This is a genomic window from Yoonia sp. MH D7, assembly GCF_054439475.1.
This window is the reverse complement of record NZ_JBTJCF010000001.1, coordinates 1,604,911-2,506,774: the sequence shown is the minus strand read 5'-3', so window position 1 is coordinate 2,506,774 and position 901,864 is coordinate 1,604,911. Positions and strand designations below refer to the sequence as shown.

Below are 901,864 nucleotides of genomic sequence, written 5' to 3'. Positions count from 1 at the left end.
GGGGCGGCCGCCGCTTGATATTGCAGTGCAGCGCGTCGACTTAATAAAGCAATTTCCGCTGTTTGCTGACTTGGACGCTAAGGCTGTGCGACAACTGGGGCGTGCCCTCAAGACCCGTTATGTCAATGCAGGCACGATCGTTCTGCGCAAGGGCGGTCCCTTGAGCCATGTATTTTTTATTGCTTCAGGTGCGGTCGAGCTGGAAACTGCGGGGCAGGTATCGCGGTTGGGGCGGGCTGAGATGTTCGGGCAAGTCGCTTTTTTAATGAAAAGCTCGCCGCGTGCCGAAGTCCGTGCAATTGCCCCGACAACGTTGCTTGTTTTGGATGTTGAGCGGTTCCGGTCTCTGTTGGACAAAAGTGCTGCGTTGCGTAACGCCGTTCGTGCGAGCGCGCAGCAGCGTGGTATTGATCCGGATTTGATTTTGAAAGAAAACGTAAAAGCCCCTTAACTGTCGCTACCGCTTTTCGGGTCGCCAATCCAGTAAGTTGGCTGGTCGTCGTACCAAGTGTGTCCGCCGTATTTTACCCATGCGAGCAATAAGCTGCGGCGCAGCATAAACTCGCCCTGCGATTCAAAGCCGACACGGTTTAAATAGTTTTTGATACGATCTGGTAAAACCGGTCGTGCCGGAATTTCGTTTGTCGGGGCCACGCCGATGCTTTCTAACGTATCAAGCATATCGTTTATGCCGCCGCGCAACTGGCGCAGGACGGTTCCTGACGGTCTTTTATCTGACGGGGCGCAGCGTTTGAGGATGCTCAGAGCGTCATCCAACACCGAAATTGCAAAGGGCAGACCGCACGGCGTTTCATGAAGTGTGGGAGACGCATTGTGTAAGTGCGCCAAAGACCGGATTCTGGCGTTCCAGTTTTTTAGCTTTGCGTCCAGACCGGTGTAGTCCGATCCGGTCCATGCCGCGTCGATAATTGCGCAGGGTGTATCCCCAAATCGCACGATATCTTTGGCAAGCGCGGTTTTGCGTGAGAGAACTCCGCGGGTGTTGAAAAATCGTATCGCTATGAAGATAGCGAGGAGCAAAACTAGCCCGGAAATTCCGATGTTCTCAATCAATTTTTTGCTCCCAAACAGATGGAAGAGGCAAGCACGACCGTGCGCCCCAATCGACGGTGAACTGAAGTCGGGCCATAACGGCGCCCTGAAGCGTGTCTTTTGAATTGATGATATTACTCCACAATGGTGCCGTGCTCTGCTTGGATATCAACCTCGCGCAGCAAATGCGTGTCGACTTTACCACCGGGTTTCACGCGCGTGGTGTCGGACACCGCGTTGTTTGGAAAATCATTCTCGTTAATCTCGGCGATTGTTGGTCCCGTGTCCTGCGCAACGGCAGCATTTGTGACACCCACCGAAATAATGGGAGCAAGAGCCATTATCTGCATCGGTTTTCCTTCTGAAGTTTGCTGCCAGAAACAAAGGCAACGCGAAAATCTCTTATTTACACTTAGTCTGCCTTATCCTTGCCGATTATGCAGCTACCAATTTCCCATTGTAAAATGCAATTTTGGAGTACCTTCAATCACCTCAATCAGATTGCCTTTTGATTAACCCTCTTGGTTAATTCGGCGGCGCTCTCCTTGCGTTCGCTATAACGGTCGAGCAGGTAGCTCGTGTTGTCTCGTGTGAGCAATGTGAACTTCATCAGCTCCTCCATGACATCAACCATCCTGTCATAGAACGGTGACGGCTTCATCCGGCCCGCGTCGTCAAACTCCAAAAACGCTTTTGGGGTAGAGGACTGGTTCGGGATGGTCAACAAGCGCATCCAGCGTCCAAGAATACGAAGCTGGTTGACCGCGTTAAAGCTCTGCGAGCCGCCGCTGACCTGCATGACTGCCAGAGTCTTGCCCTGCGTCGGGCGCACTGCACCGAGCGACAACGGTATCCAGTCAATCTGGGTTTTCATGATGCCGGTCATGGCCCCGTGGCGTTCGGGCGAACACCAGACCATGCCTTCGGACCACGTGACCAGATCACGCAGTTCCTGCACCTTTGGGTGATCCGCGCCGGCATCGTCCGGTAAGGGCAGTCCAGAGGGGTTAAAGGTCCGCGTTTCTGCCCCGAGCTGCGAAAGGATAAGGGCTGCTTCTTCCGTCATCAGCCGACTGAACGAGCGATCCCTGAGCGAGCCGTACAGCAACAAGATACGTGGAGCATGTTTTGCCCTTTCAGGCATCAACAACAGGTTCGCGTCGATTGGGTGAAAGTGGGCCTCGTCGAGGTTTGGGGTATTAGCCAATGCGGTTTCCTTCCTTGTCGATCAAGGGCGTGCCGTCTTCTTTCGTCATTGGTCCGGTTGGTAAGCGGTCAAGAAGATCCAGCACAGCCTCGCTCGGGCGGCAAAGGCGGACGCCTTTTGGTGAGCAGACGATGGGCCGGTTGACCAGAATAGGGTGTTCGAGCATTGCGGCGAGCAGCATTTCATCGCTGACAGATGGATCGAGCAATCCTAGGTCTTTTGCCGGTGATTTTGACGTGCGCAAGGCTGTGCGAGGTCTCAAACCTGCGGCCGCGAATAGTCCCAAAAGCTGTGGCCGGGTCCAGCCGGTTTGCAAATAGTCGATGACAATCGGTGTTTCGCCGGACGCGGTGATGATCGCAAACACGTTGCGTGACGTGCCGCAGTCGGGGTTGTGGTGGATAACGATGGTCATGTTTTGTCTTCTTCGGATGGAAACCAGTGCTGGGTTCGATTGGCGAAGGCAACGAGTGAAAGCATCACTGGCACTTCAACCAAAACGCCGACCACCGTGGCCAGAGCGGCGCCAGAGCCCAGTCCGAACAGGCTGATCGCGACGGCTACCGCCAATTCGAAGAAATTTGATGTGCCTATCATCGCACAGGGGGCTGCGACGTTGAAAGGGATCTTCCATGCGCGCGCCGCAAGGTATGCTATGAAGAAAATACCGTAGGACTGGATCAAAAGAGGCACCGCAATGAGCGCGATGACGAGCGGGCGGTTAAAGATGACTTCGCCCTGAAATCCGAACAGCAGCACCACAGTCACCAGAAGCCCGAAAATAGAGAATGGTTGCACGCGGGACTTGAAAATGGCTACGGCTGCTTCGCCACCTTTTGCAACAAGGTATTTGCGGGTCAAATAGCCCGCAAACAATGGCAAAATCACATACAGGCCGACCGACAACAGCAATGTGTCCCACGGCACGACGATGTCCGTGACACCCAACAAGAAGGCTACGATTGGGGCGAAGGCAAAAACCATAATGACGTCGTTCACGCTGACCTGCACAAGCGTATAGGTTGCGTCGCCGCGCGTGAGGTTGGACCAGACGAACACCATTGCTGTGCAGGGGGCTGCGCCGAGCAGGATGACACCGGCTAAATACGCCTGCGCATCATCGGGCGGGATCAGCCCCGCAAAAACGTATTCAAAGAACAAGACGCCAAGCGCTGCCATCGTGAATGGCTTGATCAGCCAGTTGACGATGAGCGTCACCACCAGCCCTTTAGGTTTGTCGCCGACCTGTCGCAACGCGCCGAAATCGACACCGACCATCATCGGGAAAACCATCGCCCAGATCAGAACCGCGACCGGCAGGTTGACTGACGCGACTTCTAACGAGGCCAAAGTTGAAAAGAGGGCTGGAAACAGGTTGCCGAGTAACAGCCCTGTACCGATCGCAAGGGCGACCCAAACGGATAGCCAGCGCTCGAAAGTGCCAAGGCCGGAGGCCGCGACCTGTGATGTATCAGTCATATTTTATTCCTAACATGCGCAAGCAAGCTCATCGATGACGGGTTGGCACAAATCAGGGCGACCGCCGCAGCAATCCTCCATGAGAAAGGCTAGCAGGCCGCGTATTCCATCCATATTTGCAGAGTAACGGATGGTGCGGCCTTGTCTTTCACTGAGGATCAAACCCGCGCGGGCGAGAACGCCGAGGTTAGCCGACATGGTGTTCTGGCGCACGTCAAGCGCGCTGCTGATGTCGCCAGCCAACATGCCTGCATGCCCCGCCTTTATCAGCAGGCGAAACACGTCAAGGCGTGTGGATTGGCCAAGGGCCGCGAAGGCATCAAGTGCGTGTATCTTTTCCATACATCGAGAATTATTGATATTTTGTCAAAAAGTCAAGCGGTTGACGCGGTGCTCCGGTGGCGTGAGGCCGCGATACCGGCGAGATGAGTGGTTTCTTATTTATGATGCACGGATGGCGCCGCTGCTTTCAACTGTGATCGGCGCCGTCATGGGTGTCCTGAGCGGAATTTTTCAAAATACGGATGGCCATGATTGACCGAGCACGATCTTGATGTGTCTAGGGATGGTAGGCCTTACGCTAAGGGGATAAGCCTATTGTTTCCATTCATGTGTGCGCTTTTCAATGAATGCGGCCATACCTTCTGCTGTGTCGCCGTCCATGATGTTCTGCACCATCACATCGCCTGCATAGGCATAGGCCTGCTCCAGCGGCATTTCGATTTGGTTGTAAAACGCCTCTTTGCCAATTTTCACAGCGCTTCCCAATTTTGATACAAGTTTCTCGGCAAGGGCCATTGTTTGCTGTTCCAGTTCGCCGTGAGGCACGGCGCGGTTGATCAGGCCAAGAGAAGCGGCGCGTTCCGCAGTGATAAAGTGGCCGGTGGTCAACATTTCAAACGCCTGCTTGCGTGGAATGTTGCGCGATAAGGCGACCATCGGGGTCGAGCAAAACAAACCGATGTTGACACCGTTGACGCCAAATCGCGTATCATCTGCCGCAATGGCCAGGTCGCAGGATGCAACCAACTGGCAACCCGCGGCGGTCGCTATGCCATGCACCTGCGCAATTACGGGTTGCGGCAATGTGCGAATACGCATCATCATTTGAGCACAACGATCAAACAGATCAGCAAAATAAGCCTTGCCGCCATCTTGTGACTGTCGCCCTGCGGTCATTTCTTTTAGATCATGGCCCGCACAAAACGCTTTGCCAGCGCCAGAAATGATGACCGCGCGTATGTTAGGTTGAGTTTCTAGCGCGTCAAACTGTGTCATGATTGCTGCCAACATCTCGTCAGACAATGCGTTCAGACGATCAGGCGCGTTCATGTGCAAATGTGCCACCGCACCCGTATCGTTACGTTCCAGAATTGCCATCGTTTTGCTCCTTAGGTTTCAATACCATGGTAGCAGTCAGGGGGATTTTGGAAAGGATCGAGATGGCGGTTTTACGGCAGATCCGATCGTCGCTGGGGCAGGAAAAATGTACGTGCCGCTTTGGTCTGGCCTGCAATAAAAACGGCACGGTGTGATCTAAGGGTAATTGTTGCATTTCTGAGGGGCTAATCATCCAGAATATTCGCGTTATTGGTACGTCCTGCGGCAAGACGCTAACCAGATCTTTTCGTTGGTTTGTAAAAGCGCAGTGAAAAATACATGCACCTGCAGTGGTCTAATCAGCGGAGTTCAACCGCCATTGCCGTGGCCTCCCCGCCGCCGCGCACGTTATCTGGTTGTTCAGCGTGGTTTTGTTTTTTGGACGGTTCAGCCTGACCATGACAACGCGCCCGCGATGTTCGATGGTGATAGGTCGCACCCTCGTAAAGTGAGTTGATTATTTGCGACCTGCATCCAGAAATTTGGTGATCAGTTCGCCAACTTCTTCGCGCTTGGAGTACATCAGCAAATGGCCTGCTTGGAAAACGGTCAGGTGGGCTTGTTGCATCAGGTTGGACAGCAGGATCTGATTGCCAATCGGTATTAGCGTATCAAGCGAGCCTGCGATGATTTGCGTCGGTTGTTTTAGACAACCAATCCACGGCAGGCTGCTCCATGAACACATGGCCTTGACCTGTGCGGAGTAGCCCTCATAGGTTGGCCGGATCGCATGCTGTGAATATTCCCTGAACAGTTCGGGATGCAGAATCGCCTCGCCGCCATACATCCACGGGCCGATGAAATCACCATAGGCCTTGTTGAAAAAACGCCACGGGAACATGATTTCAAACAGTGCGATGGGCGACCCCCACCAACTGCTGATTCCGCCCGCAGAAGTAATCGCAAGCACCAACCGGCGACAGGTATCGGGGCAGTCATGGGCAAGTTGTTGTGCGAGCGCGCCGCCCCAGGAAATGCCAAGGACGTCAAATTTTGTGACCTTCAGTTCTTTTAGTATCGCCTGAACCATACGGGAATGGTCCTCGATCGTCGTTCCTGTCTGGGGCAAATCCGAGCGACCGACACCCGCCGCATCAAAACTGATAATAGGGCGGTCCTGAATTTCAGCCATTAAAGGTACCAGCATTTCAACGGCTTGCCCTAGGCCGTTGCAAATTAGCAAAGGAACCTCGGAACGATCGAGATCACGGGTAAACACGCGTAGTTTTAATCCGTCAACGGTAATGAACCGGAACTGGTTCTCGGGGATGACGATCTTTTCGTGCTTCATACCATTTACCATTTTCTAGAACATTCGTTTGCTGCAAGTAGCCTACAAGCGGGTCTTATATCAGCCATTTTGTGCGACGACTTCAGAGACATATGTGCCGGGTGCTGGTGCAAGTGCTGGAAAGGTGCTGTTGCCGACTTTACGAGGCGCTTCGCGCTGGGCCTCACCGCTGTTGGCGTCTAGCCAAGTTAGCCAATGTGGCCACCAGCTTCCGTCGGTCCGTGTTGCCGATGCTTGCCAATCTTCGGCCTGATCAGTTGTTTTCCCATCAGATAGAAAATACCTGCGGCTTTTGGCAGGGTGATTGATGATAGTGCCAGAAACATGCCCGCCAGACGTCAGGATAAATTCTGACGGTCCCGATACCAGATGCGTCGCGTCAAATGATGTTTTCCAAGGCACAATATGATCGCCTGTTGCGGCAACAAAATAGCAGGGAATATCGATATTGCGGGTATCAACCGGTGTTCCAAGCAAGGTCAGCGCACCGGGTTCTTTCAGTTTGTTGGCCATATACATTTCTTCGGTGTAATAAGAATACCAGTTGGTCGGCAGGTTTGACGTATCTGCATTCCAGAAGAGAATATCAAACGGGGCGGGAGATTTCCCCTTGAGGTAATTGTTGATCACAAATCCCCAGATCGACTCGTTGACGTGCAGCATTGCCATGGCTTGAGCGATGTCGCGACCGTGGGCGACTTTCGTGGTTTTCAGGCGTTCGTTATAAGCCGCAATCTGAGGTCCGTCGATAAACACTTCAATCTCGCCCGGATCGCTAAAGTCGATCATCGACGACAGGAAAGTAGTCGTGCCGATGAGTGATTTCTGCTTTTCTGACATAACAGCCAGCGCGGCCAATGCCATCGTGCCGCCGTTACACCACGACAAAAGATCAACCTTTTTGCCTGTCGAGATTTTGGTGGTTGCGTCCAGTGCCGCGATAATTCCGGTCTCGATGTAATCATTCCAGTCAAGCTCTGCCATCTCGGGGCCCGGATTACGCCAGGACATCATGAACACCTCGCGGCCTTCTTCAAGAAGGTAGCGAACCATTGATTTCTTTTCATTGATGTCAAAGATGTAGAATTTGTTCACGCACGGCGGCACAATCAAAATCGGGTTTGCGCTCACCTTTGGTGTCATCGGCTGGTACTGGATCAGCTCGATCAAGTCGTTGCGAAATACAACGGAGCCAGGCGTGGTGGCAAGGTTTTCACCGACCTTGAATGCTGTCTCGTCAGTTGTGGACAGATAACCCTTTTCAAGGTCTGCCAGCAGGTTCTTGAACCCGTCAACGAGGCTTTGTCCGTTGGTTTCGGATGCGAGCTTCAGGACTTCAGGGTTTGTTAGTGCGTAGTTCGACGGTGAGAGCCCATCAGCCATGACGCGCGTGTAAAAGTTGAGTTTACGTTGCTCATGGTCGGGCAGGCCGATTTTTTCGGCCATATCGACCATCGCCTTGGCCGTCAAAGCGTATGATTGATGCAGAAGTGGAAAAATCCCCTCGTTCCATTCGTCGGCGCCAAAGCGACGATCCTGGCTAGGCTCGGGCGTTGGATGAGCAGCATTGGCAAAGTTGCTCATCCATAGTTTTGTCATTTCAGTCTGGTAAGTGGTCCATTGTTCGGTCCAACCTCGCAAAGCGTCGCCATCCGGTGAAAACATGGCTTGCATCGATTTCACGATACTGTCGCTCATCTCTTTAGATTTCTCGGCGTCCAGAGCAAGGAAAAGCGGATGGTTTTTTGTGGCGTTTTCCATGATCTTGGAAATTGCGTCGGTTGCTTTTTCAGTCATAGTTTTTTCCTTGGTTCACCGGAAGTTTGCGATTAGCTGCGGGACCGTTTTTCAAAACGTGGCAACATGGCCGAGAAATCGGTGCCTTTGCCTGCCTCGTCTTCGACAAACGTGCGGTAAATTTCCATTGCCTGCGCGCCCATTGGTGTATCTGCGTCAACGGCCTCTGCAGCCTGCTGGCTTAAGCGCAGGTCTTTCAGCATCAATTCAGAAGCGAATCCGGGCAGATAATTGTTGTCTGCGGGAGATTTTGGTCCGACCCCGGGTGCGGGGCAGTAGGCGTTCATTACCCAAGAGTAACCCGACGAAGTTGACACGACATCGAACATTTTCTGGCGATCAAGGTCCAGTTTGTCGGCTAATGCAAAAGCTTCGCAAGTGGCGATCATCGTTGCGCCCAAGATCATGTTGTTACAAATTTTTGCGGATTGCCCCGCACCTGCTGCACCACAATGCACGGCCTTTTGGCCCATGATGTCAAACAGCGGTGATACTGTTGCGAACGCAGCTTCGTCCCCGCCAACCATAAACGTCAAGGTGCCACCAGAAGCGCCACCAACACCGCCAGAGACCGGAGCATCAAGTGCGCCCAATCCGGCAGACTGCGCCTGTGCCGCGACCGTGCGCGCACTCTCTACATCAACGGTGGAACAGTCGCAGAAAACGGCCCCCTTGGTCATCGCGGGCAAGACATCGCTTGCCACTGCCCGTAAGATATCGCCGTTGGGCAACATCGAAATGACGACATCAGCGCCTGCCACAGCAGCCTTGGCGGTATTTGCAGCAGTGACGCCATTGGGCATCGGGGCTTGTAGGTCGAACCCCTGCACGTCATGTCCGGCAGCCGCCAGATTGGCCGCCATTGGGCCACCCATATTTCCTAAGCCGATAAAACCGATCTTCATTTTGTAATCCTGTCTTTAGAGTGTGCCATTAACATTTAGCGTTGTCCGCGATCTGCAATCATCTGCCGCGAGACAATAAGATGCATGATTTCGTTGGTGCCTTCGAGGATCTGGTGCACCCGTAAATCGCGCACAATCTTCTCGATGCCGTAATCTGAAAGATAGCCATATCCGCCGTGCAATTGTAAGGCGTCGTTGGCGACCTCAAAGGCGACATCTGTGACAAATGACTTGGCCATCGCGCAGTATTTCGCTGCATCATATGCCTTGTTATCCAGTTTCCATGCCGCCTGACGCAAAAATACCCGCGCGGCTTGTAGTTTGATTTCCATCGCGGCCAAGCGGAATTGCAGTGCCTGAAACTGGTCGATAGTTTTGCCAAATGCCTTGCGCTCGCCCGTGTAGGTCAGGGCCGCGTTCAAAGCCATCTGCGCGCCGCCCAAAGCAGAGGCGGCGATGTTCAAACGGCCACCGTCAAGACCCGCCATCGCATAGGTGAATCCGCGGCCTTCTTCGCCCATAAGATTTTCGGCAGGGATTTCGCAATCGTCGAATTGTACCTGTGCTGTCGGCTGTGACCGCCAACCCATCTTTTTCTCCAACGCACCAAACGACAGCCCCTTGGTACCGTCTTCGATCAGAACCGCAGAGATACCGCGTGGGCCCACGTCTCCGGTGCGCACCATTGTCAGATAGACATCAGAATAGCTGCCACCCGAGATGAACGCCTTGGTGCCGTTGAGTTTATAACCCTTGTCGGTCCTGTCGGCGCGGGTGCGCAATGCCGCCGCGTCAGAACCGGAACCAGGTTCGGTCAGGCAATAGGAAAAAATCTTTTCCATACTGCAAAGTTTCGGCAACCAGGCCTGTTTGGTTTCTTCCGATCCGAATTTGTCGATCATGCCGCCGCACATATTGTGGATTGAAAGGAATGACGCGACTGAAGGGCAGGCCATGGAAAGTGCCTCGAAGACCATTGTCGCATCCAGCCGGGACAGGCCCGACCCGCCGTAATCTTCACTGACATAGACACCGCCCAATCCCAGCTCTGCAACTCTTGCCCACAGCTCTTTAGGAATGGTCTCGGCTTCTTCCCATTTGGCAGCGAATGGGGCGATGTGTTCTTGGCCAAACTCATACGCCATTTCGAAAATTGCGGTCTGTTCTTCTGTTGGTGCAAAATCCATTATTTCAGCCTTTCTGTAAATTCGGGCAGTGCTGTAAACAGGTCTGCCACCAGCCCAAAGCCAGAGGCTTGGAAACTAGGGGCCTTTGCCGTCGCAGCAAGTGACAGTTCACCATTTGTGACCTCGGCGAGACGTAAAACAGCCATCACACAGTCCTCGTTTCTTTGAGCTTCGCAACGCGTTCACCTACAGATCCGGCGATAATACCAGTTTTGAGCGTGACTGGTTCTACAGTTTTAACAATGTCTAAACGCATGGATACGTCAATACCGTAGTCTTCAGCTTTTGCGTGGGTATTCCCTTTCAAGTCTGATTTTGCGGATCAACGTCTTTAAGCAAAACGCGTAAGAGCATTCGTATTGAATAAGAATAGTAGGTTGATGGTGACCCATCTAGGCACATCGCGCCAGTCGGAACCTTAGCAAAATAGTACTTCGAAACGAAATTGCCGGCAGATCTTTGTGTAGATCTGCCGGCAACCAGTACGTCATTGCACGTTAATTGCGCAGATCATTCCATCACAGGAATTGAGAACTCGCCACCCTCTTTGATGCCCGACGGCCAGCGTGCGGTCACTGTCTTTGTGCGTGTGTAGAACTTGAACGCATCAGGGCCGTGCTGGTTCAGGTCACCAAAGACCGATTTCTTCCAGCCGCCAAAGGTGTGATAGGCCAAGGGTACGGGGATTGGCACGTTGATGCCGACCATACCCACGTTGACCCGGTTTGCAAAATCACGTGCCGCATCGCCGTCGCGGGTATAGATCGCGGTGCCGTTGCCGTATTCGTGGTCCATCGCCAGTTGCAGTGCTTCTTCATATGTTTGCGCACGCACGCAGGTCAGAACCGGACCAAAAATTTCGTACTTGTAGATGTCCATATCTTTGGTCGCATGGTCAAACAGGTGCGGCCCGACAAAGAAACCGTCTTCATAGCCCTGCAATTTAAAATCACGACCATCAACAACCAGCTTTGCGCCTTGGTCGATACCCGTCTGGACCAGACGTTCGATATTTGCTTTGGCGGCAGCTGTCACAACAGGGCCGTAATCGACGTCTTTGCCCGCAGTATAAGGACCGACTTTCAGGCTTTCGATGCGCGGAATTAGCTTTTCGATCAAGCGGTCTGCGGTTTCGTCACCGACCGGCACAGCGACCGAAATCGCCATACAACGTTCGCCTGCTGCACCGTATCCGGCACCAATCAGCGCGTCAGCGGCCTGATCCATGTCGGCATCCGGCATGATGATCATGTGGTTTTTCGCGCCACCAAAACACTGCACGCGCTTGCCATTTGCACAGCCAGTTGCATAGATATATTCAGCAATCGCAGTCGAGCCAACAAAGCCTACGGACTGGATGATGTCATTGTGCAAGATTGCGTCAACTGCTTCCTTGTCGCCGTTCACAACTTGCAAAATACCCTTGGGCAGACCTGCCTGTTCCAGCAATTCAGCCAACATCAACGGCACAGAGGGATCACGCTCGGAAGGCTTGAGAATAAATGCGTTGCCGCAAGCGATCGCGGGTGCAAACATCCACATCGGTATCATCGCAGGAAAGTTGAACGGTGTAATGCCAGCAGTGACACCAAGCGCCTGACGCATGGAATACATGTCGATGCCTGGACCTGCAGAATCAGTAAAATCACCTTTCAGCAGTTCCGGTGCGCCAACGCAGTATTCGACCACTTCAAGGCCGCGCTGCACGTCGCCAGCCGCATCGGGCAGGGTCTTGCCGTGTTCACGGCTTAATGCCTCGGCAAGCTTGTCCATGTTATCGTTCAGCAGAGCTACAAATTTCATCATGACGCGGGCGCGGCGCTGCGGGTTAGTCGCGGCCCAAGCGGGTTGTGCTGCCTGCGCGTATTTAACGGCGAGATCCATCTCTTCCACATTGGCCAGAGGGCATTTTGCCTGCACTTCGCCTGTCGCGGGATTGAAAACATCGGCAAACCGGCCGGATGTGCCTTTGACGTGAGCGCCGTTAATATAGTGTGTTAATTCTTTCATCGTGATGCTCCTTATTGAGGTTGAGGGAATGTTAGGCTTGCAAAAACGCAAGTAACAGAGGAAATTTGCAAGAATAGTTTTGCATTTTTGCAAAATGCTAACCGTTCAAATGTAATCATGGTAGATCGGATGCACAGAGATGGATGTTAATTGGGACGATTTTCGCCTGTTTCTGGCGGTCGCGAGAGAGCAAAGCCTGTCGGGTGCTGGCAAGGTTTTGCGTCTGGATCCTGCAACTTTGGGTCGACGTGTGGCGCGTTTGGAGAAATCTCTACAAGTCGCGTTATTCAATAAATCACCGCAAGGGTACACCGTGACAGAAGCTGGGGCGCAACTTTTGGAGCGCGCAAAAGCGGCAGAGCGCGCTATACTTTTGATGGCAACGGCCGGAGTTGTGGAGGAAAGCGATCAGTTGCGCGGGCAGATCAGGGTAGGGGCGCCGGATGGCTGCGCAAATTATGTCTTGCCGCAGGTCTGCGCAAAAATTTCTGCGGAAAACCCCGATCTGGATATTCAGATCGTTGCCTTGCCAAGGCTGTTTAACCTCTCAAAGCGTGAAGCCGACATGGCAATTGGGGTCAGCGCGCCAAAAACGGGACAACTAACGGTTCAGAAAATCGCGCAATATCACCTGCATCTGGCGGCATCAGGCGATTACCTTGATAAACATTCTGATATCTTGGGGATCAAAGACCTGAAAGATCATCCTATCGTGGGCTATATCCCAGACATGATTTTCGACAAAGAATTGGATTATCTGACTGATCTTGGTGTGGCGCGTGTGCCGCTGGCCTCGAATTCGGTATCTGTGCAAGTGCAGATGATCCGGCAGGGCGGTGGGGTTGGTGTGGTGCATGATTTCTCGCTGCCTTTCGCGCCCGAGTTGCGCCGTTTGTTAACCGATGAGTTCAGTCTCACGCGGGCCTTCTATCTGGTCCGGCACGCGGACGACCGGCGCAATATGCGATTGGCCCGCTTTGCCGATGCGCTGACATCGGGGTTGCGGGACGAGCTGGCGCGACTTGAACTTTTGGCTGCGTCCAGAACTGGCGCCTGAAGGGTCCTTGAATTTTAGCCCTAGTGTCTTGGCTGGCGCTGCGTTTTATCTCTATGCGAATTTATGCACCGCCGGCTCGACATATTGCGCGTAGACGAGTGAATTGTTCACCTTAATCTATTTGTGATGAAACCCTACGTCCGCACGCAAGAGACCTGTGAAAGCAACGACAGTCAGTTTGCCCGCGCCCTGAGGTCGTTTCAACAGAACTTGACCAACTCTGATCTTTCTTTAGCATGACTTTAGCGCAGGCTCGGCATGTCTAACTGGCAGTTGCAGCGTATATTTGAGGTCGAGAATAAAAGTTTCAGTAGCGGGGTGCGTGATCGTAAGCTGTATGCCGCTGCTGCGCGATTGCGTTGGGGGAGAAACGGCGCGACGCATTCAAATTTCGAAAATGGCTTACTTTCAGGATTTTGCGATCTTTCTAACGTCAATCGCGGTTTAAAATTCCGTTTCGCAATGGCCCCGCGTGATACATCCAAACGCTTACCTGAACACAAACAGGACGTTCCAAACCGGCCAGAAATATAAAAGTTGAATGGCAAAGGCGAATTATTCAAGCTTTGTCAAAATAGGGAGTGAGACATGTACGAATTTATGAACGGTCCAAGAACATATCCGGAGGCTCGCAAGGCATATAAATTTGAATGTCCGGAAAATTTCAACTTTGCCTTCGATGTGATCGACAGGCGTGGGCGCGAGGCCGACAAGACGGCGGTGATTGCTGTGGATAAATCCGGCGAACACATCCAGAAACTAAGTTATTCCGACCTTTCGCGACGATCTGCGCGCTTTGCTAATGGCCTACGGGAGTTGGGGCTGAAGCAAGGTGATTTTGCGTTGTTGATCGCGGGCCGTATTCCTGAATGGTATGATGCACTGTTTGGCTGCATGAAGCTGGGCGTTGTCGCGATCCCTGGCACCAACCTGTTGACCACCCATGACATCGAATATCGCGTCAATAGCGTGAAAGCCCGCGCGATTATTGTGACACCTGAGCATTGTGAAAAAGTGGAATCCATGCGGGCCGAATGTCCGACACTGGAACATCTGATTGTGATTGGTGGCCCGCGTGAAGGCTGGATATCAACGCAAGAGCTATGCACCGGCAGGTCCGACGAGATCGCCCCCGAGCATAAGCCTAACACGCGTTCCGACGATATGATGATGGGTTTTTTCACGTCCGGCACAACGGGTATGCCCAAAATGGTGCCACGCGCGTTTGAATATGGCCTTGCCCATGCTTCAACGGCGTTGTTCTGGATGGACCTGCAACCTGACGATGTTCATTGGACCCTGACCGATACCGGCTGGGCAAAAGCGGCGTGGGGGATGTTATTCCCACAGTTCTTGATGGGCGTGACCGTTGTTCTGTATGATCCGGACGGTTTTGATGTTGATCAGCACCTGAAGCTGATTGGCAAGCTGGGCGTTACCACTTTCTGCGGCCCGCCAACCGCCTACCGCTTGTTCGCGCAAACCGATGTGTCGGCATACGATTTCACATCGCTGCGCCGCTCGATGGGGGCTGGCGAACCATTGAATCCCGAGGTCATCCACTTCTGGAAGAAAGCGACAGGTACGACGGTTGCGGATGGATATGGGCAAAGTGAAACCGTGAATATCGTCGCAAACTTCCCCGACCAGCCGGTAAAAATTGGCTCGATGGGACAACCTGTCCCTGGTTTCGACGTTGATGTTGTCGACGAAGAAGGCAACCGTATGCCCGTGGACGAGATCGGTAATATCGCTGTCTGTCTCGAAAACGGGACGCCACCGGGCTTGTTTACCGGTTATTTCACTGGCGGCGAGCCGAACAAAAAAGACTTCCGCAACGGTTGGTATTTCACGGGTGACACCGCCAGACGGGATGCCGATGGATATCTTTGGTTTATTGGTCGTGCTGACGATTTGATCGGATCTGGCGGTTACCGGATTAGTCCGTTCGAGGTGGAAAGCACACTTCTTGAGCATCCTTTGATCGCCGAAAGCGCAGTGATCGGCAAACCTGATGCAACGCGCGGTCAGATTGTGTCGGCCTATATTATTCTTATCAAAGGCCAAGAGCCCTCTGAAGCTTTGGCAAAAGAGATTCAGGACTTTTGTAAAAAGTATACGGCCCCTTACAAATACCCGCGCGAGATCAATTTTGTGACAGAGTTACCGAAAACGATCTCTGGCAAAATACGGCGGGTTGAACTGCGGGCCACGCAAAAAGCCGAGTAATAAAACGATTTGGGATCACGGACCGAGATTGGCCGTGATCCCAGTCATGCTTACCTCAGCATTTTCGTCGCAATGGAGGTCCGACAAACCGACGGTGTTGCAATATTTCTGACCGGGACACGTTTCGTCCTAACGAAATAGGTGGTCTTGGCAGGCCGGTGAAGTACGCAAGCGCGACCGACATCATCCTTCTAATAGTCAATACAGCCATCATTCATCGCCAAGCGCCCGTTTGCACGGCGCGCCTTTGCTGCGTAAACATATTTTAAAACTAATCTTCAGGTTCGGCTGTTCAGCCAAAGGAGTTATGCGGCGATCCGCGATTTTGCGCTTTCTAGATTTGCAATGGGTGCCAATGGCACAATCCGCAGTTCACGGTCGTCGAACGCGTCGACTAAACAGTTAATTTCATAGCGTGCGATGCCAATGTCTTTTAGCAAATGGTTATCCATTGCATGTAGCGCTGCAATCATTTTTCGCCGCTTCCAGTTCTTGCTCACTGCCCGCACCCAGCGCTGCAATCGACTGCTTTGCGCAGGTTTTGCGTTTGTGTTCACTGGCAATAGATCGGTGCGTTTTGTGAAGTGGTTCTGGTGTGTTACGTTGGGATACATGTTATTTTCCTAGCATAGATGGTCATTGTCGAGCCGCTGGGCTGCACAGTCATAGCCATGTTCATACGCAGCTAAGGGGCTGCGAAAACATGACATATTAAATGTCCGCGGCGTCTCGTTTAGATCAAAGTTTTCTGAATACCCCCGAAGCGTGAAGTAGCACTATCGGCCCTCCGCTCGGGGTTACCGGCGGTTCAGTCGTTGTCCTGCAAACAGCAGAACCCTCTTATGAACACTGAACATTATCATTCATCACACATGGGCCGCACCGCATGGGCTTTCAACCGGACGGCAAGCCTGTCCGATTTTTTGGCATTAATGCGCTTGTACGTGGGCCTAAAAGGTCACGGAATACATATCCATTACAACTGGATTGACTAATGAGCGGTCGTTACCTAACTCTGGTAACATGATTGTTTATGCAGATCATTTCCGATTTCGTTTGCTAAACCGCCCGCGTCCCCGGGTGGTCTAGACGCGTCCGCGTCCGTCGTACTTCCCGGGGTCTAATCATTTACCTACAACGTAATTGTGGCGCTTTTCGCCCGAGGAGAAATCATGACGACCACACAGCCCGCCGTTAAAAAAACGAGCAAACGCAACCCGAAGATCGTGATCAATGCCGACGACCTTGCCCACCTTGAAGGGCTGGCTGATGGTATGATGCGTAGGCATCCTGTGCTCGCCGACCGGTTGTTTGATGAAATCGGGCGCGCGCGTATCGTCAAATCTGAAAAAATGCCGGCAAATGTTGTGGCGATGGGAAGCTCGGTGACATACCGCGACGAAGCGACCGGATACGATAAAACCGTGACCCTTGTTTATCCGGAAGAGGCGGACATCGCGCAATTGCGGGTTTCTGTCATGACCCCGATTGGCGTCGCGCTTCTTGGCTTGGCCGAAGGCGCCAGTTTTTATTGGGATACGCGGGACAACCAACGCCGTGTTCTGACCATTCTTGCCGTCGCGCAAAATACTTAAACCCGAACTATCACTGCAATCCCGTAGCCAGCTTTGATTGGCTGAACGAGAATAAATGACCGGATTTCCTTTGTCCGGGCGTACTAGGTGCTAAGGTTATGGGGGTATTATGACGCTAGGGCATGTGAAGTTTTTCACAGGTTTTGCGGATGGCGCTAGAATGGGAAAAAAACGTGATGACGACAGTGATGCCCTCGTATGGCGTAGATCTGCTAAAACTGGACAATTTACAGGACGCATGGCAGCGAAAAGCGATCAATATCTTGCGCGGTGACGCGCGGCGGTCTGCGGATACACATTTGATTAAGCCCAATTTTCCGGCGCTTAAAGGCATTTCAATCTACCTGAAAGACGAAAGCACGCATCCGACCGGAAGCCTGAAACACCGGCTCGCGCGCTCTTTGGTGCTATACGGTATTTGTAACGGTCATATTCACCAAGGGACAACTCTTGTAGAGGCCTCGTCGGGGTCCACTGCCGTTTCCGAAGCATATTTTGCGGAATTACTTGGGTTGCCATTCATTGCTGTGATGCCGCATTCAACCTCGCGCCAAAAAATTGCCGAAATCCAGCAATGTGGCGGCAAATGCCATTTTGTGGACGCCGGGTCGATGGTCTATGCCGTTGCTCAACAGATCGCGGATGAAACCGGAGGGCATTACCTCGACCAGTTTACCAATGCTGAACGGGCGACAGATTGGCGTGGCAATAACAACATCGCCGAAAGCATATTCGAGCAGATGGAAGGCGAAGATGATCCTGTGCCAGAGTGGGTTGTCATGAGCGCAGGAACCGGCGGCACCTCTGCCACCATCGGGCGCTATATCCGTTACCGTAACCTGCCAACACGCCTGTGTGTCGTTGATGCAGAACGCTCGGCGTTTTATGACTGTTATTGTAGCGGTGACAGAAGCGTGACCTGCGCGCAGGGGTCGCGGATTGAGGGTATCGGGCGGCCACGGGTCGAGCCCTCATTCCTGCCGGAGGTGATTGATCATATGTTTCGTATCCCCGATGCTGCATCAATTGCTGCTATGCGGATCCTGTCTGACAGGATTTTCCGCCGTGTTGGCGGGTCCACAGGCACCAATTTCTTTGGGCTTTGTTTGATTGCGTCTCAGATGATCGAAAATCAGAAATCCGGCGCACTGGTATCAATCATATGCGACAGCGGCGCACGCTATAACGATACTTACTACAACGAGGATTGGATCGCCAAAGAGGGTCTCGACATCGCCCCGTGGACTGACGCGCTAGAGCAGTTTTTACAGACAGGTGCGCTTGTTCTCCCTCAGGGCAGCCGCATATAATCGGTGTCCTAACCGCGGCGAAGTAGCATTACGGCATGACAGCCCACACGCGGGGCTGTCATTGTTTAATCCGTCAAATCTACCTACTCGCCACCGTTCACAGTCAGACCAAGCAAGCGCCAAATCTGCATACCACCTCTGTAATAGAATATACGGTCGGCTGGGTATCCTTCGGAGATCATATTGCGGATCGCGGTCGGCGACTGGCCGCACCAAACGCCATTGCAAAATAGGGCAACCGGCTTTGCATCTGCGCAGTCCCAACCGTCAAAATCAGGCGCACATCCCAACTGCGCTAACTCATCAACGACATAGGTATACGGGATATTGATCGCACCGGGGATCGTGCCGCCCGCAAACCAGTCAGGTGTGCGGCTATCTACAACGACAGTATCTGGGTCCTGCAACATCTCGATCAGCTCCAACTCTCCGATCGTGGTAACGCCTTCCGCAACACTATGAGGTTGGATGCAAAATTCAGGGCAGGGGCGCGATGTGTAGGCCCACTCGCCGCTTAGCTCATTGGTTGTATCTTGAATCCGGTCAATCACGACGGGGCCGTTGCGCGTTTCCACCGTGACCGAGGATATCGCGTTTGTTATACCGACTTCTCCTTCTGCAAGCGCAGTGCTGGCGAGTAATGTCAAAGCAATTGTTAAGGCTATTTTCTTCATGGGGTTTCCTCTCTTTGCACCAAAAGCACATGTTGTTGGTACACAGCAAAGCGCTGGGCTTTGAAATTGTCAATACATTCCACTGTTGGAATTTGATACGTCAGTATTAGGGGGCAATTTACGCACCTCAATGACTATGTGCATGGATGCCATCTGACTGCGGGAACAGTCGTGAAACGCTGTCATGTGCCCCAAACTCACCGAGATCGCTGGCATGCGTAAATCGCTTTTTCTTGACCTGACGCGCAAATAAGATCACGATTTACCTTAAAGATATAGCAGATTGGAATCGTTATGCGTGTTTTATCCGCCTTGCTCCTTTGCTTCTTGCTGCTCCCCAACTTAGCCTTCGCGCAAGATCGGCCAAATACGATCTTGGTTCTTGATGGATCAGGATCGATGTGGGGCCAAATTGACGGCGTGAACAAAATCGTCATCGCGCGCGACGTTGTCGGACAAATTCTGGCGGATTTCCCTTCGGATGAAAATCTTGGCTTGACGGTTTATGGACACCGCGAGCGCGGAAATTGCGCTGATATCGAAACCATTGTGGCCCCTGGTCCCGGTACTGCCGCTGCGATCCTGGCTGCGGTGAATGCGATTAACCCACGCGGCAAAACCCCGATGACCGATGCGATTATCGCGGCCGCCGAGGCGCTGCGCTACACAGAAGAGGCGGCAACTGTCATTCTTGTCTCTGACGGGATCGAGACCTGTAACCCCGACCCTTGCGCCGCTGCGCGGTTGCTTGAAGGCGCTGGTATCGATTTTACCGCGCATGTTGTCGGGTTTGACGTGACAGAACCGGACGCCTTGGCGCAGATGCAATGCCTTGCCGATGAAACGGGCGGACAGTTTCTCACTGCCTCCAATGCAGAGGAATTATCTGCGGCACTGACCACCGTTGCCGCCGTTCGTCAGCCTGACCCTGAACCTATGCTAAGCCTTATCAACTTTCGCGCAACGCGCGGCGAAGGTGGGCCGGATGCGTCCACGCAAGTTGTTTGGGATATACGTGGCGTTGAAGGGCTGTTGATCGAAGGGGCAAGCGCTACTGCGAGCAAGACCTATTCAGTGGAACTCGGCGCCGGAAATTATACGGCAATTGCCCATGATACCGTTCAAGAGCTAGAAGTCATGGTCGATTTTGTCGTCACCAGTGACGCCCAAACGGTGACTGTTGTGCTACCACTGCCGCAACCTGAAGCCACGATCGCGGCGCAAGATACAGCGCCTGTTGGATCGACGATTATGGTGGATTGGATGGGCCCCGGTGCCGCGCGAGATTTTTTATCCGTGGCCTCTACGGACCAAAGCGCAACGTCGTATATCAACTACACCTATATTCCCAATCTCGCTCAAAACGGGCTTTTAATGCCACCGATAGCGGGGAATTACGAGTTGCGCTATATTACGCAAGACGGTGTCATTGCGGCCAAGCGCGCTATCACCGTGACCCGGATCAAGGCGGCACTTATTGTGCCTGATGTTGCCGATGTGGGGGCATCTGTTACAATTGGCTGGGACGGGCCTGATTATCGCCGCGACTATATTTCAATTGCAACGGTCGAGAGCAACGGTAGCAGCTACGTCAATTATACGTATACGGCCGACGGCAATCCTCTGAACCTGCTGATGCCTTCCGAACCAGGAGAATACGAGGTGCGCTATATCATGGCGCAGAACAACACGATCATGGCGCGTGCGCAGATCAGCGTTGCTGAAACTGGCGCGGTGCTAATGGCACCTGATGTGGCGGCCGTTAGCGAGACGATTGTGGTCGAATGGACTGGTCCCGACTATGCCCGCGATTACATCTCGGTTGCCGCGACGGGCGATAACGGTGGGCAGTATGAAAACTATACTTATGTGACTGAAGGCTCGCCTCTTGATCTGGTGATGCCATCGGCGGCCGGAAGCTATGAAATCCGGTACATCCTTGCGCAAGACAACGTGATCCTGTCAAGCCGCGCGATCACGGTGAACGAAGTGACCGCTACCGTCACCGCGCCTGCAACTGCGCCCATGGGATCTTCGGTTGCTGTGCAGTGGACCGGCCCTGCCTATCCCCGCGATTATATTTCTGTAGCGCAGATTGGCGACAGCGGCGGGCAATACGTCAACTATACATACGTCGAGGACAGCTCTCCGCTGCAACTTCTCATGCCACCGGCGGCCGGGAGCTATGAAATCCGCTACATTCTTGGGCAGGACAATGTGGTCCTGTACCAGCAAGTGGTATCGGTGACGCAGGTTAAAGCACAGATCATAGCAAGCCCGCGTATTGCGTTGACGGACGGGGAAATTGTTGTGGGTTGGGACGGACCCAACTACCCGCGTGATTTCATCGGCATCTCGGAACCCGGCGAGAGCGGTTATAAATCATATGCTTACACAAGCGCGGGCAATCCAGTGACCATTTCGCTGCCTGACGCGGCTGGAGACTATCAAATCCGTTATTTTATGGGGCAGGATAATGTTGTTCTGGGCGTGATCCCGTTGACGATTACCGCAGGCAAATAGCATTTGGTGAGAGTGTTTTACTAGATAATATTTGAAGTATAGGGCCGCACAGACGAACTGCCAGTAGGCGGTACTAAACCGTGACAGGTCCAGTTTGACTTTTTTGACCGACGCGGCATCATCTGACTATTTACCTCTGACGTGCTTGCAATGCTTTTAAAAGTGACCCAAACAACATGACCACGTCAGATTTGAAGCGCTGTTGCACAGGACGTCAAGACGGTCAGTTTTTGTGGGGCTAGGCATTGGCCCACGCGATGTGTGAGCCTGTGTTGAAGGCGTTGGATCTGTCGGCGGGGAATTTTCCTAAATTGTGGGGAAATACGTCAAGTTTTTATGAGGGGTTAAAATCTTTTATGACGGACTGCTCGTGATCATAAAATTGTCAAAAAATGATATGGGTGTTGCCCGCTGCGGCTTGGATCATGTGGCTGGGCTGCGTACTCAATTTCCCGATACGCAAGTATTTGGGGCGGAGGGGATATCGGCCTTGATTTCCCTTGTGGCACCACATGGGGCGCGACGTTAATGACCGCGCTGTGGCAACTTGCCCGTGTAATCTGGTCAGCGGAATTGGATCTGAGCGTGGATAATCCGTTTATTGAAACGAGTACGTTAAACACCGTGATCGCATCATGATCGCGGCAGGTGTTGATCTGGGCGGTACCAAGATCGAAACGCAGATATTTGACGCACAGTGGCAGTGTGTCGAACGGCGGCGGGTGTCTACCCCTACGAATTATCCTGCTTTGGTTTCAGTGCTGGCTGAAGAGGTGATTTGGGCAAAACAACATGCAGATATGGCGGTCGGGATTGGGGCGGCGGGTCTTGTGAATCCATCCACGGGTGCAGTGTTGACGGCAAATTTATGCGCGAATGGTATGCCGTTGCCTGCTGATGTGGCGCGTGCTGCGGGCGTTGAAATTGTCTATATGAACGACTGCCGTGCGCTTGTTCTGTCAGAGGCGGTGTTTGGTGCAGGGCGCGGATACCGTGTTGTGGCGGGGTTGATTTTAGGCACAGGCGTGGGTGGCGGCTTGGCTGTGGATGGTATTTTGCAGTCCAGCGGTCGTGGCGTTGGTAGTGAATTTGGTCATATGGCAGCTCCCGCGCATCTTGTGGCGAAACATAATTTACCGATTTTGCGCTGCGGCTGCGGTCAGATGGGGTGCATAGAGACCCTGATTGCTGGACCTGGATTGACGGGAATTGCGCAAGTAAAACTTGGCCGCACAATGACCCCGAAAGAGATAGCGCAAAACCGCATCTATGATCCCGCCGTGCAAATTGTTTGGGACATTTGGGTGAGTCTTGTCGCGGAGTTACTGAATACGATTTCGCGGGTGAGTGACCCGGATATTTTTGTTGTGGGCGGTGGGCTATCAAAGATGCCGCAGGTCGCTGACGCGTTGCACGAGGGATTGCGTGATGCGCAGTTTGCCGGCTTTGATGTGGCGAAAGTTGTTGTGGCGCAGGGCGGTGAGACCAGTGGTGCGCGTGGTGCTGCTTATAACGCGTTGCAGTGCAAACTGATAAAGGATCATGGTTAATGACGTCTCGATTGATTTTGCCCGATGCAGTTTTTGATGGGGAAAGGCTGCACCGAGGGATGGGCGTGGGGGTTGAAGGCAACCGTGTTCTTGCGCTGGTCTCTGACATCAATGATGATGCCAAGGTGACGCGTGTGGCAGGTATTATCTCGCCCGGGTTCGTTGATTTGCAAGTAAACGGTGGTGGCGGAGTTCTTCTTAACCTGACCCCAACCGTGGCGGGGATGCAGGCAATTGCCGCGGCGCACCGTAAATTTGGGACCGTCTCAATTTTGCCCACAGTTATCACCGATGCGCCGGAAGTTTTGGCAAAAGTAGTTGACGCGGCGATTTTGGCTCAGGGTGTCGAGGGTATCTCAGGGCTGCACATCGAAGGACCGCATATATCACAAGCGCGCCGTGGGACCCATTCCGCAAGATTTGTCCGTGCGATGGACGAGGGCACGATTGCGCAGGTGTCGCGGTTGCGCGAGGCGGGGATCGCTGTGATGATTACGGTCGCACCAGAGGCCGTAACTGATGTGCAAATTACCCGATTGGCAACGCTTGGTGCGATTGTCTCGATTGGTCATTCTGATTGTGATGCGAAGGCCGCGCAGGCAGCACTCGCTGCGGGTGCCACCTGTTTTACGCATTTGTTTAATGCGATGTCGCAGATGGTTAGCCGTGCGCCAGGTGTCGTTGGGACTGCGATCAATTCGGATGCTTATGCCGGATTGATTTGTGACGGGATTCATGTCGCTGATGAAATGCTGGGCCTTGCGCTGCGTGCACGGCCTGTACCGGACAGGATGTTTCTGGTTTCGGATGCGATGTCGACCGTGGGAGGCCCAGATCATTTTGATATTTATGGTGAGACGATCTCATTACGTGACGGCAGATTAGTGAACCAGGAGGGGAATCTTGCAGGTGCGCATTTCACGCAGATTGAAGGTGTTGCGCGTTTAATTGCGACGCTGGGTGTGACCCCAGAGGAGGCGTTGCGCATGGCAATCACGATTCCCGCGCAGGTGATCGGTCAGGATCACCTTGCGACAATACAGGGTCGTTTGCTGCGCGATGTTATTCTAATTGATCCGAGCTACCGAACGGTTCAGTCGCTGGCTGAAATGTCGCGTTAGTCTAGCGGAACGGCTTCAAAGCTTTCGGCATTTGCGCGGTTCCACCGGTTTCGATAGTTAAAATCGCCGCCGTTTTCATCAAGCAGGAAGCCTTTTGGCAGATAGGGGTTTGCCTCTTGCCCTTCGGTCATCGTGCCGTCGCTTTTGCGGGTCATGAAGTGATATGGGAGGAAGTCGCGCGGATCATGCAGACCGGCAGCGCCCGCCATTTCACCCAATGCTTTAAGCGTATTGGCATGAAAACGGGCAACGCGTTGGCTTTTGTCAGAGACGTTCAACGCTTTTTGGCGTCGCGGGTCTTGCGTCGCAACGCCAACCGGACAGTGATTTGTATGACAGGCTTGCGCCTGAATGCAGCCGATCGAGAACATGTAGCCGCGTGCAGAGTTGCACCAGTCGGCCCCCAAAGACATAGCATGGGCGATGTCAAATGCACTGATCAATTTGCCTGCCGCGCCAATCTTTACTTGGTCGCGCAGACCCGCTCCGCGCAGGGTGTTGTGTACAAATGTTAGCCCTTCGACCATTGGCATGCCAACGTGATTTGCAAACTCTAGAGGGGCCGCACCGGTGCCGCCTTCGGTGCCGTCGACGACGATGAAATCAGGCACAATACCGGTTTTGAGCATGGCCTTCACAAGGCACATAAATTCCCGCCGGTGGCCAATGCAGAGTTTGAAACCGACGGGTTTACCACCCGACAATGTGCGCAACTGGCCGATAAATTCCATCATTTCCAAAGGCGTTGAAAATACCGAATGGGCCGCAGGCGAGACGCAGTCTTGACCCATAGGCACACCGCGCGCTTCTGCGATTTCAGGAGTGATCTTTGACGCCGGAAGTAGGCCGCCGTGGCCGGGTTTAGCGCCTTGGCTTAGCTTCAATTCGATCATTTTGACTTGGGGATCGTCGGCTTGAATAGCAAATTTTTCTGGCGAAAATGAGCCGCCATCGTTGCGGCATCCAAAATATCCGGACCCGACTTCATAAATCAAGTCGCCGCCGCCTTCACGGTGATAGCGGCTGATCCCACCTTCGCCGGTGTCTTGCGCAAAGCCGCCAATTTTTGCGCCTTTGTTCAATGCCGAAATCGCATTGGCCGAGAGCGCGCCAAACGACATCGCTGAAATATTGTAGAGCGATGCACTATAAGGTTTCTTGCAATCTGGGCCACCAATCGCCACGCGGAAATCATAATTGTCAAAATGCACGGGCGAGATGGAATGGGTTAACCAAGTGTATCCTGCAGTATAGACGTTTTCCTGGGTTCCGAACGGCCGCTTGTCCTCGGCCCCTTTGGACCGCTGATAGACCAATGATCGGGCCTCGCGGCTGAATGGCATCTCATCCTTGTCGCCCTCAATCAGGTACTGCCGAATTTCGGGGCGGATCGTTTCGAACAGGAACCGAAGGTGACCGATGATCGGATAGTTGCGGGTGATCGCATGCCGATCTTGGTTAATGTCGTGCAGGCCAAGTGCGGAGAGTGCTGCGAACATCACAAATGGGACAAATAGCCAGCCGACCCAAAACGACGCGATCAGGCAGATCGCGGTCAACAAAATGGCCGCCAGCAATGCCGTATACCGTTGCAAAGTTAAGATTTCTTTCACCGTAGTCCCCTAATTCAAACGTGGTTAATATCTCATGTTAGGATGGTTAACCACATAACAAAAGCAAGGTGACAGAATAGTGTGAACGGCGGTTTAAAAAGTGACCGTTACATTTGGCAAATTCAACGATTTGATCAAATCGCGCAGTTCTTGACGAGCGGCGACGTTGGAGATGTTCATGCCCTTCACGCCAAGATCTTTCAGGTCTAGCAGGGTCAGGCCGCGAGGGAACAACTCGCGGAAAATGACGCGTTCGTTGAAACCGGTTGAGGTGCGAAATCCGATCCGCTTGGACAGTTTTTCGATCACTCGTTCCATTTTTTCTTTATTCACCATGGCCTGCGCGCCCATGCGGTTTCGCACCACGATCCAGTCAATCGGTGCGAGCCCTGCTTGCGCACGCAATTGTCGCGCGTTCCACACCATTTCGGAATAAACCGATGGCCCAGTGATGTCTTCGCCTTCGGTGTCGACGTGGGCCAGCAAATCAAAATCGACAAAGCTGTCGTTGAGCGGCGTGATTAACGTATCTGCAAGGCTATGCGCGACTTGGCTTAGACGTGTGTGCGAGCCCGGGCAGTCTATCAGGATGAAATCGCTTTCAGGTTCCAGCCCCGCTACCGCAAGAGAAAGCCGGTGGTCGTTGACATTTACATCGGGCGCAAGCGTGCTCTGATCAATTTCCGGCAGGTCGTGATAGCTCGGTGTTGGTAGCTCCAAGCCCGCCTTTTCAAGATATGTGTGCCGATTTTGGATGTACCGCCCTAGCGTTTTTTGGCGCAGATCGAGATCAAGGCAGCCGACTTTATGGCCCATACGCGACAACGCAGTTGCCACATGCATCGATACGGTGGACTTTCCCGCGCCGCCTTTTTCATTGCCTACGACGATAATATGCGCCACTGATCTGCCCTCTTCACGTTAGTTCTCTTGTCTATATGGCGGACAAACGGGAAGGGAAAGCAATGCTGATCAGTTGGTCGCATTTTAAACCGGATTGTCAGAAACGAGACACATTGGCGGGGGTTATGCGGTAGACTTCCTTTGCGAGGTTATAGTTTTCCAAGAAGCGGCTGACCGATCCGAAGGTGGCGGTGCCTATAGTCGGCCCGTGATCGTCGGTGTTCATCGCAGGTGATGCCATTGAGGCAAGCGCCCGTTTCAGGCCGCCGACGTCGACAGTTTGCGGTTCAAAGTAGGCGGTGATGTTGGCCTTGATTTGGGGGATGTCGTTGATTCCGTAGATGCTGGCGATCAACACGTCGAGCGTGTGTTCGGTGCAGTTCTGGTATTGGCTGGTGCGCGGGTTGGCGAGGACCGAGTAGCGCGGATTGTGTAGGGCGGCGTAGGTCGGGCTGTTGATGGTTGCGATGATTTTACGTTGAAGCGCGGGGGTAGGAATGATGACGCCTGCGTCCAGCCTTTGCGCACCTGCAAAAAAGTCAGCGGGGCTGTCTTGCACCAGATCGCTGCGCGTGCGGTCGTTTTCGCGTTGGTAGAGGTTATAGACACGGTAGCCTTGGCCGCGATTGCCCTGTGCATCTGTGATCGTTGAATAGACCCAAATTCCGAGGTGAGTATAAAGAATGCCGTCCGGCATTTGGGCCGGATCACGTCCCATACGCGAGACAATGGCGACATTTGCCCCCCTTGCGGCGAGGTCGTTTTGCACGCGGTTGGCGAAGGTGGCAACCTCGCCTTGGGGCAAAACCGAATTGCCCGCTGCACTGCTGCCTGCCTGTGACAGGGTTGGCAATGCTGCGATAAGGGTGGCGGCGATAAGTTTGAGAAAGCGTTTCATGTGATATCCGATCTGGGGTTAGCGCAGGGCAGGTGGGCCGTTTGGTGCGACCGTTGGGACAGGTGTGTGTTGGATTTCTGCGACTGCGGCACCCGATACGACCATCGCCGACCCTGCGACGAGTAAAGGGACAGCAACCACGGCCACGGCGGAATCGACCGCGGCCGCAGAGCCGTGGCTGGCGGCGGCTGCGCTATGGTCGGCGGATGCTGCGACATGGGTGCTAGCGGCGTTGGTGCAGGCGGTTGTTGTGAGGGCGAGCAAGATCAGGAGTGGGGTTTTCATTTCGGCATTCCATTTTGTGAACATTGTTCATCTATGGCGATGATTCTCGGGGGTGTCAATAAAAATGAACTACGTTCATAGCTCGAACGAAATCACGGCCCTTGACTCGCGCTGCAAAATCCCGCATCTCCACCTCACCGACAGCATCCTGCCGCGTGTGCAGAGCGAGACCAGTGGTCCGCAAGGCGTCGATTAAATTTCCGGTTCCCACATCACGCAGGGGGTCCAGCGCCTGATCGGCGTCGGGGCATGTGGCCTTGGCCGTCAGCATATGGGCGCAACCTGCATTGGCTTGTCCGTATTTCACGGTGGGCCAGATTTATACGCGGGCTTTCGTCCGCAAGAAAGAAAATTATGGATTTTGATATGCTGGGCCTTGCGCCCCGATTGGTGACTATTCTCAAAGAGCAGGGCATCACTGACCCGACCCCAATACAAACCCAAGCGATCCCGCACGCCATGAATGGCCGCGATGTTATGGGCTTGGCGCAGACAGGCACCGGCAAAACCGCAGCCTTTGGCCTGCCGATGATTGATGCGCTTTTGAAAACCGGCGTAAAGCCGAACCCGAAAACCGCGCGTGGCTTGATCCTCGCACCGACACGTGAGTTGGCAAAGCAGATTGCTGACAACTTGACTGCCTACACCAAAGGCAGCCATCTGAAAGTGGCGCTTGTGGTGGGTGGCGCGGGTATCGCGTCGCAAATGAAGCGTTTGCAGAACGGCGTTGACCTGCTTGTTGCGACACCGGGTCGTCTGATTGATCTCATCGACCGTCGTGCTATCCGCTTGGACGAGACGATTTATCTGGTGCTGGATGAAGCCGACCAGATGCTCGACATGGGCTTTATTCATGCGCTGCGCCGCATTGCGCCACTTTTGGCCACACCGCGTCAGACAATGATGTTCTCGGCGACGATGCCGAAGCTGATGGCGGAATTGGCGGATTCGTTCTTGAACGATCCTGTGCGTGTGCAAGTGAACCCGCCGGGCATGGCTGTGAAAAAGATCAACCAGTCACTGCACTATGTGGCGCAGGCGGCGAAATCCGATCTGTTGGTTGAACTGCTTGATGCACACCGCGACGAATTGGCGCTGGTGTTTGGTCGCACAAAACATGGCTGTGAAAAACTGTACAAATACCTTGAATCCAAGGGCTTTGGCGCGGCATCGATTCACGGCAACAAGTCCCAAGGTCAGCGCGAGCGGGCGATTGAGGCGTTTAAATCCGGTAAGATTCGTGTGCTTGTTGCAACCGATGTTGCTGCCCGCGGCATCGACATTCCGGGCGTGCGCCACGTCTATAATTACGACCTGCCAAACGTCGCTGAAAACTATGTACACCGCATCGGTCGGACGGCGCGTGCGGGTGCTGAGGGCTCTGCAATTGCATTCTGCGCCCCTGACGAGATGATCGACTTGAAGGATATTGAAAAGGCGATGAAGGAAGAAATTCCCGTCGCATCCGGTAGTGCGTGGGATATTTTGCCTGGCCAGAAAAAACGCCCGAATGGTGGCGGTGGCGGTGGTCGTGGACGCGGTGCACCGCGTAATAGCGGCAACGGTGGCGGCGGTGGTCGCGCAGCAGCGGGTGCAGGCAAGCACGGCGGCGCAGGCAAGCCCGCAGGCGCTAACCGCAAACGTAGCAGCGGCGGCGGTGGTCGCGGTCGCAGTTCAAGCGCTGCATAATTTAAATCACGGCGTCCAAAGTGGGCGCCGTTTTTTATTCGAAAAATGCGACGGAAAATTTACGATCTAACGTATAATTCCTATAGATATTTATTAAGGTGCCGCTGATGCGTTATTCTCCCCTCTGTAGCGCGATAACATATGGCCTGCTTTGCGTTGCTAATGTCGGAGGCGCGCATGAAGCGGATCTGACCCTCGAGACAGCAACGGAATTATTGTCGACGGCTAATATCGTCGTGGCGCCGCAGATTGTTGATTGCACCTTGTCAGAGGGCGCAGAGACCCAATGCATCCAGTTTACTGTGAAACCGGAGCCTACCAACTATGCGGCGGGACCGTGGTGCGCACGAAATATCAGTGACGGGGCTGATGCGGGCGGGATCTGGCTCAAGGACGGGGCTGTGCACGAGGCTGACGGAGCGTTTTTTACGATGTTGGCCGATCTGTATAACGACGAAGAATGGCAGGTTTATGACGAGGCAACGGGCGCGATTAATGTGACGCCTAGCGCCGAAGCCTGTGCCGCCGCCGCTCGTCCGGACGTTGACCCGCAATACAACAATTTTTGTGTGCAGTGCGAACCGGACTATGTGGCGTCGGATCTGACCGTGACCTATACAATTCCACTTACGCCGGTGGCCGCGTCGCAACCATCACAAATCAATTTTGGCGGTGCGGGTGTCGCGACCAATGGCATTAAATTTGACGGACCTGCGCCCTTGGACGCAATTTTGGATGCGCATACGATTGCACCGTTTGATGATTGTGGCGGGCATGTAAACTTGAACGTGGGCTATCATTTCCATGTCGCTGGCGACTGTTTAGAGACAACTGAAGCGGCACTTGATGCGCCCATTATCGGCATTGCGATGGACGGGTATTTGATCACCGAAAACGCGCTGGGGCTCTATGATCTGGATCAGTGTAATGGTCATGTCGGCGATACAGGCCCGTATCACTATCACGCAGGTGCGGCTGGTTCTAACCAGATTTTGGGATGCCTGACCGCGCAGACGGGATGTGCATCGACACAAGAAGGTACCGTGTGTGATGCCTCGCAACAGCAGCGTCCACCGCGTCGCTAAACGTATTTGCGAATGGCTTCCATCTCGATAGGGACCTTTGCTTGACGTTGAGCAACGTAGATCATTTGCGTGTGCAGCTGACATGACCCACAGCAGCACGGCTCTTGCCTATTGGCACCAAAACCCGGCGGTTTGCTCGCGCCGCGCAACTTTTTAAAGCCACTATTCAGCTATTTTCGACCGCTCGCCAGCAGACCCGCAAGCGCGGTTTTTTGCGCGGTTACATCGGCGAGGGTGTAGCGATCAAGGGCCTTAAAGAAGGCTTCTTGGGCTTCGGCCAGTGGGGTGCGCAAACCACAGGTTGGCAGGATCAGGCACGATTTATCGGCACCAAAACACGACACCACGGGTTTGTCGATTTGCAGGTGACGCACCACTTCGCCCAGATTTATTTCGTCCGCCGCGCGCGCCAGAGTAAGGCCGCCACCGCGCCCGCGTTCTGACGTTACAAAGCCGCCGCGCACCAGCTCTGACGCTACCTTGGAAAGGTGATGCTCGGACAGCGCAAATATTTGCGCAATCGCAGAGGTCGCGATGCGCGTCGGGCGTTTGGTTTCGAGCGTGACCAGGATGCGCAGACCGTAGTCGGTGAATTTATCAAGTTGCATAAAATTAAAGTAGCATTTGAAATGCGTATTTAAAAGTGCTAATATCCATCATTGAAATCTATTTAAAGGTGGAGTTGCGATGACAAAAATTTTCTTATGGCCGGGCACAAAGGCCTGCGAATGGTTTGGTATTGATCCCACACGCGATGCGGGGTTGATCCGTTGGATGTTCAACACGATATTCTATCTTAGCGCCGCGCTTGTGGTGCTGTGGGTGGTTCTTGGATGAGCATTCCGCCGCGATTCGAGATTAGCGCCGACGAGATCGGCAAGGTGGTGGCGGTGTTTTATGCGCGTATTCGCGCGCACGCGGTCCTCGGCGAAGTTTTTGCCGCGCATGTGACTGACTGGCCCGAACATGAGGCCAAGATTGCCAACTTTTGGCGCAATGCAATTCTGTTAGAAAGATCTTATTCGGGCAATCCGATGCGTAAGCATATGGCGGCCGGCAACGTACATGGCGAACACTTCCCGCAATGGTTGGCCATTTTCGACGAGGTGTTGGGTGACACGGTATCCGAAGATCAAGCGGCTGCGTGGTCCGCGCTAGCACACCGCATCGGGCAGGGGCTTCGCTTTGGGTTGGAAACCTATGTGCGCGTGCCAAACGGTGATCAAGTTCCACGGTTTTAACGCAAAACGCCGCCCCAAAATGGAGCGGCGTTTCGGTTGGAATAACAATGGGTTGGCTTAGAAGCCAAGACCAGCATATTTGTTCTTGAACTTGGAAACACGACCGCCAGCATCCATTAGACGCGTGCCGCCACCAGTCCATGCAGGGTGCACAGATGGGTCAACGTCGAGCGACATTGTATCGCCTTCTTTGCCCCAAGTGGACCGCATCTTCACGATTGTGCCATCCGTCATTTTGACGTCGATATCGTGGTAATCTGGGTGAATATCTTTTTTCATGACAGGTCCCCTTACGCCTTCGGCGCTTTGTAATTTGTAACTTCAGTAATACGCGCGGACTTACCACGACGCTCACGCAAGTAGTACAGCTTGGCGCGACGGACTTTACCGCGGCGGATGACTGTGATTTCGTCGATGTTGGTGGAGTGCAATGGGAATACGCGCTCTACGCCTTCGCCGAAGGAAATTTTACGCACTGTGAACGAGCCGGCGATGCCTTTGCCGTTCTTGCGAGCGATGCAGACGCCTTCGTAGTTTTGCACACGGCTGCGTGTGCCTTCGGTTACTTTGTAACCTACGCGGATGGTGTCACCCGCTTTGAAATCGGGGATTGTTTTCCCCAGCGCAGCAACTTGCTCCGCATCGATTTGTGCAATCAGGTTCATCTGATGGCTCCTTGATATAGCACGGGTTTTCCCGAGACTTGTTTGCGTGAGTGCAGAGCTCTTTGTCGTTTTCGGCACCATTTTGGCCCGCAAGAGATACCGTCATCATTCATTTTTTGTGATTGTCCGGCCTGCTGGTGCGGATGCCCCAACGAAAGGGCGCGCTAATTCCAGAGGGTCCATAAACCAACGCCCCGAATCCATTACTGGTCGAGGTTGTTTGCGTATAGGCGGAAGGGACGGGTCAAGCAAGAGGCTGATTGCCCTTGAAACGCTGTCTTTCTTACGTCTTTTTCACGTCTTGCACGCGTATGGCTGAATTTGGAAAATCGACTGGCTGTTCAGATGACACGCAGGCCCAATTGGGCGAGCAGGTCGGCGGCTTGGTTTTTCGAGATGATCGCGCCTTTGAGTTTTCTTGCGTCGCCTAATTTGACGCCGCCAAGATCCGCACCGCGCAGGTCGGCGTTTTCAAAGCGGCAGTCTGCAAGATGTGCATCGCACAATGAGCAGTCGTCAAACACTGTGTCTCTAAAGTCGCAAGAGCGCATATCCGCGTCTTTGAAATCAACGCGGGTCAGGGTTGTTTTGCGAAATGAGAGGTTAGGCAGAATCGCGAGGATCAGCAGGACGTCTTCAAGCATGAGATTGTTGGTTTTTGCTTCGGTCAGGTCGGCGCCGGTCATTTTGCAGTTTTTGATGCTGACATCGGTGAATAGCGCGCCGCGAAAGCTGGTGTTGCTGAAGTCGCCGCCGTTGATTTGGGTGTCTTGCAAGGTGGTGTTAAAGAGACGTGCGCCGGCTGCGCGGCAATTTTTAAACTGCGTGCCGTCAAGGCGTGCATTGTTGAACTTGGTATTTTTGAATGTGCAGTTTTCAAATTTCCACAGAGTAAAATCGAGATCTGACAGGTCCGTGTCGTCCAGATCGCAGTTCACAAGTGTTGCTGGCGCGTCATTTTTGCAGTTTTTCGCAAGGTCAGTGCGCGAGAGCTTGAGGCCGTTAAAGAGAGTGGTGTCATCAGTCATTTTTTTTGCGCGCCAGATGTGCGTCCCAAAGGTCGGGGCGGCGGTCTTTCGTGATTTTTTCGGACATGGTGTTGCGCCATGCGGCGATTTTTCCGTGGTTGCCGGATTGTAGCACGTCGGGGATGGGGCGGTCGTTCCAGAGGCTGGGTTTTGTATACTGGGGGTGTTCGAGCAGGCCGTTGGAGAAGGATTCCTCGACGGCGGAGTCGGCGTTTCCAAGGACGCCGGGGAGCAGCCGTACGGTAGCGTCGATCAGTGCTTGCGCGGCCAGTTCGCCGCCGGTCATGACAAAATCGCCAAGCGAGACTTCTTGAATGCCGAAGTGGTCGAGGATGCGTTCGTCGACGCCCTCGAACCTGCCGCAGAGTAGGGTGACGCCGTTGGTGTTGGCCGCCAAACCGCGCATCATCGCTTGATCCATCGGTTTGCCGCGGGGGCTAAGGTAGAGGATGGGCATGACGCCGCGGGCGCGGGTGCGGGCGTCTTTGATTGCTGCTTCGAGCACGTCGGCCCGCAGCACCATGCCAGCGCCGCCGCCGGCCGGTGTGTCGTCGACGTTTTTATGTTTGCCGATGCCGTAGTCACGCAGGTCGTAGGTTTGTAATTGCCATAGCCCGTCTTTCAAAGCGCGGCCCATCAGGCTTTCGCCCAAGACACCGGGGAAGGCTTGCGGGAAGAGCGTAATGATTTGCGCGGTCCACGCTGTCGCCAGATCGGGTTCCTCGGTCATAAGATCGCGCGGGATCAGGGTCGGGCGGATCGATTTGCGACCTAGAGATTTTGGGGTTGGTTCATCTGTCATGGTGCGGGGGTATCCGGATTTTGCGGCGCTGTGTTGTCGTTTTCGCGGTCATAGGGGTTTCCAGCCGCCGAGGGCTGCCGCCTCTGCGAGGGCTTTCTTTTGGTCTTGGACGGTTTGGTCGGGCAGGTTTGATTGGTTGAGCGTGAGGAATTGTGCCCAGAGCGCGTCGTCTGGTCCCTCGTTGCCTTTGCCCACCGGGGTCAGTGTGTCGCGCACCGATTGCGGGACGTTCATTTGATCGACAAGTGCAGCGCCGGGGCCAAGCGGGTGTTGTAGCGCGTCAGACATCGGCATGACGCTGACGGAGAGCGGCGCGAGGGCTTGGGTCACGTCGTTGATGATCGCAGCGAGGTCGGAGGTGTCGCCAAATGTCTGCTGGAATTGCGCGAAGGTCATTGTCAGCCTTTGCCCTTTGAGGTGGTGGCGGTAGGCGCTGTAGAGCCAGTCGTGGCTGTTGCGGGTGGTGAACAGGATTTTGACCTCTGCATCTGCGAACCGCTCTGCGAGGTAGCCTGCGAGATAGGTCATCAGGGTTGGCACCGCGCCGTAGTCGGTTACGTTTGGCCAGCCGGGTAGATGCCCTGCAAGCCCTTCGCAGCTGATGAGTAGGTCGCGGTCGGAACGGACGGGAAATTCGTTGAAAACATCATCGAGCAGCCCGGCCATATCAACCAATGCTAGCGGGTTTTTATTGCGCGAGTAGATTGCGGCGAGTTTCACGACGGGTTTGAGGTGACGCAGCATCCGCAGGTCGAAGTACGGCTCTAATATCTCGCGGTTGACCCACAAGAAGTGTTGCATCGAGCTGGTTCCGGTCTTGTGGAACCCCGGGTGCAAGAGGATTTGGCGCATGGGGCAAGCCGTCCGATCGGGATAAGAGTTGCGCCCATTCAACCCGTTTTAGCGGGTCAGGTAAAGCGGTCAGGCGTCCGTGAAGATGCCTTCGGGCGGGTCGGCGATGACGCGGCCTGCACCCAGATCTACGGTCGGCACATTGATGACGGTGAAGGGCAGCAGCACGGTTTCGGACATGCCAGTGGGCAGGATTTCGAGCAGATCGCCGGCGCCGTGGTTCACAACGGATTTCACTGTGCCAAGGGTTTTGTTGCCAGTGTCTAGCACAGTCAGGCCGGTCAGGTCGGCATAATAGTATTCGTCGTCGGGCAGGTTTGGCAGTTTGCTGCGCTCGGCGTAGAGTTCGACGTTGCGCAGGGCGTCGGCCTGTTCTTTGGTCGTGACGCCGTCGACGCGGGCGGTAAAGCCGCCTTTGACTTGGCCTGTCAGGACCAGTTGCGGAAAGGATTTTCCGTCTTCGGTTGTGAGCGGCGCGTAGTCTGCGATTGCAGCAGGGTCTGCGCAGAATGATTTCAGGCGCACTTCACCAGTGACGCCAAATGCACCGCCAAGGGTGCCAACGATAATGCGGTCAGTCATGGGAAAAACGCCTTGGAATATAATGGGGGCATAATTCTGCGGTATGCAGCGTTATGTAAGGGGATGCCCGAGCGCAGGACGCTCGGGCAAAGGTTGATTATTCTGCTGCGGCTTCTTCAGCTGCTGGCGCTGGTGCGGCGGCGGCTTCTGCTGCGTCGGCAGCTTTCTTTGCTTTCTCTTCAACGCGTGCTTTTGCGGCTTTGCCCGGCTCGCCTTTTTTCAGGTTTGCGCGGTCTTTCTTAGGCAATGTGCCGGCAGCTTCCAGAAGGCGGGAAACGCGGTCTGTTGGCTGTGCGCCTTGGCTCAACCAGTATTCAATGCGCTCCATGTTCATTTTCACGCGCTCTTCGGCGTCTTTTGGCAGCATTGGTGCATATGTGCCAAGTTTTTCGATGTAGCGGCCATCGCGTGGCATACGGCTGTCTGCCGCAACGATTGCATAGTGAGGGCGCTTCTTAGAGCCACCGCGGGCGAGACGAATTTTCATAGCCATGATAGATAGTCCTTTGTTTTGTTTAGTAGGATGCGTTTTAACGCATCAAGATTTGTGTTGTTTGTGGTGTTGGATAACTTCCTGAATAATGAAATTCAGAAATTTCTTGGCAAAATCAGGATCGAGATCGGCCTGATCTGCAAGCTCGGTCAACCGTGCAATCTGCGCCGCTTCGCGGGTCGGATCGGACGGTGGAAGGTCGTGTTCTGCTTTCAGCGCGCCCACGGCTTGGGTGTGTTTGAACCGCTCGCCTAACGTATAGACGAGGATCGCATCAAGCCTGTCGATGCTTTCGCGGTGCCCTGCAAGTAGGTTTGCGGCGCGCATTATGTCGTTTGATACGGTCATAGATGCGACACTTCCGGGCGCGGGTGGCGGTAGCAATGTGTGCCGTCATGGTCGCCATTTTCATCACGCACAGCGCCCAAGCGCAGCGCAAGTTTGATGCCGCGGTCGTTTTCGGGGTCGATGTAGCTGACCAGATTGTCGAAGCTGAGGGCGTTCCACGCGTTGTTGCGTGCTTTCTCGGCTGCTTCAAAAGCAAGGCCTTTGCCTTCTGCCTCTTCGGTGAACAGGAACCCGAGTTCTGGTTCGGGGTCGCCGGTTTCGTGGCCCAAGAGCACAAAACCGAGGACAGATTTATCTTCTTGGTCTTCGACGGTCCAGAGCCCGCAGCCGCGCAAGATCCAGCTGGCGGTCAGTTGGATGAAGTCGTCCCATGCCCCTTCGCGGGTCAGGGGGCCGCTGACGTAGCGGCCGCGTTCTGATGTGAACAGGTCTGCGAAGACGTCGAAATCTTCCATGTAGGGGCCGCGCATAACGGTCCGGTCGGTGAATATACGCGGCAGCGCTTGCCCGATGCGTTCAACTGCGACGGCGGCTTGTTGTTGTGGCAGGGTTTCCCACGGCAGGCGTTTTGCGTTTGGGTCAATCATAAGGATACACCTTTTGGCACAGGGTGACGGTAAACGAGCGTTTCAGGGCTTGGTGCTTTGGCGTTCACGTCGAGTTTTGCGCCAAGTTTTTCGGCCAGTTTGATCGAGCGGACGTTGGTGTGCCCGATGTAGCTGACGACAGTTTGCCAGCCAAGCACATCGTAAGCGTGTGTGACAGCGGCACTTGCGGCCTCGGTCGCGATGCCTGTGCCTTCGATTTTAGGGTCAAACATCATCCAGCCGATTTCGGTCTCTGGCCAGTCGGGTGGTGTCCATGGTCCCACAAGCCCGACACAGTCATTGTCACCTCGCAGGGTGATCGCCCACATGCCGTAGCCATAGATGCTCCAGTGGCCGAGTTCGGAAGCGAAGGCGCGCCAGATTTTACCCAAGTCGCCGTTGCTGCCGAATGCGCCGGCGCGGTCGGACATCATGAAGTCGTGGAACGCCATCCAGTCGCCCGGTTCAGGTGGTCGCATGACGAGACGCGGGGTTTCAAGGGTGACGTTCATGGCGTGACCTCGTCGAGCTGCGCAAGCGCGTCGGGGTGGTCGTGTGCGAGATGGCGCATGACGATTGTGGGTTCATGTTCGTGGGTCATGCGTGATTTTTCAATTGCACCGAGCCGTTTTGCGAGGGCAAGCGAGCGGGTATTTGTGGCGGCAATCATTGAGATCAGTGGTGAGAGGCCGAGACTGCCTGCCCATGCGCGCACGGCGATTGCGGCCTCAAAGCAGAGCGATTTTCCTTCAAAGCCGTCAAACATGTGCCACGCCAGTTCCGGCTCGGGCCAGTCGACATGATTAAGGATGCCGACGCGCCCGATGGCTTGGCTCGTTGCGTTATCTTCAAGCGTGAAGAAGCCGTAGCCGTGCCAATGCCAGTGGCCGACGCTGCCAATGAACCCGCGCCATGCGTCATTTTCGGAGCCGTTGTCGCCGATAGTTTCCATGCGGTTCGAGTTGGTGACAAAGTCGGTGAAGGCTGCGAGGTCGGATTTTTGTGGCCCACGGATGGTGAGGTGGTTTGTGATGAGGGTCGGGGCGTTGGTCAGGGTCATGCGGATGCTCCTGATAGGGCGTGCAGCCTCCGGCGGGAGTTTGATTGGACACAGAAAATCGGGGCGAGAAGCGCCTTAGCCTGCGTCAAATATGCCAGAGGGGTTTGCATCACTTCTTTTTCCCGAAACCGGAGAGGCCGGGGGGCAGGGCGGAGCCGCCACCCATGCCGGGGAAGCCTTGGGGCAATTTGCCTTTGAGGGCTTTTGCCGCCTCTGCCATGGCTTTCGGGTCGTTCATATCAGGCATGGCGTCATTGCTGCCTTTGCCACTGAACATGCCTTTCATGGCTTGTTTCAGCATGCCGCCTTTGCCCATTTTCTTCATCATGTCGCCCATTTGGCGCTGTTGTTTGATGAGTTTGTTGAGTTCGGAGACTTCTAGCCCTGCGCCTTTTGCGATCCGCTTTTTACGCGAGGCGGCCAGCAGGTCGGGGTTGGCGCGTTCTTTTTTGGTCATCGAGTTGATGAGCGCGATCTGGCGGGTCAGGATTTTGTCGTCGAGCCCTGCCTTGTCCATCTGCGATTTCATTTTGCCCATGCCGGGCATCATCCCCATCATGCCTTCCATGCCGCCCATTTTGATCATCTGTTCAAGCTGCATGCGCAGGTCGTTGAAGTTGAAGCGACCTTTTTGGAAGCGGCGCATCATGCGTTCGGCTTGTTCAGCCTCGATGGTTTCCTGGGCTTTTTCAACGAGGGCAACGATGTCGCCCATGCCGAGGATGCGGCCTGCGATGCGTTCTGGCTCGAAGGTTTCGATGGCGTCCATTTTTTCGCCGAGGCCGACGAAGCGGATGGGTTTGCCGGTGATTGCGCGCATCGAGAGTGCAGCACCACCGCGTCCGTCGCCGTCCATACGGGTCAGGACAACGCCAGTGACGCCGATTTTGTCGTCGAATTCTTGTGCCACGTTGACGGCGTCCTGGCCTGTGAGGCCATCGACGACGAGAAGGGTTTCGCGTGGGTTGACCGCGTCGCGCACTGCGGCAGCTTGTGCAATCAGGTCTGCGTCGATGTGCAAGCGGCCTGCGGTGTCGAGCATGTAGACGTCGTAGCCGCCGAGCGAGGCTTGGGTTTTGGCGCGCTTAGCGATTTGGACGGGTGTTTCGCCTTTGACGATTGGCAGTGTGTCGACGCCGATTTGCACGCCGAGGATCGCGAGTTGTTCCATCGCGGCCGGCCGGTTGGTGTCGAGCGATGCCATCAGGACGCGTTTGCCCTCGCGTTCTTTGAGGCGTTTCGCGAGTTTGGCTGTGGTTGTGGTTTTACCGGAGCCTTGCAGGCCGACCATCAGGATCGGTGCAGGTGCGTTGTCGATTTTCAGTTTGCCCGGATCGCTGTCGCCCGTCAGGATGTGACGCAATTCGTCGTGCACGATTTTGACGACTTGTTGGCCCGGGGTGATGGATTTGGTGACGGACTGGCCGGTTGTTTTGGCTTCGACTGCCGCGATGAAGTCGCGTGCCACTGGCAGGGACACGTCGGCCTCTAGCAGGGCGACGCGTACTTCGCGTAGGGCGGTTTTGACGTCGTCTTCTGAGAGCGCACCTTGTTTGGTGAGTTTGTCGAAGACGCCGGATAGCCGGTCTGATAGGTTCTCGAACATTGGCGTAAGCCCTCTTGAATGCGATTTCGCCCCCGTGGGCGCGACGCGCTGACGGAGGGCGATCCCTATGACTAGGGACCGGAAAGCTGGTGCTGTCCGGAGTTAGGGTTTGTTTACTTGGGTGGAGGAGCGGAGTCAACTGGTTATGAAGGACAGGAATGTCTTGTGTTACTGAACGTAAATGCTGCATTTGGGGGTAACGGTTTTTAAGCGCACAGGTGCAGTATGGATAATTGGGACGAGATCAGGACCGCCTATCAGGTGGCGCGCAACGGTACGGTGTCGGGGGCGGCTGAGGTTTTGGGCGTGCATCATGCCACGGTTATTCGTCATATTGATGCGCTGGAGGTCCGCTTGGGCGCCAGATTGTTTCAGCGGCACGCGCGCGGGTATACCCCGACCGAAGCGGGCACGGATTTGCTGCAAGTGGCGCAAGCGACGGATGATCAGTTTGCCCAGTTGCAAGGGCGGATCAAGGGGCGCGGTGAGGGTGTCAGCGGGGAATTGGTGGTAACGTCACTGACGGCTTTGTCGTATGTGTTGACCCCTGCGTTGGTCAGTTTTCAAGCATTGCATCCTGACCTGAAGGTCAGGTTTATGACAGGTGACCGGCTATTCCGTCTGGAATACGGCGAGGCCCATGTCGCGGTGCGCGCCGGTGTGATGCCCGACCAGCCGGATAATGTTGTGCAGCCTTTTATACGCCTTGGGATCAAGTTGATGGCATCCAAGGCATATGTTGCGCAGCATGGTTTGCCTGCGTCGGAGGATGATTTTGCGGGTCATCGTTTTGTGGGGCAGGATAGTGCAGCAAATCGTGCGCCATTCAATCAATGGCTGCGTAGTAAGGTGTCGGACGATCAGATCTCTTATGTGGCCACAGATGACCGTTTGCGTGCTGCTGCGATTATGCAGGGGGCGGGGATCGGGTTTTTATTGGAGCATGAAGCGCTGGAGAGCAACGGGTTGGTTGAGGTTATTCCGGCGCGCGAGGATTGGGCCGCAGCGACGTGGTTGGTGACCCATGTTGATTTGCATCGCACGTCCAAAGTGCAGGCATTTCTGGCCCATTTAAAAGAATTTGTTAAGGGTGACCTCGTATGACATTGCTTTCTCGGCAGGGCCATTTGGCGATGTTGTTGTTCTCGGTTTTAGTCGCGGGATCTTTTGCGCTAGGGGCAATGGCTGCCAATGAGATCACGCCGATGGCGTTGAATGCGGTGCGTTTCTGGATCGCGACCGTGGTGATTGGCGTGGTTGTTGTGGCCCGCGGTGGGGTGCCTAGGGAAGCGTTTGCAGCCTCTTGGCGCTATCTGATTTTGGCGGCCATTTTTGCGATTTACTTTGTGCTGATGTTCGAGGGGTTAAAAACCGCGCCTGCGGTCAGCGCAGCGGCAGTGTATACGCTGACACCGATATTGGCTGCGGGGTTTGGTTGGCTGATTTTGCGTCAAACGTTGACGGGGCGCATGGCGAGTGCGTTGCTGATTGGCGGGATCGGCGCGTTGTGGGTGATTTTTCGCGCGGATATAAACGCGCTGATGCGGTTTGAGCTGGGGCGTGGCGAGGCGGTCTATTTTCTGGGGTGCGTTTGCCATGCGCTATATACGCCATTGGTACGCAAGTTGAACCGCGGCGAGACGGCGTTGATTTTTGCCTTTGGCACGGTTTTGGGTGCGGCGGTCTTGTTGACGATTGCGGGGTGGTCGGACTTGATGGCGACGCAGTGGACGGGTCTGCCGGCTGTGGTTTGGGTGACGATACTTTATACAGCCGTGTTTGCCACGGCGGCCACGTCGATATTATTGCAGTTTTCGGCGATGCGCCTGCCGGCGTCCAAGGCTATGGCGTATACCTATCTCGTGCCTGCCTGGGTGATCATTTGGGATATCGCGCTGGGCGGTGCAGCGCCGCCTGTTGCAGTGATTGCGGGCATTGGGTTGACCGCCGTGGCGTTGGTTTTGTTGTTGCGAGATTAAGCGAGGTTCTGTGCGAGGAAGGCCTCGAAGGCGTCGAGATCAATGGGGTCCATTTGTCCGAACCCCTGCATCCAGATTGACGCCTCGCGCATCGCATCAGGGTCGAGTTTGCACCATTTCACGCGGCCGCGTTTTTCTTGGGTGATGAGTTTGGCTGCGGTCAGGACACCGAGGTGTTTCGAGATTGCGGCCAGTGACATTGCGAAGGGGTAGGCCACATCGGTGACAGCCATGTCGTCTTCGAGCAGCATCCCGAGGATGGCGCGGCGGGTGGGGTCGGCGAGGGCCGCGAAGGTGGCGTCGAGTGAATTGGTCATAAGGTGATTAAGCGCGACGGGATTGAAACGTCAACCATTTGGTTGAATATCAAAAGCGGTGCTTTGGGTGTCATTCGGGAAATACTACGCTCTCGTATTTTTAAGAATAACCATACTTTACAATGACTTGTATGCGTACCAACCCTGCTTGACACATTGCGTGCCGCGACCTAAACCCTGCCTAACTCTTTGTGGGACTTGAAATTGATGTCTGACCCCCGCGATCCACTTGATGATGATGCCCGATTAAAGGCATTGGAAGCGAAGCTGGCGCAGGCGAGGCAGGTTGAATACGTCAAGGAACACGGAGAAGAACACTATAGTCAGGCGCAACAAGCCTGGCGCATGGTGATCGAATTAGTCGCCGGTCTAGGGATCGGATTTGGCATTGGGTATAGTCTGGATTTGTTCTTTGGGACGCTTCCGATTTTCCTGGTGGTGTTTATATTTTTGGGCTTCGCGGCGGGTGTCAAAACCATGATGCGGTCGGCCCAAGAGATGCAAAGAAAACAGTCGGCGTCTGCTGACGAAAATGAGGGTGAAAACCGTGGCAACTGAGACAACCGCTGCTGAAGATACTGGGCTGGTTTTCCACCCGCTGGATCAATTCATGGTTAAGCCGTTGTTCGGCGACGGTGTGATCCATTGGTACACACCAACAAATGTGACGCTTTGGATGGCCGTTGCTGTTCTGTGCATCGTTGGTTTGTTTGTGTTTGGCAGCCGTGGTCGTGCGATTGTGCCGACGCGTGTGCAGTCAATCGGCGAGCTGATGTACGGTTTCGTTTACAAGATGGTCGAAGATGTAACGGGTAAGGATGGCGTGAAGTATTTTCCTTACATCATGACCCTGTTCGTTTTCATTCTGTTCGCAAACTTCCTTGGGTTGATCCCGATGTCGTTCACAACAACCAGCCATATCGCGGTTACTGCGGTATTGGGGTTTGGTGTGTTCTTTGCGGTCACTATTCTTGGTTTTGTTTTGAACGGTCCCAAGTTTCTAGGTCTGTTCTGGATGTCTGAAGCGCCGCTGATCTTGCGTCCCGTTATCGCGATCATCGAGCTTATCTCTTACTTCGTGCGCCCTGTGAGCCACTCTATCCGTCTTGCGGGTAACGTGATGGCCGGCCACGCAGTTATCAAAGTTTTCGCAGGTTTTGCTGCCATTGCGGTTATCAGCCCCGTGTCTGTTCTGGCGATCACCGCCATTTACGGACTTGAGGTTCTGGTGGCCGGTATTCAGGCCTACGTCTTTACCATTCTGACCTGTGTGTATTTGAAAGATGCGTTGCATCCGTCGCACTAAGTTAGTCACGTCACTACAACTTTATTCCATCGTAAGGAGAATCTCATGGAACTCGTAGCAGCAGCCGCACTCGGCAAATTCATCGGCGCAGGCTTGGCCGCAATCGGTTCCGGCGCAGCCGCAATCGGTGTTGGTCACGTCGCTGGTAACTTCTTGGCAGGCGCATTGCGCAACCCATCCGCAGCTGCATCGCAGACTGCAACACTGTTCATCGGCCTCGCATTCGCAGAAGCTTTGGGGATCTTCTCGTTCCTCGTCGCACTTCTGTTGATGTTCGCTGTATAAATAAAACCGTTATCCTTACGGCTGACCTGCGCGCCTGAACCGGTGCGCAGGTTGGTATAACCAAAGGTATTCGGGGGCCACCATGGCAACAGAGACTGTCGAACACGGGGCGGAAACATCTGCGGGTATGCCGCAGCTAGATTTCTCGACCTTTCCGAACCAGATTTTCTGGCTCATTGTCACCTTAGTGGTGATTTATCTCGTGCTTTCGCGCGTTGCATTGCCGCGCATTGGTTCGGTTCTTGCAGAGCGGTCTGGCACGATTACGAATGATGTTGCCGCAGCTGAAGAGCTGAAGCAAAAAGCTGTTGAAGCAGAAGCTGCATATCAGCAGGCTTTGGCTGATGCACGCGCACAGGCCAGCACGATTATTGCCGAAGCGAAAGCGGTGGCGCAATCGGATCTTGAGAAAGAGATCAAAAGGGCCGATGCGAAGATCTTTGCCAAAGCGGCCGAGAGCGAAAAGGTGATTGCAGAGATCCGTGATGGCGCGGTGAAAAGCGTTACGCAGGTTGCTAAAGACACTGCCAAGGAATTGGTTGCGTTGTTTGGCGGCACGGTTGATGCAAAAACGATTACGGCGGCTGTAACCGCCCGCATGAAGGGTTCAAGGACATGAAAAATCTGACCGCGACCCTGTTTGTTATGATGGCATCGCCTGCGTTTGCAGCTGACGGCCCGTTTGTATCGTTGCGCAACACGGATTTCGTCGTGCTGCTTGCGTTCATCTTGTTCATCGGCATTTTGGTTTATTTCAAGGTGCCGTCCAAGATTGGCGAGATGCTTGATGGCCGGTCCGCTGCAATCAAAGCGGATCTGGACGATGCACGCGCCCTGCGTGATGAAGCACAATCGCTGCTGGCCTCGTATGAGCGCAAGCAGAAGGATGTGCAGGAGCAGGCGGCGCGTATCGTTGAGATGGCACGCGAAGAGGCGGCAAGTTCTGCTGTGACTGCGAAAGCCGAGATCGAGGCCTCTATTGTGCGTCGTCTAGCTGCCGCAGAGGACCAGATGAACAGTGCCCGCGATTCTGCGGTAAAGGCTGTGAAGGATCAGGCTGTTGTGGTGGCTGTTGCTGCTACGAAAGATGTGATTGCTGCACAGATGGACACTAAGGCTGCTGACCAGTTGATTACGGACGCGATTGCGACTGTACAAGCGAAGCTGCACTAAGGTTTCGATTATTGTAGGATGGGTTTTAACCCATTTTGAAAAAGGCCCTTCGCGTATGCGGAGGGCTTTTTTTTATGAGATAGCTACCGGTGTCAATTTGCGTTTCGCTCGACCTGTTTTTCTGGTCGGTTTGTAGGGCGTTATGAGCAGGTGCAGGTGTCCGCAACGAAAAAGGGGCCACCTGATGGTGACCCCTTTTATCGATATGTTATGCGCTCTTAGTTTGGCGTGATGATGACATCGACGCGACGGTTTTGCTGGCGCCCCTGTGCCGTTGCGTTTGTGGCGATTGGTGCATCTTCGCCCCGTCCAATGGAGCGGATCCGCTGTGGAGACACGCCTGCGTTCATCAAGACGGATGTGACAGCCTGTGCGCGGCGCTGGGACAGGTCGAAGTTGTAGGCAGCGTCGCCGACGTTATCTGTATGTCCAACCACGTTCACGGTTGTGTTCGGGTAGCTGTTGATCGAGTTGGCCAAGGTCGCGAGTGACGACTGCGAAGCGCCAGACACTGTGGTCGAGTTTGTTGCGAACAGGATGTCTTGTGGCAGGCTCACTGTCAGATTGTTACCGTTATTGGTGATCCCGACGTTGCTGCCTAGCTGCGCGCGCAATTCCTCTTCCTGGCGGTCGAGTGCGTTGCCGATACCTGCCCCGATCAGGCCGCCAAGAATCGCGCCTTTGGCTGCGTTTTCGCGCCGCCCGCTGGCACTATCTCCGGAAGCAATGCCTGCAAGTGCGCCAAGGCCAGCGCCGATGGCCGCGCTTTGCCGCGTTTTTACGCCGTCATTAGGGGCGACGTCGGTACAGGCAGACACAAAGGTCATGGTTGCCGTTGCAAGTACGATAGGGAGTTTAAAAAATGTCATAGGTTTTGTCCGTTCAATAACATGCGCCGTGGCGCTGGGATGATGGGGCTAGATATGGCTTATTAACCGTTGTTATCCAATATCGTTCCGGATTTTCGTTGTTTTATGCGGTGTTTCGCTTAGGCGGCGCTGTCGTTGCGGGCTGCTTCCCATGCGAGTAGGGCGCGTTTGACAGGAAGTCCCCAGTGATAGCCGCCCAGTGCGCCTGATTTGCGCAGGGCGCGGTGGCAGGGAATCAGCAGGCTGACGGGGTTGCGACCGACGGCTGTGCCGACGGCGCGCACGGCTTTTGGCTTGCCGATGGACTGCGCGATTTCGGAATAGGTGGTGACGTGGCCCGAGGGGATGCGCAGCAGGGCTTCCCAAACTTGCAGTTGAAACGGTGCGCCGATCATATGTAGCGCGGTGTTTCCGGTGAGCCCAAGGGCGGCGGTGGTCCATGCGGCGATGGCGTCGGGGTTTTCAATGTAGCGGGCGTTGGGCCAGCGGGCGCGCAGGTCGGCCATCGCGATGTCGGGGCCAAATTCGGCGGCGAACGCGAGACCGCAAATGCCGCGATCTGTGCCCATGGAAAGTGCTGTGCCAAAGGGGCTATCGAACCAACCGTAGTTGATGGTGAGGCCTGTGCCTGCCTGTGCAAACTCGCCGGGGCTCATGGCTTCCCATTTCACAAAGAGGTCGTGTAGGCGTCCTGAGCCTGAGAGGCCGATGGAAGCGGCGGTTTCGAGTGTGGTGAAGTTGGAGGCGAGCAGGGACTTGGCGTGGTCTAATGCGAGATATTGTTGGTAGCGTTTGGGTGAGACGCCGACCCATTGCGAGAACAGGCGCTGGAAATGTGCGGGGCTCATGTTCATTTTTGTGGCGAGGTCAGCAAGGGAAAGTGGTCCGTCGGTTGCGCCATCTATCAGGTCGATAGCGCGGCGCATGGTTTGATAGTGGTATGAGTTTTGCTGTTCCATGAGGGTAGTCTATGCCATGGCGGTGCTTGATCGCGACCCGAAAAATGCGCATAGGTTTTGGTATGGTAAAACAACTAGATTATAAAACGATCCGCGAGATGTTTGAGCGGTTTCGCGAAGCCGAAGCCGAGCCGAAGGGTGAACTGGAGCATGTGAATGTTTACACGCTTGTGGTCGCTGTCGCGCTATCGGCACAGGCGACGGACAAGGGTGTGAACAAGGCGACGCGCGAATTATTTAAGATTGCTGATACACCGCAGAAGATGTTGGATTTGGGTCTTGAGGGTGTGACCGAGCATATCAAGACGATTGGGCTGTTTCGCCAGAAGGCGAAGAACGTCATCAAGATGTCGCAGCTATTGGTTGATGAGTTTGATGGTGAAGTGCCAAATTCGCGTGCGGCGCTTCAGTCGTTGCCGGGGGTGGGGCGCAAGACTGCTAATGTGGTTTTGAACATGTGGTGGGGTCAGCCGGCGCAGGCTGTGGACACCCATATTTTCCGTGTGGGGAATCGCAGCGGCATTGCTGTTGGCAAGGACGTCGATGCGGTTGAACGCGCGGTTGAGGATCATGTGCCTGCGGATTTTCAATTGCATGCGCATCACTGGCTAATTTTGCACGGCCGCTATACATGCGTGGCGAGAAAACCGAAATGCGCGGCTTGTTTGATCCGCGATCTGTGTATGTTTGAGGATAAGAACCTATGAAGAAGTTTCAGGTCGTTGGTATTGGCAATGCGATGGTGGACGTGCTTGCGCGCGCTGACGATAGATTTTTGGCGGATGCCGGGATCGAGAAAGGCATTATGCAGCTGATCGATATGGAGCGTGCGGTTGAGCTATACGGGATGATTGGTCCTGCGCGCGAAGTGTCTGGTGGCTCTGCTGCGAATACGATTGCGGGGATTGCCCATTTGGGTGGCCGCACGGCCTATGTGGGCAAAGTGAAGGACGATCAGCTGGGTGCAATTTTTGCCCATGATTTACGTGCGCAGGGGGCGGTGTATGAGACGGCGTTTGCGCCCAAGGACGCCGCTGATGAGACGGGTCGTTGTTTGATTATTGTGACCCCCGATGGTGAGCGGTCGATGAACACTTATTTGGGTGTGACCGAGTTTTTGACAGTAGATGACATTGATGAAGCCCAGATGGCGCAGGCAGAATGGATTTATCTGGAAGGATACCGTTTTGATGGTCCCGAGAGCCATGCGGCGTTTGCAAAAGCCAACGCAGCATGTCGTGCCGCGGGTGGTCGGGTATCGTTAACGTTATCGGACCCGTTTTGTGTGTCCCGACATCGTGACGCATTTCGCACCATGATTAAAGATGATGTGGATCTGTTGTTTTGTAATCGCGCAGAGATGTTGTCGATGTATGAGACTGATGATTTTGATGCGGCTCTGGCGCAGGCGGCGTCAGAGGTTGCAATTGTTGTTTGCACGCATAGTGAGCATGGCGCGCATGTTTTGGCGGATGGTGAGCGCTGGCATTTGCCTGCGGTTCCGACGCAAATTGTCGATGCCACAGGTGCCGGTGATTTGTTTGCGGGCGCATTTTTGTGGGCATTGACGACGGGCTATAGTTTGCCTGATTGCGGAAAAATCGGGAATATTGCCGCGTCTGAAGTGATTAGCCACATTGGGGCGCGTCCCGAGGCCGATCTTAAGGTGTTGGTTGCGCAGGCGGGGCTAACGCCAACCACATAGCATCAAGCGCGTCGATTTTGGCGGGATCAAAGCGGGACTCTTCTTTCCAGTATTTTCCGGATGGCACGTAATACCCGAGGGCGGATTCGGTTTGCAGGGCGGCCACGACTGCGGTGGTGTCGTGTTGCACGGGTTTATGCGCGGCTGCGGATGAGGGCTGCGTGCGTGGGAAGGTGAGTTGACTGGGGCCGCGCGAGAGGTTGACCATTGCGCAGTCGTTTTGTGCCGCAATCGCCATGAGCCGTGCTGATTTTGCTTTGAGGTTTCGGAGCGAAATGTCGGTGCGCAGTGGGTCGGGTTTGCCCGTGCCGTAGAAATGGGTATTGCCTGTTTTAGGGTAGACCATGTCGCAGCCGATCATCGCGATGACCGATGGCTTGAGTGCGCCGAGGGCCCAGTACGCGGCGGTGAAAGCCATGGTTCCGCCCGCGTAGACAAAGCCGCCATAGGTGTTTTGCACAGGAACGTAGTCGGTTGAGCGGATGATGCGTTGGGTCGCGTTGATGTTTGTAGGTTGGCGCTGATCGGGGAAGTCGTCGGGGAAGATCAGGTTGTTCCAGTCGGGTCGAACTTGCCATGCATTATTTATCGCGAGGATGTGGTCGAACTGGGACGCGTCCCACGTTTGCGCGTTAATGGCCGCAGGGCCGGAGCCGATGATCAGAATGGTCTTCATATGATGTTCTCGGTTTCTTGGATCAGAGTTAACCCGAATGGTTTGCGTTTCGAGAACAAAATGCAGGTTGTGCAAGAAAGAAAGTGCGCCGCCAGCCGTTAGTCGCGTGGCGCAGCGGGCGTGGCAGCGGCTTCTTCGTCGACGGTCATCGGCATGTCTGCCTGTACCGCAGGTTAAACTTGCTAGACGTAGGTTAACATTTGGTTTCTTCAGAGTGAAAATATGTTCGGGGGTGAGGCCGTAGGCCGAGGGGGGCTAGCCCCCTGACCCGCTCGCCGCAGGCGCTATTCGCCCAACTTTGCGTGCACTTCGTTCAGGTCGATTTCGCCGATCGGCATTTTGTTACCTGGATTTTCGAAGTCGTATTTGAACAGTTGGAAATCTTTTTTGTAGATTTCCCACATTAGGTGTTTGGACATGTCGTCAAAGTAGTCCTCAACCGGATGCAAGCGTTTTGGTCCGTGTCCTTCGCTTTCGTTGAAGCGCGGGATTGCCGAGAGGTCGACATTGTGTGGTGTGTTCATGTTGTCGAGCACTTGCTGCATGCCTTCATTGAACTGTTCGGTCCAGAAGATTTTGTCGTAGCGTCCGCCGTTCACGATGAACGTCGAGATATGCCCTGACATGCCTGACCAGTGGATGTCGGGTTCCATTGGTTTGCGCCAGCGGATGGTGTCGCGCGCGAACAGAAGGAAGCGCCGAAAGGATTTGATTTGGTCGAATTCGAAGCCTGTGTCCGGATCGCCGACTTCGATGCCGTATTTCTGGATTAAGAGCGGGACAAGGTTGCCGCGATACCGTTTGCCATTGCGCTGGATGCCGCAGATCTTATCGAAGAATGACGACAGAATACGCGTGTAGGGGTTGCGCACGCAGGTGAACGCGTAGCTGTTGTGTGCTTTGACGTTTGCGGTAATGAGCGGTTGGCTTTCGTCCATTGCCCATTTGTGCATGCCGTCTTTTGAATCGTGGATGTCCCCGTCGAAAAATTTGCCGTGGTCCGAGTAATACATAATCTGGCCGATGGTCGAGCAGGCGCATTTCGGTACGACCCGATACACAACGCTTTCGCTTTCGGTCATCCAGGTGCCGGGAAAACCCATAATAATTGTCTCCATCTGACCGCGGTAATTGCGATCTTTTTGTGCGTAACGTCATAGTTGACCGAGAAATACAAAGAAACCCTGTATATTCAACGTCTGTTCACGTTATGACATGTAAGCAATACATAGGCAGTGAGTATACTTTTTTACCATGGCAAAAATCGCGTTTATCCTTCTGTGTCATAAAGACCCCGATGCAATCATTCAGCAGGCTGAACAGCTGACAGCTGCGGGTGATTTCATTGCTATACACTTTGACGCCCGCGCTCCTGCGGAGGCATTTGTCCGTATTCAGGCGGCGTTGCGCGATAATCCCAATGTCACCTATCCCAAAAAGCGTATTAAATGTGGCTGGGGCGAATGGTCGTTGGTGCAAGCTACGCTTTCTGCTGTGGAGGCGGCTGTGGATGCGTTTCCGCGCGCCACGCATTTTTACATGGTGTCGGGCGATTGTATGGCGATCAAGTCGGCCAAGTTTGCCCATCAGTTTCTGGATGATAATGACGTCGATTATGTCGAGAGTTTTGACTATTTCGAGAGTGATTGGATCAAGACCGGATTTAAGGAAGAGCGGCTGATATACCGCCACTATTTTAATGAGCGCACGCAAAAGCGTAGGTTCTATTGGTCATTCTGGTTTCAGCGCAAGTTTGGTATGACCCGCGAGGTGCCTGCTGATTTGCAGGTGATGATTGGGTCGCAGTGGTGGGTGCTGCGTCGTCGCACGATTGAGTGGATTTTGGATTTCACCAAGACCCGTAAGGATGTGATGCGGTTTTTCCGCACGACCTGGATTCCTGACGAGACGTTTTTTCAGACGTTGGTGCGCCATTTGGTGCCCGGGAATGAGATCCATACGCGGTCTATGACGTTTTTGATGTTCACGGAATATGGCATGCCAGTGACATTTTATAATGATCATTACGATTTGCTGTTGTCGCAGGATAGCCTGTTCGCCCGCAAGATTTCGCCCGAGGCGAAGGAGTTGAAAGAGCGTTTGGGGGTGCTTTATGCTTCGGAGCGGGACGATTTCAAGATCTCGAACGAGGGGCGTAGCCTGTTCAAGTTTTTGTCGGGCCGTGGGCGTATCGGTCGCCGTTTTGCGACGCGGTTTTGGGAGACCGAGACGTCATTGGGCCGTGAGCGGGAGTTGCTGATTGTTGCCTGTAAGAAATGGCACGTGGCCAAGCGGCTGACGCAATCTATTCGTCAGTACACCGATCTGCCTGTCATTGATTATATCTTTAACGAGGAAAATACCGAGTTGCCCGATTTGGGCGGGATTCAGTCAACGATTGGCAAGCGCACCCGTCATCGCCGCGCCTTGATGCGGATGTTGTTTGATTATTACGAGACCAATAAATTGGTGATTTGTCTGGATACAGCCAGTCTTGATCTGATGCAGGATTTCTTTTCGGATCGTTCAACGACCAGATTGTTGGAGATCGAGTGTAGTTTGACGGACGCGTTTTTGGCCGGTCATGCCCGTCGTGTCGGGTTGGCGGGCGAACAAACGTCGCAGGATACATTGTCGCGGCTGTTGCCGACCATTCGTTATGATATGCTGTTTGAGAGTGACCGGATGCGCGACGAAGATTTTGTCCATCATACGGTCATCAAAGAGCATTTAAGCCCGCAAGAGAACGCCGGTGCTATTGCGCAATTTTTGGGCGTGGATGATGATACCGCACGCCAGCTGGCTGAAACCCCCTATCTGTTTGTTGACTAAGGTGACCCAATGAAATTTGACTATGATGACCAGAATATTTTTGCGAAAATCCTGCGCGGGGAGATCCCCAACAGCACTGTTTTTGAGAATGATCATGCGCTTGCGTTTCAGGATATTCACGCGCAGGCCCCTGTGCATGTGCTGATTATCCCCAAAGGTGCCTATGTCAGCATTGACGATTTTGCGGCCAATGCCAGTGCGGAAGAACAGGTTGGTTTCTTTGCTGCGGTGGCTGCTGTTTGCGCGATGGGCAATATTGAAGCGGGGTTCCGTGCGATCGCGAATACGCGCGCGCACGGCTTGCAGGAAGTTCCGCATTTCCACATGCACATTGTCGGTGGCAAGCAGCTAGGGCTGATGTTGCCTGCTTAACTTTTGGTGAGCGCGAGGAAGACGTCTTCGAGGTCGGACTGTTCCGTGGTGATATCGCTGATTTCGATTTTCGCGTTGCGGATGATGTCGAGCACGGCGTCGGCGCTGGTTTTGCTGGATTGATAGGTGAAGGCGAGTTTACCGTCGCGCCGTTTGGCCCCTGTGATGGTGTCGGGCAGGGGCGGTAGCTCTGCTTCGCGTGCTGGTTTGATCACGAGCGTTTTGTGGTCAAGCCGTCCGAGCAGGTTTGCGGTGCTGTCGCGCACGATTTGGCGGCCGTGGTTGATGATCGCGATCTCGTCGCACATGGCCTCGGCTTCTTCCAAGTAATGCGTGGTCAGGATGATGGTCACGCCTTGTTCGTTCAGCTTGCGCACGTTGGCCCAGAGCATGTTGCGCAGTTCGATGTCGACGCCTGCGGTGGGCTCGTCAAGGACGAGGATTTGTGGTGAGTGAACGAGGGCTTTGCCTAGCAGAAGACGCCTACGCATGCCGCCTGAGAGCGAGCGGGCGTGGGCGTGGGCTTTGTCGGTGAGACCGATGATTTTCAGAATTTCGTCGGTTTTGCGCTGTGACTTTGGCACGCCGTAGAGCCCTGCTTGCACGTCGAGCGAGCCTGCGGGGGTGAAGAACGGATCGAGGTGCGGTTCTTGCGGCATGATCCCGATGGAGGCGCGGGACTGGCGCGGGTTTTCGTCTTGGTCAAAGCCCCAGATTTTCACGCTGCCCGACGTTTTATTGACCAGACCCGCGAGGATATTGATCAGCGTGGATTTGCCAGCGCCGTTTGGCCCCAGCAGACCAAAAACGGTTCCGCGCGGGATGTTAAGATCAATACCATGCAAGGCGGTTTTCGCCTCTGTGCGCCCTGTGGCGGCATAGGTTTTGGTCAGGCCTGAAATTTCAATCGCATTGAGTGTCATGTGCGTCTTTCCACGGTGCGTGTCATTTGTTAGTTATGATCTATGACGGGCCATGACCCGTGGCAACCAGACAGGACGAGATATGACAACACCGGCTCCAGAAACCCGCATTGTGAACGAGTACCGTGTGGCATGTGATGGCGGCGGTGCGTCGGGGCATCCGCGTGTTTGGTTGCAGATTCCAGGTGAGCATGGCTGGGTTGAGTGCCCGTATTGCGATGCAAAGCTGGTGCATAAAGATTTTGAAGGAAAGGTCTGAGCGATGACAAACAAGCGTGTTGTGCTGTCGAGTGATCATTCGGCGTTAGAATTGCGTGCGGCGGTTGCGGCACATGTGGCGAGTTTGGGCTGGGAGGTCGTGGATATCGGGCCGACGACCACCGAGAGCACGCATTATCCTGTGCATGGTCAGGCGGCTGCACAGCGTGTTGTGTCGGGTGATTGTGCCTTGGGCATTATTATCTGTGGCACGGGCCAGGGTATTATGATGGCGGCCAATAAGGTGGCTGGCGTGCGTTGTGGTGTGTGTTCGGATGTGTTTTCGGCGCGGATGATCCGTCAGCACAATGATGCGAATATGTTGTCGATGGGCGCGCGTGTTTTGGGCGAGGGTGTTGCGCTGGATATTGTGACGGCGTTTTTGGCTGCTGAGTTCGAGGGTGGCCGTCATGCCACTCGCGTTGCGATGATTGAGCCGTCTTAAGGCTGGCAGCGCGGCGCTGTTTCTGGCAAAACGGGTCCTGACGCAACGCAGGGGAACGGTTTTATGGCACAGAAATTTGGGAACGGGCATCATCTGCATTTGATTGACGGCTCTGCGTTTATTTTTCGTGCGTATCACGCGTTGCCGCCGTTGACCCGCAAGTCGGATGGATTGCCTGTCGGGGCTGTCAGTGGCTTTGTGAATATGATGCAAAAGTATGTCGAGAATAATTCGGGGCCTGATTCTGCGACCCATGTTGCGGTGATTTTCGACAAGGGCAGTCATACGTTCCGGAATGATATGTATGATCAATACAAGGCCAACCGCGATGCTATGCCTGAGGATTTGCGTCCACAGATGCCGTTAACCCGCGAGGCGACGCGGGCATTTAACATTGCGTGTGAAGAGATCGAAGGTTTCGAGGCTGACGATATTATTGCGACGCTTGCCCATCAGGCGCGCAATGCGGGTGGTCGCGTGACCATTGTGTCGTCCGATAAGGATTTGATGCAGCTGGTGGGTGACGGCGTCGAGATGCTGGACCCGATGAAGAACAAGCGCATTGACCGTGATGGCGTGTTTGAGAAATTTGGTGTGCAGCCGGAGCGTGTTGTTGATGTGCAGGCGCTTGCCGGGGATAGTGTTGATAACGTGCCCGGTGCGCCGGGAATCGGGATCAAGACGGCGGCGTTGTTGATCAATGAATATGGTGATCTGGAGACATTGCTGGACCGTGCAGGTGAAATTAAGCAGCCCAAGCGACGCGAGAGCCTGATCGACAACCGTGCGCAGATCGAGTTGTCCAAGCGGTTGGTCAGCCTCGATTGCGAGATGGATTTGCCGTTTGATTTAGACAGTCTTGAGATCAGGGATCCTGTGGCGGATGATCTGTTGGCGTTTCTGGCAAAGATGGAGTTTCGCACGATTGTGAAGCGGGTCGCGGATCGTTTGGGGGCGAAGGCGCCCGAGATTGAAGCGCCTGTTGTTGCTGATGTTGAGGCAGTTCCGTTTGATCAGACGAAGTATGAGAAGGTTTCTGATGCTGCCGCGTTGCAGGTTTGGCTGGACCGGATTTATGCGCGTGGCTATGTGGCGGTGGATACCGAGACCACGGCATTGAACGAGATGCGCGCCGAGTTGGTGGGGGTTTCGTTGTGTGTTGAGGCGGGGCAGGCGTGTTATATTCCGCTGATCCATAAGGCAGCGGCGCAGGATGATCTGTTTGGCTCGGATGCCTGTGCGGATGGTCAGATGAATTTTGCTGAGTGTCTCGCGATGTTGAAGCCGATGTTGTGTGATCCGCAGATCATCAAGATTGGCCAGAACATGAAGTATGATGCCAAGATTTTTGCGCGCCAAGGTCTGGTGGTTGATCCGATTGATGACACGATGCTGATGTCTTATGCGATGCATGGCGGCTTGCATAATCATGGCATGGACCTGTTGTCCGAGCGTTATTTGGGTCATACGCCGATCCCGATCAAGACGCTTTTGGGAACTGGCAAGTCGATGATTACCTTTGACCGTGTGCCGGTTGACGAGGCGGTGAAGTATGCCGCTGAGGACGCTGATATTACGTTGCGTTTGTGGCAGATGTTTAAGCCGAAGCTGCATAAATCTGCGGTGACGACGGTTTATGAGACGTTGGAGCGACCGTTGGTGCCGGTGTTGGCGCAGATGGAAATGTATGGGATTAAGGTGGATCGTGATGCGTTAAGCCGTATGTCGAACGGGTTTGCGCAGAAAATGGCGGGCTTGGAGGATGAGATCCAGGAGCTGGCGGGGCGCAAGTTTAACGTGGCTTCGCCCAAGCAGTTGGGGGAGATCCTGTTTGACGAGATGGGTCTTGAGATGCCTGACGGCAAGAAGCCTTCGACCGGCAAAACGGGCGCCTATTCGACCGGTGTGGATGTGCTGGAAGATTTGGCGACATTGCACGATTTGCCGCGTCGTATTTTGGATTGGCGGCAGCTGGCGAAGCTGAAGTCGACTTATACCGATGCGCTACAGGAGCATATAAATAAGGATACGGGGCGTGTGCATACGTCGTATTCGATCGCGGGGGCGAACACGGGGCGTTTGGCAAGTACGGACCCGAATTTGCAGAACATTCCTGTGCGGTCTGAGGAAGGCCGGCGTATTCGTGAGGCGTTTATTGCGGATGACGGCAAGGTGCTTGTGTCGCTTGATTATAGCCAGATTGAGCTGCGGATTTTGGCGCATGTCGCGGGGATTGATGCGTTGAAGCAGGCGTTCAAGGATGGTGTGGATATTCACGCACAGACCGCGTCAGAGATGTTTGATGTACCGCTGGATCAGATGACACCGGAAATTCGTAGTCAGGCCAAGGCGATTAACTTTGGTGTGATTTACGGGATTTCCGGGTTTGGTTTGGCGCGTAATTTACGCATTCCGCGGGCCGAGGCGCAGGGATTTATTGACCGTTATTTCGAGCGGTTTCCAGGTATTCGCGACTATATGGACGCGACTGTGCAGTTTGCCAAAGACAATAATTTTGTGGAAACTTTGTTTGGTCGTCGCATCAATACGCCAGAAATTAATGCCAAAGGGCCGCAAGCGGGCTTTGCCAAGCGCGCAGCGATTAACGCACCAATTCAGGGCACGGCGGCGGATGTTATTCGCCGTGCGATGATCCGGATGCCTGCGGCGATTGTGGGCATAAACGCCAAGATGCTATTGCAGGTCCATGATGAATTGATTTTTGAAGTGGCCGAAGATGAGGCGAGCGCATTGATTGATGCGGCGCGTGATGTGATGGAAAACGCGGCTGATCCCGCGGTGAAGTTGGATGTGAAGTTGTCGGTTGATGCAGGGCAGGGCAAGAATTGGGCACAGGCGCATTGATGTGAAAAAGGGCAGGAAATGATCCTGCCCTTTGACGTTTAGTTGACCGGTTTTTCGATCAGGTTCGCATCGGATTTGCGCGATTGTTTGATTTCGATGCGGCGCGGTTTCAGGGCTTCGGGTACTTCGCGGGTCAGGTCGATGTGAAGCATTCCGTGTTCGTGGGTTGCACCTGTAACGCGCACATGGTCAGCCAGATGGAAGCGTCGCTCGAACGCTCGCGTGGCGATGCCACGGTGCAGGTAGGTTTTGCTGCTCTCGTCTTCGTCGGCTTTGCGCGCAGTGACGTGCAAGTTGCGATCCTTTACCTCGATGGCGAGGTCGTTATCTACGAAACCTGCGACGGCTAAAGAGATGCGCCAAGCGTCGTCATCCGTCTTTTCGATATTGTAAGGCGGGTAGGTGGCAGTGCCTGCGTCAGCGGCAAGTGTCCGGTCCAGCATGTCGGCAATTTGGTCAAAGCCAACGGTGGCGCGGTAGAGCGGTGTTAAGTCAAAGTTACGCATAGTGGTCATCCTTTATCAAGCGATAACAAGTGTTTGACGCGCCGAGATTGGCCGCGCCGTCAATTGCGGACCCGTATTTGGCGTCCGTATCAATGATGTGGGGATGGTATGTTTTGGTTTCAAGACCTGTCAGGGCCTGACGAATTTCGCTCCGGTTTCGGTGCGCTGTCCGCCGGTGACGATTTTGCGTCCTGTGCCTGTGCTGGCGGTTTTGAACATGGCGAGCAGTGCGGCGAGCGGTTCTTGTAGCGAGGTGCCGATCGAGATCTGCTGTCCGTCCACATCGGCCATCGCTGAAACCACGGAGACGATTTTTGGAGCGCCATCTTGCATGATGAAAACCGGCGCGCCAGAGGAGCCAAAGGCGATGTCGCAGCTCATGAGGATCACGCCTGATTGCCGTCCTGTAACTTCGCAGACTTCTTGCAGGCTGGCGGCATTTGCACGGTCGCGTCCGTAGGAAACCACGCCGATTTGGTCGCCCGTTTGCGGTTTTGCTGCGATGGCATAGGGGAGGATGCGGCCATTGCGGATGGGTTGGTCGAGTTCCAGAATTGCAATGTCGTGGGCGACTTCGGAGGTGTCTGTTGACGGGCCCGAGTGGTCGTAGTCGGGGTGAGCAAGAATGCGCGTGATGCCGCGCGAGGCTTCTGCGCGCCCGTCGCGCAAGCCCGCTTCAAAGATGAACCGGTCGGGGCTAATGGCGGTGCCGTCTGTTTCGAACAGGCAGTGGGCCGCGGTGAGAATCAGTTTGCTTTGGATCAGGGAGGCCGTGCAGAACCCTTTGCCAGTGATATCGAGCCTGCCGACGCCTTCCCAGCCACGGCTGTCGTTGCGTGTTTCCAGCGTCACAAGCGCGCTGTTTTGGGCGCAAAGCTGTGTGCCAAGCAGGGCAAGGAGAATGGCCAGAAAACGCATGTGTTACCTCAAGGTTGCGGTGCTTATAGTGCATCGCTTGCGGCGACATTATGGCATTAACGCAGGATTGGCACCTGTGGTTTTGAATTTTTTATTGGGCGAAGTGCGGGTGGTTTGGGGCCGCCAGTTGCCCAGTCGAGAAGTTCGACAGTGTGGACGATGGGCGTGTCTGTGCCAGAGCCGATTTGCATCATGCAGCCGATGTTGCCTGCCGCGATGATGTCGGGGGTGAGGGCGTTGAGGGTTTGGAGTTTGCGGGTTTTGAGCTGCTTGGAAATTTCGGGCTGCATGAGGTTGTAGGTGCCTGCCGAGCCACAGCATAGGTGGCTGTCTGCGGGTTCAAGGACGGTGAAGCCTGCGCGGCGCAGCAGGTCTTTGGGGAAGGTTTTGATTTTCTGGCCGTGTTGTAGCGAACAGGCGGCATGGTAGGCGACGCGGATGTTTTTTTCGTCGCCTTCGGGCAGGTCGAGTTTCATCAGGACTTCGGAGACGTCCATGGCGATGGCGCTGACCCGTGCTGCGTCGGCGGCGAGGTCAGTGTTGGCGAACATGTGCCCGTAGTCTTTGACTGTTGTCCCGCAGCCGGATGTGTTGATCACGATGGCGTCCAGCCCTGCGTCCATTTCAGTGGTCCAAGCGCGGATGTTTTTCGCGGCGGTGGCATGGCTCTCAGTGTCTTTGCCCATGTGGTGGGTCAGTGCGCCGCAGCAGCCTTGGCCTTTTGGGATCACGACTTCGGCGCCGAGGCGGGTCAGCAGCCGGATTGTGGCGTCGTTGATGTCGGTGTTCAGGGCGCGTTGCGCGCAGCCTGTCATCAGGGCGACGCGCATCTTTTTATCGGCGACATGGAAGGTTTGCGGGTCGTCGTTGCGCGAGACTGGCGGGATGGTTTTCGGGGCCATTTCCAGCATGGCGCGCAGGCGTGGGTCGGGGATAAAGCGTGCGAAGGGGCGGGTTATTTTTGCGCCAAGTAGCGCTATGCGGAAGCGCGTGGGATAGGGCAGGATGCGGGCGAGAACCCAACGCAGGGCGCGGTCAGAGAGCGGGCGTTTGTAGTTTTTCTCGATATAGGAGCGCGCGTGATCGACGAGGTGCATATAGTGCACGCCTGACGGGCAGGTGGTCATGCACGCGAGGCAGGACAGGCACCGGTCGATGTGAAGCACGGTTTTGGCGTCGGGTGTGCGCTGGTTTTCGAGCATATCTTTGATCAGGTAGATGCGCCCGCGTGGGCTGTCGAGTTCATCGCCGAGCACTTGGTAGGTCGGGCAGGTGGCCGTGCAAAAACCGCAGTGCACGCAGGCGCGTAGGATGTCGTTGGCGCCTTTTGTTGCGGGGTCTGTCAGTTGCGCGGGCGTGAAATTGGTTTGCATTAGGACATGATCCCCGTGTTCAGGATATTTCTCGGGTCGAATTTGGCGCGCAGCCCTGCGGTGATGGCGGCGATTGGTGCGGGTTCGGGGTGGAAGGTTTGGCCTGTACCACGGATCAGGGTGGCGTGGCCTTGCGTGGTTTGCATCTGTGCGCGCAGGTCGTGGCCTTTGGGGGTGAGTGCCCAGATGAGCCCGCCGCCCCAGTCGTATTGCAGGGCAGTTGCGCCCAAGGATGCGCCAAGTGTGGCCGCAATAGAGGGCTTCACGGAGATGCGCCATACGTCGCCGGCTTGGTTGGCGAAAGCGGTCACGTCGCGGATGTCGGTCCAGGTGTCGTCTGATTTGGAGAGGGTGCCGAAAGGCGCGAGCCGTTTTGTGAGTTCTGCGGCGCGGTAATCGACGGAGGCGGCGAACCCTTCGAGGCGCAGGGATGTCGTGGCGGTTGCGGGGTCGTGGGCGGCACCTGTGACCTCGAAGGGGGATCCGAGTGCGGCGGAGAGTGCTTTGATGGCTGTCTCGTCGTCGAGGTTTTTGAGCGTGTAGGTGGCGGTGGTTTCGACGTTTGGGAGGACTTTGAGCGAGACTTCGGTGAGGACGCCCAATGTGCCGTAAGCGCCGGACATGAGTTTTACGAGGTCGTAGCCTGTGACGTTTTTCATCACGCGCCCGCCGTTTTTAATGATGTTGCCTGACCCGTCGACAAAGCGCACGCCGAGCATGAAATCACGCGCTGCACCAACGGCGATGCGGCGGGGGCCAGAGGTGTTGGTTGCGATGACGCCGCCGATTGTGGGGGTGCCTGTGGTGCCGAGCAGCGCGCGGTGGTCCATCGGCTCGAATGCCAACCGTTGATTTTGGGCGGCGAGGGTGGTTTCGATTTCCGAGATCGGCGTGCCGGATTTTGCGACGAGGGTGAGAGCACCCGGTTCATAGAGCGTGATGCCTGTGAGTTTTGCGGTGCTCAGTGGTGTGCCGGTGATCTGGCCGATGGGCCGTGTGCCGCCGCCTGTGATGTGCATCGGGCCGGTTGCGTCGCGGATGATTTGGGCCAGTTCGGGCTCGGATTGTGGTGTCACTGGGCGTTCTCTCTGCGGGATTTCGAGCTGTCGAGCGGGAAAACTTTGGCGGGGTTGAGCAGCCATTTGGGATCAAAGACGTCTTTGACGGACATTTGCGCGTGGAGGTCCGGCCCTGTGTATTGCACATGCATCAGGTCGCGTTTTTCGATGCCGACGCCGTGTTCGCCTGTGAGGCAGCCGCCGACTTCAACGCAGAGTTTCAGGATGTCGGCGCCCATGGCTTCGCATTTTTGTAAGTCGCCTTCTTTGTTGGCGTTGAACAGGATCAGCGGGTGCATGTTGCCATCGCCCGCGTGGAAGACGTTGCCCACATCAAGCCCGTATTCTTTGGAGAGTTCACCGATGCGTTTGAGAACAAAGGGAAGTTCCGAGACGGGGATGGTGCCGTCAAGGCACATATAGTCGTTGATTTGTCCCATCGCGCCGAAGGCAGATTTGCGGCCTAGCCAGATGCGCGCAGCTTCGTCGGCGGATTTGGCTTCGCGCAGTTCCACGGGGTTATGTTTGCGTGCGATGTCCATGATGAGGGCGAGTTGGGCGTCGATTTCGGCGTCTGACCCTTCGACTTCGACGATCAGCAGTGCTTCGCACATGGGGTAGCCTGCGTGGGCGAAGGCTTCTGTGGCTTCAATGCAGGGGCGGTCCATGAATTCGATGGCGACGGGCAACACGCCTGCTTTGATGATGTCGGTGACAACTTGGCCTGCGGTGACGGAATTGTCATAGCCCATGAGGACGGGGCGCGCGCCTTCGGGTTTGTGCAGGATGCGCAGGGTGGCCTCTGTGACGATGCCGAGTTGTCCTTCGGAGCCGCAGATCACGCCGAGCAGGTCAAGGCCGCCAGCGTCGAGATGTGCGCCGCCGATCTCGACGATGGTGCCATCCATCATGACCATTTTCACGCCCATCAGGTTGTTGGTGGTCACGCCATATTTCAGGCAATGCGCGCCGCCGGAGTTCATCGCGATGTTGCCTGCGATGGCGCAAGCGAGTTGGCTGGAGGGGTCGGGAGCGTAGAAGAAGTTGTTTTGTTCTACGGCGCCTGTGACCGAGAGGTTGGTGCGGCCTGTTTGCACGCGGATGTAGCGATCGGTGTAGTTGGTTTCCAGCACGTCGTTCATTTTGGCGACGCCGAGGATAACGCTATCGGCGGTGGGTAATGCGCCGCCTGCAAGTGATGTGCCAGCGCCGCGTGGCACGACCGGCACGTTCAGATCAAAGCAGATTTTGAGGACGGCGGCGACTTGTGCGGTGGTTGAGGGCAAGACGACGCACAGTGGCTGGCAGCGGTAGGCGGTTAATCCGTCACATTCGTAGACGCGGGTTTCTATGGGGTCCGAGATCACGGCGTTTGCGGGCAGCACGGTCAGGAGTTCTGTCACAAGTTGTGCTTTGCGCGAGATCACGGTGGCGTTGGGGTGCGGCATATCCATCGATGATCTCCGTTCGGTTTATTTGTGATGAGGTACAACCGGTTTATATGTATGCGGGTTTTCGTTAGAGGTAGAGGTCATGAAATTTGATGGAGTTGAAAGATATATTTATCGTGAAAGTTATCATGCAGCTATGGGTAGGATGGGTTTTTAACCCGTCTTTCGTCCTTCGCGGAGCCATGCCGCGAGTGTGAGAAGGCCTGCAAGCAGCAAGAATGCCCAAGCGGGGAGGAGTGCTTTGATGCTGATGTCTGCCGTTTCAAAGCCTCCGCGTGGTGTTATCCCGATCCAGCCGCGTCCTGCCGCGGGTCTGCCTGCCCGCACTGTGCGCAGGCTAAAGTCGCCATCGTCGATGGTTAATATGCCGTTGCTGATGGGCGCGAGAGTGTCGCCGGTTGCGATCGTTTGTTCAAATTCACGCGGTGCTGCAGGGCCGAGTGCAAGTACGGTTTCGACGTCCCCTTCGCGCAATCGGTAAAGCCCCACGTCTGGGGCGTTCCAGAGGGCCTCGAACCGTCCCGGCGAGGTTTCTTCGAGGGTCAAAACAGTCTCGGTGCCGTCGGGGTGGATCACGGTTACGTCGCCGATGTCGTCTTCTAAGGTCCGCCTGATGATGCGCATGGTTTGGCCTGTGGCCTCGCCCCACAGCGCTTCTTCTTCGAGTTCGGGTTCTTTCATCATCCAGTGCGCAAGCCGGCGCAGCAGTTCGAGTTGCGGGCCGCCCCCTTCAAAGCCGCGATCCCAGAGCCATGATTGGTCGGACGTCATGAGGGCTACGCGGCCTTCGCCGATGCGGTCAAGGATAAGCAGCGGAAGGTCGTTGAGGCCCGACATCACGACCTTGGCTGTATCTGGCACAGTGACGCCGACCAAGCGGAACCAGCGGCCCCAAGCGGGGCCGTCCCCGTCCGCGTTTGGAGCGAAGTCTTGCAGTCCTGCGGTGACGGGGTGGCGTGCGCCAAGGTCGGTGATTTGCGGTGTGTAGCCTTCCTCGAACACCCGTGCGGTGGGGGCGCCGGGGAGGATTTCGCCAAGTGGTGAGCGGTAGATGCTTTCCGCGCCTCCGTATTCAGAGCCGGAAGAGATCAGCACTGCGCCGCCGTCCAGCACGTAGTCGCGGATGCTTTCAAAGTAGGCGGTGGGCAGGATGCCGCGTCGGCTGTAGCGGTCAAAAATGATCAGATCGAAGTCGTCTATTTTCTCTAGAAACAGTTCGCGTGTCGGGAAGGCGATGAGTGAGAGTTCATCTACAGGCACGCCGTCTTGTTTCTCGGGGGGGCGCAGGATGGTGAAGTGGACAAGGTCAACGCCTGCATCGGATTTCAGAAGGTTGCGCCATGTGCGTTCGCCTGCGTGGGGTTCGCCTGAAACGAGCAGAACCCGCAAGCGGTCGCGTACGCCGTTGATTTGCACAACGGCGGCGTTGTTACGGTCTGTCAGTTCGCCGTCCGCCATGGGCGTGTTGAATTGCACCACGTTCATGTCGCCGTGGGGCAGGTCGAGCGGGAGTTCGATGTCTTGGCCTGTGGGGACTTCAAAGCTTAACGGGGTGTCGCCGTCGATGGCGATGGACAGCGGGACCAAGGTGCCTGCATCCGGGCCTGCCCCTTGGTCGTCGATCCGCAGGGTGAGGGTCACGGTTTCGCCCAAGATCGCGAAGGCGGGAGCGTTGGAGACGATCAGGCGGCGGTCCCAGTCGGTGGGTTTGCCTGTCAGGAGTGTGTGGAAGGGGGCGGGCAGGTTGGGCGCGCGATCCATATCGTGGATGCGCCCGTCGGTAATGGCTATGATGCCTGCGATGCGCGCTTGTGGTTCTTCCGACAGAGCGGCGGTGAGGGCGGTCATCAGTTCGGTGCCGCTGTCACCTTCGCCATCGGGCACGGGGATGATGCGCAGGTCGGTGTTTGGGGTGCGTGCGATTTCGCGGCGTAGGTTTTCGAGGGCAGTGCTGGATTGCGTGGTGCGGTCGCTGAGGGATTGGCTGGCGCTTTCGTCCACCAGTGCGATCACGATGTCGCTTAGCGGTGCGCGGTCTTCGCGTTGCAGGGACGGGTTTGCGATAGCGGCGAGGATGGCGAGGGCAGAGAGGGCGCGCAGCCACCAGCCTGCGAGGCGTCGATATATGGCGAGTGCCACGCCGAGCGCCGCCAATGCTGCGACGAGATAAAGGCCGATCATGGGGATGGCCGGGTCGAAGATCAGGGTGTCGGTCATGGTTATTGTCCCAATCGGTCAAGCAGGGCAGGTACGTGCACTTGGTCGGATTTGTAGTTGCCTGTGAGCACGTGCATGATCAGGTTCACGCCAAAGCGTAAGGCGATTTCGCGTTGCCGTTCGCCTGCTGTGCCGCGCCCGACGGGGAACATGCTGTTGCCGTTGTCGTCGATGGCCCATGCGCGTGCCCAGTCGTTGCCGCCGATGACCACGGGGGTGACGCCGTCGTTGAGGTTGCGAAATGGCATACCCTCGGAAAGGTCGGAATTGATGGGGGCCGCTTCGACCCAGATGTCGCGGCTGGCGTAACGACCGGGGAAGTCTTGTAACAGGTAGAATGTGCGCGTCAGGACGTGATCGTCGGGAATTGGTTCAATTGCAGGAATGTCGAGGCCGCGTGCGATGGCTTGAAGTTTGCGCCCCTCCGGACTGCCCGAGCCAAAGCTGGCGGTGTCGGCGTCGCGGGTGTCGAACATGATCATACCGCCAGCGCGCAGGTAGCGGTTCAGTTTGCTGTATGCGTCGCGTGAAGGGAGTGCTTGGTCAGGGGTGACAGGCCAGTAGATGAACGGGAAGAAAGCCAATTCGTCAGTTTCGATGTTGACGCTTACGGGGTCGGCGGGTTCGATTGACGTGCGTTGGAACAGGGTGCGAGAGACGCCGCGCAGGCCAGCCTGTGCAATGTCGTCGGTGGTTTTGTCGCCTGTAAGGACGTGCGCGAGGACGACTTGCGAGGTGGCGGCGATGGCTTTTGCGTCATCACTTTGGGCCTGTGCGTCGGGGGTGAAGAGCATGAGCGCGATGAGAGCCGCGGCGATGTTGCCACGCGGACCGCGCAGGCGCCCGCCGACAAGCAGAGAGGCGATAATGTCGAGGGCGAGAAGGGTGAGGGCAGCGGTGAGGAGCCAGCCTTTGAGGGCGGTCTCACGGGTGGTTGTCAGCCCTTCGACGGGGATGCGGGCGGGCCATACGGCGGGTGAGAGGCTGGTGTCGGCGTCTATGACGTTGACGGCGATTTGTGCGTCGGGACCTGTGTAAAGGCCGGGGCGCAGGGTGGGGCTGGCGGTGCGCGTTGTGAGGAGTGCGCCGTCAATCCCTGCGAGGGCTTTGCCGTCTTGCAGCCGCCCGAAACCGTCGAGAACCGTGGCGGGAAGCCATGTCGTGCCTGCCAGATCGGTGGGGGCGGAGGTCGCGGCGCGGGTAGAGATCGCGAGGCGTTCTAGCATTTGAACGAAGAGGCCCGAGAGCGGCAAGGTGGACCATTCGGCGTTGGCGGTGACGTGGAACAGCACGACTTGCCCGAGGCCGAGCGTTTTGCGGGTGACCAGTGGTGTGCCGTCGGTCAGATCGGCGATGACGCGGTCAGCCAGATTGGGGTCGGGTTGTGCCATGACCTGTGCGGAGACGGTCACGTCGGTGGGGATTTGCAGGCCTGCGAAGGGAGAGGTTGCGTTGAAATCTGCGAGGGCTTTGGGTTCGCCCCAGCTCATTGCGCCGCCGACTGTGCGTCCGCCATCGCGCAGGCGCACGGGAAGGAGCGGGGCTTCGGATGAGCGGCCCAGATCGGATGCGGCGAGGCGTGGTCCTGCGAAACGCACCAGTAAACCGCCGTCTTCGACCCATTTTTGCACCGCCTCGGAGTCCCGGCCGCCGAGGGTTGCGACGTCGGCCAAAATAATCACGTCGGGATTGGCGAGGATGAGGTCGTTGATGGTGCCGTTGATCAGGTCGGCGGAGGGGGCCAAAGCTTCGCGCAGGTAGTGTAGGGGCGAGAGCAGGTCGAGAGCTTCGCGATTATCTGCGCCTGCGATCAGGGCGACCTTGCGGCGTTTCAGGCTGTCGTCGGTGAGGCTGACGGCGGCGGCAGAGCGTTGGCCTGTCAGTTCGAAACGTGTGACGCGGTTGCGCAGTTCGGGTGGCAGGACAAGGGCGGTTTGAGCGATGGGCGCGCCTGCATCGAACGTCAGGTCGATAGTTTGCAAGGGCCGTTCCACGCCTGCAGGGTCGAGGCCGATAGCCGTGAGGGGTATTGTGGCGCTGTTGCCCATGGGCGTGCGGATGGCCGAGACGATGATTTCGCCCTCTTCGTATGTGGGGGGGCGCAGGCCGTATGTCGTGCGCGGTGACTGGAAAACGCTGACGGGGCCGTGGGTCTCGAACGCGGTGAGCAGGTCGTCGCGCCCTGTCCAGTCGATGCCGTCAGAGAGCCAAAAGGTTTCAAAATCGCCGGTTTGGCTGGTGAGCCAGTCGGTGGCGGCGGTTGTGGGTTGCCAAGGTTGCGGCTGTAGGTTTGCCAGCCTGTCTTGCCATGTGGATGCGGCGGCAAAGGGGATTTCGCCTGTTGGCAGGTCCGCGAGGTTGACGATCGCGGTACGGCGATTGTTGCGGGATGCGTCGGAAAGGAGAGCGTCGATGCGGTCGGTTTTCGCGGACCATGTGGGTGCCCCTGCCCATGAGCCGTCGACGGCGATCACGAGATCACCGCTGCCTGATTTGACTTGGGATGGGTTGAGGACGGGGCCTGCGAAGCCGATGATCAGGGCGGCGATTGCGGTCAATCGCAAGAGGAGCAGCCACCAAGGGGTGCGGTCCGATTGGCTTTCTTTATCGGTCAGTCCGAGCAATAGCGCGACGCCCGGGAAGCGGCGTTTGATGGGCGCGGGGGGCACGGCGCGGAGGAGCAGCCAGAGGATTGGCAGGGTGATGAGCGCTGTCAGCAGCAGAGGTGCGGTGAAGCCGAGGGGGCCGAGTGTCCACATTATGCGCGCCTCGCGAGGGATTGGTAGAGCCACAGCAGCGCCGAGGTTGCTGGTGTGTTTGTGTGGTGTGTGTGGAATTGCCAGCCGGTTGTGCGGGCCAGATTTGCGAGAGCGTCTTTGCGTTCGGCGAGGCGGTCAAGGTAGCGGCTGCGCAGGTCGCCAGCTTGTAGAGTTTCGAAGTGCAAGTCGCCGCCCATAGATTGAAAAATGGTGCGGCCATGAAAGGGGAAGGCTTCTTCTTGCGCGTCGAGGACTTGGAGGAGTGCGCCGCGCACGCCGTTGTCGGCGGCTTTGTGCAGGGCGGTTTCGGTGCCTTTGATGTCGCCAAGAAAGTCGCTGATGAACACAGCGCGGGAGTAGGCGGGCATGGTGTTAGCACTGGGGGAGGCGTAATCCGCGCTGTCGTCCTCAGTGAGGATTTGCGCCATTTGGCGGATTTGTCCTGCGCCGCGTTTTGCGGGGAGGCGGGCGTCGGTGAGGCCGATCCGTTCACCGCCGCGGTCTAACAGGATAGCAGTTGCGAGTGCGAGTGTGCGTGCGCAGGCGGATTTGGTTTGGGTGTCGTCGTCGGAGGTGAAGGACATTGATGCGCTTTGGTCGACCCAAAGCAGGACGGTTTGGGCGGTTTGCCATTCTTTGTCGGCGACGAAATTCGTGTCTGCGCGGGCCGAGCGGCGCCAGTCGATTTGGCGCAGGTCGTCGCCCGATTGTGCAGCGCGGTATTGCCAGAATGTGTCGCCTGTGCCTGCGCGCCTGCGTCCGTGATCGCCCAAGATGATGGAGGACGCCAAGTGGTCCGCTTGTGCCAGAAGGGCGGGCAGCGGGTCGGAGAGGGTTTGGGCGTTGGCGCGAAGATTTGCGGCAGTTGTCACGCGGCGGCACCTTTGACGCGGGTGATGCTGGCCGCGATCGAGGTGATCAAGTCGGTCACGGTTTCGCCGCGTGCGCGGGCCGCGAAGGTGAGGGCCATGCGGTGTTCAAGAACGGGAACTGCCATGGCCATGACGTCTTCGGCCGATGGTGCGAGACGTCCGTCGAGGAGGGCGGCGGCGCGCACGGTCAGCATGAGCGCTTGGGCAGCGCGCGGGCCTGGGCCCCAGCTGACGGATTGGCGCACGGCTTCGGGGGCTTGCGCGTCAGGACGGCAGGCGCGGACCAGATCGAGGATCATTTCAACAATATTTTCGCCGACGGGCATTTGACGAAGGACCTGTTGTGCAGCGAGCAATTCATCGGCGGTGAAGACGGCGGTGGCTTTTTCTTCGACGGTGCCGGTGGTGGCGATCAGGATGTCACGCTCTGTTGCGCGGTCGGGGTATGGCACGTCGATTTGCACGAGGAAGCGGTCGAGTTGGGCTTCTGGTAGTGGGTAGGTGCCTTCTTGCTCGATCGGGTTTTGGGTCGCGAGAACGTGGAAGGGGTGGCCGAGGGGACGGTGTTGCCCTGCGATAGTCACTTCTTTTTCTTGCATGGCTTGTAAGAGCGCGGACTGCGTGCGGGGCGAGGCGCGGTTGATCTCGTCGGCCATCAGCAGTTGGCAAAATACAGGCCCTTCGACAAAGCGGAAGGCGCGGGAGCCGTCAGCATTGGTGTCGAGGATTTCGGAGCCGAGGATATCGGCGGGCATCAGGTCGGGCGTGAACTGGATACGGTTGCCATCTAGGCCCATCACGGTGGAAAGGGTGTCAACAAGACGCGTTTTGCCAAGGCCCGGCAGGCCGATCAAAACCGCATGTCCGCCGCAGATCAAAGCGGTCAATGTCAGGTCGACCACGCGAGGTTGTCCGATGAACCGTTTGCCAATGCTCTCGCGCGCTTGGCCCAATTTGGTGCCTAAAATTTCGATATCAGCCACCAGTTGATCGGGGTTTACCATGACAATGCTCCTGTTTCGCCTATATGCTTATAACAACAGATAATGCAGGTGACCCCAATGGCAAAACCAACGAGTGGACAAAAGATCGTGACACCGAGTGCGGAAAGCCTCGCAGCATCCGCGAGGGCCGTGAAAAAAGGCGGTTTGCCGCCTGTGCATTTATGGAATCCGCCGTTTTGCGGGGATTTGGATATGCGGATTGCACGGGATGGCACGTGGTTTTATCTCGGCACGCCGATTGGCAGGCCCGAGTTGGTAAAGTTGTTTTCGACGATTCTGCGTAAAGATGGCGACGATTATTTTCTGGTGACCCCTGTAGAGAAGGTCGGAATCACCGTGGATGATGCGCCGTTTGTGGCTGTGGATTTCAATTTGCGCGATGGGGTATTGGTGTTTGAGACTAATGTTGGCGATTTTGTTGAGGCGGGGCCTGACTGTCCGATCCGTGTTATGCGGGACGCGGAGACGGGCGAGCCTGCGCCTTATGTTTTGGTACGTGCAAATTTGGAGGCATTGATTGATCGTAAATCTTTTTACCGTTTGGTGGAGATTGGCGAGCGCGAAGAGGTGGATGGTGTGATGTGGTTTGGTGTGCGATCCAAGGGCGCGTTTTTTGGGATTATTCCAGCGGCGGAATTGGACGTATGAAGGCCTGTGCGAACCTGACGATGTTGTTCACCGAACTGCCGTTTTTAGAGCGGTTCGGCGCGGCGCGGAGTGCAGGGTTTGAGGCGGTCGAGGTGTTGTTTCCTTATGATGTCGCGGTGCCTGACATGTTGGATATGTTGGGGCGCAATGAGTTGCCACTGGCGTTGATCAACTGTCCGCCGCCGAATTATACGGGCGGCGAGCGTGGCTTTGCTGCGGTGGTTGGGTCGCGGTTTCAGCAGGATTTCAGACGTGCGGCGCGATACGCCAAGGCGCTGGGCGCGCAGCATTTGCATATTATGGCGGGGATTGCTGAAGGGGCCGAGGCGCGGGCGTGTTTTGTCGAGAATTTAAAGTGGGCGGCGGCGTTTGCGCCAGAGCAGAGCCTGACGATTGAGCCGATAAATCACGACGATATGCCGGGTTATTTTCTGTGTGACTTTGATGAGGCGAAGGCGATTATTTTAGAGGTTGGTGCGCCAAATGTGCGTCTGCAATTTGATGCCTATCATGCGCAGAAAATTTCGGGTGACGTGATGGCGGCGTGGAAGCTTGTGCGTGATGTTGTGGTGCATGTGCAGGTGGCCCAGACGCCTGATCGGAGTGCGCCTGATCAGGGTGACATTGATTATGCGGCGTTCTTTAAGCTGTTGAAAAGGGACGGTTACAAAGGTTGGATCAGCGGAGAATATACCCCCGCTGGCCGCACTGAAAAGTCGCTTGCGTGGATCAAGTGATTATTGATTGGCGAGGCTTTGGGCCAGGCGCATAAGTTGTACAGCCTCGGAGCGGTAGCCGAAATTGTCTGGGCCACGGTTGGCGTTGGCAAGGTCGATGGCGGCGGCGTAGTTCCAATCGCCCAAGTAGTCAGAGCCGCGCAGGAGTTGGCCAAACCCTGCGATTGAGGCCGCGAATTTAGCATCGAAGTTTGCGGGCTCTGTGCCAGTGATTGGCAATTCGATCAGTTTGCTGATGTTTTCGGATGGGTTTTTGTAGCGCAATTTGAGGAATCCGAATTCGTCATTTTCTGCGCTGGTTTCAGGACTGCCATAGCGCAACGGGTCGCTGAGTTGGGCGGGGCTGCCGTTCGGGGTGATTTCGTAAATTGCGGTGACGGTGTGGCCGGCGCCGAGTTCGCCTGCGTCGATAGCGTCGTTGTTGAAATCTTCGCGGCGTAAGGCGCGGGTTTCATAGCCGATGAGGCGGTATTCTGCGACCACCGCTGGATTGAATTCGACTTGCACCTTCACGTCGCCTGCAATGGGGAACAGCGCGCCGGAAAGTTGATCGACAAGCACTTTTTGTGCCTCGGAGAGCGTGTCGAAGTAGGCCGCGATGCCGTTGCCGTTTTGGGCGAGTGATTGCATGGTCGCGTCATTGAGGTTGCCGCGCCCGAACCCAAGCACGCTAAGGTAGGTGCCGCTGTCGCGCTTGGTCTCGATAAAGGTTTTGAGTGCATCGGCGTCGTTGATGCCGACATTAAAATCGCCGTCTGTGGCGAGGATGACGCGGTTGACTTCGCCGTCTTGCGCCATGGTTTGTGCTGTGGCGTAGGCTTGTTCCAGTCCGCCTTGGCCGTTAGTAGACCCGCCTGCGCCCAAGGACGAGATCGCTTGCAAGATTGTGGTCCGGTCGGAAGCCGAAGTTGGCGCAAGGACTTGGCCCGCCGAGCCTGCGTATTCCACGATTGCGATTTGATCTTCGGCGCGGAGTTGGTCGAGCATGAGCCGGAAGGATTGTTTCAGCAGGGGCAGTTTATTGATGTCTGACATCGAGCCGGAGGTGTCGATCAGAAACACGAGGTTCAGCGGCGGGCGATTTGCGGTCTCGGGCATTTGCCCCTGAATGGCGATGTGCAGAAGTTGCGTGTCGGGGTTCCACGGGGTTTGCATCATGGAAACGGTGGGGCGGAAGGGGGCTTCGCCTGCCTCCGGACCTGCATAATCGTAGGGAAAGTAGTTGATCAGTTCTTCGATCCGCACGGCATCGGGGGACGGCATGACGCCACGGTTCAGGTCCGAGCGAATGAGGCTATAGCTGGCGGTGTCTACGTCGATGGAAAAGGTCGAGACCGGTTCTTCGGACGTGATTTTCACAGGGTTCGCTGCGACATTGGCAAATTCTTCTGAGGAGTCGAGTGCTGGTTGTGCTGTGTCTTCTGCAGCCGGTTCTCTGAACGTTTGAGCTGGTTGCATGATCTCATCCATCGCGACACCTTCATTCGCAATCGGGGCTACTGCGTTTTGGGTGCGTTGCAAGGTGTTGGCTGGCGCAGCAGGCATCGCGTTTGGAGCCACAGCTACGGGTTCGATGATCCGCCCCATCGGGATTGGCGGGGGTTGCATCAGGTCGCCACCAGATGCCATGTCGACAACGTCTTCGCGTGGTGCGGCGAGTTCGTTTTGCAACGCGTTGGATTTTTCGCTGGCGTCCTGAAAGGGCATCGGTCTTCGCAGCAGATCTTGTCCGGCTGGTGTCATAAACATAAAGCCGCAGGCAACAAGCGCAGTTGTCGCGGTCAGGCCGCCTTTTGTGGTGAGAGTTTTCAGCATGGTTTTAGCTCCTGTCCAAAGGGCGTTTTGCCCGTTTGCAGAAGTTTGACGCGCGTGATTTGCGGTTCCTTGGAGGGCGGCAAAGTTTTTTTGTGCGAGCGCCAGATTGTCCGCGCGCCGTGTTTCGTTGGCTTTGGGTGTTGCGGCGTTCATGGCTGATTTGAGATCATTCAGGTCATCTGTCATGATGCGTCCTCGCTGGCTTTGAAGTCTTTGAGACGTTTTTTGGCCTCGGATATGCGCCACGAAATTGTGCCTTCGGAGACATTGAGAATATCGGCGGCTTGCGCGTGGGTCATGTCATCGAGGATCAGCGCGAGTGTGTCGCGCAGGTCGTTGTTGAGGGTGCCCATAGCGGTTGTGAGCCAGTCATGTTTTTCGGTGTCTTCTGCGGCGGAGGCGGTGCGGTTCAATTCCCAATCGCCCCAGCCTGTGGTGGCTTTCACATAGGTGGCGCGTTTGCGGCGGCGGTCGTGGGCGGCGTTCACGGCGACGCGGTAGAGCCATGTGGTGACTTTTGCGCGGCGTTGGTAGGATTTGAGTTTTGCAGGCAGGGCGGCGCAGATGTCTTGGGTCAAATCCTCTGCCTCGGAGCGCGTGCCTGTCATCCGGAAACAGAAAGCGAATAACCGGTCGTAGTGCCGGTCAAGCAGGCATGCAAAAGCGGCCCCGTCACCAGAGGCTGCCGCAAATGCCAAGTCTTCGTCTGTGGTTGTCATACGCATGATAGTGGTTTGACGTCGTGGCCGCGCCGATCCTTGGCGCGGCCACCAAATAAATTAAACAGAGGTGCAGATGTACTTCATTTCCATGTAGTCATCCATGCCGTGGCGGCTGCCTTCGCGCCCCAGACCGGACTGTTTCACGCCACCGAAGGGTGCGACTTCGGTAGAGATGATGCCCGTGTTCACGCCAACGATGCCATATTCAAGGGCTTCGGCGACTTTAGTGACGCGCGACAGGTCTTTGGCGTAGAAGTAGGATGCGAGGCCAAAGATGGTGTCGTTGGCGAGCGCAATCACATCGTCTTCGTCTTCGAATTTGAAGAGCGGCGCGAACGGGCCAAAGGTTTCGTCGACGCTGACCATCATGTCTTTGGTCGCACCTGTGACGATTGTTGGCTCATAGAACAAGCCGCCAAGCGCGTGAGGTTTGCCGCCTGTCAGGACAGTGCCGCCCTTGGACAGCGCGTCGGCGAGGTGTTCTTTTACCTTTTCGACGGCTGCGGGTTCAACAAGCGGGCCGAGGGTGATGCCGTCTGACAGGCCGTCACCCACCCGTAGGGCCTCGACCGCGACTTTTAGTTTTTCGGCGAAGGCATCGTAAACGCCAGCTTGCACGTAGATCCGGTTGGCACAGACGCAGGTTTGGCCGTTGTTGCGGAATTTGCAGGCGATTGCGCCAATGACGGCCTCATCCAGGTCCGCGTCGTCGAATACGATGAAGGGCGCGTTGCCGCCGAGTTCCATCGAGCATTTCATCACTTGGTCAGCGGCTTGTTTCAGCAGGATGCGGCCGACTTCGGTGGAGCCTGTGAACGAGAGTTTGCGCACGATCGGGTTTTCGCAGAATTCTTTGCCGACGTCGGATGATTTGGTGGAGGTGACGACGGAGAGCACGCCTTTTGGAAGGCCCGCTTGTTCGGCGAGTTTCGCCATAGCGAGGGCTGAAAGTGGTGTGAGTGAAGCGGGGCGCACCACGAAGGAGCAGCCAGCGGCCAGCGCCGGGGCCACTTTGCGTGCGATCATGGCGTTGGGGAAGTTCCATGGTGTGATCGCGGCGGCGACGCCGATTGGTTGGCTGATCACGGTGATGCGTTTGTCCGCCATGTGGCCGGGGATGGTTTCGCCGTAGTTGCGTTTTGCCTCTTCGCCGAACCATTCGATGAAGGATGCGCCATAGGCGACTTCTCCACGGGATTCGACCAAAGGTTTGCCCTGTTCGGCAGTCATGATGATGGCGAGGTCTTCTTGGTTTTCCATCAAAAGGTCGAACCATTTGCGCAGCACTTTGGAGCGTTCTTTGGCGGCGAGTGCGGCCCATGCTTTTTGGCTGCCGGCTGCGGCGTCGATGGCCGTCGCGATTTCAGAGCGGTCCAGATCGGCGACGACCGCGATCACGTCACCGCGTGCAGGGTTGGTGACTTCAAAGGTTTTGCCGCTTTTGGCGTTAACCCAATTGCCGCCGACGAAAGCCTGCGTACAAAGCAGATCGGGGTTCTTGAGCAGCGACTTGAGGTCTGTTGTTTTGTCTAACATCTGGTGTCTCCTATGGGTTGCGCGCATCTGAACAGCCTAGCATGATATGGTAAAGGGTGGAATTCAGCGGAGGCGTATAAATGGACATGGATGACCGGTTTTCGAACGGGGCATATATTGCGGATGGTGATGCGTATCCTGACAAATGGGCGGGCTTGGCTGCTGCGTTTCGCAAGCGGGTAAAATGCGATCTGGATCTGTCATACGGCGAGAGCGCGCGACAGGTTTTGGACATTTTTCACCCTACGCTGACTGCGACCCAAGAACCGAAAGGTTTGGTCATGTTTGTGCATGGCGGGTATTGGCTGGCGTTTGACAAGTCGTACTGGTCGCATCTGGCAGCGGGGGCGTTGGCGCGTGGCTATGCGGTTGTGATTCCGTCGTATGATTTGTGTCCTAGTGTGGGGATTCCGGACATAACAACGCAAATTATCAAGGCAGCACAGTTTTCGGCAGATCTTGTGCAGGGACCTTTGCGTTTTACGGGGCATTCAGCGGGCGGGCATTTGGTGGCGCGATTGGCGGGGATGGACTGGAGGGGGCGGTTAAAGCGCGTGCTGCCGATTTCGCCTGTCACGGATTTGAAGCCGCTGTTGCAGACCAAAATGAACGCCACTTTGCAGTTGGATCTGGCGACGGCGCGGGCGCACAGTCCTATTCATATGGCAAGGCCAGATGTACCTGTCACGGTTTGGGTTGGCGCAGACGAACGGCCTGTTTTTATCGAGCAAGCGGGTGAATTGGCAAGAGCCTGGGGGTGTGATGTGGTGCAGGCGAACGGTGCGCACCATTTTAATGTCATTGAGCCGCTGGCCGACCCCGACAGCGCGATTTGTAAAGCGTTGTTTAGCTGAAGCGGCGGGCGTAGCAGGGAGGGTCCTCGAACGGGGTTGAGCGGGCAGCGAAGACACCGCGTGCAATGGCACGGGCCATGCAGGTTGCGGCGGCATGACCAAGGTAGATCAGATCGTCACATGTTTTATCACCGTTTGAGGCGGCAAATATCAAGTCACCGTCCATTGGCGTATGGCTGGGCACGAGCGCGCGAGCAAATCCATCGTGGGCTGAGGTGGCTAATCGGGTGCATTGGGCTTGGGTCAGATGCGCATTTGTGGCGATGATGCCGATGGTGGTGTTGCGCCCGTGTCCCTTTGTGATGGGGCGGCCGCGTGGATAGCCAAGGGCAGGGCCGAGGTTGCCGAATTCGCCAGCAAATTCGAAGGGTGCGGCCCAGAAGTGCGGGCTGTCGCCGACGGTGGCGGAGCCGAGCGCGTTGACTGCGACGAGTGCGCCGACGATCACGCCATTGGGCAGGGTCATTGAGGCCGAACCTAATCCGCCTTTGAGATTTGCGGTAGTTGCACCAAATCCTGCGCCAGATGTGCCAATGTCGAAACCGGTTGCCGCGTTGGCATAGGCGTCGCGTCCGAGGGCATTGTAGGGGTTTTGGGTCCAGTCTTTGTCGCCGCCGTTGAGCAGATCGAACAAGATTGCGGCGGGGACGATGGGGACGGTCACTGGGCCGACTGCGAAGCCGCGACCGTCAGCGCGTAGGGCGTCGGTGACGCCAGAGGCGGCGTCGAGCCCGAATGCGCTGCCGCCTGACAGCACAAGTGCGTCGACGGCTTCGACGGTTTTGTCTGGCGCGAGGAGATCGGTTTCACGGGTGCCCGGTGCGCCGCCCATGACATGCACTCCGCAGGTGAATGGCGCGTTGGCGGTCAGCACTGTGACGCCAGATTTTAGGGTTGCGTCATGGGCGTTTCCCACCCGAAATCCGGTGACATCGGTGATCAGGTTTTGCATTAGACGTCGACCACATAGGGGCCGAGGTAGGTGAGCGTGTCGGTGTGGCCCAGTACGTAGGGGAAGCCGCCGAATGCGTCTTCGGTGATGATGATCAGCGTGTTGGCGCCGTGCATTTTTGAGACTGTGTGGCTGACGTCTTCTGGGGAGAGGAAGTCGCTGAGGCGGGCTTGGGCGTTTTTGAAAGCGACTTCGACGAAGCCCGTGTCGATAAATGCGCCCGGTTGGTCGATGGTGATTTGTTCGGGGTTTTCGCCGTCGGTGTGGAAACAGTAGGCTATAGCGGCATCGTGGTCGATGAAATCGCCGCATAGCAGATGCAGGCGCAGTTTATTGTCGGGTAACGCATGGGGCAGCTCTGGTTCGGGTATGCGTTTGAAGTAACTTATGAATTTTCTAAGAACCGACATTGGTGTCCTGTGGGATTTGATGCGTTTGGCGCTAGGGTGCACCCGATGTGGGGCGCTGTCACGCTGAAATCGCTTGTTTGGATTTTGAATTGGGCCTAACGCTGTGGGTGAGCACGTGACGATGGCGTCGTCGCAGATGGGAAGCATCGCTTGGCAGAGATGCCTTCGTCCTGAACGCCGGGACCTTTCGGGGTCTGCACATCAGCCCCATTTTGCGTGAGGTCTGATCTATGACTACCCGTCCACAGTTTTACCGTTTCCATCAAGGCGCCGAAGTGTTGCCGTTTGCGCCGTCTGAATACGAGGCGCGCCTGACCGGCTTGCGCAAGATTATGGCAGATCAGGGCGTGACGGCTGCCGTTTTCACGTCGATGCATAACATCGCGTATTATTCCGGTTTTCTGTATTGTGCGTTTGGTAGGCCTTATGCGCTGGTCGTGACGCCGACCGAGAGTGTCACGATTTCAGCGGGCATTGATGCAGCGCAGCCGTGGCGTCGCAGTTATGGTGATAATATCACTTATACCGATTGGGAGCGTGACAATTATTGGCGTGCGATTGTGTCGGTTGCTGGCGTGGCTGCGGTTGTTGGTATGGAGGGCGATCATCTGACGCTGGTGCAGAGCCAGAAGTTGGAAGCGTTCATGCAGCCTAATCGGGTTGTCGATATTGCGCCTGCGACGATGGTGCAGCGTATGATGAAAAGCCAAGCAGAGTTGGATTTGATTCGCCATGGGGCGGCTGTGGCGGATGTGGGTGGCTTTGCTATTCATGATGCGGCCCGTGCTGGTGTGCGCGAAATTGATGTCGCGATGGCGGGGCGCGACGCGATGGAGTTGGAGATTGCCAAGCGTTTTCCCGATGCCGAGTACCGCGATACGTGGGTTTGGTTCCAGTCGGGGATCAACACGGATGGTGCGCATAATCCAGTGACCAGCCGTGTGTTGCAGCGCGGCGATATCCTGTCGCTGAATACGTTTCCGATGATTAGCGGCTATTACACTGCACTTGAGCGCACGATGTTTGTCGAGGAAGTTGACGATGCCAGCCTGAAGGTCTGGGAGGCCAATGTTGCGGCGCATGAATATGGCATGAGTTTGCTGGTGCCGGGGGCTGTGTGTTCCGAGGTGACCGCAAAGATCAACACGTTCTTTGAAGAGCGCGATTTGTTGCAGTATCGCACGTTCGGGTATGGCCATTCATTTGGTGTGCTGTCGCATTATTACGGGCGCGAGGCAGGGCTAGAGTTGCGCGAGGATATCGACACGGTGTTGGAGGAGGGGATGGTGATCTCGATGGAGCCGATGTTGACGATCCCCGAGGGGCAGGCCGGTGCTGGCGGATATCGCGAGCATGATATTTTGTTCATCACTGAGGATGGCAATGAAGATATTACCAAATATCCTTATGGTCCGGCGTATAATATCATATCGTGATCACAAAAATGTGGGGGCGTGTATGTCACGTCCCTGTAATTTTCGTCTCTGGGTAAGCGGGTTTCTTTGCAACTGGCGCTGTGACTGCTATTGAGGGTGAAATTTACCAATTAAGTGGCTATCTGATATGATGAATTCGACACCTTTTTCGCGGCGTGCTTTCGTCGTTATGTTGTTGGGCACAACGGCTGCCTGTGCGGCGACCGTACCCGACGTCGACATGCCTGCGCCGGTAACCTTTGATGACGGTTATGGCCCTATTTTCGATTCCGGTTACAATTTGCCCGGAATTCCATCCAACTTCACTCAAGGCATCAATCGCCGCATGACAGGCACTTATCTGGGCGAGCAACCGGCCAATACGCTTGACGTCGATCCCTATGCAAAGTTCCTATATCATGTGAAAGAGGGCGGCATTGCGGTTCGCTATCCGGTTGGCGTGGGGCGCGCGGGCAAGGCGTTTGCAGGCAACGGTGTGATCCAGATGAAGCGTAGATGGCCGGGCTGGACTCCAACTGCAAATATGTTGCGCACCGAGCCTGATATTTACGGCCCGTTCCGTCGCGGGATTCCGGGTGGACTTCGTAGCCCGCTTGGCGCTGCGGCGTTGTATCTTTATCGGAACGGTCGCGATACCTATTACCGGGTTCATGGCACGAACGATCTGGATTCGGTCGGTAACTCGGGCAGCGCTGGCTGTATCCGTCTGTTTAATCAGGATATGATTCATCTTTATAACGCTGTCGAGACAGGTATCAAGATTCACGTGCGGTCTGAGGCAGAGAGCCTGCGGGTTGATCCGGAGAATTACCTGCGCGGCGTGGAGTTGCCTGCGACCCGTGTCGATCCCGAAAAAATCTACGGCGAAGCTGCCTTGGCAAACGACAGACCGCCAGATTTTGATGCGGTTGACCCGAATGCGCCAATGGATGTTTCCGAAGTGCCACTATAAATCGCAAAAATTCACCCGCAACCAATTGGTTGCGGGTTTTTTGTTGTGTCGCCTTGGCTATGCCGTTTTTCGACAAGAAAACCGGTTGAAAAAGTTTCAATGGTATTTGAAAATAAGATCAAACGTACCTAAATGTAATACCGCATAACATTAATGAGGAACCATTTCATAATGGCCGATTTCGACGCGCAAATTAAAGAGAGCCAAACGCAAGTTGCCGAGGCTCAATCCAAAATTTCCGAACTGACGTCCCGTATTGAGACGGCCCGACAGAAGATGGCAACTGGCACCGATATTTCTGTCGATATCGCGAATGCGTCGCTGGAAGATGTGCACGCCCATACCGAATTGATGAACGCGAATATCGCGGAATTGATTATGGGGCTGGACGATGTGACCTCTGCATTCTCGAAGGATTTTGACGAGATGCGGTCCAAGACGACGATGGAAAGCATTGTGGGTTGGTTTTCTGGTGGCAAGTCCGATTCGATGCGCGAAGAGCGGATGCGGTCGGCGAGTGTTGATGACAAATTGCAGGATTTAATTTCGAAATCCGATGTCATCACCAGGCTGTTGCAGGGCCAGCTGGCGACGCTCAATGATCAAAAAACCAAGGTTGGGACGAACCTGACGTCAACGCTTGATGAGCGCGAGATGACTGTGGGCGAGTTGGAGCAGGTCCGTGCCGATATTCTGGCCCTTGATCCCACGATTATCACGCTTGAAGGCAAAATTTCCGTGGAGCAGGATGCCGCTGTCCGCACGAAGCTGGAATCCGAGTTGGCCGGACTAAACGCGCAATATAACGAGATGGTGCAGATGGAGCAGGTCAAGCTTGCAAAATCTCAAACGCTAGAGCGCTATATCGAGAAGGGTAAAACCTGGGTTGATAGTTTGCAGAATCAAGCGGCAACACAAATGGTGCTGATCAATAAGCTTGAGACAGATACCAAGCAACGTGTTGTTTTGTATGGTGCTTTGTCGAAGTCGTTGAAAACAGCGCAGCAACAGGATGTGGCGCATAAGATCAACGAAATTGGCGTGAAGACCGACCAAGAGGCGCAGACAGCGATGGCCGCGATTGGGGCCGCGACTAACGCCCGCATGGCCGATATGTTGGAAGCCCACGAAGACCATATGGTGTTCGCACGCGAGATTTTGGAGCAGAAAGCCAAGGCCGACGAACGGTTTGTGCGCCGGTTTGCCAAGATCGTGGAGAAGCATGATAGCAACCAGTACGGGGCAGAGTGACGTTTCGGGCGCAAATTCGTCTGACGTTGATTATAGGCGGAACCGTCCTGCTGACGGGGCTTGGTTTCATGCTGGTGCGGCTTGATCCCTATGCAGGCATTTTTGCGGCTGCGGGCACGGCAATTTTGTTTCTCGGCGTCGCTGTCCGCTGTCTACATCGGCGGCAGTGGCGTTTTGCCGTAGAGACGGATGATATGTTGTCGGGGCTTGCCGCAGCGCGTTATTTACGCGGTCCGATGGCGCCGTTCTGGCGCAAATGGTTGGCATTAGACGAATTTGACCGGAACAAAGCTAATGATTGAAGCACCTTCCCTTGACCACTTTAAACTCGAAGACACCCGCATTACGCGGCGCTATTTTGGCAAGTTCGCGCGCATTACGCAGCATATGACCAAGGTTGCGGCCACGATGGAGGCAGAAGGGTGGTTGGCGCGGCGCGATACGGATGTATTGGCGCGGTATTTACTGGCTCTTAATCTGACGTTTAGGGCGCTGTCGCACAAGTATCATTTCTCAGGCCGTTTTGCCTATGCAGGTCAGTTGACGTTTGACCGCGTGGAAAGTGGCTTTCCTGTGTATCAGGAGTTGCTGGAGATGGCGAATGATGCGCTTCAGGCGGGGTCGCATCTGGCGTCGATGCCGTCTGTGGATACGTTTAAAGATCAGATGGTGCGCATGATTGTTGGTGAGCAGGAGATCCCGACCAAGCTGCAATATGCGCTTTCGCAACGGCTTTATTATGAAGAGCTGTCGAAGGGCGGTATGTTCTGGGCGCGCAATGATCCGCAGGCAATGTGGATCAAAAACGACGATGATCGCCGTCATTTTCAGGTGCATTGGGCGGTTTATGACAGTCAGGTGAACTTGCCCGTGATTTATATCATGGACCTTGAGGATACGGGCAAAGTGGGCTTGCCGAAAGACCAGAGCCGTTGGCCCGAAGTGCAGGCACATTTGATGGCGCAGTCTTTGGGTGGTTTGAAGTTATTGACGATTGCCAAAGGCTTTGACGAGGATTTTAACGATCTGCATCCGGTGCGGTTGCGCCGTTTCCATATTGGTCCAATGTATTCCAGTGCATTTACGATGCAGTCCGGACCTTTGCGCGAGGTGCTTGAGGCCGCGAATAGTCCTGTTGGTGATGATTGGGCCATGGTTTGGTCTGAGGAAGAGCTGACCACTGAGCGTGTTGAGCATGTAAAATCAGGTTGGTTTGGCACGGTCGAAAGGCAAATTTTTGCGATTGACCCGTTTGCTGTCGGGGGCGCCGATATGGGGGCCACACGCATGGATCGGTCGTTAATTATGCCAGAGCGCCCTTATCAAGCCTTGGCCGAGCGTAATCCACCGGGCTTTAACGACGTGCGCAAGTTCATTGTTTCAGACCGTGGGCGCGTGTTGAGTTATCGGTAGTTTAAGAAGTTTTAAGGAACAGTGATGAGCCAGAATAGTGATCAAATGGAGCTGCGCGAGGACGATATCCGCAGCCATTACGCCGCCGCATTGGGCTTGTTGGACGGGTTTGATCATTCGCCGCGGATTGCATCGGGGGGTGCTACGCCTGTGGCCGAGAAATCACCGGGGATCGGGGCTGCGCGGCGGTTTCGCTCGACTACGCCCGGTCTATCGACCCGCCGTGTTGTGCGTGCCGAGGGGATACAGCTGACAACGCGCGTGGAGGGGATTGGCGGCGATGGGTTGCCGTCGCCCATTCAGGCGCATGTGTTGCAGGGGCTACGCCGTGCGATTGCGATTGCGCTGGCGGTAAGCGAGCAGTTTTCCGAGCGGACTGCGTTGAAAGATTTGAAACGTGCGAATTTTGAAGGCGGTTTGGCGGACGCGTCAAAGACCGAGTTCTCTGAATTGCTGACCGCAGAGGCGTTGATTACGCTGTATGTGTTTGGATCCGCGACGGCGTTTTTGCTATCGTCCCATGCGCGTGAGGGATCGGTCGAGATCGGCGAAGTTGAAGAGGTTTTGACCGACAATGGTCAGCTGGCATTACACGGCGCACTCTGGGAATTGGACCGCGATATTGCGGCGCTTGGCACGGACGAGCACAAGGTCGTGGCCGTGGTTTTGGCCTTTGCGGAGGCGTTGATGGTTAAGGTGGCGGCGCGTGCCAGCACTGCGTCGAAGGTTGATGCGTTTACGCAAGCGGCGTGGCGCGTGGAGGCGGATGATTTTGCGGTGCGCGGGTTTAGCCCTGCGACTAAGGGGAAGTCGTCGACGTTGACCATGACGTTCAAGAAGCCGAATGAGGTCGTGGGCAACCATATTGCCAAGTATCAGTCGATGAAACTGGCTAAGATGGTGATGGCATATGATTTTGAGCGGCGGTTGAATCCGTTTGCTGAATTGGGCGGATTTATTTTCACATTTATGGGCGATGGTAAGCCGGGGACGGGCAAGACGACCTTGATCCAGATGATGGCTGGGCTGGTGAATGAGTATTGTCAGACGGCGGGTTATCTGTTCAAATATCAGAACTTGAGCACTGATAATATTGATAGTTATCAGGGGAAATCAGGGCAGAACGCTAAAGCGTTTATCAACAATATTCTGGACCCAAGCGTGATTGGCTTTGGTACGATTGACGATATCGATCAGTTGGCGGGCAAGCGCGGGGATCGTCAGTCGAGCGCGGGGCAGTTGGAGATTACCGCTGTGCTGATGGAGAGTTTTGCGGGTGCGAATACGGTTGTGCGCGGGAATTGCACGTTCGGGATGTTCTCGAATTATCCTGAGAATGTGGACGATGCGCTGCGCCAGCGGGCGGGTGCGCGGTTCTTGGTGGATGGTCCGCAGACGCGCGATGATTACATTGATATTTTGTATCTTTTGATGGGAAAAAACCATGATATTCCTGTCGGCCAGCACGAGGTGTTTAGCGCGCAGGAGATTAAAAAGGCGGTTGCCCAGAGTTTTGCGGGCCATGCGCGGCCGCATGAAGAGGGGCTTATTCGTGTGTTTGACCGCGTGGAGTCGGACATTGGTGATCTGGATACGATTGCCAAGATGGGGACGTATTTGAAGGCGATTCAGGAGGCCGACGAGCGCTTTACCGGTCGTGCGATCAAGAACATTACCGATGCGGTAAAGGTTCGTGCGATGGATTTTGAGCTGCCTGACGCGTGGATGGAAGAGCCCGATCTGTTTATGTTCAAGGATTACGACACCAAGAAGGGCATGATTGAGGAGCTGCGTCAGCCGATCACGACCGACATGGTTATTCAGGAAATCAACCGTTACGCCGATAGTGAATTCCGCTATGCGGATAAGTCGGATGAGGTCGCGATTGAGAATATGGTCCGCGATTTTGGTCGGTCTGAAGAGGCGAAGAAGCGGTATTTGGCGGCGAATAAGTGACCCTGTTGTCCGACGGCCTATTTATTCCCGCCGTCACGCTGGCGATGCTGGCGTGGTTCGTGCCGAAGCTGTTGTCGTTTGTGATGCCTGAGGGGGTGAAGCCGTTGATGGTGATAGCACTTTTGTCGACGGTGTTTTTGTTTGTGCTGAGTGCGGGGTTCTTTGTGGCGCTGTATATCTGGCAGGGCATGACATGGGCGCAGTTTGCGCATTTTGGACTGGCCGCGAATGTTGTGTTTTACGGGAAGCTGGGGCTGGTGTCCGCGATTATCTGGGCGCCTATTATGGTGCTGTCGGTGGCGAATTTGCCGAGGGGCTGGGTGAGTAAGGTATGGTGAGTGTAATCGACGCGATAGATTGTTGGCAGGTGCTAAATCTTTCCGAAGCGATAGTATAGAAGGACAATAAAATGTGGGATTTGCATGGTGCTCCTGATGTCATGATCGCTTTCGCCAGCTTACTTGCGGGAACGGCAGCTTTTTGGGGAGCGGTGACTGCGGCGAGGGCGTTAGATAGCTGGAAAAGTGAAGCTAAATGGTCGCGAGAAAGGGATTTAGCGCGGTCAATCTTAGTTCTTCTTTACATGAATCGCGAAGCGGTTGCTAAAGTTAGAAATCCTGACATTTTATCAACTGAGGTTAGCCGAGCTACAGGTAAAGCAAATGAACCGCCAGTGAATGGAGATAGTTCGTTTTTAGACCTCGAAAAAGTATATCAAGCACGTTGGAGCAAGGTCGAGGAAACGCGAGAAAAGTTATACCCACTTCTGATCGAATCTAAGGTAATTTGGGGTGACGTGATTTCTAAGTCTTTTTCGGATCTTTGGAGGTACCAATCTGAACTCGCGGTGGAAGTAGAGAAGTATCTGAGAACAAAAGATCCGCGCTACGCATCTGACGATTTGTCAAATAATGGAGACAGTAGCTTCGACAAGTATCTTGTTTTTTATCAATCATCATCGTGTGATGTGGAGGATGACTTTACTAGAAATTGCAGAGACATTTTCAAAGAAGTGAAGAAGTTTCTTGATAAGAAAAGCGCAGGAGATTTTTGATGAAACGTCTCATTGAAAAAGGCATGATGTTTGGCAATCTTGTGCGTGTTGATAGCTCTGTTTTGGTGGAGCGGTATAATCGTGCGTTGAGGTCGTTGACGGGGAAGCAGACCGCGTTGGCCGAGTTTCATGTGGATATTTCGGGGTATTCGCCTGAGGTGGGGGCGGAGCTGGGGGATGAGTTGTATCTCAACCATCGCGGTGTGAACCGTCAGTTTATTTTGTTGACCACGGAGCAGGCTACGGCGCCTTTGTTGGGGGCCAAGTTCTCTACTTCGCGTGGGATTTTGAAGCAGTTTATCGAGCGGAACCGTGCGCAATTGTTTGCGCTGACCGCGCGGGATGCTGTGGCGGGGGAGTTGGTGAATTCGGTTTATAGTGTCGATACGCCCGCGCGTTTGTTTGATATTCGCCGCATTACGATTGAGGCGGATACCACGTCGGGGACTTTGGCGACGGGTAAGAAGCTCGGCAAAATGATCGACCAGTTCAAGACCGAGGACGGCGCGTGGTTTGATGATGTGTTGATCGCCAAGATGATCGGGTTGGCCAAAGAAACGGGCGACGTGACGCGTAATCCGATCCAGTTGGCGACCATGGAATTTGCGCAGGAAAATTTCTGGACCTCACATTTCGGCGGCATGTATGTGTTTCGTGGCGTGCCGCATCCTGCCGTGATTGCGGCGTCTGATACGGATTTGGACGATTTGCCTGTGGAGCATGTGTTCGGGTTGGAGGATCGCGGTGCGATTGCCAAGTTCCTCAAATTGAACGATCTGGTTGAGCCGATTGTTGAGGCGCGAGGCCTCGATGCGGCGGCGATTTTGCACCAGAAGATGGATTTTATCGTGGCCTCGGTTGCGGCTGATATGGGGGAGGATTTGGCGGGGGCGACGCGCCGTGATCTGCGTATTTTAGGACGTCGTTACGCTAAAAAACTGCCAGAGGCTTGGCAGGGCTTAGCCGCACTGGCGCGCTGGGCTGAGGAGGACGGCGACTGGCCGCGTATCACTTCGGACCATGATGCGTATTTTTACACGCTGCGCGCCAAGGATCATGCAGATGCGGATTTGGTGAATATGTTGCTGGCCGAGCTGACGCCATTGGATGTCCGCCAGTTGTTTATTTGCCATAAGGAGGCATTTTACGGCGCCTACGCCACTTGGCCGGACGAAAAGCGCGCCTATGTCGTGGACTTTTTGGACCGCGAATATCAAGTGGATAAGGCAGGCACGCGCGAAGCGCTGTTTGGGCATGATGCGCCTTTGGAAGAGCCAAAACCGGTAAAGCGTGATATGATTGACGCTGTTGGCCCCTGGGGTGCGGTGCGAAGGAGGTAGGAATGGGTTTTATACGACTGGTGCTATTTGGGTTCTTGGGCCTAAGCGTGATTTACCTGTCGATTTCGGTCTACTCGCGCTCTGTGCGCCGTGAAAAGCTGGAGGATGCCTGGGGTGAGGAAAACGTAGGCAGCACCGATATGGATGCCCGCGACGCCTATGTTGCCCAAGGGATCACCGCCTATAACGCGTCTTTTCGTCCCAAGCTGATTGGCTTGGTCTACATTATTCCGACGATAATCGTGGTCGCGATTGTCTTTGTCACAAATATGAGCTGAGGGCTGTTATGCACCGTATCAAAGTAATTTTCCGTGTTGCACTGTTCGTGATTGCGGGTCTGTTTTTGCACTATGTTTTGCCGCAGCACGATGTGGTTCAGATCAGTCAAGCAGAGCCGCGCCGCACCGATTTTGGGTCGTTTAACCGCTGGTTTTATGCGCAAGCCGACGGTGGCAGTGTCGAGATGGAAAATCGCGATGTTTTCTATATCTTCGCTGAGAAGAAGAAGACAATGTTGTTAGGGTTTGTGCCGCGTGATGCGATGGAAACGATGGTTTATCGTAACGAGGATACTGGCTGGATTTGGCCGCCGTATTTCAAGTTTGATAGCTCGAATTTGCATGGGCAAGCCACGGTGCAGGCACGCAAGAGCGAAACGTCTGTCGGCGGAAACTGGGTGGTGATCACGCATTATGGCTGGCGGATACCGTTCATGTCGATTTTCCCCAATGCTGTGAGCCTGGAGCCTGTGGAAGGTCCTGATGTGCGGATTATTCCGTGGTTCAATATTTTCTTCTTTGGGTTTTTGATTGTAGGAATCGCGTTCGTTCGCGCAATGTGGAACCAGTTTCGCGAGCGTGCTGTTGATCCGTTGTTGGACCGTGCCGAGCATCGCTACGATGAAGCGAGCGCCGACATTGCCGAGAAAAGGGGCCGTGTGAGCCGTTGGTTCGGCACATGGAAAAGAAGACCTAGGGGGCGAACCCCCTAGGTATTGGTTCTACTCGCCGTAAGGGATCCAGATGTTTTTCACCTCTGTTGCGGCTGCAAGGTAATCTTTTGCGGATGGTGTGCCGAGGGGGCACCACGTCCGTTTCAGATTGCCTGCGGCCGCTGCCTCAAGTTGGGCGTTGAGTGAGGTGTCTGCGAGGTTCCAAAGGCTGTCGAGGTCGTAGTGATCTGACAGTGTTTTACCCAGTTCCGCGTGATTGCCCGTGACGATGTTCACGACGCCTGCGGGCACGTCTGATGTTTCTAAGACTTGGACCAGGTCGGTCGCGGCCAGTGGATAGGCGGCTGATGGGACCAGTGTGGTGCGGTTACCCATCGCGATGGCGGCGGCCATGGGGGTGATCACGTCTAAGAGGGGTGCGTCACCGCAGAGGATGCCGATATTGCCGACGGGTTCTTTCATCGCGAGTGCTACGCCGCGGATCGGTACGCCGTGCACTTGGCCGTCGTATTTGTCGGCCCAAGCAGCATAGGTGAACAGTGCTTTTATGCTGTTTTGGACCTCGGTTGCGCCTGATTTTCCTGTAAGTGCGGCGATGCGTTTGCCAAATTCATCCGCGCGTGCCGAGAGGTTTTCGGCCATGTAGTAGAGGATTTGTGCGCGCAGGTGGCCGGTGGATTTGGACCAGCCTTTTGCGGCATTCATCGCTTCGACCGCGTTGCGGATATCTTTGCGTGAGCCTGTGGAGACGTGGCCTAAGAATGCGCCTTTCGGGCCGAACACTGCGGTGGAATAACCGCTGTCGGGACGGGCTTGTTTGCCGCCAATGTAGAGTTTTGCAGTGCGATCCAGCTGGTCGGAGGCTGCGTCTTTGCCTGTGTGTGGCGTGGCTGATACGCGTGGTTTGCCCGCTACTTTTGGTTTGGTGTAGCCGTTTAGGCCTTCCCATCCGCCTTCGCGACCAAAGCCGCTTTCGCGCACGCCGCCAAAACCTGCGGCGGCGTCCATCATGTTGGTGCCGTTGACCCAGACAATGCCGCAGGCGAGTTTTGGTGCAATGTCGAGAGCCAGATTGATGTTCTCGGACCAGACCGATGCTGCGAGGCCGTAGCGTGTATTGTTCGCGATTTCCACCGCTTCGGATGGTGTGCGGAAGGTGGTAGAGACGAGCACGGGGCCGAAGATTTCAGTTTGCATCAGGTGCGATGCCGCGTGCAGCCCTGTGATCAGTGTTGGCGGGTAAAAGCAGCCTTCTGGGGCTGACGTTTGGAAGGTGTCGCCTTCGGTATTGTCCGCGACCAGTTTGGCGATCATGTCCCGTTGGCTTGGGTCGACGATGGCGCCGATGTCGATGCATTTGTCGAGTGGGTCGCCGATGCGTAGGCCGCTCATGCGGGATTTGAGTTTGGCGTAGAAGCGGTCTGCAATGCCTTCTTGCACGAGCAGACGCGAGCCAGCGCAGCAAACTTGACCTTGGTTGAACCAGATTGCGTCAACGAGGCCTTCGACGGCAGAGTCGATGTCGGCGTCGTCGAACACGATGTAGGGCGATTTGCCGCCCAGTTCGAGCGAGAGTGCTTTGCCTGATCCTGCGGTCGCTTTGCGGATGATGCGCCCGACCTCGGTGGACCCAGTGAAGGCGATTTTATCAACGTCGGAGGCTACGAGGGCTGCACCTGTTTCGCCGTCGCCTGTGATGATGTTCACGACGCCCGCAGGCACGCCCGCTTGGTCGCAAATTTCTGCAAAGACCATCGCGGTCATTGGGGTGAATTCGGCGGGTTTAAGAACGACGGTGTTGCCCATCGCCAGTGCGGGCGCGATTTTCCACGCGAGCATGAGGAGCGGGAAGTTCCATGGGATGATCTGACCGCAGACGCCAAGCGCCTGAGCGTCGGGCAGTTCTTCGTCCATGAGTTGCGCCATGCCAGCGTGATAGTAAAAGTGTCGGGTGGCCAAGGGCACGTCGATGTCGCGGCTCTCGCGGATCGGTTTTCCGTTGTCGAGTGTTTCCATCACGGCCAAGAGGCGGCTGTGTTTTTGCATCAGTCGCGCAATGGCGTAGAGGGTGCGGGCGCGGGCGTGGCTGTCTTTGGCCCATGCGACCTGTGCCTTGCGGGCGGCTTTCACGGCAAGGGCCACTTCGTCAGCGGTGCCTTTGGTGACGCCTGCGAGTTTGACGCCCGTTGCGGGGTTGGCCGTCGCGAAGTCGTCGCGCAGGTGGCTGAACTTACCGTTGATGTAGTGGCCAGCAATGCCGCCACGATCCGCGATCCACGCGAGCGCTTCTTTGCTGCTTTCAGGGGCAGGGCCGTAGTCCATGGTGTCGAAAATCTCTTTAACTGTCATGTTAGTCTCCACGTCTTTGAAAGCTTTTTGAGTTTTCCAACTTTCTGAAGGTTTTGTGCGGCCCATCGCATATCATACTGCCACGTGTAAAAGAGATCGCCCGACGCGCGGAGGTCCGCTTCATGATTGTCCCAAATATACTTGGCAACTTTGCTAAGATGAACCTCTCCACCGTTTGCTTTCAGGCCGTCGATTACCCATTCTTGAAGATCTGATTTGTCAGCCATTGTCTTATCCAATCGCGTGCCGCCACTGGGCAGAGTAGCTGCCTGTGACGTGGTGTTCGAGTTGCCGTTCAATGTCGCCCAAGAGGGAGCTAGCGCCGAAGCGGAAAAGGTCGGGTTGCAGCCAGCGGTCGCCGAGTTCGTCTTTCATCATCGCGAGGTAGACAATGGCGTCTTTGGCTTTGGAAATGCCGCCAGCGGGTTTGTAGCCAACTTTGATACCTGTGCGCGCTTGAAAGTCGCGGATCGCGCGGATCATGGTCAGAGTGACGGGCAGGGTGGCGTTGACCGGTTCTTTGCCGGTCGAGGTTTTGATGAAGTCCGCGCCAGCCATCATGCAGACAAGCGAGGCACGCGCGACGTTGCGCAGGGTGCCGAGTTCGCCAGTTGCAAGGATCGCTTTCACGTGAGCATCGCCACAGGCGTTCCGCATCTCGACCATTTCGTCATAAAGCGCTTGCCAGTTCCCTGTCAGAGCATGGCGGCGCGAGATGACGATGTCGATTTCGGATGCCCCCGCTGCCACGCTTTCGCGGATTTCTTGGATGCGCAGATGGAACGGAGAGAGGCCTGCGGGGAAGCCTGTGGAGACAGCAGCGACGGGGATATTTGTGCCGCGCAGCGCATCGACCGCTGTTTCAACCATGTCGTGATAAACGCAGACCGCACCTGTGGTCAGGCCCTCCATGCCCAGTTTTTCGAGAATGTCTTGCGATACGGGCTGGCGTGCTTTGGCGCACAAGCGCCGCACGCGCCCTTCGCTATCGTCGCCCGAGAGGGTTGTCAGGTCGATCAGGCTGACGGCTTTGCACAGCCACGCGGCTTGATATTCTTTTTTCACGCTGCGCCGTCCGGGAAGGGACGCGGCACGGCGTTCAATCGCAGAGGTATTGGCCTGCACGCTTGCAACCCAATCAAGGTCCAGCGGCATCACCGCGTTGCGCGGTTCATGGACTTGCGGCAATTGCGCGGGGCGGATGGTGTCGGTTTTTGTGGTTTGCAAAGCGGTCTCCTGCACTGGCGGGAAGCGTGTCATGATGGTTTTGTATTCGCAAGTTTTGACCAACTGGTCAATGTTAGTCTGGTTGAACGACGTCACGTTGATATTTGCGGCGAAACTGGTGTGGGGTCAGCCCGTGGGCTTTGCTGAAAACTTTGTGGAAATGCGACAGGTTCGGGATGCCGCAGTTGGTGGCGATATCGTTCAGCGTTTCGGAGGTGCCTGTCAATTTCCGCGCAGCAAATGTCATGCGGTGGTGGTTGATCAGGTCAGAGGGGCTGATGCCCATCACGCGTTTGAGTGTGCGGCTGACGTGTGGGTGGGATTGCCCCGTTTGCATGACAAAGCCCGCAGCGCCAGCGCGAAACACCGCGGGATCGGCGGCCGCAGTGATCGCGTTGGTCAGCCATGTTGGCGCATCGTGAGACGTGTTCTGGGTCAACATTTCTGCGCAAAGCGGTAGCAGAAATGCCTCGACCGAGAATGGGTCAAGGGTGGTGCGCTCTAAGCACATCGTTGCTTTATTCAATGCAATCAGCGCCGTGGTGTCGCGGTGCAGGATTTCGATGCCGTCGGCCCAAAACAGTTGCCCTGACAATGCGGTGTGCCGTTCGCCAAGTACTGTGATCAGATCGGGGTGTAGAGCAAGCGAGACCACAAGCGTATCATCGCCGCGGCCTTGCATAGCATGCAGATCATTGGGGCGTATGAAGACAACCGCGCCTTCGGTCAGCGTTTTGACGCCGCCCTGATGATGGTGGCGCAATGTGCCGTTTTGCACCCAGAACATTTGATAAAAATCTTGGCTGTGCAACGCTTTAGGGCGCGTTGGTGTGACCTGAGCGCGGGTGATATGCGCGGCGGTTCCGTCGCGCAAGACATCCTGAGACTGAAGAAACGTTCTTGTCATAATGTTAAAATAGCACAAGATTTTGAGTTGCGCTGCAACTATTGTGAATGGATGCGTGACGCGGGGCGACGTAGACGTTAAACCCGTGTTAAATATCCAGTTTTGAGGACCAAACAGATGACTTTTGATCGTTCCATCAAGATCGCACCTTCCATTCTTGCCGCCGACTTTGCCAATTTTGGCGTAGAGATTCAGGCGGTTGAGGCGCAAGGCGCGGATTGGATTCATGTCGATGTAATGGATGGGCATTTTGTGCCTGCGATCACTTTTGGAGCACAGACCTGCAAGGCGATCCGTCCGCATATCAAAACGGTGATGGACGTGCATTTGATGATCTCGCCAGTGGACGCCTACCTCGAAGGGTTTGCCGAAGCGGGGGCCGATTTTATCACAGCGCATGTCGAGGCTGGCCCGCACATTCACCGCACGTTGCAGAACATTCGCAGCCTCGGGTGTAAAGCTGGTGTCGCACTCAACCCCGGCACGCCCGCGAGTGCGGTGGCCGATTTGATGGATATGGTTGATCTGGTTTGCGTGATGACTGTGAACCCCGGATTTGGTGGGCAGAAGTTCATCGACATGACGGCGAAGGTGGCCGAGTTGCGCAAGATGATTGGCGATCGCGAAATCCATATCGAGATTGATGGCGGTGTTGACCCAACGACCGCGCCTTTGGTCGCGGCGGCGGGGGCTGACGTTTTGGTCGCGGGTTCTGCGGTGTTCCGTGGTGGGTCTGTGGCTGATCCTGCGCCATATGGTGTGAACCTTGCCGCGATCCGTGCTGCGGCAAACGCGGTGCTTTAAACTGCGCAAAAACTGCACAAGCGCGATGGTGTCTTTGCACCAGTGACGTCTAGGTCTGCTCTAAATAATATTAAAAGGGACAGACAGATGACACCGATGACAGTGCGCGGTTTACCGCGATCGTTGCAGACAGATGCGTGGTGGATTGCTGCTGATAGCCAGACGGGCGTAGGCAGCGGCAAGGTGGTTGTCGCGCGGCCGTGGTGGATTTTTGTGCTGCTTATTGTCATGATCGATATCTTGGCTTTGCGGACGTCGCTGGGCCTTGGCTTTGTGATGGCGGTAATTTTGGTGGCGGCGGCGGCGCAGTGGGTGATGCGTGCGCAAGTGGATCGTAAGCATGCCGCAATCGCGTGGTTTGTGTTAATCGTCAGCGTGATCCCTGCGATTGATGTGGTGCAGTTTCTGTCGTTTGTGATGGCCTGTACGGGGCTACTGATCTTTGCTGCGATTATCAGTGGTCCACATGTTTTGCGCGCTGCGGTGCGGTTGCCGTTTTGGGGCGTTGGGCAGACCTATCGCGATTTGCAAGCTGCTGAACTGCGCGGGCCGTCCAAGTCGCTGGTGTTGGATTGGCTGCTGCCTGTTGTTGTCGGCGGCGTTTTTTTGACCTTGATGATTGTTGCAAACCCGTTGGTTGAAAACTGGATTTCTGCGATTGATTTCAAAAATGCACCTTCAATCGAGCGTATTTTGGCGTGGGTTTTTGTTGCGGTGCTTGTCTGGCCGATGCTGCGCGTGACGCAGATGAATTTGCATATCGTCGATGTCGCCAAACCGCGTAAAACGACCTCTGCGGTTTATATGAATGCGCGCTCAGTCTTACGCGCGCTTGTGGTATTCAACCTGATTTTTGCGATGCAAAGCGTTCTGGATCTCGGGTATTTGTGGGGTGGTGTACGCCTGCCTGACGGGATGAGTTATGCTACTTACGCACATCGCGGGGCGTATCCCTTGATGGCGACTGCGCTGCTTGCGGGTGGGTTTGCGCTGGTGGCACAGCCGTGGTTGGATGGGCGTGTGATGCGGGTGTTGTTGCTGGTTTGGGTCGCGCAAACGCTGCTTTTGGTGATCTCGTCGATCTTGCGGTTGGACCTGTATGTTGATGTGTATGGCATGACGCATCTGCGTTTTGCGGCTTTTGTCTGGATGGCTGTTGTGGCTTTAGGCCTGGTTGTTTTGGTCATGCAAATTGTGCAGCACCAAAGCACGTATTGGATGTTAACCCGCGCATTTTGTATCGGGTTTGTTGCGATTTACATGTGTAGTTTAGTGAATGTCTCGGGGTATGTCGCGCGCCATCAATTGACTGTTGGTCCGCTAGATCAACACTATGTTTGCAGCTTGGAGCCAGAAGCCGCAGTCGCCGTGGAGCGGTATGGCAGCGGTATGTGCGCGGGATATTCGCAACGGCTTTCGACCCCGCACGATATCCGCGATTGGGGGTTTCGCAATGCCCGCCTGCGCCGTAACTTGATAGCACTTAACGCGGAGCAAGGGGCATGAGCCAGCATATTTTAATTGCCGATGACGACGCGGGTATTCGCGATGTTTTGCGCATGGCGCTCGAGCAGGCAGGTATGACCGTCGCGGTGGCGGCGGACGGTCAGCAGGCGCTGCAAATGGCGCATAGTTTGAGCCCTGATTTGCTGGTGCTTGATATCGGGATGCCTGAAATGGACGGGCTGACTGTCTGTCGAGAATTGCGCAAAACCAGTGATGTGCCGATCCTGTTTCTGACCGCGCAGGGCGACGAAATTGACCGTATTGTCGGGCTGGAAATGGGGGCGGATGACTATGTGTCCAAACCGTTTTCGCCGCGTGAAGTGGTCGCCCGTATTCGTGCGGTTTTGAAACGTGCCCTGCCTGCGTCGGTGCCATCTGCGGTGCTGCGACGCGGGGTGTTGAGTGTTGATCCAGAGCGACATGCCTGCCATATCGGAGAGGCTTCTGTTGTGCTGACCAGTCGTGAAATGGACCTGTTGGTGCAGTTGATGCGCAGGCCCGATAACGTGATGCCGCGCCCTGCAATTGTTGATGCGGTTTATGGGACGAATATTCATGTTAGCGACCGCACAATGGATAGTCATCTGCGGAATTTACGCGCGAAATTGAAAGCGTACGGCTGTATTGATGCGATCGAAACGGTGCATGGCATTGGTATTCGGATGGGTCCATGTCGCGCCGCTTGATCGCCAAATGGCGTCCGCCCTTGGTGCTGGTTTTAGCGGGGACGTTGTTGGCCGTTTTCTCGCTGCCACTGTTAGGGATCGGGTATTTTCGGGTCGCGGGTGGCGTGCTTGGGTGGGCCGAGACCAGTTGGATTATTGGCTGGCTCGCCTTTGCCGCGACAGTTCTTTTAGGCTTTTTGCTTTGGCGGCTCGTGTTGCGTCCCGTGCAGACGTTGACCGCCTATGCGCGCGAGGTCGCGAAGGGCGGCACAGATGTGCAAACCCCGACGCATTTTGGCACGCCAGAATTCTCGGAATTGGGTCAGGCCGTGCGCCAAATGAACACGACATTGCAGGCGCGCACTGATGTCTTGCGTTCTTATGCGGATCACGTGACCCACGAGTTGAAATCGCCCTTGACCGTGATTTCGGGTGCAGCAGAATTACTGTCTGACACGAGCTTATCTCAAAAAGACCACGCCGCATTGATCGCGCGCGTGCAAGGCGCAACGCAGCGCATGACGGCCTTGTTAGAGGCGCAACGTGACTTGGCAAAAGCGCAAGAGCCGATGCCCGCTGGCGTCTGTTTATTGTCTGACGTGGCGATGGGCGCGCGAGTTTTGACGGACGGCGAGATACCGATCAATGCAGACGTGATGCGTATTGTTTTAGGGCATTTGGTGAGCAACGCAAAAACGCATGGCGCGACACGCGTTACCTTGAATTATGTTGACGACAGCCTGGCGGTTTCCGACGATGGGCCCGGTATTTCGGAGGGCAACCGCGCGCGTGTTTTTGATCCGTTTTTCACCACGCGCAGAGACGCAGGTGGTACGGGCATGGGCTTGCCGATTGTGCGCAGGTTACTGGCCGCACAGGGGGCCAGTATTGCGATTGGAGAAGGAGCCGGCGCGACGTTTCTAATTCGCTTTTAGGGTAAGGTCATGCTCGTGCGTCAAGAATACAAACCCGTTTGCAGGCAGCGAAAGTACTCCGTTCGCAAGCGCTGCAGTGTGGTGACCTGTGATCTCTGCGGTGCCTTTGACCGTAAGTGTGGCCGGGCGTTTTGACAGGTTGTAAACGCATGTAATTAGTTGATTTCCTGCCGTGCGGGTGAAGCCCAAAATGGGTTCGGGCAGGTCGTGGAAAGCTGTCTTTCCTGACCGCAGCGCTGGTGTATTTTTGCGAAACGCGATCATGTCTTTGTAGAATGCCAAGACGCTATTCGCGCCTTGGTGATCGACTGCTTTGGCCGCTTGCGGTGGCTTTACTGGCAGCCAAGGCGTGCCTGTCGAGAATCCCGCGTTTGGTGCGTCTTTTTCCCAGACCATCGGCGTGCGGCATCCGTCGCGTCCCTTGACCGCGGGCCAATAGCGGATCGCGGGTGGGTCGGTCAGTTCTTCGAACAGCAGCTCGGTTTCTGTCTGTCCCAACTCTTCGCCCTGATAGATCCCGATGGTACCCTCAAAACCCATCAGCATCGCACAGGCCTGGCGTGCAATTGCGTCCTCGGACACGGCGTGCGGTAACCAACGGGTCACGTGCCGTGGCACATCGTGGTTCGAGAACGACCATTTCGGATGGCCTTCTGGCGCACCTTTTTGGAACCCTTTGATACAATTGCGAAAGTGTTCAGCGTTGAAATCCGGCCCTAACATCGCAAAGCTATAGGCCATATGCAGGCGGTCTTTTCCTTCTGTATATTCGCCCATGATCTCGATGGAGCGTTGCCCCATTTCACCCACTTCGCCGACCATCATGATGTCGTCGTATTGGTCGGTGAGCTTGCGTAGCCGTTTTATAAACGCGATATTTTCGGGGCGGGTTTTGTTGTAGATGTTGCTTTGCATCCCGTATAAATCGGTCGCCATGACTTGCGGGGCGGCTAGGGCTGCGGGGTTTGAGCGCAGTTCTTTGTCGTGGAAAAAGTAGTTGACCGTATCAAGACGGAACCCGTCGAGGCCACGGTCAAGCCAGAATTTGCAGGTGTCCAAGATCGCCTCGATCACGTCGGGGCAGTGGTAGTTGAGGTCGGGCTGTGAGCCCAAGAAGTTGTGCAAGTAATACTGACCGCGCTGCGGATCGAACTCCCAAGCAGGCCCGCCAAAGTGGCTGTGCCAGTTTGTCGGCGGGCTGCCGTCAGGCAATGGGTCAGCCCAGACGTACCAATCGGCTTTGGGATTGTCGCGGCTTTTGCGGCTTTCCTTGAACCACGGATGTTGGTCAGACGTGTGCGACAACACTTGGTCGGTGATCACTTTCAGACCCAATTGATGCGCGCGTAAAATCATCACATCAAAGTCGTCGAGAGTGCCAAACAACGGGTCGATGTTGGTGTAGTTTGATACATCATATCCCATGTCTTTTTGCGGCGAGGTGAAGATTGGTGAGAGCCAGATGCAGTCGGCTCCAAGGTCAGCGACGTGATCCAATCGCTTTGTGATCCCCGCAAGGTCACCCACGCCGTTACCAGTTGTGTCCTGAAAAGACCGTGGGTAGATCTGATAGATTACTGCGTCGCGCCACCATTCCCGCATTTTCTGTCCCTTTGCGATTCGAGTTATCTATTCCTGTTAGCGCAAACAGGTAGATTTTGCATTGTATTCGTGGGTGCCCTGCGTCCTTTATTGTGAGAAAGATTACAAGGAGCGGTAGGCGAAGGTTATTTTTGGTTGCGCTTGGATGAACTCAGGTCGAACTGAAAATTGCATAGGACAACTTTACAATGCGCTCTGTGCCTGCTGACGAGTTGCCAGTGGTCGACTGGATTGACAGGGTTTATTCGGCAATGATGCGTTCGGGGACCAGGCTGTCCCGGCTTATCGAGCAATTGGCCGCTGCGGAGATCATGGGCGCACCGCGAGCACGCCTTCTGCTTACCGGCCTGATCGGATGGAAAATCCTGTTTGACGGTGTTTCGTGTTTTTTTTGAAACAGAAAGTGATTTACTTGTTCTAACGTGAGGCAAATGGAGCTTTCAATGAACCGATATCCGCGCGACATGTATGGCCACGGGCCAACACCACCTGCTGCGAATTGGCCCAATGCGGCCAAAATTGCGGTGCAAATTGTGCTAAACTATGAGGAAGGCGGCGAGAATAACGTCCTTCATGGCGACGCTGCATCAGAGGCATTTTTGTCCGAAATCGTTGGGGCTGCGGCGTGGCCCGGCCAGCGTCATTGGAACATGGAAAGCATTTATGAATACGGTGCGCGTGCCGGTTTCTGGCGGTTGCACCGCTTGCTGGCAGACCTGCCCATCACCGTTTACGGGGTGGCCACAGCGCTTGCCCGCAATCCTGCGCAGGTTAATGCGATGAAAACGGCGGGTTGGGAAATTGCCAGCCACGGGTTGAAGTGGGTCGAGTATAAAGACGCCTCCGAAGAGAAAGAGCGCGCTGATATGATAGAGGCCATTCGGTTGCATACCGAAGTTGTGGGCGAGCCGCCGCGTGGCTGGTATACAGGGCGTTGTTCGGACAACACTGTGCGCTTTGCTGCTGAAACGGGGCAGTTTGCCTATGTTGCCGACACCTATGCCGATGATGTGCCGTATTGGATGGAATTTGGCGATATCGATCAGATGATCGTGCCTTACACGCTGGACGCCAACGACATGCGCTTTGCGACGCCGCAAGGGTTTAACTCTGGGCAGCAGTTTTATGATTATCTGAAAGCCAGCTTTGACGCGTTGTATCGTGAAGGCGGACGGATGATGTCGATTGGTTTGCATTGTCGTTTGATCGGCCGTCCGGGCCGTGTTGAGGCGCTGCGCCAGTTTATCGAGTATGCGCAAGGCCATGACGGCGTTTGGTTTGCCACCCGTGAGCAGATCGCAGATCATTGGGCTACGACGCATCCGCATGTGCGCTATGAGCGTCCAAGCCAGATGGATCAAGCGCGGTTTGTTGCGCTTTATGGCAGCATCTTCGAGCATTCCCCGTGGATTGCCGAGCGCGCGCATGGGTTGGAGTTAGGCCCTGCGCATGACACGGCTGTCGGCCTGCACAATGCGCTTGCCCGCATGTTCCGCTCTGCCAGCGAAGACGAGCGTTTGGGCGTTTTGCTAGCACACCCTGATCTGGCGGGGAAGCTAGCCGCAGCCAAGCGTTTGACGGCAGAAAGCACTGCCGAGCAAGCGGGCGCAGGCCTTGATGCGCTTACTGATGATGAACGTGCAGGTTTTGTCGCGATGAATGATCAATACACCGAAAAATTCGGGTTTCCGTTCATCATCGCCGTGCGTGATCATACCAAAGCCGGCATTATGGCGGCATTCGCGCAACGCATTTCGCATGACCGTGCCGCTGAATTTGCCATTGCCTGCAAACAAGTTGAGAGGATTGCGGAGTTTCGTTTGATGGATTTGCTGCCGTAGACCCGATTAAGATGGGATATTTTAAGACTAACCAAATCAGGGCGTCCCAAGTGGGCGCCTTTTTTGCATGAGGTGAGCCGCTTGGAAACTTGGCCAAACCTATATCAATCGGGTTTCATTTGAACGGCAAGGTTCGGTATCTGGGCAAAGTGCCGACCGATGAAGATTGGCAAAAGCTGGGCCACTACATCCTGCAGTTGGTGAACCTGCGGTGGTGGGCGAGTTGTCCTGTGCGGGGTTGGGTGTTTGTATTGCACGGTTTTGCGGGGGGCGTTCATTTAGCTGCCTCGCGAGTGCGCTGAGTTTTACTTGCGAATGAATGGATGAACCAGTTCCGCGCGGCAAGTATTGCCTCAGTAGTCGGTTGTGTTCTTGTTTGATCCGGGTTGCCACGGTGATTTCGCGGCGCAACGGTAGACATCAACGTCAGGTGCCATCGTCAGGCGAGTTCGAATATAATGCTTCGAAAGATGGTTCCCACTTTGGAAATTACTACGCAATACCCTTCCTGTTAGTGCGTATGCCGCTCCTGTGAACGTGCGTTTGAGCCAGCAAACTTGCATAACTTAGGACGAAGAGCACAGTTCTCTGAAGCCGTCGTGCGATAACTCTCAATGCCATAATTGCGTCGGACCTCGCGGCTAATCGCCGAAGGTGCGCTAAAGGGCGTGTCTTTGACGGGAAGGGCGGGACCAATCCCGCGTTCTTTATAGCTTTGTGCGACGCGGGGTGCGATGTCGGTTAACCGGCTTTTTGCCTCGCTTATCGGCGGCCGGCTGTTCAATCGGGTTCGGGTGTGTCATTGTTTGCCTGAAACACAGGCCGTTGAGTAGCATATCAAGTGATTGGTGGATGAAGCGGATTAATCAAAAGTAAACTGTTTTGTGAAAGCTTGTCCTCGTATTGATGCGAAGTTCGAGGAGCAACTTATGAAATATCTTTTGGCGCTGTTTAGTCTTGGATGGCTTGCCGCATGTGGCGGAACATCTATTGGTAGCATGGCATATGAGCCACCCGTGACATCGCCTCGCGACCAATCGTTTGGAAATATCCTGAACAAAGTGCGTATTGGGAATGGCGCAAATGCCGTAACCTATGACAGCAGACTTGATGCTGCCGCACAGGGGCACGCGGACGATATGGTAAAGCGCGACTACTTTAATCACATTTCACCCGAAGGCGGCGATGTCGAGGACCGTATCATCGCGCAGGGTTACACTCCTCGGGCATGGGGTGAGAACCTTTCGGGTGGTCAGCAATCAGAGGCGGACACCCTTCGGGCATGGCAAGACTCGCCAGCGCATGATGCAATGCTGAACGCGCAAAGCCTGGAAGACTTCGGGCTTGGCGTTTCTGGCACCGGCCGCGATACGCGCTGGGTTCTTGTCATGGCAACAGAGGATTAAACCGCCCAGAAATACTTCGTTAGATGGTAGAAAATCGGGGCCGCAAAAACCACGCTGTCTAACTGGTCGACGAACCCGCCTTGTCCCGGAATAAGGTGGGACCAATCTTTGACGCCGCGGTCACGCTTGATAGCGGCGAAAACGATATTGCCAAACATACCAACAATCGAAGCAATTCCGGCCATCGCCATTGCCCCCAATACACCAAACGGTGTGATCCAGCTTAAAAGCCCGCCAATCAATATCGCAGAGCCTACTCCACAGGCCACACCTTCCCATGTCTTTGGCGAGAGGCCCGCGGCAATTTTTGTACGTCCGATGCGGCGACCAAAAAAATATTCCAGTAAATCGCCCAATTGTACGACCATCACAAGGAACGTCACCAGCAAAATAGACCGCCCGCCGCTACCTTCGAAATCTAGATTTATTAATGCGGGCACGTGGCTCACACAGAATACGGCGATCATCAAGGCCCATTGGGTCTCGGCAACGCGGATCAAAAACTTGTTGGCATTGCCGCGCAGCGCCGAGACAATTGGTAGCAACAAAAAAGCGTAAACGGGAATGAAAATTGCGTATAATCCCTGCCAGTTCAGCGCGACGAAAATATATTGCAGCGGCAGCACGACAAAGAATGCAAGTGCGAGCGACATGTGATCCGCCTGAGCTTTGGCCGTCAGCGTCAGAAATTCGCGCAGAGCGGCAAAGGACGCAAAAGCAAATAGCACAATCACGCCGACCTTGCCCAAAAGCATCGCAATTCCGACCAGTGCAACCATGCCCCACCAGCTTTGCACACGGGTCATATAGGTTTCTAATACAGGGTTTTGCGTATCCGGTTCTTGGCGCGCGCGCAGCACTTCACCCAAAAACGTCAGGGCAACCAAAATGAAAAACGCACCCAATGTCAGCCAGATAATATCGCTTGTGGTTCCAGTCATGATGACACCTGCGGTTTGAGGTCGGACAGCGCACGGGCAGCACGCGCGAGAAACGCATCTTTGCTCTCGCCCTCTTGCACATGCACCGGCGCACCAAATGTCACGGTGCAAATCAACGGAAGCGGAATGATCTCGCCCTTGGGCATAATTGTATTCAGGTTCGCAACCCATGTCGGTACCAGATCGACATCAGGCCGCGCCAAGCCCATATTATAAAGCCCCGCTTTGAACGGTAGCAAATCGTCTTCGCCCATATTGCGATTGCCCTCTGGGAAAATGATCAGTGACGAACCCTCGTCCAGCGCCGCAAGGATCTTATCCATTGGATTGTCATTCACTTCGGGCCTGCGATCAATCAACACACAGTTAAAAACCTCAGGCCCAATAAATGCCCGCAGTTTATTTTTCAGCCAGTAATCAGCCGCTGCTACAGGACGCACTTCGCGGCGCAGGGCAGGGGGCAACACCGACCAAATCATTGGCATATCGCCATTGGATGTATGATTTGAATAATAAACCCGCTGACGCGGGATCGGTTCAATTCCTTGCCAATCGGCGCGCACTGCGGTGATCGCGCGGGCAAATAACCGAATGCAATGGCCTGTGACGCGGGCGGCGAAGGGGCGAAGGATATTCATAATCGAACCTTAACGGGGATTTGCGGATATGAAAGCAGGAAGGATAGGTTTTACCCCGCCCTTCCCCTCAGCTTATTTTTGGTCGCTGTCGCTCACATAGTCCGACAGCAATTTCTCGTTGCGGGCCTCTTCTAGGCGCTGAATGCGATCCTCGGAGAGGCGGTCATCAAAGCGGTATTTTACAAAATTGACCAAAGCAAGCGTCAGTAAGAGAATACCAATCCCCCAGAAGCCCTTGGTCGAAAGCGGCACTTCGGGCGACATATATAGCGAAAGCGCGAGCATTCCGTAGGCCACTAAAACGGAAAAGCCGTTAAAGAACATGATAAGTGAGTTGTCTGATTTATTGGACTTCATGAGCCTTACTCCTGGGAAAAGTTATTTTGTTGATTTTAAACGATCGAGAACAGATTGACCTGTGGCGCGGCTGGCATCGCCAAACCCTGCGTCAGAAAGGCGATCTGTAATCGTGCCGTGCGAGAGGCCTTTGTTGATGTCAGACAGAATCTCGCTGTGTTCAAACGGATCATCGCGGCCCAAAACACGGGCAATCAATTCTTCGGCTTCTTCGACACTGCTGCCTTGTGAAACAGGACCCATGCGCACTTGAATATCTTGTTCGCGGCGCACCGCGCGTGCTTGGATTGCACCTTGTTTCAGGTCGATAACGCGACGATGGCCCGCCTCGATACTAGAGCGTAAACGCAGAACTTTTTGGTCCAAACGTGTCAGGGTTGTGTTGCGGATGGTCAGCTCGTTTTCCATCTGTGCAATGGCCGTCGCAGCCTCGGCTGCCAGTGCTTCGTTATCGGCGTGAAGCGCTGCTGTGGCGCGTTTGGTCAGATCGGCAATGCGGTTTTGCAAGGCATGGCGCTGTTGATCCTCAGAGCGTTGACGCTGGATCAAGCTGGCGAGAGTGGCTTTTGCGGCTTTTAACGTTTGGTCTGCTTCGCGGATTTTTTGATCGATCAGCTCGATTGCAAAGGCGTCACGAACGCGATCTTCAGCTCTTGCATTTGCGCCTGTAATCAGGGTGCTTAACGTTTTGAACATGTCTAACTCCAGTTTCCCAATCAGTGCGTGAACACTGTTCATAAAATGGTTTTAGTATTAATCATATTGTATAGCAAGAATAAAATGAACGTCGTTCACCAGAGTGGTTTGGCGCCAGTCATTTGCTTTAAAATAAGGGAAATCATGGCGTCTATATTATCTGTGCGCACGCCTGCATTAGCTTCGTCCAGCCCTAATAACACGATTCCATGCACGGATGAAAACAACGCTTTGGTCAAAAGCATCAGTTCATCGGGGGCCATTTTTGGATTCAGCGCCGCAAGAGGATCGTGGATATAGGTGAATAGCTGCCCCATTTCGGTCAGATACCAGTCAGGGGCTTCAACGCCCTCTGCGCGATCCAAGTCAAACAGCGCGCGCCACAGGTTATGATGCTGCGCGGCAAATTCGTGATAGGCGTGACCCATGATGATCAATCGTTCGGTCGGGTCTTGCGGCGCGTGCGCCAATGAGGCCGCAACCTGTGCGCCCAAAGCACGAAACGTGCGCGCGTTGACTGCGAGCACCAGATCGTTCAAATCGCCAAAGACGTTATAGATTGCGCCCAATGCACAGCCCGCCTGCGTCGCCAAATCCCGCGCGCGCAGCCCTATCAGCCCGTCGCGCGCGATCGCCGCCTCTGCGATATTCACCAAATCGTCGCGCAAAACCTTGCGCCGCTCTGCCACTTTACCCGCCATGTTGTACCTCATATTGAACGCAGTTCACCATAGGTCAGGTTTGCGTGGCAGGGAAGGGGCCACTCTTACACAGGTGCACCGCACGCAAAATTATTAGCCGCATGATAGCCAATCGGATCTTCTTGCATCTGCAAAAGTAACCCATCCCCATCAAACGGATGCGCGCGCAAGCGATTCATCGACTTCAACACTTAACCCCGTAGCAAATGGCACAGGAATATATCCATCCTCCACCGATGACCCGTTTTTAGCGCCGCCGCAAACTCTGTGAGTGTCGTCAACCGCCCACCCGTCGCCACGGGAATGCGCACGGCACTGGTTACGGCCCGCATATCCATATCTCGCGGCGTGAGGTCTTCATACCAAAGCGGTGACAACGGATCGAAGGCTTGACTCAAACGAATAGCGCCGGCAGCTTAAAATACCTATGGGTGCCAAATAACAGCTCGGCGCATGATTCTTTAAGTACTTTAGAAAAAACCAGAACTTAGTCGAAAACGATGACGTTGCGCTTGGCCTATAGCGTTTTTGTGTCTGCTATCGCTTCGATAATCTGCTCTAACGTCCATGTGCCAGAGACCATTTCATCTAGTTTCAAGCGAGCCTGCTGAGACAAATCAACCATTCTAAGGAACGTCGCGCGCAATCACGGTGTTGCCTGTTTTTGATCCGACCATACCTTGGCCAACAGCGGTCATGCCGTCCGGATCATAGGTGGCCGCATCACCGATATGCGGCATGCCAACCATTACAACCTTGCCACCCGCGGCCAGATATTTTGGCGCATGATTGTAAACGGGCACGATTTCGACAGTCACAGAAACTGCATCCGCGCTGCATCTTAAGGAGCGTCATCGGAGGCAAGCACGCCGTCCTTCGCAGCAAATTTATGGTAAACGGTGGTTTTGATTTTGGCCATCGCAACGTTCTTTTGAGGGCAATCTGAAACTGCTACTCTCACAGCCAAACGCTAGGCCAATCCCGAATTTATCTGTGATCTAGATCTCTCGGCGGGATCGCGCGACGAGCGGGGACAAATATCGCCATCGCGCCCAGCACCACAATCGCGGAAAACAGAAACGGCGCGCCGGGCAGATAAAGCGGCGCATCCTCGTGCGTAAAGAAAAAGAACAGCTGCGTCATAAGCAAAGGTGCAATAATCGTGGCCACTGCGTTGATCGAGGTCAGCGTGCCCTGTAACTCGCCTTGCTGATTGTCAGAAGCGGTGCGCGACATGATGCCTTGCAATGCAGGCCCTGCAATCGAACCCAATGCAGTGAACGGTGTCAGCGCAAGGGCAATCCACCCGTTGGTCACAAAACCCAGCATCACAAACGCCAGAACGTCGATGCCAAGACCAAGCATCACTGCATTGCGCTCACCAATCCGTTTCAAAACCGGGCGGATCAAGAAGCCTTGTACCACAGCCATGCCAATCCCGAATGACGCAAGCGATAGTCCGATCATCCCTGGTCCCCAGCCAAACTGCAACTTGCCAAAGTAGGCCCACACACTGGGATAGACAAAAAATGCAATGGAATAAACAAAACTGATGATCATCAAACGACCTAATCCGGGCAATTTATTGATGTTTCTGAATGCGCCCAACGGGTTCGCCCGCCGCCAGTCAAACGGCCTGCGAATACGGTCGGTGACTGTTTCGGGCAAAGCAAAATAACCAAACACCGCATTCATACCCGCCAAAATCGCCGCCGCCCAAAACGGGGCACGCGTTCCGTATTCTGCTAATAAGCCACCCATTAAGGGACCAAGCACAAAACCGACGCCAAAGGCCGCACCTATCAGGCCAAAGTTCGCGGCCTTGTCTTCGGGTCCGGAAATATCCGCCATATAGGCACTCGCTGTTGAATGGGTCGCGGCAGTAATGCCACCAATCACACGCCCCACAACCAGCAGCCAAATCGTGCCGGCAAGTGCCATCAGGACATAGTCAAATGCCATCACCACAAGTGCTATCAATAAAACCGGACGTCGCCCGAAACGATCCGAAAGTGAACCCACCGTAGGACCGAACAGAAACTGCATCGCGGCAAATATCGTCGCCAAAATTCCGCCCCAAAGCGCAGCTTGCCCCAGATCACCGCCCTCAAGACCTTGGATCAGGTCGGGCATAACCGGCATAATCAGGCCAATGCCCATGCTGTCGATCACAACCGTCAGTAGAATAAAAATCACGGGCAAGCGATTTGACATGGATGATCCCCAGATACACACTTTACGATCTATCCCGTTTTGCGTCATGTGCAATAGCCGATAAAGTCCGGATGGCCTCTCAGGACCAGCCGAAAGCGGTAAATGTGACGCCTGCGTATCTCTTACTAGCCGCGGCAGGTTGAGGGGCAACTGGCTTCACTTCACGGTCTATATTCACGCGATGCTGCAAGAGCCGCGGGTTCAAGAAACCTCAAACATGGCCAATACTTCTTATGAAATCCGACAGGATCTCGGCGTAAGCAATCGGATCCTCAGCGCAGGGCAGGTGCCCACATTTTTGCATCACCTTAAACTGTGACCCAGGGATCAAATCAACGGTTTCCCGCACTAGGTCAGCAGGAGTCGCCCCGTCATGGCCGCCTGCAATTCCCAACGTGGGGATGCGCAAACCAGAGGTTGGTGTGTAAAAATCCGTGCCAGAAATCGCGGCACAGACACCCATATATCCGGTGGGATCGGCAGCACTGAGCATCGCCTGCCATGGCTCCATGTCGCGTGTCCCATAAAATTCGCGGCCAAACCAACGCTGCATAATGCCCTCGGAGAGCGCAGGTAAACCTTGGGTCCTGATCGTATCAATGCGATCTTGCCACAGCGCCGGACTACCAATCTTGGCAGCCGTATTCGACAGCACTAATGCGTGGATCAAATCGGGTCGCTTCACAGCCAACCCCTGCGCAATCATACCGCCCACTGACAGACCGACAAACAGCGCATCTTTCACTTCAAATGCATCACACACCGCTTCTGCGTCACTGACCAATTGCCCCATGCTATAGGGGGCAGCCGGCACATCAGATTGACCGTGGCCGCGCAAATCATAGCGAATAATCCTCAGGCCCTCAGGCAACAAAGGGATCACCTTCTGCCATAGGTGCAACGTCGTGCCTAAAGAATTGGCAAACACTACCGTGGGTGCCACTTTATGGTCCACGCCATCAACCCGCGCATGAATTTTCACACCGTTCTGATCAATCGTTATTTCACGCATCGTTAAATTCTCCTATGCTCTGAAAAAGATCAAGCCGCGCTGAAGGTTTCCCTTGCGCGGCTTTCACTTGTTGTCCGGTCCGTCGCTTGCGCGGGACGCTGAACAACCCTCCCTTAGGGTAAAGAATGAGATTTCAAGTCCAGAGTCAACAAAAACTATCACGCTCGTAGATATCGGCCTATCCTGCATATGCATAGCAATAGGTTGACGGTCGATAATATGTCGCACTTGTCACATTTTCAGTGTCCACTGCGGATCATTAGCGATGAAACCCGCAGTTGAATTCCGCTTCAGAGTGTCGCCAGGGCACGCTGAAACAAGGCCGTGTCGACATTGCCGCCGGTGGCAACAGCAACCACAGTGTCGTCTTTAAACTGATCAGGGTGGAACAAAGCCGCGGCTAATGCCACAGCCCCACCGGGTTCGAGCACGATCTTTAGCCGTTCATACGCCAACCCCATTGCGCGTAAACATTCCTCATCGGTGACAACTAGCCCTGCTCCGCAGTGCGCCTGCATGATCGGAAACGTTAAATCGCCGGGTTGTGCCGTAACGATAGCATCACAAATCGAACCACTTAATTTTGCATTGGTAAGGATTTCATCCGCCGCCAGCGACCGCGCCACGTCGTCAAACCCCGCAGGCTCCGCAGGGCGCACCCGCATCTTTGGTGCATCCGCCGCCAGCGCCAGTGCAATTCCAGATGTCAGCCCGCCACCACCGCAACACACCACAACCTCGGCCTGTGTCACCCCGATTGCCGCCGCTTGCGTCGCAATTTCCAAGCCAACCGTGCCTTGCCCCGAAATGACATCCGCATTGTCGTATGGCTTGATCAAGGTCAGTCCACGCTCGCGCGCAATGCGGGTGCCAATCGCATCACGATCCTCGGTGGCACGGTCATATAAAACCACTTCAGCGCCCAAGGCCCGCGTATTATTGATCTTAATTCTTGGCGCATCAGAGGGCATCAAAATCACCGCTGGCGTGTTAAACTCTTTTGCCGCTAAGGCAACGCCCTGCGCATGGTTTCCGCTAGAATAGGCAATGACGCCATTCATCAACTGGGCGTCCGACAGCATCGACACCGCTGCCCAACCACCACGAAATTTAAACGATCCGGTGTGCTGCAAACATTCCGCTTTCACCAACACTTGACGCCCCGCGAGCTTATCCAAAAACGGCGATGACAGCAGGGGCGTGACCTGCGCGTGGCCAGCAATCCGCTGTGCCGCAGCACGGATCATTTCAATGTTCATCAAGGTCCTCCAACCATTCAGCCAACGCATCGCGGGCATCTTTCTCATCCAGAAACGGCACATGTCCTCGATTTTTGATATCCGCACGGATCATATCGGGACGGCGGCGTAGCATCTCGTCGGCACAGGCCTCGCTTAACAGATCCGAATTCGCACCGCGGATCAACGCCAAAGGCAAGCCACCCAACGCATCATAAAGCGGCCATAAGTCTACACTCGGTTGCTCTAATCCCTCTAGCACCGCATCGCGTAACTTCGGATCATAACGCACCACCAACCCTTCTGTCGTCTGGGCATAATGCGCACGGACTTCGGCCAGCCATCGGGCATGTGGAACACCTTTGAATTGCACCCAATTGCGCGCACGCGCACGGGCCGCGTCCTCGTGATTATCCTCCACAGGGTTTTTGCCGATGTAATTGGCAATCACCTTCATACCTTTGGGGTCGATCTCGGGGCCAATATCGTTCAACACAACGCCCAGCAGGCGGTCCTTGGCCGTTGCCGCGAGTAACATTGCAATCAAGCCTCCACGCGAGGTCCCCAAAATTGCTGACTGCTTTAACCCCAAGTGATCCATCAAAGCCAGCGCATCCGCGGCCTCTTGCGGGACAGTATACGTCTTGTAATCGGCCCAATCCGACTGCCCGCGACCACGATAATCCATACGGATTAGCCGGACAGGAAGGTGTGGCGCCACATGATCGAAATCCGCCGTATTGCGGGTCAGCCCTGTCAAAGCCAGCACAGGAATACCCGCACCGCTTTCCTCGTAATATAACTTGGTGCCATCAGCGGCGTTAAAAAACGGCATGATTACGGTCCTTTCGATTTGTCTGTAGGACAGATTGTCACGCATCGGGACGGGCCGAAAGGGGCAAAGCGGTTTGCATGTCCGTCCATCAACGCATAGCGTGGGTCGTTCAAGCCAACTAAGCAGAAAGAGACGAATGATGACTCAAGCAAAATCCGGCGACACAATCCGTATCCACTACACCGGCACCTTGAAAACCGGCGAAGTTTTTGACAGCTCCGAAGGGCGCGATCCGCTCGAATTCAAACTCGGCTCCGGCATGATTATCGCAGGCCTTGATGCCGCGATCCAAGGCATGGCCGCTGGCGAAAAGAAAGTCGCAGAAATCCCCTCCGCGGAAGCCTACGGCGAAATTAATCCTTCCGCACGCCAAGGTGTGCCACGTACCGAATTTCCCGACGATATCCCGACCGAAGTCGGCACACAGTTGCAGATGCAAAGCCCTGAAGGCCAGGTAATTCCTGTGACGATCGTCGAAGTCTCCGAGACCGAAGTGACGCTCGACGCTAACCACCCGCTGGCTGGCAAGGACCTAACGTTTGATTTTGAAGTGGTAGGTATCGACGCCGCCTAAGCGTCCGGGGGCTTCATCCAGAACGGCTCGAATACATGGTCGCCAAGGTCGCAAAAAAATGCGGCCATACGTGTGGCCTTCTATATCTTGCACTTTCTCGTTGTCGTGGCCGCCATTGGCCGCGGCAGCGGCAACAATCTCATCCACTTCCGTCGGTGTTTCGCACGTCAACGCGATCAAGCAGCCCGTAGACCTGCGGCTATCAGCCAACGGCTTGGCGTGTCCCCCTCAAATTAGGGCTTGGTCAACACCCTCAAATTTAAGGTGTCCTACAGGATGATACAGATTGAAATATCTCAGTTAAACTGCGGGTTAATCCCAAAGCCCAGCGCCTCGTAAAATGCTCGGCTTTTCGCAAGATCAGCAGTGGCAATGTTCAGAAATACTTTATGTGTCATAGAGGTAATTTCTTAAAGATTTTCCGCCTGCGGCATGCCCAACACATGATAGCCACCATCTACGCGAATAATCTCGCCCGTCGTGCAAGCGCCTGCATCCGATGCCAGATAGACAGCCGTGCCACCCACTGCTTCCAAGGTCGCGTTCGCCCGCATCGGGGCATTCTCGCCGGTATGTTTGTACGTTTTGCGCGCACCACCAATCGCTGCCCCTGCCAGCGTCTTCATCGGACCCGGCGAAATCGCATTCACTCGAATTTGGTCGGGGCCCAGATCATTTGCGAGATAGCGCACAGCACTCTCCAGCGCCGCCTTTGCCACACCCATCACATTGTAATTCGGTGTGACTTGGTTTGATCCCTGATACGTCAACGTCAAGATGGTGCCGCCATTCGGCATCAAGGGCATCACGCGCTTGGACACATCAATCAATGAATAACAAGAAATCGCCATCGAGTTTTTAAAGTTCTCAAGGCTGGTATCCGAAATACGCCCCGTCAATTCGTTCTTGTCGGAATAGGCAATCGCATGAACCACAAAATCAATCGTCTCCCAACGCTCCGCCAATGCGGCAAACGCAGCATCCATCGACACCTTATCCGTCACATCCACATCAACCATGAAATCAGATCCAACGCTGGCCGCCAACGGTTGCAACCGCTTGCCAAACGCCTCGCCCTGATAGGTGAACGCGAGCTCTGCCCCAGCCTCGGCCATCGCTTTCGCGATCCCCCAAGCAATAGAGCGCTCATTCGCAACCCCCATGATCAACCCGCGTTTGCCGTGCATAGAAATGGTCATGTGGTGTCCCTCACTCGTTTTAATCTAGGTGAACGGTTTGGGACACGGCGTCAAGTTTTTGTAGGTTTTCTGGATTTAAGTTTGGCATCCCGTTGTTTCCTAACGACATATACGGTAACCCAAAATGAGAGGCCTAGACCTAGAAGTAAGGAATTTGGGAGGAACAATCGTGAGCTTAGCTGACATTTTCACCGTTCCGATATTTTATGGTGGTACGGCTTTGGCTTGGTTGATTGCTGCGGTATTTACTAGGATGCTGGCAATCCCGAAGTGGACATACGCCGCTCTCATACTTTTCTTGGTGTCTTGCTGTCTCCACGCGGTTATATGGTTTGGCAATACATCGCCATTTCTGGCAGGTGTTGGTATTATTATACTTGCTTACGGTGCGCTATTGTCGATCGCCCTGACGTTGATCTTTAGGATATCTATAAGCTTTCTCGCAATTGTAAGGCGTAAGCGGTGAGGCTACGCATCCTTTGTCACTGCGCATTCGAGGTTAATAGCGTTGTCCGTATACGGGACAAAGCTATTAACCGTTCACTCCAAACTACCCCGTAAACTTACTCAACAACATCGACCCATTCGTTCCGCCAAACCCGAACGAGTTTGTCATGATCGTGTCCAGCCCTGCGTTATCGACGCGGGTTGTGGCGATCTCGGCGGGGTCTAGGTTTGGATCAAGGGTTTCGACGTTGATCGACGGCGCGATGAAATCATCCTGCAACATCAACATGCAGTAAATCGCCTCGGACGCGCCAGTGGCCCCCTGAGAATGCCCTGTCATCGATTTGGTCGAAGACACAGGTGGCGTAGAGCCCTTGCCAAACACACGGCGCACTGCTTCGATCTCGCCGACATCACCCACTGGCGTTGATGTGCCATGCGCGTTGATATAACTGACCTTGCGGCCTTCGGGCAAAGTCTCCAGTGCCAAACGCATTGCGCGCTCGCCGCCTTCACCAGATGGGGCCACCATGTCGTGACCGTCGGAGGTTGCCGCATACCCAGTCACTTCCGCATAAATCTTTGCGCCACGCGCCTGTGCATGCTCAAGGGATTCGAGAACCAACATGGCACCACCACCCGCAATCACAAATCCATCACGGTCCGCATCAAACGCGCGCGACGCCTTCTCTGGCGTGTCGTTATACTTGGACGACATCGCGCCCATCGCATCAAACAAACACGACAACGTCCAATCCAATTCTTCCGCACCACCCGCAAACATCACATCCTGCTTGCCCATCATGATCTGCTCGGAAGCAGCTCCGATGCAATGCAACGATGTAGAGCACGCCGAAGTAATAGAATAGTTAATGCCCTTAATCTTGTATTGGGTCGAAAGATTCGCGGAAATCGTCGACGACATGCATTTTGGCACGGCAAACGGCCCAATGCGCTTGGTCGCACCCGTAGTTTTCACAACCTCATGCGCGGTCAACATGGCGGAGGTGGACGGCCCACCAGACCCCGCAATCAACCCCGTGCGCACATTCGAAACAGTCGCCTCATCTAGCCCCGCATCGGCAATCGCCTGACCCATCGCAATATAGGCATAAGCCGCACCCGGCCCCATGAACCGCAGCGCACGTTTTTCAACATGTTCGGTAATATCCAGCTTGACCGTGCCAGCAATGCGCGACCGAAACCCGTGCTCGGCCATCTCCGCACTTGCGACAATCCCCGACTTGCCAGCCTTTAGGCTCTCGGCAACCTCAGCGGTATTATTCCCAATAGGGGACACAATCCCCAAACCCGTGACAACAACGCGACGCATGAGCGCACTCCTATATTAGTGTTGCTTCTTTGTAGAATGGGGAGGGGCGGAGGTGCAAGTGGGTAGGGGGCTTTGTCGCAGCCGAGGGCGATGCGCATCATAAAATGGTGAGCTTTGGTCTGTAGGAGCGTTGTTTGCGGGGGCTAGCCCCCGCGAATTTTAGCTCTCGCTCAACGCGACCTTCATATCCTTAACCTCATAAATCACCTCACCATCGGCCTCTACTATCCCGTCAGCCACACCCATCGTCAGTCTGCGAGTCTGGATCGCCTTGGTGAAATCAATCTTATAAGTCAGCATTTTGCGGTCAGGGCGCACCATGCCTTTCAGCTTTACTTCGCCAACGCCAAGCGCATAGCCACGACCCAGCCAGCCGCGCCAGCCAAGGTTAAAGCCGGTCAACTGCCACAGGCCATCAAGGCCAAGACAGCCGGGCATGATCGGGTTGCCGGGGAAGTGGCAGTCAAAGAACCAAAGGTCAGGCGTAATATCGAACTCGGCCAGAATATGACCCTTGCCGTGCGCGCCACCATCGGCGGACACTTCGGTAATACGGTCCATCATCAACATGGGCGGAGCAGGCAGTTGGGCATTACCCTCACCAAACAACTCACCACGGGCACAGGCCAACAGGCCTTCTTTGTCAAAACTGCTTGGGTATTGGGACATGGACGACGCCTTCTTATTGCTTGAATTCAAGTGCTTCACGCATGTTTAACACTGGGGGCCGCTTTTGGGCAAGTGTAGTGCATTTGCGTTTTTAATTGATATCAGACCCATTCGCACCATATGATTAGGTGAAAGTAAGAGGTTTCATGACTGACACGGCAACATCACGTAGCACGGCATGGCTTGCAGGGGTCGGATTACGGCCCACGCGGCAACGTATGACGCTTGCATCGTTGCTGGTGGGCGACGGGCAAGATAGGCATGTGACGGCGGAAGGGCTGTTCGATGCGGCATCCAAAGCGGGCGAGAAAGTGTCACTGGCAACCGTTTACAATACACTGAGCGCGTTCTGCGACGCAGGTCTGATGCGCGAGATTACGGTTGACGGGTCCAAAAGCTATTTTGATACCAACATGACGGACCACCCGCATTTCTATTGGGAGGATACGGCAGAATTGACCGACGCGCCGCTGCACCAACTGGAAATCTGTCGTCTGCCCGACTTGCCCGCAGGTGCCGAGATTTCATCCGTGGATGTGGTAATCAGGCTACGCCGTATCTGAGATGGGTTAAAACCCGTCTTACCCCGCCTTAAAGTTCAGTATTTGTTTACCCGAATCCGCATAGCTTGGATCTATGACAAATTACCGACGCCCCTTTGTGCCAGGCGGCACCTATTATTTCAACGCATGCCTCGCGGATGCAAGTAGCACGCTATTGGTCGATCATGTGGACCTGATACGCAACGCTGTTAGCCTATGCCAAAAACAACGCCCATTCACGATCAATTCTGCCGTGGTCCTACCCGCACAGATCCAAATGATCTGGACCCTACCCGAGGGTGATGCCGATTTCCTGACCCGCTGGCGTATGCTTAAATCTACTTTTTCGCGTCATGTCCCGATGCCGGAAGCCCGCAGCTCCAGCATGATCAAGCGTGGTGAAAAAGGGATCTGGAAACGCAAGTTCACGGAACACCTGATCAGGGACCAAGACGACTACGCATTGCACGACCACCTGATAGCAACAGCGCCATTACGCGCTGGTCTCACAAGAGATGCCTCAAGCTGGCCACTCTGCTCTGCGTATAAACGTAGGATGCGTTTCAACGCATCGGATATCATCTGCCATACAAACTTGCCGCAATGAAAAATCGGCACCTAATATTACTATTTATTATCAAGTGCTTACATAGGCGTCTCGAAATTCGTTTCACGAAAGCTTCCGCGTTTGCCATAGAAAGCGTCCGCAAAATTCACCCATTGAATCAGCGTTTTAAGGCGCTAACCAACTGGCAAAAAACGAAAAACCCGACCTGAATGGCCGGGTTTTTAAGATTCTGATAGCTGAAGTTTGATATTGATAGGTCGTGCCCTAATCAGCGTTTGCGGCCAACCCTCGGGCTGCGCATGGGCGCTTCATCATGCCCTTCGTCCTCCTTAGTAGCCCAAAGCTTAGACGCGTCGATATCTTGCCAATCTTCAGCAATGAACGGGTTCATTGCAATTTCGCAGTCCGAGATATGGGTGAACGCCCGTGTAAAATGTTTCTGATCAAGGGCGGTATCGCCGACGAGGACCGCCTGTTGAATAGCCCCGATGATGATTTTGACAGCGATCCCCAGACGATTGCAGCATGCAACAAAAAAACGGTCGATGAACTTTGGATCGGTTTCCGTGAAGCCGGAAAGACCTGATTCAGCGACATAGCTGGTGATCACACTGCGGACTGTCTTTGCATCTGTGGCCTTTGCGATGGGCGTAATTTCAGTTGGTTTAATGCGACGCCCGAGTTGCTGATCTACATTGAGCATTTCTTTCATCTCTTCGGTGCCTGATAGCACCAAGATCACCGGCCACTCCTTGTTTTGGCTCAAGGATTTCAGCGTGTTGATGACTGCTTTGCGCTGCGGCTTGTTTGCTTGCCCCCAGATATCCTGCGCCTCATCAAGATGAAGGATTGTGACATTCTTTGCCTTGAGCTGAAAATGGACTTTTTCCCACAGTGTCGGAAGCGCCGCTTCTGCGATGTAGCGAACAGCAACAGGATAGCCAATCTCTTTCATTACGGCCTCGGCTGCCGTTCGCAGATTGGCTGGCGTGCGGACGCGGACAGAAATGATTTTGTGGTCGGCCTCGCCGTCAATGCCAGTTGCATTGAGCTTTTGGACTTCAGAAAAAACCCAGTCCAATGTCCGCGTTTTACCCGAGCCGGTGGGGGCGACTATGGCCATCCCGTCAATGGTTTCCAGCGATCCCATAGATGCCAGGCAATTGCGCTCTTCATTCAGAAGAAGCAGCTTGTTCAGGATGATGGTTTGTTGATTTGTTTTGACAAACCGCTGGCTGAGGGTGGCGGCAATGCGACCTGCCGCTTTGATCTGATCGATAGTGACTTTTGGTTCGCGTGCCATTACAGGATCTCCGGCTCTTCGCCGCCGTCTTCGTCGGCGTCATGTTGGGTGGGCGTCACTGGCGTAGCCACGATTTGGATTTGGGGATGATCAAGCAACTGGTTTGTGCGCTCGTCAGAGAGTATGTCCACAGCTGCTGTAACGAGATCGCACTCGATATCGGCACTCTGATTGACGATGGGTATGCCAATGAACAACCTGTCGCGGCTACGTTGAATTTCAACCTCCGGCATGCAGGTCGGCCCGAGATCGAGGCGTGCAGCCGCTACCGCCACAGTAGCGCGGATGTCGGTCAACGCTGTCCGCACGTGGGCACGGTCAAGCTCAGCTTCGTCACGGAAACGTTCGCGCATAGCCTTCTCAGTCGCAATCCATTCGACCAAATGGACCTTGTCCAAGAAGTCGAGCTTGGCCTTCACCGGGTATGACACACCTTCCCAACGCATAACGATCCACCCCAGGTCCTTGGGGTCAACCCGCACTTCAACGTTGGTTTTACCCTTTTCCAGGAAGATGTGTTGCACCATTGGGCTTGTATATTCGATCCCAAACAGTGTGATTCCGTGGTTGCCAATGCGACGTTGGCCGGGGAGACCAAAGGCCGCACGGCGCGTAAAGCCATCGGGGCCCAGATCTACCCCATAAGTTGACGTCAGCCGATCCCATGCCCGTGCCGGAGTTTCGCCGCCAAGGCCTTCGTGGGGCAGGTTGTGGTATACATCTACCACAAACCGCATCAGAATTCCGGTGATTTCATCTGTGGTCAAGCAAGCGTTGGCTTCGGCATTATAGTCGCCCTTCACCACGGAATTCCGGAAGGTGCGCCCCGGAAGCTCCTCCATGAGGGTGTTGCTCCACGTGCCAAAGACCCTTTCGACATGCGCACGCAGTTGCGCGACACCAGCCACTGTATTTGCAACACCGATGCCTACATCTGTCACAGGGGCCTGAAACGCATTGGCGATGAACCACTCCCCGTTGTCTGACGCCAAGGAGCGGGCAAGCCCGTGCTGGTTCCATTTGCCGGTTGCACCGTGGAAGGCCGCATATTCGGTTTTGTCCATTGTGGTCAACTCGACCGTGCGCAATGCGGCCTCAACGCTGGGATTTTGCGTGACAGTCAAGCCAACGATGCACCGCGTTGCACAATCGATTACGACAACGGCCCAGAGGCGCAGTTTTTTAAGTGCTTTCAACTGCTCTGCCGTCAATTCTTTTGCTCGGCCGCTGGAAATTGCCAAGGCAAAAACGTCGAGTTTCCATTCGTCAATCTCAAGCCGCTCCATGGGAAAGCGGACCTGAAGACCAGACATGTTAATTGCGAACTTGCGGTTGGCCGCGCCGACGCCATCACGTTGACACGTAACGGTATAGGCATCGAGAGCCTCCATTTGGCGATAGACCGTCCGGTCGCTTGGCGTCACAAGCGGTTCGAGGCCCTCTGTCACCCTACGTTCATTGCAGGCGGCAATTGCATCACCTACGTTTTTGACGATCTTGCTTTTCGTGGGGCGAAGATTGCTGGCATATTTGACGACTTGCTCCTGCATGATGATCATGGCCTCTAAAACAAGACGGCTCTGGACCTTGCGGCCTTTGCCCTTGTGACATGGCACAAAAGCGCGCGCATCAAAGCCGCAATGGATGCCGATTTTGATCTTCTGGCGCCACGTCTTTACAGACGGCAGCTGAAACTGCGTCACCGTTTGGCGCGAATCTTTCCGCTTTTGCGGCTTATCTTTGTGCATAACAGAGACGTTGCGCGTTTTGTCTTGTGCTTTTTCTTCGATTTGCTGTTGCGCCGCCCAAGGGGCCATGTGGCCAGCAAGTGTCGGTTTTGCGGCTTCCATGCTTGAATCAGATAACGTCATTTCGCCGCTTCGGATCAAAATCTGACCAAAACGTGCCAATTCGCAGTCGGAAAGTGCTTTTGTGCGCTTTTTAGGTGCGAGATCAGCAAGAAATTCGGCATCAGATTTCTGCCGCACGGCAGCACGCGAGCGTCCGAAATGACCGCGCTCGATACGAACATCCGGGCTATCCAGCAGGCCAAACAGTTTCTCGTGCCGAAGCGTGATGACCCGTTCAAGTTCATCATCGCTGGCAAAGCGAAAACCTTGATCGTTTTGGTCCAGCAAGCGGTAGGACTGGTTTTTGTAGACCAAAAGGTCTTTTTTGTCGAAATTATAGTGAAAAGACATCAGAGTCCTCCTTTGCTCGTTGGGTCTTGCAGGTTGCTTGCGTCGCGAAGGCGCGTTTCTGCGCCCTCGTCATCCATTTCGTAGATCCACTCAGGGTTGCGAGTGTCTGCAAATTGATGGTGTATTCGTCGATTTCGATGCGCTCGCCCGGAAAGACACGCTTGTCTTTGGAAAATTTTGTGAAGTGGTAGGACATCAGAAGCCCCCTTTTCGCACGAGGGAGTGCAAATCGATCAAACCGGGGCGGGCAGTTTGCAAAACCCCTATGCCAATGGCGCGGACAGCGGCTCGAAAGCCGCGGTCACGCAGTGAGGTGGCCGCGATAAGACGATCAATCTGCACATCACCAAAGAGATCGCTCGCGAACTCTTGGACAACGCTATCCGCCTGCGGGTCAGGTGATATCCTCGACAAATGAATCAATTCCGCGTTCCGCACCTGAACGGGTGTGAAATCTGCATCTGTGATCACGACAAAGCGGTCGGCATGCCGAGGCACAGCATATGTCCGGAGTGCCTTCACCTGAGCTTTCAACAGTTCGGTTTGCGCGTATTTCCATGGCTTAACCAATACCCCGACCCGGGTGCCATCCAACTTGTGGGCTACCAGATCGATGGTGTGCGGCGTTTCACCATCACCTTTTGGCAACATGATCCGTTGCTGTTCGATGATGTCGACGACATCGCGCCGGGCAAGCAGAAGATAGATCACCTTCTGTTCAAGGCGGCTTTCGAAATGCATGCGCTTTCGCTGCCCCGGCCGGTTGGGCACGGGCACAATGACAAAGCCGCGGTTGCTGATCGACGAGCGCGGATGGATTTTGCGCATTGATGCCTCAACGTGCGTCAGCACGACCGGTGGCGGAAAATCTTCAGTGAATTCGTTCATGGTATCTCCGGCCAAGGAGGGTTTCCTCCTAAGGGCTATTCAAAGGGTTTCCGGGGATCGGCCGCATGAATTGACGTGCAAGAATTGCGTCAATTCAGTCGCGGTGTTCTAAGCGCGGCCGAAATTGATTTTATGCCGCAGTGCATACGTGGGTTTCCCGGAACATCCGGTGAAGCTCCTCAAAATTGGCAGCAGGTATTAATTCCAAAACTGAACCCCAAGCACTAATCTGCGACTGTTAAGGTCTTTCTGGGAATTAGCTCCAGTTGCCGGGTTTTGTGTATGGTGCGGTATGAGCGGGGAACCCCTTGCATTATCGAAGAAAATCGAGTAACGCTCATGGTGTTAGATGATGTGGGCTCTGCTCATGTCCTTACGAATGGCGGGTCTCGTTGGCGCGAGACGTGCTCTTCGTTTCCTATGCTCGTTCAGGTCATCCCATTCTCCTCTCATCAGTTTTTTCTTTGAACTTACCGCATGGCGGTCTGGTCAAATTTACTTGTTGTTATGACGCAATTTCAAGTCAGAAAATGTGCCTTAAGATATTGGTATTTCACCATTTTTCTAGCGCCCAGATTAGCGAAGCCAACTGGCATTTTCGCATCCGGTATCCTTGCACCAGGTGGAAATCTTGGGTTCGTTAATTCAAGCCACACAAGATGAGGCGGGACCCCATAGCGCAAAAGCCCGTGTGATTGTGGAAAAGCGAAATGTCCTTGATTTCTCACTGCTTTTTTCCATAGGGGACGATCGAAGGCTCCATTTTTCAAAGTGACAGGGATTTGGCAAATAGTCATGGCTGCGAACCTTTTTGAATGATGCATATGACGGATATCGAGAGCCGATTCGCATCCTCAGAAGCGTCAGGATTAAGGATGGCCCCCCCGTTTTACTGGCTCTTTACTGAGATCCTGATCGCGGAAAGCCGATTATTAGTCTTTAGAACGGCTTGTTTATAACCACCGAAGCTCATCCGTTATTCTCCACTTCTCGATTAATTGTCGAATTCTTACATCAGGATAAGGCGAATGACGTCCACTTGCGAGTTCAGAATACAGTTCAGGAGTAGATCTATCAGGTGCTGATAGATATTTTATCGATTAAATCGTAGCATGAACTTTCAAATTTCATTGACATAAGACATGCCTGTAAGGGCACATGCCAACGGAGTTCATACAGCCAATGGAAATTCCTTCGGAGATCGATACCAGCAGCTTTGAAGGTCTTACACGGCTATTTCGCTTCGCTGTAGGGCTAAGAAAGAACGACTCCGACGATGCTTCTCTCGCACTGCTTGAGAGCCGATTTGACCTAACACCTTATGTTCCAACTTTCCGCGGAGCCCTCGAAGACTTCGCTCGACAGCTGAACGCGCTTGAGCCCAGCCAACGTTTTACGGTAGTTTGCGACCTAGTCTCCGCCGCGGTTCCCGATGCTGAAAAGCTTGACGATGAACTTGTTCCTGAACTTCTTCAGATATGTGGTGATGCAAGAATTGCGCGCTTCTCTTTCGTGCCGGCCATCCTGCCCTGCCTCCTGCATGCGCAGAAAACTCAGCAGACTCAAAAAAGCAGCCTTGCCGGTTGCCAGATCAGATACGCGGGTGTCGGGTCGGACAGAGATCTCGTAGCATTCGCATCTCTGTTTTTAGATCTAGCGATATATGCGGAAACCAACCCTCCTTGGGACCCGGATGCGGTCTTCGACAATGGTGAGCCAAACTTTGAGCCGCCCGACGTTGAGATTGCGTTTCCACCCGCAGATTTTCGATCAAATACTGTGCCCCACCTTGAGGCAAGCGTTCGGGCATCAAAGCTTCCCCGCGCTGTTGATCGCGGAAAATACGATCTTGAAAGTGTTATGCTGGCATATCTTTGTGAGGCTGAAGGGGCGGCCCTTGTTTTCACCTCGGCGAACTTCCTTTCATCTACAAAGCAATCACGACTTTTGACTCGCCAACAGCTTCTTGATCTTTCACGGATCTCCCAAGTGACAGAGTTAACGATATACCAGCCTCATGTGTTCGCGATTGAACTAAGCAGGGCCGGGCGTCCGAATGAGACCATTCGGATGGTGGTGACAAAAATGGTGCACGATCTGACTAGGCCACCGCTTGGCCGAAGCCCATTGCGGCCCAAACTTGCGATGGTTTCAGTTGATGATGTTCGGACTGCTGGAGATTCCCTAAAACCGTCGCGCTACCTCGGAACAGGACCTTCTGGCGGGCGAGATTTTACGGAAATGATGAGTAACATTTCAGGACGCCCAAAATATGTGTTGGCTGATTTTTTTGAAATCATTCGTCCCAAAACAACAAGAAACGATCTGGTTGGAACATTTCCTTTACAAGAAGCCCGTGCCGGCAATATCTCGGAAAACGGAGAATTCCGTGGTTCATTTCGCAAAATAAATGTTCGTTCAACATTAGCAGTAGGACTGGACGAGCAGGTCATCAAAACAGGTGACATCTTGTTTGCACACCGGGGACCCGTGGGTAAGGTTGCATATGTGACCGACCCAATCATTCGAGAAGCCAAAGTGTGGGCGGGTCAAACTCTTATGATTTTTCGTGCGCGCAAGAAGAGTTCAACCGACCGGACTACCTTGTATTGTGATCCCAGAGTGCTTTTCATGTATCTGCTCACACCAGATGTCCAAGCCAGCTGGACCAGGGCCGCGACAGGTGATCGCAGTCCGGCTATACCGATAGGGATAATTGAGAGTTTTGGCCTGCCGGACAACCTCTTGCTTCCTCAAAAGCCAAACCAGAATTTTTCGAATTATAGTCAGGCTTCATCATCCAGCTATACAGATGTTATAATTACTGAATTTCAACAGAGGCAAAATGAGTTGAAAAGGTTACGTGAAATTGAAGCAGAAATGAATGATGGATTGATCCGAGTTTGGGGAGCGGCTTGGGCAAGGCCGACCGACCACGGTGAACTGTGATGTGAATTAGGTGTTCAGTCCCGGCAACTCAGTCGCGCCACAAAAATGCAACACTCTCTATTCTTCCTGGGTTGCGGGGCCATGCTGCCAGAAAGTGTTTGAAAATGAGGTCCCGGCGGTAGATCGGCCCATACTGCCTATTCGCGCCGCCGATCGAGTGGACTTTTACCGCATTCAGGGTTCTCAATGCTGCGACAGTGCTGCCCCCTAAGTCCAATGCAATATTCTTCAGACCAACATAATCATTGTTAAATTCGGCAAAATCGGCGTCAGTCACATAGAGCTGTGGAACTTTCTTGATGGGGTTCCGTCCAAGCACGGCCGTCAGCAGGCCCGCGTCGACCAGAGCGCGGACCTGCGGCAGGCGAATACCTACTTCTTCCCCGACCTGCGCAAGAGTGCGTCCGATCACGTTGTCTTTCTGGATTAGCGGTCGCAATTCCTTTAGGTCCACTATGATACCAAGATAACCGGGTCGCTCCGAATGCAGGCCTATCCGTTTCAATTGTCCAGCGTGCAGAAGGCGCACGATGTCGCGTGACGAGCAATTCAAGCGGCGAGACGCGGAAGGAATGTCACAGCAACCCTGTGGTGCCTGCCGCATTCGAACGGCGCGGGTCAGTAGGATGTTGAGAAAGTCTTGGATGTCTTTTGGATTATAGGCCGGGTAGGTATTTTCGCCCGTAGCAATTGGGGAAAAATATCCTTCGTCTTGCATGATCTCAAATTGGTCCCGAGGGAAATTGAAGTGTTCGTGGGCTTCGCTTGCGCCCATCGAAGAGGTCATTTGTGCTAAAATCGGTGCAGCAATGGCGGCGTCGAAAACATCCCATGCGTCCGAAGTATTTTTATCCGCCGGAGCTACCAAGCCTGCTGCCGCGAGGGCTTTCCTCAGGCGGACAGTGCCCATGCCTGTCTCGTTTGATGCTGTGCGCACGGAGTGGAGGCGACGTATTCCCACTGGCACACCAAGCACTTGGTCGCCGGGGCCAAGCGGCCATGTGTTTAGAATATGCTCGCGCAGGATAGTGCGAAATGGCTCGAACTCCGGCCCATTCATATCACGTGAAAAGCGGTCGTGAAGTGGACCGAAACGTGCATTGGGCCCGTCTTGTGGGCTTCCGCCTCGCCTTTGGATCGCGTCGAGCATGCCGCGCACAAACTCTTCGCCACGTTGACAGACGTCGAACCCTATTTTGCCAGCCTCATGCCAGTTGTCTTCAGTCATGCGCGCAGATTTTTGCAGCCAATCCAGCATGACGGCCCTGCCCAGTAATTCACAAAAGCTGGCAGCGGCATAGAAATCGTGTTGGTCGAACCAGTATTGGTGGTTTCCTGCGTTGATACGGCGCACAACCCAATCTTCGAACTCGGAATACTGTCGCGGCTCGGGATCAAGTTGGCCTGTCGTGATAGGGCAAAGCTTTAAGCCGACGAGCGTTGTAAAGTCATGTCGGGTGGTTGCGTTGCGATTTGCCCAGAGAGTGATTAGAGGCAGATTATGAATTGAGCAGGTCCTTAGAAAAGGGAGCTGCCAGTCAGCCCGCATCGCCATCCCAATTTGCGTCAACTTTCCAGCACGCCGTGCGTCCTCCCGCAAACACGCAACGCATGCGCGAACCTCTGGGGATTTTACTGCTTGCCGGGGAAGGGGGAGGCCATTTCTGACATAGTCGCGAATATCGAGCTTGCGATAGCTGGCAGCGGCAAGAGCATCCGGACTGACGTTCCCATACAGCGCAAGCTGTTCGATTGCGTCTGGATCACCGTCGACGACTGACTTAATGGAGATTTCCAAATCCGCAGCCAGTTCCGCCGCATTTACGCCATTGCGCATTGCCAACCGCGACAGGAATGACGCGGGAGTTTCGCCAGCGATATGATCAACTAGAAGTGGGAGCGGCATTTACAAGATTTTGATAAGGATTTTGTTCCTACAGCTATCACTATGATCGATGCTCTGCGCAAGCACGGAATTTGCGTTTCTCGAAGATTTTATTTTATTACAACAGGATAAAGTGAATCTGTGCGAAAACAAGATTGACAAGTTGCGTGAATCTTATACCGCGCAGTGCGATGGCTGACTCACAGGGATTCCCAAAGCGGTAAAGTCTGAATCTATGGCGGTAGGTCTGGGAGGACATTGCCATGGGTGTAGCGATAGCGTTGCGGGTGGACTTTGACGGGGCGATATTGAGGCGCCTGGCACGGAAGACGAAGAACGCAAACCAGAGCCGAAGGCTGCTGGCGCTTGCGGAGATCTACGATGGCGGAAGTCGGGGCGATGCTGCGCGGATCGGTGGCGGCGTGGGTCTGCAGATAGTGCGCGATTGGGTTGTGAGGTTCAATGCGCGCGGGCCGGATGCGCTGATTGATGGTAAAGCACGCGGCAATCAGCCTTAGCTCAATGATGCCCAACGCGAGGCGCTTGTAGCGATCGTCGAAAGCGGACCGAGCCCTGCTGCGATCCATGGCGTAGTGCGCTGGCGACTGATCGACCTTGCTCAGTGGCTCTATAAGGAATTTACGGTCTCGATTGACAAAACGACCGTGAGCCGGGAATTGAAGAAGCTCGGCTACGTCAAGCTCACGGCGGGTCCGCAAATCTCAAGATCACGCTATACAATGGTTGTGGACTTATAACGACGAGCGCGCCAACATGGGCATAGGCGGCATAACACCCGTCATGAAATTGAAAATGGCCGTGTAAGTTCTACGAATGCGCCCCGTTAAAAACGGCGATTACCGAATGACTTTTAGAATGGCGGCGCGCCCTGCTGGCGTTCGAAGGAAATTGGTATGCTCGATCTCACGGATGAGGTTCTCCATAGCCGCTTTGCGGGCCTGTTGTTAATCAATGAGCGTCTCTACAAGACGGCCGATGATGCCGAGCGGCTGGCGGCATCCGAGCCGGATCTTGCAGCCGTGCGCCTGCGCGGCCTGTGTGAGGGGATGGTCCAGGAGATATTCGACTATATCGGCTTGCCCTTGACCGAGACCGCAACACAATTTGAGCGGCTGCGGGTCTTGAAGGAGGATGACTACGCCCCGCCGGCCATTCTTGCGCGCTTTCACGCGATTAGGCTTCTAGGCAACAAGGCCGCCCATAACGCAAATGTCTCCGAGCAGCAGGCAATGGATCTTCTCGAGGATGCGGCGGCGCTCTCTCCTTGGCTGTGCCGCTTCCTTCGTCCTGAACTCGACTGGACGAAGCCGCTAGAACTTCTCGTGCGCGCTGAGGTGAGCCTTCAGTCCCGCCCCGATGGCGAAAATATCGTCGAGTTTCCGACGGAGCGCGTGCTGCGCATCTCGGACCAGGCTGCAAAGCTATCTGAAGAGATCGCCCCCCATATTCCGCCGATGCGCAGCAAGCTCGCGCTGGCAGACGCATTCGACCGGCCGCTGAACCAAGATCAGACCCGCGCCATCGCCGCGCTGGCCGCGTTTCTGCAAGACGACAAGTCCAATGTATTTCTGCTATGCGGCTATGCGGGAACTGGAAAAACATTTCTCGCATCGGGACTGACCCAGTATTTTATGGCTCAAGGGAGGCAATTCAGCCTCGCGGCTCCTACCGGGCGGGCCGCCAAGGTGATTGCAGAAAAGACCGGTCTAGAGGCCAGCACGCTCCACCGCCTGATCTATAATTACAGCGCCACCGAATTCGACGGGGATGAGACCGACCAGACTTACAAGATCGTCGCCAAAGTGGCCGAGAACGGGACTCCCATCAACTCAATCACTCTCGTTGATGAGGCCTCGCTGATCTCTGACGTATACACCGAGAGTGAGTTCTTCCGGTCTGGCAGTGGTTTTTTGTTGCGAGATCTGGTGCGATTTGTGGGCCCCAACACCCCGGGAACAGGTCGAAAGCTCATCTTTCTTGGCGATCCGGCGCAGTTGCCGCCTGTCGGCATGAACAACTCGCCCGCACTCGACGCGGCATATTTGCGCGAACATTTCCAAGTGGAAGTCGCGGGATATATGTTGACCGAGATCGTTCGGCAAAAGGCTGACAGCAGCATTCTGAAGAATATCCAGCCGCTGCGCGAAAGCCTTGAATGTGGGCAGTTCAATCGACTGTCATTCGGTTATGATGATGATGTCGTGCGTCTTGGAACCGATCAGGTGGTAGGGCACTATCTCAAGATTCGCGAACGTCGCGGTATTGACGCCCCGATGATCGTCACATGGTCGAACGCGGAAGCTGCCCTGTTCAACAAGACAATTCGCGCGCGTCTCTTTCCGGGTCAAGAAACCGTCTGCGCCGGCGATCAGGTCATTGCGGCATCGAACACTCTCAGCGACGGTCATCTGGTCGCAAATGGAGAGTTTTTCCGAATCCATTCGGCCGAGCTGGTGATCGAACGCAGGTCGGTTCTCCTGAAACGCAGGAACAGCGATAGCGGAGAGGTCGAAACCATCGATGTCGCGCTGAGTTTTCGCACTGTGAGCCTTTCGCCCGTCAATGCGGCCCGCGAAGACGGCGCCTTCAGCGTCAAGATCCTTGATGGTTTCCTGCACGGACCCGATGGCACGCCCGACTCGGATACGCTGCGCGCCCTCTATGTGGATTTTGCCACGCGCCACAAGGATATTGATCGGCGCCGAAATCCGGACGAATACCTGCAGGTTTTGAAATCTGATCCTTATTTCAACGCCTTGCGCTTGAAATTTGGCTACTCTGTGACCTGCCACAAAGCTCAGGGCGGCGAGTGGAGCCATGTGTTCGTGAAAGCCCCACGGAGAGGAGATCCACGCAATCGTGACAATTTCCGTTGGCTATACACGGCAATGACGCGGGCCAGCGGCAAGCTTTACATGGTCGATCCGCCTGAAGTGGTCATCATCGGTGACCCTTGGCCAAATGATCGCCCGGATGGCGAACCGGGGGAGACATCCAACCTGGATGACGGGTCAAAAAGCAAGCCCCCCAAAGGGGCCGTGACTCTGCCCACGCCGGAAAGCGCCTTCAGGACCTCGCTTCAGGATCGTATCATTACCTGCCTTCAAGCAAGCGATATCACCATCGAGGATATCGCCTATTACCCCTATCGGGCGGCGTTCTATTTTAGATGTGGTGCAGAGGCTGAGCGCGTCGATATTTCCTGGAAAGGAAGTTTCACGATCTCGGCTCTAACACCCACGCGACCCGGCCATCTGTGGGAACTGCTCCAGCCCCTGCTTGCGCCCATGATCGGTAAGAAACCTACTGCGAGAGCATCAGACCCGGTCCAGATTCAGCCTCCAGGACGGCCTTTCCTGCGCAGCCTTCACGACAGCTTCATTGACGCACTTGCAAAGCGGGGCATCTCGGTGACCGGTCTAAAGGAATATGACTGGAACTTGCGTTACAATCTGGCCCGGGAGGAGGATGATGTCACAGTCGACATCTGGTTCGACGGCAAGAACCGGATCAAGCGGTTCACCCCAGTGCAGCCAGCCCGCAACCCCTCGGCCAGCCTGATCGCCTTGCAACAGGATGTGCAGACGATCCTAGGTAGCGAGGTTCAGCTATGACCACATCGAAAGAGGTTAATGCCATTCGCAAGGCTGGTGATCTGGATCTTGCCTACAAACTCGCCGTGGATCTGATCGCAAACCCGGAAGCTGATGACTGGGATCGCGCTGCTTGGGCCTGGTGCGTGATCTCGCTTGCGAAACGGGCGGCGGAAACAGCTGACGTCCGAGCGTTGAAGACACATCTGGACAAGCTTCAGGCATTTGAGGTGCCGCAGGAAAACGCCCTGCTTGCTGAACATCGGGATAAAACCCTCATCCTTTCGCAACCAGGGGCCCAGGACCTTCGCCGTGCGAAAAAACTTAGCCGCCAGGGCGGGCACGCAGATGCTGTTGCGGTTTACGAAGGCCTAGCTCGGCATCAGAATCTTTCTCTGGCCGACCGTCAATCTTGGGGTTGGGACATCTTCCGCCTGATCCTTGCGGATCTGCGCACAGAGGGCGAAGAAAAGCCCTCTCCCCCTGCAGTGCAACGCGTTCGCCGGCGACTGAAAGACTACCTCGATCTTGGCCTGAAAGGTCCTGACCGGCTGCACAGTGCAATGCTGCAACAGGCCCTGCGTCTCTCCAAGGGCGACAATCTGAAAATTCTGCCCTTCCTGCGGCTTTGGGGCCTTGACCAGTTCGCGCCTGAGGATTTCGATGCGCAGCCTGACCAGACAGGCAAATCCTGGCCCGCTCTGTTCGCAGCGGCCATTCTAGCAGGATCCTCCGAGGCGGCCAAAGCCGGACAGCATCCGGACATGCGGTTCATTCTGCCGGCGGTCGAAGACGCGCGCAGGCGCTTTCCCGAAAACATCTGGCTTGAACACAGCTATGTGAAACTGCTGCGCGGTCTTGGCCATCTGGCCGAGGCGCGCGAGCATGCGATCAAGACCACCCGCGCTAAGGCCGGAGAATATTGGGCATGGGAGTTGCTCGGCGACCTGGAAAGCGAGAGCCCGGATTTGCAGACCGCCTGCTACGCCAAGGCGCTTTGCTGCTCACAAGATGATGACTTTGTCGGTAAGCTGCGACTGAAGTTCGCAAGCTCCATTGCTGAGCTACACGCTCCCGAGGCGCGCGCCGAAGTGGAGCGCGTCCAGAGCCATCGCGCCGCCAAGGGCTACAAGCCTTTGCGCGAGCTTGAGGCCATGCAGAACTCCGACTGGTATCTCGGCGTCACGGCCAAAGTCACTGACCGTGCGTTCTATCAATCTTTCACCGAACTCGCCGAGGCTTTGCTCTTTTCGCATCTCCCTTGGGTGATCGCTTCGGTTGGGGACACATTCGAAATCCCGGCAAAAGATGGGCAAAAGCCGCGCAAGCGCCGACGTATCTACATTCGCCAGGAGGCATTCGCGCTGGAAAGCAGTCTTACGGCCACGCATCCCGACCTTCGAAACCTGAAGGACGGTGCGCCGATTTCCGTGCAATATGAACCAGCGGGTCCCGGGCGGAACCGCTTGACAATCCACCGGGTCAGTCCACGCCCAGAAGGAACGCCGATGGACGCCGCGCCAGAGATCATCGGTGTGATCGACAATGTGAACTACGAAAAATCTGTCATCCATGCGATTGCGTCTCGGGAGATCGATGGCACGGCGCCCCTTGCCGGTTTCCCGGGTAGCCCAGAGGTTGGCATGCCGGTCACTCTGCGCCTAGCCGTGCATCACGGCCTCAAGGGGTCCCGAAAACGCATTCTATCAATCATGCCGACGAACCAACCGCTCCCCGCCGGATTGTGCAAAGTCTTCATGGATGAGGTTGAAGTCACGGACAGAGGCTTTGGTTTCACAACGGGTGGGGTGTTCATCCCGCCGAACCTTATATCTGCCCAAGGCATTGAAACCGGTGACTTCGTCCGTGGCAAGGCCATTTTGAACCAAAACAAGCAAGGCAAATGGGGTATGAAGGCGATAGACGTGCAGCCAGACTCAGCCATTTGAGAGCACTTGTAGGTCAGCACGGTCGGGCGACCTAGATCAAGGCAAATGTCATCAAGTCTCGTATACTGAGTATGATAAAGCACAAAGCGCCTGGGAATTCTGTCTTAGGCGTTGAGCACTAGGATTTGCAAAGTTGTGCTCGACATATAGCTAACGCGTGCCAAAGCGCATGTTGGGCATCGGGTCATTCTGACAGTTTCCCACTTCGTGGTAACCGTCGAACCCTATTTTGCCAGCCTCATGCCAGTTGTCTTCAGTCATGCGCGCAGATTTTTGCAGCCAATCCAGCATGACGGCCCTGCCCAGTAATTCACAAAAGCTGGCAGCGGCATAGAAATCGTGTTGGTCGAACCAGTATTGGTGGTCTCCTGCGTTGATACGGCGCACAACCCAATCTTCGAACTCGGAATACTGTCGCGGCTCGGGATCAAGTTGGCCTGTCGTGATAGGGCAAAGCTTTAAGCCGACGAGCGTTGTAAAGTCATGTCGGGTGATTGCGTTGCGATCTGCCCAGAGCGTAATTAGAGGCAGATTATGAATAGAACAGGTTCTTAGAAAAGGGAGCTGCCAGTCAGCCCGCATCGCCATCCCAATTTGCGTCAACTTTCCATGACGCCGCGCGTCCTCCCGCAAACACGCAACGCATGCGCGAACCTCTGAGAATTTTACTGCTTGCCGGGGAAGGGGGAGGCCATTTTGCAGATGCTTTGCGAAAGCACAGAATTTGCGTTTCTCGAAGATTGTAGAAACCATGGTGTGGAAAAAAGATCGCCATTTTTTTTATTTTATTACAGCAGGATAAAGTGAATCTGTGCGAAAACAAGATTGACAAGTTGTGTGAATCTTAGGTGTCAATTGGCCACCATGAAACACAGTATCCGGCATAATCTGCGCATTAAACGCGCCATTTGAACCCCAATTCCGGGGCCGGTCACGACTGTCATCAATCCAGCAGCACTGACGCCATCATGGCCGGGTCATATGCCCGCGGACCTCCCGGTTTTTTCAACCTCAGGAGACAACCATGACCAGTATCCATCGTCGCCTTTATCGCCCCCCGTTCAAGCACGCAATTTGTGCTGGTGACAGATCAGGAGCGAAATCGCCATGGCTGACGTCACAAAAGATCGCATGGCCGTAGTGACGCATATGCTTGATGTGCCTCGGCTTGAAGTAATGGAAGCTCAGTTTCTGGCATTTTGGATAACAATGCGGCGCAATATCCACGGGCATGGCCGAACGGCAAAGCTCGACTTCAGTATGGAGCGCAAAGCAAAGAACCTCGCTGATGACGCCCATAAGCGCCGCCTGCGTGAGGCTGGCCTGTCTTCGGTCAAGGTAGAGGCGCGCCCTGCCGTTCTCTCACTTGCGCAAAGGGGCGGCAAACTGGCTGGCCCTGCAACGGCTGATGATGTGCATCAACTGGTTGCCACTCTACATGCTGAAAGCGGCTGGATGCGCAACGTCTCAACTTGGGTCATGAAGCAGATGCTTTCTCACGTTGCGGGTGGCGGGTATGGCTTCGCGCTACCCCCATTTATTCTCGCGGGTCCTCCGGGCATTGGCAAATCCCACTACGCGCGGCGATTGACGGAACTCGCAGGCGTGCCTGTCCGAATGATCGATGTCGGCGGTGGCTCTGCTGGGTTCCGCATTTCGGGCACTGAAAAAGGGTGGGGCACTGAACAGCCCGGCATCCCAGTCGAGACGATCCTTGCCACCAAGGTCGCAAACCCGCTGATGATTGTCGATGAGGTCGAAAAAGCTGGCACGACATATAGCACACGCGGCTCTTCCAGCAGCCTGACGACTTCGCTTTTGCAAATGTTGGAGCCCGGAACTGCGCGGCATTTCGAATGCCCATTCTACCGGATCCCTTTCAACATGAGACGCGTAAACTGGGTCATGACGGCAAATGACGTGGACCGCATCCCTGCGCCGTTGCGCGACCGCTCGCGCCTGTTTATTTTGCCGAAGTTGTCGGCCGCAGATGCAATAAAGCAATTTGACATGCTCACATTAGACTGTGCAGACGAGGAAGGACGTGACAGTTGCCGCGTCTTCATTAAGCGCATGTCCGCTCGGTCAGAAGGCATAAGCTTGCGTCAAGTTGGGCAACTGGCGGATGTGATGAGAGTGGAAGCCACTCGGCATTTGCATTGACAGTTGACCGGTCCCAAAAATGGGGCCGGTGCTGCCCATTCGCACATTTTTTTGGCATGCCTCAACAACAACGTCGCCAAACATGGTTGCGAAAGAAACAAAACAGCACTTCAAAAGGCACCGAATGACATCTTTCGCACTGGCGACAAATAGATGCACGGGCTATCCTGAACTCAAGACGGCAATGGATGAAGCGCGTTCAAACTGCTGGCACAATTGTATTTTGGGGCACTTTACACAACATGGCAGTCAAGAAATCCGACCTCTATTCATCGCTTTGGGCCTCATGCGATGAGCTTCGCGGCAGCATGGATGCAACCCAGTATAAAGACTACGTCTTATTTATGTTGTTCATCAAATATGTCTCGGACAAATACGGCAACAGCAAGGATTTCGCCCCGCCGATCGTTATCCCCGCTGGCGCAGGCTTTCCGGATATGGTTGCGCTTAAAGGCAACCCCGAAATCGGTGATCTGATCAACACTCAGATCATTCAGCCATTGGTCGATGCCAACAATCAGCAACTTGCCCGCACTGACTTTCCCGATTTCAACGACCCCAACAAACTTGGCGAGGGCGATGAAAAGGTCAAACGCCTTGAAAACCTAATTGCCATCTTTGAATCTCCTGACCTGGACTTCTCAAACAACCGAGCCGAACATGACGATATTCTGGGGGATGCCTATGAATACCTCATGCGCCATTTCGCGACGCAAAGCGGCAAGAGCAAAGGGCAGTTCTACACCCCATCCGAAGTCAGTAGGATCATTGCGTCGGTTATCGGTATTTCCCCCGAAAACGCCATCGGCCGCACCTCGGTTTACGATCCAACCTGCGGCTCTGGCTCGCTACTTCTGAAGGTAGCGGCGCAGGCCGGTAAGCAAATTACGCTGGAAGGCCAGGAAAAAGACGTCACCACCGCCGGTCTTGCGCGGATGAACATGATCCTGCACGACTTCCCCGGCGCGAAAATTTTGGCAGGCAATACCCTATCCACGCCCAAGTTCCTCGATGGCCAATCCTTGCGCACCTATGATTATGTCGTAGCCAACCCTCCATTTTCCGACAAGACATGGTCTGCAGGCGTCAAGCTGAAGGGCGAAGGTAACGGCGACCCGCACAGCCGCTGGGATTGGGGAAACCCGCCGCGCAAGCAAGGCGATTACGCCTACCTTCTGCACATTATCCGCGCGATGAAAAGCAACGGCAAGGGTGCCTGCATCCTGCCGCATGGCGTGCTGTTTCGCGGCAATGCCGAGGCCGATATTCGCACCGCGCTTGTTAAATCCGGCTATCTCAAAGGCATCATCGGGCTGCCGCCGAACCTGTTCTTTGGCACCGGCATCCCCGCTTGTATCCTTGTGCTGGATAAGGAAAACGCCGCGTCCCGCAAGGGCATCTTTATGATAGACGCCTCAAAGGGGTTCATAAAGGACGGCCCCAAAAACCGGCTGCGCGAGCAAGATCTGCACCGCATCACCGACACCTTTACCCGTGGCCAAGATATCCACGGCTATGCCCGTATGGTGCCCTATGATGAAATCGCCGATGACAAAAACGCCTTCAACCTGAACCTGCCGCGCTATTTGCCCTCGGCCGAGGCCGAAGATTTGCAAGACATCTCGGCGCATTTGCACGGAGGCCTGCCGCAGCGCGATATTGACGCGCTTGGCGCCTATTGGCAGGTTATGCCTGCCCTGCGCGCGGCCATGTTTACCGATCTGCGCCCCGGCTATCAGCAACTTGGCCAGCCACAGGACGCGATCAAACCCTTGGTGCTAACCCATCCGGAATTCACCGCCTTCACCACCACCGCCGCCGCCGTCTTTGCCGATTGGCGCAACCGCACCACGCCGCAACTGCGCGCCTTTACCACCGGCCACCTGCCCAAATCCCTGATCCACACCATTTCCGAGGATCTGCTGAACGCTTACCGCGCCACGCCGCTGGTCAACCCCTATGACATCTTCCAACACCTGATGGAGTATTGGGCCGACCCGCTGCAAGATGACCTATACCTGATTTCCGATCATGGCTGGGTTGCCGCCGCCACCCCGCGCGAGATTGTGAAAATCAAGAACAAAGAGGGCAAGCTGGTCTGGCCAGAGCCGGGCGATATTTTGATCGGCAAGCGGCGCTTTACGTCCGATCTGATCCCCGCAGCGCTGATCGTTGCGCGGTATTTTGCTCCCCAACAGGCGGCGATAGACGCGCAAGATGCCCGCATCGCCGAGTTGGAGGCCGCATTGGCCGAGGCGATGGAGGATGGCGCGGGTGAGGATGGCCTGCTGGCCGAAGTGATTATCGGTGACGGTGATGCGCAGAAAATTACCACCAAGGCTGTGAAAGACCGCATCAAGGCGCTGGCAGATGATCTGGATGCACGCGAAGAGATTGCTGCGCTGAAACATTGGCTGGGGCTGGATGCCAAGCTGTCCACCGTCAAAGCCGCCCGCAAAGCTGCCGAGATTGCGCTGCACAAGTTGGTTTATGACCGCTTTGCCGCGCTGACGGAGGCCGAGGTGCAGGCGCTGGCGATTGACGACAAATGGATGGCGCATCTGGGCCTCGCAGTGGAAGGCGAGCTTGACCGCGTGTCGCAAACCCTGACCGGCCGCGTGCGGCAACTGGCCGACCGCTATGCAACGCCGCTGCCGGAGCTGGAGGCAGACGCTGCCCGCCTTGCTACCCGCGTCGCGGGGCATCTGGCCCGCATGGGGATAGCAGGATGAAGGCGGGGTATAAACAGACCGATGTGGGGATTATTCCAGAGGATTGGGAGGTTAAGCGCTTAGGGGCTTTGCTTCGCGTTCGGCATGGCAAAAGCCAACGGGAGGTTGCTGTGCCGGATGGCGCTTTTCCTATTTTGGCTACGGGTGGTCAAATCGGAACCGCATCGCGGCCATTATATGACAAACCCTCTTTACTAATTGGGCGGAAGGGCACGATTGACGCGCCGCAATATATGGACACACCTTTTTGGACAGTGGACACACTCTTCTACACAGAAATGTTAAACGCCAGCGACGCGAAGTTCCTCTTCTATTGTGCGCAGACTATTGAATGGCGCAAGCACAACGAGGCCTCGGGTGTTCCAAGCCTCAATGCAAGGACCATCGAGGCAATCGAGATTCCAGCACCGATGCCTTCCGAACAACGCGCGATTGCAGGGGTGCTTTCGGATGTGGATGCTTGCCTTGCGGGGTTGGGTCGGTTGATCGCCAAGAAACAAGACCTGAAGCAAGCCGCCATGCAGCAACTCCTCTCCGGACAAACTCGACTTCCCGGCTTCTCAGGCGCATGGGAGGTGAAGCCTTTGGGAGATTTGCTGCGCATCAGGCATGGAAAAAGCCAGCATGCAGTTGCCGTGGTGGATGGGCCGTTTCCAATTTTGGCGACAGGGGGCCAAATCGGCACTGCATCACGCCCACTTTATGACAAGCCGTCTGTCTTGATTGGTCGAAAAGGCACAATCGACGATCCGCAATACATGGACACACCGTTCTGGACAGTGGACACGCTATTTTACAGTGAAATGCTGAACAATAGTGACGCCAAGTTTCTGTTCTACTGTGCGCAAATGATTGAATGGCGCAAACATAACGAGGCTTCTGGCGTTCCGAGCCTAAATGCCCGAACGATTGAAGCTATCGAAATATTTGCACCAATCCCCGAAGAACAAAACGCCATCGCTGCCGTGCTGTCGGATTTGGATGCCGAACTCGCCACCCTGAACACCCAGCTCGAAAAAACCAAGCTGCTGAAACAGGCGATGATGCAAGAGTTGTTGACAGGCCGGATCCGCTTGCCGCCCAATACCCCCGATGACCCAGAGGTATAACATGCGCGCCCGCTCTGAACGCCAAAGCCAAGACCGGCTTGCCGCCTTTCTGACCCGCGCCACGGCACAGGGCGGGCTTGGCTATCGCCACCTTGGCGATTGGTCCAAAGGCACGCGGTCGAAGGGGATAGAGGTGGACATACTGCGCGCCAACCTTGCCACGCGCGGCTATTCCCCCGCCCAAATCGCGGCGGCGCAGCTAAAGCTGGAAACGGCCTGTGAGGTGACGGGCACCACGCTGTATAACGCGGGGCTGCGGGCGTATGGCCTGCTGCGCTATGGCGTTGATGTGCAAACCGAGGTGGGTCAGCCGCACCAAACCGTGCATCTGGTCGATTGGGCCAACCCTGCCGCCAATGATTTCGCGCTGGCCGAAGAGGTAACACTTAAGGGCGGGTATGAGCGCCGCCCCGATGTGGTGCTGTATCTGAACGGCATCGCCATCTCGGTGATCGAATTGAAACGCGCGGCGGTGGAGGTGGGCGATGGCATCCGCCAGCTGATCACCAACCAAGAGCCGATTTTCAACGCGGCGTTTTTTCCCACCGTGCAACTGGCTCTGGCGGGCAGCGATGCCCAAGGCCTGCGCTATGGCACCGTCGGCACGCCCGAGACCCATTTCATGACGTGGAAGGATGAGGTCCCGCCGGAAACCCTCGCCCCCGGTGATTTGCTGGACCGACCCGTGGGGCAGATGTTGGAACCTACGCGACTGCTCGACCTGATCCGCAATTTCGTGATCTTTGACGCGGGGCAGAAAAAGGTGCCACGTCAACATCAATTTATCGGTGTGAAAAAGGCGCAAGATCGGATTGCCAAGCGCGAAGGTGGGGTGATCTGGCACACCCAAGGGTCGGGCAAAAGCATTTTGATGGTGCTGATCGCCAAGTGGCTGATGGAGCACGACCCCGCCGCGCGTATCCTGATCGTCACCGACCGCGATGAGCTGGACAAACAAATCGCGGGCGTGATGCGCAACGCGGGCGTCATTGCCGCCGATGCGCCTTCGCCGCGCGTGATCAACCGCGATCAGTTTGTGGCTTGGCTAACCGCCCCCGCGCCGCGCCTCATGTGCGCCTTGCTACATAAATTCGACAGCACTGATCTTTCCGGCCCGGCACCCAAGGTGCATGGGCGGTTCTACGTTTTTGTAGATGAATGCCACCGGACCCAAGGCGGCGATATGAACAAGCAGATGAAGCGCTGGCTGGAAGGCGCGATTTTCATCGGCTTCACTGGCACGCCTTTGCTACGCAAAGACCGCCAGATGACCCGCGATGTGTTTGGCACCTATATCCACACCTATAAATTCCAAGAGGCCGTAGCTGACAAGGTCGTGCTGGATTTGAAATATGAGGCCCGCGATGTGCCGCAACGCCTTACCAACCAGGCCGTCATCGATGCCTGGTTTGATCAAAAAACCAAGGGGTTGAACAATTTTCAAAAGGCGGTTTTGCGTAAGCGCTGGGCCACTATGGAAGATTTGATGAGCGCAGAAGAGCGCAAGGCCCGCATTGTCGCCGAGATCATTCAGGATTTCAGCCTGAAGCCTCGTCTGAATAACAACCGAGGCACGGCGATTCTGGTGGCCGCGTCGATTTATGACGCCTGCCATTACATGCGGTTGTTTAGAAATAAGAGTTTCGGCGATCATGTCGGTTTGATCACGTCCTATGAGCCAAACCATAACGCGATTTCGCGCGAACCGGCCAACAGCGATGAACGGTTTAAATACGACACCTATACAAGGCATGTCTTGGTGGGAGGTCAAACAACCAAGGATTATGAGGACGAGGCCAAACGGCAATTCATTGACGAACCCGCTCGCATGAAACTGCTGATCGTGGTCAGCAAGCTTTTGACGGGATTTGATGCGCCAAGCTGCTCCTATATCTATCTCGACAATGAACAGCTGCATGATCACAATCTCTTTCAAGCAATTTGCCGCACGAACCGGCTGGACGGCGATGATAAAGATTATGGATATATCGTTGACTTCAAAGAATTGTTCGGTGATGTTCAGCAAGCAATAGCTGTTTATAGCTCTGACGAGTTGGACATCGATGCAGGCGGATCTGACGACGATAACCCAACGATCAAAAACTGGCTGGAGGAAGGCCGCAAGCAACTTGACCAGGCTTATGAGGCGCTGGCGTATTTGTGTGAGCCGGTTGTCGCACCAAAAGGCTTGGAAGAATTCCTGACCTATTTCTGTGGCAGCGCTCCCACGGCGGAAACGCTGGAAGAGACCGAGGCGCTACGGATTACCTTCTATAAATGCGTAGCAACTTTTGTGCGCGCATTTTCGGCCGTAGCCCAGCATCTGGATGACGCTGGTTATAGCAGTGCCCAGCAAGCGCAGCTGCAACAGGACGTCGCCTTTTATGGCGATGCGCGCGCCGCGATTAAAAAACATTCGGGCGAAGAACTGGATATCAAACCCTTTGAGGCCGATATGCGGCATCTGTTGAATACATATGTTCAGGCCGACCCTGCCCAGAACATCGGCAACTTGGGTCAAATGTCACTGACAGAAGCAATTATTGAAACGGGAATTCATGACGCCATCGCGCAAAAACTGAATGACAAGGGCAAGCTTTCCAAGAAGTCGATCGCAGAAGGCATTATCAATAACCTTCGCAGGACCATTATTCGCGATCAGCTGACCGACCCACGCTTTTATGATCAGATGTCAAAATTGCTGGAGGATCTTATCCGGCAAAGCCGCGATGATGCGGCTGCTTACGAGCAGTTTCTTCTCGATGCCCAAAAGCTTGCGCAGCAACTTGGCAATGCGGGTGCCTCTTCGGCTGTGCCTGCGGACCTTAAGGGAAATCGTGAAGCAATCGTGCTGTTCAACAATTTAGATGGGTTGGGCGGAAACATTTTTGCCTGTCCTGCCGACGAGGAAGGTAAAACTGCGCTTGCGATGGCCATTGATCAAGCAATCCGAGGCTCCGCGCAGTCTGGGTGGAAAGGTGACTATACCAGAGAGCGCCAAGTGAAAAGTCTGATCTATCCAATGCTGAACAGCGACCCGATAGCGACACTCGCCCTTTTCGAGATAGTTAAGAGCCAGCAGGGCTACTGATGGACGAGGTTATTGAAATCTCGGGCATCTCGATCCACCTTACCCGCAAGGCGGTTAAAAATGTGCATCTTTCAGTCCACCCGCCGCACGGTCGCGTGACTTTGGTCGCGCCGACCCAGACAAGGCTGGATGTCGCTCGGGCCTATGCCATAACCAAGCTTGGATGGATAAGGGATCAGCAAGAAAAATTATGCAGTCAACCCCGCGTATCCTCTCGGCAATTCGTCGGGCGGGAAACCCATTTCCTTTGGGGCCGACGCTACTTGATGACCGTTTCTGAGCGTGATGAGAAGCCAAGCATTAAGATTGACCATCGGACAATCAGGTTAGGCGTTAGGCCGAATACGTCGACAGAAAAGAAAGCACAAATCGTCCATGACTGGCACAAACGTCTCATGCATGCCGTCATTCCTGATGTGCTAACGGTTTGGGAAACCAAGCTGGGCGTATCAGCATCCGATTATTTTCTTCAGCGTATGAAAACGAAATGGGGCAGCTGCAACCCTAAGACAAAAACAATCCGCCTGAACACGGAACTGGTCAAAAAGCCAAAAGATCTGTTGGAATATGTAATTGTCCATGAGCTCATGCACCTACATGAACCAACCCACAGCCCCCGTTTTTTTGATCTGATGAACCAATACTACCCGTCTTGGACCGAAGCGAGAAGAGAGCTGAATGATCTGCCGCTTTCTGATGAAGCTTGGGGTTCGATATATCTCAATGCCGACCACTGCTAAGGCAACTTTACGCTGCTCGTTTTAGTTCTGTTGTGGTGTCGGCACACCGGACCTACGCCGCGAGTGTGAACTTACCTATGATCGTAAAGTATACACTGGTGAAATTGTTTCCGGTGAGATCGCAATTTCTGGTATGAATGAAGCTTTCGCAAAGTTCTCGGGTGCATCTAAAGCGATCACGAAAACAAGCCGCAATGGTTCGAACGACTGGTATCTTGAATTTCATGATGGGAAAAAAGTGCTGGCAAACGCGTGGCGAAAAAGCACAGCAGGCGAATCCTGAAATGGTTAGGCCAGAAATCATCGAGCAGTGTTGCGCGCGGGATGTGAGTAGGGCAAGGTTAGTCTGCAGTTGAAAGAGTAGTTTTGGCACTGGCGGTCTTTAAGGCCGTCTATAGGGCAGCCTAAGGGCTCTACCGAGCCCCCCCCGATTGCGGACGCGTTCTATGGCAATTGCGGACGAAAACCTGTCAATTGCGGAAAGTTTGCCCGCACGTGATATCGGAAATGCACAGTCACTCAAAACCACTGGCCCGGTTCCATCAAGCCTAGGTCCAAAAGCTGCTGTGAATGCCAGTCAAAAGGCACAGAGTTATGCCATCGGAACGTGTTGATTTGGGATGCACTGACGGGATTACGCTTTAGCGCCTTGGCCGTCCTAAACGAACACAAGGCCGCTGTAATGCTGTGATGCCACGGGCAAGCATAGGTATTATACTCTTGATCGTTAAACGTATGATCGCCCAGCAACCGCAAACCTGGTTTGGCGCGGAAAATCGAAATACGGTCAATCCTGCGGCGCGGCACCGGCACATGCTCTTCAAACCGCCAGCGCAACCCGCCAAAGAAATCCAGCTGTCGCTCGGCGAAATTATTATCCTTGTCCTTGCGAGCCAGTGAATAATAACCCGACTTGTCCATATAGGCATCATCCAGGGACACCGCATTTGGATCCGCCGCCGAATCCCCAGCATACAAATCCACAACATAGGTCAGCATCGCATCGCGACGCTCCTCAGTATGAAACGCCAGCATTTCCCCAATCGTGCGGGTCTCGCAAAACGGGAAAAACAAATACTCTGTGTTATAGCCGTAATAAATCCACTGCGACGGGGCTTTTTCAATCACAGCGTTCACCACATGGAGCACTATTTCGAGACGCGACACATCAAATGCAACACGGTGGATGCTGTCGGGCAAGTCGGCAGGCAACACAATGTCGGACACTCCGATTGCCAAAATCGCGCGGAACCCCATCGCCATGCATTGACGGACCGTGCTCGTCGCCTCTACATCGTCCTCCAGAAACACCAAAGCAATCGGCCCCTTGGCCAAAACGCTTGCGCCCTCTGATAAGAAGGCTTCAAATGTCGGATAATGCTTCATGCCTGACATGTTCTCCAAATTTGCCCCAAAATGCGTGAAGCGCGACTGCATTGCAAGCAGGCAACAACAGCGTTAAACCCCCAACTTGTCCGAATTCCTGCCCAAAGGCTGCTCTCATGTCCGATCCTAAAAAGCTGTATATCAAGACCTTCGGCTGTCAGATGAACGTCTATGACAGCGAGCGCATGGCCGAGGCGCTGGGCGGCAAGGGATATGTCGCGACCGAAACCGCCGAAGACGCCGATATGATTTTGCTTAACACCTGCCACATTCGCGAAAAAGCGGCCGAAAAAGTCTACTCGGACTTGGGCCGGTTGAAATCGCTGAAAGACGCAAAGCCAAACCTGAAAATAGGGGTCACTGGCTGCGTAGCTCAGGCCGAAGGTAAAGAAATCATGCGCCGCTCGCCGCTTGTTGATCTGGTCGTTGGTCCGCAATCCTATCACCGCCTGCCTGAAATGGACGACGTGATCCAGACAGGAGCCAAGGCGCTCGATACCGACTTCCCCGAGGACGATAAATTCGACACGCTGAAATCGCGCAGCAAAATCAAGCGCGGCCCAACGGCATTTCTGACCGTACAAGAAGGCTGTGACAAATTCTGCGCCTTCTGCGTCGTCCCCTACACCCGCGGCGCAGAGGTCAGCCGCCCTGCTGAGCGTGTTGTGCGTGAAGCCCAAGAGCTGGTCGAATCCGGCGTGCGCGAAATCACTCTGCTTGGGCAAAACGTGAACGCCTACCACGGGCACGAAGGCGGGCTCGCGGGCCTGATCTGGGCGCTCGACAAAGTCGACGGGCTGGAACGCATCCGCTTCACCACCTCGCATCCCAATGACATGGACGAGGCCCTGATAGACGCCCACTCAACCTGCCCGAAACTGATGCCTTACCTGCACCTGCCCGTGCAATCCGGCTCTGATAAAATCCTCAAGGCAATGAACCGCAAGCACACGTCTGCGGGCTACATCAAACTGATCGCGCGCATCCGTCAAGCACGTCCCGACATCCTGCTTTCGGGTGATTTTATTGTTGGCTTCCCGGGTGAAACCGAGGCCGATTTTGAAGCAACAATGGACCTGATCCGCGCCGTGGAATACGGTCAGGCCTATTCGTTCAAATACTCGACACGCCCCGGCACGCCTGCCGCCGAGAAACCACAACTGCCCGAGGATGTGATGAACGACCGCCTGCAACGATTGCAAGGGCTGCTGACAACCCAGCAACGCGCGATCCAGGAAAGTATGGTCGGCCGCGAAGTCCGCGTCTTGTTCGAGAAATCAGGGCGTACCGACGGGCAAATGATCGGCAAATCCGAGTACCTCCACGCAACCTACGCCGACGCGCCAGCAAGCGTTTTGGGCACTGTGCAGCGGGTAAGAATCACGCAGTCCGGTACGAATTCTCTCGGTGGCACACTCGTCACCTCGTGAGCGATGCAATTAGCCAGGGCGGTTCCATCAAAAACTCATACCGACCCTGTCACCAATTAGACATAGTTTTGTCGTACTGTTTCTAAACTTGGCACAATATGTAGTGTTTTATCCTTTCTTTGTCGGCTTAATTTGCTAGACTCTGCGCAATTGGTAAACAAAGACCGAAGCATTTGGGTTCGGTTTGAAAGTAAAGGATAGGGAAGTGGCAACATCATTTAAGGATACGCTACGGGTTTTGACCGCGGGTGCAATTTCACTTGCGCTGGTCGCAGGGGCGGCACAGGCACAAACACGGACAGTGGTCGGCGAAGAATACACGCCGACAATCTGGATTGACCCCGACGGCTGCGAGCACTGGGTCATGGATGACGGCGCTGAGGGCTACATGTCGCCACACCGCACGCGCGATGGGCGTCCGGTCTGCCACCGGTCCGAAATCTGCGGCGTGATCCCGTCCGATCAACTGTTCCAGACTGACAAACACGCCATTAACGCAAATGGCCGCGCCCAGTTGACCAACTTCTTCCGCACCGCCAACGCATTTGGCTTTCTGATTTACGGCCATACAGATGCACGCGCCTCCGATGAATATAACATGGGTCTCTCGAACCGCCGTGCAAACGCGGTTGCCGAGGTCGCGCAAGCTGCGGGTGCCCGCATTGTTGACGTAAAAGGTTATGGCGAACGCCAGCCACGCGCCGCTGGTAATTCCGCTGAAGTATTGCAGCAGAACCGCCGTGTTGAAATTTACTGTGTTCGCTAAGGAGCAGACGATATGAAAACGATCTCAATCACTACGTTGCTTGTAGCGGGTCTTGGCCTCACGGCATGTACCGGCCTGGAAGGCGGAGAACGCACCGGCGCCGAACGTTCTTTCGACGGAAGCACAGATAACAAACACCTCAGCCAGTTGGTTGCGGGTGTGTGGGTCGATCCGAATGGCTGCGACCATTGGATCATCGACGATGGCGTCGAGGGCTACCTGTCCGAACGCATGCAGCCAGATGGTCGCCCTGTTTGTTCGGGGGTTGCCCCGCCAAACACTGCTGTCGGACCGTTCCGCGAAGGCTCCAACATTCCTGACGTGCTCTAAGCGTGCGAGACTTAAGGGTGTTAAACGCATATTAATACGTAAGGCCGCAGCGAAATCTGCGGCCTTTGTGCTTTTTTCGGCCGTGTGTCCTTGTCAGCGCGTCCGCGCCGCGCCACTTTGATACCGAACTCATGCCAAAGGAGAAATGATTGGCCGTTGATCTTACCAATGTTTCGGAATCCACCTTGGAATTCCCCGATAACTTCCTGCTGATTGACCTTTGCGGAGAATATGACCGTAATTTGGCGGTGCTCGAACAATCCTACGGCGTGCAGATCCTGCGCCGCGGTAACCAGATTTCGGTCGCCGGCGAAGAAGGGCCGCGTCAGGAAGCGCTCTCGACCCTCAAGGCACTCTACCAGCGTCTAGAGGCGGGCCGCTCTTTGGAACCGGGCGATATCGACCGCGAATTGCGTATGGGCGGACCAACTGTCGCCACGCCTCCGGGTCCTTCTGACCAAAAAGAGCTCATCGGTGGCGGGCTGACTAAACGGGTCGAAATCAAAACCCGTAAGAAACTAGTCGAGCCGCGCACTGCCGCACAAAAAGCCTATGTTGAAGCCCTTTTTGACAAGGAGCTTTGTTTTGGCATTGGCCCCGCAGGTACCGGCAAAACCTATCTGGCCGTAGCCGTTGGTGTAAATATGTTGATCAGCGGCAAGGTTGATAAAATCATCCTCTCGCGCCCCGCCGTGGAAGCTGGCGAAAAATTAGGCTACTTGCCCGGCGACATGAAAGACAAGGTCGACCCCTACATGCAGCCGCTCTATGACGCTCTGAACGACTTTTTACCGGGTAAACAGGCGGCTAAAATGATGGAAGAAAAAATCATCGAAATCGCACCCTTGGCCTTCATGCGCGGGCGCACGCTGTCAAATGCCTTTGTCGTGCTGGACGAGGCGCAGAACGCCACAACCATGCAAATGAAGATGTTTCTGACTCGTCTGGGCCAAGGCTCGCGTATGGTGATCACAGGCGACCGCACCCAAATCGATCTGCCGCGCGGCGTAAATTCCGGCCTGCGTGACGCCGAACATCTGCTTAAACATATCTCGAAAATCAGTTTTAATTACTTCACTTCAAAAGATGTGGTGCGCCACCCGCTGGTCGCCGCTATTATCGAAGCCTATGAGGCAGAGGACGCCAAAAACGCATGATAATTGATTGCATGATTGAAGATAAACGCTGGGCTACAGCAAACTTGGAGGCCCTCGCAGAGGCAGCCGCCGTTGCCACCTTTAGGCATCTTAAACTGAAAGGCTATGAGGTCAGCCTTCTGGCCTGTAACGACAAACGTATCGCAGAGCTGAACGCCGATTTTCGCGGCAAACCCACGCCCACAAACGTGTTAAGCTGGCCGTCAGACGAACGAGGGGCTGCTATCGACGGCGGACAACCGCTACCGCCCACATCCCACGACCCAGCGCTGGGTGACATCGCAATCGCTTATGATACATGCGCAGCAGAGGCGCTCTCGGCAGGCAAATCATTGCCCGACCACGCGACCCACTTGATCATTCACGGCATTTTGCATTTGTTGGGCTATGATCACGAACGTGACCATGACGCCACCCTCATGGAGGGCTTGGAAACGACGATACTTGGCAGTATGGGACAAGCTGACCCATATAGGGCTTAGGCGCACAGATTTTGAACGCGCAAAATGAATTTAGGTAAGGACACAATGAGCGATACGAACGACGGATCTGATATTGCAGCGCAAAGCGCGCAAGACGATCCCACTGACCAACCGACGCGCGGCTTTATGGGTCGTATTTTTGATGCACTCAGTCCCGGCGATACGTCTGACGAAGAGGTTGCTGAACTGCAAGGCCCCAAGATGCCGTCCCATATGCAAGGCGTTTTAAACCTTCGCAACATGCGTGTCGAAGATGTCTCGATCCCGAAAACCGATATCGTTGCGGCCCCCGTGACCATTACAAAACAAGAACTGGTTAAACTGTTTCGCGCCCAAGGTCTGACGCGTATCCCCATTTATGACGGCACGCTGGATACACCTATCGGGACTGCCAACCTCAAGGATTTTGCCCTGAAATACGGGTTCAACAGCAAGGCAACCTTTGCCCTGCGCGAGATGCTACGCCCGCTTCTTTATGTGCCACCCTCAATGCCGCTTGGCGTTTTACTGCAAAAGATGCAGGCCGAACGCATCCACATGGCGCTGGTGATCGACGAATACGGCGGCACCGATGGCCTAGTCACCATTGAAGACCTGATCGAACAGGTGGTCGGCGCGATCGAAGACGAGCACGACATCGACGAAGCCAAAAGTTTTACTGACGAAGGTAACGGCGTTTACATCGCCCTTGCACGGACCTCTCTGGAAGATTTCGAGGCTGAAATCGGTCAGGACCTTACTGCCCCCGACGAGATCGACGAGGAAGAGGTAGACACCCTTGGCGGCCTTGTCTTCATGCTGGCAGGCTCGATCCCCGCGCGCGGAGAAATTATCCTGCACCCCAACGGGACCGAGTTTGAAGTACTTGATGCGGACCCACGTCGGATCAAACGGCTACGCGTGCGTATGCCTGGGTTTAACGTTGATTAGATCACCCCTTTTGGCGGCATTTGTGCTGGGCGCATTTGCCGCTTTGGGGCAGGCACCACAAGGGCTTTGGTGGCTCACACTCGCTGCCTTGGCGCTTTGGTTCCTGATCCCCGTCACATCAGCAAAATCTGCCATGCGAACTGGTCAGCTCTTTGGGGTTGGCTACTTTGGCGTCAGTCTACGCTGGATTATATCACCGTTTCTGGTGGAGCCCGCCAGCACAGGCTGGATGGCCCCATTCGCCCTGATCTTGATGGCTGTCGGGGCAGGGTTGTTCTGGGGGGCTGCGCGCTGGTGCGCCTACAAAATCGCCCCGAACAGCAGTCTTTTCAGCGCCCTCATGCTGATCCTCGCAGAACTGTTGCGGAGCTATATCTTCACGGGGTTCCCATGGGCATTACTCGGCCACATCTGGATTGACACCGCCATTGCACAACTTGCGGCATACGGCGGACCACATCTGCTGACAGCAATCACAGTAGGCTTGGCTTACGCTATCTCATTGCTGTTAAACCGCACTTGGTGGGCGCTCCTGAGCCCCGCGGCACTTTTGTTGGCGCTGCAACCGCTGCAACTCGCCGAGGCACCGCAAGCGGATGGTCCCACAGTGCGGCTGGTGCAACCCAACGCCAAACAGTCCGAAAAATGGGATCCCGAGAAAAGCCAACTCTTTTTTGACCGCATGCTCGGTTTTACAGGGCAGGGGGACGTGCCGGATCTGGTGGTCTGGCCCGAAACCGCAATTTCCTATTTGCTGGATTATGCAGGCCCCGAACTGGAACAAATCGCCGATGCCGCACGCGGTGCACCCACCGTGCTGGGCATTAACCGAAGCGCAGGATTGCGCTATTACAACGCCTTCATCGTCGTCGAGCGAGGCGGTATCGTTTCTTCAATCTATGACAAAGCGCATATCGTGCCATTTGGCGAATTTGTCCCAGGCGGCGAGTTACTCCGCAAAGTCGGCATTGACGCATTTGCGGCATCAACAGGGGGGGCGTTTACAGCAGGGCAGGGCGCGCAAACCGTCGGCATTACAGGGATCGGACAGGCGCGACCACTGATCTGCTACGAAGGGATATTTGCAGAAGAAATGAACACTGCGACGCGGCCGCGGCTGATGATCCTGATCACCAACGACGCATGGTTTGGCCCTGACGCAGGGCCAGAGCAACACTTGGCACAGGCACGCCTCAGGGCAATTGAGCAAGGGCTGCCCATGGTGCGGGTTGCCAACACCGGGATCAGCGCGATGATCGACGCAAAAGGGCGGATCACGGCACAAATTGGCATGAACGAAAGTAATTATATCGATGCGGCCTTGCCGCCCGCATTAAACGCCACAGTTTACAACCGAACAGGCGACTGGCCTATCGTACTTGCCCTGATGTTCTCAATTTTGGGTTGTGTGCTGCGTAGTCGACGAAATTTGAATTGACCATCTACCCATGACTCCCTAAGCGGGGTGAAACGCTGCCACAACGGCTTCCTGACGTGGCGGATTGATACAACGGAGCACTATCATGACACGCAGAGATTATATTTTCACGTCGGAATCGGTTTCCGAGGGACATCCCGATAAATTGTGCGACCGGATTTCCGACGCAATCCTCGACGCCTTTCTCGCGGAAGAACCAGAGGCGCGGGTAGCCTGCGAAACCTTCGCCACAACCAACCAGGTTGTGATCGGCGGCGAAGTGGGCCTGTCGGATCAGGAAAAGCTGGCTGACTATATGGGGCGGATCGATGGTATCGTGCGCGGTTGTATCAAAGATATCGGCTACGAGCAGGAAAAATTCCATCATGCGACCTGCCGTATCGCAAACTTCCTGCACGAACAATCGGCGCATATCGCACAGGGCGTGAATGCAAAAGAAGGCAAGGACGAGGGTGCTGGCGACCAAGGCATCATGTTCGGTTACGCGACGCGCGAGACCGCACAACTGATGCCCGCGCCAATCCTCTATTCTCACGCGATCCTGAAACGCTTGGCTGAAGTGCGTAAAGACGGCACCGAGCCGACCCTGCGACCAGATGCCAAAAGCCAGCTTTCGTTCCGCTATGTCGACGGAAAACCAGTTGAAGTGACCTCTATCGTTCTGTCAACACAACACGCGCTCGAAACTCAAACCAGCAGCGATATCCGCGACATTGTAGAACCCTACATCCGTGAAGTGCTGCCCGAAGGTATGATCACACCTGACACAAAATGGTGGGTGAACCCGACGGGGACATTTGTGATCGGCGGACCAGACGGTGATGCGGGTCTGACAGGACGTAAAATTATCGTGGACACTTACGGCGGTGCAGCCCCGCACGGCGGCGGCGCATTTTCTGGCAAAGACCCGACAAAAGTGGACCGCTCTGCGGCTTACGCGGCACGCTATTTGGCGAAAAACGTAGTGGCTGCAGGCATCGCCGAACGCTGCACTATCCAACTTTCCTACGCTATCGGCGTAGCTGAACCACTGTCGATCTACGCCAATTTGCACGACACAGGTGAAGTTGACGAAGCAGCAGTCGAGCGGGCGATGAAAACCGTCATGGATCTGACTCCGCGCGGCATCCGTCAACACCTCGCGTTGAACAAACCGATCTACGAGCGCACAGCGGCCTACGGGCACTTCGGGCGTGAACCTGATGCAGACGGCGGATTTAGCTGGGAACGCACAGACCTGATCAATGCACTGAAGGCGGCAGTCTAACAAGGATGGGTTAAAACCCATCCTACACACCCCATATTGCCTTGCGCACAGGGCTTTGCTACAGGCCCATCATGACTGAAAAAAAACACCCCTCGGGCGCCCCTTGGCGTAATTTCTATGGCCGCTTTCGCGGCAAAACAATTCGTCCTGCGCAAAATGATTACCTTGATAACGACCTCGCAGGGCTGTCACCGGGCGCCATCGACTGGGAAACAAATCCCGACCGCGAACAGATCAACCTTGAAGACTATTTCGGTAAACGCGAAATCTGGCTCGAAATCGGTTTTGGCGGCGGCGAACACCTTGTGCATATGGCCAAAACCTACCCCGAGGTGGGCATCATCGGCTGCGAGCCTTTTGTGAACGGCGTCGCAATGCTCTTGGGCAAAGTCCGCAAAGCCGGCGTCACCAACCTCGGCGTGCACCCCGGCGATGCACGTGACTTGTTTGACGTGCTGCCTGCCGGCACATTGACCAAAGTGTTCCTGAACTACCCCGATCCATGGCCGAAAAAACGCCACCATCGCCGCCGCTTTGTTACCCAAGAACACTTGCTGCCTCTGTTCGCCTGCATGGCCCCAAATGCTGAATTGCGCGTTGCTACCGACATCAAAGATTATGTGCGCCAAACCTTGGAAGAAGCCCCTAAAGCAGGTTTCGAATGGCTGGCTGAAGGCCCCGAAGATTGGCGCGACCCATGGTCCGACTGGCTCTCCACGCGCTACGAGCAGAAAGCCCTGCGCGAAGGACGCACGCCGCATTACCTGACATTCAGCCGCCCTTAGGTTGCGGCAATGGCGCGGCGCACTCACAGATATCGAAACCCGCACGCGACCCCGCCCATCGGCCATATTGTTGCTTAGGTTTGCCATCTGGCTCGGCTAGCAAGGATTTGAAGAGCGAAACCAAGTGTGTGGTTGGCGACTGACCACCGAGATGAATCCTGATACGCCTTTGCACAACTGTCGCGATCCTGCGGCGCTACACCGCCTCTTTGCCGCCAAAGCCCGAACTGGGAAAGCATGCGTTGCAGCAGTCAGTGCTTCAGTCTGATTAAATTCCGAGGGTCGGGCCAAAGCAGTCTCGATTTTGATTATTATTTCAAAACGATTGTTTTGAAACTCTCGTCGATCCCCTTCAGAGGCTGATACTTTCGAACTATTTGAGAAAAAGCGAGGCGGGCAGCGATGGACCCTGCTTTGCTGTTGGTTTATCACAGCATTAACTTGATCAAAAAGTGAGATGCGCATGTCCGGCCACGGCACCCCAATCCCCATGACCTCCCGCCCTTGTGGCCCGCTGAAAGGCACCGCAAACGTGCCGGGCGACAAATCGATCTCACACCGTTCACTCATTTTGGGCGCAATGGCAGTCGGCGAAACCCGCATCACAGGACTGTTAGAGGGCGAAGACGTGCTCGACACCGCCAAGGCAATGCGGGCATTTGGTGCGACCATCACCAACCACGGCGGCGGCGAATGGTCGGTGCATGGCGTGGGCGTCGGTGGCTTTGCCGAGCCTGAGAACGTGATCGATTGCGGCAATTCCGGCACCGGCGTGCGCTTGATTATGGGCGCCATTGCGACCACGCCAATCACCGTCACCTTCACCGGCGACGCATCTCTGAACAGTCGCCCGATGGGCCGTGTCACCGATCCACTTGCACTCTTCGGCACGCGGACCGTCGGGCGCAAAGGCGGGCGTTTACCCATGACGTTGGTCGGCGCCACTGATCCGACCAACGTGCGTTACACCACGCCTGTCCCATCGGCACAGGTGAAATCGGCCGTACTGCTTGCAGGTCTCAACGCACCAGGGCAAACTATCGTGATCGAGAAAGAAGCAACCCGCGACCACACCGAGCGTATGCTGGCAGGCTTCGGCGCGACAATTACAGTCGAAGACACTGATGAGGGGCGCGTCATTACGCTCACAGGACAGCCCGAACTCAAACCACAAAATATCGTCGTGCCGCGCGATCCATCCTCCGCGGCGTTCCCCGTCTGCGCCGCGATCATCACGCCTGGTTCTGATGTTCTCGTCCCCAATATCGGCCTAAACCCAACCCGCGCTGGGCTGTTCACTACCCTGCAAGAAATGGGCGCGGACCTTGTCTATGAAAACCTGAGGACCGAAGGTGGCGAACCCGTCGCTGACCTGCGGGCGAAATTCTCGCCAAATCTAAAAGGCATCATGGTGCCGCCCGCCCGCGCCGCTAGCATGATCGACGAATACCCCATGCTCGCCGTCGTGGCTGCATTCGCGCAGGGCGAAACCGATATGCAGGGCGTGAAGGAACTGCGCGTGAAAGAGTCCGACCGAATCGACGCGATGGCCAAAGGGCTACGCGCCGCTGGTGTGACCGTGATTGAGGGCGACGATTGGTGGAAAGTCACCGGCCTTGAGCATGGCCGCGTCAAAGGCGGCGTGACCGTTGCCTCGGTCCTCGATCACCGGATCGCAATGGCGTTTATGGTCATGGGCATGGCAACGCAGGACCCCATGACCATTGATGACGGCAACCCAATCGCCACATCTTTCCCAATCTTTGAAACCCTGATGGGCGATCTTGGCGCGCAGATTGTGCGCGAAAACACATGATTTTCACTGTCGCCATTGATGGGCCGGCCGCCGCGGGCAAAGGCACAATTTCCAAGGCTGTCGCAGCACATTTTGGTTTCGCCCACCTCGACACTGGGCTGCTCTACCGCGCAGTCGCGGCCAAAGCCCTGACTGGCGCTGACCCTGTTGCGGCGGCAAAAACTCTCGACCCAAGCGACTTAGAAGACGATGCCCTGCGCACGTCAGAAGTAGCACAAGCCGCCAGTCAGGTTGCAGTAAACGCCGATGTGCGGGCTGCACTCACCGACTTCCAACGCAGCTTTGCCACACGAAATGGCGGCGCGGTCCTCGATGGGCGCGACATCGGCACCGTGATTTGTCCCGACGCCCCGGCCAAACTTTTCATCACCGCGTCACCCGCTTGCCGCGCCGAGCGCAGGTTCAAAGAACTGAAAGGTAAGGGAATGGACATCGGCGTCAACGATGTCCTTGCCGACGTGATTGCACGCGATAAACGCGATACGGAACGGGCGACTGCACCACTGGTCGCGGCCGCAGACGCCTTTGAAATTGACACTTCGGATCTCAGCATCGACCAAGCCGTAGCCGCCGCAATCGCCTTTGTGCAATCGCGGCGTGTTGAGCTACTGTAAGCGCGCCCTTGTGGATTGGTTCAGCCTGATCGACGAATAACGGTACTCAATAGCGCTTATCGGCTTATGCCCCTCTGTGGGCGCAAACACGGCGGGTGGTAAAATCCAATGTGCAAAGGTCGACGGCGAAGTATGGGGATAAGTGTACCATGCACGCAAGGCAGCGCAATCAAACCTGCCACGCCAGTCCGCACGACGACATAACACAGCATGGACAATATCGAGGATCGCAATAAATACCTGATCCTCTTCGTCCTCGTAACTGTCCAGCGTTTTTCCTTTTAACATTTCCGCCTCGTAGTAATGCGGATTGCAGGCATCAAAAATCTGCAACGCAGTGGCCCGATCACATTCGGGATGGTTCAGGATCGCATCAAATACTTCAACCTCTCCGGCAATGCCGTGAATATTGGTCAGACAATGCAAATCATCCCCCGTGCAATGGGCAATAAACGCAATAATATCCGTTGGATCATCGGATAGCATGTTGAGTAGCTCGGCAGGGGTATCCTGCACGGCTTTGGTAGGAATCAGATTCTTCATAGTCGCCTCAAACAGTTTGATAGAACCATCATCGCAACCAATCCTGCCCAAAATTTGACAGGAATGTGCCGTTTGCTAGACGAACGCAAATGATGTGGAACAAGTTTGAAACGGTGCGCGAACCCCTTGCAGCTTTGGGGTTTTAGGCCTATGAGGGCGATGTTGAAGTGTCGAAACAGACGCGAACATGAGATAAGAGCGGGGTTGGTGTATATCAGCCCTGTTATTTTATGTTTGCACTCGGGACTTTAGCCAATGGAAACCCAAAAGACCGGCGGAGACAACCGCGCGGCCCGTATATAAACAAACGATTAGGAAATAGACGCCACATGGTAAATACAATGGAAGAGTTTGAAGCACTCTTGAACGAAAGCTTCGAGATGGACACACCCGCAGAGGGTTCCGTCGTCAAAGGCAAGGTCATCGCTATCGAAGCGGGCCAGGCAATCATCGATGTTGGCTACAAGATGGAAGGCCGCATTGATCTTAAAGAATTTGCAAATCCCGGCGAAGAGCCAGAGTTGAACGTCGGCGATACCGTCGAAGTGTTCCTCCGTCAGGTTGAAAACTCACGCGGCGAAGCTGTTATCTCGCGCGAGATGGCACGTCGTGAGGAAGCATGGGATCGTCTTGAAAAAGCCTACGCTGATGAAGAGCGCGTCGATGGCGCAATCTTTGGTCGCGTCAAAGGCGGCTTTACAGTTGATCTGGGCGGCGCAGTTGCGTTCCTTCCAGGCTCACAAGTTGATGTTCGTCCGGTTCGCGATGCTGGCCCATTGATGGGTCTCAAGCAGCCGTTCCAGATCCTGAAAATGGACCGTCGCCGTGGCAACATCGTTGTGTCCCGTCGCGCAATCCTCGAAGAATCACGTGCAGAACAGCGCGCTGAAGTCATCGGCAACCTGACTGAAGGTCAGGAAGTTGACGGCGTCGTCAAGAACATCACCGAATACGGTGCGTTTGTTGACCTCGGCGGCGTAGACGGCTTGCTGCACGTCACAGACATGGCATGGCGCCGCGTGAACCACCCATCCGAGATCCTCACAATCGGTGAGACAATCAAGGTTCAGGTGATCAAGATCAACAAAGAAACCCACCGTATCTCCCTCGGCATGAAGCAGTTGCAGGACGATCCATGGGATGCTGTTGAAGCGAAATTCGCGCTTGAAACAGTCCACACAGGTCGCGTGACCAACATCACCGACTACGGCGCATTCGTTGAGCTGGAAGCTGGCGTTGAAGGCCTCGTGCACGTCTCCGAGATGTCTTGGACAAAGAAAAACGTACACCCAGGCAAAATCGTTTCCACTTCCCAGGAAGTTGAAGTGATGGTTCTGGAAATCGACAGCACAAAGCGTCGCGTTTCCCTTGGCCTCAAGCAGACACAGCGCAACCCATGGGAAGTCTTTGCTGAGACACACCCAGAAGGTACCGAAGTTGAAGGTGAAGTTAAGAACATCACTGAATTCGGTCTGTTCATCGGTCTCGAAGGCGACATCGACGGCATGGTTCACTTGTCCGACCTGACATGGGAAGGCCGCGGCGAAGACGTCATCGGCGATTTCCGCAAGGGCGACATCGTGAAAGCTAAAGTTGCTGAAGTTGACGTTGAAAAAGAACGTATCTCGCTCTCGATCAAAGCGTTGGACGGTGATCCGTTCGCAGACGCAATCGGTGGCGTGAAGCGCGGATCGATCATCACTGTTGAAGTGACAAAGATCGAAGATGGCGGCATCGAAGTTATCTACGAAGGCATGACATCGTTCATCCGTCGTTCCGACTTGTCGCGTGACCGTGCAGAGCAGCGTCCAGAGCGTTTCGGCGCTGGCGACAAGGTCGACGTGCGCGTCACCAACATCGACAGCAAAACACGCAAACTTGGCCTGTCCATCAAGGCACGTGAAATCGCGGAAGAAAAAGAAGCAGTCGAACAATTCGGATCTTCCGATAGCGGCGCATCTTTGGGCGACATCTTGGGTAAAGCACTCAAGGGCGACGAATAAGCCTTTCCCTTTTTAGGGGGAAATAAGAACCGGCGCAGACAACTGCACCGGTTTTTTTATGACGAATCGGTTTAATGTTCCTTGGATCGATAAAGGTGTCAGATCCCCACAAAGGTGTGAAATCATCCAATCCTCTCGCTTTAGGCCACCGATAGGTTGATATTTCTCTAAATCCAGCTGTTGAAATTGTTTCCCGATGCGCGCAATGTGCCTATAGTCTACCTAAAGGTGGGGCCAACCCGCTGCGATACTTACACAATTACCAATAGGGACCACTGCCATGATCCGCTCGGAACTAATCCAAAAGATCGCTGACGAAAATCCACATCTCTACCAACGCGACGTGGAAAATATCGTAAACACAATTTTTGAAGAAATCACCGGTGCGATGTCTGACGGTAACCGCGTTGAATTACGCGGCTTCGGCGCCTTTTCAGTCAAAAAACGCGACGCACGCATGGGCCGCAATCCGCGTACAGGCGAAAGTGTCGAGGTTGAACAAAAGCACGTTCCGTTCTTTAAGACAGGCAAGCTTTTGCGCGACCGGCTTAACGGGAATTAAAGGGAACTATGATGAAAACGCTACGCTATGCTTTCTGGGCAATCGTTGCCCTATGTCTGGTCCTTGTCGGCTTGGCAAACCGTGGCGTCGTGACGGTGCAAGCGATGCCCGTGGCGTTCAGCGACCTGCTAGGCATCTCGCCAAACGTGAACCTACCATTGTTTATCGTGATCTTCCTTAGCGTCGGCGTCGGTCTGCTTATAGGTTTTGTTTGGGAATGGATCCGCGAATACAAACAGCGCGCCGAGGCAAAAGCTACAGCACGCGAACTGGCCGCGCTACGCCGTGAACTGGCCACGTATAAAAAGAACGAAGCAAAAGGCGACGACGTGCTCGCACTGCTTGAAGCCTGATGCCAAAAGATACTCGCGTTAAAATCTGCGGGCTTTCCGACGCGGCGGGCCTGAAAACCGCCATCGACGCAGGCGCGGCCTATGTAGGTTTTGTCTTCTTCGAAAAATCTCCGCGCAATGTCAGCATCGCAACCGCAAAAACCCTCGCCCTGACCGTGCCCGTCGGCGTGGCCAAAGTGGCGCTGGTGGTCAATGCTGATAACGCAACTCTCGACGCAATCACCAACGCTGTGCCGCTGGATATCCTGCAATTGCACGGCTCCGAACCCCCCGAACGCGTGCTGGAAATTAAAGCGCGCTACGGCCTTCCAGTGATGAAAGCAGTCGGTGTTGCTGATGCCTCCGATATCGCCACCTTAGAAACCTATATGCAGGTCGCCGACCAAATCCTCGTCGACGCAAAGCCGCCTCAAAACGCCGATCTTCCGGGCGGCAACGGGTTGGCCTTCGATTGGAAACTCATCGCAAAGCGGCGCTGGCCAATCCCTATGATGCTTGCCGGCGGGCTGACACCAGGCAACGTGGCCGAAGCGATCCGCCTGACGGGTGCCACACAAGTTGATGTGTCATCAGGCGTTGAATCCGCGCCCGGTATAAAAGCGCCCGCATTGGTCAAAGCCTTCATCAACGCAGCACAAAACTAAAAATATTCTAGAAGATTTTGCGCAAGCCGCGTAGGAAACGCTGACGTATACAAGGGGACGAAAAATGGCAGACGATCTTTTTAACAGCTTCATGAATGGCCCCGATGAAAACGGGCGCTTTGGCGATTTTGGCGGACGGTTCGTTTCGGAAACCCTGATGCCGCTGATCTTGGAACTTGAAGAGCAATATAACTTCGCCAAAACAGACGACGCGTTCTGGGCAGAAATGAACGACCTTTGGACCAACTACGTGGGTCGCCCGTCACCACTTTACTACGCCGAACGCCTGACCGAACACCTTGGTGGAGCGAAAATTTACCTAAAACGCGACGAGTTGAACCACACAGGTGCCCATAAAATCAACAACGTGCTGGGTCAGATTATCCTCGCTCGGCGCATGGGCAAAACCCGTATCATTGCTGAAACAGGGGCAGGGCAGCACGGCGTGGCTACCGCCACAGTTTGCGCCAAATTCGGCCTGAAATGCGTGGTCTACATGGGCGCACACGACGTTGAGCGCCAGGCGCCAAACGTCTTCCGCATGCGACTGTTGGGCGCAGAGGTCATCCCCGTCACCTCAGGCCGCGGCACTCTCAAAGACGCAATGAACGACGCGCTGCGCGACTGGGTCACCAACGTGCGCGACACCTTCTACTGCATCGGGACCGTCGCAGGACCACACCCATACCCCGCCATGGTGCGCGATTTCCAAGCGATCATCGGCAAAGAAACCCGTGAGCAAATGCAAGCCGCCGAAGGCCGTCTGCCCGACACACTTATCGCGGCAATCGGAGGCGGCTCTAACGCCATGGGCCTTTTTTTCCCGTTCCTTGACGATAAATCCGTGAATATCATCGGTGTAGAAGCAGGCGGCAAAGGCGTGAACGCAAAAATGGAACACTGCGCCTCGCTCACAGGCGGTCGCCCCGGCGTGCTACATGGCAACCGCACTTACCTGCTACAAGATGACGACGGCCAAATACTCGAAGGTTTCTCGATCTCCGCAGGGCTCGACTATCCGGGTATCGGACCAGAACATGCATGGCTGCATGAAATTGGCCGCGCCCAATATGTCTCGATCACCGACGTCGAAGCACTGGAAGCCTTCCAGCTTTCCTGCCAACTGGAAGGGATCATCCCCGCCTTGGAACCATCCCACGCCCTTGCCCACGTCATGAAAATCGCGCCAACCTTACCAAAGGACCACCTACTGGTTATGAACATGTGCGGTCGCGGCGACAAAGACATCTTCACCGTAGCAAAAGCGCTTGGCTTTGACATGAAAATCTAAAGTTTAAAGTTACCGCCATAACTGAACTTTCACTGGAGGGCCGCGACAATACCGCGGCCCTCAGCTTATTCCGCCGCGGCTTTGCGGGTCAGATACAACACATCAAACAGGCTCTCGGTCACAGGTGCGGGAAACATAATCCGCGCCGTGTTCGGGCCTGTTTGCTCGACCAAACCAACCTGCGGCTGATAAGTACCATCACCAAAATCAGCGGCTGGCAAGTCTGCGTAAGCCATCGGCTCAGCCTCCGCAACATAGCCCACCCCCAGATAAATCATCACACGATCCTGCAAAACAACCCGTCCAACTGTGCGCTGTGATCCGGTGGTTTTCTCAAAAGTAAACGTCTGACCATCAGGAGCAAAAACACACTCAAACGGCGCATAAACCACCAACGGCACATCGCCACCCAACTTCAAAGTGCGACAATCCCACTCGCCCTCAAATGTGGTCGAAAATGCAGGTAACGGCTCCCCCGACAACACCTCTTGCAACAGGTCCACATCACCCAGATTACCCGCCGACAAGGCCCGCAAAATCGCGCGGCCCGCAGTTGTATGATAGGCATCCAGCCGGACCTGTTCTTGACCACGCATCACACGATCATCCGTAACAACAGGCGTCGCCAAAATCGCCGACATGATCACCGCGGTAATCATAGCGGTTCGATATCATACAGACGCATCACATCAATCGGTACAATTTGCAGCGCACGCACATGGGTGGCGTGTAAATTGATGTGTGGCGCACAGCCCTCATCATGGGCCTGCAAGAAACGCGCAGCACAAAGACACCATCGATCCCCCGACTTCAATCCCGGAAATCCATAGGCTGGATTGGGCGTTGATAAATCATTACCCAAGTATTTCGAAAACGCCAGAAACTCGTCTGTCATTATCGCACAGACCGTATGACTGCCGGTATCACCGGCACATGTGTCACACGCGCCATTGCGAAAATAACCGGTCATCGGCGCGATGGAACACTGCTGCAACGCACTGCCCAAAACATTAAACGAAGGATCTTTTTCCATCTCTAGTCCAAACTCTCTGCAATCGCACGAAACGCCGCAATATTTTGCTCAAACGCACCCGCTGCGCGAAAATCGCGATCCGCAGCATGGGTGGAAATCACGACATTCCGCCCCTGATCAATGTAGATATACTGTCCATAGATACCACGCGCCATGAACTGCCCGTCGGCCGCTCCCGCAGGTACCCACCACTGATACCCATAGCCAATTTCACCTGCTACGGTGTTTGCACTCGGCGCGGTGCTCTCGTCGATCCACGCGGTCGGCACAATCTGCTGACCTTCCCATAATCCGCCCTGCGCCACCATCTGGCCAAAACGTGCGTTATCACGGGTCGTGGTGTTCAAACCTCCCAGCACAAACGCCACACCAAAACCGTCGGTCAGATAATAGGGATCAGCCTCAAGCCCCATAGGCCCGATCACCTTTTCAACCATCAAATCTGCGATATCGCGCCCCGTGGCACCACGGATAACCATACCAATTACATGGGTATCAATCGACACATACTGCCAGCGCGCGCCCGGTTCGGCATCTGTTTCCACCAGCGCGGCAGCAAATTCGTCCATTGAGCCACCGAGCGCCAGAACACGACCCATCTTGTTGATATCCGACGACGGGTCTAGATAATCTTCGTCAAAAACCACACCAGACGACATTTGCAAAACATTCTTGATGCTGACCGCCTCGTAGGCCGAACCAACCAGACCGGGCGCATATTTGACCACAGGATCATCAATGCTTGCAATCACACCTTCATCCAGCAAAATACCAAACAAAATAGACAGATAGGACTTGGATACCGACCAGTTAATGCGCAAATCACGGGGCTGCGTTCCAAGGAAATAATCCTCAAAAACGATCGCACCATCCTTCAAGATCACAAGCGACGTCACACTGCGATCCACAACCCACGCAGGGACCTGCGGCGGCATCGCCGCTGGGAAACCTGACAATAACGGCGCGGGATCATCCACTGCACGGGGGAGGGGGGCGGTCAAAAACGCCTCATTCATATGGGAGAAGTTATGCACAATCTTGGTCTCTGAAAACAAAGAGTTGACCGCCAGTAACCGCATGATCTCTTCGCGCTTCCACAGCCCGACGCAAACCGCCACAACCGCAATGCCCGCCAAAGCTCGTGCAACCCACTTCAACATCAAACACCCTTCCATTTGACCCAACCGCTTTGAAAGTCGACACGTCCCAAATCTATTGTCACGTCCGTGGGGACCATCGCGGGCCGGCCCTCCGCCCATAACGCAATACACTGCGCCGCTTTTCAACCACTTGCCGCAGATGGGCACGGGTCACCTGAAACGGTCCGCGAGTTTTTGCATTGCCGTGCGGGTATCGGGGGCAGGTTCAATCGGCGCGACAACATGCGCCACAGGCTTTTTGGGTGTGGTCGTGCTGGAACGGGCAGGGGTCAGCCGCAACCCGATTGCATTCAAAAACTTGGCACTGTCACCATCTACTAGATAGGCGATCCCGTCAGAAATGCCGCGCAACGCGTCATCCAGCCAATTAGCGTCCGCCTTGGAAAAGTCGTGCAGTACAAATCCCGGCACGGCATCTTTATGGCCCGGGTGACCGACCCCCATCCGCACACGGTGATAGTCGGCCCCGATATGGGCATGGAGCGAGCGCAAGCCGTTATGGCCCGCATGACCGCCACCTACCTTGCAACGTAACTTGGCAGGGCCCAAGTCAATTTCGTCATGAAACACAATCACATCATCAGGGGTTAATTTATGAAACCGCATCGCTTCGCCCACGGCTTGCCCTGACAAGTTCATAAACGTCTCGGGCTTAAGCAAAATCACCTTTTCAGCACCAAGCCGCCCTTCGGACACCTGCCCCTGAAATTTCGCACGCCACGGGGAAAACCCGTGCGCACCTGCAATTTCATCCACAGCCATAAAGCCGATGTTATGTCGATTACGCGCGTATTTCGCGCCCGGATTGCCAAGGCCAACGATGAGTTTCATGCACTCGGTTTAAGCGGAAACCAACAGCACTGCCACCAAAAAAAAGGCGCCCCTTAACGGGACGCCTTTAAACTCTTTTGTGGCCGGCAGATTACTCTGCGTCAGCCCCGTCGCTTGTCGTTGGCACTTCGTCTGCGGCAACATCATCGCCGTCGTCTTCGGCAAGTAATGCACGCGGCGCGGAGACGTTTGCGATGATGAAATCACGGTCAGTGATTGTCGGCTTCGCACCCTCAGGCAATGTTACAGAGCTGATCGACAAAGTATCGCCGATAGCAACAGTCGCCAGATCAACAATAATGCTGTCCGGAATATCGCCAGCAAGAACTTCCATCTCGACTTCGTTACGCACAACAGTCAAAACACCACCCTTTTTGAGACCAACGCAGATATCTTCGTTGATGAACTCGACAGGGATGTTCAGCTTAACACGGCTTGTGCGCTTGAGGCGCATCAGGTCGATATGTGTTGGCAGGTCTTTGACAACATGACGGTCAACTTTGCGGCAGATAACGCGCACGTCATCTTGGCCTTCAATCTTGAGGTTCTGCAAGGTGGACATGAAATGGCCCCGGCGCAGCTTTGTCAAAAGATAGTTGAACGGAATGTTGATCGCGATAGGGTCTTGACCACCACCGTAAACCACACCCGGTACCATACCATCACGGCGTGCTTGACGGGCGGCCCCCTTGCCTGTCCCCGCGCGAACCGTGGCTTCTAAGTCAGGAATTTTCCCAGCCATTTGTATTCTCCAATAAAATAAGAGACCGTCCTCCAAGGGTGAGCGGTCCAGTTAGACTTTGCGCTATAGGGGGGAATCACTCGTTTGAAAAGAGCGAACTGCATTCATGCGTTTTGACCTACAACAGACGCCAGAAAAACACGGCGCTCATGCTAAACCCGACGACAGCAATCAATGCCCGCACCGCCGCTTTGGGCAAGACACGAGCAAGGGGCGCACCTGCATACCCACCCAGCGTTGACGCCACCATCATACCTAGTGCGTATTGCCAGGCCACTAATCCGCCAATCACAAACACGGCAACACTCACCCCGGAAATCGCAAACGACAGACCCGTCTTTAACCCGTTCATCTCGTGGATATTGACCATGCCCCATAGCGAAAACAGCGCAAGCAACACGATCCCCAAACCGCCATTGAAATAGCCGCCATAAATGCTGACGACTAACAATCCCACTGTGCCAAACGGCGTCACCGAGCTACTCCGAAGGGTAGCCCATGCGCGCACAAGATCCCCAAACAAAAACACCAAAGTCGCAGCCAGTAGCAAAAACGGCACCACAACCGAAAAGGCCGCGTTCGACGACACCAACAACAGCAGCGCCCCAATCACCCCGCCGACAAAGGTCACGGCAATAAACCTGCGCATTTGCATCGGGTCAAAACGGGCTAATTCGCCGCGGAACCCCAACGCGCCGCCTAGATATCCCGGAAAAACCGCAACAGCACTAGTGGCATTGGCAATCACAGGCGGAACACCAATGAAAACCAGCGCCGGAAACGTCAAAAACGACCCGCCGCCCGCAACCGTATTCAGCACACCCGCAAAAAATGCAGCGAGCAAAACAAGAACAATTTCCAAAACAACACTCCCGCGCGCCGCGTCAGCGCCATTTACTCGTCTGCTCCACTAACAAGACATTGACGCAATTTGCAATCACCTCTCCCAACCTGCACTTTGAAACTTGATTCGGGTAAAAATATCGACCAGCACTGCGAACATGTCAGTGATATCCGCCCTCTCCGTTTCGCGCAGGCCTGCCGCAGCTTTTGTTGTGGTCGGCCTTTTCTGGGGTTGTTTTGCAGCCTATGTGCCTGTCATAAAAACACAACTCGGGGCCAGTGACGCGCTCTTTGGCACGCTTTTGCTTGGATCAGCGACGGGGCTGGTCTCGTCAATGTGGCTCGCGCCCAAAGCATGCGTAATTGGGCTACCCTCTGTTCTGAGGTCGAGCTCCCGATAAGATCACAGGATGACTGTGAACAAGGGAGAAAGAAGATGGAATATTTTGCCGGAATAGACGTATCGCTTCGATCCTGTGCGCTTTGCATTGTTGATGGCAGAGGAAAAGTGCTTCTTGAACGAGAGCTGCCCTGCGAGATCAGCGATATCACTAAGTACCTTGCTGAGTTCGCACATCCGATTGAACGGGTGGGCTTTGAAGCGGGCACGATGAGCCAGCACCTGTACTTCGGTTTGACAGCAGAAGGCTTCGATGTGGTTTGCATGGAGGCGCGACAGGTCAATGCGGCGCTATCAGCAATGCGGAATAAAACTGACAAGAATGATGCTCGCGGGATAGCTCAAGTGCTACGCACGGGCTGGTTCAGCCCGGTACATATGAAGAGCCGAGAGGCCCATGGCGTCCGTGCCTTGCTTAGCACGCGCAAGGCATTGCTAAAGAAGACAATGGATCTAGCCAATGAAGTGCGCGGTTTATTAAAGATATTTGGCATTCGTCTGCCCAAGACTGTGCAGCACGGCAGTTTCGATGGTGTTGTCCGACCGATGATCGAGATGGATGACGTTCTGGCCCATGCCTTGGTGCCACTATTAGATGCACGTGTTGTGTTGTATCAGCACTTTCTGGAACTGGATCGGCGTGTCAAACGCGCCGCCAGCCAGGATGAGGTTTGTATGCGAATGATGACCGTTCCGGGTGTTGGACCGATTGCATCATTGACCTTCAAAGCCGCTGTGGACGATCCTACGCGCTTCAAACGGTCACGAACTGTAGGCGCGCATTTTGGGCTAACACCGCGACGATATCAGTCAGGTGAGCACGACAATCCTGGTCGTATATCGAAAGCGGGGGACAGAGACGTTCGCGCAACTTTGTATGCAGCTGCAAACGCTTTGCTGATGCGGACGATGGCCGGATCGCAGATCAAATCTTGGGGTATGCGGCTAATGCGCACCAAGGGTCGTCGTCGCGCCGTTGTAGCTGTCGCACGTAAACTCGCCGTCTTGCTCCACCGGATGTGGATAGATGGCACAGAATTCCGTCAGGACCAAGTGGGGGGCAAGGCATGACCTAAAGCCCAAACACCAATCCTAACGGGGTCGTCCCTCACCGGACGAGGTTCGTGGAAGAAGCCGAAAATGTCTGCTGCGCAACGTGAAGCGCGTCCCAAAGCAAGGCTCTCCACGTCCGATCCGACATATGCGTGCAGCGGTGCCATCACGGCATCAACCAGACTGCGAAGAGAAGCGTGACCCGGATGAGTGACAAAGACCCGGAAGAAAGAAAGAAGGAAAATGAGCTTGACCCAAACGCCCAATTAGAGAAGCCGACAAAATTCTCGGCCCGCGCGCTATGCAGGTGGCCGTGGTGCTACTCGCACTGGTCTGGCTGCTTCCCGCACAAGTTAGCGTGCCAGTGATTTTTGCGGTCACGATGGGGTTGGTTGGCATGGCGTCAGGGCTGCTTGACGTGGTCATGAATACGCGGGTCTCCGAGCTGGAGGCAAAACACAGCCGCCCCCTGATGAACGCAAACCATGCGATGTTTTCTGTGGCCTACGCTGTAGCTGCCACCATCACAGGGGTGGCGCGTGAAGCAGATCTAACCCCTGTCATGGTCTTTGCGGGGTTCGGCGCTGTCTCGATCCTGCTCGCACCATTCTTGCGCATGGAAGTGACCACTGTGCCGCCCAATGACGAAGCCGTCGGGCGCTATCCGCTCTGGCCGATCCTGATGGCCGGTTTTATCGTGCTTGTGGCTTTCATGTCCGAAGCAACGGTCGAAACCTGGTCGGCCTTACACATCGAGCGCACATTAGGCGGCGGCGCAGCAGAGGGCGCGCTGGGACCTGCGATGCTCGGGCTGATGATGGCGTTAGGGCGGTTTTCGGGACAGGCAATCTCGGAGCGGGTACGCGACGTGACGGTCCTGATTGGCGCGGCCTGCATTGCCTGCATCGGCGCAATGATCGCGGCAACTGCCACCTCGCCAATAATGGCTTATGTTGGCTTTGGTACACTCGGATTAGGTGTCTCGGTGATCGGGCCGCTTGGACTGGCTCTTGTCGGACGGATCGTTAAACCGCACCTGCGTACAGAAGCGATCAGCAAAGTTGCCGTTCTCGGGTTTTCAGGCTTCTTTTTCGCGCCCGTGCTGATGGGACTGGTCTCTGAAGCCTACGGTCTGCGCATCGCTTTCGGCTGCGTCGGCGCACTCGTTGTGATGGTCGTGCCACTGGCCATTATCGTCAGCAGAATGCCACGCGCCGACGGGAAATCCTAGAGCCAGTCACCCGTAAAATCCTTGGGAATTAGCAGATTGTCACGGTTTAAATCCTTGATATCACGACGACCACATAGGGCCATTGTGGTATCCAGTTCCTTATGAATGACCTCCAGGGCCTTGGTCACACCAGCCTCGCCCATGGCCCCCAGACCATTGATGTAGGCGCGCCCTATGTAGGTGCCTTTCGCGCCCATAGCCAAGGCCTTCAACACATCCTGACCGGACCTTATACCGCTGTCCATATGGACTTCGATCTTGTCGCCGACAGCATCGAGAATACTGGGTAAAACGCGGATCGACGACAGTGCGCCATCCAATTGACGGCCGCCATGATTGGACACGATAATCGCATCGGCCCCCACCTTTGCCGCCATCTTGGCATCTTCGGCGTCCAGAATGCCCTTCAAAATCACCTTGCCGCCCCACATCTTTATCAGTTCGGCAACGCGGGCCCAATCCAGCGCCTGATCAAACGCCTCTGCCGTCCACGTCGCCAATGAAGCAGGGTCTTCAACACCCTTGGCATGGCCCACAATATTGCCAAAAAATCGACGCTTGGTCTGCAACATCTGTAGACCCCACGACCATTTTGTCGCCATATCCGCCACGCTCGCCACGGTGAACTTGGGTGGCGCCGACAGGCCGTTTTTCAAGTCCTTGTGACGCTGACCCAAAATTTGCAAATCCAGCGTAATCACTATCGCGGAACACCCTGCCGCACGAGCGCGATCAAATAAACGGCGCATGAAATCATCGTCTTTTACGGTATATACCTGAAACCAGAACGGTTTGGTTGTGTGCTCGGCGACATCCTCGATTGAACAGATCGACATCGTCGACAGGGTGAACGGTACGCCGAATTTTTCCGCAGCACGCGCGGCTTTAATCTCTCCATCCGCCGATTGCATTCCGGTCAATCCTACCGGGGCCAATGCGACAGGCATCGCCACATCCTCGCCGATCATCTGCGATTTGGTGGAGCGATTGGTCATGTCAACGGCCACCCGCTGCCGCAGCCTGATCTGGTCAAAGTCAGAGGTATTCTCGCGAAAGGTCTGCTCGGTCCAACTGCCGCTTTCGGCATAATCATAAAACATCTTGGGCGTGCGGCGCTTATGCAAACGCTTGAGATCGGCGATCGTTGTAATGACGGGCATTTTTGACCTTTCGCTCATAAATTAGATTTTTCCGAATCCTCGGAGGTAGAGCCTCCGGCGGGAGTTTGAAGAGACACAGAAAATGGAGGCGATTAAGCGCTATGTGTGCCGTCCGCCAAGGTTCTTACAAATGCCAGAACGTCTGCCGCACTGTCACCCGCGCCGATCCGTTCCACGATCGCAGACCCTACCACAGCGCCGTCTGCAATCCGCGCGATATCTTCCGCTGCTTGCGGTGTTTTGATCCCAAATCCGACAATCACGGGCAAGTCAGTGTGCGATTTTATGCGCGCAACCTCTGGCGCGACATCATTCGCCTGCGCCGACGCGGTCCCCGTTATTCCGGTCACCGAAACATAATAAACAAAGCCTGAGGTATTGGTCAGCACTTTTGGCAAGCGCTTGTCATCGGTGGTCGGGGTCGCGAGGCGGATAAAGTTGATGCCCGCGGCCTGCGCCGGGATGCATAACTCGGCATCTTCTTCAGGGGGCAAATCCACAATAATCAACCCGTCAATGCCCGCCGCAACAGCGTCCACCAAAAATTTATCTACGCCACGCGTATAAATCGGGTTGTAATACCCCATTAGCACAATCGGTGTCGTGTCATCACTTTTGCGCAATTCGCGTGCATATTGCAGCGTCTTTTCCAATGTCTGACCACCAGCAAGTGAGCGCTGCCCCGCCAGTTGGATCGTTGTCCCATCCGCCATCGGGTCGGTAAATGGTACCCCAAGCTCAATAATATCAACACCCGCCGCAGGTAGGCCTTTCACGATCTCAAGGCCCTTATCGTAATCTGGATCTCCCGCCATCACATACGCTACAAACGCTTTCTTTCCGGCAGCATTCAATTCAGCAAATTTGGCGTCGATACGGCCCATGGTCGTCCCCTCTTTTATATCCAAAACGGTGTGCGCTAAGATCCGCGATAAATCAATGCCCCATTGCGTCAAACGCCCATGCCGCCTAATAGTGCCGCCAACCAAATAGGAGAGTGCGTCATGGGTTTCAAAATGGGTATCGTAGGTCTGCCAAATGTCGGCAAATCAACACTGTTCAACGCGCTGACCAAAACAGCCGCAGCTCAGGCCGCAAACTTTCCTTTCTGCACCATTGAACCCAACGTGGGCGACGTCGCTGTGCCTGACGTACGCCTCGATAAACTTGCCCAAATTGCAGGCTCGAAGAACATCATTCCCACACGCATGACCTTCGTCGACATCGCAGGTCTCGTCAAAGGCGCGTCCAAAGGCGAAGGATTGGGTAACCAGTTCCTCGCCAATATCCGCGAATGCGACGCGATTGCCCATGTTGTGCGCTGCTTTGAAGACGACGACATCACCCATGTCGAGGGCCGCGTGGACCCCGTGCAAGACGCCGAAGTCATCGAGACCGAACTTATGCTCGCCGATATGGAATCCATCGAGAAACGCCTCGCGGGCTTAGGCCGCAAAGTGCGCAGCGGCGACAAAGACGCAGCCGACCAAGAACGTCTGCTTAAGGCAGCACTCGCCGCCCTGAATGAAGGCCAGCCGGCCCGTACAATCGCCGTTGATGCAGACGATACAAAACAGTGGAAAATGCTGCAATTGCTGACCTCCAAGCCCGTGCTTTATGTCTGTAACGTCGAAGAAGACAGCGCAGGAAAAGGCAATAAACAATCCGAACTGGTCGGCGAAATGGCCGCTAAACAAGGCAACTCTCACGTTGTAATCTCGGCGCGCATCGAGGAAGAAATCAGCCAGCTTGATACTGAGGAAGCCGAGATGTTCCTCGGCGAAATGGGTTTGGAAGAACCCGGCCTCGACCGCCTGATCCGCGCAGGCTACGAATTGCTTCACTTGCAAACCTACTTCACCGTAGGGCCAAAAGAAGCCCGCGCCTGGACGATCAAAGCAGGCACATCAGCCCCTCAGGCCGCAGGCGTGATCCACGGCGATTTCGAGCGTGGCTTCATCCGCGCAGAAACTATCGGTTACAACGATTTTGTGACCCTTGGTGGCGAGCAAGGCGCGAAAGAAGCGGGCAAAATGAAAGCCGAAGGTAAAACCTACATCGTCAAAGACGGCGATGTGATGCATTTCTTGTTTAATACCTAAGTGTGGTGCGCATAAACGCGCACCCTACAGTCTCTATACTAGATATTTTCGGAAATGGGCCAAGGCCCGTTCCCACAACAACTCCGCCATCGCTTCATCGTATCGTGGCGTGCTGTCATTATGAAACCCGTGATGCGCGCCGTCTTAAGTATACGATTCGTAAGTCTTGTTGTTTGTTTTTAGTGCAGCCTCGTAATCAGGCCACCCCTTGTTCACGCGGGTATCCAATGCGCCATAATGCAACAAAAGCAGCGCTTGGATTTTTGGCGCATCGGCAGTATCCGCCTGACGCCCGTAGTACGGCACCGCCGATTTCACTTCTAGATAAGCAACCGCCGCCGCATTTTCTACGCCACCACCATAACAGAGCCCTTTGATACTAAAGTTACCGGTGGTGTGCCCACAAGCTATGAGTGAGGCGCCACGCGCCCTATGCCGTCCAATCTATTCGAGAAAACCGCCATGCCTGCACCTTGCGGCCGTACCAATCCACATCGGTCCGAGATACAGAAAGTTGTGTTGCATGGGGGTGTCGGTATTACTTACTACACCAGTAGTTGGTTTCTACGGCCAACCGCCACCTTTCTCGAAGTCCCAATTCGGGCCATGAAAGTTGGCGAATGGGCATTTAGTTGCTTAACTTCAGATTGTTTATCTCACCATGGGATTAACCTTAGCAACGTGTCAGAATTTACGCGAGCACAGCAACTCTTTATAGGTCACTATTTCTTGACATTTGGGTAAGAATTGCTTGATGCGAAAGGAGCTTGGATTCAAGGAACGGGTTTCCATTGGGTCAAAAGTAGCCGACCTTCCACTCCATGTGCAACTGACAAGGGATTAAGCTAATGAAAACTATTTCCGAGAACCGTAGTTTTGGCGGCACGCAGGGCGTGTATGCGCATACTTCAAGCGCCTGTAATTGCGATATGACGTTTGCGGTGTTTATGCCCGAGGAGGCGCAGCACGGCCCTGTGCCGGTGTTGTGGTTTTTGTCGGGTCTGACTTGCACCCACGAGAACGCGATGGTCAAGGCAGGCGCGCAGGCGTGGGCTTCCGAACAGGGCATCGCACTGGTGTTTCCCGATACCTCGCCGCGCGGTCACGATGTGCCAAATGATGATGACTTTGACATGGGGCAGGGTGCTGGATTTTACGTTGATGCGGTGCAGGCCCCTTGGGATAAACATTTTAAAATGTGGACCTATATATCCGAGGAGCTGCCTGCGCTCTTGGCCGAAAATTTTCCGGTCGATATGGACCGCCAGGCGATCACAGGTCATTCGATGGGCGGGCATGGCGCCTTGACACTTGCAATGTCATTGCCAGACCGGTTCCGGTCTGTGTCAGCCTTTGCGCCGATTTGTAATCCGACGCAATCTGATTGGGGCCAGAAACAATTTACCGCGTATCTGGGTGATAAGGCCGGTTGGGATGCACATGACGCGACGCTATTGATGCAGGGAGGCGGATTTGACGGGCCGGTTCTGATTGATACCGGCACCGACGATCAGTTTGCGGAATTGTTAGGCACTTCGGCCTTTGCAGCGGCGTTCACCGAAGTTTGCCAAGAGGGCACGATCCGCATGCAAAAAGGTTATGATCACTCGTACTTCTTTATCGCGACCTTCATCGAGGATCACATCGCGTTCCATGCAGAGGCGCTCTATTCGTGATCTATGTGGATGCAGATGCTTGCCCTGTAAAGGACGAGGTGGAGCGGGTTGGCACGCGCCATAAGCTCCGCATGTTTGTAGTGTCGAATGGCGGGATCAGGCCCTCGCAGAACCCGTTGGTCGAAACGGTTGTGGTATCTGACGGGCCTGATGTAGCGGATATGTGGATTGCCGAGCGGGTCGGCCCTGCGGATGTGGTGATCACGGGAGATATTCCGCTCGCAGCCAAATGCATAGAGGCAGGAGCGCAGGTACTTAAACATAATGGCGAGCCGCTGACGACAACCAACATTGGCAACGTGCTGGCAACGCGTGATTTGATGACGGATATGCGTGCGGCTGATCCGTTTCGGCAGGGCGGTGGTAAGCCGTTTTCCAAGGCGGACAGGTCGCGGTTTTTGGATGCGTTAGAGCGGGCGGTCAGGGCTGCGGTGCAAAGGGGCTAGGTAATGTTTAAGGGTATGAGTGCCACCCGTTTGGGCGCGATTTCGGCGTTAGTGGCAGTGATGTTGTTTTCAGGAAATGACGCTGCGATCAAGTTTCTGAGCGGGGGTTATGCGTTGCACGAAGTGGTGCTCATCCGCTCGTTGCTAGGGCTGTTGATTGTAGTTGCGATCATCGCTCCGCTGACCGATGGTCTAGCGATTATTCGCACAAGGCGATTGCCTATGCACATGCTGCGCGGGTTGCTTGTGGTCATGGCAAACATGACGTTTTTCCTTGGATTGGCGGCGATGCCACTAGCCGAAGCCGTTGCAATATTCTTTATCAGCCCGATATTGATCACGATGTTTTCGATGATTTTCTTAGGGGAAAAGGTCGGGCCGCGCAGGTGGATTGCGATCTTTGTCGGGTTTGTCGGCGTGATTATTATGATGCGACCGGGTACAGAGACATTTCGTGTGGCGTCGTTTCTGCCCTTGATTGCCGCCGTTTGCTATGCGGGTTTGCATATGATGACTCGACTGATCGGGCGCACGGAAAGCGCCGCGACAATGGCGTTTTACATTCAGATCACGTTTATTGTGGTCAGTGCTGCGATGGGTCTGATGTTTGGCGCAGGGCAGTTTGCCGATCAGAGTGATCCGTCACTGGAATTTCTGTTTCGCGCTTGGGTTTGGCCTGCACCGACCGATACGCTTTTGTTGATATTGCTGGGGATAGGGTCGGGGGTCGGCGGGTTTTTAATTAGCCAGGCGTACCGGGTGGCTCCTGCCGCCGTGATTGCGCCATTGGAATATATCGCCTTGCCGCTATCGGTATTGTTGGGTGTCTTGATCTTTGATGAATGGCCCGATGCGGTGGCGTTTGTTGGTATTCTCTTTATCCTCGGGTCGGGGCTGTTTACACTTTGGCGCGAGGCGCAGCCAGAGACTGCTAGCCCCGTGCAGACCCCGCGTGTGCGGAGATAAAAAGGAACGGATATGACAGTTCAAGCAGTGGTTTTTGATATCGGGAATGTGTTGTTCGAGTGGCAACCTGAGCGGTTTTATGATGCGCGGATTGGCGAGGTGCAACGTCGCGAGATGTTTGCGGCGATTGATTTGCATGGCATCAATGACGAAGTGGATCGTGGCGGTAATTTCCGTGATTTGATTTATGCCGCAGCGGAGGCGCACCCCGATTGGCGGGCCGAGGTAATGATGTGGCATGATAACTGGATCGAGATCGCCGCCCCTGTTATCCTGCAGTCTGTGCGGATTTTGCGCAATTTGCGCGCGGCGGGTGTGCCGGTCTTTGCGCTGTCGAATTTCGGGATCCAGACGTTTGAGATTGCCGAAAAGGTTTATCCGTTTTTGAGTGATTTCGATCAACGGTATATTTCGGGGCATATGGGGCTGATCAAGCCGGATGCGGCGATTTATGCGGCATTGGAGGCTGGATGCGGTGTCGACCCAGCGGGACTATTGTTTGCGGATGACCGGATTGATAATATCAATGCGGCGCTTGCACGTGGCTGGCAAACGCATTTATTTGAGGGGCCAGAGGGCTGGGCCGCATGTCTGGTTGGGCATGGGTTATTGAGCGAGGAGGCCGCCGCATGACTGTGATGATTACGTTTGAAGAAGGCGAGCGGGGGCTTGACTGGCTTGCGTTGACCGATGCGTTGGCGGCTGGGCATTTGTTGCCGAAGGCGCAAGTTGAGGACGTGTTTTTATATCGCGACGATAATACGCTGTTGAACCGGTCTGCGTGGATCAAGGGGATGGGCTTGTTGGTAAAATGCGCCACGATCTTTCCAGCCAATCGTGTGGCTGCCAAGCCGATGGTGAATGGTGCGGTTAACCTGTTTTCCGATAAGGACGGGTCTTTGGCAGCCATCTTGGATTTCCATTTGGTGACCAAGTGGAAGACGGCTGGCGACAGTCTGCTTGCGGCGCGGCGGTTGGCGCGGCCCGACAGTCGGAACATTTTGATTGTGGGGGCTGGAACGGTTGGGCGGTCGTTATACGCGGCTTACGGCGCTGCGTTTCCTGAGGCGACATTTACGGTTTGGAATCGCTCGCCAGAGGGGGCGCGTGCGTTTGTGGATGATCTGCCTGATGTGCAGATAGCGGATGATCTGGAGACCGCTGTCCGCGCTGCCGACATTATCACCAGTGCCACCATGTCGACCGAGCCAGTGATTAAGGGTGCGTGGTTGCAACCCGGTCAACACGTTGATTTAATTGGGGCCTACCGGCCCGACATGCGGGAGGTTGATGATGAAGCGTTGTTGCGTGCACGGGTTTTTGTAGACAACATGCACACCACTGTTGGCCATATTGGCGAACTGAAAATTCCGATAGCGCAGGGGGTGTTTGACGCATCGCACGTGCTCGCGGATTATTACGCTCTGGCCGCGTTTTCGCGGAAATCCGATGATGACATCACCCTTTTTAAGAATGGCGGCGGCGCGCATCTGGATCTGATGACGAGCCGTTATATTCTGGATGCATGGCGTGCGGCATGTTGATTGCTGCAATTGTGATGGCGCTGGTTTTTGCTGTCGGAGTGGCGGTTTTGCCGAGGGTGATCGAGCAGCGGCGCCATGAGATAACGCCGGAATTGCTTAAACAGGCGGAGGGGCAGTTTGCGCAATTATCGCAGGGAAAAACGCATTTTCGGTGGGCGGGAGGCGTGCGCGGGCCGGTTATCGTAATGATACATGGGCTGACCACGCCGCAGATTGTGTGGGATGGTATTACACCTGAGCTAACGGCGCTCGGGTTTCGGGTCTTGCGATATGATCTGTATGGACGCGGGTTTTCTGATGCGCCGGTTGGGGCGCAGAGCATTGCTTTTTTCAACCAACAGCTGAGCGATCTTTTGTCGGATCAAAAGGTAACCGAGAATATCACGTTAATGGGATATTCGATGGGGGGCAGTATTGCGGCCGCTTACAGTGCGGCACACCCTGACCGTGTAGCGCGGGTAATTTTAGTCGCACCGGCAGGTATTGAGGAACATGTGTCACGGTTTGATCGCCTGTGTCGCCGTTTGCCTGCTGTGGGCGATTGGATGCATGGGATGTTTGCCGCTGGACGGATGCGGCGCGGGTCGCAAAAGCCTGCGGGTATTGCCGGAATGCAGGACTTTCAGCTATCGCGGCGCGGGTTTTTACCTGCTGTTTTGTCGAGCCGGAGGCATGCATTAACACAGACCCAGGAGGCTGCGCATCGTAGTCTGGGCCGCGATGACATCCCAGTGTGGGCGATTTGGGGCCGCGAAGATACAACCATACCGCTCGCGGCGATGGGAACACTGACGCGCTGGAACCGCGCGGTGCAGCATGATGATATCGCAGGCGCGGGGCATGGCTTGCCCTACACCCATGCGGCGGAATTGGCGGCGTCGGTCGGCGCCATGTTGCGCACCCGATAGGCGGTGTCTCGTTTCGGATCGCGAACGACCAAGGACGAGCAGTCGCGACCCATTGATTTGGCGAGATAGAGCGTTTTCGCAGACATTCTGAGATGCGTCAGGCGATACAGACCAGCATATGGTCGTCCGCAAGATGACCGTAAACATAGTTGATTTGTTTGAAGTGGTCGATGTCGATGTACGCCATCGCAAGGCCGTTTTGCGGCGCCTTACCTTTGATCTCGCGGATGGATCAGCGTTCATTGCGACACGGCTGTGTCTTTTGGTTGTGGCAGGTTCTCCTGTGATCGCCACGGGCACTCACTCCGAAAACAAGCGGGCGAATGCGATCTATAACAAAATCGGATGCGAAATTGTGGAGGCGCCGCAGGGCGCTGCGTGGGGGGATTGATTTTGGCTATGCATATAACGGGTCGGTTTTAATGGAATTGAATGGCGACTTCTAAGCCGGTTGCGCGGTGCGGCGGGTTTCTTTGATGGGCAGATGCACGAGGGCACTGAAGGCGCCGACGCCGATTCCGATCCACCAGACGTGGGTGTATGTGCCGTAGGCGTCGTAAAGTGCGCCACCAAGCCAGACGCCCAGGGACGAGCCAAGTTGATGTGAGAAAAACACGATACCATAGAGGGTTCCCATGTACCGCACGCCGTAAAGATGGGCGACGAGGCCTGATGTAAGTGGCACTGTGGCGAGCCAGAGGCTGCCCATTCCTATCGAGAAGAGCACGACTGTGAGCGGTGTCATTGGGGTTAGGATAAAGGCGGTCGCGATGATGGTCCGTCCTGTGTAAATGCCTGCGAGTAAGTATTTTTTCGAATACCGATTGCCGAGGTAGCCAGCCAGAAGGGTGCCACCGATGTTGGCCAGCCCAATGAGCGAGATGGCGATGGCACCGAGTGCGCTTGTGCTGGTGATGCCGATATTTGCCAGTAGCGAGCCGGTCAGGATTGGCCCGCACATTTCGGTAACGAATGCGGGGAAGTGAGCGGTCACGAATGCCAGTTGGTAGCCACACGAGAAGAAGCCGAGGAAAATTAGGGTGTAGGACGGATCGCGGAACGCCCGTTTCAAGGTTTCGCCCATGGTTTCGGCGAGTTCGGTTTTGGACGCGGTGACGGGACTGCGCATCATCGGCAGGACCATGAGGACGGCAAGGATCATAGCGGCGAAGGTAGTGAAAGTTTGCTGCCAGGTCATGAATGTTAGCAGGTATTCAGCGAGCGGTGCGCCGAAGACTTGGCCTGCGGAGCCCGCGGCGGTGGCGATGGCGAGGGACATGGAGCGGTTGCTGTCTGAGGAGGCGCGTCCGACTACCGCGAGGATCACGCCGAAGCCTGTGCCTGCGATGCCGAAGCCGACGAGTATTTCATAGAACTGGTGTGCTTCGGGAGTGGTGGCCCCTGCGGAGAGGAGGAGGCCCGCAGCGTAGAACAGTGCGCCTGCGATGATTGCTTTGCGGTCGCCAATGCGGTCTGCGATGGCCCCGAATATCGGTTGGCCAACCCCCCATGCGAGGTTCTGGATCGCGATGGCGAGGCTGAACTCGGAGCGCATCCAGCCGTATTCTGTGGCGATGGGGATTTGGAATACGCCAAATGACGCGCGGATCGAAAACCCTGTCATGATGATCAGGCAACCTGCGATGAGGACGGGATTCATGAGGGGTGTTTGGCTTTTCATTGCAGCAGTTGCGGTGAAATTTGCGAAGCTGTCAACGGGTGCTGGTGTGAGGTGGGCATCACACTTTGCGATGGTTGCGCGGGCGATAGCGTCGCGGTATCGGTGGCGCATGATGATGCAAGAGATATATGCGCAAGCTGTGGCGACAGGCCGCTTGCATGAGGATGCAGCGCAGGTGGCTGTGATGCCTGAACTCGAGCGTGTGCGGTCCGAACTAGCTGTGCCTGTGAAGCGCGGTTTGTTTCGCAAAGCGCCGCCGCCGATCAAAGGTCTTTATATGTGGGGCGGGGTCGGGCGCGGAAAATCCATGTTGATGGACCTGCTGTTTGAGGCCGTGGACGTGCCCAAGCAGCGCCGCCATTTTCATGCGTTTATGCAATGGGTGCATAGCGAGATGAAAGCCGCCCGTAAGCTGGGTGTGGATGATGCGATTGCGCCGGTTGCGGCAAAGCTGGCGGATGACGTGCGGTTTCTGGCGTTTGACGAGATGCAGATTACCGATATTACCGATGCGATGATCGTGGGGCGATTGTTTGAGGCGTTGTTTGCTGCGGGTGTGGTGATTGTGACCACGTCGAACCGGCATCCGGATGCGTTGTATAAGGACGGATTAAACCGTGCGTTGTTTGTGCCGTTTATTGAGCTGATCAAGGACCGTTTGGTGGTGCATGAGTTGGTGAGTGCCACGGATTACCGTCAGGGTCGCTTGGCGGGAACGCCAACGTATTTCGCCCCGATCGGCGCAGACGCGCGCGCGGCAATTAACCGTGTTTGGGTGGAGCTGACGGGCGGGGAATCTGCGCCGCTCACCTTGCATGTGAAAGGGCGCAAGGTGGTAATCCCGCGCTATCATAATGGGGTCGGGCGCGTCGGGTTCTTTGATTTATGCGGCACGCCGTTGGGAGCTGCGGATTATCTGGCGCTGGCGGATGCCGTGCGGGTGTTGATTATCGAGGATGTACCGCAGCTTTCGCGCCAGAACTTCAATGAAGCCAAGCGGTTTGTGACGCTGATTGATGCGCTATACGAGGGGAAGGTGCGGTTGATTTGCTCGGCTGCGGCGCTGCCCGAGATGCTATATGTCGAGGGCGAGGGCACGTTTGAATTTGAACGAACCGCCAGCCGCTTGCGTGAAATGCAAGCCGATGATTGGGCTATAGCGCCGGAATAACCAGTTGCTGGCCGACCTGAATTGCGTTCGGGTTGGCAAGGGCGGCGCGGTTCATGTCATAGATCAGGCCGGATTTATCGACATTGCCGTAGAATTTAATCGCGATCGAGCCAAGGCTGTCGCCGCGTCCCACGGTGTAGATCCGTTCTTCCGTGGGGCCTGTTGCGTTTTGAATGGTACGGATCACGACGCTGGTGCCTTCGCCGGATACTACTTCTGGCACAGCGGGTGCTGCACCACCCACTGCGATTTGGGCCTGAGTGATGATTGAGTGTAGCAACACGCTTGTGTCGACTCTGCCGTCGGAGGTAGCTAGTCCTTGCGGCACGTTGATGGTGCCTGCCTCGGCGGCCTCGTTCACGATGGAATCGATGTAAATATCGCTTTGGCCTGCTTGCAGGGCTTTCAAAACCAGCAGTTCCAGCGCGCTTTGCGGGGAGGCAGGTTTTGCGCCTGTGGTGATGGTTTTACCTGTGATCGCGCCGATGCTCGACAGCACGCCAGCGGTCATTTCAAACATCGGATCAGTGTTTTCTGGTGCTGCAGGGGCCGCCACGGTCACGCCCAAGCCTGCCAGCACATTGGCGGTGGTTTGCGACATTTCAGTGATGTCGACGGGTGTGTAGGTTGGTGGCGCGGCGGGTAGCGTGGCCAAAGACGTCCCAAGCGCGTCAGGCAGGGGACCAAGGTTGCTGTCGGTTTGCGCGCGGGTCACGGCGGCTGTTTCCATACGGTTCGGTCGGGAGTTGTCGTTTTGCCGCAACACAATGTAGCCGCATAAGAACACGGCAAATACAAATAAGGCAACAACAGAGCGGATCATACCAAACGGCTTTCTTAAGGGAGGAGGGTGGAGAGGCCGAGGTGCAGCCAGTCTTCCATGCCGCCGCGATAATTCAGAATCTTGGATGTGGGGTAGCCCGCAGTAATCAAGTCGGTGATCGTCCGTGTCGCCTGATCGTCCCATGCGCCGTTATCATAAATAACAAGGATGCTGGCTTCCGGGAAATCAAGCCCTGCATCGGTTTTTAACGCGCCCAGCGCTTCGAGAATGTCGGCTTGATATGGGTTTTGTGCATCAAGAGCAGCGAAAGGCACGTTAACGGCGCCCGGCACATGTCCATTTGCATACCAATCGGGCAGGCGTGCATCAAGAAGCAGCCCCGCGCCGGACGCCACTTCCGTCTCAAGGAAATTAAGTAGCTCAAGTTCGGCAATCGGGGTCACTCCCACGCTGGCGATCATGGGTTGGATGCAAAACTCGGGGCAGGGGCGACTGGTTCGGGCAAATTCACCAATGAGCGTGGCGCTGGTATCTTGGGAACGGGTGATCACAAAGTCGCGACCATTCACGGAAAACTCGACCTGCGCGCGTCCGTCCAAGATTTGCACATCTTGCGCTGCTATGGGCAGCGGTGTGGTCGCGGTGATCAGACTTGTGAATGCCAACGCCAAGCGCATGATGATGTCTTTCTCAAGTTCTGGTACCGCTGGGTATCGTGCCGACCGCAGTATAACGATGCTGTTTTGCCTATTTTTAGTAGATTTAGTGCAATTTTAGATAGTAAGTCAAAGACTGATACCCACCGGATTTCAATGTGACGGCCAGTTCCGGCTAAAACAAGAAGACAGGCTTTGCGCCTGTCCCCTCGCCCTGCCAAGGGCGTAGCGATGAGCCTGTTTTTTATGGCTTTGCGCGTTAGCAGCGAATTTGCGCTATAAGTGATTCGCCGTCAATGATTTTGATCGGTTTGTTGGTAATATTTTCATTTTTTGTGTTGTTGGCGGTTTTCTCAGCTTGGGCAACGTCTGCTATTCGTTATCGCGCAGGACGTGGCCTGCGAGATAGAGCGATCCGCAGATCAGGATGCGCGCGTTTGGTGTATGTGTTTTGATTGTAATTATCGCGTCGCGCACTGTGTCTGCTGTGCTGGCGGAGAGGCCAACGGCGCGCGCTGCCTGGGCGGTTTGTACGGCTGGGAGTGTGTTGGCCTCGTTCGGGATCGACACGGCGATGAGGCTTTCTGCGACCTCCGCGAGGGGGGCGAGGTATCCATTGATGTCTTTGGTATTGAGCATGCCGCAGATCAAGTGTGTTGGACGTGGTGGTTGCTGGCGCAGGGTCGCGGCGAGAGCACGACCAGCTGCAGGATTGTGTCCGCCGTCAAGCCAGAGGTCGGCGGGGGCGGCAAGGTCAGCGAGCTTTCCGGTTCTGAGATGTTGCATGCGGGCGGGCCAGTAGGCGCTGGTGACTGCGGCTTCGCAAGCGGCCTCATTGCGGTTCAGCAGGCGCAGGGTCGCGATGGCCGCACCTGCGTTCATGATCTGGTGGGGGCCGGGCAGGGATGGAAGTGGTAGGTCGAGCAGGCCGGTTTCGTCTTGATAGACTAGTCGTCCACGTTCGTCAGAAACCTGCCATTGCTGCCCGTAGGCATGTAGCGGTGCGCCGAGGCGGGCGGCGGTGGCTTCGATCACCTCCATGCTTTCCGCGTGTTGCGGGCCGACCACGCAGGGGACGCCGCGTTTGATGATGCCCGCCTTTTCGCCGGCGATAGCAGAGAGCGTGTCGCCGAGAAATTGTTGGTGGTCGAGGTCGACTGGGGTGATTACCGTGACGGCAGGTTTGTCGACCACGTTGGTGGCATCCAAGCGCCCGCCAAGCCCGACTTCGAGCAGGGTGAAATCGGCGGGAGTTTCGGCGAAGGCGAGGATACCTGCGATGGTTGTGATCTCGAAATAAGTCATCGGGTCGCTGCCGTTGGTGGTGTAGCAGCGATCGAGGATTTCGGTCAGGGCGGCTTCGGAAATGAGCGTGCCTGCCAGCCTGATCCGTTCGTGGAACCGTGCGAGGTGCGGCGAGGTATAAGCGTGAACAGAGGCGCCTGAGGCTTCTAGTCCTGCGCGGATCATTGCTTGTGTAGAGCCTTTGCCGTTGGTGCCAGCGATGTGGATCACGGGTGGTAACTTGCGCTCTGGATGGTCGAGTTTTGCCAAAAGGGTTTGGGTGCGACCTAGGGTCAGGTCGATCATTTTGGGGTGCAGCGCCATCATGCGCGCAAGGATCGCGTCAGAGCCGGTTGTCATTGGGGAATCTTTCCGATTTGGATCAGGCGCAGGATCAGTATGCCTGTGGTGAAGTCGAGGCCTGCGCAGAAAGCGGGCCACCAGACGGGGCCGGTGATATGCACAACGCCGATAATGATGTCAAAAATGCTGTGTGCGATCAGCCCGCCCGCGATCAGGTGCAGCCCAAGGTGGAACGCCCGCGTGGCCAGAAAGGCAAAGCCCGCGAAGACAGTGCTGTGCAGCAAGATCGCCATCGGATCAGCGACCGCAAAGGCAAAGACAGGGTAGAAAATGGCGATGGCAACGAGCAAAACGGCAGCGCCCGAGCGTTCCGAGAGCATGCCGTTTTGGTGCATTATAAAGACAATGGCGATCCCGCAGACGACGCCACTCAGGGCAGCGACTGCGATCATGCGGGCGTGTCGCTTGGTGCCTCGACATCCAGTGTTGATGCGGGCAGGTCGCCTTTGATCGGCGGGGATTGCTTAGTCAAGAGCCGCACGATCGTCACGAGTTCGTCTTTGAGGTCGGTTCGTTTTGTGACGCGGTCCAGCATACCGTGGTCGAGCAGGTATTCTGCGCGCTGGAATCCCTCGGGTAGTTTTTCGCCGATGGTTTGCTCGATGACCCGCGCCCCTGCAAAACCGATCAGCGCGTTGGGTTCAGCGATTTGCACATCGCCAAGCATTGCGTAGGACGCCGTGACGCCGCCGGTGGTCGGGTGGGTCAGGACCACGATATAGGGCAGCCCTGCTTCCTTCAGCATCTGCACGGCGATTGTAGTGCGGGGCATCTGCATAAGGCCAAGAATGCCTTCTTGCATACGCGCACCACCAGCGGCAGAGAACAAGATCAGCGGGCGGCCAAGTTCAATAGCACGTTCAGCAGCTGCAATAATTGCGTTGCCGACATACATCGACATTGATCCGCCCATGAACGAGAAATCCTGCACCGCTATCACAACGCCAGTGCGGCCCATCTCGCCTTCGGCGACGAGCATTGCGTCGCGCTCGCCGGTCTTTTTGCGCGCGTCTTTGATCCGGTCGCTGTATTTCTTTTGGTCGCGGAATTGTAATGGGTCGGCCACGGGTTCCTGCACTTTCACGTCTTTGGAAATGCCGCCGTCAAACAGCGAGGCCAGCCGTGCGCGCGCGCCGATGGCCATGTGGTGATCGCAGTTCGAGCAGACATTCAGATTGTCGGCCAGTTCGCGGTGAAACAGCATGGTGCCGCATTCGTCGCATTTGGTCCACAGATTATCAGGGGTTTCACGCCGTGAAAACAAGGAGTTAATGGTGGGGCGGACGTAGTTGCTAATCCAGTTCATGGGCGACCTCTGATGTTACTTGACCTGAGATATGACGCTACGCCCCAAAATGCAATCAGGCCCGCAAAATCTGGCGGAGGATAAGCCATGTAACGATAGTAAAGCCGATATCGCCAAATATTTCAAATCCGCCCATGTCACGGATATCGAGCGCTGACGTCCGCCATGCAAAGCCGTTCATGTTGTCTTTGAGGGACAGGAAATTGAACAACAGAAAGTTGTTCATGAAGTGCCAGCCCCAGGCCGCGCCTAAGTTACCTGTCACCCGTGTCAGGTCAGCCCACGCCAGCCCTGTGAGCGTGATCCCTATGACCACGCCCCAAGCGATGCCGCCATACATGGTCGTGTTGTAGTGCAGCAGCCCGAATGCGACGGGAGGCAGTACGAACCAAATCAGCGGATTTTTGAAGCGTGCGGCAAGTTGTTGCATGAGGTAGCCGCGAAACACGAATTCTTCGGCACCGGTTTGCAAGAGCACCAGACATGCGGCGAGTGGTAGGAAGGCGAGGACCGTACCTAACGGTTGGTTCGGGCTTGATCCGTGGAAGAGCGCGCCAAGCAACATCCATGTTGATTGTAGGATCAGGATCACTATGGCGGCGCTGATGAAGTTGTGGCGCACCGCGTCGAGTGGCCCGAGTAACGTGCCAAATGCGCGTTTGTGCAGTAGTTTGACTGCGGCCCAGACGCCGACAGCAGCACCCCCGAAGGTGAGGAACAGCACGACCATGCCAACGCGTGTGTCGATTGCAAAGTCATTGCCGATGACACCGGAACTCACGGCTGGCAACAGCATCGCGAGCATCGTCGCATAATAGATTGCTGCCATCATAGTGAAGCCCACGATCAGTCGCCAGACCTCTGGATAAGCGCGGGCGGGGGCTATGAAGGTTTCAAGAGCGGGGTGCCTCATAGGAGGGGTATCCTTAGCGTTTGATCGCGACGCGTGCGGCCAGCCAGAGCACGCCTACCGAGAGGATCACGATGAGGGCTTCGATCGCGATCCAAGGGTCGAGAAGCGTGTGCAGTGCGTAGTCGAATTGCGATCTGTCTTCGTAAGGATAAAGGAGCAGCGCAAGCCCTGTTGACGGCCAGTCGGTCACGCCGACCAGTATAAAAGCAAACAGATTATTGGACAGGTGCAGTCCGACGGCCGCGCCGATGTTGCCCGTGCGTGCGGTCAGATCGGCGCAGGCCAGTCCCAGAAGTGTCGCCCAGAAGGCATAGACGATTCCGTCTGCGGGACCGTAGCCGCTCATGTAATGTCCTGCTCCGAACAACAGCGACGGCAGCCCCATCCAGACCCATGGTTTGGTCGAGATCGCGTTTAATTGTTGTTGCAGGTAGCCACGGAAATAGAGTTCTTCCATGCCGGTCTGGATCACGAGTGCGCCGATTGTAACGGGGATCCATGCCAGCCACGGGATTATCGGCCGCACCGTCTCGATTTCGGCGAGATTGATCCAGGGTGGTAGAAACGTTTGCAAGAGCAGCACGAGGCCTACGCCGATTGCGGCTGTTTTGAAATGCGTAATGGTCGGAGTGACAGGGCCGACCATCGACCAGAACCCGCGCCCGTGCCATTTGCGCACCATGACCACCAAGGCGGCAATGAACAGTGCGAATATTAAAAGCTGTGCAATAACGGCGGCGGGTGTGGTGCCTGCTTCAAAGGCGCGCACTGCGTCGGGCGGCAGCAATGCCATCAGCAAGACTGGTCCCAACACTATCGTGATTTCCATCAAGACAACGATCGTCATGACTGACCCAAGGGCGGGATTTGTCAGTGCCGGTCGCATAAAATCGCGCATTGGGGCGTAGGGATCATTCATCGCGCGTTTTTGGACCGAGTTGCACGAGCTTGCAACCGCGTTTCGACTTGTGCGCGCGGCTTGCGTTATTTACACCAGAGCCAACTGTTTTAAGAGGGATCGCACCATGTCTAATGCCAAGATTGACAAGTCAAATTTGCCTAGCCGCCATGTTACCGAAGGTGCCAGCCGCGCGCCGCACCGGTCGTATTTCTATGCGATGGGGTTGGATCAAGAGGCGATTGATCAGCCGTGGGTTGGTGTTGCGACTTGCTGGAACGAAGCTGCCCCTTGCAATATTTCGCTGAACCGTCAGGCGCAGGCCGTGAAGATGGGCGTGAAGAAGGGGATGGGGACGCCGCGCGAGTTTACCACCATCACCGTTACTGACGGGATTGCGATGGGCCACGAGGGCATGCGGTCGTCTTTGGCGTCGCGTGAGGCGATTGCTGATACGGTTGAATTGACGATGCGCGGTCACTGCTATGATGCGCTTGTGGGTCTGGCTGGCTGCGACAAATCCTTGCCGGGTATGATGATGGCGATGGTTCGTTTGAACACACCGTCAGTATTTATCTATGGGGGTTCGATTTTGCCTGGCCGTGTGCATGCGGGCGCGGATGTGCCTGCTGAATACTTGGGCCGTGATTTGACTGTGCAGGATATGTTTGAGGCGGTTGGTCGTCACCAGAATGGTGACTTGTCGGATGCAGCACTTGAGATTTTGGAGCGTGTTGCCTGTCCATCTGCGGGTGCTTGTGGCGGTCAGTTTACGGCCAACACGATGGCTTGTGTCTCTGAAGCGATTGGCCTTGCGTTGATGAATTCATCGGGTGCGCCTGCGCCGTATGAGAGCCGTGATCAGTATGGTATGGCGTCAGGTGAGGCTGTAATGAACCTGATCGCCAAGAATATTCGTGCCCGAGATGTTGTGACACGCAAATCGCTGGAAAATGCGGCGCGTGTGGTTGCTTGTACGGGGGGATCGACCAATGCGGGTCTGCACTTGCCTGCGATTGCCCATGAAGCAGGGATCGATTTTGATCTGTCGGATGTTTGCGATATTTTCAAAGACACGCCGTACTTTGTCGACTTGAAGCCGGGTGGTCAGTATGTCGCCAAGGATCTTTATGAAGCGGGCGGCGTGCCTGTTGTGATGAAAGAACTGCGCAAAGCTGGTCTGATGCACGAAGATTGTATGACTGCGTCTGGTCGGGAAATGGGCGAAGAGCTGGACATGATCAAAGGCGAGGCTGATGGCCGCGTGATCTACCCTGTGTCGACCCCGATCACCAAAACGGGCGGCGTTGTTGGCCTGAAGGGCAACTTGGCCCCGGATGGCGCGATTGTTAAAGTCGCGGGTATGAAGCCGGAAGAGCAAGTGTTCAGCGGTCCTGCCCGTGTGTTCGAATGTGAAGAAGATGCGTTCGAAGCGGTGAAGGCGCGTAAATATGAAGAGGGCGAAGTGCTTGTGATCCGCAATGAGGGTCCCGCCGGTGGTCCGGGTATGCGCGAAATGCTTTCCACGACTGCTGCACTGTCCGGTCAGGGCATGGGCAAGAAAGTGGCCTTGATCACGGATGGTCGTTTTTCAGGCGCAACACGTGGATTCTGTGTGGGTCACGTTGGCCCAGAGGCTGCACATGGTGGTCCGATTGCGCTGTTGAAAGATGGCGATATGATCACGCTGAATGCAATCACGGGTGAGTTGTCGGTTGATCTGACAGATGCCGAACTCGCGACACGCAAAACCGAGTGGAAAGGCCCGCGCGAGACGATCTATGCATCGGGTGCGCTATGGAAATATAGCCAGTTGGTTGGTGGTGCGCGTCTGGGTGCAACGACACATCCAGGTGCGAAGTTGGAACGGCACATCTATATGGACCTGTAATCGCTATGCTGTGGCGTATGAGTGTTGCAGCGGCGGTCCTCGCCGTTGCAGGATGTGAGGGCGGGTTGAACCTAACCGCGGGCAAGCCGACCATGGCTATGTTCGCGGGTGCGTTTACGGCGGCCGGTCCTGACGGATATTGCGTTGACACCAACGCCAGCAATGCAAAAACCGGCTTTGCCTTGATGGCACCCTGTGCAGTGATGGGGGTTGCTGGGCAAGCGCCGCGCGTGCAAGCGATTGCCACCTTGCAGGTAGGGGTGGCGGGCAGTGCGATTGTTTCGCAGGACCCTGCCGCCTTTGCCGCGTATCTCGACGGCCCTGATGGCGCAAATGTTTTAAGCCGTATTGGTGACCCTGCTACAATCCGCTCGCGTAGCGTGTCACGTGATGGCGATCAGGTGATGGTTTATTTAATCGATCAGGCTCCTGCCTTGACGGACGGAATGCAGGAAGCAGAATGGCGCGCCTTTGTCGATGTGGCGGGGCGGCTGGTGACAATCGCAGTGCGCGGCCTTGAGGTAGCGCCACTTTCGGAGGCTGCGGGGTCGGCATTGCTAAGACAGGCCGTAAATGCGGTGATGCGCGCGAATGCAGCGATATAAGCAACAGATTTTTACAGATGTTTCCTTTTGAGAAACAATTTGGCAGGTAGAACGGTGTGGCGGGGTTGCCCGCCGGTTTGAAAGGTAACACTGCGCAATGGCGAGCAAGCTAAACACTTTGATCGGGCGTTGGGTGCAAAAGGGCGCGCTTGTGCGCTGGGGAATTGCCGCGCGCAATGCACCGCATGCGCCGCTTGACGTATTGCGCAAGCAACGCCATCGTGCCCGTCGTTTGCGCGCTTTAGTTGATGAGTTGACCTATATTGCAGACAGCCGCCTCGCCTTGCCGCGTATAGGAGCAAACGCATTCTCGCGCCCGGGTGGCACCGAATGGTCGTGGCGTCCACAGCTGTGGCGTGGGCCGTTGGGGCAAAAGGGTATGTCAGCGGTCCCGAGCAAAGCGGTGCTAGGCGACGAGGTAACGTTGTTTCACGACTGTAAGATCAGCGAATTGACCTTGCGGCAGGTGCGCAATACGCGCGAGCAGGACTTGGCTCCGTTCGGTTTGCGCATGGATGTATTCCAGTTTGACGGTAGTTTTCTGTCGCTGGTGCTGGATGCGCCGAGCGAGGCCAGTGTCGGGTTGCAGCGCCGCCATATTATCCGGCTGAATGCGATTATCGAAGTTGAAAAACCGCTAGAGGTCTTTGCTCGCCTGAACATTAAACACGGCCCGAACACTGAGAAACTGGTGTTGGAGTTGCCTTTGGGGCAGGATGAAGTGATGGTCGAGTTTGACCTTGGCTATTCTGAGATTAACGAAAAACGCATTGAACGTGTCTGGCTTGATCTGATTTTTGAAAGCCCCGAGATGAACCAAATCACTGTCCGCGACCTGACATTTTGCCGCTACCCGCGTGCAGAAATCTAAGCCTTAATTCAAGCCATACCGAGGAGCCGTTCATGTCGACGTTGAAATTGATCAAGACCCGTCTGTTTGCAGGCATTTGGGAAGGCGTATTGATGGGGCATCAAGGCGAGACCGCACCATCGCTGCGCGTCACGCATCTGGGGGTTGAGGTGGACGGTGTGAGCGTGAAGGTCGCCACTGACCGGAACGGATGGTTGGTGCATGTTCCTGTCCCTGCGCATTTGATGTCGGACGGTGTGCAGACATTTTTGATTACTGATGTTGAAACCGGCGCTGTTCTAAACAGTTTTACACTGCTGTTTGGCGAGGTGCTGTCCGAAGATATTCGTGCGGAAATGGCGTTGTTGCGTGACGAACTGGACCTGTTGAAAAGCGCGTTTCGCCGCCATTGTGTGCAGACCACGTAAATGTGGGTGACGCTGGGTTTCAGGTGACGCCCGCGTTAGCCTGGCGCAAGGTGTCCGAAATTTCAGGGAGACAGACATGACCGCATATCCACATTTACTCGCACCGCTTGATCTTGGGTTTACCACGTTAAAAAACCGCGTGTTGATGGGATCGATGCATACGGGATTGGAAGAAACAAAAGACTGGAACCGCGTTGCCGAATTTTACGCGGCCCGTGCGCGGGGCGGTGTTGGCTTGATGGTCACGGGCGGTATGGCCCCAAATCGCGAAGGTGGCGTATTCCCAGGCGCCGCGGGTTTGTTTTCGGATGAGGATATTGCCAACCATAAAATTGTGACCAACCGTGTGCATGACGCTGGCGGCAAGATTGCGATGCAGATTTTGCATGCGGGGCGCTATGCATATTCACCCGAATGCGTGTCGTCCTCGGCTGTAAAATCGCCAATTTCTCCGTTCGCCCCGAAGGCGCTGGATACCAAGGGCATCGAGACGCAGATTTCTGATATTGTGACCGCTGCAGCCCGCGCGCAGCAAGCGGGGTATGATGGGGTCGAGGTCATGGGGTCTGAAGGGTATTTTCTGAACCAGTTCCTTGTGACCCATGTGAACAAGCGTGAAGACGATTGGGGTGGCAGTTACGAGAACCGTATGCGTTTGCCGGTTGAAGTCGTGCGCCGCGTCCGTGAGGCGGTCGGCGCCGAGTTTATCCTGATCTATCGTTTGTCGATGATTGATCTAATTCCGAACGGCTCGACCTGGGCAGAAGTTGTGCAATTGGCGAAAGCGATTGAAGCGGCTGGGGCGACGATTTTGAACACGGGCATTGGCTGGCATGAGGCTCGTATTCCGACGATTGCGACCTCGGTGCCGCGCGCTGCGTTCTCGTGGGTGACCAAGAAATTGATGGGAGAGGTGACTATCCCTGTGATCACTTCGAACCGGATTAACACGCCGCAGGTCGCCGAGGATGTGTTGGCGGACGGGTGTGCGGATATGGTTTCGATGGCCCGTCCGTTCCTTGCTGATCCCGATTTCGTAACCAAGGCTGCGGCGGGGCAGACGGGGATGATTGCGCCCTGTATTGCGTGCAATCAGGCGTGCTTGGATCACACCTTTAGCGGCAAATTGTCATCGTGTCTGGTCAACCCGCGTGCCTGCCATGAGACGGAGTTGGTTCTAACAAAAACGCCGACGCCTAAAGCTATTGCCGTTGTCGGTGCGGGACCGGCGGGATTATCGACGGCGTTGGCTTTGGCCGAGCGTGGACATAAAGTGAGTATTTTTGAAAAAGCGGACACTTTGGGTGGTCAGTTGAATATGGCCAAGCAGGTTCCGGGCAAGGAAGAGTTTTGGGGGCTTGTGGACTATTATACCACGCAGGTGGCAGCGGCCGGCATTGATGTGCGGTTGGGTGTGACCGCAGATGTGGGTGCGCTGACCACGTTTGATGAGGTGGTGATAGCTACGGGTGTTGTACCGCGTGACCCTGAGATTTCAGGTCAGGACGGGCCGAATGTTTTGTCCTATATAGACGTGCTGCGCGGCAAGGCCGAGGTTGGCAAACGAGTGGCCGTGATCGGCGCGGGTGGTATTGGATTTGACGTGGCCGAGTATCTGGTCACTGGTGAAAGTACGACTGAGGATCTGGCTGCATGGTTGGAAGAGTGGGGCGTTGCCGACCCAAGTGCTGCGCGTGGCGGTGTGCGCCCGGAAGGGCCAAAGCCCGATGCGCCCGTACGCGAGGTGACATTGTTGCAGCGCAAGGCGCAGAAGCTGGGCAAAAAACTAGGCAAGACGACAGGTTGGATTCACCGCGCGACCTTGCAGATGAAGAACGTGACGATGATTGGCGGCGTGAATTACGAGCGCATTGATTGCGATGGCTTGCATGTGAGTTATGGCGATGCGCGTGAGACCCCAACGTTAATTGAGGTCGATACCATTGTGATGTGCGCGGGGCAGGTTCCTGAGCGGTCGTTGGCGGATGGACTGATTGCGGCGGGGCGTCTGCCACATGTGATTGGTGGTGCGGACGTCGCTGCCGAATTGGATGCTAAGCGGGCGATTGATCAAGGCACGCGATTGGCGGCCGTCCTGTAGATGGTGTTTCTCACGATCCTGCTTGGCCTGTTGCCCAGTTTTCTCATGGTGGGTCTGGGCGGGATGGTGCGCAACCGATTGTCCGTGAATGCGTGGCAAGGGCTGGATAAGCTGAATTTTGAAATCCTGTTTCCCGCGCTCTTGTTTGTCTCTGCTGCCAGCCGCCCGATTGAAGTCGCGCACCTGCTGCGCATGGCCCCTGCGGTTTGGGGGATATTGGCGTTGGGACTGGTGTTGGGGTTATTGACCCGCAGGTTCGGCCCAGTGTCGTTTCTGGATTTTGCAGGCGCATGGCAAACGGCGTGGCGGTTCAATTCAGCGATTGGGTTGGTTGCGGTTGGCACATTAAGCCGCGCTAATGACGCGCAGATGGCGGTAGCAATCGGTCTGGCGGTGCCTGTGGCGAATATTTTTGCGGTCTCTGCTTTGTCGCGCGGATCCGCCTTGGGGCTTGGCGCAAGTGTAAAGCGGGTGGCGCTGAACCCGTTTTTGCTAGCCTCGGTTGCGGGGGTGATCGTCGGGCTGATGGGGGTGAAGTTTCCTGCGCCTATACTGGCACCTATGCAGATGTTAGCTGCTGCTGCGATTCCGATTGCATTGATTTCCGTGGGGGCCACTATGAACTGGGGGGCTTTGCTGCTGCTCGACCGCTTCAACGGTGCGATTTGCGTGATCAAGCTTGTTTTGCTGCCTGCAATCACGCTTGGAGCGTGTTTAATGATGCATGTTCCGCCCGCGATTGCATCGGTGCTGGTAGTGTTCGCGGCCCTGCCCACGGCGTCGGCTGCGCATGTCTTGGCTGCGGGATTCGGGGCGAGCCGCGAATTGGTCGCCACATTAGTCGCGCAGTCTACATTGCTGGGTGCTTTGACATTGCCAATCTGGATCACTTTGGCCGAATTGTTGCTTTAACACTGTAAACACCCTCTTCGTGCGTTTCTTTGCTGCGAACAATGTGCCGACAAACCCCCGTATTGTCGCGGCAGCGTCCCATTCTCGCCTGATTTGACAGGCAAAACTCTGCTTAACGAAGAACAAGTTGTAGAGGAGCGGACATGGATCGACTCACGGAAATGGAAGCCTTTGCCACGGTTGTGGATCAAGGTGGTTTTACAGACGCGGCCAAGAAAATGGGGATTTCCAAATCCGCAGTGTCCAAACATGTGTCCTCTCTTGAGGCACGCCTTGGGGCGCGGTTACTGAACCGGACGACACGCAGGGTCAGCCCGACGGAAATCGGCTTGGCGTATTACGACCGTGCGCGACGTGTTTTGAATGACGCTGGCGAAGCGGATGCACTTGTCACCTCGATGCAATCGGCGCCGTCGGGGTTACTACGTATTTCGGTGGCGACGGATTTCGGGGTCAATCATTTGTCTCCGGTTTTAGGCGATTTTCTCGCCGAGTTTGAGGATATCACCGTCAACATGGTGCTGAATAACCGCTACGTTGAGTTGATTTCCGAAGGGTTTGACATGGCGGTGCGGATTGGAGAGCTTGAAGACAGCACGCTGAAGGCGCGCAAACTGACCGAAACCACCAAGCGCATGATCGCTAGCCCTGCTTATTTTGAAAAACACGGGCGACCTGAAAAGATTGACGATTTAAACAGTCACAAGTTGCTGCACTATTCCAACCAATCCAATTCGGCCGTCTGGAAACTGACCGCGCCGTCGGGTGAAAAACGCCAGGTTCGCACGGCTGGATGGTTGACCGTGAATGATGGGCAATCTCTTTTAAACGCCTGTATTGGCGGCCTTGGCATCGCGTATCTGCCGAGCTTTCTTTATGCAGACGCACTGGACAAAGGGTTGGTTGAGGTGGCGATCCCAGATTTGCCTATTGAAACCCAAGGCATCTACGCGGTCTATCCGCCGGGTCGTTTTACACAGCCAAAAGTGCGTGCTTTCATCGATTTTCTTGTGCATTCTTTGGCGGATAAAGGTCCCGACGTCTGGTAGCACGGGCCAAATTTCCCAACGGTGTGCCTACCTATTTTGCGCGGCCTTCGGGTCGCGCTTTTGTGTGCTGACGTAAGTTAGTTTTAGCAAATCTTGCCTACGGTTTTGTAATAAGGGCGCTAAATGAATCAACTTTTTACTCTCATAACACCCAAAAATTTCAAGGGCGGCTTTGTGAACGTGCTTTTGTTCATATTTTGCATTCTGTCTTTGTCGGGGACTCATTTATCGCGCTTTTTATAACGGGATAGGGCATCAGTTGTGGTTGATCAGACGGGTGTCGGTGTTGGCGCAAAAGCAGCTGGATTTGATGGACAATTACGCTCTCGATGGGCGCGGTGTTGATCGATCCAAAGCAATCACTTGATGTGCATATGATTCGTGCTGATGAGGCATTATATCGCGCGAAAAATACGGGATGTGCGCGCATGGTGGTCTGGTCAGAAGAAGTGCGGTCTCGATCCCCAGTCCACACGTCGACGGTCAAGGCTGTAAATTGGGGTGCAGCATAGTTATTGTGTCGAGGTAATAATGGCTTCTACGCGGCGGTTGGCAACGCGTCCGCTTTCAGTCAAATTTGACGCGATCGGTGCGAGATAACCCATGCCTTGCGCGTCCATTTGTCTACGCGGAACACCGTAGTCGACAGCCAGCCGCTCTAGCACTGAACCAGCGCGTCTTTTGGAGAGCGCGATGTTGCCCTCCAGTGACCCTGACGAATCTGTATGTCCAACGAGTCCAATTTGAATGCTCGGGTTGGAAATTAGAAAATCCGCAAGGCTTTGCAACAAGTCGAATGGACGATTTGAAAGTTGTGCGGACCCTGTCTCGAACGTCAGGCCCTGCAAGACAATATGCCCTGCGGTGGTGAGTTCTGTCGCCAGATCGGTTGTCGTAAGGGTTTGGTCCGAACCGCGGACCGCTGGCCCGTCGGCAGTGATAATCTGCGATTGCGCCGTGCCGACCCGCGTCACCTGAACGTAACCCGCGCGCGCGGATTTGCTGGCGATCACGGAGATTACCTCGAGAGCGTCGTCCGTTGTTTTTGTAGCTGCCATGTAGCGGAAGTCGCCGAGGTTAATTTGCATGTCAGGTGGCGGCATCACCCCTGTTCCGAAGCGGAAATCAAATCCGCCGCAGTCTTGATCGCGACATTCAAATACGATCTCGAAGCCGTCATTACGTAATTGGTCGCGCAACGGGCGAATCAGTTGCAGCGAGGTAAGCCCTGTGGCCAAGATGCGCCACGCTTGTTGGCTCAACTGCCCTTCCGCGATTTGGGCCGGTATGATGCCATTCGCCCACGGCCCAACCGGCATTGCATAGCTGTCTAAATCGCGGGTGACTTCGCGGGTCAGCGAGGCGTTGCTGGGAAAGCTGATCGTTTGCGCGGCCAGCCCTGATCCAAGGCCAAGCATAGAGATTATGAGCGTTGTTCGGATCATCGCGCGTGGCTGTGATAGGCATCGTTGGGGCGCATATCAGTAGCAGATGCCATGCGATTTGTCATGTTGTACAGGCTCGCTGTTGCTGAAATGTCCCAGATATCGCGGTCGGAAAATCCGACTTGTCTTAACGCATCGCGGTGGGATTCTTCGACGCTGGCGCTATCGATGGTGAGGATTTCTGCGAATTTCAGCATCGCGTTTTGACGCGCGTTTAGCGTCGCGGCGCGCCAGTTCATCACCAGCATTTCGCCCAAAACCGGATTGCCGGAGAGTTCCCGAACAGCCGCGCCATGCGCCGTTAAGCAGTAGTAGCATTTGTTGATTGACGACACGGTCACGGCAATCATTTCGCGTTCGAGTTTCGTCAGTCCCGAGTTCGCTAACATAATATCGTTATAAAGCCCCGCAAAGGCGTTGAGTTTGTCGATATCAAACGCATAGGCTTGCAACACATTCGGGATCATTCCGAGTTTTTCTGTGCAGAGGTCGAAGTATTTTTGCGTGTCTGCGGGCAGCGGGTCGATCATGGGCAGGTCAAGGGCGGTTGGTTTTTCGGTCACGGGCTTACTCCGGCAAGATGCGATAATGATAATGTCCCACAACAGTCATGCCGAGGGAAGTGTAGAGGGCATTTGCGCTTTTATTTTCGGAGCCGGTCAAGAGTGTTAGGAAGTCCGCGTTGTGATCGCGGGCCCAAAACGCGGCGGCATGCATCATGTGACGCGCCAAGCCTTGCCGTCTGAAGTGTGACTGGACCTCAAGCGCGTGAACCATCGCGCAACCCTGCGACAGCCCGACATAGCAGGTTCCAGCAGGCCGGTCATTCACCCGCCCGAGAAGTGTGGTTTTTGGCATCTCTGCCCGTTCCATAGCGGCGATCCGGCCGGCGCCAATGTCGCCGCTTGTCCAAATTTCCACCTGTGTCGCCAGCGGTGGCCATGCGGTGAAGACGCTTTTATGCGGCGGGCGTGTTGCTGTCGTATCGCTGACCCGAGCCGCGTAAAGTGTAACGGGATCCTTGATCGCGTAGCCCAGGTCATGGAGCATTTCATCAAGCGGTGCGTCGTCTTCGCGGATCATGAATAGCGGAGCTTGGTTCATGTTGCGCATCGCGCTGGCAGAGGTTTGAATGTCGGAGGTCTTGAACGGCCCATTGGCGGTGGCTGCACTCACCCGACTGCCGCCATTCATCCCTTTACGCAGTGTGAACGGCCCGCAGATGTGTTTTTCCACGGGTGGCCACGTGTGGTCGGTCACGGCGTAAAGCGTCTGGGCACCGGGCAGCTTAACCATGAAAGATGGTCGTGAGTTCGGCCATTGCCGTGTCGAGGAGGGCGGGATCTTGGCTGCGCACAACAATGTTTGCGCCGTAAACGCCATTGTCCTGAAACGGATACGATCCAATCGACGCGGTGGGATAGCGTGTTGCGAATTCGCCGAGTGGTCCTGCGATATCGCCTTCGCCGCGTTGGACCCGCAAGGACTGTGACAAGAGCGGTGCGCCGCCTGTCAGTGTTGGTAAAACAGTGGCGACCATGGCCGTAAACACGGACGGAACTCCTGCCATGACATGGACGTTATGCAGGGTAAAGCCGGGAGCTGTGCTGACAGGATTATCGATGAGCGTGGCACCGTCAGGAATACGTGCCATGCGCAGGCGGGCGGCGTTCAGTTCGCGGCCTGTGCTTTCGTAAAACGCCGCGAGCAGCGCGCGGGCGTCATCGCGAATGTCGATATGTGTATTAAACGCGGCGGCGATGCTATCGGCGGTAATGTCATCATGGGTTGGTCCGATACCGCCGCTGGTGAACACATGGGTGTAGGCCGTACTAAGCGCGCGGGTTGCTGCCACGATCGCGGGGGCATCATCGGAGACGACACGCACCTCTTTAAGGTCAATACCGATGGCGGTCAGTTGGGTGGCTAGGTGATGTGTGTTTGTGTCGCGGGTGCGCCCTGAAAGGATTTCGTCACCGATGACGAGCATGGCGGCAGTTGGGTTAGTCATCGGGTTCTCCTGATTGATTAGGTTTGTTATAGAACGGCGTATGGAATTTGCCACGCCTCTTATCCCCGCCCGCCTGATCCGCCGCTATAAACGGTTTTTGGCCGATGTGATTTTACCTGATGGAACGCAGGTGGTGGCGCATTGTCCGAACCCCGGATCGATGATGGGGCTGGCGGAAGAGGGCATGAAGATTTGGTTGGAGCCGAATGACGACCCGAAGAAAAAGCTGAAATACGGCTGGCGGTTGGTCGATCATGAAGATGGAAACTTTACGGGCATTGATACATCTGTGCCAAACCGTGCATTGAAAGCGGCGTTGATCTCACATGAGGTTGCGGGGCTGCCTGCATATGACGAGGTACGCCCAGAGGTGAAATATGCGCAGAACAGTCGCATTGATTTTCTGCTGATGGGGCGGGGGGCGGATACCTATGTCGAGGTCAAAAGCGTGACGTTATCGCGGCAAGCGGGCCTGGCGGAGTTTCCTGATAGCGTGACGAAACGTGGTGCGAAGCATCTAGCAGCTTTGGCGCAGATGGTGGATGAGGGGCATCGCGCAGTGATGTTATACTTGGTGCAGCGGACTGATTGCGCGGCACTTAGCTTGGCCGCGGACATCGACGCCGCCTATCATCAGGCGTTTTTGCAGGCGCGCGAGGCCGGTGTGCAAGTGCTGGTGTTTGACTGTGCGATTGACCCGAATGGGGTGACTTTGCGCAGCGCGTTGCCGTTTTGTGATGGTGTACCAAATACGCATATTTAGGTTTGGAAAAAACCAACGTCTGCATCTGGTTTTTCAGCCAAATTAGGCATATGTCGCGGGTAAGTTGATAAAGGACGAGCATCGTGAACACGCAGACAGGCCGAGTGACCAAAGACGGAATTCGCATTTACGAGCAGAGTGACTTTGCTGGTATGGCAGGCGCTGGAAGGTTGGCCGCGCAGATTTTGGATGATATCGCCGCGCATGTTTTTGTGGGGCAGACCACGGGCGAGCTTGATCGTTTGATCACCCAGATGGTGAACGATGCGGGTGCTGTTTCGGCCACTATTGGCTATAAGGGTTATCAGCACGCCAGCTGTATTTCGATCAACCATGTGGTTTGTCACGGGATTCCCGGTGATAAAAAGTTGAAAGACGGCGATATTCTGAACATAGATGTGACCGTGATAGTGGACGGTTGGTTTGGTGATACTTCGCGCATGTATGTCGCGGGCAAGTTGGGGCGCAAAGCAGAGCGCTTGATCCAAGTGACTCATGACGCTCTAATGATGGGTATCGAGGTTGCAAAACCGGGAAATACCTTTGGTGACATTGGTCACGCGATTCAGGTTTTTGCCGAGGGCCACGGCATGTCGGTCGTACGCGATTTTTGCGGACACGGATTGGGGCGCGTGTTTCATGCGCCGCCAAATGTTTTGCATTATGGCCGTGCGGGCAGCGGTGCTGTTTTGGAAGAGGGCATGATTTTTACCATCGAGCCGATGGTCAACCTTGGCCGTCCTGATACCAAAGTTTTAGGCGATGACTGGACCGCTGTAACCCGCGACAAGTCGCTGTCAGCGCAGTTCGAGCATTCGATTGGCATCACCGCGACGGGTTGCGAGACTTTCACCCTTTCCCCGTCTGGCAAGTTTCATCCGACCTATAGCTAAAGCCTCAGCGCTTTTGTGATTTCATCAACGTGGCGGACGGGTATCGCGCCGACTGCTGCCAGATGTGCGCCATCCCCGTGCTCGTCTAATCCGAAACAACGCATCGGCGCGGCCTGTGCTGATTGGCAGCCTGCCGCGCTGTCGTCGATCATCACCGCGTCATGCATGCCAACCCCTGCTTGCGCGCAGGCCTTGAGCAACATGTCGGGCGAGGGTTTGCCGATGTGGTCGTGGGCCGAATAGATCCGTCCCGCAAACCTATCCCATAACCCTGAAGGCGGCAGGGTGATCGCCATTTTCTCCATCGGGCCGTTGGATGCGATAGCGATGGCGATTCCCGCCGCGTCGAGTTTTTCTAGTAGGGGCAAAACTCCGTCGATCACCCGCACCCCATTGCGCAACGCGTCAAAAATTGTGTCATAAGTCGCCTCTATCCAGTCGGGGGGCAAATTAGCGCCCATCGCTTTGGCGCGCCTGCTCACATCATGCATCGTTTCGCCCATGAACATCTGCGGAATGTCTGTGGGGGCAACGGGTAATCCGTGTTTGATCAGGCTGTCTGCAATGACGCGCAGCGTAATAGATTCGCTGTCGACCAAGACCCCGTCGCAGTCAAAAATCACCAGTTTTGTCATGCGGATACCTCGAATAATGTGATCCATGTGTCGCCGTAGCGGCGGCTGTCGCGGGATGTAAATCCGCGCGGGGCCGGTTGTGCGCTGTTTTCTTCCAGTACGATCAGCGCGTCTTTAGCGACCCATCCAGCTTTGAGTGCGGCGGTCATCGCCTTGATGCCCAGACCCATGCCATAGGGCGGGTCGACGAAGATAAGCGAGCAGGGCGTGGTGACGGGCGGCAGTTTGAGTGCATCTGCTTTGATCAGTTTGCAGTCAGCCTCGCGGCGTAGCTTTGTGATATTGGCGGCGAGAAGCCTCGCCGCCACTTTGCCATCATCAACAAATGTTGCGTGAACTGCGCCGCGTGATAGCGCCTCTAGCCCCAGTGCGCCGGTGCCTGCGAACAGGTCTAGCACCCGCGTCCCACGCACCCTTTCGCCAAAGCGGCCGCCTTGTAACACGTTAAAAAGGCTCTCTCGGACACGGTCACCAGTGGGGCGTAGATGTGCGGCGGTGTCGCCCGTGCCTACGTCGGTTAGGGTCGTTCCGCGATGCGTGCCGCCGATGATCCTCATGGTTTGAGCAGGCCTTTCATATCGGTGGCGGGGTCGGTGATCACGCTAGGGGCGGGGCTGCGGCCTGCCTCGATCAAGCGCTTGCCGATCATATAGTTGCGCGGGTCGTTCATCGCGTCGACCGCCAAGAGCGTGTCTCCCTTGTAATACCAGTTTGATTGCACGCCAGCCGCGTCCCCGCGTCGGATATGCACGGAAGTATAGCCAATGTTCAGCCCCGCGATTTGCAACTTGCAGTCGTATTGATCTGACCAGAACCACGGTTTTGGCTCATAGGCTAATGCAGCGCCCATCATGTTCTTGGCGACAATTTCGGCTTGATCAATTGCGTTGCCGACGCTTTCCAAACGGATCACCTCGCCCTTGAATAGCGATGCGGCACAATCACCTGCTGCCCAGATATGCGGATCGGATGTCTGGCCTAAGGTATTGGTTGCGATGCCGTTGCTGATATCCAGGCGCGCGCCTTCGGCCAGAATGCTGGCAGGCATAATGCCAACGCCGACTATCGCAAAATCGATGTCCAGTTCGGTCCCATCGGTCAGTTTTGCGCCGTTCACATGGTCGTCGCCGAGCAGGCGTTCTAACCCGACACCTTCGCGAATATCAACGCCGTGAGAGACGTGTAATGCGCGGAAGTAATCGGAGGTCTCGGGTGCCGCAACACGTTGCAAAATGCGGTCTGCCATTTCAACCAATGTGACGTGCAGGCCAAGTTTAGAGGCCACTGCCGCCGCCTCTAACCCGATATAGCCGCCACCGATAATCAGTATTTTCTTGCCCGCTGTGAATGCAGGGGCCATGGTGTCTGCGTCATTTAAATCGCGTACGCAGAACACACCGTCCAACATGCCACCGGCCGCTGCTGGTAGGGTGCGCGGATACGATCCGGTGGTGAGCGCCAGTTCGTCGTAAGACAACACACTTTGATCAGAAAGCGTCACAGTTTTCGCCGCAGGGTTAATCGATACGGCGCGGGTATTCAGGCGCAGGTCAATATCATGCTCGACGTAAAATGCAGTTGGGCGCAGATACAACCGCTCTTTGGTCATCTCGCCCAGCAGATAGGCTTTGGACAGCGGCGGGCGCTGATAGGGCGGTACATCCTCAGCTCCGACGAGCGTGATCTGTCCGTCAAAGCCATCACTGCGCAACTTCGCTACAAGCGACAATCCAGCCTGTCCGGCACCGATAACGACGATATGGGGCATGTTTTAATCCTGACTGCTGGTTCTATGCTGAGGCAGACCCTATATGGGTCGGACTAAGAGACGCAATTCCAAACGGGGAGAAATGATATGACACTTACGACCGGGACCACGTTGCCCAATGTTAATCTGCTGCAAATGGGGTCCGCCGGACCTGAAAGCATTAGCCTTTCTGAGAAACTCACGGACCGTAAAGTTGTGATTTTCGGCCTGCCGGGTGCCTATACCGGCACCTGTTCTACAGCGCATGTACCATCGTTTATGCGCTGCATGGACGGGTTCAAAGCCAAGGGCGTCGACGAAGTAATCTGCCTGTCGGTGAACGATCCGTTTGTAATGGGTGCATGGGGTGAGGCGACGGGGGCAACTGCCGCTGGCATTACAATGCTGGGCGACGCAGAGGCCGCGTTCACATTGGCCGTCGGCATGGAGTTTTCGGCTCCACCCGCCGGACTGGTCAACCGGTCCAAGCGTTACGCCATGTTGGTCGACAACGGCGTTGTGACGATCCTCAATGAGGAAGCCTCGCCGGGAGAATGTGAAATTTCCGCAGGCGAGACCTTGCTAGACGCAATGTAGTATTCGGATGGCGGGGGCTTTTGCTCCCGCTATTCTGCGGCTTGGAAAAACGTGCGTGTCGGGAACGGAATATCAATGCCACCTGCATCAAATGCTTCTTTTACATTCCGCTTCATGTCCGCCTGATAGGCAAAATATTCTTGGCGGTCGCACCAGACCCGCACCAGAAAATCGACCGAACTGTCGTTGAGCGCGTTCACCTGAATAAATGGTTCCGGATCTGTGTGGCTGCGCGGGTCGGCCATGATCGTATCGCGGATAATGCGCTCGGCATCTGCCAGATTGGCACCATAGCCCACACCAAATACCCACTCGGCACGGCGTGTTGTATAGACCGAATAGTTGCTGATCGTGTTGCCCCAGACCTGCGCATTCGGGATGATAATCTGCACGTTATCAACTGACGCGAGTTCGGTGCAATTCAGTGTAATGTCTTTGACCGTGCCGCTTTGATCGTTGATTTCGACAAAATCGCCTAGTTTGAACGGGCGGAAAAAAATGATCATCACGCCTGCGGCTACATTTGACAATGTGCCTTGCAGCGCCAGACCAATCGCCAGACCTGCGGCACCGATAACGGCCACGACCGAGGTCGTTTGTACGCCAAATGTGTTCAGCACAAACAGGAACGCAAAGCCGATAATTACATAGCTTGCGATATTGGCGAGAAAGTTAAACAGTGTGTCGTCAAAATGTGGGCTTGCCGCGCCAAGGCGCATTATCCGCCGCCGTGCCCAACCGCCAATTACAAAGCCCGCAATGATAATCGCGACCGCGCCCAAAATGCTGCTCGCCAGTGATGCCAGTAATTCCAGCGTCAAAAGGTCTGCCAGTGAATTTCCGTTCCAGATTGGCGTGTTCAGCAGTTCAGTCATCTTATTCTCCCGCGAGCACATCCATTTTGGTACCCAGCTTTATGTCCAAAGCAGACAATCCGTCTGCGTCGTGGGTGGTTAACGCGACTTGCACCGTTTTGTAAACATTCGACCACTCCGGATGGTGGTTCCATTTCTCGGCCCACATCGCGGATCGCGTCATGAATCCAAAAGCTTCGATGAAATTTTTGAACTTAAACTGCTTTTCAATTGCTTTGCCATCGGCTCGCAGGGTCCAACCGCTTGCTAAAAGCGGGGCCAGTGTCGGATCATCAGGTGTCATTGCTGTTCCTCTGTGTGGGATTTCCGGAACGGACCGTAACTGGTCAGCACCTCTATTTCGTGGTCCACCGCATCGCGCTCTGCCGCAAGATAGCGCCCAACAGCATCACGGAAACCCGCATCGCCAAACCAGTGCAGCGAATGGGTTTCGTGGGGTAAATATCCGCGCGCAAGCTTGTGTCCGCCTTGCGCGCCGGCCTCAACGCGGGACAACCCATGTTCAATCGCAAAATCAATTGCGGTATAGTAACACAGCTCGAAATGCAGGCAATCGTGATGCTCTACACACCCCCAATAGCGCCCGTAAAGCGTATCGCGCCCGATGAAATTCAATGCTCCCGCAATCGGCACTCCATCGCGCACCGCAAAAACCAACAAAATATCATCGCGAAGCTGGGTTTGCGCCAGATCAAAGAATGCGCGGGTCAAATAAGGTGATCCCCATTTGCGCGCGCCCGTGTCTTGGTAAAACTGCCAGAACGCATCCCAGTGTGCAGGCTGTATTTCATCCCCCGTCAGCATCACGATCTCGCCGCCAAAATCCTGCGCAGAGGCACGCTCTTTACGGATATTTTTTCGCTTGCGGCTCGACAGGTTATTCAGAAAATCATCAAAGGTTTTATAGCCGTCATTGAGCCAGTGAAACTGTTGACTGACCCGCGCCATCAAGCCCATTTCTGCACCAGCCACGGCTTCTTCTTTCGTGCAGAACGTCGCATGAATCGACGACAGTTGGTTATCGACAGCGATCTGAACCGCGCCTTGCACCAAGGCTGACATACCCACAGCATCATACCCTGCACGGGTCAAAAACCGCCGTCCTGTGGCTGGTGTGAACGGCACAGCAACTTGTAATTTCGGGTAGTAATGCCCCCCCGAATTTTCAAAAGCCTGCGCCCAGTTATGGTCGAACATATATTCGCCCTGACTATGGTTCTTGGCGTAAAGTGGTGCGACCGCGATTACCTGTCCATCCTGCGTTGCGCATAAATAATGCGGCTGCCAACCCGACCGACCGCGGACCGATCCGCTTTCTTCGATGGCCTGCAAAAACCGGTAGGTCGTGAACGGATCAACGGGGCGGCCTTGCGTGTCTTCGGGGCAGGCACAGGCATCCCAATCAGCTTGCCCGATATCGGCAATAGCAGAATGCGTGCTGATCTGGATCGTACTTTCGGTCAAGCGAGATAGCCCTCGAACGTAATGTTATCAGCGATCACGCGCGCTTCGATTTCAGCTTCTGGTGATTTTACCGTCCAGCACAAAACCGGTATGCCTTGCGATTTTAATTCAGTGATGCGTGGCATTGTCAGGTGCGTACTGCGGTGGCTGACAAAGCAGGCACCAACGCGCGTGAAGTCAGGGATGTCGCGTAGCCGGTCCAGTACATCCAGAGGAATCGTTGGCCAATTTTTGGGGCGAAATGCACCAGTTGTAAGCCCGCGTGGCACATTTGGTAAAAGGTCGCGCATTTCAGCCACGGCATGCGGGTTGAACGACATGAGTGCCAGTGGGCCTGTGTACCCAGCCAAAGCTGCTGCGGTCGCCGCACCTAACGAGCCGATGTTTTCTCCAAGTTGGCCATCTTGATCCTTGAGTTCAATCAGCAATGGCACACGGCCCGCGACCAGCGCCAGAACCTGCGCAAGGGTCGGAATGCCATCGCCGTCATGGCGCAAAGAAAGCGCGCACAAGTCCTGCGCACTGCGCATTGCGAGTGGTCCAGCCTGGTCGGTCAGGCGCCCCAGATCATAGTCGTGGAACACCATCGGCACACCGTCGGCCGAGAGCTGCAAGTCAATCTCGATGCCGTAACCCGCATCAATCGCCGCCTGTATCGCCTTGATGCTGTTTTCAGCGCGCCCTGCTGACACGTCGTGCAGGGCGCGATGGGTGATAGGGCGGTTTAGAAATGCGGGGTCGAGCGTCATTTTATTTCAAAGATCGCTTCGATTTCGACCGCGACGCCCAACGGGAGGCTTGCCGCACTGACGGCCGCGCGGGCATGTTTGCCGGCATCGCCCAGAGCCGCCACAAAGAAATCGGACGCGCCGTTGATGACCTTTGGCTGATCGGTAAAGTCAGGGGTCGAATTTACAAATCCGGTTAGTTTTACCACGCGCACCAAACGGTCCATATCGCCGTTCAAGGCAACCTTGAGCTGGGTCAAAAGCGAAATTGCGCAGGCCTTTGCAGCAATAGCACCCTGTTCCACCGACACATCCGCACCCAGTTTTCCGGTGATCAGTCCGTCTTCGTTCTGGCTAATCTGCCCCGACACATAGACCATATTTTCGACTGTCACAAACGGCAGGTAGTTGCCTGCTGCTTTCGGCGCATCCCCGAGCGAAGGTAGGGTGATGCCCAAAAGGGCGAGTTTGGCTTCGATTTCCGACATGTTCTGCTCCATCAGTTGTTTGACCTGACGCTAGCGCTGCAACGCGTCAGGTGCAATCAAGACTCGCGAAATGCTTTGGCAAAATAATCGGCCAGCGGCTTAAGCAGGTATTCCATCGGGGTCCGGTCCTCGGTGCGCACAAATGCCTCGACTGGCATCCCGGGGATCAAGATCATGCCTGCGGGCAACTTTTCGATCTCGCCTTCGTTGATCTGCACTTCTGTTTGATAATAGGTAATGCCTGTCGCGTCATCCTGGAAAATATCGGCAGAGACCAAGGTGACCCTGCCCAGAAGCTCGGGTGTGCGCCGTTGATCAAACGCGGAAAAGCGCAGTGTCACCTCTTGGTTAAGGTGGATTTGATCAATGTCGGTGGGCATCACTTTCGTTGCTATGACCAGCGGCCGGTCTTGCGGCACAAGGAACATCACCGGATCAGCGGCGCGAATAACCGAGCGTGGGGCAAAAAATTGTAAACCGTACACGATGCCGGAGACAGGCGCGCGAATGTCCAGCCGGTCCAGTTGTTGGGTCAATGTCCGACGACGTTCTGACAGTTCCAGTTCGTTATATTGCAGATCGCGCAGGCGGGTAATTGCTTCTTCGCGGCGGGTCGTGGTCAGGGTTAAAACCTTGATATCAATCTCGGTCACGCGCTGGGCCGCTTGTGCCGCAGAGGCGGTCAATTCTCCGATACTGCCCATCAAGTCGGCCTCCTCGCGCCGCAATTGCGACACGCCGCGGGCCTGCACCAAACGCTGCTCTAGCAGCTTTTGCTGGTCAGCCAGCTCTTGTTGGATCAATCTACCCTGAATTTCAAGCGCTGCACGTTGTGCTTCGATGCCACCAATCTGGCTTTGAATTTGGCCGCGCTGCTGGTTCAATTGTTCTGTTGCAGTCTTTAAACTTTCAAGACGGGCTACAAACAGGCGTGTTTGGCCGGCGATCAACTCGGTGCTTTTCGGATTGTCGCGCAGGACCGGATCAAACGTCAGCGCGTCCGTTCCGTCGCGCTCGGCTTCAAACCTGCCACGGCGTGCCATTAGTTCGAATAACTGCCCTTCGACAACGGCGAGTTCGGATTGCAAATTTGTGGCATCCAAACGAATCAATAGATCGTTTTCAGCAACCAGATCGCCTTCATCAACCAGAATTTGTGCCACGACACCGCCATCAGGATGTTGGATTACTTGACGGTTTCTATGCACTTCAATCTGGCCCGAAGCGATGACAGCGCCGGTAATTTCGGCCATAACCGCCCAGACGCCAAATCCGCCGACCAGCACCAGTAGCGCAAGCAGCCCCATAGTCATAGGCGTGCGTGTAGACCAACGATTGTTCGAATCTTTTGATGTCTGGGTCATGATACGCCTGCGCCTTTGCCCGCTGCTTTTGCAATTTCGTCGCGGTTTTTCGTCACTTGTCGCAGCACGTCATCTTTGAGCCCATAGGCGCGTTTTGCGCCGCTTTCCAATACCAGCAACGTGTCACAGTGGAAAATCGCATCGGGGCGATGGGCCATAACAAAAACGATGCCGCCCGCCGCCTTTTGTTGCTCCACAGCACTATTGAGTGCGGCTGAACCAGAGTTATCAAGGTTCGAATTCGGCTCGTCCAGAACTAGCAGCACAGGGTCACCATACAGCGCGCGGGCAAGGCCAACACGCTGGATTTGCCCACCCGAAAGCTGCCCGCCTGTAGAGGTCACCCGCGTGTCATATCCATCAGGCATTCGCAAAATCATCTCATGCGCGTCGGCCTTTTTCGCCGCAATAATCACCATCGCATCATCAGGCTTCAGTGACATCCTCGCGATGTTTTCTTTGATTGTGCCGTTAAATAATTGCACGCGCTGCGGCAGATATCCGATGTGTTGGCCAAGCACGTCGGCGTCATATTGATCCAGTGCTGCCCCATCAAGTCTGATTTTGCCGCCAGCAGGCTGCCAAACACCTGTGAGCGCGCGCGCCAGTGTCGATTTTCCCGAGCCAGACGTGCCTATAACGCCAACCGCTTGACCTGGCTCAACGGCAAAACTTATCGTGCGCAAGGTCGCTTGATGACCACCCGGCGGGACAACCGTGACGTTTTTCGCGGTCAACCGGGCCATAGGTTTTGGCAGATTTGTGCGCGGCTGATCGACGGGGATGTTGCCCAAAAGTACCGCAAGGTTGCGCCATCCCTCGCGCCCTTTTTGGAACACGGCCCATTGGCCTACAATCTGTTCAATCGGTGCTAAGCCACGCCCAAGAAGGATCGACCCCGCAATCATCGCCCCCGGTGTCAACTCGTCCTGCAACACCAGATAAGCCCCGAGACCCAGCATAGCGGATTGCAAAAACAATCGAAACGCCTTGGTTATTGAGGTAAAGGTGCCAGCGCGATCGGCCGCAGATATCGTGGCATCCAGCGACGCACCGCGGGCGATTTGCCAGCGGTCAAACGATGCCCCGCGCATGCCCAAGGAGTGAACCATTTCGCTTTCGCTGCGGATCTGTAAGCCTAAGGCGTCCGATGCAAACGAGGTCGCATTGGCGCGCTCTAGCGGCCCTTTTGTGCTGGCTTGGTTGGCGAACGCCACAAGGATCAACACAAATGCACCCGCCAATGCCAATACGCCCATCAATGGATGAAAGATGAAAATCCCCAAGAAAAACAGTGGCGACCATGGTAAATCAAATAGTGCCATAAGGGCAGGGGATGTGATCAAGCGCTGCACGGCCTCAAGATCGCGCAACCCCGTTGCCGCCTCGCGAGGTGCGCGGTTTAACGTGGTGGCTTTCAGCACGGCAGAGAACACGCGGCGGTCCATTCTAGCCTGGAAGCGCGCGCCAACCCGGCCCATCACGCGGCCACGCACGAAATCCAGAATTCCCATGCAGCCATATAAGAACCCTACTAGAACCGAGAGAGCGATCAGGGTTTCCAATGACCTTGACCCCAAAACACGGTCATAGACGTTCAACATATACAACGGTCCCGTCAACATCAGCATGTTCACGAAAAAACTGAACACCGCGACCATCCAATACAGGGACCTGCTTTGGCTGCGTGCTTTCAGGAGTTCGACCCTGCCACGGGCGTTGAGTTCGTCGGACATACGCGTAATTTCGCCTTTGTTGGTGTTGCAAAGTTCATTACAGACAATTGTGGTAAAGTTAATGCGGTATTAATCAAACCTGAGAATTCTTAGCAGACCGTCACATTGCATGGTGTAATAACGCTTAAACAACTAACAAGAATTAATGTACGTTTGGTAAAAGAAAATATATCACGCGATTTTAGTTTGCGAAGGTGAGGGGGGTCAAGGAAATGACACAGGTTTTCTATCGGACATTGGCGGCGGTATTTTGTGTTTTTGCAGTGCCTGTGATTGCAGTTTCCGGACCCTATGACGGCGTGTTTAAACAGGTGGCAAATGCCGATTGCGGACTCGTTGGTGTCGATGGTGGATCGGTCGAGATCAAGAACGAAACCTTTCGCGGGGTCGAAGTTGATTGCGACATGACCAATCCTGTGAACGTGGTGAACATGGACGCCACACTTTATACCATGAACTGCTCTGGCGGCGATCAGGTTTGGTCAGAGCGGGCGATGTTGATGCGCAACAAGGAAACGGATGGCTTGATTATGGTCTGGAACGGCTATGCGTTTGCCTATGACGCCTGCACCGTGCCCGACAGTGAGCCCGACCCTCAAGTGGACGGGGACGCTGATTAATTCCCACCCAAGATGTTTTCGAGTACATCCATCAACACCTTGTCTTCGACGGTGTTACTGGTGCCACCTTCCATAATGGCGCTGCTGGTCATTGCAGTAGGCGCGTCCATCGGTAGTGGCACAGCAGGCATGCCTGCCAGCACGCGGGTCATGGTTTCGCGCCAGATATCTGCAGGCAACCCGCCACCGGTGACTCCATTGAGGGGGCGGTTATCATCGTAGCCCATCCAGACACCCGTGACGTAATCGCCAGTGAAGGCAATAAACCATGCATCGCGCGCCGCAGACGTGGTGCCTGACTTGCCCGCAATCTGCCAGCCGTCAATTCTGGCGCGGCCTCCCGTGCCATTCTCTACCACTTGGTTCATCATCCAAGTCAACTGCCGCGCGGCACTTTGCTGGATCACGCGTTCGCCGATGCCTGTGCCCATGTTGTCCATCAGCGGCTCGGTATCGCCTTGAAACCGCAGTTCTATCAATCCGTATGGAGTCACCGCAGAGCCACCATTCAATATTCCGGCGAAGGCCCCGGTCATTTCCAGCAGGGTGCTCTCGGACGCACCAAGTGCTAGCGCGGGACCATCAGCCAATGCGTTATCAATGCCAAAATCTGTGGCCACCTGACGGACCATTTCACGGCCCATCTGCTCGGAAAGGACCACGGCGGGCACATTGCGGCTTTCTTTCAGCGCCTGTGTCAGGGTCATTGGGCCCTTGAACCTGCGGTCGTAGTTTTCGGGGCACCAGTTGCCTGATCCGCGCACGTTCCAACAGGTTGCCACATCGTTCACCATGTCATTGGGGGACATGCCCAACTCCAAGGCAGTAGCGTAAATAAACGGCTTGAACGCTGATCCTGTCTGACGCTTTGCCATGGTCGCACGGTTAAATGCCCCCGTAACCGTCGCTTCGCGCCCGCCGACCATGGCGCGCACGGCACCATCTGCGGACATGACCACGATCGCGGCCTCGGCTTCTGATCCCTCTTTGACCTTCTCTTCAAAGATATAGGTCAGCGCATCTTCGGCTGCTGTCTGGATACGTTGATCCAAGGTCGTTTTTATTACTACATCTTCCGTGGTGTTTCGGGTGAAAAACTCGGGACCGCTCGACATCACCCAATCGGCAAAATATCCGCCTGCGCGGCGCTCGGCGGCGGCAGAGAGTGTCGCAGGATTGGCGCGGGCCTCGGCGGCAGCGGAAGACGAAAGATATCCCTGCTCCTCCATCAAGCCGACAACGATATTGGCATAGTCCTGCGCGCGTTGCAGGTTGCGGGTCGGCGCGCGACTGGTTGGGGCGGGCAGCAGGCTCGACAGCATGGCGCTCTCGGCTGGGGTCACTTCGGCGGCGGATTTGCCGAAATAACGCTGCGCTGCGGCCTCGAACCCACGGCTACCCGCGCCCAGATACGCACGGTTCAAATAAATCGTAAGGATTTCGTCCTTGCTGTAAGCTGCCTCCATTCCCATGGCATAGACGGCTTCTTTTACCTTGCGCCATAGGGTCGTGCGACGGCAATCCTCTTCGTAGGCGGCTTCCGATTCCCATGTTTGCGGGTCGAATGGCACACCAAGGCAGAGCAATTTGCCAACCTGCTGGGTGATGGTCGAGCCGCCGTTGCCCGATAACGGGCCACGGCCTTCGCGCAGGTTGATGCGCACAGCAGAGGCAATACCGCGTGGAGAAACCCCAAAGTGGCCGTAAAACCGCTTGTCCTCTGATGCGACAACCGCGTTTTTCAGATGCACGGACACAGTATTGGTCGTGATCATGCCGCCAAACTGGTCGCCACGCCATGCAAACACCGAACCGTTCGCATCGGTCATCGTAACCGAGCCACGCGCACGCCCATCAATCAAGGCTTCAACCGCAGGCATCTGGCTTGCAAAGTAGTAAATGCCGATGCCAAGAATAAGCGACATCACCAAGGCGCCGCGCCATATCAATTTCCAGATTAGCCCGAAGACAAAGCCAAAGACACTCAAAATCAAGCCAATCACGAAACCTATCGGACCACGCGGCGTCGCTTTGGGCTTGGCAGGCTTGCGCTTTGAAGGTTTTGCAGGCGGCTTTGGCGCGGCCCGCGATTTGCTGTAGCGTTTTTCGGCCACCAAAGGCTGATTGCGATTATCGTTATTGCTCATACTCTGCCCACTGACATTTACGTCTGTTTTTTGCCACCCTAACGGGTTTGATTCCGATTGTTTAGCGAGAGATTGCTGATTGGTGCATTTAGATCGTGCCTAAAAAGAAGGCATATAACTCCGTTTGTGCAAGAATTGTGCAAGTGTTTCGTATTTTGCAATATAATCACACTAAAATTCATTGCTGCACCTGCACGGTAAGCCTTTTCTAATCCCAAGCTACCTGAGCCAACACAGGGTTAGTGGGGAAAAAGATAAGGGGAAGATCGTGAAACTGATCATTGCAACAATCAAGCCGTTCAAGTTGGAAGAGGTCCGCGAAGCGCTGACCACTATCGGCGTGCGCGGCATGATGGTGTCGGAAGTCAAAGGCTTCGGCACACAGTCAGGCCATACCGAAATTTACCGCGGCGCGGAATACGCCGTGAATTTCGTACCCAAGGTGAAACTAGAGATCGTGGTGGCCGATAACATGGCCGATCAGGTCGCCAGCACCATCGCAAAAACCGCACAAACCGGCAAAATCGGGGACGGCAAAATCTTCATACTCGACGTTGAAGGCGCAATACGCGTGCGGACCGGCGAGACAAACGATGACGCGATCTAAGCGACACGAGGATAGAAAAATGAAACTTACAAAGACACTTCTTTTTGGCGGGGCGATCTCGTTCCTTCCGACACTGGTGCTGGCGCAAGACGCCGCGCCTACATTTGACGAAATCGGCCACTATATCATGACAACGATGTTGTTCCTGATCGGTGGTTTCTTGGTGTTCTGGATGGCGGCAGGGTTCGCCATGCTGGAAGCAGGGTTGGTCCGCTCCAAAAACGTGACGACGCAGTTGACCAAAAACATTGCGCTCTTTTCGCTGGCCTCGCTGATGTATTGGCTGGTCGGTTTTAACCTGATGTACCCAGGCGACGCATGGATCATTCCGGGTCTCCTTGGCAGTTTTTCACCAACCGTTCTTGAACCAGTCGGGCTAAGTGCAGCAGAGGCATCACTTGATTACGCGTCTGTAGCATCCGACTTCTTCTTTCAGTTGATGTTCTGCGCAACAACCGCATCGATCGTGTCAGGCACATTGGCCGAGCGCATTAAACTATGGCCTTTCCTGATCTTTGTTGTCGTGCTGACAGGGTTGATCTACCCGATTGAGGCATCTTGGAAATGGGGCGGCGGCTGGTTGGACGAGATGGGTTTCTCTGACTTCGCAGGCTCCACTCTCGTTCATGCCGCTGGTGGTTTTGCAGCGCTTGCAGGTGTTCTGGTTCTGGGCGCACGGATCGGCAAATACAAAGATGGCCGCGTGATCCCGATGCCGGGTTCCAACCTTGCGCTTGCCACCTTGGGGACATTCATTCTGTGGCTTGGCTGGTTCGGCTTTAACGGTGGGTCGCAACTTGCTGCCGGGACTGTTGGCGATATCACTGACGTTGGTCGCATCTTTGCAAACACTAACATGGCCGCCGCCGCAGGTGCGATCGCCGCGATGGTCACCACACAGTTGCTTTATAAAAAGGTTGACCTGACAATGGTACTGAACGGCGCACTCGCCGGTCTGGTCTCCATCACTGCAGGCCCGCTTGATCCGTCGATCTTTGGTGCTGTTTGGATCGGTGCAGTGGGCGGTATCATCGTTGTATTTGCTGTACCATTCCTTGATCGTCTGAAGATTGATGATGTGGTCGGGGCGATCCCTGTTCACCTGATGGCAGGGTTCTGGGGCACAATGGTTGTTCCCGTCTACGCGAGTGGCACCAGCTTTGTAACGCAGTTCATCGGCTTTGCATCTATCGGCATCTTTGTCTTCATCGCTTCTTTGATCGGCTTTATGATCTTGAAAGCGGTGATGGGAATCCGTGTGTCCGAAGAAGCAGAGATCAGAGGTTTGGATCAATCTGAAATGGGCATGGAAGCCTATCCAGAGTTCTCCAAAGGCTAAAACGACCCTCCCAAGTCGTCGAGGAACCCGGGCGTTTACGTTCGGGTTTTTCATTTTCGCAATGAGTTCTGACTCATCGAGTAAAAACCAAGCAATAAAATTCGATAAAATACCATAGATATAGAATAATCTTCTATTTAATTGCTTCCGGAACGTGGAAATAGCGAAGACATTGCATAGCTGACGCGCGATCCTCCTGCTTAATTCATAATCTCAATCGGAGCTGCCAAATGATCCAGACCCCTTACCTTTTGTTTCTCGGCGACGCGCCGGACCAACTTGCCGCCAAAGTGGCGCAAGGGATCAAAGACTGGCGTCCTGAAAATGCCGTAGGTCAGTTTCGCATGGAAAATTGTGGTGCGGATGTCGGACTGAGTGACATGACGTTACAAGAGGCAAAAGACGCCGGCGCAAAAACGCTTGTGATCGGTGTTGCAAACCGTGGCGGCGTGATTTCTGCGGCTTGGAAAGAAATCCTCGTCGATGCGTTGAAGATGGGTTTTGATATCGCCTCTGGCCTGCACAACTTGTTACGCGACGAAAACGATCTGATGGCGGCAGCCCGCGTCAACGGGCGGACGTTGTTTGATGTGCGCATCCCGTCGGTAGCCTACCCGATTGCGAATGGCGTCAAACGCACGGGCAAGCGGTGCCTTGCTGTCGGCACCGATTGTTCGGTCGGCAAAATGTATACTGGCCTTGCGATGGATTACGAGATGCAAGCGCGCGATATGAAATCTACATTCCGCCCCACGGGCCAAACCGGCATCCTGATCACAGGCGGGGGCGTGCCGCTTGATGCGGTGATCGCCGACTTCATGTCGGGCGCGGTCGAATACCTGACACCTGACAATGACACAGATCATTGGGATCACATCGAAGGGCAGGGAAGCCTGTTTCATGCATCCTACTCGGGTGTGACCCTCGCGCTGATCCACGGCGGCCAACCCGATGCGCTTGTGTTGTGCCACGAGCCTACACGTAAACACATGCGAGGGTTGCCCGACTATACATTGCCAACCCTTGAGGCGTTGCGAGATCTCTCGCTGCAAATGGCCCGAATGGTGAATGTAAACGCCAAAGTTATCGGTATTTCGATCAACACACAGCACATTCCAGCTGAAAGGTTCGAGGCCTACCTTGCAGAGGTCGAGACACAAATGGGCCTACCCGCTATTGATCCGTTCCGCCAAGGCGCGGGGCGTCTTGTAGATGCGCTCGCAGAAATCTAAGTTGCGCGTAACCAAGGGATAGACATATGAAAATCGACGTCACGGCTGATAGTTTTCAGCTCGCACAGGTGTTCAGGATCAGCCGTGGCTCGCGTACGCAGGCCGATGTGCTGACCGTGAGAATCACCGACGGCACACATCAGGGATGGGGCGAATGTGTGCCTTATGCGCGGTATAACGAGACGCTGGAAAGTGTCACGGCAGAGATCAACAGCTTACCCGCCGACATCACACGCGAGGCGCTACAAAACCTTTTGCCCGCAGGGGCGGCGCGCAACGCCGTCGACTGTGCGCTGTGGGACTTGGCCGCGAAACAAGCGGGATGCCGCGTTTGGGATCTGATAAACCTGCCAGCTCCGCGCCCTGAAATCACCGCTTTTACGCTTTCACTCGACACACCCGAAGCGATGCAAGCCCAAGCCGCCAAAAACGCATCCCGCCCATTGCTCAAAATCAAGCTTGGGACCCCCGACGACATGGCCCGCCTTGAGGCGGTGCGCAGAGGTGCTACAAAATCTGACATCATCGTGGACGCAAACGAGGGCTGGACCGCAGATATCTACGCCGACCTCGCGCCACATTTGATCCGGCTCGGCGTGAAGATGGTCGAACAACCCTTGCCCGCTGGCAGTGATGATATGCTGTCCGAAATTGCACGACCACTGCCCGTTTGCGCCGATGAATCTTGCCACGACCGCAGCTCCTTGCCCAAGCTCAAAGGCAAATACGACATGGTCAACATCAAGCTCGACAAGACCGGCGGGCTAACCGAGGCACTCTTGCTCAAAGACGCGGCCATTGCGAAAGACTACGCCGTCATGGTCGGCTGCATGGTCGGATCGTCGCTTGCTATGGCTCCTGCGACAATTCTTGCGCAGGGTGTGGCGTTCACAGACCTTGACGGGCCGCTGCTTCTGGCACAAGACCGCGAAGCACCACTGATTTTTGATGACGCTGGCGTCCACGCACCGACCCCGGCCCTATGGGGATAATCCTATGCGCACTGTCTACCTAAACGGCGACTACCTGCCCGAGAATGAAGCCAAAGTTTCGATCTTTGATCGGGGTTTTCTGATGGCCGACGGCGTCTACGAAGTGACCACGGTTCTTGACGGTAAACTGATCGACTTTGACGGGCACGCGGTTCGCCTTGCACGGTCCTTGTCCGAACTCGGCATGGGCAACCCGATCAGCAAGGACGACCTGCTGGAAGTGCACCGCGAACTGATCCGCGCTAACGAGATCGACCAAGGCATGATCTATTTGCAAATCACCCGCGGCGCGCCCGATGACCGCGATTTTGCCTACCCGCCTGCGGACACGCCACAAACCATCGTGCTTTTCACCCAAAATAAACCAAATCTAGCCGACAACCCTGTGGCTAAAAAAGGGATCAAAGTGATCTCAATCGAAGACCAGCGCTGGGCACGTCGCGACATTAAAACCGTGCAACTGCTCTACCCGTCGATGGGCAAGATGATGGCGAAAGCCGCAGGCTGCGATGACGCATGGATGGTCGAGGATGGCGCCGTAACCGAAGGCACATCCAACAACGCCTATATTGTGAAAGGCAACGCAATCATCACGCGCCACCTGGGCAATGAGATCCTGCACGGCATCACGCGCGCCGCGGTTCTTCGCTTTGCTCGCGAGGCGCAAATGACCGTGGAAGAACGTAGTTTCACCATCGCAGAGGCGAAAGAGGCGAATGAGGCGTTTATCACCTCGGCCTCTACTTTTGTGATGCCCGTGGTCGAAATTGACGGGGCGGCAATTGGCACAGGCGCAGTCGGCCCTATCGCCACACGCCTGCGTGAAATCTATCTGGAAGAAAGCCGTAAAGTCGCCATCTAATAACAACCCAGACAACAAAAAAGGGCCGCTAGAGTGATCTAGTGGCCCTTTTTCGTATCTGTAAATCTGGTTTAGCTTGGCACTAGCGTAATATCTGCTGCCTGCGCCTGTGCGGCTGTAACTCCGACAAGGTACATAATCGGTACGCCTTCTAGCTCGATATGCGAACCACTGCCTGCGGCTACGTCATCTTCCGTGGCAAACTGCAAATAGTTGTTGCCGCCCTCAGGTGTTGGGTTCTCGTCACCTTCTTCGCTATCGGTCTCATCATCGTCGCCAAAATCGACTGAAAACACTTAACCCAACAGCGCCAAAATAGTCACCGCGTGATTCGCCGCTGCAGATGGGATTAATTATTCGTTACGGTCATAAAAATGTCAAAAAAACCTAACGATTAACAAGAATTCCGACTCTAAAAAATGCACAAGCGGGCCATTGCTTCCAATTCATCGACAGTCTGTTTGTAATAAACTGTTAACTTTGGGTTAAATTATGGCTTCGGGTGGGTTTCATCAAAAGCGGCCTGCGTTTGCGCACTCGCTTCGACCTGATATTTGGCCTTCCAGTCAGCAAACGGCATCCCGTAAAATGCCGCGCGGCCCTGTTCCTTGTCCATTTCGATACCGCGCTCGTTTGCGGCCTCTTGATACCAACGCGACAGGCAGTTCCGGCAAAATCCGGTCAGATTCATCATGTCGATATTTTGTACATCGGTGCGGTCCTCTTGCAGGTGCTTTTGCAAGCGACGAAAGGCAGCAGCTTCAATTTCGATTTGTGTTTGGGCGTCCATAGTATTTCTCCTTTACAGGCCTGATCGGGCAAGTGTTTCTGCCAAGATGGGGGCAAGCCGCTCTGCCCACAAGGCCTGACCTGCTGCGTCGGCAATCAAGTCGTTGCGTAGCTCGATCAATACGTTCGGGCGTCCCGCACGCAATGCATGGCGGTCAACACTATCGCCAGGCAAATGGCCTTTGTATGGTTCGTTATCGCCGACACACCAGCCTTGGGCCGCACAGAGCGCAATAAAAACCTGCGCCAGACGATCGTCATGCGCATATAGCACACCAACCTCCCAAGGTCGCAAACCGCGCCCCTTCAATTGCGGTGTGAAACTGTGGACGGCACAGATCACCACATCACTCCGGCGGTCAGCCAATCCCGCATATGCATCGTGATAGGGACGATACAGCAGGTTTAACCGCTTCTCGCGCTCTGCATCACCTGCGTGGCGATTGGCTGGAATAATCGTGCCGTCATAGAGCTGCATTAACAGGGTCGGGTCCGCTTCGCCGCGATTGGGATCAATCACCAAACGTGAAAAGTTCGATAATACCGCGGGGCTATGCAGGTGCTGCGCTAGAATACGCGTCAGGCCGGCTGCTCCAACATCATAGGCAATGTGGCGCTGCATGTCCGCAGGGTCCAATCCCAGATCGCCACCATTCACCCATTCAGGTACGCGGTTCGTCGCATGGTCGCAGGTCAACAACCAGCGACCCGCACGTTCTGCGCCCTCGATTTCGAAACTGCTCTTAGTCATGATATCCTGCCATTTTGTTTGCACCCTCACTAGAATAGTTGTGATGCGATTGGAATTGCGCAATAAGACCCCAAAGGCCTGCGTTACCGCTAACGCTCGCACATTTGTCCGCTTGAAAGGGAATATTCATGAGACGCCACCGCAATGTAAAGATCGTCGCCACTCTTGGTCCGGCATCCAATGACTACGCAATGATCCGCGCACTGCACGAGGCAGGGGCCGATGTGTTTCGTCTGAATATGAGTCACGGTGATCACGAAGAAATCCGCATCCGCCATGCTATCATCCGTCAGGTCGAAGAAGATCTCGACAGCCCTATTGGAATTCTCGCCGATCTTCAGGGGCCAAAACTGCGCGTTGGCGTTTTTGCAAAAGATGAGGGCGAAGATCTGGTCGTTGGCGCGTCCTTCCGGCTCGACCTCGATAAGGCCAAGGGTGATGTGAACCGCGTGCAACTACCGCATAAAGAAATTTTCGACGCGCTGGAACCGGGCGCGCATCTGCTGGTCAATGACGGTAAAATCAAACTGCGGGTCAAAGATTGCGGCGCCGACTTTGCCGATTGTGAAGTGCTGGTGGGCGGCACGATCTCCAACCGCAAAGGCGTAAACGTGCCAGACGTGATCCTGCCGCTTGCGGCTCTGTCTGAAAAAGACCGTAAAGATCTGGATTTTGTCTGCGATCTTGGCGTTGACTGGCTGGCGCTCTCCTTTGTGCAACGTGCCGCTGACGTGAACGAGGCGCGCGCATTGGCAAAAGGCCGCGCCGCGATCCTGTCTAAGATCGAAAAGCCAAGTGCGGTCACGTTCTTTGACGAAATCCTTGCCGTATCCGACGGCATCATGGTGGCGCGCGGCGACCTTGGCGTGGAGCTACCTGTGCAGAATGTGCCGCCGATCCAGAAACAGTTGATCCGCAAATGCCGCTCGGCTGCGAAACCTGTGATCGTCGCGACACAGATGCTTGAATCCATGATCGACAGCCCGATGCCAACGCGCGCCGAAGTTTCCGACGTGGCGACCGCAATCTACGAGGGCGCAGATGCGATTATGTTGTCCGCCGAATCCGCGGCAGGTTCGTTCCCGATTGAAGCGGTCACCACAATGAACAACGTAGCAGGCGAAGTTGAAGCCGACCCTACCTACACCGAAATCATCGAGGCCTCGCGCAAGGTCAATCGCACAACCGTGGCAGACGGCATCGTCTCTGCTGCCCGTGAAATCGCAGAAACCGCTGATGTGAAGGCAATTTGCTGCTTTTCACAATCAGGCACAACGGCCCTGCTGGTTGCGCGCGAACGGCCACGGGTGCCGATCATTGCGTTGACCAGCTACATGACGACTGCGCGTAGGCTTTGCCTGACGTGGGGAACCAATTGCGTGGTCGTAGGGCCTGTTGATCGATTTAAAACAGCTGTGATCGCGGCGGTTCGTGCCTCGTTGAAACTGGAAGTGGCCAATGAGACCGACATGATCGTCGTGACCGCAGGTGTACCGTTCAATACACCTGGCTCTACAAACATTTTGCGCGTCGCACCCTGCGCGGAAAATTTGATTTATGCCGCTGATCCAGAGTAAGGTTCCCAAAACGTGACTTGAGGGCCAGTATTATGGATTTAGACCTGTTGTTTGTATTAGGCTGTGTCATCACAGTCTTTTCCATCCCTGCAATTGTTAGCGCGTTTTCTGACGGACGCACGCCACGCTATCCTGCTTTGATTCTTATGATCGGGTTCGCCATGGCGGCATACGCGATTAACGAGCGACCCAATGCTTATACGTTCGAAACTGTCCCTGACGTATTTGCTAAGGTTGTGGGGCGTTATCTGGGCTAATACCCCTTGCACCTCAAAATGATTCCGCTTAGATGACACATTCAACCCGCGCGTCCGGCCATCTGGCATGCCGAGTCGCGCGTACGACCGAAACTCAAAAGAGGAGACGGAAATGCCTAAGATGAAGACAAAATCGAGCTGCAAAAAGCGGTTCAAAATGACAGCCTCCGGCAAAGTCAAAGCGGGTCAAGCGGGCAAACAGCACGGCATGATCAAACGCTCTAACAAATTCATACGTGACGCACGCGGCACGACAATTCTTTCAGCTCCTGATGCGAAAATCATCAAGGGCATGATGCCATACGCACGATAAGGAGAATTTGATATGCGCGTTAAAGGTGGTACAGTCACTCATCGTCGTCACAAGAAAGTTCTCGACGCTGCAAAAGGTTATTACGATCGCCGCTCCAAGACCTTCAAGGTCGCGAAGCAGGCTGTCGAAAAAGCAAATCAATACGCAACACGCGACCGTCACAACCGCAAGCGGAACTTCCGTGCGTTGTGGATCCAACGGATCAACGCGGGTGTTCGTGCGATTGACGAAACACTGAACTATTCCAAGTTCATCAACGGCTTGATGCTTGCGGGCATCGAAGTAGACCGTAAAGTTCTGGCCGATCTGGCCGTGAACGAGCCAGAAGCCTTTGCGACAATCGTCGGCAAAGCCAAGGCAGCTCTGGCGTAAGCCGCAGCACATTTAGATTTGAAAGGCCGCTCTGGAAACAGGGCGGCCTTTTTGTTTGAAGCGCGACATCTTCGTCTTACTGCGTCAGCCGCAACAACTGCGCATCTGCGCCATCCTCCAGAACATAGATATTCCCCTGCGCATCCGCGACCACGTCCCTGATTCTCGCACCCATGTTCCAACGTGCGACCTCGCGTGCGGTATCACCGTCAACTGCCACCTGCACCAAGGCTTGCGACGCCAACCCCCCAATCAAAAACGATCCCTGCCAGTCTGCAAAAACATCGCCTGTATAGTAAATCATACCCGCAGGCGCGATCACTGGCGTCCATTCCAGTAGCGGTGCTTTGAATTCGGGACGGGTGACATGATCAGGAATCGCCATGCCGTTATACTGCGTCCCGTCAGAAACCACAGGCCAACCATAATTCTCGCCTACAACAATACTATTGAATTCATCGCCACCGCGCGGCCCCATCTCGTGTGACCAAAGCGCACCGCTTGCATCAAACACCATACCGTAAGCATTGCGATGTCCATAACTCCACACTTCTGGCGCGTCAGGGAAGGGATTGCCGGACGCCGCTATGCCATCTCGCGTCAATCGTAACACCTTGCCACGGCTATCCGCCAAATCCTGCGCAGGATCACCCAACTGACGCTCTCCCGTGGTCAAAAACAAATGCCCGTCAGGTGAAAACGCAATAATGCCGCCCGGATGCCCGCTGCCACCCGACGGTTGCGCGCGCCATAGTGTCTCGAACCCAGTTAGGCTTAATCCGGCCACGTCCAGCTTGCCCCGCCCCAAATGCAGTGCGCCGCCATTATCTCCCGCAACCCATGTCAAATACACCTCACCCGATTGCGCAAAGTCGGGGGCCAAAGCCACATCATGTAGCCCGACCTGGCCAGAGGCATCAACATCAGGCACACCTGCAATCCCCTCGACACGTCCATCTGGCGTAATCAACCGCAATGCGCCCGCTTTTTCCGTGACTAGGAAACCACCCTGCGGCAGGGCGGCCACCGCCCAAGGCTGCTGTAACACCGCGACACTTTGGGTCGCCAGTTCGGCTTGCGCCACATCACTGCAACCGGTCACGGCCACAACCGACAGCGCTGTCAGTAAATTTTTCATCGTCATCCTCCGTTTGCACTTTTCAAATGTAATGCGCGTAAAGCAAAGGGAAACCGCAGCAAACCTTGCAACCACAGCGCCATTTCGCTAACTCCACATTAACATAAGTGTGAGGCGCGACATGACCGATCTGAAATCAAAATATCTTGAGCTGATTGCAAACTCAGGCGACGAGGCGGGTCTTGAAGATCTGCGCGTTCAGGCGCTTGGCAAAAAAGGTGAAATCTCGCTGCAAATGCGCGAGCTGGGCAAGATGACACCAGAGCAACGCCAGACCGCTGGGCCTGCTTTGAACGCGTTGAAAGACGAGATCAACGCCGCGTTGATCGCCAAGAAATCCGCCCTCTCGGATGCCGCTCTCGACGCACGCCTGCGCACCGAATGGCTCGACGTCACACTTCCTGCGCGCGACCGCCCCGCAGGCACAATCCACCCGATTTCCCAAGTCACCGAAGAAGTCACCGCAATCTTCGCCGACATGGGGTTCTCGGTCGCCGAGGGTCCACAGATCGAGAGCGACTGGTATAACTTCGACGCCCTCAACATTCCCGGTCACCACCCCGCACGCGCCGAGATGGACACCTTCTACACACACCGCGGGGAAGGCGACGACCGTCCGCCGCACGTGTTGCGCACCCACACATCGCCCGTGCAAATCCGTAGCCTTGAGGCCAACGGCGCCCCAATCCGCATCATCTGCCCGGGCCGCGTCTACCGCGCCGACTACGACCAAACCCACACACCGATGTTCCACCAAGTCGAAGGCTTAGCCATCGACAAAGACATCTCTATGGCTAATCTGAAATGGGTGCTCGAAGAATTCGTCAAAGCCTTCTTTGAAGTCGACGACGTCGAACTACGCTTTCGCGCCTCCCACTTCCCCTTCACCGAACCCTCAGCAGAGGTCGACATCCGGTGCTCATGGGAAGGTGGCACACTCAAAGTGGGCGAAGGCGACGACTGGTTAGAGATCCTCGGCTCCGGCATGGTGCACCCGAAAGTGCTGCAAGCCGCAGGCGTCGATCCGTCCATCTACCAAGGCTTCGCCTTCGGCGTCGGCATCGACCGCATCGCTATGCTCAAATACGGCATCCCCGACCTGCGCGCCTTCTTCGAGAGCGACGTACGCTGGCTACGCCACTATGGCTTCCGCTCGCTCGACGTACCAACACTGCACGGGGGACTCTCCAAATGAAATTTACTCTCTCTTGGCTCAAGGCCCACCTCGACACCACGGCCTCCGTTGACGAAATCACGGACGCGCTCACTGATCTTGGCCTAGAGGTCGAAGGTGTCGAGAACCCTGCGGAAAAACTCAAAGAGTTCACACTCGGCTACGTCAAACACGCCGAAAAGCATCCCGATGCGGACAAGCTGAAAGTCTGCAAAGTCGACACTGATGAGGGCGAGTTGCAGATCATCTGCGGCGCACCAAACGCGCGCGAAGGTATCACCGTTGTTGTCGCTAAGCCGGGCGTCTATGTGCCGGGCATCGACACAACAATCGGCGTCGGCAAAATCCGTGGCATCGATAGCTACGGCATGATGGCCTCCGAACGCGAGTTGGAACTCTCCGAGGAACACGACGGCATCATTGAACTGCCCAGCGGCGAGGTGGGTGAGCGTTTCATCGACTGGCTGGCCAAGAATGATCCGTCAAAAGTCGACACCATGATCGAAATCGCAATCACGCCTAACCGCCCTGACGCGCTTGGCGTCCGCGGCATTGCGCGCGATCTGGCGGCACGCGGCCTTGGTAAAATGAAGCCCCGCGACGTGGACCCAATCGAGGCAACATTCCGCTCCGACCTCAAAGTCAGCATTGATGACGACACGCTCGACGGCGCACCCGTCTTCTTCGGTCGCCTGATCAAAGACGTGAAAAACGGACCATCGCCCGCATGGCTGCAAGATCTGTTGCGCGCCATCGGGTTGCGCCCGATCTCCTTCCTTGTCGACGTCACCAACTTCTTCACCTACGACCAAAACCGCCCACTACACGTCTTTGATGCAGATAAAGTCGCTGGAAACCTGCGCGTTCACCGTGCAACCGGCGGCGAAACGCTGCTCGCCCTCGATGACAAAACCTACACGCTACAAGCGGGCCAAATGGTCATTTCTGATGACAACGGCGTGCAAAGCATCGCAGGCATCATGGGCGGGCTGGCGACAGGCTGCACCGCAGACACTACAAATGTCTTTGTGGAAAGTGCTTATTGGGACCCCGTGCAAATCGCCTATGCAGGCCGCGCGCTAAAAATTAACTCCGACGCGCGCTACCGTTTCGAGCGCGGAATCGATCCCGTATTCACCGCCGAAGGGTTGGAACACGCCGTACGCATGATCGTCGACAACGCAGGCGGCGAAGCCTCCCAAGTCATCAGCGCGGGCAAAGTGCCAAACGTCGCCCGCGCCTATAAACTCGACGCAAAACGCGTGATTTCTCTGGTCGGCATGGACATCCCCGAAGCGACGCAGCGCCAAACCCTGACCGCACTCGGTTTCCGCTTAGAGGGTGACATGGCCCACGTGCCAAGCTGGCGACCAGACGTGCAAGGCGAAGCGGACCTCGTTGAAGAAGTCGCACGCATCGCGTCACTGACCAAACTCGTGGGCGTACCACTGCCGCGAATTGCAGGCGTGCCAAAACCAATCCTGACCGCTATGCAATTGCGCCAAAGCACCGCCAAACGCACCGCAGCGGCACTCGGCTATAACGAGTGTGTCACTTACAGCTTCATCGACCGTGAGGCGGCAACGCTTTTCGGCGGTGGCGACGACGCAACGATGCTGCAAAACCCGATCTCGGCGGACTTGTCGCACATGCGCCCGGGCCTGCTTCCGGGTCTCCTGCGCGCCGCTGCCCGAAACCAAGCACGCGGCTTTGCCGACATGGCGCTGTTCGAGGTCGGCCACGCCTTCCAAGGCGGCGAACCTAATGAGCAGCACATTCAGATCGCTGGAATCCTGATCGGCAAAACCGGCCCCAAAGACGTGCACGGCACCTCGCGCAACGTCGACGTTTATGACGCAAAAGCCGACGCCGAAGCAATCCTCGCTGCCATCGGTGCGCCCGCAAAAGTGCAAATTTTGCGCGGCGCTGAAGGCTGGTGGCACCCCGGCCGCCACGGCAAAATCTGCCTTGGTCCGAAAAAAGTCATGGGCGTCTTTGGCGAATTGCACCCCAAAGTGCTGCGCGAAATGGACATCAAAGGCCCCGCCGTCGGCTTTGTGCTATATCCCGAAGATATCCCGCTACCGAAAAACAAAGTCATCGCACGTCCCGCTTTGACCGCGACCGATCTGCAAGCTGTTGAACGCGATTTCGCCTTTGTCGTCGACGCCGATATCGAAGCGCTGACACTGATCAACGCGGCGGCAGGAGCGGATAAAGCCCTGATCACAGATGTGCGCGTCTTTGACGAATTCATCGGTGGCAGCCTCGGCGATGGCAAGAAATCCCTCGCCATCACAGTGCGCCTACAACCCACAGAGGCCACGCTGAAAGACAAAGACATCGAAGCCGTCGGCGCTAAAATCGTCGAAAAAGTGAATAAAGCGACAGGCGGCGTATTACGCGGATGATACGGCCCGCAACTCTTGCTGATGCGGGCGGTCTCAAGGCGGCGATCACAGCCGCTTACGCGCCCTATGCCGAACTGGGTTTGGGTTTACCACCCGTCGCGGAAGGCTTGGATGACGATATCAAAAACCACCACGTTTGGGTGGCCGAAGATCGGGGCTTTATTCTCGGGGGCATCGTATTGTGCCTGACTAAAGGCGACGCATTTATTGCCAACCTTGCGGTGCATCCGATCGGTGAAGGGCAGGGGTTAGGGCGACACCTGATCGACACTGCAACCACAGCGGCACAGGCAGCTGGCTGCAAACAAGCTACGCTGACCACACACAAAGACATGACTGACTCGCAAGCATTCTATGCGCGGCTTGGCTGGATAGAAACGGGGCAGGACGGGGACAAAGTCACCTTCGAGCTCGATTTGGATTAAGGACATACCATGACACTTAGTATCTATCTCTCAGGCGAAATCCATACCGACTGGCGCGATGAAATCATCTCGGGGGCCACTGGTCTGGATGTTGAATTTGAAGGGCCTGTGACGGATCACGCTGCCTCTGACGATTGCGGCGTGACAATTATGGGCGCAGAGCCAAACAAGTTCTGGCACGACAACAAAGGCGCGAAACTCAATGCAATCCGCACACGGCATGGCATTGAAATGGCAGATATCGTGGTCGTGCGCTTCGGCGATAAATACAAGCAGTGGAACGCCGCGTTTGACGCTGGCATGGCCGCTGCCTTGGGGAAAACATTGATCGTCATGCACGGGCCTGACCACCAGCATCCACTCAAGGAAATTGATGCAGCAGCGCTTGCTGTGGTGGAAACACCTGCGCAGGTCGTTGAAATCCTGGATTACGTATTGAATGGCGTTCTTCCTGCGTGAAATCCGTCTCATTGACAAATTATTCGCAATGCGGGGAACAATCGCCCAAAAAAACCCGCTTGTTTCCCTAAACGATACGTTAATACTCGTGCATATGCGTATCCGGCGATAGATCGGGCGCGAATTTCAAGCTTAGGGGCTAAATATGTTAAACGAATTCAAAGAATTTATCGCCAAAGGCAATGTCATGGACATGGCCGTTGGTATCATCGTCGGCGCAGCATTTACGGCCATCGTGGGCTCGCTGGTTGCGGATCTGATTAATCCGATTATTGGTTTGTTCACTGGCGGCGTCGACTTTAGCGGCATGTATACCGTTTTGGGCAATGTTGAATATCCGTCTATCACAGCCGCAGAAGAAGCAGGCGCCGTTGTCTTTGCCTACGGGCGCTTTATGATGGCGGTCATCAACTTCCTGATCATCGCCTTTGTTGTGTTCATGCTGGTGAAAGGTGTGAACCGCCTGAAGAAAAAAGAAGAAGCCAAACCAGAAGCGCCAAAAGGTCCAACCCAAGAAGAACTGCTTGCGGAAATTTTGGTCGCGCTAAAGAAATAGCCTTCAACGAAATTTATAAAAGGCCCGCAGAAAATTGCGGGCCTTTTTAAGTCGCTACATTTCTAATGCCAATGCAGGGGCCAAAGCATCAATGCCAAGCGCCTTGCCGACAGCATCGTAGGTCAAGTGTCCGGCATGCACATTCAACCCGTTCAATAGATGCGGGTCATCCTTGCAGGCCTGCCGCCAGCCCTTGTTTGCCAGCGCCATAACAAAAGGCATTGTGGCATTGCCCAGGGCGATCGTTGACGTGCGGGCCACAGCGCCTGGCATATTAGCGACACAATAGTGAATGATCCCGTCCACCTCATAAATCGGATCTTGGTGCGTTGTGGCGCGCGAGGTCTCGAAACAGCCGCCCTGATCAATCGCCACGTCAACCAGAACCGATCCGGGCTTCATCAGCGCCAGTTGCGCACGGCTAATCAACTTTGGCGCCGCAGCCCCCGGCACCAGCACCGCACCGATCACCATATCCATGCGCGGCAACAGCTCTTCGACGGCCCCTTTATCGGAAAACTGTGTCGTCAAGCGGCCCATAAATACGTCGTCCAGATACGACAGACGCGGCACAGAGCGGTCAAGAACCGTCACATTTGCACCCATGCCCACGGCCACACGCGCCGCCGCCGCTCCTACAACACCGCCACCGATAATGGCGATATTCGCAGGGCGCACACCGGGCACACCGCCCAGTAAAACACCGCTGCCCCCATTGGCCTTTTGCAACGCCCAAGCACCGCTTTGCGGCGCAAGACGCCCCGCCACTTCGGACATAGGTGCAAGCAACGGCAAGCCGCGATTCGTGTCTGTGACCGTCTCATAGGCAATACATGTCGCGCCAGACGCGATCAAATCGGCCGTCTGTTCGGGATCAGGCGCTAGGTGCAGATAGGTGAACAAAATCTGCCCCGCGCGCAGCATCTTCCGCTCGTCGGGTTGGGGTTCTTTCACTTTCACAATCATATCGGCGCTGGCGAAAATCTCTGCGGCATCGCGCGCAATGTCGGCCCCGGCGTTAACATAATCCTCATCCGTGAAACCTGCGCCGATACCCGCCTGCGTCTCGACGGTGACGACATGACCCGCGCGCACTGCCTCTAGGGCCGCATTGGGCGTCATACCAACACGAAATTCTTGCGGTTTAATCTCTTTTGGGCATCCGATATGCATAATGTCTCCTCCCAGATGTTTCATTACCAAAAACTATCTGCGCACAGCGCTGCAATTACACCTACAAACTGTTGGGTCATCAGACAATATGTGGCAATAATCTGCATCAGACCCGTATTTCATCGAAGGATCCTGCGCAAAGTGGAACCCGACAGCATAGACTACAGAATCCTTGAGGTTCTGCAAAACTCTGGACGCATGTCCAACGCCGACCTCTCAGACTTGATTAACCTGTCACCCTCTGCGTGCCACAGACGGGTGCAACGATTGGAAAAAGACGGATTTATCCGAGGCTATGTGGCCCTTTTAGACCCGCGCAAAGTGGGCCGCCCGACCACGGTGTTTGTCGAAATCACCCTCTCGGGTCAAGCCGACGAAGTGCTGGACGCCTTCGAGAAAGCTGTCGCAAAAGTGCCCGATGTATTAGAATGCCACTTGATGGCAGGCACGGCCGATTACCTGCTCAAAGTCGTTGCTGGCGACACCGAAGATTTCGCGCGTATCCACCGCCGCTATCTCGCCACACTGCCCGGCGTTGCACAGATGCAATCGTCCTTTGCCCTGCGCACAGTGCGCCAAACAACCGCGCTGCCTGTCAGGTGATACGTTTGGCCAGACATTAATTGTGGATGCATAAAAGACCTTTGAAGGAGCTTATATATTCGACTGGCCTAGATAGCTTTGACGCCGCCTCCGTGTAATGCGTTCATCTTGCGCTAGGGCAAATATTTCTAGGATTATCACGTCGGTCAATGCGCCTGCACGGGGCAAAATCTCTGCTGCGCCGTTCTCTATTGCGGACCACGCATCTGCGTGGCACGACTTTGTCACATGATCGACTGGAGGCTTAGATGAGGACCGGATTAGTGGCGCTGCTTGGTGCCTATGTGCTGTCGCAGTTTTACCGCGCATTTTTGCCTGTGCTTGCTCCGATTTTAGAAATTGATATCGGTGCATCTGCTGATGATCTGGCGCGCGCATCGGGCATCTGGTTTTTGACCTTTGCTGCGATGCAGATCCCTGTGGGCATGGCATTGGACAGTGTCGGGCCGCGCAAAACGGCATCGGTGTTGTTCTTGCTCGGTGGTGCAGGGGGCGCGATTGCGTTTGGTTTTGCTCAGACCCCGCTGCATGTGATGATCGCGATGGGGCTGATTGGCGTGGGCTGTTCGCCTGTGCTGATGGCGTCTTATTACATCCTTGCGCGGACCTATTCAGCGGCGGTGTTTGGCAGTGTCGCGGGTGCAATGATTGGCGTTGGCACATTGGGCAATCTGGCGGGATCTGCGCCGCTTGCGTGGACAGTCGAAACATTCGGCTGGCGTGAGAGCATTTTAGGTTTGGCGGCAGCGTCGGTGTTGATTGGCGTGTTGATGATTGCTTTGGTGCGTGACCCTACGCGGCTGAACAGTACGGAGCGTGGGTCGGTCCGTGACCTGCTAAAGATGCCAATTATGTGGCCGATCATGGCCTTGATGCTGGTCAACTATGCGCCTGCCGCAGGGTTGCGTGGCCTTTGGGCTGGTCCTTATATGGCAGATGTTTTTGGTGCTGACGTGATTACAATCGGGCGCGTGACTTTTGTGATGGGCGTCGCGATGATTTTCGGCAGCTTTTTATTCGGTCCGTTAGAGCGGCTGTTCGGAACACGCAAATGGGTGATTGTGGCGGGTAATGGTGTAGGTGTTTTGGCCCTGATCGCGCTCATGTTCATGCCTGATTATTCAGTTTGGTTCGGCACACTGATGCTGGCGATTATCGGTATTTCGGGGTCAACATTTGCAGTGATTATTGCTCATGCCAAGGCTTCTTTTCCTCCGCATTTGACAGGGCGCGGTGTGACTTTGATGAACTTGTTTGGCGTCGGCGGGGCTGGAGTCATGCAATTTGCGTCTGGTCCGATTTATGCAAACGCCAAAACAGATGTGCCTTCCGATGCTTACGTGGTTTTGTTCGGGGTGTTTGCTGCAATGGTCGCGGTTGGGTTGCTGGCCTATCTGTGGTCTGAGGATCGCACCGACTAAACCCTTTTCCTTGACGCCGAAGCGCGGTAAGAGGCGGCACACTTAAAAGGAAGCAACACATGGGTTATAATATCGTCGTTGTTGGTGCCACAGGCAATGTGGGCCACGAAATGCTGAACATCCTCGCAGAGCGTCAGTTCCCGATCGACAAGATCGAAGCACTTGCCAGCCGTAAATCAATGGGCACGGAAGTCAGCTTTGGCGATAAAACCCTCAAGACGAAAGACCTTGATACCTTTGATTTCACTGGTTGGGATATTGCATTGTTTGCCGTTGGTTCCGAAGCGACCAAGAAATATGCGCCCCTTGCTGCCAAAGCTGGTTGCGTTGTCATCGATAACTCGTCGCTGTATCGCTATGATCCGGACGTTCCATTGATTGTGCCAGAAGTGAACCCTGACGCGATCCATGGCTATAAGAAAAAGATGATTATCGCGAACCCGAACTGCTCGACCGCGCAGATGGTTGTGGCGCTCAAGCCATTGCACGACCGCGCTACGATCAAGCGCGTTGTTGTCAGTACCTACCAAGCCGTCTCTGGCGCGGGAAAGGCTGCGATGGACGAGTTGTGGGATCAAACCAAGTCAATGTATAACCCGACCGACAACAAGCCCAAGCAGGTTTTCACCAAGCAGATCGCCTTTAACGTGATCCCGCATATTGATGCGTTTATGGATAGTGGCGATACTAAAGAAGAGTGGAAGATGGTCGTCGAGACCAAGAAAATTTTGGATAAGTCGGTCAAGGTCACGGCTACTTGTGTGCGCGTGCCGGTATTTGTGGGTCACTCAGAATCAATCAACATCGAGTTCGAAGAGTTTTTGGACGAAGACGAGGCCCGCGATATTCTGCGTGAAGCGCCGGGCATCATGGTGATCGATAAGCGCGAAGATGGCGGATATGTGACACCGGTTGAATGTGCCGGTGATTTTGCCACGTTTATAAGCCGTATCCGTCAGGACGTGACGGTCGAGAACGGTTTAAACCTGTGGTGCGTATCAGACAACCTGCGCAAAGGCGCAGCCTTAAACGCGGTGCAGATCGCTGAGTTGCTGGGGCGTGAGTGCTTGAAAAAAGGCTAGATGCCTGCATGAGATTTTCAAAAGCCCCGCCCGATAGGCGAGGCTTTTTCGTTTTACGACTTCCTGTTAACGCAAGCTAATCCGCGCCAGGGCAACCATCAGGTCGGTGCGTGTGACGATTCCGACGATCGCGTCGCCGACCAGCACAGGCACCGCATCAACCTCGCCGTCGGCCATGAGTGGCAATAAGGCTGCAACTGGCGTTTCTGGTGTGACGCGTGGCCCGTTACTGCTCATGATGTCAGCGGCGAGTAGAGTGTTGCTGCTGTTGCCGGCACACGTGATCAAATGTATTTGGAAAATTACCCCGACAAACCGCCCATCGTCTTGCACAACAGGCAGTGACGTAAAACGATGTATGCTAAATAGATCGGAAATTTCGGTCAATGATGTGTCTGGTCGAATTGTCACGAGGTCATGTGACATGATGTCAGCTGTCGTCATCGCGCCAGCGTTATTTGACGCAGCCTGCATTTCGGCGGCCCCGATCAGTCGGGCAAGATCTTCGACACCGAGGTTGAAGGATTGTCGGTAGCGATCCAAAATGTTGGTTAGTTCAACTTCCGAGAGCCCAAGCCGTTCGACAGGTAATGGGTCGCTAGTTCCATGGGTGTTCGGGTCGTCAAATTGCCTGAACGGGTAGTGTCGGTGCGTCAGACGCCCGTAGATGATCGCTATTGCAACCAGAATGAGTGTGCCAAGCGCGATGGGTGTCAAGGCGAACATAAACCCAAGCTCATTGATGGTGTCCGGACTCATCGCGGCTGTCATGGCGACGGCTCCCGCAGGTGGGTGCAGCGCGCGCAGCAGCATTGTGACCGCAATCGCCAGACCTACTGCCAAGGCGATCCGAAGTGTGGGGTCGGGGATGACCAGACACACGGCAACCGCCACCACTGCGCCGGACGTATTGCCTACGATCGCCGACCAAGGTTGTGCGAGCGGGCTATTGGGGACGGCGAATAGTAGAACAGAGGTCGCGCCAAACGGAGCCACGAGGTAAAGTCCAAGATCGAGATCAACCGTCGCCGAGAACACAAACAGGCCTGCGACTAACAGACCAATGCATGCACCAATACCCGCGCGCATGGCTTCAACAGGTGAGGTCCGTGCAATCGCAGGACCAAATGAGCGGAGCTTGAGCAGAGGACGCTTCCTTAAATTTACCGCATGTCGCGGTTAGATTTTCACAAATGTCTCGTTCGCGGCGTCGTAGGCTTCAAGTTCGCCTTCGCCGATTTCATTCCAGACGCCGTGCAGCGTAAGCGTTTCGGACTCGACTGCGGATTTCACAAAGGGAAATGTCATCAGGTTTTCAAGCGAAACCAAGATGGCTTCTTTTTCAAGCTGCTGTTTGCGTGCATCGTCGTCGCCTTCGGCGAGCCGTTCAAATCCGGGGCGCAGGATGTCCATCCAACGGCCTACGAAACTGGATTTTTCTTCCAGTTCTGGCGCATGTCCCGAGCACATGTTGTAGCAGCCCTCAACGCCGCCGCAGCCAGAGTGACCCAGCACAATGATGTGGCTGACCTTTAGCGCGGAAACCGCGTATTCGATTGTTGCGGATGTGCCGTGCTGTGCTCCGTCGGGTGAGTAGGGTGGCACAAGATTGGCGATGTTGCGGTGAATGAAAAATTCGCCTTGGTCGGCCCCAAAAATCGCGGTCACATGCACGCGGCTATCGCAGCAGGAAATCACCATCGCACGCGGGCGCTGCCCGTCTTCGGCAAGGCGCTTATACCAGCCCTTATTCTCGTCGTATGTTGTTGCTTTCCAGCCATGATAGCGTTGAACCAGATACGCGGGCAGGGGGCGTGCGAATTTCATAAATGCAACTCCATTGCAATTTAGCAAAAGCTTACACCGTATTTTCACGAATTTTGATTAATTTCAATTGGCTGTTTCATCTTCTGAAAACCATCGTGGATTAGAAAAATTCCATGGAACATAATTACACACAGTTTGCGGTCTTGAACGCTCCCGCCCGTCCCCGTGCATCTGTCACCCACCTGCGGTGCCGCGAAATGATACGCCTGGATCCTGAACCTATGGATATTATATTCGCCGCTAAGGGCGCGCATGAGGCCGAAGAAATGGTTTGCCGTGCGCTAGAAGATATCGCCTTCAAACTGGACGCACTGCAATGTGCCAAACGCGCTCATTCGTTCGAGGCGATGGCACGACCTGCGCGCCAGATCACTACTGTCGGGGCGCAAATTGGTCTGACAGACGTGATCGAAGCCGCAAAATTCGTCGCCGACAGTGCGCGTCAGGAAGACGGTGTTGCGCTCAGTGCGACACTTGCGCGGTTAGAGCGGGCGTTTGATGTGGCCGTGACGCAGGTATGGCGGTTTCGCGAGCGTCATTAGGTCCATTGCACTTTGTCTTTGTGATGGCCATCTTTAGGGTGAAACAACCACTAAGGATAAACCATGTCGCTCGCCTTTGCCGCCGCTGATACACCCGCTGTCGATCTTTATGTTCTGGGGCCGGATGATCTGCACCAGTTGCCAGACGCGGCCCAGAATTGGGCTGCGACCTGCGGGTTTGTCGGCAAGTTAGGGCAGACTTTGGCTGTTCCTAACGCGCAGGGCGGGATTAGCTGCGCTGCAGTTGGCTATGGCACCGCTGCGACCCGTGTGCGCGGGCGATTTTTTGTCGGGTCTGCAGCGCGCAAATTGCCGGTGGCAACCTACCGCATCGTGACGGATTTGCCTACGCCCGCGTTGGAAGAGGCGGCCTTGGGCTGGTTGCTAGAAAGTTACCGGTTTGACCGTTATGTGAAACCCGGTGCGGCGCCTGCGATGTTGGTCGCCCCAAATAATATTGATGCGGCGCGTATTCAGATCATCGCTGAGGGCGAGGCTTTAACCCGCGATCTGATCAATACGCCTGCCTCTGATATGGGGCCAGCGGAGTTGGAAGAGGCATTTCGCGCGCTCGCCAAACAGCATAACGCGCCTGTAACTGTCATTGCAGGCGACGATTTGGTCCCTGCAAATTTCCCTATGATCCATGCGGTTGGCCGCGCCTCGACCCGCGCGCCACGCCTGCTTGATATGCGCTGGGGGGATGGGGGGCCGACGCTGACGCTGGTGGGCAAAGGCGTCTGTTTTGACACCGGTGGTTTGAATATCAAGCCGGGATCAAGCATGGGCTTGATGAAAAAGGATATGGGCGGGGCGGCCACAGTATTGGGCCTTGCGCATATGATTATGGCGTTGGGACTAAAGCTGCGGTTGCGCGTTCTTGTGCCGGCGGTCGAGAACGGGATTGATGGCAATGCGTTCCGCCCGCAGGATATTTTGACCAGCCGCAAAGGGTTGACCGTCGAGATCAATAATACTGATGCCGAGGGACGTTTGGTTCTGGCTGACGCGCTGGCTTTGGCCGACGAGGAAACCCCTGATTTGGTGATCTCGATGGCGACGCTTACGGGGGCTGCGCGGGTTGCCGTTGGCCCTGATCTGTCACCGTTTTTTACCGATAACGATGCCCATGCCAGCGCGCTTGCGATGGCAGCGGCTCAGGTCGCAGACCCTGTTTGGCGCCTACCGTTCCATGACCCCTATGAGGCGATGATCGAGCCCGGAATTGCGGATTTGGACAACGCGCCCAAGGGTGGTTTCGCGGGCTGCATAACGGCCGCCTTGTTCCTGCGCCGATTTGTGCAAAGCCCCTATATGCACTTCGATATCTATGGATGGAACCCGATGGCCGCGCCTGCGCGTCCCATGGGTGGAGTTGGTGCGGGCGCGCGCGCAGTGCTTGCAGCGTTACCAGAACTGCTAGACCTATGACCGATCGCAGACTGTTGGCGGCAAACGGGCGGGTCGCGGCTGCGTGGTTGAAAGGGCAAGTCGAGGCGGCCACTTACGTCGACGGCACAGCGCAATCCGTTGTCGCGCCTGTGGCAGATTTATACACCGCACCTGACGGCAAACGTGATCGACAAGTGTTGCTGGGCGCGGCTGTGACTGTTTTCGAGGTCCGTGACGGCTGGGCGTTTGTGCAGGCAAGTGACGGCTATGTTGGCTATCTGCGCGTGCAGGATTTGGGCGCGCCTGTTTGGCCGACGTTTTTCGTAGCGACGCCTGCGACCCATGCCTATGCGCAGGAATCGTTCAAAGCGCCCGACGTCATGGCGTTGCCGTTTGGCGCGCGCGTGGTGGTCATTGACGAGCGGCAGAAGTTCTATGAAACTCCGCAAGGCTTTATCTCAAAGAAACATTTGCGCCCCATTGCCGAACCATTCAGCGATCCCGCCACGATTGCGCAGATGCATTACGGAGTGCCGTATCTTTGGGGAGGGAATTCCACACGCGGGATTGATTGCTCGGGGCTTGTCGCTGCAGCGTTGAACGCCTGTGGTATCGCCTGTGCGGCCGATAGTGATTTGCAGGAAATTGCATTTGGCGGCGATCTTGCCCCTGACGCGCCTTTGCAGCGGGGTGATCTGTTTTTCTGGAAAGGCCATGTGGGGATGATGGTTGACGAGACAACGTTAATTCACGCCAACGCGCATCATATGGCGACGGCCTATGAGCCGATTGAGAACGCGATTTTACGTATCAAGGCGCAGGGCGACGGCGATGTGACCTCTCGCAAAAGGTTTTAATCAACTGCGCGGATCAATTTGCGCTCTAAGGCTTGCAACACCGTTCGCAATTCATTGCCACGTTTCAAAACCTGCCCATCGACCCCGATCAACGCAAATTGGCCCTGTTTAAGTCGCATCCCGGGTCGCTTTTCCACGCGATAGATCGGGTTCTCGGCGGTGCGTTTGAAAACAGAAAAAATCGCGACTTCGCGCAGAAACGACAACCCGTAATCGCGCCATTCTCCCGCCGCGACCATACGCCCGTATAGGCCCTTCAGCGTGTTCAACTCGGTGCGGTGAAACACCACCTGATCGGGTGCCGGTTGGTGAAGCGGGATTGGTTGGTTCGTGGACATTGTACGAACATCGGGCTGAATGTTTCTAATATCAAGGCATGGCCCTGATATTGCCTGAAAACAACCTCCGATGTGCCACGCCATATCCCTGATCCGACCACCATCAAAGATCACTAAGGATTTATAACGAAGGTTCTTGCGGCAGCGTTTTATAGCCCCACCCAGTACGGTGTCTCAGGGCCTTCGTTTGATTTCCCATCATCAACCGCAGGCGATTTGCGTGATTGTCCCGTTTTCACCCACATGAAAATTCATCCGCGTCGGGCGATAATCCTGGGTCGAGATTGTGCCGGGCCGTAGCACCCGCACTTCACCCAAGATTAAAATGCGCTCGAGTGCTGTCGCATCTTGATTTAGCAACGTGTGGTATCGCGCCGCCTTGCAGGTGTCGTCCATACCTGTGGGCAAGCGGTTACCGATTGCGCTAGGTGTTGCGTTAGGGGGCGTGGTGGCGGTGCAGGCCGCGAGTGCCATAAGAACAATCAGTTTTTTCATATAGCCAGAGTGCGCCCGACGCGGATGCTTTGGCAAGGCTGTAACGCGACGAAATTTCCCCTTTTTACGAGGCCCGCGCTTGATTGTTGCGCGCGTTTGGCCGACCTTGGCGCAAATTGGAATAGGATGACACAAATGATGCGAACACGCGCTGCGGTGGCTGTGGCTGCCGGACAACCACTAGAGATTATGGAAGTGAACCTTGAAGGACCGCGAAAAGGCGAGGTTCTTGTCGAGATCAAGGCAACAGGCCTGTGCCACACCGATGAGTTTACCCGTTCAGGCGACGATCCAGAGGGCATTTTCCCTGCAATTCTCGGCCATGAGGGTGCGGGTATCGTAATTGAGATTGGCGAAGGTGTGACCAGCCTTGAGGTGGGCGATCATGTGATCCCGCTTTACACGCCAGAATGTCGCGAGTGCGAATATTGCCTGAACCCGAAAACCAACCTGTGCCAGTCGATCCGCAGCACGCAGGGGCAGGGCTTGTTGCCAGATGGCTCCACCCGTTTTTCGATGCTGGATGGTACGCCAATCCATCATTACATGGGCTGTTCTACTTTTGCGAACCACACGGTTGTTCCTGAAATCGCGCTGGCGAAGGTGCGCAAAGATGCGCCGTTTGACAAGATTTGCTATATTGGTTGTGGTGTCACGACGGGTATCGGCGCTGTGATCAACACTGCTAAGGTCGAGATCGGCTCAAAGGCGATTGTCTTTGGGTTGGGCGGCATTGGTCTGAACGTATTGCAGGGCTTGCGCCTCGCCGGAGCTGACCAGATTGTCGGCGTTGACCTCAACGACGACCGGATCGAGATGGGCAAACGCTTTGGCATGACCCACTTTGTGAACCCGTCCAAGGTCGAGGGCGATCTGGTGGCCCATCTGGTCGAGCTGACAGGCGGCGGCGCAGATTATACCTTTGATGCGACTGGCAATGTCGATGTCATGCGCACTGCACTCGAGGCGTCGCATAAGGGCTGGGGCGAAAGCATCATTATCGGCGTGGCCCCTGCGGGTGCCGAGATTTCGACCCGTCCGTTCCAACTTGTCACTGGTCGAAGCTGGCGCGGCACCGCTTTCGGCGGGGCCTCCGGACGCACCGATGTGCCAAAAATTGTTGACTGGTATATGAATGGCAAGATTGAAATCGACCCGATGATTACCCACAAACTTAAACTGGAAGACATCAATCACGGCTTTGAGTTGATGCATCAAGGAAAGTCTATTCGGGCAGTCATCGAGTTTTAAGCGGTACTAAACAATCTGAAAGGTCCGGCCAATGCGCCGGGCCTTCTTGTTTGTAGGGGCTTGCATTGGTCGAAAATTGGCGTAAATTAGAACCATTCTAATAATGAGGTCCCCGCATGATCCCTGGATTTGCAAACCGTCGTCGTTTTCGTGATCTGTCAGAACAGGAAATTCTCGCCCTTGCGATTTCAAGCGAGGAAGATGACGCTCGCATTTATCGCAGCTACGCAGAAATGCTGCGCAAGGATTTTGCGGCAAGTGCTGCGGTATTCGACGGTATGGCTGCAGAAGAGGACGGCCATCGGCGGTTGCTGATCGACCTGCACGTGTCCCGCTTTGGCGAGGTTATTCCTCTGATCCGCCGTGAACATGTGTCTGGCTTTTACGCGCGACGACCTATTTGGTTGGTCGAAAACCTTGGCATCGAACGTATCCGCGACGAGGCCGCGCAGATGGAACGCGACGCAGAGCGGTTTTATCGCGCGGCAGCGGCCAACACGGGTGACGCTGCGACGCGCAAATTGCTGGGTGATCTGGCCGCAGCAGAGGCGGGCCATTCGGAAACGGCCACGCAGTTGGAGAATACGCACCTTGATGAAAGCGAGCGTAGTGCTGAGGAAACCGCAGCACATCGCCAATTCATTCTGACATGGGTGCAGCCCGGGTTAGCTGGCCTGATGGACGGGTCTGTCTCGACACTCGCGCCTATTTTCGCTGTGGCCTTTGCGACCCAAGATACATGGACAACATTCCTCGTGGGCCTTGCGGCGTCGGTTGGCGCAGGCATCTCGATGGGCTTTACCGAGGCCGCGTCGGATGACGGGCAAATTTCTGGTCGTGGGTCACCAATCAAGCGCGGAATCGCGGCGGGTATCATGACGACGGTGGGCGGATTGGGCCATGCTTTGCCGTATCTGATCACCGATTTCTGGACCGCCACAACCATCGCACTGATCGTTGTATTTGTTGAGTTGTGGGCGATCGCATGGATCCAGAACCGCTACATGCAGACCCCGTTTTGGAAGGCTGCGTTCCAAGTGGTTTTGGGCGGTGCATTGGTCTTTGCAGCTGGTGCGCTCATCGGCTCTGGCTAAACCTCGCGCACCATCGTGGTGGCGGCGCTAAATCCAAACAGGTGGCGCAAAGGGCCGAGTGAATGTGTATCTTTGGCGACAAACCCCATCCGTTCATATAACGCGCGGGCGCGGGGATTGGTATCTATCACATCCAGTCGAACCTCGGCGTAGCCGCGCCTGCGCCCCTCTGCGATAATCGCGCGAAGCAGCGCACTTCCGACCCCTTTGCCACGTGCGGCTTCATCCACAAAAATTCCGTCCATCAGGAACCTTTTATTCTCTGTGTCGCGCTCTAATAACGATAAAAGCGCGATCCGCCATGTGGCACCGACCCAGCCATAATGCTGCGCCAGCTCGCGCAACGTGCCATCAACAAGCGCGCCTTCATAAGTTTTGAAACCCGCCACGCCCAAAAGAGTGCCATGGGTATCATGTGCGCAAATCGCGTGATCCGTGTCCAGCACTTGTTCGATAAACGCGCGTGCTTTCCATTCTGGACGCATGACACGGCCCAATTTCGTGCCAAACGCCTCCCAGTAAAGCGCGGCGACTTTTGCCCGATCTTCTGGCGCAATCCCGTTGGTCAGGATCATAATCCATACTCTGTGAAGGGAATGAAACGCACAAGGTCACCTTGGCTAATATTCTGCGCCGCGTCGCTTAACTCGACCAAGCCCGTTGCCCATGACAGCCCCGAAACGCGGCCCGATCCTTCGGATGCAAATGCCACAACTTTGCCGTCCTCAATGCGTGCGCGGATATATTCGCGCCGTCCCGCTTTCTTGGATTTGGCAAAGCCTGCAGGCATAGGATAGCCTTGTGGTTCGTTCCAGTCGCCGCCCGCCAAAACGCTAAGCGCAGGGCGTGCGAAAACAAGCGCGCAGACCATCGCCGCGACGGGATTTCCGGGCAAGCCTAACACCGGCGTATCGTGCCATAACCCTAGGGCCAAAGGGCGTCCCGGTTTCATCGCGATCCGCCAAAGTGCGAGCGATCCCGTGCCTTGCAAGAGTGCCGACATGTGGTCTTCGTCGCCTGCTGACGCGCCGCCTGACGTCAGGATGACGTCGCATTTTTTGGCCGCTTGATCCAAAGTTTTGCGCAGCTTTTTGCGGTGATCAGGTGCGCAACCAAGGTCGATGACCTTGTGCCCCCACGCCGCAACAGTGGCGCATAACATTGGGCGATTGGCGTCGTAAATTTGATCAGAGCGCGCAGCTTGTCCCGCTTGTGCCAACTCGTCGCCAGTAGACAACACTCCAACACGCAAACGACGGCTCACACAAACGCGCCCGACACCAGCAGCGGTGATCGTGGCCAGATCAGCAGGGGTCAGGATGCGCCCCGCAGCCATGATCGTCTGACCTTGGACCATATCTTCGCCCGCTTTACGCGCATTGGCGCCAAGGCGTAGCGGCCCGTTAAACAGCAGCTGCGTGTCTTGGGTCGCGACGTCTTCTTGCAGCACGACGGTGTCAACGCCCGACGGCAAAGCGGCCCCGGTCAGGATGCGAATGGCGTGACCGGCAGGGACCGTGCCCGCGTATGGCGCACCCGCTGCCGCGCGTCCGTTCAGCAGGGTATATTGCCGCTCACCAGCTTCGGCAGGCCCCGCAAAACCATAGCCATCAACGGCAGAATTCGGGGTCGGTGGGTGCGCGCGTTTAGCCGTGATATCTGTGGCAAGAATACGGCCAGCCGCCTTTTGAATGCGGATTTCTTTGTGCCCGACGACACACGCAAGGTGGTTGCGTAGATGCGCATGGGCATCATCCACAGGCGTCCAATACGCGCCTTGCGGCATGGCAAAGCAATCGTTGCGCAGTGGCGGCGGTCGGTTCTGCATGACGCCCAAAATCCACCCCTCCAGCGGGGCGACGACGTCCATGGTCCGCTTCAAAGCTTGTGGGGCCATCTGTGCAAAGTGATTGGCGGTGACCTGCACCTGAAAAGCGTCTTTGATCATGTCATCAGGCCCGGCGTCCGTAAACATACTCGGCCAGATTTCGGCAATGACGATAGGTGTATCTGGCGTTTCAAACGGCCAAACGGAAAGGTCGGTCTTGAAGGTTTCGCGCAGGCGATAAAGCACGGGCAACCCCATGATCACTTGCGACCCGACGGCGCCTGCGCCAGATAACTGCCAGCATGTAAAGCTGCCTCTGGCGCGAGCTTCGACCTGTCGTTTCTCGGCAAAGGGGTTTGCTGTGCGCGCCAACCCTTTGCGTGGCAGGTCCACAATATTGCGTTTTAACCCGTTGCCCCAAAACGGGCCAATGCCGTCAAACATGCCATTCAACTTGCCCGCCACATCAAAACGATTGTTGGTGTCTGGGGTGTCCGTCACATGATCAGAAAACCAGCGCCAAAGTGCAAAAGGGTCGTCAGATCCGGTGACCGCCTTGCCAAATCCAGCCGGATAGCCAAAAGGAAAATCAAAGCCCGCGAGCACGCGACGCCCTGCGGCAATCTCATTATGAAAAAGCTCGTTCAGCCAAATTTCGACCAACTGCCTGTTACGAAAATAAATCGGATCTTGTCCTGCAATACAGGTCCAAATCGCATCCTTGACAGGTTTAGGCCCGCGATCATTACCGCCTGACCAATCGACCATAACATATGTATCAAACCTCATAACCCAACCTGCATAAGGATGAAATCAGCGATGGCTTTGGTGTCATCAAGGTCGAATTGCGGCTGCGTTGCGATGACAGGGCAGTCGGCGGCAAGCGCTATGATAGTTGGGTCGTTAGGGGCCAGCAACGTGCCGTGTGTGGCAGCGCGATAGGTCTCTATCTTAGGATGGCTGTCGCGCTTATACCCTTCAATCAGGATCAAATCGACGGGATCCAACTTGGTCAAAAGCGTGTCTAATGCGGGTTCCTCTGCACCGCGCAATTCCGACATCAGCGCCCAACGTGCGCCAGATGAAAGCAGCACTTGCGACGCGCCCGCTGTGCGGTGCCGGTAGCTGTCTTTGCCTTCGTGATCGACGTCAAAACTGTGATGGGCATGTTTGATCGTAGAGACTGAAAACCCGCGCTGCGTGATCTCGGTGACCAGCCGTTCCATCAGGCCGGTTTTGCCAGTGTTCTTATAGCCGACGACGCCAAATATTCTCATAGCATGGCCTGTGCCGTGACCAAGTCGTCAGGCGTGTTCACGTTGAAAAACGCGGCGCTGTCGGGGAATATGGCGGTTGCTGCATTGTGCTGGCTGGTCCACATCATAACCTTGCGCAAACCGTCATTCAGGGCCGCGCGCAGATCATCACGCAAGCGCACGGGCCAAAGACCAAAGGTTGGCTGCCGTCCATCGGCGGTTGCCGCGAGCGCAAGATCAACACCTGCAAGTTCGGCTGCAAGCTGTAATTGCGGGACCACATCACAGGGCAGAAATGGCGTATCGGCGGCGGCGGTTACAATTTGATCAAACCCTTTTTCAGCCGCCCAATCCAAACCCGCAAGAACCCCCGAAAGCGGCCCCGCAAACCCTGCGATACTGTCGGCGATCACAGGCAGACCAAGGCTGGAAAACCGTGCGCCGTCGCCGTTAGCATTTAACGCAAGGCCTGCAACTTGCGGCTCGAACCGCGCAATCACATGGGTGATGATCGGTTGACTGCCAAGCTGCAAAAGCCCCTTGTCGCCGCCGCCCATGCGGGTCGCTTGTCCGCCCGCGAGGATTACACCAAGTGGTTGTTTCAAGTGTCCGCCCCTTTACGTCCAGACTTGCGTGGTTCGTCGGCGACTTGATCGGGGTCTGCATCGCGGATCAACCGCTCTTCGCCCGCCAGACACACAAACCGTTTGCCGCGCATACGTCCGATCAGGGTCAGGCCAACTTGTTGTGCAATCTCGACGCCCCAAGCGGTAAAGCCCGACCGCGATGCCAGCGCGGGAATACCCATCAGTGCACATTTGATCACCATTTCAGAGGTCAAGCGACCCGTGGTATAAAGCATTTTGTCAGACGGATCGACGCCCTCTGACAACATCCAACCTGCGATTTTATCAACGGCGTTATGGCGGCCCACGTCTTCCATATAGACAAGCGTGCGATCACCTTGGCACAGTACCGTCCCGTGAATAGCGCCCGCAGTCAGGTAGAGCGACTGGGTCGTATTGATCTTGGCCGCAAGCGCGTAGAGGTGCGATGTGCGCAGCGGTGTCGCGGGCAGAGTGACCCCCTCAAGACCCTCCATCATGTCGCCAAAAACGGTGCCAACTGCGCAGCCGCTGGTGCGGGTTTTCTTGGCCAGCTTGTCCTCGAACGTGGTGGTTGAGGCGGTGCGCACGACGGCGACTTCCAACTCTGCGTCGTAATCCACACCTAATAAATCATCTGCATCGCGCAGCATGCCTTGATTGCGCAAAAAACCAAGCGCCAGATATTCAGGATAGTCACCGATTGTCATCGCGGTCACGATCTCACGCGAATTAAGGTAGATCGTCAGTGGTTTTTCTTCGACCACATTCAGGTCAACACGGGCGCCGGTGTGATCAGTGCCCTGCACCTGCCGCGTCAGTGTTTGCCCTGATGATAACGGTGCAATTATATAGGCATCAGAGGACTCATGAACTGTCATTTGTATTTCCTGCAAGCTGCGCGTAGGTCTGGCGTGTATTCCATCCAAGCTAGGCGAAACCGATGACTGCTGCCACCACCAAATCTGTCTTTCGGGCGGGTATCCGCGACGGACTACCGTTCATTTTTATCGTTATCCCCTTTGCTACACTTTTTGGTGTTGTGGCGATTGAGGCGGGCCTATCGCTGGCGCAGACTATGGGCTTTACGGTGCTGGTGATCGCAGGGGCGGCGCAGTTTGCAGCCGTGCAATTGATGCTTGATAACGCCGCAATCGGGTTTGTTTTATTGGCGGCGCTGGCCGTGAACCTGCGCATGGCGATGTATTCGGCCTCGCTTGCAACCTATATCGGTGACGCGCCGTTGTGGCAGCGGGCATTGGTCAGTTATCTGAATTTTGACCAATCCTATATGATGGCAATGAGCAAATACGAAGACTCCCCCGACATGAGCGTGTCTGATCGTGTGTATTATTTCCTTGGCATATCAACGGTGATTGCGCCGATCTGGACGCTGACAACATTGATCGGTGCGCTGATCGGCTCCGCAATCCCCGATGCAATGGCGTTGGATTTCATCTTGCCCATCGCCTTTTTGTCGATGGTGGCCCCGATGGTACGCACTTTGGCGCATTTGGCGGCGGCGTTGATGTCGATCTTGGTGGCGCTGTTGCTGATCGGATTGCCGTCAGGTAGCGGACTATTGATCGCCGCAGTCTGTGCAATGGCTGCGGGCGTGGCGGTTGAAAGCTGGATGGAAAGGGCGCGCGCATGACTTATTCTACCATCGAGATCTGGTTCATCATCGGGACTTTGGCGGTCGGCACTTTCCTGATCCGGTTTTCATTTCTGGGGCTGATTGGCGGAAAAAACATGCCGCCGTTGGTGCTGCGGATGTTGCGTTATACGCCTGTGGCCGTTTTGCCAGGTATGGTAGCACCGTTAGTGTTCTGGCCCGAGGCGACGGGCGGGCAACCCGATCTGGTGCGCTTGCTTGCGGCCTTGGCTGCCGTTGGTGTCGCCTATTGGACAAAGAAAGTTGTCTGGGGCATGGCCGCAGGTGCCGTCACGTTTTACGCTGGCTTGGCGCTTACTGGTCTGCTGTAAGGGCTGCGTTGATTTCGGCAGCAGCAGCGGCGTTATTATCCGCATCGTTCTCGCGGAATTCGCGCATCGTGACGCCGGGCAATGCAGCAAATCGGTCACGCAGTTTGTCAGGAAAGTAGGTGGTCCGCAGCGTCTCGAAACCCGCCAATTGACGCAGGATCAAAGATGTCGCACGGGTGCAAGCCATCTGCGCCACGGGACCGTTCGCCAAGACCAATTGCAAGGCTTTCTCAGCAACCTCTGGCGAAACCTCTATCTTGTGGGCTTGTACATAATAGGAGGCACGGGCGTGGTAGCTGATGTAATACTGCTCAATATTTGGCGATATGCCGAATAGGACATCATTGCGTTCCGGGATTGTCGGGCTTTGAAAACTGCCTGCAGGATCAAACAAAACACGCTGGCTGGCGTCAACCAGCAGCGCGGAATGCGCGCCATTGTCGCTACCGACATTCAACATAGTCAGTAGCGTCAGCGATTTGGGACCAGTGCCACGGTAAATCGCCGCATCAACAGCATCTTGTTGCGCCCAAACTTGCGTACCACTAGCAGCACCACAAGCAGTCAGCGCCAAAGGCGCACCAAGAATAAAGCTGCGACGTTGCATGAATTAGCCGTTAACCAGCGCCATAAAAATCAAAACGCCGATGGAAAAAAGTGCAACTTTTGTGCTCATGCTTATAAAGCCTTGAAACGTCTTTTGCTGTACGGAAATATCCATTTCGCCATGCTTGTGGTCGGCCATATCAGGTATCCTTTTTAAACGAAGTCTCTGTCGCAAATCGCATAGACGATTATTGTGGGTATGTCACGCAGTCTCGTCGCTGCGATCCAACTCGCGCGCAAGCTGAAATCCGATCCGGTTTGGTTCGACTTGATCGATTTGTTTAGGGCTCGCCATTAACATCACATTTAGCTGGCTAACATGCTGGATTAACTGGGTCTTTGCGCCGCTTTCATTGGTGCCATAATAGGTTACAATATCGGGGTCATAGTATCCCAATCCGTCGATTTTGATCATGCCCGCACCACCACCTGCAAACCCCAAACCGACCTCATGGTCGTTATCCAGCTGCTTTTCAAAGTGCTGGATATACAAGATAATCCGCTCGTAAGCCCATTGCGCAGGACTTTTTTTAGCGTTTGATTCCTTTAACGCCTTGGGAAGGTTGGCAGCATCAGGGCAGGGGGTGTCGGCGTTTACATGCACTTCGCGCAGACCCGGCAGGTGCAGATTTTCCATCGCATCAGCAGAGGTTTCAATGGTCGCTTGGGCTTTAGTATCAGTCATAAGGGTACCGCCGTTGTATCTTTGATCTCTTCCATAACAAAACTAGCGGAAATATCCGAAACCGAAATACGCGAAGTTAATTTTTTGTAAAATGCATCATAGGCAGGCACGTCGGCCACGCGCACGCGTAGCACATAATCCAGATCTCCGGTCATGCGGTAGGCGCCCACAACTTCGGGCATGGCGGCGAGGGCGATCTGGAATTTTTGCATCCAATCCGCGGCATGTGCATTGGTGCGGATCATCACCATCGCTGTCAGCGGACAGCCGACAGCGGCGGGATTGACCAGAGCGACGCGGCCCTTGATCACCCCTGCGGCCTCCATCTGCTTGATCCGCCGCCAGCAAGCATTGCGCGACAGCACGACCACCTCACTAATGGCATCTACAGAAGCATTTGCATCGCGTTGAAGGATTTTTAAAATATTTCGATCGATAGTATCAACAATGTGGGCCATATTGGGATTATATCCCAATACTATTTGCTACTGCAACAATAATTGGGATGAAATATGTCATGGATTTGGATAAGTTAACACAACATCTCCGTCGTAAGGAAAACCATATGTCAGATGCGACCCATTCACTAACCCGCCATAAGCTCATGCACCTGCGCACCCATATCGAGGCGCGACGTTAAGTATGTGTCGGATCGCGGCATATACCGGACCTGCCATCCCGCTAGAAAACATCATCGTGCGTCCCGCACATTCGCTACTGGATCAAAGCCAACACGCGACCGAGGCCAAGCTTGCTGTGAATGGTGACGGCTTTGGCATCGTGTGGTACGGAGAAGCCCGTTTCCCCGGTCTTTACCGCGATGTTCTGCCCGCTTGGGCCGATGATAACCTGACGAACCTGTGCCGCATGGTGCGCTCGCACCATTTCATTGCGCATGTGCGGGCTAGCACGATGGGCGAAACCAGCCGTGCAAATTGTCATCCTTTTGCTTTTGAGAATTGGTCGTTTTGCCATAACGGTCAAATCCCGCATTTTCCTGCCATCAGACGCCAGATGGAAGCCGCCTTGCCTGATGATCTGTTTGCCGCCAAGCGTGGTAGCACCGATAGCGAAATGGTGTTTCTGACGCTTTTGGCCAACGGTCTGCGCGATGATCCTGCGGCGGCGATGCGTGCCACTTTGGCCGCAATTGGTCCCGCAACCGATGCTGGCCCGATCCGCCTGACCTGCGTGTTCTCGGACGGCGAAACGCTTTACGCTTTCCGCCACGCCTCCGATGGCAAATGTCCAACGCTGTACCGCTCTGGCGTATTGGACAATGGCGGCTTTGCGTTGGCCTCCGAGCCGCTGTGTGGCACGGCGGCAAAGTGGATCGAAATTCCGCCCGACACCATATGCCGCGTCACGGCAAGTGGCGCTGTTTCAATCGCCGCTTAATGCCTGATAATAATACGCGCCGTCGTCGCCTAATGTGCGCGACGCGCGTCCCGCTTTGTGCAGGTGGTTGACGTGGGCCAGCGCTTCGACCAGCGCAAGCCCGTATTCGCTGCGCCCGATACTCCGTTTGAACAACGACGCAAAGCACTGCCCTGCGCTTTTAGGCTCATCCAAGTATTTTTCCAATCGTATCAACGCACTATGGTGGTTCTCGACCATCTGATGCAGGCGCAGCGGCAGCCCCGTGAACGGTAATTTATGCCCGCCCAAAACCAGTTGATCGTCACGCGCGAACGGCATGAAACGCACGCAGGCCTCCAACCACTCAGCAACAGGATCAGCCTCCGGCTCGGTCGCATAGATTCCCAGATTAGCGCTGATCGAAGGTAGCAATTGATCCCCGCCAATCACCAAATTGTCGTCGCGGCTCCAGAATGTTGCGTGTTCGGGGGCATGGCCATTGCCCATGCGAATGTCCCAAATGCGGCCGCCGATCGTGATCGTGTCGCCCTCGGAAATGCGGGTAAAGCCCAGAGGCATCGGCGCGACACAATCGGCAAAATTGAACGGGCGTTCGACCTCGCGCAGCGCGTATTCCTCCTCCGACATGCCTGCTCGCCGATAAAACGTCAGCGTTTCCGGCGTCGGAACATCATGTGGATCTAGCGTTAGCATGCGCGCCATCAACCACGGCACGCGCGGCATAACCAGCTCCGCGCCATTCTTCACAAACCAACCCGCAAGCCCGACATGATCAGGGTGATGATGAGTCACGATCACCCGCCCCACAGGTTTGCCCGCAAGTGGCCCCGCGAGTAATTCCGCCCAAATGGCGCGGGACTTTTTCGACGAAAACCCAGTGTCGACCACAGTCCAGCTATCACCACAATCCAGCGCGTAGACATTCACATGGTCCAGCGCCATGGGCAGCGGCATACGCATCCACAACACGCCCTCAGCCACTTCTATCGCCTCGCCGGTTTTAGGCGGGTCAGCAAACGGATAGCGGATACTGCGAGTGTCGTTATTCATCAACATACCAAATCGTCGGCGGTAATCGCCATCAGGTCCGCTGCACCCTCGCGGGTATGGGCCAACAGGGCCACATGCTCTGGCAATAAACGGTTGATATAAAACGTCGCAATCCGCACGCGCCCCGCGTCACCTGCCATCGCCGCCGCCAAATGCGCATGCCCGCCCAAAACCCGCGCAAAAGCACGTAAGTAAGGCACAGCCCCCGCAAAACGGTCGGTCAGATCTTGCTCGACCAACCACTCGGTCGTCTCACGCAGTGTTTCTGCGGCATTCCAAACCGATTTGGCGAGCGCAGGATGGGCTGCTTTTGCAGCATCCGCTTGCGCTTCAATCTCGTCCAAAATCAAAAATGCCGCCTCGCCGTTATCCATCAATTTGCGTGCGACAAGGTCCATCGCTTGAATGCCGTTGGTGCCCTCGTAAATAGCACTCACGCGCACATCGCGGCTATACTGTGCCGCACCTGTTTCCTCAATATAGCCCATGCCGCCATGAACCTGAACACCTGTGTTCGCAACTTCGATACCAACGTCGGTGCCAAATGCCTTGCCGATAGGGGTCAGAAACGCGGCGCGTGCTTTCCATGTCGCCTCACCCGTGGCGGCAGTCATATCGATCGCCACAGCATTCATCAGCGCAATCGCGCGCGCAGCAAAAATATCGGCCTTCATACTGACAAGCATACGGCGCACATCGGCGTGTTCGATAATCGTGCCTTTTCCGCCCTGCTTTCGTTCCAGCGCATAAGCCAGCGCATGTTGATACGCACCCTCAGCCGCGCCTATCCCCTGCACGCCCACGCCAAGGCGCGCATTATTCATCATCGTGAACATGGCAGCCATGCCAGCATGGGCCTCGCCAATCAGCCAGCCCGTAGCACCCGAATATTCCATCACCGCAGTGGGTGATCCGTGTAGGCCCATCTTGTGCTCCAAACTCACGACACGCAGATCGTTTTTCGCGCCCAATGTGCCGTCCTCACTCGGGATCACCTTTGGCACGAGAAACAGGCTAATACCCTTGGTTCCCGCAACGCCATCGGGCAAGCGCGCCAACACAAGGTGACAGATATTGTCGGTAAAATCATTGTCGGCCCAGCTGATGTAAATCTTTTGACCCGTGATCGCATAGGTCCCGTCGCCATTTGGTTCGGCCTTGGAACGCAACGCACCCACATCCGATCCGGCCTGCGGCTCTGTCAGGTTCATCGTTCCGCACCATTCGCCCGAAATCAGCTTTGGCAGGTACAACGCCTTGATCGCATCGGACGCATGATGCTCTAGCGCCTCAATCTGGCCTTGGGTCATCAGCGGGTTCAATTGCAGCGACAGGCACGCGCTCGACATCATCTCGTTCACAGCCGTGGTTAGGGTCATTGGCAAGCCCATTCCGCCAACCTCTGGACTGGCCGACATGCCGATCCAGCCACCTTCTGCAATCGCCTTGTAGCCGCCATCAAATCCCGGCGAAGTACGCACGATACCGTTTTCAAGACGGGCAGGGTGCAGATCACCGCTCCGGTTTAGCGGGTATAGCACCGCTTCGCACATCTTTGCCGCTTCGGTCAGGATCGCGTCGGTCATATCCGGCGTGGCCTCTGAAAACCGGTCAGTCGCTACAACTTGGGAAAACCCTACCACATTTTCCAACAAAAAACGGTAGTCACCGACGGGGGCACGATATGGCATGGAAGTCTCCGGTATCTGGGCGACTTGGCAAAACCACGCGCCGCAAGTATGCATCTGTTAAATTCAGGGTATCGTAGCACGCCCGCCCATCAACAGAAACGCCACGTCATGACGATACTAGAAACAACAATTCTTGCAAGTAATGGCACCGGAGTGCAGGCGGCGGGCGATATTTTGCAGGCTGGCGGCTTGGTCGCGTTCCCAACAGAGACGGTTTACGGGCTGGGTGCCGATGCGCGTAATGACAGGGCCGTCGCTGCGATCTATGCGGCAAAGGGACGACCCAGTTTCAATCCCCTGATTGTGCATTTACCTGACGCGGTGCATGTGGCGCAGTATTGCCACATGCCGCAGGTCGCGAAAGACCTTGCTGCCGCGTTCTGGCCCGGTGCGTTGACGTTGGTGCTGCCTTTGCAGGCAGGTGCGGGGATATCGGCGCTGGTCACGGCGGGCTTGCAAACGCTTGCCGTACGGGTGCCGGATCACGCATTGGCACGGGACTTGCTGATAGCATTTGGTGGCCCCGTGGCTGCTCCTTCGGCCAACCCGTCAGGGCGTATCAGCCCGACAAGCGCCGACCATGTGATTGATGGGCTCTCAGGAAAAATAGACGCGATTGTGGATGGCGGATCCTGTGTGGTTGGGCTGGAATCAACAATAGTGGATTGCACTGGTAAGCCAGCATTGCTGCGGGCAGGGGGCATTTCCGCAGAAGAAATAGAGGCATGTCTGGGCTACGCGTTGCTTTACCCAAGCGACCTCGCAATGCCAAATTCCCCAGGACAACTGCTATCGCATTATGCACCACAAGGTAGCTTGCGTTTGAACGCAGTGCACGCTGAGGCGCATGAAACATGGCTGGGCTTTGGTGCGGTGAAGGCTGATCTGAACTTGTCAGTTCATGCTGATTTGCATGAAGCAGCAGCAAATTTGTTTAAGATGCTGCACCAGCTTGACGCAATGGGAGCCAAACATATCGCAGTGTCGCCGATCCCTGAAACGGGGCTTGGACACGCAATCAACGACCGCCTGAAACGTGCTGCCGCACCAAGGGATTAACCTTGGTTGTTGCGCTCGATGTAGTTGCGCATCTCTTCGGTTTCTTGACGGGCCTCACGCAAACCATCCATCGCGGCACGTAATTCGGCTTCGGTCTGGGACAGTTGATTGGTGATTTCTGCTTCGCGCTGCTGCAAATATGTGATCGCCTGATCGCGGGTTTCTTCGGCCTCGTGCAGGGCTTGCGCCATCTTATCCAACTCGCCGATCTCAGCCTTGGTCACGCGGGTAAAGCGATGCACAAGCCAGTTGGCAAACCAACCCAAACTAAAAGCCACAAACAAAATAATTGCGGTAGCGATGATAAATTCAGTTCTGTTCAACGTGTTGGTCCTGTCGTTATTCGCTTGCCGGCTCTTCAGCGGCGGCTTCAATTTCTTCTAAGGCAGTTGGCTCTTCGGGGGTCGTCTCGGGCTGGATCAGCGAGAATTCGATGCGGCGGTTCGCTTCGCGGCCGTCTTCGGTATCGTTGGACGCAATCGGGTCTTCTTCGCCAAAGCCGATGGCTTCAAACGTATTTACCGGCACACGGCGCATACGCAGGGCGTCCAAAACCGCCGTAGCGCGTGTCTGACTTAATTGCTGGTTCATTTCGACGCCACCTTGGCTATCGGTAAAACCGGCGATCTGAATGCGCAGATCATGACATTTTTTCAAGATCTCGGCAATGTCATCGACCACGTTCTGCGTCTCGGAGGTGATCGACGCCGAACCCGGATCAAACAGAATTTTGCGGTCCTCGGTAATGACGCCGATCTGCGCAATGCATTCTTCAGGTGTGGGCAGTCCGGCAATCGGGTCAAGCTGTTTGACATAAGTAACATCAAGCGAGAATTCTGCAGTCTGTCCTAATTTGTCGATTAGCAGGCGGGTGATATCGCCCTGCGCACTGGTATTGCCTGTGTTGCCCTTGATCGTGACCATGTCAGGTTCAACCGTGACAGAGCCGTTGGCCAAAGACGCCAAGGCTTCGATTCCGGCAAGCACACGCACCGCCCATCCAATCGGCAAATCATCAACGACCCGCGTGCCCATAGTGACATTCGCGCGGCCAAATTTCGCCATTGCATAGTTTTCAGCGGTCATATTGACCAGATCATCTGGCACTCTGCCACGTAACTGCACAGCACCTTCAGGGCTGCGCGTCGCGGTGAACTGTGGCGGTCCAGGGGCACCCGGCGTTGGTGCCGCGGGCAAACTCGCGTCCAGCGCAAAAACCTCTGGCAGCGCATTTTCCAACTCGCCGATCACACGGTCAAATTGGCCTTGATCCGTGCCAACAAGGGCGACCATTGAAATATCGGTGTCAGACAAGGTAACCGTGCCGCCGCCGAGGCTCTCGATTGCGTTGATGGATTGGACCACTGCCTTGGACCAAGTGCGCGAGGGCACGCCAAGCGCCTGCACGCAAGGGCCTCTGCCTACGAAGCCGGCCGCATTTGCCGCCGCCATAATCGCCGCTTCTGCCTCGGGGCTATCGGCGGCGCAGGCGTCAAAACTGACAGCGTCCTGATCTTTGGCAAACCTGACGGTAAACGGCGAAATCACCGGACGCGGCGCGGTGATCTGGATGCTCAGGCGCACGCCCTGCGGCGTGTTGCGAGCCAACGCAGATTGCAAACGGGCCTTCTCGGCGGGACTGTCCGAAATGGCGTTGATCGACACGCGCGTGGGCGACACGGAAATCTTGGAACGCGGCAACATTTCCAGCGCCCGCAACGCATAGTTCACCGCGTCGCGCCAGGTCTCCGGCACAGGGTAGTCCCCCGATTCCAGCAGGTCCGTTACCGTTTGCCCGTCCGCGATATCCGTGATCCGCTCGGCCAATTGTTCGCGATCGGTTTCAGTAGGGATCAAGCCGATTAACGACACGCCGCTATCATTTCTCAGAATTTCAATTGCAAAATCAGGCGCTGCAATGTTGAGTGATTCGGCTACACTCATGTTATCAATCACACGGCTTGCGTCCACGATCCGCCCTGCAGCAGATATCGCGCGGAACCGCACGGCTTCTGTCGGTGCCTCGCCTTCCAAAATCACCTGAAGCCCGTCACCCAGCACTGCAGTCCAGTCATAACCCCGATCTATAAGGGTTTCGCGCACCGATACCACTGACGTGTCCTCGACCACAGCCACAGTCGCACGGGCCGCAAAAACCGAAATGAGGGCGGCCAAGACAAAGACGCCAAGGCGGAGAAATAGAGAGGAAATGCGCATCTGCACCCGTTCAGCTGTAATTTGTTAATTTATTGCATATGCGGTGCGGCGCTTGGGTTCAATCACACGAACCACGCTACGGCGAAAAATGGCAAAGGGATCAGTCCAGCGTCGCGGTTCGAGCGGAACAGTTGCAGCAACTTCGCGCCGTCCTTGGGATCAAACCGCTGCAATTGCCACGACAAATGCCAACCCATCGCCAGTGGCCCGCCTAGTGCCACCACCAACGACAGAACCGAACGGTCACGACAAACCAAAACCACAGCAAAGCCCAGTAGAAATACTGTTCCCGCAAAGAACCCGCGCAGCCAGACCGGTGAGTTATCACCAAACAGCCGCGCCGTGGATTTCACGCCGATCAACGCGTCATCTTCGGCGTCCTGATGTGCGTAGATGGTGTCGTAAAACAGCGTCCAGCTGATTCCCGCCAAATAAATCACGACAGGCGTCCAGCTTACCGATCCTGCATGTGCCGCCCAAATCATCAACGCGCCCCAGTTGAACGCGATGCCTAAAAACACCTGCGGCCACCATGTAAAGCGCTTTGCAAACGGGTAAATCATCACAGGCACAATCGATAAAAATCCCAGCGCAATCGCGGCATTTGGCAGTGTCAGCAAAAACAGCAGTGACACCAATGACTGCACCAGCATCCAGCCTAATGCTGCGCGCACGCCCACTTGCCCCGATGGAATTGGACGCGAACGGGTCCGTGCCACCTGCACGTCAATATCGCGGTCAGTGATATCATTCCACGTACAGCCTGCACCGCGCATCAAAAACGCGCCAACACCCGCGCCAACCGCGATCCACAAATCAAACCAACCAGCTTGACCGTCCGCCAACATCGCCAGCGACAAGCCCCACAAACACGGCAAATACAGCAACCACGTCCCGATCGGCCGGTCCGCCCGCGACAGCCGCAAATAGGGCCGCGTCACCACAGGCGCATAGCGATCCACCCAATTTCCTGCACTGTCAGCAACAACACCCTCTGGCGTCTGGTCGTTCGGGGTCATATATTTGGCCTCATGGTAAATAAAGTTAGACTTTTTGTAGAGCACCCGCTGGGAGAAGGGGAAACCTGTTCCGCTATCGCGCGACCAGGCCCACTACCTATTTGGCGTGATGCGGATGATAGACGGCACTGTTTTATCCCTGATTAACGGGAAAGACGGCGAATGGGATGCACAGGTGGCGCAGTCCAGCAAAAAGGGCGGCATTTTAGAATGTGTGACCCAAACCAAGCCACTGCAAATGCCGCCTGATGTCTGGCTGCTGTTCGCGCCGATCCGCAAGGAACGCACCACGTTTATCGTGGAAAAAGCTACCGAGTTGGGGGCAGCCAAAATCATGCCCGTGCAAACCACCTACACCAACAACGCCGACCGCATCCGCGTGGATAAACTGCGTGCCAATGCATTGGAAGCAACAGAGCAATGCGGCGGAACATATGTGCCTGAAGTGACGGACCTCGAAAAACTGTCCAAAGTTCTTGCCGCGTGGGATCCATCCCGCAAATTAATGTTCTGCGACGAAACAATGATCGGCCAAGCCTCGGCCTTGACCGCCGACAAAGGCGGCCCTTGGGCGATCCTGATCGGCCCTGAAGGCGGCTTTTCGGACAAAGAACGCGACCACCTCCGTACACTTCCCTTCGCTCACCCCGTCAGCCTCGGACCGCGAATCCTCCGCGCCGACACCGCCGCCGTCGCCGCTCTTACCCTTTGGCAACAAGCCTTCGGCGACTGGTCGTGATTCTCGCAACGATTGCCGACACAGCTCGTATCATGGCGTATAAACCGCCGCAGGAACGCACGGCCCTTGCGCTTCATCTCGCCGATACACATGTGAAAGGTGTAACGCAGGTGGACCTGTTCGCGGCGATTTTCTGTGCTGCAAGGACCCACGAGGCCATCGGGTTTGGCCAAGTCAGAGGATTTACGATCGTGAACTATAACACGCCAAAGATAGCGAATGACTGAGTTCATGCGCCCCGCCGCCCGCGCCGCTCTTTGGCGTTGGCGCGAAGTGCTTGGCGCAATTGCCGTGGGCCTGATCGGGGTCTGGTGGACGATTGGCTCTATTGGAATTGTGCGCTGGCTGGGGATCATCCTCATCTTACTCGCTGTCATCGCCGGTCTCGCAGGCATCCAGCGCGCACGATTTCGCCAAACGGGGGCAGGACCGGGAATCGTCCAAGTTGCCGAACGCAGGCTTGCCTATTTTGGACCTCTTAACGGTGGTCAAATGGACATCGCTGACCTGACACGCTTAGAGCTTGACCCAACCAGCCACCCCGCACCAAGCTGGATACTGACCGGCATGGGTGGCCAATTCCTCGCAATCCCCATAAACGCCACTGGCGCGGAAGAGTTGTTTGATCTCTTTGGCAGCCTGCAAGGCATAAAAACCGAAGCCATGCTTGATGTGTTAGCACGCACTCCCTCTGCGCGGGTTGACGTTTGGACAAAGACCACACCACTCCTGCATTGACACCAGCGTGCTTTGGCTGCACCGATAAACCCCTAACCCAATTTGAAACGGAGCCTCCTTTCATGTCCATACCACAGTCCGGCGGCGGCCCGATCGAGCGGCACGAACAACTTGCAGAACTGCTCGCCAAAGGGTGCAAACCCAAAGAAGATTGGCGTATCGGCACCGAGCACGAGAAATTCGGCTACTGCCAAGACACGCTGAAACCGCTGCCCTACGAGGGCGAACGGTCGATCCACGCAGTGCTATCTGGCCTGCGGGACCGGTTCGACTGGACCCCCGTGGAAGAGGGCGGCAAGCTGATCGGCCTGAACAAGGGCCTCGCCAACGTCAGCTTGGAGCCAGGCGGCGCGTTGGAATTGTCTGGCGCACCTGTGGAAACAATCCACCAGACCTGCGACGAAGTGAACGACCACCTGCGCGAAGTGAAAGCAGTCTCTGACGAGATCGGCGTGAAATTCATCGGTCTTGGCGCAGCACCGCAATGGTCCCACGAAGAGATGCCGTTGATGCCCAAAGGGCGTTACGAGCTGATGAACAGCTACATGGAAAAAGTCGGCACCATGGGCACCGCGATGATGCGCCGGACCTGCACCGTGCAAGTGAACCTCGATTTCGGATCAGAGGCCGACATGGTGCAAAAACTGCGCGTGTCTTTGGCCCTGCAGCCCGTGGCGACAGCGCTTTTCGCCAACTCGCCGTTCTTTGAAGGCAAGGTCAATGGTCACAAATCATGGCGCGCAAAAATCTGGCGGCACCTCGACGCGGACCGCACAGGCATGTTGCCGTGGGTGTTCGAGGACGGCATGGGCTTCGAACGTTGGGCCGAGTGGGTGCTCGACGTGCCGATGTATTTTGTCTACCGCGATGGCAAATATATTAACGCGCTGGGCATGTCATTCCGCGACTTCCTGAAGGGCGAATTGCCTGCCTTGCCAGGTGAAAAACCAACGCTGTCTGACTGGGCTGACCACCTGACGACTGTTTTCCCCGAAGCGCGCATCAAACAATTCATCGAGATGCGCGGCGCGGACGGCGGTCCTTGGCGACGTTTGTGCGCTTTGCCTGCGTTCTGGGTCGGGCTGACCTACGACCAAACAGCGCTCGACGCCGCGTGGGACCTTTGCAAAGACTGGACCGCCGAGCAGCGCGACGCATTGCGCGTTGCAGCCTCTATCGACGGACTTCAGGCCAAGGTTGACGGCATCAACATGCACGATCTCGCCCGCGAAGTTGTGGCGATTTCAGAAGCAGGCCTGAAAGCCCGCGCGCGCCCCGGTGCTGGTGGCTTGGTCCCTGACGAAACCCACTTCCTCAACGCTCTGAAAGAAACCATCGAGACTGGCAAAACCCCTGCGGACGAGCTTTTGGATCACTACAACGGCGACTGGAACGGTGATCTGAACCGGATCTACGCAGAATATAGCTACTAAAATACGGCCATAATTCCGCCTCTATTGTTTCCTAAATTGGAACAATAGAGGGGTCTTTATGCCGTTTTTCCTAAACCCGCGCTTTGCGATGTTTCTGCTGATTGCTATGCCGTTGGCCGGCGGCGCTGTCGTGCATCCGCATGGCGCCAGCGCATTTATCATGGGTGCATGGGCAGGTACCTTGCTCGTCGCACCACCGTTGATGATCCTGCTGTGGATACTTGGCCTGCGCTCCATAGGCGACCTTTTGCGGCCCTTGGCGCGACTGCCTATACTTATAGGTCTGACCGCACTGATGTTTTACATGACGGGCACCGATATCGGGCTCGGCGGGCAATTGCTCGGCGGTGGCGCGCTGCTGCTGTGGCTGCGCCAAGGGCGCGGCGCACGTTTTATCTGACCACTACTTCTTGCCGATCCGCGTCTCTGTGCCTGCGCGCAACCGGCGAATATTTTCGGTATGACGAATATAAATCAATACCGCCAAAGTCACCGAAATCGCTGTTAACTGGCCGGTGGTAAACAGTGTCAACAGCACAGGCGTCCAGCCCGCAGCCATCAAAGCCGCCAGCGACGAGTAGCGGCTTACGGCTGCAACGGCCAACCAGATCACGCCCGCCATTAACCCGAAAGCAGGCGAAAGCGCGATCATGACGCCAAAATAGGTGGCCACCCCTTTACCGCCTTTGAACCGTAGCCATATCGGAAAACAATGGCCTAAAAACGCAGCCAAACCAGCAACCTGAGCTGCATCTTCACCCACAAAATGACGCGCGAGCAGAACAATCACCGCCCCTTTTCCCGCATCAAACAGCAGCGTCAGCGCTGCCGCTTTTTTGTTGCCTGTGCGCAAAACATTGGTCGCCCCGATATTTCCCGACCCGATTTCACGCAGGTTACCAAGGCCCATCAGCTTGGCTAAGATCATACCAAACGGGATTGACCCCAAGATATATCCGGCCAGCGCCCAAACTATCAGCAACTGCACAGATGTTTCAATTATCGGCATCAGGTGTCTCCTGTGACTAAAGTACCGCCAACCCAAGTGCCAAGCACAACACCCTGCATCCGAGCGCCGTCAAAGGGCGTGTTCTTGGATTTGGAATGCAGCTTGAAACGGTCCAGAATAAACGGCGCGTCAGGGTCAAACCAAACCAGATCGGCAGGCGCGCCCGCGTGCAAACGTCCTGTTGCCAAGCCTAGCAAATGCGACGGATTAAGTGACAAGGCGGCAAAGAGTTTGGGTAAGCTGATCATTTCGGCATGATAGAGACGCAGGGCTGCGGGCAGCAAGGTTTCAAGCCCCACCGCGCCACTCGCGGCCTCTTCAAACGGCAACCGCTTGCTTTCTTCATCCTGCGGCGTGTGCATTGAACAGATAATATCAATCAACCCTTCGGCCACAGCCTGCACAACAGCGACACGGTCTTCTTCCGAGCGTAGCGGTGGCTTCAGCTTAAAGAAGGTGCGATAATCCGCGACATCCAGCTCGTTCAGCGTCAGATGATGCACGCAAACGCCCGCGGTGATTTTCAGCCCGTTCCGCTTGGCGCGCTCCAATGCGGGCAGGGCGCGGGCGGTCGTAATCTGGTCAACATGATACCGCGCGCCCGTCATTTCGAGCAATGCAATATCGCGGTCCAAGCCCATACGCTCGGCCAGCGGGGACACAGACGGTAAACCGCGCAGGCTGGCGAACTTGCCCGAGGTGACAGCCGCACCATCAGAAAGGATAGGTTCCTGAACATGGCCAATCACCAATGCGTCTAGGGATCTGGCATAAGTCAGCGCGCGGCTGAACACTTTGGTGTTGGTCACAACGCGGTCGCAGTCGGTAAAGGCGACAGCGCCCGCGTCCTGCAAGAAACCGATCTCGGTCATCACTGCGCCATTGCGGCCTTTGGTCAATGCAGCCATCGGCAATACCCGCACAGGGGCATCAAGGGCTGCGCGACGGGCGGCAAACTCCAGCGTTTCCGGCGTATCAATCGCGGGCAAGGTATCAGGGCGGGTTACGATCGTCGTCACGCCCCCAGCCGCCGCGGCACGGCCAGCAGAGCGAAAACTCTCTTTGTGGCGCTCGCCGGGCTCCGACACTTTTACACCGACATCCACGATGCCGGGGGCCAGACATTTTCCTGCGCAATTTACGATCACCGCACCCTTGACCACAGGATCCGGATTTTCAAATACCTGCGCGATGATACCGTCAGACACCAGCAACGCGCCCATTAGATCGGTTTGTGCCACCGGATCGATCAGTCGGGCATTGATAAATAGCGTATCGGTCATGTCTTTGCCTTTTGTTGCAGGTTGCGCAGAAGCTTGTAAACTGCGGCACCATCTTCGATATTCAAAAACCCGATCTTGCCGTTATAGGTTTTACCGTCATTCCCGCGCCTGCTCGTTTTGGTAAAATAGACGGTGTCCGTTTTACCTTCACGCAATTCAACAGTGTTGCTTGCATCAATTGCATGGCTTTCCATTTTGTGGGTCCACCATGACTTTGCGATATAGGCGCGTTTGTCGGTAACCGCATAGCGCACAAAATGTGGTGCCAGCAAGGGCATCACCCATGTGCCGACGGTTAGCCCAAGCCCGACCGAGATAAATGGCAGGCTAAAGATCATCATGAAAACGCCGGTTCCCAAAACCAACGTGCCAGATCCTTCGAAAAGCGACGCGATACCAATGAAAAAAGTGGCGAGGCCCGCGAGCAGAAACGGCACACCAAAGATCGACAATCCGATCATGCCCCAAGTCCAGTTCAACACACCGGCAGGAGACGCCGACCACAACAATTCTTCGCGCTCCTGAAAGTAGTCCTCCCAGCGCGACGATTTTGGCATCGGCTGCAAGCGCTTGATAAGACTAACAATTTCTAACATGCTATCCGGCGATCCAGATCATGATGGCGACGATTAAGAACATCACGAGCAATGCAATCGTGGCAACCCGCCCCGACATGGCGGCCTGCGAGGGGGGCTTTTTACCTGATGGCGGCACAATCCCCTTGGCGCTGTCAGTGTGAATGGGCTGCGGCGCGGACATACTGGCTGATGCGCGCAACGTTGTGACAAGACGCACATCGGTCGGCAGATCAATCTTCATCGCATTGCCGCCAAACGCCGCCGACGTGACCAGAACCACCGTCCCAAACAACCCGCGCAGGGTCTCTGCATCGCGCGCCGATACCGGCATATCATAGCCTTTTTCAACGAGGTCGGCCAAACTCATATCCGTCAACATGCCCGGCGTAATCGCATCGACGTAATCCGTATTCAGCACGACGTTGCCAAATACTGCCATCAATGCCGCATCCGATTTTTCAACCAAGCCGTCAGGGGCGGGGCGGTTAAGCTCCAACACATAAATCGCGCCGTGGTCATTTGCGGGAATGCTTAGCATGCGATATCCTCGCGTCTGGCCCGCAGGTTGCGCGCAAGCAAATCCATTGCGGCCATCCGCACCGCCACACCCATTTCAACTTGGGTTTGAATGACCGAGCGGTTGATGTCATCCGCGATATTACCGTCGATCTCGACGCCGCGGTTCATCGGACCCGGATGCATGACAATCGCGTCGGGTTTTGCATGGGCGAGTTTGGCCGCATCCAGCCCGTAACGGTGGAAATATTCGCGCTCCGAGGGAATAAATCCTCCGTCCATACGCTCTTTTTGCAGACGCAGCATCATAACAACATCCACGTCGCGCAATCCTTCTTCCATGTCATCGAACACCTCGCAGCCCAACTCGGCCATACCCGTCGGCATCAAAGTCGGCGGGGCGATCAAGCGGATGCGGTTTTCCATTTTTCCAAGCAGCATAATGTTGGAACGGGCCACGCGGGAATGCGCGATATCACCACAAATCGCAATCGACAGCCGGTGCAATCGGCCCTTGGCACGGCGAATGGTCAGCGCGTCCAACAGGGCTTGGGTGGGGTGTTCATGACGCCCGTCACCGGCATTCAAAACCGCGCAATTGACCTTTTGCGCCAGCAGATCAACCGCGCCCGAATGGGGATGACGCACCACCAGCAAATCAGGGTGCATCGCGTTCAACGTCAAAGCAGTATCAATCAGGGTTTCGCCCTTGGTGATAGAGCTGGCCTGCATCGCCATGCTCATCACATCGGCACCCAACCGCTTGCCCGCCAACTCGAAACTCGCTTGCGTGCGTGTCGAATTTTCAAAGAACATGTTGATCTGGGTCAGCCCTGCAAGCACGTCTTTATGTCGTACACCACGGCGCGTTTGCTCGGCATATTGATCCGCCAAATCCAATAAAGTAGTGATCTCGACAGGGTTCAGGTGCTCGATCCCCAAAAGATGCTGCGCATTAAAAGTCATCACTCATCCTGTCTTTGTTTGCGTCGGTTATAGAAAACGCGCCGCGAGGTCGCAAGCGCGACCTTACACAACGCGCAAATCAAAGGTATGTGTTGGGTAATGGATTCTGTTGATACATATTGGTCCGACCGCGCATCGCTAGAATGGCAGGTCGAGATGGGGGCGACCGAGGCAATCTTGGACGCGCCCCTGAACCGCTATGAAGTCCCTGAAAAATTGGCGAAACCTGCTGTGGTCGAAGTGCCCAAAGGTCCGCCACCGATCCCTGTGCCCGTCAAAGTGGACTGCGTCGCCGAGGCCAAAATCGCCGCCGCTGGCGCGTTGGATTTGGAAGGGCTGCTCGCAAGTTTAAACGGGTTTACCCATTGCGATCTGCAAAAAGGTGCCCGCAATCTGGTATTCGCCGAAGGTGACCCTGCGGCGCGTGTGATGATTATTGGCGAGGCGCCGGAACGCGAGGAAGACCGCGCAGGGCTGGCCTTTGTCGGTGATGCGCGCAAGCTGCTGGAAAATATGTTTTCCGCAATTGATCTGGGGATTGAATCCACCCATGCAGGTTCTAAGGTTTACCTGACGGCGGCGATGCCTTGGGCCGCAGACAGCGTTGGCCCGCAACCCGCAGACATGCAAATGTTGACCCCGTTTCTGGAGCGTCATATCGCCTTGGCAAACCCTGATATATTGGTTCTGATGGGCAACACGGCTTGTCAAATGCTGCTTGGAAAAAAAGGCGTCAGCCGCCTGCGCGGGACATGGGCCGAGGTGATGGGGCGCCCAGCAATGCCAATGGCGCACCCCAAACAATTGCTGCAAAACCCCAGCGCAAAACGTGACGCCTGGGCGGACCTGTTAGCGATCAAATCAAAGCTGGAAAGCATGACATGAGCAAAGAATTTATCGCCGTCCGTATCGCGGTTTTGACGGTCAGTGACACGCGGACACCGCAGGACGATAGGTCCGGCGATGTGCTGGTAGAGCGTATCTCGCAGGCGGGTCATATGCTGGCAGAGCGCAAAATTATACGCGATGAGCGTGCTGAAATTGCGGATCAATTGCGGGCATGGTGCGCTGATCCTGCGGTCGATGTTGTGATCTCGACAGGTGGCACAGGGCTGACAGGGCGGGACGTGACCGTAGAGGCGCACCGCGACGTCTATGAGAAAGAAATCGACGCTTTTGGCACGGTTTTTACAATTGTGAGCATGAATAAAATAGGCACATCCGCGGTGCAAAGCCGTGCTACAGGTGGCGTGTCCAATGGCACATATCTGTTTGCGCTGCCGGGCAGTCCGGGCGCGTGCAAGGATGCGTGGGACGAGATTCTAGTCAAGCAGCTGGATTACCGGCACGCGCCGTGCAACTTTGTGGAAATCATGCCACGTCTGGACGAGCATTTGCGGCGCTAACCCGCGGCGCAGCCGACAATATCAATGGCGCGTGCGGCGCCCAAAACGGTCATGCGAATGCCAGACCGGTCCACCGCAAAACTGGTGCCATCAACGTGGATGAGCTCCGATGTGGCGGTAATTTCGGTGGCGGTACGTGTAACCTCTGGCTCTGATACCCAAACGTAAGGGTTTGAAGTCTCGATGATAATCGCCTCTGGTCCGTTTTGGGTCAGAGCGGTGGTTGTGGTGATTTTCATGCCGCCGTTGATAGGCTCGATTGCGCAAATCATCGTATCAATTCCCGCCTCTGTTGCGGTTTTCGGGCGGTTCAGCAGGGATGCTGCGATTGCTGCGTCGCGCTTTCCGCCGGTAGGCAGGACCGCATCAAAATCCAACGTCACAGGCACGCAAATTTGATCACAAACCCCGATCTCGATCTGTCCGGCCAGCCGCATTTCGCCCGCTGCGTTGGGGAATAGTTCAATCGGAATCGTCACGCTGTCGTGGTAGCCAATCGAGCGCATACCGTCTTGGTCGAAGACAACTGGCACAGGCCAGTGGAAGGCGGCAGAGGCAATGTTTGTTGAGCCACCCCAAGTAATTTGCGGCGGAATGCCCGCATCACCCGGCGCGCGCCAATAAGTTTTCCAGCCGTCCGCAAGGTCAATCCGCAGGCCTGCCATATGGCTACCAGACTTTGTTTGCCAACCCGTTAACACAGTGAGCGTTGTGGCGTGGTCGTTTGGTCCTGCGGACAGGGTGCTTGCGAAGGCGCAGAGTAATGCGGTGATGGACAGGGTGTGTTTCATGCAAGTGTTCATACCAAAATCGGGACCAATGGGAAGTCACATGCGCGCGACGACACTGTCATAAATCCACTTGCACCCCGCTGGTTGCCGACCCATCATGAGGCATGGAAGCAGATGATTTTAGCCTTGTCGGGAAACTGTTGATTGCGATGCCTGACATGGGTGATCCGCGATTTGACCGCAGTGTGATCTATGTGATTTCGCATTCCGCCGAGGGCGCGATGGGGTTGATTATCAATAAGCCGCAGCCGAAATTAGGCTTTGTTAAGTTGCTGGAACAGCTGGATATTAAGGTTGAGGGCATGGTTCGCGAGACCGCTGTTTACTACGGCGGGCCCGTGGAAACGGTGCGCGGATTTGTGTTGCATACGGATGATTATCAAACAGAAAATGGTACGGTAATAGTCGCGGATAATATTGCGATGACCGCCACAATTGATGTTCTGCACGATATTGCAAAGGGCGTCGGGCCGGAAATTTCGCTGTTGGCGCTGGGCTATGCCGGGTGGTCGGCGGGGCAGTTGGAGGCGGAGATTGCAGGTAATAGCTGGTTGAGTTGTGACGCGGATCAGGCGTTGGTTTTCGCGGCTGAGCACGACCTCAAATGGACGCAGGCGCTGGCGAAGCTTGGGGTTTCGCCGTTGCTATTGTCGTCCACGGCGGGCCGTGCGTAGCGGTCTTTTTTGCGTCTTCTTTACGTCTTGCACACGTCTTGCATTATTCGGGTTGGGTAAGTGCCGTTAAAACCGCAATTGCACTGTCAGACGCCCAGTCTGCGTCGCCTTGCAAGCGGCCAACCTCAAAGCCTTCGGGATCGAGGATCAAGGTGACGGGCAGGCCAAGCACGCCCATTGAGCGCGCAAGCGTTTGGCGCGCGTCCGTGTGCAGCGGCAGGTTGTCGACGCCGATGTCGTCGAAGAATGCCTCCATTGCGGGGCGTGGGTTGCGGCCTGTGGCGATGGTGACGACCTCGAAGTTGTCGCCTTGCAGTCGGGTTTGCAGGTCCGAGAGCTGCGGCATTTCCTTGCGGCACGGCGCGCACCATGTGGCCCAGAAATTCACCAACACATATTTGCCGTTAAAGTCGGCAAGCGTCATGTCACTGCCGTCTGCACTGGTGAAAACCACGTCCGAACTTTCGATGGGTGCGCTGTGCAGGTTCAGCTTGCGCATGTCTCCCTCCAACAGATCGGCCAGATTGCCCGTTTCGGCAGTCGCAGCGTTTGCAAGCAGCCCAAGGGCCGTATAAAGCAGAATAGATTTTAACTTGCGCATGAAAGCACCCTTTTACCATGACCAAGACTGCAAACTCGATGTGGGGTGGCCGTTTTGCCGCCGGACCTGATGCCATTATGGAAGCGATTAACGCGTCCATTGGTTTTGACCGTCGTATGGCGTCCCAAGATATTGCAGGCTCTCGCGCGCACGCTGCCATGTTGGCAGCCTGCGGTATCATTACTGATAAAGATGCCGACGCGATTGGGGAAGGCCTGCTCACGGTTTTGTCAGAAATTGAAGCAGGTGATTTCCCGTTTTCTGCCGCCTTGGAAGATATTCATATGAATGTCGAAGCGCGGCTGAAGGATTTGATCGGCGAACCTGCGGGTCGTTTGCACACCGCGCGGTCGCGTAACGATCAGGTTGCAGTCGATTTCCGGCTTTGGGTGCGTGAGCAGTGTGATGCGGTTGATGGCGCGCTTGAGGCTTTGATGAAGTCGCTGTTGGGCCAAGCTGAGGCCGGTGCTGATTGGGTGATGCCCGGTTTCACGCATTTGCAGGTGGCGCAGCCGGTGACTTGGGGACATCATATGATGGCCTATGTCGAGATGTTCGGGCGGGACCGCTCGCGGTTTGCGGATGCGCGTAAGCGTATGAATACCTCGCCGCTGGGGGCTGCGGCCTTGGCGGGTACGTCGTTTCCGATTGATCGCCACATGACTGCAGAGGCCTTGGGGTTTGATCGTCCGATGGCGAATTCGTTGGATGCGGTTGCGGATCGTGATTTTGCGTTGGAGTTTTTGGCCAGTGCCAGCATTTGTGCGATGCATTTGAGCCGTTTGGCAGAAGAGTTGGTGATTTGGTCGTCGGCACAGTTCCGGTTTGTGAAGATGTCGGACAAGTGGTCGACGGGATCGAGCATCATGCCGCAGAAGCGTAATCCTGATGCGGCTGAACTGATCCGCGCCAAGATTGGCCGGATTTTTGGCGCGAATGTTGCCTTGATGACCGTGATGAAGGGGTTGCCGCTGACCTATTCCAAGGACATGCAAGAAGACAAAGAGCAGACGTTTGATGCGGCAGATAACCTGATGCTGGCGCTGGCGGCGATGTCGGGCATGGTTGGCGATATGCAGGCGAATGTCGCCTCGCTTGAGGCGGCCGCCGCGACCGGATTTTCGACGGCGACGGATTTGGCCGATTGGTTGGTGCGTGAATTGGGGCTGCCGTTCCGCGATGCACACCATGTGACCGGAACGCTCGTGGCGATGGCCGAGGCGAAAGGGGCTGATTTGCCTGACTTGACGCTGGGCGAGATGCAGTCGGTGCATGATGCGATTAACGAGAGTGTGTTCGACGTTTTGGGCGTGCAGAATTCTGTGGCGTCTCGTGTCAGTTTTGGTGGTACGGCACCCGCTCAAGTGCGGTTGCGCATTGCGGAATGGAAGGAAGTCCTGGGATGAAAAATATATATGTGATTGCGGCATTGGCGTTGATGGCGGGATGTGGTGCGCAGGGTGATCCGTTGCGTCCGACGGCCAATATTGGTCTGGGGTTTGGGACCGGCGGTGTATCGCAGTCGGTTGAGGTTGGTGCCGGCAATTCCAACGTCAATTTTTCGGTCGGCGCTGGCAGTTAGGCGCGCATCAAGGGTTGGGCTTTGCGTCTGATCTGATATGCCGTGCCTAGATAGGCTTTTGAAGGACAGACGCGTGGATCATTTTCTTTATCGTGACGGGCAGTTGTTTGCCGAGGACGTGTCTGTGGCTCAGATTGCGGCAGAGGTTGGCACGCCGTTTTACCTGTATTCAACCGCGACGCTGACGCGCCATTTCAAGCTGTTTGACGAAGCTTTGGACGGTATCCCGCATCTGGTCTGTTTTGCGATGAAGTCGTTGAGCAATCAGGCGGTTTTAAAGACGCTGGCGCAGGCTGGTGCTGGTATGGATGTTGTGTCGGGTGGCGAGTATTTTCGTGCCAAGGCGGCGGGTGTTTCTGGCGATAAAATTGTGTTTTCGGGTGTTGGTAAAACGGTTGAAGAGATGCGCATGGCGTTAACCGGCGGGATTCGTCAGTTTAACGTCGAGAGTGAACCGGAGATGGTTGTGCTGTCGGCGGTGGCGCTTGAGTTGGGGATGGTCGCACCGGTGACCATTCGCGTGAACCCTGATGTGGATGCCAAGACCCATGCCAAAATTGCGACGGGCAAGTCCGAGAATAAGTTCGGGATTCCGATTAGTCGTGCGCGTGAGGTCTATGCGATGGCGGCTGGTCTGAAAGGCCTGAAGGTTATTGGCATTGATGTGCATATCGGAAGTCAGTTGACGGATTTGGCACCGTTTGAGGCGGCATATCTGAAGGTGGCCGATCTGGTGGGCGAGTTGCGTGCCGATGGTCATGCGATTGAGCGGTTGGATTTGGGTGGCGGTTTGGGGATTCCTTATGCCCGCAACAATGATGCGCCGCCTGTGCCGATGGAATATGGTGCGATGATCAAGCGCACCTTGGGGCATCTGGGGTGCGAAATCGAGATTGAGCCGGGTCGTTTGATTTCGGGCAATGCCGGTTTGATGGTGTCGCAGGTCATTTATGTGAAGGACGGCGAGGATCGTCAGTTCTTGATTGTGGACGCTGCGATGAACGATTTAATCCGTCCTGCGATGTATGACGCGCATCATGATATTGTGCCTGTTGTCGCGCCTGATGTTGCGCATATGCCTGCAAAATATGACGTTGTAGGACCGGTTTGCGAGAGTGGTGATACCTTTGCTAAGGGCCGTGAGATGCCAGAGGCGAAAGCGGGTGATTTGATCGCATTCCGCTCTGCGGGGGCGTATGGGGCGGTGATGAGTTCGGAATATAACTCGCGCCCGATGATCCCTGAGGTGTTAGTGCATGGTGATCAATTTGCAGTTATCCGCGCGCGCCCTACCTATGAAGAAATGATCGCGCGCGATACGATACCTGAGTGGCTTTAACGCTGCATTATAGGGAGAGGCAGACTGGCGACCCCGACTGATCCGATGCGCCATCTAAAATGGCCGATTTTTGCCACCCGTGTCGGGATGGTTGCCGAATCGGCTGTGCGCAGTTTCTGGCCGTTGTGGTCGGTGGTATTTGTTTGCCTTGCGGCGCTGATGTTTGGCTGGCAGGACATTTTGCCGCTGGAAGCGTTCTGGATTTTTGTAGTGTTGGCGGCTGGCGCGGTGCTGGCTGCGATCGTGTTTGCGGTCCGCAGATTTCGGGTGCCAAGCGTTGCGGAGGCTGTGGCGCGGGTTGATGCCTCGCTGAAGGGGCGCCCGCTGGCCGCACTAAGCGATGCGCAGGCGATTGGCCGTGGCGATGCCGCATCCGAGGCCGTCTGGACCGCGCATTTGCGCCGCATGGAAACCCGCAGCCATGACGCGAAACCTGTCGAGCCTGATCTCAGGATTTCGGACCGCGATCCTTTTGGGCTTCGGTTTGTTGCGTTATTGTTTTTTGTCGTGGCGTTGATGTTCGGATCGTTTTTGCGCGTCGGGACAGTGGGCGGGCAGGGGCTTGGCGGGGATGTGATTGCGACCGGTCCCGTCTGGGAAGGCTGGGTCGCGCCACCAGCGTATACTGGCAAACCCGCGCTTTACCTGAACGACATTCCCGAAGGCTTGTTGATGGTGCCTGAGGGCAGCAAAGTAACGCTACGCCTTTATGGTGAAGTTGGTGCGCTGACCGTAGCTGAGACGATTTCGGGGCGCACGCAGGATTTAGGTGCGGCATCGCAAGACCAGCAGAGTTTTGTGGCGCAGACCTCTGGTCGTTTGGCGATTGAGGGCGAGAATGGTGCTGGGTGGGACGTGCAGGTTGTTGCTGACGCGCCCCCGCTGGTCGAATTGACCGGCCCTGTTCATGCGGACGCGATGGGCGAGATGTCGCAGCCGTTTGTTGGGTTTGATGATTATGGTATCGAAAGTGGCACCGCGACAATTGCGCTGGATCTAGAGGCTGTTGACCGTCGTTACGGGTTGGCCGTAGCACCTGACGACATCGCGCCGTTGGTGTTGGACCTGCCGATGCCGTTTAACGGCGACCGTGCCGATTTCGAGGCGTTTTTGGTTGAGAATTTGTCAGAACACCCGCTGGCGAACCTGCCGGTGACGCTAACGATGCAGGTTGTTGATGCGACGGGGCAAGTGGGCGAAAGCCCTGCAGAGCCGATGGTGCTGCCTGGTCGCCGGTTTTTCCAACCTTTTGCCAAGGCGGTGATTGAGCAGCGGCGTGATGTGATATGGTCGCGAAGCAACTATGTGCGGGCAGCGCAGATCTTGCGCGCGATATCGCATAGGCCCGAAGGTTTGTTTTCCAATGAGACGACGTATTTGCGCATGCGGGCGATTATTCGCAGGCTGGAAGGGTTTGCCGGCGTTGGTGGTGTGGTCCAGACCGCGCAGGACGATGGTGTGCAGGACGAGATTGTGCAGGCGTTGTGGGATTTGGCGATCCAGTTGGAGGATGGCACATTGGCTGATGCGCGTGAGCGCCTGCGCCGTGCGCAAGAGCGTCTGGCCGAGGCGATGCGCGATGGGGCCACGAAAGCCGAGATTGCGGAATTGATGCAAGAGTTGCGCGATGCCACCGATGACTACATGCAAATGTTGGCTGATCAGATGGAGCCAGAGGACGGCACCGACCAGCCGGATACGTCGGAAGATAGCACCACGATCCAGCAAGATGAGTTGCAAGCGTTGATGGACCGGATTCAAGAGCTGATGGAAGAGGGGCGCATGGCCGAGGCTGCGGACCTGATGGAGCAGCTCAACGAGTTGATGGAGAATATGCGCATCACGCAAGGCGAGGGTGGTGAAGGTGGTCCACGGACGCCCGGCCAGCAATCGATGCAGGATTTGAGCGAGACGTTGCAGGATCAAGAGCAGTTGTCTGATGATGCGTTTCGCGATTTGCAGGACCGTGCCAATCAGCAAAGCCAGCAGGGCCAGCCCCAAGGTGAACCGCAGGGCGAGGGCCAAGAGGGTGACCCGTCTGAGGGTGGTCAGCAAGGGCAGGGCCAAGGTGTGGGCAATGAGCCAACAGACGGTCAGACGGGCGATGGCGGCACGGGCGGCGAAGGGTCATTGGCAGAGCGCCAGCAGGCCTTGCGCGATGAATTGCAGCGCCAGCAGAACGCATTGCCCAGTTTAAAGGGCGAGGCGGGCGAGGCAGCCCGTGGGGCGCTTGATCGGGCCGAGGGTGCGATGGATCAGGCCGAAGGCGCGTTGCGCGACGGAGACTTGGCGGGTGCGATTGATAGCCAAGCCGAGGCGATGGATGCGTTGCGTGGCGGTATGCGTGCCTTGAGCGAGGCACTGGCGCAGGGCGATCAAGCAGAGCCGGGTCAAGTCGAAGAGGGCGGCGAGGCGACGGGCCGTGTGGAACCTGCCCGCCGTGATCCGCTGGGGCGCGAGTTGGGTAATACCGGACAGTTTGGCACTGATGACAACATGTTGCAGGGCGGTGATGTGTATCGCCGCGCGGAGGAACTGCTGGACGAGATCCGCAGACGGCAGGCCGAGCAGGCCCGTCCAGAGGCCGAGCGCGATTATCTGCGGCGCCTCCTGGATCAGTTTTAGAGTTATTCGGTGATGGCAGGTGTGTCCGGTGTCGCCATTTCCGGGGCATCTGTGCTGACGGTTGGTGCAATTTGAGGTGCTGGTTCTGCTTGTGGGGCTGACGCCGCGTCCTCGCTAACCATTGCGTCTACGGCGCTGCGTAGTTTTTCGTCAAGCCAGAGCCGTCCGTTATCTACGGTGTCCACATAGGTTGTGAGCGGGCCGTCAACAGCGGGTACCATTTCGCGAATTTCAGACGAAAAGATGTAGATCGCTGCAAGGATGCCCAAGATCAACAACATGCCGAAAAAGCCGCGTCTTGCACCGCGTTTGCGCATTTTTGGTTCGGGCAGTGGATCGGGAAATGTCATCCCGCGCTCGGTTGCCGATCGCAGACTGGAATTGATTTCTTCGATGTCGGGTAACAAATCGCCCCGTGAGGCGGCGGCGATTGCGGCGCGGCTTGGGACTGGTGGCGCAGGCTCGCCTTTCAATGCGGCCATGCGTTCTTGTGCCTCGGCAGAGCGCTGGTCGGGGGCTGCGTTTGCGCTATCGAGGCCAAGGTCGGGTTGGTTTTCCATCGCTTCGGCTTCGGCGCGCCTTGTGGCAGCTTCGCGGGCCGCTTCTTCGCGCAGGATGTCTGCAATGGCGGGATTGAGTTCCTGACGTTGCGGGGCGGGTTTCGGCGCAGGCCTTACCGGTGCGGCAGGTTGGGCGGCGTAAACTTCTGCGCCCCATGGTTCGACGTCGCCGTCGAGATCGTCAGAGTCGTCGTCGTCGACGTCATTTTCATCATCGATATCTGCGATGGGGGCTGCGATGTCATCGGAAAAGTCATCGTCGTCATCAGATGTGCCATAGGTTTTAAACCAGGTATGTGCGCAGTTTGAGCATTGCACATCACGACCGTTTGGCGGGATAACGCCGTCGGCTACTTCGTATTGCGCTCCGCAGTTTGGACAGATCAGCCGCATTTCAAGTTCCCTTTGTGCCCGTCATGTCGCATCTTTGTGCAACTTACTTAACTATTATTTACCCAAAGGCAAAAGAAAGGCCAATGAATGCGACGGTTTCGTGTGTGATAACATTGATAACTGTTGCAAATTTGGGCAGAACAGGCGCAACAGGCTAAAGGATGGTGCCGTGATTGACCTTGATAACGTGGCTTATAGCTATGGTGGCGCGGAATTGTTTAGTGAAGTTTCGCTAAATCTTGCTCCTGGATCGTTCCATTTTCTAACTGGCGCTTCGGGTGCGGGTAAAACAACGCTGTTAAAGTTGTGTTATGGTGATTTGTTGGCGACGGGCGGGCAGGTGCGTTTATTCGGCGAGGATGCCGCGTTGATGGACCGTGATGCGGTGGCGTTGGCGCGTAGGCGGATTGGTGTCGTGCATCAGGATTGCCAGTTTTTGGATCATTTGCCGCTCTCGGACAACATTGCGCTGCCATTGACGGTTTCGGGGCGCGAGGGTGAAGCGGCGGCGAACTTGACGGATTTGGTGGGCTGGGTCGGGTTGCAGAACCAGATCAACCAGTTGCCGCCGCAATTGTCGGGTGGCGAGCGGCAGAGGGCCGCATTGGCGCGGGCCGTGATCATGTCGCCTGATGTGATTATTGCCGACGAGCCGACGGGCAATATTGATTGGGAGATGTCGCAGCGGTTGCTGACGCTGTTGATCGAGTTGAATCGGATGGGCAAAACCGTGCTGATTGCGACCCATGATATGAATATTATTCGCGCGGCGAAGTCGCAGGTGACGACCCGTGTGCTGCGCCTGAAAAATCGCCGTTTGGTGCAGGCAGGGGTTGAGTTATGAAGGTGAAAATGTCGCGTATGTTTGCGCTGGTTGCGGGTGATCCACAAGCGGACCGTGCAGTGCCGCCGACCGGATTTACCGCACGTCTGACCTTGTTTACCGCAGGCGCGATGGCGTTTCTGGCGGTGTTTGCGCTGGCGTTGTCTTTGGCTACGGACCGGTTGGCTGATCGGTGGTCGGCAGAGTTGGCGCGCACCTCGACCTTGCGGATTTCGGCGCCCGTGGATCAGGCAGATGCCCAGTTGTTGGCCGCTGTCGAGGTGTTGCAAACCACACCCGGTGTCGCGCAGGCCCGTCCGCTGACCGCTGACGAACAACGCAAACTGCTGGAGCCATGGTTTGGTCCCGAATTGCCGATTGAGGACCTGCCTATTCCGCAACTGATCGAGATCATTGAAGAAGGTGACGGCTATGATGCCATTGGGCTGCGCGCCCGATTGCAGGCCGAGGTTCCCGGTGCAGTGTTGGATGATCATACCCGTTGGCGTGAACCGCTGGTGGCGGCGGCGACGCGACTGCGCAGTTTGGGCTGGATGGCGCTGATATTGATCGGGGCGTCTACGGCGGCGATGATTACCTTGGCGGCTCAGGCTGCGCTAGCTGCGAATGCGCAGGTGATCCGCGTGCTGCGTTTGGTGGGTGCGCGTGATATTTATATTGCGCGTGCGTTTGTGCGCAGGTTCACGTTGCGTGCCCTAGGGGGGGCGGCGATTGGAACGGCGGCGGGAATTTTGGCGGTGTTGATGTTGCCCTCGACCGATGTGGCGGGCGGATTTTTGACCGGTCTCGGGTTTCAGGGCATGCATTGGTTCTGGCCATTGATTGTTCCGCCTCTGGCCGCAATTGTTGCGTTTTTTGCAACCCGTGCGGCTGCGTTGAAAACCTTGAGAGAGCAGTCATGAGATATGCTATTCAGATGATCCGGTCGGTGATTTTTAATCTGCAAATGTACGTGGCGATGTTGGTGGTGGGGATTTTGTGGGCGCCGTGGGCGATTTACTCGACGCATGGTGCGATTTCGGCCTGTCATGCCTATTGCCGCTATGTGTTCTGGTCCGCCAAGTGGATGATCGGTCTGCGCGTTGAGGTGCGAGGCGAGCCGCCGACCTACGAAGCTTTGGTCGCGGCCAAGCATCAGTCGTTTCTTGACGTTTTGATGATTTATAACGCGATGCCACTTGGGAAGTTTATCTTTAAGGATATTCTCAAATATGCTCCTGTATTGGGTCAATTCGCGCTGCGCATCGGATGTATTCCGGTCAAGCGCGGCCAGCGCGGGATGGCGATCAAGAACATGTTGGCGAGTGTGAAATCGGGCAAGTCGTTGCCGGGTCAGTTGATTATTTACTCGCAGGGCACCCGTATCGCACCAGGTGTAAAGGCGCCCTATAAGATTGGCGCTGGCGCGTTATACCGCGACATGGGCCAGCCTTGTGTGCCTGTGGCGACCAATGCGGGGGTGTTCTGGCCCAAGCGCGGGTTTTTCCGTCATCCTGGTGTTGCCGTGGTTGAATTCTTGCCTGTGATTGCGCCGGGAATACCATTGCCTGAGTTTATGAAAAAGCTGGAGGCGGATGTCGAGGCGCGCTCTGATGCGTTGTTGGTGGAGGCCGGATTTCATGGCTAAGGTTACGGATATTGCTCAGTTACAGGCGATTTACGGTCCCTCTACGCCTGCGTCGATCAAAAAAGTTACCGACCATCTGACGCCGCTTTATGCCAAATGGATCGGTATGTCGCGTTTTTGTGTTTTGACCACTGTTGGGCCTGATGGCACCGATGGTAGCCCGCGTGGTGACGATGGCCCTGTGGTGGAGATCGCGGATCCCAAGACCCTGTTGATGCCGGATTGGCGCGGTAATAACCGCATTGATTGTTTGCGAAATATCGTCGCCGACGGGCGTGTCAGCCTGATGTTTATGGTGCGCGGGTCGAACAATGTGATGCGCGTGAATGGAACCGCAGAGGTGCATGCTGATGCGGACCTGCTGGACCGTTTTACGGATCAAGGGCGCAGGCCGCGCTGTGTGATTGTGGTGAATGTGGGTGAAGTTTACATCCAGTGCGCCCGCGCGTTGATGCGTGCGCAGACGTGGAATGGTGGCGACGATAGTGACGGTCTGCCGACGCTGGGCGAAATTTTGACCGAGATCGAAGCCGGGTTTGATGGCGCGACTTATGATGCCACTTGGGCCAGCCGCGCCCGCGATACGATGTGGTAAGAGGTTGGGGGCTTAGGCCGCCAACTCTTTTGAACCGAGAGCCAGATATTTGCTGCGTCGCGCTCTGCGGATCGCATCGGGGGTATTCGTTTCCATCTCGACGAGGATTTTTGTAATCGCAGCACCGACCGATTTTATTGAAGCTGCTTTGTCACGGTGTGCGCCGCCCATTGGTTCGGGGATCACAACGTCGCAGACGCCCAGTTCGCTGAGGTTTTGTGCGGTCAGTTTCAGTGCGTCAGCAGCTTCGCGCATTTTGCCGCCGTCTTTCCACAGGATCGATGCGCAGCCCTCGGGGCTGATGACCGAGTAGATCGAGTGTTCGAGCATCACAACGCGGTTGGCGGTGGCGAACGCGACAGCGCCGCCAGAGCCACCTTCGCCGATCACAACCGAGATCAGTGGCACGCTGAGGTCGAGGCATTTCTCGGTCGAGCGTGCGATGGCTTCGGATTGGCCGCGTTCTTCCGCGCCTTTGCCGGGGTAGGCGCCGGGGGTGTCTACGAGGGTGATGACGGGCAGGCCGAATTTGTCGGCAAGTGACATGAGACGGATCGCTTTGCGATACCCTTCGGGGCGGGCCATGCCGAAATTATGCTCGATCCGCGATTTGGTGTCGTTACCTTTCTCATGGCCGATCACCATCAAGGGGCGTCCGTCAAGCCGTGCGATGCCGCCCATGACCGCGTGGTCGTCAGCGAAGTTACGGTCGCCTGCCAGCGGTGTGTATTCGGTGAACAGGGCGTTAATGTAGTCGGTGCAATGGGGACGCTCTGGGTGGCGCGCCACCTGGCATTTGCGCCATGGCGTCAGGTCTTTGTAAAGTTTCGTCAGAAGGTCCGTCGCTTTTTTATCAAGCGCGGCGGCCTCTTTTTCGATGTCCATGTCTTCGTTGCCACGGGCCATTGCGCGCAGCTCTTCGGCTTTGCCTTCGATTTCGGCCAGTGGTTTTTCGAATTCAAGATATTGGATCATCGGGCGCCCCTGTAGTTGTTAACAGCAGATATAAGGGGCGTGGGGCCGCTGCGCAACGTCTAAGGGACGCGCGCAGCGTGCGGATTAGCCTGCGATCAGTTCGGATTGTTTTACGATGACCTGAGCCTGCTTGATTGAGGCGATGTCGACAAGCCGTCCTTTGTAGACGGTGGCCCCTTCGCCTTTGGCTGTGGCTTCGGCCATAGCGGCAAGGATTTCGCGCGCTTCTGCAACGGCTTCGGCGGAGGGGGTGAAGACCTCGTTGGCGAGGGCGATTTGTTTGGGGTGGATCGCCCATTTACCGACCATGCCGAGGGTGGCAGAGCGGCGGGCTTGGGCGCGGTAGCCTTCGTCGTCGGAAAAATCGCCAAAGGGTCCGTCGACGGGCAGGATGCCGTGGGTGCGACAGGCGGCGACAATGGCGGTTTGTGCCCAGTGCCAAGGGTCGGAATAGTGGCGGGTATCTGCGTGCAGCATGTAATAGTTGTCTTGGGTGCCGCCGATGCCGGTGGTTTGCATGCCCATCGAGGCGGCAAAATCAGCAGCGCCAAGCGACATGGCGACCATGCGCGGTGAGGATGCGGCGATCTCAACGACATTCACGAGGCCTGCGGCGGATTCGATGATGACCTCGAAGTTGATCTTTTTGGTGCGGTTTTTTGCGGTCTCGATGGCCGTGACGAGGGCGTCAACGGCGTAGATGTCAGCGGCGCAACCGACTTTGGGGATCATGATCTGGTCAAGGCGCTCGCCTGCCTGTTCCAAAAGGTCCACCACATCGCGATACCAGTAAGGCGTGTCGAGCGAGTTGATGCGCACGGACAGGGTTTTGGTGCCCCAGTCGATGGTGTTGATCGCCTCGATGATATTGATGCGGGCGGTGTCTTTGTCGGAGGGTGAGACACTGTCTTCGAGATCGAGGTTAATCACGTCGGCGTCGCTGGCGGCCATTTTCGGGAAAAGTTTGGTGTTTGATCCGGGTCCAAAAAGTTGGCAGCGATTTGGACGGGCAGGGGGTGTTGGTTGCAAGCGGAATGACATGGTGGCGCACCTTTGTATCAAAATTATTGATGCAAGGGTTAGATTGTTGCGCGCCTGATCGCAAGGATCATTTGCAAGTGCAGCATTTTGGCGCGGAGTTATCCCCGCGCCACTCGTTTAGATGACAGTCGTTTAGATGCCTGCGGCGACGATGGCGCGCGCAAGGATCGGCACGGTTTTCTCGTTAAGCCCTGCGATGTTCATGCGGCTGTCGCTGACCATGTAGATACCGTGGTCGGCGCGCAGTTTTTCAACCAGTTCGGGCGTGGTGCCAAGCTGGCTGAACATGCCGCGATGATCCGCGAGAAAATCAAAACGGTCCGAGTTTGTCAGGCGGCGCAGCTCGTCGGCGAGCATTTTGCGCAACGACAGCATGGTGTTGCGGGTTTCTTCAAGCTCTGCTTCCCAATCGGCACGCAGTTTCGGGTCGTTCAGGATCGTGGTCACAACCCGTGCGCCGTGGTCGGGAGGGAAAGAATAGTTTTGCCGGTTCAAAAACGAGAGGTTTTGTTGAGTCACCGGCTGTTGGTCTGCGTCTTTGCAAACGGCCATCAGGATGCCCGTCCGTTCACGGTAAATGCCGAAGTTTTTCGAGCAAGACGCGGCAATCAGCACGTTGTCAAACGCGGCGGCAACTTTGCGGGTTGCGCGTGCGTCGTCGTCCAGCCCGTCGCCGAAGCCTTGATAGGCGATGTCGACAAAGGGAACGGCCGATTTCTCTTGCAGCAATTTGATGACGCCGTCCCATTGCGGCATGGTCAGGTTTGCGCCCGTCGGGTTGTGGCAGCAGCCGTGCAGCAAGACCACATCGCCCGGCAGGACCGCGCCGAGGTCGGTCAGCATGCCGACGTAATCGACGTTGCGGGTTTTGGCGTCAAAGTACCGGTAGGTTTTGGATTTCATACCGAGGTAATTGATGATCGACGGGTGGTTTGGCCATGTGGGGTCCGACAGCCAGACTGTCGCATTTGGTTCGGCGAGTTTGATCAGTTCCAGTGCTTGGCGGATCGCGCCTGTGCCGCCGGGCGTGGCCACTGCGGCGATGCGGTTACGAGCAAGCGTATCGCCCAAGATAAGGCTGATCATCGCGTCAGAGAAGGCCGGATCACCAGCCAAGCCGACATAGGCTTTTGTGGTTTGTTCTTTTTGCAGCCGCTTTTCGGCCTCTTTCACGGCGCGCATAACGGGGGTGTTGCCGGTTGCGTCTTTGTAGACGCCGACGCCAAGATCGACCTTGGTGTCGCGCGGATCTTCGCGGTAGGCGGCCATAAGGGCCAGGATTTTATCGGTGGGTTGGGCGTTTAGATTTTCTAGCATTATGCGGCTCCGGTAGCTATTGGAAGGTCGTCGTACATGCCCCATTCGGACCATGACCCATCGTAGAGTGCGTGATCTGTTTTGCCGATCCGTTCAAGGGCAAGGCATATAATTGCGGCAGTCACGCCTGATCCACAGGTGGTAATGACGGGTTTGGCAAGGTCAACGCCTGCCGCGTCCATGATTTCGCGGATTTCGGCGACGGTTTTCAGGGTACCGCCCTGATTGATCAGATCGCCAAAGAACACGTTGCGCGATGAGGGGATATGGCCTGCGCGCAGTCCTTCGCGTGGTTCTGGTGCTTCGCCTTTGAAGCGAGAGGCGCTGCGGGCGTCGATGATGGTGTGGTCGCCGAGTTTGGCGGCGCGTGCAATTTGGGTCACGTCGCGGACCATCTGGTTTTGCCGGCTGACGGTCATGTGTCGGTCGCGCACAACAGGCGGCATATCAGAGAGCGCGCGCCCTTCGGATTTCCATTTCGGAAGACCGCCGTCGAGTACGGCCACGTCGGTTTTGCCCATCAGCCGGAAAAGCCACCACACGCGGGCGGCAGAAAACAGGCCGGAGCCGTCGTAGATCACCACTTGATGTCCGTCGCCCACGCCCATCGCGCGCATCCGCGACATGAATTTTTCAACCGGCGGCACCATATGTGGCAGCTCGGAGCGGTGGTCGGAGATGTCGTCGATGTCAAAGAACCGTGCGCCCGGGATGTGTTCGGCGGCGTATTCGGCAGCGCCGTCGCGACCTGTGTCGGGCATATACCATGAGGCGTCGATGATCCGCAGGTCGGGGTCTTTGAGGTGGGCGGCCAGCCAATCGGTGCTGACCAGTGTTTTGGGGTCATCTTGTTTGGCGTTTGACATGGGTGGCCTCCGTTGAGAAATACCCCGTCTGACTACCCCGAGTGGTCCGGTCTGACAAGGACTACACCGCTGCCTATCTTAGTCACCGTGACGCAAGAGCCGCTGTTTTTGGCGACCCCAGTCGCGCGCCGCGTCGGTTGCGCGTTTATCGTGGTTTTTCTTGCCTTTACCGGTGGCGATCTTGAGTTTGACCAGCCCTTTATCGTTGAAATACATCACCAGCGGCACGATGGTCATGCCCTCGCGTTTCGTAGCGTTCCACATGCGCACAAGTTCTTTGCGTTTGCACAGAAGTTTGCGTTTGCGCCGTTCCTCGTGGCCGAACATCGCGCGGTCGTAGGGTGCGATGTAGGAATTGGTAAGCCAGAGTTCACCGTCGTCGACCGAGGCATAGCTTTCGGCGATGTTGGATTGTCCGAGCCGCAGGGATTTGACCTCGGAGCCGAGCAGGATAATGCCGACTTCGATATCTTCCTCGATCGCGTAATCGTAGCGTGCGCGCCGATTTTCCGCGAGGACTTTGTAGTTTGTTTTTTCAGGTTTCTTGGCCATGTTCATCAGATAGGCGATGGTGCGGCGTTGCACAAGAGAGTGACTGTGTTGGTAATGTCGCTTGCGGGCGGTATGGTGGGCTATGTGACGCCGCGCAAAGGGCCCCGTGATGACGATACCTGTGATCGATAATACCCGCGCGCGCCGCATTTTCCTGAGCCGTCATGGTTTGAGTGCTGCCCCGAGCGGTGCAGCGAAGAGTGCGGATATGGCAGGTGTGATTGCGGGTCTGGGTTTTGTGCAGTTGGACAGTGTGAACACCTTTGCCCGTGCGCATGATCTGATTCTATGGAGCAGGCGGCAGCAGTATCGCCCCGATGCTTTGGGGCATGCCTTGGCGCGGGACCGTCATGTATTCGAGCATTGGACCCATGATGCCGCCGCAATTGATATGGGGTTGTTTGTTCATTGGCGGCACAAGTTTGCCCGTGATGCTGCTGTGTTGGAGGGCCGTTGGCGTAGCGACCGTCGTGATGATTTCACTAAGAAGATTGATGAGGTTTTGCGTCATGTGTCCGATCACGGGGAATGTGGGTCGGGTGATGTGGGCAAGGGTGAGAGCCGTGGGTCGGGGGGCTGGTGGGACTGGCATCCGTCCAAAACCGCGCTGGAGTATTTGTGGCGCTCTGGCCAACTGTCGGTGGTGCGCCGTGACAAGTTTCGCAAAGTTTACGATTTGACCGAGCGGGTTATTCCTGCCGAGCGGTTGAATGCCCGTGTGTCTGAAAGTGACACAGTTGATTGGGCGTGTGGGGCGGCGCTGGATCGTTTGGGTTTTGCTACCAGTGGCGAATTGGCGGCGTTTTGGGCATTGGCGACGCCGCAGGAGGCGAAGGCGTGGGGGATTGCAGCGCTGGCTGAGGGTCACGCGATTGAGGTGGATGTCGAGGGGGCGGACGGCAAGGTGCGCCGGTCTTTGGCGCGGCCCGATGTGATGGATGAGGTTGTGGGCGTGCCGCAAACCCGTGTGCGGATTTTGTCGCCGTTTGATCCTGCGCTGCGGGATCGCAAGCGGGCGGAGCGGTTGTTTGGCTTTCATTATCGTATCGAGATTTTTGTGCCTGCGCCGAAGCGTCGTTACGGCTATTACGTGTTTCCTGTGATGGAGGGCGATCGTTTGATTGGTCGGATTGATATGAAACGCGACGGTGATGTATTGGCGGTGGCTGCATTCTGGCCGGAGATCGGTGTGCAGGTGAGTGGTGCGCGGTTGGTGCGGTTGCAGGCGGAGTTGGGGCGGGCGGCGCAGTTTGGCGGCTGTGGCGAGGTGATTTACGGCGACGGGTGGTTGCGCTCGAATTAGCTTGAACGATGTTCATGTTTGGGCTATCTGTGCGGAAATGATGCGCAGGAGTGAGCGATGTATTATGTAGCACAGACCGATATTTTGGTTGCGGACGGGATTTTGGGGTCGGATCAGGCGCGTGAGATCGAGCGCCGTGCGCGGGCGGCGATGGTGGCGCTGGCGGTGAATGCATTGCTGATTGGCGGGATCATCGCGGCGGCGTTTGGCATGGTGATGTGGTTAAACGATGCGCTGAGTGTGGCGGTTGTTGGTTGTTTGTCGGCGGTTGCGGGGGTTGTGATTTTGCGCTGGGGTGCTGCGTTGTACCGCATGTTTGGCAATGCCGCCGCTATGATTGGTGCGGGCATGTTGGCGTCTGGCGCGGGCATGGAGTTGGTCAAGAGTTATCCTGATAGTGCGACGGCGATGATGTTGGGGCTGGGCGCTGTGATTGCGGGTGCGGGTCTGTTTGGTGTGTGGCGTGGTGGTGTGACGCTGCGGTTTGCCAGTGGTGCGATTTTGTTAATGGGGCTGGGGCTGCATTTTGCGGGGCTGGTTTATGGTGTGCAGGAAGGTGACTTGACCGGTTTGCCTGTGCCGTTGTTGCATTTGTATTCGGCGGGTGTGTTGATTGCGGCGGGCTGCATTCTAGATCTGCGCATTGTGACTGCGCTGGCGATTGTGCCGCTTGCGCAGATGTTCGAGACTGGTACGTTTTATAGCCACGCGATGTATGCGTTTTATTCGCCCGAGCCGAGTTTGAGTATTTTGCAGATGGGCGCGGTGATTGGGGCTTGTGTTTGGGGCGCCACGAAGGCGGGGCCTATGGTGCAGCGTCAGGCGGGGGTTTTGGCGGTGATGGCGTTTATCGTAATGAACCTGTGTTTTCTGGTGGGCAGCCTGTGGGGCGATGTTGTGGGCCAGCATGTCTGGGGGCCGACCGTTTATGACCATAATGGCGCGCAGGATTATGACACTTACCGCGCGGCGTTGGACAGGTTTTATATGACGGCGTGGTCTATCAGCGAGACTGCCTTTGCGATTATATGGGCGCTTTTGCTGGTTGCTGTGGTGATTTGGGCGGCGCGTGGCAATCGTCGCGGGTTATTCAACGCGGGTATGACGTTTGGGGCGATTCACGCCTATACGCAGATGTTCGAGAATTTCGGGGATCAGCCGCTGGCACTGGTCGTTGGCGGGGTGGCTGCGGTGCCATTGGCGTGGGGGCTTTGGCGGGTGAACGCGACGTTATGGGGCGGGGATGATCCCGCGCCCCAAGAGGTTTAATTGATCAGGCCAGCAAATTGCATCGCTGATTTGATCGCGGCTTTGGTCTCGTCGGTCAGTGGTGTGAGAGGCGAGCGGACGTCTTCGGAGCACAGGCCCAAAAGCGACATGCCGTATTTTGCGCCGACAACGCCCGGTTCGATAAAGATGGCTTCGTGCAGGGGCATCAGCCGGTCGAGTTGGGTCAGCGCGGTGGCATAGTCGCCGTTCAGTGTGGTTTCTTGGAATTCCGCACAAAGCCTAGCTGCGATGTTCGCGGTCACCGAGATGCAACCCGTGCCGCCGTGTGCGTTATAGCCCAAGGCGGTCGCATCTTCGCCGGAAAGTTGCACAAAGTCGGGGCCGCAGTGCATCCGTTGCTTTGGCACGCGGGACAGGTCGCCGGTCGCGTCTTTTACGCCAACGATTGCGGGCAGTTTCGCCAAGGTTGCCATTGTTTCGGGTGTCATATCGACCACGGAACGGCCTGGAATGTTATAGATGATGATCGGTAAGCCGACGTTTGCCGCAGCGGTGAAATGCGCGATCAGGCCGCGTTGGGTCGGCTTGTTATAATAAGGCGTCACAACCAATGCCGCATCTGCGCCAGCGGCTTTTGCGGCCTCGACCAAGCGTACGGTCTCGACGGTGTTGTTTGACCCCGCACCGGCAATCACGGGGATTCGCCCTGCTGCCGCGTTAACGACGGTTTGCACCACCAGATCATGCTCTGCATGTGTCAGCGTCGGGCTTTCGCCTGTGGTGCCGACTGGCACAAGACCGTGGCTGCCCTGTTCAATATGCCATTCCACAAGTTTTTTCAGTGCATCAACGTCCACTTTGCCGTTCGTAAATGGCGTGACAAGTGCAGGCATAGACCCTTTAAACATGATGCAAATCCTTATGGGGTGGCCCGTTTGCGGGCCGTTGAAATCGCGCGGACATTAGACGCCTTTCCGCCGACGGGCAAGTTTTCACATTGAAGCTATGCGCGCAAAGATTAGATTGGTGTTTACCTAACTCACCTGGAGCATGTGATGCGATTGATGGCCCTTGCGATTGCAATGTTTTGTGCCCCTGTTGCTGGTGTGGCGCAAGAGGTTGATCCGCGCGCAATCGAGGCCATTGAGGCAGCGCAAGATTGGGATCTGGCCTATTCGATTGCGGGCGACGCGGACCCTGTGACCACGGATCTGATTTCGTGGATGCGGTTGCGCGCTGGTGACGGGGTGTTTGCCGATTATGTAAAGTTCACCGCAGCGCGCCCCGATTGGCCGGGCATGGACCGTTTGCGTGCCAAAGGCGAAGAGGCGATCCCTGACGGGGTTGATCCTGCGGCGGTTATCGCGTGGTTTGGCCAGATCAAACCAGAGACCGGCGAGGGTGCTGTGCGTCTGGCGGATGCGTTGATCGCAACCGGTCGCAAGGCGGAAGCTCATGCGATGCTGATTGATACGTGGCTCGCGTCGATCTTGTCGCAGACGGGGCATGACGCGATGATGACCCATTACGCCGAGGTTCTGGCACCCCATCATGTGACCCGCGCTGACGCGTTGTTGTGGCGTTGGCGCAGTGCCGAGGCCGAGCGCATGGTGCCGCATCTGGATGCGGGGCAGGCGGCGTTGGTGTTGGCGCGTGTGGGATATATCAAGAAATTGAGCGATGCGGCGGTGCGTCTGGTGATGGTGCCAGAGGTACTCAAAGATGATGCAGGGCTTGCTTATGACCGTTTTAACTGGCTGGCGGATCGTGGTGAAAACACGGATGCGATTGCGATTTTGCGCGCGAGGTCCGCGTCTGTGCAGGCTATGGGCCAACCGTTCCGCTGGGCAAGCTGGCGCAGGATGCTGGCGCGGTGGGAAATGCGCGAGGGTCGTGCGCAATCGGCGTATGATCTGGCGGCAAACCATTTCCTGACCGAAGGGTCCGATTATGCCGATTTGGAGTGGATCTCGGGGTATGTTGCCCTGACTTATCTTAATCAGCCTGAAGTGGCTCTGGTGCATTTTCAACGTGCGGATGCCACCGTGGGCAGTCCGATTTCCGAAGGCCGGATGCAGTATTGGATTGGCCGCAGTTATGATGTTTTGGGCGATGAGGTGAAAGCGAAGGCCGCATATACCGTCGCAGCGCAGCATCAAACGGGTTTTTACGGGTTGTTGGCCGCGGAAAAGCTTGGCTTGGCGTTGGACCCTGCCTTGACGGGGGCGTCTGACCCGAAGGATTGGGTCGAGGCATCATTTTTGCAGGACGATCTGGTGCGGGCGGCGCTGACGGCGTTGCAGGCAGACGAGCGCGGCACGGCGGCGATGTTTTTCGCCGAAGTGGGTAAGCGTCTGGACGCGACGGCGTTGTCGCAATTGGGCGCGCTATTGGCCGAGATGGGTGAGCCGTATTTTGAGGTTTTGCTGGGCAAGACCGCTGCGGCGCGCGGCATTGTGATTCCGTCGATTTATTTCCCGTTGCACCCGCTGGCCGAAATGGACCTGCCTATTGATGCTTCGCTCGCATTGTCGATTGCGCGCCGCGAAAGCGAATTTAACGCAGTGGTGGGCAGTCCTGTGGGCGCGCTGGGCTTGATGCAGCTGATGCCCGCCACCGCCGAAGAGGTGTCGGGCATGATTGGCGAGCCTTATGCCAAAAGTAAATTGACGGCTGATCCCGGGTATAATGCGCGGCTTGGGTCCAAGTATTTGAGCATGTTGCAAGAGCAATTTGGCAATTCGCCTGTGATGATGGCGGCGGGTTATAATGCGGGGCCAAGCCGTCCGCGTGCGTGGATGGCCGAGCGCGGTGATCCGCGTGTGGGTGAAATGGATGTGATCGACTGGATCGAGCATATTCCGTTCCGCGAGACCCGCAATTATGTGATGCGGGTGACGGAATCGATCCCTGTTTACGAGGCGCGTCTGACGGGTGAGACGGGGGCGATCGATTTTATGGCGTTATTGATTGGCGACAAGCCTTTGGTGCGTCCGCGCATCCGGCCTGATGTTGTGATCCCTGTGCCTGTTCCCGTGGTGCCGGTTGTGGCTGGTTCCGCAACGCCAAGCGGCCCTGCGCCCGCGCAGAGTTTACGCCCGATCAGTCGGCCTGGAGGTTGATTTTTCGCGCACGTATCAAGGTGAACAGTCCCGCGCTGACCACGATCAATGCGCCAAGGCCGACATGTGGCGTGATGGTTTCGCCAAAGATAATCATCCCGACCGCGACGGCAAACAGCAGTTGAAAATAAGCAAAGGGCTGCACGGCAGAGGCTTCTGCGACCTCGTAGGTTTTGATCAATAGGAAATGTCCGGTGACGCCTGTGATGCAAAGCGTGCCCATCCAGATCCAGTTGGACCCTGACATTGGTTGCCAGAACCAGACGCCGATAAGGGTCGTGGCGAGGGCTCCGGTTACGCCGGTCCAGAAAAACGATGTTGCCGCGCTGTCGCGTCGTGCGGCATAGCGGGTCAGTAATCCGTAGAGCGCAAAGAGTGCGGCGGCGGTCAGCGGGATGAAGGCGTAGGGGGAAAACACGCCGATGCCCGGCTGCAAAATAACAATGACCCCGACAAAGCCCACAGCAATCGCGGCCCATCGGCGCCAGCCAACGCTTTCGCCCAACACCGGACCCGAGAGAGCCGCGATCAGCAGTGGGTAGCTGGCGAAGATGGCATGGCTTTCGATCAGTCCTAATTTGGTGAAGGCCGCCACCATGACGCAGATTTCTGCCGCGAGCAGTAGTCCGCGAAAGATTTGCAGTTTGGGTTGTGTGGTGGCTGCGGCTTTGCGGATTGATCCTTTTTGGCGTCTGGCTATGGCGATCACAAGGGCTGCAAAAAACCAGTAGCGGATCATCACGATCATCATCACGTTGTATTCGCTCGCCAGATGCCGCGATATGCCGTCTTGCACAGCAAAGATGAAGGACGTGCAGATCATCAACCAAATGCCGAGGCGGGTGTTAGTTTGCATGGGTTTTGATCGCTGTGGTCATGTGCCGCTTGGTCCCGAACCCTTGCACACGGCTGACGGTGAAGCCTGCCGCGCCGAGCGATTGGCGCACATGACCCGCCGCAGAGTAGGTCGCCGCAGTGCCGTTTGGTGCGGTGTGATCGCCGACGGATTTCAGCAGGGCGGGTTCCCAGAGTTGCGGGTTTTTCGCGGGCGAGAAACCGTCGAGGAACCATGCATCGGCGAGGCCGGTCCATGCAGGCACCGTTTCGCGCGCGTCACCGAGGATCACATTCAGGGTTAATCCGTCGGCAAGTTCGACGGAGCCACCGTTTGGCGACCACAGGGTGAGAAGGTGCTGTGCGAGGGGGGCAATTTCCGGGAAGGCAGCAAGAGCTGCTTTCATGTCGGACTTTGCCATCGGATATGCTTCGAACGAGGTGAAATGCAGCGGCGCGCGGTCCTGTGTGGCGGCCCATGCGGCCCATGTGACCAGCAGGTTCAGGCCTGTGCCAAAGCCCAACTCGGCAATTTGCAACGGCGTCGTAAAGCGTGCAGGAAGGTTGTTGCCTTGGATAAACACGTGGCGGGTTTCATCCAGACCACCGACCAGCGAATAATAGGGGTCGTCGAACTGATCAGACACAGGGACGCGCCCTGCATCTGTGTCGCGCCAAGTAAGCGATGCTGTCTGGTCGGTCATCGGTGTTTGCCTTATGGGTCGGTTATCAATGGACGGTAAGGTGGTTTATGGCAACGGTAGATGTGACAGTATTCGGGGCAGGCATTTTTGGGCTGACGGTGGCTTATGCCTGTGGGCTGCGCGGGGCAAAGGTGCGGGTGATTGATCCGAATGGTGTGGCATCAGGGGCCAGTGGCGGTGTCGTGGGCGCGTTGGCCCCACATGTGCCTGAACAGTGGAATGTGAAAAAGCAGTTCCAGCTGGAGAGCCTTTTGATGCAAGCGGATTTTTGGGACGAGGTCAGCGCGCGCACGGGGTTGCCGACGGGTTATTGCAGGTCGGGTCGGTTACAGCCCTTGGCGGATAATGCTGCGATTGCTTTGGCGCGGGCGCGGGCGGTTTCGGCGCAGGAGTTGTGGGGTGATGCGGCGGTGTGGGAGGTCATGCAGGCGGCTGATGTGCCGTGGACGCCACCGAGTGCCAGCGGCTTGGTCGTGCGCGATACCCTGACCGCATCCATTCATCCACAGGCTGCAACGCGGGCCTTGGCTATGGCGTTCGAGGCTATTGGCGGCGAGATTGTCACGCAGGGGGCGCAAGAGGGCGCTGTGGTTTGGGCGACGGGCTGGCGTGGATTGGACGAGATGACCGCCCGACATACGCGCCTTGTTGGTGCGGGTGTGAAAGGGCAGGGCGCATTGCTGCGTTTTGATGCTGTGGGGTTGCCGCAGCTCTTTGCAGAGACCCTGCATATCGTGCCGCATTTTGATGGCACCGTGGCGATTGGGTCAACAACAGAGCGTGATTTTGCCGACGGATCGGTGACGGATAATTTGCTGGAGGCGGTGATTTTAAAAGCGCGTGCCGTGTTTCCCGTGCTGGCGGATGCACCGGTCGTTGCGCGCTGGGCGGGGGTGCGCCCGCGCAGTCGCAGCAGAGCGCCCATGTTGGGAGCGCATCCGTTTCAACGCGGAGCTTTTGTGGTGAATGGCGGGTTCAAGATCGGTTTTGGCATGGCCCCCAAGATCGGCCAGGTGATGGCCGACCTTGTGCTTGAAGGGCGTGATGATGTGCCTGATGAATTTCGGGCAGAGCGCAGCCTTTAGAGGTGCGTGCGCAGGTCATCCATCAATACCGTCAGGAATTTCACCGCAACCTCATCTTTCAATTTGCCACCATCATCAAACGCGGAGAAGCTGGCAGAGATCAAAACTTCGGGTGATTGCAACAGGTTGGCATCAAATGGCACCATGCAAAGACGCAAGGCTGATTGCGCCCGCTCGCCGCCTGCACGCCCTGCGGTTGCCGACAGGATCGCCACCGGCTTGTTTTTCCAGACGTTGCCTTCGGTGCGGCTGACCCAATCCAGCGCGTTTTTCAGCACGCCAGAGATGGATTTATTGTATTCGGGGGTTGAGATAATGACCGCGTCTGCCTCACCAATCTGGTCGGCTAGGGTTTGCGCAGCCGCTGGAATGCCGTGTTTGTCCTCGTCGTCGCCATTATAAAGCGGCAGATTGAGATCACCCAGTGTAAAGCTGTCAGCGCCAAAAATATCCGCAGCATGGCGCAGCAATGTCGTATTGGTTGAAGCCGCGCGTAGTGATCCGGAAATACCCAGAAGTTTTGTCATAGTATCGTTCCTTTTATATGCTGAAGTTCGATATAAACTAATCTGCCTGTCTTGCTACTGCGCAAGGGCTGACACATGCTGTGCGCAAACGCGTAAGGGAGATTTGGAATGTTGCGGCATGGTGGGAAGATTTTAAGTGACCAGTTGGAAAAACTGGGCGTGCAGCGGGTGTTCTCGGTGCCGGGCGAGAGTTTTCTGGCGGCGTTGGACGGGCTATATGATAGCGGCATCCAGAATGTCGTGTGCCGCCATGAAGGTGGTGCCGCGATGATGGCCGAGGCGCATGGCAAGATGACGGGCGAGGTTGGTGTTTGTTTCGTGACCCGCGGGCCAGGGGCCTGCAATGCCAGTGCGGGGGTGCATATCGCGCAACAGGATAGCACGCCGATGGTGTTGTTTGTTGGCCAGATTGATAACCGTATGACGGATCGCGAGACGTTTCAGGAGGTCGATTACCGTGCGATGTTTGGCGGGTTGGCCAAGTGGGTCGCACAGGTGGATGATACCGCGCGTTTGCCCGAGTATATTGCCCGTGCGTTTCGGGTAGCGAAGTCGGGCAGACCGGGGCCAGTGGTGTTGGCGCTGCCTGAGAATATGTTGAGTGCGCAGGCAGATGTGCCTGATTTTGTCGGGCAGGTGACGCAGGGTGCGGGACGTGTTGGGCCAGATATTTTGATGGCGTTGATGGCTGCAGAGGCGCCTTTGATTGTGGTTGGTGGCTCGCAGTGGGATGCGCAAGCGAGTGCGGCTATTGCGCGGTTGTGTGAACTGACGGGTGCGCCTGTTGTCACAAGTTTCCGCCGTCAGGATTATATCGATAACAGGCATTCGCATTTCGCGGGTGATTTGAATGTTGGGGTGAACCCGAAGTTGGCTGCCCGTGTTCGCGAGGCGGATTGCTTGCTGCTGATCGGCACCCGTTTTGGCGATATCGAGACGCAGGGGTATACATTGGTGGACCCAAGCGATCCTGCGAAAACGATTCTGCATATTCATTGTGATGCGGATGAGATTGGCCGCGTTTATGGCGCGGATATTGCCTATGTTTGTGATGGTGCGTCTGCGGTGAAGCAGTTGGCGATTACGGCGGCGACGATGGAGTTACAGCCACGTTGGGACCAGTGGCGGGTTGCTGCGCGGGCGGATTACGAGGGCTGGATTGTGCCGTTTGAAAGCCCCGGTGCGGTGAAACAGGAGCAGGTGATTTCGTGGTTGTCCGCGAATTTGTCAGATGATGCGGTTTTGACCAATGGCGCGGGGAATTATGCGGCGTGGTTGCATCGTTATTTCGTTTATAAGCAGCATGGCACGCAACTGGCGCCGACGTCTGGCTCTATGGGGTATGGGTTTCCTGCGGCGATTTCGGCGTCTTTGCAGTATCCTGACCGCGATGTGGTTTGTCTGGCGGGGGATGGCTGTTTCCAGATGACCTGTAATGAGTTGTCGACTGCTGTGCAGCATGGGGCCAAGCCGATTGTGATTGTGATGGATAATGGCCGCTACGGCACGATCCGTATGCATCAGGAAAAGCATTATCCGGGCCGTGTATCCGGTACGATGTTGACCAATCCTGATTTTGTGGCACTCGCAAAAGCATATGGCGGTCACGGTGAATTGGTGACGGATGGCGCGCAGTTTGCCGGAGCCTTCGCCCGCGCCAAGGCAAGTGGCACGGTCGCGATTATTGCCTGCAAGATCGACGAAGAGGCGTTGTCGACGGGGGCGACGCTATCTGCGGTGCGGGCTGCTGCGGGAAAGTAATGCGCGACGCGGGTTTGGTCTGTCGTGACGATTGGGAGCAATGTTGGCGGCGCAGGCTGGTGCCGATGGGACAGGTTTATTTAACAGAGTTAACGGGAAAGCTGACGTGTGGTTTTATCCCACGTCAGCCCTGTGTTGCGGGCAAGCCGGCTGGCGCTGTCATCCAGACCCATTCTGTTTGACCACTTTGCCATTGACCGCACAGGCACCGCGTGGATATCGCCAAAACCGTCAACCAGCACACATTCTTTTGGACCTATGCCGCCGCCGGTATCGCGCCGCCCGATAACAAAATTATTTGGGTTCATGTCGCTAGCGCGGATATTGTAGCGGTATATCCGGCCAATGGCGTCGTTGAGCAGCGCGAGATCTTCGTCCGTCAGTGTACCTGCCTTGGCCTTGGCGCCCACCGTTTGCCCCAGTGATCCGTCGCTGTTTTCGACGCGATCCGTGATGCAACCTAATCCAAGGTTTGTGATCGCAAAGCCGTACATATGGCTGATCGGCGGGTGAAAGTCAGGGTCAGGGTTCGCCAGCATAATATGCAGGTATTCCTGATATTCTTTACGGATTTGGCGGGTGCGCAGGCTAGGAAATAGCTTGTCCATACGCCCGTTAAAGTTGCTGCGTGGCGGCATGTCTTCTGCGCGTTTCAGCACTTTGATCAGCTTTGTTCGAGCAACGGGATGCGGAAAAACCGCCCGTTGCACGCCGCTTGCAATTTGGTCTGCTATGGTGAGGGTCAGCAGTGGGGGGGCGGATTTGCGCATCTGGCGGTCCTTTTAGAGATCATGTCAGAGTGCGGGAAGCTAAAAGCAGACGCAAGGGGGCCCGCGCGTCTGTTAAATTCATTGTTTGCCGATTATTAATCTGTGCCCGCCACGGCTTGTGCCTGTCCAAAGTGCCAACAGCGCAAGACACGGTATCAGTTTTGTCGTGAAGTGATTCCTTTGAATGAAGCTGAGGCGACTTTATGTGCAAAGCCTTTACCTCACCTTTCTGTGACCGCTTTGCATCTGCTTTTGTATTCTGGTGCCAGATATCGATTTTTGCCCTATCCGGTCTTGTTCTAACCGCTGTAAGGCTAAAAAAAAACTTAGGTGACAGTGATGATGAAAATGTTTTGTTTGGCGATTATGGTCGCATATTTTGGTGTGGCATTTGTGGCGACCGGTATCTGATTTTACCCGCTGCTTTCGAGTGCATAAGGTTTTGTGCCGTGGTAAAGACGCGGCAAATCAAAAGGACCGATCATGGACTACAAAGCATCTGGAGCGCCGAAGTTGAGCAAAAAAGCACCAAAGCACCTTGAGCATAACGCGCACGGCTCTAAGAAGAAGCCGTTTGGCGAGCGTGAGAGCAAGGAAGAACTGCTTGCACGTATGAAAGCTGCGCAAGCCGCCAAAAAAGACGATTAAAGCGTCTTTTCCATGAAAATGGAGGAGGGCGCATCGGCATAATCGCCGAAGCGTTCGCACGGGATAAAGCCGTGTCTTGCGTAGAGCCTGTGGGCCGCATGCAGCACATTTCCGGTCTCCAGTTTCAGGATGCGCAGGAATTCGATTTTAGCTTGGTCTTCGATTTGACGCAGCAGTGCGTCACCGACCCCTTTGCCACGTGCATCCTCGGATACAAACATTGATTTGATTTCGCCGTAGCCGTCTTTGACAGCCAGCGCGCCGGTGCCTAAAACGGTTTCGTTTTCGCGTGCTGTGAAGAAACAGATGTTGTCGGCACATAGATCGTCGATAGACATGTAGAAGTTGTCTTCGGGCGGAAACAGGCTTTGCATCAAGGCATGACTGGACTGCAAAAGCGCCGTGGCTTGCGGGTCATGCGGGTCGGTGCGGGCGACGATGATCATGCAGGGTCTCCGAAGTTGCGTATGTTCGGTGACGCTAGGCCAAGATCGAGACGCTGACAATCACGATATCTTGGGGATAAGTCGGCGGTTATCGCCAGATAATGGGTGTGATCATTGACTTTTACGGGGCTGGCGGGCCATTTTCAGGGTCCGTTCAGGAATCGGAAGGCTACCCGCGTGCGCTTTAGCAGATTACGTCTTAATGGCTTTAAAAGCTTTGTTGATCCGACCGATTTGATTATCGCGGATGGGCTGACCGGCGTTGTGGGCCCTAATGGCTGCGGCAAGTCGAATCTGTTGGAGGCTTTGCGCTGGGTAATGGGTGAGAACCGTTATACCGCGATGCGTGGCGGGTCGATGGAAGATGTGATTTTTGCGGGGGCCTCGACGCGGCCTGCGCGGAATTTTGCGGAGGTGTCGTTGGTCATTGATAACAGCGAACGCCTCGCCCCTGCGGCGTTTAATGACAGTGATAATCTGGAAATTACGCGGCGCATTACACGTGATGCGGGGTCGGCATATAAAGTCAGTTCCAAGGATGTGCGCGCGCGTGATGTGCAGATGTTGTTTGCCGATGCCTCGACAGGTGCACATTCGCCCGCACTGGTGCGGCAGGGGCAAATTGCCGAGTTAATCAATGCCAAACCCAAGGCGCGTCGGCGTATTCTGGAAGAGGCGGCGGGAATTTCGGGGCTTTATCAGCGGCGTCATGAGGCCGAGTTGAAGCTACGTGGCGCCGAGACCAATTTGACGCGGGTCGATGATGTGGTGGAGCAGTTGGCGTCGCAGTTGGCGACACTGGCACGCCAAGCCCGCCAAGCGGCGCGCTACCGCGAGATTGGTGAGAATCTACGCCGCGCTGAGGGCATGTTGTTATTTCGCCGTTGGAAGGAAGCGGACGATGCGATGCTTGCCGCTGGTGCACAATTACGCGAACGCACCACTGCCGCCGCCACCGCAGAAACCGCCGCACGACAAGCGGCAAAATTGCGCACGCAAACCGAAAGCGCGCTGCCATCTTTGCGCGAGGAAGAGGCGATTGCCGCCGCCGTCCTGCAGCGCCTGCAAGTTCAGCGCGACACTCTCAAAGACCAAGAAATTCGCGCCCTTGAGACCATAGAAACCCTAAGATCACGCATCGACCAACTTGCCCGCGATATCGAGCGCGAAAGCGGTTTGAACAAGGATGCAGGCGAAACGATCGAACGCTTGGAATGGGAAGGCCGCGAAATTGCCAAGGCGAGCGCAGGCCATGAAGACCGGTTGGAGGCGGCCAAAGCAGGTGCGCAAGAAGGTGGTGGCGTTTTGCAAGAACGCGAGGCCGATCTGTCGCAACTGACCGAAGACGTTGCCCGCTTGGCAGCGCGCCATCAATCCGCACAGCGCCTGATTGATGACAGCCGCAAAACGCTTGAAAAGTCCGAGGCAGAGGCGGAACAGGCCAAGGCTGCGATGGCTGTGGCTGATGTCGCATTAAAGCAAGCCGAGGCAGATTTTGAGGCCGCAGGTGTGGCCGAAACGCAAGCTGTTGCTACAGCCGAAAAAGCGGATTTGACCTTGGCGGAAGCCGAGGAAGCCCGTGCCGAGACCCAAATTCGCGAAAGTGATGCGCGCGCGCAGCGTTCCGAGGCGGAAGGCGAGGCAAACGCTCTGCGCGCCGAAGTGGCCGCATTGGCCCGATTGGTGCAGCGTGATACAGCTGAAGGCGGGCAGGTTCTTGACCTTTTAACGGTGCAAAGCGGCTATGAAAAAGCGCTGGGTGCCGCCTTGGCCGACGACCTGCGCGCCCCCGCGATTGGTCCAGAAGCGGCGTCGGGTTGGGCAACGCTCAGCCCCTATTTGAACGCACAGGCCTTGCCTGAAGGTGTCCCGCCCCTGACGCAATTTGTCGAAATCCCCGAGGTCTTGGGGCGGCGCATGAATCAGGTCGGCTTGGTGCGCCAGGAGGAAGGCGCGCAGCTGCAAGCGGTTCTGAAACCCGGCCAACGCTTGGTCTCGCTTGAGGGCGATGTCTGGCGCTGGGACGGATTTCGTGCCGCCTCTGAAGACGCGCCCTCGGCTGCCGCGTTACGGTTGCAGCAGCTTAACCGTTTGGTTGAACTCAAGCGCGATCTGGAAGAGGTCAGCGCCACCGCGATGGGCGCGACCCAAGCTCATGAGATGTTAACCAAACGCTTGGCTGCCTTGACCGAGGCCGACCAACTGGCCCGCCAAGCGCGCCGCGACGCCGACCGTTTGGTTGCAGAAGCGAACCGCGCTGCCAGCCGCGCCGAAGCAGACCGCAACCTGTCAGAGGGCAAGTTAGAAAGCCTCGGCTTGGCCGTGACCCGTCATGCTGATGACGCGCAATCGGCCCGCCGTGCCTTGAGTGAAGCGCAGACAGCTGCGGCTGATTTGGGCAATCTGGACGAAGCGCGCGGTCAAGTCGAAGACATCAAAATGACCGTGGAAGCTGCGCGGATCACGATGATGTCGCGCCGCTCTGTCTATGAGGAGGTGCGGCGCGAAGGCGATGCGCGGCTGCGGCGCTCGCAAGAAATCACCAAAGAAATCTCTGGTTGGAAACACCGTCTGGAAACCGCCAACAAGCGCAGCGCAGAACTGGCCGAGCGTAAGGAAGCATCGGTTTTTGAGCTGGAAGACGCCAATGCCGCCCCCGAAGAGATTTCGGCCAAACGCGCCGATCTCGCTGATGCAATTGACGAAGCAGAGGAGCGCCGCTGCGAAGCATCCGATAAATTATCGCACGCGGATACGGCACTGCGTGATGCAGCGGACGGCGAGCGCGACGCCGAACGCGCCGCATCCGAGGCCCGCGAAGCAAGAGCGCGCTCGGAGGCCCGCGCGGACGCCGCGCGCGAAACGGTTGCTTATGCGCATGAACGGATTGCGGAAGCGCAGGACGTGACCCCTGCGCAATTGCTAGAAAATTTGGCAACAGATCTGGATCAGATGCCAGCCTTGGACGTCGTCGAAGGCCAAGTTAACGCGCTGAAGCGGCAGCGTGACAGTCTCGGCGCGGTCAACCTGCGTGCCGAGGAAGACAGTAAAGAAGTTCGAACCGAGCATGACACCTTGGTCACTGAAAAGGCTGATTTGGAAGCCGCGATTGCCGCACTGCGCCATGGCATTGCCAGCCTCAACAAGGAAGGCCGCGAGCGTTTGCTGACGGCATTTGAACAGGTCAACGAAAGTTTTGGGCTGTTGTTTACGCATTTGTTTGGCGGTGGTGAAGCGAAGCTGGTTCTGGTTGAAAGCGATGATCCGCTTGAGGCTGGTTTGGAGATCATGTGTCAGCCGCCCGGCAAAAAACTGTCGACGCTATCCCTGCTATCAGGTGGTGAGCAGACGCTGACCGCTATGGCGCTAATCTTTGCGGTTTTCCTCGCGAACCCCGCGCCGATTTGTGTGCTCGACGAGGTTGATGCGCCGCTGGACGATGCCAACGTGACGCGGTTCTGCGATCTGCTAGATGAAATGACGCGCCGCACCAACACGCGGTTCCTGATCATCACGCACCATGCCGTTACGATGAGCCGAATGGACCGCCTTTTTGGCGTGACCATGGGCGAACAAGGCGTGTCGCAACTGGTGTCCGTGGACCTAAAGAAAGCGGCGGCGATGGTGGCCTGACCCCTAGAGTTTTATCAGAAGGTCTGAGGTCGGCCACGCGTCTGCAGGCAGGCCGAGCCGCTGTTGTTCGATCTGCACTGCCTCGCGGGTTTTCGCGCCCAAAATACCATCGATTCCGCCGACATCGTGCCCCTGCGCAGTCAGTTTCTTTTGCAGCGCTTGCATCTGTGGCCCTGTCAACGGCGGCGTTGGGTTGCCTGCGCTATAGCGTGGCGCGCCTGTCAGTCGTGTCGCGAAATAGGCGGCAGTGGTCACATAGACGAAACTTTGGTTCCAGTCGAAGTAGACGTCAAAGTTGGGGTAGGCGAGGAAGGCGGGACCAAAGCGGCCCATGGGCAGTAAGATTGCTGCGTCAAGCGAGGTATCAATGTCGCCGTCTTTGGCGGTGACGCCGAGCGATGCCCATTCGGAGGCCGGTTTGCGGTGGGTCAGGCCGGTTTCGAACCAGTTGAGATCAGATGGCACGGTGATTTCTTGCAGCCATGGTTGGTTGGGTTGCCAGCCGAGCGCGGCCAGCACGTTTGCGCCCGACATAAGCGCATCAGCCGCAGAGTTTTTTAGGACGATGCGTCCGTCACCGTCGCCGTCTATGCCGTGCGCGATGATGTCTTTTGGCAGCATTTGCACCTGACCGATTTCACCGGCCCATGCGCCTGTTGTTGTGGCGGGATTAAAACCACCACTTGCGTAAAGTTCAATCGCGGCGAGCAGTTGCGGGCGGAACAGGTCGGGGCGGCGGCAATCGTGAGCGAGGGTGATCAATGCATTGCGCGTGTTGAAGTCGCCCTGTACTTGGCCAAAGTCCGTCTCAAAGGCCCAGAACGCAAGAATGACGCCGCGTGGGATGCCGAAAGTGGAGTCTATGGTGTTGAAGGTATCGTTGTGGCGTTGCCCGTATGTGCGGCCATTGTCGAGCCTGCTTTGGCTGATCAGCATCCGCGAAAAGGTAAGGAAATCTTTTTGGAAAACGCCTTGGCTGCGGTCGGCCGCGATCACGGATTGATCGATTTGTGCGCCGTTTAGCACCGCTTCGGTGGCGGCAGGATCAAGCCCCAGTGTGGCCGCCTCCGCCCTGATCCCATCGAGGAACGCGGGCAGCGGGCCGCCGCAATCCTGTGCAATTGCAGATGTTGCCATAAGCGAGAGGGCAAGGGCAAGGCGCATGGGCGTGGCTTTCTGTTGGTGCGTTTGCATGGTTGTAGCAGGGTGCAGGCGGCCAGACAAACTGGTGTTAAAATGCCCCTTCGACGTGTGCCCAGCGGTCAGGGGCAGGCAGCGAGATCATCAGCCAGTCGGGGGTGTGGTCAAAGGTGCGGGTCCAGACCTTGTGCTGCGCAAGGTGGGTTTGCGCGGCCTTTGCGTCACCAACTTCGTAAAGCCGGAACAGGTCGGTGCCACCAATGACCGGTGCGCCCTGATTTTCCATGATCGCATCAAGCCGTTGCGCGTCTTTGCCAAGTCGGATGCGGGTGTCGTCGGCCCATGCGGGATCTGCCAGTGCTTCGCAGCCGATGGCCAGGGCGGGTCCAGAGACGTTGTAGGGGCCTAGGATGTCACCGAGTTTGCGGATCAAGCTGGGGTCGCCGATTGCGAAGCCAAGCCGCAGCCCTGCCAGCCCCCAGAATCTGCTAAAACTTTTGACGATAAGAGTGTTGGGCATCGCGGTGCGCGCGATAAATGAGGCTGCGGGGGCGACATCGCAGAACCCCTCGTCGATGAGGGTCGTGGGCGCGGTGAATTGATCCACGTTCCATGCTTGCCCATCAGGGAAACTGGGGTGAACAGCCAAGGTCGCGTCGTCGTTGGGGAAAATCTGCGCAAGGGCCGCGATGATTGCGGCGCTGCCAGAGGCGGGCAGGATTGCTGCCCCGTCCGGTACATTCCAAAAGCTGCGCGCGTAGCCCGAGAGGCGTTTGAATGCGGCCTTATCGGGCAGGGCGGTCCATACGTCGGCGGGCAGGCGCGGTGCGGGGTATGGCACCGGATTGATGCCTGTGGACAGGTCAAGCCATTGCGCCCGTGTGCCGCCGAACTGCGCGATCGCGGCGTCTAGCCCTGCGGTCGCGTCAAAAGGTGTGATTTTCATGCGGCCCTGCTTTTTCTTTGCACGCGGTGGTCGCGGGTCTGGCGGCGATTCGTGCCGCCAGTCGTCTTTTCTGTCATTCTGCGCCTATCGTTTTTGTTTCGTTAAGCGGTTAAACGCTTAGGTTGCGGTGCCACTTGGCGGCAACTTGCCGCTCAGAATTGTTAAGCGTAAAGCATTAATACTTCGTTAGTATTTGACGCACAAACGGAGTATATTGAATTCACACGGCCGAGGATTTTTCCGACGGTTGGCAGCCAAGGAGTTTAAATGCGCACTCTCATCGTGCAAAGCAATTACGAATTGGGTCAGCTTTGGTCCCGCCATTTGGTGCGTCTTGGTGCGGATGTTGAACATGTCACAACCGGTCGCGCAGCGCTTGCTGCTATTCAAGACGAGAAGTTTGATGTGATTGTGCTGGATCTGTTTCTGTCAGAGGGCAGTGCGCTGACCATTGCTGATTTTGCCAATTATTCCAGTCCGAATTCCAACGTTGTTTTTGTCACCGACACCACGTTTTTCTCTGACGGGTCGATTTTTGCCCATAGTAGCAACGCCCGCGCCTTTATGGTCAAAACAACGCCGCCAAACGATCTGGCGGCGATTGTGATGCATTACGGTCAGGATGCTAGCCGCGCAAATGCGGCGCAGCGTAATCAAGTTGTGAGGTAATCGGGACAATCCGGTGCGGATTAATTGTGTTTTGGCTGTAGTAGTAGTGCCGCACGATATGCTGGAAATTCACCGTCTCGGCGATTCCGTCCCATTGATATAGCTCGCGTGTAAACCCCCACAGGTTCTTGTAATCCGCGATCCGTTTGCGGCTACATTTGAAGTGGGTGTGGTAGACTGGATCGAATCGGATCAACGTGGTCCAGAGCCGCCAGTCGGCCTCTGTGATCAGATCACCCATCAGGTAGCGCGAATGTGATAGGCGGTCTTCCAGCCAGTCGAGGGTGTCAAACAGCGGATAGACTGCCGCATCATAGGCGGACTGTGTGGTCGCAAACCCTGCCTTGTAGACCCCGTTGTTTACGGTGTCATAGATTCGTGCGTTCACCGCATCAATCTCGTCGCGCATCTGTGCGGGCCAGTAGTCGTCGTGGTTTTTGGTAATCCCGTTGAAGGCTTGATTGAACATACGGATGATCTCAGAGGATTCGTTGGACACGATTGTGCCACGTTGTTTGTCCCACAAGATCGGCACAGTGACCCGACCTGTCATGGTCGGATTGGCCCGCAGGTAGATGTCGCGGGCAAAGGGCAGGTCAAATAGCGTGTCCCCCGTGGCGCCGTGATCGTCTGTCTCGAACGTCCAGCCGTCTGATAACATGTCAGGATGCACCACGGAGGTGGTGATATGGTCGGTCAACCCTTTTAGCGCGCGAAAGACTAAAGTCCGGTGCGCCCAAGGACAGGCGTCAGACACATAAAGGTGGTAGCGGTTTGAGCACGCTGCAAAGCCTGCTTCACCCGTTGGGCCTGCTGATCCGTCGGCTGTGATCCAGTGCCGGAAAGATGCGGTCTCGCGCTGGAATTTGCCACCCGATTTCTTGGTGTCATACCATGTGTCGTGCCAGGTACCGTCGATCAGTTGTCCCATAAGGTTCGTCCTTTTGTGTCTTGTGATCTGGACGTAGTGTAATTGTTACAAGAGGCAAATAGCGATTTCCGCGCGGTTGTCCTGCACAGATGCACAGCGTTGCCGTTTTGTGCATGTGCTGCGTTGCGGCGCATTTTGTGACTTGATCTTAACCCTGATGTGGTCAAATTGGAAATGCAGGAGGAGCCCCGATGAATGATATTTTGCCAGAAGCTGTCCGTCTGGGACTAGAGCAGGCGCGCAAGGCATCGCTGCGCCGCAAGGACCGTTTGTGCGTGCACGATGGTGATCAGGTTTACGCTGTGCGCCGGTTCTGGGAGACCGGATTTTCGCTAGATGCGGAGGTCGCGGAAAAACTGCGTGGCCGTGTCGAAATTTATGATGGGTCGCGGCATTTGTATCAGTGTTTGATTGTCGGATCGGCGATTGAAGGCGATGAGCGGGTGTTTGATTTCAAGTGGCTGCATCCTGTCACAGACGCAGCCCCTGTTGATTACGAACGCCCCGCGTTTGTGCCGGCGGGGCTAATCGCAGGCTGATTATTGCAGATCGGCGAAAGCGGATTGCAGGCGGGCAACGGCCTCTTCGATCTGTGCGCGCGTTGTGCCAAGGTTGAACCGTAGAAAGCTGTCGCCGCCTTGCCCAAACGATGCACCTGCGTTGGGGGCGATTTTCGCGTCTTTCTGCACCCGCCGCTCGATTTCCGACACAGACATTCCAGTGCCAGCAAAGTCGACCCATGCCAAATACGTGGATTGCAGCGGCATCGACTGTACCCCCGGAATGGCATTGACCCCTGCGTCAAATATTTTGCGATTCTCGTTGAGATAGGCGCGCAGTTCATCGACCCATTTGGCCCCTTCAGGCGAATAGGCGGCAGTGGCCATGAACAGGCCAAAGCTATTGGGCGAGATGCCCAGAGCGTTCATGCGGCCCTCAAAGCGCGCGCGCAGGTCGGGATCTTCGATGATCACGTTGCCGGCATGGCTGCCCGCGATGTTAAAGGTCTTTGTCACAGCGGTCATGGTGATCAAGCGTTCGGTTATGCCGTCAATTTTTGCCATTGGAGTGTGGGTATGTCCCGGCATGGTCAGGTCGTGATGGATTTCGTCCGAGACCAAAATAAGGTCGTGGCGTTTGGCAAAAGCTGCGACCGCTTGCAGTTCAACCTTGCTCCAGACACGTCCGCCCGGGTTATGCGGCGAACACAGAATTATCATGCGCTCGTTGCCGGTCATCTGTTTGTCGTAGGCGTCGAAATCAAATTCATAAAGCCCATTGTTATTGACCAATTCGCACGAGACCACTTTGCGGTCGGCGGCATTAATCACGCGTGCGAAGGCGTGGTAAACGGGTGTGAATAGCACAACGCCATCACCCGGCGATGTATATGCGTCGACGCAAAGTGCTGTGCCGTTGACCAGACCGTGGGTGGTGAAAATCCATGACGGGTCAATGGTCCAGCCATGCCGCTCAGCCATCCACCACTTGATTGCAGCGCGATACGCATCTTCGTCGCCGTAATAGCCGTAAACACCATGATCGTGCATCGCCTTCACCGCGTCCTGCACGCAGGCGGGCGGCTGGAATTCCATATCCGCGACCCACATGGCGATCCCGTCATCGGGGGAAACCCCATAGATGGGTTCCATGCTGTCCCATTTGGCGCTGTGGGTGCCGCGGCGATCGGGGGTGTTGTCGAAATTCATATGCATTCTCCGGCGTTATAAATTGCACGCAGGGTGCGACTTGCGCGAAACGGATGCAAGGGCTAGATCGGGTGTCATGAGTATTCGTAATATCCTGATCCATCCCGATCCCCGCCTCAAGAAAATCGTAGCCCCCGTGACTACGATTGACGATGATTTGCGCCGTTTGGCCGACGATATGTTGGAAACAATGTATGACGCCCCCGGCATCGGCCTTGCCGCGCCGCAAGTGGCTGCGATGACCCGCTTGTTGGTGATGGATTGTGAAAAAGAAGAGGGGGTTTCCCCGCGCCCGATGGTGCTGATCAACCCGCAGGTGATCTGGTCGTCCGACGATACGTCGATATATGACGAGGGCTGCCTGTCGATCCCCGAACAATACGCCGAAGTCGAACGCCCCGCATCGGTCAAGGTGTCGTGGATGGATCTGGACGGTAAAGAGGTGCAAGAGACATTCGATGGCCTCTGGTCCACATGCGTGCAACACGAGATCGACCACTTGGACGGCAAGCTATTCATCGACTATCTCAAGCCGCTCAAGCGCCAGATGATCACGCGCAAAATGCAAAAACTGAAACGCGAAATGGCGCGCGGCTGATGGAAATTCGCCTGCTCCCCGATCCGATTTTGCGCAAGGTTTGCGAACCCGTCACGCTATTCGACGCCGAATTAGATGACTTTGTGGCTGAAATGCTGGCTGTGATGTATGCAGCACCAGGACGTGGCTTGGCCGCGCCGCAAGTCGGCGTTGACGCGCGTATCTTTGTGATGGACGCCACATGGAAATCGGGCGACCCCGACCCGATCGTGTTCATCAATCCGGAAATTATCGCAGTCTCTGAAAACTTGGCCGTGAACGACGAAGGCTGCCTGTCGATCCCCGACCGCAGCTGCCGCATCGCCCGCCCCGCTGTCGTGACCGTGCGGTGGCAAGCATTGGACGGCGAAGTGCAGGAACGGGAATTTACCGACTTTGCTGCCGTCTGCGTGCAACACGAAAATGATCATCTTAACGGTGTGCTTTGCATCGATTATCCGGAGGTGACATGACCCGCCCGTTTGTGATGTATCCGCACAAAGCGCTGCGCACCCCCGCCGCCGCCGTCGACAAAATCACCGACGAAATTCGTGCGATTTGGGATGAGATGATTGTCGCAATGGACACCATGCCCGGCGTTGGTCTGGCTGCGCCGCAGCTTGGCATTGGTCTGGCCTTGGCTGTTGTTGATGCCAGCGAGGCGCGCGGCAAAGCCGTGCGTATGGCAAACCCCGAAATCCTGCACAGCAGCATTGCGCCGCGCGAGCATGAAGAAGGCTCGCCAAACCTGCCGCATGTCAGCGCAAAAATTACGCGGCCCCGCGCCGTGACCGTGCGCTTTCTAAACGCGGATGGCATTTCGGAGGATCGCGATTTTGTCGGCCTCTGGGCCACATCTGTGCAACATCAAATCGACCACCTTGCAGGCAAAATGTTCATCGACCACCTAAGCCGCACCAAGCGCGAGATGCTGGTCAAAAAATCTGCAAAGCTGCGCGCGTCGCTGGCCTGAGCCTCCGGCGGACATATTTTCACTCTGAAGAAGCATGAGGAACATCATATGCGGATCGTGTTTATGGGAACCCCTGATTTTTCGGTCATGGTGCTGGATGCGTTGCACGACGCAGGCCACGAAATTGTCGCGGTCTACTCGCAGCCCCCGCGTCCTGCGGGGCGTGGTAAAAAAGATCGCCCAAGCCCCGTGCAAGCGCGCGCCGAGGTGCTGGGCTTGGCTGTCCGCCATCCCGTATCGCTCAAAACCGCAGAGGCACAGGCCGAATTCGCGGCCCTCGGCGCCGATATCGCCGTTGTCGTCGCTTATGGTCTGATCCTGCCGCAAGCGATTCTCGACGCGTCAAAGCATGGCTGCCTGAACATCCATGCCTCGCTTTTGCCCCGTTGGCGCGGCGCCGCCCCGATCCATCGCGCGATCATGGCAGGCGATGTCCAAACCGGTGTTTGCATCATGCAGATGGATGCGGGGCTGGATACCGGACCCGTGCTGCTGCGCGAGGCGTTTGATATCGCGCCCGAAGAAACCACAGGCCAGCTGCATGACCGTTTGGCCGTGCTTGGCGCGCGTATGATCGTGCAAGCCGTGGCGGAGTATCCACATCTTAACCCGCAACCACAGCCCGAGGATGGCGTTACCTACGCCTCAAAAATTGACAAATCCGAAGCGCAGATCGACTGGACGCAGTCCGCCACAGACATCGACCGTAAGATCCGAGGCCTTTCGCCGTCCCCTGGTGCGTGGATCATGGTCGGTGATGAACGGGTCAAACTGCTTGGCAGTCGTGTGGCAAGTGGCGCGGGCGTTGCGGGTCAGGTGTTATCAGGTTTCACCATCGCTTGCGGAAGCGGCGCGGTCGAGGTCACAATGGCGCAACGCGCAGGCAAGCGTGCAATGCCCGCCGAGCAGACATTGCAGGGGCTTGATCTAGGTGTCAGCCTAAGCTGATCACCCGCTCCATGAACAAATCAACCGCCCATTCGCCCGCAACATTGATCGCCACCTCAACAGGGCGGCGCGTGGGATCAGCAACAGTTTTTCCCATATCGGCACCCTTTAAGATCACGCGCAAACCTGATTCCTCAAACGTAAACTTTTCCGGATGCGTGCACGCCAGTACCGCTGTCGCATCATGCATCGGACAGCCATTGGTGATCCCGACAGAGCGGTAAAACTCTAGATAGAAATCCGAGATATGGGCAATGAAGCCGCCAATTTTCGGAGCCTTCTTACGCAAGACATCAAAATCTTCGGGTGACAGCAGCGTCAACAACGTCGCATCCAGCCCGATCATTTTGATCGGCATGGTGGATGCAAATACCGCATCCGCCGCTTTGGCATCGTGGTAAATATTCGCTTCGGCATGGGGTGTGATATTACCCGCCACATGAAATGCGCCGCCCATAATCACCAGCTCTTTGATGTTGGTCGCAAATTCCGGATCAAGCTTTAACGCGTCCGCAATATTGGTTAGCGGGGCTACGGCGCAAACAACCAACTCGCCTTTGTGTTTACGCGCCATATCAACCAGAAATTGCGCTGCGTTCTCGGGCGTATTCTCGCCAATCTCTGGCACAACGCTCAAATCGCCCAACCCTTCAGGGCCATGCACATTCGCGGACGGTGTATAATGCGTCTCGTCGTAGGGCAGTGCGGCCCCTTGCGCGACAGGCACGGCGAAGCCCATCAAATCGCACAGGTAGCGCGCGTTACGGCTCGATTGCGCGACAAACGTATTGCCGAAACAAGCGGTTAGCCCAATTAGTTCGACTTCTGGCATAGCGTGGGCCAAGGCGATCGCCATTGCGTCGTCGATGCCGGGGTCTGTGTCGATGATCATTTTCATAAATTCGGTCCTATCGGATGGGGTCAAATTGAGCAGAGGGTAGGGTGCAGTCGCGGATCACATCCGCGCCGCATGTGCGAAAGTCGAGATCACGCGTCAGACAAATACGCGCTTCTTGGATATAACCGGATTTGCATGTCACAGTTAGTCCGTCGCGCGGCAAATCAGGGTTGTCGCGCACAAAAGCGTCCTCGATCAACGAGGCAGGCAAGGTCACGGTTTTGTCGAGGTCGCGGAAAACGGCGGGGCGGGTGACCTTTTCGTAGGCAAGTCTTGCCAGTGCGAAGTATTCGTCGCTCTCAAGCCCTGCACATACGCCATGTTTGTTCCACTGATACCATGCAAGGCCGGACGTGCCCATAATATCGGCCATGGCTGCGGTTTGCTGGCGGGTTGGGGCGCGCTTGGATGTGTGGCAGTCGGCAGGAAAGCCGCGTTCATATTGCGGCCAAAGCCCGTGCATGACCCAGCCGAAATCGGTCGTTTCGTCGCATTGTGGCGAGTTGCGCGCATCGCCCGTCAGCGCGCACCAATTCGGCGACCACGACAAGGACAAGACGTAATAATCAAACTCACCTGCGCGATCAGCTGACCATGCGGGTGTGGCGAAAACTGCTAAAGCTGCGAAAAGGCGTAACATTTTTGTTCTTTCCTAACGGATGATCCCCCCTTATATAGGGTTCAAGTTCCCCGACAATGCGAACCGGCCCGAAATCGGGTCAGCCCAGATTAAGGGCGCAGGAAAGCTATGTCTGTTGATAAGGAGACAACGATGTCCGATCTACCAATTATGGCGAAAGCCACCGCAGTTTGGCTGTGTGACAATACAACAATCACGTTTAAACAAATCGCTAATTTCTGTGGTTTGCACGAGCTGGAAGTGCAGGGCATTGCGGATGGTGATGTGGCTGTTGGTGTCAAAGGGTTTGATCCCGTGTCCAACAAGCAGTTGTTGCAAAGCGAAATTGATGCGGCTGAGAAGAACGAAAAGCACGTTCTCAAATTGCTTTTCAACCCTGCATCGGTAGGCGAAGAAAAGCGTCGCGGCCCGCGTTATACACCGCTGTCCAAGCGTCAGGATCGCCCTGCATCGATCTATTGGTTGGTGAAATTCCACCCTGAATTGTCCGACGGTCAGGTTGCGAAACTTATCGGCACAACCAAGCCGACCATTCAGGCGATCCGCGAGCGCACGCACTGGAACATCAACAACATCAATCCGATCGATCCGGTTGCGTTGGGCCTGTGTAAGCAGGTCGAGTTGGACGCCGCTGTGCAGAAGGCCAACATCAAGAAAGCCAAAGAAGGCGGCGTAATGTCGGACGACGAGCGGCGCAAGCTGGTCAGCACCGAGCAGTCGCTTGGCATGTCCACAGAGCCGAAGATGCCAAGTTCGATGGCTGGCCTTGAGGCGTTCTCGATGAGCGATCCGCGTGATGAAGAAGAAGATGCAGAAGAAAAAGCGCGTAATCTTGACGTGTCTGACGCGGATAGCTTCTTTAAAATCCCCGACAATAAAGATGACGAAGACGACGACGCGTAAATCTGCGTTCACGGTATAAAAACGCCGCCCCGGTTTCCCGTGGGCGGCGTTTTTCGTTTATTCTGCGGGTATCGCGCTGCCTTTAGTTCTACTGGCTTTAATCGCACGTTTTTCGTCGCGTTTTGCTCTGCGCGCGGCCCTGTTGGTCGAGATATTTGCGCCAAAGATCAGCATGGCAGGCGTCACGACCAGTGTCAGTACGGTCGCAACCGTTAATCCGCCAGCAATCGCGCTGGACAGTTCGGTCCACCACTGCGTTGACGGTGCGCCATAGATGATTTCACGGCTGAAAAAGTTGATATTCACCCCGATGACCATTGGCATTAGCCCAAGCGCGGTTGTGATCGAGGTCAGCATAACCGGGCGCAAACGCTGCGCGCCGGTGCGCAAAGCGGCCTCATGGGGGGCCATACCCTCACGGCGCAGATCGTTGTAAGTGTCGATCAAAACGATGTTGTTGTTTACCACAATCCCTGCCAGCGCAATGACCCCGATACCGCCCATAACAATCCCGAAGGGCCGACCAGTGACCATTAGTCCCAAGAGCACACCTGCAATCGAGAAAATGATCGCCGACATCACCACAAACGATTGGTAGAAGTTATTGAACTGCGTCAGCAGGATCACGAACATCAGAACAATCGCTGCTACAAAGGCGCTCATCAGAAAGATCATCGAATCCTGCTGGTCTTGGGCTTCGCCGCCAAATTCCCACGTCACGTTGTCAGGCAGGTCCATGTTTTCGATAGCCAGGCGCAATTTCACGATCTGGTCGTTAACCAGAACATCAGGGGCCACGTTGGAATCGATCGTCACCACGCGGTTTTGGTCAACGCGGTTAATCGTGCCTGTGCGCGGCGAGGGGTCAAACGAGACAAAGTTTGCAATCGGCACCAGTCCCGACGTTGTTGGCACGCGCAGCGTTTCCAGCGAGACCAGCGTCCGATCTGAGTAGGGAAAACGGACCCTGATATCCACCGAGCCGTCCGCATCTTCAGGGCGGTAATCGGCAATCGTGATCCCTTGCGTCAGCAGTTGCACTGCTTGACCAAGCAGCGAAACATCAGCGCCAAATCGGGCCGCTTCGGTGCGGTTGACGCGCAGTCGCCATTCAACGCCGGGCAGGGGACGGGTATCGGTCACGTCGGTAAAGCCGCCGATCCTGTCCATTTCCTCAAGCACCTGATTTGTAATTTCCACCTGCGCGATACGGTCATCCGAAATAATTTTCAGGTTCACAGGTTTGCCAGAAGTAGGGCCCCCTGCCTCCGCTTCGACCTGAATGTCGATGCCCGCGATATCAGACATTTTCGCGCGAATATCAGTGCCAATCTGGGCGGCGGTACGCCGTGTGTCCCACTCTTGCAGCTCTAACTGGATGGTGCCGATAACCTCTGCGTCTTCGTTATTGGCAACGGTGGTCTGGGCATAAACACTGCGAATATCGCCGTCGTCCAGCAATCGATCCTCGACCAATCGCACCAGAGCGTCGCGCTCGAAGATCGAGAAATTATCACGCGCGCGTACTTGCACTTGCATGAAATCGGGCTCTTGATCGGGAAAGAATGTAACCCCGTTGCCGAATTGGCCGTAGAGGCCAAAGCTGCCTAGCAACATGGCGATAGCAAACAGGATCGTTGCACCCGGTCGCAGAATTGCCCAGTTCAACAGCCGTACATAAAACCCTGCGCCGCCGCGTAATTTACGCGGATCACCGATTTCGGTCTCGTAAAACGTGGTCTTGTCGACCTGTGACAGAGGCCGCCGCTTGCCCATAATACCGCCAGTGACAGGGATAAAGATCAGCGCCATAAACAAAGATGCGGTCAGCGTCAGGATCACTGTGATCGGCATGAATTTCATAAATTCGCCAACCATGCCCTGCCAGAACAGCAGTGGGAAAAACACCGAAAGTGTGGTCAAGGTCGAGGCAATAATCGGCCATGCCATGCGATTGGCGGCGTCGGCAAATGCGGTCTTGGGATCGGCGCCTTCTTGCAAGCGCCTGTCAGCCAGTTCCACAGTCACAATAGCGCCGTCGACCAACATCCCCACCACAAGGATCAGCGAAAACAACACGATGATATTCATCGTATAGCCCATGAACCATAATGCCGCGACACCCGTCAAAAACGCACCCGGAATAGCAAGGCCAACCAAAAACGCAGACCGCAGGCCCAAGGCCCAGACGATCACAATCATAACCAGAAGGATCGCGGCGATGACATTCGCCTCCAGGTCGGAAAGCAGTGATTTAACCGCCTTACTTTCGTCTTGCATATAGTTGATCGCGACGTTCTCGGGCCAGCTGGCCTGCGTCGCGGCAATCACGCCTTTGGCCGCAGCGACCGTATCGATCACATTGGCGCCCGAGCGTTTTTTGATCTCCAGCGCCAGCGCAGGTTGGCCGTTGATGCGGGCAAAGCTTGTCGGATCCTCAAACGTGCGCCGGATCGTGGCCACTTCGGCAAAGGTTACAACAGTATCGCCGCGTACTTTTACAGGCATGTTCATCACATCATCGATCGACTCGATCAGGCCCGGAACCTTCAGCACCAAACGTCCTGCGCTGCTCTCGATGGCACCTGCGGCAATCAACATGTTGTTCCGGCTGACTTGCCCGATCAATTCGTCAAACGAGATATTGTAGGTCTCGAACACCGTGGGGTCGATCAGGATTTCCAAAAGCTCGGTGCGCTCGCCGCCGATGCCGACCTCCAGCACGCCTGGAAGGCCCTCTAGCTTGTCTTGCAACTCGGTCGCCAGCGCGTTGAGCGTACGTTCAGGCACAGGGCCGGACAGGATCACGTTCAAGATCGGAAACAGCGCTGTGTTGATCTCGGTCACTGTCGGGTCGCGGGCATCGTCGGGCAGGTTCGGCTTGGCGCGGTCGACTGCTTCACGCACTTTGTCGATCGCCTCTGCTACGTCACCGCCTGCTTCAAATTCCAGCTGCACATTGGCAAAACCTTCACCCGCGTGCGAGGTCATGGTTTTTAGTCCCGTCAGCGACGACAGTTCGGTTTCCAGCGGCTCGATAAGCAGGCGTTCGCTGTCTTCGGGCGAAATGCCGTCGATTCCTGTAGACACATAGGCAAACGGAATAGAGATTTCAGGCGAGCTTTCTTTGGGGATGTTGACATAGGCAATTGCGCCCACAATCAAAATTCCAAAGAATATTAACGCTACAACCCGCGTGCGAGAAAATGCCGCGTCAATCAGTCCGTTCATTTGCCTGCCTCTGCGAGTTCGGTTTCCGATTGCGGGTTCACAACATCACCGTCATTTACATAGCCTTGGCCAACGGTGATGATCGCGGCGCTATCGGGCAGGCCACTGATCCAGATACCATCGGTTTTAGCTGTCTCGATCACGACCGGCGCAAAAACCACCTTATTGTCGGCATCCACAGTTTTGATCCCTAATGTACCGTCCGTGTCGAGCGACAGGATCGCAGGCGAGATGAAATGCGCAGTGATTTCGCCAATCGGAATGCTGACTTCGGCACTGACGCCAGCAGGCACGGCACCGTCCGTATTCTCGACGGTGATTTCGGCAAGAAACGTGCGCGTGTCACTATTTGCATTGCTGCCGACAAAGGCGACTGTCCCTTTGGACTGTTCACCTGTGATAAAGCTGACGTCAGCGATCTGTCCTGCTTTGATATCGCGTAGGGACTGTTGTGGCACCTGTATCGTAACAGTCAGCGGCGTGTTGTCGACGACCATCCCGACGCTGGATCCGGCCGAAACGAATTCGCCTGCGTTCAGGTCAAGCGTTTCTATGCGGCCGCCAAACGGCGCGGTGATCTCGCTATATTGCAGGGCGGTTTGCGCGGCTGTCACACCCGCCTGCGCAGAGGCCAATGTGGCGCGGGCCTGCGCCAAGCGGTCATTTGTCGCCACACCGCGAACGACAAGCGCTTCGGAGTTGTCGAATTCACGCTGTGCGCGGCTCAATTCTTCTTGGGCGCGGTTCAGGTCGGCCTCGTTTTGCGCCACATCAAACCGCCCGATGATATCGCCAGCGGCAACCAGATCGCCTTTGTTCACCAAGACCTCAAGAATACGCCCCGTCGCTTCGGCGCGCAGATCAGTGGTGCGGTCAGGCAAGGCTTGCCCTTCGGCAATAAAGTTGCGGGTCACAGTCTCGGATCGCGAGGGGGCAACAGCAACGGCAGTCACTTTTTCAATTGTATCGCGCGCGTCGTCTTCTTCGATCTGAGCTGACGGTAAAATATAGCCGCTGCCCATCCACCCTACGATTGCCAGAACAAGGGCCGTCGCCACCCATTTGGAACGGGACGCGCCGCGCTCGGTGTCAAAATCAAGCTTTTGCGGTTGAACGGGGTCTGTCATATATGATGCTCCGGAGGGCAGGCGTAAAAACTGCGTAAGGTGTGCGCGAGTAGTTAGGGTATTCGTCGGTCAATAAAAGGGGAAATGCCGAGGAAGTGAGAGTTTACGCTGTTGCGTTGCGTCAAAGTGCCTTTCGGGCATTGAGCGCGGCCGTAATTGTTCCATCGTCGAGGTAGTCAAGCTCACCGCCAACCGGAACCCCCTGTGCCAGAGACGTCACGGTGATGCCCGGCATCTGATCCGCAATGTAATGCGCCGTTGTATGCCCGTCGATGGTGGCCCCAAGTGCGAGGATGACCTCGTGGATATTCTCGGAGGTAATCCTGTCGAACAGTTTCGGGATGCGCAACGTATCAGGCCCGACAGCATCCAGCGCCGATAACGTGCCCCCAAGCACATGATAGCGGCCTTTGAATACGCCAGACCGTTCCATTGCCCAAAGGTCGGCCACGTCCTCAACCACACAAATCTGTCCGATATTGCGTTTTTCTGACGTGCAGATGTCGCAGATGTCAGTGGTGCCGACATTGCCGCAGTTCAGACATTCGCGCGCAGTGGCACCCACACGGTGCATCGCTTCTGCGAGAGGGATCAGCACAAGGCTGCGTTTTTTGATCAGATGCAAAACCGCGCGGCGGGCCGAACGTGGACCCAACCCCGGCAATTTTGCCAGCAGTGAAATCAGATGATCAAGATCATCGGTGCCTTTGTTCATACCGGCACACCAAATTTTCTAAAATATTTGCAGGCTAACGAATTTTCCAGAAAATCCGGTGTGATCAAAGGCAATGATAACATTTAGAACGGAAGGTTCATGCCAGCCGGCAGACCCATTGCTTCTGCCATTTTCTGCATCTCGGCTTGCGACCGCTCTGCTGCTTTTTGCTGCGCGTCTTTGATGGCTGCCAAAATAAGATCTTCGACAACTTCTTTCTCGTCGCCGTTGAAAATAGACGGATCAATGTCCAGCGCTTTCAGGTCGCCTTTGGCGGTTGCTGTTGCCTTTACAAGCCCCGCACCAGACACGCCCTCGACCATGATATTGCTCATCTCTTCTTGCATCTGGGCCATTTTGCCCTGCATTTCTTGTGCTTGTTTCATCATTTTGGCCATATCGCCAAGTCCGCCCAAACCTTTTAGCATTGTGAAATCCTTTTCCAGTGTCGCCTATTAGCCAGTGTTGCCTGTTAGATAGGGGGTTGAACGGGCGTGAACAAGATGTGCTTAATCTTCGTCAAACGGATCCCATTCGTCCTCAACCTCTTGCAGCGCGCCTTCAAAGGCATCGTGCTGTTTTTCGGCTTCTGTACTGATCTTGGTGATTTTGGCCTTTGGAAACGCGTGAATCACCGCTTTGACCAAAGGATGGCTTTCGGCAGCGCTGCGCAGTGCATTCTCGGTCTCGTCGCGCACCTGTGCAATTGTGGGCGCGCCACCCTCGTTTACAACCGTGATTGCCCAGCGATTGCCGGTCCATGCTTGCAACCGCGAGCCAAGCCGCCCCACCAGATCCGCCGCCGCATCTGCCGTCGGGTTCACTTCAATCCGCCCAGGCTGATAATTAACCAGCTGAAGGCCCGTCTCGACTTCTACCAACAGCTTTACATCGCGGTGTTGGCGGATCAACGTGACGACATCTTCAAACCTTGCGTAATGCGCCAATGCATCCGTCGCCAGTGCCACCGCAACCTGTGCCGATCCGGATGGTCCCGATGGGCCACTATGCGTCGGCGTTTGTGACGTTCCCATCGCATTTGTCGTGCCTCCGGATGCTGGGGCAGGCCTGCCACCAGAAGGGCCACCGGCAGGCGGCGTTGCATGCTCCAGCTTCTTGACCAACTCCTCGGGCGAGGGCAAATCCGCCACATGGGTTAGCCGGATCACGGCCATTTCTGCCGCCATCATCGCATTGGGGGCTATTGCCACCTCTTCGAGCGATTTCAACAACATTTGCCACATACGGCTTAACACACGCATCGGTAAATCAGCGGCCATTGCTTGCCCGCGCGTGCGCTCGTCAGGGCTAATCGTCGGGTCCTCTGATGCCTCAGGGGTAATCTTGGTCACACTGATCCAATGGGTGATCTCGGCCAAATCGCGTAACACTGCCATCGGGTCGGCCCCATCCGCATACTGCCCCGATAACTCGGTCAACGCCCCTGCGGCCTCACCCTTCAAGATCATATCAAACAGATCAAGCACACGCCCACGATCCGCCAATCCCAACATCGCGCGCACCTGATCCGCAGTGGTCTCGCCCGCACCATGGCTAATCGCCTGATCCAGCAAAGACTGCGCATCACGTGCCGATCCTTCCGCCGCGCGGGTGATCAACGCCAGCGCATCATCCGAAATCTCGGCACCCTCGGCATTGGAAATCTTGCGCAACAAGGCAATCATCACCTCGGGCTCAATCCGGCGCAAATCAAACCGCTGACAGCGCGATAGCACCGTCACAGGCACCTGCCTGATCTCGGTCGTCGCGAAAATGAACTTCACATGCGCAGGCGGTTCTTCTAGCGTTTTCAACAAGGCGTTAAACGCGCCTTTCGACAGCATGTGAACCTCATCGATGATATAGATCTTATAGCGGGCCGACGCTGCGCGATAATGCACCGAATCAATAATCTCGCGGATGTTCGCGACGCCGGTATTGGATGCCGCATCCATCTCCATCACATCAACATGACGACCTTCCATGATCGCCACACAATGCTCGCACTTGCCGCACGGGTCGGTCGTCGGTTTGCCTTGCCCGTCAGGCCCGATGCAATTCATCCCTTTGGCAATGATCCTTGCCGTGGTGGTTTTACCGGTCCCGCGAATACCCGTCATCATAAACGCCTGTGCAATCCGGTCCGCCGCAAAAGCGTTTCGCAGCGTGCGGACCATCGCATCCTGCCCCACAAGATCAACAAAGGTCTCGGGGCGGTATTTGCGGGCAAGGACTTGATAGACGGGGGTGTCGGTCATGGGCACTTTCATCTGTATTAAAGGCGGCACAGTGCAAGGTAAGGTGTGCAAGGCGGCGCGTCCACCCGTCTTGGGCGGGCTTAACTGGATGCAGCGCGCGCAGAGAGGTTTTGGAAAATAGCGTCGATGTCGGGCAGGGCGGTTTGCACGAGTTTTGCAGCCGCTGCATCACTCAGAATACGGTCGCCCCAGCCGCGTCGTATTGACCCCAGTCCCGCTACATTCGCAGCGGTCGAGGTCGTTGCATAAACATAACCGCTGCGCACATCCATCATCAGTATCCCGGCGCGTCCTGTGGCGTTGAACCCGTTCCCTTCGCGGCCGCCGCGATATCGTGCGCTTGCGTACCTTGCCCGCGTCGGTTCCCGTGCCGATCAATCCTTTGTCGCGGCTGGTTTCCGTCTGGGTGACGGATTTTGATGGCGCGCCTCTAGACCGCAATGGGGCGGATTCGTTTGCCTCCCTTGCCGCGACGATTCGCAAAGACGTGCACCCGCGCACACTCATCGAGCACCTGCTGGCCGCTGGCACAGTGGAGTTGCGCGACGAGAAAGTTCATTTGCTGGCGAGATCATATCAACCCCTGTCAGGCGCGCAGGACCAGCTTGATTATCTGGCCGCAAATGGGGGTGACTATCTGTCCGCGGGGGTCGCCAATGCCGTGCAATCGCCCGCACCATTTTTTGAACGCGCCGCACATTTTAACCAATTATCACCCGCCGCTGTGGCCGAATTAGACGCGCTCTACCGTGAAAAGCAGATGGCAGTTTTGCAAGACATTGCAGCGCGGGCTACGCGTTTGCAGGACACTTCGGCAGGTACTATGCGGTTTCGGGCAGGCGGCTATTTTTACAGCGAGGACGAGACATGATGCGCAAAATTATACGTTTGGCGGCGTTTCTTGCGCTGACCGCTTGCGCCGCGCCGCATCACATCTGTGACGGTCCGCGCGACGGCGGCATTGGCGGTACTGGAACCTGTGTGCAAGCACCCGCCGCAATGTAAAACTACTTGTTTTTCTTCTTCATCGCGGCTTTCACAACCTTGCCAAACTTGCGCGAACGCGCGTGCGCTTGTGCAATGGTTTCAGTCGCTTGCGTGTCCTCGCGAACCAGTTTTTGATACCGCTTTAATCGCTCGGAATCAATCACACCCGACCCAATCGCCGCCTGCACCGCACATCCCGGTTCGGTCTCGTGCTTGCAATTGCGAAACCGGCAATCGCCCTCAATCTCTGAAATCTCGGGAAATGTCGCAGCAATCCCTGCTGACACATCCGCAACTCCAAGTCCGCGCATACCGGGCGTATCAATCAACCAGCCCCCCGTCGGCAATCTGTGCAACGACCGCCCCGTCGTCGTATGCCGCCCGCGTGCATCATCCTCGCGAATACCCTGCGTCAGAAAATTCTCGCCCGTCAGCGCATTGGCCAAGGTGGTTTTCCCAACCCCCGAAGACCCCGCCATTGCAACGGTCTGCCCCTTGCCAATCCACGGTGCCAACGCCGTCGCGACGTCGCCGTGTAACGCATCAAGCGCGATAACTTCCAGATTGCGTCCCAAGGCTCTCGCTTGGTCAATATACCCGTCAGGGTCGCCCGATTGATCGGCTTTGGTCAGTAAAATAACAGGGGTAATATCGGCGTCATGGGCCAGCGCCAGATACCTTTCCAGCCTTGCGACATTAAAATCGGCATTGCAGGACGTGGTAATAAACAGCGTGTCGATGTTGGCCGCAATCAATTGCCTGTCGCCAAACACATAATCGGACCCGCGCTGCAACGTGCTGATACGGTCCAGACGGCGGATCATTTTTGCGGCCTCTGGATCGCATAACACCCAATCACCAACGGCAATGCCTGCCGTCGACAGACCGGTATCAAGCGCCAGATCAAACGGTCCTTTTTCTGTCAAAACTGCAATCCGCGTGCGATGCACACCATTCACGCGGGCAGGGGTCACCGTGCCAATTTCGTCAATGTCCAGCTGAGCGTTGTAAAACGCAGTCCAGCCAAGGTCAGCGTTCGTCAAAGGTGTCATGTCAGCGCTTTCGAAAATCGCCGCGACAGGCCTGCGAGCAGCATGACCATGATGCGGGGAAAAATCAGCGCGACCCTACCGAGGATGTTACAAAATCAACCATTTTGATCCTCCATGACAGTCTGCGCGCTACCCCATATGCGAGGGGTGTTAGGTGAGAGGCTGGACATCGACCCAAGTGGGGCTCGTTGTGGCTGCTTCCTTCCGGATCTGACCAGGTTGGCGAGGCACTCGCCCGCGCCAACCTCTCACGTTTTATATAGAGTGCTAAACCGGAACACGCAAGATGGTCACAGGGTCAAAGTGAAAATGCCAAAACCATCACGCGCCCAGATCCAGCGTGTTAAAATACTGCGCGGGTTTCCTTGCAGGAAATCGCACATGTCAAACAGCAAGGTGCTGACGGTGGGGCCATTGCGATGCGCTTCGATCAAATCGGCAATTGCATATGAAGATCTGTGGTTTCTAGTATCCGGAACCGTGCCGTTAGCGCAGCGCTGTTCGGGGGCAGGGGCGAAGATGAAATAGTGGCAGACTTCACGAATGTAGCTCAGACGCGTTAAATTTAATTAACCATGCGGTAGGCGACGAACCGTTTGAAATCATGTTCTGAACATGTCATTTGCGTGCCATGTTGATTGCAGAAACAGTGACTTTTGGCGGGTCTGGTCTGGACCGCGCGGCGCATTTGCGCCCTGATGCAGACCGTCTTGCAGATTCGAGCGCGGCCCGCGTGGTCGTATTCTGGCGTGGCAAGGTTTTAGTGACCCCGCGCGATGATCTGGCGCGACTTGCAATGGAACACCCGATCTTGAAATCCGCGCGTGCCGAGTTGATTTATCTCGGGCAAGAGGGCGATCAACCGCTGTTTGCAGCCGACATTTCAACGTGGGTTCCGGATGGTTTTGATGCTGATGCGCCTCGGGGCTTTGTGGATGATTCGCGGCAGGTCCACCCGACAGCTCCCGATGCGGGCTTTGCCGAGATCCGGACGATCATGACACAGCTGACCCCGCGCGATGCAGAGGTGGCAGCCACCGGTAAAGCGATTCTTGAATGGCACCGCAGCCACAGATTTTGCGCCAAATGCGGCGCGCCGAGCCAGATCGCAATGGCCGGCTGGCAACGCGACTGCGCAACATGCGGCGGGCACCATTTCCCGCGCACCGATCCTGTTGTCATTATGTTAATCACATTGGGTAATTCTGTGCTGATGGGACGCTCGCCGGGTTGGCCCGATGGCATGTATTCCCTGCTAGCGGGTTTTGTCGAGCCGGGTGAAACGATCGAAGCGGCAGTGCGCCGCGAGGTATTTGAAGAGGCCGGTGTGCATGTAGGACAAGTGTCATATCTCGCTAGTCAGCCGTGGCCTTTTCCCGCGTCTCTGATGCTAGGCTGTGCGGGCGTAGCCACCAGTAAGGACATCAACGTGGACCCGCTAGAGATTGAAGATGCGCTATGGGTCACGCGCGAGGACATGGCGTCTGTTTTCGCGGGGCAACACCCGTTGATAAAACCTGCCCGAAAAGGGGCCATCGCGCATTTTCTTCTGGAAAACTGGCTCGCGGACAGGTTGGACTAACTTAGGTCGTAAAGCGGCGGCGCTTAGACGCAAACTTAAGGCAAGATCACGATGAAATTCAGCACACGCGAAGATATTGAAGCCCCGATTGACTATGTTTTTTCGCGGATTACGGATTTTAACGGCTTCGAGCGTCAAGCATTGCGCCGTGGGGCTGACGTGCAGCGCGTTGATCCGTCGGCGGTGATCCAGCAGGGCTCCGCTTGGGATATCGGCTTTAAATTTCGCGGCAAGGACCGCAAAATGAAAGCCACGATTGCGCGTCTGGACCAGCCAACAGTGTTAACGATACAGACGAGCGCCAACGGGATCGAAGGTGAAACGCTGATCGAACTTGTTGCATTGTCGCGCAACCGTACCCGCCTGTCCGTGATCATTGACCTGACGCCCAAGGGCCTGTCGGCGCGTTTGTTATTGCAATCGCTCAAGCTGGCAAAAACCAATCTGACCCGCAAATTCAAGCTGCGCGTGTCCGACTTTGCGACGGATATCGAAGACAGCCACGGAAAACGGGTTTAGCGCTCTAACCTGCGCGGATCTGCGGGATATACCCCCATCAATTGTAGATGGTCGGTGAAATACCCCAATTCCTCTAGCGCCAGTTGCACGTTCCTATCGTCAGGATGCCCTTCGATTTCCGCGTAGAATTGCGTTGCCGTGAAATGCCCGTCAACCATATAGCTTTCCAGTTTGGTCATGTTCACACTGTTGGTCGCAAATCCGCCCATCGCCTTATATAGTGCCGCAGGAATGTTGCGTACACGGAACACAAAACTGGTCATCATGCCGTATTCGCCACGCCGCGCGTGATCGGGATCGCGGGCCATGACCAAAAATCGCGTGGTGTTCCGGTCACTGTCCTCGATGTGGCGGGCCAATACATCCAGCCCGTAAATCTCGGCAGCCAATTCGGACGCCAGCGCCGCCGCACTCATATCATCACCCTGTGCAACTTCTCGCGCCGCACGCGCATTGTCAGAGGTCGCATGTGGGGTAATCGTGTGTTTGCGCAAAAACTTCCCGCATTGGGGCAAAATAACCGGATGTCCAAAGGCGTGCCGGATACCTGTCAACGTGGATCCCGATTTGCCCAAAAGGTTCACGTGCACCCGCACAAAACTCTCATCCACAATATGTAAACCGCTTTGTGGCAACAGCGAATGTACATCCGCCACGCGCCCGTAAGTAGAGTTCTCAACCGCAATCATCCCCAGATCGGCGGCACCGCTACGCACAGAATCAATGGCGTCATCAAAGGTTTCACAGGGCAAAGGTTCAAAATCGGGGCGGGCATCAACACAAGCTTGATGTCCATAGGCACCTAATTCACCTTGAAATGCGATTTTTTGCGGCATTGTGCGTCCAGTTCCGTTAGATGATGTAAGAATGGGCAATTCGTCGCGGGACTATACCTTGCAACCAAGGGTGTGAAGCGGATAGATAGCTACAAAACTGCGAACGGAATGGAACGCGACATGTTCGACACTATGACGATGACAAAAATTATGGGCGGCCTTTGTGGTGCCTTCTTGATATTCTTGCTGGGTGGCTGGGCCTCCGAGACGATTTATCACGGTGGCGGTGGCCATGGTGACGATCACGCGCAAGGTTATATGATTGCCGTGGCTGATGGCGATGCGCCAGAGGCCGAAGCCGAGCCAGAGGTCGACTTTGCGGTCGTGATGGCATCTGCGGATGCCGCAGCTGGCGAAGGTGTGTGGCGGAACTGCCGCGCATGCCACTCTACCGAAGAAGGCAAGAACAGCACCGGTCCTTCACTTTACGGCGTTGTCGGACGTCCGGTCGATTCTATCAGCGACTTTAACTATTCCGGCGCACTGGAACTTGTTGCTGATGTCTGGACACCAGAAAACATGAACGGGTTCCTTACCAGCCCATCTAATTTTGCACCTGGCACAACAATGTCCTTTAAAGGTCTTTCAAAAGTTGAAGACCGTGCAAACCTGATCGCGTATCTGGATAGCATTGACGGCTAATTCGCCTCAGATTGAATAGACGGGGCCGCGCACGCAAGTGACGCGGCCTTTTTCTTGTGCAATTGCCCCGATCACAGGCTGATCACGCAATCTCAACTTGAATGTTACGCCCTTGCCCCTTTAGCGTGACAATAGGTTAAACAGGGGTCAGATATGCGAAACCAAAAGCCACAACAAACCGCCGCGACAACAGCGCAAGCACCGGTGCGGCTATGGCTCGGCGCATCCGCCTTGGTGGTTGGCGGCGCAATCTGGGCAGATCAGGCATTTGCCGATAATCACGATGCGGTCACGGTCACACATCGCTATTCCAACTTCGACGACACCAAATATCCTGTCGATTTCGCACATCTGGACTACGTGAACCCTGATGCGCCCAAAGGCGGCGAAATCTCGCAATGGGCGCAAGGCACCTTTGACAGCTTTAACCTGTCTACCCGCAAAGGCACCCCCGCAGCCCTTGCGACAATCGGCTACGAAAGCATTCTGGTCGGCACCGCTGACGACGCTTACGGCGCATACTGCTATCTGTGCACAACAATGGAATACCCCGAAAGCCGCGATTGGGTGATCTTCAACCTGCGCGACGATGTGACGTTTTCCGACGGCACAGGCATGACCGCCGAGGATCTGGCCTTCACTTTCCAAGCCTACCTTGAGCAGGGAATCACCGAATACCGCGAAGTCTATTCGCAGTTCATTCAAAGCGTCGAAGTGCTCGACCCCTACAAAATCAAATTCACTTTCACCGAGGACGCGCCGCGCCGTGATGTGGTTACTTGGGTCGGCGGCACCAGCGCATTTTCAAAAGCGTGGTTTGAAGAGACCAGCGCGCGTCTGGACGAATCAACCAACGAGCCGTTTATGGGGACAGGTCCCTATTTACTGGATAGCGTCGATATCGGTCGGCAAATCATCTACCGCAAAGACCCGAACTGGTGGGGCACAGACCAGCCAATGAACATCGGGCGCAACAATTTCGAGACGATCCGTGTCGAGTATTTCGCCGACAGCTCTGCCGCCTTCGAGGCTTTCAAATCAGGCGCCTATACCTTCCGCACCGAGAGCAGCTCAAAGGAATGGGCAACCGGCTACAATTTCCCGGCACTTGAAAAAGGCTGGGTCAAAAAAGAAGAGCTGGCCGACGGGTCAATCGGATCGGCGCAAGCCTTTGTTTTCAACCTCGACCGCCCACAATGGCAAGATGCGCGTGTGCGCGAAGCCATTGGCCTGATGTTCAATTTTGAATGGTCCAACGAGACCCTGTTTTACGGGCTTTACGCGCGGGTCAATTCGTTCTGGCAAAACTCCGACCTTGAGGCAAAAGGCATGCCATCCGAAGGCGAAATCGCGATCCTGCAACCCTTGGTCGATGAAGGATTGCTGCCCGAAACCATCCTGACCGACGAGGCCGTCACAGCACCAACCTCATCCACCACAAACCGTCCACTGGACCGCGCCAACCTGCGCGCGGCCTCTGCCTTGCTTGATGACGCAGGCTGGATCGCTGGCAGCGACGGAGTGCGCCGCAAGGACGGCCAGACCCTCGACGCTGTTTTCCTGAACTTCTCGCCGCAATTTGACCGCATCGTGAACCCGATGATCGAGAACCTGACGCGGCTAGGCGTGAACGCAAAACTCGACCGCGTAGACACCTCGCAATATATCGAACGCCGCCGCACCGGCGATTTTGATCTGGTGAACCATACAATGACCCAAAGCTTTGAGCCCGGCCAACAGCTTCGCCAATGGTTCGGATCAGAGGCGGCGGACGATAGCTCGCGCAATATCATGCGCCTGCGCAGTCCCGCTGTGGACCGGATGATTGACGCCGTGGTCACTGCCGAAGGGTTGACCGATATCCAGACTGCATCACGCGCTATGGACCGCGTTTTGCGCGCCCAAGGTTTCTGGATTCCCCAATGGTTCAACGACAAACACACCATCGCTTATTTTGACCAATACCGTTATCCTGAAAATCTGCCACCCTTTGCGCTGGGGGAACTGGATTTCTGGTGGTATGACGCCGATGCCGCAGCCGCGTTGAAAAGCGCGGGCGCGTTCCAGTAAGCAAGATCAGGTAACGACAGACAAGGACCCCTCATGGCCGCATATATCCTGCGCAGGCTGCTGCTTGTGATCCCCACGTTGTTGGGCATCATGATCATTAACTTTGTGCTGACACAATTTGTCCCCGGTGGCCCGATCGAGCAAATCATTGCCAAAATGGAAGGCGGCGGTGACGTGTTTGAAGGTATCGCAGGCGGCGGTAGCGAAATCATGGAAGGGGCCAGCGATGACTACATCGGCGCGCGTGGCTTGCCGGCTGACTTTATCGCAGAATTAGAACGCGAATTTGGTTTCGACAAACCCCCGTTAGAGCGGTTTCTGACAATGATGTGGAACTACATGCGCTTTGATTTTGGCGACAGTTATTTTCGCTCGATCTCTGTGGTTGATCTGATTCTCGAAAAGATGCCCGTCTCAATCACGCTTGGCCTCTGGTCGACCTTGATCGCCTATATGATCTCGATCCCGCTCGGCATCAAAAAAGCGGTGCGCGACGGCTCGAAATTCGACACATGGACATCGGGTGCTATCATCGTCGGCTACGCGATCCCGGGGTTCCTGTTTGCAATCTTGCTGATCGTCCTGTTCGCAGGCGGCTCGTTCTGGCGGTTCTTTCCCCTGCGCGGCCTCACCTCGGACAACTTCGCCGACCTGACACTCGCAGGCAAGGTTCTCGACTACCTCTGGCACATCACTTTGCCGGTGCTGGCCTCAACCATCTCTGCCTTCGCAACACTTACTTTGCTTACCAAAAACAGTTTCCTCGACGAGATCAAAAAACAATATGTCATGACCGCGAAAGCCAAAGGCCTGACCGAGCGCCGCGTCCTTTATGGTCACGTCTTCCGTAACGCGATGCTGATCGTGATCTCAGGCTTCCCTGCTCTGTTTATCGGGGTCTTCTTCGGCGGCTCGCTGATTATCGAAACTTTGTTCAGCCTCGACGGCTTGGGCCGCCTTGGTTTCGAGGCCGCAGTCGCCCGCGATTACCCCGTTGTTTTCGGAACACTTTTTGCATTCTCTCTCATGGGTCTCGTCATCGGCATCATCACCGATCTGACCTATGTTTTCATCGACCCCCGTATTGATTTCGAGGCACGCGGCTAATGCGCTTATCCCCCCTTAACCAACGCCGCTGGCGCAATTTTCAACGCAACAGGCGGGCTGTCTGGTCGCTCTGGATTTTCGGAATTCTGTTTGGTCTGTCCCTCTTCGCTGAGTTTATTGCCAACGATAAACCCATCTTGGTGTCCTACCGGGGCGAGTTACGCATGCCTGTCATCTCGTTTTACGCGGAAACCGACTTTGGCGGCGACTTCCCGACAGAGGCAGGATATTCCGACCCCGAAGTGCAATGCCTGATCGTGACAGGGGGCCTTACCGATTGCTTTGACACCCCCGACGATCTGATCGCAGCGGTCGCAAACGGTGATACCATCGATATCGAAGGTTTTCAGGCCGGCTGGATGCTCTGGCCCGTCATCCCCTACGCCTACGACACAATCGTCGACGTTGCTGGCGTCGCCCCCGCACCACCCTCGGAAACAAACTGGCTCGGCACTGATGACACCAAACGTGATGTTGTCGCCCGCATCATCTATGGCTTCAGGCTCTCCATCGTCTTTGCACTGATCGTGACCACTGGCGCCTCTCTCATCGGCGTCGTCGCTGGCGCAATCCAAGGGTACTTCGGCGGCTGGACCGATCTTGTCTTCCAACGCTTCATCGAGATCTGGACAGGCATGCCCTCGCTTTATGTGATCATCATCGTGTTCGCGATTGTCGGGCGAAGTTTCTGGCTGCTAGTTTTCCTCACCATCTTGTTCGGCTGGCCATCCCTCGTGGGCGTGGTGCGGGCCGAATTCCTGCGCGCGCGCAACCTCGAATACGTCCGCGCCGCAAAGGCGCTCGGCGTTTCGGACCGCGTGATCATGTTCCGCCACATGCTGCCAAACGCGATGGTTGCAACCGTCACCATGCTGCCGTTCCTGATCACAGGGGCCATCGGCGGCTTGGCCTCGCTCGATTTCTTGGGCTTTGGCCTGCCATCCTCGGCCCCGTCCTTGGGCGAACTCACCCTACAAGCCAAACAAAACCTGCAAGCGCCATGGCTCGCCTTCACCGCCTTCTTCACATTCGCGATCATGCTCTCGCTGCTGGTGTTTGTCTTTGAAGGTGTGCGCGACGCGTTTGACCCCAGAAAGACGTTCTCATGACCCGCATCCTGAATGTTGAAAATCTCAACGTCAGCTTCCGCCAAGACGGTGAAACAACCCACGCTGTGCGCGGCGTCACCTTCCACGTCGACAAAGGCGAGACCGTGGCCTTGGTCGGCGAAAGCGGCTCTGGCAAATCCGTCACAGCCCTCTCGACTGTGCAACTTCTGACCGATAGCGCCAATGCCACAGGCTCGATCACCTACGCAGGCACAGAAATGATCGGCGCATCCGAGCGTGATTTGCGCGCCGTGCGCGGCAACGATATCAGTTTCATTTTCCAGGAACCGATGACGTCATTAAACCCGCTACACACAATTGAGCGGCAACTGCGCGAGAGTATTGAGCTGCATCAAGGTTTGCGCGGCCCCGCCGTCGCCGACAAAATTATCGAACTGCTGAACCAGGTCGGCATCCGCGACGCCGCCTCTCGCCTCGGCGCCTACCCGCACCAACTGTCTGGCGGGCAACGCCAGCGCGTCATGATCGCCATGGCCCTCGCAAACGGCCCCGAACTGTTGATCGCGGATGAGCCGACAACCGCCCTCGACGTGACCATCCAAGCGCAAATCCTCGATCTGCTGAGTGATCTCAAACGTGACGTCGGCATGTCGATGCTGTTCATCACCCACGATCTGACCATCGTGCGCAAAATCGCCGACCGTGTCTGCGTGATGAAAGACGGCGAGATCGTCGAACAGGGGCCGACCGCCGAAATTTTCGCCAACCCCCAGCACCCCTACACCCAAACCCTGCTCGCCGCCGAATCCACGGGCGTCCCCGCGATTGTGCCTGATGACGCCGCAACTATCGTGGAAACCAAAAACCTGAAAATCTGGTTCCCGATCCACGCTGGCTTTCTCAAACGCACCGTCGGCCATGTGAAAGCCGTCAACGATGCAACCCTGCACGTCAGGGCAGGGGAGACATTAGGCATCGTCGGCGAAAGTGGCTCTGGCAAAACCACTCTGGCACTGGCCATCATGCGGTTGATCCGCTCCGAAGGACACATCGCCTTCATCGGCGCCGACATCCACGCGCTCACCCCCAGCCAAATGCGGCCCCTGCGCGGCGACATGCAAATCGTGTTCCAAGACCCCTACGGCTCACTTTCCCCGCGCATGACCGTGGCTGAAATCATTGCCGAAGGACTGGCAATCCACGGACTTGCGCCCGGTAAAAACCGCCGTGACATGGTCGGTGAAATCATGCTGGAAGTCGGCCTTGAGCCGTCCTTGATGGACCGCTACCCACACGAATTTTCGGGCGGCCAACGGCAACGCATCGCCATAGCGCGCGCCATGATCCTGCGTCCAAAACTACTGGTCCTCGACGAGCCTACATCTGCTCTCGACATGACCGTGCAAGTGCAAATTGTGCAACTTTTGCGTGACCTACAGGTCAAATACGGACTTGCCTACCTGTTCATCAGCCACGACCTGAAAGTTGTGCGCGCACTGTCCCACAAGGTGATGGTGATGAAACAGGGCGACGTGGTCGAGGCTGGAAGCGCTGCCGATATTTTCGACGCGCCCAAAACCACGTACACCCGCGCCCTCATGGCCGCAGCCTTTGAAGGGCGGACGCTTTAGCCCTCAGAGCCGATCATGAAACAAGGCGTGCCACGCGCGGTCAAACGACGGCAGGCAAGATCGGCTGTTTCACGGCTTAACCCCATGAAATTCGCATCAAATCCACGCGCATTGCTCACCACTTTACGCAGCGATCCGTCCAGCGTGCTCATCTCGTTCAGGGCAACGCGCAACAATACGCGCTCTGCCTCGTAACGAGAGCCGTAGCGGCCAACATTAACGCCCCATTGCCGCCCGCCAGAGGTGGAAATGCGGGTGACAATTTCAGGCTCCGGCTCTGCCACAACAGGGATATCAGCCGAGGCTGTCACAAGGTTTGTCGGGCGCGACTGCGGCGCAAGATCCGCGGTCGCAAGCGCCAAAGCAACGGCATCCTGGGCCTCTGTCGGTGCCGGTGCACTGGCGACTACCGCCGAGCCGACGGCCTCGGCCAAGGCGGAATTAATCACATCGGTATTCACAGCCAACAACACTTCGGGTTCGGGCGTTGGTCGCTGCTGCGGACGCGGACTTTGCGAAATACTGCCTGTGACGCGCACGGTTTTGCCCGCTCCGCCATTGGTTGCGGGGCGCGAATTGCCTTGCACAATCTCGGGATCAGCGGAGGCAATCAAATCAGGGCGGTCAATCGTCGCGCGTGATGGTGCGCGGTTAAATCCTAAATCCATCAATTCGGTGATTTGCGCATTACGCGCAGCCGTCGAAGTGCCGCCGAAAACGGTGGCAATAATCCGCTCGTTGCCGCGCTGTGCAGAGGCCACAAGGTTAAATCCTGCCGCGTTGGTAAACCCTGTCTTGATCCCGTCTCCACCTTCGTAGCTGTCCAGCCAACGACGATTCGTGTGACGTACTTCGGCAATGCCCGCATCCGCAGTGCGGCGCGAAAACAGGTTATAATACTGCGGGTAATCATAAATCACGTGGCGGCCAAGCACCGACATATCCCGAGCAGTCGACAAATGCCCGCTCTGCGTCAGGCCATTCGCATTAAGAAATGTGGTGTCGTTCATGCCCATCGCCTTAGCGGTGCGGTTCATGCGGACTGCAAATTCTTCCTCTGACCCCGAAATCGCCTCGCCAATGGCTGTCGCTGCATCATTGGCCGATTTCACCGCAGCAGCGCGCAATAAATAACGCATTTTGATGGTTTGCCCGCTGCGCAGCCCCAATTTAGAAGGCGGTTCTGACGCGGCATTCGCTGTGACTCGCACCTCGGTATCTAGCGTGATTTCCCCGCGCTGGATGGCCTGAAACGCAATATAGAGCGTCATCATTTTGGTCAGTGATGCAGGATGCAACCGTGTATCGGCATTACGCGCATGTAAAACCTCGCCGGTGCGTGCGTCCATCACAAGTGCTGCATAGGGTGCCGCATGGCTCTTTGATCCCGCAAAGGATACGCCTGCCAAACAAATGCACAAAAATACCCACCTGAGGGCCATTGGTCCTGAACGTTTTTTCACGTCGATTGCCTCGATTTTTACTGCCTCTGACCCCGAATTTGTTTCAGGTGCCTTTGAATTGCCATCAAGGTAGCACAAAGCTTATTCTCGGAAAATACCCTAATTTCAAAGACTTTCAATGTGACGTTCACATGTGTCATGGGCAGATGTGGGGCTTGATGCGCGACAGGACCCTATATCGGCGATTGTGGCAGGAATGTGGCGAAATTTGCACGTCAGAATCGCAATTTACCGAAGCCTCCCCCGAGGGGTTTTAACTCGCGCTGTGTGGTCTATATATAGGCAAATCCAATTGGGATACGGTGATGCTAGCTTACTTTTACATGATGGCGGACAAAACGGATGACGACGACGGTGACGTTGGCGTTGCTCTGTCGACGAAACCCAAGACGAAACGACCGCCGATGTATAAGGTGTTGATCCTGAATGACGATTTCACACCGATGGAATTTGTTGTGATGGTGCTGGAAAAGTTCTTTGGCATGTCACACGCCCAATCATTCGAATTGATGCTGGAAGTTCACAAAAAAGGCCTCGCCGTTGTGGGTGTCTACAGCCACGAAATCGCGGAAACCAAAGTCGCGCAGGTCCTCGACTACGCGCAACGTCACCAGCATCCGCTGCAATGCACGATGGAAAAGGAATAGCGCGAGCTATTCGTTACGGAAAAAGAATAGCCAAAGGCTATCCGGTTAGGACCCCATGTCAAATTCACGTCTCACCACTGCCATCATTGATGGCGCTTTGATCTTGCCCGCAGGCAAAATCACGCTGATCCGCCCACCTGCCGATTACGATGTTGCCGCGTTGAACCGCGACGATGTGATGATCAGCCAGGGCTTCTATCCTGATTTCGCCAGCTGGAACGACGCGGGCTATGTCGTGACCGGGCGTCCCGAACCAGCAACTGTCGCCATTGTCGTTGTGCCGCGCTCCAAAACGCTGGCACGGTCGCTTGTCGCTCAAGCCGCATCTTGGGCGCAGATTGTGATCGTTGACGGGCAAAAAACCGACGGCGTCGACGGTCTGTTCAAGGATTGCCGCAAACGCATCGGGACAATCCCGTCGATCACCAAAGGGCACGGGCGGATTTTCTGGTTTTCCGGCACCAATGCCTTTGCCGACTGGATCGCACCGCCGCCCGCTAAAGGCGCGCATGGCTACTACACGACCGCAGGCGTGTTCTCTGACGGGGCAGTGGACAAAGGTTCGCTGCTCTTGGCCGATAACCTACCCGAAAAACTACCCGCGCGCATGGCCGACCTCGGGGCTGGCTGGGGCTATCTTGCCGCACCGGTTCTGGCGCGGTCCGGCGTGCAATCGCTTGATTTGATCGAGGCAGAAGCACTCTCGATTGATTGCGCCCGCCTGAACGTCGACGATACACGGGTCACTTTCCACTGGGGCGACGCGACAGCCTTCAAGCCAAAAACCGGTTACGACGGGGTCGTCATGAACCCGCCATTCCACACAGGTCGCGCAGCCGAGCCGCAGGTTGGCCGCGCCTTCATTGCAGCAGCCTCACGTGTCCTTGCGTCACACGGCAAACTTTGGATGGTCGCAAACCGGCACTTGCCTTATGAACAAGCTTTGCGGGATCACTTCCGTAACGTCGATGAAATTGCAGGCTCTGCTGCGTTCAAAGTGTTCCACGCCACCCGTCCGACCCGTTAGGAGAAGAACAATGTCATTTTCGATTTCTGGCAAGACCACGATTGTTACAGGGGCCGCAAACGGTGTCGGGCTCGCTATCGGACGGCACTTTCTTGCTCAGGGGGCAAAGGTCGTCTTTGCGGATATGGATGAAGAGGCGCTGCAACGTGAATTGGGCGACCTCGCCGAAAATGAAGAAAACGTGCTGATTTTTGCCGGTGATTTGCGCAAAAAACTGACAATTGCAAACCTGCTCTCGGCCACAGTGGACGCCTTTGACCGTGTCGATATTCTGGTCAACGCGGCGCGGCAGATCCTGCCAACCGATGCGTTATCTGCCAATGACAATTCGCTCGAAGAACTTTTGCAGCAGAACCTGATTGCGGGCCTGCGCCTTAGTCAGGCGGTCGCGCGGCGCATGATCAAACAAGCAGGCAAACCTAGCGAAGATGAACCCGCCGGACCCATCGGCTCGATCGTCAACATCTCGTCAATTGCAGCACGGCGCACGCACCCCGACCTATTGGCCTATTCGGTCAGCTGCGCCGCATTGGATCAAATGACCCGCTCGCTGGCTGTGGCCTTGGCATCAAAGCGGATTCGCGTGAACTCGGTGGCCTTTGGCTCTGTGATGAGCGCAAGCCTGAAAGGGTCGATGCAAGCCGACGACGATCTGCGCGATTGCATTATTGACAGCACACCATTGCACCGGATCGCGAGCGCGAGCGAGGTCTCGGACGCCGTGCAATATCTGGCAAGTGACGCTGCGGGATTTGTTACAGGACAGATCATCACTGTCGACGGCGGCCGCACCTTGATTGATCCCGCCGCCGTGTCAGCGCATTAATTATTCAGGATAGGTGGCAATGCACTGCGCGCGCGCGGAGTTCGCGTTGGATAGCATCTGCTGCTGACGCTCCTCCAACGACACCAGCTTGGCGCGCTCTGCATTCAGGTCAACCGCGACAGGAACAGTCACGTCGCGCACCACGACATCCGAACACCGGATCCGTACAACGGTCCCGTCAGGCAGTTTGGAACTGCACCGCGACGGTACCTTTCGGACCCTTTGCTCGGTCTCGACCGCGTAGCCGCGCGCAAGGTTCCCGCGTGTCTCGACGATCAGGGCCTGTACCACACGTTGTTCATTAGAAACGGAGGCTAGACAGGCCTCGCGCGGCGTGGCGCAGGCAGCGAGAATCGGCAGCAAGGCAAGTGTGACAAATCGCATAATCCGGACTCCAGTATTGATCTTCGTGTTCAGCTATGGTGCTAAGTTAATCATGATCCAACGGACCATGTTATACAATATCAAAGGAAGAGGCACAGATGTCGGACGCAATGGAACAGCAAAAAGATGTAGCCTCGTCATGGTTCAAAACTCTGCGCGACGAAATCGTTGGTGCGTTTGAAGCGTTAGAAGACCGCCAAACCGCCGGCCCGACTGCAGACCTTCCCGCAGGGCGGTTCGAAGTGACAAAAACCTCTCGCACGTCCGACGACGGTTCCGACGCAGGTGGTGGCTTGATGTCGGTCATGCGCGGCGGACGTGTCTTTGAAAAAGTCGGCGTGAACATCTCAACCGTCTATGGACAGCTCGGCGATGCCGCGCAAAAAGCAATGGCCGCGCGCGGTGTGCCTGGCATGCAAAGCGATCCGCGCTTTTGGGCCTCGGGCATTTCTCTGGTCGCTCATATGCAAAACCCGCACGCCCCCGCCGTTCACATGAACACGCGGATGTTCTGGACCCCCCATGCATGGTGGTTCGGCGGCGGCTCTGATTTGAACCCTTGCATCGAATACAGCGACGACACCACCGCCTTCCACAATACCCAAAAGGTCCACCTCGACCCACACGGCGCCGACCTTTACCCACGGCTGAAAGACTGGGCCGACGAATACTTTTACATCCCGCACCGTAACCGCGCACGCGGCGTTGGCGGTATTTTTATGGACGACCACTGCACAGGCGATTGGGACGCAGATTTTGCCCTGACCCAAGACATCGGCCGCGCGTTTCTGCCTGCCTACGTTCCACTTGTGGATAAACGCCGCAACACCATCTGGAGCGAGGCCGACAAGGACGCACAGCTGATCCACCGCGGCCTCTACGCCGAATACAACCTCGTGTATGATCGCGGTACAAAATTCGGCCTCACCACAGGCCACGACGCAAACGCCGTGCTGATGTCGCTTCCGCCAATGGCCAAATGGGTTTGAGCGAGGGGGAAGGGGGGCTAGCCCCCCAACATCGTCTTACCCAGAAAACTAAGCGCCGCGCACCGTATCAATCATCAACTGCACATTGTCAGGGTTGGCATCCGGTGTGATCCCATGCCCGAGATTGAAAATATGCGGCCCGTTTGAAAACGCTTTGCAAATCGCTTTTGTCTCGCGCACCAAATCTTCACCACCCGTCACCATATGGCGCGATGCCAGGTTACCTTGCACGCAGCCACCATTTTGCACATTCTGCGCGGCCCAATCCGCCTCGACACCATCATCCAACGCGATGCAATCCGCACCCGTCGCCGCATGCATCCCGACATAGCGTGCACCAGCTCCACGCGGAAACGCGATGATCGGTGTGGTCGGATGCTTGGCCTTCAACGCCGCAATAATCCGCTGCTGCGGCTTAATGGAATAGTTCAGGAAATCATCACCCTGTAACGATCCAGCCCAACTATCAAACAGCTTCACCACTTCGGCACCCGCTTCGATCTGGCGCGACAAATACGCAATGGTGCCCTCGGTAATCTGGTGGATCAATCCATCAAACACCGGATGGTTTTCGTCCTTCAGCTTATGCGCAGGTCCCTGATCCGGCGTGCCTTTGCCCGCAATCATATACGTTGCAACCGTCCAAGGCGCGCCCGCAAACCCGATCAACGTGGTCTCCTTTGGCAGCTCGGTCTTCAAAATTTTCAAGGTCTCGTAAATCGGGCTCAAGGTCTCATCAATATCATCCAGCGGCTTCAACGCCGCCAATTCATCCGCCGTCGTAATCGTTGACAACCGTGGCCCTTCACCCGTCACAAACCATAAATCTGCACCCATCGCCTGCGGCAATAGCAAGATATCGGCAAACATAATCGCCGCGTCAAATCCGTAACGGCGGATCGGTTGCAACGTCACCTCGGCGGCCAGCTCGGGGTTATAGCACAGCGACAGAAAATCCCCCGCCTGCGCACGGGTCGCCTTATATTCGGGCAAATAACGTCCCGCTTGGCGCATCATCCAGATGGGCGGGGTGGGCAGCGTTTCGCCGGCAAGCGCGCGAAGGATAAGTTTATCTTGGGTCATAATGCGTTTCCTTTTGTCGCATCTGTCGTCCCAAGTCGCAGCGCCGTTGTCAATGGTGCGCCCCGCGTTTAGAAGTCGCAGCATGACACAGATTTTCCCAACCCCCGCCAAACCGCTGAACATCGGCACCCGTGGATCGCCTTTGGCCTTGGCCCAAGCCTACGAGACCCGCGCCCGTCTGGCAGCGGCCTTTGATCTGCCTTTTGAAGCCTTCGCGATTGTCGTGATCAAGGTCACAGGGGACATTATCCAAGACCGCGCCTTGAAAGACATCGGCGGCAAAGGCCTGTTTACCCGCGAAATCGAAGAGGCGTTGCTCGACGGCTCCATCCACATCGCCGTGCACTCGATGAAAGACATGCCCGTCTTGCAGCCGCAGGGCCTGATTCTGAACACCTACCTGCCGCGCGAAGATGTGCGCGACGCATTCGTATCCCTGACCCACAACCGGATCAGCGACCTTGATCAAGGCGTTACTGTCGGCACCTCGTCGTTGCGTCGCCGCGCCCAACTCCTCGCGCGCCGCCCCGATCTGAACGTGGTCGAATTTCGCGGCAACGTGCAGACCCGCCTGCAAAAACTTAGCGATGGCGTGGCCCAAGCCACCTTCCTCGCGATGGCTGGCCTCAACCGTTTGGGCCGCGACGACGTGAAACGCACCGCCATCGACGTCGAAGACATGCTGCCCGCCATCGCCCAAGGTGCCATCGGCATCGAACGGCGTTTGGACGACACGCGCATCGCCGACATGCTCGCCGCGATCCACGACACCCCGACAGGACAACGCCTAGCGGCAGAGCGCGCTTTCCTCAAAGCCCTCGACGGCTCCTGCGAAACCCCCATCGGCGGCTTGGCTGACCTTGACGGCTCCACCCTGCGCCTGCGCGGCGAGATCCTGCGCCCCGACGGATCAGAGGTGCACACCGACGACGCGACCGCCCCCATCGAGGACGGGTCCGAGCTAGGCCGCGAAATGGCATTGAGAATGCTGGAAATCGCAGGGCCAAACTTCTTGCACGGCTAACTGAAAGCGCGCGGGGCAGGGGCCGTTTAGAGCCGAAGTGATAGCCGAACCATCACAAATTGCGCGAAACCTGCACCCCGCCACAACACACTCCGTAAGCCTTCGCAGCAGGGCTTATCCACGCCAGTGCGCCGGGCCTCAAACGCCTGCACCGGCGCGCAGGCAATACCGCCCACTGCTGAAGCATTTGCAGACGTCACAGTGACAACTTCGATCGCAACGGCCGCCTTCCGCACAACCGGTCCCATCGCGATCTGCAAAAACCCAAGCATCGCGCCTCGCACAATAGCGGACCAATGCGGAGCAAAAGAGGAAAGGTGGTGGCGTGAGGGAGACTTGAACTCCCGACCTATCGATTATGAGTCGATCGCTCTAACCAACTGAGCTACCGCGCCAACGTGTGACCGATTACGTCGTGAGGGCGGGGGTGTCAAACCGTTTCTTGGTTTCTTGCGTCGATTTAACGCGATAAACTCGAACTTAATAAAAAGAAGGAACGTGACCGGGCAAAAAACACCGAAATACCGGACGGATGACGGCGTTGTTTTTACCTCCTTGCCCATTTTTATGGCGATGGCTCTGTTCACTTTGCGTTTCAGGGAATCGATTAACCTGCTGCGGAAGGTGGATTAAAACCACACCCTACCCACCAGACAAGCCGTCGCTCACACAAAACGTCCAAGACGTCGTCTGCGCATAGCTCTGGCCTGCGCGGAGCTTAATGGACGGAAACCCGCGATGATTGGGCGCGTCAGGCCAACCCTGCGCCTCCAGTGCAAGCGCCTGAAAGCCGCTGCTCTGTCCATCATAGACCTGCAATCCCGCTTCCGTTGTTGCCAAGATCATCTGCACGCCACTTGCGCCCGTCAACCACGCCACATCTCGCAATGTCTGTGCGCCGCCCGCCAAACAATAATTGTGATCAAACGCATGGGTCGCCGACGCAATCACAGGCCCTTCCTGTAAATCAAGCGTACCTTCAACGTTAACAATCTCGCCAGTTGGCACCCCGTCATCATCGGTCGGCAAATAACACCGCGCATCAACGCGCAAATGATGCCCCGTCCAATCGGTACTGCCGTCCAAATTCCAATAACCGTGCTGCGTAAAGTTCATCACCGTATCGCCGTCCGTCGTGCCGCCAATCTCTAGCGTCAAACGCGCTGGCGCACTGACACTATATGTCGCAGTAATCTCTCGATGCCCCGGCAACCCACACATCCCATCAGGCAACGTCAGCGCCAGCGTCACACTGGCACTATCGCGCGCCAAAACACGCCACACCTGTGCGTGGGTCGCATCCTTGCCAGAGTGCAAATGGACACGTCCGTCCTGATTGCGTTCCAGCTCATGCATCATGCCGCCCACATTGATACGCGCATTGCCAATTCGATTGGCAATCGGGCCAATAATCCCGCCGTGATATCGCCAATCGCCTGCATAAGCGGCCAAATTATCCGCGCCGCGCGTCAGGTTATACTCAACACCCTTCAGGCGCACCTCATGCAACGTCGCCCCAAACGTCAGTATACCAACGCTCAAATCCCCAGCCAAAATGGTGATTTTCTCAACGTCTTTACCGTCAGAAGTCGTATCAAAATGCATCACAACACCTCCCAATGCACACCCGTTGCAGGCACAACCACATCACCCAAGCGCTGGACCTTGGGCGCATAATCGAACTCAAACCGGTGCGTCTCCGTATTTCTGATCCGCAAGCTGTCGGGCAATGCGAATGTTTCGATCCTCATGGTATCACACAGCCCGCGCATAATCTCGTCAAAGGTGTCATTATCAGGCGAGCCTGCCATATATTGGTTATGATCCTCACCCATAATCGCAGGCTGCCCATGCTTGGTCGAAAAATGCACCGTCGCATTTGTTATAACCGGTTTTGATGTGAAAAGTCTTAACGTCAGCCCGCGCAGAATCGCAATCGATGGCAATTGTGACGTGAGCTACCCTATCAAACGACGATAAGCCGCCGTTAGCCCCGCCAATGTAATCGCGTCACCCTTGACCTGCATCGCATGCACCGACAACGACGCAAGCGCGCGCACATAGAGTGCCGCCAATCCACCCGCGCCAATCACGGCAACCTGCTGGCCCAACCAATACGGCTTTGCCCCGGCCAGTTCCGCCCCGATCAAAAGCCCCGACAGACGCGCGCGCGCCGTAGCATTCGACATGCCGTTCAACAGCCCCTCGGCACGCAATGAAAACAGCCGCGCCGCCAACCTCTCAGGCCGCGCCATCGCATCGGCAACTCCTGCGTCAAACGCGACGTCATCCCAACCATCACCACTCACCGCATCGCAGAGCACCGTATGCGCGCCAAGGGCCGCAAACATCTCGCCGGTCATATAGGTCTGAAAGCTAACGATCTCATCGGCGCTTACATGCACCCACTTCGTATGCGTTGCGGGCAGGCAAATCACGCCGTCCCACCGCTTGTTTTGCGCCAAAAAACCGGCAATCCGGGTTTCTTCACCGCGCATCACGTCCGCAGGATCCGCCTGTTTTACACCGGCAATAATATGCACATCCAGATCACCTGCATCGGGCTGGGTAAATCCCTCAGACGTTGCGGCACAAGGCACAGTGGCAAAAGGCGCTTCGACCCAGCCTTGCCTTGCTCCCACCATACCACAGGCAATAATCGGCACGCCCGCATGATCCCACGAAGCAATCACCTCGCGCAAAGCAGGCTCGAACTGTTCAGGCTTTAGCCCGTCTGTCCCCTTGTCCGAACGCCCATCCGCAAGCACAGTCCCACCCGCCGACATCGCCCAAGCACGCATATTGTTCGTGCCCCAATCGACCGCAATCCAATCCGGTTTTTGCATCATCATCTACCCTAGCATCGCCAGGCCGCCATCAACGGCAGTCATCTGACCTGTTATCATCGCAGCAAGTACCCGACGCTAGCAGCAGTGTGCCACCAGCCGCGTCCTCGGGCGTCATAAACGACTTGAGCGCCTGTTTGTCCAGACGCGCAACCGAGGCCTCGGGCGAGGCCCATTCACGTTCCTGCCGCGCGCACTTACCTTTTTGACGGTGACATCGAAAACCGTATCCGCGGATAAGGTTTAAGTGGAAAAAACTGCCGGCAAATCATCGTTTCCCGTAGTATAGCCCCACCACGTGCTCGGCCTGCGCAAAAAATAACCAGCGTAGCGCCAATATGCCAAGAACATGACTGACGACCGCCAGCAGTCCCATCCAGTGATTGAACGACAACAATAAAAACACCACAGGCACTATAAATCCCAGCCCCAAGGCAATCATCCGCACCTGCATCGCATGCTTGCGCCCAACTTCGTGAATGAATTCTTTCATCAGGTAGTTCGTGCCGGTGTGCGGCGGCTCAAAGGCGCGGACCTTGCCGATATGCCCCAAGCCTGTCGCACTCGCCATCGTGGTCCCCGACGCCATAAACCGTCCGTCACCGTGAAACCACGCAAATGCCTGCAACGCGCCCGCCGTGATCAACAGTGGCACGGCAATCTTAACATTACCTGACAGTAACGCACCGCCCGCCAGCGACAGGTTCAAAAACAGCGCAATTGTGGTCCAATGGTTCCAGCGCGGGACGGTTTTCATTTGCGCATAAATCATCGAGGTGGTGAACACCGTCACAAGCGCGCCCGCGGCACCAAGCCATCCCAATACCTTGATCTCGGTGCTGAAAAATACCAATCCTGCGCCGTAAACCGCCATAATCACCAAGGTGAAAACCGCACAAATTCCCTCGCGCGACAACCAGCTTGTTTTCCACTGGCTAAACGCCTTCATCGCACGCTCTGGCCGCCCAAGGTGAAACATTGACGCCAACAATCCGCCCACAGCCAGCACATAGGCGATGACGAAAAATACAAATCCGATCAATCCCGTGGCGGCAGGCATCCCGATCCCCATCCAGAACAACAGGCCAAAGCCCAAGCCTGAAAATGTCGTGAACGCGATAACTGAGGGTGCTGGATGCATTATTTCGCGCCTCCGGGTAGGGCCGACAGCGCCTTGTCCAGCCAATGCACAAACCCTTTGCCGTCACTGGCAACGGGGGCCAGATAGGGCGCCAAAATATCATATTCAGGCTCCACATCTTTGGGGCGTGGTGGCAAGTATTTGTTGACGGGTTTCGTGCCTTGCTCTGGCATCAAGTCAAACCCGCCACGTTCCGCGACCAGTATCGACACATCACTTTCGGGGTCCGCCAAATCGCCAAAGTGGCGCGCATTGGACGGGCAGGTGCGCACGCAGGCAGGCTGGCGGTCTTCTTCGGGCAAGTTCTCGTTATAAATCCGGTCTACGCAAAGGGTGCATTTTTTCATCACCCCTTCCTTGGCATCCAACTCGCGCGCGCCATACGGACAGGCCCATGCGCACAAACCACAGCCAATGCAGTCCTGCTCATTCACCAGAACAATCCCGTCTTCCTCGCGTTTATAACTCGCCCCTGTCGGGCACACCGTCACGCAAGGCGCGTCTTCACAATGCAGGCAGGACTTGGGGAAATGGATCAGTTGCGCCGCCCCTTCTTCGGGCTGAACCTCGTAACTATGCACACGGTTCAAAAACGTGCCCGACGCGGCACCAGAATAGGCATTTTGATCCGACAACGGCGCGCCGTAATTTTCGGTATTCCAGCCCTTGCAAGAAATCACGCAAGCATGGCAGCCGACGCAGGTATCAAGGTCGATCACAAGGCCAAGTTTCTTTTTGGTGCTTGTTGGAAGTTGGGTCATACGCGCGCCTCCCGTGAAATTTCAGATGGAAAACCAAGGGTGATCGACGTCTCGGTGCCTTTGTCCCAGGTCACAATCATCCAGATGAACGATCCGAATGTCAGCACAACAAACACAAGGATCATCAACAAAATCTGCGTCTTGCTCATTTGCCGACCTTCCATGCGATATCTTTTGGCCCTGTGCCGACCGGCGATTTGATCGCTGGCAGAATAGGTTGCGCCTCGTTCGGGGTGCCCGATTTTTCGATTTTCACACGCAGGTCAAACCACGCCGCTTGCCCCGTGATCGGGTCGGAATTGGCCCAGCGTAGCCCATCCCCTTTTGGCGGCAATAACTCGTGGATCAGGTGGTTTAACAAGAACCCTTTTGTTGCCTCCGAGGCATCGGTCTCTAGCGCCCACGCGCCCTTGCGTTTGCCAATTGCGTTCCACGTCCAGACCGTATGCGGGTTCAGCGAGGCCTGATGTGCGACAGGCACAGTGATCGAGCCATGCGCAGAGCTGACCCGCGCCCACTCGCCGTCTTTGAAATTATTGGCTTCCCAAATCTTTGTCGGGACATAAAGCGGATTGTGCCCGTGGATTTGGCGCAGCCATGCGTTTTGCGAGCCCCACGCATGATACATCGCCATCGGGCGCTGCGTCAGCGCATGGATCGGGTATTCTTCGGGGTCGACATGACCGTCCTCAAACGGCGGATACCAGATTGGCAGCGGGTCCATCGTGACCTTGATTTGCCCGCGCAGATGGTCGGGTGGTTGGCGTGTGCCAATGCCTTCGGCGGCTGCCTGAAACTTGCGCAGTGGTTCGACGTAAAGCTGGAAAATGTAGGGTTGCACCACATCGTAGAAACCCATTTTCACGGCCCAGTTTTGGTAATCCATCGAGAAAGGTTTGTAGTACGCGCAGTTTTCCGGAACGTGTTCCTGCCAGAAGCCGCCATTTTTGATGTAGTTGTCGATCTGCCCCGCATTGGCATCACCGCGCCCGCCTTGCAGACCTTTTTCACCCGTGCGGAAGCCGGCCAGAGGTCCAATCCCTGGGCGGCGAATATGGTTGGTGATATAGTCGGCGTAGTCTTTGTATTTCTGGCTACCGTCGTCGTTCACAAAACCGGGCAGGTTAAGGCGCGCCCCCAATTCGCACAGCACCGACTGGAACCCGCGCACATCGCGGTCGGGTTCCACGACAGGCCAGCGGATTGCATCGGCCACACCGTCAGCTTCGCAGATCGGGCGGTCCAGCAGCGAGATGCAGTCGTGCCGTTCGAGATAGGTGGTGTCAGGCAGCACCAGATCGGCGTAGGCCACCATTTCAGAGCTATAGGCGTCCGAGTAAATGATGTTCGGGATCACATAAGACCCGTCCTCGTTCTGGTCAGTCAGCATCGCCATAACGCCGCCGGTGTTCATCGACGAGTTCCACGCCATATTCGCCATATACATGAACAGCGTGTCGATTTTATACGGGTCGCCCGCGTGGGCGTTCGAGATCACCATATGCATCAAACCATGCGCCGACATCGGGTTTTCCCATGTGAAGGCTTTGTCGATGCGGGTTGCGGACCCGTCTGGCTGCAGCAGCAGGTCTTCGGGGCCTTGCACATAACCGAGGTGCGGTCCGTCGAGTGCCGCGCCTGCCGTGACCTTGCCATGTGGCTTAGGGTGGGCTGTCGCAGGTTTGGGGTAGGGCGGTTTGAACCGCATTCCGCCGGGTGTTTCGACACTGCCGAGGATGATTTGTAGCACATGCAACGCACGGCAGGTCTGGAAGCCGTTGGAATGCGCCGAAATCCCGCGCATCGCGTGGAATGACACGGGACGGCCAATCATTTTGGTATGTTTCACGCCACGGAAATCGGTCCACTCGCGGTCCAGCTCAATCGCTTCGTCAAAGGCTACGCGGGCCAGATCGGCGGCAATCGCGCGGATGCGTTTGGCGGGGATGCCGCAGCTTTCCGCGATGGCTTCGGGGGCGTAGGCATCCGACAAATAACGGTCGGCCATCAGGTGAAATACAGGGCGGTGCGTGATGCCTTTGGCGCGGTGGGTAGCGGCGAGATCGGGCTCAACCCCTTCGCCGTTCCACGGGGCCAACTTTCCTGTGCGGCGGTCAATCACTTGCGGTTGGCCGTTTTCATCGCGCAGGAACAACCCGAATTGGTCGGATTTTTCATCTTCGTTGATCAGTACCGAGGCATTGGTGAAACGCCCCAGATAGTCGAGGTCGATCTTGCCCGCTTTCATCAAGCAGTGGATCAGCGCGAGGATAAACTGCCCGTCTGTGCCCGGCGTGATGCCGACCCAATCATCGGCCACCGCGTTATAGCCTGTGCGGATCGGGTTCACGCCGATCATGCGCGCGCCGCGTTCCTTGATCTTGCCGATGCCCATTTTTATCGGGTTGCTGTCGTGGTCTTCAGCGACACCAAACAGCATGAATAGTTTGGTATGGTCCCAATCGGGTTGGCCGAATTCCCAGAATGCGCCGCCCATCGTATAGATGCCCGCCGCCGCCATGTTGACCGAACAGAACCCGCCGTGGGCTGCGTAGTTGGGCGTGCCAAAGCCCTGCGCCCAGAAGGATGTGAACGACTGCGACTGGTCGCGGCCTGTGAAAAACGCCAGTTTTTCAGGCGCGTTTGCGCGGATTGGCGCGAGGGTTTCGGTCGCGATTGTCAGCGCCTCTTCCCATGTGATTTCCTCGAATTCGCCAGACCCTCGCGGCCCGACACGCTTTAACGGCGCGCGCAGTCGTGCCGGCGAATTGTGCTGCATGATGCCCGCAGATCCCTTGGCACACAGCACACCTTTGTTCACAGGGTGGTCCTTGTTACCCTCGATATAGGCGACTTTTCCGTCCTTCATATGCACGTCGATGCCGCACCGGCAGGCGCACATGTAGCAGGTAGTTTTACGCACCTCGTCGCTGACAGCGGGCGAAAGGTCCAAATGGGGTTGCGTGTGCGACATGGTAGGAGCCTTTCGAGTCAAGAGGTTGCGCGTAGCAAGCCTAGCGCATCGCGGGCGATTTGTCTTTCCTCATCGGCGGCAATGACATGTACGGGGATATCGCCGAAACACGACAGATGGTCCATGATGGTACGGCGGATTTGCGGCGCGTTTTCGCCGATGCCTCCGGTGAAAGCGACCGCATCGATACCGCCCATTGCAACGATTGCGGATCCTGCGTGGCGCGCCGCCCAATAGCAGAAATGATCGACAGCAAATTTGGCCGCTGTGTCATTGCGGGCCAGTAGTGCGCGCATGTCGTTGTCGCCTGCAAGCGCTGTCAGGCCGCTTTGTGTGTTGAGCAGATCGTCTGCGCCAGCGATGTCCGCTTCGCTGGCAATGCGCAGGACTGCTGCAGCGTCGATATCGCCTGACCGCGTCCCCATCGTCAGGCCTGATACCGGCGAGTATCCCATCGATGTGGCGACCGATTTGCCGTCTTTGATTGCGCAAAGGCTGGCCCCGTTGCCAAGGTGGAAAGCAAGCAAGCGGGGCGGCAGGTCGCTGTCGAATGACCCCACGATATGTGCATAACTGGAGCCATGGAAGCCGTAGCGGCGTAGTCCCACGTCGTGCAACTGCTGCGGGATCGCGTAGCGGGTGGCGACAGGCGGATTGGACGCGTGGAAGGATGTGTCAAAACTCGCAAATTGCGGCAGGTTTGGCGCCAATGTGCCAAGCGCGTGGATCGCTGACAGGTTCGCAGGGTTGTGCAGGGGCGCGAGCGGGATGCAGTCGGTGATTATATCGATCACCTCTGGCGTCAACCTTGCGGCCGTGGTCATGTGCGCGCCACCGTGCACCACGCGGTGGCCGCAAGCGGTCAAGCCAGAAAGCGGATAGCCCGCAAGATCCAGTTCTGACAACACCAGTGCGACGGCGGCCGCGTGGTCGGGAATGGCGACGTCGCGACCTGTGTCGCCCAGCGTGAACCTGCCGTCGCTGCCGATTTCGGTGATGCTGCCCGCCGTCAGTTTCTCGAGGTCGCGATTGTAAAGTGCGACTTTCAGCGAAGACGAGCCAGCATTCACAACAAGGATCATTTAGGCAGTCCGCAGGTGATATTCGCGATTGCAATCGACGCGATACGCGCCGCAATCGGGTCGGCGCGCGAGGTCAGCAGGATCGGCACTTTTGCGCCTGACACGATGCCCGCAGCGCAGCCGCCCGACAGGTAGACAAAGGCTTTGAACAGCGCGTTGCCAGAGATCACATCGGGAACGATGATTGCGTCGGCAAAGCCTGCAACGGGGTCGTTGGTCATGCCTTTGGTTGCGGCGGATGCAGAGGACAGTATCAGGTCGAGCGCGAGGGGGCCTGAGACGTCCGCATCGGGCATATGGGTTTTGGCCCAGTCGGCGAGTTCGCGGGCTTCCATGGACGAGGGAAACGCTTCGGTCGGGGTTTCGGTGCCTGACAGGATTGCGATTTTTGGCCGATTGGTGCCAAGGATCTGCAACAGGTCCGCAACCCGCCGCATGGCGATTTTACGCACGTTGATATTGGGCCGGATGTTCACCGCAGCATCCGAAATCAGGATCGGTTTCCCGCCTTCTGCCGGGCTGATGTGGAAGATGTGGATCAGCCGTTCCTCGGTGCGCAGCCCCGCATCCCGCGCCAGCGCGCCCGCAAGGAAGTGGTGGGTTTTAATATCGCCCTTCATCAGCACATCCGCATCGCCTGCGCCGCAAAGCGTGGCAGCGATCAGGCCCGCATCTTCTTCGGTCATGGCCGTGTGCAGCGGATAGGCCGAGATATCCCAGTTCAGGGCTGCGGCCTCTTTGCGGATCAGGTCGGGCTTGCCGACAAAAACGGGGGTCATCAGATCAAGCGCTGTTGCTTCTTTCGCGGCTTGCATCGGAAGCGGTCCGCCTGCACAGGCAATAGCCACCCGCGGGCCGCCAAAATGGTGTGCCATATCAAGCAGGTTTTGTGGTACAATGGCGGTTTTGGACGATACGAAAGGGGATGTCATCGGGACCTCATAGAAATGCGTGGATCAGTCCCGCAAGTGAAAGTGTCAGCAGCAACATGACTGCAAACCGGCGGAATGTCTTGGGTGTTGCCGATAAAAATTGTCTGCTGCCAAGCTGGACGCCGAGCGCGAGGATCGGCAGGGCAAAGGCTGCGCCGATCGCTGTGTCCCATGTCACCATGCCGCCCGCCCACATCAAAGGGAGGGTCATCAGATCAAGCCCCGTCAGGTAGACGATCATGGTGGCGCGGAACACATTTGCGGGGATGGATTGAGCTGTCATAAACGCCGCGACAGGCAATCCGCCGACCCCTGCCGCGTTGCACAGTCCCGAGATGACGCCGATGCCCAGATGCCCTTTGGTGCGCAGGGCAGAGTGCAACGACCAGCCTGAAAGCAGGATCAGCGCCATGATAAAGATGATCGCAGAGATGCTGAAGCGCGCGGTGTCTTCGCCGACCCGCAGCATGACCCAGACCGAGAACGGCAGCGCAAGTGCCGCCCCTGCGAGGAGCGTCAGGACACGCCGCCAGTCGATGTGCGGGCGGATGTTGCGGGCTTGCAGGGCGGTCATTGCGATTTCGCAGGTGAAAACCACGGGGATTAGCGGGATGGGGTTGGTCAGGAGCGAGGCGAAGGCGATGAAAATAGCCGAGAAGCCGAAGCCTGAATAGCCGCGCACAAAAGCCGCCCCAAGCAATGCGATGCTGAGAGCGGCGAGTGTGATGGGGGCAAGGTCGAGCAGCAAGGACTAGACAGATTGCCGGCGCATGTCGGCTTTTGAAATTCCCGCGACTTTCACCGGTTTTTTCATGGCGTCGCGGCGGAAGGGATCACCGAGTTCTTGGTTGATCATCGCCTCAATCAGGGTGGTGATGCCGTTTTCCATTTGGTCTTTGATCGCTTGCGAGAGGGCGGCTGTCAGCTCGGCTTGGGTGCGCGCGACCACACCTTTCAGCCCGCAAGCCTTGGCTATCCCTGCATAAGAGACCTGCTCGTCGAGCTCTGTGCCAACGAAGTTATCGTCGAACCAGAGGGTCGAGTTGCGCTTTTCTGCGCCCCATTGGTAGTTGCGGAACACGACTTGGGTAATCGCGGGCCATTCGCTGCGCCCGATGGCGGTCAGCTCATTGACCGAGATGCCAAATGCGCCGTCGCCAGCAAAGCCCACAACAGGTACATCTGGCTGGCCGATTTTTGCGCCAACGATGGAGGGAAGGCCGTAACCGCAAGGACCAAACAGGCCCGGCGCGAGATATTTGCGACTGTCGTTAAACGACGGATAGGCATTGCCGATGGCGCAGTTGTTGCCGATGTCCGAGCTAATGATTGCGTCGGCGGGCAGGGCGGATTGGATCGCGCGCCATGCCATGCGGGGCGACATCCAGTCGGGCTTGTCGGCGCGGGCGCGCACGTTCCAGTCGGTGCCCGGATCATCCTGTTCGTCGGTCATGGAGGTCAGTTCTTGCGCCCATGCGGATTTGGTTTGCGCGATGGTCGCCTTACGCGCCTCGCGGCCTGCATCGCCTGCAGTGTCTGAGAGTTTAGCGTGGATAGATGTGGCGACTTTGGCGGCGTCACCGACAATGCCAACGGTGACTTTTTTCGTCAGGCCAATACGGTCGGGGTTCAGGTCAACTTGGATGATTTTTGCATCCGTTGGCCAGTAATCAATGCCGTAGCCCGGAAGGGTCGAGAACGGGTTGAGGCGGGTGCCGAGGCACAGCACGACGTCGGCTTTTGCGATCAATTCCATGCCTGCTTTTGAGCCGTTGTAACCTAGCGGCCCTGCGTAAAGCGGGTGATTTCCCGGGAAGGCGTCGTTGTGCTGGTAGCCGACGCAAACAGGGGCGCCGAGCGTTTCGGCGAGGATGCGCGAGGCTTCAATGCCGCCTTTTGACAGGATCGCGCCAGCGCCGTTCAGGATAACTGGGAATTTGGCGGACGACAAAAGGGACGCTGCTTCGGTCACCGCGACCTCGCCGCCCTGTGGCAATTCAAAGTCCACGATTGTTGGCAGCTCGATGTCGATCACTTGGGTCCAGAAATCGCGCGGCACGTTGATCTGTGCGGGGGCCGAGGCGCGTTTGGCTTGCATGATCACGCGGTTCAGCGTTTCGGCAATACGGGTCGGGTCGCGGACTTCTTCTTGATACGCGACGCAGTCTTTGAACAGGTTCATCTGCTCCATTTCCTGAAAACCGCCTTGGCCGATGGTCTTATTCGCCGCTTGTGGCGTGACCAGCAAGACTGGCGTGTGGTTCCAGTAGGCGGTTTTCACGGCGGTGACGAAGTTGGTGATGCCTGGCCCGTTTTGCGCGATCATCATCGACATTTTGCCCGTCGCCCGCGTGAACCCGTCGGCCATCATGCCGCCATTGGTTTCATGTGCGCAGTCCCAGAACGTGATGCCAGCATCGGGGAAAATGTCGGAGATCGGCATCATCGCAGAGCCGATGATCCCAAAAGCGTTATCGATTCCATGCATTTGCAAGGTTTTGACGAAAGCTTCTTCGGTGGTCATTTTCATGGGGGTGCGGTCCTTTGAACGGTGAAGCGGCGGCAGAAATGCCTTGGCTTGTTGCTGGCAACATTATGGGCGCGCGTAGTTCTGCGTTAGGGCCAGTTGTATGCGTAGATTATAGCCAGTCAAGCGGCGTCGCGGATGGCTTGTGCGATTAGGGCGATGCCCGCAGGAATGCGTTCGGCGGGGATCGAGGAATAGGCGAGGCGGAAAAATTCGGTGGGTGGGGTTTGTGCGGCAAAGAATGGAGCCCCCGGTTCGATCAGCACGCCAGAGGCGCGCAATGTGAGGGCAAGTGCTGTGGTGTCGATGCCAGTCGGGGCGCGCAACCAGACAGAAGATCCACCATAGGTATCTTGGGGGGCGGCGTTCAGACCTTCGGCTTTGAGGGCGGCGTCCAGCACGTTGCGCCGGTGGTGGTAGGCGCGGGCAGTGCGCCGCATTTGGGCGTCAAAGTGGCCGAGCGAAAGGTAGTAGCTGACGGTGCGCTGGATATGTCCTGGGGGGTGGCGCAGAACCGAAGCGCGCAGTGCGCGTGCTTCACGGATGAAGGGTTCAGGACCGACAAGATAGCCCAAACGCAGGCCCGGAAACAGGGACTTCGAGAACGAGCCGACGTAGATAACCCGCCCTGTTTTATCCAAGGACTTGAGCGAGGGGGAGGGCGGATTGAGAAACGACATTTCACATTCATAGTCGTCTTCAACCACGAGGAAATCGTCGGCTTCGGCTTTGGCAAGCAGGGCTTTGCGTCGCGAAAGGGGCATGGTGGCGGCAGTGGGGCAATGGTGGCTTGGGGTGGTGAAAACCACGTCGGTATCGTGTGGGATTGCATCAGGGGGAATACCGCCCGCGTCGATGGCAAGCGAGGTGAGGTGGCAGCGCGATTGGTCGAGGATTTGGCGCATGGCGGGATAGCAGGGGTCCTCAACGACAGCGCGGCGGCGGGCGTTAAGCAGGACCTGCGTCGTGAGCCAGAGCGCGTTTTGCGCGCCCATCGTGACAAGGATTTCTTCTGGTTTGGCGAGAATGCCGCGCCGCGGCAGGGTTTGGCGTGCGATGAAGTCGATCAGTTGTGGGTCGTCTTTGTCGAAATAGTCGGCGGTGAGGGCGGAAAAGTCGCGTTTGCCCAAGGCTTTGAGCGCGCAGAGCCGCCAGTTGGCGGTATCAAACAGGCTGACGTCGGCTTGACCGTAGATGAACGGGTAGCGGTAGTTCGCCCAGTCGGCGGGTTTGTCCATGCCAAGGGCGGGCGCGTAGGGGTGTGCGATGGCGCGGGTCCAGTCCACGGTGCTGGGGTCGGCTTGCAGGGGCGAAAAGGCGGGCGGTTCAGGGGCGTTGTCCGAGACAAAATAGCCGGAGCGGCCGCGAGAGGTCAGATAATCGTCGGCCACCAGTTCGGTATAGGCGAGGGTGACGGTGATCCGGCTGACGCCGAGATGCAGCGCCATTTTGCGCGATGACGGCAGCCGTTCGCCAGCCCGAAAGCGACCCGAGAGGATGCCTTGCGCAACCATCTGCTGGATGCGGGCTTGCAGGGTACCCTCAGTCGTGGGGGCTAGAAAGAAAGTCTCAACGGATATGGGCATTGACTGGCCTTATTTGTGGGCCAGATTGGACTTATCAAAAGCGGGGTGCAAGGGGGTGGTGTGAGGTCTTTCAAAAACGGTCCAGACTGTGTGGAAACGCACTTTCTGCTCGCACTGATTACACCCTCAGAGATACCTATGAGATTTTGGCACCGTTTCAGCAATTGGGCCTCCATCCACTGGCAAAACGGCGTTTTTGCGGATTTATGGAACTGTTTCAGCCGGAATTAGCCGGCCAAAGCCCCATTAGGCGCTGATGGCGCTCATGAGGCCGGCCACGCCGACGAGGGTCAAGGCGCGGCGGATATTGTAGGCCAGCGCTGTCAGACTGAACTCACCTCTGACATTCTCAATGCGGCGCGTGAGGAAGTTCCTGTGGCCCATCCACTGCTTGATCGAGCCAAAGGGATGTTCGACGCTCTCGCGGCGATGATCCATGACCTCAGGCCTTGCAGCTAGCCGTTCCGCCATCCGATCTAGAATGGCCTCGTTTGCGTAGCGCGTAACCTTTCGGGCAGCTGCATTGGTGCATTGCGCCCGTAGATCGCAGCCCTTGCAGGCTTTCGTATTTACATAGGTCATGGCGTCATTGTCGCGGATCTTACGCTTGTACTTTGGCGCAAGTTTGTGGCCACCCAGACAGATCAAAACGTCAGCTTCAGCATCATCGCGGAACTGCTCTTTTGTGAAAAACCCGTTCTTGACGGCAGAGCCGCGCAGCGGCTTGGGAACATAGGGCGTGACGCCAACGGCTTCGCAATCTTCGATGTCTTCAATCTTGTAGTAGCCCCGATCAGCAACGACATCGATATGATCAACGCCCAGATTTTCCCGGGCAGCATTGGCTGTCTCGCTCAATAGCCCCAAGTCGCTGACTTTATTGTGGACTTGTTGCTCCACAATCAGTTTATGCTTGGTATCAACAGCGATCTGGATGTTGTAGCCAACCCCAATGCGGCTTGAGGAATGCATCGCACGCGCATCCGGGTCCGTCAGCGATATCTGATCCTCGCCGCTGGCGTCCAGTTCTACGCGGTGCTGCTCCAGTTGGGCGCGTCGCTCTTTGATGGCTGCGATCTTCTCTTCCAGATTGTCCACTCGCTCCGGGAGCGTCGTGTCGTCTTTGTCCGCCTCATCTAACTGTTTGAGATAGCGGGCCAACCGTTCATCACTCTCAGCCATGGCTTTGGCCAGTTTGCCCTTGGTAAAGTTGCGCTGGCCGCTGTTTACCGCCTTCAGCCGTGTACCATCGACGGCAATCAGCTCACGGCCAAACAAATTAAGGCTACGGCACAGGACCACAAACTCACGGAAGACTTTCCGGAAAGACGTTTTGTTCTCGCGCCGGAAGTCAGCAATGGTCTTAAAATCAGGCCGCAACTGACGCATCAGCCAGATAACTTCCAGATTGCGGTGCGTCTCTGCCTCCAGACGACGGCTTGAGCGCACCCGGTTCAGATAGCCGTAAATGTAAAGCTTCAGCAAATCGCTTGGATCATACCCCGGCCTGCCGGTGGCTTTGGGCCGCGCCCGCTCAAAGCCTGCCGCCGCAAGATCTAGGCTTTCGACAAAGGCCTCAATGAACCGGACCACGTTGTCGGAACCAACATAATCATCCACGCAGGCAGGCAACAAAAGCGTCTGTGCGCGGGAACTTCCTTGGATGTGTGTCATGCAAAAATATACCATTTCCTCACCCCACAGGGAATCCTCAATCAGGCAAAATTAGCGATAAACACCTACTTCCATAAAGCGATGAGTTTCCACACAGTCTGGGTCGTTTTAGGTCGGCAGTGTCACTGCAGAGACTAACCCGTTCTGCTAGCTTCTTTATCATGATGCGGCACGCCATTTCTGAAGGACATGGCGCGTATTATGCCACGTCCTTCAGGTATTGATTGACCTATTCGCTGATCGTCAAGCGGCACAGCAACGTGTTGTCTTGCTTCAGGCTTTCACCCCAGACCAGCTCTGCGCTGTCGTCCCATTTAACCTCGTCATAGCCGTCCTTCGGGCCGACGCTGGCTGCGGAATGGACGATTGCGGCGGGCCAATCGCTGTCATCAAAATCGGGCGTGGTCCAGTCGGCAGGTATGTCAGTGGCGACAAAACCGCAGACCCCTTCGCCTGCGACGGGATTCGCTTCTTCTGCGCAAGACGGCTCAACCGGAGCAAAGTGCACAACTAAACATCTCATATCCCCATCGGTCACGGCCAACGTTTCACCCGACACCGCATCCCTGAACTGGGCAATCATACCGCCGTCGCCCATTTGCTGGCGATCTGTGCCAATATATTCCAGACCGGTGTCGTTTTCCTTGAAATCCTTTGCTTTGATCGCGATCACTGCTGGCAGATCGACTGAAAAGGTCGCAGTTTCTTTGTTAAATGACCGCTCTGTCGTAATCGGGACGGAGTCTTCTATGACCATTTCGCCGTTGGCCGACAGAGAGAACCAGTTGTCGACCCAGACATCGGCGGTGATGTCGCGGGTTTCGGCCTGAGCGGCACAGGCTGTCAGGGCCGCCACTGTTGCAAGAATAAAGCGCATATCGTGTCCAATCGTGTAAAAGTTGTTGTGATTTAGTTCAGGAAAGAGATGGCATCGCCTGCAAGGATATGACCCTTCAGCGCAGCCATCACGTCAGTCCAACCGATGCCGATGTCGTCTTGTTCCGGCAGATGAACCAGCGGCGCATCTAGGGCATAAACCCAGATCGTGTATTCATGGGTGCCCGCACCGGCTGGCGAACAGGGCGGCGTATAACCGGTGGCACGCAGGTCCTTGTCGCTGCCCTCTACGCCCAATGAGGTCGGATTGCCGCGCGCCACGCCATCTGCATCGGCCGGAATATTCCAGACCAGCCAATAATGGCTCGGCTCGTTTACGCCCGGATAAGTGCCATTGGGATAATGCTGCATGACGATGGCATAGGCCTGCGTGCCCGCGGGCTCGTTTTCCCATGACAACGGCGGCGACATTCCATCTCCGCCGCTGCGGGTGCAGCGCAGATCATCAGGCAAGGCCGCACCGTCCACCAGCGCGGAACTCGTGACGGTGAACTTTGGCCCCGCTGCGTGGGCGGCGGCCTCTTCACCGGGCTTTGGCGGCGGCGTTTGTTGCGCAACGGCCGGTAATGCGGTTGTGCAGCACAGCAGTGCAAGGGTTAGGGCGGGGAAACGGGTCATTCTCGGCACAGCTCCTGCTCGAACAATTCGCCGTCGTTGGTCACGGTGCGGGTCTCGAAGTTATAGCAATTTTCGGTCTCGGACGGGGCGTATTTGATGTAGTAGTCACCCCCCTGATAACTGTAGGTCATGGTCCGGCTGCCGTCCTCGTCCTGCACGAACACCAGATCATCAACCCCGCCGCGCGGTGGCTGTCCTGCCTCTGGCCCGCGACCGCCGTCTGCTGCACCCAAGGGACGCACCCGCGGCAAGGCGTCGATGTCGGGCACTTCACCCATCAGGCATTGAATGATGTAGGGCGCGCCTTCGGACGTGTGGTAGCGATAGCCAAAGACATCGTCGGACTGCCCGTTACACACATCCAGAACGCCTTCTACGATAACGGTGCCGTCAGGATTGGCATCCGAGTAGATCGGAAAACCGTCAAACGCCCAGCCAATAATTGCATCGGGGCCTTTGTTCGCCATCTGGTCAATCATGCAGGTCGGTGCGGCATGATAATGGTAGTCGTCGCCACGCCCGGAATGGCCGCCGCAGGCATCAAGCTGACCCGTCGCGACGGTGTCCAGATTGGCCTGATAAGTCGCCAGATCGTCTTGCGACATCTCTCCGCCAGCGGTGTAGTCATAGATAGGCACGCCGTTCACTGCGACGCCAAGGGCCGCATCGCGGGTATGCGGCTCTGTCCCGCTGACCGGGGCCAATGTGATGGGCGAGGCGTAATTCACCGCAGGCACTGGCACCTGTTCATTCGTGCCGATGATACCTGTCATCATCTCGTGGTCCGGATAGGTATCGCCTGCGATCAGGGCTTGGTTATCCGTGCAGGTCACCGTGACCACATCGTCAAACCCCGCCTCCGCGACCGATTCCGTCACCGCCTCGCAGTGAAAAGACTCTTCATGGGCTTGGCCTATCGTAGCGTAAAGGCAGGAAACGGCGGCTAAGGCGGGCGGAAGGAACAAATGACGCATGTGGATACCTTTGATGGGATGAATGGCGATATTAATGGTTATACGTTGCGTTTGGATTTTTCCGTCGATTGTGAATGCGCGGCGCCAATCAGAACTGCTTCATCGTCTTTTGAAATGTGTTCACTGTCTTAAACCCTGCGCAGTAAAACAGGCATCTTGCAATGCAACCTAAGGTAGAGCTATGCATACAAGACTACCAAAGCGTAGTTGTAATGTTTTTAATAGATTGGACTGGTTATGAGTGATTTAAATACGGCGCTAGATACGTTCGCTTCCGACGAAGATTGGAAGATGATGGCAGAACATGCTGGTATTCCAGCGCCCGAGTTGAAGGCCAAGGTTATGGGAGCGATTGCAAACCTGACCGGCGATGCGTCAAACGGCTTGACCTCTCAAGAAGGGGCGCCGATTTCCGATTTGGCGCTAACGACTGCCCAGACGAATGATGACTGCATCAGTCAAGATTTCTCAGTGTCGCTCTTCGAAATCGTAGGAATAAAGGGGACGTTAAAGGTCTGCGGTAAAAATGCTTCGAATTGGTCCGCTAAACTGGAGGTTTGCTTGACCGTGGCCGGTGCTTCGGTTTGGTGCACCAGTTACGCCTTCGGCACACATAACCTTAGCGTATGCTTCTCGCCATCCGTGGGCATCGCGAAGGCGAACCTATGCTTTGATATCGAGAGGCACAGCAACAAGATCTGCCTGAATATTTCGGGTAACGCATGTTATTGGAGGTTTGGTTATAAGTGCGCAAACTTTGACGAAGCGATTTTTTGCATTCCTACCTAAAATAGCGATCTTTCGAGCAATAATCCTACAATAAAAACACGAAACTTCCTTCAGAAATATCTAAGGCGCCCTTGTTGGGGGTGATAGGCCCTCGCGGATGCGGGGGCCTTACATTCGTCTACCTAGCAGCCCGTAAGAATAGCATCAAAATAGTCTTTGGCGCGGCTTTCCCGCCTTATGCTCCCTTGGGCAAAGGAAAGGCTTGATCGTAAACCCAGTTATACACAAAGGCATAGATCAGGTAGAAAACGATAAAGGCCACATCCATAACAAACGCTTGCCACAGCCCGATCCCTAAATAGTAAGCAATTAGGGGAAGTGTTGCCAATAACAGGCCGAGCTCAAAAAGAACTGCGTGCAGAACCCGCGAAGCGATTGTCTTATGAACACTGCCCCTCCAGCGTTTCATGGCGCGGTCAAAAAGCAGGTTGTAAAGATAGTTCCAGAGCGTGGCGATAGTCGCCGCAGCAATGGCGATAACGCCAATATCATGCATGTCCATGCCGAAGCCCATTGACCCCAGTGGCACGATAAGCAGAAGCCCAATAATTTCAAAACAGAGTGCGTGACGAATACGGTCGCGAGTGGTTCGCATTTTATTTCCCCAACTGATAGTCGGGTCGTCCCGATAAAATGTCCAATGCGGAGGTCGTCCTCCAAGAGCCACCATACACGATTTCAAACAGCGTTATCAATACCCTCAGGCTATCACCACAATCGCTCTATTCAGGCTTACCGTGAAAACACTTCGGTTTCCCCCGCCAAAAACCTTGGTGGTTTTTGCAAAGGCCCGTGATGTTGCACGGGCCTTTGATAGTTTTAGCCGACCACCTTGGTGATGGCGCGGCTGACGGCGTCGGTGACCTCATCCATGTTATCGGTGGTAGCGATCAGCGGTGGCGCGAACAGAAGGGTGTTGTTGTAGCCGGGCAGAGATCGGTTGGTTGCGCCGATGATGATCCCTTGGGCCATGCAGTCGCCGGTGATCTGCTGCACCATTTTCTCGGGCATCGGTTCTTTGGTTTTGCGGTCCATGACCAGTTCGGCGCCTGCGAACAGGCCCACGCCGCGCACGTCACCGATACAGGCGTGTTTTTCCATCAGGCCGTGCAGGTTGTTTTTCAGGTGCGCGCCGACGCGAGTGGAGTTGCCCAAGAGGTCTTCTTCGATCAGGATTTTCATGTTCTCGATAGAGGCGGCGGGACCGCCTGTGCAACCGCCGAACGTCGAGATGTCGCGGAAGTAGTTCATATGGCTGCTGTCGTCGGTGAACTGGTCGAATACGGCGTTTGTGGTGACGCAGCACGAAATCGCGGCGTAGCCGGATGCCACACCTTTGGCCATTGTCACGATGTCGGGTTTGATGCCGAATTGCTGGTAGCCGAACCATGTGCCGGTGCGGCCCAATCCGCAGACCACTTCGTCAATGTGCAGCAGGATTTCGTATTTTTTGCACAGCGCCTGCACGCCGTCCCAATAACCGATGGGCGGTGTGATTATGCCGCCACCTGCCGTAATCGGCTCCAGGCAGAGCGACCCGATGGTGTCAGCGCCTTCGCGCAGGATCACGTCCTCAATCGCTTTGAGCGATGCGGCTGTATAGGCCTCGCCCGACGAGCCGTCTTGGGCGCGGTATTCCGAGCAATGCGGAATCGCGATGAAGCCCGGCGTGAAGGGACCATATTGCGCGTTGCGTTCCTCTTGGCCGCCCGCAGACAGGCAGGCAATTGTGGTGCCGTGGTAGTCGCGGTCGCGGAACAGGATTTTGGATTTCTTGCCGCCGTGGTGCAGGTGGCTGATCTGGCGCACCATTTTAAAGCCCTTTTCGTTGGCTTCTGATCCTGAGCTTGCATAGTAGACGCGGTCCAACCCCGGCATCTTGTCGATCAGCATTTCGGAAAACGTCGAGGTCGGGATGTTACCCGCCAAGCCGCCGTAAAAACACATTTTGGTCAGTTGTTCGGCCACCGCGTCAGCGATCCGTTTGCGCCCGTAGCCAACGTTGACTGTCCACACGCCGCCAGAAACCGAATCGAGGTATTTCTTGCCGGTAATGTCCCAGATATGCAGCCCTTTGCCTTCGACCATGATGCGCGGATCAACACCGTTTGCATAGGGTTTGTGCTGCGACAGGTGGTGCCAGACGTGTGCGCGGTCGGCCTCGATGATCCCTGCGGGATCGTTGGTCAAAGTGTGAATATCCATCTTGAATGCTCCGCGGTCATAGGGGGTTTGCTGCGTGACCCGAATCCAAAGGTCACGCAGTGTAATCTGACTTCACTTTGAGTATGGAATGCCGCCGACGGATAGGGCCAGATCTAGGGTATGCGTATAGCCAGATATACGTTTCGCCGTTGTTATTGGTTTTGCAGGTAACATTACATTAATTTGTCACCGGAAATTGCAGGCCAATTACAGGGCAGGGGCGTGTCGCGTGCGTGTGAAAAGAAAAGGAATAGCACTTATTTTGAAATTATGCTCATCTAGGATGTGAAAAGGCAGAGACGACTTTGTACGTGAAACGACCTGACGCGGGTCACCAACATTGGAGAGAACAACATGACTTTGAAAACAAGTTTGATGGGGGCCGCTGCGACAGTTGCCATGATGACAGGTGTAACGCAGGCCACGGCGGAAGTCGAAAATCTGACGGTTGCGTATTTTCTAGAGTGGCCGATGCCGTTCCAGTTTGCCAAGGTGCAAGGGACCTACGAAGAGGCGCTGGGCGTGCCGGTCACGTGGGTTTCGTTTGATACCGGCACCGCAATGTCGGCGGCGATGGCATCTGGTGATGTGCAGATTTCGATCAGTCAGGGCATTCCGCCTTTTGTCGTGGCAGCCTCTGCGGGTCAGGACATTCAGGTGATTGATGTGGCCGTGTCTTATGCAGAGAATGACAACTGTGTGGTCGCGGCGGCATTGGAGATCGACAAAGAGTCAGTAAGTGAACTTGAGGGCAAGAAAGTGGCGGTGCCGCTTGGCACGGCCGCGCATTACGGGTTCTTGCGTCAGATGGCTCATTTTGGCGTTGATATATCCACGCTAGAGATTGTGGATATGGCGCCTGCTGACGGTGCGGCGGCGATTGCGCAAGGTCAAGTTGATATGGCCTGTGGTTACGGCGGCGGTTTGAGCCGGATGAAAGAACATGGCAACGTGTTGCTGACCGGCGCCGAAAAAGAAGCGCTGGGCATTCTGGTGTTTGATGCGACAACCGCGCCCGCGAACTTTGTGGCGGAAAACCCGGATCTGGTCGCCAAATTCCTCGCGGTGACTGCAAAAGCAAATGCCGGTTGGAACGACGGGTCGATGACCGCAGAAATGCTGCCCGTGATCGCAAATGATGCGGGCATGGATGAGGATGCCACGGCCGAAACTATGGCGACGTTTGTGTTCCCGTCGGTTGAAGACCAATTGTCGCCTGCGTGGCTGGGCGGCAATGCGGCGCTCTTTATGAAGGGTGTGGCAGAGGTGTTTGTGGAGGCCGGATCAATCCCGTCCTCAAATGACAGCTATGAAAACAGCGTCAATGTTGGTCCGCTGACCGCTGCTGCCGATATGTAATCCGGCATTTGGTTTGGCGTAGGAAAACCCTGCGCCACGCCAAAAATTCTCTAGAAAATTTGGGGGCGCTCGGTGCGGGACGTGGCTAATTTTCTAGAAAATTATTGGGGTACAATATGTCCGGACTACAGATAGACAGGCTTTCCATGCGCTTTGATCTGCCCGATGGCGGCACAGTGCAGGCGTTGAAAGATGTATCAATCGATTTGAAAGCGGGCGAGTTATTATCGGTTCTTGGTCCTTCGGGGTGTGGCAAGACCACGTTGCTGAATATCGTGGCGGGGTTTTTGGCCCCAACCTCTGGTGCGATCACCTTGAATGGCAAACGCGTTTATGGCCCTGGTCCCGAGCGCGGCATGGTCTTTCAGCAAGGTGCGTTGTTTGAATGGATGTCGGTGCGTGAAAACGTCGGCTTTGGTCCCAAAATGAAGGGCATGACAGCAGGCCCCAAGCGCGAGATTGTTGATCACTTACTGGATGTTGTCGGCTTGCAGGACTTCAAGGAAAAGGCGGTTTACGAGTTGTCGGGTGGTATGCAGCAGCGTGTCGCATTGGCCCGTTGTCTGGCGAATGAACCTGACGTGATCTTGATGGACGAACCGCTGGGGGCGCTCGATGCCCTGACCCGCGAAAAGATGCAGGGGCTGGTTTTGAAGCTATGGAAAGAGACTGGCAAGACGATTGTTCTGATCACCCACTCGGTTGAGGAGGCGCTATTGCTGGGCGAGCGCTTGATCGTGATGGCGCCCCGTCCGGGACGTATTCACCGCGAGTACAACCTGCCGTTTGCCGAGATGGGGGTGGGGCAGGACCTGCGTGAAGTGAAGAAGCACCCTGAGTTTGCCACCACCCGCGAGGAGATCCTGTCGATGATTTGGGACATGGAAGAAGAGATCATGGGCGGAGCAAGCGCGTGAGTTTGCTCGCTGATCTGGGCGGGGAACTGGTCGCGGTTGTCACCACGATTTTGGCCGCATTACCGTTTATTGCCGGTTATATTCTGTTGATTTTGGCGACCATGTTTGTGTGGTCGTTCATTAAACGAATGTTGACACCCAAGCATGACTATCGGTCGTTAAAGACGGTGACGTTTGGTGACGAGAGCGCGGTGACGTCCAATACTGTGGCCTCGGTTGTGTCGATTGTGTTGATCTTTGTGTTTTGGGGGGCGTTTACCGGATCAAAACTACTGCCGGAATTCATGCATATGCCCGGTGCATATGTGGGTGAGAGCGGTTTTACCTATACTTCCACGGCTGGTGATCTGTCGGATGATGCGACGGTAACGGTTGTGGTTTATCCGGTAGGCGCGGATGTCGCCAATCCTGTAGTACCGCCGGGTGACGGGTTTGCCAAAGATGATGCGGTCTCGATTGCCAGCTTTCGCAATCAGTTGTTGCGCGTCGATCAGAATGACGAACTGGGCCGTGATGATGGTGCCGAGATTACGGCAGTGAATGGCAAACCGATTTCGGCTGATAACCCGGTGAAGACCGATTTCGGCACAGTGTCGATGTCGCCGAAAGGCACGTTGAACATCATGCCTGACAAAGGAATGCAGATGGAGCCGATCTGGCTGCCAGCACCCGAGGCCGTATGGGCGCGGTTTCGCGAGATTGCCACCGGCGGCTATCGGAATTCGACGTTGATGGAGCATCTCGGATTTTCGCTGTTTCGCGTGATTGTGGGCTTTTTGCTGGGCGCGTTGGTGGGAATTCCGTTGGGTTATGCCATGGGGTTGTCGAACTGGTTTCGCGGTTGGTTCGATCCGATTGTTGAACTTATGCGCCCTGTGCCGCCGCTTGCCTTGATCCCGCTGGTGATTATCTGGGCGGGGATCGGCGAAGTTGGCAAGATCATTCTGCTGTTCCTTGCCGCGTTGTGGATTATGGCGATTGCGGCGCGGTCTGGTGTGTCTGGTGTGCGGATTTCCAAGGTGCATGCCGCGTATAGCTTGGGGGCCAGCAGGTGGCAGATCATGCGCTATGTGATTATTCCCAATTCTCTGCCCGAGATTTTCACCGGTGCGCGGGTGGCGATGGGCGTTTGCTGGGGCACGGTTGTGGCCGCAGAACTAGTGGCCGCCGAGAAGGGGGCTGGCATGATGATCATGGTCGCGTCCAAGTTCCAGTCGACGGATATTGTGCTGATGGGGATTATTCTGATCGGAATTATCGGGTTCAGTATCGATATGCTGATGCGCTGGATCGAGCGGATTTTGGTCCCGTGGAAGGGTAAGGGGTAAATTTCGCCTATCGCATTACCGTGATGGAACCATTTATGACCTGTTGAGTTAATGAGCTAGACCGCACAAAAGCGGTCAATATAAATATAAAGGGATTACAAATGGGCATTGAGAGCATTCTTGTTATTATTCTAATTGGTGCGGTTGCAGGCTGGTTGGCCGGTCTGATCGTCAAGGGCTTTGGCTTTGGCTTGCTAGGCAACATCGTTGTCGGCATCGTCGGTGCATTTGTTGCGGGACTGATTTTCCCTGCGATCGGCCTTGGTTTTGGCGGCGGTATTGTGGGATCAATCATCCACGCCACGCTGGGTGCGGTGATTTTGCTATTCCTGATCAAGCTGGTCAGACGTGCATAAATAAGCCACGCGAGGTTTTTGAAAGGGGTTGGCATCACGCCAGCCCCTTTTGCGTTGCGCATGTAACTTGCTCTGGCTACGACTTTGCTTATGAGTGAATTATCTGATCTGGCCCTGCTGGGCATCGGTGCTTTTGCGCTGCTGGTTATTTATCTGTTGCGGGTGCTTTGGGGCCGCAAAGCGTCGCCGTCCAAGCCCGCGAACACCATCGTTGTGGATGGTTCCAATGTGCTGTTTTGGGGCGGTGATCCGTCGCCCGTCGTGCTGACCCGCGTGGTGGATGATTTGCGCGCCAAAGGGTTCACGCCTTATGTCATCTTTGATGCCAATATCGGATATAAATTGCAGGGGCAGTATATGACTGATGTGCAGATGGCGCGGCTTTTGGCGCTGCCTGTCAAGGCTGTCCATGTCGTGGATAAGGGTGTCGTGGCGGACGAAAGTATTCTGAAGGTTGCGACGTCGCGCGGGTTGCGTGTGGTCAGCAACGACCGGTTTCGTGACTGGAAAGTGCGGTATCCGATTGTGGGTAAAAAAGGCCGTATCGTGCGCGGAACCGTAAAGGGTGGCGGAGTGCAGTGGCAGTCGCTTTAGCGGTCAGTGCTGGTTGTGGCGGCGGTGTGCTGTTGTGCACAGACAGGCGGCGTTTAGCGACTTCGATCCAGCGGGGGCAGAAGGTTACGGATCTTGCGGCAAATGCGTTCGCGTTTCAGTAGATTGAAGGCGCTTGTAGGCCGTCCAGTTTCCACGTCGGCTCAGCTTCGCAATAGGTCGCGAATACACGTCGATCGCGACCGCCAGATAAGAGAACTTTGATCTAGGTGAAATCTGTTACCCAGACCATGTTGGGTGCCTCGACATCGAATTTATTATCAACAACGACGGATGGCTTGCCGCCATATTTACATGGATGGCGTTTAGAGTTGATCCAAGCACATATCCCCCAGAACCCCGTTTAAATATGCGTCAAAGCGCGCGTCCGGTTGGCGCAGGGGGAAGACGTCGCCAAAAGGGTCAGGGGCCGCGATCTGGCTGCCCGACATCTCTTGCAGCACCGCGTGACCGCAAAACGGCACATAGGTTTCAGAATAACCGCCCTCATGCACCATGACGATTTTTGTGGTGGTATCCATCACACGGCGGGTCATCGCGCGAAATGTCTCTGCGGTCGCCAACATGCGGCCCAGCGGGTCATTCGCGGCGGCATCATAACCGCAGGCAACAATCAAAACATCCGGCGCAAAGTCACGGATCGCGGGCAGGGCAAGCCTGTCCATTGCCGCGAGATACCCCGTATGCCCGACACCGGGTGGCAGCGGAATGTTCAGGTTATACCCCAGACCCGCACCGCGACCACGGTCGGCAAAGGCACCGGTATCCATCGGGTAATTGCGGTCTTGGTGAATGGAAACCGTCAACACATCATCGCGGTCATAAAACACCGCCTCGGTGCCATTGCCGTGATGCACATCCCAATCCAGCACGGCAAACTTTTTCGCAAGCCCTGCCGCTTTTGCGGCCTCGATCGCGACGCCAATGTTATTGAGCAAGCAAAACCCGTTCGGGTAGTCGGGCAGACAATGATGACCGGGAGGGCGCGACAGCGCGTAGGCATTGCTCAAGCGGCCCTCTAGCACGGCAATCAGCGCCGCTTTTGCCAGTCCCGCCGAAAGTGCCGCGATCTCGAACCCGCCTGGACCGAACGGTGTGCGCGCGCCCATTTCGCCACCGCCAGTATCGGATAATGCCTGAAACGCATCCAGATAATGCGCCGGATGCACGCGCAACAGATCATCGTATGTTGCAGGAGCGGCCCCTTGCATCATCAATTCGCCCGATAGGCCCGTCACATCCATCAGGTTTTTGAGGCGGCGCTTTGTTTCGGGGCTTTCAGGCAAGCCGCCATTCATCGGCTGGACCAACCCGCCTACCGGCAACATGCCTGCGTAATTCCCGCCACCGTGCCAAAAACACTGCTCGTCCCAGAAAAACCCCGTGCTCATTGTCGTATCCTTATCTAACTACGCAGCAATCCGGGGCAAATTAATCCGCCTCTGGACGTATCCTGTAGATTCCTTCGGGCAAATCCAGTGCCGCCTTCAAATCCCGCGCCTGACTTAGTGAAAACGTTACCGTCATCATCTGATCGGTGCGTGGGTCCCATTGCGATACAGTCACCTGATCCTCAAAGGTGTTGATCACAACATCCTCTAGAAGTGGGTTTTTGTCCTCATCCACAAGGGTGATAACGGTGGCGTCATAGTCGTGCTCTATTGTAAACATATGTCTAACTTAATGATGTTGACTGAGAATTCAATCGCGCGATTGTGCGCCTGATAGGGCTGGCCCGCGCAGGGAATGATGCTAGACTAGGGCGACAAATAATAATCGATTGGCGCGATGCGGTTCCTGACTTTTACTTTTTTCCTTGGCATGGCGGCTTGCGCACGCACGCCGGTGTTTGCGCCCGTCGACGCGGGCGACCCTTTGCCTGCGCGCACCGCGATCCGCAATCTGGTCGCCGTGGTCGAAGCCGTGGAGCCGGTGGCAGAGGCGCTGTGCGTGCAACGCGCACCCACACTCAACTGCGACTTTTTGATTGTGGTTGACGAGACCCGCGGCGCGCCGGCAAACGCGTTCCAAACCCAAGACGACACAGGTCGTCCGGTGATCGCTTTTACCGTGCCTTTAATCGCAGAGGCGCGCAACCGCGACGAGTTGGCGTTCATTATGTCCCACGAGGTCGCGCATCATATTATGGGCCACATCACGCGACAAAACCAAAGCGCACTTGCCGGGGCGCAAATCCTTGGCGGGCTGGCGTATGTGCTGTCAGGCGGCAGCGAAGAATCGATCCGTCGGGGGGCAGAAATCGGGGCGGAAATTGGTGCGCGGACCTATTCGAAAAACTTTGAGTTGGAAGCTGACGCGATGGGCGCAGTTATCGCCAAGCAAGCGGGCTATGATCCGTTAAAAGGTGCGGAATTCTTTCTGCGTATTCCTGATCCTGGACATAAATTCCTTGGCTCACACCCCGCCAATGGCGACCGCCTTGCAACCGTGCAGCGTGCTGTATCGCGAATGTAGTAATTGCGCTTGTCTCGGCTTTCTCAATCATGCATCACCGCTATGTTCTCAGGGCGGGGTGCAATTCCCCACCGGCGGTATAGCCCGCGAGCGCTTGGTGGTTTCCAAGGTCAGCAGATCAGGTTTAATTCCTGAGCCGACGGTCATAGTCCGGATGAGAGAGAACGCGTGTGCGCCCTTTTGGGGCGTCGCGTGTGATCGCGCCTTCGAGTGACGTGTCGCAGTTAAGGAGACCCTAAATGACACTCACCAGATACGCCTTCATCAAAGCCGCGTGGCATTCACAAATCGTGGATCGCGCGTTGGATGGATTTTGCGAAATAATACCTGCCGCGCAAGTGGATGTGTTCGATGTGCCGGGCGCATTCGAGATGCCGTTGATGGCGCAAACCCTTGCGAAGACGGGGAAATACGGCGCGGTGGCTTGTGCCGCTTTGGTCGTGGATGGCGGCATTTATCGCCATGATTTTGTCGCAAGCGCGGTAGTTGACGGGCTGATGCGTGTGGGGCTTGATACAGGTGTGCCGATCTTGTCGGTTTCGCTGACGCCGCACCATTTCCAAGACACAGATCATCACATTAAGATCTATGCGGAACACTTTGTCGAAAAAGGCCGCGAGGCGGCAAAGGCCGCGTTAATCGTCACGAAAGACTGCTGACGCCAATCGCGATAGCAACCAGAAAACAGCCAGAGGCGATGACAACAATGCCGTGCCATAGTGCGGTGGAAAATGGCATCGCCTTGGCCAGACAGAACGGCATGCCAAGGGGGTAGATCAGGCCACCTGCGGCGATCAGCCGGATCATCATGGCGGGCGCTTTGCCGGACAGTGGCCAGATCAGGAACGGGCTGAGCCAGTGTAACGCCGTAGACGGCTGTGGCGCCGGGGAAGGTGCCAATGCTCAATAGATAAATCGTCCCAATCAACGCGCCTGAAACGCCGATAAAATGCATAAATCCGTCGGCAATTCGTTCGGGAACGGTGGCGGTTGGATACAGGGGCGATCTCCTTTAAGTCTTGGTAACAATGGCGCGGGTGGCGTCAATTTGAACCTTGGGTCGTTGTGTAATGCAAATTATTGAAAATGTGGTTAAGGATCGCGGGTCAAAATACGCGGTTTCGGGCGGGCCTTGCGGGTCGTCCGACGACGCGGGCGCGTTCATTAAAGAGCTGTGCCGCATCAAGAAGTTCGCCAAGGCGACGCATAATACATGGGGGGTGATCTTGCCCGACGGGACGCCGCTAAAGGCCGATGACGGGGAAAGCGGGGCTGGGATGGTGATTTTGCGGATGTTGGAGCGTGCGGAGGTTGTGGGCCAGATTGTCGTGGTGACGCGGTGGTATGGCGGCAAGCATCTGGGCGGGGATCGGTTTCGGCATGTGCAGGAGTGTGTGCGGGTTTGGTTGGAAAGGTAAAACCTTATCTGCGGATAAGGTAAGTATTTGTTAATGTTTGGATTTACGACGAAGATGCCAGCGGTAGATCATAGGGGCCAGTATGTAGTCATACGCGAGGTCACTGATCTGATGTATGACAGGCAGGCCCACAATCTTTGCTAACCAGTGATAGCGCGGCATCTGACGCCATAGGACCAAGAACCCTGCTATGCCTGAGAATAATTCGCCTTCATGCACGACGTAGAGTCTGCGGGCGGCTTGATCGGGTGTTAAATCCCAGTTGGCCAAGGCGTTGGAGTTAAGGTCGTCAAAGCGGATCGGCAAGCCGTTCTTTGCTGCATAGTCCGCGTAATGCGTGACCTCGAAATTGCAGACGGGACATTCGGCGTTGAAGAGGACGGCGGTGGTTGCTGGTTTTTCCATGTTTTTGAGGTAGTATGGTGGGGGGTGGTTTCAATGGGGTTAAGGATGCGTGCGTAGCACAGGGGGGGGGCGATAGACGCGAAGTTTACCCTCTCTATCAGCCAGCGCGTGGACCGAGGGGGGGAACTGCGTCTTGCAAACTGTCGAGGACAGTTTGAGCAGTGAACGCGCGCAGCGCAGGGGGTGTGAAGCGTTTCGTTTGATTAATGCGCGGCGCTTGGACCTCGGGGCGGGTGCGAAGCGCCCTCCCCACGGGGGAGGTCCGGGCGCTGCCCAGCGAAGCTGGGCAAGAGAAGAACGAATAGGCTTCGTTTCAATACAAGCTAAATTTACCTGATAGAAAACCATTCAGACCGTTGCCTTAGTCAGATTGGCGTTGGCGAAGTCGATCCGTCAATTCAGTAAATCGTTTGGAACGATCATTGAAAACGTCCTCAAGGAAAATCTCGAGTGCTTCATAGATGTCAAGAATTGTCTCTGTTTCAATTTTGTCTCCATGGCTTCCTGAATTTATTATGGGTCTTAGGAGGCTAAAGAAATCGGTGTGTGTGCTATTTTGTTCGGCATACGAGCGTAGGCGATTTCCAAAAGAAACCCACTTTCCGTCAACTTCGTCGGGCACTCCGAAATGGGTCAGTAATGCTTCAAGACTATTTCGGATGGCGTTTGCTGCTAGTTTCTTATTGAACCAAAATACCTCAAAAGAATTAGTAAGTTCATCCTATACAGGCTGCGGCAGGCTTTTAGGCAGTTCAATGAGGTAAGGTGAAGGAGAAATGCATGTTACAAAGAAATACTCATCAAGCGTGCCATTGGGTCCTTGTTCGTAGTCTGGTTCGACTCCGCCAACACCACGAAGTATCGCTTCTTCGCCGCAAACATCGTTTGAACATCGCAATTTTGCAGTTAATGAAAGTTCGATATCTTCCCAACCACCGCCATCAGACTGCCAGTTGGAAGAGTAAGGAGGATGATATCCTTTGAGCTCTTCTGTAGGTTCTAAACGTCCAGATGAGCATCGGGAACAGGTAAAGTTAGCTAGGTTATTTCTTGAGTTTCCCCATTGCAGCAATTTACGATCAATCATAGTAAAGCCCCCCACAAATCATACTCACTCGCTTCCTCAACAACCACCTTCACAACATCCCCAACCTTCAACACATCCGTCCCCTCATCAATAAACAAGTTCCCGTCGATCTCTGGCGCGTCGGCCCATGTCCGGCACGTCGCGATGCCGTCTTCGTCGATGTCGTCCACGATGACTTGGAGGGTTTTGCCTACTTTGGCTTCGAGTTTGGCGGCCGAGATGGCTTGGGCTTTTTCCATGAAGCGGTCCCAGCGGTCTTGTTTGACTTCGGGGCTGACGTGATCGGGCAGGGCGTTGGAGCGTGCGCCTGCGACATTTTCGTATTGAAAGCAGCCGACGCGGTCGAGTTGCGCCTCGTCCAGCCAGTCGAGCAGGTGTTGGAATTCTTCTTCCGTTTCACCCGGGTAGCCGACGATGAAGGTCGAGCGCAGGGTGATGTCGGGGCAGATTTCGCGCCATGCACGGATTTCGTCCAGCGTTTTGGCACCTGCGGCGGGGCGGGCCATGCGCCGCAGGACGTCTGGGTGTGAGTGTTGGAACGGGATATCGAGGTAAGGCAAGATGCCGTTGGACGGGTCGGCCATGAGCGGGATCAGGTCGCGCACGTGTGGGTAGGGGTAGACGTAGTGCAGGCGTACCCATGCGCCGAGTTTGCCGAGTTCGCGTGAGAGGTCGAGGATATGCGAGCGGACCTCGCCGTCGCCCCACGGGTTCACGTCGTATTTGCGATCGAGCCCGTAGGCGGAGGTGTCTTGGGAGATGACCAGCAGTTCTTTGACGCCTGCTTGCACCAGCTTTTCGGCTTCGCGCAGGACGGCGTGGGCGGGACGGGATGCCAGTTTGCCGCGCATGTCAGGGATGATGCAGAATTTGCACTTGTGGTTACAGCCCTCGGAAATTTTGAGGTAGCTGTAGTGGCGCGGCGTGAGCGTGACGCCTGTGGCTGGCAAAAGGTCGATGAAGGGGTCGGGAGATGGCGGCACGGCGAGGTGGACCGCGTCGAGGACCTGTTCGTACTGGTGTGGTCCTGTAACCGCCAGAATTTGGGGGTGATGTTCGCGGATGTAGTCGGGTTCGGCCCCTAAGCAGCCTGTGACAATGACTTTGCCATTCTCTTTGAGGGCTTCGCCGATGGCGTCGAGGGATTCGGCCTTGGCTGAGTCGAGGAAGCCGCAGGTATTGACGATGACGGCGTCTGCGCCCGCGTAATCGGGCGAGATTGCGTAGCCTTCGGCGCGCAGGCGGGTGAGGATGCGTTCGCTATCGACCAGTGCTTTGGGGCAGCCAAGCGAGACCATTCCGATGGTGGGCTGGCCGTCACGTTTTGGCTCGCTGAAGCGGGCGGTCGGGGCGAGGTCGGGGCGCAGGGATGGCGGGTTTTGTGTCATGGGGTGCGTTGTATATCGGGGGCGAAGGATTGGGAAGATGTTGCGGGGCGGGTGTGGGGCCTCGCGGTTGCGAATATTTTCACTCTGATTCAGGGCAGATTTAGCAATTAAATGCGTTTTTGCAGATGATGGGCGCGGTACAAATCGGCCTTGCGCGCTCGCGTCTCTTTTTTCTGGGGCCTGGTTTTTGGAACCGGTTCAGGCTTTGTTAGGGTTTTGCGTCTAAGGTGGCGATAAGGCGGGTGACTTTGCGAATACCGATGACGTTGCCGACGCGGGCGTAGATGCGTCCTGAGCGGGTTAATCTGGCGAGGATGGCGCGTTCGGAGGGCGGAGTGTTTGTGTGGCGGGCTTCAGCAAGGCGGAGGTTGGCGATTGTATAGAAAAAGAATGCGACATCTGCGGGGTTGCGTTCGCCGGACATGATTTTTACCGCGCGGTGGATTGTGGTTAGGGCTTTGGAGAAATTTGTGGCTTCGATATGGAATTGTGCCAGTAGCAATTCGGCCTGCACGCTGTCGCCGCCAACGTTGAGTTTTGTGCAGAACCAGAAGCAAAGTTCTGCGCCTTCGACTTTTACGGCGGCGGGCACTGTGTCGCTAAATTCCAGACAGGCGAGGATGTTAAACAGGCTTGCTTGGGCAAGATCGGGGTCGTTTGCAGTCACAGAAAGGGCGCTGGCAAGTTGAAAATCTGCGATGCCCGCCGTGTCCATCATCGCCCGTCTACGCATTAATCCACGCGAATTCAGCGCACGACATAATCCGGCCACATCGATGCCCGCAGTCAGGTAGTTTGCCACGGACACGTCAAGTTTTTGGCATTGCACCAGCGGGTCCACGTCATCGAGAAAGGCGAACGAGACCTGAATGCGCGGCGCGAAAATCTGGGCCATCACGCCCGTCATTACGCCGCTTTGTGCAAATGACATGGCCTGATCGCGCAGATCAAGTGCAAGGTCACTATCGGCGCGATATGTTATGCGCGCGATCTCGGCGTAGGTCACCGCGATCAAAAACGGATCGTCTACCATGCCAAGCGCCTGCTTTTGCAGGGTAAGTGCATGTTGGGCGCGGCCTTGTGCAAATTCTACTTTGCTGCGCATGAGCGTAAAAAGCCATTTCAGATGGAGTATGAGCGGCGCCGCAATCCAGTCGCCCAAAGTGTCGGTGCTGCCGCGTAACATGTTCAGTCGATTTGAAAATGCGGCGGCGGTATCCACCGTGCAGCGGGTGAGATCCAAGGTATATGCGAGTGCTGCGCCGTGGCGCTGTTTGACGATCACCAACCCGAATTTATCCATCGAACGGCGGAAGTTGTCGATTTCGATTTCGACTGTGCGCGTGGATTTATGCCCTTTGCGGCCCTGCGAAAAACTGGCTTGCTGGTAGATGTGGTTGAAGGCCAAGGGGGGGCCACCAATCTGTTCGCGTGATGCCAGAAGACACAAGAACATGGCCCATTTACGGGCGTTGACGCGGTGTATTAGGTGCCCGTCCTTTTGCAGGTCGACGCCTGCTTGGGTGAGAGTCAGCGTAATCAGTGGTAAACACCTTTATGTCACTTTATGTTTTTTCAGTTTGAGAGAGTAATGACATCGGTGCAAGTCTTCATTTCGCACTGCCGATTTTGGTAAAGCGTTTTGGCCGTGGGTGCATTTTCACCTGCGTAGAACGTAGAGCTTCTGCCCATTTACCACTATCGGATTTTTAAAGTCGGAGATTCTAAATCTCCATTTTTGGTGCGTCACCAGCAGTGAGTGGTTGGTGGCGCACTAATGAGCTTAGCACAATTTGATGAGTTCCGAGATTTGCGTAGCGCTGTTGATGTCGGGCGCACTGTTGATTGTGTCGGCCATCAGCCGGGAAATTTTGGTGTATTGGAAGGCAGAAGGTCGCGGGTGCCGCGCCAGTCCTACAGTGGTCCCTGTGCGTCAAAAGAAAAGGGCCGCCACGTAAAGTGACAGCCCTGTGGTGTGTAGGATGGGGGCTAACCCATGCGCTGCGCTTAGCGGCGTCTGTCGCGCCGTGATGACATTGGCTGGAATGCCACGCCGACGTGAGCTTCGCAGTAGGGTTTGCCGGTTTGCACGTTCAATCCGCAGAACCAGAAATCCTCGGTCGCCGGATCGCCAACGGGCCATTTGCATGTCTTTTCGGTCAATTCCATCAGGCCGATCCGTTTGGAGCCTTTTTCGACCTCGGAGACTTTTGCCAAGGCTTCGGGCGAAATTTCGTTCGCTGACGGCTGTGGCGGCAGAGGTTGACCTGCCGGAATAATCGCACGGCGGGCTGCAGAGATGGGGATCCCGTTCTCGTCAAGTTCGAGGACTTCTTCCTCTACTTTCTTGTCGCTGGCCTCGATGACCGTTTTCGCGGCTGGCACCGGTTTTGGCTTGGCGGGGGCTTTGGTCGCGGTTTTCACCGCTGGCTTTTCTTTGGCAGCTTTGGCCGGCGCGGCCGCAGTGGTGCCTGCACGGTTCGAGAGCCCCAAACGGTGCACTTTCCCGATGACGGCGTTGCGTGTCACGCCGCCTAGTTCTTTTGCGATCTGGCTGGCCGACTGGCCTTCGCCCCACATCTTTTTAAGCGTCTCGACGCGATCATCTGTCCAGGACATTCAAATTCCTTTGAGTTCTTGGCGGGATGTAACAGCGCACATCGGGCCTTGCCTATTTCTTCAATCACCTATTGTAAGCATTGTGACGGCGGATGTGAAGCGTATCTGCCTAAATGAAGTGAGGTGAAGCAATGGATCAACACTCTGACATGGGCGTGCGGCGTTTCGGGCGCGTCAATTGGCTGGGAACTTGGACGCTTATGCGCCGTGAAGTGAAGCGATTTATGAACGTTTGGTCACAGACGGTGATGGCGCCGCTGATCAATGCGGGTTTGTTTTTGATGATTTTCACCATTGCGATTGGACCACAGCGTGGCGATGTGATGGGCGTGCCGTTTATGACGTTCCTAGCACCCGGAATTTTGACGATGACGGTTATTCAGAATGCGTTTGCCAATACGTCGTCGAGTTTGGCCTCTGCCAAGGTGCAGGGTAACATTGTGGATACGTTGATGCCGCCGTTGTCGGCCGCCGAGTTGGTGGCGGGGTATATTAGTGGTGCGGTGGCGCGTGGCGCGTTGGTTGCTGTGGTGATTGCGCTTGGGTGCTGGGTGTTTTTGGGCGTTGGCATGCAAAACCCTGTGTGGGTGATTGTGTTTGTGTTGTTAGGGTCGATCCTGATGGGGGGGCTTGGGATGATTGCGGGAATTTATGCCAATAAATTTGACCAGCTGTCAGCGATTTCAAACTTTTTGATTACACCGCTCGCGTTTTTGTCGGGCACGTTTTATTCGATTGATGCGTTGCCCAGCTGGTTGCAAGCCATGTCGCATGCCAATCCGTTTTTCTATATTATCGACGGGGTTCGTCGTGGCATGATTGGTGTGTCTGATAGTAGTCCGTGGGTCGGGTTGATCGTTGTTGGCGCGGCGTGTGCTGTGGTGATTGGTGTTTGCTGGACTTGGATGGATCGTGGATATCGCCTGAAGGCATAAACCACTTGCGCGCATGGGGCGGCTTTCGTAGGGTCGCCTCATGATGATACAAACGACATATGTGGTCCGACGCCGACGCTAACCGCGTCCGTCTAACTGTGTCCTCTAAATCCCCCATTTTCCATTGACATGACGCCCTGCCATTGGCACCAATCGGGCTTCTTTTATCCAGCAAAGGCTGATCCGCTATGATCCCATCTATTTTGCCCACCTATTCACGCGCCCCGTTGACGTTTGTTAAGGGTGAGGGCTCTTGGTTGATTGAGGCTGACGGCCGACGCTTTTTGGATTTGGGTGCGGGAATTGCGGTGAACGCGTTGGGTCATGCGGCCCCTGCTTTGGTCGAGGCACTCACGCAGCAGGCGCAAAACCTGTGGCATGTTTCGAACTTGTATAACATTCCGGCCCAGCAAAAGCTGGCGGATGCGCTGGTGGATAAGACATTTGCCGATACGGTGTTTTTCACGAATTCGGGGACTGAGGCCTGTGAGTTGGCAGTGAAGATGGCCCGTAAATATTGGTATGATAAAGGCCAGCCTGAGCGCCACGAGATTATCACGTTTTCGGGGTCGTTCCATGGGCGGTCAAGTGCAGGGATTTCGGCAGCGGGGTCCGAGAAGATGACCAAGGGGTTTGGGCCGTTGTTGCCCGGCTTTGTGCATCTGGAGTTTGGCGATCACGAGGCGCTGACCGAAGCGGCCAAATCCCCGACAGTTGCGGGTATCCTGGTTGAACCGGTGCAAGGTGAAGGCGGCATTCGGCCATTGCCAGACGCCTGCCTGAAGGGGCTGCGCGACCTCTGCGATGAACACGGCATCCTGATGATGCTCGACGAAGTGCAATGTGGCATGGGGCGTACGGGCAAGTTGTTTGCGCATGAATGGGCCGGAGTGACGCCTGATATTATGATGGTTGCCAAGGGGATTGGCGGCGGGTTTCCTTTGGGGGCGGTTCTGGCGAGCGAGAACGCGGCGTCGGGCATGGGGGCTGGTACGCATGGCTCGACTTACGGTGGCAATCCGCTGGCCTGTGCGGTTGGTGGCAAGGTGATGGAAATTATCGCAGATGATGCGTTTCTAGCGGAGGTAAACCGCAAGAGCGGATTGCTGCGTCAGAAGCTGGAAGGGCTGGTCGCCGCGCACCCTCAAGTATTTGAGAGCGTGCGGGGTATGGGGTTAATGCTGGGTCTCAAGTGCAAAGCGGTGAATACCGATGTTGTGAGCGCGGGGTATGATGCAGGGGTTTTGACCGTTCCTGCGGCGGATAACGTGATCCGTTTATTGCCGCCTTTGAACATTTCCGATGACGATATCTCTACGGCTGTGGAGCTGCTTGACGCCGCTGCCACGTCCGTTTCTTCCAAGTAAAAATATGTTGGGGGTTTGGGGGCGAGCCCCCAGCCTTGCCAGCCAAAAGCGAAAAGATTTATGACACATTTTTTAGATATCCATACGACACCGCAATCCGACCTGTTTGACATCATCGCCAACGCACGGCGCATCAAAGACGCGCGCGCGGGGCTATCCAAAGGCGCGTTGGACGCTGATCTGCCGCTTGACGGTAAAATGATCGCGCTGATTTTCGAAAAACCATCTACGCGTACACGCGTGAGTTTTGACGTGGGTGTGCGCCAGATGGGCGGGCAGACGCTGGTGCTATCGGGGACGGATATGCAGTTGGGCCACGGAGAAACCATTGCCGATACCGCCCAGGTTTTATCGCGCTACGTTGATTTGATTATGATCCGCACTTTTGAGGAACAGACCCTGATGGACATGGCTGAACATGCATCTGTGCCTGTGATCAACGGGCTGACCAACCGCACGCATCCTTGTCAGATCATGGCGGATATTATGACTTTTGAAGAGCATAACGGGCCGATCAAGGGCCGTAAGGTTGTTTGGTCGGGAGATGGTAATAACGTGTTTGCCAGTTTTGCACATGCTGCCAAGCAGTTTGATTTCGAGTTGGTGTTCACCGGGCCGCCGACGCTTGACCCTGAGCCTGCCTTGGACGGGTTGTATACCGTCGAGCGCGATCCGCATGTGGCGGTGCAGGGGGCGGATCTGGTGGTGACGGATACTTGGGTGTCGATGCATGATCCGCAATCTGCCCGCGAGCGGCGTCATAACCAGCTGCGTGGTTATCAGGTCAATGATGCGTTGATGGCCAAGGCAAATCCGGATGCGTTGTTCATGCATTGTCTGCCTGCCCACCGTGACGATGAGGCCACATCATCGGTGATGGACGGCAAGCACTCGGTTATTTTTGATGAGGCAGAGAACAGGTTGCATGTGCAAAAGGCGATTATGCGCCACTGTTTGGGTGTTTGAGTTTGTCATCTGAAAGCCTCTGGCGAGAGTTTGAGGCGACATAGAAAAACGGGAGATCCCGCCGCATTTGGTTTGCGGCGGGATTTTTTGTCAGACGAATAATGTGTGCAGGATCAGGAAGATGACGCCGGACATGAAGGCCGCCGCGGGTACGGTGATGACCCATGCTGCGATGATTGTCATAAAGTGGGAGCGGCGCACGAGTTTGCGGCGACGGCGTTCTTCGGGGGCGATATGTGAGGTTTCGGGGCGGGTCTGTTTTGAGATCCGCAGGCGGCGCTCGGCGTGGTATTCGCGGAAGAAGCCGACCCCGAAGATACCGCCAACCGCGATATGTGTGGAGGATACGGGCAGGCCCAGCCAGCTTGCTATAATCACCGTAATCGCGGCCGAAAGTGCCACACAATAGGCCCGCATCGGGTTCAGTTTTGTGATCTGGCTGCCGACCATGCGGATCAGTTTCGGGCCAAACAGGATTAGGCCGAACGAGATGCCGAATGCACCAATGACCATGACCCAGAGTGGGATGTTCACTTCGCCTGCAAAGGTGCCGTATTGGTCGGCGTGCACAATTGCTGCCAGTGGGCCGACGGCGTTTGCCACGTCGTTGGCGCCATGTGCAAATGAGAGCAAGGCAGCTGACAGCACCAGAGGCACGGAAAAGAGCACTTTGAGAGATTTATTACGGTTTTCCAAGCCTTCGGATTGGCGGCGGATCAGTGGGCGAGAAACGAGATAGACGGCGACGGCGATGGCAAAACCGATGAGCAGGGCGGTGCTTAAGTCAACGCTGATGAGTTTTTGAAAGCCTTTCATGGTCAGATAGGTCGCGAAAACCCCTGCCATAATGCCGATCAGTACAGGGACCCAGCGACGTGCCGCTGCGATTTTATCGTCCTGATAGATGATTGTTGTTTTGATGAACCATAAAAACAGGGCCGCCACTGCGCCCCCAAGCACGGGCGATATGATCCAGCTCGCGGCGATTGCACCCATTGTGGGCCAGTTCACCGCGGCAAATCCTGCCGCAGCAATGCCCGCGCCCATCACGCCGCCCACGACAGAGTGAGTGGTCGAAACCGGTGCGCCGACCCATGTGGCCATATTGACCCAGATCGCAGATGAAAGCAGGGCGGCCATCATGGCCCAGATGAATACATCGTGTCCGGCGACACTTTGCGGGTCGATGATTCCTTTTGAGATGGTCGAAACCACGTCGCCGCCTGCCAGTAATGCGCCTGCGGTTTCGAAGATCGCGGCAATCGCAATTGCCACGCCCATTGTCATCGCATTGGCGCCAACTGCGGGGCCCATGTTGTTGGCCACGTCGTTTGCGCCGATGTTTACGGCCATATATGCGCCGATGGCGGCGGCGGCGACGACGACGTAAGAGGTTGATGTACCATTGAAAAATATAGCAACGAACAAAGCTGCGATAATGATGAAACCAAGCGCTATACCAATACCAACCAACGGTCGGGCCACGATCTGCCCTGCGTATTCGACGCTGGCGATACGTCCCAAGTCGCGGTCAAGCGTATGCCAATGGCGGTCGGTTTTCTCTTCGGTCATTGCAAGCCCCTTCGACGGCAATCAATTGTCTAGATTGCGGGGGTAACGCTGACGGGCGCGCAGATCAACTGCGCATAGTCATGATTGTCTAATAGTTAGCCAAAAGCGATTTGAGCCCATCGTTGTCAACCATGCTGGCAGCCTGTGCAGGAGAGACCCAGACCCGTTCGCGTTTATGTACTTCAGGGTAGTCGTTGGCGACCGCGTCTACGTCGAGTTCGAACACTTTAGTTTCGCAAGGCACCCAAAAGCCGCTGTCGTAGGTTTTACGCGACAGGAACGAGCCCATGGCGCGATTGCTGGCGACGGTGGATTTTACGCCGCCTTCTTCCCATGCTTCCTGTTGTGCGGCTTGCGCGGCGGAGAGCCCGTCGATTGGCCAACCTTTTGGCAAGATCCAGCGCCCTGAGGACGAGCTGACCAATAACACCTCTTTGCCGTTTTTAGTCGTGCGTTGGCAAAGCGCCGCCAGTTGCAAAACGGGCGGACGTTGAAAGAGGGGACGAACCGCGTTCGTCCAAATGGTATGGATCAAAGAACTCATGGTAACCTGCTATTATTCTTATTTTATTAAGTAACAGTTAACATGTGCGTGGCCGAATTACAACTGTCTGGTTATGTCCCGCGCGGTTTTGCGCGCAGGGTCGGGTCGGCTTGGGTCGGATCTTCGGGCCAAGGGTGGCGCGGATACCGTCCGCGCATGTCGCGCCGCACGTCTGCGTAGGATGTGGCCCAGAAGCCGACGATGTCTTGAGTGGTTTGTACGGGTTTTTGGCCCGGTGAGAGCAGGACGACGCGTAGGGGGGTTTTGCCCACAGTCGGATGCGTGGTTTGGCCGAACATTTCTTGCAGGCGCAGGGTGATTTCGGGGGCGTCGCCTGCATAGTCGATGGGGATTTTGCGTCCCAAGGGGGTGGTGAAATGTGCGGGGGCTTTTGCGTCGAGGCGTTGGTTTTGGTCCCAGTCGAGCATGGCGCGCAGGGCGGGCAGCAGATCGAATGCTTTCCAGTCGGCGGTGGAGCGCACGCCATTGAGATGGGGGAGCAGCCAGATGTCGAGAGTTTGTAGGAGGGTGGTGTCGTCCAGGGCGGGCAGATCGTCGATGAGCGCAACTCTGGCGCGAAAGCGGTCAGCGGCGGGTGATGATTTGAGGCCGAGCTGGCGCACGCCCTCAAGCATGGCGACGGCCACGTCCTCGGCGGGGGCCTCTGTCCAGTTCCGGTCGTCGAGGGCAAGTGCGCCGAATTGTTCTTGGGACCGTGTCAGGACTTTGCCGTCGCGCCGTGACCATGTGCAGATATCGACCCATGCGATTTGGTCGGGGAAGAGGGCGCGCAGTTCGGAGTCCGAGATCATTGCCGCCTGTCTGATCGGTGCTTCGCGGGTGTCGCCGTCAAGGTCGGTGGCCACGATCAGGCGTTGTCCTGCGAGTGGATCAGTTGCGTCGAGGATCGCCCCCTTGCCGCCGGAGAGGACATAGCGGGGCGCGTCGCCTTTGCGCCGTAACCCGATCCGGTCAGGGTAGGCGAGGGCGGCCATGGCGGCGAGGGACATGGGGGCCGGATTTGGTAGGCCTTTTGAGAGGCGCGGGATTTCGGATTTGATGGTGGCGAGCGCGGCGTGGTTGATTTGGCCCGGACCGGTGTAGCGACCGCGCAGGGCGTTGATGCGTAAGGTCAGGTCGACGGGTGCGCCGCGCAGGGGGTCGCGGGCAGCGAGGAGGGCGGCGAGGGGGGCGGCTTGTTTGCCTGCGACAAGGAGCATGTGGGCCAAACGCGGTTGCAGCGGGAGGTTTGCGAGAGCGCGGCCGTGGGGAGTGATTTTGTCGTGTGTGTCGAGTGCGCCGAGTGATTGCAGCAGGCGGCGGGCCTCTGTGAGTGTGCCGATGGGTGGCGGGGTGAGGAAGGCCAGATCGTCGCTGCCCCATGTGGCGAGTTCGAGTGCGAGCGGAGCCAGATCAGCGGCTTCGATTTCAGCGGGTGGGAAGGCGGGCAGAGCGCCATCTTCGCCTTTTGTCCATAACTTATAGCAGACACCTTCAGCGACGCGGCCTGCGCGGCCTGCGCGCTGCGTGGCTTCTGCGCGGCTGACTTTTTCGGTCACAAGCCGCGACATGCCGGAGGCGGGATCAAAGCGGGCGCGGCGTGAGCGGCCTGCGTCGATGACGACGCGGATGTCTTCGATGGTCAGTGAGGTTTCCGCGATGGAGGTGGAGAGCACGATTTTGCGCCCTTGGGTCACGGGGGCGATGGCAGCACGTTGGGCGGCAAAGGGGAGCGCGCCGTAAAGTGGGCGCACGGAGCAGTTGGGGGGCAGGCGACCAGAGAGGGCTGCTTCAACGCGGCGGATTTCACCTTCGCCGGGGAGAAAGACGAGGACGCCGCCTGCGGTCTCGGAGACGGCGTGAACGATCAGATCGGCGGTGGCGTGTTCGAGGCGGGTGCCTTTGCCAAGGGCTTTGGCGAGGTGCTCTGTGGTGACGGGGAAGGCGCGTCCCTGTGATGTGAGGATGGGGGCGTTGTCGAGCATTTCGGCCACGGGGCCTGCGTCGAGGGTGGCGGACATCACGAGGATTTGAAGGTCGGGGCGCAGGACGCTGCGGATTTCCCAAGCCAGAGCGAGGGCCAGATCGGCGTTAAGGGCGCGTTCATGAAATTCGTCGAAGATGATTGCGCCGATGCCTTTCAGTTCGGGGTCCGATTGCAACATGCGGGTGAGGATGCCGTCGGTGACGACTTCGATGCGGGTGGCGTTGCTGATTTTCACTTCGCCGCGCATTTTGTAACCGACGGTTTGGCCGACGGGTTCGTTTAGCGTCTCGGACAAGCGTTCGGCTGCGGCGCGGGTGGCGAGGCGGCGCGGTTCGATCATGATGATGCGGCCTTGCACGTCGTTTGCGGCGAGCATGGCGAGGGGGACGCGGGTGGTTTTACCAGCACCGGGCGGGGCTTGCAAAACGGCGCGGCCGTGACTGCGCAGGGCCGTGATGAGGTCGGGGAGGATGGCGTCGATGGGAAGTGTGGTCATGCGGTTGGTCTTAAGGGAATGAGGCGATGGGTCAAGTGCGACTGCAGAAGCGGTAAGAGTACTCAGCAACGGGATGTCGTAAAAGATAATCGGTTGGGCACCACGAGCAACTGCTGATGCGCCAAAGTGGACTTGTCGCGGTTGAGTTCCTTTTTTCTATCGAGCCATGTTTGTTAGGACGAAGATAAGGACTGGGAATGAGAGATTCAGACGAGCGCATAGTGACGCGCTGCGCATTGCCATGCGCAGTGGTTTATCGTGACCGCAGGTTTCAAGTGGTTTGGGTGTCCGTTATGGACGGGTCGGTGGCCGCGCAGATTTAACGCGCGGATATTCATCCACAGAAGAGGTTATGTACTGCTGGTTCTTTGTGAAGTTTGAGCTGAAGCGGATTAACGAGGTCGCCGTGTCATGAGGTGGGATCTTTTTCATCGCTGGGGTAGTCGGCGCGGGTTCGGACTTTGCGGATGGTTTCGCCGTGTGGGTCGAACCCTTGGGTGACGATTTCAGAGGCGCGGCAGTCTTCGCACATGGTCAGCACTTTCAGGCGTTGTGCCCCGTCGTCGCCGGTGAACATCCAGTGATCGGCGAGCCGCGATTGCACCCGCTCAATCCCTGATTTTGTGGCGAACGCGGTGCCGCAGCTTGTGCAACAGAACGGGGCTTCTTCGTGCAGGATTTTACGCGGGGTGTCCCATGCGACAAAGTCGATTTGCGGCGTCAGGGTGATCGCGGTTTCGGGGCAGGTGGCGGCGCATAAGCCGCATTGCACGCAGGCGGATTCCGTGAAGCGCAGCATCGGTGTTTCGGGGTTATCCAGCAGTGCGCCTGTCGGGCAAACGCCTGTGCAGGCTTGGCAAAGTGTGCAGGCGTTGGCGTCGATGGTGATGCTGCCGAAGGGAGCGTTTTCGGGCAATGGCAGGACCTGTGCGGGGGAAGGCGCTGTGCGGTTCATTTCGCTAAACGCCATGACCAGCAGCCCGCGCTTGTCGGCAGGCGGCAGGAAGCTTGAGGGGGTCAGTGTAGGGGTCGCGCGGGTTATGTTGCCCAGTGCCGTCTCTAGCAGGTCGGGATCGTCGGTTTCGATCAGGGTAACTGAGCCGTAGCCGAGGGCGTCACTGACGCTAGTGACCAGCGCAATGCTGTCGTGCAGACCTGCTAGGTCATGCAGCGGTTTTGCGCGTCCCAGAATGGCCACGCCACCCGCGCCGTAAGCAAATGCGGCGGCGAGGATTTCGGGACCGGTTTGAGTGATTTCATTAAGGGCAATAGGGATCACATTGGCGGGCAAGCCTTGCCCGTAGCGCCCTGCCGCGTCGATCAGCGGCGTGCCGTGGTCGTCGTCGTGAAACAGGATCACGGGGGCGGTTTTGCCACCTGCCGCGCGCCATGCTTTGAGGGCTGCGCGCAGACGCAGGGCGACGGTTGTCACATCGGGCAAGGCGTAGGATGCGGCTCCTGTCGGGCACGCGGCGGCGCATTGTCCGCAGCCCGCGCAGATGGCGGGGTCGATTTGCACGCTATCGCCGTTGGGCGTGATCGCCCCTGTCGGGCAAAGGGAAAGGCAGCGGGTGCAGCCCGTGATCCCGTTGCGCGAATGGGCGCATAGATCAGCGAGGAAATCGATGTAGACGGGCTTGTCGAATGTGCCGACCATTTGACCTGCTTTGGCGATGATGTTTGCCACGGCACGGGGGTCTTTGGGGTCGGCGCGTAGGTATCCGGGGCGCAGATCAGAGGCGGGGAATAACGGCGTATCGCCTGTCAGGTCAACAATCAGATCGGCGCGCGAAATTGCCCCGTCGCGGGCTGTGCCGAAAGAAAGGGTCTCGCGCGAGGAGGGTGCTGCTGCGGCAAAGGCGTCAACGGTCAATTCGAACGCGCCAAGGTGGCCTGTCGCGTTGCGGATGCGTCCTTGCAGCACCGGGAATCGTGTTTGGCGCGGCGGGATGATTTGCGCGGCAGGCTGGATCAGGACTGTGATGTCCAAGTGATCGGACAATGTGGTGGCCGCCTCGATTGCCACATCATCGCGGCCTAGAATGAGAGCGATGCCGTTGCTTTCCAAAGTTGTGACGCCAAACGGCGCAGGTGTGACGGCGGCGGCGGCAATCATGGCGGCCATTTTTGGCCCGCTTTGATCGGCTTGCGCGGTCCAGCCTGCGGTTTCGCGGATATTGACGAAAGAGAGCGCCACATCGGGGGCCTCATTGGCGGCGATTTCGGTGAAAAGCGGTGCTTCTTGTGTGCAGGTGACGGTGACAGGTCCGCCCTTGCCGAGGGCTGTGCGAAAGCGGTCCAGATTGGCGCGGCAGAGTGCATTGACTGACCCGCTGCATCCCACTGTATCGAGTGCCGCCTCGTCCAAGGTCATAGTGTTTTCGCAGGTGCATGTCAGGAGTGTCATGGTCATAAGGGTTCAGGTCCGATCAAGAGGCCAGTGTTTACGGGCGACCGCCCTTGCAGAGCGCAGTGAGTGCGTTACAATCCTACGAAACCAGACTTCTTGCAAGGATAAGCTGACGTGTTTGACGATCTCTCCGCGCCGCGCGCGCTCGTATTGCCGCCGCCCTATACGGCGCATTGGCTGAAAAAGGGCGATGTTTTGGCCCATGCTTGCGGGCTTGCGCCCGATCATGGGGCAGGGACGCTTGTGTGGCATGCACGTGCATCTGACGGCGATGCGGGGCGGTTTGATTTTGCGGTTGTGTTAGAGCCTGAAACGCCGCTGGTTGAGGCGCGCCGCGCGTTTATCGTGGCGATGCTGGCCTTGGGGGACGCGGTTGCGGCGCATTGCCCACCAGAGCGCGCGGTTGGATTTGGCTGGGCGGGAGAGGTGTTGTTGGATGCCAGTCGGCTTGGTGGGATGCGCTTGCGCGTGGCCCCCGAGACGGGCGAGCAAGATGTGCCAGACTGGATCGTGATTGGTGTCGAGTTGATTGCGGACCGCGACCATTTGTCCGCGCCTGGCAGTTGTCCCGGATCGATATCGTTGTTTGAGGAAGAGTTCGAGGATCCTGCTGCTGTGCTGGAGAGTTTCGCGGCGCATTTGATGTTGAATTTTGACCGCATGACCCATGAGGGGTTTGAGAGTGTGGCTGCGCGGTATGCTGCGCGTCTGATGACTGGTGGGACGCTGACAAAGGACGGAGATTTGGACGGTGGATCGTCGCTGAAAGAGGCCGTTGATCTGACCCCTTGGCGCGGTGCAAACGGGCCTGATCTGTGATCCGCCTGCCGCGCACGATCCAGTTGGACCGCTCTGATACTATCGTGTTTGCGCCTGCTGCCGACCCCGGTGAATGGGCGGTGACTGGCGCGTTTTTATTTGCGGGGCGCGACCCTGACAGCCTGAGCCGCAAAGAGCAGATCGCGTTTCGTTCAGGGTTTTTGGGGGTGGCGAGTTTCGGCTGGTCCACGTTGGTCACGGTCACATTGGTGCGGCCGCAAGATTTTGACGATGCGGTCGAGATGCTGGCGGGTCAACTGGTGAAAGTGCTAGGCGCGCCTGATCTGGAGACTGCGCGGCCTGCCGCAATTGAGGAGCTGACGCTTGCGCAGGATCTGTGTCGTGGTCATAGCGAGGGGACGTTGATCGGGTTGCACCGCACGCAGGGGAATGATGGTATCCACGAGCAGTTTCGCACGCTGAAACCCCGTGATACCACCGCGTTTTCCGCCAGTTATTTGGGCGGCCATGACAAAGCGTTTCATATGGTGGAAACCGACGAGGACGACGGCGGCTTTGATTTGAGCGCGTTTATTGCAGAAAAGGACGCATCATGAGGGAATTTTGGGTCGCATCGGGTCACCATCTGACGCAGCTGGACGCCACAGGGCGGATGCAGGTGACGGATGCCTTGATCCTTGCGTGGCTGGCGCGGCCTGAAATCATGCCGCCGCCCGAGGCTTGTGCCGCTGAGGTTGCTTTGCATACGCGGCTCATGGCCAGCCCGCGCGCCAAAGTGTCGCAGATCGAGCGCGACGGGCTACAAGACCCTGACGCGCGTGAAAATTGGGATTTCCTGCTGACGCTGCGCGATACACTGCTGGCGGAAGGATCAATTGAGGCGGGGTATCTGGCGCTAGTGCGGGGCCGTGTCCGCTTGCCGCATTTGTTTTATGACCAGTTGGTGCAGCTGATTTTACGCAATGCGCTGAATGGCTGTGATGATGTGCATATGCTGCGCGCCGCAGAGATGTTTTTTCGCCCGCAGCGCGCGTATTTGCAAGATGATGCGCTGATGTTGGCCGATGACGAGTTGGTTGCTGAGTTGGAGCAGGGGATTCACAGCAATCCGCTATTTGCGATGTTGAACGGCGGGGTCGAGAACCTTGACGTGCTGAACGAGGCCAATAGCTGGACATATTGGAGCCGCTCTGACGCGCATACGATGGTGTTTCCGTTTGGTGCGGATCCATTGGCACGGGCCGGTTTTGCCAATGCGGTGGCGCGGTTCGTCCATCATTTGCTGGGGCAGCCTGTGACCGTGACGCCGATCATGGCTGCCGAGGATGTGGATTTGCAATGGTATGTCGGGCTAGATCCCGCAGGCACGGCGGTGGGCAATGCGCTATGGGACGGCACGGCGCTGCCTGCCGCATTGGTGGGGTTGTTTGCGCTGACCTTTGATAGCCCGCACGGGGTGTTGCCGCAGATTGGCGCGCAGCCGGTGTATCTGTTGGTCGGGTTGGACAAAAGTAATGTGATCCATTTCAAGCCGCAGAACCTTGTGATGGGGTTGCCGTTGGTCGGTGACGGTCAGGCGGGCGCGTTGCCTGCTGCCGTGGGAACCGCCTGATGCCGCGCGAGGTGATCCGCGTGGCGGTGGTGGGTGTGTCGCATCCGCCAGCGAATGTTTGGGCCACGCGTAGGGTGCGGCCCGCGTCGTTGATGGCGGATCTGCCTGCCTTGGCGCCGGGGTCGTTGATGTCGCAGCGCGGTGAGGTGCACACCTATTACATGGGCGATCATGCGGTGGTGCTGCATTCGGGCGAGACCGCGCATTATATCGATAACCTGCGTGCAGCCCAACCGTCGCTTTGGGTGTCTTGCGAGGGGGAGAATGTGCAACTGGTCACGGCTGATCCATATGAGGGGGAAGCGATGGCAAGCGATCCCGAACGTCTGGTAGAAGCGCTGCCGATGCCGCGCGCGGTGTTCGAGGCGATTGACGCCTTTATTGAGGCGCATCATGTTGGTGAGGTGTTTCATAAGCGCAAACGTGTGCCAGCCACATCGCCACAGGATCCGCGTGCGCCAAGGGTGCTGACAGAGACTGAAAAGTGGGTCACGTCACGCGGCAAAGCGGGACTGCCGCCAAAGGGATCAACATGAGTAACGCGGACAATGACGGCGGTTTTTTGAGCGGCTGGTCGCGGCGCAAGCTGGCGGTGAAGCGCGAGAAACCTGTGGTGGTCGAAGATGAGGTGATTGAGCCGATCGAAGAGGCCGAGTCGGGCGATTATGCCGAACTGATTGCCGCACTGCCTGCGCTTGAGGACATTACCGAAGGGACGGATATCAAACCGTTTCTCGTCAAAGGTATACCTGCATCGCTGAAAAACGCGGCGCTGCGCAAGCTGTGGTCGGCGACCCCGTCGGTGCGTGATTATGCCGATCCTGCGGTGGATTATGCTTGGGACTGGAATGCGCCGGGGGGCGTGCCGGGGGGAGGTGGTATCTTGTCGGAATCAAGTGTGGCCAAAATGGTGAAGGACCTGATTGGCACGCGCAAAGAGGCCGAAGAGCAGGACGTTTCAGTAGACGAGGCGGATATTCTGGCGGCCGAGGATCTGGCTATTGAAGTAGAAGCCGAGCCACCTTTGGAGGCTGTGCGCCGCAGCGGGCCGCGCGAACCAGCCGCCCTGCCTGCCGCACAGGCACCTGATGACGCTCCACGCGACCAAAGTCGGACCTTGACTGATCCGCCGCGACGCCATGGCAGTGCTATGCCGCAATAATATGAAAGTTACCGGTGGCTTAGGGTCGCACGACAGGTTGCGAGATGTAAAAGATTATGCAATGATTAAGGATTATAGTGGTAAACATCCCATATCTTCAGATCACGGCCATGAGGTAAACCTATGACCATAGCCAGCTCGACAAACGTCGCGCCAGCCATGCCAGAATATGAGGCGCTTCGGGCCCAGCAATGGGCGCTGATCGGGTCATTGTTGGCGGCGGCACCTGATCGTGACACGTTGCAAGCCTTGGCGGGTTTAACGGGCGACGACACGGCCCTTGGGCAAGCCTACCGCGTTCTGGCGCAAACGGCGGCTCGCGCTGATGTGGACGCCGTTGCGCGCGAATTCTTTGAGCTGTTTGTTGGTGTCGGACGCGGCGAATTGTTGCCCTATGCGTCATTCTATTTGACGGGGTTTCTAAATGAGCGCCCGTTGGCCGATCTGCGCCGCGATCTGGGGTTGATGGGCGTAGAGCGTGCTGCTGGACGTTTTGAGCCGGAAGATCATATCGCAAGCATAGCCGAGGTTATGGCGGGGCTGGCGGCGGGTGACTTTGACGCAGGCGTGCTTGGCTGTGGCGCTGCGGGTGAGGCGGGGTTTTTCGCGCGCCATTTGCAGCCTTGGGCCGCCCAGTTTTTTGACGATCTTGCCGTGGCACCGAGCGCAAATTTTTACCGCGCCGTTGCCGAAGTTGGCCGGATTTTTGTGGATATCGAGATTCGCGCCTTTGCCTTAGAGGCGAAAGCGCACCGCATCCCTGACGCACAAGCGCAGCGGCTTTAACACATCACCCGCAGGCGCAATGCCCGGGACCCCACATGACAAGGAGCAGGACATGACTGATAGCGAAAAGAAGACCAACAATATCGGGCGGCGCGGCTTTTTTGGCGCGGTTGCGGCAGCGGCAACGACCACTGTTGTTGCAGGCGGGGCTACGCCTGCTTTTGCTGACGAGTTGGGTGAAGAGCGCACCAAGTCGCGCTATCAGGAGACCGATCACGTCAAGGCTTACTACCGCACAAACCGTTATTATAAGGGGGCATAACCCATGCTGGTCAAACGTAGATCTACAGATGCAAATCGCAGTGGCCTTGCCGCTTTTGCGCAGAATGTTTCGGCTAAGCCCGTTGATCGCCGCAGTTTTCTGCGGACGTCCGGACTTGCTGTGGGTGGTCTTGCTGCCTTTGGGGCGATTAGTGGCACAACCGTGCGCCGCGCCGAGGCCGGGCCGACCGATCACGGTCAGCCGATCGAGGTCAAAACCAGCATTTGCACGCACTGCTCCGTGGGCTGTACCGTCAAGGCCGAGGTGCAAAACGGCGTTTGGGTCGGGCAAGAACCCGCATGGGAAAGTCCGATCAACCGCGGCACGCATTGCGCCAAAGGGGCATCGGTCCGCGAGATTGTGCACGGCGACCGCCGCCTGAAATATCCGATGAAAAAAGAAGCGGGCAAATGGGTCCGCGTGTCTTGGGAGCAGGCGATCGACGAGATCGGTGACAAGCTGCTGGATATTCGTGAAAAGAACGGTGCGGATAGTGTCTATTTGCTGGGCTCGGCCAAGTTCTCGAACGAGGGTGCCTATCTGTTCCGTAAGTTTGCGGCGTTCTGGGGTACCAATAACGTCGACCATCAGGCGCGTATTTGTCATTCGACGACTGTTGCCGGCGTGGCTAATACATGGGGCTACGGCGCCATGACCAACAGTTATAACGATATTCGTAACTCGAAAACCATCATCTTTATGGGATCGAATGCTGCCGAAGCGCACCCTGTGTCCTTGCAGCATATTCTGACGGGCAAAGAAACCAACCGCGCCAATGTCATCGTGATTGACCCGCGTTTTACCCGCACGGCAGCGCACGCGACCGATTATATTCGCATGCGTCCCGGCACAGATATTGCGATTATCTGGGGTATCTTGTGGCATGTTTTTGAGAACAACTGGCAGGATCAGGAGTATATCGACCAGCGCGTCTGGGGTATGGAGCAGATCCGCGAAGAGGTGAAAAATTATCCGCCAGAGGTTGTCGAGCGGATCAGTGGCATTGCAGGCGACGAGTTGAAGCGTGTTGCTGAAACCTTTGCCACCAAAGGACCATCCACCTTTATCTGGTGCATGGGCGGCACGCAGCACACGGTCGGTACCGCCAACGTGCGCAGCTATTGCAACCTGCTATTGGCAACAGGCAACGTCGGGTCCGAAGGATCGGGCGCAAACATTTTCCGTGGTCACTGTAACGTGCAGGGGGCGACAGATTTCGGCCTCGATATCGGGTCTTTGCCTTGTTATTATGGCTTGTCCGAGGGCGGCTGGAAGCATTGGGCGCGCGTCTGGGATGTGCCTTACGACTATTTGCAGTCGCGTTTTGACGAGGTCCCTGCAAAAGGCGGTCGTGATCCGCGTGACCGCAAGGGCAACATGGAAATGCCGGGAATTCCGTCGACTCGCTGGTTTGATGCAACGACGCTTGATGCCGAAGATGTTGATCAGCGCGACAATATCAAAGCGATGGTTGTTGTGGGCCACGGCGGGAACACAGTGCCGCGGATGGGTGATGCCTTGAAGGGGATGAATGCGCTGGATCTGTTGGTCGTCGCTGACCCGCATCCGACCACATTTGCCGCCTTGCATGATCGTCCCGACAACACTTATCTGCTGCCGATTTCGACGCAGTTTGAATGTGATGGCAGCCGCACCGCATCAAACCGGTCGTTGCAGTGGTCTGAAAAAGTTGTCGAGCCGATTTTCGAGAGCGACAATGATTACGCCTTTATTTACCGCCTTTCAGCCAAGCTTGGCTTTGCGGAGGACATGTTCAAGCCCTACGACATGGTGCAGGGTAAATTCTCGCTAGAGCCAACGGCGGAATCGATCCTGCGCGAGATCAACCGTGGTGGCTGGTCAACAGGTTATACGGGTCAAAGCCCCGAGCGCCTAAAGGCCCATATGGCCAATCAGGACAAATTTGATCTGGTCACACTGCGCGCGCCTGCAGACGCAGAGGGTGTTGGTGGCGATTATTATGGTTTGCCTTGGCCTTGCTGGGGCACGCCGGAGTTCAACCATCCTGGCACGCATATTCTGTATAATCCGAATATCGCGGTGAAAGATGGCGGCGGCGCGTTCCGTCCCCGCTTTGGTGTTGAACGTGACGGTGAAACGCTGTTGGCAGAGGGGAGCTATCCGGTTGGTTCGGAAATCACCGACGGTTATCCGCAGTTTACCTATGGTATTTTGCAGACCCTTGGCTGGGATGCCGATTTGACCGCCGCTGAACTGGCGGTGATCACCGAGCTTGGTGACAATGACGCCGCTTTGATGGCCGAAGTCAGCTGGTCGATTGACCTGTCGGGCGGCATCCAGCGTGTTGCAATCGAGCACGGCTGTATTCCGTTTGGCAACGGCAAGGCCCGCGCGGTGGCGTGGAACCTGCCTGATCCGATCCCTGTTCACCGCGAGCCTATTTATTCGCCGCGCCCTGATCTGGTGGCCGGATATCCTACACTGGAAGATGGTCGCCAGTTCCGCGTGCCAAACATCGGTCACACGATGCAGGCATCTGCGGTAGAACGTAAATTGTCGGAATCCTTCCCGATTGTGATGACCTCTGGTCGTATTGTCGAATACGAAGGCGGTGGCGAAGAGACCCGTTCGAACCCGTGGCTTGCCGAATTGCAGCAAGATATGTTTGTCGAGATCAACCCAGTCGATGCGGATGCGCGCGGAATTGTTGATGGTGGTTGGGTCTGGGTCAACGGCCCCGAAAACGACAGCAAGGCGCGTATGAAGGCGTTGGTGACAGAGCGTGTTGCCGCAGGTGTGGCGTTTATGCCGTTCCACTTTGCAGGCTGGTATGAGGGTGTGGATCAACGGGGCAGCTACCCCGAAGGCACAGACCCCATTGTTTTGGGCGAAAGTGTAAATACGGTTATGACTTATGGTTATGATCCGGTGACAGGCATGCATGAAGGCAAAGTATCGCTTTGCCAGATTTCAGCGGCTTAAGGGAGACAGATAGATGGCACGTATGAAATTCCTTTGCGACGCTGATCGTTGTATTGAATGTAACGCTTGCGTCACGGCGTGTAAGAACGAACACGAGGTGCCGTGGGGCATCAACCGGCGGCGGGTTGTGACGATTAACGACGGTTCGCCTGGCGAGCGGTCTGTTTCGATGGCTTGCATGCATTGTAACGATCCGCCCTGTGCTGCGGTCTGTCCGGTGAATTGTTTTTACATCACCGACGACGCGGTTGTTCTGCACTCCAAAGATACCTGTATCGGTTGCGGTTACTGTTTTTACGCCTGCCCGTTTGGCGCGCCGCAATATCCGAAAGTCGGCAACTTTGGTACACGTGGCAAGATGGATAAGTGCACCTATTGCGCAGGCGGACCAGAAGAAGACCTGACCGAAGCGGAATACGTCAAATACGGCGCGAACCGTCTGGCAGAAGGCAAGTTGCCACTTTGCGCCGAGATGTGTTCGACCAAAGCATTGCTCGCGGGTGATGGTGATATCATCGCCGAGATTTACAAAGAACGGGTTGTGACACGGGGCTATGGCTCTGGTGCATGGGGCTGGCGTACCGCTTACGGCGATGCGGTCGCGGTTTGAGGGAGGTAGGATTATGATGATGAAAAATCTCGCAGGGCGCATCGCCGCCGTTCTTGGCATGATGGCGCTACTCGGGCTGGGCGATGTGGTACAGGCCCAGCAAGTGAACCCGACGGCACAATCGGTTACCGCTGACGGGTTGCTGGACGCATTGGAAGACGATCAGATGATTGCGGGGCGTATTACAATCCCTGATGATCGGGCCGCTGGTCTGGTAAAACCGGGCAACAGAGACTGGGCTAACACGCATACGGGGCTGGTACGCACCGTCACTATTTCTGCCATCGTTGGCGCGGTTGTTATTTTGGCGTTGTTCTACCTGATCCGTGGCCGGATTATGATCGACGGTAAAATGTCGGGTATTCGTATCCTGCGGTTCACTGCATTCGAACGGTTCGCCCATTGGTTGATGGCCGGTTCCTTCATCGTGCTGGCGCTGACGGGTCTGAATTTGGTGCTGGGACGGACGATCATTTTGCCATGGCTTGGCGCCGATGCATTTTCCACGATGACCGCGTGGGGCAAAGTATCGCATAACTATGTTGGCTGGGCCTTTATGCTGGGTTTGATCCTGTCGTTTATCTTTTGGGTTTCGCACAATATCCCTAACAAGGTGGACGCAGAATGGATCGCGCAGGGTGGCGGAATTTTGAAAAAAGGGATGCACCCGCCTGCCAAGAAATTCAATGCGGGCCAGAAGGGTATCTTCTGGGCTGTTATGCTCGGCGGTGCCGCGCTTTCGGTTTCCGGTTTTATGTTGTTGTTCCCGATGATTGCTGGCACGCAACCTGATTGGCAGTTTATTCAAGTGGTTCACGGCCTCGTCGCCGCGGGTCTGTCGGTTGTCATTATTGGGCACATCTATATCGGCACTGTCGGCATGGAAGGGGCGTTTGACGCCATGGCAAAGGGTGATGTTGATCTGAACTGGGCCAAAGAACACCACTCGCTTTGGGTCGAAGAGGTTCAGGCTGAGACCGGTACTACCGATGACGCTCCAAAAGTGGTGCATCCTGCTGAATAAATTGTGCGGGTCTGGCGTTTGATCGCGCCAGCCCCGCATTTTCTCTGAGCAGAGGCATCAGGTGAGAAAGACACATGTCCATGGGTGATGACCAAATTTTGCGCATTGCACGCGAGGCGTTATCGGGTTTCGTTATGCCTGATGGCACACCGTTTTTGAGTGCGCCGCAGGTCAGCGGACCGATCATGTCGAACGGGCGTATTGCAGTCACGATTGTGACCTCTGCCGCGGCGGCTGCGTCATTGGCGGCGCTGCGCGACAGCACCGAGACCGCGTTACGTCAGATTTCTTGCGGCGAAACTGCGGTTGTGGTTTTGACGGGTGAAAAACCGGCCGCGCCGCGCCAGCCCCCAGTGAAAGATGCCCAGCCGAAGGTGCTGGCTGACGTGCGTTATGTCGTCGCCGTGGCCTCGGGCAAGGGCGGGGTTGGCAAATCAACCACGGCGGTGAACCTTGCTTTGGGGCTGCGTGCAAACGGTTTGCGGGTTGGAATTTTGGACGCCGACATCCACGGCCCGTCGATCCCGACATTGCTAGCGCTGCACGGTCAACCACGCATGGGCCGTGACCGTCGCTTACTCCCCATGAAATCCAATGGCATCACCGCAATGTCGATGGGCATGATGGTTGACGCGGAAACCGCGATGGTCTGGCGCGGCCCAATGGTCATGTCGGCGATCACGCAAATGCTGTCCGATGTGGATTGGGGCGTCTTGGATGTGCTGATCGTAGACATGCCACCGGGCACCGGCGATGCACAGCTAGCGATCGCACAAGGCACAACTTTGGCGGGCGCTGTCATTGTTTCGACACCGCAGGATCTGGCCTTGATCGACGCGCGGCGCGGGATCGCGATGTTTCGCAAAGTTGACGTGCCGATCCTTGGCGTGATCGAAAACATGGCCCACTTTACCTGCACCAGCTGCGGTCAGGATCATGCGATTTTCGGCCAAGGCGGGGCTGAGGCAGAGGCGCGTCGTCTGGATGTGCCGTTCCTTGGCGCAGTGCCGCTGACGATGGACTTGCGCGCGGCCTCTGATAGCGGCACGCCCGTGGTGTCGCGCGATCCTGATGGGCCGCTCGGCCAACTTTATATCACTATGGCGCGCGTGCTGTGGGATCGTTTGACGTCCGCACAGCCGCATGTTCACCCTGACAAACACCTTGAAGGAGTCTAACAGATGAAAGTCTTTCTTATTGCCTGCGTTGCCATTGTGGCTATCGCGTTTCTTGCCGGAAATGTGCTGAATGGTGTTTTCCAGCAGGACAGCGCCACCGCCTTTGCGACTGAGGGCGCGCGTGTTCCGGACGCCAAGCAGGACACGATCCGCAACTAAGCGCGCCACAGTTCCATTTCAGCGCTTTTCCAAAGCGTCGCCGACGCCTATAGTCTGTGCTGCAACGCACGGGCCGCAAAGATGCTGCGCGCAATTTATCGGAGACAAAACTATGAGCGAAGATTTCAACATGTCGATGCGTAAATTTCTTAAGCAGGTTGGCGTGACGTCACAGCAAGCCATCGAGGAAGCGTTCCGCGCGGCAGGTGATGATGCGACCGAAGGCAAAAGCTTTAAGGCGACGGTGGTTTTGACGATTGACGGCCTCGACGTCGAGCACCGCGTCGAAGGCACGATCAGTAATCCTGCTGAATAAGGAGTGGCGTGGCCTCGCGGTCATGCCCGAAATAGATGAAAACTGATCCTAGCTACCTGACAACCAAAGAAGTCGCAGAAATTTTGCGCGTCAAGGAGCGTAAGGTTTATGACCTTGCTGCTGCGGATGAAATTCCGCACCGGCGGATCACTGGCAAGCTGCTTTTCCCCAAATCCGAAGTGCTGGACTGGATCGAGATGGGCTGTGGTCCTGTCGACACTCATCCGCCAATGGTGCTGACGGGCTCGCATGATCCGCTGCTGGATTGGGCGGTGCGCGAGTCCGGATCTGGTCTGGCGACACTGTTCAACGGAAGTGGTGAGGGGTTATCGCAATTCGCGGACAGGCGCGCGGTGATGGCGGGGTTGCACATTCCTGACGCCGCCGGGTGGAATGTTGATGCTGTAAGCCACGCCGGTCTGAAAAATTGCGTTCTGATTGCATGGGCGTCGCGCGCGCGCGGAATGGTTTTGTCGCGAGATATGCAAGATACGATTACTTGCTTCAACGACCTGAAAGGCAAGCGCATTGTGCAACGCCAACCGGGCGCAGGTGGGGCGACATTCTTCAATGACCAGTTGCAGCGCGAAGGGTTAAGCCTCGCCGATATTGAGTTGGTCAGTGGCTTCGCTCGCACGGAATATGATGCCGCCGTGGCTATTGCTGCAGGGCAAGCCGATGCCGCGCCGGGGATCAAAGCGATGGCACAGCAATTTAATCTTGGCTTTTTGCCCTTGGTGCAGGAGCGATTTGATCTTGTGATCACGCAGCGCGCATATTTCTCGCCAGAGGTGCAAAAGCTTTTTCACTTTGCGCGTACAGTCTATTTTCAAGCCAAGGCAGACGCCTTGGATGGCTATAATATTAATGAGTTAGGCACAGTGCGCTGGCTCTCGCAGTAGGCGCGCCGTTTGGTGGCGCGCCGTTGCACATGTTACCCTGCGTTCGGGAAAAACAGTTGCTGACCGTCAATTTTGTAATCGGCGATCGCAGCCTGTCCTGCTTCAGATAATACCCAATCGATAAATGTCTGACCCTCAGTGGCCTTCACATTCGTGTGCGTTTCAGGGTTCACGAGAATGATGCCGTATTGGTTGAACATCTTTTCATCGCCCTCGACTGCGATTGTGTAATCGCCTTTGTTGCCAAAGCTGATCCACGTCGCGCGGTCGGTCATTATATAGGCGCCCATGCCCGTGCCCGTGTTGAGTGTTGCGCCCATCCCAGACCCGGTTTCGCGATACCACTCACCAGACACGGTGGTGACATCAACGCCCGCTTCATTCCACAGGGCAAGCTCGGCTATATGCGTGCCACTGTCATCGCCGCGCGATGCAAAGGGCGCCTCTGCTTGTGCGATTTGGGTGAGGGCGGCGGTGACATCGGACATGCCTGCAACACCCGCAGGATCGGCAGGCGGGCCAACAACGATAAAATCGTTATACATCACGTCACTTCGGCTGACGCCGTGACCGTCGGCCACAAATTTTTCCTCGGCGGCCTTGGCATGCACGAACAAAACATCGCCGTCGCCATTGGCAGCATTGTTGATCGCCTGACCTGTGCCGACGGCTACAACGCGCACTTCAATGCCCGACTCTTGTGTAAAGATCGGCAATATATGCTCAAATAAACCTGAATTCTGGGTCGAGGTTGTGGATTGCACGACGATAAAATTTTCCTGTGCAATAGCAGGACCAGATAGGCCAAGGGCCAGAAAGCCCGCTGTGGCCAACCCGATGAAGTTACGTTTCAACATGATCATACTCCTATTATGATGACTTTTTTTCGTTTGGAACAAATAGGCGTCCACCAAGCCATGCCTGCGCGGCACGCGATTGTGGTGCGTTTAGAACTTGGTTGACATGGCCGGTTTCCACGACTGTCCCGCCGTGCAAAAACACCAGATCATCACCCAATCTGCGCGCTTGACCTGCATCATGGGTGACAAGAATAATTGTTGTGCCACTTTCGCGCGCCTCTGCAATCAGGTGCTCGATGGCAAGGGTTGAGGCGGGATCAAGGCTTGCTGTTGGTTCGTCCAGAAATAAGACATGGGGCGCACAGATCATGGCGCGCGCCATCGCAAGCCGCTGCTGTTCGCCACCAGACAACACGCGGGCGGGCTTGTCTTTCAAGTGTTCCAGTCGTGCCAGCGCCAGCGTTTCTGCCTCGCGTGCTTTGCGATCTGCCCGTTTAACACCGCGCACAGACAAGGCAAATCGTAGGTTCGCGCCAACAGATCGGCGCAGCATCACGGGGCGCTGAAACACCATCGCCTGCTCGTGACGTCCTGCGCGATCCAGCGGTTTACCGCGCCAGTTCACCGTTCCCGAACTCGGGGCAAGCAACCCGTGCATCAGTCGCAACAGCAGGCTTTTCCCGCTGCCGTTGGCCCCCATAATCACGGTGCAGCGCCCCGGTGATATGGCAAGGTTCACCCCGTCAATCAGCCGCTGACCACCCACATCAAAGCACGCGTCATGGGTCGCTAAAAGGGGGGGCGGCAATTGGAGTGATCCCGCACGCCGCGTCGCGGTTGCATGAAATATATTTTGAGTGGCGTCAGACATAGGCTGCCCTCGCTGCTGTGCCGCGAATGGCCATTAACAACCCGTTCACAATCACCGCAATCGTCAGCAGGATAATGCCGAGTGCGAGCGCCAGCTGCAAGTTCCCCTTAGACGTCTCAAGCGCGATGGTCGTCGTCATCACCCGCGTCACATGATTAATATTGCCGCCAACAATAATGACCGCGCCGACCTCTGCCACGGCACGCCCAAACCCTGCTAAGGCGACGGTTAGTAAACTATAGCGCGCATCCCACAGCAGGGCCAAAACGCGATCCACCGGACCTACACCAAGCGATGCAAACTGTTCGGCGTATTCACTGTTCAGATCTTCAATCACCTGACGGGTCAGTGCGGCAATGATTGGCAGCACCAAAATCGTTTGCGCAATGATCATGGCTGTGGGGGTATACAACAGGCCCAAAACGCCCATTGGTCCAGATGCGGAGAGTACAAGATAGACAATCAACCCAACCACAACGGGAGGCAATCCCATCAATGTGTTCATCGTGACGACAGCAAGATTGCGAAACGGAAAACGGAATGCACCTATAACCGCGCCCAACGGCAACCCGATCAAACAGGCCACGGCAACGGCCGTCAGCGTCACCTGCAAGGACAAGACGATGATTTCAATCACGTCAGAGTCCCATGCCAGTATTAGCGCGACCGCTTCACTTAATATTGCAGAAAAGCTGTTCAATGTGCGGTCTCTCCCTGTGTGGGGAAATAATACATAAAAAAACGTAAGTATCCATAAGAATAGCCGATATATTTTGTGCAATTAATCAAGGCGCGGTCGTGACTGTGTTTTAACGCGCGCGAAGCAAAGCGGGCAATATAAGCCGTAGCTCACCGGAACCTATTTGTGCGCGGTTGGTTTAGTCTAAAACATGAAAGGATTAATCTCATGCGAGAACCAATTAGACCTAATAACACCACCGTAGAAGTCAGTAACAATCGTCCGTGGCTTTGGGTGATTTTGCTTGTTGTCATCGTCGGCGCTGGAGCGCTTTGGATCAACAGAGCGCCGGATGCAACGGTCGTTAATAACGTTGATACAGCGGCCCCTGTCGCGGACGAGCAGAGCAACGAAGTAGACGAAATCACTGATACCACAGATGTTCCCGTCGAAGATGCGGATCCGGACCCTGTGCCGCCGCAAGACGCACTTATTCCTCCTGCACCAATCCCCGCTGCGCCATCGGAGTAGAGGGCGCGCGTAAAGCTTTTTGTCCAGTATCGCGTCATAAGTGAAGTGGCCGGTATTGGACAAATTGGCGTTTTTTTCAGAAGGGCTTTTAATTTTTATAGTCCTATAAAAAGTCGTAAATATCAGTCCAGAAAACGTGCAAACAACACGTTAGCGGTTAGTGGGATTGTGATCATCTGTTCCTGCTTTTGATACGATGTTTCGGTCGGCAGGTGACTGAGCATCATGCTACTTTTGAAGTGATCAGAAGTTCAGATTTTGTGACACAGCCAGCGGGGCGGTGGGCCAGATGGCGCATAAGTCCCGTAACATTTCCCTCAGCCAGCTCATCATTCTTTGAGCTCAGCTGGTGCTTTGACGCGGTCTGTCGATAAGCAGCGCTTCAAGGGCCACAGAAGTTTTAGCTTACCTGAGAAGTGCGGTCACTTCGTCATTCGCCTATCGAATCATCAGACGTGGCTACATCTTAGCAGTGTGTTCTAATTTGCCGGACTTTTCATTCATCGCCTGATGGTACGTTCTCGTGCAAAAGTTACCTTTGAAACTGCTTCTGAGCAGCACAGAGGAGAATTCGGATGCTATGAACGGCCAAGGTTGGCAAAATACATATGGTTAGCCTACGCGCTCAGTTTGTGGCTGGTGGACGCGTGTTGTCGCACTAATTGTGCGGTTATTGAAAAAAGAATTTTCTTGCTCGGGTGTCCGCCGCAAATAGTTAATCAATGTCTCAAATCATAGAATTCCACGCAGAAAACCCGACTGCTTGCGCAATCGGGTTGTTATATTCTGAAAGAAAAGTGCTGGTTAAGCAGCAGTTGCCTTGGCAATTTCTTTTTTCAGTTTCAGCGCGTCGGATGACAGTTCTGCATCCTTGGACTTTGCAAAGAAAGCGTCCAAACCACCACGGTGGTCAACGGTGCGCAGGGCAGCGTTGGAGATTTTAAACTTGAACGAACGGCCGAGGCTCTCGGACATCAGTGTCACGTCCTGCAAGTTTGGCAGGAACCGACGACGGGTACGGTTTTTGGCGTGGCTGACGTTGTTGCCAGACATCGGGCCTTTTCCAGTAAATTCGCAACGGCGCGACATGTTGTAATCCTTGTCTTACGGGCGCTCGCGTGGATCAGCCACTTTGCGCACCTTTTCTCGGGCTTGGACCCAGCAAAATGCGGGGCCATGAATACGGTCTTCGCGATTTAGGAGAATTCCTTGGCCGCGTCAACCCGCATCACCATTGGTTGGGGCGAATCCCGCGCGATTGGTGGTGTTATCTGCATCTTAGTGGGTTTCTTTGGCAGTTCACATGTTAAAATGGTCATGCTTATGCGATTTCCTGTCGGTCGTGCGCTTTTCCAGCCGCGCCAGCAGGTCGCGGATGTAGCTGGCGTCATCCAGCCGCATGGCGCGGTGCGTTGCGACAATCGGAGCGGGGCGGGGTGGTGCATCCAGTGCCACCTGCTGCACGATTCCGGATTTTCGGGTACGGCGCAGCAGGCTGGTCGCGGGGTGGCCGCCAAATCCGAGCCGCGCAAGGCGCACGCGCGGGAACACTTCACCGATCATCTGCGCATTTGCCATATCCAGCCGGCGGAACGGATCGACGAGGATCACACCTTGCAGTGCAGGTTGGGCATGACCCACCAGATCACCCGCTTCTTTGTCAAAACCGGCGGCGTCGCTGCGGTAGCGCGAATCAAAGGGCATTACGTCAGGATGGATCGAGAACTGCGGGGAAATTGCTGTCGCGTATGTGGCGTTGACCGCATGAGCAAAACGGAATGCGCCGTAACCGCCCATGGAGAACCCCAGCATATGGACGGCCTCATACTGTGCCCCCAATATCCTGAGCGTAGCCTCTAGTGCAGCGGTGTCGTCGTTAATGAACCAATCGTTGCGGCGCGTGGCAATACAAAGTTGCGCAAACCCGCGCGTGGCGGCGCCATGGCTCATCTGGGCTACATTAAAATCAGCGCGGGCTTTTTCGCGGAAACTGAAGGTCACAAGCAAGCGCTGCGCGTCGCTGTTGAATAATGTGGCGCGCAGATGGGTGCCTGCAAAAATCACATCTCCGGTATCGCTCATGTGCTCGCGATCACTTGTGCGGCGGCGGCGGCGGGGGTGATCCGGCCTGCAGCTACGTCGTTCTCTAAGGCCGACATGTGGCGGCGCAGCGCGGGGTCAGATGTCAATCGCGCGAGCAATTGCAGGCGCACTTCCTCAGTGAACCAGTAGCGGGCTTGGTCTGCGCGGGTGCTTTGCCAGATATCGTTGTCGCGCCGCCATGAGATAAGGGCTTTCATCTCGTGCCATGCTGCTTCCAGCCCTATTGTCTCCAATGCGGAGACAGTCATGGCCTTGGGGAAGCCGTCAGGGTCTTGCACGCGTTTGCGCATTAGCCGTAATGCGCCGGCGTAATCGGCACAGGTGCGCATGGCTTGTGGTTTCAGGTCGCCATCGGCTTTGTTCACCAAAATCAAATCGGCGATTTCCATTATCCCGCGTTTCACGCCCTGTAATTCGTCGCCGCCAGCAGGGGCCAGTAGCAGCACAAACAGGTCGGCCATTTGCGCGACCACGGTTTCTGATTGGCCCACGCCCACGGTTTCGATCAGCACAATATCGTAGCCCGCAGCCTCGCATAGCGCCACAGCCTCGCGAGTGCGCCGCGCCACGCCGCCGAGTTGCGTCTGGCTGGGGGAGGGGCGGATGAAGGCATTCGGGTTGCGGGCCAGCAGGTCCATGCGGGTTTTATCGCCCAAGATGGAGCCACCAGAGCGGGTGGAGCTGGGGTCAACGGCCAAGACTGCAACCCGCAATCCTTGCTCTGTCAGCATCATCCCAAAGCTTTCGATAAAGGTGGATTTGCCAACACCAGGTGTGCCCGAGAGGCCGATGCGCAGCGCTTGCGGCTGCGTGCCCAGCATGTCGAGCAGGGCCATCGCCTGCACGCGGTGGTCGCTGCGCACGCTTTCGACCAAGGTAATTGCCCGCGCCAGCGCACGTCTGTCACGCGCCACAACACCCGCGGCCAGCGCCGCAATATCAACTGTTTTTGTCATTCTGGTATTTTAAGCAGCAGATCGGTTGGACGCAATCCTGCATACCACTGGCTTTTGCCGAAGGGACGCGGTGGCCGCGTTAACCACACATGCGCGACGCTGTGGTCGAGAAGTTTTTATAGCGCAGCCAGAACCGTTCGTCGGATGAGTTGTCGGACTGGCGGGTTTCCTGGGCTTGATGCGGATCTTCAAAAAACTTGGCTGCGCGGCGTTGCTCGGCACCGCTAAGCGTGCTGTTCGCCGCTTGCTGCACGCATGAACACAGACGCGGTGTCGCTGCTGTGCGATCCGCGCCCATACACGCTTTGCTGATGTCGCCTGACACACGGTTACCGCCGCAAGCCGCTAAAACTACAAATGTCGAGAGAATGAAAATCTTAGCCATGCCTGCCACCATATTTAATCGCCGCCCCGCTTTGGCGAGTGTCAGGCGTGAACTGCTTTGGGAAAGATTAGCAGGGGCTGCGGGCGGGATCAAATCAAATGGGCGTGCGCTGGGGAAAAGTCACGATACCAGACGCAAAATGCTTTGCGCGGTCCCTTTTTTCGTCTTGTGTCGATCGCAAATGCATTATGTTCATGTGCGACGAATGGCGCTTATTTTACCCCATGAAACGATTGCGCAGTGATCTGCGTTTAGGGAGTTTTGTCGCGAGGTGCGGTGTCTGGTTCGTGGGGCCATGGCTGGGACCATCAACATTTGCCGGCATTGATGGAAAAGCGCGCCCGAGGACGCGCTTCCCTTCACCAAAATTCAGGGGTTTGCAGATCCATTGCTGAAATAAGGATCGCAGAACGCACGGCTATCAGGGCAGGACAGCGGCGGCAATTCATTGCGCAATGCCATCGTTTGGTATACAGAACCACTACTCATCTGAGGCACCTTGAGTGTGCTCTTATAGTAGTTCCGCAAAGCAGTGGTTAATGTAATGGTGCGGCTTTGATTATTTGAAGTCCATGGAAAGACATCGACCCAGTTATTGTTAGAATAATACCGGAGCCGCGCACTTTTCCCACTAATATTGTGGAACGTGATAGTGTCGTCGACGCCGGTGAAATTGGTGCTGACGTAGATTGCTTCGGGAAAATAGCCCTTCTTAGTGATAAAGACTTCATGCTCAAGGGCGTGTGCGGAATGCGCAGTTATACCAAAGCAAAGCGCAATCGAGAGTTTACCAAGCAATTTCATCGGGCCAATTCCAATAGGGTCAAGTTTTAAGTTGAACTTTTGATAAATGATGAATCGGGCAAAGTTATGGCGAAAACTCTGAGGATAATCTTGAATACCCTCTTGCATCACGGCACTGCCTCGCCATATAGATCAAGCGCACGCGGGCGTTGTGTAATGGTAAGACCTCAGTTTTCCAAACTGAAGACACGGGTTCGATTCCCGTCGCCCGCTCCACACATCCGTCCAATTGATTTGGGTCTGCGCAGGCCGTTCGGGACGAAACCCGAAGGACCAACGCGATGGCCAAACCTCCACGTATTAATGCCGAAGACCGAGCAACCTCCAAGAAAATCGGGGCTGTTGGTCAGTTGTGGCCGTTTGTGCGCCCTTATAAAAAACTCGTTACGATGGCGCTGGTTGCTTTGACGTTCACGGCAATGATTTCGTTGATCATGCCCTTGGCCGTGCGCCGTGTCATTGATAATTTTGATGTGTCGGACGGATCATTGCTGGACAGCTATTTCGGGTTTGCCTTTGTGATTGCAGGGCTTTTGGCCGTGGGCACAGCGCTGCGGTACTATCTCGTGACGCGGTTGGGCGAGCGTATTGTCGCGGATATTCGTGTGGCGGTATTTGACCGGATGATCGGTATGTCACCTGCGTTTTTTGAAAAGGTGATGACGGGCGAAGTGTTGAGCCGGATCACGACCGATACCACGTTGATATTGTCGGTGATCGGGTCGTCTGTGTCCGTGGCTCTGCGCAATGTATTGATTCTGTTCGGCGGTATCGGGTTGATGTTATGGACGTCAGTGAAGATGACGGGGTTGGTTTTGTGGCCGATCCCAGTTGTGCTAATTCCGATTATTCTGTTGGGCCGTCGGGTTCGTAAGTTAAGCCGCGAAAATCAGGACTGGATTGCGGCCTCTTCCGGCGATGCATCTGAGCAGTTGTTATCTGCCCAAACTGTGCAGGCATTTACCCACGAAGCATTGTCGCGCAAGAAGTTTCACGGTGTGACTGAGAAGAGTTTCGAAGTCGCAAAACGCCGGATCGAAACCCGTGCAGTGATGACAGCGATTGTTATTTTCATCGCATTTTCGGCTGTGGTCGGCTTTCTCTGGATGGGGGCGGCGGATGTGCGCGCGGGTGTGATTAGTGTCGGCGAACTGGTGCAGTTCATGATTTATACGATCATGGTTGCAGGCGCGCTGGGCGCGTTGACTGAAATTTGGGGTGAATTGCAGCGTGCGGCGGGGGCGACCGAGCGGTTGGTAGAGTTGTTGCAGGCGGATGATGCGGTCAAAGATCCTGTCAATCCTGTGGCTGTACCTGATACACATGCCGCTGAAATCACGTTTGAAAACGTCACTTTTGCTTACCCCGGACGTCCGGGGGTTTCGGCGCTGGCCGAGGTGTCATTGACCGTAAAGGCGGGGGAAAGCGTGGCGCTGGTTGGGCCGTCGGGTGCGGGTAAATCGACGGTTATTCAACTGCTGCAACGATTCTACGATCCGCAGCAGGGCGCGGTTAAAATTGACGGCATTGATTTGCGCGATATGGCGCGGGTCGATTTCCGCAAACATGTAGCACTTGTGCCGCAAGACCCTGTTATCTTTGGTGATACGGCCCGCGAGAACATCCGGTTTGGCCGTCCTGACGCGACCGACGCCGAAGTAGAGGACGCTGCAAAAGCGGCCGCGGCTCATGATTTCTTAACAGCTTTACCTGAAGGATATGACAGTCAGGTTGGAGAGCGCGGGGTGATGTTATCAGGGGGGCAAAAGCAGCGTATTGCGATTGCTCGGGCGATATTACGTGATGCGCCGATTTTGCTTTTGGACGAGGCAACAAGTGCGTTGGACGCGGAAAGTGAACAGTTGGTGCAAACGGCGGTAGAAGATCTAGCGCGAACCCGCACCACGTTGATTGTAGCGCACCGTTTGGCGACGGTGAAAAAGGCCGACCGCATTGTGGTATTTGATGGGGGGCGCATTGTCGCGACGGGCACCCATGACAATCTAGTGGCCGCAGGCGGACTATATGCGCGACTGGCACGTTTGCAATTCACTGCGGGTCTGGAAGATGACGTATAATTTCGTAGCGTAACGGTTGCCAAAACACGAATTTCTTCACACTCTGGAGGTGGAGAACAACGCGACATCTAAGGTCGCGGACAACAATGCGGGGAGGGGACTTAGCAATGACTTATGCGACAACAGAAGATCGTGATGCGATTCAAAACGAGGCGGAGTGGGACGCGCGGGATATGCCGCAAACGACCTATCAAATGTTGACGCAAACAACGGAAAAATTTCCTGATCGCAATGCGGTGACGTTTCAGCTTTTTTCGGACCCCAAGGCGCCTTGCGAAACATTGAGCTGGAAACAATTCCACGCGCAATCGACCCAAACTGCCAATATGTTCCGCGAGCTTGGTGTGGGGGAAACGGACGTTGTTGCTTATCTTTTACCAAATGCAACCGAGACGATCCTGACTTATATGGGTGGGCAGATTGCGGGTATTGTGAACCCTATCAACCCGTTGCTGGATGCTGAGCAGATTGCCGCGATTCTGCGTGAAACCAACGCCAAGGTGCTGGTGACAATGCGCGCATTCCCGAAATCAGATGTGGCGCAAAAAGCGGCGGCAGCTGTGGCTTTGGCCCCCAATGTCCAGACCGTGGTTGAGGTTGATTTGCACCGCTACCTGACGGGTTTGAAAAAGCTGATTGTGCCACTGATCCGGCCTAAGAATCCGGTGACCCACAACGCCAGAATTGTGAATTTCAACAGCGAGATGAACAAGCAGCCAACAACGCTATCGTTTGCGGATAGTGCGGGTGACCGCGTGGCGGTTTATTTCCACACCGGCGGCACCACGGGAATGCCCAAGGTTGTGCAGCAACGTTATTCGGGCATTATCTATAACGCCTGGTTGGGTTCACGGCTCCTGTTTACCGAGCAGGACGTTCAGATGTGTCCACTGCCGTTATTCCACGTTTTTGCCGCAATTGTGTCGCTTGGGGCGTCGCTTGGATCGGGCGCGCATGTGGTTTTTCCGACACCGCAAGGCTACCGTGGTGACGGGGTGTTCGACAACTTCTGGAAGCTGATCGAGCGTCACAAGGTGACGTTTGTTATTTCGGTGCCGACCGCCATGTCGGCCTTGATGCAACGAAAGGTGGATGCGGATATTTCCTCGTTGCGTCTGGTTTTCTGCGGCTCGGCGCCATTGCCGTTAGAGTTATATCGCCGCTTTGAAGAGGCTGCCGGCGTCACTATTTGTGAAGGATACGGGCTGACAGAGGCTACGTGTCTGGTGTCTATCAACCCGCCTGAAGGCGAAAAACGTGTGGGTTCGATCGGGATTCCGTTCCCGCATACGGATGTGCGGATTGTGAATGTAGCGACGCAAGTGGATTGCGGCGTCGATGAGATTGGCGAAATTTGCGTTGCAAGTCCGGGGGTTTATGACGGCAAAACTTATACGGAGAAAGAAAAGAACGCGGATATCTTTTACCCCGGCGAAGGCTCTCCACTGGGTGATACCGTGCAATATCTGCGCACCGGTGATTTGGGCCGGTTTGACGCAGATGGTTATCTGTGGATTACAGGCCGCGCCAAGGATTTGATCATTCGTGGAGGTCACAACATTGATCCCGCTGAGATTGAAGAGGCGCTGGCCGGTCATGATGCCGTGGCATTCGCGGGTGCGATTGGACAGCCAGATGCCCATGCCGGCGAGGTGCCTTGCGCCTATGTCGAACTGGTCGACGGTGCAAATGTGACGGTGGCGGATTTGATGGAATACGCCACGGGCAAGATCCGCGAACGCGCTGCGTATCCGAAGTATCTGGAAATTTTGCCAGAGTTGCCAAAGACGGCGGTTGGTAAAATCTTTAAGCCTGACCTACGAAAACGTGCGATTACCCGCGTCTATAACAGTGTTTTGGACAAAGCAGGTGTTGCAGCGCAGGTGACGTCGGTATCCGAGGATAAAAAGCTCGGATTGGTCGCGCATTTGACCAAAACAGGTGACGCCGATGATGCGGCGGTGACCAAGGCGTTGGGGGCGTTTACCTCACCTTGGGATTGGACCGTGTAGGATTGGACCAAACAGGGGGCAGTGATTGGTTTGCCCCCTCGATATAGGGTGAAGATGGATGACAAAGTGAAAGCTCTGTTAGCCAAGCCCGACTGGCACGCAGAGCCTTCCGTGACATTTTGCTGGATTGTGATTTGGAATAAGTGATCAAATGGGGGTAATCTTTGTTACACCCATGATGCTGACAGTATCGCGATCATCTATGCGCTGAAAGATTATTTCGGTGTAAGTTTCTTTAAAGGGGCATTGACGAATGACCCTGACGGGCTGTTGTATCAGCGCTTTGCGCAGATGCAGTCGGCGCGGTTATTTCGGTTTTCGGAAATGGCGCAATTACAAGTGAGTGCATCGCAGAGCAAGGCATTTGTTGCGGATGCAATCGAGATTGAAAAAGCGAGCATTAAGGCAGATATGACTGCCAAGAATGCGCTTGTTTATCCGCCGGAATTGCAGGACAGAATAGATGAGGATGGCGTCTTTGCTTCTGCATTTGACGCGTTAACCCAACGCCGCAAACGAGGATATGTTTTATAAATCGAGGGTGCGAAACAGGCTAAGACCCGCTACGCTCGCATAGGCAAATATGTCGAGCGCATTCTTGATGGCAAGGGCATACACAGCTGGAAAACTAGAGGTCCTTGACCAGCCGTAGCGCATCGTAAATTGCGGCGTGGGTGTTGCGCGCTGATACCGCGTCTCCGATCCGGAACAGTTGAAAGCCGTTGCTCACAGGTTGTGGCGTTCCTGCGAGCAGCGCGTCGTAATCCATGGCCCCGTTGTTGGCGCTGCGCGGTTTGAGAGTGAAATACAGATCCGCCAAAGGCAGGGTGCCGTAGTTTACAATGATTTGGTCGTAGTCCTTGGTATAGCTATGCTCGCTATAGTCGGTGCCGATTTTTGCCATCAGTTTGTTACCTTTTCGCTGCACGGCCAACAAGCGGCGGGTGACGGTGAAAGTCACGTCTTTGTCTTGCAGCGCCCGCATGTAAGGCACCAAATTCATCGCCATAATGTCGGGCGCAAAAGTGCGGTCGGGGGTCATGATTTCAACTTTTGCGCCGGTGTTTGCTGCAAGTTCGGCGGCTTGCAGGGCGGGATGGTCGCCACACTCGTCGTAGATCAGAATGTTTTGGGCGGGTTTTATGTCGCCCGCAATTATGTCCCAGCACGTGACAACATTGCTGGTGTCGCGACCTGCCTCGAATAATTCGGTGTTGGGCAGCCCGCCCGTGGCCACGATTACTACATCGGGTTTTAACGCCATGACGTCATCCACGTCGGCCCAAGTGTTGAAGTGGAACGTCACATCGCGGGCCGCGCATTGCGCCATGCGCCAGTCGATAATGCCAATCATTTCGTTGCGGCGCGGGCTTTGGGCGGTCAGGCGGACCTGACCGCCAGCGTCTGGTTGCGCCTCGAAAACAGTCACTTCATGGCCACGTTCGGCACCGACGCGAGCGGCTTCCAATCCTGCGGGACCAGCGCCGATGATCACGATTTTGCGTTTTACATCTGCCAGCGGAATGTCGTGCGGCATTGATATCTCGCGTCCTGTCGCCGCGTTATGAATACATAGCGCGTCGCCTGCCTGGTAAATCCGGTCAAGGCAATAAGTCGCGCCGACGCAAGGGCGGATGTCGTCTTCGCGCCCCGCGATGATTTTGCGCACGATGTGCGGGTCGGCCATATGGGCGCGGGTCATGCCGACCATATCGAGGAGCCCTGCCGCGATTGCGTGGCGTGCTGTGGCCACGTCAGGGATGCGTGAGGCATGGAAGGTGGGCATGCCGGTGGCTTTCTTGACCTCGCCTGCGAAATCGAGATGCGGTGCGGATGGCATGCCTTGCACCGGAATCACGTCGGTCATGGCTGGATCGGTATGAATGCGTCCACGGATCACGTTCAGAAAATCAAGTTGGCCCGTGGCGGCAAGTTTTTTGGAAATCACAAGCCCTTCCTCAGGGGTGATGCCGCCTTTCTGCGCCTCGTCAGCGGTGTAGCGAAAGCCGATTATGAAATCGCTGCCGACCCGTTTGCGGACAGCCCCCAGCACATCAAGCGGGAATCGCATCCGGTTCTCCAGCGTGTCGGCTCCGTAGGGGCCGCTCAGATCGTTAGTGAGCGGTGACCAGAACTGATCAAGCAGATGGCCGTAAACTTGCAGTTCTATGCCGTCCATTCCACCCGCTTTCATCCGCTCGGCGGCATCGGCAAAGTCGTTGATGATCCGCACGATATCCCAGTCTTCGATCAGTTTTGGAAAAGCGCGGTGTGCCGGTTCGCGGTGTTTAGACGGCGAGACCGAGGGCAACCAGTCGCCCTTGTTCCAAGTGGTGCGCCGCCCCAAATGCGTGAGTTGGATCATCACAGCACAGTCGTGTTCGTGGCAGCTATCGGTGAGGTTTTGGATCCACGGCACAACCTCGTCCTTATAGGCCAGCACATTGTTGAAAACCGGTGGACTATCTTTTGAGACCGCGGCGGAGCCCGCTGTCATGGCTAGTGCAACGCCGGCCTTGGCGCGTTCCGCGTGATAGGCGCGGTAGCGGTCTTTTGGCATGCCGTCTTCGGGGTAGGCGGGTTCGTGGCTGGTGGTCATGATCCGGTTTTTAAGGGTTAGATGTTTGAGTTGATAAGGTTGTAGCAACGGATCTTTTGACATTTGATCATCTCCTGGCTTTTGGAGTGATGATGCGGATTTTGAGCGACCTGTCAAAGAAGATCACGATGAGACACGTTTTGTCCGCGCGTGGGCACCTCAATGTGACGGTGTTCAGCAGGCTTCAGTGGCCTGTGAACGCGCCAGATCTACCGTATTCATGGATTGCGTCCCCCTGAAGTCGGGGCGTTTCTCTGACAGGATATAGCCCGCGACATTTGAGAAACAGGCGCAATTCACGTCATCCATGTCTGATTGGCAATATGCGTATTCTCGTATCACCATTTCATTGGTGGTCTCTTGGGGATCGACCCACGTGGTTCTAGAAATGACGGGAGTGAAGGTTGATCCTGCCACAAGCGTCACCACGACCCCGATGACCAGATATATAGGGAGCGCGTTTTCACCAAACATTGCATTCTCCAACGCAGAAATAACCTGCTGTAGGTTAGCAACGGAGAGTCTTTGTGCAAGAATTTGATAGATCAAAGTTTATGCAATTGTCTGAAAAGCGAATGAGATGTGCGGGCTTGTGATAGGCGAGTCTGCAATTGCTGCAGGTAAACCTAAGGGGTCAGGTGATGCTAACGCCGGTGGCGCCCGAGGGTTTTTAGGAGTTGTGCGATGTATGATCCAGTTTTAATGTTAATGCATGTCGACCTCTGATCTATCGGCATCATGCTTTCTGGTGAGCGGACGGTAGGTAGCGCAGAGGCTGTGGGGCCTGACTGTGTCGCTGTTGTATCTCCATCGCTCGATCTGGATCTAAGCGTCGCGCAACGTACAGAATACCTCGCCGTTGAGCAGTTCATCTTTGAGTTTGGAGTTGAAGATCTCACAATGCCGTTTTCCCACGGTGATCCTGGCGCAATAAAGGCTGTTTTAGCCCCGGCCGTTGCCCGGCAGGCGAATTGCAGGGCAATTCTGCCGAGAGCATGCCCCTATCCAAGCCTTCACCTTCTTGGCAATAAGTTCGGCACCGTTGTCAGGTCTTATGAACTCGGGCGGAACGCTAGGGATGAAGCGATAGGGCAAAGCATTGATCACATCCGTTGAATTGGGCCTGCGTTTAACCCTGATCATCCCGTTGATCGGCAGGCGATGCCTCCCTCGTGAACTCATCAATGATATTCAGCGTGCGAAAGACACGCCCGTCATGAGTGCGACCCTGAACGAAGTCATAGGACCAAACATGGTTTGGACGCTCGGCCCGCAATCGCACGCAGGCGCCGTCCAATGCCAGGTAGGCATTGCTTAGCGATGTCCCGAGAGGGTTCAGCCAAAGCCGGCCTTATTTGGCTGTTTTTAAGCTGCTTTAAGCCGCTCCCGTCGCCAAGTTCTCTCTACGCGCTTACGATTTGCGTGCCAGCCGCTGTTATTCAGCATGTCCGTGATCATACGAAAGCCGTATTGTCCGAACTCTTTCATCAGCGCGATAATATCCTCGTTAAGCCGTTCTTCATCAGGCAAGCCACATGGCACCTTGTGCTGGGTCGAACGATGTTGGCCGAGTGTTCGGCAGGCCTTACGCTCAGATACGTTGCCGAACATGGTCGATACATAAACGGCGTCTCGAAGGACTTAGACGTTTCCCCGTGCTGCCTCGGAAACTGCCTTTCCTTGCCCTTGCAAAACGTCAACCTGCCGCATCTAGCACGATATCCGTGATCTTCTCTCGCTTTCCTGTCATCGTTTAGTCCTCCTGAAAACGGGATAATCATATCGCCAAACTGGCGACCGGTTCTGCGGGAGCGTTATGACGGAGGGATTTCATTGTCACTGCTCTACAAAAAGGACAGTGCACAAAAGTTTCTTCGATGGGGTGGCGATTTCGGTATCGGACTCTTCACCGTAATCCTCTACATGACACGGCACAGCGTTGAATGCACCGACGGCACGCCCCTTTTCGCCGTCAAATTCTAACGTCGTAAAGGTAATGTAAAGCGGCGTTGGTGCGCCATCAGAGGTCTAGTGCTGCGCATTGCCCGTCGGTGCGTATCCGCCATCAGAGTTTTTGCCACCAATGGCGGCTTAAACTCCGAGAGAGTTCGGTTCATCTGGTTGATTGCAGTATACGGCGCGCGTGCTGTGACGCAATCGGCCCGTTTCGAGTGTCTTCCGCTTGGTCCTTTCGAACGACTTTGTCGCGTCAGAAGCAACCGTGAGACGAAGTGGAACTGTCGCGGTTTGATGTCGCTCCTTAGATAGCGTTCACTGCAACAAAGGGGATGGGCGATGGGATTGAAACGGACGGACGAATTCCGGAGGGATGAGGTGCGTATCGCACTGACCATTAGACTTACACGCAAGCAAGTGGCGGATGATCTTGGCGTCGGGATGTCGACGCTGAACAAATGGATCACAGCGCACCGATACACGGATGTGGTGTCGAACGAGGATTTAGGCCTCGCCCAAGAGAATGACCGGCTTCGGCGTGAGAACCGCATCCTCAAGGAGGAAGGGGAAATCCTGAAAAAGGCCCCGGTGCGTCGACCGGCAGGGCATTGCATAGCAATGTCCCGAGAGGGATCTTCGCGAGCCAAAAGCCGTGAGGTTTAGATTCATCGAAGAGCATCGGTTCATATTTTCTCTTGGGCGGATGCGTCGTGTCATGAACGTCAGTTCGCGTGGTTTGCGGGCTTTCCGCAGTCGACCTGCCAGTCGCAGGCAGCGATCTTATCTGGTCACGTTGGCGCACATTAAGGAACAATCGCGCCTCAGTCTGGGCAGCTATGGCAGGCTACGGGAGACTGAAGAGCTGAAAAAGATTGGTCTGAACATTGGCCATCCCACTGCCCGGCAGTGGAAGAGTGGAAAGGGAAATTGCTATGACTGTGAGTATGGTATTGCGGCTTGATGGCCTGACCCATGCTACGATTGACTGCGTGTCATTGCGTTGACGTGTCGACCGTCAAGTCGCCCCGGCAACGGGCGAGATGTGACTTTATAGGAGCCTGACGGTCAGCGTACCATCACAGTCCTGTCCCCTCGGGTCGGTGCCTGGGCATTCTTAGCAATGAGGGCATCATGAAGACTACACATCCAATCATTATTGGCATCGACACACACAAAGCAACACATGTTGCCGTCGCAATCGATACGCAAGGCACCCGTTTGGCCGCATTATCTATACCCACCAATCCCAAAGGGTATTTGGAGCTGGAACGCTGGTCACAGTCTTTTGGGGGCGTTCTAGCATTCGGAATCGAAGGGACTGGTTCGTATGGTGCGGGCCTATCCCGGTCTTTGTTGGCTCAAGGCCACAATGTCATTGAGGTCACACGACCAAACCGACAGCTGCGATACACGCAAGGTAAAACAGACAGTTTGGACGCAGAGGGCGCTGCACGATCCGTTCTTTCTGGGCAGGCAACAGCGCGACCCAAGACACAAACAGGGTCATCCGAAATGATCAGACATTTGAAGATTGCACGCGATACTGGCGTTAAATCACGCTCACAGGCGATGGTAACGCTGAAGACGTTGATCATTAATGCACCTGCTGATCTTCGGGAGGCACTGGATCCAATTCGAGGGAAAGTCGCGTTGATCCGGCATATTGCGGCCTTTCGGCCTGGCGATATCGACACGCCATTGGCCTCAGCAAAAGCCGCCATGCGGGCATTGGTGCGCCGGTGGCTGTGGCTGCATGAAGAAATTATTGCCCACGACAAGGAACTGGAACGCCTTGTCACCGAACGCACACCAGACCTGATGGCATCTCATGGGATAGCAACACTGACAATCGCAGAGATGCTAATCCTCGTTGGCGACGACCCAACGCGCATCCGTTCGGAAGCAGCATTGGCAAAGCTCTGCGGTGTTTGCCCAATCCCAGCTTCCAGCGGCAAAACACACCGCTTCCGGTTAAACAGAGGCGGCAATCGACAGGCCAACGCAGCACTCTATCGTGTTGCTATCGTTAGAATGCGAAGCCACCAACCGACACTTGCATATGTCAAGAAACGCACGAAAGACGGGAAGAACAAAAGCGAGATAATTCGATGCCTGAAACGCTACATCGTCCGCGAAATCTACAGCCAGCTCTGTGTATCGAAAACAGATCAAATCGCAACTTGACGAATATAGGAGCTTCAATGCGGTTGTCGAAACGTTCTTCAAAACCACCAAGGCAGAACTGATCTGGCGGGACACATGGAACTGAGGTGGTCCCCGAAAACTGGACACTGACGTAAGCTCCGATTTGCTGTCTGCTGATCTTCACACGAAGGAGATCGAAAATGTCGAAACGGAAGCAACATGCCTCTGAGTTCAAAGCGAAGGTGGCGCTTGAGGCGCTAAAAGGCGAGGAGACCGTGTCTGAGCTGGCGAGCAGGTTCGGCGTGCATCCGACGATGATCGATCAATGGAAGCGTGCGCTGCTGGATGGCGCATCCGGTGTGTTTGAACGCGGTAGCCGCAAGGTGCCGGTCATCGATGAAGACCAGGTTAGGGACCTACACGCCAAGATCTGAGAGCTGGCGGTGGCCAACTTTTTTTGGAAAGAAAGCTCAAACCCTGGGGCGGGAAGTGAGGCGCGGGATGATTGAGCGCGATCATCCGGACCTGTCGGTTGGTGAGCAGTGCGCACTGCTGTCGATCCCTCGGTCGTCGTTTTACTACACGCCGCAGAGTGAGACGGAGCAGAACCTTGCGCTGATGCAATTGATCGATGTTCAGTTGTTGGAGACACTTTTCTTTGGCGTCCGTCAGATGATCTGGCACCTGCGCAACGAAAGCCACGAGGAAAACGAAAAGCGCATCCGTAGGCTTATGCGCCTGATGGGGTTGATACCGATCTATCACAAGCCCAACACCAGTTGCCCGGCAACACATGCTTGCATGTGTGAGAGGGGGCAAGCCAGCGAAGAGGCATAAGACCGACCCCTATCTGCTACGAGGGCTGCGAGTGGACCGGCCAAACCAAGTCTGGTGTGTGGACATTACATACCTGCCGATGCGTCGCAGGTTCCTTTATCTGGTGGCGATCATGGACAGGCATACTCGCATGGTTCTGTCGTGGCGGATCTCGAACACGCTGGACGCCGACTTCTGCGTCGAGGCGCTGAACGAGGCAATCCATCGGTTCGGGCCGCCGGAGATCATGAATAGCGATCAAGGATCTCAGTTCACGTCGTTTGTCTGGACAGATAGCTTGCGCCGGTCAGGCGTCCGCCTCTCAATGGACGGCAAGGGTCGTTACTTGGACAACATCTTCATTGAACGCCTGTGACGCACCTTGAAATACGAGTGCGTCTATCTGCATGCTTGGAAGACCGGTTCTCAGGCTCGCGCGGGTGTCCAGAAATGGATGGAGTTCTACAATCACCGCCGCCCACACAAGGCTCTTGGCGGCCGACCGCCAGCGGTGGTTTACTCACTGAGATTCGAAGCAACGCAACCCGATCTCTGGAGCAGATCAGGGCTTAAAAAACGCCAGATCCTGTCCAGGGAATGGGGAGCACCTCAATAGTCACCTTCTGCATTTCGTTTGATCAATTCAAGCGACTGTATGTCGGTAGTATGTATTTTGCGTAGCAATTTTTCGCGGATCGGAGTATCTACCTGTATGCCGTGCGCTTTTAAGATCTGATCTGCGGTGCGACCAAAGAGGTGGTCCTAGATTTTAGACCAGTTTACATCCTTGTTAAGGTGGATCTGGGTTTTATTTAGGCTGCTAATCTCATTGGTTCTGTTTTGCTGACATAGGCCTCATCTGGGGTCAATATGCCGTGAGTTGAATGCGGGCGCTCAGAGTTGTAATACGTCAGCCATTTGCCGATCCCAGCCCGCATTTCCGAGCCTGTCTCAAAGGCATTCAAATAGACGCATTCATACTTCAACGATCGCCAGAGCCTTTCGATCATGCGATTGTCGCGCCATGCGCCTTTTCCGTCCATGCTGATCTTGATGTCTGCGTCGACCAGCACGTCGATCCAAGCGCCGCTGGTAAATTGGCTGCCCTGATCGGTGTTGAAGATTTCCGGCGTGCCGTGCTTGGCGAGCGCCTCTTTCAAAGCCTCGACGCAAAAGTCTGCATCCATACTGTTGGACAGCCGCCACGAAAGCACTTTGCGGCTGTGCCAATCCATGATCGCCACGAGATACAGGAAGCCGCGTCGCATCGGTATGTAGGTAATATCTGCGCACCAAACCTGATTTGGGCGGTCAATTGCCGCATTCCTCAGCAAGTAAGGCCAGATCTTGTGATGCGGATGCTTTTTACTTGTGTTGGGCTCCTGATAGATCGGAACCAGACGCATAAGCCGCATCAAGCGCCGGATCCGGTGGCGGCCACATTGGTGATTGTTGCGCTTCATGTACCGGGCCATCTGACGCGATCCATACCAAGGCGTTTCCAGGAACTGTTTGTCGATGATTTCCATGAACCGCAGGTTCTCAGCGCTCTCGCCGACGGGCTGGTAGTAAAGCCGCGAACGCGACAACTGCAATAGTTCGCACTGTTTACGCATGCTTAACTTATGATCTCGGCTCACCATTTTTTGCCTCGCATCCCGAGCAACTGCTGCGAGGCATCCGCCAAAAAATCTCGCTCCACAACAAGCTGACCTATCTTGGAATGCAGCTTGTCGACGTCAACGGCACTTACCCCATCGGGCGCTGAACCTTTGCGCGTAAATGCCGTCGCCATATTCTCTATCGCCGCCCGTTTCCAAGTCCCTATCTGGGTCGGATGAACGCCATATTTTTTGGACAGTTCCGCCATCGACATCTCCTCGCGGATTGCTTCAAGCGCAACCTTGGCTTTGAAATCGGGCGAATGGTTCTTTCGTTTTGTCATTTGGGATCACTTCTTTCGTCATGCGATCCACCTTAACAACTGGTCCGAAAATCCGCGACCACCTCTCAAACCGGTCTTCAAGACTAGTAATGTCCTGATCGACACCCATGTGCATTTCTAACTCGTTTTGAGTCGAGGCAGCACTTGGAGGGTTATCCCCGAGGCGATCCAAAAAGAAATCGTAGCGTTGATTGGTTAAGGCAACCACTTGCTTGTGCGACAATTTTTGAACCTCGGAGCGGTGGTCTGCCCATTCGCCCTTTAGTTCTTAAAGCTTCTTTGCCTGACGAACTTTAGCCTCTGTAGAGTCTTTCGTGCGTAATGATACCTTAATCACTTTAAATCCAACTTTTTGCAACACATCTAAAGGAACCCGCTTTGCGAGGTAATAAACGCCGCCTGTAAGTTTCTGTGGTCGGGACATTGGGAGAGCCATGTTTACTGCCTCTGTATACCACCGACGGAGCTTCAAACCCTTGTAGCGCAGATGTCCCTGATAACAATGAGAAAAGGATGGTGCTGCGAGGGAGAATAGAACTCCCGACCTCGTCATTACCAATGACGCGCTCTACCACTGAGCTACCGCAGCATCCTGTGGGGGGAATTAGCCGCAATCGACATTTGGTGCAAGCCCTCACTGGACGGTTTTTGCGTAGCTTGTTAACAGGGTCACAATGGAACACAAAAGCCCACTTAAAAAACAACGCACCGAGGCCGAAATCCGTGAGGATCGGCTGAAAGCATCGTTGAAGGCGAACATGGCAAAACGCAAGGCGCAGAGCCGTGCGAGGATTGTCGGCAAAGATAAAGAAAAGAAAGAGTAGGCAGGTATGGATTCGATTGTTGTTAAGGGTGGCCGTGAATTAAACGGCAAAATCCGGATTGCTGGTGCAAAGAATGCTGCATTGGCGCTGATGCCTGCCACGCTTTTGTCCGAAGAGCCGCTGACGCTGACCAATGCGCCGCGCTTGTCGGATATGAAAACGATGGCGGAATTGTTGCGATCCTTGGGGTCCGAGATTACCGCGCTACAAGATGGCAAGGTGCAGGTCATGTCGACGCATGGTGCGATCAATACGACTGCGGATTATGATATTGTGCGCAAGATGCGGGCGTCCAATCTGGTGTTGGGGCCGCTACTAGCCCGTGAGGGTCATGCGATTGTGTCCTTACCCGGTGGCTGTGCGATCGGTGCGCGGCCGATGGATATTCATACTGACGGTCTGGAAAAGATGGGCGCGTCGATTGAATTGAAAGACGGTTATTTGCACGCGAAGGCGGCGGGCGGTAAATTGCGCGGTGCGGTGATTGATTTTCCGTTCGCCTCTGTTGGCGCGACCGAGAACTTGATGATGGCCGCAACACTGGCCAAGGGCACCACTGTTATTAACAACGCAGCGCGCGAGCCCGAGATTGTGGATCTGGCGAAATGTTTGCGTGCCATGGGTGCGCAGATTGAAGGCGAAGGCACGTCGCGCATCGAGATACAGGGCGTTGACCGGCTTGGCGGCGCGACCCATGCGGTTGTGACCGACCGGATTGAGCTTGGCACCTATATGCTGGCCCCAGTGTTCACCGGTGGCGAGATCGAGTGCATTGGGGGGCGGATGCATCTGGTGGAAGCGTTTGCCGAGAAGTTGGATGCTGCTGGAGTTGAAGTAACCGAGACCGAGCTTGGCCTGAAGGTAAAACGCCGTGGTGACCGGCCGCGCGCTGTTGATGTGACAACTGAGCCGTTTCCGGGGTTTCCGACCGATTTGCAGGCGCAAATGATGGCGATGCTGTGCTTTGCCGATGGAAAGTCCGTGCTGAAAGAGACGATTTTCGAGAACCGTTTCATGCATGCCCCTGAATTGATTCGCATGGGGGCAAAGATCGAGGTTCATGGCAATACTGCGACCGTGACTGGTGTGGACAAGATGAAGGGTGCGCCGGTGATGGCCACCGATTTGCGTGCTTCGGTGTCATTGATTCTGGCGGGGCTTGCGTCGGAGGGCGAAACGATTGTGAACCGAGTCTACCACCTTGATCGTGGTTACGAGCATGTTGAAGAAAAACTGAGTGCTGTTGGCGCGCAGATCGAGAGGATTTCAAGCAAGTGAGCGACGCAAGGTTTGAAGATGGTGGCGACAAGCCGCTGCGGTTGAAGGCGCTGGATGTAGAGGACCTGACGGTGCTGTCATCACTGGCTCAGGATGCGGTGTTTCCTGCGTCGGAGATGAAATGGGACCGCAAAGCCCGCCGGTTTGCGTTGTTGATTAACAGATTTCGCTGGGAAGATGCGCCAATGGCTGGAACCCGTAAGCGCCCCGTCGAGCGGGTTCAGGCGGTGTTGTCGATTGAAGATGTGGTATCGGTGCAAACGCAGGGTGTGCATCCGGGGGATGCGGATACAATCCATTCGCTGTTGGCGGTGACGTTTGAGCCGGGCGCGGATGGCACGGGGCGTGTGGTGTTAACGCTGTCGGGTGACGGTGCGATTGGTCTCGATGTCGAGGCCTTGGAAATTATGTTACGCGATGTGACGCGCCCCTATATCGCGCCCTCGCGGAAAACTCCCGTTCACGACTAATCTTGGAAAGTTCAGATGCCACAGTTTTTGACCACCACCGACGCTGATTTTGAGGCCCGTTTTGTGGCCCTTTTAGGGGCCAAGCGCGAAGATAGTCCTGATGTTGATGCTGTGGTGGCAGAGATTATCGCCGATGTGCGCGCGCGCGGCGATGCGGCAGTAATTGAGTTGACCGCCAAGTTTGACCGTCTGGAGTTGACGCCCGAGACGATGCGGTTTTCGCCGGAAGAAATCGAGGCGGAATGTGCCTTGGTGTCGGATGAGGACCGTGCCGCGCTTGAGTTGGCAGCGGTTCGTATCCGTGATTATCACGCGCGACAGATGCCGGACGATGCCATATGGACCGACGAGGTTGGCGCCACATTGGGGTGGCGCTGGACACCTGTGTCTGCGGCGGGGCTCTATGTGCCGGGTGGTTTGGCGTCTTACCCTAGTTCGGTGTTGATGAATGCCGTCCCCGCAAAGGTGGCGGGTGTGGCCCGTTTGGCGATTGCGGTGCCGACCCCTAATGGCGTGTCGAATCCTCTAGTCGTGATGGCTGCACGGATTGCCGGTGTGGACGAGATCTACCGGATTGGCGGGGCGCAGGCGATTGCGGCGATGGCTTACGGGACACAGACGATTGCGCCTGTTGATAAAATCACGGGACCGGGCAATGCGTTTGTTGCGGCCGCCAAGCGCCGTGTGTTTGGCAAGGTCGGCATTGATATGATTGCAGGCCCATCGGAGATTCTGGTGATTGCGGATCGCAACAATGATCCTGATTGGATTGCACTGGATCTATTGTCGCAGGCCGAGCATGACGAAAGCGCGCAGTCGTTGCTGATTACTGATGATAGAGAATTTGGTCGCTCTGTGGCGGCTGCGGTGGATAAGCGGTTGGAAACATTGCAGCGCCGCGCGATCGCAGGAAAAAGTTGGGCTGATTTTGGCGCGGTGATCACGGTGCGTGATATGGACGAGGCGGTGATACTTTCGGACCGGATCGCGCCAGAGCATCTGGAAATTTGTGTCGCGGACGCGGATGGATTGGCTAGCCGTGTCACCCATGCTGGCGCTATTTTCATTGGCAGCTTTACCCCCGAAGCCATTGGTGATTACATCGGCGGACCCAATCATGTACTGCCCACGGCACGGTCGGCGCGGTTTTCTAGCGGTTTGTCGGTCATGGATTTCATCAAACGCACCACAATATCACGTATGACACCCGAAGCTCTGGCTACCATCGGACCTGCAGCGGAACGGCTGGCGCAATCGGAAAGTCTGGAGGCGCATGGATTATCGGTGCGCGCGCGACTAGATCGGATTAACCAAAAATGAGCCATATTATTCACATTGATTTGGACGATGAAGGTTTGCCAGTCCCAACCGCCGAGATCGAGCAAGAGCGCAAGGTGGCGATGTTTGATTTACTCGAAGATAACAGATTTACGCTACCAGCCCGTGATGATCGCCATGTGCCTGCCGGCCCATTCCGCTTGGGGTTGTCAATCAAGGAACGCCGTTTGGTGTTTGATTTGCAAAGCGAAGATGAAACACCAGCGGGCGAATTTCACCTTTCCTTGGGGCCGTTCCGTCAGGTGGTTAAAGACTATTTCCAGATTTGCGAAAGCTATTTTGACGCGGTCAAAAACATGCCGCCGAGCCAAATCGAGACGATTGATATGGCGCGGCGCGGCATTCACAACGAGGGCGCGCGGGTGCTGCAAGAGCGACTTGAGGGCAAGGCCGATGTGGACACCGACACCGCGCGGCGCTTGTTTACGTTGATTTGTGTTTTGCATTTCGGGGGCTAGGCATGGCGGCAGATCAAACTTTACTCGCGCTTCCGCAGTCGGTTTTGTTCTGTTGTGACCATAATGCCGTGCGATCTCCCATGGCCGAAGGGATCATGAAAAAGCTATATGGCACAGAATGTTACATACAATCTGTCGGAGTGAAGAACGACCTTGAGATTGATGGTTTTGCTGTGGCCGTGTGCAACGAAATCGGGGTGGAAGTCTGTCGGCATCGCTCGCGCAGCTTCGACGAGATGGAAGAATGGGGCGATGATCTGTCTTCGTTTGATCTGGTGCTTGCGTTGTCACCCGCCAGCCAGCGCCGCGCCTTGGATCTGACCCGATTTTACCACCTAGAAGTGGAGTACTGGCCGATTATGGACCCGACGGGCCTAGGTGACGGGCGTGAAACCCGTCTTGCCAGCTACCGCCAAACGCGCGATCAAATCGTCGAGAAGCTGATCGAGCGGTTTGGCCCTGCGCGTCAGATTAACGACTGATTGGGCTTAACTGCTCTTTAGCCCTTGAAACGCGGCGCATTCAGGCGCATTTAGCACCCGTCCACATCAATTCGTGGATGGATCAAAATAGGAGATCACATGGCCAAGGAAGAACTGCTCGAATTCCCAGGTGTCGTGAAAGAACTTCTGCCCAATGCGACGTTTCTGGTCGAGCTTGAAAATGGCCATACGATCATCGCGCACACGGCAGGAAAGATGCGCAAGAACCGCATCCGCGTTCTGGCTGGCGACAAGGTGCAAGTCGAAATGACACCGTACGATCTGACCAAGGGTCGGATTAACTATCGCTTTAAATAGGGCGAAGCAACGCTTCGCCCCGTGCGGAGGAACGTTTTGCTATTGGCGAAATGTGGCCGCACACCGTTATTGACTGGGCGCACCAATGACAGCTGTTGCAAAAAATCATAGCATTAAGCTAATTCTCGGCTCTGGCTCGCCTCGGCGGTTGGAGCTATTGGCGCAGATGGGGGTGACCCCGTTTGCCGTTCGCCCCCCTGACATTGATGAAGAGCCTAAGCGCGCAGAGTTGCCGCGCGATTACGTCAAACGTATCGCGTCTGAAAAGGTGGCTGCGGTTGACTGTGCTGCCGATGAAGTTGTGCTTTGCGCGGACACCTCCGTGGCGTTGGGCCGGCGCATTCTGGGCAAACCTGAAAATGCGGGGCAGGCGGCGGAATTTCTGCACGCTTTGTCTGGCCGACGACACAAGGTAATTACGGCTGTTGCGGTAAAGCGTGGCGAGCGAACCTGGCTACGCGACGTGCAGACGACGGTCGCGTTCAAGCGTCTAAGTAATTTGGAAATTAATTGGTATCTGTCTACGGGCGATTGGCAGGGCAAGGCAGGAGCCTATGGCATCCAAGGCCCCGCCAGCGTATTTTGCCCGTGGATTAACGGATCGTTTCACGCGGTCATGGGCCTGCCATTACCCGAAACTGCGGCGCTATTGACCGCCGCAGGTTACCCCTTATTTGGAGAAACATCATGAAGGGTCGCACGATTGTTCTGGACCATGTGAACGGGCTGGAAGCGGCCGCTTATCTGGTCGATGGTGTTTTGGATGATCTACTGATTGACGACAGCGATGCACCGCGTCCCGGTGCGATTTTTCGCGCGATCTGTGATCGGCCCATCAAAGGGCAGGGCGGCATGATGATGCGTTTGCCGGATGGTGACACCGCGTTTCTACGTCAAGGCAAAGGGCTTAGCCCAGGGCAGGCGATGCTGGTGCAGGTCACGGGCTACTCTGAGGACGGCAAGGCCGTGCCTGTCACCGACCGTGTGCTGTTCAAAAGCCGCTTTGCGATTGTGACCCCCGGCAAACCCGGTTTGAATATTTCGCGTCAAATAGAAGATGAAGATACACGCGACGCGCTGCTTGCCGTGGCGCACGAAGTTTACGACGATTCGTTTGGATTGATCTTGCGTTCGTCCTGCGAAGGCGCTGACGCCGACGAAATCGCCGATGATATTGTAGCGATGCAAGACATGGCGCATGCTGTAATGGGCGATGCAGAGGGCCGAGAGCCTGAAGCTCTGACCGATGGAGATGGCCCGCACGGGCTAGCGTGGCGTGAATGGACCGGGGCTTCTGACGTCGTGACAGAGACGGGTTCTTTTGCGCATCTGGGTGTGCTTGATCAGATTGACGGCTTGTCAGACGCACGAATCGTGATGGGCGAGGGCACGATGTATGTCGAACCCACCCGCGCGATGATCGCGGTGGACGTGAACACAGGCAATGACACCTCGCCGGGAGCCGCGCTCAAGGCCAACCTTGCCGCATGTCGTGCCTTGCCGCGCGCGTTGCGTCTGCGCGGGCTGGGCGGTCAAATTTCGGTCGATTTTGTATCGATGTCCAAGGCACACCGCAAACAAGTTGAACAATCACTGCGGGCATCATTCCGCAATGACCCGATTGAAACCTCGCTGGTCGGCTGGACGCCGATGGGCTTGTTCGAGTTGCAACGTAAACGGGAACGTCTGCCATTGGCGCGGACGCTGCAGGGGATTTGATATGGCCTGTCCAATCTGCGACCGTAAAACAGATCTAAAATTACGCCCGTTCTGTTCCAAACGCTGCGCGGACATCGATTTAGGTAAATGGTTGTCCGGCTCTTACGCTATTCCGGCCAACGATCCCGACGATGCTGAAGAGCTTTATGAAGAGTTAAAACAGGCCGAAGACAAGCCGCATTGAAATTAGCTAAAAAAGCCTATGGACACCCCCGCACCACTCGCCTAGAACGCCGCTACCCGATGATGAAAATCATCCCGGTGCCCGGGTAGCTCAGGGGTAGAGCAGTGGATTGAAAATCCTCGTGTCGGTGGTTCGATTCCGCCCCTGGGCACCATTATAAACACTTGTTTTATTCTTTTATACACGTCGCGCATCGCATCAAGTCTGGTGACCAATTCGTCTGCCAACTGGCTAAGTCCATCCACGTTGGCTGGCGGCAGTAACGTCACTTCGGGGGACGATACCTTCGCCTCGCAACGTGTCCTCCATCTGTGCGCCAACGCTAAGGGCCCGAACCCTTTGATCCGGAGAGATATGGCGCAGAGATCATAGAAATAATTTATTTCACGGACATTTAGGATGTAGGCCGTTCTGACAGATGATCTTGCCTACACTGCGCAGATTAGTGGCAATCCTGACTGTCACGTCATCAAGGGTGATGGCGTCGTCCATTGCCCACGCCATCATGGCTTCGGTCAGCGCTCGCGTCGATAACTCTGCCAGCAGTCGCGACTCGATCGTTAGATCAGACCCTAACCGGGCTTCCAAAAGGCCCAAAATAGAGCCCGATGTTTCGTCGATGCGCGCCCTAAACATATCCAGAAGGGCGGGGTTTGCATCGATGACCGCTATAATTTTCAGCAGCAAGCCTCGGTCAAGCGGGACTTCGCGCAGCCCCCGACACAGCAGTTCCGCCAGATCATCCACGATGGGCTTGCTCGATTCGACGAACCAACGTGCATCCGTGACATCCAGCCTGATTGCTTCACCCAGAATCGCGACCTGTTTATTGCTGTAATAATTGAAGAATGTCCTCGTGCTGATGCCCGCTTCGATTGCGATGGCTTCAGTCGTGGTCTGTTCCAGTCCGTCGCGCAGGGCGACTGTGACGGCGGCCATCTGGATATCTCGAGTCGTTTGTAAACGACGCCTCTCACGTAGACTCATTCCCATAATATACCTAACTCAATTTTTCACACTAAGTAAATATTGCACACTCTGCAATATTGTGCAATCAGCCTCAAACACGCGACAACGCAGCGGACCAGAACTGGATTATATGACCATGTACAAGTTTCCCTTTTTCACCGGCGCGGCGATGGCTGCTATGATCACGCTGGCCAGCTCTGTCGCCGCACAGATGCCGCCCAAGCAGGTCGGCGTCGTCGAAGTATTGATTCAGGATGTGCCGAGGATTGTCACACTGCCCGGCCGTGCTGTGGCTGCGTCGTCCACGGCGATTCGTCCACGGGTTACCGGCATCGTCACTGAAATCCTGTATAAACCTGGTCGCCTCATAGAGGCAGGCTCACCTATGTTCCGCATCGACGACACCACTTATCAGGCTAACGTCGCCGCCGCTGCCGCCCAAATCGCCAGTGCACAGGCCCAAGTGACCGAGGCGCAGGCCGGCTTTACCCGCACCGAACGGCTGGTTGGGTCGGGGAGCACGCAAGCGCAGGTCGAAACTGCCCGCGCTGCGCTGGATCAGGCTCGTGCAGGTTTGGATTCCGCCAAAGCCAGTTTGACACTCGCCGAAGCACAACTGGACTGGACCACGGTCACCAGTCCGCTGTCGGGTGTCGCCAGCGTTTCGGCGGCCTCGATCGGGGATTTGGTCACCGAAGGGCAGGCCGTGGCGATGGCCACGGTTACTCAGTTGGACCCAATAGAGGTGGACATGTACGAGCCCTCTTCGCGGTTTCTCAGCGTTATCGACGACATCACCGAAGGTACCCTGCGTCTAAACGACGATTTGAAGGCCACGCTGACGCTGGAAAACGGTCACACCTATCAGGGCAAGGGCGCGCTTGTCGCGCCGGGCGTGACGGTGTCGACCTCTACAGGGTCCATCGACACGCGGTTCCGATTCGACAACCCCGACAATATGATCCTGCCGGGCATGTTCCTGCGCGGACAGATCGAACTAGGCATCACTCAGGCGATTCTTGTGTCGCAATCCGCAACCAGCCGCGACAAGCTGGGCAAGCTTTCGGCGTGGGTTGTTGTTGACGGTAAGGTTAGCCAACGCGACCTGACCGAAGACGGCACATATCAGCAGCAGTGGATTGTCACCGAAGGGCTTGAAAGCGGCGATATGGTTGTCGTTGACGGGCTCGCGGGGTTGATCGAAGGAACCGAAGTTGTGCCTCTTCTGGTCAGCTTTGACGCAAATGGCGTGGTGCGTGACCCCGCGCCTGCGGCAGCAGAGCCCGACACCATAACCTCGGCAGAGATGCCGACTGCGGCGCCTTCCGACGCGTCCGCGACGGAGTAAAGTATACCATGGCTCGTTTTTTCATTCACCGCCCGGTTTTCGCTTGGGTGATCGCTTTGGTCGTTATGATGGTCGGCGCGCTCGGCCTGAACTCGCTTGCGATCGAACAGTATCCGCAGATCGCGCCCACCACGGTGCGCATCTCGGCCAGCTATGCCGGCGCTTCGGCTGAAATAGTCGAATCCTCAGTGACCACTGTCATCGAAGACGCGATGACCGCGCTTGACGGTCTAATCTACATGACCTCCAGCTCGACCCCTGGATCGGCATCGGTTTCGCTGACCTTTGACGACAGCGTGGATGCAGACATTGCGCAGGTGCAGGTGCAAAACAAGTTGCAGCTGGTCAACTCGCAACTGCCCGACGTAGTGCAGCAACGGGGTGTGAGCGTTTCAAGGTCGACCAGTTCGATCCTACTGGTTGGCGCTCTGACTACCACCGAAGGGCAAATGAATACCGTCGAGCTGGGCGATCTTATCTCGCAACTGATTGAGGATCCGGTGAAACGTGCGCCGGGCGTGGGGTCGATCAGCATATTCGGGTCTGGTTATGCCATGCGGGTCTGGATGGATCCGATGAAAATGGTTAAATATCAGGTCACCCCCGCTGACATCACGGCAGCAGTTGCCGCACAGAATACCAATGTTACCGTGGGTGATCTGGGCGCACAACCAAGCGTCCGCGGCCAGCGCATGACGGTGCCGATTTCGGCGCAATCGCAATTGTCCTCTGTTACCGAATTCGAAAACATCCTGCTGCGTGTCGATCCCGACGGGTCGACCGTGTTTCTGGGTGACGTGGCCAAGATCGAAATTGGGCAGGAAAGCTATGGCGGTGGGGCGCGTTATGACGGCAATCCAGCGGCAGGCTTTGCGGTGAACCTTGCGACGGGGGCCAATGCGGTCGATACCGCCGCTGGGGTGCGCGAGACAATCGACGCTGTGGCCGATGCGTTGCCTGCTGGGGTCGAGGTGGTCTATGCGTACGACACCTCGCCTTTTGTCGAGGAATCCATCTCGCAGGTCTATCACACGCTGATCGAAGCGGTGGTACTGGTGTTTCTGGTCATCCTTGTTTTCCTGCAAAGCTGGCGCGCCACGCTTATTCCCGTCATCGCGATCCCCGTGGTTTTGCTCGGAACCTTTGCCGTGCTAGCCGTAGCCGGATTTACCATCAACACGCTGACTATGTTCGCACTGGTGCTGGCCATCGGTCTGCTGGTGGATGACGCTATTGTTGTGGTCGAAAACGTTGAGCGGCTGATGGAAGAAGAGGGCATGGGCCCCGTCGAAGCCACCGAAAAAAGCATGGACGAGATCACATCGGCGCTGGTCGGCATCGTTCTGGTTCTGTCGGCTGTGTTCCTGCCAATGGCGTTCATGGGCGGGGCGACAGGCGTGATTTATCGCCAGTTCTCGGTCACCATCATCACCGCGATGGTGCTATCGCTTGGGGTCGCAGTCATCCTAACGCCCGCGATGTGTGCCAGCTTGCTGAAGCCGCGCAAACATGACGACGGCATCGCGCCCGCGCGCTGGTTCAACCGCAATCTGGACCGCGCTACCAACGGCTATGTCGCTGTGGTAACGCGCTATGTCAAACGCCCCCTGCGGACGTTGATGGTACTGGTTGCAGTGGTATTCGGCATGGTGGTGATGTTTGACCGCTTGCCGGGATCGTTCCTGCCGGACGAAGATCAGGGCGTGGCGCTTGTGATCGTTCAAGGGCCCGATGGGTCCACCACCGAGCAGACTCTCGCTTTGGTAGAAAAAGTCGAAACCTATCTGCTGAACGCCGAAAGCGACACGGTCGAATCCGTCTTTTCTGTGCTTGGTTTTAGCTTTGGCGGCAGCGGCCAGAACAACGCGATGGTTTTTGTGAAACTGCGCGACTACGATGCCCGCGAAGGCTTTGACATCGGCGGGCTGGTGAACCGTGCCAACGGCTATTTCTACACGACCAACCGTCAGGGCAATATCTTTGTGCTGCAGCCACCCGCCATTCAAGGTCTGGGCAGTTCGTCGGGCTTTACCATGTATCTGACCGATCAAGGCGGGCAGGGGCAGCGGGCGCTGGCCGCAGCCGCCAACCAACTGGTTGCCAATGCCCAAGCTGACGGGCGCGTCACATCGCTGCGCGGCAACGAAGCCGCCACCCAGACCGCGCTGCGGCTGGACATCGACCAGCAAAAGGCAGCGGCCTTTGGCCTTTCAATCACCGAGGTGAATGCGATGCTGTCCGTCATCTTTGCAGGCCGGGAGGTTAACGATTTTGCCCTTGGAAACGATCTGCGCCCCGTGATCGTGCAGGGTCAGGTCGAACAACGATCACAGCCCGAAGACATCAATAGCTGGTATGCGCGCAATAACGCAGGCGAAATGGTGTCCTTTGCCGCCTTCTCGGAGCAAAGCTGGACGCAGGAACCACAGGCGGTCTCGCGCTACGGCGGTACGCGTGGCTTGGAAATCAGCGGCGCGGCAGCGGCGGGTCTGTCGTCCAGTGACGGCATGAACGCGATGGAAGAACTGGTCGCGGACCTTGACGGCAACTACGGCACGGCATGGACAGGCCTGTCCTATCAGGAACGGCTGTCGGGTAATCAGGCGCCGTTACTGTTCGCGCTGTCGGCGGCTGTGGTGTTTCTGGCGCTGGCTGCCCTCTACGAAAGTTGGGCGGTGCCGTTAGCCGTGATGCTGACTGTTCCAGTGGGTATTTTGGGCGCGCTCGCGGCGGCTTACTTTCTGGATCAGTCGAACGACGTCTACTTCAAGGTGGGCCTGTTGACGACTATCGGTCTGGCCGCACGCAACGCTATCCTGATCGTGGAATTTGCCCAGTCACAAGTGCATGAGGGTAAAACCGTGATCGAAGCGGCGATAATTGCGGCGCGCCAACGTCTGCGCCCGATCCTGATGACGACGTTTGCTTTTATGCTGGGGGTGTTGCCGCTGGCCATGGCCTCAGGGGCGGGGGCTGGGGCGCAAAACTCGATCGGTATCGGTGTGCTAGGCGGCATGACATCTTCGGCGGTGCTGGGGATCTTCCTTGTGCCGGTGTTCTATGTCGCGGTTATGAAACTGCGCCAAATAATGTCGCAAAAGGAAAAAACAGCGTGACCAAACATAACAAATCCATCGTGGCCCTGTCCCTGACCGCACTTTTACTAACCTCTGCCTGTGAGGCTGTGGGGCCGGACCCGTCGGCGGTGCAGACACCTGCGCTGCAGGCATCCTTTGCCGAAGGGTCCTCTACTCCGGCAGCTCAGGTTGGCGTGCAGACGTTTTGGCGCAGTTATAACGATACGACGCTAACGCGCCTAATCGAGGCGGGGCTGCACACGAACCTTGATATCCTTGCTGCGAACGAACGTATCCGCGCGGCACAGTCCGATGTGGCCGCAACACAACCGCTGGCGGCGCAACTGGGGGGCGAGAGCGCCTCGGCAAGCCGCACGCGCACAGGCGGTAGTGGCCAGTCGACCGCGACAACGACCAGTGCGAGCCTGTCGGCGGGCTTTGTGTTCGATCTCTTCGGCGGTGCACGCCGCGCGCGCGAAGGGGCCGAAGCGGCAGAGGCTTCTGCACAGGCCCAAGCGGAAGTGACACGGCTGGCATGGCTGGCCGAAGTGATCAGCACCTATTCCGACGCGCGCTATTACCAGCAGGCGCTGGCTCTGACCCGCGACACAATTTCTGCCCGGGAAGTGACGCTGTCGGTGAATCAGACTATGCGGGGGCTGGGCAGTGCGACCGATCTTGACATCGCCCAGACCAGAGCGTTGTTACAGACCGCTCGAGCAGATCTGCCGAGCTTCGAGGCGTTGTTCAACGCACAGGTTTATCGTTTGTCGACTTTGTTGAACCTGCAGGCGGCACCGTTGATGGCGGAGATGCAACAGGGCGCGCCCGCCTTGCGCATTCCCGCTGGCCCAGGCGTAGGCGTGCCCGCTGATCTGTTGCAAAACCGCCCTGACGTGCGCGCCGCGCAGTTCGATCTAATGCAGGCGCTGGCCGGAGTAGGAGTGGCTACCGCTGATACCTTGCCATCGTTGTCGTTGACCGGCACGGTTAGCGACACGGGCGGCACTGGAAGTTGGGGCTTTGGTCCGCGCCTGTCGCTGCCGGTGGCCAATCAGGGTCTGTTGCAGGCCGCCCGCGTCCGCAGCCTGTCCGAGGCGCAGCAGGCGGATCTGGTGTGGCGTTCGCAGATCATTGCGGCGGTCGAGGACGTGCAGATCGGCCAGTCCAACCTGCGCCGGTATCGTCAACGTGTGTCTGCGCTGGATCAAGCGGCTGCGTCCTATCAACAGGCCTATGCGCTTGCCCAAACGAATTTTCAGGCCGGAGCCACCGCGTTGGTCGATTTGCTGGACACCGACCGCCAGCGCGGGTCGGCGCGGCTGCAGGCCGCATCGGCACGCAATGACGCTGCCAAGGCTTGGGCTGCCCTACAAATTGCGACAGGTGCCGGGGCTGCCGTGACCGGCAGCGCAGGGGTCCGAACCGCGAGTGGATCGTAACATCCGCTAGCGGCACGCGACGCCAAAGCTATCAAATTAGGGCGGTTTACCGTTTGCATACTCTGCTATCCAAATATTAGCTTATACGGCATGATCATCCTTACAGATATGTGATGATCATGCCGACATGTCCGAGATGCATAATCACCGAATAAACGATGAACTTTCGCCAAATATGACTCTCATCTGCAAAGAGTTTTATACTGCGATATAAAAAATTCAAAAAATCAAGTAAATTCAGTGAGATAAAGCAATGAGTAATAAAACTAAAACACGCGATGTTCAAAAGTTGAAGACGCAGTTCGCATCGCTGTAATATAACGCGCCTGAGGACGTTTCAGCAAAAGCTGCGATGGCTGACGCGATAAAGGAAATAATTGTCGCGCTTAAAAACGGGCGTGCGCTCGCGGATGTTTGCGCTATGTTTAATGAGGGTGCGAAAACCACTTTAAGTACAGCAACATTTCGCACGTACTTAAAGGCGGCAAGCAACCAAAAACCAAAGCGAAAGACATCGAACAAGACAGCGATCACCACACAATCCACGGTAAGCGTTGAGACTATCGAAACGAAGAATGAAACAAGCGAGCCCACCAACACAGCACAGATGTCAGACGAGACTGTAGTGGCATCCATAACGCCAACGATAATGCGAGACTATGAACCGCGAACTTCAAGCACGCAAAGTACCGTCGCGGAGCCTCCGGCAATTTCGCCTGCTCAAGTACCAACGCCAACCAGACAGGTTGAAGCCAGCTCATATAATACTGATAACAAACATCGCCAGTTAAACGGCAACCATGAGAATAAAGAAGACGATGGATAGGCAAGAAGCTCTGGTTGTGGCGTTCGATTGATGAGAACGGCGTTGTTTTGGATGAAATTCTTCAACATAGGCGCGATAAGAAAGCCGCAAAACGTTTGCTGTATCAAGTGATGAAGAAGCAAGGGAGAACGCCAAAGCGTTTCATCACGGACAAGCTCCGATCCTACGGCGCGGCCAAATGCGAGATTGTTCTAGGCGTCGAACACCGGCCTCACAAAGGCCTCAACAATAGAGCCGAAAAACAGCCATCTGTCATTTCGAAAACGGGAAAGAGCTATGCAGGGATATCGCTCGCCTGGAAATCTGCAGCGGTTCATATCAATCCACTCTGCCATCCGAAACCGGTTCTCCGTTCCAGCTCGTCGTCGTTCAGCCTTAACAATTCGATACCATCGACTCGAGGCTTTCGATGCGTGGGATGTCGCAACACGAGCAGCATGAAATGCGGACATCAGGATTTCGCCATGGTCACACAGTTAAGGTGACAACACCGATCAAACCGTAAATCGCAAATTTGCTTCGTTGCCGACGTAAATATGACGATCATGCGACGCGATCGCCTTTACACCAAACACCACGGATCAAGGGGATCTGTTTATGCAACGCAACTCGCACAAGATCGCCGCGTAATCCGTGCGCCAATGCGCCTCGATCAGTTAGGCCCGCTGCCGCCGCAGGGCTTGCCGTGACGCAGGCGATGGCTTTTGGAATATCATTCCAGATGTCCGCAAGCTGGAATGCTGACAGGACAAGCGCGGCAGGAATGTAGTCTGACGATAGCATGTCGAGCAGATCAGCATCGGCCAGCTCACGCGCCGAGACATTGCCTGAATGAGATCCGCCTCGCACAATATTTGGAGCGCCCATCATCACGCCAATCCCGTTTTCACGGCATGCTTGAGCGGCCTCTATTGTGGTCGGGAATTCAGCGAATTTGACGCCGTTCACTTTTGATTTTTCAACATGGGCTGCTGTAGTGTCGTCATGGCTGGCAATGACCGCGCCGTAGCGTTTAGCCGTTTGCACCGCACCGGCTTCGTGTTTTGCGCCATTGCGCGCCTGAAGGCCCATCAGATTTTGCACATGTTCTTCAAATTCGCACTCGCTCATGCCGCGCTTTTTAGCGACATAGGCCCTAAGTGCCGAGACGTCGCGGAACTGACGTTGACCGGGTGTGTGGTCCATAAGGCTCACGATACCAACGCGATCATCCGGTCCAAAATCAGCCATCTCTTCTAACAAGGTTTCGGAACATATTTCTGCTCTCAGGTGCAGGAAGTGACTGATTTTGAACAAATTTTGTTCCCGCGCCATCCGCAATTCATTGGCGAGATTGCGCGCATAAGGCAGATAGCCGCCTTTGCCTGTGTGGATCGAACCGACCCGCAGCGCATCAAACACCGTTGTGATCCCGGTCGAGGCCAGTTCTGCATCATGGGCGATGAGCGCAGGAAGATGCGGCCAGTCGACCTCGGGGCGTGGCTCCATGTGACGTTCCAGATTGTCGGTATGCAGTTCGATCATGCCGGGCATTATGAAATCGCCGCCACAATCCAGCGCATCGCGCGGTATATCGCGACCTTCGACAATAGCGGTGATTACGCCGCCGGTCACAGTAATCTGCCCGTGCAAAACCTGATCCGGTAGGACAAGTTGCGCATTGGCAAGGCAAAGCGTGCCTGACACATGAGTGTCATTAACGGGTGTTACATTGGTCGCAACAAATGGAGAATTCATGTCATATACTCGCTTTGGACTGTATTTTGTGCCACCCGAAGGTGAATTGGCAGCGTTCGGCGCTGCGTGGTTAGGGTGGGACGTCATTGAGGGCGCAGATGCGGTTCAGTTCTCTATTCACGATCTTGGTGACACTACTGTGACACCGCGCAAATACGGGTTTCACGGCACACTTAAGCCGCCATTTCGTTTGGCGGAGGGGTGCGACCAAATCGATTTGGAGCGCGCGCTGACTGACATCGCGAAAACCATCGCGCCAGCAACCTGTGGTGGGCTGCGTCTGTCCCGTTTGGGACGGTTCTTGGCGTTGACACCAAGCGGCGATATGAACGGTCTTGCCAGACTTGCGGGCCAATTGGTGCAGGGGCTGGATGACTTTCGTGCACCTGCTGGTGCCGTTGAAATTGCCAAGCGCCGTGATGCAGCTTTGACACCGAGACAGGACAAAAACCTGCTGGCGTGGGGATACCCCTATGTATTCGACGAGTTTCAGTTCCACCTGACGCTGACGGGTAGGTTGGAGACTGACAAGATCACCCACTGGGAACAGATAGTGGCCGATACTTTGCCTCCATTGCCCGCCACGTTTAATGTGGCGTCCGTTGCCTTGGTAGGCGAGCGCGTTGATGGGTTTTTCGAGGTGATCCAACGCTACGGCCTAACTGGCTGAAGTGCTGCGAGAGCCGCTTGAACGGCTTCGTCTAAAGTGCCCTCGTTTTTTATTGTGACGATGTTTAGAGTGCGGGGCAGAGGCTTGGTCGCTTGTGACAGGCGTTTGGTGATTTCGGCACCCGTTTCGCGCCCGCGCCCTTTCAGCCGTTCCGCCAGAATTTCTGGCCGGGTGGTGATGTTGAGAACGATCAGCGCCGGAAAGACAACGGCAACCTGCATCAAAGCCCCGCGCGAAAAGTTCGCAAGGCAGGTGGCACCATTATTCACGTCATCCAGCACGCTGCGCGGGATACCGTAGTGCAGATCATGCGCGTCCCAGTTTGCGCAAAACTGTCCGTCTTCAACGGCCTGCTTGAAAGCCATCTGCGTCACTGCATCATAGTTTTCACCGCCCAAGTCAGGGGCGCGTGTGATAGTGCGGCGCACCAGTTTGATCGCTGGTTGTGCCGCGATAATGCCAGCCATAACGCTGTCCTTGCCCACACCAGAGGGGCCGACAACCGCGATCAATCGCCCCGGCGTCATGCTGCAACCTGTGGAGAAAACCCGGTCACATCGATTTCGCGATCACAGACACGTGCGCGCGCCTCTTCGTCATGGAAGATACCGATAATTGACGCGCCGCGTGCTTTAGCATCTTCGATCAACTCTAACACAATACCGCGGTTTTTCGCGTCAAGACTGGCGGTAGGCTCGTCTAGCAAAAGCGCGGGAAATTCATGCACAAAGCCGCGTGCAATGTTGACCCTTTGCTGTTCACCACCAGAAAAAGTAGTGGGCGACAGTGACCATAGCGGGCGGGGAATATTAAGCTGCACAAGTAATTCAGACGCACGCGCGCGGGCTAATTGCGGATCCACACCAAGCGCAAGCAACGGTTCGGCTACCACGTCTAGCGTCGGTACGCGCGGCACAACGCGCAAGAACTGGCTGACATAACCCAATGTTTCGCGGCGCAGACGGATAATGTCGCGGGGCGCTGCCTTCACAAGGTTGACATCACCAACCTGAATGACACCGCCCTGTGCACTATAATTTCCGTAAAGCATCCGCATCAGCGTGGATTTCCCCGCGCCTGACGCCCCCGTGAGGGCGATACATTCCCCTGCTTTTACCGACAGGTTTGCGCCGAGTATTACTTCGATCACCGTGCCGCCTTGATTGTGCAGCGTGAAGGTTTTCGAGACATTTTCAAGATTAAACATTAGGCGTCCTCACACTTGCAAGATTGAGCTGACAAGCAGCTGGGTGTAGGCGTGTTGGGGGTCGTCAAGCACTTGATCGGTTAGCCCTGCTTCGACCACATGACCGGATTTCATTACCATCAAACGATCCGCCAAAAGCCGCACGACGGCGAGATCGTGGGTAACAATAATTGCGGACAACTCCATGTCGCGCACAAGGCTGCGGATCATATCGAGAAGACGCGCTTGCACGCTAACGTCCAGCCCGCCGGTGGGTTCGTCCATGAACACCAATCGCGGCCCCGTCACCAGATTCCGCGCAATTTGCAAACGTTGCTGCATACCCCCTGAAAAGGTGGTGGGCCGATCATCAATGCGGCTTTCGTCGATTTCCACGCGGTCGAGCCAGTCAATCGCGGTGCTGCGAATGTCGCCGTAATTGCGCGCGCCCACGGCCATCAGACGTTCGCCGACATTGCCGCCCGCGCTCACACCCATGCGCAGCCCGTCGCGGGCGTGTTGGTGCACAAACGCCCAATCGGTGCGCGACAGCATCCGCCGTTCTGGCTCCGACATTTGCAATGTATCGCGTAGGCCGTCGGTGCGCGTCTCAAAGAGAACCTCGCCGGCGTCGGGGGCCAAATGTCCAGCCATGCAATTCAGCAAAGTTGACTTACCTGATCCAGACTCCCCGACGATTCCCATGACTTCTCCGGGAAAAAGATCAAATGAAACATCCGTGCAACCGATTTGTGCGCCATAATGTTTTGCCAATCTGCGCACTGACAATAGGGGGTTGTTAGTCATCCTGCGTCCTTTCCTTTGTGGCCGTCGGCTTGCCGCATCGTGCAAAAATCGGTGTCCGAGCACACGAACATCCGTCCGCCTGCATCATCGATAATGATCTCGTCGAGATAGCTGTTTTGCGCATCACACAACCCGCAGGGATGATTCGCCTTAGAGGCCTCAAACGGGTGATCCTCGAAATCGAGACTCACGGCATTGGTGTAGGGTGGCAGTGCATAAATGCGTTGCTCGCGACCGGCGCCAAATAACTGAACCGCCGCACAATTGCCGAGTTTCAGGTTATCAAATTTCGGGATCGGGGACGGGTCCATCACATAGCGCCCCTCGACCTTGACCGGATAGGAATAAGCGGTCGCAATATGGCCGTGACGGCTGATGTCCTCGTAAAGCTTGACGTGCATCAGACCGTATTCTTCCAGACTGTGCATCTTGCGGGTTTCGCTTTCGCGGGGTTCCAAAAACCGCAAAGGTTCTGGAATAGGCACCTGATAAACGAGGGTTTGACCTTCGATCAAGTCCTGCTCTGGTATCCTGTGGCGCGTTTGGATGATCGTCGCTTCGGCTGTGCGCGTTGTGGTGGCGACCCCTGCGACGCGCTGGAAAAAGCTGCGGATCGATACTGCGTTTGTGGTATCATCCGCGCCCTGATCAATAACTTTGAACCTGTCATTGCGGGTCATCACTGCGGCCGAAACCTGCACGCCGCCCGTGCCCCAACCATATGGCATCGGCATTTCGCGGCTCGCGAATGGCACTTGGTAACCCGGAATGGCAAGCCCCTTAAGGATCGCGCGACGGATCATGCGTTTGGTCTGCTCGTCAAGGTATGCAAAGTTGTAATCCTGATCCATTGCAACTGGTTCTTGTTGTTTCACGCTCATTCTGCGGCCTCTTGAGATTGGGACGCATGCACGTCACGGCGCAGTTTGCGCACTAGTTCCAGCTCGGACTGAAAATCGACATAATGCGGTAGTTTGATGTGTTCGAGGAACCCTGTCGCTTGGATGTTGTCAGCGTGATACAGTACAAATTCAGTGTCTTGCACGGGCGCACCCACGTTATCCTCGCCCAGTTCCTCCCACCGCATGGCACGATCCACCAATGCCATTGAAATCGCCTTGCGCTCGGTTTGGCCAAACACCAGACCATAGCCGCGCGTGAATTGCGGTGGTTCAGTCTTGGAGCCTGTGAACTGGTTAACGCTTTCACATTCGGTCACAATAATTTCACCGATATCAACGGCAAACCCCAGCTCTGGAATGTCCATTTGCACATCCACTGTACCGATCCGCAATTCGCCGACAAACGCATGGTTGCGCGCGTAACCGCGTTGGGTCGAATAAGCGAGCGACAGCGTGAACCCTTCGTCAGCCCGCGCCAATGCCTGCAATCGCAAGGCCCGATCGGCTGGCATTTCTAGTGGCTCGCGGGTCAGGTCGCGCGGCTCGGTGTCATCGCGCGGCGCCTCTTCGATCAGACCCTCGCGGTTGAGAAAATCCGCAACGCGGGGTTTGGGCATTTGATCTGCTGGCCGTTCAGGCGCAGCGCTCACTTCGCCATCTGCGGCAAGTTTGAAGTCCAGCAATCGGTGCGTATAATCAAACGTCGGGCCTAGGATTTGCCCACCGGGGACATCCTTGAATGTCGCGGAAATACGGCGATCACAAGCCATGGTTTCTGTGTCAATCGGCGCAGACACGCCAAAACGCGGCAGGGTGGTGCGGTAGGCGCGGATCAGGAAAATCGCCTCGATCAGATCACCGCGCGATTGTTTGATTGCAAGTGCGGCAAGATCGGGATCAAACAGCGATCCTTCTGCCATCACGCGATTGACAGCCAGTGCAAATTGTTCGCGAATTTGCGCAACCGAAAGCTCAGGAACCGCAACATTGCCGCGCCGTTCTTCGGCCAGCCATGCGTGCGCATTTTCGATCGCCCGCTCGCCGCCTTTAACAGCTACATACATCAGAAAACCTCCGTTGTGCGGGGAAGTGCGGCAAGCGTATCGCCGCAAGTGAAAATGAAATCTAAACCCAGCGGAAACTGCGCTGCGTTGTCTTGGAATGGCGTGATGCAAGGTAATGAAAGGGTCGCTTGGGTTTTGATCCCTGGCCCTTTGAGGGTTGCGCCGCTTTGCGCCAATTCGGACATTTCAATGATCAATGTGGTGGACCTGTCGGGGTATTCCGAAGTGCCTTTGGGATAGTTCGAGAGCGGCATCAGGTCATCCCAGTGCCCAAGCGCGAATTGGCAATGGGACGGACCGACAATGGGTGCGCCAATGTGAAAGGCGATCCAGTGACGCAGGGCGGGCGTATCGATCTCTTGCGCCAGATGCAGCGGCGTTTCTGTATCGCAAAGCGTCAACAAAACCGCACCAGCCGCCGCAGACAGCGGAGCAGGGGGCGTGGCACCTTGCACGCATTGTAGCGTGCCGGGCCTTGCCATTGCTTCCATTACACCGCGAAAGGCTGCAGCGGATTGCAGCGCAGGGTTGGAAAATCCGCCTTCTAAGGTTTTAATCTGCATCAGTTGCTCCCACCAACAAGAGTGAAAAAATCGACTTTGGTGGCAGCGGCTTTTGCCGCGCGGCGGGCCTTTGCACTGCTACGCGTCTGTTCAAGTGGGGTCAGTACATGCTGGCGCACGGCATTTGCTTGGTCTGTTTGCATAAGCGCGTCAGTGATTGCGGCCGCTTCGGCATCCGCCTTGTTGCGCCCTTGGATATATGCGTGACCTACGGAGCCGCACTCCAGCCGCAAGGCGCAGCGCGTGACCGTCATTTCGCCCAAGTTAAAGGGCGCGCCTGTGCCGCTTGCACGACCCCGCACCATGACGCTGCCCAGTTCGGGGGCGCGCAACCATGTAAACGCAGGGCGCGTAACGACAGCATCAAGAAGCTGTGCCGCTTGGCCCTGCCCAGCCTTCGCCAGCAGGCCCATCCATGCTTGACGGTCTTGGAGAGTGGCGGTTTGATATTCCATCTCGACAACTTTCTGGTTTACTATACAACTAGACATATATTAACAGATTCGGTCTCGGACCCCAGAGGAGTTTTGTGAATTTTGTATGACACATCGTCCAAGCCGCGCCGCACACCTGTCTGGCAATCCATCGCGTCGGAGTTGCGCAGCGACATATCCGAAGGGCGCTATGGCGTGGGTGATAAGCTGCAGACAGAGGCCGCATTGGCAGTTCGTTTTGGGGTCAATCGCCATACGGTGCGCCACGCGCTGACGCAGTTGGTTTCAGAGGGATTGGTGCATACCAGACGCGGGGCGGGTGCGTTTGTTGCAGCGCGCCCGACTGATTATGCCATCGGTAAACGTGTGCGGTTCCACGAAAATCTGCGGGCCGTCGGGCGCGAACCCGCCAAGAAAATCCTGACCTTAGAACGCCGTGCCCCAACCAAACCCGAGGCCACCACACTTGCGATAAATAGCGAAACGCAAGTGTTGATTTGTTACGGGTTGTCATTGGCGGATAATGTGCCCGTGGCCATATTCGAGGCCCTCTATCCGCTGGAAAGGCTGCAGGGGATCGAGGAAGCTCTGCGCGAAGGATTGGGCGTGACAGCAGCCCTCAAAAGCATCGGGGTTGATGACTATTCGCGCACCTCAACACGAATTGATGCAGTACTCGCAGCGGCCACCCAAGCCTTGCATTTGCAAATCCACGAAGGCAGTCCCTTGCTTCGCATATCCAGCCTTAGCGTCGATGGCGACGGCAATCCTGTAGAGCTGGGGCGGACTTGGTTCGCAGGGGATCGGGTGACATTGACGTTTGACGATTAATCTTTACGCCCGATCAGACGGCCACGTAGCCAGCCAGACAGCCAATCCATGAACATCACCAAGATGATGATCAACGTGATGTAATACCCGACTTCTTCCCAATCCTTTTGGGTTTGGATCGCTTGGGTCAGCATCAGTCCAATCCCGCCGCCAGTGATCGCGCCGATGATTGTCGCCGAGCGCGTGTTGGATTCGAGGAAGTATAGGACTTGCGCCAAAAGCACTGGTGCCACTTGCGGGATCACGCCAAAGCGGTAGCGCTGCAATGGCTTTGCGCCAGTGGACGATATGCCGTCGATCTGTTTCTGGTCCACGTTTTCCAATGCCTCGGAAAAGGTTTTACCGAATGTACCAGTGTCCGTGACAAGAATTGCCAAAGCGCCTGTCAAAGGGCCTGGGCCAAATGCACGCGCCAGCACAACCGTCCAGATCAAAGCATCGACACCGCGCACAAAGTCAAAAATGCGGCGCATGGACGCGCGGACCAGCATGAACGGCGAAAACCGTTTTGCAGCAATGAACGCGAGCGGCAGGGCAATCATCGCGGCGCCAAATGTGCCCAAGAATGCCATCAAGATCGTTTCGCCCATCGCCCATGCCACGTCTTTGTGCCGCCACATTGCGTTGTTCCAAAAGTCGGAAATCGCGCCAGAAATGTTGTTACGGGCGGGGTCAATGCGGTCACCTGCGACGATCTGGGCGACGCTATGCCCGTAATAAGGGCTGTCGAGTGTGAACCAGAACAGTTCCCAGCCGCTGAAATAGCGGAACACTTCGGTCCGCGTGCGAGTCATGGCCATACGCCCTGCATCGGTAGTGATTGTAATGCGCTGGTCGGATTTATTGATCCAATCGGGGATGGGGTCTTGCAGGTTTGTACGGATCGAGCCGTCAAGCAACTGCATTTCGATTGTGCCAAAGTCGGGGATATCGAAGGTCGCGGCATCGTCGGGCAAGAGCCGCACAAGATACCCGTTTTCAAGATCGATCGTTGTGTCGTCTGCGCCGTCCATGCTGACCCAACCAGGGCTGGTTCCGTCGACATAGGTGCCCTTGCGTTCGCCTTCAATTGCGATGGTGGTGCCGCCGCGTCGGTTGTCTCGGGTCACATGGACTTTATGTGACCAAACGTCAGATGCCAGAATGGCCGCGTTTTCCAAGCTGGCCCGCTTTGCCAATCCAACCACGTCGAATGAGATGGCGATATACAGTAGATACGCCAGAATGATCGCAGGAACGGTAAATGCGGCCTTCCGTTTACGGCGGAACAGGGCAGTGGCAGAAGCTCTTGCCGGTGCAAGTGTCATAGTTGTTTCGGTCAATTTTATAACCCTTCTGTCAATTTATTGCGATAGCGGCTGGACACTTGGTCAAAAAATACGATTGTGCCGAATAAAAGCAAAAAGATTGCCGCTGCTTCATCAAATCGTCCTGGCCCCCACGCCATAGCGCGGCTTAATTCTGCGCCGATACCGCCTGCACCGACAAAGCCTAGAATGGCCGAGGCGCGGATATTGATTTCAAAACGCAGTAAAGCATAGCTAAGAAAGTTGGGGGCGACTTGAGGCAGTACGCCGAGCATCATGGATTGCGCCCATGTCGCACCTGTGGATTGCAAACCATCAACGGGCTTTAGGTCGGCATTTTCGGCAACTTCGGAAAACATTTTTCCAAGCGCGCCGGCGGTGTGAAGTGCAATAGCAATCATCGCTGGAATGGGTCCGCCTCCGAGCACAAAAATCAGAACTAGCGCAATGACGATCTCAGGGATCGCGCGCAGGATATCCATCCAACGACGAAACAGCGGGATCGCTCTGGGCCAGCGTGCCAGCCCGCGTGTAGACAGCAAAGACAAGACCAGCCCGAACATGGCCCCGATCAACGTCGAAGCCGCCGCAATGTTAATGGTTTCGATTAAAGAGGGGAAATACTTGGCCAGCGACGCGGGTAATTCCGCGCGCTTCTCCCATGTTTCTGTAAAGACATCGCGCGGAAAATCTAGCACTTGATGCCATCCAAACCAAAACCCGCCAGCATTGCGGTCGTCTGCGATCATGAAACCTGACACCATAAGCAACACAAAGATTGACAGCGTAAGGCCACCATAGGTTCGACGGCGGCGTACCAACGTCAGATAGTTTTCCTGAATGATCGCAGTGCTGTTCGATCCAATATGCGTGGCGTCGGTCATAGGGTGCTCCAAATGAAGAGGGGGGCAGCGTCAAACGCTGCCCCGATCCGTCGTGGACGATTTAGTCGGCCTGAACAGCTTCGCGCACGGCGATGATGTTTTTGTAGGCGTCATGGGTGATTGGAAAGAAACCTGCAGTTTCGCCAGCAGCCATGTTGTATGCACATTCTGCGTCTTGGGTGTGCAAGTTGCCGAGGAAATCAACAACTTGGGCTTTCACGTCTTCGGGCAAGGCGCGGCGCAGAACAATTGGGCCTTCAGGAATGATGTCCGAGCGCCAAATTTCGACCAGATCATTCATGTCAACAAGACCGGAGTCGGACGCTTTGCGCAGCGCGCCAGAGTTGTAACCGTCCAACCAATCGCCTTGACCGTCAGCCCAAGTCACACCTGCATCAACGTCTCCGTTAGCAACCGCAACGATGGTCTGCTCGTGCCCGCCAACAAAGCGCACCTCACCAAAGTAGTCGCCAGAGTCCATAGTTGCGCCAACCGCAGCAGGGATTTCGACAGACGGGATCAAGAAGCCGGATGTCGAGTTCGGATCACCGAAAGCAAACACTTTGCCTTCCATATCTGCTAGCGATGTGATGCCACTGTCAGTGCGCGCAAATCCGACAGAGTAATAACCGTAACTCTCGTCAAGGTTGGTTTTGACCATAACAACGTCAACCGCTTCAGGGTCTGTCATGAACGTTTTGGCGTAGGCCGACGCGCCCAACCATGCCATGTCGATTGTGCCACCAAGCAAGCCTTGGATCACACCGTCATAGTCAGCAGGCGTAAAGATTTTTGTTTCTACACCCAGCAGGTCTTCGACGTATGCGCGCACACATTCGTTCGAAGTCATACGGTCTTGTGCATTTTCGCCGCCCAAAATGCCGATGCGGAATTCTGAGATTGCAGCGTCTTGTGCGACTACAACCGACGTCAAGGATGTGCTTGCGACAAGGGCAAGTGCGATGGTCGTTTTCATGGGTTTCTCCATTGAGATTTTAGCAGGATGATTTCTAAGCAGTTAGCAATTGATGGCGTTCTGCCCGTTCGAGAGTTTCGATCTGCGTCGACGTAGCTGCTTCGGAAAAGTCAGCCCCCGCCCCGTAGATCTCGCGTGCAGCGTTCGTTGTTAGCTGCTCTGGCGTGCCGTCAAAAACGACCCGACCGTCACGCATTCCGATCACGCGGTCACAATAGCGCCGCGCCGTGTCGAGTGTGTGTAGGTTGGCAATAACCATGCGTCCGTCTTCGTCGTGAATGCGGCGCAGCGCGTCCATTACGACCTGTGCGTTCATAGGATCAAGCGATGCGATTGGTTCATCGGCAAGGATGATTTCAGGGTTTTGCATTAACGCACGTGCAATCGCCACGCGCTGTTGTTGGCCACCCGAAAGTGCGTCCGCACGTTTTGGTGCGTGTTCTGCAATGCCGAGGCGATCCAGAATTTCGATAGCTTTGTAGATGTCTTTTTGCGGATACAAGTTGAACATCGTCGCAAGTGTTGAGTGGCGGTTTAATGTGCCGTGCAGGACGTTGGAAACCACATCCATACGCGGAACGAGGTTGAACTGTTGGAATATCATTGCGCAACGCGATTGCCATGCACGTTTTGCAGATCCGGTTGCGCCTGTCACGTTCACGTCACCACATGTAATCGAGCCACTGGTCGCATTGTCCATCCGGTTCATGATCCGTAGTAGCGTAGATTTACCCGCGCCAGAACGCCCGATGATGCCAATCATCATTGACCGATCAACCTCGAAGGTCACATTATCAACAGCAGTTTTTTGACCAAATTTCTTAGTCAGTGTATCGATCTTAAGCATTTTGACCCCTTCAGTTCGAGAAGAGACCTACGTCGGATTAGTGACACTTACGTGTCACTAACATATCAGTTTTATGAAATATTGAATCATAACTCATAGATTGACTTACCGTTCTCCGTTACCCTAAACGCTTGGCCATGTTTCACTTGCCCATTCGGCGTTGCCCTGACAAATCGCAGCAGATGAAATCCCCCACGCGTTAGAACTCAGGGCAAGCACAGTATTGGTTTACCTATCAGCCCTGACAAAAGTGGACCGGACCGTACAACGTCGTTGTATTCGTCGTCATTTTAATTTGGACATCAGAGCGGCTTGAGCATTCGAGGCTCTGGATCGTTTGTGTGATGATTACGCTGCTTGTTTTTGATGTTGTAAGCGGCGTTGCTTGATTGTCCGTTTCTTGATCCTCTCCCTTCCTCTGAGAATTGCTGTATCGCGTCCGAAGTAGACGTCTGCGGGGGGGGGGGACGTTGTTCAGGCTCTCGTGATAACGCTGATTTTTGTACTACTCGACGAATGCGCCAATCTGGCGCTCCAGGTCGCCGGGCAGTCTGATGTTTCACCGATTCGCCGCTTGCGGTCTTGGGCAGGGCGAAGGGAGAGTATGTGATCACGGGTGGCGCGGATTACTCCGATCAAGGCCGCGCAAAGGTCGAGGCGCGCGCAGTGGGCTGTTCGGCTCTATGATGCCAAACCGAGCAGGCGGCTGAGAGGGGCAGAACTGTTCTGCCCTCGGGCACAACACATGGCACATCTGTTGGCTTTGGCGATCAATCGCGACGAAACTGCCGCAAGCCTTTTGGTGATGCCATTTTATCACCCGACCTTGGAGGAGGGGTCGAAACCGGCCTTGCGGGCCATCTGCAAAACAAGCACGAAGGCGCTTCAAAATGAGCAGGATACCGGCGATCCGTTCGGTGCGTGATGATATACAACGCCCCAAGGGAAGGTTTATTTCAGTGTCTAGTTTGCTCGCGGCTATGCGAAAATCACTATCCACTGAACCAATCTATCGATCCTCGGAGAAGTGAGTGTTTAGGTAGTAGATTGTGCCACATCACAGTGTTACAAAGGCAATCCATCCGGCACAAAATGGACATCCCAAGCGGCTCGCCAAAAACGGCCTGACGGTATTGCGCGATGTCGATATTAGGAGGTGTGCCAAGAGGCGGTCACGCCTCAGATGTCACTTCTGCAACAATGCCGTGTGAGGCCTGTTTTTGCGCGCATCTTTCCATTTCCCAGCTATCAGTGTGGCTTCGTGCCGATCAGATTCACCTGTAGTCTTGGTCACGTGTTTGTCACTTCGCCTGTCGCATAGGCGTGCTTGCCAAAATTTACTTCGATCGGTCTTGTAGCTCGAAAGCCCTTATTCGACGAATTTTTTGTGGGTGTGGCCGCTAAGACTTTTCATCATAAATGGATTTTACCTTAATGAAAGTATTGTGTCTAGGTTGTGTATAGGTATTTGAGGGCTGCGCCTGAGTGCGTCGATTTTATCTAAGTCTTTGATTTTAAGGGGTGGTTGGAGGCGAGTACCGGAATCGAACCGGTCTACACGGATTTGCAATCCGCTGCATAACCTACCTGCCCACTCGCCACCTTTGTGCGGGATATACCAAGGGTTTGTGGTGTGCAAGGTGCCAATCAGCTCAAAGTTTCGTTGCTGATCAAGCGGAGATATGACATTAAAGGCACAAGGATTCTGACCCAAGCGAAAGTTTAGCGCGTGACCGATTACACAGCCCGCCGCACCATGATGGTCGATACACAAGTTCGACCGTCTGACGTGACCAAATTTCCGATCATTGAAGCCATGCTATCGATCCCGCGCGAGGACTATATTCCTGTAGCTATGCGTGAGACGGCTTATGTAGGTGAGAGTATCGATTTGGGTGGTGGCCGTGTTGTTCTGGAGCCGCGCACATTTGCCAAGATGTTGGATGCCTTGGCAATTGAGCCCAAGCACGTTGTGCTCGATATCGGGTGCGGGTTGGGGTATTCGACGGCTGTTCTAGCGCGGATGTCGGAATTTGTTGTTGCGGTGGAAGACGACGCGGATCGTGCTGCGGCCGCGCAGACCACATTGTCCGAGCATGGCATTGATAATGCTGCTGTTCTGCAAGGTCCGTTGGAAGAAGGAGCCGCAAAATCAGGCCCTTATGACATCATTATAGTGCAGGGCGCGGTTGAATTTGTACCTGATGGTTTGTTGGCGCAATTGCGTGATGGTGGCCGCATTGCTTGCGTGTTTGCCGAGGGCGCATTAGGTGTTGTGCGTATAGGCCATAAAATTGACGGTATTGTGAACTGGCGGTTCTCGTTTAACGCTGGTGCGCCAGTGCTGAGTGGTTTTAAAGCTAAGGCGTTATTCGCGCTCTGATTTTTATGGTGCGGGCGTTGCGTTTTGCAGATGGTCCTATGCCGTTAACGAGGAATTGACTATGAATATTCGCACATCGGTTGTGGCGATTGTCGCTATCGCAACGCTTGGTTTTTCAAGTGCTGCTCGTGCAGAGACGCTCGCGGATGCGTTGACGGCAGCCTATAATAATTCCGGTCTGTTAGATCAGAACCGTGCGCTTTTGCGCGCTGCTGACGAGGGTGTGGCCCAAGCGGTTGCGGCCACCTTGCCTGTGATTTCGTGGACTGCTTCGGCAAGCACTTCGGCGCCGCGTGCGGCAAATGTTGATTTGATCGCTGCGACGGCTCAGATTTCTGCGAATTTAACACTTTATGACAGCGGCTCGAACCAATTGGCGATTGAAGCTCAGAAAGAGCTGGTTTTAGGCACCCGTGAAGGGTTGCGTGCTCTTGAACAGGACGTTTTGCTGGGGGCCGTCTCTGCGTATATGCAGGTCCGTAGTGACACCGAATTTGTAACACTGCGCCAAAGTAACGTGCGTGTGCTGACCCAAGAATTCCGCGCTGCACAGGACCGGTTTGATGTGGGCGAAGTGACCCGCACCGATGTTGCATTGGCCGAAGCCCGACTGGCAGCGTCGCGCAGCCTGTTGACTGCTGCAGAAGGAAGTTTGTCGCGGTCTGCGGAAGCTTATGTGACCGCCGTTGGGCACCGCCCGATATCATTGAGCCCCGTAACACCAGCACCCGTTTCACGATCATTGGCTGATGCAAAGGCCTTTGCGCTACGTAATCACCCTGATTTGTTAGGTGCGCAGCATAGTGTAAGTGCGGCGGAGCTGAATATTCGCCGCGCTGAAGCTGCTATGGGCCCGACAGTGACTTTGAATGGCCAGATTGGATTCGATCAGGATTTGAACGTTGGACGTCAGGTTGGTGTGACTGCATCAGGTCCGATTTATGCAGGCGGACGTTTGTCGAGCCAGCTACGTCAGTTTATGGCGCAACGTGATGCGCAACGTGCGTCGCTGCATGTGACCGCTATGGGGATAGAGCAGGCCGTTGGCAATGCGTATAGTTTTCTGGAGGTGGCAGGGGCCTCGGCCCAGTCGTCGAACAATCAGATCTCTGCGGCGCGCGTCGCATTTAGCGGTGTCCGTGAAGAGGCGACTCTTGGTGCGCGCACCACGCTTGATGTATTGAACGCTGAGCAAGAGTTGTTGAGTGCGCAGGCCAACCTGATTGCTGCGCAAGCCGACGAGGTTGTTGCGAGTTATCAGGTGCTATCGGCGATGGGCTTGCTGACTGCGACGCATCTGCGCCTGCCAGTGCAGCAATATGACCCCTCGGCCTATTATAATCTGGTAAAAGACTCCCCGACGATCAAGTCGGATCAAGGTAAGGCGTTGGACCGTGTTTTGCGTTCGATTGGACAATAATTCAAATTCGTATGGATTGGTTGTTTGAAGGAATAAGTCAGGTTACACTAATCTTGAGGTATAACAGGATCCTAGAATGTCCGAAGCGGTCACAAACGTAGAAATCGAAGATGTCTTGTCGTCTATTCGTCGTCTTGTTGCGCAAGGCGATAAGCTGCGTTCCCCTGTTGAAACAAAGGAAAATGACGTGGCAGCGGTGGTTCAACCTAGCAGATTTGTACTGACGCCTGCGTTGCGCGTTGCCGAGGATCCGGACACTACAAAAGCGGCCGCAGCCGAATCAGAGGCGTATGTGACTGAACCTGATGCGCTACAGTTGAAGCCATTGATCTTAACTCCTGCGGACGTCATGCAAGAGCAGCTATTGCATGACAGGATGTCAGAGACAGAGCGTGCGAGCCTAGAGGCGACGATTGCAGAATTGGAAGCTGCGGTGACGTCACAAGCTGATGAGTGGGAGCCTGATGGCAGCGAGACTGTTGCAACCACAGATTTTGCTGATGTCTTTGCCGCAATGCGCAACGACGTCGTTGAGCACGCTGAGGTATTGCCGTCTGACCCTGTTGTGAAGTTGCATCCACACCGCGACGAACCGATTTTCCGCCATGCGGTCGTCGAGAATAATGCCGATGACGTAGATACCGATTATGGCGATGAACTGCGCCAAAGCGATGATGACGGTACACCGATTCCGGACGATTTGGACGAGACACTGGCAGCGTATATTGCTGGAGGGTCAAGGATGGAACATGAAGAGATACGCCAGATGGTTGTCGAGGTGGTGCGTCAAGAGTTGCAGGGCGATCTGGGCGAACGGATTACACGCAACATTCGTAAACTGGTGCGCGCGGAAATCCACCGTGCGATGTCTTCAAACCTGACCGACTAAAAAAATCCTGCGAAAATGTATAATGAACGGCGCGCACATTGATGAGCCGCTACGTTTTTCTTTTGCCCCCGTTAGGTGTAAAACAAAAAAACGCGGCCTGAATAGGGCCGCGTTTTTAAGAACCGCACCTGGCAGGGTGGGTTAACTCGGTTTGCTTATGCTGCGCGCGCTTCAAGTTCAGCTGCGTTGCGGCGTTCGCTTTCTTCACGGGACAGTGCCACAGAGGTGCGTACACCCTTGCCAACAAAATCCATCAAACCTGTTACAACCCGTTCGTTTGGGTCGATACCGGCGCAAGACAATACCTCACGACCGTCACGCGACCGCGCCCAACGCGCAATCTGTTCCGGGCCGTTACCGTATTTTTTGTCATCAGCGATGGCATCATCCAGCGCGGCAAGCACAACAGCCGCAAACAATTTGCGAGCGCGGTTGCCCTGTTCATTGTTGAAGGCCGTGCCGTCGACGAAATCTCTCATCTTGCTTCCTTTATTATTGCTCTTGTCATTCGAGCGTGACCTGCAATATGCAACATCTAAACCGATTCGGGGGTTCTGTTTTGGAATGCCAGCTATGCACTCAATGCATGACTGGAGGTTCGTTAACCCTTATTTAGTTGCCTTGCTACTATGACACCACCAATATATAGGCTGTGTCATCATTCGATCAACCGTTTGCCACAATTTTGACACGAAGTGAAACATGCCCAAAATCCACGGAAATGAGATCAGACCCGGAAACGTCCTTGAACACGAGGGCGGCCTCTGGGGTGCTGTGAAAGTCGACCACGTCAAGCCCGGTAAGGGCGGCGCATTTGCGCAAGTGGAATTGAAAAACCTGCGCGATGGTCGCAAGTTAAACGAACGCTTCCGGTCTGCCGATAAGGTTGAGCGCGTCCGTTTGGAAAATAAGGATCAGCAGTTTTTGTATGAAGCTGATGATATGTTGACGTTCATGGATACAGAAACCTACGAGCAGATCGCATTGCCTGCGGATATTCTGGGTGACCGTCGTCCCTTCTTGCAAGACGGCATGACTGTCAAAATCGAGTATTTTGGCGAGGAAGCACTAAATGTGACGCTGCCTTTGCGCGTGACATGTATTGTTGCCGAGACCGAGCCTGTTGTGAAGGGCCAGACGGCTGCCAATAGCTTTAAGCCAGCGACGTTGGACAACGGTGTGCGCGTCATGATCCCGCCGTTTGTTGGTACGGATGAGGCTATTGTGGTGAATACCGAATTGTTTGAGTATATCGAACGCGCGTAAGCTGCCCGCGTTCTGAAATCGAAAGGTCAGTCTGCTAATCGCAGGCTGGCCTTTTGCGTTTTCATGTCCTTTGCGCGGTCAAAGCGCAAATAGGCGATGCCATTGTTGCCGCTAACGGAGTACAATGTGCCAACCGGTTTTTCGCCTGAGGTGATGGTGTCGCCCGACTGTGCCTCGCCGTCGATCTGTACCCGCACAAGCCCTTTCTTGAGTTCGGTTTTGTGCTTCATCCGTGCGACGATTTCTTGACCGACAAAGCAGCCCTTTTTAAAATCAACACCATGAAGTGCTTCAAAATTTGCCTCTAAAATGTAGGTTTCAGGCGTGAGTTCGATCCCGGTTTGTGGGATCAGGTAGGTAACGCGCAATGCCCCCCAATCGGTTTGTTCACTGATGTCAGTGTCGCCATAGTGCCGCCATCCCAATGCATCATGTCGTGGGTCGAGGAGTGCGTTGTCTGGCATGGGGCCCGTGCCGCGTGATACGATGATATCGGTCTGGGCGATAGTGACGTCGGCGCGTAGGCGGTACATGCCGAGCCGCTGGAAAAGCTGTGGTGCGATCGCGGTGTCCACATCGATCAGCAAGCTGTTGTTTTGGTCCAGCACAAAAAAGTCGGCGATATATTTGCCTTGCGGGGTGAGCAAGGCAGCATAGATGATCCCGTCTTTTGCGCGCGTTACGTCGTTGGTAATCAGCCCTTGCAGAAAGTCGTGTCGATCGCTGCCTGTTACGGCGAGAACGGTGCGGGTATTCATATTGTTTGCGCCTTTTCCTGGCTGAACTGAAGTTTGTGCAGGTCGGCGTAGATGCCGCCGCGGGCGAGCAATTCGTCGTGTGTGCCTTGGTCGACGACGCGCCCATGGTCCATGACGACGATGGAATGGGCATTGCGTACAGTGGATAGACGGTGGGCGATCACAAGGGTTGTGCGCCCGTCTGACAGGGCTTCAAGCGCCGATTGTACAATGGCCTCGGATTTGGTGTCGAGCGCGCTGGTCGCCTCATCGAGGAGCAAAATAGGTGTGTCACGGAGGAGGGCACGGGCGATCGCGACCCGCTGGCGTTGGCCGCCAGACAGGTTTGATCCGCGGGGGCCAGCAGGACTGTCGAGACCGCCGGGCATTTGGTCGATGAAGTCTGCGACATGGGCCGCTTTAAGTACTTTTTTAAGGTCCGTATCGCTCACGTCAGTGCGACCCAACAGTATGTTGTCACGGAGTGTTTCATCGAAGAGTGCCGCATCCTGGGATACGACCGAGAACAGCCCGCGCAGGTCTTGCAACGACATGTCAGTGTTGGCGACGCCGTTGATTGTGACGGTGCCGGATGCGGGGTCTACCAACCGTGTCAGCACGTTAAAGATCGTGGATTTGCCTGCGCCCGACGCGCCCACCAACGCGGTGGTTTTGCCCGCTGCGGCAGTGAAGCTGGTACCACGTAGTACGGGCAGCTCGCCGTAGTTCAGCGCAACATCGTTAAGTGTAATAATTGGGGCAGTTTGTGGTGCCGGTTTGGGGTTTGCCGGGGACAACAGAGTTGGTTTTTCGTTAAGGATATCTTGCAAGCGCTCGATCGAGGCGGCGGCTGTTTGCCATTGGCCTGACATCAAACCAAGGCGGCGTAGTGGTTCAAACGCCAGCGACATGGCGGTGAAAAAGGACATGAATTGCCCCACGGTTTTTTCGCCTTCGATGATTTCGGCGCCGCCAAATATCAAAACACCCAAAAATCCGACACCTGTCATAAGGTCGATCAGGGCGGGGACGGCGGCTTGGCCGGTGACAGCGCGCACTTCTGCGTGCACGCGTGCGTCCCCAAGGGCGTCGTAACGCGCGGATTGGTAGCGTTCCAGTGCATTGAGCTTGATGGCGTTGATACCGTGGAAAACTTCGTCGAGGCGAGTCGCCATCCGCCCTGCAAGGTCGCGCGCATTTCCGGCACGGCGGCGCACATAGGCCTGAGCCAGTAAGGATGGTAGCACCAAAAACGGAATTCCGACAAGTGCCACAGCGGTCCAGCGCCAGTCGACCGAAAGCGCCACCGAAAATAGTACGGTCACGGCGATCAGGTCGCGGCCGATCCCTGTCAGCAGCGACGCCCAAATTTGGTTCACCACGGTAACATCACTTTGCACCCGCTCGATGAGTTGGCCGGGCGGATTAATTTGATGGTAGCCGCCGTCGAGCGTCATTAGATGGCGCAACAGATGGCTGCGCATTCCGGCCGAAGAAAGTTGGCTTACTTTAGTCATCAGGATTCTCTGCGCCGCCGAGCTGACCGCGCGCACGCTGAAAACCCCTAGGATGCCGAACCCCACCCAATATAGAGCATCGACCTGACCTTGCACAAACACGTTGTCGAACATCGGTTGTATCATGTAGCTGAGGAAACCGAGCATCGAACCTTCGATGACCATAAACATAACTGCGAGCGCCAGCGTGCCTTGATGCGGTCGCAGGTAGTCGCGCCAGAGCCATCGGAACAGCGGAAATGCGGATTGTTTGATCACGAAGTTTGCCATTTGACGCCTTGTTTGCTCAGTCTTGGTAGTGGTCTACTGGTAAATGGGGGGGCGGGGCAAGTTGGGCAAGCTTGACGCTGCGCGCGGCCTTGTTAATGTCCTCTCAAATCAACTCCTGAAAGCATAATTTATGTCGCTCGCAAATGGTCGTTCCTATCTCGCAATTCCTGGGCCGTCGGTCATCCCCGAAGCAGTTTTACGCGAGATGCACCGTGCGTCGCCAAACATTTACGAGGGTGAGCTGCATGAGCTGACCAATAGCCTGATCCCTGATCTAAAAAAGTTGGCCATGACGGATCAGAACGTCGCGATTTACATTGGCAATGGTCATGCTGCTTGGGAGGCTGCGTTGGCAAACACGGTTCAGGCGGGCGACACTGTGCTGGTGCTGGCAACGGGCCGGTTTTGCATTGGTTGGGGCGAGATGGCCGAGGGCCTCGGTGTAACAGTGCAAACGATTGATTATGGCAATCAGGCCTGTATTGATTTGGTCCAAGTTGAAGATGCGTTGCGCGCGGATAAGGCTGGCAAAATCAAAGCGATTTTGGCGGTTCATGTTGATACCTCGACAAGTGTAAAAAACGATATTGCGGGGCTGCGCACTGTTCTGGATGCTGTGGGCCACGATGCGCTTTTGATGGCAGATTGCATCGCGTCTTTAGGCTGTGACCGATTCGAAATGGATGCTTGGGGCGTCGATGTGATGGTAGCGGCTTGTCAAAAAGGGTTGATGACGCCGGCAGGGATTTCTTTTGTCTGGTATAACGCCAAAGCGGATGCGGCGCGCGCGGGTGGCGCTAGTCGCTACTGGGACTGGCGAACCCGTACCGATCCAGAGCATTTTTTCCAGTATTTTGATGGGACCGCGCCAACCCATCACCTTTATGGGCTGCGCAAGGCGCTGGATATGATTAAGGCCGAGGGGTTGGACACGGTGTTTGCCCGTCATGAAAAACTCGCGAAAACGGTTTGGTCGGCGTTTGACTGTTGGTCGCAAGAAGGTCCGTTGCAGCTGAACATTGCTGATCCCAAAATGCGCTCTCATGCAGTCACTGCGATTTCGGCAGGATCACCAAACGGCGATTTGTTGCGTCGCTGGTGCGAAGAGAAGGCGGGGCTAACCTTGGGCATCGGCTTGGGCCGTGCTCCTGCTGATGCGTATTTCCGGATTGGCCACATGGGGCATGTAAATGCGCATATGATCATGGGCGTTTTGGGCACTGTCGAGGCAGGTCTTACCGCGTTGAACATCCCGCATGGCGCGGGCGCATTACAGGCTGCCGCCGAGGTAATCGCAACCGCTTAAGCTTTGGCGAGTGCCTGTGGCAGGGCCTTTGCGAAAAGGTCCATTTCCCGTTTGGGGCCACAACTGACGCGTATACAGCGGTTTTGCGGGGCAACAAATGGCATGCGCACAAAGATGCCAAGTTTACCAAGTTCCGTAACAACGCGTTTGGCAAATGCGCCATCTTTACCGCAGTCGATAGCGACAAAATTGGTTGCAGACGGTAACGGTGACAGACCGTGTTCAAGCGCGATAGATCCGATGCGCGCGCGGGATTTTTCGACCTCTTTGATAATATAAGTGGTGTGGGCGTCGTCGTTTAATGCCGCCAATGCGCCAGCCAACGAAATGCGGCTCATGCCGAAATGGTTGCGTACTTTATGGAAGGCGCCGATTACACTTGGCGCACCTATGGCATAACCAACCCTTGCACCTGCAAGACCATAAGCCTTTGAAAACGTACGCATCCGTATGACACGCGGATCATGTGGCGACGGTGCTGCCACGCAGTTTAACGGGGCAAATTCCACGTAGGCTTCATCAAGGATCAGCAGGCAGTTTTTGGGCAGGGCTGCGATCATTTGTTCAATCTCATGACCATCGTGAACAGAGCCCATCGGGTTGTCGGGATTGGCGATATAGATCAGTTTTGCGCCGACTTCGGTGCCTTTGGCGATCAGGCGTGCAGGATCTTCATAGTCGCCCGTATATGGCACCGTGTGAATCGTACCGCCGAAACCTGCAACGTGATAATTGAAGGTCGGATAGGCCCCCGCAGAAGTTACAACATGATCGCCAGCGGTGATGAACAGTCGTACAAGATTACCCAAAAGCGCGTCGATACCTTCACCGATCATGATGCAGTCGGCGGAAATGTTGTGGAGGTTTGCGAGGGCTTCGCGTAGGTCATGCGCCTCTGGATCGGCGTACATCCACGCCTCGTGCGCCGCATTTTGCATAGCTTTTATCGCAAGTGGTGACGGCCCGAAACCGAGTTCATTTGCACCTAAGCGCGCGGCAAACTCAACGTGATTTGCGCGTTCTTGTGCCTCTGGCCCGACGAATGGGACCGAAGCAGGCAGTGATGCGGCGAGGGGCGTGAGGCGGTGATCATTGGTCATGAGGGCAGCATCTCTTTGAGCGGCACATCTTGCAATTGCGACTTTTGCAGTTGCTTAGGACTGGGGCGCTGTGGAAATTCGTTTATGATGCGGGGATCGAAAATGGGTGGATAAGGCGGCACCGAAGTGCCGCCAGATATGTTAACCGAGTTCAGCAAGACGAGCGATTGCGGCTTTCAACTGGGCGTCTTCCTCTTCGCGAAGTGCGAGGTTTTCGCGCGCTTCTATGATGACGTCCTCTGGGGCCGATTCCACAAATTTGGGATTGTTGAGGCGGCCGCGTAGCCCACCCAACTCTTTGCCCAGCTTTGTGACAGATTTTTCTAGCCGTGCGATTTCCGCTGGAACGTCGATCAGCCCTGCGAGGGGAAGCCCAAAAGTGCCACCCTCCATTGGGATTGTGACGCAGCCTTTCGGGAATACGTCGACATGATCAAGGGTTTCGATTCGTGCTATCCGTTGGATCAGGGCGCTATTGTTGTTCCACGCGGACCCGCCTTTCGCATCCAAACCCATGACAACAAGCGGCACTTTTGCGCCTGCGGGGACGTGGGATTGGGCGCGCGCAGAACGCACAGAATCAATCAGGTTAATGACCCAGTTCATTTCGCGGTCAGCCTCTGCATCGACTAGATCAGCGGCTGTGTAGGTCGGCCAATCTGCCGTGACGAGAAGTGTTTCGCGAGTTTCAGCAAGGCCCCACAATTCTTCCGTGATGAAGGGCATGATTGGATGCAACATGATTAGGGCTTGGTCAAGCACCCAGCGCAACGTGGCCTCTGTCTCGGCCTTTGCCGCGACATCGGTACCTTGCAGGATTGGCTTGGAAAACTCCAGATACCAGTCGCATACTTTTCCCCAAGTGAAGGCATAAAGTGCGTTGGCGGCGTCATTGAAGCGGTATGTCTCTAATGCTGCGTCGACGACTTCACGGGTTTTCGCGGTCTCGCCAATGATCCATTTATTGAGTGTTTGCGAGGGCTTTGGTTGGGCATGAACACCTGAGTTCGGTATCTCGTAGTGTTCAGCAAAGCTAAACGCGTTCCAGAGTTTGGTGCCGAAATTGCGGTAGCCTTTGATTCGGTCCTCGGAAATTTTGAGCACGCCACCAAGGGCCGCCATTTGTCCCATGGTGAAGCGCAGCGCATCAGCGCCGTATGCGTCGACCATGACCAGCGGGTCGATGACGTTGCCACGGGTTTTGGACATTTTCTCGCCCGCAGCATCCCGCATCAATTGGTGCAGATAAACGGTGTGGAATGGGTCCTCGTTCTTGACGGCGCGGCTCATCATCATCATGCGGGCGACCCAGAAGAACAGAATGTCCTGGCCCGTGATCAGCACATCACCAGGGAAGTATTTTGCCAGTTCAGGCGTATCGTTAGGCCAGCCGAGCGTTCCGAATGGCCAGAGACCGGAGGAGAACCATGTGTCCAGCACGTCGGGGTCACGCCACACGGGGAACTCGAGCACAGTCGGGTCTTGGGTGACGTTGTATTGTGCAAGACTTGCTGTGAAGCGATGGACGGCCTCGGCGCGGCTTTCAACCTCGACAATCGCTGCGTGGCTCAGCGGACTTGGGATATCTGCGTTATCAAACGTAAAATCTGACTTGATGCTTTCGAAATCAGGACCGCAGTGCATAATGTCATCGCGGTGCAACATGCCATCGCTTAAAAGCAAGCCAAGCAGTTCGACTTCATCCAGATCGCCAGACGGGTTGTGTTCGTCAGGCACGCCAAGATCAAGACCATACCAAACCGGAATCTGATGACCCCACCAAAGCTGACGCGAGATGCACCATGGTTCGATGTTCTCTAGCCAGTGGAAGTATACTTTTTCGCCTGATTCAGGCATGATTTTGGTGCGGCCAGAGCGGACGGCGTCGAGCGCGGGTTCCACGATTTGGGCGGTGTCGACGTACCATTGGTCGGTCAGCATCGGTTCAATGACGACCTTAGAGCGGTCACCAAAGGGCTGCATGATCTTTTTGGATTCTACGTATGGTACGGTCTCGGTGATCTCGACCTTGTTGCCGTCTTCGTCTTTTTCTGTGCGGGTCACGTCATGCATGACGGCGAGGCCTTCGGCGGTGATAGCGTCGATCACGGCCTTGCGAGCTTCAAAACGGTCCATGCCACGGTACTCTTCGGGGACCATGTTCATGCTCGCGATCATCGCCTCGTCGAACTTCATGTCGCCGTTTGCGATGGCTTGGGCCGTGGCGGCTTCATCCTCGTAGGGTCGCCCATCGGCGCGCATCGCGGCCTTTGTGTCCATGAGGTTATACATCGGGATGCCCGAACGTTTCGCGACCTGATAATCGTTGAAATCATGCGCACCGGTGATTTTAACCGCCCCAGATCCGAATGTCTTGTCGGGGTACTCATCGGTGATAATCGGTATCAGACGGCGCTGCGCCTTAGGTCCAACGGGAATTTCACAAAGTTGGCCGACGATGGAGGCGTAGCGCTCGTCTGTGGGGTGCACGGCAACTGCACCGTCACCAAGCATGGTTTCAGGACGGGTTGTGGCGATGGCAATGTAGTCGCGCATCTCACTCAGGGTGACGTTTCCGTCCTCGTCTTTTTCGACGTATTCGTATTTGGCCCCACCCGCGAGCGGATATTTGAAGTGCCACATGTGACCATCGGTTTCGATATTCTCGACTTCAAGATCAGAAATCGCGGTCTCAAAATGCGGGTCCCAGTTCACGAGACGTTTGCCGCGATAGATGTAACCTTTTTTATACATATCGACGAACACTTTGATCACGGCGTCATGAAAATTGTCGTCCATCGTAAAGGCAGAGCGGTCCCAATCCATGCCTGCGCCGATGCGTTTGTCTTGTTCTTGGATGGTGCCGCCAGAGATGGCTTTCCATTCCCAGATTTTCGCGATGAACTCTTCGCGGGAATAATCCGTGCGCTTTTCGCCTAGCTCGGCGAGTTGTTTTTCAACAACCAGCTGGGTGGCAATGCCTGCATGATCAAGACCAGGTTGCCAAAGGGTGTCAAACCCCTGCATCCGTTTCCAGCGCATCAAGATATCCATCAGCGTGTGATTAAAGGCGTGACCGACATGTAAAAAACCGGTGACATTGGGCGGCGGCAGCATGATGGTGAACGTTTTTGCGTCATGTTTGGCGTTCGCGCCCGCTTTAAATGCGCCCGCTGCTTCCCATTTCGCGTAGATTCGCGGCTCTGCTGTTGCCGCATCAAATGTTTTGTCCATCGCCATGTTTTGCCATCCTCATAGATTTACATGAGGTTTACCCAATGCGGACGCGAGGGAAAAGGCCAATGTGCCAATGCAGACTAGACAGTCGTGCGTGGCGGTTTAGGGTTAATGCACGAGGGTAGGGGGTTTGGTAACGATATTGCCCCTATGCTGGCCAGACGGTTCGTTTTGATAGGATTACCTTGCAACTACGTGATTGGATTTTTGGGCTTTTCGGGCGCGCCGCCCGATCCGAAGAAGGCGCGCACCGCAAACGCGGCATTGCCACGCATGTTGTGATTCTTGATGGGACAATGTCGTCACTTGATGCCGGTGCTGAAACAAATGCCGGCATGACGTTTCGTTTACTGCAAGAGGTGGGCCGTAAGGCAAATTTGACGGTTTATTACGAGGCAGGAATCCAGTGGCGTGACTGGTCGGGTACTTGGGGTGTGATGACCGGCAAGGGGATCAACCGGCAGATCGAGCGGGCGTACGGTGTTTTGGCATCGCGTTATCGTGAGGGCGATAAGATTATCTTAATCGGGTACTCGCGGGGGGCCTATGCCGTGCGGTCGTTAGCGGGGGTGATCGATATGGTTGGATTGGTTACGTCGCATCAGGCGTCGGTGCGCAACATAACACAAGCCTACCGCCATTATAAAACGGGCGCGACATCTGACGCTGCCAAACGGTTTCGCGAAATTTATTGCCACCCCTATGTTGAGGTAGAAGCTGTTGCCGTTTGGGATACGGTCAAGGCGTTGGGTTTGCGTCTGCCTGTGGTCTGGCGCTGGGCGCAAGCGCAGCACTCCTATCACAATCATAGATTGGGTAATCATGTTCGCAACGGGTTTCACGCCTTGGCGTTAAACGAAACCCGCGAGGCATATGCTCCCGTGATGTGGGAGTGTCCGCCGGAATGGACCGGGCATATCGAGCAGGTTTGGTTTCGCGGGTGCCACGGTGACGTTGGCGGGCAGGTCGGTGCGCTTCCTGCGGCGCGGCCCTTGGCGAATATCCCGCTGGTCTGGATGCTGGAACACCTCGAAGGCTGCGGATTGTCTTTGCCCGACGACTGGCGAGCGCGCTTTCCGCAGGATGCGACAGCGCCTTCGGTTGGGTCATGGAAGGCGTGGGGCAAGTTATTCTTGTCCCGCCGCCGACGCATTATTCTAAGTTGCCCGAACGAAAGCGTTCATATGACAGCCAAGCCAGATTAAGCGACGTTTTGCAGCTTCGCTGAAGGTGTAAAGCCAAGCGCGTGGCACACATCACGCGACAATTCTGCGCGGTTCAGAGTATAGAAATGCAAATGATCGACGCCACCTTGCAGCAGATTATCGCACAGCTCGGACGCCACTGCTGTCGCAAGAAGCTTTTCAGTGCCATCGCGCAGCGCGTTGTTGAAGCCGTCTGCGATGACCTGCGGAATATATGTGCCGCATTGTTTGGCAAACCGTTGGATTCCCGCCCAGTTTTCGACCGGCAAGATCCCTGGAATGATCGGCGCCGTAATACCTGCAGCCGCGCAATTATCGCGAAAGCGGAAAAATGTGTCTGCGTCAAAGAAGAATTGAGTGATAGCACCAGTTGCACCAGCATCAAATTTGCGTTTTAGATAAGCGATATCAGCAGCTTGGCTTGCAGCCTCCGGATGCTTTTCAGGGTATGCGCCGACGTGAATGTTAAATATCTCTTTTGCGGCAAGCGCCTCAATCAACTCGATCGAGTTCTGGAAGCCGTCGGATTTTGGCGCAAAGCCATCGCTGCCTTTTGGGGCATCACCGCGTAAAGCCACGATATCGCGAACGCCAGCGGCGGCGTAATTGTCGGCGATTTGCAAGGTGTCAGCGCGGGTTGCATCGACGCAAGTCAAGTGACCTGCGACCCTTAAACCTGTTTGGTTATGAAGCGCTTCAACAGCTTCATGGGTCAGTTTGCGGGTTGTACCGCCTGCGCCATATGTCACTGAAACAAAACTGGGGTTGAGTGTTGCCAGACCTGTCACAGCATCCCAAAGCCGAAATGAACCAGCGAGGTCTTTTGGCGGGAAAAATTCAAAGGACAGTGCAGGGCGGGTCATATCGAAATCCTCGTTTCAGGGTTTCTTTCTTGTTTCACGTCTGGAATTGTGAAACAAATTCATTAAATTCAGAATAGTTATGCAGGGAATTCATAATGCGGATTGAATTCAGACATCTACGCACGATTAAGGCGATCCACGAAACCGGTGGATTGGCGCGGGCCGCTGATCAACTGAACATGACGCAGTCAGCATTAAGCCATCAAATTAAGGGGATAGAGGATCAGGTAGGTGTTGCGTTATTCGCGCGACGCACCAAACCGCTGCGGTTATCGCCTGCAGGATTTAAACTCTTGGCAGCAGCAGACAGTATTTTGCCACAAGTCGATGCGCTTGAAGCGGAGTTTGCCGGACTGGTCTCGGGGCAATCGGGCCGTATGCATATCGCGATCGAATGCCACGCATGTTTTGAATGGTTGTTGCCCGTTTTGGAGCAATTTCGAAAAGCCTGGCCGGAAGTGGATGTGGATATCCGACCCGGACTTGCGTTTGACGCATTGCCGGCGTTACGGCGCGAAGAGGTTGATCTGGTGATATCCTCTGATCCGGAAAGTTTGGATGAAACCGATTTCACGCCAATTTTCGACTATGAGCCGGTTTTTGTTGCGTCCGTGCAAAACCCTTTGGCAGAAAGAGACGTGATAGAAGCGGTGGATTTTCGGGACCAAACATTGATCACCTACCCGGTTGACCGCGCTCGTCTGGATGTGTTTTCGCAACTTTTGACACCCGCAAAAGTTGAACCACTGGCGGTGCGACAGGTGGAGTTAACGGCAGTTATATTATTGCTGGTTGCCTCAAATCGTGGCGTTGCAGTTCTGCCCGATTGGGTGGTTCGTCAGGTTAAATACAACGCTGACTATGTGACCAAGCCACTGACAAAGGCAGGTATGACGCGCAGACTATTTGCCGCTACGCGGTCAGAGGATACACACCGGCCTTTTGTCGCGCATTTGCTGCGGCTGGCCCGACAGGAAGCTGTGCGAATGCAGCGCGCCTAAGCAGCGTTCACATCGCGTCGTGCGTTACAGCCTATTGGACAGACCCGGCCATTTTTCAAAAGCGCGATAGCCTCGTGTAATGGCATCGCCGCGCCAAAGAGATGACCCTGCACCACTTCGCAGCCCATTTTTTGTAAAAGTGACAACTGCTCGGGCGATTCAACACCCTCTGCGACGACCTGAACGCCCAAGCCTTTGCCGATTGAAAGGAAGCTGTCGACGAGAACTCCAGCTGCGGGATCAACACCTAACCCCTGCACAAAGCTGGTGTCGAGTTTCAGTTCATCGAATTCTAACACGCGCAGATGTTGAAAGGACGCAAAGCCGGTGCCGAAATCGTCTAAAGACACACGAATTCCGGATTCGCGGAAAAACGTGATCGAGCGTTGGATCATATCTCCTGCGCGGGCGATAAAAACATCTTCTGTAATTTCAAAGGTTAAGTGTTTTCGCAAGTGCGGGTAAGCGTCGATTTGGGATGCTAGTTCTAATCGCCCCGAAAGTGTCGCCAGCGTAACCTCTGGTACATTTATCGAGATTTGTCCGCAGTCTAGGCCGGCTTTCAGGATCTGATCCATATCGGCTAGGACTTGTTGGGCCATATGTCCCAAAAGATCGCCGTGCAGGCCAAATTCGGCGATCATTGGTAGAAAATCTTTTGGCCCGATAATGCCACGGTCTGGATGGTTCCAACGTGCTAATGCCTCGAAACCGACGATTTTACCGAATTTCGGTGAAACCTTGGGTTGATAGTAGGGTATAATCTGGTTTTTTTGTATAGCCTGCGAAAGTGTATTTCTGTCTTCAAGTGTCAGGCGCGGCGCAAAGTCATCTCTGCAGTAAAGCACAACGGACGCTTCCGGATCAGATTTTGCCCGATACATCGCCTGATCCGCCCCCGCACATAGTTCACCTGGCGTGAACATTTTATGCCCGGACCGCGCAATTCCAAGGCTCGCGCCCACGCGCAACATTTTCTGATCGTAAAAAATAGGCGCCTCTAAGGCGCGCAAAATGTAGTTTCCTAGCCGAATCGCCACTTGGTCAGAAGTGATATGAGGCACTGCAACTGCAAATTCGTCGCCACCAAGGCGCGATACAATTGCACCTTTCCCGGCAACACGTATAAGATTTTCTGCAACGGCGACCAGCACCGTATCTCCCGCCAAGTGGCTATAACTGTCGTTGATTGGTTTAAAATCATCAAGATCGATCAAAAACACTGTCACGCTATTTGATCGTGTCTGCTCTGCCAGCATTGCTGTCAGCTCTTCATCAAAGGCATGACGGTTTTTCAAACCTGTCAGTTTGTCGTGGCGGGTTAAATACTCCAGCTCGATAAGGCGTGAATCGGCGTCTTCACGCGCCCGCGACAATGCCTTTTCAGTGTCGGTATGTTTAAGCATCGTCTCAACCGTATTGACAATATAGGCAACCATCATCGCCGAAACGAGCAGCCAGTCAGAAGCTGAGCTAGGTGTTATTTCTTGGTTCGCGGAGTTTTGGAACATTAAGAATGCAGTCACGAAACCGGGCGCAATAAGGCTCCAATTATAGTAGGATAGTAGGCCAAATGTATTGGAAATTTGAACGTAACTTGCGAACAGCCAAATATAGCCGCCCAACACAAACGCGATGCCATTATGATTGGATAAAAGCACTGCAAACGCAAGATAAGGAAATCCAGACAGCAGGCAGTTAATCCAATACAAAAACGCGAGTAATACGTTTTTGTTCTTTTTGCCGGCGGGAACTCTGCTCAGCAAGATATGGTGCAGGATTTCGAAAAAAGTAATTGTTGCACCGATCAAAACGCCCCTTTGTATTTCGCCCATAAAAAACGTGACGCCAACCATGAAACCGGTTGCCAGCATGCGTTTTAGAAAATCACGCTCCGAAACATGCATTGCAATGCGTGTTTGATGCATAAATTTTATGAGCTGTTGCGGGGCCATATGTTTTCCAAATGCGGACTTAATACCGTGATTATTGCGCACAAACAGAAAACAGCAGGTTAAGATTTGACATTTTCCATGTACTTTGCCGCGCATCCCTCTTGTTTGCAGTGCCGCTTGGGCCTATACGCCCCCTCTAATCAAGACATTCCGGAGACCCAGATGGCTGGCAGCGCAAATCTTAACGTGATGATGAAGGTGGCCCGTAAGGCGGGGCGCGCGTTGCTCAAGGACTTTACCGAAGTCGAGAATCTTCAGGTGTCGACCAAAGGCCCCGGTGACTTTGTAAGCCGCGCTGACAAGCAGGCCGAGGCCACGATCAAAGAAGACTTGCTATATGCCCGCCCGACTTACGGTTTTTTGGGTGAAGAAGGCAAAGAGGTCGAGGGCGATGACCCGACCCGTCGCTGGATTGTGGATCCGCTTGATGGAACCACAAATTTCCTGCACGGCCTGCCGCATTGGGCTGTTTCGATTGCGTTAGAGCACAAAGGACAGATTGTTGCGGGGGTTATTTATGACCCCGTGAAGGACGAAATGTTCTGGGCCGAAAAGGGCGGCGGTGCGTGGTTAAACGAAAGCCGTATGCGCGTGTCTGGTCGTCACCGGATGATCGAAAGTATTTTTGCGACAGGAATTCCGTTTGCGGGTCGTGCCGACTTGCCAGAAACACTGCAAGATTTGGCGCGTATTATGCCGTCTTGCGCCGGTGTACGCCGTTTCGGGGCTGCCTCCCTCGATCTCGCCTATGTGGCAGCTGGCCGTTACGAAGGCTTCTGGGAACGCAAGTTGCATATCTGGGATATGGCGGCTGGGCTGATTATCGTGCGCGAAGCCGGCGGCATTGTCGAGCCGCTGAAAGCGGGCGGTGACATACTTGCGGACGGCGAAGTGATCTGTTCGAATGCGCCTATTTTTGAATCATTTGCCAAAATTATCCGCAAACCTAGCGCCGCCGCCTGACGACAGGAATAGTGGTTGGGTAACGTGCGTCCGGATGGGGCGGATGAAAATCTGTAACTTTCCACCATCTCGATGCGCCAAGCCTGACCCATAGCGGCACCATTATGAATAGTCCGATGACAAAGCCGCCCGCGTGCGCCCAATAAGCGACACCGCCTGCGGTAACGTCCGAGCCTAGCCCGTTGAAAACCTGCATGCCAAACCATACTGCCAGCACGATCCATGCAGGGACTGGCACGATGCGCATAAACACGACAAGAAAGATAAAGATATCAACCTTCGCCTTGGGGAATAACAGCAGGTAGCCCCCCATGATCCCCGCGATTGCACCTGATGCGCCAACGATCGCAATAGGTGAATAAGCGTCGACCGAAAATTGTGCCAGATCGGCCCCGACACCACAAATAAGGTAAAAGATCAAGAAAGGGACGTGCCCCATCTTATCTTCGACATTGTCACCGAAGATCCATAAAAACAACATGTTACCTGCGAGATGCAGGAAGCCGGCATGTAAGAATAGGGATGTGACGAGTGACGTGTAATTCTCGCCATTCGACACGCGTGCGGGGATCATCGCGTAGTCATAATAGAACTGAGACATGGCCATGTCGGTGGTCAGCACCGTTAAACCATAAAGGTATACCGTCACGTTCAACGTGATCAACGCAAGCGTCACATAAGGCAGGCGGGTGGATGGGTTGTGGTCGCGAATTGGTATCATGTGCGCAGGTTCTGTGATTGCAATGGCGGCGTCAAGGCGGGCTGTTGCAGCCGGCCTTGTGCTTTATCCACTGCCAACTTCGGCCAATAGCGCCGCGTTTCCACCTGCCGCTGTGGTGTCGACGCAGACGTGTCGTTCGTGTAGCACATGGGCCGCGTCGGGCTGGCCGGTGATTAATGCGGTGATTGGCCCTGTGCGCTTTGACAGGGCGGTTTCCAGCGCGCGGCCAGTGTCTGCATCTCCCCACCAAACAGCGCCAGCAAGATTGGGCAATGTGCGCAACGTGTCGGGTGCAACTGTGCCGGCTGCACTTATCGCAATACCACCCAAGGCTTGTACGGCCGCGACCTGTGCGTTCGCTGTTTCCTCGCTTGGTCCCATGCACAAGATAGGGCCACGAGGACGGGTGCTGTGGCGGTTGCTTTCGCCCGTCGGACCGGGCAGATCGCGCGGTGTATTCGAGTGGTGGGTTAAAGGCTTTGAAAACAATTTAGTCAAAGCTTGGGGGTCAGCGTCGATGGGCCAGTTACCATTCGTAATTTGCACAGGCGACGCGGTAAAGCGCGCAAGATAGTGCGGTCCACCTGCCTTGGGCCCCGTACCGGAAAGCCCTTCGCCACCAAAGGGTTGCGATCCCACAATCGCGCCAATTTGGTCGCGGTTGACATAAATATTGCCAGCTTCGACCTTTTCGACAATCGTCTGCACGCGGTCATCAATGCGCGTATGTAACCCAAAGGTTAACCCGTAACCTGTGGCGTTGATGTCGTTGATGACTTCGTCCAGTTGATGAGATTTGAAAGTTGCCACATGCAATATAGGCCCGAAAATTTCGCGGGTCATGTCTGCGATCCCGTCTACGCGAATAATGGCGGGTGCGATGAATGTGCCATGTGTCGGGGCTTGCAGCGTGTGAAGCAAGCGGCCCTCGCCCTCGGCGGATGCAACATGATCTGCGATGGTCTTTTGGGCGGCAACGTCGATCACCGGCCCCACATCCGTCGACAGGTGCCAAGGATCGCCAACATATAATTCGTTCATAGCTCCTTTCAGCATTTTCAACAGGTCATCCGCGATATCCTCTTGCACGTATAGACATCGCAGCGCCGAGCAGCGTTGTCCGGCAGAGCGGAACGCGCCGTTTAGAATGTCACGCACGGCATGCTCTGGCAGGGCGGTGCTATCGACAATCATCGCGTTCAGCCCGCCCGTTTCCGCGATCAACGGCGTGCCGGGTGCGCAGTTTGCAGCCATGGTTTGACGGATTTTCAACGCGGTGGCGGTGGAGCCTGTAAAGGCCACGCCGCCAATGCGCGGATCAGAGGTTAGCGCCGCCCCGACGTCTCCGGCACCTGGCAACAGTTGCAAGGCGGATTGTGGCACCCCTGCGGCATGGAGCATTGCAACCGCACGGTGCGCAATGATCGGTGTCTGTTCGGCGGGTTTTGCCAGCACAGCATTGCCTGTGGCAAGGGCTGCCGCGATCTGGCCAGAAAAAATCGCCAGCGGGAAATTCCACGGGCTGATGCAGGTCCAGATGCCGCGCGGCGGTGTGTCATCTCGGGCTTGGGCGGCGTAATAGCGCAAGAAATCAACTGCCTCGCGCAATTCGGCCACCGCATCTGGCAGGCCTTTGCCAGCTTCGCGGGTCAAAATTGCGAATAATTCGCCTGCGTTGGCCTCATAGGCATCAGCTGCTGCATTCAGGGCCGCGGCCCGTGTCTCACAGTCGGCTGCCCAAGGAGACGCTGCATCAATTGCCGCGCCAATCTGCGCAGGTGTCGCAGGATGGACGTGACCCACGATGTCAGCCGGTTTCGCGGGATTGGCCACTGCTATGGCTTTGTCGTTTTTGCCTACGTTAACAGTGATTGGCGCCGCCGTGAACGCGGTGTTCTGGAACTTGTCCCGCGCCATATCAATCTGTCGTATTGTCGGGACATGCGTCAGATCAAAGCCATTTGAATTGACCCGTTCCGGTTGAAACAGATCAGGCCCCGTGGAAAGAGGAAATGAACCTAGTTCGGCTGTAAACGGGTCAGAGGCGACCTCTTCTGGTGTCACACTTTCATCTACAATCTGGTTCACAAAACTGGAATTCGCGCCATTCTCTAACAATCGGCGCACAAGGTAGGCAAGCAAATCTTCATGCGCCCCAACAGGCGCGTAAATGCGGCAGCGGGTTCCTTCGGCCTTAAGAACAATTTTATGGAGCGCTTCGCCCATGCCGTGCAAACGTTGGAATTCATAATCCACTGCGGTGCGGCCCATTTGATTCGCCATGTCCAGCACGGCGGCCACAGTATGTGCGTTATGCGTGGCGAATTGTGGATAGATGCGGTCCGTCAGTCCCAATAGCTTGCGGGCATTGCTGATATAGCTGATGTCGGTATGCACTTTGTGGGTGAAAACAGGGAAACCGTCGATGCCCATGACTTGGGCGCGTTTGATCTCTGCATCCCAGTAGGCACCTTTCACTAGTCGGATCATGATCTTGCGATCAAGCCGCGTAGCCATGTCATGCAGACTATCAATCACCAATGCTGCACGTTGCCCGTAGGCTTGTACAACGATGCCAAAACCGTCCCAGCCGCGCAGGGCAGGCTCTGTCAGGACTGCATCGATCACATCAAGGGATAGCGATAGGCGGTCGGCCTCTTCGGCGTCGATGTTGAACCCCATGCCTGCGGATTTGGCAAGCATGGCGAGCGCTCGCACGCGGGGCACCAGTTCTTCCATGACGCGGTCCTGCTGCGCCACTTCATAGCGCGGGTGCAGCGCCGAGAGTTTGACCGAGATGCCAGGGTTTTCTGCGACGGTATCGTAGGTGCAATACTCCGCAATGGTTGAGATCGCACGGCTATACGACAGGTGGTAGTTACGGGCATCTGCCTCTGTGCGAGCCGCTTCACCAAGCATGTCATAAGAATAGGTAAATCCCTGCGCACGCATACCATCGGCGCGTTTCATCGCCTTATCGATATTCTCGCCCAGCACAAATTGGCGGCCCATTTCGCGCATAGCACGTCCAACAGCGGTCCGGATCAAAGGTTCGCCCAAGCGTTTTACCGCGCCGCGCAGATGCCGTGTGATCCCAGGCTTTTCGTCGTCAAGCACACGTCCTGTCAGCATCAAGGCCCAAGTGGACGCGTTTACGAGTGAGGAGGCAGATTGCCCAAGGTGTTTGCCCCAGTCAGACGGTGCGATTTTATCCTCGATCAGCGCGTCGATGGTTTCGGCATCGGGCACGCGTAGCAGGGCTTCGGCCAGACACATCAGCGCAATACCCTCATCAGTTGAAAGCCCGTATTCAGCGAGGAAAACTTCCATGATGCCCGGATCGGCACTGCCGCGAATTTGGCGAACTAAATCGGCGCCCTTGGCACATATTCGCGCGCGGTCAGAATCGGACAGGGCGGCGGTTTGGCGCAATTGGGCAATCGCATCCGTTTCATCGGCATACATGGTCGCATCAATTTGCGCACGCAAGTTAGTGGCAGTACCAAGTGACATGGCTGTTCCCTTTGATATATCAAAGACTACGATATACCGTTGCGAGAAGTCGTTTCGACCGCTATTGGTCAATTTGACAACGACCTGGACTAAAGAATGAGAAATTCAATGTCTGAACACACTTCTTCGATAGATAGTTTCGACCGCAAGATTCTTGACGTTCTTGCCGTTGACGGGCGGGTAAGCGTCACAGAGCTTGCGCGGCGCATCGGATTATCAAAGTCTCCGACACAAGCGCGCCTGAAACGTCTAGAAGATCGCGGCGTTATTCGCGGATACCGTGCGCTATACGACCCTATCCGTCTTGATCGTGATCATGTGGCATTCGTAGAAGTCAAACTGTCAGACACACGCGAGGCGGCACTGGCTGCATTCAACACAGGCGTCATGAAAATACCCGAGGTCGAGCAGTGCCATTTGATCGCCGGAGCATTTGATTATTTGCTCAAGGTCCGGACTGCTGGCATGATCGGGTATCGCGCGGTTTTGGCCGAGAAAATATCGACGCTGCCACATGTGGCCAGCACATCAACGTATGTTGCCATGCAAGCGGTGAAAGAAGAGGGACTTTCCCCTGTTGCACCTGCGACGCGCGGATAAAAGACGTCTTGCACAGTTTCGCTGCCCCGCTTAGGAAGTAGCCGTGCCCGCGTGGTGGAATGGTAGACATCGGAGACTTAAAATCTCTTGACCTTACGGTCGTGCCGGTTCGAGTCCGGCCGCGGGCACCACATTCAGAAAAAACTCGAGATACGATTCAGTCTAGTGAATGCCTTGGATTTTGGCGGCCGAATGCATAGGTCTGGTCAAAGGATACTATCATGAAAAAATTCTCGCTCCTCGATTTATCACCAGTACCAGAAGGACAGACGGCGGCTGACGCGCTGCGCAATACCACTGACCTCGCCATCGCGGCAGAGCAAGCAGGGTATCACCGGCTTTGGCTGGCCGAACACCACAATATGCCAGGTATCGCAAGTGCGGCGACTGCCGTAGTGATCGGGCATGTGGCAAATGCAACCAAAACCATGCGCGTCGGGTCTGGTGGAATCATGCTGCCTAACCACGCGCCCTTGGTTGTGGCAGAACAGTTCGGAACGCTGGCGACACTTTATCCTGACCGGATTGACCTTGGGGTAGGGCGCGCACCTGGCACGGATATGCCGACGGCCCGTGCATTGCGGCGGCACTTGGCACCAGAGGACAGTTTTCCAAATGACGTTCAGGAGCTGATAGGTTATTTTAACGATGTACCAGACAGCACTGCCGTGCGCGCTATTCCGGGTGAAGGGACCAAGGTTCCCGTCTGGATTCTTGGGTCCAGTCTTTATGGCGCGCAACTCGCGGCCTATCTCGGGTTGCCTTACGCGTTTGCATCGCATTTTGCGCCTGACATGTTGGAGCAAGCGATATCTGTCTACCGCTCGTCGTTTCAACCGTCTACGGCCCTCCCGAAGCCTTATGTCATGATGGCTGCTGGCGTCTGCGCTGCAGAAACTACGGACGAGGCAAATTACTTGCGGTCGTCGCAGTACCTTGCCTTTGCCAACCTGCGCACCGGAAAGCCGGGGAAATTGCCACATCCTGTGCACGACGTTGCATCACAAATTCCGCCTGCGGTATTGACGCAGGTCCAACATGCGCTCTCATGCTCTGCAACGGGGACCGCCGATATGGTCTACGACCAGTTTGAAAGCTTGATCGCAAAGTATCAGCCTGACGAGTTGATAGTCACTGGCATGGTGCATGATCACGCGGCGCGCTTGCGCTCGTTTGATATTGCGGCTGGGGTTCTGGGCGCGCTGCGCCAAGCCTGATCACACAGCTTGGCGCAAGCAGGTTATCCCGCGATACGGCCTGCCATAATGGCAATGGCTTTTTGATAAACGCCCGCTGCATTCCATTCTTGGATGACTGCAAAATTCTGCTGGCCCTCTTGATAGCCTGCGCCCGCTGCCCAGCCTTTTTGACGTAAGAAATTGGCTGTCGAGGCCAGGCTGTCGGTCAGGTTTGTCAGGTCGACCACGCCGTTGCCATCACCGTCCACGCCGTATTGCAACACGTTGCCGGGCAGGAATTGTGTGTGGCCGATCTCGCCGTGCATCGCACCCACGGTATTTGCAGAAAGGCTGCCGTTATCCACCAGTTTTAACGCGGCCATGGCATGTGGGCTAAAGAAATCCGAGCGGCGGCAATCATAGGCAAGGGTCGAAATCGCCGAGACTACGTTTGCGTCGCCCATGAAGGTGCCAAAGCCGGTTTCCATCCCATGGATTGCCACAATCACCGAGGCAGGCACCCCGTAAGCCATTTCTAGCGAAGCGTAAAACGTAGGGTTTCCTGCAATCTTGCGTTTGCCTTGTGCCACAATGGTGTCGGCGCCGCGAATTCGCATAAACTCTTCAAGGCTATAGCGGAACGACCGTTGGTTGCGGTCCGCGCTGATTGTGCGGGTTGCATAAGACGTGCCGGCAAGCGCTTGTAAACCCCGTTGGCCAACGCCCGCTGCGGCAGCTTCACCCGCAAATTGCTGTTTCCACGTGTTAAAGCCATTGGCGTCATTGCCGCAGGTGGCCGCATTTGCAGCCCCCGATACGGCGAGGATGGACAGGGTTGCGGCGACGACTAGATTTTTCATTCGGCTCACTCGATCTAAGGGTCTAATTTTCTTCATCACCTTAGCACAAGGCCGTTGATATCCAATAACAGATCCGTGTGCCGTTAGTCGCGGGTCCCCGCAAATCGCGCGGCCCAGTCCGACCGTTCATCGTCAGTTATTTTTCTGAAAGTGATTTCAGGCACTTGGAAAGCATGACCGATTTGTAATTGGCTGACAGTGGTGGCGATGTCGTCGGGCCACTGCGCATCGGTTGCATTCATGGCGGTCAGGATCTCGGCGCTGGCATCAGGGATAAACGGCGCAGATATCACCCCATAAAGGCGGCACAGGTTTAGACCCATACGCACTTGCATCGCGGCCTGATCAGGGTCCGTCTTAAACACGGTCCACGGGGCCACCGATTGCAAATACTCGTTGCCCAGCGCCCAAATCGCGCGCAAGTCCGCGGCAGATTTGCGGACTTCCATCGTATCCATATGGGTTTCGTATTCGGCCAATTTTACGGTCAGATCCGCGATTAATGTCTGTTCAGCAGGACCGTAGGCCGGACCCTCCGGAACAGCTTCCGAGAATTTCGAGCGGCAGAATTTTGTGATGCGGCTGACAAAGTTACCTAGCACATCAGCTAAGTCTTTGTTCACGTCAGTTTGGAAATTCTCCCACGTGAACTCCGCATCTTGCGATTCAGGGGCGTGCGATAGCAGCCACCAGCGCCAGTAATCGGACGGCAATATCGCTAACGCTTGATCCATGAATACACCACGCCCGCGTGATGTGCTGAACTGGCCACCGTCATAATTGAGGTAGTTGAATGACTTGATGTAATCGACCAGTTTCCAGTCTTCCTGCATGCCCATGATTGTCGCTGGAAAGCTAAGTGTGTGGAATGGCACGTTATCTTTTCCCATGAACTGGGTGTAAGTCACATCGGCTGCACCTTTGTCGGTGCGCCACCAGCGTTCCCAATCGGTGCCTTTCCCCGCATCAACCCACTCTTGCGCGCAAGCGATATATTCAATCGGCGCATCGAACCAGACATAGAAAACCTTGCCTTCCATGCCGGGCCAGTTCTTGGTGCCGTTTTTCACAGGGATACCCCAATGCAGGTCGCGCGTGATACCGCGGTCTTGCAATCCGTCGCCGTCAGTCAGCCATTTTTTAGCAATAGATGTGGTCAGGATCGGCCAATCAACTTTACTGTCAATCCAAGCTGCAATTTGATCCTTTACCGCTGTCTGGCGCAGATAGAGATGCTTGGTCTCGCGGACTTCCAAATCAGTCGAACCTGAAATAGTCGATCGCGCATCAATTAAATCAGTCGGATCCAGTTGTTTGGTGCAATTGTCACACTGGTCGCCGCGCGCGCTCTCGAACCCGCAGTTAGGGCAGGTGCCCTCGATATAACGGTCAGGCAAGAAACGCCCATCAGCGTTGGAATAAACCTGTTCTTCTACAACTTCGCGGATCAGGCCCATATCGTTCAAACGCCCTGCAAAACTTTGGGTCAGCGCATGGTTCTGCGGGCTGGACGATCGCCCAAAGTGATCAAACGACAGCTTGAAACCATCTGCAATTTTCGCCTGAACATCATGCATCTCGGCACAATACTCATCAACAGGTTTGCCTGCCTTTGCCGCCGCAAGCTCCGCAGGTGTGCCATGCTCGTCAGTCGCACAGAGAAACAAAACCTCATGACCACGTGCCCGCATGTAGCGTGCGTAAAGATCAGCAGGAAGCTGGCTCCCGACAAGGTTCCCGAGGTGCTTGATCCCATTGATATAGGGAATTGCGGAGGTAATCAGGTGACGGGCCATTTGTTGCTTCCTTTACAAAAGTTAAACCGTTCTAGCGGGGGTTTCCGCTGGTTGCCAGATGCGCGCGCGCAGACAGACTAGAAAAACGTGACGACCGTAGGTAACATGAGGCATAAATCGAGCAAAAAAAACGAGGCACATCATGAAATTCACGACTTTGTTAGCGGCATTGGTCTGCGCAGGAACATCTGCATCCGCCCAAGACATCTATGCAGGTGTCGCACTTGACTACGGGCTGCCGCATTCTGGCGACGCGCAAACTGCAGCGTCTTTGCTGGTCGGTGGCAGCTACAGTTTGGGCACAATGGCCATCGCAGGCGAGGCCGAATACGGGGCAGCAGCGACATTTGGCGGCGATTACGATACCGCACGTCTGCGCTTGATCGGGTCCTACGACTTTGGCTCCGTCACCGCACTCGCGTCACTGGGCGGAACCTACTACGACGCTGGCGCAGATACCTTCACGGGGTATAACTTCGGGGTTGGGGCACAAATGCCGATCACAGGCGCGCTTGATATACGCGGTGAAATCATGCGCGATATGATGGATGATTACGGCACAAATGTCACAACCACACGGCTTGCGGCGATCTATACATTTTAATGTTTGTCGCGGCTGCGACCTAGCAGCCGCCCCACGACGAAACTAGTGCGCGGCGCGTAGATATACCGCGTCCGGTTGGCCGGAGTTCTGCGCACGCGCATCCGGCCCAGACCGAAAATGACCAACAGAAAATGCCCCACCGAAATAAAGGTGAACAACGCTGTTGGACCGAACCAAGTAATGAGGGACGACGCGCTATAGGGCGCTGCAATCGCGCCCACCGCATAGAAAAACATCAAAGCGGCCGAAAGCTCGACGCGGTCGTCGGATGTCACAAAATCATGCGCATGTGCAGTCGCAACCGAATACACAGGAAAGGTCGTAAGCCCGAACAGGCTAGCTGCGGCCAAAACTGCAAAGGTGCCCATCCCCGCCGAGGCGACGGTGATCATACAGGCAACAATGGCGGCTACCGACAACCCGATCAGAACCCAGCGACGGTCGTATTTATCGGCGATCCAGCCCACAGGGTATTGTGCCACCGCACCGCCCGCAACAAATGCCGCCAGAAAATACCCGATTTGACTAGCCGCTAACCCAACCTCTTGCCCATAGATCGGCCCGACCATACGAAACGCGGCACTCGATTGTGCCGCGACCAGCACACCCGCAACGGCCAAAGGCGAGGCACGCCATGCAACCATCGGACGCAAGCGTGTCGTCGTCGGTGTGACAGGCTGTTCTGCTTTGGTCAGTGTCAGCGGGAATAAAGCTGCACAGCACAGAATCGTCAGCAGGTTATACGCAATATAGGTCGGCATATCGGCTAGCGCACCAATCATGAACTGGGCGACAAATGACGCGCTCATGTCCACGACCCTGTAGCTGCCCATGGCCCGCCCACGGGTCTCGTTGGTGACTTTATCTTGCAGCCATGCCTCGATCACAGTGTAGCAGCCCGCCACGCAAATTCCTGATGCGATGCGGAAAATTGCCCAATATAACGGGTCGGTGACCAACACATGTGCCGCAAGCCCAATGGCTCCCATAGCAGTAAACGACGCGTAAGCACGGCTATGACCGACACTGCCCATCAGGCGCGGGGCCCACCAGCAGCCGATGAAAAATCCGAAAAAATGCGCAGAGCCCAAAAAGCCGACTTCGCTAGAGCTGAACCCGAACGCCAACCCCGTAAGTGCATCCAGCGGCCCGACGCCACCGGACGATAATTGCAACAAAGCAACCGACATAAAAAGCGCACTAAATGTGATCATCATCCGCATATGCTGACCCTGCGTGTGCTTGAGAGCTGTTGCAATACCAAATGCATCTGATGCCACGCCTTGCACTCAGGTTTTTGCAGACTAGGTTGCAGCCAACAGATTTGAGAAAGCAAAATACATGAAAAAGATCACCCTCGGGCGCACCGATATTGAGGTTTCCGATTGGTGCCTGGGCACGATGACCTACAGCAACCAAACGCCGCAAGCTGACGCGCATCGCCAGATCGATATGGCGCTGGATGCCGGTATCAACTTTCTGGATACCGCTGAAATGTATCCGGTCAACCCGATTACCAAAGAAACAGTGGGCAATTCCGAACGGGTAATTGGCGCATGGCTGGCTGCAAACGGACGGCGCGACGAGCTTGTCATCGCCACCAAAGTATCGGGCGATAATCCGGGTTGGGTGCGTGACGGGGGCGGCTATGACGGTGCGGCGATCACCGAAGGCATTGAGGCATCGCTGACGCGCCTTCAGACCGATGTCATCGACCTTTACCAAATGCACTGGCCCATGCGCGGCTCTTATATGTTCCGCCAAAACTGGACCTTTGACCCCTCCGGCCAGAACCGCCAGCAAACGATGGATCACATGATGGACGTGCTGGGTGCATTGGATAAGGCCGTAAATGCAGGCAAAATCCGCGCCATCGGCATGTCAAACGAAAGCGCGTGGGGCATGACGCAATGGACGCGACTAGCCGAGGAAAATAACCTGCCACGGATGGCCACGGTGCAAAACGAATACTCGTTGCTTTGCCGTTTATACGACACCGACATGGCGGAAATGGCGGCGAATGAGGACATCACATTGCTCTCTTTCTCGCCACTGGCCTGCGGGTTGCTAACGGGTAAATACCAAAACGATGTCATCCCCGCAGGGAGCCGCCGCTCAATTGGGCCTGATTTGGGCGGGCGCATGACGCCGCGCACCTTGCCCGTGACGCAAGCATATCTGGACGTGGCGGCCAAACACGGGCTCGATCCCGCCCATATGGCGCTCGCTTGGCAAAGCACGCGGCCTTTCCCCGTCAGCGCAATTTTTGGCGCGACCACGACGGATCAGCTTGCGCATCTTCTCAAAGCGCGTGACTTACAGCTTTCTGACGATGTTCTGGCAGATATCGACGTGACCCATCGCGCCAACCCGATGCCGTATTAACCTGCCACGCGTCTTGCGCTTGGCCACTAAATCGCACAACGTCCCCTAAACGCATTGGGGGACGATATGCCATTAGAAATGAACCGCGAGGTTTTCATCACCGCAGCCGTAACCGGATCGGGCAGTACCCAAGATCGTAGCCCATATGTGCCACGCTCCCCGAAACAAATCGCTGAAAGCGCAATTGATGCTGCCAAAGCGGGCGCTGCGATCGTGCATTGCCATGTGCGCGACCCCGAAACCGGTGCTCCATCTCGCGATATCACACTTTACCGCGAATTGACTGACCGTATCCGTGCGTCTGAGATTGATGTGGTCCTGAACCTAACGGCGGGAATGGGCGGCGATATCGTGTTCGGCGGTGTAGAAACGCCATTCCCGACCATCGCAGGCACCGATATGGTCGGTGCTACCGAACGCGTGGCTCACATCGCCGAATGTCTACCCGAAATTTGTACGCTGGACTGCGGAACAATGAATTTCGCGGAAGCCGATTATGTCATGACCAACACGCCCGGTATGCTGACCGCGATGGGCGCAATGATGACGAAACTTGGCGTGAAGCCCGAGATAGAAGCCTTTGACACAGGCCACCTTTGGTATGCAAAGCAACTGGTAAAAGACGGCGTTCTCGAAAAAGGCGCATTGGTGCAGCTGTGCATGGGGGTGCCGTGGGGCGCACCTGACGACCTCAATACGTTTATGGCGATGGTCAACAATGTTCCTGATGACTGGACCTTCAGCGCGTTCGGATTGGGGCGTTCGCAAATGCCAATGGTCGCGGCGTCAGTGCTTGCAGGTGGTAACGTGCGGGTTGGTTTAGAGGATAACCTGATGCTAGAGCGCGGCGTTTTTGCGACCAATGCACAGCTGGTCGAAAAAGCCGCAAATATCGTTGAAAACCTTGGCGCGCGGATCATCACGGCCGCCGAAGTGCGCGCAAAACTGGGCCTGACCAAACGCGCACCGGTCGCAAAATGAGATCAATCCTCGCATTCATGGCTCTCGCTGCTTGCACTGCTTCACAATCGGGCGATCAGGTCGGCGGCTGGCTTGACGTATACCGCGATACATCGGTGCCAATCGCCTCCAAAGCCGTCTTTGAACCGGCACGCTACTTAGGGACGTGGTATGAGGTTGCCCGTTATCCCGTGCCATTCGAGCGTGGCTGCGTAAAGGTCACGGCAACATACGGCATGCAAAATGACGGCAATATCTCGGTGATCAACACCTGCCGAAACCCCGACGGATCAGTGAAATCGCAAATCACGGGCACGGCCGAAATTGTCGGGCCTGGCCGCCTGAAAGTCAGTTTTCCATCCGTGCCATTTGGGGCGGCGGATTACTGGGTGCTTTGGGTTGACGAAGGTTACCGCACCGCCGTTGTGGGCGCACCAAACGGAAAATCCGGCTGGATCTTGAACCGCGATCCGCAAATTCCACAAGATAGATTGAACGCAGCGCGTGAGGTTCTCGACTTTAACGGCTATGATCTGTCCAGATTGATGCAGGTGCCACAATGACGCGACGCGTTTTGGTAGGTAGTATTGTTCTAGCAGATTTTGATGTGATTGTGATGAAAACGGCGTCAACGGGCGGCGTCCCGTTCTGCCGCTCGACCAATCCGCCGCACTGTCACGCAAAACCGACGACGCACCACCAACAGACACTTGGTAACTGACTTTAAGGATGTAAAAAGATGGGAAAATCGGCAGCCGTTATCGGTGGTGGGGTTATTGGCGGCGGTTGGGCTGCGCGGTTCTTGTTGATGGGATGGGACGTGCGGGTCTTTGATCCAGATCCTGACGCAAAACGAAAAATTAACGAAGTTATTGATAACGCACGCAGATCTTTGCCGGGCCTGTCAGATGTTGCCCTGCCCGACGAGGGCGCATTGACGTTTCATGATACGATCCCTGACGCGGTCAGGGGCGTCGCATGGATACAGGAAAGCGTGCCAGAGCGATTGGACCTCAAACTTAAGGTCTATCAAACGCTGCAAGAGCACTGCCCGCATGATGCAATCATCGGCTCGTCCACAAGCGGGTTCAAGCCTTCCGAATTACAAGACAATGCGATCCGCCCCGAACAGATTATGGTGACGCATCCGTTTAACCCCGTCTACTTGCTACCCTTGATCGAGTTAGTGCCGACAGGCGCAAACAGCCCCGAGATCATCGATAAGGCCAAGACGATCCTGACCGAAATCGGCATGTTTCCTTTACATGTGCGCGCCGAAATCGACGCCCATATTGCCGACCGTTTCTTAGAGGCTGTATGGCGCGAGGCCCTTTGGTTGATCAAGGACGGCATCGCCACCACCGAAGAAATTGACAACGCGATCCGCTACGGGTTCGGCCTGCGCTGGGCGCAAATGGGCCTGTTTGAGACCTACCGCATCGCGGGTGGCGAAGCAGGAATGCGCCATTTCATCGAACAATTCGGACCGTGCCTGTCATGGCCGTGGACCAAACTGATGGACGTGCCAGAGCTGACACAAGAGCTGATCGACCAAGTTGCCGATCAGTCCGACGCGCAATCCGGACATATGACGATCCGCGAACTCGAACGCGCGCGCGACAACAACCTTGTGACGATTTTGCGCGGCCTAAAAGCACAGAATTTTGGGGCAGGCGCGTTATTAAACGCCCAAGATCAGCGCATCGGCGAACCCGTCACGATGCCCGCCGATCCGTCACAACCAGTTATGACCGTGTGCCGCGCGGTTCCACTGGATTGGACCGATTACAACGGGCACATGAATGAAGCGCGGTATTTGGAAGCTTTCGGCGACGCCACCGACCGCTTTATGGAAATTGTCGGCTGTGATGCCGACTACATTGCTAGCGGCGGCAGCTATTTCACCGTTGAGACCCATATCCGCCACCTCGGCGAGGTCCACGCAGGTGCAAAAATCCACATCCAGACGCAGCTGATGGCAGCTGCAGGCAAAAAAATGCATCTGTTTCATCGGATGATGCAAGGTGAGCGCGAAATTGCAACCGGCGAGCATATGTTGATCCACGTCAGCCTTAAGACCCGCAAAGCCTGCGAACCAGCCACCCAAATCGCAACCGCGCTTGCCATTCTGGCAGACGCACACGCGGCTTTACCGATACCAGACGGGGCGGGCAAAGCCATCGGAAGCAGATAAGCGTTCTTGTTAAGGCCGCGCACCTAAGATTTTCGTGCATCACGTCGCGTAGCTTTCCTCTTAGAACAGGCTATCGCGCCACGCATTGCACACTCATTTTGAGCATGTGGAAATTTTTTAGTTAATGATCATGATGACATGCAGTCTGAAAACTCCACTGCACATCCGGTCTGGCAAAAGCAACAGTCAGCGGCCATAGATGCAGAATGGAGCTATGGATCCCGATCACAATAGGCGCAGCGTTGGCGCAGACTGTCCGCTTTATGTTGCAAAAGCAGCTAAAAGCGACACAGCTATCCACAGCTGGCGCTACTTTCGCGCGGTTCATCTATTCTACGCCACTCGTGGCAATTGCGGCGCTCGTCTATGTCGTGGCTAGCGGGCAGGGTGCGCCCGAAATTCCCGCCGCGTTTTGGGGCTATGCAGCCTTGGGAGGAACCTCTCAAATCATCGGAACGGCTTGCGTTGTCGCGCTCTTTGCGCACCGAAATTTCGCGGTAGGCATCACGTTCAAAAAGACAGAAGTCTTGCTAAGCGCCTTGATCGGTTTTGTCATTCTGGGAGATGTCATTAGCTTAAAGGGGCTGGCTGCCATTTTGTTGGGCCTCTTTGGCGTGTTGCTGCTCTCGGATGTGCCAGCGGCCAAGGGACGATTGCACAGACGTATCTGGAACAAGGGCACCGCGCTTGGGCTTATGTCGGGCTTTATGTTCGGGTTCTCTGGCAACGGATATCGCGGTGCGTCCCTGTCGCTGGAAAGTGGCGATGTGTTGTACCGCGCAATTGTGACGCTCGCATTTGTGACGGCGTTTCAAACTGCGATAATGGCCATCTGGTTGGTCTGGCGCGAGCGCGGCGAGATCACCCGCGTTTTGCGCGCTTGGCGCATTGGATCGCTCGTGGGGCTTAGCTCAATGGCTGGATCGCTGTGCTGGTATACCGCTTTTACCTTACAAACCGTTGCCTATGTGAACGCATTAGGGCAAATTGAGCTGCTGTTTTCGATCATGGTCGGCGCACTGGTTTTCGGAGAAAAAACCAGTAGGCGAGAATGGCAGGGGTTACTGATTTTGACAGCCAGCATCATTGTGTTGATTGCTGTGATCTAAAGCAGACTCGCGCCGCCAAGCCTATGTACCAAATGCCGTTCGTCATCATTGGCAAAAAACGGCACAGTCTTTGGCGGACCGCTGTGTTGAATATGCGCAATCAATTCGGCAAGGACCACTTGCGTGATAAACGGCAGATCAAAATCACGCGCATCCTTCAACGGGACCCATTGCAGATGGGACAACTCGTCTTCGGCACCGGAAAAGTCGTCAGGGTCCGTGATCAAATCACCCGCATCCGCCAGCAAAAATCGTGCATCAAACCGGCGGGATAACCCTGTTGGCGTGATCGCGCGAAAAAAGAACTGAAGCGCTGCCGCATTTGGCACATGGCCGGTCGCTGCAAAACCGCGCCAGCCATGCGGCGGTGACTGCCAATCTGCGGCATGGCCCAAAATCTGGCCGGTTTCCTCCCACAACTCTCTGATTGCGGCCGCAGCGATTGCCGCGGGGCTCACGGTGGAGCGATCCGACAACCGATCCGTGCAGAGCGCCGCAAGCGGACTGCACGGCACAAATGCGTCATTTGGATCAACTGCGCCACCTGGAAACACAAACTTCCCCGGCATAAACTCCGCCGTTTTCCCGCGCTGGCCCATCAAGACCGATGGTGCGCTTGCACGGTTACGCAAGACGATCATTGTTGCAGCATCGCGGATCGGGATATCTGTCATCGGTTACACGGTTTTGCCAAATCCGTGCATCCGGCGCGACCACTGAATTCCGACGACAAATCCTTTCATGCGCGGCAATAAAAACAGCGACAATCCCACACAAAACACTGTGAAAATCGTGATCATAACCAACGGTTCAGGGCGAAAGTTGACCCAAGTGAAATGGATCAAGGGTGCAAGCAAATGGCCCACAATCAAAATCGTCAAATAAGCAGGACCGTCATCCGCGCGATGATGAAACAGCTCTTCACCGCAAACATCACATTTGTCTGTGACCTTCAAAAACCCGCTGAACAAATTGCCTTCACCACAATTGGGGCATTTGCGGCGAAACCCGCGCATCTTTGCAGGAATAGCCGCGCGGTCGTCGAGTGTGAGTGCAGTCATGAGAAGGCTCCGTTCAATTCTGTCTCTCAGACATGAGGCTTTTTGCGGCTTTTGGAAAGCACAAGCTGCGGGTTGCGGCTGCATGTCGCAAGAAGCTCATTGCCAATAAAGTTTAGTAAATCGCGACGGAAACTTTTTCGGGATGCGTTGAAGAGGGGTCAACGGCGCAAACGGCGCCTTTGTTTAAACCGTAAAAGGAATACAAAATGAAATCGACAGTATTGATTGCAGCAATGATCGCAGGCTTTTCTTTGGTCGCACTTGACGCAACCGCAGCAGGGCGTGGCGAACAGCGCGCAATGCCGGATTTCGCGACATTGGATGCTGATGGGAACGGGTCATTGACCGTGGCCGAGATGGAAGCTGCACATGGTGCCCGCTTTACCGCTATGGATACCGACGGAAATGGTGACGTGTCACTGGAAGAGCTGACCGAGGCCGGTGCAAAGCAGATGGCAGAACGCGCCGAGCACATGTTGTCACAAATGGACACCAATAAAGACGGCATGCTTCAGGCCGACGAGATGAAACCACGCGGTGCAAACGCCGAACGGATGATCTCGCATGCCGATCAGAACGACGATGGCGAAATTAGTCAGGAAGAGTTCGAGCAGATGATCGAAAAACGCGGTGAACACGGCGAACGTGGTGGACGGGGCGAACGTGATGGTCACGGGCGCAAAGGCTAAGGCAGTCGCGGCTAAATGCGACAGGGTGAGGGCGCAACGGCGGTCTCACCCGTTGTGCAAATAAACAGATGCGGATATGACTTTAAGCAATGAAACTCTCACTTGGATCTTGGCGTGACGCGCCCGATGGCGCTGTTTTGCTTGCCTATGCAAATGGGGATGACGAGGCTGCGCGGGTTCTGTCGATGCGCCTTTTGCCGCGCGTTCTGGCGCAGGCCACGCGGATGTTAGGCGATCAAACCGAGGCCGAAGACGTGGCGCAAGAGGCGATGATGCGTCTTTGGAAAATCGCGCCTGAATGGCGCGAGGGCGAGGCGCAGGTTTCAACGTGGCTTTACCGTGTCGTCGCCAATCTCTGCACGGATCGCTTGCGGCAGCGTCGCGGCATCTCGCTTGACCAAATCGCCGAACCGGTTGATCCGCAGATCAGTGCGGCGGGGCAGATGCAAGAAAACGCTAGACTTTCGGCGTTGTCGGATGCCTTGGCGGAATTGCCTGAACGGCAAGCACAGGCAGTTTCGTTGCGGCACCTGGAGGGGCTCTCGAACCCGCAGATCGCAAAAATTATGGATGCGAGCGTACGAACAGTGGAAAGCTTAACAGCACGCGGCAAACGCGCGTTGGCTGATATTCTGAGCCACCGTAAATTAGCTTTGGGGTATGAAGATGACTAAACCTAACGATGAATTTCTTGATGACCTGTTCGCAGTTGCACAGACTCGATCGCCAAAGGTCTCGGATGACCTGTTGGCGCGGGTCCTTGCTGATGCTGCGTCCGCGCAACACGTTCCGGTTCTGGCACCCAAGCAGTCATTCATTGCGGGCTTCCTCGATCTCATCGGAGGGTGGCCATCAGTGGGCGGTCTAGCGATGGCGGGTGTTGCGGGGCTTTGGTTCGGGGTGTCTCCGCCAGCTGCGGTCTCGACATGGACGGCGGATTTGTTCGGAACTGCTGTGACCGTTGATCTATTGGGCGACACAAGTGAATACTTTGCGGAGGCATTGATAAATGGTTAACATAACTAAAAGACTTGGCCGGATGACGCGCATCGTTCTGGTGGCATCTCTCGCATTGAATGTCGCTGTCGTTGGCGGCGCGATTGGTATGCTCGCCTCCGGGCGGGGGCATGACGGACCACCGCAGCGGGTGATGTTCGACTTTGGCCCATTAGGCAGTGTCCTAGATGCAGATGATCGCCGCGCAATTGGGCAAGCCATGCGAAAAGGTGGCTCGCGACCGCTTAACCGTCAAGAGTTGGATAGTAAGATCGATGTGCTTGCGACCACGTTGCGGACGATGCCGTTTGACGTGAATGCCGTACAAGAGATCATGGCTCCGTTTCGCGTGCGGTCCGAGCAGATCCAAATGGAAGCGCAAGAAGCGTTCCTGTCCCGCCTGACAACAATGTCACCGCAAGCGAGGGCCGCATTGGCGGACCGCTTGCAGCATAAACCCCCTAAGCGTAACTAGGCCGCACTGCTCATCGCAACCTTGTCACGACCCGCATTTTTGGCGGCATATAGCGCTGCGTCTGCATTGTTGCACATCGCCTTGATTTGACTGCTATTCAGACGCGTCAACCCGCCAATTGCCACACCCACCGACATCGTTACCGTAAGAATTGGCAGATCGGGCCCTAGGGTGAAGGGCTTTGATGACACCATACGACGCAATCTGTCGGCAGCAACTTCCGCAGGAACCCGACCCGTCAATGGCATCGCGATCATAAATTCTTCACCACCAATACGCGCGACGAGATCAATAGATCGCAAGTTCTCGCGAAGCCTGCGTGAAATTTCGACCAATACCTTGTCACCAGCCGCATGACCGTAACGGTCATTGATTGATTTGAAGTGATCAATGTCGAGCATCATCACAGCAAATTCACGCTGCGTTGCAAGCGCCTGATTTGCAATTCGCGCTAGATGCGGTTCTACATAGCGACGATTAAATAACCCGGTTAACGGGTCGGTGACAGCGGCATGTAACCCGTCGCGTACCGTGTCGCGCAGTTTGTCATTCAGCAACTTTTGGTGGATCAAAGCCCTCGCGCGAAGCTTGATTTCATCGCTCGAAACACTGACATGGATCGCATCATCGGCGCCGAGGTCCAAAACCAGTGCCGTAATATCTGGCTGGCCGTTTGGCAGCACAACAAGCAGCGACGTCAAACGGGTTTCAGAGCGTGACCGCAAGTCCGAGATAAGCCGGAAAATACCGCGTCCACCGTCCAGATCCTGTGTGCCATCAATTACAAACAAATCTGGCACGGGGATCTTTGTCGACTGGGTCAGCACATGATCAATATCCAGACGCAAAATTGGCGGCTCAAGATGATCGGCAAGTTTGGCAGCAATTGCTTCGCCTGAGATCAATGAGCTGGATAATAATGCAACTTTTGCGGTCGCCGCAAAATCGGCGCGCACCTCTTCAAAACCGAGCGCCCGACTGGTGCTATCGCGCAAGATAAGCTCCTGCCGCGCATTTCTTACACGCAAAAGCGAGCGAATACGTGCGAGTAGCAAAGAATCGTTAATGGGGCGCGGCAGCACATCGTCAGCGCCCGCATCCAGGGCTGCAAATCTGGTCCGTGCCGTATCAGCAACGCCAACCGAAATGATCGCAATTGATGCCGTTTCGGGGTCGTCTTTTAACTTGCGGCAAAATGCGTGGCGGTCTTCAATGGGATCAGACAGATTGATCAGGATCAAATCAGGCCGCTCTCTGGCAATAATCAATTCCGCCTCTTGTTGGCTACCGCATGCGTCAACGCCAAACTGGGCAGCTAACATCTTTACTTTCAATACGATCCTGTTTGTGGGAACTGTATCGATAATGAGAATGCGACCGGTCATATCTATATTCCTTTGAGTGGTTTCACCACAGCGACACCACAACCTTGACCGCTAATGGTTAAAAAACAGTTTCAACTTTTATAGGATCTGAAATGAGCCCCGAAAATGCGCAAACAATCGCCTTACAAGCCCTTGGTTGGCTGGTTGGCAACGACGATCTATGCCCTGTTTTTCTGGGCTCGACCGGCGGCGATATCGAAGATCTGCGCACCCAAGCTTCGGAGCCCGCGTTCCAGTCTTCGGTCTTGGAATTTCTGACGATGGATGACGCATGGGTGATCGCGTTTTGCGATGCGCACGACCTGAAATACGACGCCCCCTTGCGCGCGCGCTATGCCTTGCCGGGGGCGGAAAACGTAAACTGGACCTAAAGGTCGATGACGATTTCCGCGTCAGCCTCTGCTGCGCGGCTCTGGCACAGGATCATTTCATGGGCTTGCTGACGCTTGGATAGCACATAGTCGCGGTGCTCCACGGCACCAGACACAACTCCGCATTTACACACGCCGCATAGCCCGTCAGCGCATTTCACGTCCACATGCACACCTGCCGCCAAAATCGCGTCTGACGCGCTCTGGCTTGCGCTGACTGAAATGCGGCGTCCATCCTTCAGCCGAAGTGTGAACGCATGATTGACATAGTCAGGAGTTTCCGGAACCGCGAAATACTCCATGTGGCGGGCGTCCTCGGGAAACCCGTTTGCGGCCGCAGCCTTCATCACAGCGGTCATATACGGCTCTGCGCCGCAAGTGTAGATATGCGCACCATTGCGGTGGGCAGTGATTTTTTCGATCTCTGCGCGGCTACCTTCGTCCGAGATATGTAAGGTCACGCGATCTGCCCAAGGCTGCATGGCCAGAATGTCCGCAAAAGCAGCATCAGCGCGGGTCGACACACTATAATGTAGCTCAAAACTGCGCGCTTGCGCGTGCAGACGGTGCGCCATCGCGATCATTGGGGTCACGCCAATTCCGCCACCCATCAACAGGCTATGTGGCGCATCAAACAGCGGGAAATGGTTAATCGGCTTCGACACAATGACCCGCCGCCCGGGCATAAAAATACGGTGCATCAACTTTGAACCACCACGCCCCAAATCCTCGCGTAGAACGGCGATCTGATAGAATTTGCGTTCCACCGGATCACCCGAAAGCGAATATTGACGAAAGAATTCCGGCGCCACAATCACATCAATATGCGCACCCGCGTCAAACGGCGGCAGATCCGCGCCCTCTGGGTCTGCAAATTCATAAAGCATAGTCGTAGCGCTTAGCTTTTGCGCACGGCTGACAACCAGATTAAGCACCGGAATTTCTGCTGTCCCTTGCAGATAAACATGCTCTGGCGGCTGTCCTGATGCTCGGCGTCTTTGATGCTCCTCGGCGGAAATCATACCCTCATAGGCGCGAATGCCCGCCTCGCGATCCATCGGAAACGGCCACGGATAGGGCGGCGGCGCAAGCGGCGCAGGATAGACCGCAAGCGTTTGGTCGGCATAACGCAACTGCAAATCACGCGACAACTCGCGCCTGTTCACGGGGTCGCGGGCAGGGCGGTACGCGCCGTCATCTACCATTTCCAAATCCCACCACCACTTTTTGACAGGATTAATCGACCCGTTTCCCAGCTTATCATCCAACACTGCGAGCGCCTTTGCCGCCTGCGGCACAGCCATCGCCAATTTACGAAACGGTGCCTCGGCAAATAACCCCTCAAGGTTCCACGGACAGGTTTTCATACACCGCCCACACATTGCGCCATTCTTTTGACTGACGCGGTAAGTCGTGCATTTCTGGCTATCGGACTTCCAAATCTCGTAGCCATTGAACATCAACTTAGGTCCCGCAGTGATCGCGCCGCTGGGACACTCACGCGCACATTTATTGCAGGCCTCGCAAAACTTTTGCAAACCAAAGTCAATTGGTTTGTCGTGGGTCATCGGCATATTGGTGGTCACAATCCCCGATTTTAGCCGCGGTCCGAGGAACGGGTTTAAGATCACCTCACCAATGCGACTGACCTCACCCAGACCCGCCAATAGTAACAACGGTGGATGCAACACCTCGTCGTCCATCACTGAATGCACCCGCGCCGTATATCCCAGATTACGCAGATGCTGCGCCAGTACCCCACCCAAAAGCGAGAACCGAAGGTAAGCTCGCATCGATTGCGCACAGGCGATCCAATCATCACCAGACGCCCCCTCCATCGTTTCATGCCCTTGATCGATAATCATGGAAATCGCATTGCTGTGGTAGGGCGTGATTGGCTGACCAGCAGCATCATGGCTGTAATAGGTCCAGTCAGGACAGGCACTTAGCCCCACGGCATCCACACCCAGAAAATACAGCGCGGCCTTGATATTGGCCGCATTGGTATCGGGATCATCAGTGCCATCCTGTACCGCTTGGGCCTCGCCATCTTGCAACAGCACAAATGCACCAAGGCTAGGTCGAAACGCAAAAGCACTGGCCGACTTGCGCACATAATTGCCGTTTTTAGTGGCCTCCTGCACTTGCTTGCCCATGTCGCCAAACAAGGCGCGCGCGAATAGATTGGCACGCTTTGGAACACGCGTGACATTTGGCGTATCAATATAAGTCGTGGGATTATCTACCCGCTTGAGCGTTTCAAACGGATACGGCCCCTTGGCAAAGTCACGCTGCATATAAGGATCGCGATTGCGGGCAGATTTCGCGTGCGTGCCAAAACCCGCCTTATAAGACAGCGGCGGCTCCTGATGCGGCGCAATTGGTAAATCAGCGGCCATGTTTAACGTCGTTGTGACCGCAGCCAAACCATAGCGATCTCCGGTGAACGGATTGACCAGCACGCCATCCTCTAGCGCAACCAGCCCCGCGCTCACCGCCAAAACCCCCAGATCGATATCACATGCCGCCATTGAATGTGCGCGCGCATCATAGCCTAACGTGCGAATATAACTGGCCAATGTCACAGCCGTTTCCATGCCGCGCAAACAGGCACGCTGCGGCAAAGCATCAACGATCCAGTCCGCCCCGACCTCATTGTCCATCGGATCACGTGGATAGTCATATAACATCACAATTGCATGGCTATGCTGCCTGCAATCGGTCGGCGGTAACGCCATGCTTTCGCGTAATCCAGCCATGATGACATCGATGCCCGCCGCCAGCGATTTGGGCTGCATAACTCTTAGCTTATCTGCTAACCTTTCGACATCAGGGTTATGAACAGGTGCATCCAACCATGCCTCGTCCACAATCCTACAGGTGCCAACCATGCTGGCATCACAATAATAGGCAAATGACTTTAAATGATTGGCACGCTCTTCCAACCCGTCAGGTATCTCGGCGACCTCTTTCTTGATCATACCGTCGCGGGTTGCATCCAGCATCGCCTGATAATCCTGCATCGCGTTAACAACACTCTTGGGGTCATCTGGCCGGCGATACGACACAGACGGCATCGCAGGCAAACCGGACAGATCCACAGCAGGCACACGCTTCAGCTTTTCCAGCGGAAACGGGCCAAAATGCATTGGGCGAGAGCGGTATGAGCGGAGTTTGAGCATGTTGGTTGACACCGTCAATTGTGCGGTCTTGAGTGTCAAGTGATCGCAACAGGAGACGACATGATTAAGGGCATAATCTTTGACAAGGACGGCACCCTCTTTGATTTTAACGCAACTTGGGGTGCATGGACGCGAACCATGATCGCGGCGGAAAGCGGGGACAACGCCGCCTTGAACACTGCGCTGGCCCATACTTTAGGCTACGATCTGGATCGAGGGGTGTTCTTTCCCGGCAGCATCGTAATCGCAGAAACCTCTGATATTGTGGCTGAGGCCATGCTGACCCATCTGCCGTTCGAGACAAAAGACGCGCTGATCTCACGCATGAATGTCGCCGCAAAACAGGTGCCCCAAGTGCAAGCGACCCCGCTCACGTCACTGCTCGCCCAATTCAAGACCATGGGGCTTGCGCTTGGGGTTGCCACCAACGACTCAGAAGATCCCGCGCGGTCCCACTTGTGCAAGGCGCAGGTGCTGGACCTGTTCGATTTTGTGGCAGGCTGGGATAGCGGATTCGGTGGCAAACCTGCGGCTGGCCAACTTATGGCGTTTTGCGCAGCAACGGGTTTGGCTGCGGACAACTGCATTATGGTCGGCGATAGCACACATGACCTGCTTGCGGGCCGTACCGCAGGAATGCGCACTGTTGGCGTCCTAACAGGTCCTGCGCTGACGGACGAACTGGCCCCGCTGTCGGATGTCGTGCTGCGCTCAATCGCAGATTTACCTGCATGGGTCACTGCACAAAACAATCCTGCCTCATAAAGCCATAAATCGTGCCCAAGCGAAGAAATTTAAAAAATGTAAATTATTTTGTCAGGCGGTGAAACTCTTTGAACAGCCGCTCCGTGGTTTAGGAGAACGCAGGGCACTGGGCCTTGCGCCAAACCAACAGGACTTCAAAATGAAAACCACTTTTGTAACAGCACTCACCGCAGCAGCCTTCACAATGACAGCGGGCATGGCCTTCGCTGAAAGCCATGCAATGGCAAACCCGATGGTCGGCGGCGCAGAAATGTTCGCAGATAAAAACATCGTTGAAAATGCAGTGAACTCTGCTGACCACACAACACTTGTCGCCGCAGTGACTGCTGCCGGCCTTGTCGACACACTGGCAGGCGAAGGCCCGTTCACCGTATTTGCACCAACAAACAGCGCGTTTGCCAAGATTGACGAAGCACAGCTCGCTGATCTTCTGAAGCCGGAAAACAAAGCGGCGCTGACACAGATCCTGACCTGCCACGTTGTTGGCGCAGGCGTTATGTCTGACGCGCTTGGCGGCATGATTAACGACGATGGTGGCGAACATGCTGTCCCAACTTTGGGCGGTTGCACATTGATGGCGAAATACGACGGCGACATGATCACATTAACCGACGAGCGCGGCCAAGTGGCAAACATCACTATCGCAGATGTAGCCCAGTCCAACGGCGTAATCCACGTGATCGATACTGTAATGTTGCCTGCTGAATAAGCTGTAGCATTCCCCAATCCACTTCCCAGTGGTGCCCGCGAGCTTTTACAGGCTCGCGGGCATTTTTTTATGGCGCAAGGCAGTCCGCAATGCTCAGACTAAGCGCCGTCATCATCGCTTGATATTGTCCAAGGCCGGTCGGAATATCCGCGCCAATCGGGTCAATCACACCCACCTTAACATCCGTACCTTCACCCAACACATCGTTCCAACGCGTGCTGACTTCGGGGTCAGAGAAAACGCAGACCGCTGCACCTTCGACAACCAGTTTGCGCAGTGCCGCAATATGTTGCGGACCGGCAGGGGCAGCATCCGTTTCGGAAATCGCACCCACAGCGGTAAGACCGTAAGCATCTTGAAAATACCCATAGGCCGCATGTGACCAGATTAGCGGGCGATCCCCCAGGCCCTCCATCTGCGCCCCAATCGTCGCATCGAGATCTGCGAGCACGCCCTGCATTGCCTGCGCATTAGCGGCATAGGTCGTGGCATTTTCGGGGTCCACATCCGAAAGGGTTTGCGCAATATGGCCAACCCAAACCGACGCGACTTTCGGATCAAGCCACGCATGCGGATCAACGTCACCATGATCGTGCGCGTCGTCACCATGCTCATCATGATCATGCGCGTCGTCCTCGTGATCCCCGTGATCATCATGATCTGCGTGGTCGTCATGATCCTCGTGACCATCATGTTTCATATCAGAGGCGCGCAACGTCCAGCCATCCATATCAAGCAACGCAAGATAAGACGCATTTGCCGCTAATGTTTGCACAGGATCCGCAAGCCAGGGGGTCAACCCTTCCCCAACCCAAATCACGACTTCAGCCTCACTTAAGGTCTGCGCATCCGAGGGGCGCATCGCATAAGAATGGGCGTTGGATCCGGGCGGTAAAAGCAGGGCAGGGGCAGCAACACCCGCCATGACCTCGGACACCAACCCGTGCAAAGGGGCGATATCGACAACAACATTGGGGGCAGCCTGCGCTTGGCTGGCAAGGGTCGCAAAGGCGAAGAAGGCAGATTTACGCATGTGGACTTGTCCTATAATTAAGAATCCGATAAGATGCGTATGTTATAACATAACAGAAAGCGCAAGATGTCTTTGACGCCCCTCGGCTTTGCGGCCCACGATCATACCACCTGCGTGAGTTCCGCGCTAAAAGTGGCGTTAGAAGCCTGCGCTGCGCGGGGCGTGCAAATGACGCCCGTGCGCAAACGGGCGCTTGAAATCCTGCTGGAATCCCACACCGCGATGGGGGCCTATGATATGTTGGCAAGGCTTAGCGCAGAAGGGCTGGGCTCCAAGCCACCCGTCGCCTACCGCGCGCTTGCGTTTCTGGTCGAGCAAGGCTTCGTGCACCGCATCGAACGGCTCAATGCCTTCATCGCCTGTGCGCATCCGGGCGACAAACACGATCCCGCCTTCATGATCTGTCGGACATGCGGCACCGTCGCCGAGGCGCAAATCTCCAACACAAAACTCGACGCATCCGCTGCACAAAGCGGCTTCCAGATCGAGCAAACGGTTATAGAGGCGCAAGGCATCTGCCCTGCGTGCCAACCATGAGCGTTCTGCTCGCGGCCAAAGCAATCACTGCCAAACACGGTGGCAACGTTGTTCTGCGTAACGTAGACCTGACCTTGAGTGCAGGCGAAATTGTCACCATCGTCGGGCCAAACGGGTCGGGCAAATCCACCCTTCTACGGGTGCTGATCGGCGCACATAAACCGCAATCGGGGCAGGTCACACGCCAGGCAGGGCTGCGTATCGGCTATGTTCCGCAAAAACTGCACATCGACCCCACCATGCCAATGACCGTGCGCCGTTTCCTTGATCTACCCAAACGGGTCAGCGACGATGCTGCCACTAAATCCCTATTCGCAGCAGGCGCCCAAGCGGTAACCCACAGTCAGATGACACAGCTGTCAGGCGGCCAATTCCAACGGGTTCTACTCGCGCGCGCCATCTTGGAAAAACCCCACGTCTTGATGCTCGACGAGGCAACGCAAGGGCTGGATCAACCCGGCTCTGCACGGTTCTACCAACAAATCGACACCGTGCGACGCGACCTGAATTGCGCCGTACTGATGGTCAGCCACGAACTGCACGTCGTCATGAGCGCCTCTGACCGCGTAATCTGCCTGAACGGGCACGTCTGCTGCGAAGGAACGCCCGAGGTCGTCTCTGCCGCCCCCGCATACCGCGAGCTATTCGGCACCGGCACAGGCGGGGCCTTGGCGCTGTATCGCCATGAACACGACCACAATCACCATGATCACGACCATGAGGCCTGCGAATAATGCTTGATGATTTTATGATCCGCGCCGCGCTCGCGGCCCTCGGTACCGCAATGGCCACAGGGCATTTGGGCTGTTTTGTGGTCTGGCGGCGGATGGCCTATTTCGGCGACGCCACTGCTCATGCTGCCATCCTTGGGGTGGCCATGGCGCTGATGTTCGGCTGGTCCATTTTCGCAGGCGTCGGCCTCGTCGCCGTCACAATGGCGCTGTTGATCTCGGCGCTCTCGGGACGCGCACAAGGCGTTGATACGATTCTTGGGGTACTGGCTCATGGCGCATTGGCGCTGGGGCTGGTCGCGGTCACACTGATCCCGGGCCAACGCATTGATCTGGATGCCTATCTTTTTGGCGATGTGCTGACGGTCAGCCGCTTTGATCTCGGGATAATCTGGGGTGGTGCTGCAATCGTCTCACTGGTGCTTTGGCGCCACTGGAGCGCACTTTTGACCTCCACAATCAGTCCCGATCTGGCCTATGCTGCGGGGCTAAACCCGCGTCGCGAACAACTGGTGCTGACGCTGCTCCTCGCCGCTGTGGTCGCAGTCGCCATCAAGGTAGTGGGCGCGCTACTCATCACAGCATTGCTGATCATCCCCGCCGCAGCCGCACGCGGTTTCGCGCGCACGCCTGAACAAATGGCAGGTATGGCTATGGTCATCGGCGGCCTGTCAGCGCTGGGCGGATTGCAGGTCTCAATCGCGCTCAATACGCCAGTGGGGCCAACTATCGTCTGCGTGGCCGCAGGTCTTTTCGCAATAGGGACAATTGGTTCTAAACTGCGCAGCCTGATCGGTTAATCGCTAAACGTCGAGCCAGATCGTATTGGGGCCGCTATTGGTCAGGCTGACAGCCATTTCCGCACCAAACCGACCGGTCTGCGTAGGGATGCCAAGGACTGCGATATCCGCTATAAACTGGGCGTATAACTCACGGCCAACATCCGGTGCTGCCGCCTTGGAACACCCCGGCCTGTTGCCGCGCGATGTATCAGCGGCCAGCGTAAACTGGCTGACGATCAAAGCCGCACCACCGGTATACATCAGCGACAGGTTCATTTTACCCATCGCATCGCTGAAAATGCGCAACTTGGCAATCTTGGCAGCCAGTTGTGCCGTTTTGGCAGGATCATCACCATCCATCGCGCAGAAAAAGATCAATAAACCTTCGCCAATTTCGCCCGTAACCTCGCCCTCAACACTAACGCGGGCGTCAGTGACGCGCTGCAATACCGCCCTCAAATCTCATGCGCCCACGGCGGATTAGCCCCTGCGCGAGACACTGTGATCGCCGCAACCGATGCCCCAAACGCTGCCGCTGCTGTCAAATCTGCGATCCTGACCACACCAAACGCCCCTTTGTTCAACAAACCCGCCCCGTGCAAATGCGCCAGAAACCCCGCACTAAACGTATCACCCGCACCGACAGTATCCACAACCTTGGCCTTGACCGCTGGCACATCGGCCTGACCGTCGCGGGTTAAAATCGTGACACCATCTGCGCCGCGCGTCAGCAAAATCACCTGCACTTTGGTGTTTTCAAAAAGCGCCGCCGCATCTGTTCCGCCGGTGATCCATTCCAGATCTTCATCCGAGGTCTTGATAATATCCGCCACTGCAAACATCGCCGTCAAACGGGCGCGATACACCGCCTCGTCACTGATAAAACTCGGGCGAATATTCGGGTCAATCATGGTCAAGGTGTCTGCCGCTTCACGCAGCATCAAAGCCTGATAAGCATCGGCACAAGGTTCCACGACCAAACTGATCCCACCAAAGAAAATCGCATCCGCTTTGACTACAGGCAGATCAGCGGGCGTAATCATCCGACCTGCCGTGTTCTCATCGTAAAATGCATAGGACGCATGGCCATCACGCAGGGTCACAAACGCCAATGTTGTTGGACGATCCGAAATATGCGCAGGGCTGCTATCAACCTGCGACGCGGCCAACTCACTGCGCAAAATATCGCCAAACAAATCCGATGAAATTCCCGAATAGAACTGAACCGGTACGCCCAATCGCCCCAAGGCAATCGACGTGTTAAATACCGATCCCCCCGCCAAAGGCGCGTAGCCATGTCCTCCGTCCGGCAGTGGCCGAGGAATCATATCAATTAGGGCTTCACCCGCACAAAGGATCATCGTGCACTCCATCTCTATTGAGTGTTAGCGATAACATACCCTGCAATAATCGCAACAATCAGTCCAACAATGACTGCAAAAGTTATCTTCCAAGCCGAATATGGCCGCTCACCCTGCACCCGCCCCGTGCGCCCATTCACAACGAAGCGAAATGTGCGCCCGCGATATTTATAGGCCGCCAGCCAAACGGGCAAAAGAATATGCTTGAACGTGACATCGCCCACTTGAGTCTGCACGTCATTCACGCGCTGATCGTCGCCGCCAATGTCGTATTTGGCGTCGCGTAAAATCATACGGTCCATATAGGCGCGCGCCTCGGTGAAACCTAATTCCAGTTCAACCTGATAACCCTCGGCGCGAAATCCGGCCAAATATTCGGGATTATAAGGTTCTAGCGCCGATAGATCCCAAGGTTCCAACCCATCGGTATATTTCTTGGGCAGGCTTTTTGACGCCAGCACCAGTATATCATCGAAAAACCGCGCCACGCGTCCCGAAACAGGACGCCAGCGGGTCTTGCGGACCTGCACCTGCTGGCGCTTCCCGTCACGCACAACGGTCTGGGTCTCATAATAATGTGTCCCGCGTTGGCCCTGATACTGACTTTTGGTATCGGCATCGAAGGTCCAGTACGGAACGTAAATACCGTTCATTTTACGCCCCTTACGGGCATACTCCTGCAACCCATTTGGTGCAAACCAAAGGCTGCCTAACCAATCTGACAACGCCGCACGCGAGGCAGGCTCGTCCAGCGCAAAGGGCAATAACCCACGCGGCTTAATATGACGATGCACGCCCGTATCAGTCACCACAGGGGTCGCACAAAACGGACATTCTGCGGCATGGTCGGGACCTTGATACTCGGTGCTTGCACCGCAATTGGGACATGTCACAACGCGGGTTTCTTCGATCTCTTCCTCGGACAGTTGATTGGCTACGGCGCTACGGAAATCCAGCTCCTTGATGCCACCCGCAGTTTGCTGCGCGCCTGCAATCGGCTGCACATTCCCGCAATGGTCGCAGGTCAATTGGCGCGCACCGGGATCAAACCTCAGGTCTGATCCACATGTATCGCAGGGAAAATGGTGTTCAATTTGCGTCTCACTCATCGGACTTCACGCCATCAAGAAACAGGCGGCGGCGGCGGCATCACAGTGAATAACTGCGCCAGTTCCTGCACAGCCTCTGCTGTCTTCCAACCATCCTGGCCTTGGGTCCACACCATGCTGTCACGGTTCAATTTGCCCTCGGTGACCATGCGGCCCATTGATGCTTTTGAAAACGGGCCCGTCACTGCACCGTCCAAGGCGATATGCCAAACATGCTCGACCGGCGGAGGAGGCGGTGCGGCGGCTGGCGCTGCACCCCATGGGCCGCTTTGCATCTGGTTGGCCATCGCCATACCCATCCCCATCCCAAGTCCGGCTCCCATACCGCCACCACCATTGGGATTAGCGGCCGCAGACGTCATCGCCTCAGCTGCGGAATACTGGGTAAACTTACCCAGATCACCGGCAATCCCAACCGAAGTACGCTTATCAAGTGCCGCTTCAACTGCCGGCGGCAGGCTGATGTTTTCAATATATAACTCAGGAATTTCCAAGCCATACTGGGTCATCGTAGCCGAAATTGTAGTCGCAACCAGCTTGCCCAGATCGGCAGTATTTGCCGCCATATCCAACACGGGAATTCCGCTTGATGAAACCACGCGACTGAATTCTTGCACAATGATATTGCGCACCTGAAAACTGATCTCGTTCATGGTGAATTCGCCATCGGTGCCAACAATCTCGCGCATGAACACGGAAGGGTCAGACACTTTAACCGTATAGGTGCCAAAGGCGCGAATGCGGGTTGGGCCAAATTCAGGATCGCGTAACATAATCGGATTTTTAGTGCCCCATTTCAGATCAGAAAAACGGGTCGTGTTGACGAAATATATCTCGGATTTGAACGGGCTTTTGAACCCGTGATCCCAATGGTTCAACGTAGTCATTATCGGCATATTGTTGGTTTCCAACATATATAGCCCGGGCGTGAACACATCCGCCAGCTGACCTTCATGAACGAAAACAGCGGCCTGGCCTTCGCGAACCGTCAGCTTGGCACCATATTTGATCTCATGGGCTTCACGCTCGAACCGCCAAACCATCGTATCGCGGGTGTCGTCAGTCCAGTGAATGACGTCAATAAACTCGCCGCTTAGAAAATCGAAAATGCCCATTTGTCAGGTTCCTTTGGTCAAAGTCACAGGTGCTAGCTTGCGCCCGCTGCGGTTAATTCGGTGGCAATCACGCGCGCAATCGGTGCCGCCTCTTCGGGTGTCATACCCGGTCTTAGCCTACGGTCGTATAACATGCGCAGCAGTAATTCGTCATGGGTGGTCAACAGGCCAAACTCTTCGTCGTCATTGAAAATCGAAGGGCGTGCTGCGGGGCTATCATTCGCCAAGCCCAAGCCCTGCGCCAATTCTTCGTGGATGCACGATTTGCGCAATAGTGGTGGATGCTCGGCACGAATGACTGAAATCGCTTTTAGATAGTCCGATTTTCCGGGTTCTGAAAATGCAACAACGATACATAGCTGGTCGCGGGGCAAGGTAAGGATCGCGCGGATCGAGCTTGGTGAAATCCCCGGCACCAATCTACGCAGTCGGTTTTCAGCACCCAACCGGTCGTTCTCATTCATAAACAAAACATGATAATTTGCGTTTGCGTCGTTATCTGTCATCGAGATCGGCAATCCGGTAACCCGTGATAAACGCGCGGCGTAATTGCGCACCTCTGCTGTGTCGACCGCCTGCTGTGCGGGAGGCACACTTGCGCCAAATCCAATCGACATGCGAACCGGCTTTTCCCAACGGCGCAGACGCGACGCGGTGGCTTGCGCTTTCAACGTATCACCATCTGAGACATATTCGTCAAACAGTGCAATCCGCACAAAATTTCGCGCAAGCTGCGTGTCTGTGAACGGCGTATCCGGACCGCCACCATCAATGCGCAGCATGCCGCGCGTCGTTAGATAGGTCTCGGCATTCTGATAATACCTGCGCAGTTCCTCGGATGTCGCGTCTGACACAATCCCGACAGGTGCCGTTGAAACCGGGGCAGGCAACACCCGCTCTTGCGGGCGCGTAGGCGTAATCGTCGGTTGCTGGGACGCAGGTGCTGTCGCACATGCCGTCAGGGCAAAAAGCCCCAAGGTCGACGCAAATTTTACGCCCCAGCGGTTCATTCTAGGCTCCCGTCGCAGTGCCAACATTCACGCCAGTTCCGGTTTTGCGGGCCGTTGCAGAGGCCAAAGTATCCTTCAACTCGGCCTCCATCCGCTTCAACTCGATCTCTGCTTCCGCACGCTTGCGCTTGCCTTCGTCAGCAATCTCAAGGCTCTCGTTGATCGTCGCGATCAAGTTGGCATTGGCATCTTTCACCGCGTTGATATCGAAAACACCGCGCTCCATTTCCGTGCGGATCACCTTGTTGGCGTCACGCAGATTCTTTGCGTTGGCAGTCAGCAAATCATTGGTCAAATCATTGGCACCGCGCACGGCCTCAGCGGCCTCCGCAGAGCGTTGGATCGTGACGGCTTGAGCCAATTGCGTTTCCCAAAGAGGGACGGTGTTCACCAGTGTAGAATTGATCTTGGTCACCAGCGACTTGTCATTTTCCTGCACGAGGCGGATCGAAGGCAAAGATTGCATCGTCACCTGACGGGTCAGTTTCAAATCATGCACACGGCGTTCCAGATCATCGCGTGCCGAGCGGATATCGCGCAACTCCTGCGCCATCATCACCGCTTTATCCTCGGGTGCTTTCGACACCTGAAGCTCTTTTTTCGGGATCACTTTGCTATCCAGCTCGGCAATCTTCGCCTCACCCGCAGCGATATATAGTGCCAGTTCATCATAGAATTGAAGCGTCTTGTCATAGAGCATATCCAGGCTCTCGATGTCTTTCAGCAGCACATGTTCGTGCTTCAAAAGATCATCGGTGATCATGTCAATCTGACCCTGAACATCTTCAAAACGTGCAACAAATTTTGCCATCGGTGCGGCGCGACCCAGTAGCTTTTCCCACCACGATTGCTTGCGGCGCACATCCAGTTCGGAAATCGAAAACCCGCGAATGGTGCTGACAATATTGCGCAAACTGTCACCCGCAGGGCCGACATCCTTATTGCGCACACCCGCGAGCATCGACTGGCTGATGACCTGCAATTCGGCCTGCGCGGCAGAGCCAAACGAGACAATCGACTGGGTGTTGTCCATGTCAATCTCATCCATGCGTCGTTTGATTTCAGCACTTGTCGGCTTGTCAGCATCGGCCATTGTGATCAACTCGCCTTTGGGCTCTGCCAAAACAACGGCTGTAACTTTTTCAACTTCGACCAATGTGGCCTCTGCTTTTTGACGTGTGGTTTCAGACATGATGTACCTCTCGTTAAATCAGGCTTGCGCCCGCGTTATTTACTTTATGCTCACGCCTTCGCGGTGCAAGCGGTCGCGCAGCACTTTAATTTCGATATCCATATCACTCCGGTCGTCGAGTAACATTTTCTGTGTGCGCAACGCAAAGTTTTGCTCCAGATCGCCCAGTAATTCTTCATAACTTGCACGCGCAGTTGCATCGCGGGACCGGCGATAGAGATCAACAAATTTGATCGTCGCATCCTTGGCACCCATCAGATAAACGCCCAGAAATTTACGCGCACCTGTGAGGTCACGCGGGTCCTCTTCCACCGTACGGATCATCTTGCGCGCAGCGGTCTGAAACGCAGTCACCCGCACCAGTAGCGCACGATCTCCCAAGGCTTCGATCTGCCCCGTCATCACCGCCAGATGCGCCTCGGCTTCGTCCACTACACGGGCAACGCGGTCTTGCTGAAACGTATCAATCCCCTCCATGCGCTTGTCGCGCATGGGGTCGATGCCAAAGGCCGCAACATGAACAGCAAGCCCGGCAAGGCCATATAGCAGGGTCGTGGTAATGTCGGCACCATGCGCAGCACAGGCCAACGCTACACCGATCCCGGTTAGCGCAGACGCAAATATTTTACGCGGAAACGCCGGTTTGCGCGCTACTTTGCGCAAGTCGTACGCTGCCTCTGCGCGCAACCCTTCACGCAGCAACATCGCCGCAAACGTCAATGCCGCAGCCCCCGCAAGGCCAGTGACTAGCGCCCCAGCTCCGTCTGAGAACGTCGTCGCAACCAAAACTATCGCGGGGATAAACAACACGTTGGAACGCCCGCCTGCGGCGTCTACCTGACGGTCGTCAATGACCTCTAACGAACCAGATGCATCACCATTGGGGCTATACTCTCCACCAAACCGCTTCGCCATTACAGTGACCCCAACCAGCCTGAGGTGACCCCGAACAACAAGACGACAAGAACGACATAAGCGCCGCGTTGAAATGGTTTAGGCATCGGATCTCCTTACTGGTCCCTGTAGCATACCCCATAAATATAGGGGGTATGTCACTGATTTACGAATGTTTTTGCAACACCTTGCGTTCGGCGTTCAATTTGCGTTTGTAGCGTGTCTGCAAAATCTCGACCGCGAACAAGACGACCACGGAAAAATAGAACGTCGCTTTCGACATTGGCGTGATTTCTTTGCCAAACACCTTGATATAAAGCGTTTCGTCATGAACCGCAGCACCAGCCGCATGGCCAGATTCACCCAGCAAAACAACACCAACAATCAACAAGATAAATAGGCCTAGCACTTCATACATCCGGTTCTTTTCCAAGAACCGCGTCACACCGTCGGCCAACAAAAGCATCGCCAGACCCGACAGCAAAATAGCTGCGGCCAATACTGGAAATACATCCGTAATCGCAAGCGCTGACAGCACTGAATCGAAAGAGAAAATCAAGTTCATCATGACAATGAGAACGACAACGCGCGTCGCTGATTTGGACGACTTTTGCGTGACCCCATGGCCCAGCTGTTCGATCGACAACATGTGACCGATCTCTTTCACGGCCGTATACATGATAAACACGCCGCCGATGATAAATACACAGGTCGCAAAGTTGACGCCGCCTTCCAGAACTCCGGGCCAGTCAAAAACATAAAATGGCGCAGACAGGGTTGCGATCAATTTGATCATCACAAATAGCAAAATAACGCGCAGCGCTACGGCGATGATAATCCCCCAAGTGCGCACGGACTTTTGCTGTGCGACTGGCGCGCGCTGGCTCTCGATAGAGATATAAAGCAGGTTATCGAACCCTAATACCGCTTGCAAAAAGCAAAGCATCACCAGGTTTGTTGCGTTTTCAAATGTCAGTAAGTCAGCCACAGATTTGTCCCCATTTATAATCGTTCAACATTTGCATGAACTCGCAGGGGGCGACAAGGGTTCAACGAGAAGGCTTTTTCCCCGTGACAGGTTTTTTCATCGGACGGTTTGTTACCTTGCGGGTGCGGGTTACAGGGGCGGGTGCCGCAAGACCTAGTTGGTCCCGGACCACACGGGCCTTGAGTTCTTCGACATCGCCCTGCGCCAGATTGCCCAATTGGAACGGGCCATAACTTACGCGGATCAGGCGGTTCACGACCACACCGATTGCTTCCATTGTGCGACGGATTTCGCGGTTTTTACCTTCGCGAATGGACACGGTCAGCCATGCATTGGCCCCTTGCTGGCGGTCAAATGTCACAACCATCGGCTGGTAATGCACCCCGTCCACGGTGATGCCCGCGCGCAGTTCGTCCAGCCGTGCCTCTGACACCGATCCGTTGATGCGCACACGGTATCGGCGCAGCCAGCCCGTCGAGGGTAATTCCAGTTTTCTCTTTATTTCCCCGTCGTTTGTAAGGACAAGCAAGCCTTCCGAATTGATATCCAAACGACCAACCGACATGACACGCGGCATCCTCTCGGGCAAGGCGCCAAACACGGTCGGGCGGTCCTTTTCGTCGCGCTCCGAGGTGACCAAACCGGCGGGTTTATTATAAAGCCAGATGCGCGGTGCGTCGGGCTCGCCTACGCGTTTTCCGTCGACGACAATCTTGTCGTCAGGGGTCACGTTCAGGGCAGGGCTGGTGATCGTTTTGCCGTTCACCGACACGCGGCCTTCATCGACCATGCGCTCTGCGGCGCGGCGCGACGCGATGCCGGCGCGAGATAGAACTTTGGCGATGCGGTCGCCTGCGGGGGTGTCATTATTACTCATATCACTGCCATAGCGGCTTTGTTCGCCCCTTGCCAGAGGTCGCGTGAAGACGGCATACACAGATATGAGTTTCAAAAGCCATATGGACGCGGCCATGGACGCAGCGATTGCAGCGGGCGCGCGTGGCGAAGTGCCTGTAGGTGCTGTGGTTGTTGGTCCTCAAGGTGTTGTTTCCATTGCTGGAAATCGCACAAGAGAACTGCACGACCCCACCGCTCATGCCGAGGTTTTGGCGATCAGGTCTGCCTGTGCGACCTTGGGTCAGGAACGGTTAACCGGATACGATATTTACGTCACGCTAGAGCCATGTCCGATGTGTGCTGCAGCGATTTCCAACGCGCGGATTGGCCGTCTTTACTACGGTGCGGCCGACCCGAAATCAGGTGGTGTGGCGCAGGGGCCGCGGGTTTTTGAACATGCCACATGTCATCACAAGCCGGAAATCTATGACGGGATCGGGTCAATTGAATCCGAGGCCTTGCTGCGCGATTTTTTTGCAAAAAGACGCAAATAGGCTGTCTTTTTCGCGTCTTGCATGCGTCTTGCCGACGTCTTGCCAAAATGAGCCTTGGGATTCAAAAATCGATTGGTTGGCATAGCGGGGTTTTTCGCGATGTTCATGCTGTGGGCCTGCCGCCGCTAAGTGGTGGTCGCGGCCTTATACAGGTGCCATGTCGCGTGACCCAAAATTGGCATCGCAATGAACAACCCCAAGAATGCAGGAATCATCGCGATGATGGTCACGATCCCGATGAAGGCGCCCCATGCCAGATAAATGATCGGGTTTGCGCGCACCGCTTGGAACGAGGTGATCATCGCCGTGACAAAATCGACGTCGCGGTCCAGAAACATCGGCATGCCCAATACAGAGAGTGCGTAGGTAAGCCCTGCGAAACCTGCGCCGACTGCCGTGCCAAAACCGAACATTTTCAGACCGTTGGTGGAAAAATAAACTTCGGTGGAATTTGACACGTTGGTCATTGGCGACAGACCCAGAAACAACGCAAAAATCATATGGCCCAGAAAAAACCAGAACAGGAATAGAATAACGAGAATCACCGCAAGCCACGGCAGTTGCCCGACTTTATGTGCCCACACGACACCTGCTATCTCTCGCAACTTGAGCGGCTCGCCATTGCTGCGTCTGCGGCTGGTTTCGTAAAGGCCGAGGGCCGCAAAAGCACCAATCAGCGGAAACCCCAAGACGGCCAGCACAAGCCAGAATGTTGTGCCAGTCGCATAGGTGATCCACGCCATGATCAGTCCGACAAAAACGTAGAAACTGGCGAAAAACAGGCCGGGCAAAGGGGCGTTTACAAAGTCTTTCACGCCAGCGCGCAGGCTATGTATAATGTCACTGGTTGTGATGGGACGCACTTTGGGTGCCCCGTTTGGTCTGTCGTGCATTGCTGTCCTCCCGACGCGCGTTTGGGGGATTTGACCTGTTGAGGTATCGGGATGCAATGACCTGCATCAAGTCCGGATATAAAAACGGGCAGCGTTATAGCCGCTGGTTTTGGGATTCTGTTGAAATCCGCAGGACCTGAGCGGGTTAAATCTTTGTGCAGCACTTTCGCCCTCAACCTTGATGTCGACGTCTTTGCAACAAGCCCTAAATCGGTCAGTTTTTCCACGACGTCACTGCCGATTGATGTCAATTCTGACCATGATTTTTTAGCATTGCCAGATAATGGTGGTCGAAATAGTGGATTTTTGTGCGTGATCAGGCAGATGCGATGTGGCTTGCCCTTGCAGGGTAGGGGGCTGGGGGGTAAACGAAAGTCCAGAGTTTACCCCCCGTATGCTGGAGGCCTATGCATGTCGATTGATACCGAAACTGCCCGCCGCGTGGCCAAATTGGCCCGCATCAAGGTCGAAGACGAAGCGCTGCCCGCGTTGGCGCAAGAGTTTTCCGCGATTTTGGGGTTCATCGAGCAGCTGAATGAAGTTGATGTCGAGGGTATTGAGCCGATGACGTCGGTGACCCCGCAGCGGCTGAAACGCCGTGCGGATGTTGTGAATGATGGTGGTCAGCAAATCGCTGTTTTGAAGAATGCGCCTGATGCCCGTGAAGGGTTTTTTGCAGTGCCGAAGGTGGTGGAATAATGACTGATCTCTCAAAACTTACGATTGCCACAGCCCGCGATGCGATGCGAAAGGGTGAGGTTTCATCCGTTGAATTGACCGAGGCATATCTGGGTGCGATTGAAGGCTCAAACAAGCTTAATGCGTTTGTGCATCACACCCCCGAGATTGCGCGCGCACAGGCTGCTGCGGCGGATGTCCGTATTCAATCGGGTGATGCGCCTGATATGTGCGGGATCCCGTTGGGGATTAAGGATTTGTTTTGCACCAAGGGTGTAGCGTCGCAGGCGGCGTCGGGGATTCTTGAAGGGTTCAAGCCCGAGTATGAAAGCACGGTTACGAGCCAGTTGTTTGCCGCCGGATCGGTGATGCTGGGCAAGTTGAACATGGACGAGTTTGCTATGGGGTCGTCTAACGAGACGTCTGTGTATGGCGATGTTGTGAACCCTTGGAAGGTTGACGACCGTGATTTGACGCCCGGCGGGTCATCTGGCGGATCTGCGGCGGCGGTTGCTGCGGATCTGTGTTTGGGTGCGACGGGGACTGATACTGGCGGCTCTATTCGCCAACCCGCTGCGTTCACTGGCATTACAGGCATTAAGCCGACTTACGGCCGTGTGTCGCGTTGGGGTGTTGTGGCGTTTGCGTCATCTTTGGATCAAGCGGGCCCAATGACCAAAGACGTACGTGACGCGGCGATTATGCTGGAGGCCATGTGCGGACATGACCCCAAGGATAGCACCAGCATGGATATGGCTGTGCCGAATTTTGAAGCCGCGTTGACGGGTGATATTAAGGGCAAAGTCATTGGTATTCCGAAAGAATATCACATGGACGGGATGCCTGCCGAGATCGAGAAACTGTGGGCTGATGGCACGGCAATGTTAAAGGATGCGGGCGCTGAAGTGCGTGACATTTCGCTGCCGCATACCAAATACGCTTTGCCTGCCTATTACGTGATTGCGCCTGCCGAAGCATCGTCGAACCTTGCGCGTTACGATGGTGTGCGTTTTGGCCATCGTGCGAAACTGGCGGCGGGTGATGGCATCACCGAGATGTATGAAAAGACCCGTGCCGAAGGTTTTGGTGCCGAGGTGCAACGCCGTGTGATGGTCGGGACTTATGTGTTGTCGGCAGGTTTTTATGATGCTTATTATAACCGCGCACGAAAAGTCCGTGCTTTGATCAAGCGCGATTTTGATCAGGTGTTTGCGGCTGGTGTTGATGCGATCCTGACGCCGGCGACGCCGTCTGCCGCCTTTGGGTTGGGCGAAATGGCCGACGCCGATCCGATCAAAATGTATCTTAACGATGTGTTTACTGTTACAGTGAACCTTGCTGGTCTACCCGGGATTACCGTGCCAACAGGTTTGGATGCGTCCGGTTTGCCGCTTGGATTGCAGTTGATTGGTCGTCCGTGGGAAGAGGGTGATTTGCTAAATGTCGCCTATGCGCTGGAACAGGCTGCTGGTTTTGTAGCCAAGCCGCAAAAGTGGTGGTAAGGCCTGCCTGATCTATAGGATTTTGAGGTGATAGACGTGAAAACTGCTGGTATTGCTCTGATTGGAATGATGGCGTTGCAAGCCTGCTCGCCGCCCGTGCCCGCAAGCAATGCCGGTCCGGGGTTCAACGACTACGCCGAATACGAGTTGCAGCGCGCGCGTCGCGAGGCGGCTGTAACCGGCGCGGGCACGAGTGGCACGTTCACCGCACCCGCGGCGGTTCAGACGTCGCCGGTGCAAACCTCGCCAGCACAAGCGTCCACGACATTTAGCGCCCCTGCACCGGTGCAAACCGGTGGGATTGGCGCGGCTGATCTGGCCGCTGCCGGCATCGGCGCATCCTCACTTTCAGCTGCCCCGCAAGACACCGCATCCGGTGCGCCAATGACTGCAATGACGAACGTGGTGTCCCCTGCTGCTGACGGGTTTCGCGAGGGTATTCAAGCCACACCAGGCAATGCCGCGCCCGCACTGCAAAGCAATGTGGGCATTTCCGACGAGCAGGATTTTAAAGCTGTTGCCAGCCGTGAAACGATCGAATCCGATGCACAGCGTCGTGCTGCACAAGCGGCAAACCGCGAGCAGGTACAGGTCATTGCAGTGCCGGAACGCAGTGGAACCACGGGTCCAAATATCGTGGAATATGCCTTGAATGCGCCCAATGTGAAGGGGCAGGAATATTATTCCCGTTCCGTGTTTTCGGGCTCTGGCCGGTTCGAGCGCAACTGCGTGAAATATGGCTCGCCCGATGCAGCGCAGCGTGATTTTCTGGCCTCGGGCGGTCCGGAACGTGACCGCAAGGGTATCGATCCCGATGGTGACGGTTTTGCCTGCGGTTGGGACCCTGCACCGTTCAAGCAGGTTGCAGGCAACTGACTTCGCTTACCCATCCATCTTTGAATTTCGGGCCGCGACGGGGCGACGCGGTCCCTGATCTGATTGTCCTTCATTATACCGCGATGGTGTCGGCTGACGCGGCCTGTCGAACGTTGTGTAATCCCGAAGCCCAAGTATCAGCGCATTATCTGATTGCCGAGGACGGCGCGCTTATGTCGCTGGTCGCTGAGGATCAGCGTGCGTGGCATGCGGGGGCTGGCCGTTGGGGCGATGTGGTGGACGTCAATTCCCGCTCTATCGGCATTGAGTTGGCGAACGACGGCTATTCGCCGTTTTCCGCCCCGCTGATGGATAGTTTGTCTGATTTGTTGCAGAGTATCATGTCCCGTTGGAACATTCCTGCCCACCGTGTGATTGGTCATTCGGATATGTCACCAATGCGCAAAATTGATCCCGGTGCTCGCTTTGACTGGCAACGGTTGGCCCGTGAGGGGCTAAGTGTGTGGCCAAACCGGGGGCAGGGTGCTCTGCTAGAGCAATTTGTCGGCTTGATGCACCGCTTTGGGTATACCGCCTCTGATGACCCTGACGTGTTGCTGCAATGTTTTCGGTTGCGGTTTCGCCCAGCCGTGCATGGTCCGTTGGACGCCACCGATCTCGCGTTGATTGCCGACCTCGCGAACCGATTCCCCGTTGACCAAAGCCCTCTGAGCACTTAACGCAACCTTGCGCGGGTGGTTGGATGATCGCGGGGGGGTAACTCTTCGAGGAAAGTCCGGACTCCATGAAAAGCACGGTGCCGGGTAATGCCCGGCGGGGGTAACCCTAGGGATAGCGCCACAGAGAACAGACCGCCTTCTATATGGAGGTAAGGGTGAAACGGTGGGGTAAGAGCCCACCGCGGATGTGGCAACACAGACGGCACGGCAAGCCCCACCGGGAGCAATGCCAAATAGGGGCTTCGTGTGGGCAACCACAGGGACGCTTGAACCCGAGAAGCCCGGGTTGGCAGCTAGAGGCCGGTTGGTAACAATCGGTCCAGATGAATGATCATCTCGGGGTCTTCGGACCCTAGACAAGATCCGGCTTACAGGCCGCCCGCGCATTTTTGGGCCTGTTTTCGCGCTTTGCAGTTGACTCGCGGGGTGGTAGCGGTAAAAGGCACGATATATGAATTATGCGTTGTGCCGATGATGGCCCGCAAGCAGGAGATATGAGTTATGGCGAAGCCAACCACAATCAAGATCCGCCTGAACTCCACTGCGGGTACTGGCCATTTTTACGTCACTAAGAAGAACGCACGTACGATGACTGAGAAGATGACAGTCAACAAGTATGACCCAGTTGTACGCAAGCATGTTGAGTACAAGGAAGGCAAAATCAAGTAATTGATTGCCACTTGGAAGAGTTAGGGGGTTGTGCAGAAATGCGCAGCCCTTTTTCGTTTGAGTGGACTGCGAGGCGGGGTTCACATTATTTTAATGCCTTGCGCAGACAATGGCAGGTATGTTGCGGTGGATCGGTGTTACGACATGCGGCAGCTATTTTGATAAGACAACGTCCAGTATAAGTTTTTTGTCGGGGATGACGTTATCTGGCGTGTTGCAGGTATTCTGCGTCCAAATATGTGCGAGCAGACTGTTGTGGGTTGATTTGGTGTCGACCGCGTCACTGCTGTTGCGCGTGGTCTGTTGATGAACTGGTAAGAACGAGGTGGTTGCAGCAAAGCTGTGGCCTCGCGAGATTGGTCGACGAAGATGAGTGTGGCCTGTGTCATGCACTGCGTTATTCCGTGTCATACTAGCGCGTGTGGGGCGCACGAGCGGGGCTGGTCGGGTAAGGTGACAGTGTGGGTGTTGCATCGCGCGGGGTGGGCGGCACAAGAGGCGTGGTGGCAGTCCCGCAAACAAAGGCCTCTGATTTTTTAGCGTCGCGCGCAATCAAGCGTGCGATGAGAGGTTTTTTTCGCAGCCGAATCGCGCTGTTGTCGGGTGGGCATGGGTCCTGTTCTCTACACGCATCTGCGCTATCTGTGCGCGTGCCATGTGTCCTGTCATCATATGGGTCTGTGTCCCGAGATGGGGGCTTTGGCTGACCGCTCCATTCACGAGGATCGCCTCGTGATTGTCGAGCAATAGGGGGTAGCGGAGGCCGGCGGGGCGAATGAACGCGCCGATGTCGCGGGTTACGGTGAGTTTTTTCAGCAATGAGTATCTATGCGGTGTCAAAGGTGCGCGCCACGATGGGGGATCTTGTGGGGCTGGGTCACATATGAATCCTGCGATGACACGTCAGCGCTGGATGCACCCTGTTAGGTGCGGAAATGACGTAGGCTATAACCAACGTTGGCTTTTTCAAAAAGCGAAGTGTTTTCATTTTAGCTACAAGATATTGAACCGATCTCAGATTATTTGATCGTCTTGAGCAAAGGCGCTCTGCCATAGAAAAAGCCTACCAAGACAGTGTCTTGGCAGGCTTCGTTGCCGTTTCGATTAAGGGTAGAGTGTTTACTCTCTGTTGCCGAATAAGGACAGCAACATCATGAACATGTTGATGAAGTTCAGGTAGAGGTTAAGCGCGCCCATAATTGCCGCCTTACCCAGCCATTCGCTGTCGTTTTGTGCTGCGTGGGCAACGTATTCGGTTTTGATCCGCTGTGTGTCGTAGGCAGTCAGGCCTGCAAAGATCAGCACACCAATTGCGGAAACCGCAAACATCAAGGCGGGCGATGCCAGCCAGATATTCACAACGCTTGCCACGATAAGGCCGATAACACCCATGATCAGGAACGAGCCCCAACCGGAGATGTCTTTCTTGGTGGTGTAGCCATAGAGCGACAGGCCAGCAAAAGAAATCGAGGTGATCAGGAAGATTTGGGCAATCGACATGCCGGTATAGACCGCGAAGATATAAGAAATCGACACGCCCATCACCGCAGAGAAGGCGTAGAAGAACAGTTGCGCGGCAGCGGCGGACAGCTTGTTAATCATCGCGCCAAACGCGAAGACCATGATCAGCGGTGCAAACATCACGATATAGCGGGTAAATCCGGTGAACAATGTGTTCATCATCGCGGCGTTGTTGCCTACGGCCCAAGCCGCAGCAAATGTCAGCAACAGGCCTACGGACATCGTGCCGTAGACTTTGTTCATGTGGGCGCGCAGGCCTTCGTCGATCGCCGCGGTGCGAACGGAGCCCGCAGTGCGGATCGTTTCGTATTGTTGAGCCATTACAGACCTCCATTGATACAGGTTGGCGCCGGTTGTGGCACCCTCGGGTATTACATTGGCATAATGGGGCGGGAATTCAAGGCTTTCCCGAGCCAAGTGGCGCGAATTTATGGTGAATGCGCTAAGTTATTCGGTCCAGCTATCGGGCACATCCCAGACCGGCTTGTTGGCCTCGAATTGCGCCTGTGCGCGGCTGATACCGATGTCGTTGCGGAGGGCGGGCGAGAGTTTGCGCAGGGCGTGTCGTTGCTGGCCCAATGCATACCAGATTTTTAATGTTGATAAAAGTGAGCGGCGATTGGTTGGTGCGCTGCATCTTTCAGTGCTGATATACGACATGGCATGTGCTTTCGTGATGTAAGGTGTGATTTGTATTTCAATTCTTGATATATGCCTGACTTGCGATCATAAAGAAAATGAATGGTTGTTCGGCAATGCATAAGGAATTGTGATATGGCGCGAAATCTTGATTTAACCGCTCTGCGTTCTTTTGTGGCTGTGGCGGATGCGGGCGGGGTGACTCGTGCGGCGGGGTTTTTGAACCTGACGCAATCGGCAGTGTCGATGCAGTTGAAGCGGTTGGAACAAAGTTTGGGTATTTCGTTGATGGACAGGTCCGCGCGGACCATCGCCTTGACCCCGATGGGCGAGCAAATGCTGAGTTATGCGCGCCGTATGTTAGAGCTGAATGATGAAGTTTACGGCAAGCTGACCGCAAACGCCTATGAGGGCGAGATTACGTTGGGGGTGCCGCATGACATTATCTACCCCGCTATTCCACAGGTTCTACAGCGCTTTGCGGCGGCTTATCCACGGCTGCGGGTAAAACTGGTGGCGTCCAGTACCAATCTGCTTAAGGCGCAGTTTGCGCGTGGCGAGGTTGATCTGATTTTGACCACGGAACCTGAAGGCACCGCAGGTCATACGACCCTGACCACCCGCAAACTGGTGTGGATCGGTGCGCCAAACGGCACTGCGGGGCGCGCGCGCCCATTGCGGCTGGCATTTTCAAATGTCTGCCTGTTTCGCACGATTGCCCAGCGCACGCTGGATAGCGCGGGCATCGGGTGGGAAATGGCGATGGAGGGCGATGGCGATACCGCGATTATGGCCACGGTCAGTGCCGACCTTGCGGTACATGCCAGTTTGGAAGGCACCGAGCCTGCGGACCTGACCGTGATCCCTGCAAGTGCCGGTCTGCCGAAACTGGGAGAGCTAAATATCAACATGTATCGCGGCGATCCGGGGGCGGGTCCGGCAATGGCGGATCTGGTTGACATGGTTACTGCCGCTTACCGTGTCCGGCATCCTGTGTTGGCAGAGGTGAAATCGGCTTAGGTCATTGTGACCACAACCTTGCCTGTGGATTTGCGGGTGCGCAGCAGATCAAGTGCGTGAGCCGCCTGTGCCAGTGGCAAGATGTGGCTGATGTGGGGGTGGAGCGAGCCGCTGTTATAAATGTCGATCAGTGACTGCATGCTTTGTGCCACCAGATCAGGCCGGAATTTAAGATAGCCGCCCCAGTAAAACCCCAGCACGTCGATATTTTTGACCAAGAGTATATTGGCGGGGATAGGCGGCACATCGCCGCTGGCGAAGCCGATTACGATAATCCGGCCTTTGGGATTGGTGGCACGCATCGCCGCCTTGAACATGTCGCCGCCCACGGGATCATACACCACATCCGCGCCGCCCAATGCTTTTACCGCTACTGTGATGTCATGGGTGTCGCTGTCGATCACGTGATCTGCGCCTGCTGTTTTTACAATCGCGCATTTATCCGCGCCACGCGCCACACCGATCACGGTAGCCCCCATCGCCTTGCCGATTTCCACCGCTGTCAGCCCGACACCACCCGCAGCGCCTAACACCAATAGTGTTTCGCCCGCCTGCAACCTTGCGCGGTCGGTCAGCGCCAGATGAGAGGTGCCGTAGGCGACATAAAACCCCGCCGCGATTTCTGAGGACATGCTGTCAGGCACCGGCAGGGTCGTGTTGGCGGGAAAACAACCGCGCTGCGCCAATCCGCCGGACCCGCCAAAGCTTGCGATACGGGTGCCGATGGCAGGATGCGTGACACCTTCGCCATGGGCGATGACCGTGCCGCAAACCTCCATGCCCAGCACAAAGGGCAGTTCGGGCATGTCTTGGTAGCTACCTTTTGCCATCAGGAGATCGGCGAAATTCAACCCGCAGGCGTGAATCGCGACCAAGATTTCACCGGCTTTTGGCACGGGATCACTGACGTCGCAAAGCTGTGGTTCGGCGTCAAAACCCGTAACTTGAAACCCTAACATTGGAGAATCCCCCTCTTTCGCGGACCATATTGATGCCGCTGATGTTGCGAAATTTGCGCTAAAACGCAAACCATGAAGCAGTATTTTGCTCGACGGGTGCGATTTTCAGCCCCTTGACCTGTCTTTAAGGGCAGGTCTGCCTGTGCAACCGTTGCGTGTTAATTCTTTGTGATGGAAAACATCAATATAGCCCAAACACCTGACGTGAGTCGCGTGCACTTTGTGAATGTATAAACAAGTAGTAAGGATTAACCATGAAACATCCCGTCGACGTCCATGTGGGACAACGTATTCGCCAACGCCGCTGGATGAATGGCACGACGCAACAACATCTTGCAGAGGCCGTGGGCATCAAGTTTCAACAAATCCAGAAATATGAAACAGGCATGAACCGAGTAAGCGCCTCTCGTCTTTGGGACATTGCGCATGTGCTGTCAGTGCCTGTGTCGTTCTTTTTTGAAGGCCTGGATCTGGAGAATGATACCTATACTTCGGGTGAGGTTCCTGGTGATGTGCTTTCTAATAAAGAAGCGTTGGATCTACTGCGCTCTTACTACGCGATCCCCGAAAACCAGCGCCGGCGCCTGTTTGATTTGGCGCGGGTGTTGAGCGAAGCGGCCTAACACCGCCTTGACCCCGCTACCGGCTTCGCGATACCGAGATGGTATAACGACAGTCAGAGGGGCGAAATTGTGGTTGATGCGGAATTAAAATCCGACCTTGTCAGGGTCGCGCATTTGCTTGCTGACGCGGCGCGCGTCGAGACATTGAAAATGTTCCGCGTGGCGGGTCTGGTAGCGGATGATAAAGCTGCCCCTTCGTTGTTATTCGATCCCGTGACAGAGGCTGATCGTGCAGCGGAGCAGGCGATGCGGGCGATTTTGCGCTCCGCGCGCCCGGACGACGGCATCATCGGCGAAGAGTTCGGTAGCACTGCTGGCAGCTCTGGTCTGACCTGGGTATTAGACCCGATTGACGGCACGCGCGGCTATATTAGCGGCACGCCGACATGGGGTGTTTTGATCGCAATCTCGGATACTATGGGTCCACTGTTCGGGATCATTGACCAGCCCTATATCGGCGAGCGATTTGTCGGTGGGTTCGGTATCGCCGAGATGAGCGGACCACATGGCAAAGTCTCTCTCGCGACGCGCAAAGATTGCGTGTTGGCTGATGCGATCTTGTTGTCCACCTTCCCCGAAGTGGGCACGCCCGAGGATCGCCGCGCCTTTGAAGCGGTTACGAAAGCTGTAAAGCTGACCCGCTTTGGCATGGATTGCTATGCCTACGCGTTGCTTGCGGCGGGGCACGTTGATCTGGTGATCGAGGCCGGATTGCAGCCCTACGATATTCAAGCGCCGATCGCTGTGATCACGGCTGCGGGGGGCGTTGTGACCGACTGGAAGGGCGGTCCGGCGCATCACGGTGGGCGTGTTCTGGCCGCAGCAAATGCGGAGATTCACGCTGCTGCTTTGGCAATTCTCAGCGAGGCAGGTGATGACTGATCTGCTTTTGCGCGGGGCGCAAACCGTCCTGACGATGGATGACGACCGCACACGTTTAACGTGTATTGATATCCATATCAAAGCCGGTGTGATCGCAGCAATTGGTCCTGAAATTACGGCTGAAGGTGCCACGGTTGTGGATGTTACCGGCTGCGTTGTGACCCCCGGTCTGGTGAACACGCACCACCATCTTTATCAAACCCTGACCCGCGCTGTGCCTGGCGGGCAGGACGCGCTTTTGTTCGGCTGGTTGAAAACGCTTTATCCGATCTGGCAACGGTTTGGCCCAGAAGAGATGTTTGTTTCGGCGCAGGTCGGTTTGGCCGAGCTGGCGCTGTCGGGCTGCACGCTGACGTCGGATCATTTGTATCTATACCCCAATGGATCGCGGCTGGATGACACGATTGCCGCGGCGGGCGAGGTGGGGTTGCGGTTCCATCCAACCCGTGGCGCAATGAGCATCGGCCAGAGCGACGGCGGATTGCCGCCCGACAGTCTGGTCGAAAAAGAAGCCTCAATTCTAGACGATTGCATCCGCGTGATTGATGCGTTTCATGATGCGTCCGAGGGTGCGATGGTCCGCGTTGGTGTGGCCCCTTGTTCGCCATTCTCGGTGAGCCGCGATTTGATGCGCGACGCGGCGATTCTGGCGCGCGACAAGGGTGTGATGATGCACACCCATCTGGCCGAGAACGACGAGGACGTTGCATATAGTCTTGAGAAGTTCGGCTGCCGTCCGGGGCAATATGCACAAGATTTGGGTTGGACCGGCGATGATGTCTGGCACGCGCATTGTGTCAAATTGGACGGGCAAGAGATTGATTTATTTGCAAAGTCCGGCACTGGCGTGGCCCATTGCCCTTGCTCGAATTGCAGGCTGGGGTCGGGTGTCGCACCTGTGCGCCAGATGCGCGATGCAGGGGTCAAGGTGGGCTTGGGCGTTGACGGCTCGGCCAGTAATGACATTGGTAACCTGATCGGTGAAGCGCGACAAACAATGTTACTACAACGGGTTGTTAACGGTGCTGATGCTATGTCAGCGGATGAGGCGTTGTTTATGGCCACGCGTGGTGGTGCGCAGGTTTTGGGGCGCAGTGATGTGGGGCAGATTGCCGTAGGTCAACGTGCCGATATTGCGGTCTGGGACGTGGGCGGGGTGGAAAGTGCGGGCTCGTGGGATCCGGCCGCGCTGGTTCTCGCTGGACCCAACAAAGTGCGCGATTTGTTTGTTGAGGGTCGCCAGATTGTGTCACATGGTTTGATAACCACGATTGATTTACCCCGCGTGATTGCCCGCCAGAACGGCTTGGCACGCGCATTGATGGAAAGCTGATAATTTGCGCGCAATTGCTTTGTTTTTAGGTCTCTCGGCCTGTGTTATCGTCCCGATTCCGGTTCCAACATCTGTCGGGGAACAATCACAGGTGCGTAGCCTGCGAGCCTCAACCGCGCCTGACGCCGGATTTCATGCACGATTAAACGGCGCGCGCACCACGCCGATTGCATTTAACGCGCAGCTGGCGGCAGTCGCGCGGGCCCATGCCCAAGACACGCAAGCACGCGGTTATTTCGATCATAAATCCCCCGAGGGTTTGCGGGCCGGTGACCGTGCGGCCGCCGTGGGGATCCCTGCTTGTGGGATTGGCGAGAACATTGCGAAGGGTCAAAAGGATTCGGCAGAGGTATTCGAAGCCTGGATGAGCTCTGGCGGGCATCGCCGCAACATGGAAAACCCGCGCATGGCAAGCTACGGTCTGGGCCAGTCAGGCGATGCCTGGGTGCTGATGCTTTACACGCCCTGCTGACGGTTCCCCGCGACCCAGACATCCGCAATCGCGCGGTCGTCACCCATCATGATTGTTGGAAATAACGCGTCCCAGATATCGCTCGCGCGTGCATGGCGCTGTGCGATGGCAGGGGTCGAGGCAAGGTCCAGCACCGTGATGTCAGCGGCTGCCCCCTTGCCCAAGTGGCCGATTTTGCCAGACATATGCAGCGCGTCGGCGGATCCTTCGGTGGCCATCCACATCAACTGCGCGGGGTGCAGAACGGTGCCGCGCAGCTGTCCGATCTCGTAGGCGGCGGCCATGGTATGCAGCATCGAGAACGAAGAGCCGCCGCCTGTATCCGTCGCCAACCCCATGCGAATGCCGCGTGCCGCAAGGCCAAGCGTGTCAAACAACCCCGAGCCGATGAAGGCGTTTGACGTTGGGCAATGCGCAACGGCGGCGCCGATCTCTGACAGGCGGTCGATTTCGCGTGGCTCAAGATGGATGGCATGACCGTAAATCCCGCGCGCGCCAAGCAGACCGGCAGCTTCGTAAGTATCCAGATAGTCACGGGCCTGCGGGTGCAGATCTCGCACCCATGCGATTTCATCGTGCTGCTCGCTCAGGTGGGTTTGCATCAGGCAATCGGGGAATTCGGCCCATAACGCCCCCAAGGCATGCAGCTGTGCGCTGGTCGAGGTCGGCGTAAAGCGCGGGGTAATGGCATAGGTTGCGCGGTCTTTCGCGTGCCATTTGCCAATCAGCGCCTTGCTGTCATCATAGGCTGACTGCGCGGTGTCGCGCAGGTCGTCGGGCGCATTGCGGTCCATGCAGGTTTTGCCGCCAACCACCGCCATGTTGCGTGCGGCGGCAGCGGTGAAATAGGCATCAACGCTGGTCGGGTGGATCGTGCAAAAGCTGGTCAGCGTGGTGGTGCCATGCGCCAGTGCCAGATCCATCGTGCGACCCGCAATCATGGATGCATATGCGGGGTCCCCAAATCGCGCCTCTTCGGGGAATGTGTAGGTGTTGAGCCAGTCAATCAGCCGCTTGCCCCAGCTCGCGATCATCGCCGTCTGGGGGTAATGCATATGCGCGTCAACAAAGCCTGCGGTAATGAGTTTATCGCCGTAGGCTGTGACTTCGGCATCAGGGTGTAGCGCGATCAGGGCATAACCGTCTGCGACGTCGCTGATTTTGCCATTTTCGATCAACACGCCGCCGGCGCTATTGACCTGTGCTGCATCCTGCCAAGGGCCGGTAAGCGCGTTTCCAGTAAATGACAGGGTCTGCCCTGTGAGAATTTGTTTTGTCATAATTCCACGCTATTGTGTGCGGCATGTGGTTGTAAATCGCCAAAAAATTCCGCGCCTGCGCTTGTGCCGCACTTGCGACGCGTTATGTTGCAAACACCCGACCGGAGGATGCCATGACAGATCAGATCGACGAGATTGACGACGAGGCATTTGGCATCACCGACCGCGTGATTGCGGAAGTTATGGCGGCTGTCGAGGCGGAAGACAGTGCGCGGATTACCGAAATCCTAGACCCGCTGCATGCGGCTGACATTGCCCACCTGATCGAACTGATTGACACGCGCGACCGGCGCGCATTGCTGGCGGTCTGGAAGGGGGGCATGGACGGTGACATCCTGTCCGAGCTGACCGAGAGCCTGCGTGAAGAGGTGATCGAAAGCCTTGATGCGGGGGAGTTCGCGGAGGCGGTGCGCGAGCTGGAAACCGACGACGTTGTTGATCTGGTCGAGTACCTAGACGATGCACAGCAAGAGGCGGCTTTGGGCGCGCTGGATGCAGGCGACCGTGTGGCGGTTGAGCAGGCGCTGTCCTACCCCGAGGAATCGGCGGGCCGTCACATGCAGTCCGAGCTGGTCCGCGCGCCAGAGCATTGGAACGTTGGCGACGCGATTGATTATTTGCGTTCGGATGTGGTGCTGCCCGACCAGTTTTACCACGTCATTCTGGTAGAGCCGTCAATGAAGGCGGTGGGCTACGTCACACTGGGCCGAATTTTGTCGTCGCGCCGTGATGTACCGCTGCGCGATCTGCTGGAAGACACATTTCGCACCTTCCATGTTGCGCAAGACGTGGAAGAGGTCGCGCAAGCGATCAACCACTATCACATGATCACAGCCCCTGTGGTCGACGACGACGGTCGGATTGTGGGGGTGATTACCATTGATGATGCGATGGCGTTTCTGGAAGAAGAGCACGAGGAAGATATTCTGCGTCTTGCGGGGGTTGGCGAAGGCTCGATCTCGGACCGCGTTTTTGAGACGACCCGTCAGCGGATCCCTTGGCTGGCAGTGAATTTGGTGACCGCAAATCTGGTTGCCGCGACGATTTCGTTATTTGAGGATACGCTGCAAAGTATTGTTGTGCTTGCCGTGTTGATGCCGATTGTGGCCTCGATGGGCGGCAATGCTGGCACGCAGTCGTTGACAGTTGCCGTGCGCGCGCTTGCGACCCGCGATTTGACCAGCGCGAACCTTTGGCGCGTGATCCGGCGTGAGGTGACGGTTGGTTTCGTGAATGGCACCATTTTTGCCGTTGTTATGGCGATGATTGGCATTTTCTGGTTCGGCTCGCCGATGTTGGGCGCCGTTCTGGCGGCGGCGATGGTGATCAATTTGGTGGTGGCGGGTTTTGCAGGCACCGTTGTGCCGATCTTGCTGGAAAAAGCGGGCATTGATCCTGCACTGGCGTCAGGCGCGTTTGTGATGACCCTGACCGATGTTGTCGGGTTCTGCACCTTTCTTGGATTGGCGACGCTATGGTTACTTTGACCCAGCAAAAGGCGACAGCGCGTCAGGCGGCGTTTGCCCGTCGCGAAATGGCTCATGGCATGGGGCAGGGCACGGCGGCACATCTGAGTTCCGTTCTGGCGGGGTACCGCGGGGTGCCGCTTGCGGGTTACATGGCAATGCGCACCGAGATTGATCCACGCGCCGCGATGGAAGAAGCCTGCGCCCACGGCCCCGTTGCAGTGCCGGTGATTATCGGCAAAGGACAGGCTTTGCGTTTTCGCATTTGGGAGCCGGATAGTGCGATGGTCGAGGGGGCGTTCGGGGCATTGATTCCCGAAGCTGGTGCTTGGATCGAGCCTGAAATTTTGATCGTGCCGCTGGTGGCGTTTGACCGTCATGGGGGGCGATTGGGCTATGGCGGCGGATTTTATGACCGGACGTTAGAAATGCTGCGCACCAAACGACAGACGCTTGCCGTGGGCTTTGCATATGCTGACCAAGAGGCGCATGATTTGCCATTAGAGCGGACCGACCAGCCGCTGGATATGATCGTGACCGAAAGCGGGATCATCACCCTTTGAGGCCGTCTGAATTTTGTAGAAAATTCACAAATGAAAATTCTTCTAGAAGAATTTTGCGCCAACCCGTAACAGGGGCGGTATGAAAATACTTTTCCTTGGTGATGTGATGGGCCGCGCAGGCCGTCAGGCAGTGATCGACAATCTGCCTCGTTTGCGCAAAGAGTGGCGTTTGGATTTTGTTGTGGTCAATGGCGAGAACGCCACGGGCGGCATGGGACTGTCTGGCGCGCATGCAAAGGTGCTGCTGGATGCGGGCGCTGATGCGTTGACCTTGGGGGATCATGCGTTCGACCAAAAAGATATGCTGTCGTTTGCCGCGCAAGAGCCGCGAATCATTCGCCCGCTAAATTTCTCGAAATCGGCCCCCGGTGTCGGCGCACGCGTGTTTCCTGCCACCAACGGGCGCAAGGTCCTTGTGACCCAAGCGCTGGGCCAGGTGTTTATGAAACGTCCGTTTGACGATCCGTTTTCCGCACTTGATGCCGTGATGCGCCAGTATCCGATGGGCGGCGTTGTGCAGGCCAGTCTGGTCGATATTCATTGTGAAGCGACGTCGGAAAAAATGGCGGTTGGGCATTTCTGTGACGGGCGTGCCAGCATCGTCGTCGGTACTCATACCCACGTGCCGACCGCCGACGCAATGATCCTGCCCGCAGGCACTGCCTACCAATCCGACGCAGGCATGACGGGCGATTATAACTCTGTGATCGGCATGGATAAGGTTGAACCACTGCGCCGTTTTATCACCGGTATGCCTAAAGAACGGTTCACGCCAGCTGCTTCCGAGGCCACGCTATCGGGGCTTTATGTGGAAACAGATGATCGCACGGGCAAGGCCACCCGCGTTGAAATGGTCCGTCAGGGGGGGCGTCTTTCGCCCGCCGGCCCCGTTGAAAGTTGATTTGGATGCCCGATGAGTGACCTGTTTGACTTCACCCAGACCCAAGAGGCTGTCATCGCCTTGCTGGTACTGGCTGCGATGTTTGCTCTGTTTTTGCGCGAAACCTTTCCGACAGAAGTCGTCGCAATGGGCGGCGCTGCGTTTTTGCTGTTTACCGGCATTTTGACATATGACGACGCGATTTCGGTGCTGTCGAATGCGGCACCATGGACGATTGCGATGATGTTTATCGTGATGGGAGCCTTGGTGCGCACAGGGGCATTGAACTATGTCACGGTGCTTGCGGAAAAAGCGGCAAAGCGCAATCCAAAGCAGGCGGTTGGCGGCTCGATGGCGTTTGTGATCGCGTCCTCGGCGTTTGTGAACAATACGCCTGTGGTTGTTGTGATGCTGCCGGTTTTTGTGCAAATGGCGCGCACGCTAAAAGTTACGGTCTCCAAGTTATTGATTCCATTGTCATATGCGTCAATTGTGGGCGGCACGCTGACCTTGATCGGCACCTCGACCAACCTTGTGGTTGACGGGGTGGCGCGTCACGCGGGCATGGAACCTTTCACCATTTTTGAAGTCACGCCGATTGGATTGATCATTGCGATATGGTCGATGCTTTATCTGTATTTGTTCGGAAACCGCCTGTTGCCCGACCGTGATAGCCTTGCGATGATGTTGTCTGACCGCACCAAAATGAAGTTTTTCACAGAGGCCGTCATTCCGAGCGATAGCAACCTGATTGGCCGTGAAGTGCTGTCAGTGCAGTTGTTCAAGCGGGAAGGTGTGCGCCTGATTGACGTGGTCCGTGGCGACGAGTCACTGCGCCGCTATCTGGAAACGGTGGTGCTGCAACAGGGCGACCGCGTCGTTTTACGCTCTGCGATTACCGAGCTGTTGTCCTTGCAAGCCACCAAAGATTTGCGCCGCGTCGACCAGGTGTCTGCGGTTGAAACCAATACTGTCGAGGTGCTGATTGCCCCCGACTGCAAGATGGTGGGCCGTATGCTTGGCTCTTTGCGTCTGCGCCGTCGCTACGGTGTTTATACGCTGGCCGCGCACCGGCGCGACAAGAACATTGGCCGCAAACTCGATGATTTGATTGTGAAAGTCGGAGATACCTTGCTGTTGGAAGGCACGCCTGAAGATATTCAGCGCCTCGCAGTTGATATGAATATGACCGATGTGACCAAGCCCACCGCACGCGCCTATCGCCGCACCCATGCGCCGATTGCGATCGCGGCGATGTTGGGGGTTGTTGTGTTGGCTGCGATGAATGCAGCCCCGATTTTGGCGCTGGCGTTTATGGCTGTGGCGATTGTTTTGCTGACAGGATGCATCGATGCCGAAGAGGCGATGGAGGCGATTGACGGCTCGCTGCTTGCGTTGATCTTCGCGATGTTGGCGGTTGGTGCTGCGCTTGAATCCTCGGGTGCGGTCGAGATTATTGCAGGCACATTATCGCCGTATATGCAGGTTATGCCGTCGTGGCTGGTGGTGTTTGTGGTCTACGTTCTGTCGATGGTTCTGACCGAACTGGTGTCCAATAATGCCGTGGCCGTGGTGATGACGCCGATTGCAATCGGTTTGGCTTCGGCACTTGGCGTTGACGCCCGCCCGCTGGTGATTGCCGTGATGATGGCCGCATCCGCCAGTTTCTCTACTCCGATCGGCTACCAGACCAACACGCTGGTCTACGGTCCCGGCGGCTATAAATTCACCGATTTTTTACGCATTGGTGTGCCATTGAATCTGTCGCTGGCGGTGGTTTGTTCCATCGCAATCCCGATGATTTGGCCGCTTTGACACGCACCCCCGAATTGGCGTAAGAAACGCCAAACGATTATTTATAGGATTCAGACATGGCTGGCCACTCAAAATGGGCGAATATTCAGCACCGCAAGGGGCGTCAGGACAAACTGCGATCCAAGCTGTTTTCCAAATTGGCAAAAGAAATCACCGTGGCGGCGAAAATGGGCGACCCCGACGTTGATAAGAATCCGCGTCTTCGCATGGCGGTGAAAGAGGCAAAATCGGTTTCTGTGCCCAAGGACGTCATCGACCGCGCGATCAAGAAATCCCAAGGCGGCGATGCGGAAAACTACGACGAAATGCGCTACGAAGGCTATGGCCCCAACGGCGTGGCAGTGATCGTCGAGGCGATGACCGATAACAAAAATCGCACCGCGTCCAATGTACGCTCTACGTTTTCCAAAAATGGCGGCAATCTGGGCGAGACAGGCTCGGTGGGCTTTATGTTCGACCGCATGGGCGAGGTGACTTATCCCGCATCCGTGGGCGACGCGGACACCGTGATGATGGCCGCACTTGAAGCGGGCGCCGAGGACGTGCAATCGGACGAAGATGGCCATGTGATCTATTGCGTCGACAGCGATCTCAATGAGGTATCCACAGCGCTGGAGGCAACGCTGGGCGAAAGCGAAACGACCAAACTGGTGTGGAAACCGAACCTGCACACCGAGCTGGATCTCGACGGGCTGACCAAGCTGATGAAGCTATTGGACCTGTTGGAAGACGACGACGACGTGCAACGCGTGACGACCAATTTCGAGGCATCTGACGCGGTCATGGACGCGTATGCCAACAGCTAGATTGCGGTGATATCCGGCCACAACGGGCGTGCCAAACGGCGCGCCGAGTTGGGTCCTCTGCGGATCACGTAAATAGCGCGCTCTGCACATAATTTCGCAAGACTTTCTTGTCTTTGCCGCAAAGGTCTGCAAGCCGTTGTGCATGGAAAAACGCAATGCTGATCGCCCCGTGGCAGGGATCTTGTGGATGGCTCTCTCGGGGCTGATGTTTGTCGGTGTGACCGCACTGGTGAAACATGTGGGTGAAGCCCTGCCAGCAGCGCAAAGCGCGTTTTTACGCTACCTTCTGGGCCTCGTGTTTCTGATCCCGATGATTCGTCCGATCATAAACGCGCATCTTACGCGCCGACAGATCAAGCTTTTTGCACTGCGCGGCATTGTTCATACTGGTGCCGTCATTTTGTGGTTTTTTGCAATGACCCGCATCCCGCTCGCCGAAGTCACCGCGATGAATTATCTCACCCCCGTATACGTCACATTGGGCGCGGCGGTTTTCCTGCGGGAACCGCTGCCACCGCGCCGCATGGCCGCCGTTGTGGCAGCGCTTGTCGGCGCAGTGATCATCCTACGTCCGGGTGCGCGCGAGATTGATCCCGCCCATGTCGCAATGCTAGTCGCAGCCCTGTTTTTTGCCACCGGCTACCTGACGGCAAAACAATTATCGGGCGAATTGGCGCCCGCTGTCGTCGTCGGTATGTTGTCGATTGCCGTCACAATCGGCTTGGCACCCTTAGCCTTTGCCGTCTGGGTTACACCGACGCTGGACCAATTGGGCTGGTTGTTTCTGGTCGCCTGCTTTGCCACCGCAGGCCATTACACAATGACGCTGGCTTTTGCGGCCGCCCCCTTGACGGTCACCCAACCGGTCACATTTTTACAACTGGTTTGGGCGGTCTTGCTCGGCGCGTTGGTGTTTGGCGAAGGCTTCGACGGATGGGTGATTTTCGGCGGTGCTGTCATCATGGCATCGGTCAGTTTTATCACATGGCGCGAGGCGGTTTCGCGCCGCCAGATCTGAAAAGTCAGGCAATTCAGAGCCAATTTTAAAGACGGAGTGTTGATTTAATTGGATAAAATATTTGAGCGGCCGCACTAACTTCCACTGAGCCTACTATAATTTTTCCACTAAAAATTGTTGAAACGAAAACAAAAAAGCCGCCCAAAAGGCGGCATTTTATGGTAATTTAGCTGAAAATTAGTTCAAACAGGCAAAGATTCAATGTCAGATTTCCTATAGACATACCGTAACAGAATGGATTTTGGTGCGATTGGTTTTGTCCCCAATCTCCTTAAACGACAACGCGCTTTGTAAATGCCGCCCGAAAGTGATGCATATTCGTTTAGTGTTAGGTGGGCTTCATTAAATGCGTGGATTTCTGCGATATCCAAAAGTGGTGCACGCTCTTCATATGCACTGTCACCATAGTGTTGTGTGAAATACGGATCGTCAGTCTGGTCGTTCATCTCCATCAGTTTTGTTAGCGCTCTGACCTCTAAATCCATGACTTTGGCAGCGTCTTTTTTCCATAAGAAGGCATGACAATCTGAATGTTTCCATAAACCAAGCAGAAATATTGAGCCGGACACCCAACCGAAAATAACGGCAATCACAATCACGATAATTTTCTTCAGCATAGAAGTCAGGTTTTCACTTTCACGGGGCGTTTGCAGCCGTCAGTTTAACGTCATTGGTGACGAGCGTAGCATCAGCTAAAGAGGGTTCTCTGCCGCCATTAGATCGATCGCAGCATTTTGCCCATCCGGTGCCGCAGCCCCAAGTAAGGACAGCCCGAAGGCGTCGGGTATTTCCAGATTACAGTAGGTGGCGCTTGGGGAACCGGGCATTTCTAGCTGTTTTTTGAAGAATGCCAACATTGATTACCAAACGGAAAGCAACGCTATGGAACCAAATTCCCATATCGCGGGTTAGGTCAGTAGTCGCTTCCATCGCGGCATGCAGAGCGACAGGGAGTAAGTTCATGATCCGACGAAATAGGATGACCGCGCCAAAACTCACGCGCCGAGGGCTGCTTTCCGCAGTTTCGGCAATATCGGTCTTAGCGCTGACCCAAACGCCAAGTCGCGCATACGCTGCGAATTTGGATATCGACACCTTTCTTACTTTGTCAAAAAAACTGGTTGGGCACGACGACCTATATGAAGACATAGCGGCCGATATGCTTAGGGCATTTACCGTCGCTGGTCGGGAAGATGCTATTTCCGCGTTGGCCGATGGCACTGGTGACGATGCGATTGCTTCGGCGATTGTGGATGCTTGGTATACAGGCGTGTCGCCAAATTCCGACGATCTGGGCGTCCTGACCTATACCGATGCGTTGGTTTGGCAGGCGATGGATTACAGCAAACCAATGGCCTATTGCGGCGGCGCAATGGGGTATTGGGCCGAACCGCCCGAGGTCTAAGCCGCGGCGTTTCGTTCAAATATCTACGAGCTAAGGGAATTCGGTAATGGCAAACGACATCACGACAGACGTATTGATCATCGGCACAGGTATCGCTGGCGCAATCGCAGGGGCGAAGCTGGCACAAAAGGGGCTACAGGTCGCTTTTTTGGAGAGCGGCAAGCGGATTGACCGGTTTGATGCAGTCGACAAGTTCTGGAACGCCAAAATTAAAGTTCCTGAATCTGCTTACCCGAATGATCCAACAGCATCACATCCCGTCAGTCACAAGATCGAAGATTTTTATCAACAGATGGGTCCGGAAAATTTCAAGTCCACTTATATCAAGGTGGTTGGCGGGACGACATGGCATTGGCTTGGCACAACTTTGCGGAACGTGCCTGCCGATTTCAAAATGAAGTCGCTTTATGGCCACGCGATGGACTGGCCGTTTGACTACGATGCGTTAGAGCCGTTTTATCTGGCTGCCGAACAGGAGATCGGCGTTGCGGGGGACAGTACCGAGGATCTAGGTTCGCCGAGGTCTGGCGACTTCCCAATGCCGATGATCCCGATGACATATTTGGACAAGCAGTTTTTCAAGGCTCTGGAAGGCTCGAAGTATCAGGTACGCAGCACACCACAGGGGCGTAATTCGACCTATCACGCTGATCGTCCCGAATGCTGCGGCAATGCGTCGTGTATTCCGGTTTGTCCGATTCAGGCAAAGTATGATGCCACAGTTCATGTCGTACAGGCCGAGAATGCTGGTGCCATTGTCTATGATCAAACCACCGCGACACGTCTGAACCTCGGCGCAGATGGGCAGATCGCATCGGTGGATTTCCGACGTGCGGACGGCAGCACCGGAACAGCTTCCGGTAAGGTGGTCGTTGTCGCGGCTCACGCGATCGAGACTCCACGTCTGTTGCTGAATTCTGCGCAGGACGGGGCGGCAAACGGAATTTCCAATAGCTCGGATCAGGTCGGGCGCAATTTGATGGATCACCCCACCAAGCTGAGCTGGGCTGAAGCACCCGAGCCAGTATGGCCTTATCGCGGTCCACTCTCCACTTCGGGGATCGAAAATGTGCGTGACGGCGAGTTCCGCAAAGATCGGGCGGCGTTCCGGATAGAAATTGGTAACGATGGTCATAGTTGGCCAACAGGTGCACCATTTTCCACAGCATCTGATCTTGTGCAATCAGGCTTACGTGGGGATGCGCTTGACGCGGCGATAAAGGACAAGACATCCCGCCATGTCCGCCTCGCTTCGCTGGTCGAGCAATCTCCCGATGCAGAGAACCGTGTGACATTGGATCCTGACAAGAAAGACGCAAATGGTATGCCTTTGCCCCGCATCCACTTCGATTACTCTGATTACACGCGCGGCGGATTGGACGCAGCGCAAGAAGCTCACGAAGAGGTGTTTGCAGCCCTTGGCGCGACTAATGTAAACCATTCATCGGAAATTCAGGGCGCAGGGCATGTTATCGGCACCGTACGTATGGGCAAAGATGCGGCGAGCGCTGTTGTAGACGCCGATCTTCGCAGCTTTGACCATCGTAATCTATTCATATTGGGGTCGGGGACGTTCCCGACATCGGCGACAGCGAACCCAAGTCTTACCATCGCTGCATTATCGCTGCGTGCCATAGACGCGATTGCTGCAAGTGTCTCTTAAGGCAGGGCTCGCTTAAGGTTTCAGGTTTCGACGTTGACCTTAACATCATGTTGCCCGGTCTATGGTTGTTCAGAGAGATGAACCATTTATTGGGCAGCAGTAGAGGTTCCCGTCCCAGAAAATGGGCGGGTTACAACCTTTTCCGTGATCGTTGGTCCCGCATGGGGACGGCGATCACGGAAAAATTCGGCACTGGTGAAACAGGACTTGCGTCAAGTCAGCGCCATCGTGGGTACCGATGATGACGCCAGTGATCTGGTGAGATTGGCGATAAAACATGATCGTAAGCGGGTGGTGCTAAAGTGGCCTGCTAAAGCTGATCCGATTTAAGGTGTTCAAAAGCGCACACACCAAATCCGCGGTTAATCGAAACGACATGATGTTTTTATGACTGGTTAACAAACATCTCCTCTCCTTATGACCCCGTGCCACACCGGCCCTCATCGGCCCATTGCTGCCTTTCATCACCACCTCAAGATGCCGCGATGCGGCCTTATGCGCGCGCGGTTAATGCTCACGCAGCATTTTCTCGCATGTGCAGCGACCCACATTTTGCAGCGCAGCTAATTTCATCAGAGCGGCCATTGAGAGGGTCAAAATTGGGTATTCCCAAACCACCTTTTCGCTGCGCACAATTCCAACACTCTGGTCGCAGACTTTCCAGACCTCCGGTGGATATACGTCAATGTCCGGTTTAGCGATCCGTTCAACAAACGGTAATTTTTGGCACGACCGAGGTTATGGAACGAAAGCTATTCACTCGGGTTCTTCAATGTCGCACAGTAAGCGGGACCATCATCCATATGACGAAGTTTTATAGGCAGTTCGAATAACATCATGGCAAAGCACAGCAGTCGTACATTTGGCGTCATTGGTCTTGGAAACTTCGGAAGCACCGTGGCGAATGAATTGCAGCGTTTCGGCAACCATGTGATCGGTATCGATATCGACGAATCGAGAGTTGCTAAGCATGCGGAGAGCCTGTCGCAGGCCATGATCGTGGATGCTCGCGATGATATTGCGTTGCGTGAAGCTGGGCTGGCCGATTGCGCCATCGGTCTGGTCGCGATGGGTTCTGACCTCGAAGCGAGCATTCTTGCCACGATGAACCTCAAGCTGATTGGAGTGCCAATAGTCTGGGCGAAAGCGACAACCAAAACGCACCATCGTATCCTCAGCAAGCTGGGCGTAGACCGGATTGTTCATCCCGAAGTCGAGGTGGGGCAGCATATTGCACAGGTTTTGCATAACCCACTCGTGCGAGATTATGTCAGTCTGGGCAATGGCTTCCATGTTGTGAATTTCCGGATTCCCGAGAGCCTCGAAGGCAAGTCCTTACCAGACCTTAAACACAAATCCGGCTTTGATCTGCGCTGCATCGGAGTGATGCGGGGAACGGAGTTTCTAGGTCAGGACGGCAGTGATTGCACGCTCGAGCGTGATGATCTTCTATTACTTTTGGGCCAACGCAAAAACCTGCGCGATTTTGCTGGCAGCCTTTGACCATGTGGCGGCGCGTCATGGGCAAGTTGCGCTCGGGTAAATCCATAAACCTGTCGCCACCAGCAATTTTGGTTTTGGTTTACACCGTCTTTATCGTCATTGGCGGTCTTGTCTTGTGGCTGCCCGTCTCGCACACGGGCGGCATTGGCTTCAGCGAAGCGATTTTCACCTCGACCTCTGCCGTGACGGTGACGGGGCTGGTGCTTGTCGATACGGGCTCTGCCTTTACCGGCTTCGGCCAATCGGTCATCGCTATCCTTATCCAGCTTGGCGGGCTTGGTTTGATGACGACCGCCGTTCTGGTTCTGGGCGCGCTTGGTATTAAGGTCGGTATGCCGCAACGCATGATTTTACGCGAGGAAGTGAACCAGACTTCCCTGTCCAACCTCACTGTTCTCGTGCGAATTATTCTTGTCATCGCGGTGGTGTGCCAGACCGTAGGCGCACTTCTCCTCGCGTTCGTGTTTGTCCCGCAATACGGCTGGAATGGCCTATGGCAGGCGGTATTTCACGCGATTTCAGCTTTTAACAATGCGGGTTTTGCGCTGCACCCTGACAGCCTCTCGCAGTGGGTCGGCAACCCCGTCATCAATATTGTGATTCCGCTTCTGTTCATTTTTGGTGGTATCGGATTTATCGTGCTGGGGGATATTTACCAGAAACGAAACTGGACGCGGCTTACCTTGCACACAAAGCTGATGCTGGTCGGTACGCTTGTCTTGATCCTATGGGGTAGTATCGCGTTCGGTCTGTTAGAATGGTCCAATCCCAACACGCTCGGCACGCTCACAACTGGTGAAAAACTATGGGCCAGTTGGTTTCAGGGCGTGACACCCCGCACTGCCGGTTTCAACACCATCAACACCGGCGGCATGCACGACAGCTCTACCTTGCTGACTATGACCCTGATGGTTGTGGGTGGCGGAAGCACGTCCACTGCGGGCGGCATCAAGGTGACCACTTTGGCAGTTCTCCTACTGGCAACAGTAGCCTTCTTCCGCAGGCGGACGGTTCTTCATGCATTCGGCCGCTCAATCGGCCTGGAGGAGGTCATGAAAGTCATGGCACTAACCACAATCTCCATGTTGCTTATTCTTACAGGCATTTTTATTGTCTCGATCAGCCATGACGGAGACTTCATGGATCTGGCGTTCGAAGTGACATCGGCCTTTGGCACTGTCGGCCTTTCGCGGGGTGCTACTGGTGAGTTAGACGGGTGCGGTCGTGCAGTCATTATTTTTGTGATGTTTCTTGGCCGTGTCGGTCCGCTCGCCATCGGCTTTTTTCTGGCAACCCGCAGCGTCCCACGTGTAAAATACCCATCCGGCCAGATCTATCTGGGGTAAGGGGCCACCAATATCAGTAAAGATAGTGGGCCTTAATTTGGCCAAGGATGTTTTTCAGGTTCACGGTATTTCGGAGAGCGGTCGCGTGATCTTCAACAAGGCAATTAAGCGCGCAAAGCTGCTCGCGTTCTTCGAGACTTTGCCCCCTTGTATAGTTGGTATGGAAGCCTGCGGGTCGTCCCATCACTGGGGCGTACTTTGCGCAAGCTCGGCCATGATGTAAGGTTGATGCCTGCGAACTATGTGAAGCCTTATGTCAAACGCGGCAAGACAGATGCGGTTGATGCAGAAGCGATTTGCGAAGCGCTCAGACGGCCAACAATGCTGTTTGTCGAAATCAAAACACAGGACCAGCAAGCCGTTCTCTCGATCCATCGCACCCGCGACCTCACCTTAAGGCAACGCTCGAAGCCATCGCCAACGGCCATCCAGCCGCCCGCATTGACGAACTGATGCCGTGGAACTTTGACGAGCAACCTTGACACCGCTTACCCTTGGCTTTTGGATGATGTTGCTTCCGTTTCGACATTCCTAATCTCCTTCGTTTTGAAGACCAGCAGACCACAAATTGCAGCTTACGTCAGTGTCCGAATTTTTCGGAATAGCGCGGATAATGCTGCGATAGAGCTGGTTTCGGGAGGATGCAACCACCGTTGCCTACCTCTGCTTTGATGCAGGATTTGACCATGTAGCAACAAAGAAGACAACAAACGGATCTTCGCCATGCTCCGCATCAACAGCCGCCATGTGGACAAGGAAACTCTCAAGGAAAATACTTGCAGCGCCACATCATTGAGACGACGCGACAGATCTCACCGCCAAGTGAGGCACCGCAATATTCTCCTGCCAGCCTCCCATGATGCCACACTTTCTGGGGACTGTGCCAATCGAGTCCACAACTGTACGACAAACCTTATAAATTTAAAATATTTGCCTCATCCCCTGCAAACAGACGGGGCGTAGCCAGCCCGACTTTGCCACCCTTTGGTCGAATCATCGGTACGAGGTCGACAGTGCTTTCAAACAACTTATCTGATGCGGTTTAACAGCCAGGCCTTGTGTGTGCAGGGGGGAGTGCACCCTTGCTGAAGCAGCCCTGCAAAGTGGTATTGGCGGCGATGAACGCTGGCACGTCCGACCGGCGCGCAACCTTCCGCCTGCGTGCCGACAGTTTGCGCCGGTTCGCATTTTCCCTTTTACCATGACAATTGGAGCTTCCCTGTATGACCTACATCAAGACGACGATACGTGGGATTGGCGCACTCGCACTGAGCGTCTCGATTGCGACAGCAGAGCCGCTTCCCTGTCAAGGGCGGTATCAGGCAATATCCGGTGACGTGATCATGTCAGCCAGCGGCATCGTTCAGGTCGATCCACGCAACCGCAACGAAGGCACGGTCGATCTAACCTATGACGGCTGCGACCGGATTTTGATTGAAGGCCAAGGCATGCGGATGCCCATTATCCGCTCGGCCACATCAGGCTGGAGCGGCACGCTGACCGGTGGCGGTGCAACGCGCATTTTCAAGTTCAACGCCCTCACCTCGCGCCAAATCGACAGCTGGATGGATGCCTTTGGCGGCGGCATGACCGTGCAGCGCGGTATGAAGTTGGCCCTAGTCGAAGCGACTGAACATCAGCCCGTCGATTGCATCTTTGATGGCGAACGGCAGGATTTCACGCGCGAGAATACCGCGGCGCAAACATTTCTAGCGGCGCGCGGCCTGACCCCGCCAACGCCTGATTTCACGCCCAGCGACTATTTCCGCGCCACCACCTTGACGACCGATTTAATCGACGAGACGCGCAATACCAGCTCGTTGCATCTTCGTTTTCTGTTGGGCAACAGCAACGCGATCCTGCCCGCCAGCCGCGTCGCTACGCTGTTCCGCGAGGTCTGCCAGGCAGAGGAAGGCACCCTCGATCCACCCCGCCGCATGCTCGATTTTAAGATCAATGAGTTGACGAACCCGGCGCGGATCGAGGTATTCGCACAGGTCGTCGATATCGAAACCGGTAAGATCATCGCCAAACGTCGCGCTGAAATCGCAGGAACCGATGATGCAGCACTTGCAGCGGCCATGCAGGACGGCGCAGCACAACTGGCTGAAGACGGCGTGACGGTCGGCCCGCTGAGCGACGGCAAAATACGCTGAACCCAGTCACACATAGTGGAAGAAGAAATAGCAAAATCAGGAGATATCATAACATGAATTTTACAAAACCAGACGCCAAGGCCCGCTTTGCACAACTGGGCTTTCTCTTCCGGCACACTTTCACCATTGTTGGTCGAAATCGCGCGTTGCTGTGGCCGCTGATTGTTATGTGGATCTATGCTGCGGTGATGATCGGCCTGTTTTTTTTGGGGCTTGTTCTGGCCGTCTACGGGAATGGGAACAGCACTTGGTTCCTGCTCGGAGCGGCGTTAATGTTTATCTACAAATTCTTTTTCTACAACCGTGCCGAACTAACGCTCAGTCGCCTGACATATGGCACGGCCACCGGTGGGACGCCGACCCGACGTGAGGCACGACGCGAAATTGCCGGTCTCCGCTCCCAGGTCCGCACGCTTGGTCTGCTGGACATGGCGGCCGTCTGGGTGGCCAGCCGCAAAAAAAAATGGAAGGCGGCCTGATGGCAATGTTGCTGGGCGCCATCGTCGAGGTCTGGGATCTGGTAAACCATTTCCTGCTTCCGGCCTTCGCAATCGACCGACTGAGCCTGAGCGATGGTATCGCCAAAATGAAACGGTTGGAAGATCATGTGCCTGAAGCGCTGTCCGGTGTGTTCGGCATCGACATCATGGGTGGCGTGATCGGCTCGCTGATGAAGCCGCTCTATTTCTTCGGCGGCCTTGCGGGGGTCGCATTCGGTCTTCTCTTTGGGCGCGGTATGCCGGATGCCTTTTCGGCCGGGGCGCTTTCAGAGATTGCCCGCGACATACCGCAACTGGGTCCGATTGGTCCGGACACCGTCTTTAACTGCCTGCCGGTCTTTGTCGTAGTCTTCGTCAGTGTCCTGTTTCACGCATTGTTCGCGCGCGCAGTGACCGCGATCAAGGTCGTTTATTTCACATTGTTCTATACTCGCATCATGCATCCCGAAGATCTGGCGCCCGAAATGCGCGCGGACCTTGAAGGATACCTTGATCTGCATGCAGACGAGATGCCAACTGCCTCGGTGTCGGCATGAGGATATGTGCCAGATCAACCTTGCCAGGATGGTCACAGTTACCATCAATGGCCGGATGTTCGGATCAGATAGTAAAGGGGCGAAAGTGACAGGAAGTTTCGCCATGACAAGAGCCCTCTTCGCGTTACTCGCGCTACTGACCTTTGGCGGTGGTGCGGCCTCTGCGCAAGAGATTGGCAGCTATTCCCATGTTCAGGCCGGCGCGCTGAATCTGCGAACGGCGCCGGATACGGGATCTTCCGTACTGCGCGCCCTGCCTTATGGCACGTCTGTCAGCATCCTTGACCGTCGCGGCGACTGGGCTAAAGTTTTTGTTCAGGGCGCTGAAGGGAACGCTGCGGAAGGTTGGGTCGCGGCACGATTTCTTGGGCAAGATGTGAGGACTGGCTCCGAAAGAAGCCGCCCGATATTTCGGGGTGACGAAGCGATCAGACCTCGACAGCCCCATCGGCCCACTGCACCGCTGCGGGTCAGCAACCTGGATTTCGACTGCCGCCCGCCGCTGTTCGGCAACAGCGGCATAAGAAATTGTGTCGCAAGCGTTCGCGTGCAACTGTCACAGCAGGAATTTGATCCGGACCGCAATGACCACGTATTCATCGTATGCCGTGGCACGGTTTCCTACCGCACAGACCAGGGACGTGGTTCACAACGCCTTATCGCGTTTGAAAGGAATAGTATTGCGCACAACGACCGACTAGGACAATCGGTGCATGTGAACTTTCCGGTGCGGTCGGAAAGAGACAAAATCGTCTCCGCCCGTCTTGTGTCATTTTCTTGCGAGCGAGATTAAAGAATCCTGCATTGGAACACGCAGAGATTCTACCCGCCACCATAGCCACCATAGCCACCGCGACAATCGCGCCGGGCGCTTCGTTTACGCAACCGATGTTCCTCCGGGTCGGGATTGTTGGCGTGTATTCAATTTGGCAGCGATTTCGAGTATCGGTGCAAACGGGAAACGATCCCTTCAACCAGATATTTTTGCCACCGGAGATGATTTCCAAATCAACCCGACCGGCGACCATCGAGCCCGATCCGCTATAGGTTTGCGTTAGTATCACCCGGAACAGCGCTTGAATGGCGTGCTGTTGCCGGACGGAATGCTTCAGATTGCGGACGTCTCGAATACCATCTTACCGTGCGCGACCGCCTGCACATACGGTCTTTACGCACTTCATTACGGGAAGCTCCAGTCGCCATGCTCGACATGGAAAATCCGGAACGGGGCGCCCGGTTGGGATGTATCCGCGCGCAAGCTAAAAACCGCACGGTCTTGCTGTCCGAAATTGATGAAATCGACATTGATCGTGATCGTACCTCGAAACATCGGCTGGTCGTCATCGGGGGCAATGTGCGTGACCTGTCCCTGAAAATCCTGCGCATCATAGAGCACGTCGCTGCCGTGGCCTGCCAGATCCGGCACCATATTGGCAAAGAAATACCGCGCAGCTGTCGGCGGAGAAAACGGGTTGTCCCCCGGCTCACCGCCCATTTCAAAAACGATATACAACTCGCGCACCAGTGCCTGTGCTTGATCAAGAAGCGGATCGCCCGTCATTTCCTTAAAATTTTGCGATGGGATCGTCGCGTCGTCGTCGTCAGGTCTAATAAAACGTCCCGCCACCCAACCTGCGCGAGTCATGCCAGAATCGCGCATCAGGCACCAGTGCGGTGGTAACTCGCTGATCTGTGCCTCACTCATCTCGCCGTAATGGCGCAGTGTATAATAAGGCACACATGTAATCTGCTCCAATCCGCGCATGTCCGGCGCGAATGTCTCGATCACCGGATACGCGGTTCCCGGTCCCATGCGGGCATTCAACACGTCATTTGCCGCTACGCCGGTTACCCTCCAACTGTCTGGACCGTGGCCGTCGATCTGCGCAAATGCAGCAGTGCCAACGAAACTCAGCGCGAGTGTGGCGCCCCTCAAAATCTTGCAGGACATCATTTTACCTCCACTACTGATCGGCCCAGAAGTGCGCCACCGGCGACATCCAGAAAGCGGATTTCATACAGTCCGGTTTCCTCCGGCATCGTGACCTGTAGGGCGCTGTCAGCCCCGACAGATTGCACGGAAACCCAACTGAAATCCGGCTGTTCCTTGCGTGCAAGTGCGATCCGCTGGCCGGCACTGTGCTTTGCAGGGTCCATGTCACCGTGATTGTTTCACCCGGCGCGGCAGTCGCTGGCACGCTCAGTCCGGCACCATCGTCCAGCGGTGCGTCGGCCCCCACGACTTCCAGCGGCGCGCTTGCCAGCGTGCGCTTGCCCACCTCCAGCACATAACGCATCTCGTAAAGGCCGGTTTCGTCCGGGGCGGTCAAGCGTCCCTGCGTCACGTCAGCCACGCGAATATAGCCCGCCGAGGTGCCCTCGTCCGCGCCCATCGGCACAATCGTGATGTAATCCCTCGGGTTGACGTTGCTCGACCATGTGATGTCTATCGCCGTTCCCGCGCGGACAGTGCCCGGTCCGGAAATCCCTATTTCGGCTTCCACCACCTCGATCATCGCAGTTGCCAACGTCACGCGCCCTGTTTCAAGCACATAACGCAGCTCATACAGGCCCGGCTCCGCCGGTGCGGTGAGTCTGCCCTCGGTGTCCGCATTGGCACGGATATAACCCGCAGAAGTGCCCTCATCCGCCCCCATCGGAACAATGGTGATCAAATCGCGCGGGTTGATCGTTTTGCTCCACGCGACGTTGAATATCGCTCCGGTCGCGACCTGCGCGGGGCCGCTCACGGTGGCTTCCGCTTCGACCACTTCGATGGTTGCACGAGCCAACGTCACGCGCCCTGTTTCAAGCACATAACGCAGCTCATATAGGCCCGGCTCCGCCGGTGCGGTGAGTCTGCCCTCGGTGTCCGCATTGGCACGGATATAACCCGCAGAAGTGCCCTCATCCGCCCCCATCGGAACAATGGTGATGAAATCGCGCGGGTTGATCGTTTTGCTCCACGCAACATCAAAAACCGCCCCCATCGTGACCTGTTCCGGACCGAAAATACCGACCTCTGCCTCGACCACTTCTATAGGTGCGCTGGCCAGTGTGACCGCCCCAGTGTCGAGAACGTAGCGCAGCTCGTAAAGGCCAGTCTCCGCCGGTGCGGTGAGTCTGCCCTCGGAGTCCGCATTGGCACGGATATAACCCGCAGAAGTGCCCTCATCCGCCCCCATCGGAACAATGGTGATGAAATCGCGCGGGTTGATCGTTTTGCTCCACGCAACGTCAAAAACCGCTCCGATTGTGACCTGTTCCGGACCGGTTACAGTGACTTCAGGCCGCGCGGGTTCCTCTGCAACGGGTTCTGGTTCGGGCGTCACCGGCTTCAGGTCCATTGCGCTTTGGACTTGCGCCAAGGCTTCGGTCAATTCAAGCGCATTACTGGCGGGTACAAAAACGCCGCCGGTATTTTCGGCAATGCAGGATAGGCTGGCGTTGGCCGCATCATCCAGATCAAAACCCACCACATGAACGGTAAACGCGACACCTTGCTTTGCAAGCTGCGCGGACAATGCGCAGGGATCGGCGTTGCAGGTTTCGACCCCGTCGGAAATTAGGACCACCGTCGCCGGGTTGTCACGGTAGGACAACAGATCGGCGGCATGTTTGACCGAGGCGGAAATCGGAGTTTTGCCCACGGGGCTGATCGCATTAACCTTGGCGATAAAGGCCGCGCGGTCCAGTGGGCCGGGGTCGATCATCGTTTCGATATCGGTGCAATCACCTTCGGTGCGATGACCATAAGCGACAAGACCCAGATTGGTTTTGTCGTCCCAATTTGTCACCAGATCGCCCAGTACCTCGCGCGCGATCTCGACCTTGCTGGTGCCATCAATCTGACCCCACATGGACCCCGACCCGTCATAGACGATCACCACGTCGTCCTGCGCCATCGCAGGGGAGGCGCCAGAAATGCACGCCGTCATCGCCAAAGCTGCAATTCTCGATACGATATTTTTCATGGCCTTATTCCTTGCTGAACGTGTTCTTCTATTTGTGGTCGCTGGTATTTCAGTTGAAACCCACGCGTTTAATGTACCCCTGTCACCGGCGCACCGACGCCTTGATATGCCTCGTTTGCCGCTTTAATAAGTTGCTGACGACCTGAGTTGTCGCCGTCGGCGTAATGCGCTCGCGTCGCAATATCGGTCTCCGCGTCCATCAGCATTGCCTGCACGTCGTTGATACCGTCCTCCTCGATCGCGAAAAACGTCATACGAAGACGTTGCGCGGCGGGCGGTAAGGTTTCTTCGGGGGCGCAAATATCCGCGAGGCCGGGGTCATCGACCCGGATTCGGTTGGTGACGGATCCTTTCGTCGTGACCGGTAGCAACTTGCCGTCGTCGTCCAGCAGTACATTGGTTTCAACAATGGTGGTCGTGTCAGGGGGATACACGCGGCAGGTTTTCACGCCCTCAAATATAATGGGGCAGCCCGGCTCGCCAGGCAGAATTTCGGTTACGCCCGTGTCCGACATCCGGGTCTTGGCGACAGTGTGCGCGGACGAGATATAACGCTCCGCCCTATCAACCGGAATGCCCAGCTTTTCCGCCACGATAGCGATCGCTTCACGGCGCAAGGCAGGATCGACGGTCAATCGGTCTTCACCCACGGTATCCTCCATCGGGGTCGGGTCATCGCTGCAACCCTCCATGTCAGGCATGGAGACATCGCGCGCCTCCATTGCGACGGGGTAATCGAACGTGAAACCATGGGTTTCGCCCGCAATCGTGCCAACCATGCTGTTATGATTAAGAACACGAAGCGTCAACTCGGCCTCGCTGGTGCCTATATCCTGCGCGACGTAAAGCGTTTCGTCCATAATGGATTGCAGGAAAAGCATCTGGTTGGATCCCTGCGTCAGGGTAAACTGGCGACCGCACTGGCTCACTTCGACCTCGTGCAATCCCTCGCTTTGAGGCTTGCGGATGAGCTGGCCAGCCACACCCACACGATTATTATAGTGTTCCGCGACCTCCCCTTGGCCGATCGGGGCCTTAAGAATTACGTTTTTGCCGCTGAAGAACTCATAGGTGCCTTCGCAGACGATGTCTGCACTGGCTGTCTGGCCCAAGGCTCCCGAAACTGCGAGCGCGAGGGAAACCCTATGCGGTATCATTTTCAACAAATCAATTCTCCCGTTTGGTTCGTCACGCTTAGGGCTCCGCATCATTTCTGATCCGCTACGTCGGGCGTTGTGGGGGTTTGCTCGCCGGCCCCAAATGCGCGCTCCTTTAGCTTGCGAAACTTGCCTGACATTTGCTCTAGTTTGGCGTCCCATTCAGGATTGGGTTGCTGACCCTCGATAGTCTTGAAGTAGACCTGCATCATGCAGGCAATCGCAAAGGGTTCCAGCAGTGCAGCCTTAACGCTCCACGCGAACAGCAGTGCAAAGACAACTCCACCCGCCGCCCATGCGCCGGGCATAAGGTAAACCACTAATGCTGCCGGCGCGAGCATGATAAGAAAGACCACAAAACTAAGGCCATAAACGATAATCGCTAACCACGCAGCATTCTTCAGCATCGGCTTGTAGTTCTGCGCATAAAGCACAAGCGCCTCTTTTGCAGAACCCCAAGCATTCGTCGAATTCGTGCGGATAGCGTAGGCGAGGATCACTTCGTCAACAAAGCCAACGGCGACACGCAAAAAGGCGGCTATGATCCCACCCAATTGTTGCGCACCGGGGATCGGCAGTATCGTCAGTATGCCGCGCACCAATCCCGAAATTGCGCGCACGACACCTTTGATCAGTTGGTCGACCGCGAATAAAACACTGGCCTGCGGAAACCGTTCTTTGACCACCGCAGTTGCATGATTGATCTGGCTGCGGCCCTGTGGCATCGGCTTGCCGTCGATCAATTCGATCAATACTGCAATATGTCCGGCCTTGACGATGTAAAGGATGTATTCGCGCATCCAATACATGATGGCGCCAAAAATACCGAACCCCGCAAAGCCGCCCCACATGGTGGCACCGGCGCGAAATTCGTCGTCGCCAAATCCCCCGACGCCGTATCCGACACCGGCCCCGACACCGGTGACCAGAATATAGCCCAGCGAAATCCCGAAATAGACGGCCATACGCAACAGGATGAACGGCAGCGTGCGCATCATCAGTCCAAGCGCACCACCGATGCTAAAATCCCACATTCTTCTCTCCTGTATGAAATGCCGTTGCCCATTTAAAAAGATAATTGCCGCGAAACATCATGCTTCACAGGCGCTGTTGCCGTATCTCGCGGCGCACGCGCGTGCGGTGCAGGACGCGATCTGCGGGTTGCGTTGCGCTTTCCTGATGTCGACGGTTTCCACCGCCGTGTAGGGAACCGAAACAGTTTTCTTGACAGGCTTGCAGATAGTCGTTGAACCCGTCGTCTCGCAGATCGTTTCGCCCGTCAGTTGGTCTTCGTTGCGGTATTTGGTGACGATCTCTTGTCGATAAACCGGAGGGATCTTAAGCATCCACTCTGCTTCACAATGACTTTTTTCGGTTCGGTACTCAGGTGTTCCGCAACTTGAAAGCAAAACAAACCCGACAACACCAAAAAGCGCAGAGTGTGGGGAGATGTTCAGCATAGTTACTCCGATGACGTTTTGCGCACGCGCAAATTGCGAGCTTTGACATTGATCTTGCACGGCTTGTCCGGGTCGCGCCCCCTTCGTTCAGAGGGGGACGCAAAATAAATTCTGTCGTAAAGTGTTTGCACTGGCACGCGAAGGCTGCTGATCTACCAACTAGACAAAGGGAGAATGGAATAATGTTCATCAAAGCAGCTGCTTTGGCGTGCGGACTGATCCTGGCAGGGCAACCGGTGATCGCGGATCAACCCGACATCTTTTTGCAGGTGAGCGGGCAAACCCTCGACGCGCCTGTCACCTTGGACCGCACAACGCTGGAGGCCCTTCCAGTGACTATGATCAAGACCTCAACCGTTGTCACCGATGGTACGCACAGCTTTACAGGATTTCTGATGCGCGACTTGCTGGACCACCTAGGTGCTACCGGCGATAGCGTTACCGCAACCGCGCTCAACGACTACGCCGTGGAAATCCCGATGACTGATTTCTACGACTATGACGTGATCGTCGCCACGCATATGGACGGTCGAGCACTAAGCCGCGTCGATAAAGGTCCAATCTGGATCGTCTATCCACGCGACGATCACCGCGCTTTGCAGGATATCCGCTATGATTATCGCTGGGTCTGGCAGCTTTACCAGATCGACGTACAATGACGCGCTTTCAAAACTCCACACTCAGACTGATCCTGCCGCTCGCGGCGGTCGTAGTCTTTGCGACGCTGTTGACGTTTTCTCTAATCCGGATGTTCGAGATCGAGAACGCCATGCGCGTTGAGGCGGAACAGAACATGCTATGGGTGCTGCACCAAAGCGAGGTCGCGGCCCTTCGCCTGACCCAGACTGCAGCACTGGCTGACCTTGGAGAGGCCACGCCAGACGATCTTTCACTACGTTTTGACATTCTGGCCAGCAGGTTTGCTTTACTGAATGACGGGCCGCAGCGCCGGTTTCTTGAAAAGATTGGCTTTAGCGATGATCTGGATCAGCTGTCCAACGTACTCGATGAAATTGCGCCGCTGATCGCCGGGTTCACACTCGGTGATGGCGGGCCGCTGCGCGCTTCGCTGGTGCCGTTTCCGCGCATTTTCGGGCAAGCGGCAAATGCTGCGATGATCGCTGAATGGGATGAGCTGGGCGGGCGGCTGGAGATCTACCGCGAGCAGTTGGGCCAGATCATCGCGTCACTCATCGGCATTATGGTCGCAGGGGGAATTTTGGCAGTGACGATTGTTCTGGCGCTACGCCAAATGCGTAAGCGCAACCGGATGTTGCGGCGCGAAAGGGACTTTTCGGCGCTTCTTGTGTCGTCCAGCGGCGAAGGCATCCTTGCTGTGGATCGATCAACGCGGTGCACCATGTGGAATGGCGCAATGACAAAGATTATGGGCACAACAGATGAAGAGGCCATCCATCGTCCTTTAGACAGGATATCGGGCTTTTTCGATACGACCATGGTGCGTCAGGGCATTGAGCGCGCGCTGCATGGTGAAACCTCGCGCCAGATGCTTCAACTGCTTTTTCGCCAGGATGCGGATGAGCCGCTCTATGTGGATTTGCGGTTTTTTCCACTGCGCAATGACGACAAAATCCTCGGCGCGATCCTGTTTATAAATGACGCCTCGGATCGACATGCCGTCCAACAGAAAAACACGCAGGACCGCGACCGTCTAGAAGAGCTGGTAGCCGAGCGCACCCGTGAGTTGGACGATGCATTGCTTCGGGAACGATCAGCTGGCGAAATTTACCGGAACTTTGCCGCTATGATCTCGCATCAGTTCCGGACACCTCTTGCCGTGGCGGATTCCGCCCTGCAACGCCTTGTCCGGAGGGGGCCACATGCGAAACCGGATGAGGTTGTCGAGCGGGCGGACCGCGCCAGAGGCGCCATTGCCGGTCTCACGCGGCTGGTAGAAAGCACGCTGGACGCTGCACGTCTGGACGCAGGCCAAATCGGTGCGCGAAGGGTGGAATGTGATCTCGGCGAGATCGTCCGAACGGTCTGCGCCCGGCAGCGCGCAGCGGAGCCAGATCGCCGGATCGAGATCAGGAATGAGGTGACCGGACCAAGTGCAGCGTTCTGTGATCCAGCGCATGCCGAGCAAATTTTGGAAATCCTGTTGTCTAATGGAATGAAATACGCAGGCCCCAAAACGTCTGTATCTGCCGTCCTGCTTGACGACGCACAGTGGCTGTTCTGCGACGTATATAATGTTGGAACTCCTGTTCCGGAAAAAGAGCAGGCACAAATTTTTGACCGCAATTATCGTGGGGCAAACAGCACCGGCATAATAGGGACCGGTATCGGCCTGTTTATGGCGCGGGCATTGGCGCGCATGCAAGGCGGGGATGTCACATTGCAGACGGAGGGCGAAGGCGTGACTTTTCGTCTGACGTTGCCACGATTCAAAGGAGGTCACACATGAGCCGCACAACAAATCAAGCCTTGATTCTGGTGGTTGAGGACGAAAAGGCGTTACGAGACGACCTCGTCGAGGAATTGCAGGAAGCCGGATATCGCACCATGGCGGCAAAAGATGGGGATGAGGCGCTGGACGTGCTGACGCATCACCGGCCCGATCTGCTGCTCTGCGATATCACGATGCCCGGCCTCGACGGCTATGGCGTGCTTCGTACGTTGCGTATGCAGCGACCTGAACTCGCCACAACTCCCTTTGTCTTTCTGACTGCGCTCTGTGAATCCCAGGAAATCATTAACGGCAAACTTGTGGGCGCCGACGACTATCTCGTTAAGCCGGTAGATTACGATCTGATGCTGGCAACCGTCAGCGCGCGCTTGCGACAGGTCAATCGCATCCGCAACCGTCACGACGACGAAATGGTGGCTTTGCGTCACACGCTGGCAGGATTGTCCGGCTGTGGCGCTGAAGCCGCGCTGGACCTCATCACGCTGGGAATTGTGTTGCTCGATGGGCACGGAAAACCAGTGTATATGAATTTTGCAGCTCAGGAGATGGCCGCTGCCGGTTTCGTCCACGCCGAAACCACGAGGCTGCGATCACCTGACCCGCTATCTGAGCGGGCATTGATTGACGCTGTGTCCCAATGCTTAAAGGCGGCAAGATCCGGGCAGGAAAACAACGTCGGCGTCATGCTGCATCGGGCGCAGGACGCGAATACTCTCTCGATGCTAGCCTGTACACTTGCGCAATCCTACGGCAACGATCAACCAGATCGACCCCATGTTGCGCTGTTCCTTTCAGCTGCGGACAGCCGCACGCGCGTTTCTGAAGCACTATTGATTGATCTTTTTGACCTGACTCCGACCGAGGCAAGGGTCGCCGGTTCTTTGGCCCGCGGAAACCGCGCTGCCGACGTAGCGAAGGAAATGCAGGTATCGCAGACGACCATGTCGTTCCATCTTCGCAACTTGTTTCAAAAAACCGGCACAAATCGCCAAGCCGACCTGATTGCGTTGATCCTCGCTAGTCCGATGACGATAAGGTCGGAGTAGTGGCAATAAATACATGTTAAAATCGTGTGGAAAATCTACAAAGGCAAATGGAGACATCCATATTTGATCGGCCCTTCGATGCATTGTTTGACGGTTCGATGACGCCAATTTCAGGGTCGGCGTCGTAAGTTTGGCAGTCAGAATGGCCGACCTCACTGACCGATGATTTCAGCCCGGCGGTTTGTACTCCGGCCTTCGCCGGCCGCATTGTCTGCAATCGACACTGCCTCTCCTCGCCCATTAGCTGTGATCATTACGGCAGTCACGGCGGCTAGCTAATTTCGCACCGCCAAAGCGCGGACCCGCGACAGGGCAAGGTTGTAGTCATCACCGCCGGTGGAAACGGTATGCTCCACGACGCGAAATTCGCTAAGGCCCGTATCTGCGATATCTTGTGCAAGCGTGTCGAGGGTATCCTGTGGATCGGTGCGCGATTCGGTGCTGTCCACCTCGAACAGAACGGCACCGTCCAGCACGCAACGCAGCATGGACCCGATTACTGCAACCGTAACGACCTCCGCTCCATCGTCCGTCAGGCGGACGAGACGGTAACCTGTATCTGACTGCCAGATCGACATTGGTGCGCCCGCCGTTGATCTCACCAAGATCAATCCAGGTCATTCATCCTTCGAAACCGAAAGGGTCACGCCGTCACCCCTTGGTCCCACTTTAAAGAGATCAAGATCCGGGCCGTCGATGTCTATCAGGGCGTTGTCGGTGAACTGCAAGTTGACTGATCCGTCACAGCCCAGCGACAAGAAGCTGCCGTCATCTAAATTGCCCGAAAAATCCGGCGGTCTCAGAGATGTCTGAGTGTGGTGCGCAAGGTGTCCTCGATCGTGCCTTCTCCTGCAGTGTAATCGACTATAGCGTCCAGAAATGACTTATCGGCATGTGGCGATTGCGGTCACGACGCCTATAGGCTTTTTTTGCGCCAAATCTGAGCCATGCAGGTAATGACCAAACACTTGGTTAAGAAAGAACGATGCACGAATAACCTCCTGTAAATCATTGCAAAATTATTTATTATCGCCGGTTGATTTCAAGTTTTTGCCATGCTGCGTAAAATCGCGAGCCTTTGAGCGGAAGACACATTTCACGAATTCTATTTCAAAAAAACTTCTACGGCCCCGTTCAAACGAACGGGGCGTTCTGGTTGTCCGGCATGCAACCAATAAGCCCAAGACCAGCGCAACGAGAGAGCGAAATTGTGAACTGGTGGGGACGCAGGTCAGAAACAGCGGACGGGAGAAACAAGTGATTTTGATGATGCGTATCTGGCTTACTTTGGCGTCGGACCCCGCGTTGATCGGCGCGTCTCGCCGACTGAACCCGCCGGACTGAAAGGAGAATCGATACCATGCGAAATCTTGCACCCATCGTCATGGCTGCGTTTCTGACTGGGGCGGCTCCTTACGCATCGGCGCAGTCGACCGGAAGTAACCCACTGTCAGAGTTGTCCAACCGATTTATGGAAGGGTATGAAACGCACGACACCGTGCAAGTTCTGGACCAAATCCTTGCCACGCTGAAATCGGTGAACCCGCAATCGTCGCCGTTTTTGCCAAGCGCGCAGATCAGACCCTTGACGATGGCGATACTGGCATTTGAAACGAGTGAGGGCGAGCGTGATCGGGTCCGCTGTCGTATCAGCTATGGTATAGAACAGCTTACGGATCAGCCGAACAACTTTCCCTACCCTGTGAGCTTTATTCAGGTAGACCGTTTCAGCCTGGGGTCGGCCATACATCAGGGGCTAATCGAGTCGTTCGAGGGTGAACACATAGCGCCCCCCGAAGCATTCGACGTCGGGCCGCATGTGTCCTGGCGCCTGATCACCAGGCCGGTGCAGGGAACGAAGTCAGATATCGTCGCTGCGGGCCGAACCGAGCTATCCGAAACGCAAGCGCAGGGCATGACCTGTCTGGGCAACCGCTGCCTTTCGCCCGTCGCGGACCTTGAAAACGCCGCCCCCTTGAGCGTGGAGGAAGAAACGCCGCATGCGGACCCTGTTCCCTTTCAGCGCGCGCGCGCGGGCCTTCTGGCCCCCACAGCCGCTATCGACCAGCTGACGCGCGAAAGCGATTTTGGCGAGGTAGGACGATTTCGCGCGCCGTCCGATTTGCCCGATCCATTCCTTGAGGCGGTGATCGAGATCAATCTTGCGCAGTATTCCGCCCTTGATGCGGGTATGCGCCAGGCTGGGCTGATGGACGACTCCGTCGCCGCAATCTGGCAGCGGCTTATTGTCATCCCGATGGGAAAGAACGCTCGAATGCCCACGGCATACCGTGCAGACGCTTACGAATGCCGGCGCGGTCCACAATTCCCACCCGGTGGCGGCTTCTGCCCGTGACCCCCATTGCTAGAAAACGCGCTTTGTTATGATTGGCAGTATTGACAGCGGTCATCCGTTAGAACGCATCACCAAAGATATTTAGGAGCACGCCATGAGACTGAACCATTTCAAACCAATTCTGAAACGCATGATTGCATTTGAGAGGCCCCCACTGCTTGCCGCACTCGCTCTGTCGTGCATGCCGGCTCTAGCGCAAGCGCAAGATGATGACGGATCACTAATCAACGCCGCAATTGCCCAAGACGCCGTCATGGGGTTTTTGCCCGATATCCCCGGTGACTTGGGACTGTCGCCGGAAGACTACATTTCCGGGAATGATCACACTGCGGACACGCGCCGCGTGACGGTCAGGATCGGGCCGGACGGGCACATGATGCCCAGTGCGGACTGGCAGACATACCACCCTGCGCAATGCAGAAAACAGGCGCGTGAAACAAATGAGGCAGCGCAACTCCTCACGTTTGAAATACGACGCATCACCGAAACCCTCGATGGCTTGACGCGCCATCAGTATTTCGCGTCCGCGGGCGTGATTGACGCTGAAACCGGTATTTTAAAGATGAAGGCGGACGGTGATTCCACCGTTGGGCAGGCGTCGCCGGGTAGCGACGGCCTGATGGGAAACCCTGATACAGAGGGCGTTCCCTTGGCATTCAGCGATGCGATGCGCAAACTCGGCGTGACAATAGGTACGCCGAACGATGGGTGTGGTGACATCCGGCTGGTTCATCAATTTGGAAGTGTCGCTGACGACACGTTCGGATTTGTCGCCGGATTTCAAAATGAATCTTCACCAAATGTGATGTATGAATGGGACTTTGGCGATGGGTCCGCGTCCGGATCGGGTGAACAAGTGGGGCAGCATATCTATACGGAAAAAGGCACCTACACCGTGACAGTTCATGTGAGCGGTGAAGGTATCCGGGACGGCACCGCGAGCGTTGCCGTGGTCGTTGGCGAAAAGGAGGAAGATGATCCCATACAACCGCGCGATGGCACTTGGACAATCACACTCACCGGCAATGACGTGGGGGGCTGCGGGACCACTCTCGCTCCTGCGCTGCGGGCAGCGATGTCCAATATGATGGGGACGACCAACACGCAAGCACTCAGCTTTATGTCGCCGTTCCACCCGGAGCCATTGATGAAATATGCGGAACCGTTGACGTGGGAACAGACTGGGGCGAACACGTGGCGAACCGTGCTTTCGGGTCAAGGAAACCAAGTTATTTCTATCAGTGCCATTCTAACAGTTAAGGTCGTGTCACCGACTATGATCGAGGAGGTTCTCGATTTGAACGTCGACTACCAAAATCGCCGTTGCATTGCGACCAGTGACTTCGATGTGGTTTTGAACCAATAGCCCGAAAGGTTTAGCATCCAAATGCGACGCCCTTACAAGTCGCGCGTCGTTTTCAGCGTGGATAAAAAAACCAGATGGCGCCATGTCCGGCAGGAGGATCTGAATATTCTTTTCAACAAAAAGAGCTTGGACGTATGTTTGGCACTGGAGAATACTCAATCAGCCGAAGTGTTCTCAGTTTCAAGACCAACGGTAATCCCCCATTAAAAATGGGGGGGATTACCGTTTCGCCAGATGGCCTCAGAGCACGCGCACTTGCAGCGAATAACTGATTTCCGCCACTGTCGCGTTTCGTTGAACAGGCAGCATTGGTGAAGCAGCCATTAGGTGAAAAACCTTGAAGGTCGGTTTTTTGTCCGCAGTCTGTGAATTCGACCTCTGATCCCTGCTGCACTCTGCACGAATGGCTGGTTCTCCCGCCGCGCGGCAGCAGCGAATTTTACTCTGATGCAGCATTTTCCACGCTGCGAGCGCATGCAGCGAGAAAACCAAATTCACACAATGGGCTCTCCTTGTCACCTTCGCCGCGATCTGCATCAACGTCTGGTCTAAGATAACGTGACTTTCGTTGCGCTGCTCATGAACTGGTAAGATACGGACAAAGCAGGCTTATGCAGATGCAGGTATTGCTCACGCAGCATTTGCTCGCAGTCGCGGCGGGGAGTATTTGGTAGCGCAGCATTTTCGCCAAAGCAGCCGTTCAAGCCGACCAAGTGCGCAGGATCTCTTACTGACCATTCGCTGCACGGTGCATGAATTCACATGACTGCTTCTGCCAAATGCACAAATCGGATCAAAAATGTCTTGCTATGCAGGAGCCATCCACACATGCCGTTCGCGGCACATACATCAATTTCCGGCTCGGCGAACCGTTCAACAAACGATGGTTTTTGGAAGGCTTGCAAATGGTTAATTGAATATGTTTAGTTTTCGGTTGCAATTTGCGCCATGAACGCTTCGCGCAGCATGTTTCTAGGGGTTTCACCGACTATACGCCGTGATAGGTTGCCGTCTCCGTCAAATAATAACAGTGTCGTATACGATGCGCCGTATTCTGAAGCGAATGCAAGACCGTCTCGCGATGATAAATACGCTACGCGGTAGTTGATGTCACCGTCATCCAACATGGCCAAGGCAGCGCGTGTTTCGCGTTGAAGATTAACACAGGCGGCACACCCGACTTCGTGGATTTGAACAACTGTGGGCGTTCCTTGGCCGACTACGCTTGTGTCCTGCTCAGCCAAATCTGCCTGTAAAGATTTTACGCCCCAGAATACAATACCACCTGCTAGTATCACGCCACCAATAATATAAGGTGCAAGCCCTATGATAGACCGACGGGTGGCTTTCGCGGGACCTTTGGTGGCTTGCTGAGATTTACGTCTATTAGGTGATTTTTTGACTTTTGCCATGTTGTTCATCCCTATTTCTTTCACCCTAGATGAAGGGTATGCGGAGAGCGTCTAAAATATCCTGAAGTTGGAGGCTGTTCAAGAAACGCTCCATTGCGAGCGCGCTTAAACAGTCGTTTTTGGAAAAATTACCTAAGCTTTGAAATGCCCCCAAAGTCATTAAGAATCCTTCCCCTGACGCACCTTCCAATTTTCTCGAAATTTCTGATCTTGAAATAGAACAGCTTGGTAGCCGCTTCTTGTTTTGGAAACCGAGCATTCGCATACTTGATGTAGAGGCCCAGCTTTTCATACATTACAGATTCCGATGCTAAGCGGCTTGCGTCAAATAAATGTCAAACCAATTGCAATGATTAGGCCCGATAGGATCAGGTGGACAACGCAAAAACCCATGATGTCTTTAGCCCGCAGGCCCGCTATCCCGAGGATAGGAAGGGCCCAGAAAGGCTGCACCATATTTGTCCACGCATCACCCCAAGCTATAGCCATTGTTGTGCGGGCAAGATCGGCCCCTAGAGCTTCTGCGGCAGGTAGAATGACAGGAGCCTGAACCGCCCATTGGCCACCACCGGAGGGGACAAAAAAATTGACGATGCCCGCCGACAGAAATGACCAGAACGGCAGTGACGTGGCCGTTGCAAGGCTGACCAGTCCGTCAGAGATGTTGGCGGCCAATCCTGATTGCACCATGATCGCCATGATCCCTGCATAGAACGGGAACTGGATCACAATGCCCGCGCCGCCTTTGACTGCATCTGTGAGGGAATCCAGCAGGTTGCGCGGGGTGCCATGCAGGAGGATTGCCAATGTAAGGAACAAAAAGTTGATGACATTAAGCGACAGGCCATTTCCTGCGGCAAAATACTGTATCAACCAAGCGGCACCCGCGGCACCGACAAGCATGGACAAGACGCAGCTATTTTCCAACCGCTCGGCAGGTGTATTACTTTCGCTTTTGATCTTATCATCTTCGGCTAGAAGGGCTGGATCAACATAGACTGCGTCTTCTTCATGCGGCATCATTGCGCGGTTCACAAAAGGCACAATGATAAACAGTGATGCTACAATGACGAGGTTGAAGGTCGAAAAAATGGTCTCGGACGTTGGAATGATACCTGTGATATCCGCGAAAGGGTGGCCTTCTGTGGCAACTGATAGGGGGATGGAACCAGCTAGTCCGCCGTGCCACACGATAAAACCCGAATAGGCCGACGCTACCAGCAGGCGATAATCTACACGAACTGTACGCGCTAGTTCGCGCGCAAAGAGCGCGCCGACGACAAGCCCGAAACCCCAGTTGATCCATGATGCCGCAAGCGAAACGAAACTGACCAATAAAATGGCGCCACCCGGACTGTTTGCTAGCCCTGCAAGTGCAGAAAGACCACGACGGACGAGTGGCGTTGATGCCATCATATACCCAGTAACCAATACCAGCAGCATTTGCATAGAAAAGGTCAGAAGCGTCCAAAAACCGTCGCCCCACATAGTGACGACCTCAAGTGGCCCCGTTCCTTGCGTCAACACCGCCGCGAGGCCTGCAATAAGCGTTAGGATCAAAACAAAGACAAACGGATCGGGCAAGTAGCGGTCAACCAAGCGGACCATTGGCCGCGATATGAAGTTAAGCATAGAAGGCTCCTGATTTACATGATGCTGAGCGAAGCCATATTGTAACAATCTAAACGAGGGGTAAAAGGCTTTACTGCTAACACACCTAAAAATTCTTCGTTTAATCTTTCGAACATACTCGTTTTTGGCTGTATCACATGCGGCAATGAGCGCTCTCTTTAGAGCGAGCGGGTGCGAAACCTCTATGGGTAAAAGTACGAAACTACCTCGTGTGTGCGTAAAGATACGAAGCACCCTCGCTGCCAGCGTTGATATCCACCAGCAGCCCTTCACAAACCTTGTTTGAGGGCGTTGGTCCGTGATTGCGTTCTCCGTTACCTCAATACAAGGGGAGGCATGTTATTGCATAACAACCGAATAAAATAAGAGTTTACCACATACGATGATTTTAAAAATTAGGATTCAATAATATGAAAATGCCGTCTAAATCAATATATTCATCCCTAACCTTGGTTTTTACTTTTGCGCTGGCCGTCCCTGCAAACGCGAGAGATGGACAAGCGTGGGGCGGACAATGCATCACTAATACCGCCAAGGGTATTATCGCCGTCGCTTGTGGGGATGGCGCGTCCTGTAGCGGCAACGGCAGGGGGGGCAGTGACTGCACATTCAGCATCAAAGCTGAGCCTGCTCATAAAACTGAAGGCAGAGAAACGGTGACCCAAAGAACGGTTATTCCTAAAGCCAACGGAGGCTTGGCTCCAGTTATACCAGTAGCCCCAGTGAGGTGAGGTGCCGTTGGGAGTATTGAAGTAACTACTCCCAACCCCCATTTTCCGCCTGTTCACTGGTCATTTTAAGTAATGATGTTTTATCGGTTAGACACACAATGTCGTCATTTAGCCTATGCTTTAGTGAACAATCGGTAAGTCGTTTGGAACCTCGGGCGGTCTAAAGAGTTGATAACTGATTTGCTTTACACGCATAATAACGGCATCGCACTAAAGTGCATGTCGGGAGTACTTCGAATTGAACGGGATCTACTGCGGACCACCGCCGTTGCCGCAAAACCTTTGGGTAAGCTGGAATTTTGCACAATACATCTCATCAGCATTCGTTACAGCTCTGTAAGGCATGCCATACCCTGCAACGTCATCAGCCTCAAATACTGTAACCTGAAGCTGAACCTCGCTGGCGATCAGGTGGCGCAGGGAATAGCCTGCCATTGGGCCTGAACCGACAATACCAATTCGCCGCATACCCAACTCTGAATAGCCCCTAGTTTGTTAGACGCCTTGCAGCTTCCGTTGTCGCTGTCTTTCAAAGTCAGCTGGCGACAACATGCCATTTCTGACGTGCTTGCGCTTTGGATTATAGAACATCTCGATGTAATCGAACACGTCGGATCTCGCGTCTTCTCTGGTTTTGTATGTCCTGCGACGGATACGTTCGCGTTTAAGCAGGTTGAAGAAGCTCTCGGCCACGGCACTCGACCATTGTTCTTGAACCAATGGCGAACAAGGTCTCGTTCATGACAATTTCCACGTCGGCTCATGCTGTGTTCCAGATTGTGGTGTTTGGGAAACGATGTCCAATCAATGCGTCTAAACTGTGAACCTTGGTCCGCTGCCCGGCAGGGTATTGCGCAGCAATGTCCCGAGAGGGGGAGTGTACCAGGACTTTGCTCGTTGGTTTGCGTCGCCAGACGGCCATAAGTAACGCCTGCAACACCAAATCCGTTGGCTGCCGGTTCTGCATTGACCAACCCACGACGCGGCGAGAAAACAGATCGATCACAACCGCCAAATACGAGAACCCTTCGTGCGTTTTGATGTAGGTGATATCTGTCACCCAGACGGTGTTGGGGGCCGCGACATCGAATTGACGGTCCAGCGTATTGTCAACGACGACTGATGGCTTGCCACCATATTTACCTGGGCGGCGTTTATATCCGATTTGCGCGTATATCCCAGCCAATCTGGCCAGTCGGGCCACACGGTTTGGACAACAGGTCTCACCCAAATCGCAGAGGTTGTCGTGCAGCTTACGATAACCGTAAATGTTGCCGCTCTCTTCCCAAGCCTCTTTGAGTAGCTTGGTCTGACGAACATCTTCCTGCGCACGATGGCTTAACGGGTTTTTAATCCATGCATAGAAACCGCTTGGATGCAGGCGCAGGCAGCGACACATAGCGCGAACCGAAAAGACCGACCGATGCTCTGCCATAAATGCGTACCTCACTTTGCATCCCTGGCGAAGTACGCGGTGGCCTTTTTTAAGATGTCGCGTTCCTCGGAAACGCGAGCGAGTTCCTTCTTTAAGTGCCTGATCTCTGCCGCTTGCTCCGTGGTCTCGATGATCTGCTTGCGCGGCTTCGAAAACTGGGCCTTCCACGTGTAAAGTGACTTGGTGCTGATCCCTAATCGCTCCTAAACTTCTGCGGCCGAATACCCTCGATCCACAACCTGTGCGACCGCGTCACGCTTGAACTCATCTGTAAATCTAATCCCTGACATTATCGTCTCCTTGCTTCCAAAATTACCAAGCAAGGCGTCTACAAATCTAGGGGCTATTCAGTCCGTCCTTTTGTTGGGCGGACGCTACACAAATCTGGAGGAGTGTTAGGGGCGCAGGTCAGGGGAAATAAGACGCCTGTCGTTGGAGATGCGCGGCATTCACAAAATGCCGCTGCAAAAAGCTCGACCGCTAAGGCTCCAGAAACAAACTGTTCGGGATGGTGGTTGCACCGCCATCCCGTTATCGAGGTGCAAAGTGTATTATTCAAAAGACAAAGAGTTGAACAAGGTGATTGCAAAGGAAGTGAGATCCGGGACGCGTTTCGTCTCTGGGAAGAAACACGCAAAGTTATTCTTGGCAGGTGATGGCTTATTGGTATTCTCACGCACGCCGAGTGATCGACGGGCGTTTAGGAACGTGAAGGCAGACTTGTCTAGGCTCCACCGACAACAGGCCGAGGTGTGAACGTACCTGAACCTAAACCGGTAGCTCAACTTCCGACTTAATACTCCGCACTCTTATACGCCATGTCTCTATTTTGCCATCCCGAATGGCAGCCCTCAGAACGCCGCGGCCAACAGTCCGCCTTCAGATTGACCGCCAGACGTGACGCAAAGGCTGCAAGCCGTTCTGAACAATCTGATCGCGTATGATCATGCTGCCGCGAAGCGGCTGTTTGGCTACCGACAAATTTTCCGACCTTTGCAAACTGCTATGGCGGTATCGGATTTGTCCATGGGTTGGCGGGAAGGTCTGCCAAGACTGGTTCACTAGCGGCGCCCAAACCAGTTAACGCAACAGCCCCATCCCACCTGATACAGCATCCGCATTCCGGCGGCTTTGGCCCGCTCTATGGCCCTTGGAGGTTCGCTCTCTAATGGCCTCTATTTCTCGTCTGGCTCAAATGATCTCCAGCAGCAGTTTTGTTGTATTTTCCTGCGTCATTTTAACCGGGTTTCCGCCTGTGCTCGGGTCCATCAATGCGCCTGCAACGATCCGGTCGATATCGGGGTTTTCGATCCCGAGGCCTGCGAGCGTTTTGGGGATGCCCATTGATGCGTTGAGATCATCGACAAAAGCGCAAAAGCCGCCAAAGCCGCCAGAAATTCCGAGGTAATTCGCCGCCTGTCCCATCAGATCCGTGATTGCGGGGCGGTTGAATTGCAAGACCGCAGGCATGCAGACCGCGTTGGTTGTGCCGTGGTGGGTGTGGTAAATTGCTCCGATCGGATGCGATAGGGCATGGATCGCGCCGAGCCCTTTTTGGAAGGCCGTGGCCCCCATCGCGGCGGCGGACATCATATGCGCGCGCGCCTCGATATCGGTGCCGTCGGCATAGGCGCGGGGCAGGTATTGCTGGACCAAACGCATGCCTTCGAGTGCAATGCCCTGCGACATCGGGTGGTAATGCGGCGAGCAAAATGCCTCGACGCAATGCGCAAAGGCATCAAGGCCGGTGCCAGCGGTGATGAAGTTCGGCATGCCCACGGTCAGTTCAGGGTCGCAAATCACCACTGTTGGCAAGAATTTCGGGTGGAAAATAATCTTTTTCTGCTGGGTCTCGGAGTTGGTGATCACTGAGGCGCGCCCGACTTCTGATCCCGTGCCCGCGGTTGTGGGCACAGCCACAATCGGGGCGATTGCATCCGCGTCGGCCCGCGTCCACCAGTCCCCGATGTCCTCAAAGTCCCACAGCGGTCGGGTTTGGCCCGCCAAGAAGGCCACCAGTTTGCCCAGATCAAGGCCGGAGCCGCCGCCAAAGGCGATTACCCCGTCGTGACCGCCATCGTTATAGGCTTTCACGCCCGCTGCTGCGTTTTTTTCATTCGGGTTCGGGTCGACGTCGGAGAACATTGCGCGGCCCAGACCTGCGGCCTCTAACAAATCCAGTGTTTTGGTCGTGATCGCCATCGTGGCAAGGCCACGGTCGGTGACCAAAAGCGGTTTTTTGATGCCGGCCGTGGCACAGGCGTCAGCGATTTCGGAAATGCGCCCTGCGCCGAAACGAATGGAGGTCGGATAGGACCAATTTGCAGTGTTACTCATCGTCATTAGACCTTTTTCATGTGGTAAGATTTCGGACGTGTCAGGTTGTGGTAGCCGATCACGGAGAGACCGCCGCCGCGCCCGGTGTCTTTGCAGCCCGTCCAGCATAGGCCGGGATCAAGGTAGTCGGCGCGGTTCATGAACACGGTGCCGGTCTCAATTTGATCTGCGATTGCCTCTGCGCGGGCGGTGTTTTGCGTCCAGAGCGAGGCGGTGAGGCCAAAATCGCTATCGTTCATCAGCGCGATTGCCTCGGCGTCGTCTTTCACCGACATAATGCCGACAACAGGCCCAAAACTTTCTTCGCGCATCACACGCATGTCGTGGGTCACGTTGGTTAGGATTTGAGGCATCAGGTAGGCGCCGCCATCTTCGGGGAAATGCGCGGGGTCGATGTGCGCGGTTGCGCCCTCGGCAATGGCCTCGGCGGTTTGCGCGCGGACTTCATCGGCGAAACGGACGTGGGCCATGGGGCCAAGTGTAGTTTCAGGATCAAGCGGGTTGCCGAGTTTGTAGCCGTTCACGATGGCGACTGCTTTGGCGACGAAACTGTCGAACAGGCTTTCGTGCACGTAAATCCGCTCTATGCCGCAGCAACATTGCCCCGCGTTGAACATCGCGCCGTCGATCAATGTATCCACTGCCGCGTCAAGGTTGGCGTCGTCCATGACGTAACCGGGGTCTTTGCCGCCAAGCTCTAGTCCCATGCCTGTGAATGTGCCTGCGGCGGCGGCTTCCATGGCTTTGCCGCCGCCGACCGAGCCTGTGAAGTTCACAAATCCGAAAGCGCGATCCGCAATCAGTGCCGCGGTGGTGACGTGATCGAGAAACACGTTTTGAAACACGTCCCGAGGGATGCCTGCGCCGTGGAAGGCGGCGGCCATACGCTCGCCGACCAACGGGGTTTGCGAGGCGTGTTTCAGCATCACGGCGTTTCCTGCGATCAAGGCAGGGGCCACCGTGTTGATGGCGGTCATAAAAGGGTAATTCCACGGCGCCACGACCAGAACGAGGCCATGCGGCACCCGTTTGATCACGCGGCGGAAGGCGTTGCTGTCCTCGACCACAATCGGGTCGAGCGCGTCTTGGGCTATATCGGCCATGTAGCTGGCGCGTTCGTTAAAGCCGCCAAACTCGCCGCCATAGCGGATCGGGCGGCCCATCTGGTGCGCAAGCTCAAGCACGATTTCGTCGTTCATTGCGCCCACGGCTGCGACGCCGGCTTGCACAAGTGCGATACGCTCGGACAAGGGGCGCGCGGCCCACGCTACTTGCGCTGATTTTGCGCGTGTCGCGGCGGCGTCGGCATCTGATCGCGTGAGCGTTTCGCGTTCTGCGTAAAGTGATCCGTCGATCGGAGAGATACATTGAATAGTCATGCGTTAGGCCCTTTCAAATCCGCGTGCGATTTCCCAATCGGTCACGACGCGGTCAAATTCTTCTTGTTCCCATTCTGCGGCGCGCGCGTAGTGATCAACTACGTCGTCGCCGAATGCCTCGCGTAAAAAGGCTGAGTTCCGCAGGGTTTCGGTGGCGGCGCGCAGCGTTTGCGGGATGGCGGCGGCTTTCGCGTCTTCATAGATATCGCCTGTCGTGGCGGGGGCAACGGCCAGTCCTTCTTCGATCCCTTTGATCCCTGCAGCGAGCATGACGGCCTGCGCTAAATAGGGGTTCAGGTCGGAGCCGCCGATGCGACATTCGACGCGCACGCCTTTGGTGTTTTCGCCGCACAACCGGAAGCCTGCGGTGCGGTTATCGACGGACCAGACGGATTTGGTTGGCGCGAATGTGCCTTTGGCGAACCGTTTGTAGCTGTTCACATAGGGGGCCAGAAAGTAGACGTAATCGGGCGCGTATTTGATCAGGCCCGCCATGTAGTGGCTCATGAGGTCGGACATGCCGTGCGGTTTTGATTTGTCGTAAAATGCAGCTTCGCCATCTTTCCAAAGCGACTGGTGGATGTGGCTGGATGAGCCTGCGCGGTCCTTGTTCCATTTGGGCAGAAAGGTCGCGGCACGTCCGTTTTGCCAAGCGATTTCTTTGATCGCGTGTTTGGCGATGGAGTGGTAATCGGCGCAATCGAGGGCAGGGGAGTAGCGGATGTTCAGCTCTTCCTGACCTGCGTCGGCCTCGCCTTTGGTGTTCTCGATGGGCAGACCTGCCGCATAGAGATGGTTGCGGATCGGCCGCATGATGCTCTCTTCTTTGGTGGTTTGGAAGATGTGGTAATCCTCGTTATACCCGCTGATCGGGGCGAGGTCGCGGAAGCCGCTTTTGCGAATGTCATCAAGGCTTTTCTCGAACAGGAAGAATTCCAGTTCGGTCGCCATTTTGGCCTCTAGTCCCATTTCATCAAGCCGCGCGATTTGTTTTTTCAAAATGGCGCGTGGCGAATGGGGGACGGGCGCGTGTGTGTGGTGGTCGAGCACGTCGCAGAGCACCATTGCGGTGCCTTCCAGCCAAGGGACCGGACGTATCGTTGAGAGATCGGGTGCCATGACGTAATCGCCATAACCACTTTGCCAACTGGTCGCGGCATAGCCACTTGGCGTTGCCATTTCCAGATCGGTGGCCAGCAGATAGTTGCAGCAATGAGTTTCCTGAAACGAGGTTTCAACAAAATTCACCGCATGGAACCGCTTGCCCATAAGCCGTCCTTGCATGTCGACAAAGCACACCAGCACGGTGTCAATTTCGCCGGTGTCGACCATGGTTTTGAGGGTTTCGAAATCGCGTGGTTTTGTCATGGGGGTGCTCCGACAAGTGATGGCCAGCACGACATCTGCGTGCTGGCCTGAGAGAGTGTTAACCAAATGTGTAGGGTGGTCCAGCCTTGCCGATGACATCGTTATAGTCACGGAAGATTTTGACGATTTTGGCATTGATTTCGCTTTCTGCGGCGATCTCGTCCCAGAATACTTTGGCGGCATCTTCGACCACGACCCATTCGTCTTGCGGGATCGAGCGCAGTTGCAATTTGTCGCCCTGTGCGCGCAGGCGTGCCTCGCCGCCCCAATACCATTGGTTGCGGTAGGTCGCACCAGCCTCGATGCCCGCCATAACGACGGCCTTAAGGTGTTCGGGCAGATCGGCCCAAACCTGCTGGTTGACAAAGAACGACCCGATCCATGCACCCGAGATGTTGTTGGTCAGGAAGTAGTCGGTCACGTCGGCCCAGCCGACAGTGTAATCCTCGGTGATGCCCGACCATGCCATACCGTCCAACTCGCCGGTTTGCACGGCGACTTCGGCATCTTCGTAGGGGATCGATACGGGCACAACCCCGAACTGCGTCAGAAAGCGGCCCGCTGTCGGGAAGGTGTAGAGTTTGAGCCCATCCAGATCGGCAAGCGAGGTGATTTCTTTTTTGGTGTTGAAGTTGCACGGATCTTGCCCTGCAGCAGACAGCCACGCCACGCCGACCTTGGCGTATTCTTCGCGCCAGATATCGGCCAATCCGTATTGCGCAAACAGCACGGGCACATCAAGCGAATGCTTGGTGGCAAGCGGGAAGTAGCCGCCAAATTGTTGCAACGGTGTCGGCGATGCCATCGAGTCGTCGTCGGAATGCACGCCGTCGATTGTGCCGCGCTGGAGCGCTTGGAACAGCTCGCCTGTGGGCACGATCTGGTCGGCGTAAAACAGCTCGATCTCAAGCTCGCCGTTTGCTGCGGCGTTGATGTAATCGATCACTGGCTTGGTCACATGTTCGCCAAGCGCGGCCCCTGCATAGGTTTGAAACCGCCATTTGATAGCTGTTTGCGCGCGTGCCACCGAAGGGGCGGCAAGGGCTGCGGTGCCGCCAATGGCGGCGGTGCGTAGGAATGAACGTCTCGTGGTCATGATCGTCTCCTTGGTTGAATTTTTACTTTGTTCACGAAGTCTCTTGGATTATTTTGCGTAAACATAATTTGGCAGCCAGAGCGCCAATTGTGGAAAGATCATCACCAGTGCCAGTGCGCCGACCATGACCAGCACAAACGGCGCGATGGAACGGTAGATATCCTGAATGGTGATCTCGGGCGGTGCCATGGCCCGCATCAAAAAGAGGTTATAGCCAAAGGGCGGCGTCATATAGGCGATCTGGCATGTGATCGTATAAAGGATACCATACCACACCAGATCAAAGCCAAGTGCGCCAACCAGAGGGACGTAGAGCGGTGCGACGATGACCAACATGGCCGTATCATCCAGAAACGTGCCCATCAGGATAAATGACAGTTGCATCAGGATCAGGATGACCCAAGGCGACAGGCCCAAGCGTTCGGTAAAGAGGTTCTCGATGGCTTTAACCGCGCCCAACCCATCAAACACCGCACCAAAAGCAAGGGCGGCGAGGATGATCCACATGAACATGCAGGTGATCGCCAATGTGTTGCGCACCGAGTTCTCGAAGACTTCGCGTGTCATACGCCCCTTGAGCACGGCGGCCATAAAGGCGGCCATTGCCCCGATTGCCGAGCTTTCCACCAGCGAGGTCCAGCCGTTGACAAAGGGCACCATCATCACCGCGAAAATGCCAAGCGGCAGCAGACCTGCGGTGAGCAGGCGCAGTTTTTCGGCGCGTGGCATGGCGCGGTCTTCGGCGGGCAGGATCGGGCCAAGCGACGGGTTTTTCCAGCAGCGCACTGCAATATAGATAATGAACATTGCGGCCATCATCAGGCCGGGGACCACGCCCGCGAGCCAAAGCTGCCCCACCGGTTGGCGTGCAATCATCGCATAAAGCACCAGCACGACCGAGGGTGGCACGAGGATGCCAAGGCTTGATCCCGCTTGGATCACACCCGTTACCATGCGTTTGTCATAGCCGCGTTTGAGCAGTTCGGGCAGGGCGATGGTGGCCCCAATGGCCATGCCTGCTACGCTTAATCCGTTCATCGCGGAAATCAGCACCATCAGCCCGATCGTCCCGATTGCAAGCCCGCCTTGCAGTCCGCCCATCCAGACGTGGAACATCTTATAAAGGTCATCGGCGATTTTGCTTTCTGACAGCACATAGCCCATGAAAATGAACATCGGCAGGGTCAGAAGCGGATACCATTTCATTAGCTTCATCGCGGCGGCAAAGCCGAGATCAAACCCGCCTTTATCGCCCCAAAGCAACAAGGCAGCGACCACGGCAACAAAGCCGATGGCCCCAAAGACCCGCTGCCCTGTGAGCAGCATCAGCATCATGGTCGAAAACATCAGCGTGGCGATTAATTCATACGACATTAGAGAGTTTCACCTTTGAGCCGCAGCACATCTTTGAGTAATTCGGAAATACATTGCAGTAGCATGAGGAATATTCCGACGATCATCACGGTTTTGACCGGCCACATGTAAGGGCGCCACGCACTCGACGAGCGCTCGACGTGGCCAATTTCTTCGGTGCCGATCAGCAGGCCGCCAAAGAACGAAAACGGCTCTGTGCCCCAGTAGCCCAAGGAATAGGCGGTGGAGCTGATCGCGCCGTAGATCAGCACGCAGAGGTAGAAAATGAGGAACAGCACGGTGAACAGATCAACCCACGCTTTTTTGCGCGGCGACCATTCGCCGTAGAGCAAATCCATCCGCACGTTCGAGCCAAGCTGGATCGAATAAGGCCCGCCAAGCACATAATAGGCGACCATCGCGAACTGCGCCATTTCAAGTGTCCAGAGCGAGGGCAGAAAGAAAGCCTTGTTGATTGAGGACCAGAGCAAAATCGCAATGATCGCAAAGATGCCATACATCATCACACGTCCGATGCGGTAATTTAAGGCATCAACGGTGCGGATATACCGGTGCATGAAGCCTGTCATGGCGCGTCCTTTGCGGGGCCCAGTTTTGCGAGGCTTTCCGCGAGCCAGTTTGCCACGGTATTTGCCATGGCGTCTTGTTGTTCAGACGTCTGGATAAGGTCGTTGCGGATTTCGATCATCACGTTGAGAAGTCCCGCCGCGATGGCGTGTTCTTTTAAGGTGTGGGTCACGCCGTGCTCTGGTCCGTAGGGCGCGTTGCGCTGCACGTTGGCATCGGTGAAGGTGGGGGCAAGGTGCAGCATAGCGTCGGCCAATCGCGTATCTGTGTCGTGCAAAATGCCGATTTCAACGGCGCGTGGCGAGCCGTGATACAGCGGCGTAAAGCTATGGATGGTGGCGATCACGCGGGCAGGGGTGGCGGCGATTGTGTCCGACAGGCAGGTGCGGAACGGATCGTAGTAGCGGGTCACGCGGGCGTGGCGTTGCGCGGGCGTCAACCCTTCGTTGCCAGGGATTTTGATGGCCTCGCTTTGCGTGGGCATTGCATCTGGGGCGTGGGGCGGGCGGTTGCAGTCATACACCAAGCGCGAGACGGCGGCAGCGATAAGCGTTGCGTCAAGGCGGGTCGACAGGCCGCGCGCGACGGCCAGTGCGCCGGGGTCCCACGCGGCGTGGCTGTGCAGTGCACCGTCTGCCAGTCCAAGGTCGTGAAATGTGGCGGGAATAAAATGGCTTGCATGCTCGCACACGATGACAATGCGCGATTGGCCGTCCGCATTCTCGACGGTCACAATCTGGTCGGGTGAGGTGTGGTGAGCGTGATTCATGTGAAGCTCCTTGTCGTTCAAGTTGGTTGCCAGATGTGATGTTTGTCAACAAATTTTTAGAAAAATATTTCACAGGACCGAATCTCTTGTTATAAAAGTAAACAAACCGGAGGGCTGAATGACTGTTGAGCGGCAAACAATATCTGATCGTATCCAACAAAAGCTGGATGATCTGACGCGCGCCGAGCGGCAATTGGCGTTGTCGATTCTTGAGAATTACCCTGCATCTGGCCTTGGTCCGCTGTCAGCGCTGGCCAAAGATGCCAATGTTTCGGTGCCAACAGTTGCCCGCATGGTGCAAAAACTTGGCTACAAGGGCTATCCCGATTTTCAGTCTGAATTGCGCGAGGAGTTGCGCGCCAAGGCCCAAAGCCCGATTGCCAAATACGATAACTGGGCCGAAACGGTGCCGTCAGAGCATTTGCTAAACAGGTTTACCGAGGCGGTTATCGACAATATCCGTCTGACCCTTGGACAAATTGACCCTGTGGCGTTTGACAAGGCTTGCGCGCTGGTGGCCGATCAATCGCACCATTTATTTATTGTCGGCGGTCGTATTACTCACACGCTGGCGGAATATTTCTTTTTGCACATGCAGGTAATTCGACCGAATTTGACCCATGTGCAATCAACGTCGAATACATGGCCGCATTATTTGTTGAACGCGAAAAAAGGCGATGTCTTTGTCATTTTTGATGTGCGCCGGTATGAAAATAATACGCTTAAACTGGCAGAGATGGCGCATGCACGCGGCGCGAAAATCATTTTGTTCACTGATCAGTGGCGCTCTCCGGTGCACCGGCTGGCCCATATCAGCCTGAGTTGCCGCATCATTGTGCCCTCTGCATGGGACTCTGCAGCGACGCCGATGCTGTTGTTGGAGACGATGATTTCTTCGGTTCAAAGCCTGAGATGGGGCGAGACAAAAGCGCGGATGGAAGCGTTGGAGGAAATGTTTGACCAAACAAAGCTGTTTCGAAAATTTACCTGAGAACGGCGTGGGGTTGCCCTGTGTCAAAATGAAACTGATTGCGCCACAAGGAGATAGATGTACTAATAATCGACGGCACCCGTAGAGTGATCGCTGTTATTTAAGTGTCATACACGCCGCCTATAGGCTGGACTAGCCAGTGGGGAGAGACGGGAAATTCACCTTTTGGCTGACAAACATTGGAGAGCATCATGAAAACGAAACTAATTCTAACAACGACTGTGGCAATGGCATTGTCGACGGTTGCGGCACATGCAGAAACGCTACGGCTTTTGACATGGGGCGGCTATGCGCCCGACGATGTTGTAGCGCTATTTGAAGAGCAGACCGGCCACACCGTTGAAGTGACCAAGTCAAATAATGAGGAGATGATCGCGAAACTGCGCGCCACCAATGGCGGCGGGTTTGACCTTGCGCAACCAAGCCAAGACCGGATCGCGGGTCCGCAAGCCGAATTTGGTATCTACAAACCGCTGGATATGGCGCTGATCGATACCAGCCTTTTCATTCCGTCTATGTTGGAGGCGACCAAAGGCAACACGACGGTTGATGGCGAGGTTTACGCCGTTCCCCATATCTGGGGCACCAGTGGTCTGGTTGTGAATACTGCGACCGCTGGCGACGTTCTGGACTATACCGACCTATGCAATGCGTCTGTTGCGGGCAAGGTGTCGTACCGCCTCAAACGTCCGACTTTAATCGGGTTTGCCTTTGCGATGGGGTTAGATCCTTTTGCGGCTTACAGTGATGAAGCGGCATACAAAGACATACTTGATCAGGTCGAGGCCAAGCTCGTCGCATGCAAACCCAATGTGAAAACCTATTGGGATGGTGGTGATGAGTTAAAGAACTTGATCCGCTCCGGTGAAGTTGTGGCGGCGATGGCGTGGGATACCGGCGGCTGGCAGCTGAACGATGATAACGCCGACATTACGTTCGTGGCACCTGCGTCGGGTGCGCTTGGTTGGATCGATACCTTTGCAATGCCCGCACGAGGTCGCGCAGACGAGGCCGCTTATGCGTGGATCAACTTTGTCATGCAGCCCGATATTGCGGCGATGATCACGACGTCTGCGGGTAACTTTACCGCGTCGCTCGGTGGCGATGCTGGCGTCGATGATGCGCTGAAAGCGAAGTATCAGGCCAGCTTCTCGCAAGAGGCGATTGACAATATCAAGTGGTATCCGTCCGTGCCTGCGGGTCTGGAAGTTCTTGAAGGTGCCGCATTGGACCGGATCGCTGCGGCGAATTAATACTCATTTAGAGTAACAAAGGGGGGCGCGATAATCGCGCTTTCCACTTTTTATTTGAAGGCGCGAAACGAATGACTGAAACTCCCGACCTCGAATGCCGCGCTATCTCGAAAAGTTTCGACGATTTTGTTGCAGTAAACAACGTTTCATTCAGCGTCCCGCAGGGTACATTTTTTTCGATCTTAGGGCCGTCTGGCTGTGGCAAAACCACATTACTGCGGATGATTGCCGGCTTTCAAAAGCCGTCTAGCGGTGATTTATTGATCAAAGGGAATTCTGTGCTTGAGGTGCCGCCAAACAAGCGGCCTGTGTCAATGGTGTTTCAACACCTCGCATTGTTTCCAATGATGAACATCGGCGCGAACGTTGGTTTCGGATTGCGCCAGCGCGGCGTGAACCAGACCGATATCAAGAAGCAGGTTGAGGAGGTGCTGGTGCGCGTCGGCCTTGGTGGTGTGGCGGATCGCCCTGTCAGTTCGTTGTCGGGCGGGCAAAAACAACGGGTGGCGATCGCGCGCTGCATGGTTTTGGAACCTGATGTGTTGCTGTTGGATGAGCCGTTGGGTGCGCTGGATCTCAAGTTGCGCGAACACATGAAGATCGAATTGAAACAGCTTCAATCAGAGTTCAACACTACCTTCGTTTACATCACCCACGACCAGTCGGAGGCGCTGGTGATGAGTGACCAGATAGCCGTCATGAACAAGGGTGAGTTCGAGCAGATCGGCACGGCGAAAGAGTTATATTACGCGCCCTCGACCGCATTTGTTGCCGGGTTTGTCGGTGAGGCGAACCGGTTCGCCGCCACTCTGCAAAGCCGCGCAGATGGTGTGTTGCAGATGGTGACGGCGCAGGGACAGATGTTGCGCGGTATGGACGCGGGCAGCGGGATTTCGGTTGGTGACAAGGTTGAGGTCTTTGTGCGGCCCGAAGCCGTACGCGTCGCTTTGAAGCAAGTGGATATCGCCAGCTTTGGCAATGTCGGGCAGGGCGTTGTCGAGAATGTGTTATTCAATGGGGCCAACAGCCAGCTTATTTTGCGCGATCAACAGGCGGGTGGTGAAATGAATGTGACGCTGCCGCAGACTGGCGAATTTCGCGATTTGGCACGTGGCGATGTGGTTAACTTTGGCTGGGAACATCAGCAGACGCGGGTTTATCCTGCGACGGGCGGGCAAAATGGTCACTGATCGCGCCAAGCTGACATTCTGGTTATTGATGGCACCGCTATTGATTTGGCTGGTAACACTGATCGTCTTGCCGCACCTCGGTATGTTCTGGGTATCGCTGCAAGAAAAGACAGGCATTCGGGAATACCAAACCAGCTTTGCCAACTATGCAGTTTTTTTCAACGAGCCGCTGTATTGGAATACATTCGCCCGCACCGCGTATATGTCGATTGCGTCAACGGTGCTGACCCTGCTTATTGGATTTCCCATCGCGTATTATATCGCCAAACTGACGCGCGGCCGCACGAAAACCACGCTGTTCATGATGTGTCTCATCCCGTTCTGGGTCAGCGAATTGGTCCGCACATTTGGCTGGATGATCCTGCTACGCGAAACCGGTGTGTTCTCGAATGTGTTGCAGTATCTTGGGCTCATCGATGGCCCTGTTGAAATGCTGTATAACGATGCGGCGATCATGACAGGGCTGGTTTATACCTCGATGCTGTTCATGGTTGTGCCATTGGTCACAACACTCGATAGCCTTGACGACAGTTTGATTGAAGCGGGGTATGATCTTGGGGCTAGTGGCTTTGCTATTCTGCGCGAGATTGTTATCCCCCATGCGATGCCCGGCATCGTATCGGGCTGCATTGTTGTGTTCATGCTAAGCCTAGGTAATTATCTGACGCCGATCCTGTTGGGCGGCAAGGATAGCTTATGGTTCACCGGCCTGATCTATAGCCAGTTTATTACGCGGTTTAATTGGGAGTTGGGGTCTGCCTTTGGGTTCTTGCTGCTTGGGCTGTCGTCGCTAATCGTCTTTGTGGGGCTAAAGCTATCACGACAGTCGCTGGGTAAAACGATGGCGCAACCATGATTACCGGTATCCCGCAAAGCGGCAGATTCAAATGGATCTATCGGGCCTACGTTACGCTATTCTTCATTTTTCTGGCACTGCCTTTGGCGACTGTCTGTGTGTTTGCCTTTAACGACAGCGTGTTTCCGTCGTTGCCGTGGGAGGGGTTCACATGGGCGTGGTTTTTTGGCACTGACGCGCCCTACATCGGAGTTTTTCATGAGCGGCCCATCTTGCGCTCGCTTGTTACCTCGGGCGTTGTGGCGTTCTGGGTCTCGTTGCTCGCGGTTTTGGTCGGCACCTGTAACGCATTTTTATTCGTGCGCTACGAGTTTCGCGGCAAGAGGTTTCTATATATCTTGATGCTGCTGCCGCTGATTATTCCGGGCATCATCCTTGGCATCTCCATCCTCGTTTTCTCATCCTCGGTTGCCAACTATCTTGAAGATGCGACGGGCTTGTGGTTTGACGGATTGCGCCCCGGCCTGATCCTTGTTGTCTTGGGGCAGTTTTCGTTTATCACCACCTTTGCAACGCTGGTTATTTCTGCGCGCTTGCAGAAATTTGATCCCAGTCTTGAAGAGGCCGCGTTGAACTTGGGCGCCACGCATTGGGGGGCTATCCGCGCTGTCACCTTGCCCTTTTTGTTTCCCGCCATGGCTGCGGCAGGCGTGGTTGCGGTGTTGATGAGTTTCGAGAATTTTAACACCACATTGATGCTGGTGGGATCAGATGCGCCGTTGACGATCACAATGTTCGACAGGCTCAAACTCGGCTCGACCCCTGTGTTGAATGCCGTGTCGTTGTTGTTGATCGTGATTTCGGCGCTGCTTGGGCTTGCATCCTTGCTGCTACAAAAACGGCAGGATTGACGTTTTACCGCTTAAAGCTGATTTCGCGATCTTCGTTCACGCACCAGCCCGCTCTGATCAGGCGCGGCGCGAGCGAGATTTGCGCAATGGCCTGTTCAACTTTGAGGGAAGCGTTATCCGTGCCGCTGACCTGTGCCACAATCTCTACGGTTTTTTTGTCCGAGCGGCTGGCGATCTGAAAAAGCTCTAACCCCTGTTCTGTCAGACTGTTGATTAGCGTGGCGCGCATTGCAATTTCGTCGTCGTGCAAGCACACAAGCGACAGATCAAAGAGATGTTCAGTGTCGCCGTTTTCTGCGGCGGCGATTTTCAGTTTTCTGACGAACGGCCGCAAGCCGACGTTTGAAAAAACGATCAGCGCGGTTAAGGCCCCTGCAAACAGGATGTGACCAGAACCCGAGATCAATCCGACAGCCGCCGAACACCACAGGGTCGCCGCCGTGTTGATGCCTTGGATGTTAAACCCATCGCGAAAAATGATGCCCGCGCCGAGAAAGCCGATGCCTGACACAACCTGTGCTGCGACCCGCGTAGGATTGATGTCATCGGGAAAAAGTGCCGCGAAGGTGACAAAGCCCGCAGCCCCAAGTGACACAAGTGCGTTTGTGCGCAATCCTGCCATACGGCCACGATACTGCCGCTCTGATCCGACAATGGCGCCCAGTATCAATGCGACCGACATGTTGATTGTTGCAAATAACAACAGAAAATTGATGTCAGAAAAAAATGAACCACGGGTTAGTTTTCCTTGATGTGCCTTGGAGAAGCTTAACATCATGCCCGTGCGAGGCACCACCCAAAACGCCGATTGAGATACGTTCACAACATCTGCAGTGGTGGATCGGAGTTACGGCTGTAGTTAGGATTGGACATACGCTATGGCAGGGGGCAAGCAGCTTTGAGCGCATACGCGCAGTATGGCTCAACCATACAAAATCGAGCCTGATCTTGCTCAACGCGACAACGCCCACCCGGATGTGATGCGCGGAGAAGAGACACAGCTTTTGGGGCTTGCCCACCAAGCCATTGAAGGTCTTGTCTGCATGCCCGGAACACATTGCAAATGGGCCACATTGCGGGGCGGCGCGCTGACGGGCTTTGCCAGCTACATTACCGGCGAATTGTTTGACCTGCTGTCACAACACAGCATCTTGCAGTACTCCATGCCCGAAACCCGCAGCATCGCGCCCGATGATCCCGATTTTCTGACCGCCGCCGATCAAACGATGGCCGATCCAAGTTTCCTGATCGAAGCGCTATTCCCGCTACGTGCGGGCGATCTTCTCAACTATCGCAAACAAAAGGCAACGCAAGCGCGGCTTTCCGGTCTTTTGATCGGAGCAGAGGTAGGTCGCCAGATCGCGAACGATAATGTTAAAAGCGTCACCCTTGTCGGGCAGGAAGGTTTAGGCGCGCTTTACGCCGCCGCGCTCACCCGTGCTGGAGTCTCGTTACAATGTGTTGATGCGGAAAATGCCTCACGGCAAGGGCTTCTAGCCGCCGCTACTGAAATCTGGAGATTCAAATGACAAGCAATGTGCAATGGCCGAAACAGAAACGCGGACTGTCTCCTATCTGACCTTGATGTCGGAGGGTTTTCAAAATCGTGGAACTTGCGCGTTTGCAGCGAAATGTCGCTTTGTCCGCGACTTGACTTTTGTCCGTCCTTTCTTCGCTGCAAGTTGCACGAACCGCTGGTTTTCAATCTACGTTGCGATACCAAATTCTTAGCAGTTGCAGCAAATTTTGTGCTGCGCGCGCATGCACCGAAGATTGGACACTTCTGCTATGGGCTCCAAGCAGACCTCGGATGCAGCGCGGCATCCTGTGATACGTTGCATACGTCAACGTCTGGTTGTCGTTGTGGGAGGGAATGACGGATCGGAGGATCAGTCATGGAAACACCAAACTTACCTGCCATTCGCGCGCTTCGCCCCGCTTGGAATAAGGGCCGCATCGTCGGACAGAAACGCCCATTAAAGCCAAAGCATGTCTGGGCGATCAGGGTCCGACTTGAGCTCGCCGAGAACCATCGTGATCTTGCACTCTTCAACATGGCGATTGATAGCAAGCTGCGCGGCTGTGACCTTTGTCGCATGCAAGTTGTAGATGTGATGGCATCAGGCCAGATCAAGGAGCGTGCATCTGTGCTGCAAAGCAAGACACAAAAGCCCGTGCGGTTTGAGATTTCGGAAGGCACCCGAGCATCGGTCGCAAAATGGATGGAAGATCCGCTGATGGTCGGGTCGCAATATCTTTGGCCTGGCCGCTTCCACGAACGTCTACACATCTCAACCCGCCAATACGCGCGGATCGTTCGGGATTGGGTCACCTCAATTGGCTTGGAAGCAACCGCCTATGGCACGCATTCCATGCGCCGGACCAAGGTGACCCAGATATACAAAAAGACGGGCAACCTGCGCGCTGTCCAGCAATTATTGGGCCACACAAAAATGGATAGCACTGTCCGGTATCTAGGTGTCGAACTTGAAGATGCACTGGCAATCTCTGAAGCGATTGAAATTTAGAAATTTGGGCCGCTGTTGCAGGCGGCCCAAAGCATGCGTAATTGGGCTACCCTCTGTTCTGAGGTCGAGCTCCCGATAAGATCACAGGATGACTGTGAACAAGGGAGAAAGAAGATGGAATATTTTGCCGGAATAGACGTATCGCTTCGATCCTGTGCGCTTTGCATTGTTGATGGCAGAGGAAAAGTGCTTCTTGAACGAGAGCTGCCCTGCGAGATCAGCGATATCACTAAGTACCTTGCTGAGTTCGCACATCCGATTGAACGGGTGGGCTTTGAAGCGGGCACGATGAGCCAGCACCTGTACTTCGGTTTGACAGCAGAAGGCTTCGATGTGGTTTGCATGGAGGCGCGACAGGTCAATGCGGCGCTATCAGCAATGCGGAATAAAACTGACAAGAATGATGCTCGCGGGATAGCTCAAGTGCTACGCACGGGCTGGTTCAGCCCGGTACATATGAAGAGCCGAGAGGCCCATGGCGTCCGTGCCTTGCTTAGCACGCGCAAGGCATTGCTAAAGAAGACAATGGATCTAGCCAATGAAGTGCGCGGTTTATTAAAGATATTTGGCATTCGTCTGCCCAAGACTGTGCAGCACGGCAGTTTCGATGGTGTTGTCCGACCGATGATCGAGATGGATGACGTTCTGGCCCATGCCTTGGTGCCACTATTAGATGCACGTGTTGTGTTGTATCAGCACTTTCTGGAACTGGATCGGCGTGTCAAACGCGCCGCCAGCCAGGATGAGGTTTGTATGCGAATGATGACCGTTCCGGGTGTTGGACCGATTGCATCATTGACCTTCAAAGCCGCTGTGGACGATCCTACGCGCTTCAAACGGTCACGAACTGTAGGCGCGCATTTTGGGCTAACACCGCGACGATATCAGTCAGGTGAGCACGACAATCCTGGTCGTATATCGAAAGCGGGGGACAGAGACGTTCGCGCAACTTTGTATGCAGCTGCAAACGCTTTGCTGATGCGGACGATGGCCGGATCGCAGATCAAATCTTGGGGTATGCGGCTAATGCGCACCAAGGGTCGTCGTCGCGCCGTTGTAGCTGTCGCACGTAAACTCGCCGTCTTGCTCCACCGGATGTGGATAGATGGCACAGAATTCCGTCAGGACCAAGTGGGGGGCAAGGCATGACCTAAAGCCCAAACACCAATCCTAACGGGGTCGTCCCTCACCGGACGAGGTTCGTGGAAGAAGCCGAAAATGTCTGCTGCGCAACGTGAAGCGCGTCCCAAAGCAAGGCTCTCCACGTCCGATCCGACATATGCGTGCAGCGGTGCCATCACGGCATCAACCAGACTGCGAAGAGAAGCGTGACCCGGATGAGTGACAAAGACCCGGAAGAAAGAAAGAAGGAAAATGAGCTTGACCCAAACGCCCAATTAGAGAAGCGGTCGTTTAGCTCTCCATCCAAATGCTGCGTTGCGGCGAACGGCCCTTAGCTGCCGTTCGTGGCCGACGCAGCGAATGACCACTGTCAGCGGTGAGCCCAGATCAAGCGATCCGTTAGCCGACCGGTCACACACGGGGCGGGTCGAAACCTGACCCTCATTGCACCGTATTATTCTAGCACTTTACGCCACAGCTTTGATGAGGCATACGATACGCTCAGCCGGTTGCATCAATTTATCAGCTTTAGTGATGAATAGCAGAGATTTATTGAGCGCGAATACGCCTCAGGATCCTAAATATGTAAGCTCGTGTTTGTGCGATCAAAAATGATTGCGAAAGCACATTAGCGACTGAAATCGATTGCTGGCACATAAAATGATGCTTTTGGCATCGTTTTGTTGCGCCTTTTACCGCTCTTTCTCACGAAAGGGAGGCGAAGTCGCGTGCGTTTGTATTAAGCGCCTGGCTGAAGAAAAACTAATCCAGTGACCCAGACTGGGAAACTAGAATTGCTCTGAAAGCAGGGCAGATAGATAGGACATGACAATGAAAACGATGACTACAGCGTTAACCGCAGGTGTTTTGGCACTTGCGCCGTTAGCCGCATTTGCGGACTCTCACGCCGACAGCAGCGATCCGATCGTCATTCCAATTCACAACTGGTCCAGCCAAATTGTAATGTCCAACGTTGTTGGTCAAATTCTTGAAACTCAGGGCGCAAATGTTGAGTACGTCACAACAGACAGCCAAGCGGTGTATGAATCCGTGCGCCTGGGTGATGTCACCATGGAGCTTGAGGTTTGGGAAGGTGCGTTCGGCGCGTCCTTCCGTACGGCAGTGGAAAAAGGCGGCATCGTTGATGCGGGCGACCATAATGCTGTGACACGCGAGGACTGGTGGTACCCGATGTGGACCAAAGACGCATGCCCGGGCCTGCCATCATGGGAAGCGTTGAACGAATGCGCAGCCCAGTTCGCGACCCCCGAAACCGGCGACAAAGGTCGCTACCTTGATGGTCCGGTTGACTGGCTCAAGCACGGTCAGGAACGCGTTGAATCACTTGATATGGACTTTGTTGTTGTAAACGCTGGCTCCGCTGCTGCGTTGTGGGCAGAAATTGGCGCTGCTGAAGCCGACAAAAAGCCAATCGTTGTGTTCAACTGGACACCCAACTTTGCCGAAGCCGTTTGGCCCGGTGAATTTGTTGAGTTTCCAGCTTGGGAAGATGGCTGCGACACGGATCCATCCGTGGGTCCAAACCCCGACGCGCTGTTTGATTGCGGTAACCCAGCAACGGGTTACCTGAAAAAAGCAGCTTGGGAAGGCATGGAAGACAAGTGGCCAGCAGCCTTTGCAACACTGCAAGCCGTTTCTTTCACCAACCCACAAATCGCTGAAATGGCGAAACTCGTCGATATTGATGAGCTGGAACCAGAAGAGGCCGCCGAAGTATGGCTGGAAGCAAACCCTGACGTTTGGGAATCTTGGGTTAAATAGACCCCTTTATTTTTCGCATGAATTTTTCCTCGTCCGGTCAGGTGCCGGGCGGGGTTGTTGTATATCTGAGGAATAACATGTCGTCTGAACGCCCCGTCATATCGTGCAAAAATATTTGGAAAATCTTTGGGGACGACCCCGAAGGATACCTTGCGAAAATGCCGCCAGATATGAGCTTCGATGACATGCGTGAAGATGGATACATCGCGGGCGTCAAAGGCGTATCGCTTGATGTTCACAAAGGCGAGATGCTGGTGATTATGGGTCTTTCCGGCTCTGGAAAATCCACGCTGGTGCGCTGTTTTTCTCGCTTGCATGAAATTACAAGCGGCACGATTGAGGTTGCTGGGCAGGACATAATGTCCCTGTCCGAAAAAGACCTAATTGAATTGCGCCGCTCGAAAATGGGGATGGTGTTTCAATCTTTTGGATTGCTGCCGCACCGTTCAGTGCTCGACAATGTGGCCTTTCCGCTGGAAATGCGTGGGCAAGACAAACATACCCGCCGTGAACGCGCGCTAGAGGTGATTAAGCTGGTTGGCTTAGAGGGCCGCGAGGATTTCTTCCCGCGTGAGCTATCTGGCGGGCAGCAGCAACGCGTAGGCATCGCCCGGTCCTTGGCGATTGAGCCAGATATCTGGTTTTTGGACGAGCCGTTTTCGGCGCTTGATCCCCTGATCCGCAAAGAAATGCAGGACGAATTTCTACGCCTGCAACAGTTGCTCAATAAAACCATCGTGTTTATCACCCATGATTTCGACGAGGCTCTGCGCCTTGCCGACCGTATTGCCATCATGAAGGATGGCGCGATTGAACAATGCGACACCCCCGATAAGATCGTTTTAAAGCCCGCCACTGAATACGTGCGCAAATTCACCGAAGACGTCGATAAGGCCCGTGTGGTGCGTGCTGGCGGCTTGGCCGAGGCCGATCAAACGGGCACCGGCGATCCTGTGGATGCGTCCCAAAGCGTGCGTAAAATGGCCCGCATGCTGGTCGATGATGACCGTGATTTCATTCCCGTTACCCGTGCGGGCACCCCGATTGGTGCGCTGTCACGTGCCGAAGCACTGGATATCTTACTGGGAGATCAGTGATGGTAGCCCTGTCCAAAAAGACCACCAAGCCAATTAGTTGCAACCAAGCTGCGATATTGCTTCTTGCCGTTGCTGTAATCCTGACGACTTTGCAGTATGTCGCCGTTTTACCCGCATGGCTGCACCGTATTCCCGATGCGATGGTCCCGCCATTCGCGGCATGGCTCGATGTGGTGTTCAACTTTGTTAAAGACGATCTTGGGCTGCTCAAGCTGACACGCTTCCTGACCGAAGGCTTAGAGAATGTGCTCGACACCACGGGTAATATTTTCTTTGGCAAGCGCCGCTGGCCTCACTTAGGCCCGATGCCTTGGACCGCGGTTGCGGGTGTTGCCGCAGTCATTGGTTATTCCCTCGGTGGCTGGCGTTTAGCGTTGTTAGGCGGCGGTACATTCGTGTGGACAGCTTTGATTGGCCAGTGGAAAATCGCGATGGAGACCATGTCGGTTTTGGTCGTGGCTGCCCCTTTGGCCTTCGCCGTGGGCCTGTCAGTCGGCATTGCTGCCTGGAAATATGAGTGGGTCAACAAGGCGATAAGGCCGGTCTTGTCTGTCCTGCAAACGTTGCCGTTTTTCACGTACCTCCTGCCGGCCGTGATCTTCTTTAAGGTCGGACCAACAGCGGGCGCTATGGCCACAATCGTTTATGCTATTCCACCAATGATCCTGATGACGACACTGGGACTGCAAAAGGTCCCTCTCGGCGTCGTCGAGGCTGGCAAAATGGCTGGCTGCAGCAAGTTCCAAATGCTGCGCCACGTCTATATCCCGTCAGCGCGGGGCGATATTCTGGTCGGCGTCAATCAAGTCATTATGCTGTGTCTGGCGATGGTTGTGTTGACCGCCTTCATCGGGATGCCCGGCCTTGGTGCAAAACTTCTTGCGATGATGGGGAGCTTCAAGCTCGGACGCTCGTTTGAAATTGGCATCACAATCGTATTGCTTGCTGTAACGCTGGATCGGATGTCCAAAGCTTGGGCCATTAAGCAGCCTGTGCATTTCGAAAAAGGGACGTCATGGATTTACCGTCATAAAACGCTTGTTTCGGCTTTGTGCGTGTTTGTCGGCTTTACTTTGCTTGCTAAGGTTCTGCCCATTGCCGGTACCATCGGGCGAGGCGAAGATTTCAGCCAAGGCAAAGAGCTGGATAGCTTGATCAAAGGGTTCCTTGCTGTCGATGGTGTGCAAAGCGTCACCTATAGTATTCGCTATGTCTTGAATGTGTGGGTTCTGAACCCGTTCCGCGACTTCATGCTGTCGATCCCCACACCGGCAATGATCTTGATTGTCGTGTCATTCGCGATCTGGTTGGGCGGCCCCCGTCAGGGCATGATTGCCGCCGTCTTCTTTAGTCTGGTGGCCCTCTCAGGCTGGTGGGACCGATCCATCATCACTTTGTATTCGGTATTGGCAGCCGTTTCGATTGCGATGTTTATCGGTATCCCGCTTGGGATCTGGGCATCGCAATCTGATAAGTGGTCACGCCGGGTTTTGATTGCGTGCGACACAGCGCAAACTTTTCCAAGCTTCATTTACCTAATTCCCGCGATCATGTTGTTCGGGATTACGGCGACTGCAGTAGTCGGATCTATCCTGATTTTCGCGATGGTTCCGTTGACCCGCTATACCATCGAGGGCCTGCGCACTGTTCCCCCCGAAATGACCGAAGCAGCCGACATGTCAGGCGCAACCCGCATGCAGAAGCTGGTGAATGTCCAATTGCCTTTGGCGCTGCCAACAATGGCTATCGGGTTCAACCAAGCGATCATGTTTGCTTTCTTTATGGTGATCATAGCGGCATTTATTGGCACTCAGGATTTGGGCCAGGAATTGCAGCGGACCTTGGCAGGAACTGACTTAGGCAAGAACTTTGTTCTTGGTATTTGCGTGTCGCTTATGGCTCTTACATTTGATGTGGTTATCATGAAGTGGGCAACGGACAAGAAACACGCCCTCGGCATCCCTTAGATGCTTTAGCACATTAACAATTTGTCGGAATGAAGCCTGTGCCCCCTCCGTATTGGGGCACGGCAGACCCGACTAACTATCGTTAAAATTCTACGATGCGGCACGCATGGAAAACACTGTGAATTTCAGTTTCAAGCCGTCCCTGTCGTCAACTGCGTGATGGACGCCAGGACGTTGCAAAGATAGCCATCTGCGCATAGCAGACCTCGGCGCAAACTGCAGCGAACGGCCGCTTTCCGCCCGTGTTGTGTTTTGCTGCAAGTGCAGCATAGAATAAGCGGCCATTGGTTCTAAGGACGTAAAGGTCGGCTCGGTCTGCAGTCTGTGAATTCGACCTTTGATCCCTGCTGCATCATGCGAGAAGGTCCGGTTTTCCTTTTAGGTCAGTTTACGACTTAAAGGTCGAAGTCATCTTACGTCCAACATAGTGGCGAAACAGACCATAGACGGCACACCACCCTCAACCTGTTTCAAACTGCCATGATATGTATGTCGTCAAACGTTCCATTCTTCATCGATTCTCAATTCAGATATCTTGCCGGGAAAATTCTACTTTTGCACACCACCGATTTTAGATGGATTAACACCCAATTATCAGAACTCGATAATAAGGTGAGACAACTTTCGCTCGCTATTGTAATCTCGGCCATCCTTCCAACATTTCTGCCCGCTCCAGCATCCGAACGACATCTCTCAAACTCAGGCAACGCCCAGTAACGATCGGCGCTTGATTGATCGCCATAACCACCGCCTCCAAAGAACTGTCGGACAAACCAATTTTCGGCCCCCTTCTTCGAGCAAACGAGTGTAATTTCTCTGCATTTAAATCTGTAGTTTCAATCACTTGGCAACGGTTTCGAACAGGATCAGGCACGTTTTTTATGTTATTTGAGGTCAACACCCATGAAATGTGGGACGTGTCGAAACTGATGCGGAAAAACGGGCACTCCCATTTTGAGGCCGTGGCAGGCTCAAGCAATGACAGAAGCGCGTCGGCAAATGCGTGTGAGGCGCCTTGCGTGGACGTCACAGTGAGCGCTTTGCATATCTCGTCCACGATGATTAAAGGGTTCGCAATCCGTTGCGACAGCAGAGGTTCAACAGGACGCCCTTGAAGTGCAGTTCCCCACCCCCGCTCGACGCCAACCAGAGCCATGCCAGCCCCGCCCTTACTTGCGTCAACGTCAACGTATGGTAGGGACAGTGCAGTGGCGAGAGACCGCGCCCAGACGCTCTTACCTATGTCAGGCGGTCCATTAAGGATCACTGGCCGCAATGTGACTGGGTCGTTTCGCTTTGCAGAGCGTCGTAGCGAATGCCAAACGTATTCAGTTGCCCGCCCCATCCATGGCATCTCATCATGAAGTTGCGCAACAACTTCATCTACCAAATCTTCCTTCTTCGACATTACAATATGCATGCCTCCTAAAGCAGGTTTCAATCTGTCGGCTTCTTCACGCTTTAAATGGGAAAGACCCGAAGCCGCCAATCGAGCTTTCGCAAGTTTGTTGGCGCGACCATTTATCCGACCTCTATCTTTATAGCTCAATTCAGTCTCTTCTTCGAGCTCGGCGTCTGAACCATTAAGATCAACTTTTGTAGTTTTACGTCTAAATTTTTGATTTTTGCCTAAACCAGCAACCTGCTTGTTCTTCCTAATGCTTATTAGGAAGGCGCGAAGCTGACCAGCAGTCTTGTCGGGCGAAGTTTCCAGAATAGACGCATCAATGATTTTGATCAGTGTCATAGTGAGTTCCCATATTCTTAAGTCAGATCAGGAACAGTCAATGCCCAGCAGATACTTGGGTCGATGAGCAATTTCCAAAGATGATACCAAAACACTGCCTCGCGCTTAAAAGTATTGCAACTCATTGTTTTACAAGCTTTTTGTGAAAAATAACCGACTTTCTTTTTCACAAATAAAACGACGTTTAGTTGCTCGTCTTTGGGGAAATATTCTTCTGCTGTGACGGCGCCAATTTGTATGCGATTCAATAGGTCAAGTGATGACCTAATATTGAACTGCGATTACAGCTTTGAAACTAAAAGTTTCGCTGCCCGATCCCTAATGCGGGAGTGATCACGCGACGTAAGTTCTACGCCAGCCGAAAGCTCGTCGGCAAATGCATCAAAGTCTTCGACGTCAAAATCTTTAGATCTCTCATCGTCACCAATGAGATCGTTTGCCAGTTTCTTCTTTCGGATGCTCTTCAACAATTCAATCAGGTGTTCAGTGATCTCGCGCAACTCATTTTGCATACGAGGAGCATCGTTGGTTCTAACTGGTTTCATGGACAGTTTCCAAATTCAAAAAAAGAGGGTGGAAAACAGCGACATGCGAAAAATGTGAAGGAAGTAGAAAAACGCGCATGCCTTTTGCCGTTCCTGCTGGAAAGGCAGATCATGTTTCTTGCATGAGACTAATAAAAAAATGCGTTGTCATACACAAGACAAACACTGTTTTTTGCAGTGCGGTCAAGGCCGGTTGCCCTATTTCGACGAGTTCCTTATCCCAAAAAGTAGCGCCGTCCCTATCGGAACGGCGCTTTATGAAACTCAATATTTTCAGATACTTAGGTGTTAGCGGAAGAAATAGAGCCAACAAGTGGCAAACAATTCGGTCAAAGTGGCCCTGAATTGCCCGTCGCTTCAAGATCACTCCTGCGGTGGCGCAAACCAAGTGAAAGTTTTTATTGATTGACCAGTCAATAAAGAAAAAGCTATCAAATCCCCGAACACCTTGGGGGTCAGTATGCCAAAAATCGGAATGGAACCTATTCGGCGCGCCGCCCTTGTGCGTGCTACAATCGCCGAAATCGGAGCCGCAGGATCGCTTGATGTGACGGTCAGCCGTATTGCAAAACGTGCGGGCATGTCCTCGGCACTCGCCCACCACTATTTCGGCGGCAAAGACCAGATATTCGAGGCGGCGATGCGCCAAATCCTGCGCGATTATAGCGGTGAAGTCCGCCTTGCGCTGGTAGGTGCCACAGACCCCGCAACCCGCGCCCGCGCGATCATTCACGCCAATTTTGCACAATCATTCTTTGATCCAGCCACCGTCTCTGCATGGATGACCTTCTATGTGCAGGCCCAAACCAACCCCGTCGCATTGCGCCTGTTGCACACCTACCAACGGCGCCTGCGGTCTAACCTCACCCACGCATTACGCCCGCTCTGCGATGATCCAATCGGCGTCGCTGATACCTTGGCCGCCCTGATTGACGGGCTTTATATCCGCGCCGCATTAACCGCCCCCGACGCCGACCTGCAAGGCACGGCACTGGCCGCGTTAACGATTCTGACCAAAGGTGCGGCATGACCAAACCGAACATCCTGATCATCATGGTCGACCAACTTAGCGGTACCTTCTTTCCCGACGGTCCTGCCGATTGGCTGCACGCGCCACATCTCAAAAAACTCGCGGCCCGCTCCACCCGCTTTGCAAACGCCTACACTGCCTCACCGCTCTGCGCCCCGGCACGCGCCTCTTTCATGACGGGCCAATTGCCTAGCCGCACCGGCGTCTACGACAACGCCGCCGAGTTCACATCCTCCATCCCGACCTACGCCCACCACCTGCGGCGCGCAGGCTACCAAACCACGCTTTCTGGCAAAATGCACTTTGTCGGCCCTGACCAGATGCATGGTTTTGAAGAACGCCTGACCACCGACATCTACCCCGCTGATTTCGGCTGGACCCCCGATTACCGCAAACCCGGCGAGCGCATCGCGTGGTGGTATCACAATATGGGGTCCGTCACGGGGGCAGGGGTGGCCGAAATCACCAACCAGATGGAATACGACGACGAAGTTGCGCACCACGCGAAAATGAAACTCTACGACCTGTCGCGCGGCGGCGATGCGCGGCCATGGTGCCTGACCGTCAGCTTTACTCACCCACACGACCCCTATGTCGCGCGCAAAAAACATTGGGACCTCTACAACGACTGCGACCATTTGATGCCCGAAATTGGCCCGATCCCTTACGCCGACCAAGACGCGCACTCTAAGCGCATCCTCGATGCCAACGACCGCGACAATTTCACCATCACAGACGACAATATCAAACGCTCCCGCCAAGCCTATTTCGCCAATATCTCCTACATCGACGACAAGGTCGGCGAAATTCTGCAAACCCTAGAAGACACCCGCCAAGACGCAACAATCATCTTTGTCTCCGACCACGGCGACATGCTAGGCGAGCGCGGCCTCTGGTTCAAAATGTCCTTCTACGAGGGCTCATCTCGCGTCCCTTTGATGATCTGCGCTCCGCAAATGGACGTAGGCCTCAACACGACCCCCGTCAGCAGCATCGACATCCTGCCAACCCTCTGCGACCTCGCAGGCGTCGATATGTCGGAAGTAGCACCTTGGACTGACGGCCAATCCATCGTGTCGTTAGGCCAAGGCGGCGTGCGCTCTGATCCTGTCGCGATGGAATACGCCGCCGAAGGCTCTTACGCGCCACTGGTCTCTCTGCGCTACGGCAAGTGGAAATTCAATCGCTGCACTCTCGACCCCGACCAGCTGTTCGACCTCGACGCGGATCCACACGAATTAACCAATCTGGCCGAAGCTCCCGCGCACCAAGGCACCCGTAGCCAACTTCGCGCCAAGTCCGAGGCGCGATGGAACCTCGACGATTACGCCGCCGCCGTGCGCCACTCGCAGGCAGGCCGCTGGGTCGTCTACGAAGCTCTGCGCAACGGCGCATACTACCCATGGGATTACGAACCTCTGCAAAAGGCGTCCGAGCGCTACATGCGCAACCACATGGACCTCAACGTCTTAGAGGAAAACAAACGCTTCCCCAGAAACGAATAACTTAGCGAATGAACCCATTTTCTATGTCCCCAATAACTCCCGCCGGAGGCTCCAACATGCCCTATAACACCCAACCCACCGCCAGCCACTTTATCAACGGCAAATACGTCGAAGACACCGCCGGAGACCCGATCCCCGTCATTTACCCCGCCACAGGCGAAACCATCGCGACCGTCTATTCCGCGACCCCCGCGATCATCGACATGGCCCTCGCGTCCGCCAAAACCGCAGGTGCCGCATGGGCCGCCATGACAGGCACACAGAGGGGCCGCATCCTGCGCCGCGCCGCCGACATCATGCGGGACCGCAACCACGACCTCTCGGTGCTCGAAACATTCGACACAGGTAAACCTTATCAGGAAACCTCCGTCGCTGACGCCACATCAGGGGCTGACGCACTTGAATATTTCGGTGGATTAGCCGCCACAATCACTGGCGAGCACATCCAGCTCGGCGCCGATTTCGTCTACACCCGCCGCGAACCCTTGGGCGTCTGTGTTGGCATTGGCGCGTGGAACTACCCGACCCAAATCGCCAGCTGGAAAGCCGCGCCAGCGCTGGCTTGCGGTAATACAATGATCTTTAAACCTTCCGAGACGACTCCGCTCTGCGCCCTCAAAGTCGCCGAAATCTTGCATGAAGCAGGCGCACCCGCAGGTGTCTACAACGTCATCCAAGGTTACGGCGCAGTCGGTGCTGCCCTGATTACAGACACCCGCACAGCAAAAGTATCCCTCACAGGATCCGTCGCCACAGGGCGGAAAGTCTACGCCGCTGCTGCCGAAGGGATCAGGTCTGTCACAATGGAACTTGGTGGCAAATCCCCGCTCGTCATTTTCGACGACGCCAACTTAGAGAACGCAGTCTCGGGCGCAATCCTAGGCAACTTTTACTCATCCGGCCAAGTCTGTTCCAACGGCACGCGGGTCTTTGTGCAAAAAGGCATCAAAGACGCCTTCCTCAGCCGCCTGTCTGAACGCCTACAAGGCGTCAAAATGGGTGATCCCCAAGACCCCGCCACAAACTTTGGCCCGATGGTCTCGGCCAACCAGCGCGACATTGTGGAAGGCTTTATCGCGAAAGGCATCGCAGAGGGCGCTCGCCTTGTCACGGGCGGCAAACGGGTAGACGGGCAGGGCTACTTCATTGAGCCGACCGTCTTTGCCGACGTCACCGACGACATGACCATCGCGCGTGAAGAAATATTCGGCCCTGTGCTTTCAGTGCTCGATTTCGACACCGAAGAAGAAGCCCTCGCGCGTGCCAACGACACCATCTACGGCCTCGCCGCTGGCGTCTTTACCGCCGATCTGACCCGCGCGCACCGCATGGCCGCAGGGTTTGAAGCGGGCACATGCTACATCAACACCTACAATCTAGCCCCCGTCGAGGCCCCCTTCGGCGGCTCGAAACTCTCTGGCGTAGGTCGGGAAAATTCCAAAGCCGCAATCGATCACTATTCTCAAATCAAAGGCGTCTATGTCGCCATGACCGACGTCGAGGCTCCATTTTGAACGCAGATTACATCATCATCGGCGCCGGCTCCGCAGGCTGCGCCATCGCTTACCGTCTGGCGGAAGCAGGCAAGCAAGTGCTGGTTATTGAACACGGCGGTTCCGACGCGGGGCCGTTCATCCAAATGCCTGCCGCACTGTCCTACCCGATGAACATGAAAATGTACGACTGGGGCCTGAAATCCGACCCCGAACCACACTTGGGCGGGCGTGAAATGGTCACGCCACGGGGTAAAGTCATCGGCGGATCATCGTCAATCAATGGCATGATCTACGTGCGCGGCCACGCGCAAGACTTCGATCATTGGGCCGAAACTGGCGCACAGGGCTGGGGGTATGCCGATGTGCTGCCTTACTTCAAACGTATGGAAAACTGGCATTCTAGCGGTCATGGCGGCGATAAAGCGTGGCGTGGCGATAATGGCCCGCTGCACATCACACGCGGCCCGCGCACAAACCCGCTCACGCAGGCGTTCGTGAAAGCAGGCGCGCAAGCAGGATACCCCGTCACCGACGACTATAACGGCGCGCAACAAGAAGGCTTCGGCCCATTTGATGCGACGATCTGGAAGGGACGCCGTTGGTCCGCCGCCAACGCCTACCTGCGCCCTGCATTAAAACGCGAGAACTGCACCATCACCCGCGCCTTAGCCCGTAAAATCATCATCGAAAATGGTCGCGCAACCGGCGTCGAAGTCACCCGCAACGGCAAAATCGAGGTGATCACTGCGAACGTCGAAGTCATCATCGCCGCTTCATCGCTCAACTCGCCAAAACTCCTGATGCTCTCGGGCATCGGTCCCGCTGCGCACCTGCGCGAACACGGCATCGACGTCATTGCCGACCGCGCAGGGGTGGGCCAAAACCTGCAAGACCACTTAGAACTCTATATCCAGCAAGCCGCCACAAAACCCGTGTCCCTGTTCAAGCACTGGAACCTCTGGGGCAAAGCTAAAATTGGCGCGCAATGGCTGTTCACCAAAACCGGCCTTGGCGCATCAAACCAGTTCGAAAGCGCAGGCTTCATCCGTTCAAAAGCGGGCGTGAAATACCCCGACATTCAATACCATTTCCTGCCCATAGCGGTGCGCTACGACGGTCAAGTCGCCGCCGAGGGCCACGGCTATCAAGCCCACGTCGGCCCGATGCGGTCTGTCTCGCGCGGTCAAGTCACCCTGAAATCGAGCGACCCCGCCGACAACCCGCGCATCCAATTCAACTATATGTCAGACCCTTCCGACTGGGCCGACTTCCGGCAATGTATCCGCCTGACGCGCGAAATATTCGGGCAGGACGCGTTTGCAGATTACCGCGGCCTCGAGATCCAACCGGGCGCCGATGTGCAGTCGGACGCGGCGCTCGACGCCTTCATTCGCGACCATGTGGAAAGTGCTTACCACCCCTGTGGTACCTGCAAAATGGGCGCAACTGATGACCCCATGGCAGTGGTGGATCCCGAATGTCGCGTTATCGGTGTGTCAAACCTGCGCGTTGCCGACAGTTCGATTTTCCCAAGAATAACAAACGGTAACCTCAACGGCCCTTCCATCATGGTCGGTGAAAAAGCTGCCGATCACATCCTTGGCAAACACCCGCTTGCCCCGCAAAACGACGAGCCATGGATCAACCCGAACTGGCAAACATCCCAGCGCTAATCCACCTGATACGGCAACACACCGCGCAAATCGGGATCGACCCGCAAGCGGCGCTCAATGGGGGGCACCGACCGCTGGTGGCAATTCTTGCGCTCGCAAATGCGGCACGAAATCCCGATCGGCGCATAGGCGCTGGTCGCCGCTTTATCCATGTGATCGGCGTAAACCAATGCGTCCGCGTGGCGCACTTCGCAGCCCAAGCCGATCGCATAACGGCGCATCGGCGCATGATACGACCCGCCAGACCGCGACACGTCTCGCGCCAGACAAAAATACCGCGCACCGTCTGGTGTCTCGGCCAATTGGCGCAAAAACTGCCCCGGCGTTTCAAATGCCGCATGCACATTCCACAACGGACAGGCGCCGCCATAACGGGCAAATTGCAAGGTCGTCGCAGAGTGCCGCTTGGTAATTGTCCCCGCCTGATCCACGCGCACAAAAAAGAACGGAATCCCTTTTTCAGCTGGGCGCTGTAACGTCGACAACCGATGCGCCACCTGCTCTAGCGACGCACCAAACTGCGTGCACAAGACTTCCAAATCATGCCGCGTTTCCTGCGCAGCCTTCAAAAACGCAATGTAAGGCATCAACGCAGCCCCGGCAAAATAATTGGCCAACCCGACTTTCGCGATGCTGCGCGCCTCTTTCGAGCCAAACCGCGCAAGGTCCAACGTGGCTTCTAACAGCAGTTCCTGCGTCACAAGCGCGAGTTGTAACAGCACTTGAAATGTCTGCGTCGACTTTTGCGCGCGGGTAGAAATCGTCAAGGATTTGCTTGCGGGATCAAAGTGGCGCAATGGCTCGGTCGCAGCGAATATCGTGCGAATACCATGCGTCGCCAACACCCGTATGGCCGCATCCATGATGGTTTCACCCGCACCACACCCTGCCGCAAACCGCTCGGCCGCGCGATCCACCGCATCAATGTAATTGTCGCAATAGTGAAAGAAGTCACGCACCTCTTCCCACGGACTTGGCGCAAGGCGGGCATCCTCGCGACCCAAGGCTTCGTCCAAGCTGGCAAGGCGTTCGTGGGTCTGGCGGTACGCCGCATGCAGGTCCAGAAACGCCCGAGCAAGGGTAGGGGCATTTGCCGCCGCAAGTCGCAAATCTGCAAGTGCAGGACTATCCCCCGTAAACACCGGATCGGCCAATGCCTCGCGCATATCACCAACCAATCGCGCCTCGTCGCCCGATTGCAACTCGGTCACATCAAACCCGAATTCATGCGCCAAACCCAACACTACCGCTGTGCTGACAGGCCGGTTATTATTTTCCATTTGGTTCAGATAAGGCAGCGACACACCAAGTTTCTGCGCAAATGATTTTTGCGTTAGCGAGAGACGCCCGCGCAATTCGCGCAGCTTTGCGCCTGCGTAGATTTTCTGCATTGCCATGACATGCCTTTGCAAAGTTTGCCTGTTAGCATGTGTAGCGGTTGCAAAGGTTGCAAAGCAAGCGCTAGCTGAGACGTCCCTTCCACAGGCGAAGAATATATCCATTGTATGGGTTTTGTCCGCTTTACCATGATGTAATTTTCCAATGCGCTTTGCCTCTGAATTCTCAATGCGAATGCAATGTAATACGCAAACTTGCCCTGCCGCACGGCCGCAAAATTTGTTGCCAGACGACTGCACGTTACATGACCATGAAGGTCATTATGACGGTGTGCCCTGCCTGAAGCATACCTTTCCTGTCGCTGTCTGGCACGGTGACGGCGCAGCTCGACCCGTCGAAAAATCGGGGCCGCGCGACTGACCTGTCTGCCGCGCAAGAGCTTGAAAAACTCAGCTTCTGAAGCGGCATATCACGAAGGCGTTTGCGCAAAGCGCATTTCAATTTCTGCCTTGGCAGTGTCCGCAATGCTGTAAACCGCCTGCGGCGACCGATGAGGCGGCTACGGCCCAACGCGGTTTGTCGGGAGAGTGGGGCGAACCTCTTGGGGATTCGCCGCTCGCCTATGCTGGACTAGGTCCAGAGTTTCAGCTGACCGACCTTGCGGTTGAAATGGCTAACGATTTCACTGACGAAGACAATCCGCGGTTCAAGTGCCAAGCCACCAACATCATTCTGGATTATCGTTTTGGCAAAATGGTAAACAAGATTGAAGAAACCGCTGACACGGTAACCATCACCTACGGGTTTATGGACGTCGTGCGCACGATCCATATCGATGGCTCATTCCCTGATACCATCGAGCCGAGCCTCGAGGGTTATTCGGTTGGTGTTTGGAATGGCGACCGCCTAGAGGTGACGACCAGAGGTTTCGCAGCTGGATTTCTGAATGTGACTGGCGGGCGTTCGACCACATCGCTGCCGCATAGCGAAGAGATGGAAATCGTGGAAGTCTTCTACGTTGATGACGCAGGTGAACTAGTCCGTGAATACACAATCACAGATCCGGTCTATCTGGCCCAGCCGTATTCTTACCTTGATCGGTCGGTACGAATGGATGGCAGTTATTTGCCGTTTGCCTGTGATGATTTGACTGAGGAAGCGGAATATCAGTCTGGTAACTGATCTTTTAATTAGCCTAATCGCTAAGTGACGTTCACCGACCCAAAGAGAGTGAAATTGCTTTGGGCCGGTGTGTGCATCATTGAACTGCTCGGCTACGACATTTACGTTCAACATTCAGAACATTCGCCCCGCCCGTGGCAATCGATCAGGCACAGGCACCTCACGCTATCCTTCTGCCGCCTTAGGGTTCCGCACACTGTCGGGCGTAACCTTCACGAACCGCCCCAGATTGCCCGTCTCGCGCCGCGTTCAACGATGGCTTCCTCGGCCTGCATCAACCGGTATTCACGCATTCTGGGGGATGTCGTAGCATTCTTTCGTTTTAGGCGTAATACAGATTTGAAAGTGACAGTGGTTCAAGACGAAAACCTGTGCAATGTTGCGCAGATGGAAGAACTGCATCGAACAATCAGGTTACTCTACACTGGTCAAAGCCAGCGCGCCCGACGGTTTCGCTATGGGCTGATTGTTTTCGATGCGTTGACCATCGTCTATTTCATTGCGACCGCGGCGCTCTCCGCGACGCCGGTTTTGACCGCGCTGAACACGGGTCTTGGCCTGCTTATCGTTGTGGATCTCGCGGCCCGATTCTGGATTTCAGACAACCGGCGCAAGGAACTGACGCGCATCTATACCATTGCGGATCTGATTGTCGTGGCGTCCCTGTTATTGGCACCGCTTATCATCGAAAACTTCGCATTCCTTCGCGTCTTGCGGGGGCTACGATTGATTCACGCCTTCCATCTGCTGCGTGACCTGCGGCGCGAGAGCATGTTTTTTCGCCGCCACGAAGACGCGATCCTCGCCGCGGTCAACCTGTTGGTCTTCATCTTTGTGACCACGTCGTTCGTCTTCGTGCTGGCTTTTGATGAAGAGACTGGCATCGTCGGCTATGTTGACGCGCTATATTTTACGGTGGCGACGCTGACGACGACCGGCTTTGGCGACATCACCATGACGACACCCGGCGGCAAGTTATTGTCGGTTTTCATCATGGTTGTGGGCGTTGCGCTTTTTGTGCAATTGGCGCGCGCCATTTTCCAGCCTTCCAAGATCAAACATAAATGCCCTGAATGTGGCCTGAACCGGCACGAACCTGATGCCATTCACTGCAAGCATTGTGGCGAGCCATTGAAGATCGAGACGGAGGGCGACACAGGGGCATGAACGGGGCAATCGTCGTGATTGATAGCGAGCGATCGAAGTCAAGGGAAGGTCCCCGAGGGTGCAGCCATTGCGCGTTTCTGGACGATCTCTCGGCAGTCTGAGCCATATGCTGATGGCATCAGACCTTTCTATGAAACAACTCGAAATCTGACGGTAACTTCAGATAAACTTAGCAAACGGCATCGTGTATTGTGGAGCAGCATGATAAATTATAGATATTTGCTATACTTCTGCGAATGGACTCTATGACACGTTACTTGTTCTCTCTTTTGTTGCTGATTGCTGTCGCATTGTCCGGCACCATGCCGCATGCGGCAATGGCTGGGCAAACGCAAACAATGTCGATGCCATGTCACACCGAACAAACCGTCATGAGCGGGCACTCTGAAAAAATGCATTGCGGCGCTTCGGATCATGCGATGACCGACGGCTGTGCAAGTGCCTGTATCGGATCAATGGCGGCTGTGTTTCCCTCTTCGGACGTGGCCCCAATGGCATTTCGCCCCCTTCCGCGCCAAATAACTATTTCCTTGGTGCTCCCCGGACGTCTGATCGAAACCGCAGATCGCCCGCCCAAATCCATCTAAAGCGTTGATAGGCGGAACCCGTAGGGGGTTCCAAACCGATGCACTCCCATTCGGGGGTATAATGGATTTTTAAAATGAAATATGAAATGACACGTCGCGGCTTTGTAGCCGCATCCGCAGCTATGGCTGCAACCACCGCCTTACCGCGCCTCGCCTTTGCGCAAGATAATCCGCTTTCTTTGACCGCTGCGACGCGGGTGATCGAGGTTGATGGTCGCGCCGCCACCGTCATGGGATTGGTCAATGGATCAGGCAAGCAGGGGCTGGTCCTTGATCCCGATCAACGGTTCCGCGTGGACCTGACCAATGCGCTGGATGAGCAAACCATCATTCACTGGCATGGGCAGATCCCACCCAATGTGCAGGACGGCGTGCCGAACTTGCCAATGCCGCTTTTGCAGCCAGGCGAGACGCGCAGCTATGATTATGCGGCGATGCCGGGCACATTCTGGATGCACAGCCATGTGCCGGTGCAAGAGATGAACCTGCTTGCCGCGCCGCTGATTGTGCGGCGGCCCGAGGATATGACTGCCGACCGTCAAGAGGTCGTGATGTTCTTGCATGATTTCTCCTTTCGGCCAGCGGCCGAGGTGCTCGCCGAGATATCGGAAGGGGGCGCGCATCACGACATGAACGCCATGAATACGCCCGCGCAAAAACCGGGTGCAATGTCAGGCATGGATCATTCAGGGATGGCGATGGGCGGCATGATGTCGGGCGAAACCGGCCAGATGAATATGGATGGCATGAATATGGGCGGCATGACCATGGGCGGGATGGGCGCCGGTGGGATGGAAATGGACCTGAACGACTTTGACTTCGACGCATATCTTGCCAACGATCGCACGCTTGCCGATCCGGAGGTGATCACGGTTGAACGGCGGGGCCGCGTTTTACTGCGGGTGATCAACGCTGCGGCGGCGACAACGTTCTGGATCGATACCGGCGGGATACCGGCACGTCTGGTCGCCGTGGACGGGCATGCGGTTGAACCGATGGCAGGCACACGCTTTGGTCTTGCTATGGCGCAACGCCTTGATCTGGAAATCGATCTACCGGAAACGGGTGCCTTTCCGATCCTCGCGCTGCGCGAAGGCGCACGAGAGCGCACGGGTCTCATCCTCGCCACCACAGGTGCACAGATACGCCGGATCGATGATCTGGGCGAAACTGAAAGCAGCCCGTTTGACATCGATATGGCCCAAGAGGCATCGCTGCGGGCCGCAAGGCCGCAAGGCGTGCCCGCTCTTGCGCCGCGCCCGGTGGACCGGTCGCACCAAATCATGTTGGGTGGCGCAATGCAGCCTTACCTTTGGACGATTAATGGCGAAACATGGGGCAACCACACACCGATTACCGCCAAAAGCGGGGAACGTGTGCATCTGACATTCCACAATATGTCGATGATGGGACACCCGATGCACCTGCACGGCCATGTGTTCCAAGTGATAAAGATCAACGGACGCGCAGTCGACGGTGCGATCCGCGATACGGTCTATGTGCCGCCAATGACGATGGTGACGATTGCGCTGGATGCAGGTGAGGCCGCACGCTGGATGCTGCATTGCCATCACATGCCGCACCTGTCCTCAGGCATGATGACCGAGTTCGCCGTCACCGCCTGATACCCTGCCACCGGAGAGGAACGTCCTCATCGGTGGCAGATCACATGCAAAGGGGGCTATTAGCTAGAGCACCACGCCAAAGCCGCAGAGTAGGAAAAGACACATTTGAGATTTCATCATGAACAAAGGACTTACAGGCATTCTGGTCTTAACACGGTTTGATACCGCTCCTTTGAGAGCATTTACTGCAACAAATGGGATGAAGTATGGGATTGAAACGAACAGATGAATTTAGGCAGGAGGCGGTGCGTGTCGCACTGACCAGCGGACTTACACGCAAGCAAGTGGCGGATGATCTTGGCCTCGCCCTGTTGATTTTCACCGAGAGCTGATCCGTTATTTTCATCAAGATATGACCCGCCCTTGTTTATGTCTGAGCGTCTATTTTTGGTTAATGCGGTCGTCTCCTTTCGTGTTTTCATCGCGACCTCGGAGCTGGCTTTGAAGCGGTAGCTGAGTGACTTGCTTCGTGTGAGGTGCCCCTAACTTCCTAGACGCCTGCCTCGTTCATTTTCTGCTGTTTCATTTCATAGTCAACCGGTGACAGCATGCCGTTGTTCGTGTGCTTGCGTGTAGGGTTGTAGAACATCTCGATGTAATCGAACACATCCTGCCTTGCGGCGTCGCGTGTGAGGTATGTTCGCCGCCTAATGCGCTCCCGCTTCAAAAGCTGGAAGAAGCTTTCTGCGACCGCGTTGTCATGACAATTCCCACGTCTGCTCATGCTGGCAACCAGATTGTGTTTGCTAAGGAACGACTGCCACTCTTTGCCAGTGAACTGTGAACCTTGGTCTGAATGGATCATGACTTTTTGCTTTGGTTTGCGCCGCCAAACAGCAGCCAACAAGGCTTGCAAGGCCAGGTCAGTTGTCATGCGAGATTGCATCGACCAACCGCCGCCACTGCCTGTCACAAATGACGTGGCGGGCAGTGGCCCCATTATAAAGCAGGAGCCAAGTTCATTATAAGACAAGCCATTGTGTGGCGAAGTCTTGCGCCTCCTCGATGTTTTCAATGATGTGTTGGTCCAACCATTCATGCCTGACCGTGCGATTGTAGCGCTCGATGTAAGCGTTCTGCTGCGGCTTTCCGGGTTGGATATGCTGGATGCTAATACCTTGTTTTTCAGCCCATTCTAACAGCTTGCCACTGATATATTCTGGGCCATTATCAACCCGAATAGTTTCTGGTTTGCCGCGCCATTCGATGATCCGGTTGAGGCTGCGAATAACCCGTTCGGCTGGCAAAGAAAAATCAACCTCGATGCCCAAACCCTCGCGGTTAAAATCATCCAGCACGTTCAAAAGCCGAAACGCCCGGCCATCCCCGAGGCGATCCGCCATGAAGTCCATCGACCAGGTCACGTTTGGTGCGTCCGGCACTGCCAGCGCATCGGGTTTGTCCCGCTTTAACCGTTTCCGAGGTTTGATCCGCAAGTTCAGTTCCAGTTCGCAGTAGATGCGGTAAACGCGTTTGTGGTTCCACGGATGGCCCTGCACATTGCGTAGATTCAGGAAACATAGCCCAAACCCCCACGTCTTCCGGGCGGTCGTTAGCCCAACCAGCAGATCGGCGACCTCTTCGTTCTCGTCGCTCAAGAGCGGGCTGTAACGATAGCAGGTCTCACTCACGCCAAAGGTGCGGCAGGCCAGCGCAATGCTGACACCGTGTCGCGCCACAGCTTTCTCGGCCAGACCCCGACGCAGGGCTGGCCGGATCACTTTTTTCCAAGGGCTTCCTTCAGTAACTCAGCTTGCATGCTCATCTCGGCATACATCTTCTTGAGACGCCGGTTCTCGTCTTCAAGGGCCTTCATCTGGCTAATCATCGATGCGTCCATCCCGCCATACTTCGACCTCCATTTGTAGAATGACGCGTTGCTCATGCCGTGCTCGCGGCACAGCTCAGAGACAGGCACACCGCCTTCGGCTTGGCGCAGGATCGCAAGGATTTGGGGTTCGCTATATCTCGTCATCTTCATCAAAATCTCCTCAGATATCTTGCCGAGAAAATTCTACTTCCGCATCCCCTTAGTTTTGGGGAGGATTACCGTCTGATCTCAGCAGCCTGCTCCGCAACCTCCGATCTGACACGTGGCGACTTCGCAAATTGCGCCTTCCAAGTGTACAGCGACTTGGTGCTTATCCCTAGCCGCTCGGCGACTTCGCTGACCGCATATCCACGCTCAACAACCTGCGCCACAGCGTCCTGTTTGAACTCGTCTGTAAACCGTATTCCTTTGGTCATATCCGTCTCTCCTTGGTTCCAAAATTACCAAGCAAAGCGTCTACAAATCTAGGGGCACCTCAATTGCCACTGATAAGAGATTGTCGATCCCAGAAAGCATTGCTGCGCGGGCACGAAGTCCGGGTGATTGCTCGTGGCGCTGTTCGTCTTGCAGCAGGTATGCAAAAACGATTGTCGTTTCGCCGTGTTTCGCCCAGCCGACAAACCAGCCCCAGCCCTTCGCATAATCAAAACTACCGCTTTCCATACGGGGATAGGCCGCGCCTGTTTTCCCCCATATTCGCCATCCGTTAGCGGTGTCAGTGAATTCAATAATCTCGATTGTCCGGTCAACTGCGACTTCCGAGATCGGTAAACCATGCCTTATCATCCGTGACAGAAAATTGACCTGCTCACGCGGAGAGATTTGGAGCGATGAGGTCATCCAAGCGCGTTCAAGGCCATTGGCTTGTCCAAAATCGCCACTAAAATCGGCGTTTCCATAGTCAAACGACGATGCGTATTGCGTCAGGCGCGGTATGCCCAACATCGGAGTAATCTGCCGAGAGAACCAGACCACGGAATACTTCATCCACTTCTGTGGATCAGTTGTTTGACGCCAGTTGTCGCCACCCCAGTCTGCATAGCCTTCATGGAAGGGTAGAGCGGGCGTATGTGCGTCCTGCAAAACCCCCGCATCAAATCCCATGAGGGCGAGGGCAATTTTGAAGGTAGACGCTGGGGTAACACGACTGTTGCAATCGCCAACTTGGTGCAACACTTCAACAGCCGCTTCGTCTACTACAATGGTGCAAACTGTTTTGGCCTCGACTTGGGTCGTGACGACCAAATTGGCTAAAAGGGCCAATAAGATAGTGAAATTTCTCATGATTACGACTCTCAAATCAACACTTGTAGTGCCTTTTACTTCGTGTTTATTCTGATTTTCAAGAACAACAAAGGTCAGCATCATCTACGCATCGGCCAACCCTGATCGTCCCCAAAACCCTCCTCTTTGGCACATGCCCAAATCACCTTGATTGACGCTACCAAAAGCCCAGTTCAGTGCCTAAGTAGTTATTGAAGATTTTTTGCTTTCTCGTGATAGCAGAAGTTCGCTGCGGCACAGCAATTCGGTAATTAAGGCTCTCAACCGCCGTTAGATCGATCGCAGCATTTTGCCCATCAGGTGCCTCAGCCCCCCAGTAAGGACGGCCCAGAGCATGCGTAATTGGGCTACCCTCTGTTCTGAGGTCGAGCTCCCGATAAGATCACAGGATGACTGTGAACAAGGGAGAAGGAAGATGGAATATTTTGCCGGAATAGACGTATCGCTTCGATCCTGTGCGCTTTGCATTGTTGATGGCAGAGGAAAAGTGCTTCTTGAACGAGAGCTGCCCTGCGAGATCAGCGATATCACTAAGTACCTTGCTGAGTTCGCACATCCGATTGAACGGGTGGGCTTTGAAGCGGGCACGATGAGCCAGCACCTGTACTTCGGTTTGACAGCAGAAGGCTTCGATGTGGTTTGCATGGAGGCGCGACAGGTCAATGCGGCGCTATCAGCAATGCGGAATAAAACTGACAAGAATGATGCTCGCGGGATAGCTCAAGTGCTACGCACGGGCTGGTTCAGCCCGGTACATATGAAGAGCCGAGAGGCCCATGGCGTCCGTGCCTTGCTTAGCACGCGCAAGGCATTGCTAAAGAAGACAATGGATCTAGCCAATGAAGTGCGCGGTTTATTAAAGATATTTGGCATTCGTCTGCCCAAGACTGTGCAGCACGGCAGTTTCGATGGTGTTGTCCGACCGATGATCGAGATGGATGACGTTCTGGCCCATGCCTTGGTGCCACTATTAGATGCACGTGTTGTGTTGTATCAGCACTTTCTGGAACTGGATCGGCGTGTCAAACGCGCCGCCAGCCAGGATGAGGTTTGTATGCGAATGATGACCGTTCCGGGTGTTGGACCGATTGCATCATTGACCTTCAAAGCCGCTGTGGACGATCCTACGCGCTTCAAACGGTCACGAACTGTAGGCGCGCATTTTGGGCTAACACCGCGACGATATCAGTCAGGTGAGCACGACAATCCTGGTCGTATATCGAAAGCGGGGGACAGAGACGTTCGCGCAACTTTGTATGCAGCTGCAAACGCTTTGCTGATGCGGACGATGGCCGGATCGCAGATCAAATCTTGGGGTATGCGGCTAATGCGCACCAAGGGTCGTCGTCGCGCCGTTGTAGCTGTCGCACGTAAACTCGCCGTCTTGCTCCACCGGATGTGGATAGATGGCACAGAATTCCGTCAGGACCAAGTGGGGGGCAAGGCATGACCTAAAGCCCAAACACCAATCCTAACGGGGTCGTCCCTCACCGGACGAGGTTCGTGGAAGAAGCCGAAAATGTCTGCTGCGCAACGTGAAGCGCGTCCCAAAGCAAGGCTCTCCACGTCCGATCCGACATATGCGTGCAGCGGTGCCATCACGGCATCAACCAGACTGCGAAGAGAAGCGTGACCCGGATGAGTGACAAAGACCCGGAAGAAAGAAAGAAGGAAAATGAGCTTGACCCAAACGCCCAATTAGAGAAGCCGACATTGGCACACTTTGAACGCCGCAGCGCAGCATCACTAAAGCAAGACGCCACATTGCCTTCCCGCATTGAGGGGCGATAAAGTTGTGAGAGGAATTAAGATAGAGGAATAGAAATGGCTTTCGTCGCGAAGATCGCTCCTATCGAAATGGTAGTTGGACAGAATATCCGTATCGATGAACGAACGATGTATGGTGGCAGCCAAATATTGGTTGGCGAACGGATATTCATCTGGACCTCCGAGCGCCAAGGTGGCCAAGGGCTCGCCGCTGCTGGAAGCGTCATTAGCCTCCAAATTACAGGTACACGTGTGACCGCTGATATCCTCGTAGAGTCAAGCGCTCTGCGCCCGCTTGGCCTTACAGAAATTGCACCCTTTAGAGATATAGCGGATGGCTCACCAGTATCAGAATTGGCACGGATGCTGTTCCGACATGCCCACAACAAGGTAGCGATGCTCAATCAAAAGACAACGACTCTTTTGGAAACGCATTTCGACTGACGAGTTCGGCCCATTGCTGCCATTGACCACTGCCGCTCGATGCTGCGGTGCGGCCCGTCATTCCGGACATTCGCTGCAGCTGCAAAATTTACGAAGTTCGAATTCACACACCGCGGACTTTTCCGACCTTCGCTGCGGCTGCACCAGTGACCGCTTCGACGAACCGTTCAACAAACGGTGGTTTTTGGCAGGCCTTTATATTTCTGCTATAAGGGAATTGGGTTGACCTCGACCCCCGGTGCATGACGGCCAGCGGGCGATAGCGTAAATATCTCATACCCAGTTGCCGTCACGGCGATCGAATGCTCGAATTGCGCTGATAGCGATCGATCACGGGTGACGACGGTCCAGTCATCGGCAAGCAACTTCACGTCTCCGCGCCCCAGATTGACCATCGGCTCGACCGTGAAAATCATACCCTCGCGCAACTCTGGGCCGGCACCTGGTTTGCCAAAATTGAGGATGTCGGGGAAGTCATGAAAAACTTGCCCGATCCCGTGACCGCAAAAGTCACGCACCACGCCCGTCCGTTCTGACTGTGCGTAGGCCTGAATTGCATGCCCGATGTCGCCAAGGTGCGCGCCGGGACGGACAGCTTCAATTCCACGCCTCATCGCTTCATGCGCGATCTGGATCAGCCGCTCGGCTGCCCGTGTTGGCTTGCCCACGGTATACATGCGACTTGAATCGCCAAACCAGCCATCAAGGATCAACGTCACGTCGACGTTGACGATGTCGCCGTTGCGCAAGGTTTTCTCGTTTGGAAAGCCATGACACACAACGTGATTGACTGATGTGCAACACGCATAGGCATACCCTTTGTAGCCGAGCGTCGCCGGCACTGCGTCGTGTGAAACAGCAAAGTCGAGGACATAGGTATTGATCTCAGCTAAGGGCATGCCGTCTTTGATGATGTCGGCCACCCCGTCCAGACACCTCGCCGTCAGGTGGCCAGCGCGGCGCATACCCTCAAAGGCATCCGGGCCATAGAGTTTAATACTCTCGGTCCGCCGTGCCTGCTGGGCAGGCGGCGCTATCGGCACATCGATGTAGCTGTCCATAAGGCGTCCCTCGCGTTACCTGCACCTCTTCGAACGGATCGCGTCAGACCTGAGAGGGCATTGCATTAATATACGAATCGTATATGTTTCGTATGCAGGCAAAGAAAAGGCATATCAATGGGTATCGTGAAAATAGATGAGGGTTTGCATGAGGAACTGCGCAAGGCGAGCTCTGTCATGTGTCGTTCAATCAATGCGCAGGCGGAGTTCTGGATCAGGATTGGCATGTTGGCCGAGTCTCACCCGACCATGACGTTCACTGAGCTCATCGCACAGCAACTCAAGGACGCTGACGTGTGTCCGTCGTCAGGGTTTTTGGCACCAAAGGCGGCCTAGACTAAGAGAGAGTTCGGCTCATCTGGTTGGTTGCATTATGCGGCGTGTTGTCTGTGATGCAAGCGTCGCGTTTCGAGCGTCTTACGTTTGATCCTTTCCCGTTGCTGTAGAATGGCTTTGTCGCGTCCGAAGTATACGTCGGCGGGTGTAACGTTGTTCAGGCTCTCGTGGTAACGCTGGTGATTGTAGTGGTCTACGAAGGCTTCGATCTGAGCCTCAAGATCGCCGGGTAGGAAGTAGTTTTCCAGCAGGATGCGGTTCTTCAAGGTCTGATGCCACCGCTCGATCTTGCCCTGCGTTTGAGGATGATAGGGCGCGCCACGGCTGTGCTTCATATCCTTGTCTTTCAACCATTCCGCCAGCTCCCCCGAGACGTAGCTGGAGCCGTTATCACTCAGCAGGCGAGGTTTGTGGACGACATGAACTTGGTCACATCCCGACGCTGCCAAAGCCAAGTCCAATGTGTCCGTCACGTCTTGGGTTCTCATGTTGGTGCAAAGTTTCCACGAGATTATATATCGGCTGTAGTCATCGAGGATCGTGCTGAGATAAAACCAGCCCCATCCGATGATCTTCAGATATGTGAAGTCCGTCTGCCACAACTGATTGATGCCCGTGGTTTTGTCTTTGAACTCGCTCGCCGCCTTTATAACGATAAACGCTGGGCTGGTGATCAGATCGTGCGCCTTCAAAATCCGATACGTCGAAGCCTCTGATACGAAATAGCTTTCTCGATCCGTGAACGTCACGGCCAGTTCACGTGGCGACAACTCGGTTTCTTTCAGCGCCAACTTCACGACCTTGCGCCGCACCTCGTCAGGAATGCGGTTCCAGACGTGTTTGGGCTTCGGCGATTGATCCTGCAGTCCAACTTCGCCACGCCGCAAATATCGATCATACCAACGGTAGAATGTGGTGCGGGGAATGCCCAGCTTTGCCAACGTGAGCCGTGCTGACAGGTGGCTTTCCTCGACCAGCCGGATGATCTCCAGTTTCTCAGATGCAGGATATCTCATTCGTGGTTGCCCCCATCGCCCAGCATGCTTTTTTTAAGCAAACGGAGTTCGAGCGTTTGTTCCGCCACAACTTCCTTGAGATCATGGGCCTCACGGCGCAGATCCTTCACCTCGTCAGTGTTCGCCGCACGTGCCGTATCGCCCGCAAGGCGCCGCTTTCCGGCTTCCATGAAGTCCTTGGACCATTTGTAGTAAATGCCCTGAGAGATACCCTCACGGCGGCACAGCTCTGCAATGCTGTCTTCACCACGCAGACCATCCAGAACGATCCTGATCTTCTCTTCGGATGAGTAATGCTTGCGCGTGGCGCGTTTGATGTCTTTGACGATCTTCTCGCCAGGGCTCGTCGTTGTTTGTCTCATCTTCCACTCCTCAGTGGTGACGATGAGCCAGAAACACTCTCTTATCAAATAACGCTATTTGGTCCCATAGGCGCTGACGTCAGACAGGATTTTCGAGTTCATATCAAACGAAGAAAATTATCGCGGGAGTTATTCGGCAGTTCGTGATTATGTTTCGCTGCTACAAGATGGTCCGGTACCTGCCAAAATATCAGAAGACACATGGAAGTATTCCAGCGACGTCCTTTTTTCAATTGGCCATCAAAAGGCCGCGCTTTTTCTCAAAGCAATGTCTCATGGCCGTCAGCCGGTTTTGTCGGAAGCGAAAGTAAAGAGTTTCGCGCAAAAAACGATGGGTTACAGGAAAAAAAATCAGGCAACTCTGGACAAGCATTTATCCTATGATCGAGCCAAAGATTGGCTGCATTCGATCGCTGCTGGGACGATGACCGCCGATGCAATCGCGCTGTCCGTTGGCGAAACTGAAGACCTGGAAGAACTCCTGCAGATTGCAGGATGTGGTAACCGCATAAAACGAAACCGTGCGCTTACGATACTGGGGTCGAAGGCGGGCTTTTCTATAAGAAGTATTGCGGCCGCTCTAAAAATAGCTCGTGGATCGTGTGCTAAATATGTTGTTCTTTACCGAGAGTTTGGACCCGAGGGTTTGCTGCAGAGGAAGCGATCCGCAAATCGTAAATATGACAGCCCTGCCCTTAAAGATGCAGTTTTTGCATTGTTCCACGAGCCGCCTTCAAACTACGATATCAATCGAACGACCTGGAGGATGGAAGATTTCAGGTTTGTGTTGGCAAAATGTGGGCATTCTGCGTGCCCGGAAGTACTTCGAAAAATCCTCAAAGACGCAGGATATCGATGGCGCAAAGCAAAGGTAGTTCTTACATCGCAAGATCCGGAATACAGTGAAAAATTAGCCAGTATCCAAAAAATTCTCTCAAATCTTACAAAAAATGATGCGTTCTTTTCAATAGACGAATTCGGTCCCTTTGCGGTCAAAATGAATGGAGGGCGTTCTTTAGTTGCCCCAGGTGTCGAGCCGGTTGTGCCTCAATGGCAGAAGTCAAAGGGATGCTTAATTATGACCGCCGCATTGGAACTATCTACAAATCAAGTCACACATTTTTACAGCAAGAAAAAGAACACTGCTGAGATGATCAAACTGATGGACATTCTCGTTAATCAATATTCTAACCGGAAGCAGATCTTTCTGTCTTGGGATGCAGCATCATGGCACATATCTAAGGATCTGAATTTGCATATCGAGCATCACAACAGCAAGCACGTGTCAAATGGATTGCCAAAGGTTTTAATTGCGCCGCTACCAAGTGGAGCCCAGTTTTTGAACGTGATTGAATCGGTTTTCAGCGGCATGGCACGAGCGATCATTCACAATAGCAATTACGGCTCCGCCGATGATGCAAAAACTGCGATCGATCGATATTTTTCAGAGCGCAATGCTAAGTTCATGCAGTCACCTAGCCGCGCGGGGAAGAAAATTTGGGGACTCGAACGGGAGCTGCCAGTGTTTTCTCCTTCCAGCAATTTTAAAGACCCACTTTATCGATAACCATCAAAGATGAGCATAGGGGGAGCCATAGTGCCGAGCTTTCGCAGTTGCAGCGAATGTCTCCTTCAATGGGCCACACCGCAGCATCACGATCTTGCGGCCAATGACCGCAAAGGGCCGATCACTACGATACCCTTCACCAAGGCCTTAACCTCAGGATGGTCTGACCACCGATGGACGTCTATGGGGCGGGAATACTTAGGATCATCAATTCTGCTCATGGCCGCTAACTTAGCCATAATACTGGGTAAGAAAAGGAGAGATGACTAAGCAGGGATTAGATAGCTGGTTGTGGGTCTGGGCTAGGGTTATCTGGTTAAGGTTATCTGGCTAGGGGATCCTACTATTATTCCCTTCTCTTCCTTCTTCTTCTTTCTTCTTATCCATTACTTATACCTATTACCTAGGTATCTAATAAATAAGGATGATCTCTATAAGGGAATGGCAGAGAAACCTGCTCTGATCCTGCCCGAGCACTGACTCGGTGGCTTGCTTGAGACCCACCCTAAGACCTGACCAGACCCCCGCAGAGACCAGCTGAGACGCCCACACAGCAGCCACAGGTGATCACCTTACCAGCACCCTAAGTGGGGGCACTTACTGGGGCATTCTGGGCCCTACAGGAGGGCTGAACACATCACAGTATTGTAGTGGGATCGCTGGCTGGGGTGGTAGGATTCGAACCTACGGTACACGCTACCAAAAAGCGTTGCCTTACCGCTTGGCTACACCCCATCAGCGAGGCAGTGGATACGATGAAGGTGGCGGGGGATCAAGCCCCGAAATGGGAAAAACTGCAATTCATTTTGCTTTTATCGGTCAGAGCAAACGTAGTGGTTTAAACTCGCAGCGGGTCAGCCTTTGCAAGCGCGTCAAACGCCATCAAGCTTTTGACCAGAGCTGCCATTTGATCCAAGGGAATCATGTTCGGACCGTCAGAAGGAGCGGTGTCGGGCGCTTCGTGCGTTTCGATGAACACTGCAGCGATACCCAGCGATACTGCTGCGCGCGCCATGACGGGTGCGAATTCGCGTTGTCCGCCGGACGAGCCTCCTTGGCCGCCCGGTTGTTGCACGGAATGGGTCGCATCCATAACAACGGGGTATCCGGTCTTGGCCATTGTTGGCAGCCCGCGCATGTCCGCGACCAAGGTATTGTAACCAAACGACGTGCCGCGTTCGGTCAGCATGATGCGTTTGTTACCTGTGCTTTCGATCTTGGACACGACATTGGGCATGTCCCACGGCGCCAGAAACTGGCCTTTCTTGACGTTAATCACCGCACCCGTCTCACCGGCGGCAATCAACAAATCTGTTTGGCGGCACAAGAATGCGGGAATTTGCATAATGTCGCACACGGCGGCCACATCTGCGCACTGATCTGCATTATGAATATCAGTCAGGACAGGACAACCAATCGCTTCTTTCACAGCCTGCATTACCTTCAGGCCGGCATCGATACCCAACCCGCGTTTGCCCGTCAGCGATGTGCGGTTGGCCTTGTCAAAACTGCCTTTGAACACAAACTGTGCGCCCGCCGCTTTGCAATTTTCGGCCATTTGACCCGCAATCATCTGCGCGTGATCAAGGCTCTCCAACTGGCAGGGCCCTGCGATCACCAACAAGGGGCGGTCGTTGCTGACGACCAAATCGCCAATATTTACGTCTATCATTATGCAGTCACCTGTTCGCGAAGGATGGAAGATGTAAGCGAGATCATTAGATAAATGCCCGCAAAGATAAGAAATGCCAGCACGGTGTTTTCAAAAACGCGCGGGTAGGTAGCCTCGTCGGGGGCAACAGGCTCGACGCCTAGCGAAAGATAACGCACCTGACGGTTGGCCTCGGCCTGCGCCGCTTCTGTCGCAGCGAGTGCCTGCTGGACCATAAGTGTCTGAAAATTATAATTTTCCTCGGCCAAACGCAGCTTTGTATTTGTGGCCGCAATCGAACTACCGTCTGATGTGGCGGTCGTCATCTGCCCGCGAAGCCCCGCAATAAGCGTATCAAGGCTCTCAATCTGCGCGCGTAAATCGTTGACTTGCGCCTCATTCGGACGTGAAACGCTAAGCCTGCTTGAAAGGCTGAGTTGCAGTTGCTGCCGCTGGCTTTCCAATGCAGAGACCTGCGAGATGATCGCGCCGGATTCCTGAATCGGATCGAGTGTCGCGGTATCTTGTTGAATTTGTAGCCACTCCGCCAAAGCCTCTGACCGGCGGGATTCTGCATTCTCATAAGCTTCGCGCGCGCCACCCATCTGGTCCTCACGCATACGGCGGGTCAATTGATCGACCTGTTCTTCGGCATAGCCGATCAAGGCCTGCGAAAATTCCTGGCTGGCCTCGGGCGACGCCGCAATCACCTCCATGCGCAAAATACCCTCTGTAGGATCATAGCTGATCTTCACGCGCTTTTTATAGATGTCAAATACGGCTTCGTTGCTGGCGTCAGGGGCGAGGCGCTGAATGCTGTCCATAGCAGGGTTACTAAAGTGTTCCCGGAACCCGTGATCGTCATTCAGGCGCGCCAGCGCGGCCCGCGACGCGAGATAGGATTGCACGGTAATGCTGTCTTGTTGTGTCGCCATCGAGGTGCCTGCGAACATACCGCCCAATCCGCCTGCCGCACTTGCGGGTTCGGCCTGCTGGATCACAAACTCGGAATTGGTGGCAAACATCGGGGTCGCCATCACAGCAAAATAATAGCCCGCCAAAACTGTCGGCAAAAATACAAAGAAACTCAAACGGGTAAACAAAAGCACGAGCTTGCGACGACGACGCTTGGCGATGTCGCGCTGGATTTTCATAATCGACAGGTTGCGGTCGGTCGCCGGATCAACCCGCTCGGTCGAGGGCAGGTTTGTACCTTTTTCAGGCACAGTCTGCGGCAGTTGAATACGGCCCAATTCTTGTGTCGGCGCACCGGTGGGACCGGCGTTACCTGCTGGATTACGCGCACCGCTTTCAGGGGCGACAAGATCAAGAATTGTATTACGCTGAAACGGATCAATTCCTGCGGCACGCAATTGCGCAACAGCATCAAAATCCGAGGTTACGGCAAAGCCCTGCTTTTGCGCAACACGCCGCGCCATGCGAAGCTGACGACCCGTTAGACCCTCGCGGCGGATCTCGTCGAGTGCCGTCTCGGCAGCACTCGCAACCTGACCTTGGTCTGCGCGTTGTGTGGGTGGCGGTGCGGCATTCTGCGGACCTTCGCCGTGGCCCATCGGGCTGTCACGGCGAATGCGGAATTTCTTAGCCTTGGGTTTCGTAGTCATACAACTGTTTCGCTTCTTCCAAGGTTTCAAACATATGGATGTGACCATCCTTTAACACAGCCGCCGATTTTGCGAACCGCTCTAACGTCGCGGCTTGGTGCGACACAATAATAACGGTGGTTTTTTCCAGCCGCTCGCGCAGAATTTCACCGGCTTTTCTGTTAAATTCGGCGTCAGTGGTAGATGGCATACCTTCATCAATCAGGTAAATATCAAAATCCAATGCGAGCAATAACGAAAACGTAAATCGCGCACGCATACCAGAGGAATAAGTCCCGATCGGCATGTCAAAATACTCGTTGATCCCGCATAGCCAACGACAAAATGCCTCGACATAATCAGGATCCAGACCGTAAAGTCGCGCAATATAACGAGAATTTTCCTTAGCTGTATGGCGGTTCACAACCCCGCCCATAAAGCCTAGCGGAAATGAAATACGACACCCACGGTGGATTGTTCCCTCGTCAGGTTTCTCAAGTCCCGCCATCATATTGATCAGCGTGGTTTTCCCCGTGCCATTGGGGGCCAGAATGCCCAGCGAATTTCCCAATTCCACACGAAATGACGCGCGATCAAGGATGACCTTGCGCTGCGTACCTGTCCAAAAGGACTTGCTGACATTTGTGAACTCTAACATGCTCTACCTGCTCTTGCCCTTTATACATGGGCACCGTCATTGATGACGACAATAGGTTAACAGCCCGCCACGCGAACCTCCCTTTGATGCGTTTATGACGCAAGAATGCGGCAAAAAACAGGCGGAAATGAAACACAGACAGGAATCCCCCTCGGATCTGGTTTTTGCGCAGGCGGTTGCACGCATCGCCACGCTTTTAGGACTTCACGCCGCTATAAACATGTCTAAACTTGCACCCATGACTTTGCGTGACGCGATCACTTCATGCCGGATTTGCGCCGACCGGTTTGCCAAAACCGCAACCGCCCACGCGCCGCGCCCGATTGTCTGGTTCAACGCCTCACCGCGCATCGTCATTGCAGGCCAAGCCCCTGGCGCGCGCGTCCACAAAAGCGGCGAGCCGTTTACCGACCCGTCAGGCGACCGATTGCGTAACTGGATGGGCGTTGACGCGGCAACCTTTTACGACCGCTCCAAAATCGCAATTGTACCAATGGCTTTTTGCTTTCCGGGTTACAACGCAGCCGGCCACGACCTTGCCCCACCAAAAATCTGCGCAGAAACATGGCGCAAACCCGTGATGGCGTATCTCGATGACCCACCCCTGACACTTCTGGTCGGAGCTTATGCGCAAAAATGGCACTTGGGTGGCACAATACCCGTCAACACACGCGTCGCAGCATGGCGCGACCACGCACCACGCGTCTTTCCCTTGCCACATCCGTCTTGGCGCAATACCGCTTGGCTTAACAAAAACCCTTGGTTTGCCAGCGATCTGTTGCCCGCGCTGCAATCCGCCGTAAAGGACGCCCTTGATGACTGATCTCGACACCGCCCACGCAGCGATGGACATAGCCCCAGACGATGACGCAAAGCGACTGCAATTCTACGAACGGCTGGCCGACACCGAACTGTTTATGTTGCTTGGGTCCGAGGCCGCAGACGACAAAGTTACCCCCGAACTGTTCGAGATCGAAGACCAGTCCTACATCCTGATCTTTGACCGCGAAGAACGCCTTGCACAGTTTGTGGGCCGCGAAGCGCCCTATGCAGGACTGTCAGGACGGGTGCTGTCGGGGATGGTCGCAGGGCAGGGGATCGGCTTTGCCCTGAACCTCGATGTAGCGCCCTCTGCCATGCTGATCCCGTCCGAGGCCGTCGACTGGCTGCACGCCACACTGGAACACGCACCCCAAGAATCCGAGGCGCGCTTGACAGAAGTGTCCGTCCCCAAAGGGCTCCCCGAAGCCGTCATCACAGGTCTCGACCGCAAACTCGCCATTGCCGCGGGACTAGCAAACATGGCCTACCTCGCCGCCGCGACCTACGACGACAACTCGCGCGGGCATGTGCTTGTGTTCATTGACGCCGTTCCCGGTTCCGAGGCGTCTCTGGCGCGCGCCGCTGGCGAAGCGCTGACCTTTTCGGGCATCGACGCAGGCACGATGGACGTGCTGTTTGCACGGGTATCTGACCCGCTTGCGGCACATCTGGCCAAGGTTGGATTGCGCTTTGATTTGCCCGCACTGCATGACCCGCAAACGCCATCTGCGCCCGGCATGGACCCGAACCGCCCGCCAAAACTGAAATAGGGCGGGCCTAATAACCCGCCTTGCGGTCCACTAGATGCAAGAACGGCAAGCCCGCTTCGCCGCGCACAATGTTCTGGACAATAACCTGCGACGATGTGTCGGGGCGGGTGGTCGATGCAATATGCGGCGTGACCGTCACCTGAGGATGCGCCCAAAACGCATGATCAACCGGCAGAGGCTCAACGCGGAATACATCTAAAGTGGCATGGGCCACGTGGCCACGCTCCAATGCCTCCAGCAACGCATCATCATCAATCAACGGACCACGGCCTGGATTGACAATAAACGCGCCGCGCGCCAGCAACGCCAACCGATCCGCGTTCAACACATTTTGCGTCGCAGGCGTAGCAGGCAGCAAAAGAACGACAATTTGCGCGCCCGTCAGCGCGGCATCAAGCCCCGCATCTCCATGCAAACAGCGCACGCCCTGCACGTCTTTGCTGGACCGCGACCAACCTGTCACAGGAAACCCCAAAGCCGTCAGCGCATCGGCACAGGCAATGCCCAACGCACCAAGCCCCAATATCGTGACAGGGCGGTCGGCGGCAAGCGGCGGATAATCACTGCTCCAGGTCCCGTCTTGCCTTAAAATATGCGCGTCCATCCCTAGGTGATGGCGCATCACATGCCCCACAACCCATTCGACCATGCCGCGCGTCAAACCGTCGTCAACCATACGGGCCAAAGGCTGGCTAAGCGTCTGGTTCCCCACGATATTCTCGACACCCGCCCAAAGGTTTAGCACGGCCTTGGTGTTCACATAAGGGGTGAAGTCCGACACCGGACCGTTGGGGGCCAGCACAATGTAATCCACATCAGCCGGCGTATGATCGCACGACAAATTTGCCTCTAGTCCGGCATCGTCTAACGCACGGGTCAACGGCGCTTGATACTCCGCCCAAGCGGCAGGTTTTGCGGCAAAAAGAATATTAATCATCAACGGGGCCTATGCACATGGGCGCTTTGGACAAGGCCAAAGGCAATTAACAAAACAAGCATGGCTGATCCGCCATAACTCACCAACGGTAACGGCACACCAACAACAGGGGCAAGACCCGTCACCATCGCCATATTGACCGCAAAGAATAAAAAGAACGTCATCGCAATGCCAAGGGTCAGCAGTGACGCAAAACGGTCCTTGTTGGACATCGCAGAGGCCACGCAAAACACAACAATCAGCACATAAAGCAACAGCAATGTCGACGCCCCGACAAAGCCGAATTCTTCTGCCAAAGTGGTAAAGATAAAGTCGGTGTGCTTTTCGGGCAGAAAATTCAAACGCGACTGGGTGCCTTGCATGAACCCGCGACCGGTCCAGCCGCCAGAGCCAAAGGCGATTTTGGCCTGTGTGATGTGATACCCCGCACCCAGCGGATCGTTGGACGGATCAATAAACGTATCAATGCGGCGGTATTGATAGTCCTGCAACAACTGCCAAGTGGTGCCGCGACTTTGAAACACCGCCACAATCGTGCCGATGCCAGCCGCAATCACCGTGGCAAAATACGCCCAATGCACACCTGCCAGAAACATGATCGTGCCGCCGCCAAGCAGCAACAACAGCGCGGTCCCCAAGTCAGGTTGGCGCAGCACCAGCAACGTCGGAAGCGCGATCAACACCAGCGGCAACGTCACCCAGACGGGATGCGACGTCTTGTTCGTCGGCAACCAGTCGTAATAGGCGGCCAAGGCCATCACCATCGTAATTTTTGTCAGCTCGGAGGGTTGCAGGCGCATGAACCCAAGATCAATCCAGCGCTGCGCACCCATACCAATAGAGCCGAAAAACTCGACCCCAATCAGCAACATCAACGATATGCCAAATGCCAGCGCTGAAATATTGCGCCAGAACCAGATCGGCACCATCGCAACACCAATCATCAGCGCCATACCAACGCCAAACCGCTTGACCTGTGGCGACATCCAAGGCTCGACCGAACCGCCCGCCACGGAATAAAGCATGATGAAACCCGTGCCTGCCACCGCCGACAACAAGACAACCACAGGCCAGTTCAAATGCAGCAGCTTTCGAAATCCGGTCGGCACATATTTGGCGTTATGTTCAAGATAACTCATAGCTACGCCCGTTCCTTACCAACCGTGCCGGGTGGCACGCGGTCGCGAATTTTGCGTTGCATCTCATCGACTTTACCACGCGCCGCTGATGGATACGCGCTGAGCGGCGGCTCGCCGTCATAAAGCGCTTGCGCTAAAATATCGCGCGCGATCGGCGCCGCAACCGAAGATCCACCACCCCCGTGCTCGACAATAACGGCTATAGCAAAACGAGGGTTATCAACCGGCGCGTAGCCCACAAATAACGCATGATCGCGGCGCTCCCACGGCAAGTCGGCGTTGTTAATCACACCACGCGCGCGTTCTTCGGCGGTGATCCTGCGGACCTGCGATGTGCCGGTCTTACCCGCCATCTGCATACCCGCCTCGACAATGCGTGACCCATAGGCCGTGCCGCGTGAACTGTTCATAACGTCAGACATCGCAGCACGGATACGGCGCAGATAATTCTCGTTCAGCCCCTGATCCGTGCCCGCACCACTTGGCTGCTCGACACCGTCAATGGCGCGCACGAGGCGTGGGGTCACATCGCGACCAGTCGCAATACGCGCGGTCATAATCGCCAGTTGCAGCGGTGACGACAACACATAACCCTGCCCGATAGAGGCGTTCACCGTATCCCCGATGCGCCAATCCTCGCCGCGCACTTCTGTTTTCCACGCCTTGTCAGGGGACAGCCCGGACGCCACCGCAGAAAGCGGCAAATCGTGCCGGATACCCATGCCCATCTTGCGGGCCATTTCTGCGATTTTGTCGATACCGACACGCTGGCCAATCTCGTAATAATAACAGTCGCAAGACTGCTTGAGGCTGTCGTGCAAATTTATATTGCCGTGGCCCGCACGTTTCCAACAGTGAAACCGTGTGCCAAAAACCTCGGTATAGCCGCGACAGCGGATTGTTTCCTCGGGTGTCACTTTGCCATCTTCCAGCGCAGCCAGCGCCGTGACCATCTTGAATGTTGATCCGGGCGGGTAGGTGCCTTGCACAGCCTTGGCCGCCAGCGGGCGGTAAGGGTTGTCATTCAAATCACGCCAGTTTTTGACCGAAATCCCGCGCACAAACAGGTTGGGGTCAAATGTCGGCGCAGAGGCAACCGCACGCAGATCGCCATTCTCCAGATCAATCACAACCGCACCCGCCGATTCGCCGTCCAAGCGGGCCTGCGCGTAAGACTGCAAACGGGCATCAATCGTCAGCTGGACATCCGCGCCAGAACTCCCTTCCTTGCGGTCCAGCTCGCGCATCACACGGCCAATCGCATTCACCTCGATGCGCTTGGTCCCCGCAGAGCCGCGCAAGGCGTGCTCGAGTTTGTTCTCGGCACCGGTCTTGCCAATCTGGAATTTGGGGATCTGTAACAACGGGTCCTGATCGTCAATCCGGCTAAGATCATAATCACTGACCGGACCAACATAGCCCACAACATGGCCTAAATCAGCACCCCAAGGATACATCCGCGACAGACCCACCTCGGCGGTAATACCGGGCAGCGCAGGGGCGTTCACATTCACGCGGGCCACATCATCCCACGACAAACGGTCGGCAATCGTGACAGGCACAAAAGGCGACCGCCTGCGCATCTCTTCCATCGCATTAGCAAGGCTTTCAGGATCAAGCGGCACAAGCTGCGTCAATCGCGCCAGCACCTCACCCACGTCACCCGCATCCTCGCGCACCATCACAATGCGGTAATTTTGCTCGTTAGCTGCAATCGGATTGCCGTTCAGATCAAAAATCAAACCGCGGGCAGGGGGCAGCAGGCGAATGTTAATCCGGTTTTCCTCGGCCAGCAGACGAAACTGATCGGCCTGTTCGACCTGCATGGACTGCATCCGCAGACCCAGCGCGCCGACAATCCCCAACTGCGCCGCACCCACAACCAGAGTGCGCCTGCTGATGCGGCGGGCGCTTTCGTCGATATCTTTGGCGTTGCGCTTCATAGATGTTGACCTCGACTGTCGGTTTGACCGGGTAACGGGCGGCTGACACCAAATACATAATGCGCAACCAACACCACCACTGGATAGAATATGATGGTCGTGACCATCTGGATCAAGGTTAACCCAAGCGGCGCCTGCGTGGTCATCACAACCAAGAGAACAGCACGATTAAGTAACGTGATCGCCACAATCCCAACCGCAACAGTGCCCCATTCAAACGCAAAGGGCATATTACGCAACCGTTTCGCACGTTTACGCAACATTTCTGTCAGGATCACAACCAGTCCGGCCCATAGACCGGGCGGGCTCATCGACAGCAGGTCAATCAGGAAAAACAACGCGGCAATTACTATTATCGGGGCAAAATCGGGGCGGCGTGCCACATAAGCCAACGTTATCGCCAGCCCCCAATTCGGAGCCGCCCAGATTATCGGGCGAGAGCTCAGCGGTAAGATCTGGACGAACAATACCCCAAGCACAATCAGGATGAAAACCAGACGCCCGAACCATACGCGTGACGGGGCCGGCTCAGCCATCTGTGGGCTCGGAAAGGTCCAGCGCGCTGGGCAGCAAAACATTTGGCGTCAACAAACCACCGGGATCGCTGATATCTTCGTGCGGGCGGGCGCGCAAAACACGCAAAAACTCCAACCGTTCGTAATCAGCCGCCAGGCGCACCCGCAGGCGTCTATCATTGCCCAATGCCACCTGACCGACCAATAAATCCGCAGGGAAAACACCCCCGTCGCCCGAACTGACAACACGGTCACCGGGACGCACCACATCGGGGTTCTCCAAAAACTCGATCGGCGGGTTCAACGTATTATCTCCCGCCAAAATAGCCTTCTGCCCCGAGGGCTGAATGGTCACAGGAATACGGCTCGACGTATCCGTCAGCAAAATCACCCGCGCCGTTCTATCACCCACACCCGAAATGCGGCCAACCAGACCAATACCGTCCATCGTCGGCCAGCCGTCAATGATCCCGTCACGCTTGCCGACATTCAACAGCACTGACTGGCGAAATGGACTGCCGCTATCGGCCATGACAACGCCTGTCACATAGGTCAGCTGCGGATCGAGGCGCACATTGTTTAACCCCAATAGCTTGGCGTTTTCCTGCTCCAGCTGCAACGCGGCCTCTTTCCACGCTTTCATCTGCTGCAATTCGCGGCGCAAATCACCGTTTTGCGCGGAAAGTTGAGTGTAAGACTGAAAATCGCTCACCAGATTGACCAGCCCCGTGACCGGTGCCATCGCCCAATCAAACGATGGCACAACGCGGTCCACGACTGCCGTGCGAAACCGCTCTACACGGGGGCTATCGATGCGCCAGACAAAAAATGTCCCCAATAGCGCAAAGACGAGCAGCCCGACCAGCAATCTGCGGATCGGGCCGAAATAGTCCTCGGAATTGCGGTCATTGGCCAAGGTGTGACCCTCGCTAATCAGCTATCGTAATCAATAACGTGACGAAGTTGTTTTTCATACTCAAGCGCCTTGCCGGTTCCCAGAGCCACACAGTTCAGGCTCTCATCGGCAACTGACACCGCAAGCCCCGTCTGCTCGCGCAGCGCCAGATCCAACTGCCCCAGCAATGCACCACCACCGGTCAGCATCACGCCACGGTCAACAATATCCGCCGCCAGATCCGGCGGGGTCGCTTCCAGCGCGGTCATCACCGCTTCACAAATCTGCTGCACAGGCTCGGCGAGCGCTTCAGCAACCTGCGCTTGGGTAATCTCGGTTTCTTTGGGCACGCCATTCAACAAATCACGGCCACGAATATGCATCGACTGACCACGGCCATCATCGGGCATACGCGCTGTGCCGATAGCGGTTTTGATCCGCTCGGCGGTCGATTCACCCACCAGCAGGTTATGCTGGCGGCGCAAATAATTAATGATCGCCTCGTCCATCCGGTCGCCGCCCACACGCACAGAGCGCGCATAAACAATATCGCCCAGCGACAACACCGCGACCTCGGTCGTGCCACCACCTATATCAACAACCATGTTGCCAGTCGGATCCGTGATCGGCATGCCCGCACCAATCGCAGCCGCAATCGGCTCGGCAATCAGTCCCGCACGGCGCGCACCAGCAGACAAAACCGACTGCCGGATCGCACGTTTCTCAACAGGGGTCGCACCATGTGGAACGCAAACAATAATCTTGGGCTTGGAAAACGTGGACCGCTTGGCGACCTTGCGAATGAAATGCTTGATCATCTCTTCAGCGGTATCGAAATCGGCAATCACACCATCACGCATCGGACGGATCGCCTGAATAGATCCAGGCGTGCGCCCCAGCATCAATTTCGCGTCCTCGCCAACGGCCAGAACCTTCTTCACACCGTCCTTGATATGATAGGCCACAACCGACGGCTCGGACAAAACGATACCCTTACCACGGACGTAGATCAGCGTGTTCGCCGTCCCAAGGTCAATCGCCATATCCGACGAAAACAAACTTCCGAAAATGCCCATAGTGCAGCTAATCCTAGCGAAAAATACAATTTATGCCCGCGACTCCCCAGACGCAAAGCAACTGCGTTATACGAACAGGGATGCTGCGGGGAAAGGGGCAAAAACCGGCGCAAGCAGTAGCCCGCCGGCAAATGACAAATTTTGCCTCTTCCCGAAATGCTGTTTTAGTTCGAAATGTACTAGCTTATTTACAACGCGACATTCTAAATCGAAAATAATGTTCGAAAAGTGAAAGGGCGGCGCATTCACGCCACCCCTCAAAACAATGCGAATTCCTTACGCATCTTTATAAGAAACACCCTTGGTATCATAGCCAACTTCAATTTGCGCACGGCGCACAATCAAGCGGTTCAGCGCGTTAATATAGGCCCGCACAGAGGCAACAACCGTATCGGTATCGGCCGATTGACCGGTGGCAATACGCCCGTCTTCTTCCATACGTACCGACACTGTGGCCTGCGCATCGGTGCCTTCGGTGACGGCACTCACCTGATACAACTGCAAACGCGCTTCATGCGACACCAGCGCTTTCACAGCGTTAAACGCCGCGTCCACAGGACCATCACCGGTGGATGTTGTGCTCACTTCCACCCCGTCAACACTCAGCGTCATTTCCGCCGTCTGCGGACCCTCGGTGCCACAAACAACACGCAAAGACTTCAGCTTTACACTGTCCTCTTCACCCTCGTTGTTGTCGACCAAGGCAATCAGGTCATCGTCGTAAACTTCCTTTTTACGGTCAGCCAATTCCTTGAAACGCACAAACACGTCTTTCAACTGGTTGTCGGCCAAATTATATCCCAACTCGGCCAGCTTAGACCGCAACGCGGCACGGCCAGAATGCTTGCCCAGTGGTAAAGACGTGCCGCTCATGCCAACATCTTCGGGGCGCATAATCTCGAACGTCTCCTTGTTCTTAAGCATGCCATCTTGATGAATACCGCTCTCGTGGGCAAAGGCGTTCTTGCCAACAATTGCCTTGTTGAACTGCACCGCGAACCCTGAAACTGCGGAAACGCGACGCGAGATATTCATGATCCTCGTGGTATCAATTTTCGTGGTATAAGGCATGATATCGTGGCGAACCTTCAGGGCCATCACGACCTCTTCCAGCGCAGTATTACCCGCACGTTCGCCCAATCCGTTGATCGTGCATTCGACTTGGCGCGCACCACCTTGAACAGCGGCCAGCGAATTTGCCGTCGCCAGACCAAGGTCGTTATGACAATGGGTCGCAAAAATAACCTCGTCAGCGCCCGGCACCGTGTTGATCAAACGGCGGATCAGATCAGCACTCTCTACCGGCGCAGTATAGCCAACGGTGTCGGGAATATTGATCGTTGTCGCACCGGCCTTGATCGCAATCTCGACCACACGGCACAGATAATCCCATTCGGTGCGGGTGGCATCCATCGGCGACCATTGCACATTATCGCACAGGTTGCGGGCATGGGTGACCGTATCATGAATACGCACGGCCATCTCGTCCATCGTCAGGTTCGGAATGGCGCGGTGCAACTCGGACGTGCCGATAAACGTATGGATGCGCGGTGATTTGGCGTGCTTGACCGCCTCCCAACAGCGGTCGATATCCTTGTAATTGGCACGGGCCAATCCACAAATCGTGGCACTCTTTGCGCGGGTAGAAATCTCGGACACCGCCTTGAAATCGCCCTCAGAGGCAATCGGGAAACCAGCCTCGATAATATCGACGCCCATCTCGTCAAGCAATTCCGCGATCTCCAGCTTTTCCGCATGGGTCATAGTCGCACCGGGGGATTGTTCACCATCGCGCAGCGTGGTGTCAAAAATCAACACGTGATCAGTCATTTTAGGTATTCCTTGTTATCTCTTAGCTTTACCGGTGCGTGTCCCCCTCTGAGCGGTCGCACCAACTTGGCACGCTCAGAGGCAGCTAAGGAGTAGCAACGCACGCAGGTTTAGACCCAATTGGCCACCCGAAATAATATGTGCGTTTATATTCATGACGCGGACTATAACCAGCTTTCGCGCGAAGAAAACCCCGTTTTTAGCAGCTGGGCCCTATTTTGGCGATATGCGCCAAACCGCCAACACCCGCACATATGACCCGCGCCGTGTTCACCGATAACCGGCGCATACAAAATAAGGTGCTCAACGCCGCAGCACAGACCGCCGCGCCGATCGCAGCAGGCTAGGACACCTCGTTAAATAATAATCGCAGGACCGGCGATTTCACGACCCGCCTGATTTGCGCATGAATTCGGCCCCAACTATTCACCCAATAGACGCCTTGGGCTGGTCGTGCGGGCGTGGCGAGCTATCATCTGGAAATGAGTAAAATTTTAATCATTGGTGCGTCTGGTGGGATCGGGGCTGCTTTTGTGCAGGCCTTGGCAGATCATGATGTGACAACCCTGTCGCGCAGCAAAGACGGTTTTGATGTAACCAACCCGTCTTCGGTAGCTAGGCATCTGGATAATATGACGGGCGTTTTTGACCTGATCCTCGTGACGGTCGGCGTTTTAGGTGTGCCGGAAAAATCGCTCGGTGCGATCACCGCCAAGGCCATGGCAGATGTTTTTGCCGTGAATGCCATTGGTCCCGCCCTTATCCTGCGTCACGTTCCGCGTATATTAGCACCGCAGGGCAAAGTGGCGATCCTTTCGGCGCGTGTCGGATCAATCGGAGACAACAAGATCGGCGGTTGGCATAGCTACCGCGCGTCCAAAGCGGCGCTTAACCAAATCGTGCGCGGGGCAGCGATCGAGCTTGCGCGCACCCACAAAGGCTCTGTTTGCGTGGCGTTGCATCCTGGCACAGTCGCCACAGCTTTCACCGCAAAATATGCTGGCAGACATGCCACCGTCCCGGCAACGAAAACCGCCATTGATCTGCTGAGCGTCATCGAAAACCTCGACGCCGCACAAACCGGAAACTTCTTTGATTATGCAGGCAAATCCGTTCCGTGGTAAATCACTGATCCGGGGCAGGGGCCGCTTCGGTTTCGGCGGGTAACGTGGCATCATCAGGCGCAGGGATCTCTGCCTTCGGAAGCGTGCCATCAACCCAATCGCCCGCAGCCTCTTCGCCCGTCGCATAGCGCATCGTGCCAGCCCCCTGACGGCGACCCCGCACAAACATTCCCTCGTAGACATCGCCATTTGCATAGGTCGCGACGCCAAGCCCGCTAATCTCGCCGCCCGCCCACAGCCCTTCATACTTGAACCCGTCCGGCAAAGTGATCGCACCGGTCCCGTCTCGCTGCCCGTCCTTGAATTCACCAATATACACAGTGCCGTCCGCATAGGTGGCCGTGCCCATCCCGCTACGCTGACCATCTGCCCAAGCACCCACATAGGTATAGCCGTCCGCATAACGCATCGTGCCTTGACCATGATTTTTCGCGTTCAAAAATTCACCATCATAAACCAGACCGTTGGCATAAGTCGCGACACCACGACCGTTGATGACGCCGTTCGCCCACTCACCCTCATAGCTGGACCCGTCGGCATAAGTGATCTTCCCCATACCATCCGCCAAATCCGCAACAAACGTGCCAACATATACCGACCCGTCAGGATACGTCACCTCACCAGACCCCTCGATCTGACCGGCCTTCCAGTCACCACTATACTTATAGCCGTCCGTGCCCGTGAACGTACCTAGACCGTCGCGCTGGTCATCCACAAAACCACCGTCATACGAATCGCCATTGGCATATGTCACCTTGCCCGCACCCTGCCTGCGACCGGCCACCAGATCACCCTCGAATATATCACCATTCGGCTGGACCAAACGGCCTTTGCCTTCAATCTGGCCAGCCACCCAAGTGCCCTCGTAAATCAAACCATCCGCCATCGTCAGGATGCCAACACCGTCACGCTCGCCAGCCTTCAACGCACCGCTGTAAACTGCACCATCAGGGTAGGTAATCACACCTTCACCTTCCTTGACGCCGTTAATCCACGGACCTGCGTAAACATAACCGCCCGGAGACCGCATCGTGCCAACACCGTGGTGCATGGCATTGCGCAACTCACCCTCGTAGACAACACCGTTGGCGTAATTCGCAATCCCGCGACCGGTGATATTACCCTCAAGCCAGTCCCCCTCAAACGTGCCGCCATCTGCAAAGGTAATCTTGCCCGTGCCAGACGGCTTGCCCGCAACAAACGTACCCTCGTAAATCGAACCGTTGGGGAACTGCGCAACACCCGTGCCCTTGATCTCGCCCTCAACCCAGTCGCCGGTGTATTCATAGCCGTTAGGCAGACGGTAGGTGCCGGTGCCGTGCTGTTTGCCGTTCAGAAATGCGCCCTCATAGACGCCGCCGTCATCATATTGCTTGGTCTGGATCGTCTGTGCGCCAGCCCCGCTTGCCACTGCGAAAAACGCCGCACCAACCACTGCTTGCCATCCAAAACCTGCCATAATGACCCCCTGTCACATCATTGTTAGCGTAACCTAATCTACACGGGCAATGCTGACAACGGGGGTATCGGGGCAATCGGCTTTCCCTTGCGCATGAATATGCTACATCTGGCCGCGACCATAAGGATAAGACCATGAGTGATCATTTCAGGCTGACCATCGCGCAACTTAACCCGACCGTTGGCGACCTTGCAGGCAACGCGGCCTTGGCAAAGGACGCGTGGCAGCAAGCAAAAGCCGCAAACGCCGATATGATTGCCCTGCCTGAAATGTTCATCACGGGATACTCGACCCAGGATCTGATTAACAAACCGGCCTTTTACACCGCCGCAATGCAGGCCATCGAGCAACTTGCAATGGACTGCGCTGATGGGCCGACCCTCGCAATCGGCGGGCCATATGCGCAAAACGGCAAGCTGCACAACGCCTACCACATCTGTCGGAACGGCAAAATTGTAGCCCGCCAGCTCAAACATTTCCTGCCCAATTACAACGTGTTCGACGAAGTGCGGCAATTCAATCGGGGCGACATCCAAGGGCCATATGCCATCCCGGACGGTCCGCGCATCGGCAGCCCGATCTGCGAAGACGCCTGGCATGTCGACGTGGCCGAAGCGATGGTGGAATCAGGCGCAGAAATCCTGGTTGTCCCCAACGGCTCGCCTTACTTTCGCGGCAAATTCGACGTGCGCATGAACAATATGGTGGCGCGGGTCGTGGAAAACGACGTGCCGCTGGTCTACCTGAACATGGTCGGCGGCCAAGACGATCTTGCCTATGATGGCGGCTCTTTTGTGCTCAATCGCGGCGGCAAACTCGCGGTGCAACTGCCGCTCTTTGATACGGCGATCGCCCACGTCGATTTTACCCGCACGGCAGATGGCTGGACCGCGATCGAAGGCGAAAAAGCCACCCTGCCTTCAGAGGCCGGCCAAGACTACCGCGCCATGGTCATAACGCTACGCGACTATTTCGCCAAAACCGGTTTCACCAAATGCCTGCTGGGGCTGTCAGGCGGCATCGATAGCGCCATCGTCGCCACTATCGCCGCCGATGCACTTGGGCCACAAAACGTGCGTTGCGTGATGCTGCCTTCTGAATACACGTCGCAATCCTCACTTGATGACGCCCAAGCCGTGGTGGACGCGCTCGGTTGCAAATACGACACCGTCAACATCGCAGGCACGCGGGCGGCTGTCACGGACGCCCTTGCACCGCTCTTTGCAGGCCTTGACGAGGGGCTGACCGAAGAAAACATCCAAAGCCGGATACGCGGGTTGCTCCTCATGGCGCAATCCAACAAATTCGGTGAAATGCTCCTGACCACTGGCAATAAATCAGAAGTCGCCGTGGGCTATGCGACAATCTACGGCGACATGGCGGGCGGCTATAATCCAATAAAAGACATGTATAAAAGCCGCGTCTTTGACACCTGCCGCTGGCGCAACGCAAACCACGCGCCTTGGATGCTGGCGCCCGCAGGGACCATGATCCCTGTCGCGATCATCGACAAGCCACCCAGCGCGGAACTGCGCCCCGACCAAAAAGACAGCGACAGCCTGCCGCCCTACGATGTTCTTGACGGGATACTCGAAATGCTGGTCGACGGTGACGCCTCTGTCAGCGATTGCGTTGCCGCAGGATACGCGCGCGACACCGTGAAAAAGATCGAACACCTGCTCTACATCTCTGAATACAAACGCTACCAATCCGCCCCCGGAACACGGTTATCGCAGCACGCATTCTGGCTCGACCGGCGCTATCCGATTGTGAACCGCTGGCGCGACGCCACCTGACCCGAAATGTTCGCTCAACCGGTCAGGGGCGCGGTCACTGGCCGGATCAAAACCGCCCGTTTTGGCCTGAACAGATGCCCTACGCGTGCAAGACGTAAAGAAGACGTAATAAAGACCGCGTTTTTTGCTGTAACTGGACAATTTCGCTCTGGTCTGACACATCCTTGAACAACAGGAGATTAGCTCATGACCACAACACGTTTCGCCCCGTCACCTACGGGTTACATCCACATCGGCAACCTGCGCGCCGCACTGTTTAATTACGCGATCGCGCGCCAAAACGGCGGAAGCTTTGTGCTGCGCATCGACGACACCGACCCCATCCGGTCCAAGGATGAATATGTGCAAGGCATCAAAGATGACCTGACATGGTTGGGCATCAAATGGGACCGTGTAGAGCATCAATCAAAGCGTATGGATAAGTACCTGATTGCAAAGCAGGAACTGATAGATATGGGGCGTCTTTACGAGTGTTTCGAGACACCTGTAGAGCTGGATCTCAAGCGTAAAAAACAGCTCAATATGGGCAAGCCACCGGTCTATGATCGCGCTGCTTTGGCACTTTCAGAGGCCGAAAAAGACGCGCTGCGCGCAGAGCGTGGCTCGCATTGGCGGTTCAAATTGAACCTCAACCGCATTGAATGGGACGACGGCATTATCGGCAAAATTTCGATTGATGCGGCCTCCGTCTCTGACCCTGTACTGTTCAAAAACGACGGCCAGATTCTCTACACACTGGCTTCGGTCGTCGACGACATTGAGATGGGCATGACCTACATCGTCCGCGGCTCCGACCACGTCACCAACACCGCCACCCAGATCCAGATAATGGAGGCTTTGGGCGGCACTGTTCCTCGTTTTGCGCACCATTCGTTGTTGACGGGTCCGCAAGGTGAGGCGCTATCTAAGCGGTTGGGAACATTAGCTTTAAGGGACCTACGCAAAGAGGGCGTCGCCCCGCAGGCGGTGTTGTCTTTGATGGCACGTTTGGGCTCGTCGGAACCTGTCGAGTTGCGCGCAAACATCGATGAAATCATCGCGAACTTTGACGTGACCAAGTTTGGATCGGCCCCGACCAAGTTCGATTTTGAAGATCTCTGGCCATTGACTGCGCGTTATTTGGCAACGCTTTCCGCCGAGGATGTGGCAGAGGCGTTGACCGATGTGCCTGCCGCCAAAAAGGTGGCGTTCTGGGATGCAATCAAAGGCAATATCTCCAAACTGGATGATATTGCGGATTGGTGGGCGTTCTTTGAGAATGGGGCGGCACCTTTGGTCGATGACGAAGACCGCGAATTCATCGCGCAAGCCTTTGATATGCTTGGCGATCCACCTTACGCAGACGACACATGGTCAACATGGACAACTGCCGTAAAAGAGGCCACTGGCCGCAAAGGTAAAGGCTTGTTTATGCCATTGCGTAAGGCTGTGACCGGCCGCGCGCGCGGGCCGGAGATGGCAGATGTGATGCCATTGCTGGCTCATAAACCGAAGTTGTAAGATTACTCCCGCGCGCGTAATACGCGCGCGGGTTTTGCCGCCAAGGGTCTGATTGCAAACGCAAGTCCCGCCAGCAACGACGCCACAGCACCGCCACCGATGATCAAAATTGCGTTGCTCCAGATTACGACATAATCGCCTTCCATCACGAATGTCGTCACCGCCCACCCCCCCAATATGCCCGCAGCCAGTGCAACGACACCTGCGGTAAATCCAAGTAGGGCGGCGCGCAGTGTGAAGCTCCACAAAATCCGCGCGCGCGATGCGCCAAGCACTTTCAGCACAGCCGCTTCATAGGTGCGGGTTTTTTCGCCTGCGGCGGCTGCACCAATCAGCACAAGAAACCCCGTGATCAGCGTTGCAAGGGCCGCGTAACGGGTCGCGGCGGCGATGCCGCTGACCAGCGTGACAAGTTGGTCAATCGCGTCACGGATGCGAATTGCGGTGATGTTGGGGTATTGGCTGGCAAGGTCGCGCAGGATCGCGGCCTCGGATTCGGGTGTCGCATAGACCGTCGAAATCCAGCTATGTGGCGCACCCGCCAAGGCCGCGGGGTTCATTGTCATGACAAAACCGATCCCTGCGTTTTCCCAGCTCACGGTGCGGAAACTTGCGATGGTGGCGGTGATGTCGCGGCCCAAGATATTCACGGTGATGGTGTCGCCCAAGGCCAGCCCGATTTCCTCGGCCTCCTTTGCGGCAAAGCTGATCAGGGGCGGTCCTGCATAGTCTTCGGACCACCATTCGCCTGCTGTCAGCTCGCTTGGATCATCAAGCGTGGCCGCGTAGGTGACGCCCCGATCGCCGCGCACGACCCAGTGACCGTTTGCAAAGTCTTCGGCAGGTTGCCCGTTAATTTTAGTAATGATCCCACGCAGCATAGGAGCGCTGTCAACTTTGCGCACGGCAGGGTCATTTGCCAACCGCTCGCGAAAGCCGTCGATTTGATCAGGTTGGATATCTACAAAGAAATAGCTGGGCGCAACGTCGGGCAACTCGTCGGCGAAAGAGGCGCGTAGGTTGCCGTCGATTTGCCCGACGGCAGAAAGGACGGCGAGGCCAAGTCCTAACGACACGACAACGGAGGTGGTTTCGCCGCCGCGCGCGCCGATGGCATTCAGCGCCAAGCGTAAGACCGGCCAACCGCGTGTGCGTTTGCCTAATGCACGTGCGGTGATCCTTGCAAGGAAGGCCGCAAAGACGAGGATCAAGAGTGCGCCTGCGATGCCGCCTGCGGTCCATAGCGTCAGGAAGACGGTGCCTGAGAACCAGACAGCGGCCCCGAGAAGTGCGGCGATCAGCAGGGCTGTGGCGATGAGATAGCGAAGGGCAGGTAATCCGCTCGTTGTCCCAAACGCATCGCGAAACAGCGTGGCGGGGCGGACCTGTTCTGTTTTTGCCAGTGGCCAGAGGGTGAAAATCAGCGCTGCGAGAATGCCGTAGAGGGCGGCTTCAAAAAGAGGTGCGGCGTTGAAGGTGAAGTCGGCGGGGATCGGTAGCTGCGCCTCGATGATGGGGGCAAGGAGTACGGGGAGTGCGCCGCCGATGAGCAAGCCGAGCGCGACACCAAGCAAGGTGAGGGTGCCGATTTGGATAAAGTAGGTCAGAAAAATGGTGCGGCGTGTCGCACCAAGCGTTTTGAGTGTGGCGATGACGCTGGTTTTACCTGCGAGGTATGAGCGCACAGCCGCAGAGACACCAACGCCGCCGACGGCAAGGCCTGACAGGCCCATGAGGATCAAAAACGCCCCGATCCGTTCTACAAAACGTGCAGTTCCGCCTGCGCCTTGGCGGCTGTCACGCCAGTTGAGCCCTGTATCGCGGTAGCGGGTTTCAGCCTCGGATTTGAGCGCGTCGAGGTTGGGGGCGGGTGGCAAGTCGAGGCGGTAATAGGTTGAAAACAGGGTGCCTTCCGACAAAAGCCCCGAGCCGTCGAGGTCGGCGGTGCGCACGATGGTGCGGGGACCAAGACCAAACCCAGCTGATGAATTGTCGGGATAGCGTTCAAGGATCGCACGTAGGGTAAAGGTCTGTTCACCAAGTTGGAATAGGTCGCCAGCGGTGAGCCCGAGGCGGTCGGCAAGGACGCGTTCCATGACGCCGCCGTGGTCCGCGAGGGCGGTATCAATGGCGATGTCGTGGGAGAGGGTGACCTGCCCGATCAGGGGGTAGGCGCTATCGACGGCGCGCACCTGGGTCAGGCTGCGTTCGGCTGCGTCACCCGATCCGACGACGATCATAGAGCGGAAATCAACGGTTTCCGAGACTTGCTCTGCGATGGAATTAAGCCAGTCGCGTTCATCGTCGCGCGCAAAACGGTAAGTGAATTTGACTTCGGCGTCGCCACCAAGCAAGGCAGCGCCTTCTTTTTCTAGCCCCGCCTCGATACCCGAACGTACTGTGCCAACGGCGGCGATGGCGGCAACTCCAAGAGCGAGACAGGCGAGAAATACGCGAAAGCCGCGCAGGCCACCGCGCATTTCACGCCATGCTATCCGTGATGCGATTTTCAGGCTCATGCGATGCGTCCGTCGTTCAGGGTGATAATGCGGTCGCAGCGGGCGGCGAGTTCAGGGGAATGAGTGACCATGATGAGGGTCGCACCGTGTTTGTCGCGCAGATCAAACAACATATCCATGATTGCCGCGCCGTTTGTCGCGTCGAGGTTGCCTGTGGGTTCATCCGCAAGCAGGATTTGCGGACGGGGTGCCGAGGCGCGCGCAAGGGCCACGCGCTGTTGTTCGCCGCCCGACATCTGGCTGGGATAGTGGTCTTTTCGCGCGCCAAGGCCGACAGCGTCAAGTTCGGCTGCGGCGCGGCTAAAGGCATCGTGAACGCCCGCGAGCTCTAACGGGGTTGCGACATTTTCGAGCGCGGTCATTGTGGGGATGAGGTGGAAAGATTGGAACACGACCCCCATATGATCTCTACGGAAGTGGGCCAGTTGGTCTTCGTTCATTGTGCTAAGGGTTTGGCCTAAGGCGGTGATCGTACCAGACGTGACCTGTTCCAAACCACCCATCAACATAAGGAGCGACGATTTGCCTGATCCACTTGGCCCGATAAGCCCCAAAGTTTCGCCTGTCATGACATCGAGTGAAATTTCGTGCAAGATATCGACTTGGCCCGCGTTTCCATCAAGGGTGAGGGATGCGTTTGACAGTGACAGGACGGGATTTGACATGAGGCGGGCCTTTGGTTTGATGCGCTTTGATGGATATGGGGCATTGCGTGGTGTGCGCAACCTATGCGTGGCGATTGGTTTGTTTTCAGGGGCGGCTTATGCAGAACCTGTGAAGATTGCAGCGTTGGGGGATAGTTTGACGGCAGGATATGGATTGCCGCTTGCCGACGGGTTTGTCCCACAATTGCAGGCGTGGCTAGATGCGCAGGGCGCTGATGTCGAGATTTTGAACGCGGGTGTGTCCGGGGATACTACGGCTGGCGGGTTATCGCGCACCGATTGGACGCTGACACCTGATGTGGATGCGATGATTGTGGCGCTGGGCGGGAATGATTATTTGCGCGGGCTTGATCCGGCGTTAAGTCGTGAAAATTTGAGTGGTATTTTAACGAAGGCGCAGGATGCCGGGGTAGAGACCCTTTTGGTGGGGCTGACTGCGGGTGGAAATTATGGCCCTGTGTATCAGGCGCAATTTAATGGGATGTATCCGGATCTGGCTGGTGACTTTGATGTGCAACTCTACCCGAATATCTTTGCGGGTATGTTGTCAGACGCACAAACACAGGCGCAACTTGCTGATTATTTGCAGGCGGATGGAATTCATCCGAATGCAAAGGGTGTTGCCGTAAATGTTGCTGCGATTGGTCCCGCGATACTGGCGCTCGTCGAGAGCGTGCAGCCATAGCGATCGTCAAAATGTAAGGGGAGGCCCGAAGGCAAATGGGGTAGGGACGCCCGAAAGGGCGCCCCTCGGGTAAGTTAGGCCAGAGCCAGGTTTACCGCAGATTCGCGACCGTCACGGCCAGCTTCGATGTCGAAAGTAACCTTCTGGTCGTCTTTCAAGCCTGTGAGGCCGGAACGCTCAACAGCGGAGATGTGAACGAAAACGTCCTTGGAGCCGCCGTCTGGAGCGATAAAGCCGAAGCCTTTAGTTGCGTTGAACCATTTTACTGTACCAGTAGCCATGGGAGTAATCCTTTATTTTCAGTCTGTCCGCGGAGTGCGACAGCGCGGCTTAGTCAGTGCAATATCGAAGACTGTAGCCGAAAAGGAGAACAGTGGGTCGAGATAGAATAACGTTTGCCCCCTATAGTTGGATGTTTTTTTGAAAAATTGCAAGGGGGTTTCCGTGGGAGTTGTAAAACAAGCAAAAAATTGCGGCTTTTGTGACATGTCTTGCGGGTGAAAATACATTGATTTTGTGATCCAGGTCAACAAGATGGATGTGCGACAAAAAAGCATTTTCCTATGCCGCCCATTGGTCAATCGTCAGCATGGATCATGGCCACTGCTAGGGCCACGATCCGTGACGACGAGTGTTATAAAAAGCGAGTGACCTCATCCCTCACGTTTTTCAATCTCTGGCAGTTAGACTCACCATTTGGCAGAGATACGACAAGTTTGTGCAGAAAATCGTGGACGAGTCGGATTTACAACATCTTGACCTTTGGTGTGATGGGGCGCATCCCGATCTGCATTACCATCAAAGTGCAGGAGAAAACGATGAATATTGATGAATTACTGACCCGATCAGGTGGTGTTTGTGAAATTTGTGGTGACGTGACGGGGCTGGCGCGGGTTGAAGTAACACCAAGCGATGACGCGGTTTTTTGTGAGGTTTGTGCGGGCGAAGCCCCTGCGGAGGGCGGGCATTGGCGCGCGCTTGAGGGGGCCGCGTGGTCGGTTGAACCTGCTGTTCAGATCGCAGTTTGGCGCAAGCTGGGCGAGATTGGCGAGGCTTGGGCAACGGATGCGCAGGTTGGCATGATGTTGGATCCGGATGTCATGGGCCGTGCGCGCGACGTGGCTTTGGTACACCGCGATGCGCATGGCGCGGTTTTGGCATCGGGCGACACAGTTGTTTTGATCAAGGATTTGCCGGTCAAAGGTGCGGGTTTTACGGCCAAGCGCGGAACTGCGGTGCGCAGTATTTCACTGGTGAGCGATAATGCCGGCCATATCGAGGGCCGTGTAGAGGGGCAGCGCATTGTGATTCTTACCGAGTTTGTGAAACGTAAATAGCCTAGCTTGGGAATACTTTTGCCATTTCCGTGTTGAATTGTGTCCAAGTCATTGTCGCACGATTGCCTGCGTGTCCGTGATAATGTGAGCGTCCCGTCGAATTGGGTAATCCCGCCCAGATTTTAGCAAGATTATTCATAAATGCGGTTCTGCTCAATTCTCCGCGGGTGGCCGCAGCGAATCCTGCCTCGGCCAGAAGCACGTCCGCCAACCGGTCCTGTGTCAGGCTATTAAACTGTTCGTTTGGTGACAGGCCGAGTTTTTGCACCAACCTGCGCAGGGTGGGTGGGATGAATTGGTAACGGCCAATGGCGTGCGGCTGTCCGGGCGTCGCGTCGATCCATTGGTAGACTTCTGCGATGGTCATCTGGGTTGGTGGCTTTGTCGGTCGGATGCGCGCACCGTGCTGCACGGCATCATAGCCTTGCCGACCGGCCTCTGCCTTACTGATGATATTTCTGATGTGGCCGGCGGGCGAATTTGGCTGCGGCATGGCGGCGGGGGTGAACTGTTCCATCCATTGCGGTGTGCGGCGTGTTCGTGCGGGATGGGGTGCAAAGAGTCCTAAGCCACCTTTGCCGGCGAACAGGCTACCCTTGTGAATGGTCGCATCAGGGGCGGTCGCAGTTGTAGGTTTTTGCATGATTGATGACCGGGTGCCGCGCAGCGCGTCGCCACCAAGAAGCGACGCAAGTTCGGCCTGCAGTGGCAATGGGTTAAACGTACAGATGACGGATAGAAAAATAACGATATACCGCAACTGAACCTCGGATTTTATGAGTGTTGCTGCGACATTCCACGATAATTGTTGATAAATTGTTTCTGTTGTCGCAATTTCTTTGCGGTCCTGCCGGAATGAGAGTGGCATGCAAGAATAACCACCTATTTCCCCACATCATTGCTATGATCGCTGTAGCATCGGGCCAGACCAAAAAAGGGGAATGTAATGTTCAAATTTTTAAAATCACGCTTTGCGGGCGTGACTGCCACAGTTGAGACGCATCGCCAGACCGTTGAACGTGCTTTAGCAGAAGTGAATACGGTCGTTGGGTTGATGGATGAAAAACCAAAGGTCACGATTGATCCTGCGACGGGTTCGGTGACGATGGAGTTGCCGGATCAAATGCCGGACGAGGCGCTTGCCTTGCCCGCGCCGGAGGCTGTTGCTGATGCGGCGGCTGTTGACGAGGCGGCTGAGATTGCTGAGCCGGAAGTTGGTGAAAAGGAATCTTAGATTCATAATATGGGAGAGCCATTCCCGATTGAATTCTCGGTCATTCGCGGGACGTTTGAGTTTCCCGTGAGGTTGTACCCTAGAAGTTAAGATTTTATTGGGATTCGGGTGTAAAAGCAAAAACCTGCCAGCTTTTGAGCCAGCAGGTTTCATAGATGTAGATCGCACAGATCGGTATGGATCCGAACCGGACGCTGTCCGTTTGTTACGGGTTAGCGTACGAATTTCTTGTGCTTCATCCGCTTTGGTTCCATTGCGTCGGCCCCTAGACGGCGTTTCTTGTCTTCTTCGTAGTCTTCAAAGTTGCCTTCGAACCATTCTACGTGTGCGTCGCCCTCAAACGCGAGGATGTGTGTACAGATCCGGTCGAGGAAGAAGCGGTCGTGCGAGATGACCACGGCGCAGCCTGCAAAGGACATCAGCGCGTCTTCGAGGGCGCGCAGGGTTTCCACGTCGAGATCGTTTGTTGGTTCGTCGAGGAGCAGCACGTTGCCGCCAGATTTCAGCAGTTTTGCCATGTGCACGCGGTTACGTTCACCGCCAGAGAGTAGGCCAACCTTTTTCTGCTGGTCGCCGCCTTTAAAGTTGAACGCCGAGCAATAGGCGCGGGAGTTCATGGAGGCATCGCCCAGCATGATGACTTCTGCACCGCCAGTGATTTCTTCCCAGACGGTCGCGTCAGAGGTCAATGCGTCACGTGACTGGTCAACATAGGACAGTTTCACGGTATCACCAAAGGACACGGTGCCTTCATCAGGTTCAGCCTGGCCTGTCAGCATCGAGAAGAGTGTCGATTTACCCGCGCCGTTTGGCCCGATCACGCCAACAATGCCGCCCGGCGGCAGATCAAACGAAAGACCTTCAACCAGAAGCTTGTCGCCCATGGCTTTCTTGAGATCGGTGACTTCGATGACTTTATTGCCAAGGCGTGGACCGTTTGGAATAATGATCTGGGCGCGGCCCATTTTCTCGCGTTCGGACTGGTTAGCGAGGTCATTATAGGCGCTGATACGGGCTTTGGATTTGGCTTGGCGGGCTTTGGCACCTTGGCGCATCCATTCAAGTTCGCGCTCGAGAGTGCGCTGCTTGGATTTGTCTTCGCGGGCTTCTTTCTCAAGGCGCTTGGCTTTGGCTTCCAGCCAGCTGGAATAGTTGCCCTCGTGAGGGATGCCCGCACCGCGGTCGAGTTCCAAAATCCAGCCTGTGATCGCGTCAAGGAAGTAACGGTCGTGGGTCACGATCAGGATTGTGCCTTTGTAATCAACAAGGTGCTGTTGCAGCCATGCGATTGTTTCGGCGTCAAGGTGGTTGGTTGGTTCGTCAAGCAGCAACATGTCTGGTGCTTCGAGCAGCAGTTTGCACAGGGCCACGCGACGTTTTTCACCGCCCGAAAGCGTTGTCACATCGGCGTCGTCGGCGGGGCAGCGCAGGGCTTCCATAGACACATCGATCTGGCTGTCGAGATCCCAGAGGTTGGCTGCGTCGATTTCATCTTGCAGCGCTGCCATCTCTTCGGCGGTTTCTTCCGAGTAGTTCATCGCAAGTTCATTGTAACGGTCAAGGATCGCTTTTTTGTCGGCCACGCCGAGCATCACGTTTTCACGGACGGTAAGTGTCTCGTCGAGGTGCGGTTCTTGTGGCAGGTAGCCCACGCGCGCGCCTTCGGCGGCCCATGCTTCGCCAACGAAGTCTTTGTCCTGGCCCGCCATGATGCGCATCAGGGTCGATTTACCGGTGCCGTTTACACCGACCACACCGATTTTCACACCGGGCAAGAAGTTCAGGCGGATGTTTTCAAACACCTTTTTGCCGCCGGGGTAGGTTTTGGATACACCATCCATGAAATAGACGAATTGATTGCTGGCCATGTTGTGACGCTCCGCTGGTATTAGGAATTTGCCCCTAGATAGCTGGGGAAGGCGGCTGGGGCAATCACCGAACGGTTTTGGTTTGACAGGGTCGTGATGCTCTGATTGGCTTTGCTCAAATTATCAGGAGAACGCCATGACTTATGTGCCTGCCGCCGACCGCTATGAGGAAATGATCTATCGCCGTTGCGGCAAGTCGGGGGTTAAATTGCCTGCGGTGTCTTTGGGGCTATGGCATAACTTTGGCCATGATACGCCGCATGACACCAAGGTCGATATCTGCCGCACGGCGTTTGATCACGGCATCACGCATTTTGATCTGGCCAATAACTACGGGCCGCCTCCGGGGGCGGCGGAACATGCGTTCGGGTCGATTTTGGCGAGCGATTTCAAGGATCACCGAGACGAGTTGATTATCAGCTCTAAGGCCGGCTACGAGATGTGGGATGGGCCTTATGGTGAGTGGGGCAGTCGCAAATATATGGTGTCGTCGTGTGATCAGTCGCTCAAGCGGATGGGCCTTGATTACGTCGATGTTTTCTATTCGCATCGTTTTGATCCTGACACGCCATTAGAGGAAACCATGGGTGCGCTGGATTATATTGTGCGGTCCGGTCGTGCGCTTTATGCGGGGATTTCGTCGTATAATACTGCGCGGACCCGCGAAGCTGTGGCGATTTTAAACGATCTTGGCACGCCCTGTCTAATCCATCAGCCAAGTTATAATATGCTGAACCGCTGGGTTGAACGCGATGGGTTGAAAGAGACTTTGACCGATTTGGGTGTCGGGTCGATTGCGTTCACGCCGTTGGCACAGGGGATGCTGACCACGAAATATCTGGGTGGTATTCCCGAGGGGTCGCGGGCTTCGCAGGGCAAGTCATTGGCGCCAAAGATGATTTCCGACCATGCAATTGCGAATATCAAAAAGCTGAACGAAATTGCAGAAGCCCGTGGTCAGACCTTGGCGCAGATGGCGATTGCGTGGGTATTGCGCGATGGTGGCATTACAACCGCGCTGATTGGCGCATCCAAGCCGTCGCAGGTTGTCGATTGCGCGGGGGCTGTCGGCAATCTGGAATTCAGCGCCGATGAGTTGGCGTTGATTGATACCTATGCCAATGAAGAAGAGATCAACCTGTGGGCAACTTCGTCGGAGACGGTGAAGTAGCTTTGCCTTTATCCAAAATGCGGCGTAAGTCTGTCGCGGTTGGTAGCATGAGGCTAGGTGGTGCAAGGTGATCCGGTAGCAGGGGCGGGGCAGATTGTTGGCCTTTTGGGGGGATCGTTCGATCCGGCCCACAGTGGACATGTGCATATCACCAAGGCTGCGCTGACGCGGTTCGGTTTGGACCGCGTCTGGTGGCTGGTCAGCCCTGGTAATCCGCTGAAGCAAAAAGGCCCTGCACCGTTGTCGCAACGTCTGACGCATGCCCGCCAGATCATGCAGGATGCACGTGTTGACGTAACCGGTATCGAGGCACGTCTGGGAACACGGTACACCGCGCAGACGCTTGCAAAGTTGAAGCGCCGCTATCCTGATGTGCGGTTTGTCTGGCTGATGGGGGCGGACAATCTGGCGCAATTTCACCTTTGGCAAGACTGGCGCTGGATTATGGAGACGGTGCCTGTCGGGATTTTCGCCCGCCCCGAGGACCGGATTGCGGCGCGTTTATCAAAGGCCGCTTATGTGTATCGCCGCGCCATGCTGCCAGACCACGCATCACATATTTTAGGGGCGCAATCCGCACCTGCATGGTGCTTTGTTAACTTGCCAATGTCGAACCAGTCATCCAGTGCTATTCGCGCCCGTGGTGATTGGAGTGTCGATCTAACCACGAGGTTTCTATGAGTTTACGGTTTTCGCGTCGCGCCATTTTAGCGGCACTTTTCAGCAGCGCGGCTACCGCGGCCCTGAGTGATGCACCTCTGACGTCGCTGCGACCTGTTGAGAGACCGCTGAATGCGGGCAAAATCACGCCAGAGATGCGCCAGAAATTAGCGCAGGTTGTCGCTGCATCGGGTATCTCAGGCGAGGTAGGCATTGTCGTTGCGGATGCAAAAACCGGGATTGTTCTTGATCAGCACAATGCGCAGATGGGCCGGCCCCCAGCAAGTGTCACCAAAGCTGTAACAGCACTTTATGCGCTAGAGGGGTTGGGCGCACAGTTTCAATGGAAAACGAAAGTTCTTGCGGATGGGACTATAAAGGACGGTATTTTAGACGGTAATTTGATTTTGTCGGGTGGCGGTGATCCAAACTTACTGACTGACGAGCTAGCTGCGCTTGCGAAGTTACTTGCAGATACGGGTCTGAAAGAGGTGCGCGGCGCGTTTCAAGTTTATGATAATGCGCTGCCGAACATCGACGAGATTGACGACACTCAGTTGGACCATTTAAGTTATAATCCTTCGCTTTCCGGCCTGAACCTGAATTTCAACCGTGTGCATTTTGAGTGGAAACGGCAAGGTGGTAATTACGCGATCAACATGGACGCGCGCAGCGATCACTATCGACCTGATGTAACTGTGGCGCGGATGCAGGTCATCGACCGTTCTGCGCCGCTTTATACCTACCGTGACGGTGGCGATTATGATCAGTGGACGGTGGCTCGTGGGGCGTTGGGCAATGGCGGGTCACGTTGGTTGCCGGTGCGTTATCCCGCGCTTTATGCGGGCGAGGTTTTTGCGATTTTCATGCGCAGCAATGGGGTTGTTTTAAACGCGCCGGTCGAGGTGGCTGCGCTGCCAGACACTACTATCACCCTCGCGGAGCATAAGAGCGCTGATCTGCGCGAAGTGATGCGGGATATGTTGATGTATTCGACAAACCTGACGGCTGAGGCGGCTGGTTTGGCCGCGACACAGGAACGCGCAGGCCCGTCGCGTAGTTTGCAGGCCTCGGCGCTGGGTATGACGCAGTGGGTTGCGTCGCGCGCAGGGATATCGCCGTCGTTTACGGATCATTCTGGCTTGGGGGATCAGTCGCGTATTTCGGCGGCTGAAATGGTGTCGTTTTTGACAGCACCGGGCGCACAGGCGCAGCTGAATCCGATCATGAAAACCATAGTGATGACCGATGAGGATAAAGCCCGTATTGCGGATCATCCTGCATTGGTTCAGGCCAAAACCGGCACGTTGAATTTTGTTTCGGCGTTGGCAGGGTATATGCGCACAGAAAGCGGGCGCGAGTTGGCATTTGCGATTTTTGCTGCGGATCTAGAGGCGCGCGAACGTGGCAAAGTCGCGGGCGACGAGCAACCCGTGGGGTCGGTCACCTTCAACACCCAAGCAAAACGCTTGCAGCAGGTTCTTTTGCAGCGCTGGGCTGCGCTAAATGATGTCGCTGACTAGAATGTCATATGCCGTGCGCGTGCGCCGCGCTCGATAGCGGCTGCGTAAAGGCGGTCAATGTGAAGTTCGTCGCGAATCTCTTCGAGCATACGCGCTTCTGCGCCTTCGATCGCGCCATCGGCTGCCGCGACGTCGCATGAAAGGGCGTAGGCGGTCTCGAAAAGGCGGGCGTCAAGGGCGTCGCGGATCAGGCCAAAAAGCGCTTCTAACCCGTCCTCTAGTTCAAGAAGATCAAAAACCATTTTGGACACGCGCGGCATACGGTCAGCGTCATAATTTGCAAAGACTGGCAGGTGATTGATTATATTGGATATTTTCACAAGTTCAGCGGTGCGGATGTTTTCGTCAGATGCGGAAACAGCGACCATTAAGGCCACAAGCGCGTCTTGTCCAGTCATCGGGGCGTCTGGCGTCATATCAACATTCCTTTTCATTCTTTTACCGATTTATTGACGCCTAGGCCACTGCACAATAGGGAGGGCGAGGATGGTTGTCATTGGGGCGCCATTTTAACTGTTGAGAGATATCATGACCAATTTGCGTGACGCTGCGATGAATTCCAAGGCCTGGCCCTTTGAAGAAGCCCGCCGTCTGCTCAAACGGTATGAAAAAAAGGCGCCCGAGAAGGGGTATGTCTTGTTTGAAACAGGCTACGGTCCGTCGGGTTTACCACATATCGGCACGTTTGGCGAGGTCAGCCGCACCACGATGGTGCGCCGTGCGTTTGAAATTATTTCCGACATTCCGACAAAATTGCTGTGTTTTTCCGATGACATGGACGGGATGCGTAAAATTCCGGGCAATGTGCCTGATCCCGAGGCGCTTAAGCCCTTTATGCAGCAACCGTTGACGGCAGTGCCTGATCCGTTTGGCACCCACGCCAGCTTTGGCGATCATATGAATGCCAAGTTAAATTCGTTCTTGGATACCTTCGGGTTCGAGTATGAATTTGCGAGTTCAACTGCTTATTACAAAGCGGGCAAGATGGACGATATTTTGCTGCGCTGTGCCGAGCGTTACGATGATATTATGGCGATTATGTTGAAGTCGTTGCGTGAAGAGCGTGCCGAGACCTATTCTATCTTTTTGCCGCTGAGCCCGACAACTGGTCAGGTGCTTTATGTGCCGATGAAGTCGGTGACCAAAGACGGCATGATTACGTTTGATGATGTGGACGGCACCGAGGTGACTCTGTCTGTGACGGGCGGCAATTGCAAGTTGCAGTGGAAGCCGGATTTTGGCGCGCGCTGGGCTGCTTTGGATGTTGATTTCGAGATGTATGGCAAGGACCATGCGACCAACACGCCTATTTACGATGGCATTTGCCGTGTTTTGGGTGGCCGCGCGCCAGAGCATTTCACCTATGAGTTGTTCTTGGATGCCGAAGGCCGCAAGATTTCCAAAACATCGGGCAATGGTTTGACGATTGATGAATGGCTGACCTATGCCTCGACTGAATCGCTGTCTTACTTCATGTATTTGAAGCCGAAGACCGCCAAGCGGATGCATTTTGATGTGATCCCGAAGGCGGTGGACGAGTATCATCAGCAGTTGCGCGCCTATCCGACCCAAGACGATGCAGGCAAGTTGAACAACCCTGTGTTTCATATTCACGGCGCAGATGTACCTGCGTCAGATATGGTTGTGCCTTTTGCGATGCTGTTGAATTTGGCGTCTGTATCAGGGGCCGAGGACAAGGATACGCTTTGGGGCTTTATCCAGCGCTATGCGCCAGAGGCGTCAGCGGCGACGAACCCGCAGATGGATCAGGCTGCCGAATTTGCGGTGCGCTATTACAATGACTTTGTGAAGCCGACCAAAGTGTTCCGTGCGCCAAATGATCAAGAACGTGCGGCGATGGTTGATTTGGTGGCCCGTTTGAAGGTTTGGGACGGCGGGTTGGACGCAGAAGCGTTGCAGTCGATGGTATTCGCGGTTGGCAAAGAGCATGGGTTCGAGCCGCTGCGTGACTGGTTCACAGCGCTTTACGAGGTGTTGTTAGGCGCCAGCCAAGGTCCCCGTTTTGGCGGTTTCATCGCACTTTACGGCGTTGACGAGTCTGTTGCCCTGATCGAGGCGCAACTGGCTTCTGCGTAATTATCGAAACTATTCGGTGTCTTTGACCGTATCTATTATAATGTAGATCAGGTTGGAGGCACCAATGACGCGGATTTTTGCTATTATTCTGGCCGTCGGATTAACGACGGGAGCCGCAGATGCCGACCCGTTGGAAGACGTGATAACCAGCCAATTGGACGCATTTAACGCGCGTGACGCGGACAAGGCGTTTTCTTTTGCCAGTCCGATGATCCAGCAACTATTTGGTACATCCGAAAATTTTGGCGCTATGGTTGCGCGTGGCTATCCGATGGTGTGGGACAACGATTTTGTGCAGTTTCTTGACCGGCGTACGGTCGAGGGTAGCATTTATCAGCGCATGTTAATGCGTGACGCGCAGGGCATTCCTTATATTTTGGAGTATAGGATGATCCCAGAGGGTGCGGGCTGGCAGATTGACGGCGTCGCTATATTGCCCGCCCCGCAGGCAGGTGCATAACATCGTTGCGGTCCCACCGTGACGGTGGGGTCAGAACAGATTTACGCTTGAAGGATACCCCTAGCTCAGAGGCTCCGGCAGATTTCCGGACCACTTTGCACAGATTTCTGGAAAGGGTTATTCATGAATAAAGCGATTACTGACGGGGTCGTCTTTGCGCCACTGCCATTCTCATCGGGCTTGGGGATTTGGTCCAGCGGTGATGGCACGCCGGGGTCTGACACTTATGCGGTCAGCGGGAATGGCGTTTATGTCTCGGCAGATCAGGATTTTGCAGGGTGTCTGGAGGTGTTGAAATCCGCGACCGTGGCCAAAGTCCGCTATATGGGCGAGACCCCGATACTGAAGGGCTGTTACCTACAGGTGCGCGCCAAGGTCAAGGCGGTGGCGGGCCCGATGCCATCTGTGCGTATCGCAGGTTGGGCCGGCTTGCCCGGCGGGTCACATGCGACAGGTGTGGTCGAGGTTGGAGCTAGCACGCAATTGACCACTTACGGCGAGGCTGTTGAAATTACGGCGATTATTGCGACAGCCGACCGCACTGGCGTGGATATGGTCTGGAACGGCATATCTTACGGCCATTTTGGTATCGACCTGACAGGCCCAAGCGGTGGTTTGGTGCGGGTTGATGATATCGTTATCGAAGACGTGACCAACGTGTTTGTGCGCGACATGATGTCGATGGTTGATGTGCGCGACTACGGCGCCAAAGGCAACGGCGCGACAGATGATAGCGCTGCGTTTGAAGCGGCTGATGCGGCGGCGAACGGGCGCGTTGTGCTTGTGTCGGGTGGTGTTTTTAAGCTGGCCCAAGATGTGACCATGGAGAGCAAGGTCCAGTTCGAAGGCACGATCACGCAATCTGCTGACAAACGGTTTATCCTGCAAAAAGGGTTCAATTTTGAAAGTTATTTGAATGCGTTTGGTGACGAAACAACCGCGTTCAAAAAGGCGTTTCAGGCGCTGTTGAATTTTGCAGATCACGAGTCGCTGGATCTGTGCGGACGGCGGATTTCGCTGTCGGGGCCGGTTGATATGCAAGCCGCTGATCCGAGCCGGACCAGTTATGCGACGCGGCGTGTCATTCGCAATGGTCAGTTTCAGGCGGAAACCTCGGCGAATTGGGACACAACGACCGTGACGTCGTTGGGCACTTATGCAACCTCGAACCCGACGCGGCTGACAAATGTGGTTAACGTGGCAAATGTGCCTGTCGGGGCTTTGGTCACGGGGGCAGGTGTCGGGCGCGAAATCTATGTCAGCGGTCGCAATATTGGTGCAAAGATCGTCTATCTGAGCGCGCCGCTTTACGATGCGGCTGGCACACAGAATTTCACGTTTAAGCGGTTCAAATATCTGTTGGACTTTAGCGGCTTCGAGAGTTTGAGCCAGTTTGTTTTGGACGATATCGAGTTCCAAGGTAACGGTTTTGCCAGCGGCGTGATGCTGGCGTCGAGCGGGATCACCTTTCAGGTCCGCGACTGTTTTTTCACCAAACCCAAGGACCGCGGGCTGACGTCTATCGGGACCGGGTGTCAGGGGATGATGGTTGATCGCTGCCAGTTCAATTCCAATGAAACAGCACTTAACGTACAATCGCGCACCTCGATTGCAATGAACACCAATGCAAACGATGTGAAAATTCGTGACAACCGCGTCATGATGTTCCGACACTTTGCGGTCATCGCCGGTGGGCAGTCGCTGATCACTGGTAACCATTGGTTCCAAGGGGATACGCAGCAAAATGGTGTGCGGACGGGTGGCATTGTGATCACCTCTCCGAACCCTGCGACATCGATTAACGGTAACTATATCGACAACAACTTTCTTGAATGGACCAATGAACATAGTGCGGAGCCTGCTTTGGGCGCGCAATTTTCATTTGGCGGGATGACGATTGCTAACAACATTTTCTTTGCCTCCAATGTTGCGAGTTCGTTTAAATTTATCGTGATAAAACGCCTATGGCGTTGGGCATTTCATTCACGGACTTTCGGTTATTGGGAACGTATTTCGCGCGATCAACGGCTTTATTGATCGCGTGGAAAAGGTTGATACGACTTTTTCAGATTTGGAGTTTTCACGCATGCGTGTCGTGAATTTCAGCGGGAATTTGTTCCATGGTGTTTCGGAGGCTGTGTTAAACCCTGCGTCGCTAGAGCATGAACAGCTCACTGCTGCATCGACGTGGACGGCGAATACATCGCCACATCTGCCGTTTGAGGGGCGCGCGCGATATGTGGAATCGGTTACGGTTGATGGTGATCTGCGCAATACAGGCAACGGTCAGGAATATCTGGCGCCGTCTGTGACAACCGGCCAAGGCACCGGACTGCGTTACCTGAAGTTTAACTGGGCGACTGCCGTGAAAGGCAAGGTGCGCTACATTGTGCGCATGGATAACCCGCTATAGCATGTAACGTTACTGAATAAGAAAAGGGGCGCAGTGACGCCCCTTTTTGTTTGCGCGGTTCCGTCTATGCTGGGGTATGGCGATTCTGGTGAACATATTGGTGACGATTCTTGCGATCGTTTCCGCGCTTCATGCGCTTTGGGGGGCGGGATTCTGGTTTCCGATCCGCAACGAAGAACGTCTTGTCCGCTGTGTTGTCGGCGCAGCTGATGCGACACGTATGCCCGGACCGATCCCCTGTGCGCTGGTGTCTGCGGCACTTATCGTGGTGATCTTTGCGCTGAAAGCATCACCAAATGCAGTGCGTGACCTTGTTTTATGGAGCAGTGCGCTGGTTTTCATCGGGCGCGGTCTGCTTGCATGGATGCCGGTCTGGCGCAGGATGACACCGCAACAACCTTTTGCATCACTGGACAGGTGGATCTATGGCCCCACATGTCTGGCCTTGGGGTTTGGCATCGGGATTGTCGTCGCAGGCTAGAATCTCATCCATGTTTCCAGCTTTAGCGCGGACCCACGGTCGCCGGTTAACGCATGCACAGCGCCAAGATGTAGTTTCACGCGGTCGTTGAAACTATAAATAACCGAAGGCGCAAGCTTGGCATAATAGTCATTTGTGAACCCCTGACCGGTTTGAAGTTGCACTGTTGTCGTCCATTGTGCACCCCACTGATGCCCCCACGTCAGATCTATCTTGGGGCGAAACGTGCGTTCACCGGTCCCGTAAGTTGCTGTTGCATCAACAGACAACCAACCCGTATCCAGCCCACGCCCCCATGACAGCCCGCCGCGTAGCAGGGTATCGGTGGGATTGATCGCATCGGCGCGCGTGCCAAACGCGAGGCTTGCTGCGAGTTTGTCGCGCGTCTCGATGTCACCAATCGGAAAGCTTGCGAACAGGAACATTGTACCAATCCGCCCCGCGTCGGCCGTGTGTAAATCTAGTCCCAATGTGACGCGCTCAGACATGCCATATTCGGCATAAAGGGTCGGGTCGTAATGCACCGGTAGCTTTGCGCCATCGGACAGTAAAAAGTTACCGCCTGCTGCGATGAAAATTTCGCCCTTTTCACGCGGCCAGGCACCAGCAACTGTTTCAGACGCCCAGCAAAGAGATAAGATCAGTGTCAGTTTGACTAACATGCGGCACCATGAAGTTATTGCTACTCTTTGCTGGCAGAATTTGGTTAATGCTCAGTTAATACTGATTAACACCCTTTGCGGTGTTAATAATTTTACAAAACCGCATCTGGTGACGTGATATATTTACAAAATTCACCGATCAACATGCTGCATAGGCTTGGAAATCACGCGCAAACCTCACATGATGCGCGCAAGGGGCTGCTTTTGGAGGTAAGAGTAGCGTGATATAGGGGCATCACAGCCCTATAAAACAGCATTGTTATCGGGGGGACCGACATGTCAGATACCACAAAACTATACCCGCCATCCGCAGATATGGCAGCAAACGCACATGTCGATAAGGCGGCTTATGATGCGATGTATGCGGCGTCTATTGCTCACCCGAATACGTTCTGGGCCGAGCATGGCAAACGAATTGACTGGATCAAGCCGTTTACCAAGGTTAAATCGGCTGACTTTACGCTGGGGCAAGTCGCCATTAAATGGTTCGAGGATGGCACGTTAAACGTCGCGGCCAATTGCATTGATCGACACCTCGCGACACGCGGCGACCAGACCGCAATCATCTGGGAACCCGACAGCCCTGACGACGATGCACTGCACATCAGCTACAAAGAGTTGCACGACAAAACCAGTCGCATGGCCAACGTCCTCAAAGATATGGGCGTGACCAAAGGCGACCGCGTGATCCTGTATCTCCCGATGATTCCAGAAGCCGCTTATGCGATGCTTGCCTGCGCGCGTCTTGGTGCGATTCATTCGATTGTTTTTGCAGGGTTTAGCCCCGATGCGCTGGGCGCGCGGATCAACGGCTGCGGCGCAAAAGTTCTGATTACCGCAGACCACGCTCCACGCGGTGGACGTGCCACGCCTTTGAAATCAAACGCTGATACCGCACTACTACACTGCGACGACCGCGTGAAATGTCTGGTGGTCAAACGCACAGGCGCACAAACCACATGGACCGAAGGTCGTGATTTTGACTACAACGCGCTCTCTGCTGCGGCGTCAAACGACTGCCCGCCGACCGAAGTCAACGCAGAAGACCCGCTCTTTATTCTCTATACATCCGGTTCCACCGGTCAACCTAAAGGCGTGGTTCATACCTCTGGCGGCTATCTCGTTTACGCGGCAATGACCCACGAATACACGTTCGACTACAAGCAGGGCGACATCTACTGGTGCACGGCTGACGTGGGCTGGGTCACGGGCCACAGCTATATCGTCTACGGTCCGCTGGCCAACGGCGGCACCACATTGATGTTCGAAGGCGTGCCAACCTACCCCGACGCAGGTCGTTTTTGGGAAGTCTGCGCCAAACATAAGGTCAACCAGTTCTACACGGCGCCCACGGCTTTGCGGGCTTTGATGGGGCAGGGGAACAGCTTTGTTGAAAAACATGATCTGTCCGATTTGCGCATCCTTGGCACCGTCGGCGAGCCGATCAATCCCGAAGCATGGAACTGGTATAATGAGGTCGTGGGCGGAGGCAAATGTCCGATTGTTGACACATGGTGGCAAACGGAAACCGGCGGTCATCTGCTGACCCCGCTGCCCGGTGCTACCGCGACCAAACCGGGATCCGCCACGCTCCCGTTCTTTGGGGTTGAACCTGTTGTGCTGGAACCCACAACTGGCGAAGAGTTACATGAGGACGGCATCGAAGGGGTGCTTTGCATCAAGTCAAGCTGGCCGGGACAAATGCGCACCGTCTGGGGCGATCACGAGCGGTTCGAGAAGACGTATTTCTCGGATTACAAAGGCTACTATTTTACCGGCGACGGATGCCGGCGCGATGCGGACGGCTATTACTGGATCACAGGTCGCGTGGACGATGTGATCAACGTTTCTGGCCACCGCATGGGCACGGCGGAAGTCGAAAGCGCGCTTGTGGCGCATGTCGCCGTCGCCGAGGCTGCCGTTGTGGGTTATCCGCATACCTTGAAAGGGCAGGGCATCTACGCCTATGTCACCTTGATGAACAATCAGGAACCGACAGAAGAGCTGCGCAAAGAGCTTGAAAATTGGGTGCGGAGCGAGATTGGGCCGATTGCTAAGCCCGATCTGATCCAATGGGCGCCTGGCTTGCCAAAAACCCGTTCTGGCAAAATCATGCGCCGCATTCTGCGCAAAATTGCGGAAAATGATTTTGACGCAATGGGTGATATCTCGACGCTTGCCGATCCATCTGTGGTTGAAGAGCTGATCGAAAACCGGATGAACCGCATCTAGGCAGATGTCTACTCGGGCGGACCAAACTTTAAAATGACGGGGACGATCAACTCTTCCTCGTCATTTAAATGACGGTCTAGCAACCGCTCTAATCCGCCCAGTTCCGTTTCAAAAATACCGGCTGCATCCCGCATCGCAGGCCGGTTGTCGCGGGTATTCAGCACGTCATTGGCACTGCCTACAAAATCGTTCAGCCGGGCATCGATGTCATGATGGTCACGGTCCAGAATTGCAAAACCACCTTCAATGCGCGGGTCCAAACTCGCCAGCTTGGGGAAGTAATGGGTGTCCTCAATCGTATGATGCTCGTGCAGGCCCGACACAAACATGTCACCAAAGCGCGATAATCGCTGTGCATATTGACCGGTATCAAACTCGCCATCGATAAAGGTTTGCGCATCTTTCTGCATCTCGTCCACCAGCCTGCGAAACATCAAATGCCGGTCCAGCCAAAACCGGATCAATCCGTCAAATCCCGGATCACGGTCCCACTGCGCGCGCGGATATTCGGCCAATAACACACGCAGTGCATCAGGCAGGCCGTGACGGTCATGCAGGGAGGTCGATGTCATTTTAAGGTCCCGTTTTTAGCATGCTACACCATTTTATCACACTCGCATAAAACAATACCTCGGCGTTTCGCGAAATTCCGTTAGGTCAACTAGAAATTGAGCTTGCCATTTTCTCGTATCGGTCAAACTATGAGACATCAGCGCCTCGATTGCGCATGAGACAAAAGAAACGAGAGCCGTAAACGGCACTCAGAAACGGGAGTTATTCATGACACTGAAATCAACTTTGAAAGCATCAACCGCAGCCATTCTGCTTTTGGGCGCCACCGCAGCTTTTGCCGATAGCCATGCAACCCACCCTGAAACCGGTGAAGCGCTTGCGACCGATCAGACCTTCACCTACCGCGATCTGGACGAAAGCCCGTCCATTGATCCAGGCGTCGCCGAAGATGTGGCTGGCGGCGATATCCTGCGCGACCTGTTTGAGGGCCTGATGAACCAGGACGGCGAAGGTAACCTCGTTCCGGGCGTGGCTACAGGCTACACCGTGTCCGACGACAAGCTGACCTACACATTCACCCTGCGCGACAACGCAAAATGGTCCAACGGAGAACCTGTGACTGCGGGCGACTTTGAATATGCATGGAAACGCGCTGCCTCACCTGAACTCGCATCGCCCTATAGCTGGTATATCGAGTTGATGAGCCTTGAGAATGCCGCAGCCGTCATCGCGGGCGATATGGACACCTCAGAACTGGGCGTGACCGCAACCGACGACCTGACGCTTGTCGTGACACTTAGCAAACCGCTGCCATATTTTCCGCAGATGGTCGTTCACTACACCACATTCCCCGTGCCACAGGCAGTGATCGAAGAATTCGGCTCTGACTGGACCAAGCCGGGCAATATGGTCTCTAACGGCGCCTACGTCCTGTCCGAACACGTCCCGCAAGAACGTTTGGTGCGGACGCGCAACGCGCAATATTGGGACAACGAAAACACCATCATCGAAAAAACCACGTCGCTGATTATCAACGATGAAAACGTGGCACTGACACGCTTCCTTGCGGGTGAACTCGACCGCACCCATGTGCCTGTGGGGCAATTCCCTGCGTTGGAAGCCGCGAACCCCGACGATATCATGTCGGTGCCGGAAGCCTGTTCCTACTATTACACGGTCAACATGACCGATACAGGCAACCCTGCGCTGCAAGATCCGAACGTGCGCAAGGCTTTGTCTTTGGCGGTTGACCGTGATGTGATCGTGGACAACGTGCTGGCTGGCGGCCAAAAAGCGGCCTACACATTTACGCATTGGGCAACTGCCGGCTTTGAAACGCCAGACATCCCAATGGCGTCAATGGAGCAATCCGCACGCAACGAAGAGGCGGCGCAATTGATGGAGGCCGCGGGCTACGGCTCTGACAACCCATTGTCCGTTAAACTGATCTTCAACACATCCGACAGCCACAAAAACATCGCGATTGCGGTCAGCCAGATGTGGAAACAAACCTTGGGTGTGAGCACCGAACTTGGCAACGAAGAATGGCAAGTGTTCCTGGAAACACGCGGCAATCAGGACTATGAGCTTGCACGCGGCGCATGGTGTGCGGACTATAACGAGGCGTCCACCTTCCTTGATCTGATGCAATCCGCATCGGGCTACAACGATGCCAAATATAACAACCCCGACGTTGACGCGCTTCTGGCCGCTGCTAAAACCGCGGACGATCCGCAGGCAGACTACACAAAAGTAGAAGAGTTTATCGCACGCGATACGCCAATCATCCCGATCTACCACTATTCGGCTGATTATATGCTGCGCGGCACCGTCAAAGGTTGGGCCTACGAGAACTTCCAGCAAAACTGGTACTCAAAAGACCTCTACCGCGTAGCCGGTGAATAAGCTTTAAGCGACCTTCGCCGCGCGCCATATCCTTGGCGCGCGGCACCATTTGCTGACAGCCTGGACCCTAATATGTATAGCTTTGTAGCACGGCGGCTTTTGATTGCCGTCCCGACGTTGCTGATCCTCGTCATAATTTCGTTTATTCTGATGTATGCAGCTCCCGGCGGCCCGTTCAATTCCGAGCGCCCCTTGCCCCCCGAAGTACTCGCCAATATCGAGGCAAAATACGGGCTGGACCAACCGTTCTGGAAACGGATTTACGACTACATCGTGGGTGTTGTGTTCCATTTCGACTTTGGCCCCTCGTTCAAATACAAAGATCGCTCGGTCAACGATATTATCGCTCAAGGCTTCCCCGTGACACTCACCTACGGGTCGATTGCCTTTGTCGTGGCCATTGTTGCAGGCGTTAGCCTTGGCGTTGCCGCAGCGATCAAACAAAACTCGTGGCTCGATTATCTGGCCGTTGGTATCTCGGTCGGCGCGCAGGTCTTGCCGAACTTTGTCATGGCCCCGATCCTGCTGTTGACCTTCACCCTCTGGCTTGGATGGTTGCCCGGCGGTGGCTGGAACGGCGGGCAATGGCCCTACCTCGTCATGCCGGTGATTGCACTTTCGACGTCATATATGGCCTCCATCGCGCGCATCACCCGATCGTCAATGTTAGAGGTCCTCAACACCAACTTCATTCGCACAGCCCAAGCCAAGGGCCTGCCCATGCGCCGTGTTATCTGGAAACACGCAATGAAGCCCGCGATGCTGCCTGTCCTGTCTTATCTCGGACCTGCCTTCGTCGGTATGATCACAGGCTCGGTCGTCATCGACAGTTTTTTCTCGACGGGCGGTATCGGCACGTTTTTTGTGAACTCTGCTTTCACCCGCGACTATTCGGTCATGATGGGGATCACCATTCTGGTGGGTGCATTGACCATTTTCTTCAACCTTCTGGTGGATGTGCTTTACGCATGGATCGACCCGAAAATCCGCTATTAGTGAAAGGAAGATCCCCATGCTTCCCACCTCCAAATCCATGGAAGGCGTTGCCCACGCCATCGACGCCTCAGCGATCAGAGGCCGTTCATTATGGGCCGATGCACGCTCGCGGTTCATGCGCAACAAGGCTGCCGTTGTCTCGCTGGTCGTGCTTTTACTGATCGGCGCATTTGCCCTGCTTGGCGGATTTTTGGCGCAGCACGAACGCGATTTCGTTGACTTCTCGTTGATGGGGCGCAATGCGCATATGGGCGTGCCATCGGTCGAGACCGGCCACTATTTCGGCACTGATAACTCTGGCCGTGACCTTTATGCGCGGGTCGTTCAAGGCACAGGTATCTCGTTGATGGTTGGTATCGTGGGCGCGATGGTGGCCGTGGTCGTCGGCACACTATACGGGGCCACCGCCGGGTATTTTGGCGGACGGGTTGACGGGATCATGATGCGTATCGTCGATGTGCTGATGTCGATCCCGTTTATGTTTGTGCTGATCCTGATGCTGGTAATTTTCGGACGCTCGATATTCATGCTGTTCCTCGGCATCGGCCTGATCTCATGGCTCGACATGGCACGTATCGCACGCGGCCAGACCCTCACCATCAAGAACAAGGAATTTGTCGAAGTTGCGGTTGCAACAGGTGTCCACCCGATTAAAATCATCCTGCGCCATATCGTGCCAAACCTGCTGGGCATCGTGATCGTCTACGCAACCTTGCTCGTACCAAACATGATCATCTTTGAAAGCTTCATCAGTTTTCTCGGTCTGGGCGTACAAGAACCCAACACCTCGCTTGGCGCGCTGATCAACGAAGGGGCAGGGACCATGCAATACGGCACCCTTTGGCAAATCGCCTTCCCGCTTTTCTTCTTTGTCGTGACCATCTTCGCATTCTTTTTTGTAGGCGACGGCTTGCGCGATGCCCTCGACCCAAAGGACCGCTGATATGAGCCTTCTCGAAATCGACAACCTGAAAGTCACTTTCAAAACCGGCGACGGCGACGTGAATGCCGTCAACGGATTATCCTTGAATATCGACGCCGGTGAAACACTTGCGATTGTCGGCGAAAGCGGCTCTGGCAAAAGCCAAACTGCCTTTGCCACAATGGGCCTTTTGGCGCGCAATGGCGCGGCCACAGGCTCGGTCAAATTCGATGGCAAGGAACTCTTGGGCCTCTCACCCAAACAACTCAACAAAGTCCGTAGCCAACAAATCGGCATGATCTTCCAAGATCCGATGACCTCTCTGAACCCCTATTTGCGCATCAGCGACCAAATGGCCGAAGTCCTGACCCTGCATAAAGGCATGTCGAAAAAACAGGCCGTGGCCGAGTCCGTGCGTATGCTAGACGCCGTGCGTATTCCCGACGCCGCCAACCGCATCCGCTCGTTTCCGCATGAATTTTCAGGGGGCATGCGCCAACGGATCATGATCGCAATGTCACTGCTCTGCCGTCCCAAACTTCTGATTGCTGACGAGCCGACAACAGCCCTAGACGTGACCGTACAAGCCCAAATCATGCAGGTACTGTCCGACATCCGCACCGATTTTGGCACCGCCATCATCCTGATCACCCACGATCTCGGCGTTGTTGCGGGTTTCTGCGACCGGACCCTTGTGATGTACGGCGGCCAGATCATGGAAGAAGGCACCACCGAGGAAGTTTTCGATACCCCGACCCACCCCTACACCCGTGGCCTGTTGCGCGCCGTGCCGCGCCTTGACCGCGACGATACATCACTCGCCACCATCGCAGGCGAGCCGCCCGACATGTCCAATCTGCCCGTCGGCTGCCCGTTCTCGCCGCGCTGCGCCCAAGTGATCCTTGATCGCTGCCCGTCCGTGCGCCCCCCCTTGGAAACCACTCCGGATGGCCGCCGCCGCGCCTGCCATCTGCCGATCTCGGAGGTCGCATAATGTCCACCATCCTGTCTGTGCGCGACCTCTCCGTCACTTTTGATGTGCGCAAACAAGGCGCTTGGCCTTGGACCCCCGCACAAAAACTGCACGCCGTGTCCAAAATGTCGTTCGACATTAATGCAGGCGAATGCCTCGGTGTTGTGGGCGAAAGCGGCTCGGGTAAATCCACCCTCGCGCGCGCCATCGTAGGCACCGTGCCATCGTCCAACGGGCAAATCCTGTTCGAGGGCGCGGACCTCGCCAATATGGACACCCGCGCGCGCCGCGTGCACCGCCGCGACGTGCAAATGATCTTCCAAGATCCGCTCGCCGCACTCAATCCCCGCATGACAGTAGGCGATATCATCGCCGAACCCTTGGTCACACATGAACCAAACACCCCGCGTAAAGAAGTCAAAGAACGGACAGCGGCCCTGATGGAACGGGTCGGGCTATTGCCCAATCTGGTTAACCGCTACCCGCACGAATTCTCGGGCGGTCAATGCCAACGCATAGGCATCGCGCGCGCCCTGATCCTCAAACCCAAACTACTGATCTGCGACGAACCGGTGTCCGCACTCGATGTCTCTGTGCAAGCCCAAGTCGTGAACCTGCTGATGGAACTGCAACGCGATCTTGGTCTCTCGATGATCTTCATCGCGCATGACCTCTCTGTCGTGAAACACATCAGTGACCGCATCATCGTGATGTATCTTGGCCGCCAGATGGAAGTCGCAAGTGCCGCCAAACTGACCACAGCCCCCGAACATCCCTACACTCAAGCGTTGATTTCATCCGTGCCGATCCCCGATCCGCAGCTTGAAAAAGCGCGCATCAGGCCAATCCTCGAAGGGGAACTGCCATCCCCCCTCGCACCACCGTCAGGGTGTGTTTTCCGCACCCGTTGCCCCAAGGTTCAGCCATCCTGTGCAGTGGAACGCCCGCCGATGATCGACCTCGGCGACCGCCATTTTGTCGCTTGCCCCTACCACGAGCCCGCACAGGTCATCCGCACAAAAGCAGGTTAATAATCACGCTCGAAGAAAATCCCGATACTGGTTTCGCCGTCCGCACCGACCGTGCCTTTGGCGGTAACTTCTTCGGTTACATCAAGGTTCAGGTTGATCTCGGTCGATCCGTCACTCGAGACGGTCACATCGGTATAGACGTTTTCCGACAGGTACTTACCGGCACTCACGGCGGCATTGCCCTCGTCATCCGTGGTGACGTCAAAATCATCAAGCCCGATGCCTGCGCGGAAATTATCGATCAACCCGCCGCCGCCACGACCTGCCAAGGTCCCAACCGCTGCGGCGAGTTGCACGGCCTGCAACGGGCTGATGCTTTCCAGATCCCGACCGAAAATCAATTGCGACAGCACCTCGTCTTGCGGCAATGACGGCACAGAAACAAAGCTCACCTCCGGCTCTGTCGCAGGGCCTTCAACAATGATGTCGATCTTGGTGCCTGTGCGCGCCTCGGTTGTCGCCACCAGCCGGATATAAGGCACAAAATCGCCCTGCATCGTGGCACTGCCTTCGGTTAACTCGAACCGCTGCTGCAAAATACTCAAACGGCCACGGACCAGTTCAAACAGCCCCGTTGGCACGATGTTTTGCGACGTGCCACCAATGCGCAAACTGCCGCCCAATTCAACATCCAAGCCACGTCCGCGAATGAAAATCCGCGATGGCGCATTGATCACAATATCCAACGGATAGGGGCGGGCGGTTGTGGTAGCGTTTGTCGACTGCGCGCCTGACACCGAAATTCCCGCGTTATTCAGCGTCTGTTGAACGGCATTCGGCGCACCGATATGGGTCACATTTGGCAAATCACCCAAAGATCCGACACCAGAAGATGGTACCGAAATATCGGTTTGCCCAAGGTCGATCGTTCCCGCCACTATAGCGCCACCCGTCAAAGGACCACGCATCGTAATCCCCCCCGACAGCGTGGTTTTGTAAAGCTCTGGATCCTTGATCACAACATCATTCAGCGCCAAAGACAGATCCGCTACATACTGCCCGCTCAACGAAACCGGTCCGGAAACTGCAATCCCACCGCCTGATTTTACGTCACCCATAATGTCCAGATTGGCATTGCCATCGCGCAGTGTGATGCCACCGGCAATGTTCTCTAAACCTTGGGCCAAGGTGGGTGCGGTCAATATAGCATTGCGCAAATCAACCCGCCCCGAGACAGAACTCAATGCCGCAGGCCCGTTGATTGAAAGGTCATAGGCCGCTGTCCCCGAAAGGCGGCGCGGCTCGATCAAGGTATTGGCAAGGCCAAGCGGCGCACTGCCCGATGTAGTTATATCCAGTTGCCCACCAGCCCCGATCCGGCCCGCCGCTTGCGCAGTAATACCACCCGGTCCTGTTGCACGCGCGTCAAGCCCCCAGCTCCCGTCGGCCGCCAGAGAGGCGGTGCCGGTCGCAGTCACAGGACCGGATAGTTGGTCCGTCAAAACGCCCACATCGCGCAACCGTGCTTCAAACGCACCACGGCCTGCACCCGCTTGCCCGCCCAAATCACCAGACAGGTTTAAATTGGCAGTCGACACCTCTAGCCCGTCAATGCGCAACGATCCCGCATCTAAAACCGCAGTACCGTTCAACCGACCATTCCCCGTAAGCAAGATATCAGCAATAGGATTGCCAACCGCGAGGTTCGTGGTCTGGGCCGAAATCTCTGCATCAAACGCCGATAAATCAGGTACGACACTGCCGGCAATCCGCGCAGAGATACCGCCCGACACCGGTTGTCCGATCAGGCTTTGATAGGTCGCGAGATTAGCCACACTTGCATTCAACGCACCTGTAAACTTCAATGCTGGATCGAATTTTCCCAATAACGACACATCGGTTTCCGGACCAGTCAACCGCATCGAGACATCACCGTTTTCGGTCTCGTCACGCGCGACGTTTACCACCGCTGTCACCGGACCGCGCAATCCCTGACCCAAGACTGCGGCATCGGTAATTTGCGCCGTCAGATCCAGCGCAGCCGCTCCCGATACACCGCCACGTCCGCTCGCTGTAATCGTGGTGGTATCTGTGCGCACATCTAGCGCATTCAAAATGAACTGGTCCAAACCGCTTCGCGTGATCTCTAAGGCAAGCACCCCGTCGCTGCGTAACAACGGATCAACCTGCTGCACACCGATCGCCAGATTGCGGGTCGTGCCATTCACTTTGGCTGTGAACCGTTGCGCATCACCAAGGATGACAGCCTCGACATCCAGCGCCACAGCTCCCGCCAGATCACGCGCCGCAAGAGTGGCATAGTTGCGAAGATCCGCAATCTGCGCATTGGCATCCAAACTGACCGTCTGCCCGTCGTCCGTCGGCGTGATCTCGGCCAAAATCGCCAGCACCGTATCCTTGGCGGTGCCGTCGACGTCAATGGTCGTGCTACCCGTCGCATCACGTGCTGCATTGCCACGCAGCGTTGCAGGACCGCTTAGCTTTGGATCAATCAGCGACAGTTCCGAGACGTTAAAATCAAACTGCGCCGAACTGTCCAGGCTGGTTAGATCGGCAGTCGCCGTCAGATCGGCAGTTCCGGTCGTGATATTAAACGCTTCCAACCTTGTGCCGTCAGTGTCGCGCACTGCCGCTGCCGAAATCGTCCCACGTCCGGTAAAAACTGCGTCCAGTTGAGGTACGCCAATCGCCAGATCATCCGTGGTGCCAGTCAAAATCACGTCAAATAAACCGTCCAACGGTGTGATCGCACTGGCAATCGCCAAAACACCCGAACCTGCAAGTTCACGTCCCGCAAGACTGGAAAACCGTTGCAACGCGTCAACGGTTAACAAGATATTACTTTGGGTGCGCAGTCCCTCTTTCGGACCTTCAATCGTCGCATCTGCAACAACCTCTAATCCCGGACCATTCAGCGTAAAGCTGGTAAGCTGCGTGGCGCTGCCCTCGGACCGCGCAGCCTGCACGACACCCGAAATACGATCCCCGAACGCCTGCGCCGCACCCGCATCGTCCAGCTCCAACCCGTTAACCTGATAGGTCAGATCCGCAGTCACTTCGCCGCGCGCATCACCCTCGCCCTGCACCAGAATACCGCCGCCAGACAACGCGATCTCGCTCATAAACAGACCAGGGCGGTCAAAGCCGTTGATCTCGAATGCAGTCGTCCAGTCGGTGGACACCGCCGCATCGTATTGCAAATCAATCGTCACATCATCGACATAGGTTTTTGGCCCCGAAAGCGGCAGCAATACCACCTCACCATCGCCGGATTTAATCTCGCCCGTCAGGTTCAAACGGGCAGGCCAGCCCTTTGAACCGATCTCGGCACTGCCCTGCAAATTCAAGGATTTCGCTTGCAGATTAAAGGTTTCCAACTGGATCTGCGCATCCGGAGACGTCAGCGCATCGACATTCAACTGCACCGCATCCCCAAAGAAATCCTGATATTCAGGCGCAAACAACGGCGTCACATCACCGCCAATATCCAGTTTGACACGCTGTCCGTCGGCTTCGGTGCGCAGCACAAATTCGCCCGTGATACGGTCCTGCCCATCTGTCGCTAGGGCGATGTTCGCGGCGTAATCAGACAGCGGCGCCGCACCTTCAATCAACAGCTTTGTCGAGGGACGACCGGGTAAATCCAGCAATGTCGCAGCAACCCCGCCAGGACCTTCTTCCAGACCCAACTTTAGCGACAGCGCACGGTCGGCATTGGTGAACGCGCCGTCAATTTCAAATAGACCCGTCTTGTCGCCCAGCCGCGTGGCCACAATATTCGCCACACCCTCGCCACCCGACAGCGCGGCACTGCCCGTCAGGCTCACGCGCAGTTCTTCGCCCAGAAATGTCTCGCCAAGGATGATTTCTTCGATATTCAACGCGTCCAGCGTGATACCAACAGGCAGCTCTGGCAGGCTAAACGGTTTTGCCTCCGCCGTGGGCAGCGCCGTTGCATCACCAATCGGCGCACGCGCAACGATAATTCGCGCGGCACTCAATTCACTTACATCGATCTGCCCGCGCAATAGCGCCGACCTGTTCCAGTCCAGAACCACATCTTCCAGCGTCAACCAGATACCATCCGCATCAGACACCGTCAGTGACTTGATCGACGCCGCAGAACTCAGCGCACCCTCGAACCCCACAATATTCACCGCGCGCGTATCGCCCGATAAATTGTCCTCGATCAGGGTCGTCAAATACCCCTTATCAACGTCCTCTTGGGACTGGGCCACAACGGACACCGGTGCAAGAACAAGTGCGGCTGAAAGAATATAATGCTTCAAAATGATTGCCCGATCCCGACATAGACTTCGACCTTTTCAGCGATGTCATCGCCACTCGCAGGGGTGCCGATATCCAACCGGATCGGCCCGATGCCCGTGTTATAGCGCGCACCGATCCCCGCACCCGCATGCCATTGCGCAGATCCGGCAAAGCCTGCATCAGCACCGATTTGTCCAAAGTCGTAAAACCCGACCACGCCGATTTTGTCGGTCACCGCATAACGGGCCTCTAGCTGCGCACCCGCATAGGACAGGCCACCGGTCTCGACAGTCACGCCGCCAACCGTGCGGGTAATGCCTAGCGAGTTATACGCCTGACCGCGCACCGAACCGCCGCCACCCGAATAAAACAGGTAGTCGGCAGGCGTCAAATCCAGATCGCCACCCAAAACCGTCCCCAAACGCCCCCGCGCAGCAATCGTGATTTTATCGTCTTCACCAAAACTGCGATACGCCCGGGCATCGGCATAAACACGGCCACCATAATCACCCGTTTCGATGTCGATATAAGGGGTCAGCTGCGCGTTGATATAATAACCGCTTTTCGCGTCGGTCGGTTCGTCACGGCGTTCCAATGTGGTCGAGAATGGCAGGGTAAATAGGGTATACTCGCGCGACCCCAGCGGTGTTTTCTCACGCGCGGCCAAAATCCCGATCCCCTGCGTGGCCGTCAAATCACGGCCGATCGGACGGGTCAGACCCACCTCAAAGGCGACTTTGTCTTGCAAATAATCAGGCTCGTCCTGACGGCTTAGCTCGGCACTTGCAAAGAAATCCGTCAGCGCCCCATAAACCGCAGGACGCTCGAAACGCGCACCCAGCCGGTAATCAACGCCACCAGTTTCACCGCCAATTCCGGAAATCTCGCTATCAACCCGAAACCGCTCCGCACCACTCATAAAGTTGCGATGCATCCAATATGATGACACTTTCAAGCCCTCAATCGACGACAGCTCTAACCCGAAACCAAAACGACGCGGCTTGCTTTCAACAACCTGCAATTCAATGGGCAACGTATCATTGGGTCCAATCGTATCGGACTCGACAGCGGCGACACTGTCAAATGCACCGGTCGCGCGCAAACGACGCTCGGCATCTTCTAGCGCTTGCGGATCATAAACTTCGCCCTCTGGAAGCCCTGCAATCTTACGAATGCGCGCCTCACGCACATCCACTTCGCCCGAAATTGTCAAAGTACCAAAGGTCAGACGCGGGCCGGGGGCAATGGCGACTGCCACATCCAAACGGCGTTCCGGATGCACCGCCGTGATCTGCTGGTCGCCCGCTGTGGCCTTGGCGTGACCGGTCTCGCGCCAGGCATCAACAGCGCGCGACACCGCTTGGGTAATCACTTGCGATTTGGCGGGCTGGCCCGTCGCAAAACGCTCTTCCAGTTCCGCCGTAGGCGGTACAGGCGCAAGCTCGGCACGCCCAAACGTAAACGCAGGTCCTGGATCAACACGCATCGCAACCGAATTGATACTGGCAGGTGCGTCAAGCGGCGCAATCTGCGAGGCCTCGCGCCCGTCAACCAGAATTGAAACCGTGCCGGAATAATGCCCCTGCGCATAAAGCGCGGTGATTAACCTGCGATAATCCGCACGCGCCGCCGCAACATAATCCTGCGTATCGGGCTCGTCTTCGGGTAGTAGTGACAGCGATAATGATGCACTTCGCAACGCATCTGTTATGGCTTCATCTTCGCCGATAACATCCAAGGTGACATCCTGTGTCAAACCCGCCGTCGGCAAGGCAATCAGCATCGCCAACAAGCTCATAGAATTGCGCACAGATGGCCCCCTTCATCGCGACTACAAGATACATACCTTTATATAGCGAAGATGGTTGCATATCTAGTGCCGACCGGATGACGTTTTTGTCGGCAGGTTACAGGTTTCCGCTTATATGACAGTTGAAACGCCTGAGGCCAAACGCGGTGTGGCCTGTGCCTCGGTCGTGCAAAACATGAAACACAGACCTCAGCCACGGACAGAACTCCGGCGGATAAAATAGATCTTCAGCCGTTCAACCTAAAACGGCGGCGCAGGATAGGTCACACCCGCCAGATACAGCCCCTGCGGCGGCGCAACAGGACCGCAGGCCGCGCGATTTTTCGCGGCCAACGCACGGGTCACATCGTCAGGCGACCACGCACCCGCACCAACCCGCTCCAAGGTGCCTACGAAACTGCGGACTTGATTGTGCAAAAACGACCGCGCCCGCACATGAAACCGATATTCGATCCCGCCATTCACAGTGGCCTGTGTAATATCAAGCGCATCCAGTGTTTTCACCGGCGTCAATGCCTGACACATGGTTGACCGGAACGTGGTGAAATCATGCAGCCCCAACAACCTGTCGGCACCCGCCTGCATCATCGCCAGATCAAGCGGATATTTGACCTGCCACATCTGCCCCCGCTCGAACGTCAACGGCGCGCGCCTGCTGAATACACGAAACACATAGCGGCGCTCCAAGGCATCAAACCGCGCATGCCACGCCTCATCGACCCGCACGCAGTTCACAATCGCCACCGGCGCAGGCTTCAAATGGAAATTCAGCGCCTCCGATAGCCGGAACGGATCCCAAGCCTGCACCAAATCACAATGGGCCACCTGACCGTAAGAATGCACCCCCGCATCCGTGCGACCGGCTGCCGCAATGGAATGCGGACCAGGCTCTAGTTTTGCCAGCGCAGCCTCAATCGCGCCCTGCACAGAGGGCTGATCAGGTTGACGCTGCCACCCCGCAAACGGACCACCGTCATATTCAACTAATAAGGCATATCTCGGCATAACCTCCGCTTAGGCGCAGGTGGGCGATAAATCAATCCCTACACAACCGCGCGCCTAACGCCTATCTTAATAAAAACCTCTCACATAAGGGTCGACCCATTGGTTATCTCCGCGATTGCAAATCAGATTTCACGCAGCGTTGATGCGGTCGCCGACACGATAACGGCCCCCTTTACGGACCCCGTGATCCGGCTCGGCGTCACTGGACTTAGCCGCGCAGGCAAAACCGTTTTCATCACCGCACTGGTCGCAAACCTGATGGATCGCGGCCGTATGCCACAATTTGCAGCCGCGCGCACTGGCGCCATTCGCACCGCCTACCTGCAACCGCAACCCGACGACACATTGCCGCGTTTCGACTACGAGACCTACCTTGGTAAACTGACAGGCCCCACCCCCAGCTGGCCCGAAGGCACCCGCCAAATCAGCGAGCTGCGCGTCTCGTTACGCGTGCAACCCACAGGTATGCTCGCAGGTCTGCAAAGAACACGCACCATCCATATCGACATCGTCGACTATCCCGGCGAATGGCTGCTCGACCTCGGCCTGCTCGACCTCAGATTCGAGGATTGGTCCGCCGCCGCGATCAAACGCGCCAAAGGCCGCCCCCTCGGCGACACCTTCCTTGCGGACCTGAACGCCATTGACCCAAACGCACCTCTAGACGAAGCCGCCGCAAAAAAACTAAGCGCCTCCTTTACCGCACACCTCAACGCATCGCGCGAAGCAGGCTTCTCCGATTGCACACCCGGACGGTTCCTGCTGCCCGGCGATCTCGCTGGCTCCCCTGTTCTGACCTTTGCTCCCTTGGGCGCGCACACCCGCGCACGCGGCACCTTAGGGCGCGAATTTTCCCGCCGCTTTGACAGCTACAAGCAAAAGGTTATCAAACCCTTCTTCCGCGACCACTTTTCCAAAATCGACCGTCAAGTGGTCCTCGTCGACGTGCTTAGCGCCATTCACGCAGGCCCGCCCGCGATTGAAGACCTGCGCAGCGCCATGGCCGCGATCCTCGGCGCCTTTCGCCCTGGCCGCAACGCCTTCCTCAAACGGATCTTCCAAGGACGGCGCGTCGAGAAAATCCTCTTCGCCGCCACCAAAGCCGATCACCTGCACCATAGCCAACACGCGCAACTCACCGCCATCACCGAAGCCCTGCTGCGCGACGCCAAAGACCGCGCCGATTTCGCAGGCGCACAGACCGCCGCGATGTCCATTGCCTCGCTACGCACCACGGTTGAACAAACCATCGACCACCGCGATGGTCCGCTTGACGTTGTGCGGGGCAGGCTGCTCGATACAGGCAAACAGGCGGCGTTCTACCCCGGAAAGCTACCCAATGATCCCGCACATCTGCTCGGCCCCGCACGGGCAGGCGACACCAAATGGCTCGATGCCGACTATAGCGTCATGCATTTCGCCCCCGCACCGCTCGACCTCAAACCGGGCGACGGCCCGCCCCACATCCGGCTCGACAAAGCCGCTGAGTTCCTGATCGGAGACCGGCTATGAAAACCCCAAATCGCGGTCCGGTCCTGATCGACCTCGACGATGACACCTTCATCAGCCCCGCCTCGGCCCCCGCCGTTCCCGACAGCCCGACCGCGATGCAACAGGTCGCCCAAATCGCCGCACGAAAACCCTCTCGCCTCGGCCGCTGGTTCTGGTCGCTACTTCTTGCACTCACCGGCTTTATCGTGTCGCTGGCCGCATGGGATTACGTCAATACACTGCTCGCACGGTCCCCGATATTGGGGGGGATCGCCACCGCGCTTATGGTCCTCTTCTGCATCGTCCTCGCCGTCATCGCGCTGCGCGAAATCGCGGCTTTTGCACGGTTACGCAGGCTCGACGATGTGCACAGTGCCGCCGCGCGCGCACTTATCGACAATGACCTGACCCAAGCCCGCAAGGTGATCCACAAGCTCGAAAAACTTTATGCAAAACGCGACGATACATCATGGGGACGCGCTCGGCTGGCCGAACAAATGGACGATATGCTCGACGCAGACGGGCTACTCGGCGTGGCCGAAACCACACTTCTGGCCCCCCTTGATGCGCGTGCCCTGCGCGAAGTCGAAGCCGCGACCAGACAAGTCGCCATGGTCACAGCGCTCGTGCCACTCGCCTTGGCAGACGTCTTTGCCGCCCTCACATCCAACCTGCGCATGATCCGGCGCATCGCCGAAATCTACGGTGGACGCTCTGGCACATTCGGAAGCTGGCGGCTCACGCGCACGGTCCTCACACACCTCGTGGCCACCGGCGCAGTCGCAGTTGGCGACGACCTGATCGGCTCGATTGCAGGCGGCGGGCTGATGTCAAAAGTCTCGCGGCGCTTTGGCGAAGGGGTGATCAATGGCGCACTCACCGCGCGGGTTGGCGTCGCCGCCCTTGAGGTATGCCGCCCGCTCCCGTTCCGCGCGATAAAACGCCCCTCCGTCACCGCGCTCGTGCAACGCTCCCTGACGGGGATGTTTTCAAAAAGTTAACGAAACCGCGGGGCAGGGCCGGCAGGGACAGGCCCGAGCAACATCATGCCATTCTGAAAACTCACCGGCAGCGAAATACTGTTGGATCCGCCTGCCAATATCGCACCCATGCTCATCAAGGTGCGCGACACACCCTGTTCGATCAGACCCGCATTAACCGCCATCTGCATCATCTCGCGCCAGTTTTGCACCTCCAGCTTAACCTCACCCGATGGCACACCGGCACTGTCGATGGTGATCGCGCCGCTGCCGCGCAACTGCAACGGCCCCCATGCAAGGGTCATCCCGTTCAACTTGATCATATCCAACAGGGGCAGCTGCATCGCCGCTAACGCATGACGGTCCAACGCGCGGTCTGTGACCACACTGGCATCAACGGTCATCTGGCTTAAAATTGCAGGATAATTCCCCGCAGGATCCAGCATATTTCGCAACGGCAACGGCAAAGCCAAATCAGCAATATCCGCAAAAACATCATAAGACCGCTCTGCCTCGGTCGGGCGTAGCGCCACCAATGCCTCTGACAGCGACAACACCGTGCCAGTCGCCCCCTCGATCGCCATATTTCCAACCTCGGCCGTAAAGCGGGTCAGGTTTAAATCGGTATTGGGGGCCACAGCCGCACTCGCGCGCAACCCTTCCGACGTCACCGATAATGGCACTCCATTTACCGTCACATCCTGACGGTCGGGCAGGGCGAGGATCACCTCGTTTGGCTTATACGACAGCGATAACGCCTGCACAAAAGGGGTCTGCCACGCCAACCCGCCACGCGGCGTTTTCACATCCAATGCCGTCACAGTGGTATCAAATCGCGACGGAAACCCCTGCGTGGACAGATCATCATAGTCAATCGTCCAGCCATTCACGCGCATCTGTGCGACCTGCGCATTCGCAGTGCGCTCAACCGCTGTGGCCCCGATGAACCAGTAGCCTCCGTAAATTGCGGCCAATGCCAGCACAAGAATGGTTAATCGGCGCATGGTTCCCCCTTGGCGTCACGTCTTAGCTAGTGTTTACAGGGCGCAGCAACAAAGGACCAGCATCATGGCACTATGGGTATTCGGATATGGATCACTTTTGTGGAATCCAGAGTTCGAGGCAGAAACGCAAACACGCGCGGTCCTGCACGATTACCACCGCAGCTTTTGCATGCTCTCGATCCACCACCGCGGAACCCAAGAAGAACCGGGCCTTGTTCTCGCCCTCGACGCAGTCAAAGGCGCCCAATGCACAGGGATCGCCTTCCAAGTAAAACCTGACGAGGAAACCGAGGTCCTGCAAGCCCTACGCGACCGCGAACTTATCTCTTCCGCTTACATCGAACACCATGTCCCGCTGGCCTTGGACGACGGCACAACCGTGCAAGCCTTGGCCTACGTCATTGACCCTGCCCATGTCCAATACTGCGCCTTCGATCTGGAAACCCAAGCCCAGATGATCGCACGTGCTGTCGGCGGGCGCGGTCCAAACCCCGAATACCTCTATAATACCGCCAGCCACCTCGACATGATGCAAATTCGCGACGACGACATGACATGGCTCGTGACCCGCGTTCAACAAATCACAGGGGAGAATTGATTTGGGATTTCCGCCCGTCTTCCCTATGCTCACACCAACAACAATGACGAGGACCCCTTTGTGGTAAAGTTAACAAAGGAAACCGAGGCAGAGCCGCAGTTTTCCCAACCCGTGCGCCAGATCATTTCGATGCTGGTCGTGCTTGGCATCGTGGGCGCTGTGTTCTACATCGGCTTTGCACAAATCGCCGCTATCTTCTGGTCGAATGCTTACCTGAACGGGTTGATCATGGGGGTGTTCATCCTCGGGATCCTGTCGTGCTTTGGCCAGGTTGCCCAGCTGATGCGCTCGGTGCAATGGATCGAAGGCTTCGCCAAACAACGTCTCGGCCATGAGATGACCCAAGCCCCGGGCCTGCTCGCCCCTCTTGCCACACTCCTGCGGTCGCGCGGTGCGAAAATGCAGCTGTCTTCATCGGCCGGACGCTCGATCCTCGACTCGGTCGCACAGCGCATCGACGAAGACCGCGAAATCACCCGCTATATCGGCAACACCCTGATTTTCCTTGGGCTTTTGGGCACATTCTACGGCCTCGCGACCACCGTGCCTGCCTTGGTTGAAACCATCCGCTCCCTCAACCCCGCTGACGGTGAAGACGGCGCCGATATTTTCAGCCGCCTCCAGCAAGGGCTCGAAAGCCAGCTTGGCGGCATGGGCACCGCTTTTTCATCCTCGCTTTTAGGCCTAGCAGGGTCGCTGGTCGTGGGCCTGCTCGAACTCTTCGCGTCGCACGGCCAAAATCGCTTCTACCGCGAACTCGAAGAATGGCTCTCGACCATCACGCGCCTCGGCTTTTCATCGGGCGAAGAACATACCGGTGAATCAGGGCTCATGGTCGAATTCATGGACCAAATGGCGCAGCAATTAGAGGCACAACAAACCCTCATCATGCGCTCGGAAGAAGAACGCAGCAACCTCGACGCCCGCCTCGCGACCCTTACCGCTGTGATGGAAAGATCGAGCGCCAGCAGCGCCAGTAGCGACACCAACGACCTGCTGATCCGCGTCGCCCAAGGACAGGAAAGACTGATCGAGAAACTCCGCGATAGCGGTGTCGACGGCATCGACGCAGAAAGCCGCATGCGGCTGCGCTCCATCGACGTGCAAATGCTGCGTATCCTCGAAGAAATGTCAGCTGGCCGTCAAGACACCATCGCCGATATCCGCGCCGGTATGGCGGAGCTTACCCGCGCCATGCGCACAGGGCGGGGTCGTCAGGCGGACACTGATGGCACTTAATCGACGATCTTCAGGGCGGTTCCAAAACGCCATCTGGCCCGGCTTCGTGGACGCGATGACGGGACTTTTGCTCGTTTTGATGTTCGTGCTGACGATCTTTATGGTGATCCAGTTTGTGCTGCGCGAAACAATCACAGGCCAAGCCTCCGAACTCGACGACCTCGCGACAGAAATCTCCAGCCTCGCCGCCGCCTTGGGCCTGCAAGAAGACGCGACAGCCACACTCGCGCAGAATCTCGCCAGCGCATCGGACGCCGCCGTACAACAACGCGACCTGATCGCATCCCTCACAATTGAACGTGATGCGACCGTTGCCGCCCTCGTCACCGCCGAAAACCAAATCACAGGGTTCGAGGCCCAAGTCGCAGGTTTGCTCGCGCAACGCACCGCGGCCACAGCGACAATCGCGACCCTAGAAGCGGATCAAACGCGCCTGATCTCCGAGCAAGAGGCGCTCAATCTCGCCCTCGCATCCGCCCGCTCGGAAATCGACGCCGGCGTTGAACAGGCGCGCCTCGCCGCCGCCCGCCGCGAAGCGTTAGAGGCCTTAGTCGCAGACGGCGAAACCAAAATATCAGAACTTGAAGCTACTAAACTGGTCGATGCCGCTGCCGCGCAAGCCCTGCGCGAGCGCTTAGAAAACGCAGATACCGAACTGACCGCAATGACGCTGACACTGGAAGAAAAACGCCGAGAAGCCGAAGACACCCTGACCCTGCTTGCCGCAGCCGAGGCCGCAAACGACGGGCTCGATATGCGATTGGCCGCCGCATTGCTTGCTCAACAGGACGCTCAAAACGACCTGACAACCGCGCTGACCCAAGGCTCCGATCTCGACGCACGCCTGCTTGCTGCGCTCAGCCTGCAAGAAACAACCGCATCCGAACTGGGTGACGCCCGCGCGCAACTCGACGCAGCAAACGCCAATATGGCCGATCTGACCACACAGTTAGCCGCAGCGCTAAGTGATGGCGCGCAAAGCGACGACGCCTTGCAAGCGGCCCGCACCGCCGTTGCCGAAGCATTGGAAAACAGCGCGATCACCGAACGCGAAATCCAGGCGCAACTTGCCGCAGCGCTACTCGCCAAACAGGCGCTAGAGGTCGAAGTGGCCGCAATCACGGCCTCAAACGACACTAGCCAAGACGCACAGCGCAGCTTGGAAGATCGCTTGGCAGCCGCCTTACTGGCCAATCAAGACCTGCAAGCACGGGTCAGCTCGCTCTCTGATGGTCAATCCGAGACCGCAAACGACCGCGCCGAATTGCGCGCGCAACTTGCGTCAGCACTGGCCGCAATGGCGGCCGCACAGGCCGAAACCGCCACTCAAATGACCGCACAAGAACGCGATGCCGCGCTGCTTGCCACCGCCAACGCGGCCCTGTCGCAAGAAAAAGCACTCTCCGCCGAAAGCCAGCGCCAAGCCGCACTTCTCAACCAACAAGTTGCGGAACTACGCAATCAGGTCGGCACCTTGCAAGCCTTACTCAATCTGGCCGAAGATGCAGACGTAGAGGCAGACGTGCAAATTCAAGCCCTCGGCGCACAACTCAATACAGCGCTCGCAAGGGTTGCTGCCGAAGAACGGCGCAGGCTGGCACTTGAACAAGCCGAACGCGCACGGTTGGAAATCGAAGCGCAAAATCTGGAGCGCTTCAAATCCGACTTTTTCGGGCAATTGCGCGATGTCCTCGAAGGACAAGACGGCGTGCGCATCGAGGGCGACCGCTTTGTCTTCTCGTCCGAAGTGCTGTTCGAAGCAGGCCGCGCCGAACTCTCTGAACTGGGGCGCGGTGAAATCGCAAACGTCGCGGGTATCCTGCGCAGCATCGCCGATGACATCCCGGCGGGCATCGACTGGGTTATTCGGGTCGACGGACACACCGACAACATTCCGCTATCCGGCACGGGCATCTACCGCAACAACTGGGAGCTCTCACAGGCGCGCGCTCTTTCGGTGGTGCTTTATATGATAGGCTCTCTGGGCATTTCCCCAGACCGCTTGGCGGCCAACGGCTTTGGGGAATACCAGCCACTTAACGACGCCAACACAGCCGATGCCCGCGCCCAAAACCGGCGCATCGAGCTTAAACTGACCGAGCGTTAATTAACCGTAAATGTCTTAGTGGCGCTATCCAACAGCAGTCCATCGCGCAAATGGTTCACAACAAGTGAATACGCACCGATGTTCCAACCACCCGCAGGCGTTTTCTTCCCGACAGCGCGGTAGGCCCGCGCCTGATTGCGGGTCATGGTTTGTGTGTTTTCGAACACCAACCCCTGCGGTCCCGTCATAACAATTTGTAAAACATCACCGTCGCGCGGCCCGAATAAATACGCCCAAGCAACCATCGCAGGCGCGTCCGCGCGCGCGCCGGTGTTGGCGGTGCCCGCGAGAACACTGTCAAATTCAGGCACCGCATCAGACAGCCCAACTGTGACAATCCCACCGGTCGGAGCAAGCATATCCGTGTCCCAAAGGGACGGGGTGCTGGTGTCAGGGCAGGCTTGCTGTCCGTCTGCGTCAAACGGATCAATGACGTTTCCGTTTTTACGGACCGCGATGTGCAGGTGCGGAAACTGCGTGTTTCCCGACAGACCAACCAATCCCAAAGCAGTCCCAGCAGTCACACTGTCGCCGGACGATACCAGAATAGTCCCCTGCGCCATATGACAATATTGGGTTTCGAACCCGTCTTCATGCTGGATGACGAGGCCGTTGCCGCATTCGCGGTCGGCAACATCGGGCGCGTCAGGAGCAACTTGCAAAAAGTCCAGCATGTCATCGCGAATGCCCGTCACTATCCCATCTGCTGCGGCGAGAACAGTCACACCTGCGGCTTGATCGGCGAGGGATAGTAAGGCAAAGTCGGTGCCTTTGTGACCATCATAGGTCAACATGCCACAAGTGGCGTCAGAGGTGCCACTGCTTGGGTCGTGGTCAACAAGGTTCTGAATAAAGCAACTGTCGCCGAGAGCGCAATCAAGTGGCAGGGTCAAAGAAAAATCCCCCGCCGCAGGTGATGCGGCGAGGGATAATAGAATAACTGCGTGACCGCGCATTACTCGGCTGTCAAAAGCGGCGGCTTGTTGCCGGATCCGCTGATGCGGGCCTGCTGGGGCTCCTCGAATTTGATGTCGAGTTTCCCGTTTTTCACGCCGACCTTTACCAAGCCGCCTTTGGTTAATTTGCCAAACAGCAACTCTTCTGCGAGCGGTTTTTTAATGTATTCCTGAATCACGCGGCCCAGAGGTCGTGCGCCCATTTTCGCGTCATAGCCTTTATCCGCTAGCCATTCGGTGGCCTTTGGTGTCAGCTCGATATGCACGTTGCGATCCAGCAATTGTGCTTCGAGTTGCAGCACAAATTTGTCGACTACCTGCATGATCACAGGTTTTGGCAAGGCGCCAAAACTGATGACGGCGTCCAGACGGTTGCGGAATTCCGGCGTGAATGTCTTTTCAATCGCGGCGGTGTCTTCACCTTCGCGGCCGTCGCGTCCAAAGCCCAAGGCGTTTTTCGACATTTCCGTGGCGCCCGCGTTGGTCGTCATGATCAGGATCACATTGCGGAAATCGGTGGTGCGCCCGTTGTGGTCGGTCAGTTTGCCGTGGTCCATGACCTGCAACAGAATGTTGTAGACGTCGGGGTGGGCTTTTTCCATTTCATCAAGCAGCAGAACACAGTGCGGGTTCTGGTCGACGCCGTCGGTCAGCATGCCGCCCTGATCAAAACCGACATACCCCGGAGGCGCGCCGATCAGCCGCGAAATCGCGTGCTTTTCCATATATTCGGACATGTCGAATCGTAAGAGTTCGACGCCAAGCGTGTCAGCCAATTGCTTGGCCACTTCGGTTTTACCCACACCTGTCGGCCCTGCGAACAGGTAGTTGCCGATCGGTTTTTCTGGCTCGCGCAGACCCGCGCGCGCCAGTTTGATCGCTGAAGCCAGAGTTTCGATGGCGGTATTCTGGCCGAAAACCACACGTTTGAGCGACTTTTCGAGGTCTTTGAGAACCTCGGTGTCGTCTTTGGTGACATTCTTGGCAGGGATACGCGCGATTTTTGCGACGACCGCTTCGATTTCTTTGACGCCGATGGTTTTGCGACGTTTGGATTCGGGCAGCAAATGTTGTGCAGCACCCGCCTCATCGATCACGTCGATTGCTTTGTCGGGCAATTTGCGGTCGTTGATATAGCGTGCGGCCAGTTCCACTGCCGTACGGATCGCGTCGGCGGTGTATTTGATGCCGTGGTGTTCTTCAAAGTGCGGTTTGAGGCCGCGCAGAATTTTGACCGCATCTTCAACCGAGGGTTCTTTCACGTCGATTTTTTGGAAACGGCGCGCCAAGGCGCGGTCTTTTTCAAAGTGTTGGCGGAACTCTTTATAAGTTGTAGAGCCCATGCAGCGCAGTTTGCCGCCCTGCAACGCAGGTTTCAGCAGGTTGGAGGCGTCCATGGCGCCGCCGGATGTAGCGCCTGCGCCGATGATGGTGTGGATTTCGTCGATGAACAGCACCGCGTCGGGGTGTACTTCCATTTCGGTCATCACGGCTTTCAGGCGTTCTTCAAAATCGCCACGGTAGCGGGTGCCAGCCAGAAGCGCGCCCATGTCGAGGCTGTAGATGGTGGCCTCGGACAGCACTTCGGGTGTTTCGCCGTTGATGATTTTGAAAGCAAGACCCTCGGCAATGGCGGTCTTGCCCACACCGGGATCACCCACCAAAAGCGGGTTGTTTTTGCGGCGGCGGCACAGCACTTGAATGCAGCGTTCTACTTCATGGGCGCGGCCAATGAGCGGATCAACGTCGCCTTTGGCGGCTTTTGCGTTCAGATCGACGCAGTATTTCGCAAGTGCGCTTTCTTTGACGTCGCCGTCAGTGTCACTAGCAGAATCGTCGTTCGGCACGCCGGTAACGGGCCGGTCTTCGCCAAATGCGGGGTCTTTTGCGACGCCGTGTGCGATGAAATTAACCGCGTCATAACGGGTCATTTCCTGTTCTTGCAGGAAGTAGGCGGCGTTGCTTTCGCGCTCTGCAAAGATGGCGACCAGCACGTTTGCGCCTGTCACTTCGGTGCGGCCCGAAGATTGCACATGGATGGCGGCGCGTTGGATCACCCGCTGGAACGCGGCTGTTGGCACGGCTTCGGAGCCTTCGATATCGGTGATCAGGGTCGACAGATCATCGTCGATGAAGTCAACGAGGTCTTTGCGCAGGTCGTCGAGATTGACAGCGCAGGCCTGCATGACGCGGGCTGCATCGGGTTCGTCGATCAGCGACAGCAGCAGATGCTCTAGCGTTGCGAGTTCATGCTTGCGCGCATTGGCAAGGGCCAAGGCACCGTGAATGGATTGTTCGAGTGTTGTCGAAAAAGATGGCACAGGCGTGCTCCTTCATAGTTCTGGGTCGGTGCAAACGCACAGCGTTTTTATCAACCGTGGCCTCTTAACCTTAAGGTTTGGTTTTCTTGCGTAACCTTCAAGGACTTTTTTGTGATTTGCGGTCACATTTTTCGTGAAGTGGTCAGAAATTGTCTTTGCGCTTGCGAATTTCGGTAAATACCTCGGCTGGGGTAGCGTCACTCATGCCGATATACGCCATAAGCTCGGGGTCGTCTGCACGCAAAAACGGGTTCGTGCGCAGTTCCAGGTCGAGGGCTGAGGGCACGGTCGGCAGATCTGCCGCGCGTGCCTTTTGAATGTCTGCGATACGAGAGATAAGGTCCGCGTTGTGTGGATCAAGGGTTTGCGCGAATTTTGCGTTGCTTTGGGTGTATTCGTGTCCCGAACAAATAATCGTATCCGCGGATAAGGTTTTGAGCTTTTGCAGGCTGGTCCACATTTGCGCGGGGGTGCCTTCGAACAGGCGACCGCAGCCAAGTGCCATCAGGCTGTCGCCGGTGAAGGCATATTTTGATTTGGTAAAGTTAAAGGCGATATGGCCGATGGTATGTCCCGAGACGTCGATGATTGTCAGGTCTTCGCCCAAGATGTTGACAGTGTCGCCTTCGGTGACTGCGTGGTCGAGCGGAGGCAGGCGGTGGGCGTCGGCCTGTGCGCCGATGATTTTGAGCTCTTCCCTGCGGTCCAGCCCGTCCAGCCCGTCGATATGATCCCAATGGTGGTGGGTCAGTAGCACGGTTGTGAGGGTCCAGCCGCCTTCCATTAACGCTATGTTAATCGGAGGAGCCTCTGGCACGTCGATGACGCAGGCCTCATGTGTGTCAGGGTTGCCCAGGATGAAGGCGTAGTTGTCTTTCAGGCAGGGCACGGTCGTAAGGATCAGAGGCATGACTTTTGCGTTCCTGTTTGTTATGTCTCGTCTAACCTTTCCCAAACGGGGCCTGACTGCAATGCACTTAGACGTACTTGATCTGCGCAATTTTTATTATCGTAGCGCCTTGGGGCGTGCTGCGCAGAAGGTTATTCGTGACGAGCTGACGCTGATCTGGCCCGAGGCCAAGGGACAGACGGTGGCGGGATTCGGGTTTGCTGTGCCTTTGTTGCGTCCGTATCTGAAAGATGCGCGGCGGGTGATCGGCTTGATGCCTGGACCGCAAGGTGTGATGCCATGGCCAGCCGGTCAGCCTAATATTAGCGTGCTGTGCGAAGAGAATTTCTGGCCGGTGCAGACGGGGCAGGTGGACAAGCTGGTTGTGATGCATGGGCTGGAGACATCCGAGAACCCCAATGCGGTGCTGGAAGAGTGCTGGCGGGTGTTGGGGCCGGGTGGCAAGGCGGTGTTTGTTGTACCCAACCGTGCGGGTCTTTGGTCGCGATCCGACAAGACGCCGTTCGGATTCGGGCGGCCTTATTCGCTGGGGCAGTTAGATACGCAGTTGCGTAGGCACGAGTTTGTGACCGAGCGGTCGCTATCGGTGTTGTTTCAGCCGCCCTCGCATCGCCGGATCTGGCGCAGGTCCGCGGGGATTCTGGAGCGGGTCGGGCACCATCTGCCGATTGTGGCGGCAGGCGGGGTGTTGATGGTCGAGGTCAGCAAGCAAGTGGCCGCGCCGACGCGCAGAGGCTTGACCGAGGCGGTCAGGCGGCCGTTGCGGGCGTTTGAGGGCATGACTGCGCCTGCGCCCGGACCTGCGCGGGACGAAGGGTAGCCTTGTGACGCGACGGTGATTGCGGTGGGGCCGCTTGTGGACAGATCGTCGCTCTCATTATTAGAATCGGGGTCTGGCGCGAGGTGCAAATCGTCCGTTTCGGTGGCATTTTGTTTTTCGGTCTGGAGCGCGCGCTAGACACTGGGCGTAAGGTGGCAGTGCCTATAATCGCTTTATCAAGGCGCTGAATCCTGAAGGCGTGAAATGTAGAATCGAGATGTTTAAAGGCAGAATTTTTGCTTGGTAGATTAAAAAACTGGGCATAACCTATTGTAAACCATTGTATCGGGACAGTTCTGTGACGAAACGCGAGGTTTCAAACCTCGGGCAGAAAGCGGCGCGGTGGCGCTCTGATTAAAAATAACTGCCAAAAGTCTGAGTGAGGGCGACAATTTGCCCCTTCAAGGCGGTTGCGAGGTGTCGAACGCTCTGCTACATCGACCTAGATTTTGCCGCCCTCGCGTAATTGTGAGGGCTTGCGTAAGCTGCCCGTCTTTGTGCCCGTTGGGGCATGGTTGGGCCCAAGACATCGGAAGGGTGGACGTGTCCGAACCAATAGGAATTTCCACAGGCATCGCCGCGCGCTATGCGACGGCTGTGTTTGATCTGGCGATCGACGGCAAAGCGCTACCTGCGCTTGAGAAGGATGTAGATGCACTCGAGGCCGCAATGGTCGAAAGCGCGGATCTGCAAACTTTGCTATCATCGCCACTCTATACTCGCGAACAGCAGGCCGCGGCGATTGCTGCGATTGCAAAAGCGATGAAACTGTCAAAATCAACAAGCAACGTGCTGGCGCTTATGGCGTCCAAGCGGCGTTTGTTTGTCTTGCCGCAGCTTTTGACGCAGCTTCGTGCGCGTATTGCGGACCATAAAGGCGAAGTGACCGCAGACGTGATCTCGGCCAAGGCGTTAAGCAAAGCCCAGACTGATAGCCTGGCAAAAACACTGAAGGCGCAAATTGGCGCTGATGTGAAAATTAATGCGACCGTTGATGAAAGCCTCATCGGCGGTTTAATCGTTAAAGTGGGCTCGAAGATGATCGATACGTCGATCAAATCCAAGCTCGATGCACTCCAGAACACAATGAAAGAGGTCGGATAACATGGCGATCCAAGCGTCTGAAATCTCTGCGATCCTGAAGGACCAGATCAAAAACTTCGGTAAAGAAGCCGAAGTCGCCGAGGTAGGCCGTGTGCTTTCCGTTGGTGACGGTATTGCGCGCGTTTACGGTTTGGACAATGTCCAAGCGGGTGAAATGGTTGAATTCCCAGGCGGCATCCGCGGCATGGCATTGAACCTAGAAGCGGATAACGTAGGTATCGTTATTTTCGGTTCCGACCGTGACATTAAAGAAGGTGACGTTGTTAAGCGCACCAACTCGATCGTGGACGTTCCTGTTGGGGATGAGCTGCTGGGTCGTGTTGTTGACGGTCTTGGCAATCCACTGGATGGCAAAGGTCCGATTGGCGCGACAAAGCGTGCCATTGCTGATAGTAAGGCTCCAGGCATTATTCCACGCAAGTCGGTTCACGAGCCAATGGCGACTGGTCTGAAATCTGTGGACAGCATGATCCCGGTTGGCCGTGGCCAGCGCGAATTGATCATTGGTGACCGTCAGACAGGTAAAACAGCGATCGCGCTTGATACGATCCTGAACCAGAAATCTTACAATGATGCAGCCACAACAGAGGGCGAAAAGCTTTACTGTGTGTATGTAGCTATTGGCCAAAAGCGTTCTACTGTTGCGCAGTTGGTTAAGAAACTCGAAGAGTCCGGCGCGATTGAGTATTCAATCGTTGTTGCTGCGACCGCGTCCGATCCAGCACCGATGCAGTTCCTTGCACCATATGCTGCGACTGCGATGGCCGAGCATTTCCGTGACAATGGCCGCCATGCGCTGATCATCTATGATGACCTTTCCAAGCAGGCTGTGTCCTACCGTCAGATGTCGCTTTTGCTCCGTCGTCCACCAGGGCGTGAAGCTTACCCAGGTGACGTTTTCTATCTTCACTCGCGCCTGCTAGAGCGCTCTGCGAAGTTGAACGAAGACAATGGTTCCGGTTCTTTGACAGCGCTGCCAATCATTGAAACACAGGGCGGCGACGTTTCTGCGTTTATTCCGACAAACGTGATTTCGATCACTGATGGTCAGATCTTCTTGGAAACTGAATTGTTCTTCCAAGGTATCCGTCCTGCTGTGAACACAGGTCTGTCCGTTTCGCGTGTTGGCTCTGCCGCACAAACAAACGCGATGAAATCTGTGGCTGGTCCGGTTAAACTCGAGCTTGCTCAGTACCGCGAAATGGCTGCATTTGCGCAATTCGGGTCTGATCTTGATGCCTCCACACAGCAGTTGCTGAACCGTGGTGCGCGTTTGACAGAGCTGATGAAGCAACCACAGTATTCGCCACTGTCGAACGCCGAGATCGTTTGCGTCATCTATGCAGGCACCAAAGGGTATCTGGACAAGATCGCTGTGAAAGACGTTGGTCGTTTTGAAGCTGGTTTGCTCAAGCACCTGCGTACCAATGGTAAAGACGTGCTTGATATGATCACCAAGGAAGATCCAAAGATCAAAGGTGAGGCAGAAGACAAGATCAAGGCCGCTATCGACGCGTTCGCCAAAGATTTCGCCTGAACCCCTTGCCTTAGAGAAGGAGACTTAGCTTATGCCTAGTCTTAAGGACCTTAAAACACGGATCGCGTCGGTCAAATCGACCCGCAAGATCACCAAGGCGATGCAGATGGTCGCGGCCGCAAAATTGCGCCGCGCCCAAGAGGCAGCCGAGGCGTCACGTCCCTACACCGAGCGCTTTAATGCGGTCATGGGGGGGCTTGCGTCCGGTGCTGCTGGATCTGCGTCTGCGCCCAAGTTGTTGTCAGGCACGGGCAGCGATCAGACCCACCTTTTGGTGGTGATGACGGCTGAACGGGGTCTGTGCGGCGGCTTTAACGGCAATATCGCAAAGCTGGCGCGCACCCATGCGCAAAAATTGCTGGCCCGAGGCAAGACTGTGAAAATCATCACTGTCGGCAAAAAAGGCCGCGACGTGATCAAGCGTGATCTTAGCACGCATTTTGTCGGTCATGTAGACTTGTCCGCCGCCAAGCGGATCAGCTACGCGAACGCACAGGGGATCGCCAAAGACGTACTGGCAAAGTTTGACGCAGGCGATTTCGACGTCGCCACAATATTCTTTGCCCGCTTTGAAAACGTCGTGACCCAGCACCCGACCGCCTTGCAGATCATTCCTGCAAAGTTCGAAGCTGTCGAGGGCGCAGAAGCGTCTTTGTATGACTACGAACCGTCAGAAGAGGCCGTTTTGGCTGATCTTTTGCCGCGCGGTGTGGCGACGCAGATCTTTGCGGCATTGCTGGAAAACGCGGCGTCCGAGCAGGGCGCACGGATGTCGGCAATGGACAACGCAACACGCAACGCTGGTGACATGATCGATCAGCTGACAATCGAGTTTAACCGCTCGCGTCAGGCGAAGATCACCAACGAGCTGATTGAAATTATTTCGGGTGCGGAAGCGCTCTAAACGGAGAAAACACTTATGGCAAACGCTAAAGGCAAGATCATTCAGGTCATCGGCGCCGTTGTTGACGTGCAGTTCGGGAACGACCTGCCACAGATTTTGAACGCGCTGACAACCGACAATAACGGCAAGATGCTGACGCTCGAAGTCGCGCAGCACCTTGGTGAAAACACTGTACGTTGCATCGCGATGGACGCAACCGAAGGTCTGGTACGCGGTCAGGATGTGACAGACACGGGCCTGACAATTCAGGTCCCCGTTGGTGACGCGACCCTTGGTCGTATCATGAACGTTGTTGGTGATCCGGTTGACGAAAAAGGCCCGATCAACACAACAGAGCGTCGCTCTATTCACGCCGAAGCCCCACCATTCGAAGAGCAGTCGACTGCCTCCGTGGTGCTGGTCACAGGCATCAAGGTTATCGACCTTTTGGCGCCATACGCCAAGGGTGGTAAAATTGGTCTGTTTGGTGGTGCGGGTGTTGGTAAAACAGTTCTTATTCAAGAGCTTATCAACAACATCGCGAAAGTTCACTCTGGTTACTCCGTATTTGCGGGCGTAGGCGAGCGGACACGTGAAGGGAACGACCTTTACTACGAATTCATCGAATCCGGCGTTATCAACGCAGAAGACCTGACCAAGTCCAAAGTTGCGCTGGTTTACGGTCAGATGAACGAGCCTCCAGGTGCGCGTATGCGTGTTGCTTTGTCCGGTTTGACAATGGCGGAATCGTTCCGTGACCAGTCCGGTACAGACGTTTTGTTCTTTGTGGACAACATCTTCCGCTTTACACAGGCTGGTTCCGAGGTGTCCGCACTTTTGGGTCGTATCCCGTCTGCTGTGGGCTACCAGCCAACATTGGCGACAGACATGGGCCAGATGCAGGAACGCATTACATCGACTAAGAACGGCTCGATTACATCCGTTCAGGCGATTTATGTGCCTGCCGATGACTTGACCGACCCTGCGCCTGCAACGTCGTTTGCTCACTTGGATGCGACCACGGTTCTGAACCGTGCGATCTCCGAGAAGGGTATTTACCCTGCGGTTGACCCGCTCGATTCCACATCGCGTCTGCTTGACCCAGCGATTGTTGGCGAAGAGCACTATGCGGTTGCAAACGATGTTCAGCAGACGTTGCAGCGCTACAAATCGCTTCAGGATATCATCGCGATTTTGGGCATGGACGAATTGTCGGAAGACGACAAATTGACTGTGACACGCGCACGTAAAATTGAAAAGTTCTTGTCGCAGCCGTTTGACGTGGCGCAGGTCTTCACGGGCTCTCCTGGTGTTCAGGTTGCTTTGGAAGACACAATCGCGTCGTTCAAAGCGGTTGTTGCTGGCGAATACGATCACCTGCCAGAAAACGCCTTCTACATGGTTGGCGGTATCGACCAAGTGATTGCCAAGGCAGAAAAAATGGCGGCAGCTGCCGCGTAAGGAGCCTAAAACATGGCAAACATACAATTCGATCTTGTCTCTCCAGAGCGCCGCTTGGCCTCTGTTGAGGCGACCGAAGTGCATATCCCCGGCGCGGCTGGCGACATGACGGCGATGGCTGGCCATGCGCCAACCATCACCACATTGCGCCCTGGCGTTCTGCGGGTCTTGCATGCAGGCGGAAGTGATGAATATATCGTTTCCGGTGGCTTTGCTGAGATCACTGCGACGGGCGTTTCTGTTCTGGCTGAACAGGCGCTACCGCATGGCGAGATGACGCAGGCGGTGTTTGACGCAATGCTGGCAGAGGCGAAGGCGACCCATATTGCGGCGCAGGAGACGTTTAAAAACGAGCCTGGCCCGGTAGATGATGCGGCCAAGCTACTGTCTGATATGGTTGCCATCGGCGGCCACATCGGTCTGACCGCAAACACATAAATCACACACAATGTGACGAGAGGGCTCCACTCTGTGGGGCCCTTTTGCGTGTTTACCTTTTTTTTGTCTCATTCGTTTAGTAGGTTCACTACAATTAGTGAAAAACGGGACGCAGATGCAAAAATTAGACAGTAACGTCATCGGAATTGATCAAGGCGACGTTATCTTGTTTTCCGATTTCGAACATGACGGGCAAATGTGGACCGGTGAAGGTCCGCGCAACACGCGCTTTGCTGTGCTGTTTTCGGAAAGCTACCGCAATAGCCCGAGTGTCTATGTATCAATTTCCATGCTGGACGCCGCCAACAGCGCAAATTCACGCTATGATGTGCAGGCGGAAGAGATCAGCAAAGCCGGTTTTGACATCGTGTTCCGGACGTGGGGCGACACACAGGTCGCCCGTTGTCGCGTGGCATGGCAGGCCATCGGCAGCCTGCGTGACGATGAGGACTGGGATCTTTAGGCTCTGTAGAGGCCCTCGTAAATCGGACCCAAAGTCTTGTGATCAAAGAGCGACGATACCGACGTGCCGTTCCACGTATTCAAAACCGCTTGGGCGAACATCGGCGCGGTCGGCACGATGCGGATATTGGGGCAGTTTGCCACCGCGGCTGACGCCTGAATTGTGTCGGTAATCACCAGATTTTTCATCACGGATTTACCCACACGCTCGATCGCCGGGCCGGACAAGACGCCGTGCGTGATATAGGAATGAACTTCCTTGGCGCCGTGCTCCATCAGCACCTCAGCTGCTTTACAAAGGGTGCCGGCGGTATCAACAATATCGTCTACGATCAGGCATGTGCGGTCTTTTACGTCGCCAATGACGGTCATTTCAGCCACTTCACCGGGTTTGCCGCGTCGTTTATCGACGATCGACAAGGGGGCGCCGATGCGTTGCGCCAGATCACGCGCGCGGGCCACGCCGCCAACATCTGGTGAAACAACCATCACGTCGTCCATGTTCCCCTTGAAATTATGCATCACGTCCAGCGCAAAGACGGGGGAGGCGTAGAGGTTGTCGACAGGGATATCAAAGAAGCCCTGAATCTGGGTGGCGTGTAGGTCAAGGGTCAGAATCCGCTCGATCCCTGCCTCAACCATCATATTGGCGACAAGTTTGGCGGTGATCGGTGTGCGCGCCTTAGAGCGGCGATCCTGGCGGGCATAGCCGAAATAGGGGATCACTGCCGTGATACGCCCGGCAGACGACCGGCGTAGCGCATCCGCAATAATCAACAATTCCATCAGGTTATCGTTGGCGGGGTTCGAGGTTGGCTGGATAATATACATATCCTCGCCGCGCACATTTTCGTAAACTTCGACAAAAATTTCACCGTCGTTAAAGCGCTCTACACGCGCATCAACCAGATTGACGTCGCGGCCCCGATGCATCGAAATACGGTTCGCGACTGATTGGGCGAGGGGGCGGTTTGCATTGCCTGAAATCAGCTTTGGCTCGTTCATTTTTGACATGGAGGTCGGTCCCTTTGGCGATCGGCTATGATGTGAGTGACAGAATCGTGGCGTTGACACGGGTTAACACAGGGTTACGGTCAGGCAAAGAAATCACGCAAGTCCGGAGCATAAAATGCCGCATATCGACTACTTTTTCACCACCATGTCACCTTTTACCTATCTCAACGGAAACCGCGTCGAAGAAATCGCGGCGAAACATGGGGCGACGATCACCTATAAGCCACTAGATATCATGTCCTTGTTTTCGCGCACTGGTGGGTTACCGCCAAAGGACCGCCATCCGAACCGTCAGGACTATCGCCTGCAAGATATGCGCAGGCGTGCATTGCGTGCTAAGCTGCCGCTGAATCTGAAACCAGCGTTTTGGCCTACAAACGCAGCTCCGTCAGGCTATGCGATTATCGCAGCGCAATCTGCGGGGGGCGGTGATTTGGGCCGATTGGTGCATTCATTTGCGGCCGCGTGTTGGGCGCAGGACCGTAATATTGCCGATGATGATGTAATCCGTGAGTGTCTGGAAACGGCCGGATTTGATCCGGCGCTGGCCGATAGCGGGTTGTTGACGGGGGCTGACACGTTTGGTCGTAATCTTGACGAGGCCGTGCGGCGCGGTGTTTTTGGTGCGCCTTTTTTCATCACGGATCAAGACGAGCGGTTTTGGGGTCAAGACCGTTTGGACGATCTTGACGCTGTTCTTGGCGGGACGCTTTAGGACCGCAGGATCTGCAGGAACTGGTCGACGCTTTGGTGTGTCATTGACCAGTCAGTAACAAAGCGGGCGGTCAGCATTTCATCTGGATCGCCCACTTCCGCGTCTCCGTCCCAGACATTGTAAACGGCACCTGCTGCTAGTAGTTTTTGGTGATCGCTGCGGGGCAGGCGGCAGAAAATGATATTGGCATCAACGGGATAACTTAGTTCAGCACGGTTATGGCCGCGCAGCCCGTCAGCCAAGCGCGCGCAGGATGCGTTGGCGGCCGTCGCCATCTCGCGCCACAAGTCGTCGGTCAGATAGGCTTTCATTTGTGCCGACAGGTAGCGGTGTTTGGAGAAAAGATGTGCGCCCCGTTTACGGCGCAGTTCGAATTCCCACGCAAGTTTCGGGTCGAATATCACGCAGGCTTCTACGCCCATCAAACCGTTTTTAGTGCCGCCAAAACTAACCACATCGACGCCCGCTTTCCACGTCATTTCAGCGGCTGTGCAACCAAGGGCGACAAGTGCGTTGCAGAAACGTGCGCCGTCTAGGTGGACCTTCGAGCCAAAGCCATGTGCCACGTCGGTCAGGGCGCGGATCTCGTCCAGACTATGCACGGTACCTTTTTCAGTGACTTGGGTGATAGAGACAGGGCCACGTTGCGGGCCGTGCACACCGCGGGTTTCCTCATTGGCGATCGCGGAATGTAGTGCGTCAGGCATCATTTTTGCGTCGACAGCGGGCACGAGCGTGAGTTTGGCATTCGAGTAGAATTCGGGCGCGTTGCATTCGTCTTCATTGATATGCGCCATCGGCGCACAAAAGATGGTGTCCCACGGATTTGCCAATGTTGCCAAAAGGATAGAATTCGCAGCTGTGCCTGTTGCGACCAGATAAACCGCCGCTTCAGGGGCTTCAAACATGTCGCGCACCATTTGGCGCACATCTGTCATAATCGGATCGCTGCCATAGCTTTCGGTATAGTTGGTATTGGCGTCGATGAGCGCTTGCAAAACCTTTGGGTGCGCGGGGCCGGAGTTGTCGGATGCAAAATACATTTAAGTCGGTTCCTCGATGATATAGTCGTCCCAGTCGTCTTCGTTCACGTCACCTTCGGCGATTGTGATATCCTTGATCGACACGCCAGCGCGGTGCACTGACTGCGGATCACCAGAGATCAGGGGGTGCCATGGATAAAGGTCGCGGCCCTCGGCAACCAAGCGGTAGCCGCAAGTTTTTGGCAGCCAGTACATGTTATCTTCCAAGGTTTTAGGCGTCAAAACGATGCATTCTGGTACATATTGGTGGCGCATCACGTATTTACTGCACAGGCATGTTGCGCCGTCTAAAAGGCGGCAGGCCACGCGCGTCAGATCGACTTGGCCTGTGTCTTCGTCTTCGAGTTTGTTAAGGCAGCATTTGCCACAACCGTCGCAGATGGCTTCCCATTCCGGGCGGGACAATTCGTCCATCGGGACGGTTTTCCAGAATTCAGGCCGCAGGCCGTCGCGGTTGATGCTGTCAGACATTTGCAAGTAATTCCCGTGCGCGGACGCAATCGGCGTCCATTTGTGTGATCAAATCGTCAAGCCCGTCGAATTTCATCTCGGGCCGCAGGTATTCGACGAGGGCGACAGAGATATGAGTGCCGTATAGATCGCCTGAAAAATCAAAGATATAGGTTTCGCAGTTGGCGGTATTTTCGCCAAACATCGGACGGACACCGATCGAGGCTGCACCGTTATAGCAGCCTTTATGCGGTCCGTCGCGCACGGTGATTTTTACCGCATATACGCCAAATTTGGGGGGGTGCAGACCGTCGATGGACATATTCGCGGTGGGGTAGCCTAACTCGCGGCCGCGTTTTTCGCCGTGAAGAACGGTGTTTTCCAAGCGATGCCAATGACCTAGCATATCTGCGGCAGCGCGGGGGCGACCTTCTGATAAGGCGGTGCGGATTGCCGTCGACGAGACTTCGGATGTGCCGAGCGACAGCATCGGCACGATTGTGACGCCGAATCCCATGTCGTCGCCGAACGCGACAAGTGATTTTGCGTTGCCGGTGCGTCCTTGGCCAAAGCAGAAATCATAGCCCACGATCACATGCGCGAGGCCGAGTTGATCGGCGATAATGGTCTGCGCAAAGTCGCGGGCGGACAGATTTGCAAGCGCCGCGTTGAACTGGATTTCATAAAGCTTTTCGACGCCTATTTTCTGCAAACGATTGGCTTTTGCCTCGGCATTCATGAGCCGGAAAGGGTTGTTATCATTGGAAAAGTAGCTGCGAGGGTGTGGCTCGAATGTCATGACGCCCAAGGGTGCCTGAGACGCTATTGCGGCCTGTCGGGCGATGTCGATGACTGCTTGATGGCCGAGGTGAACGCCGTCGAAATTTCCGATTGCCGCAGCTGCGCCGCGGTCGGTCGGGTCGATGAAATGTGTGTCTCTAATGATGCGCATAAGCGTGGGTAGCGCGGGTTTATGGCAGGCGCAAGTATCAGTCGAATTTACGGGACGGGGCGAGGACTGTTGCATCGCCGACGAGGACTTTTTTGCCGTTGACGAGGCAGCGGGTGTTCATGGTGACGCGTCGTTTCGGGTGATCTATATCGGTTACCTCAACTTCCGTGAGGACCATGTCGCCGGGGCGGACGGGGGCGAGGAATTTTAAGGTTTGTCCAAGGTAAACAGTACCATGGCCTGGTAATTGCTCGCCAATAACGGCAGAAATCAGCCCTGCGGTTAACATTCCATGCGCGATGCGCCCGCCGAAGATTGTGTCTTGGGCATAGTCTTCGTCAAGGTGAACCGGATTATGGTCGGTTGAAATTTCTGCAAACATTTCGATGTCTTGATCGGTCACAATTTTGCGCAGGCTGCGGGTCATGCCGATTTCGATATCTTCGATGCAAATGGTACCGCGCGTTGCGTTGTCCAACATTTCAGCCTCCAAGTAATAAAACGTCTATCAAGCGATTGCGATTGAAACTTTATTACTTTGCAGATGCAGAAAGATCAAGTCCTTTTTGAGTTAGCGCAAATGTCCGATGGTATATGTGGGCGTTAGCATTTCCGTTTTAAGATAAGCACTTAGCGCGTCTGCATTTGGTTGTTCGACGGTTTTTGTCTCGGCAGCGGCCAATCCACCAGAGATAAACAGCGTGTCGTAATCTTCTTGCAGGCCGCCAAGGACGTCGGTGCTGATCCCGTCGCCGATACAGATAATGCGCGGATCAGAGGGGGCATTGGTTAATGCCGCCAAACGACGGCGGGCGAGGTCATAGATTGGTGGATGAGGCTTGCCAAAATACGAGCTTTCGCCGCCCATTTCAGTGTAGAGGGCGGCCAAGGCGCCGGCGCACCATTCGCGGGTTTCACCGCGATCAACGATGATGTCGGGGTTTGCACAGAGCAGCTTCATGCCGCGCTCGCGGGCATAAAGAAAGTCAGTGCGGTTGACCTCTGGATCGGCCAGTGCGTCGAAAGGCCCGCAGCACACAATGCCTTCGGCTTGCATCAATGGGACACGGTCTATTTTTACGGGATTGTCGATGATATCCAACGGCTTAAAGAAGTCCGCGTCGCGGTCGGGGTCACCCATAAAGTAGACCTTTTCACCAACGACCCCTTGGAACATTGCCGCGCGCGCAGAATCGCCGGAGGTCGCGATTGTGTCGTAGGCGTCCGTGGGCAGGCCCATGCCCGCGATCTGTTCGGCCACGGAAAATCGCGGTCGCGGCGAGTTGGTCACAAGCACCACAATGCCGCCCTTTTGCCGGAAGGATTTCATTGCTGCCACGGCGGAAGGCATGGCAGCGATGCCGTTGTGCATGCAGCCCCACAGGTCGACAAAAGCCACGTCATATTGCGCTGAAACTTCGGCGAAAGTCTTAATGATCTGGGACATGATTAACCTTGTTTGCTAAGGGCGTCTGGTGCGTCTTGCATGCGTCTTGCATGCGTCTTTTTCGCGTATGGCCTTTAAATGGGGCGCGTGATGCGCCCCATTTATTAACTTTTGTAGATTACGCTGTTTTGAGGTGCGGTATGATCTGCTTTTTACGGCTCATGATGCCGGGAAGGACAACCATGTCGCCGGTGACCGTGGCGCCAAAGGAGGCTTCGGCGATTGTTTTAGACAACGCGTTCGGAATCATCATCGTGGCTTCTTCGCGTAGAATGTCCACAACGAAGAGAAGGACTTGATCAACGCCGTCCTCGGACGCAACAGTTGTCATGGTTTGCATGATGCTATCTTTGCGGTCGAGGATGATTTTCGGGGCTGTGGTTTCCAGAACGGAGACGCGGAATTTTGTGTCACCAACAGCGTATTCCTTGCTATCCATGCGCAGCAGTTCGGCGTCGGAGAACGAGGAGACGTCGGATTTTGCTTCGAACATTTCGGTGGCATAGGCGCTGATGTCGATGTTCAGGTCCGCGGCGAGGACTTCGGCGAGTGCCTTGTCGGTTGGCGTGATCGTTGGCGAGCGGAATTCCAGCGTGTCGGAGATGATGCACGACAGCGCCAAGCCTTTGATCGCGTCGGGCAGGTGTTCGGCGTGTTCGCCCATGAGGCCCAGCATGATTGTCGCGGTGCAAGCCAGCGGGCGGATTGTGATGTCGATTGGCCCTGCTGTTTCCAAGCCGCCGACCAGCTTGTGGTGATCGATGATCGCGGTGACGTTTGCGCCGTTGATGTTTGCGGGCAATTCAGCGGGGTTATTGGTGTCGACGATCACGCAGTCCTGGCCGTCTGCCACGTCTGTGATGATTTCGGGAAGATCGAAGCCCCAGCGCGTTGCGACAAAGGCCGCTTCTGTGTTGGGTGTGCCCAAGAGTTTCGCCTGCGAGGGGGTGCCAGTGTGGTTCATGAACCACTCCCAGATCAGCGCAGAGCCAAGGGAATCGGTGTCGGGGGCTTTGTGCCCGAAAATCAGAGTTGTCATTGTCAATTTGCCTTAAATCAGGGAGGATTTGGGCGGCTTATACGAAGGAAACCCGTGTTTGTCACTGTGCAGATTATACAAGGCGGCTTTGACGCATGACGAAACCACGCGAGGCGGATTTATATGGTCCTGTTAAGAGATTCTTAGAGGCGCAGGGGTATGATGTGAAGGGTGAGGTTGGTGCGGTTGATGTGATGGCGGTGCGTGGGGGGGATCCTGCGGTGTTGGTAGAATTGAAGTTAGGGTTCACGCTGGCGTTGTTTCATCAGGGAATAGACCGGCTGTCGGTTTCGGATTTGGTGTATGTGGCGGTGCCCGATAAGGCGGGGAAGGCGGCGCAAAGGTCGTTGAAGGATAATGTGAAGCTGGCCCGCCGTGTGGGGTTGGGTGTATTGACCGTGCGGTTGCGCGATGGACATGTCACGCCGATGGCTGATCCGGGCGGGTATGTACCGCGCAAGCAGCCGAAGTCTGCGAAGAGATTGTTGAAGGCATTTGAGCGCCTGAAGGGGGATCCCAATGAAGGCGGTGCGACACGGCATGGTTTGGTGACGGGGTATCGGCAGGATGCATTATTATGTGCGCGGTTTTTGGCGGTGCATGGGCCGAGTGCTGGGAAAAAAGTGAAGGATTGGGCGGAGGTGCCTGCCGCGACCCAGATTATGGCCACAGATCATTATGGGTGGTTTGAGCGTGTGTCGAGGGGGGTCTACGGGTTGACGGAAGCTGGCCGTAAGGGGCTGGCGGATTGGGCGGATGTTTAGGGATAGCTGGTCCTTGCGGTAAGGAGATCGAGCCGAGGTTGATTTGGATGGGGGGGCGTTGGGAATTTTTAACGCGACGTGTTTCCAGTCGGATCAGATCGGCGGTTTCTATGCCGAGTTAATCAATTGCGACTTTTGTAGCGCATGTGTCAGCGTAGTGTAGGCATGACCACGGTTTATTCTTGTTGGACCTTGGCGCGAATTGTCTCATGTATGGTGTGAACGAAGCGGAGTGCGTGATGTTAAACCCTGTGACCCCTGAATTTGAAACGCAATTGCGCGCGATTTTGCCGGAGGCGGCTTTTAGGGATCCGAGTGCGTATTTGTCAGAGCCGCGTGGGCGCTGGACGGGGCAGGGGCTTGTGGTTGCTCCTTCTGACACGGCGGAGGTGGCGCATGTGGTGGCGGCCTGTGCGCAGGCGCGGATTGGCATTGTGCCCTATAGTGGTGGCACGGGGTTAGTTGGTGGCCAGGTGTCGGGTGATGGGGTGAAGCCGGTTATATTGTCGCTTGACCGGATGACGCGGCTAAGGGCGGTATATCCGTTGGAAAATGTGCTGATTTGTGACGCCGGGATGATCTTGGCGGATGTGCATCGGGCGGCTGCGGATGTGGATCGGTTGTTTCCGCTGTCGCTGGCGTCGGAAGGATCAGCGCGTATTGGCGGGGTGTTGTCGACCAACGCGGGCGGCGTTAATGTGTTGCGCTATGGAAATGCGCGCGCGCAGTGTTTGGGGTTGGAAGTGGTGCGAGCGGATGGGACTGTTTGGAATGGGTTATCGCGGTTGCGCAAGGATAACACAGGATACGATTTGCGCGATTTGTTTATCGGTGCAGAGGGGACGTTGGGGGTAATTACAGGGGCTGCATTAAAGTTGATGCCCCGCCCTCCCATGCAAGGGACCGCGATGATGCAGGTTGCATCGCCTGAGGCTGCTTTGGAATTACTGGCACTTGCGGGGCGTATTATCGGTGATGGGGTGAGCGCATTTGAGTTGATCCATCAGCAAGGGTTTGCGTTTTTGAACGAGGTTGGCCCTAAGGTGAAGGTGCCATTTGACGTGGTGCCCGAATGGTGCGTTTTGATTGATGTGGGACTGGCTGCGGGGCAGTCACCCGGGGCTCTTCTGGAGGCACTATTCGAGGCTGCCGTTGAGGTCGGATTGGTGTCAAATGGTGTGATCGCGCAGTCGGAAGTGCAGCGGAAAGCGTTGTGGGATATCCGCGAAGGAATTCCCGAGGCGAACCGTCGCATAGGATCAATCAGCAGCCACGACATCTCGGTGCCGATCAGTTTGATCCCGCAATTCATTGAGCGGGCGGGAGCGGCATTGGCAAAGATCGGCCATTTTCGCATCAATTGCTTTGGTCATCTGGGCGATGGGAACCTGCATTATAATGTGTTCCCCTTGCAAGGGAGAACCCGTGCTGACTATGAAGAACAGCGGTTTTTGATTAAAGGCGCAGTGTATGAATTGACAAATGAAATGGGCGGTTCTGTGAGCGCGGAACATGGCATCGGCCGTTTAAAAGTCGATGATTTACAACGCTTTGGTGATCCTGTGAAGCTCGCGATGATGCGCGCGATCAAGGACGCATTTGATCCCGTTGGAATTATGAACCCCGGAGCGGTGCTGCCTCCGGCGGGAGTTTGATGGGACATAAAAATGCAATCCGTTCATAAAGCTTAAAGAGATTTGAGATAGCTTAGCGTAGCGGTACAGGCGGGAGCGTTGATGACCGTGACATGGAAAGTCGCCTCTTCGGTGACCTAAAACAGGTCCGTCCCTTTGGTGGGCAGCCGGATGAGGCGCGCTTTTACGCTAGGATTTTCTGTGTCCTGTCAAACTCTGGGGTGAGGCCGTAGGCCGAGGGGCAACGCCCCTAGTCGCCCTCAAATGAACACAGAGCGTGCACATCCATCCCCAACTTTTCCAGCCGTGCACGACCGCCCAGATCGGGAAGGTCAATCACAAATGCGCATCCAGTGACTTGTGCCCCCATACGTTCGATCAGCTTTATGCCTGCTTCGGCTGTACCGCCTGTTGCGAGTAAGTCATCCACCATCAGTACTTTTTCACCTGCGTGAAGCGCGTCTTCGTGTATTTCCATGACCGCTTCGCCGTATTCTAGGGTGTATGTCTGTTCAAACGTTTTGCCGGGTAGTTTGCCTTTTTTCCGAATGGGAATGAAACCCTTGCCGAGTTGGTGTGCTATGGCACCGCCCAAGATAAAACCGCGTGCTTCGAGGCCCACAACCTTGTCGATGGGTTGGCCGGCGTAAGGAGCAAGCAGTTGGTCGATGGCGATCCGGAAGCCGCGCGGATCGGAGAATAGTGTGGTGACATCGCGGAACATGATTCCTTTGTGCGGGAAGTCGGGGATCGTGCGAATGTAATCTTTGACAGTTTTCATAAGAGTTCCTTAAAGGACGCGGCCAGCGATGGCGTCGAGTTTAGCGAGAAGATCGGGGTCTCTTTTGTCGGGGGCGGTCATAATGGCGTGGGTAAGGGCCGTGTCGCAGCCTGCGTCGCAGAGTTGACGGCTTTGTGCCATGTTCTTTGCAAGGTTGACCACCAAGTCGCGTGCTTTGGTTCCGTTGCCGTGTAGGGTTTTGAGCACGTCGCTGACGTCGACTGCGCCGTGGTCGGGGTGCCAACTGTCGAAGTCGGTGATCATCGCAATGCTTGCATAGTGCATTTCGGCTTCGCGCGCGAGTTTTGCTTCGGGCATGTTGGTCATCCCAATCACGTCGCAGCCCCATGCGCGATACATGTGGCTTTCGGCCTTGCAAGAGAATTGCGGCCCTTCCATTGCGAGGTAGGTGCCGCCGTTATGCATGGTGACGCCTGCGCTTTGCCCCGCGCGCAAGCAAGATGCAGAGAGGGATGCGCAGGTCGGATGCGCAACGCTGACATGTGCGACGCAACCGGTTCCGAAAAAGGATTTTTCGCGTGCGAATGTCCGGTCGATGAATTGGTCAACGATCACAAAATCGCCGGGGGTAAGGTGTTCGCGGAACGAGCCGCAGGCCGATACGCTGACCGTGTGGGTCACGCCAAGCCGTTTGAGCGCGTCGATGTTTGCGCGGTAAGGCACGGTTGTCGGGCTGTGAATGTGCCCGCGTCCGTGGCGTGGTAGGAATGCGATGGGGAGGCCGTGCAGCGTGCCTGTCAAAATCGCGTCCGAGGGCGGCCCCCAAGGTGTGTCCACCACCGTCCAGATAGGGTTATCCAACCCCGGGATTTCATAAAGACCAGAGCCGCCGATGATGCCGAGGTAAGTGTTCATATTAACCCAATCGTCACGTTTCGATGTCAATGTGAGGCAAGTAAGGCGTGCGTGCAACTGGATTGCGGGGGTGACAAACGAGAGGCTGCTTGGTAGTGGCGGGACGAAAAGTTATTTGAAAGTTAGGGCTCCCTATGCCGAGAAAGCTATTGGCGCGTTTTGCGGACAATTTGCAATTGCGTGATTCTAATGCGCCGATGGATATTGCGCGCGTCCGAATCGAGGTCTTGTCGGGGTTAACGGTTGCTTTGGCGTTGGTGCCAGAGGCGGTGGCGTTCGCGTTTGTAGCGGGGGTACATCCGTTGGTTGGCCTGTATGCCGCGTTCATTGTTGGTTTGATTACGGCATTGATCGGTGGGCGTCCTGGGATGATTTCTGGGGCGACGGGTGCCTTGGCTGTGGTCATCGTTTCACTCGTGGCGCTGCACGGCGTCGAGTATTTGTTCGCCACCGTTGTTTTGATGGGTTTGATACAGATATTTGTGGGGTTCATGCACTGGGGCAAGTTTATTCGGCTTGTGCCACATCCTGTGATGCTTGGCTTTGTTAACGGTCTCGCGATTGTAATTTTTCTGGCGCAACTAGGGCAGTTTCAGGTGCCCGGGACGGCGCAAAGTGCAGGACATGGCATGGCCAACGGCGAATGGCTGTCAGGTATGCCATTGGTTTTGATGTTGGTTCTGGTGGCATTGACCATGGCAATTATCTGGGTGATGCCGCGCATTACGACTGCGATCCCTTCGCCTTTGGCAGGGATTGGGATTGTTGCTTTGATCGTGATCGGTTTCGGGATTGATGTTCCGCGGGTTGGTGATCTTGCATCTATCCAAGGGGGGCTGCCGACCTTCCATATTCCAGCGGTACCATTCACATGGGAAACGCTGATGATTATTTTACCTTTTTCACTGATTTTGGCTGCAATTGGTTTGATTGAAAGCCTTTTGACGTTGAACCTTGTAAGTGAAATGACGGGCAAGCGCGGCGGCGCGTCGCAGGAATGCGTTGCACAGGGCATAGCCAATACGGTCACTGGCGTCTTTGGCGGCATGGGCGGATGTGCCATGATTGGTCAGTCGATGATCAACGTAAAATCTGGTGGCCGCACGCGGCTGGCCGGTATTGTCGCATCGCTATTCTTGTTGTGCTTCATCCTGTTTGCATCGGGCCTGATCGAACAGATCCCGCTGGCCGCTTTGGTTGGCGTGATGTTTATGGTGGTGATCGGGACCTTCGCATGGAATTCGTTGACGATACTGCGCAAAGTGCCACCAATGGATGCGTTTGTGACGATTTTGGTGACGATTGTCACAGTACTGACCGATCTCGCGACGGCTGTGGTTATTGGTGTGATTGTGTCCGCGCTGGCTTATTCGTGGAACAACGCCAAACGTATCTATGCCAGCACGGATGAAACGCCGGATGGAACCAAGGTTTACAAGATTAACGGGCCGCTGTTTTTTGGATCGAGCGAAGGCTTTTCGGAGCTGTTCAAGATCGACACTGATCCGGATCTGGTGATTATTGACTTTGAGGGAAGCCGTGTGGTGGACCAATCTGCGCTACAAGCGATTGAAGCTGTCGCTGGCAAATATGAGGCGGCGGGTAAGCGAATTCAGCTGCGTCACTTATCGCGCGATTGTCATACGCTTTTGGCGAAAGCGGGTCACTTGATCGTCGATAGTGATGATGATCCTGACTATGAAATTGCAGTTGATTATGGCGTGCGAACTGGAATTTTGGGCAGTCATTGATTTGGTTCACATTGGCGTTGACTGGGTCCTATGCGGTTTTACGTTGGACGTTTGAGGCTGAATGTCTCGGTGACACAGGTGTAATCGTGATACCCAAGCCGCGCTAGCAGGCTGAATTTGGTGACATCGAACAGGCCGTTTGTCATGCAGTCGTCGCGCATGTGAACGCCGGTGACTTCGCCGAAAATCGCGAAATTCGAGGTCCCTTCAAGGGGAATAATTTGTGTTGCCTTACATTCTAAGGTGGCTGGTGCCTCTGCAACCCGGGCACAATCGATTGTGTCGCACTGTGCTTTCGCCAAGTGAGCGAGGTCGAATTCGTCAGTATCTTTGTCCCAAGCGCCCGACGTCTGGTTCATTGCGTCGCGCAACAAAAACGAGACGATGTTAACGGAAAAGACACCTGTCTCACGGATATTGGCGAGGCTGTCCTTGGTGTCTGCGCGATCCGGTTTTGTAGCAGTTGAGGCGAACATGACTTGTGGTGGTGTGTAGGCCACTGCGTTGAAGAAAGAGTAAGGTGCGAGGTTATCGCGTCCGTTTGCACCGCGTGTCCCGATCCAGCCGATGGGGCGCGGTGTGACAATTGCATTGAAGGGGTTGTGAGGTAGACCGTGCCCGTCTTTTGGTTGATAAAACATGTTTTCGTGCCTTTTCGTTAGCTTTCACTACGGTTAGCTTTGGGTAAACAGAATGACCAGAGTTGAGTGCATATGACGGCAGAAGCGATAACTTTGACCCCCGAGATCAAGGATGATTGGTGGGAGGTTGAGGCAATTTACGATTTGTGTTTTGCACCGGGTCGCGGGGCACTTTCGTCTTATCGGTTGCGCGATGATGTGCCGCCGATTGCGCCGCTGTGTTTCACGGCGCGTGACGGTCTAGGGGTCCTGGCTGGTGCAATCAGATATTGGCCTGTGCGTGTCGGCGGGCATGATGTGGCGTTATTGGGTCCCGTCGCTGTGCACCCGACGCGGCAAGGTGAAGGATTGGCGGCGCTGTTGATGTATCGCAGTCTCGCGGCCGCGCGAAAGCAGGGGTGGGGCCGTGTGATGCTTGTGGGTGACCGCGCGTATTACAATCGCTACGGGTTTACCTGTTTGCAGGGTGTTGTGATGCCGCCTCCGACCAACCCGGACCGTGTGTTAGGCATTGCGTTGCGCGATGGGGCCTGGGACGGCGTTATGGGTGATGTTTGCAAGTGGGATACGTGACGCGTGGAGAAGGCTTTTTGCATTGTAATACCGCGTGTACGTGGACATCAGGTTTGGCCTGAGGGGCGATGACCGTTTGATGTCGTGAATTATGGTGTAAGTGGTGACATTCGATGGGCTTGCGTTGATTGCCGCCGAGTGCGCAAGTTTTTTAAGTATGGATTGAAAATGCGTTTGAGATTGCCCATGTTGCGTAAATGAGCTTTGAAATCATACCCACCGAGGAACTAACGGACGATGCCCGCGCGCAGATTACGGCGCTGGTTTTGCGTCAGCGTCGCGCCAATGGTGTGATGATGAAGGCGATCAATTTTGTTGGTGGGCAGGTTGAAGACGGGTTGAAGTTGCTGCCGGCTGGGACCCGCGATCAGATCGATAAGGTTGCAAGACGGGCGCTGACCGCCAGTTATACGGCCGCTGCGAAATCGCGGTCGCGCTATGTCGGGTCCGATAATACGCATCGTGCGATGAGTGTTTTGACGGGCGCGCTGGGCGGATTGGGCGGGTTGCCCACGGCGCTTGCAGAATTGCCATTTGCTACCACGGTAATTTTTCGCGCGGTGCAGGGCGTGGCAGAGCAGCATGGCGAGGACCCGAATGACGAGGCTGTGCGTTTGGAGTGTTTGGCGGTATTTGGCGCAGGTGGTCCGGGTTCGGACGATGACGGGGTGAATACGTCGTTTTTTGGTGCGCGCATTGGGCTAACCGGCGCGGCGGTGCATGGATTGTTGGGCAAGGTCGCGCCTCGATTCGCTGCTGTTTTGTCGCAAAAGCTGGCGTCGCAGGCCGTGCCGATATTGGGTGCGGCGGCGGGGGCTGGCACGAATTATGCCTTTACCGACTATTATGTGTCGATGGCACATGTGCATTTCGGGCTGCGAAAACTTGCTCGCGAACATGGTGAAACGCGTGTGTTGGACGTGTTTCATGCCGAGTTGGCGGCGAAAGCGTTGCCCAAGGCCAGTGCATAGGGCGAAACGCGCTATTTTCGCAGGGTGCTGCATATACCAATCGCAAGCAAGCGTCTTGAAATGAAAAAGCTTCCGATGCGGGCAAAGGACAAATCGGTCCTTTCATCAGCGCGAGACTGCCAGTTTAGAGCACCGTAACGCCGTTTTTGGTTAAACTTGATAGACCAGCCAGTCAGCGACGGCGCGTCTAACGGAGGCGTCGCCGTTGGCGATGGATTTGTCGATGATGTTGCGTACTTCGTTCAGATCAACGCGTCGTAGCAGGTGTTTGACAGGGCCAACCGAGGCGGGGCGCATGGAAAGTGTGCGAAAGCCGATGGCGGCAAAGCAGAGCGCCTCGATCGGGCGTCCTGCGTCTTCGCCGCAGAATGACAGCGGTGTGTCGAAGCGTTTGCAGCGTTCGACGATGCCTTGCAGGAACAGCAGGAAGGCGGGGTTGAGGGTGTCGTAGCGTTTGCGCACCCGTTCGTTTTCGCGGTCGGCGGCAAAGAAGAATTGTTTGAGATCGTTGCCGCCAACCGAGAGAAAGTCGACTTCGCTATAGAATGCGTCAGGCGCAAAGGCGAGCGACGGGGTTTCCAGCATTGCGCCGATGCGCAGGTCTGAGGGCAGCGGATTTTTCAGTTTGACCTCGCGTGCCAGTGCCTTGTCTATCTCGGCCTTGGCTTGGGTGAATTCGCCGTATTGTGCGATGAACGGGAACATGATCGAGAGCGGTCCGCCGTTGGCCGCACGCACCAGTGCTTGTAACTGCATCCGCAAAACGCCCGGTTTATCGAGACCCACGCGGATTGCGCGCCAGCCCATTGCGGGGTTAGGCTCGTCGTTCGCTTTCATATAGGGCAGCACTTTGTCAGAGCCGATGTCGAGCGTGCGGAAGGCCACGGGCTTGCCGTTTGCCGCATCCAGAACCCGCGTATAGAGCGCCGAAAGCTCGCCGCGCCGTGGCATTTTATTGCGCACGAGGAATTGTAATTCGGTCCGGAACAACCCCACGCCTTGCGCGCCAGAGCCCGCCAGTGACGGGAGGTCCGCCATGAGGCCGGCATTCATTTGCATCGAAATGGTTGTGCCGTCTTTGGTCATGGCGGGTAGGTCGCGGATCGATGCATAGCGTGCTTGCGCCGCGGTTTGCATAGCGATTTTGTCTTTAAACGCTTTTTGCACGTCGTCGTCGGGCCGCAGATGTGCAAAGCCTTGTTCGCCGTCGACCAGAATGGTGTCACCGTTGAGGGCTTCGCGGGTGATGCCTTTGGCGTTAATGACCAGCGGAATTGCCCAAGCGCGCGCGACGATGGTGGCGTGGCTGCCCACGGAGCCTTCTTCGAGCACGATGCCTTTGAGCGCTTTGCCGTATTCCAGCAGTTCGCCGGGGCCGATGTTGCGCGCTACTAGGATCGGGTTGTCGGGCATGTCGGCGGTATTTGCGCCTTGGCCTGTGAGGATGCGCAGAAGCCGGTTCGAGAGGTCGTCGAGGTCGGACAGGCGTTCACGCATATAGGCGTCGCCTGCTGCCGAGAGCCTTGTGCGCGCCAGAGATTGTTCTTTCTCAACAGCGGCTTCGGCGGAGAGGCCGTTTTCGACATCGTCCTCCATGCGTTTGAGCCATGAGCGCGAGTTGGCGAACATGCGGTAGGATTCAAAGACTTTTTTCTGTTCGGCGTCGGTGCTTGCGTTACCGGACAGCAGGTCGTCGAGCCCGACGCGCAGGGTCTCGACGCCCTCGCGCAGCCGCGCAAGTTCAACGTCGGGATCGTCGGAAATCGGGTTGGTGACAACGACGCGGGGCTCGTGCAGGAATACATTTCCCTCTGATGCACCCTCTTGCCCTATAGAGCCGCGGAACAGAACCGGCTGTGTGTGTCGCGCCATGAGCGCAGCCCCTTCGCCGACAAAGGCCCCCAGTTCGGTCATTTCGGCGATCACCATGGCGACCACCTCGAGGGCGTAGACCTCGTCGGCAGAGAATGTAAGCGCCGCTTTGGATTGCACCACAAGCACGCCGAGCGCGTCGCCCAAGCGTTGGATCGGGACGCCGCAGAACGACGAGTACCGTTCTTCGCCAGTTTCGGCCATATAGCGAAAACCGCGCGCATTAGGGGCGTCTGCGGTGTTGATCACGCGGCGCAAACGCGCGGTGCGCCCGACAAGTCCTTCGGAAAGGCGAAGCCGTGTTTGGTGTACCGCTTCGGGGTCGAGCCCTTGGGTAGCGCAGAGTTCAAGCGTGTCTGCGTCACGAAACAGGTAGATTGAGCAAACGTCGGCGCGCATCGAATCTGCGATAATTTCGACGACTTTGTTCAGCCGCGCTTGTCCTTCGCCGCTGACCGCAAGCGCGGTGCGCAGGCGGCCTAATAGTTTTCGGCTTTCTGAATCGACCCGTTCTGGCATGGCGCCCCCTATATAATGTTGTTTACGCCGCGCCGCCCCATAGGGGAAGGGCAATTTACAACTTTCAGGTGTCTGGCGTGGCCTAAGTCGACGTGGCGGCCACGCCAAGGGCGTCAGTTTTTGTCGAGATCAAAAGCGTCGTGCAGCGCTTGCACAGCGAGTTCCATGTATTTGCGGTCGATCAGCACGGAAACTTTGATTTCGGATGTGGTGATGATTTTGATGTTAATGTTTTCGTCGCGAAGTACGGCGAACATTTTCGCGGCGACCCCTGCGTGGCTGCGCATGCCGATGCCGACAATCGAGATTTTTGCGACGCCTTCGTCGGTGATCAGTTCGGCGTAGTTGATGTTATTGGCGGCTTTTGCGGCTTCCATCGCTTTTTGGGCACGCAGCACTTGGTCGACAGGGCAGGAAAATGTCATATCCGTGCGCCCGTCTTCCGAGATGTTCTGCACGATCATGTCGACGTTCACGCCTGAATCCGCCAGTGGGCCAAAGATCGCGGCAGCGATCCCAGGGCGGTCGGCCACGGACAGCAGTGTCATTTTTGCCTCGTCGCGGGAATAGGCCACACCGGCCACGGCTTTGGATTCCATGATTTCCTCCTCATAGCAGACCAGCGTGCCTGCTGTGTCCGATGGTTCTTCAAATGATGATAACACGCGCAGGCGTACTTTGAACCGCATCGCGAGTTCAACAGAGCGGGTTTGCAGAACTTTTGCGCCTAAGGACGCCAGTTCCAGCATTTCCTCATACGAAATTCTATCGAGCTTGCGTGCTTTGGATGTGATGCGCGGGTCGGTTGTGTAGACCCCGTCGACGTCTGTGTAGATGTCGCAACGCTCTGCTCCGAAGGCTGCGGCGAAAGCCACGGCAGTGGTGTCGGATCCGCCACGCCCGAGTGTCGTGATCCGCCCTTCTTCGCTAATGCCTTGGAATCCTGCGACGACAGCGACGCGCATTCCCTCGCCGAATTTGGAAATGATGTTAGCGCACGGGATCTCTTTGATACGCGCGGAGGAATGTGCAGATGTGGTTTTTACCGGCACTTGCCAGCCTTGCCAGCTGCGCGCGGGAATATCCATTTCTTGCAAGCGCAGCGCCATGAGGCCCGCCGTGACGTTTTCGCCAGAGGACACAACCGCGTCGTATTCGCGCGCATCGTAGAGCGGTGAGGTTTCCGAAACCCAGCCGACCATTTCATTGGTTTTGCCCGACATGGCAGAGACGATGACGATGACGTCATAGCCTTGGGCCACCTCATAAGCCACGCGTTTGGCGGCCCGTGCGATCCGGTCGAGATTGGCGACGGAGGTTCCGCCGAATTTCATCACAAGTATTGGCATGTCCGCGCCTTGTTGATTATTTCGCGGGTTTGTTATGATGGACAGTGCACATCTGCAAGGGCGGAAGGTGTTAATGCAGTTTTTTGGTTGGGATAAATGGCAAGGGCAGCACAGGAATGCCGTCTTTGATTAACGCGCGGGCCTCGGCGGCGGTCGCTTCGCCGTAGATCGGCTTTTGCGGCGTTGTGCCGCTATTCATTTCGCGCGCGCGAAGTGCGAATTTTGTGCCGACATATTCGGATTTGGTTTCGATTTCGTTTTTGAGTTTCTCAATCTCTGTCGGGCCGGATTTTGTCGCGACCGAGGGCGTCATCAGGGTTTTGCGGATCGTGTTTGATCCGCAGGTTGTGCATTCAACCATGCCTTTGGACAGCAGTGTGTCGCAGGCATCGTTGGATTTGAACCACGATGTAAAGCTATGGGTTTTGTCGCAGGAGAGGGTGAATTTAATCATATCTAGATAATTAGCGGGTTATGACGGTTGTGCAACATGCAAGCGTGTCGGGTCAAAGGTGGCCACGATTTGTCGCAGGCCTAATTCGTCCAGCAAGCTGGCCGCTTTCTTGGGGGACATCCACTTGCGGTCGCGTTGTTTTTTCTCGGGCCAGTCTTTGGCCGCGTTTGTGACATGAAGGGCGTAGACCATGACCATAACGGGGGTGACCCCATCGTCGAGCGGTTTGTCGTAGCTATAGGCGCCGATGCTATTGGGGTGCACGGTTCCGGTAAGCCCTGCTTCTTCTTGGGCTTCGACGGCGGCGGCGTCAGAGGGGGTGAGTTTGTGCATGGGCCAGCCGCGCGGCACGATCCAACGCCCTGATCCACGTGTTGTGACAAGACAGATTTGAAGCTTGTCGTCCTTGTAGCGGTAGCAAAGAGCGGCGAGTTGGGCGCGCACATCGGTTTTGCCACCGCTGCGCAGCTTTAGAGGGACTGGTTTTTTTGGTAGTTTAGGCATGGTAATTATCCGCAGGCGGGATAAATCCCTTTTATGTCCCTAAGCTTCCACGCCCCAGCCGCGCAGGCAACCCCGCGAATGATCGCATCCGAGATTTATCGTCATTCGCATTATGGCGATTGGCATCCTTTGCGGGTGCCGCGTGTGTCGACGGTGTTGGATTTGACCCGTGCTCTGGGGTGGTTGCCCCGTGCGCAATATGTAAATGCGCCGATGGCCAAGCCTGCGGCGCTAACGGGGTTTCATACAGCGGAGTATATTGCCGCGTTGGTGGCCGCAGAGCGCGCGCAGCAGGTTTCCGAAGCGGTGCGCCAGCGCCATGCCTTAGGCACGCCGTCAAATCCGGTGTTTTCCGAGATGTACCGCAGGCCCGCCACATCTGCGGGGGCTGCGTTGCTGGCGGGGGAATTGTTGTGCCGTGGCGGTGTGATCTATGCACCGGGGTGTGGCACACATCATGCCATGCCTGATCGCGCCAACGGGTTTTGTTTTCTGAATGATCCGGTGTTGGCGATCCAGTCGTTGCGTCGCAATGGTGCAGTGCGGATTGCCTATGTGGATATTGACGCACATCATTGTGACGGTGTGGCAGAAGGTTTTGCGCAAGATCCCGATACTTTGCTCGTGTCGGTTCATGAAAAAGATCGTTGGCCGCGCACAGGTGCGGTGACAGATGTGGGGGTCGGCAATATGTTGAATGTGCCGATGCCGCGCGGCTGTAATGATGACGAGTTTGCACTGGTGCGGGACGCTGTGATTTTGCCGGCGGTGCAGAGATTTAAGCCGGATGCGATTGTTTTGCAGTGTGGTGCCGACGCTGTTTAGAGGACCCCCAGTCGCGTATGGCCTTGTCGAATAACGCGCATTGGGCGGTTGTCGCGGCGTTGCGGACAATGTCGCCACGATATTTGGTGACGGGTGGCGGTGGTTACAATCCTTGGTCGGTGGGCCGTTTATGGGCGGGCGTTTGGGCCACGTTGAACGGCTGTGAAATACCTGACGTTTTGCCTGACGCGGCGCAGGATATTTTGCGGGCCTTGCGCTGGCAGGGGCCAATGGGTGAAAAGTTTGCAAAACCTCATTGGATCACGACTTTGCGTGACGCCCCGCGTAGGGGTGTGATATCGGATGAGGTCAGGGCCATAGTTGTGCAGGCGCGGGCGGTTTTAACAGAAGGTTAAATCATGAGATATGTATTTTCTGTGTGCTTGGCACTTGGTGCGGGCGCGGTTCAGGCCGAGCCTGTCGTTGTGTTCGCGGCGGCAAGTCTGAAAGAACCTGTTGACGCCTTGGCTGCCACGCTGGGCGATGTTGTTGTGTCATATGGGGGGAGTGGCGCGCTTGCTCGGCAGATCCAGAATGGTGCGCCAGCGGATGTCGTTTTGTTGGCAAATGCGGAATGGATGGACGTTTTGCCGATGGTGCAGGATGTCGCGGATTTCGCAAGTAACGCGCTGGTGTTGATCGGGCCTGCGGGGGCTGCGGATGTGGATTTTGCGGATTTACCAGCGGCGTTAGGCGCCGGGCGTTTGGCGATCGGGGCGACGGCGTCAGTACCTGCGGGAATTTACGGGCGTGAAGGATTCGAGAGTTTAGGTCTATGGGATGATCTGAGCGGACGCTTGGCCGAGGTGGATAATGTGCGCGCGGCGCTTGTGTTGGTGGCGCGCGGAGAGACGCCGTTTGGGGTGGTTTATGCAACGGATGCAGAGGCGTCAGAAAACGTGCGTGTTGTTGCCAGATTTCCCGCGCAGAGCCATGCGCCGATACGGTATATCGGAGGTGTTGTGACGCAAAACACTGGCGGACAAGCCTTTTGGGATGCGTTGCGCGGGCCACAGGGGCAGGCGATTTTGGCCGATTTCGGGTATTTGCCGGTGGGCAATTGATGTGGGACGCGGTTTTCTTGAGTTTGCGCGTGTCGGCGGTGGCGACGGTTTGTGCCTTGCCGTTGGCGATTTGGGTCGCGCATATTCTGGCACGGAAATCGTTTTACGGTCATGCGGTGTTGAACGGTTTGGTGCATTTGCCTCTCGTTTTGCCGCCTGTGGTCACCGGATATTTACTATTGGTGGTGTTTGGTAAGTCAGGTGTCGTCGGTGCGGCGTTGTTTGAGTGGTTCGGGATCACATTGGCGTTTCGCTGGACCGGGGCGGCGCTGGCTGCGGCAATTATGGGATTTCCGTTGATGGTGCGGGCGATCCGGTTGGGTTTCGAGGCGGTGGACGCAGGGTTGGAAGATGCGGCGCGCACACTGGGCGCGTCAGAGGTGCGGGTGCTACGCACCGTCACATTGCCCTTGGTCGCACCTGCGATTGTAGCGGGGGCCGTTCTTGGCTTTGCCAAGGCGCTTGGCGAGTTCGGGGCGACGATCACGTTTGTGGCCGCCATCCCCGGGCAGACCCAGACGATCCCGTCGGCGATTTACGGTTTGCTGCAGGTACCCGGACAGGAACGCGCGGTTGTGGTTTTGGTGGTGATTTCGGTTGCTTTGGCGATGGGGGCCTTGGTCGCGTCGGAATGGTTGGCGCGCAGGATGGCCGTGCGATGATTGCGGTGCGGGTTAAAAAGGTTTTGGCGGACTTCAGGCTCGACGTCGAGTTTGATGCGCCGGGTGGCGTGACTGCGGTTTTCGGCCGGTCAGGGTCAGGGAAGACGACGTTGATCAACGCGATTGCGGGGCTGGTTCAGCCGGACGCAGGCAGTATTGTGGTTAACGGCCGTGAGTTAATTGATGTGCCCGTCCATCAAAGGCGGCTGGGCTATGTTTTTCAGGAGGCACGGTTATTTCCGCACATGACGGTCGCGCAAAACCTTGTTTACGGCGGCGCGCATGATCGTGCGCGGTTGATTGATATGTTGGGACTAGGAGCATTGTTGGCGCGCTATCCTGCGGCGCTATCTGGCGGGGAAAAGCAGCGGGTCGCCTTGGGACGTGCTTTGATGAGCAATCCCGCGATGTTGTTGTTGGACGAACCGTTGGCCGCGCTCGATGCGCCGAGAAAGGCAGAGATCTTGCCGTATCTCGAGCGATTGCGTGACGAGGTCGAAGTGCCGATGATTTATGTCAGTCATGATATGTCCGAGGTCGCACGGCTGGCAAATACGATTGTGGTGTTGGATCAGGGCCGTGTTGTGCGTGCGGGTGCATTGGGTGATGTGCTGTCGCATCCGGCGTCGGTGCCGTTATTGGGCGCGCGCGATGCGGGCGCGGTTTTGCTAGCCACGGTTGTCGCACATGAAGACGAGGATGGATTGACGGTGCTGGAATTTGAAGGCGGGCGGTTGGTTTTGTCGGGACTGGTCGGGCGCGTGGGGCAGAATATTCGTGTGCGTATTCCGACCCAGGATGTGATTTTGGCGCGTGTTGCGCCGCAGCAGATTTCGGCGCGCAATGTGTTGCCCGTGACAGTGAGTGCTTTAGAAATTGGCGATGGATCGGGGGTTGCCGTCGGGTTGATGGCGGGCGAGACGCCGTTACTGGCGCGGATTACCAAGGCCAGTTTTCGAGAAATGGAGCTGGTCGTGGGCGCGCAAATTTTTGCGATTATCAAGGCGACAGTGGTGGCCCCTGAAATCGTGGCGCATTAATGTGGGTGCAGTGCGTCGATTGCCGCGAGTGTGCGCGCGACGCTGCCTGCATGTTCAGCATAGAATTGTGAGATTTGAGCGTCCGTGATCGCTGGCGGATTGATCACGGCTTGCCGCAGGTCGTCCGGCGTGGGTGTCATGGTGCAAACGCCGGCGGCTATCGCCTCGACGACGGGGTAGGTGATCGTCCAGATATGCGGGCCGACGATGACCGGTTTGCGCAATGCAAGCGGCTCGATGATGTTATGCGCGCCCTTAGGCACAAAGCCACCACCGACAATCGCGCGGTCGCATAGCCCGAGATAAAAGTACATTTCGCCCATACTATCACCGAGAAGCACATCGCAGTCGATTGCATCTCTGAGCGTCAGGTCGGAGGCGAGCGCGATTGAGCGGCGGGCGGTTTTCAACCCTGCTGCGTCAAGCATGTCCGAGACTTCGTCGAAGCGTTCGGGGGCGCGGGGAACATAGATGTAGAGTGGTTTTGGGGCAGATTTTATTAGGTTGATGTAGATCTCGTCTTCGCCTTCTACCACGCTTGTGAGGGTGATGACCTCGCGTCCGTTGCTTAGGGTCGGGCGTGCGATTCCGGCCGCGTCGAGGTGGGATTGCGGGATCGGTTGGTCAAAACGCAATTCGCCGGTGACGTGGATGTTTTGCAGCCCCGCCTCTGCAAGCCGCGATTTTTGGTCATATGATTTGACAAAGCCACCGGCAAAGCCTGCAAAAAGACGGGCGCGTAATTTGAGGCCGCGTTTGTCTTTTATAAAGCTTTTTACTGGATATTGGGCGTTACACATATACAGAGGGGTGCCGGATTTACGGGCCATTGTGATCATCATTGGCCAGACTTCTATTTCCATGACCAAACCCAGCCGTGGTCGGAACGCGCGTATGAAGCGGCGATAAGCAGCGCGGGTTTCAAACGGCACCCAGAGGGCTTGCAGGTGGCCCGCTGCGATTTCAGGGCCGAATTCGCGTAAGGCTTCGCGCCGCCCTGCGGGGGTAAAGTGTGTTGTGATGACGGTATCTCCGCGCGCGAGAAGGGCGCGGACGAGAGGCGTGGCGGAGCGCATTTCGCCAAGGCTGACAGCGTGGACCCAGACCGCGCCTTTGAGTGACGATGCGTAGTGGCCGAACCTTTCGCCGATATGTTCGGCGTAGAGCGGGTCGCGTTTGCCGCGTTTGCGCAGGTAAAGGTAGATGAGGGGGATGAGGATGATCCAGAGTGCTTCGTAGAGCCAAAGGGCCACGCGGAGGATTGGATCGGGCCAACGGATCATGGCAAGGCTTTCAATTGGAGCAGAGATTTCGCGAGCACAATGATCTCGGTGCGGGATTGGGCCGCAAGGTCGTTTGCGTTTTTTGTCAGTGCACCGCGATTTGCATGAAGCAGGGCGTCGGAGATGTCGGTCGAGGTGGCGACAAGAAGCGCGGCCCGATTGCGATCGAGCGCGCCGTAAGCCTCTGCAAAGTTGGCGGTGTTCGGGCCGTGCAGGATCGCGCAGCCGAGGCTGGCCGCTTCCCAAGGTGAGTGCCCTTGAGTGTCGTTGAAGGTGCCGCCAATCAGCGCCGTGTCGGCAAGCCGGTAGAATAAGCCCATTTCGCCGAGTGTATCAGCGATCCAAATGGGGCCGTCGGGGTGTTGGCCTGCGCTGCGTCGTGGCAGATTTTCGGGCAGCGGGGTATCGAGGTTGCGCGGCGCGATGATCAACAGTGCGGTCGGGTCTTGGGCGTGTAGTGATTTATGCGCGTCTATTGCGAGTGCAATTTCGGGTGCGTGTGCCGGTGCACAGATCCAGACGCGTCGGTTTTTGGTCGCGCGTTGAAGGGTTTTGAGGTCGCAAGGATCGCAGTCGAGCGGTGGGGCTGCTGACTTTAGGGCGTTATTCAGCGTGATTGGCGCAGAAGCACCGAGTTTTTTAAGATGTATTGCTGTTTCGTGGTCTTGGGCGCTTATCAAAGCCATGCGTTGAAACGCGGATGCATAGAGGGACTGCGCTTTGACGTGTCTGCCGTAGGAGGCTTTATTCATGCGCGCGTTGATGAGGGCTTGCGGGATGGCGCGCTGGTGAATGTCGTGGATAAGGCCCGGCCAGATATCTTGTTCCGCCCAGATCACCAGGTCAGGTTTCCAGTGATCAAGGAAGGCGGCAAAATAGGTGGGACTGTCAAGCGGCAGGAATTGATGTTGTGTGCGCGGCGGCATTTGCGACGCGATGCCACTGGCGGATGAGAGTGCGGTCGAGGTGATCAGGAAGTTTGCGGTGGGGTCGAGGTCGCTCATTGCGAGAACAAGACTGCGTAGCGAAAGTACTTCGCCCAAGCCTACGGCATGCAACCAGATCAACGGGCCGTCGGGACGCGCCGCCGAGGCACGGCCCAGTTTTTCGGTCCAACGGGTGGGGTGCTCCTTGCCCCTTGCAAGCCGTTTTTTCAAGAGCGGTTTGGCTACGAGCGGGATGACATGACGGGCGCAGAGGTAGAGCCGCAGCAACGCGGGTTTAGCCAGCGTCATGGAACGTCTTTTGCAGGCTGCCGGCCCAGAAGGCGGTGTCGCTGATGACATCTGCGAAGCGTTGCGCAGCACTGCCGCCGCCGAACCCGTCGTCGCGCGGATAGGACTTACCCCATTGGATGTCGAGAAAATCGCGAATTTTGGCAGTCTCTTTTGCATCGGCGAAAAAGACGGAAGGTGATTTTGCGCGGTTGGTTTGGCGAGACCCGATGTCGAGGGAGGGGAGGCCGATGAATGGGGCTTCGCGGACACCAGCCGACGAGTTACCTATCATGGCAGCGGCATTTTTCATCAGTTCCGAGAAATGTGCAAATCGCATGGAAGGCAGCACTCGAAAGCGGTCTTTTGGCAGAGCGTCTATAGCGGCAAAAATGTCTGTCGAGCCGGGGTCATTGTTGGGGGCGATGAGAACAAAGTTGCGTCCCGATGCCGTCATGGCGTCAAAAAGGGCGCGGGCTTGCGCACCCATTGTGTCGGATTCTGATGTGACGGGGTGGAAAATACAGATGCCAAATTCGCCGTCGGGCAGTGCGTAGCGTTGGCGCACCTCTGCGATGCTGACCCCGGAATTCTGGCTGTGAAAGTCGAGCTCGGGCGAGCCGATAGCGTGAATTTTAGCGGCGTCTTCACCCAGTGCCATGACCCGATTGGCGGCGTCTTGTGAAGAAACAAAATGGTGGCTGGCCAGTTTCGAATTACAATGACGGTAGATTTCATCAATGGTGCCAGACACTTCGCCGCCTTCGACATGGGCGCAGCGAATATAGTTTGTCGCGCAGACGAGCGCGCAGGCGAGGGCTTCGACGCGGTCGCCGTGAATCACAACCAGGTCTGGTTTGTGTTCAAAGACGAAATCCGAAAAGCCGGTCACGGTTTTGGCAAGGATCATGTCTTGTGGATCACCGGCGCGCTGGTTCAGGAATTCGTGCACAGTGACGCCTGCCGTCCGGTGGACTTCGAGTTTTGTCAGCCCGTAGCGGTCCAGCATGTGCATACCCGTCACGAAGAACAAAACGCTGAACCCCGCATCACGCGCAGCGATGGCGAGTGGTTCCATTTTGCCAAAGTCAGCACGGGTGCCGGTAACGAAGAGGATGGATTTACTCATGATTTACTCGCAGCCCTTACCGCCTTTTCTAAGTTCATATGCTATGGTAACGAAATACAAAACCCTTTGAGGTATATTGTGGAAATTTCTATCGTCGCGCAAAGCCGCTCTGCCCTGCACCGTAAGTCGGTCGTGTTATGTTGCGATGCGAAATACTTGCCCTATGCGGCACTGACTATTGATACATTGTTGCGCAGTAACCCGCGCCCTGACTTTGATATTTGTGTGGTTTCGTTGGATCCGCTGGTTCTGCCAGAGGTGCTACGTCGTGATGAGGTCCGGTTTTGCCAGATTGCGGTTGGCGATGTGTTTGACGGGCTGCGCACCACAGATCGGTTTTCGCTGGCGGCGTATGTACGGCTGGCGCTGCCTGCCGCGTTTGTCGAAGACTACGACCGGATTTTGTATCTGGATTGCGATATTATGGTTGTCGGCACGGCGATCTCTGAGGTTTTCGACATTGATTTGGGTGATGCGCCCATCGGTGCGGTGTCGGATAACATGAAGTGGAAATACCCGGGTAAGCCTACGCCAGATCAAGCAGGGCTGGGCGTGAACGGGCCCTATTTCAACTCTGGTGTGTTGTTGATCGATTGTCAGGCATTTCTGGCGCAGGGCGTTTTGGACGCGTGTTTGCGGGTCGCCGCTGAAAATAATCCCGAGAAAATTCATTTTGATCAAACGCTATTAAACTTGGCGTTAGTTGGAAACTGGGCTGGGTTACATCCCGTGTGGAATTGGCAATGGGCGGCCGTGCGCCCGATGTTGGAAGTCTACGTTGATGTTCAGATCTTGCATTTTGTAGGCATTGCAAAGCCGTGGTCTGCGCATGCGAAGGGGATGCCTTTGCGTTATCGCGCCTTGGCGTACAGATTTTTGAAGGCCCATTTTCCCGCGTTGGATGTGCCTTTGCCGACCCGCCAGTTTGACAAGTGGTCAGTGATTGCGACACTGGTGCATCACATCGGCAAGGTGCCTGTTTTTGCGCAGCTGATGGCGCATTATGGCAGTGATATTATGAGCGTGAAGCGGCCTAAGTAAGCGCCTGTTTCGTGTCTTAAGAGTTTTTTCGGTTTGCCCAGAAATGCCCGTTGCGCAGCAGCCATGCGCCGCGCCGAAAGTAGTTTGCTGCTTTGAGGCGGTAGTGCGGCAGGCGTTTTGTCCAATGCGCTTTTTTCACGTCGGCAAAGTTTGCGCCGGTGATAGAGCTTAGGTTGCCATCGTCGACGTGGCTAGAGAACGGTTCGAGACCAAACTGGCGGAAGTTGTGTTTGAAGAAACGATTGAGTTCGTGATCAAGTGCGCGCGTTTGTGGCCAGAGGTTGGGCAGAATGCGGCGTGCAACGTCTTTTTTGATAAGATAGGCGGCGTTTCCTGTGAAGGGACCGAGGTAGGCGTTGAGCGTGTAAGCCCCGAGTTTTTCTTGGGCAATTGGGATTTTTGCGCGAATGCAATTGAACCGGATCGTGTCCCACATGTCGCTTGCACCGAGTGCGATGTCCAAACTGGTAAGGAAGTCGTCGTGGAAAACCACGTCGTCTTCCAAGATCAGCGCGACGGTGTGATCAGAGGCGATGAATTGTTCCCAAACTGCAGTATGACTGGCAAAGACGCCCAGTTTCCCGGGGAGCAGGTTTGAGCCCATGTTGCGCTCATAAGCGGCTTTATCGGCGCGTTTCATCAGGTCGTCAGCGCAATCCTTGCCGTAGATCGCGTCAAAGCGCTGGAACGGTAGATCTAGTTTGGAAAGCTGTGTTTCCATCGCCGCGCGCCGTTCTTTGTCGCGGTCGAGGTTGATCATCCAAATGCCCAAATCTTTGCGCGACAGGCTCATGCGAGGTCGCTCCATTTGAGTTGTGTGTTGCGCGGCATATCGCGGTTCAGGGTTTTGCCTACGACCTTGTCGAATTCAAAGCCTGCGATTTCGCCGGAGCCGGGGCGGCGGGCCCAGATGTCGGCTTCTGTGATGACCGTGCCTGCAGTCAGGTCGCGGTCGGCGACGACGGATGAGCGTGCGAAGGCGTAGACACTGTCCTCGGATGGCGTGCGTTGTTTTGGATTATGCAGCGCTGTGTGGATTTCACGAGAGCGGTCGATGATGTGGCGCAATTCGGCCGGATCCATCGAATTGATGATGTCGGGGCCAATGCGGTAGCGCGTGTCGGTGTAGTGCCGTTCGAGAATGCAAGCGCCTAGCGCCACTGAGGCTAGCGCCATGTCGGGGCCGATGGAGTGGTCAGAAAAACCGACGACGGCATTCGGGAAGGCCGCTTTGAGATCAGTGACCCCTTGTAGGGATACGATTTCGGGCGGTGAGGGGTAGAGGTTGGTGCATTCCAGCAGCGCGTAGTCGATGCCTGCGTCGTCGAGGATTTTGACAGAGGCGCGGATGCTTTCGATGGTTTGCATGCCTGTGGACATGATGACCGGTTTACCCTTGCGCGCGATGTGGCGGATCAGGGGCAGGTTGTCGACTTCGCCCGAGCCGATTTTATAGGCGGCAACGTCGAGTGTTTCGAGAAAGTCGGCGGCGGCGCGCGAGAACGGGGTCGAGATCCAGATCATGCCGAGCGATTCAGTGTAGCGCTTGAGTTCGGTTTCGTCGTCGGCCCCGAGTGCGCAGCGCTGCATAACATCCCAGATCGATACGTCGGCGTTGGGCGGGAAAATTTGCTTGGCTTCCTCGGTCATCTCGTCTTCGATGATATGGGTTTGGTGTTTGATCATTTCGCAGCCGGACAGGGCGGCGAGACGCACCATTTCCTTGGCCACGTTCAGGTCGCCCCCGTGGTTGATCCCGATTTCTGCGATGACGAGAGGCGGATACGATGGTCCGATTTTGCGGCCTGCGATTTCCATGGGTGGCTCCTGTTTTGGCGTTGATTTGTTGTAGGCTGCACATGAGATAGTTGCAATGTGGGACCGCATCAGCCAAATGAATGTCATGACAAAACGTGATTACGATATTCAAACGCCAGATGGGCGAAGACGTGCGATGCGCCAGTTCGAATGGGCGGATCACGGGATTTTGCGGCATCGCTGGCATAACTTTGCGCAGTTTGCGGATGGGGCGTTTCGTTCCAACCACCCCACGACAGCGCGGTTCGAGGCCTATGCCGCGATGGGCATCAAGACGGTTCTGACGTTGCGCGGCGGTCAAAACCAGCCGCAGTATTTGTTTGAAGCCGAGACCTGTGCGCGATTGGGGCTGACATTGGAATGTGTGCAGATGGCTGCGCGCAAGGCCCCTGTGGCGGCAAGATTAGGCCAATTGTATGCGATGTTTGACCGGATCGAGCGCCCGTTTTTGATGCATTGCAAATCGGGCGCGGATCGCACGGGGCTGGCTGCGGCGTTGTATTTATTGGAATACGAGGGCGCGGATATTGCCACGGCCAAGGCGCAGTTGAGCTTTGATTTTATCCATATTCGACGCACGGCGACGGGAGTTCTGGACCATTTCTTAGATACTTACGAGGCGCGCTTCAACCAGACGGGTATTGGTGCGCGCGCGTGGATTGCGACGGAATATGACGCGGAGGCGTTAAAAGTCAGCTTTGCGGCAAAGCAAAAAGCGCTGCAACCTTGGCAGGGCTGGCGTTAGCGCAGCCCTGTTTCCAATTGTCGTCCCAGCAGGAATTCGATGATCTCCCAGTCGAGTGGGCTGTCGATGTCGAGACTGCGCGATTCAGGCACGAGGTAGGGGATGACGCGGCCCTCGAACAGGCTTTTCGCGGCGCGCAGGTAGTCGGGTTTAACCACATAGACGAGGCCGACGTGATCATAAACGATGGGCGCAGCCTGCCGTGATAGCACGTGGCCGGGCAGGGGTTTGGACACTTTCAGCGCGCCAGTCTCGTTGGTTTCTAACATGTTGAAATAGGGGTTTTTGCGCGAGATGCAGCAGGACATGACCATGTCGGGGCTTTGATCGTGGTAGAGGTCGAGTGCGCCTGTGATGTCTTGTGGCAGTCGCAGTGGCGAGGTGCAGTCGAGGTCGACAAAGCCGGTAGCAGGGCCGGTTTGTTTTTCGACCTGCGCCAAGGCATGTTGCCAAACCGCGAATTTGCCGGCGGTGTCTGTCGCGAGTTCCGCAGGACGCAGTCCGATATCAAGGCCCCCGCGTTTTAGCCCGTGTTCATACATTTCAGGGCTGTCGGTCGAGACCACGACCGCATCTATCTGCGCATGGTCCAGCAGTTGATCCAGTGACCAGTCAATCACATGTTTGCCGTGCATCATGCGAAAGTTTTTGTTTGGCACGCCTTTGCTGCCTGCGCGTGCGCCGATGTGTCCGATGATCATGGGAAGGGTCCTGTCGTTGGGTGAGGTCGGCGAAATCTATTGCCGACCTCGATATTTGATCTAGCGCACGACGTAAACAGAGCAGGTGGCGTGGCGCACAATACGCGCTGCATTCGGCCCCAAGAGATAGTCTTTGAAGTCGGCTTTATGGGCGCCGACAACGATCAGTCGCGCGCTTGATTTTTTCGCAACTTTCAACACTTCCTCGTAGGCGCGGCCAGACGAGATCAGGTGCCGCACTTTGAGGTTTTGTTCAGCGCCAAGTGCCGTTGTGACGATTTTGTTGAGCTGCACCTTCGCCTCTTTTAGCATTTGATCGTGGTGCGCTTTGTTAAAGAAGGTGCCGACCTGCGCCATGCCGTAGTCGGGCACAACGCCGATCACATCCAGCTGCGCGCCTTCCAGTTCCGCTAGTTTTGCGGCGGTTTGCAGGGTTTTGATGTCTTCGTTTCCGTTGCTCACGTCAACGGCACATAAAACGGCGTGGGTCATGCTGGCACTCCTGTCCGTGACATACGGCTGCGTTGTAGAAAGACGATGAACATTAAAAAGATCAGCGTCGGGATAAAGATCAGTTCTTTTGGTAACTGGTCCGCTGGTGCGCGCACGGTTGTGATTTGCACAGGCTCGTCGCCGTAGAAATCAAAGCCGCTGAGGGTTTCAGCGAAGGGCGAGCTGAACGATGGCTCGTCAAGTTGCCCTGCGTTGTCGCCGCCCATCAAGATCAGCCCCGTCGCGTCGAGCCGTGTGGTGGCGTCGCCTTCAACGACAGGTAGCACCAGCGAGGTCTCTTTGATGTCGCCCGTGTCGAAGTCGGGGCCAGAGACGCGGATCCGCAGGTCCTGACCAGGTTGCGCGTCGCCCAAGGCCTGGGTGAAGGCTGCGGGTTCCATGTCTTGGAACGGTGGCTGGATCCGGTCCATCACGAAATCGGGCCGGAACAGTGCAAAGGCGATCAGCACAAGTGCGACGCTTTCGTAGAGGCGGCTTTTGGTCAGAAACCAGCCCATTGTGCCTGCGGTGAACACAAGGATCGCGATGGAGGCGGTGATGAACACCAGTATCCCTTGCATCCATGTCACGTCGATCAGCAGCAGGTCAGTGTTGAAGATGAACACAAACGGCAGTGCGATTGTGCGCAAAGAGTAGAAGAACGCGATGAACCCTGTGCGGATGGCGTCGCCGCCAGAGACCGCAGCGGCGGCAAAGCTCGCAAGGCCCACAGGGGGTGTTACGTCGGCCATGATGCCAAAGTAGAACACAAACAAGTGGACCGCGATCAGTGGCACGATGAGGCCGGATTGCGCACCAAGTTCGACGACAACCCCTGCCATAAGTGACGAGACCACAATGTAATTGGCTGTTGTTGGCAGCCCCATGCCAAGCACAAGAGACAACAACCCGACAAGGACCAGCATAAGGATCAAGTTGCCGCCTGAGAGGAATTCGACCAGATCGGCCATAACCTGACCGACACCGGTGAGTGTCACGGTGCCCACGATCACGCCAGCGGTGGCCGTTGCCAAGCCGATGCCAATCATATTGCGCGCGCCGTCGATCAGCCCTTGGTTCAGGTCGCGTGCGCCTGCTTTAAAGGCATTGACCGTGTCGCTTTGTCCGCGAAAAAAGGCTTTGAGTGGTTTTTGGGTCAGCAAAATCACAAAGAGCAGGGTGGTGGCCCAGAACGCCGACAGGCCCGGCGATTTCTGTTCGATCATCAAGAAATAGACCAAAACCACAATCGGCAGCAGAAAATACAGGCCAGATTTGTAGATCTCACCCACGACCGGCAATTCGATTTCTTCGGCGTTGGGGTCGTCAGGTTCCAGATCAGGGACGCTGGACGCGAGCCACAGCAGGGCTGCGTAGGCGGCGAAGATCACAACCGACATGACGAGCGCGGAAGCATTCGGCACCAGTGACGTAATAAAGCGCACGGGGAATTGCACACCGTAGCACAGCCCCGCGAAGCCCGCAAAGAACAGCGCCATGCCGCCGATGGTTTTCCCCATCGAGACAACGCGGTTACCAAGGGTTGGCATATTGGACTTCACCGCTTCGAGGTGCACAATATAGACCAGCGCGATGTAGGATATTGTGGCGGGCAGGAAGGCGTGGGTGATGACCTCGACATAGGAAATGCCGACATATTCGACCATCAAGAAGGCCGCAGCCCCCATCACGGGCGGCATGATTTGACCGTTCACGGAAGACGCCACCTCGACGGCGCCCGCTTTTTCGGACGAGAACCCGACACGTTTCATCAGCGGAATAGTGAATGTACCGGTGGTAACCACGTTTGCGATTGACGAGCCCGATATCAGGCCTGTGGCCGCAGAGCCTACAACCGCAGCTTTTGCAGGGCCGCCTTTGAGGTGACCAAGTGCGCCGAAGGCCATTTTAATGAAATAGTTACCTGCGCCTGCTTTATCGAGCAGCGCGCCGAAAAGCACAAAGAGAAACACGAATTTTGTCGAAACACCCAACGCGATACCGAACACACCCTCGGACGTGATCCACATGTGGCTCATCGCTTTTTGCAGAGAAGCGCCTTTCCAGCGGATGACGTCGGGCACAATTTGAGAGGCGCCAAAGAACACGTAGCCAAGGAAAATGGTTGCGATAATCGCCATAGCCGGGCCAAGCGCACGGCGTGCGCCTTCGAACAGGATCACCAGACCGGCGAGCGCGAACCATTTGTCCACATTATCGGCAAGGCCACCGGCGGCGACGATTTTTTCGTAGAAAAAGTAACCGTACATGGCGACGAACGCGCCAAACAGGCCCAGTATCCAGTCGGCCATCGGGATATAACCGCGCGGGCTGGCCTTAAAGGCGGGGTAAGCCATAAAGGCAAGAAACACGGCAAACGCCAGATGGATCTGGCGCGAGTTATTGATCAGGTCGCTGGGCAGGATGTAATTTGACCACGGCGACGCTAGGATGACTTGAAACAGGGACCACACGACGGCCACCACGGCCAACATTGTTCCCACCACACCGTCGGGTGCGCGCGCACCAGCATCGGACGAGGCCACAAGATCTTGGAGTTCCTCCTCGGTCAGCGGGCGATTCTTTGACGAATTCTCGACCATGTGTTCCATCCCTGATTGTTTTTTATAGGTGGGGTGTCGGGGCCAAATACTGGCCCCGACGTTATGTTCGATAGCGGCTTATTCGATCAGGCCAGCTTCGCGGAAATACTTTGCCGCGCCATCGTGCAAAGGTGCAGACAGACCAGCGGTTGCCATTTCGGCAGGGTCAAGATCTGCAAAAGCGGGGTGCAATTTGCGGAAGTCTTCGATGTTTTCCATCACTGCCGACACAACCGCATACACCGCTTCGTCAGACACAGCAGCCGAGGCAACAAATGTTGCACCCACACCAAACGTCAAAACATCTTCGTCGTTGCCACGGTACATGCCGCCCGGGATTGTCGCCGTGCGGTAGAACGCATTGTCGGCAATCAGACCATCAACCACGTCACCGGACACTTCAACTAGCACGGAATCGCAGGCTGTTGTTGCTTCCTGAATGGAACCGGACGGGTGACCAACGGTGTAGACCATCGCATCGATCTGGTTGTCGCAAAGGGCTGCGGATTGCTCTGCGGCCTTGAGCTCTGTTGCCAGTGCAAAGTCGTCAGTTGTCCAGCCTTTAGCTTCCAATAGGACTTCCATCGTGCCGCGCTGACCGGAACCGGGGTTGCCGATATTGACGCGCTTTCCCTTTAGATCGTCGAATGTTGTGATGCCTGCGTCTGCACGGGCGACAACTGTGAAGGGTTCAGGGTGAACCGAAAATACGGCGCGCAGGTCTTCAAACGGGCCTGCTTCTTCGAACTGGGATGTGCCGTTGTAGGCGTGATACTGCCAGTCGGACTGGGCGACGCCAAACTCAAGCTCGCCCGCGCGAATTGTGTTAATGTTATAGACCGAGCCGCCTGTGGATTCGACCGAGCAGCGAATGCCATGCTCGGAACGGCCGCGGTTGACCAAACGGCAGATCGCGCCGCCGGTTGGGTAGTAAACGCCAGTGACGCCGCCTGTCCCGATTGTAATGAACTCTTCGGCCATTGCGGCAGGTGCGAGCATCGCGCCGAACGCGAATGCCGCGAAGGATAGTTTCATTTGCTTAGACATCAGTATCTCCTTTTTCGATGTGTTGTGCATGCGTTCCAGAGGCGCTCTGGAACGATGGCTCTATGCGCCAGGTGCTTGATTTTGCGTGACTTAGACGGTCGCATTCAAACCTCCCAGCCAACCAATTACCTTGTAAGGGTTCCACTCGATAGAATTCTTGTCAACATATGAATCAGATGTTTTAAGATCTGACATGTGCTGACCTGGAGTAAATTAGATGTCTCATATCTTTCCGCGCCATACCAAATCGCGTCCACCTGTCGTGAAAAGCGGGCAGGGTGTTTACCTTTATGATACTGATGGAAAACAGTATTTTGACGGTTCAGGCGGGGCTGCGGTGTCGTGTCTAGGACACGCAGACGCGGACGTCACGGCGGCGATCAAGGCGCAGTTGGATAAAGTCGCCTTTGCCCACACCAGTTTTTTCACGTCGGAACCGGCAGAGGCTTTGGCGGACAAATTGATTGCAAATGCGCCTGCCGGACTGGACCGCGTGTATCTGGTGTCGGGTGGATCAGAGGCGATGGAGGCCAGTTTGAAGCTGGCGCGCCAGTATTTTGTCGAGATTGGCCAACCGCAGCGCCGTCATGTGATTGCCCGCAAGCAAAGTTACCACGGCAATACATTGGGCGTGCTGGCGACAGGTGGTAATGCATGGCGTCGTGCGCCGTTTGCGCCGCTTTTGGTGGAAACCACCCATATTTCGCCGTGCTTTGAATTTCGCGGTAAGGTCGCGGAAGAGACCACAGTGGATTACGGATTGCGCGTTGCCAACGAGTTGGAAACCGAGATTTTGCGTCTGGGCGAAGATGCGGTCATTGCATTTGTGGCGGAGCCGGTTGTGGGGGCAACGGCGGGCGCTGTGCCTGCCGTCGAAGGCTATTTCAAACGCATCCGCGAGATTTGTGACCAATACGGTGTGCTGCTGATTCTGGACGAGGTGATGTGTGGTATGGGCCGCACGGGCACCTTGTTTGCCAGTGAACAGGAAGGTATTTCACCCGATATTGCCGCAGTCGCCAAAGGGCTAGGGGCGGGATACCAACCCGTTGGCGCGATGTTATGCACGGCGCAGATTTACGCGGCGATTGAAAACGGCAGCGGATTTTTCCAACACGGTCACACCTATGTCGGGCATCCCACAGCGAGTGCGGCGGCACTGGCAGTGCTGACGAAACTGACGGATGGTGGCTTGGTTGATCGCTGCGCGGTGTTGGGCGCGCAGTTGCAAGAGGCATTGGTCGCGGCATTCGGGCAGCATCCCCATGTTGGCGATATTCGCGGGCGCGGGCTGTTTCGCGGCATCGAGATTGTGCAGGACCGCGCAACAAATGCGCCGTTCGATCCTGGTCGCGGCATTCATAAGCAGTTGAAAGCCAGGACGTTTGAGGCCGGGCTGATTTGTTACCCGATGGGCGGCACGATTGACGGGGTGAATGGCGATCATATTCTGCTGGCCCCGCCGTTTATTATGGACGAGAGCCATATCGACGAGATTGTCGGCAAGCTTGATATCGCGATGCGAGCGGTATTTTGACGATGTTGCCGCGCCTGATGGTCGCCCCGAATGGCGCGCGTAAAAGCAAGGCGGACCATCCAAACTTTCCGATGTCTCTGGATGAAATAGTCGCAGAGGCTAAGGCGTGTTTTGCGGCGGGTGCCGACGGTCTGCATTTGCATGTACGCGATAACGAAGGGCGGCACAGTCTGGATGCGGGGCGTTACCGCGCGGCATTGGATGCGTTGCGCGACGTGGTGCCGGAAATGACGTTGCAAATCACCACAGAGGCGGTGGGCATGTATCGCCCTGACGCGCAGCGTAGCGTTGTGCGTGATGTCAGCCCTGATGCCGTGTCAATTTCTCTGTCCGAGATTTGTGCGGACGGGGCAGAGCAAGAGGCGCTGCGCTTGTTTGACGAATGTGCAGAGCGGGGCACTGCCGTGCAGCATATTTTATATGGCGCCGAAGATTTAGCATTGATGGACGGGTTTTTGCAGGCGCGGCAGATCAAGCCAGAGGGGCTGCAACTGTTGTTTGTATTGGGCCGCTATGCGCAGGACCAGCAAAGTGTGCCTGCGGATCTGGACCCGTTTGTGGCGTGGCAGGCGGCAAAGTGTCCGCAAGCGGATTGGGCTATCTGTGCTTTTGGATTGGCCGAAACGACCTGCTTGCGCGCCGCACATGCGCTGGGCGGAAAGATCCGCGTCGGGTTTGAAAATTCGTTCTGGAATGAAGATGGCAGTCTTGCGCAGTCCAATGCTGAACGCTGTGCCGGGGTGCGCCGATTTTGGGCCTGAAGTCATCTATGATCTGACAATGAACTGGCTGACTTTACGCAGGTTTTTGTGCATAAGTGTGGTGATCCCGCCAAGGTTATTGCTGCGCAATGCGCGGTAATCTTCGCGGCTTTTTTGCACGAGGCGCCCAAGCGAGCGGTTGCTTTCGCCGCCAGTGCGCATTTTGACCATGACTTGAGGGATATATGCGAGGTTGATTTGCCCTACGTGTAGCCAGCGCAGCATGGCGTCATAGTCGGCGGCAATTTGAAATCCTGTGTCGTAGCCGCCAGATTTCTCAAAAACCGCGCGCCGCAAATTTAGCGTGGGATGCGGCGGCATCCAGCCTCGTTTAAGGGCCGCGCGAGACATTTCCCCCGCGTGCCAATGCCTGACTACGCGGCGGATGTCGGTTGCTGCAACGTAATCAAGATCACCGTAAACGCCGTCGATATCAGGGTCGGTGAACGCAGACGCAACTTGGGCCAGCACTGTGTCATGTGCAAAGAAATCGTCGGAATGCATCAGGCCGATAATATCGCCCGTCGCCCGTGCAATGCCCTTGTTGATCGCGTCGTAGATACCTGTGTCCGGGCCACTGTCTAGGTGGGTGTTCGGTTTTGCTACCGCGGCGATGATCGTAAGGGTGCCATCAGTCGAGCCGCCATCTTGGATGATATGTTCAACGGGTGAATGGGTCTGGGCCTGCACGCTTTGGACCGCGTGTTTGATCGTGGCCTGCCGGTTATAAACGGCGGTGATGACGCTAATTTTCATGGGTTTTAGCCAGTATGCGTGTTTTGATCGCCCGCAGTGGCGTACCTGCATAGATCGTCCAAGAGTCCAGTTTGCCGCGTGCAAGGCCGCCCATCTGGATGACTGTCCCCGCGCCAATCGTGGTGTCGGGCGCGATTTTGACCTGTGCGCCGATCCATGCGCTGTCACCGATCGTGACCGGTTTCACGATCAGATTGAATGTCGGGCTGGTCCAATCGTGGCTGCCTGTGCACAAATATGCGCCTTGCGAGATACAACAATGCGCGCCGATGGTGACGGGGGCAAGGTTGTCGATCCAAACCGCTTCGCCGATCCACGCATGGTCGCCGATGATCTGCTTCCAAGGAAATTTGATGATCACGCGGGGCTTGATCACCACCCCTTTGCCAATTTGTGCGCCAAATATGCGCAGCAGTGCGATCCGCCATGCGCTGCCCGGAACCCAGCTTGCCACCGCCATGCCGCCAAGAATGATCCACGCCAGCTCTGTCAACTTTGATGCGCCGCGCGAAAATTCGGGGTTGGTGTAGCTATCAAGTTTCATCCGCGGCCCTTTGTGTTGATAAAATGCACAAAATCAGGGGCGTGTGTGTGACCTGCAACCCAAGCGTAAAGCTGTTTGTGCATGGCGGCGACAGTTTCCCATGTAAAGTCGCGCTGCACGATGGACCGTCCCTTGGCGCCCAGCTTTGCAAGGTCGGGGCGCTTTAGGCCACCTCGATGTCGTGGGCCAGGTGTGCGGGGTCGGTCGATATCTCGATGGCGGCACGGGACGCAAATGCAAACGACAGGTTGCAGTGGTCGGTCATGAGGACGGGCAAGGCGTAAGACCACGCCTCTAGGACGGACATTGGGTGACCTTCCGAGAATGAGGGCAGGATAAAAGCGTCAGCATGGGCAAACAGCGCGGTTTTGTCTGCGGCGTAGACGGGACCCGCGAAAATGACGTCGCCCATAAGCATATAGTTTTGGACGCGTTTTTTCAGGGATGCGAGGTGGTCACCATCGTCCCAGCCTGCAATGACAACGCGCCATTTAGCTGCGAGAGTGGGGGATTTGGCTTTGAATATGGCCCAAGCCGCAAGCAATTCTGCGATACCCTTTTTAGGATGTATGCGCCCAAGAAAAAGCAAAACCTTGCGTCCGTCATCGGGTAGCCAGCTTGGACGCTTTGCTGATGATATTTCAGCGCAGCGAGGTAGGTCCGCGCCGTTTGGGGTGATGGCAATCGGATTTTGAAGGCCGAAATCGCGGATCGAGGCGGCTTCGCGACTGTTCAGGGCATGCAGGCAGGCGGCGCGCTTTAAATTGGCGGTCTCGAATAGCGCTGCGGCGATGCGTTTGCGGTTGCGCGAATTGTCCAACGCCCAACGGTCAAGCATACCGTGCGGCGAGATCACAACACCACGTTTATGGCGCAAACTGATGGTCGACGCATAAGTCCAGAGCCCGTGCTGGTGGATGACGTCAGGATTTAGAACTTTGATTGCACTGCGTAATTTAGGGCTGTAGCCGAATTTAGACGGACCGATGCACGGGAATGCGGTCGCGGCGACGGGGTGCCATGTGGGCAGGTCTACTGGTGTGAACGGGTCGGTTGGCGCTAGGACATTTACATGCACGCCTTGCTTGTCGAGTGAGACCATGTTGCGGCGCACCGCATCGAAAATACCGCCTGCGTTGCGCGACAGGCTGGGGGTCAGGACCGCGACAGTGATGGCCGGATTATGCGACATGTGGCTCGGTCCTGACGAGATATTTTGCGGTTTTGGGCAGGTCTTTCACGGGCAGTGCCGGCACGCCTGAATAGAGCGTAAAATCGGGTTGATCTCGTTTGGAATAGACAGAGCCCGCAGCAAGCACCGATGCGGCGGGAAATACCGACCCTTTCAGCAGGATCGTGCCTGTTCCGATAAAGCTATGTTCGCCAATCGTGATCGGCGCGCAGGATTGCCGATTGTGGGTAATGTCGATGGAATGGGTCAGAAATTGACTACGGTAACCCGCCACTGTCGCAAAACGCCCGATGTCGATTGTGTCGGTGCAATCCAGAATATGCCGCGATGTGACGCTGGACCCTTGGCGTAAAAATAGCGCGCTTTTGCGGCTTTTTTCCTGCTGGAAATGTGGCGTACCGTTTGCACCAAACACCCAATTAAAGGTGCCCAGAATTGCGTCGTCTTCAAGCACGAGGTGTTCAATATTTCGGATGATATTGAAGTGGCCCAACCGGCTGCGCGGTCCCATGTGCAGGGTTTTGGTATCGATGAAACATATGCCAAGGTTGGCTGTCGGATCGATTTTCGCGCCGAGTAGCCAACGCGCAAGCACCCGTCTGCCTGTGCCACCGATGAGGAAGGAAAGGATGAAAAAGAGGATTGATTTTAATGATTTTTTCACGGGCTATCCTTTAGAAATGGCCGAGCAAAGCCGGTCGCCATATTTCGCCAAGGTGAAGTCGGCGGCGCGTGTCAGGGCGGATTTGCCCATTTCTGCACATAGGGCGGGGTCGCTAGCGAGGTGATGCAATCTGGATGTCAGGGCGTTGATATCGCCGGAGGGGACAATAAAGCCGTCGATGCCATCGCGAATAACAGAGCCCGTCTCGTAAGTGACAATGCAGGGCAGCCCATAGCTCATGGCCTCATAGACAACTGTCGCAGAGCCTTCGAGGTAAGACGGTAACACAAAGACGTCGGCGTTATGGTAGGCCTGTGCGATGCGCGGAAATGGTTGTTTGCCATGCAGGGTGATGTGTGGCGACGTGAGTTTTTGAGGGTTGGCATTGCTAAGATTACCAAACACATCAAGATGCACGGCCCCGTCAAGCGCATTGACGGCCTGCACCAGGTCTTGCGGGCCTTTGCGGGGCTCGACCGAGCCCACAAATACCGCGCGCAGGGCGCTCTTCGGGGCGCGTGGTACTCTGGTGACGCGCAGTTGGTCAGTGGGGGTAAAGCCGTAAGGGACAACCGTGATTTTTCAGCCGCAACGCCGTACCGAATGAGTTCAGTTTTAACATACGCAGACGGACAAATAATCAGATCGGCCAGCTTCCATTCAGCTTCTTCGCGCTGGGCGAGAATTTCTAACTGGGTGATCTGATAGGCATCTTGGACCGCGGTGTCCGGATCTGCCATGCGCGCCATGAGATCCATCAAAGTACGGCGCGGTGCGACGCATTGTTCTAGCACAAGCCGCTTTCCGAGACCGCTGAATGCGCGGAATGTTTCGAGGGCTTGAATGTCGAACGCGTAGATTGTCGAGACGTTCAGGTGCCGCGCCACCTTTTGTGCCTGTTTCGCCAGTTTTTGCGAGGCAGTGATATGCGGTTGTGCGCTATAGGTCGCGAGATTTTTGATGTCGCGCCGGTATTTTAGTCCAACAAATGGATTGCCGCGCACCTTGTTGTCGGGCAGGTCAATGCAATAGTGACGCAATGTCAGATTGAAACCTGCGGGAAATTTTAACAGGGGCGGGACCCTGAAATCGGTTAAAAGGGCGGCCAAGCGTCCGTTTTCTTGCATGCCGCGTGCCGCGCCAAAGTGCATGCGCCCGGTCAATTGCACGACTAGAATATCGTCTCGCGATGGGGCGTTTTGGGGCCGGTGCATGGTGTGAAGTCCTTTGTTATGCATGCGAATGACCGGTTTTGAGGCGGCCAAGCGGGCGGGTGAGCACCCAGAATGTAAGCAGGCTTGCGGGGACTGATCCGATATCGTTTGTCGCGGCCAAGCATAAAAGCGGGATCGCTATCATCACAAATATCCGGTTCGAAAGACGCTGTGATCTGCGTTCGCAAAATGCGATGAGCACGGCAAAAGCCGCGAAAATCAGCCCGCCAAAAATATCAAATTGCGCGTAGGCTTGCGAGAACCCCATAGGGGCGACGTAGGCATATGACTAGGTGTCAAAATCGCCGCTTGTTTGTTGCCACGGCTCGCCAATTTCGATCAAGAGCGCGTTTTTTGCGGCGGGGCCAAATAGCGAGCTAGGGATGAACTGGCGCACCATCGAGTTCCACACAAAACTGCCGAATTGGAGGTTCCCGCTGTTGTGTGTTTGCGCAATGATGGAGGCGGCGCGTAGGACTTCGTCCGAGCTTTTGATGGCAAAGGTTTCGGTGATGCGTTCCACCGTTGTGACATCCGAGGTTCCGTAGTCAAAACCGGTGACATCCGTGATCGATGCTTGGCGCAAATAGGGAAAGCTGATGATCGCAAGGGCTGCGACAAGGCTTGCAAGTAACACGGTGGGACGTTTGGGGCGGTGCCCCAGAATAACGACCCAACCGTAGATTGCGATGAAGCCCAAGATCAACCGGTCGGTACGGCGGAACAAAAGCGTGATGCTTAAAATCGGGCCAATGCAAAGAAATGCCAGCAGGCAAATTCGAAAAAGGGTGGGGCGTGTGAATGTCGCGATCATTGCGCTTGCGATCGCGATATAGATAAAGCGTGACACAAATAGCAGCCAGACGTTGACCCCTAAAAATCCCATTTGGTAGAACCCTGCACCCAGATAGTAGGACGCAGGTCCGCCAGTGATTACGGTCAGGTATAATAGTGCGCCGCTTGCGGTCAGGCCGATTATCACGGCGTATTGCACGAGGACCCGTTGCGCGCGGATCGATATTTCGGGCCGCCGTTGCGTACAAATGGGCGGAGCAAGCCAACGGTATGTGAGCGTTGCACATAGAAATGATGAAAGCGCCATAAAACTGGCGAGGGTGGTTGTGCCCTGTGCCTGAAAAGACGTGGCCATGTCGTGATCTGATGCGGCGAGCGACAAAAGCTTTGGAAATATGTAGATAGCATGCACCGCCGAAAACAGGAAAAGGTAGCTTGCGATCTTTGTTCCCCGCATCAGGTGCAGTGTCATGACCAGTGATATAACGAGGCCAACGCCCGCAAGAATGCTATCCATTTTGCGGGGCCGATCCATCGGAAATTTCTTGCAAAACGGGGCAAATATCGTGGGCTAAGCTGTGCCTGTATTGCTGCATCGAGAACGCCGTGCGGCGTTGACGTGCGGCACGACTGGCCGCGTTCCAGATGCATTGGTCATCCATAAACACAGTAATGTCGTCTGCTAAGTATTTGAAATCGCGTGCTAAGTGAAAGCGTCCCGCAGTTGCAACGACCTCTTGCAATGCCGGATCGGTGCTTGTGCAAACGGGCGTGCCGCTTCCAAGCGCTTCGGCGGCGACCATGCCCATGCCTTCGCGCGCCAGCGACGGGATGGCGATGACCTTGGCATTGGCATAAACGTATTTTAAGTCTTTGCCCGATAAATTCCCGCGAAAATCGACCGTTATGCAGGGCGTGTCGAGCATCTGCTGCAACGCCGGAACGGCGGGGCCCGTCCCCACGATGACAACATGTAAGTCGCGGGTTTGTGCGATGTGTTTAAGGGCCTCGCCGAGTATAAGCGCGCCTTTTGACTCTGCGATCCGCCCGATGAAGGCCACGTCGATGTTGCGGTCTTTGAAAGCGGGCGGGTTTTCGGTCCATAGCGTGTTTGAAATGGGATTATAGAGACGTAAAGAGCGGGTGCCGTGTGCCAGCGTAGATTGCAGCGTCGACGAGACGCAGACGTGAAGGGCGTCCAGACGTTGGCTTTTTGCTTTTACCCGCGCTAGTAAATTCTGCCGAAATGTGGGGGCTTGGCTTGGCATCTGTTCGGCCATCTCATGAAATACGACCAGCGGTGTGCGCGTGATCAGGCGCGCCAGTAAGGCGCGCAGAGACATCCCGCCGCGACTAAGGATCACGTCATGTGTCTGTGCTGCGCGCAGTAGTTTGGACAGGCTGTGCGCGCGGATGATTTGGTATCCTTCATCAAGTTCGGGACTGGCGTCGGCACGCTCGCTTGCCGTGTAGACCGTGACGTCGTGTCCAAGTGCAGCCAGTTCTTGGGCCATGATCCGGCCTGATGCCTCGGTGCCACCAACGCTTGGATAAAAGTATTGATTATAGATAAGGATTTTCATTGTCGCATGTCCTGCGCACCAGCGCCGCGCGACATAACGGCGTGAAAATCAGTATGCCAATGGGACAGGTCAAGGTTGGTGAGTGCTTCAATCTTTTCGACGTCTTTTGCATACAAGGTTGCAAGTCGCAGGCGCTCGTCTTGGGTCGTGCCGCAAGACACGCGCGATTTGAACACCACACGGTCAGCGATCAACAGACTGTATTTGCGAAAGCGGGCAGGCAGCAGGGCGCGCCATAGGCTGCGCAGTTTCGCGTTTGGATGTTTAATGAAACGCCACAGGCCATTGTTGCGCACGACGAGGCCCTTATTGTGCCGTTCAAATGTCGGTTCAAAGGGCGGCAAACCGAGGAATAAAGCCACTTTCGTCACTATCGCACGCGGATCTTTCGCAAAATCGGCATAGTCGATCACACAGATACTCTCCGCGCCAAAGACCTTGATATAACGTGCGATTTGTTCGCTGTAGCGGGCCACATCGCTATAATAAAGCTGCTGCATGACGCCCGGATTGGTCGCCGCCATGTCGATTTGACCTTGCCTGCGCACAGCCTCGACGTTCATAGCCTCGGTCAATGTCAGTCGGGTTTCGTCGCCTGTCCGGATGCTTTGATGAAAAAGCGACGGGATCATCGAGAGCGGGTTTCTGATCATGATGATGATGCGCGCGTCCGGATTATGCGCGTGGATTTCTTGGGCGGCTTTAGCCGAATAAAGATAGAAAACGGACGCTTCGCCGCATTTTTTACCTGCTGGTGCGCATCGGTATTCTTTTAGTGCTTGTTCGCGGGTGACAACGCGTGTGCGCCAAATGAGGTCACTGCCGAAATAATGCAGCTCCTTGAAGGCCGGAAAATGAACATCTGCGTGCTGGCTGAGGTATTCAAACAGGGATGTGGTGCCGCATTTCGGCGCACCGACAATAAAGAAATCGGGCCATTTTTGCGGCTGAAAATCAACGATTTCTTTATCTTCTAGGGTCATCATCGGTATGCAGACATTGTTTGTTGCGGCGCATTTTTCCAAACGGTGAGGCTGATTGCGATGACAGATAGGACGTTCCAGACTACGATGCTTAGCGCTGTGCCGATCGCAGCGCCCAGCATGCCATGTTTGGGAATAAGTATGGCGTTTGCTGCGATATTGGTGGCTGTGCCTGCGAACATGCAGGCGGCGGCGATCCGTTCGCGACCGGCCATGACAAGAATGTGTTGCATCGGCCCAACCAGCACATTGACCAGTTGTGCGAGCACAAGGATGATCATTGCCGTGCGCGCGATTAGAAATTCGTTTCCGAACAGCGACAGAAATGCATTTGCGTTAACGAGCAGAGCGGCGGCCACAGCCAAGGACGATCCAAACGCCAGCAGGGTCCATTTGAACACAATCGAAAACATCAGACGCGGATCGGATTTATGCAGCTTGCTGATGGTTGGGGACAGCGGAATGATGAGTATTGAAAGCGAAAGGATAACCAGTCCCGCGCCACGCGTGGCGGCATGATAGGGGCCGGCGGCGCCATTGTCATATAACGCGCCAATCATCAGGATGTCTGCATTTGCGTTGACGATGCTTGCACCCGCAATGAGCATAATAGGCAGACCGGCTTGAAGCCATTGTCGCGGCCGGTAGCAGGGCCGCGACGCTGTCAAAAAAGGCAGGTTATGTCTGGAATGCCTCAGCCAGATGAACATCACAAAAGCCAAGCCAAGCAGCGTTGCCAACAGGCGGATTGCGAGGACATTTTCAGCAGAGATGATGGCGTTCATTTGCACGATAAGCAGGCCGGCTAGGGTTAATGCCAGCAGCAGGTTTGCAACAAAATCGCCAAATCCGCTTTGTGCAAAAAGCGCCTGACCAGCGAGAAGCGACTGGTATATGGCGCGTTGTTGCTGGACGACAATGAGCAAAAGACCGATGAATAACATGCCGAATTGGTCGAAACGATTGAGATGTAAAAGGCTTGATAAACCAATGATCCCAAACGCGAAAACAGCCAGAGCGGATACAGACAATGCGAACCTGAGCAACCCCTTCAGGTCGCTCCAGTTCTTCGCGGATGACGCTTCGCCTGATTTGCGCAGGACAACGGTAGCCAAGCCGACCCCGCATACAACAGACCCAATGTTGATCCATCCAATGACCAGTTGCAATGTGCTGTAGTCATTGACGCCAAGGATGCGCGCGGACGCGATCGCGATCGCGAAACCCAACAACATGGATGAAATCTGCATCAACGCGGTCCAACTGACACCGCGAAAAACTGATGGTAGGGCGGGTTTTGCAAAATCCATCTATCGCGCTCTTTTATCCGAAATGATGGAAGGCACGCGCGATATTACGGCGACGATGTTTGCTGCCCTAAATGCCAACGCCCCAACGCTTGCCAAGAGCGAGCATAACAACGGTTCTGCGAACACTGGCCTGTCATCGGTTTCACGCATTTTTATAAAATGCCCCTGCACGCGGCATGCAAACCATGTCACCTAAGAAAATCGCTTGGATGCTAAAAAATGTCATAGGTGCGCGCCCCAAGGTGTGGTCGTGTGCGGGCCAACTTCTTGCGATTTACGCCGTGATTGTGGCGGCCTCGCCAGAATTATGGTTGGCCCGCGCAGATGAACGCCTGCGCCAGCAGTGAAGCCGGTTTTGCGCTTGAAGCTGACAAGCGGGGGCAACAGTGCCACTTTGCGATAAAAGGCCGCGTATAGGACTGCAATTGCGCCGAGGCTGGCGGCAATCCCGAGACTGTTGTTATAAAATAAAACCATCAATCCGCCCGACATCAGTGGCATCGCCATAAGCAACAGCCCTGCGACTGGATTGCGCAAATGTGGCGCGCCGAAAGCAGTTGCAATGCGTTTTGCCTGACTGCGGTACACCAAACTGTGCAGGTGCAAACGGTCCGGTTGCCCGGGTTGGGTGCCTTCGCGCAGGGTCCGGCGCAGGATGGAAGTTCCGGTTTCTATCACAGGATACGCGAGTGCTAGCAGGCCGATAAGCGGTGACACCTCAGGGTTGCGAAACGGCAGGGCCACGGCAATTGCAGCAAGGAAAAAACCGATGGAATAGGCACCCGCATCGCCAAGAAAAATGTTTCCTTTTGGAAAGTTCAACAGAAAAACACCCGCCAAAGTGCCGACGCCGACCACGCAAATTCCGACAATATCGCTATCGCCAATCTGTGCGCCCACAGTCGCAAAACTGGCCAGCGTAATGATCGCCGTGCCCAAGGCAAGGCCGTTAACACCGTCAATTATATTGACCGCATTTGCGACCCCGCCAATCGCGACTGCGGTAAACAGCAGTGCCAAGGGGCCAAACGAGAGCATCCAGTTGATGCCGGAAATGTCGACGGCATTGATTTGGTATCCGGTCCAGATGGAAAAAATAAGCCCCGAACAAATTGTTGCAAATAGTCGCGATTTTATCCCGACACGTTTTGTGATGTCTTCAGTCAGGCCGAAAACAAATGCCGGGATCACCGAGATGCACATCGTGAACCACAAAGATTGCGCATCTTCTGGTAACCAAACGCCGCCAAAACCAGCCCCGAAAAGCAACGCAATGCCGCCTACTCTGGGGACGGGATTTTTGTGTAGTTTCTGCACACCGGCGTGGCTGTCCAGCGAGAGGTGACCGTGAAGGTGTTGGGTCGAAACGATCAGGATTGCGGTCAAAAGGTTAGCGAACAATGCAACCAGAAAGGGTGTCGTGAAAAGCATGGGCGACCTCGATTACCTTTAAAACAACGACGACACAGGCTCCATCGGGCGGGGCAGATATACGTAAGGTTGAATAAAATTTGTCTAAGTGTTGACGTGTTTTTCACTTTTTCCATAACAATCTTAACTATTCGTTAACGACGCTGCGCCATTAGGAATTGGTTAACGCTCGGCAGTTTCTCACTTGAAACACCGGTGTTTTTCGGCGCCTGCGGTGGGTGTCGTGCATTTGTGGCACGTGTTTCCTGCGTGCTTCAGTTGCATTAACCATTTGTTATGAGGTGCATATGCGGATCTTGGCTTTACTCCTTTTTGTGGTCAGTCTCGCGTCGTGCGATGTGACGAAAACGGATTTCCCAGTCCGCACTGAGGCCGTGCAAACTCAGGTCGGGGAAATGGCCTCGAATGTTGCCGTGGTGCGGTTGAGTGCCGATAATATCGCTGCCTTTAATACACCGCGTGACCTGCACGGATCGCGCACCACTGTGCCGCCTGCGGGGGGCACATATAAAATCGGCGTTGGCGATATTCTTGATATTGTGATTTGGGACCATCCCGAGTTGACGCAGCCCACAGGTGCCCCCCGAAGCCCGCAGGACGCGGGAATGCGTGTGCAGGCGGATGGCACGTTCTTTTATCCCTATGTCGGTCAAGTGACTGCCCGCGGCCGCACGCCCGTTTCGGTACGTGAAGATTTGACCCGCCGTCTGGCAGAGTTCATTCCTGACCCGCAGATCGAAGTCCGCGTTGTCGGGTTCAAATCGCAGGCAGTGTCGGTGACCGGACAGGTGGGGGCGGCGCGTCGCCAGCCATTGACCGACACGCCGCTGACACTTTTGGATGCAATTGACGCGGCGGGGGGGCTGACCACGGACGCTGATCCGCGCAAGGTCATTTTACGCCGAGGTGGCCACGGCTATAACGTCGACATGCAGGCGTTTCTGGAACAGGGCATCGCCGAGAATAATCCGGTTTTGCAAAACGGCGACGTTGTCAGTGTTCCAAAACTGGAACCGCAAGAAGCCTATATTTTGGGACAAATTGCAAAGCCCTCGACGGTGGATTTGACCCGTGAAAATGTCACGCTGACCCAAGCTCTGACGCGCGTTTGGGGCCTGCATGAAGATCAGGCCGATGCACGCGGGATATTTGTTTTCCGCGACACACCAATGGGGATCAACGTGTATCAACTGGACGCCTCGAACCCGATGGCATTCCTGATTGGAACCCGTTTTGTAATCCTACCCAAAGACGTGATTTATGTAACGACCGCACCACTTTATCGCTGGAACCGGTTGATTTCGAGCTTGTTGCCATCCGTGACCTCGGCGCGCCTGCTTGATGTGGCAGCAGCAGGGTAAGGGCGGTGTTCAGGTCGGTTTTGGTGGTCTGCGTGGGCAATATTTGCCGGTCGCCGCTTGGCGCGCGTATCTTGCAGGATGCCCTGCCGGAAATGCAGATAACGTCGGCGGGGCTGGCAGCGGTGATCGGCGCCCCTGCGGATAAGATGGCGGCTCAAATTGCAGCCGAAATTGGCGTAGATATGGGGGGACATATTGCGCGGCAACTGACCAACGAGATCGGCGCTGCACATGATTTGATCCTTGTCATGGAACAAGAGCACCGCGCCGAAATTGGCCGCAGGTTCGCGCAACTTTCTGGTCGCACGATGCTGTTTGATCATTGGGGCGGCGCCCACGGGATCGCCGATCCCTACCGCAAACCAGCAGCGGCGCACCGCATAGCGCGGAATTCGATTTCAGACGCGGCAGCGGCATGGGTGCTCAAACTGGGCGGGCCAAGGTCATGAGACAACCTGCCTGCGATGCGGCTTGGTCAAAAGAGATTTGGTCAAAAGATTGGACGCGATAATGAACAGCATGACCCCACATTTTGATGCGGCAGACGATGACCAGATTGAATTTGGACAATTGCTGGCGGACATTTGGGCAGGGAAGTTTCTGATCGCCGCAGCCGTGTTCGTGGCGGCGCTTCTGGCCGCGTTTACGGTTCTGAAAACCGAACCTGTCTATCAGGCACAAGCGGTGTTGCAATTAGAGACGCGGTCCGGCGCCATGGCGCTACCTTCGGGCATGTTAGAGCTGTTTGGCGGCAACGCGGCCGATAGCGGCGCAGAGGCCGAAATGGAGATTATGAAGTCGCGCACCGTCATGGCACAGGCGGTTCAGGCGCTGAATTTACAGGCCTATGCCGCTGCGCGCCCGTTGCCGTATCTCGGGTTGATCCCCGCGCATCTTGGATTGCCGGACCCCGAAATTGCAGCGTTACAACCCTACCAATGGGGCAACGAGACGATACGATTAGGCGAGATCGTCGTGCCGCAGGCGTGGCTGGGACTGATGATGCCATTGACGATCACCGGCCCTGCGTCCTACGACGTGTCCCTGCCTGACGGCACCGTTGCCACAGGGGTATTGCGCGCGCGGCTGGCCTTACCGGCACAGGGGTTTTCGCTGATTGTTGACGAGCTTGACGGGCCGGTGGGCCGCGTGTTTGACATTGGCCGCGAAACCTTGCCAGAGGCCGTTGACCAGCTGTTAGCGGCGTTTTCCGTGGCAGAAGCACCAAACAGGTCATCCGTGCTAAGGATCCGGTTTGCGGGTCCTGACCCAAGACAGGCCGAGGTCATCCTCGATGCGATTGCGCGCTCTTATGTTGATCAGAACATTGCCCGTGGTGCTGCCGAAGTGCAGAACAGTCTGACATTTATCGAACAGCAATTGCCACTTGCCGAGGTGGAAGTGTCCAAAGCGCAGGACGCGCTGAATGCCTACCGCCAGCAGCAGCAGTCGGTTGATGTGGATTTCGAAACACGAACGCTCTTGGTGCAAGCCACTGAAATCGAAGCGCAATTAACGGCGATTTCGTTGCAGGAGGAAGATCTGAAAAAACGGTATACGGTTAATCACCCCGTTTATCAGGCATTACTTCAGACAAAGACCTCGCTGGAAATGCAACTAGAGGGTGTGCGGTCTTTGACCTCGGGCCTGCCTGAAACGCAAAAAGAGATTTTCAACCTTACCCGTAATTTGCAGGTGTCGCAGGATGTTTATGTTCAGTTGCTAAGCCGCGAGCAAGAGCTGCGGGTTGTGCGTGCCTCGTCGGTAGGCTCGGTGCGGGTGATTGATACGGCGTATTCCAATGGCAAACGGGTCGCGCCGCAGATCAAGCGTACGGTGGTGCTATATATATTGATCGGGTTCGCGGTGGGGATTGCGCTGGTTTTGTTGCGCCGCCTGCGCCGTTTGGGTATCTGCACTGCGCAAGACATCGAGGCCGCCGGTTTGCCGGTTTTTGCGACTATCAATTATGCACCGGATGCTGCGACAGCGCATAAACGTCGCGGCAAGCTGCCGATTTTCGCCGTAACCGATCCGGATAGTCTGGTTGTAGAAGCCTTGCGATCGCTGCGCACCTCACTGCATTTCGGCATGCTTGATGCCAACACGAACACGGTCCTTTTGACTTCTGCCGATCCCGAGGTCGGGAAAAGTTTTACCGCCGTGAACTTGGCAACCGTGGCCGCGCAAGCGGGCCAAAAGGTTTGCTTGATCGATGCAGACCTGCGCAAAGGATATTTGCGCCGTTATTTTGATGTGGAAAAAAGCACGTCAGGACTTGCGGACTATTTGGCCGGGGAAACGCCCTTGGACGAGGTTTTGATCAAGACCCCGATAGAGGGGCTATCGGTGATCACAACAGGCCATTACCCACCCAATCCGTCCGAGCTCTTGATGCGTGCCACATTCGAGACACTGCTACAGACATTAAATGCGCAGTTTGATCTGATCATTGTTGATAGCCCGCCCGCACTTGCGGTGACTGATCCGGTTGTTATCGGGCGATTTACCGGCACGACACTGCTGGTTACCCGCCATGTGACGACCATGATGGGCGAGGTCGAGGCCGTAAAGCGCATGTTCGAGATTGCGGGTGTTAAAATTTCGGGCGCGATTCTGAACGGCTATAAGGTTTCGGAAGGCGGCGGGTATGGCAGCCGGAATTACAATTATCGCTATAGTTACAAAAGCGACAGAACGTGAGGTCCGCGCATAGCCTTTGGTTGTCGTGCCGCGCGAGTTTTATCGATGATGAAAAACCGAACACGACCGTAAAAAGGCGATTACCTGCGATCGGAATTTTGCCCGCCAACCTTTGGCTAGGTCACTGCGGTTTTGCTGCGATGATGGTTTTGAGCAGTTTCGCCGCACCAGCAAGCGCACAAGAGCGCAGCTTTGCATGGGGCTATAACAGTTTTGGTGTGCCGGGCATGATCGATATGCCAACCGCATTTGGCCGCGAGGATGCAGAGTTTGCCTTCACCAGCAGCCATGTCCAAAACCAGACCCGCAATACGCTTACCTTCCAAGCGTCCGAACGGTTGTCGGCGGCACTGCGCTATGCGTTGCTATATGACGTGCGTTATGCGCCTGACAGTGACCCGTTCCCGTTTCTTTTTGACCGTAGTTTTTCGCTACAATATCGTGTGCTGGACGAGCAGCGGTATCTGCCAGCGGTGGCGATCGGGATCAACGATATCATCGGCACCGGAATTTATAGCGGTGAATATCTGGTCGCGTCCAAAACGATCTCACCGCGATTGCGCGCGACGGCTGGACTTGGCTGGGGCCGTCTGGGTAGCAAGGGCGGTTTTTCAAATCCGTTAACCGGCGTTTTCGGCGACGCATTCGGATCCCGCCCCAGTTTGTTATTCGGCGCTGGCGGCAAGTTTGATCCTGAACAATGGTTCAAGGGTGATGCCGCGATTTTTGGCGGGGTAGAGTGGCAAGCCACAGACGCTTTGCGTATGACGGCAGAATATTCCTCGGACGATTATGGCCGCGAAGACGGGGCCGCTTTTCACTATCGATCGCCCGTTAACTTTGGCGTCGCGTACCAGTTCAATGATCGCATCAGCGTTGACGCCCGCTATCTTTACGGTTCCGAAATCGGCGTGCAGTTTACTTATGCGGTGAATCCAATGTCGCCAAGGTTCGGCTCTGGAATCGAACCCGCTCCGCCACCGGTTTTGCGCCGTGACGACGCACCGCCGGCACAAAACGAGGCGAGTTTTGCAATCTCCGCCAGTCGCGCCCTGACACAAGAGGGGATCACGCTTGCAGGTGTGCAACTCGACGCAAATGTGCTGAGCATACAGGTCGAAAATACGCGCTATGGCACATCCGCCCAAGCACTCGGGCGCGCGGCGCGCGTGCTGACCCGCCTTGCACCTGTGCAAATCGACACATTTGATATCCGGCTTGCATCAATGGGTGTTCCCGTGACGTCGATTGTGATGCAACGCAGTGATATAGAGGGCTTGGAATTTCATCCGGTGGCCCCTGACCTGTTGCGATCAAAGACGCGTATCGTGGATGTGACGTCGGGCTTACCTGCAGTGGACGGGCGATATCCCGCTTTAAATTATGGCCTTCAGCCTTATATCGCGACCAGCCTGTTTGACCCTGACAAACCCGTTCTGGCAGATTTTGGTCTAGCTTTAGATGTGCAATACGCGCCGCGGCCAGGCATTGTTTTGTCAGGGATCCTACACCAGAAAATTGCAGGTAATCTGGACAGTAGCACCCGCACTTCGACCTCGGTTCTGCCGCGCGTGCGCAGCGAAGCCTATCTTTTTTACAAGGGCAGCGACACAACGGCGCTGGAACTGACCGCTGCATATTATTTCCGTCCGGGTCAGGATTTGTTCGCCCGCGCCACTGTTGGCTATTTAGAACGCATGTTTGGTGGCGTCTCGGCCGAGGTGCTATGGAAACCACAAAACAGTCGTTTGGCTCTCGGGGCCGAGATGAATTATGTAAAGCAGCGTGATTTTGACCAAATGTTAGGGTTTGCAACGTATGAAACCTTCACCGGTCATCTTTCGGCCTATTACGATATCGGACGTGGTTATCAGGCGCAGGTAGATGTCGGACAGTATCTCGCAGGCGATCTGGGGGCCACTTTTTCGGTGGCTCGGACTTTTAATAACGGCTGGCGTATCGGCGCCTTTGCGACATTGACGGATACCCCCTTCGAGGATTTTGGCGAGGGATCGTTTGATAAAGGGATAGAAATTACGATCCCGCTTGATTGGGTGACGGGGCAGGCCAGCAAAACCAGACTTAGCTCCGTGCTGCGCCCGGTGCTGCGCGATGGTGGTGCGCGCCTGAACGTGTCGGGCCGATTGTACGATCCGGTGAGGACCTTGCAGGCAACCGAACTGGATGCGACGTGGGGGCGGTTTTGGCGATGAAATTGATAGTGTGTTTGGCCGCGCTTGCTTTGGCAGTCGCCTGCCAACCGATCGCTGCGCCGTTAAATGCTCCCAATGATCCGCCGCGCGAGGGCGGGATGCACGTCGCGATCCCGTCACGCGGGGCGAACGCCATCTTGTCGCGCGTTGCGACGAACGGGGATATCGACACATGGATGGCCGTTGACGGTGTTTCGCTGTCATTCCGACAAGGCGTTCTGGTAGGTAGCCGCGGGCTTGGCTTTGATCTGATGGGCGCCGACGCGACGGGGACGTTGAACGCAATCGCGGGGCAGCACCAAGAGGTTTACCCTCGCCAGATGCGGTATCTGACAGGCGACAACCATGCGGCTTATCTTTTGGCTGGGTGCCATATGAAAACTGTCGGCACGGACATCATTGACGGGCAACGACTGCGGCTATTGCAAGAGACATGCACGGCACATCCTTATGATTTTGTGAACGATTTCTGGGTAAACGAGCACGACAATATCGTAAATTTCAGGCAGTGGGTGTCGCCTGAAATTGGCGATATTCTAGGCCGTATAAAGTGAAACCACATCGAGAACCTTTTAACCGATTAGTAATAGGCACACGGTAATCTACGCACTAAATCGGGCTGGAATTATATTTCTGTGTTGTTCATTCCAGCTGGGCCAAAGCATTGGAAACCACTATGAAAACGTTTATTTTATTTCTGTTCGCAGCTGTGCTGGTCTCGCCAGTCAATGCGGAAACTGGGGCGCGGCATTCTGAAGATACGCTAATTGCTATGGCGAATGATCGCGCTTTTTGCGGTTCAAAACAGACCGCAATTGCTGCGGAATACATAAACGAAACAGAAAATGCGACCTACGTAACGTGCAGTCTTGATGCAGAAGGATTTGTGCCTCTCGCATTTGCAGGTCTTGGATTGGGAAGTACGGCTTTCAGCGCTGCCGCCGCGGGCTTAGGTGTTGCTGCCATAGCCGCCGGTGGGGCAGGTGGCGCAACACCTGATACCCAGTGACCCGCCTCCCATAGCCCTCCAATTTTCTGCGGCATCCGAAATGTTTGAAAATCTGTCATGTTACCCCATTGGTGCGAGCAACACTGCCGATTAGCGTTCAAACATCCCTCCGATAAACCTCCCGTTGACGGTGGGGCTGCACGAAAACGGAACAGCTCCAACGTGTGGGGTAAATCCGAATGTCGCGTGGATCGCATAAACGCAATGCCAACGCGACCATCGAAGCAACGACAAGTTCGCAAAAAGGGCGGGGTAAAACTTTCAGTCCCGTCTCTATTTCCTGCTCTTAAAATATAATCACCGGATAGAATTACAAAATATCTGGACACTCTGACCAATAACTCTTGGCGGCATAATACACGCTTTGTGCCGGACCTGCGCAGTTGCGCAAGAAACAAGTGGAATCTGGGTAATCCTCCCCAAAACTAAGGGGATGCGGAAGTAGAATTTTCTCGGCAAGATATCTGAGGAGATTTTGATGAAGATGACGAGATATAGCGAACCCCAAATCCTTGCGATCCTGCGCCAAGCCGAAGGCGGTGTGCCTGTCTCTGAGCTGTGCCGCGAGCACGGCATGAGCAACGCGTCATTCTACAAATGGAGGTCGAAGTATGGCGGGATGGACGCATCGATGATTAGCCAGATGAAGGCCCTTGAAGACGAGAACCGGCGTCTCAAGAAGATGTATGCCGAGATGAGCATGCAAGCTGAGTTACTGAAGGAAGCCCTTGGAAAAAAGTGATCCGGCCAGCCCTGCGTCGGGGTCTGGCCGAGAAAGCTGTGGCGCGACACGGTGTCAGCATTGCGCTGGCCTGCCGCACCTTTGGCGTGAGTGAGACCTGCTATCGTTACAGCCCGCTCTTGAGCGACGAGAACGAAGAGGTCGCCGATCTGCTGGTTGGGCTAACGACCGCCCGGAAGACGTGGGGGTTTGGGCTATGTTTCCTGCATCTACGCAATGTGCAGGGCCATCCGTGGAACCACAAACGCGTTTACCGCATCTACTGCGAACTGGAACTGAACTTGCGGATCAAACCTCGGAAACGGTTAAAGCGGGACAAACCCGATGCGCTGGCAGTGCCAGACGCACCGAACGTGACCTGGTCGATGGACTTCATGGCGGATCGCCTCGGGGACGGTCGGGCGTTTCGGCTGTTGAACGTGCTGGACGACTTTAACCGCGAGGGTTTGGGCATTGAAGTTGATTTTTCTTTGCCCGCCGAACGGGTCATTCGCAGCCTCAATCGGATCATCGAATGGCGTGGAAAACCAGAAACTATTCGGGTTGAATAATGGCCCAGAATATATCAGTGGCAAGCTGTTAGAATGGGCTGAAAAACAAGGTATTAGCATCCAGCATATCCAACCCGGAAAGCCGCAGCAGAACGCTTACATCGAGCGCTACAATCGCACGGTCAGGCATGAATGGTTGGACCAACACATCATTGAAAACATCGAGGAGGCGCAAGACTTCGCCACACAATGGCTTGTCTTATAATGAACTTGGCTCCTGCTTTATAATGGGGCCACTGCCCGCCACGTCATTTGTGACAGGCAGTGGCGGCGGTTGGATCGTAAATGGCTGGGTCATGATGGACCGCTCCAGAGTTTGATCAACCGCCGTCTTCCCCAAAGGCCTGAACGGATACGCGTGCAACAAGTCACGTATGACAAGCATAGGATATGGAGAATATGACAGATCATAACATTGGCGTGGACATTTCTAAATCCCATCTGGACGTGTTTCGATTGGAAGACGACATGGCTAAACGCTTCGATAATTCAATCACAGGCTTCCGTGCTCTTATCAGATGGTTGGGCAAGGCGACCCGTGTAGCGAGGGTCGTTTACGAGCCGACAGGATCGTATCACAAAGCCTTTGAAGCGACACTTGGGAAGGTGTTACCATTGGTCAAGGTAAATCCTTTGCAGGCGCGCCGTTTTGCGCAGGCCCATGGTACGAGAGCTAAGACTGATGCAGTCGATGCTCGAATGTTGGCGCTTATGGGCGCGGCATTTAATCTTGAACCACAAGTGCCTCTCCCGAAAGAAGCAATTGACCTCAAAGACTTGCATGTTGCGCGGGCTGGGTTGGTCAAGGATCGCACCAGATTGCGCAACCGTGCTCAAATTCAGGGGTTATCTCTCCTGAAACGCCAAACCAAAGCGCGTCTCACGCTAGTGGAACGCCAGATCGTTGAGTTGGACGCCGAGATAGCAGCGCTGATCCAGGCGCGGGAGAGCACCGCACGTACGCATGATATTTTGCGTTCCATGCCCGGTGTCGGCGCTGTTTCTGCTGCCGCAATATTGACCCTGATGCCCGAACTCGGCACGCTAGATCGCAAACAAGTGGCCAGCCTGGCTGGTCTCGCCCCCATCACACGCCAGTCTGGATTATGGCAGGGCAAAGCGTCCATCGGAAGCGGGCGCAAGCCCTTGCGCGATGCCCTTTACATGCCCGCATTAGTCGCCATGCGCTGGAACCCAGACCTCAAAGCAAAATACGAACACCTACGAGACGTGGGAAAACCCGCCAAGGTCGCAATTGTCGCTATAATGCGGAAGCTAATCGAAATCGCAAATGCACTTGTCAAAGCTAATCGCAAATGGACACCAAAAACCGCTTGATCAAGACGGATACTCTCGACTTACAACAATGACCGCCCGAATATGGGCATCGGCGGCATCACACCCGCACAGAAACTAAAAATGGCCGCGTAAGTTCTACAGCCGCACCCCGTTAAAAATGGGGGGATTACCTCTGGACCTTGTATTTACGTCATAGCGACGCGGCATTTCACTTGCAAAACCTCCGTCTTCACGCCATTGACAATCAACCCGAATTCCATAGGCGCGCCCCGATGACTGACCTCGCACATATCCGCAATTTCTCGATTGTAGCCCACATTGACCACGGCAAGTCCACGCTTGCCGACCGTTTGATCCAAGAGACCAACACCGTGGCCCTGCGCGATATGAAAGCCCAGATGCTCGACAGCATGGATATCGAGCGCGAGCGCGGCATCACCATCAAGGCCAACACCGTGCGCATCGAATACACCGCGCTGAACGGCGAAACCTATATCCTCAACCTGATCGACACCCCCGGTCACGTCGATTTCGCCTACGAAGTCTCGCGCTCCATGCGGGCCGTCGAAGGGTCGCTGCTAGTCGTCGACAGCACCCAAGGCGTCGAGGCGCAGACCCTCGCAAACGTCTATCACGCGCTGGACGCCGACCACGAAATCGTGCCTGTCCTGAACAAAATCGACCTGCCTGCGACCGATTGTGACGCGGTGGCCAAACAAATCGAAGACGTGATCGGCCTTGACGCCTCCGAGGCAATCCGCGTTTCCGCCAAAACCGGCGTCGGCATCATCGAAACCCTCGAAGCCGTGGTGCACCGCCTACCAGCCCCCAAAGGCAACCCCGACGCACCACTGAAAGCAATGCTCGTCGACAGTTGGTACGATAGCTACCTCGGCGTCATCGTGCTTGTGCGGATCATCGACGGCTCTATGAAACGCAACGATCGCCTACGCTTCATGTCCAACGACACCATCCACCAAATCGACAAAATCGGCGTCTTCACCCCGAAAATGAAAGACGTCACCACCCTCGGCCCCGGCGAAATCGGCTTCATCACCGCATCGATCAAACAGGTGCGCGACACACGGGTCGGCGACACGATCACCTCGGAAAAAAAGGGCTGCGAAACCGCACTCCCCGGCTTTAAACCCGCACAACCCGTTGTTTTCTGTGGCCTGTTCCCCGTCGACTCCTCCCTCTTCGAGGACCTGCGCGACGCCATCGACAAACTGGCCCTCAACGACGCCTCCTTCTCCCACGAAATGGAAACCTCCGCCGCCCTCGGCTTCGGCTTCCGCTGCGGCTTTCTCGGCCTGCTGCACCTCGAGGTCATCCGCGACAGGATCGAGCGCGAATATGACATCGACCTGATCACCACCGCCCCCTCGGTCGTCTACCACATCCACATGCGCGACGGGACCATGCAAGAACTGCACAACCCCGCAGACATGCCAGACATGACCCACGTGGACCACATCGAAGAACCGCGGATCAAAGCCACAATTCTCGTCCCCGACGACTACCTCGGCGACGTTCTCAAACTCTGCCAAGACCGGCGCGGCGTGCAACTCGACCTGACCTACGCAGGCGCGCGGGCCATGGTCGTCTACGACCTGCCACTCAACGAAGTGGTCTTCGACTTCTATGATCGCCTGAAATCCGTAACAAAAGGTTACGCCTCGTTCGATTATGTCCTGCAAGGCTACCAAACCGACCAACTTGTCAAAATGACCGTCCTCGTCAACGACGACCCCGTCGACGCGCTCTCGATGATGGTGCACCGCGACCGCGCCGAAGCACGGGGCCGCGCCATGGTCGAAAAACTAAAAGACCTGATTCCGCGCCACATGTTCAAAATCCCGATCCAAGCGGCGATTGGCGGCAAGGTGATTGCCCGCGAAACCCTGTCGGCAATGCGCAAAGACGTGACGGCAAAGTGCTACGGCGGCGACGCCACGCGCAAACGCAAACTGCTGGACAAGCAGAAGGCGGGTAAGAAGAAGATGCGTCAGTTTGGGTCCGTGAATATTCCGCAGGAAGCGTTTATTTCGGCGCTGAAGATGGATAGTTGACCTGCACGTATGGGTTTAGTTAAGTGAAAGCTGTTCCATTTCTAACGGCTTTTCATTTTACAGGATTCCCATGAAAATTTTTCATCAAAATACCATTGCGATTGTCTATGATTTTGACAAAACGCTGTCGCCCAAAGATATGCAAGAGTTTGGTATTTTTGATCATATTGGGGCTGACCCCGCGACCTTTTGGTCTGAAGTTAAGACCGCGCGCCAAGATACTGGCGCGGAAGAGTTGTTGGTATATATGCGTAAGATGATCGATATGGCGCAACACACGGGATCAGGATTTACACAGGGAAAATTGCTCAGTCTTGGGAAAGACATCAAGTTCTTTGACGGTGTGGAGACTTGGTTCGATAGAGTGAATGACTACGTTCATGATTTGACCGGCGACAACTCTGTAAAGGTCGAACACTATATAGTTTCTTCTGGTTTGAAAGACATGATCATGGGTAGTAGGATCGCTGAGAAATTCAAAAGAATTTATGCATGTGAATTTATGTACGAAGGTGGCATTCCAGTTTGGCCTGCTAGAATTGTAACTGATGCAGCTAAGACGCAATACATCTTCCGCATTAACAAAGGTGTTTTAGATCCAGTCGACGGAAAAATTAATGACCATATGCCAGAAGCTGAGCGAGCAGCACCATTTTCAAATATGATGTACATTGGGGATAGTGATACAGACATTCCTAGCATGGCCGTCGTTATGAAGAACGGGGGGCATTCGGTTGCGGTCTATAACCCTGATAAAAAGTGCGATGATAAGCACATGCGAAAAATGGCAAAATTAAAAGATGCGGGCCGAATAGATTTTTATTGTGAAGCTGATTACTCAGAAGGTTCGAAGTTAGAGGCAATGATCTTTAAAACCTTGCAAGTCATTGCCAGTAGAATTCAGCTTCGTAAAGATATTTACGACTTGTAATAGTGCGGAGTGATTGCCGATTTTCCACTTTGGCCGCGCCGAAACCGAGGGGATCGCTTGTGGCTATCGTTCCCCCTGCGCTTCGCGCGCTCGGCCCTAGAAACTGTCCTCGACAGTTTCTTACACGGGCCTCTCCCCACAAAAAAAACGTTTACTCTAAACCCAACTTCCGCCGGCGATACCATTCCCGCGAACTCATCACACTCGCTTCGATGCATGCAGGCCTTCGTCCTCTTCGCTAACCGCGTCGATCTCGGCCTCTTCGCGCGGGCCTAGAACCTCGGCCAGTCTTGCCAGCATAAACGACCGCAGCACTCCGTTCATTTCCGCCTGATATCCGTTCCCGACCTTGCGGTAAAATCGGATTACGTCAGCGTCGATTCGCAGCGATACCTTCTCCTTCTTCGGCACCTCTTTGCGGGCCAGATCGCGCCACTCGATGGGCATCAATGACCCGACCAACGCCGGACTGCGGAACACTAAAATTGTCTCGCGCATCTGATCGACGTAATTGGTGTAATTCGCTTTTTGCTTTGCAGTCATTTTGGCGGACATCTCGGGCTCCTCGGCTGTGAAACCTCACTCTAGCCCCGCAAAATCACCAGGCCGTAACCCCACCGCGCGCAAGACGTCGGCAAGACGCAAAGAAGACGCAAAAAATACCGGCTTTGACCCAAATCAAAGACGGAGTAGATCGTCACGCTAATCTGTCCCGAAACCTTACAGGAGAGACCCATGTTCCAGTTCACAATGTTGCTTTATTCGATCATCGGCACCAGCCTCGCAGGCACCTTTATGATCGGCGCTCTGGTCTCTGGAAACGATACTTTAAAGCCAATCCTGATCGCACTCGTATTGGGTGCTTTACTAGCGATTCCAGTGTCTTACCTGATCGCAAAAGCCATTATGACCAATAAGAAATAGCCGGTTTTACATCGCCAGAAATGCAGTGACAGCCGCCTCGAATTCGCGGGGCTTTTCTGCATGTAACCAATGGCCCGCATCAGGAATTTTGGCAAAACGGGCATTGGGAAACAACTCTTTTGCACGCGGACGGGCGTCCGGCGTCACATAGGTCGATTTCGCCCCCGACAAAAACAAAACCTCCCCCAAAAACGCCCCCGAAATCTCAGGAAATCCAATGATTTTTGGCATCTCTGCGGCCAGAACATCTAAATTCAGCTTCCACTTTTTCTCTTTAATATCAAGCGACTGCAATAAAAACGTATCGACCCCTGCATCCAAACCTACCATCTGCGCCGCGACATCCGCACGGCTCGTCACACCGCTTAAATCCGCCCCGCGCATCGCATCAATCGGCCCCATTTGGCTATGCGCATAAGCCACCGGCGCAATATCCGCGACGATCAGCTTATTCACCTTCTCAGAATGGTTCAGCGCCAAAACCATCGTCGCTTTCCCCCCCATCGAATGCCCCATAACGTCCATGGGTTCCGACATTACTTCAGCCAGATCATCTGCAAGATCGGCGTAAGAATGCGTATCAAACCAAGGGCTTGCGCCGTGGTTTCGCATGTCTACCACCACGACTGGGCGGGTTTCCGACAGGCGTTTGGCAATCACATTCCAATTGCGCGCTGATCCGAACAGACCGTGAGCGATTAATAAAGGGGTGCCCTTGGGGCCATCATAATGAACCGTGTTTAACATGCATCTAACTTACCGCGATGCGTGCAGGAATTGCCAGAGGGATTGAGGGTGACGATTTGGCGTGATTAATGTCCACTATGTCCGGGGATTTATTGCAAAAACAAGTGAATGAGATTCGCTCTCTCATGGAAATGCGCCTGCGTGTGCGCGGTAAAACGCTTGATGCTCAGGTGCGCAAAGCTGGGCGATTGTTGCCACGCAGTATGCGCCGCGATGCGACCTATCTGGCGCAAGCCGCGACGGTGATGAACCATCCGAAACTTGTGCGAATGGTGGACAAAACCAAGGCTAAGCAAGCTCATGGGCGGCTTTTGCGTTTCTTGTTGGCGACTGACCCCAAGGACCGTGCCAAAGGTATGCTTTTAAATCTACTTGGCTCAATGGCATTCATCGCCATTGTTGTTTTTATCGCCGTGGTCTTTGTGATGGTGCAGCGCGAGATCATATAGCGCGATACAAAAAGGCCGCCATAGTTTCCTACAGCGGCCAGTAGTGTAGGACGGGTTTTAACCGATCATCCTAAAGGTTTGGATACATAGGGAAGTTTGCGCACATAGCTTCGACTTCGCTGCGCACTTTTGCTTCTACATCTGCGTTGCCGTCTTCGCCGTTGGCGGCTAGGCCGTCCGTCACTTGCACGATCCAGTCGGCGATCTGGCGGAACTCCGCTTCGCCAAAGCCACGCGTTGTGCCCGCGGGAGAGCCGAGGCGGATGCCGGATGTCACTGTCGGGCTTTCTGGGTCAAACGGGATGCCGTTTTTGTTGCACGTGATATGCGCACGACCCAAAGATTTTTCGGTCGCGTTGCCTTTCACACCCTTAGGGCGCAAATCGACCAGCATCAGGTGGGTATCTGTTCCGCCTGATACGATGTCCAATCCGCCTTTGATCAACTGATCGGCCAAGGCTTGTGCGTTTTTCACAACCTGCTCTTGGTAGGTCTTGAACTCGGGGCGCAGGGCTTCGGCAAAGGCCACGGCCTTGCCTGCGATGACATGCATCAACGGGCCGCCTTGAATACCCGGAAAGATTGCGGAGTTCACTTTCTTGGCGATGACGTCGTTATTTGTCAGGATCATGCCACCGCGCGGCCCGCGCAAGGTTTTATGGGTGGTTGTGGTGGCGACATGGGCGTGCGGGAACGGCGAAGGGTAGAGGCCGGCTGCCACAAGACCTGCAAAATGTGCCATGTCGACAAACAGGTATGCGCCTACGGTATCCGCAATGGCGCGCATGCGTTCAAAGTCGATGATGCGCGGAATGGCCGAACCGCCAGCGATGATCATTTTAGGATTATGTTCTGTCGCCAAAGCTTGCACTTGGTCGTAGTCGAGCAGGTTGTCTTCTTGGCGCACACCGTATTGCACCGCGTTAAACCATTTACCCGATTGATTTGGTTTGGCCCCGTGCGTCAGGTGTCCGCCTGCGTCGAGGGACATGCCAAGGATCGTATCACCTGGCTGAAGCAGGGCTTGGAAGACGCCTTGGTTTGCTTGGGAGCCGGAGTTCGGCTGCACGTTCACAAATTCGCAGCCGAACAATTCTTTGCCGCGCGAGATAGCGAGGTTTTCGGCGACGTCCACATGTTCGCAGCCGCCATAATAGCGCCGGCCTGGGTAGCCTTCGGCGTATTTGTTGGTCATCACGCTGCCTTGGGCTTCCATGACCGCCGCTGAGACGATGTTTTCGGAAGCGATCAGTTCGATCTCGTTTCGCTGGCGGCCGAGTTCGGCACGCATGGCTGCGTGGATCTCAGGGTCGCGGGTTTCGAGTGTTTCGGTGAAAAAGCCTGCATCGCGCACGGTAGCTGTCATAGGAGTGTTCCCTTTAGTCTCAGAATTGCGTTGCGCTTTCATACCTTATGGTTGCCCTGTCCTAAAGCACCAAAACGACTGAGGCGTAGATATGCCCGCCATTGACTGCCGGATTTGTTTCCGATCCGCGCCTTGCGTTTCACGCGTGATCTTGTGACACATGGGGAACCGATAAAGGAATTCTGTTTATGCCGCGCCCCAAGATTGCCTTTACCGCCAGCCCTGTGCCGCTTGCACAGGCAGCTTACGCCGACCTGTCTGCCAAGCACGGCAATGTTGCGATGGACGAGGCGAATGTCATCGTGGCCTTGGGGGGGGACGGGTTTATGCTAGACACGCTGCATGCGACCCGAAATCTGGGAATTCCTGTGTATGGGATGAACCGTGGCACAGTCGGGTTCTTAATGAACGAGTTTCACGCGGAGGATCTGGCCGCGCGTCTGGACGAGGCGGTTGAAGAGGTGTTGAACCCGCTCGCGATGACCGCGTTATGTGTCGATGGTACGATGCATGATACACTGGCGATTAACGAGGTCAGCCTGCTGCGCCAAGGTCCGCAAGCCGCTAAGCTGCGCATAACGGTAGATGGCAAGCAGCGGATGCGCGAGCTGGTCTGTGACGGTGCATTGGTTGCTACGCCAGCGGGCTCTACTGCCTATAATTATTCCGCGCATGGTCCGATTTTACCGATCGGGTCGGATGTTTTGGCGCTGACAGCGGTGGCTGCGTTTCGCCCGCGCCGTTGGCGTGGTGCCTTGTTGCCCAAGGGGGCTGTTGTCCGTTTCGACGTGATTGATCCGGCCAAGCGCCCGGTCATGGCAGACGCTGATGGCAAATCGGTACGCAATGTGTCGAGTGTCGAGATCAGGTCAGAGCCGAACGTGCAGCACCGGATTCTGTTTGATCCGGGCCACGGGTTGGAAGAGCGGTTGATCAGCGAACAGTTTACTTGAGTTTATCGTGCGAAAGCACGTGTTACTTAAATGTATAGTGCGAACGCGCGTGCAAGTAGGGATTTTGTGTCTTTGTCCACGATATCGCTTAGGCTACGAAATTTCAGGTGGCGGCGATGTTTTCCCGTGCCTTCAAGGTGTCCTGACGGATCTTTAAGCGAGGCGCCTTCGGAAAATTCCAGCGAAACATGTGCTTTGTTCTCGAAGATTCCGCCGACAAAGACCTTGTCGTTATCAGGTTCGGTGCAAAAGACCTCACCGCCATATTTGCGTACGAACCGCACGGATGGTGCAATATCACGCACGATATTTTTAACGGTGGTGACGATGTCGGCGGCGTTATCCACGATTAATCCTTTGCGTAGCCCATTGGTTGAAGTGCGGCTTTGATCTCGTCCAGAATTGCGGGATCATCGATGGTCGCGGGCATTTTGAAGGCTTCGCAATCGGCGATTTTGACCATTGTCGCACGCAGGATTTTGCCAGAGCGGGTTTTGGGTAGTCGGTCCACAACTGTGACCAATTTGAAGGCGGCGACGGGGCCGATTTGGTCGCGTACCAGTTTGATGCATTCGGCTTTGATGTCGTCGTCGGATTTTGTCGTGCCTTTGTTGGTGCAGACAAAGCCGAGCGGCAATTGTCCTTTCAGTTCGTCGGTCACGCCAATGACCGCACATTCGGCGACGTCAGGGTGGGCGGCGAGGACTTCTTCCATGCCGCCTGTGGACAGGCGGTGGCCTGCCACGTTGATCACGTCGTCGGTGCGCGCCATGATATAGAGATAGCCGTCGTCGTCGATCATCCCTGCGTCGCCTGTTTCGTAGTAGCCCGGAAAGTGGGACAGGTAGGATTTGATAAACCTGTCTTCGGCGTTCCAGAGCGTTGGCAAGGTGCCGGGGGGCAAGGGCAGTTTGATTGCGATGGCGCCAAGTGTGTTGGCGGGGACTTCGTGGCCTGCTTCATCGAGGATGTGGATGTCATAGCCCGGCATAGCTACGGTGGGGCTGCCGATTTTGACGGGCAGGGCTTCGATGCCTGTAGGGTTTGCCACCATTGGATAGCCGGATTCTGTTTGCCACCAATGGTCGTAGACTGGGACACCCATGATGTTTTGCGCCCATTTAATTGTATCGGGGTCGGCGCGTTCGCCAGCGAGGTAAAGCGCGCGCAGGCAGGAAATGTCGTATTTTTTGATCTCTTCGCCCTTAGGATCTTCGCGCTTGATCGCGCGGAAGGCGGTGGGGGCGGTGAGGAAAGAGCGCACGTTGTGTTCTTCGATGACGCGCCAGAAGGTGCCTGCGTCGGGGGGGCCGATGGGCTTGCCTTCAAATACGATTGTTGTGGCTCCTGCGATGAGGGGGCCGTAGCAGATGTAGGAATGACCCACGACCCAGCCCACATCGGAGGCGGCCCAGAAGACATCGCCTTGGTCGATATTATAGACCGCTTTCATGCTCCAGTTCAGCGCGACAAGGTGGCCTGCGGTGGCGCGAACGACGCCTTTTGGTGCGCCTGTGGTGCCTGAGGTGTACAAAATATAGGCGGGGTGGTCGCCGGAAACAGGGACGCAATCGGCGGGTTTGACTTCTTTTTGGGAGGTGTGCCAATCGAAATCATAGCCGTCTTTCATATCGGCGGCACAACCCTCGCGTTGCAGGATTACCGTGAAATCAGGCTTATGGATGGATTGTGAAATTGCGTCATCAAGCAGCGGTTTGTAGGCGACGATGCGGTTGGGTTCTAGCCCGCAAGAGGCTGCCAATATTGCCTTGGGGGTAAAGTCGTCGATCCGCACAGCGAGTTCATGCGCTGCAAATCCACCAAAGACTACGGAGTGGATCGCGCCTATTCTTGCGCAGGCAAGCATGGCCACCAGCGCCTCTGCAACCATTGGCATATAGATAACGACGCGGTCCCCAGATGTGATGCCTTTGTCGCGCAATACGCCTGCGAGTGAGGCGACCTGCACCAAAAGTTCGGCGTAGCTGGTTTTGGATTTGCGCCCTGTGATTGGACTGTCGTAGATGATGGCCGTTTGGTCGCCGCGCCCCGCTGCGACGTGCCGGTCCACAGCGTTATAGCACGTGTTGACCTGCGCATCCTTGTACCATTCAAAGAGCGGGGCGTTGTCGTCGAATAGAGCTTTGGAGGGGGCTTTATCCCATGCGATTGCTTGCGCTTGCGCCATCCAGAACCCCTCGGGGTTATCTTGCCAGCTTTTATAAACGTCTGAATAGCGCATCGTTATCCTCCCAGAGACTATTTAGGCGAAGGATAGGGAGCGGGATCTGCACGGACAAGCGTGGTTGCGGCGCTAACGGGAATCTTTTGTAAATTAATCAACAGAATGTCGGCTTGATAATAATATTATGCTCGTTCGCACATTTTTATAATATTCGGAAATTTAGATTGCAACCGACAGGATTGCGGGTAGTCTCGAATTTACAGGACGACATCATGCCGCCTCTGCTCATTTGGAGTACATTATCTTGGATAAAAACGGTAAACCGCTCAAAAAGAAACGCCAGCCTGCGCCATTGGCAGCGATGCCCGCGACGCTTGTAAAGGCACCTGTCAAAAAATAGAAATTGCGTCGAAATTGTCGGATTTCAACGTATAAAAGGGACGGGACGGTCCCCATAGACCATCCCGTTTTTTTAAGTGTCTGTGTCGCGTGCGTGGGTTTGCCAGTAGGATTTGACCCATTTTATCGGAAAGAAACCGAATTTTTCAGGCGTGCCCCAGCGTTTGAAATTTGCACCGATCACGTCTTGCGGGTTTGGTGTCCCGTGGAAAATCACGATGTAGCCAGTCGGACGCGGCACGCCGCGGATCAGGTTTACGGGGAAGTGAAACACCAGACTTTTCTTGAAGCTTTCGACCCAGCCTGTGGGCCAGTGGTGCATGTCGGTGGCGTTGCGGTGGATGAGGTTTTGATCGTTGCCGATGCTACGGATCTCGTCGTAAGATTTATGCGCGGCCATTTCGTAGAGGTGGCTCTGGGTACCAGCGACAAAGCCCACGACGGACGAATTGGACAAGAGCGGCTTGCCGAAAAGTTTGGGTAGCAGGCGCGGCAGGGTGTCGGGGATTTCGCGCATGATATGCAGGCCGCCGTCGCGCGCGAGAGTGTCGAAGAACGGCTGGATGTCTTTCACAATCACCACGTCGACGTCCATCATCAGAACGGGCGTGCCTGTCTCGAACAGACCCGGCGCAAAGGCGCAGACCTTAGGCCACATGCCTTTGTGCCAGTCGCTTTTGGCCATGGCGAAAGGCGGAAACCCGATGGTTTCTATTCCCTCTGCCAGCCCTGTTGCGTCGTCTGTCATGCAGACAAAGCGGAACGGGCCGGACATGGTGGCGGTGAGTGCGCGAAACAGGATATTCGTGTATTTGCACGAATATCCTGTGCCCCATTTGAAGCAGAGAATGACGGGCGTGATCATCCGTAATGCGCCACAGGTGTGCCTGCGAGGGCGCACATGTTCAGCAGCCCGCGCGCGGTGATTGACGGTGTGACGATATGGGCGCGGTTGCCCATGCCCATCAGGATTGGCCCGACTTCCAACCCGCCGCCTTTCATTTTCAGGATGTTGCGCACGCCAGACGCTGCGTCGGTATTGGCAAAGATCAAGACGTTTGCGGGGCCGGGCAGGTGGGCATTGGGAAATATCCGTCTGCGCAGTTCGACGTCGAGGGCTGCGTCGACGTGCATTTCGCCCTCGTAGTCGAAATCACGCGGTTGGCTGTCGAGGATTTGCATCGCGCTGCGCATCCGGCGGCCTGTGTCGCAGTCGAGGTTGCCAAACTGGCTATGCGAACAGAGCGCGATTTTCGGGCTGAGGCCAAAGCGGCGCACGTGACGCGCAGCCCCGATGACAGTCTCGGCGATTTGCGCAGGCGTCGGTTCGGGGTTTACTTGGGTATCGGCGATGAACAGCGGGCCGTCTTCGAGAATCATCAACGAAAGGGCGGCGGTAGGGCGTAGGGTTTCGGTGCCGAGAATCTGGCTGACGTAGTTCAGGTGCCACAGAAATTGGCCGAATGTGCCGCAGATCAGACTGTCGGCCTCGCCGCGTTGCACCATTACCGCGCCGATTGCAGTGGTGTTGGTGCGCATGATTGCCTTGGCCAGATCGGGGGTCACGCCTTTGCGGGCCATGATGTCGTGGTAGGTGTTCCAGTAGTCGAAATAGCGCGGATCGTTTTCGGGGTTCACGATTTGGAAATCGATATTGGGACGGATTTTCAGACCCGCGCGCTCGCAGCGCCGCTCAATGACGTCGGGACGGCCAATCAGGATCGGTTGGTCGGTGGTTTCTTCGATGATCGCTTGGGCGGCGCGCAAGACGCGCTCGTCCTCGCCTTCGGAGAACACGATATTGCGTTCGGCTTTGCGTGCGGCCTCAAAGACGGGGCGCATGATCATAGCGGATTTAAAGACCGAGCCGTCGAGCTTTGTCTTATAGGCTTCGAGGTCGGCGATGGGGCGGGTGGCGACGCCTGTCTCGATTGCGGCTTTTGCAACGGCGCCTGCGACGACGCCCATCAGGCGTGGATCAAAGGGTTTCGGGATCAGGTAGTCGACACCAAATGTGAGTTTTTCGCCAGAGTAGGCGGCGGCGGCTTCGGCGCTGGTCGTCATGCGCGCGAGTTCGGCGATGCCTTCGACGCAGGCAATTTTCATCTCGTCGTTGATATCGGTAGCACCGACGTCGAGCGCGCCCCGGAAGATGAACGGGAAGCACAGCACGTTGTTGACTTGGTTTGGAAAATCCGAACGGCCGGTGGCGATGATCGCGCGCGGGTTCACGGCGCGCGCGGCCTCCGGATCGATCTCGGGGCTCGGGTTGGCAAGGGCAAAGATGATCGGGATGTCGGTCATTTTAGCGACCATGTCGGGTTTTAAAACGCCGGGGCCGGAGAGGCCAAGGAACAGGTCCGCGCCGTCGATCACATCGCTAAGGGTCGCCGCAGTGGTGCCTTGCGCGTAATCGGCTTTTTGCGGGGTCATGTCCTTTTCGCGGCCATTATAGACGAGGCCCTCGATATCACATAGCCACACGTTTTCGCGTTTCACCCCAAGTTTGAGCAACATGTTCAAACAGGCGATGCCCGCCGCACCGCCGCCTGTGGAGACGATTTTGATGTCTTCGAATTTCTTGCCAGCCACGCGCAGGGCGTTGGTGGCTGCGGCACCCACAACAATGGCGGTGCCGTGTTGATCGTCATGGAACACAGGGATATTCATGCGTTCGCGGCAAATTTTCTCCACGATAAAGCAATCGGGGGCTTTGATGTCTTCGAGATTGATTGCGCCGAATGTTGGTTCGAGGCTGCAAACGATTTCGGCGAGTTTCACGGGGTCGGACTCGTTGAGTTCGATATCAAAACAGTCGATGTTTGCGAATTTTTTGAAGAGGACCGCTTTGCCCTCCATTACCGGTTTTGAAGCCAGTGCGCCGATGTTGCCAAGGCCCAGAACCGCAGTCCCGTTGGTCACAACGCCGACCAAGTTGCCGCGAATGGTATAGTCGCGTGCGGTGGCAGGGTCGGCTTTGATTTCCAAGCAGGCATCGGCGACGCCTGGGGAGTAGGCAAGCGAGAGGTCGCGCCCGTTCGCCAGAGGTTTTGTTGCACGAATTTCCAGTTTTCCGGGTTTAGGGAGTTGGTGGTAATCAAGTGCCGCTTGTGTTGCGCTGTCGCGGATATCGTCAGCCATTTTGCTCTCTCCGGTCATTATAGTTTAATGTTAAACTATTAGTATATTTTTTGGTGGTGTGTCGAATGCTATCAATAAACACGGATGGCAGTGTCTTGCAAATTTTGAGTATGGGGTCGCGTTATTTTTGAACGGCGTTTGTGACGGCGCGGTGTTTTGCACCACACAGGCCGCGGGGACGATCTGTTTACATTGGAAACTGCCGGTCAGTCGGATCATTTCGTTAAGGCCTGCGTCGTTGCGGGGCACTGTGTTTGCGTTGCTTGACGCCGATAACAATCCTGTTCACCATTCAATCTGGTTTCGAGGCAACGAGCAAGGATATCACGCGGATGGGCAGCAGATGACATTAGAGAGCGAGATGCGCGCCGAAGTGCGCTTGGCGACGACGGATTTGCGTGGTGATATCGGGTTTTTCACCAAGATTTTGGCGATGCGGATGGATATGATTTATCCCGCTGATGACCCGCAGGTGGCGGTGGTTTCGGGGCATGGGCTACGTGTGCGATTAATGGCGCAGATGGTTGGCGCGGCGGGGGATTTGTGCATTTGTACGGATGATCCTGATTTTGCGCAGGGTCAAACGGCGCTGGTGTCGCCCGGTGGCACACAGATTGTTGTGGAGCCGTTGAACCCGCCGCTGGTCATGCCGGAAACTGACCATGCATTTGTTGTCAAACGCTTAGCGGATCAGGCACCTTGGGTAATTGGCCGTGCGGGAATGCATTATCGTGATTTGATCCCGAACCGTTTGGGCGGGTCAATTATTGCCAGTCACATCCGGATCCCTGACGGTGGGCCTGTGCCGGATATGGTGCATTTTCACCGTGTCGGGTTTCAGCTAATCTATTGTTATCGTGGTTGGGTTGATGTGGTTTATGAGGATCAGGGGCCGCCGATCCGCCTGACGGCGGGTGATTGTTTTATCCAGCCGCCCGAGATCAGGCATCGTGTTTTGGAGGCATCAGAAGGGATCGAGGTCATCGAAATCGGGGTGCCTGCCGAGCATATTACCGAGATTGACCATGTGATGCAGTTGCCGACGCCTGATTTGCACCCAGACCGCGAATGGCAGGGGCAGAAGTTTGTGTTTAATGAAGGGGCCAAGGCCGCGTGGGAACCGTTTCGTTTAGCGGGATTTGAGGCGCGGGATACGACGATTGCCGCAAATACCAAAGCGGTTGCGGGGGTGCAGGTGGTGCGGCGCGGGCAGGGCGACCCTGTTTGGGCGAAGCATGATGCGGATATTCATTTTACCTTTGTGCTGGAGGGGACGATGATGTTGGAAGGCGAGGGCAAGGAACCGTATCAGCTGACTGCGGGTGATGCTTTTGTGATCCCGCCGCAGATGTTGACGCGCTATGCGCAGGCCAGTGCCGATCTGGAATTGCTAGAAGTGTCGTTGCCGGGTGTATTTGCCACTGAAGGCTGACTTGCATTAAACTGACCAAACGGTCAAACTTGGCCCAACTCAGGAGTGATCAATGACCTTGTTAAATGCCGCTCGCGCTGTGCGCGAAAATGCCTATGCCCCGTATTCAAAGTTCAAGGTTGGGGCGGCCCTGCGGTCGACATCCGGCGCGGTTCATGTGGGGTGCAATGTTGAAAATGTAGCCTATCCAGAGGGCACATGTGCCGAGGCGGGCGCGATTGCCGCGATGATTGCGGCGGGTGATACCAAGATTGCCGAGGTCGCGGTGATTGCCGATAGCCCGACGCCTGTGAGCCCTTGCGGTGGGTGTCGCCAGAAGATTGCCGAATTTGCGGATGGGGATGTGATGGTGACGATGCATACGGTGGACGGGCTGGTGTTGGAAACGACGATCAAGGCTTTGCTGCCTGCTGGCTTTGGTGCCGATCAGATGAGCCGCGTTTAAGGGATGGATGCGCGCGCGATCATTGCCAAGATCCGGCGTGAAGAAACGCCAAGCGATGTTGAGCTGGCATGGTTTACCAACGGGTTAGCGACGGGTGCTGTGTCGGACGCGCAGGCGGGGGCTTTTGCGATGGCGGTCTGTTTGAACGGGCTGTCGGACGCGGGGCGGATCGCGTTGACCTGTGGGATGCGTGATAGTGGCGATGTGTTACAGTGGGACTTTGACGGGCCTGTTTTGGACAAGCACTCGACAGGTGGTGTGGGTGATCCTGTGTCGCTTTTGCTCGCCCCTGCTTTGGCGGCCTGTGGTGTTTTTGTGCCGATGATTTCGGGGCGCGGGTTGGGGCATACCGGCGGGACGCTGGATAAACTAGAGGCCATTCCGGGCGTGAAAACCGATGTGACACCTGCAAAGTTGCGCCAGATTTTGCGCAAGACCGGCTGTGCGATTGTGGGGGCATCGGGGAAAATTGCGCCTGCCGACAAGCGGCTTTATGCGGTGCGCGATGTGACGGGGACGGTGGACAGTATTGACCTTATTACGGCGTCTATTCTGTCAAAGAAGTTGGCAGCGGGTCTGCAAGGGCTGGTTTTAGATGTGAAAGTTGGCTCTGGCGCGTTTATGAAAACCGAGGCTGAAGCGGTGGCACTCGCGCGAGCATTGGTTGACGTGGCGAATGGGGCGGGGTGCCGCACGGCGGCGTTGGTCACGGATATGGACGAGCCGTTGGCGCCTGCGCTGGGCAATGCTTTGGAGGTTGCGGTCTGCATGGAGGTGTTGTCGGGCAATGTGGCAGCGGCGCCGCGTTTGCATGAGTTGACGGTGGCTTTGGGCGCGAGGGTGTTAGCGTTGCACGGTCAGGATGAGGACAAAGCCGCGGATAAACTGCGCGAGGCGATGGCTTCGGGGGGCGCGATGACGCGTTTTGCGCAGATGATTGCCTTGATGGGCGGACCGCCTGATATGGCCGACGACTGGCGCACGCATTTGCCCAAAGCCCGCGTTGAGGGGGAGGTTGGTGCGCTGAAGGCGGGCTATATTACCGCGATTGATGGTGAGGCTTTGGGCCTTGCAGTGGTCAATTTGGGTGGCGGTCGGCGGGTCGAGACCGACAGGATTAATTCAGCGGTTGGGTTGTCGAATATGATCCCGCTGGGCGCGAAGGTGGCGCAAAACCAACCCCTTTGCACGATCCACGCGGCGACCGAAGCAGACGCGGAAGTCGCGGCGCAGGCGGTGTTGGCAGCGATCACAATTGGTGAAAAACCGGTGTTAAAGCCGTTGATCCGCCAAAGGATATCGTGATGGCGCGTGTGTTCTTGGTTGTGATTGACAGTGTGGGTATTGGCGGCGCGCCTGATGCTGCCGGTTTCTATAACGGCGATGTGCCTGATACGGGCGCGAATACAGTCGGGCATATTGCGCGGACCGTTGGATTGCATGTGCCGACGCTCGACGGCTTGGGGTTGGGGGCGGCTGTGCGGTTGGCCTCTGGTTTGGCGGCCCCCGGTTTGAATGCCACACCGACGGGCGCGTGGGGTGCGGCGACGGAAGTGTCCAACGGCAAGGACACGCCGTCGGGGCATTGGGAATTGGCGGGGGTGCCCGTTCCGTGGGAGTGGCATACCTTTCCAAAGGCCGAGCCCGCGTTTTCGCAAGAGTTGACGGCGCTGATTTGCGAGTTGGCGGGGACTGAGGGGATTTTGGCAAATCGCCATGCGTCTGGCACGGAGGTTTTGGACGCTGAGGGGCCGGCGCATCTACAAAATGGCTGGCCGATTTGTTATACTTCGGCGGATTCTGTGTTGCAGATTGCGGCGCATGAAGAGGTGTTTGGTCGCGAGCGCTTGATGACGTTATGTGCGGATTTGGCGCCCACGTTGCACGCAATGAAGGTGGGTCGTGTGATTGCCCGCCCGTTTGTGGGCAGTGTCGAGGCGGGGTTCGAGCGCACCGAGTATCGGCGTGATTTTGCGATTGCGCCGCCCTCGGACACCATTTGTGATGTGGTGCATCGGGCGGGACATTCTGTGCATGCCATTGGAAAGATTGGTGATATTTTTTCAATGCGGGGCATTGATGATGTGCGCAAGGGGCGTGATGTTGCCCTGATGGGACATTTGGGTGATCTGGTGGATGAGGCCGCAGACGGTGCGTTTGTCTTTGCTAATTTTGTCGAGTTCGATAGCGAGTTCGGGCACCGGCGCGATGTCACTGGCTATGCGGGGCATTTGCAGTGGTTTGACGGCGAGTTGGGGCGTATTTTACCGCGATTGCGCGGGGATGATTTACTGATCGTCACGGCGGATCACGGCAATGATCCCACGTGGATTGGCACGGATCATACTCGCGAAAGGGTGCCTGTACTGGTACATGGGATTGGGGTAAAACAACTTGGTCACGTGGCTTTTGTGGATGTGGCCGCGTCAGTGGCGGCCCATCTGAACATTGCGTATTCTGGTAAAGGACACAGCTTTCTATGACGTTTCAGAACATTCCAAAGGTCGAATTGCATTTGCATTTTGAAGGGGCCGCACCGCCCAAATTCATCGCTGGATTGGCGAAGGAAAAGAACATCGATATCTCGCGGATTTTTGACGAGAATGGTGATTATGCCTATCAGGGCTTCGAAGAGTTTCTAAGTGTTTACGAGGCGGCGTGTCAGCCGTTGACGGGCCCTGAAGAATTTTACCGACTGACCTTGGCTGTGTTGGAAGAGACGGCCAAACATGGTGTGGTTTACGCGGAAACTTTTGTGTCGCCTGACTTCTGTGGCGGCGGCGAGGTAGGCCCGTGGCGTGAATATCTGGATGCGATTACCCGCGCTGCTTATGAGGCTGAGCGCGATATGGGAATTACGTTGCGCGGGATTGTGACCGCTATTCGTCATTTCGGGCCTGATCAGGCCAAGACAGCGGCGCGCTGTGCGGCTGAGACCAAAGGCGATTTTATTGTTGGGTTTGGCATGGCGGGTGCAGAGATGGTCGGGCGGCCCAAGGACTATGCTTATAGTTTTGACATGGCGCGTGAGGCGGGGTTGGAGTTGACCTGTCACGCGGGCGAATGGGGCGGGCCTGATATGGTGGCCGATACAATCCGTGATTTGGGCGTGAGCCGTATCGGGCATGGGATTAATGCCGTGCAGGACCCGAAACTGATGGCAGAAATTGTCGAGAAAAGCATCGTGTTGGAAGTCTGTCCCGGATCGAATGTGGTGCTGGGCGCGGTGCCTGATTGGGAAAGTCATCCGATTGCCAAGTTGCGCGATGCGGGTGTGGCGATTACTGTGTCGACTGACGATCCGCCGTTTTTCCATACTACAATGACCTACGAATACGAGATGTTGGCCAAGACGTTTGGCTGGGGTCCTGATGATTTTGCCGTGTTGAACCAGACGGCCTTGAAGGCCGCATATTGTGACGACGCGACCCGTATGAAGATATCTAAGAAACTGGAGCCTGCCCAATGACCGACCACTTGACCCATGTAACCCATCCGCTAGTGCAACATAAACTGACGCTGATGCGCGATAAGGACACGTCGACGGCGTTGTTCCGTCAATTGTTGCGCGAGATTAGCCAGCTTTTGGCTTATGAGGTCACGCGCGGTTTGCCGATGACAACCCGCAGGATCGAAACACCAATGCAGCCAATGGATGCACCGGTGATTGATGGTAAAAAGCTGGCCTTGGTGTCGATTTTGCGTGCGGGCAATGGGTTGCTGGACGGTATTTTGGAGTTGATCCCCTCGGCGCGTGTTGGCTTTGTCGGGTTGTACCGCGACGAGGAAACGCTGCAACCTGTGCAGTATTATTTCAAGGTGCCGACCGAGTTGGAGGATCGTTTAGTCATTGCAGTTGATCCGATGTTGGCGACAGGCAATTCGTCGGTTGCTGCAATTGATTTGCTGAAGGATGCAGGGGCGAAAAACATCCTGTTCTTGTGTTTGCTTGCTTCGCCCGAAGGAATTGCGCGCATGAAGGAGGCTCATCCTGATGTGCCGATCGTCACCGCAGCAGTGGATAGTCACATCGATGAGGCTGGATATATTGTTCCGGGGCTAGGGGATGCGGGTGACCGGATGTTCGGCACTAAATAGAGGCTGTTTTTGCGGTGATTTGACTGACAATGGCTTTACAAAAAGGTCATTGTCACGCATCGTCCCACAATCTATTGTGGGAGCGCCTATGTCATACCGTGGTTTTATCAGTGCAGCAGTTGTTGCGGTTGTGTTTTCGGGGCAAGTTGCGGGGGCGCAAACGCGCAATGCCATTCCAGCCGAAATTCCGCCGACATCCTATACAAATAGCCAATATGTCGACAGCAAGGGCTGCGCATTTGTGCGTGCGGGGATTGGTGGTAGCGTGACTTGGGTGCCGCGGGTCGACCGCAAGCGCAACCAGTTGTGCAGTTTCCAGCCGACGATTGCGCGCGCAGCGCCTGAACCCGCCGTGATCGCCCCCGTTGTTGCCCCAACCGTTGTCGCCCCAACCGTGGCCGCAGCACCCGCGCCAGTGCGCACAAATCGCGCCCCGATCCGCACCGTAGCTTCGACGACAACGCCGCCGCGCATCACCACCAGGCCCGCCGCGAGTGCGCCCGCACCTGTTGTGCGCTCGCCGCAGATCACGCCCGTCGTTGCGCCGCCTGTTATTGCGCCTGTAGTTACGCAGGCCGCTGCGCGTCAAACCATGTCTGCGTTTTGTGTCGGGCGCACCGGTGCGCAGCCCGGATTCGTTAGCAGTACAACGGGCGAGACAATTAACTGCGGTGGTGTAGCGCCTGCGCCAGCGGTTTCTGCACCTGCATTACTCACGCGCAGTGCGTTTTGTGTCGGCCGCTCCGGGCTTCAGGCCGGATATATCAGCAGCACAACCGGACAAACAATTGACTGCGGTGGTCTTACGCCTGCGCAGATCGTTGCTGCCGCGTCGCCCACTTTGCCAACGATGTCGATGGCGCAGGTCTGTGCCGATATGCGTGCAACAGGGCGTCGTTACCAGAACGCGCAAACCGGACAAGAGGTGCGCTGCGGTCCGCAAACGCAATCGATAGCAAGTGCAGCTAATGGCCGTATCACCGCACCCGTTGCACCGATGAGCCCTCGTATTCCGCAGCAGACATCTGCAAATTGCCCTTCGGCAATCTTGAGCGTTGGTGGTGCCGCTGTGCGTTGTGGTCCACAGCTTCAGCCGGTTTCGACCCAAATGACACGCAATTCTGCTGCGACTGGCTCTTCGCCGTTTTTGTTCTTACAGCCCCCCGTTGTGCCTGCATCCAACCCTGTTGGCATCTCGCAACGCCAGATACTGACGCCGCCAAAAGGCTATACACGTGTTTGGGACGACGGACGTCATAATCCGAACCGTGGGCTGCCGACGGCGCGCGCGACCGTTAACGATGGCGCACGGATTTCATCGCGCAGCATGGCGCCACAAACCGCAACGGCGCACCGTTATGTGCAGGTCACAAGTCTTGCCAGCGCTGCGCAGGCCGCACAGGTCGGTCAACAATTCCAGCGCGCTGGCTTGCCTGTTGGCTTGGGGTCTAAGTCGGTCGGTGGTACGGCGTATCAGGTCGTGATCTTAGGCCCGTTTGGCAATGCGTCACAGCTTAACGCTGCGCTGAATACTGCGCGGACTGCGGGCTATAGCGAGGCCTATACGCGCAATTAAGCGGTGTCCGCCGGAAAACACTAATGCGTCAATAAGCCCTGCATCATCTGCGGGGCTTTTTCTTGCGCGGTCAGTCGTTGCATATCCCTTGCAGGCGCACCCAATCAGCATCATCCAAAATTTCGGGCACGTCGCGCTGTGCATAGGGGTCGTCTGTGATCAATGACGCGGTCCGCTGACCCGATGCATCGCGGGCATAGGCAAAGGGTGACGTGGGGATTTGCGATGCATCAAACGCCGTGATGAGCGCTGCGCTTGGCAGAAATGACGGTTGTGCCTCGGTTAATTTGCGGGCGAATTCTGCAAGGCTTTCGGGGGGCAGTTCGCCCGTCGTGAGCAGGCCCACAGTTTTACCCAAGCCCACCGCATGCAGTACGTCTGCAAGCGGGTCGGTTGTGGCTCGTTTTGCCGCTGCGGCCACAATATAACCCGCTGGCACTGCCGGATCGTCGGCATTTTCGATGACACGTTTGTCGAGCAGAATGATCTGCCCTGCCAAAACAACGGCCCCTTGTGCCAGCTGTGGCAAGACCACGATCTGCCCCGCAGCATCTGCCCCAAACAGCCGTTTTTGCAACTTCTCAAGGGCCAAAACACCATCGGCATTGCGGCAACGTGGACCTGTCAGACGTTGCACGTGGCCTAAAATTGTTGCGCCAATCTCGGTGCGTTTAACCATTGGCACGACCGACACCGTCTGACGGGTCAGTGCATCAGGCAGCCAGAAAATCGCAATCGCCGTTGTGCCAGCAAGAAACCCGTAGGTGAGTATCTGGCGCAATTTACCGCGTTGCGGGCGTTGCTTGGCAATGGTTTTACGAATTTTTTCAATAGCACCGATCATAAGATCGTCGTCGATTTCCAAGGCTTCTTCTGCATCTTCAGCAGGGGAAAAGACCGCAGGGCGCTCGTTCTGGTTCAGTCGGATAATCGCGGGCAGGGACCAATGTGTCAGCGGGCGACCCGCACCATCGGAAATCACCAATGTTGCATTGCCAAAGGCCACAGTCACGTCGCGGCGTTGCGCGTCGCGATCGCTGCGCCAAATTCCGCTGCTTTCTAACCGTTCATATTCACGGAGTGCCGTCATGTGCCTGCTTTTGTTATTTGTACCAGCTTAGCTGTCAATTTTGGTTTTGTGTAGGTGCTAATGCTCCTTGGCGATCATCCTTAGCTCAAACTTTTGAATTTTGCCGGTGGATGTCTTGGGCAGTTCCATAAATACCACCCGTTTGGGGCATTTGAACCCAGCAAGGCGTGTCCGGGCGAAGGCGATGATTTCGGCCTCATCGGCGGTGGCGCCCTGTTTGAGTTCGATAAAGGCGCAGGGCACTTCGCCCCATTTGTCGTCGGGTTTGGCGACTACGGCACACAGATTGACAGCCGCGTGGTTCATCAGGGCGCTTTCGACCTCAACAGAGCTGATATTTTCGCCGCCCGAGATGATGATATCTTTGGCGCGGTCCGAGATTTGCATTGCGCCGTTCGGGTGTTGAATGGCCAAATCTTCGGTGTGAAAATAGCCGCCTGAAAACGCCTTGGCCGTGGCTTTGGGGTTCTTGTAATAGCCTTTCATCACGACGTTGCCACGGATCATGATTTCGCCTTGGGTGGCACCGTCCATTGTGACTTGGCGCATGTCGGGGTCCATGACGGTGATATGTTCCATCATGGGTTGCGCGACGCCTTGGCGTGCCATGAAAGCTGCGCGTTCATCGGCGGGGAGTGCGCCCCACGCGTCCTCCCAGATACATTCGGTGACATGGCCGTAGGTTTCGGTAAGCCCGTAAACTTGGGTGACGTTAAAGCCCAGTTTGCCCACTGCGGACAGGGTTGCGGGGGCAGGGGGTGCGCCTGCGGTGAACACTTCGACGGTATGGTCAAAGGCGCGTCTGTCTTCGGATTTGGCGTTCACGATCAGGTTGAGCACAATAGGCGCGCCGCCAAAATGCGTGACGCCGTGGTCGGCGATGGCGGCGTAGATCGACTTGGCAGAGATATCGCGGCAGCAGACCACTGTGCCGCCCAGAGCGGGGATCATCCATGTGTGGTTCCAGCCGTTGCAGTGGAAAAGTGGGACGATTTGCAGATATTTCGGAAAGAGCGGCAATTGCCACGAGATCGGCGTGCCCATTGTGGTGAGGTAGGAACCACGGTGGGAATAAACCACGCCTTTAGGGCGCCCTGTGGTGCCTGAGGTGTAGTTGAGTGCGATGCTTTCCCATTCGTCTGAGGGCATGATCCATGTGAAACTGGCGTCGCCCGTTGCGAGAAAGTCTTCGTAATCAATCTGTTCGCCGATGTGTTTGATCCCTGCCTGATGGTCGGGGACCTCGATGACCAAGGGGGCGGGGCCGACCATCAACGCGACCGCTTCCATGAACATGGGCAGGAACTGGCTGTCGACAAAAGCGGCTTTTGCCTCGCCGTGGTCCAAAATGTAAGCCACGGTATCAACGTCGAGGCGCGTGTTTATTGAGTTGATGATCGCGCCACAAGCTGGCACGGCAAAGCTGGCCTCGGACTGCGCCGGAATATTTGGCAGCACGGTTGCGACGACGTCGCCCGATACGATCCCTGCTTTGGTCAGGGCCGAGGCGAGGCGGGTGATCCGGTCGTGATATTGCCCGTAGGTCAGACTGATATCACCGTAGATCAGCGCGTCGCGGTCGGTGAAAACGCGGGCGGCACGGTTGAGATGTGAGAGCGGCGTAAGTGGCACAAAGTTGGTCGCACATTTATCCAGACCCGTCTCGTCAGCCATCCATCCCATTGCACCACTCCCTTGGTTTTGCTTGCCTCGCAACCATAGGATATGTCACAGATTTATATCAATGGGGCATCGCACCTTGGACAAATGAAGTGGGTATTTATGATTATCTCTCCGGGGCGGAATTATATTTTTGTACATATCCCCAAGACAGGTGGCACGGCGATGGCAGCAGCACTTGAGACCCGCGCGATGCGCGATGATATTTTGATTGGGGACACGCCTAAGGCGCAAAAACGCAAAGCGCGGTTGAATGGCATCGAGGCGCGCGGACGGGTGTGGAAGCATAGCACGGTGGCGGATATGGCTGGTGTGATTGATCCGGCGGGAATGTTTGTGTTCACATTGGTGCGTAATCCGTGGGACCGTATGGTCAGTTATTATATTTGGTTGCAGGCGCAGTCCTTTGCGCATCCTGCCGTCGCCCGTGCCAGATCACATGATTTCAGCGGGTTCCTGAATGCGCCGCAAACCCGATATAGTGTCGCGAAAAACGACTATGGCAGCTATGTGACTGAGGATGCGCATTTCTTTCGTCTTGAGCATCTGGAGTCTGACTTACAGTCGCTTTGGCAACATCTAGGGTTTCAGCTTACTATTTCTCCGCGCAATCAATCGGTGCGCAGACGTGATTGGCGCGGGTATTACAGTGACGCTGACGCGGCATTGGTTGCTGACCTGTGTGCGGTTGATATTGCGCGTTCGGAATATGCGTTTGACCCCGACAGGGCCAGTCTAGACCGCCGCCTTTTGTAGGTCTCTGTTAATCCTCGAGAATACGGCTGGCGCCCCGCGTACTCAGACCCGCGTTAAAGAACAGCACGCCCAGCCCGCCGGGACCACCCGTTGCCGTTTCTTATCGATAAAATGTGCTGCCTGTTTGCAGACCAAATGAGGTCGCATCAATTAAAGCCGCGTTATGGGTAACGGTCAGTGTGCGGCCGGACATTTCATTGCCCGCAATGTATTAGGCCGCGGCGGTATTTGGTCGCGGCCTAGTTCAGGGGCTATGCTGCCGCTGCGTCTTGCCCGAAGCGTCCGTAAAACGATTGCCCTTTATCGCCCATTTCTCGGAGTAGTGCAGGAGTGGCAAAGCGGTCGCCGTAAGCGGCAGCCAGTTCGTCGCAGCGTTCAGCGGCGTAGGGGGTGCCGATGATGTCGAGCCAGCTGAACGGGCCGCCTGACCACGGTGCAAAGCCCCAGCCGAGGATCGCGCCGACGTCACCTTCGCGGATGTCTTCGAGGACGTTTTCTTCCAACGCGCGCACCGCTTCCAAGACTTGGGCGAACATCAAACGGTGCTGCACGGTGTGCAGGTCTGGCTGTGTGTCCGAGACGGGGTATTTGGCGGCAAGACCGTCCCAGAGGAGTTGGCGTTTGCCTTTGTCGTCGTAAGAATAGAAGCCTGAGTTTGATTTGCGACCCAAGCGGCCTTCGTCAAACATCCAGAATAGTACGTCATCCACGGCGCCATCCGGGTAGGCGTCGCCCATCGCCGCGCGCGTGGCTTTGGCAATTTTCACGCCCAGATCTACGGATGTTTCATCGACCAGCTGCAACGGGCCAAGTGGGAAGCCCAACAGTTTTGCCGCGTTTTCGATCAGTGCTGGCGCGACACCTTCGGCGACCATCCGGATGCCTTCGTTGATGTAGGGGATGATGCAACGGTTGGCGTAGAAGAACCGTTCGTCGTTCACCACGATTGGGGTCTTGCGGATTTGGCGCACGAAATCGAGCGCCTTGGCCACGGCCACATCGCCCGTTTGTTTGCCTTTGATGATTTCCACCAAGAGCATTTTGTCGACAGGGCTAAAGAAGTGGATGCCGATGAAGTTTTCGGCATTTACGGATGCCTTTGCCAATTCGGTGATCGGCAGTGTCGAGGTATTGGTCGCAAAAACGCAGTCTGGGCCAGTCACGGCTTGCACCTTGGCTGTTACGTCCGCCTTTACGTCAACGTCTTCAAATACCGCCTCGACGATCAGATCACAGCCCTTCAGGGCAGAATAATCCGTTGTCGCGGTGATTAACGCCAGAACGGCGTCTTTCTTTTCAGGGGGCGCTTTTTTCCGCGAAATCCCTTTGTCCATATAGTCGGCAGAATAAGATTTTCCCTTATCTGCCGCCTCTTGTTTCGCATCGATCAATACAACCTCGATGCCAGCCAATGCGGACACCAGCGCAATTCCCGCGCCCATCATGCCTGCACCGATCACCCCAACCTTGCTGACCTTCTGATCAGCTACTTTCGGGCGGTTCGCACCTTTTTCTAGCGCTTCTTTATTGATAAATAGTGAACGGATCATCGCTTCTGATGATGGATTCAGCAAAACATTGGTGAACCAGCGCGCTTCGATCTTGATTGCGGTGTCAAATGGCACCAACGCGCCTTCGTAGACTGCCGACAGCAGGGCGCGGGCCGCTGGAAATGCACCTTGGGTTTTGCCGTTAACCATCGCAGAGGCACCGACAAATGTCATGAAACCCGCAGGGTGATACGGCGTGCCGCCGGGCATTTTATAGCCCTTTTCGTCCCAGGGTTTCACAATGCTCGGGCTTGATAATACCCATTCTTTGGCCGCGGAAAGCAATTCGGCCGCGGGGACCACTTCGTCGATCAAACCTGCTTGTTTTGCTTTGCCAGGGTCAGACAGTTTTCCTTCCAACAGGAACGGTGACGCATTCATTGCGCCCATTTTACGCACAAGGCGCGTCGTGCCGCCCATGCCCGGAAAAATGCCGACCATAATTTCGGGTAGGCCAATTTTGGCTTTCGGATTATCCGCGACAAAAATCCGGTGGCAGGCGAGCGGGATTTCAAAGCCGATACCAAGGCCGGTGCCTTGCATGGCGCAGGCAATCGGCTTGCCGCCTTTGTTGGTTTTAGGATCCATGCCCGCGCGCTCGATTTTGCGCAGTATCGCATGGCTCGCCATCAGGCCGTCCATCAAGCCACGCGCCGGATTGTCGCCCGCGCTTTGCTTCATCTTGGCAATGATGTTCAGATCCATGCCGCCCGCAAACGAGCCTTCTTTGCCCGAGGTGATGATTACACCTTTGATGGTATCGTCAGCCAATGCCTGGTCGACCAGCGCATCAAGATCAATGAACCCTTGCTGGTTCATCACGTTCATAGACTTTCCAATTGTGTCCCATGTGATCGTGGCAACACCGTCAGTATCGGTTTTCATTGTAAAATCGGTCATCTTCATCTCCTGCATCGCGGGACCATCAGGGCGGGCGCCCTAGGTCGCGTCATTTGTTGAGTGGGGTGTATTTTGTGAGAGTTGGTTCAAGGCCTTGGTCAAGCTGCTGTCCTGGCCGACGGCATAATCGCTTTTGGAGAAGCGCCAAACGCCCCCCGTGCGGGTGATGATAGCAAACGCGGGGTAGGGGTCTTTGACGCGTTGAGTGCCTGACATCAACTGCGTGACATGCATGGCTTTCACGGTGTCAGGCCCATCAAAGTCGGCGGAGGTGCAGACACGCACAATATCGGTGACATTTAGCGCAGTGAAATAGGCATGATTAGCGTCGAATATGTGCTCTAACTCGGCCTCGGTTTCGATAATCCCTTTTGCATCAAAGGTGGTTAACATATGCGGCAGGCTAAAGGATTTCGCAAACCGTGCGAAATCCTTTGTCATGATCGCTGCACCGGTCTCTTTCAGCATGTTGTTGCCAATTTTGCGCGCAATCGGGTTGGAAGTGTCCGTTTTCTGGGTGGTGGCAATTTTCGGGTACTGGCCTGATATTGGATAGTGGCACGACATATCGTGATGCCCGTGTGCGCCGATGATCGCGGACACGCGCCAAACCCCGTCGACGAGATAGACTGTGGCCGATGATTTGAACGGTGCAATGATGCGTCTGCCACGGCTCAATAGCTTGGTCCGATAGGTCGCAATTACCGAACCGTCATCGCAGGTTTCACATGAAATTGGGGTCCGGTCGATCAGGTCCAGAGACATTTTTTCCGCTGCGCGTAAATAATGACAGAAGTTTTCGTACAGTTCTGCAAGAGTAAAGGAGACAACGGGGCCCGCTTGCGTGACCATCGTGAAGGGAAGTCTCACGCGCCCTGCCCATTGGTCGAAATCCGGCGTGATCAGGCACGCCGAAATATCGCTCAATAATGCTTCGAACTCCGCAGGTTTCATCAGATGCGCTCGATGATCGTTGCCGCACCCATGCCCGACGCGATGCACAGCGTGGCGAGGCCTGTGCCTTTGCCCGTCCGTTCCAGTTCATCAAGCAGCGTGCCGATGATGATCGCACCCGTTGCGCCTAACGGATGACCCATCGCAATGGACCCGCCGTTCACGTTGACGCGGTCTTGGTCGATGTTAAACGCCTGCATAAAGCGCAAGACGACAGAGGCGAAGGCTTCGTTCACTTCAAACAGATCGATGTCAGAAATCGACATGCCGCTGTCGCGCATGATTTTTTCGGTGACGGGGACAGGACCGGTGAGCATGATTGGCGGATCGGTGCCGATTTTTGCGGTGGCGCGGATCACGGCGCGTGGTTTAAGGCCCATGGCCTCGCCCCATTCCTTGGACCCAACCAGCACGCCAGCGGCGCCGTCTACGATCCCCGACGAGTTGCCTGCGTGGTGGATGTGGTTGATCTTCTCTAAGTGCGGGTACTTCATCAGCGCCACTTTATCAAAGCCGGGCATGACCTCGCCCATCATTTGGAATGCTGGGTTCAGCGCGCCCAAAGTTTGCATATCCGTGGTTGGACGCATGTATTCATCGTTGTCCAAAATTGGCAGGCCATTGATGTCGAGGACTGGCACGATGGATTTGGAGAAGCGACCTTCGGCCCAAGCGGTTGCCGCGCGTTTCTGGCTTTGCACGGCTAACGCATCGGCCTGTTCGCGGGTGAAGCCGTATTCGGTGGCGATAATGTCAGCGGAAATCCCTTGGGGGACAAAGTAGCTGTCCATGGCAATCGACGGATCAACGGCGATTGCTGCGCCGTCAGAACCCATTGGCACGCGGCCCATCATCTCGACGCCGCCTGCGATATAAGCGCCGCCTGCGCCGCCTTTGATTTGGTTGGCAGCCAAGTTCACCGCCTCCATGCCCGAAGCGCAGAAGCGGTTGATCGCCAAGCCTGGAATGGATTCGTCGAGGTCAGAGGCCAATACAGCAGTCCGTGCCAGACAGCCGCCTTGCTCGCCGACTTGGGTCACGTTGCCCCAGATCACGTCTTCAACCGCGTGACCTTGCAGGTTATTGCGTGATTTGAGGGCGTTCAGAATGCCAGCGGACAGGCGGGTCGAAGTGACCTCATGCAGGCTGCCATCTTTGCGGCCTTTGCCACGCGGGGTGCGGATCGCGTCGAAAATATAGGCTTCGGACATGGGTGGTCTCCTTTAAGCGCGGTCGGCGGGCGAGCCGAGCATCAAATCATAGGGTAGTTTCCAACCGGGAGTGGCTGCGATTGCGTCGAGCCAGCGGTCAATTTTCGGGTAATCGGCGCGCTCAAAACTGAACGGCTCGGGATAATAGAGGTAGCCGCAGCAGGCGATATCAGCGATTGTCAGTTCGTCGCCAACAAGGAATGGCGTCTCGGACAGCTGCGTTTCCAGGATTTTCAACGAACCTGCCAGACGGGCAACATGAAAGGCAATCACGTCGGCGTTGCGTTTTTCTTCGGGCAGGAAGTTCATTTGGAACCGCAAAGGGCCTGCAATGGCGCTAACTTTGGAGTTGTCAAAGAACATCCAGCGCAGGATATCACGCCGCTCTGCCGCAGATTTGCCACCGAGCTTGCCGGTCTTGGAGCTGATGTAATCTTGAATGACGCCGGATTGGGTCAGGATCAGATCGCCGTCTTCCAGAACGGGCGCTTCGCCCATGACGTTAAGGGCGCGGAATGCGGGAGTGCGGGTGGCGCCGTTAAAGAAGTCGATAAATACCGGCTCCCAAGGCTCATCCGCCAATGCCAACGTCAACGCGGCCTTATACGAATGACCGCTTTCGCCAAAGCAATGTAATTTCATGGTCATGTCGGACATTCTCCCAGAAGTGACACCCCGTCTGGGGTGATGTTTTTAGTATTTTAAAAAGCGAGACCGAGGTCTGCGCCGCTTACTGTTACTTAAGTACGATGTCGCAAACTTACAGGGCGCTACAGGCTCAAGAGCCCTCCAGTCTTACATCGGGGCCGTGAAAAGCGAGGCTCTGCTACCAAACGTTGCGCCCCTAAATGCGGGAAGCTCTTTTGGAGCTAGATCTTTGTTCTCGCCTTTCCACATATACACATCTTTTCAACGTTTGCGGGCCTCCAATTCGTTTTGAAACATACGTAGCCGCTGACCAAACGTGTCCTCGTTGATCACGGAATTGAAGTTTTCAAACAAAAACGACAAAGCTTCTCCTTCTTCCAACGCGCTATCTGCAGCAAAGCGCTTGAGCCTGCGATACCCGTCCTCCGTCATAGCAACAGGGAAACGGCGGGTTAGACGCAGGCGCTTTGGCATGAATTAAGTCCTCAAATGTTGGATGGGTTAAATCCCATCATGCCCTTAAAATTGATCCGCATCCAGTGCCATGACCGTATCAGCACCGCTATTGATCCGTGCCAGGTGCATGCCCGTCGCGGGCAATTGGCGGGCCATATAATAGCGACCTGTTGCGATTTTGGTCTCGTAGAATGCGCGATCTTCGGCGCCGGCTTCCAGTGCGTCCATCGCAGCTTTGCCCATACGCGCCCACATCAAGCCAAAGCAAACGTGACCCATCATATGCATAAAGTCATAGGACCCAGCCAAGGCATTGTTCGGGTTTTTCACGCCGCTCTGCATGAAATACATGCCCGCCGCTTGCAGGTCCTTGGATGCTGCCTTCAACGGGTCAAGGAAATCGGTTTTCAGCGCTGCGTTGTCTTCGTTTTCTTTGATGAACGTCTTGATCATCTCGAAAAAGGCCATGACATGCTTGCCGCCGTCTTGCGACAGTTTCCGACCCACAAGGTCAAGTGCCTGCACACCGTTCGCGCCCTCGTAAATCATCGCAATACGCGCATCGCGGGCAAACTGGGACATGCCGGTTTCTTCAATATAGCCATGACCGCCGTAAACCTGTTGCGCTGCAACCGCATACTCAAACCCTTTGTCGGTCAGGAACCCTTTGATCACAGGTGTCAGCAAAGACACGAGCCCATCTGCCTCTGCATCACTATTCTTGTGTGCGCGGTCGATTAGATACGCGCCCCACATCGTAAACGCCCGTGCGCCCTCGATAAATGATTTCTGATCCATCAGGTTGCGGCGGATATCAGGGTGCACCATCAACGGATCGGCAGGCCCGTCCGGATTTTCGGCACCCGTTACTGCACGCCCCTGAAGCCGGTCATTGGCATAAGCAACCGCGTTTTGATAGGCGGCTTCGGCCTGTGCATAGCCTTGCAGGCCAACGCCCAAACGGGCTTCGTTCATCATCACGAACATGGCGCGCATGCCTTTATGCTCTTCGCCAAGCAGCACACCTTCGGCCTCGTCGTAGTTCATTACGCAAGTAGAATTGCCGTGGATGCCCATTTTCTCTTCGATTTTGCCCACGGACACGCCGTTCGTATCCCCCAGAACACCCTCATCAGAGACTTTGATCTTAGGGACGATAAAGAGTGACACGCCCTTGATACCTTCGGGACCACCGGGAATTTTTGCCAGTACGAGGTGGATGATGTTATCCGCCATGTCGTGATCACCCGCCGAGATAAAGATCTTTTGGCCGGAAATTTTATAGGTGCCGTCGCCGTTTGGCACTGCCTTGGTGCGCATCAGGCCCAGATCCGTGCCGCAATGCGGTTCAGTCAGGTTCATGGTGCCGGTCCATTCGCATGTGACCATTTTCGGCAGGTATTTCTGCTTTTGCGCGTCGGTGCCGTGGACGTTGATCGCAGAATACGCGCCGTGGGTTAGGCCCTGATACATGTTAAATGCCATGTTCGCAGAGACCGACGGCTCTAGCGCTGCGATACTCATGATATAGGGCAAGCCTTGGCCGCCGTAAGCTTCGTCGCAATCCATTGACGTCCACCCACCTGCGCGGACTTGGTCAAACGCGGCTTTAAAGCCGGTGGGCGTGCGCACAATGCCGTTTTCCAAAACGCAGCCTTCGGTATCGCCCACTTGGTTCAGCGGTGCCAACACATCGGTCGCAATCTTGCCCGCTTCTTCAATCACCGCACTGGTAAAATCACGGTCGAGGTCACCATATCCTTTGATATCTTGCTGCGATACTTTCAGCAGGTCATGCAGGACAAATTGCAGGTCTTTCGCGGGGGCGTTATAGATCGGCATCAGGTGGCTCCATTTTCGGTTGAGCGTGAAGTTTTTGGCGGTTTCAGGCCGCCGATTTGTCTTTTGCGAGGGACTTCAGTCGATCTGCTGCCCATTGCATCTGTGATTTCATTTCGCCAATCGCTTCTTCCAACTCGGCCTTTTGGGCCTGCATGTCGGCGAGGTGGCTTTCGGCTAGTTCGTATGTTTTGGACAGTTGCGTCTCTTGGCTGTCGTCCATGTGGTAGAGGTCTAAAAGCTGGCGGATTTCCTCAAGGCTAAATCCGAACCGCTTGCCGCGCAGGATTAACTTGAGGCGGGCACGGTCGCGTTTGGTGAACAAACGCCGCTGGCCATCGCGCACGGGAAATAACAGCTCCTTGGCTTCGTAGAACCGCAGGGTGCGTGGGGTCACATCGAATGCGGCACACATATCGCGGATATTCATTGTGTCGGTCGTCATCAGCTTTTCCAGTCATGCTCTCTGTCATGCATTGCACTTGTGGCGTTAACATTTACCCTACAAGATAAATTGACGTTAACGTAAACGAAACGTGACGTCATTTTCAAGTTGACGAAAGGTAAGCAAAGTTTACGCAGGGTCACGCGCAACATTCTGCTTTGCACCGGACAATCAAGACCGCGCGTATTTTCGTGCGAAATGTGGGGTTCAGGCCGTGAAACGGATCAGGTTAGCGATTTGACAGTCATCGCGCGCAGGGATTTCAACTCGTCCAATGTCTGTTGCAACTGCTTTTGTTGCTCCAGAAGTTCGGCAATTTGTCCGTCGGCAAGTGTCGTCCATTGGCGCATTTGGGCTTCTGTGCCTTCATTCTCGTAGATCATCAGCCATTGCCGGATATCTTCTAGCGAGAAACCAAAGCGCCTGCCGCGCATGATCAGCGTCATACGGGCCAATTCGCGGGACCGGTAGAATCGCGACCGACCCTCTTTGTCAGGGGTCAGCAGCTCAATGTATTCATAATACCGCAGGGTGCGCGGAGTGACGTCAAATTTTGCGCACATCTCTTTGAATGATAAGCGTGTGTCTGGCATCGTGCCCTCCGTTAACGCAGCCTAGCGCGACCCGCGACACAGGGCAATGCACCTTTCTTCGTGCTAGTTCATGAAGCCGGGCGCAAAAAAGTAGAACCCGTAAGCCATGATCAACGCGGGGATGGTCGAATAGACGGTTGCCCAGAACGCGGCGCGCGGGTTCAGCGCAATCGCGGGGAACAGCGCATCGCCATCGTTTGAAATCGCGTTCCCCATCAGGGCCGCAAACGGGACCAACCCGTTTAGGTATAGTGTCGTCACCAAAACCTGCGGCCCACATCCGGGGATCAGTCCGATCAGCACGCCCATCAAAGGCAATAGCGGCGCAACAGAACCAAACATCGCCGCGAGATCAAAGCCCGCAAATTCCACGGTATAGTCGTAGGCAAGATAGGCTCCGATCACCCAGACCGAAATAAATGCGGTTTCTTCGGCCATGCGCGTGATGGGACTGTCCGCGCCGTTGGTCATCGCATTCACCGGTGACACGGTCCAAATTGCCAAGCCCACAGCGGTACCCGCAAGCCCGACGTAAAGTGCAATGTCGCCCCAGACAGCGGCGACGTCAGCGCCGGCCAACTGGGTGATGCCAATTGCAAGACCGGGCAGGGCCATTACGAAAAATGCAATGTCGCGCCGGCGGATAGCACCGATACGCGGGGCCAATTCGCAGCTCGGTGTCGGTGTCGCCAGATATTTATCTTTCGATACCGCATCAACGATCCAGCCTGTGATAACACCGACTGAAAACCCGACAGGCAACACCACCATCGCTACCTCAGGACGGGTCGCGATCAGCAAAAATGCTGCGTCCCCCATCGTTGACGTTAGGGCCGCCACCACAGCGCCAAAGCCTACGTTGCCCGACGAATAGGCTGCAACGACAACCACCGCGCCGCCACAGCCTGGCGTCGCCCCGAGCAAGGCGGCCATCGGCACCTGCCAACCTTTTGCGCCTTTCAGCGACTGGCCGATGTCAAAATTGAACACCCGCTCTGCACCGTAGAACAGCAATAAAGTCGCGGCCACAAATGCGGAAACCTGTGTAAACGCATCCACCATCAAACCACGCGTCAGATCACCTATAAATGTCGGTGTGATCGCAAGGCACACGAAGATTAGCGCCACAATCAACCTGTTTAGCCGGAACGGCCCTGTGCGGCGGGCGAAAACAGGCGGCATTGTTTCAGTGGCACTCATTGTCTGATTCCTAATTGCGAATGGTTCTTAATTGCATATATAGCACTTGCAGTTAGTGCGGCAAGTGGCAAGTTGCACAATAAAGAAGGAACACCCCATGACGGATGATATCAAGGCACGCCAAACACTGCTCGCAAGGCAGTTTATCGAGGCGATCCCGCATGCGCGTGAACTGGGAATGAAAGTTACCGCGATCGGCGACGGGCAGGCCACGATCACTATGGGCTATGACGCGCGGTTGATCGGTGACCCCGAAACGGGTGTGATCCACGGTGGGGCAGTCTCGGCGTTGATGGATACCTGCAGTGGGGCTGCGGTGATGGCACACCCGAATGGCCCGAATGGCACCGCGACGCTTGACCTGCGCATTGACTATATGCGCAGTGCCAGACCGGGCGATACGATCACGGCGACGGCTGAATGTTACCACATCACCCGCTCGGTGGCTTTTGTGCGCGCCACGGCCACCGACAACGACACGGCACGCCCCGTGGCGACCGCAACAGGGGCCTTTACGGTGGCATTCGGAGACAAGTCATGAAACGTCCAGAACCAGTTCAAATCGTCAAGCAACGGCGCGACGCAATGCTGCAAACCCTTGTTGCGCGCGTGCCCTATATCCAATTCCTCGGCATCCAGTTCGAGCGACACGGCGACGAGTTGACGGCTGTGTTGCCTTATAGCGAGCGCAACATCGGCAATCCGCTGATCCCTGCGTTGCACGGCGGTGTGACTGCGGCGTTTCTAGAGGTGACAGCGATAATTGAACTGACATGGAGCGCAACTTGGGCGGATATGGAGGCGGGCAAAATTACTGGCGACAAGCCACGTATCTTACTGCCAAAAACGATTGACTTCACCGTTGACTACCTGCGCTCGGGCTTACCACGCGACGGCTATGCACGAGCGCGGGTCAACCGGTCAGGGCGGCGCTATGCCTCGGTGCATGTCGAAGCGTGGCAAGACAACAAATCACGCATGTTTGCACAGGCCACCGGTCATTTCCTGGTACCCGACCGCAATGGCTAAGGCGCTAACCCACAAACGGGTCCTCCAAATTGCATTACCAATTGTGCTGTCCAATGCGACCGTGCCGATCTTGGGTGTGGTGGATACAGGCGTGGTAGGACAGTTGGGGCAGGCGGCACCAATTGGCGCGGTTGGCATCGGCGCGATCATCCTGACGGCGTTCTACTGGATTTTTGGTTTCTTGCGCATGGGGACGGCGGGGCTGACGGCACAAGCCACAGGCGCCGAAGACCACGCCGAGGTTGCCGCGCTGCTATCACGGGCATTGCTCATCGGGTTTGGCGCAGGGGCGATGATGATCCTCGGGCAAATCCCGCTATTCTGGCTCGCATTCAAAGTGTCGCCTGCCTCACCCGAAGTCGAAACTCTGGCACGGCAGTATATGCAAATCCGCGTCTGGTCCGCACCTGCCACCATCGGGCTTTACGGAATTATCGGCTGGCTGATCGCACAGGAACGCACACGCGGGGTTTTTGCCATTCAGGTGCTGATGAACGGGCTGAATATCATGCTCGATATCTTGTTCGTGCTGCACTTTGATTTTGGGGTGGCGGGGGTCGGCTGGGCCACATTTATCGCGGAATGGAGCGGGTTGGCATTGGGCCTTTGGCTGTGCCGCGACGCTTTTGCAGGCAGCGCATGGTGCGACAAATCGCGGGTTTTTGACCGGGCGCGGCTTGTTCGGATGGGCGTGGTCAATACCGACATCCTGATCCGCTCGGTCTTGCTGCAAGCGATTTTTGTCAGTTTCCTGTTCTGGGGCGCAGATTTCGGCAATGTCCAGTTGGCCGCGAATCAAATCCTGCTGCAATTTTTGAACGTGACCGCCTACGCACTTGACGGATTTGCCGCAGCGGCAGAAAGCTTGGTCGGGCAAGCGCTGGGCGCTAAAAATATCGCGCGATTGCGGCGTGGCGCGATCCTGACCAGTGGCTGGGGCTTGGTGGTATGCATCGGTCTTGCACTGGTATTTGCACTGTTCGGCCCCGCAATCATCGACATTATGACGACAGCGCCTGACGTGCAGACAACGGCGCGTAATTACCTGCCATATATGGTGGCAGCACCCGTCGTCGGGGTGGCGGCGTGGATGCTCGACGGGATCTTCATCGGGGCCACAGGTTCGCGCGACATGCGCAACATGATGGTGGTTTCCGCGATCACCTACTTTGCCGCTGTAATTCCGCTGATGTGGTTGTTCGGCAATCACGGGCTGTGGCTCGGTCTATTGTTCAGTTTTGCTGTGCGCGGGGTGGCGCTGGGCCTGAAATACCCGAAACTCGAAGCCGCTGCGCGCTAGACCATTCTTATAGGACCATCGAGCGCTCTATTTTTCAGGAAAACCTCGGCTTAATCAAACAGCGCGAGCGCATTTTCAGGCGGACGGGCAATCACCGCTGCGCTGTCCGTGATAACAATCGGTCGCTCGATGATCTTGGGATGTTTAGCCATCAGCGTGATTAGGTGATCCGCATCGCCATCCTCAAACTCTGCTTCACCGCGCCGTACTATCTGTGCCGGCGTCATGTCGAGCTTGATTAAAACATTGCGGATTTCGCTCTCGCTTGGCGGGTCCTGCAAATAGAGGCGCACCTGTGGGACAACCCCCTTGGCTTCCAGAATTGCGAGGGTCTGACGCGACTTTGAACAGCGTGGATTATGCCAGATTACAATCATAGATAATCACTGCGGCCCGTGCCCACAGCATCCGCGACGTTCTCAAATCCGTCCATCGCCAGCAAGTCATCCAAGCCGCGCGCGATCTCGTCGGGCAGGGAAATGCCGCCAAACACCAGCGCTGTATAAAGTTGCACCGCCGACGCCCCCGCACGAATTTTAGCGTAGGCTTGCGCGGCAGAGCCAACCCCGCCAACGCCAATAATCGGCAAAGAGGTGCGGGTCGACAGCTGCGCCACGACGCGCGTTGATTTCTCGAACAATGGCTGGCCAGCCAGACCACCAGCTTCACCCGCATATTTTCCGTGCAGGCCTGTGCGGTCCAGCGTTGTATTCGTCGCAATGATGCCCGAAATGCCAGACGCATCAGCAACCGATGCCACGTCATCAAGGGCGCTTTCGTCCAGATCGGGGGCGATTTTCAAGAAAACCGGCAGCGGTTTATCAAGGGCTGCATTGGCCTCCATCACGCCCGCGAGCAAAGCTGCAAGTGCCGCCTTGCCTTGCAAATCACGCAGTTTCTCTGTGTTCGGCGATGATACATTTACGGTGGCAAAATCGATATAGGCGCCGCATTGTGTCAGCACTTTCGCAAAGTCGGCAGCGCGGTCGTCGCTATCTTTGTTGGCGCCAAGGTTCAGGCCGATCACACCCTTGGGCCTTGCCGACAAACGCGCCCCAATCACGACCATGCCCTGATTGTTGAACCCGAAACAGTTGATCGAGGCTTGGTCTTTTGTCAGGCGGAATAGGCGCGGTCTGGCATTACCGTCCTGCGCGCGCGGGGTTGCGGCGCCAACCTCAAAAAACCCGAAACCGGTGCCAGCTAACGCATGCAACGCCGTCGCATTCTTGTCAAAACCGGCAGCCAGACCCACAGGGTTCGGCAGTTCCAATCCGGCAACATTTGTACGCAAACGCGCGCTGGAAAACGGTCCCGCCTTGGGGCCCAGACCTGCGTTCAGCGCCTTGATCGATAAACCATGTGCTGTTTCAGGATCAAACATGCGCAGGGCCCGCAAGCCGATTTGCTCAACAATCTTCATGAAAGGTCTCCGAATTGATGCACGCCGCCCGCAAGTGTCATGTCGCGCGCCCAGACTACGTCGGTCATGCGGAGGGCACGGAACAAATGCGGAAACATCTGGCCACCGCGCGACGGCTCCCATTTCAGCCCGTCCAAGCCGTCCGCCTCAACAGCCACTAGTGTCAGACCTTGCACATCCTTGAAGTAAAGCGCCGCCGTGACCGCGACCGTATCGGCCCCCGAAAAATGCACAAATCCATCATCCAGATCAATCGGTGCGCCAAGGGTTTGCCCGTCACGCTGCAACTGCGCCCATTCATCGGCGCGAAATATCTTATAGATCAACATATTTCTGTCATGACCTTTGCTTAAAGATTGGTCAAGCGGTCCGGTGACCCAATCCTGTTTGAGCGGAAATGTAGTGTGCAAACGGATAGGCATTTGACTCCGCAAGATGCGATGGCCAATCTATGTGCAATGTAACCTCTGGGGGATAGATCCAATGCTTTTACGAATCCTGACGTCAACCTGCGCACTCGCGCTTACGGCCTCTGCGGCCTCTGCCGACTACACATTGACCGTGCTGCATACCAACGATTTCCACGCGCGGTTTGAACCGATTAGCGGATATGATGCGCCTTGCTCTGCAGAAGAAAACGTTGCTGGCGAATGTTTTGGCGGCACCGCGCGTCTGGTGACAGCTGTGGCCGAGGCCCGTGCGCGCTCTAACAATTCGATCCTCGTGGATGGGGGTGACCAGTTTCAGGGCACATTGTTCTATACCTATTACAAAGGCGCGATGGCCGCCGAATTCATGAATAAGCTGGGTTATGACGGCATGACCGTGGGCAACCACGAATTCGATGACGGGCCAGAGGTGCTGGCAGGGTTTATGGACACGATCAACTTTCCGATCTTGATGTCCAACGCAGATGTATCGGGCGAGCCGCTGCTTGCTGGCAAACTTGCGAAATCCACAATCATCGAGCGGGGCGGCGAGAAAATCGGGCTGATCGGCCTGACACCAACAAACACCGACGAGCTGGCTAGTCCGGGCGCGAATGTGATCTTCACTGATCCGTCCGACGCGGTACAGGGCGAAGTTGACAAACTGACTGCTGAAGGCGTGAACAAAATCATCGTGCTGTCGCATTCCGGTTACGTCGTGGACCAAGAGGTTGCGGCAAATACCACTGGCGTTGATATCATTGTCGGTGGTCACTCCAATACCTTGCTGTCCAACACCGACGAGAACGCGGTGGGGCCATACCCGACGATGGTGAATGATACTGCGATCCTGTCTGCCTATGCTTACGGCAAATTTTTGGGCGAGTTGAACGTGACCTTTGACGATGAAGGAAACATCACCGAGGCTGTTGGCGAGCCAATTCTGATCAACGGCGACGTGGCCGAGGACGCCGAAACGGTGGCGCGTATTTCCGAACTCGCGACACCGCTTGACGAAATCCGCAACAAGATCGTGGCCGAATCTGCGGGGCTGATCGACGGAAACCGCGACGTGTGCCGTCTGATGGAATGCTCCATGGGTAACCTCGTGGCCGATGCGATGCTTGCCCGTGTGGCAGACCAAGGCGTGACAATCGCTATCGCCAACTCTGGCGGCCTGCGGTCATCGATCGACGAGGGCGAAGTGACAATGGGCGAAGTGCTGACGGTACTTCCGTTCCAGAACACACTGTCGACATTTCAGGTGTCAGGCCAAACAGTGATCGACGCGCTGGAAAACGGCGTCTCTGACATGGAAGGGGTCGCGGGCCGTTTCCCGCAAGTGGCAGGGATCACGTTCACCATCGATGCCGCGGCTGAAGTGGGATCGCGCATTTCCGAAGTTATGGTCGGAGGCGCTCCGATCGATCTGGCCGCAACTTACGGGCTTGTGTCCAACAACTATGTGCGCGGCGGCGGCGACGGTTACAAAATGTTCATTGACGCCGCAAACGTCTATGACTTTGGACCTGACCTTGCTGATGTCACCGCTGAATTTATGGCGGAACAAGGGGCCTATACACCCTACACTGACGGACGCATCACGCTGAAGTAAGCGAATGAAAGCCCCCGTTGCAGTGGTGCAGCGGGGGCTTTTTTATGTCGCGAATGATCTTATGAATGCTGGACGCTGCAGTATTCATGCAATTTGAGCGGCCACGACATGCTGCCGGTAATCTTGACCTTGCGGCTATCAGGTTTGGCGCCGCCACTGATCTTCTTCAGGAAGGTGGGTTTATTCGCACCGTTCCATAAGGATGCGGTGCGTATCTCACTATGATCCCGCTTCATGAGCAAAGGCCTGCGCCAATCCGGCGCGGCATCGGTTTATCGAAGCCTTGTTTGATATGCATCAATACCCTGTTTGATTTACGACCTATTATGGAAGTGTGATCAATGAAGCAGAAAGGACAGCCGATGAAAAAGCCAACCACAACCTTCCCGCAAACAAAACCGACGCCAGCCGTTCTGGAGGCCATCCAAAGTGCAAAACTCCCTGGTGCCTTTGGTTTCGGGGCTGAGTGGACCAAAAGCATGGTAGATGTCGGCAGCAATGTCCTTAGCTTCATGGGCGCACGCATCACGCAAGATGTGCAGACCCAGCACGCTATGATGAAAGCCAAAGATGTGGTAGAATTCCAGCATATCCAAGCGCAATATTTCCAACGTATGATGGACGATTACGCCGCAGAGACTGCAAAACTGATGACCTTTGGCAACGCGCTGGGCGTCAAGTGACCCACGGCAGCCGCCAGATAACAACAAGGATTTAGCAAATGAAAAATAGCACAATTTTGATCGTCGCCGGCAAAGACACCCCCACCGCCAGCCTTGCCAAAAAGCTGGAAGCAATCCGCGCAATTCCTGCGCGTGCAGCGATTTTGGTCGTCGGAGAGTTGCCGCTGTTTCCTTATTACGCCGTGGGTCTGCCGCCCTATGGCATGACGAGTGTGCCCGACGAGTGGCAAACTGAACTGGCAGAAAACAAGGCGGCATTAAATGCCAAGGTCGACGAGATCGAGGTGCTGCTGACGCAGCATGATGTGGCGGGTGATGTGTCAACCATCGCCAGCGATCCGGCTCACATTGCCACTGCAGTCTCGCAACGTGCGATGTTTTGTGATCTGGTTTTGATCAGCGAAGACCTGCGAGAGGTCAACGAACTGTTCAAGGATGTGGTGCATGGCGTCCTGTTCCGTTCGCCGGTTGGTGTGCTGTTAAACGATCCCGAGGCAAAGGCGCTTGGTGGCGCGGAACGGGTTCTTCTGGCATGGAACACACAAATCCATTCAGCACGCGCAATGCATGAAGCACTGCCCATGTTGCGCCAAGCAAAAGAAGTCATCGTCGCGACTATTGACGCGGTTGTTCCGCAGACAGGCGACGGCGAAGACCCCGGCGTCGCTGCGGCAGCATGGTTGAGCCAGCACGGCTGTCAGGTCGTGGTCAAGCAATATGACAGCGGCAAACACGATATTGGTGAAACGATTATGGCAAAAGCGCAAGAAGAGGGTGCCGATCTGGTTGTGATGGGTGCGTACGGGCATTCGCGGACCCGCGAAGCCCTGTTTGGCGGCACTACGCGCAGTTTGATTGCGCAGACAAAGCAGCCCGTCTTCTTGGTCTACTAAGCGTAAAGTGACCGACAGTGTCGTCTCCTTGATGTTTGAAATGACGCCTGCATTGCAAGCGAAACTACAAAAGTCAGGGCGGCGGCATAAACACAGTTACGGCCACGCGGTTATCATTTCGGGATGCTTCGGGAATGGCGGGGCTGCGCGTCTGGCGGCGGGGGCTGCGTTGCGGGTCGGTGCGGGGCTGGTCAGTGTGGTTTGTGATCCAGACGCCGTGGGTGAGCATGCATCGCATCTTAATGCTGTGATGATAAAACCCTTTGGCGGGGATTTGTCGCTGACCAAGCGCCTGACTGATCTACGCCCCTCGGCGATTTGCATCGGGCCCAACCTTGGGCTGGATGATGCCGCGCGCGGAAAACTGACCGGTACGCTTGTTCAGAATTGTCCGATCTGCATCGACGCGGATGCTATCACGCTTCTGTCCGATCAGGTGTTTCAACCTGCGCAGGCAGGGCCAACGCGCAACGTGATGACGCCCCACGAGGGCGAGTTGCGCCGCTTTATTCCTAAGGCTTTTACGCAGACAACCTGTCGTATGACGTTGGCGAAAATAGCGGCGCAGAAGGCGAATTGCACTGTGCTTTTCAAAGGTTCTGACACTGTGATTGCGACGCCGGACGGACGGTCCGTCATCGTTTCGTCCAAGGATTACAGATATGCAAGCTGGCTGGCGACGGCGGGGTCGGGCGATGTTCTGGCGGGTATAATCACCGGGCTATTGGCGCGGGGGGTAGATGCGTTTGATGCCGCAGCGATGGGCGCGGACCTGCATTTACGGTGTGCTGACGCATTTGGACCGGGGCTGACGTCCGAGGATATTGCGGGTATGTTGCCGCAGGTTTTGCGCGGCTTGGATGACGGTGCGCGCTAGGTAGCTGGCTATTTTTCCAAAACGGAAATCATCATTTTTTGTCGAAAACAGCTGTCTTTTTTGCGTCTTCTTTACGTCTTGCCCGCATCTTTCAATAAGGCCGATGATGTGGCGTCTTGGGTCGCCAGCAGGTGACGGCCTACGGTGATGATGCTGTCCTCGATGTCGCTGGTGATGGCGGCGATAAGGGCGGATTTGTCGCGGGATTTGAGCGCGGCTAGAATTTCTTTGTGCCGGTCTTCGTGGTGCGCAAAATTCAAAGTCTCGATCACTTGCCGCTGGAACGGGCCAAGCCTGAGCCAGACACTTTCGATCGCAGGCAATGTGACTTGATGCGGGTTGGCAAGATAGAGCTGGCGATGGAAATCCTGATTAAGCAGGGTCAATTGATCCAGATTACGTCGGCCCAGCTGGCTGTCCATCTCGGTGTCGATTTCGACCATTTTGCCGATGATAATGTCTGAGATATGCGGCAGGGCTTGGGTGGCCGCATGGGTTTCCAAGGTGGTGCGCAGCGCGGCAAGTTCTTCGAACCTATGCGCCTCCATCGTGGGGATCATCATGCGCCGGTTTCCTAAAACGACCACAGCCATATCAGAGTTGAGGCGGCGCAGGGCTTCGCGCACGGGGGTCGGGCTAAGCCCCAAACTATCGGCAAGTCCGCGCATGGTCAGCGAGGTGCCTGGACGCAGCGCGCCGAGCATGATCGCGTTTTTCAGACGCAGGTAGACGTATTCCTGCGTTGTGACCGCATTATTCTGGGGCATCTCGGGGATGATCAGGTCAGGTGTCGTCATTCACGTGTTCCCCGGGTCGCATCATCGTGGATGCGTCTTGGTCATTCTATTGCTTGATTATGCAATATGATCACCTTAGAGTAAATGGTATCACAAAACCAACATGCAAGACAATTGAAAGCGAAAGATGCCTGAAAAATCTGTGACCGCGTGGTTAAGTAATCATCCGCAAATCGAGTCTATCTACGCCTGCGTTTGCGATTTGAATGGCACAATGCGCGGCAAGCGTATTCCAGTGGACCATGCCGAAAAGATGGCTGCGGGCGATTTGCGTATGCCGCTGTCTGTAACCAACCTTGATATTTGGGGCGAGGATATCGAGAATAGCGAGCTGGTGTTTGAAACTGGTGATGCGGACGGGATTTGCGAATTTACCGGACGCGAGTTGTCGGCGATTACATGGACGAGCAGGCCCACAGCGCTGGCGATGTTATGGCTGCGCCAAGAGGACGGCGCACCGTTTTTAGGTGATCCGCGCCGCGTGCTGGCCAATATCGTTGATCGTTACAAAGCGATGGGATTAACCCCTGTTGTGGCGACCGAGTTGGAGTTTTATCTGTGCGATCCGTCGGAAGACCGCCCGCAAGCGCCGCGCTCGCCGGTCACCGGCAAACGGCTGGATTCGGACGGGGCGTTGTCGCTGGACGAACTGGAGCATTTTGACGCGTTTCTGAACGACGTTTATGATGCCTGTCACGAGCATGGTATCCCTGCTGATGCGGCAATTTCCGAGAATGGCGCGGGCCAGTTCGAGATCAATATGATGCATCTGGCTGACCCGTTGCGCGCGGCGGATGATGCGATTTTATTCAAGCGTCTGGTGCGCGGCATTGCCCGCAAGCATGATTTTGCCGCGACGTTTATGGCGAAACCATACGGCGAGCGGTCAGGCTCTGGTTTGCATGTGCATTTCTCGCTCATCGACGAAGACGGTGTGAATGTTTTTGATAATGGCGGGGACGAAGGCACCGAAATTATGTTGCAAGCGGTTGCCGGACTGTTGGCGACGATGGCCGAAAATACACTTACCTTTGCGCCGCATGAGAATTCGTATCGTCGTTTGTTGCCCGGTGCCCATGCGCCGACAAGCATCGGGTGGGGCTACGAGAACCGGACCTCTGCGATCCGCATTCCGGGTGGCAATCACAAAGCGCGCCGGATCGAGCACCGCGTGGCTGGGGCGGATGCCAATCCTTATCTGGTCATGGCGAGTATTTTAGGGGGGGCTTTGGTCGGCATCGAGGGTAAAATGGTGCCCGCGCCGGCGATCATCGGTGATGCGTATAGTCAGAACCTGCCGAGTTTGCCGATGGACTGGGCCTCTGCGATTGATACGTTCCGCCGTGGCACCTATGTGCAGGCCGTATTTTCCAAGCGCCTGCAAACCATGTTGGTGGAATGTAAGGTGCAGGAATTGCGCAAGTTTGCCCGCATGGTGACCGATTTTGAATATCACTCTTATCTGGAGGTCGTGTGATGTGCGCGGTATCTACGAATTACGCGGGCGACGGTTCGCATACGACCAGTTATTATGCGGCCTCGGCCAATCCGTCGCCGGAACGTCCTGCGCTGGCGGGCAATGTTGCGATTGATATTTGTGTTGTGGGTGCCGGTTATAGCGGGTTATCGACAGCGCTACATCTGGCGGAAAAGGGCTACAAGGTTGCTGTGATCGAGGGCGCGCGCGTTGGCTGGGGTGCCTCTGGTCGCAATGGCGGGCAGATTGTGAACGGCTTGAATGCCAGTTTGCAGACCATCAAGAAACGCTACGGTCAGGACACGGCGAGTTTTGTGGCGGGGTTGGTGCAAGAGGGTGGCGAGATCATCCGCGAGCGCATCAAGACCTATGATATTCAGTGTGATCTGAAAGAGAAGAACGTGTTTACCGGTCTGACCGCTGCGCATATGGCAGAGTTGGAAACCCGTCAGAAGCTGTGGCAAAGTTACGGCATCAACAACCAGGAGATGCTGGATCGCGATCAGGTGCGCGCGCATGTGAACAGTGATTTGTATGTCGGCGGTTTGATTGACCATACTGGCGGGCACATGCATCCGTTGAACCTTGCGCTGGGGGAAGCTGCGGCGTTCGAGAGCCTTGGCGGTGTGATTTACGAGATGTCGCCTGTGGTGGACGTGGATACCAATGCGGCCGCGCCCGTTGTGCGCACGGCGGCAGGGCAGATTACTTGCAAGACGCTTGTGCTGTGTGGGAATGCCTATTTGGGCCATGTTGTGCCGACCTTGACGTCGCGCGTGATGCCGGTGTCGACGCAAATGATGGCGACCGAGCCTTTGGGTGAAGAGTTGGCGCATTCGCTATTGCCGCAGGACGCCTGTATCGAGGATATTCGCTATATTCTGGATTATTACCGGCTGTCGGGTGACAAGCGCATGCTGTTTGGTGGTGGCACGGTATATGGCGGGGCTGACCCGCGCGATATTGAGGCCAAGCTGCGCCGGAACATGGATAAAGTGTTTCCGCAATTGAAAAACACTAAGATCGAGTTTGCGTGGAGCGGGAATTTTGCGCTTTCGTTCAGCCGTGTGCCGCAGATGGGCCGGATCGGAGACAACACCTATTTTGCACATGGGTATTCCGGGCATGGGGTGACTGGATCACATACCTTCGGGCGTATTTTGTCCGAGGCGATTGACGGTGATCTCACCCGATTTGACGTCTTTGACAAAGTGCCGTGGTATCCGTTCCCCGGTGGTCGTATGTTCCGGGTGCCCTATTCGATGATTGGATCGTGGTATTATGCGGTGCGTGATAAACTGGGCGTCTGATCGCCTATACTGACCGTCTTTCACCCTGACCGGCGTCTCATGGCTTGTGAGATGCCGGAATTCGGCTAATCTTCCCCCATAGTTCATTCAGAGTATCGTTCCTATGGGGAAAACCAATATGTCTATCGCACTGAACCGTCGTGGCTTTTTGGCAGGCACTGCCGGTCTTATTGCCTTGCATCCATTCTCTGCTAATGCGGCCACCAATCAGGCGCATTTGCGAATTATGGAAACCACCGATTTGCACGTTCACGTTCTGCCGTATGATTATTATGCCGACAAGGCGACTGATACAGTGGGACTTGCGCGCACAGCGTCGTTGATCGGCGCTATTCGCAACGAGGCGTCGAATTCGTTGTTGATCGACAACGGGGATTTCCTGCAGGGCAATCCGATGGGCGATTATGTTGCCTACGAGCGCGGTATGAAAGACGGTGATGTGCATCCGGTGATTGCTGCGATGAATACGCTTGGCTTTGACGCGTCGACCTTGGGCAACCATGAATTTAACTACGGCATCGAGTTCTTGATGAAGTCTCTGGCAGGGGCAAATTTCCCTGTGGTGAACGCCAATGTCGTGTTGGAAAAAGGCAGTGATCCAACCAAGGATAAAACGTTGATCCCGCCTTATGTGATTATGGACCATAAGGTGACGGATGGGGCAGGCGTCGAGCATCCGATCAAGATCGGCTTGATTGGGTTCGTCCCGCCGCAGGTCATGAGCTGGGACCGCCGGCACCTCGAAGGAAATGTGCAAGCGCGCGATATTGTCGAGACTGCAAAGGCGTATATTCCGCAGATGAAAGAGCAGGGCGCGGACATTATTGTTGTGCTGTCCCACTCTGGTATTGGTGCAGCCGAGGCCACGGATGGCATGGAAAATGCGGCCGTGCCATTGGCGGGACTGGACGGCGTTGATGCAATTTTGACCGGCCACAGCCATTTGGTTTTCCCGTCACCGGATTATGCTGATTTTGCAGGTGTTGATGTGGGCGCAGGTACATTGATGGGCACGCCCGCCACAATGGGCGGTTTTTGGGGAAGCCACATGGGGTTGATCGACTTGCTGGTCGAAAAAGACGGCAATGCGTGGCGTGTTGTGTCGGCGGTGTCCGAGGCGCGCCCGATTTATATCCGCAACGAGGATCGTTCTATCACGGCACAGGTCGAGAGTGATGAAGAGGTCGTTGCATCGGTGCAGGCCGCACATGACGAAACGCTGACCTATGTGCGCCGTGCTGTTGGCAAAACCGACGCGCCGTTGCACAGCTATTTTGCGTTGGTGGCTGATGATCCTTCGGTGCAGATCGTGTCGATTGCGCAGCAGTGGTATATTGAACAAATGATGGTTGGCACCGCGCATGACGGGCTGCCGATTTTGTCTGCGGCGGCACCGTTTAAGGCGGGCGGGCGTGGCGGGCCTGAATATTACACGGATGTGCCCGTGGGTGATGTTGCGATTAAAAACGTGTCGGATTTGTATTTGTATCCCAATACGGTGCGCGCGGTGCGAGTGACCGGACAGCAGGTCAAGGACTGGCTGGAGCGTTCTGCGGGTATTTTCAATCAGGTCGAGGCTGGCGCGCAGGATGTTGTTCTATTGAATACAGAGTTCCCGAGCTATAATTTTGATGTGATTGACGGGGTATCGTATCAGATCGACTTGTCACAGCCGTCGCGGTTTGATGCGAACGGAGATATGGCGGACGAGGGTGCTAACCGTATTGTGAACCTGAGCTATGACGGGCAACCGATTGATTTAACGTCGGAGTTCATCGTGGCGACAAACAACTACCGCGCGGGTGGCGGTGGGGATTTTGCAGGTGCTGCGGCCGAGACCACTGTATTTGAAGGGCCGGACACCAACCGCGATGTGATTGTGCGCTATATCGTTGAAATGGGCACGATCAGTCCGCGCGCAGACAGCAATTGGTCGTTTGCACCGATGCCAGAGACCACAGTTCTGTTTGATACCGGGCCAGCCGCGAAAGCCTATCTTGATCAGGTTGATGCGAATATTGAAGAGGCTGGCGACGGTCCGGACGGGTTCGCGCGCTTCCGCATCTCGTTATAAGTGACGGCATGGCAAATGGTTTTGGCCAATTGCGAGAGCTAAAATACGGGTTTGGCTGAGGCATTGGCCAAACCTGTTTGCGTCCAGATGTGTGTGTCGTCATGTGCTATTTTCCGCGCGAGACTGGTGGTGGACGCCATGGTATCAGCAAAAGCCACATTAGATGGGGACGGGCGATCAAAGTAATATCCTTGCCCGTGAACCGCGCCGATGTTTTGCAAGTTTTCTTTTAGGGGCGCTGCATGAAAGTGGGCTTGAGTGCGGGTTGTAAGCTTTGGACTTGCTACTCTGGTCAGTGTGAAACACAGTCGGGAACAAATCGAAAAAGGGACTGAGATATGGCGAAAATTGCATTTTTGGGGCTTGGTGTGATGGGGGCTCCGATGGCCGGACATCTGGCAGCTGCGGGGCATGATGTGACGGTTTATAACCGCACGTTCTCTAAGGCTGAGGCTTGGGTTGCGCAGCATGGCGGTGAGGCTGCAAAGACCCCGCATTTGGCTGCAAAGGGTGCTGATTTTGTCTTTGCCTGTGTTGGCAATGATGATGATTTGCGCAGCGTTTGCTTGGGGGATGACGGGGCCTTTACGGGCATGTCGCAGGGCGCGATTTTTGTGGATCACACGACGGTTTCGGCCGCGGTGACGCGCGAATTGTATGATGCGGCGCGGGCTGTTGGCGTTGCTTTTGTGGATGCGCCGATTTCGGGTGGTCAGGCCGGCGCAGAAAATGGTCAGTTGTCGGTGATGTGCGGAGGCGACGAGGCGCCTTATAAACAGGCCGAAACGGTGATTTCAGGCTATGCAAAGCTGTGTCGCCGTATTGGTGACAGTGGTGCCGGTCAGATGACTAAAATGTGCAACCAGATCGCGATTGCGGGTGTTGTTCAGGGGCTGTCGGAGGCGCTTCATTTTGCGCAAAAGGCGGGGCTTGACGGGGCTGCTGTGGTTGAGGTGATTAGTCAGGGTGCGGCAGGCAGTTGGCAGATGGAAAACCGCTATCAAACCATGATTGATGATCATTTCGAGCATGGATTTGCGGTGGATTGGATGCGCAAGGATCTGGGTATTTGTCTGGATACGGCGGACGAAAACGGCGCGAGCCTGCCGCTGACGGCTTTGGTGGATCAGTTTTATAAAGATGTGCAAAAACTGGGTGGCGGGCGTTGGGATACGTCGTCGCTGTTGAAGCGTTTGCAGGCGATGGGCTAAACCAGAGTTGCGATTTGGCGCATGGCAAGTGAGTAGCCATGCGTGCCGCAGCCCACAATGATGCCGTCAGCGCGCCCTGAAACATGGGAGTGGTGACGGAACGATTCGCGTTTGTGAATGTTCGAAATGTGTACTTCGATGACGATGCCGTCGAATGCATTGAGCGCGTCGAGGATTGCGATTGAGGTATGAGAGTAAGCGCCGGGGTTAATGATAATGCCTGCGGAGGTGCTGCGCGCTGCCTGGATCATGTCGACGATCGTGCCTTCGGAATTGGATTGCAAGCATTCGGCCGCTAACCCTAATTCATTTGCGAGATCAGTAAGTTGTGTTTCCACGTCAGTCAGCGTTGTGGATCCGTAGGTTTCCGGTTCGCGTTGCCCGAGCAGGTTCAGGTTTGGGCCATTGATGACGGTAATGAGGTTTGTCATGGTGTTTTCTCCTGAATGGGCGCTTGTCGTTGATCATAATCGTCCGCAGAGTTTGGCAGCAATGACAAAGCGGGGTGATGTGTATTTAGTTCAAGAGTGTGGACGCGTTGCAAAGGCTGTTAGCCGGCGGATTTGAGCGTGATCGGGGTCACATAGACGACGTTGTCGCCGGTGCTGACCATCACTTCGCCCTCTTGGATGTTGACCTGCAATTTCATCGAGCGGTTTGTCAGAGCTTCGAGGGCTTGGGTGTCGGTCTGTGTGAGGTTGATTACCTTGAGGTTGTCAAAGCGGGTCGTCTTGGTTTTGATTTTATCCCACCACATGTCAGCGGTATTGCCGCCGTAGCAATAGATGGTCACGGCGTCGGCTTTGCCGCAGGATTGGCGCACGACTTTCTCGCTGGGCAGGCCGAGTGCGATCCAGTGCTGCAACTCGCCGCTCAGGCTTTTTTGCCAGATATCGGGCTCGTCATCGGTGGACAGGCCTTTGGTCAATTCCAGGTGTTCATGGGCGTTCAAGGCAAAAGCAAGCAGGCGCACCATAAGTCGTTCGTCGGTCTCGGAGGGGTGTTTGGCGACGGTCAGGTTATGCGTCTCGTAATAGTGGCGGTCCATGTCTGACACCGACAGCTCGACTTTATAAATTGTAGATTTCTGCGCCATGATATGCCCCTGAGTTACGAAGATTGGCATACTTAGTGCCTTTGCGGGTTTTGTGGAAGCGCAAAGCGGGATGTGGGGAATATGAATGCTTACAAGTCATTGTAAGGTACCAATGGCAGTCCGTACGGGAGTCGAACCCGTCTTTTCAGGTTGAAAACCTGACGTCCTAACCGATAGACGAACGGACCGCATTTGGTAGGGCGCTTTTAGGAAATGGCGCGGGGAAGGGCAAGAGGTTTTTTTAAAAATGTTGCATGTTTTTTCTATGCGTTAAAATACTGGTTTTTAAGCGGCTGGAGCGGCGTCTTCGAGGCGGAGTTGCACGGATTGGCGGCCTTGCCATGTGTTTATTTCTAATCTTCCAGCCAAGTGGAATCGCGCGCCGTTGTGATTTGTCAGCATTGGGCCCAGCGGGCCGTCCATTGCGCCAAAGCTGATGGAATCAATGCGGGTGCCAAGACCGTCGCCGAAAGTGACTTTCAGGTGGTTGGCGCCGACGGTTTTGGCGAAATGAATTTGCACATCGGGGAAAACGAAGCGCGGGGCGGGGGCGCCTGCACCGAAGGGGCCTGCGGTCTCGATTTGTTTGACGAGTTCAACGGTCGCGGCTGAGGGCATCAGCACACCGTCGAGTTTAAGGTTGGCGGGACCCAATTTGTCGGCGCCTTGTTTGGCCAAGAGTTCGCCCAAGCGTGCCATGGCGGCGTCGATCTTGGAGGCCTCAACAGAAAGACCCGCAGCCATTTTGTGACCGCCGCCTTTGATCAGCAGCCCCTCGGCCGCCAATCGTTGGATTGCGGCCCCAAGGTCGATGCCAGAGACGGAGCGACCGGAGCCTTTACCGATGCCATGCTCATCGATGCCGATCACGACGGAGGGCCGGTTGGAGGTTTCTTTCAGGCGCGAGGCGACGATGCCCACAACGCCCGGGTGCCAGTTGTTACCTGCGGCCCACGCGAGCGGGCCATCAAAGCCGCGCGCCGTCGCTTGGTCCATGGCGAGGTCGCGCACGGCTGTTTCGACTTCGCGCCGGTCGGTGTTGAGTTGGTCGAGGCGTTCCGCCAAGGCGGTGGCCTCGTGTTGGTCGTTTGTGGAGAGGAGGCGTGCGCCAAGGTCGGCTTTGCCAATGCGTCCGCCTGCGTTGATGCGCGGGCCGAGCAGGAAGCCGAGGTGGTAGGAATTTGGGGCTTCGTTCATGCCGGCCACGTCTGAAAGGGCTGTGATCCCAATGCGTCGCCTGTGACCCATGACGGTCAGGCCTTGTCGTACAAAGGCGCGGTTAACGCCGACCAGCGGGGCGACATCGGCCACGGTGCCAAGCGCCACAAGGTCGAGGGCGGACATCAGGTCGGGGCCTTTGGTGCCGTCGGATTTTAGTTGTCGGTTGGCTTCGACGAGCATCAGGAAGACGACGCCAGCGGCGCAGAGGTGCCCAAGATCACCAGATTCGTCCTGCCGGTTCGGGTTCACTACGGCCACGGCATCTGGCAGGGTTTCGCCGCCCAAGTGGTGGTCGAGCACGATGACATCTGCGCCTTTAGCCGCTGCAATCGGGCCGTGTGAAAGGGTGCCGCAGTCGACACAGATGATCAGCGAGTGATCTTTTGCCAGCATCATCATCGCCTCGTCGTTGGGGCCGTAGCCTTCGTCGATGCGGTCGGGGATGTAGAGCGTTGAGGTCAGCCCCATGTCGCGTAGCCAGCAGATGATGAGCGCGGCAGAGGTGCCGCCGTCGACGTCGTAGTCCGCGAATATCGCGATTTTTTCGCGGGATTTCACCGCGGTCAGAAAGCGTTTCGCCGCTTTTTCCATATCGCGCAGAGCATGCGGATCGGGCAGCAAGTCGCGTAGGGTTGGTGCGAGGAAAGCGTCGGCGTTTTGGGCGCTGACGCCGCGTTTCACGAGGGTCCGGCAGAGTGGTGGGGGCAGGGTGGTGGCTTGGGCCATAGCTTCGGCCAAGCGGTCCTCTTCGATCGAGGGGCCAACCCAGCGCCGCCCGGTGGCAGAGGTGGAGACGTGGAGAAATGCGGGTGTATCTGGTGTCTGTGTCATAGTGTGACACTCTATAGGGTGGGGCGCGGCAATGCCACGCCCCAAATGTGTTTACACCGGGTTGCGATAAATCATCCGCCGCACCGAACCGGTTTTGGAGCGCATCAGGATGGTTTCGGCGGTGATAAAGCCGACTTCGCGTTTGATACCTGACACGAGGCTGCCGTCGGTGACGCCTGTGGCCGCAAAGATCACGTCTTGTGTCACCATGTCGTCGCGCAGGTAAACGCGGTTAAAATCGGTGATGCCAGCAGTACGCGCGCGGGATTTTTCGTCTTCGTTGCGGAACAAAAGCCGGCCCATGATTTGCCCGCCCATGCATTTGAGCGCTGCTGCTGCCAGCACGCCCTCGGGTGCGCCGCCGCTGCCCATATACATGTCGATGCCGGTTTTTGCGGGTTCGGCGCAATGCATGACACCTGCGACATCGCCGTCGGTGATCAGCCGTATGGCCGCACCAGTGGCACGGATTTCAGCGATGATGTCTTCGTGGCGCGGGCGTTCTAACACGCACACGGTAATGTCGCCCGGTGCACAGCCTTTGGCTTTTGCAAGGGCTTCAACCCGTTCGCGCGGGGACATGTCGAGCGAAACCACGTCTGCTGCAAAGCCGGGTCCGATCGCAAGTTTGTCCATATAAGTGTCGGGCGCGTGTAACATCGAGCCGCGCGGTCCCATTGCGATCACGGCCAGTGCATTTGGCATGTTTTTGGCGGTCAGGGTGGTGCCTTCGAGCGGGTCGAGAGCGATATCAACGCCGGGGCCTGTGCCATTGCCGACCTCTTCGCCGATATACAGCATCGGCGCTTCGTCGCGTTCGCCCTCGCCGATGACGACAACCCCGGAAATGTCGAGTTTGTTCAATTCGGTGCGCATGGCGTCAACGGCGGCCTGATCGGCGGCTTTCTCGTTGCCGCGTCCGATCAGAGGGGCGCAAGCGATTGCGGCGGCCTCTGACACGCGGGCGAGGCCGAGTGACAGCGTGCGGTCGTTGAAATCGATGGGTGTGGTCATGGAATGTGTCCTTGCAGAGATGTATTATCCTACCCGTAAAGGGTAGGACATATGGCCTGCAAGATGTTTGCGCTAAACTGCTTCGATACGGATGGCGACGGGGGTGCCTGTGACCACGGCGGTGGATTTGAACGCGTCGAGAGCCTCTTTGAGCGCGGACTTCGTGGTTTTATGGGTCACGATCAGCACAGGGGCAGCGGTATCGTTGTGGTCGTATTGCCGCATCCGGTCGATGGAAATACCTGCGTTGCCCAAGACAGCCGCAACTTTGGCAAGCGCGCCCGGTTTGTCCAGAAGTTGCAGCCGCAGATAATAAGGAGCGGCAACAGCAGCAGTGGCAGCGCGCACTTTGCGCAGGGTTTTCGCAGGTTGGCCAAAGGTTGTGAGGCGCGTTCCGCGTGCAATATCCATCACGTCGCCCATCACCGCAGAAGCGGTTGGCCCCATGCCAGCGCCCGCACCGCGCAGCACGATTTGCTCGACGCTGTCGCCCTCAAGCACGACCATATTCGTGCCGCCTTGCAATTGGCCCAAGGGCGATGTGTCGGGCACAAGGCAGGGTGTCATGCGTTGTTCCAGCCCGCGCCCTGTCATTTGCGCGACGCCTAACAGTTTGATTTTGTAGCCCATATCGGCAGCTTGGCGGATATCGTCGATGGTGATCGCGCCGATCCCTTCCAGCACGACCGCATCAAAGTTCACTTGCGTGCCAAAGGCGATGGAGGCAAGCAACGCCAGTTTATGCGCGGCATCAATGCCGCCGACGTCAAGTTCGGGATCTGCTTCCAGATACCCAAGTTGGTTGGCGGCGTCAAAAACCTCTTCGTAGGTCATCCCGTCGTTTTCCATGCGCGTCAGGATGTAGTTACACGAGCCGTTCATCACACCCATGATGCGGGTGATCTGGTTACCGGCAAGGCTCTCGGTCAGGGCTTTCACCACGGGGATACCGCCTGCTACTGCGGCTTCAAAGCGGATCACGCGGCCGGTTTCTTCGGCGGCTTCGGCGAGGGCTTGGCCGTGGATTGCAAGCAGGGCCTTGTTGGCGGAAACAACGTCGTGGCCTGCGGCGATTGCGGCCTCGGTCGCGTCTTTTGCCGGGCCTTCCGAGCCGCCCATGACTTCAATGAACACGTCAATATCGGCGCGTTTGGCAAGGGTCACAGGATCGTCTTCCCAATCGTAGCCTGACAGATCTACATCGCGATTTTTAGTGCGCGATCGTGCGGAAACGGCAGTGATGACCACGGGCCGTCCTGCGCGCAGTTCCAACAGCTCTGCATGTTTCTGGACGATGCGCACAATGCCCACGCCCACAGTTCCAAGGCCGGCAATTCCAAGGCGAAGGGGATTGGTCATAGTATCAGATTCCATTGCGAGTTGGTGTTGGGGGCGGTGTTACCGAATTGCGGCGGGCACTGCAACGCCGCGCCGCATGCGTGCGCGGGTTGCTGTGTCGATGACGGGGCCGCGCAATCGGTTGGCCTGTGTCGTGAGCGCGGCGATGCGGGTTGCGTAGTTGGTGACAGATGTGGCGGTGATCTGTCCTGTGTCGTCCATTGCATCCGCTTGAGCCAGAAGCGGAGCGAGGGTTTGCAGTTTGGGGTAGTCCGATGTGCGCGTTGCTACGTCCAGATTTTCATCAAGCTGCGGGAACGCGGTGCACGCGGTAAGTCCGACTAGGGTAATGATCAGGGGCAGGCGCATGGCGGTTCTCACGTTGGTTTTGCGCAGACTATCCTTGGTTGGCTTGTGAGGGCAAGCGGGCAAGGCCTGTGTGGGGTGCGAGCCGCTGCATTTGAGCGGGTTCTGCCGCTGTTGACGGTGTCAGTTTTTGCGGATGGGATGAGGCGTTGTGGCCCCCGTGTTCCGTCGGGTGATATTATTTTAGGGTTGAGAGATCCGCGAGGAGTACGTGTCGCCGCCTTTGGATTTCCACCTGACATGGTGGATGACGGAGCCCAAGAGCCGGGATACGGCGTGCATCTGCCGCGATAGCGCTGGTCTTGGTGCGCAATGACCGCTACGCAGTCAGCGTTTTGCAATTGGAGTGCGCAATGTTTCAGCCCGACGTCACTGGTGTTTACGCCCGCGTAAGCGCATCGAATGCGCGGCGCTATTTTGCGTTTGGTGTGCTGTATAGCCTTGGGGGCTTGTTAATTTATGTCGCCATCGCGCGCCCTGTTAGTTTAATGGGGGCGTTGGCATTGCTGGCGCTTGGGTGTGTTGTGTTGATACTGGGTGAGCGTTTGCGTGGGGCCACGTCGCGTGAAATCATGCTGACCGACACAGAGTTGCGCGATAGCACCGGGATGGTTTTGGCGCGGGTTGACGATATTGTGGCAGTGGAGCGGAGCGCGTTTGCGATGAAGCCCTCGAACGGATTTACGCTGGTGCTGCGCGAAAAAGCGCCACGTGCCTGGGTACCGGGCATGTGGTGGCGTATAGGACGCCGTGTCGGTGTGGGTGGCACAACGAACGCCGGTCCGGCCAAATTCATGGCCGAACAGATCGCGTTCAGAATAGCACAGCGTTAAGCGTTAACATTTCTCGGTAGCGCCCGGATTTTGTTGCCAGCACAGCTGCGGCTCGCGGGGGCTCGTGACGATAAACGTGCTGAATTCCAAAGGTTTCAACGACGTGTCGCCGACGAGTGGTATTTTGCTGCTATAATAGCGGGGCGTGTAGTCGGTCCATGTCTCTACTAGGATGGCCCGTTCCCGATCTACGAGCTTTGGCAAGCGTTGGGCCACCAAATTCAGTTCTGCGTTTTTCATATTGGACCGGCTGCCACGGCTCCGGCTCCACGACACGCGGTAATCGTTTTTGTTTTCGCGCCAGAAGAACACGGTAACGCGGTAGTCGGGGTCGTCCTCTGCCAGGGTCAGAAATTTGAGCAGATCACGGGTGCCGTTCAGGTAAGTCGGGTCGATACTGCCTGCTTCGCGGCTATACATATCGGCAATTGTGATCGCCGCTTTAGTGCTGATCAGTTCGGCACGGTAGGCGTCGAAAAATTGCAACGTGGCAATAAAAGCCCAGATCATCAGTGGGGCCATCATGATGAATTCGACGGACATGCTGGCGGAGTCGTCGCGAGCGAAGTGCTGCGACTTGCGTTTGACGCGGTCAAAAAAATTCATCGGAATGGCTCCATGACAAAGGCGGTGGTGGCGGTGAGAGCATAGGCCCCGCCGCTTTGCTTGGGGATGCTTTTGCCAAGACCCGTGGTTGGCACAACCGGATCAAACAGCACGCAGACTTGCAAAACCATCAGCTGGTTGTTGTCCCCGTTTGCATAGGAGATATCATCGGGGTCTGTGTCCTCATCGCGGTCGATGCACAAGATGGGCCCGTCAAGTTCGTCGGACCACGCACGCACATCCATCAGGGTCATTTCAAGTTGTAACTGTTTCTGGCAGTCGGGAATAATTTGCGCATAGTCGCAGATCTGTTTTTTGAGGTCTTCGTGTTTTGGATCACGAACCTTGCCGATCCGCACGTCGCGCACAGCAAGATCAAGCCCGCGTTCCATCATCATGTGCCGCATCGAGATCATGCCGCCTTCATAGGCTGACATGAACAACATCATAAACACCGGCAGCAGTATGACGAGCTCGATTGTGGCCGAGCCGTCGTTGCGCCGGAAAAATCTTTGCAGCAGACGTTTTGGTTTTTGGAATATGGCGGTCATTCTGAAAGTCGCAATTCTGTGATCTGGCGCGCAATTGCGCCGAATGTTGCTTTCATCTGGTCGCCGGTGACGTCAAAGGCGTGGGATGCACTTGACGCACATTTGGCCATTTCAGCCGCGCCATGTGGGCCTGCTTCAACGGCAACTGTGTAGATGATCACCTCTTGCTCTTTTGCTTTTGTGCAGAGCTGTTGAAGGAGCACATCGCCGTCGGTTCCCCCTTTGCCATCTGTCTCGACGCTGCTGATAAAGCGGCGGTCGGTGACCACACCAAGCTGGTTTGGATAGCTGACACCAAAGTAATACGAGGCCGTATCCCAGAAGTATTTTGAAGCCCAATGCGCTGCATGGTCTGGTGTACTATAAAACTCCGGCTTGATCCGCTCGGAGTTGGAGTTTTGCCCGTCGGTCATTAATACAATGACTTTTTGCGTCAGGCTGGCTTCGCCTGGCAGCGCATAAGCGGCAGGGCGGTTGTTGAACGTCGTGTCCACCGCGCCGCCATTTGCCAGTGTGAGAGCAATCGCATTTGCAGACGGGTCGAGCAGCGCCGTTGCCCATTTCATCCCTAGCATTGTCGCGGTCCCGCCGCGTGGTGCCAGCTGTTTGATTTGGGTTGTCAGCTTGGAAAGGTTCTGGCTCCAAGGGGAAATCCGCTCGAACGGGTAGAACGGGCACAATGGCTCGGTGAAGGAACCGGAGTTCCATTGGAAATGCTGTTCCTGCTGGTAATAGGCGGTCATGCTCAAGGCCAGTTTGTCAAAATCGGAATCTTGAAATGCAATGCACTGGGAAAAGCTGTGCAGTCCTGTCGTCTTAAGTTCGTCGAAAATTAACGGACCTGCGTTCACCTGTTCAGAGTAAGGGATCAGCGAGATCGAGATTTTGTCTTTGTAAGCGTCGGTCAGCATCACGGTTGCAAACTCGACTGCGGCCTCTTGCAGGGCTTTGATTTTAGTTTGGGTCGACGCACTGCCGTCGGCTGGTCTTACAGGGTCTCCCATGGAACCGGAAATATCGACCGCAAGCGAGACCTCGACGTTGGCGATCCCTTCAATGGCGGTCGCGGCGGCGGGTGCTTCCAGAGTGTCAATGCCTGCGAGCTTCAGGAAAAAAGTGTTCATCGGCAGTTTAGCCACAACGCCCACACTGTTGAATTCACCTGTGTCGATCACCGTGGGTTCGCCCACGATGGTGCCGCCAAATCCGGCTTTCTCAAAATAATCGATGACCACATCTTTGGCATCTTGCGCCTGTGTCAGGTCAGCGGCGGCCAGAACTGCACGGTCAGCGGTGCTTTGCAGTAGCGCGCGGCGGGCTTCAAAGCGCATGAAATCAACACCCATGCCCCCGACAATGAGCATAATCATCAAGAAAATCAACGTCATGACGATAATCGCACCATCTTCGGCACGTCCGAACAGGCGTAATTTATGTGCAAACCACTGCGTTGATCGTTTCATTCTGGCATGCTGTTTGAACGACATAACTTCACCATTTCATATTGCTTATCGAGCGCAAGATTGCACCTTAGGGATTTTCCCATTGGTTTTAGATCAGTTGGATGTGTTCTAAATTAGGCAAAATCGCGACGTTATCGGGTTCAGCAGTTTCGCACGCTAAATGTCGTGTGTTGCTGGTGAAACGCAGGACAATCTGGCCGTTGAATTTGCGCAACCGGTCATTTGACCTCAATTGTGCGAAAATGGTCCAAAATGCCTTATCATTCAGAGGAACTGGCGTAGGGTCAGGCAGCGGAATCACAAGTCTTCCCACGTTCAAGCGCCGCTTTGTCGGCAAAATAAGGATGCCAGATATGACCACAGCCCATCAGACCCCGGCCGAGCCAAGCTTTCGTGAATCGGTTGATATGATGTTTAATCATGCCGTTTCTTTGATGGATCTAAGTCCCGGTCTCGAAGAGAAAATTCGTGTGTGTAACGCCACTTATACCGTGCGTTTCGGGGTGCGTCTGCGTGGCGCCATTCATACGTTCACGGGGTACCGGTCGGTGCATTCCGAACATATGGAGCCTGTGAAGGGTGGTATTCGTTACGCGCCGTCTGTGCATCAAGACGAGGTCGAGGCACTGGCTGCTTTGATGACGTATAAATGTGCGCTGGTCGAAGCCCCGTTTGGTGGATCAAAGGGGGGATTGCGTATTGATCCAAACGAGTGGGAGCCTCATGAGTTAGAGCAGATCACCCGCCGTTTTGCCTATGAGTTGATCAAGCGTGATCTGATCAACCCGGCCCAGAACGTGCCAGCCCCTGACATGGGCACGGGCGAGCGCGAGATGGCGTGGATTGCTGACCAGTACAAGCGGATGAATACGACCGATATCAATGCTGCGGGCTGTGTCACGGGCAAACCGATCAATGCGGGCGGTATTCAGGGCCGCACCGAGGCGACCGGGCGGGGGGTGCAATACGGCTTGCGTGAATTTTTCCGCTATGAAGAAGATAAAGCCAAGGCCGGTTTATCAGGCGATTTGTCAGGTAAGCGGGTGATTGTGCAGGGCTTGGGTAACGTGGGCTATCACGCGGCCAAGTTCCTATCCGAAGAGGACGGCGCGATTATCACCACCATTATCGAGCGTGATGGTGCGTTGTCACATGAGACAGGTCTGGATGTTGAGGCCGTGCATCAATGGATCGCGGCCAATGGCGGGGTCAAAGATTATCCCGATGCGACCTATCACGCGGATGGAGCGGCCCTGTTAGAGGCGGAGTGCGATATTTTGATCCCTGCGGCATTAGAGGGGGTAATTAACCTGTCCAATGCTGCGCGCGTGAAAGCGCCTTTGATTATCGAGGCGGCGAATGGTCCCGTGACCGCAGGTGCCGACGAGATCTTGCGCGACAAAGGCTGTGTGATTATCCCCGATATGTTTGCCAATGCGGGCGGCGTGACTGTGTCGTATTTTGAATGGGTCAAGAACCTGAGCCATATCCGTTTTGGCCGGATGCAGCGCCGCGCCGAAGAGGCCCGTCACCAGTTATTGGTCGATGAATTGCAGCGCCTTGACCGTTATCTTGGCGCGGATTGGTCAATGTCCAAGGACTTTAAGGAAAAGTATTTGCGTGGGGCGGACGAATTGGAATTGGTGCGGTCCGGCTTGGACGACACCATGCGCGCGGCTTACCAGTCGATGCGCAAGGTTTGGCATGCCCGCGACGATGTGCAAGACCTGCGCACCGCCGCGTATATTGTTGCGATCACCAAGGTCGCGGCCAGCTATCAGGCCAAAGGGTTATAGGCTGCGTGCTGGCGCTCGTGTCTGGCCTGCTGGATGATCTGGTAGGCCGATGACAAGAACAGTGTGGCCATGAGAGCCGCAACGATCAGGTCGGGCCAAGCGGTGTTGGTAAAGGCAACGGCCCCCGCGGCCCCGATTACCGCAACGTTGCCGATGGCGTCGTTGCGGCTGCACAGCCAGACCGAGCGCACATTGGCGTCGCCGTCTTTGAACCTCATCAAGATGAACACCGAGGCCACGTTTGCCGCCAGTGCCATCAGCCCGATGACGCCCATGATTTCTGCGCTTGGGACGCCGAGGATCAGCACCTGGTAAAGGGTTGAGCCCATGACCCACAGACCCATTGCCAGCAGGGTGATCCCTTTGAACAGGGCGGCGTTTGCCCTGGTGCGCAGGCTCATGCCGATCACGGCCAACGAAAGCCCGTAGGTCAGGCTATCCCCCAAAAAATCAAGCGCGTCGGCCTGTAGGGCTTGTGAGCCAGCGAGTGCGCCGCCCGCGATTTCAACAAAGAACATGGCTGCGTTGATGGCGATCACGGCCCAGAGGGCGCGTTTGTAGGCGGGGGATGTGCCCGTGAAATCGGCGTTGTGATGGCAGTGTGCGCTCATGAGTGCGGTCCTTTGATTCGAATTGCATTACCTGCTTGTAGTTTCTACAGTCGCTGTAGGAGCAAGAGGTTTTTTAAGCATGGCAGATGTGACGATAGGGCAGGCAGCAGAGGCCTCGAAGGTGAAGGTGACGACGATCCGGTTTTACGAGCAGCGCGGGCTGTTGGGCGCGCCGCCGCGCACTGCGTCTGGCCGCAGGTTATATGACGCGCATGCTGTGGCGCGGTTGCGGTTCATTCGTCATGCCCGCGATCTGGGGTTCGCGCTGGGCGATATTACCGAGTTGCTGGCCTTGTCTGATGATCCGACCCACGATTGCAGTGCTGCCGATAGTATCGCCCAACGCCAGTTGCGCGATGTGCGTGCGCGTATTGCGCAGTTGAAAACACTCGAGACCGAGTTGGCGCGTATGGTCGGCAGTTGTCATGGCGGCGATGTGGCCGATTGTCAGGTGATCGAAAGCCTGTCGGATCATACCCATTGCGCCAGTGACCATCCGCGCGTGTAAGTTTTTGTTACTAGGCGGCTTTCCATTCTCACGCGCCCCGCTTAGCGTGATGCGAGATTGGCTGGAGACGTAGATGGCATATTCTGGATTTCGCGTGATTAAGGAAGGGTTGTTCGGCCAGAAGGGCTGGAAACCTGTTTGGCGCAACCCTGAACCGAAAACCGAATATGATATCGTCATTATTGGTGGCGGTGGTCATGGTCTGGCGACGGCGTTCTATCTGGCGAAAGAGCATGGTTTGCGCAATATCGCGGTGCTTGAGAAGGGGTATTTGGGTGGTGGCAATGTCGGTCGGAATACGACGATTGTGCGCGCCAATTACCTGCTGCCGGGCAATTCCGAGTTTTATTCCCATTCCCTGAAGTTGTGGGAAGGTATGGAGCAAGAGTTGAACTATAATGTCATGCATTCGCAGCGTGGCTTGATCAATCTGTTCCATTCCGACGGCCAGCGCGATGCCTTTGCGCGGCGCGGCAATATGATGATAAGCCAAGGTGATGACGCGGAACTGCTGGACGCTGCGGGTGTGCGCAAGCATTTGCCTTACCTGAATTTCGATAGTGCGCGGTTTCCGGTTTATGGTGGATTGTTTCATCCGCTTGGTGGCACAGCGCGCCATGATGCGGTGGCGTGGGGTTATGCGCGCGGGGCCGACCAGCGCGGCGTTGATTTGATCCAGAATTGCGAAGTGACGGGCATTGATGTCGAGGGTGGTGTCGTGCGCGGTGTGCAGACCTCGCGTGGTGTGATCAAGGCGAAGAAAGTGGCGATTGTGACGGCGGGACGGTCCGGGCAGGTGGCCGCGATGGCGGGGATGCGCCTGCCGATTGAGAGCCATGTGTTGCAGGCGTTTGTGACCGAAGGGTTAAAGCCGGTGATCGGCCATGTGGTCAGTTTTGGCATGGGACATTTCTATATCTCCCAGTCGGATAAGGGTGGTTTGGTGTTCGGCGGTGATCTGGATTTCTATGCGTCCTACGCCGCGCGGGGCAATTTAGCGATGAAAGAGCATGTGATGGAGGCCGCGATGGCGCTTATGCCGATGATCGGGAAAGCGCGGGTTTTGCGGTCTTGGGGCGGCATCATGGATATGACGCCCGATGGCAGTCCGATCATTGATAAGACCCATATCGAGGGACTTTTTGTTGACTGTGGCTGGTGTTACGGCGGGTTCAAAGCGGTGCCGGGGTCCGGGTTTAGTTTTGCGCATTTGATTGCAACGGGGCGGCATCATGCGCCTGCGGAAAAATTCAGGCTGGACCGGTTTCGTACCGGCGTTGACCTGATGGACGAGGAGGGGACCGGTGCCCAACATAACCTTCATTAAGTGTTTGCAAAGCAGTGAGGCAGGGGTCTGATGCGTATTGAATGTCCCGTTTGTGGTGCGCGTGATCTGCGCGAGTTTTATTATCAGGGGGCGGCGTTGCCGCGTCCTGCGCGTGATGCGGGTATCGCTGCGTGGGATGATTTTGTGCATCTGCGCGAGAACCCCGCAGGGCGTACCCGCGATTTGTGGCATCACGAAGCGGGCTGCGGCGCGTGGCTGGTTGTGACCCGTGATACGGTCACACACCAGATTGCGGATGTGGTTTTGGCTGAGGGGGCGCCGCTGTGAGGCTGTCAAATGCAAGCGCAACGCTGACTGTGCCATTCACATTTGACGGTGTGCGCTATCAGGGCGTCGAGGGCGAAACTTTGGCCGCGGCGTTGATTGCCAATGACGTGAAGCTTGTGGCGCGTTCGTTCAAATATCACCGCCCGCGTGGGATCATGTCGGCTGGATCTGAAGAGCCGAATGCGCTGGTGACGATCGGATCGGGGCCGCTAGCCGAGCCGAATGTGCGTGCCACTGTGCAAGAGGTTTACGCGGGGCTGGAGGCGTATTCGCAGAATGCTTGGCCGAGCCTGAAGAACGATGTGATGGCGGTGAATGATTTGGTTTCGCCGTTCCTTGGTGCAGGATTTTATTACAAGACGTTCATGTGGCCCAAGGCGTTTTGGGAGAAGCTGTACGAGCCGATTATTCGCCGTGCGGCAGGGCTTGGGGCGCTGTCGGGTGCGCCTGATACGGATGTCTATGAGAAGGCGTTTGCGTTTTGTGATGTGTTGGTGATTGGCGCTGGTCCTGCGGGATTGATGGCGGCGAAGGTTGCGGCCGACGCCGGTGCGGATGTGATCTTGGCCGAGGAAGATACTGCACTGGGCGGGCGTTTGCTGGCGGAAGTCGAGCAGATTGACGGTGTGGCCGCGTCGGTTTGGGTGGCGTCGATGCAGGCTGCGTTGGAGGCGATGGCGAATGTGCGCATCATGACCCGCACTGCGGTGACGGGGGCCTATGATCAGGGCACGTTTGGTGCGTTCGAGCGCGTTGGTGAGATGATGCCGCGCAAGCCCGATGTGCCGCGGTCGTGTTTTTGGCGCATTGCGGCCAAGCGCGCGATCTTGTGTGCGGGGGCGTTGGAGCGTGGCATTGCGTTTCCGAATAATGACCGACCGGGTGTGATGATGGCGGGGGCTGTGCGGGCTTATGCCAATCGCTGGGGTGTTGCGGCAGGCCAGCGCATTGCGGTGTTTGGCAATAATAATGATGTGCAGCGCACGGCGCGCGATGCCAAGGCGGCGGGGCTAGAGGTTGTTGCGGTGATTGATAGCCGTGAGGGTGCGCAGGTTGTTGGCACCAAAGGGCGGCACGCGTTGCAGGGCATTACCGTGCTCGAAAATGGTGTGACGCGTGAGATCGCTGTGGATCTGTTGGCGGTTACGGGGGGCTGGAACCCGACGGTGCATTTGACCTGCCACATGAATGGCCGTCCTGTATGGGATCAGGCGATTGCGTCGTTTGTGCCAAGCGCGGGCGCTGTGCCGAATATGGTCACTGCGGGGGCGTGTCACGGCGTGTTTGATCCGTTGGGTTGTTTGGCGGATGCAGCACAGATTGCGGCGGCTGTGGTCAAGAACTTGGGGCTGAAAAGTAAGGTCGTTGTGTTGCCTGAGGCGGATGATGCGCCTTACGAGATTGCGCCATTGTGGTCTGTTGAAGGTAAGGGCCGCAAATGGATTGATTTCCAGAATGATGTGCATGTGAAGGACATCAAGCTGGCGGCGCAGGAAAATTTCCGATCCGTGGAGCATATGAAACGCTATACCACGCAGGGCATGGCGCCCGATCAGGGTAAGTCGTCGAATGTTGTGGCGTTAGCGGTTCTGGCCGATGTGACAGGGCGCGGCATACCAGAGACTGGGACGACTACGTTCCGCCCGCCGTTTATTCCGGTACCGATTGCCGCGATGGGGGCAGGTGCGTCTGGTGTCGGCTTTGCGCCGCAAAGATATCCGACGTCGCATGCTGCGTTGATCAAAGCGGGTGCGCCGATGATTGAGGCGGGGCTTTGGTATCGACCCAGCTATGTGCCGGTTGCGGGCGAGACAACGTGGCGGCAGTCGTGTGATCGCGAAGTGACGATGGTGCGCAGTGCCGTGGGTGTTGTGGACGTGTCGACGCTTGGCAAGATTGATGTGCAGGGGCCGGATGCGGCGGCGTTGCTGGATTTCGTTTATGCCAATACGTTTTCGACGTTAAAGGTGGGCAAGGTCCGCTACGGGATTATGCTGCGTGAGGACGGCCATGTTTTGGATGATGGCACCACGGCGCGCCTGGCCGAGAACCACTATGTAATGACGACGACGACTGCCGCTGCTGGCCTCGTAATGCGGCATTTGGAGTATGTGTTGCAGGTTTTGCGCCCTGATTTGGACGCTCACGTTATGTCCGTGACAGAGCAATGGGCGCAGTTTTCGGTGGCGGGGCCAAAGTCGCGCGACGTGATCAACGCCATTGTTGACCTGCCGGTTGATAACGACAGTATTCCTTATATGGGGTGCGGGGATGTGACGATCGGCGGAACCAAAGCGCGGCTGTTCCGGATTTCGTTTTCGGGCGAACATGCCTATGAAATTGCGGTGCCTGCGCGGTTTGGGGCCAGTCTGTATGATGCCTTGGTTGCACAGGCGACGATACAGGGCGGCGGGGCGTACGGCATGGAAGCGTTGAATGTTCTGCGCATTGAAAAGGGGTTCATCACCCACGCCGAAATTCATGGTCGTGTGACCGCATTTGATATTGGCATGGACCGTATGGTCAGTCTGAAAAAGGACTGTATTGGACAGGCATTGTCGCGCCGTGAGGGGTTGCTTGATGAGGCGCGTGCGCAGCTTGTGGGCTTGAAACCTGCCGGAGCGGTCAAGCAGATGGCTGCGGGTGCGCATTTGTTTAAAGCCGGGGCAGATGCCACGCGGGTGAACCATGACGGATATATTACCTCGGTTGGATTTTCGCCGACGTTGCAGAGCACAATTGCGCTGGGCTTTTTGCATGGCGGGCGTGCGCGTCACGGCGAGATAATCCGTATGGTGGATCATTTGCGCGGGCTTGATGCCGTGGTTGAGGTTTGTGATCCTGTATTCTTTGATCCGCAAGGAGACCGTTTACGTGGTTGATTTAATAGAGAAAACGCCTTTGGCGGGACTGTTGCCTGCCTCGGTTGGTAACACGATGCTGTCGGAGGTGTCGTTAGCGGGCATGTGGTCGGTGGCCCCGTTTGACGGGCGTAGAAAGGCGACGGGCGCCGCATTAAAAAAAATGGGGCTACCGCTGCCTGACGCCGGAAAAATGGCGGCGAGCGGTGCGGTAGAAATCATCTGGTTCGGGCATGGCCAATGGATGGTCAGTGGCGTGAATGATCTGCCAAAGCTGCCTGCCGCCGTGACGGAGCAAAGCGACGGCTGGGTCTGTGTGCGTGTCGACGGGGATGCGCAAGCTGTGTTGGCGCGGCTTGTTCCTGTGGATTTGCGCGGGGGCGAGGGCCGTGTGGTTCGCACCTTGGTAGGGCATATGTCGGCGGTGGTGATTGGTCGTCCAGAGGGCGTGTTTGATGTGATGGTCATGCGCTCGATGGCGCACACTTTGATGCATGACCTGACCATGGCGGCAAAAGGCGTGGCAGCGCGCGGCTAGTCTCTCGACTCTGGCGCGCGCAGCAGGGATAATGCGCCCATGAGTTTGCCCCCTGGTTTCCTTGATGAGTTGCGCACCCGCCTGTCATTGTCACAGGTTGTCGGGCGAAAAGTGATGTGGGATACCCGCAAGTCCAATCAGGGCAAGGGCGACATGTGGGCACCGTGCCCGTTTCATCAGGAAAAATCCGCCAGTTTTCATGTCGATGATCGCAAAGGGTTTTATTACTGCTTTGGCTGTCACGCAAAGGGCGACGCGATTAATTTTGTGCGTGAGACCGAGAACGTGGAGTTCATGGAGGCGGTCAAGATTTTAGCGGATGAAGCGGGCATGACCGTGCCTGCCTCTGATCCGCGCGCGCAGGAGAAAGCCGACGTGCGCACGCAGCTGGTGGATGTGATGGAGCAGGCGGTGCAATGGCACCGGTTGCAGTTGCAGACGGGTGCGGCGGCTGAGGCGCGTGATTATCTGGTGCGTCGTGGGTTGAGTGTTGAGGCACAGGCCCGCTGGGACATCGGATTTGCACCTGCGAATGGCGGTGCGATGGCGCATTTGACCGGTAAGGGTGTTGAGACCAAGCTGGTAATTGAAGCAGGACTGGCGGCGGAAAGTGATCGCGGCGGGTCGCCTTATGATCGCTTTCGTGGGCGCATTATTTTCCCCATTCGTGATGCGCGGGGCCGTGCGATTGGTCTGGGCGGTCGCGCGATGGATCCCAATGCGCGCGCGAAATATCTTAACTCTCCTGAAACACCTTTGTTTGATAAGGGGCGTAGCCTCTACAATCATGGTCCCGCACGAGAGGCGGCTGGCAACGGTCAGCCGCTGATTGTGGCCGAAGGGTATATGGATGTGATCGCCTTGTCCGAGGCGGGGTTTACGGGGGCTGTTGCGCCGCTAGGCACTGCAATTACCGAAGACCAGCTGCGCATGATGTGGCGCGTTGCCCCCGAGCCGATTATCGCGTTGGACGGTGATACGGCTGGTTTGCGCGCGGCGATGCGGGTGATTGATATTGCGCTGCCTTTGTTGGAGGCGGGGCAATCGCTGCGGTTTGCGATCATGCCAGAGGGGTTGGACCCTGATGATTTGATTAAGGCACAGGGTAAGGGCGCGATGCAGGCGTTGTTAGACGGCGCTATTCCGATGGTGCAACTGTTGTGGCAACGCGAGACAGAAGGGAAGAATTTTGACAGTCCGGAGCGTAAGGCAGCGCTGGACAAGACATTGCGCGAAAAGATTAAATTAATCGCGGACCCGTCTATTCGTCATCATTATGGTGAGGCGATTAAAGAGCTGCGCTGGACGTTGTTTAACCCGCGCAAACAAGGGGCGGGCGTCGCGGCAAAACGGCCCAATCGCGCGGCGTGGTCGCGAAATCAAGAGCCTTGGCAACGTGATATTGCGCCGCTCAGCAGTAGTAAAGCGTCAGAGCTGGGGTCCGGCGTGGACAATGCGGATCACCTGCGCGAGGCGGTTATTCTGGCGACGTTGATATATACTCCACGTGTGATTTTGGCGTTTGAAGCTGATATCGAGCGCATGGAATGTCGGGACCCGAACCATGCGCAAATGCGCGCTTCGATCCTGAAAAATGCGCTAGCAGAGGATGTAATGGCGGCAGTGCAACGTGATATTGGCGATGAGGCCCTTGTAAAGCTGATGAGCAGCCCACATCTTGCGATCATCCCATCAGTCCGGCGCGCTGGAAATGTGGAAGTGGCGCAACAGTTATTGACGGAAGAATTGGGGAAACTAATGGCCCGGCGCGGTCATTCGCGCGAGCTGATCGACGGGATGGACGATATGTCCGGATTGGCTGACGAAGGCGTGACGTGGCGGCTTGCCCGTGCGGCGGCGTCGATCGACACTTCGATTCGCAAGGATACCGACACAAGCGGCGATTACGAGACGGCCGACAACGGAGTGATGTTGAATAAAGACGAACGCAGCGCCTTTGACGATCTGTTGAATGCGCTATCTGCTGAGAAGTTAAAACGAAACAAGGGGCTTTGATTCGCGCGTATGACAGCTGTCAAGTGCAACACATCTTAGAAACCCACCCCGATCTGCTTGCGAATCACCCCAAATCAGGGGTTGATTCGAATGAACCCGAATCATCCGAATCATTACGATTCGTTTGACCGCTTAAAGGAGCCCCCGCATGGCCGCGAAAGATAATGACGATCGCAAACACGACCAAGACGGTGATATCAGCCTTGATATGAGCCAAGCAGCGGTCAAAAAGATGATCGCGGACGCGCGCGAACGGGGCTACATCACTTACGACCAGCTCAACGCGGTCTTGCCGCCAGAGCAGGTGTCGTCTGACCAGATCGAAGACGTGATGTCGATGCTGTCCGAAATGGGCATTCAGGTCACGGAAGAAGAAGAATCCGAAGAGTCCGAAGACCCCGCAGGCGGCACTGCCGTTGCAACGGTCGCAGGCTCGCGCGATATCGTTCTAGGTGGGGCTGAAGCCGAAAAGCTGGACCGCACCGACGATCCTGTGCGGATGTATCTGCGCGAAATGGGCTCGGTCGAATTGCTGTCCCGCGAAGGCGAGATCGCGATTGCAAAGCGGATCGAAGCCGGTCGCAATACGATGATTTTGGGGCTTTGCGAAAGCCCGCTGACGTTTCAGGCGATCACGATCTGGCGCGATGAGCTTTTGTCCGAAGATATTTTGCTGCGCGACGTCATCGATCTAGAGACTACGTTTGGCAATACAATGGGCGAGGACGGCGACTTGGTGCCTGTTGTCGCACCTGTTGCGGGCGCTGGTAGTTCTGAGGGTGAAAAGCCCGAGGCCAAGCAAGAGTTGGACGCTGACGGCAATCCAATTTCCAAAGACGACGACGATGATGAAGACGATCAGGCCAATATGTCTCTGGCCGCGATGGAAGCCGCATTGAAGCCACGCGTTCTGGAAACCCTAGAAGTGATCGCGCGCAACTTTGGCAAGCTGTCGGACATGCAAGACGCGCGGATGTCTGCGACGTTGAACGAGGATTCGTCTTTCTCGGAAAAGGCTGAGAAAAAATATCAGAAGCTACGGTCCGAGATCGTTGTGATGGTGAATTCGTTGCACCTGCATAACAACCGTATTGAAGCGCTGATTGACCAGCTTTACGGTATTAACCGCCGCATTATGTCGATTGATAGTGCTATGGTGAAGCTGGCTGACCAAGCGCGTATTAACCGTCGTGAATTTATTGACGAGTATAAGGGCCGTGAACTGGACCCAAATTGGTTGACCGAAATGGGCGCCAAGGCGGGTCGTGGTTGGCAGGCGCTGATCGAGCGTTCGACCGATAAGATTGAAGAGTTGCGCGGCGAAATGGCTCAAGTTGGCCAGTATGTTGGTGTTGATATCAACGAATTCCGCCGCATCGTGCAGCAGGTCCAGAAGGGCGAAAAAGAAGCCCGTCAGGCCAAGAAAGAAATGGTCGAAGCCAACCTGCGTTTGGTGATTTCGATTGCGAAAAAATACACCAACCGTGGCCTGCAATTCCTTGATCTTATTCAAGAAGGTAACATTGGCCTGATGAAGGCGGTGGATAAATTTGAATACCGTCGTGGCTATAAGTTCTCGACCTATGCGACATGGTGGATCCGTCAGGCGATCACACGCTCCATTGCTGACCAAGCCCGCACGATCCGTATTCCGGTGCATATGATCGAGACGATCAACAAGCTGGTCCGTACGGGTCGTCAGATGTTGCACGAAATTGGCCGCGAACCGACGCCTGAGGAATTGGCAGAAAAGCTGCAGATGCCTTTGGAAAAAGTCCGCAAGGTTATGAAGATTGCGAAAGAGCCTATTTCGCTTGAAACGCCGATTGGTGACGAGGAAGACAGCCAGCTTGGCGATTTCATCGAAGACAAAAACGCGATCCTGCCGCTGGACAGCGCCATTCAGGAAAACCTGAAAGAGACCACGACACGGGTTCTGGCGTCGCTCACACCACGCGAAGAGCGTGTGCTGCGTATGCGTTTTGGTATTGGCATGAACACCGATCACACACTCGAAGAAGTCGGTCAGCAGTTTTCGGTTACCCGCGAACGCATCCGCCAAATCGAAGCAAAAGCATTGCGCAAACTCAAACACCCAAGCCGCTCGCGCAAACTGCGTAGCTTCTTGGATCAGTAAGTGCCCTATCTTGGCAATTTTGAAGGCCCGCAGTTATTTGCGGGCCTTTTTCTTGTCTGGAACGTCTTGGTTTTCCTGCGATATGGATGGGATAAACTGGCGGCGGTTCACGGCTATTGGCGCGTATCCGAAGCAGAATTGCTGCTTCTCGCGTTTTTGGGCGGGCCAATCGGTGCCAAGTTTGCGCAAGGTGTTTTCCGCCACAAAGCCACAAAGCAACCGTTTGGTCGCGAACTGAATTTTATCGTTGGGTTGCATGCCGTTTTACGCGCCGCTATCTTTTTGTTCCCACAACAAAGTGAGCGGGTCGGATCATTTATGGTGACGGTTACGAAGGCCGTGTCGGCGCCTAAAACGTACGTGCGTGATCATGATGCCCCAGTGGTAAAAGTTAACCGAGGATTATAGCACTATGTCACTTTTCAACCGCCTGTTTGGTTCCAAGCCAGCCGAGGATCTGTCCGAAACTTATAACGGTTTGCGCATCATTGTCGCCCCCATGCCAGAGGGTAGCAAATTCCGTTTGGCTGCCCGTATCGAGAAAGATGTGGATGGCATCGTGCAGGTATATCAGGTCATTCGCGCCGACACCTTTGGTGATTTGACACAGGCGCAGGCCGTGTCGCTTGCCAAGGCCAAGCAGGTGATCGACGAGCAAGGTAAGTCGCTGTTCAAGGCGGCGCAAAAGCCTGATTGACACTGCTGCTATGATTGCGCCCAATGGGGCATGAAAAACACGCATCTCACTGCTATTAACCACGTCATTGAAAACGCCCAGTTTTTGTCTGACGGTTGTGCCACCATTTTTGACTATGCCGAACCCGCATGGCGAGAATACAAATCCGCCGCATGGTATGTGGCGCGTTTGCGCGAAGCGGGGTTTGAGGTTGAGGAAGGCTCTGCCGGCATGCCCACGGCATTCTGCGCGCGCTGGTCAAACGGCGATGGCCCGATTGTCGGCATGTATGCAGAATATGACGCGGTGCCGGCGAATTGTCAGGCGGCAAGCACCAAACAGGAACCCCGCGCAGGTCTCGGCGCGCATGCCGCAGGTCATACCGATCCGCATTCGGCGCTTGGCATGGCTGGCTTGGGTGGTTTGCTGGCGACCAAGGCCGCGATGGAAAAGCACGACATTAAAGGTGGGCTGCAATTCACCGGTGAACCTGCCGAGAAAGTGCGCGCCTCGAAGCCAATTCATGCCGCCGCCGGCTATTACGACGGGCTGGCGGGAATGCTGTCGTTCCACCCGTTCTACATGCTGCCGATGTGTAACACGGTGCGCTGGGATACCCACTGCGGCGCCGCTTATTCGATGATTTACCAATTCACCTGCACCTCGCCAGAGACATGGGGCGCAAGTGATGGCACGCCCATTCCGCAAAGCCACTCTGACGTGCGCGCGCCCGGCGCAAACGACGCGCTGATCCAGATGTATCAAGCAGGGCGAATGCTGCGCGACAGTATGTTATCCCATCAGGGCGGCTGGTCGATTTCGGAAAGCATCATCAGCACGGGGCAGGCGACGGCGGATAACCTGCCTGCGAGCCTCGCGGAAATTCAATATATGATGCGAGTGCCAACGGTAGAAATGGCCGAACGGGTCACAGCCGCGCTTGACCGGAACGCAGAGGCAATTGCCGCGATGACGGGCTGCGAAGTTACGCGGCACTGGGTCTGCAAATCGCGCCCCGGCCTCGCCAATCACGCAATGGCGCGCATGGTTTGGGACGGTATACAGGATGTTGGCGCACCCGTTTGGGACAAGTCAGCCAAGGACATCATGCGCGAGGTACAGGTGTCTTGCGGTGTCGATCCAATGGACGATCCGATATTACCCGCGTGTGAAACCCTGATTGCCCCGCAGGACGCAGAGGCGATTTTGCGCCGTGATCTGGCACCGTCGCAGATCAATTCGACGTCTGATGACTACACCGATATGTCGTGGCAGTGTCCCACTGCGCGGTTCTACATGGCGCGACCGGCCTTGCAAGGGGGGCCGTATCCTGCTTGGGCGATGAACGCGCTTGGCGGGATTCCCGCGACCATTGACCCGATGGTGCAGGCGGCGGCCAAGGTTTTGGCGGTGTCGGCATTAAGGTTGCTAGAAGACAAAGAGGCGCGCGAGGCCGCTATGGAAGAATTCCATCGACGCAAAGACATCTTTGATATCCCACCACTTTGCGACTACGCGCCACCGCTGGATTTTGCGTGGCCGGAGTACGTCGAGACAGCGAGGGGCCGCGACTGGCACATCCCGAAGGTGCAGAGCTAAGCCGTGATTGCGTCTCTATCGTCACAAAGCGAGTCTCTTAGGCCACACCATCTGGTGTCCGGTTTTTCTGTCTACCCAATCCCTGCCGACCTCCCTATAGTCCTGTGGATAAGTGGGGCTATACCCACGACTGGCAGTATAATAAAAACAAGGACAGGCCCATGCGTTGCCCATTTTGCGGAAACGTCGACACACAAGTAAAAGATTCACGCCCTGCGGAGGACCATGTGGCCATCCGTAGGCGTCGGTTTTGTCCCGCGTGTGGCGGCAGATTTACGACATACGAACGCGTGCAATTGCGCGATTTGGTGGTGATCAAATCAAACGGTCGCCGCGAAGATTTTGACCGCGACAAGCTGGAACGCTCGATCCGGATCAGCCTTCAAAAGCGTCCCGTCGAGCCCGAACGTATGGATCAGATGATATCTGGCATTGTGCGCAGGTTAGAGAGCATGGGCGAAACCGACATCGGGTCTAAGGCGATTGGCGAAATTGTAATGGAAAGCCTGGCGCGGATCGATACCGTGGCTTACGTGCGATTTGCGAGTGTTTACAAGAACTTCCAAGCCGCAGATGATTTTGACAAATTCGTTTCCGAATTGCGTCCGGATGCCAAACCAGAAGAATGATACACGACACATGTCGCACGCCCTGACGTTGGGGCGGCGTGGGCTGGGCCGTGTTTGGCCCAACCCTGCGGTCGGCTGTGTGATCGTGAAAGACCGGCAGATCGTCGGGCGCGGGCATACCGCTGACGGTGGTCGCCCACACGCCGAACCGCAAGCCTTGCAACAAGCGGGCGCAGCGGCCAAGGGGGCGACCGCCTATGTCACGCTGGAGCCTTGCTCGCATCACGGTAAAACCCCGCCCTGCGCGGATAGCTTGATCGCGGCAGGTGTGGCGCGGGTTGTAGTGGCCACGGTCGATATCAATCCGCAAGTCGCAGGCGCAGGCATTGCGCGTCTTCGCGCCGCGGGGATCACAGTCGATGTGGGTGTGCTAGAGAGTGAAGCCAAAGCCGATCACGCAGGGTTTTTCCTGACCAAATCGCAAGATCGCCCCTTTGTAACTCTCAAACTCGCACTGACCTTGGACGGGCGCATCGCCACAACAACGGGCGATAGCCAGTGGATCACAGGCCCGCAATCGCGCGCCGTGGTGCACGCCATGCGCGCCTGTCACGACGCAGTGATGGTCGGGGCGGGCACTGTGCGCGCAGATGATCCCAGCCTTGATGTGCGTGGCATGGGCACCGTGCCGCAGCCCGTGCGTGTCATTGTGTCCGGTGGTCTTAATCTGCCGTTGCACAGCAAACTTGCCCAAACGGCAATGTCTCAGCCGGTATGGCTCTGTCACGGTCCTACGGATGCGTCGGCTTGGGTAAGACATGGTGCGCGATCAATGCCTTGTGCGGTGAAAGGTACCGATGTCGACATGACGGATGCCCTGCGCAATTTGGCGCAAGCGGGCCTGACACGGGTATTGTGCGAAGGCGGCGGCGCGCTTGCTGCCTCACTCATTAAGGCGGGCTTGGTCGATGAATTGGTGATTTTCCAAGGGCCAAAATTGATTGGCGGCGACGGTTTGTCAGGCGTTGGGGTCTTAGGCGTTCAGGTATTAGCCGACGCGCCGCAAATGACACTGATCTCTCAACGTCAAATCGGCGGTGACGTCATGCAACGCTGGCAATTTGCCTAGCGCCAAAGATACGCGTAACTCGCGAAAATCCCCTGAAGTTTTGCACTGAGCCTATTGCGTCGCGACGGCTTTGGAATATCGCCGGTCGCCAACCGGTCCACAATAATTTCCACGGGGCAGGGCAGGTTGGTTTTGGGGTCAAAGTAGCGCGGATAATCGATCAGCACTGCATGGGCCAGCGCGGTCAGATCAGGGGTCGCAAACCTGCGCGGATTGGGAATGCTGCGATCATCGGTCAGTCCCCAACCCGCATAAAACGGCGTGCCGACACAGGTTACCCGCTTGCCCCGCAACAACGCCTCAAAGCCGATCAACGAGGTCATCGTCCAAACCTCATCCACCACAGCCAGCGCCGCAATCGGATCCGTCTTGCTGAGAACCACATCCGCCAGTTCCGCGGCATTTGGCACGGCGCCAACCCGCAATCCCGCTTCGACATCGGGGTGCGGTTTATAGATAATCACGGCAGCGGGATTGGCCTCACGACACGCAGACAGCAGCGCGTGGTTCGTTGCAATATCCGTGGTGCCGAGGCGGATCGAGGCATCATCTTCAACCTGTCCAGGCACCAAAATCCGCCGCCCTGACGGGATATCGGCAATCTCTTGACTGCCGACATTATATTTCGAGAGCCCCGTTTTGATCAGCGTCTTGATCAAAGCATCGGCCCGTTTTCGTGCAGCATCTGGCAGGTTAACGCTTGCTTCAATCAAGGTTTCCAAACGGCTTGGCGCAGTGGGGTCGTAGTAAATGCCGAGATCGTCTACGACCAGCGAAAGCGGCGGCGTCAGTTCCGCACCAAGCCCGCGTGAGCGCAAGAACCCATCTTCAACCCGCGCCGCATTTTGCGCGGCAAGGGCAGGGGTGATCTTGCCCGCCCATACCATTTGCGGCTTTGATCCGAGTGGTCCCGAACCGGGTGATCCTTTGCTGAATTTTATCGGCTTGTACTGGCCAAAAAACCGCTGCAACGGCTGGCGTTTCCACAACCGCATCCCGTGTGCCGTCCAGCCCGCATGATCATCACGCCATGCGCGCGCTGCGGCACTCAGCGTGCGGGTCGCCGTTTCGAAATCGCACAGACAATCATGAAACGGATCGTACCATTTGGGATAAAGCAGCATCGCCCCTGCAAAGAGCTGGTTGCGGGTCAACCGACGTTGCCTGCGATCCAGCGGCTTGCGATCCTCCGTCAGCCCCCAGCCCATGTAAAACGGCTGTCCGAAAACCACAGGTTTATGCCCCGTCAGGATTGCTTCAAACCCCATCTGGCTGCTGACCGTATAGACTGCGATGGCGCCGTCAAAGAGGGCGTAGGGCGAGAGCGGAGTGTCGAGTAAGGTGATGCGCTCTGAAGTATCCGCGTCGCTGTAGTAACCTGTGCGATGCCCTGCCGTGGTTTCGGGGTGGGTTTTTATGATGATCCTTGCCGTGGGGTGGTCGGTTTGTGCGTAAAATAGCATCTCGCGAAAGGTGTTCAGGTCAGCGCCGCTGGCTTTGACCGATGCATCGCCACGGGTTTGGTCGATGACGACAACATAGCCCGGATCGGGGGCAGGGGTTGCGGGGTCAAAGGCGTTATATTTCGACAGGTGTTGGGATTTCAGGGTCTCGATGCCCTCGCGCGCGCGGGTCAGCAGGGTGTGATCATCAAGCGGGTGGGTGCGTAGGATGATTTCAAGGTCGCAGATTGTGCTGGGGTCAAAGTGGACACCGTTGTGGTCAAGGTGTAGCCCGATGGGTGCGTCGCCGTCGCGACCTGTGAGGACCGAGCGCAAGAACGCGTCTTCGACCCGCAAGATATCAGTGTCGGTTTTCGCGGCCACGGCTTCGCCGCGCGGCGAGGTCGGGCTTTGCCCCCAAACGCCAACCAGATCGCCGCTGCTGGGTTTGCCGAGTTTGATGTCGAACCCGCAGAGCGTGAGGATGCGCCGCACGCGGGAATTTGTCAGGAAACCGCCGTTATAAACGTAAAGACGCCGCGCATTTTCATGAGCGGCGTCTGGGCGTGGTCGCAAGACCATATTTAGAGCGAAGACGCAGAGGTCAAAGCGTTAAGCGAGCCTGTCGCGGCTGCAATCGACTTGTTGAACTGGGTGAACGGCGCTTCGGTGACATAGACGGTATCTTCGTCGCGGATCGCAAAGTCGCGCGCCATAAACATGCCGTTAGGCCGTGTCAGGTCCAGCACATAGATCACGCGCTGGGTGCCTGTGATATCGGTGCGGCCCATCAATTGCTGCGCGATTTCTTCGGGTTCGTTGCGGAAGATAAATACACCGGTAGGATCAGCGAGGTTCGTACTAAGCCCGCCGACCTGCGCAATCGCCTCTATCGCGGAAATTGCCTGACTTTCAAATACAACGCGGTCTTGCGTGCCTGTCGCGCCGAGTGCGGTAAAGCTGCGGGTGTCTTGCTGAACAATGATTCGGTCACCACCACGTAGCGCGATGTCATGGCCGGGATGGTCATAAAGGTCCTCAAACCAGATCGAGCCGGTGTGGTTTCCGCGCACAACAGTCACTTGCGCAATTTCGGGCTGCACTGCAACACCGCCAGCGGCCGCCAGCATGGCAGCCAACGTGCGTGTCGGACGCTCGATCGGATAAACGCCCTGCGCGCCCACGGCGCCAACGATCGACACGGTCGCACCGTCACCCGCCAAGCGGCGCACCTGAACCTGCGGATCAGGGGTCTGGTCCGCCAGTTTTTCAGAAATAATCCGGCGGATGGTTTCGGGCGAATTGCCCGCCGCTTTCACACGTCCGGCATAGGGCACAAAGATAAAGCCGGAGCCGTCAACCTGCACTTCTTCCAATACGGTCGCATTCTGCCCTTGCGGGACCAGCAAACCGTCATCGACGTTTTCCCAGATCGTCAGCCCAAGCACATCGCCCGCGCTGATCGTGTCAGAGCCGACAACATCCGCGTTGGTAAATCCGGCCGAGAATGCCAGCGCGGGGGTCACTGCGGCGATCCGGTTCACACGGTCATCAACCACCAACACAAATGCGTCGCCTTGATCCATCACGGAACCAGAGAAAATTTCAGCCTTGTTCGGCCCTGAACGCGGTAATCCACACGAGACCACAAGGCCAAGCGTCACCACAAGGGCCGCGCCTTTTGCAAAGCGCAATGTCAGAGAAATCACTACTCGGTCTCCTCGACCTATTATTATTAGCCTCAAGTTTTCTTTTTAAGCTACGGGAATTGCGGGGCAAAAGATAGTCGAGGCGCAAATTCTTTGCCGAGGGTTGGCTATGACTGTTGCGCCGATGCCGCGTTTGAGGGCAAGCGCGCTAGGTCTTGTGTCTGTCAGGTCGCAATCCGCAAGGGCTGGCGCGGAGGAACCTTGCCGGATTTCAGCGCATCATAGGGATCTTCTTCTGCCAGCAGCATATCCACGACCTGCCGCATCAATTGTCTGCGCCCGCGCGCCGAGTAAAATCCGCCCGGCACCTGACTGGTTTCCAGCAAGAACCGCCGGTAATCTTTATACGCTTTGCTGTCGGGACGCGTCGGGCTGATGAAGAAATCGGTGAGCGATTGTTCCGAGACAAATTCGGGTTTTGCATAGACTGCGTTACCGAAAACTTTGATTGGAATGCCGCGCCACAGCACCTGTTGCCCTGCCGTCGAGTTGACCGTCACCGCTGTGCGCGCATGATCAAGTAACTGCGCCAGCTTGCCACCGCGCACATAATGCACGCGGTGCGAAACACCGTGCTGGGCCGCGAGTTTTTTAATGATTTTGCGCAGCGGAGAACGACCATTTTCTAGCGGATGCGCCTTGAACACAAGGTGGTGGTGGCGTGCGGTGCCTTTGGCAAAGCCTTCCATCACCACTTCGATGAATTCTTGCATGCGTGTAAAAGGCGAGTGTTTTTGAAAACTCGCGTCGTGTTCAAGTTGCATCAGGACAAGGTGGTAAGGGAAGCCGCCGAATCTGACCCGCGCAGTGGCAATTCGTCTCTCTAGCGCAATGAACGGCATTAAAAACAGGCGGCGCGTATACAGCAGGGCCTCGGTAAGCACAGGTAGCTCGCGATGTCGCGCAAGTCTGCGGTAGTGACCATTTCGAAACAGCACAAACCAATGGTAAAGCGCGCCGTAGAACACATGCTGGCGCATATCGCCCCAATGGGCGGGCGGAGTTGGCACCTCCAGATCCGAAAGCGCCAATGCTGTTTGCATTTCCGGCACGGTCAGGTCCATCAGTCGCGAATTGCCGTTGGTGCCGCCGCGCTCGTAGGTCACCCAGTAGGGGCGCATATAACCTTCCTCGAAGACATGCACGCGCAGACCCATTGCTTGGGCCTGTTTCACAGCCGTGGCGTGGATCGGCCGCGTGTCGCCATAGAGCACGACATCGGTGATCTGGTTTTCCGCGATCAGGGCGGCAAAGGTGTCGGGCCAGTCGTCCAATGAGCCGCGATACGGGATGTAGCCGGCCGCCCCGAACCAGAATGCCCGGTCGCCCGCATTAAACCCGACGCGCCAGATATCGCAGCCCGCCGCCCGCAACATTTTGGCAAGCCTATGAAAGAAGGGCCCATGCGGTCCTTGCAGAAACAGAAAGCGTTTGGCGTTTTGATCGGACACGGAATTGCATTATCCTAAAATTATCAACAATCTCTTATCACCCATTCGTTTGTCAGGAATATGGCAATTAGCGTCGTGTGGGCGAGCATGACTTGATTGCAACAGGTGCAGGGGCTAGGTCTGGAAAAACAGATCAGGAGTCTCGCCATGTTTACCGGAATTGTAAGTGATTTAGGCATTGTAAAAGCCTTGGATCAGCAGGGCGATCTGCGGGCGCGCGTTGGCACGAGCTATGATATCGCAGGCATTGATCTGGGGGCGTCAATTGCCTGTGAGGGTGTTTGCCTGACTGTGGTGGCGATCGGCGCGGATGACGGTAACTGGTTTGATGTCGATATTTCCGCCGAAAGCGTGGCTGCGACCAACATCGGCGCATGGGGTGTCGGGCGGCAGATCAATCTCGAACGGGCCCTGCGCTTGGGCGACGAACTCGGGGGACATATCGTCTCGGGGCATGTCGACGGTGTGGCCGAAATCATCAGTATGACCGATGAGGGCGACAGCACACGTTTTGTCTTTCGTGCTCCTGAGAAACTGGCCAAATACATCGCCCCCAAAGGATCGGTTGCGCTTAACGGCACGTCGTTGACGGTGAATGGCGTGGATGGTTGCGACTTTGGCGTCAATATCATCCCCCATACCAAAGAGGTGACAACCTGGGGGCAGGCAAAGGTCGGCGACAAGATCAATATCGAGATCGATACAATGGCCCGTTACGTCGCAAGGCTGCGTGAGTTCGACTAGGCCCTTTTCAAAATTCGGGCAAAGCTGTATGGCAGACCCATCGCAAAAAGGTGCCCCATGACAGTGACATTTGAAATACCAGGCCAGGTCGAACAAGATTGGGCAGATGCAATCAGCCCGATTGAAGAGATCATCAACGATGCTCGCAACGGGCGCATGTTTGTGCTTGTTGACCATGAGGACCGCGAAAACGAAGGTGACTTGGTCATCCCTGCGCAAATGGCGACCCCTGACGCGATCAACTTTATGGCCAAACACGGGCGCGGCTTGATCTGCCTGACACTGCCCTCGGCGCGGATCGAAGCCCTCGGACTGCCGCTCATGGCGACACATAATTCCTCGCGTCACGAAACTGCGTTCACCATTTCCATCGAGGCCCGTGAGGGCGTGACGACCGGTATTTCCGCCGCCGACCGCGCGCGCACCGTCTCTGTCGCGATCGACGCATCCAAAGGTGCTGCCGACATCGCAACTCCCGGTCACGTTTTCCCCCTGCGCGCCCGCGACGGCGGCGTTCTTGTTCGTGCGGGCCACACAGAAGCGGCAACCGATATTTCCCGCCTTGCCGGCCTAAACCCTTCGGGCGTGATCTGCGAGATCATGAAAGAAGATGGCGAAATGGCCCGTTTGCCCGATCTGGTCAGCTTTGCGCAGTTGCACGGCCTGAAAATCGGCACCATCAGCGACCTGATTGCCTACCGCCGCCGCCACGATAACCTGATCAAAATACGCTCATCCGAGACGATTACCTCTGAATTTGGCGGCGAATGGGAGATGCGTATCTACGCGGACGAAACCCAAGGGGCGGAACATATCGCGCTGATTAAGGGCGACATCAGCACCGATGCACCGGTTTTAACCCGCATGCACGCCATGGACCCGATGCTTGACGTTGTTGGCACCGGCCCCAAAGGGCGGCGTGATGAATTCGGCGACGCGATGAAAATGATCGGCGAAGCTGGGCGCGGCGTTCTTGTGCTTTTGCGTGACACCGAAATGAAAATCGACCCCGACGCCGAAAGCTCGCCACAAACCCTGCGCCAATACGGTGTGGGCGCGCAAATCCTGTCAACGCTCGGCCTGCATAAAATCACGCTTCTTACTAACTCGCCAAAGCCGAAAATCGTCGGGCTCGACGCCTACGGACTTGAGATCACCGGCACCCAAAAGATAACGGAGGGCGCGTAATGGCCGGACCATCCCACTACATCCTGCCGCGCCCGACCTTTGAAAAGCCTGTCAAATTGTTGATCGTCGCCTCGCCGTACTACAAAGACATCTACGACATGCAGGTGGCAGGCGCGATTGCCGAAATCGAAGCTGCGGGGGCCACATTTGAGGTCATCGACGTCACAGGCGCGTTAGAGATCCCCACCATCATCGCCATCGCCGAACGGATGAGCAACTATGACGGCTACGTCGCCCTTGGCTGCGTGATCCGAGGTGCGACGACCCATTACGACACCGTCTGCAACGACAGCAGCCGCGCGTTGCAATTGATGGGTCTGCAAGGGATTTGCATCGGGAATGGTATCCTCACGGTCGAAAACCACGATCAAGCCGTCGAGCGCGCCGATCCGGCACAGATGAATAAAGGGGCAGGGGCTGCTGCTGCGGCCTTGCACCTTGTGGCAACCAGCCGTAAGTGGGGCCGTCCCGATAAAGGTGTCGGGTTCACAAGCGAAATTCTATTGGCGCAGGGCGGCAAAACCACAGCATGACTATTTCAAACAATCAGCGCCGCAAAATGAAGTCTGCCGCACGTTTCTACGCAGTACAGGCATTATTCCAGATGGAATCGTCGGGTCAGACCGTTGACAAGATTATCCGCGAATTTGAAGATCACCGTTTCGGCGCGATCTTGGACGATTACGAGATGCAAGAAGGCGACATCGATACCTTCCGTATGCTGGTTGAAAAAGCCGTGGATAATCAGGCCGCTATCGACCAAATGACCGATCGCGCCCTTGTCGCCAAATGGCCTATCGCGCGCATCGACCCGACATGGCGCGCCCTTTTCCGCGCTGCGGGGGCCGAATTCGGCGAAAAAGAGACCCCGCCAAAGGTGGTCATCGTCGAATTTGTGCAAGTCGCAGAAGCCTTTAGCCACGATGGCAAAGAGCCTAAATTTGTGAATGCCGTCCTTGACCACATGGCACGTGAAGCGCGGCCAGAGGCGTTTTAAGGCGTCGGAACAGGTCAGGCGTGATGCGATATCATTTATTTTTGATTTAAATAAATGACGTAAAGCTGTGATCTAGGGATTTTCACGGCCATTGGTTGTGCCTGTTTCACGATTTTTAACGCAACATCCGCATCTGCGGAAGGCGGGTTTGCACGCGTTATCCAAGAGGCCACAGGAGTTATTCGGGAGTGCATCAACGGTGCGCTGCTCTTTGCCTACGTGCAGCAGATCCACCAGCAAGCTTTTGAAAACCTCAACAAACCTGCTGTGGTAGATGCGTGGCATTTCGGACATTTCGATTATTGCTCGGTAGTTTCGAGCGTGCAGGTGGAAGCCGTTAAACTTATATAATTTGGCATTGCGCTAAATCTGCGGTAGGCAAAAAACGGCATAAGGAGATCTGCAATGCAAAACATCACCCCTGACATCATGGACGCGGTCCGTAAATTTAGCACGAAGTTCAAGAACGCAGGTTACGTGATGATCGCGCTTGGCATCTTGGCGATTCTATTTCCACTGGTGTTTTCGATTGCCGCCAAAGCCGTGCTTGGCTGGATATTCCTTCTGACAGGGGCGGTGATGCTTTATCACGCTTTCGGGTCCAAGGGATGGCAATCCGCGCTTTGGTCAGGCGTCATCGCGTTGATGCATCTCGCACTTGGCGTCTATTTGTCGTTTTTCGCACTCACAGGATTGATCGGGTTAACACTCATTGTTGGCCTCGCATTCTTGCTGCAGGGCATATTCGAAGGCATGATCGCGGCTCAACACCGTCCTAGAAAAGGGTGGGGCTGGCTCGCGTTCAACGGTGCTGCGAGTTTGGTGATGGGTGTGTTGCTTATCTCAGGTCTTCCCTCAACCGCACTTTGGGCTATTGGGCTGCTGCTCGGGATCAACTTCCTCACGTCAGGCATTGCCTTTGTGGCATTGGCCCGTGCTGCGGAAAAGTAAGTGGCGGGAACCGCAGCATCCGTTCAGGGATTTATTCCCGAGGACCTGTATGTACAGGTGGGCACCAGATAAGTGGACCAGGGTCCAAACAGAGCCAGCTCCCGGGATTTTGCTTAAGGCCACTGGAATGTAACCCCTATAGCGATCGAGAAGAGCAGAAACCCGCCACGACAACAGATAGGGTGCGCGGCGGTCCGCGACAAGGGGTATTGCAGATTACTGTGTAAGACCGATCTGACGCAGCATGTCATCTGATGCAAAACGGGCGATCAGGTGTTCGATCGCCCCAACTGTTAGCGCAGACAGGCAGACCTGGGCGAAGGTGATATCAGTGAAGAGTGTCATGCGGTGGCTCCATTTAACGCTGTTGTCCCGAGTTTGATCGGAAAGTCTGACTAAATAGTGACCGAGGGGCAGTTTGTTGCGATCTTTCTTTACGTAAGCTGTCGTGAGCTAATCCAATCTGTACAGCTCTTGACCGATGTTGCTGTTTTGTTCATATGTTTGTCATGCCAATCGAATTTCCCACACCCGTTCTCATGCAAGGCCAGCTGCTTGCGCGCGGCGTGTGCCGCCATTTGCGCGAATACGACTTTGTGTCGGTCGAAGAAATGGTGCCGACGCGAGGCCTGCGGGTCGATGTCATGGGCTTGGGGCCAAAAGGCGAAATCTGGATCATCGAATGCAAGTCCTCGCGCGTCGATTTCCAAACTGATTCGAAATGGCAGGGCTATCTGCCGTGGTGCGACCGCTATTTCTGGGCTGTCGATCAGAATTTTCCGACTGAAATTCTGCCCGACGGCACAGGGCTGATCATCGCAGACGGCTTTGATGCCGAGATTTTGCGCATGGGGCCAGAGACCAAACTCAGCCCCGCCCGCAGACGCGTCATGACGCAAAAATTCGCCAGACACGCCGCAATGCGCGCACAAGCGGCACGCGATCCAAGCCTGTCTGCGCGCTACGGTCCTGCCTAGCGTTTTTTCATCATCCGTGCTGCTGCTGCCGCTGCGCGCATTTCTTCTGCAATCTCTTCCGCTTCTTCCGGTTCAAAATCCATCGGAATCTCGACGCCACCAGATTCGATGAACAATCGGACCATTCCGGCATCTGTCGGGCCGATTTGCATATTTGCTTCTACGTCGCGTTGGTCGTTGATACCCATGTTATAGGCTCCTTTTTCACTGTTGGTGCTGATCTATCCTGCCCTTTGGTCGATTGGCAAGGAAAAGGCGGGAAAGGGGTCTTGCAATCAAAACCACATGCGGCTAAATCCAACCCCGATGCCGCCTTAGCTCAGTTGGTTAGAGCACTGGTTTGTGGAACCAGGGGTCCCCCGTTCAAGCCGGGGAGGCGGTACCATCCCCCTCATTTTTCGATACCCCTCTGCGCGCCAAGCAGATAAAGAGCGCCTGACACTAGTTTTGGAGCCTCCTTATGGCCGCTGCCCTGATCGAATTTGAAATTGATGCCAATCCTGCGCCGCGCCTGGATAAAGCGTTAAGCCGTGATGTGCCCGCCGAGGCGTCATTGTCCCGTTCGCGCTTGGCAAAGCTGATCGTAGATGGCGCCGTGCAAGTGAACGGCACCATCATCACTGACCCACGTTTTCGCGTGATCGAAGGCGCACAGATCGCCGTGACGGTTGATGTGGCCGAAGAAAGCCATATTGGCGGCGAAGATATCGCGCTAGATGTGGTCTATGAGGACGACGACCTGATTGTGGTTAACAAACCCTCTGGCATGGTTGTGCATCCGGCCCCTGGCACGCCCTCTGGCACGCTGGTTAACGCGCTGATCCACCATTGTGGTGATACGTTGTCGGGTGTCGGCGGTTTAAAGCGACCGGGCATTGTCCACCGAATCGACAAAGAAACCACAGGTCTGCTGGTCGCCGCCAAATCCGACCGTGCGCACCATAGCCTCGCCAAGCAATTCGCCGATCACACCGTCGAGCGGCGCTATATCGCCATCACTTACGGCGTCCCGGAAGCCAATGATCCGCGTTTGCGCGGCATCAAAGGCACCTCGTTCGAGGCGGGCAACATTCTTAAGGTCCAGACCATGTTGGGCAGGCACCGCACCGACCGTCAACGTCAGGCTGTGTCCTTCACCGCGGGTCGCCACGCTGTGACCCGCTGCCGTGTGCTAAACCCGCTTGGGACGCCGCCTGTGGCTTGTCTGGTGGAGTGCTGGCTGGAAACAGGGCGCACCCACCAGATCCGCGTGCATATGGCGCATTGTGGCCACGCGCTGATTGGTGATCCGACCTACGGCGGCAAACGCAAAATGTCGCTCAAAGCCATCGGCGAGGCGGGTGTGACCGCCGTCGCAAGTTTCCCACGTCAAGCGTTGCACGCCGCAACTTTAGGCTTTGTACATCCGGTGACAGACGAATTTATGGAATTCGAGGCCGATCTGCCAGATGACATGATGGGCCTGCTCGCCGCTTTGGGCGCGGACGTCTGAAATAATCAATCTCATGTGCGTGAGCGCACTGTTACATCCCTTTCATTTCGACGGAACAACGTTCATATTTCGTTCAAGGTATAAGACTAAACAGACTTGAATGCAGTCTGCGCAGTCACCATATGCATGTTAAGCCCGTGAACATTGGGTTGAAGGGACGATAAAATGACAAATTTGAAAAATCTGCCAGCACCATCGCCAGAGCAAGGCCTGAACCGCTATATGCAGGAAATCCGCAAATTTCCGTTGTTAGAGCCGGAAGAGGAATACATGCTGGCGAAGCGCTGGGTCGATCACGAAGACACCAAAGCTGCGCACCAGATGGTCACGTCGCACCTGCGGTTGGCCGCAAAAATCGCCATGGGCTACCGTGGCTACGGGCTGCCGCAAGCCGAAGTGATCTCTGAGGCCAATGTGGGCTTGATGCAGGCGGTCAAGAAGTTTGACCCTGAAAAAGGCTTCCGATTGGCGACCTACGCGATGTGGTGGATCCGCGCATCTATTCAAGAATATGTGCTGCGGTCTTGGTCGATGGTCAAACTCGGCACCACGTCGGCGCAGAAAAAACTGTTCTTTAACCTGCGCAAAGCGAAAAATCGCATTGGTGCATTGGAAGAGGGCGATCTGCGCCCCGAAAACGTCCAGCGCATCGCGACCGATCTGGGCGTGACAGAGGCCGAAGTGGTATCAATGAACCGGCGCATGGCGGGCGGCGATGCCTCGTTGAATGCGATGGTCGGATCGGATGGCGATAGTGCAACGCAGTGGCAGGATTGGCTCGAGGACGACAGTGTTGATACCGCTGCCGATTATGAGGCGTCTGACGAATTGACCGCACGCCGCGAAATCATGGCCGAAGCGATGGACGTGCTGAACGACCGTGAAAAGGACATCCTTGTGCAACGGCGCTTGGCGGAAGAATCCATCACGCTTGAAGACCTCAGCGGTCAATATAATGTAAGCCGCGAACGCATCCGCCAGATCGAGGTGCGAGCGTTCGAGAAGCTACAAGAACGTATGCAAGGCCTAGCCCGCGAACGCGGTATGCTTGAAAAAGCTGACGCTTAATCACCAAAGACAGAAGGGCTCCGTTCGCGGGGCCCTTTTTGGTTACACACTATTAATATCCGGGGTTATGTGGCCGGATGAATGTAATGTGTTAGAACATAGTTGACGCTGGCAGCATCAGTTTCGAGAATGGCGTGAATACGTGCGCCCACGTCAGGGACTACCTTTTGCGGAGCGACACACTGCTTGCGTCTTAGCTAAACCTGTTCGATTTCGCCCAACGTGTGCTGGAAAATGCCGTTTAGCGCCCCGTGACAGAGCGTTGGCCGCGGCTAATCCTTGCCTGTCTGCGTTCTTTTGTGGCACACAGCTAACGATGGATATGGCATTTGACGCTGGAGGCACTGCGCATGACTGACCGCGACGATGACCACCCTTTCGAAAGCATGTGGATGCGCCTGATCTCAATGATAATTGTGGCCGTCTTGATGGGGTTCGCCCAGTCATTATTTTGGCTCATCGCGGTGATCCAGTTTGTGATCATGCTGGTTAACAAACGCGAACCCAATGAACAGCTTTCAGAACTCGGCACCACAATGGGCGTCTGGATGGCGAAATCAATCCGCTACCAAACCGCCGCGTCAGAGATAAAGCCTTGGCCGTGGACCGAGCTGGACTAAAATAACGGCATGTAAAAGGCTGCATGTGTAATCATTGGCACCCCGCGGCAACGTCATAAAAACATCGCCACGGCGTCATTCACCGATTGTTTACGCCAACCTCTGCTTGCAAGACGCTTCCGCCTCTCAGACATCGGGGCTGGCGGTCATTTCACTCTTCCATTGCTTCCAACTCGTCAATCATGCCCTCAATCATCGACAAACCCTTGTCCCAAAACTTGGGATCAGTTGCATCAAGACCAAACGGCGCGAGCAATTCTGTATGGTGCTTTGATCCGCCAGCCTTGAGCATATCAAAGTATTTTTCCTTAAAGTCAGGGTCACCCTCGGCATAAACCGCATACAGTGCGTTCACCAAGCCATCGCCAAAGGCATAGGCGTAAACGTAGAACGGCGAGTGCACAAAATGCGGGATATAGGCCCAGAACGTCGCATATCCGGGTGTATAATCAAACACGTCGCCAAGGCTCTGTGCCTGCACAGACATCCAAAGCGCATTGATATCGTCGGGCGTCAATTCACCTTGCGCACGGGCTGCGTGCAATTTGCATTCAAAATCATAGAACGCAATCTGGCGCACAACTGTGTTGATCATATCCTCAACTTTGCCCGCCAACAGAACCTTACGCTCTTGTTTGGTTTTCGCGCCTTCGAGCAGCTTTTGGAACGTTAACATCTCGCCGAACACTGACGCCGTTTCCGCCAACGTTAACGGAGTAGAGGACAACATTTCACCTTGGCCTGCCGCCAAAACCTGATGCACACCGTGGCCCAATTCATGCGCCAATGTCATCACATCGCGCGGCTTGCCTAAGTAATTCAACATCACATAGGGATGCACCGTGGTCACCGTCGGATGCGCAAACGCGCCCGGAGCCTTGCCCGGTTTCACACCCGCATCAATCCATCCATCGGTGAAAAACGGCTTGGCAAGTTCGGCCATTTTCGGCGAGAAATCCGCATAGGCATCCATGACCGTCGTCTCGGCCTCAGCCCAAGACACCACACGCGTGGTTTCCATTGGCAGCGGCGCATTGCGGTCCCATGTTTCCATACGCTCAAGTCCTAACCACTTGGCTTTTAATGCATAATAGCGGTGGGACAGACGCGGATAAGCGGCCACAACCGCATCGCGCAGCGCCTCGACAACCTCGGCCTCGACGTGGTTCGACAGGTGCCGTCCGGTCTGTGGCGTCGGCATTTTGCGCCAACGATCCTCAATTTCTTTTTCCTTGGCCAGCGTATTATGCACCCGCGCAAAGGTCTTGATATTGGCCTGAAAAACATCCGCCAAGGCATGCGTGGCCGCCTCGCGCTTGGCACGATCCTGGTCCGTCAGCAGGTTCAATGTCGCCTCAAGGTTCAGCATCTCGCCCTCAACCGCAAACTCCAACCCCGCCATGGTCTCGTCAAACAGGCGGTTCCACGCAGCTGCTCCAACCGTCGACTGGTCATGCAGAAATTTTTCCAGTTCATCGGACAATTGATGCGGCTTCATCGCGCGCATCCGGTCAAACACAGGTTTATATCGCGCCAGATCAGCGTTTTGCGCCAGCATCCCATCGAGATGCGCGTCCTCAAGACGATTGAACTCAAGGCCGTAAAACACCAGTGGCGTGGTATAGGCGGTTATTTTATCCTGCGTATCGGCCATGAACTTGGCGCGCTGACTATCCGTGGTCATCTGATAATACCGCAAACCAGCGTAGGACATGATGCGCCCTGCGGTAATATCGATCGCCTCATAACGGTGAACGGCCGCCAAAAGCCCGGCTGCGTCAAGACTGGCCAGCTTGCCCTCGAAATCAGCGGCAAACTCGGCGCAAGCAGTTTCCAACCACTCCATGTCGTGGATCAACGCGGGGCTGTCGTCGCCGGTGTAAAGGTCGTCGAGGTTCCATTCCGGCAAATCGCCAAAAGGGGTCGCACCTTTGGTATGGGCGTCGAAAACTGGTTTTTTGCTGCGCATTATATCACCTATTTGAATGTCTTTTCAGCAATATAGGTACGCAACCCGCAGTTTAGAAGCGCAAAGGCATGCGATTAGCGGTGTTTGTCGAACAGTCCCGTGATCTGGTCGAAAACCTGTGTGCGTATTGGCGGCTTTTCTAAAATGACCTCGTGGCGCGCCCCGTTGATCATCTGCAAGGTGCCATTTGGCCACTTGGCCATGCGTGTGCGGATCGCGTCAGCCACCACAATCGACTCGTCACTGCCTAGAAATGTTACGCAAGGCAGGTTTGGCGAGGGTGCCCGCGCAAGTTCACGCATTTCACGCAGCGATTCGTTTAACCAGCGCAGGGACGGACCGCCAAGAATGAAATCAGGCTGCGCGGTCACATGGTGTTGCATTACCTTGAACGTGTCGGGGTCCGTGGTCAGGGCGTTGTCCGCAAACGCAGTGCTCAACACATATGCCCCGTTGTTTTGACCAGGCGCCATCAGGTGCGCAAACCCCAAAATGCCCGCAGCCCACGACATAGTCCATGCCAGTGGGCGCATCACTGGCGACATCGCAATGCCCCACATTGGCGCAGAAAATGCAGCGGCTTTCACCGGCAAACCGTCCAAAAGCGCGCGCAATCCGATACAACCGCCCATCGAATGCGCCAAAAGGTAGTAAGGTTCGGGCAACCCCAACATCCTCACATGGGCCAACATTGCGGCCACATCTTTTTGATAATCTTTAAAGTCAGCCACGTCACCAATGGTGCGTATGGCGTTGGTGCGCGCCGACATGCCTTGCCCGCGCCAGTCGATTGCCACTGTGGCATAGCCCCGCGCCAGAAACTCCGCCGCCGCAGGTCCGTATTTTTCGATGTATTCGGTCCGTCCCGGGAATAACAGGATTGTGCCTTTCACATCGGCACCTGTCCAATGAGCAACGCGGATATTTAGCCCGTCAGATGTCGTGACCCAGTGAGCCACGCCACCTGCCGGACCCTGCGCGAGATCCTCAAAGAAAGGTGCATTTTCCATAGCTTAGGACAACACTCCGGCGAGCTTCATCGCCTGTCCCATGTCGCCATCGACCTTTAGTTTGCCGGTCATAAACGCCGTTGTCGGGTTCTGATCGCCTTCAAGAATTGCCTGAAATGTCTCGGCGGATGCCGATAGTGTTACGTCTGCATCGTCGTCGCCCGCGCGTGCGCCGTCGGCGTCAATAATGATCGACCCTTCACCTTCAATTTCGAACTTTGCCAAACCGTCAAAGCCGGCACCGCCCATTTTTCCGTTCAATGCCGCAACGGCTCCTGTGATGATTTCGCTCATTTTATTTCCTTCGTTTTCAATGTTGGCCGCAACGCCTCTGGTATCGGTGGATTGTTACGCTACATTAGCAGTATGGACATGCGTAGGCCCCACTTCAAATATATCGTTACGGCACTTGTTATGTCGCTTGGTGCAGGAATGCCCGTGCAAGCGGCGGATTTGGATGATCTTTATGCAGAGTTGTCACAAGCCGCGCCCGAAGAACAACCCAGAATCGCTGATCAGATCAAAACAGAGTGGGAAAAAAGCGGCTCTGCCAGTCTTGATTTGCTTTTGCGCCGTGGCGAGGACGCGCTGGAGGTCGGCAATGTCGAGGCGGCGCTTGACCATTTTTCCGCGCTGATCGACCACGCGCCGGACTTTAGCGAGGCCTACAACGGCCGTGCCACCGCTTATTTTCTGTTGGGAATGATCGGACCCGCATTGGATGATCTGCGTGAACTATTGGTACAAAACCCGCGTCACTTTGCAGGTATGCGCGGCATCGGGATTATCCTTGAGGACTTGGGTCGTCCAGCAGATGCATTGGAAGTTTACCGTGCCGTTCTCGAAATCTACCCTGATTTTCAAGGTGTTGTAGAGACGGTTGACCGGTTGGAATTAGAATTGGAAGGTCAGGCAATCTGATTGTCTGACCCGCATTGCGGGACGTATCATGTTAAACTCCCGTGTCACGGCCGTTTTGGGGCCGACAAATACTGGCAAAACCCACTATGCGATCGAGCGGATGCTGGCGCACCGTTCGGGCGTGATCGGCCTGCCATTGCGGTTGCTGGCCCGCGAAGTCTACGACCGCATTGTTGCGATCAAAGGGCCCGGCGTGGTCGCGATGATCACCGGCGAAGAGCGGATTGTGCCGCCGCGCGCGGCCTATTGGGTCTGCACGGTCGAGGCGATGCCTCAGGGGCTTGGCGCCGACTTTCTAGCGGTCGACGAAATCCAGCTTTGCAATGACGCAGAGCGCGGCCATGTGTTCACCGATCGGCTTTTGAACGCCCGCGGGCTCCATGAGACTCTGTTTATGGGGGCTGCCACCATGCACAACGCCATCGCCGCGTTGGTGCCCAATGTGCAATTCATCTACCGCGAACGTATGTCGGACCTCACCTATTCGGGGTCGAAAAAACTAAGCCGGATGCCCGCAAGATCGGCAATTGTCGGGTTTTCAGTTGAAAATTGCTACGCCATCGCAGAACTGCTGCGGCGTCAAAAAGGCGGTGCTGCGGTGGTCATGGGCGCACTTTCGCCGCGTACCCGCAACGCGCAGGTCGAAATGTATCAAAACGGCGACGTCGACTATCTGGTTGCCACCGATGCCATCGGCATGGGGCTTAACCTCGACATCTCACACGTCGCGTTTTCCAGCCTGACAAAATTCGACGGCCACCGGATGCGGCATCTGATGCCGGACGAATTGGCGCAAATCGCCGGACGGGCAGGGCGGTTCAAACAAAACGGCACCTTTGGTGTCACCGGCGAAGCACCGCCGCTTGATGACGAGGTCGCGCAGGCCATCTGTGATCACCGGTTCCAGCCGATCCAGAAACTACAATGGCGTAATTCCAAGCTGCAATTCGGCTCGATCAAACGCCTGATCAACACGCTGGAAGACCGCACCGATGACCGCTGGCTGACCCGCGTTCGCGAAAGTGACGATCTGGCGGCCCTCAAAACGCTCGGCGCCGACGAGATTATCGCCGCAAGGGCCAACGACGGCCCGTCGGTCAAACTCTTGTGGGATGTGTGCCGAATCCCCGACTTTCGTGGCATCAGCAGGGGCGAACATGCGGGGCTTTTGACGCAAATCTTTACCGATTTGCATCAGGACGGGCATATCGGCGCCAACTGGTTCGGCCTACAAGTGCGTAAAATCGATAGAATTGATGGTGATATTGATGCATTGTCGAAAAGGTTGGCATATATCCGCACATGGACATACGTTGCACAGCGCAAAGGCTGGCTGCGCGACGAAAGCCATTGGCGCGACGAGACGCGTGCAGTAGAAGACCGATTGTCAGATGCGCTTCACGGCGCACTGACCCAACGATTTGTGGACCGGCGTACCAGCATTCTGCTGCGGCGGCTCAAACAGAAGGAGAGCCTTTTGGCCGACGTAAATGACAAGGGTGAAGTCACCGTAAGCGGTGAATTCGTAGGCAAGCTTTCGGGCTTCCGGTTTAACATGGATAAAGCGGGGAGCCCCGATGAAGCGAAAACGCTGCGTCAGGCCTCTGCGGCTGCACTTGTGCCGCATTTCCACCTGATGGCGGACCGTTTTTATAACGCGCCCGATCCGGAACTTGATTTCACAGAGCAGGGTGGCCTGATGTGGGGCGACGCGGCTGTCGGCAAACTGGTGTCCGGTGCTGATCCGTTCAAGCCATCCGTCGTGGCGTTTGTGGACGACGAAGCAGGCGACGAGGTCGCGGCAAAAGTGACGCGCCGCTTGCAACACTTCATCGACCGCAAAATCGCCGCAGCGTTCGATCCTCTGCTCGCGTTGAAAAACGACGAGACCCTTGTGGGTGCGGCCAAAGGCTTTGCATTCCGCATGGGTGAGGGATTCGGCATTCTACCGCGCGGTGACGTCGCCGACGAAGTGAAAGCCCTTGATCAAGATGCACGTGGCGCTTTGCGCAAACACGGCATACGCTTTGGCCAATTTACCATCTTTATGCCGCTGTTGCTCAAGCCTGCACCAACCCGTCTGCGCCTTGTGCTGTGGTCGCTGTCCAAAAACCTAGGCGAATTTCCCGAAAGTCCGCCCCCTGGTCTGGTGACATTGCCTGCGTCAAAAGATGCGGTCGCGGGTTATTATGCGATGTCGGGCTACCGCGCCGCTGGTACGCGCGCGATCCGGATCGACATGCTGGAACGCTTGGCCGACATGCTGCGCGACAAAGACAGCCGTGGCGGTTTTGAAGCCAACGCCGATATGCTGTCGATTACGGGCATGACGCTGGAACAGTTTGCCGATCTTATGACAGGGCTCGGCTATAAAGCCGAAAAAGCCGAACGTGCAAAGGTCAAAACCGTCACCGAGGTGATGCCAAACGCCGAAAAAGACGTCGCACCCGATACGCCTGTGATGGACGTGGCAGCGCAGGAACCTGCGGGCGGTGTGATCTTTGCCCCTGTGCCTGACGCCGCTGCTGACACACCTTCGGGCGTGGCTGACATCTTGGACGAGGGCATCGCGCCAATCGCGTCCGAACCTGCGCACAGTGGCCACGTTGACGATCATATCCCCGATGTGGCGGAAAACGAAACGCCGATTGGGACAGCGCCCGATGCAACGATCGCAGGTCCCGACATGGAAGTGTTTTATACATTTACATGGGCTGGCCGTGCTGCACGCGAAAATGTGCGTCCTAAACGCGACAACGCCAAACCCAAGGGCAAAGGCAAGCCACGCGGCGCCGCGCAAAAGGGTGGCGATGAGCGGCAGAAGTTTAGCGCCAAACCAAAAGTCGAAAAGAAAATCGACCCCGACAATCCCTTTGCGGCGGCTTTGGCTGGATTCAATAAGGGTTGAACACAGCGCGCGAGACAATCCGCCTCGATAAATGGCTCTGGCAAGCGCGGTTTTTCAAATCGCGCTCGCTGGCCGCCGGGGTGATCACAGGCGGCAAAGTGCGCATGGACGGCCAACCCGTGATGAAGCCCGCGCGCGCCGTTGGCGCAGGCGATGTGCTCACCTTCACCCAAGAAAAAAACATACGCATCGTGAAGGTTCTGGCGCTCGGTACGCGGCGTGGTCCCGCCCCCGAAGCCCAAGCGCTCTATGAGGACATGTCACCCGAAAAGGTACATGTTCCGAAAAATCCGCGATACGAGGGAAAAGGACGCCCCACAAAGAAGGACAGGCGGGACATGGTGTCTCATCCCGCACATGGCGACCCTTTCACGCTTGAATGAGAGACGCGATTGTCCTAGCTAGGCCGTGACAAATACCGGATGAGCCCATGACATATATCGTCAACGACAATTGTATCGCCTGCAAATACACCGATTGTGTAGAAGTTTGCCCCGTGGATTGCTTCTACGAGGGCGAAAACATGCTGGTGATCCACCCTGATGAATGCATCGACTGCGGTGTGTGCGAACCGGAATGTCCGGCAGACGCAATTCGTCCGGACACCGAGCCGGATATGGAAAAATGGGTGGAATTCAACCGCAAGTATTCCGAGATGTGGCCGGTCATCATTACCAAAAAAGACCAGCTGCCCGACGCAGAGGAAATGGACGGCAAAACCGGTAAAATCGACCTGTTTTCCGAGAAGCCAGGCGAAGGCGGCTGATTCGGCCAGACTTTGAAAAATCCTATGTTTATAAGGAAAAGCGCAGTAAAACTGGGCGCTTTTTTTAGACCTGAATTTGTGGTATAGTCAGATCAATGCCACAGAATATTTGACCAGCTGAAACACCCGAAATTGACCGACGGAAACGCATGTGTTCCCGTTGGCTATTTTGCCTCTGTCACTGGTCCGTCACCGAAAGGACACAACATGACTAAGAAGAAAAACGACTTTAGCCCGAACGAATTTGTCGTCTACCCTGCGCACGGTGTGGGCAAAATCGTGTCGATCGAAACCCAAGAAGTTGCGGGCTTCGAGCTGGAAATGTTTGTGATCGCCTTTGTAAAAGACAAAATGACCCTGCGCGTTCCGACGCACAAGGCGACAGACGTTGGCATGCGCGCGCTTGCGACACCTGACGTTGTGTCTCACGCGATGAAAACCCTGCGCGGTAAAGCCAAGGTTAAAAAAGCGATGTGGTCCCGCCGTGCGCAGGAATACGAGCAGAAAATTAACTCGGGCGATCTGGTCGCAATTGCCGAAGTTGTGCGTGACCTGCACCGTCAGGACGACCAGCGCGAGCAAAGTTACTCCGAGCGTCAGCTTTATGAAGCAGCACTTGAACGCCTGACCCGCGAAATCGCCGTGGTAGCAGGTAATGACGAAAACGCAGCTGCAGCCGAGATCACTTCGGTCCTCGTTGGCCGCGCCGCTTAAGTTTTTCTAGAGAATTAGATTAAAAAAGCCCCGCGCAATCACTTGCGCGGGGCTTTTTAATATTTCGACAAAAATTGGCCTATAGCGCGCGCCAGCCAATATCGGTGCGATAGAATCCGCCGTCCCAATCAATGCGCTTTGCAGTCGCATAGGCCCGATCTCGTGCCTCGGGCAGGCTGTCGCCCCGCGCGGTAACAGCCAAAACGCGCCCGCCGACAGCGACAATACCCGCACCCTTCATCGCCGTGCCCGCATGAAACACCATATTCATGCTATCTTCAGGCAACAGATCCAGTCCTTTGATCACAGAGCCTTTTTCGTAAGCGGCAGGATAGCCATTCGCGGCCATCACAATCGTAATCGCGTGATCATCCGCCCAATTGACCGTCACCTCATCCAACCGATGCTGGGCACAAGCCTGCAACAGGTCCAACACCTGACCGCCCAAACGCATCATCAATGTCTGACACTCAGGATCGCCAAAACGTACATTATATTCTACCAATCGCGGCTGCCCGTCCTTGATCATCAGTCCGACAAACAACACCCCTTCAAACGGGGTGCCGCGTTTGGCCATCTCGTCCATGCAAGGTTGAATAATCTCGTCAATCGCCTTTTGCGTCACGGCATCCGTCATCACTGGGGCAGGGGAGTACGCCCCCATACCACCGGTATTTGGCCCCGTATCACCATCCCCAACACGCTTATGATCCTGCGCCGTCCCGACCGGCAGCACAGTTTTTCCGTCACAGAGTACAAAGAATGACGCCTCCTCGCCCTCCATGAACTCCTCGATCACAACCTCTGCGCCGGCTTCGCCAAACGAGCCGTCAAACATGTCGTCAATCGCGGCCAGAGCCTCGGCTTCTGTCATGGCAACAATCACGCCTTTGCCCGCCGCCAGTCCGTCCGCCTTGACGACAATCGGCGCGCCTGTGCTGCGAATATACGCTCGCGCCGCATCCGCGTCGGTGAAATGCCCATAGGCAGAGGTTGGCGCGCCAGACGCATCGCAAATCGCTTTTGTGAACGATTTTGACGCTTCCAGTAGCGCCGCGGCCTTCGACGGACCAAAAACTAACAGCCCTGCATCGCGCAACCTGTCAGCGACACCCACCGCCAAGGGCGCTTCAGGCCCGATTATCACAAAATCAATCGCGTTTTCTTCGGCAAAACTGGCCACCAGATCACCATCCAGAATATCGAGATCCGCACAATCACATAGCCGCTCGATGCCCGCATTTCCCGGCGCCACAATCAACTTGTCGCACTTGGGATTCTGCTGAATGGCCCAGGCCAGACTATGCTCGCGCCCGCCGCTCCCTAAAATGAGGATATTCATCGTGTTCTCCCGCTTGGCCTTTGGTTGCAAGCGTTCTAAGGTCGCATCAACCTGACCACAAGGGCGGACCATGGACCTTTTTGACGAACCACAAGCCACCAACACCCCCGAGTTCACGGTTTCCGAACTCACCGGATCGGTGAAAAAAACCCTTGAAGGCACATTCGGGCGCGTGCGCGTGCGCGGCGAAGTAGGGCGCGTCATGGTCGCGCGTTCGGGACACATCTATTACGACATCAAAGACGACAAAAACGTGATCGCCTGCACCACGTGGAAGGGCCAGGTCGAAGGCCTCAGCGTGCTTCCCGAAGAGGGTCTAGAGGTCATCATCACCGGCAAACTTTCTACATTTGGCGCGCAGTCGAAATACAACATCAATGTCGATTCCATCGAAGTCGCAGGCGCAGGCGCGTTGATGGCGATGTTAGAGAAACGTAAAAAGGCCCTCGCCGCAGAAGGGCTCTTTGACCCTGCGCGCAAACAGCCAATACCCTACCTGCCCGAAATCATCGGCGTCGTAACCTCGCCCACCGGGGCAGTGATCCGCGACATTCTGCACCGTTTGCGCGACCGTTTTCCGCGCAAGGTGCTGGTTTGGCCTGTCGCTGTGCAAGGCAAAATGTGCGCCCCAGAAGTCGCCAACGCGATCCGTGGCTTTAACGCCATGACACCGGGCGGCGCGCTACCGCGTCCTGACCTGATCATCGTGGCGCGCGGCGGTGGTTCGATGGAAGACCTCTGGGGCTTCAACGAAGAAATTGTCGCCCGCGCCGCAGCCGCATCGACCATCCCGCTGATCTCTGCCGTAGGCCACGAAACCGACACCACCCTGATCGATTTCGTCTCCGACATGCGCGCCCCGACCCCCACGGCGGCCGCCGAATTGGCCGTGCCTGTGCGTCTGGAATTATTGGCATGGGTCGATCAACAAGGCGCGCGCCTTAGCCGCTCGCTCACCAACTCACTCACCCAACGCGGCCAACGTCTACGCGACCTCTCGCGCGCTTTACCTAATAAAGACAGCCTATTGGACGGCCCCCGCCAGCGCCTAGATATCTGGGGTGACCGCCTGCCTATCGCCCTACAAACCGGCATCTCGCAAAAGCGCCTACACCTTTCTGAGAACGCAGGCGCGCTTCGACCTGCCGTTTTGCGCAGCAGGCTAGCTGCCGACAGACAGCGTTTGTTGATGCTTTCGGCGCGGTTAAGTGTGGATGCGATCACCCGCGATATGGCCCGCAAATCCGAAAAACTGGACACCGTTATGCGGCGGTTGTCGGACCGCGCGCGCAGCCAACAAGACGCCCGACAGGCGCGTCTGTCATCCCTGATACGCCTCAGCGAAACTTTGGGGTATGAAGAAACTTTGAAGCGGGGATACGCCGTCGTTCGAGCCGATGATGTCGTGGTGACAAATACCTCAGGGCTTAAAGGTGCAAAAGCCATTGAAATTCAATTTGCAGACGGGCGCGTCAAACTCCCTTAACTGCTCAAATCCGGCCCCGGACAAATCAACGGTTCACCACTGTCCAACGCCTCGTAAAGCATCGACATATCAGGGCGGTTCATAAACACCGCGCGCAATCCGTTCGGTTCGTCATAAAATTTCCAGCACTTCGGTTCTGGGTCAAAATCATAGCGAAAACAGATACTTCCTTTGCTTTCATACCAAACACCATTGCTGCACTCGCCATCCAAAAACGACCAAACCACACGCCGATTAGGCTGATATTGCTCAATCCCGTAAGCCGTCTCTGCCGCGACCCCAAAGGTCAGAGTTTTGCCTTGGGTATAAGCATCAAACTCCACCGCCGACATGGCATCTTCGGCAAGGGCCGGGCTGGCAAGCAAGATGAATACTAAAAACCGCATGGGCTAATCGTTGCAAACTCCCCTCGCTTTGACCAGTCACTTTGCAGTCATCACGCCCATTTTGCCGCCAACGGATCCATCACCCGCCGCCATTGCCGTGGAAACAACGCAAGCGTCGCCATCACCGGCAAAGATCGCGGCAACATCGGGCTGCCGTCAGGAATAATCAAGGTATCATAGGAACGCTGCGGATGGGCATGGTGGTCGGAATGACGCGGCGCATTCAACATGGCAGCAGACGAAAACCAATGCGGACTGTTCCAACTATGCCGCACTCCGACAGGCTCGGGCTTGCCGTCCACAACCCTGCGCATCAGCCCGTAATGCTGTACATAATCCGACAACAACAATTGCGAGGTCGCGAAGCCGGCCAGCGCAATGTAAATCACCGCGCCCTTGAGACCGCCAATCAGCGCAAAAAATGTAATAAACCCAAGAGCACCGAGGATATAGGTAACATAAGGATGGCGATACCGTGGTGCACCAATACGGGTCTGCCGTTCACTTTCCGCTGCCAACCCTTTACGAAACGACCCGCGCCACGCCCGCCAGACAAAGCGATAATAACTCTCGCCCCTGCGCGAGGTCGACGGATCCTGACGGGTCGCCACAAGCCTGTGATGGATCAGCACATGCGCCGAGGTGTGATGCCCGTTTAACACCGAAATATAAATCCATTTGCCCAAGCCACGCATGAACTGCCCGCCGCGATGAATCAATTCATGGGCATTCGAATTGCTGACCTGCCCCATGAAAAGCCCCGCCGCAACAAACAATCCCAGCTTCGCAAGTATTCCAAGCGGCTGATTGGCAAGCGCATTCACCACCAAAACCAGTACCGCAAAATGCATCACGCCCAACACCACTGACAAGCGCGCAGCCACAGGAAATTCGGCCTCGGGCGTGGGCGGCGTGATGTTATGCACGATTTCATCCAGCGCAGCGGTGAACACACTCAAAAAAACCAACGCTGCAAGGACCCACCACCCGCCATAAATCGCCGCCAATCCTAGCAGGGCAACAGGCGTCAACGTCACCGCGCAAAATAGGCGCATGGGGGTCAAAATCTTGAACATCTTACCATTATAACAGCCAATTGGCGCAACGTCATGCGGGCAATCAGCAATGATTTGTTTCCAATTTGAACCATTCGCGCGCTAGTATCCGCTCAGGGAGGCGGCTGCATGGACCTAATAACTTTGTCAGGCCTGACCCTCTGCGCGACAGCGTTGCTATGCGCCGTGATGTTCGGGCTCTTTTATTGCAATACACCGCCAAGCTTTGCCAAAATAACTTTGAAAACGCTCTCGACCAGCCTACTGGCGCTGGCCTCGGTTGTCTTTGGCGGCCCGCTGACGTTGACCCTCGCCTTAGCATTGGGCGCGCTGGGGGATTTTATGCTCGCACGCGGCACCTCGCGCGCATTCCTGCTAGGCCTGATCAGCTTTGCGCTGGCCCATCTGGCCTATGCCGGACTGACTTTCCTGATCTGGCAAGGCGGCGATTTATGGCTGGTACATGCGACATTGATCGTCTTTGGCGGGCTAATGGCACGAATCCTTTACCCCAAAACCGGCGCATTACGCTGGCCCGTGATGATCTACATCGCGATTATTGTGGTCATGGGGATAGCCGCATTTGGCACACAACGTCCGGTTTTGATTGTTGCTGCACTGCTTTTTATGCTCTCGGATGCACTTCTGTCCGGCTCATTATTCGTGCTGGCCAAAGACGCAAAATGGCAAAGATTCGCGCCTTATGCGGTCTGGAGCACATATTGGACCGCGCAATTCTTGTTTCTCTACGGGTTTCTAACGCTTTAACTGGCCAAACCCTTCCCTCCGCGTGCAATGGGGATTAGGTGGGATAGAAGCAAAATACCAAAGGCGTTGCACATGTCGTTTTTCAAAAAGCTCAAGGACCGGATGACACGGTCGTCCGCCAAGATTGACGAAGGTCTGGATGCGATTGTCAGTGCAGGAGATGCGGACCCGGCTGATGCCGCTGTTGACGACGATGCGGAGGTGCTCGCGCCCGTTATTCCAGAGCCAGAGCCAGAGCCAGAGCCAGAGCCAGAGCCCGAAACCGAACCGGTGCGTGAGGCGATTATTGCGCCGATCACCACGCTTGGCCCATCACCGCTGGACGAACAGGAAAACGCGGCACCTGCGGAAAAGGCGGGTATCCTTGGCCGCCTGATTGGTCGCAAAGCTGAGGACACAGTGGTGCGCCGCGCGCTTGACGACACCATGCTGGAGCAGTTGGAAGAACTGCTGATCTCGACCGATATGGGTGTGGAAACCGCGCTGCGTGTGACTGCAAACATGGCAGAAGGGCGCATGGGCAAGAAAATTTCCGCGCGCGAACTCAAGGAATTGATGGCACAGGAAGTGGCGCGGATCATGGAACCCGTCGCCCGCCCGATGCCGCTTTACGCCAAAAAGCCGCAAGTCGTTTTGGTCGTGGGCGTGAATGGCTCTGGCAAAACCACAACCATCGGTAAACTTGCCAGCCAGTTCAAAGCCGCTGGCAAATCCGTTGTGATTGCAGCAGGCGACACCTTCCGCGCCGCCGCCGTCGAGCAGTTGCAAGTCTGGGGCGAGCGCGCTGGCGTGCCGGTTCTCACCGCGCCTGAAGGGTCTGATCCCGCCAGTCTCGCATTTGACGCGATGGAAAAAGCACACCGCGACGGGGCCGATTTGCTGATGATCGACACCGCAGGGCGGCTGCATAACCGCGCCGACCTGATGGAAGAGTTGTCCAAAATCGTGCGGGTCATCCGCAAAAAAGACCCCGACGCGCCGCACAATACGCTGCTGGTTCTCGACGCAACCACGGGGCAAAACGCGCTGCAACAAGTCAAGGTGTTCCAAGAGCTTGCCGATGTGTCCGGTCTTGTCATGACCAAACTCGACGGCACGGCCAAGGGTGGTGTTCTGGTCGCACTCGCCGATAAATTCGGCCTGCCAATCCACGCGATTGGCGTGGGCGAACAAATCGACGATCTGGCCCCGTTTGACCCCGAGGACTTCGCAAAAGCGCTTGTCGGTCTCGAGACCTGACAATGGGCGAATGGCTGGTTGCGCTTGCAGGCACCCCCGAGGGTGCGCGGCTTGCTACCATGCTGGCGCTGCTTTCCGCCGTTGCCCATGCGGTTTTCGGCGCGCTGCAAAAAGGGCGGCATGACCCCTGGCTGACGCGCGGCGCGATTGACGGCTGGCTGGCCGTGATCTCTGCACCTGTCGCACTGTTCCTCGTGCCTTGGCCCTCGGCTATCACCGTCGGCATGCTCGCGGGGGCATTTGTGATCCATTTTATCTATAAATATACCATGGCCGCCGCCTATGAAAAAGCAGCTTATACAGTGGTTTACCCCGTTGTGCGCGGCACTGGGCCGATTGTGACAGTGCTGGCCGCAACGGTCTTTTTCAACGAGCATTTCACCGCGGTGCAATGGCTCGGCGTCGCATTTCTCTCGGGCGGCATTCTCCTGTTGGCTCTGCGTAACTTGTCCGAAGAAGCCATCGATCTGCCGGCCTTGAAAAACGGTCTGGCATGGGCTGTCGCCGGCGGTATCATGGTCGCGATCTACACGATTTGGGATGCACAAGGCATGCGCTCTAGCGTCAATCCTTTCACATTCCTCGCGTGGTTTTTCTTTATCACAGCACTCGACTTTCCCATTCTGGCGGTGCTTCGCTATCGCCGCATGAATACAAAACCCGCACTCGGCCCATTGATGTGGCGTGGTTTTGCAGGTGCTTGGATCGGATGGATTAGTTTCGGCGGCATCATGATTGCGACACGTCTGGACAACGTCGGCGAAGCCGCGGTGCTGCGCGAAACCTCCACCGTCTTTGCGGCGCTCATCGGCTGGTTCATCTTAGGCGAAAAAGTGGGCCCGCGCCGCCTGTTTTTGATGGCATTGGTTGCACTTGGCGCCGTGATCGTTGAAATGGGCGGATAAGGGAGACTGACATGAACGAAAAAGAGATTAATCCAATCCTGAAACAGGTGTTGGAACTTGGCCCGACGCTGCTGTTTTTCCTGATCTATTTACGGATCAAGGATGATACATTCACGGTCGCAGGCACTGACTATAGTGGCTTTATCGTCGCGACACTGGTGTTTGTGCCAATATTGTTAATCTCGATGGCCGCCCTGTGGCATCTGACAGGCAAGCTAAGCCGGATGCAGGTTTTCACGGCCTTTATGGTTATCTTCTTTGGCGGCCTGACCGCATGGTTCAACGACGAGCGGTTTTTCAAAATGAAAACCAGTATCGTCTACGGCTGCTTTACCGTTATTCTGGGCATCGGTCTTTTGCGCGGAAAAAGCTATTTGCGCTACATCATGGAAGACTTCTTACCGATGCAAGACGCAGGCTGGATGATTCTTACACGTAGATTAACCGCAATGTTCGCCGCCCTTGCTGTTGCCAACGAATTGATCTGGCGCACACAGTCGACCGAACTTTGGGTCAAACTTGAAACATTTGCGTTCCCCGCAGCATTATTCTTATTCTTATGGCTGCAAATCGTCGGGCTGCAAAAGTACCTGATAGATCCTGAACAACCCTAACGCATCTCTGAATACCCGCTAGAGTTGTGGCGCACGCTTGCGCCATGACTACCAGCGCGCTGGCGCAACATATCAACCTGCGCCACCGTCAGATGTGGCCGGAACGTGATGCCGCATCGACCCCGCATCGCCCATTGCACAATCCCGTCCGCATGGCTGTTCAAAAACCGCATCCGCACCGGGTCGCCACGTTGTAGCGCGTCACCGATCGTCATCAGCACACCTGTCTCATTCACATCATTGACCACCGCTTTTACATTGCCCGCAGGCGTTGCCAAAGCAACGGGAAATTCAGTCCGGTAACGGTGCGGTCGAAACTTCATTATTTGGCTCCTTTGTTCAATCGGTTCCAGATAACCGCATCACATTTAACAAACCCCTAAAATTCCATTTTTAGCTTTCTTGACCTGATCACCTTGCAGGCGTATTCACCTCACGTGGCGATTTGTTACCGGATTGCGGGCCACGTTAAATATTCCGCTAAAGAGGGGTGAGTGCATATTTGCCTCGATACCTCGGTGTCGGGGTTTTTTATTGCCTTGCGGGGCGCAGGAGAAGAACATGAGCAACTGGAGCAAACGCACCAAAGCAGTCCACGCAGGCACACGCCGCAGCCAATACGGCGAAGTGTCCGAAGCGATTTTTGCGACCCAAGGATTCGTTTACAAATCCGCAGAAGACGCCGAACAGAGATTCATCCAAGCGGGCGCCGACGAGTTCATCTACGCGCGCTATGGCAACCCGACCGTGCGCATGTTCGAAGACCGCATCGCCGCGCTTTTGGGCTATGAAGACTGCTTTGCCTGCACGTCTGGCATGGCCGCCGTTGCCGGTGCGCTGACTGCTCTGACTAAATCAGGCGACCACATCGTCTCAAGCCGCGCTTTGTTCGGCTCATGCCTTTACGTCCTCGAAGAGGTGCTGGGCCGCTTTGGCGTTGAAATCACGCTGGTCGACGGCATGGACAACGCCGCGTGGGACGCAGCCATCCGACCCGACACAACGCTGGTGTTTTTCGAGAGTATCTCGAACCCGACCCTAGAGGTGGTCGACATGCGCCACGTCGTCAAAGCGGCCCATGCGGTCGGCGCGCTGGTTCTGGTCGACGACGCAATGGCCACGCCTGTCTATTCTTACGCGCAAGCCTGTGGCGCTGATCTGGCGCTGGTCTCGACCACCAAACATGTGGACGGGCAGGGGCGTCTCTTGGGCGGCGCAATCGCTGGCTCCAAAGAACTGATCCGTGGCCCAATCGAGACCTACATGAAACACACAGGTGGTGCGATGAACCCGTTCACCGCTTGGACCCATCTGAAATCGCTGGAAACAATGGACCTGCGTGTCCGCGCGCAATCCGCTGCCGCCTTGCAAGTGGCCGAAGCGCTCAACGGCCATCCGAAACTGACCGCCGTGCGCTACCCGACCCACCCCTCACATCCGCAGCACGCTCTCGCGACATCCCAATCAGAAAGCGCTGGCACCGTGCTGGCATTCGAGGTCGCAGGCGGGCGCGAGGCTTGTTTCAAATTCATCAATGCACTGGAAATCTTCACGATTTCAAACAATTTCGCCGATGCCAAATCCATCGTGACCCATCCGGCAACCACCACCCACCAGCGCCTGCCACAAGACCAAAAAGACACGCTTGGCATCTCTATGGGCCTGATCCGGCTGTCCGTCGGCCTTGAAGATCCCGCAGATTTGATTGCTGATTTGCTTGGCGCGCTTGATAAGATCTAGGCAAACAGCCACCATCCCCCCCAAGGAGACGCAGCCATGACTGATCTACGGGCCACTTTGTCACGTATCTATTACGAAAACATTGGTAAACGCGATGCAATGCCCCATGTAAAACAGGGCGACGCACCGCGTGGGGAACAAGATATGAATATCCATTCACCTAACATCGACCGTGAACCTAATCGCGCAGAGGCAGAAGCGGCCTTGGCCCTGCTGCGCCGTTGGGCAGCCGACGTGACCCCCGAAGAGGTCTCAACCCTAGACCCGCTTGTCAGCCGCTTGATCCCCGGACAGGAGGTGAGTAATTATCCCGCCCTCGCACGGGCCTACCCTGATGCGTTCGAGGTTGACGACGCCTACAAAGCCTCAATGCCAGACCTGCAAAACGGACCCTCCAGCCTGATAAAGGGCGTCAAGCAGCAGATCCAGCACGTTGGCATCTCCAACTTTCGCCTGCCGATCCGGTTTCACACCCGCGATGGCGCGGACGTCCAGCTTGAAACATCCGTGACCGGCACCGTTAGCCTAGAGGCTGGTAAAAAAGGCATCAACATGTCGCGCATCATGCGCACATTCTACAAACATTCCGAGGAAACCTTCAGCTTTGCCGTGATAGAGCAGGCATTGGACGCTTATAAAACTGACCTCGACAGCTTTGACGCCCGCATCCAGATGCGGTTCTCTTTCCCGATAAAGGTGCAAAGCCTGCGGTCGGGGCTTTCGGGATATCAATATTACGATATCGCGCTGGAATTGGTCGAAACCGCAGGGGTGCGACGTAAAATCGTGCATCTCGACTACGTGTATTCCAGCACATGCCCGTGCTCGCTGGAACTGTCGGAACATGCACGGCAATTTCGGGGGCAACTGGCAACACCTCATAGCCAACGGTCCGTGGCGCGCATATCGCTGGTGGTTGAAGATAACCAACCTGTGTTGTGGTTCGAAGACGTTATCGACCATGCACGCACTGCTGTGCCAACCGAAACCCAAGTCATGGTAAAACGCGAAGACGAGCAGGCCTTTGCCGAACTCAACGCCGCCAATCCGATCTTTGTCGAAGACGCCGCACGGCTCTTTTCAGAACGGTTGCTGGTCGATCCGCGCATCGGCGATTTTCGCGTGCTGGCCAGCCACCAAGAAAGCCTGCACAGCCACGACGCGGTCTCTGTCATGACTGAAGGCCCCACGTTTGACGCCGCCTCAATCGACCCGCGTCTGTTCCAGACGCTTTTCCATACAGGATAACCTGTCGGCTTCTTGACATGGCCGCTTAGGCAGGACAACGGTACGAAATGCTTGATTTCCGGCCTGTGGGCTACGTCATTGGATTGCTTATCGCGTCGCTTGGGATCACCATGCTGGCACCCTTGGCGGCTGACCTGCACCAAGGGAACGGTCACTGGCCGGTCTTTATGCAAAGCGCGATTATCACCATCCTCACCGGCGGGCTGATTGCAGGGGCCTGTGCCAACGGCGTCAGCGCAGGGCTCTCGCTGCGACAGACCTTTCTTCTGACCTCGCTCGTCTGGTTGACCTTGCCGCTGTTCGGCGCGATCCCCTTTGTCATCGGGGCGACCAACGCTGGGCTGACAGACGCCTACTTCGAGGCGATGTCAGGACTTACAACCACCGGTGCGACTGTCTTTACCGGACTAGAGGCGCTACCCGCAGGAATGCTGCTTTGGCGCGGCACATTGCAATGGCTTGGCGGTATCGGGATCATTGTGGTCGCGATGGTCTTCCTGCCCGAACTGCGGGTCGGCGGCATGCAGATATTCCGCACTGAAGGTTTCGAGACCAGCGGAAAAATTCTGCCGCGCGCCGGGGCAATCGCAGGTCATATTTTCGTGATTTATCTTGGCCTGACCGTGACTTGTGCGATGATTTACGCAGCACTGGAGATGTCCTTCTTTGATGCGATGGTGCACGCGATGACCACGGTTTCTACCGGCGGTATGGCCAATAGTGACGCCTCGTTTGCAGACTACGGAGCGGCTGTGCACTACACTGCGGCGATCTTTATGATCCTCGCAGCACTGCCGTTTGTGCGCTACGTGCAACTGCTCGCAGGCACCGCCAAACCACTGCTCGCAGACACCCAAATCCACGCGTTCTTTGCGATCGTCGGCACCTGCGTCCTGCTGATCGCGGCATGGCTCTGGGGGCGCGAAGGTGCCGTGACCGAAGTGGGCCTGCGCGAATCCCTGTTCAACGTGACCTCGATCATTTCCGGCACAGGCTATTCCAGCGCCGACTATATGACATGGGGAACCTTTCCCGTGGTGATGTTTTTCTTCCTCGGGCTGATCGGCGGCTGCGCTGGATCCACCGCCTGCTCGGTCAAAGTGTTCCGCTACCAACTGCTACTGGCGTCGATTAAAAGCCAGATCCGCAAGATCCACTCGCCGCATGGCATCTTTACACCGCGCTATCAGGGACGTCCGATCTCTGATGACGTGCTAAGTTCGGTGATGGCCTTCTTTGTGGCTTTCCTTCTGACCCTCGGCGTCACCGCAACCCTGCTCAGCATGACCGGTCTGGACTTCATCACGTCAGTGTCAGGCGCGGCCACAGCAATCGCCAATATCGGGCCGGGGCTTGGTTCGGAAATCGGACCGGCAGGCAACTTTGCAGGACTGAACGACCCTGCAAAATGGATTTTAGCCGCAGCCATGTTTATTGGCCGCTTAGAGATGATGGCCGTTCTGGTCATTTTCACCCGTCAATTCTGGAGATCATAAATGTCATCACGTCCCCTAGGCGCTCAAATTTCCCACATGCTCAAAGAACGCGGCATCGAGGTGATCTTCGGTATTCCCGGCGTGCATAACCAGGAAATGTATCGCGGCATCGAAGAGGCAGGGCTGCAGCACGTCCTCGCACGGCACGAACAAGGTGCGGGCTTTATGGCCGACGGTTACGCACGCGCCACCGGACGGGCAGGGGTCTGTTACGTTATCACTGGACCGGGACTGTGTAACATCATGACACCCATGGGGCAGGCCTATAGCGATTCTGTGCCGATGCTGGTGCTCTCGTCATGCTTGGACGAGACCGCGGCAAAACGCGGGCAATTGCACCAGATGAAAGACCAGCAAGGGGCCGCCGCCACCGTCTGCGACTGGTCGGAAACCGCAACCACTGATGCAGCCGCCTTTCACCTGATCGACCGCGCGCTTTATGAATTCGAAAGCAAACGCAAACGGCCCAAATCGATTACCCTGCCGATTGCCCTGCTGGAAAGCATCAGCAGTTCGCCGCTGCCACCCGCCCCACCTGCCGTGGCTTTGCCTGACCCGCTCGCCAGCCAGATCGTCGACCTCGCTGAAATGATCCGCGAGGCACGCCGCCCGTTGTTCATCTTTGGCGGCGGGGCCGCACATATCGACTTTGCCGGCGACGTGATGGGTGAATGGGGGGCGGCCAGCCTGACCACCTACGCAGGGCGCGGATTAGTCTCGGACGGCGATCCGCTCCATTTTGGGGCCTGCCTTGCACGGGCCTCTAGCGCCGACATCATCGCCACCGCGGATCTGGTCGTGGTCTTCGGCTCGGAACTCTCCGAGGTGGATCTGTGGCGCGATCAGCTCGGACATCAAAGTGACATGGTCCGCATCGACATCGACCCGTCTGTGTTATGCGACCGGCACAACGCCGACCATACGATCCTCGCGGACAGCTTTGCCGTGCTCGATCAACTCTCTGAAATACTGGAAGGCAAACTCGACACCGACTGGACCCCTGAAGAAGTGGCAAGTGCCCGCAAAAAATGGCGGAGCGAGGTCGAGGCCGAACGTCCGGGCATTCTCGCCGTTGCCGACACGTTACGCGCGGCATTGCCCGCCGACACGATGATCTTTTCCGACATGACGCAATTTGCCTATGCCGCTAAAGAAGCATGGCCCATGGACCGGCCCGCGCATTGGCACCACCCCTACGGATTCGGAACCTTGGGCTACGCGCTGCCCGCAGCCATCGGCGGTAAAATCGGCATGGGCGACGCGCCTGTCATCGCCATCGCAGGCGACTACGGGTTCCAATACTCCCTGCAGGAATTGATGGTCGCGGTCGAATTGGAACTTACCCTGCCGATCATCATCTGGGACAACGGCAAGCTCGGTGAAATCGAGGACGGCATGATCCGCGCCCAAATCGCCCCCAATGCCGTGGTGCAAAAGAACCCCGATTTCGTGAAACTTGCTGACGCTTACGGCGCTGCCGCCTTAGCCCCGAAATCCCTCGCCGAGCTGCACACCGCGATCCACAAGGCGCTCACCACCAAAGGGCCAACCCTGATCCATGTCACCGCCGACATCTGCTAAACTCAAGGCGAGATCCTCTTGACCCCATGGCCGGACGTATATCCGGCCATGGGGAACTTATGCGCTCCCACGCTCTAAAGCGGTCAAAAATCAGATAGGTTGTCGCTGGATTATCATGAGACCAGCGCTGACCATTCGGCAAACCAGTCCCGTAATAAATCGGCGAGCCACAACGACAGCCAGATCGCCCCAAGTTGCAAAAACAGGCCAAATGCAACGGTGCGCCGGAAGGGTTTATTGTTTTGGCGAAATGCGATCAGAATACGAACAATGGCGTTTGCGCTTAATGCGGCAGCTAACGGCAGCGCACCGTCTGCCGCCGAAATTTGCCCCGCAGCCACGAGTGACGCCAAAGCAACCGTTGCAGAATTTGTGCTGACCAATCCCGCGAGTGCGACCGAGGCCAGAACAGCAGTGTTCCCGAAAAAATCGTTAAGCGTTGCAGACACCACCATGACAACCGCAACAATCAACGCAAATCCCACGGATCCTTTGACCGAAAAAACCTGCGACGGCAATTCCAGTGCTGATGGAGCTACGTCGCGGCGCATCGCCAGAAAGAAAATCGCAGCGCCGTGTAGTGCGGCCACAAGGCCCGCCGAAAACAGGATCGGAAACCCCATGGTAAACATCGCAGGGCTAAGCGCTAATAGGATGATGCCTATCTGTATCAGCGAAGACACCGAAGACAGTGTCGCCCCCGCAGCAGCACTATTTGCATCGTCCGGCTTTTGATTAGCATGATTTCCCAACGCTAGAATCGTTGACGTGCTGGACACAAAACCGGACAGGAACCCGCTGACCGGCAAACCGAGACGTGCGCCGATGACCCGTGTTGCAACATGTCCCGCAGCACTAATCATCATAATAACCACAACGATAATGAACAATGTGCGCGGATTTAATGCGCCTCCCGGGCCGACATCAGTGTCGGGCAACAGCGGCAGTATCACCAAAACCGCCACACCCAGAATCAGCCCGTCGCGTAGCTCGACCGTGGTGAGAACCGACCGGCTGAACGCGTGCAGCATATTGCGCGCAGCAAGCAAAGACGCGATAACCACTGCAATAGCCGCCGCAAAAAATGCGGTTTCAGTGGCCATAGCGCCAAGCAGGACAACCGACACAAGCGCCAGACTGGTCGTGAAGCCGACGCTAGAGTCGGACTGTTGGGTCACCGAGACGATACGGGCGGCGGCAACAACAATAACCGATACCATGACCAACGGCACACCGCCCGTCATCATGCTGATCGCACCAATCAACGAGGCCAGCGCAAATGTGCGCACACCCGCCGATGCCCCCTCGCTTTGCAAATGAACGCTCCGTTCACGCTCGATTCCAATCAGCAGCCCGATTCCAAGCGCTTCAATCAGGGTGAAAAATGTTTCCGGGTCAGTTTCCATCAGGCTGTTCTCGCAGGAGTTTCTGGCGCGACACGACTGTCATGCCCAATCTTTCCGCATTTACGGCTTTGCAGCAAGCGTGACAATACTGCAAAAGGATGGACATCCCGCCATCGCAGGCAGTCTGCCTGTCAGGATGTCCGGTGCGTAAAACCGCATCCGGCCGCCGCAAACACTCCGAGAAGCCGTATATTTTGGAAAGATACGCCAGATCTCAATGATGTATCCCTTACAGGCTACCTTACCAACAGCTTACCAGCACGGTGCTTTCTGCGGCACGCATCGTCAGGCTTTCGGGCGGCATATACGCCATTGTATCCGTAGTTTGCACCGCGATCCCTGCGCCTTTTAGCGAGGCCAAAATCTGCTCTGAATCCACCGCAAAACTCACCTCCGGCGGCAAAACCTGCCCGGCTGTCACAACACGCGGCAGCAACATCCCCAACACAGCACCGCCATTGTCATACACAGGCCCGCCCGCGTCACCCTCTTTTGCAGTCAACGACAGACGCTTCACATTCTCTTCACCATTCAACCCGCGCAGATCTGCCAAGCGGCCAAACGTCAAAGAAGGCGTCGTCAACACACCACCATAAGGATAGCCCGCAACCGCAACCTCGGCCTGTAAACGCGGCACACCAGTCTGGAACATGGCTACATTCATCGGTGCCAAGGCCGCCACAGGACGCAGCACCGCCAGCCCAAGTGTCTCGTCACGATGCACAACACTCATATCATGCTCGCTATCAATAGTGATGGTTTCACAAGACTGCACCGCTTGTAGGGTCGTTAAAACCTGCCCGGCATCATCAATATAAAATCCCGTGCGCGACAGCTTGGGCTTGCGTACCTGCAACCCGCCGATCAGATCAATCGCCTGATCCTCGCTCGGGGTCGCCAGCGCAGGGTCCAAAACACCGTCAATCGTCACAAAACTTGCCAGCATCTCACTTAAAATCCGGCGCCGCCGCTCGTCATCACCCGACGGCCAAACCAGACTAAAGCCCTTGATTGCACCATTATCCAGCTTGGCAAAGGTATAAGAATGAATGCCATTGCCGACCCCTTCCAACGTGAACGACGTATTACTGCGGCTCCGCTCACCCTCAGGCGGCACAATCGCCAGCGTTTGTAAAATCTCGTATAATCCGAACAAACGGTTCTGATCGCCTTCCTGCGAGATCAACAATACCTGTGCGTCGATATCACCCTTGGGATCAAAGCGCACAAACGGCGGCTCATACGACCCGAACGCCACAACACCTGTCGGGATCAACATCTCGATACCGGACGCATCATCACGCACCAGCTGCAGGTTCATTCCCTCAAGCACCGCGTTGTAATCTGACAACAATCGGGCCCGCTGCAAAGTCGTCAAAATCCCGGTTGGCTCAAAACTCTTGGCCTCTTGCCATGCCCGCATCGACGCACGCGTCCCACGGCCATAGGCGCCATCAATCGCCGCCTCATAGAAACCCGCCCACTGTAACGCGGTCTGTAATTCCATACGGGCACCACGGTCCAACAACGCCTCACTCGCCCGCGCTTCTTGGGCTGTTTCATCCATGACCGGCGTTATGTCAGCCACTATCGCTTCAATTACAGGGGTGATCTGCACAGGCAATTCCGACGTCTCGACAGGCGGGGTCACGACACCAGCCAGCGCATCAAGCGGCGCACCCGTCACCGCACTGGGCAAAGGCTGTGCCGTAGTCTGCGCGCCAACCCCGATGGGATAAAACTGCTGACGAAACCGCGACCCGTCCACAATATAACTGTCGTCGGGAATTGCACCGCTTAGACGCAACTGGCGCAACAGTGTTTCCGCATCGTCGGGTGAATAAGGACCTAAAGCCACGCCATACCAACGGCCCCCTAGGAAAAACCCGCTGACATTCTCTAACTGCGCCGCGTAAACACGTGCACGCGCCTGCGCCGTAGCCAAAGTGGGATGCGCCTCGACTTGCACCCATGCGGTGGATTGCGCGCTGGCCGTCACGGAAGACAGGGCCAGTAGAAAAACAGCGAAAAATACCCGGATCATGGGAGCCTCAATTTGGAAAATACAAAGAATCTTTTTAGAGTTTGGCGGAAACTAGCAGAACAAGAGGATCATGCAGTATCAATCAACATGAAATCGTTAAGAATTAACCACCAGTGGCCTAATTGACCCTTTGGCCGCACCCCCGTAAGAGGTGATAAGCAAAAAACGAGGGTGACGATGACCGATAAGCCACGCAGTTTTCAGGAAATCATCCTGCGGCTCCAATCTTACTGGGCCGCAAACGGCTGTGCAATCCTGCAACCCTACGACATGGAAGTGGGGGCAGGGACGTTTCACCCTGCTACAACTCTGCGCGCTTTGGGCGATAAACCTTGGGCCGCGGCCTATGTGCAACCCTCGCGCCGCCCCACCGACGGGCGCTACGGCGAGAACCCGAACCGCCTGCAACACTATTACCAGTATCAGGTCATCATCAAACCTAGCCCCCCCAACTTGCAAGAGCTCTATCTCGGCTCGCTCAAAGCCATCGGCATCGACGCCTCTCTGCACGATATCCGCTTTGTAGAGGACGACTGGGAAAGCCCGACATTGGGCGCTTGGGGCCTCGGCTGGGAAGTCTGGTGCGACGGCATGGAAGTCAGCCAATTCACCTACTTCCAACAAGTCGGCGGCCATGACTGCAAACCCGTCCCGGGCGAATTGACCTACGGCTTGGAACGCTTGGCGATGTATGTGCTCGCATGTGACCACGTCATGGACATGCCGTTCAACGACCCAAGCTCAACGATTCCAATGACCTACGGCGATGTCTTCCTGCAAACCGAACAGGAGTACGCCCGCTGGAACTTCGACGTGGCCGACACGGACACGCTGCTGCAGCATTTCAAAGATGCCGAAGCCGAATGCGCCCGCATCCTCGACCAGCCCGCCATTGACCCAAAAACCGGCAAACGCATCATCATGGCGCACCCCGCCTATGATCAATGCATCAAGGCCAGCCACGTCTTTAACCTGCTCGACGCGCGCGGCGTAATCTCCGTGACCGAACGGCAAGCCTACATTGGCCGCGTGCGGACCTTGGCCAAAGCCTGCGCCGACGCATTTGTTCAAACCACAGCTGGCGGATACGCTGCATGATCGCGCGCATAATGATATTGGGGACACTTGTGATAGCATTGATAGCAGGGGCCGCACTCTACTACCTTCAGGTCTACGCCTATTACGACGATGTCTCAGCAAATGTTGAAAATGTGCAACTTACATCGATATCAACCGGCGAAGCCGAAGGTATATTGTTCGAAAACATCAAGGCCATCGATAGCTCATCCAGCCCACTTCGCTTCCGTGCCTGCTTTGACACAGGGTTGTCGCTGGCGCTTCTGACCGAAACTTATGAAATCTACGACGATGCCGAGCCGCGCGTTGCCCCCACATGGTTCGACTGTTTTGACGCCGAGCGAATCGGTGCCGACCTTGAAGAAGGTCAAGCCATAGCCTTCCTTGGCACCCAAAACGTGCAATACGGCATCGACCGCGTCATCGCCGTCTACGGCGACGGGCGCGCATTCGCGTGGCACCAAATCAACTTCTGCGGCGAGGTCGTCTTTGACGGCAACCCCACACCCCCTGAATGCCCTCCAGCACCCGAAGGCCTGAACTGATGTCTGATCTCCTGATTGAACTCTTCTCCGAAGAAATCCCCGCGCGTATGCAGGGCAAAGCCGCCGCAGACCTGAAAAAACTGGTCACTGACGGGCTGGTCGAGGCTGGCCTCACCTACAAATCCGCCGCCGCCTTCTCCACACCGCGCCGCTTGACCCTCTCCGTCGAAGACCTCCTGACGGACAGCAAACCCACACGTGAAGAACGCAAAGGCCCCAAAGTCGGCGCACCCCAGCAAGCTATCGATGGCTTCCTGCGCGGCGCTGGCCTGACCATGGACGACCTCGAGATCCGTGACGACAAAAAAGGCCAAATCTACTTCGCCGTCACCACAAAACCGGGCCGCAAATCCGCCGACATCATCGCCGAAGTTTTGGAACAAACCATCCGAAACTTCCCATGGCCGAAATCCATGCGCTGGGGCACAGGCACGCTCAAATGGGTCCGCCCATTGCACTCGATCCTGTGCATCTTGACGGACGAAGCAGGCACCGAAGTGGTGCCGTTCGACGTGGACGGTATCTCCTCTGGCAAGCAAACCCGCGGCCACCGCTTTCTTGCACCAGACGCATTTAACGTAACAAATTTCGATGATTACGAGGCGAAGTTAAAGCGCGCATTCGTCATGCTGCGTGCTGACGAACGTGCCGACATGATCTGGCACGACGCCACCAATCAAGCCTTCGCACTTGGCCTGGAAGTCGTCGAAGACAAGGGCTTGCTGACTGAGGTCGCAGGCCTCGTCGAATGGCCCGTTGTCCTGCTGGGCCAGATCGACCCGACCTTCTACGCGCTCCCCGCCGAGGTCCTGAAGACCTCGATGAAAGAACACCAGAAATTCTTCTCCGTGCGCAACCCGAAAACCGGCCAAATCGAACGCTTCGTGACCGTCGCCAACACCACCACTGCAGACAACGGCGCGACCATCCTCAAAGGCAACCAGAAGGTCCTCTTCGCACGGCTTTCTGACGCCAAATTCTTCTGGGAAAACGACCTGCGTATTGCCAAAGCAGGCATGCAACCTTGGCTCGACAGCCTGTCCAACGTGACCTTCCACAACAAACTCGGCAGCCAAAAAGAACGCATCGAGCGCATCATCGCACTAGCACGCGAAATCGCCCCCATCGTCGGCGCAGACGCGGATGAAGTCGCAGAAGCCGCCCGCATCGCCAAAGCTGACCTATCATCGGAAATGGTCTACGAATTCCCCGACCTGCAAGGCCTGATGGGCCGCTACTACGCAATCGAGGCAGGCCTCTCCGACGCCATCGCCGCCGCCGCCCAAGACCACTATTCCCCCCTCGGCCCCTCCGACGACGTGCCAACCGCACCCGTCTCCGTCGCCGTAGCACTCGCCGACAAAATCGACACCCTCACAGGCTTCTGGGCCATCGACGAAAAACCCACAGGCTCCAAAGATCCATTTGCCTTACGCCGCGCAGCATTGGGTGTGATTAGGTTGGTGTTGGAGAATGAGCTGCGCTTTGATCTATACAGCTTGATCAAGAGTAAGACTGCTCATCCGTATTGGCCACTTGATTTGATGGAGTTCATTTCTGCTAGGCTTGAGCAAGTATTTAAGTCGGAAGGTATTAGCCATGAAATTATCGGAGCTTGTCTTCACTCTGACAACGATCGGCTTTCTGAGGCAAGACAGGCCGTAAAAGATGGCATGTCTGACAGCATTCTAGATCAGCCGTTTCCAGAGACTGATCTGTTTCTGATAGCTCAGAAAGCCAGAGCACTGAAAACAGTGTTGGCAACCGACGACGGCGTTAACCTGATCCAAGGGTTTAAACGCGCCAACAACATCCTGACCCAAGCCGAAGAAAAAGACGGCGTCGAATACTCCTACGGGGCCGACATCAAACACGCCGAGGCAGGCGCGGAAACCAACCTGTTCAACGCCCTCGACGCAGCCGAGGCCACAATCACCCCCGCCATGAAAGCGGAAGATTTCAGCACAGCCATGACGGCAATGGCAGGCCTGCGCGGCCCCATCGACGCCTTCTTCACCGACGTGCAAGTCAACGCCGATCAGCAAGTTGTGCGCCGCAACCGGCTTAACCTTTTGTCGCGTATTCGGAAAATCTGCCTCTCGGTGGCCGATTTGACCCGTATCGAAGGCTAGACGCCCTTTACCTGAACGGCATTCGCACATTATGCTGCACCAACAGAATAGGTGGTGCTGCAGTGCAGAATGAATTTAAATGCGAACCCGTCACCCTGATCTCCCCGACCGCTCTTATGTCGGCGGCGGTCCATGGGGGGCGGGCGAAATGCCTGCAACGTCTGGTGCGGCTCAATATGCCCGTGCCTGTCACCGTGGCCTTGTCTTTCAACGCTGTGCACGAAATCGCTATCGGGCAAATGCCCGACATGGATGCGATCCTCGGCCACTTTGACGACACGCCTCTGCTCTCCGTGCGCCCCTCTAGCGAAGACCCCGATTGGGGCGGCCCAAGTGCGATCCTCAACATCGGGATGACCAGCAAACGCCACGCCGCAATGTGCAAAACCATCGGCAAATCCGCAGCCACCGCACTCTATATCAAATTCGTGCGCTCCTTTGCGGTCCACGTCTCGCGCCTTGATCCAGACGCTTTTGACATCCCCAAAGACGCGGATGAAAACACGCTCGCGCGGATGCTCGAAGCCTACGAATTTGAAACCGACGAACCCTTTCCGCAAAGCGCTGAAATCCAGCTTGGCGAAGTTTTGCGCTCCATGGCGCGAGCATGGGACGGCACTACCGCACGGCTCCTGCGCCAAGCCAAAGGCGCTCCCGCCGACGCTGGTTTGGGCCTCGTCGTGCAAGCCATGGCACTCGGCGTCGGCGAAGCGATCAGCGGATCAGGCGTGATCCAGTTCGTAGATAGCGCCACAGGCATGCCGCAAATCACAGGGCGCTACTTGGGCCAAAGCCAAGGCCGCGACGCCTTGGGCGACGGAAAACGCGCCCTCTACCTTACCAAAGACGACCGCGGCCCCTCACTCGAGGACCGCAGCCCCAGCATCTTTGCCGAACTGATCGCCTACGGCAAAACCTGCCGCGAAAAACTGCGCGAAGAAATGCAGGTCGAATTCACCATCGACAACAACAAGCTTGTCATCCTCGACGCGGTCCGCGTGCAACGCGCCTCGCGCGCCTCGGTGCGCATCGCCGTGGCCTTGGCCCAAGACGGCATCATCCCGCGCGAAGAGGCCGTGATGCGCGTCGAACCCTCAGCCCTGTCAGAGCTGCTACACCGTCAGGTCGACCCCACAGCCAAACGCGAAAAAATCGTCTCGGGCATCGCCGCCAGCCCCGGTGCCGCCTCGGGTCAGATCGTCCTGACCGCAGCCGAAGCTCAGGCCAGTGCCGCGCGCGGCGAACCCTGCATCCTCGTGCGCCGCGAAACCACACCCGAAGACATCCGCGGCATGCACGCCGCTGTCGCCGTCCTGACCATGCGCGGCGGTATCACCAGCCACGCGGCCGTGATAGGACGCGGCCTTGGCGTGCCCTGTGTCGTTGGCGCGTCCGATCTGATCATCGACCGCAAAACCCAAGAAATCGTCGCGCCAGATGGCCGACGATTCGCAACAGGCGCGTTGATCACCGTTGACGGCACCACTGGCGAGGTCCTCGCAGGCGCGCCCGCGATGGTCGAAGCGACTCTCGATCAAACCTTCCGCACACTGCTCGATTGGGCCGACGATTCGCGCGATATCGGCGTGCGCGCCAACGCCGACACCCCCGCAGACGCACAAACTGCGCGGAATTTCGCTGCTGAAGGCATCGGATTATGCCGCACAGAGCACATGTTCTTCGAAGGCGACCGCCTCGGCGTCATGCGCGAAATGATCTTTGCAGGCAGCAGCGACGATCGCCGCGCCGTCCTTGATCGATTACTGCCCATGCAACGTAATGATTTTGCAGCGCTTTTCAGGATCATGAAAGGGCTGCCCGTCTGCATCCGGCTCTTCGATCCACCGCTTCACGAATTTTTACCCTCCGGAAAAGCGGGCTTGCGCGACCTCGCAGAGCAACTTGCACTACCCGTTAACGTCGTCACAGACCGCGTCGCCGCGTTGACCGAATACAACCCTATGTTGGGCATGCGCGGCGTGCGTTTGGGCATCGCTCTGCCTGAAATCTACGAAATGCAAGCGCGTGCAATTTTCGAGGCGACCGCCGAAGTCACCGCAGAAGGCGTCACAATCGCGCCCGAAATCATGATCCCTCTTGTCAGCGCGATGCGCGAAGTCGAACTGGTCAAAGCACAGATCGACGCGGTCGCTGCCACCGTGCGTACCAAAAAGAACGTGCCTTTCACTTACCGGCTTGGCGTGATGGTCGAGACCCCGCGCGCTGCCCTGCGCGCCGAAGATATCGCCAAAAATGCGGACTTTTTATCTTTTGGAACAAACGACTTAACCCAGATGACCTACGGTCTGTCGCGCGACGATGCAGGGCGGTTCATGTCGGCCTATGTGCAAAAAGGGGTCTACGCTGAAGATCCGTTTCACACCCTCGACGTCGAAGGGGTAGGCGAGCTGCTCTCGATCGGTGCCGCACGCGGGCGCAAGGGCCGACCGGGCATCACCCTGTCAATCTGCGGCGAACACGGCGGGACACGCTCGGCCATCGATTTCTGCCGCGCACAGGGGTTCGACTATGTGTCCTGCTCGCCGTTCCGCGTTCCCGTCGCGCGGCTTCACGCGGCGCAACTGGCGATTGCGGCCAAATTCTCCGGACAGGCATGAAATAGCGCAAAATTGCTGCGCTGCAGCATAGGGTGGACGGATCAGTTTAAATCGCCTAGGAATGCCACGCCAGCGTGGGGCTTACCGCGTGACGCTATGGACCCTCGAAATGAAAACGACATTTGGAACGATTTTGAAGTCTGCCGTGACGGCAACCCTGTTGACTGCGGCACCAGCCGCATACGCTGACGAGGTTATCTCCAGCCGCCTGAGCGCCCTTTTGGGGCAGGAACGCCAGTCTCTCTCCGTTGTTCCAGATGCGCGCATGACCGCGCTGACGAGCTTGCCACCCGCCGCCGAGCGCGATGTGCAAAGCGCCGCACAAGACCTTACCTATGACCGCTCGTTCCTTGCTGCCCTGCCAACCGCATCAGGCGGCGAGCAATGGCGCTGCCTATCCGAGGCGCTCTATTTCGAAGCGCGCGGCGAAACCGTCAAAGGCTTGTTCGCCGTGGCCGAGGTCATCATGAACCGCGTCGATAGTGCATCCTACCCCAATTCCGTCTGCGGCGTGATCAATCAGGGCACAGGGCGCAAATATGCCTGCCAGTTCACCTATACCTGTGATGGCATCGACGAAGTGATCAACGAGCCTACCGCATTTGCCCGCGTCTCAAAAGTCGCCAAACTGATGGTCGATGGCGGCGAACGCAGCCTGACTGACGGGGCCACACATTATCACACAAAAGCCGTGAACCCGTCTTGGGCCAGCCGCTTCCCGCGCACCGCGACCATTGGCGTTCACCACTTCTATCGTCAGCCAACCCGCTCCGCCTCCAACTAAGCCGCGACAACACGTCAGCGGAGTGCTTGCATGGTGTCGTCTTGGCAGGTATGCCGCAATGACCTTGCGAGTGAGTAGCCCATGACCGACGACATCCGCCTTGCATTCTCCCATCCCGCAGAGCGGGCAGAGGCCAGCGCCGCAGCACCCTGCGACCGAATCTCCCTGCGCGACTATACCGTCGAGGTTGAAATCGGCGCGTTCCAGCTAGAGCGCGGCACATTACAACGGGTGAAATTCAACATTGTCGTCGAAGTCACACCGTTGACGGGTCCCATTGACGACGATGTCGACCGGATCTTGTCCTACGACCGCGTGACCGAAGCTATTGCAACTGAACTCGACGCCGAACGCATTAACCTGTTGGAAACCCTTGCCGCCCGCGTGGCCGAACGCATCTTGCTGGAACCGCAAGCAGAGCGGGTCTTTGTGCGCATCGAAAAACTGGACCGCGGCCCCTTTGCCCTCGGGGTTGAAATCGTACGGTCGCGCGATGGCGCCTCCCACGCAGGCCAGACCCACGTTGAAGCACCGCACCCACGTGTGCTCTACCTGACCAATGCCGCCACCACCTCACCGCATCTCACAGGCTGGATCGATGCCCTCGCGGCCAAAGACGCGCCGTTAATCATCTGCCTTGGGGCCTCCGATCTTGCTGTGCCACAAACCGGCCACGCCATGACGCAACGGCGCATCGATCTGCTGGCGATTGAACAAAATGCGTGGGCTGTCGCCGCCCGCGATCATCGCTGCAAAGTGGTGGAAACGCGCACCGAACTCGACTGGGCGATGAAAAATGGCCAGATTTGCATCTGGGCGCCCTCAAAGATCGTGCTCGACGCCGTGGACGGTCCCGCCGCAGGACCACGCGACGCGCTCGCTGTCGCGATGTGGTTCGCCCACGAGATGAAAGCCCATGAAGTGGTCGTGATCGGTGCAGAGGCCCCCGCATCCGACCTTGCCGTCGTCGCTCATCCCTTGGACCGCGCTCACCTTTCATGACAATCTATTACCGCCCGCTTTTACAAATGTCCGGCCCGATCCCCTCCGGCGCATATATTTTGGGCTGGTGCTGGTTTGATCAGGTCGAGGTTCTGCAACGCAATCTCCCCGCAAAAATCGTCGCCGCAAATTCCATCCCGCAGGACGTTCTAGCAAAACTTACCACGCCGCGCGTTCCTATCGCTGGCATCTCCCTGAATGCCCCACGCCTCATGGGCATCCTCAACGTTACCCCCGACAGCTTTTCTGACGGTGGGCACTTTAGTGACATCTCCGCTGCGACAACTCACGCAGCAGCCATGATCGCGTCCGGTGCCGACATCCTCGACATCGGCGGCGAGAGCACACGGCCCGGTGCACAAACCGTTGATAACGCAGTCGAGATCGCCCGCACCGCTCCCGTGATCCGCGCCCTCCGCGCAGTCACCGACACCCCCATTTCCATCGACACCCGCAAAGCTGACGTCGCGCAGGCCGCTCTTGCCGCAGGGGCCAGCCTCATCAATGATGTCTCGGCCATGACCCATGACCCCGCCATGGCACAGGTCGCCATAAACGCTCGCGCACCAGTCTGCCTGATGCACGCAAACGGCACGCCGCAAACCATGCAAATCGACCCGATCTACGACAACGTGCTGCTCGACGTCTACGACGCCCTCGCCACCCGCATCCAAATTGCCATCGATGCAGGCATTGCGCGCGAAAACATCATCGTCGACCCCGGTATCGGCTTTGGCAAAACCCAAACCCACAATCTCACGCTCCTGCGCGGATTATCGCTTTTCCACAGCTTGGGCTGCGCGGTCCTCTTGGGGGCATCACGCAAAAAGTTTATCGGAACCATAGGGCAGGCCGCAACAGCGTCAGACCGGACGGCAGGCTCGGTTGCAGTGGCGTTACACGGCGTGGCGCAGGGTGTGCAAATTCTACGGGTCCACGACATTTACGAGACAAAACAGGCAATACGCCTGCAACTGGCAATAGCGGAGCAGCAATGACACGGAAATTATTTGGCACCGACGGCGTGCGCGGCACGGCCAACACCTACCCGATGACTGCCGATATGGCGTTGAAAATTGGGTGCGCCGCTGGGCGCTATTTCCGCAATGACGGATCCAACGGCCACCGCGTGGTGATCGGCAAAGACACCCGTCTCTCAGGCTACATGTTTGAGAACGCCCTGACCGCCGGCCTGACCAGCACTGGCATGAATGTGCTGCTGCTTGGCCCCGTGCCAACACCCGCCGTAGGCCTTTTGACGACCTCCATGCGCGCCGATGTGGGCATCATGATTTCGGCTAGCCACAACCCGCACCACGACAACGGCATCAAATTCTTTGGCCCGGACGGCTTCAAACTCTCCGACGAGGCCGAAAGCGAAATCGAATACCTCTGCTCCAGCGAAATCGAACCTGCCCAATCCAACAACATCGGTCGCGCCAAACGGATCGACGACGGCCGCTTCCGCTATGCCGAACGGATCAAAACAACGCTGCCCCACGGGATGCGCCTCGACGGACTAAAGGTCGTGATCGACTGCGCCAACGGTGCCGCCTACAAAGTCGCCCCAGAGGTCTTGTGGGAACTCGGCGCCACCGTGATCCCCATCGGCGTGTCGCCAGACGGCTTTAACATCAACGCAGGCTGCGGCTCTACCGCGCCACAAACTGCCGCTGAGACCATCATCGCCCACGGCGCTGATGTGGGCATCTGCCTCGACGGCGACGCCGACCGCGTGATGATCCTCGACGAAAACGGCAATGTGGCTGATGGCGACCAGCTCATGGCGCTTATGGCCGACCGCTGGGCGGCGTCCGACCGTTTGCAAGGCGGCACTCTGGTCGCAACCGTCATGTCAAACCTCGGGCTGGAACGGTTCCTTAATGCCAAAGGCCTCAACCTTCTGCGCACCAATGTCGGCGACCGCTACGTTGTCGAGGCGATGCGGGCAGGGGGCTACAATCTGGGCGGCGAACAATCGGGCCACATCGTGATGACCGACTATGCCACCACAGGCGACGGACTTCTCGCAGGTCTGCAATTTCTCGCGGCCATGATCCAGACCGGACAAAAAGCCAGCGCACTCACCGCCAGCTTTGAAACCGTGCCACAAATGCTTAAAAACGTGCGCTATGGTCTTGGCACCGACCCAATGGACGCCGCAGCGGTGAAAGCCGTGATCGCAGATTCCGAGATCAAACTGACAGGCAAAGGCCGCCTGCTCATCCGCAAATCAGGCACCGAACCCCTCGTGCGGGTCATGGCCGAATGCGAAGACGCGAACCTTTTGGCGCAAGTCGTGAACGACATCGTGGCAGAGGTCGAACGGGCGGTTTAACCGCGCCCGAAAATGCGGCGTAAACTGCCCCACTGGCTGATCATGAGCCCCGTCATGATCAGCGCCAGCGCCACGAAAAACCTTAGCGGCAACAGCTCTGACAACACAAACGCGCCAAAAATCATCGACCAGACAGGCACTTGGTAATTCACCAGCGTCATGAACACCGCCCCCGCCGAGCGGATCGTTGTCACGCGCAACAGCGCTGCCAATGCTGTCGGAAATAACCCCAAAAATATGATCGCTATGGTCGAGGTGCGATCCGTAACCGCTGGCACGCCCTCAATGATCAACATCGCCGGGATTAGCGTAACACTGCCCACCACCAACAGTAATGCGGCCAAGGTGATTGAATCAATCGGCGGACAGCGCCGCGTCATCACACTCGAAATCGCATAAGATACGGTCGCTGCAATACAGGCGATCTGGCCCAATGGCGCAAGTCCCGTGCCAATCTGCATGACCGAAGGGCCAATCAAAACAGCCGCCCCGCAAAACCCCAAAAGCACACCCGCCAGATTGCGCGCACTCAACTTCTCGTCAGTGAAAACATGCGCCAATGGCAACACAAACAACGGCAGCGCCGCCATCGAAATCCCCGCAAACGCCGAGGGCACATAAAGCTGACCCCAACTCAATAGCGAAAACGGCAGGGCAGTATTCAACACGCCGATCACCGTGAGATATTTTACCATGCGGGCATCAAACACCGGCAGCGGGCGCTTCATGACAGCCATCAGCCCCAACAATGCAATCGCCCCCAGCGTGGTGCGCGCGCAAGCAACCGTCAGCGGTCCGTAACCACGCAAGGCGATCGACACGACCATAAATGTGCCGCCCCAGATTACGCCCAACACCAAAATCGAAAGCCAGTTCTGAAGGGTAGGTTGCTGCATCTTATCTCCTATGCGCCTCTTTGATCAGAGGCGCATAGGTTTGTCTATCAGGTCAATTCAAAACCTGTGGCAGATCAATCGACAGCAAAGATCACGCCAACCTGATCTTCATCACCGTCATCATAGACTGCAGTGCCAGTCCCGCCTGCCAATAGACCAGACGCGTTGGTCCCCATGAAATTACCGTCAATGTCGATATTAAACTCTCCAGAGCCCTCGGAATGGCCGAGTGTCCCGATCATAGTCCCGCCACATGCGGTGAGTGCAAATGCAACTGGAATGGCAATTAAAACTAAGACACAAAAAATGCTTCCTTATTAAAAATAGCATAAGAAAAGCTAACGTGGAACTTTTGTAACGACAGGTTAATTTTAGGTAAGCTTTCCAAATTTAACCTATTGTTAACAAAGAAAACCTTACCCGCGGATAAGGTTACACAAAAAAAGGGCCCCCGTAGGAGCCCCTTTCAAATCACACAAAATGCGACTTAGTTCTTGGCTTTATCAACCATTTTGCCCGCAGAAATCCATGGCATCATGTCGCGCAGCTTGCCACCCACCACTTCGATCTGGTGCTCGTCATTCGCACGGCGGGACGCTTTAATTGTTGGTTGACCAACAGCGTTTTCGAGCATGAAGTCACGCACGAATTTACCGGACTGAATGTCGCTCAACACGTCTTTCATGCGCTGCTTGGTCTCGGCATAGGGCAAAATGCGGGGGCCGGACACATACTGGCCATATTCCGCTGTGTTCGAGATCGAGTAATCCATGTTGGCAATGCCGCCTTCATAGATCAGGTCCACGATCAGCTTGGTTTCGTGCAGGCACTCGAAATACGCCATTTCAGGCTCGTAACCGGCTTCCACAAGTGTCTCGAAACCCATGCGGATCAATTCGACGATACCGCCACACAAAACAGCCTGTTCGCCGAACAGATCGGTTTCGCATTCCTGACGGAAGTTGGTCTCGATGATGCCGGACCGACCGCCACCGATGCCAGAGCAATAAGACAGGCCGATTTCCATCGCCTTACCCGTGGCGTCAGTATGCACCGCAACCAGACAAGGCACACCGCCACCCTTGGTGAATTCGCCACGCACCGTATGACCGGGGCCTTTTGGCGCCATCATGATCACGTCGATACCGGTTTTTGGCTCGATCAAGCCGAAATGCACGTTCAAACCGTGTGCAAAGGCAATCGCGGACCCTTCCTTAATATGGTCTTTAACATATTTAGTATATGTCTCGGCCTGCAACTCGTCGGGCATCGTGAACATAATCAAATCACACCACGCAGCAGCCTCGGAAATGCCCATAACCTTCAGGCCTTCGCCTTCGGCTTTCTTGGCAGATGGCGATCCTTCACGCAGCGCCACAACAAGGTTCTTGGCACCACTATCGCGCAGGTTCAGCGCATGGGCGTGACCTTGGGAGCCATAGCCCAAAATGGCCACTTTTTTGTCTTTGATAAGGTTAACGTCGCAATCACGATCATAATAAACGCGCATAATGGGGATTCCTTTGTTTCGGTTTCTGGGGATGGGTATAACCGGCATTAACGCGACTTGCGAGGCGAGCGCAGCACATATTCGTGACCAAAAGAACCTTGTTATGCGTTAGCTTATAAAATATCGTTGTTTTTATGCTAGATAGTGACGCCCGCGCGATTTTGCGCCATCTTCAGAATGATCCAACGCTCACCGTGCCCGATCTTGCGGCTCTGACAGGGCTGACGGGTGGCAAGGTCAGTCGGCGGTTGGAAAAATTACAGGCCGATGGGGTTTTGCTAGGCCAGATGGCAGTAATCGACTGGGCCGCGTTGGGCTATACAGTGCGGGTCTCGCTGCGTGTGACCTTGGATAAAACCGTGCCGCGCGCCTTTGATGAATTCCTCGCCGCGGCGCGGTTGGTGCCGGAGGTTCTGGAAATCCAAACATTCCTCGGCCGTGTCGATGTGCGCCTGTCTTTGATCGCGCGAGACCTGATCGATTACCAACGCATATACCGCGAACAGATCCTGACACTGCCACATATCGCAGACATCGAGGCGCTGATGACGGTCGCCGAGGTCAAATCCGACCGCAGGTTGCCGTTATGATACTAGATGACCTCGACCGCGATATTCTTCGCGCATTGCTGAAAGATGCCAGTCAATCCGCCAGCCAGCTGGGGCGCAAATTCGGCCTTAGCCAGCCCGCCATGTGGCGCAGAATAAAACGCCTTGAAGACGCAGGCGTGATCGCAGGCCGCAGACTGTTGCTCGACGCAGAAAAAGTAGGATTTAGTGTGACGGTTTTTCTAGGCATCAAGCTGGCCACTAAAGGCCGGGTCAGCCTTGAAGATTTCGAGCGCACAGTCGGCGCTATTCCAGAGGTGCAAACGGTCGAACATGTGCTGGGGCTTTATGATTATCGCCTGCGGGTGGTCGCGCGCGATTTGGCCGATTTCGAGCGGGTTTTGCGCCGCCGGATAATGACAATGCCCGGTGTGGGGCAGGTCGAGGCGAATGTGCTGTTGAGTGAAGAGCGGTTAAGCGGACCGCTGTGAAATAGGCTTTGCAAAACAGTGGGGCAGCGCATAGCATTTTGATCAATATACAGATGGAGTATTCAAAATGACCAATGCCCGCACACCCGTTGATCCAGATGGCTTGATGGAGTTTTCCGTGGTTTTCACCGACCGTTCACTGAACCACATGTCCAAAGCATTTCAATCGGTTATGACTGATACTTCAACCATGTTGAAGGAAGTCTATAATGCGGACGCGGTGGCCTTGGTCCCTGGCGGCGGCACCTTTGCAATGGAGGCTGTGGCGCGTCAGTTTGGCGCAAACGCACATGCATTGATCGTGCGAAACGGTTGGTTCTCTTATCGTTGGTCACAGATTTTTGAAGTGGGTGATTTCGCGGCAAACACGACGGTTTTGAAAGCCCGTCAGGCGGGTAATGACACCCGCGCGCCTTTTGCCCCTGCGCCGATTGAAGAGGTTGTGGCGGCCATTCGTGAGGCCAAGCCGGACGTGGTTTTTGCGCCGCACGTAGAGACAAGCGCGGGCATGATTTTGCCTGATGATTACCTGAAAGCAATGGCTGATGCGGCACACGGCGTTGGTGCGTTGATGGTGTTGGATTGCATTGCCAGCGGCTGCATCTGGGTCGACATGAAAGCGACGGGTGTGGATGTGTTGATTTCTGCGCCGCAAAAGGGCTGGTCGGCAACGCCGTCCGCTGGATTGGTAATGATGTCGGACCGCGCCGCAGAGCGGTTAGAGACCACCACGTCTGATAGTTTTGCGATGGATTTGAAAAAGTGGCGTGCAATTATGGTGGCTTATGAGGGCGGCGGGCATGCGTATCACCTGACGATGCCGACAGATGGGCTACGTGCGTTCCGCGATACGATGGCAGAAACTAAGGACTACGGGTTTGAGAAATTGAAAGCTGCCCAGTGGGATTTGGGCGGCAAAGTACGTGCGATCCTTGAGGGTAAAGGCGTGAAGTCTGTCGCCGCCGACGGCTTTCAAGCGCCGGGTGTTGTGGTGTGTTATACTGATGATGCGGGCGTGCAAAACGGGTCGAAATTTGCGGCCCAAGGCATGCAGATTGCGGCCGGCGTGCCGTTGCAAGTGGGCGAGCCCGATGATTTCCGCACGTTCCGTTTGGGCCTGTTCGGCCTGGATAAATTGTATGATGTGGACGGCACAGTGGCCCGCATGACGCCTGTATTGGACGCGGTACTTTAACCTTTTGCGCCGAGGCCCAATTCCATCAACTTACGGCGCAGGGGTCCTGCGCCGTAGAGTGCTTTTATCCCTGCGGCGCGCAAGTCTTGTATCAACGGGCTGCCGGCGATTGAGGCGCGGTTCAGTGCGTCGATGCCTGTGATCCGCAACTTAATGTCGCCGTAGCGCGCCTTTTGGTAGGCGTCGAGCATGGCTTGACTGCCGAGGTCGTTGCGATGATTTTCGGCCAGATCAAGCAATGAACTCAAGTCATTAAGAGACATGTTCAATCCTTGTGCGCCGATCGGGGGCACGACATGTGCGGCCTCTGCGACAAGCGCGGTGCGCGGGCCTGTTATTGCGGTGGCAGCTTGGGTGATGATCGGCCAGACGCTGCGTTTTGTGGCCAAGGTGAGTGGGCCATAGGTGCCTGCGGAGCGGTCGGTGGCGGCGGCACTAAAGGCGTCATCGTCGAGCGTCATCAGATTTTTGATTTTAGGTCCTGCGTCCATCCAGACTACCGAGGAGCAGGGTTTACCCATGTGATCGGGCAGTGGCACAAGGGTAAAGGGGCCGCCTGCGCGGTGGACTTCGGTGGAGATATTATCGTGTGGTGCATTGTGGGTCACCGCAAATACGATTGCTTTTTGCCCGTAACGTGTTGTTTTAATGTCAATATGCGCGGCGCGGCGCACGGGTGATCCGCGACCGTCTGCGCCGATCACAAGTTTACATTTCACGGATGTGCCGTTCGTCAGCCGCACCAGCGCGTAGGACGTGCGCGCGACCATGTCACCAAAAGCGACGCCAGACAGGAAGGTCACGTTGGGCAAATCGTTGAGCCGCGCCAGCATTTCGCGCCGCAGCAACCAGTTGGGCAGGTTCCAGCCGAATGGCGCGTCGGACATGTCGCTGGCGTCGAAGTCGGCGGTGGTGCGCACCGCACCGTCTGCGCCGCTGGCGTCCACGATCCGCATGATTTGCAAAGGCGCGGCATGGGGCGCAAGCCTGTCCCACAGACCTGCGCGGATCAGGAAATCACGGGCGGGTTGCAGGAACGCGGTGGTGCGCAGATCGGCCCCGTCTGTCGCACTATCGGTGACGGGCGGAGTGGGGTCGACGATCAGGGTCTGAAAGCCAGCTGTGCCAAAGGCGGCGGCGGCGGTAAGACCTGCCACGCCCCCGCCTGCGATGATGATGTCTGTATCAATTCTGTCCATGATTTCTACATAGGACGGTGTGCGGGTCTGGGGAAGGGGGTAACGCAAGCTGCGACAATGGGTCGGTATCGCTTGCGGGCGGTATGTTTGCGCGGCTAGGGTGTTTTGACATGAAAGGTCCCACTATGACAGAGACGCGCAGCCCGCAAAAAGATGCTTATGGTTTGATTTTGGAGGCGATTGACAGCCATATCTATACGCCCGGGGATCGCTTGGTCGAGAGTGAGTTGGCGGAGCGGTTCGGGGTGTCTCGCACGCCTATCCGCGAGGCGTTGCAGCGGTTGGAGACGCAAAACCTGCTTAGCCGTGACGGGCGGTCGTTGATTGTGGCGTCGTTGGATCATAGCCAACTGTCAGAACTATATGCAGTGCGCGGTGAGTTGGAGGGCATGGCCGCGCGGTTGGCGGCCCGTCATGCGGCGCCTGAAGAGGTCGGTGTGTTGCGCGATATGTTGAATGATGACAAGCGGCTGGCCAATGATCCGTCGGCGTTGAGCCGTGCCAATCGCCGGTTTCACAAGCAAATCCATTTGGCTTCGCATAACCGGTTTTTGGTGCAGCAGCTGGATCTGGTGCATCGCTCTATGGCGTTGTTGGCGACCACGTCATTGTCGGCAGAGGGGCGTGCAGCTGGTACGTTGGAAGAGCATGCCCGCATTGTGGATGCGATTGAGGCGGGGGATGGTGACGCGGCCTATGCGGCGTTGAAAGAGCATATTTCCAAGGCCTATAAGACCAGACTTAAGTTAGATGCGCAGGCGGTGGAGGCGGCGCCTTAGGCGCGTCGGGCAGCAGCACGCCGTGCATGGTTTTGTCCCAGTAGAACGGTTTCCAAGCCAGTTCGAACAGCCCTTTGTAGACGGCGAGGGCGGCGAGAGGGAAGTAGACTTGGAGTGTGACCGCCCATTTGATGAGCCAGACCTTGTTTGCGGATTTGAGCGCAATGGCGGCGACGATCAGGTTGACGATTTCGGACGCGAAATAGACCCCTGCGAGTGTCCAGAACCCTGTGTGTGACAGGATATTGAGGATCGGATGTGGGACGCCGAGAGGCACCAGCCAGAATGACCACAGGATCGGTTGCAGGACGAATTGCGACAGGGTTCCGAGGAACAGCAGTTGCACACCAAAGAAGCGTTTTGCGCCCAGATCCTGCCAGAGTTGGCGCGGGTTGCGCATGTGCACCGCGTAGGTGATGGCGTAGCCTTTGAGCCAGCGTGAGCGTTGTTTGACCCATGGCCATGCGCGTCCGTTTGCTTCTTCTTGGGTGACGGAGCTGATCAGTTCGGTGTGGTAGCCTGCGCGCGCGAGGCGCACGCCGAGGTCGGCGTCTTCGGTCACGTTATGGGCGTCCCAGCCGCCTAAGGATTCGAGGATATCGCGTTTGAAGAATAAGGTGGTGCCGCCCAAAGGGACGACAAAGCCCATGCGCGCGAGGCCCGGTAGGACGATGCGGAACCATGTGGCGTATTCGATGGTGAAGCAGCGTGTTAACCAGTTTGTGCTGTCGTTATAGTAGTCGAGCACCCCTTGCACGCAGACCACATCGGGGCCGCAATTTGCGAAATGCAGTGCCACTTTGCGTAATTGGTCAGGGTCGGGCGCGTCTTCGGCGTCGTAAATACCGATGAGGCTGCCTTTTGCGAAATCGAGGGCGAAATTGAGGGCGCGGGGTTTGGTGCGCAGTGTTCCTTCTGGCACGATCACCGAGCGCATCCATGTGGGCAGCACGGTTTTGCCCAAGGCGTCGCGGGTCATCATGTCGTCGCCTTCGGTCACAAGGCAGACATCGAGAAGTTCGCGCGGATAGTCGATTTCGCGCAGGCGGGCGAGCAGGTGGCCTGCGATTTCAGTCTCTCTGAACAGTGGCACCAGTAGGGTGATTCTGGGCAGGCGTGCGGGGATGACGAGGGGGTGTTTTTGAATTGTGTTATGCGTCAGGCAGGCGATTGCGGCACATGCTTTGAGGATGGTGGTGAGGATCAGGATGAGGGTGGTCCACGCACAAAGTACGCCGAATGTGGTTTGCGGGAACAGGATTGCGCAAAGGCACAGCGCCGCGAGGGTTATCGAGCCGCAGATTAAGGTGCGTCGGGCGTGCCAGAGCCTGCTGGATTGCGCGCTGGGTACTTTGGTTTCGGCGCGGTGGGCGAGGTACGGGCTATGCTGCGCGATTAGGTATTTTTCGATATATTCAGTGGTGGTGACGGCCATGCGGATCGGGCCGAACATGTTTGTAAGCGCGTCGATGTGCCGTTCAAACTGGTCGGGTTTATCGGTCAGCACAACGGTGGCGCGTCCGATCACGCGCCATGGCAAAAGGCCGGTTTGAGCGGCTTGGGCGGGACCAAATCTGTCGACCAGTCTTGGGGTTGGTGGGGTGTCGTGGGGATTGATGAGCAGGGCTTGGTAGAGAGACGAGTGGGCTTCTGCGATCGAGAGGGACGCGATCCCAAATCGGATGGTCAGCACGTCGGCGAGCCGTTGTCCGCCTTTGACACTGATTGATTGCGCTAGGATGGCGTCGCTATGGGACAGCAGGTGTTCATCTATAAGATAGCCCGACAGCGCATTAATCCCCCTGAGGGGAATCAATGCGGACGAGAACGTAGCCTGATGTTGCGTCATGGTTAACCTGCTGTGAACAGGTTACTTTTGACGCGCGAGTGTTAATACTTGCTTAAGGCCTTCGCAAAATGATTTATTTTGCGTTTTTTGCCATGGCGTCGGTGAACCGCTCAAATAGGTAGTAGCTGTCTTGTGGTCCGGGGGAGGCTTCGGGGTGGTGCTGCACGCTGAACACGGGGCGGTCGGCCATGCGGATGCCGCAGTTGGAGCCGTCAAACAGAGAGATATGGGTTTCGATCACATCTTTGGGCAAGGACTGGCTATCGACCGCAAAGCCGTGGTTCATCGAGGTGATCTCGACTTTGCCGGTGTCCATGTCTTTGACGGGGTGGTTCGCACCGTGGTGACCGTGGTTCATTTTCACAGTCTTTGCGCCCAAGGCGAGTGCCAGCATTTGGTGACCCAAGCAGATGCCAAAGACGGGCAGGGTGGTTTGTTTCAAAATGTTTTGGATCATTGGCACTGCGTATTTGCCTGTTGCGGCGGGGTCGCCTGGACCGTTGGAGAGGAACACACCGTCGGGTTTATGGGCGAGGATGTCTTCGGCTGTGGCAGAGGCAGGGACTACGGTGACGTCGCAGCCCGCCGAGGCCAGGCAGCGCAGGATATTGCGTTTTGCGCCGTAGTCGACTGCGACAACTTTGAATTTGGGATCGGTTTGAGGTTTGTAGCCTTCGGGCCATGCCCAGAGCATTTCATTCCAGTGATAGGACTGTGCGCAGGTCACGTCTTTTGCGAGGTCCAGTCCTTCGAGGCCGACAAAACCGCGGGCTTTTTTAACCAGAGCGTCGATGTCAAAGTTGCCGTCGGGGTCGTGAGCGAGGGCCACATGTGGTGCGCCTTGTTGGCGGATTGCGCGGGTCAGGCGACGGGTGTCGATGCCGCCCATGCCGATCAACCCGTTTGCAAGGAGCCACGGGGCCAGTTCTTGGGTGTTGCGCCAGTTGGAGGAGGTTGTCGGGTCCCATTTCACGATCATGCCAGCGGCAGCGGGGGTGGTTGTTTCATTGTCTTGGGTGTTGGTGCCGGTGTTGCCGATATGGGGGAAGGTGAAGGTGACGACTTGGCCCGCGTAGGACGGGTCGGTCATGATTTCCTGATAGCCGGTCATCGCAGTGTTGAAGCAGAGTTCGGCTGTTGTCTCGCCGGTGGCGCCGAAACCATGGCCGTAGAACACGGTGCCGTCTGCAAGTGCGAGGCAGGCTGTTGATTTGATTTGTTCGGAATGTGCCATCTTATCGTTCCCCAATGCGTGCCAAATTGTGCTGGGTTTACGGGCGTGGGTCAGGCGGGTCAAGGCCCGATCTACCCTGTGAAACAAGGGGGATTTGTGGATGACGATGAGGAAACCAAAGGGCGGAGCCTAAGGGAAGAGGTTGTCAGTGGTGGCGCGACGCACTATGTTGCGGTTTCGTCTATAACGACCTTTGAGGAATTCCATGGAAATGCGCGACCGGATTACAGCAGCGTTGAAAGACGCGATGCGGGCCAAAGAGGCAGATCGTCTGTCGACACTTCGTTTGATCAATGCCGCGATCAAGGACCGCGATATTGCCCAGCGTGGCACACCGCAGGAAGATGCGGGGGTTAGCGAGGCGGATATTCTCGGGATACTTGGCCGGATGGTCAAGCAGCGCCACGAGAGCGCGCGTGCTTATGAAGAGGGTGGTCGTCTGGAATTGGCGGAAAAGGAACTTGCCGAGATCAAGATCATTGAAGATTTCCTGCCCCGTCAGCTGTCGGAGGCTGAGGCCGAGGCGGCGGTGATTGCCGCGATTGCCAAGGTGGATGCCCAGTCTATTCGTGACATGGGCAAGGTCATGGCTGCGTTGAAGGATAAATTCACCGGTCAGATGGATTTTGCCAAGGCAGGTCCGATGGTCAAGGCGCGTTTGGGCTGAGATCTTGAGGATGGGTTGAAACCCATCCTACATGTGCGGCGAGTGTAAGGATTGGGTCTAGGCCCCATCGCGCCGCTACCGGCGCAGGGCGATTTGGAGCTCTTCAAACAGTACCAGTCTTTCGTCTGCGTCGAGGAACGATCCGATTTCGACCTCTCGATCGCCGCCCCGTAGGGTAATGTAGTTTTCTACGGGGCCTGATTTCGGGTGCAAGTGCGCTGTTGCCCAATACCTGTTGGCGTTCCAATAGAGTGTTTTGCCTTTTGCGGTATGATGTGTGAGCTGCACTTCGTCGTGCGTCAGCACCAGATGTTCCAGTGATTCACCCCGTTTGTAGCTGATGTTCAGGGCGGTCCATAACCCCCAGAGCGTCACAACAAAGAATCCCAGCATGATCCATAAAACTCCGCTGCCTAGCAGCACGATCAGTGGCATGGCCACGATTGTTACTGTTGCGCCGATGAACAGCACGAAATCTCTGCGGAGCAAGGATCGGTAGGGCCAGAGGTTTAGCTCTAGCGGTTGGTTTGTGTTGCGCGGGTTTTCGGACCATTCATACGGCATGTTTGTTATTTACGCCGGTTTTTGTGGATGGCAAATGCAAAAGGCCCCGTCAATTGACGGGGCCTTTATTTGTTTCACATCAGGTGCTCGCTAGTGCGAGTGTCCTTTGTCCCAATCCGACTGCTTTGGCAGGATTTCGAATGTGTGCTCTGGTGGTGGGCATGGCAATGTCCACTCCAGTGTATCTGCATATTCGTTCCATGGGTTGTTCTCTGTGACCTTGCGGCCCCATTTCAGTGAGTAGACCACGATGCCGATGAACAGCAGGAAGGATGCAAAGGACAGGAACGCGCCATAAGACGAGACAAGGTTCCATTGCGCAAAGGCTTCCGGGTAGTCGATGTAGCGACGTGGCATCCCTTGGCGACCCAAGAAGTGCTGTGGGAAGAAGGTCATGTTTGCGCCGATGAACATCATCCAGAAGTGCAGTTTCGCGGCCCACTCAGGATACATACGCCCAGAGAATTTAGGGAAGTAGAAGTAGATACCTGCGAAGATCGAGAAGATTGCGCCTAGCGACATGACGTAGTGGAAGTGCGCAACAACGTAGTAAGTGTCGTGGTAAACGCGGTCAACGCCAGCCTGTGACAGAACGATCCCTGTGACCCCACCAACGGTGAAGAGGAACAGGAAGCCTTGCGCCCAGAGCATGGGGGCTTTGAACTCGACCGAGCCGCCCCACATTGTAGCGATCCAAGAGAAGATTTTCACCCCTGTTGGCACCGCGATGACCATTGTTGCCAGCATGAAGTAAGACTGCTGTGTCAGCGACAAGCCAACCGTATACATGTGGTGCGCCCAGACGATGAAGCCCAGAACACCGATTGCGACCATCGCGTAAACCATTGGCAGGTAGCCGAAGATTGGTTTTTTGGAGAAGGTTGCGATGACGTGGCTGATGATGCCGAAGCCCGGGATGATGATGATGTAGACTTCGGGGTGACCAAAGAACCACAAGATGTGCTGATACAGGATCGGGTCGCCGCCGCCTTCGGGTTGGAAGAAGGTGGTGCCGAAGTTCCGGTCTGTCAGCAACATCGTAATCGCACCCGCAAGGACGGGCAGGGCCAGAAGAATCATCCAAGCCGTTACAAAGATCGACCAGCTGAACAATGGCACTTTGTGCATTGTCATGCCCGGTGCGCGCATGTTGAGGAAGGTGGTGATCATGTTGATCGCGCCGAGGATTGACGATGCGCCCGACAGGTGGACCGCAAAGATCGCGAGGTCCATCGACATGCCTGTCTCTGATGTCGAGAGCGGTGGATACATGACCCAGCCAACGCCAGAGCCAAGTTGCCCGTTGCCGCCCGGTGTCAGCATGGAAGCAACACCAAGTGAGGTGCCTGCAACATACATCCAGAACGACAGGTTGTTGAGGCGTGGGAACGCCATGTCTGGTGCGCCAATTTGCAATGGCATCAAGTAGTTACCAAAGCCGCCGAAGAGCGCCGGAATAACCACAAAGAACATCATCAAGACACCGTGGTAGGTGATCAGGACGTTCCAGAGGTGGCCGTTTGGCGTGCATTCGGAGGCGCTATCTGCGATGAACCGTGCGCCTTCAAGGCACATGTATTGCACGCCAGGGTGCATGAGTTCGAGGCGCATATAAACGGTGAAACACACCGAAATGAACCCGACGATCCCTGATACGAACAGATACAGGATCCCGATGTCTTTATGGTTGGTGGACATGAACCAGCGGGTGAAAAAGCCCCGATCGTCTTTGTGGTCATGGCCGTGGACGGCTGCATCTGCCATGTGGCTCTCCTTAGATTGTCAACGGATGTACAGGCGCCGAGTCATCTCGTGCCGATACAATTAGACCTGTTCTAGTGCGTTGTGGCTGAAGGGGCAATAATACATGCAGTAATAAGACTGGGTTAATTTGGCGCAGGTGCTTTTGGGGCGACTGTTATTGGCGTGCGTGTTGAGAAGCGGAAGATTTAATGCGGTTCGCAGGTCATTGTGTGCAATGTGGTGTGGTCGCCTTGGCTGGTGTGAGGTTTGGTCACGGTATGAATGTGCAGCAACCGGTGGATTTGACGACAGTATTCGCTTTGTCTGCGTTTGCTTGTGCCATGATCGCACACCATCAAGGTGCTATTGAAATGGCGCAGGTGTTGCTGGACCATGGCGATGATCCCGAAATGGTCGAGCTGGCACAAGAGATCATGGATGCGCAGGTTGACGAAATCGAGGTGATGACAAATTGGCTGGCTGAGAACGTTAAATAACGCGTGTTGGCATCATAGTTTTAAGCGAGGCGGCCGGTTTGGGGAGCGTTGGCGGTCATGAGGCGTCTTTTGGTGTGAAGCTTTGGGCGAAGGTTTGTTTAAGCGCTACGTCCACGTCGTCGATGGTGACGGGCAGGCCGAGGTCGACGAGGGATGTGACGCCGTGGGTGACGATGCCGCAAGGAACGATGCCGGTGAAGTGGGTGAGGTCGGGTTCTACGTTGATGGACAGGCCGTGGAAGCTGATCCATTTGCGCAGGCGGATTCCAAGGGCTGCGATTTTGTCCTCGGCGAGAGTGCCGTCTGCATTGAGCGGCTTGTCGGGGCGGGTGACCCAGACGCCGACGCGGCCCTGTCGCCGCTCGCCTTTGACGTTAAAGGTGTCGAGCGTGTTGATGATCCATTGTTCTATCTGGTTTACAAAAGCCCGCACGTCGTGGCCGCGTTTGCCCACATCTAACATGATATAGGCGACGCGCTGTCCGGGGCCGTGGTAGGTGTATTCGCCGCCGCGCCGTGCTTCGAAGACGTCGAACCGGTCGGGGGAGAGCAGGTCGGCGGGATTGGCCGAGGTGCCTGCGGTGTAAAGTGGCGGGTGTTCGACCAGCCATATACATTCGTCAGCGGTGCCTGCGGCGATCTGGTTGGCGCGGTCTTCCATGAAGGCCAGCGCTGCGGGGTAGGGGGTGAGCCCTGTTGATGTGATCCAGTCTACCATTTTTTGTTTTGGCCAGCGGCCAGCCTTTTTGATATTTTCTGCGCTGACTTAGGGGGATTTCGCCTGTGATGACAAGGGTTACGCCTGTGCAAAACTGCGTCACGGGCAGCTAAGTCAAAAGAGGTGCATTTTTTCGCTTGAGGTGGCTGCAAGCTTGGTTTAGAGCAGCCGAAGTCACTGATCGCGGTCGTGGCGGAATTGGTAGACGCGCAGCGTTGAGGTCGCTGTTCTGTAACAAGAGTGAGGGTTCGAGTCCCTCCGACCGCACCAGTGTTTTCCCACTTTGTGGATGACACTCCCCTAAAGCAAATTATTTTATGCCTGTTTACTGGGCGTTTGCGGGCGATTTGCCTGTTAATGGCGCATTTACGGGCCATTTACCTGCGTTTAGCTGTTTCCCAAAAAGGCATTGAGGAATCGGGTTGCAATGCTGCCATGCCTTTGTTCTGTTCTTGGTAATAACAGCAGCGGAATCGTTGCACATCAGGGAGACATGGTTTGGCCGATGGCACATCCACCAACGCGTTCGTTGAATTCGAACGCGTGCAAAAGAGTTACGACGGCGAAAAGCTGGTTGTAAAAGATTTGAACCTTTCGATGCCCAAGGGCGAGTTTTTGACGATGCTTGGGCCGTCGGGGTCGGGCAAGACGACCTGCCTGATGATGCTGGCGGGTTTCGAGACGGCCACACATGGCGAGATCAAGCTGGATGGTGTGTCGATTAACCATATTCCGCCCCACAAGCGTGGCATTGGTATGGTATTTCAGAACTACGCATTGTTTCCGCATATGACCGTGGCCGAGAATCTGTCGTTTCCGTTGGAAGTGCGCAAGATGGGCAAAGCCGAGCGCGAGAAGAAAGTGATGCGTGCGCTGGGAATGGTGCAGATGCAGGAATTTGCCAATCGCCGTCCGACGCAATTGTCGGGGGGACAGCAGCAGCGGATTGCGCTGGCGCGTGCCTTGGTGTTCGAGCCCGAGTTGGTTTTGATGGACGAGCCGCTGGGTGCGTTGGATAAACAGCTGCGCGAGACCTTGCAGTTCGAAATCACGAACCTCGCGCATCAGTTGGGGATTACCGTGGTTTATGTGACCCATGACCAGACTGAAGCCCTAACCATGTCGGACCGTGTCGCGGTGTTTGATGATGGCCGTATTCAGCAACTGGCACCGCCAGCCGAGTTGTATGAGGCGCCACAGAACAGTTTTGTGGCCCAGTTTATCGGCGAGAACAATACGCTGGATGGTGTGGTCAAAGAGATCAAAGGCAATAGCTGTATTGTCGAGTTGGACAGCGGCGAGATCATTGATGCGATCCCTGTGAACGTGTCGGCGGTGGGCGAGCGCACCAAGGTGTCGATCCGCCCCGAGCGGGTCGAATTTGATAAAACACGCCTGAAAGATGATGCTTATACGCTGAAAGCGGAAGTGCTGGAGTTCATTTATATGGGCGACATTTTCCGCACACGTCTGCGGGTGGCGGGCCGTGATGACTTTGTCATCAAATCGCGCAACGCCCCTGACCAGACCCGACTTGTGCCGGGTCAGACGATCGAAATTGGTTGGCTGACAGAAGATTGCCGCGCATTGGACGCGTAACGCGTTCGGGTGCGAGAATAGGAGATGCTTCCGCCCGGAAAGCAGTCTCTGATTATAACTCCGGGTACCTAACGGGAGACGACACATGAAAATGACAAGAGTACTATTGGCAACAACGGCTTTGACTGTTGCAGGCGGTTCGGCGTTCGCGCAGGAAGCAATGGCCGATACTATGACGATCGTAAGCTGGGGCGGCGCCTATTCCGCATCACAGCAGGCAGCATATCACGACCCGTATACCGCTGCGACCGGTGTGACAATTGTGAATGACGAGAGCTCTAACGAGGCTGTGGCCAAGTTACGCGCCATGAATGAAGCAGGCAATGTCACGTGGGATGTTGTGGACGTTGTTGCATCGGACGCGATCCGTCTGTGTGACGAAGGTCTGGCGATGGAAATCGATCATGATACCATGCTGGCTCCCGGTGATGACGGGTCGACACCTTCTGAAGATTTTGGCGATTTGCTGGTTGCTGATTGCTTTATCCCGCAGATTGTTTACTCGACCACAGCCGGATATCGCACCGATCTGGTGGGTGATACGCCACCAACTTCGATCTGCGCGTTCTTTGATACAGATACCTATCCTGGTATGCGATCCTTGGAAAAGCGCCCCATCAACAATATGGAATGGGCGTTGCTGTGTGACGGTGTAGCCAAAGAGGATGTTTATGACGTTCTGGAGACCGATGAAGGTCAGGCACAGGCATTTGCCAAGCTTGATACAATCAAGGACAGTGTTGTTTGGTGGTCTGCCGGTGCTGACACACCGCAGTTGCTGGCTGATGGCGAAGTCGTCATGGGCACCACGTATAACGGGCGTTTGTTCAGCGTAATCGTAGAGCAAGACCAGCCGGTTGCGATGTTATGGGATGCACAGGTGTACGATATTGACGGGTGGATCATTCCGACCGGTCTAAGCCCTGAGCGTCAGGCGCGTGCGCTCGACTTTATCAAAACGACGACAGATACCAAGCATCTCGCGGATCAGGCTGCGTATATTTCCTACGGTCCTGCGCGCAAATCGTCGGGTCCACTGGTTGGCCAGCACGCAGAATTGGGTATCGAGATGGCACCACATATGCCTACCGACGCGGCAAATGCGACCAACGTGTTTGTGTATAACTACGAGTGGTGGGCTGATTACCGTGACGATCTGGATGCAAAATTCCAAGCGTGGCTGTCACAGTAAGACCGTTTAAAGGGCGGGGTAAAACCGGCCCTTGAATGGACCAATGATCCGCAGCCGCCTGTGTTTGGGGGCTGCGGATTGCACATACTTATGACCGGATAGGCAAATATGACCGACATTTCGCATCAAGACACTGGAGATCAAGACTCCGGGCCAGTTCTGGCCGCTGACGGAAGGCCGTTGAAGGCGTCGTTGAGCCGTGCCCTGCGCCGCGAGAAGCTGCGTGCGATGATGCTGATTGCGCCGTTGTTGGTGTTTATCGTGATTACCTTTATTGTCCCGATCGGGCAGATGTTGTTCCGCTCTGTCGAGAACCAGATTGTGAGCGAGACCTTGCCGCGTACCACTGTTGCGCTGGGAAACTGGTCGGTCAAATCTGCGCAGGCTCCTGACGAAGATCTGTTCTTTGCGTTGACGCAGGATCTGGTTGTTGCGGTGGAACGCAAGGAACACACGCGGCTGGGGTCGCGGTTGAATTACGAACAATCTGGCGCGTCGTCGCTGTTTCGCAAGACGGGCCGCGCGGTTGATGACATTGGCGAGATTTACGCCGATCAGTTTCAAGCGCTAGATCCTGTGCTTGCTGAGCCGGCCACGTTTGCGGCACTGTTTGCGTCGGACAAGTGGCTGGAGGCTGTGGGCGAGGACGAGAGCGAAGCGGTGACGCGCCGGTTTATTGTTGATCCTGATGTAGCCGAAAGCCTGCCGCGCACTGCGGACGCCTACCGCGAATTTGCGATTTTCACCCAGCGCGAGGACGGTGATGATCCGCGTGCGCAGATGCCATGGAACAGTGTGTATCTGGCTTTGTATGAGGATTTACGCCTTGATCCTGCCGCGATGGTCGCGGGGGAATTTTCGGGTGTTATAGAGACCGCAGCGGCAGCAGTGCCTACGTTCGAGACCGAGCTTTTATCTGCAACTTATGCGGATATTGATGATGGCTGGCTGGAGCCGGCGTTCTGGAGCATGGTGAAACGTTATAGTCCGGCGCTAACCAACGGGTATTTCCTGAATTCGATTGATATGGAAAAGACGGTTGATGGTCCGGAATGGCGTCCTGAGGGCGAGCAGATCTATATCACGTTGTTTTATCGCACGATCCTGATGTCGCTGACGATTATGGGTGCGTGCATTTTGCTGGGTTATCCTGTGGCGTGGTTGCTGGCGACCCTGCCGACACGTCAGGCCAATATGTTGATGATCTTTGTGCTGTTGCCGTTCTGGACATCGCTTTTGGTGCGCACGTCGGCGTGGAAAGTTTTGTTGCAGCAGCAGGGGGTTATCAACGATATTGTTGTGTGGTTGGGGATTGTGGCGGATGATAACCGGTTACAGCTGATCAATAACGCGACGGGGACGATCATTGCGATGACGCATATCTTGCTGCCGTTTATGATTTTGCCGCTGTATTCGGTGATGAAAACCATTCCTGTGACCTATGTGCGGGCAGCCAAATCGCTGGGCGCGACCAATTGGACCGCGTTCTGGCGGGTTTATTTTCCGCAGTCCATACCAGGGATTGGCGCGGGCTCGATCCTCGTGTTTATCATGGCGATTGGCTATTATATCACGCCTGAAATTGTGGGCGGGACCAAGGGTGTCTTTATTTCGAACCGGATTGCCTATCATATTTCCAGCTCTTTGAACTGGGGTCTGGCGGCAGCGCTGGGGGCGATTTTGCTGGTGGTGGTTCTGCTGCTGTATTGGGCCTACGACCGCATTGTCGGTATTGATAACGTGAAGTTGGGATAAGTCATGGCTACTGTATATAATGGCAAAATGCCGACACCCTCGTTGACCGGATTTACCGTGCCACTGACTGCCGCGTTGGGCGGGGTGTTTGGTTTGATTGCTGCGGCACCAGCAGGGCTCGGCGCGGCTTTGGGTGTGGGGGCGGGCGTTTTAATAGGCGCTGTGATCGCCTATGTTTTGGTGACTTTCCTGCCGTATAAAACCGGACGCTGGGGCGCAATTGCGGTCATGGGCGTGGCGGGCGTTTTGCTGGGCGGGCCGATGGGGTTGATCGTGGGGCTGGCTGCGGGTGCGGTGTTGGGCTGGTGTGCCTATTGGCTGCATCTGGGTAAATACCGCGCCGGCGTGCCTGTTTATGCGACGCCGGGCCAAGTGCTATGGCACAATGCGTTCCTGCTGATCTGCGGGTTTATCTTTTTCTTTTTGATTGCGCCGATTATCACGATTATTCCGCTGTCGTTTAATGCGGAAAACTTTTTCACCTTTACGCCGGAGATGCTAGCGCTGGATCCTGCGGGTTATTCGCTGAAGCATTACCGTGACTTTTTCACCAATGACGATTGGCTGCGGCCGATGAAGAACTCGTTGATTATTGCGCCCTTTGCGACGATCATTTCGGTGTCTTTGGGGACATTGGCAGCAATCGGTTTGAGCCAGTCGCATGTACCGTTTCGTCGTGCGATCATGGCGATCCTGATTTCGCCGATGATTGTGCCGTTGATTATTTCGGCGACCGGCATGTTCTTTTTCTACAGCCAGATGGGATTGTGGCTGGAGGACACCTTGGGACTTTCAAAGTCGTTGACCGGCTATATCAAGGTGATTTTAGCTCATGCTGCCTTGGGTATTCCGTTTGTGATTATCACGGTGACGGCGACACTTGTGGGGTTTGACAATTCATTGACCCGCGCTGCGGCGAATATGGGCGCGACACCGACGGTTACGTTTTTCCGCGTGCAGATGCCGTTGATCCTGCCGGGCGTGATCTCGGGCGGGCTGTTTGCTTTTATCACCTCGTTTGACGAGGTTGTTGTGGTATTGTTTGTAGGGGCGGCGGCGCAAAAGACGCTACCTTGGCAAATGTTCACAGGCCTGCGCGAGCAGATTAGTCCGACCATTCTGGCGGTCGCGACGATACTGGTGATCGTGTCGATTTGTTTGCTCGCGACTGTAGAGGCGCTGCGTCGCAGGTCCGAGCGGTTGCGTGGATTGACGCCGAACTAGGGCAGGATAGCGAGCCAGCCCCATGCAGTAATCACGGTTAACCCCGTGGCGATCAGCACGGCGGATGCGGCCACGCGCCGCGCCCGACCATACATATCTGCAAAGAGGTAGGCGTTGACGCCCGGTGCCATTGCGCCCGTGATAACAGCTGAGCGGATTTCGTTGGTAGAGAGATTAAACACCTTTGCCAGTCCGAATGTGATCGCGGGATGTATGATGAGTGCGATCACCACGACGAACATGATGGTGAGCATATCGCCGTCGGGTTTGTAGCGGAACAGCACGCCGCCCAAGCCGAAAAGTGCGGCAGGTAAGGCTGCGCGCGAGATGAGAGTGACTGCTTCTGAAAAGGCGGCTGGCAATGTTATTCCTGTCAGGTTCACCAGAAACCCGCCGCCAATGGCCACGATCAGCGCGTTTTTGAAAACGGCTTTGAAAACTTTGGCGGGCAGGGCGACCAGTGATCTGCCTTGGTTGCGCACGACTTCCATCGCTGTGATCCCGAGCGCGTAGCAGATGGGGGCGTTCAGCGCGATGATGGCGAAGTTTGCGGCAAGGGCGTCACCGCCGTAGGCTCGCTCTGTGATTGGCACACCGAGCAGCACCGAATTCGAGAACATGCCGACGAAGCCGATGACAACGCAGTCTTCCCAGTCGCGTTTGAAGATCAGGCGCGCGCCGATCAACCCGATGAAAAAGCACAGGATTACCCCAGCGTAGTAGCTGAATAACAGCGCGAAATTGAAGTGTTGCCCCAGATCGAGGGTGGATATGGCGAGAAACAGAAGACAGGGAATGGCGAAGCCTTGGGTGAACTTCATCAGCCCGTCGGCCAGTGCGTCAGAGAAATAGCCTGACCAGACGGAGGTGTAGCCAAAGCCAATCACAATAAAGACCGGAAGGATGACGTCGAGGAGAGCGGTCATGCGCGTGTTCTTTCTATTTGGCAGGTAGCGTGATTTCTAATCCATCATGGGCGGGGGTGATGTGGTCGGGAGTTTCTGCGCGCACTGTGTCATAGTCCAGATCGATGTGCATATTTGTCAGGATCGCCTGTTTCGGCGCGGCCCGTTTGATCCAGTCAAGTGTGTTGGCGAGGTGGCTATGGGTCGGGTGCGGCGTGCGGCGCAGGGCGTCGATAATCCAGACGTCGAGGTTTTCGAGATGGTCCCACGCGCGTTCGGGAATGCCAGAGACATCGGGCATATAGGCCACGTCGTTGCAGCGTAGGCCGAGTGCGTCGATAGATCCGTGTTCGACTTCAAAAGCGGTGAAGGTCAGCGGGCCCGCGGCGCCGTCGATTGTGACCGTGTCGCGCAGGGTGTTGAGCTCGCAGATCGGCGGGTACGAGGAACCTTTGGGTTGCACAAAGGCATATCCGAAGCGGGCGAGGAGTTGGTCGGCGGTGTCGCCGTCGGCCCAGACTTGCAGTCGTTCACGTGTGTTGAAGAAAATCATGCGCAGATCGTCAATCCCATGCACATGGTCCGCGTGGGCGTGGGTGTAGATCACCGCGTCAAGCGTGCCGGTATCGGCGTCGATCAGTTGCGCGCGCATATCGGGGCCGGTGTCGATCAGAACGCGTGTGGTGGCGTCGCCGCGTTTGCGGGTCACGAGAAGCGAGCAGCGCAGGCGCCGGTTTTTGGGGTTTGTGGGGTCGCAGTCGCCCCAGTGTCCGCCTAAGCGCGGCACGCCGCCGGATGATCCGCAGCCTAAGATACGGAAGGTGATTGTGTCGCTCATAATTTGGCTTTCCAGAACAGCCGGTCGAAGTTTGCGGTCGTTCGGCCCGCGAAGTCTGCGTAATCCATGTTGTAGAGGGTGGCGCCTACGGCGGCGGTATGGGCGCTATAGGCGGGTTCGTTGCGACGGCCACGAAAGGGTTTTGGCGCGAGATAAGGGCTGTCGGTTTCCACAAGAATGCGGTCGACGGGAGCGGCGGCGAAAATGTCGCGGACCTCTTGGCTTTTTGGGAACGTCGCGATGCCGGACATGGACAGATAGAAGTCGAGATCAAGAGCTTTGCGGGCCAACGCGGGGCTGCTGGAGAAGCAATGCATGACGCAGGTGTATGCGCCGTTGGCGTATTCTTCGCTCAGGATCCGGGCCATGTCGTCGTCAGCGGCGCGGGCATGGATGATGAGCGGGAGTTTGGTTTCGCGTGCGGCATCGATGTGGATGCGCAGGGACTGTTTTTGAATATCAGCGCTGTCGGCTGTGTAGTGGTAATCGAGGCCGCTTTCGCCGATGCCGACGAATTTCGGATGGTGGGACATTTCCACCAACGCGTCGACCGTGGCGAGGGGTTCCTCGGCGGCGCTCATCGGGTGGGTGCCGGCGGCGTAGAACACCGAGGCGTGTGCTTCGGCTATGGCGCGCACGGCGGGTTCATTGCGCAGGCGGGTACAAATGGTGACCATGCGTTCCACGCCTGCGTCAAGTGCGCGTTGGATTACCTCGGGGCGCTCTGCATCGAAATCAGGGAAATCGAGGTGGCAGTGGCTGTCGACGATTGTTGGTTGGCCCATGCTGATACCCCTTGGTGTTATTTTGCGCCGACCTTTCGGGCGGTGTCTTCGATCTTGAAGATCATATCAAGGATCAGCGAGGCCGGGTCAAGGTTGACCGCCCGACCGTGGCGCACACGTGTGGTTAGGTCTTGTTGCAGTTGCGCCCAGGTTTGCGCCGCGCGGTCGGTGGGGGCGAGGCGGGCGAGCAGGCGGGCCTCGTGCGGGGAGCCTTGGGAATGAGGCTCGCCGAAGAGCCCTGCGCGGGCAGTGCGGGCGAGGAAATGGTCGATCAGGTCGAGGGTCAGGCCATAGTGGGTTTCGGCCCCGCGTGCGGCGCAGCTATCGGCGAGTTTCAGGGCGGCGGGGCGGTCGATTTTTGGCAGCCCTTCGAACAGGCGGATGAGGGACGCGTAAAGCGCTAGCCCGTCGTGGCGTAGCAGGCGCACGGCGTCGCCTGCGGAGCCTTCGGAGAGCGTCGCGAGGCCCTCGGCGTTGGCTGTGTCGAACCCTGCTTGGGTGAGGGCGTGTTGCAGGGGTTCGGTCGTCAATTGCGAGCAGCGCAGCACGCGGCAGCGCGAGCGGATTGTTGGCAAGAGCCGCGAGGGTTGGTGGGAGATGAGGAGAATTGTAGTATTCGCAGGCGGTTCTTCGAGTTCTTTGAGGATTGCGTTGGCGGCGTTGCGGTTCATTTCATCCGCGCTATCGACAATCACCACGCGCCGCCCGCCGTCAGCGGCGGACATGTGAAAGAAATCTTTCAGCCCGCGCACCGCGTCGACGGTTATTTCCTGGCGTAGTTTTTTGGTGTCGTGATTGTAGCCGCGCCGGACCACGATCATGCGCGGGTGAGCGCCTGATTGGACCAATCGCGCGTCGGGGTTATCATCCGGGATTGTTAGCGATGTGGCTGCTTGGACGCCGGTGTCGGGTCGTTCTGCCAACAAGAAGGTGGCGATTTTCCATGCAAGCGTGGCTTTGCCGACGCCGCGCGGTCCGGTGATCAGCCAGCCGGAGTGCAGACGATCTGTGTTATAGGCGTCGAGGAAGTCAGCCTCGGCGCGGTGTTGGCCAAAAAGGATGCGGGTGGTCCGTGGGTGTGGCGCGCCCTCGATGCGGTCGGGTTCTGGAAGGGTCTCGTCGCTCATGCGTGGGCCGCGATCTCGGTGGCGATTTGGTCTACGGTGCGGTTGCCGTCGATCAGCACGCAGCGGTTCGGGAAGGATTTAGCGAGCGTCAGGAAGCCGTGGCGCAGGGTTTCTTGAAAGCCGAGACCGAAGTCCTCGAAGCGGTCTTCGCCAGAACGCCGCGCGAGGCCGCGTTCCAGTGCAATTTTCGGGTCCATGTCGATGATGAAGGTCAGGTCGGGTTCGACGCCGATCATCAGTGCGTGTAATGCGTCGACTTTTGCGCGGAGATCGCCGCGTGTCGCCCCTTGGTAGATGCGCGTGCTGTCGGCAAAGCGGTCGCAGATCACTGTTTGCCCTTGCGCGAGGGCAGGGCGGATCGTTTTTTCCAAGTGGTCGCGCCGTGCGGCAGTAAAGAGCAGAAGTTCGGTTTCTGCGCTCCAGCGATCGGGATCGCCTGTCAGCAAGAGGCTGCGAATTTCTTCGGCACCTGCGCTGCCGCCGGGTTCGCGCGTCAGGATCACGTCTTGGTCCTGTGCGCGCAGCAGGTCGGCAAAGCGTCGTGACTGCGTGGATTTACCCGAGCCGTCAATGCCCTCGAATGTGATGAACCTTGCGGACATTCGCGGATCAGGCAGGCGCGTCGGCGGTGGTTTCGGGAGTATCTTCGGTGGTATCAGGTATCGGCGCAAACCTGTTCCAAAGCACCATGGCCGCTGTGCGCAGCCGTGTGTCGAATCCGCCTTTGGCAATGTCACGGTCAGCGACTAAGGGTACCCGTGCTTCGGGCAATCCGTCCAATGTAATGACCAATTCACCGAGTTGCTGGCCTTTGGTGATAGGCGCTGTAAAGGGGCCGCTATAGACGACTTCGGCGTCGATGCCGTTTGAGGATCCGATCACGGGCACCAGCAAATGCACATCTTCGGCGATGGTCAGTCCCACGGTTGCCGCTTCGCCCATCCAGACGTCGGCCTGTGCGAACTGCGTGCCAGCGCGCCCGACCTGTTTTTGCGCGAATTGGCGGAAGGCCCAGTTCACGATTTTTTCCGCTTCTTCCGCGCGTTCTTGCGGGGTTTCCATGCCTGTCAGCACAAAAATGATCCGGCGGTCGCCTTGTTTGGCTGAACCTGTCAGCCCGTAGCCAGCCTCGGTTGTGTGGCCGGTTTTAAGCCCATCAGCGCCAATGCCGAGACCCAGAATCGGGTTGCGGTTCTGGCTGTTGGAGGGGACGCGCCCGTCAAATTCGAATGACTGTTCGGAAAACAGCGGGTAGTAGGTCGGGTAATCTGTGATCAGACGGTTGGCCAGAATGCCGAGGTCTTCCATCGACATTCGATGCCCTGCGGCCGGCCAGCCGTTGGAATTGGCAAAGCTGGAGTTCATCATGCCCATCTGTTTTGCCCGCTCGGTCATCATGCGCGCAAAGCCTGCTTCGGTGCCGTCGAGTGACAGTGCCTCGGCGAGGACTGCGCTTGCATCGTTGCCCGAAAGCACGATCACGCCGCGCATCAGGTCTTCGACGGTGACGCGGTCAGTGGTGTCGAGAAACATCGAGCTGCCGCCGTAGGACGCCGCATGAGTAGAAACCGGCAAGGTTTCGTCGATGCGCAAGCGCCCGTCGGCCACCGCCTCGAAGGCCATATAGACGGTCATCAGTTTGGACATGGAGGCCGGGGGTAACGGTGTGTTCGCGTTTTTGGCAAGCAGGATGGTGCCTGTGCTTTGGTCCAGAACGTAGGCGGCGCTAGCTTTGGTCTCGAAAATCTGTGCGCTGCTCATGGCAGGTGTCAAAATCAGCGTCGCAATTGCGGCCATGTGGCGCAGGGTGATCATGAGTTTGCTCCCTTGGATATGGGTTAGTTGGTGACAAAATAGGCGTCGGCAAACCCGAGTGTTTTGACCTTTGCCAGTGCAGCAGCGCGGTCAGCGGAGGTTGGTGCAGGACCTACGATCACACGCCAGAACGGTTTGCCTTGACTTTTTTGAGCAAACACCTGGGACGATAGCCCGTCGCTGCGTAAGCGGTCAGCGGTACTGCGCGCGTTGGTTTCCACGCTGAAGATGCCGATCTGGATGAAAGGTTTGCTAAGGCTGGAAGAGGTGGCAGCAGGTGCGGGTGTCGGCGCGGCGGGGGGCGGTGTTGCCACTGGCGTGCTGGCTGCTGCCGTCTCGATGGCGGCGGCGGCCCCGGCGATCGGGTCAAGCGGGGTTGCCGCGATGTCTTCGGGTTCGCCAAAGTCAACTGTTGCTTCGGGGGCTGCGGCCACGGCGGCCTCTTCGCGGCGCAGGGCCGTGACATTCAGGGTGGCGGGTGCGCCTGCTAAAAGACCCAGCGCTTCGGCGGCGTCGGAGGAGACTTGTAATGCAGGGCCGGGGTTTTCACGCTCGCGCCGGAATAAGGCGCCGATCACAAACTTGCCGTTCGCTTCGTTGCGTACGATCACACGCTCGGGGTCTTGCGATGACGGGTGAGCCACCCAGACGCCGCCCAAGGATGGACGACCGTCCCAAAGCCCTTGCTCGGTGATCTGGAACACATCGGGTGCTTCGACGTCGCGTTCAACCAGTTCGGTGCTTTGGCTCATGGACGGCGCGCCGGGTGTGTTCTCCGCCGCAATGAACTGGCCATTTTCGTCGCAAGCTGCGAGCCCCATTGCCGCGATCAAAATTACCGACAGACCGGTATATTTCGAAAGGTTGTATCGTTGACCCATCATTCGCCCCTCGGATTACATGCGCCTCCTGTTCCTGGAGTGGCCGTTGATCGACCTTTTGCACGTTTAAACAGTGTATAGCGGAGCGTGCGACCATGCCGCAAGCCCTGCTTCGAATGGCACAGTAGCGGTATGGTAGCGGTTTTGGAAGTGATTGCGCGGTAATGTCGGCGGATTTCCCCAAGTCGCAAATGGTCTTTCCGAATCGGAATCAGGTCTATAAGAGGTGCGCAACGGAGGCTTGGCAGAGTGGTCGAATGCACCGGTCTTGAAAACCGACGAGGGTGAAAGTCCTCCCAGGGTTCGAATCCCTGAGCCTCCGCCAGATACATCACTCAAGTCATTGTTTTAATTGATGAATAAGTGACTTGAGCGTATTTGATCCCCCACATGATCCCCCACCTTGCGCTGGAACTCATGGAACGTGCTGGGCGCTAAAAGGACATGTTGGTGGGAATTATCTAGTCTCTAAATTTTGGTGTTCTGTTGTAGCCGTGCTTAGGATCGCTCGCGCCCATTTATCAGCGATAAGAACCATTTCCTAGGGGACAGTGATTTTAGCTACTCTAAAGCTTCGTCAATACAAGTATTTACACGAACATATTCAACATGAGGCGAGCCATTCATTCCAAATCTAGTGTCGCGTTGGACAGAACAGATATACAAGCCTTCTTCAAACCTAATAATCATTTCCCAGCCAATGCTAGGCTGTGAAAAGGTTCGGGAGCTAACTATTTCGCCCTTTTGAATGATTAGCTTTGCTGTGGGTTCGTCCACTGTTCCCGCCGCTGTTTGGGTGGCAAAAAAAACCGACACTATTAAAATAAACCGCATCATCTAATATTCCCACTCATTCTTGGCGACATTAACCTGTGATAACATACGTATACTTCAAAGGCCATTTCCTGCATTCAGGAAAGGCGGCAGTTGCTAATCTGCTAATCGGTTAACTGTGATGTTTCACGATGCGGTAAGCCAGCTTTCTGATCTTGCCCCGAACCTCTGAGCCTTCTTCGAGAGCTGCTAGCGCTTTGTTTGCCGTCGGCCTTTCTCTTAGTGCAGTGATAGGTGCGCTTTGTACGATTTCACTGGGCAGGATTTCAGGGTACTTCCAAGTGTCCAAAAGCCAAACACGTAAGCGTTCTGCCCGTGCGATGTCTAGTGACACAATCGCGGCGCTGGATAGGCGCAAGGCCTCATTCAGATAGTATTGTGCTAATTCCACGGCATTCGGCATTGTCCTTGATCCGCCAGTGGCAGGGGGGCGCTGTAAGGGGTATGCGTTCGCGCTGTGCGACTTAGGAAAGTCGATAACTTACCGAAAAGGACTAAGTGCCGAACACTGCATCCCAGAAGTGTTCCCAGCATTGCTGGAAGATACGCCCGTATTTTATTTGCATCACGATATGCGTTTTGCTTTACTCACGTTTGTGTACCGTCATTAGGTAAACAGATCGTCCAAAGCCCAGCGCTGGGCGATGATCCAGAATGTTGTTTTCGTGAATAAGAAAGAATGCGCGAGCCGCTAAAGGGCGGCGCATCTCTTAGGGGGTATAAGGGGGAGAGGTGTGCAGGGGAGTTTCGGGGGAGGTGATAAGGGGATGCACCATAGATGCACCCCCAGTTGTCAGGCAGTTTCGGGGGAGGTGCGCTTAGGTTTGCACCATAACAATGTCATTTCTACGCCCGTTTTCTTCGTTCACGATTTTACCATCGTCAAAAAGCTTGTTCATTGCCGTTTTAAACATCGGTTTCGTAATCCCTTCACCTTTAGGGTGCGCAGCAAACTGCGAAGGTGCATAGTTAGCACCAGCCGAAGCATTTAGATTTCGGCCCTGTTCGGTAAATAGCCTTAGCAGGTCCATAAACACACGTTCAGCCTTTGCCGTTGTTGCTTTACGGTCCATCGCAGTTTCAGCCGCCTTCGCAGTGAACACGCCATCGTCCCAAAACAACTCATTGGACGCGCCTAGTCGCCCATAGTTGTTTTTCATATTGGTAAGAATGCGGCCATTCGGGTCTGCCAAGCCGCTACTGTCCTTTTTGTGGGTAAGATAGAGCCGCGACCGAACAGAACCATTCCAAGCCGTTGAACCACTATCGCCACGCCCAGTTTCCATGCCACTTTTTGACGGGTGAGCAAGCAACACAATTGCGCAGTCATAAGTTATGGCAAGGAATTTTAGCATCCCAACAAACTGCCTGACTTTTGCGCGGTCATTCTCGTTTGCTGGATACATATCTGCCAAAGTGTCGAGAACAACTAACTTTGGGCGTACCCTTTGGATTTCTCTTTCCGTCATTAGGTAAAGTGGGGACGGGCTAAGGGGGGCATGAACGCTAGCTTCCGTCGCGAGAAGTGCATCTTCGCCAGCTAGGGACTTTATGTGCAGGTCTGACAAGTCTAGGAAGTCGCACTTTTCCTTGCCGATAATGTCTTCAAGGCGACGTTGCATTTCCTCTTGTTCATCTTCCGCCCCCAAGTAGATCACGCTGCCTTCGATCACTGGTCTGTTTAACCAAGTCTGCAAGGGTCTTTTTTGACGTAAAACAACGGCTACTGATAACTGCATTGCGACCAATGATTTGCCTGTCCCACCGTCACCTGTGAAAAGTGTAACTTGGCGATCAGGGATCATTTCCTGCACGATCCACTTGCGATCTGGTGCCGTTGTGCCTTCAAAGCTAGCTGCGCTGATAGTTAGGTTTTCAGGTGTCGTGCGAATAACGATTTCCGAACCTTCGGCCTTCATAAATGTTTGGTCAATTTTCATACTGAACCGCCTTTCGTCATAATATAATCATTCCAGTCTTGGCCCAATGGGGCAGCGGCAATCGAGGTTTGCCAACCTAAACTTGACGCCCTTTGTGCAAGTGCCTGTGCTGCTTTCATGCCCTCGCCATTGTCGTCGCTGTCAGGGGCAACGATCAGGTGGTGAGGTTTTGCGGGAAGGGATAGCGAACGCATGCCCGATGTAGACAGCGCCGCCCAGATCGTCGCAGGGCCGTCTAGCAAGCCGCATGCAAGCGATAGGGCTGTCTCTATACCTTCGGCCACCACCAACGGCCCATCGCTCTGTGCGACCTGCACAGCGCCGCCTTTGCATGTCCCGAGCATTGCCTTGTCAGGTGCGACACAAGCCTTCACGCCTGCGTTGCCAAGGTAAGTGCGATGCACGGCGGTCCCGATGTTGCCCTCAAGTTTTCCCAGCATTGAGGGAATGCTCACCCGCGTTGGATGCCAGCAAGAGGGATTGAAGCGCAACGTGTCAGGAAGGGGGCAAGTGATCCCCCGATTGCGCAGATAGGTTTCGGCTAAAGTGCCACCAATCGGCAAACCCGCGTCCCAAATCTTTCCCGCTTGTTCGCAGCGCTTGTGCTGCCCCTCTAGTTCACGTTTGCGCCGCCGTTCAGCTTCGGCAGGGTCAGCGGGGATGTAGTCACCTTGCCCCTCAATTAGCCCCCTATGCTTTAACGCCGCTATGATGTCGAGAAAGCCACACCCCCCATGACAATGCGCCAAAAGTTGATCGCCGCCCCCGTTTGCGAGGCTTAGCGCGGGTGTTCTGGTGTTGTCATGCGCAGGGCAATAGGCGAGGCCGTAGCTACCGTGCCAATGCCCCTTGAGTGCCATTGTTAAGCTTTGTGCGTCACTCATGTGTTGCCCCCCAAGTATTAAGGGAAAGCACTGTTTGACGCCCAGCGCTGGGCTGTGATATTGAATTCTTAGACGCCAGTGACCATTGGCAAGAATTTAGAGCTGGAACCTGCGCCAACAGGTTTTGGCTCTTTTCGTTTAAGCGTCCCATATCAAACCTCATTTCGTGGTTTGAGGTTATCAAGCCAAGCAGCGAAGAGGTGGTCGCGGATTTTCGGACCAGTTGTTAAGGTGGATCGCATGACGAAAGAAGTGATCCCAAATGACAAAACGAAAGAACCATTCGCCCGATTTCAAAGCCAAGGTTGCGCTTGAAGCAATCCGCGAGGAGATGTCGATGGCGGAACTGTCCAAAAAATATGGCGTTCATCCGACCCAGATAGGGACTTGGAAACGGGCGGCGATAGAGAATATGGCGACGGCATTTACGCGCAAAGGTTCAGCGCCCGATGGGGTAAGTGCCGTTGACGTCGACAAGCTGCATTCCAAGATAGGTCAGCTTGTTGTGGAGCGATATTTTTTGGCGGATGCCTCGCAGCAGTTGCTCGGGATGCGAGGCAAAAAATGGTGAGCCGAGATCATAAGTTAAGCATGCGTAAACAGTGCGAACTATTGCAGTTGTCGCGTTCGCGGCTTTACTACCAGCCCGTCGGCGAGAGCGCTGAGAACCTGCGGTTCATGGAAATCATCGACAAACAGTTCCTGGAAACGCCTTGGTATGGATCGCGTCAGATGGCCCGGTACATGAAGCGCAACAATCACCAATGTGGCCGCCACCGGATCCGGCGCTTGATGCGGCTTATGCGTCTGGTTCCGATCTATCAGGAGCCCAACACAAGTAAAAAGCATCCGCATCACAAGATCTGGCCTTACTTGCTGAGGAATGCGGCAATTGACCGCCCAAATCAGGTTTGGTGCGCAGATATTACCTACATACCGATGCGACGCGGCTTCCTGTATCTCGTGGCGATCATGGATTGGCACAGCCGCAAAGTGCTTTCGTGGCGGCTGTCCAACAGTATGGATGCAGACTTTTGCGTCGAGGCTTTGAAAGAGGCGCTCGCCAAGCACGGCACGCCGGAAATCTTCAACACCGATCAGGGCAGCCAATTTACCAGCGGCGCTTGGATCGACGTGCTGGTCGACGCAGACATCAAGATCAGCATGGACGGAAAAGGCGCATGGCGCGACAATCGCATGATCGAAAGGCTCTGGCGATCGTTGAAGTATGAATGCGTCTATTTGAATGCCTTTGAGACAGGCTCGGAAATGCGGGCTGGGATCGGCAAATGGCTGACGTATTACAACTCTGAGCGCCCGCATTCAACTCACGGCATATTGACCCCAGATGAGGCCTATGTCAGCAAAACAGAACCAATGAGATTAGCAGCCTAAATAAAACCCAGATCCACCTTAACAAGGATGTAAACTGGTCTAAAATCTAGGACCACCTCTCACCGTGCTTGACGTTCCGCCACGTTGGCAAGTTTAGGGCGTGAACCTTTCGGGCCGCGTCTTCAAAGGTCAGCATCGCTTCGGCTTCACGTTTGACCTGTCGAGGATCGCCACCAGCTTGCACCAGCCTTCGGTTAACTAAAGCCTTTTCCCGCGCTTCGGCTAAGGTCACGACGGTTAAACTACCCAAGCCAAGTTCACACCTTTTGCCGCGAATGGTGATCCGCTGTTTCCATTGCTTTGCGCCGTTCGGCTTCACGAAAAGATAAAGCCCGTTCCCGTCAAAGTGCTTTCCCGTCTTTGTTGCGCTTCTAACATAGGCGGCGGTTAGAGCCTTCGCAGGTGTTCGAATTCCAATAGCTGGCATTGGTTGATCCCCCAAATGATCCCCCACTATGTTCTGGAATTGGCTGGAAATCAAGGGCCTTGCGTGAACCTAGAATTCATAAAATATCATATAAACTAGGTATTTAGGGGGCATCACTGGAGCTATGTGGATTATTAAATGGCGGACTGAGCCTCCGCCATAAAACTCGGAGTGTAAATTTTAATTTAGCATTCAAATCTTACGAGATCTTAGCTCGTGAGGTCGGTTGATCTGCCCTGTTTTGCTACCCTTTCTGCACCATATTTTGTTACGCAAGGCTAAATGTCGAGAGGGGGGCGAGATGTTTAAACCGATCCTGCGCGAGAATACTTGGTATCTGAAGCGGCGTGTTCCCGAGCGGTTTGCGAGTGTCGAGCCGCGTCTTGAGATTTGGGAGAGCCTCAAGACTGCTTGCTATAAAATCTGAAGAAATAGAGAAATCGGTAATTTCACCTTCAGCTTAAAAATGAAAAACCAAAAAATATAACTCCCTCTTTCCTTGGATGAAACTGAACAATCATTTTCCTGCTGCACAAAGAAAAAACCAAAAGCATGACCACCATAAAATCTCGTAACGCTGAGCGCGCTCTTCCTTTGAATTACGTTCTTCTATATATCTTTCTGTCTTGATGTTCAGGCCCTATTTGAATGATCAGGGCTGGCAGGCCGGTCGGCGATTTTTGCCTCGGTTGGCGCTGCGATTTCGCCAATTCCGTGCAGCCAATGGTGAATATCGCGTTCCCGCATGGGTCGTATTTTGACAAGATCGCGGGCCAGTTTTTTAGAACACCTCGGTGCTGTGTGAGCAAAACACCAGCCCTTTGTTCTGCCCTCACCAATCTCTGGCGCACGCGGTCGCGGATGTTCGGAGGCGGCATGCTGTCCCGCAAGCCCGTCAGAACCCGTTCCTCGGTCACCTTGCGCGCGATTGGTGCAGATCGCCTCGCCCTTGTTGCAGGCTCCGGAACAGCCATAGCGGGTTTTGTTGACCAGCGTGTAACTGTATCCGCAAAAATCGCATTTGAGAGGGCCGGACCCGTCGCGAGTGATGAATACTGTCCCACTCACGACCCGTTTGGCGTCAACGCGAGGCTTGCCATGGGACTTTGGACAAAAGGATCTTTCAGTCCGAAAAGACCACTCATGTCACCGCTCATATTTTGGAAGAATGCTTCAGATTTTCAAGCCAAAATCATTGGGTCGTGACCTTAGTCAGAATATTCCGCGGCGGAGTTGACCTAGATCAACGAAACATCCGCGACATGCGCAGACAATGACGGAAAGCGGCATGACGGCCAAACGTCCGTCTTGTTGGTGTAACTGGCAAAAGGAACGCGACCCATGAGTTCTCACCCCGATTCACAACCCGAAGACGACGCCTCGCTCCTGTCGTCGCGTTTTCCAACCGCCTATACGATCCTGTTTGTGCTGATCGCCTTGGTCGCCGTACTCACATGGGTCATCCCCGCTGGTCAGTATGAACGTATCGCCGACGAAACCGTAGGCAGGTCCATCGCCGTCGCCGGAACTTATGCTGAAGTTCCCTCCAATCCACAGGGCCTGTTCGACGTCCTTCTCGCGCCAATTGCCGGTTTCTATGACCCTGACAGCTATGCCGCCAACGCCATCGATGTGGCACTCTTCGTTCTGTTCCTTGGTGGATTTTTGGGTGTTGTGAACGCTACTGGCGCTATTGATACCGGTATCCGCGCCGCGATGACCCATATGAAGGGGCGCGAGATTTGGATGATCCCCATCCTGATGGCTCTGTTTGCGGCTGGCGGTACGACCTATGGCATGGCCGAAGAGACACTGGCGTTTTATGCCATCCTGATTCCAGTCATGATTGCCGCAGGGTATGACGCGGTGACCGGTGTCGCCGTGATCCTGATCGGCGCAGGCATTGGCGTGCTGGGCTCGACGATCAATCCCTTTGCGACTGTTATCGCATCTGATGCTGCTGGCATTCCGTTCACAGACGGGATTGTGCTGCGTCTGGTTCTGCTGATTGGCGGGCTGGTTATCTGTGCTGCTTATGTGATGCGCTATGCCAAGCGCGTGAAAGCTGATCCGGCGCACTCTGTCGTTGCCCATCAAATGGGCGCGCATCGTCGCCTGTTTCTGAGTGATGAAACTGCAGACAACGCCGATGACACCCTTTCCATGACGCAGAAAATCGTACTGGTCCTGTTCGGACTGACATTTGCAGTCATGATCTGGGGCGTCTCTTCACAAGAGTGGTGGATGGCGCAGATGGGTGGCTTGTTCCTTGGGGCTGCCATTGTCATCGGGATTATCGGGCGCTTGGGTGAAAAGCGGCTAACCGGCAGTTTTGTGGACGGAGCGCGTGATTTGCTTGGCGTCGCATTCGTCATCGGGCTAGCGCGTGGGATTGTCGTCATCATGGAGAACGGCCTGATCGCCGACACGATCCAGCACAGCGCCGAAAGCTCGCTCGGGGGGCTGGGAACGCTGGCCTTTATCAATGTCATGTTCTGGATCGAAGTCGGGATGAGCTTTTTTGTACCATCGTCCTCTGGTCTGGCCGTGCTGTCGATGCCGATCCTGGCACCGCTCGCGGACTTTGCGGGCGTTGGCCGTGATTTGGTCGTCACTGCTTTTCAATCAGCCAACGGGCTGGTGAACCTGATCAACCCGACCTTCGCCGTGGTCATCGGGGGGCTCGCCATCGGGCGAGTGTCCTATGACCGCTGGCTTGTCTTTATATGGCCTTTGATGCTGATCCTCATCGTTTTTACCAGCGTTGCAATCAGCATTGCCGCCATTCTTTAATCGAAAGGAAATACTATGTCCGATCAACCCCTTGGCGTTCATTCCGAATCTGGAAAGCTTCGGCAGGTCATCGTCTGCCGCCCCGGCCTCGCGCACCGGCGTCTGACCCCTGACAACGCCTCAGAGCTTCTGTTCGACGATGTGTTCTGGGTTAAGCAGGCGCAAAAGGATCATGACGATTTTTGCGAAACCATGCGCGGCGAAGGCGTCGAAGTGCTTGAGACTGGCACGATGCTGGCAGAAACACTGGAGATCAAAGAGGCTCGGAAGTGGGTTCTGGACCACCGCATTGCCGCGATCCATGTGGGTGTCGGCATGCGGCACGAATTACGTGAATGGATGGACAATCTGCCGGGCGAGGAGTTGTCGCAGTGGTTGATTGGCGGTCTGACGGTCAAGGATGTGCCATTTGATACCGAAAGCATGTTTGGTTCCTATCTGGGGCGCCACGGCTTTATCCTGCCGCCGCTGCCGAACTTTCTGTTCACCCGCGATAACTCGGCCTGGATCTTTGGTGGTGTAACGCTCAATCCGATGCATTGGCAGGCGCGCAGGCCCGAGACGCTGCTGACGGCGGCGATCTATCGCTTCCATCCTAAATTTGCAGGCAAGGTTGATGTGATCTGGGGCGATCCGCTGGCCGATCATGGTCTTGCCACAGTTGAGGGTGGTGATGTCATGCCGCTGGGTAACGGCCTTGTTCTGATCGGCATGGGCGAGCGAACGTCGCCGCAAGGTGTCGGCCTGCTGGCGGGGGCGCTGTTTGATCAGGGTCGCGCAGAGCGGGTCATCGCCTGCGAAATGCCAAAATCCCGCGCCGCGATGCATCTGGACACGGTATTCACCTTCTGCGGCGGCGATGTCGTCACGGCCTTCAAGGAGGTCGCGGACGAAATGACCTGCTACGATCTGCACCCTGGTGAGGGCGACAAGCCGCTGAGGATGCACCACGACAAACGCCCGATGTTCGACGTGGTTGCCGATGCCATTGGGTTCAAAAAGCTGAACGTCGTACCCACCGGCGGCGGCGATCCGTTCGAACAATCACGCGAGCAGTGGAACGATGGCAACAACGTGCTGGCCCTGCGTCCCGGCGTCGTCATGGGCTACGACCGCAACGACGACACCAATGCGGCATTGCGCGCCGAAGGCATTGAGGTGCTGGAAATGCCCGGTGCCGAACTGGGGCGGGGCAGGGGCGGTAGCCGCTGCATGTCCTGCCCAACCATCCGCGATGCAGTTTAAGGAAACGATAAAATGGCTTTCAATCTCAAGAACCGACACTTTCTCACACTGCGGGATTTTACCCCCGCCGAAATCGGGTTTCTTCTGAAGCTCTCGGCTGATCTCAAGTCAGCTAAATACGCCGGCACCGAAGTCGAAACGCTGAAGGGCAAAGAAATTGCGCTGATCTTTGAAAAGGACAGCACCCGAACGCGGGTCGGGTTCGAGGTGGCAGCCCACGATCAGGGGGCGACGGTCACGTATCTTGGACCGACTGGCACCCATATCGGGGGCAAGGAATCTGTCAAAGACACCGCGCGCGTTCTGGGACGGGTTTATGACGCCATCGAATACCGCGGCTTTGGCCAGAAGATTGTGCAGGAGTTGGCAGATTGGTCGGGCGTGCCGGTTTATAACGGACTGACTGACGAATTTCACCCAACCCAAATTCTGGCAGATTTCCTGACCATGCAGGAACACTCGGACAAACCCTTGCGCCAAGTTGCCTATTGTTTCATGGGCGACGCGGGAAACAATATGGGCTTCAGTTTGTTGTTGGGTGGGGCCAAGATGGGGATGGACGTACGCCTTTGCGCACCAAAATCGCTGTGGCCCGTTCAGGCTATTCAGGACGAAGCACAGGCCATCGCCAAGGAAACGGGTGCCCGCATCACCATCACCGAAGATGTGGACAAAGCCGTCAAGGATGTCGATTTTATCTATACCGACGTCTGGGTGTCCATGGGGGAGAGTAAAGAAAAATGGGCCGAACGGATCGACCTACTTAAGCCGTATCAGATCAACGCCGATGTGATGGCCAAGACGGGCAATCCGCGCACTAAATTTATGCATTGCCTGCCTGCGTTCCACAACACCGACACCGAGGTTGGAAAAGAGATCGAGCAAAAATTTGGCCTAACGGCGATGGAAGTCACGGATGAGGTCTTTGAAAGTCCCGCCTCGATTGTCTTTGATCAGGCCGAAAACCGGATGCATACGATCAAGGCGGTTCTTGTCGCCACGTTGGGGGGCTGATCCATGCTTGTCGTTGCAGCCCTTGGCGGGAACGCCCTGCTGACACGAGGTCAACCACTGACCGCGGATAACCAGCGCGCCAATGCCCGCAAGGCCGCAATTGCGTTGGCAGAGATCGTCCGCGCTGGGCACCAGTTGGTGGTCACCCACGGCAATGGTCCGCAGATTGGTCTGCTGGCGTTAAAAGGTGCCGCCTATAAACCCGACGAGGCCTATCCGCTGGATGTTTTAGGTGCCGAAAGCGTCGGTATGATCGGATATATCATCGAACAGGAGCTGGAAAACGCCCTTGATCACACGTATCCGGTTGCCACGTTGCTGACGCAGATCTTGGTGGATGGCAAAGATCCGGCGTTTCAGAACCCGACCAAGTTTATCGGACCGGTCTATGAGCGCGAAGAGGCAGAGGCCCGCGCCAAGGCCGCTGGGTGGTCCATCGCGCCCGACGGCGATAAGTGGCGGCGCGTCGTTGCCTCGCCCCTCCCGCAGGAAATCCCCGATATGGGCGTGCTGCAGCTATTGCTGGAGCACGGCGTGATTGTGATCTGTACCGGCGGCGGCGGCATTCCTGTGGTGCGACAGCCGGACGGCAGCCTGATCGGGATCGAGGCGGTGATCGATAAGGACGCTGCCAGCGCGCTTTTGGCGCAGGAATTAAAGGCCGATGCGCTGTTGCTGCTGACTGATGTCGCGGCGGTGATGCAGGATTTCGGTCTGGAAACACAGCGTGAGATCGGAGCGATTTCGCCTGAGGATGCCATGAAAATGGATCTGCCCGCCGGTTCGATGGGTCCGAAGGTCACTGCCGCCGCGGCGTTCGCGGAAGGTGGTGGCATGGGCGGGATCGGGCGACTGGATCAGGCGGCTGAAATTCTGGCGGGCCGTGCGGGAACACGCATCTCGCTCACCCACACATAAAGGATCAATCATATGAAACGTTTACAAGATAAAATCGCGCTCATCACTGGTGGCGCTGCTGGAATAGGGCTTGAAACGGCTCGCCTGTTTTTAAGCGAAGGGGCGAAAGTCGTGCTTGTGGACTTGACAGACGATGATCTTACCGCTGCGGCCAAAACCCTTGGCGCGCAGGATAACGTGCTGACGGTCGCCGCGGATGTATCGTCAAAGAAAGATACCGCTGCGTATGTAAAGGCAGCGCTGGATCACTTCGGGCGGATCGACGTATTTTTCAACAATGCCGGGATCGAGGGACGCTTCGCGCCGCTGGTGGAACAAGATATTGATGACTTCGACCGCGTGATGGCCGTCAACGTGCGCGGGGCGTTTCTGGGTTTGCAACACGTCCTGCCCGGCATGATTGCCAACAAGTCGGGGAGCATCATCAACATGTCCTCTATCGCAGGTTTGCAGGGCAGCCCGAATGTCGCGCCCTACATCACCTCAAAACACGCCATCGTCGGGTTGACCCGCGCTGCCGCGATCGAAGCCGCCCCTGCCAACGTACGGGTCAACTCGGTACATCCGTCGCCAATCAACACCCGCATGATGCGCTCTTTGGAAGAGGGGTTCAGCCCCGGTCACGCCGCTGAGACGCAAAAGCAGCTTGCCGCCACGATCCCGTTGGCCCGTTATGGCGAATCCATCGATGTGGCAAATCTAGTGCTGTTTCTCGCCTCTGATGACTCGGCCTTCATAACTGGAGGGCAATATCCAGTTGATGGCGGGCTGGCGGCGGGCTGAATCTTGAAAGATATTACGCAAACCAAAGCCGAAGGCCGTATCGTGGCGGTGCATGGCGGCATTGTCGATGTTCTGTTTCCGAGCGCGGCACAGGGTCCGGATATAGACGATCTGCTTTATGCAGACGACATTGCCCTGCAGGTGATGTCCTTTGTCGAAGGAGGTGTTGCGCGTTGCATCGCGCTGGCGTCAGTGCAGGGGTTGGGCCTCGGTACGGCTGTGCGCACCACGGGCGGCCCGGTTCTGGTGCCGGTCGGCGAGGCTGTTCTTGGCCGGATGCTGGATATGTTCGGCGCCCCGCTCGACGGTGATCCCGCGCTGGTCACGGAAGAACGTCGCTCGATCCATCGCGCGCCGCCGCGTCTATCGGAGAGGAGACTATACGCCGAAGTTCTGGAAACCGGAATTAAAGCCATCGACCTTTTAGCGCCAATTGAACGGGGCGGTAAAACCGGCCTGTTCGGCGGCGCTGGTGTGGGCAAGACCGTACTGCTCAGCGAACTGATCCACAATACAGTGGAGCATCACGACGGGGTCAGCCTGTTCTGTGGTATCGGAGAGCGTTCACGTGAGGCCGAAGAGCTGTGGCGCGAGATGGGTGAGGCGGGCGTGCGCGACCGCATGACCATGGTGTTCGGCCAGATGAACGAAAGCCCCGGCGTGCGGTTTTTGGTGGGAAAATCGGCGCTGACCATGGCCGAATGGTTCCGCGACGACCGCGAACAGGACGTATTGTTGTTGATCGACAATGTGTTCCGCTATGTGCAGGCCGGATCCGAAGTGTCGGGTATGATGGGACGGATGCCGTCGCGCGTGGGGTATCAGCCGACACTGGCCACCGAACTGGCGACCTTGCAGGAACGCATCGCCTCTACCCGTAAAGGTGCGATTACATCCATTCAGGCGGTATATGTTCCCGCTGACGATTTCACCGATCCCGCAGCGGCGCATATCTTTTCGCACTTATCAGCCTCGGTCGTTTTGTCGCGCAAACGCGCCAGCGAGGGTTTGTATCCTGCGGTTGATCCCTTGGCGTCGTCTTCGGTGATGCTGACCCCCGGCGTGGTCGGCCAGCGGCACTATGACATTGCCCGTGCGGTGCGTCGAACGCTGGCGGAGTATGAGGATTTGCGCGACATCATCGCAATGCTCGGGATTGAGGAGTTGTCCGCCCATGACCGTGCGGTTGTCGCCCGTGCGCGGCGCTTGGAGCGGTTCCTGACCCAGCCCTTCGCGACCGTCAGCGCCTCGACTGGGGCAGGCGGCAAGCTGGTACCGCTCGAGGCGACGTTGAAAGGGTGTGAGACCATCCTGTCACAAGTCAGCTTTGAGCGCCCCGAGAGCGATTATTACATGATCGGCGTGTTGCCCGAGACCGAGGTGACAGCATGACTATAGCCGCACAAATGCGGGTCAAAGTCCGGCTCCCCGGTGGTCCGCTATTTGACGGCGAGGTGATACAAATCAACGCTGTCGCACAGGATGGCGCATTCGGCATTTTGCCAAATCATACCGATTTCGTCTCAGCGCTGGTGCCTTCTGTCTTGCTTCTTACGCAAGCAGACGGGGCAGAGCGGATCTTTGGCATCGACGAAGGGCTGCTGGTCAAGTCGGGACATCGCGTTGAAATCGCCGTGCGGCGCGGGGTGGAGAGCCATGATCTCGAGACGCTAGGCCACACTGTCGATGCATTTTTCGAAGCCGTAGAAGACGACGAACGCATCGCGAGGTCGGCCCTGTCGCGGCTGGAGGCGAACATGGTGCGCCGCTTTGCCGGATTGCAAAAGGAGCCTGCGCCATGACGGAACCAACACATAAACAAACCGACCAGATCGGTCGGGAGGCCGCCCGCAAAAAAGCTGCACGCGACAATCCCGGCCCCAGCCCCCTGCGCGGGATCGGGGTCTTCGGCATGATCGGCTGGGCCGTAGCGGTACCGACGGTCGGCGGGGCGTTCCTTGGCCTCTGGTTGGACCGTATTGCGCCACAAGCGTTTTCATGGACGATCGCGCTGATCCTTGGCGGGGTCGTTATCGGCGGGTTCCTCGCATGGGCGTGGATCGACAGAGAGAAAGGCGAATAATTTTGTTAAATTTCGATTACACCCTCTTTGGTTTTGGCTTGTTGTCCGGAACGGTCGCCACCGCGCTTTATCTTGCCGGACTGGCGTGGGGCATGCGATTGGCCCTGCGGACGGCACGACCCGTTGCCGTGCTGCTGCCAAGTGCTGCGATCCGCATCACGCTGTTGATCGGCGTGGGGTTCTGGATCTCGCAATCGGGCGCAGTGGCGCTGGCGGGTTTTGCGCTGGCATTTCTGGTGGTTCGATTTGTTGTGACGAACGCCTTGCGGCCACCTGAGGGCGTGACGGTCATGCACCCAACTAAAGAGGTGAAGTGATGGAAATGACACCGGACGACACCATCGTTTTTGTGTTTGGCGGCTTTGCCGTCAACGCAACGATCCTGTTCACCTGGATTGTCATGGCGTTTCTGACGCTCGCCTCGATCCTGATCACCCGCAATTTGCGCCCGGACGTACCGCCAGACCGTTGGCGCACCACGCTGGAGACCATCGTGCTGACTATTCAGGGCCAGATCGACGAGATCAGTACGCGCCCGGACCGCCGGTTGCTTTATTTTTCCGGGACGCTGTTTTTGTTCATCATCACGTGCAACTTGCTGATGATCGTGCCCGGATGGCGCTCGCCCACCGGATCGCTATCAACGACGGTTGCTCTGGCGCTGGCGGTTCTGGTCGCTGTGCCGATCTTTGGGGTCGGGAGCCGTGGCATCGGCGGCTATCTGCACAGCTATATTGAGCCGAATGTCATCATGTTGCCCTTCAACATCATCGGTGAGTTTTCGCGCGGCATTTCATTGGCCATCCGGCTTTATGGCAATGTGATGAGCGGGGCGGTGATCGGCGCCATCCTGCTGAGCGTCGCACCGTTTTTCTTTCCTGTGGTGATGGACATGCTGGGCCTGCTGACCGGCGTGATCCAAGCTTACATCTTTGCTATTCTTGCGACTGTTTACATTTCTTCGGCCACAGCAACCCCCAATTCCGAACCCGATTCCACAACTGCAAAGGAAACAACATGACCGATCTAGGCATCATCGCCGCAATCTCGATTTTCACCGCGGGACTGACCGTGTCATTCGGTGCGCTTGGCCCGGCGTTGGGCGAAGGGCGTGCCGCGGCAAGTGCCATGTCTGCCATCGCACAACAGCCCGATGCCGCCTCGACCCTGTCGCGCACACTGTTCGTCAGCCTTGCGATGATCGAATCCACCGCCATCTACTGCTTTGTTGTCGCAATGATCCTGCTGTTCGCGAATCCATTCTGGAACGTGGCACTTGAGGCAGCGGCGCAAGGCGCGGGTGGCTGAGCATGTCCATTGACTGGATCACCGTCGCGGCACAGTTGGCCAACTTTCTGGTCTTAGTGTGGCTGCTTAAGCGTTTCCTTTATCGCCCGATACTTGACGGGATAGACGCGCGCGAAGCCCAGATCGCCGCGCGTATGTCGGAGGCAGCGCAAGTGCGCGAGGCAGCCGAGATCGCCGAGGCCGAACACCGCGCTGAAACAGCGCGTCTGAAGGCGGCCCGCGATGGGGCGGTGGAACAGGCTCGCGCCGAGGCAGAGGTGGAGCGTGACCAGTTGTTGGCGCAGACGCGCACACGGCTGGACCGTGAACAGGCGACCCGCGAAACCGAGCGCGCGCAGGAAGCCCATCGTTATACCGCAAAACTGGAAAAGAAAGGCGCATTGGCATTGGTGTCACTGACGCGTAAGGCACTACATGATCTGTCCGGTGAAACCCTGGAACAGCGCATCGTTGCCCGCGCGGTTTCGCGCATGGGTGACATGTCAGATGATCTTAAAGCGGCAGCGGGCGATAGCCGGAAAGCCGTGGCAACGACCCAACATACGTTGTCAGACGATCTGCGCGACCAGATCAATGCTGCCGTCGACGCCGCGTTGCCCGGCGCATCGGTGCGTTATGAAACAGTTCCCGCACATTCGCCGGGGCTGTCGCTGAGGCTTGGCGGGGCGCAGTTTGGTTGGACCGTGGATGGATATGTCGACGGTTTGCAAGTCATTCTGAATGACACCGTTCAGGTGAGGGAACATCCAGATGCCGCATGATGCTCTGCGCGACGGAACCGACGATCTGCTTCAGGCGCTACTGGATGCACCTGCGCCGAAACCGCAACTGAGCGAGATTGGCAAGGTGGCCGAGATCGGTGACGGCATCGCCATCGTTACGGGCCTCGCGCGCGCGTTGGTGGACGAGTTGCTGGACTTCGGCGGTGGCCTGTTTGGCATCGTATTCGACCTTGAACAGGACCGCCTTGGCGTCGTGCTGCTCGGACCTTCGGGATCGGTCGTGCCTGGGTCTGACGTGCAGCGCACGGACAAGGTGATCAGCGTTCCGGTGGGCAATGCATTGCTGGGTCGGGTCGTCGACGCGATGGGGAGGCCACGCGACGGGCGCGGATCGATCCAAACCGACCGAGAAAGCCCTATTGAAGTTGCAGCACCCAGCATTCTTGACCGTAAGCCCGTCACACGCCCGCTGGCGACGGGCCTCAAGGTAATTGATGCTGCCGTGCCTGTAGGGATGGGGCAGCGCGAGTTAATCATTGGCGACCGGCAGACCGGCAAAACATCCATCGCCGTCGATGCCATCCTGAACCAGAAGGATACCGGCGTAGCGTGCATTTATTGCGCCATCGGGCAGCGTGGCGACGCGGTCGCTAAAGTGATCGGAGCTTTGCGCGACGGCGGCGTGATGGACAACACCATCGTCCTGTCGGCAGGCGACGAGGAAACACCGGGCCAGTCCTATGTCGCACCTTATGCGGCCATGTCGATGGCCGAAGCCTTGGCTGCGGATGGCCGTGACGTACTGATCGTGTTTGACGACCTGACACACCACGCCCATTCCTATCGCGAGTTGTCGCTGCTGCTACGCCGCCCGCCGGGGCGCGAGGCGTTTCCGGGCGATATCTTCTTTGTTCACGCCCGCCTTCTGGAACGTGCCGGTCAGTTCGGCCCCGGAGTTGGCGGAGGATCTATCACGGCGCTACCGGTGGTCGAGACGCAGGCGGAAAACCTATCGGCCTATATCCCGACCAACCTGATCTCGATCACCGATGGGCAGATTTATCTGTCGCCTCGATTGGTGCGAAAGAACCAGTTTCCGGCTGTCGATCTGGGGGTGTCGGTTAGCCGCGTGGGCGGCAAAGCACAGGCGCCTGCGCTGCGCGATGTGGCGGGCAATCTGCGCGTGACACTTTCGCAATTTGAAGAACTCGAAGAGTTCGCGCGCTTTGGTACGCGACTGGACGACGCGACGAGCGGACGCTTGGCGCGTGGTGCCGCGGTGCGGGCTGCACTTCGGCAGTCCGAACGCGATCCCATGCCCGTCGACGAACAGCTTGCCGTGCTGATTGCCGCAATGGAGGGACTGTTCGACGACATGGAGGAACCAACGATGGCGGCAGCAAGCGCTGCGTTGCGTCGCGCGGTCCGCAGTGGTGACGGCGAGACGCGCGATCTGATTGCATCGGGCCAGCGGCTGGACGAGGCGGATCGTGCGCAGATAGTCGCCATGGCGCGCCATGCAATTGCGGAGGGTCCCGATGGCCGAGACGCTTGAGCGCCTAACCCGTCGCACCGAAACCATGCAAAGCATTCGTGGCATCGTGGGCACAATGAAGACAATGTCAGCGATCAATGCCGCGCCCTATGAAAGGGCCGCCGACGCTATCGACGCTTGGCGGGACACGGTTCTGGACGCACTGCATGCCTTTTTGCACGTGACCGGTCCATTAATGCAGGATAACTCCTCTGAGACCAGGTTAATACTGGTCGTCATGGGTTCTGACCACGGCTTGTGCGGCAATTACAACGAGGTGATTGCGACAGAGACCCTGCGCCATATATCTTCGGACCAAAAGGTTCGGGTTCTTTGCGTTGGCGCACAGATGGAGGACGCGTTGCGGGGCGAAGGTATTGTCCCCGAAGTGACGTTACTGCCGCCAGCCAACGTGGATGGACTTAACCGGCTGGCAGACGAATTGGTCACCCGACTTGATGCGATGCGCGACGATCAACCCGTCACTTTGATCTACATGAAGCGTGCCGCCCATGGCCGACAAGCACCCGTTGCCCAGCAGTTGCTGCCACTGGATGAAGAGATGCTGGCAGATCTGTCCGCGCGCCCTTGGGTTTCACGCAGTCTGCCACACTTCTCGATGCCCGAGCCGGATCTTCTGGCCGCGCTCGTGCGCAACCTGTTGTTCGCTACAGTGCAACGCGCCGCAGCCGAAGCACTGATGACCGAGAATTCAGCGCGGCTGGCACGGATGCAGCAAGCCGAGCAATCCGTGGATGAACGACTGGAAGATTTGCAGTCTGCGACACGCTCGGTTCGCCAAAGCGAGATCACAACAGAACTTCTGGATGTCATTGTCGGTTTCGAAGCGCTGAAGGCGCGTGACAAACGCAAACGTAGTCCGTTCCAATAAACAATTGAACCTTGTTAGGATGGAAGTGAGTGTCACATGTTTTTGGGGGATGGAAATCCGGCAGGTTCCAAGTCTGAATTGTCTGCAGTCTGGCCCGATACCTGTGCAACCGGAGCGCAAAGCCAGCTAAATGTACAAGCTCTGATAGGTGAGCCAGGAAGCCGGATGCGCCACCTCAGTAGCAGCAAAAATTCGCTTCGTCGGCGGGGGCTGACCCAAGTCAGTGCTGCGGCGCTGCGAAGACGATACACTCTCGACGACGACGCCGAATTGCCGCGACATTCCGCAAAGGTACTGTCGCGTTAAGCCAAAAGAATACGCATCAGATCGAGTCTGATCGAGCGATTTTATAATTCAAAAAAATCGAAAAGTGCTGATCTGGCTTCGATTATAGAAACAGCCAAGCCTGAGATGCAAACAAGGCCACAACCGTTTGAAACGGCGGCCCGCCTTAATCGACGCCTGAGGTCGCCATGAACTCACATCGTTTTACACAACACTGAAAAACGGCACTTTCGTCGTTGGGAGGGAAGTGACACAGAAAGATCGCCACCTGCTAGAGATTGGATTTACACATTTGTCAGATCAATCGAAGTACTTTCGATTCCTTGGATACCGGAAAAATCTGACGCCGCCGGAACTGACGAAATTCTCTTCGCTGAGATTGCAATCACAATTGTAGACAACTTCCAGCGGCAAGGGCTAGGTAGGCTTCTTATCGGCGTGCTGGCCAAATTCGCTGAGATGAAAGGCATTCCCGAGTTCTGCGCTTTGGTGCATGGCGAAAACAGGAAACCGAAATCGAGGAATACAGAGGGATGAACCTATTCATTGGTACTCGGGATAATCCTTCTCACATTCTAGCTGCCAAACTGTCGACGCCGGTCCTGAGACGGTCTTCATCAAACCCTCAAAAGATGAACCGAAAGACCGATAGATATGGATGACCCCATTCGTCTTTGCAGGCTTTTCGCACGGTGTTAACGTGTGTTTCTTGCGCACTACTCAGGCCGTATCATCATTGGACCAGCAAGGATCAACGTAATCAGGTCTACTTGGCGATTTGTGGCGGTTTTCTGAAACAATTTGCGCAGATGGAATGACATAGTCGTCTGCGTCACGCCTAATTCCTTTGCTACATCTGAAGCGCTGTTTCCGCGGGCTAAGGAACCGGCGACTCGCGCTTCGGTTGGTGTCAGATCGAAAATTTTCATGAGCAATGCTTCCGGAATTTTTCTTTCCTGATCTGGCTTAGAAGTGACAAGCGCGACATGCGGGTAGCCTTTGTCAGCCTGGCCCGATTGGGGTAGGGCGCAGACGAGGACCGAAATCGCGCTGGCTTCCCCTGATTGCTGCAGATTAATGCCAACAACATTCTCTTTTCCGTTTTTTGCCAACCCCACAGCATTGCCAATAGCACGTTTTCAGTTCCTGTTTGGTAGCGGATCAGTCGAGAAAAATCCGTCGTGGTGGAGTTCGATGATGTCGGTGCTGGCGACCTCGCACTTAGCGGTGCGGTTGCAATGGACCGGTTTCGCCGACTCGTCCAGCAACACTGCCCCGAGCGTGATGAGATTAAGTGCCGCCTCCGCACCGGTGCTGGGCAGGCCAGCAAGTGCTTCACGCTTCGCTCTTGTGTTGGTTGTGAATGCGATCAACTTGACCCACCCGTGCCGCGATGGTCGCCTTCATTGGGTCATAATCGCCGGGCTTGACGAGATAATCATCGGTACCCCGAAGCTTTCCTTTGATCACCTCATAAGGTTTCGACATCGCTGTCAGGAAAACGAAAGGCACTGCGGACAGCGCGGGCCGCATGCTTCGGATTTCGTGCAGAACACCGTAACCGTCCAGACCCGGCATCGTAATACCGCAATGCAAAAGATCAGGTGTTACTTCCGACAAGAGTTCCAGCGCCTCGTCACCCGAGCGCGCGGCGAGGGTGCGATACCCGGCTTCCTGTAACTCCTCGACTACATCGTCTCACATTGGAGCTGTCGCGCTTTCGTGCCGCCCCAAGTGCTCGTTTAAGCCACCTTGCGTTCGAAGGCGACCGGGCTTTTCCAACCCAATGCTGAGTGGCGGCGTCGCGGATTGTAGAACCCGTTGATGTATTCGAAGATGGCATCTCAGCCTTTCTGCGGGTTTCCCATGTATCGCGCCAGATCAATTCCGCTTTGATGGTTTTGAAGAACGTTTCGACAACCGCATTGAAGCTCCTATATTCGTCAAGTTGCGATTTGATCTGTTTTCGATACACAGAGCTGGCTGTAGATTTCGCGGACGATGTAGCGTTTCAGGCATCGAATTATCTCGCTTTTGCTCTTCCCGTCTTTCGTGCGTTTCTTGACATATGCAAGTGTCGGTTGGTGGCTTCGCATTCTAACGATAGCAACACGATAGAGTGCTGCGTTGGCCTGTCGATTGCCGCCTCTGTTTAACCGGAAGCGGTGTGTTTTGCCGCTGGAAGCTGGGATTGGGCAAACACCGCAGAGCTTTGCCAATGCTGCTTCCGAACGGATGCGCGTTGGGTCGTCGCCAACGAGGATTAGCATCTCTGCGATTGTCAGTGTTGCTATCCCATGAGATGCCATCAGGTCTGGTGCGCGTTCGGTGACAAGGCGTTCCAGTTCCTTGTCGTGGGCAATAATTTCTTCATGCAGCCACAGCCACCGGCGCGCCAATGCCCGCATGGCGGCTTTTGCTGAGGCCAATGGCGTGTCGATATCGCCAGGCCGAAAGGCCGCAATATGCCGGATCAACGCGACTTTCCCTCGAATTGGATCCAGTGTTTCCCGAAGATCAGCAGGTGCATTAATGATCAACGTCTTCAGCGTTACCATCGCCTGTGAGCGTGATTTAACGCCAGTATCGCGTGCAATCTTCAAATGTCTGATCATTTCGGATGACCCTGTTTGTGTCTTGGGTCGCGCTGTTGCCTGCCCAGAAAGAACGGATCGTGCAGCGCCCTCTGCGTCCAAACTGTCTGTTTTACCTTGCGTGTATCGCAGCTGTCGGTTTGGTCGTGTGACCTCAATGACATTGTGGCCTTGAGCCAACAAAGACCGGGATAGGCCCGCACCATACGAACCAGTCCCTTCGATTCCGAATACTAGAACGTCCCCAAAAGACTGTGACCAGCGTTCCAGCTCCAAATACCCTTTGGGATTGGTGGGTATAGATAATGCGGCCAAACGGGTGCCTTGCGTATCGATTGCGACGGCAACATGTGTTGCTTTGTGTGTGTCGATGCCAATAATGATTGGATGTGTAGTCTTCATGATGCCCTCATTGCTAAGAATGCCCAGGCACCGATCCGAGGGGACAGGACTGTGATGGTACGCTGACCGTCAGGCTCCTATAAAGTCACATCTCGCCCGTTGCCGGGGCGACTTGACGGTCGACACGTCAACGCAATGACACGCAGTCAATCGTAGCATGGGTCAGGCCATCAAGCCGCAATACCATACTCACAGTCATAGCAATTACCCTTTGCCGCTCATGGACACTTTGAAGCCGTGCTGTCTCAGGATTTTTTGATAGTCGTGCGAACAGTATTGCGACCCGCGATCCGTGTGATGGATGCAGCCCTTTGGCGGCGCTCGGAAGGCGATGGCCATGTTCAATGCCCAGATCGCCAGGTCCCGCTTCATCCTGTTGCTCACCGCCCAACCGATCACGCGCCTTGAATGCAGGTCCAGTATTACAGCGAGATACAGCCATCCTTCGCGCGTCCGGATATACGTGATGTCACCGGCCCATTTCTGGTTTGGTTGATCAGCCGTGAAGTTACGATCCAGCAGGTTTGGCGCAATGTTGAACTTATGATTGCTGTCCCCCTCTCGGCAGATTGCTTTGCAATCGCCTGCCAGGCAGTGGTTGTCGCCTTGTGTTTGTGCGTTCTAACAACGGCAATGCCGTTCTGGCGCATTAAACGCCCTACGCAACGGTGGCCGACATTCAGGCCGATCTCCTTCAGCTCCTCTGTCATTCGTGGACGTCCGTAACTGCCCAGACTGAGACGCGACTGTTCCTTGATATGGGCCAGCGTGACAAGATCGGATCGTTGGCGGCGGCTGGCAGGGCAACTACGGAACGCACGCAAACCGCGTGGACTCACATCCATCACGCGACACATGCGTCCGATAGAAAATGCAAATCGGTGTTCTTCGATAAACTTAAACCTCACGGCTTTTGGCTTGCAAAGATCCCTCTCGGGACATTGCTGCGCAATACACTGCGGTCGGCGCACCGTGGCCTTTTTTAAGATTTACCGCTCCTCCTTGAGAATACGGTTCTCGCGCCGGAGGTGGTCATTCTCTTGAGCCAGTCCCAAATCTTCTTTCGACACCACCTCTGTGTCTCGATGTGCCGTGTTCAGCGTCGACATCCCGACGCCAAGATCGTCAGCCACTTGCTTGCGTGTCAGCCCACTGGTCAGCGCGATGCGCACCGCATCTTGGCGGAGTTCGTCCGTCCGTTTCAGTCCCATAGTCAATCTCCTTTATTGCAGTAAATGCTATCAAAGGAGCGGCATCAAACCGCGACAGGTCCACAATGCATTTTCGTCCTCGATGACGAGGATCAGCGCTCCATCTGTTGCGCCGTTCATGTCAGGCATTCCTTGAAGCGGAGCAGTGTCATGCGAAACGTCACGCCAACGACGTCCGGCTGCAATGTTGACCTACGCCCCTAACACTCCTCCAAATTTGTGTAGAAGTCCGCCCAACAATGGGACGGACAAATGAAGGCACGATTTACGGACGAACAGATGATAGCAATGATCAAGGAACAGGGATCTGGTGAGAAGACCGCTGACGTGTGTCGGCGGCACGGGATCAGGTCTGCGACGTTTTGCAAATAGGAATCGAAGTATGGGGGCATGGAGCCGTCAGATGCGAAGCGGTGGTTCACTTGTGCGAAGCGCACGGTGTGAGCCAGCGGCGGGCGTGTGATGTGCTGCAGATTGACCGGTCAACGGTGCGATATCTGTCGCTCCGTGGTGATAATGTGGAATTGCGAGATGCCATCAAACGAGTTTCGAGGGAGCGGCGTCGGTTTGGTTGCCGCCGCATCCATGTGATGATTGCGCGGGAGGGCTTTGAGGTGAACCACAAGAAAGTGAGGCGGATCTACCGTGAAGAGAAGCTTCAGGTGCGCCGCAGAGGCGGCAGGAAGCGCGCGTTGGGCACAAGGAAGTCGATGGTGCTGCCTGATGGCCCAAACCAGCGCTGGTCATTGGATTTCGTGTCTGACGCCCTGACGGATGGTCGCAGGTTTCGCATCTTGGCAGTCGTTGATGACTTCAGTCGCGAGAATTTGGTGCTGGTCGCAGATACATCTCTGTCGGGGCAACGGGTTGCCCGAGAACTGGACCGCGTGATCGCCGAACGCGGCATGCCAAAGACGATTGTCTCGGATAATGGCACTGAGTTCACCAGCATGGCGATCCTCAAATGGGTTCAGGAAACTGGTGTTGATTGGCACTATATCGCGCCGGGAAAGCCCCAGCAGAACGGATTCATCGAAAGCTTTAACGGCAAGTTGCGGGATGAATGCCTCAATGAAACGCTGTTTGGCACATTGCGTGATGCCTGCAATACTCTTGACGAATGGCAGGAGGATTACAATTGGCGCAGGCCACATTCAACATTGGCCAACCTGACGCCGATGGAATTTTTGCAGAGAAATGCGATGGACAAGATGGCGGCATAACGCCAAAGATTTAACCCAAAGAACTCCGCGCAAAGCTGGAGGAGACTTGGGGTCAGGTCAATAGCACGGCGAAGGTCATCGTGGTTGATATGGTAAAGCTCGTTAGCGAGAACCAATTGATAATTGTCCCGCTGGGCGTCGTTAACCTGACGAAAATACTGGTAAATTCCCCCTCACCTTTATGAAGGCGACATGATTCGCTACGAAGATGTTTAATCTCGTGCGCAAAGCGCAAAGGGCTAAAGGGAAACGGTTGTATGACAGTCTTCGGCATGACCGCTCCACCTTTTGTGAATCTTAACAGACCCACCTTAGCACACAAATGGCTTCGGAGGAGGAGGCGGTTAACCGGTTCGAATTTGACTGGCACCACCTTTCACAGGTTCCTCAGAAAACTGGCTAACTTCACCGGCTTGAATGGTTTGTGCAAAATTTGGTTCGCACCTAAAGCTTTCAGTTCTTGCTCGGCCTCCTGAGAGGTTTTTGCCGTACACATAATGATTTTGGTATCTTTCTGATTGTGAAGTGTTCGCGCAATGCGCAGAACGTCATACCCATCAGGCGGTAACATCATAACATCCAGAAGCACTGCGTCGAAGGACACTGCTTTGAGGATTTCTATGGCTTCTGCACCGCTAGCGGCAAAGGTAGCCTCGATATCTACTTCTACGATGAGGGCGATTTCGATCATCTCGCGGATATCCGCTTCATCGTCGACAATTAGAACCTTCATGCTTGGGTCTCCGATATTGTTGCTAGCAAAGTGTACAGCTTAAACGTAATAAAAAACACCGTTCCTGTGCCTTGTGATTTGGCATGTTCGGTATACGTCTCGAAGGTTATGGTGCCGCCTTGTCGTTCGACCAATTGCTTCGTAATAGCAAGGCCCAGCCCGGTGCCGTTTACCTGAACTTCAGTATCGTGGATGGGTGTCGCAAAGCGATCAAACAAGCGGTTCCGAGAAGAGAGTGGGATGCCGGGCCCATTGTCACGAACATAGAAAGTGATTTCGCCTTTTGTTTCTACTGCACCAATATTGACAGTTCCATTCGCTGGTGAATATTTTATCGCGTTTGATATCAGGTTCGAAAAAATCTGTTGCAAGCGGTCTGGATCGACAAAAACCAGCCCCTTCTCAGACCTCTCGCAAACCAATTTCACTCCCGATCCCAAACCGTATCCCGAGTTGGATTCTACAGCATCTTCCAAGGCTACATGCACCTCGATGGGCACAGCGCGAACGTGGAACTGACCCTGGTCAATTGCTTGTAATGTCAGAATATCATTGACCAACTTGAGCAGACGGTCAGCATTGCGCGAGGCCATAATAACCAAGCGTTTGGCTGGGTCTGGCAAATCTTTGTAGAACCTGTTTTCCAGCAGCTCCAAAGACCCTGACAGCGAGGTCAGTGGCGTGCGTAGTTCGTGATTAATGGAGGTCACAAAGTTGTCGCGAGCAGCGGTTAGCCGCTCTTCGGCAGTAATATCGGCCAATACACAATATGCGACCTCCTGATTATAAGATGTTAACTTCATGATGCGGCATTGCAATGCTTCGCCATTATCTTTTCTGATATGACGGGTCTGCAAATCGGTGTCGAGCTCCGCAAAACCTGGAAGTAAGGTACGCAGATGTTCGACGGCTTGGTCGTTATCGTCCTCGCCTAAAAGTTTGCGTGCAATCTTGTTCGTTCGCTTGAGCGAACCATCCTTTGTGAAAATGACGATGCCGTCTCCGACATTTTCAAATATTGCACTAAATTCGCGTTGGGCGGTTAAAATTTTGTGATTGGCTTGTTTTGATTGTGTCAATCCGATTGCCAATTGCTCGGACTTCGCCTGCAATCTGATTGCCATGCTGATGAGGGTTGCAAACAAAATGGTTGCGACGGCTAAGAAGCCGGCTATTCGCTGATAGAACCCTGCCATGACGGCCTGTTGGCTGCGGCTGACAGTAATCGTTAAGCCCAACGCGGCAATTTTCCTCAAGGCATGAATTTCTTTCTGCGCGCCATCCAGCGATACGTCTTTGGACTGAAAAGCCGCCGCCCCATCTGAGGCGAGAACATCGATGTGCATGTCAGGAGGAATATCATTTAGTGTCAGAACATCAGAGAAATACTCTTCACCCAAAGATGACACAATCACACCCAATACGTCGTTTGATGGCGAAATAATTGGCCAAGCAATGGGCGTCACGCGTCGACCGGTTGCACGAGAAAACAACGGCACACCAACAGAAAAATCATGCGACTTTAGCTGCATAGCTGCTTGAAAATATGCACGATCGCCAAGGTAAATATTGTTCAAGTTTGCCAGTGAGGACCAAGCCACGATACCGTTTGGAGCGATTAAAACCAAACTATCGATCTGATCAACCTGCTGCACGGTACTGCGCATCATATCGCCAAATTGGTTCTCAATTTCACTGGTCCCTCCAACCGGCTTAGATGCAAATCTGTCGACCATATTTTTTATCTGCAGATCTGCGTTTAACAGACCGGATTCGACAGATTGCTCGAACAGCTCGGCAAAGTATTCAAGATTTTTTTCTTCTTGGGTTAAGGTCCGATTGTAGTCAGACCGTACCAAGTACGTAATTCCCAGAACGAAAACTGCCACAAGCACGAGGATTGCAACGACAAAACGCTGGCGGCTTTGTTTCTGGGCGGCTTTATATTCAAGGTTGCTGTGCATTTGCGTCTTGTCCTTTTGGGCATTCTTTTAAGATTGCAGAACTTTCACCGTTCCGGTTTCACCTGCGTTGGCCTCAAGCATTTTGAAGGCATTGCCGAGGCGATTTCCAATCGTTCCTTCGCCCACCGGAGAGATGATGGCACTTATGGAAACTGGCGCGTTTCGCCAAGCATCAGAGGCTGTAAGCTTGGCTGCTTGAACAGACTGAACGAATGTTTCTGCGCGCGCGCGCAAAGCATCCTCGTTAAGGTTGAGGCTGGCAAAACAGAATAGGTCATCCTCCCAATGGCTGAAACTATCACCGGCGCAAATGCTCACCTTTGATAGTATCGTTGCGACCTCTTTGATGATCTGGGATCTTTGAGTTGTGGCGAAATCAGGTTCATCCTTCAGGTTATCAACCTTCAAGGCAATCAAACTAACAGAGCCTTGCGTTTGAGCAGACAATACCATCAAATCCGCCTGGAACCCGGATTTACTGCCGAGCATGTCTTGCCGTGCAAGCGCGGTGCGCGGGCTATCTTTGCTCGAAAGCGTCTCCCCGGTCCTCCGCCTTTCGCTGGCTCGGCGTCGGGTTAATTCTGCTTTAAGCCGCAAACAGCTTTTCATGCGGGCTTGCAGTTCAATACGGTTAAACGGTTTGCTTATAAAATCGTTAGCGCCCGCCATAAAGGCGCTCGATAAAGCTTCCATATCCTTGCGGCTGGTCAACATGATAATGGGAACGTCGCGCCAAGTATCAATGCCCCTGATCCGGGCACAAAGTTCGATCCCGTCAATTTTGGGCATCATAATGTCCAGCAAAATGAGATCCGCTTCTGCGTGACCATTCTGGATCGCCTCAAGGGCTTCACTGGGGTCCAAATAACTGATGACGTTGTTAAACCCCAGCTCGGCAAGATTGCTGCGAATGAACTCCTGAGCGATATCTGAATCATCGATTGCCATTATGCGTTGGCTCATTGTTCCGCTCCCATTTGTTCAATTCGTTCAAAAACCCGCCAGCGTTCGTTTGAGAAAACCTCCTGATAGAAAGGCATTTCATTGGTCGAAAGTTGCGGGAAACGCCGCAGAATGCGGTCTGTCACGATAGCATCATCTGGCGGATTTTGTACTAGAATATAGTTTGCACGTGATAATCCACCCTCCAACGCCCAGTCATAAATTGTGTGGCCAGCAACGATGAAGCGCCCCAAGTCATCGATACTTGGGACGATTTCGGGGTTTCTTTCGACGTCGACCATAATGCCATCTTTTCCTTGTAAAAATCTGCTGACATCGCGGGTCAACTCGGTACCTTTTAGGGTATGCCCTTGAAAAGTAAAAAACCAGTTACGCGCCTCGGCGTTTGGGCTGGCGCGCAGTGAAAACACCGACAATACGAGACTTAGGAGCAAGAGCACTAAGATAATCGGTTCACGCAGTCTTAGTGGTGGCCAGAATCGAATTGCCACGGCCAGTATCGAAATCATGGGTGCAATCGCCAATATGGGGTCTGATTCAACATGCAACATGCTGTTGAGACAATAGGCACCGAGGACGGTCCCGAAGGTGGCGACTAAGGGCATGACAAAGTGTGGTGTGAATAAGTTACGCATGGCGGCAACAAATGCCATCGGAACCAAACCTGCCAGAATCACGAGATGGCTCTGTATCGGGATCGTAACTGGCTCCTCAGTTAACAACGGCATTAACGAGCTATCAAAAATTTTGCTGATGAAAACAAGTGCGAGGATCGCCGCGGCTACGGGATAGAACATCGCGATCAGATACCCGACTGGCGAGGCCACCAGCATGCTAGGTCGGGCTGCGATAATCATAAATGGTAACGAGCCGAGGCAAATCAACAAGCCGTAGCTGTTGGATAAGGACACGATTAACAGGCCAACTGCGACCTTCATCATATCAGGCGCATTGCCAGCGAGCCGAAGATTCACAATCCCGCGCGCAAAAATCCAAGTTCCGATCAAAGTGAGAACCGCTTCCGGCCCCTCCGCCAATGACCGCAGGAAAAACGGGTTCATTATCAATAGTGTCACCGCCAGAAGGCTAGTGATTGCAGATATGCCGCCATTATCGCGCAAATTCCGGTACCACATGATCACCATCATTGCGCCAAGGCCCGCGGACAAAAGAAATGGCGTTGGAACCGACGGACCGTTTGTCAGCCATTGTAGCGCAATTGTCAGAACGTAGGGTAGGGGCGGGAAAAATGCATCGGTGGAGTTGAAGCTAGCCGCCCCGTCGATTTGCATGATGGCCTTTGACCAAAGCACGGTCACCCGTTCTGAGATGAAACCATGCGCCTGAGTCCAAGCTAGGGTCAGCAAAAGTCCCAAAAACAGTAGTGTGTAGGCAGCCCAAAGTCCCGCATGGCGCGTCATCCCTTGACCTCTGCTGTGTCGCTACTTGCCTCGGCCACTTCATTCGCAGTGTGCTTGGACAGCCCATGCTGCGTTTTTTCCCAGTAGAAAGGGTTGAATATCAACTGCGACAGGGCCTTGTAGGATGCGATCGTCATTAGCACCCAGTAACCGATGACAGAAATTCCCCACGGGGCGAGATAAGTCCAACGGCGCCGGAATGGGGCGACCATCGTGAGGTAGATTAGTAGGCCATTGCCTGCCAGCAGGTTGAGTAACGATAAGTATAGGACCGGTAATGGGAAATAAGGCGAGATAACATCCTCTCCAAAGATCATCCAGATTGCAAAGATACACCAAAAAACTGGATTGAGTAGACCAGATAAGAAAGTCCCGCCGATAAAGAAGATGAACCCGAATACGCCTGCAGGGCCAATAGAGCGCCACAAATGAATGGGCCTGCGGCTATGCACCAGGAAGGTCTGCATGTAACCCTTGATCCAGCGTGATCGCTGCCTGATCCAATTGGGGATCGAAACATTCGCCTCTTCAAATGTCGTGGAATCGATGACCCCTACACGGTAGCCTTTTTGTGTCAGGCGGATCCCTAGATCGGCGTCTTCGGTCACGTTAAATGGGTCCCACGCGTTCAGGTCGCGTAAAACATCCATGCGAAAATGGTTCGATGTGCCTCCCAACGGGATCGGGATCTTCAACCGCTCAAGGCCGGGTAGCATGAGGTCAAACCATAGCGAATAGTCCAACGTGAACATCCGCGTTAGCCAATTTTCACGCGCGTTGTAATAGTTCAACCGGCATTGGATGCACGCAGTATTTTCAGGTGATTGATTGAATGCCGCGATGACTTTTTTCAACTGATCCGGCTCGGGCTTGTCCTCTGCATCAAAAATTACCAGAAATTCGCCCTGAGAATAGCGCAGTGCAAAGTTGCAGGCCTTTGGTTTGGTTTGGGGGTGCGAGGCGGGCACGCGAATGATTTCGAATACGCCCTCAAGATTTAGGTTTCGTGCTGCATTAATCGTTTCGTGGTCGCCTTCTTCCAGCACGATTTTGATGTCCAGTTTAGCCAGCGGGTAATCCAGATTTCGTAAGGCTTGCGTTAAGATAGGCAGCACTTCGGGCTCACGGAACATCGGGACCAATACTGTGTAGGTTGGCAAATCTGCGTCACGCAGAAGACTTGCCTCGGCCGCGATAGCGCGTGAGGAAGATTCCTGTGCAGCGCCACCAACCCAAACGAGGATCGCTTTGAAAAGGAAATTGCCTGTGTAAAATATGGTCAGAAGAACATTCGCCGCAATAATTGTTGCTACGGGTGCAAAAGATATTCCTAATAAAAATATCGAAATGAGCAGGTAAAGCACCAGAACTTGCGGCGGGCTGATGACTTGTTGCGCCGACATTTCCGGGTCAATCTCGGCGAGCGCGAAGACGGCATCATGGGAATGCTGCTCGCGAAAGGCGCGCTGTAATGACCACGAAATATCAAAATGCGAGGCGACAACGATATTGGTTTTCGGACCAAAGTTTTCGCGCACATGTAGCAGGGTTGCGGGGCCCGGACGTGCCGTTGCGACGGTTGTAACTCCATTCTTTATGCCAATTGGGATTGTCATCCGATCGTTCATCGTGCGCGGATCGAAGCCTTGGATCAGCGCGTCATCCGGCCTTTCATCCATCAAATTAACCAAGGTCAAATCATAGTGGTAAGCCATCTGCGCATAAAGTTGGTCAGTCGTAATCCAACGTCGCGACAAAAGCACCTTGACCAGGGACACTCCCCAATCTTCGGCCAGATCTTCGGCTGCGAGCAACTGGTCGGGAGTTAAAACTCCCCGTTCCAGCAGCAGTGTGCCAATTGCTTCGCTTTCGGCATCAAGTACCATCGTGCTTTATTCGTCCGACTGCGGGCGGCGGCGGCGGTACATGCGTTGAAAGGCCGCCAGCACGAACAACGTCAACGCAAGCCAGATTCCACCGACAATCCATGGCCGGTATTGTTCAAGGATTTGCATCAGATTAGTTTGATCTGGGTAGACGACGTTAATGAGAGAATTGTTGCGGGTTGATGTCGCGACGACGACACCCTCCATCCCGATCAAAGCGAGATCGCCGCGGTCGAGCACAAACGGGGTTTCCAAAGACGCCACGGGTGCCGAGCCACTGCCTGGCCGCAGCCATAGACCCGTGACGCCATTGCGCGTCACGATCTGGGCAATGCCAAGCCGTTCCAACGTCTCTCCGTCAAACATGACTTCGCCATTCCGATCACGAATTTCGATTCGCCCTTTGTCGACCGTAATCAAGGCTTCGTCATCCCCAGGATAGGTTGCAGACACGATCACAAAAGGGGCGTCAGCGTTGATGTCAGTGAGCGCATTGCGCGGGATGATAGGTGCGCGGTCTGGAATCATCGTACCTGCGATACTGCCAAGCCAAGGCATGATTTCGTTGTTTGTCAGCCCCAATTTTGGATCAACAAAAACCTGTGCGGCTTGCGCAAACGATTGACGTAATTGGAAAAAGTGTTCCGTAGTGTCCGTAGTGCCCGTCAGGTTCAGCTTGCTACCAGGCAACACTTGCGCCGCGTAAGCCTGTGGTTTGAGGCGGCATTCTCCGCCAGAGGGTTGGCGCTGGAACAACACACGCAGCACGTTGTCGCGACTGACTAGCCCCATGGGTACAGAAAACTGCACCCGCTCGGGCACACCCCGGTCCAGTGATGCCGCCCCGAGCAAAGTTTCATTCAGGTAGACGGACGCACTTGCGCCGGTGCCGGAAGGGTCAAGCGCCGCAGCTAGAACAAGATCTATTTCTGAAACGGTTTTTCCGGCGGGTAGATCTGATGATTGGAATGGGATGATAAACTGGTCTGACGACACGACCTGCTTTTCGCGTAGATCAGCACCCAATTGTGAAAGCATCAAAACATCTGCGTAAGCTTCTCGCGCATCAACCGCGCGCGTCACGCTGCTTGGGGCATTTGCCACGCCGGCCCAAGCCGACGACAATTGCCATAGACCCAGTTGCGGGTCAGTGCCGCGCACGTTCAATATCGGCTGCGTACCCGTCTGCAAAACTTCCATCTCACTGACTGGGCCAGAGGTGGTCGCCACTAGTTCAATTGCGCCTGACGTCCACGCGGTCCCGTCAACAATAAGAGGAGTAGAGCCAAAACTGACCTGGCCTTGTTCGGCACCAAACAGGGTCGCGGCCCGTATCAGGGCTGCCAAACCAGACATTTCATTCCCCTCAGGCATCTGCACATACACTTGTGCAGGGCGGAAACCGTTAAAATCCTCAGGCGTGATGATTTGATCCGCGTTTAGCTCTAGCAAAACGCCAGAATCTGGCGCGATCTGCACAAAATCACCAGAGGCGCGCTCATCCACACAAATGAATTCGGAGAAGGCCCCTGAGTACGACAAGCCAATCGTCAAGAACCCGTTGCGGATGTCGCCGGGACGGATATCAACAGCCAGCGATTGCTGACCTCCCTCAACATCCAACCCTACTGATGTGGCGATTCTGTCTCCGATTTTGATTTGGAAATAGCGCTGTACTGCGTTTGTCGCACCGTGTTCGATATTCAGCGTCAGTTGGCCGGCCGAGAAGGGTGATGCATGAGGCACCGGAAAAAAGATTTCCGTCTGGCCAGCCAGCTGGGTGAAAGAAATTCCGTCGCGGTACCCCAGATCCCGCAGCGAGATGCTGCGCACCAGCATGCCTTCTGTCGCAGCGCGGTCCGTAGCTTCTGAGTTTTGCGTGGCGATGTCCGTTTGTGCCTGAGCGCCTGGAGCCAGAGCACAAACGCAAGCAGTCAGGATGAATAAATTTTTCATAGAGTTTGATAGGTCTTTCTCAAAGAGGCTGCGGCGTAATGGGTTTCGGCGATAATCTTTTTTAATTCAGCTTTGTCGGCCTCTGTCAGGCTGGTGCCGTTGGCGTCGACTCTCTCTGCTATTAAAACACCTTGGCGCAAAAGCATCTCGATGCCGTCAAACTCCAGCATAGCTGCATTACCTCCCGCGTCATGCAAAAGTCGGTGGACTTTGCGTGCGTGGGTCTCGCCGCTGGTGCTTTCCGTCGTCGTTTCGATGGCTTGTAATATATCTTCTAACCGATCTGCAAGCGTGCTGACAAAGCGCTCGCGCACCCGCGCAATACGGTCTTCATAGGATAAATTGTGGCTGTGCTCTTTCATACCATGTTTTCCGTCGTCAGTTGATATTGGCCTTAGAAGGGCACTTAAACCAAAGTGAACAATCTCTATCGGGGAATTTGGGGGCAGCTTTACCCATCCGCGCGTTCACCAATACATGACCTTATACTTAGTTGTAATCTCATAACAACCATGGCGAGATTTTTTCCAGATTTAGTCGCGTGGAGTTTTTGTCAAATGACACGAGTGGTTCAAGACGTGTGAGATGGCCTAACAAGTTGCAGCTTTGGTCATCATCAGCACTTTTTCGTGCGGAAATTTGATTAAACCGGACACATGAGAGCTGGTAGGATGCGACGGTTGCGCCCTCCGTGGATCAAAACTATGCATCATTAATATGCTATGCCTTTCGTTTAAAATTCAACTTCAGGTGTACTTGTTAATTAATTGTTATTGCAAAATTAACGTACCTGTTGAGCGTTTGTATAACTGACTGAGTGAGGTGCCCCTAGATTTGTAGACGCTTTGCTTGGTAATTTTGGAACCAAGGAGAGACGGATATGACCAAAGGAATACGGTTTACAGACGAGTTCAAACAGGACGCTGTGGCGCAGGTTGTTGAGCGTGGATATGCGGTCAGCGAAGTCGCCGAGCGGCTAGGGATAAGCACCAAGTCGCTGTACACTTGGAAGGCGCAATTTGCGAAGTCGCCACGTGTCAGATCTGAGGTTGCGGAGCAGGCTGCTGAGATCAGACGGTTGAAGCGAGAGCTGGCCCGCGTCACCGAGGAACGCACAATCTTAAAAAAGGCGACCGCGTACTTCGCGCGAGAGTCTCAGTGAGGTACGCGTTTATTGAGGGTCATCGTGCGGAGTTTTCGGTGCGGTCGATGTGTCGTGTGCTGGCTGTGCATTTCAGCGGGTTCTATGCATGGCTTAAAGAACCGTTAAGCGTACGCGCGCTTGAAGATGCGCGGCAGACAGAGCTGATCCACCAAGCATGGACAGATAGCGGGAAGGTCTATGGCTATCGGAAGCTGGCCGATGATCTACGTGATGCTGGCGAGACTTGCTCCGAGAACCGTGTGGCACGATTGGCTAGCCTTGCGGGCATCACAGCACAGATCGGTACAAGCGTCGGCCTAGTCGCTATGGCGGCAAACCTGCTGTTGTCGCTGACAACACGCTGGACAGACAGTTTGAGGTTGCGGCACCTGACGCGGTTTGGGTGACCGACATTACCTACATCAGAACCCATGAAGGCTGGTCATATCTCGCTGTGGTCATCGATCTGTTTTCACGACGTGTCGTTGGTTGGTCGATGCAATCTCGCATGACAACTGACCTGGCCTTGCAAGCCTTGTTGGCTGCTGTTTGGCGGCGCAAACCAAAGCAAAAAGTCATGATCCATTCAGACCAAGGTTCACAGTTCACTGGCAAAGAGTGGCAGTCGTTCCTTAGCAAACACAATCTGGTTGCCAGCATGAGCACACGTGGGAATTGCTATGACTGTGAGTATGGTATTGCGGCTTGATGGCCTGACCCATGCTACGATTGACTGCGTGTCATTGCGTTGACGTGTCGACCGTCAAGTCGCCCCGGCAACGGGCGAGATGTGACTTTATAGGAGCCTGACGGTCAGCGTACCATCACAGTCCTGTCCCCTCGGATCGGTGCCTGGGCATTCTTAGCAATGAGGGCATCATGAAGACTACACATCCAATCATTATTGGCATCGACACACACAAAGCAACACATGTTGCCGTCGCAATCGATACGCAAGGCACCCGTTTGGCCGCATTATCTATACCCACCAATCCCAAAGGGTATTTGGAGCTGGAACGCTGGTCGCAGTCTTTTGGGGACGTTCTAGCATTCGGAATCGAAGGGACTGGTTCGTATGGTGCGGGCCTATCCCGGTCTTTGTTGGCTCAAGGCCACAATGTCATTGAGGTCACACGACCAAACCGACAGCTGCGATACACGCAAGGTAAAACAGACAGTTTGGACGCAGAGGGCGCTGCACGATCCGTTCTTTCTGGGCAGGCAACAGCGCGACCCAAGACACAAACAGGGTCATCCGAAATGATCAGACATTTGAAGATTGCACGCGATACTGGCGTTAAATCACGCTCACAGGCGATGGTAACGCTGAAGACGTTGATCATTAATGCACCTGCTGATCTTCGGGAGGCACTGGATCCAATTCGAGGGAAAGTCGCGTTGATCCGGCATATTGCGGCCTTTCGGCCTGGCGATATCGACACGCCATTGGCCTCAGCAAAAGCCGCCATGCGGGCATTGGCGCGCCGGTGGCTGTGGCTGCATGAAGAAATTATTGCCCACGACAAGGAACTGGAACGCCTTGTCACCGAACGCGCACCAGACCTGATGGCATCTCATGGGATAGCAACACTGACAATCGCAGAGATGCTAATCCTCGTTGGCGACGACCCAACGCGCATCCGTTCGGAAGCAGCATTGGCAAAGCTCTGCGGTGTTTGCCCAATCCCAGCTTCCAGCGGCAAAACACACCGCTTCCGGTTAAACAGAGGCGGCAATCGACAGGCCAACGCAGCACTCTATCGTGTTGCTATCGTTAGAATGCGAAGCCACCAACCGACACTTGCATATGTCAAGAAACGCACGAAAGACGGGAAGAGCAAAAGCGAGATAATTCGATGCCTGAAACGCTACATCGTCCGCGAAATCTACAGCCAGCTCTGTGTATCGAAAACAGATCAAATCGCAACTTGACGAATATAGGAGCTTCAATGCGGTTGTCGAAACGTTCTTCCAGCTTTTGAAGCGGGAGCGCATTAGGCGGCGAACATACCTCACACGCGACGCCGCAAGGCAGGATGTGTTCGATTACATCGAGATGTTTTACAACCCTACACGCAAGCAGACGAACAACGGCATGCTGTCACCGGTTGACTATGAAATGAAACAGCAGAAAATGAACGAGGCAGGCGTCTAGGAAGTTAGGGGGCACCTCAGAGCCTCCGCAAAGTCTTAGCACACTCTGATCAAGGCTCAGGCATAGACGCCTGAAAGACGTCTAAGAAACTAGGGGACATTTAGGCAGCTCAGATATTGGATTATAGGCAATGGCAGTCACAACGATAAAAAGTATTACTGCGACCTTCTTCTACTTTAATAAAGCTGATCTTGTGCACCGCATGCCTACAGGATCCGCAAAACGGAGTTTATAGGGCATCTTTGTGATGGATCAGGTCAGGTGGACACGTTTTCAGGTACATCAACCAGTGCGCTTATGGCTTCCAATAGATCCGTGTCGCGAAACGGCTTTTTGACTATTTTACAATTTCCCAAAGTGATTGCAGCGGGGACATCGTTGCTTCCGGTTGCAAAAACAATCGGGAGGGCCGCGTTGATGTCTCTGGCGTCCTCGGCGAGTTCTTCACCAGATCGGTCGGGCAACCCGATGTCCGTGATCAAAAGGTCTACGCCGCCTTTGTGCAATCGGTCGATCGCCTGCTGTGCTGTTGCGGCTTCCAGAACCTCATATCCGGCGTCTGCCAGACACATGGAAATGTCCATGCGGATCAATGCGTCGTCTTCACAGATGAGCACGCAAAAGTTTGCAGGTTCGATTGATGTTGTTGCAACCGTAACGGAGGCGTCAGAAGGGGGATGCTGTGGTTGAATGATCGTGCCTTGCTCAGGTAGGATGCTGCGAATTTTTTGCGCCATTGTCAGTTGGGTATAGGGCTTGCCCAGCAGTTCCACGCCTTCATCTAGCCGTCCGTCATGCACGATGGCGTCTTGAACATACCCGGATGTGAAGAGGACAGGTAAATCGGGTCTTAATTCGCGAGCGATCTTGGCCAGATCATGACCTGTGGAGCCGCCGGGCATGACGACATCGGTAAACAGCAGGTCAATGGCCGTGTCCGTTTCCAGAATTGCCAGTGCGTTTTTGGCGTCAGGGGCTTCTAGCACCGTATATCCTAAAACGGTCAGCATTCCGGCGGCCGTTTCGCGCACGTCGTTATCATCTTCGACCAAAAGTATTGTCTCGGTCCCGCCAGCCATGCCAGTCGCGTTTGCGGGCCGCGCAGCCGCTTCTTCTTGCAGGCATCTCGGTAGGTACAGTTTCACTGTGGTGCCTGTCCCGACGGTGCTGTCTATCAGAATATGGCCGCCGGACTGTTTGGCAAATCCATAGACCATCGACAGGCCCAGACCTGTTCCGTGACCGTCTTCTTTGGTGGTGAAAAACGGATCAAAAATTTGCTCAATCACATCCGCAGGGATACCTGTTCCCGTATCAGTCACCGCCAGCATGACATATTGACCCGCCTCTAATCCTGGAGAAGACCGGACATCGGCGGCTGCCAGATCAGCATTTTCAATGCTGATCGTCAATTTACCCTGCCGGTCCATTGCATCGCGCGCGTTAATCGCCAGGTTTAGCAGCGCATTCTCTAAATTATTTGGATCGACGTTGGTATTCCAAAGCCGGCCGCTTATGCGGGTTTCGAACTCGACTCCTTCGCCAATGGCGCTTTGCAAAATTTCTGTTGTATCGGACAGCAATCTTTCAAGATTGATCACGATTGGGGCCAGTGGCTGCTTGCGCGCAAAAGATAGAAGCTGCGATGCGAGGGTCGCGCCGCGCATAACAGCCTTCATCGCTTGTTCTATTCGCTCTTGCGCAGGGGAATTCTGTGCAATGTCACGGCCTGCCAATTGCAGGTTTCCGGTGATAACTTGCAGCAGGTTATTAAAGTCGTGA

Annotated in this window: 870 protein-coding genes, 11 tRNA genes, 2 other RNA genes, 25 pseudogenes and 3 riboswitches (2 of these 911 running past the window's edge); of the genes and pseudogenes, 468 read left to right on the top strand and 440 right to left on the bottom strand. The window is 55.7% G+C overall.

Translation table 11 applies throughout. The features are described from left to right. Positions 1-451: the final stretch of a cation:proton antiporter gene (locus ACXLHR_RS12390; RefSeq protein ID WP_458791738.1), read on the top strand. The gene continues 2,063 nt to the left of window position 1, outside the view; the window shows 451 of its 2,514 coding nt (coding positions 2,064-2,514); its start codon lies beyond the left edge, outside the window; it ends in the stop codon at positions 449-451. Here the strand turns inward: ACXLHR_RS12390 and ACXLHR_RS12385 are convergent. The 13 genes from ACXLHR_RS12385 to ACXLHR_RS12325 all read right to left on the bottom strand — a co-directional run bounded on the left by ACXLHR_RS12385 (position 448) and on the right by ACXLHR_RS12325 (position 12,309). Beyond that, the gene (locus ACXLHR_RS12385; protein WP_458791737.1) at positions 448-1,074 is read right to left on the bottom strand and encodes a hypothetical protein; all 627 of its coding nucleotides are present in this window, start codon (positions 1,072-1,074) and stop codon (positions 448-450) included. The two genes, ACXLHR_RS12390 and ACXLHR_RS12385, sit on opposite strands and share 4 nt — an antisense overlap. Before the next feature lie 113 nt (positions 1,075-1,187). After that, a complete protein-coding gene (locus ACXLHR_RS12380) occupies positions 1,188-1,394 on the bottom strand; it encodes a hypothetical protein (protein ID WP_458791736.1) in 207 nt (68 codons plus the stop codon). Positions 1,395-1,549: 155 nt separating this feature from the next. Then, positions 1,550-2,260, bottom strand: coding sequence for an arsenical resistance protein ArsH (arsH, locus tag ACXLHR_RS12375; protein ID WP_458791735.1), 711 nt, complete (start codon positions 2,258-2,260; stop codon positions 1,550-1,552). Next, positions 2,253-2,675 carry an arsenate reductase (glutaredoxin) gene (gene arsC / locus ACXLHR_RS12370; protein WP_458791734.1) on the bottom strand — a complete coding sequence of 141 codons (423 nt, stop codon included), beginning with the start codon at positions 2,673-2,675 and terminating at the stop codon, positions 2,253-2,255. Before arsC (ACXLHR_RS12370) ends, arsH begins: the two co-directional genes overlap by 8 nt. Next, positions 2,672-3,739: an ACR3 family arsenite efflux transporter gene (gene arsB, locus ACXLHR_RS12365; RefSeq protein ID WP_458791733.1), complete on the bottom strand. Its 1,068-nt coding sequence runs from the start codon at positions 3,737-3,739 to the stop codon at positions 2,672-2,674. The genes arsC (ACXLHR_RS12370) and arsB overlap by 4 nt, the downstream gene beginning before the upstream one ends. 9 nt (positions 3,740-3,748) lie before the next feature. After that, on the bottom strand, positions 3,749-4,081 hold the full coding sequence (locus tag ACXLHR_RS12360; protein ID WP_458791732.1) for an ArsR/SmtB family transcription factor: 333 nt from the start codon (positions 4,079-4,081) through the stop codon (positions 3,749-3,751). Positions 4,082-4,333: 252 nt separating this feature from the next. Then, positions 4,334-5,119 (bottom strand): enoyl-CoA hydratase, encoded by a 786-nt coding sequence (locus ACXLHR_RS12355; RefSeq protein ID WP_458791731.1) that lies wholly within the window; start codon positions 5,117-5,119, stop codon positions 4,334-4,336. Positions 5,120-5,576: 457 nt separating this feature from the next. Then, positions 5,577-6,410, bottom strand: coding sequence for an alpha/beta fold hydrolase (locus ACXLHR_RS12350; protein WP_458791730.1), 834 nt, complete (start codon positions 6,408-6,410; stop codon positions 5,577-5,579). Between the two features lie 60 nt (positions 6,411-6,470). Next, positions 6,471-8,207, bottom strand: a complete 1,737-nt coding sequence (locus tag ACXLHR_RS12345) for a PHA/PHB synthase family protein (RefSeq protein WP_458791729.1) — start codon at positions 8,205-8,207, stop codon at positions 6,471-6,473. Between the two features lie 32 nt (positions 8,208-8,239). After that, entirely contained in the window at positions 8,240-9,112 is an 873-nt protein-coding gene (gene mmsB / locus ACXLHR_RS12340; protein WP_458791728.1) for a 3-hydroxyisobutyrate dehydrogenase, read from the bottom strand. Positions 9,113-9,147: 35 nt separating this feature from the next. Further along, positions 9,148-10,299, bottom strand: coding sequence for an acyl-CoA dehydrogenase family protein (locus tag ACXLHR_RS12335; protein WP_458791727.1), 1,152 nt, complete (start codon positions 10,297-10,299; stop codon positions 9,148-9,150). After that, the gene (locus ACXLHR_RS12330) at positions 10,299-10,445 is read right to left on the bottom strand and encodes a hypothetical protein (RefSeq protein WP_458791726.1); all 147 of its coding nucleotides are present in this window, start codon (positions 10,443-10,445) and stop codon (positions 10,299-10,301) included. Before ACXLHR_RS12330 ends, ACXLHR_RS12335 begins: the two co-directional genes overlap by 1 nt. A 364-nt stretch (positions 10,446-10,809) precedes the next feature. Continuing rightward, positions 10,810-12,309, bottom strand: a complete 1,500-nt coding sequence (locus tag ACXLHR_RS12325; RefSeq protein ID WP_458791725.1) for a CoA-acylating methylmalonate-semialdehyde dehydrogenase — start codon at positions 12,307-12,309, stop codon at positions 10,810-10,812. Between the two features lie 139 nt (positions 12,310-12,448). On the opposite strand from ACXLHR_RS12325, the gene ACXLHR_RS12320 reads away from it, so the two are divergent. The 3 genes from ACXLHR_RS12320 (at position 12,449) to ACXLHR_RS12310 (ending at position 15,595) form a co-directional block, all read left to right on the top strand. After that, positions 12,449-13,366 carry a LysR family transcriptional regulator gene (locus tag ACXLHR_RS12320; protein ID WP_458791724.1) on the top strand — a complete coding sequence of 306 codons (918 nt, stop codon included), beginning with the start codon at positions 12,449-12,451 and terminating at the stop codon, positions 13,364-13,366. Between the two features lie 258 nt (positions 13,367-13,624). Then, positions 13,625-13,900, top strand: a complete 276-nt coding sequence (locus ACXLHR_RS12315) for a hypothetical protein (protein ID WP_458791723.1) — start codon at positions 13,625-13,627, stop codon at positions 13,898-13,900. A gap of 66 nt (positions 13,901-13,966) precedes the next feature. Continuing rightward, a complete protein-coding gene (locus ACXLHR_RS12310) occupies positions 13,967-15,595 on the top strand; it encodes an acyl-CoA synthetase (RefSeq protein WP_458791722.1) in 1,629 nt (542 codons plus the stop codon). 305 nt (positions 15,596-15,900) lie between these two features. On the opposite strand, the gene ACXLHR_RS12305 is transcribed toward ACXLHR_RS12310, so the two are convergent. Beyond that, positions 15,901-16,209, bottom strand: a complete 309-nt coding sequence (locus ACXLHR_RS12305) for a DUF1127 domain-containing protein (protein ID WP_458791721.1) — start codon at positions 16,207-16,209, stop codon at positions 15,901-15,903. Positions 16,210-16,767: 558 nt separating this feature from the next. Between ACXLHR_RS12305 and rnk the strand changes: the two genes are divergently transcribed. Both rnk and ACXLHR_RS12295 read left to right on the top strand, forming a co-directional pair. Continuing rightward, positions 16,768-17,190: a nucleoside diphosphate kinase regulator gene (gene rnk, locus ACXLHR_RS12300; RefSeq protein ID WP_458791720.1), complete on the top strand. Its 423-nt coding sequence runs from the start codon at positions 16,768-16,770 to the stop codon at positions 17,188-17,190. Between the two features lie 176 nt (positions 17,191-17,366). After that, on the top strand, positions 17,367-18,500 hold the full coding sequence (locus ACXLHR_RS12295; RefSeq protein WP_458792541.1) for a PLP-dependent cysteine synthase family protein: 1,134 nt from the start codon (positions 17,367-17,369) through the stop codon (positions 18,498-18,500). Positions 18,501-18,583: 83 nt separating this feature from the next. On the opposite strand, the gene ACXLHR_RS12290 is transcribed toward ACXLHR_RS12295, so the two are convergent. After that, entirely contained in the window at positions 18,584-19,174 is a 591-nt protein-coding gene (locus ACXLHR_RS12290) for a rhodanese-like domain-containing protein (protein WP_458791719.1), read from the bottom strand. Between the two features lie 294 nt (positions 19,175-19,468). Here ACXLHR_RS12290 and ACXLHR_RS12285 point away from each other — a divergent pair, with 294 nt between their 5' ends. From ACXLHR_RS12285 to ACXLHR_RS12275, 3 genes are all read left to right on the top strand, one after another. Beyond that, complete coding sequence (locus ACXLHR_RS12285; protein WP_458791718.1) at positions 19,469-21,697, top strand: vWA domain-containing protein; 2,229 nt, start codon at positions 19,469-19,471, stop codon at positions 21,695-21,697. A 635-nt stretch (positions 21,698-22,332) separates the two neighbouring features. Then, a complete protein-coding gene (locus ACXLHR_RS12280; protein ID WP_458791717.1) occupies positions 22,333-23,247 on the top strand; it encodes an ROK family protein in 915 nt (304 codons plus the stop codon). After that, positions 23,247-24,368: an N-acetylglucosamine-6-phosphate deacetylase gene (locus ACXLHR_RS12275; protein WP_458791716.1), complete on the top strand. Its 1,122-nt coding sequence runs from the start codon at positions 23,247-23,249 to the stop codon at positions 24,366-24,368. Before ACXLHR_RS12280 ends, ACXLHR_RS12275 begins: the two co-directional genes overlap by 1 nt. Here the strand turns inward: ACXLHR_RS12275 and ACXLHR_RS12270 are convergent. From ACXLHR_RS12270 to ACXLHR_RS12250, 5 genes are all read right to left on the bottom strand, one after another. Then, positions 24,365-25,981: an FMN-binding glutamate synthase family protein gene (locus tag ACXLHR_RS12270; protein WP_458791715.1), complete on the bottom strand. Its 1,617-nt coding sequence runs from the start codon at positions 25,979-25,981 to the stop codon at positions 24,365-24,367. The genes ACXLHR_RS12275 and ACXLHR_RS12270 overlap by 4 nt on opposite strands. 93 nt (positions 25,982-26,074) lie before the next feature. Continuing rightward, positions 26,075-26,884, bottom strand: a complete 810-nt coding sequence (locus ACXLHR_RS12265) for a division plane positioning ATPase MipZ (RefSeq protein ID WP_458791714.1) — start codon at positions 26,882-26,884, stop codon at positions 26,075-26,077. Between the two features lie 97 nt (positions 26,885-26,981). After that, entirely contained in the window at positions 26,982-27,782 is an 801-nt protein-coding gene (locus ACXLHR_RS12260) for a DUF2145 domain-containing protein (protein WP_458791713.1), read from the bottom strand. An 18-nt stretch (positions 27,783-27,800) separates the two neighbouring features. Next, positions 27,801-28,067: a hypothetical protein gene (locus ACXLHR_RS12255; protein ID WP_458791712.1), complete on the bottom strand. Its 267-nt coding sequence runs from the start codon at positions 28,065-28,067 to the stop codon at positions 27,801-27,803. Between the two features lie 55 nt (positions 28,068-28,122). After that, positions 28,123-28,374, bottom strand: a complete 252-nt coding sequence (locus ACXLHR_RS12250; RefSeq protein ID WP_458791711.1) for a hypothetical protein — start codon at positions 28,372-28,374, stop codon at positions 28,123-28,125. A gap of 47 nt (positions 28,375-28,421) precedes the next feature. Here ACXLHR_RS12250 and ACXLHR_RS12245 point away from each other — a divergent pair, with 47 nt between their 5' ends. Then, the gene (locus ACXLHR_RS12245) at positions 28,422-29,756 is read left to right on the top strand and encodes a DEAD/DEAH box helicase (protein ID WP_458791710.1); all 1,335 of its coding nucleotides are present in this window, start codon (positions 28,422-28,424) and stop codon (positions 29,754-29,756) included. Between the two features lie 107 nt (positions 29,757-29,863). Next, positions 29,864-30,841, top strand: coding sequence for a YHYH protein (locus tag ACXLHR_RS12240; RefSeq protein ID WP_458791709.1), 978 nt, complete (start codon positions 29,864-29,866; stop codon positions 30,839-30,841). A gap of 170 nt (positions 30,842-31,011) precedes the next feature. Here ACXLHR_RS12240 and ACXLHR_RS12235 read toward each other — a convergent pair whose 3' ends face one another. Further along, positions 31,012-31,449: an RrF2 family transcriptional regulator gene (locus tag ACXLHR_RS12235; protein WP_458791708.1), complete on the bottom strand. Its 438-nt coding sequence runs from the start codon at positions 31,447-31,449 to the stop codon at positions 31,012-31,014. A 79-nt stretch (positions 31,450-31,528) separates the two neighbouring features. Here ACXLHR_RS12235 and ACXLHR_RS12230 point away from each other — a divergent pair, with 79 nt between their 5' ends. Together ACXLHR_RS12230 and ACXLHR_RS12225 are read left to right on the top strand one after the other, a co-directional pair. Beyond that, positions 31,529-31,678 (top strand): hypothetical protein, encoded by a 150-nt coding sequence (locus ACXLHR_RS12230; RefSeq protein WP_458791707.1) that lies wholly within the window; start codon positions 31,529-31,531, stop codon positions 31,676-31,678. Next, entirely contained in the window at positions 31,675-32,082 is a 408-nt protein-coding gene (locus ACXLHR_RS12225; RefSeq protein WP_458791706.1) for a group III truncated hemoglobin, read from the top strand. Before ACXLHR_RS12230 ends, ACXLHR_RS12225 begins: the two co-directional genes overlap by 4 nt. Positions 32,083-32,139: 57 nt before the next feature. Here the strand turns inward: ACXLHR_RS12225 and rpmE are convergent, their stop codons facing one another. The 12 genes from rpmE to ffh all read right to left on the bottom strand — a co-directional run bounded on the left by rpmE (position 32,140) and on the right by ffh (position 40,105). Continuing rightward, positions 32,140-32,361 carry a 50S ribosomal protein L31 gene (gene rpmE / locus ACXLHR_RS12220; protein ID WP_458791705.1) on the bottom strand — a complete coding sequence of 74 codons (222 nt, stop codon included), beginning with the start codon at positions 32,359-32,361 and terminating at the stop codon, positions 32,140-32,142. 11 nt (positions 32,362-32,372) lie between these two features. Beyond that, positions 32,373-32,747: a 50S ribosomal protein L19 gene (rplS, locus tag ACXLHR_RS12215; protein ID WP_458791704.1), complete on the bottom strand. Its 375-nt coding sequence runs from the start codon at positions 32,745-32,747 to the stop codon at positions 32,373-32,375. A 341-nt stretch (positions 32,748-33,088) separates the two neighbouring features. Further along, on the bottom strand, positions 33,089-33,775 hold the full coding sequence (locus ACXLHR_RS12210; RefSeq protein ID WP_458791703.1) for a pentapeptide repeat-containing protein: 687 nt from the start codon (positions 33,773-33,775) through the stop codon (positions 33,089-33,091). Continuing rightward, positions 33,768-34,577 (bottom strand): tRNA (guanosine(37)-N1)-methyltransferase TrmD, encoded by an 810-nt coding sequence (gene trmD, locus ACXLHR_RS12205; RefSeq protein WP_458791702.1) that lies wholly within the window; start codon positions 34,575-34,577, stop codon positions 33,768-33,770. The genes ACXLHR_RS12210 and trmD overlap by 8 nt, the downstream gene beginning before the upstream one ends. A 48-nt stretch (positions 34,578-34,625) precedes the next feature. After that, entirely contained in the window at positions 34,626-35,378 is a 753-nt protein-coding gene (locus tag ACXLHR_RS12200) for a hypothetical protein (protein ID WP_458791701.1), read from the bottom strand. A 120-nt stretch (positions 35,379-35,498) separates the two neighbouring features. Further along, positions 35,499-36,011: a ribosome maturation factor RimM gene (gene rimM, locus ACXLHR_RS12195; RefSeq protein ID WP_458791700.1), complete on the bottom strand. Its 513-nt coding sequence runs from the start codon at positions 36,009-36,011 to the stop codon at positions 35,499-35,501. A 97-nt stretch (positions 36,012-36,108) separates the two neighbouring features. Then, positions 36,109-36,504 carry a 30S ribosomal protein S16 gene (rpsP, locus tag ACXLHR_RS12190; RefSeq protein WP_458791699.1) on the bottom strand — a complete coding sequence of 132 codons (396 nt, stop codon included), beginning with the start codon at positions 36,502-36,504 and terminating at the stop codon, positions 36,109-36,111. A 45-nt stretch (positions 36,505-36,549) separates the two neighbouring features. Further along, on the bottom strand, positions 36,550-36,852 hold the full coding sequence (locus ACXLHR_RS12185; protein WP_458791698.1) for a chorismate mutase: 303 nt from the start codon (positions 36,850-36,852) through the stop codon (positions 36,550-36,552). Then, positions 36,849-37,439: a GNAT family N-acetyltransferase gene (locus tag ACXLHR_RS12180; RefSeq protein WP_458791697.1), complete on the bottom strand. Its 591-nt coding sequence runs from the start codon at positions 37,437-37,439 to the stop codon at positions 36,849-36,851. Before ACXLHR_RS12180 ends, ACXLHR_RS12185 begins: the two co-directional genes overlap by 4 nt. Then, the gene (locus ACXLHR_RS12175; protein ID WP_458791696.1) at positions 37,436-37,951 is read right to left on the bottom strand and encodes a GNAT family N-acetyltransferase; all 516 of its coding nucleotides are present in this window, start codon (positions 37,949-37,951) and stop codon (positions 37,436-37,438) included. The genes ACXLHR_RS12180 and ACXLHR_RS12175 overlap by 4 nt, the downstream gene beginning before the upstream one ends. Next, complete coding sequence (locus tag ACXLHR_RS12170) at positions 37,948-38,499, bottom strand: GNAT family N-acetyltransferase (protein WP_458791695.1); 552 nt, start codon at positions 38,497-38,499, stop codon at positions 37,948-37,950. The genes ACXLHR_RS12175 and ACXLHR_RS12170 overlap by 4 nt, the downstream gene beginning before the upstream one ends. A 109-nt stretch (positions 38,500-38,608) precedes the next feature. Beyond that, on the bottom strand, positions 38,609-40,105 hold the full coding sequence (gene ffh, locus ACXLHR_RS12165; protein ID WP_458791694.1) for a signal recognition particle protein: 1,497 nt from the start codon (positions 40,103-40,105) through the stop codon (positions 38,609-38,611). Positions 40,106-40,330: 225 nt separating this feature from the next. Here ffh and ACXLHR_RS12160 point away from each other — a divergent pair, with 225 nt between their 5' ends. Continuing rightward, complete coding sequence (locus tag ACXLHR_RS12160) at positions 40,331-41,209, top strand: LysR family transcriptional regulator (protein ID WP_458791693.1); 879 nt, start codon at positions 40,331-40,333, stop codon at positions 41,207-41,209. Continuing rightward, on the top strand, positions 41,206-42,084 hold the full coding sequence (locus tag ACXLHR_RS12155) for a DMT family transporter (protein WP_458791692.1): 879 nt from the start codon (positions 41,206-41,208) through the stop codon (positions 42,082-42,084). Before ACXLHR_RS12160 ends, ACXLHR_RS12155 begins: the two co-directional genes overlap by 4 nt. On the opposite strand, the gene ACXLHR_RS12150 is transcribed toward ACXLHR_RS12155, so the two are convergent. Continuing rightward, positions 42,081-42,401, bottom strand: a complete 321-nt coding sequence (locus ACXLHR_RS12150) for an ArsR/SmtB family transcription factor (protein WP_458791691.1) — start codon at positions 42,399-42,401, stop codon at positions 42,081-42,083. The two genes, ACXLHR_RS12155 and ACXLHR_RS12150, sit on opposite strands and share 4 nt — an antisense overlap. 207 nt (positions 42,402-42,608) lie before the next feature. Here ACXLHR_RS12150 and ACXLHR_RS12145 point away from each other — a divergent pair, with 207 nt between their 5' ends. From ACXLHR_RS12145 to ACXLHR_RS12125, 5 genes are all read left to right on the top strand, one after another. Beyond that, entirely contained in the window at positions 42,609-42,959 is a 351-nt protein-coding gene (locus ACXLHR_RS12145) for an AtpZ/AtpI family protein (protein ID WP_458791690.1), read from the top strand. After that, the gene (locus ACXLHR_RS12140) at positions 42,949-43,707 is read left to right on the top strand and encodes a F0F1 ATP synthase subunit A (RefSeq protein WP_458791689.1); all 759 of its coding nucleotides are present in this window, start codon (positions 42,949-42,951) and stop codon (positions 43,705-43,707) included. Before ACXLHR_RS12145 ends, ACXLHR_RS12140 begins: the two co-directional genes overlap by 11 nt. A gap of 45 nt (positions 43,708-43,752) precedes the next feature. Then, entirely contained in the window at positions 43,753-43,992 is a 240-nt protein-coding gene (locus ACXLHR_RS12135; protein ID WP_458791688.1) for a F0F1 ATP synthase subunit C, read from the top strand. An 82-nt stretch (positions 43,993-44,074) separates the two neighbouring features. Then, positions 44,075-44,611 (top strand): F0F1 ATP synthase subunit B', encoded by a 537-nt coding sequence (locus ACXLHR_RS12130; protein WP_458791687.1) that lies wholly within the window; start codon positions 44,075-44,077, stop codon positions 44,609-44,611. Then, a complete protein-coding gene (locus tag ACXLHR_RS12125) occupies positions 44,608-45,165 on the top strand; it encodes a F0F1 ATP synthase subunit B (protein WP_458791686.1) in 558 nt (185 codons plus the stop codon). Before ACXLHR_RS12130 ends, ACXLHR_RS12125 begins: the two co-directional genes overlap by 4 nt. A gap of 218 nt (positions 45,166-45,383) precedes the next feature. Here the strand turns inward: ACXLHR_RS12125 and ACXLHR_RS12120 are convergent, their stop codons facing one another. Together ACXLHR_RS12120 and ACXLHR_RS12115 are read right to left on the bottom strand one after the other, a co-directional pair. Then, positions 45,384-46,034 (bottom strand): OmpA family protein, encoded by a 651-nt coding sequence (locus ACXLHR_RS12120; RefSeq protein ID WP_458791685.1) that lies wholly within the window; start codon positions 46,032-46,034, stop codon positions 45,384-45,386. A 119-nt stretch (positions 46,035-46,153) separates the two neighbouring features. Then, positions 46,154-46,993: a methylated-DNA--[protein]-cysteine S-methyltransferase gene (locus ACXLHR_RS12115; protein ID WP_458791684.1), complete on the bottom strand. Its 840-nt coding sequence runs from the start codon at positions 46,991-46,993 to the stop codon at positions 46,154-46,156. A gap of 62 nt (positions 46,994-47,055) precedes the next feature. Here ACXLHR_RS12115 and nth point away from each other — a divergent pair, with 62 nt between their 5' ends. Next, the gene (nth, locus tag ACXLHR_RS12110) at positions 47,056-47,700 is read left to right on the top strand and encodes an endonuclease III (protein ID WP_458791683.1); all 645 of its coding nucleotides are present in this window, start codon (positions 47,056-47,058) and stop codon (positions 47,698-47,700) included. Beyond that, a complete protein-coding gene (locus ACXLHR_RS12105; protein ID WP_458791682.1) occupies positions 47,697-48,698 on the top strand; it encodes an adenosine kinase in 1,002 nt (333 codons plus the stop codon). The genes nth and ACXLHR_RS12105 overlap by 4 nt, the downstream gene beginning before the upstream one ends. On the opposite strand, the gene ACXLHR_RS12100 is transcribed toward ACXLHR_RS12105, so the two are convergent. Both ACXLHR_RS12100 and ACXLHR_RS12095 read right to left on the bottom strand, forming a co-directional pair. After that, positions 48,655-49,374, bottom strand: coding sequence for a hypothetical protein (locus ACXLHR_RS12100; RefSeq protein WP_458791681.1), 720 nt, complete (start codon positions 49,372-49,374; stop codon positions 48,655-48,657). The two genes, ACXLHR_RS12105 and ACXLHR_RS12100, sit on opposite strands and share 44 nt — an antisense overlap. A 284-nt stretch (positions 49,375-49,658) precedes the next feature. Beyond that, entirely contained in the window at positions 49,659-50,477 is an 819-nt protein-coding gene (locus ACXLHR_RS12095; protein ID WP_458792540.1) for a sulfotransferase family protein, read from the bottom strand. Between the two features lie 151 nt (positions 50,478-50,628). On the opposite strand from ACXLHR_RS12095, the gene ACXLHR_RS12090 reads away from it, so the two are divergent. Together ACXLHR_RS12090 and ACXLHR_RS12085 are read left to right on the top strand one after the other, a co-directional pair. Further along, positions 50,629-52,206, top strand: a complete 1,578-nt coding sequence (locus ACXLHR_RS12090) for a DUF5928 domain-containing protein (RefSeq protein WP_458791680.1) — start codon at positions 50,629-50,631, stop codon at positions 52,204-52,206. 9 nt (positions 52,207-52,215) lie between these two features. Further along, positions 52,216-52,578, top strand: coding sequence for an HIT domain-containing protein (locus ACXLHR_RS12085; RefSeq protein ID WP_458791679.1), 363 nt, complete (start codon positions 52,216-52,218; stop codon positions 52,576-52,578). On the opposite strand, the gene ACXLHR_RS12080 is transcribed toward ACXLHR_RS12085, so the two are convergent. Further along, the gene (locus ACXLHR_RS12080; protein WP_458791678.1) at positions 52,575-53,501 is read right to left on the bottom strand and encodes an ABC transporter ATP-binding protein; all 927 of its coding nucleotides are present in this window, start codon (positions 53,499-53,501) and stop codon (positions 52,575-52,577) included. The genes ACXLHR_RS12085 and ACXLHR_RS12080 overlap by 4 nt on opposite strands. Positions 53,502-53,583: 82 nt before the next feature. Here ACXLHR_RS12080 and ACXLHR_RS12075 point away from each other — a divergent pair, with 82 nt between their 5' ends. From ACXLHR_RS12075 to polA, 3 genes are all read left to right on the top strand, one after another. Beyond that, positions 53,584-53,760 (top strand): zinc-finger domain-containing protein, encoded by a 177-nt coding sequence (locus ACXLHR_RS12075; protein ID WP_445801537.1) that lies wholly within the window; start codon positions 53,584-53,586, stop codon positions 53,758-53,760. Positions 53,761-53,763: 3 nt separating this feature from the next. Further along, positions 53,764-54,204 (top strand): ribose 5-phosphate isomerase B, encoded by a 441-nt coding sequence (rpiB, locus tag ACXLHR_RS12070; RefSeq protein WP_458791677.1) that lies wholly within the window; start codon positions 53,764-53,766, stop codon positions 54,202-54,204. Between the two features lie 63 nt (positions 54,205-54,267). After that, the gene (polA, locus tag ACXLHR_RS12065) at positions 54,268-57,069 is read left to right on the top strand and encodes a DNA polymerase I (RefSeq protein WP_458791676.1); all 2,802 of its coding nucleotides are present in this window, start codon (positions 54,268-54,270) and stop codon (positions 57,067-57,069) included. 38 nt (positions 57,070-57,107) lie between these two features. Here polA and ACXLHR_RS12060 read toward each other — a convergent pair whose 3' ends face one another. The 9 genes from ACXLHR_RS12060 to ACXLHR_RS12020 form a co-directional block, all read right to left on the bottom strand. Beyond that, on the bottom strand, positions 57,108-57,575 hold the full coding sequence (locus ACXLHR_RS12060) for an Hsp20 family protein (RefSeq protein WP_458791675.1): 468 nt from the start codon (positions 57,573-57,575) through the stop codon (positions 57,108-57,110). Between the two features lie 129 nt (positions 57,576-57,704). After that, complete coding sequence (locus ACXLHR_RS12055; protein ID WP_458791674.1) at positions 57,705-58,493, bottom strand: trypsin-like serine peptidase; 789 nt, start codon at positions 58,491-58,493, stop codon at positions 57,705-57,707. Positions 58,494-58,549: 56 nt separating this feature from the next. After that, complete coding sequence (glcF, locus tag ACXLHR_RS12050; protein WP_458791673.1) at positions 58,550-59,866, bottom strand: glycolate oxidase subunit GlcF; 1,317 nt, start codon at positions 59,864-59,866, stop codon at positions 58,550-58,552. Beyond that, positions 59,866-60,942, bottom strand: coding sequence for an FAD-binding protein (locus tag ACXLHR_RS12045; protein WP_458791672.1), 1,077 nt, complete (start codon positions 60,940-60,942; stop codon positions 59,866-59,868). Before ACXLHR_RS12045 ends, glcF begins: the two co-directional genes overlap by 1 nt. Continuing rightward, a complete protein-coding gene (locus tag ACXLHR_RS12040; RefSeq protein WP_458791671.1) occupies positions 60,939-62,378 on the bottom strand; it encodes an FAD-linked oxidase C-terminal domain-containing protein in 1,440 nt (479 codons plus the stop codon). The genes ACXLHR_RS12045 and ACXLHR_RS12040 overlap by 4 nt, the downstream gene beginning before the upstream one ends. Before the next feature lie 150 nt (positions 62,379-62,528). Beyond that, on the bottom strand, positions 62,529-64,592 hold the full coding sequence (locus ACXLHR_RS12035; RefSeq protein WP_458791670.1) for a hypothetical protein: 2,064 nt from the start codon (positions 64,590-64,592) through the stop codon (positions 62,529-62,531). A 2-nt stretch (positions 64,593-64,594) separates the two neighbouring features. After that, positions 64,595-67,351, bottom strand: coding sequence for a DUF4159 domain-containing protein (locus ACXLHR_RS12030; protein ID WP_458791669.1), 2,757 nt, complete (start codon positions 67,349-67,351; stop codon positions 64,595-64,597). Further along, entirely contained in the window at positions 67,351-68,223 is an 873-nt protein-coding gene (locus ACXLHR_RS12025; RefSeq protein WP_458791668.1) for a DUF58 domain-containing protein, read from the bottom strand. The genes ACXLHR_RS12030 and ACXLHR_RS12025 overlap by 1 nt, the downstream gene beginning before the upstream one ends. Beyond that, complete coding sequence (locus ACXLHR_RS12020) at positions 68,220-69,227, bottom strand: AAA family ATPase (protein WP_458791667.1); 1,008 nt, start codon at positions 69,225-69,227, stop codon at positions 68,220-68,222. Before ACXLHR_RS12020 ends, ACXLHR_RS12025 begins: the two co-directional genes overlap by 4 nt. Before the next feature lie 57 nt (positions 69,228-69,284). On the opposite strand from ACXLHR_RS12020, the gene ACXLHR_RS12015 reads away from it, so the two are divergent. Further along, positions 69,285-69,875 (top strand): DUF1285 domain-containing protein, encoded by a 591-nt coding sequence (locus tag ACXLHR_RS12015; RefSeq protein ID WP_458791666.1) that lies wholly within the window; start codon positions 69,285-69,287, stop codon positions 69,873-69,875. Beyond that, a complete protein-coding gene (locus ACXLHR_RS12010; protein WP_458791665.1) occupies positions 69,872-70,612 on the top strand; it encodes a hydroxypyruvate isomerase family protein in 741 nt (246 codons plus the stop codon). The genes ACXLHR_RS12015 and ACXLHR_RS12010 overlap by 4 nt, the downstream gene beginning before the upstream one ends. Here the strand turns inward: ACXLHR_RS12010 and ACXLHR_RS12005 are convergent, their stop codons facing one another. The 3 genes from ACXLHR_RS12005 to ACXLHR_RS11995 are packed head-to-tail and all read right to left on the bottom strand — an operon-like array spanning position 70,613 to position 74,685. After that, positions 70,613-72,613: a vWA domain-containing protein gene (locus ACXLHR_RS12005; RefSeq protein WP_458791664.1), complete on the bottom strand. Its 2,001-nt coding sequence runs from the start codon at positions 72,611-72,613 to the stop codon at positions 70,613-70,615. It abuts the gene before it with no gap. Then, complete coding sequence (locus ACXLHR_RS12000) at positions 72,610-73,146, bottom strand: RNA polymerase sigma factor (protein ID WP_458792539.1); 537 nt, start codon at positions 73,144-73,146, stop codon at positions 72,610-72,612. Before ACXLHR_RS12000 ends, ACXLHR_RS12005 begins: the two co-directional genes overlap by 4 nt. Before the next feature lie 60 nt (positions 73,147-73,206). Further along, on the bottom strand, positions 73,207-74,685 hold the full coding sequence (locus tag ACXLHR_RS11995; protein WP_458791663.1) for an NAD-dependent succinate-semialdehyde dehydrogenase: 1,479 nt from the start codon (positions 74,683-74,685) through the stop codon (positions 73,207-73,209). An 80-nt stretch (positions 74,686-74,765) separates the two neighbouring features. Between ACXLHR_RS11995 and ACXLHR_RS11990 the strand changes: the two genes are divergently transcribed. Then, positions 74,766-75,539 (top strand): alpha/beta hydrolase, encoded by a 774-nt coding sequence (locus ACXLHR_RS11990; RefSeq protein ID WP_458791662.1) that lies wholly within the window; start codon positions 74,766-74,768, stop codon positions 75,537-75,539. Here ACXLHR_RS11990 and ACXLHR_RS11985 read toward each other — a convergent pair. Continuing rightward, complete coding sequence (locus tag ACXLHR_RS11985) at positions 75,532-76,491, bottom strand: P1 family peptidase (protein ID WP_458791661.1); 960 nt, start codon at positions 76,489-76,491, stop codon at positions 75,532-75,534. The two genes, ACXLHR_RS11990 and ACXLHR_RS11985, sit on opposite strands and share 8 nt — an antisense overlap. Beyond that, positions 76,491-76,901 (bottom strand): hypothetical protein, encoded by a 411-nt coding sequence (locus ACXLHR_RS11980; protein ID WP_458791660.1) that lies wholly within the window; start codon positions 76,899-76,901, stop codon positions 76,491-76,493. The genes ACXLHR_RS11985 and ACXLHR_RS11980 overlap by 1 nt, the downstream gene beginning before the upstream one ends. Before the next feature lie 230 nt (positions 76,902-77,131). Between ACXLHR_RS11980 and ACXLHR_RS11975 the strand changes: the two genes are divergently transcribed. The 11 genes from ACXLHR_RS11975 (at position 77,132) to ACXLHR_RS11925 (ending at position 87,294) form a co-directional block, all read left to right on the top strand. After that, positions 77,132-78,337 (top strand): M24 family metallopeptidase, encoded by a 1,206-nt coding sequence (locus tag ACXLHR_RS11975; RefSeq protein ID WP_458791659.1) that lies wholly within the window; start codon positions 77,132-77,134, stop codon positions 78,335-78,337. 127 nt (positions 78,338-78,464) lie between these two features. Next, entirely contained in the window at positions 78,465-79,289 is an 825-nt protein-coding gene (locus tag ACXLHR_RS11970; protein WP_458791658.1) for a L,D-transpeptidase, read from the top strand. A gap of 171 nt (positions 79,290-79,460) precedes the next feature. Beyond that, a complete protein-coding gene (locus ACXLHR_RS11965; RefSeq protein WP_458791657.1) occupies positions 79,461-80,540 on the top strand; it encodes a hypothetical protein in 1,080 nt (359 codons plus the stop codon). After that, the gene (locus ACXLHR_RS11960) at positions 80,537-80,842 is read left to right on the top strand and encodes a hypothetical protein (RefSeq protein WP_458791656.1); all 306 of its coding nucleotides are present in this window, start codon (positions 80,537-80,539) and stop codon (positions 80,840-80,842) included. The genes ACXLHR_RS11965 and ACXLHR_RS11960 overlap by 4 nt, the downstream gene beginning before the upstream one ends. Further along, positions 80,835-81,953 (top strand): hypothetical protein, encoded by a 1,119-nt coding sequence (locus ACXLHR_RS11955; RefSeq protein WP_458791655.1) that lies wholly within the window; start codon positions 80,835-80,837, stop codon positions 81,951-81,953. The genes ACXLHR_RS11960 and ACXLHR_RS11955 overlap by 8 nt, the downstream gene beginning before the upstream one ends. Positions 81,954-81,977: 24 nt before the next feature. Beyond that, a complete protein-coding gene (locus ACXLHR_RS11950; RefSeq protein WP_458791654.1) occupies positions 81,978-83,909 on the top strand; it encodes an AAA family ATPase in 1,932 nt (643 codons plus the stop codon). Then, positions 83,906-84,247 (top strand): hypothetical protein, encoded by a 342-nt coding sequence (locus tag ACXLHR_RS11945; protein WP_458791653.1) that lies wholly within the window; start codon positions 83,906-83,908, stop codon positions 84,245-84,247. The genes ACXLHR_RS11950 and ACXLHR_RS11945 overlap by 4 nt, the downstream gene beginning before the upstream one ends. Positions 84,248-84,318: 71 nt before the next feature. Next, on the top strand, positions 84,319-84,963 hold the full coding sequence (locus tag ACXLHR_RS11940) for a hypothetical protein (protein WP_458791652.1): 645 nt from the start codon (positions 84,319-84,321) through the stop codon (positions 84,961-84,963). After that, positions 84,963-86,303, top strand: a complete 1,341-nt coding sequence (locus ACXLHR_RS11935; protein WP_458791651.1) for a DUF6638 family protein — start codon at positions 84,963-84,965, stop codon at positions 86,301-86,303. Before ACXLHR_RS11940 ends, ACXLHR_RS11935 begins: the two co-directional genes overlap by 1 nt. Before the next feature lie 2 nt (positions 86,304-86,305). Next, entirely contained in the window at positions 86,306-86,581 is a 276-nt protein-coding gene (locus tag ACXLHR_RS11930; RefSeq protein WP_458791650.1) for a hypothetical protein, read from the top strand. 8 nt (positions 86,582-86,589) lie between these two features. After that, positions 86,590-87,294, top strand: a complete 705-nt coding sequence (locus tag ACXLHR_RS11925) for a DUF1523 family protein (protein WP_458791649.1) — start codon at positions 86,590-86,592, stop codon at positions 87,292-87,294. A 9-nt stretch (positions 87,295-87,303) separates the two neighbouring features. Here ACXLHR_RS11925 and ACXLHR_RS11920 read toward each other — a convergent pair whose 3' ends face one another. Genes ACXLHR_RS11920 through ACXLHR_RS11905 form a run of 4 tightly spaced genes read right to left on the bottom strand, consistent with a single transcriptional unit; the run spans position 87,304 to position 91,738 of the window. Next, the gene (locus ACXLHR_RS11920) at positions 87,304-89,604 is read right to left on the bottom strand and encodes an aldehyde dehydrogenase family protein (protein ID WP_458791648.1); all 2,301 of its coding nucleotides are present in this window, start codon (positions 89,602-89,604) and stop codon (positions 87,304-87,306) included. Then, positions 89,601-89,831: a hypothetical protein gene (locus ACXLHR_RS11915; protein ID WP_458791647.1), complete on the bottom strand. Its 231-nt coding sequence runs from the start codon at positions 89,829-89,831 to the stop codon at positions 89,601-89,603. Before ACXLHR_RS11915 ends, ACXLHR_RS11920 begins: the two co-directional genes overlap by 4 nt. A gap of 4 nt (positions 89,832-89,835) precedes the next feature. Continuing rightward, on the bottom strand, positions 89,836-90,864 hold the full coding sequence (gene deoC / locus ACXLHR_RS11910) for a deoxyribose-phosphate aldolase (protein ID WP_458791646.1): 1,029 nt from the start codon (positions 90,862-90,864) through the stop codon (positions 89,836-89,838). A 40-nt stretch (positions 90,865-90,904) separates the two neighbouring features. Then, positions 90,905-91,738: a helix-turn-helix transcriptional regulator gene (locus ACXLHR_RS11905; RefSeq protein WP_458791645.1), complete on the bottom strand. Its 834-nt coding sequence runs from the start codon at positions 91,736-91,738 to the stop codon at positions 90,905-90,907. 117 nt (positions 91,739-91,855) lie between these two features. Here ACXLHR_RS11905 and rpe point away from each other — a divergent pair, with 117 nt between their 5' ends. From rpe to ACXLHR_RS11885, 4 genes are all read left to right on the top strand, one after another. Then, entirely contained in the window at positions 91,856-92,542 is a 687-nt protein-coding gene (rpe, locus tag ACXLHR_RS11900; RefSeq protein WP_458791644.1) for a ribulose-phosphate 3-epimerase, read from the top strand. An 87-nt stretch (positions 92,543-92,629) separates the two neighbouring features. Next, positions 92,630-94,048, top strand: a complete 1,419-nt coding sequence (locus tag ACXLHR_RS11895; protein WP_458791643.1) for a DUF4153 domain-containing protein — start codon at positions 92,630-92,632, stop codon at positions 94,046-94,048. Further along, positions 94,045-94,734, top strand: coding sequence for a response regulator transcription factor (locus ACXLHR_RS11890; RefSeq protein WP_458791642.1), 690 nt, complete (start codon positions 94,045-94,047; stop codon positions 94,732-94,734). The genes ACXLHR_RS11895 and ACXLHR_RS11890 overlap by 4 nt, the downstream gene beginning before the upstream one ends. Then, positions 94,719-95,648, top strand: a complete 930-nt coding sequence (locus ACXLHR_RS11885) for a HAMP domain-containing sensor histidine kinase (RefSeq protein ID WP_458791641.1) — start codon at positions 94,719-94,721, stop codon at positions 95,646-95,648. The genes ACXLHR_RS11890 and ACXLHR_RS11885 overlap by 16 nt, the downstream gene beginning before the upstream one ends. Here the strand turns inward: ACXLHR_RS11885 and ACXLHR_RS11880 are convergent. Continuing rightward, the gene (locus ACXLHR_RS11880) at positions 95,634-97,250 is read right to left on the bottom strand and encodes an alpha-glucosidase (RefSeq protein WP_458791640.1); all 1,617 of its coding nucleotides are present in this window, start codon (positions 97,248-97,250) and stop codon (positions 95,634-95,636) included. The two genes, ACXLHR_RS11885 and ACXLHR_RS11880, sit on opposite strands and share 15 nt — an antisense overlap. A gap of 188 nt (positions 97,251-97,438) precedes the next feature. On the opposite strand from ACXLHR_RS11880, the gene ACXLHR_RS11875 reads away from it, so the two are divergent. From ACXLHR_RS11875 to ACXLHR_RS11865, 3 genes are all read left to right on the top strand, one after another. Continuing rightward, entirely contained in the window at positions 97,439-97,645 is a 207-nt protein-coding gene (locus tag ACXLHR_RS11875; protein WP_458791639.1) for a hypothetical protein, read from the top strand. A gap of 48 nt (positions 97,646-97,693) precedes the next feature. Next, positions 97,694-99,091, top strand: coding sequence for an allantoinase PuuE (gene puuE, locus ACXLHR_RS11870; protein WP_458791638.1), 1,398 nt, complete (start codon positions 97,694-97,696; stop codon positions 99,089-99,091). A gap of 89 nt (positions 99,092-99,180) precedes the next feature. After that, positions 99,181-99,393: a hypothetical protein gene (locus ACXLHR_RS11865; protein ID WP_458792572.1), complete on the top strand. Its 213-nt coding sequence runs from the start codon at positions 99,181-99,183 to the stop codon at positions 99,391-99,393. Here ACXLHR_RS11865 and ACXLHR_RS11860 read toward each other — a convergent pair. After that, a pseudogene (locus ACXLHR_RS11860) lies at positions 99,359-99,495 on the bottom strand (IS30 family transposase); the annotation flags it as partial. The gene ACXLHR_RS11865 and the pseudogene ACXLHR_RS11860 overlap by 35 nt on opposite strands. Positions 99,496-100,020: 525 nt before the next feature. Here ACXLHR_RS11860 and ACXLHR_RS11855 point away from each other — a divergent pair. Beyond that, complete coding sequence (locus ACXLHR_RS11855) at positions 100,021-100,497, top strand: CAP domain-containing protein (protein ID WP_458791637.1); 477 nt, start codon at positions 100,021-100,023, stop codon at positions 100,495-100,497. Here ACXLHR_RS11855 and ACXLHR_RS11850 read toward each other — a convergent pair. From ACXLHR_RS11850 to ACXLHR_RS11800, 11 genes are all read right to left on the bottom strand, one after another. After that, positions 100,494-101,438 carry a phosphatidate cytidylyltransferase gene (locus ACXLHR_RS11850; RefSeq protein WP_458791636.1) on the bottom strand — a complete coding sequence of 315 codons (945 nt, stop codon included), beginning with the start codon at positions 101,436-101,438 and terminating at the stop codon, positions 100,494-100,496. The genes ACXLHR_RS11855 and ACXLHR_RS11850 overlap by 4 nt on opposite strands. Next, positions 101,435-102,076, bottom strand: a complete 642-nt coding sequence (locus ACXLHR_RS11845; protein ID WP_458791635.1) for a lysophospholipid acyltransferase family protein — start codon at positions 102,074-102,076, stop codon at positions 101,435-101,437. Before ACXLHR_RS11845 ends, ACXLHR_RS11850 begins: the two co-directional genes overlap by 4 nt. Before the next feature lie 72 nt (positions 102,077-102,148). Continuing rightward, entirely contained in the window at positions 102,149-102,433 is a 285-nt protein-coding gene (locus ACXLHR_RS11840; protein WP_458791634.1) for a hypothetical protein, read from the bottom strand. Positions 102,434-102,454: 21 nt separating this feature from the next. Further along, positions 102,455-103,129 (bottom strand): PspA/IM30 family protein, encoded by a 675-nt coding sequence (locus ACXLHR_RS11835; RefSeq protein ID WP_458791633.1) that lies wholly within the window; start codon positions 103,127-103,129, stop codon positions 102,455-102,457. Between the two features lie 95 nt (positions 103,130-103,224). Then, positions 103,225-103,830 (bottom strand): TetR/AcrR family transcriptional regulator, encoded by a 606-nt coding sequence (locus ACXLHR_RS11830; protein WP_458792538.1) that lies wholly within the window; start codon positions 103,828-103,830, stop codon positions 103,225-103,227. 191 nt (positions 103,831-104,021) lie between these two features. After that, the gene (locus ACXLHR_RS11825) at positions 104,022-104,207 is read right to left on the bottom strand and encodes a hypothetical protein (protein WP_458792537.1); all 186 of its coding nucleotides are present in this window, start codon (positions 104,205-104,207) and stop codon (positions 104,022-104,024) included. 249 nt (positions 104,208-104,456) lie between these two features. Beyond that, on the bottom strand, positions 104,457-104,648 hold the full coding sequence (locus tag ACXLHR_RS11820; RefSeq protein ID WP_458791632.1) for a hypothetical protein: 192 nt from the start codon (positions 104,646-104,648) through the stop codon (positions 104,457-104,459). A 169-nt stretch (positions 104,649-104,817) separates the two neighbouring features. Beyond that, a complete protein-coding gene (locus ACXLHR_RS11815; protein WP_458791631.1) occupies positions 104,818-106,044 on the bottom strand; it encodes a TCR/Tet family MFS transporter in 1,227 nt (408 codons plus the stop codon). Between the two features lie 211 nt (positions 106,045-106,255). Continuing rightward, positions 106,256-107,056 carry a 3-oxoadipate enol-lactonase gene (gene pcaD, locus ACXLHR_RS11810; protein WP_458791630.1) on the bottom strand — a complete coding sequence of 267 codons (801 nt, stop codon included), beginning with the start codon at positions 107,054-107,056 and terminating at the stop codon, positions 106,256-106,258. 290 nt (positions 107,057-107,346) lie between these two features. Further along, positions 107,347-108,318, bottom strand: coding sequence for a threonine ammonia-lyase (locus ACXLHR_RS11805; protein WP_458792536.1), 972 nt, complete (start codon positions 108,316-108,318; stop codon positions 107,347-107,349). Further along, positions 108,305-109,129 (bottom strand): alpha/beta fold hydrolase, encoded by an 825-nt coding sequence (locus tag ACXLHR_RS11800; RefSeq protein ID WP_458791629.1) that lies wholly within the window; start codon positions 109,127-109,129, stop codon positions 108,305-108,307. The genes ACXLHR_RS11805 and ACXLHR_RS11800 overlap by 14 nt, the downstream gene beginning before the upstream one ends. 139 nt (positions 109,130-109,268) lie before the next feature. Here ACXLHR_RS11800 and ACXLHR_RS11795 point away from each other — a divergent pair, with 139 nt between their 5' ends. After that, positions 109,269-109,703 (top strand): FKBP-type peptidyl-prolyl cis-trans isomerase, encoded by a 435-nt coding sequence (locus ACXLHR_RS11795; RefSeq protein WP_458792535.1) that lies wholly within the window; start codon positions 109,269-109,271, stop codon positions 109,701-109,703. Between the two features lie 296 nt (positions 109,704-109,999). On the opposite strand, the gene ACXLHR_RS11790 is transcribed toward ACXLHR_RS11795, so the two are convergent. From ACXLHR_RS11790 to fabA, 4 genes are all read right to left on the bottom strand, one after another. Beyond that, complete coding sequence (locus ACXLHR_RS11790; RefSeq protein WP_458791628.1) at positions 110,000-110,101, bottom strand: hypothetical protein; 102 nt, start codon at positions 110,099-110,101, stop codon at positions 110,000-110,002. A gap of 12 nt (positions 110,102-110,113) precedes the next feature. Further along, a complete protein-coding gene (locus ACXLHR_RS11785; protein WP_458791627.1) occupies positions 110,114-110,902 on the bottom strand; it encodes an enoyl-ACP reductase FabI in 789 nt (262 codons plus the stop codon). A gap of 550 nt (positions 110,903-111,452) precedes the next feature. After that, positions 111,453-112,682, bottom strand: coding sequence for a beta-ketoacyl-ACP synthase I (gene fabB, locus ACXLHR_RS11780; RefSeq protein ID WP_458791626.1), 1,230 nt, complete (start codon positions 112,680-112,682; stop codon positions 111,453-111,455). A 159-nt stretch (positions 112,683-112,841) separates the two neighbouring features. Next, complete coding sequence (fabA, locus tag ACXLHR_RS11775; protein WP_458791625.1) at positions 112,842-113,351, bottom strand: bifunctional 3-hydroxydecanoyl-ACP dehydratase/trans-2-decenoyl-ACP isomerase; 510 nt, start codon at positions 113,349-113,351, stop codon at positions 112,842-112,844. 146 nt (positions 113,352-113,497) lie between these two features. Here fabA and irr point away from each other — a divergent pair, with 146 nt between their 5' ends. Next, positions 113,498-113,914, top strand: a complete 417-nt coding sequence (irr, locus tag ACXLHR_RS11770) for a Fur family transcriptional regulator Irr (protein ID WP_458791624.1) — start codon at positions 113,498-113,500, stop codon at positions 113,912-113,914. 73 nt (positions 113,915-113,987) lie between these two features. Further along, positions 113,988-114,500 (top strand): REP-associated tyrosine transposase, encoded by a 513-nt coding sequence (locus tag ACXLHR_RS11765; RefSeq protein WP_458791623.1) that lies wholly within the window; start codon positions 113,988-113,990, stop codon positions 114,498-114,500. A 229-nt stretch (positions 114,501-114,729) separates the two neighbouring features. On the opposite strand, the gene ACXLHR_RS11760 is transcribed toward ACXLHR_RS11765, so the two are convergent. Genes ACXLHR_RS11760 through ACXLHR_RS11745 form a run of 4 tightly spaced genes read right to left on the bottom strand, consistent with a single transcriptional unit; the run spans position 114,730 to position 118,793 of the window. Next, positions 114,730-115,764, bottom strand: a complete 1,035-nt coding sequence (locus ACXLHR_RS11760) for a TniB family NTP-binding protein (protein ID WP_458791622.1) — start codon at positions 115,762-115,764, stop codon at positions 114,730-114,732. Next, complete coding sequence (locus ACXLHR_RS11755) at positions 115,764-117,965, bottom strand: Mu transposase C-terminal domain-containing protein (RefSeq protein WP_458791621.1); 2,202 nt, start codon at positions 117,963-117,965, stop codon at positions 115,764-115,766. Before ACXLHR_RS11755 ends, ACXLHR_RS11760 begins: the two co-directional genes overlap by 1 nt. Further along, positions 117,949-118,161: a hypothetical protein gene (locus ACXLHR_RS11750; RefSeq protein ID WP_458791620.1), complete on the bottom strand. Its 213-nt coding sequence runs from the start codon at positions 118,159-118,161 to the stop codon at positions 117,949-117,951. The genes ACXLHR_RS11755 and ACXLHR_RS11750 overlap by 17 nt, the downstream gene beginning before the upstream one ends. Beyond that, positions 118,161-118,793: a PDDEXK family nuclease gene (locus ACXLHR_RS11745; protein WP_458791619.1), complete on the bottom strand. Its 633-nt coding sequence runs from the start codon at positions 118,791-118,793 to the stop codon at positions 118,161-118,163. The genes ACXLHR_RS11750 and ACXLHR_RS11745 overlap by 1 nt, the downstream gene beginning before the upstream one ends. 1,242 nt (positions 118,794-120,035) lie before the next feature. On the opposite strand from ACXLHR_RS11745, the gene ACXLHR_RS11740 reads away from it, so the two are divergent. Beyond that, entirely contained in the window at positions 120,036-121,802 is a 1,767-nt protein-coding gene (locus ACXLHR_RS11740; RefSeq protein WP_458791618.1) for a restriction endonuclease subunit S, read from the top strand. Positions 121,803-121,830: 28 nt separating this feature from the next. On the opposite strand, the gene ACXLHR_RS11735 is transcribed toward ACXLHR_RS11740, so the two are convergent. Continuing rightward, complete coding sequence (locus ACXLHR_RS11735) at positions 121,831-123,708, bottom strand: TniQ family protein (RefSeq protein ID WP_458791617.1); 1,878 nt, start codon at positions 123,706-123,708, stop codon at positions 121,831-121,833. A 242-nt stretch (positions 123,709-123,950) separates the two neighbouring features. Here ACXLHR_RS11735 and ACXLHR_RS11730 point away from each other — a divergent pair, with 242 nt between their 5' ends. The 4 genes from ACXLHR_RS11730 to ACXLHR_RS11715 all read left to right on the top strand — a co-directional run bounded on the left by ACXLHR_RS11730 (position 123,951) and on the right by ACXLHR_RS11715 (position 129,250). Continuing rightward, on the top strand, positions 123,951-124,205 hold the full coding sequence (locus ACXLHR_RS11730) for a hypothetical protein (RefSeq protein WP_458791616.1): 255 nt from the start codon (positions 123,951-123,953) through the stop codon (positions 124,203-124,205). Positions 124,206-124,280: 75 nt separating this feature from the next. Continuing rightward, positions 124,281-124,445: a winged helix-turn-helix domain-containing protein gene (locus ACXLHR_RS11725; protein WP_458791615.1), complete on the top strand. Its 165-nt coding sequence runs from the start codon at positions 124,281-124,283 to the stop codon at positions 124,443-124,445. Positions 124,446-124,601: 156 nt separating this feature from the next. After that, a complete protein-coding gene (locus ACXLHR_RS11720) occupies positions 124,602-127,322 on the top strand; it encodes an ATP-dependent DNA helicase (RefSeq protein WP_458791614.1) in 2,721 nt (906 codons plus the stop codon). Continuing rightward, positions 127,319-129,250: a DUF7017 domain-containing protein gene (locus tag ACXLHR_RS11715; protein WP_458791613.1), complete on the top strand. Its 1,932-nt coding sequence runs from the start codon at positions 127,319-127,321 to the stop codon at positions 129,248-129,250. The genes ACXLHR_RS11720 and ACXLHR_RS11715 overlap by 4 nt, the downstream gene beginning before the upstream one ends. A 150-nt stretch (positions 129,251-129,400) precedes the next feature. Here the strand turns inward: ACXLHR_RS11715 and ACXLHR_RS11710 are convergent, their stop codons facing one another. Further along, positions 129,401-130,003 (bottom strand): TniQ family protein, encoded by a 603-nt coding sequence (locus ACXLHR_RS11710; protein WP_458791612.1) that lies wholly within the window; start codon positions 130,001-130,003, stop codon positions 129,401-129,403. Positions 130,004-130,357: 354 nt separating this feature from the next. On the opposite strand from ACXLHR_RS11710, the gene ACXLHR_RS11705 reads away from it, so the two are divergent. From ACXLHR_RS11705 to ACXLHR_RS11680, 6 genes are all read left to right on the top strand, one after another. Continuing rightward, positions 130,358-131,413 carry an AAA family ATPase gene (locus ACXLHR_RS11705; protein ID WP_458791611.1) on the top strand — a complete coding sequence of 352 codons (1,056 nt, stop codon included), beginning with the start codon at positions 130,358-130,360 and terminating at the stop codon, positions 131,411-131,413. A gap of 188 nt (positions 131,414-131,601) precedes the next feature. Next, on the top strand, positions 131,602-134,145 hold the full coding sequence (locus ACXLHR_RS11700; RefSeq protein ID WP_458791610.1) for a type I restriction-modification system subunit M: 2,544 nt from the start codon (positions 131,602-131,604) through the stop codon (positions 134,143-134,145). Continuing rightward, positions 134,142-135,254: a restriction endonuclease subunit S gene (locus tag ACXLHR_RS11695; protein ID WP_458791609.1), complete on the top strand. Its 1,113-nt coding sequence runs from the start codon at positions 134,142-134,144 to the stop codon at positions 135,252-135,254. Before ACXLHR_RS11700 ends, ACXLHR_RS11695 begins: the two co-directional genes overlap by 4 nt. A 1-nt stretch (position 135,255) precedes the next feature. After that, positions 135,256-138,345: a type I restriction endonuclease subunit R gene (locus ACXLHR_RS11690; protein WP_458791608.1), complete on the top strand. Its 3,090-nt coding sequence runs from the start codon at positions 135,256-135,258 to the stop codon at positions 138,343-138,345. Then, positions 138,345-139,085: a M48 family metallopeptidase gene (locus ACXLHR_RS11685; RefSeq protein WP_458791607.1), complete on the top strand. Its 741-nt coding sequence runs from the start codon at positions 138,345-138,347 to the stop codon at positions 139,083-139,085. The genes ACXLHR_RS11690 and ACXLHR_RS11685 overlap by 1 nt, the downstream gene beginning before the upstream one ends. Before the next feature lie 133 nt (positions 139,086-139,218). After that, complete coding sequence (locus ACXLHR_RS11680) at positions 139,219-139,368, top strand: hypothetical protein (RefSeq protein WP_458791606.1); 150 nt, start codon at positions 139,219-139,221, stop codon at positions 139,366-139,368. A 236-nt stretch (positions 139,369-139,604) separates the two neighbouring features. On the opposite strand, the gene ACXLHR_RS11675 is transcribed toward ACXLHR_RS11680, so the two are convergent. Then, a complete protein-coding gene (locus ACXLHR_RS11675) occupies positions 139,605-140,480 on the bottom strand; it encodes a hypothetical protein (protein ID WP_458791605.1) in 876 nt (291 codons plus the stop codon). 107 nt (positions 140,481-140,587) lie between these two features. On the opposite strand from ACXLHR_RS11675, the gene miaB reads away from it, so the two are divergent. The 11 genes from miaB to ACXLHR_RS11620 all read left to right on the top strand — a co-directional run bounded on the left by miaB (position 140,588) and on the right by ACXLHR_RS11620 (position 151,486). Beyond that, on the top strand, positions 140,588-141,901 hold the full coding sequence (gene miaB / locus ACXLHR_RS11670) for a tRNA (N6-isopentenyl adenosine(37)-C2)-methylthiotransferase MiaB (RefSeq protein ID WP_458791604.1): 1,314 nt from the start codon (positions 140,588-140,590) through the stop codon (positions 141,899-141,901). Positions 141,902-142,106: 205 nt separating this feature from the next. After that, positions 142,107-142,667, top strand: coding sequence for an OmpA family protein (locus ACXLHR_RS11665; RefSeq protein WP_458791603.1), 561 nt, complete (start codon positions 142,107-142,109; stop codon positions 142,665-142,667). Between the two features lie 12 nt (positions 142,668-142,679). Further along, on the top strand, positions 142,680-142,997 hold the full coding sequence (locus tag ACXLHR_RS11660) for a hypothetical protein (protein WP_458791602.1): 318 nt from the start codon (positions 142,680-142,682) through the stop codon (positions 142,995-142,997). A 149-nt stretch (positions 142,998-143,146) separates the two neighbouring features. Next, positions 143,147-144,154, top strand: coding sequence for a PhoH family protein (locus ACXLHR_RS11655; RefSeq protein ID WP_458791601.1), 1,008 nt, complete (start codon positions 143,147-143,149; stop codon positions 144,152-144,154). Then, on the top strand, positions 144,151-144,636 hold the full coding sequence (gene ybeY / locus ACXLHR_RS11650; protein ID WP_458791600.1) for an rRNA maturation RNase YbeY: 486 nt from the start codon (positions 144,151-144,153) through the stop codon (positions 144,634-144,636). Before ACXLHR_RS11655 ends, ybeY begins: the two co-directional genes overlap by 4 nt. A 45-nt stretch (positions 144,637-144,681) precedes the next feature. Then, complete coding sequence (locus ACXLHR_RS11645; protein ID WP_458791599.1) at positions 144,682-145,566, top strand: hemolysin family protein; 885 nt, start codon at positions 144,682-144,684, stop codon at positions 145,564-145,566. Next, positions 145,559-147,004 carry an apolipoprotein N-acyltransferase gene (gene lnt / locus ACXLHR_RS11640; protein ID WP_458791598.1) on the top strand — a complete coding sequence of 482 codons (1,446 nt, stop codon included), beginning with the start codon at positions 145,559-145,561 and terminating at the stop codon, positions 147,002-147,004. The genes ACXLHR_RS11645 and lnt overlap by 8 nt, the downstream gene beginning before the upstream one ends. Before the next feature lie 32 nt (positions 147,005-147,036). After that, positions 147,037-147,084, top strand: a riboswitch (SAM-SAH riboswitch). A 5-nt stretch (positions 147,085-147,089) separates the two neighbouring features. Beyond that, the gene (gene metK, locus ACXLHR_RS11635) at positions 147,090-148,271 is read left to right on the top strand and encodes a methionine adenosyltransferase (RefSeq protein ID WP_458791597.1); all 1,182 of its coding nucleotides are present in this window, start codon (positions 147,090-147,092) and stop codon (positions 148,269-148,271) included. 71 nt (positions 148,272-148,342) lie between these two features. Further along, on the top strand, positions 148,343-149,056 hold the full coding sequence (trmB, locus tag ACXLHR_RS11630; protein WP_458791596.1) for a tRNA (guanosine(46)-N7)-methyltransferase TrmB: 714 nt from the start codon (positions 148,343-148,345) through the stop codon (positions 149,054-149,056). Positions 149,057-149,519: 463 nt separating this feature from the next. Then, entirely contained in the window at positions 149,520-150,872 is a 1,353-nt protein-coding gene (gene aroA / locus ACXLHR_RS11625; protein WP_458791595.1) for a 3-phosphoshikimate 1-carboxyvinyltransferase, read from the top strand. Next, positions 150,869-151,486 carry a (d)CMP kinase gene (locus tag ACXLHR_RS11620; RefSeq protein WP_458791594.1) on the top strand — a complete coding sequence of 206 codons (618 nt, stop codon included), beginning with the start codon at positions 150,869-150,871 and terminating at the stop codon, positions 151,484-151,486. Before aroA ends, ACXLHR_RS11620 begins: the two co-directional genes overlap by 4 nt. Here ACXLHR_RS11620 and ACXLHR_RS11615 read toward each other — a convergent pair. After that, the gene (locus tag ACXLHR_RS11615) at positions 151,478-152,029 is read right to left on the bottom strand and encodes a hypothetical protein (RefSeq protein WP_458791593.1); all 552 of its coding nucleotides are present in this window, start codon (positions 152,027-152,029) and stop codon (positions 151,478-151,480) included. The genes ACXLHR_RS11620 and ACXLHR_RS11615 overlap by 9 nt on opposite strands. Positions 152,030-152,370: 341 nt before the next feature. On the opposite strand from ACXLHR_RS11615, the gene rpsA reads away from it, so the two are divergent. The 5 genes from rpsA (at position 152,371) to trpB (ending at position 156,882) form a co-directional block, all read left to right on the top strand. Beyond that, positions 152,371-154,032: a 30S ribosomal protein S1 gene (gene rpsA, locus ACXLHR_RS11610; protein ID WP_458792534.1), complete on the top strand. Its 1,662-nt coding sequence runs from the start codon at positions 152,371-152,373 to the stop codon at positions 154,030-154,032. 280 nt (positions 154,033-154,312) lie between these two features. Further along, positions 154,313-154,594, top strand: coding sequence for an integration host factor subunit beta (gene ihfB / locus ACXLHR_RS11605; protein ID WP_458791592.1), 282 nt, complete (start codon positions 154,313-154,315; stop codon positions 154,592-154,594). A gap of 11 nt (positions 154,595-154,605) precedes the next feature. Next, a complete protein-coding gene (locus tag ACXLHR_RS11600; protein WP_458791591.1) occupies positions 154,606-154,947 on the top strand; it encodes a LapA family protein in 342 nt (113 codons plus the stop codon). Further along, complete coding sequence (locus tag ACXLHR_RS11595) at positions 154,947-155,591, top strand: phosphoribosylanthranilate isomerase (RefSeq protein ID WP_458791590.1); 645 nt, start codon at positions 154,947-154,949, stop codon at positions 155,589-155,591. Before ACXLHR_RS11600 ends, ACXLHR_RS11595 begins: the two co-directional genes overlap by 1 nt. 64 nt (positions 155,592-155,655) lie before the next feature. After that, positions 155,656-156,882, top strand: coding sequence for a tryptophan synthase subunit beta (gene trpB / locus ACXLHR_RS11590; RefSeq protein ID WP_458791589.1), 1,227 nt, complete (start codon positions 155,656-155,658; stop codon positions 156,880-156,882). Positions 156,883-156,947: 65 nt separating this feature from the next. Here trpB and ACXLHR_RS11585 read toward each other — a convergent pair whose 3' ends face one another. The 6 genes from ACXLHR_RS11585 to ACXLHR_RS11560 all read right to left on the bottom strand — a co-directional run bounded on the left by ACXLHR_RS11585 (position 156,948) and on the right by ACXLHR_RS11560 (position 161,510). Then, positions 156,948-157,541: a DUF4893 domain-containing protein gene (locus tag ACXLHR_RS11585; RefSeq protein WP_458791588.1), complete on the bottom strand. Its 594-nt coding sequence runs from the start codon at positions 157,539-157,541 to the stop codon at positions 156,948-156,950. Further along, positions 157,538-157,915, bottom strand: coding sequence for a DUF2237 family protein (locus ACXLHR_RS11580; protein ID WP_458791587.1), 378 nt, complete (start codon positions 157,913-157,915; stop codon positions 157,538-157,540). The genes ACXLHR_RS11585 and ACXLHR_RS11580 overlap by 4 nt, the downstream gene beginning before the upstream one ends. Positions 157,916-157,917: 2 nt before the next feature. Beyond that, a complete protein-coding gene (locus ACXLHR_RS11575; protein WP_458791586.1) occupies positions 157,918-159,075 on the bottom strand; it encodes a serine hydrolase domain-containing protein in 1,158 nt (385 codons plus the stop codon). A 150-nt stretch (positions 159,076-159,225) separates the two neighbouring features. Then, positions 159,226-159,906 carry an aminoacyl-tRNA hydrolase gene (gene pth, locus ACXLHR_RS11570; RefSeq protein WP_458791585.1) on the bottom strand — a complete coding sequence of 227 codons (681 nt, stop codon included), beginning with the start codon at positions 159,904-159,906 and terminating at the stop codon, positions 159,226-159,228. Between the two features lie 91 nt (positions 159,907-159,997). Next, positions 159,998-160,648 (bottom strand): 50S ribosomal protein L25/general stress protein Ctc, encoded by a 651-nt coding sequence (locus ACXLHR_RS11565; protein ID WP_458791584.1) that lies wholly within the window; start codon positions 160,646-160,648, stop codon positions 159,998-160,000. Positions 160,649-160,766: 118 nt separating this feature from the next. Next, the gene (locus tag ACXLHR_RS11560) at positions 160,767-161,510 is read right to left on the bottom strand and encodes a sulfite exporter TauE/SafE family protein (RefSeq protein ID WP_458791583.1); all 744 of its coding nucleotides are present in this window, start codon (positions 161,508-161,510) and stop codon (positions 160,767-160,769) included. 417 nt (positions 161,511-161,927) lie between these two features. Between ACXLHR_RS11560 and ACXLHR_RS11555 the strand changes: the two genes are divergently transcribed. Both ACXLHR_RS11555 and ACXLHR_RS11550 read left to right on the top strand, forming a co-directional pair. Next, entirely contained in the window at positions 161,928-162,962 is a 1,035-nt protein-coding gene (locus ACXLHR_RS11555) for an IS110 family RNA-guided transposase (RefSeq protein ID WP_458790674.1), read from the top strand. Positions 162,963-163,209: 247 nt separating this feature from the next. After that, entirely contained in the window at positions 163,210-164,175 is a 966-nt protein-coding gene (locus ACXLHR_RS11550; protein ID WP_458792533.1) for an MFS transporter, read from the top strand. On the opposite strand, the gene ACXLHR_RS11545 is transcribed toward ACXLHR_RS11550, so the two are convergent. Next, positions 164,172-165,335: an alpha-hydroxy acid oxidase gene (locus ACXLHR_RS11545; protein WP_458791582.1), complete on the bottom strand. Its 1,164-nt coding sequence runs from the start codon at positions 165,333-165,335 to the stop codon at positions 164,172-164,174. The two genes, ACXLHR_RS11550 and ACXLHR_RS11545, sit on opposite strands and share 4 nt — an antisense overlap. A gap of 92 nt (positions 165,336-165,427) precedes the next feature. Next, entirely contained in the window at positions 165,428-166,219 is a 792-nt protein-coding gene (trpA, locus tag ACXLHR_RS11540) for a tryptophan synthase subunit alpha (protein WP_458791581.1), read from the bottom strand. A gap of 120 nt (positions 166,220-166,339) precedes the next feature. Here trpA and ychF point away from each other — a divergent pair, with 120 nt between their 5' ends. Then, positions 166,340-167,437 carry a redox-regulated ATPase YchF gene (gene ychF, locus ACXLHR_RS11535; RefSeq protein WP_458791580.1) on the top strand — a complete coding sequence of 366 codons (1,098 nt, stop codon included), beginning with the start codon at positions 166,340-166,342 and terminating at the stop codon, positions 167,435-167,437. Between the two features lie 33 nt (positions 167,438-167,470). Here the strand turns inward: ychF and ACXLHR_RS11530 are convergent. Beyond that, positions 167,471-167,848 (bottom strand): annotated as a pseudogene (locus ACXLHR_RS11530) (dienelactone hydrolase family protein). Between the two features lie 437 nt (positions 167,849-168,285). Between ACXLHR_RS11530 and fghA the strand changes: the two are divergent. The 6 genes from fghA to ACXLHR_RS11500 are packed head-to-tail and all read left to right on the top strand — an operon-like array spanning position 168,286 to position 172,977. After that, complete coding sequence (gene fghA / locus ACXLHR_RS11525; protein ID WP_458791579.1) at positions 168,286-169,113, top strand: S-formylglutathione hydrolase; 828 nt, start codon at positions 168,286-168,288, stop codon at positions 169,111-169,113. Next, positions 169,110-169,559, top strand: coding sequence for a YaiI/YqxD family protein (locus tag ACXLHR_RS11520; RefSeq protein ID WP_458791578.1), 450 nt, complete (start codon positions 169,110-169,112; stop codon positions 169,557-169,559). Before fghA ends, ACXLHR_RS11520 begins: the two co-directional genes overlap by 4 nt. A gap of 3 nt (positions 169,560-169,562) precedes the next feature. After that, positions 169,563-170,525, top strand: coding sequence for a DMT family transporter (locus ACXLHR_RS11515; RefSeq protein WP_458791577.1), 963 nt, complete (start codon positions 169,563-169,565; stop codon positions 170,523-170,525). A gap of 12 nt (positions 170,526-170,537) precedes the next feature. Beyond that, positions 170,538-171,158, top strand: coding sequence for an HAD family hydrolase (locus ACXLHR_RS11510; protein WP_458791576.1), 621 nt, complete (start codon positions 170,538-170,540; stop codon positions 171,156-171,158). Then, entirely contained in the window at positions 171,155-172,069 is a 915-nt protein-coding gene (locus ACXLHR_RS11505) for an ornithine cyclodeaminase family protein (RefSeq protein ID WP_458791575.1), read from the top strand. The genes ACXLHR_RS11510 and ACXLHR_RS11505 overlap by 4 nt, the downstream gene beginning before the upstream one ends. After that, positions 172,063-172,977 (top strand): alpha/beta fold hydrolase, encoded by a 915-nt coding sequence (locus tag ACXLHR_RS11500; RefSeq protein WP_458791574.1) that lies wholly within the window; start codon positions 172,063-172,065, stop codon positions 172,975-172,977. Before ACXLHR_RS11505 ends, ACXLHR_RS11500 begins: the two co-directional genes overlap by 7 nt. A 97-nt stretch (positions 172,978-173,074) precedes the next feature. Here ACXLHR_RS11500 and ACXLHR_RS11495 read toward each other — a convergent pair whose 3' ends face one another. After that, the gene (locus tag ACXLHR_RS11495; protein WP_458791573.1) at positions 173,075-173,164 is read right to left on the bottom strand and encodes a diguanylate cyclase domain-containing protein; all 90 of its coding nucleotides are present in this window, start codon (positions 173,162-173,164) and stop codon (positions 173,075-173,077) included. A 12-nt stretch (positions 173,165-173,176) separates the two neighbouring features. Between ACXLHR_RS11495 and ACXLHR_RS11490 the strand changes: the two genes are divergently transcribed. Beyond that, positions 173,177-173,368 carry a hypothetical protein gene (locus ACXLHR_RS11490; RefSeq protein WP_458791572.1) on the top strand — a complete coding sequence of 64 codons (192 nt, stop codon included), beginning with the start codon at positions 173,177-173,179 and terminating at the stop codon, positions 173,366-173,368. A 51-nt stretch (positions 173,369-173,419) separates the two neighbouring features. Here the strand turns inward: ACXLHR_RS11490 and ACXLHR_RS11485 are convergent, their stop codons facing one another. Continuing rightward, the gene (locus tag ACXLHR_RS11485; RefSeq protein ID WP_458791571.1) at positions 173,420-174,658 is read right to left on the bottom strand and encodes an MFS transporter; all 1,239 of its coding nucleotides are present in this window, start codon (positions 174,656-174,658) and stop codon (positions 173,420-173,422) included. A 109-nt stretch (positions 174,659-174,767) separates the two neighbouring features. Here ACXLHR_RS11485 and zapE point away from each other — a divergent pair, with 109 nt between their 5' ends. Then, positions 174,768-175,829, top strand: coding sequence for a cell division protein ZapE (gene zapE / locus ACXLHR_RS11480; RefSeq protein WP_458792532.1), 1,062 nt, complete (start codon positions 174,768-174,770; stop codon positions 175,827-175,829). Here the strand turns inward: zapE and ACXLHR_RS11475 are convergent. The 7 genes from ACXLHR_RS11475 to ACXLHR_RS11445 all read right to left on the bottom strand — a co-directional run bounded on the left by ACXLHR_RS11475 (position 175,813) and on the right by ACXLHR_RS11445 (position 182,033). Next, positions 175,813-176,652, bottom strand: coding sequence for a LysM peptidoglycan-binding domain-containing protein (locus tag ACXLHR_RS11475; RefSeq protein WP_458791570.1), 840 nt, complete (start codon positions 176,650-176,652; stop codon positions 175,813-175,815). The two genes, zapE and ACXLHR_RS11475, sit on opposite strands and share 17 nt — an antisense overlap. Positions 176,653-176,666: 14 nt before the next feature. After that, positions 176,667-177,290 (bottom strand): rhodanese-like domain-containing protein, encoded by a 624-nt coding sequence (locus tag ACXLHR_RS11470; protein ID WP_458791569.1) that lies wholly within the window; start codon positions 177,288-177,290, stop codon positions 176,667-176,669. 351 nt (positions 177,291-177,641) lie between these two features. Further along, positions 177,642-178,913 carry a bifunctional folylpolyglutamate synthase/dihydrofolate synthase gene (locus ACXLHR_RS11465; RefSeq protein WP_458791568.1) on the bottom strand — a complete coding sequence of 424 codons (1,272 nt, stop codon included), beginning with the start codon at positions 178,911-178,913 and terminating at the stop codon, positions 177,642-177,644. Further along, the gene (locus ACXLHR_RS11460) at positions 178,910-179,308 is read right to left on the bottom strand and encodes a hypothetical protein (RefSeq protein ID WP_458791567.1); all 399 of its coding nucleotides are present in this window, start codon (positions 179,306-179,308) and stop codon (positions 178,910-178,912) included. Before ACXLHR_RS11460 ends, ACXLHR_RS11465 begins: the two co-directional genes overlap by 4 nt. Further along, on the bottom strand, positions 179,305-180,222 hold the full coding sequence (gene accD, locus ACXLHR_RS11455; RefSeq protein WP_458791566.1) for an acetyl-CoA carboxylase, carboxyltransferase subunit beta: 918 nt from the start codon (positions 180,220-180,222) through the stop codon (positions 179,305-179,307). The genes ACXLHR_RS11460 and accD overlap by 4 nt, the downstream gene beginning before the upstream one ends. 55 nt (positions 180,223-180,277) lie before the next feature. Beyond that, positions 180,278-181,135, bottom strand: coding sequence for a CPBP family intramembrane glutamic endopeptidase (locus tag ACXLHR_RS11450; RefSeq protein WP_458791565.1), 858 nt, complete (start codon positions 181,133-181,135; stop codon positions 180,278-180,280). A gap of 13 nt (positions 181,136-181,148) precedes the next feature. After that, positions 181,149-182,033 (bottom strand): lysostaphin resistance A-like protein, encoded by an 885-nt coding sequence (locus ACXLHR_RS11445; RefSeq protein ID WP_458791564.1) that lies wholly within the window; start codon positions 182,031-182,033, stop codon positions 181,149-181,151. A gap of 127 nt (positions 182,034-182,160) precedes the next feature. Between ACXLHR_RS11445 and ilvD the strand changes: the two genes are divergently transcribed. The 7 genes from ilvD to ACXLHR_RS11410 all read left to right on the top strand — a co-directional run bounded on the left by ilvD (position 182,161) and on the right by ACXLHR_RS11410 (position 189,869). Continuing rightward, positions 182,161-183,924, top strand: a complete 1,764-nt coding sequence (gene ilvD / locus ACXLHR_RS11440) for a dihydroxy-acid dehydratase (protein ID WP_458791563.1) — start codon at positions 182,161-182,163, stop codon at positions 183,922-183,924. A gap of 5 nt (positions 183,925-183,929) precedes the next feature. Beyond that, the gene (locus tag ACXLHR_RS11435) at positions 183,930-184,529 is read left to right on the top strand and encodes a hypothetical protein (protein WP_458791562.1); all 600 of its coding nucleotides are present in this window, start codon (positions 183,930-183,932) and stop codon (positions 184,527-184,529) included. 97 nt (positions 184,530-184,626) lie between these two features. Beyond that, on the top strand, positions 184,627-185,400 hold the full coding sequence (locus ACXLHR_RS11430) for a DUF6478 family protein (protein ID WP_458791561.1): 774 nt from the start codon (positions 184,627-184,629) through the stop codon (positions 185,398-185,400). 32 nt (positions 185,401-185,432) lie between these two features. After that, entirely contained in the window at positions 185,433-185,807 is a 375-nt protein-coding gene (locus ACXLHR_RS11425) for a hypothetical protein (RefSeq protein WP_458791560.1), read from the top strand. 76 nt (positions 185,808-185,883) lie between these two features. Further along, positions 185,884-187,908 (top strand): FAD-dependent oxidoreductase, encoded by a 2,025-nt coding sequence (locus tag ACXLHR_RS11420; RefSeq protein ID WP_458791559.1) that lies wholly within the window; start codon positions 185,884-185,886, stop codon positions 187,906-187,908. Beyond that, positions 187,909-188,820, top strand: coding sequence for an AEC family transporter (locus ACXLHR_RS11415; RefSeq protein WP_458791558.1), 912 nt, complete (start codon positions 187,909-187,911; stop codon positions 188,818-188,820). It begins immediately after the preceding gene. 143 nt (positions 188,821-188,963) lie between these two features. Further along, positions 188,964-189,869, top strand: coding sequence for a LysR family transcriptional regulator (locus ACXLHR_RS11410; RefSeq protein WP_458791557.1), 906 nt, complete (start codon positions 188,964-188,966; stop codon positions 189,867-189,869). 512 nt (positions 189,870-190,381) lie between these two features. Here the strand turns inward: ACXLHR_RS11410 and ACXLHR_RS11405 are convergent. The 4 genes from ACXLHR_RS11405 to ACXLHR_RS11390 are packed head-to-tail and all read right to left on the bottom strand — an operon-like array spanning position 190,382 to position 193,325. Beyond that, positions 190,382-191,314 (bottom strand): OmpA family protein, encoded by a 933-nt coding sequence (locus ACXLHR_RS11405; protein ID WP_458791556.1) that lies wholly within the window; start codon positions 191,312-191,314, stop codon positions 190,382-190,384. Next, positions 191,311-191,877: a peroxidase-related enzyme gene (locus ACXLHR_RS11400; RefSeq protein ID WP_458791555.1), complete on the bottom strand. Its 567-nt coding sequence runs from the start codon at positions 191,875-191,877 to the stop codon at positions 191,311-191,313. Before ACXLHR_RS11400 ends, ACXLHR_RS11405 begins: the two co-directional genes overlap by 4 nt. Positions 191,878-191,881: 4 nt before the next feature. Further along, positions 191,882-192,610, bottom strand: coding sequence for a GNAT family N-acetyltransferase (locus ACXLHR_RS11395; RefSeq protein ID WP_458791554.1), 729 nt, complete (start codon positions 192,608-192,610; stop codon positions 191,882-191,884). Beyond that, positions 192,603-193,325: a competence/damage-inducible protein A gene (locus tag ACXLHR_RS11390; RefSeq protein ID WP_458791553.1), complete on the bottom strand. Its 723-nt coding sequence runs from the start codon at positions 193,323-193,325 to the stop codon at positions 192,603-192,605. The genes ACXLHR_RS11395 and ACXLHR_RS11390 overlap by 8 nt, the downstream gene beginning before the upstream one ends. A 40-nt stretch (positions 193,326-193,365) precedes the next feature. Between ACXLHR_RS11390 and sfsA the strand changes: the two genes are divergently transcribed. Further along, positions 193,366-194,088, top strand: coding sequence for a DNA/RNA nuclease SfsA (sfsA, locus tag ACXLHR_RS11385; protein WP_458791552.1), 723 nt, complete (start codon positions 193,366-193,368; stop codon positions 194,086-194,088). A gap of 83 nt (positions 194,089-194,171) precedes the next feature. Further along, positions 194,172-194,981 carry a type I methionyl aminopeptidase gene (gene map / locus ACXLHR_RS11380; protein WP_458791551.1) on the top strand — a complete coding sequence of 270 codons (810 nt, stop codon included), beginning with the start codon at positions 194,172-194,174 and terminating at the stop codon, positions 194,979-194,981. On the opposite strand, the gene ACXLHR_RS11375 is transcribed toward map (ACXLHR_RS11380), so the two are convergent. The 3 genes from ACXLHR_RS11375 to ACXLHR_RS11365 are packed head-to-tail and all read right to left on the bottom strand — an operon-like array spanning position 194,978 to position 197,384. Beyond that, on the bottom strand, positions 194,978-195,616 hold the full coding sequence (locus ACXLHR_RS11375) for an HAD family hydrolase (protein ID WP_458791550.1): 639 nt from the start codon (positions 195,614-195,616) through the stop codon (positions 194,978-194,980). The two genes, map (ACXLHR_RS11380) and ACXLHR_RS11375, sit on opposite strands and share 4 nt — an antisense overlap. After that, a complete protein-coding gene (gene rsmD / locus ACXLHR_RS11370) occupies positions 195,613-196,173 on the bottom strand; it encodes a 16S rRNA (guanine(966)-N(2))-methyltransferase RsmD (protein ID WP_458791549.1) in 561 nt (186 codons plus the stop codon). The genes ACXLHR_RS11375 and rsmD overlap by 4 nt, the downstream gene beginning before the upstream one ends. After that, entirely contained in the window at positions 196,170-197,384 is a 1,215-nt protein-coding gene (locus tag ACXLHR_RS11365) for an NAD(P)/FAD-dependent oxidoreductase (RefSeq protein ID WP_458791548.1), read from the bottom strand. The genes rsmD and ACXLHR_RS11365 overlap by 4 nt, the downstream gene beginning before the upstream one ends. Before the next feature lie 87 nt (positions 197,385-197,471). On the opposite strand from ACXLHR_RS11365, the gene ACXLHR_RS11360 reads away from it, so the two are divergent. Continuing rightward, positions 197,472-197,960, top strand: a complete 489-nt coding sequence (locus ACXLHR_RS11360) for a redoxin family protein (RefSeq protein WP_458791547.1) — start codon at positions 197,472-197,474, stop codon at positions 197,958-197,960. Between the two features lie 29 nt (positions 197,961-197,989). Here ACXLHR_RS11360 and ACXLHR_RS11355 read toward each other — a convergent pair whose 3' ends face one another. The 7 genes from ACXLHR_RS11355 to ACXLHR_RS11325 are packed head-to-tail and all read right to left on the bottom strand — an operon-like array spanning position 197,990 to position 204,615. Beyond that, positions 197,990-198,835, bottom strand: a complete 846-nt coding sequence (locus ACXLHR_RS11355; protein ID WP_458791546.1) for a mechanosensitive ion channel family protein — start codon at positions 198,833-198,835, stop codon at positions 197,990-197,992. Position 198,836: 1 nt separating this feature from the next. Beyond that, complete coding sequence (locus ACXLHR_RS11350) at positions 198,837-199,118, bottom strand: 4a-hydroxytetrahydrobiopterin dehydratase (protein ID WP_458791545.1); 282 nt, start codon at positions 199,116-199,118, stop codon at positions 198,837-198,839. After that, the gene (locus ACXLHR_RS11345; RefSeq protein ID WP_458791544.1) at positions 199,115-200,299 is read right to left on the bottom strand and encodes a GNAT family N-acetyltransferase; all 1,185 of its coding nucleotides are present in this window, start codon (positions 200,297-200,299) and stop codon (positions 199,115-199,117) included. The genes ACXLHR_RS11350 and ACXLHR_RS11345 overlap by 4 nt, the downstream gene beginning before the upstream one ends. Then, positions 200,296-201,048, bottom strand: a complete 753-nt coding sequence (locus tag ACXLHR_RS11340) for a glycerophosphodiester phosphodiesterase family protein (protein ID WP_458791543.1) — start codon at positions 201,046-201,048, stop codon at positions 200,296-200,298. The genes ACXLHR_RS11345 and ACXLHR_RS11340 overlap by 4 nt, the downstream gene beginning before the upstream one ends. After that, positions 201,045-201,515 (bottom strand): RidA family protein, encoded by a 471-nt coding sequence (locus ACXLHR_RS11335; RefSeq protein ID WP_458791542.1) that lies wholly within the window; start codon positions 201,513-201,515, stop codon positions 201,045-201,047. The genes ACXLHR_RS11340 and ACXLHR_RS11335 overlap by 4 nt, the downstream gene beginning before the upstream one ends. 56 nt (positions 201,516-201,571) lie before the next feature. Further along, entirely contained in the window at positions 201,572-202,879 is a 1,308-nt protein-coding gene (locus ACXLHR_RS11330) for an HlyD family type I secretion periplasmic adaptor subunit (protein WP_458791541.1), read from the bottom strand. After that, the gene (locus ACXLHR_RS11325; protein ID WP_458791540.1) at positions 202,876-204,615 is read right to left on the bottom strand and encodes a type I secretion system permease/ATPase; all 1,740 of its coding nucleotides are present in this window, start codon (positions 204,613-204,615) and stop codon (positions 202,876-202,878) included. Before ACXLHR_RS11325 ends, ACXLHR_RS11330 begins: the two co-directional genes overlap by 4 nt. A gap of 212 nt (positions 204,616-204,827) precedes the next feature. Between ACXLHR_RS11325 and ACXLHR_RS11320 the strand changes: the two genes are divergently transcribed. Next, positions 204,828-205,235 carry a hypothetical protein gene (locus ACXLHR_RS11320; RefSeq protein WP_458791539.1) on the top strand — a complete coding sequence of 136 codons (408 nt, stop codon included), beginning with the start codon at positions 204,828-204,830 and terminating at the stop codon, positions 205,233-205,235. On the opposite strand, the gene ACXLHR_RS11315 is transcribed toward ACXLHR_RS11320, so the two are convergent. Then, positions 205,232-207,382, bottom strand: coding sequence for a transglycosylase domain-containing protein (locus tag ACXLHR_RS11315; protein WP_458791538.1), 2,151 nt, complete (start codon positions 207,380-207,382; stop codon positions 205,232-205,234). The two genes, ACXLHR_RS11320 and ACXLHR_RS11315, sit on opposite strands and share 4 nt — an antisense overlap. 268 nt (positions 207,383-207,650) lie before the next feature. Here ACXLHR_RS11315 and ACXLHR_RS11310 point away from each other — a divergent pair, with 268 nt between their 5' ends. The 5 genes from ACXLHR_RS11310 (at position 207,651) to ACXLHR_RS11290 (ending at position 212,414) form a co-directional block, all read left to right on the top strand. After that, positions 207,651-207,989 carry a P-II family nitrogen regulator gene (locus ACXLHR_RS11310; protein ID WP_458791537.1) on the top strand — a complete coding sequence of 113 codons (339 nt, stop codon included), beginning with the start codon at positions 207,651-207,653 and terminating at the stop codon, positions 207,987-207,989. Between the two features lie 19 nt (positions 207,990-208,008). Beyond that, positions 208,009-209,328 carry an ammonium transporter gene (locus ACXLHR_RS11305; protein WP_458791536.1) on the top strand — a complete coding sequence of 440 codons (1,320 nt, stop codon included), beginning with the start codon at positions 208,009-208,011 and terminating at the stop codon, positions 209,326-209,328. Between the two features lie 230 nt (positions 209,329-209,558). Next, positions 209,559-210,560, top strand: a complete 1,002-nt coding sequence (gene dgcN / locus ACXLHR_RS11300; protein ID WP_458791535.1) for an N-acetyltransferase DgcN — start codon at positions 209,559-209,561, stop codon at positions 210,558-210,560. Positions 210,561-210,586: 26 nt separating this feature from the next. Beyond that, a complete protein-coding gene (dgcA, locus tag ACXLHR_RS11295; RefSeq protein ID WP_458791534.1) occupies positions 210,587-211,552 on the top strand; it encodes an N-acetyl-D-Glu racemase DgcA in 966 nt (321 codons plus the stop codon). Positions 211,553-211,556: 4 nt separating this feature from the next. Then, a complete protein-coding gene (locus tag ACXLHR_RS11290) occupies positions 211,557-212,414 on the top strand; it encodes a D-amino-acid transaminase (protein ID WP_458791533.1) in 858 nt (285 codons plus the stop codon). Between the two features lie 71 nt (positions 212,415-212,485). Here ACXLHR_RS11290 and ACXLHR_RS11285 read toward each other — a convergent pair whose 3' ends face one another. The 3 genes from ACXLHR_RS11285 to ACXLHR_RS11275 form a co-directional block, all read right to left on the bottom strand. Next, positions 212,486-212,710 (bottom strand): hypothetical protein, encoded by a 225-nt coding sequence (locus ACXLHR_RS11285; protein WP_458791532.1) that lies wholly within the window; start codon positions 212,708-212,710, stop codon positions 212,486-212,488. Between the two features lie 194 nt (positions 212,711-212,904). Beyond that, on the bottom strand, positions 212,905-213,204 hold the full coding sequence (locus ACXLHR_RS11280) for a DUF1244 domain-containing protein (protein WP_458791531.1): 300 nt from the start codon (positions 213,202-213,204) through the stop codon (positions 212,905-212,907). A gap of 12 nt (positions 213,205-213,216) precedes the next feature. Then, positions 213,217-213,954, bottom strand: coding sequence for an N-formylglutamate amidohydrolase (locus ACXLHR_RS11275; protein WP_458791530.1), 738 nt, complete (start codon positions 213,952-213,954; stop codon positions 213,217-213,219). Positions 213,955-214,082: 128 nt separating this feature from the next. On the opposite strand from ACXLHR_RS11275, the gene pyk reads away from it, so the two are divergent. From pyk to rplT, 4 genes are all read left to right on the top strand, one after another. Next, positions 214,083-215,531 carry a pyruvate kinase gene (gene pyk, locus ACXLHR_RS11270; RefSeq protein WP_458791529.1) on the top strand — a complete coding sequence of 483 codons (1,449 nt, stop codon included), beginning with the start codon at positions 214,083-214,085 and terminating at the stop codon, positions 215,529-215,531. 32 nt (positions 215,532-215,563) lie between these two features. Beyond that, entirely contained in the window at positions 215,564-215,788 is a 225-nt protein-coding gene (locus tag ACXLHR_RS11265) for a hypothetical protein (protein WP_458791528.1), read from the top strand. 112 nt (positions 215,789-215,900) lie between these two features. Then, the gene (gene rpmI, locus ACXLHR_RS11260) at positions 215,901-216,101 is read left to right on the top strand and encodes a 50S ribosomal protein L35 (protein ID WP_458791527.1); all 201 of its coding nucleotides are present in this window, start codon (positions 215,901-215,903) and stop codon (positions 216,099-216,101) included. A gap of 12 nt (positions 216,102-216,113) precedes the next feature. Beyond that, the gene (gene rplT / locus ACXLHR_RS11255; protein ID WP_458791526.1) at positions 216,114-216,473 is read left to right on the top strand and encodes a 50S ribosomal protein L20; all 360 of its coding nucleotides are present in this window, start codon (positions 216,114-216,116) and stop codon (positions 216,471-216,473) included. 76 nt (positions 216,474-216,549) lie between these two features. Here the strand turns inward: rplT and ACXLHR_RS11250 are convergent, their stop codons facing one another. Further along, positions 216,550-217,611 (bottom strand): PQQ-dependent sugar dehydrogenase, encoded by a 1,062-nt coding sequence (locus ACXLHR_RS11250; protein WP_458791525.1) that lies wholly within the window; start codon positions 217,609-217,611, stop codon positions 216,550-216,552. Positions 217,612-217,732: 121 nt separating this feature from the next. Here ACXLHR_RS11250 and pheS point away from each other — a divergent pair, with 121 nt between their 5' ends. The 5 genes from pheS (at position 217,733) to mscL (ending at position 222,636) form a co-directional block, all read left to right on the top strand. Next, positions 217,733-218,806 carry a phenylalanine--tRNA ligase subunit alpha gene (gene pheS / locus ACXLHR_RS11245; RefSeq protein ID WP_458791524.1) on the top strand — a complete coding sequence of 358 codons (1,074 nt, stop codon included), beginning with the start codon at positions 217,733-217,735 and terminating at the stop codon, positions 218,804-218,806. Next, a complete protein-coding gene (pheT, locus tag ACXLHR_RS11240; protein WP_458791523.1) occupies positions 218,803-221,196 on the top strand; it encodes a phenylalanine--tRNA ligase subunit beta in 2,394 nt (797 codons plus the stop codon). Before pheS ends, pheT begins: the two co-directional genes overlap by 4 nt. Further along, positions 221,193-221,621 (top strand): GNAT family N-acetyltransferase, encoded by a 429-nt coding sequence (locus tag ACXLHR_RS11235; RefSeq protein WP_458791522.1) that lies wholly within the window; start codon positions 221,193-221,195, stop codon positions 221,619-221,621. Before pheT ends, ACXLHR_RS11235 begins: the two co-directional genes overlap by 4 nt. A 9-nt stretch (positions 221,622-221,630) precedes the next feature. Next, positions 221,631-222,080 (top strand): YtoQ family protein, encoded by a 450-nt coding sequence (locus ACXLHR_RS11230; protein ID WP_458791521.1) that lies wholly within the window; start codon positions 221,631-221,633, stop codon positions 222,078-222,080. A gap of 145 nt (positions 222,081-222,225) precedes the next feature. Next, the gene (mscL, locus tag ACXLHR_RS11225; protein WP_458791520.1) at positions 222,226-222,636 is read left to right on the top strand and encodes a large conductance mechanosensitive channel protein MscL; all 411 of its coding nucleotides are present in this window, start codon (positions 222,226-222,228) and stop codon (positions 222,634-222,636) included. 54 nt (positions 222,637-222,690) lie between these two features. Here mscL and ald read toward each other — a convergent pair whose 3' ends face one another. Beyond that, positions 222,691-223,809: an alanine dehydrogenase gene (ald, locus tag ACXLHR_RS11220; RefSeq protein WP_458791519.1), complete on the bottom strand. Its 1,119-nt coding sequence runs from the start codon at positions 223,807-223,809 to the stop codon at positions 222,691-222,693. A 141-nt stretch (positions 223,810-223,950) separates the two neighbouring features. Between ald and ACXLHR_RS11215 the strand changes: the two genes are divergently transcribed. From ACXLHR_RS11215 to ACXLHR_RS11205, 3 genes are all read left to right on the top strand, one after another. Next, positions 223,951-224,412 (top strand): Lrp/AsnC family transcriptional regulator, encoded by a 462-nt coding sequence (locus ACXLHR_RS11215; RefSeq protein WP_458791518.1) that lies wholly within the window; start codon positions 223,951-223,953, stop codon positions 224,410-224,412. A 248-nt stretch (positions 224,413-224,660) separates the two neighbouring features. Next, positions 224,661-225,833 carry an MFS transporter gene (locus ACXLHR_RS11210; RefSeq protein ID WP_458791517.1) on the top strand — a complete coding sequence of 391 codons (1,173 nt, stop codon included), beginning with the start codon at positions 224,661-224,663 and terminating at the stop codon, positions 225,831-225,833. Between the two features lie 59 nt (positions 225,834-225,892). After that, entirely contained in the window at positions 225,893-226,915 is a 1,023-nt protein-coding gene (locus ACXLHR_RS11205; RefSeq protein WP_458791516.1) for an aspartate-semialdehyde dehydrogenase, read from the top strand. 66 nt (positions 226,916-226,981) lie between these two features. Here the strand turns inward: ACXLHR_RS11205 and ACXLHR_RS11200 are convergent, their stop codons facing one another. Further along, on the bottom strand, positions 226,982-228,061 hold the full coding sequence (locus ACXLHR_RS11200; RefSeq protein WP_458792531.1) for an HPP family protein: 1,080 nt from the start codon (positions 228,059-228,061) through the stop codon (positions 226,982-226,984). A gap of 33 nt (positions 228,062-228,094) precedes the next feature. Continuing rightward, positions 228,095-228,742, bottom strand: coding sequence for a carbonic anhydrase (locus ACXLHR_RS11195; RefSeq protein ID WP_458791515.1), 648 nt, complete (start codon positions 228,740-228,742; stop codon positions 228,095-228,097). 221 nt (positions 228,743-228,963) lie between these two features. On the opposite strand from ACXLHR_RS11195, the gene ACXLHR_RS11190 reads away from it, so the two are divergent. From ACXLHR_RS11190 to ACXLHR_RS11180, 3 genes are all read left to right on the top strand, one after another. Further along, positions 228,964-229,284 (top strand): hypothetical protein, encoded by a 321-nt coding sequence (locus ACXLHR_RS11190; RefSeq protein WP_458791514.1) that lies wholly within the window; start codon positions 228,964-228,966, stop codon positions 229,282-229,284. A gap of 63 nt (positions 229,285-229,347) precedes the next feature. Then, positions 229,348-230,715 (top strand): leucyl aminopeptidase family protein, encoded by a 1,368-nt coding sequence (locus tag ACXLHR_RS11185; protein WP_458791513.1) that lies wholly within the window; start codon positions 229,348-229,350, stop codon positions 230,713-230,715. Then, on the top strand, positions 230,712-231,533 hold the full coding sequence (locus ACXLHR_RS11180) for a C40 family peptidase (protein ID WP_458791512.1): 822 nt from the start codon (positions 230,712-230,714) through the stop codon (positions 231,531-231,533). Before ACXLHR_RS11185 ends, ACXLHR_RS11180 begins: the two co-directional genes overlap by 4 nt. Here ACXLHR_RS11180 and ACXLHR_RS11175 read toward each other — a convergent pair. Both ACXLHR_RS11175 and ACXLHR_RS11170 read right to left on the bottom strand, forming a co-directional pair. Next, positions 231,530-231,871, bottom strand: coding sequence for a DUF2794 domain-containing protein (locus tag ACXLHR_RS11175; protein ID WP_458791511.1), 342 nt, complete (start codon positions 231,869-231,871; stop codon positions 231,530-231,532). The two genes, ACXLHR_RS11180 and ACXLHR_RS11175, sit on opposite strands and share 4 nt — an antisense overlap. Positions 231,872-232,072: 201 nt before the next feature. Continuing rightward, on the bottom strand, positions 232,073-232,366 hold the full coding sequence (locus tag ACXLHR_RS11170; protein WP_458791510.1) for an I78 family peptidase inhibitor: 294 nt from the start codon (positions 232,364-232,366) through the stop codon (positions 232,073-232,075). A gap of 138 nt (positions 232,367-232,504) precedes the next feature. Between ACXLHR_RS11170 and ACXLHR_RS11165 the strand changes: the two genes are divergently transcribed. Together ACXLHR_RS11165 and mbfA are read left to right on the top strand one after the other, a co-directional pair. Next, positions 232,505-233,617, top strand: a complete 1,113-nt coding sequence (locus ACXLHR_RS11165) for an S-(hydroxymethyl)glutathione dehydrogenase/class III alcohol dehydrogenase (RefSeq protein ID WP_458792530.1) — start codon at positions 232,505-232,507, stop codon at positions 233,615-233,617. A 116-nt stretch (positions 233,618-233,733) separates the two neighbouring features. Beyond that, on the top strand, positions 233,734-234,711 hold the full coding sequence (mbfA, locus tag ACXLHR_RS11160; protein WP_458791509.1) for an iron exporter MbfA: 978 nt from the start codon (positions 233,734-233,736) through the stop codon (positions 234,709-234,711). Here mbfA and ACXLHR_RS11155 read toward each other — a convergent pair. The 5 genes from ACXLHR_RS11155 to ACXLHR_RS11135 are packed head-to-tail and all read right to left on the bottom strand — an operon-like array spanning position 234,708 to position 239,281. Beyond that, a complete protein-coding gene (locus ACXLHR_RS11155; RefSeq protein ID WP_458791508.1) occupies positions 234,708-235,286 on the bottom strand; it encodes a GNAT family N-acetyltransferase in 579 nt (192 codons plus the stop codon). The genes mbfA and ACXLHR_RS11155 overlap by 4 nt on opposite strands. Beyond that, the gene (locus ACXLHR_RS11150; protein WP_458791507.1) at positions 235,283-237,328 is read right to left on the bottom strand and encodes a molybdopterin-binding protein; all 2,046 of its coding nucleotides are present in this window, start codon (positions 237,326-237,328) and stop codon (positions 235,283-235,285) included. Before ACXLHR_RS11150 ends, ACXLHR_RS11155 begins: the two co-directional genes overlap by 4 nt. Further along, positions 237,325-237,816 (bottom strand): molybdopterin-guanine dinucleotide biosynthesis protein B, encoded by a 492-nt coding sequence (mobB, locus tag ACXLHR_RS11145; protein ID WP_458791506.1) that lies wholly within the window; start codon positions 237,814-237,816, stop codon positions 237,325-237,327. The genes ACXLHR_RS11150 and mobB overlap by 4 nt, the downstream gene beginning before the upstream one ends. Next, a complete protein-coding gene (gene mobA, locus ACXLHR_RS11140) occupies positions 237,813-238,400 on the bottom strand; it encodes a molybdenum cofactor guanylyltransferase MobA (RefSeq protein ID WP_458791505.1) in 588 nt (195 codons plus the stop codon). The genes mobB and mobA overlap by 4 nt, the downstream gene beginning before the upstream one ends. Further along, positions 238,397-239,281 (bottom strand): formate dehydrogenase accessory sulfurtransferase FdhD, encoded by an 885-nt coding sequence (locus ACXLHR_RS11135; RefSeq protein ID WP_458791504.1) that lies wholly within the window; start codon positions 239,279-239,281, stop codon positions 238,397-238,399. Before ACXLHR_RS11135 ends, mobA begins: the two co-directional genes overlap by 4 nt. Positions 239,282-239,343: 62 nt before the next feature. Between ACXLHR_RS11135 and ACXLHR_RS11130 the strand changes: the two genes are divergently transcribed. Next, the gene (locus ACXLHR_RS11130) at positions 239,344-240,054 is read left to right on the top strand and encodes an AzlC family ABC transporter permease (protein WP_458791503.1); all 711 of its coding nucleotides are present in this window, start codon (positions 239,344-239,346) and stop codon (positions 240,052-240,054) included. Then, entirely contained in the window at positions 240,051-240,386 is a 336-nt protein-coding gene (locus ACXLHR_RS11125) for an AzlD domain-containing protein (protein WP_458791502.1), read from the top strand. Before ACXLHR_RS11130 ends, ACXLHR_RS11125 begins: the two co-directional genes overlap by 4 nt. Here ACXLHR_RS11125 and ACXLHR_RS11120 read toward each other — a convergent pair. The 4 genes from ACXLHR_RS11120 to ACXLHR_RS11105 all read right to left on the bottom strand — a co-directional run bounded on the left by ACXLHR_RS11120 (position 240,370) and on the right by ACXLHR_RS11105 (position 242,135). Then, entirely contained in the window at positions 240,370-240,993 is a 624-nt protein-coding gene (locus ACXLHR_RS11120; RefSeq protein ID WP_458791501.1) for a hypothetical protein, read from the bottom strand. The two genes, ACXLHR_RS11125 and ACXLHR_RS11120, sit on opposite strands and share 17 nt — an antisense overlap. Positions 240,994-240,996: 3 nt before the next feature. Beyond that, on the bottom strand, positions 240,997-241,131 hold the full coding sequence (locus ACXLHR_RS11115) for an aa3-type cytochrome c oxidase subunit IV (RefSeq protein ID WP_458791500.1): 135 nt from the start codon (positions 241,129-241,131) through the stop codon (positions 240,997-240,999). A 63-nt stretch (positions 241,132-241,194) separates the two neighbouring features. Then, positions 241,195-241,677, bottom strand: a complete 483-nt coding sequence (locus tag ACXLHR_RS11110; RefSeq protein ID WP_458791499.1) for a DUF6173 family protein — start codon at positions 241,675-241,677, stop codon at positions 241,195-241,197. Then, on the bottom strand, positions 241,674-242,135 hold the full coding sequence (locus ACXLHR_RS11105; protein WP_458792529.1) for an Lrp/AsnC family transcriptional regulator: 462 nt from the start codon (positions 242,133-242,135) through the stop codon (positions 241,674-241,676). Before ACXLHR_RS11105 ends, ACXLHR_RS11110 begins: the two co-directional genes overlap by 4 nt. A gap of 238 nt (positions 242,136-242,373) precedes the next feature. Here ACXLHR_RS11105 and ACXLHR_RS11100 point away from each other — a divergent pair, with 238 nt between their 5' ends. Beyond that, entirely contained in the window at positions 242,374-243,075 is a 702-nt protein-coding gene (locus ACXLHR_RS11100; protein WP_458791498.1) for a class II glutamine amidotransferase, read from the top strand. Here the strand turns inward: ACXLHR_RS11100 and ACXLHR_RS11095 are convergent. Both ACXLHR_RS11095 and ACXLHR_RS11090 read right to left on the bottom strand, forming a co-directional pair. Then, complete coding sequence (locus ACXLHR_RS11095) at positions 243,061-244,107, bottom strand: MBL fold metallo-hydrolase (RefSeq protein ID WP_458791497.1); 1,047 nt, start codon at positions 244,105-244,107, stop codon at positions 243,061-243,063. The two genes, ACXLHR_RS11100 and ACXLHR_RS11095, sit on opposite strands and share 15 nt — an antisense overlap. Continuing rightward, on the bottom strand, positions 244,107-245,798 hold the full coding sequence (locus ACXLHR_RS11090) for an acyl-CoA dehydrogenase (RefSeq protein WP_458791496.1): 1,692 nt from the start codon (positions 245,796-245,798) through the stop codon (positions 244,107-244,109). The genes ACXLHR_RS11095 and ACXLHR_RS11090 overlap by 1 nt, the downstream gene beginning before the upstream one ends. Before the next feature lie 108 nt (positions 245,799-245,906). On the opposite strand from ACXLHR_RS11090, the gene ACXLHR_RS11085 reads away from it, so the two are divergent. Next, entirely contained in the window at positions 245,907-246,857 is a 951-nt protein-coding gene (locus tag ACXLHR_RS11085) for an L-threonylcarbamoyladenylate synthase (RefSeq protein ID WP_458791495.1), read from the top strand. Here the strand turns inward: ACXLHR_RS11085 and ACXLHR_RS11080 are convergent. The 3 genes from ACXLHR_RS11080 to ubiA form a co-directional block, all read right to left on the bottom strand. Continuing rightward, complete coding sequence (locus ACXLHR_RS11080; protein WP_458791494.1) at positions 246,854-247,180, bottom strand: hypothetical protein; 327 nt, start codon at positions 247,178-247,180, stop codon at positions 246,854-246,856. The two genes, ACXLHR_RS11085 and ACXLHR_RS11080, sit on opposite strands and share 4 nt — an antisense overlap. A 16-nt stretch (positions 247,181-247,196) precedes the next feature. After that, positions 247,197-249,074, bottom strand: coding sequence for an OmpA family protein (locus ACXLHR_RS11075; protein WP_458791493.1), 1,878 nt, complete (start codon positions 249,072-249,074; stop codon positions 247,197-247,199). 62 nt (positions 249,075-249,136) lie between these two features. Beyond that, complete coding sequence (ubiA, locus tag ACXLHR_RS11070) at positions 249,137-250,093, bottom strand: 4-hydroxybenzoate octaprenyltransferase (protein WP_458791492.1); 957 nt, start codon at positions 250,091-250,093, stop codon at positions 249,137-249,139. 109 nt (positions 250,094-250,202) lie between these two features. Between ubiA and ACXLHR_RS11065 the strand changes: the two genes are divergently transcribed. The 5 genes from ACXLHR_RS11065 (at position 250,203) to ACXLHR_RS11045 (ending at position 253,403) form a co-directional block, all read left to right on the top strand. Continuing rightward, entirely contained in the window at positions 250,203-250,832 is a 630-nt protein-coding gene (locus tag ACXLHR_RS11065; RefSeq protein ID WP_458791491.1) for a 16S rRNA (uracil(1498)-N(3))-methyltransferase, read from the top strand. Between the two features lie 32 nt (positions 250,833-250,864). Further along, the gene (locus tag ACXLHR_RS11060) at positions 250,865-251,059 is read left to right on the top strand and encodes a hypothetical protein (RefSeq protein ID WP_458791490.1); all 195 of its coding nucleotides are present in this window, start codon (positions 250,865-250,867) and stop codon (positions 251,057-251,059) included. Continuing rightward, positions 251,052-251,570: a hypothetical protein gene (locus ACXLHR_RS11055; protein ID WP_458791489.1), complete on the top strand. Its 519-nt coding sequence runs from the start codon at positions 251,052-251,054 to the stop codon at positions 251,568-251,570. Before ACXLHR_RS11060 ends, ACXLHR_RS11055 begins: the two co-directional genes overlap by 8 nt. Before the next feature lie 62 nt (positions 251,571-251,632). Then, positions 251,633-253,003: a glutamate--cysteine ligase gene (locus ACXLHR_RS11050; RefSeq protein ID WP_458791488.1), complete on the top strand. Its 1,371-nt coding sequence runs from the start codon at positions 251,633-251,635 to the stop codon at positions 253,001-253,003. Positions 253,004-253,061: 58 nt separating this feature from the next. Next, positions 253,062-253,403 carry a hypothetical protein gene (locus tag ACXLHR_RS11045; RefSeq protein WP_458791487.1) on the top strand — a complete coding sequence of 114 codons (342 nt, stop codon included), beginning with the start codon at positions 253,062-253,064 and terminating at the stop codon, positions 253,401-253,403. Positions 253,404-253,406: 3 nt separating this feature from the next. Here the strand turns inward: ACXLHR_RS11045 and plsY are convergent, their stop codons facing one another. Genes plsY through ACXLHR_RS11020 form a run of 5 tightly spaced genes read right to left on the bottom strand, consistent with a single transcriptional unit; the run spans position 253,407 to position 257,355 of the window. Further along, entirely contained in the window at positions 253,407-254,012 is a 606-nt protein-coding gene (gene plsY, locus ACXLHR_RS11040; RefSeq protein ID WP_458791486.1) for a glycerol-3-phosphate 1-O-acyltransferase PlsY, read from the bottom strand. Then, a complete protein-coding gene (gene pyrC, locus ACXLHR_RS11035; protein ID WP_458791485.1) occupies positions 254,012-255,295 on the bottom strand; it encodes a dihydroorotase in 1,284 nt (427 codons plus the stop codon). The genes plsY and pyrC overlap by 1 nt, the downstream gene beginning before the upstream one ends. Next, a complete protein-coding gene (locus ACXLHR_RS11030) occupies positions 255,292-255,891 on the bottom strand; it encodes a hypothetical protein (protein ID WP_458791484.1) in 600 nt (199 codons plus the stop codon). Before ACXLHR_RS11030 ends, pyrC begins: the two co-directional genes overlap by 4 nt. 1 nt (position 255,892) lies before the next feature. Continuing rightward, positions 255,893-256,411, bottom strand: a complete 519-nt coding sequence (locus tag ACXLHR_RS11025; RefSeq protein ID WP_458791483.1) for a hypothetical protein — start codon at positions 256,409-256,411, stop codon at positions 255,893-255,895. Next, entirely contained in the window at positions 256,405-257,355 is a 951-nt protein-coding gene (locus ACXLHR_RS11020) for an aspartate carbamoyltransferase catalytic subunit (RefSeq protein ID WP_458791482.1), read from the bottom strand. The genes ACXLHR_RS11025 and ACXLHR_RS11020 overlap by 7 nt, the downstream gene beginning before the upstream one ends. A gap of 99 nt (positions 257,356-257,454) precedes the next feature. Here ACXLHR_RS11020 and ACXLHR_RS11015 point away from each other — a divergent pair, with 99 nt between their 5' ends. Together ACXLHR_RS11015 and moaB are read left to right on the top strand one after the other, a co-directional pair. Next, positions 257,455-258,240 carry a uracil-DNA glycosylase gene (locus ACXLHR_RS11015; RefSeq protein WP_458791481.1) on the top strand — a complete coding sequence of 262 codons (786 nt, stop codon included), beginning with the start codon at positions 257,455-257,457 and terminating at the stop codon, positions 258,238-258,240. Then, positions 258,237-258,761 carry a molybdenum cofactor biosynthesis protein B gene (gene moaB / locus ACXLHR_RS11010; RefSeq protein ID WP_458791480.1) on the top strand — a complete coding sequence of 175 codons (525 nt, stop codon included), beginning with the start codon at positions 258,237-258,239 and terminating at the stop codon, positions 258,759-258,761. Before ACXLHR_RS11015 ends, moaB begins: the two co-directional genes overlap by 4 nt. Here the strand turns inward: moaB and ACXLHR_RS11005 are convergent. After that, entirely contained in the window at positions 258,758-259,552 is a 795-nt protein-coding gene (locus ACXLHR_RS11005) for a protein-disulfide reductase DsbD domain-containing protein (RefSeq protein ID WP_458791479.1), read from the bottom strand. The genes moaB and ACXLHR_RS11005 overlap by 4 nt on opposite strands. Positions 259,553-259,656: 104 nt before the next feature. Here ACXLHR_RS11005 and ACXLHR_RS11000 point away from each other — a divergent pair, with 104 nt between their 5' ends. Then, on the top strand, positions 259,657-260,226 hold the full coding sequence (locus ACXLHR_RS11000; protein ID WP_458791478.1) for a YqgE/AlgH family protein: 570 nt from the start codon (positions 259,657-259,659) through the stop codon (positions 260,224-260,226). Between the two features lie 43 nt (positions 260,227-260,269). Here ACXLHR_RS11000 and ACXLHR_RS10995 read toward each other — a convergent pair whose 3' ends face one another. Beyond that, the gene (locus ACXLHR_RS10995) at positions 260,270-260,827 is read right to left on the bottom strand and encodes a TlpA disulfide reductase family protein (RefSeq protein ID WP_458791477.1); all 558 of its coding nucleotides are present in this window, start codon (positions 260,825-260,827) and stop codon (positions 260,270-260,272) included. Between the two features lie 17 nt (positions 260,828-260,844). Between ACXLHR_RS10995 and argH the strand changes: the two genes are divergently transcribed. The 4 genes from argH to ACXLHR_RS10975 all read left to right on the top strand — a co-directional run bounded on the left by argH (position 260,845) and on the right by ACXLHR_RS10975 (position 266,373). Next, positions 260,845-262,233 carry an argininosuccinate lyase gene (argH, locus tag ACXLHR_RS10990; RefSeq protein ID WP_458791476.1) on the top strand — a complete coding sequence of 463 codons (1,389 nt, stop codon included), beginning with the start codon at positions 260,845-260,847 and terminating at the stop codon, positions 262,231-262,233. Further along, positions 262,230-262,409 carry a hypothetical protein gene (locus tag ACXLHR_RS10985; RefSeq protein WP_458791475.1) on the top strand — a complete coding sequence of 60 codons (180 nt, stop codon included), beginning with the start codon at positions 262,230-262,232 and terminating at the stop codon, positions 262,407-262,409. Before argH ends, ACXLHR_RS10985 begins: the two co-directional genes overlap by 4 nt. 73 nt (positions 262,410-262,482) lie before the next feature. Beyond that, positions 262,483-263,748: a diaminopimelate decarboxylase gene (gene lysA, locus ACXLHR_RS10980; RefSeq protein WP_458791474.1), complete on the top strand. Its 1,266-nt coding sequence runs from the start codon at positions 262,483-262,485 to the stop codon at positions 263,746-263,748. A gap of 45 nt (positions 263,749-263,793) precedes the next feature. Next, on the top strand, positions 263,794-266,373 hold the full coding sequence (locus ACXLHR_RS10975) for a DUF4175 domain-containing protein (protein WP_458791473.1): 2,580 nt from the start codon (positions 263,794-263,796) through the stop codon (positions 266,371-266,373). Between the two features lie 2 nt (positions 266,374-266,375). Here ACXLHR_RS10975 and ACXLHR_RS10970 read toward each other — a convergent pair whose 3' ends face one another. Continuing rightward, on the bottom strand, positions 266,376-267,326 hold the full coding sequence (locus ACXLHR_RS10970; RefSeq protein WP_458791472.1) for a zinc-ribbon domain-containing protein: 951 nt from the start codon (positions 267,324-267,326) through the stop codon (positions 266,376-266,378). Positions 267,327-267,495: 169 nt separating this feature from the next. On the opposite strand from ACXLHR_RS10970, the gene ACXLHR_RS10965 reads away from it, so the two are divergent. The 4 genes from ACXLHR_RS10965 to ACXLHR_RS10950 are packed head-to-tail and all read left to right on the top strand — an operon-like array spanning position 267,496 to position 270,392. Further along, on the top strand, positions 267,496-268,170 hold the full coding sequence (locus tag ACXLHR_RS10965) for a cell division ATP-binding protein FtsE (protein WP_458791471.1): 675 nt from the start codon (positions 267,496-267,498) through the stop codon (positions 268,168-268,170). Then, positions 268,167-269,072: a cell division protein FtsX gene (locus ACXLHR_RS10960; protein ID WP_458791470.1), complete on the top strand. Its 906-nt coding sequence runs from the start codon at positions 268,167-268,169 to the stop codon at positions 269,070-269,072. Before ACXLHR_RS10965 ends, ACXLHR_RS10960 begins: the two co-directional genes overlap by 4 nt. Then, positions 269,069-269,797: a lysophospholipid acyltransferase family protein gene (locus tag ACXLHR_RS10955; protein WP_458791469.1), complete on the top strand. Its 729-nt coding sequence runs from the start codon at positions 269,069-269,071 to the stop codon at positions 269,795-269,797. The genes ACXLHR_RS10960 and ACXLHR_RS10955 overlap by 4 nt, the downstream gene beginning before the upstream one ends. Beyond that, positions 269,790-270,392: a pyridoxamine 5'-phosphate oxidase family protein gene (locus ACXLHR_RS10950; RefSeq protein ID WP_458791468.1), complete on the top strand. Its 603-nt coding sequence runs from the start codon at positions 269,790-269,792 to the stop codon at positions 270,390-270,392. The genes ACXLHR_RS10955 and ACXLHR_RS10950 overlap by 8 nt, the downstream gene beginning before the upstream one ends. A 12-nt stretch (positions 270,393-270,404) precedes the next feature. On the opposite strand, the gene ACXLHR_RS10945 is transcribed toward ACXLHR_RS10950, so the two are convergent. From ACXLHR_RS10945 to smpB, 5 genes are all read right to left on the bottom strand, one after another. Further along, a complete protein-coding gene (locus ACXLHR_RS10945) occupies positions 270,405-271,367 on the bottom strand; it encodes an acetyl-CoA carboxylase carboxyltransferase subunit alpha (protein ID WP_458791467.1) in 963 nt (320 codons plus the stop codon). Between the two features lie 84 nt (positions 271,368-271,451). Then, positions 271,452-272,408 carry an L-malyl-CoA/beta-methylmalyl-CoA lyase gene (locus ACXLHR_RS10940; protein ID WP_458791466.1) on the bottom strand — a complete coding sequence of 319 codons (957 nt, stop codon included), beginning with the start codon at positions 272,406-272,408 and terminating at the stop codon, positions 271,452-271,454. A 132-nt stretch (positions 272,409-272,540) separates the two neighbouring features. Continuing rightward, positions 272,541-273,725, bottom strand: a complete 1,185-nt coding sequence (locus tag ACXLHR_RS10935; protein ID WP_458791465.1) for an amino acid aminotransferase — start codon at positions 273,723-273,725, stop codon at positions 272,541-272,543. Further along, the gene (sseA, locus tag ACXLHR_RS10930) at positions 273,725-274,591 is read right to left on the bottom strand and encodes a 3-mercaptopyruvate sulfurtransferase (protein ID WP_458791464.1); all 867 of its coding nucleotides are present in this window, start codon (positions 274,589-274,591) and stop codon (positions 273,725-273,727) included. Before sseA ends, ACXLHR_RS10935 begins: the two co-directional genes overlap by 1 nt. Before the next feature lie 78 nt (positions 274,592-274,669). After that, positions 274,670-275,143 carry an SsrA-binding protein SmpB gene (gene smpB, locus ACXLHR_RS10925; protein WP_458792528.1) on the bottom strand — a complete coding sequence of 158 codons (474 nt, stop codon included), beginning with the start codon at positions 275,141-275,143 and terminating at the stop codon, positions 274,670-274,672. 109 nt (positions 275,144-275,252) lie between these two features. Between smpB and ACXLHR_RS10920 the strand changes: the two genes are divergently transcribed. Both ACXLHR_RS10920 and ACXLHR_RS10915 read left to right on the top strand, forming a co-directional pair. Next, entirely contained in the window at positions 275,253-276,446 is a 1,194-nt protein-coding gene (locus ACXLHR_RS10920) for a winged helix-turn-helix domain-containing protein (RefSeq protein ID WP_458791463.1), read from the top strand. A 57-nt stretch (positions 276,447-276,503) separates the two neighbouring features. Next, positions 276,504-277,715, top strand: a complete 1,212-nt coding sequence (locus ACXLHR_RS10915; RefSeq protein ID WP_458791462.1) for a hypothetical protein — start codon at positions 276,504-276,506, stop codon at positions 277,713-277,715. Here the strand turns inward: ACXLHR_RS10915 and dapA are convergent. Further along, positions 277,712-278,584, bottom strand: a complete 873-nt coding sequence (gene dapA, locus ACXLHR_RS10910) for a 4-hydroxy-tetrahydrodipicolinate synthase (protein ID WP_458791461.1) — start codon at positions 278,582-278,584, stop codon at positions 277,712-277,714. The two genes, ACXLHR_RS10915 and dapA, sit on opposite strands and share 4 nt — an antisense overlap. Before the next feature lie 147 nt (positions 278,585-278,731). Between dapA and ACXLHR_RS10905 the strand changes: the two genes are divergently transcribed. Then, positions 278,732-280,798: a lytic transglycosylase domain-containing protein gene (locus ACXLHR_RS10905; RefSeq protein ID WP_458791460.1), complete on the top strand. Its 2,067-nt coding sequence runs from the start codon at positions 278,732-278,734 to the stop codon at positions 280,796-280,798. Here the strand turns inward: ACXLHR_RS10905 and ACXLHR_RS10900 are convergent. Both ACXLHR_RS10900 and mnmD read right to left on the bottom strand, forming a co-directional pair. After that, complete coding sequence (locus ACXLHR_RS10900; protein WP_458791459.1) at positions 280,779-281,654, bottom strand: DMT family transporter; 876 nt, start codon at positions 281,652-281,654, stop codon at positions 280,779-280,781. The two genes, ACXLHR_RS10905 and ACXLHR_RS10900, sit on opposite strands and share 20 nt — an antisense overlap. Further along, complete coding sequence (gene mnmD / locus ACXLHR_RS10895; RefSeq protein ID WP_458791458.1) at positions 281,644-282,336, bottom strand: tRNA (5-methylaminomethyl-2-thiouridine)(34)-methyltransferase MnmD; 693 nt, start codon at positions 282,334-282,336, stop codon at positions 281,644-281,646. Before mnmD ends, ACXLHR_RS10900 begins: the two co-directional genes overlap by 11 nt. Positions 282,337-282,383: 47 nt before the next feature. Here mnmD and ACXLHR_RS10890 point away from each other — a divergent pair, with 47 nt between their 5' ends. Then, the gene (locus ACXLHR_RS10890; protein WP_458791457.1) at positions 282,384-283,421 is read left to right on the top strand and encodes an NAD(P)/FAD-dependent oxidoreductase; all 1,038 of its coding nucleotides are present in this window, start codon (positions 282,384-282,386) and stop codon (positions 283,419-283,421) included. On the opposite strand, the gene ACXLHR_RS10885 is transcribed toward ACXLHR_RS10890, so the two are convergent. Further along, the gene (locus ACXLHR_RS10885) at positions 283,418-283,948 is read right to left on the bottom strand and encodes an NADPH-dependent FMN reductase (protein WP_458791456.1); all 531 of its coding nucleotides are present in this window, start codon (positions 283,946-283,948) and stop codon (positions 283,418-283,420) included. The two genes, ACXLHR_RS10890 and ACXLHR_RS10885, sit on opposite strands and share 4 nt — an antisense overlap. Positions 283,949-284,056: 108 nt before the next feature. On the opposite strand from ACXLHR_RS10885, the gene ACXLHR_RS10880 reads away from it, so the two are divergent. Then, entirely contained in the window at positions 284,057-285,709 is a 1,653-nt protein-coding gene (locus ACXLHR_RS10880; protein ID WP_458791455.1) for a thiamine pyrophosphate-binding protein, read from the top strand. An 89-nt stretch (positions 285,710-285,798) separates the two neighbouring features. Here the strand turns inward: ACXLHR_RS10880 and ACXLHR_RS10875 are convergent, their stop codons facing one another. After that, positions 285,799-286,479, bottom strand: coding sequence for a YrbL family protein (locus ACXLHR_RS10875; protein ID WP_458791454.1), 681 nt, complete (start codon positions 286,477-286,479; stop codon positions 285,799-285,801). A 483-nt stretch (positions 286,480-286,962) separates the two neighbouring features. Here ACXLHR_RS10875 and ACXLHR_RS10870 point away from each other — a divergent pair, with 483 nt between their 5' ends. Continuing rightward, complete coding sequence (locus ACXLHR_RS10870; protein WP_458791453.1) at positions 286,963-287,127, top strand: hypothetical protein; 165 nt, start codon at positions 286,963-286,965, stop codon at positions 287,125-287,127. On the opposite strand, the gene ACXLHR_RS10865 is transcribed toward ACXLHR_RS10870, so the two are convergent. After that, entirely contained in the window at positions 287,124-287,573 is a 450-nt protein-coding gene (locus ACXLHR_RS10865; protein WP_458791452.1) for a GNAT family N-acetyltransferase, read from the bottom strand. The genes ACXLHR_RS10870 and ACXLHR_RS10865 overlap by 4 nt on opposite strands. A 177-nt stretch (positions 287,574-287,750) precedes the next feature. Here ACXLHR_RS10865 and smc point away from each other — a divergent pair, with 177 nt between their 5' ends. Beyond that, complete coding sequence (gene smc, locus ACXLHR_RS10860; protein WP_458791451.1) at positions 287,751-291,206, top strand: chromosome segregation protein SMC; 3,456 nt, start codon at positions 287,751-287,753, stop codon at positions 291,204-291,206. 3 nt (positions 291,207-291,209) lie between these two features. Here smc and ACXLHR_RS10855 read toward each other — a convergent pair whose 3' ends face one another. Together ACXLHR_RS10855 and ACXLHR_RS10850 are read right to left on the bottom strand one after the other, a co-directional pair. Beyond that, positions 291,210-292,370: a lytic murein transglycosylase gene (locus ACXLHR_RS10855; protein ID WP_458791450.1), complete on the bottom strand. Its 1,161-nt coding sequence runs from the start codon at positions 292,368-292,370 to the stop codon at positions 291,210-291,212. Positions 292,371-292,437: 67 nt separating this feature from the next. Beyond that, entirely contained in the window at positions 292,438-293,292 is an 855-nt protein-coding gene (locus ACXLHR_RS10850; protein ID WP_458791449.1) for an aminotransferase class I/II-fold pyridoxal phosphate-dependent enzyme, read from the bottom strand. Positions 293,293-293,559: 267 nt separating this feature from the next. Here ACXLHR_RS10850 and ACXLHR_RS10845 point away from each other — a divergent pair, with 267 nt between their 5' ends. After that, positions 293,560-293,961: a response regulator gene (locus ACXLHR_RS10845; RefSeq protein ID WP_458791448.1), complete on the top strand. Its 402-nt coding sequence runs from the start codon at positions 293,560-293,562 to the stop codon at positions 293,959-293,961. Here ACXLHR_RS10845 and ACXLHR_RS10840 read toward each other — a convergent pair. Further along, positions 293,918-294,892, bottom strand: a complete 975-nt coding sequence (locus ACXLHR_RS10840) for a glutathione S-transferase family protein (RefSeq protein ID WP_458791447.1) — start codon at positions 294,890-294,892, stop codon at positions 293,918-293,920. The two genes, ACXLHR_RS10845 and ACXLHR_RS10840, sit on opposite strands and share 44 nt — an antisense overlap. Before the next feature lie 191 nt (positions 294,893-295,083). Between ACXLHR_RS10840 and ACXLHR_RS10835 the strand changes: the two genes are divergently transcribed. After that, positions 295,084-295,431 (top strand): hypothetical protein, encoded by a 348-nt coding sequence (locus tag ACXLHR_RS10835; protein WP_458791446.1) that lies wholly within the window; start codon positions 295,084-295,086, stop codon positions 295,429-295,431. Here the strand turns inward: ACXLHR_RS10835 and ACXLHR_RS10830 are convergent, their stop codons facing one another. Beyond that, on the bottom strand, positions 295,432-296,601 hold the full coding sequence (locus ACXLHR_RS10830; protein WP_458791445.1) for a MalY/PatB family protein: 1,170 nt from the start codon (positions 296,599-296,601) through the stop codon (positions 295,432-295,434). It lies immediately after the preceding gene. A 76-nt stretch (positions 296,602-296,677) separates the two neighbouring features. Between ACXLHR_RS10830 and def (ACXLHR_RS10825) the strand changes: the two genes are divergently transcribed. The 4 genes from def (ACXLHR_RS10825) to fmt are packed head-to-tail and all read left to right on the top strand — an operon-like array spanning position 296,678 to position 299,099. Beyond that, complete coding sequence (gene def, locus ACXLHR_RS10825) at positions 296,678-297,199, top strand: peptide deformylase (protein WP_458791444.1); 522 nt, start codon at positions 296,678-296,680, stop codon at positions 297,197-297,199. Beyond that, positions 297,199-297,651 (top strand): peptide deformylase, encoded by a 453-nt coding sequence (gene def / locus ACXLHR_RS10820; RefSeq protein ID WP_458791443.1) that lies wholly within the window; start codon positions 297,199-297,201, stop codon positions 297,649-297,651. The genes def (ACXLHR_RS10825) and def (ACXLHR_RS10820) overlap by 1 nt, the downstream gene beginning before the upstream one ends. Continuing rightward, the gene (gene def, locus ACXLHR_RS10815; protein ID WP_458791442.1) at positions 297,648-298,151 is read left to right on the top strand and encodes a peptide deformylase; all 504 of its coding nucleotides are present in this window, start codon (positions 297,648-297,650) and stop codon (positions 298,149-298,151) included. The genes def (ACXLHR_RS10820) and def (ACXLHR_RS10815) overlap by 4 nt, the downstream gene beginning before the upstream one ends. A gap of 48 nt (positions 298,152-298,199) precedes the next feature. Continuing rightward, positions 298,200-299,099: a methionyl-tRNA formyltransferase gene (gene fmt / locus ACXLHR_RS10810; protein WP_458791441.1), complete on the top strand. Its 900-nt coding sequence runs from the start codon at positions 298,200-298,202 to the stop codon at positions 299,097-299,099. On the opposite strand, the gene ACXLHR_RS10805 is transcribed toward fmt, so the two are convergent. Together ACXLHR_RS10805 and ACXLHR_RS10800 are read right to left on the bottom strand one after the other, a co-directional pair. Further along, positions 299,086-299,997 (bottom strand): nucleoside hydrolase, encoded by a 912-nt coding sequence (locus tag ACXLHR_RS10805; protein WP_458791440.1) that lies wholly within the window; start codon positions 299,995-299,997, stop codon positions 299,086-299,088. The two genes, fmt and ACXLHR_RS10805, sit on opposite strands and share 14 nt — an antisense overlap. A 10-nt stretch (positions 299,998-300,007) precedes the next feature. After that, positions 300,008-300,637, bottom strand: coding sequence for a ribonuclease T2 family protein (locus ACXLHR_RS10800; RefSeq protein ID WP_458791439.1), 630 nt, complete (start codon positions 300,635-300,637; stop codon positions 300,008-300,010). 132 nt (positions 300,638-300,769) lie between these two features. Between ACXLHR_RS10800 and ACXLHR_RS10795 the strand changes: the two genes are divergently transcribed. Beyond that, positions 300,770-301,540 (top strand): DUF1013 domain-containing protein, encoded by a 771-nt coding sequence (locus tag ACXLHR_RS10795; protein WP_458791438.1) that lies wholly within the window; start codon positions 300,770-300,772, stop codon positions 301,538-301,540. Between the two features lie 57 nt (positions 301,541-301,597). Here the strand turns inward: ACXLHR_RS10795 and ACXLHR_RS10790 are convergent, their stop codons facing one another. The 6 genes from ACXLHR_RS10790 to ACXLHR_RS10765 form a co-directional block, all read right to left on the bottom strand. Further along, positions 301,598-304,771 carry an efflux RND transporter permease subunit gene (locus tag ACXLHR_RS10790; RefSeq protein ID WP_458791437.1) on the bottom strand — a complete coding sequence of 1,058 codons (3,174 nt, stop codon included), beginning with the start codon at positions 304,769-304,771 and terminating at the stop codon, positions 301,598-301,600. Then, positions 304,768-305,898 carry an efflux RND transporter periplasmic adaptor subunit gene (locus ACXLHR_RS10785; protein ID WP_458791436.1) on the bottom strand — a complete coding sequence of 377 codons (1,131 nt, stop codon included), beginning with the start codon at positions 305,896-305,898 and terminating at the stop codon, positions 304,768-304,770. Before ACXLHR_RS10785 ends, ACXLHR_RS10790 begins: the two co-directional genes overlap by 4 nt. Before the next feature lie 121 nt (positions 305,899-306,019). After that, positions 306,020-306,613: a recombination mediator RecR gene (recR, locus tag ACXLHR_RS10780; RefSeq protein ID WP_458791435.1), complete on the bottom strand. Its 594-nt coding sequence runs from the start codon at positions 306,611-306,613 to the stop codon at positions 306,020-306,022. 83 nt (positions 306,614-306,696) lie between these two features. Then, positions 306,697-307,041: a YbaB/EbfC family nucleoid-associated protein gene (locus ACXLHR_RS10775; protein WP_458791434.1), complete on the bottom strand. Its 345-nt coding sequence runs from the start codon at positions 307,039-307,041 to the stop codon at positions 306,697-306,699. Between the two features lie 81 nt (positions 307,042-307,122). Next, positions 307,123-308,871, bottom strand: a complete 1,749-nt coding sequence (locus ACXLHR_RS10770) for a DNA polymerase III subunit gamma/tau (protein WP_458791433.1) — start codon at positions 308,869-308,871, stop codon at positions 307,123-307,125. Between the two features lie 80 nt (positions 308,872-308,951). Then, a complete protein-coding gene (locus ACXLHR_RS10765; protein ID WP_458791432.1) occupies positions 308,952-309,146 on the bottom strand; it encodes a hypothetical protein in 195 nt (64 codons plus the stop codon). A 92-nt stretch (positions 309,147-309,238) separates the two neighbouring features. Here ACXLHR_RS10765 and ACXLHR_RS10760 point away from each other — a divergent pair, with 92 nt between their 5' ends. Beyond that, positions 309,239-309,742 carry a DUF6502 family protein gene (locus tag ACXLHR_RS10760; protein WP_458791431.1) on the top strand — a complete coding sequence of 168 codons (504 nt, stop codon included), beginning with the start codon at positions 309,239-309,241 and terminating at the stop codon, positions 309,740-309,742. Further along, on the top strand, positions 309,742-309,876 hold the full coding sequence (locus tag ACXLHR_RS10755) for a hypothetical protein (protein ID WP_458791430.1): 135 nt from the start codon (positions 309,742-309,744) through the stop codon (positions 309,874-309,876). The genes ACXLHR_RS10760 and ACXLHR_RS10755 overlap by 1 nt, the downstream gene beginning before the upstream one ends. Positions 309,877-309,878: 2 nt before the next feature. Here the strand turns inward: ACXLHR_RS10755 and rsgA are convergent, their stop codons facing one another. From rsgA to ACXLHR_RS10740, 3 genes are all read right to left on the bottom strand, one after another. Further along, a complete protein-coding gene (gene rsgA / locus ACXLHR_RS10750) occupies positions 309,879-310,910 on the bottom strand; it encodes a ribosome small subunit-dependent GTPase A (RefSeq protein ID WP_458791429.1) in 1,032 nt (343 codons plus the stop codon). Between the two features lie 152 nt (positions 310,911-311,062). Then, an RNA gene (ffs, locus tag ACXLHR_RS10745) (signal recognition particle sRNA small type) lies at positions 311,063-311,161 on the bottom strand. Positions 311,162-311,200: 39 nt separating this feature from the next. Then, positions 311,201-311,344 carry a hypothetical protein gene (locus ACXLHR_RS10740; RefSeq protein ID WP_458791428.1) on the bottom strand — a complete coding sequence of 48 codons (144 nt, stop codon included), beginning with the start codon at positions 311,342-311,344 and terminating at the stop codon, positions 311,201-311,203. Positions 311,345-311,541: 197 nt separating this feature from the next. Here ACXLHR_RS10740 and nudC point away from each other — a divergent pair, with 197 nt between their 5' ends. Together nudC and ACXLHR_RS10730 are read left to right on the top strand one after the other, a co-directional pair. Beyond that, the gene (gene nudC, locus ACXLHR_RS10735) at positions 311,542-312,492 is read left to right on the top strand and encodes an NAD(+) diphosphatase (protein ID WP_458791427.1); all 951 of its coding nucleotides are present in this window, start codon (positions 311,542-311,544) and stop codon (positions 312,490-312,492) included. A gap of 51 nt (positions 312,493-312,543) precedes the next feature. Next, a complete protein-coding gene (locus ACXLHR_RS10730; protein WP_458791426.1) occupies positions 312,544-313,011 on the top strand; it encodes an SRPBCC family protein in 468 nt (155 codons plus the stop codon). Here ACXLHR_RS10730 and ACXLHR_RS10725 read toward each other — a convergent pair. After that, a complete protein-coding gene (locus ACXLHR_RS10725) occupies positions 313,008-313,847 on the bottom strand; it encodes a prephenate dehydratase (protein ID WP_458791425.1) in 840 nt (279 codons plus the stop codon). The two genes, ACXLHR_RS10730 and ACXLHR_RS10725, sit on opposite strands and share 4 nt — an antisense overlap. Positions 313,848-313,955: 108 nt before the next feature. Here ACXLHR_RS10725 and ACXLHR_RS10720 point away from each other — a divergent pair, with 108 nt between their 5' ends. The 5 genes from ACXLHR_RS10720 (at position 313,956) to ACXLHR_RS10700 (ending at position 320,367) form a co-directional block, all read left to right on the top strand. After that, positions 313,956-314,489, top strand: coding sequence for a c-type cytochrome (locus ACXLHR_RS10720; protein ID WP_458791424.1), 534 nt, complete (start codon positions 313,956-313,958; stop codon positions 314,487-314,489). A 153-nt stretch (positions 314,490-314,642) separates the two neighbouring features. Beyond that, positions 314,643-316,559, top strand: coding sequence for an extracellular solute-binding protein (locus ACXLHR_RS10715; RefSeq protein WP_458791423.1), 1,917 nt, complete (start codon positions 314,643-314,645; stop codon positions 316,557-316,559). Positions 316,560-316,592: 33 nt separating this feature from the next. Beyond that, positions 316,593-317,666 carry a microcin C ABC transporter permease YejB gene (locus tag ACXLHR_RS10710; RefSeq protein WP_458791422.1) on the top strand — a complete coding sequence of 358 codons (1,074 nt, stop codon included), beginning with the start codon at positions 316,593-316,595 and terminating at the stop codon, positions 317,664-317,666. After that, on the top strand, positions 317,666-318,775 hold the full coding sequence (locus ACXLHR_RS10705) for an ABC transporter permease (RefSeq protein ID WP_458791421.1): 1,110 nt from the start codon (positions 317,666-317,668) through the stop codon (positions 318,773-318,775). The genes ACXLHR_RS10710 and ACXLHR_RS10705 overlap by 1 nt, the downstream gene beginning before the upstream one ends. Next, positions 318,772-320,367, top strand: coding sequence for an ABC transporter ATP-binding protein (locus ACXLHR_RS10700; protein ID WP_458791420.1), 1,596 nt, complete (start codon positions 318,772-318,774; stop codon positions 320,365-320,367). The genes ACXLHR_RS10705 and ACXLHR_RS10700 overlap by 4 nt, the downstream gene beginning before the upstream one ends. Here ACXLHR_RS10700 and ACXLHR_RS10695 read toward each other — a convergent pair. After that, positions 320,364-321,809, bottom strand: coding sequence for a D-alanyl-D-alanine carboxypeptidase family protein (locus tag ACXLHR_RS10695; protein WP_458792527.1), 1,446 nt, complete (start codon positions 321,807-321,809; stop codon positions 320,364-320,366). The two genes, ACXLHR_RS10700 and ACXLHR_RS10695, sit on opposite strands and share 4 nt — an antisense overlap. Before the next feature lie 326 nt (positions 321,810-322,135). Between ACXLHR_RS10695 and clpS the strand changes: the two genes are divergently transcribed. The 3 genes from clpS to ACXLHR_RS10680 are packed head-to-tail and all read left to right on the top strand — an operon-like array spanning position 322,136 to position 324,330. Continuing rightward, positions 322,136-322,477, top strand: a complete 342-nt coding sequence (clpS, locus tag ACXLHR_RS10690) for an ATP-dependent Clp protease adapter ClpS (protein WP_458791419.1) — start codon at positions 322,136-322,138, stop codon at positions 322,475-322,477. Between the two features lie 55 nt (positions 322,478-322,532). Further along, positions 322,533-323,504, top strand: coding sequence for a class I SAM-dependent methyltransferase (locus tag ACXLHR_RS10685; protein WP_458791418.1), 972 nt, complete (start codon positions 322,533-322,535; stop codon positions 323,502-323,504). A gap of 10 nt (positions 323,505-323,514) precedes the next feature. After that, positions 323,515-324,330: an SDR family NAD(P)-dependent oxidoreductase gene (locus tag ACXLHR_RS10680; RefSeq protein WP_458791417.1), complete on the top strand. Its 816-nt coding sequence runs from the start codon at positions 323,515-323,517 to the stop codon at positions 324,328-324,330. Here ACXLHR_RS10680 and ACXLHR_RS10675 read toward each other — a convergent pair whose 3' ends face one another. Then, positions 324,331-324,714 carry a hypothetical protein gene (locus ACXLHR_RS10675; protein WP_458791416.1) on the bottom strand — a complete coding sequence of 128 codons (384 nt, stop codon included), beginning with the start codon at positions 324,712-324,714 and terminating at the stop codon, positions 324,331-324,333. Positions 324,715-324,812: 98 nt separating this feature from the next. Here ACXLHR_RS10675 and hemF point away from each other — a divergent pair, with 98 nt between their 5' ends. After that, a complete protein-coding gene (gene hemF, locus ACXLHR_RS10670; RefSeq protein ID WP_458791415.1) occupies positions 324,813-325,703 on the top strand; it encodes an oxygen-dependent coproporphyrinogen oxidase in 891 nt (296 codons plus the stop codon). A gap of 48 nt (positions 325,704-325,751) precedes the next feature. Here hemF and hemE read toward each other — a convergent pair whose 3' ends face one another. After that, on the bottom strand, positions 325,752-326,786 hold the full coding sequence (gene hemE, locus ACXLHR_RS10665; RefSeq protein ID WP_458791414.1) for a uroporphyrinogen decarboxylase: 1,035 nt from the start codon (positions 326,784-326,786) through the stop codon (positions 325,752-325,754). 82 nt (positions 326,787-326,868) lie between these two features. Between hemE and hemC the strand changes: the two genes are divergently transcribed. Continuing rightward, a complete protein-coding gene (hemC, locus tag ACXLHR_RS10660; protein ID WP_458791413.1) occupies positions 326,869-327,810 on the top strand; it encodes a hydroxymethylbilane synthase in 942 nt (313 codons plus the stop codon). 318 nt (positions 327,811-328,128) lie between these two features. Here hemC and ACXLHR_RS10655 read toward each other — a convergent pair. From ACXLHR_RS10655 to ACXLHR_RS10575, 17 genes are all read right to left on the bottom strand, one after another. After that, positions 328,129-328,205, bottom strand: a tRNA-Met gene (locus ACXLHR_RS10655). 247 nt (positions 328,206-328,452) lie between these two features. Continuing rightward, positions 328,453-329,415, bottom strand: a complete 963-nt coding sequence (locus ACXLHR_RS10650; protein WP_458791412.1) for an aldose epimerase family protein — start codon at positions 329,413-329,415, stop codon at positions 328,453-328,455. Continuing rightward, positions 329,415-329,681 carry a hypothetical protein gene (locus ACXLHR_RS10645; RefSeq protein WP_458791411.1) on the bottom strand — a complete coding sequence of 89 codons (267 nt, stop codon included), beginning with the start codon at positions 329,679-329,681 and terminating at the stop codon, positions 329,415-329,417. Before ACXLHR_RS10645 ends, ACXLHR_RS10650 begins: the two co-directional genes overlap by 1 nt. Positions 329,682-329,768: 87 nt before the next feature. Further along, entirely contained in the window at positions 329,769-330,656 is an 888-nt protein-coding gene (locus ACXLHR_RS10640; protein WP_458791410.1) for a 2-dehydro-3-deoxygalactonokinase, read from the bottom strand. A gap of 268 nt (positions 330,657-330,924) precedes the next feature. Next, a complete protein-coding gene (locus ACXLHR_RS10635; protein WP_458791409.1) occupies positions 330,925-331,797 on the bottom strand; it encodes a dimethyl sulfoxide reductase anchor subunit family protein in 873 nt (290 codons plus the stop codon). Then, the gene (locus ACXLHR_RS10630) at positions 331,797-332,558 is read right to left on the bottom strand and encodes a 4Fe-4S dicluster domain-containing protein (RefSeq protein ID WP_458791408.1); all 762 of its coding nucleotides are present in this window, start codon (positions 332,556-332,558) and stop codon (positions 331,797-331,799) included. The genes ACXLHR_RS10635 and ACXLHR_RS10630 overlap by 1 nt, the downstream gene beginning before the upstream one ends. Beyond that, positions 332,555-332,707: a hypothetical protein gene (locus ACXLHR_RS10625; RefSeq protein ID WP_458791407.1), complete on the bottom strand. Its 153-nt coding sequence runs from the start codon at positions 332,705-332,707 to the stop codon at positions 332,555-332,557. The genes ACXLHR_RS10630 and ACXLHR_RS10625 overlap by 4 nt, the downstream gene beginning before the upstream one ends. Then, positions 332,704-335,532: a molybdopterin oxidoreductase family protein gene (locus ACXLHR_RS10620; RefSeq protein ID WP_458791406.1), complete on the bottom strand. Its 2,829-nt coding sequence runs from the start codon at positions 335,530-335,532 to the stop codon at positions 332,704-332,706. Before ACXLHR_RS10620 ends, ACXLHR_RS10625 begins: the two co-directional genes overlap by 4 nt. Before the next feature lie 17 nt (positions 335,533-335,549). After that, a complete protein-coding gene (locus ACXLHR_RS10615; protein ID WP_458791405.1) occupies positions 335,550-336,614 on the bottom strand; it encodes an acetate/propionate family kinase in 1,065 nt (354 codons plus the stop codon). Beyond that, positions 336,611-337,546, bottom strand: coding sequence for a phosphate acyltransferase (locus tag ACXLHR_RS10610; protein ID WP_458791404.1), 936 nt, complete (start codon positions 337,544-337,546; stop codon positions 336,611-336,613). Before ACXLHR_RS10610 ends, ACXLHR_RS10615 begins: the two co-directional genes overlap by 4 nt. A 7-nt stretch (positions 337,547-337,553) precedes the next feature. Beyond that, complete coding sequence (locus ACXLHR_RS10605) at positions 337,554-338,294, bottom strand: sulfite exporter TauE/SafE family protein (protein WP_458791403.1); 741 nt, start codon at positions 338,292-338,294, stop codon at positions 337,554-337,556. Between the two features lie 3 nt (positions 338,295-338,297). After that, a complete protein-coding gene (gene xsc / locus ACXLHR_RS10600) occupies positions 338,298-340,076 on the bottom strand; it encodes a sulfoacetaldehyde acetyltransferase (protein WP_458791402.1) in 1,779 nt (592 codons plus the stop codon). A 119-nt stretch (positions 340,077-340,195) separates the two neighbouring features. Beyond that, on the bottom strand, positions 340,196-341,659 hold the full coding sequence (pdxR, locus tag ACXLHR_RS10595) for a MocR-like pyridoxine biosynthesis transcription factor PdxR (RefSeq protein WP_458791401.1): 1,464 nt from the start codon (positions 341,657-341,659) through the stop codon (positions 340,196-340,198). A 246-nt stretch (positions 341,660-341,905) separates the two neighbouring features. Next, the gene (locus ACXLHR_RS10590) at positions 341,906-343,333 is read right to left on the bottom strand and encodes an IS1182 family transposase (RefSeq protein WP_458791400.1); all 1,428 of its coding nucleotides are present in this window, start codon (positions 343,331-343,333) and stop codon (positions 341,906-341,908) included. Between the two features lie 229 nt (positions 343,334-343,562). Further along, a complete protein-coding gene (locus ACXLHR_RS10585) occupies positions 343,563-344,210 on the bottom strand; it encodes a PEBP family protein (RefSeq protein WP_458791399.1) in 648 nt (215 codons plus the stop codon). 32 nt (positions 344,211-344,242) lie between these two features. Further along, positions 344,243-344,848 carry a YbhB/YbcL family Raf kinase inhibitor-like protein gene (locus ACXLHR_RS10580; RefSeq protein WP_458791398.1) on the bottom strand — a complete coding sequence of 202 codons (606 nt, stop codon included), beginning with the start codon at positions 344,846-344,848 and terminating at the stop codon, positions 344,243-344,245. Beyond that, a complete protein-coding gene (locus ACXLHR_RS10575; RefSeq protein ID WP_458791397.1) occupies positions 344,845-345,822 on the bottom strand; it encodes a YHYH protein in 978 nt (325 codons plus the stop codon). The genes ACXLHR_RS10580 and ACXLHR_RS10575 overlap by 4 nt, the downstream gene beginning before the upstream one ends. Before the next feature lie 237 nt (positions 345,823-346,059). On the opposite strand from ACXLHR_RS10575, the gene ACXLHR_RS10570 reads away from it, so the two are divergent. Further along, on the top strand, positions 346,060-346,611 hold the full coding sequence (locus ACXLHR_RS10570; protein WP_458791396.1) for a hypothetical protein: 552 nt from the start codon (positions 346,060-346,062) through the stop codon (positions 346,609-346,611). 175 nt (positions 346,612-346,786) lie between these two features. On the opposite strand, the gene ACXLHR_RS10565 is transcribed toward ACXLHR_RS10570, so the two are convergent. Then, positions 346,787-347,206, bottom strand: a complete 420-nt coding sequence (locus tag ACXLHR_RS10565) for a PACE efflux transporter (protein WP_458792526.1) — start codon at positions 347,204-347,206, stop codon at positions 346,787-346,789. Between the two features lie 224 nt (positions 347,207-347,430). Further along, positions 347,431-348,816 (bottom strand): aminotransferase family protein, encoded by a 1,386-nt coding sequence (locus ACXLHR_RS10560; protein WP_458791395.1) that lies wholly within the window; start codon positions 348,814-348,816, stop codon positions 347,431-347,433. Between the two features lie 354 nt (positions 348,817-349,170). On the opposite strand from ACXLHR_RS10560, the gene ACXLHR_RS10555 reads away from it, so the two are divergent. From ACXLHR_RS10555 to ACXLHR_RS10535, 5 genes are all read left to right on the top strand, one after another. Beyond that, the gene (locus ACXLHR_RS10555) at positions 349,171-350,175 is read left to right on the top strand and encodes a taurine ABC transporter substrate-binding protein (RefSeq protein ID WP_458791394.1); all 1,005 of its coding nucleotides are present in this window, start codon (positions 349,171-349,173) and stop codon (positions 350,173-350,175) included. A gap of 116 nt (positions 350,176-350,291) precedes the next feature. Beyond that, a complete protein-coding gene (locus tag ACXLHR_RS10550; RefSeq protein WP_458791393.1) occupies positions 350,292-351,092 on the top strand; it encodes a taurine ABC transporter ATP-binding protein in 801 nt (266 codons plus the stop codon). 101 nt (positions 351,093-351,193) lie between these two features. After that, complete coding sequence (locus ACXLHR_RS10545) at positions 351,194-352,420, top strand: ABC transporter permease (RefSeq protein WP_458792525.1); 1,227 nt, start codon at positions 351,194-351,196, stop codon at positions 352,418-352,420. A gap of 101 nt (positions 352,421-352,521) precedes the next feature. After that, positions 352,522-352,776: a GlsB/YeaQ/YmgE family stress response membrane protein gene (locus ACXLHR_RS10540; RefSeq protein ID WP_458791392.1), complete on the top strand. Its 255-nt coding sequence runs from the start codon at positions 352,522-352,524 to the stop codon at positions 352,774-352,776. 90 nt (positions 352,777-352,866) lie between these two features. Continuing rightward, positions 352,867-353,370, top strand: coding sequence for an NYN domain-containing protein (locus ACXLHR_RS10535; protein WP_458791391.1), 504 nt, complete (start codon positions 352,867-352,869; stop codon positions 353,368-353,370). A gap of 171 nt (positions 353,371-353,541) precedes the next feature. Here the strand turns inward: ACXLHR_RS10535 and ACXLHR_RS10530 are convergent. The 3 genes and pseudogenes from ACXLHR_RS10530 to ACXLHR_RS10520 all read right to left on the bottom strand — a co-directional run. Then, a pseudogene (locus tag ACXLHR_RS10530) lies at positions 353,542-353,719 on the bottom strand (IS3 family transposase); the annotation flags it as partial. Further along, on the bottom strand, positions 353,694-354,779 hold the full coding sequence (locus ACXLHR_RS10525) for a class II histone deacetylase (protein WP_458791390.1): 1,086 nt from the start codon (positions 354,777-354,779) through the stop codon (positions 353,694-353,696). The pseudogene ACXLHR_RS10530 and the gene ACXLHR_RS10525, both read right to left, overlap by 26 nt. A gap of 40 nt (positions 354,780-354,819) precedes the next feature. After that, entirely contained in the window at positions 354,820-355,059 is a 240-nt protein-coding gene (locus ACXLHR_RS10520) for a hypothetical protein (RefSeq protein WP_458791389.1), read from the bottom strand. A 117-nt stretch (positions 355,060-355,176) separates the two neighbouring features. Between ACXLHR_RS10520 and ACXLHR_RS10515 the strand changes: the two genes are divergently transcribed. Further along, on the top strand, positions 355,177-355,863 hold the full coding sequence (locus ACXLHR_RS10515; protein WP_458791388.1) for a M48 family metalloprotease: 687 nt from the start codon (positions 355,177-355,179) through the stop codon (positions 355,861-355,863). 40 nt (positions 355,864-355,903) lie between these two features. Beyond that, positions 355,904-356,033, top strand: a riboswitch (FMN riboswitch). Positions 356,034-356,102: 69 nt separating this feature from the next. Then, positions 356,103-356,522, top strand: a complete 420-nt coding sequence (locus ACXLHR_RS10510) for a 6,7-dimethyl-8-ribityllumazine synthase (protein WP_458791387.1) — start codon at positions 356,103-356,105, stop codon at positions 356,520-356,522. On the opposite strand, the gene ACXLHR_RS10505 is transcribed toward ACXLHR_RS10510, so the two are convergent. Continuing rightward, positions 356,506-356,763 carry a hypothetical protein gene (locus ACXLHR_RS10505; RefSeq protein ID WP_458791386.1) on the bottom strand — a complete coding sequence of 86 codons (258 nt, stop codon included), beginning with the start codon at positions 356,761-356,763 and terminating at the stop codon, positions 356,506-356,508. The genes ACXLHR_RS10510 and ACXLHR_RS10505 overlap by 17 nt on opposite strands. 170 nt (positions 356,764-356,933) lie before the next feature. On the opposite strand from ACXLHR_RS10505, the gene ACXLHR_RS10500 reads away from it, so the two are divergent. Continuing rightward, positions 356,934-357,281 (top strand): YigZ family protein, encoded by a 348-nt coding sequence (locus ACXLHR_RS10500; RefSeq protein ID WP_458791385.1) that lies wholly within the window; start codon positions 356,934-356,936, stop codon positions 357,279-357,281. Between the two features lie 30 nt (positions 357,282-357,311). Here ACXLHR_RS10500 and ACXLHR_RS10495 read toward each other — a convergent pair whose 3' ends face one another. The 6 genes and pseudogenes from ACXLHR_RS10495 to ACXLHR_RS10470 form a co-directional block, all read right to left on the bottom strand. Beyond that, a complete protein-coding gene (locus ACXLHR_RS10495; protein ID WP_458791384.1) occupies positions 357,312-357,686 on the bottom strand; it encodes a thiol-disulfide oxidoreductase DCC family protein in 375 nt (124 codons plus the stop codon). Between the two features lie 361 nt (positions 357,687-358,047). After that, a pseudogene (locus tag ACXLHR_RS10490) lies at positions 358,048-358,377 on the bottom strand (DUF4145 domain-containing protein); the annotation flags it as partial. A 30-nt stretch (positions 358,378-358,407) separates the two neighbouring features. Continuing rightward, positions 358,408-358,773, bottom strand: coding sequence for a hypothetical protein (locus tag ACXLHR_RS10485; protein ID WP_458791383.1), 366 nt, complete (start codon positions 358,771-358,773; stop codon positions 358,408-358,410). Continuing rightward, positions 358,770-360,161 carry a 30S ribosomal protein S12 methylthiotransferase RimO gene (rimO, locus tag ACXLHR_RS10480; protein WP_458791382.1) on the bottom strand — a complete coding sequence of 464 codons (1,392 nt, stop codon included), beginning with the start codon at positions 360,159-360,161 and terminating at the stop codon, positions 358,770-358,772. Before rimO ends, ACXLHR_RS10485 begins: the two co-directional genes overlap by 4 nt. A gap of 208 nt (positions 360,162-360,369) precedes the next feature. Further along, positions 360,370-361,617 carry a hypothetical protein gene (locus ACXLHR_RS10475; RefSeq protein ID WP_458791381.1) on the bottom strand — a complete coding sequence of 416 codons (1,248 nt, stop codon included), beginning with the start codon at positions 361,615-361,617 and terminating at the stop codon, positions 360,370-360,372. Between the two features lie 551 nt (positions 361,618-362,168). After that, positions 362,169-362,780, bottom strand: a complete 612-nt coding sequence (locus ACXLHR_RS10470; protein WP_458791380.1) for a GcrA family cell cycle regulator — start codon at positions 362,778-362,780, stop codon at positions 362,169-362,171. 131 nt (positions 362,781-362,911) lie between these two features. On the opposite strand from ACXLHR_RS10470, the gene ACXLHR_RS10465 reads away from it, so the two are divergent. From ACXLHR_RS10465 to argF (ACXLHR_RS10455), 3 genes are all read left to right on the top strand, one after another. After that, positions 362,912-363,715 carry an ABC transporter permease gene (locus ACXLHR_RS10465; protein WP_458791379.1) on the top strand — a complete coding sequence of 268 codons (804 nt, stop codon included), beginning with the start codon at positions 362,912-362,914 and terminating at the stop codon, positions 363,713-363,715. A 188-nt stretch (positions 363,716-363,903) separates the two neighbouring features. Continuing rightward, the gene (locus tag ACXLHR_RS10460) at positions 363,904-365,082 is read left to right on the top strand and encodes an acetylornithine transaminase (RefSeq protein WP_458791378.1); all 1,179 of its coding nucleotides are present in this window, start codon (positions 363,904-363,906) and stop codon (positions 365,080-365,082) included. 60 nt (positions 365,083-365,142) lie between these two features. Then, positions 365,143-366,048 carry an ornithine carbamoyltransferase gene (argF, locus tag ACXLHR_RS10455; RefSeq protein ID WP_458791377.1) on the top strand — a complete coding sequence of 302 codons (906 nt, stop codon included), beginning with the start codon at positions 365,143-365,145 and terminating at the stop codon, positions 366,046-366,048. A gap of 90 nt (positions 366,049-366,138) precedes the next feature. On the opposite strand, the gene ACXLHR_RS10450 is transcribed toward argF (ACXLHR_RS10455), so the two are convergent. The 4 genes from ACXLHR_RS10450 to ACXLHR_RS10435 form a co-directional block, all read right to left on the bottom strand. Next, positions 366,139-367,620: an inorganic phosphate transporter gene (locus tag ACXLHR_RS10450; protein ID WP_458791376.1), complete on the bottom strand. Its 1,482-nt coding sequence runs from the start codon at positions 367,618-367,620 to the stop codon at positions 366,139-366,141. A gap of 88 nt (positions 367,621-367,708) precedes the next feature. After that, a complete protein-coding gene (locus tag ACXLHR_RS10445) occupies positions 367,709-368,155 on the bottom strand; it encodes an NUDIX hydrolase (protein WP_458791375.1) in 447 nt (148 codons plus the stop codon). Between the two features lie 80 nt (positions 368,156-368,235). Beyond that, positions 368,236-370,647, bottom strand: coding sequence for an ATP-dependent helicase HrpB (gene hrpB / locus ACXLHR_RS10440; RefSeq protein ID WP_458791374.1), 2,412 nt, complete (start codon positions 370,645-370,647; stop codon positions 368,236-368,238). Positions 370,648-371,056: 409 nt separating this feature from the next. Next, entirely contained in the window at positions 371,057-373,060 is a 2,004-nt protein-coding gene (locus ACXLHR_RS10435) for a 4Fe-4S binding protein (RefSeq protein ID WP_458791373.1), read from the bottom strand. A 111-nt stretch (positions 373,061-373,171) separates the two neighbouring features. On the opposite strand from ACXLHR_RS10435, the gene ACXLHR_RS10430 reads away from it, so the two are divergent. From ACXLHR_RS10430 to ACXLHR_RS10365, 14 genes are all read left to right on the top strand, one after another. Further along, positions 373,172-373,876 (top strand): biotin/lipoate--protein ligase family protein, encoded by a 705-nt coding sequence (locus ACXLHR_RS10430; protein ID WP_458791372.1) that lies wholly within the window; start codon positions 373,172-373,174, stop codon positions 373,874-373,876. Then, positions 373,873-374,433, top strand: coding sequence for a DUF6505 family protein (locus tag ACXLHR_RS10425; protein WP_458791371.1), 561 nt, complete (start codon positions 373,873-373,875; stop codon positions 374,431-374,433). The genes ACXLHR_RS10430 and ACXLHR_RS10425 overlap by 4 nt, the downstream gene beginning before the upstream one ends. Then, entirely contained in the window at positions 374,430-375,449 is a 1,020-nt protein-coding gene (locus ACXLHR_RS10420; RefSeq protein WP_458791370.1) for a DUF6352 family protein, read from the top strand. Before ACXLHR_RS10425 ends, ACXLHR_RS10420 begins: the two co-directional genes overlap by 4 nt. Then, complete coding sequence (locus ACXLHR_RS10415; RefSeq protein ID WP_458791369.1) at positions 375,449-375,985, top strand: DUF3305 domain-containing protein; 537 nt, start codon at positions 375,449-375,451, stop codon at positions 375,983-375,985. The genes ACXLHR_RS10420 and ACXLHR_RS10415 overlap by 1 nt, the downstream gene beginning before the upstream one ends. Beyond that, positions 375,982-376,611, top strand: a complete 630-nt coding sequence (locus tag ACXLHR_RS10410) for a DUF3306 domain-containing protein (RefSeq protein WP_458791368.1) — start codon at positions 375,982-375,984, stop codon at positions 376,609-376,611. Before ACXLHR_RS10415 ends, ACXLHR_RS10410 begins: the two co-directional genes overlap by 4 nt. Before the next feature lie 123 nt (positions 376,612-376,734). After that, positions 376,735-377,397, top strand: a complete 663-nt coding sequence (locus ACXLHR_RS10405) for a TorD/DmsD family molecular chaperone (RefSeq protein WP_458791367.1) — start codon at positions 376,735-376,737, stop codon at positions 377,395-377,397. A gap of 52 nt (positions 377,398-377,449) precedes the next feature. Then, on the top strand, positions 377,450-377,659 hold the full coding sequence (locus tag ACXLHR_RS10400) for a hypothetical protein (RefSeq protein WP_458791366.1): 210 nt from the start codon (positions 377,450-377,452) through the stop codon (positions 377,657-377,659). Positions 377,660-377,662: 3 nt separating this feature from the next. After that, complete coding sequence (locus tag ACXLHR_RS10395; protein ID WP_458791365.1) at positions 377,663-380,623, top strand: formate dehydrogenase subunit alpha; 2,961 nt, start codon at positions 377,663-377,665, stop codon at positions 380,621-380,623. 13 nt (positions 380,624-380,636) lie between these two features. Then, complete coding sequence (gene fdh3B, locus ACXLHR_RS10390; RefSeq protein ID WP_458791364.1) at positions 380,637-381,233, top strand: formate dehydrogenase FDH3 subunit beta; 597 nt, start codon at positions 380,637-380,639, stop codon at positions 381,231-381,233. A gap of 13 nt (positions 381,234-381,246) precedes the next feature. Then, on the top strand, positions 381,247-382,257 hold the full coding sequence (locus ACXLHR_RS10385; protein ID WP_458791363.1) for a formate dehydrogenase subunit gamma: 1,011 nt from the start codon (positions 381,247-381,249) through the stop codon (positions 382,255-382,257). Between the two features lie 80 nt (positions 382,258-382,337). Next, a complete protein-coding gene (locus ACXLHR_RS10380) occupies positions 382,338-383,435 on the top strand; it encodes an Mrp/NBP35 family ATP-binding protein (protein ID WP_458791362.1) in 1,098 nt (365 codons plus the stop codon). Between the two features lie 3 nt (positions 383,436-383,438). Beyond that, the gene (locus tag ACXLHR_RS10375) at positions 383,439-383,594 is read left to right on the top strand and encodes a hypothetical protein (RefSeq protein ID WP_458791361.1); all 156 of its coding nucleotides are present in this window, start codon (positions 383,439-383,441) and stop codon (positions 383,592-383,594) included. Positions 383,595-383,706: 112 nt separating this feature from the next. Then, the gene (locus ACXLHR_RS10370) at positions 383,707-383,910 is read left to right on the top strand and encodes a DUF6494 family protein (RefSeq protein ID WP_458791360.1); all 204 of its coding nucleotides are present in this window, start codon (positions 383,707-383,709) and stop codon (positions 383,908-383,910) included. A 35-nt stretch (positions 383,911-383,945) separates the two neighbouring features. Continuing rightward, positions 383,946-384,812 carry a substrate-binding domain-containing protein gene (locus tag ACXLHR_RS10365; RefSeq protein WP_458791359.1) on the top strand — a complete coding sequence of 289 codons (867 nt, stop codon included), beginning with the start codon at positions 383,946-383,948 and terminating at the stop codon, positions 384,810-384,812. Positions 384,813-384,844: 32 nt separating this feature from the next. On the opposite strand, the gene ACXLHR_RS10360 is transcribed toward ACXLHR_RS10365, so the two are convergent. The 3 genes from ACXLHR_RS10360 to ACXLHR_RS10350 are packed head-to-tail and all read right to left on the bottom strand — an operon-like array spanning position 384,845 to position 387,183. Further along, positions 384,845-385,669: an ABC transporter substrate-binding protein gene (locus tag ACXLHR_RS10360; RefSeq protein ID WP_458791358.1), complete on the bottom strand. Its 825-nt coding sequence runs from the start codon at positions 385,667-385,669 to the stop codon at positions 384,845-384,847. Positions 385,670-385,682: 13 nt separating this feature from the next. After that, positions 385,683-386,483, bottom strand: a complete 801-nt coding sequence (locus ACXLHR_RS10355) for an ATP-binding cassette domain-containing protein (protein ID WP_458791357.1) — start codon at positions 386,481-386,483, stop codon at positions 385,683-385,685. Then, positions 386,476-387,183 (bottom strand): ABC transporter permease, encoded by a 708-nt coding sequence (locus ACXLHR_RS10350; RefSeq protein ID WP_458791356.1) that lies wholly within the window; start codon positions 387,181-387,183, stop codon positions 386,476-386,478. The genes ACXLHR_RS10355 and ACXLHR_RS10350 overlap by 8 nt, the downstream gene beginning before the upstream one ends. A 207-nt stretch (positions 387,184-387,390) precedes the next feature. Here ACXLHR_RS10350 and ACXLHR_RS10345 point away from each other — a divergent pair, with 207 nt between their 5' ends. Beyond that, positions 387,391-387,693, top strand: coding sequence for a hypothetical protein (locus tag ACXLHR_RS10345; protein ID WP_458791355.1), 303 nt, complete (start codon positions 387,391-387,393; stop codon positions 387,691-387,693). Between the two features lie 804 nt (positions 387,694-388,497). On the opposite strand, the gene rpmB is transcribed toward ACXLHR_RS10345, so the two are convergent. The 5 genes from rpmB to ACXLHR_RS10320 all read right to left on the bottom strand — a co-directional run bounded on the left by rpmB (position 388,498) and on the right by ACXLHR_RS10320 (position 392,049). Beyond that, positions 388,498-388,782 (bottom strand): 50S ribosomal protein L28, encoded by a 285-nt coding sequence (gene rpmB, locus ACXLHR_RS10340; protein ID WP_458791354.1) that lies wholly within the window; start codon positions 388,780-388,782, stop codon positions 388,498-388,500. A gap of 210 nt (positions 388,783-388,992) precedes the next feature. Next, positions 388,993-389,775 carry an alpha/beta hydrolase gene (locus tag ACXLHR_RS10335; protein WP_458791353.1) on the bottom strand — a complete coding sequence of 261 codons (783 nt, stop codon included), beginning with the start codon at positions 389,773-389,775 and terminating at the stop codon, positions 388,993-388,995. Next, entirely contained in the window at positions 389,772-390,752 is a 981-nt protein-coding gene (gene meaB, locus ACXLHR_RS10330) for a methylmalonyl Co-A mutase-associated GTPase MeaB (RefSeq protein WP_458791352.1), read from the bottom strand. Before meaB ends, ACXLHR_RS10335 begins: the two co-directional genes overlap by 4 nt. 79 nt (positions 390,753-390,831) lie before the next feature. Further along, positions 390,832-391,137, bottom strand: coding sequence for an arginine transporter (locus ACXLHR_RS10325; RefSeq protein WP_458791351.1), 306 nt, complete (start codon positions 391,135-391,137; stop codon positions 390,832-390,834). Positions 391,138-391,506: 369 nt separating this feature from the next. Beyond that, positions 391,507-392,049 carry a hypothetical protein gene (locus ACXLHR_RS10320; protein ID WP_458791350.1) on the bottom strand — a complete coding sequence of 181 codons (543 nt, stop codon included), beginning with the start codon at positions 392,047-392,049 and terminating at the stop codon, positions 391,507-391,509. Positions 392,050-392,083: 34 nt separating this feature from the next. On the opposite strand from ACXLHR_RS10320, the gene ACXLHR_RS10315 reads away from it, so the two are divergent. From ACXLHR_RS10315 to ACXLHR_RS10300, 4 genes and pseudogenes are all read left to right on the top strand, one after another. Further along, a tRNA-Gly gene (locus ACXLHR_RS10315) sits at positions 392,084-392,157 on the top strand. Positions 392,158-392,222: 65 nt separating this feature from the next. Continuing rightward, a complete protein-coding gene (locus tag ACXLHR_RS10310) occupies positions 392,223-394,019 on the top strand; it encodes an ABC transporter transmembrane domain-containing protein (RefSeq protein WP_458791349.1) in 1,797 nt (598 codons plus the stop codon). A gap of 107 nt (positions 394,020-394,126) precedes the next feature. Then, positions 394,127-396,031 (top strand): acyl-CoA synthetase, encoded by a 1,905-nt coding sequence (locus ACXLHR_RS10305; protein WP_458791348.1) that lies wholly within the window; start codon positions 394,127-394,129, stop codon positions 396,029-396,031. Positions 396,032-396,199: 168 nt separating this feature from the next. Further along, positions 396,200-396,565 (top strand): annotated as a pseudogene (locus tag ACXLHR_RS10300) (YdeI/OmpD-associated family protein); the annotation flags it as partial. A 94-nt stretch (positions 396,566-396,659) separates the two neighbouring features. On the opposite strand, the gene ACXLHR_RS10295 reads toward ACXLHR_RS10300, so the two are convergent. From ACXLHR_RS10295 to ACXLHR_RS10285, 3 genes and pseudogenes are all read right to left on the bottom strand, one after another. Next, positions 396,660-398,693 carry an oxidoreductase gene (locus ACXLHR_RS10295; RefSeq protein ID WP_458791347.1) on the bottom strand — a complete coding sequence of 678 codons (2,034 nt, stop codon included), beginning with the start codon at positions 398,691-398,693 and terminating at the stop codon, positions 396,660-396,662. A 111-nt stretch (positions 398,694-398,804) separates the two neighbouring features. Beyond that, positions 398,805-399,179 (bottom strand): hypothetical protein, encoded by a 375-nt coding sequence (locus ACXLHR_RS10290; protein ID WP_458791346.1) that lies wholly within the window; start codon positions 399,177-399,179, stop codon positions 398,805-398,807. A gap of 95 nt (positions 399,180-399,274) precedes the next feature. After that, a pseudogene (locus ACXLHR_RS10285) lies at positions 399,275-400,284 on the bottom strand (integrase core domain-containing protein); the annotation flags it as partial. 641 nt (positions 400,285-400,925) lie between these two features. On the opposite strand from ACXLHR_RS10285, the pseudogene ACXLHR_RS10280 reads away from it, so the two are divergent. From ACXLHR_RS10280 to ACXLHR_RS10270, 3 genes and pseudogenes are all read left to right on the top strand, one after another. After that, positions 400,926-401,478 (top strand): annotated as a pseudogene (locus ACXLHR_RS10280) (transposase family protein); the annotation flags it as partial. A gap of 239 nt (positions 401,479-401,717) precedes the next feature. Next, positions 401,718-402,770 (top strand): IS110 family RNA-guided transposase, encoded by a 1,053-nt coding sequence (locus ACXLHR_RS10275; protein WP_458791345.1) that lies wholly within the window; start codon positions 401,718-401,720, stop codon positions 402,768-402,770. Between the two features lie 161 nt (positions 402,771-402,931). Continuing rightward, positions 402,932-404,067: pseudogene (locus ACXLHR_RS10270) on the top strand (IS3 family transposase); the annotation flags it as partial. Between the two features lie 292 nt (positions 404,068-404,359). Here ACXLHR_RS10270 and ACXLHR_RS10265 read toward each other — a convergent pair. From ACXLHR_RS10265 to ACXLHR_RS10255, 3 genes are all read right to left on the bottom strand, one after another. Next, positions 404,360-405,492, bottom strand: a protein-coding gene (locus tag ACXLHR_RS10265) for an IS3 family transposase (protein WP_458789667.1) whose coding sequence is annotated in 2 segments (ribosomal slippage) — positions 404,360-405,213 and positions 405,213-405,492 — 1,134 coding nt in all. Because the reading frame shifts where the segments join, the coding sequence is not laid out codon by codon here. Positions 405,493-405,760: 268 nt separating this feature from the next. Beyond that, positions 405,761-405,916: a DUF6538 domain-containing protein gene (locus ACXLHR_RS10260; protein ID WP_458791344.1), complete on the bottom strand. Its 156-nt coding sequence runs from the start codon at positions 405,914-405,916 to the stop codon at positions 405,761-405,763. A 90-nt stretch (positions 405,917-406,006) separates the two neighbouring features. Next, positions 406,007-406,081: transfer RNA gene (locus ACXLHR_RS10255), tRNA-Thr, on the bottom strand. A gap of 85 nt (positions 406,082-406,166) precedes the next feature. On the opposite strand from ACXLHR_RS10255, the gene ACXLHR_RS10250 reads away from it, so the two are divergent. The 11 genes from ACXLHR_RS10250 to ACXLHR_RS10200 all read left to right on the top strand — a co-directional run bounded on the left by ACXLHR_RS10250 (position 406,167) and on the right by ACXLHR_RS10200 (position 412,717). Continuing rightward, positions 406,167-406,316, top strand: a complete 150-nt coding sequence (locus tag ACXLHR_RS10250) for a hypothetical protein (RefSeq protein ID WP_458791343.1) — start codon at positions 406,167-406,169, stop codon at positions 406,314-406,316. A gap of 6 nt (positions 406,317-406,322) precedes the next feature. Beyond that, positions 406,323-407,594, top strand: coding sequence for a UDP-N-acetylglucosamine 1-carboxyvinyltransferase (gene murA, locus ACXLHR_RS10245; protein ID WP_458791342.1), 1,272 nt, complete (start codon positions 406,323-406,325; stop codon positions 407,592-407,594). Next, positions 407,591-408,064: a DUF2948 family protein gene (locus tag ACXLHR_RS10240; RefSeq protein ID WP_458791341.1), complete on the top strand. Its 474-nt coding sequence runs from the start codon at positions 407,591-407,593 to the stop codon at positions 408,062-408,064. Before murA ends, ACXLHR_RS10240 begins: the two co-directional genes overlap by 4 nt. Positions 408,065-408,079: 15 nt before the next feature. Beyond that, positions 408,080-409,384: a histidinol dehydrogenase gene (hisD, locus tag ACXLHR_RS10235; RefSeq protein WP_458791340.1), complete on the top strand. Its 1,305-nt coding sequence runs from the start codon at positions 408,080-408,082 to the stop codon at positions 409,382-409,384. After that, positions 409,381-409,860, top strand: coding sequence for a UPF0262 family protein (locus ACXLHR_RS10230; protein ID WP_458791339.1), 480 nt, complete (start codon positions 409,381-409,383; stop codon positions 409,858-409,860). The genes hisD and ACXLHR_RS10230 overlap by 4 nt, the downstream gene beginning before the upstream one ends. Before the next feature lie 2 nt (positions 409,861-409,862). Beyond that, positions 409,863-410,342, top strand: a complete 480-nt coding sequence (locus tag ACXLHR_RS10225; RefSeq protein WP_458791338.1) for an arsenate-mycothiol transferase ArsC — start codon at positions 409,863-409,865, stop codon at positions 410,340-410,342. 99 nt (positions 410,343-410,441) lie between these two features. Further along, on the top strand, positions 410,442-410,660 hold the full coding sequence (infA, locus tag ACXLHR_RS10220) for a translation initiation factor IF-1 (RefSeq protein ID WP_008186030.1): 219 nt from the start codon (positions 410,442-410,444) through the stop codon (positions 410,658-410,660). Between the two features lie 85 nt (positions 410,661-410,745). Then, entirely contained in the window at positions 410,746-411,351 is a 606-nt protein-coding gene (locus tag ACXLHR_RS10215) for a Maf family protein (RefSeq protein WP_458791337.1), read from the top strand. Then, positions 411,348-412,379, top strand: a complete 1,032-nt coding sequence (locus ACXLHR_RS10210; protein ID WP_458791336.1) for a ribonuclease E/G — start codon at positions 411,348-411,350, stop codon at positions 412,377-412,379. The genes ACXLHR_RS10215 and ACXLHR_RS10210 overlap by 4 nt, the downstream gene beginning before the upstream one ends. 1 nt (position 412,380) lies before the next feature. Further along, positions 412,381-412,563 (top strand): DNA gyrase inhibitor YacG, encoded by a 183-nt coding sequence (locus ACXLHR_RS10205; RefSeq protein WP_458791335.1) that lies wholly within the window; start codon positions 412,381-412,383, stop codon positions 412,561-412,563. A 79-nt stretch (positions 412,564-412,642) separates the two neighbouring features. Beyond that, positions 412,643-412,717 (top strand) — tRNA-Phe (locus tag ACXLHR_RS10200). A gap of 230 nt (positions 412,718-412,947) precedes the next feature. Here the strand turns inward: ACXLHR_RS10200 and ACXLHR_RS10195 are convergent. Then, a complete protein-coding gene (locus ACXLHR_RS10195; protein ID WP_458791334.1) occupies positions 412,948-413,502 on the bottom strand; it encodes a TetR/AcrR family transcriptional regulator in 555 nt (184 codons plus the stop codon). Between the two features lie 166 nt (positions 413,503-413,668). Here ACXLHR_RS10195 and ACXLHR_RS10190 point away from each other — a divergent pair, with 166 nt between their 5' ends. The 5 genes and pseudogenes from ACXLHR_RS10190 to ACXLHR_RS10170 form a co-directional block, all read left to right on the top strand. Continuing rightward, positions 413,669-414,880 (top strand): efflux RND transporter periplasmic adaptor subunit, encoded by a 1,212-nt coding sequence (locus ACXLHR_RS10190; protein WP_458791333.1) that lies wholly within the window; start codon positions 413,669-413,671, stop codon positions 414,878-414,880. Positions 414,881-414,888: 8 nt separating this feature from the next. Continuing rightward, a complete protein-coding gene (locus ACXLHR_RS10185) occupies positions 414,889-417,996 on the top strand; it encodes an efflux RND transporter permease subunit (protein WP_458791332.1) in 3,108 nt (1,035 codons plus the stop codon). Further along, entirely contained in the window at positions 417,993-419,399 is a 1,407-nt protein-coding gene (locus tag ACXLHR_RS10180; protein WP_458791331.1) for an efflux transporter outer membrane subunit, read from the top strand. Before ACXLHR_RS10185 ends, ACXLHR_RS10180 begins: the two co-directional genes overlap by 4 nt. A 352-nt stretch (positions 419,400-419,751) precedes the next feature. Next, positions 419,752-420,225 carry a hypothetical protein gene (locus ACXLHR_RS10175; RefSeq protein ID WP_458791330.1) on the top strand — a complete coding sequence of 158 codons (474 nt, stop codon included), beginning with the start codon at positions 419,752-419,754 and terminating at the stop codon, positions 420,223-420,225. Then, a pseudogene (locus ACXLHR_RS10170) lies at positions 420,225-420,666 on the top strand (IS6 family transposase); the annotation flags it as partial. The gene ACXLHR_RS10175 and the pseudogene ACXLHR_RS10170, both read left to right, overlap by 1 nt. Positions 420,667-420,768: 102 nt before the next feature. Here ACXLHR_RS10170 and ACXLHR_RS10165 read toward each other — a convergent pair. Beyond that, positions 420,769-421,962, bottom strand: a complete 1,194-nt coding sequence (locus tag ACXLHR_RS10165; RefSeq protein ID WP_458791329.1) for an alpha-D-ribose 1-methylphosphonate 5-triphosphate diphosphatase — start codon at positions 421,960-421,962, stop codon at positions 420,769-420,771. On the opposite strand from ACXLHR_RS10165, the gene ACXLHR_RS10160 reads away from it, so the two are divergent. Beyond that, a complete protein-coding gene (locus ACXLHR_RS10160) occupies positions 421,961-422,632 on the top strand; it encodes a DUF1045 domain-containing protein (RefSeq protein WP_458791328.1) in 672 nt (223 codons plus the stop codon). The two genes, ACXLHR_RS10165 and ACXLHR_RS10160, sit on opposite strands and share 2 nt — an antisense overlap. Here the strand turns inward: ACXLHR_RS10160 and phnN are convergent. Genes phnN through phnG form a run of 7 tightly spaced genes read right to left on the bottom strand, consistent with a single transcriptional unit; the run spans position 422,614 to position 427,609 of the window. After that, complete coding sequence (gene phnN, locus ACXLHR_RS10155) at positions 422,614-423,159, bottom strand: phosphonate metabolism protein/1,5-bisphosphokinase (PRPP-forming) PhnN (protein ID WP_458791327.1); 546 nt, start codon at positions 423,157-423,159, stop codon at positions 422,614-422,616. The genes ACXLHR_RS10160 and phnN overlap by 19 nt on opposite strands. Then, positions 423,156-423,839 carry a phosphonate C-P lyase system protein PhnL gene (gene phnL / locus ACXLHR_RS10150; RefSeq protein ID WP_458791326.1) on the bottom strand — a complete coding sequence of 228 codons (684 nt, stop codon included), beginning with the start codon at positions 423,837-423,839 and terminating at the stop codon, positions 423,156-423,158. The genes phnN and phnL overlap by 4 nt, the downstream gene beginning before the upstream one ends. A gap of 9 nt (positions 423,840-423,848) precedes the next feature. Then, a complete protein-coding gene (gene phnK / locus ACXLHR_RS10145; protein WP_458791325.1) occupies positions 423,849-424,625 on the bottom strand; it encodes a phosphonate C-P lyase system protein PhnK in 777 nt (258 codons plus the stop codon). Then, positions 424,622-425,506 carry an alpha-D-ribose 1-methylphosphonate 5-phosphate C-P-lyase PhnJ gene (locus ACXLHR_RS10140; RefSeq protein WP_458791324.1) on the bottom strand — a complete coding sequence of 295 codons (885 nt, stop codon included), beginning with the start codon at positions 425,504-425,506 and terminating at the stop codon, positions 424,622-424,624. Before ACXLHR_RS10140 ends, phnK begins: the two co-directional genes overlap by 4 nt. Continuing rightward, positions 425,503-426,591 carry a carbon-phosphorus lyase complex subunit PhnI gene (locus ACXLHR_RS10135; protein WP_458791323.1) on the bottom strand — a complete coding sequence of 363 codons (1,089 nt, stop codon included), beginning with the start codon at positions 426,589-426,591 and terminating at the stop codon, positions 425,503-425,505. Before ACXLHR_RS10135 ends, ACXLHR_RS10140 begins: the two co-directional genes overlap by 4 nt. Further along, positions 426,591-427,154 carry a phosphonate C-P lyase system protein PhnH gene (phnH, locus tag ACXLHR_RS10130; protein ID WP_458791322.1) on the bottom strand — a complete coding sequence of 188 codons (564 nt, stop codon included), beginning with the start codon at positions 427,152-427,154 and terminating at the stop codon, positions 426,591-426,593. The genes ACXLHR_RS10135 and phnH overlap by 1 nt, the downstream gene beginning before the upstream one ends. After that, positions 427,154-427,609, bottom strand: coding sequence for a phosphonate C-P lyase system protein PhnG (gene phnG / locus ACXLHR_RS10125; RefSeq protein WP_458792524.1), 456 nt, complete (start codon positions 427,607-427,609; stop codon positions 427,154-427,156). The genes phnH and phnG overlap by 1 nt, the downstream gene beginning before the upstream one ends. A gap of 81 nt (positions 427,610-427,690) precedes the next feature. Between phnG and phnF the strand changes: the two genes are divergently transcribed. Next, entirely contained in the window at positions 427,691-428,419 is a 729-nt protein-coding gene (gene phnF / locus ACXLHR_RS10120; protein WP_458791321.1) for a phosphonate metabolism transcriptional regulator PhnF, read from the top strand. Here phnF and phnE (ACXLHR_RS10115) read toward each other — a convergent pair. From phnE (ACXLHR_RS10115) to ACXLHR_RS10095, 5 genes and pseudogenes are all read right to left on the bottom strand, one after another. Continuing rightward, the gene (gene phnE, locus ACXLHR_RS10115) at positions 428,416-429,726 is read right to left on the bottom strand and encodes a phosphonate ABC transporter, permease protein PhnE (RefSeq protein ID WP_458791320.1); all 1,311 of its coding nucleotides are present in this window, start codon (positions 429,724-429,726) and stop codon (positions 428,416-428,418) included. The genes phnF and phnE (ACXLHR_RS10115) overlap by 4 nt on opposite strands. A gap of 17 nt (positions 429,727-429,743) precedes the next feature. Continuing rightward, positions 429,744-430,610 carry a phosphonate ABC transporter, permease protein PhnE gene (gene phnE / locus ACXLHR_RS10110; protein WP_458791319.1) on the bottom strand — a complete coding sequence of 289 codons (867 nt, stop codon included), beginning with the start codon at positions 430,608-430,610 and terminating at the stop codon, positions 429,744-429,746. A gap of 61 nt (positions 430,611-430,671) precedes the next feature. Continuing rightward, a complete protein-coding gene (phnD, locus tag ACXLHR_RS10105) occupies positions 430,672-431,586 on the bottom strand; it encodes a phosphonate ABC transporter substrate-binding protein (protein WP_458791318.1) in 915 nt (304 codons plus the stop codon). A 34-nt stretch (positions 431,587-431,620) separates the two neighbouring features. Continuing rightward, positions 431,621-432,433, bottom strand: coding sequence for a phosphonate ABC transporter ATP-binding protein (gene phnC / locus ACXLHR_RS10100; protein ID WP_458791317.1), 813 nt, complete (start codon positions 432,431-432,433; stop codon positions 431,621-431,623). Positions 432,434-432,781: 348 nt separating this feature from the next. Next, positions 432,782-432,992, bottom strand: a pseudogene (locus ACXLHR_RS10095) (IS3 family transposase); the annotation flags it as partial. Positions 432,993-433,049: 57 nt separating this feature from the next. On the opposite strand from ACXLHR_RS10095, the gene ACXLHR_RS10090 reads away from it, so the two are divergent. Further along, on the top strand, positions 433,050-433,358 hold the full coding sequence (locus ACXLHR_RS10090) for a hypothetical protein (protein WP_458791316.1): 309 nt from the start codon (positions 433,050-433,052) through the stop codon (positions 433,356-433,358). Between the two features lie 601 nt (positions 433,359-433,959). Here the strand turns inward: ACXLHR_RS10090 and ACXLHR_RS10085 are convergent. Beyond that, a tRNA-Cys gene (locus ACXLHR_RS10085) sits at positions 433,960-434,033 on the bottom strand. A gap of 156 nt (positions 434,034-434,189) precedes the next feature. On the opposite strand from ACXLHR_RS10085, the gene ACXLHR_RS10080 reads away from it, so the two are divergent. The 3 genes from ACXLHR_RS10080 (at position 434,190) to ACXLHR_RS10070 (ending at position 437,125) form a co-directional block, all read left to right on the top strand. Further along, positions 434,190-434,816 (top strand): protein-L-isoaspartate O-methyltransferase family protein, encoded by a 627-nt coding sequence (locus ACXLHR_RS10080; protein WP_458792523.1) that lies wholly within the window; start codon positions 434,190-434,192, stop codon positions 434,814-434,816. A gap of 61 nt (positions 434,817-434,877) precedes the next feature. Next, the gene (locus tag ACXLHR_RS10075; RefSeq protein ID WP_458791315.1) at positions 434,878-436,236 is read left to right on the top strand and encodes a TolC family outer membrane protein; all 1,359 of its coding nucleotides are present in this window, start codon (positions 434,878-434,880) and stop codon (positions 436,234-436,236) included. Between the two features lie 76 nt (positions 436,237-436,312). Continuing rightward, positions 436,313-437,125 (top strand): hypothetical protein, encoded by an 813-nt coding sequence (locus ACXLHR_RS10070; RefSeq protein ID WP_458791314.1) that lies wholly within the window; start codon positions 436,313-436,315, stop codon positions 437,123-437,125. A 155-nt stretch (positions 437,126-437,280) separates the two neighbouring features. Here ACXLHR_RS10070 and ACXLHR_RS10065 read toward each other — a convergent pair whose 3' ends face one another. Beyond that, complete coding sequence (locus tag ACXLHR_RS10065) at positions 437,281-437,604, bottom strand: DUF6280 family protein (RefSeq protein WP_445802590.1); 324 nt, start codon at positions 437,602-437,604, stop codon at positions 437,281-437,283. 223 nt (positions 437,605-437,827) lie between these two features. On the opposite strand from ACXLHR_RS10065, the gene efp reads away from it, so the two are divergent. Further along, positions 437,828-438,391 (top strand): elongation factor P, encoded by a 564-nt coding sequence (gene efp, locus ACXLHR_RS10060; protein ID WP_458791313.1) that lies wholly within the window; start codon positions 437,828-437,830, stop codon positions 438,389-438,391. Positions 438,392-438,417: 26 nt separating this feature from the next. Here the strand turns inward: efp and ygfZ are convergent, their stop codons facing one another. Together ygfZ and ACXLHR_RS10050 are read right to left on the bottom strand one after the other, a co-directional pair. Next, entirely contained in the window at positions 438,418-439,149 is a 732-nt protein-coding gene (gene ygfZ, locus ACXLHR_RS10055; RefSeq protein ID WP_458791312.1) for a CAF17-like 4Fe-4S cluster assembly/insertion protein YgfZ, read from the bottom strand. Next, positions 439,146-440,915, bottom strand: a complete 1,770-nt coding sequence (locus ACXLHR_RS10050; protein WP_458791311.1) for an ABC transporter ATP-binding protein — start codon at positions 440,913-440,915, stop codon at positions 439,146-439,148. Before ACXLHR_RS10050 ends, ygfZ begins: the two co-directional genes overlap by 4 nt. Positions 440,916-441,045: 130 nt before the next feature. On the opposite strand from ACXLHR_RS10050, the gene ACXLHR_RS10045 reads away from it, so the two are divergent. Continuing rightward, entirely contained in the window at positions 441,046-442,221 is a 1,176-nt protein-coding gene (locus ACXLHR_RS10045; protein WP_458791310.1) for a pyridoxal-phosphate-dependent aminotransferase family protein, read from the top strand. Here ACXLHR_RS10045 and ACXLHR_RS10040 read toward each other — a convergent pair. Beyond that, positions 442,218-443,321: a pyridoxal phosphate-dependent aminotransferase gene (locus ACXLHR_RS10040; protein WP_458791309.1), complete on the bottom strand. Its 1,104-nt coding sequence runs from the start codon at positions 443,319-443,321 to the stop codon at positions 442,218-442,220. The genes ACXLHR_RS10045 and ACXLHR_RS10040 overlap by 4 nt on opposite strands. Before the next feature lie 141 nt (positions 443,322-443,462). Further along, positions 443,463-446,561 carry a valine--tRNA ligase gene (locus ACXLHR_RS10035; RefSeq protein WP_458791308.1) on the bottom strand — a complete coding sequence of 1,033 codons (3,099 nt, stop codon included), beginning with the start codon at positions 446,559-446,561 and terminating at the stop codon, positions 443,463-443,465. Between the two features lie 182 nt (positions 446,562-446,743). Here ACXLHR_RS10035 and ACXLHR_RS10030 point away from each other — a divergent pair, with 182 nt between their 5' ends. Next, positions 446,744-447,763 (top strand): DUF2235 domain-containing protein, encoded by a 1,020-nt coding sequence (locus tag ACXLHR_RS10030; protein WP_458791307.1) that lies wholly within the window; start codon positions 446,744-446,746, stop codon positions 447,761-447,763. Here ACXLHR_RS10030 and metF read toward each other — a convergent pair. Next, entirely contained in the window at positions 447,760-448,626 is an 867-nt protein-coding gene (gene metF / locus ACXLHR_RS10025) for a methylenetetrahydrofolate reductase [NAD(P)H] (RefSeq protein ID WP_458791306.1), read from the bottom strand. The genes ACXLHR_RS10030 and metF overlap by 4 nt on opposite strands. A gap of 95 nt (positions 448,627-448,721) precedes the next feature. Between metF and ACXLHR_RS10020 the strand changes: the two genes are divergently transcribed. Continuing rightward, entirely contained in the window at positions 448,722-449,627 is a 906-nt protein-coding gene (locus ACXLHR_RS10020; protein WP_458791305.1) for a LysR family transcriptional regulator, read from the top strand. Here ACXLHR_RS10020 and ACXLHR_RS10015 read toward each other — a convergent pair. Further along, a complete protein-coding gene (locus ACXLHR_RS10015) occupies positions 449,624-451,678 on the bottom strand; it encodes a putative bifunctional diguanylate cyclase/phosphodiesterase (RefSeq protein WP_458791304.1) in 2,055 nt (684 codons plus the stop codon). The two genes, ACXLHR_RS10020 and ACXLHR_RS10015, sit on opposite strands and share 4 nt — an antisense overlap. Before the next feature lie 66 nt (positions 451,679-451,744). Here ACXLHR_RS10015 and ACXLHR_RS10010 point away from each other — a divergent pair, with 66 nt between their 5' ends. Then, positions 451,745-452,545 carry an inositol monophosphatase family protein gene (locus tag ACXLHR_RS10010; protein WP_458791303.1) on the top strand — a complete coding sequence of 267 codons (801 nt, stop codon included), beginning with the start codon at positions 451,745-451,747 and terminating at the stop codon, positions 452,543-452,545. Here ACXLHR_RS10010 and ACXLHR_RS10005 read toward each other — a convergent pair. Beyond that, entirely contained in the window at positions 452,529-453,266 is a 738-nt protein-coding gene (locus tag ACXLHR_RS10005; protein WP_458791302.1) for a rhomboid family intramembrane serine protease, read from the bottom strand. The genes ACXLHR_RS10010 and ACXLHR_RS10005 overlap by 17 nt on opposite strands. Positions 453,267-453,329: 63 nt before the next feature. Beyond that, positions 453,330-456,779 (bottom strand): bifunctional proline dehydrogenase/L-glutamate gamma-semialdehyde dehydrogenase PutA, encoded by a 3,450-nt coding sequence (gene putA / locus ACXLHR_RS10000; RefSeq protein ID WP_458791301.1) that lies wholly within the window; start codon positions 456,777-456,779, stop codon positions 453,330-453,332. Between the two features lie 108 nt (positions 456,780-456,887). Here putA and ACXLHR_RS09995 point away from each other — a divergent pair, with 108 nt between their 5' ends. From ACXLHR_RS09995 to ACXLHR_RS09985, 3 genes are all read left to right on the top strand, one after another. Then, a complete protein-coding gene (locus ACXLHR_RS09995; protein WP_458791300.1) occupies positions 456,888-457,379 on the top strand; it encodes an Lrp/AsnC family transcriptional regulator in 492 nt (163 codons plus the stop codon). 45 nt (positions 457,380-457,424) lie between these two features. Then, positions 457,425-457,510 (top strand) — tRNA-Leu (locus tag ACXLHR_RS09990). Between the two features lie 90 nt (positions 457,511-457,600). Beyond that, entirely contained in the window at positions 457,601-458,596 is a 996-nt protein-coding gene (locus ACXLHR_RS09985) for an LLM class flavin-dependent oxidoreductase (RefSeq protein ID WP_458791299.1), read from the top strand. A 23-nt stretch (positions 458,597-458,619) separates the two neighbouring features. On the opposite strand, the gene ACXLHR_RS09980 is transcribed toward ACXLHR_RS09985, so the two are convergent. Together ACXLHR_RS09980 and metG are read right to left on the bottom strand one after the other, a co-directional pair. Next, a complete protein-coding gene (locus ACXLHR_RS09980; RefSeq protein WP_458791298.1) occupies positions 458,620-459,417 on the bottom strand; it encodes a lytic murein transglycosylase in 798 nt (265 codons plus the stop codon). Positions 459,418-459,500: 83 nt separating this feature from the next. After that, positions 459,501-461,213 (bottom strand): methionine--tRNA ligase, encoded by a 1,713-nt coding sequence (metG, locus tag ACXLHR_RS09975; RefSeq protein WP_458791297.1) that lies wholly within the window; start codon positions 461,211-461,213, stop codon positions 459,501-459,503. A gap of 142 nt (positions 461,214-461,355) precedes the next feature. On the opposite strand from metG, the gene ACXLHR_RS09970 reads away from it, so the two are divergent. Next, the gene (locus ACXLHR_RS09970) at positions 461,356-461,817 is read left to right on the top strand and encodes a hypothetical protein (protein WP_458791296.1); all 462 of its coding nucleotides are present in this window, start codon (positions 461,356-461,358) and stop codon (positions 461,815-461,817) included. Here the strand turns inward: ACXLHR_RS09970 and ACXLHR_RS09965 are convergent. Then, positions 461,814-463,040, bottom strand: a complete 1,227-nt coding sequence (locus ACXLHR_RS09965) for an MFS transporter (protein ID WP_458792522.1) — start codon at positions 463,038-463,040, stop codon at positions 461,814-461,816. The genes ACXLHR_RS09970 and ACXLHR_RS09965 overlap by 4 nt on opposite strands. Positions 463,041-463,158: 118 nt before the next feature. Here ACXLHR_RS09965 and ACXLHR_RS09960 point away from each other — a divergent pair, with 118 nt between their 5' ends. The 5 genes from ACXLHR_RS09960 (at position 463,159) to ACXLHR_RS09940 (ending at position 468,465) form a co-directional block, all read left to right on the top strand. Continuing rightward, complete coding sequence (locus tag ACXLHR_RS09960; RefSeq protein WP_458791295.1) at positions 463,159-464,202, top strand: aldo/keto reductase; 1,044 nt, start codon at positions 463,159-463,161, stop codon at positions 464,200-464,202. Positions 464,203-464,268: 66 nt separating this feature from the next. Continuing rightward, entirely contained in the window at positions 464,269-465,183 is a 915-nt protein-coding gene (locus ACXLHR_RS09955) for a beta-keto acid cleavage family enzyme (protein WP_458791294.1), read from the top strand. Between the two features lie 17 nt (positions 465,184-465,200). Further along, positions 465,201-465,725 (top strand): lipocalin family protein, encoded by a 525-nt coding sequence (locus tag ACXLHR_RS09950; RefSeq protein WP_458791293.1) that lies wholly within the window; start codon positions 465,201-465,203, stop codon positions 465,723-465,725. A gap of 176 nt (positions 465,726-465,901) precedes the next feature. Then, on the top strand, positions 465,902-467,356 hold the full coding sequence (locus tag ACXLHR_RS09945; protein WP_458791292.1) for a carnitine 3-dehydrogenase: 1,455 nt from the start codon (positions 465,902-465,904) through the stop codon (positions 467,354-467,356). 206 nt (positions 467,357-467,562) lie between these two features. After that, positions 467,563-468,465 carry an EamA family transporter gene (locus tag ACXLHR_RS09940; protein WP_458791291.1) on the top strand — a complete coding sequence of 301 codons (903 nt, stop codon included), beginning with the start codon at positions 467,563-467,565 and terminating at the stop codon, positions 468,463-468,465. Here the strand turns inward: ACXLHR_RS09940 and ACXLHR_RS09935 are convergent. Both ACXLHR_RS09935 and ACXLHR_RS09930 read right to left on the bottom strand, forming a co-directional pair. Then, positions 468,462-469,139 carry an NUDIX hydrolase gene (locus ACXLHR_RS09935; protein ID WP_458791290.1) on the bottom strand — a complete coding sequence of 226 codons (678 nt, stop codon included), beginning with the start codon at positions 469,137-469,139 and terminating at the stop codon, positions 468,462-468,464. The genes ACXLHR_RS09940 and ACXLHR_RS09935 overlap by 4 nt on opposite strands. A gap of 3 nt (positions 469,140-469,142) precedes the next feature. Further along, complete coding sequence (locus ACXLHR_RS09930; RefSeq protein WP_458791289.1) at positions 469,143-469,526, bottom strand: DUF983 domain-containing protein; 384 nt, start codon at positions 469,524-469,526, stop codon at positions 469,143-469,145. Positions 469,527-469,732: 206 nt separating this feature from the next. Between ACXLHR_RS09930 and ACXLHR_RS09925 the strand changes: the two genes are divergently transcribed. The 4 genes from ACXLHR_RS09925 to ACXLHR_RS09910 all read left to right on the top strand — a co-directional run bounded on the left by ACXLHR_RS09925 (position 469,733) and on the right by ACXLHR_RS09910 (position 471,686). Beyond that, positions 469,733-470,215: an EF-hand domain-containing protein gene (locus ACXLHR_RS09925; RefSeq protein ID WP_458791288.1), complete on the top strand. Its 483-nt coding sequence runs from the start codon at positions 469,733-469,735 to the stop codon at positions 470,213-470,215. A gap of 89 nt (positions 470,216-470,304) precedes the next feature. After that, on the top strand, positions 470,305-470,889 hold the full coding sequence (locus ACXLHR_RS09920; protein WP_458791287.1) for an RNA polymerase sigma factor: 585 nt from the start codon (positions 470,305-470,307) through the stop codon (positions 470,887-470,889). Further along, a complete protein-coding gene (locus tag ACXLHR_RS09915; protein ID WP_458791286.1) occupies positions 470,882-471,232 on the top strand; it encodes a hypothetical protein in 351 nt (116 codons plus the stop codon). Before ACXLHR_RS09920 ends, ACXLHR_RS09915 begins: the two co-directional genes overlap by 8 nt. 22 nt (positions 471,233-471,254) lie before the next feature. Continuing rightward, positions 471,255-471,686, top strand: a complete 432-nt coding sequence (locus ACXLHR_RS09910; RefSeq protein ID WP_458791285.1) for a periplasmic heavy metal sensor — start codon at positions 471,255-471,257, stop codon at positions 471,684-471,686. Here the strand turns inward: ACXLHR_RS09910 and ACXLHR_RS09905 are convergent. Beyond that, positions 471,683-473,071 (bottom strand): diguanylate cyclase, encoded by a 1,389-nt coding sequence (locus ACXLHR_RS09905; protein ID WP_458791284.1) that lies wholly within the window; start codon positions 473,069-473,071, stop codon positions 471,683-471,685. The genes ACXLHR_RS09910 and ACXLHR_RS09905 overlap by 4 nt on opposite strands. Before the next feature lie 92 nt (positions 473,072-473,163). Here ACXLHR_RS09905 and ACXLHR_RS09900 point away from each other — a divergent pair, with 92 nt between their 5' ends. Continuing rightward, positions 473,164-473,442 carry a DUF3572 domain-containing protein gene (locus ACXLHR_RS09900; protein WP_458791283.1) on the top strand — a complete coding sequence of 93 codons (279 nt, stop codon included), beginning with the start codon at positions 473,164-473,166 and terminating at the stop codon, positions 473,440-473,442. Here ACXLHR_RS09900 and ACXLHR_RS09895 read toward each other — a convergent pair. Beyond that, complete coding sequence (locus ACXLHR_RS09895; RefSeq protein ID WP_458791282.1) at positions 473,439-476,624, bottom strand: 2Fe-2S iron-sulfur cluster-binding protein; 3,186 nt, start codon at positions 476,622-476,624, stop codon at positions 473,439-473,441. The two genes, ACXLHR_RS09900 and ACXLHR_RS09895, sit on opposite strands and share 4 nt — an antisense overlap. 60 nt (positions 476,625-476,684) lie before the next feature. Here ACXLHR_RS09895 and ACXLHR_RS09890 point away from each other — a divergent pair, with 60 nt between their 5' ends. Together ACXLHR_RS09890 and ACXLHR_RS09885 are read left to right on the top strand one after the other, a co-directional pair. Further along, on the top strand, positions 476,685-477,389 hold the full coding sequence (locus ACXLHR_RS09890) for an HAD family hydrolase (protein ID WP_458791281.1): 705 nt from the start codon (positions 476,685-476,687) through the stop codon (positions 477,387-477,389). Positions 477,390-477,528: 139 nt separating this feature from the next. Beyond that, positions 477,529-478,098 carry a fasciclin domain-containing protein gene (locus ACXLHR_RS09885; RefSeq protein WP_458791280.1) on the top strand — a complete coding sequence of 190 codons (570 nt, stop codon included), beginning with the start codon at positions 477,529-477,531 and terminating at the stop codon, positions 478,096-478,098. Positions 478,099-478,165: 67 nt separating this feature from the next. Here ACXLHR_RS09885 and ACXLHR_RS09880 read toward each other — a convergent pair whose 3' ends face one another. Next, positions 478,166-479,131, bottom strand: coding sequence for a zinc ABC transporter substrate-binding protein (locus ACXLHR_RS09880; protein WP_458791279.1), 966 nt, complete (start codon positions 479,129-479,131; stop codon positions 478,166-478,168). Positions 479,132-479,197: 66 nt separating this feature from the next. Between ACXLHR_RS09880 and ACXLHR_RS09875 the strand changes: the two genes are divergently transcribed. From ACXLHR_RS09875 to ACXLHR_RS09865, 3 genes are read left to right on the top strand one after another with little or no spacing between them, the layout of a single operon-like run. Continuing rightward, positions 479,198-479,668 carry a transcriptional repressor gene (locus ACXLHR_RS09875; protein WP_458791278.1) on the top strand — a complete coding sequence of 157 codons (471 nt, stop codon included), beginning with the start codon at positions 479,198-479,200 and terminating at the stop codon, positions 479,666-479,668. After that, a complete protein-coding gene (locus ACXLHR_RS09870) occupies positions 479,665-480,402 on the top strand; it encodes an ATP-binding cassette domain-containing protein (protein ID WP_458791277.1) in 738 nt (245 codons plus the stop codon). The genes ACXLHR_RS09875 and ACXLHR_RS09870 overlap by 4 nt, the downstream gene beginning before the upstream one ends. Continuing rightward, positions 480,402-481,199, top strand: coding sequence for a metal ABC transporter permease (locus ACXLHR_RS09865; protein ID WP_458791276.1), 798 nt, complete (start codon positions 480,402-480,404; stop codon positions 481,197-481,199). The genes ACXLHR_RS09870 and ACXLHR_RS09865 overlap by 1 nt, the downstream gene beginning before the upstream one ends. A 3-nt stretch (positions 481,200-481,202) precedes the next feature. Here ACXLHR_RS09865 and dtd read toward each other — a convergent pair whose 3' ends face one another. From dtd to ACXLHR_RS09820, 9 genes are all read right to left on the bottom strand, one after another. Next, a complete protein-coding gene (gene dtd, locus ACXLHR_RS09860; RefSeq protein WP_458791275.1) occupies positions 481,203-481,640 on the bottom strand; it encodes a D-aminoacyl-tRNA deacylase in 438 nt (145 codons plus the stop codon). Continuing rightward, on the bottom strand, positions 481,637-482,542 hold the full coding sequence (locus ACXLHR_RS09855) for a carbohydrate kinase family protein (protein WP_458791274.1): 906 nt from the start codon (positions 482,540-482,542) through the stop codon (positions 481,637-481,639). Before ACXLHR_RS09855 ends, dtd begins: the two co-directional genes overlap by 4 nt. A gap of 14 nt (positions 482,543-482,556) precedes the next feature. Beyond that, positions 482,557-483,651: a primosomal protein N' (replication factor Y) - superfamily II helicase gene (locus ACXLHR_RS09850; RefSeq protein ID WP_458791273.1), complete on the bottom strand. Its 1,095-nt coding sequence runs from the start codon at positions 483,649-483,651 to the stop codon at positions 482,557-482,559. Between the two features lie 14 nt (positions 483,652-483,665). Further along, a complete protein-coding gene (locus ACXLHR_RS09845; RefSeq protein WP_458791272.1) occupies positions 483,666-484,766 on the bottom strand; it encodes an SPFH domain-containing protein in 1,101 nt (366 codons plus the stop codon). Positions 484,767-484,798: 32 nt separating this feature from the next. Further along, entirely contained in the window at positions 484,799-485,776 is a 978-nt protein-coding gene (locus tag ACXLHR_RS09840) for a DUF2927 domain-containing protein (RefSeq protein ID WP_458791271.1), read from the bottom strand. Between the two features lies 1 nt (position 485,777). Beyond that, positions 485,778-486,968 carry a toxic anion resistance protein gene (locus tag ACXLHR_RS09835; RefSeq protein WP_458791270.1) on the bottom strand — a complete coding sequence of 397 codons (1,191 nt, stop codon included), beginning with the start codon at positions 486,966-486,968 and terminating at the stop codon, positions 485,778-485,780. A gap of 39 nt (positions 486,969-487,007) precedes the next feature. Then, positions 487,008-487,883: a 5-bromo-4-chloroindolyl phosphate hydrolysis family protein gene (locus ACXLHR_RS09830; protein WP_458791269.1), complete on the bottom strand. Its 876-nt coding sequence runs from the start codon at positions 487,881-487,883 to the stop codon at positions 487,008-487,010. A gap of 145 nt (positions 487,884-488,028) precedes the next feature. Beyond that, positions 488,029-488,850, bottom strand: a complete 822-nt coding sequence (locus ACXLHR_RS09825) for a TerC family protein (RefSeq protein ID WP_458791268.1) — start codon at positions 488,848-488,850, stop codon at positions 488,029-488,031. A gap of 61 nt (positions 488,851-488,911) precedes the next feature. Beyond that, positions 488,912-489,727, bottom strand: a complete 816-nt coding sequence (locus ACXLHR_RS09820) for a pseudouridine synthase (protein WP_458791267.1) — start codon at positions 489,725-489,727, stop codon at positions 488,912-488,914. A gap of 64 nt (positions 489,728-489,791) precedes the next feature. Between ACXLHR_RS09820 and ACXLHR_RS09815 the strand changes: the two genes are divergently transcribed. Then, positions 489,792-490,241 (top strand): nucleoside deaminase, encoded by a 450-nt coding sequence (locus ACXLHR_RS09815; protein ID WP_458791266.1) that lies wholly within the window; start codon positions 489,792-489,794, stop codon positions 490,239-490,241. A 125-nt stretch (positions 490,242-490,366) separates the two neighbouring features. On the opposite strand, the gene ACXLHR_RS09810 is transcribed toward ACXLHR_RS09815, so the two are convergent. Continuing rightward, positions 490,367-491,134, bottom strand: a complete 768-nt coding sequence (locus ACXLHR_RS09810; RefSeq protein WP_458791265.1) for a DUF2189 domain-containing protein — start codon at positions 491,132-491,134, stop codon at positions 490,367-490,369. Positions 491,135-491,545: 411 nt separating this feature from the next. Between ACXLHR_RS09810 and gatC the strand changes: the two genes are divergently transcribed. The 6 genes from gatC to rpmG all read left to right on the top strand — a co-directional run bounded on the left by gatC (position 491,546) and on the right by rpmG (position 495,539). Further along, a complete protein-coding gene (gatC, locus tag ACXLHR_RS09805; RefSeq protein WP_458791264.1) occupies positions 491,546-491,833 on the top strand; it encodes an Asp-tRNA(Asn)/Glu-tRNA(Gln) amidotransferase subunit GatC in 288 nt (95 codons plus the stop codon). Continuing rightward, the gene (gene gatA, locus ACXLHR_RS09800) at positions 491,833-493,314 is read left to right on the top strand and encodes an Asp-tRNA(Asn)/Glu-tRNA(Gln) amidotransferase subunit GatA (protein ID WP_458791263.1); all 1,482 of its coding nucleotides are present in this window, start codon (positions 491,833-491,835) and stop codon (positions 493,312-493,314) included. Before gatC ends, gatA begins: the two co-directional genes overlap by 1 nt. 36 nt (positions 493,315-493,350) lie before the next feature. Then, on the top strand, positions 493,351-494,190 hold the full coding sequence (locus ACXLHR_RS09795) for a hypothetical protein (protein ID WP_458791262.1): 840 nt from the start codon (positions 493,351-493,353) through the stop codon (positions 494,188-494,190). A gap of 59 nt (positions 494,191-494,249) precedes the next feature. Beyond that, entirely contained in the window at positions 494,250-494,870 is a 621-nt protein-coding gene (locus ACXLHR_RS09790; protein ID WP_458792521.1) for an N-acetylmuramoyl-L-alanine amidase, read from the top strand. A gap of 11 nt (positions 494,871-494,881) precedes the next feature. Next, positions 494,882-495,257, top strand: an RNA gene (gene rnpB / locus ACXLHR_RS09785) — RNase P RNA component class A. Positions 495,258-495,371: 114 nt separating this feature from the next. Then, the gene (gene rpmG / locus ACXLHR_RS09780; RefSeq protein WP_011750518.1) at positions 495,372-495,539 is read left to right on the top strand and encodes a 50S ribosomal protein L33; all 168 of its coding nucleotides are present in this window, start codon (positions 495,372-495,374) and stop codon (positions 495,537-495,539) included. A gap of 552 nt (positions 495,540-496,091) precedes the next feature. Here rpmG and ACXLHR_RS09775 read toward each other — a convergent pair. The 3 genes from ACXLHR_RS09775 to ACXLHR_RS09765 form a co-directional block, all read right to left on the bottom strand. Continuing rightward, positions 496,092-496,379 (bottom strand): hypothetical protein, encoded by a 288-nt coding sequence (locus tag ACXLHR_RS09775; protein WP_458791261.1) that lies wholly within the window; start codon positions 496,377-496,379, stop codon positions 496,092-496,094. 279 nt (positions 496,380-496,658) lie between these two features. Further along, positions 496,659-497,381 (bottom strand): Bax inhibitor-1/YccA family protein, encoded by a 723-nt coding sequence (locus ACXLHR_RS09770; RefSeq protein WP_458791260.1) that lies wholly within the window; start codon positions 497,379-497,381, stop codon positions 496,659-496,661. A gap of 126 nt (positions 497,382-497,507) precedes the next feature. Then, positions 497,508-497,720, bottom strand: coding sequence for a DUF1127 domain-containing protein (locus ACXLHR_RS09765; RefSeq protein ID WP_458791259.1), 213 nt, complete (start codon positions 497,718-497,720; stop codon positions 497,508-497,510). Between the two features lie 114 nt (positions 497,721-497,834). On the opposite strand from ACXLHR_RS09765, the gene ACXLHR_RS09760 reads away from it, so the two are divergent. Beyond that, a complete protein-coding gene (locus tag ACXLHR_RS09760) occupies positions 497,835-498,719 on the top strand; it encodes a LysR family transcriptional regulator (RefSeq protein WP_458791258.1) in 885 nt (294 codons plus the stop codon). Here the strand turns inward: ACXLHR_RS09760 and ACXLHR_RS09755 are convergent. After that, positions 498,716-499,678 (bottom strand): NADPH:quinone oxidoreductase family protein, encoded by a 963-nt coding sequence (locus ACXLHR_RS09755; protein WP_458791257.1) that lies wholly within the window; start codon positions 499,676-499,678, stop codon positions 498,716-498,718. The genes ACXLHR_RS09760 and ACXLHR_RS09755 overlap by 4 nt on opposite strands. 254 nt (positions 499,679-499,932) lie before the next feature. On the opposite strand from ACXLHR_RS09755, the gene ACXLHR_RS09750 reads away from it, so the two are divergent. The 4 genes from ACXLHR_RS09750 to ACXLHR_RS09735 all read left to right on the top strand — a co-directional run bounded on the left by ACXLHR_RS09750 (position 499,933) and on the right by ACXLHR_RS09735 (position 502,988). After that, the gene (locus ACXLHR_RS09750; protein ID WP_458791256.1) at positions 499,933-500,301 is read left to right on the top strand and encodes a helix-turn-helix domain-containing protein; all 369 of its coding nucleotides are present in this window, start codon (positions 499,933-499,935) and stop codon (positions 500,299-500,301) included. Positions 500,302-500,367: 66 nt separating this feature from the next. Next, positions 500,368-501,183, top strand: a complete 816-nt coding sequence (hisN, locus tag ACXLHR_RS09745) for a histidinol-phosphatase (protein ID WP_458792520.1) — start codon at positions 500,368-500,370, stop codon at positions 501,181-501,183. Further along, positions 501,176-502,516: an 8-oxoguanine deaminase gene (locus ACXLHR_RS09740; protein WP_458791255.1), complete on the top strand. Its 1,341-nt coding sequence runs from the start codon at positions 501,176-501,178 to the stop codon at positions 502,514-502,516. Before hisN ends, ACXLHR_RS09740 begins: the two co-directional genes overlap by 8 nt. A 91-nt stretch (positions 502,517-502,607) precedes the next feature. After that, positions 502,608-502,988 carry a CAP domain-containing protein gene (locus ACXLHR_RS09735; protein WP_458791254.1) on the top strand — a complete coding sequence of 127 codons (381 nt, stop codon included), beginning with the start codon at positions 502,608-502,610 and terminating at the stop codon, positions 502,986-502,988. Here ACXLHR_RS09735 and guaD read toward each other — a convergent pair. Next, on the bottom strand, positions 502,973-504,268 hold the full coding sequence (gene guaD, locus ACXLHR_RS09730) for a guanine deaminase (protein ID WP_458791253.1): 1,296 nt from the start codon (positions 504,266-504,268) through the stop codon (positions 502,973-502,975). The genes ACXLHR_RS09735 and guaD overlap by 16 nt on opposite strands. A 113-nt stretch (positions 504,269-504,381) precedes the next feature. On the opposite strand from guaD, the gene mgtE reads away from it, so the two are divergent. The 6 genes from mgtE (at position 504,382) to ACXLHR_RS09700 (ending at position 510,816) form a co-directional block, all read left to right on the top strand. After that, positions 504,382-505,755, top strand: coding sequence for a magnesium transporter (gene mgtE / locus ACXLHR_RS09725; RefSeq protein ID WP_458791252.1), 1,374 nt, complete (start codon positions 504,382-504,384; stop codon positions 505,753-505,755). Continuing rightward, complete coding sequence (locus ACXLHR_RS09720; RefSeq protein WP_458791251.1) at positions 505,743-506,297, top strand: 5-formyltetrahydrofolate cyclo-ligase; 555 nt, start codon at positions 505,743-505,745, stop codon at positions 506,295-506,297. The genes mgtE and ACXLHR_RS09720 overlap by 13 nt, the downstream gene beginning before the upstream one ends. 79 nt (positions 506,298-506,376) lie before the next feature. Further along, complete coding sequence (locus tag ACXLHR_RS09715) at positions 506,377-507,198, top strand: TIGR00282 family metallophosphoesterase (RefSeq protein ID WP_458791250.1); 822 nt, start codon at positions 506,377-506,379, stop codon at positions 507,196-507,198. A gap of 12 nt (positions 507,199-507,210) precedes the next feature. Beyond that, positions 507,211-508,992: an SLC13 family permease gene (locus ACXLHR_RS09710; RefSeq protein WP_458791249.1), complete on the top strand. Its 1,782-nt coding sequence runs from the start codon at positions 507,211-507,213 to the stop codon at positions 508,990-508,992. 56 nt (positions 508,993-509,048) lie between these two features. Then, a complete protein-coding gene (locus ACXLHR_RS09705) occupies positions 509,049-509,798 on the top strand; it encodes a YebC/PmpR family DNA-binding transcriptional regulator (RefSeq protein ID WP_458791248.1) in 750 nt (249 codons plus the stop codon). A 142-nt stretch (positions 509,799-509,940) separates the two neighbouring features. Continuing rightward, positions 509,941-510,816, top strand: a complete 876-nt coding sequence (locus ACXLHR_RS09700; protein ID WP_458791247.1) for a DMT family transporter — start codon at positions 509,941-509,943, stop codon at positions 510,814-510,816. A gap of 182 nt (positions 510,817-510,998) precedes the next feature. On the opposite strand, the gene ACXLHR_RS09695 is transcribed toward ACXLHR_RS09700, so the two are convergent. Continuing rightward, positions 510,999-511,433, bottom strand: a complete 435-nt coding sequence (locus ACXLHR_RS09695) for a hypothetical protein (protein WP_458791246.1) — start codon at positions 511,431-511,433, stop codon at positions 510,999-511,001. A 344-nt stretch (positions 511,434-511,777) separates the two neighbouring features. On the opposite strand from ACXLHR_RS09695, the gene ACXLHR_RS09690 reads away from it, so the two are divergent. The 11 genes and pseudogenes from ACXLHR_RS09690 (at position 511,778) to ACXLHR_RS09640 (ending at position 520,718) form a co-directional block, all read left to right on the top strand. Continuing rightward, positions 511,778-512,221: a sugar dehydrogenase complex small subunit gene (locus ACXLHR_RS09690; RefSeq protein ID WP_458791245.1), complete on the top strand. Its 444-nt coding sequence runs from the start codon at positions 511,778-511,780 to the stop codon at positions 512,219-512,221. 46 nt (positions 512,222-512,267) lie between these two features. Then, positions 512,268-513,884 carry a GMC family oxidoreductase gene (locus ACXLHR_RS09685; protein ID WP_458791244.1) on the top strand — a complete coding sequence of 539 codons (1,617 nt, stop codon included), beginning with the start codon at positions 512,268-512,270 and terminating at the stop codon, positions 513,882-513,884. A gap of 144 nt (positions 513,885-514,028) precedes the next feature. Then, complete coding sequence (locus ACXLHR_RS09680) at positions 514,029-514,214, top strand: class I SAM-dependent methyltransferase (RefSeq protein ID WP_458791243.1); 186 nt, start codon at positions 514,029-514,031, stop codon at positions 514,212-514,214. Between the two features lie 507 nt (positions 514,215-514,721). Continuing rightward, positions 514,722-515,387, top strand: a complete 666-nt coding sequence (locus tag ACXLHR_RS09675) for a potassium channel family protein (protein ID WP_458791242.1) — start codon at positions 514,722-514,724, stop codon at positions 515,385-515,387. 17 nt (positions 515,388-515,404) lie between these two features. Beyond that, complete coding sequence (locus ACXLHR_RS09670; protein ID WP_458791241.1) at positions 515,405-516,733, top strand: TrkH family potassium uptake protein; 1,329 nt, start codon at positions 515,405-515,407, stop codon at positions 516,731-516,733. Positions 516,734-516,743: 10 nt separating this feature from the next. Beyond that, a pseudogene (locus ACXLHR_RS09665) lies at positions 516,744-517,144 on the top strand (IS110 family transposase); the annotation flags it as partial. Continuing rightward, positions 517,120-517,215, top strand: a pseudogene (locus tag ACXLHR_RS09660) (transposase domain-containing protein); the annotation flags it as partial. The pseudogenes ACXLHR_RS09665 and ACXLHR_RS09660, both read left to right, overlap by 25 nt. Positions 517,216-517,956: 741 nt before the next feature. Continuing rightward, positions 517,957-518,889 carry a hypothetical protein gene (locus tag ACXLHR_RS09655; RefSeq protein ID WP_458791240.1) on the top strand — a complete coding sequence of 311 codons (933 nt, stop codon included), beginning with the start codon at positions 517,957-517,959 and terminating at the stop codon, positions 518,887-518,889. A gap of 53 nt (positions 518,890-518,942) precedes the next feature. After that, positions 518,943-519,368 carry a hypothetical protein gene (locus ACXLHR_RS09650; protein WP_458791239.1) on the top strand — a complete coding sequence of 142 codons (426 nt, stop codon included), beginning with the start codon at positions 518,943-518,945 and terminating at the stop codon, positions 519,366-519,368. Then, complete coding sequence (locus ACXLHR_RS09645) at positions 519,368-519,925, top strand: hypothetical protein (protein WP_458791238.1); 558 nt, start codon at positions 519,368-519,370, stop codon at positions 519,923-519,925. The genes ACXLHR_RS09650 and ACXLHR_RS09645 overlap by 1 nt, the downstream gene beginning before the upstream one ends. A gap of 103 nt (positions 519,926-520,028) precedes the next feature. After that, the gene (locus ACXLHR_RS09640; RefSeq protein ID WP_458791237.1) at positions 520,029-520,718 is read left to right on the top strand and encodes an SH3 domain-containing protein; all 690 of its coding nucleotides are present in this window, start codon (positions 520,029-520,031) and stop codon (positions 520,716-520,718) included. 387 nt (positions 520,719-521,105) lie between these two features. Here the strand turns inward: ACXLHR_RS09640 and ACXLHR_RS09635 are convergent, their stop codons facing one another. The 5 genes from ACXLHR_RS09635 to ACXLHR_RS09615 all read right to left on the bottom strand — a co-directional run bounded on the left by ACXLHR_RS09635 (position 521,106) and on the right by ACXLHR_RS09615 (position 526,516). Then, positions 521,106-521,876, bottom strand: coding sequence for an SH3 domain-containing protein (locus ACXLHR_RS09635; RefSeq protein WP_458791236.1), 771 nt, complete (start codon positions 521,874-521,876; stop codon positions 521,106-521,108). A 13-nt stretch (positions 521,877-521,889) separates the two neighbouring features. Then, positions 521,890-523,899, bottom strand: a complete 2,010-nt coding sequence (locus ACXLHR_RS09630; protein ID WP_458791235.1) for a vWA domain-containing protein — start codon at positions 523,897-523,899, stop codon at positions 521,890-521,892. 68 nt (positions 523,900-523,967) lie between these two features. Then, positions 523,968-525,065, bottom strand: coding sequence for a hypothetical protein (locus tag ACXLHR_RS09625; protein WP_458791234.1), 1,098 nt, complete (start codon positions 525,063-525,065; stop codon positions 523,968-523,970). A 41-nt stretch (positions 525,066-525,106) separates the two neighbouring features. Beyond that, entirely contained in the window at positions 525,107-526,090 is a 984-nt protein-coding gene (locus ACXLHR_RS09620) for a hypothetical protein (protein WP_458791233.1), read from the bottom strand. Positions 526,091-526,147: 57 nt separating this feature from the next. Further along, the gene (locus ACXLHR_RS09615) at positions 526,148-526,516 is read right to left on the bottom strand and encodes a hypothetical protein (protein ID WP_458791232.1); all 369 of its coding nucleotides are present in this window, start codon (positions 526,514-526,516) and stop codon (positions 526,148-526,150) included. A 182-nt stretch (positions 526,517-526,698) separates the two neighbouring features. Between ACXLHR_RS09615 and ACXLHR_RS09610 the strand changes: the two genes are divergently transcribed. From ACXLHR_RS09610 to ACXLHR_RS09600, 3 genes are read left to right on the top strand one after another with little or no spacing between them, the layout of a single operon-like run. After that, on the top strand, positions 526,699-527,175 hold the full coding sequence (locus ACXLHR_RS09610) for a putative pterin-binding protein (protein WP_458791231.1): 477 nt from the start codon (positions 526,699-526,701) through the stop codon (positions 527,173-527,175). Further along, on the top strand, positions 527,172-528,944 hold the full coding sequence (locus ACXLHR_RS09605; protein ID WP_458791230.1) for a sensor histidine kinase: 1,773 nt from the start codon (positions 527,172-527,174) through the stop codon (positions 528,942-528,944). The genes ACXLHR_RS09610 and ACXLHR_RS09605 overlap by 4 nt, the downstream gene beginning before the upstream one ends. Next, on the top strand, positions 528,941-529,993 hold the full coding sequence (locus tag ACXLHR_RS09600; protein ID WP_458791229.1) for a response regulator: 1,053 nt from the start codon (positions 528,941-528,943) through the stop codon (positions 529,991-529,993). Before ACXLHR_RS09605 ends, ACXLHR_RS09600 begins: the two co-directional genes overlap by 4 nt. 275 nt (positions 529,994-530,268) lie before the next feature. On the opposite strand, the gene ACXLHR_RS09595 is transcribed toward ACXLHR_RS09600, so the two are convergent. Continuing rightward, entirely contained in the window at positions 530,269-530,598 is a 330-nt protein-coding gene (locus ACXLHR_RS09595) for an OmpA family protein (RefSeq protein WP_458791228.1), read from the bottom strand. Positions 530,599-531,353: 755 nt separating this feature from the next. On the opposite strand from ACXLHR_RS09595, the gene ACXLHR_RS09590 reads away from it, so the two are divergent. Together ACXLHR_RS09590 and ACXLHR_RS09585 are read left to right on the top strand one after the other, a co-directional pair. Next, complete coding sequence (locus ACXLHR_RS09590; RefSeq protein WP_458791227.1) at positions 531,354-532,349, top strand: hypothetical protein; 996 nt, start codon at positions 531,354-531,356, stop codon at positions 532,347-532,349. Positions 532,350-532,443: 94 nt separating this feature from the next. Beyond that, positions 532,444-533,715, top strand: coding sequence for a PKD domain-containing protein (locus tag ACXLHR_RS09585; protein WP_458791226.1), 1,272 nt, complete (start codon positions 532,444-532,446; stop codon positions 533,713-533,715). 923 nt (positions 533,716-534,638) lie between these two features. Here the strand turns inward: ACXLHR_RS09585 and ACXLHR_RS09580 are convergent. From ACXLHR_RS09580 to ACXLHR_RS09530, 11 genes and pseudogenes are all read right to left on the bottom strand, one after another. Next, positions 534,639-535,136, bottom strand: a complete 498-nt coding sequence (locus ACXLHR_RS09580) for a TlpA family protein disulfide reductase (RefSeq protein WP_458791225.1) — start codon at positions 535,134-535,136, stop codon at positions 534,639-534,641. 315 nt (positions 535,137-535,451) lie between these two features. Further along, positions 535,452-536,759 carry a short-chain fatty acid transporter gene (locus ACXLHR_RS09575; protein WP_458791224.1) on the bottom strand — a complete coding sequence of 436 codons (1,308 nt, stop codon included), beginning with the start codon at positions 536,757-536,759 and terminating at the stop codon, positions 535,452-535,454. Between the two features lie 980 nt (positions 536,760-537,739). Then, positions 537,740-537,958 carry an FAD/NAD(P)-binding protein gene (locus ACXLHR_RS09570; protein ID WP_458791223.1) on the bottom strand — a complete coding sequence of 73 codons (219 nt, stop codon included), beginning with the start codon at positions 537,956-537,958 and terminating at the stop codon, positions 537,740-537,742. A gap of 27 nt (positions 537,959-537,985) precedes the next feature. Next, positions 537,986-539,215, bottom strand: a pseudogene (locus tag ACXLHR_RS09565) (IS3 family transposase). Between the two features lie 901 nt (positions 539,216-540,116). After that, positions 540,117-541,262, bottom strand: coding sequence for an iron-containing alcohol dehydrogenase (locus ACXLHR_RS09560; protein ID WP_458792519.1), 1,146 nt, complete (start codon positions 541,260-541,262; stop codon positions 540,117-540,119). A gap of 5 nt (positions 541,263-541,267) precedes the next feature. Next, positions 541,268-542,641 carry an aldehyde dehydrogenase family protein gene (locus ACXLHR_RS09555; protein WP_458791222.1) on the bottom strand — a complete coding sequence of 458 codons (1,374 nt, stop codon included), beginning with the start codon at positions 542,639-542,641 and terminating at the stop codon, positions 541,268-541,270. A gap of 3 nt (positions 542,642-542,644) precedes the next feature. Next, on the bottom strand, positions 542,645-544,009 hold the full coding sequence (locus ACXLHR_RS09550) for a glutamine synthetase family protein (protein WP_458791221.1): 1,365 nt from the start codon (positions 544,007-544,009) through the stop codon (positions 542,645-542,647). Positions 544,010-544,067: 58 nt separating this feature from the next. Further along, complete coding sequence (locus tag ACXLHR_RS09545) at positions 544,068-545,105, bottom strand: TRAP transporter substrate-binding protein (protein WP_458791220.1); 1,038 nt, start codon at positions 545,103-545,105, stop codon at positions 544,068-544,070. 48 nt (positions 545,106-545,153) lie between these two features. Beyond that, positions 545,154-546,479 (bottom strand): TRAP transporter large permease, encoded by a 1,326-nt coding sequence (locus ACXLHR_RS09540; RefSeq protein WP_458791219.1) that lies wholly within the window; start codon positions 546,477-546,479, stop codon positions 545,154-545,156. Continuing rightward, positions 546,479-547,048, bottom strand: a complete 570-nt coding sequence (locus ACXLHR_RS09535; protein ID WP_458791218.1) for a TRAP transporter small permease subunit — start codon at positions 547,046-547,048, stop codon at positions 546,479-546,481. The genes ACXLHR_RS09540 and ACXLHR_RS09535 overlap by 1 nt, the downstream gene beginning before the upstream one ends. Then, positions 547,045-547,815 (bottom strand): N-formylglutamate amidohydrolase, encoded by a 771-nt coding sequence (locus ACXLHR_RS09530; RefSeq protein ID WP_458791217.1) that lies wholly within the window; start codon positions 547,813-547,815, stop codon positions 547,045-547,047. The genes ACXLHR_RS09535 and ACXLHR_RS09530 overlap by 4 nt, the downstream gene beginning before the upstream one ends. A gap of 118 nt (positions 547,816-547,933) precedes the next feature. Between ACXLHR_RS09530 and ACXLHR_RS09525 the strand changes: the two genes are divergently transcribed. The 5 genes from ACXLHR_RS09525 (at position 547,934) to ACXLHR_RS09505 (ending at position 552,956) form a co-directional block, all read left to right on the top strand. Then, the gene (locus ACXLHR_RS09525; RefSeq protein WP_458791216.1) at positions 547,934-548,806 is read left to right on the top strand and encodes a MurR/RpiR family transcriptional regulator; all 873 of its coding nucleotides are present in this window, start codon (positions 547,934-547,936) and stop codon (positions 548,804-548,806) included. A 191-nt stretch (positions 548,807-548,997) separates the two neighbouring features. Beyond that, positions 548,998-550,059 carry an extracellular solute-binding protein gene (locus tag ACXLHR_RS09520; RefSeq protein WP_458791215.1) on the top strand — a complete coding sequence of 354 codons (1,062 nt, stop codon included), beginning with the start codon at positions 548,998-549,000 and terminating at the stop codon, positions 550,057-550,059. A gap of 71 nt (positions 550,060-550,130) precedes the next feature. Further along, positions 550,131-551,249: an ABC transporter ATP-binding protein gene (locus tag ACXLHR_RS09515; protein WP_458791214.1), complete on the top strand. Its 1,119-nt coding sequence runs from the start codon at positions 550,131-550,133 to the stop codon at positions 551,247-551,249. Continuing rightward, on the top strand, positions 551,239-552,105 hold the full coding sequence (locus ACXLHR_RS09510; protein ID WP_458791213.1) for an ABC transporter permease: 867 nt from the start codon (positions 551,239-551,241) through the stop codon (positions 552,103-552,105). Before ACXLHR_RS09515 ends, ACXLHR_RS09510 begins: the two co-directional genes overlap by 11 nt. Continuing rightward, complete coding sequence (locus ACXLHR_RS09505) at positions 552,102-552,956, top strand: ABC transporter permease (RefSeq protein ID WP_458791212.1); 855 nt, start codon at positions 552,102-552,104, stop codon at positions 552,954-552,956. Before ACXLHR_RS09510 ends, ACXLHR_RS09505 begins: the two co-directional genes overlap by 4 nt. 4 nt (positions 552,957-552,960) lie before the next feature. On the opposite strand, the gene ACXLHR_RS09500 is transcribed toward ACXLHR_RS09505, so the two are convergent. Beyond that, positions 552,961-553,638, bottom strand: coding sequence for an MgtC/SapB family protein (locus ACXLHR_RS09500; protein WP_458791211.1), 678 nt, complete (start codon positions 553,636-553,638; stop codon positions 552,961-552,963). A gap of 235 nt (positions 553,639-553,873) precedes the next feature. Between ACXLHR_RS09500 and ACXLHR_RS09495 the strand changes: the two genes are divergently transcribed. The 6 genes from ACXLHR_RS09495 to ACXLHR_RS09470 all read left to right on the top strand — a co-directional run bounded on the left by ACXLHR_RS09495 (position 553,874) and on the right by ACXLHR_RS09470 (position 561,452). Beyond that, complete coding sequence (locus ACXLHR_RS09495; protein WP_458791210.1) at positions 553,874-554,485, top strand: 2-dehydro-3-deoxygalactonokinase; 612 nt, start codon at positions 553,874-553,876, stop codon at positions 554,483-554,485. Between the two features lie 366 nt (positions 554,486-554,851). Beyond that, positions 554,852-555,484, top strand: a complete 633-nt coding sequence (locus tag ACXLHR_RS09490; protein ID WP_458791209.1) for a tyrosine-type recombinase/integrase — start codon at positions 554,852-554,854, stop codon at positions 555,482-555,484. A gap of 114 nt (positions 555,485-555,598) precedes the next feature. Then, a complete protein-coding gene (locus tag ACXLHR_RS09485; RefSeq protein WP_458790674.1) occupies positions 555,599-556,633 on the top strand; it encodes an IS110 family RNA-guided transposase in 1,035 nt (344 codons plus the stop codon). A gap of 804 nt (positions 556,634-557,437) precedes the next feature. Continuing rightward, a complete protein-coding gene (locus tag ACXLHR_RS09480; RefSeq protein WP_458791208.1) occupies positions 557,438-558,388 on the top strand; it encodes an ABC transporter substrate-binding protein in 951 nt (316 codons plus the stop codon). A 77-nt stretch (positions 558,389-558,465) separates the two neighbouring features. Next, positions 558,466-559,485 carry a quaternary amine ABC transporter ATP-binding protein gene (locus ACXLHR_RS09475; protein ID WP_458791207.1) on the top strand — a complete coding sequence of 340 codons (1,020 nt, stop codon included), beginning with the start codon at positions 558,466-558,468 and terminating at the stop codon, positions 559,483-559,485. Then, positions 559,485-561,452, top strand: coding sequence for an ABC transporter permease (locus tag ACXLHR_RS09470; protein WP_458791206.1), 1,968 nt, complete (start codon positions 559,485-559,487; stop codon positions 561,450-561,452). Before ACXLHR_RS09475 ends, ACXLHR_RS09470 begins: the two co-directional genes overlap by 1 nt. Before the next feature lie 631 nt (positions 561,453-562,083). On the opposite strand, the gene ACXLHR_RS09465 is transcribed toward ACXLHR_RS09470, so the two are convergent. Together ACXLHR_RS09465 and ACXLHR_RS09460 are read right to left on the bottom strand one after the other, a co-directional pair. Continuing rightward, entirely contained in the window at positions 562,084-563,199 is a 1,116-nt protein-coding gene (locus ACXLHR_RS09465; protein WP_458791205.1) for an AAA family ATPase, read from the bottom strand. Between the two features lie 281 nt (positions 563,200-563,480). Next, entirely contained in the window at positions 563,481-563,744 is a 264-nt protein-coding gene (locus ACXLHR_RS09460) for a hypothetical protein (protein WP_458791204.1), read from the bottom strand. Positions 563,745-564,204: 460 nt separating this feature from the next. Here ACXLHR_RS09460 and betI point away from each other — a divergent pair, with 460 nt between their 5' ends. The 4 genes from betI to betA are packed head-to-tail and all read left to right on the top strand — an operon-like array spanning position 564,205 to position 569,448. After that, positions 564,205-564,774 carry a choline-binding transcriptional repressor BetI gene (gene betI / locus ACXLHR_RS09455; RefSeq protein ID WP_458791203.1) on the top strand — a complete coding sequence of 190 codons (570 nt, stop codon included), beginning with the start codon at positions 564,205-564,207 and terminating at the stop codon, positions 564,772-564,774. Further along, a complete protein-coding gene (gene betC, locus ACXLHR_RS09450) occupies positions 564,771-566,279 on the top strand; it encodes a choline-sulfatase (protein WP_458791202.1) in 1,509 nt (502 codons plus the stop codon). Before betI ends, betC begins: the two co-directional genes overlap by 4 nt. 56 nt (positions 566,280-566,335) lie before the next feature. Further along, positions 566,336-567,793: a betaine-aldehyde dehydrogenase gene (gene betB, locus ACXLHR_RS09445; RefSeq protein ID WP_458792518.1), complete on the top strand. Its 1,458-nt coding sequence runs from the start codon at positions 566,336-566,338 to the stop codon at positions 567,791-567,793. Next, complete coding sequence (betA, locus tag ACXLHR_RS09440) at positions 567,790-569,448, top strand: choline dehydrogenase (protein ID WP_458791201.1); 1,659 nt, start codon at positions 567,790-567,792, stop codon at positions 569,446-569,448. Before betB ends, betA begins: the two co-directional genes overlap by 4 nt. On the opposite strand, the gene ACXLHR_RS09435 is transcribed toward betA, so the two are convergent. After that, positions 569,445-570,845, bottom strand: a complete 1,401-nt coding sequence (locus ACXLHR_RS09435; RefSeq protein ID WP_458791200.1) for a helix-turn-helix domain-containing protein — start codon at positions 570,843-570,845, stop codon at positions 569,445-569,447. The two genes, betA and ACXLHR_RS09435, sit on opposite strands and share 4 nt — an antisense overlap. Before the next feature lie 610 nt (positions 570,846-571,455). Here ACXLHR_RS09435 and ACXLHR_RS09430 point away from each other — a divergent pair. From ACXLHR_RS09430 to ACXLHR_RS09410, 5 genes and pseudogenes are all read left to right on the top strand, one after another. After that, positions 571,456-571,968, top strand: a complete 513-nt coding sequence (locus ACXLHR_RS09430; protein ID WP_458791199.1) for a hypothetical protein — start codon at positions 571,456-571,458, stop codon at positions 571,966-571,968. A gap of 387 nt (positions 571,969-572,355) precedes the next feature. After that, positions 572,356-573,135 carry an ion channel gene (locus tag ACXLHR_RS09425; RefSeq protein ID WP_458792517.1) on the top strand — a complete coding sequence of 260 codons (780 nt, stop codon included), beginning with the start codon at positions 572,356-572,358 and terminating at the stop codon, positions 573,133-573,135. A gap of 245 nt (positions 573,136-573,380) precedes the next feature. Further along, positions 573,381-573,722, top strand: coding sequence for a hypothetical protein (locus ACXLHR_RS09420; RefSeq protein WP_458791198.1), 342 nt, complete (start codon positions 573,381-573,383; stop codon positions 573,720-573,722). A gap of 74 nt (positions 573,723-573,796) precedes the next feature. Continuing rightward, positions 573,797-575,347, top strand: a complete 1,551-nt coding sequence (locus ACXLHR_RS09415) for a multicopper oxidase family protein (RefSeq protein ID WP_458791197.1) — start codon at positions 573,797-573,799, stop codon at positions 575,345-575,347. A gap of 206 nt (positions 575,348-575,553) precedes the next feature. Further along, positions 575,554-575,658: pseudogene (locus tag ACXLHR_RS09410) on the top strand (transposase); the annotation flags it as partial. A gap of 179 nt (positions 575,659-575,837) precedes the next feature. Here the strand turns inward: ACXLHR_RS09410 and ACXLHR_RS09405 are convergent. From ACXLHR_RS09405 to blaOXA, 4 genes and pseudogenes are all read right to left on the bottom strand, one after another. Continuing rightward, positions 575,838-576,242: pseudogene (locus tag ACXLHR_RS09405) on the bottom strand (IS3 family transposase); the annotation flags it as partial. Positions 576,243-576,318: 76 nt separating this feature from the next. After that, a pseudogene (locus ACXLHR_RS09400) lies at positions 576,319-577,328 on the bottom strand (IS3 family transposase); the annotation flags it as partial. 65 nt (positions 577,329-577,393) lie between these two features. Beyond that, the gene (locus tag ACXLHR_RS09395) at positions 577,394-577,594 is read right to left on the bottom strand and encodes a transposase (protein ID WP_458791196.1); all 201 of its coding nucleotides are present in this window, start codon (positions 577,592-577,594) and stop codon (positions 577,394-577,396) included. Positions 577,595-577,634: 40 nt separating this feature from the next. Then, positions 577,635-578,462, bottom strand: coding sequence for a class D beta-lactamase (blaOXA, locus tag ACXLHR_RS09390; protein ID WP_458791195.1), 828 nt, complete (start codon positions 578,460-578,462; stop codon positions 577,635-577,637). Positions 578,463-578,877: 415 nt separating this feature from the next. On the opposite strand from blaOXA, the gene ACXLHR_RS09385 reads away from it, so the two are divergent. The 3 genes from ACXLHR_RS09385 to ACXLHR_RS09375 all read left to right on the top strand — a co-directional run bounded on the left by ACXLHR_RS09385 (position 578,878) and on the right by ACXLHR_RS09375 (position 580,673). After that, positions 578,878-579,912 carry an IS110 family RNA-guided transposase gene (locus ACXLHR_RS09385; RefSeq protein ID WP_458790674.1) on the top strand — a complete coding sequence of 345 codons (1,035 nt, stop codon included), beginning with the start codon at positions 578,878-578,880 and terminating at the stop codon, positions 579,910-579,912. Between the two features lie 188 nt (positions 579,913-580,100). Continuing rightward, positions 580,101-580,253, top strand: coding sequence for a hypothetical protein (locus ACXLHR_RS09380; protein WP_458791194.1), 153 nt, complete (start codon positions 580,101-580,103; stop codon positions 580,251-580,253). A 33-nt stretch (positions 580,254-580,286) separates the two neighbouring features. Continuing rightward, complete coding sequence (locus ACXLHR_RS09375; protein WP_458791193.1) at positions 580,287-580,673, top strand: hypothetical protein; 387 nt, start codon at positions 580,287-580,289, stop codon at positions 580,671-580,673. Positions 580,674-580,879: 206 nt separating this feature from the next. Here ACXLHR_RS09375 and map (ACXLHR_RS09370) read toward each other — a convergent pair whose 3' ends face one another. Beyond that, the gene (gene map / locus ACXLHR_RS09370; protein WP_458791192.1) at positions 580,880-581,734 is read right to left on the bottom strand and encodes a type I methionyl aminopeptidase; all 855 of its coding nucleotides are present in this window, start codon (positions 581,732-581,734) and stop codon (positions 580,880-580,882) included. A 117-nt stretch (positions 581,735-581,851) separates the two neighbouring features. Between map (ACXLHR_RS09370) and ACXLHR_RS09365 the strand changes: the two genes are divergently transcribed. Then, complete coding sequence (locus tag ACXLHR_RS09365; protein ID WP_458791191.1) at positions 581,852-582,070, top strand: ParD-like family protein; 219 nt, start codon at positions 581,852-581,854, stop codon at positions 582,068-582,070. A 35-nt stretch (positions 582,071-582,105) separates the two neighbouring features. Here ACXLHR_RS09365 and ACXLHR_RS09360 read toward each other — a convergent pair. Beyond that, positions 582,106-583,448, bottom strand: a protein-coding gene (locus ACXLHR_RS09360) for an IS3 family transposase (protein ID WP_458789593.1) whose coding sequence is annotated in 2 segments (ribosomal slippage) — positions 582,106-583,121 and positions 583,121-583,448 — 1,344 coding nt in all. Because the reading frame shifts where the segments join, the coding sequence is not laid out codon by codon here. 268 nt (positions 583,449-583,716) lie between these two features. Here ACXLHR_RS09360 and ACXLHR_RS09355 point away from each other — a divergent pair. Then, the gene (locus ACXLHR_RS09355; RefSeq protein WP_458791190.1) at positions 583,717-585,015 is read left to right on the top strand and encodes an IS630 family transposase; all 1,299 of its coding nucleotides are present in this window, start codon (positions 583,717-583,719) and stop codon (positions 585,013-585,015) included. A gap of 660 nt (positions 585,016-585,675) precedes the next feature. Here the strand turns inward: ACXLHR_RS09355 and ACXLHR_RS09350 are convergent. The 4 genes from ACXLHR_RS09350 to ACXLHR_RS09335 form a co-directional block, all read right to left on the bottom strand. After that, a tRNA-Gln gene (locus tag ACXLHR_RS09350) sits at positions 585,676-585,750 on the bottom strand. A gap of 103 nt (positions 585,751-585,853) precedes the next feature. Next, the gene (gene kdsA, locus ACXLHR_RS09345) at positions 585,854-586,687 is read right to left on the bottom strand and encodes a 3-deoxy-8-phosphooctulonate synthase (protein ID WP_458791189.1); all 834 of its coding nucleotides are present in this window, start codon (positions 586,685-586,687) and stop codon (positions 585,854-585,856) included. Next, the gene (locus tag ACXLHR_RS09340) at positions 586,687-588,291 is read right to left on the bottom strand and encodes a capsule biosynthesis protein (protein WP_458791188.1); all 1,605 of its coding nucleotides are present in this window, start codon (positions 588,289-588,291) and stop codon (positions 586,687-586,689) included. The genes kdsA and ACXLHR_RS09340 overlap by 1 nt, the downstream gene beginning before the upstream one ends. Then, complete coding sequence (locus ACXLHR_RS09335) at positions 588,269-588,928, bottom strand: ABC transporter ATP-binding protein (protein ID WP_458791187.1); 660 nt, start codon at positions 588,926-588,928, stop codon at positions 588,269-588,271. Before ACXLHR_RS09335 ends, ACXLHR_RS09340 begins: the two co-directional genes overlap by 23 nt. A 238-nt stretch (positions 588,929-589,166) precedes the next feature. On the opposite strand from ACXLHR_RS09335, the gene ACXLHR_RS09330 reads away from it, so the two are divergent. Together ACXLHR_RS09330 and ACXLHR_RS09325 are read left to right on the top strand one after the other, a co-directional pair. Next, positions 589,167-589,751, top strand: a complete 585-nt coding sequence (locus ACXLHR_RS09330; protein ID WP_458792516.1) for a uracil-DNA glycosylase family protein — start codon at positions 589,167-589,169, stop codon at positions 589,749-589,751. Continuing rightward, positions 589,744-590,520: an SseB family protein gene (locus tag ACXLHR_RS09325; protein ID WP_458791186.1), complete on the top strand. Its 777-nt coding sequence runs from the start codon at positions 589,744-589,746 to the stop codon at positions 590,518-590,520. Before ACXLHR_RS09330 ends, ACXLHR_RS09325 begins: the two co-directional genes overlap by 8 nt. Positions 590,521-590,527: 7 nt before the next feature. Here the strand turns inward: ACXLHR_RS09325 and ACXLHR_RS09320 are convergent, their stop codons facing one another. The 7 genes from ACXLHR_RS09320 to ACXLHR_RS09290 all read right to left on the bottom strand — a co-directional run bounded on the left by ACXLHR_RS09320 (position 590,528) and on the right by ACXLHR_RS09290 (position 598,855). Further along, entirely contained in the window at positions 590,528-591,457 is a 930-nt protein-coding gene (locus ACXLHR_RS09320; protein ID WP_458791185.1) for a 2-hydroxyacid dehydrogenase, read from the bottom strand. Further along, positions 591,457-592,596: a rod shape-determining protein RodA gene (gene rodA, locus ACXLHR_RS09315; RefSeq protein WP_458791184.1), complete on the bottom strand. Its 1,140-nt coding sequence runs from the start codon at positions 592,594-592,596 to the stop codon at positions 591,457-591,459. Before rodA ends, ACXLHR_RS09320 begins: the two co-directional genes overlap by 1 nt. Before the next feature lie 2 nt (positions 592,597-592,598). Beyond that, entirely contained in the window at positions 592,599-594,539 is a 1,941-nt protein-coding gene (gene mrdA / locus ACXLHR_RS09310) for a penicillin-binding protein 2 (protein ID WP_458791183.1), read from the bottom strand. Next, complete coding sequence (locus ACXLHR_RS09305; protein WP_458791182.1) at positions 594,536-595,075, bottom strand: rod shape-determining protein MreD; 540 nt, start codon at positions 595,073-595,075, stop codon at positions 594,536-594,538. Before ACXLHR_RS09305 ends, mrdA begins: the two co-directional genes overlap by 4 nt. Further along, a complete protein-coding gene (gene mreC / locus ACXLHR_RS09300) occupies positions 595,068-595,970 on the bottom strand; it encodes a rod shape-determining protein MreC (RefSeq protein WP_458791181.1) in 903 nt (300 codons plus the stop codon). Before mreC ends, ACXLHR_RS09305 begins: the two co-directional genes overlap by 8 nt. Positions 595,971-595,987: 17 nt before the next feature. Further along, the gene (locus ACXLHR_RS09295) at positions 595,988-597,025 is read right to left on the bottom strand and encodes a rod shape-determining protein (RefSeq protein WP_458791180.1); all 1,038 of its coding nucleotides are present in this window, start codon (positions 597,023-597,025) and stop codon (positions 595,988-595,990) included. 276 nt (positions 597,026-597,301) lie between these two features. Then, positions 597,302-598,855, bottom strand: a complete 1,554-nt coding sequence (locus tag ACXLHR_RS09290; RefSeq protein WP_458791179.1) for a 2-isopropylmalate synthase — start codon at positions 598,853-598,855, stop codon at positions 597,302-597,304. A 482-nt stretch (positions 598,856-599,337) separates the two neighbouring features. On the opposite strand from ACXLHR_RS09290, the gene ACXLHR_RS09285 reads away from it, so the two are divergent. After that, positions 599,338-599,979 carry an SDR family NAD(P)-dependent oxidoreductase gene (locus ACXLHR_RS09285; protein ID WP_458791178.1) on the top strand — a complete coding sequence of 214 codons (642 nt, stop codon included), beginning with the start codon at positions 599,338-599,340 and terminating at the stop codon, positions 599,977-599,979. 1 nt (position 599,980) lies between these two features. Here ACXLHR_RS09285 and ACXLHR_RS09280 read toward each other — a convergent pair whose 3' ends face one another. Beyond that, positions 599,981-601,438 (bottom strand): MORN repeat-containing protein, encoded by a 1,458-nt coding sequence (locus tag ACXLHR_RS09280; protein ID WP_458791177.1) that lies wholly within the window; start codon positions 601,436-601,438, stop codon positions 599,981-599,983. A gap of 134 nt (positions 601,439-601,572) precedes the next feature. On the opposite strand from ACXLHR_RS09280, the gene ACXLHR_RS09275 reads away from it, so the two are divergent. Together ACXLHR_RS09275 and gltX are read left to right on the top strand one after the other, a co-directional pair. Further along, the gene (locus ACXLHR_RS09275) at positions 601,573-603,234 is read left to right on the top strand and encodes an NAD+ synthase (RefSeq protein ID WP_458791176.1); all 1,662 of its coding nucleotides are present in this window, start codon (positions 601,573-601,575) and stop codon (positions 603,232-603,234) included. Positions 603,235-603,420: 186 nt separating this feature from the next. Beyond that, positions 603,421-604,734 (top strand): glutamate--tRNA ligase, encoded by a 1,314-nt coding sequence (gene gltX, locus ACXLHR_RS09270; RefSeq protein WP_458791175.1) that lies wholly within the window; start codon positions 603,421-603,423, stop codon positions 604,732-604,734. Positions 604,735-604,736: 2 nt separating this feature from the next. Here gltX and ACXLHR_RS09265 read toward each other — a convergent pair whose 3' ends face one another. Next, on the bottom strand, positions 604,737-607,253 hold the full coding sequence (locus ACXLHR_RS09265; protein ID WP_458791174.1) for an ABC transporter permease: 2,517 nt from the start codon (positions 607,251-607,253) through the stop codon (positions 604,737-604,739). Continuing rightward, a complete protein-coding gene (locus ACXLHR_RS09260) occupies positions 607,250-607,918 on the bottom strand; it encodes an ABC transporter ATP-binding protein (protein WP_458791173.1) in 669 nt (222 codons plus the stop codon). The genes ACXLHR_RS09265 and ACXLHR_RS09260 overlap by 4 nt, the downstream gene beginning before the upstream one ends. On the opposite strand from ACXLHR_RS09260, the gene ACXLHR_RS09255 reads away from it, so the two are divergent. Next, on the top strand, positions 607,917-608,603 hold the full coding sequence (locus tag ACXLHR_RS09255; RefSeq protein WP_458791172.1) for an arylesterase: 687 nt from the start codon (positions 607,917-607,919) through the stop codon (positions 608,601-608,603). The two genes, ACXLHR_RS09260 and ACXLHR_RS09255, sit on opposite strands and share 2 nt — an antisense overlap. A 74-nt stretch (positions 608,604-608,677) precedes the next feature. Here the strand turns inward: ACXLHR_RS09255 and ACXLHR_RS09250 are convergent, their stop codons facing one another. After that, complete coding sequence (locus ACXLHR_RS09250; protein ID WP_445802803.1) at positions 608,678-608,884, bottom strand: cold-shock protein; 207 nt, start codon at positions 608,882-608,884, stop codon at positions 608,678-608,680. A gap of 537 nt (positions 608,885-609,421) precedes the next feature. Here ACXLHR_RS09250 and ACXLHR_RS09245 point away from each other — a divergent pair. Then, entirely contained in the window at positions 609,422-609,940 is a 519-nt protein-coding gene (locus ACXLHR_RS09245; protein WP_458791171.1) for a PhnA domain-containing protein, read from the top strand. A gap of 1 nt (position 609,941) precedes the next feature. On the opposite strand, the gene ACXLHR_RS09240 is transcribed toward ACXLHR_RS09245, so the two are convergent. Next, positions 609,942-610,808, bottom strand: coding sequence for a hypothetical protein (locus tag ACXLHR_RS09240; RefSeq protein ID WP_458791170.1), 867 nt, complete (start codon positions 610,806-610,808; stop codon positions 609,942-609,944). A 78-nt stretch (positions 610,809-610,886) separates the two neighbouring features. Here ACXLHR_RS09240 and ACXLHR_RS09235 point away from each other — a divergent pair, with 78 nt between their 5' ends. Then, positions 610,887-611,174 (top strand): hypothetical protein, encoded by a 288-nt coding sequence (locus ACXLHR_RS09235; RefSeq protein ID WP_458791169.1) that lies wholly within the window; start codon positions 610,887-610,889, stop codon positions 611,172-611,174. A 212-nt stretch (positions 611,175-611,386) separates the two neighbouring features. Here the strand turns inward: ACXLHR_RS09235 and ettA are convergent, their stop codons facing one another. Beyond that, positions 611,387-613,042, bottom strand: coding sequence for an energy-dependent translational throttle protein EttA (gene ettA, locus ACXLHR_RS09230; RefSeq protein WP_458791168.1), 1,656 nt, complete (start codon positions 613,040-613,042; stop codon positions 611,387-611,389). A 136-nt stretch (positions 613,043-613,178) separates the two neighbouring features. On the opposite strand from ettA, the gene mgrA reads away from it, so the two are divergent. From mgrA to dacB, 3 genes are read left to right on the top strand one after another with little or no spacing between them, the layout of a single operon-like run. Then, on the top strand, positions 613,179-614,213 hold the full coding sequence (gene mgrA / locus ACXLHR_RS09225) for an L-glyceraldehyde 3-phosphate reductase (RefSeq protein WP_458791167.1): 1,035 nt from the start codon (positions 613,179-613,181) through the stop codon (positions 614,211-614,213). Between the two features lie 57 nt (positions 614,214-614,270). Continuing rightward, complete coding sequence (locus ACXLHR_RS09220; RefSeq protein WP_458791166.1) at positions 614,271-614,894, top strand: nicotinate-nucleotide adenylyltransferase; 624 nt, start codon at positions 614,271-614,273, stop codon at positions 614,892-614,894. Then, complete coding sequence (gene dacB, locus ACXLHR_RS09215) at positions 614,891-616,396, top strand: D-alanyl-D-alanine carboxypeptidase/D-alanyl-D-alanine endopeptidase (RefSeq protein ID WP_458791165.1); 1,506 nt, start codon at positions 614,891-614,893, stop codon at positions 616,394-616,396. The genes ACXLHR_RS09220 and dacB overlap by 4 nt, the downstream gene beginning before the upstream one ends. Here the strand turns inward: dacB and ACXLHR_RS09210 are convergent. Continuing rightward, the gene (locus ACXLHR_RS09210) at positions 616,393-616,812 is read right to left on the bottom strand and encodes a tellurite resistance TerB family protein (RefSeq protein ID WP_458791164.1); all 420 of its coding nucleotides are present in this window, start codon (positions 616,810-616,812) and stop codon (positions 616,393-616,395) included. The two genes, dacB and ACXLHR_RS09210, sit on opposite strands and share 4 nt — an antisense overlap. Before the next feature lie 112 nt (positions 616,813-616,924). Between ACXLHR_RS09210 and ACXLHR_RS09205 the strand changes: the two genes are divergently transcribed. The 5 genes from ACXLHR_RS09205 to ACXLHR_RS09185 all read left to right on the top strand — a co-directional run bounded on the left by ACXLHR_RS09205 (position 616,925) and on the right by ACXLHR_RS09185 (position 621,847). Next, a complete protein-coding gene (locus tag ACXLHR_RS09205) occupies positions 616,925-618,493 on the top strand; it encodes a lysine--tRNA ligase (protein WP_458791163.1) in 1,569 nt (522 codons plus the stop codon). Positions 618,494-618,557: 64 nt separating this feature from the next. After that, on the top strand, positions 618,558-618,953 hold the full coding sequence (locus ACXLHR_RS09200) for a DUF4864 domain-containing protein (RefSeq protein ID WP_458791162.1): 396 nt from the start codon (positions 618,558-618,560) through the stop codon (positions 618,951-618,953). Between the two features lie 123 nt (positions 618,954-619,076). Further along, entirely contained in the window at positions 619,077-620,990 is a 1,914-nt protein-coding gene (locus ACXLHR_RS09195; RefSeq protein ID WP_458791161.1) for a glycosyl hydrolase family 28-related protein, read from the top strand. Between the two features lie 49 nt (positions 620,991-621,039). Beyond that, positions 621,040-621,366, top strand: a complete 327-nt coding sequence (locus ACXLHR_RS09190) for a hypothetical protein (RefSeq protein ID WP_458791160.1) — start codon at positions 621,040-621,042, stop codon at positions 621,364-621,366. Between the two features lie 100 nt (positions 621,367-621,466). Next, positions 621,467-621,847 (top strand): DUF3995 domain-containing protein, encoded by a 381-nt coding sequence (locus tag ACXLHR_RS09185; protein ID WP_458792515.1) that lies wholly within the window; start codon positions 621,467-621,469, stop codon positions 621,845-621,847. On the opposite strand, the gene ACXLHR_RS09180 is transcribed toward ACXLHR_RS09185, so the two are convergent. After that, positions 621,844-622,509, bottom strand: a complete 666-nt coding sequence (locus ACXLHR_RS09180) for a hypothetical protein (RefSeq protein ID WP_458791159.1) — start codon at positions 622,507-622,509, stop codon at positions 621,844-621,846. The genes ACXLHR_RS09185 and ACXLHR_RS09180 overlap by 4 nt on opposite strands. Positions 622,510-622,785: 276 nt before the next feature. On the opposite strand from ACXLHR_RS09180, the gene acs reads away from it, so the two are divergent. Continuing rightward, positions 622,786-624,741 carry an acetate--CoA ligase gene (gene acs, locus ACXLHR_RS09175; RefSeq protein ID WP_458791158.1) on the top strand — a complete coding sequence of 652 codons (1,956 nt, stop codon included), beginning with the start codon at positions 622,786-622,788 and terminating at the stop codon, positions 624,739-624,741. An 8-nt stretch (positions 624,742-624,749) separates the two neighbouring features. Here acs and ACXLHR_RS09170 read toward each other — a convergent pair whose 3' ends face one another. After that, positions 624,750-625,313, bottom strand: coding sequence for a hemerythrin domain-containing protein (locus tag ACXLHR_RS09170; RefSeq protein ID WP_458791157.1), 564 nt, complete (start codon positions 625,311-625,313; stop codon positions 624,750-624,752). A gap of 208 nt (positions 625,314-625,521) precedes the next feature. Between ACXLHR_RS09170 and ACXLHR_RS09165 the strand changes: the two genes are divergently transcribed. From ACXLHR_RS09165 to ACXLHR_RS09145, 5 genes are all read left to right on the top strand, one after another. Continuing rightward, positions 625,522-627,159 carry a peptide ABC transporter substrate-binding protein gene (locus ACXLHR_RS09165; protein WP_458791156.1) on the top strand — a complete coding sequence of 546 codons (1,638 nt, stop codon included), beginning with the start codon at positions 625,522-625,524 and terminating at the stop codon, positions 627,157-627,159. 72 nt (positions 627,160-627,231) lie between these two features. Further along, positions 627,232-628,155 carry an oligopeptide ABC transporter permease OppB gene (gene oppB / locus ACXLHR_RS09160; protein ID WP_458791155.1) on the top strand — a complete coding sequence of 308 codons (924 nt, stop codon included), beginning with the start codon at positions 627,232-627,234 and terminating at the stop codon, positions 628,153-628,155. 16 nt (positions 628,156-628,171) lie between these two features. Then, complete coding sequence (locus ACXLHR_RS09155; RefSeq protein WP_458791154.1) at positions 628,172-629,098, top strand: ABC transporter permease subunit; 927 nt, start codon at positions 628,172-628,174, stop codon at positions 629,096-629,098. Position 629,099: 1 nt separating this feature from the next. After that, on the top strand, positions 629,100-630,071 hold the full coding sequence (locus ACXLHR_RS09150; RefSeq protein WP_458791153.1) for an oligopeptide/dipeptide ABC transporter ATP-binding protein: 972 nt from the start codon (positions 629,100-629,102) through the stop codon (positions 630,069-630,071). Then, a complete protein-coding gene (locus tag ACXLHR_RS09145) occupies positions 630,071-631,081 on the top strand; it encodes an oligopeptide/dipeptide ABC transporter ATP-binding protein (protein WP_458791152.1) in 1,011 nt (336 codons plus the stop codon). The genes ACXLHR_RS09150 and ACXLHR_RS09145 overlap by 1 nt, the downstream gene beginning before the upstream one ends. Here ACXLHR_RS09145 and ACXLHR_RS09140 read toward each other — a convergent pair. The 3 genes from ACXLHR_RS09140 to truA all read right to left on the bottom strand — a co-directional run bounded on the left by ACXLHR_RS09140 (position 631,078) and on the right by truA (position 638,126). Further along, the gene (locus ACXLHR_RS09140; RefSeq protein WP_458791151.1) at positions 631,078-635,331 is read right to left on the bottom strand and encodes a translocation/assembly module TamB domain-containing protein; all 4,254 of its coding nucleotides are present in this window, start codon (positions 635,329-635,331) and stop codon (positions 631,078-631,080) included. The two genes, ACXLHR_RS09145 and ACXLHR_RS09140, sit on opposite strands and share 4 nt — an antisense overlap. Then, entirely contained in the window at positions 635,328-637,121 is a 1,794-nt protein-coding gene (locus tag ACXLHR_RS09135) for an autotransporter assembly complex protein TamA (RefSeq protein WP_458791150.1), read from the bottom strand. Before ACXLHR_RS09135 ends, ACXLHR_RS09140 begins: the two co-directional genes overlap by 4 nt. A 240-nt stretch (positions 637,122-637,361) precedes the next feature. Next, the gene (gene truA, locus ACXLHR_RS09130) at positions 637,362-638,126 is read right to left on the bottom strand and encodes a tRNA pseudouridine(38-40) synthase TruA (RefSeq protein ID WP_458791149.1); all 765 of its coding nucleotides are present in this window, start codon (positions 638,124-638,126) and stop codon (positions 637,362-637,364) included. A 99-nt stretch (positions 638,127-638,225) separates the two neighbouring features. Here truA and ACXLHR_RS09125 point away from each other — a divergent pair, with 99 nt between their 5' ends. After that, positions 638,226-639,638, top strand: a complete 1,413-nt coding sequence (locus ACXLHR_RS09125) for a YcjX family GTP-binding protein (protein WP_458791148.1) — start codon at positions 638,226-638,228, stop codon at positions 639,636-639,638. Next, complete coding sequence (locus ACXLHR_RS09120; protein WP_458791147.1) at positions 639,635-640,618, top strand: YcjF family protein; 984 nt, start codon at positions 639,635-639,637, stop codon at positions 640,616-640,618. Before ACXLHR_RS09125 ends, ACXLHR_RS09120 begins: the two co-directional genes overlap by 4 nt. On the opposite strand, the gene ACXLHR_RS09115 is transcribed toward ACXLHR_RS09120, so the two are convergent. Beyond that, positions 640,615-641,601, bottom strand: a complete 987-nt coding sequence (locus ACXLHR_RS09115) for a DUF2125 domain-containing protein (protein ID WP_458791146.1) — start codon at positions 641,599-641,601, stop codon at positions 640,615-640,617. The genes ACXLHR_RS09120 and ACXLHR_RS09115 overlap by 4 nt on opposite strands. A gap of 64 nt (positions 641,602-641,665) precedes the next feature. On the opposite strand from ACXLHR_RS09115, the gene ACXLHR_RS09110 reads away from it, so the two are divergent. The 3 genes from ACXLHR_RS09110 (at position 641,666) to ACXLHR_RS09100 (ending at position 645,545) form a co-directional block, all read left to right on the top strand. After that, on the top strand, positions 641,666-642,199 hold the full coding sequence (locus ACXLHR_RS09110) for a gamma-glutamylcyclotransferase (RefSeq protein WP_458791145.1): 534 nt from the start codon (positions 641,666-641,668) through the stop codon (positions 642,197-642,199). Between the two features lie 129 nt (positions 642,200-642,328). Further along, complete coding sequence (locus ACXLHR_RS09105) at positions 642,329-643,438, top strand: biopolymer transporter ExbB (protein WP_458792514.1); 1,110 nt, start codon at positions 642,329-642,331, stop codon at positions 643,436-643,438. Beyond that, positions 643,428-645,545, top strand: a complete 2,118-nt coding sequence (locus tag ACXLHR_RS09100; protein WP_458791144.1) for a peptidoglycan -binding protein — start codon at positions 643,428-643,430, stop codon at positions 645,543-645,545. The genes ACXLHR_RS09105 and ACXLHR_RS09100 overlap by 11 nt, the downstream gene beginning before the upstream one ends. On the opposite strand, the gene ACXLHR_RS09095 is transcribed toward ACXLHR_RS09100, so the two are convergent. The 3 genes from ACXLHR_RS09095 to gloB form a co-directional block, all read right to left on the bottom strand. Continuing rightward, entirely contained in the window at positions 645,542-646,501 is a 960-nt protein-coding gene (locus ACXLHR_RS09095; protein WP_458791143.1) for a M23 family metallopeptidase, read from the bottom strand. The two genes, ACXLHR_RS09100 and ACXLHR_RS09095, sit on opposite strands and share 4 nt — an antisense overlap. After that, positions 646,501-648,822, bottom strand: a complete 2,322-nt coding sequence (clpA, locus tag ACXLHR_RS09090; protein WP_458791142.1) for an ATP-dependent Clp protease ATP-binding subunit ClpA — start codon at positions 648,820-648,822, stop codon at positions 646,501-646,503. The genes ACXLHR_RS09095 and clpA overlap by 1 nt, the downstream gene beginning before the upstream one ends. A gap of 142 nt (positions 648,823-648,964) precedes the next feature. Then, entirely contained in the window at positions 648,965-649,732 is a 768-nt protein-coding gene (gene gloB / locus ACXLHR_RS09085) for a hydroxyacylglutathione hydrolase (protein ID WP_458791141.1), read from the bottom strand. Positions 649,733-649,793: 61 nt separating this feature from the next. Here gloB and ACXLHR_RS09080 point away from each other — a divergent pair, with 61 nt between their 5' ends. The 7 genes from ACXLHR_RS09080 (at position 649,794) to ACXLHR_RS09050 (ending at position 656,438) form a co-directional block, all read left to right on the top strand. Then, the gene (locus ACXLHR_RS09080) at positions 649,794-650,552 is read left to right on the top strand and encodes a methyltransferase domain-containing protein (RefSeq protein WP_458792513.1); all 759 of its coding nucleotides are present in this window, start codon (positions 649,794-649,796) and stop codon (positions 650,550-650,552) included. Positions 650,553-651,089: 537 nt separating this feature from the next. After that, positions 651,090-651,656, top strand: a complete 567-nt coding sequence (locus ACXLHR_RS09075) for a F0F1 ATP synthase subunit delta (RefSeq protein WP_458791140.1) — start codon at positions 651,090-651,092, stop codon at positions 651,654-651,656. Position 651,657: 1 nt separating this feature from the next. Further along, positions 651,658-653,193, top strand: a complete 1,536-nt coding sequence (gene atpA, locus ACXLHR_RS09070; RefSeq protein WP_458791139.1) for a F0F1 ATP synthase subunit alpha — start codon at positions 651,658-651,660, stop codon at positions 653,191-653,193. A gap of 31 nt (positions 653,194-653,224) precedes the next feature. Further along, positions 653,225-654,097 (top strand): F0F1 ATP synthase subunit gamma, encoded by an 873-nt coding sequence (locus tag ACXLHR_RS09065; RefSeq protein WP_458791138.1) that lies wholly within the window; start codon positions 653,225-653,227, stop codon positions 654,095-654,097. 15 nt (positions 654,098-654,112) lie between these two features. Continuing rightward, the gene (atpD, locus tag ACXLHR_RS09060; RefSeq protein ID WP_458791137.1) at positions 654,113-655,537 is read left to right on the top strand and encodes a F0F1 ATP synthase subunit beta; all 1,425 of its coding nucleotides are present in this window, start codon (positions 654,113-654,115) and stop codon (positions 655,535-655,537) included. 12 nt (positions 655,538-655,549) lie between these two features. Further along, positions 655,550-655,975: a F0F1 ATP synthase subunit epsilon gene (locus ACXLHR_RS09055; RefSeq protein ID WP_458791136.1), complete on the top strand. Its 426-nt coding sequence runs from the start codon at positions 655,550-655,552 to the stop codon at positions 655,973-655,975. Between the two features lie 115 nt (positions 655,976-656,090). Continuing rightward, positions 656,091-656,438 carry an H-type lectin domain-containing protein gene (locus tag ACXLHR_RS09050; protein WP_458791135.1) on the top strand — a complete coding sequence of 116 codons (348 nt, stop codon included), beginning with the start codon at positions 656,091-656,093 and terminating at the stop codon, positions 656,436-656,438. Here ACXLHR_RS09050 and ACXLHR_RS09045 read toward each other — a convergent pair. Further along, positions 656,435-657,451 (bottom strand): ribose-phosphate pyrophosphokinase, encoded by a 1,017-nt coding sequence (locus ACXLHR_RS09045; protein ID WP_458791134.1) that lies wholly within the window; start codon positions 657,449-657,451, stop codon positions 656,435-656,437. The two genes, ACXLHR_RS09050 and ACXLHR_RS09045, sit on opposite strands and share 4 nt — an antisense overlap. Positions 657,452-657,566: 115 nt before the next feature. Between ACXLHR_RS09045 and ACXLHR_RS09040 the strand changes: the two genes are divergently transcribed. Beyond that, positions 657,567-658,166: a DsbA family protein gene (locus ACXLHR_RS09040; protein ID WP_458791133.1), complete on the top strand. Its 600-nt coding sequence runs from the start codon at positions 657,567-657,569 to the stop codon at positions 658,164-658,166. On the opposite strand, the gene ACXLHR_RS09035 is transcribed toward ACXLHR_RS09040, so the two are convergent. From ACXLHR_RS09035 to ACXLHR_RS09010, 6 genes are all read right to left on the bottom strand, one after another. Beyond that, positions 658,163-659,209 carry a threonine aldolase family protein gene (locus tag ACXLHR_RS09035; RefSeq protein ID WP_458791132.1) on the bottom strand — a complete coding sequence of 349 codons (1,047 nt, stop codon included), beginning with the start codon at positions 659,207-659,209 and terminating at the stop codon, positions 658,163-658,165. The two genes, ACXLHR_RS09040 and ACXLHR_RS09035, sit on opposite strands and share 4 nt — an antisense overlap. Then, positions 659,210-659,680, bottom strand: a complete 471-nt coding sequence (locus ACXLHR_RS09030) for a YcgN family cysteine cluster protein (RefSeq protein WP_458791131.1) — start codon at positions 659,678-659,680, stop codon at positions 659,210-659,212. It abuts the gene before it with no gap. Then, positions 659,673-660,611 (bottom strand): bifunctional riboflavin kinase/FAD synthetase, encoded by a 939-nt coding sequence (locus ACXLHR_RS09025; RefSeq protein WP_458791130.1) that lies wholly within the window; start codon positions 660,609-660,611, stop codon positions 659,673-659,675. Before ACXLHR_RS09025 ends, ACXLHR_RS09030 begins: the two co-directional genes overlap by 8 nt. A 37-nt stretch (positions 660,612-660,648) precedes the next feature. After that, positions 660,649-661,092 (bottom strand): MaoC family dehydratase, encoded by a 444-nt coding sequence (locus ACXLHR_RS09020; protein WP_458791129.1) that lies wholly within the window; start codon positions 661,090-661,092, stop codon positions 660,649-660,651. A gap of 90 nt (positions 661,093-661,182) precedes the next feature. Next, positions 661,183-662,058, bottom strand: coding sequence for a TIGR01459 family HAD-type hydrolase (locus tag ACXLHR_RS09015; RefSeq protein ID WP_458791128.1), 876 nt, complete (start codon positions 662,056-662,058; stop codon positions 661,183-661,185). Positions 662,059-662,176: 118 nt separating this feature from the next. Next, positions 662,177-663,097 carry a manganese-dependent inorganic pyrophosphatase gene (locus ACXLHR_RS09010; protein ID WP_458791127.1) on the bottom strand — a complete coding sequence of 307 codons (921 nt, stop codon included), beginning with the start codon at positions 663,095-663,097 and terminating at the stop codon, positions 662,177-662,179. A 95-nt stretch (positions 663,098-663,192) separates the two neighbouring features. Between ACXLHR_RS09010 and ACXLHR_RS09005 the strand changes: the two genes are divergently transcribed. Both ACXLHR_RS09005 and ACXLHR_RS09000 read left to right on the top strand, forming a co-directional pair. After that, complete coding sequence (locus ACXLHR_RS09005) at positions 663,193-663,861, top strand: DUF2161 domain-containing phosphodiesterase (protein ID WP_458791126.1); 669 nt, start codon at positions 663,193-663,195, stop codon at positions 663,859-663,861. 239 nt (positions 663,862-664,100) lie between these two features. Continuing rightward, positions 664,101-665,516 (top strand): FAD-binding oxidoreductase, encoded by a 1,416-nt coding sequence (locus ACXLHR_RS09000; protein ID WP_458791125.1) that lies wholly within the window; start codon positions 664,101-664,103, stop codon positions 665,514-665,516. Between the two features lie 229 nt (positions 665,517-665,745). Here ACXLHR_RS09000 and ACXLHR_RS08995 read toward each other — a convergent pair whose 3' ends face one another. Both ACXLHR_RS08995 and ACXLHR_RS08990 read right to left on the bottom strand, forming a co-directional pair. Beyond that, positions 665,746-666,276: an adenine phosphoribosyltransferase gene (locus ACXLHR_RS08995; protein ID WP_458791124.1), complete on the bottom strand. Its 531-nt coding sequence runs from the start codon at positions 666,274-666,276 to the stop codon at positions 665,746-665,748. Positions 666,277-666,285: 9 nt separating this feature from the next. Next, positions 666,286-667,152: an S-methyl-5'-thioadenosine phosphorylase gene (locus ACXLHR_RS08990; protein WP_458791123.1), complete on the bottom strand. Its 867-nt coding sequence runs from the start codon at positions 667,150-667,152 to the stop codon at positions 666,286-666,288. 134 nt (positions 667,153-667,286) lie between these two features. Between ACXLHR_RS08990 and ACXLHR_RS08985 the strand changes: the two genes are divergently transcribed. After that, positions 667,287-668,903 carry a SulP family inorganic anion transporter gene (locus ACXLHR_RS08985; protein ID WP_458791122.1) on the top strand — a complete coding sequence of 539 codons (1,617 nt, stop codon included), beginning with the start codon at positions 667,287-667,289 and terminating at the stop codon, positions 668,901-668,903. 38 nt (positions 668,904-668,941) lie between these two features. On the opposite strand, the gene ACXLHR_RS08980 is transcribed toward ACXLHR_RS08985, so the two are convergent. Next, complete coding sequence (locus tag ACXLHR_RS08980; RefSeq protein WP_458791121.1) at positions 668,942-669,544, bottom strand: flavin reductase family protein; 603 nt, start codon at positions 669,542-669,544, stop codon at positions 668,942-668,944. Positions 669,545-669,616: 72 nt separating this feature from the next. Between ACXLHR_RS08980 and ACXLHR_RS08975 the strand changes: the two genes are divergently transcribed. Next, on the top strand, positions 669,617-670,117 hold the full coding sequence (locus ACXLHR_RS08975) for a GNAT family N-acetyltransferase (RefSeq protein ID WP_458792512.1): 501 nt from the start codon (positions 669,617-669,619) through the stop codon (positions 670,115-670,117). A gap of 197 nt (positions 670,118-670,314) precedes the next feature. Beyond that, positions 670,315-671,088, top strand: a complete 774-nt coding sequence (locus ACXLHR_RS08970; RefSeq protein WP_458791120.1) for an EcsC family protein — start codon at positions 670,315-670,317, stop codon at positions 671,086-671,088. A gap of 150 nt (positions 671,089-671,238) precedes the next feature. Here the strand turns inward: ACXLHR_RS08970 and ptsP are convergent, their stop codons facing one another. The 4 genes from ptsP to ACXLHR_RS08950 form a co-directional block, all read right to left on the bottom strand. Beyond that, positions 671,239-673,479, bottom strand: a complete 2,241-nt coding sequence (gene ptsP, locus ACXLHR_RS08965) for a phosphoenolpyruvate--protein phosphotransferase (RefSeq protein ID WP_458791119.1) — start codon at positions 673,477-673,479, stop codon at positions 671,239-671,241. Between the two features lie 113 nt (positions 673,480-673,592). Next, positions 673,593-674,828, bottom strand: coding sequence for an aspartate kinase (locus tag ACXLHR_RS08960; protein WP_458791118.1), 1,236 nt, complete (start codon positions 674,826-674,828; stop codon positions 673,593-673,595). Positions 674,829-674,898: 70 nt separating this feature from the next. Then, positions 674,899-675,282 (bottom strand): DUF1178 family protein, encoded by a 384-nt coding sequence (locus tag ACXLHR_RS08955; RefSeq protein WP_458791117.1) that lies wholly within the window; start codon positions 675,280-675,282, stop codon positions 674,899-674,901. An 18-nt stretch (positions 675,283-675,300) separates the two neighbouring features. Beyond that, on the bottom strand, positions 675,301-675,786 hold the full coding sequence (locus ACXLHR_RS08950; protein WP_458791116.1) for an NUDIX hydrolase: 486 nt from the start codon (positions 675,784-675,786) through the stop codon (positions 675,301-675,303). Between the two features lie 33 nt (positions 675,787-675,819). Here ACXLHR_RS08950 and ACXLHR_RS08945 point away from each other — a divergent pair. The 4 genes and pseudogenes from ACXLHR_RS08945 to modC all read left to right on the top strand — a co-directional run bounded on the left by ACXLHR_RS08945 (position 675,820) and on the right by modC (position 679,377). Then, positions 675,820-676,967, top strand: a pseudogene (locus ACXLHR_RS08945) (acetoin utilization protein AcuC). A 3-nt stretch (positions 676,968-676,970) separates the two neighbouring features. After that, positions 676,971-677,675 carry a molybdate ABC transporter substrate-binding protein gene (gene modA, locus ACXLHR_RS08940; protein ID WP_458791115.1) on the top strand — a complete coding sequence of 235 codons (705 nt, stop codon included), beginning with the start codon at positions 676,971-676,973 and terminating at the stop codon, positions 677,673-677,675. Further along, positions 677,675-678,337: a molybdate ABC transporter permease subunit gene (gene modB, locus ACXLHR_RS08935; protein WP_458791114.1), complete on the top strand. Its 663-nt coding sequence runs from the start codon at positions 677,675-677,677 to the stop codon at positions 678,335-678,337. Before modA ends, modB begins: the two co-directional genes overlap by 1 nt. Continuing rightward, positions 678,334-679,377, top strand: coding sequence for a molybdenum ABC transporter ATP-binding protein (gene modC / locus ACXLHR_RS08930; protein WP_458792511.1), 1,044 nt, complete (start codon positions 678,334-678,336; stop codon positions 679,375-679,377). Before modB ends, modC begins: the two co-directional genes overlap by 4 nt. Here the strand turns inward: modC and ACXLHR_RS08925 are convergent. Genes ACXLHR_RS08925 through neuC form a run of 3 tightly spaced genes read right to left on the bottom strand, consistent with a single transcriptional unit; the run spans position 679,374 to position 683,003 of the window. Next, positions 679,374-680,660, bottom strand: a complete 1,287-nt coding sequence (locus ACXLHR_RS08925) for a 3-deoxy-D-manno-octulosonic acid transferase (RefSeq protein WP_458791113.1) — start codon at positions 680,658-680,660, stop codon at positions 679,374-679,376. The genes modC and ACXLHR_RS08925 overlap by 4 nt on opposite strands. Beyond that, complete coding sequence (locus ACXLHR_RS08920; RefSeq protein ID WP_458791112.1) at positions 680,657-681,895, bottom strand: 3-deoxy-D-manno-octulosonic acid transferase; 1,239 nt, start codon at positions 681,893-681,895, stop codon at positions 680,657-680,659. The genes ACXLHR_RS08925 and ACXLHR_RS08920 overlap by 4 nt, the downstream gene beginning before the upstream one ends. After that, on the bottom strand, positions 681,882-683,003 hold the full coding sequence (gene neuC, locus ACXLHR_RS08915; protein WP_458791111.1) for a UDP-N-acetylglucosamine 2-epimerase: 1,122 nt from the start codon (positions 683,001-683,003) through the stop codon (positions 681,882-681,884). Before neuC ends, ACXLHR_RS08920 begins: the two co-directional genes overlap by 14 nt. A gap of 66 nt (positions 683,004-683,069) precedes the next feature. Between neuC and ACXLHR_RS08910 the strand changes: the two genes are divergently transcribed. Beyond that, positions 683,070-684,044, top strand: a complete 975-nt coding sequence (locus ACXLHR_RS08910; RefSeq protein WP_458791110.1) for a glycosyltransferase family 8 protein — start codon at positions 683,070-683,072, stop codon at positions 684,042-684,044. Between the two features lie 16 nt (positions 684,045-684,060). Here the strand turns inward: ACXLHR_RS08910 and ACXLHR_RS08905 are convergent, their stop codons facing one another. Continuing rightward, entirely contained in the window at positions 684,061-684,837 is a 777-nt protein-coding gene (locus ACXLHR_RS08905) for a glycosyltransferase family 25 protein (RefSeq protein WP_458791109.1), read from the bottom strand. Further along, positions 684,834-685,862, bottom strand: a complete 1,029-nt coding sequence (locus tag ACXLHR_RS08900; protein ID WP_458791108.1) for an N-acetylneuraminate synthase family protein — start codon at positions 685,860-685,862, stop codon at positions 684,834-684,836. Before ACXLHR_RS08900 ends, ACXLHR_RS08905 begins: the two co-directional genes overlap by 4 nt. An 85-nt stretch (positions 685,863-685,947) precedes the next feature. Here ACXLHR_RS08900 and ACXLHR_RS08895 point away from each other — a divergent pair, with 85 nt between their 5' ends. Beyond that, positions 685,948-686,607 (top strand): phosphatase domain-containing protein, encoded by a 660-nt coding sequence (locus ACXLHR_RS08895; protein WP_458791107.1) that lies wholly within the window; start codon positions 685,948-685,950, stop codon positions 686,605-686,607. Here ACXLHR_RS08895 and ACXLHR_RS08890 read toward each other — a convergent pair. The 4 genes from ACXLHR_RS08890 to ACXLHR_RS08875 all read right to left on the bottom strand — a co-directional run bounded on the left by ACXLHR_RS08890 (position 686,604) and on the right by ACXLHR_RS08875 (position 691,450). Then, complete coding sequence (locus ACXLHR_RS08890) at positions 686,604-687,308, bottom strand: acylneuraminate cytidylyltransferase family protein (RefSeq protein WP_458791106.1); 705 nt, start codon at positions 687,306-687,308, stop codon at positions 686,604-686,606. The genes ACXLHR_RS08895 and ACXLHR_RS08890 overlap by 4 nt on opposite strands. Positions 687,309-687,368: 60 nt before the next feature. Next, on the bottom strand, positions 687,369-687,800 hold the full coding sequence (locus ACXLHR_RS08885; protein WP_458791105.1) for a universal stress protein: 432 nt from the start codon (positions 687,798-687,800) through the stop codon (positions 687,369-687,371). Continuing rightward, positions 687,797-690,403: a TRAP transporter permease gene (locus ACXLHR_RS08880; protein ID WP_458792510.1), complete on the bottom strand. Its 2,607-nt coding sequence runs from the start codon at positions 690,401-690,403 to the stop codon at positions 687,797-687,799. The genes ACXLHR_RS08885 and ACXLHR_RS08880 overlap by 4 nt, the downstream gene beginning before the upstream one ends. 78 nt (positions 690,404-690,481) lie before the next feature. After that, entirely contained in the window at positions 690,482-691,450 is a 969-nt protein-coding gene (locus ACXLHR_RS08875) for a TAXI family TRAP transporter solute-binding subunit (RefSeq protein WP_458791104.1), read from the bottom strand. A 217-nt stretch (positions 691,451-691,667) separates the two neighbouring features. On the opposite strand from ACXLHR_RS08875, the gene ACXLHR_RS08870 reads away from it, so the two are divergent. Then, positions 691,668-692,987, top strand: coding sequence for an aspartate aminotransferase family protein (locus tag ACXLHR_RS08870; RefSeq protein ID WP_458791103.1), 1,320 nt, complete (start codon positions 691,668-691,670; stop codon positions 692,985-692,987). Positions 692,988-692,989: 2 nt separating this feature from the next. Next, complete coding sequence (locus ACXLHR_RS08865) at positions 692,990-693,748, top strand: beta-keto acid cleavage family enzyme (RefSeq protein ID WP_458791102.1); 759 nt, start codon at positions 692,990-692,992, stop codon at positions 693,746-693,748. Between the two features lie 6 nt (positions 693,749-693,754). Here ACXLHR_RS08865 and ACXLHR_RS08860 read toward each other — a convergent pair whose 3' ends face one another. The 11 genes from ACXLHR_RS08860 to ACXLHR_RS08810 form a co-directional block, all read right to left on the bottom strand. Further along, positions 693,755-694,504 (bottom strand): glycosyltransferase family 2 protein, encoded by a 750-nt coding sequence (locus ACXLHR_RS08860; protein ID WP_458791101.1) that lies wholly within the window; start codon positions 694,502-694,504, stop codon positions 693,755-693,757. Then, a complete protein-coding gene (locus ACXLHR_RS08855) occupies positions 694,494-695,048 on the bottom strand; it encodes a WcaF family extracellular polysaccharide biosynthesis acetyltransferase (protein WP_458791100.1) in 555 nt (184 codons plus the stop codon). Before ACXLHR_RS08855 ends, ACXLHR_RS08860 begins: the two co-directional genes overlap by 11 nt. 163 nt (positions 695,049-695,211) lie before the next feature. Next, positions 695,212-696,240, bottom strand: a complete 1,029-nt coding sequence (locus ACXLHR_RS08850; protein ID WP_458791099.1) for a glycosyltransferase — start codon at positions 696,238-696,240, stop codon at positions 695,212-695,214. After that, positions 696,230-696,904: an acyltransferase gene (locus ACXLHR_RS08845; RefSeq protein ID WP_458791098.1), complete on the bottom strand. Its 675-nt coding sequence runs from the start codon at positions 696,902-696,904 to the stop codon at positions 696,230-696,232. The genes ACXLHR_RS08850 and ACXLHR_RS08845 overlap by 11 nt, the downstream gene beginning before the upstream one ends. Before the next feature lie 3 nt (positions 696,905-696,907). Next, a complete protein-coding gene (locus tag ACXLHR_RS08840) occupies positions 696,908-697,405 on the bottom strand; it encodes a glycosyltransferase family 4 protein (protein ID WP_458792509.1) in 498 nt (165 codons plus the stop codon). A 729-nt stretch (positions 697,406-698,134) separates the two neighbouring features. Further along, entirely contained in the window at positions 698,135-698,386 is a 252-nt protein-coding gene (locus ACXLHR_RS08835; protein ID WP_458791097.1) for a hypothetical protein, read from the bottom strand. A gap of 21 nt (positions 698,387-698,407) precedes the next feature. Next, positions 698,408-699,430, bottom strand: a complete 1,023-nt coding sequence (locus ACXLHR_RS08830) for a hypothetical protein (RefSeq protein WP_458791096.1) — start codon at positions 699,428-699,430, stop codon at positions 698,408-698,410. Then, positions 699,423-700,496 (bottom strand): glycosyltransferase family 4 protein, encoded by a 1,074-nt coding sequence (locus ACXLHR_RS08825; RefSeq protein ID WP_458791095.1) that lies wholly within the window; start codon positions 700,494-700,496, stop codon positions 699,423-699,425. Before ACXLHR_RS08825 ends, ACXLHR_RS08830 begins: the two co-directional genes overlap by 8 nt. Beyond that, positions 700,493-701,479, bottom strand: a complete 987-nt coding sequence (locus tag ACXLHR_RS08820; protein WP_458791094.1) for a sulfotransferase family protein — start codon at positions 701,477-701,479, stop codon at positions 700,493-700,495. The genes ACXLHR_RS08825 and ACXLHR_RS08820 overlap by 4 nt, the downstream gene beginning before the upstream one ends. Next, positions 701,479-702,789 carry an oligosaccharide flippase family protein gene (locus tag ACXLHR_RS08815; protein WP_458791093.1) on the bottom strand — a complete coding sequence of 437 codons (1,311 nt, stop codon included), beginning with the start codon at positions 702,787-702,789 and terminating at the stop codon, positions 701,479-701,481. The genes ACXLHR_RS08820 and ACXLHR_RS08815 overlap by 1 nt, the downstream gene beginning before the upstream one ends. Positions 702,790-703,011: 222 nt before the next feature. Further along, complete coding sequence (locus tag ACXLHR_RS08810; RefSeq protein ID WP_458791092.1) at positions 703,012-704,220, bottom strand: MraY family glycosyltransferase; 1,209 nt, start codon at positions 704,218-704,220, stop codon at positions 703,012-703,014. A 374-nt stretch (positions 704,221-704,594) separates the two neighbouring features. Here ACXLHR_RS08810 and ACXLHR_RS08805 point away from each other — a divergent pair, with 374 nt between their 5' ends. The 10 genes and pseudogenes from ACXLHR_RS08805 (at position 704,595) to ACXLHR_RS08760 (ending at position 717,101) form a co-directional block, all read left to right on the top strand. After that, the gene (locus tag ACXLHR_RS08805; protein ID WP_458791091.1) at positions 704,595-705,581 is read left to right on the top strand and encodes a polysaccharide biosynthesis/export family protein; all 987 of its coding nucleotides are present in this window, start codon (positions 704,595-704,597) and stop codon (positions 705,579-705,581) included. Positions 705,582-705,586: 5 nt separating this feature from the next. Further along, complete coding sequence (locus ACXLHR_RS08800) at positions 705,587-706,030, top strand: low molecular weight protein-tyrosine-phosphatase (RefSeq protein ID WP_458791090.1); 444 nt, start codon at positions 705,587-705,589, stop codon at positions 706,028-706,030. Positions 706,031-706,091: 61 nt separating this feature from the next. Beyond that, entirely contained in the window at positions 706,092-708,284 is a 2,193-nt protein-coding gene (locus ACXLHR_RS08795; RefSeq protein WP_458791089.1) for a polysaccharide biosynthesis tyrosine autokinase, read from the top strand. Then, positions 708,281-710,497: a YjbH domain-containing protein gene (locus tag ACXLHR_RS08790; protein WP_458791088.1), complete on the top strand. Its 2,217-nt coding sequence runs from the start codon at positions 708,281-708,283 to the stop codon at positions 710,495-710,497. Before ACXLHR_RS08795 ends, ACXLHR_RS08790 begins: the two co-directional genes overlap by 4 nt. Continuing rightward, the gene (locus ACXLHR_RS08785) at positions 710,494-711,051 is read left to right on the top strand and encodes a YjbF family lipoprotein (RefSeq protein WP_458791087.1); all 558 of its coding nucleotides are present in this window, start codon (positions 710,494-710,496) and stop codon (positions 711,049-711,051) included. Before ACXLHR_RS08790 ends, ACXLHR_RS08785 begins: the two co-directional genes overlap by 4 nt. A 122-nt stretch (positions 711,052-711,173) precedes the next feature. Then, positions 711,174-711,506, top strand: coding sequence for a hypothetical protein (locus tag ACXLHR_RS08780; RefSeq protein WP_458791086.1), 333 nt, complete (start codon positions 711,174-711,176; stop codon positions 711,504-711,506). A gap of 478 nt (positions 711,507-711,984) precedes the next feature. Next, positions 711,985-712,995, top strand: a pseudogene (locus ACXLHR_RS08775) (IS3 family transposase); the annotation flags it as partial. 203 nt (positions 712,996-713,198) lie between these two features. After that, the gene (locus ACXLHR_RS08770; RefSeq protein ID WP_458789636.1) at positions 713,199-714,137 is read left to right on the top strand and encodes an IS110 family RNA-guided transposase; all 939 of its coding nucleotides are present in this window, start codon (positions 713,199-713,201) and stop codon (positions 714,135-714,137) included. Between the two features lie 233 nt (positions 714,138-714,370). Further along, positions 714,371-716,170 (top strand): translation elongation factor 4, encoded by a 1,800-nt coding sequence (gene lepA / locus ACXLHR_RS08765; protein WP_458791085.1) that lies wholly within the window; start codon positions 714,371-714,373, stop codon positions 716,168-716,170. 70 nt (positions 716,171-716,240) lie between these two features. Beyond that, a complete protein-coding gene (locus tag ACXLHR_RS08760) occupies positions 716,241-717,101 on the top strand; it encodes an HAD family hydrolase (RefSeq protein ID WP_458791084.1) in 861 nt (286 codons plus the stop codon). Between the two features lie 198 nt (positions 717,102-717,299). On the opposite strand, the gene ACXLHR_RS08755 is transcribed toward ACXLHR_RS08760, so the two are convergent. Further along, positions 717,300-717,656, bottom strand: coding sequence for a BrnA antitoxin family protein (locus tag ACXLHR_RS08755; RefSeq protein ID WP_458791083.1), 357 nt, complete (start codon positions 717,654-717,656; stop codon positions 717,300-717,302). A gap of 180 nt (positions 717,657-717,836) precedes the next feature. On the opposite strand from ACXLHR_RS08755, the gene ACXLHR_RS08750 reads away from it, so the two are divergent. Then, positions 717,837-718,025, top strand: a complete 189-nt coding sequence (locus ACXLHR_RS08750) for a CTP synthetase (RefSeq protein ID WP_458791082.1) — start codon at positions 717,837-717,839, stop codon at positions 718,023-718,025. 6 nt (positions 718,026-718,031) lie between these two features. Here the strand turns inward: ACXLHR_RS08750 and ACXLHR_RS08745 are convergent, their stop codons facing one another. Further along, complete coding sequence (locus ACXLHR_RS08745; RefSeq protein ID WP_458791081.1) at positions 718,032-718,772, bottom strand: alpha/beta fold hydrolase; 741 nt, start codon at positions 718,770-718,772, stop codon at positions 718,032-718,034. A gap of 125 nt (positions 718,773-718,897) precedes the next feature. Between ACXLHR_RS08745 and ACXLHR_RS08740 the strand changes: the two genes are divergently transcribed. Continuing rightward, on the top strand, positions 718,898-719,221 hold the full coding sequence (locus ACXLHR_RS08740) for a hypothetical protein (protein WP_458791080.1): 324 nt from the start codon (positions 718,898-718,900) through the stop codon (positions 719,219-719,221). A 70-nt stretch (positions 719,222-719,291) separates the two neighbouring features. On the opposite strand, the gene glyA is transcribed toward ACXLHR_RS08740, so the two are convergent. Then, complete coding sequence (glyA, locus tag ACXLHR_RS08735) at positions 719,292-720,587, bottom strand: serine hydroxymethyltransferase (RefSeq protein WP_458791079.1); 1,296 nt, start codon at positions 720,585-720,587, stop codon at positions 719,292-719,294. A 188-nt stretch (positions 720,588-720,775) separates the two neighbouring features. Between glyA and ACXLHR_RS08730 the strand changes: the two genes are divergently transcribed. Next, entirely contained in the window at positions 720,776-721,540 is a 765-nt protein-coding gene (locus tag ACXLHR_RS08730) for an NAD kinase (RefSeq protein ID WP_458791078.1), read from the top strand. A 26-nt stretch (positions 721,541-721,566) separates the two neighbouring features. Here ACXLHR_RS08730 and ACXLHR_RS08725 read toward each other — a convergent pair whose 3' ends face one another. The 4 genes from ACXLHR_RS08725 to ACXLHR_RS08710 form a co-directional block, all read right to left on the bottom strand. Then, the gene (locus ACXLHR_RS08725; protein ID WP_458791077.1) at positions 721,567-721,887 is read right to left on the bottom strand and encodes a DUF1801 domain-containing protein; all 321 of its coding nucleotides are present in this window, start codon (positions 721,885-721,887) and stop codon (positions 721,567-721,569) included. Positions 721,888-721,889: 2 nt separating this feature from the next. Continuing rightward, positions 721,890-723,782 (bottom strand): propionyl-CoA synthetase, encoded by a 1,893-nt coding sequence (locus ACXLHR_RS08720; protein WP_458791076.1) that lies wholly within the window; start codon positions 723,780-723,782, stop codon positions 721,890-721,892. 415 nt (positions 723,783-724,197) lie between these two features. Next, the gene (locus ACXLHR_RS08715) at positions 724,198-724,989 is read right to left on the bottom strand and encodes a hypothetical protein (RefSeq protein ID WP_458791075.1); all 792 of its coding nucleotides are present in this window, start codon (positions 724,987-724,989) and stop codon (positions 724,198-724,200) included. Next, positions 724,986-727,265 (bottom strand): NADP-dependent malic enzyme, encoded by a 2,280-nt coding sequence (locus ACXLHR_RS08710; protein ID WP_458791074.1) that lies wholly within the window; start codon positions 727,263-727,265, stop codon positions 724,986-724,988. Before ACXLHR_RS08710 ends, ACXLHR_RS08715 begins: the two co-directional genes overlap by 4 nt. A gap of 343 nt (positions 727,266-727,608) precedes the next feature. On the opposite strand from ACXLHR_RS08710, the gene ACXLHR_RS08705 reads away from it, so the two are divergent. The 7 genes from ACXLHR_RS08705 (at position 727,609) to ACXLHR_RS08675 (ending at position 734,816) form a co-directional block, all read left to right on the top strand. Then, positions 727,609-728,697, top strand: coding sequence for a cupin domain-containing protein (locus ACXLHR_RS08705; RefSeq protein WP_458792508.1), 1,089 nt, complete (start codon positions 727,609-727,611; stop codon positions 728,695-728,697). A 52-nt stretch (positions 728,698-728,749) separates the two neighbouring features. After that, positions 728,750-729,142, top strand: coding sequence for a cytidine deaminase (locus ACXLHR_RS08700; protein ID WP_458791073.1), 393 nt, complete (start codon positions 728,750-728,752; stop codon positions 729,140-729,142). Between the two features lie 3 nt (positions 729,143-729,145). Further along, positions 729,146-730,447 carry a thymidine phosphorylase gene (locus ACXLHR_RS08695; protein ID WP_458791072.1) on the top strand — a complete coding sequence of 434 codons (1,302 nt, stop codon included), beginning with the start codon at positions 729,146-729,148 and terminating at the stop codon, positions 730,445-730,447. Next, positions 730,447-731,625, top strand: a complete 1,179-nt coding sequence (locus ACXLHR_RS08690) for a phosphopentomutase (protein ID WP_458791071.1) — start codon at positions 730,447-730,449, stop codon at positions 731,623-731,625. The genes ACXLHR_RS08695 and ACXLHR_RS08690 overlap by 1 nt, the downstream gene beginning before the upstream one ends. Next, a complete protein-coding gene (locus ACXLHR_RS08685; RefSeq protein ID WP_458791070.1) occupies positions 731,622-732,611 on the top strand; it encodes an adenosine deaminase in 990 nt (329 codons plus the stop codon). The genes ACXLHR_RS08690 and ACXLHR_RS08685 overlap by 4 nt, the downstream gene beginning before the upstream one ends. Then, positions 732,608-733,240, top strand: coding sequence for a uracil phosphoribosyltransferase (gene upp, locus ACXLHR_RS08680; RefSeq protein WP_458791069.1), 633 nt, complete (start codon positions 732,608-732,610; stop codon positions 733,238-733,240). The genes ACXLHR_RS08685 and upp overlap by 4 nt, the downstream gene beginning before the upstream one ends. Before the next feature lie 88 nt (positions 733,241-733,328). Beyond that, entirely contained in the window at positions 733,329-734,816 is a 1,488-nt protein-coding gene (locus tag ACXLHR_RS08675; protein WP_458791068.1) for an SPOR domain-containing protein, read from the top strand. Between the two features lie 70 nt (positions 734,817-734,886). Here the strand turns inward: ACXLHR_RS08675 and ACXLHR_RS08670 are convergent, their stop codons facing one another. After that, positions 734,887-735,906 (bottom strand): hypothetical protein, encoded by a 1,020-nt coding sequence (locus tag ACXLHR_RS08670; RefSeq protein ID WP_458791067.1) that lies wholly within the window; start codon positions 735,904-735,906, stop codon positions 734,887-734,889. 57 nt (positions 735,907-735,963) lie between these two features. Next, positions 735,964-737,589, bottom strand: a complete 1,626-nt coding sequence (locus ACXLHR_RS08665) for an AMP-binding protein (RefSeq protein ID WP_458791066.1) — start codon at positions 737,587-737,589, stop codon at positions 735,964-735,966. 42 nt (positions 737,590-737,631) lie between these two features. Here ACXLHR_RS08665 and ACXLHR_RS08660 point away from each other — a divergent pair, with 42 nt between their 5' ends. Continuing rightward, complete coding sequence (locus ACXLHR_RS08660) at positions 737,632-738,342, top strand: sulfotransferase family 2 domain-containing protein (RefSeq protein WP_458791065.1); 711 nt, start codon at positions 737,632-737,634, stop codon at positions 738,340-738,342. A 251-nt stretch (positions 738,343-738,593) separates the two neighbouring features. Here ACXLHR_RS08660 and ACXLHR_RS08655 read toward each other — a convergent pair whose 3' ends face one another. The 9 genes from ACXLHR_RS08655 to ACXLHR_RS08615 all read right to left on the bottom strand — a co-directional run bounded on the left by ACXLHR_RS08655 (position 738,594) and on the right by ACXLHR_RS08615 (position 748,138). Beyond that, complete coding sequence (locus ACXLHR_RS08655) at positions 738,594-740,792, bottom strand: 3-hydroxyacyl-CoA dehydrogenase NAD-binding domain-containing protein (protein ID WP_458791064.1); 2,199 nt, start codon at positions 740,790-740,792, stop codon at positions 738,594-738,596. A gap of 39 nt (positions 740,793-740,831) precedes the next feature. Then, positions 740,832-741,746, bottom strand: coding sequence for a hypothetical protein (locus ACXLHR_RS08650; protein WP_458791063.1), 915 nt, complete (start codon positions 741,744-741,746; stop codon positions 740,832-740,834). Further along, positions 741,746-742,957, bottom strand: coding sequence for an acetyl-CoA C-acetyltransferase (locus ACXLHR_RS08645; RefSeq protein ID WP_458791062.1), 1,212 nt, complete (start codon positions 742,955-742,957; stop codon positions 741,746-741,748). Before ACXLHR_RS08645 ends, ACXLHR_RS08650 begins: the two co-directional genes overlap by 1 nt. A 12-nt stretch (positions 742,958-742,969) precedes the next feature. Continuing rightward, on the bottom strand, positions 742,970-743,605 hold the full coding sequence (locus ACXLHR_RS08640) for a glutathione S-transferase family protein (RefSeq protein WP_458791061.1): 636 nt from the start codon (positions 743,603-743,605) through the stop codon (positions 742,970-742,972). A 261-nt stretch (positions 743,606-743,866) separates the two neighbouring features. Next, positions 743,867-744,079, bottom strand: a complete 213-nt coding sequence (locus ACXLHR_RS08635; RefSeq protein ID WP_458791060.1) for a hypothetical protein — start codon at positions 744,077-744,079, stop codon at positions 743,867-743,869. A 45-nt stretch (positions 744,080-744,124) separates the two neighbouring features. After that, positions 744,125-745,903, bottom strand: coding sequence for an acyl-CoA dehydrogenase C-terminal domain-containing protein (locus tag ACXLHR_RS08630; RefSeq protein ID WP_458791059.1), 1,779 nt, complete (start codon positions 745,901-745,903; stop codon positions 744,125-744,127). A gap of 43 nt (positions 745,904-745,946) precedes the next feature. After that, positions 745,947-746,345: a MerR family transcriptional regulator gene (locus ACXLHR_RS08625; RefSeq protein ID WP_458791058.1), complete on the bottom strand. Its 399-nt coding sequence runs from the start codon at positions 746,343-746,345 to the stop codon at positions 745,947-745,949. A 224-nt stretch (positions 746,346-746,569) separates the two neighbouring features. Continuing rightward, positions 746,570-746,938, bottom strand: coding sequence for a MerR family DNA-binding protein (locus ACXLHR_RS08620; protein ID WP_458791057.1), 369 nt, complete (start codon positions 746,936-746,938; stop codon positions 746,570-746,572). A 63-nt stretch (positions 746,939-747,001) separates the two neighbouring features. After that, positions 747,002-748,138 (bottom strand): putative manganese transporter, encoded by a 1,137-nt coding sequence (locus tag ACXLHR_RS08615; protein ID WP_458791056.1) that lies wholly within the window; start codon positions 748,136-748,138, stop codon positions 747,002-747,004. A gap of 97 nt (positions 748,139-748,235) precedes the next feature. Between ACXLHR_RS08615 and ACXLHR_RS08610 the strand changes: the two genes are divergently transcribed. Genes ACXLHR_RS08610 through ACXLHR_RS08600 form a run of 3 tightly spaced genes read left to right on the top strand, consistent with a single transcriptional unit; the run spans position 748,236 to position 750,467 of the window. After that, entirely contained in the window at positions 748,236-748,679 is a 444-nt protein-coding gene (locus ACXLHR_RS08610) for a PaaI family thioesterase (protein ID WP_458791055.1), read from the top strand. After that, on the top strand, positions 748,676-749,167 hold the full coding sequence (locus ACXLHR_RS08605) for a PaaI family thioesterase (RefSeq protein WP_458791054.1): 492 nt from the start codon (positions 748,676-748,678) through the stop codon (positions 749,165-749,167). The genes ACXLHR_RS08610 and ACXLHR_RS08605 overlap by 4 nt, the downstream gene beginning before the upstream one ends. Continuing rightward, positions 749,160-750,467 carry an MATE family efflux transporter gene (locus tag ACXLHR_RS08600; protein WP_458791053.1) on the top strand — a complete coding sequence of 436 codons (1,308 nt, stop codon included), beginning with the start codon at positions 749,160-749,162 and terminating at the stop codon, positions 750,465-750,467. The genes ACXLHR_RS08605 and ACXLHR_RS08600 overlap by 8 nt, the downstream gene beginning before the upstream one ends. A gap of 50 nt (positions 750,468-750,517) precedes the next feature. Here ACXLHR_RS08600 and arsC (ACXLHR_RS08595) read toward each other — a convergent pair whose 3' ends face one another. Genes arsC (ACXLHR_RS08595) through ACXLHR_RS08585 form a run of 3 tightly spaced genes read right to left on the bottom strand, consistent with a single transcriptional unit; the run spans position 750,518 to position 752,219 of the window. Beyond that, positions 750,518-750,844, bottom strand: coding sequence for an arsenate reductase (glutaredoxin) (gene arsC / locus ACXLHR_RS08595; protein ID WP_458791052.1), 327 nt, complete (start codon positions 750,842-750,844; stop codon positions 750,518-750,520). Next, positions 750,841-751,890: a quinone-dependent dihydroorotate dehydrogenase gene (locus ACXLHR_RS08590; RefSeq protein ID WP_458791051.1), complete on the bottom strand. Its 1,050-nt coding sequence runs from the start codon at positions 751,888-751,890 to the stop codon at positions 750,841-750,843. Before ACXLHR_RS08590 ends, arsC (ACXLHR_RS08595) begins: the two co-directional genes overlap by 4 nt. Then, positions 751,887-752,219 carry a DUF952 domain-containing protein gene (locus ACXLHR_RS08585; RefSeq protein ID WP_458791050.1) on the bottom strand — a complete coding sequence of 111 codons (333 nt, stop codon included), beginning with the start codon at positions 752,217-752,219 and terminating at the stop codon, positions 751,887-751,889. Before ACXLHR_RS08585 ends, ACXLHR_RS08590 begins: the two co-directional genes overlap by 4 nt. Positions 752,220-752,373: 154 nt before the next feature. On the opposite strand from ACXLHR_RS08585, the gene ACXLHR_RS08580 reads away from it, so the two are divergent. The 4 genes from ACXLHR_RS08580 to ACXLHR_RS08565 all read left to right on the top strand — a co-directional run bounded on the left by ACXLHR_RS08580 (position 752,374) and on the right by ACXLHR_RS08565 (position 756,386). Beyond that, positions 752,374-753,933, top strand: a complete 1,560-nt coding sequence (locus tag ACXLHR_RS08580) for a bifunctional metallophosphatase/5'-nucleotidase (protein ID WP_458791049.1) — start codon at positions 752,374-752,376, stop codon at positions 753,931-753,933. 362 nt (positions 753,934-754,295) lie between these two features. Next, entirely contained in the window at positions 754,296-754,616 is a 321-nt protein-coding gene (locus ACXLHR_RS08575; RefSeq protein ID WP_458791048.1) for a phasin family protein, read from the top strand. A gap of 38 nt (positions 754,617-754,654) precedes the next feature. Then, positions 754,655-755,509: a universal stress protein gene (locus ACXLHR_RS08570; RefSeq protein WP_458791047.1), complete on the top strand. Its 855-nt coding sequence runs from the start codon at positions 754,655-754,657 to the stop codon at positions 755,507-755,509. A gap of 31 nt (positions 755,510-755,540) precedes the next feature. Continuing rightward, on the top strand, positions 755,541-756,386 hold the full coding sequence (locus tag ACXLHR_RS08565; RefSeq protein ID WP_458791046.1) for an NAD(P)H-hydrate dehydratase: 846 nt from the start codon (positions 755,541-755,543) through the stop codon (positions 756,384-756,386). Positions 756,387-756,457: 71 nt separating this feature from the next. Here ACXLHR_RS08565 and ACXLHR_RS08560 read toward each other — a convergent pair whose 3' ends face one another. Further along, on the bottom strand, positions 756,458-757,183 hold the full coding sequence (locus tag ACXLHR_RS08560) for a GntR family transcriptional regulator (RefSeq protein WP_458791045.1): 726 nt from the start codon (positions 757,181-757,183) through the stop codon (positions 756,458-756,460). Positions 757,184-757,310: 127 nt separating this feature from the next. Here ACXLHR_RS08560 and ACXLHR_RS08555 point away from each other — a divergent pair, with 127 nt between their 5' ends. The 4 genes from ACXLHR_RS08555 to ACXLHR_RS08540 all read left to right on the top strand — a co-directional run bounded on the left by ACXLHR_RS08555 (position 757,311) and on the right by ACXLHR_RS08540 (position 763,255). Beyond that, positions 757,311-758,660: a glutamine synthetase family protein gene (locus ACXLHR_RS08555; protein WP_458791044.1), complete on the top strand. Its 1,350-nt coding sequence runs from the start codon at positions 757,311-757,313 to the stop codon at positions 758,658-758,660. After that, positions 758,660-759,970: an NAD(P)/FAD-dependent oxidoreductase gene (locus tag ACXLHR_RS08550; RefSeq protein WP_458791043.1), complete on the top strand. Its 1,311-nt coding sequence runs from the start codon at positions 758,660-758,662 to the stop codon at positions 759,968-759,970. The genes ACXLHR_RS08555 and ACXLHR_RS08550 overlap by 1 nt, the downstream gene beginning before the upstream one ends. 118 nt (positions 759,971-760,088) lie before the next feature. Then, positions 760,089-762,044: a bifunctional 2',3'-cyclic-nucleotide 2'-phosphodiesterase/3'-nucleotidase gene (locus ACXLHR_RS08545; protein WP_458791042.1), complete on the top strand. Its 1,956-nt coding sequence runs from the start codon at positions 760,089-760,091 to the stop codon at positions 762,042-762,044. 338 nt (positions 762,045-762,382) lie between these two features. After that, positions 762,383-763,255, top strand: coding sequence for an NAD(P)-dependent oxidoreductase (locus ACXLHR_RS08540; RefSeq protein WP_458791041.1), 873 nt, complete (start codon positions 762,383-762,385; stop codon positions 763,253-763,255). Here ACXLHR_RS08540 and aroQ read toward each other — a convergent pair. From aroQ to ACXLHR_RS08505, 7 genes are all read right to left on the bottom strand, one after another. Then, complete coding sequence (gene aroQ / locus ACXLHR_RS08535; RefSeq protein ID WP_458791040.1) at positions 763,252-763,686, bottom strand: type II 3-dehydroquinate dehydratase; 435 nt, start codon at positions 763,684-763,686, stop codon at positions 763,252-763,254. The two genes, ACXLHR_RS08540 and aroQ, sit on opposite strands and share 4 nt — an antisense overlap. A 119-nt stretch (positions 763,687-763,805) precedes the next feature. Beyond that, complete coding sequence (locus ACXLHR_RS08530) at positions 763,806-764,351, bottom strand: YaeQ family protein (RefSeq protein WP_458792507.1); 546 nt, start codon at positions 764,349-764,351, stop codon at positions 763,806-763,808. Positions 764,352-764,464: 113 nt separating this feature from the next. Continuing rightward, positions 764,465-764,539, bottom strand: a tRNA-Glu gene (locus tag ACXLHR_RS08525). 97 nt (positions 764,540-764,636) lie between these two features. Further along, positions 764,637-766,403, bottom strand: a complete 1,767-nt coding sequence (gene recJ, locus ACXLHR_RS08520; protein WP_458791039.1) for a single-stranded-DNA-specific exonuclease RecJ — start codon at positions 766,401-766,403, stop codon at positions 764,637-764,639. Positions 766,404-766,454: 51 nt separating this feature from the next. Continuing rightward, positions 766,455-767,417, bottom strand: coding sequence for a class II fructose-bisphosphatase (glpX, locus tag ACXLHR_RS08515; RefSeq protein WP_458791038.1), 963 nt, complete (start codon positions 767,415-767,417; stop codon positions 766,455-766,457). Positions 767,418-767,489: 72 nt separating this feature from the next. Next, on the bottom strand, positions 767,490-768,776 hold the full coding sequence (locus tag ACXLHR_RS08510) for a homoserine dehydrogenase (protein ID WP_458791037.1): 1,287 nt from the start codon (positions 768,774-768,776) through the stop codon (positions 767,490-767,492). Between the two features lie 39 nt (positions 768,777-768,815). Continuing rightward, positions 768,816-769,124 carry a hypothetical protein gene (locus tag ACXLHR_RS08505; RefSeq protein ID WP_458791036.1) on the bottom strand — a complete coding sequence of 103 codons (309 nt, stop codon included), beginning with the start codon at positions 769,122-769,124 and terminating at the stop codon, positions 768,816-768,818. 350 nt (positions 769,125-769,474) lie between these two features. Between ACXLHR_RS08505 and ACXLHR_RS08500 the strand changes: the two genes are divergently transcribed. After that, the gene (locus ACXLHR_RS08500; RefSeq protein ID WP_458791035.1) at positions 769,475-769,954 is read left to right on the top strand and encodes a hypothetical protein; all 480 of its coding nucleotides are present in this window, start codon (positions 769,475-769,477) and stop codon (positions 769,952-769,954) included. A gap of 3 nt (positions 769,955-769,957) precedes the next feature. Here the strand turns inward: ACXLHR_RS08500 and ACXLHR_RS08495 are convergent, their stop codons facing one another. From ACXLHR_RS08495 to ACXLHR_RS08485, 3 genes are read right to left on the bottom strand one after another with little or no spacing between them, the layout of a single operon-like run. Beyond that, on the bottom strand, positions 769,958-770,560 hold the full coding sequence (locus ACXLHR_RS08495; protein ID WP_458791034.1) for a TadE/TadG family type IV pilus assembly protein: 603 nt from the start codon (positions 770,558-770,560) through the stop codon (positions 769,958-769,960). Continuing rightward, positions 770,557-771,111 (bottom strand): TadE/TadG family type IV pilus assembly protein, encoded by a 555-nt coding sequence (locus ACXLHR_RS08490; protein WP_458791033.1) that lies wholly within the window; start codon positions 771,109-771,111, stop codon positions 770,557-770,559. The genes ACXLHR_RS08495 and ACXLHR_RS08490 overlap by 4 nt, the downstream gene beginning before the upstream one ends. Then, a complete protein-coding gene (locus ACXLHR_RS08485) occupies positions 771,108-772,574 on the bottom strand; it encodes a TadE/TadG family type IV pilus assembly protein (RefSeq protein WP_458791032.1) in 1,467 nt (488 codons plus the stop codon). The genes ACXLHR_RS08490 and ACXLHR_RS08485 overlap by 4 nt, the downstream gene beginning before the upstream one ends. A gap of 353 nt (positions 772,575-772,927) precedes the next feature. Here ACXLHR_RS08485 and ACXLHR_RS08480 point away from each other — a divergent pair, with 353 nt between their 5' ends. Beyond that, on the top strand, positions 772,928-774,370 hold the full coding sequence (locus ACXLHR_RS08480) for a Glu/Leu/Phe/Val family dehydrogenase (RefSeq protein WP_458791031.1): 1,443 nt from the start codon (positions 772,928-772,930) through the stop codon (positions 774,368-774,370). Here the strand turns inward: ACXLHR_RS08480 and ACXLHR_RS08475 are convergent. Continuing rightward, positions 774,352-774,981 carry a cation transporter gene (locus tag ACXLHR_RS08475; protein WP_458791030.1) on the bottom strand — a complete coding sequence of 210 codons (630 nt, stop codon included), beginning with the start codon at positions 774,979-774,981 and terminating at the stop codon, positions 774,352-774,354. The genes ACXLHR_RS08480 and ACXLHR_RS08475 overlap by 19 nt on opposite strands. 79 nt (positions 774,982-775,060) lie before the next feature. Here ACXLHR_RS08475 and ACXLHR_RS08470 point away from each other — a divergent pair, with 79 nt between their 5' ends. The 12 genes from ACXLHR_RS08470 to ribD all read left to right on the top strand — a co-directional run bounded on the left by ACXLHR_RS08470 (position 775,061) and on the right by ribD (position 788,629). Continuing rightward, complete coding sequence (locus tag ACXLHR_RS08470; protein WP_458791029.1) at positions 775,061-775,489, top strand: MerR family transcriptional regulator; 429 nt, start codon at positions 775,061-775,063, stop codon at positions 775,487-775,489. Positions 775,490-775,562: 73 nt separating this feature from the next. Beyond that, positions 775,563-776,816, top strand: a complete 1,254-nt coding sequence (locus ACXLHR_RS08465) for a sarcosine oxidase subunit beta family protein (protein ID WP_458791028.1) — start codon at positions 775,563-775,565, stop codon at positions 776,814-776,816. A gap of 30 nt (positions 776,817-776,846) precedes the next feature. Continuing rightward, the gene (locus ACXLHR_RS08460) at positions 776,847-777,104 is read left to right on the top strand and encodes a sarcosine oxidase subunit delta (RefSeq protein ID WP_458791027.1); all 258 of its coding nucleotides are present in this window, start codon (positions 776,847-776,849) and stop codon (positions 777,102-777,104) included. Then, positions 777,101-779,986: a sarcosine oxidase subunit alpha family protein gene (locus ACXLHR_RS08455; protein WP_458791026.1), complete on the top strand. Its 2,886-nt coding sequence runs from the start codon at positions 777,101-777,103 to the stop codon at positions 779,984-779,986. The genes ACXLHR_RS08460 and ACXLHR_RS08455 overlap by 4 nt, the downstream gene beginning before the upstream one ends. Next, a complete protein-coding gene (locus ACXLHR_RS08450) occupies positions 779,979-780,503 on the top strand; it encodes a sarcosine oxidase subunit gamma (RefSeq protein WP_458791025.1) in 525 nt (174 codons plus the stop codon). Before ACXLHR_RS08455 ends, ACXLHR_RS08450 begins: the two co-directional genes overlap by 8 nt. 39 nt (positions 780,504-780,542) lie before the next feature. Beyond that, positions 780,543-782,519, top strand: coding sequence for a DNA primase (dnaG, locus tag ACXLHR_RS08445; RefSeq protein WP_458791024.1), 1,977 nt, complete (start codon positions 780,543-780,545; stop codon positions 782,517-782,519). 148 nt (positions 782,520-782,667) lie between these two features. Beyond that, positions 782,668-784,656, top strand: a complete 1,989-nt coding sequence (gene rpoD / locus ACXLHR_RS08440) for an RNA polymerase sigma factor RpoD (RefSeq protein ID WP_458791023.1) — start codon at positions 782,668-782,670, stop codon at positions 784,654-784,656. Next, a complete protein-coding gene (locus ACXLHR_RS08435; RefSeq protein ID WP_458791022.1) occupies positions 784,657-785,064 on the top strand; it encodes a DUF1294 domain-containing protein in 408 nt (135 codons plus the stop codon). It begins immediately after the preceding gene. Positions 785,065-785,068: 4 nt separating this feature from the next. Then, on the top strand, positions 785,069-785,353 hold the full coding sequence (locus ACXLHR_RS08430) for an HlyU family transcriptional regulator (protein ID WP_458791021.1): 285 nt from the start codon (positions 785,069-785,071) through the stop codon (positions 785,351-785,353). A 30-nt stretch (positions 785,354-785,383) separates the two neighbouring features. Beyond that, positions 785,384-786,931 (top strand): zinc-binding metallopeptidase family protein, encoded by a 1,548-nt coding sequence (locus tag ACXLHR_RS08425; RefSeq protein WP_458791020.1) that lies wholly within the window; start codon positions 785,384-785,386, stop codon positions 786,929-786,931. 161 nt (positions 786,932-787,092) lie between these two features. Next, the gene (gene nrdR / locus ACXLHR_RS08420) at positions 787,093-787,560 is read left to right on the top strand and encodes a transcriptional regulator NrdR (protein ID WP_458791019.1); all 468 of its coding nucleotides are present in this window, start codon (positions 787,093-787,095) and stop codon (positions 787,558-787,560) included. 10 nt (positions 787,561-787,570) lie between these two features. Then, the gene (gene ribD, locus ACXLHR_RS08415; protein WP_458791018.1) at positions 787,571-788,629 is read left to right on the top strand and encodes a bifunctional diaminohydroxyphosphoribosylaminopyrimidine deaminase/5-amino-6-(5-phosphoribosylamino)uracil reductase RibD; all 1,059 of its coding nucleotides are present in this window, start codon (positions 787,571-787,573) and stop codon (positions 788,627-788,629) included. On the opposite strand, the gene ACXLHR_RS08410 is transcribed toward ribD, so the two are convergent. The 3 genes from ACXLHR_RS08410 to ACXLHR_RS08400 form a co-directional block, all read right to left on the bottom strand. Then, on the bottom strand, positions 788,626-790,653 hold the full coding sequence (locus ACXLHR_RS08410) for a capsular polysaccharide biosynthesis protein (protein WP_458791017.1): 2,028 nt from the start codon (positions 790,651-790,653) through the stop codon (positions 788,626-788,628). The genes ribD and ACXLHR_RS08410 overlap by 4 nt on opposite strands. Positions 790,654-790,655: 2 nt before the next feature. Continuing rightward, positions 790,656-791,780, bottom strand: a complete 1,125-nt coding sequence (locus tag ACXLHR_RS08405) for a polysaccharide biosynthesis/export family protein (protein ID WP_458791016.1) — start codon at positions 791,778-791,780, stop codon at positions 790,656-790,658. A 164-nt stretch (positions 791,781-791,944) separates the two neighbouring features. After that, complete coding sequence (locus ACXLHR_RS08400; protein ID WP_458791015.1) at positions 791,945-793,231, bottom strand: capsule biosynthesis protein; 1,287 nt, start codon at positions 793,229-793,231, stop codon at positions 791,945-791,947. 147 nt (positions 793,232-793,378) lie between these two features. On the opposite strand from ACXLHR_RS08400, the gene ACXLHR_RS08395 reads away from it, so the two are divergent. From ACXLHR_RS08395 to ACXLHR_RS08375, 5 genes are all read left to right on the top strand, one after another. Beyond that, complete coding sequence (locus ACXLHR_RS08395; protein WP_458791014.1) at positions 793,379-793,975, top strand: riboflavin synthase; 597 nt, start codon at positions 793,379-793,381, stop codon at positions 793,973-793,975. A gap of 57 nt (positions 793,976-794,032) precedes the next feature. Next, positions 794,033-795,163, top strand: a complete 1,131-nt coding sequence (ribB, locus tag ACXLHR_RS08390) for a 3,4-dihydroxy-2-butanone-4-phosphate synthase (protein ID WP_458791013.1) — start codon at positions 794,033-794,035, stop codon at positions 795,161-795,163. Further along, positions 795,163-795,696, top strand: a complete 534-nt coding sequence (locus tag ACXLHR_RS08385; RefSeq protein ID WP_458791012.1) for a 6,7-dimethyl-8-ribityllumazine synthase — start codon at positions 795,163-795,165, stop codon at positions 795,694-795,696. The genes ribB and ACXLHR_RS08385 overlap by 1 nt, the downstream gene beginning before the upstream one ends. Continuing rightward, a complete protein-coding gene (gene nusB / locus ACXLHR_RS08380) occupies positions 795,693-796,160 on the top strand; it encodes a transcription antitermination factor NusB (RefSeq protein ID WP_458791011.1) in 468 nt (155 codons plus the stop codon). The genes ACXLHR_RS08385 and nusB overlap by 4 nt, the downstream gene beginning before the upstream one ends. A 405-nt stretch (positions 796,161-796,565) precedes the next feature. Next, positions 796,566-797,111: an HdeD family acid-resistance protein gene (locus tag ACXLHR_RS08375; protein WP_458791010.1), complete on the top strand. Its 546-nt coding sequence runs from the start codon at positions 796,566-796,568 to the stop codon at positions 797,109-797,111. Between the two features lie 216 nt (positions 797,112-797,327). On the opposite strand, the gene ACXLHR_RS08370 is transcribed toward ACXLHR_RS08375, so the two are convergent. Then, complete coding sequence (locus ACXLHR_RS08370) at positions 797,328-797,456, bottom strand: hypothetical protein (RefSeq protein ID WP_458791009.1); 129 nt, start codon at positions 797,454-797,456, stop codon at positions 797,328-797,330. A 155-nt stretch (positions 797,457-797,611) separates the two neighbouring features. On the opposite strand from ACXLHR_RS08370, the gene ACXLHR_RS08365 reads away from it, so the two are divergent. Then, positions 797,612-798,088, top strand: a complete 477-nt coding sequence (locus tag ACXLHR_RS08365; protein ID WP_458791008.1) for an MmcB family DNA repair protein — start codon at positions 797,612-797,614, stop codon at positions 798,086-798,088. Here ACXLHR_RS08365 and ACXLHR_RS08360 read toward each other — a convergent pair. Next, positions 798,085-798,276 (bottom strand): DUF6324 family protein, encoded by a 192-nt coding sequence (locus tag ACXLHR_RS08360; protein WP_458791007.1) that lies wholly within the window; start codon positions 798,274-798,276, stop codon positions 798,085-798,087. The two genes, ACXLHR_RS08365 and ACXLHR_RS08360, sit on opposite strands and share 4 nt — an antisense overlap. A 120-nt stretch (positions 798,277-798,396) precedes the next feature. Here ACXLHR_RS08360 and ACXLHR_RS08355 point away from each other — a divergent pair. From ACXLHR_RS08355 to ACXLHR_RS08340, 4 genes are all read left to right on the top strand, one after another. Continuing rightward, positions 798,397-798,473 (top strand) — tRNA-His (locus ACXLHR_RS08355). 75 nt (positions 798,474-798,548) lie between these two features. Continuing rightward, on the top strand, positions 798,549-799,580 hold the full coding sequence (locus ACXLHR_RS08350; RefSeq protein ID WP_458791006.1) for an RluA family pseudouridine synthase: 1,032 nt from the start codon (positions 798,549-798,551) through the stop codon (positions 799,578-799,580). Between the two features lie 165 nt (positions 799,581-799,745). Then, positions 799,746-800,648 carry an RNA polymerase sigma factor RpoH gene (gene rpoH / locus ACXLHR_RS08345; RefSeq protein ID WP_458791005.1) on the top strand — a complete coding sequence of 301 codons (903 nt, stop codon included), beginning with the start codon at positions 799,746-799,748 and terminating at the stop codon, positions 800,646-800,648. A 350-nt stretch (positions 800,649-800,998) separates the two neighbouring features. Beyond that, complete coding sequence (locus ACXLHR_RS08340; protein WP_458791004.1) at positions 800,999-801,268, top strand: DUF4389 domain-containing protein; 270 nt, start codon at positions 800,999-801,001, stop codon at positions 801,266-801,268. 151 nt (positions 801,269-801,419) lie between these two features. Here ACXLHR_RS08340 and ACXLHR_RS08335 read toward each other — a convergent pair whose 3' ends face one another. The 3 genes from ACXLHR_RS08335 to ACXLHR_RS08325 all read right to left on the bottom strand — a co-directional run bounded on the left by ACXLHR_RS08335 (position 801,420) and on the right by ACXLHR_RS08325 (position 804,541). Further along, positions 801,420-803,237 (bottom strand): M3 family oligoendopeptidase, encoded by a 1,818-nt coding sequence (locus tag ACXLHR_RS08335; protein WP_458791003.1) that lies wholly within the window; start codon positions 803,235-803,237, stop codon positions 801,420-801,422. 74 nt (positions 803,238-803,311) lie between these two features. Beyond that, positions 803,312-804,247, bottom strand: coding sequence for an alpha/beta hydrolase (locus tag ACXLHR_RS08330; RefSeq protein WP_458791002.1), 936 nt, complete (start codon positions 804,245-804,247; stop codon positions 803,312-803,314). A 3-nt stretch (positions 804,248-804,250) separates the two neighbouring features. Continuing rightward, positions 804,251-804,541 carry an SCP2 sterol-binding domain-containing protein gene (locus tag ACXLHR_RS08325; protein WP_458791001.1) on the bottom strand — a complete coding sequence of 97 codons (291 nt, stop codon included), beginning with the start codon at positions 804,539-804,541 and terminating at the stop codon, positions 804,251-804,253. A gap of 78 nt (positions 804,542-804,619) precedes the next feature. On the opposite strand from ACXLHR_RS08325, the gene ACXLHR_RS08320 reads away from it, so the two are divergent. From ACXLHR_RS08320 to ACXLHR_RS08300, 5 genes are all read left to right on the top strand, one after another. Further along, positions 804,620-805,168 (top strand): tetratricopeptide repeat protein, encoded by a 549-nt coding sequence (locus ACXLHR_RS08320; RefSeq protein WP_458791000.1) that lies wholly within the window; start codon positions 804,620-804,622, stop codon positions 805,166-805,168. 28 nt (positions 805,169-805,196) lie between these two features. Further along, positions 805,197-808,076 (top strand): helicase-related protein, encoded by a 2,880-nt coding sequence (locus tag ACXLHR_RS08315; protein ID WP_458790999.1) that lies wholly within the window; start codon positions 805,197-805,199, stop codon positions 808,074-808,076. Beyond that, the gene (locus tag ACXLHR_RS08310; RefSeq protein ID WP_458790998.1) at positions 808,073-808,459 is read left to right on the top strand and encodes an RNA-binding S4 domain-containing protein; all 387 of its coding nucleotides are present in this window, start codon (positions 808,073-808,075) and stop codon (positions 808,457-808,459) included. Before ACXLHR_RS08315 ends, ACXLHR_RS08310 begins: the two co-directional genes overlap by 4 nt. Before the next feature lie 47 nt (positions 808,460-808,506). After that, positions 808,507-808,842, top strand: coding sequence for a ferredoxin FdxA (gene fdxA / locus ACXLHR_RS08305; protein ID WP_458790997.1), 336 nt, complete (start codon positions 808,507-808,509; stop codon positions 808,840-808,842). 207 nt (positions 808,843-809,049) lie between these two features. Further along, the gene (locus ACXLHR_RS08300; protein ID WP_458790996.1) at positions 809,050-809,556 is read left to right on the top strand and encodes a CarD family transcriptional regulator; all 507 of its coding nucleotides are present in this window, start codon (positions 809,050-809,052) and stop codon (positions 809,554-809,556) included. A gap of 79 nt (positions 809,557-809,635) precedes the next feature. On the opposite strand, the gene purD is transcribed toward ACXLHR_RS08300, so the two are convergent. Further along, entirely contained in the window at positions 809,636-810,898 is a 1,263-nt protein-coding gene (purD, locus tag ACXLHR_RS08295; RefSeq protein WP_458790995.1) for a phosphoribosylamine--glycine ligase, read from the bottom strand. Positions 810,899-810,968: 70 nt separating this feature from the next. On the opposite strand from purD, the gene xseA reads away from it, so the two are divergent. Next, positions 810,969-812,384, top strand: coding sequence for an exodeoxyribonuclease VII large subunit (xseA, locus tag ACXLHR_RS08290; RefSeq protein ID WP_458790994.1), 1,416 nt, complete (start codon positions 810,969-810,971; stop codon positions 812,382-812,384). On the opposite strand, the gene ACXLHR_RS08285 is transcribed toward xseA, so the two are convergent. Beyond that, a complete protein-coding gene (locus ACXLHR_RS08285; protein WP_458790993.1) occupies positions 812,381-812,770 on the bottom strand; it encodes a hypothetical protein in 390 nt (129 codons plus the stop codon). The two genes, xseA and ACXLHR_RS08285, sit on opposite strands and share 4 nt — an antisense overlap. A gap of 50 nt (positions 812,771-812,820) precedes the next feature. After that, positions 812,821-813,825 (bottom strand): alkane 1-monooxygenase, encoded by a 1,005-nt coding sequence (locus ACXLHR_RS08280; protein ID WP_458790992.1) that lies wholly within the window; start codon positions 813,823-813,825, stop codon positions 812,821-812,823. Positions 813,826-813,954: 129 nt separating this feature from the next. Between ACXLHR_RS08280 and ACXLHR_RS08275 the strand changes: the two genes are divergently transcribed. The 4 genes from ACXLHR_RS08275 to ACXLHR_RS08260 all read left to right on the top strand — a co-directional run bounded on the left by ACXLHR_RS08275 (position 813,955) and on the right by ACXLHR_RS08260 (position 817,351). After that, positions 813,955-814,593, top strand: a complete 639-nt coding sequence (locus tag ACXLHR_RS08275) for a lysoplasmalogenase family protein (protein WP_458790991.1) — start codon at positions 813,955-813,957, stop codon at positions 814,591-814,593. Between the two features lie 72 nt (positions 814,594-814,665). Further along, complete coding sequence (gene ftsY / locus ACXLHR_RS08270; RefSeq protein ID WP_458790990.1) at positions 814,666-815,832, top strand: signal recognition particle-docking protein FtsY; 1,167 nt, start codon at positions 814,666-814,668, stop codon at positions 815,830-815,832. Positions 815,833-815,834: 2 nt separating this feature from the next. Then, positions 815,835-816,737 (top strand): EamA family transporter, encoded by a 903-nt coding sequence (locus ACXLHR_RS08265; RefSeq protein ID WP_458790989.1) that lies wholly within the window; start codon positions 815,835-815,837, stop codon positions 816,735-816,737. 11 nt (positions 816,738-816,748) lie between these two features. Next, positions 816,749-817,351: an inner membrane-spanning protein YciB gene (locus tag ACXLHR_RS08260; protein ID WP_458790988.1), complete on the top strand. Its 603-nt coding sequence runs from the start codon at positions 816,749-816,751 to the stop codon at positions 817,349-817,351. Here ACXLHR_RS08260 and ACXLHR_RS08255 read toward each other — a convergent pair. Continuing rightward, a complete protein-coding gene (locus ACXLHR_RS08255) occupies positions 817,348-817,674 on the bottom strand; it encodes a PilZ domain-containing protein (RefSeq protein ID WP_458790987.1) in 327 nt (108 codons plus the stop codon). The two genes, ACXLHR_RS08260 and ACXLHR_RS08255, sit on opposite strands and share 4 nt — an antisense overlap. A 104-nt stretch (positions 817,675-817,778) precedes the next feature. Further along, positions 817,779-817,856, top strand: a riboswitch (SAM riboswitch). Between the two features lie 56 nt (positions 817,857-817,912). Here ACXLHR_RS08255 and ACXLHR_RS08250 point away from each other — a divergent pair. The 4 genes from ACXLHR_RS08250 to ACXLHR_RS08235 all read left to right on the top strand — a co-directional run bounded on the left by ACXLHR_RS08250 (position 817,913) and on the right by ACXLHR_RS08235 (position 823,416). Continuing rightward, complete coding sequence (locus tag ACXLHR_RS08250; protein WP_458790986.1) at positions 817,913-819,091, top strand: trans-sulfuration enzyme family protein; 1,179 nt, start codon at positions 817,913-817,915, stop codon at positions 819,089-819,091. 144 nt (positions 819,092-819,235) lie between these two features. Continuing rightward, entirely contained in the window at positions 819,236-820,339 is a 1,104-nt protein-coding gene (folE2, locus tag ACXLHR_RS08245) for a GTP cyclohydrolase FolE2 (RefSeq protein WP_458792506.1), read from the top strand. Positions 820,340-820,386: 47 nt separating this feature from the next. Further along, entirely contained in the window at positions 820,387-821,835 is a 1,449-nt protein-coding gene (locus tag ACXLHR_RS08240) for a TrkH family potassium uptake protein (RefSeq protein WP_458790985.1), read from the top strand. Continuing rightward, positions 821,836-823,416 carry a thiamine pyrophosphate-binding protein gene (locus tag ACXLHR_RS08235; RefSeq protein ID WP_458790984.1) on the top strand — a complete coding sequence of 527 codons (1,581 nt, stop codon included), beginning with the start codon at positions 821,836-821,838 and terminating at the stop codon, positions 823,414-823,416. 113 nt (positions 823,417-823,529) lie between these two features. Here ACXLHR_RS08235 and ACXLHR_RS08230 read toward each other — a convergent pair whose 3' ends face one another. Both ACXLHR_RS08230 and ACXLHR_RS08225 read right to left on the bottom strand, forming a co-directional pair. Beyond that, positions 823,530-824,822: an MgtC/SapB family protein gene (locus ACXLHR_RS08230; protein WP_458790983.1), complete on the bottom strand. Its 1,293-nt coding sequence runs from the start codon at positions 824,820-824,822 to the stop codon at positions 823,530-823,532. A gap of 241 nt (positions 824,823-825,063) precedes the next feature. Continuing rightward, entirely contained in the window at positions 825,064-826,866 is a 1,803-nt protein-coding gene (locus tag ACXLHR_RS08225; protein WP_458790982.1) for a trypsin-like peptidase domain-containing protein, read from the bottom strand. 177 nt (positions 826,867-827,043) lie between these two features. Between ACXLHR_RS08225 and ACXLHR_RS08220 the strand changes: the two genes are divergently transcribed. The 8 genes from ACXLHR_RS08220 to glmM all read left to right on the top strand — a co-directional run bounded on the left by ACXLHR_RS08220 (position 827,044) and on the right by glmM (position 837,362). Beyond that, positions 827,044-827,964, top strand: a complete 921-nt coding sequence (locus ACXLHR_RS08220) for a glycine--tRNA ligase subunit alpha (RefSeq protein ID WP_458790981.1) — start codon at positions 827,044-827,046, stop codon at positions 827,962-827,964. Continuing rightward, positions 827,964-828,488 carry a DUF6446 family protein gene (locus ACXLHR_RS08215; RefSeq protein WP_458792505.1) on the top strand — a complete coding sequence of 175 codons (525 nt, stop codon included), beginning with the start codon at positions 827,964-827,966 and terminating at the stop codon, positions 828,486-828,488. The genes ACXLHR_RS08220 and ACXLHR_RS08215 overlap by 1 nt, the downstream gene beginning before the upstream one ends. Then, the gene (glyS, locus tag ACXLHR_RS08210) at positions 828,488-830,620 is read left to right on the top strand and encodes a glycine--tRNA ligase subunit beta (RefSeq protein WP_458790980.1); all 2,133 of its coding nucleotides are present in this window, start codon (positions 828,488-828,490) and stop codon (positions 830,618-830,620) included. Before ACXLHR_RS08215 ends, glyS begins: the two co-directional genes overlap by 1 nt. Positions 830,621-830,736: 116 nt before the next feature. Beyond that, positions 830,737-833,238 (top strand): putative PEP-binding protein, encoded by a 2,502-nt coding sequence (locus ACXLHR_RS08205; protein WP_458792504.1) that lies wholly within the window; start codon positions 830,737-830,739, stop codon positions 833,236-833,238. A gap of 109 nt (positions 833,239-833,347) precedes the next feature. Continuing rightward, entirely contained in the window at positions 833,348-834,022 is a 675-nt protein-coding gene (locus ACXLHR_RS08200) for a cell wall hydrolase (protein ID WP_458790979.1), read from the top strand. 81 nt (positions 834,023-834,103) lie between these two features. After that, positions 834,104-835,024 carry a dihydroneopterin aldolase gene (locus ACXLHR_RS08195; protein ID WP_458790978.1) on the top strand — a complete coding sequence of 307 codons (921 nt, stop codon included), beginning with the start codon at positions 834,104-834,106 and terminating at the stop codon, positions 835,022-835,024. Next, positions 835,021-836,022 carry a dihydropteroate synthase gene (gene folP, locus ACXLHR_RS08190; protein WP_458790977.1) on the top strand — a complete coding sequence of 334 codons (1,002 nt, stop codon included), beginning with the start codon at positions 835,021-835,023 and terminating at the stop codon, positions 836,020-836,022. The genes ACXLHR_RS08195 and folP overlap by 4 nt, the downstream gene beginning before the upstream one ends. Further along, positions 836,019-837,362, top strand: coding sequence for a phosphoglucosamine mutase (glmM, locus tag ACXLHR_RS08185; protein ID WP_458790976.1), 1,344 nt, complete (start codon positions 836,019-836,021; stop codon positions 837,360-837,362). Before folP ends, glmM begins: the two co-directional genes overlap by 4 nt. Here glmM and ACXLHR_RS08180 read toward each other — a convergent pair. From ACXLHR_RS08180 to ilvC, 3 genes are all read right to left on the bottom strand, one after another. Then, the gene (locus tag ACXLHR_RS08180) at positions 837,359-838,258 is read right to left on the bottom strand and encodes a DMT family transporter (RefSeq protein ID WP_458790975.1); all 900 of its coding nucleotides are present in this window, start codon (positions 838,256-838,258) and stop codon (positions 837,359-837,361) included. The two genes, glmM and ACXLHR_RS08180, sit on opposite strands and share 4 nt — an antisense overlap. 74 nt (positions 838,259-838,332) lie before the next feature. Beyond that, entirely contained in the window at positions 838,333-838,500 is a 168-nt protein-coding gene (locus tag ACXLHR_RS08175; protein ID WP_458790974.1) for a hypothetical protein, read from the bottom strand. 245 nt (positions 838,501-838,745) lie between these two features. After that, positions 838,746-839,768, bottom strand: coding sequence for a ketol-acid reductoisomerase (ilvC, locus tag ACXLHR_RS08170; RefSeq protein ID WP_458790973.1), 1,023 nt, complete (start codon positions 839,766-839,768; stop codon positions 838,746-838,748). A gap of 134 nt (positions 839,769-839,902) precedes the next feature. On the opposite strand from ilvC, the gene ACXLHR_RS08165 reads away from it, so the two are divergent. From ACXLHR_RS08165 to ACXLHR_RS08155, 3 genes are all read left to right on the top strand, one after another. Continuing rightward, positions 839,903-840,358: an Lrp/AsnC family transcriptional regulator gene (locus ACXLHR_RS08165; RefSeq protein WP_458790972.1), complete on the top strand. Its 456-nt coding sequence runs from the start codon at positions 839,903-839,905 to the stop codon at positions 840,356-840,358. Further along, positions 840,355-840,807: an Lrp/AsnC family transcriptional regulator gene (locus ACXLHR_RS08160; protein ID WP_458790971.1), complete on the top strand. Its 453-nt coding sequence runs from the start codon at positions 840,355-840,357 to the stop codon at positions 840,805-840,807. The genes ACXLHR_RS08165 and ACXLHR_RS08160 overlap by 4 nt, the downstream gene beginning before the upstream one ends. Before the next feature lie 67 nt (positions 840,808-840,874). Then, a complete protein-coding gene (locus ACXLHR_RS08155) occupies positions 840,875-842,002 on the top strand; it encodes an aminotransferase class V-fold PLP-dependent enzyme (protein ID WP_458790970.1) in 1,128 nt (375 codons plus the stop codon). Here ACXLHR_RS08155 and ACXLHR_RS08150 read toward each other — a convergent pair. Continuing rightward, positions 841,999-843,201, bottom strand: a complete 1,203-nt coding sequence (locus ACXLHR_RS08150) for a UbiH/UbiF family hydroxylase (protein WP_458790969.1) — start codon at positions 843,199-843,201, stop codon at positions 841,999-842,001. The genes ACXLHR_RS08155 and ACXLHR_RS08150 overlap by 4 nt on opposite strands. A 125-nt stretch (positions 843,202-843,326) precedes the next feature. Here ACXLHR_RS08150 and ACXLHR_RS08145 point away from each other — a divergent pair, with 125 nt between their 5' ends. Then, complete coding sequence (locus tag ACXLHR_RS08145) at positions 843,327-843,980, top strand: GntR family transcriptional regulator (protein WP_458790968.1); 654 nt, start codon at positions 843,327-843,329, stop codon at positions 843,978-843,980. Here ACXLHR_RS08145 and ACXLHR_RS08140 read toward each other — a convergent pair. Further along, the gene (locus tag ACXLHR_RS08140) at positions 843,943-845,829 is read right to left on the bottom strand and encodes a glycosyltransferase family 2 protein (RefSeq protein ID WP_458790967.1); all 1,887 of its coding nucleotides are present in this window, start codon (positions 845,827-845,829) and stop codon (positions 843,943-843,945) included. The genes ACXLHR_RS08145 and ACXLHR_RS08140 overlap by 38 nt on opposite strands. 73 nt (positions 845,830-845,902) lie before the next feature. Then, a complete protein-coding gene (gene carA, locus ACXLHR_RS08135; protein WP_458790966.1) occupies positions 845,903-847,063 on the bottom strand; it encodes a glutamine-hydrolyzing carbamoyl-phosphate synthase small subunit in 1,161 nt (386 codons plus the stop codon). 205 nt (positions 847,064-847,268) lie between these two features. On the opposite strand from carA, the gene ACXLHR_RS08130 reads away from it, so the two are divergent. Further along, positions 847,269-847,730: a GatB/YqeY domain-containing protein gene (locus ACXLHR_RS08130; protein WP_458790965.1), complete on the top strand. Its 462-nt coding sequence runs from the start codon at positions 847,269-847,271 to the stop codon at positions 847,728-847,730. Between the two features lie 75 nt (positions 847,731-847,805). Here the strand turns inward: ACXLHR_RS08130 and ACXLHR_RS08125 are convergent, their stop codons facing one another. Further along, positions 847,806-848,294, bottom strand: coding sequence for a DUF2244 domain-containing protein (locus tag ACXLHR_RS08125; RefSeq protein ID WP_458790964.1), 489 nt, complete (start codon positions 848,292-848,294; stop codon positions 847,806-847,808). A 90-nt stretch (positions 848,295-848,384) separates the two neighbouring features. Then, the gene (gene ctaD, locus ACXLHR_RS08120; protein WP_458790963.1) at positions 848,385-850,058 is read right to left on the bottom strand and encodes a cytochrome c oxidase subunit I; all 1,674 of its coding nucleotides are present in this window, start codon (positions 850,056-850,058) and stop codon (positions 848,385-848,387) included. A gap of 188 nt (positions 850,059-850,246) precedes the next feature. Between ctaD and ACXLHR_RS08115 the strand changes: the two genes are divergently transcribed. Beyond that, the gene (locus tag ACXLHR_RS08115) at positions 850,247-850,534 is read left to right on the top strand and encodes a DUF305 domain-containing protein (protein ID WP_458790962.1); all 288 of its coding nucleotides are present in this window, start codon (positions 850,247-850,249) and stop codon (positions 850,532-850,534) included. Between the two features lie 55 nt (positions 850,535-850,589). Here the strand turns inward: ACXLHR_RS08115 and lipB are convergent, their stop codons facing one another. Continuing rightward, complete coding sequence (lipB, locus tag ACXLHR_RS08110) at positions 850,590-851,285, bottom strand: lipoyl(octanoyl) transferase LipB (protein WP_458792503.1); 696 nt, start codon at positions 851,283-851,285, stop codon at positions 850,590-850,592. A gap of 150 nt (positions 851,286-851,435) precedes the next feature. Between lipB and ACXLHR_RS08105 the strand changes: the two genes are divergently transcribed. The 5 genes from ACXLHR_RS08105 (at position 851,436) to ACXLHR_RS08085 (ending at position 857,022) form a co-directional block, all read left to right on the top strand. Beyond that, positions 851,436-851,522: transfer RNA gene (locus tag ACXLHR_RS08105), tRNA-Leu, on the top strand. A 228-nt stretch (positions 851,523-851,750) separates the two neighbouring features. After that, a complete protein-coding gene (locus ACXLHR_RS08100) occupies positions 851,751-852,851 on the top strand; it encodes an ABC transporter ATP-binding protein (RefSeq protein ID WP_458790961.1) in 1,101 nt (366 codons plus the stop codon). Positions 852,852-852,936: 85 nt separating this feature from the next. Beyond that, positions 852,937-854,043 (top strand): extracellular solute-binding protein, encoded by a 1,107-nt coding sequence (locus tag ACXLHR_RS08095; protein WP_458790960.1) that lies wholly within the window; start codon positions 852,937-852,939, stop codon positions 854,041-854,043. A 108-nt stretch (positions 854,044-854,151) separates the two neighbouring features. Next, positions 854,152-855,798 carry an ABC transporter permease gene (locus ACXLHR_RS08090; protein WP_458790959.1) on the top strand — a complete coding sequence of 549 codons (1,647 nt, stop codon included), beginning with the start codon at positions 854,152-854,154 and terminating at the stop codon, positions 855,796-855,798. A 3-nt stretch (positions 855,799-855,801) separates the two neighbouring features. Then, positions 855,802-857,022, top strand: coding sequence for an ABC transporter permease (locus tag ACXLHR_RS08085; RefSeq protein WP_458790958.1), 1,221 nt, complete (start codon positions 855,802-855,804; stop codon positions 857,020-857,022). Here the strand turns inward: ACXLHR_RS08085 and ACXLHR_RS08080 are convergent. Genes ACXLHR_RS08080 through ACXLHR_RS08050 form a run of 7 tightly spaced genes read right to left on the bottom strand, consistent with a single transcriptional unit; the run spans position 857,019 to position 863,373 of the window. After that, on the bottom strand, positions 857,019-857,948 hold the full coding sequence (locus tag ACXLHR_RS08080; protein ID WP_458790957.1) for an AEC family transporter: 930 nt from the start codon (positions 857,946-857,948) through the stop codon (positions 857,019-857,021). The two genes, ACXLHR_RS08085 and ACXLHR_RS08080, sit on opposite strands and share 4 nt — an antisense overlap. Before the next feature lie 13 nt (positions 857,949-857,961). Further along, complete coding sequence (locus ACXLHR_RS08075) at positions 857,962-858,765, bottom strand: MBL fold metallo-hydrolase (protein WP_458790956.1); 804 nt, start codon at positions 858,763-858,765, stop codon at positions 857,962-857,964. Continuing rightward, positions 858,762-859,550 carry a TatD family hydrolase gene (locus ACXLHR_RS08070; protein WP_458790955.1) on the bottom strand — a complete coding sequence of 263 codons (789 nt, stop codon included), beginning with the start codon at positions 859,548-859,550 and terminating at the stop codon, positions 858,762-858,764. Before ACXLHR_RS08070 ends, ACXLHR_RS08075 begins: the two co-directional genes overlap by 4 nt. A 17-nt stretch (positions 859,551-859,567) precedes the next feature. Then, the gene (locus ACXLHR_RS08065; protein ID WP_458790954.1) at positions 859,568-860,677 is read right to left on the bottom strand and encodes a DNA polymerase III subunit delta'; all 1,110 of its coding nucleotides are present in this window, start codon (positions 860,675-860,677) and stop codon (positions 859,568-859,570) included. Beyond that, positions 860,674-861,279, bottom strand: a complete 606-nt coding sequence (tmk, locus tag ACXLHR_RS08060; RefSeq protein WP_458790953.1) for a dTMP kinase — start codon at positions 861,277-861,279, stop codon at positions 860,674-860,676. The genes ACXLHR_RS08065 and tmk overlap by 4 nt, the downstream gene beginning before the upstream one ends. Before the next feature lie 7 nt (positions 861,280-861,286). Beyond that, complete coding sequence (locus ACXLHR_RS08055; protein WP_458790952.1) at positions 861,287-862,492, bottom strand: D-alanyl-D-alanine carboxypeptidase family protein; 1,206 nt, start codon at positions 862,490-862,492, stop codon at positions 861,287-861,289. A 23-nt stretch (positions 862,493-862,515) separates the two neighbouring features. Continuing rightward, positions 862,516-863,373, bottom strand: coding sequence for an SPOR domain-containing protein (locus ACXLHR_RS08050; protein ID WP_458790951.1), 858 nt, complete (start codon positions 863,371-863,373; stop codon positions 862,516-862,518). A 235-nt stretch (positions 863,374-863,608) separates the two neighbouring features. Here ACXLHR_RS08050 and ACXLHR_RS08045 point away from each other — a divergent pair. After that, positions 863,609-863,698 (top strand) — tRNA-Ser (locus ACXLHR_RS08045). Positions 863,699-863,934: 236 nt separating this feature from the next. On the opposite strand, the gene ACXLHR_RS08040 is transcribed toward ACXLHR_RS08045, so the two are convergent. The 3 genes from ACXLHR_RS08040 to ACXLHR_RS08030 form a co-directional block, all read right to left on the bottom strand. After that, positions 863,935-864,210, bottom strand: a complete 276-nt coding sequence (locus ACXLHR_RS08040; protein WP_458790950.1) for a hypothetical protein — start codon at positions 864,208-864,210, stop codon at positions 863,935-863,937. A gap of 815 nt (positions 864,211-865,025) precedes the next feature. Then, positions 865,026-866,147 (bottom strand): AAA family ATPase, encoded by a 1,122-nt coding sequence (locus tag ACXLHR_RS08035; protein WP_458790949.1) that lies wholly within the window; start codon positions 866,145-866,147, stop codon positions 865,026-865,028. Then, on the bottom strand, positions 866,144-867,031 hold the full coding sequence (locus ACXLHR_RS08030; RefSeq protein ID WP_458790948.1) for a DUF7146 domain-containing protein: 888 nt from the start codon (positions 867,029-867,031) through the stop codon (positions 866,144-866,146). The genes ACXLHR_RS08035 and ACXLHR_RS08030 overlap by 4 nt, the downstream gene beginning before the upstream one ends. A 262-nt stretch (positions 867,032-867,293) precedes the next feature. Here ACXLHR_RS08030 and ACXLHR_RS08025 point away from each other — a divergent pair. Next, positions 867,294-868,426 (top strand): IS3 family transposase gene (locus tag ACXLHR_RS08025; RefSeq protein WP_458790947.1). Its coding sequence is split into 2 segments (ribosomal slippage): positions 867,294-867,573 and positions 867,573-868,426, totalling 1,134 coding nucleotides; the frame shifts between segments, so codons are not numbered across the junction. Between the two features lie 46 nt (positions 868,427-868,472). On the opposite strand, the gene ACXLHR_RS08020 is transcribed toward ACXLHR_RS08025, so the two are convergent. Further along, a complete protein-coding gene (locus ACXLHR_RS08020; protein WP_458790946.1) occupies positions 868,473-868,853 on the bottom strand; it encodes an Arm DNA-binding domain-containing protein in 381 nt (126 codons plus the stop codon). Between the two features lie 301 nt (positions 868,854-869,154). Between ACXLHR_RS08020 and ACXLHR_RS08015 the strand changes: the two genes are divergently transcribed. Further along, a complete protein-coding gene (locus ACXLHR_RS08015) occupies positions 869,155-869,280 on the top strand; it encodes a DUF6538 domain-containing protein (protein WP_458790945.1) in 126 nt (41 codons plus the stop codon). A 608-nt stretch (positions 869,281-869,888) separates the two neighbouring features. On the opposite strand, the pseudogene ACXLHR_RS08010 reads toward ACXLHR_RS08015, so the two are convergent. Continuing rightward, positions 869,889-869,969: pseudogene (locus tag ACXLHR_RS08010) on the bottom strand (IS5/IS1182 family transposase); the annotation flags it as partial. Positions 869,970-870,194: 225 nt separating this feature from the next. Between ACXLHR_RS08010 and ACXLHR_RS08005 the strand changes: the two are divergent. From ACXLHR_RS08005 to ACXLHR_RS07940, 14 genes are read left to right on the top strand one after another with little or no spacing between them, the layout of a single operon-like run. Further along, a complete protein-coding gene (locus ACXLHR_RS08005) occupies positions 870,195-871,646 on the top strand; it encodes a YfcC family protein (protein WP_458790944.1) in 1,452 nt (483 codons plus the stop codon). A gap of 15 nt (positions 871,647-871,661) precedes the next feature. Continuing rightward, positions 871,662-872,891 (top strand): arginine deiminase, encoded by a 1,230-nt coding sequence (locus ACXLHR_RS08000; protein ID WP_458790943.1) that lies wholly within the window; start codon positions 871,662-871,664, stop codon positions 872,889-872,891. Positions 872,892-872,903: 12 nt separating this feature from the next. After that, a complete protein-coding gene (gene argF / locus ACXLHR_RS07995) occupies positions 872,904-873,905 on the top strand; it encodes an ornithine carbamoyltransferase (RefSeq protein WP_458790942.1) in 1,002 nt (333 codons plus the stop codon). 3 nt (positions 873,906-873,908) lie between these two features. Continuing rightward, complete coding sequence (arcC, locus tag ACXLHR_RS07990; RefSeq protein WP_458790941.1) at positions 873,909-874,823, top strand: carbamate kinase; 915 nt, start codon at positions 873,909-873,911, stop codon at positions 874,821-874,823. 12 nt (positions 874,824-874,835) lie between these two features. Next, complete coding sequence (locus ACXLHR_RS07985; protein ID WP_458790940.1) at positions 874,836-875,606, top strand: SDR family NAD(P)-dependent oxidoreductase; 771 nt, start codon at positions 874,836-874,838, stop codon at positions 875,604-875,606. Positions 875,607-875,609: 3 nt separating this feature from the next. Next, positions 875,610-876,998, top strand: a complete 1,389-nt coding sequence (gene atpD / locus ACXLHR_RS07980; RefSeq protein ID WP_458790939.1) for a F0F1 ATP synthase subunit beta — start codon at positions 875,610-875,612, stop codon at positions 876,996-876,998. Next, positions 876,995-877,408, top strand: a complete 414-nt coding sequence (locus ACXLHR_RS07975; RefSeq protein WP_458790938.1) for an ATPase — start codon at positions 876,995-876,997, stop codon at positions 877,406-877,408. Before atpD (ACXLHR_RS07980) ends, ACXLHR_RS07975 begins: the two co-directional genes overlap by 4 nt. Then, positions 877,405-877,689 (top strand): AtpZ/AtpI family protein, encoded by a 285-nt coding sequence (locus ACXLHR_RS07970; protein ID WP_458790937.1) that lies wholly within the window; start codon positions 877,405-877,407, stop codon positions 877,687-877,689. Before ACXLHR_RS07975 ends, ACXLHR_RS07970 begins: the two co-directional genes overlap by 4 nt. 2 nt (positions 877,690-877,691) lie before the next feature. Beyond that, positions 877,692-878,006, top strand: coding sequence for an N-ATPase subunit AtpR (locus ACXLHR_RS07965; protein WP_458790936.1), 315 nt, complete (start codon positions 877,692-877,694; stop codon positions 878,004-878,006). Next, positions 878,006-878,710 (top strand): F0F1 ATP synthase subunit A, encoded by a 705-nt coding sequence (locus ACXLHR_RS07960; RefSeq protein WP_458790935.1) that lies wholly within the window; start codon positions 878,006-878,008, stop codon positions 878,708-878,710. Before ACXLHR_RS07965 ends, ACXLHR_RS07960 begins: the two co-directional genes overlap by 1 nt. After that, complete coding sequence (locus ACXLHR_RS07955) at positions 878,707-878,997, top strand: F0F1 ATP synthase subunit C (RefSeq protein WP_458790934.1); 291 nt, start codon at positions 878,707-878,709, stop codon at positions 878,995-878,997. The genes ACXLHR_RS07960 and ACXLHR_RS07955 overlap by 4 nt, the downstream gene beginning before the upstream one ends. A gap of 2 nt (positions 878,998-878,999) precedes the next feature. Further along, complete coding sequence (locus ACXLHR_RS07950) at positions 879,000-879,758, top strand: F0F1 ATP synthase subunit B family protein (RefSeq protein ID WP_458790933.1); 759 nt, start codon at positions 879,000-879,002, stop codon at positions 879,756-879,758. Beyond that, positions 879,748-881,274 carry a F0F1 ATP synthase subunit alpha gene (locus ACXLHR_RS07945; RefSeq protein WP_458790932.1) on the top strand — a complete coding sequence of 509 codons (1,527 nt, stop codon included), beginning with the start codon at positions 879,748-879,750 and terminating at the stop codon, positions 881,272-881,274. The genes ACXLHR_RS07950 and ACXLHR_RS07945 overlap by 11 nt, the downstream gene beginning before the upstream one ends. After that, entirely contained in the window at positions 881,258-882,145 is an 888-nt protein-coding gene (locus ACXLHR_RS07940; RefSeq protein ID WP_458790931.1) for a F0F1 ATP synthase subunit gamma, read from the top strand. The genes ACXLHR_RS07945 and ACXLHR_RS07940 overlap by 17 nt, the downstream gene beginning before the upstream one ends. A gap of 1,001 nt (positions 882,146-883,146) precedes the next feature. Here ACXLHR_RS07940 and ACXLHR_RS07935 read toward each other — a convergent pair. The 5 genes and pseudogenes from ACXLHR_RS07935 to ACXLHR_RS07915 form a co-directional block, all read right to left on the bottom strand. Further along, positions 883,147-883,548, bottom strand: coding sequence for a helix-turn-helix transcriptional regulator (locus ACXLHR_RS07935; RefSeq protein WP_458790930.1), 402 nt, complete (start codon positions 883,546-883,548; stop codon positions 883,147-883,149). A 217-nt stretch (positions 883,549-883,765) separates the two neighbouring features. Next, a pseudogene (locus ACXLHR_RS07930) lies at positions 883,766-884,101 on the bottom strand (response regulator); the annotation flags it as partial. Positions 884,102-884,172: 71 nt separating this feature from the next. Further along, positions 884,173-884,357 (bottom strand): annotated as a pseudogene (locus tag ACXLHR_RS07925) (IS3 family transposase); the annotation flags it as partial. A gap of 16 nt (positions 884,358-884,373) precedes the next feature. Further along, positions 884,374-885,426, bottom strand: coding sequence for an IS110 family RNA-guided transposase (locus ACXLHR_RS07920; RefSeq protein ID WP_458790929.1), 1,053 nt, complete (start codon positions 885,424-885,426; stop codon positions 884,374-884,376). A 194-nt stretch (positions 885,427-885,620) separates the two neighbouring features. Beyond that, positions 885,621-886,637, bottom strand: a pseudogene (locus ACXLHR_RS07915) (IS3 family transposase); the annotation flags it as partial. A gap of 252 nt (positions 886,638-886,889) precedes the next feature. On the opposite strand from ACXLHR_RS07915, the pseudogene ACXLHR_RS07910 reads away from it, so the two are divergent. Next, positions 886,890-887,860, top strand: a pseudogene (locus tag ACXLHR_RS07910) (IS3 family transposase). 376 nt (positions 887,861-888,236) lie between these two features. Here ACXLHR_RS07910 and ACXLHR_RS07905 read toward each other — a convergent pair. The 7 genes from ACXLHR_RS07905 to ACXLHR_RS07875 form a co-directional block, all read right to left on the bottom strand. Then, positions 888,237-888,593 carry a response regulator gene (locus tag ACXLHR_RS07905; protein WP_458790928.1) on the bottom strand — a complete coding sequence of 119 codons (357 nt, stop codon included), beginning with the start codon at positions 888,591-888,593 and terminating at the stop codon, positions 888,237-888,239. Further along, complete coding sequence (locus ACXLHR_RS07900) at positions 888,590-890,557, bottom strand: ATP-binding protein (protein WP_458790927.1); 1,968 nt, start codon at positions 890,555-890,557, stop codon at positions 888,590-888,592. Before ACXLHR_RS07900 ends, ACXLHR_RS07905 begins: the two co-directional genes overlap by 4 nt. 27 nt (positions 890,558-890,584) lie before the next feature. After that, a complete protein-coding gene (locus tag ACXLHR_RS07895) occupies positions 890,585-891,520 on the bottom strand; it encodes a response regulator (RefSeq protein WP_458790926.1) in 936 nt (311 codons plus the stop codon). Beyond that, positions 891,517-892,668 (bottom strand): hypothetical protein, encoded by a 1,152-nt coding sequence (locus tag ACXLHR_RS07890; RefSeq protein ID WP_458790925.1) that lies wholly within the window; start codon positions 892,666-892,668, stop codon positions 891,517-891,519. Before ACXLHR_RS07890 ends, ACXLHR_RS07895 begins: the two co-directional genes overlap by 4 nt. A 269-nt stretch (positions 892,669-892,937) precedes the next feature. Beyond that, positions 892,938-894,827, bottom strand: coding sequence for a glycosyltransferase family 2 protein (locus ACXLHR_RS07885; protein WP_458790924.1), 1,890 nt, complete (start codon positions 894,825-894,827; stop codon positions 892,938-892,940). Positions 894,828-894,833: 6 nt separating this feature from the next. Then, positions 894,834-896,783 carry a hypothetical protein gene (locus ACXLHR_RS07880; protein ID WP_458790923.1) on the bottom strand — a complete coding sequence of 650 codons (1,950 nt, stop codon included), beginning with the start codon at positions 896,781-896,783 and terminating at the stop codon, positions 894,834-894,836. Continuing rightward, positions 896,780-897,145: a hypothetical protein gene (locus tag ACXLHR_RS07875; RefSeq protein WP_458790922.1), complete on the bottom strand. Its 366-nt coding sequence runs from the start codon at positions 897,143-897,145 to the stop codon at positions 896,780-896,782. Before ACXLHR_RS07875 ends, ACXLHR_RS07880 begins: the two co-directional genes overlap by 4 nt. 518 nt (positions 897,146-897,663) lie before the next feature. Between ACXLHR_RS07875 and ACXLHR_RS07870 the strand changes: the two are divergent. The 3 genes and pseudogenes from ACXLHR_RS07870 to ACXLHR_RS07860 form a co-directional block, all read left to right on the top strand. After that, positions 897,664-898,612 (top strand): annotated as a pseudogene (locus ACXLHR_RS07870) (IS3 family transposase); the annotation flags it as partial. Between the two features lie 194 nt (positions 898,613-898,806). Further along, positions 898,807-899,859 (top strand): IS110 family RNA-guided transposase, encoded by a 1,053-nt coding sequence (locus ACXLHR_RS07865; protein ID WP_458790458.1) that lies wholly within the window; start codon positions 898,807-898,809, stop codon positions 899,857-899,859. Positions 899,860-899,875: 16 nt separating this feature from the next. Further along, a pseudogene (locus ACXLHR_RS07860) lies at positions 899,876-900,082 on the top strand (IS3 family transposase); the annotation flags it as partial. Positions 900,083-900,339: 257 nt separating this feature from the next. On the opposite strand, the gene ACXLHR_RS07855 reads toward ACXLHR_RS07860, so the two are convergent. Continuing rightward, positions 900,340-901,864, bottom strand: partial view of a hybrid sensor histidine kinase/response regulator gene (locus ACXLHR_RS07855; protein WP_458790921.1) — the 3' portion only. Its footprint extends 1,373 nt past the window's final position; 1,525 of the gene's 2,898 nt are visible here — the last part of the coding sequence; its start codon lies beyond the right edge, outside the window — the gene reads right to left on this strand; it ends in the stop codon at positions 900,340-900,342.

What these genes read in the sequence shown, in the direction of transcription:
- ACXLHR_RS12035 (WP_458791670.1), bottom strand. Translation starts at nt 64,592, where the DNA reads ATGACCGACACCCTGATCTTCGACCCGGCCATCCCCATGATCGGCCTT.
- ACXLHR_RS08125 (WP_458790964.1), bottom strand. Translation starts at nt 848,294, where the DNA reads ATGCCGTATGAATGGTCCGAAAACCCGCGCAACACAAACCAACCGCTA.
- ACXLHR_RS08690 (WP_458791071.1), top strand. Translation starts at nt 730,447, where the DNA reads ATGGCGCGTGTGTTCTTGGTTGTGATTGACAGTGTGGGTATTGGCGGC.
- ACXLHR_RS09120 (WP_458791147.1), top strand. Translation starts at nt 639,635, where the DNA reads ATGAAAACCCCAAATCGCGGTCCGGTCCTGATCGACCTCGACGATGAC.
- ACXLHR_RS09715 (WP_458791250.1), top strand. Translation starts at nt 506,377, where the DNA reads ATGAAAATACTTTTCCTTGGTGATGTGATGGGCCGCGCAGGCCGTCAG.
- ACXLHR_RS07970 (WP_458790937.1), top strand. Translation starts at nt 877,405, where the DNA reads ATGACGGAACCAACACATAAACAAACCGACCAGATCGGTCGGGAGGCC.
- ACXLHR_RS10775 (WP_458791434.1), bottom strand. Translation starts at nt 307,041, where the DNA reads ATGCTAAAAGGTTTGGGCGGACTTGGCGATATGGCCAAAATGATGAAA.
- ACXLHR_RS12170 (WP_458791695.1), bottom strand. Translation starts at nt 38,499, where the DNA reads ATGACCCTGACCAACGCCCCGACCCTCATCACAAACCACCTCACCATC.
- hisD (WP_458791340.1), top strand. Translation starts at nt 408,080, where the DNA reads ATGCCACAGTTTTTGACCACCACCGACGCTGATTTTGAGGCCCGTTTT.
- ACXLHR_RS09815 (WP_458791266.1), top strand. Translation starts at nt 489,792, where the DNA reads ATGAGTTTCAAAAGCCATATGGACGCGGCCATGGACGCAGCGATTGCA.
- oppB (WP_458791155.1), top strand. Translation starts at nt 627,232, where the DNA reads ATGTATAGCTTTGTAGCACGGCGGCTTTTGATTGCCGTCCCGACGTTG.
- ACXLHR_RS08540 (WP_458791041.1), top strand. Translation starts at nt 762,383, where the DNA reads ATGGCGAAAATTGCATTTTTGGGGCTTGGTGTGATGGGGGCTCCGATG.
- ACXLHR_RS10045 (WP_458791310.1), top strand. Translation starts at nt 441,046, where the DNA reads ATGTCGCTCGCAAATGGTCGTTCCTATCTCGCAATTCCTGGGCCGTCG.
- pth (WP_458791585.1), bottom strand. Translation starts at nt 159,906, where the DNA reads ATGAAACTCATCGTTGGCCTTGGCAATCCGGGCGCGAAATACGCGCGT.
- modA (WP_458791115.1), top strand. Translation starts at nt 676,971, where the DNA reads ATGAGATATGTATTTTCTGTGTGCTTGGCACTTGGTGCGGGCGCGGTT.
- ACXLHR_RS09855 (WP_458791274.1), bottom strand. Translation starts at nt 482,542, where the DNA reads ATGATCCTTTGTGCGGGTGAAGCCCTAATTGATATGATTCCTCGGCCA.
- ACXLHR_RS08505 (WP_458791036.1), bottom strand. Translation starts at nt 769,124, where the DNA reads ATGCGCCTGCCCCTGATCATTACCCTAGTCGGACTTACCGCGTGCACC.
- ACXLHR_RS11515 (WP_458791577.1), top strand. Translation starts at nt 169,563, where the DNA reads ATGTTTAAGGGTATGAGTGCCACCCGTTTGGGCGCGATTTCGGCGTTA.
- ACXLHR_RS09695 (WP_458791246.1), bottom strand. Translation starts at nt 511,433, where the DNA reads ATGCTGAAGAAAATTATCGTGATTGTGATTGCCGTTATTTTCGGTTGG.
- ACXLHR_RS11830 (WP_458792538.1), bottom strand. Translation starts at nt 103,830, where the DNA reads ATGGCGGGTAAAGTGGCAGAGCGGCGCAAGGTTTTGCGCGACGATTTG.
- ACXLHR_RS10625 (WP_458791407.1), bottom strand. Translation starts at nt 332,707, where the DNA reads ATGAGCAAGACGCAGATTTTGTTGATGATCCTTGTGTTTGTTGTGCTG.
- ACXLHR_RS08085 (WP_458790958.1), top strand. Translation starts at nt 855,802, where the DNA reads ATGGCTACTGTATATAATGGCAAAATGCCGACACCCTCGTTGACCGGA.
- ACXLHR_RS11115 (WP_458791500.1), bottom strand. Translation starts at nt 241,131, where the DNA reads ATGGCCGACCACAAGCATGGCGAAATGGATATTTCCGTACAGCAAAAG.
- ACXLHR_RS09710 (WP_458791249.1), top strand. Translation starts at nt 507,211, where the DNA reads ATGAGTGACCTGTTTGACTTCACCCAGACCCAAGAGGCTGTCATCGCC.
- ACXLHR_RS10410 (WP_458791368.1), top strand. Translation starts at nt 375,982, where the DNA reads ATGAGTAACGCGGACAATGACGGCGGTTTTTTGAGCGGCTGGTCGCGG.
- phnK (WP_458791325.1), bottom strand. Translation starts at nt 424,625, where the DNA reads ATGACTAACAACCCCCTATTGTCAGTGCGCAGATTGGCAAAACATTAT.
- ACXLHR_RS10215 (WP_458791337.1), top strand. Translation starts at nt 410,746, where the DNA reads ATGACAGCTGTTGCAAAAAATCATAGCATTAAGCTAATTCTCGGCTCT.
- dapA (WP_458791461.1), bottom strand. Translation starts at nt 278,584, where the DNA reads ATGTTTAAAGGGTCTATGCCTGCACTTGTCACGCCATTTACGAACGGC.
- ACXLHR_RS10160 (WP_458791328.1), top strand. Translation starts at nt 421,961, where the DNA reads ATGTCATATACTCGCTTTGGACTGTATTTTGTGCCACCCGAAGGTGAA.
- blaOXA (WP_458791195.1), bottom strand. Translation starts at nt 578,462, where the DNA reads ATGAGAAATTTCACTATCTTATTGGCCCTTTTAGCCAATTTGGTCGTC.
- ACXLHR_RS10640 (WP_458791410.1), bottom strand. Translation starts at nt 330,656, where the DNA reads ATGCAAAAACCGGATTGGATTGCGGTCGATTGGGGCACGAACAATATG.
- ACXLHR_RS07895 (WP_458790926.1), bottom strand. Translation starts at nt 891,520, where the DNA reads ATGAGCCAACGCATAATGGCAATCGATGATTCAGATATCGCTCAGGAG.
- ACXLHR_RS09915 (WP_458791286.1), top strand. Translation starts at nt 470,882, where the DNA reads ATGACTAAACCTAACGATGAATTTCTTGATGACCTGTTCGCAGTTGCA.
- ACXLHR_RS09265 (WP_458791174.1), bottom strand. Translation starts at nt 607,253, where the DNA reads ATGAGCCTGAAAATCGCATCACGGATAGCATGGCGTGAAATGCGCGGT.
- ACXLHR_RS11050 (WP_458791488.1), top strand. Translation starts at nt 251,633, where the DNA reads ATGTCCATACCACAGTCCGGCGGCGGCCCGATCGAGCGGCACGAACAA.
- ACXLHR_RS11760 (WP_458791622.1), bottom strand. Translation starts at nt 115,764, where the DNA reads ATGGCACGCGAACCAAAAGTCACTATCGATCAGATCAAAGCGGCAGGT.
- purD (WP_458790995.1), bottom strand. Translation starts at nt 810,898, where the DNA reads ATGAATATCCTCATTTTAGGGAGCGGCGGGCGCGAGCATAGTCTGGCC.
- ACXLHR_RS11330 (WP_458791541.1), bottom strand. Translation starts at nt 202,879, where the DNA reads ATGACCCAGACATCAAAAGATTCGAACAATCGTTGGTCTACACGCACG.
- metF (WP_458791306.1), bottom strand. Translation starts at nt 448,626, where the DNA reads ATGACCCGCCCTGCACTGTCCTTTGAATTTTTCCCGCCAAAAGACCTC.
- ACXLHR_RS08175 (WP_458790974.1), bottom strand. Translation starts at nt 838,500, where the DNA reads ATGATCGGGACACTCGGCCATTCCGAGGGCTCTGGAGAGTTTAATATC.
- ACXLHR_RS11150 (WP_458791507.1), bottom strand. Translation starts at nt 237,328, where the DNA reads ATGAGGTTTGATACATATGTTATGGTCGATTGGTCAGGCGGTAATGAT.
- ACXLHR_RS09250 (WP_445802803.1), bottom strand. Translation starts at nt 608,884, where the DNA reads ATGGCTACTGGTACAGTAAAATGGTTCAACGCAACTAAAGGCTTCGGC.
- ACXLHR_RS09600 (WP_458791229.1), top strand. Translation starts at nt 528,941, where the DNA reads ATGAGCCGCACAACAAATCAAGCCTTGATTCTGGTGGTTGAGGACGAA.
- ACXLHR_RS10940 (WP_458791466.1), bottom strand. Translation starts at nt 272,408, where the DNA reads ATGTCATTCCGCTTGCAACCAACACCCCCTGCCCGTCCAAATCGCTGC.
- ACXLHR_RS10465 (WP_458791379.1), top strand. Translation starts at nt 362,912, where the DNA reads ATGGATCAACACTCTGACATGGGCGTGCGGCGTTTCGGGCGCGTCAAT.
- ACXLHR_RS10765 (WP_458791432.1), bottom strand. Translation starts at nt 309,146, where the DNA reads ATGATGGATGTGCGCAGCGGTTATGTTTATGCAACGACCTCGACCGCT.
- ACXLHR_RS10470 (WP_458791380.1), bottom strand. Translation starts at nt 362,780, where the DNA reads ATGTCCTGGACAGATGATCGCGTCGAGACGCTTAAAAAGATGTGGGGC.
- ACXLHR_RS12080 (WP_458791678.1), bottom strand. Translation starts at nt 53,501, where the DNA reads ATGACACTCAATGCGATTGAAATTTCAGGCCTGACCAAAACCTATGCC.
- ACXLHR_RS08325 (WP_458791001.1), bottom strand. Translation starts at nt 804,541, where the DNA reads ATGAGCGAAATCATCACAGGAGCCGTTGCGGCATTGAACGGAAAAATG.
- ACXLHR_RS11730 (WP_458791616.1), top strand. Translation starts at nt 123,951, where the DNA reads ATGGGTGTAGCGATAGCGTTGCGGGTGGACTTTGACGGGGCGATATTG.
- ACXLHR_RS10630 (WP_458791408.1), bottom strand. Translation starts at nt 332,558, where the DNA reads ATGACCCAACTTCCAACAAGCACCAAAAAGAAACTTGGCCTTGTGATC.
- pyk (WP_458791529.1), top strand. Translation starts at nt 214,083, where the DNA reads ATGAGACGCCACCGCAATGTAAAGATCGTCGCCACTCTTGGTCCGGCA.
- ACXLHR_RS11580 (WP_458791587.1), bottom strand. Translation starts at nt 157,915, where the DNA reads ATGGAAAAAGATCCTTCGTTTAATGTTTTGGGCAGTGCGTTGCAGCAG.
- ACXLHR_RS08240 (WP_458790985.1), top strand. Translation starts at nt 820,387, where the DNA reads ATGCTTGATTTCCGGCCTGTGGGCTACGTCATTGGATTGCTTATCGCG.
- ACXLHR_RS09010 (WP_458791127.1), bottom strand. Translation starts at nt 663,097, where the DNA reads ATGACAACTCTGATTTTCGGGCACAAAGCCCCCGACACCGATTCCCTT.
- ACXLHR_RS11690 (WP_458791608.1), top strand. Translation starts at nt 135,256, where the DNA reads ATGCGCGCCCGCTCTGAACGCCAAAGCCAAGACCGGCTTGCCGCCTTT.
- ACXLHR_RS08995 (WP_458791124.1), bottom strand. Translation starts at nt 666,276, where the DNA reads ATGAAAACTGTCAAAGATTACATTCGCACGATCCCCGACTTCCCGCAC.
- ACXLHR_RS09180 (WP_458791159.1), bottom strand. Translation starts at nt 622,509, where the DNA reads ATGTTAGTCAAACTGACACTGATCTTATCTCTTTGCTGGGCGTCTGAA.
- ACXLHR_RS11715 (WP_458791613.1), top strand. Translation starts at nt 127,319, where the DNA reads ATGACCACATCGAAAGAGGTTAATGCCATTCGCAAGGCTGGTGATCTG.
- ACXLHR_RS11965 (WP_458791657.1), top strand. Translation starts at nt 79,461, where the DNA reads ATGGCCGATTTCGACGCGCAAATTAAAGAGAGCCAAACGCAAGTTGCC.
- ACXLHR_RS10325 (WP_458791351.1), bottom strand. Translation starts at nt 391,137, where the DNA reads ATGGCTAAGATTTTCATTCTCTCGACATTTGTAGTTTTAGCGGCTTGC.
- rnk (WP_458791720.1), top strand. Translation starts at nt 16,768, where the DNA reads ATGACGACCACACAGCCCGCCGTTAAAAAAACGAGCAAACGCAACCCG.
- ACXLHR_RS08155 (WP_458790970.1), top strand. Translation starts at nt 840,875, where the DNA reads ATGACCAATGCCCGCACACCCGTTGATCCAGATGGCTTGATGGAGTTT.
- ACXLHR_RS08740 (WP_458791080.1), top strand. Translation starts at nt 718,898, where the DNA reads ATGGAAATGCGCCTGCGTGTGCGCGGTAAAACGCTTGATGCTCAGGTG.
- ACXLHR_RS12030 (WP_458791669.1), bottom strand. Translation starts at nt 67,351, where the DNA reads ATGTGGACACTCGGCCCCCTCGGCTTCACCGCACCTCTGCTGCTGACA.
- ACXLHR_RS10540 (WP_458791392.1), top strand. Translation starts at nt 352,522, where the DNA reads ATGGGCATTGAGAGCATTCTTGTTATTATTCTAATTGGTGCGGTTGCA.
- ACXLHR_RS08600 (WP_458791053.1), top strand. Translation starts at nt 749,160, where the DNA reads ATGGCTAAGGCGCTAACCCACAAACGGGTCCTCCAAATTGCATTACCA.
- ACXLHR_RS12305 (WP_458791721.1), bottom strand. Translation starts at nt 16,209, where the DNA reads ATGTATCCCAACGTAACACACCAGAACCACTTCACAAAACGCACCGAT.
- efp (WP_458791313.1), top strand. Translation starts at nt 437,828, where the DNA reads ATGCCCAAAATCCACGGAAATGAGATCAGACCCGGAAACGTCCTTGAA.
- ACXLHR_RS08710 (WP_458791074.1), bottom strand. Translation starts at nt 727,265, where the DNA reads ATGGCTGACGATATCCGCGACAGCGCAACACAAGCGGCACTTGATTAC.
- ACXLHR_RS10875 (WP_458791454.1), bottom strand. Translation starts at nt 286,479, where the DNA reads ATGCGCAAATCCGCCCCCCCACTGCTGACCCTCACCATAGCAGACCAA.
- ribB (WP_458791013.1), top strand. Translation starts at nt 794,033, where the DNA reads ATGACAGTGACATTTGAAATACCAGGCCAGGTCGAACAAGATTGGGCA.
- ACXLHR_RS12105 (WP_458791682.1), top strand. Translation starts at nt 47,697, where the DNA reads ATGAAGAAGTTTCAGGTCGTTGGTATTGGCAATGCGATGGTGGACGTG.
- ACXLHR_RS10435 (WP_458791373.1), bottom strand. Translation starts at nt 373,060, where the DNA reads ATGACCATGACACTCCTGACATGCACCTGCGAAAACACTATGACCTTG.
- ACXLHR_RS08340 (WP_458791004.1), top strand. Translation starts at nt 800,999, where the DNA reads ATGACTGACCGCGACGATGACCACCCTTTCGAAAGCATGTGGATGCGC.
- gatC (WP_458791264.1), top strand. Translation starts at nt 491,546, where the DNA reads ATGTCGATTGATACCGAAACTGCCCGCCGCGTGGCCAAATTGGCCCGC.
- ACXLHR_RS10585 (WP_458791399.1), bottom strand. Translation starts at nt 344,210, where the DNA reads ATGCGCTTTATTCTTGCAACAGTGGCGGCCCTGACAGCCTGTGCCGCT.
- ACXLHR_RS12240 (WP_458791709.1), top strand. Translation starts at nt 29,864, where the DNA reads ATGCGTTATTCTCCCCTCTGTAGCGCGATAACATATGGCCTGCTTTGC.
- ACXLHR_RS09495 (WP_458791210.1), top strand. Translation starts at nt 553,874, where the DNA reads ATGGCTCAACCATACAAAATCGAGCCTGATCTTGCTCAACGCGACAAC.
- ACXLHR_RS11620 (WP_458791594.1), top strand. Translation starts at nt 150,869, where the DNA reads ATGATTTTCACTGTCGCCATTGATGGGCCGGCCGCCGCGGGCAAAGGC.
- ACXLHR_RS09425 (WP_458792517.1), top strand. Translation starts at nt 572,356, where the DNA reads ATGGAAGAACTGCATCGAACAATCAGGTTACTCTACACTGGTCAAAGC.
- ACXLHR_RS08500 (WP_458791035.1), top strand. Translation starts at nt 769,475, where the DNA reads ATGTTTCAGCCCGACGTCACTGGTGTTTACGCCCGCGTAAGCGCATCG.
- ACXLHR_RS08255 (WP_458790987.1), bottom strand. Translation starts at nt 817,674, where the DNA reads ATGAAGTTTCGACCGCACCGTTACCGGACTGAATTTCCCGTTGCTTTG.
- ACXLHR_RS10955 (WP_458791469.1), top strand. Translation starts at nt 269,069, where the DNA reads ATGAGATATGCTATTCAGATGATCCGGTCGGTGATTTTTAATCTGCAA.
- ACXLHR_RS07985 (WP_458790940.1), top strand. Translation starts at nt 874,836, where the DNA reads ATGAAACGTTTACAAGATAAAATCGCGCTCATCACTGGTGGCGCTGCT.
- ACXLHR_RS10920 (WP_458791463.1), top strand. Translation starts at nt 275,253, where the DNA reads ATGACGATACCTGTGATCGATAATACCCGCGCGCGCCGCATTTTCCTG.
- ACXLHR_RS10375 (WP_458791361.1), top strand. Translation starts at nt 383,439, where the DNA reads ATGAAAGTCTTTCTTATTGCCTGCGTTGCCATTGTGGCTATCGCGTTT.
- ACXLHR_RS10195 (WP_458791334.1), bottom strand. Translation starts at nt 413,502, where the DNA reads ATGGCCGCCGTCACAGTCGCCCTGCGCGACGGACTGGAACAGACCACG.
- betC (WP_458791202.1), top strand. Translation starts at nt 564,771, where the DNA reads ATGACCAAACCGAACATCCTGATCATCATGGTCGACCAACTTAGCGGT.
- ACXLHR_RS10360 (WP_458791358.1), bottom strand. Translation starts at nt 385,669, where the DNA reads ATGTTGAAACGTAACTTCATCGGGTTGGCCACAGCGGGCTTTCTGGCC.
- ACXLHR_RS08715 (WP_458791075.1), bottom strand. Translation starts at nt 724,989, where the DNA reads ATGATCACGCCCGTCATTCTCTGCTTCAAATGGGGCACAGGATATTCG.
- ACXLHR_RS11090 (WP_458791496.1), bottom strand. Translation starts at nt 245,798, where the DNA reads ATGCCATATCGTGCCCCCGTCGGTGACTACCGTTTTTTGTTGGAAAAT.
- ACXLHR_RS12090 (WP_458791680.1), top strand. Translation starts at nt 50,629, where the DNA reads ATGGCAAAAATCGCGTTTATCCTTCTGTGTCATAAAGACCCCGATGCA.
- ACXLHR_RS08205 (WP_458792504.1), top strand. Translation starts at nt 830,737, where the DNA reads ATGTCGGCGGCGGTCCATGGGGGGCGGGCGAAATGCCTGCAACGTCTG.
- ACXLHR_RS08095 (WP_458790960.1), top strand. Translation starts at nt 852,937, where the DNA reads ATGAAAATGACAAGAGTACTATTGGCAACAACGGCTTTGACTGTTGCA.
- ACXLHR_RS10855 (WP_458791450.1), bottom strand. Translation starts at nt 292,370, where the DNA reads ATGCGCCTTGCCCTTGCCCTCTCGCTTATGGCAACATCTGCAATTGCA.
- ACXLHR_RS11410 (WP_458791557.1), top strand. Translation starts at nt 188,964, where the DNA reads ATGGATCGACTCACGGAAATGGAAGCCTTTGCCACGGTTGTGGATCAA.
- ACXLHR_RS08825 (WP_458791095.1), bottom strand. Translation starts at nt 700,496, where the DNA reads ATGAAAATCCTTATCTATAATCAATACTTTTATCCAAGCGTTGGTGGC.
- ACXLHR_RS11340 (WP_458791543.1), bottom strand. Translation starts at nt 201,048, where the DNA reads ATGACGCTCGACCCCGCATTTCTAAACCGCCCTATCACCCATCGCGCC.
- ACXLHR_RS09465 (WP_458791205.1), bottom strand. Translation starts at nt 563,199, where the DNA reads ATGACACTGATCAAAATCATTGATGCGTCTATTCTGGAAACTTCGCCC.
- ACXLHR_RS08550 (WP_458791043.1), top strand. Translation starts at nt 758,660, where the DNA reads ATGTGCGCGGTATCTACGAATTACGCGGGCGACGGTTCGCATACGACC.
- ACXLHR_RS09630 (WP_458791235.1), bottom strand. Translation starts at nt 523,899, where the DNA reads ATGAAAAATATCGTATCGAGAATTGCAGCTTTGGCGATGACGGCGTGC.
- ACXLHR_RS12160 (WP_458791693.1), top strand. Translation starts at nt 40,331, where the DNA reads ATGGATAATTGGGACGAGATCAGGACCGCCTATCAGGTGGCGCGCAAC.
- miaB (WP_458791604.1), top strand. Translation starts at nt 140,588, where the DNA reads ATGTCCGATCCTAAAAAGCTGTATATCAAGACCTTCGGCTGTCAGATG.
- ACXLHR_RS11415 (WP_458791558.1), top strand. Translation starts at nt 187,909, where the DNA reads ATGGTGTTTCTCACGATCCTGCTTGGCCTGTTGCCCAGTTTTCTCATG.
- ACXLHR_RS09570 (WP_458791223.1), bottom strand. Translation starts at nt 537,958, where the DNA reads ATGCGGCGAATTGGTATTGTCGGTTCAGGCCCAATGGCAGGCTATTCC.
- ACXLHR_RS08495 (WP_458791034.1), bottom strand. Translation starts at nt 770,560, where the DNA reads ATGAATTTTTTTGACCGCGTCAAACGCAAGTCGCAGCACTTCGCTCGC.
- ACXLHR_RS09875 (WP_458791278.1), top strand. Translation starts at nt 479,198, where the DNA reads ATGTCTTTGACGCCCCTCGGCTTTGCGGCCCACGATCATACCACCTGC.
- ACXLHR_RS08730 (WP_458791078.1), top strand. Translation starts at nt 720,776, where the DNA reads ATGCCGCGCCCCAAGATTGCCTTTACCGCCAGCCCTGTGCCGCTTGCA.
- ACXLHR_RS09925 (WP_458791288.1), top strand. Translation starts at nt 469,733, where the DNA reads ATGAAATCGACAGTATTGATTGCAGCAATGATCGCAGGCTTTTCTTTG.
- ACXLHR_RS12175 (WP_458791696.1), bottom strand. Translation starts at nt 37,951, where the DNA reads ATGAACGTCACCCTTGAAACCCCGCGTCTCGTCATGCGACCACCTGAA.
- ACXLHR_RS10355 (WP_458791357.1), bottom strand. Translation starts at nt 386,483, where the DNA reads ATGTCTGACGCCACTCAAAATATATTTCATGCAACCGCGACGCGGCGT.
- ACXLHR_RS11065 (WP_458791491.1), top strand. Translation starts at nt 250,203, where the DNA reads ATGCGGATGATAGACGGCACTGTTTTATCCCTGATTAACGGGAAAGAC.
- trpA (WP_458791581.1), bottom strand. Translation starts at nt 166,219, where the DNA reads ATGGGCCGTATCGACGCCAAATTTGCTGAATTGAATGCTGCCGGAAAG.
- ACXLHR_RS09645 (WP_458791238.1), top strand. Translation starts at nt 519,368, where the DNA reads ATGGCAATGTTGCTGGGCGCCATCGTCGAGGTCTGGGATCTGGTAAAC.
- ACXLHR_RS11305 (WP_458791536.1), top strand. Translation starts at nt 208,009, where the DNA reads ATGAAACTTACAAAGACACTTCTTTTTGGCGGGGCGATCTCGTTCCTT.
- ACXLHR_RS12210 (WP_458791703.1), bottom strand. Translation starts at nt 33,775, where the DNA reads ATGACTGATGACACCACTCTCTTTAACGGCCTCAAGCTCTCGCGCACT.
- ACXLHR_RS09970 (WP_458791296.1), top strand. Translation starts at nt 461,356, where the DNA reads ATGAAATTCACGACTTTGTTAGCGGCATTGGTCTGCGCAGGAACATCT.
- ACXLHR_RS08005 (WP_458790944.1), top strand. Translation starts at nt 870,195, where the DNA reads ATGAGTTCTCACCCCGATTCACAACCCGAAGACGACGCCTCGCTCCTG.
- ACXLHR_RS09150 (WP_458791153.1), top strand. Translation starts at nt 629,100, where the DNA reads ATGAGCCTTCTCGAAATCGACAACCTGAAAGTCACTTTCAAAACCGGC.
- ACXLHR_RS10685 (WP_458791418.1), top strand. Translation starts at nt 322,533, where the DNA reads ATGTCAAATTCACGTCTCACCACTGCCATCATTGATGGCGCTTTGATC.
- ACXLHR_RS08785 (WP_458791087.1), top strand. Translation starts at nt 710,494, where the DNA reads ATGAAATTGATAGTGTGTTTGGCCGCGCTTGCTTTGGCAGTCGCCTGC.
- ACXLHR_RS08260 (WP_458790988.1), top strand. Translation starts at nt 816,749, where the DNA reads ATGAACGAAAAAGAGATTAATCCAATCCTGAAACAGGTGTTGGAACTT.
- ACXLHR_RS08990 (WP_458791123.1), bottom strand. Translation starts at nt 667,152, where the DNA reads ATGAACACTTACCTCGGCATCATCGGCGGCTCTGGTCTTTATGAAATC.
- ACXLHR_RS08770 (WP_458789636.1), top strand. Translation starts at nt 713,199, where the DNA reads ATGACAGATCATAACATTGGCGTGGACATTTCTAAATCCCATCTGGAC.
- ACXLHR_RS08470 (WP_458791029.1), top strand. Translation starts at nt 775,061, where the DNA reads ATGGCAGATGTGACGATAGGGCAGGCAGCAGAGGCCTCGAAGGTGAAG.
- ACXLHR_RS09930 (WP_458791289.1), bottom strand. Translation starts at nt 469,526, where the DNA reads ATGACTGCACTCACACTCGACGACCGCGCGGCTATTCCTGCAAAGATG.
- ACXLHR_RS12000 (WP_458792539.1), bottom strand. Translation starts at nt 73,146, where the DNA reads ATGACAACCACAGACGAAGACTTGGCATTTGCGGCAGCCTCTGGTGAC.
- ACXLHR_RS10880 (WP_458791455.1), top strand. Translation starts at nt 284,057, where the DNA reads ATGTTGCGGCATGGTGGGAAGATTTTAAGTGACCAGTTGGAAAAACTG.
- ACXLHR_RS11575 (WP_458791586.1), bottom strand. Translation starts at nt 159,075, where the DNA reads ATGTTGAAGTGGGTTGCACGAGCTTTGGCGGGCATTGCGGTTGTGGCG.
- ACXLHR_RS08330 (WP_458791002.1), bottom strand. Translation starts at nt 804,247, where the DNA reads ATGGAAAATGCACCTTTCTTTGAGGATCTCGCGCAGGGTCCGGCAGGT.
- ACXLHR_RS10135 (WP_458791323.1), bottom strand. Translation starts at nt 426,591, where the DNA reads ATGTATGTAGCTGTTAAAGGCGGCGAGCGGGCGATCGAAAATGCGCAC.
- ACXLHR_RS11365 (WP_458791548.1), bottom strand. Translation starts at nt 197,384, where the DNA reads ATGCCCCATATCGTCGTTATCGGTGCCGGACAGGCTGGATTGTCGCTT.
- ACXLHR_RS09115 (WP_458791146.1), bottom strand. Translation starts at nt 641,601, where the DNA reads ATGCGCCGATTAACCATTCTTGTGCTGGCATTGGCCGCAATTTACGGA.
- ACXLHR_RS12010 (WP_458791665.1), top strand. Translation starts at nt 69,872, where the DNA reads ATGAAGGCCTGTGCGAACCTGACGATGTTGTTCACCGAACTGCCGTTT.
- rimM (WP_458791700.1), bottom strand. Translation starts at nt 36,011, where the DNA reads ATGACTGACCGCATTATCGTTGGCACCCTTGGCGGTGCATTTGGCGTC.
- ACXLHR_RS08745 (WP_458791081.1), bottom strand. Translation starts at nt 718,772, where the DNA reads ATGTTAAACACGGTTCATTATGATGGCCCCAAGGGCACCCCTTTATTA.
- ACXLHR_RS09490 (WP_458791209.1), top strand. Translation starts at nt 554,852, where the DNA reads ATGGAAACACCAAACTTACCTGCCATTCGCGCGCTTCGCCCCGCTTGG.
- ACXLHR_RS09205 (WP_458791163.1), top strand. Translation starts at nt 616,925, where the DNA reads ATGACCAATTTGCGTGACGCTGCGATGAATTCCAAGGCCTGGCCCTTT.
- ACXLHR_RS09635 (WP_458791236.1), bottom strand. Translation starts at nt 521,876, where the DNA reads ATGTCCTGCAAGATTTTGAGGGGCGCCACACTCGCGCTGAGTTTCGTT.
- ACXLHR_RS11740 (WP_458791618.1), top strand. Translation starts at nt 120,036, where the DNA reads ATGGAAATTCCTTCGGAGATCGATACCAGCAGCTTTGAAGGTCTTACA.
- ACXLHR_RS08040 (WP_458790950.1), bottom strand. Translation starts at nt 864,210, where the DNA reads ATGATGCGGTTTATTTTAATAGTGTCGGTTTTTTTTGCCACCCAAACA.
- ACXLHR_RS09810 (WP_458791265.1), bottom strand. Translation starts at nt 491,134, where the DNA reads ATGCACGACAGACCAAACGGGGCACCCAAAGTGCGTCCCATCACAACC.
- ACXLHR_RS11430 (WP_458791561.1), top strand. Translation starts at nt 184,627, where the DNA reads ATGGCGAGCAAGCTAAACACTTTGATCGGGCGTTGGGTGCAAAAGGGC.
- ACXLHR_RS11170 (WP_458791510.1), bottom strand. Translation starts at nt 232,366, where the DNA reads ATGAAAAAACTGATTGTTCTTATGGCACTCGCGGCCTGCACCGCCACC.
- ACXLHR_RS11180 (WP_458791512.1), top strand. Translation starts at nt 230,712, where the DNA reads ATGACCGATCGCAGACTGTTGGCGGCAAACGGGCGGGTCGCGGCTGCG.
- guaD (WP_458791253.1), bottom strand. Translation starts at nt 504,268, where the DNA reads ATGACAAAACAAATTCTCACAGGGCAGACCCTGTCATTTACTGGAAAC.
- ACXLHR_RS11720 (WP_458791614.1), top strand. Translation starts at nt 124,602, where the DNA reads ATGCTCGATCTCACGGATGAGGTTCTCCATAGCCGCTTTGCGGGCCTG.
- ACXLHR_RS08905 (WP_458791109.1), bottom strand. Translation starts at nt 684,837, where the DNA reads ATGAGCCTGTCGCGCAAAGATTTGGGCATTTGGATGATCAACCTCGAC.
- ACXLHR_RS08980 (WP_458791121.1), bottom strand. Translation starts at nt 669,544, where the DNA reads ATGTTTTATCAACCAAAAGACGGGCACGGTCTACCTCACAACCCCTTC.
- ACXLHR_RS11130 (WP_458791503.1), top strand. Translation starts at nt 239,344, where the DNA reads ATGACTGCTGCCACCACCAAATCTGTCTTTCGGGCGGGTATCCGCGAC.
- ACXLHR_RS11785 (WP_458791627.1), bottom strand. Translation starts at nt 110,902, where the DNA reads ATGACCATTTCTATGCACGGCAAACGCGGGTTGATCATGGGGGTTGCG.
- ACXLHR_RS09675 (WP_458791242.1), top strand. Translation starts at nt 514,722, where the DNA reads ATGGCAAAGCACAGCAGTCGTACATTTGGCGTCATTGGTCTTGGAAAC.
- ACXLHR_RS12285 (WP_458791718.1), top strand. Translation starts at nt 19,469, where the DNA reads ATGCGTGTTTTATCCGCCTTGCTCCTTTGCTTCTTGCTGCTCCCCAAC.
- ACXLHR_RS09330 (WP_458792516.1), top strand. Translation starts at nt 589,167, where the DNA reads ATGACTTTGCGTGACGCGATCACTTCATGCCGGATTTGCGCCGACCGG.
- ACXLHR_RS09605 (WP_458791230.1), top strand. Translation starts at nt 527,172, where the DNA reads ATGACGCGCTTTCAAAACTCCACACTCAGACTGATCCTGCCGCTCGCG.
- ACXLHR_RS09945 (WP_458791292.1), top strand. Translation starts at nt 465,902, where the DNA reads ATGGGAAAATCGGCAGCCGTTATCGGTGGTGGGGTTATTGGCGGCGGT.
- ACXLHR_RS09900 (WP_458791283.1), top strand. Translation starts at nt 473,164, where the DNA reads ATGAGCCCCGAAAATGCGCAAACAATCGCCTTACAAGCCCTTGGTTGG.
- ACXLHR_RS12115 (WP_458791684.1), bottom strand. Translation starts at nt 46,993, where the DNA reads ATGGAACAGCAAAACTCATACCACTATCAAACCATGCGCCGCGCTATC.
- ACXLHR_RS07890 (WP_458790925.1), bottom strand. Translation starts at nt 892,668, where the DNA reads ATGATGGTGATCATGTGGTACCGGAATTTGCGCGATAATGGCGGCATA.
- ACXLHR_RS07950 (WP_458790933.1), top strand. Translation starts at nt 879,000, where the DNA reads ATGTCCATTGACTGGATCACCGTCGCGGCACAGTTGGCCAACTTTCTG.
- ACXLHR_RS09865 (WP_458791276.1), top strand. Translation starts at nt 480,402, where the DNA reads ATGCTTGATGATTTTATGATCCGCGCCGCGCTCGCGGCCCTCGGTACC.
- ettA (WP_458791168.1), bottom strand. Translation starts at nt 613,042, where the DNA reads ATGGCCAGCAATCAATTCGTCTATTTCATGGATGGTGTATCCAAAACC.
- atpA (WP_458791139.1), top strand. Translation starts at nt 651,658, where the DNA reads ATGGCGATCCAAGCGTCTGAAATCTCTGCGATCCTGAAGGACCAGATC.
- ACXLHR_RS11085 (WP_458791495.1), top strand. Translation starts at nt 245,907, where the DNA reads ATGACGATACTAGAAACAACAATTCTTGCAAGTAATGGCACCGGAGTG.
- ACXLHR_RS11450 (WP_458791565.1), bottom strand. Translation starts at nt 181,135, where the DNA reads ATGAGGCACCCCGCTCTTGAAACCTTCATAGCCCCCGCCCGCGCTTAT.
- ACXLHR_RS09830 (WP_458791269.1), bottom strand. Translation starts at nt 487,883, where the DNA reads ATGGCGAAGCGGTTTGGTGGAGAGTATAGCCCCAATGGTGATGCATCT.
- ACXLHR_RS11705 (WP_458791611.1), top strand. Translation starts at nt 130,358, where the DNA reads ATGGCTGACGTCACAAAAGATCGCATGGCCGTAGTGACGCATATGCTT.
- folP (WP_458790977.1), top strand. Translation starts at nt 835,021, where the DNA reads ATGACAATCTATTACCGCCCGCTTTTACAAATGTCCGGCCCGATCCCC.
- pheT (WP_458791523.1), top strand. Translation starts at nt 218,803, where the DNA reads ATGAAATTTACTCTCTCTTGGCTCAAGGCCCACCTCGACACCACGGCC.
- ACXLHR_RS10460 (WP_458791378.1), top strand. Translation starts at nt 363,904, where the DNA reads ATGATCCCATCTATTTTGCCCACCTATTCACGCGCCCCGTTGACGTTT.
- ACXLHR_RS12255 (WP_458791712.1), bottom strand. Translation starts at nt 28,067, where the DNA reads ATGAAAACCCCACTCCTGATCTTGCTCGCCCTCACAACAACCGCCTGC.
- ACXLHR_RS11935 (WP_458791651.1), top strand. Translation starts at nt 84,963, where the DNA reads ATGAAACGTCTCATTGAAAAAGGCATGATGTTTGGCAATCTTGTGCGT.
- ACXLHR_RS08620 (WP_458791057.1), bottom strand. Translation starts at nt 746,938, where the DNA reads ATGCCAGACACACGCTTATCATTCAAAGAGATGTGCGCAAAATTTGAC.
- ald (WP_458791519.1), bottom strand. Translation starts at nt 223,809, where the DNA reads ATGCATATCGGATGCCCAAAAGAGATTAAACCGCAAGAATTTCGTGTT.
- glyA (WP_458791079.1), bottom strand. Translation starts at nt 720,587, where the DNA reads ATGACAGCTACCGTGCGCGATGCAGGCTTTTTCACCGAAACACTCGAA.
- pyrC (WP_458791485.1), bottom strand. Translation starts at nt 255,295, where the DNA reads ATGACCGATACGCTATTTATCAATGCCCGACTGATCGATCCGGTGGCA.
- ACXLHR_RS10165 (WP_458791329.1), bottom strand. Translation starts at nt 421,962, where the DNA reads ATGAATTCTCCATTTGTTGCGACCAATGTAACACCCGTTAATGACACT.
- ACXLHR_RS09890 (WP_458791281.1), top strand. Translation starts at nt 476,685, where the DNA reads ATGATTAAGGGCATAATCTTTGACAAGGACGGCACCCTCTTTGATTTT.
- ACXLHR_RS11230 (WP_458791521.1), top strand. Translation starts at nt 221,631, where the DNA reads ATGACACTTAGTATCTATCTCTCAGGCGAAATCCATACCGACTGGCGC.
- ACXLHR_RS11680 (WP_458791606.1), top strand. Translation starts at nt 139,219, where the DNA reads ATGAATGAAGCTTTCGCAAAGTTCTCGGGTGCATCTAAAGCGATCACG.
- ACXLHR_RS08090 (WP_458790959.1), top strand. Translation starts at nt 854,152, where the DNA reads ATGACCGACATTTCGCATCAAGACACTGGAGATCAAGACTCCGGGCCA.
- ACXLHR_RS07920 (WP_458790929.1), bottom strand. Translation starts at nt 885,426, where the DNA reads ATGAAGACTACACATCCAATCATTATTGGCATCGACACACACAAAGCA.
- def (WP_458791442.1), top strand. Translation starts at nt 297,648, where the DNA reads ATGACCCGCCCGTTTGTGATGTATCCGCACAAAGCGCTGCGCACCCCC.
- rpiB (WP_458791677.1), top strand. Translation starts at nt 53,764, where the DNA reads ATGACAAACAAGCGTGTTGTGCTGTCGAGTGATCATTCGGCGTTAGAA.
- ACXLHR_RS09435 (WP_458791200.1), bottom strand. Translation starts at nt 570,845, where the DNA reads ATGGCAATGCAGAAAATCTACGCAGGCGCAAAGCTGCGCGAATTGCGC.
- ACXLHR_RS10675 (WP_458791416.1), bottom strand. Translation starts at nt 324,714, where the DNA reads ATGCGATTTGTCACACTTGCCTTGCTGCCGATTCTCGCTGCCTGCGCC.
- ACXLHR_RS11475 (WP_458791570.1), bottom strand. Translation starts at nt 176,652, where the DNA reads ATGATCCGCTCTGTTGTTGCCTTATTTGTATTTGCCGTGTTCTTATGC.
- glmM (WP_458790976.1), top strand. Translation starts at nt 836,019, where the DNA reads ATGACACGGAAATTATTTGGCACCGACGGCGTGCGCGGCACGGCCAAC.
- ACXLHR_RS07905 (WP_458790928.1), bottom strand. Translation starts at nt 888,593, where the DNA reads ATGAAGGTTCTAATTGTCGACGATGAAGCGGATATCCGCGAGATGATC.
- ACXLHR_RS08925 (WP_458791113.1), bottom strand. Translation starts at nt 680,660, where the DNA reads ATGATCCGTTGGCCCGATCCAATCCTCCGCGTGGCCCTTTGGCTCTAC.
- ACXLHR_RS10580 (WP_458791398.1), bottom strand. Translation starts at nt 344,848, where the DNA reads ATGACCCGTTTCCCCGCCCTAACCCTTGCACTGCTGTGCTGCACAACC.
- ACXLHR_RS09510 (WP_458791213.1), top strand. Translation starts at nt 551,239, where the DNA reads ATGGTCACTGATCGCGCCAAGCTGACATTCTGGTTATTGATGGCACCG.
- ACXLHR_RS09170 (WP_458791157.1), bottom strand. Translation starts at nt 625,313, where the DNA reads ATGACATCGACCTCCCTGCATGACCGTCACGGCCTGCCTGATGCACTG.
- ACXLHR_RS10950 (WP_458791468.1), top strand. Translation starts at nt 269,790, where the DNA reads ATGGCTAAGGTTACGGATATTGCTCAGTTACAGGCGATTTACGGTCCC.
- ACXLHR_RS09290 (WP_458791179.1), bottom strand. Translation starts at nt 598,855, where the DNA reads ATGACTGATCACGTGTTGATTTTTGACACCACGCTGCGCGATGGTGAA.
- arsC (WP_458791052.1), bottom strand. Translation starts at nt 750,844, where the DNA reads ATGATTGTAATCTGGCATAATCCACGCTGTTCAAAGTCGCGTCAGACC.
- ACXLHR_RS12260 (WP_458791713.1), bottom strand. Translation starts at nt 27,782, where the DNA reads ATGAAACGCTTTCTCAAACTTATCGCCGCCACCCTTATCGCAGCATTG.
- plsY (WP_458791486.1), bottom strand. Translation starts at nt 254,012, where the DNA reads ATGCCGATAATTGAAACATCTGTGCAGTTGCTGATAGTTTGGGCGCTG.
- ACXLHR_RS09530 (WP_458791217.1), bottom strand. Translation starts at nt 547,815, where the DNA reads ATGAATCACGCTCACCACACCTCACCCGACCAGATTGTGACCGTCGAG.
- metG (WP_458791297.1), bottom strand. Translation starts at nt 461,213, where the DNA reads ATGGCCCGTCACCTGATTACCTCCGCAATTCCCTATATCAATGGGATC.
- ACXLHR_RS10075 (WP_458791315.1), top strand. Translation starts at nt 434,878, where the DNA reads ATGAATATTCGCACATCGGTTGTGGCGATTGTCGCTATCGCAACGCTT.
- ACXLHR_RS08975 (WP_458792512.1), top strand. Translation starts at nt 669,617, where the DNA reads ATGACGGCAGAAGCGATAACTTTGACCCCCGAGATCAAGGATGATTGG.
- ACXLHR_RS08635 (WP_458791060.1), bottom strand. Translation starts at nt 744,079, where the DNA reads ATGCCAAAGCGCCTGCGTCTAACCCGCCGTTTCCCTGTTGCTATGACG.
- ACXLHR_RS11235 (WP_458791522.1), top strand. Translation starts at nt 221,193, where the DNA reads ATGATACGGCCCGCAACTCTTGCTGATGCGGGCGGTCTCAAGGCGGCG.
- ACXLHR_RS09760 (WP_458791258.1), top strand. Translation starts at nt 497,835, where the DNA reads ATGGCGCGAAATCTTGATTTAACCGCTCTGCGTTCTTTTGTGGCTGTG.
- ACXLHR_RS09470 (WP_458791206.1), top strand. Translation starts at nt 559,485, where the DNA reads ATGGTAGCCCTGTCCAAAAAGACCACCAAGCCAATTAGTTGCAACCAA.
- ACXLHR_RS11025 (WP_458791483.1), bottom strand. Translation starts at nt 256,411, where the DNA reads ATGCTAAGCATTCCCGCAAATGACCACGGCGCGATTTATGTGTTGGAG.
- ACXLHR_RS09295 (WP_458791180.1), bottom strand. Translation starts at nt 597,025, where the DNA reads ATGGGCATTTTCGGAAGTTTGTTTTCGTCGGATATGGCGATTGACCTT.
- map (WP_458791192.1), bottom strand. Translation starts at nt 581,734, where the DNA reads ATGGACAGCTACATCGATGTGCCGATAGCGCCGCCTGCCCAGCAGGCA.
- ACXLHR_RS10405 (WP_458791367.1), top strand. Translation starts at nt 376,735, where the DNA reads ATGACCATAGCCAGCTCGACAAACGTCGCGCCAGCCATGCCAGAATAT.
- ACXLHR_RS08220 (WP_458790981.1), top strand. Translation starts at nt 827,044, where the DNA reads ATGACCGATAAGCCACGCAGTTTTCAGGAAATCATCCTGCGGCTCCAA.
- ACXLHR_RS12295 (WP_458792541.1), top strand. Translation starts at nt 17,367, where the DNA reads ATGACGACAGTGATGCCCTCGTATGGCGTAGATCTGCTAAAACTGGAC.
- ACXLHR_RS09190 (WP_458791160.1), top strand. Translation starts at nt 621,040, where the DNA reads ATGCGTGTCGTGAATTTCAGCGGGAATTTGTTCCATGGTGTTTCGGAG.
- ACXLHR_RS08200 (WP_458790979.1), top strand. Translation starts at nt 833,348, where the DNA reads ATGAAAACGACATTTGGAACGATTTTGAAGTCTGCCGTGACGGCAACC.
- ACXLHR_RS09040 (WP_458791133.1), top strand. Translation starts at nt 657,567, where the DNA reads ATGCCGCATATCGACTACTTTTTCACCACCATGTCACCTTTTACCTAT.
- ACXLHR_RS11470 (WP_458791569.1), bottom strand. Translation starts at nt 177,290, where the DNA reads ATGCGCTTGGCGTTGGCATTCACAAGTCTGATCACCGCGACCACACCG.
- rpoH (WP_458791005.1), top strand. Translation starts at nt 799,746, where the DNA reads ATGACAAATTTGAAAAATCTGCCAGCACCATCGCCAGAGCAAGGCCTG.
- ACXLHR_RS12315 (WP_458791723.1), top strand. Translation starts at nt 13,625, where the DNA reads ATGTCTAACTGGCAGTTGCAGCGTATATTTGAGGTCGAGAATAAAAGT.
- ACXLHR_RS11600 (WP_458791591.1), top strand. Translation starts at nt 154,606, where the DNA reads ATGAAAACGCTACGCTATGCTTTCTGGGCAATCGTTGCCCTATGTCTG.
- ACXLHR_RS08460 (WP_458791027.1), top strand. Translation starts at nt 776,847, where the DNA reads ATGCGTATTGAATGTCCCGTTTGTGGTGCGCGTGATCTGCGCGAGTTT.
- ACXLHR_RS11955 (WP_458791655.1), top strand. Translation starts at nt 80,835, where the DNA reads ATGATTGAAGCACCTTCCCTTGACCACTTTAAACTCGAAGACACCCGC.
- rpmI (WP_458791527.1), top strand. Translation starts at nt 215,901, where the DNA reads ATGCCTAAGATGAAGACAAAATCGAGCTGCAAAAAGCGGTTCAAAATG.
- ACXLHR_RS07900 (WP_458790927.1), bottom strand. Translation starts at nt 890,557, where the DNA reads ATGCACAGCAACCTTGAATATAAAGCCGCCCAGAAACAAAGCCGCCAG.
- ACXLHR_RS09420 (WP_458791198.1), top strand. Translation starts at nt 573,381, where the DNA reads ATGACACGTTACTTGTTCTCTCTTTTGTTGCTGATTGCTGTCGCATTG.
- ACXLHR_RS08780 (WP_458791086.1), top strand. Translation starts at nt 711,174, where the DNA reads ATGAAAACGTTTATTTTATTTCTGTTCGCAGCTGTGCTGGTCTCGCCA.
- ACXLHR_RS10140 (WP_458791324.1), bottom strand. Translation starts at nt 425,506, where the DNA reads ATGAGCGTGAAACAACAAGAACCAGTTGCAATGGATCAGGATTACAAC.
- mobB (WP_458791506.1), bottom strand. Translation starts at nt 237,816, where the DNA reads ATGAGAATATTTGGCGTCGTCGGCTATAAGAACACTGGCAAAACCGGC.
- phnC (WP_458791317.1), bottom strand. Translation starts at nt 432,433, where the DNA reads ATGCTTAAGATCGATACACTGACTAAGAAATTTGGTCAAAAAACTGCT.
- ACXLHR_RS08820 (WP_458791094.1), bottom strand. Translation starts at nt 701,479, where the DNA reads ATGACCCTAGAAGATAAAGAAATCGTTGATTTTCAGCCGCAAAAATGG.
- ACXLHR_RS12245 (WP_458791710.1), top strand. Translation starts at nt 28,422, where the DNA reads ATGGATTTTGATATGCTGGGCCTTGCGCCCCGATTGGTGACTATTCTC.
- ACXLHR_RS10870 (WP_458791453.1), top strand. Translation starts at nt 286,963, where the DNA reads ATGGACTACAAAGCATCTGGAGCGCCGAAGTTGAGCAAAAAAGCACCA.
- ACXLHR_RS12230 (WP_458791707.1), top strand. Translation starts at nt 31,529, where the DNA reads ATGACAAAAATTTTCTTATGGCCGGGCACAAAGGCCTGCGAATGGTTT.
- ACXLHR_RS09485 (WP_458790674.1), top strand. Translation starts at nt 555,599, where the DNA reads ATGGAATATTTTGCCGGAATAGACGTATCGCTTCGATCCTGTGCGCTT.
- ACXLHR_RS10550 (WP_458791393.1), top strand. Translation starts at nt 350,292, where the DNA reads ATGTCCGGACTACAGATAGACAGGCTTTCCATGCGCTTTGATCTGCCC.
- ACXLHR_RS10260 (WP_458791344.1), bottom strand. Translation starts at nt 405,916, where the DNA reads ATGTCCCGACCACAGAAACTTACAGGCGGCGTTTATTACCTCGCAAAG.
- ACXLHR_RS08335 (WP_458791003.1), bottom strand. Translation starts at nt 803,237, where the DNA reads ATGCGCAGCAAAAAACCAGTTTTCGACGCCCATACCAAAGGTGCGACC.
- ACXLHR_RS11375 (WP_458791550.1), bottom strand. Translation starts at nt 195,616, where the DNA reads ATGACAAAACTGGTGATTTTTGACTGCGACGGGGTCTTGGTCGACAGC.
- ACXLHR_RS08195 (WP_458790978.1), top strand. Translation starts at nt 834,104, where the DNA reads ATGACCGACGACATCCGCCTTGCATTCTCCCATCCCGCAGAGCGGGCA.
- ACXLHR_RS09580 (WP_458791225.1), bottom strand. Translation starts at nt 535,136, where the DNA reads ATGAACAACATGGCAAAAGTCAAAAAATCACCTAATAGACGTAAATCT.
- ACXLHR_RS11275 (WP_458791530.1), bottom strand. Translation starts at nt 213,954, where the DNA reads ATGACTAAGAGCAGTTTCGAAATCGAGGGCGCAGAACGTGCGGGTCGC.
- rpoD (WP_458791023.1), top strand. Translation starts at nt 782,668, where the DNA reads ATGGCCGCGAAAGATAATGACGATCGCAAACACGACCAAGACGGTGAT.
- ACXLHR_RS09055 (WP_458791136.1), top strand. Translation starts at nt 655,550, where the DNA reads ATGGCAAACATACAATTCGATCTTGTCTCTCCAGAGCGCCGCTTGGCC.
- ACXLHR_RS11880 (WP_458791640.1), bottom strand. Translation starts at nt 97,250, where the DNA reads ATGCGGGAATGGTGGCGCGACGCAGTAATCTATCAGATCTACCCACGG.
- rpe (WP_458791644.1), top strand. Translation starts at nt 91,856, where the DNA reads ATGACTTTTGATCGTTCCATCAAGATCGCACCTTCCATTCTTGCCGCC.
- ACXLHR_RS08320 (WP_458791000.1), top strand. Translation starts at nt 804,620, where the DNA reads ATGCGTAGGCCCCACTTCAAATATATCGTTACGGCACTTGTTATGTCG.
- clpS (WP_458791419.1), top strand. Translation starts at nt 322,136, where the DNA reads ATGCTAGCTTACTTTTACATGATGGCGGACAAAACGGATGACGACGAC.
- ACXLHR_RS08545 (WP_458791042.1), top strand. Translation starts at nt 760,089, where the DNA reads ATGTCTATCGCACTGAACCGTCGTGGCTTTTTGGCAGGCACTGCCGGT.
- ACXLHR_RS09155 (WP_458791154.1), top strand. Translation starts at nt 628,172, where the DNA reads ATGCTTCCCACCTCCAAATCCATGGAAGGCGTTGCCCACGCCATCGAC.
- ACXLHR_RS09045 (WP_458791134.1), bottom strand. Translation starts at nt 657,451, where the DNA reads ATGTCAAAAATGAACGAGCCAAAGCTGATTTCAGGCAATGCAAACCGC.
- ACXLHR_RS09385 (WP_458790674.1), top strand. Translation starts at nt 578,878, where the DNA reads ATGGAATATTTTGCCGGAATAGACGTATCGCTTCGATCCTGTGCGCTT.
- phnE (WP_458791320.1), bottom strand. Translation starts at nt 429,726, where the DNA reads ATGACACTTGCACCGGCAAGAGCTTCTGCCACTGCCCTGTTCCGCCGT.
- ACXLHR_RS10485 (WP_458791383.1), bottom strand. Translation starts at nt 358,773, where the DNA reads ATGATTGATCGTAAATTGCTGCAATGGGGAAACTCAAGAAATAACCTA.
- ACXLHR_RS08180 (WP_458790975.1), bottom strand. Translation starts at nt 838,258, where the DNA reads ATGCAGCAACCTACCCTTCAGAACTGGCTTTCGATTTTGGTGTTGGGC.
- ACXLHR_RS10785 (WP_458791436.1), bottom strand. Translation starts at nt 305,898, where the DNA reads ATGACAGACCCCGTTCAACCGCAAAAGCTTGATTTTGACACCGAGCGC.
- ACXLHR_RS10185 (WP_458791332.1), top strand. Translation starts at nt 414,889, where the DNA reads ATGGCTCGTTTTTTCATTCACCGCCCGGTTTTCGCTTGGGTGATCGCT.
- fabA (WP_458791625.1), bottom strand. Translation starts at nt 113,351, where the DNA reads ATGTCCCAATACCCAAGCAGTTTTGACAAAGAAGGCCTGTTGGCCTGT.
- ACXLHR_RS09325 (WP_458791186.1), top strand. Translation starts at nt 589,744, where the DNA reads ATGACTGATCTCGACACCGCCCACGCAGCGATGGACATAGCCCCAGAC.
- ACXLHR_RS10230 (WP_458791339.1), top strand. Translation starts at nt 409,381, where the DNA reads ATGAGCCATATTATTCACATTGATTTGGACGATGAAGGTTTGCCAGTC.
- ACXLHR_RS11460 (WP_458791567.1), bottom strand. Translation starts at nt 179,308, where the DNA reads ATGATCGCAGTCGCTGCCCTGAGTGGCGTCGTCTGCGGGATCGCCATT.
- ACXLHR_RS10590 (WP_458791400.1), bottom strand. Translation starts at nt 343,333, where the DNA reads ATGACACACATCCAAGGAAGTTCCCGCGCACAGACGCTTTTGTTGCCT.
- ychF (WP_458791580.1), top strand. Translation starts at nt 166,340, where the DNA reads ATGGGTTTCAAAATGGGTATCGTAGGTCTGCCAAATGTCGGCAAATCA.
- ACXLHR_RS08250 (WP_458790986.1), top strand. Translation starts at nt 817,913, where the DNA reads ATGAGCAACTGGAGCAAACGCACCAAAGCAGTCCACGCAGGCACACGC.
- ACXLHR_RS07945 (WP_458790932.1), top strand. Translation starts at nt 879,748, where the DNA reads ATGCCGCATGATGCTCTGCGCGACGGAACCGACGATCTGCTTCAGGCG.
- ACXLHR_RS10420 (WP_458791370.1), top strand. Translation starts at nt 374,430, where the DNA reads ATGAGGGAATTTTGGGTCGCATCGGGTCACCATCTGACGCAGCTGGAC.
- ACXLHR_RS09025 (WP_458791130.1), bottom strand. Translation starts at nt 660,611, where the DNA reads ATGCGCATCATTAGAGACACACATTTCATCGACCCGACCGACCGCGGC.
- ACXLHR_RS09845 (WP_458791272.1), bottom strand. Translation starts at nt 484,766, where the DNA reads ATGGGCATTTTCGATTTTCTAAGCGGCGAGTTTATTGACGTCATTCAC.
- ACXLHR_RS10500 (WP_458791385.1), top strand. Translation starts at nt 356,934, where the DNA reads ATGCAAATTATTGAAAATGTGGTTAAGGATCGCGGGTCAAAATACGCG.
- ACXLHR_RS08235 (WP_458790984.1), top strand. Translation starts at nt 821,836, where the DNA reads ATGTCATCACGTCCCCTAGGCGCTCAAATTTCCCACATGCTCAAAGAA.
- ACXLHR_RS11420 (WP_458791559.1), top strand. Translation starts at nt 185,884, where the DNA reads ATGACCGCATATCCACATTTACTCGCACCGCTTGATCTTGGGTTTACC.
- ACXLHR_RS08285 (WP_458790993.1), bottom strand. Translation starts at nt 812,770, where the DNA reads ATGCGGTTTTTAGTATTCATCTTGCTTGCCAGCCCGGCCCTTGCCGAA.
- hrpB (WP_458791374.1), bottom strand. Translation starts at nt 370,647, where the DNA reads ATGACCACACTTCCCATCGACGCCATCCTCCCCGACCTCATCACGGCC.
- murA (WP_458791342.1), top strand. Translation starts at nt 406,323, where the DNA reads ATGGATTCGATTGTTGTTAAGGGTGGCCGTGAATTAAACGGCAAAATC.
- aroQ (WP_458791040.1), bottom strand. Translation starts at nt 763,686, where the DNA reads ATGACAAACCTCATTACCGTCATCAATGGCCCAAACCTGAACCTGCTC.
- ACXLHR_RS10710 (WP_458791422.1), top strand. Translation starts at nt 316,593, where the DNA reads ATGGCCGCATATATCCTGCGCAGGCTGCTGCTTGTGATCCCCACGTTG.
- ACXLHR_RS11750 (WP_458791620.1), bottom strand. Translation starts at nt 118,161, where the DNA reads ATGTCCTACCACTTCACAAAATTTTCCAAAGACAAGCGTGTCTTTCCG.
- ACXLHR_RS11425 (WP_458791560.1), top strand. Translation starts at nt 185,433, where the DNA reads ATGTCGACGTTGAAATTGATCAAGACCCGTCTGTTTGCAGGCATTTGG.
- ACXLHR_RS08580 (WP_458791049.1), top strand. Translation starts at nt 752,374, where the DNA reads ATGCTTTTACGAATCCTGACGTCAACCTGCGCACTCGCGCTTACGGCC.
- ACXLHR_RS11800 (WP_458791629.1), bottom strand. Translation starts at nt 109,129, where the DNA reads ATGCCGTTTTTTAACGCCGCTGATGGCACCAAGTTATATTACGAGGAA.
- mrdA (WP_458791183.1), bottom strand. Translation starts at nt 594,539, where the DNA reads ATGAAGCGCAACGCCAAAGATATCGACGAAAGCGCCCGCCGCATCAGC.
- ACXLHR_RS10850 (WP_458791449.1), bottom strand. Translation starts at nt 293,292, where the DNA reads ATGAAAATCACACCTTTTGACGCGACCGCAGGGCTAGACGCCGCGATC.
- ACXLHR_RS12235 (WP_458791708.1), bottom strand. Translation starts at nt 31,449, where the DNA reads ATGCAACTTGATAAATTCACCGACTACGGTCTGCGCATCCTGGTCACG.
- ACXLHR_RS08970 (WP_458791120.1), top strand. Translation starts at nt 670,315, where the DNA reads ATGAGCTTTGAAATCATACCCACCGAGGAACTAACGGACGATGCCCGC.
- ACXLHR_RS08630 (WP_458791059.1), bottom strand. Translation starts at nt 745,903, where the DNA reads ATGCCGATCTATAACGCCCCCGCGAAAGACCTGCAATTTGTCCTGCAT.
- ACXLHR_RS11925 (WP_458791649.1), top strand. Translation starts at nt 86,590, where the DNA reads ATGCACCGTATCAAAGTAATTTTCCGTGTTGCACTGTTCGTGATTGCG.
- ACXLHR_RS08860 (WP_458791101.1), bottom strand. Translation starts at nt 694,504, where the DNA reads ATGAAAATTAGCGTCATCACCGCCGTTTATAACCGGCAGGCCACGATC.
- ACXLHR_RS09585 (WP_458791226.1), top strand. Translation starts at nt 532,444, where the DNA reads ATGAGACTGAACCATTTCAAACCAATTCTGAAACGCATGATTGCATTT.
- ACXLHR_RS08675 (WP_458791068.1), top strand. Translation starts at nt 733,329, where the DNA reads ATGTCATACCGTGGTTTTATCAGTGCAGCAGTTGTTGCGGTTGTGTTT.
- ACXLHR_RS10065 (WP_445802590.1), bottom strand. Translation starts at nt 437,604, where the DNA reads ATGAGAGATTTCGTCGACGGCACGGCCTTCAACAATGAACAGGGCAAC.
- ACXLHR_RS12310 (WP_458791722.1), top strand. Translation starts at nt 13,967, where the DNA reads ATGAACGGTCCAAGAACATATCCGGAGGCTCGCAAGGCATATAAATTT.
- mscL (WP_458791520.1), top strand. Translation starts at nt 222,226, where the DNA reads ATGTTAAACGAATTCAAAGAATTTATCGCCAAAGGCAATGTCATGGAC.
- ACXLHR_RS09500 (WP_458791211.1), bottom strand. Translation starts at nt 553,638, where the DNA reads ATGTCGGTCGCATTGATACTGGGCGCCATTGTCGGATCAGAGCGGCAG.
- acs (WP_458791158.1), top strand. Translation starts at nt 622,786, where the DNA reads ATGTCAGATACCACAAAACTATACCCGCCATCCGCAGATATGGCAGCA.
- ACXLHR_RS12145 (WP_458791690.1), top strand. Translation starts at nt 42,609, where the DNA reads ATGTCTGACCCCCGCGATCCACTTGATGATGATGCCCGATTAAAGGCA.
- ACXLHR_RS12320 (WP_458791724.1), top strand. Translation starts at nt 12,449, where the DNA reads ATGGATGTTAATTGGGACGATTTTCGCCTGTTTCTGGCGGTCGCGAGA.
- ACXLHR_RS11320 (WP_458791539.1), top strand. Translation starts at nt 204,828, where the DNA reads ATGACACAGGTTTTCTATCGGACATTGGCGGCGGTATTTTGTGTTTTT.
- ACXLHR_RS11850 (WP_458791636.1), bottom strand. Translation starts at nt 101,438, where the DNA reads ATGACTGGAACCACAAGCGATATTATCTGGCTGACATTGGGTGCGTTT.
- ACXLHR_RS11265 (WP_458791528.1), top strand. Translation starts at nt 215,564, where the DNA reads ATGGATTTAGACCTGTTGTTTGTATTAGGCTGTGTCATCACAGTCTTT.
- ACXLHR_RS09195 (WP_458791161.1), top strand. Translation starts at nt 619,077, where the DNA reads ATGAATAAAGCGATTACTGACGGGGTCGTCTTTGCGCCACTGCCATTC.
- ACXLHR_RS10730 (WP_458791426.1), top strand. Translation starts at nt 312,544, where the DNA reads ATGAAATTCAGCACACGCGAAGATATTGAAGCCCCGATTGACTATGTT.
- ACXLHR_RS08160 (WP_458790971.1), top strand. Translation starts at nt 840,355, where the DNA reads ATGATACTAGATGACCTCGACCGCGATATTCTTCGCGCATTGCTGAAA.
- ACXLHR_RS11135 (WP_458791504.1), bottom strand. Translation starts at nt 239,281, where the DNA reads ATGACAGTTCATGAGTCCTCTGATGCCTATATAATTGCACCGTTATCA.
- betI (WP_458791203.1), top strand. Translation starts at nt 564,205, where the DNA reads ATGCCAAAAATCGGAATGGAACCTATTCGGCGCGCCGCCCTTGTGCGT.
- ACXLHR_RS09430 (WP_458791199.1), top strand. Translation starts at nt 571,456, where the DNA reads ATGGCTAACGATTTCACTGACGAAGACAATCCGCGGTTCAAGTGCCAA.
- meaB (WP_458791352.1), bottom strand. Translation starts at nt 390,752, where the DNA reads ATGACAAAAACAGTTGATATTGCGGCGCTGGCCGCGGGTGTTGTGGCG.
- ACXLHR_RS12345 (WP_458791729.1), bottom strand. Translation starts at nt 8,207, where the DNA reads ATGACTGAAAAAGCAACCGACGCAATTTCCAAGATCATGGAAAACGCC.
- truA (WP_458791149.1), bottom strand. Translation starts at nt 638,126, where the DNA reads ATGCCGAGATATGCCTTATTAGTTGAATATGACGGTGGTCCGTTTGCG.
- ACXLHR_RS08760 (WP_458791084.1), top strand. Translation starts at nt 716,241, where the DNA reads ATGAAAATTTTTCATCAAAATACCATTGCGATTGTCTATGATTTTGAC.
- rpmG (WP_011750518.1), top strand. Translation starts at nt 495,372, where the DNA reads ATGGCGAAGCCAACCACAATCAAGATCCGCCTGAACTCCACTGCGGGT.
- xseA (WP_458790994.1), top strand. Translation starts at nt 810,969, where the DNA reads ATGGACCTTTTTGACGAACCACAAGCCACCAACACCCCCGAGTTCACG.
- ACXLHR_RS11095 (WP_458791497.1), bottom strand. Translation starts at nt 244,107, where the DNA reads ATGAATAACGACACTCGCAGTATCCGCTATCCGTTTGCTGACCCGCCT.
- glcF (WP_458791673.1), bottom strand. Translation starts at nt 59,866, where the DNA reads ATGCAAACCAATTTCACGCCCGCGCAACTGACAGACCCCGCAACAAAA.
- ACXLHR_RS11335 (WP_458791542.1), bottom strand. Translation starts at nt 201,515, where the DNA reads ATGTCGGAAATCGAAGCCAAACTCGCCCTTTTGGGCATCACCCTACCT.
- dgcN (WP_458791535.1), top strand. Translation starts at nt 209,559, where the DNA reads ATGATCCAGACCCCTTACCTTTTGTTTCTCGGCGACGCGCCGGACCAA.
- ACXLHR_RS11950 (WP_458791654.1), top strand. Translation starts at nt 81,978, where the DNA reads ATGAGCCAGAATAGTGATCAAATGGAGCTGCGCGAGGACGATATCCGC.
- ACXLHR_RS10945 (WP_458791467.1), bottom strand. Translation starts at nt 271,367, where the DNA reads ATGATCCAATATCTTGAATTCGAAAAACCACTGGCCGAAATCGAAGGC.
- rplS (WP_458791704.1), bottom strand. Translation starts at nt 32,747, where the DNA reads ATGAACCTGATTGCACAAATCGATGCGGAGCAAGTTGCTGCGCTGGGG.
- ACXLHR_RS09105 (WP_458792514.1), top strand. Translation starts at nt 642,329, where the DNA reads ATGCTGGTCGTGCTTGGCATCGTGGGCGCTGTGTTCTACATCGGCTTT.
- ACXLHR_RS10365 (WP_458791359.1), top strand. Translation starts at nt 383,946, where the DNA reads ATGAAAACTGATCCTAGCTACCTGACAACCAAAGAAGTCGCAGAAATT.
- ACXLHR_RS09720 (WP_458791251.1), top strand. Translation starts at nt 505,743, where the DNA reads ATGGTTACTTTGACCCAGCAAAAGGCGACAGCGCGTCAGGCGGCGTTT.
- ACXLHR_RS11280 (WP_458791531.1), bottom strand. Translation starts at nt 213,204, where the DNA reads ATGGACGCCCAAACACAAATCGAAATTGAAGCTGCTGCCTTTCGTCGC.
- ACXLHR_RS10380 (WP_458791362.1), top strand. Translation starts at nt 382,338, where the DNA reads ATGGGTGATGACCAAATTTTGCGCATTGCACGCGAGGCGTTATCGGGT.
- ACXLHR_RS11000 (WP_458791478.1), top strand. Translation starts at nt 259,657, where the DNA reads ATGGAAGCAGATGATTTTAGCCTTGTCGGGAAACTGTTGATTGCGATG.
- ACXLHR_RS09905 (WP_458791284.1), bottom strand. Translation starts at nt 473,071, where the DNA reads ATGACCGGTCGCATTCTCATTATCGATACAGTTCCCACAAACAGGATC.
- ribD (WP_458791018.1), top strand. Translation starts at nt 787,571, where the DNA reads ATGTCGCACGCCCTGACGTTGGGGCGGCGTGGGCTGGGCCGTGTTTGG.
- ACXLHR_RS08385 (WP_458791012.1), top strand. Translation starts at nt 795,163, where the DNA reads ATGGCCGGACCATCCCACTACATCCTGCCGCGCCCGACCTTTGAAAAG.
- ACXLHR_RS08695 (WP_458791072.1), top strand. Translation starts at nt 729,146, where the DNA reads ATGGATGCGCGCGCGATCATTGCCAAGATCCGGCGTGAAGAAACGCCA.
- ACXLHR_RS12280 (WP_458791717.1), top strand. Translation starts at nt 22,333, where the DNA reads ATGATCGCGGCAGGTGTTGATCTGGGCGGTACCAAGATCGAAACGCAG.
- folE2 (WP_458792506.1), top strand. Translation starts at nt 819,236, where the DNA reads ATGAATATCCATTCACCTAACATCGACCGTGAACCTAATCGCGCAGAG.
- ACXLHR_RS11985 (WP_458791661.1), bottom strand. Translation starts at nt 76,491, where the DNA reads ATGCAAAACCTGATCACCGATGTCACCGGATTTCGGGTGGGAAACGCC.
- ACXLHR_RS11165 (WP_458792530.1), top strand. Translation starts at nt 232,505, where the DNA reads ATGCGAACACGCGCTGCGGTGGCTGTGGCTGCCGGACAACCACTAGAG.
- smpB (WP_458792528.1), bottom strand. Translation starts at nt 275,143, where the DNA reads ATGGCCAAGAAACCTGAAAAAACAAACTACAAAGTCCTCGCGGAAAAT.
- ACXLHR_RS08510 (WP_458791037.1), bottom strand. Translation starts at nt 768,776, where the DNA reads ATGACCAATCCCCTTCGCCTTGGAATTGCCGGCCTTGGAACTGTGGGC.
- ACXLHR_RS09035 (WP_458791132.1), bottom strand. Translation starts at nt 659,209, where the DNA reads ATGTATTTTGCATCCGACAACTCCGGCCCCGCGCACCCAAAGGTTTTG.
- ACXLHR_RS09305 (WP_458791182.1), bottom strand. Translation starts at nt 595,075, where the DNA reads ATGGCTGAGCCGGCCCCGTCACGCGTATGGTTCGGGCGTCTGGTTTTC.
- argH (WP_458791476.1), top strand. Translation starts at nt 260,845, where the DNA reads ATGACCAAGACTGCAAACTCGATGTGGGGTGGCCGTTTTGCCGCCGGA.
- ACXLHR_RS10395 (WP_458791365.1), top strand. Translation starts at nt 377,663, where the DNA reads ATGCTGGTCAAACGTAGATCTACAGATGCAAATCGCAGTGGCCTTGCC.
- ACXLHR_RS09615 (WP_458791232.1), bottom strand. Translation starts at nt 526,516, where the DNA reads ATGCTGAACATCTCCCCACACTCTGCGCTTTTTGGTGTTGTCGGGTTT.
- ACXLHR_RS09960 (WP_458791295.1), top strand. Translation starts at nt 463,159, where the DNA reads ATGAAAAAGATCACCCTCGGGCGCACCGATATTGAGGTTTCCGATTGG.
- ACXLHR_RS10050 (WP_458791311.1), bottom strand. Translation starts at nt 440,915, where the DNA reads ATGGCAAACTTCGTGATCAAACAATCCGCATTTCCGCTGTTCCGATGG.
- ACXLHR_RS11815 (WP_458791631.1), bottom strand. Translation starts at nt 106,044, where the DNA reads ATGTCAAATCGCTTGCCCGTGATTTTTATTCTACTGACGGTTGTGATC.
- pheS (WP_458791524.1), top strand. Translation starts at nt 217,733, where the DNA reads ATGACCGATCTGAAATCAAAATATCTTGAGCTGATTGCAAACTCAGGC.
- arcC (WP_458790941.1), top strand. Translation starts at nt 873,909, where the DNA reads ATGCTTGTCGTTGCAGCCCTTGGCGGGAACGCCCTGCTGACACGAGGT.
- ACXLHR_RS11745 (WP_458791619.1), bottom strand. Translation starts at nt 118,793, where the DNA reads ATGCGCAAAATCCATCCGCGCTCGTCGATCAGCAACCGCGGCTTTGTC.
- ACXLHR_RS12185 (WP_458791698.1), bottom strand. Translation starts at nt 36,852, where the DNA reads ATGACCGTATCAAACGACATAATGCGCGCCGCAAACCTACTTGCAGGG.
- ACXLHR_RS11445 (WP_458791564.1), bottom strand. Translation starts at nt 182,033, where the DNA reads ATGCGCGATTTTATGCGACCGGCACTGACAAATCCCGCCCTTGGGTCA.
- ACXLHR_RS08640 (WP_458791061.1), bottom strand. Translation starts at nt 743,605, where the DNA reads ATGACCATGAAATTACATTGCTTTGGCGAAAGCGGTCATTCGTATAAG.
- ACXLHR_RS08885 (WP_458791105.1), bottom strand. Translation starts at nt 687,800, where the DNA reads ATGACCCACGCCGTTTTATGTGCCGTTGACGTGAGCAACGGAAACGAA.
- upp (WP_458791069.1), top strand. Translation starts at nt 732,608, where the DNA reads ATGACCGACCACTTGACCCATGTAACCCATCCGCTAGTGCAACATAAA.
- ACXLHR_RS11125 (WP_458791502.1), top strand. Translation starts at nt 240,051, where the DNA reads ATGACTTATTCTACCATCGAGATCTGGTTCATCATCGGGACTTTGGCG.
- ACXLHR_RS10310 (WP_458791349.1), top strand. Translation starts at nt 392,223, where the DNA reads ATGGCCAAACCTCCACGTATTAATGCCGAAGACCGAGCAACCTCCAAG.
- ACXLHR_RS11735 (WP_458791617.1), bottom strand. Translation starts at nt 123,708, where the DNA reads ATGCCGCTCCCACTTCTAGTTGATCATATCGCTGGCGAAACTCCCGCG.
- ACXLHR_RS08430 (WP_458791021.1), top strand. Translation starts at nt 785,069, where the DNA reads ATGTCACTTTTCAACCGCCTGTTTGGTTCCAAGCCAGCCGAGGATCTG.
- ACXLHR_RS10070 (WP_458791314.1), top strand. Translation starts at nt 436,313, where the DNA reads ATGTCCGAAGCGGTCACAAACGTAGAAATCGAAGATGTCTTGTCGTCT.
- rpsP (WP_458791699.1), bottom strand. Translation starts at nt 36,504, where the DNA reads ATGGCTATGAAAATTCGTCTCGCCCGCGGTGGCTCTAAGAAGCGCCCT.
- ACXLHR_RS11565 (WP_458791584.1), bottom strand. Translation starts at nt 160,648, where the DNA reads ATGGCTGGGAAAATTCCTGACTTAGAAGCCACGGTTCGCGCGGGGACA.
- ACXLHR_RS11185 (WP_458791513.1), top strand. Translation starts at nt 229,348, where the DNA reads ATGTCGCTCGCCTTTGCCGCCGCTGATACACCCGCTGTCGATCTTTAT.
- ACXLHR_RS08265 (WP_458790989.1), top strand. Translation starts at nt 815,835, where the DNA reads ATGGGCGAATGGCTGGTTGCGCTTGCAGGCACCCCCGAGGGTGCGCGG.
- ACXLHR_RS11545 (WP_458791582.1), bottom strand. Translation starts at nt 165,335, where the DNA reads ATGCCCGTCATTACAACGATCGCCGATCTCAAGCGTTTGCATAAGCGC.
- ACXLHR_RS08610 (WP_458791055.1), top strand. Translation starts at nt 748,236, where the DNA reads ATGACGGATGATATCAAGGCACGCCAAACACTGCTCGCAAGGCAGTTT.
- ACXLHR_RS11660 (WP_458791602.1), top strand. Translation starts at nt 142,680, where the DNA reads ATGAAAACGATCTCAATCACTACGTTGCTTGTAGCGGGTCTTGGCCTC.
- ACXLHR_RS10970 (WP_458791472.1), bottom strand. Translation starts at nt 267,326, where the DNA reads ATGCGGCTGATCTGTCCAAACTGCGGAGCGCAATACGAAGTAGCCGAC.
- ACXLHR_RS12150 (WP_458791691.1), bottom strand. Translation starts at nt 42,401, where the DNA reads ATGACCAATTCACTCGACGCCACCTTCGCGGCCCTCGCCGACCCCACC.
- mgtE (WP_458791252.1), top strand. Translation starts at nt 504,382, where the DNA reads ATGACAGATCAGATCGACGAGATTGACGACGAGGCATTTGGCATCACC.
- phnE (WP_458791319.1), bottom strand. Translation starts at nt 430,610, where the DNA reads ATGACCGACGCCACGCATATTGGATCGAACAGCACTGCGATCATTCAG.
- ACXLHR_RS11790 (WP_458791628.1), bottom strand. Translation starts at nt 110,101, where the DNA reads ATGACACATAAAGTATTTCTGAACATTGCCACTGCTGATCTTGCGAAA.
- ftsY (WP_458790990.1), top strand. Translation starts at nt 814,666, where the DNA reads ATGTCGTTTTTCAAAAAGCTCAAGGACCGGATGACACGGTCGTCCGCC.
- argF (WP_458790942.1), top strand. Translation starts at nt 872,904, where the DNA reads ATGGCTTTCAATCTCAAGAACCGACACTTTCTCACACTGCGGGATTTT.
- rodA (WP_458791184.1), bottom strand. Translation starts at nt 592,596, where the DNA reads ATGAGTTATCTTGAACATAACGCCAAATATGTGCCGACCGGATTTCGA.
- ACXLHR_RS09260 (WP_458791173.1), bottom strand. Translation starts at nt 607,918, where the DNA reads ATGTCAAATCCCGTCCTGTCACTGTCAAACGCATCCCTCACCCTTGAT.
- ACXLHR_RS08395 (WP_458791014.1), top strand. Translation starts at nt 793,379, where the DNA reads ATGTTTACCGGAATTGTAAGTGATTTAGGCATTGTAAAAGCCTTGGAT.
- ilvC (WP_458790973.1), bottom strand. Translation starts at nt 839,768, where the DNA reads ATGCGCGTTTATTATGATCGTGATTGCGACGTTAACCTTATCAAAGAC.
- ACXLHR_RS11555 (WP_458790674.1), top strand. Translation starts at nt 161,928, where the DNA reads ATGGAATATTTTGCCGGAATAGACGTATCGCTTCGATCCTGTGCGCTT.
- ACXLHR_RS11755 (WP_458791621.1), bottom strand. Translation starts at nt 117,965, where the DNA reads ATGTCTTTTCACTATAATTTCGACAAAAAAGACCTTTTGGTCTACAAA.
- ACXLHR_RS12085 (WP_458791679.1), top strand. Translation starts at nt 52,216, where the DNA reads ATGAAATTTGACTATGATGACCAGAATATTTTTGCGAAAATCCTGCGC.
- ACXLHR_RS09320 (WP_458791185.1), bottom strand. Translation starts at nt 591,457, where the DNA reads ATGATTAATATTCTTTTTGCCGCAAAACCTGCCGCTTGGGCGGAGTAT.
- ACXLHR_RS09650 (WP_458791239.1), top strand. Translation starts at nt 518,943, where the DNA reads ATGAATTTTACAAAACCAGACGCCAAGGCCCGCTTTGCACAACTGGGC.
- ACXLHR_RS10985 (WP_458791475.1), top strand. Translation starts at nt 262,230, where the DNA reads ATGAAAAATATATATGTGATTGCGGCATTGGCGTTGATGGCGGGATGT.
- ACXLHR_RS11970 (WP_458791658.1), top strand. Translation starts at nt 78,465, where the DNA reads ATGATGAATTCGACACCTTTTTCGCGGCGTGCTTTCGTCGTTATGTTG.
- ACXLHR_RS09705 (WP_458791248.1), top strand. Translation starts at nt 509,049, where the DNA reads ATGGCTGGCCACTCAAAATGGGCGAATATTCAGCACCGCAAGGGGCGT.
- ACXLHR_RS09335 (WP_458791187.1), bottom strand. Translation starts at nt 588,928, where the DNA reads ATGTTAGAGTTCACAAATGTCAGCAAGTCCTTTTGGACAGGTACGCAG.
- ACXLHR_RS08070 (WP_458790955.1), bottom strand. Translation starts at nt 859,550, where the DNA reads ATGGGCCAACCAACAATCGTCGACAGCCACTGCCACCTCGATTTCCCT.
- ACXLHR_RS10800 (WP_458791439.1), bottom strand. Translation starts at nt 300,637, where the DNA reads ATGTTACGCCTTTTCGCAGCTTTAGCAGTTTTCGCCACACCCGCATGG.
- ACXLHR_RS09080 (WP_458792513.1), top strand. Translation starts at nt 649,794, where the DNA reads ATGCACTTAGACGTACTTGATCTGCGCAATTTTTATTATCGTAGCGCC.
- ACXLHR_RS09285 (WP_458791178.1), top strand. Translation starts at nt 599,338, where the DNA reads ATGAGTAAAATTTTAATCATTGGTGCGTCTGGTGGGATCGGGGCTGCT.
- ACXLHR_RS09550 (WP_458791221.1), bottom strand. Translation starts at nt 544,009, where the DNA reads ATGACAAAACCACGCGATTTCGAAACCCTCAAAACCATGGTCGACACC.
- ACXLHR_RS08300 (WP_458790996.1), top strand. Translation starts at nt 809,050, where the DNA reads ATGACTAAGAAGAAAAACGACTTTAGCCCGAACGAATTTGTCGTCTAC.
- ACXLHR_RS10475 (WP_458791381.1), bottom strand. Translation starts at nt 361,617, where the DNA reads ATGTTCTTGTGTCTTCTGGCATCACGCGAACAGATTGGTGGCCCCCCC.
- ACXLHR_RS08570 (WP_458791047.1), top strand. Translation starts at nt 754,655, where the DNA reads ATGAAAAATAGCACAATTTTGATCGTCGCCGGCAAAGACACCCCCACC.
- ACXLHR_RS11920 (WP_458791648.1), bottom strand. Translation starts at nt 89,604, where the DNA reads ATGACAGTTAAAGAGATTTTCGACACCATGGACTACGGCCCTGCCCCT.
- deoC (WP_458791646.1), bottom strand. Translation starts at nt 90,864, where the DNA reads ATGACACGCTTCCCGCCAGTGCAGGAGACCGCTTTGCAAACCACAAAA.
- pcaD (WP_458791630.1), bottom strand. Translation starts at nt 107,056, where the DNA reads ATGCGTGAAATAACGATTGATCAGAACGGTGTGAAAATTCATGCGCGG.
- rpmB (WP_458791354.1), bottom strand. Translation starts at nt 388,782, where the DNA reads ATGTCGCGCCGTTGCGAATTTACTGGAAAAGGCCCGATGTCTGGCAAC.
- ACXLHR_RS10545 (WP_458792525.1), top strand. Translation starts at nt 351,194, where the DNA reads ATGTTTGTGTGGTCGTTCATTAAACGAATGTTGACACCCAAGCATGAC.
- ACXLHR_RS08375 (WP_458791010.1), top strand. Translation starts at nt 796,566, where the DNA reads ATGCAAAACATCACCCCTGACATCATGGACGCGGTCCGTAAATTTAGC.
- ACXLHR_RS11795 (WP_458792535.1), top strand. Translation starts at nt 109,269, where the DNA reads ATGACTCAAGCAAAATCCGGCGACACAATCCGTATCCACTACACCGGC.
- ACXLHR_RS11885 (WP_458791641.1), top strand. Translation starts at nt 94,719, where the DNA reads ATGTCGCGCCGCTTGATCGCCAAATGGCGTCCGCCCTTGGTGCTGGTT.
- ACXLHR_RS09560 (WP_458792519.1), bottom strand. Translation starts at nt 541,262, where the DNA reads ATGAGTAACACTGCAAATTGGTCCTATCCGACCTCCATTCGTTTCGGC.
- ACXLHR_RS08560 (WP_458791045.1), bottom strand. Translation starts at nt 757,183, where the DNA reads ATGACGACACCTGACCTGATCATCCCCGAGATGCCCCAGAATAATGCG.
- ACXLHR_RS11060 (WP_458791490.1), top strand. Translation starts at nt 250,865, where the DNA reads ATGGCGTATAAACCGCCGCAGGAACGCACGGCCCTTGCGCTTCATCTC.
- ACXLHR_RS12330 (WP_458791726.1), bottom strand. Translation starts at nt 10,445, where the DNA reads ATGGCTGTTTTACGTCTCGCCGAGGTCACAAATGGTGAACTGTCACTT.
- ACXLHR_RS11645 (WP_458791599.1), top strand. Translation starts at nt 144,682, where the DNA reads ATGAGCGATACGAACGACGGATCTGATATTGCAGCGCAAAGCGCGCAA.
- ACXLHR_RS07875 (WP_458790922.1), bottom strand. Translation starts at nt 897,145, where the DNA reads ATGAAAGAGCACAGCCACAATTTATCCTATGAAGACCGTATTGCGCGG.
- ACXLHR_RS10225 (WP_458791338.1), top strand. Translation starts at nt 409,863, where the DNA reads ATGGCGGCAGATCAAACTTTACTCGCGCTTCCGCAGTCGGTTTTGTTC.
- ACXLHR_RS10865 (WP_458791452.1), bottom strand. Translation starts at nt 287,573, where the DNA reads ATGATCATCGTCGCCCGCACCGACCCGCATGACCCGCAAGCCACGGCG.
- lepA (WP_458791085.1), top strand. Translation starts at nt 714,371, where the DNA reads ATGACTGACCTCGCACATATCCGCAATTTCTCGATTGTAGCCCACATT.
- ACXLHR_RS08950 (WP_458791116.1), bottom strand. Translation starts at nt 675,786, where the DNA reads ATGCCTAAACTACCAAAAAAACCAGTCCCTCTAAAGCTGCGCAGCGGT.
- ACXLHR_RS11355 (WP_458791546.1), bottom strand. Translation starts at nt 198,835, where the DNA reads ATGACTGAACTGCTGAACACGCCAATCTGGAACGGAAATTCACTGGCA.
- ACXLHR_RS12125 (WP_458791686.1), top strand. Translation starts at nt 44,608, where the DNA reads ATGAAAAATCTGACCGCGACCCTGTTTGTTATGATGGCATCGCCTGCG.
- ACXLHR_RS11930 (WP_458791650.1), top strand. Translation starts at nt 86,306, where the DNA reads ATGGGTTTTATACGACTGGTGCTATTTGGGTTCTTGGGCCTAAGCGTG.
- ACXLHR_RS12055 (WP_458791674.1), bottom strand. Translation starts at nt 58,493, where the DNA reads ATGCGTTTTCTGGCCATTCTCCTTGCCCTGCTTGGCACACAGCTTTGC.
- def (WP_458791443.1), top strand. Translation starts at nt 297,199, where the DNA reads ATGGAAATTCGCCTGCTCCCCGATCCGATTTTGCGCAAGGTTTGCGAA.
- ACXLHR_RS10905 (WP_458791460.1), top strand. Translation starts at nt 278,732, where the DNA reads ATGCGATTGATGGCCCTTGCGATTGCAATGTTTTGTGCCCCTGTTGCT.
- ACXLHR_RS09545 (WP_458791220.1), bottom strand. Translation starts at nt 545,105, where the DNA reads ATGACCACGAGACGTTCATTCCTACGCACCGCCGCCATTGGCGGCACC.
- fdh3B (WP_458791364.1), top strand. Translation starts at nt 380,637, where the DNA reads ATGGCACGTATGAAATTCCTTTGCGACGCTGATCGTTGTATTGAATGT.
- ACXLHR_RS11045 (WP_458791487.1), top strand. Translation starts at nt 253,062, where the DNA reads ATGCCGTTTTTCCTAAACCCGCGCTTTGCGATGTTTCTGCTGATTGCT.
- ACXLHR_RS11030 (WP_458791484.1), bottom strand. Translation starts at nt 255,891, where the DNA reads ATGTTAGAAATTGTTAGTCTTATCAAGCGCTTGCAGCCGATGCCAAAA.
- ACXLHR_RS08625 (WP_458791058.1), bottom strand. Translation starts at nt 746,345, where the DNA reads ATGACGACCGACACAATGAATATCCGCGATATGTGTGCCGCATTCGAT.
- ACXLHR_RS08020 (WP_458790946.1), bottom strand. Translation starts at nt 868,853, where the DNA reads ATGCCAGCTATTGGAATTCGAACACCTGCGAAGGCTCTAACCGCCGCC.
- ACXLHR_RS07960 (WP_458790935.1), top strand. Translation starts at nt 878,006, where the DNA reads ATGGAAATGACACCGGACGACACCATCGTTTTTGTGTTTGGCGGCTTT.
- ACXLHR_RS08585 (WP_458791050.1), bottom strand. Translation starts at nt 752,219, where the DNA reads ATGTTGATCTATAAGATATTTCGCGCCGATGAATGGGCGCAGTTGCAG.
- ACXLHR_RS10715 (WP_458791423.1), top strand. Translation starts at nt 314,643, where the DNA reads ATGCGAAACCAAAAGCCACAACAAACCGCCGCGACAACAGCGCAAGCA.
- ACXLHR_RS08080 (WP_458790957.1), bottom strand. Translation starts at nt 857,948, where the DNA reads ATGACCGCTCTCCTCGACGTCATCCTTCCGGTCTTTATTGTGATTGGC.
- sfsA (WP_458791552.1), top strand. Translation starts at nt 193,366, where the DNA reads ATGGAATTTGCCACGCCTCTTATCCCCGCCCGCCTGATCCGCCGCTAT.
- ACXLHR_RS10805 (WP_458791440.1), bottom strand. Translation starts at nt 299,997, where the DNA reads ATGAAAATGATCATCGACACAGACCCCGGCATCGACGACGCAATGGCG.
- ACXLHR_RS08850 (WP_458791099.1), bottom strand. Translation starts at nt 696,240, where the DNA reads ATGTCGCATAATCCGGCCATCACTGTCGCGGTCCTGACCCCCAGCCTG.
- aroA (WP_458791595.1), top strand. Translation starts at nt 149,520, where the DNA reads ATGTCCGGCCACGGCACCCCAATCCCCATGACCTCCCGCCCTTGTGGC.
- ACXLHR_RS10080 (WP_458792523.1), top strand. Translation starts at nt 434,190, where the DNA reads ATGATGGTCGATACACAAGTTCGACCGTCTGACGTGACCAAATTTCCG.
- phnD (WP_458791318.1), bottom strand. Translation starts at nt 431,586, where the DNA reads ATGAAAACGACCATCGCACTTGCCCTTGTCGCAAGCACATCCTTGACG.
- ACXLHR_RS08665 (WP_458791066.1), bottom strand. Translation starts at nt 737,589, where the DNA reads ATGGGATGGATGGCTGACGAGACGGGTCTGGATAAATGTGCGACCAAC.
- ACXLHR_RS12350 (WP_458791730.1), bottom strand. Translation starts at nt 6,410, where the DNA reads ATGAAGCACGAAAAGATCGTCATCCCCGAGAACCAGTTCCGGTTCATT.
- ACXLHR_RS11290 (WP_458791533.1), top strand. Translation starts at nt 211,557, where the DNA reads ATGCGCACTGTCTACCTAAACGGCGACTACCTGCCCGAGAATGAAGCC.
- ACXLHR_RS11675 (WP_458791605.1), bottom strand. Translation starts at nt 140,480, where the DNA reads ATGTCAGGCATGAAGCATTATCCGACATTTGAAGCCTTCTTATCAGAG.
- ACXLHR_RS08855 (WP_458791100.1), bottom strand. Translation starts at nt 695,048, where the DNA reads ATGAAACTTGATAGCTACACCAACCCCGAATTTTCGCGCGGCGCATCA.
- ACXLHR_RS10960 (WP_458791470.1), top strand. Translation starts at nt 268,167, where the DNA reads ATGAAGGTGAAAATGTCGCGTATGTTTGCGCTGGTTGCGGGTGATCCA.
- ACXLHR_RS10400 (WP_458791366.1), top strand. Translation starts at nt 377,450, where the DNA reads ATGACTGATAGCGAAAAGAAGACCAACAATATCGGGCGGCGCGGCTTT.
- ACXLHR_RS10555 (WP_458791394.1), top strand. Translation starts at nt 349,171, where the DNA reads ATGACTTTGAAAACAAGTTTGATGGGGGCCGCTGCGACAGTTGCCATG.
- modB (WP_458791114.1), top strand. Translation starts at nt 677,675, where the DNA reads ATGTGGGACGCGGTTTTCTTGAGTTTGCGCGTGTCGGCGGTGGCGACG.
- ACXLHR_RS11855 (WP_458791637.1), top strand. Translation starts at nt 100,021, where the DNA reads ATGAAATATCTTTTGGCGCTGTTTAGTCTTGGATGGCTTGCCGCATGT.
- ACXLHR_RS09210 (WP_458791164.1), bottom strand. Translation starts at nt 616,812, where the DNA reads ATGACGCCAGACGCCCCGATGACTGGACAAGACGCGCTTGTGGCCTTA.
- ACXLHR_RS10650 (WP_458791412.1), bottom strand. Translation starts at nt 329,415, where the DNA reads ATGCATTTTGATACGACTTCTGACGGTAAAGACGTTGAGAAAATCACC.
- ACXLHR_RS11015 (WP_458791481.1), top strand. Translation starts at nt 257,455, where the DNA reads ATGGATTCTGTTGATACATATTGGTCCGACCGCGCATCGCTAGAATGG.
- ACXLHR_RS11360 (WP_458791547.1), top strand. Translation starts at nt 197,472, where the DNA reads ATGACACTTACGACCGGGACCACGTTGCCCAATGTTAATCTGCTGCAA.
- ACXLHR_RS10525 (WP_458791390.1), bottom strand. Translation starts at nt 354,779, where the DNA reads ATGAGCACGGGGTTTTTCTGGGACGAGCAGTGTTTTTGGCACGGTGGC.
- ACXLHR_RS10205 (WP_458791335.1), top strand. Translation starts at nt 412,381, where the DNA reads ATGGCCTGTCCAATCTGCGACCGTAAAACAGATCTAAAATTACGCCCG.
- ACXLHR_RS08960 (WP_458791118.1), bottom strand. Translation starts at nt 674,828, where the DNA reads ATGCCAATACTTGTGATGAAATTCGGCGGAACCTCCGTCGCCAATCTC.
- ACXLHR_RS12075 (WP_445801537.1), top strand. Translation starts at nt 53,584, where the DNA reads ATGACAACACCGGCTCCAGAAACCCGCATTGTGAACGAGTACCGTGTG.
- ACXLHR_RS10190 (WP_458791333.1), top strand. Translation starts at nt 413,669, where the DNA reads ATGTACAAGTTTCCCTTTTTCACCGGCGCGGCGATGGCTGCTATGATC.
- ilvD (WP_458791563.1), top strand. Translation starts at nt 182,161, where the DNA reads ATGTCTAATGCCAAGATTGACAAGTCAAATTTGCCTAGCCGCCATGTT.
- ACXLHR_RS08230 (WP_458790983.1), bottom strand. Translation starts at nt 824,822, where the DNA reads ATGGAAACTGACCCGGAAACATTTTTCACCCTGATTGAAGCGCTTGGA.
- mmsB (WP_458791728.1), bottom strand. Translation starts at nt 9,112, where the DNA reads ATGAAGATCGGTTTTATCGGCTTAGGAAATATGGGTGGCCCAATGGCG.
- ACXLHR_RS11120 (WP_458791501.1), bottom strand. Translation starts at nt 240,993, where the DNA reads ATGCAACGTCGCAGCTTTATTCTTGGTGCGCCTTTGGCGCTGACTGCT.
- ACXLHR_RS09020 (WP_458791129.1), bottom strand. Translation starts at nt 661,092, where the DNA reads ATGTTGGACAACGCAACGCGCGGTACCATTTGCATCGAAGATATCGAA.
- ACXLHR_RS11405 (WP_458791556.1), bottom strand. Translation starts at nt 191,314, where the DNA reads ATGATCCGAACAACGCTCATAATCTCTATGCTTGGCCTTGGATCAGGG.
- ACXLHR_RS11190 (WP_458791514.1), top strand. Translation starts at nt 228,964, where the DNA reads ATGGATATTATATTCGCCGCTAAGGGCGCGCATGAGGCCGAAGAAATG.
- ACXLHR_RS08670 (WP_458791067.1), bottom strand. Translation starts at nt 735,906, where the DNA reads ATGACGGCACTCCGTGAATATGAACGGTTAGAAAGCAGCGGAATTTGG.
- ACXLHR_RS09575 (WP_458791224.1), bottom strand. Translation starts at nt 536,759, where the DNA reads ATGCTTAACTTCATATCGCGGCCAATGGTCCGCTTGGTTGACCGCTAC.
- ACXLHR_RS08055 (WP_458790952.1), bottom strand. Translation starts at nt 862,492, where the DNA reads ATGATCACCCTGCGCCACATGGCCGCAATTGCGACGCTGATTTTGACA.
- ACXLHR_RS09540 (WP_458791219.1), bottom strand. Translation starts at nt 546,479, where the DNA reads ATGTCGTATGAATTAATCGCCACGCTGATGTTTTCGACCATGATGCTG.
- ACXLHR_RS09610 (WP_458791231.1), top strand. Translation starts at nt 526,699, where the DNA reads ATGTTCATCAAAGCAGCTGCTTTGGCGTGCGGACTGATCCTGGCAGGG.
- ACXLHR_RS09940 (WP_458791291.1), top strand. Translation starts at nt 467,563, where the DNA reads ATGGAGCTATGGATCCCGATCACAATAGGCGCAGCGTTGGCGCAGACT.
- ACXLHR_RS09460 (WP_458791204.1), bottom strand. Translation starts at nt 563,744, where the DNA reads ATGAAACCAGTTAGAACCAACGATGCTCCTCGTATGCAAAATGAGTTG.
- hemF (WP_458791415.1), top strand. Translation starts at nt 324,813, where the DNA reads ATGTCGGACGCAATGGAACAGCAAAAAGATGTAGCCTCGTCATGGTTC.
- ACXLHR_RS10575 (WP_458791397.1), bottom strand. Translation starts at nt 345,822, where the DNA reads ATGCGTCATTTGTTCCTTCCGCCCGCCTTAGCCGCCGTTTCCTGCCTT.
- ACXLHR_RS11005 (WP_458791479.1), bottom strand. Translation starts at nt 259,552, where the DNA reads ATGAAACACACCCTGTCCATCACCGCATTACTCTGCGCCTTCGCAAGC.
- ACXLHR_RS07940 (WP_458790931.1), top strand. Translation starts at nt 881,258, where the DNA reads ATGGCCGAGACGCTTGAGCGCCTAACCCGTCGCACCGAAACCATGCAA.
- trmB (WP_458791596.1), top strand. Translation starts at nt 148,343, where the DNA reads ATGACTGAAAAAAAACACCCCTCGGGCGCCCCTTGGCGTAATTTCTAT.
- ACXLHR_RS09240 (WP_458791170.1), bottom strand. Translation starts at nt 610,808, where the DNA reads ATGCCACTCTCATTCCGGCAGGACCGCAAAGAAATTGCGACAACAGAA.
- ACXLHR_RS07865 (WP_458790458.1), top strand. Translation starts at nt 898,807, where the DNA reads ATGAAGACTACACATCCAATCATTATTGGCATCGACACACACAAAGCA.
- ACXLHR_RS11210 (WP_458791517.1), top strand. Translation starts at nt 224,661, where the DNA reads ATGAGGACCGGATTAGTGGCGCTGCTTGGTGCCTATGTGCTGTCGCAG.
- ACXLHR_RS08705 (WP_458792508.1), top strand. Translation starts at nt 727,609, where the DNA reads ATGACATTAGAGAGCGAGATGCGCGCCGAAGTGCGCTTGGCGACGACG.
- ctaD (WP_458790963.1), bottom strand. Translation starts at nt 850,058, where the DNA reads ATGGCAGATGCAGCCGTCCACGGCCATGACCACAAAGACGATCGGGGC.
- ACXLHR_RS10040 (WP_458791309.1), bottom strand. Translation starts at nt 443,321, where the DNA reads ATGACCAATGATCACCGCCTCACGCCCCTCGCCGCATCACTGCCTGCT.
- ACXLHR_RS09690 (WP_458791245.1), top strand. Translation starts at nt 511,778, where the DNA reads ATGATCCGACGAAATAGGATGACCGCGCCAAAACTCACGCGCCGAGGG.
- ACXLHR_RS11465 (WP_458791568.1), bottom strand. Translation starts at nt 178,913, where the DNA reads ATGACAACCGGCTCTGACGCGATCCTTGCGCGCATGATGGCGCTGCAC.
- ihfB (WP_458791592.1), top strand. Translation starts at nt 154,313, where the DNA reads ATGATCCGCTCGGAACTAATCCAAAAGATCGCTGACGAAAATCCACAT.
- ACXLHR_RS11055 (WP_458791489.1), top strand. Translation starts at nt 251,052, where the DNA reads ATGACTGAGTTCATGCGCCCCGCCGCCCGCGCCGCTCTTTGGCGTTGG.
- metK (WP_458791597.1), top strand. Translation starts at nt 147,090, where the DNA reads ATGACACGCAGAGATTATATTTTCACGTCGGAATCGGTTTCCGAGGGA.
- ACXLHR_RS08480 (WP_458791031.1), top strand. Translation starts at nt 772,928, where the DNA reads ATGACCACAGCCCATCAGACCCCGGCCGAGCCAAGCTTTCGTGAATCG.
- ACXLHR_RS08365 (WP_458791008.1), top strand. Translation starts at nt 797,612, where the DNA reads ATGTTTGTCATGCCAATCGAATTTCCCACACCCGTTCTCATGCAAGGC.
- ACXLHR_RS08615 (WP_458791056.1), bottom strand. Translation starts at nt 748,138, where the DNA reads ATGAGTGCCACTGAAACAATGCCGCCTGTTTTCGCCCGCCGCACAGGG.
- ACXLHR_RS11435 (WP_458791562.1), top strand. Translation starts at nt 183,930, where the DNA reads ATGCTGTGGCGTATGAGTGTTGCAGCGGCGGTCCTCGCCGTTGCAGGA.
- ACXLHR_RS08700 (WP_458791073.1), top strand. Translation starts at nt 728,750, where the DNA reads ATGACCTTGTTAAATGCCGCTCGCGCTGTGCGCGAAAATGCCTATGCC.
- moaB (WP_458791480.1), top strand. Translation starts at nt 258,237, where the DNA reads ATGAGCAAAGAATTTATCGCCGTCCGTATCGCGGTTTTGACGGTCAGT.
- ACXLHR_RS10415 (WP_458791369.1), top strand. Translation starts at nt 375,449, where the DNA reads ATGCCGCGCGAGGTGATCCGCGTGGCGGTGGTGGGTGTGTCGCATCCG.
- nusB (WP_458791011.1), top strand. Translation starts at nt 795,693, where the DNA reads ATGACTATTTCAAACAATCAGCGCCGCAAAATGAAGTCTGCCGCACGT.
- ACXLHR_RS12135 (WP_458791688.1), top strand. Translation starts at nt 43,753, where the DNA reads ATGGAACTCGTAGCAGCAGCCGCACTCGGCAAATTCATCGGCGCAGGC.
- ACXLHR_RS09375 (WP_458791193.1), top strand. Translation starts at nt 580,287, where the DNA reads ATGGCTTTCGTCGCGAAGATCGCTCCTATCGAAATGGTAGTTGGACAG.
- dgcA (WP_458791534.1), top strand. Translation starts at nt 210,587, where the DNA reads ATGAAAATCGACGTCACGGCTGATAGTTTTCAGCTCGCACAGGTGTTC.
- ACXLHR_RS10720 (WP_458791424.1), top strand. Translation starts at nt 313,956, where the DNA reads ATGGAACGCGACATGTTCGACACTATGACGATGACAAAAATTATGGGC.
- ACXLHR_RS12200 (WP_458791701.1), bottom strand. Translation starts at nt 35,378, where the DNA reads ATGCAACACTTCTTGTGGGTCAACCGCGAGATATTAGAGCCGTACTTC.
- ACXLHR_RS09910 (WP_458791285.1), top strand. Translation starts at nt 471,255, where the DNA reads ATGACGCGCATCGTTCTGGTGGCATCTCTCGCATTGAATGTCGCTGTC.
- ACXLHR_RS08015 (WP_458790945.1), top strand. Translation starts at nt 869,155, where the DNA reads ATGTTTAAACCGATCCTGCGCGAGAATACTTGGTATCTGAAGCGGCGT.
- ACXLHR_RS11595 (WP_458791590.1), top strand. Translation starts at nt 154,947, where the DNA reads ATGCCAAAAGATACTCGCGTTAAAATCTGCGGGCTTTCCGACGCGGCG.
- ACXLHR_RS09050 (WP_458791135.1), top strand. Translation starts at nt 656,091, where the DNA reads ATGCAAAAATTAGACAGTAACGTCATCGGAATTGATCAAGGCGACGTT.
- ACXLHR_RS09065 (WP_458791138.1), top strand. Translation starts at nt 653,225, where the DNA reads ATGCCTAGTCTTAAGGACCTTAAAACACGGATCGCGTCGGTCAAATCG.
- ACXLHR_RS10005 (WP_458791302.1), bottom strand. Translation starts at nt 453,266, where the DNA reads ATGATACCAATTCGCGACCACAACCCATCCACCCGCCTGCCTTATGTG.
- ACXLHR_RS11585 (WP_458791588.1), bottom strand. Translation starts at nt 157,541, where the DNA reads ATGATTACCGCGGTGATCATGTCGGCGATTTTGGCGACGCCTGTTGTT.
- ACXLHR_RS10770 (WP_458791433.1), bottom strand. Translation starts at nt 308,871, where the DNA reads ATGACCGACACCCCCGTCTATCAAGTCCTTGCCCGCAAATACCGCCCC.
- ACXLHR_RS10915 (WP_458791462.1), top strand. Translation starts at nt 276,504, where the DNA reads ATGTATTATGTAGCACAGACCGATATTTTGGTTGCGGACGGGATTTTG.
- ACXLHR_RS12325 (WP_458791725.1), bottom strand. Translation starts at nt 12,309, where the DNA reads ATGAAAGAATTAACACACTATATTAACGGCGCTCACGTCAAAGGCACA.
- ACXLHR_RS09380 (WP_458791194.1), top strand. Translation starts at nt 580,101, where the DNA reads ATGAGTGACAAAGACCCGGAAGAAAGAAAGAAGGAAAATGAGCTTGAC.
- fmt (WP_458791441.1), top strand. Translation starts at nt 298,200, where the DNA reads ATGCGGATCGTGTTTATGGGAACCCCTGATTTTTCGGTCATGGTGCTG.
- ACXLHR_RS10250 (WP_458791343.1), top strand. Translation starts at nt 406,167, where the DNA reads ATGGAACACAAAAGCCCACTTAAAAAACAACGCACCGAGGCCGAAATC.
- ACXLHR_RS08485 (WP_458791032.1), bottom strand. Translation starts at nt 772,574, where the DNA reads ATGAAACGATCAACGCAGTGGTTTGCACATAAATTACGCCTGTTCGGA.
- ACXLHR_RS09480 (WP_458791208.1), top strand. Translation starts at nt 557,438, where the DNA reads ATGAAAACGATGACTACAGCGTTAACCGCAGGTGTTTTGGCACTTGCG.
- ACXLHR_RS10565 (WP_458792526.1), bottom strand. Translation starts at nt 347,206, where the DNA reads ATGCGAACCACTCGCGACCGTATTCGTCACGCACTCTGTTTTGAAATT.
- carA (WP_458790966.1), bottom strand. Translation starts at nt 847,063, where the DNA reads ATGGCACATTCCGAACAAATCAAATCAACAGCCTGCCTCGCACTTGCA.
- ACXLHR_RS08645 (WP_458791062.1), bottom strand. Translation starts at nt 742,957, where the DNA reads ATGTCCGAAGCCTATATTTTCGACGCGATCCGCACCCCGCGTGGCAAA.
- ACXLHR_RS08425 (WP_458791020.1), top strand. Translation starts at nt 785,384, where the DNA reads ATGAAAAACACGCATCTCACTGCTATTAACCACGTCATTGAAAACGCC.
- recJ (WP_458791039.1), bottom strand. Translation starts at nt 766,403, where the DNA reads ATGACACAGACACCAGATACACCCGCATTTCTCCACGTCTCCACCTCT.
- ACXLHR_RS10680 (WP_458791417.1), top strand. Translation starts at nt 323,515, where the DNA reads ATGTCATTTTCGATTTCTGGCAAGACCACGATTGTTACAGGGGCCGCA.
- ACXLHR_RS12120 (WP_458791685.1), bottom strand. Translation starts at nt 46,034, where the DNA reads ATGACATTTTTTAAACTCCCTATCGTACTTGCAACGGCAACCATGACC.
- ACXLHR_RS08000 (WP_458790943.1), top strand. Translation starts at nt 871,662, where the DNA reads ATGTCCGATCAACCCCTTGGCGTTCATTCCGAATCTGGAAAGCTTCGG.
- ACXLHR_RS08225 (WP_458790982.1), bottom strand. Translation starts at nt 826,866, where the DNA reads ATGATCCGGGTATTTTTCGCTGTTTTTCTACTGGCCCTGTCTTCCGTG.
- ACXLHR_RS11875 (WP_458791639.1), top strand. Translation starts at nt 97,439, where the DNA reads ATGCGCTCTGTGCCTGCTGACGAGTTGCCAGTGGTCGACTGGATTGAC.
- ACXLHR_RS08065 (WP_458790954.1), bottom strand. Translation starts at nt 860,677, where the DNA reads ATGAGCGACGAGACCCTTCCAGAACCCGACCGCATCGAGGGCGCGCCA.
- ACXLHR_RS12290 (WP_458791719.1), bottom strand. Translation starts at nt 19,174, where the DNA reads ATGAAGAAAATAGCCTTAACAATTGCTTTGACATTACTCGCCAGCACT.
- ACXLHR_RS09880 (WP_458791279.1), bottom strand. Translation starts at nt 479,131, where the DNA reads ATGCGTAAATCTGCCTTCTTCGCCTTTGCGACCCTTGCCAGCCAAGCG.
- ACXLHR_RS09965 (WP_458792522.1), bottom strand. Translation starts at nt 463,040, where the DNA reads ATGCGGATGATGATCACATTTAGTGCGCTTTTTATGTCGGTTGCTTTG.
- ACXLHR_RS11510 (WP_458791576.1), top strand. Translation starts at nt 170,538, where the DNA reads ATGACAGTTCAAGCAGTGGTTTTTGATATCGGGAATGTGTTGTTCGAG.
- ACXLHR_RS12360 (WP_458791732.1), bottom strand. Translation starts at nt 4,081, where the DNA reads ATGGAAAAGATACACGCACTTGATGCCTTCGCGGCCCTTGGCCAATCC.
- ACXLHR_RS08590 (WP_458791051.1), bottom strand. Translation starts at nt 751,890, where the DNA reads ATGAAGATTGTTGAGCAAATCGGCTTGCGGGCCCTGCGCATGTTTGAT.
- mbfA (WP_458791509.1), top strand. Translation starts at nt 233,734, where the DNA reads ATGATCCCTGGATTTGCAAACCGTCGTCGTTTTCGTGATCTGTCAGAA.
- ACXLHR_RS10840 (WP_458791447.1), bottom strand. Translation starts at nt 294,892, where the DNA reads ATGGGACAACTGATCGACGGTACCTGGCACGACACATGGTATGACACC.
- ACXLHR_RS08605 (WP_458791054.1), top strand. Translation starts at nt 748,676, where the DNA reads ATGAAACGTCCAGAACCAGTTCAAATCGTCAAGCAACGGCGCGACGCA.
- ACXLHR_RS11915 (WP_458791647.1), bottom strand. Translation starts at nt 89,831, where the DNA reads ATGGCTGACAAATCAGATCTTCAAGAATGGGTAATCGACGGCCTGAAA.
- glyS (WP_458790980.1), top strand. Translation starts at nt 828,488, where the DNA reads ATGTCTGATCTCCTGATTGAACTCTTCTCCGAAGAAATCCCCGCGCGT.
- ACXLHR_RS07975 (WP_458790938.1), top strand. Translation starts at nt 876,995, where the DNA reads ATGACTATAGCCGCACAAATGCGGGTCAAAGTCCGGCTCCCCGGTGGT.
- glpX (WP_458791038.1), bottom strand. Translation starts at nt 767,417, where the DNA reads ATGACCACACCCATCGATTTCAACGACCGCACGCTGTCACTCGGCCTC.
- ACXLHR_RS10305 (WP_458791348.1), top strand. Translation starts at nt 394,127, where the DNA reads ATGACTTATGCGACAACAGAAGATCGTGATGCGATTCAAAACGAGGCG.
- infA (WP_008186030.1), top strand. Translation starts at nt 410,442, where the DNA reads ATGGCCAAGGAAGAACTGCTCGAATTCCCAGGTGTCGTGAAAGAACTT.
- ACXLHR_RS08370 (WP_458791009.1), bottom strand. Translation starts at nt 797,456, where the DNA reads ATGACACTCTTCACTGATATCACCTTCGCCCAGGTCTGCCTGTCTGCG.
- ACXLHR_RS09685 (WP_458791244.1), top strand. Translation starts at nt 512,268, where the DNA reads ATGGCAAACGACATCACGACAGACGTATTGATCATCGGCACAGGTATC.
- ACXLHR_RS11840 (WP_458791634.1), bottom strand. Translation starts at nt 102,433, where the DNA reads ATGAAGTCCAATAAATCAGACAACTCACTTATCATGTTCTTTAACGGC.
- ACXLHR_RS11940 (WP_458791652.1), top strand. Translation starts at nt 84,319, where the DNA reads ATGTGGGATTTGCATGGTGCTCCTGATGTCATGATCGCTTTCGCCAGC.
- gltX (WP_458791175.1), top strand. Translation starts at nt 603,421, where the DNA reads ATGACCACAACACGTTTCGCCCCGTCACCTACGGGTTACATCCACATC.
- ACXLHR_RS11895 (WP_458791643.1), top strand. Translation starts at nt 92,630, where the DNA reads ATGACACCGATGACAGTGCGCGGTTTACCGCGATCGTTGCAGACAGAT.
- ACXLHR_RS09280 (WP_458791177.1), bottom strand. Translation starts at nt 601,438, where the DNA reads ATGGCAGGTTTTGGATGGCAAGCAGTGGTTGGTGCGGCGTTTTTCGCA.
- xsc (WP_458791402.1), bottom strand. Translation starts at nt 340,076, where the DNA reads ATGAAAATGACCACCGAAGAAGCTTTCGTCAAAACCTTGCAAATGCAT.
- neuC (WP_458791111.1), bottom strand. Translation starts at nt 683,003, where the DNA reads ATGAGTAAATCCATCCTCTTCGTTACCGGCACCCGTGCTGACTTTGGC.
- ACXLHR_RS08275 (WP_458790991.1), top strand. Translation starts at nt 813,955, where the DNA reads ATGGACCTAATAACTTTGTCAGGCCTGACCCTCTGCGCGACAGCGTTG.
- ACXLHR_RS11205 (WP_458791516.1), top strand. Translation starts at nt 225,893, where the DNA reads ATGGGTTATAATATCGTCGTTGTTGGTGCCACAGGCAATGTGGGCCAC.
- ACXLHR_RS09535 (WP_458791218.1), bottom strand. Translation starts at nt 547,048, where the DNA reads ATGACAGGCTTCATGCACCGGTATATCCGCACCGTTGATGCCTTAAAT.
- ACXLHR_RS12180 (WP_458791697.1), bottom strand. Translation starts at nt 37,439, where the DNA reads ATGATTGACCCAAACGCAAAACGCCTGCCGTGGGAAACCCTGCCACAA.
- irr (WP_458791624.1), top strand. Translation starts at nt 113,498, where the DNA reads ATGACTGACACGGCAACATCACGTAGCACGGCATGGCTTGCAGGGGTC.
- ACXLHR_RS08835 (WP_458791097.1), bottom strand. Translation starts at nt 698,386, where the DNA reads ATGGGGTTCTCGCAAGCCTACGCGCAATTTGATATTTTTGGCGGGCTG.
- rplT (WP_458791526.1), top strand. Translation starts at nt 216,114, where the DNA reads ATGCGCGTTAAAGGTGGTACAGTCACTCATCGTCGTCACAAGAAAGTT.
- ACXLHR_RS11905 (WP_458791645.1), bottom strand. Translation starts at nt 91,738, where the DNA reads ATGACAAGAACGTTTCTTCAGTCTCAGGATGTCTTGCGCGACGGAACC.
- trpB (WP_458791589.1), top strand. Translation starts at nt 155,656, where the DNA reads ATGGCAGACGATCTTTTTAACAGCTTCATGAATGGCCCCGATGAAAAC.
- ACXLHR_RS11110 (WP_458791499.1), bottom strand. Translation starts at nt 241,677, where the DNA reads ATGACTGATACTAAAGCCCAAGCGACCATTGAAACCTCTGCTGATGCG.
- ACXLHR_RS10275 (WP_458791345.1), top strand. Translation starts at nt 401,718, where the DNA reads ATGAAGACTACACATCCAATCATTATTGGCATCGACACACACAAAGCA.
- ACXLHR_RS08465 (WP_458791028.1), top strand. Translation starts at nt 775,563, where the DNA reads ATGGCATATTCTGGATTTCGCGTGATTAAGGAAGGGTTGTTCGGCCAG.
- rsgA (WP_458791429.1), bottom strand. Translation starts at nt 310,910, where the DNA reads ATGACACCTTTGACGAACGCTGACCTTGGCTGGACTGCGTTTTACAAC.
- ACXLHR_RS11890 (WP_458791642.1), top strand. Translation starts at nt 94,045, where the DNA reads ATGAGCCAGCATATTTTAATTGCCGATGACGACGCGGGTATTCGCGAT.
- pdxR (WP_458791401.1), bottom strand. Translation starts at nt 341,659, where the DNA reads ATGCCCATATCCGTTGAGACTTTCTTTCTAGCCCCCACGACTGAGGGT.
- mgrA (WP_458791167.1), top strand. Translation starts at nt 613,179, where the DNA reads ATGACTTATGTGCCTGCCGCCGACCGCTATGAGGAAATGATCTATCGC.
- ACXLHR_RS10620 (WP_458791406.1), bottom strand. Translation starts at nt 335,532, where the DNA reads ATGTCGCACACGCAACCCCATTTGGACCTTTCGCCCGCTGTCAGCGAC.
- ACXLHR_RS11495 (WP_458791573.1), bottom strand. Translation starts at nt 173,164, where the DNA reads ATGGCGTACATCGACATCGACCACTTCAAACAAATCAACTATGTTTAC.
- ACXLHR_RS08030 (WP_458790948.1), bottom strand. Translation starts at nt 867,031, where the DNA reads ATGAGTGACGCACAAAGCTTAACAATGGCACTCAAGGGGCATTGGCAC.
- ACXLHR_RS09955 (WP_458791294.1), top strand. Translation starts at nt 464,269, where the DNA reads ATGCCATTAGAAATGAACCGCGAGGTTTTCATCACCGCAGCCGTAACC.
- tmk (WP_458790953.1), bottom strand. Translation starts at nt 861,279, where the DNA reads ATGTCCGCAAGGTTCATCACATTCGAGGGCATTGACGGCTCGGGTAAA.
- ACXLHR_RS11500 (WP_458791574.1), top strand. Translation starts at nt 172,063, where the DNA reads ATGTTGATTGCTGCAATTGTGATGGCGCTGGTTTTTGCTGTCGGAGTG.
- ACXLHR_RS09820 (WP_458791267.1), bottom strand. Translation starts at nt 489,727, where the DNA reads ATGAGTAATAATGACACCCCCGCAGGCGACCGCATCGCCAAAGTTCTA.
- ACXLHR_RS08150 (WP_458790969.1), bottom strand. Translation starts at nt 843,201, where the DNA reads ATGGACAGAATTGATACAGACATCATCATCGCAGGCGGGGGCGTGGCA.
- ACXLHR_RS08490 (WP_458791033.1), bottom strand. Translation starts at nt 771,111, where the DNA reads ATGACCGCCATATTCCAAAAACCAAAACGTCTGCTGCAAAGATTTTTC.
- ACXLHR_RS09885 (WP_458791280.1), top strand. Translation starts at nt 477,529, where the DNA reads ATGAAAACCACTTTTGTAACAGCACTCACCGCAGCAGCCTTCACAATG.
- ACXLHR_RS09980 (WP_458791298.1), bottom strand. Translation starts at nt 459,417, where the DNA reads ATGAAAAATCTAGTCGTCGCCGCAACCCTGTCCATCCTCGCCGTATCG.
- ACXLHR_RS08650 (WP_458791063.1), bottom strand. Translation starts at nt 741,746, where the DNA reads ATGAAACCTGCGGAGTTCGAAGCATTATTGAGCGATATTTCGGCGTGC.
- dnaG (WP_458791024.1), top strand. Translation starts at nt 780,543, where the DNA reads ATGAGTTTGCCCCCTGGTTTCCTTGATGAGTTGCGCACCCGCCTGTCA.
- polA (WP_458791676.1), top strand. Translation starts at nt 54,268, where the DNA reads ATGGCACAGAAATTTGGGAACGGGCATCATCTGCATTTGATTGACGGC.
- ACXLHR_RS08655 (WP_458791064.1), bottom strand. Translation starts at nt 740,792, where the DNA reads ATGACCGATTTTACAATGAAAACCGATACTGACGGTGTTGCCACGATC.
- ACXLHR_RS09520 (WP_458791215.1), top strand. Translation starts at nt 548,998, where the DNA reads ATGAAAACGAAACTAATTCTAACAACGACTGTGGCAATGGCATTGTCG.
- nudC (WP_458791427.1), top strand. Translation starts at nt 311,542, where the DNA reads ATGTTGATTGCAGAAACAGTGACTTTTGGCGGGTCTGGTCTGGACCGC.
- ACXLHR_RS11505 (WP_458791575.1), top strand. Translation starts at nt 171,155, where the DNA reads ATGACTGTGATGATTACGTTTGAAGAAGGCGAGCGGGGGCTTGACTGG.
- ACXLHR_RS08830 (WP_458791096.1), bottom strand. Translation starts at nt 699,430, where the DNA reads ATGGATAGCATTCTTGCGGGCGTTGGCCTCGTTATATCACTGGTCATG.
- arsC (WP_458791734.1), bottom strand. Translation starts at nt 2,675, where the DNA reads ATGACCATCGTTATCCACCACAACCCCGACTGCGGCACGTCACGCAAC.
- ACXLHR_RS09030 (WP_458791131.1), bottom strand. Translation starts at nt 659,680, where the DNA reads ATGTCTGACAGCATCAACCGCGACGGCCTGCGGCCTGAATTCTGGAAA.
- ACXLHR_RS11710 (WP_458791612.1), bottom strand. Translation starts at nt 130,003, where the DNA reads ATGGTTTCTACAATCTTCGAGAAACGCAAATTCTGTGCTTTCGCAAAG.
- hemC (WP_458791413.1), top strand. Translation starts at nt 326,869, where the DNA reads ATGACACAGATTTTCCCAACCCCCGCCAAACCGCTGAACATCGGCACC.
- ACXLHR_RS10320 (WP_458791350.1), bottom strand. Translation starts at nt 392,049, where the DNA reads ATGCAAGAGGGTATTCAAGATTATCCTCAGAGTTTTCGCCATAACTTT.
- ACXLHR_RS08115 (WP_458790962.1), top strand. Translation starts at nt 850,247, where the DNA reads ATGCGGTTCGCAGGTCATTGTGTGCAATGTGGTGTGGTCGCCTTGGCT.
- ACXLHR_RS10700 (WP_458791420.1), top strand. Translation starts at nt 318,772, where the DNA reads ATGACCCGCATCCTGAATGTTGAAAATCTCAACGTCAGCTTCCGCCAA.
- ACXLHR_RS11615 (WP_458791593.1), bottom strand. Translation starts at nt 152,029, where the DNA reads ATGAAGAATCTGATTCCTACCAAAGCCGTGCAGGATACCCCTGCCGAG.
- ACXLHR_RS10210 (WP_458791336.1), top strand. Translation starts at nt 411,348, where the DNA reads ATGAAGGGTCGCACGATTGTTCTGGACCATGTGAACGGGCTGGAAGCG.
- recR (WP_458791435.1), bottom strand. Translation starts at nt 306,613, where the DNA reads ATGAACAAAGGCACCGATGATCTTGATCATCTGATTTCACTGCTGGCA.
- ACXLHR_RS10790 (WP_458791437.1), bottom strand. Translation starts at nt 304,771, where the DNA reads ATGAACGGACTGATTGACGCGGCATTTTCTCGCACGCGGGTTGTAGCG.
- gatA (WP_458791263.1), top strand. Translation starts at nt 491,833, where the DNA reads ATGACTGATCTCTCAAAACTTACGATTGCCACAGCCCGCGATGCGATG.
- ACXLHR_RS08660 (WP_458791065.1), top strand. Translation starts at nt 737,632, where the DNA reads ATGTCACAGATTTATATCAATGGGGCATCGCACCTTGGACAAATGAAG.
- ACXLHR_RS08050 (WP_458790951.1), bottom strand. Translation starts at nt 863,373, where the DNA reads ATGGGTCAACGATACAACCTTTCGAAATATACCGGTCTGTCGGTAATT.
- ACXLHR_RS12015 (WP_458791666.1), top strand. Translation starts at nt 69,285, where the DNA reads ATGGCAAAACCAACGAGTGGACAAAAGATCGTGACACCGAGTGCGGAA.
- ACXLHR_RS10010 (WP_458791303.1), top strand. Translation starts at nt 451,745, where the DNA reads ATGGCTGGCAGCGCAAATCTTAACGTGATGATGAAGGTGGCCCGTAAG.
- ACXLHR_RS10450 (WP_458791376.1), bottom strand. Translation starts at nt 367,620, where the DNA reads ATGACCGAAGAGAAAACCGACCGCCATTGGCATACGCTTGACCGCGAC.
- ACXLHR_RS09895 (WP_458791282.1), bottom strand. Translation starts at nt 476,624, where the DNA reads ATGCTCAAACTCCGCTCATACCGCTCTCGCCCAATGCATTTTGGCCCG.
- ACXLHR_RS09950 (WP_458791293.1), top strand. Translation starts at nt 465,201, where the DNA reads ATGGCTCTCGCTGCTTGCACTGCTTCACAATCGGGCGATCAGGTCGGC.
- ACXLHR_RS12355 (WP_458791731.1), bottom strand. Translation starts at nt 5,119, where the DNA reads ATGGCAATTCTGGAACGTAACGATACGGGTGCGGTGGCACATTTGCAC.
- zapE (WP_458792532.1), top strand. Translation starts at nt 174,768, where the DNA reads ATGATGATGCAAGAGATATATGCGCAAGCTGTGGCGACAGGCCGCTTG.
- rpsA (WP_458792534.1), top strand. Translation starts at nt 152,371, where the DNA reads ATGGAAGAGTTTGAAGCACTCTTGAACGAAAGCTTCGAGATGGACACA.
- ACXLHR_RS10035 (WP_458791308.1), bottom strand. Translation starts at nt 446,561, where the DNA reads ATGGCGATGGACAAAACATTTGATGCGGCAACAGCAGAGCCGCGAATC.
- fghA (WP_458791579.1), top strand. Translation starts at nt 168,286, where the DNA reads ATGAAAACTATTTCCGAGAACCGTAGTTTTGGCGGCACGCAGGGCGTG.
- ACXLHR_RS11020 (WP_458791482.1), bottom strand. Translation starts at nt 257,355, where the DNA reads ATGACTTTTAATGCGCAGCATCTTTTGGGGATCGAGCACCTGAACCCT.
- ACXLHR_RS08555 (WP_458791044.1), top strand. Translation starts at nt 757,311, where the DNA reads ATGCCTGAAAAATCTGTGACCGCGTGGTTAAGTAATCATCCGCAAATC.
- ACXLHR_RS12225 (WP_458791706.1), top strand. Translation starts at nt 31,675, where the DNA reads ATGAGCATTCCGCCGCGATTCGAGATTAGCGCCGACGAGATCGGCAAG.
- ACXLHR_RS12060 (WP_458791675.1), bottom strand. Translation starts at nt 57,575, where the DNA reads ATGCGTAACTTTGACTTAACACCGCTCTACCGCGCCACCGTTGGCTTT.
- ACXLHR_RS08140 (WP_458790967.1), bottom strand. Translation starts at nt 845,829, where the DNA reads ATGACGCAACATCAGGCTACGTTCTCGTCCGCATTGATTCCCCTCAGG.
- ACXLHR_RS11700 (WP_458791610.1), top strand. Translation starts at nt 131,602, where the DNA reads ATGAAGCGCGTTCAAACTGCTGGCACAATTGTATTTTGGGGCACTTTA.
- ygfZ (WP_458791312.1), bottom strand. Translation starts at nt 439,149, where the DNA reads ATGAATACCCGCACCGTTCTCGCCGTAACAGGCAGCGATCGACACGAC.
- ACXLHR_RS10535 (WP_458791391.1), top strand. Translation starts at nt 352,867, where the DNA reads ATGAGTGAATTATCTGATCTGGCCCTGCTGGGCATCGGTGCTTTTGCG.
- ACXLHR_RS11395 (WP_458791554.1), bottom strand. Translation starts at nt 192,610, where the DNA reads ATGGTTAAGCTGCCCGGTGCCCAGACGCTTTACGCCGTGACCGACCAC.
- fabB (WP_458791626.1), bottom strand. Translation starts at nt 112,682, where the DNA reads ATGCGTCGCGTTGTTGTCACGGGTTTGGGGATTGTGTCCCCTATTGGG.
- ACXLHR_RS09095 (WP_458791143.1), bottom strand. Translation starts at nt 646,501, where the DNA reads ATGCGCGGTCACGCAGTTATTCTATTATCCCTCGCCGCATCACCTGCG.
- ACXLHR_RS11195 (WP_458791515.1), bottom strand. Translation starts at nt 228,742, where the DNA reads ATGAAATTCGCACGCCCCCTGCCCGCGTATCTGGTTCAACGCTATCAT.
- modC (WP_458792511.1), top strand. Translation starts at nt 678,334, where the DNA reads ATGATTGCGGTGCGGGTTAAAAAGGTTTTGGCGGACTTCAGGCTCGAC.
- ACXLHR_RS10510 (WP_458791387.1), top strand. Translation starts at nt 356,103, where the DNA reads ATGACACTCACCAGATACGCCTTCATCAAAGCCGCGTGGCATTCACAA.
- ACXLHR_RS08815 (WP_458791093.1), bottom strand. Translation starts at nt 702,789, where the DNA reads ATGGATTTTGCAAAACCCGCCCTACCATCAGTTTTTCGCGGTGTCAGT.
- ACXLHR_RS09640 (WP_458791237.1), top strand. Translation starts at nt 520,029, where the DNA reads ATGACAAGAGCCCTCTTCGCGTTACTCGCGCTACTGACCTTTGGCGGT.
- ptsP (WP_458791119.1), bottom strand. Translation starts at nt 673,479, where the DNA reads ATGCCAGAACGGGTCGATTCAGAAAGCCGAAAACTATTAGGCCGCCTG.
- nrdR (WP_458791019.1), top strand. Translation starts at nt 787,093, where the DNA reads ATGCGTTGCCCATTTTGCGGAAACGTCGACACACAAGTAAAAGATTCA.
- puuE (WP_458791638.1), top strand. Translation starts at nt 97,694, where the DNA reads ATGAACCGATATCCGCGCGACATGTATGGCCACGGGCCAACACCACCT.
- ACXLHR_RS12005 (WP_458791664.1), bottom strand. Translation starts at nt 72,613, where the DNA reads ATGACAGATGACCTGAATGATCTCAAATCAGCCATGAACGCCGCAACA.
- def (WP_458791444.1), top strand. Translation starts at nt 296,678, where the DNA reads ATGAGTATTCGTAATATCCTGATCCATCCCGATCCCCGCCTCAAGAAA.
- ACXLHR_RS08755 (WP_458791083.1), bottom strand. Translation starts at nt 717,656, where the DNA reads ATGTCCGCCAAAATGACTGCAAAGCAAAAAGCGAATTACACCAATTAC.
- ACXLHR_RS09985 (WP_458791299.1), top strand. Translation starts at nt 457,601, where the DNA reads ATGAAAAAATTCTCGCTCCTCGATTTATCACCAGTACCAGAAGGACAG.
- ACXLHR_RS11175 (WP_458791511.1), bottom strand. Translation starts at nt 231,871, where the DNA reads ATGTCCACGAACCAACCAATCCCGCTTCACCAACCGGCACCCGATCAG.
- ACXLHR_RS10635 (WP_458791409.1), bottom strand. Translation starts at nt 331,797, where the DNA reads ATGCATCCAGCACCCTCAGTTATCGCGTTCACGACATTTTCAGGCTTG.
- ACXLHR_RS09655 (WP_458791240.1), top strand. Translation starts at nt 517,957, where the DNA reads ATGACCTACATCAAGACGACGATACGTGGGATTGGCGCACTCGCACTG.
- ACXLHR_RS10705 (WP_458791421.1), top strand. Translation starts at nt 317,666, where the DNA reads ATGCGCTTATCCCCCCTTAACCAACGCCGCTGGCGCAATTTTCAACGC.
- ACXLHR_RS09835 (WP_458791270.1), bottom strand. Translation starts at nt 486,968, where the DNA reads ATGTCTGAAACCACACGTCAAAAAGCAGAGGCCACATTGGTCGAAGTT.
- ACXLHR_RS11350 (WP_458791545.1), bottom strand. Translation starts at nt 199,118, where the DNA reads ATGACACCTGATGATCCGACACTGGCCCCGCTTTTAGCAAGCGGTTGG.
- ACXLHR_RS09995 (WP_458791300.1), top strand. Translation starts at nt 456,888, where the DNA reads ATGTCTGAACACACTTCTTCGATAGATAGTTTCGACCGCAAGATTCTT.
- ACXLHR_RS10900 (WP_458791459.1), bottom strand. Translation starts at nt 281,654, where the DNA reads ATGCAAACTAACACCCGCCTCGGCATTTGGTTGATGATCTGCACGTCC.
- sseA (WP_458791464.1), bottom strand. Translation starts at nt 274,591, where the DNA reads ATGTCAAACGCCAAACAAGATGACCCCAAAACACTGGTCAGCACCGAT.
- ACXLHR_RS08880 (WP_458792510.1), bottom strand. Translation starts at nt 690,403, where the DNA reads ATGGTCGAGAATTCGTCAAAGAATCGCCCGCTGACCGAGGAGGAACTC.
- ACXLHR_RS10885 (WP_458791456.1), bottom strand. Translation starts at nt 283,948, where the DNA reads ATGACAAAACTTCTGGGTATTTCCGGATCACTACGCGCGGCTTCAACC.
- betB (WP_458792518.1), top strand. Translation starts at nt 566,336, where the DNA reads ATGCCCTATAACACCCAACCCACCGCCAGCCACTTTATCAACGGCAAA.
- ACXLHR_RS09740 (WP_458791255.1), top strand. Translation starts at nt 501,176, where the DNA reads ATGACTGATCTGCTTTTGCGCGGGGCGCAAACCGTCCTGACGATGGAT.
- ACXLHR_RS09515 (WP_458791214.1), top strand. Translation starts at nt 550,131, where the DNA reads ATGACTGAAACTCCCGACCTCGAATGCCGCGCTATCTCGAAAAGTTTC.
- ACXLHR_RS09765 (WP_458791259.1), bottom strand. Translation starts at nt 497,720, where the DNA reads ATGTCGTATATCAGCACTGAAAGATGCAGCGCACCAACCAATCGCCGC.
- hemE (WP_458791414.1), bottom strand. Translation starts at nt 326,786, where the DNA reads ATGACCCAAGATAAACTTATCCTTCGCGCGCTTGCCGGCGAAACGCTG.
- ACXLHR_RS09015 (WP_458791128.1), bottom strand. Translation starts at nt 662,058, where the DNA reads ATGTCCCAGATCATTAAGACTTTCGCCGAAGTTTCAGCGCAATATGAC.
- ACXLHR_RS08130 (WP_458790965.1), top strand. Translation starts at nt 847,269, where the DNA reads ATGGAAATGCGCGACCGGATTACAGCAGCGTTGAAAGACGCGATGCGG.
- ACXLHR_RS11250 (WP_458791525.1), bottom strand. Translation starts at nt 217,611, where the DNA reads ATGAAAAATTTACTGACAGCGCTGTCGGTTGTGGCCGTGACCGGTTGC.
- ACXLHR_RS07880 (WP_458790923.1), bottom strand. Translation starts at nt 896,783, where the DNA reads ATGAAAAATTTATTCATCCTGACTGCTTGCGTTTGTGCTCTGGCTCCA.
- ACXLHR_RS07885 (WP_458790924.1), bottom strand. Translation starts at nt 894,827, where the DNA reads ATGGTACTTGATGCCGAAAGCGAAGCAATTGGCACACTGCTGCTGGAA.
- ACXLHR_RS11105 (WP_458792529.1), bottom strand. Translation starts at nt 242,135, where the DNA reads ATGGCCCACATTGTTGATACTATCGATCGAAATATTTTAAAAATCCTT.
- ACXLHR_RS11765 (WP_458791623.1), top strand. Translation starts at nt 113,988, where the DNA reads ATGACAAATTACCGACGCCCCTTTGTGCCAGGCGGCACCTATTATTTC.
- ACXLHR_RS12155 (WP_458791692.1), top strand. Translation starts at nt 41,206, where the DNA reads ATGACATTGCTTTCTCGGCAGGGCCATTTGGCGATGTTGTTGTTCTCG.
- ACXLHR_RS10725 (WP_458791425.1), bottom strand. Translation starts at nt 313,847, where the DNA reads ATGCCGCAAAAAATCGCATTTCAAGGTGAATTAGGTGCCTATGGACAT.
- ACXLHR_RS09840 (WP_458791271.1), bottom strand. Translation starts at nt 485,776, where the DNA reads ATGAACCGCTGGGGCGTAAAATTTGCGTCGACCTTGGGGCTTTTTGCC.
- ACXLHR_RS10515 (WP_458791388.1), top strand. Translation starts at nt 355,177, where the DNA reads ATGCGGTTCCTGACTTTTACTTTTTTCCTTGGCATGGCGGCTTGCGCA.
- ACXLHR_RS08955 (WP_458791117.1), bottom strand. Translation starts at nt 675,282, where the DNA reads ATGATTAAATTCACCCTCTCCTGCGACAAAACCCATAGCTTTACATCG.
- rimO (WP_458791382.1), bottom strand. Translation starts at nt 360,161, where the DNA reads ATGACACAAAACCCGCCATCCCTGCGCCCCGACCTCGCCCCGACCGCC.
- ACXLHR_RS08350 (WP_458791006.1), top strand. Translation starts at nt 798,549, where the DNA reads ATGGCCGCTGCCCTGATCGAATTTGAAATTGATGCCAATCCTGCGCCG.
- ACXLHR_RS08895 (WP_458791107.1), top strand. Translation starts at nt 685,948, where the DNA reads ATGACAAAACGTGATTACGATATTCAAACGCCAGATGGGCGAAGACGT.
- ACXLHR_RS12275 (WP_458791716.1), top strand. Translation starts at nt 23,247, where the DNA reads ATGACGTCTCGATTGATTTTGCCCGATGCAGTTTTTGATGGGGAAAGG.
- ACXLHR_RS08890 (WP_458791106.1), bottom strand. Translation starts at nt 687,308, where the DNA reads ATGATCATCGGACACATCGGCGCACGCGCAGGCAGCAAAGGCGTGCCA.
- accD (WP_458791566.1), bottom strand. Translation starts at nt 180,222, where the DNA reads ATGAACTGGATTAGCAACTACGTCCGCCCCACCATTAACTCCTTGTTT.
- ACXLHR_RS08900 (WP_458791108.1), bottom strand. Translation starts at nt 685,862, where the DNA reads ATGGAAATCGCAGGCCGCAAAATCGGACCATCGTATCCGCCTCTCGTC.
- ACXLHR_RS08920 (WP_458791112.1), bottom strand. Translation starts at nt 681,895, where the DNA reads ATGACGCTGGCTAAACCCGCGTTGCTGCGGCTCTACCTCTGCGCCCGT.
- ACXLHR_RS09245 (WP_458791171.1), top strand. Translation starts at nt 609,422, where the DNA reads ATGAATATTGATGAATTACTGACCCGATCAGGTGGTGTTTGTGAAATT.
- phnL (WP_458791326.1), bottom strand. Translation starts at nt 423,839, where the DNA reads ATGTTTAATCTTGAAAATGTCTCGAAAACCTTCACGCTGCACAATCAA.
- ACXLHR_RS09110 (WP_458791145.1), top strand. Translation starts at nt 641,666, where the DNA reads ATGGCACTATGGGTATTCGGATATGGATCACTTTTGTGGAATCCAGAG.
- ACXLHR_RS08810 (WP_458791092.1), bottom strand. Translation starts at nt 704,220, where the DNA reads ATGCTTTTCACGACACCCTTTCTGGTTGCATTGTTCGCTAACCTTTTG.
- ACXLHR_RS09275 (WP_458791176.1), top strand. Translation starts at nt 601,573, where the DNA reads ATGAGTGATCATTTCAGGCTGACCATCGCGCAACTTAACCCGACCGTT.
- ACXLHR_RS08280 (WP_458790992.1), bottom strand. Translation starts at nt 813,825, where the DNA reads ATGCGCCTATTTTGCGCGGTGACGTTGACGCCTGTTGCCCTGCTAGGA.
- ACXLHR_RS10495 (WP_458791384.1), bottom strand. Translation starts at nt 357,686, where the DNA reads ATGGAAAAACCAGCAACCACCGCCGTCCTCTTCAACGCCGAATGTCCC.
- ACXLHR_RS09850 (WP_458791273.1), bottom strand. Translation starts at nt 483,651, where the DNA reads ATGAGTGAGACGCAAATTGAACACCATTTTCCCTGCGATACATGTGGA.
- phnG (WP_458792524.1), bottom strand. Translation starts at nt 427,609, where the DNA reads ATGGAATATCAAACCGCCACTCTCCAAGACCGTCAAGCATGGATGGGC.
- ACXLHR_RS09770 (WP_458791260.1), bottom strand. Translation starts at nt 497,381, where the DNA reads ATGGCTCAACAATACGAAACGATCCGCACTGCGGGCTCCGTTCGCACC.
- ACXLHR_RS09165 (WP_458791156.1), top strand. Translation starts at nt 625,522, where the DNA reads ATGACACTGAAATCAACTTTGAAAGCATCAACCGCAGCCATTCTGCTT.
- ACXLHR_RS09505 (WP_458791212.1), top strand. Translation starts at nt 552,102, where the DNA reads ATGATTACCGGTATCCCGCAAAGCGGCAGATTCAAATGGATCTATCGG.
- ACXLHR_RS10830 (WP_458791445.1), bottom strand. Translation starts at nt 296,601, where the DNA reads ATGAATTTCGACAACACCCCCGATCGCCGCGGCACCCACAGCGCCAAA.
- ACXLHR_RS10385 (WP_458791363.1), top strand. Translation starts at nt 381,247, where the DNA reads ATGATGATGAAAAATCTCGCAGGGCGCATCGCCGCCGTTCTTGGCATG.
- ACXLHR_RS08865 (WP_458791102.1), top strand. Translation starts at nt 692,990, where the DNA reads ATGTTGCCGCGCCTGATGGTCGCCCCGAATGGCGCGCGTAAAAGCAAG.
- ubiA (WP_458791492.1), bottom strand. Translation starts at nt 250,093, where the DNA reads ATGACCCCGAACGACCAGACGCCAGAGGGTGTTGTTGCTGACAGTGCA.
- ACXLHR_RS10695 (WP_458792527.1), bottom strand. Translation starts at nt 321,809, where the DNA reads ATGGCCCTCAGGTGGGTATTTTTGTGCATTTGTTTGGCAGGCGTATCC.
- ACXLHR_RS09620 (WP_458791233.1), bottom strand. Translation starts at nt 526,090, where the DNA reads ATGTGGGATTTTAGCATCGGTGGTGCGCTTGGACTGATGATGCGCACG.
- dacB (WP_458791165.1), top strand. Translation starts at nt 614,891, where the DNA reads ATGAGTTTACGGTTTTCGCGTCGCGCCATTTTAGCGGCACTTTTCAGC.
- phnH (WP_458791322.1), bottom strand. Translation starts at nt 427,154, where the DNA reads ATGCAGATTAAAACCTTAGAAGGCGGATTTTCCAACCCTGCGCTGCAA.
- arsB (WP_458791733.1), bottom strand. Translation starts at nt 3,739, where the DNA reads ATGACTGATACATCACAGGTCGCGGCCTCCGGCCTTGGCACTTTCGAG.
- ACXLHR_RS09100 (WP_458791144.1), top strand. Translation starts at nt 643,428, where the DNA reads ATGGCACTTAATCGACGATCTTCAGGGCGGTTCCAAAACGCCATCTGG.
- ybeY (WP_458791600.1), top strand. Translation starts at nt 144,151, where the DNA reads ATGATAATTGATTGCATGATTGAAGATAAACGCTGGGCTACAGCAAAC.
- ACXLHR_RS10345 (WP_458791355.1), top strand. Translation starts at nt 387,391, where the DNA reads ATGCGAGAACCAATTAGACCTAATAACACCACCGTAGAAGTCAGTAAC.
- ACXLHR_RS10520 (WP_458791389.1), bottom strand. Translation starts at nt 355,059, where the DNA reads ATGTTTACAATAGAGCACGACTATGACGCCACCGTTATCACCCTTGTG.
- gloB (WP_458791141.1), bottom strand. Translation starts at nt 649,732, where the DNA reads ATGCCTCTGATCCTTACGACCGTGCCCTGCCTGAAAGACAACTACGCC.
- ACXLHR_RS09670 (WP_458791241.1), top strand. Translation starts at nt 515,405, where the DNA reads ATGGGCAAGTTGCGCTCGGGTAAATCCATAAACCTGTCGCCACCAGCA.
- ACXLHR_RS12020 (WP_458791667.1), bottom strand. Translation starts at nt 69,227, where the DNA reads ATGGTAAACCCCGATCAACTGGTGGCTGATATCGAAATTTTAGGCACC.
- ACXLHR_RS08315 (WP_458790999.1), top strand. Translation starts at nt 805,197, where the DNA reads ATGTTAAACTCCCGTGTCACGGCCGTTTTGGGGCCGACAAATACTGGC.
- ACXLHR_RS10835 (WP_458791446.1), top strand. Translation starts at nt 295,084, where the DNA reads ATGAATGATATTTTGCCAGAAGCTGTCCGTCTGGGACTAGAGCAGGCG.
- ACXLHR_RS10890 (WP_458791457.1), top strand. Translation starts at nt 282,384, where the DNA reads ATGGCAACGGTAGATGTGACAGTATTCGGGGCAGGCATTTTTGGGCTG.
- ACXLHR_RS12130 (WP_458791687.1), top strand. Translation starts at nt 44,075, where the DNA reads ATGGCAACAGAGACTGTCGAACACGGGGCGGAAACATCTGCGGGTATG.
- ffh (WP_458791694.1), bottom strand. Translation starts at nt 40,105, where the DNA reads ATGTTCGAGAACCTATCAGACCGGCTATCCGGCGTCTTCGACAAACTC.
- ACXLHR_RS11155 (WP_458791508.1), bottom strand. Translation starts at nt 235,286, where the DNA reads ATGATCCTGACCAACGGGATTGCGCCAGAAGATCGGGCAAAAGTCGCC.
- ACXLHR_RS11315 (WP_458791538.1), bottom strand. Translation starts at nt 207,382, where the DNA reads ATGAGCAATAACGATAATCGCAATCAGCCTTTGGTGGCCGAAAAACGC.
- ACXLHR_RS11995 (WP_458791663.1), bottom strand. Translation starts at nt 74,685, where the DNA reads ATGTTAGACAAAACAACAGACCTCAAGTCGCTGCTCAAGAACCCCGAT.
- ACXLHR_RS10610 (WP_458791404.1), bottom strand. Translation starts at nt 337,546, where the DNA reads ATGACATCCCCTTTCGTATCGTCCAAAACCGCCATTGTACCACAAAAC.
- ACXLHR_RS08750 (WP_458791082.1), top strand. Translation starts at nt 717,837, where the DNA reads ATGTTCCAGTTCACAATGTTGCTTTATTCGATCATCGGCACCAGCCTC.
- ACXLHR_RS11695 (WP_458791609.1), top strand. Translation starts at nt 134,142, where the DNA reads ATGAAGGCGGGGTATAAACAGACCGATGTGGGGATTATTCCAGAGGAT.
- ACXLHR_RS10020 (WP_458791305.1), top strand. Translation starts at nt 448,722, where the DNA reads ATGCGGATTGAATTCAGACATCTACGCACGATTAAGGCGATCCACGAA.
- ACXLHR_RS08575 (WP_458791048.1), top strand. Translation starts at nt 754,296, where the DNA reads ATGAAAAAGCCAACCACAACCTTCCCGCAAACAAAACCGACGCCAGCC.
- ACXLHR_RS10295 (WP_458791347.1), bottom strand. Translation starts at nt 398,693, where the DNA reads ATGTCAAAAGATCCGTTGCTACAACCTTATCAACTCAAACATCTAACC.
- argF (WP_458791377.1), top strand. Translation starts at nt 365,143, where the DNA reads ATGACACATTTTTTAGATATCCATACGACACCGCAATCCGACCTGTTT.
- ACXLHR_RS11685 (WP_458791607.1), top strand. Translation starts at nt 138,345, where the DNA reads ATGGACGAGGTTATTGAAATCTCGGGCATCTCGATCCACCTTACCCGC.
- ACXLHR_RS08145 (WP_458790968.1), top strand. Translation starts at nt 843,327, where the DNA reads ATGACAGAGACGCGCAGCCCGCAAAAAGATGCTTATGGTTTGATTTTG.
- ACXLHR_RS08870 (WP_458791103.1), top strand. Translation starts at nt 691,668, where the DNA reads ATGTCTCATATCTTTCCGCGCCATACCAAATCGCGTCCACCTGTCGTG.
- ACXLHR_RS10370 (WP_458791360.1), top strand. Translation starts at nt 383,707, where the DNA reads ATGAGCGAAGATTTCAACATGTCGATGCGTAAATTTCTTAAGCAGGTT.
- ACXLHR_RS09525 (WP_458791216.1), top strand. Translation starts at nt 547,934, where the DNA reads ATGACTGTTGAGCGGCAAACAATATCTGATCGTATCCAACAAAAGCTG.
- ACXLHR_RS09005 (WP_458791126.1), top strand. Translation starts at nt 663,193, where the DNA reads ATGACGAAACCACGCGAGGCGGATTTATATGGTCCTGTTAAGAGATTC.
- ACXLHR_RS11075 (WP_458791493.1), bottom strand. Translation starts at nt 249,074, where the DNA reads ATGCGCATTTCCTCTCTATTTCTCCGCCTTGGCGTCTTTGTCTTGGCC.
- ACXLHR_RS11485 (WP_458791571.1), bottom strand. Translation starts at nt 174,658, where the DNA reads ATGAAAAGCCAAACACCCCTCATGAATCCCGTCCTCATCGCAGGTTGC.
- ACXLHR_RS11835 (WP_458791633.1), bottom strand. Translation starts at nt 103,129, where the DNA reads ATGTTCAAAACGTTAAGCACCCTGATTACAGGCGCAAATGCAAGAGCT.
- mnmD (WP_458791458.1), bottom strand. Translation starts at nt 282,336, where the DNA reads ATGACCGACCAGACAGCATCGCTTACTTGGCGCGACACAGATGCAGGG.
- nth (WP_458791683.1), top strand. Translation starts at nt 47,056, where the DNA reads ATGGTAAAACAACTAGATTATAAAACGATCCGCGAGATGTTTGAGCGG.
- ACXLHR_RS09365 (WP_458791191.1), top strand. Translation starts at nt 581,852, where the DNA reads ATGGGTATCGTGAAAATAGATGAGGGTTTGCATGAGGAACTGCGCAAG.
- ACXLHR_RS10570 (WP_458791396.1), top strand. Translation starts at nt 346,060, where the DNA reads ATGAGTGATTTAAATACGGCGCTAGATACGTTCGCTTCCGACGAAGAT.
- ACXLHR_RS09935 (WP_458791290.1), bottom strand. Translation starts at nt 469,139, where the DNA reads ATGACAGATATCCCGATCCGCGATGCTGCAACAATGATCGTCTTGCGT.
- ACXLHR_RS08685 (WP_458791070.1), top strand. Translation starts at nt 731,622, where the DNA reads ATGACGTTTCAGAACATTCCAAAGGTCGAATTGCATTTGCATTTTGAA.
- ACXLHR_RS09555 (WP_458791222.1), bottom strand. Translation starts at nt 542,641, where the DNA reads ATGACTATTCAATGTATCTCTCCGATCGACGGATCACTTTACGCAGAA.
- ACXLHR_RS08360 (WP_458791007.1), bottom strand. Translation starts at nt 798,276, where the DNA reads ATGGGTATCAACGACCAACGCGACGTAGAAGCAAATATGCAAATCGGC.
- ACXLHR_RS10015 (WP_458791304.1), bottom strand. Translation starts at nt 451,678, where the DNA reads ATGCGCGGCAAAGTACATGGAAAATGTCAAATCTTAACCTGCTGTTTT.
- ACXLHR_RS09755 (WP_458791257.1), bottom strand. Translation starts at nt 499,678, where the DNA reads ATGTTAGGGTTTCAAGTTACGGGTTTTGACGCCGAACCACAGCTTTGC.
- ACXLHR_RS08410 (WP_458791017.1), bottom strand. Translation starts at nt 790,653, where the DNA reads ATGGTCTTGCGACCACGCCCAGACGCCGCTCATGAAAATGCGCGGCGT.
- ACXLHR_RS12380 (WP_458791736.1), bottom strand. Translation starts at nt 1,394, where the DNA reads ATGGCTCTTGCTCCCATTATTTCGGTGGGTGTCACAAATGCTGCCGTT.
- ACXLHR_RS12040 (WP_458791671.1), bottom strand. Translation starts at nt 62,378, where the DNA reads ATGGATATGCCGCACCCCAACGCCACCGTGATCTCGCGCAAAGCACAA.
- ACXLHR_RS12100 (WP_458791681.1), bottom strand. Translation starts at nt 49,374, where the DNA reads ATGAAGACCATTCTGATCATCGGCTCCGGCCCTGCGGCCATTAACGCG.
- ACXLHR_RS10560 (WP_458791395.1), bottom strand. Translation starts at nt 348,816, where the DNA reads ATGGATATTCACACTTTGACCAACGATCCCGCAGGGATCATCGAGGCC.
- ACXLHR_RS11845 (WP_458791635.1), bottom strand. Translation starts at nt 102,076, where the DNA reads ATGAATATCCTTCGCCCCTTCGCCGCCCGCGTCACAGGCCATTGCATT.
- ACXLHR_RS12095 (WP_458792540.1), bottom strand. Translation starts at nt 50,477, where the DNA reads ATGGGTTTTCCCGGCACCTGGATGACCGAAAGCGAAAGCGTTGTGTAT.
- rsmD (WP_458791549.1), bottom strand. Translation starts at nt 196,173, where the DNA reads ATGAGGATCATCGGCGGCACGCATCGCGGAACGACCCTAACCGACGTA.
- ACXLHR_RS07955 (WP_458790934.1), top strand. Translation starts at nt 878,707, where the DNA reads ATGACCGATCTAGGCATCATCGCCGCAATCTCGATTTTCACCGCGGGA.
- ACXLHR_RS08075 (WP_458790956.1), bottom strand. Translation starts at nt 858,765, where the DNA reads ATGAGCGACACAATCACCTTCCGTATCTTAGGCTGCGGATCATCCGGC.
- fdxA (WP_458790997.1), top strand. Translation starts at nt 808,507, where the DNA reads ATGACATATATCGTCAACGACAATTGTATCGCCTGCAAATACACCGAT.
- ACXLHR_RS09920 (WP_458791287.1), top strand. Translation starts at nt 470,305, where the DNA reads ATGAAACTCTCACTTGGATCTTGGCGTGACGCGCCCGATGGCGCTGTT.
- ACXLHR_RS10795 (WP_458791438.1), top strand. Translation starts at nt 300,770, where the DNA reads ATGTCCGATCTACCAATTATGGCGAAAGCCACCGCAGTTTGGCTGTGT.
- ACXLHR_RS08795 (WP_458791089.1), top strand. Translation starts at nt 706,092, where the DNA reads ATGAACAGCATGACCCCACATTTTGATGCGGCAGACGATGACCAGATT.
- ACXLHR_RS08035 (WP_458790949.1), bottom strand. Translation starts at nt 866,147, where the DNA reads ATGAAAATTGACCAAACATTTATGAAGGCCGAAGGTTCGGAAATCGTT.
- atpD (WP_458791137.1), top strand. Translation starts at nt 654,113, where the DNA reads ATGGCAAACGCTAAAGGCAAGATCATTCAGGTCATCGGCGCCGTTGTT.
- ACXLHR_RS09355 (WP_458791190.1), top strand. Translation starts at nt 583,717, where the DNA reads ATGTCTCATGGCCGTCAGCCGGTTTTGTCGGAAGCGAAAGTAAAGAGT.
- ACXLHR_RS10615 (WP_458791405.1), bottom strand. Translation starts at nt 336,614, where the DNA reads ATGATCCTTGTTGTGAATGCTGGCTCGTCTTCGCTGAAAGTCGCACTT.
- ACXLHR_RS08530 (WP_458792507.1), bottom strand. Translation starts at nt 764,351, where the DNA reads ATGGCGCAGAAATCTACAATTTATAAAGTCGAGCTGTCGGTGTCAGAC.
- ACXLHR_RS09750 (WP_458791256.1), top strand. Translation starts at nt 499,933, where the DNA reads ATGAAACATCCCGTCGACGTCCATGTGGGACAACGTATTCGCCAACGC.
- ACXLHR_RS11990 (WP_458791662.1), top strand. Translation starts at nt 74,766, where the DNA reads ATGGACATGGATGACCGGTTTTCGAACGGGGCATATATTGCGGATGGT.
- ACXLHR_RS12335 (WP_458791727.1), bottom strand. Translation starts at nt 10,299, where the DNA reads ATGGATTTTGCACCAACAGAAGAACAGACCGCAATTTTCGAAATGGCG.
- ACXLHR_RS08720 (WP_458791076.1), bottom strand. Translation starts at nt 723,782, where the DNA reads ATGCGCTATTCAGACGTTTATAAAAGCTGGCAAGATAACCCCGAGGGG.
- ACXLHR_RS09415 (WP_458791197.1), top strand. Translation starts at nt 573,797, where the DNA reads ATGAAATATGAAATGACACGTCGCGGCTTTGTAGCCGCATCCGCAGCT.
- trmD (WP_458791702.1), bottom strand. Translation starts at nt 34,577, where the DNA reads ATGACAGATGAACCAACCCCAAAATCTCTAGGTCGCAAATCGATCCGC.
- ACXLHR_RS09870 (WP_458791277.1), top strand. Translation starts at nt 479,665, where the DNA reads ATGAGCGTTCTGCTCGCGGCCAAAGCAATCACTGCCAAACACGGTGGC.
- ACXLHR_RS08475 (WP_458791030.1), bottom strand. Translation starts at nt 774,981, where the DNA reads ATGAGCGCACACTGCCATCACAACGCCGATTTCACGGGCACATCCCCC.
- ACXLHR_RS11390 (WP_458791553.1), bottom strand. Translation starts at nt 193,325, where the DNA reads ATGACTAACCCAACTGCCGCCATGCTCGTCATCGGTGACGAAATCCTT.
- ACXLHR_RS10755 (WP_458791430.1), top strand. Translation starts at nt 309,742, where the DNA reads ATGCGCAAAATTATACGTTTGGCGGCGTTTCTTGCGCTGACCGCTTGC.
- ACXLHR_RS10975 (WP_458791473.1), top strand. Translation starts at nt 263,794, where the DNA reads ATGCGCCATCTAAAATGGCCGATTTTTGCCACCCGTGTCGGGATGGTT.
- phnN (WP_458791327.1), bottom strand. Translation starts at nt 423,159, where the DNA reads ATGACGCCGGGGCGATTGATCGCGGTTGTCGGCCCCTCTGGTGTGGGC.
- kdsA (WP_458791189.1), bottom strand. Translation starts at nt 586,687, where the DNA reads ATGATAGACGTAAATATTGGCGATTTGGTCGTCAGCAACGACCGCCCC.
- ACXLHR_RS09145 (WP_458791152.1), top strand. Translation starts at nt 630,071, where the DNA reads ATGTCCACCATCCTGTCTGTGCGCGACCTCTCCGTCACTTTTGATGTG.
- ACXLHR_RS09590 (WP_458791227.1), top strand. Translation starts at nt 531,354, where the DNA reads ATGCGAAATCTTGCACCCATCGTCATGGCTGCGTTTCTGACTGGGGCG.
- ACXLHR_RS09395 (WP_458791196.1), bottom strand. Translation starts at nt 577,594, where the DNA reads ATGACCAAAGGAATACGGTTTACAGACGAGTTCAAACAGGACGCTGTG.
- ACXLHR_RS11980 (WP_458791660.1), bottom strand. Translation starts at nt 76,901, where the DNA reads ATGTCGGTTCTTAGAAAATTCATAAGTTACTTCAAACGCATACCCGAA.
- ACXLHR_RS08985 (WP_458791122.1), top strand. Translation starts at nt 667,287, where the DNA reads ATGCCGAGAAAGCTATTGGCGCGTTTTGCGGACAATTTGCAATTGCGT.
- ACXLHR_RS08165 (WP_458790972.1), top strand. Translation starts at nt 839,903, where the DNA reads ATGCTAGATAGTGACGCCCGCGCGATTTTGCGCCATCTTCAGAATGAT.
- ACXLHR_RS10175 (WP_458791330.1), top strand. Translation starts at nt 419,752, where the DNA reads ATGGCTGACGCGATAAAGGAAATAATTGTCGCGCTTAAAAACGGGCGT.
- ACXLHR_RS08565 (WP_458791046.1), top strand. Translation starts at nt 755,541, where the DNA reads ATGTTTGAAATGACGCCTGCATTGCAAGCGAAACTACAAAAGTCAGGG.
- ACXLHR_RS09200 (WP_458791162.1), top strand. Translation starts at nt 618,558, where the DNA reads ATGACGCGGATTTTTGCTATTATTCTGGCCGTCGGATTAACGACGGGA.
- rpmE (WP_458791705.1), bottom strand. Translation starts at nt 32,361, where the DNA reads ATGAAAAAAGATATTCACCCAGATTACCACGATATCGACGTCAAAATG.
- putA (WP_458791301.1), bottom strand. Translation starts at nt 456,779, where the DNA reads ATGTCACTTGGTACTGCCACTAACTTGCGTGCGCAAATTGATGCGACC.
- ACXLHR_RS10995 (WP_458791477.1), bottom strand. Translation starts at nt 260,827, where the DNA reads ATGCGCAAGTTAAAATCTATTCTGCTTTATACGGCCCTTGGGCTGCTT.
- ACXLHR_RS09340 (WP_458791188.1), bottom strand. Translation starts at nt 588,291, where the DNA reads ATGACTACGAAACCCAAGGCTAAGAAATTCCGCATTCGCCGTGACAGC.
- ACXLHR_RS11325 (WP_458791540.1), bottom strand. Translation starts at nt 204,615, where the DNA reads ATGTCCGACGAACTCAACGCCCGTGGCAGGGTCGAACTCCTGAAAGCA.
- ACXLHR_RS09235 (WP_458791169.1), top strand. Translation starts at nt 610,887, where the DNA reads ATGTTCAAATTTTTAAAATCACGCTTTGCGGGCGTGACTGCCACAGTT.
- ACXLHR_RS10935 (WP_458791465.1), bottom strand. Translation starts at nt 273,725, where the DNA reads ATGCTAGAAAATCTAAACGCCCAACCCACCGATAAAATCCTGGCCCTT.
- ACXLHR_RS09000 (WP_458791125.1), top strand. Translation starts at nt 664,101, where the DNA reads ATGTTAAACCCTGTGACCCCTGAATTTGAAACGCAATTGCGCGCGATT.
- ACXLHR_RS08875 (WP_458791104.1), bottom strand. Translation starts at nt 691,450, where the DNA reads ATGTCTAAGCAAATGAAACTATCCTTCGCGGCATTCGCGTTCGGCGCG.
- ACXLHR_RS10335 (WP_458791353.1), bottom strand. Translation starts at nt 389,775, where the DNA reads ATGAGCGATACCGGAGATGTGATTTTTGCAGGCACCCATCTGCGCGCC.
- ACXLHR_RS10845 (WP_458791448.1), top strand. Translation starts at nt 293,560, where the DNA reads ATGCGCACTCTCATCGTGCAAAGCAATTACGAATTGGGTCAGCTTTGG.
- ACXLHR_RS09700 (WP_458791247.1), top strand. Translation starts at nt 509,941, where the DNA reads ATGGAAAAACGCAATGCTGATCGCCCCGTGGCAGGGATCTTGTGGATG.
- ACXLHR_RS11975 (WP_458791659.1), top strand. Translation starts at nt 77,132, where the DNA reads ATGACTACCCGTCCACAGTTTTACCGTTTCCATCAAGGCGCCGAAGTG.
- ACXLHR_RS09475 (WP_458791207.1), top strand. Translation starts at nt 558,466, where the DNA reads ATGTCGTCTGAACGCCCCGTCATATCGTGCAAAAATATTTGGAAAATC.
- ACXLHR_RS09255 (WP_458791172.1), top strand. Translation starts at nt 607,917, where the DNA reads ATGAGGCGGGCCTTTGGTTTGATGCGCTTTGATGGATATGGGGCATTG.